Source organism: Streptosporangium longisporum, assembly GCF_039534895.1.
GTDB lineage: Bacteria > Actinomycetota > Actinomycetes > Streptosporangiales > Streptosporangiaceae > Streptosporangium > Streptosporangium longisporum.
The window spans coordinates 863939-1771348 of record NZ_BAAAWD010000006.1 but is presented as its reverse complement, the minus strand read 5'-3'; the positions used below and the strand labels follow the sequence as shown (position 1 = coordinate 1771348).

Genomic DNA, 907410 nt, shown 5'->3' with positions numbered 1-907410 from the left:
GCTGCGCGCCCGCGCCGGGGACGGTGACCTCGACGCCCTCGGGCGGCTCACCGCGCTGCTGCACCAGACCGGACGATCCGGCGAGGCCGTCGAATGGCTGAGGGCCCGCGCCGAGCACGGCGACAGAGCCGCCCTGGGGTACGCGGTGGACCTGATGCGCGAGACGGGCCGCGCCGAGGAGGCGATCGCCTGGCTGGACGCGCGTACCGAGGCGGGCGACCTGGAGGCCCTGGTCTGGTCGGCGGCCCTGCTGCGCGAGGCCGGCCGTCCGGACGAGGCGGTCCTCGCCTATCTCAGGGCCGCCGAGCTGGGGGTCCCCGGGGCCCTGCGGCAGGTGACGGACCTGCTGAGACGGCTCGGCCGGACCGGCGAGGCCGACCGGCTCCGCAGGTACGGGATCACCCCTGGAGGGACCTGAGAGCCGGGCGGTCGGGAGAGAACCGGGCGGTCGGGAGAGAACCGGGCGGTCAGGCGAAAGCCGGGCGATCAGGCGAAAGCCGGGCGATCAGGCGAAAGCCGGGCGATCAGGCGAAAGCCGGGCGGTCAGGTCCCTCCGGGACGGACCAGGCCGCTCTCGTACGCGATGACGACCAGCTGGGAGCGGTCGCGGGCGTCGAGCTTGGCCAGCAACCGGCTGACGTAGGTGCGCGCGGTGGCCGGGCTGATGAAGAGCACGGCGCCGATCTCCGCGTTCGACCGGCCTGCCCCGACCTCGGCGAGCACCTCGCGTTCCCGCTCGGTCAACCCCGCGATCAGGCCGGCGTCGAACCGCTCCGACGACGCCGCGACCGCGTTCAGGACCCGCCGGGTCACCGAGGGCGAGAGCAGCGCGTCCCCGGAGGCGACGGTGCGCACGGCCTCCCGGAGCTCACCGGGCCCGGCGTCCTTCAGCAGGAAACCGGACGCGCCCGCCCGGATCGCCGCGAAGAGGTACTCGTCGGTGTCGAAGGTGGTGAGCACGATCACCCTGACCGCGCGCAACCGCTCGTCCGCGACGATCCGCCTGGTCGCCTCGACACCGTCGAGACCGGGCATCCGCACGTCCATCAGGACGAGGTCGGGACGCTCGGCGCGGACCAGCGCCACCCCCGCCTCACCGTCGGCGGCCTCGCCGACGACCACGATGTCCGGCGCCCGTTCCAGCAGCGCCCGGAAACCCGCCCGGACGAGCTGCTGGTCGTCGACGAGCACGACCCGGATCGGCGTCCCGGCGCTCACGGGGTTCCCTGGGCGGTGTTCGCGGAGGTGTTCAGGGTGGGGGGATCGGCGGGAGCGGGGACGATGTCCGCGGCGAGACGGTCCGTCACCGCGAGCGGGAGCGTGACGTCCACCCGGAACCCGCCGTCCCCGCCGCCCGCCCGGACCGTGCCGCCGAGCAGTTCCACCCGTTCCGCCATGCCGCGAAGACCGTACCCGCCGCTCGTGACACCCCGCGCGGCGTCCTTCCCGGCGGCGACGTCCGCGGCGAAGGGGACGGTGGTGACGGGGACGGCGGCGGGGGACGCGACGGGCTCGCCGCCGCGGCCGTCGTCGGTCACGCTGACCCGCAGCTCGTCCCCGTAGCGGACCACCACCTCGGCGGCGGTGGCGCCCGCGTGGCGCAGCGCGTTGGTCAGCGACTCCTGGACGACCCGGTAGGCCGTCGCCTCGACGACGTGCGGCACCGCCACCGGCTCGCCCAGGACCCGCACGGTCACCGGCAGCCCGCTCTCGCTCGTGGTGCGGGCCAGCCGTTCCAGCTGGGCCAGTCCGCCGACCGGCGCGAGCGGGGTCGTCACCCCGCCTCCCTCGCGGATCAGCCCGAGGGTCGCGCGCAGTTCCTTCATCGCGTTCCCGCTCGCCTGCCGGATGACCTCCAGCGCGGACCCGGCCGCGGGCGGATCGTCGTCCAGCGCCTCGGCGGCGACCGCGGCCTGCACCGAGATGACCGTGACGGTGTGGGCGAGGACGTCGTGCAGCTCGCGGGCGATGCGCAACCGCTCCTCCTCGGTCCTGCGCGCCGCCACCCGTTCCCGCTCCTCGGCCGCGGCCGCCTCCCGGTGACGCATCTCGGCCCTGAGCAGGCGGCGGGTACGGATGCCGTCGCCCACCGTGATCATCGCGATCATCAGCGCCGCGGCCGAGGTCAGCTCCTGCCCGAAGAGGTAACCGGGGTCGTCGCCCTCACGGAGCCTGAAGAAGCCGGACGCCGCGATCGTCGCCACGGTCACCCCGGCCGCCCACCGCCACCTGCCGGCCTCGGCCGCGGAGTACAGCGCGCCGGTCAGCGGGAGCGCCAGGCCGATCGGCGGGAAGTCCACGGCGTAGTACCCGATCAGTCCCGCGGTCGTGGCCAGGAGCACGAGGACCGGGAAGCGCCGCCGCAGGAGCATCAGCGCGCCGAACGCGGGCGCGAACAGGTAGGCGGCCACCGGCGGTGCCGGGCCGCCACCGAGGCCGGCGTCGAGGTCGGCGGCGATCGCGACGGTGACCACGGCCGTGACGGCCGCTCCGACACCCGCGTCGGCGATGCGGGCGGGGATCCGCACTGTCTGCACCCGGGCAGTGTACGAAAGGCGCACCGTCCGGCACCGCCGCCTACGGGCGTATTCACGGGGCGTCCCGGTACGTCGGGAGGCGACCCCGGGCCGGGATCCCGGCCGGACGACCGGGCACCCCGCGGTTGCCTAGCCTCGTCCCGTCCCCGGACGACCGACCGCTCGTCCCGTCCCCGGACGACCGACCACCCGAACGGACGGAACGGAGTTCTCTGATGATCCGCGCGCCGCGTGTGACGACCGCAGTCCTGATCGTGCTCGTATGGACGTCGATGATCTCGATGGGAGGTGTCATCGCCGAGACCGTGATGCTCTACCCGAACATCTTCCGGGACCCGCCCGCCTCGCTCGTCCTGACCCGCGAGTTCATCGTCGCCGCCGGTCCGTCCGACTTCTTCCCGCCGCTCGGGCTGAGCACCGTGATCGGCGCCGTGCTGGCGTCCCTGCTCACCTGGCGTACGCCGTCGGTGCGCCGGTGGATCGTCCCGGCCACGGTCGTGTTCGTCTGCGCGGAGTTCCTGTTCTCCGCGCTCTTCTTCTGGCCGCGCAACACGATCATGTTCGTGGACCCGGTCGGCACCCACTCCGCCGCCTACCTGCGTACCGTCGCCGCCGAGTTCGAGACCGGCCACTGGGTACGGGTCGTCGGGGGGGTGGTGACCTCCGGGCTGGCCTTCACCGGCCTGCTCCGCTGGCACCGTGACCGGGTGGCCTCCGCCGGCGGCGTCGTCCGGCCGGGCGTGACGGCCTCCCCGTGAGACGGGTCGTCCTCGTGAGACGGGCCTTCCCGTGAGAGCGGCCTTCCCGTGAGACGGGCCTTTCCATGACAGCGGCCTTCCCGGTGTCGCGGCCGGATCGCGATGGTCACCCCGCAGCGGCGGCATCTAGGATCATCGTCATGCCCGACGTGACCCTCCGACCGTCCGCGCGCATCCTGCTGGTCGACGGCGAAGATCGGATCCTGCTCTATCGCGGGCTGAGGATGACGGATGCCGCCGAACACTCATGGTTCACCCCGGGTGGCGGCATCGACGACGGTGAGCCGCTGGACCACGCCGCGGCACGAGAGCTCCGCGAGGAGACGGGGTACTCGGTCCCGCCCGAGGAGCTCGGGCACGTCGTGGCCGCCGCCGAGGGGCACTGGCGCCGGGCCGACGGCCGGTTGTTCCTCTCCCGCGAGTCCTTCTTCTTCCTCCGCAGCCGGCAGATGGAGGTCGACGTCTCCGGCATGGAGGATCACGAACGGTCGCTGATCGACGGCTTCCGCTGGTGGTCCCTGCCCGAGCTCCGGAGCACCGGCGAACAGGTGATCCCGTTCGGCCTGGCGGATCTGCTGGAACGCCTGCTCGCCGGTGACGTCCCCGACGAGCCCGTCATCCTGCCCTGGCACCATCCGGACCTCTTCGACCAGGTACACCGCCCCGGGCCCGACCTGCCGCCGTGACCGGCAGGGGCCCGGTGCCCGAGCCAAGGAGGTGAACCGATGACGTCCCCGACCTCTGTACGCCTGATCGACGTCGCCGACGCCCCGGTCATCACACGCCATCTCGTGTCCGACCTCGATGCGAACGTCCGCTGGCTTCCCGTCCGGCCGGACGGCTTCTACACGGAGGACGGCCAGGCCCGCTGGATCGAGCACCTTCTCGACACGCACGCCAAGGGCGGTGGGTGGCCCGGCGTCATCGTGGCCGACGGCACCGTCGTCGGCCAGATCGCGGTGAGCACGATCTTGAGGGGATCCTTCCAGAAGGGCTTTCTCGGCTACTGGGTCGCGTCCGCGTTCCAGGGCCGGGGGCACGCGAGCCGCGCGGTGGAGCAGGTCGTGCGGATCTCGGCGGAGGAGCTGGGCCTGCACCGGCTGGAGGCGCACACCCAGCTCGAGAACCTGGCCTCCCACCGGGTGCTGACGAGGAACGGCTTCAGGTCGTGGGGCATCGCGCACGAGCACTTCTACAGTGACGGCGCCTGGCACGACGAGGTGTTCTGGGAGCGGATGCTGGTCCCCGGCGAGCGCGCCCGATGAACTCCCCCGCTCGTTCCCGTCGCGACGAACGGCGACTTGCCGTCCCGACGAGCCGTGACTTCCCGTCCCGACGAACCGTGACGGGTGATCACAAGCGGACCCGCTGATCACGAGCGGACCCGCGCGGGGCGAGCATGTCCGTGCGCGGCGGACGACGCCGGGTCCCGGCTCGCCGTCTCCAGCCGACGCCGGTAGGGGACGAGCCTGCCGGTACGGCCGACGGTCAGGGCTCCGACGAGCCCTCCGTCCCGGTGGTAGGAGACCTCCAGGTGCCGGCCCGGGAGGTCGTGCTCGTGGACGCGCACCTCGTCCGCCAGAGCGGGCAGGCCCACCGACCGGATCCGGGCGCCGTGCAGGTCGGACCAGAAGCCGGGAACGCCGGTGAACGGGCGGGGCTCGTCCGGTCTCAGCAGGGTGTGCGCGGCCACGGCGCCCTGCTCGGCGGCGTTGGTCCAGTGGCCGAGGACGATCGAGGTCCCGCCGGCGAGGCGGTGCGGGACGCGGGCGACGTCGCCGGCCGCGACCACGCCCGGCACGACGGTCCCGTCCGGGGCCAGGGCGCGCAGGTGGACGTCACAGCGCACGCCGTCGCCGATGTCGATGCCGGATCCGGCCAGCCAGGCGGTGGCGGGTGCGGCGCCGAGTGCCTGCACGGCCACGTCCGCGGGCGTCTCGGTGCCGTCGGACAGGCGGACACCGGACAGGCGGCGGCCATGGGCGAACAGGAAGTCCGTCACCGTGGTACCGGTCCGCAGGTCGATGCCCGCCCGGCGGTGCAGCTCGGCCACGAACGCGCCGGGGACCGACCCGATCGCCCGCTCCAGGGGCAGGCTCGCGGCCTCGACCAGGGTGACGGCCAGGCCGCGCGCGCGGGCGGCGGCCGCGATCTCCCCGCCCAGGAAGCCCGCGCCGACGACGACGAGCCTGCGCCCCGGACGGAGTTCGGCCCGCAGCCTCAGCGCGTCGTCCCGGGTCCGGAGGGTGAGGACCCCGCGGTCCGGGTCGGGCCTGCCGCGGGCCGTCGCGCCGGTCGCGACGAGAACGCCGTCGTAGGCCAGCCGGGTGCCGTCCGCGAGGGTGACCGTCCTTCCCCGCGGGTCGAGGCGGACGGCCGGACGGCCGAGTTCCCATCGCGCGTCCAAGCCGTCCGGGAGCGGCAGGTCGTTGTCCCACGTCAGGCCGGGTGCCGGGTCGTGCGCCGGGTCCGCCGTCAGGATCCGCTTCGACAGCGGTGGCCGGTCGTAGGGCAGGTGGGGTTCGTCCCCGACGATGGTGAGGCCGCCGGTGAAGCCGCCGGCGCGCAGGGCCTCCGCCGCCCTCAGGCCGGCGAGCGAGGCTCCGACGATCACCAGCCGGCCGGTGGTCGCGTTCACCGGGGGGTGACGCCGATGGCACGGACGGGGCAGCTCGCCGCGGCCGCCTCCACCGTGGCCCGCAGGGCGTCGGCGGGGGTGGCGTCGTACAGCAGGTGGTCGTCGTCGTCGAACGAGAAGACGCCGGGCGCCGCGAAGACGCACTGTCCATGGCTCTCGCAGAGGTTCATGTCCACGGTGATCCGCACGGGTGGCTCCATTACGAGGTCGGGTGCGCCGAGCGCCGAGCGGGGACGCTCAGCGCACCGGCGGGTTGAATCGGGAGTAGGCCGGGGCGCTCCACCGCAGGGGGCTCGCGGCGGAGATCTCCCGTACGGCCTCGATCGAGAACTCCACCAGGCGCCGGGCTCCGGGGATCCGGACGGTCTCCGCCGGATCCCACAGGGTGCGGGCCGTCCCGGTGAGGTGCAGCGCGGAACCCGTCTCCCAGCCGGGCAGGACGATGCCGGCCGCGGGGTTGAGGGCCAGGTTCCCCAGCGTCAGGAACATGGCGTTCCCGACGTAGTCGGGCCAGCGGAGCAGGGTGGGCGAGAGCACCTGGACGAAGCCGGGGTTGCCTCCGCGGTGCGAGGCGTCGGCGTCCCCGCGGTCGGAGACGGTGGCGACGAAGAAGGTGTCGGCCTCGCGGACGGCCCGCCGCTGGGCCGCGTCGAGCGCCGTGCCGTCGGTGACGGTACGGGCCACAGCCGCCTCGGCGTCGTGTTCGAGGACGCGGTGGTCCCGCTTCTGCAGGTACTTGGGGCAGTTCGCGATGACCTGGTCGATGTCGACGCGCAGGCCGTCGCGTTCGACGACAGCGCGGCCGTTGATCCGCATCCGCCGCCGGGTGGCGGGCTCGATGGCGATCATGCCGACCGGGACGGATCCGTGGTGCCCGGTGGCCCCGGCCAGGACGTCCTCCAGGGGGTCGCCGGGCGACGGGAGCGCGCCGACGGTGAGGACCCGGGGCGTGGGCGTGCGCAGGAACCCGGGCGGGCCGGTCAGCTGGCTCGCCCAGACCCGTCCCGAGGCGTCCGCGCCGCCGACGACGATCATCGGCTGCTCGGCGAGGAACGCCGCGGCCACCTCCGGCACGGCCTCGCCGATGCCGCCGAGGGAGAGGCGGGCCTGTTCGCCGAGTCCGGCACGGTCCTGCACCGCGATCTCGCCGCTGTGGTAGGTGGCCACAGTGATCCTTTCTCCGTGAGTCGTACGGCCGCGAGGCTGTCCTTCGGAAGGGTGCTCCGCGAGCTGCTCCTTTAGAAGAAGCCGCAGGTCGGAGCGCCGGGGACGGGGGCGGCCGCGGGGTCGGCCCCGGTGGGCGCGTAGATCTCCAGACGGGTGCCGTCGGGGTCGGTGAAGTAGACGCCCCCGGAGACGCCCTGCTCGCCGTGCGGGACCACGCCCTCGTAGGCGAACTCGGCGCCCAGGCCGCGCAGCACCTCCGCCGTCGCGTTGACCTCGTCGATGGTGTCGACCTGGAACGACAGGTGGTGCAGGCCCGGGGTGCTCACGCTGAACGTGCCCTCGCTCTGCTGCCACAGGGTGACCAGGAGCCGGCCGTCCCGTCCGAGGAAGGCCCAGCGGCGGTCGGTCTCGTCGCCCGCGGCCATGACCTCGAAGTCGAAGACCGTGCGGTAGAAGGCGAGCGAGCGCTCCAGGTCGGTGACGTTCAGCCCGACGTGCCCGGTCACCAGATTCGTGATTGTGCTCAAAGTCGTCACATGCCCTAGGTCGAGGTCGCGAGACGCCCTCGCAACCACTGAAAAGGACTTTAAAGGTTAGGTGCGGGGGCGTCAACCTGTCATTCGCTCGTAAGGGGTTAGGATGGGGACGTCAGCCCAGACCAGCCCCGTTCCCAAGGACCAGTTCAGTGCCGCGAAACCTCCCGGCGGACCCCCGGCCCCTGACCGGCGAGCCCCTGTCGATCGATCTGCTCAACACCCGCTGGATCGACGCCGCCGGTTACCACGACCTGCTGGACGGTGTCGGCGGGCTCGCGATCTGGCTCGGCTCCACGCCCGTGCGCGACGCCCTGGGCGAGATGAACGCGCCCGCCGACGAGGACACGCTCGACAAGCTGCTCCAGGCCAGGACGGCCCTGGACGGTCTCGTCCGCACCGTCCCCGCCTTCGGCGACGACGCGCTCCGGGCGGCGAACGCCGTGCTGGATCGCGGCCGGATCCACCGCTCGCTGCGGCCGGACGGACCGGCCACCGAGATCCGGGTCGACCTGCCGTCGTGGGGACCGGCGTGGACGGCGGTCGAGGACTTCCTCCGGTTGCTGGCCGACCGGCCCGAGCGCGTCAGGCCCTGTGCGAACCCCGAGTGCATCCTGCACTTCTACGACGTGTCGAAGAACGGCACGCGTCGCTGGTGCTCCATGGCCGGTTGCGGCAACCGCGCCAAGGCCATGCGTCACTACCGGCGTACCGGCCGCGGCTGAACCACGGACGGGCCGCGCACCGGGCGTCGCGCGGCCCGTCGATCCCTCCGGTGACGCCTAGCGGATCCCCGCGTACTCCACCGGCGGTGTGATGGCCTGGGCGTCCACTCCCTCGCCCACCCACAGGCCGATCAGGAACACGGCCGTCGCCTCCAGCAGGTCCGCCCGGGCGAGCCCTCCCCCGTCGAACGGCTCGCAGCCGAGGTCGCGGACGAGCCGCCGTACCGCGTCGAGGGCCCGTGCGTCGTCACCGCAGAGCGGGACCGCCAGCGGACGGCCGTCGAAGACGGGCGGGGTCATGCGCCAGACGCTCTCGTGACAGAGGTTGAACGCCTTGACGACGTGCGCTCCGGGCGCCGCGGCCGCGATGCGCTCGGCCGCGGACGGGCCGCCACGGGTCTCCAGGACGAAGCCCGGCCCCACCGGGTTCGTGCAGTCGATCAGCGTTCGTCCCTCCAGGTCACCGGAGAGGCCGGACACCACGTCCGCCGCGGCCGCGTAGGGCACCGCGAGCAGCACGGCGCCGGTACCGTGCGCGGCCGCCTCCCGCAGGGTGCCCGCCCGTCCGCCGATCGCGGCGGCCGTCGCGGCGGCACGGCCGGCGTCCCGCCCGCCCACGAGTACGGTGTGGCCGGCGCGCGCCCACTGCTCGCCCAGCGCGGTCGCCATGCCGCCCGTCCCGAGAATTCCGATCTCCATCCCGCTCACACTCCTTAGGTGTCCTTGATGTCGGGTTCGGGACGACATTAGGGAAGCGCTCGGGCACCATTCGGTATGTGACCGCTCAGCAGATGTTCCTCGCCGACTGCCGTGCCCGGCTCGCCTTCGACCTGCTCGCCAACACCTGGAACGCCGTGGTGGTGTGGGCCCTGCGCGACGGCCCCTCGCGGCCCGGCCGGTTGCGGGAGCGGATCGGTGGCATCAGTCCAAAGGTCCTCACCGAGACGCTGCGCCGGCTGGAGTTCAACGGCCTCGTACGGCGCAGCGTGTACCCCGGCTCGCCACCGCACGTCGAGTACGGGCTCACCGCGCTGGGCCGGACGCTGCTGGAGCCGATCGAGGCGTTCGGCGGCTGGGCCTTCGAGCACGGGGACGAGGTCATGGCGGCCCAGGAGCGCGCGGAGTCGGCCGGGGACACGGGCAGCTGACCGCGCACGAGACCACCCCCTCCGCCGACGCGCGAAGGAGAGGGAGCGGTGGCGCGACGGTTCGACGCCGCGTCCCCACCGGTCACCGCTCTTCCCGGCCGGATTGTCGCACCCCCCGCGTAGCATCCCCGCACGAATGGTCGGACGATGCTCCACGGTCGGAAAGGACGTGCAGATGACGGAAGAGGCCTACGAGCCCGTAGCGGTGTCCCGGCGCATCGAGGCTCCGGCGGGTGAGATCTTCCGGATCCTGAAGGATCCCACGCGGCACCTCGACCTGGACGGTTCCGGGATGTTGCGGGGGCCCGCCTCGGACGCGGTGATCTCCGGCGCCGGGGACGTCTTCGTCATGAGGATGTACTACGAGCTGCACGGCGACTACGAGATGAACAACCACGTCGTGGAGTACGAACCGGACCGTCGCATCGGCTGGGAGCCGGAGTCCGGGCTCGGCCACCCGGACGCGTCCTCGCCCGAGGCGCGGTGGGGGCATCGGTGGGTGTTCGACCTCGTCCCCGACGGCGCCGGGGCGACGATCGTGACCGAGATCTTCGACGCTTCCCGCCTGACCGAGAACAAGCGCGCCGAGCTGGACGACGACCCTTCCTGGTGGATCGAGAGCATGTCGACGACGCTGGAGCGGCTCGACGCGCTGTGCACCGGAGGGTCGTCACGCCGAGAGAAGCGGTGACGCCGCCTTCGCGACCCTGACGGCACGGCCGGCTCCCTCGCGGACACGTCCCCGAGGGGGCCTCCCGCGTTCATGGAACGTTCCAGAGACATCACCCGCACCGTGCGGACTTGCCGAGAGGAGGGATAACCGTTAGACATAGGGGCTAACGGTTATAGGAGGGTGCGATGCAGCAGGAAGTGGTCCTGGCCATGCTGGCCAAGGAGCCGTCGCACGGCTACCAGCTGCGCGCCCGGCTGCGCGACGCGCTCGGCCCTCTCGGGGAAGCGATGAACGCCGGCCAGATCTACGTCACGCTGACCCGGCTGGAGAAGGCCGGCCTGCTGGCGGTCGAGAGGTCCGCCGACGGCGCCGACCGGTCGGACCGCAAGGTGTACGCGCTCACCCCCGACGGCCGGGAGCGGGTCGCCGAGTGGATCGCCGACGTGAGCTGGCCGAAACCCGGCCTCGCGGAGTTCCACCTCAAGCTGATCGCGGCGGCGTCGGCCCGGCTGGCCGACCCGCTCACCCTCCTCGACGCCCAGCGCCGCGAGCTGCTGCGGCGACTGCGTGACGCCCAGCGCGCCGCCATGGCCGAGCCCGAGCACTCGGACGCGGCGCTGTTGCTGGAGGGCGTCGTGCTCCGGCTCCAGGCGGACCTGCACTGGCTCGAGGCGTGCGAGAAGAACTGGACCCACCGAAGGAGTGGATCGTGAGCAACGCCACCGGCACGCCCCTGCTTCGCGCCCGCGGGCTGCGGAAGGAGTACGGCGAGGGGGAGGGACTGGTACGCGCCGTCGACGAGGTCGATCTCGACGTCGCCGCGGGAGAGACGGTGGCGATCATGGGTCCGAGCGGCTGCGGGAAGTCCACGCTGCTGCATCTGCTCGGAGGGCTGGACCGCCCCTCGGGCGGAGAGGTGTCGCTGAACGGCCGTCGTATCGACGACATCGGCGAGAAGGCCCTGGCCCGGATGCGGCGGACCGCCGTCGGCTTCGTCTTCCAGTCCTTCCACCTGATGGAGGAGCTCACGGCCGTGGAGAACGTCGAGCTGTCGGCGCTGCTGGCCGGACGCTCGCCGCGGGCCGCCAGACGGCGCGCGGAGGAGCTGCTGGAACGGGTCGGGCTCGCCGGCCGGGCACGTTTCCTGCCCTCCGCGCTGTCCGGTGGCCAGCGGCAGCGGGTCGCGGTCGCCCGGGCGCTGAGCAACGAACCGCTGGTCGTCCTCGCCGACGAGCCGACCGGGAATCTGGACAGCGCCGCCACCATGGACGTCCTGCGGCTCTTCGAGGGCCTGCACCGGGCCGGCCAGACACTGGTCATCGTCACCCACGACGCGCGGATCGCGGCCACCGCGGACCGGCTGATCTCGATGCGCGACGGCGCGTTCGTGGACGAGACCAGGCTGACCGGTGGCACCGCCGACCGGCTCGGCGCCCTCGCCGGGCTGGAGGACTGACGGCGATGGGCCGCATCCTGCTCGTGTGCCGCCTCGCCGTGCGCGACCTCCGGCGGCGCCGCGCCGAGACCGCGCTCCTGCTGCTCGCCATCATGGCGGCCACCACGACGCTGACGCTCGGGCTCGTCCTGCGGGACGCGGCCGCCGACCCGTACCGGAGCACCCGGGAGGCGACCGGCGGGCCCGACGTGGTCGTCGTCGGCGGCGACCGGACCGGGAGGCTTCCCGGTCTCGCGGAGCTGGAGAAGCTGGCCGGTGCCCCCGGCGTCGTCGGCCACAGCGGACCGTACCCGGTCGTCCCCGCGAAGCTCCGTGCGGCCGATCGGACCTCGGACGTGCAGGTCGTGGGACGCGACACCGCGCCCGCGCCGGTCGACCAGCCCGAGATCGTACGGGGAGGCTGGGTCGGCGACGGTGGCGTGGTGGTCGAGGCCGCCTTCGCGGCCGCGCTCGGCGTGCGCGTCGGTGATCCGGTCACCCTGGACGGCCGGTCGTTCACGGTCGTCGGCACCGCGGTCACCGCCGCCCTGTCGCCCTACCCGGGGGCGTCCTGCATCGTCCCCGCCGGTTGCATGAGCGACGTCGTTCCCGGTGACCCGGCCGGTGCCGGGCCGCCCGCGGGGTTGCTGCGCGAGCCCGGACTGGTCTGGCTCACCCGGGCGGACGTGCGGAGCCTCGACCCGGGCTCCCCGGCCCACGTGATGAACCTGAGGCTGGCCGACCCGGACGAGGCCCGGGCGTTCGTCGACGCGCACCGGGGCGGACAGGGCGGCGCCGCTCTCATGCAGACCTGGGAGGACATCCGCGACGACGCCACCGAGCTGGCCGCGGACTCCCAGATCCTTCTGCTGATCGGGGCCTGGCTGCTCGGTCTGCTGGCCGTGGCCGGTCTTTCGGTGCTGGTCGGCGGCCGGATGGCCGACCAGACCAGGCGCGTCGGGCTCCTCAAGGGGGTCGGCGGCACACCGGGCCTGATCACCGCCGTGCTGCTCGCGCAGTACGTCCTGGTGGCCGTCGTCGCGGCCGTGGCCGGGCTGGCGGCCGGGTCGCTGGCCGCCCCGCTGCTCACCGGGCCCGGCGCGGGTCTCGTCGGCGGCGCGGGGACGCCGTCGATGACCGTGTCCACGGCCGTTTCGGTGACCGCGGTGGCACTCGGGGTCGCGGTGGCCGCGACCGTCGTCCCGGTCGTGCGCGCCGCCCGCTCCAGCACCGTCGCCGCGCTGGCCGACGCGCCGCGCCCGCCCCGCCGCGTCGGCCCGCTGATCGCGGTCTCGGCGCGACTGCCCGTCCCGCTGCTTCTCGCCCTGCGGGTCGCCGCCCGCCGGCCGCGACGGACCGTGCTGGGCGCGGTCAGCATCGCGATCACGGTCGGCGGGATGTACGTCCTGCTGGTGCTCGACGCCTTCCTCGCCGCCCAGCCGCTCGCGGGCGCGTACGACGGTGCCCAGGTGGAGGTGCTGCGCCGGGTGCTCCTGGTCTGGACGGTCGTACTGCTCTGCCTGGCGGCGGTCAACGCCGTCGCCGTCACCTGGGCGACGGTGCTCGACAACCGGCATGCGTCAGCGCTGGCACGGGCCCTCGGCGCGACCCCCGGCGAGGTGAGCGCGGCACTGGCGGCCGCGCAGGTGCTGCCCGCGCTCGCCGGTGCCGTCGCAGGCGTCTTCCCGGGGGGTCCCGCGCTGTTCGCCGCGATCAACGCGATCACCGGCGGCGACGGCGACAGGGCCGTGTCTCCCTCGCCCTGGCAGCTGATCGCCCTGGTGTCGGCGACCGTGCTCGCGGTGGCGGCGCTCACCTGCGTTCCCGCCCGCCTCGGCGGCCGTCGTCCCGTGGCCGAGGCCCTCTAGGCCGGGCCCGCGCGACGCGGGACGGAAGCTACTTGACGTTCAGCGTCAAGTAGGTGATGCTCGGCCATGTACTTGACGACGAACGTCAAGTAGGGGAGGAACCATGGCCATGTGGACGCAGGCACGTGACGCGCTCGCGGACGACCTGGAGAGGGTCGTCGGCAGTCGGCTGCTCGACCCGCTCGACATCCTCTTCGGCACGGCGGACCCGATGCGGGACCGGCTGGCGCCGCAGGCCCGCGAATGGGCCGAGACGCTGCTGGGCGGTGACGACCAGGCCGCGATGTACACCGCGATCCGCCTGGTGAGCGCCCTGTACCCCGGGGACGCCCCATTCGACCCACCGGCCGGGTGGTGGGGCACCCCCTTCGGCCAGGCCGTGCTCCTGCGGGCGGGACACCCCAGCGCCACCGCCGTCTCCGTGTCCGTGGCCGCGAGCATGCTCGGCATCACCCGCCAGGGCGTTCACGACCTGGCCAACCGCGGCAAGCTCGAACGGCATCCTCCCGGCATCACCGTCGACTCCGTCCGCGCCCGGCTCTCCGCCCGCGCGTCGGCCCTCACCAGGGGAGATCACCCATGACCGACGAACACACCGCTCCCGGGGGTCTCCTCCCGCTCGGGGACGGACCGGCCGTCAGCCGTCTCGGCTACGGGGCCATGCAGCTGCCCGGCCCCGGCGCCTGGGGGCCGCCCGAGGACCCGGCGGCGGCCCGCGCCGTCCTGCGCCGGGCGGTCGAGCTCGGCGTCACCCACATCGACACCAGCGACTTCTACGGCCCGCACGTGGCCAACGACCTCATCCGCGAGGCCCTCCACCCGTACCCCGAAGAGCTGGTGATCGCCACCAAGGTGGGGGTGGTCCGGGACGAGTGGCGTGGCTGGAGTCCGGCCGCCACACCGGCCGAACTGCGCGACCAGGTCGAGGAGAACCTCTCCCGGCTCGGCAGGGCTCATCTCGACCTGGTCTACCTGCGTGTCGGCGGTGACGGCCTGCTCTTCCCCGACGACACCCCCTTCGCGGAGTCCTTCGCCACGCTCGCCGAGCTGCAGAAGCGCGGTCTCATCCGGCACCTCGGGCTCAGCGGGGTCACCGTCGCCCAGCTCGCCGAGGCTCGCGAGCTGGGCGCCGTGGCCGCGGTGCAGAACCGCTTCCACCTCCTCGACCGGGGCGACCCCGGCGTCCTCGCCGCCTGCGAGGAGCACCGGATCGCCTTCGTCCCGTACTTCCCCCTCGCCGCGGGCCTGCTCAGGCCCGGCCTGGACACGTCACAGGCTCCGCCCGGCATGGCACCCACCCCGGAGCAGGAACGGACCCTGGACGACGTCGCCGGTCGTCATGGCGCGAGCCGCGCCCAGGTGATGCTCGCCTGGCTGCTGGCCCGCTCCCCGGTGACCCTCGCCATCCCCGGGACCTCCTCCGTCGCCCACCTGGAGGAGAACGTCGCCGCGGCCGGTCTGCGGCTGGACGAGGACGACGTCGCCCGGCTGGACGGGCTCGCCTGACCTCGGGGCGAGCCGGTGGGGCGTCACCGTCATCCGGGAGAGGGGCCGTCCTTCACGCCGGGACCGTCCACCAGACCGGCCTCGTGCGCGAGGAACACCGCGTTGGCCCGGTTGGCCAGCCCGAGCTTGGCCAGCAGCCTGGAGACGTAGCTCTTGACCGTCGTCTCGGACAGGAAGCGGTCCGCGGCGATCTCCCGGTTCGTCAGGCCCTGCCCGACCAGGCCCAGCAGGTGGCGTTCCCGGTCGTTCAGCACGGCGATCCTGCCGAGCGCGGCCTCCCGGCCGCCCGCGGCGCGGGCCGACCGCTCCAGCAGGTGCCGCGCGGCCACGGGTGACAGCACGCTGTGCCCGCCCGCGACCACCTTGATCAGGCCGAGCAGGTCCTCGGGGGGTGTCGTCTTCACCAGGAAGCCGACCGCGCCCGCCTCCAGCGCCTCCAGCACGTGGACGTCCGAGTCGAAGGTGGTCAGCGCCACGACGGCGGGCGGGCCCGGCAGCCTGTTGATCTCCCTGGTGGCGGTGACACCGTCGACCCCGGGCATCCTGATGTCCATCAGCACCACGTCGGGGCGGGCACGCAGCACCTCTTCGACGGCCTCGGCCCCGTCGTACGCCACGCCGACGACGTCGATCTCGGCGGCCGATCCCAGGATGGCCCGCAGGTGACCGAGGACCATCGGGTCGTCGTCGACGAGCAGGACCCTGATCGCCGGCGGCGCGCCGGTGTCGTCGGCCGGGCCGATGTCGTCCGGTGGCCCGGCCCGCCGGGGGGTGGTCATGTCCCCAAGCGTATATATCCGCGCCGGACGCGGCCGGGAGACCGGCAGGGGCTCCGCCGTCCGTACCGGGCTCACGGCGAGGGCGGGTCAGGGGAGGCCGGTCCCTCGGGCTCGCGATGGTCCTCGGCGGGGACGAGCGCGGGGAGGCTCGCCGTGACCAGGTACCCTCCCTGCTCGGTGGGCCCGCTCCGCAGGGTGCCGCCGAGAAGGGAGACCCGGCGCCGCAGGCCCGCCAGCCCCGTACGCGACCCGCTGGCGACCAGCGACGGATCGGCGGGCTCGGTGGGCGCGGTGTTGAGGATCTCGACGTGCACCGCGTCGTCACCGTGACGCAGGTCGACGCTCACCCGGGCTCCCGGGGCGTGTTTGCGGACGTTGGTCAGCGCCTCCTGCACCACCCGGTACGCGGCACGGGAGATCGCGGGAGACGCCGTGCCGGGATCGCCGCCGACGCGCAGCGACGCCCCGGCGGAGCCGGTCAGCTCGGCCAGGTCCCCGCCCCGGTCGTCCGTGCTCCGTGCCGCCCTTCGCGGGCAGTCCCGGCCACAGGTCCCCGGTGCCGCCGTCCGCGCACAGTCCCGGTCGCAGGTCACCCCTGCCGGCGCGGCCCGCTCGCCGCTGCGCATGACACCGATGAGGTCCCGCAGTTCGACCATCGTCCGGGAGCCGAGGTCCCCGATCCGCCGTGCCGCCGCCTTGACGGCCTCGTCGTCGGTCGACGTCCGCAGGGCTCCGGCGTGCAGGACGATCTCGGTGACGTGATGGGTGACGACGTCGTGCATCTCGGCGGCCAGGTGCTGGCGTTCGGCCACGATGGCCCTCTCGTTGAGCAGGTGCCGTTCGCGTTCGGCGATCTCGACCCGCTCGCGCAGCGAGCTCAGCAGGCTCGCCCGCGCCCGCACGTACATCGCGATCACGGCGGGCAGCACGGCGTAGACCACACCGACGTAGAGGCCGGTCCAGGTCGGCGCCCACGGCTGGGCGTTCAGCAGCGCCAGCGCGCCGACGCAGGCGAAGGCCGTGGGTGCGGGCGTGGGCGTGGGCCACAGGTAGACCAGGATCCACACCGCGACGGGCGTCGCGAGCGGCACCGGGCCCGCGTAGAGCGCGTCGGTGGAGGTCAGCAGCCCGGGTGCGGCCAGATCGGCGACCCGTGCGATCGCGGCGGCGAGGACGACGAGGACACCGACCGCCCGCGGGCGGGCCGGCGCGAACAGCAGGAGAGCGTCGACGACGAGGTTGAACACCAGCTCGGCCGCCGGTCCCAGCGCTCCGGACGTCCGCTGTCCCGCGGCGTGGAGCAGGACCTGCAGGCACGCGTGGGCAACGACGACGGTGAACACCACGGCATGTCCCGCCCACCCGGGACTCCGGTCGCCGGCGAACGTCGATCCCGCTGTCATACCGCGCACCTTCCCCACCGGGAGACGCCGTCACCCCGTCGCGGAGGCCGGGAACCGAGCCTGCGAACACGCAACGTCGGCGACGTAGGACGCAACCCGGTTGCCGGATCCGCGGGGGTGCCGAGGAATAGATTGTTCATTGTCCGTACGGCGATCCGGCAGGTCAACGGCGCCGATGTCAGTGGCGTCCATGCGCGATCGCGCGACCCGGCCTGCCGCCGTAGACCGTCTTTCTTAAGGACAACGGATGTCGAAGAACACGTCCCCCTCCGATCCCGTCCCCCGAACCCGGCCGCCCGACGACGGCCCTGAGCCGGGACGACGGCGGTGGGCGCCGGTCGTCTCCCTGCTGCTGCTCGCCCCGTTCGTCGCGGAGTTGCTGCTCGGCGACATCGCGCTGACCTCCGTGGGCTTCGTGGTGGTCCTCGTCCCGCTCTACGGTTGCGGGGCCCTGCTCATCCGCGAGCTGGCGCGGCGCACCGGCCGGGGCTGGCCCACGATCGCGTTGCTGGCGGGGGCCTTCGGCGTGCTGGAGGAGGGCTTCGCCACGATGTCCCTGTTCAACCCGGACTTCGCCGGCTACCGCCTGCTCGACGAGGCGCCCCTGCCCTTCCTCGGCATGGGGGCGGAGTGGACGGTCTACGTGCTGTCGCTGCACGTCGTCTGGAGCATCTGCACGCCGATCGCGCTCGCCGAGACCCTGTTCCCGGACCGGGCGCGGGTGCCGTGGCTGCGCACCCGCGGCCTGGTGGTGACCGCGACGGTGTTCCTGCTCACCGTCGCGCTCTACGGGGCCGGGACGCTCTACTCGACGTGGACGGGTACCGGGGTGCCGGTGTTCCGTCCCTCCGCGTCCCAGATGATCGCGACCGCGGTGGCCGCCGTGCTGCTCGTCCTGGCCGCGTTCGCCGTCCGGCCGGGCGTCGAGACGTCCCGCCTGCCCGGTTCCGTCCCCTCACCCGTGCTCGTCCTCGCGGGTTCGCTGGTGCTGGCGAGCGTCGTCCGGCAGAGCGCCGACCAGCTGCCCGGCTGGGTGAGCGTCGTCGTCTGCCTGTCGGCCGAGGTCGCGGCGGTGGCCGCGCTGTGGTGGTACGGCCGCCGCCGGGGGTGGGGACCGGCGCACGTCCTGGCCGCCGCGTCGGGGGCCGTCGCCGCCTACGCGTGGTCGGGCTTCCTGCTGACGCCCATCGTCGGCACGACCGATCCGGTCGTCGCCCGCGCCGGCAACGTGCTGTTCACGCTGGTCGCCGTCGCGATCCTCGCCCTCGCCGCGCGGCGCCTTCGCGACACCACGACGGCCCGGCCCTGACCCCGCGCTCCACGGCGAGGGTGACCGGCCGGTGGGCACCGCGGGTCAGGGCTCACCCGCGACGGCCGGGGCCGGGTAGGAGTTGGAGGGCAGGCGGACCTTGCGCAGGAAGGCCGACAGCAGCCAGGGGCGACGCCCGGTGACGACGACCTTCCCGGTCAGCGCCGCCCTGACCTGGCTCACCCGCCCGAACAGCATCAGGTTCAGGGTGACCGGATCGAAGCGCAGGCGCACGTCGGCCCTGGCACCGGGCTCCTCCACCGTCACCTTCCCGTCCCGCAGCACGAGCGTCACGGGGCGGGTGTGCGGGGACCGGAACTCCACGGCGACGCGGCGCGGGTCCGGCGGTTCACCGGTGTCCAGCAGGGAGCCGAAGCCGTTGCGGAGCAGGCCCGTCACGAACAGGTCGAGGAAGAGACCGGCGTCCCCGGGGGACATCGGCCAGGGAGCGCCGACGGCCCGGGCGATGTCCCAGCCGTGGATCATCAACTCGTTGACCAGGTGCGCCAGCAGCCCGGCCACGGTCACGCGGGAGGAGCCGAGCCAGGTCACCGTCCGGTCGGGATCGAGATCCTCGCTCATCCGCAGGATCTCCCCGACATGGCGCCGCAGGCGCTCGGCCAGCACCCGCGGGTCCCGCTCGGTGATCTCCCTCATGAGGTGGTGGTTGAGCTCGGCGACCCTGTCCACGTCGACGGAGCGCATGCGGTCGGCGAGGTCCGGGAACGGGGTGGGGACATCGCCGGGCCTCAGCAGGGACGGGTAGTACGCGGCGATGCCGGCCACGTGGGCCGCGGTGTCGGCGACCGACCAGTCCCCGGTCACCATGACCTGGGCGTCGGGTGCGGAGACCACGAGCTCGGCGAACCTGTCACCGTTCCTCTCGAGGGCGGTACGGACCTTGTGCCACAGGTCCTCCGTGGTTCCTGCCGTCATTCCGGCCTCCAGAGATTCGCCGCACCGCCACGACGACGACCATCTGAGCCGTCTCGCTCGTTCCAGGACGTGAGCTCCCGTGCCTCGTGGGAACTCGCGGGGTGGATCGACGGCCCGGTGGCCGCCCGGCACTTCCGCACGATCAACGATCAAGCTCCGGCGTCCGTTCCCGGGGACCCGGGGAGGAACGCCCGGGCGGGCCGGGCCCCCGGGAGGGAACCGCCGCCCGAGGCCGGCCCCTCGACGTCGCGCCGGGGCCGTACGAACCCCCGCACCACGGCCGGCACCAGGGCGACCACACCTCACGCCCGCACGGGGACACCGACGATCCTCATGATCGCGATCCTGCGAGCACGGTGCGGTAGACCGCGAGCGTCTCGTCGGCCGCCCTGCTCCAGCTCAGGCTCTCCCGGACGAACCTCTCCCCCCGGTCGCCGAGCGTACGGCGCAGCTCCGGGTCCGTCATGACCTCGACCACGACGCGGGCGATGTCACCGGGGTCGGCGCTCCGGACGAAACGGACAGCAGGCCGGTCGGGGTCGCCGAGGAAGATGCGGGAGAACCCGTCGCCGAGGATCGTGGGCCTGGCCAGTGCCATCGCCTCGGTGGCCACCAGGCCGAACGGCTCGAACAGCGAGGGGAAGACGCAGGCGTCGGCCATCTCGTAGAACTCCAGGAGCGCCCGGCCGTCGACGAACCCGCCGGACGTCAGGACACGTCCCTCCAGGCCCGTCTCGGCGACGATCCGCGCCACCCCCGCGTCGTCGCCCTCCCCCACGATCACCAGGCGCAGGCCGGGGACGGCGGGCGCGATCGTCCGCATGGCCTCCAGCAGCGGGTAGACGCCCTTCTGCCGTTCGATGCGGCCGACGAACAGCAGCACCGGGTCCCCGGCGGCGATGCCGAGCCGGGCCCGCAGGGCGGTGGCCCCCGCGCGAAGCCCGTCGCGGTCGAACGCGGGGTCGGCGAGCACCCGCTCGTACGTGCCGCCCAGGCACACGACGTCGATCGGCGTCCGGTCCCAGCCCGCGGCGATCAGCTCCGCGCGCACCTCCGGGGTGGCGACGACGACCCGCCGGGAGATCCGCGCCAGCCACCGCTCGACGGCGGCGAACACGTTCAGCGGGTCGTTGACGGTGCGCTGCGCCGCGACGCCGTACTCGGTGGTGTGCACGTGGAAGACGACCGGCAGCCGCAGCACGTAGTGGCAGAGCAGTCCGCACAGGAAGTTCGTCGAGTCGTGCACGGCGACCAGGTCGGGCCGCTCGTCCCGGCCCGCACGGCGCAGCCGCAGGAAGTAGCGCCAGTTGCTGACCACGACGTTCAGCGCGAGCAGGGCGAACTCGGCGCCCCGGGTGCGGTTGAGCCGGCGGCGGCGGCCGATCGCGCCGAGGACGCGGCCGCGCGGGCGGTGGACGGTGACGCCGTCGCCCCGCTCGTGCACGGGCAGGTGGCCGTCGTTGAGCGTGAAGACGGCCAGCCGGTGGTCGCGGGCCAGGTACGGCGTGATCAGCTCGACGTAGCGGCCCAGCCCGGCGGTGATGTTCGGCGGGTACTGGTTGACGACGCAGGCGATCCTCATCGGTCGGCCTCCCGGGTAGATGGGGTGACCGCCACCGGGCCGTCCGGCCGGTACACCCGGCCGACGGCGACCACCACGACGGCCACCAGGATGAGATTGCTGACGGCGAACGCCACCAGCCCGCCGACCAGCCCCCACCAGGCGATGAACGCCGCCTGGCAGGCGAGCGCGACGGGCGTCCCGGCGGCGAGGCAGGCGATGAACACCTTGGCACCCCGCACCCCGTCCATCGACAGGGCGACGAAGTACAGGTTGAAGACGGTGTGCAGGCCGATGCCCACGGCCGCCAGCGCCATCAGCCCCACCGAGTACGGGTACTCCTCGCCCATCACGAGGAAGAACACCAGGCTGGCCGCGAAGGAGAAGACCGCGGTGGCCCCCGCGACGGCCGGCGCGAGCCGCGCGATCCTGCGCATCAGGGCGGGCTTGGCCATCGTGGCCATCATGGGCAGCAGCACCAGGCCGATCCCGTCGATGAACACCACGCCGAGCAGCCGTTTGGGGAAGCCGTTGTACAGGGAGTACACGCCGACGTCGGCCCGACCGGCCCAGTGGTTGAGGAAGATCACGTCCACGCCGAAGAGCACGGCGGTGAACGTGGCGATGACGGTCACGTACGCGCCGTGCCGGTAGAGCGACCTCGCGAGGACCGGCGACCAGGAGCGCGGCGCCACCCCGGACCCGGCCACGGCCACGACGGCGAAGACGAGGTTGGTCACGATGAGCGCGCCCAGGTACACCTCGGCGTCCTCGATCCCCAGCGCGAGCAGGCAGTACGCCGAACCGGCCAGGTAGACGACGGCGACGGCCAGCTTGAGCGCGGCCACGAGCGCGAACCTCTTCAGCCCGCGCAGGAAGCTCTCGGTGAGCTGGTTCAGGGTCATCGACAGCGCCAGCGCCAGGCCGAAGGCGAGCGTACGGGTGTCGACGCCGAGCGCCGCGGTCAGCAGCGGCGCGGCCAGCATCCCGGCGGCGAACAGGACCGTCCCGAGCACCAGCGTCGACAGGAGCGCCGTCGTCACCAGGGCCGGCCGGTCCGCCGGTTCGGCGCGCGGCAGCTCCTGGAACATGACGTAGTTGAGGCTGGTGAGCATGGCGACGGTGGCGATCAGCGCGATCGACAGGACGACGGTGAAGTGGCCGAACGCGGCGGCGCCGATCCCCCTGGCGATGACCAGCGTGGTGGCCGCCGCGGTGCCGCTGGCCAGGGTGCTCACGAGCGTGGGCCCGGCCGCCCAGCGGTGGACGTCGACGAGCCGCGCGACGCGGGCGCGCACGTCCCCGCGGGCCATCACGCCTCCCGTCCGGTGCGGGGCGCGCGGACGACCCGCACGACCCGCGCGACCCGCGCGACCCGCGCGACGCGGGCGCGCACGTCCCGGGCCGGTCGCCGGCGCGTCACCGGGCCGGCTCGGCGTACGCGGCCAGGGTGAGTTCGGCCGTGCGTGCCCACGTGTACCGCTCGCGGACGTGGGCGGCGCCGCGCTCACCGAGCCGGGACGCGGCCCGCGGGTCGTCCAGGCACCGCAGCAGGGCCTCGGCCAGCTCCTTCGGCGAGTCGTTCCCGCACCGGACCGCGCCGTCCCCCACAACCTCCGGGGAGTAGCCGGGGCCGACGACCACGGGCCGGGCCAGCGCCATCGCCTCGATCGCGACCAGGCCGAACGGCTCGTACGTGGACGGGAACACGCACACGTCGGCGGCCAGGAAGTGGGCGAACACCTCGGCGGAGCCGAGGAAACGGTACCCGGCGACCACGTGGCGGCCGACGCCCGTCTCGTCGATCAGCCGTGCCACCTCCGCGTTCTCGCCGGTACGCGGGGACTGCGCGCCGATGAGCACGATCCGCACGTCGTCGCGCTCCCCGACGACCAGCGGGGCCGCGCGGATCAGGGTACGGACGCCCTTGTGCGGCGACAGCCGGCCGGCGAACACCACGAGCCGTCCCTCGCCGCCGGGCAGGTGACGGCGCCGGACCTGCGCGCGGAGCCGGTCGCGCTCGTCGCCGGTGAGCGCGGCCAGCCGCAGCAGCTCGGGGTCCTCGAAGCCGTGCGGGATGACCCGCAGCCGGTCGGAGGGCCATCCGCACGCCACGAGCTCGTCGCGCATCCCGACGCTCGGCACCACGATCAGGCGCGCCATCCGCGCCTGGGCGGTCTCCAGCGCGGCGACGCCGGCCGCCACCGCGGACCGGCGCCGGGCGGGGGCGGCGTTGAGCTCACGGCTGTGCACGTGGAACACCACCGGGGTGCGGGCGAGCACCCGGCAGAGGATCCCGGCGACGCAGCCCATCCAGTCGTGCACGACGACGACCGATCCCGACGACCGGGCTCCGGCCCTGATGATGCGGGCCGCGACCCGCACGTTGAACGCGAGGATCCCGATCATCCGGGCGATCTGCAGGACGGCCGCCGGTGCCCGGGTGAGTCCTCCGCCCCCGCCGGGTACGCGCACCCGGTGCAGGGTGACGTCGCCGATCCGCTCCGTCCGCGGCACCGTGTCCCGGGTGGTGGCCCCGAACACCTCGACGGGCGTGCCGAGATGCCGCATGGCGGCCATCATCCGCTCGGCGTACCGCCCGAGCCCGCCGACGACGTCCGGCGGCGTCTCGGCGCAGACGACGTAGACGGGGCGCGGCCGGGCCGCGGGCGTGCTCATCGTCCGCCGGCCTCGGCGTCGCGCAGGTACGTCCGCCGGGCGAAGTCGAGGTCGTCCTGGGTGTTGATGCCGCGCGCCTCGTCGGGGTCGTCCACCGGCACCACGGTCAGCGGCCGGCCGGTCCGCGACAGGTGGGGCAGGAACGGCAGGAAGTTGACCTCGCCGGTGACGGCTCCCGGGGCGGCGTCGCGCAGGTAGCGCGTCCACTCCTCGCGGAGCCCGTCCGTGCCGAGGCAGAACACGCCGACGTCGCTGAGCCCGCCGGGACGGCACTCGTCGCCCTCGCGCGACTGCCGCACCCGCACCAGCGAGGAGCCGTCGACCTCGTACTCGACGTACGGGTCCGCCATCGGCACCAGCGGGATGGTGAGCCCGGCCTCCCGGTGGGCGTCCACGACGCGGCCCACGGTCGCCGGGGACAGGTTCGCCTGATCCCCCCAGACCACGAGGATCGCGTCGTACGCCTCCCAGTGCGGGGCGGCGCCGAAGATGGCGCCTCCCATGCCGGTCGGCTCGTCCTGGACGCTCACCGAGACGGCGCCGCTCCCGATCTCCTCGGCCGCGAGGTCCCGGAACGGGGCCTCGCCCTCGGGGGAGACGACGACGTGGACGTGCTCGGCCCGGGGCCGCAGCCGCCGGTGGAGCAGGTGCCAGACGGTGACGCCGCCGGCGACCTCGACCATGATCTTCGGGATGCCGAAACCGAGCCGGGTGCCACGCCCGGCCGCCGGGATCACCGCGCAGACGCGCTCACTCACCGCTGCTCCTGGTGCAAGAGGGACACGATCTCGTCGAGGCCCGGCACGGAGATCGCCCCGGCCGCGGGTTCGGCCGCGTGGACCTGGAACGTCGCCAGCCCGGCGCCGACCGCGGACGCCACCCCGTGCGCGGAGTCCTCCACGACCACGGCGTCGGCCACGTCGACGGCCCAGCGACGGCACGCGTAGGCGTAGAACTCCGGGTCGGGCTTGCTCACCGGGACGTCGTCGCTGGTGAGCACGGCCCGGAAGCAGCCGTCCAGGGAGCGGGCCGCCAGGACCCGCTCGACCGACCCGCGGCTGCCGCTGGTGACCAGGTAGAGGGTGCGGCCGTCCCGCGTGAGGCGGTCGAGGAGGCGGCGGGCGCCGGGCAGCACGTCGACCCTTCCCGCCTCGGCGTACTCGCGGTAGAGCCCCTGCTTGCGCCGGGCCAGCCGCCCGGCCGCGACGGCGTCGCCGGGCACCAGGCGGGAGGCCACCTCGGCGGTGCTCGCGCCGACGTGGTCGGCGTACCGGAACGAGGCGAGCGCGCCGGGCGCGATCTCCGCGATCGCCTGGCGGAACGCGGCCTCGTGCGCCGGGCACGAGTCCACGAGCGTGCCGTCGAGGTCGAACAGCCACGTCCGGCGACCGGCGGCCACGCTCGCCCGCGACGGGGTCACTCGGCCCCCGCCAGTGCCGCCTCGCCGCAGATGGCCGTCAGGGCGTCGACCGTGCTGCGTCCGCCGTGCACGCCCGGGCGGCCGGGGTCCTCCAGGTCGGCCGTGACCCACCGCGCCCCGGCCCACTCGCCGCAGTCGATCACGGATCGCGGCACCGGGGGCACGGACGGCAGGCCGTCCGGCGCCGTGGCCGGGCGGGGGCACAGGACATGGGTGACGGTGCGCCGCTCGTTACGCGGGTCGCCGAGGTAGGACAGGGTGAGGTCGACCAGGTCGGTCGCGGTCAGCCCCTGGATGTCGTGGTCGTCCCGGGCGTTGACGACGAACACCTTGGCCACGGCCCGGCTCGCCGCGATCGCGTCCGCGACGCCCGGCGTCAGGTAGCTCGGCAGCAGCGACGAGTGCGGGGTGCCCGGCCCGTACACGAGGAGGTCGGTGTCCCTGATCGCGTCCAGCGCCTCCGGGTTCGGCGTGAGGTCGGCGCGGTGGCGGGCCAGGACCTCCCGCACCCGCGCGGCGGGCAGCGCCTCCAGGTCGACCCGGTAGTGGGGGCCGATCGGCCAGCGGAGCAGGAACAGGTCGGTGATCGGCTCGTCGTCCTGCGGCGCGACGATGTCGGCCTCGTCGGCCAGGAGGCGGCCGTTCCGCTTGAGCGCGGCCAGGAAGGCGTTCTCGCCGCCGGTCACGTTCAGCAGCCGGACCGGGGAGCCGAACGTGCGGGCGCAGGAGCGGACGGCGGCGTTGAAGTCCTCCCCCGTGCGGAGGTACGCGCCGGCGAACACGAGGTTGCCGAGCGCGCAGTCGCCCAGGTCGATCCCGTACGGCTCCGCGCCGAGCCGGCGCGCGAACAGGCGCAGGTCCCGCGTGATCTCCTCCCGCGCCTGTGGCCGCAGCGCGTCGAACGCCGTGCCGGGGACCGGGCCGGACGGCATTCCGGGGACCGGGCCGGACGGCGGGCGGCCCGCGTGCCGCCCGGGCGAGGCGATCTCGTCGATGAGGCCCTCGAGGCGCTCCGGCGTGGTCCCGGCCGGCAGGCGATGTTCGAGGACGGACATCAGCGCGGCCTGCCGCGGATCGCCGCGGTCGAGGTGGAGCAGGCAGTTCTTGCGGAAGTCGGACGGGCCGAGCATCCCCGGCAGGTACCGTCGCAGCGCGCCGGTGGACATCCCGTTGTCGTACCCGTTGATCACCAGCGACAGGTCGAGCCCGGGGATGTCCAGCAACCGGCGCGCGATGCTGGCCCCGCCACGCCCGCCGCTGAACATGGTGACCGAGCTCAGGGGGCGTGGACGAGTGCTCATCGGATCTCCTCCGTCACACGGGACGTCACCGGCCGTGGCGGCGGCGCCGCGGACGGGTCCGGCGCGCGCAGGACCCCCCGGCGCAGCAGCCAGTTGCGGTATCCCACGTAGCCCACGAACAGCGCCCGGTCCCGCGCTCCCTTCCAGAACCGCCACCCGCGGCTGCCGCCGCCGCGTTCCCGGTGCTCGATGGGGAGCTCCGTCCAGGTGTGGCCCAGCTCTGTGACCTTCGCCGTGATCTCCGTCGAGCAGTTCATCCCGCCGGACTCCAGCGGCAGGGCGCGGAACAGCGGGCCGCTGACCACCTTGAAGATCGAGTTGAAGTCGCGGTAGCGGGTGCCGAGCAGGGTGTTGCTGACCGCGCCGCTGGCCGCCGATCCCCACCGGTACGCCAGGCCGTCGGCCTTCCTGATCCGGGCGCCGGAGAAGGCGAGCGCCTCACCGGCCTGGATGCGCGGGATGAACGTGTCGAGGTTGGCTATCGGGAACTGGCCGTCGGAGTCCAGCAGCACGACCCAGTCCAGCCGGGTGTGGGCGATCGCGGCGGCGATCGCGGCGCCCGCCCCCTGGTTGCGGTCGAACGAGACGACGACGAGCTCGGGGCAGTCGGCCTGCAGGTCCGCCAGGATGGCTCCGGTCGCGTCGGCGCTCCCGTCGTCGCACACGACGATCTCCCACGTGCCGACCGCCGGGTGCCGCTCCAGGTAGTCGCGCCACTCCGTCACCGCCGCCGCGATGTTGTCCGCCTCGTTGTACGCGGGCGCCGCCACCGAGATGTCGACGGTGCGGGCCCCGACATGCGTGTTCGGCAAATCTCATCTCCCGGAAGGGCTTCAGATGCGGGCGTGACGGCCATGACGAGACGGGCCGCCGGAGCCGGTTACCGGACTACCGGACCGGCGTGGGCTCCCCGGCCCCCAGCAGGCGGGTGATCCAGCGGTCCACGGGGAGCAGGTTGATCACGACGGCGATCGGGACGTGCGCGAGGGCGAACAGGATGGTCGCGCCGTACGAGATCGGACCGCCGGTGAACAGGTTGATGTGAGGCGCGTCGATGACCGGGGGGATCGCCACCGGGTTGACGGCGAACCACATGAGGTCGAGGAACCCCGAGAACAGGATGACGACACCGGTCGCCATGATCTTCAGGCAGCGCCCCGGGCTGCCGCCCCCGATCCGGTAGGCGGCGGCGACCGTCAGGACGATCGCCGGATAGAACAGCATGTAGAGGTGCGTGTAGAAGACGTCGCCCTGCGCGCGCGAGACGTCGCCGTAGTAGAACCAGCTGATCCGGGGGATCAGGTAGCCGGTGAAGAAGACGAACGGGATGTAGACCAGCCACTGCAGACGCTGCGACACCCACGGGAAGAACGCGATGGCCACGCACAGGCAGGCGAACGCGAGCAGCTTGGCCGCGAGCTCCCCCGCCGTCTGGGTCTCCCGCCCGTGGGGGGTGGCCAGCCAGACGATGGCCGCACCGGCCGCACCGGCGACCAGGGCCATCCACCACAGGTGCCGGGCCCATCGGCGCTGCCCGCGGAGAACGACGTCGGAGACGTTCCCGGGTAGGCTCGCGGTGACGTTCCCGTCCAGAAGCGACGGGGACGGCGGGCTTTCGTCACGTGCCGTCATGGAGAATCGGTACCTTTCTTCCAGACGACGGGTGATCCGAGATGGTTCATGAGCCCCGGCCACAGGCAACGGGAGCGCTCCCACTCAGTATGGCAGCAACCTCCCCAATGGTGCCTAAGTATATAAAAATGGGATCTTTCTAAGCATCGTCCACCCTGAGCGGGAATCAGAGATACGCACGAATCCCCAGGTGAGCGGTCATAGAAAATTCAACTGCCGAACATATCCCTGGACGGAGCGTCCAACATGCGGTTCCCCGTCGAATGGTGATTCCGCAACTCGACTTTCGGACAATTCGTCGCGCGTTCCGTAAGGAGCGTGCTTCCCGGCCGGGAGCGCCACCCCGTCGTCTACCGTGCGTGACCGCCGAGCCCCCTCGCGTACGGATACGACACGGGCACGTCCCGCGCCGGAAGCGAGGTGCCCGCCCGTCACCGTCGACGCGGTCCCCCGGCCGCGGGGTGGTCGCCCCGGTCTCCTCGAACCGTCCCCCCGAACGATCTCCCCGAGCGGTCTCCTCGAAGGGGCGGGAAGGGGCACGGTGGGCACCCGACAAAGGCGGTGCGGGAAATGTCGGGCGGCCGGGACCGGTGCCGCCGCACGATGGGGGCATGGACGACACGACCTTGGTATCCCGCTTCCTCCGCGACGGCTTCGTGAAGGTGGACGGCGCCGTCGCACCGCGCGTGGCCGCGGACTGCGCGCGGCTGCTGTGGCGGGAGACGGGCTGTGACCCGGACGATCCGGCGACGTGGACGCAGCCCGTGCACTGGGTGCCCGGCCTCGCGCAGGGGCCGTTCGCCGCGGCGCCCAACTCCCCGTTCCTGCATCACGCGTACGACCTGCTCGTCGGCGCGGGGCGCTGGGAGCCGCGCTACTCGCTGGGCACGTTCCCGCTGCGCTTCCCGCACGAGGAGGAGCCGGACGACGCGGGCTGGCACATCGAGGGGAGCTACCTGCCCGAGGGCGAGAGCTGGTACTTCACGAACCTGCGCTCCCGGGGCCGGGCCCTGCTGATGCTGTTCCTGTTCAGCGAGGTCGGCGAGCAGGACGCCCCGACCCGCATCCGGGTCGGCTCCCACCTCGACGTGCCGAAGGTGCTGGAGAAGTACGGGGAGGACGGTGCGAGCGGGCTGACCCTCGCGCCCGATCTGGTCGCGGCCTCCGACCACCGGCCGCTCGCCCTCGCCACCGGCTCCCCGGGCGACGTCTTCCTGTGCCATCCGTTCCTGGTGCACGCGGCGCAACCCCACCACGGGGTACGGCCGCGCTTCATGGCCCAGCCCCCGCTGATGCCGGCCGCGCCGTACGAACTGGAGCGGGCCGACGGCGCGTACTCACCCGTGGAGATCGCGATCCTCCGGGGCCTGGGACGGGACGTCCCCGGCCCGGACGGCGACGGCACCTCCGGGTAGGGGACGTCGCTCGATCGCTCACCCCGGCGAACGCCTCCGATCACGGCACTAGCGTGGTGCCCGTCGAACGGAAGGAGCCCGGGAATGCTGGAGCGGCTGAACCAGGCCATGGAGCACATCGAGCTCCACCTCGACCGGACCGTCGAGGTGGAGGAGGTGGCACGCATCGCCGCCACCTCGGAGTACCACCTGCGCCGGATGTTCTCCGCGCTCGCGGGCATACCGCTGTCGGAGTACATCCGGCGCCGTCGCCTCACCCTCGCGGGCGCCGAAGTGCTCGCGGGGCGGGAGACGCTGCTGGAGATCGCGGTGCGCTACGGCTACGGCTCCGGCGAGGCGTTCGCGCGGGCGTTCCGTGCCATGCACGGCATCGGACCGGGCGAGGCCCGGCGTACCGGCGCCGCACTCAACTCCCAGTCCCGGATGTCCTTCCGCCTCACCGTCGAAGGACGGAGCAGCATGCGGTACCGCGTGGTGGACAAGACGGGCTTCACCGTCGTCGGCCTCAGGACCCGGGTACCGCTGGTGCACGCGGGACCGAACCAGGCGATCATCGACTTCGTCCGCGGGATCGACCCGCGCACCCTGGAACGCCTGGAGGAACTGTCGGACCAGGAGCCGCACGGCATCGTCGCGATCTGCGACGACCTGGACCCCAGTCGTGCCGAGGGCACCGACCTCGACTACTACCAGGGCGTGATCACCTCCATGGCCGCCCCGGAGGGCATGACCACGCTGGCCGTCCCGGCCGGCACCTGGGCGGTCTTCACCACCTCCGGACCGGTCCCGCAGGCCATCCAGGAATTGTGGCGGGACGTGTTCACCGAGTGGTTCCCGTCGAACCCGTACCGCACCCGCACCGGCCCCGAGATCCTGAGCGTCCGCCTGTCACCGGAGAGGACCGAGGCCGACGCCGAACTGTGGCTCCCGGTGGAACCCGAGCACGGCTGAACGAACCGGCACGGACGAACCGCCCTACGCCGCGTACGTCCTCTTCTCGCGGCGGGGCATGATGCCCGGACCGGCCGGGATCATCCGTCAAGCTTCCGCTGTCGTTCCGATCCGGTGTCGAACAGGGCCGTCAGGTAGGCGTCGGGATCGAGGTCACTGTCCCGCAGGAGGGAGAACACCTCCGTGCCCTGCCCGATCGCGGCATCGAAGATCTTGAAGGACTGCGCGAGGTGCAGGTACTCGAAGCCCTGCCCGTCGGCGTACTCGGCCGCCTCCCGCTCGGCCAGCAGGATCGCCGCCTCGGCCGAGTCGGCCCGCCACAGGGTGATGCGTTCCTCGTACGTGTTCCGGGCGCCCCACCGGAACAGACATCGGACCCCGTACCACTCGCCCACGAGCCCTCCTTCATGACCGGCACCGTTGCCGTCCCTCACTGTCGCACGCCACGCCAAAGACCCTCCCGGAGAACTTTCGTTCCAGCGTGGTCTCCACCGAACCCGGGGCGACTCAAATGGTAGGCAGGACGAACAGGTGCCGCCGCATGTGGCCGTGTGGCGCTCCGTGCGGACCGGTGGGGACACGAAGACCCGGAAGTCCCGGCGTACGCTGGCGCTGCCCGATCACTGCGTGAAGGCGCTCATGACCCATCGGGAGCAGCAGGACAAGGACCGCGCCTCGGCGGGTGACCGATGGCAGGAACACGACCTCGTGTTCGCGTCGGCGGTGGGCACTCCGCTGGACGCGGCCAACGTGCGGCGAGCCTTCCGATCGATCATCAAGGATGCTGGCCTCGACCCGGCGCAGTGGTCGCCCCGAGAGCTGCGGCACAGCTTCGTGTCCGTGCTCTCCGACAGCGGCATCCCCCTGGAGGAGATCTCCCGCCTGGTCGGCCACAGCAGCACGGCCGTCACGGAGCTGGTCTACCGCAAGCAGATCCGGCCCGTGCTCCAGGGCGGCGCGGTCATCATGGATCGGATCTTCAAGTCATGATTGGAGCCACGTACAGCGTGTGTACGACAAGAGCCTCTCCACACCGATGTGAGGTCTCGCCATGGGACTATCAGAAAAGTTGCGCCTTCGCATGATCTGCCTGCCGCTTCCTCCATTCGATACGTACGGCGCGGACGATCAGGTAAGTCAGTAGCAGTACACCTATGACGAAGGTGCTCACGCGGATGGCGTGGGTCTCAAGTTCTCCTGACGCCCCTTTGAGCACGCCGAAGACACCCAGGTAGAGCAGGAAGCCTTGTCCTCCGAACCATAGGTAGACACGGGGAATGCCGTTGAGGACCATCAAGCTGAGAAGCGCGTAAGCAAGGATCAGGAAGAACGGCGCGGGCTCCATTACCGGCCCAAACACGATGTAGGCCGCTCCACCTACGGAGCCGATCAGCGACATTACGATCGCGATCACCTGTTGCGGCTTGGACAGCACGTTGAACCACGACGAACGCTGATCCGGGAAATTCACGAGATCAATCTCGCATAGGACGACAATCCATCGCCAGATGTGGCCCAGGTACATTTGGGGCCGACATGGCCACGAGACGGTCCCGCCCGCGCTTAGTCACGCAGTTAGTCACGCAGAAGGCCCCCACGATCTTCGTGAGGGCCTCTGACCTGGAGCCGCCTTGGGGAATCGAACCCCAGACCCCTTCATTACGAGTGAAGTGCTCTGGCCGACTGAGCTAAGGCGGCGTGTCGTGTCCTTCGACACGACCTATGGCAGTCTACAGGCTCCCGAGGGCTCTCCGCGCCCTGGAATCAGCGGAATCAGCCGATCTTGGGGCAGCGGGTTCCGTCCCGGGGAACGACCAGGTCGATCAGGTAGTCGTCCACCAGACGGTCCACGCACGCCGAGCCGGTGAGGTAGGCGGTGTGCCCGTCGCCGTCGAAACCGACCAGGACGCCCGAGGCCAGCTGGGAGGCCATGGCCTCGGACCACTCGTACGGCGTGGCCGGGTCCCGCTGGGTGCCGACGACCATGATGGGCGGGGCGCCGGGCGCGTCGATCCTGTCCCGGACGTCCCCCTTGACCGGCCAGTACGCGCAGGGCAGCGAGCTCCACACGACGTACGCCCCGAACAGGGGTGCCCTCGCCGAGGACTCGCGGGCCGCGGCCGCATAGACGGCCGGGTCGGCGGGGTAGGGGGAGTCGACGCAGTTGACGGCCAGGTTCGACTCGGTCTGGTTGGCGTACTCCCCGTCCTGGCGCCGGTCGATCAGCAGGTCGGCCAGGCGCAGCAGGGGGGTCCCGTCACCGCGGAGTGCCCGGCCGAACGCCTGGCGCAGGATCGGCCACGCCTGCCGATCGTAGAGGGGAGTGATCATGCCGAGCGTGGTCCAGGCCTCGGTCACCGTACGGCCGTCGCCGGTCGAGTTGGCCAGGGGGCGGGTGTCCGCGCGGCGGAGCAGGCCGGCGATCTCCGCGCGGGCGGAGGTGACCGACCCCGTGAAGGGACAGTCCGCGGCCCGCAGGCAGTCCCGCAGGAAGGCGTCCAGGGCGGTCTCGAAACCGCGCGCCTGGGCCGCGTTCACCTCCAGCGGGTCCAGCGAGGGGTCCACGGCGCCGTCCAGGACCAGGGCGCGGACGCGACCGGGGAAGAGGTCGGCGTAGACCGCGCCCAGATGCGTGCCGTACGACTTGCCCAGGTAGGTGAGGCGGAGGTCGCCGACGGCTGCGCGCAGCAGGTCCATGTCGCGTGCCGCGTCGGCCGTGCCGACGTGCGGCAGGAGCCCGGCCGAGCGGGCCTGGCACCCGGAGGCGAACCGCCGCGAGCCCTCCTGCAGCGCGGTGACCTCCCCGGGTGAGTCGGGCGAGGCGTCGAGGCCGACGTAGGCGTCCAGTTCGGCCGAGGACAGGCACCGGACCGGGGAGGACTCGCCGACGCCGCGCGGGTCGAAGCCCACGATGTCGAAGCGTTCCCGCAGGGCCCGGCTCACCACCGTGCGGGCGCCGCGCGCGTACTGGACCCCGGACGCGCCGGGGCCGCCGGGGTTGAGCAGGAGCGAGCCGATCCGGCGTCCCGAGGCGGGGAGCCGGATCACGCTGAGCTCGATCCGCTCGCCGTCCGGCCGGGAGTGGTCGAGCGGCACGGCGAGCCGGGCGCACTCGAAGCCGTCCCCGCACCCGTCCCAGCCGAGCGCGTCCCGCACACCGGCGCCACCGGGACCGGCCGGGGCGCCGTCGCCGTCACGGCCGTCGCCGCCGGGACCGCCGCACGCCCCGGCGACCAGGGCCAGCGCCGCCAGGACTGCGGCCACACGCGATCTCACGCCTTGTCGCTCCGTAGGTCAGGTCGCGTACCGATCCGGCGTGAGGGGCCCGCCGTGCGACGCCGGGAATGGCGCGTCCCGTTCTCCGGGACGCGCGTACGGTCCATTGTCCCCGACGGCGACGTCCGGCGCCGGGCGGATCAGCCCTCGGGCCCGCTTTCGGCCACCTTCACCGCGCCGCCGTACGCCGCGTCGTGCTGCTTGCGCGGGGAGCAGACCGACGCCGACGGGCACGCGCAGCGCCGGCCGCTCTCCTCCAGGCGGACGACGACGGAGTCGGAGGGCACGTTGCGGGCCACGACCGTGCCCGCACCCTCCGGGGTGTCGACCTTGAGGCCGATGCGGGGCATCCTGCTGTGCGCGTCGAGGTAGAGGGGGTGCTCGTACTTCAGGCAGCACATCAGCCGGCCGCACGCCCCGGCGATGCGCAGCGGGTTGACCGGCAGGTCCTGGTCCTTGGCCATCCGGACGGAGACCGGCTCGAAGTCCTTGAGGAAGGTGGCGCAGCACAGGTCGCGCCCGCAGGGGCCGATGCCGCCCTGGAGGCGGGCCTCGTCGCGGGGGCCGATCTGGCGCAGCTCCACCCTGGCGCGCAGGTTGCGGGCCAGGTCCCGGACCAGGGCGCGGAAGTCCACCCGGTGGGGGGCGGAGAAGTAGACCGTGTAGACGTTGTCGTCGTCCACGTAGTCGACGCCGACGACCTTCATGGGCAGGGCGTGCCTCTTGATCAGGCGTTTGGAGACGCTGCGCGCCTCGGCGCGCCGCCGTTTGTTGGTCTCGTCGCGGGTCAGGTGCTCCTCGCCCGCGATGCCCGCGCACACCGGCAGCCCTTCGACGTCCTCGCTCGTCCACTGGGGCGCCCAGACGCACTCGGCCACCTCGGGCCCGGAATCGGTGGGAACCAGTACCTTGTCCCCGACCTTCGGGCTGTGCTCGCCGGGATCGAGGTAGTACAGCCTGCCGTAGCGGGTGAAGCTCACCGCCATGATCATGCTCATGAGGCTCCAAAGCTGGGGGGACGGCTCCCGTTCACCCTACGCTCCACACCCGGCGAAGCGCTGGGCCCGTACGAAAGGGGCCCGTACGGGAGAGGTCCGGCCGCCGCCGTGCTCAGCGGCCGAGTTCGGCGAAGGACTTCTCCCAGCGGCCGGCGATCGTGGAGATGTCGTAGTTCCTGGCCGCCTGCAGGGCGTTCTCCGCCATCCGGCGACGGCCCTCCTCGTCGTCGATCATCCGGATCAGCCCCTCCGCCAGGGCGTCCACGTCGTCGGCCGGGACCAGCAGCCCGTTGACGCCCGAGGTGATGATCTCGCGGGGACCGCGGGGGCAGTCGAAGCTGATCACGGGCACCCCGGAGGCGAAGGCCTCGATGATCGTCATGCCGAACCCCTCGAAGCGGGAGCTGACCGCGTGGATGGACGCCTTGGCGAGTTCGCCCTGGATGTCGCCGGTGGAGCCCATGAACGTGACGTTGTTGTGCAGGCGGAGCTTGACCGACAGCCTCACCAGCTTCTCGCCGACCCGGCCCTCACCGTAGATCCGCAGCTTCCAGTCGGGACGCTCCTCGGCCACCCGGACGAACGCCTTCAGCAGCCGGTCGTACCCCTTGACCGGCACCAGCCTGCCCGCCGCCAGCACGATCCGGTTCTCCTGCCGGGAGCGGGGCCGCGGCCCGCCCGGCAGCCCGTTGCCGATGGTGAACACCCGGGTGGGCGCCCCGTCGAGCATGTTCCGGTAGTCGTGCTCGTCGGCCTCGGTCAGGGTGACGACCGCGTCCAGCTTCGGGTACCACGTCCGGATCTCCTCGAAGATCCCGGGCTGGTGCGCCTCGAAGTGCAGGTGCTCCTGGGCGATGGTGACGACCCTCTTGTGGGCGAACCTCGCGGCCATCAGGTTCAGCCCGGCGCGGGTGGTGATCAGCACGTCACTGCGGAGCCTGCGGAGCTCGCGGACCAGGACCGCGTCGCTCCAGGCGTTGAAGGAGGCGTAGGCGCGCTCCTCGGGATGGATCAGCGCGCTCTCCTGCGCGCTCAGGCGCGCGGCCTTCCTCGCGAACGGCCAGCGGACCTTGGCGCCCTCGCGCAGGTCCACCAGCGAGCGCAGTCTCACCCGGGGGGCCAGTGGCAGGAAGGGCCGGTCGGCGTGCTGGAAGACGCTGACGATCTCGACCTCGTGCCGTTCCGACATCGCGCCGGCCAGGTCGAAGGTGGCGCGGATGGTGCCGCCCATGCCGTAGGCGTTCAGGATGAGAAAGGAGATCTTCACGAGGTCGCCTCCTCGACGCTGACCGCGACGGCGAGGCTGTCGGTCTCGGTGTAGTACGGCCGGACGCGGATCTGCGCCACCCGCTGTGCGGGGAAACGGACCTTGGTCTTCTTGTCGACGATGTCGTCGAGGCGGGTCGCCAGCGGGAGCCGGGTCCCGGCGATCTCCGCGTACAGGTCCCAGAAGACCCGGGGCCGTACCTGGTTCACGGTCATGGGCTCGATCTCCAGCGCCCCCTCGAACCACCGGCCCTGGAAGCTCGCCGGACCGCTCACCGGTTCCGGTCCTTTCCGGGCCACGGCCACCAGCCTGGCCTCCCCCCGGATCGGGTCGCCGTACGCGACGGCGCCCTCGGCCTGGATCACGCCGTCGTCCGCGGTCACGCGGATCACCTCGACGTACGGCTCGACCTCGCGCACCCGCAGGCCGAGCAGCCCGGCGGGGGTGCGGAAGGCCCTGATCTCCCGGCTGCGGCGGGTCTCGGCGTAGGACCAGAGCCCGTCGAGGCAGAACCCCGGATCGTCGGTGAGGACGGGTTCCCCGCGGCTGAAGGCCATCCAGTCCCCGGCGGGCAGGACCCTCAGATCCGCCGCCGGGCATTCCTGGCCGGTCTCCACGTGCCTGAGGACGATCTCCGCGTCGACCGGCTCGGGCCACTCGATTCTCAGCGTGTCGTCGTCCGCCACGCGGCTCGTCACGGCCCGCCCGCCCATGGGCGAGATCATCCCGTGGCGTGCCTCGATGCTCACCAAGAGTCCCCCGGTCTTCGCTGCTCATCCTCATGAGGCAGGACACTGTTGCAATGATTCATAACAAAAGCGCTAATTTTCGTCCGTGAATCTTAACGACTCACATCTCCACTTTGAGTCGGCTTGGCGGAGAATGGTTCTATCTAATCGGAAAAATGCGGATAGTGACCACTCGGCCGCAGGCCCGCACCCCTTACCGACCGATATCGCGCCCCACGAGCCCGCGTATGCCGGGCTTCGGCACGCCGGAAAATTTTTCTCCCGGACATCCCGAACCCCGGCCCCGCCGGACCCGTACGGGCAGGGGCCGGTCGTGCCGGAGAACGGGCCCGGACCGTCCCGGCAGCACCGGAGGACCCCTCAGGGCCGCGGAACACCGCGCGACGCCGAGGACGGCCGGGGACGGCCGGGGACGGTCGGGGGCGGTCGGGGGCGGTCGGGGGCGGTCGGGGACGGCCGGGGACGCCGGGGAACACCGCAGAGCGCGGGGACGCCCTGGAGAACAGCGGAGGCACCGCGGAGCACCGGGGAACGCCCGGAAGCGCCGGCAGGCACGAACCGGGACGGGAGCCGCCCGGTCGCGGAGCGTCCCGTCCCGCGGATCAGGACGGGGTACGGGTCAGAGCCGAGGCCGGTGCAGCGAGATGGTCATCGACTCGACCGCCATCTGCGGGCTGACGTTGGCCGACAGCCGCCTGCGGCAGCGCATGATCGCGTCGATCCTGAGCAGGGTCTCCTCCGGTGTGGAGACGCGGGCCAGGTCCTCCAGGTCGGCGCGCCGGTCCTCGCTCGCCAGCTCCACCCCGGCGCCGAACTGCACCGCCAGCACGTCCCGGTAGAACGCCACCAGGTCGAGCAGGGCCGCGTCGATGACGTCGCGCTTGGTCCGGGTCGCCCGGGACTTCTGCCGGTCCTCCAGGTCCTTGAGCGCGCCGGCCCCGCCGCGGATCAGTCCCCTGTTGAGCCCCTTGCCGGTGGAGCCCTCGCCGTAGGCCTGGCGCAGCTCGGTGATCTCCGACTCGTTCAGCGTCGAGGTGACCGCCGCGGCCTCGTCCTCGGCGGTCTTCACCAGCCGCTCGGCGGCCGTCACGCACTCCCCGACCCCGGTGAGCGACCGGGGGATCGAGAGCACCGCCTCGCGGCGTTCCCGCGCGGGCTCGTCCAGGGCGAGGCGGCGGGCGCGGTCGAGGTGCCCCTGGGCGGCCCTGGCGGCGAACTCCGCCATCGCCACGGGCACGTTCTCGCGCGTGGCCAGCACGTGGGCGACCGCGGCGCTGGGCGGGGTGACCAGCGTGACGAGCCGGCACCGCGACCTGATGGTGATCATCATGTCGTCCGGGGAGGGCGCGCAGAGCAGCCACACCGTCTTCGGCGGCGGCTCCTCGATGGCCTTGAGCAGCGCGTTGGAGGCCCCCTCGGTCGCCCGGTCGGCGTCCTCGAAGAGCACCACGCGCCAGCGGCCCAGCGTGGGTGCCCCGGCCGCGCGCAGGATGAGCCGGCGGGTGTCCTTGATGCCGTACGACAGGCCCTGCGGGCGGACGATCTCCAGGTCCGGGTGGGAGCCGACGGCCACCTGATGGCACATGTCGCAGTGGCCGCACCCCTGGTCGGGGCAGAACAGCGCCGCGGCGAACGCCCGCGCGGCCTCCTCCCGGCCGGATCCGGGCGGGCCGGTGAAGAGCCACGCGTGGGTCATGCCGGCGCCGCGCCCACCGGCCAGCAGGTCGGCCGCCGCCGCCGCGGCCCGGCTCAGCGTCGCCGCGGCCCGCTCCTGCCCCACAAGATCATCGAAGACTCCCACGCCCACCAACCTACCGCCGGTGCCGGCCCGCGGGCCCTGCGTCGCACGTGACGTCCGACGGCCGCCGACCGGTGAGCGGTGACCGTCGATCGGTGACCGTCGACCGGTGAGGGCCGTCAGTCGCGGATCGCGGGCATGGTGCCGGTGACGTCCTCGGTCTCCCGCGGCACCGGGTCGGGCAGGATCTCGCGGACCCGGTCGTGAATGATCATGGAGACCTGGTTCTGCGGCAGGGTCCCGTCGACCACCAGGTAGCGGTCGGGCTCGGCGGCGGCCAGCGACCGGAACTCACGGCGTACGCGTTCGTGGAACTCCTGCGGCTCGGACTCGATGCGGTCGGCGGCACCGCCCAGCCGGGTCAGCCCCACCGACGGCGGGACGTCGATGAGCACGGTGAGGTCGGGGACGAGCCCGCCGGTCGCCCAGCGGTTGATCGTCACGACGTCCTCGGGCTCCAGCTCCCGGCCGGCGCCCTGGTAGGCCAGCGACGAGTCGACGTACCGGTCGCAGACCACCATCGAGCCGCGCTGCAGGGCCGGAAGGATGATCTTCTCCACGTGCTCGGCCCGGTCGGCCGCGTACATCAGCGCCTCCGACCTGGCCGACAGGCCCTGGTGCACGGCGTCGAGCAGGATCGCGCGCAGCCGCATGCCCACCTTGGTCGAGCCGGGCTCGCGGGTCTGCACGACGTCGAAGCCCTGGTCCCGCAGCCAGATCGCCAGCAGCCTGGACTGGGTGGTCTTGCCCGACCCCTCGCCGCCCTCGAACGCGATGAACATGCCGTGCGCCTGCTCGGCCGTCTCGGGGGCGTACCCCCTGCCGCGCACCGCGGCGATCAGGTCCGCGACGATCGAGACGCCCCTGCGGTCGTCCATCTGCCGCAGCGCGACGATCCCGACGACCGCGGCGAGCAGGCCGCCGACCAGCAGCACCAGGTTGGAGCCGTCGAAGGTGTAGACCGGGTCCGAACCGACCACGATCTCGCTCCTGCCGAACAGGCCCGCCAGGGTCGGCGCGACCGCGACCACCAGCAGCAGGGTCACCCGGGCCAGCGACTGCAGGAAGGAGAACGTCCTGCCCCGCAGGTTGTCGTCCACCTCCAGCCCGATCATGGTGTACCCGATGATCCAGGCGATCCCCGCGCACGCGCCGAGCAGCACGGTCAGCAGGACGACGATCACCAGGTTGTGCACGAGCGCGATCGCCACGAGGAGCAGCCCCGCCACGATGATCGACAGGCCGAACAGGCGCCGCCGCGACAGCTCCCTCAGCAGCCGCAGCCCGAAGAACATCCCGGACGCCATGCCGACGAAGACCGAACCGAAGACCACGCCGTACGCCGCGTCGCCACCGCCCAGCTCTCCCACGTAGAGCTTGGCCACCCCGACCACGGCGCCGCCGCCCGCGAAGGCGCCTAGCATGCCGATGATCAGGCCGCGGATCAGCCGGTCGCCGCCGACGAACCGCCAGCCCTCGACGATCTGCCGCAGCACCGACGGGGTCCCGGCCCCGTCCGGCGTGACGGTCCTCGGGATGTCCTTGAGCGAGAAGATGATGACGGCCGAGATCAGGTACGCGAGCGCGTTGACGAACAGCGCGAGGTACGTCTCACGCTGGGCCAGGAAGGGCACCAGCCGGCCCAGCACGTCGTCGGCGAGCGAGAGCACCGCGAACAGCAGCGCGGCGACCGGGGCCGTCCCGTAGGTGACCAGCAGGTTGAGCTGGTTGGCCTCCTCCAGCCGCTCCCTGGGCACCAGGTTCGGCACCGTGGCGTCCTTGGCCGGGACCCAGAAGAGGTTGACGCACTCGACCAGGAAGGTGGCGACGATGATCCACTGGTAGTTGCCGACCAGCGGGATGGACAGCACCAGCGCGAAACGCAGCAGGTCGCAGAAGAACATCGTCAGCCGCCGGTCGAACCGGTCGGCGAAGACCCCCGCGAGCGGGCCCAGCACGACGGCCGGAAGCATCTTCGCCACGAAGACGCCCCCGATGGCCATGCTCTGGGCCTGGTAGCCCCATCCCGCCGTGAGGTTGCCGGCCAGGGCGGTCAGCGCCAGCAGGTTGAGCCAGTCCCCCAGGCTGCACACCGACATCGCCGTCCACAACTTGCGGAACGGGGCGTTGGCCAGCACGTGGGGGGGCTTGCGGCGGGCGGTGCTCCGGCCGGGGATGGTCATGGTCTCAGCGTATCCAGGTGCTCGCCGGGCGGGGGAGGACAGGTCTCAGGCGGAAACGCGCGGCCGTCCGTTGGATGAGGGTAATACGTCCACCGCGCGCGTCGCAGGCGGCGCAGGCGAAAAGAGGCGCCGGGTGCCGGTGTTTCTAGAGTTTCTCGTTCCGGACCTCCAGAAGGGTTATCTCGGGCGGGGCCCCCACCCGGACCGGCGGCCCCCAGAAACCCGCGCCCCGCGTCACGTAGACCCGGGTGCCGCCCACCTCGCCGAGACCGGAGACGACCGGCTGCTGGAACGGGATGATCAAGTTGAAGGGGACCATCTGCCCGCCGTGCGTGTGACCGGACAGCTGGAGGTCCACGCCGTACCCGGACGCCTGGACGGCCTGGACCGGCTGGTGGGCGAGCAGGACGGTGGTCCGGGAACGGTCGCGCCCGCCCAGGGCCCGCTCGAAGTCCGGGCCGTCCCCCGAGGCCGTGCCGCCGATGTCGTTGACCCCGGCGAGGTCGAGCACGGCTCCCCCGTGGGCGATCTCGACGCGCTCGTTGCCGAGCGGGCGGACGCCGAGCCCGCGCAGCTCCTCGACCCATTCGGCCGGGCCGTTCGCCGTGTAGTACTCGTGGTTGCCGGTGACGAAGTAGGCGCCGTAGCGGGATTCGAGGTCCCTCAGCGGCCTGGCCAGCGGGCCGAGCTCGGCCACCGTGCCGTCGACCAGGTCGCCGACGACCGCGACCACGTCCGCCTCCAGCGTGTTGATCATGCGGACGATCCGCCGGGTGTGCGCGACGCCGGTGAGCGGGCCCAGGTGGATGTCGCTGACCACCGCGAACCGCAGGCCGTTCAGGCGCGGGTCCAGCCTGGGCAGCACGACCCCGACCCGCTCGATCACCGGGTCGCCGAGGGCCGTCCGGACCCCGTACCCGACCGCGCCCAGCGCCCCCGCACCGGCGGCCACCGCCGCCGTACGGGCGATGAACAGCCTTCTGGTGATCCCGGTCTCCGTGGGGGCGTCCGCGGCGGGAGGCGTGTTCCCCTCACCGGGGACGACGATCACCCCGCCGACCTCGGTCCCGCTCCCGGCCGCGTCCCCGTCCCCGCCCTCGGCCGGGGTCTCGGCTCGTGTCTCGGTCCGGGTCGCGCTCTCGGCGCGGGACCCGCTCCCGGTCCGCGTCCCGTTCCGGGCCTCGGCCCCTGTCCCGGTACGGATCTCGGTGCGGGCCTCGGTACGGGCCTCGGTACGGGCCTCGGTGTCGGTGCGGGTCGTGCTCTCGGTCCGGGACTCGCTCCCGGTGCGGGTCGCGGTCTCCAGGGGCTCGGGCGAACGCCTCGCCCGGTGCTCCAGCCCGCGCACGGTCAGCAGGGCCACGGCCCTGGGGATCTCCAGGACCACCAGGAACACGAACAGGTAGAACATCAACGCGATCCAGAAGAACCCCGGCCACGCCAGGAAGTGCCCCCACTCGCTGCGCGAGGCGACCAGCGTCACCGGGGCGAGCACGGCCAGCCCCACCAGGATCCGGGTCAGCACCCGGCGGGCCCGTCCGGGCCGCGTGGTCGGGCGGACCAGGCGCCGCCACAGGTAGTAGTGGACCGCCGTGATCGCGCAGATGACCAGCGACACGAAGCCCACGATCGTCACTCGCCCTCTGCCCGGCACCCGCCGGCGGTCTCCGGCGCGTTCCGAAGAACGTCCGGGAACGTGAATGCGTTCCCCGCCCGCCCCGGGCCCCGAAGCCGGGGCCCGGTCCCACCGGTGGCGTCAGGCCGTCAGGCCTTCGCCTTGGCCTTGGTGGCGCGGGGCCGCTTGGGCGCCGGACCGCGGGCACGGCGGTCGGCGAGGAGCTCGGCGGCACGTTCGGTGGTGATCTGCTCGACCTCGTCGCCCTTGCGCAGGGAGGCGTTGGTCTCCCCGTCGGTGACGTACGGCCCGAACCGCCCCTCCTTCACCACGATCGGCTTCTTGGAGACGGGGTCCTCGCCCAGCTCGCGCAGCGGCGGCGCGGACGCGGCCTGCCTGCCCCTCGCCTTGGGCTGGGCGAACAGCTCCTTGGCCCGCTCCAGGGTGACCGTGAACATCTCCTCCTCGGAGGCCAGCGAGCGCGAGTCCGTGCCCTTCTTCACGTACGGGCCGAACCTGCCGTTCTGGGCGGTGACCTCCTGGCCGTCGATCTCCCCCAGCACGCGGGGGAGCGACAGCAGCTTCAGGGCGTCGTCCAGGGTGACGGTGTCCAGGGACATCGACTTGAGCAGCGATCCGGTACGCGGCTTGGGGGCGTCGGTCTTCTTGGTCCGCTTCTTGGTGCCCGTGCTCTCGGCCGGTGGCGGCTCCTCGGGCAGGATCTCGGTCACGTACGGGCCGTAGCGGCCGTCCTTGGCCACGATCAGGTGCCCGGTCACCGGGTCCTTGCCCAGCTCGCGGTCGCCCGTCGGGCGGGAGAACAGCTCCTCGGCCATCTCCGCGGTGAGCTCGTCGGGGGCCAGGTCCTCCGGCACGTTCACCCGGGCGCCGTCGCGGTCCAGGTACGGGCCGTAGCGGCCCACCCGGATCATGATGTCGGTGCCCCGGATCGGGAAGGAGCTGATCTCCTTGGCGTCGATCTCGCCGAGGTCGGTGACCATCTCCTTGAGACCCTCGTCACCGTCCTCGCCGAAGTAGAACCGGCGCAGCTCGGGCACCCGCTCGGCCCGGTCGTTGGCGATGTCGTCGAGGACCTTCTCCATGTCGGCGGTGAAGTCGTAGTCGACGAGGTTGCCGAAGTGCTGCTCCAGCAGGTTGACCACCGCGAACGCCAGGAAGGACGGCACCAGGGCCGTGCCCTTCTTGAACACGTACCCGCGGTCCAGGATGGTGCCGATGATCGACGCGTACGTCGACGGCCGGCCGATCTCCCGGTCCTCCAGCTCCTTGATCAGCGACGCCTCGGTGTAGCGCGCCGGGGGCTTGGTGGCGTGCGACAGCACGTTCAGCGCGGAGGCCGTGAGCGGGTCGTTCTCGGCCAGGTTGGGCAGGCGCTTCTCGGAGTCGTCCCGGTCGGTGGAGGGGTCGTCGGCGCCCTCGACGTAGGCCTTGAGGAAGCCGTGGAAGGTGATGGTCCGCCCGGAGGCGCTGAACTCGACCCGCTCGCCCGCGCTGGAGGTGCCCTCGGCCTTGACGGTGACCGACTCGCCCACCGCGTCCTTCATCTGGGAGGCCACGGTCCGCTGCCAGATGAGCTCGTACAGGCGGAACATGTCGCCGCTCAGCCCGGTCTCGCCCGGCGTGCGGAACTCCTCGCCCGAGGGACGGATCGCCTCGTGCGCCTCCTGGGCGTTCTTGACCTTGCTGGCGTACACGCGCGGCTTGTCGGGCACGTAGGCCGCGCCGTAGAGCTTGATCGCCTGGCTGCGGGCGGCGGCCACGGCGGTCTCCGACAGCGTGATGCTGTCGGTCCGCATGTAGGTGATGAAGCCGTTCTCGTACAGGCGCTGGGCGACCTGCATGGTCGACTTCGCGGAGAAGCCCAGCTTGCGGCTGGCCTCCTGCTGCAGCGTGGTCGTCCTGAACGGCGCGTACGGCTTGCGGGTGTACGGCTTGCGCTCGACCGATTTGACCTTGTACGACACCCCGGCCAGCCGCCCGGCCAGGGCGGTGGCGGCCTGCTCGTCCAGGTGGAGCACGCCGGCGCTCTTGAGCGTGCCGTTGCTCGCGAAGTCGCGTCCCTGGGCGACGCGCCTGCCGTCCACGCCGGTGAGCATGGCGGTGAACTCGTGCGGGACCTCGTCGCGGCCGGTGTCGAGCATGGCCTGCAGGTCCCAGTAGCTCGCGCTGGTGAACGCCAGGCGCTCGCGCTCGCGCTCCACCACCAGCCGGGTCGCCACCGACTGCACGCGCCCGGCGGACAGCTTGGGCTTGACCTTCTTCCACAGGACCGGGCTGACCTCGTAGCCGTAGAGGCGGTCGAGGATGCGCCGGGTCTCCTGGGCGTCGACCAGCCGCAGGTTCAGGGTGCGGGGATTGGCCACCGCGTCCTGGATCGCCCTCTTCGTGATCTCGTGGAACACCATGCGGTGGACCGGGACCTTGGGGTTGAGGACCTCGCGCAGGTGCCAGGCGATCGCCTCGCCCTCACGGTCCTCGTCGGTGGCGAGATAGAGCTCGTCGGCGTCCTTGAGCAGCTGCTTGAGCTTGTTGACCTGAGCCTTCTTGTCGTGGTTGACGACGTAGAGCGGCTCGAACTCATGATCCACGTTGACGCCGAGGCGCGCCCAGGACTCTCCCTTGTACTTCTCCGGGATGTCGTCGGCCTTCTCGGGGAGGTCGCGAATATGCCCGATGCTGGACTCCACGATGTAGCCGCGGCCGAGGTACCCGGCGATGGTCTTCGCCTTGGAAGGCGACTCGACGATCACCAGGCGGGTTCCGCCGGCGTTGCCGTTCTTGGCTGGCACGCTGCTTCCTACCTCGCTGTTCGCATTCGTTCCCCGTTTTCTTCCCCTCGGGTTACCCGATCTCGGTCGGGGGCACTCCCAAGGGAAGCCGTAAGGACGCAGAATAAAGCCCTATGAGTGTCGACGTCCCTCGGCTCACCCTCGGAGACTAATCGCTGTGCTCGACTACTCCTACTTGGTTCTCCACCTTCCGCGCGGTACCTCCCGGGACATGGCCCGGCGCATACTCACCGAACATGCAGAATACGGTGACTGGGAACTCGACCGCCTGAGACTGTATCCCGACGGCCGTCGGGACGTCCGGTTGCGCCGGAAGATCATACGGGTGAGCAGGACGATGTGACCGCTGACATGGCTTTGCCCGCTCCGGGCCGCGCCCCCGGAACGGGCAAAGCTTCCCTGCCTCACCGGGCGGGGGGACACCGCGCCGGGATGGCGCGGTGTCTCGTCTCACCGCCGTCGAGGCGTCTGTGCGTCGCCCTCAGTGGCTTTGAGGAAAACAGTCCAACGAGGTAGTGATCTCTTACTTCTGGCCGAAACGGATGCGGCGGGTGGTACTGAAGACCGCCGCGGCCGCCGCGGCCAGGCCGCCGACCAGCAGGGTGACCAGGGAACCGATGTTCATCCCGGTCACGCCGACGGGCTGGGCGGCGCTCATCAGACCCAGGTCACGGACGGGCAGCGCACCGGCCGGGGACGAGGAGACCAGCCCCTCGACCGGGGTGGCGGCCAGCGGCGAACCGCTCGCGGCGCCCTCGGACCTCTCGGACCTCTCGGCGCTCCCGGCGTCCTCGGTCTCGGCGGGGGTGACGGGCATCAGGGGAAGCCCGGCGGGGACGGCCGCCGGAGCGGCCTGGGTCCGGTCCGCCGCACCCGGGGCACCGGCCGTCCGGGCCGCGCCGTCCAGGGCCGGAACGGCGGGAAGGGAGGGCAGCAGGCCGCTGGTCCTGTGCTTGGCGGGCTTGGCGTCCCAGCCACCGTGACCACCGTGGCCACCGCTACCGCCGTGACCGCCGTTGCCACCGTGGCCGCCGGGGTGACCCGGGTAGCCGGGGTGACCGGGGTGGCCCGGGTGACCGGGGTGGCCCGGGTAGCCGGGGTGACCGGACGGGCCGCCCACGCGGGAGTCGCCCAGGCAGCCCGCGGCGGCGTCGCCGAGCACGGCCACGGCGTTGCCGCAGACGTTGATCGGAGCGGTGATCGGCGCCACGACCTGGTTGCCGCCCAGGACGCTGCCCCGGCCGGAGGTCGTGTTCCCACCGGCCCCGGCGCCCGCGCCCCCGGAGACGGAGGCTCCGCCCCTGCATCCGGCCGCGGCCCGGCCGAGCACGCCCACGGCGTTGCCACAGGCGTTGATCGGAGCGGTGATCGGGGCGACCACCTGGTTGCCGCCCAGCACGCTGTTCCGGCCCGAGGTGGTGTTCCCGCCCGCGCCGCCCGCGCCGGGCCCGCCGCTGCCGACGGACGCACCGCCCTGGCAGCCCGCGAAGGCGCCACCGAGCACGGCCACGGCGTTGCCGCAGACGTTGATCGGAGCGGTGATCGGGGCGACCACCTGGTTGCCGCCCAGGACACTGTTCCGGCCCGAGGTGGTGTTCCCGCCTGCGCCACCGGCGCCGGACCCACCGGCCCCGGCGGTCACGCCACCCGGGCACCCGGCCCGGCCGTTGCCGACGGCGTTTCCGCAGGCCTCGACGGGAGCGGTGATCGGCGCCACCACCTGGTTGCCGCTGCCGGCCCCGAAGCGGCCGTCGGTGTCGTTCCCGGGACGGCCGGGGCCCCAGCCGGGACCACCGGGGCGGGGCCCCTGCTCGTACCCGCCGGGACCGCCCGGACGCGGGCCGCGCTTGCCGTGGTCGCCGTGGTCACGGTGGTCCCCGTGGCCGCCCTGGTTCCAGTGGCCGCCCTGGTCCCCGCGGCCGCCGTGGTCTCCACGACCGCCGTGGTCCCCGTGACCGCCGTACCCCGGCTTGCCCGGCCGGTCCGGCGTGCCGGGGCCCCCGGGCCGCCCCGGACCGTCGGGTCCACCCGGACGACCCGGGCCGTCGGGCTCCCCGGGACGGCCCGGCCCACCCGGGCGTCCCGGCCCACCGGGCCTGCCCGGCCGCTCGCCGACGACCTCGGCGCCGCCCCGGCAGCCGGAGAACGCCTCGCCGACGACGGCGACCGAGTTCCCGCAGATGTTGATCGGGGCGGTGATCGGCGCCACGATCTGGTTGCCGCCCAGGACGCTGCCCCGGCCCGACGTCCGGTTGCCACCGGCCCCGCCGCCGCCCTGGCCGTTGACTGCGGCGCCGCCCCGGCAGCCGGCGGTGGCCCCGCCGAAGATCGCAAAAGAGTTGCCGCAGGCGTTGACCGGGGCGGTGATCGGGGCGACCACCTGGTTGCCGCCGCCGATGCTGTGGTCGCCGTTCGTCCGGTTGCCACCCGCGCCGCCCCCGCCACCGGGGCCACCGCCCTGGCCGCGGACCGAGGCACCGCCACGGCAGCCCGCCTCGGAGCGGCCGAACACCGACACGGCGTTGCCGCAGGCGTTGACCGGGGCGGTGATGGGAGCGGTGATCTGGTTGCCGCCCAGGACGCTGCCCCGGCCGGAGGTCTCGCCGGAGAGGTCGTCCCCGCCGGGGGTCTCGGCCGAGGCGCCGCCCCGCGAGGAGGCGGCCGACTCGCCGAGCACGCCGACGGCGTTGCCGCTGATGTCGATCGGCAGGGTGATCGGTGCCTTGATCTGGTTGCCGCCGCCGATCGAGTGCTCGCCGTCGGTGTCGGCGAGGGCCGTGCCACCGCCCATGGTCATGACGCCCAGCGCGAGCAGTGCCGCGGGGGCCGTACCGGTAACCCACGTACGCATGATTGAGACTCCTAGCATTTCGGGGGGAACTGACCCTCGTGAGGGCGTGCGAGGCCATGCGAGGGCCGGACGGGTCCGCACAGCGGAGGCCTCGACGGGCCGTCACGAGGAAGGGGGTTGCTGTCACGTCGGCCTGCTCGCCGCTCACCGATGGAGCGGTTCTCCCGGGGACGGGGATGACGAGGGCAGGCTTCGCGACCGGCGGTTCACCCCCGGGGGAGTGACGGGCCGGTCCGCGAGACGAGGTCAGTCAGGAGAGAAAGAAGGGTCGTCCGCCGCTGTGCGGACGACAGGGGGGAGCACGAACGCGGGCGGTACACGCTGCGTCGTCAGCCGCGGGTCATAGGCGAACCACGCGACATCCCCCGGACCCGGCCCGAAGAAGCCGGATCCACCACCGCTCTGGGGCACGAATCCGTTGGCGCCAGAGCCATGGTCGACGGTGGCGGGTGCCGGAGATTCCGGGGTGGACTGGCTGGTCAGCCCGTCCACACCTCGCCCCGCCATGGCCTCGGCGTTGTCCGTCGCCGACGGCCCGCCGCTGCCCGTGGGGAAGTCATCGGCCGTCGTGGCCGATCCGGAAGCGGCCGTGTGAGGGGTCCGGGAGAGGGCCTCTTCCGCCGCCGCGGTGGAGTCCGCGACCGCGGGAGCGGCGCCGAGGAGGCCGAAGACGACGGAGAGCAGCCATGCGGCGGTCAGGAGACCGCCGATGGCGAGGGCTCGCGCGACGCCCCGCCGAGTGCCGGCCGCGAACCGCGCCATCCGGTCAGCCCGGCCGGGGATCGTGTCGTCGACGGGAAGGGTCACGAGCGCGCGTCGGGCAGCGGGCGAGAACGCCCTCCACTGCACGTGCGGCACGCGTGCCACATGACCTCCCGAGAACTCCTGGACGGGCCCGCTTCGACACGGGCCTTCCCTCAACGGAGAGTCACGTTAGCAGCACGCGCCGTCAACGCAACGGTTTTCCCTCGAACGCCTCAGCAACCGTCCAGGAAGCGGTCAAGGACCCTGACCCCGAACCGGAGCGAATCCACCGGAACCCTCTCGTCGATCCCATGGAACATCCCGGAGAAGTCCAGGTCCGCCGGGAGCCTCAGGGGCGCGAACCCGAATCCCCGCATGCCCAGGCGGCTGAACGCCTTCAGGTCCGTACCGCCGGAGAGCGTGTACGGCACGGCCAGCGCGCCCGGGTCCTCGGCGAGGAGGGCGTCGGCCATCGCGCGCACCAGCGGCCCCTCGAACCCGGTCTCGACCGCGATGTCGTGGTAGACGAACTCCCTGGTCACATTGGGCCCGAGCAGCTCGTCGAGGGTCGCGAAGAACTCCTCCTCGTACCCCGGCAGGAAGCGGCCGTCCACGTGCGCGGTGGCGGTCTGGGGGATCACGTTGGCCTTGTAGCCGGCCTCCAGCATCGTGGGGTTGGCGGTGTTGCGCAGGGTGGCGCCGATCATCCGCGCCAGCGGCCCCAGCTCGGCGACGGTCCTCTCGGGGTCGTCCAGGTCGAGCTCCAGCCCCAGCGCCCCGGCGGTCTCGCGCAGGAACACCTCGACCGTCCGCGTCATCCGCAACGGCCACTCGTGGCGCCCGATGCGCCCCACCGCCTCGGCCAGCTCGGTGACGGCGTTCTCGGCGTTGAGCATGGACCCGTGACCGGCCCGGCCGGTGGCGGTCAGCCGCATCCAGGCGATGCCCTTCTCCGCGGCCTCGATCAGGTAGAGCCTGCGCCGCTCGTCGATGGTGACGCTGAACCCGCCGACCTCGCCGATCGCCTCCGAGCACCCGTCGAACAGGTCCCTGTGCTTGTCGGCCAGCCACTGCGCCCCGTAGGTGCCGCCGGCCTCCTCGTCGGCGGTGAACGCCAGCACCACGTCCCGGGGCGGGCGGCGCCCCTCGCTGAGCCGCTGCCGCACGACCGCGAGGATCATGGCGTCCATGTCCTTCATGTCGACCGCGCCGCGTCCCCAGACGCAGCCGTCGGCGATCTCGCCGCTGAGCGGGTGCAGGGTCCAGTCGCCGGCGTCGAACGGGACGACGTCCAGGTGGCCGTGGAGCAGCAGCGCGTCCCGCGAGGAGTCCTCGCCGGCGATGCGGGCGACCACGTTGGCCCGGCGGTCGTCCGACTCCAGGATCTGCGGCTCCAGTCCCACCTCGGCGAGTTTCTCGGCCACGTACTCGGCGGCGGCCCGCTCGCCCGGCCCCGCGTTGTCACCCGCGTTGGTCGAGTCGATCCTGATCAGGTCACGGCACAGCCCGGCGACCTCGTCCTCGGCGTTGATCGCGGTCATGTGGGGCTCCTCGGGGTTCGGTACGGCGTCACCTCCCATCCTGCCGTCGCTCCCCTTCCCGCGGCACCCCGGGCCGGACCTGGACTCTTACCGATATGACGCGCGCTCAAGAGTTTGCTAACCTAAGTCCGCCGACGCGGGATGACGGTCCCTCGTGCAGGCACCACGTCCGGGTGGCGGAATAGGCAGACGCGCTAGCTTGAGGTGCTAGTGCCCTTTGCGGGGCATGGGGGTTCAAGTCCCCCCTCGGACACACACCGTGGTACGCGCTGGGCCTGACCTTGGTCATCACGACAACCCTCGTTGAGGGGTCGTGAACCGGGTGCAGGCCCATTCGCATGCAGAGGCCGTTTCCTCCGGTGTTCTTCGTCGAATACGGCATCCGGGCCGCGTTCCGGTGGCCGCAGCCGTCCTCTTCCCTTCCGCCGGGCCTCCTCGGCGATCCTCGCCCTCCGATCCCGCCGGGAGAGAAAACGTTCGGTCCTTCATCGGGAGGGCAGGAGGATTGCGAACACGCAAAGGCGTGTTTTCTCCCCGGACCTCGGGATGCCGGGGTTACGAGGCACGAAAAGAAACGTGAAGGCGACCGGCGTCGGCACGACCCGACTATGATCGCGGCATCGGGGTACGGGGTGGTCGCACCGCTTCCGGTAGCTCCTCTTACCTGAGAGGAGTCCGCAGCTCATCACGCCGATCCCGTCGGGTTGAAGAACCACCGTGAATCGCTGAGGCATGCCTCACCACAACATATCTGGAGAATGACATGGCTAAGAAGGTCGTGGAGACTTTCGTCGACGACCTCGACGGCGGCGAGGCGTCGGGCACCGTTTCCTTCGCTCTCGAGGGGTCCGCCTACGAGATCGACCTGAGCGACGAGAACGCGGACAGGCTGCGTGAGGTCCTGGCCCCCTTCATCAACGCCGCCCGTCCGATCCGCCAGGAACGGCAGGCACGCGGCCGCAAGGGAGGCACGACCGGCAGCCGCGCCATGGACCGCGAGAAGAGCGCCAGGGTTCGCGAATGGGCGAAGACGCAGGGGATGAACGTCAGTGAGCGCGGCAGGATCGCCTCGTCGATCGTGGAAAAGTACGAGGCCGCCCATTGACGGTGTTCACCCGGCTTTCTCGGGGAGACCTCGCCCGGCCCGGCCGGAATTGCGGGGGAGCGTACTCGATGGAAGCGCGGACGCACGGGGCGGTATGGTTCGCGCCGGTTCGGCGTGAACCATACCGACGATCGGTGCGAACGGTCCCGTGGAAGAGAGAACGTCCGTCGGGCGGCCACGGAGAGGATCTGCTGAGGTCTTGTTCCGGGAGCGGGTGGAAACGGTCGAGGGCCCCTTCGAGGCGCGGTCGCCGGGGAACGCGGGACGGCGCGCGCCCCGGGGTGGGGCGCGCGCCGTCGCGCGTCGGAGGAAGACGCCGGGAGGAGGACGTCAGGGGGCAGGCGTCATGAGGAGATGGTGAGCGTGCCGTCCCCGTTGCGCGCGCACGTGACGACCGTACGACTCGCGGCGTTGAGGGCGCCGGTCAGGCACTGGCCGAGGACGGCGTGGCCCGCGGCGTTGGGGTGCCATGCCTCCTGGCAGGTCTGGAAGTAGCTGACGCAGGTGTTCGCCACCCGCTGGACGTCGAGCTTGTCCCAGCCGGACAGGCTGGTGACGAACGTGCCGGACGGCCCGTCCTGCACCCGGACCGGCGTGGCGAGCGTGTTCGCCGGACTGCCCGGGTTCTCGCAGAGCCGGGCCCCGTCGAAGGCCTTCTGGACGTCCAGCACCCGCAGGTCGGCCGCCGGACGCTCGGCCGCCAGGGTGGTGTACGCGTTCCTGACCAGGGAGCCGAGGTTCTGGGAGAACACGTGCCCGGGGGCGAGGCTCGCGCGGTGGATCGGGCAGCCGGCGGCGTACCGCTCGGCGCCGAGGGCACGGAACTTGTCGCGGGTGTCGCTACGGTTGTCCTCCTCGCGGTACTGCGAGGCGACGTCGAGCGGCAGCGGGTTGGTGTAGTTCTGCAGGACCACCTGGTGGACGCCGTCGGCGTCGATCTGGGCGAGGGTGTCGAGGACCTGGCGCAGGGCGGCGGTGGTCTCGGTGGTGGCGGCCGCGACCTCGGCGTCGGAGGCCAGGTCCGAGACGGTGCAGGGCTCCTGCGGCACGTCGCCGCCCAGGTAGGCCCAGAACTCCCACCAGCCCGTCCAGGCATCGGCGATGAAGCGGTTGGCGCAGACCGAGGCCACGTCGCCGAAGGTGAACTGGGAGTTGTTGGAGCCGAGGCCGATGAGGACGACGTCGATGTCGTGGGTCTGGGCGACGGCGCGCAGCTGGTCGAGTTGCGAGGCGACGGAGCGGCCCTTGGGACGGGCACCGGAGGGGTTGGCGATGTCGGCGGGCTGGCCGCCGGAGCACGCGAGGTTGAAGCGGTCCTGGATGCCCGGGAACGACGCCTTGAACAACGAGGCGTTCGCCGAGCGGTGACAGAAGAAGGCGTTGCTGTTGGCCGCCGACCAGCCGGGGAATCCCTGTGGCGTGCCGGAGGCGTCGACGACGGGCTGGTAGTCGCCCGCACCCTCCCCGCTGACGAAGCTGTCGCCGAGCGCGACGGCGGCGGTGGGCAGGGCAGCCTGCGCCGCTCCGCCCTGAACGATCTGGATGCCGACCGCACCCATCAGGAGCGCGACCATCGCAGCCGCACGCCGGAGAACCCTCACAACCGCCCCATTTCCTACAAAACATACATGAAATAACGGATAAGAGATCACAGCATGTCGTACCGATGACGTCAAGATCTCCATTCGGCCCGACCGCTCCACCTAAGAGATCTCGTATCGCGCTGATCGTCAAGCATGCATTTGCTCGCCCGGGTAGGGCTTCCGGTGATCGGGCAGGTCGGGCCGGGTAGGGGATTTTCCGGCACCGCACATCCCTCGCCGAGCGGCCTCCGCACCCGGCGCGCGAGGCCCGGCATCCGGTGTGCGAGGGCCCGGTATCCGGTGCACGACGGCCCGGCGTCCCGGTGCGCGAGGGCCCGGCGTCCCGGTGCACGACGGCCCGGTGTCCCGGGGTAAGACGGCCCGGGTGTCCCGGTGCGCGGGGGTGCCGTGTCCGTTCCGGTCCCGTCGCTGAAATTTTCAGACCTCCGCTGAATTCCGGCGCGTTCAGGAGCAGGTCAGCGGCGGGCCTGGGGAAACGCGCTGTACACGTGCGTGAAACGGGCCAAACATGGGAGCGCTCCCTTACGGGTGCTCCTTCCACCGGAGGCTTGAAGATGAAGACATTACGGTTGTGGGCCCTGTCCACGGCGGTCGCGCTCCTGGCGGTGATCGGGGTGACCCTCACCTCACCCGCGGCCAACGCGGCGGTCGCCTGCTCGGTGACGTACGCCAAGACCTGGGACGGCGGCAGCGGGTTCGGCGCCAACATCACGATCAAGAACCTCGGCGACGCGGTGAGCCCGTGGACGCTGACCTACACCTGGCCCGGCGCCCAGCAGGTCACCCAGGGCTGGAACGGCACCTGGACCCAGTCGGGCAGGAACGTGACGGTGACCGCACCGTCGTACGCCCCGGGCCTGGCGTCGGGGGCGAGCGTCACCGTCGGTTTCAACGGCAGCTCCAGCGGCGCCAACGTCGCCCCCACGACGTTCGCCGTCAACGGCGTGAGCTGCGGCGGCACCCCGACGCCCACGCCCACCCCGACCCCCACGCCGACTCCCACCCCCACCTCGACGCCGACGCCGTCACCCGGCAACGCGCAGGCCGTCGTGGCCGCCATGCAGCCGGGCTGGAACCTGGGCAACTCCCTCGACGCCACCGGCGCGGACGAGACCTCGTGGGGCAACCCGCGGATCACCGCGGCGCTGCTCGACAACATCAGGGCACAGGGCTTCAACAGCATCCGGATCCCGGTGACCTGGGGCCAGCACCAGGGCGGGGCGCCCGGCTACACCATCGACGCGGCGTACATGAACCGGGTGAAGGAGGTCGTCGACTGGGCCCTCGCCGACGGGTTCTACGTGATGATCAACATCCATCACGACTCGTGGCAGTGGATCAACACCATGCCGACCGACCGGGCGAACGTCCTGGCCCGGTACAACGCGACCTGGACGCAGATCGCGAACACGTTCCGCGACTCCTCGGCCAAGCTGGTGTTCGAGAGCGTCAACGAGCCGCAGTTCACCGGCAGCTCCGGGGACGCCCAGAACGCGACCCTGCTGAACGAGCTCAACACGTCCTTCCGGGACATCGTGCGCCGGTCGGGCGGCAACAACGCGAGCCGGTTCCTCGTCCTGCCGACCCTGCACACCTCGGCCGACCAGGCCAGGATCGACGAGCTGGCCGCCACGTTCACCGCGATGAACGACCCCAACCTCATCGCGACGGTCCACTTCTACGGGTACTGGCCGTTCAGCGTGAACGTCGCGGGCGGCACGCGCTTCGACGCCACCGTCCAGCAGGACCTGACCGGCGCGTTCGACCGGGTCCACGCCTCCTTCGTGGCCCGTGGAATCCCCGTGATCATCGGTGAGTACGGCCTGCTGGGCTTCGACCGGCACACCGGCACGATCCAGCAGGGCGAGAAACTGAAGTTCTTCGAGTTCCTCGGCCACTACGCACGGAGCAGGCAGATCACCACCATGCTCTGGGACAACGGCCAGCACTTCGGCCGGACCACGTTCCAGTGGTCCGACCCCGAGCTGTTCGCGCAGATCAGGTCCAGCTGGACGACGCGTTCGGGGACAGCCTCCTCCGACCAGGTGTTCGTCGCGAAGGCGTCCGCCGTCACGAGCAAGACGCTCACGCTGAACCTGAACGGCACCTCGTTCACGGGGCTCCGCCACGGGAACACGGAGCTGGTGCGCGGCACCGACTACACCGTCTCGGGCGACCAGCTCACGCTCACGGCGTCCGCGCTCACCCGCCTGGTGGGCTCGCGGGCCTACGGCGTCAACGCGACGCTGTCGGCCCGGTTCTCCCAGGGTGTCCCGTGGCGGATCGACATCGTCACCTATGACAGGCCGACCGTGCAGAACGCGAGCGGGACGACGAGCGCCTTCGCCGTCCCCACCGCGTTCAAGGGCGACCGCCTCGCCACCATGGAGGCCAAGTACGCCGACGGCAGCAACGCCGGCCCGCACAACTGGACGTCGTTCAAGGAGTTCGACGTCGCGTTCGCGCCCGACTACGCCGCAGGCACGATCACGCTGAAGCCGGCCTTCTTCGCCGAGGTCGACGACGGCGCACGGGTCACGCTCACCCTGCACTTCTGGAGCGGCGCGACCGTGACCTACCACGTCACCAGGTCCGGCAGCTCGGTCACCGGCACCACGAGCTGACCGAGCGGGACCCGCCCGGCACCGTCACGGCGGGCCGCGATCCGGCGGAACCGGATCGCGGCCCGCCCGAGCGGAACGCGCTCACCGCCCGGGGCCGCGTACGCGACGGCCCCCCGGGTCCAGGGACCGTCGCGTACGCGGCCTCTGCCCTCAGTCCGGGCGCGGGGCCGGGTCGGTGGTGACCGAGCGGAGCAGGGGGCGTGACAGCGCCGAGGCGCCCATGACCCCGGCGAAGCCCACGGTCACCGCGGAGAGCAGGGTGACCGCCCCGCTCACGCTGATGCCCGCGTACATGAACGGCAGCGCGCAGAACATGCCGATCAGGATGGAGCCGCCGCCCATCACCGCGAGCGGGATGAGGGTCTCGGCGCGCCGCGCCCCGTCCAGCACCTCCAGCGGGGTTCCGGCCAGGCGGAGCAGGGCGTACGCCTGGCGCCGGTCGAGCACCGAGGAGGCCGCGGTGATCCCCGCGCTCGCGATCGCCACCAGGAAGGAGACACCGAGCACGATCAGCGTTCCGGTACGGACATCGCCGAGCAGCTCGTCGACCCGCCACCGGTCGTCCTCCGGCGAGGTGGCGACGTGCCCCGGCACCAGACCGGCGAGGGCGGTGCGGGCGGTGTCGGTCCGCGCGGCGTGGCCGTCGCCCGGGGGCAGGTCCACGACGAGCGTCCGCTCCCCGGTCCTTGATCCGGTGCCGGTCCTGGAGTCGGTGCCGGTCCTGGAATCGGTCGTGGTGCCGGTCCCGGACCCGGAGTCGGTCGTGGTGTCGGACCCGGGCTCGGCGCCGGTCCTGGAGTCGGTCCTGGACCCGGACCGGGTGCCGATCCTGGACTCCGTCCCGGACCCGGTGCCGGAGACCTGGACGCGGGCCTCGACACCGGCCTCGGACAGCCGCTTCTTCGCCTCCCCGGCGAGAGCGGTCGCCTGGTCGGCGGGGATCGTGATGCGCAGGCCGGTCGGGCCGGAGGGATCGCCCAGCAGGTCGGCCGAGGGGCTCAGCAGCCCGATGAACCCGGCGACGAAACCGGTCAGCGCCACCCCGCTGACGGTCCGCCAGGCCGACCTGGGGTCGTCGACCAGGCGGCGGCCGGCCAGCAGCCGGACGGGCCCGCGTGCCGTACGGGCGGTGATCCGGCCGATGACGCCCACCACCCAGGGGCCGACGAGGTTGACGGCGAGGAAGGCCATGGCGAGGACGACGGCGACGACCGCCACCGAGGTGCTCCGGAACGTCATCGGGACCACGGCCAGGATCACGAGCAGGACGATCACGCGGACGAACCGCATCGCGGGCGGCGTCTCGCGCTTGGCCACCCCGAGCGGGCTGACCACCACCCGCCGCAGCCCGACCACCGCCGACAGGCCGACCAGCAGGGGTACGGCCAGCAGCACGCCCAGCACCGGGAGGATCCCGGGCCACAGGTCGCCCGCGAACCACGCCCCGCCCGCCATCTCGATCCGGCTCAGCAGCGGGACGGCCGCGCCGTACAGCGCCAGGCCGAGCACGGCCCCGCCGAACGCCGTGATCACCGCTTCGGCGACCGTCATCGCGGCGACCTGCCAGGGCGTGGCCCCCACCAGCCGCAGCGTGGCCAGCCGCTGGTCGCGCCGGGCCACCGTCAGCCGGGCCGCCGCGCCGCCGAACACGAGCAGCGGTACGACCATCAGCACGCTCGCGATGATCGCCATGCCCTGGTAGGCCATGCTGTCCTCGCCGGTCCTGCCGGTGAGGTCGCCGATCCTCACCGGCGTCCCGGCCACCCGGGAGTCCTCCCAGGAGGCCGGCGGGGAGCCCGGCGGGGGGAGCGTCATCCCGGGGTCGGTGGGCGCGCGTCCCACCACGGCGACGAGTTCCCCCGGGTACAGCAGCCCGTCGTCGCCCAGCGTGCCCGTCACCGTGCCGGGGAAGCGCGCGGCGAGCTGCTTCGCCGGAAGCTCCCGCATCAGCTCCGCGAGCGCCGGTGACACCCATGTCTCACCCGGCCTCGGCATCCGGGGCATCCCGGGCGGACGCGCCCCGTGGGCGTCGCGCAGCGGGGCGAGGTTCACGACCGTGACGGGCCGGTCCCGGACGTGGTCCTCGGTCGTGGACTGGACCGCGACGGGCGTCCCCGAGGCCGGGACCGGGTTGCGCCACGCCTCCCGGTCGGCGCGTGCCGCGAAGGCGAGGTTGGCGGCCAGCGCGAAGAACAGCAGTGCCGACGAGACGGCCACGGCCGTGACCGTGAGCCCCGTTCCCAGGGCGGACCGGCGACCGCCACCGCGCAGCAGCCGCCAGCTCAGCTCCAGCAGGGTCCTCACGAGTTCCCTCCGGGCAGCACCCGGGTGCTCGTACGGTCCCATGCCCCACCGTGGTCCCATGCCTCGCCGTGGCCCCGTCCCCCAGCGGGGGCGACGATCACCCCGTCGCGGACCTCGACGGTCCGGTCGCAACAACCGGCCACCTCGGGGTCGTGCGTGACCACGACCAGGGACGCGCCGTTGTGCTTGGTGGCCTGGACCAGGATGCGCATGATCTCCTGGCCGGTGGTCCGGTCGAGGGCGCCGGTGGGCTCGTCCGCGAAGATCACGGCGGGGCGGGTGACGAGCGCGCGGGCGATCGCGACCCGCTGCGCCTGCCCGCCGGAGAGCTCGCCCGGCCGCCTTCCCTCCAGCCCATCCAGCCCGAGCGGCCCGAACCAGGTCCGCGCCTCCCGTACGGCCTGCCCCCGCGCCGTCCCGCCGAGCATCAGCGGCAGCGCGACGTTCTCGTCCGCGGGCAGCTCGGACAGCAGCTGCCCGAACTGGAACACGAACCCGAAGCGGGTACGGCGCAGCGCGCTGCGCTCCCGCTCTCCCATCGCGTCGATCCGCTGTCCCAGGAGGTGCACCTCGCCGGTGTCGGGCTTCATGATGCCCGCGAGGCAATGTAAGAGGGTCGACTTCCCCGACCCGCTCGGTCCCATGATCGCCAGGGCCTCGGCCCGGCCGATCCCGATGTCCACCCCGGCGAGGGCGACGGCCGGCCCGAACCGCTTGGTCAGGCGGTGGCCGGAAAGCACGAACTCACTCATGCCGTCGACTCTGGCCCGCGGGCCCCCCTCGCCCGGATCGGCCGACCGGCCGATCGCTCCCGCGGCCCATCGGCCGAAAGTCCTGACGGTCGGGACCGGTCAGGGCAGGCCAGGACCGGCCGGGGCAGGCCAGGACGGGCCGGGGTAGGCCAGGACCGGGCCGGGGTGGGGTGGAGGCCGTCAGGGCAGGAACGGGCCGTCAGGGCAGGGACGCGGGCAGGCCCAGGGCGTCGAAGTGGTCCAGGCCGATGAACGAGGTGATCTCGGCGATGCGACCCTCGCGCAGGGTCATCACGTCGATCCCCCAGGCGCGGTGCGCGCCGGCCTCGTCGTCCCACAGGTAGGAGCCCACCGCGGGCTGGCCGTTGGCGCCGACCGGCAGGTGCCGCCAGTGCCCGCACGAGTTCAGCGGGACCCGTACGGCGAAGTCGGTGACGATGTCGATGCCGCGGTACCAGTGCGGCATCGGTGGCATCGACCAGGTGACGTCCTCGGTGAGGAGCGCGACCAGGGCACCGGCGTCGCCGTCCTCCAGGGCGGCGGAGTAGCCCGCGACGATCTCGCGGACCCGGGCGTCGTCGATCCGGCGGAGCGTCCGCTGCTGGGTGACGGAGGGCACCCTCTCCGCGACGATCCTGCGGGCGCGGGCCAGGGCGGAGTTCACCGACGTGACCGAGGTGTCCATCATCCCGGCGATCTCGGCGGCGGAGAAGCCGAGGACCTCGAAGAGCAGCAGCGCCGCCCGCTGGTTGCCGGGCAGGTGCTGGCACGCGGCGACGAAGGCGAGCTCGACCGCCTCGCGCTGCTCGTAGCGCGCGCCCGGACCGGCCGGGCCGTCGGCGAGCCCCGCGTCGTTGTACGGGCCGAGCCAGGCGACGTCGGTCAGCGGGGCGTTGTCGACCACGACGCGGTCGCTGGACGGCCCGAGGTCGATGGGCAGGGCCCGCCTGCCACGGTTCGTGATGATGTCCAGGCAGGTGCGGGTGGCCACGGTGTAGAGCCAGGAGCGCAGCGAACCACGCCCCTCGAAGCGGGCGAATCCCCGCCAGGCCCGGATCAGGGCGTCCTGCAGGGCGTCGTCGGCGTCATGGGACGACCCGAGCATGCGGTAGCAGTGGGCGTGCAGTTCCCGGCGCAGCGGCCGGACCAGGCGGGTGAACGCGGCGTCGTCCCCGCCGCGCGCCCGGGCCAGATCGGCGTCCTCTGGGTCCTCTGGGTCTTCTGGGTCCTCGGCGTCCTTCGCGGGGCCCGCGGAAAAAATTTCGCTCACATGCGACGATTCTGCCCCATGGCCGCGGTCTCCCCCGTAAGGAAACACCGCGGCACCGTTTCAGGAGATGTCATGGACAGCACGACCACCGTTACCACCGGGTCACTCAGGGTCCCCGACGCCACGCTGTACTACGAGGTACGGGGGCAGGGGCCGCTGGTGGTCCTGGTCGGCGCCCCGATGCACGCCGTGCATTTCACGGCGCTGGCCGACCTGCTCGCCACCGACCACACGGTCCTCACCACCGACCCGCGCGGCATCAACCGCAGCACGCTCGACGACCCCGAGCAGGACTCGACCGCGCGGATGCGCGCCGACGACCTCTCCCGGCTGCTGGCCCACCTCGACGCGGGCCCGGCCGCGGTCTTCGGCTCCAGCGGCGGCGCCGTCAGCGCGCTGGCGCTCGCCGTCGCCCACCCCGAGCGGGTGCACACCGTGATCGCGCACGAGGCCCCGCTGAACGAGGTGCTCGACGACCGCGAGGAGCGCCACGCCGCCGTCGAGGACATCGTCGCCACCTACGCCTCCGGTGACGTCGGGGGTGCCTGGGCCAAGTTCCTGGCGAACGCGAACATCCAGATGCCCGAGCCCGGCGAGTCCGACGATTCGGGCGACGCGTACTCGCCCGAGGAGGCGGCCCAGGCCGACCCCCAGCAGGCTCTGGACGAGCGCTTCTGGTTCCTGCACGAGATGCGCGGGAGCACCGGCTGGAAGCCCGACATCGCCGCCCTGCGCGACGGGCCGGTCCGCATCGTGGTCGGCGTCGGCGAGGAGTCGGCCGGCCAGTTCTGCGACCTGACGTCCAGCGCGCTCGCCACGGCGCTCGGCACGAAGCCGACGCTCTTCCCCGGCGGTCACATCGCCTTCGCCGAGACCCCCGACGTCTTCGCCCCCCGGCTGCGCGAGGTCCTGCGCGGGGACTGAGCGACGGCGCGCGGGCTCCCGCACAGGGGAGCCTCGCCCTCGGTTCCTCGGTCCCTTGGGCACGAGAAGTCCCTCGGGCACGAGAAGGGTCCCGGCCGCTTCGTGAAGCGGCCGGGACCCTTCTGCGTACACGCCCACAGGTGCCCCGGAAGGGGAGAAAGGCGTCGGTCACCGGACCGTTTCCGTTCCGGGACTTTTCCTCCGGCACTTTCCGTGCGGGCCTTTCCGGGGCCTCCACCGGACGGGCCGGGGCGCATGCGGGTACGCACGGGACGACTCCCCGTTGCCTTTCGTAAGCACCGTCATGAAATGTCGGCATATGCGGGATGAGGCCGGAGACCTCGTTCATCTCCTCCGTCACAAACGCATCTCCGGTACGGTTTCCGTACGGAACCTCACCGCAGGGATATTGACGGATTCGTCGCCGGAGTGGACCGTCGGAAGGGCGGGAAGGTGACGCCGTGGCCGCGGGACAGGGCCGTTCACCTCGCCGGACGCCGGGTTCGCCAAGCCTACGGAGAACCGATTCATGACGGTGTACATGCCGATCCTGAGGGGCCGGGCCGGTGATTTCCTGGCCCTGGGGAAGGTCGCCGAGGAGCTTCGCCCGTTCGTGCGGGCACTGATCGAGGTGATGCCCGCGGAACGGACCCGGGACGACGAGAACCGGACGGTACTGCAGAGCGTCGCCGTTTTCGAGGAACGCGTGGAAGAACACCTGCCCGCCGAACGCGTTTTCGCGGTGGACTGCCGCCCGGTGCTCGACAGGTACGGCCACCCGCACGGGTGCGGCGCCGTGACGATGGTGTCGAACGTCATGGAGAGGCTCGGCCGTCGCATCATCCCGGTCCTGAGGCCGACGGACGAGGACTGCGAGTTCCGGGACGCCGGACTCGCCGCGAGGCGGCACGGGCGGGGTGCCTGTCTGCGCGTGCCCTGGGCCGGGCCGCGGACCGCCGCGGAGGACGCCCGGCTGTCACGCCGGATGGACCGTCTCGCGAACCTGAGGTTCACCGACGTCGATCTCGTGATCGACCTGTGGGCGGTCGACTCCGACGCGCGGCTCAGGAACCGCACCAACGACGCCCTCAGGTCGCTCCGGTGGGCGAGCCGGTTCCCGATGCGCTCGATCACCGTGGCCTCCGGGGCGTTCCCCAGGGATCTGGACGCCATGCCGTTCGGCGCCCCGGTGCCCGTCCCCCGGCGGGACGCCGCCCTGTACAGGACCGTCGCGGCCTCCCATCCCGGTGTGTTCTACGGGGACTACGGGGTGTCCAGCCCGCGGGCGGAGCCGCGGACCCCGCACCCCGAGCTGCGGTACACGTTCGACGACTACTGGTACGTCTACCGGTGCGAGCGGGGCGACGGGGCCGGAGCCCCGGGGGGTTTCGACGACCTGTGCAAGGCGGTGGTCGCCGATCTCCGGTCGGCGCGGGGGGTGGCGTCCTCGTGGGGCGACCAGGAGATCGAACGCTTCGCCGCAGGGCAGCCGCTGCTGCCCAGAAGGCCGGGATCGTGGTACGCCTGCGGCATGTCGCATCACGTCGCCACGGTGGTCGACCGGCTGAACCGCCTCGGACGTCCCTGACCCCGGCCGGAGCTCCGGCCGGGACACTGGCCGCGCTGGACCGGCCGTGCTGGAACCGGCCGTGCCGGAACCGGCCGTCCTAGGAGTCGCGGGCGTCGTAGGGATCACCGGTGTGACGGGACCGGGGGACGTCACGGGCCTGGATGCCCTCCATCCACGCCACCGCGGTGGCTGCCACCTGGGTCAGCCGCTCGTACAGGTGCTTGTCGAGCTCCTCGCGGCCGGTGTGGAACCTGTCGCGGTTGAGCTCGCGGCCGACCTCGCCGATCCGCTCGACCAGGGCCGCCAGCTTCACCACCTCGACCAGGTGCGGGTTGGCGGGGTCCAGCACGTCGTCCTCGGCCTGCCGCCGCAGGCGCTCCCGCTCGACCTCGGCCAAAGCGCCCTCCATGCGTGACCGGCGCGTGTGGCCGGCCATCGTCGCGACGATGAGCTCGGCGACCTCCCGGGGCCGTTCGGCGTCGCGGACCTCCAGGTAGAGGGCGTGCTCGTCGCCGTCGGCCCCGGTGATCGCCCAGGTGCCGTCCTGCCTGGCGTCGTCGTTGCCTTCGCCCGGGACGACCCGCCAGGTGGCGGGGTCGACGGACCCCGGCTGCTCGCGCGTGGGCATCACGATGACCTCCTGCTCGTGTTCGCGGATGGGGCGGTCGTGCGTGAGGTGGTCTCCCATCGTGCCGGTCCGGGTGATCGAAGGCACCGGAATCGCCGGATCGGTCCGGACGCGCGCCCGTACGGGCCGGGCCGGATCACCGAAAACTTTTCCGCCCTGTGCGGCACGCCGTGAGCGGCCCCCACCTGCGGGGACGGCATGGGCACGGGAAGGGCGGTCATCTCCGCAGGGACATCGGATCGGACCGGACGCTTGACCCGAACCTTTCTCCAGGCGTAAAAGTGCGAAAAGAGTTGGATAGCGCTTTCCCACCCTTCGTCCCGGAGCGGCGGTGGATCCACCTTCGGGTGCTCCACCGCAGGTCCGGCCATGTCCGACGCCCTCCGCCAGGGGGCCGCGGGCACGACCGGGCACCGCCTGACGGACATCGCTCGCCGGGAACCACCGGCGGCGCCGGCACGTGACCGCGGAAGGCGGCCGCGACACCGGCGCCGATCGGCCTCCCGGCGCGAGGCCATGGTCCGGCCGGACCGCAGCAGGCCCGGCCGGCGCCGACATAACCGGAGGTTCCACAGTGCGAAGAAGGAAAGAGCCCCGCACCGGCTCGCTGCTCGTCGCGATCATGATGACCGTCATGGCCGCGGTGCTCGGCGCGCTGGCGCTGCCCGCGCTGCCCAGCGCGTTCGCCGCGACGTTGTTCGTCGACGACTTCGAGGACGGTGACTCCTCGGGCTGGTCGAAGTCCGGGGGGAGCTGGTCGGTGACCACCGACGGTTCCCGGGTGTACCGGCAGTCCGGCACCGGCGCGGACGCCAGGGCGATCGCCGGCTCGGGATGGGCGAACCAGGCGGTGCAGGCCCGGGTGAAGCCGATCGCGTTCAACGGCAGCGGGCGGTACGCCGCGGTGCTGGCCAGGGCGCAGAGCACCGGCAACTACTACTATCTCGGGTTGAGCAACGCGGGTTCGGTCGTCCTGGGCAAGCGGGCCGGGGGCGGCACGACCACCCTGGACTCGGCTCCGGCGACGGTGACCGCGGGCACCTGGTACACCCTCCGGCTGGAGGTGTTCGGCTCGACGCTGCGCGGCTTCGTGAACAACGTGGAGGTCGTCTCGGCGACCGACTCCACCTTCGCCTCCGGCAAGGCGGGCCTGTCGGGCTACTACACGAGCGCCTCGTTCGACGACCTGCAGGTCACCGACGTCGCCGGGCCGGTCGACCCGACGCCCACGGTCACCCCGACGGTCACCCCCACGATCACGCCGCCCCCGGGCTCCTGCGAGACGTCGGGCTCGCCCATCGGCTTCGCCTCGGTGAACGCCTGGGGCCAGAACGGCACCACGGGAGGCGCGGGCGGGCCGACCGTCGAGGTCGACACGGCGAGTGAGCTGATCTCCGCGATCGGCCAGAGCGGCCCCCTGAACGTCTGCGTACGCGGGATGATCACGGTTCCGGCGGGGATGCACAACGTCGCCTCGGACAAGTCGATCGTGGGCATCGGCGCCGACGCCGGCATCAGCGGCGGCGGGCTCAACGTCGGTCTCCCCCTCGACAACTCCGCCACCTCACCGCCCGCGAACGCGGTGAACAACGTCATCATCCGCAACCTGTCGTTCCGGAACGCGAGCGACGACTCGATCAACGTGCAGATGTTCTCCCACCACGTCTGGATCGACCACAACGACCTGGCCGACGGGTACGACGGGCTGCTCGACATCAAGCGCGGCTCGTCCTACATCACCGTGTCGTGGAACCACGCGCACGACCACAGCAAGAACATGCTGCTCGGCCACGACGACGGCAACGCCGCGCAGGACGTCGGCCAGCTCAAGGTGACCTACCACCACAACTGGTTCAACCAGACGCCGCAGCGCAACCCGCGGGTGCGCTTCGGCGAGCCGGTGCACATCTTCAACAACTACTACTACTACAACACCGACGTCGGGGTCGCCTGCCAGGCGAACGCCGGCTGCCTGGTCGAGGGCAACTACTTCGAGCGGGTCGAGTACCCAGTGTCGAACAGCTACGCCGGCCCTTCCGGCCGGTGCGTGGCGCGCAACAACGTGCTCGTCGACTCGGGAGCCCCCGAGTGCAGCGGCAGCGTGCAGGAGGCCAGCTCCTACTACGGCTACACGCTGGAGAACCCGAACTCGGTGAAGGCGAGCGTCACCGCCGGAGCCGGGGTCGGGAAGATCGGCGGCTGACCCTCCGCGTCGGGGTCCCGGCGGGCGGCCCGTTCCGGCGCCCGCCGGGAGACCCGGGAGACCATGGGAACGGGATCATCGGCGTGGTCGGCCGGTGGTCCCGTCACCGGGTACGGACCGCCCGCCGGGGCGCGTCAGGCCCGGTCGCCGCCACCGCCGCGCAGGTAGCCGACGATCATCTCCCCGACCATCCGGCGCTGCCGGGCCCGGTGCTCGGGCGCGGTCATGTCACGGCCGAACAGGGCGCCGAAGGTGTGCTGGTTGGCCACGCGGAAGAAACAGAAGGCACTGATCATCATGTGCACGTCGGTGGCGTCGGCCCCGGTGACGAAGTCCCCCCTGGCCGTACCGGCGTCGAGGATGCGCTCGATGATGCCGAGCACCGGCGTGCCGAGGTTGACCAGCGCCTCGGACTTGCGGATGTGCTCGCCCTGGTGGATGTTCTCGATGGAGACGAGCTTGATGAAGTCGCGGTGCGCGTCGTGGTGGTCGAAGGTGAGCTCGGCCAGGGTGCGGATCGCCTCGATCGGGGCCAGGTGCTCCACGTCGACCGTGCGCTCCACCTCGCGGACCTCGGCGTAGGCCTTCTCCAGGACCGTGATGTAGAGCCGTTCCTTGCTGCCGAAGTAGTAGTAGATCATGCGCTTGGTGGTACGCGTCAGGGCGGCGATCTCGTCGACCCTCGCCCCCGCGTACCCGTGCTGCGCGAACTCCCGCTGGGCGACCTCGAGGATCTCCGCCTTGGTGCGGTCGGCGTCGCGCCGGCGTTCCCCGGTGGCGGGTTGCGAGGTCATCCGCCCATCTTAGTGACCGTCCGCGTGCTGTACGGCGAGGCGGATGGGGGCGTTGACGGCGCCGTATCCCCGGTATCCGCCGATCCGCTGGACGATCTCGAAGAAGACGCGTCCCAGGGTGACGGTGTAGAGGTGCAGGAACTCGCCGTCCGCGTCGCGGTCGTAGAGCACCCCCAGTTCCCTCAGGCAGGGGTCCACGTCGTGGCGGGCCTCCAGGTCGTCGTAGTAGTTGCCGGGGATGGGCAGCAGCAGCTCAGGATGCTCGGCGCGCAGCCTGCGGGCGGTGGCGAGCAGGTCGTCGCAGGCCAGCGCGATGTGCTGCCAGGGAACGTCCCCGGCGCCGACCCGGGCGAGGTTGAGCACCAGCCGCAGCACCCGGCCGCCGGATCCGCCCGCCGCACCGGGCCCGGACGCGGCGGGCGTGCCTGGCGCGGTGGGCACACCCGGTGTGCCGAGCGCGGTGGACGCGGCGGGCATGCCGGGTGCGGTGGACGTGCCGGGCACGGTGGACGCGCCGGGCGCGGTCGACATCGCCATGCTGCGGAGCAGGCCGTAGGGGTCGGGCAGCTCCAGGCTCTCCTGCGGGCGCAGGCCGAGCACGCTGCGGTAGAACAGCGCCGCCTCGTCGAAGTGGTGCCAGGGCTGGGTGAGCGCCACGTGGTCGATGTGGGTGATCGGCCCGGCGACCGTCCCGCCGGGGGCGAAGTCACCGCGCCACTCCGTGCCGCAGAAGAAGATCTCGGTGCCGTCCGGGGCGGCGATCGCGTCCAGCGGCGCCTCCTCGGGGGCGCGCTCGCGCGGCAGCACCGGCGAGAGCAGTGACCCGGCATGCTCGGCCGCGCGGGCCGGGTCGGGGCTGTCCAGCCCGAGGCTGATCAGGGCGGGATCGTCGCCGGTGGCGTTGAGCAGGAGCCGGGCGTCGCCCTGCTGCCACAGCTGCACCGGCTTGCTGGGGTGCGCGCCGGTGGGGGCGAAGCCGAGCGCGGTGAGCACGCCGCGCAGGGCATCGGTGTCGGCGATCTCGGCGAAGGCGTAACCGGTGGGCACGGCGGGGTGGGCGGTACGGCCGAGGGCCTGTTGCAGGGCGATGAGCGAGCGCATGCCGTCCCGGGCGGTCCGGGCGGCGTCGGCCTGCCGGAAGTGGTCGTTGAACACCTCCAGCGAGAGCGGGCCGGTGTACCCGGCGTTCAGCACGTTGCCGACCAGGCCGGTGAGGTCGAAGCCGCCCTGGCCGGGAAAGCAGCGGTAGTGGCGGCTCCACTGGAGCACGTCCATCGCCAGCAGCGGCGCGTCCGCGAGCTGGAGGAAGAAGATCTTCTCGCCGGGGATCGCCTCGATGCCGATCGGGTCGGAGCCGCGCGACAGGATGTGGAAGCTGTCCAGGCAGGTGCCCAGGTTCGGGTGGTCGGCCATGCGCACGATCCGCCAGGCGTGCAGGTAGTCGTCGACGTGCCGTCCCCAGGCCAGCGCCTCGTAGGCGATGCGGACGCCGTGCTCGGCGGCCAGCTCGGCCAGCGACCTCAGCTGCGCGGCGGCGAGTTCGTCGTCGTCGATCGCGGCGGGGGAGACGTTGGAGCAGACCAGCAGCGTGTCCGCGCCGAGCCGTTCCATGACCTGGAACTTGTGCGCGGCCCTGCGCAGGTCCGGGACGGGCATCGCCTCGAAGTCGCGGAACGGCTGGTAGAGGTCGATCGAGAGTCCCAGGTCGGCGGCGCGCAGCCGTACCTCCTCGGGGGAGAGCGGGCAGGCCAGCAGGTCGTTCTCGAAGATCTCGACCCCGTCGAACCCGGCGGCGGCGATCGCGGCCAGCTTCTCCGGCAGCGTGCCGCTCACCGACACGGTGGCGATGGACGTGCGCATGGCTCCCCCTCAGGTGGCAATCAGTTCGGTCAGGTGGGTGAGCATCCGTCCCGTGTCGGGGGTGCGCCCGGTGAACAGGTGGAAGGCGTGCGCCGCCTGGAAGACGACCATGCCGGAGCCGTCGAGCGTCCTGCAGCCCAGCGCCCGTGCCCGCCGCAGCAGCTCGGTCTCCAGCGGCCGGTAGACGATGTCGGCCACCCACAGGTCCGGGCGGAGCAGCGACGCGGGCAGCGGCAGCCCGGGGTGGCCCGCCATCCCGGTGGGGGTGGAGTGCGCCAGGCCGTCCGCGGCGGCGAGCAGCCGGGGCAGGTCGTCCGCACGCGCCGCGTCCGCACGCCCGTCCCCGAAGCGGCCGGTCAGCTCGGCGGCCAGCGACGTCGCCCGCGCGGGGTCGGCGTCGACCAGGGTCACCCGGCCCGCGCCCATGGTCAGCAGCGCGTGCGCGACCGCGGCGCCCGCGCCCCCGGCGCCGAGCTGGACGATCCGCTCGATCGGCGCGTCCGGCAGGCCACGGGTGAAGGACTCCCGGAAGCCGGTCCAGTCGGTGTTGTGGCCGATCGCGCGGTCCTTCTCGAAGACCACGGTGTTGACCGCGCCCAGCGTCCGGGCGTCCGCCGACAGCCCGTCCAGGTGGGGGATGACGGCCTGCTTGCACGGGTGCGTGATGTTGAGCCCGTCGTAGCCGAAGCGGCGGGCCGTGCGGACCAGGTCTCCGACGTCGGTACCGAGGACGTCGGTGTCGAGCAGCCGGTAGACGTAGCGCAGCCCGTGGTGGGCGGCCTCCCGCTCGTGCAACGGCGGGCTGAACGACGGGCCGATGCCGGAGCCGATCAGCCCGGTCAGGAACGAGGTCATCGATCCCTCCTTCCCGGTACGCGCGGCGGTACGGCCCGCCCGGTGGCACGGGGGGTGTCCTTCCGGTTCATGACGCACTTCCCAACAATGTACGAACTAGTGAGTTAGGTATAACGCACCGGCGAGCCGAAGTGAAGAGGACCTTGACATGTGACGCCCGCCACCAGCAGCATTGCGGCAACGTTAATTAACTATCTAGTTCGTAAACAGCAGGCAACGGCATCCGGGGGGACGGCCGGACCACGCGTACCGAAGGAGTCATCGTGACCGAGAACCCACCCGCCGTCCCACAGGGCACGCCGCGCAAGGCGGCCGTCGCCGCCTGGATCGGCAGCGCCCTGGAGTACTACGACTTCTTCATCTACGGCAGCGCCGCGGCCCTGATCTTCTCCAAGGTCTTCTTCGACGACTCCGACCCGGCGACCGCCACCCTGCAGTCGCTGGCCAGCTTCGGCGTGGCGTACGCGGCCAGGCCGGTGGGGGCCGTCATCCTCGGGCACGTCGGCGACCGGTTCGGCCGCAAGAAGATCATGGTGTTCACGCTCATCCTGATGGGCGTCTCGACCTTCCTCATCGGCTGCCTGCCGACCCGCGACCAGATCGGCGGCCTGGCGCCCGTCCTCCTGGTCCTGCTGCGGATCATGCAGGGACTCTCGGCCGCGGGCGAGCAGGCCAGCGCCAACTCCATGACGCTGGAACACGCCCCCGCCGACCGCCGCGGCTACTTCACCAGCTTCACCCTCAACGGCACGCAGTTCGGCCAGATCCTGGCGACCCTCGTGTTCATCCCGGTGGCGGCCCTGCCGGAGGAGCAGCTGCTCAGCTGGGGCTGGCGGATCCCGTTCCTGCTCAGCGTGGTCGTCGCGGTGGTCGGCTGGATCATCCGCAGAAGGCTGGAGGAGACCCCCGCCTTCGAGCGGGAGGTCGCCCAGGGAACGGTGCCCAAGATGCCGCTGGCCGTGCTGTTCCGCGACCACTGGAGCAGCGTGCTGCGCGTCATGTGCGCCGCCCTCATCGCCACCGTCAGCACGATCTTCACCGTCTGGGCGCTGAACTACGCGACCAGCGACGAGATCGGGCTGGACCGGGCCACCATGCTCTGGGTGAGCATCGCCGCCAACACGGTCGCCCTGGTCGCCATCCCGCTCTGGGCCATGCTGTCGGACCGCATCGGCCGCAAGCCCGTCTTCCTCATCGGCGCCGTGGGCAGCCCGATCATGATCTTCGCCTACCTGGCCGCGATCAACTCCAGGAGCTACCCGCTGGTGTTCGCCACCGGGATCCTCACCCTCGGAGTCGTCTACAGCGCCTCCAACGGCATCTGGCCCTCCCTGTACGGGGAGATGTTCAGCACCCGGGTCCGGCTCTCCGGCATGGCGATCGGCACCCAGATCGGTTTCGCGATCGCCGGCTTCGCCGTCGCCTCCGCCGCCGGGATCGTCTCCCCGGAGGGCTGGCTGGGCCTGCGCGGGTGGATCGGCGTCGGCGTCTTCACCGCGATCCTCTGCGCGATCAGCGCGATCGCCGTGGCCACCGCCCGGGAGACCCACCGCGTCCCCACCGAGGAGCTCGGCCTCACCGGGAGGGAGCCGGTCACCGGGGCGCGCGCCTGACCGCACCCCGAAGGCACCACCCGTCCCGCACCCGGCCCGGTCTCGTGATCCCCTCACGAGGCCGGGCCGTCGTCGTGTGCCTCGTGCCCGAGGGAGGCCGGGCACGGAGGAGGCCGAGCAGGGGACGGAGGCCAGGTACGGGGTGGAGGCCGGGTGCGGGGCGGAGGCCGGGTGCGCGGCAGAAAGCGGCACGGGCCGGAGCCGGGGGCGGGAGCCGGTCACGCGGCGGGACGGAAAAGAGGGAGCTCCAATTCCTGGGACGAGGCCCGCCGGACGGCCGATCTCCCGGGCGAGGGAAAGCATTCATATCAAATGGTTATGAGTGCTCGCGCCAATCGGAGCGTGAAACCGTTTGGCCCCCGGGCTCACGCGGACCCTCCTACCAGGTGCCGGAAAGCCCGACGGAGAGTGAACATCCGGCTCCCGCCAGGTAAATGACGCTCCTGCGGTAAACGTGAAGGTTCATCCGAAACCTGCGGAAGGGGGCTGATCTCTAGAGATCCGATGGTACGGTCCACCGCGAGAGACCAGCAGGTCGAGGGGTCACAGGTTTCGGACAACCCTTATGGCGCTTTAGGTGTTAATTAAAACCGGATAACCATAAGTGCCGATTACTCGGCCCTTTACCTTCCCAATAGATCACGGTCAGTCTAATATTTGGACCTATGTCATGGCGTGCATCGGATTTCCCAGATGGACAGGCTGGGTCCTTCGGCCGTGGCAACGCTTCCCCCGGACGCGATTCCGAACAGGCATCCGACTGGCACCCCGAACGACTGCTGTCATTCGATTGGCGGAAGGTCATTCTGTTCACGGTGGTCTTGACGATCATCGCCACTTCGGCGCTCTGGCTCGCGACCAGATCGCCCTCGGGCCCGTCCCTGGCGGCGAACCCCACCCCCGACCGTTCGGGTGGCGACTGGGGCGGGGCGGTCTCCTCGCCCTCCCCGACGTCGTCCCCGTCCCGCTCCGCCCGGAAGTCCACCCCGAGACCCGGCGACGGCACCGACGGCGCCGACGGCACGGACAGGTCGTCTCCCCGCCCGAGGACCTCCTCCCGGCCGGAGACGTCCCTCCGGCCCGAGGCCTCTTCCCGGCCCAGGGCCACGACGTCGATGAGGCCCCGTGCCGGGACACCGACCTCTCCAGCGTCGGCCGAGGCACCGGCCGGATCCGGCCGTCCCCAGCTCACCTCCAAGGAGGCGTACGCCGTCCACGGCCGCTACCAGCGGGGCCTGTCGGCGGCGCAGGCCAGGAAGGACCGTGAGGCCATGGCCAGGCTGGAGCACGGCCTGGCGCTGGAGATGACGAGGGCCGCCTTCACGACGGCGAAGATGGAGGGGACGTCGCTCGCCACGGGCGTCTGGCCCAACCCGAAGATATGGATTCCGCGCCACGTGGAGGGTGTCGCGGACTGGTTCGTGGCGGTATCGCACGAACCGGGCGTCGCCCGGATCGTCGACGTGATGAGCTCGGCCCCCGGGGGCTGGCGGCTCGTCGCCTCGGCGGCCGACACCCGCGCCACCCCCGCGCGCTTCCCCGCGATCGCGACGGACGCCGAGGGGTACGCGACGGGTCTTTCGGAGAACGCCACCGGACTGATCGCGACCCCTCGCCAGATCGCCCGCGCGCACCTGGCGAGCCTGGAGAGGGCCGAGATCGACCCGGCGTTCGACGAGGGGCCTTGGACCAGCGAGACCGTGCTGTTCTGGCAGCAGGAACGGGCTCGGCTGCGAGAGGCCGACTGGAAGCTCACGCTCTCGTACCGGCTTGAGGGACCGGTACGAGCGCTCAGGACCGGTGACGGGGGCGCCCTGGTCTGGTACGGAGCCCGATCCACCGAGCTTCGCGAGGCGGAGCGGGAAGGCGCGACGGTCAAGCTGAAGGGCTCGGCCGCCGTCCGTACCCGCGGCAAGGCCTTCGCCCGCTCGGTGAGCGCCACGTACGGCCGCATGTACGTGACACATGTCCCCCCCGCCGGTTCGAACGAGCCCGCTCGCGTACTCGGCGAGTGGAGCGACGTCCTGGAAAGCCACGGCGACTGACGTTTCACCGGAAGAAAAGGAACCTTCAGATGACGCCCTCACGTAAGCCATCACGTGCGACGGTGATCACTGCGAGTGTCGCGATCGGCGTCTTCGGCGCCGGCGCAGGACTGGGAACCGTCGTCGCCCTCCGCCCCGACACCGGTGAGGGGCAGGTGATGCGGCTGGCGGCGGGGACGTACCTTCTGGACGACCAGGCGGGAGCCTGGACGTCGAGCGCGTCGCCCGGGGGTGATCAGCCGCTCCCGCTCTCCGGCGCGGACGCGGGCAGCACGATCTCGAAGGGCTCGGCCGCGGGCGACGCCGCGGCCCAGCGGGTCTGCCTGACGACCACCGTCGACGGGCACGCGGTCGGGACCGCCGCGGAGGGCTGCGTCGCCCTGCCGGTCCTGGCGGCGGCCGCGGCCGCGCCGCTCGCGCAGCGGCCGGGCAACCCCAAGAGCACCCCGGCACCGCCCGCCAAGTCATCGGCCCCGGAGAAGGAGAAACCGAAGGAGAAGCCGAAGGCGTCCGCGGCCCCCAGGTCGAACGCCCAGGCGGCCAGGCGCACCTCGGCACCGCTGCAGCCCGCTCCCGACCCGGCTCCCGTGGCACGGCCCCCGGTCGCGCCCCCGGTGGTGAACGAGCGGCCCGCCAAGCCGGCCCCGACGCCGACCAAGAAGGTCAGCGGCGACATCACGCAGAACGAGAAGCAGAGCGAGAAGGAGAGCGGCAGCGTCATCGAGCGCCCGGCGGAGACCGTGGTCGCACCGCCCAAGCCCGCTCCCGAGACCGGCGGGACGAGATCGTCGGATCCCTCCCGGCCGTCCCAGCCCCGGCCCACCGCCGACCGTCCTTCGCAGCCCCAGCCCGGCCCCACCGCCGACCGGCCTTCCCGGCCTCAACCCGGCCCCACCGGCGACCGGCCCTCGCGGCCTCAGCCCGGCCCGACCGCCGACCGGCCCTCGCAGCCGACCGGCGACCCGCAGCCTCAGCCCCGCCCCACCGGCGACGGCCGTCCGTCCCAGCCCCGGCCCACCACCGGTGACCGGCCCTCGCAGCCGGGTGAGGGTCCCCGGCACTCCCGGCCGACCGGCACGCTGAAGCCCGCGATCCGATCCGGCCCCGGCGGGCCGGCCGTGCCCTCGGGCGAGGTCGCCCCTCCCGAGACCAGGCCGACGGACGACGCGCGCCCGCCCTCGAGGAAGGCCCAGCCCGGGGAGACGGCGGCTCCGGCCCCGGTACCCGCCCCGCCGACCGCGGAGCCCGCGGAGCCCGCGGAGCCCGGCGAGCGCTCGCAGGAGCGCGACCCGTCCGGCACGCAGCCCTCGGCCGGCCCCGGCCGGAACGCGTCGCAGGGCCCCGACGGGACCGTGCTCACACCGGCCACCCCGCGGCTCCCCGGTGGCGGCCCGGACGGCGGCGTCTCGCTGCCGATCTTCGAGGACCCCGAGCTGCTGCGCCGGGCCCACGAGGCCCTGGGCCTGGACCGGGGGATGCGCTACACCGACGAGAACGGCGTGTGGGACCTCAACATCGCCCCTCCGGGCACCCCGCCGTGCCGTGACTACACCGCCGAGGAGATCGACGCGCTGAGCTCCTCCCGGGGAGACGGCGCGGCCACGGGACGCCGGGCGATCCCCCGCGACTCGTGCGTGTGGCCCGCCTTCGTCCGCTGGCTCTACGCCGCGCCCGCCCCGGGCGAGGTGAGCAACTGGACGAAGTTCACTGGGCTGCCGCAGCGCAACCTGGAGCTCGTGGTGACCGACCCGCCGCCGGTGCCGCTCCCCCGTCCGATCCCCGGCGGGGAGGAGCCCCTGCCCGCCGAGCCGGGGCAGGACGTCCCCGGTGACTCCGGGAACGACCGGGAAGGTGCCGGGCGGTCCGGCCAGGACGAGGCGAATCCCGCTCCGCCCGCCCCCGACCGGCAGGGCCAGGATCGGTCCGACCCCGCGCAGCCGGGTCCGGTCCAGCCGGACTCCGGCCGTCCCGGTCCCGCCGAGGGCCAGGAGGCCCGGCAGGACTCCGGCTGGAACACCGGCGAGCGGGGCGCCCCCCTCCCGCCCGACCAAGGCCAGGTCGAGCCGGACCCGGACGAGTACGACGGCCGATGAGCACACCCACCGGATCCGGGCGCCCCGCGCCCGGCCCCGGCCAGGAGGCGGCCTGGGTGCGCGAGCACGGCGCGCACCTGGTGGACTACGCCGCCTCCCACCTCGAACCCGGCCGGGTGCACGCGGCGGTCGTCTCCGCGCTGGCGACCGGCCGGGCCGGGGCCGTCCCCGGGAACGTCACCGTCCGGGGGCGGGCGCTGGCCGTACTGCGCCGTGACTGCCGTACCTCCCCGGGACACCGGGAGCGGTACGTGCCGGGTTCCGGGCCCGGCATGCCCGACGCCCCCCTGATCGAGCGGGTGTGGACGATCGTCGACCCGCTGGGCACGGAGACGCTCAGGCTGATGTACCGCCACGCGCTGGGCATGGACGACCTCTCCCACGTGCTGGCGATGCCCGCCGAGGAGATCGGCAGGCTCGCCACCCGTACCCAGGACCTGATCGAGACGCTGGTGAGCGGGCTGGACGCGCTCACCCACGGGCGGCGTACCTGCCCGGAGCTGCCCCCGCTGGTGGAGGCCGTCTTCCCGGGCGCCTTCCCGGCCGGCCTGCCCGGGGGGCCTCCCGGTGGCCATGAGCCGCCCTCGGGCATCGGCTCGGAGGACGACCGGGCGGCGCTGCTCTCCCACATGATCAGGTGTTCGGTGTGCACCCGGCCGATCAACATCCGCTACACGGTCCCGCAGATGATCTCGCACCCGCCGGTCGCGCCGCTCTCTGCCGAGGAACGCCGGCGACTCACGGACGCCCTGTCCACCGGCGCGTCCCCGGGCACATTGCTTCCTGGCGTTCCGTCCCCCGGCATCCCTTCCACCGGGGTCGCGTCCCCGGGCGCCTCGTCCTCCGGCGTCGCGTCCCCGGGGCGCTCCCCGGAGCGCTCCTCGGGGGGCGTCCCGTACCCGCCCCTTCCTCCGGGCGGCGGCCCGTCCACCGAGGCGCCGCCACCGGCGTCGCGACCGCCGCGCGGCAGGTCTCCCGTGCTGTCCGCCCCTCCCGCGGGCGGGCGGCCTCCGGCGTCCACACTTCCCCCGCAGGAACGGTCCCTGACCCCGGCGGTCCCGCCGGGACGGGACGACGTACCGGCACCCTCGGCGACGCCGCCCGCGCCCAGGCCGGGCGCGTCCCCCTACCCGCCGGTGGCGTCCGGGCCGCAGGACGGCGGACGGCAGGAGCGGAGACGGCCGGGCACCGGCTCCCCGGGGACGGCGCCGTCCGGGACCGCCTCGCCCGATGCCGACTCGTCCGGGACGACCTCTCCGGGTGCGGTGTCACCGGCCGCGTCCTCCCCGTCGCCGGCATCGTCGGCTTCACCGGCGGCGCCGTCGTCACCGGCGAGCGGGCCGGCGACGGGCTCCCCCGTCTCCTCGGGGTTGCCGCCGTTGCCCACCCTGCCGCCCCACCGGACCCGGCCGTCCCGCCCGCCGGTCGCGCCCCCGGTCACCGGGCACGACACCCCCCTCTACGACGCCCTGCTGACCCAGGCCTGGGCACGTGAGGTCCTCGCGCAGAGCGAGGAGATCACCGGGACCATCCCCCGGCAGGCCCCCGTCCCCGAGCCTGTGGTCAGGAACGAGCCCGTCGTCATCGCCGGGCAGCGCTCCGTCGAGATGCGCACCCCCTCCCGGACGCGCGACGACGACCAGATCCCGGCCCTGCCCTTCCACACCGAACCCGACGACCGTCCCGAGGAGGAGCGGATCGGGGCGTCCGTCCAGGTGCTGGAGGCGCTCAGCTGGGCGGGGACGCGGATCAGGAACACGACCGTCAAGGTGGTCATCATCGTCGTGGCCGGCGCGGCGGGCACCCTGACCGGGATGAACTTCCTCGGCCCGGCGATCGGATCCGAGGAGCCCGCCAGGTCGCTGCAGTCCTCCACCAGCCAGGCCACCCCGGAGCCACCGGCCGCCGGGACGCCTGGACGCGGGGACGGGCTCGCCTCCCGCCTGCGGGTCCCGCCCGTCGTGGCGCTGGACGAGTTCGGCCAGGGGAGCCTGGTCCTCACCCTGTCGGGGGAACCGCTCGAATGGCGGATATCGGCTCCCGGCCTGGTCGTGAGCCCCTCCGACGGCACCCTGCGGGAGGGGGTCACCCAGGTGATCAACCTACGTGCCCACAGAACCCGCAGCTGGTGCGGCAACCCGGCCTCGGTCACCGCCCCGCTGACGGTCCACGGCCCCGACGACTCGATCAGTACCACCGTGCGCTGGCGGACCTGCTGACAGCCTCCCACCCGCGCTCGCTCCCTGCGAAAGGAACCTTCGCAATGACGGATACCTCCCCCCACATTCGTAAATCGCCGTCCACTCCTCCCGACCAGTTCCACGAGAGCGTCCCGCTCACCGCGGAACACCTGCTCACCAACCGCCGCCCGGAACCCGCCGGAGGGTGGCGCCGGCTCGTCTGGCAGCTCTCCGGCAAGCGGATCATCCCGGCGGAGTCGGCCGCGGAGCTGGAGCGCCGCACGCTGATCGCGCAGGCCCAGACGCCCGTGGCGAGCGGGCACCACCGGATCGCGGTCATGAGCCTCAAGGGCGGGGTCGGCAAGACCACCACGACCGTGGCCCTGGGCAACACCCTGGCCTCGCTCCGCGGCGACCGGGTCATCGCGATCGACGCCAACCCCGACCGGGGGACCCTCGGCATCAAGGTCAAGTCCGAGACGGCCGCGACCATCCGCACCATGCTGGCCGAGGCCCCGCACATCCTGCGCTACGCCGACGCCCGCGCCTTCACCTCCCAGTCGCCCGCCCGCCTGGAGGTCCTGGCCTCCGACACCGACCCCGCGGTGAGCGAGGCGTTCAACGCCGAGGACTACCGCACGGTCGCCGGTCTCATCGAGCGCTACTACTCCATCTGCATCACCGACTGCGGGACCGGCCTGCTGCACGGGGCCATGGGGGCGACGCTGGAGCTGGCCGACCAGATCGTGCTGGTCAGCCTGGTCGCGGTGGACGGGGCGAGCTCGGCCGCCGCGACGCTGGACTGGCTGACCGCCCACGGCCACGCCGACCTCGTCAAGAACGCCATCGTCGTGCTGAACGCGGTGGAGCCCAAGTCCGACGTGGACCTGGACCTGCTGGAGCGCCACTTCAACTCCCGCTGCCGCGCGGTGATCCGCATCCCCTACGACCCGCACCTCAAGGAGGGCGCCGAGGTGGACCTGGTCCGCCTGCGCCCGACGACCCGGGGCGCGTACCTGCGTCTGGCCGCCGCAGCCGGGCTGGCGTTCGGCCAGCGTCCCGACCGGGGTCACTAGTGCGGCCGGTCGCCGAGGATCCCACGCTGGACTGGGATCTGGGCCCTCCGCCGAGCGCCCGGCGAAGGATGCTCATCGTGGTCGTCTCGATCGTGGGGGCGATCCTGCTGGCGGCCGGCGCATGGCAGCTGCTGCGGCCCGTCTTCGATCCCGTGGACGTCGCGGCCTCGCGCAGCACCGAGAACGCCGGGTCCGCCGGGGCCGCCGGGGACACCGTGCGCCTGGCCGCGCCGTCCGGTTACGAGGGCGCGGCCGGCTACCCCGTCGGCTTCCCGCGTACCGAGCTGGGCGCGGCCTCGGCCGCCGCCGCCGCGCTGGAGGCGGCCTGGACCCTGGACGCCGAACAGGCCGAGCAGGCGGCGGTGCTGTACGCCCCGCCGGACCAGCACGACGCGGCACGGGCCGGTGCCCGCGAGGCCGCCGCCGGATGGAGGGAGATCCTCGGCCTTCCCAAGGAGGGAGCGCTGCCCGACGGGGCCGCCATGCGGACGCGGACGATCGGCGTCCAGTGGCGGGCCCGCGCACGCGACCAGATACACGTCTCCGTGCTGGTCCAGGTGACCGCCACCAAGGGCGTCGGGGACACCGACCCCACCTACTCCAGCCCGTACGCCATGAGCCTGCTCATGGCGTGGCATCCCGGCCTGCGCGGCACGAACCGGGGTGACTGGGTCAACGTCCCCGACCCGCTCTCCGCCTCGGTGCCGCCCGTCGCCCTGCCGGGCACCCCCGAATTCACGGCCGCGGGCTGGAAACCCGTCTCCGGTCCAGAGCCCACCCCATAGATCCAGGAAGAGCCCCCCAATGCCCCCACGCAGCTCATCCCGGCGTGTCACCCTGGTCTCCGGCCTTCTGCTGGCCGCGGTCTCCGCGACGACGAGCGCGGTCATCGCCCAGCCGTGGGCCGCCGTGGCCGACCCGGGCGTGAACACCGGCGCACCGTCGCAGGAGTACGCCGCGCCTCCCCCCGACGAACCTCCTGCCGGGCGCGAGGAGGTCGCCCCGGAGGAGGAGAGCGCCCCCGAGGCCGAGGCCCCCTCCAGACCGGACGAGGCCCCGCCCGCCGACGCCGAACCACCGACGAGATCGGCCCAGAGGGCCCCTGCGGAGGAGGCCGAGCCACCGGCGCGGTCAAGCCGCAGGGCCCCTGCGGAAGAGGCCGAACCACCCGCGCGGTCGAACCGCAGGGCCCCTGCGGAGGAGGCCGAGCCACCCGCGCGGTCGAACCGCAAGGCCCCACCTGAGGAGGCAGAACCACCCGCCAGATCCCAGCGGAACGCCCCGCCGGAGGAGGTCCCGGACGAGCCGTCCCGGACGCCGCACCGGAAGGAGGCGGCGCGGGAGCCGGTACAGCCGAAGCGTGGCGAGAGGACGGCCCCGCGTTCCGAAAGGACGCCCCCCGCCGAGGAACCGTCGCGGAACAGGACGACGAAGGCCCCGGAGAACGGCGGACGTGAGACGCGGCCGTCGGCCGCGCCGAAGTCGTCCCAGGCGGCTCCCAGGAGCGCCCCGCCCGCGAACCCCGGTGACAGAAAACCGGGGCCGTCGTCCAGTGCCTCCACCGTCCCCACGCCGAGCACGGCCCCCACCGCCTCCACCACACCGGGGCAGCCGGGCGCCACACCGCGTCCCGACCCCTCCGGGACGGCCACGAAACCGGCGCCCGAACCGAGTGCCACCGGTTCGGCCAAGCCGACCACCTCGGCCAAACCGACCGCGTCCACGCCGCCCAAGCCCAGCCCCACCGCCACGGCCACCGCCAAGCCGACCACCTCGGTCAAGCCGACCACGTCCACCCCACCCAAGCCCAGCCCCACCGCCTCGGCCAAACCGAGCGCGACCGCCTCGGTCAAGCCGAGCACCTCGGCCAAGCCGAGTGCCACTCCCACTCCGACCAGGACGGCCACCTCCAAGCCGGCCTCGCCGAAACCCTCGGCGAGCTCGTCCCGTAAGCCCGCCTCGCCGTCCGCCGGCCCGGCGCGGCGGCCGTCGCACGTACAGCGGCCCGTCACCGAGCCCACCCTTCGGGCCGAGTGGGCGAAGCCCGTCCGGTCCCCGATGACGGCGCCGTCCCCGACGCCCTCGCCCCGGATCGTCGTGCCGCTTCCCCCGCTCAGGCGGTCCCTGGACCCCTGCGGTCCCGGGGATCTCGCCTCGTGCTGGGGCCTGGCGCCCTGGCTGAGCCGTGGCCCGGAATCCGGTGTCCTGCTGATCGCCAACCATGAGGCGCCCACGTCGGGGACATCGGCGGCACCGGCCGCGCCGGCGGCACCGCGCTGGGTGTTCGCGCCGCCCGCCTCTCCCGCCAGGCCGTCGCCGAGCGCGGCGGCGACCCCGGCCCCGAGCCCGACGAGCGTCGGCTGCTGGAGCTTCAGTCCCTCCACGCTCTGCGCCAGATCCTGGGAGGAGTAGCCATGATCACCCGATCCCACGTGCGGGTCGCCGTACTCAGCATGGTGGCCGCGCTGGCGGTGAGCACGCTGAGCTCGGCCCAGGGAGAGGTGGCCTCGGCGGCGCCCTGTGCCCCGGCCGCGACCGGCGAGGCGAGCGCCGCGCAGGCCCTCGGCTGGGGCGCGCCGTCCTGGTGCGCGGAGTTCGACGACTACCTCGACGAGTCCGACTGGGTCTTCTACGACTCCGCCGGGCACGCCGGCAACGGCCGCCGTTCTCCGGGGCAGCTCTACCTGGGCAACGGGGCGCTCTACCTGCACGGCCGCGAGGACGGGACGACGACCGGGCTGGCCGCCCGTCACGCCCAGACCTACGGGCGCTGGGAGACCCGCGTCCGGCTGTACCCGGGCGCCGGTTCCTACCACCCGGTCGCGCTGCTCTGGCCCGAGAACGGCGGCGGCAACGTGCAGAGCGCCACCGGGGAGGAGGTGGACTTCCTGGAGGTCATCGACGACCCGCAACGGCAGCGGCCGAACTTCTTCCTGCACACTCCCCAGGGGCAGGAACAGGCCCACGCCGACATCGACATGACCACCTGGCACACCTACGCGGTGGAGCTCACCCCGTCCGCCGTCGTCGGGTACATCGACGGCAAGGAGTGGTTCCGCTCCGGCAACGCCACCCGCAGCTCCATGTCGGTCTGCCTGCAGCTGGACTGGTTCCCGGGCCAGGGCAGCGCGGGAGAGGCGTGGATGGAGGTGGACTGGCTCCGCATCTACCCGGCGTCGGGCGGCGCGGGCTGACCCCGTACCGGCGGTGCGGTCACATCGGTGACCGCACCGTACGGAGGAAGTCGCCGAGGATCTCGCCGAAGGCCTCCGGGCGTTCCATGTTGGGGTAGTGCGCGGCCTTGTCGATCGAGACCGCGCGGCCGTCGGCGACGACGCCGGCGAGGCGTTCGGCCATGCCGATGTGGTCGGGTGAGTCCACGGCGCCGTTGATCGCCAGCACGGGGACGCCGATCGAGGCGGCGCGCTCCCAGGTGTCGCGTACCGGGACGAGCCGGTCGGGCTCGCCGGCGGTGTGCTTGGACATGGTGGCCCTGGCCATCCGGCGCAGCCGGTCCACGACCTCGGGATCGAGCTCGTCGAGGGTGCGGTGCGGGCCCGTGGCGAGGAGCACGAACGCCTCGACCGAGGCGTCCAGGTCACCGGCGGCCATCGCCGAGTGCCACGTGGCCAGTGCCCGGGTGGTCCAGGGGTCGGTGAAGTACGGCTCGCTGGTGCCGGCCCCGCTGACGACCACGGCGGCCACCAGCTCGGGGTGTTCCAGGGCGGTGTCGACCGCGATGCCCGCCCCCATGGAGACGCCCACCAGGATCGCGGGCCCGGTGTCCAGGTGACGCAGCAGCGCGGCGAGGTCGTCGGTGAACCGGTACGGCCCGGTGGCGTTGGCGGACCGGCCGTGACCGCGGGCGTCGGGCGCGATGACGCGGTGCCGCGAGGACAGGACCGGGATCTGGTCGTCCCACATGTGGTGGTCCAGGAAGCCCCCGTGCAGCAGGACGACGGGGCGTCCGGTGCCGGAGTCGAGCCAGAAGAGATCTTTCATGACACCTAAGGTGTCATCTTTGCTCGACGATGACAACTCAGGTGTCATCATGGTCTCGTGGACGAGACAGGCCGCGGCCCGGCGAACGGAGCATCGACCGACCGCCTCACCGAGGTCTTCGACCTGGTGGGGCCGCTGTACCGGCGCGCCTGGCGCAGGGTGGAGCAGGACGTGGCCCTCGAGGGGCTTTCCGTGGGGACGCGGGCCGTGCTCGTCATGCTCCGCGAGCACGGCCCGATGACCGTCCCCCGGATGGGCCGTGCCCAGGCGCTGAGCCGTCAGTTCGTGCAGCGCATGGTCAACGACGCGGCCGCGCGCCACCTGGTCGAGATCGTCCCCAACCCGGCGCACAGGAGGTCCTCGCTCGTCCGGCTGACCACCGAGGGCGAGGCCGCCGCCACCGGCGTGGTGGACCGGGAGCGCGCGATGCTGCGCGAGGTCGGCGGCGACCTGACCGACGCCGAGATCACCGCCTGCCTGAAGGTGCTCTCGCGTCTCCTGCGGCTCCTCGACGACGTCGACATGGACTGACGTCGACGTCGTCGACACGGACCGACGGCCCCTCGGCGACGTCGACACGGACCGGCCGGGCCGGACGCGTGGCCCGTTTCCATCGCGTGCCAGAATCGGGTCATGCACAGGGTCGTCATGTTCGCGATGGACGGTGTGATCCCCTTCGAGCTGGGCATCCCGCCACGGATCTTCGGCGGTGCCCGCGGGCCGTCCGGTGAGCGGCTCTACGAGGTGATCACCTGTAGCGTCGACGGCGGCCCTGTGCGTTCCGACGCCGACTTCTCGATCACGGTCCGGCACGGCCCCGAGGCCCTGTCGGCCGCGGACACCGTGGTGATCCCGGCCACCTACGGGCTCGGCCCCATCTCCGCAGAGGGGCGGCTGCCCGAGCCCCTGAGCGACGCGCTCGCGCGCATCCGGCCGGGCACCCGCCTGGTCTCGATCTGCACGGCCGCCTACGTGCTCGCGGCGGCCGGCCTGCTCGACGGCCGTCCCGCGACCACGCACTGGAGCAGCGCCGAGCACTTCCAGCGGCTCTTCCCCCGGGTCAAGGTCGATCCCGACGTGCTCTTCATCGACGACGGGGACGTGCTCACCTCGGCCGGGGTCGCGGCCGGCATCGACCTGTGCCTGCACATCGTCCGGCGCGACCACGGCACCGAGGTGGCCAACCGGGTGGCCAGGCGGTGCGTCGTCCCGCCGTGGCGCGACGGCGGTCAGGCCCAGTTCATCGAGCACCCGCTCCCCGCCCCGGCCGCCAGCACGACCGCCGCGACCAGGGCGTGGGCGCTGGAGCGGCTGCACCGGCCGCTCCCGCTCAGCGAGCTGGCGGCGCACGCCCGGATGAGCCGGCGCACCTTCACCAGGCGGTTCCGCGACGAGGTCGGACTCAGCCCGGGGCAGTGGCTCGTCCTGCAGCGGGTGGAGCTGGCCAGGCGGATGCTGGAGACCAGCGACCTGCCGATCGACGGCGTCGCCCTGCGGGCCGGGTTCGGCACCGCCGCCTCGCTCCGCCAGCACCTGCAGTCGGCCATCGGGGTCTCCCCGATGGCCTACCGCCGTACCTTCAGGACCGTGGACGCCTGAGCCGTCCTGGCGTCACTGGCCGCGCGCCCACTCCTTCTGCAGGCGGTCGGCGGCCTTGCGGGCGGTGAGGCGGCCGTGGGCGACGTCGAGGATGATCGCGCCCTCGGCCCGCTTCAGGAACACCTCGTCGGGGACGTTGGCCGAACCGCCGTCGCGGACGAGCTCCTCGATCGCGGCGTGGCCCTTCTTGCCCTCCGGGGTGGCGAAGACGGACGACTCCGGCCGGAAGTCCTCGCGCGCGGGGATCATCGTCAGGCCCTTCGCCCAGACCGGGACGCCGTCGCCCACGGTCAGGAACTCGACCAGCGCGGCCGCCTCGGCCACGTGCTTGGAACTCTTGGTGACGGCCAGCCCCACCTCGGGCGTGCTGCGGACGGCCGGCTCGGCCTCGGGCAGGATGGTGGGGAACGGGCCGGCGCCGACGTTCTTGACGGAGATCTTGGCGGTCTTGCGGTGGGACGCGGACAGCATCGGGCTCTGGCCCGAGTCGTCCACCAGGAACAGCGCCTTGCCCGAGCGGAACAGCTCGGCAGGGCGGTCGCCCTTGAGCTTCAGCGCCGACCTGGCCAGCACGCCCCGCTCGAAGAGCGACCCGTAGGCGGTCAGCGCGGAGACCACGTCGGGGCCGTTCCACGGCTTCCGGCCGGCGAGCAGTTCGTCGGAGAGCGTGGGGTGGCTCTGACCGGCGATGGTGAACAGCAGTTCCTCCTGCCCGCGCGGCTCCCCGGAGAAGACGACCGGCCGCACGTCGGGCAGTTCCTTCTTGACCCGCCTGACGATGGTCTCCAGGTCGGCGGCCCGCTCCGGGAAGGACATCCCCAGCTCGGAGAGCAGCCCGGCGTTGTAGTACATGACCGCGCCGCCGCTGGAGCCCATCGGGACGGCGTAGAGCTTCCCGTTCCCGGCGGCCTTCTCGGTACGGTCGATCGCGGTCTTGTCGAGCTCGTCGACCCAGCCCGCGGAGACCTTGTCCTTCCAGTCGGCGACCGGGCGGAGCAGGTCCCTGATCTCGCCGGTCATCGCCGGGATCCGCAGGCCGACGACGTCGGCCGCCTTGTCCGCGGCGAGGTCCTTGGGCAGCCGCCCGTGGTAGCCGGGCTCGTCGAAGGAACGCAGCTCGACCTCGACGCCGGGGTGCCCCGTCTCGAAGGCGGTGATCGCCTCGCGCAGCGTCGCGTCCGGCAGGAACGAGGTCCAGTACCTGAGGGTGACCGGCTTGGCGGACTTCTGGCCGCCCGCCGGAACGGCCTGCTGGACCGGCCGGCCACCGTCGGCCGTCCCGCCGGGGCTGCAGGCCGCCAGCCCGAGGGCGAGTGCGGCGGTGGTGGTCACGGCGAACACGCGAGTCGTACCGCGCATGCATACCTCCAGCGGAATCGTGGTGCGGACGGCGACATCAAGCCCGGGGAGGCCTACCGCGAAAAACGATCTTATGGATCCTCTGCCACCACACAGGGGGATCAAACACCACGATCACCTCGGAAGCCACATCCGTCCCACCCGCATCCCCTCGCCCGGGCCGTCGGCAGCGACGCGTGGACCCTGCCCGGCCGATTCCGCTATCGGCCCGATCGGACCCGCCGCCGGCTCGCCGTCAGCCCGCGACGATCTCGTGGCGCAGATGCTCGCGGCTGAGGTCGAGGAGCATCCGGACGTGGGAGTCGGCCAGGCGGTAGTAGATCATCCGGCCGGAGCGGCGACCGGCCACGATGCCCGCGGTGCGCAGCAGCCTCAGGGCGTGCGACACGGCGGTGTCGCTGACCTCGACCGTCTCGGTGAGGTCGCAGACGCACATCTCCCCGGCCTCCAGCAGCGCGTACAGCAGCTGGGCCCGGGTCTGGTCGCCCAGCAGCCGGAACAGGTCGGCGAGCCGGGCGGCCTCCTCGGGGGTGACGAGCCGGTCCCGCGTCGCCGCCACCCTGCCCTCGTCCGGCTCCATGGTCACGCAGGCGTCCAGGGGGGTGACGGCTTCCATGACGACTCCTGAACAGATGCTCAATGATAACGACTATCGTACCAAGGTCATCGGGTGCCGGGACGGCGCCGCGTTCAGCTCGACGTCGTGCCGGGCGCGGTGCTCAGCGGCGCGGCGATGTCCTCCAGGCCCTTGCCCTCGGCCTTGACGCCCAGGAAGACCTCCACCAGACCGGCGGCGATCATGAGGCAGGCGCCGATGGTGAAGGCCAGCGCGGTGTCGGAGGGCCTGCCGCTCTCCACGAGGTTGGCGAAGATCAGCGGACCGGCCACGCCGCCGACGAAGGTGCCGATCGCGTAGAAGAACGCGATGGCCATGGCGCGGGTCTCCATCGGGAAGATCTCGCTCACGGTCAGGTAGGCGGAACTCGCACCGGCGGAGGCGAAGAAGAGCACCACGCACCAGCACGCGGTCAGCGTGACCGCGGTCAGCATCCCCTGGTTGAAGAGCCAGGCCGTGCCCAGCAGGAGCACCCCGGACCCGATGTAGGTACCGGAGATCATCGGGATGCGGCCGACCGTGTCGAACAGCCGTCCCAGCAGCAGCGGGCCCAGGAAGTTGCCGACCGCGATGACCGCGAAGTAGTAGCCGGTCTCGGTCTCGATGCCGAAGAAGGTCGACAGGATCTGCGCGTACCCGAAGGTGATGGCGTTGTAGAGGAACGCCTGGCCGATGAAGAGCGACAGGCCCAGAACCGTGCGCTTGGGGTAGCGGGCGACCATGGTGTGCGCGATCTGGCCGAACCCGATCGACTTGCGCTGGTGGATGGTCATCGACTGCGACGGCTCGTCGAGCCGGACGCCCTTCTCCTGCTCGATCCGCTTCTCGACCTCGTCGACCAGGCCCTCGGCCTCCCGGTCGCGGCCGTGGATGAACAGCCAGCGCGGGCTCTCGGGCACGTGCCTGCGGACCAGCAGGATGGCCAGGCCGAGCACCACGCCCAGGCCGAACGCCACGCGCCAGCCGATGTTCAGCGGCAGGTTGTTGAGCAGCGGCACGGTCAGCAGCGCGCCGCCCGCGGCGCCGAGCCAGTAGCTGCCGTTGATGATGATGTCGATCCTGCCCCGGTGACGGCTCGGGATGAGCTCGTCGATGGCCGAGTTGATCGCGGCGTACTCGCCGCCGATGCCGAAGCCCGTCAGGAACCGGAACAGGAAGAACCACCAGGCGGAGAACGAGAACGCCGTCGCGGCGGTGGCCACCAGGTAGACGACCATGGTGATGATGAACATCTTCTTGCGGCCGTACCTGTCGGTGAGCCAGCCGAAGAACAACGCCCCCAGGCACGCCCCGGCCACGTAGAGGGCCGCGGCCGTGCCCGCCACCTGGGTCTGCGTGATCGCCAGCCCGCTGCCCTCCTTGGCAAGGGTGGCGGAGAGGTTTCCGATGATCGTCACTTCGAGACCGTCGAGGATCCAGACGGTGCCGAGACCGATCACGATCATCCAGTGCCAGCGTGACCACGGAAGCCGGTCCAGGCGCGCGGGGACCTTGGTGGTCACCGCCTTCGGCTGAGCGTCGTTCATGACGAACCGGATTACCCACATGAGCCCGGCTCATGCAGCGCGCGGGAACTCCTTTCCGCGCGGTCTTCCCCTGCTCGGCGGCCCCATGACGACACCCCAGATCAGGACAAATCCCAGGCTTTTAGATACATTGCGCGAACAGATGGATACGTGACCCGTTCGGGGGGATCAATGAAGGCCCGGATCACGGGCGTGGCGGCGTACCTGCCGGAACGGACCGTGTCCAGCGCGGACGTGGAACGGCGGATCGAGGGCTACGCGCCCCACCGGGGCATCGTCGAGCGCCTGACCGGCGTCAGGCGACGCCACGTGGCCGGTGACGACGAGCAGGCCTCCGACCTGGCCGTCCACGCGGTACGGAAGCTCGACCACTCCGACGCCGACCTGCTGATCTTCGCGTCGGCCTCGCAGGACATGATCGAACCCGCCACCGCGCACATCGTGGCGGCCAAGCTGGGCCTGTCCTGCCCGGTGTTCGACGTCAAGAACGCCTGCAACAGCATGCTGAACGGGATCCAGATCGCCGAGGCGCTGATCCTGTCCGGGGCCCACCGCAAGGTGGTGGTCTGCGCCGGGGAGATCCCGTCACGGGCGATCCGGTGGCGGGTCAGGGACCGCGCGCAGTTCGCCGACTCGTTCGCCGGCTACACGCTGTCGGACACCGGCGCCGCCGTGACGGTCGCCGCGGATGTGGAACGTGGCATTTTCTACCGCGACTTCGCGGCCGACTCCACGGCCTGGCCGATCGGCACCCTGCCCGGAGGCGGCTCGGCCCACCCCCGCGACCTGGAGTACTCCTACTTCCGCGGCGACGGGCGCGCCCTCAGACGCGCCTTCGAGGCGGTGGGCCCGGACATCTTCCTCAACGCCCTCAAGCGCACCGGCCTGACCTGGGACGACTTCGCCGTCGTGGCGGTGCACCAGGTGGCCCTGCCCTACCTGCGCTTCCTGGCGCGGGTGCTGGACCTCCCGGAGGACAGGCTGGTGGTCAGCCTGACCGAGCACGGCAACTGCGCCTCGACCACGCTGCCGCTCCAGCTCGCGCTGGGCGGCGCCCGTCCGGGCGACCGGGTGGCGATGCTCGGGCTCGGCGGCGGGATCAGCACCGGCGTGATGCTGGCGGAGATGTGATGGACCTGTGGGTGATCGTCCCCGCGTACAACGAGGCCGCGGGCATCGAGGGGACGCTGCGGGCGCTGGCCGCGCAGGACGACGGGGACTTCACCCTGCTCGTGGTGGACAACGCGAGCACCGACGGCACCGCCGAGATCGTCCGGCGGCACGGCGTCCAGGTGATCACCGAGACCCGCAAGGGCACCGGCGCCGCCTCCGACACCGGGATGCGGCACGCCATCGCGCACGGCGCGACCCACCTGGCCAGGACCGACGCCGACTGCCTGCCCCGCCCGGACTGGGTCCGCAACATCCGGCGGGCGTTCGGCGACGGGCTGGAGATGGTCGGCGGGCAGCTGCGGCCCCGGACCGACGAGTTCCGGCTGAAGCTCTGGGAGCGGTACCTCATCCCGTTCGTGATCGGGGTGGCCGCGACCTTCGGGCGGTTCCGGCCCGGCAACAGGGACCCGCGCTACCGGGGGCCGTACGTGATGATGCCCGGTGCGACGCTGGCCGTCACCGCCGACCTGTACGTGCGGGCGGGCGGTTTCCCCAGGACCGCGATCGAGGAGGTCCACGAGGACCGCGCCCTGGTCAACCGGGTGCGCGCGCTCACCCCGGCGTACGCCTCGCGCCGCGACGTGGTGGTCTTCGGGTCGGTGCGCAGGCTGCGCGCGTACGGCCTGGCGGGCACCCTCGCCTGGTACGCCGACCACCACTACCGGCCCGACGTGGTCGACGTCCGGTGAACCACGAGAGCAGACTCCAGCTCGCCGCCCACCCTGTCGCCTACCCGCTGATGCGGACGCTGGCCCGCCTCGGGCCGGTGGTCCGCGTCCCCGGCCTGGGCGTCGTGGTCAACGACGCGGCCGTGGCGCGTGCCGTGCTGACCGACGAGCGGTTCCGCAAGGACGGCCCCGGATCGCCCGGTGACCTGTGGACCCCCGTGCTCGGTCCCTCCGTGCTGCTCAACATGGAGGGGCCCGGCCACCTCGCGCTGCGCAGGAAACTGGCGCCGCTCTTCGCCCCCGCCCATGTCTCCGCGCTGGTGGACGATGTGCTCCGCGGTCCGCTGGCGGACCTGGGGGCCCGGCTGGAACGGGGTGAGACGGTCGACGTGGTGGACGCCATGCGGCTGATGGCCGGGGCGGTGATCTGCCGGGTGATCGGCCTGGGCGAGGTCTCCGAGGCGCGCGCCAGGGAGCTGTTCGCCGACGGCGAGCGGGTCGTCTCGATGGTCTCACTGCGCTCGCGGCGGCTGTCGGACCGGCAGGTGACGGCCGCCCGACGGGTGCTGGACCGGATCGGGGACATCGCGCAGGCCGCCTACGAGGCCGGGGACGAGTCCACGGTGATGGGCCGGATGCGGGCGCAGGGGCTGTCGGCGGCCGAGGCCAGGGGCGCGGCCGGGGCGTTCTTCCTGACCGGCACCGAGACGGTCGCCACGTTCGTCCCCCGGCTCGTCGCCCTCGTGCACGACCACCGGTCCCTGGCCAGCGGCTCCGGTGGCCCGGGTGACACCGGGCACCTCGGCTATCTCGGCGGCCTTGGCGACCTCGGTGCCCCGGGTGACCTCGGTGGCATCGGTGATCTGGACGCGCTCGTCGAGGAGGCGATGCGGGTCACCACGCCGACCCCGGTGATGCTGCGCTCGGTCTCCGCCCCCGCCCGCGTCGGCGGGATCGGGGTGCGGCCCGGTGACCGGGTACTGATCGTCACCCACAACTGCGCCAGGGCGTACGGCCCGTTCGACCCCTCCAGGCCCCACCCTCCCGAACTGCGCAGGCTCTGGTTCGGCGCGGGACCGCACTTCTGCATCGGCTACCCCCTCGCCCTGGCGGAGATCCGGGCGGTGGCCTCCGTCCTGCTCTCCCACCGGGTGCGCGTGGTACGACGGCGCGCGGCCAGGCGGGTCCTCATTCCCACCTACGAGCGGTTGTGGGTGAGCGCCTCGTGAACGACATCAACGACACCAACGACATCGTCGCCGGGATCATGGCCGTCGCCGCCCGGGAGCCCGCACGGGTCGCCATCGTCGACGGCGGGGGCCGCGAGATCACCTACGGCGAGCTCGGCCGACGGGTGGCCGCGGTCCGCGACGCCATGACGGCCCCTCCGCCACGACGGGAACGGCCCGGCAGCCGGTCCCGGACCCGGGCGGGGACCCGAGCCGAGACGGGGACGGAGACACGGTCCGAGGCGAGGACCCGGCCCGGGGACGGGCCGGTGGCAGGGGACGGGCCGGGGGCAGGGGCGGTGCGGCCGGGTGACGGGGTGCTGTTCGCGGTGCGTCCGGGGGTGGACGCGGTGGCGCTGGCCCTGGGGGCGGTGGCGGCGGGCGGGACGCTCGTCCTGGCCGATCCCGGGCTGGCGCCCGACGTGCTCGCCGCCCGCATGACCGCGGCCCGGCCCGCCTGGGTGGTCGCCGAGTCCCTGCTGTACACCCTGAGCGGCCCGCTCAGGGGTCTGGCCCGCCGACGCGGGCTTCTCCTGCCGAACCTCGCGGACCCGCTCCCCGGCCGGCCGGTCCGTCACCTGTACGCGGGCCCCTGGCTGCCCGGGGTCCCCCGCGGAGCGCTGCGGCTCTCACGGATCCTGCGGCCGTCCGCCCGTTCCCGGCCCGGGGAGCGGGCACCCGCCCCGGCCGCCGGAGGGACGTCCGCCGACCCGGGCCGGTCACAGGCGTACGGCCCGGACCCGGCCGTCGAAACGGAGCGGGCCGACGGAGCGGCGTACGGCTCGGACCCGGACCGGCCGGCGGCTGTGATCTTCACTTCGGGGACGACGGCGCGCCCGCGCGGGGTCGTGCACACCCGCGGGTCGCTCGCCGCCGGGCTGGAGATGTTCAGGACCGCGTTCCCGCTGGGACCCGGGGACGTCGTGCACACCGACCAGCTGATGCTCGGGCTGCCCGCGCTGCTGGCCGGGGCGACCTGGTCGCTGCCCGGCGGCGGGGACCTCGCCACCGAGCTGGCCGAGCGGCGGGCCACCCACACCTTCGCGGTCCCGGTACGGCTGGACCGGCTGCTGCGCGAGACCCCCCGGCTCCCGGCGACGCTCCGCTACCTGCTGCTGGGCTCGGCCCCGGCCCCGCCGGGCGTGCTGCGCCGGGCGATCGAGGCCGGGCCCGAGGTGCTGTCGGTCTACGCCATGACCGAGGCGCTTCCCGTCGCGATCGCGTCCGCGGGCGAGAAGCTCGCCCACGACGGAGGGGACCTGCTCGGGACGCCCCTGCCCGGCGTCGGCGTCCGGATCGCCGAGGACGGCGAGCTTTTCGTCTCCGGACCCCACCTGGCACGGTGCTACCTCGGCGAGGAGCCGCTGAGCGAGGTCGCCACCGGTGACCTGGTCCGCCTCGACGGGGACCGGCTGGTACTGCTCGGCCGGAAGAAGGACATGATCCTCCGCGACGGGTTCAACATCTACCCGGGCCTGTACGAGCCCGGCATCGCGGCACTGCCCGGGGTGGCCGAGGCGGCGATCGTCGGGCTCGCCGACCCGGGGACCGGGGACGAGGAGGTCGTGCTGGCCGTCGTCCCGGACGGCGGCGATGGTGGCTACGACGAGGCCCGGCTGCGCCGGGCGCTCCTCGGGATCGTCGACGCCGCGGCCCTGCCCGATCGGATCGAGCCGCTCGACGCCTTCCCGCGCTCGGGACGGTCCGACAAGCTCGACCGGGCCGCCCTGCGGGACCTGGTCACCCGCCGTGCCTGACCTCGCCAAGTCCTCCGAGCCCTCCGAGCCCTGGCCCTCTGTGCCCTCCGCGTCCTCCATGCCCTCTGTCCCCGGGTTCATCGTGCCCTCCGTACCTGACCCCGCCGAGCCCTCTCGCTCCTGCCCCGCCGTGCCCTGGACCGAGGGCCGTCCCCTCCCTCCCGCACGCGGCGGGCCAGGGACAGGACGAAGGATGGCGGTGACCGGGGCCTCGGGGTTCGTGGGAGGCGCGGTCTGCCGGGCGGCCGTGGCCGAGGGCTGGACGGTGTCGGCCTTCGGCAGGCGGCCGGCCGTGGCCGGGGAGCACGTCGGCGGTGCCCCGTACACCTCCTGGGACCTTCTCGATGCCGCCCCGCGGCCGTACGAGGTGGACGTGGTGGTCCACTGCGCCGGGAGCGTCACGGACTGGGGCCCGCCGCGCGCCATCTGGGCCGTCAACGTGGAGGGCACCCGCAACGCCGCCGCGGCCTTCCCCGGCGCCAGGTTCGTGCACGTCAGCACGGCCAGCGTCTACGACCCGTTCCGGCCGACCGTGATGGCCGCCGAGGACGCCGCCCCGGTCCGGCGGTACGCCAACGCGTACGGCGCCTCGAAGGCCGCGGCGGAGAGATGCCTGGACGGGGCGGTCGTCCTGCGGCCCCACGCGGTCTACGGCAGGGGGGACACCACGCTGCTCCCCCGGATCCTGGGCGCGGTCAGGGGCGGCCGGGTGTTCGCGGTGGGCGACGGGCGCCAGCGGGTCAGCCTGACCTCGGTGGACAACCTGGTCCGCGCCTGCCTGCTCGCCGCGGCGGGCCCGGTGGGCCACGGTGTCTTCAACGTCACCGACGCCGAGCCCGTGGTGCTCGACGAGGCCCTGCGCGCGCTCCTGCGGGAACGCGGCCTGGACGCCGAACCGTACTACCTGCCGCCCGGACCGGCCGGTCTGCTCGCCGTCGTGGCCGAGACCGCCCACCGGTCGCTCCGTCGCCGGTACCCGCCCCGGCTGACCCGGTACGCCGTGGGGCACCTGGCCGTCGAGCGGACCCTCGACATCACCGCCGCCCGGCTCCGGCTCGGCTACCGGCCGTCGGCGACGTCCTTCGCGGGCGCCGCCGGCTGGTGAGGAAGGACCGCAAGGGACGCGGCGGCGGGGGACCCGGGGGACGCCGGGGACGCCGAAGACGCGGGGGTCCCCGAGCCCTCCGGTGCCTCGGGGGCGGGACGGTTGAAGCCGCTCCCGGTGAGGAAGGTCGCCGCCGCCACCGAAAGGCCCAGCCCGAAGATCACCCTCAGGCCGTTCCTCAGCGACGTCGTCAGCGTGTCGAACATCGTGACCACGGCACCGACCCGCAGGCCGTTCCGCGGCATGGACTCGGGCAGGTACACGTTGCGCAGCGCGGACAGGGCGACCGCCAGGGCCAGCATGCCGACGGCGGCCCCGATGCCCGCGCCGATCAGCCCGACGCGCCGGTCACGGACCAGGAACACCCCGGCGGCGATCAGGAGCGGCGAGGCGCCCGCCAGGACCCACCGCAGCGAGATCAGCCCGTTGCAGGCGTGGTGAGCGCCGGCCGCCGCGGAGGCCGGGATCAGCCGGGCGGTGGGAGGGGTGTCGGGCAGGCGGGTGGCGGCCTCCACGCCGGAGCGTTGCAGCCTCTTCTTGACCAGCTCGTACATGGGGGTGAAGTCGTACTCGACCCCGCCGCGTACGGCGGGATCCGTGCCACCGGTGCCACCGGTGCCACCGGTGCCGCCCTTGCCGCTCAGCACGGTGGTGAACCGGTGGTGGGCCGCCCGGTTGATCTCCACCCAGACGGCGGCGAAGTCGTCCCCGGTACCGGTCTCGGCGGTCCGGCGGACCACCTCCGCGCGCGCCGGGACGCCCAGCCCGTGCAACCGCAGGGTGACCTCGTCGGCGACGTGGTCGGTGACGGCGTCCCGGACGACGGGATGACCGGCGAGCGGGGCCATGGTCCGCAGGTACCCCGCGGGATCGGCGACCTCGCTCGCCGCCCACCCGGCGAGAAGGGCCAGGGGGGCGAGGAGACAGCCGAGCGCGATCACCAATGAGCCGATCACGGTGCGCACGGAAACCCCCTCTCCGCTTTACCTGCAAATCCCCCGTTTTGCCTGGTAAAACCCCACAAACAGGGTTTTTGACGATAATTTGGGACTCGTTGTCAACTCGATGGTGAGATCGGGTCTACAAACCTTGACCGACCCCCCTCAGCGCGTCGAACGACCACATAGCTCATTGACCCGAAAACCGTTATTAACCTGCGACGTAGTGGGGTGACGGACGGCAGAAGCAGGGATTATGACGCGCGATGCGGGGCGGACGGACGTGGGATCGAGCCTGGCCCTCGCACTGGGATCCGCGGTCCTGTGGGGTCTGGCCCACCTGTGGGTCGGCCGCAGGCTGACCGGTGCCCTGCTGATGGGGATCGAGCTGATCCTCGCCCTCGCGGCCACGACCGCGATGCTGACCGCCGGGCCCGCACTGCTCGCCCTCGCGGTCCAGCCGGTCTGGCTGTGGGCCTTCGCGCTGACCGCGTTGCTGGTCGCCGGGGTGACGGTGAGCGTGACGATCCGCTCCTACCTGCTGGTCCGCCCCAAGGAGGCGTCCCCGGCGGCACAGTACCTCTCGGCCGCCGCCATCGGCCTGCTCTGCGCGCTCATCGTCGCCCCGCTGGTGTACACGGCCCGGCTGGCGTACGTCTCGCAGACCGTGGTGACCTCGGTGTTCGCCGAGAGTGTCACGCCGATCCCGGTCGACGACCCGTGGAAGGACATGGAGCGGATCAACATCCTGCTCATCGGCGCCGACGCCGCGGCCAACCGCGTCGGCGTGCGTACCGACAGCATGACCGTGGCCAGCGTCGACACCCGTACCGGTGACACCGTGCTGTTCGGCCTGCCGAGGAACCTGGAGAACGTCCCGATGCCGCCGGGCCCGGCCCGCGACCGCTTCCCCTACGGCTTCGAGGGCCAGCCGCCGTACACGCCGGGCATGCTCAACGAGGTCTACCAGTACGCCGAGGACTACCCCGAGATGGCCCCCCGGCTGAACAAGCGGCAGCGCGGTCCCGCCCTGCTGAAGAGGACGGTCGGCGGCATCCTCGGCCTCGACGTCCCCTACTACGCGATGGTCGACATGCGGGGGTTCACCGAGATCGTCGACGCGATGGGCGGCGTGCGGGTCCGCGTCAAGGACCCGATCGTCTACGGCCTGCGCAACGAGGGCCGGATCGAGCCGGGCAGGCGCCGCCTCTCGGGCGAGGAGGCCCTCTGGTACGGCAGGTCGCGCACCTACAGCGACGACTACGTGCGGATGAGCCGCCAAAAATGCCTGCTGAACGCGGTCGCCAAGCAGGCCGACCCGGTGACGGTGTTCAAGAGCTTCGAGAGGCTGGCCCGCGCCGCGGTCGACGCGATCTCCACCGACATCCCGCGCGAGCTCCTGCCCGATCTGGTGGAGCTCTCCGAGAAGGTGAAGCACTCCAGGATCAGGAGCCTGCAGTTCGTGCCCCCGCTGATCTACTCGGGCGCACCCGACTACAACCTGATCAAGCGCGAGGTCGCCGCGACCCTGGCCGCGCCGCCCCCCGCTCCCCGGGCTGCCCTGCCGGCCGTGCCGACCGGGAACCGCGGCAAGAACGCGGCCGGCCGCGCCGGGACGAGGGCCGTCGTGCTCGACTCCGCCTGCGACTGACGCCCGGCACACCCGGACCCTCCCGGACGTCCAGGGCGTCCGGAAGGGTCCGGGGTACCGGGCGGACCCGGCCGGGGATACGGCGTCCGGGTCGGATCAGGGGGTCTCGCGCCGGGCACGCGACCGCAGGGCCAGGCCCAGGAGGACCAGCAGCGCCCCGGCCAGGAGCGGGTCGAGCCGCGACCCGGTGAAGGGAAGGACCGGAACGACCGGCCGGGCACAGGGCCCGCCGACGCGGCAGGCGTCCGGGAAGAGCTCTCCCGTGCCCGGCTCCCGGAACCCTTCGACCGCCTCGCCGGGATGCTCGCCCGCCTCCTGCGACGGGGCGGGAACGGCCGTCGTCCCCTCCTCGGCCGTCCCCTCCTCGGCGGCCGGGCCCTGCCCGAGCGCCGAATCCCGTCCCAGCACCGAGGCCTCGTCGAGCACGGCGTTCTCCCCTGGCGCTGCGGGCCGGTCCGGTGCCGGGGCACGGTCCGGCGCCAGGGCCAGGTCAGATGCCGAGGTCTCCTCCGGTACCGAGGGCAGGTCCGATGCCGCGCGTCCGGGGACCGGCTCCTGCTCCGGGGCGGGGGCCGGTGCGGGTGCAGGGGCCGGTGCCTCCGCCGAGTCGGGACCGAGCGTCCGGACCGGGGCGAGGGTGACGGCGGGAGCGGGAGCGAGGGCGGTTGCAGGGGCGTGGGCATGGGCGGGAGCGGGGGCGATCCTCACCGGGGACCTCCCGCAGGCGGGATCGGACGACTCGGCCGGGCAGTTGGACTCCGGCCGCACCCCCACCACACCACCGCGAAGCGTCGAGTCGCCCGCGGGCGGATCGCCCACCGTGACGGCGTAGGTGATCGTCACGGTGGACTCGGCGGGGACGTCCCCCCGCCAGTCGAGCACCGCTCCTGCGTGGGCGACGGTTCCCGAGGAGGCCACGACGTCGCCGAGGGCCGCGTCGTCGAGGATCCCCGACAGGTCGTCCCTCAGGTGCGCCCCGGTGTAGGCGTCCCGGCGCGGATTGGTGACGGTGATCGTGTAGTTCACCACGTCGCCCGGCCTGGGAACCTCGGGCACCTGCTTCCTGGTGATCGTCACACCCTCCACGGTGACCCGCTGGCCGCAGCCGAGGTTCGTCCCGGGTACGGGCCCGGCGAGCCTGGCGGCCCCCTCCGCGAACCCTTCCGTGAACCCCGGCGCGGACCCTGCCCCGGATCCCGGCGTCGCCCCGGACCCGGACATGGGTACAGATCCGGATCCGGGCACGGCACCCGGGGCGGTCGCGCGTACCGGAGCGGGGGCCGGGCAGTTCGTCCCTCCTCCGAGGGTCTGGACGGCGCTGTCCAGCACGCGGTCCCCGGTGTCGGGAGCGTCGACGGTCACGCTGTAGGTGATCGTGACCGTCTCGCCCGCGGGCACGTCGCCGGTCCACGCCAGCCTGGGCACGGTGTAGGTGACGGTTCCGCGGGTGGCCCGCGCGTCGCCGTTGTAGGTGGCGTCGTCGAGCACCCGGGAGAGTTGTCCGGTGAGCGAGGCGTCCGGGTAGGCGGCGGTTCCGACGTTCCCGACGGTGACGGTGTAGGTGACCACCTCACCCGGGGCGACCCTGTCGTGGTCGGCGGTCATCAGGACGTACAGGAGCGGCAGGCCGGGCGCGCCGGGATCGTCGCAGGCGGGATCCCCGGAGCCGGCCTCGCAGCCGGACCCCCTGGAACCGGCCGGTTCCAGGGACAGGCGCAGGTCTCCGGCCGGAGGGTCGTTCACCGTGACGTCGTAGGTGACCGTCACCGCCTGGCCCGCGGCCAGGTCACCGGTCCAGGTCACCTCGGGCGCGTCGAAGGAGACGGTGCCCGAGGTGGCCGACAGGCCGGGGCCGAAGGTCGCGTCGTCCAGCAGGCCCGACAGGTCGCGGGTGAAGGTGAGACCGGAGCGGGGGGCGTCGCCGGTGTTGCGCAGCCGGACGGTGTGGGTGACCTTCTGTCCGGGCTTGGCGTGGACGGGCGAGACCGACGCGACGACCTCGATCTCCGGCCCGAGCTTCGCCCGGGACTCGTCACCGGCCCGGGATCCACCGGCGATCCGAGGCTCGTCGGCCGCCCGGGCCCCGTCACCGGCCTGGGGCTCGTCGTCCGTCCGGGACGTGCCGGGAGCGTCCCTCACCCCCGCGGGTGCCGTTCCCGGCACGGTACCCGGTCCCGAGCTCGCTTCCGGACCCGCTTCGGGGCCGGCCTCCGGATCCGCTTCGGGGCCGATCTCCGGATCCGCCTCCGAGGGCAGCACGGCTTCCCGGGACGGTGCCGTCCGCGCGGATGACACCGCCCGCGCGGACGGAACCGCCGTCATGGACGGGGTCTCCCGCCGGAACGACACGCCCCCCGCGGACGGTACGACCCCTTCTCCCGTCTTCACCGAGAGCGCGGACCCGCCGTCCTTACCGGCCGTCGCCGGCCGGGACGCGGCGGGTGCGACCGACGGTGTCGCGAGGACCGCGAGTGTCGCGAGCACCGCCCCCCACGCGGCGACCCCGCCGGATCTCCCCCTTCGAACAGGACGCGACCAGGTACCGGTACGCAACACCGCAAGCCCCTTGCTGACCCTTGTCCACGATCTCGCCGGGGGGCTCAAGATCCATTGATTCGGAGGGGGATACCCGTACCGGCGGCACCTGATCGTCGGCCAGGGCAAACTTCTGCCCCGCCGACCCCCAAGCCGGTCGCCGAGCCCGTACAGGAGACCGCGAAGCGGGAACGGCGGATCTTCCGGACCGGTCATGACAGGGCACGCGTTCCTCCTACCGGTTTCGTCGCCGATGTCAGTGAAGATCACCTTTGTCCGCGTATCCGGCCTGGTCAGGGACGCGCCACCCGGGGCCGTAATCGCCACGCGTCCCCCGCGGCCGTGGCATGATGTTCCTCGAACCGACCGTAATGATTTTCATAATCAGATGGGAACGTCCGTGAGGGTGGCATTCGTCGGCAAGGGCGGCAGCGGCAAGACCACACTGTCGGCGCTGTTCGCGAGGTACGCGGCGAGCCGGGGCGGCTCCGTCGTCGCCGTCGACGCCGACATCAACCAGCACCTGGGTATGGCACTGGGGATGGAGGACGGGGCGTTACCGAGGCCGATGGGCTCGCACCTGACCGAGATCAAGGAGTACCTGCGGGGTGACAACCCCCGCATCTCGTCGGCCTCGGCGATGGTGAAGACCACCCCGCCGGGACGCGGCTCGCGGCTGCTCCACCTGGACGAGGGGGACGACCCGATCCACTCCCGGTTCGCCGTCACCACGCCCGAGGGGCCCCGGCTGATGGTCACCGGGCCGTTCGACGAGGACGACCTCGGGGTGGCGTGCTACCACTCCAAGGTCGGCGCGGTCGAGCTCTACCTCAACCACCTGATCGACGGCGCGGGCGAGTACGTCGTGGTCGACATGACGGCCGGGGCCGACTCCTTCGCCTCGGGGCTGTTCACCCGCTTCGACATGACCTTCCTGGTGGCCGAGCCGACCCGGCAGGGCGTGGGCGTCTACCGCCAGTACCGCGACTACGCCGCCGACTACGGGGTGCCGATCGCGGTGGTGGGCAACAAGGTGCACGGTCCCGGTGACGTGGCGTTCCTGCGCGACGAGGTCGGCGACGACCTGCTGGTCTGCCTGGAGCACTCCGCCGCGATCCGCGCGATGGAGCAGGGCCGTCCCTTCACCCTCCGCGACCTCGAACCGGCCAACGCCCTGGCGCTGGGCAGGCTCCTGGACCGTCTCGACGCGCAGGAGAAGGACTGGGCCCGCTTCGGCGACCAGGCCGCGCTGTTCCATCTGCGCAACGCCAAGGCGTGGGCGAACAGGGCCACCGGCGAGGACCTGGCGGCCCAGATCGACCCCGGCTTCGTCTTCGGGCCCACGCGAGTGTCGCTCTCCGGCTAGGTGGAGCGATCATCACCCCCGAACTACTGTCTGAATGATCCCCTTTTGAGAGGAGAACGCAGCATGTCGCTGACCGTTTCGAACGATCTTCTCGACCAGGCCAAAGCCGGAGAGGTGGACGACGCGGCCTTCGTCACCTGTGTCAGGGACTCCCTGCCCTACGCCTGGACCCTGATCACCGGTCTGGTCGAACAGCGGGAGAACACCGGCGCCGAGTTCGCCGACAACACCGTGCCCCCGCCGGACGAGGCCGCCCGCGGTCAACTCCTGCGCGCTCTCGCCAGCGACGCCATGCGCGGCGCCCTGGAACGCCACTTCGGGGTACGGCTCGCCTTCCAGAACTGTCACCGGGTCGCGGTCTTCGACCCGGCCGCCACCGACGCCCACGCGAGGTTCGTCACCGCGAGGTCGCAGATCCTGAACCAGACGCCCGAGCTCGTCGACTGCTGACGGGCCCTCATCCCGGGGTCGTGCCCGCCCGCGCCTGACGGGCACGGCCCCGGATCCGGGGCAGCACCTCGGCCCCGAGCCGCTCGATGTTCTCCAGGGTGCGCGCGCGGTCGCCCGCCCCCTCCACCAGCAGGATCAGGTGCCGCAGCCCGGTGGCCGCGGCGGTCCGCTCGATCATCTCGACGCAGCGGCCGGGCGAGCCGACCGGGTGCGTCCGGCACAGGAAGTCCACGTATCCCGGCACGTCCCGCGCGGGCCGCGACCGCCCGTCCACCGGTACGTAGCCCGCCAGGCCCGGCTCCAGCCAGCGCGGCATGGCCTCCCGCAGCTCCCGCACGGCCTGTTCCGTCGTGTCGGCCACGTGGCCCACCGCAGCCGCGACGTGCCGGGGCGGTGCCGGCCGGAACGACGCGTCCCGGTCCCGGTCCCTGGACGAGATCGGCACCCCCGCGGCCCCGTTCGCCCGCGCGCCCGGCACCGGTGCGGCGGCCACCTCCTCGTACTCGCGCAGCAGGGCGGCCTTGTCCCCGTCGCCGATGTGCATGCCCAGCAGCATCGGCAGCCCCCGTTCGGCCGCGAGCGCCACGGTCCGTGGCGAGGTGCACGCGACGACCGGCCGCAACCTGGCCGCGGGGACCATCGGCACCTTCCTGAACCCGAAGAACTCCCCGTCGGCGGAGATCTCGTCCCGGCACAGCGCCTCGCACAACAGGTCGAGCGACTCGGGGAAGCCGTGCTCGAACCTCTCCAGGCCCGTGCCGAACACCTCCAGGTCCACCCACGGCCCGCCCCGGCCCACCCCCAGGGTGAACCGCCCCCCGGACACCCGGTCCAGGATGGCCGCCTGTTCCGCCAGGTCCACGGGGTGCCGGGTGGACAGGACGCTCACCGCGGTGCCGAGCCCGATCCTGGTCGTGCGGCCCAGCGCCACCCCGGCCAGCGTCGCCGCCGACGGGCAGACGCCGTACGACATGAAGTGGTGTTCGGCGATCCAGGCGTCGTCGAACCCGGCCCGCTCCGCCGCGACGACCGCGTCCACGGTGTCCCGCAGCACCTGTCCCGGCTCACGGCCGGGGAATCCGGCGGCGACCAGGAAGACTCCGATCCGCATGCTCCGATGATGTCCCCGGCGCGCGGCCTCCGGTACCCGGCCCGCCGCACGAGTCCGTACGGCGAGGAGAACGACGAGGGCGGAAAAGACGTGGGGGACCGGGTGCCCGGTATGGCAGGGTCGGGCCTCATGCGCCTTCACGACGCCATCGCGGCCGCGGACGGGACCATCCGCACCGACCCCCGTTACTCCGCCACCGAGCATCTCGTCGTGGCCCACCGCGGGGACGTCCTGGCCGGGCACGCCTATCGCGACCGGCGGCTGGACGAGCCCGGCGACGTCTTCTCCGTCACCAAGAGCGTGTTGTCCACGCTGGTGGGCCGTGCCGTCGCCGACGGCGTGATCGAGCCGGGCAGCACCCTGGGCGATCTGCTCGGCGCCCGGGTGCCACCGGCCCGGCGCGAGGTGACCGTACGGCACCTGCTGACGATGTCGGGCGGGGCCGAGCACACCGGCCGCTTCGACATCGACGAGGTCATGGCGCTGCCCGGTGGCTGGCTCGACGTCCTGCTGTCGGCACCGCTGGCGCACGCGCCGGGCACGCGTTTCGTCTACGACAACGGCGCGGTCCACGTCCTGGCCGCGGCGCTGCGGGAGGCCCTGGGCCGGGACCTCCAGGAGTACGCGACCGAGCGCCTCTTCGGGCCGCTGGGCATCACCGGCTGGACGTGGCCCCGCGACCCGGACGGCCTGTCCTACGGGTTCGGCCACCTGCGTCTTTCCGCCCTGGACCTGCTGCGGTTCGGCGAGCTCTGGCTCGACCCCGTCCCCGGCGTCCTGGACCCCGCCTACGCCGCCGAGGCGACCACCGCGCACGGTCCCGGCGGCCCGCCGGAGAACCTTCCCTACGGGTACCTGTGGTGGACGACCGCCATCGCGGGACACCGCGCCTTCGTCGCCGGAGGGTACGCGGGCCAGCACGTCGTGGTCGTCCCGGACCTGCGGCTGGTGACGGTGACCACCGGTTCCGAGACCGCCCTGGTCCCCGGGTGGCGCCCGGCGTTCGCCCTCGTCCCGGCGATCGTGGCCGCCGCCTCCGGGTAGGCGCCCGTCAGAACAGGTCGAGCTGGCCCTCTCCGGCCAGCGGGTTGCGGTGCCTCTTCAGGTGGCGCCACCGGGGCAGGTCGTCGAGGTAGGACCAGGACAGGCGGTGGTGCTCGGTCGGGCCGAGCTCGGCCAGGGCCGCCTGGTGGACCGGCGAGGGGTACCCGGCGTTGGCCGCGAACCCGTACGCGTCCGGTCCCAGCGAGGCCATGTGGGCGTCCCTGCGGACCTTGGCGATCACGGACGCGGCGGCCACGGAGACACAGGACAGGTCGGCCTTGACCTCGCAGCGCACCGCCCAGGGGGCGCCCAGGTAGTCGTGCCTGCCGTCGAGGACGACCACGTCGGGCCTGACGGGCAGCTCGGCCAGTGCCCTGCCCGCCGCCCTGCGCAGCGCCTCGGTCATGCCCAGCTCGTCGATCTCCCGGTGGGACGCCTCGCCGTAGCCGATCCCGGCCGCCCAGGCGGTGATCTCCTCGGCCATGGCGGCACGGCGGGCGGGGGTGAGCAGCTTGGAGTCGGTGAGCCCGGCGGGTGGCTCCGACAGGTCGGTGACCACGGCGCAGACCGCCACCGGACCGGCCCAGGCCCCGCGCCCGACCTCGTCCACCCCGGCGACCAGCTTGGATCCGCCGTCGTTCAGCAACCGTTCGAGCGCGTAGGAGGGAGGCACGTGCCGACGTTACCGGGTGAGGGGCCGCACGGGCGCGGTGAACCCCGGCGGCCCGTCGCGCGGGAATTCCGGAGGACCGGGCCACGACAAAAAGGATGAATATCTTTAATCATGCACATAAAGGAAAAACAACTGCTCGGGTGACTTCAGGGAGTGAAACACCCTGCCGATATCCGGGTACGGATCCGACGCGCGCCCGTGCCGTTCCCTGACACGTGACCTCCGGGTCGCGCGCCGTTCCCGGATACGCGCCGGTCCCGGGCCACGTGCCGTTCCCGGATACGCGCCGGTCCCCGGTCACGCCCCTTCCCGGATACGCGCCGTCCTCGGCCACGCGCCGTTCCGGACACGTCCCGCCCCCGGGTACCCGCCGTTTCGGGATACGCATCGTCCGCGTCGCCGGTTTCACGCGCCCGCCTCGACAACCGTCACGGCATGCCGGGCATGGCCGCCCCCGTAGGGGCCATGCCCGACACGCTCAGCATGACGAGTGCGACTTGACAACGGATCAACGTGTAATCAACGGGAGGGAGAACAAGCAAGCCTCTACCCGCGGGGTAAGCAAGAAAGGACCTATCATTTGGCCATAAAACTTCCGGGTGGGGCGGAGATTCAGGAAATGGCTGTTCAGGACGGCGAAGACGGACTGCGGTTCGCCGTACTGGGTCCCGTCCGGGCCTGGCGTGGGGGAACCGAGCTCGATCTGGGCACCCCCCTGCAACGTTCCATTCTGGCGATGCTGCTGCTGCGGGAGAGCCGGGCGGTGACCCCGGCCGAGATGATCGACGCGATCTGGGGGGAGGACGCCCCGCCCCGCGCGCTCGGCGCGCTGCGCACCTACGTCTCCCGGCTGCGCTCGGTGCTGGAGCCGGGCAGGTCCCCGCGCACCCGTCCCGAGCTGCTGACCTCCGTCGGCAGGGGGTACGCGCTGCGCGCGGACGGGAGCACCCTGGACCTGCTGCTGTTCGAGCGGGGCGTCTCCGAGGCCGAGGCCGCGCGCCGCGCGGGGGACCTGGCCGGGGCCGCCGAGAGCCTGCGCGCGTGCCTGGCGCTGCACACCGGCGAACCGCTGGCGGGAGCGGTCGGCCCCTACGCCGAGCACCAGCGCGGCCGGCTCACCGAGCGCCGGATGAACGTGCTGGAGGTCCTGATGGACCTCGACCTGGAGCTGGGCAGGCACGCCGACGTCCTGTCCGACCTGATCGCGCTGGTCGGCGACCACCCGCTGCGCGAGCGGCTCCGCGCCCAGCTGATGCTGGCCTACTACCGCTGCGGGCGCAGGGCGGAGGCGCTGGCGGCCTTCGCCGACACCCGCGCCACCCTGATCGAGGAGCTGGGCATCGAGCCCGGCCCCGACCTGACGAGCATGCACCGGAGCATCCTCAACGACGACCCGTCCCTCATGCCCGCCCGCGCCGGCCGTTCCGCGTCCGCCCCGGCGGGCCGTACGGACGAGGCCCGTGGGGCCCGCGACGGCGGCGCGTCCCGCCGTCCCGAACCGGAAGGAACGTCGGGGACGCCGGGGACGGCGGCACGACGCGCCTCCGGGGACCGCGAGGACGGTCCTCGGGCGACGTCGGCGGACCGGGCGGCAGCGGAGGCGAGACGCGCGTCGCCGATCGCGGAGCTGCCACGTCCGGCGCAGCTCCCCGCCGCCGCGAGCGACTTCACCGGGCGCCGCCAGATCATCGCCCGGCTGCGCACCCTGCTGTCGGCCCGGGACGGCTCCGAGGGCGTGCCGGTGGCGGCCATCTCCGGTATCGGCGGCGTGGGCAAGACGGCCCTGGCCGTGCACGTCGCCCACACCGTGCACGACCTGTTCCCCGACGGGCAGCTGTACGCCGACCTGCGCGGGTACGGCGAGGAGCCCGCCGCGCCCGACTCGGTGCTGGCGGCCTTCCTGCGCGCGCTCGGCCTGCCGGGCGACGCCCTCCCCGACGGCCTGGCCGAGCGGTCGGCGCTGTTCCGCTCGCTGCTGGCCGACCGGCGGATGCTGGTGCTGCTGGACAACGCCCGCGACGCGGCCCAGGTGAGCCAGCTCCTGCCCGGTTCGACCGGGTGCGCGGCGATCGTCACCAGCCGCGGCAAGCTCGCCGACCTGGCCTCGGCCCGGCTGGTCGACCTGGACGTCATGGAGCCGGAGGAGGCCCTCGCGCTGTTCGGCACGGTCGCCGGCGCGGACCGGGTGGGGGCCGAGCGCGGCTCCGCCATGGACGTGGTGGCCGCCTGCGGTTTCCTGCCCCTCGCGGTACGGATCGTCGCCGCCCGGCTGGCCTCCCGGCCGTCCTGGACCGTCGCCTCGCTGGTGGCCCGGCTGGCCGACGAGCGCCGCCGCCTGGACGAGATGCGGGTGGGCGACCTGGCGGTGGAGGCGACCTTCGCCCTCGGGTACGGCCAGCTCGCCCCCGCCCAGGCCCGCGCGTTCCGGCTGCTCTCCCTGCCCGGCGGGACGGACATCTCGGTGCAGGCCGCGTCCGCGCTGCTCGACCTGGACCCGATGGACACCGAGGACCTGCTGGAGTCCCTGGTGGACGCCAGCCTGCTGGAGGCCCCCACCCCCGGCCGCTACCGCTTCCACGACCTGCTCAAGCTCTTCGCCCGCCGTACCGCGGAACGGGTCGCCGACGCGACCGAGGAGAGCTGCGCCGGGGGCGAGGTGGAGCACGGCGGGCGGCGCGGCTCCGAGGTGAGCGTGACCATCGGCGGCGAGGGCGAGAAGGCCCTGCGCCGGTTGCTGGAGTTCTACCTGGCCTCCGCGCGCTCGGCGCACCGCCTGGCCTACGAGGGCAGCACGGTCGCCGACCGGATCGAGGTCGGCGAGACCGGCCGCGTCTTCTCCTCGGCCGACGAGGCGGTGGCCTGGCTGGCCGTGGAGGCGGAGTCGCTGTTCGCCGCGATCGCCCAGGTGATCTGCACGGACGATCCCGGCGAGCTGCTGCCCGGCGCCGACCTGCTGCTGGCCATGGAACCGCTGCTGGAGTCGGGAAGCCACGTCCGCGAGTTCGGGAACCGGGCCCGGGAGATGCTGGCCGTCGCGCGCAAGCTCGACGCCGTCCCCTGCGAGCTGCGCTGCCGGTACGTGCTGGGACGCGTGCTGTTCGGGGCCAACCGGCTCACCGAGGCCGAGAGGGAGTTCCGGCTCTCGCTGGAGCTGTCGGACGGGGGCGACCGCATCGTGGCCGGCGAGGCGCTCAACGCGCTGGCCGTCGTGTCCGGGCGCATGCGGCGGCACGGGGAGGCCCTCGCCTGGTTCGAGGCGGCGCGCGAGGAGTTCCGCAGGGCCGGAGCGCGGGGCGGGGAGGCCCTGACGCTCAGCTACTCCGCCCGCGACCACCTCTTCCTGGGCCAGCCGGAGGAGGCGATCGCCGCCGCCGAGCGGGGACTGGCGCTGTTCATCGAGATGGGCTCCAGCGCGGGCACCGCCAGGGCCCGCTACCACCTGGGGATGATCCTGTCGCGGGTCGGCCGGCTCAACGAGGCGGTGCACCATCACGCCGAGTGCCTGGCCTTCTTCCGCGCCAGCGACCAGCGGGTCTGGGAGCAACGGGTCTGCTCCCGGCTGGCCGAGACGTTCATCCACGCGGGCCGCTTCTCCGACGCGGTCCGCTACGCCGAGCAGGCGCTGGCCGTGAGCCGGGAGATCGGCCACCCCTACGGCGAGGCACAGGCCCTATGGGTGCTCGGCAAGGCCATCGGCGGTGCCGTCGGCGCCGACGCCGCCGACGCCGGGCGGGGCCGCGACTGCCTGGAGCGGGCCCACCACCTGTTCACCAGGCTCGGCGCGCCCGAGGCCGAGGACCTGCGCCTCCTGCTGGAGCGCGACCGCGTCGAGCACGGCCGGATCGAGCACGACGGGGTCGAGCACGATCGGGTCGAGCGCTGACTGCAGGTCGTCGTACAGGTCGTCGTCGAGACGTGTCATCCAGACGTGATTGATCAACGGCTCTTCCCTTGACGTCAGGCCGTACGGCCCCCGATGGGCGTGGGCGTCCGGCCGGCCGTCTGGACCTCGGGCGACGCGTAGGGGGCCCGGTTGTCCGGTACGTCGCCCGCGGATCGGCCGCCTCACTGGGACGGCCGGCCGAACGTGGCACGGACCCCTCACCCCCCGGGTCCGTGCCCCACGACGAACAGACTGCCCGGTGGCGGTCAACGTTCGATTGCCAGGCGTTAGCCGCGATATCCACAGCCTGTGGACGGTCACCCTGTGGATATGTGGAAAAACCCTTCCGCGATCAGCGGGCGGAGCGCCGCCGGAGCCTTGGCCCCCAGGTCGGAGGGGTCCTCGCCGGTGAGTTCCGCGATCGCGGCGAGCAGCGGGCCCAGTGGATAGTCGCCGTCGCAGACGCCCGCGAGGGCGGCCTCGACGGTCCCGACCCGCACGCTGCGGCACAGCCCCGCGGTCTGCCTCAGCACGATCCGCGCCGGGTCCTCGGCGCCGGGCGGGCCGATCCGCTCCTCCACCACCCCGTCGGCGAGCGCGAGCCGGGCGTCCAGCAGCTCGGCGTCGGTCAGCCGGTGCGCCGTGGTGACCGCCTCCAGCACCCGGTCCACGTATCCGCCGACCGGAAGCTCCACCGGCAGGGCGTACTCCTCCACCCGGACGACCGGGTCGAGGCTCCCGGAGTCGTTCAGCGTGATCCAGCCGAAGCCGACCCCGGTGACGTTCTCGGCCTCGAACCACGCCAGCCAGTCGTCGTAGAGCTCGCGGTGGCGCGGGGTACCCTGCTCGGCGGCGTCGCGCAGCCACAGTTCCACGTACTCGGCGGGGTCCTGGACGTCACGCTGGACCGCCCAGCCGTCGCAGCCGGTCCCGGTGAGCCATCCGCCCACCCGGTCGCGCCAGTCCTCGCCGGCGACGTGCAGCCAGTTGGCCAGCAGGTGACAGGTCCCGCCGGGGGCCAGGTGGCGCGGTGCCCGGCGGACCAGCTCGCGGCAGAAGTCGTCGGCGCGCAGGCCCGACTCGCGGTAGGTGAACCGTCCCGCGGGGGAGATCACGAACGGCGGGTTGGAGACCACCAGGTCGAAGCGGTCGCCCTGCACGGGCTCGAACAGGGAGCCCTGCCGCGCGTCGACCCCGTCGATCCCGGAGATCGCCCAGCTGAGGCGGGCCAGCTCCAGGGCGCGCGGGTTGACGTCGGTGGCCGTGATCTCCTCCGCCCTGCCGTCCAGGTGCAGGACCTGCACCCCGCATCCGGTGCCGAGGTCCAGGGCCCGCCCGGCCGGGCGGCGGGAGGCGAGCTGGGCCAGGTTGGCCGACGCGCCGCCCGCGCCCACGACGTGGTCCGGGCGCAGGGCCGGGTCACCCGGCCTGACCTTGCGGTCGGAGACGAGGTGGCCGCCGGTCTCCCAGGGCTGCAGGTGCACCGTGGAGGTGACCCGGCCGTCCTCGGCCCGGACCAGGCCCGCCGCGGCCAGCTCCTCCACCGAGGGCCCCGCGGGCCCCGCCGGAACCGCGCGCCCGTCGACGGGGACGCCGAGCCACCACAGCCGGATCAGGGTGCCCAGCGGGTCGCCGTCGGCGGTGGCGCGCAGGGCGGGCACCGTCTCCTCGCGGGCGAGGGCGCCGGCCGCGACGTCGCCGAGGCGCGCCCGGACGCCGTCGATGGTGTAGCCGGTTTCGAGCAGGAGTTCTCTGAGCCGGATCGGCAGATCGTTCACCGGCCAATCCTCGCACCGGGCGCGTCCGCACGACGCGGTGACGAGACCGTTACCCACCCGGACAAGCGGTCTGCAAGCGCGGCTCAAGTGCCAGGGAGTACTCCTGTATGACCGCGTCACCCGTTCCAAAGGATCCATGATGCTGATCCCCTGCTTCGCCTGCGAGTCCCGCTTCCGGCCCGACGAGTACTTCCGCGCCTGCCACGACTACCACCGCGGCAAGGACGTGGTCGCCTGGACCTGCCCGCGGTGCGGGAACCGGGACGAGCTGCGGGTCTTCACCGGGGAGCTGGGGTTCGGCTACGCGCGGCACGGCGGGTTCGACGTCTCCGACCGGGTGCGCGTCCCCGGCCTGCGCCGGCGGCGCGAGGACCTGCGGCTGGACATCTCGCTGGACGAGGCGGTCTGGCGGGTGCCGACGGGGACGCGCCGGCTGGTGGGCGCCCACTGATCCCGGCTCCGGCCGGGAACGTTCCGGCGGGGGTCAGGCCCCCTGCTGCCGCAGGCTCTGCCAGGCCGCCTCGCACAGGCCGGCGATCTCCTCGGACGTGGGCTGGTGCGCCCCGGCGAACCACAGGCGGCACATCTCGGTGGCCGGTCCCAGCCACAGCACGTAGCACATCGTCGGGTGGACGGGCTGGAGCAGCCCGTCCTTCATGTGCGGGCGCCACCAGTCGGCGACCTTCCGGAAGAACGCCCTGCGCGACTCCGACACCTCGGTGCCGCCCGGCTCCTCACGCCGGGGCGGCCGCTCGCTGATCAGCAGGTGCGCCCGCTCCCGGTGCTCGCCGCACCAGGACATGTGCAGCGCGACGATGGCCTCGATGCCGTCCCTGGCACCCTCGTGGCGCTGCAGCTCGGCCAGGAACGCCTCCTGGTACATGTTCAGGGTCTCGGCGTACAGGACGCCGAAGACGTGTTCCTTGCTGGCGAAGTGGTGGTAGAAGCTGCCGACGCTGACGCCGCTCTCCTCGCGGAGGCTGGCCAGCGTGGTGGCCGAGACCCCGTCCTGGCTGAACCGGCGGAGGGCACCCTCGACGATCCGGGCGGCTCGTCATACGGCGTTCTGGCGGTCTTCACGTCCAATGAGTGGGGTAAACAGAAACCTTGTCCGCAAACTCCCGGGAAACGGCGTGGACCCACGTCGATCGTACCGTCGTGATCGTGGCTACCGCGCCCTCGCCCCGGATCCTCCCGGTCGCGGCCGACTGAATCGCCACATCCCCGACCCGACCCGTCGCCGGCCCCGGCACGCTCAGCCATTGGACGCGGGGGACCTCCACCGTGCCCGAGGAGTGATCGCGCATGGGCGCGTGCCGGCCAGATGCCGCGGATCATCGCCAGCACCGTGCGGTTGTCCGAGCACGTCATCCCCACCGTCGTGGCGCCCCTGGCCGCGGCCCGCGCATCAGCGTGCTCGGACGGAGGCGGGAGCCGAGCCCCATGCCCCCTGCCACTCTGTCGCCTTCACCACCACGGCCCCCCCCCCCCCCCCCCCCCCCCGATCTCGAGTCGGTCCCTCCTGTCCCCGGTGAGCTCATGGCTTGGCGACGAGCAGTCCCCGTGCACGGGCGAAAGCAGCGCGTCGCGATCGCCCGTCCACCGCCAGGAAGCGCCACGACGAACCCGGCGCTCAGGGGTGGGGGCCCCTGCACTCTCGGCGCAGAACGGCGCATCGGGTGCGGGGACGACAGGCCGGCCAGGAAGCGGCGGACCCGTCCTCGTCCTCGGGGGCGCGCGGCCGGATCTCCACGGCCGCCCTGGGCACGGTCGTCACGTCCCCGGACGCGATCGTCATGTCTGGGCACGGTCGTCACCTCCCCCGGCGCGGTCGTCCGGGCCTGCGACGCGGGCGTCACGCTCCCACCGGTGCCGTCGCCTGTTACGGTCCGGCCACCTCGCCGTCGTCCCATGGCCGGCCGGTGCACGACGGCCGTCTATCGGCACCTTCGGGGGCCGCCCGGTCGGCGGGGGTAACGCGGGACACCGCCTGAGTTCGCACATGACTCAGAGTTCCGCGACGAGTCCTGAGTATGTCAAGTAGACTTAGCGACAATTGGAGGTGGCTGTGATGGCGACCTACGATGCGCACATGAACGAGGTGACACCCGGCGGCTTTCCCCTGCGGCTGGAGAACTGTTCGATCGAACGCACCCTGGGTGTCGTCGGGGAGAAGTGGACGTTCCTGGTCCTGCGCGAGGCGTTCGCCGGTGTGCGGCGCTTCGCCGACATGCAGCTCGCCACCGGAGCGCCCCGGCAGGTGCTCAGCGCCCGGCTCACCCGGCTCGTGGAGGCGGGACTGCTGCGCAAGGTCCCCTACCGCGAACCCGGCCAGCGGCAGCGCGACGAGTACCGGCTGACCCAGATGGGCCTGGACCTCTATCCGATCCTGGTGAGCCTGATGCAGTGGGGCGACCGGTACCTCAGCGACGGCGAGGGCCCGCCGGTGCTCCTCACCCACCGCGACTGCGGCGCGCCGATCGGGCAGTACTTCCGCTGCGCCGAGGGACACGAGGTCGCCGGCCCCAGGCAGGTCACCGCGCTTCCCGGCCCCGGGCTGCGCGCCGCCCCGGCCCTGCCCCCGGCGGGCGCGTCCGCCGAGGTCACGTCGTGAGGGATCACGCTCCGAGGGGCCCGTCGGCGGCGGCCACGCCGCGAGGGGGCACGCTCCGAAGGGTCATGCCCTGAGTGGTCACGCTCTGAGTGGTCACGCTCTGAGTGGTCACGCTCTGAGTGGTCACGCTCTGAGTGGTCACGCTCTGAGTGGTCACGCTCTGAAGGGTCATGCTCTGAGTGGTCACGCCCTGAGGGGTCACACCGGGAAGGGCCCGTCGGCGGGGGTCACGCCGCGAGGGGCTCCGCGCCCGCCGGACGCGGTGCGAGGTCGTCCAGCCTGCGCAGGCAGTGCCGGAAGCTGAGCACCGAGACGAGCGCCGCTCCGCCGAGAAGCACCGCGACCACCGAGGTGCGCACCACCAGGTAGGTCTGCAGGCTCTGGCTCAGCAGCAGCCACAGGCTCAGCACCGCGTTGAGCAGCTGCGCGCACCCCCACAGCACCGACTGCCGTACGAAGAAGCGCCGCATCCGCGGGTGCTCGGTCACGTGGTCGGGCAGCGGCACCAGGTCGGCCACCACCCGCCGGATCAGCGGCCGCCGCAACGGCGCGGTGAGCAGGAAGCCCAGGCTCACGCAGAACACGCCGAGACAGGGCTGCAGGAAGAACACGATGGGGTTGCCGGTCGCCACGGCCAGCGCCACCCTCACCGTGATCGTGCCGGCCGCCAGCAGCAGCGTGCCGGGCGCCTCGCCGCCCTTGACCAGCCGCCAGGCGACCCCTCCGTACACCCAGGCCGCCGCCACGCCCAGCGCGACACCGGCGTCGGCGAAGAGCAGCGCGACGTAGAAGACCAGGACGGGAAGGATCATGCTCTCGAACACCCTGGGGGCGGCGTGCCGCAGCAGGGGGCCGATACGGGGAAGGACGAGCGGAGTCACGGGGGCGGACATGAGCACGGTCATCAGGGGCGGACTCCGGAGGTGATGGAACGTCCCGGGGGAGATCTCACCCGACCGTATGTGATGTCCGGAGTGTCCGGCGAACCTTTCCATGACATCCAACGATCCAGCGATTCCGGGCACCCTACTACGCCCTACGGCACACCCGGTCGCCCCAAAGGCCCACGCGAAGGACGGGGCGGTGCCCGCGGTGCCTACCCTTGGGTGCGTGTACCGGTTCCTGCTGACTCCCCGATGGCTGGCTCTCCACGTGGTGGTGCTGCTGGTCATCCCCGCTTTCCTGTTCCTGGGCCAGTGGCAGTTCGGGCGCTTCGAGGAACGGTCCGCCAGCAGCGACCGGACCACCGCCAACCTCACGGCCCCCGCGGTCCCCGTGCGGGAGCTCACCTCTCCCGGCGGTACCGTCGCGGCCCGGGACCGCCACCGCGCCGTCACGGCCCGGGGGACGTACGACACGGGCGCGTCGCTCCTGGTCAGGCGCCGTACCCAGGACAGGATGGTCGGTTTCTACGTGCTGACCCCCCTGGTCGCCGGGGACGGCACCGGCGTGCTGGTGAACCGGGGCTGGATCAAGGCGGGCGCCACGGCAGACTCCGTCCCCCCGGTGCCCCCGCCGCCCCCGGGTGAGGTGACTGTCACCGGCAGGCTACGTCCCGCCGAGTCCGAGGAGAGCTCGGGCATCCGCGACCGGGCGGGGCTGCCCGAGGGCCAGGTGCTGCTGATCGACACCGCGGCGATCGGCCGCCGTCTGCCGTACCGGCTCCTGGGCGGGTACGTCGAGCTGGTGGAGCAGACGCCCAGGGCGGCCTCGGCGCCCGCGCCCGTCCCGCCGCCGGACGTCGGCGGGGGAGGCGGGCTCAACCTCGCCTACAGCGTGCAGTGGTGGCTGTTCATCGGGGTCGCGGTCGGCGGCTGGGCACTGCTGATCCGCAGGGAGGCCGCCGACCTCAAGGCCGCGGCCGCCACACCGACCGGCCCTGGTTCCGGCCCCGGCCCCGGCTCCACCTCAGGCTCCGGTCCGGCCTCCGACTCCGGCCCTGCCTCCGGTCCCGCTCCCGGTCCCGGTCCCGCTCCCGGTTCCGGTTCCGGTTCTGACGGGCCTGGGCCCGGCCGGGACGCCGGGACGGGGCAGGGTCCCGCGTCCGGGGGAACCGGCCGGGACTCCGTGTCCGAGACGTCTCCGGTGCCGTAGGAGAGTGCCCGTCCGGGGCCTTTCCCGCGCGTCGCCCTCCCTCCCGGGAAAGCCCTTTCCGATGTAACGGTCCAGCCTCTTGCGGGGTAACGGAATCTTCCATTCAATGAATGGATCAACGATGGCCGTACCCCAGGGAGGTCTTCCAGTGAGAACCCGTATGCGTGTGCTGGCGGTGGGAGTGGTCGCGACCGCGGCCCTGGCGCTCACCGGTGGCGTGGCGTCCGCCGCGCCGGCCGGCCAGGCCGCAGCCGGCACGACGGCGAAGGCGATGGACTACTGGCAGTACCACGGCCACTACCGCGTCCACGCCGAGTGCGTGGCCGTGGGCGAGGAGTACCTGTGGCCCCACAACCCCGGCGGGGCCGACGAGTACCGGTGCCAGGCCAAGAACGGCGGCTGGGACCTGTACCTGATCTTCGGGAGCTGATCGCCACGGCACGATCCCGTCCGGGCGGGTCCGGACGGGTCCCGTGACGAGGCCGGTCGATCGCGCGGCCGGGGTGGCTCCGCTGCCGCCACCCCGGCCGCGGTGCCGCCGCTCCTCTCGTCGGGGGCGGCGGCCCATCGACGGCCGCGCCGCCACCGGGACCGAGCCCTCCGGTACACCGCGGTCAGGCGTTGACCATCGCCGTCCCGAACAGGACCGCCACCGCGATCGCGAACCCCCGTGTCCCGTCGAGCCTCTCCGGCGCGGGTGACGGTATCTCCTGCGGTCCCCGCCACAGCGGGTGCGGCTCCAGCAGGACGTACAGGAGCGAGCCGCCGGTGAGGAACATCCAGAACCAGGCCCAGCGGCTGGCGTAGCGCGGGTTCGGCCGGGCGAGCATGAGCAGCCAGGTCAGCGCCTCGGCCGTCACCGCCACCGGCGCGAAGGGCTTCCACCACCGCTCGTAGGCGGGTGAGCCGGCCAGCAGGGCGGCTCCCCGGAACCCCTCGGTGCGCACGATCTCCACCGACGGGTCGGCGGCGGCGCGCACCCGGGCCAGGAACGCCTCCTGGCGGCGTTGCAGGGCCTCGCGGTCCAGCCGGGTGGTCTCCGGGTCCCAGACGTCGTCGGGCTGGTCGAAGCGGGCCTGGGTCCAGGACAGCGGCCCGTGGGACCAGGTCAGCGTGCCGTAGGCGGGCCAGTCGCGGTCGTGGACCACCTTGCTCACCCCGCCGGCCCGCAGGTCGGAGATCAGCTCCTCGGCCGGGCGCAGCACGGGCGCCTGGTTGAGGTGGACGATCACCGTGGAGAGGGCGAGCACGAACAACAACGCCAGGCGGACCCAGAAGGGCACGTCCTGTCGTGCCGGAACCACCACGCGCATCCGCCGCCCCCGTCCCCGATACCCGCCGTTGAATAGGTTAGGGGGCGTGACCCGGCATATCGAGTTCGCGCGGCTGCACAACTTCCGCGACGTGGGCGGCTACCGGACGGACGAGGGGCTGCGGGTGCGCTGGCGGCGGCTGTACCGGTCCGCCTCCCTGCACCTGCTCTCCGGCGAGGACCTCGACCGCTTCCACGCGCTCGGCGTGCGCACCGTGATCGACCTGCGCCACCCCGAGGAGATCGAGCGCCGCGGCCGGGCCCCGCAGGGCCCGCGCTACCACAACCTCTCGGTCGAGCACCGGTTCTGGAACATCCGGGACGACTACAGCCCCGAGGCCGGGATCGCCAGGTTCTTCGCCGACCGCTACCTGGAGGTGTCCCGGGACGGGCGGGCCGAGCTCGCCACCGCGCTCCGGGTCATCGCCGACGCGGACAACGCGCCCGTGGTGGTGCACTGCGCCGCGGGCAAGGACCGCACGGGGGTGCTCGTCGCGCTGGTCCTGCGGCTGCTGGGGGTGCCCGAGGAGGACGTGGTCGACGACTACGCGCTGACCGGGCTGGCCAGATCCCAGATGGTCGCGTACTGGGAGCGCGAGCACCCGGGCGAGCCGCTGCCCTGGGACGGATACGGCCACGCGCCCGCCGAGGCGATGCGCCTGTTCCTGGCCGAGCTGGGTCCGGTGCCGGACTACTGCGCGCGGGCCCTCGGGATGGACGACGGTCTCGTGCCCGCTCTCAGGAGGCATCTTCTGGAGGATCCCGATATCCGGGACATCTCCGGGTAGTGCGCGATCAGGGCCCGCCACGGGCAGCACCCTCCGGCGGGCCCGTCCCCCCGGGGCCGCCGCCTTCTCGTGCGGTGGTCCCGGGGACCTCCGGCGGGCCTGCGGGACGGCTCGCGGGGCCCCGCGGGGTCCTCACGAGAAGGCTCGCGGGGTCCTCGCGAGAAGGACAGAGATACCAAGCGGAGACCTTGCGGCTTGATGAGTGTTATTCCAGCGTCATACGGTTGACCGCGTGACTACGCCGCTGCTCCCCGACCCCGAGCCGAGGCGGCGGGACTATGTGATCATCTCGGCCGACGACCACCTGATCGAGCCGCCCGACATGTTCGACGACCGGCTGCCCGAGAAGTACGCCGAGTTCGCCCCCAAGGTGATCGAGACCGACTCCGGCCACCAGGTCTGGCGCTACGGCGGGGCCACCTACCCGTGCGCCGGGCTCGACGTGGGTGCCGGTCTGCCCCGCGAGCAGTGGACGCTGGACCCGGTCCGGTTCGAGCACATGCGTCCCGGTTGCCATGACGTCGAGGCCCGGATCGAGGACATGGACCGCGCCGGGGTCTGGGCCGCGCTCTGCTTCCCCGGCATGCTGGCCGGGCAGGCCGGCATGGTCTTCGCCAAGACCCGCGACCAGGAGCTGGGCCTGTCGGTCATGCGCGCGTGGAACGACTGGCACGTGGAGGTCTGGGCGGGCACCTACCCGGAGCGGATCATCGCCCTGCAGCTGCCCTGGCTGACCGACCCCGAGGTGGCCGCGAAGGAGATCCGCGACAACGCGGCCCGCGGGTTCAAGGCGGTGCTCTTCCCGGAGTTCCCCACCCGGCTGCGTCTGCCGTCCATCCACGGCGACCACTGGGACCCGTTCTTCCAGGCCTGCGAGGAGACCGGCACCGTGATCTGCCTGCACGCGGGCGCGGGCTCCTGGGCACCGGTCCCGTCACCGGACACCCCGATCGAGGCGATCACCACGCTGATGCCGGCGAGCGCGATGTTCGCCTGCGCCGACTGGCTCTGGTCGGGCATCCCGCTGCGCTTCCCCGCCCTGCGGATCCTCATCGTCGAGGGGGGCGTGGGCTGGCTGCCGATGCTGGCGGAGCGGGCCGACTACGCGCTCGACCACCCGGTCGCGGGCGAGGCCTCGTGGGAGGGCGGGCTCAAGCCCAGCGAGGTCCTGCGCAGGAACTTCTTCTTCGGCACGCTCAACGACCACGCGCTGTCCGGCGTGCGGCTCGCCGTCGGACTGGAGCACGTGCTGCTGGAGAGCGGCTACCCGCACTCCGACTCCACCTGGCCCGACACCCAGCAGGCCGTCGCGACGAACCTGGGCAGCCTGCCGCCCGCCGACATCGCCCGGGTGGCCTACGGCAACGCCGCCCGCCTGTTCGGCCACCCGCTGCCCTCGCGGGCCTGGCTCAGGATGGAGCGACTGTGACGCTCCGGTGCACCTGCTCGCGCTCCCAGTCGACGTAGCGTCCGCCCTCGCCGAGCAGGGAGCCCATCAGCCACAGGAAGACCCCGAAGTCGTCGGCCACCCCCAGGAGCAGGAAGAACTCCGGGATGACGTCCACCGGGGAGACGATGTAGAGCACGCCCATGCCCATCATGGCCAGTTTGCCCTTGCTCATCCCCGGGTACTGCCCGTGCATGACCGCGCCGATCATCCTGGGCAGGGCCTTGAGCCGGTCGCCGAGCCCCGGGGAACCCGGCTGCGACACACTCCGGTACGTCCGCCACACCTGCGCCGCGCGCGCCGCCTTCACCATGGGAAGTCCTCCTTGGAAGCACGTTCGCCTGGCGGCGTACTACCCCGCCGTTTCACGATATAACGCGTGACTTCCCCGGCGGGTTCCCGGAGCGCGCGTCACCTGCGGCGTCCCGGGGAAACGAGCCGTCAGGCCGGCGCCGGGCGCGCGTCGGCCCGGTGCCGGGCAGGTCGCCGTCAGGTGCCGGGCCTGTCCGTCAGGCCGACGCCGGGTGCGCGAAGGGACGCTCCGCCTCGATCTGGGCGGCCACCCGGACGAGCAGGTCCTCCCGCCCCGCGGCGGCGACCAGCTGCACGCCCACCGGCAGGCCGTCCGCGGTGCGGTGCAGCGGCAGCGAGATCGCGGGCTGCCCGGTCGCGTTGACCGGCGAGGTGAACGCCACCGCGCGACGGGTACGGCCCGGCGCGGTGCTGACGTCGCCGGGCGGCAGCCAGCCCAGGCGGAACGGCGCCACCCCCAGGGAGGGCGTGAGCAGCAGGTCGTGGGCCTCCCACCAGGCGGCCATCCGCCGCCGGAAGGCGTCGATCCAGTCGCGGGAGGCCAGATAGCCGACCACCCCGAGCCCCCGGCCCGCCGCGCCCAGGATCCGGTTGCGCTCCTCCAGCTCCTCCAGCTCCACCGGCCTGCCGCGCCAGCGTCCGACCTCGTCCAGGTCGGCGGCCACATGCGCGGCCACGATCGTGCCGAAGTGCCGGGCGAAGTCCTCGTCGGCGAGCGCCGAAGGCCCCCCGGGCTCGACGTGATGGCCCAGCGCCTCCAGCAGCCCGGCGGCCCCGGTGACGGCGGTCACCAGGTCGGCGTCGGGCGGGGCGCTCCCGTCCGGGTGCGCCGTCAGGAAGCCGATCCGCAGCCGCCCGGGGTCGGCGCCGACCTCCTCGGCGAGCGGGCGCCGCCAGGCCGGCGCGCCGTACGGGTCGCCCGGCATCGTCCCGGCGATCACGTCGAGGGTCGCCGCGCCGTCCCTGACCGTACGGCAGAGCATGCCGGAGGCCGAGAACCCGGCCCAGGGCTCGCCCGCCGACGGACCGGAGCTGACACGGCCCCTGCTCGGCTTGAGCCCCACCAGCCCGCACATGCTCGCCGGGATCCGGATCGACCCGCCGCCGTCGCTGGCCGCGGCCACCGCGACCATGCCCGCCGCCACGGCGGCGGCGGACCCGCCGCTGGACCCCCCGCTGCTGTAGCGCGGGTCGTGGGGATTGCGGGTGGGACCGGAGAGCACCGGTTCGGTGGTGATCGCGGTCCCGAACTCCGGGGTGTTGGTGCGTCCCAGCACGACGAAGCCCGCCCGGCGCAGCTTGGCCACCGCGTACCCGTCCCGCCTGGTCGTCATCCCGTCCAGGACGCGCGAGCCCGCGCGGTAGGGCTCCCCCTCCATGGCCCAGCCCAGGTCCTTCAGCAGCGTCGGCACCCCCGCGAAGGGGGCGCCGGGCACGACGTCGTCCGCCTCCTTCAGGGCCCGCTCGAACCTGCGGTGCACCACCGCGTTGACGGTGCCGTCACGGGACTCGATCCGGGCGATCGCCGCCTCGGCGAGCTCCCTCGCCGAGACCTCCCCCTCCCGTACGGCGCGCGCCTGCCCGGTCGCGTCCAGTCTCAGCACCTCGTGCGACAACGCCTCACTCCTTCGCGGGGGCCAGATCTCGTACGGCCTGCGCGATCGAGACCTCGCCGCCGGGGATGGGGGCGAGGACGGGGGTGTTCAGGCCGTTGCGCACATACTCCCGGATCCTGGCCCGGCACGTGGCGGCGTCCCCGTGCACGATGAGCTCGTCCACCACCTCGTCCGGGATGGCCTTGAGCGCCGCCTGGCGGTCACCGGCCGCCCAGGCCTCGTGCATCGGCCGCAGCACCTCGCCGCGTCCCAGCCAGTCGTGGAAGGCCGCGTACACCGGGACGGTGAGATACCCCGCGAGCATCCGGCGGCCGAGCTCGCGCACCTTCGCGGCGTCCTCGCTGACGCACACGAACAGCCGGGCGATCAGCTCGGTCTCCGGGCCGATCTCGGCCCTGACCGTGCGCACGTCCTGCGGGGAGAGCCAGTTGGTGATCGCACCGTCGGCCTCCTCGGCGGCCAGGCGCAGCATCCGGGGGCGCAGCGCGGCCAGCACGATCTTCGGCGGGATCCGGGGCGCCCGCTCCAGCCTGAAGCCCTTGACCTCGAACGTCTCGTACCGCTCGGTGACCTTCTCGCCCGCCAGGGCGCTGCGCAGGAACCGCAGCGTGTCCCGCGTCCTGGCGAAGGGCTTGACGAACTCCCCGGCGTTCCAGCGCTCCACGATGGCCGGGGAGGAGGCCCCGATGCCCAGCACGAAGCGTTCGGGGGCGAGGTCGGCGAGGGTGGCCGCGGACATGGCGAGCAGACCGGGACCGCGGGTGGAGACCGGGACGATCGCGCTGCCGAGCCGCAGGCCGGGGGCCCACTCGGCGGCCATCGCCAGCGGCACGAAGCCGTCGACGCCGTTGACCTCGGCGGACCAGGCGTCGGTGTACCCGAGCCCCGGCAGCTCGCCGACCAGGTCCCTGGAGTCGGCCAGTGAACGGTCGTAGAAGGGGATCGTCATCCCCCAGCGTGGGGCCGTGGTCATCGTGCCGCCTCCCGGTCGGTGGTCGCCGTCCGGGAGCTCCCTCCCTAGAACGACATTCTGGTCCAGCTTGCCGCACCCGCTCCGGGGGACGTCAAGGGGATCACCGTACCAACCGGACGGTATGACGACCGATCCGATACGGAGAACGGACCGCCCGCTTACCGTCCCATCACTCTCCGTATGATGTTAGAAACGTCGGGTGATGAAGCATCGGCGGAGGAACCAACGGCGTGGCCTGCTCAGCGCGGCCGGTCTCGCGACCTGCGTGGCGGTCCCCCTGCTGGCCGGGGCGGCCCCCCTGTTCTCGACCGCGGCCCTCCCCGGCCCGGCGGTCCCGGCCCCGGTCTCCCGGGCCGGGGACGGCACCGGACCGCCCCGCCCGCAGGTCACCCGGTACGTCGGACGGGCCGGGCACGCCGGGCGGCCGGTCGCGGTGCCCCCGTTCCCGGCGCCCGTCCCGGGGAGCACGCCCGGTCCGGACGGCACGGCCGGTCCGGACGCCGGGCACGCGGGGGAGCGGAAGGCGGGCCGGCACGAGCCGGGGCGGGGTACGGCGTCGCGGGCGGAGCGCGGCACGGAGGCGGGTGCGGGGATGAGGCCGGCCCGCCGCGGGACGTCGTCGCGGGTGGCGGGCGACCTCTCGCACCCGGACGCCGGACGGCGGCCGTCCCGGACGGAAGGGGAGCCTGGACGGCCCGCCACCGCCCCCGGGACGCGGCCCGGACCCGGCCACCCTGTCGCGCCCGCAGGGACGGTCGCTTTCTCCACGGGGGAGCAGGGACATCCCCCGTGGAGAAAGCGACCGGCCGGTCCCCTCAAGGATCTGGTCGGCGACCCCGTGAAGGATCTGGTGGACGGCCTGACCGGGAGAAGCGGGACCGGGCGGGACCAGGCCGGGAAGGGCGCCGTCGCGAACCGACCGGCCGTCACCGCACCCGAACCGGATCTCGCCCCGGGAGCCGACCCCAAGCCCGGCCTCGATCTCAAGCCCGACCTCAAGCCCGACCTCGACACCAAGCCCGACCTCAAGCCCGGCCCCGAACCCGGCCCCGGACCCGGCCTCGTCCCCGGGCCGAAGCCCGAGGTGAAGCCCGAGCCGAAGCCGGGGCCTCCCACGGTGGCGCCGCCGGCGCCCTCCCCGTCCCCCTCGTCCTCCGCTTCGCGATCCTCCGCGCCCGCGCCGACCCCGTCCCGGCCCGTACCGGTGCCCCCGGCCGCGCCGGTCTCGGTCGTCCCGGAGGCCTTCGCCACCCCGGCGCCGTCCAGGACCCGTACACCCCGCCCCAGGCCCTCGGCCCGGACGCCCTCGCTGCCCCCTCTGGTACGGCAGCGGCTGGTGCTGGACCGCTACGCCGCGCGGCGCAAGGGAACCGACCGCACGCTGGTCCTGGTGGTCATGTTCACCGGCGTGATCTCGGTGACCGCCGTCGCCGCCCTCAACGGCAGAGCCCACAGGTAGTGCCCGGCCGGGCCCGCGGGAGGAGACGATCCTCCCGCGGGCCCGGAGAGCGCGGGGCGCGTCCGGTCACGGCTGGGCCGGGAAGCGCCCGTCGATGTGGTCGTACTCCCGCTGCGCGGCCTGGAACGCGTCGGGCCCGACGGCGCCGAGACCGCTGAACGGGTGGCTGATCAGGATGATGAAGCACACGCCGATGACCACCACGCTCACCCGGACCACATCGGCGATGATCGACGAGGACGAGGGCCGCACCCCGAGCGTCCAGGGCAGGGCGATCACCAGCAGGCCGGAGACGATCAGGGAGATCACGAAGATGCTCTCCAGACCGGTGCCCGCGTCGTCACCCCTGATGATCCGGGCGTGCGCGATCTCGGAGGCCCTGTCGAGCGCGTCCTGCTGCAGGTTCCTGCCCTCGTCGCCGACCGGCCGGAGCCGGAGCAACGTGGTCCGCGCGTCGGCGAGCGTCTGCCCGGGGATGGGGGACATGGTCTTCCCGGCCATGAGCGGCCAGTCGAGATCGATGCTCTGCGCGGTGTACTGCCGTATCTGCGTCCTGACGGGCGCGGCCTCGGGGATGGGCGCCACCGCCCAGTACATCTCGGTGAGGCTCTCGGCCTCGGCCTGGACGTCGGCCTCCGTGACCGACAGGCCGTCCCTGCACAGGACGGCCGCGTAGGCCAGCACCAGCAGGTAGACGGCGAGGGCGAGGTTGGCCGAGAAGCCGACGGACGACGCCCCGTGCTCCTCGTCCTCCCGTCCCTTTCTCCTGAGAACGCGGAACACGATCAGCGTGAGCGCGACGGACAGAACCACCAGCACGGCTACCCAACCCATGGGACTCCCTTGAACCCGTCATCGAACCGACCACTCAGGGTAATCAGTCGGATACGGTTCTTCCTGGGATTCTCCCCGGATTCACTCGCGAAGTTCGTGGAGCCCCGCGATGAAGTCACGCGCGACCCCGCGCAGGCCGGGCAGGTGCGAGAGCCCGACCAGGCGGTCGACCAGCGGCACGGTGAGCTCTATGAGGCGGTACGTCCTGCGGCATCCCTCGGAGTGGTCGTGCACCCAGAACAGCACGACGCCCATCGACATCAGCCAGAGCAGTTCGGGCAGCTCCGCCCTGAGCTCGGCGTCGATGCGGTCGGAGGAGCCCTCCACGACCCGCCGGTAGATCCCGATCGACGCCTCCCTGGAGGGCGAGGACTCGGCGCTGAACGGGTTGAGCGGATTGTCCGGCTCGGCGGCGTGCTTGAAGAACTTCACCGCGAACTCGTGGTACGGCTCGGAGACCCGTACCCACTCCCGCAGCACCCCTTCCAGCCGCGCGGCGAACCTGCGCTCGGTGGCCAGGAGCTTCTCGCACGCGGCCTCGTGCTCGGTCTGCGCGCGGTCGTAGTACGACTGGACCAGGATCTCCTTGGAGGCGAAGTAGTAGTAGGCGTTGCCCACCGACACTCCGGCCTCGGCGGCGATGGCCCGCATCGTGGTCGCCTCGTACCCTCGCTCGCGAAAGAGCCGCAGGGCCGTCTCCACGATGACCTCACGGGTCCTGTCTGATCCACGGGTTCTCGGGGTCGGCTCGGTCATAGGGCGCTTGTCACCTGTCGGTCAGCACTGGCAGACGGGCTCGGCTGATCTCTCCACGGGACGAACCCTAGGTCATCCGTCCTGTGCCATCCGGGAGCAGCCCTTGTGAACGACCCTAAGCGCGTCACATCGCCCCCGCCACTGATATCGGTGATTGCCACGTCACCCTCTGCCCGCCACGCCCGTCCCATCCCCCGGGCTACCGGCCCTCGGCATCCCCCGTCGTCCCGGGTCCCGTGCGCCTGCGGCCTCACCAGGTCATCAACCCGCACGATGATCGCCATTACCGGGCAAAATTCGCTCTTCGGGAGGGATCATCCGGCTTCGGAAGTGGGATTGATCCATTTGGTGGAAGGGCTCCCGCGACAAGGGATACATAAATGGGGATACGTCCCTGTAGACGGCGGGCTACCCGGTTCATCACGGGAACACTGCTCGCTCTGCAGATAGCCGTCATCGCGTCGACCCCCGACGCGGACGCGAACGCGGAGAGCCGACACGCGCCGGACAGCACCGTGGCCCGGGGCCGCCCGGCCTCGGGCGCGGCGGACGGCCGCGGACCGCTGTCCATCGCGCCGTACGCGACCGGCCCGTGGAAGGCGGCCCGGTACCGGTCATCGGAACTGTACCGCCAGGCGGCCGTCCGGCACGGAGGACAGCGGGGAGAGGCCGCGTCCTCCCTCGCGGCTCCCCGGACATCGGCGGCTTCCCGCACATCGGCGGCTCCCCGCACATCGGCACGGAACCGCCGGGACCGGTCGAACCGGCCGGATCGTCCCGGCCGGACGAGGCGGTCCAAACCCGTGGCCCGGACGGGCGTGCCCGGCAGCGACGGGGCCGTGCCGCGCGCGGGCGGCGGAGCGCCGAAGACCTCCTCGCCGGAACGGAAGGTCCCCCCGGCCGCGAAGCAGGCACCGCGCGGACAGGCGCCCTCCGGCGCGACCGCACCCGACCGGCGGACGGCCACCGGGGGCACACCGCCCGCAGGGAGCGCCCCGTCGCACCGACGACCGGCCGTCGTCCCGGTCACCGCGCAGGCTCGGACGTCCCGGGCGCGGCAGGGCGGGCCGGCCGCGGCCCCCGGGGCCCCCGCGGCCCCGCCCCCCGCGGCCCCGGTGAAGGAGCCGCCCGCCGCCGGGAAGGTCCCCGGCAAGAGCGCCGGTAAGACCACCGGCACGGCCACCACAAAGGCCACCGGAAAGAGCGCCGCGAAGAGTGCCGGGAAGACCGGCACGAAGGTTCCCGCGAAGAGCACCGGCACGGCCGGTACGAAGACCACCGGCAAACCCACCGCGAAGACCACCGGGACCACCGGGACCACCGCCGCCACGGCCACCGCGAAGACCGGCGAAAAGACCACCGCCACGGCCGCCGGGAAGGCCGCCACCGCCGCCGGGAAACCGGCCGAGGCCCCGGCCTCCGAGGCGCAGCAGGTCCAACGGCAGCGTTCCCTGCGGCTCCAGCAGACCGATGCCGAGCAGCTGCTGCGACAGGCGGGCCTGCGCTGGACCTCCTCGGGAGGGTGCTCGAACCGCCAGGGGCGCAACTGCACCTCGTTGCAGGCCGTGCGGAGCGGCACCATCTCCAGCGCCATCGACCTGAAGCGCCGTAGCGGCTGCCGCCTGGTGGTCACCGGCGGCACCGAGGTGGGCCACGCCCCGGGGCCGTACAGCCACTTCGCCGGTTACAAACTGGACATCAAGCCCAACGCATGCATCAACCGGTACATCAAGAAGAACCACCCGAAGCAGGGGGTGCGGGGCGACGGAGCCCGCCTGTACGGCGAGGAGGGAGCGTCAGAACCCCTGTACGCCCGCGAGGCGGATCACTGGGACATCCTGTTCCGCTGACCCGCGCCGACACACGCCGCCCCACCCCGGCCCGCTCGTTCCCGCGAGCCGTGTGCCTCACGTGAGGGCCGTGCGGCGGCGCCGGGTGCCGCCGCACGGCCGGGAGGTCACGCGAACTCGGCCGCGACCAGCTCGGCGATCTCCGCCGCGTTCAGGGCCGCGCCCTTGCGGAGGTTGTCGCCGCAGACGAACAGGTCGAGCGTGTTGGGGAAGTCGAGCGCCTGGCGGATCCGGCCCACGTAGGTGGGGTCGGTCCCGACCACGTCCGCCGGGGTCGGGAAGACGCCGTTGGCCGGGTCGTCCATCACGACCACGGTCGGGGCGGCCTCCAGGATCCGGTGGGCGTCGGCGACCGTGATCTCACGCTCGAAGGTCGCGTGCACGGCCAGCGAGTGGGTGGTGATCACGGGGACGCGGACGCAGGTCGCCGAGACCTTCAGGTCGGCGATCCCGAGGATCTTCCGCGACTCGTTGCGGAGCTTGAGCTCCTCCGACGCCCAGCCGTCCTCCTTGAGCGAGCCCGCCCACGGCACGACGTTGAACGCCACCGGCGCCGGGAAGGGCGACTCGGCGTCCCCCAGCTTGTTCTGCAGGACCTTGCGCACGTCCCCGGCGCTCTGCCCGACCGTCCGGTCGCCCGCCAGCGCCTCGACCTCGTCGTAGAGGCGGGCCGAACCGGCCACGCCCGCGCCCGAGACCGCCTGGTAGGAGGCGACGACCAGCGCGTTCAGACCGTACTCCTCGTGCAGGGCGCCCATCGCGGCCATCATCGACAGGGTCGTGCAGTTGGGGGTGGAGATGATCCCCAGGGGACGCGTCCTGGCCGCCTCCGGGTTGACCTCCGGCACCACCAGGGGGACCTCGGGGTTCATCCGGAAGGTGCCGGACTTGTCGATGACGACGGCGCCGCGCCCGGCGGCGATCGGCACCCACGTCGCGGAGACCTCGTCCGGCACGTCGAAGATCGCGATGTCGACGCCGTCGAAGACCTCGGGGGTCAGCTCCTGGACGACGACGTCCTCGTCGCGGACCCGCAGGACCTTGCCGGCCGAGCGGGCGGACGCGACGAGCCTGATCTCGCCGTACACGTCGTCGCGGCCGGAGATGATGTCGCGCATCACGGTGCCGACGGCACCGGTGGCGCCGATCAGGGCGAGGGTCGGCTTGCGGCTCATCGTCCGGTACCTCCGTAGATCACGGCTTCCACCTGGTCGGCGTCGAGGTCGAACGCGCGGTGCGCGGCGCCGACCGCCGTGTCCACGTCGTCCTGTCCGACGATCACCGAGATGCGGATCTCCGAGGTGGAGATCATCTCGATGTTCACCCCCGCGTCGGCGAGGGCGGCGAAGAACATCGCGGTCACGCCGGGGTGCGAGCGCATGCCCGCGCCGATCAGCGAGACCTTGCCGATCTGGTCGTCGAAGAGCAGCGACTCGAAGCCGATGCGCTCCTGGATCTTCTTCAGTGCGGTGAGCGCCGTCGAGCCGTCGCTGGTGGGCAGCGTGAAGGAGATGTCCGTCCTGCCGGTCGTGGCCGCCGACACGTTCTGCACGATCATGTCGATGTTGACCTCGGCGTCGGCGAGCGTTTTGAAGATCGTCGCAGCCTCACCGACCTTGTCGGGCACCCCGACAACAGTGATCTTGGCCTCGCTCCGGTCGTGCGCGACGCCGGAGATGATCGGCTGCTCCATCTCTTTTCCTTCGCTGTCGGGGTCGGAGACGACCCACGTGCCTTCCTTGCTGCTGAACGAGCTTCTGACGTGGATCGGCAGGCCGAAGCGGCGAGCGTACTCGACGCAGCGCAGGTGCAGGATCTTCGCCCCGCAGGCCGCCATCTCCATCATCTCGTCGTAGGAGATCCTGGGGATCTTACGGGCCGCCGGGACGATGCGGGGATCGGCGGTGAAGACGCCGTCCACGTCGGTGTAGATCTCGCACACGTCGGCGTCCAGGGCGGCGGCCAGGGCGACCGCGGTGGTGTCGGAGCCGCCCCTGCCGAGGGTGGTGATGTCCTTGGTGTCCTGGGAGACGCCCTGGAACCCGGCGACGATCGCGATCTGGCCACCGTCGAGCGCCCCGCGGATCCGGCCGGGCGTCACGTCGATGATGCGCGCGCGGCCGTGCGAGGAGTCGGTGATCACGCCGGCCTGGGACCCGGTGAAGGAGCGCGCCTCCTGGCCGAGGTTGGCGATGGCCATCGCCAGCAGGGCCATCGAGATGCGCTCGCCCGAGGTGAGCAGCATGTCGAGCTCGCGGCCCGGGGGGAGCGGTGAGACCTGCTGGGCGAGGTCGAGCAGTTCGTCCGTGGTGTCGCCCATGGCCGAGACGATCACCACGACGTCGTTGCCGGCTTTTTTCGTCGCGACGATCCGCTGGGCGACCCGCTTGATGCAGGACGCGTCGGCGACGGACGAACCACCGTACTTCTGAACAACGAGCGCCACGAGATGTCTCCGAAGCAATCTAGGGCTGTGGAGCTCACAGTCTACTGGCGCCCTACCGGGGGGCTCGTGATTTAGCCCAGCATGTGGACGATCAGACGGTTGTGCGCTCCTCGGCCACGTCCAGGCGCGTATGGGCGACGAGCGCCTGGAGTGCCCGCATCGCCGCTCCGGCGTGGTTGCCCCAGGTGTTGAAGTAGGAGTACTGCCACCACCACAGCGCCTCCAGCGGCCGGCCGGCCTTGTAGTGCCGCAGGCCGTGTAGCAGGTCGGCGGCCACCGCCGTCAGGTCGTCGGACAGGCGGTAGGGGGTGACCACGGTGTCCTTGTACGGGTCGAAGACCTCGGCGTAGTCGTCGACGGGGCCCAGCCGCTCGGCGAGCGCCGTGCGGACGGCGTCGACGTCCGGGTCCTCGCCCAGGTGCGGTTCCCAGTTGCCCGACAGGATGACGTCCCGGCTCGCTCCGAGCTGCGCCCCGGCCGAGCTGACCTGGCCGACCTCCACCAGCAGCAGCGGCAGGATGGCGTCACCGCCCTCGCCGCCCGCCAGGCGGGTCAGGCCGTCGATGTAGTTCTCCGCGTGCTCGGCGATCCGTTCCGCGAGAGCGCTCCATGGGTCGTCAGACATCGAGGAGCCTCCTTCCTTCGAAAGCGCGGCCCAAGGTGACCTCGTCGGCGTACTCGAGGTCACCGCCTACCGGCAGACCGCTGGCCAGTCGTGTCACTTTCAGTCCCATCGGCTTGACCAGACGGGCGAGGTAGGTCGCCGTCGCCTCCCCCTCGAGGTTGGGGTCGGTGGCGAGGATCAGCTCGGTGACCTGGCCGTCCGCCAGGCGGGTCATGAGGTCCCGGATGTTCAGGTCGTCGGGGCCGATGCCGTCGATCGGGCTGATCGCCCCGCCGAGCACGTGGTAGCGGCCCCGGAACTCGCGGGTCTTCTCGATGGCCACGACGTCCTTGGACTCCTCGACGACGCAGATCACGTGGAGATCGCGCCTGGTGTCGCGGCAGATCCGGCACTCCTCCTCCGCGGCGACGTTGCCGCAGACCCGGCAGAAGCGGACCTTGTCCTTGACCTCCAGCAGCGCGTGCGCGAGCCGTTTCACGTCGGCCGGCTCCGCGGCCAGCAGGTGGAACGCGATGCGCTGCGCGCTCTTGGGACCGACGCCCGGCAGCATGCCCAGCTCGTCGATCAGGTTCTGGACGACCCCCTCGTACATGACCTAGAACCCGGGAAGCTGGCCGAGCCCGCTCCCGCCGCCCAGCCCCTGTGCCAGGGGACCGAGCTTCTCCTGCTGAAGGTCGGCCGCGGCGCGCACGGCGTCACGGATGGCGGCGATGACCAGGTCGGCGATGGTGTCGGCCGTCTCCTGCGGATCGCCGGGGTCGACGGCCTCGGCACTGATCTTGAGTTCGAGCAGCTCGCCCCCGCCGTTGACGGTGGCCACCACCAGGCCGCCGCCCGCGGTCCCCTGGACCTCCGCGTCGTTCAGCTCCTGCTGGGCGCTCACAAGCTGCTGCTGCATGAGCTGTGCCTGCTCCAGCAGCTGCTGCAGGTTGACATCCCCTGGGTTCACCGTGGTGTGCTCCTCGTCCGTGGCATCGGTCGTCACGAGCCTACGGGGTCCGGGCCCGGTGTTGTACTGGAGGCCACACGCCTTCCCGGGGAGGAGGGGATAAACCTCTGTCGGGCCCCGGCCCCCCTCCAGACGTCCGGGACCCGACGGCGCGCCGCCGGAGCGGCCGCACACGGCGACGCGCGATCGGCAAGCTAACGGGCCGCACGTTGCACACACGTTGCGATCGTTCACTCACCCTTCGCACGCCCTGTTCGGCCGAAACGGTTGCGGGCGCGTGCCGGAGCACCGATGCTTCGGCCATCGGCTTGTTCCGGGGGGACCATCGGCTTTTTCCAGGGGGGATGCGTGCGCGACGGCCATCCGGGAGTCGTCCAGACGGCCGGACCCGACTCCTACGCGGCGCGGCTGCGGCGCCTGCACGAGGCCGCGATGGCCGCCCGGACGCGGTCGGACGAGCGGACGGGCACAGGGGCGGGGCAGGGGCCGGAGGGCGGCGCGACCCACGAGCGGCCCAGAGGGGTGATCTCCGCCTCCTGGCGGCGCTGCCTGGCGGCCGGCATCGACCCCGAGACCGGATCGGCCCCGCCCGCCTTCGAGGGCGAGGACATCCGGCAGGTCCGCTCCGCGCATCCGATGAGCAGGCTGCTGCCGGTGATCACCGAGACCCTCCTGGAGGCCGTCACGGCCGACGACCAGATCCTGCTCGTCACCGACGCCGCCGGCAGGGTGCTCTGGCGCGACGGGAGCCACCGGACGATGGAACGTGCCGACGAGGTGGGGCTGTCCGCGGGTTTCGACTGGAGCGAGACCGCGATCGGCACCAACGGACTGGGCACCGCGCTGGCGGCCCGGCGCCCCCTCTACGTCTTCTCGGCCGAGCACCTGGTCAGGGCGCTGCACGTCTGGTCCTGCTCGGCCGCGCCGATCATCGATCCGGACAGCGGCGAACCGCTGGGCTGCGTCGACGTCAGCGGCATGACGCGGGCCATGCCCCCGGCCAGCGTCGCCCTCGTCGAGGCCACCGCCCGGCTGGCCGAGAGCCGGCTCACGCTGCGCATGCTCGAACGCGACCAGCGGCTCAGGCGCCGCCACGACCGGCACCTGAGCGCACTGCGCGGCGAGCCGGGGGCCCTGGTCACCGCGACCGGGCGGATCATCGCCGGCGACGACGCGCTGCAGTGGGCGGGCCACCGCGTCCTGCCGCCGGAGACGGGTGACCGGGTGGTGCTGCCCGACGGGCGGAGCGCCTTTCTGGAGGCGCTCGGCGACGACGGTTTCCTGCTGCGCCTGGCGGGCCGGGGCCGCGCCCCGGTGCTGACCCTGTCCTTCCTGGGCGCCGACCACCCCTCGGCGTACCTGGACGGGACGCGCCTGCCGCTCTCCCTGCGTCACGCCGAGATCCTCGCGATGCTCGTCCTCAACCCCGGGGGGATGACGGCCGACCAGCTCTCCTTCCACCTGTACGGCGACGCCGGGAACCCGGTGACCGCGCGCGCCGAGATCCATCGCCTGCGCGCGCATCTCGGCCGCGCCATCGTGGCCAAGCCCTACCGGCTGGACTGCGCGGTCGAGGCCGACTTCGTGGAGCTCAAGCGGCTTCTCGCGACGGACGAGACCACCGCGGTCGCGCGGGCCTACCGCGGCCCCCTGCTGCCGCGCTCCGAGGCGCCCGCGCTGCGCCGCGAACGCGAGGAGCTGGAGGGTCAGGTACGGGCCCGCCTGCTGCGTCGGGGTGGGCCGGAGGCCCTGTGGGCGTACGCCGAGACCGAGCGCGGCAGGAGCGACGTCCAGATCCTGGAGCGTCTCATCGCCATGCTGCCCCGTCACGATCACCGCGCGGTCGCCGCCGGGATCCGTATCGGCGACGCCGGCCCGCCCTGACGTCCGCGAACGGCACGGACGGCGCGGACGGCGCGAATGGCGCGGACGGGGCGCCCGGTCTTCCGGGAGGGCCCGGTCTTGCGGGGAGGGCAGCGGGACCCTCAGGTGTGGTCGATCTCCTCGATGATCTGACCGCCGAGCTCGCGCTGGATGAGGGCCATGCCGGTCAGCGCGTCGACGTCGGCGTCCGCGTCGTTCAGCGGGTCGACCTCGTCGGCGTCGGGGGCGGCGCGCGAGGCGCGGCCGGGCACGGCGTCCGGCCAGGCCGCGGCCTTGGCGCCGTTCCTGGCCGGTGCCCTGGGGCCGGTCTGGGCCGCGGCCTTGGCGGCCGAGCGGGCGGCGGCCAGCCCGGGACTCGGCGGGGGAGGCGAGCCGGGGTCCTCCGGCATCGGCTCGTCCGGCCAGGACTCGTCCGTGGGGGGGCGAGACCGGCCGGGCGGGTGCCTCCCGTACCGCCGCGGGCGGTGCCTCGGCGGGGGGCCTGCGGCGGCTGCGGTGCCCGCTGCCGGTCCGCGGGCTGCTGGGCGGCGTCGGGCCGGGCCGGAGCGGGCTGGGCCGGGGCGGGCTGAGGGGTGACGGGCGGGGGGGAGGGCCGGCGCGGGGACGGGGACCGTCCCCCGGCCGACGGGGCGGGACCGCCGCCGACGACGGCCTCGACCTTCCACGTGCCGCCGAGGACCTCCTTCAGGACCTCCGCGACGACCGCGTCCTTTCCGCCGCCGGTGAAGTTCCTCATGGCGCCGACCTGGGTGAACCCCAGGGTGACGATGTTGCCCTCGACCCCGGCGATCTGCGCGTTGGTGTTGACGTTGGCCCACACGACGATGCTGCGCCGCTTGAGCGCGGCGAGCACCTGGGGCCACGCCTGCTGCACCGTTCCGGTGGCTCCGGTGGCGGAGTCCGGGGTGGCACCCGCGTCGGGCCCCGACGGCCCCGACGACTCGGACTCGTCGGCGGTGTCCGCCACCGCTCCGGCGGGCTGCTGGACGGGGGGCCGGGCCTGCTGTTCCTGGGCCGCGCCGGGCCGGACCGTCTCGGGCCAGTCGTCGTCCGGGGCGCCCACGCCCTGGCCGGGGGCGGGCGCCGTGGCTGCGGGTGCCTGCGACGGCTGCGGCGGGGGCGCCGCCTGGACCGGGGGGGCGGGTGCCTGGACGGCAGGTGCGGACGCCGGGGTCACGGCCCGCGGAGCCGGTGCCCGCGTGACGGCTGAGGCCGCGGGAGCGGCGGCGGGAGCCCGCGAGATCGCGGGGGGCGGCCGAGACGGCGATCCCGCCCTGTTCCAGCCGTTCCACCCGGGCGAGCAGCGCGGCCTCGCCCTCGGCGGCCCCGGGGAGCAGGATCCTGGCGCACATGAGTTCGAGCAGCAGCCGGGGCGAGGCGGCCCCGCGCATCTCGGTCAGGCCGGTGTTGAGGATCTCCGCGGCGCGGGTCAGCTCGGCCGGGCCCATCGAGCCCGCCTGTTCCTGGAGGCGCTCCAGCTCGTCCGCGGGCCTGTCGAGCAGCCCGCTGGAGGCCGCCTCGGGCACGTTGGCCAGGATCACCAGGTCGCGGAAGCGCTCCAGCAGGTCCATGGCGAACCGGCGCGGGTCGTGTCCGCCCTCGATCACCCGGTTCACCACCTGGAAGGCGCGCGCGCCGTCACGGGCGGCGAAGGCCACGACCACGTCGTCGAGCAGGTCGCCGTCGGTGTAACCGAGCAGGGAGACCGCACCGGCGTAGGTGATGCCTGCCTCGCCTGACCCGGCGTACAGCTGGTCCAGGATCGAGAGCGAGTCGCGGGCCGAACCGGCGCCGGCCCGCACCACCAGCGGGAGCGCGGCGGGCTCGAAGGAGACCTTCTCGGAGGTGAGGATCTCCTCCATGAGCGTGCGCAGCGCGGCCGGCGGGATCAGCCGGAACGGGTAGTGGTGGGTCCGGGACTTGATCGTCCCGATGACCTTCTCGGGCTCGGTGGTGGCGAAGACGAACTTCAGGTGCGGCGGGGGCTCCTCGACGAGCTTGAGCAGCGCGTTGAACCCCTCCCGGGTCACCATGTGCGCCTCGTCGATGATGTAGATCTTGAAGCGTGACGACACCGGCGCGAAGAAGGCCCGCTCGCGCAGGTCGCGCGCGTCGTCCACGCCTCCGTGCGAGGCGGCGTCGATCTCGATGACGTCGAGGTGACCGGGGCCGGTGGGCGCCAGGGCCACGCAGGACTCGCACTGCCCGCACGGGTCGGGGGTCGGGCCCTTCTCGCAGTTCAGCGAACGGGCCAGGATGCGCGCGCTGGACGTCTTGCCGCATCCGCGAGGTCCGCTGAACAGGTAGGCGTGGTTGATCCGTCCGCTGCGCAGAGCCTGGCGCAGCGGCTCGGTGACGTGTTCCTGGCCCTTGACCTCGGCGAAGGTCCCGGGCCGGTACTTGCGGTACAGCGCAAGACTCATGCGGCGATCCCACCTGGAGGGGCCTGAAACGAAGAGACCCCTCGCACACCCGCCAGAGCCCGCTTATCCTTGCTGCCTTCCGGCCCTGGGGAGGTTCACAGGATGACGCCGCGCGAGGGGTCGGCCCCCAGTCTAACCTCAGATTCGAGTGGTCGGTGTCGGAAAATCGATGGTCCGTGCACCCCGAAAGTTGGGTAAGCTTCTCGACGGAGGATTCGCCTAGTTGGCCTAGGGCGCACGCTTGGAAAGCGTGTTGGGGGCAACCCCTCAGGAGTTCGAATCTCCTATCCTCCGCCACGGTCATCAGCCGTAACGCGAAAGCCCGCTCCACCTCGGAGCGGGCTTTCGCGCGTCGGGGTCCCGGTTCGGGTCCCGATCGGCCCGCTCGGAGGGCTTTTCACTCCCGTCCGGCGCCTCTTCCGCAGGGACGGCCGCAGACGGCTCCAGCGCGGTCAGGCCAGGGTGTCCTTGACCTTGATCAGACCGTCGTCGATCACGAACTTCTGGTTGGTGTTGCCCAGGCACTGCCACAGGTAGGTCTTGGTGAGATTGGTCCGGGCGTTGCTGACGTCCAGGCACATCGGGGTGGCGGAGGCGAGAGTGTCCTTGAGGGCGATCTCTCCCCTCCTGACGACCCAGATCTGGTTGGTGTTGTTGTTCTGGCACTGCCACAGGTAGACCTTGGTGAGGTTGGTCCGGGCGTTGCTGGCGTCGAGGCACATCGGGGTGGCGGAGGCCAGGGTGTCCTCGACCTTGATCATGCCGTTGTCGACCACGAACCTCTGGTTGGTGTTGCCCAGGCATTCCCACAGGTAGACGTGGGTGAGGTTGGTCCGGGCGTTGCTGGCGTCCAGGCACACGGCGGGCCCCGCGGCGCTGCGGCCGACGGGTGCGACGGCCGCCGCGGGCAGGACGGGCAGGACGGTGACCGCGCTCGCGGCGACGACGGCGGCCGCGCCGGACAGCAGGCGGCGGGTGAGTGACATGGTTCCTCCCAGGAAAGATCGATCAGATCCCGATCACGTTCCCATGACGGATCGAGATCGATCAATCACCGTCGGTGATCGACATGTCGCGCGAGCCGCCGTCCCGCGCCGATCCCCCGATCCGGGAGTGCGGGGCCGAGGAGCACGCAATCCCGATTTTGGGACTAATCACCATAAAGGGGTACATAAGACGGCAGGCCACTCATCCCCCATCCGGCATGTCAGGCCTTTCTCAGGGCAGGGGAAGCGCTCCAAGCGGATCGAAGGGACGTCGGGCGATGGATTTCAAGGACGATGTCCAGCTGGACAACTCGCAGGTCGAGAGTCGCGGCAGGGGCAGCAGGATCCCCGGTGGCGGCCTGGCCGTCGGCGGTGGCGCGGCCGGGATCATCGCGCTCATCGTGGCGCTGGTGTTCGGGGTCGACATCACCGGCGGCAGCGGTGGTGGCGGCGAACCCGCGGCCGTGGGCCCGAGCTCCGACCTGTCCGCCCAGTGCAAGACCGGGCAGGACGCCGACCAGAACGAGCAGTGCCGGGTGGTCGGCGTGGTCAACAGCATCCAGGAGTACTGGCCCAAGGCCGTCCAGGGGTACGAGCCGGCCAAGACCGTGATGTTCTCCGGACAGGTCAGCACCGCCTGCGGGGACGCCGACTCCGCGGTCGGGCCGTTCTACTGCCCGGCCGACCGCCAGGTCTACCTCGACCTCAGCTTCTTCAAGGAGCTGGAGAGCAAGTTCGGCGCCAAGGGCGGCCCGTTCGCCCAGGCGTACGTCATCGGGCACGAGTACGGCCACCACGTGCAGAACCTGCTCGGCACGAACGCCAAGGCGCAGCAGGGCGACCAGCAGGGGCCCGAGAGCGCCTCGGTCCGGCTGGAGCTGCAGGCGGACTGCTACGCGGGGGCCTGGGCCAAGAACGCCTACGAGACCGGCCTGTTCGAGAAGCCGTTCACGAAGACGGACATCGAGGAGGCGCTCAGCGCCGCGTCGGCCGTGGGTGACGACAGCATCCAGGAGCGTACCCAGGGCCGGGTCAACCCCGAGGGCTTCACCCACGGGACCTCGGCGCAGCGCGTCAAGTGGTTCACCACCGGTTACGAGAGCGGGAAGCCCGACCAGTGCGACACCTTCGCCGGGAGCATCTGAGGGCCCCGCGAGCTGGGATGGGAGGCCGGCAGGGCGAAGGGCGGGATTCTCTCCTAAACTACGTACTGTGATCTTCAAGCTGATCGGCGATGAACGGCCCTATCCCGCGCACGGCCTCTCGCATCGGGAGTGGGCTCAGATACCGCCCCGGCAGGTCCGGCTCGACACGTTGATCACCACGAAAGCGGTGCTCGACCTGCACTCCCTGCTGGCCAAGGACTCCACGTTTTACGGCGACCTGTTCCCGCACGTGGTGCAGTGGCGCGGAGAGCTGTACCTGGAGGACGGCCTGCACCGCGCCCTGCGCTCGGCCCTGCACCAGCGCTCGGTCCTGCACGCCCGCGTCCTGGACCTGCCCGAGCAGGGCTGAGCCCTCACCGGAGGGTACGGAGCCCTCCGCCGGAGGGCGGCCCGGGTCTCCATCGGAGGGCCGGTCTCCACCGGGGGCATGAGCCTTCACCGGAGGCACACGGACGAGAAAGGGCCCCCGCGTTCGCGGGGGCCCTTTCTCGTGTGGCGGTGGAGGTGGGATTTGAACCCACGGATAGGTTGCCCCATCACACGCTTTCGAGGCGTGCGCCCTCGGCCACTAGGCGACTCCACCGCGGAGCAGCTTACCGGATAACCGCTATTGCTCGCGCATCCGGCGAGCGGTGAAGAACCCGGTGAGAACCGATGCGCACTCCTCGGCCAGGACGCCTCCGAGGACCTCGGGGCGGTGGTTGAGGCGACGGTCCCTGAGCACGTCCCAGAGCGAACCGGCCGCACCCGCCTTGGCGTCCTCGGCGCCGTAGACGACGCGGTCGACCCGGGCCAGCACGGCGGCCCCCGCGCACATGGTGCAGGGCTCCAGCGTGACCACCAGCGTGCAGCCGGTCAGCCGCCACTGTCCGCGTGCCCGCGCGGCCTGGCGCAGGGCGAGGATCTCGGCGTGCGCGGTGGGATCGACCGAGGTCTCCCTGTCGTTCCCCGCACCCGCGAGCACCGAGCCGTCCGGGGCGAGGACGACCGCGCCGACGGGCACCTCGCCGCGGGCCCCGGCCTCGGCCGCCCGTGCCAGGGCGACCCGCATCTGCCGCGCGTACCCGGCCGGCTCCTCGCCGGTCATCACGCGTCCGGCGGGACGGCCGAAAGGGCGACCGGCGTCCCGGACGCCGCGCTCGCCGCGGGTGTCGTCACCGCAGCCGGTCGAGCTCGTCCGCGAAGGCCAGCCGCTCGGCGATCACCGAGAGCGTGTCCCCGGGGAGCGCGCCCTCCTCCATGCTGAGCTCGACGAGCTCGTCGGAGCTCAGGCCGAGGTCCTCCAGGAGCTCGAAGTCGCCCGCGGGCCGTACGCCCAGGTCGGGGGTGTCCTTGTCGACCGCCACCCCGGCGAGCTCGGTCAGCAGCTCGCCCAGGCCGTCGGAGAGCCCGGCGTGGGCGTCGGACAGGAACGCGCGCGGCTCCAGGTCACCCTGGTAGCGGACGATCGCGAACCACTCGTCCTCCACCTCCACGCAGAGCAGCGCCAGCTCGTCGCCGGTGAGCCCCAGGTGCTCCTGGACGGCGTCGCCGAGGTCGTCGACGAGTTCCGCCTCGCCGAGGTCGACCTCCGCGCCGTTCCAGCCGTCCGCCGTGCGGACGAAGGCTGCGGAGAACACGCTGTTGCCGGATGGTGTGGAGGGCATGGCCGATCTCCCGGGTTCAACCGAACACAGAGTCGATGGCGCGCTCGAACGGCTCGGAGAACCCCAGCCGCGCGGCGATGCTGGACAGGACGTCCTCGGGCAGGAGGTCGATGTCCCCGGACAGGATGCCCAGCTCCATCTCGTCGAGACCCAGGTCCGCGAAGATCGAAAGATCGCCCGCGGGGAGGGCGGTCTCCTCGTCCTGGAGGATCGCGTCGAGCTCGTCCTCGTCGGGGACCGGCACGTCCAGGTACTCCAGCGCCTGCTGGGCGAGCGGGAAGTCCCAGGACGCGGCGATGTCGGAGAGGAAGACCTCGACCCTCTCGCCGAACACCCGTAGCGCCACGAAGAACTCATCCCCAACGGCGACCAGGCCAATCGTGCCGCTCATGCTCGGCTGCTGGCGAAGGGCGTGGACGAGACCCTCGAGGTCGGACGTGAGCGCGACCGGGAGCATCTCCGCTTCCCAGCGGTCGTCCTCGCGGTAGATCACGATGGCAAAGTCCAGCGAGTCTTCGTCTGACATGGCCATCCCCACCGAATGCTTTCTCTACGGAGGTCAATGCTTTCAGAAGCGGGACACCCCCGTGGGCCTCTCCGACCAAATTGTGATCAAATCCGAGTGAGCGGGGGATGTCGAACGGACGCCCGCCGGACGTGCGCCGGGGCACCCGCCTCGTCGCCGGTCACCGGCCCAGGATACCTTTGGCCACCATGGAAACCCTGGTCGTCGACCACCCCCTGGTGGCCCACAAGCTGACCGCGCTGCGGGACGTCACCACGGACTCGCCCACGTTCCGGCGTCTCGTCGACGAGCTGGTCACCCTGCTGGCCTACGAGGCGACCAGGCAGGTCCGCGTCACCGAACTGTCGGTCCGGACCCCGGTGGCCCCGGCCACGGGAGTGCGGCTGGCGCAGCCGTACCCGCTGGTGGTCCCGATCCTGCGGGCGGGGCTGGGGATGCTGGAGGGCATGACCCGGCTGCTGCCCACGGCCGAGGTCGGCTTCCTCGGGATGATCCGCGACGAGTCCACGCTGCAGGCGCAGACCTACGCCACCCGGCTGCCCGACGACCTGTCGGGACGGCAGGTGTACGTGCTGGACCCGATGCTGGCCACCGGGGGCACCCTGGCCGCCGCGATCCGGTTCCTCTTCGACCGGGGCGCCGACGACGTGACCGCGCTCTGCCTGCTGGCCGCGCCCGAGGGCATCGCCCACCTGGACGAGGCCTTCGCCGGAACCGGCAGGCCGATCCGCCTGGTGACCGCGGCCCTGGACGAGCGGCTCAACGAGCACGGCTACATCGTCCCCGGCCTGGGCGACGCCGGGGACCGCCTGTACGGCGTGGTCTGACCCCCGCGGGACCCGGCTCACGGGTCCCTTTCCACTCCCTTTCCACGGGGTCCTGACGCCTTCGCGGCCGGCCCGGGTTCCACGGCACGGCCCGGCGCGGCCGTCCCCCCTCCTCCCTCCGTCCGGTGACATGTCCCGGTGACGCGTCCCGACGACACGGCCCCGGTGACGCATCCCGGTGACACGCCCCGGTGACGCGTCCCGCCCGCGCCCGGACGGCCAGTCGTTGTGATGTCCTGACGTTTCCCGTGCCGTTCCTTTCCCCTGATGGACGGTTCCTCTACCGCTTCCCGGTTACACCAGGTCGCCGACCGGGTACGAAGCGTGGCGAAGACATCTCTTCTGTGTCCCCGGTCCGCCGAGGCCGCGGGCGCACACCAGGGAGAACCATGAGCGAGCGAATCATCCCGGCCACCGAGCCGGACCCGTACGCGGACTTCAGCGCCGCGCTGAGGGACGAGTTCTCGAAGATCCATCCGGCCTCCACGGTGACCCGCTGCATAGAGGCGGCTCACTACGGAGCGCTGGAGGTGGTCGGCCACGCCCATCCGGCGCTGGTCGAGCGGATCGCCCGCAAGCACCTCGAGGTTCTCGCGCTGGTCGCGAGCGAGCGCGGGTGACGGCGCCGTCGCGGCGCCGATGACGGAGATCGCGGACGCGGGGATCGCGGGAGACCGGGATGAACGCGCGACACGGGGGCGAGGGTCCACGGGCGCCCCACGGGGCCGGTTACGGGATTGTCACGGCCGGTGTGAGACCGGATGAGCCGATGCGCTTTACCGTGGCATGGCCCTGGGTAATGTATACGACGGGTGCAGTGGGTGAGTGGTAGTAGGAGGCCAAGGTGCAGGTCAAGAAGGTTCTATCGTATAGCGCTGTCGGTTTCGTGGCGTTTTTCCTGTTCACACGACCAGATGACGCAGCCAAAGCCGTGAGGGGTGCCATGGACACGGTTTACACAGCGGCCGATTCATTGGCCCAGTTCGTCTCACATCTCTCATGAGGCTCGTGACCCACGGGGACTCCGCTCCCTCGTCGGTCAACCGCTACCTGCTCCCCCACGAACACCAGGTCATCATGGTGCGGCGCCACCCGGCCGTGCTGCTTCGCGCGGTCGCCGAGGTCTTCGGCGGCCTGATCCTCGCCGGACTGCTGAGCAAGTGGTTCGGCGACCAGGGCGGCGGTGGCGTGCTCGTCGTCGTCTGGTGGGCCTGGCTGCTGCTGCTGATCCGCTTCGTGTGGAAGGTCGCCGAGTGGTCGGTCGACTACTTCGTCGTCACCTCCAAGCGGATGCTGCTCACCACCGGCCTGATCACCCGCAAGGTCGACATGATGCCGCTCGGCAAGGTCACCGACATGAGTTTCCAGCGCTCGATCCTCGGCCGAATGCTGGGGTACGGCGAGTTCGTTCTGGAGTCGGCCGGTCAAGACCAGGCGCTGTCGCGGGTGAATTACATCCCCTACCCGGAGACGCTCTACCTGGAGGTCTGCCAGATGCTCTTCCCGGGAGGTAATGACTCGGATGATTAAGGGCTTATGTCCCTGATGGCAGCAATGTCCGTGATGACAGCAATGCTGTTTGATCGCCGACACTTTCTGGTAAGGATTTTTCACGTGGGGTTACCGGCTTCGGCCGCTTCGTGTCATCATGGCCAGAACGTTGACCATCCCCCGCCCTGAGAGATCAGATGCCGAGTCAGGGAACCATAGGTGACCGCGTCCGCGGCCTGAGACTGAGCAGACGCATGTCCCAGGCCCAGCTCGCCGGGCCCGACCTTTCCGACAGTTACGTCTCCCTCATCGAGTCGGGCAAGCGGACACCGACCCCCGTGGTCGCACGCCTGCTGGCCGAACGCCTGGGATGCACCACCGAGTTCCTGCTGCACGGGATCGAGCCGCGCCAGCGCGTCGACACGGAACTGGGCCTTCGCCACGCCGAGCTGGAGCTGCTGCACGGCGAACCGGCCGTCGCGGCCGACCGGTTCGGTGAGATCGTCAAGGTCGCCGGCGAGGAGAACGCCATGCTGGCCGCGCACGCGCGGCTCGGCCAGGCTCGGGCACTGGAGATCCAGGGGCTGCTCGGCCCGGCGGTGGAGGCGTTCGAGTGGCTGCGCCGGGAGGCCGTCGCCCATCCGGAGCGCCTGGCCGACCTGCCGCTCGTCGTGGCGCTGAGCCGCTGCTACCAGCGCGCCGGGGACACCCTGCGCGCCCACGACCTGGCCGCCCACGCGCTCGCCGAGGTCGCGAGGCTGCCGCTGGCACACGGGGAGCTTGCCGTCGAGCTGGCCGCCTGCCTGATGGAGGCCCCGGTGGCCGGCGAGGCCGCCATGTCTTACGTCCGGCACGTTCTCGCGGTCAACGGCGTCCCGGCCGCGGTCAACCGCTCCGCGGAGATCCACGCCCTGTGGCGGGCGAGCACCGTCGCCTCCGACGGTGAGGACTCGGCCCTGGCCGTCCGCTTGGCCGACGACGCGATCGCCACCGGGCGCCCGGCGCGGATGGCCGCCCAGCTCGCCCTCGTCGCGATGCACTGGGTGCGTCAGACCACCCGGGCCGGCGGCCCGCTGGACGAGGCCGACCGGCTGGCGACCTCCGCGAGCACGGTCTTCTCGGCCTTCCCCGAACGCGCACAGGAGCGGGTCGAGAGCCTGGTCGTGCTCGCCCAGGTGCGGCTGGGGACGGGCGACACCGCGGGCGCGGTCTCGCTCGCCGAGAGCGCCCTCGGCATGCTGGACGGCCGCGGGGGCGTCACCGCCGCGACCGCGCAGCTGATCCTGGCCCGCATCACCCTCGGCCGCGACCGGAGCGGCGTACCGGCCGCGCTGGACGCCGCCCGGCGAATGCTGGAGGAGGTCCGGCCCGGGCCTTCCAGCCCCGATCGGGAGGCCGCGCGGGTCTGGCGAGCCCTGGGTGACCTCTACGGCGAGGTCGGTGCGGGTGACGATCAGGCCGCCGCGTATCGTAGGGCTCTCGAGGCCGCCGGAGTGCGCGAGACGATGGTGGGCGTGACGGTCGATCCGGCCCTGGTCCGGTGAGGCGGTCTCGTTTGCGGGGTTCCAGTTTGTTCTTGCGCCTCCGGAATAACTAGGGTCTACCAGTCATTGATTCGTAGGATGACTGGTTTCCCAGGAGGAGGCGGACGGTGAGTCTGCGTACTGCGCAGCGAGCATCCCTCGTCGACCAAGTGATCGACCAACTCAAGGAGCAGATCACTTCTGATTCCTGGCCGATGCACGCAAAGATTCCCACCGAGACCGTCCTCGCCGAGCAGCTCGGGGTCGGCCGCAACACCGTACGCGAGGCGGTGCGCGCGCTGACCCACGCGGGCCTGCTGGAGTGCCGTCAGGGTGACGGCACCTATGTCCGGGCCACCAGCGAGCTGTCGGGGGCCATGCTGCGGCGCCTGCGCACCGCCGAGCAGCTGGAGATCCTGGAGGTACGACGCGCGCTGGAGGTGGAGGCCGCAAGGCTGGCGGCCACCCGGCGCACCGAGGCCGACATCCTGCTGATCGAGGCGGCGCTTGCCGAGCGGGACCGCGCCTGGGAGCGGGGTGAGCCGAACGCGTTCGTCGAGGCCGACCTGGCCTTCCACATCGCGGTCGTCCGCGCCACGCACAACATGGTGCTGATCGACCTGTACGAGGACTTCTCCGCGGCGCTGCGCGCCAGCATCACCGCGGCGGGCACCTCGCTGAGCAGCACCCTGAACAGCACCTACATCCCCCACGACGCGATCGCCCGCGCCATCTCGGCCGGTGACGCCGCCGCGGCCGAGCACGCCGGGCACGCGTGCATGGAGCACATCCTGATCGCCCTGACCGAGGAGCAGGAACTCTCCGCCTGATCCGTCCGCCCCGCCGTCGTGGCGCGGGGGCCTGTCCGGCCCCGCGTCCCGGCGGCGGTCGCGTCTCATCGGGCGTCCCACCCCGGGCCGGGCGCGGGGACGCCGATCACGAGAGGCACGAGGGAGCGCGGGCGGTCGCGTCTCATCGGGCGCCCCCTGGCCGGCACGGGGATGCCGACCACGAGAGGCACGAGGGAACGGGGGTGGTCGCGTCTCGTCGGGCGTCCCGCCCTCGGGTCCGCTCCGGATGGGGCGTCCCTCAGGTCAGGCGCAGGGACATCACGAGGTAGCGGAAGGCGGGCGCGGCGTCGCCGGGGACCTCGGTGATCAGCGCGGGCCGGCTCGGCGACTCCATGTTGAGCCGGACGAACTCGGTCTCGACCCCGCTCAGGCCGTCCAGCAGGAACTGGGACTGGAAGGCGATCTGCAGGTCGTCACCGGACAGCTCGGCCTCGACGACCTCAGTGCCGCGGCCGATGTCCCCGCCGCCCGCCTGGATCAGGACCTGTCCCTGCTCGAAGGAGAGCCGGACCGCGGTGTTGCGCTCGGCGACCAGCGCGACCCGCTTGATCGCGTCGATGAACGGGGCCGTCCGCACGTCGGCCCGGATCGACCAGTCGTCGGTCAGCCGCGAGCGGTAGTCGATGAACTGCTCGTCGAGCAGGCGGACCGTGGTGCTCCGGCCGACGCTCTCGAAACCGGCGATGCCGTCGCCCAGCGCCATCGACACCTCGCCGCCGCGCAGCGACCTGGCAACGTCGACGAGCACCCGCGCGGGCACCATGGCGGCGGCCGTGACGTCCGGCCGCTCGGGCCGCCAGCCGAACTCCCTGGCCGCGATGCGGTAGCGGTCGGTGGCGGCCATGGTCACGCCCTCGCCGAAGATGTCGACACGGATGCCGGTCAGCATGGGAAGGGACTCGTCCCGGCTGGCCGCGGGGGCCACCTGGCCGACCGCGGTGGCGAAGATCCCGCCGCCGACCGCGCCGATCCTCGGCGGCATCTGCGGAAGGGCCGGGAAGTCCTCCACCGGCATGGTCAGCAGGCCGAACTCGGCACTGCCGCAGGTCAGGACCGCCTCGGAGGCGTCGGTGACGACCTCGACCGCCTCACCCGGCAGGCTGCGCGTGATCTCGGCGAGGATCCGGCCCGGGATCAGCGCCCGGCCGGGCTCGGCCACGACCGCCTCGATCGAGACGCGGGCGGAGACGTCGTAGTCGAAGGCCGAGATCACGAGATCCTCCTCGTCGGCCTCCAGCAGCAGGCCCGACAGGACGGGCAGCGTCGGCCGGCTCGGCAGCGCCCTGGCCACCCAGGCCACCGCGTCGGCCAGGACATCACGGTTCACCCGGAACTTCACCTGATCACCCCTCCGTCCCGAACGGCGATCCCACACGGAAGCCGTACATGCAGCACGTTATCCGCTGGCACCGACGAAACGTCAGGGGTCGCGGGGCCCGGACGGGGCGGGGCCGGTCAGCCGCGCGCGGCGTTGAGATACGTCAGGACGGCCAGGACGCGGCGGTTGTCGTCGTCGGAGGGGGCCAGGTCGAGCTTGGTGAAGATACCGGCCGTGTGCTTGCCGACCGCGCTCTCGCTGAGGAACAGCCGCTGGGAGATGGCCGCGTTGGAGCGGCCCTCGGCCATGAGCTCCAGCACCTCGCGCTCGCGCGGCGTCAGCGCGCCGAGCGGCTCGTGGCGGGCCGTGCTGGCCAGCAGTTTGGCGATGACCTCGGGGTCCATCGCGGTGCCTCCGGCGGCGACCCGGCGGACCGCGTCGACGAACTGCTCGGCGTTGAAGACCCGGTCCTTGAGCAGGTAGCCGATCGCGCCCGAGCCGTCGGCCAGCAGCTCGCGCGCGTACAGCTGCTCGACGTGCTGGGACAGCACCAGCACCGGCAGGCCGGGGACGGCGCGGCGGGCCGTCAGCGCGGCCTGGAGCCCCTCGTCGGTGAACGTGGGCGGCAGGCGCACGTCGACCACGGCCACGTCGGGCCGCAGGTCGAGCAGCGCCCGCAGCAGCTCGGGCCCGGACTCGACGGCCGCGACCACCTCGAAGTCGTGTGCCTGGAGCAGGTGCACCAGGCCGTCGCGCAGCAGGTACAGGTCCTCGGCGATGACGACTCGGGGGCTCACCGCCCCAACCATAGGCGAGCCGGCGCGACCTCGGCCAGCCGGATGCGGCGGGCGTGCTGGAGGGGGACGAGCATGGCCGCGGCGTACATGGACAGGCCCAGCATGATGTTGAAGACGATCAGCGGCCACTGCAGCGGACCGGGCAGGTAGAGCGCGAGGAACCAGCTGCGGTGCTCGATGTCGATGATCTTCATGATCGCCGCCACCATGCCCTGCGGGAAGAGCGGGAGCCAGCCGAGCCCCCAGCCGAGCCCGACGATGATCATCTTGCCGCGCGGCAGGGGCGGCTTGACCGCCGGGTACTTCTCGGCGAGCGCGTAGGGCAGGTCGAAGGTGACGGTGGTCGGTCCGCCCTGCGGGCTGTTGACCGCGAGCACCCCGTCGAAGGCCGCGAGCCTGCGCTCGATGCCGCGCAGGCCGCTTCCCCGCGCGGGGTCGGCGCCCCCCGAGCCGTCGTCGGTGACGACGACGCGCAGCGCGTGGCCGTGCCCGCTGATGTCGATCCACACCCGTTCGGCACCGCCGTGCCGGGCCGCGTTGGTGAGGAGCTCGCTGATCGAGAAGTAGGCGGCCGACTCCACGGGCGAGTCCGGGCGGGTGTCCAGCTCCACGGTGACCGCGACCTTGAGCGAGCTGTCCATCGCCAGCGCGCGGACCGCGTCGCCGAGACCGCGCTCGGCCAGCACCGGGGGGTGGATGCCCTTGACCAGGTCGCGCAGCTCGACGAGCGCGGTGGAGGACGCCTCCCTGGACTTGGCCAGCAGCGCCTTGGCCGCCGCCGGGTCCTTGTCCATGAGCTCCTCGACCGCGCCGAGCGTCATGCCGATCGCCACCAGTCTGGCCTGCGCGCCGTCGTGCAGGTCGCGCTCGATCCGCCGCAGCTCGGACGCCTGGGAGTCGACCGTGGCCAGGCGGGCCTGGTCGAGGCGCTGGACCTGCCCGCTGAGCACCGACTCGGCCGTGGGGGAGAGCAGCAGGAGGTTCCACCAGGCGTACCCGCGCAGCAGGTAGGGGGTCGCGGCCAGTGCCACGACGGCGGCGCCCCCCAGGGCCATCGGCCACGCGGACGAGTCCTGGGACCCGGCGGCGAGCACGGCGCATCCGGCCAGCGCGAGGGGGAGCAGCAGGAAGACGCCGGCCAGCGGGCTGAGGAACAGCCACAGGCCGTCACGCCAGGTGGCCGTGTCGCCGACCAGCCACTGCCAGCGGTTGTTCCAGTCGGGCCAGCGGCCCGTCTTGTACAGCTGGCGGTCGTGCCGGTACCAGCCGTCGGGCTGGGGCCGCACCGGCAACGGCTCCGGCAGGTACGGGGCCGGTATCCCGATCCCGAGCCACTCGGCGTTCAGCCTCCGGACCTGGCCCGTACGGCACCTCATCGCCTGGGCCAGCGGCGGGAAGAGGAAGACCAGGCCCAATCCGAACGCCAGCACGACCCCGATCAGCATCAGGGCCACCATCACCACGTCCGCCAGGGCCATCACTCCCAGCGTCAGTGCCCGGCCGACCGCCACCGCGTACGTCTTCATGTCCCAAGTGTCGGTGATGAGGCCCGGTGTTCCCAGTGGGGCCGCGCGCCGCCGGGGGGTGGAGGTAGCCCCACCCCGGGCGGATGCCTGACCCGACCCGGACGGGTGCCCAGCCCGATTCTCCGCGGCCCGCCGCGCTTCTAGCGTCGTCGGCATGAAGGTCATCGAGGTCAAGGACCTCCGCAAGCGGTACCGCGATCACCTGGCGGTGGACGACGTCTCGTTCACCGTGGACGAGGGCGAGATCTTCGGAGTCCTCGGCCCCAACGGCGCCGGCAAGACGACCACCGTGGAGTGCGTCGCCGGCCTGCGCGTCCCCGACTCCGGCACGGTGAGCGTCCTCGGCGGTCTCACCGGCACCGCGCTCAAGGAGCAGCTGGGCATCCAGCTGCAGAGCTCCACCCTGCCGGAGAAGATCAAGGTGCGGGAGGCGCTCGACCTGTACGCCTCCTTCTACCGCACCCCCGCGGACTGGGGGGAGCTGCTGGAGCGGGTCGGGCTCTCCGCCAAGCGCGACACCCCCTACGGCAAGCTCTCCGGCGGCCAGCAGCAGCGGCTCTCGATCGCGCTGGCGCTGATCGGCAGGCCCCGCGTGGCGATCCTGGACGAGCTCACCACCGGCCTGGACCCGCAGGCGCGGCGGGACACCTGGGAGCTCATCGAGCAGGTCCGTGACAGCGGCGTGACGATCCTGCTGGTCACCCACTTCATGGAGGAGGCCGAACGGCTCTGCGACCGGCTCGCGCTGTTCGACGCGGGCCGCGTCGTCGCGGTGGACAGCCCCTCGGGCCTGATCGCCCGGGTCGACGGCCGGCAGATCATCAGGTTCCGGCTCACCGGACCGCTCGACGACACCGTGCTGCGCGACCTGCCCGAGGTCGCCACGGTGAGCCGCAGCGGCGAGCAGGTGACGGTCACCGGGACCGGGAACCTGCTGCTCGCGATCGCGACCGGCCTGTCCGGCGCGGGCGTCACCCCCATCGACCTGCGCGTGGAGCGGACGACGCTCGACGACGCCTTCCTCGGCCTGACCGGAAAGAAGATCTCCTCATGAGGAAAATGCTGCTGATCGAGGCCAGGCTCCTGCTGCGGGAACCGGCCGCCGTGGTCTTCGCGATCCTGCTGCCGCTCGCGCTCCTGCTGGGACTGGGCAGCAGCATCCCCGCCATGCAGGAGATCAACCCCGACCTGGGCGGCCAGCGGGCCATCGACACCCAGCTGCCGGGCATGATGGTGATCCTGGCCGTGGTGACGATGGCGTTCACCGTCCTGCCGGGAGTGCTGGTGAGCTACCGGGAGACCGGCGTGCTGCGCCGGATGTCCACCACCCCGGTCAGCCCGATCCGGCTGCTGGTCGCCCAGGTGGTCAACAACCTCCTGGTGGCGATCGCCGCCACCGTCCTGCTCATCGTCCTCGGCCACCTGGTCCTCGGTTCGGCCCTGCCGCAGAGCCCGCTGGCCTTCGCGGGCGTGTTCGTGCTCGGCACGGCCTCGCTGTTCGGGGTGGGCCTGCTGATCACCGCCCTGGCACCGAACGCCAAGTCCGCCCCCGCCATCGGGTCGCTGCTGATGTTCCCGCTGATGTTCATGGCCGGCATGTGGGTCCCCCGGGAACTGATGCCCGAACTCCTGCGCAGGATCGGGGACTTCCTGCCGATGGCGCCGTTCGCCGACGCGCTCCGCGCCACCTGGGCCGGGCAGACGCCGCAGATGCTGCACCTGGTGGTGATGGCGGTGACCCTGCTGGTCACCGGCGCGCTGGCCGCGCGGTTCTTCCGGTGGGAGTGACGGGCCCACGACGGCCGGGCCGGCGCGACCGCCCACCGGTGTGACCGCCGTGACCTGCACGACCGTCGTGACCTGCCCGACCACCGTGACCGTGTACGCGCGCAGGACCGTCGTGGTCCGTCCTCTGCAGGGGCAAGGGCGGGCCACGGTTCTCCCGATGAAGCCCTCCGGCCGTCTCCGCGTCCGTCCGGTGGGAGGAGACCGCCCCGGCGCGTCCGTACCGTCCGCACGAGCGGGCGGGGTCCCGGGACCGGCGGGAGAGGGCGTGCCGGGGCCGGTCACCCGGCGCGGCCGTGCCCTCCGCGCGGGATGCCGGACGGCGGGGAGATGGTTATGTCACTCTTGGGTGATGCTGATCCTGGCTCACGTGAGTGACGTCCACATCGACGGTTCTCCCCGCAGCATCGACAGGACCCGATCCGTCATGCGGCACCTGGAGAACCTTCCTGGGACACTGGACGCGGTCCTGGTGACCGGCGACATCGCCGGCAACGGCCTGATCGAGGAGTACGAAATCGCGCGCGAGCTGCTGACCACGCGCCATCCGACGCTCATCTGCCCGGGTGACCGCGACGTCCGCCCGGCCTTCCGCAAGGTCATGCTCGAAGAGGACGGCGACGGCCCGATCAACCAGGTCCTGCGGCTCAACGGCCTGACCGTGGCACTGTGCGACTCCAGCATGCCCGGCCGCCCGGAGGGCCTGCTGGACGACGAGACGATCGGCTGGCTGCACCGCGTGCTCGGCGAGGCCCCGGACACCCCGGCCGTCGTGGGCATGCACCACCCGCCGGTCTCCCTGGGCCTTCCGTACGCCGACGCGATCCGGCTGCGCCACCCGGAGCGGCTGGAGAAGGTCGTACGGCAGTATCCGCAGGTGGTGGCCGTTCTCGCGGGGCACGCCCACACCGCGGCCGGGACCGTCTTCGCGGGCCTGCCGCTCGTGGTCGCCCCCGGCGTCACCTCCACGCTCCGGCTCGCCCAGGAGCTGAGCACACCGGTCCCCCTCGACTACGACCTGCCGCCGCAGATCGTCCTGCACGTGTTCGACGGTGGCCGTCTGGTCACGCACTTCCGCCCGATCCTGTGAGGTACCGCGCGGTCCCGTGAGGTTCCGTCACGTCCTGCCGGGTCCCGTGAGGTCTCGTGAGAGGCGGCGGCCCGCACCCCGGGACGGAGCCGTTGGCCCGCCCTTCGCGCTCGTACCGCCCCCTGTCCCCATCCGGCCGGACGGTTGGGGGAAATCGCCTCTGATGACCGTTTGGCCCGGTGAACAGGCGCGAATTCGCGCGATCTTTGAACCCATCCCGGCCCGTCGCCGTAGTGCCTGCCGAGAGCGGAATCGTCCGGTGGCCGGAACGGGAGGGCAGAACGTGATCGCGAACGCCCGGTGGAGGCCCGCCTCGGCGGGTACCGGCACGAGCACGGTCCCCTCCGGCGACCGGCGGAGCCGGCACCGACGCCTGCGGCCGGTCGACCTCCCCGCCGACGAGGTGACGGTCGCGCTCACCTCGCTCTCCCCGGCCCACCGCGAGATCCTCGACCAGACGGTCCTGCGGAACCGGTCGGTGAACGACGCCGCCGCGGCACTGGGCGTCCCGGTCGCGACGGTGAAGTCCAGGGTGTACCACGCCCTGCGCGCGCTGCACGCCGCCCTTGAGGAGAGAGGGGCGACGGCATGACCTCGCGGGTGGAGCACACCGACGTGGGGGCGTACGCCCTCGGCCTGCTGGAGGAGGACGACCGGGCGGCCTTCTCGGCGCACCTGCGTACCTGCGCGGCCTGCGCCGCGGAGCTGCGGGAACTGTCGGGGGTGGCGGACGCGCTGACCGGTGTCGGACGCCTGAGGGACGGCGGCGTGACACCCGGCGGCAGAAGGCGCGCCGAGGTGATCGACCTGCCGCGCCACCGCAAGGCCGCCGACCGGCGTACCCGCCGTGGAACGTTCGTGGTCGGCGCCGCCGCGGCGGTGACCCTGGTGGCCGGCGGGATCGCAGCGGGGACGGCCTTCTCCACCGAGGACACGGGCGTCATGGCCGGCCACTCCGTGCCCGGACCGGCCGAGGACGCCTACCGGGGCGGCGTACCGCTCGCGGGCACCGGGACCTCCGGGGTCGCCGGTGGGCTGGTGATCGAGACCAAGGGATGGGGCACCCACGCCGTCCTCGAGCTCAAGGGAGTCAAGGGCCCGCTGGAGTGCGAGCTGATCGCCGTCTCCACCGCCGGTGAGCGGCGGGTGGTCACCGGCTGGGCGGTGCCGGAGAAGGGGTACGGGGTCCCCGGCTCCCCCGACCCCCTGTACGTCCACGGCGGGGTCGCCTGGGAGCCCGCCGACATCACCCGCTTCGAGGTGCGGACCGGGAACGGGGACACGCTGCTCACCGTCGCCGTCTGACCGGGGCCCCGGCCCTCCCCGGGGCCGGGCTCTTCCCGGGGGCACGGGTTCTTCCCGGCCTCGGACTCTTCCCGGTCTCGGGCTCTTTCCGGTCTCGGGCTCTTTCCGGTCTCGGGACGCCGGATCATGGGCCCGGTCTCCGGGCCGGGGGTCAGCCCTGCCGTACGGGCTCGGGCTCCTCGGCGGCGCGCAGGTCGTAGGCGGTGCGGGACGTCGTGATCTCGGAGACGTTCTCCTCGCACCAGCTCCTGACGCCCATCATGAGCTGTACCAGGCTGTGTCCCAGCGGGCTGAGCTCGTACTCCACCCGGGGCGGGATCGTCGGGTAGACCGTGCGGACCACCATCCCGTCACGTTCCATGGCGCGCAACGTCTGGGTGAGGCTCTTCTGGGTGATCCCGTCGAGCCGGCGGCGCAGCACGCCGAACCGGACGGGGCCGTCCTGAAGGGCGTCCACGATCAGGCAGGTCCACTTGTTGGCGATCGTGTCCAGGACCTGACGGGAGGTGCAGTCGCGGGAGTAGGCGTCGGCGGGGCCGCGACCTCGCTGGCAGAGAGTGGTTTCCACAAGGTACCTATATATCCGAAAGGTGCCTTCTTACGCATGTGCATGTGGCAGATCGATGATTGGCGCAGCAAAACTTCCACAGAGGAGACCAGATGCGCGCCATCACCCAGTCCGCCTTCGGCGAGCCGTCCGTGCTCGTCAGCGTCGAGACCGACCGGCCGGAACCGGCCTTCGGCGAGGTCCTGATCAAGGTCGGGGCCGCCGGCGTCAACCCGATCGACGTCGTCGTCCGCGCCGGTTTCTACCCGATGCTCGGCGACCCGCCCTTCACCCTCGGCTGGGACGTCGCCGGCACGGTCGAGTCCACCGGACCCGGCGTGTCCGCCTTCGCCCCCGGTGACGAGGTGCTGGGCCTGCTCGCCTTCCCCGGGCCCGCCAACGTGTACGCCGACTACGTGCTCGCCTCGCCCAACGAGATCGTCCACCGGCCCGCCGCCCTGTCCGTGCCGGAGGCGGCCGGGCTCCCGCTGGCCGGGCTGACCGCCTGGCAGGCCCTGGTCGGCATCGCCGGCATCGGCGAGGGGGACCGGGTGCTCGTCCACGCCGCCGGCGGTGGTGTCGGCCACCTGGCCGTCCAGATCGCGGCGTCGCGGGGTGCGCACGTCATCGGCACCGCACGGGCCGCCAAGCACGACCTGCTGCGCGAACTCGGCGCGAGCACGCTGATCGACTACACCGCCGCGGACTTCGTCACGGAGGTCGAGCCGGTGGACGTGGTGCTCGACCTGGTCGGCGGGGACTACGCGGAGCGCTCCGCCGCCGCCCTCAAGCCGGGCGGCCTGCTCGTCAGCGCGATCGGCGGCGGCCCGGGCATCACCGGTGAACGTGCGGCCGAGCTCGGCGTACGGTTCGCCGTGGTGAGCGTGCGTCCTTCGGCGCCCGACCTGTCGCGGCTGACCGCCCTGGCGGAGGCGGGCAGGCTCAGGGTCCACGTGGACCAGACGCTGCCGCTGGCCGAGGCGGCCAAGGCGCACGAGCTGCTGTCGGCCAACCGCACCACCGGGAAGATCGTGCTGATCCCCTGAGCCCGGACCGGGACGACGGGCGCAGGATCAGGCGGCATACGGGCGCGCCGCCTTGCCCTCGCGCAACGTCCGTGCCCACCAGGTGAGCTGGTCCAGCAGGACCTTCGCTGCGACCTCGCACTCCTGCGGGCCGATCGGGGCCCCGGCGTCGTCGAACCGGCTCCACACGCCGTGGAAGCTGACGGTGTCGCGGACGGTCACCGCATGCAGCTCGGCGAAGACCAGGCGGAGCTGCTCGACGGCCCGCAGGCCGCCGGAGATGCCGCCGTAGGAGACGAACCCGACCGGCTTGGCGTGCCACTGGGGACCGTGCCAGTCGATGACGTTCTTCAGCGCGGCGGGGAAGCTGTGGTTGTACTCGGGGGTCACGACCACGAAGGCGTCGGCGGCGGCCAGCCGCGGGCTCAGGACCTCAAGGACCCGGGCCGCCTCCGGGGCGGGCTCCGAACCGAAGGCGGGCAACGCCAGCGGCAGCGGGAAGTCGGCCAGATCGACGAGGTCCACCTCCAGCTCCTCCCGCCTGCCGGCCTGACCGGCGAACCAGTTCGCCACGGCCGGGCCCCTCCGCCCCTGGCGGACACTGCCCACGATCACCGCGAGTCTGACGGTCTGCTCGGTCATGACGATCCTCCGTTGGTCCGGGGCGCTCCGCATCCCTTGCGGCGCCCTGCGACCAGGGTCGTACCTGAACCTTGGTTCAGGTCAAGGAGGCGGCGTGATCCGGGGGTGATCTGCTGGTGGTGACGGGCGGGCACGAACGGCGGGCGGTGACAGGCCGTGCGCGAACGGCGTCGCGGGGAAGCCCTCCCGGTGAGGGTCTACCGTGTGAGGTGTGACAGGGAACTGCCTGGCCTGCGGGCGCCCGATCGAGAGCGGCGGCGGACCGGGCCGGGCCGCGGCGTACTGCTCGCAGGCGTGCCGCCAGCGTGCCTACCGGGGACGACGCAGGCCGGCCGGGGTTCCCGTCGGGGAACTGATCGACGAGCTCCGGGACGGACTGCGGCGGTTGCGGCCGGATCCCCCGCTCGCCTTCCACACCGACGTCGAGGCGCTCTCGTCACGGTTCGCCCGGCTACGGTGGCTGGCCCGCCAGGCGCGCCAGGACTCAGCCGGGCCCGCGGTCGTCGTGGCCGGCGCCGACGGCTCTGTCGCCGGTGCCGATACCGATACCGATGCCGGTGCCGGTGCCGGTGCCGGTGACATCGACGGCGCGGGCCGGGCGGACCGTACGGCCGAAGCGGACAACGCAGGTCGGGCGGGTCAGACGGATCAGGTGGAAAGCGTCACGCTCGACGGGGTGACGAAATCCGGTGGGGACGACACCTTCACCGTCCTCATCGAGAAGCACCGGGACGAGCTGCGGGTGCACTGCTACCGGCTGCTGGGCTCGTACGACGAGGCCGAGGACCTCACCCAGGAGGCGTTCCTGCGGGCCTGGCAGGCCAGGGAGGGGCTGGAGGACGTCGTCAACGTCCGGGCGTGGCTCTACAGGATCGCCACCAACGTGTGCCTCGACTTCCTGCGCAGACACGACCGGCGCGCGACCTCGTACGAGCCGGTGCCGGGCGTGGACTCCGGCGGCGGGCCGCCGCCACCCCGGTTGCCCTGGCTCCAGCCCTTCCCCGACGACCGGCTGCCCGAGATCCCCGAGCCCCAGCACGAGCCGGACGGTCAGGTGATGGCGAGCGAGACCCTCGAACTGGTCTTCCTGACCGCCATCCAGACACTTCCGCCGCGCCAGCGGGCGGCGGTGATCCTGCGCGACATCGCCCGGTGGTCCGCCCAGGAGACGGCCGACCTGCTGGGCGGCAGCCTGGCCTCGGCGAACAGCGCCGTCCAGCGGGGCAGGTCGGCCCTGCGAGAGGCGCTGCCGGGGCGGCGCGAGGACTGGTCGGCGAGGAGGCCGAGCGCCGAGGACCAGGCGCTGCTGCGGCGCTACATGGAGGCGGCCGCGCGTGCCGACATCGACGCCATGGTGGACCTGGTACGCGCCGACGCGGTGCTCACCATGCCGCCGAACCCGTTCTGGTTCACCACCCGTGACGCGCTTCTCGCGTTCGTCGGGCCGAACATGGACCCGGCGTCGCCGACGTTCGCCGGGTACTGGCGGCACCTGCCCGTACGCGCCAACGGACAGCCGGCGGTCGCCGGCTACCTCCAGCGGCCCGGCACCAGCGTTTTCCGGGCTCAGACGATCGACGTCCTGCGCATCGAGGAGGGCCGGATCGCCGAGATCACCACGTTCGAGCCGCACCTGTTCGCCGCGTTCGGGCTGCCGATGACCCTCTGAGGCGCACGTGCCCCTCTTCAGGCGCACGGCCCGATGAGTTTCCGCGGCGGGCACGTCCTATGAGGCGAAGAGAGGCGCGTACGGCGCCTCCGGCCGAAGGGAAAGAACCATGCTCAAGGACAAGGTCGCGATCATCTACGGTGGATCGGGCTCGCTGGGTGCGGGCGTCGCCGCGGCGTACACCGAGGCAGGCGCGCGCGTGTTCCTCGTCGGCCGCACGGAGGCGACCCTGCGGAAGGTCGCCGAGCAAACCGGTGCCGAGTACGACGTGCTCGACGCCCGTGACGAACGGGCCGTCGAGACGCACGCGACATCGGTCGTCGAGCGGGCCGGCCGGATCGACGTCTCCCTCAACCTGGTGCCGCGAGGCGACTTCCAGGGGGTGCCGCTCGCCGAGATGTCGGTGGAGGACTACACGCGGCCGGTCGTACAGGGCATCACCTGCCAGTTCATCACCGTACGGGCCGCGGCCCGCCGGATGACCGCGCAGGGATCGGGCGTGATCCTGTCCCTGGACAGCGCCTCCGGCAACGGCAGCCCGATGCTGGGCGGAACCGGTGCGGCCGACGGCGCGATCGACGCGCTCATCCGCCAGGTCGCCCAGGAGGCCGGTCCGTCCGGCGTCCGCGCCTGCGGGATCTGGACCGCCGGTGTCACCGACAGCCTCACGCCGGAGAAGCTGGCCGCCGCCGGTGCCCCGGGCATGGACGAGACCGCCGTTCAGGGGGTACGCGGTCACCTCGACGGCATGCGGATGACGAAGCGCTCCCCGCGGATCGCCGACATCGCCGCACTGGCGACGTTCCTCGCCTCCGACGCGAGCCGCGCCGTCACGGGTACCTGGGTCAACGCGACGGCGGGGATGTTCCCCAGCTGACAGGCCGTTCCCCGTCACCGTTTCGCACCGCTCTCCATCGTCTCGCACCACCGGGCACCACCGGCGACCCGGAGCGGTCCGAGCGGCTTGGGCAGCCGGAGCGGCCCGAGCAGCTTGGGCGGCCCGAGGCCCTCCTAGTGGGGCGCCATGTCGACGAAGCGGCTGTAGTGGCCCTGGAACGCCACGGTGACCGTGGCGGTGGGGCCGTTACGGTGCTTGGCCACGATCAGGTCGGCCTCGCCCGCCCGGGGCGACTCACGCTCGTAGGCGTCCTCGCGGTGCAGCAGGATGACCATGTCGGCGTCCTGCTCGATGCTTCCGGACTCGCGCAGGTCGCTGACCATGGGTCTCTTGTCGGTCCGCTGCTCGGGACCACGGTTGAGCTGGGAGATCGCGATCACCGGCACCTCCAGCTCCTTGGCGAGGAGCTTGATGGCGCGGGAGATCTCGGAGACCTCGTTCTGACGGCTCTCGGTCTTCTTGGGCGAGGACATCAGCTGCAGGTAGTCGATGATGACGAACCGCAGGTCGTTGCGCTGCTTGAGGCGGCGGCACTTGGCCCTGATCTCCATCATCGACATGTTGGGCGAGTCGTCGATGAACAGCGGCGCCTCGGCGACCTCGCCCATCCGACGGGCCAGCTTGGCCCAGTCGTCGTCGGTCATCGTGCCCGAGCGCATGGCGTGCAGCGCCACCCGCGCCTCGGCCGACAGCAGGCGCATGGTGATCTCGTTGCGCGACATCTCCAGGGAGAACACCACGGTCGTCATGCCGTGCTTGATCGCGGCGGACCGGGCGAAGTCCAGCCCGAGCGTGCTGTTGTGGGTGGGGACGCACGTCCGTCCGGCGAGGTACATGTGGTCGGCGGCGTCGACCTCCACGCACCTCACCGGCCGCGAGGGCACCGGCCGGACGTCGACGATCCGGCGGGCCTCGGTCGCCGCACCGGCACCGGTCACCTGCCGGACGGCCTTGTCCGGCAGCCGGAACACCTTGTCGGACGCCATGAAGTCGATCACGTGATGGCCGCGGGGACCGGCGTCGCCGTCCCCGGTGACCGGCGTCGTCATGGTCGCCAGGTGGCCGAGGCTCAGGACCAGCTCGAAGGCGTCCCGGGCGAGCCCGTCACCGGTGATCGAGAGCCGGATCCGGCCGTCGGGGCCGACGTGGCCACGGGTGTCGAGGAGACCCGCCAGCAGGGCACGCCGCTGCTCGTGGGAGGCCCGCAGGTACGTCCCGGGAATGCGCTCCCGGCCGAGGACACCGAGGAGACCGGTCGCCCCGAGGGCCCCGGGAAGGCCGTCGAAGGCGTCGCCGGGCCGGCCGGGAGCCTCGCCGGGCGAGTCGCCCGGGCCCTCGGCGGCGATCCACGGCTCCTCGGCCTCCAGGTTGAGGACGATCTCCGGGTCGAGCGCGACCGGCCACGGGCCGCCCTCGCCGGCGTTCCCGGTGTCCGCGGTATTCCGGGTGTTCCCGACATCCACGGCGTCCACGGCGTCCGCGGTGTTCCTGCCGACGTCTCGGCCGGTGTCCTCGCCGATGTCACTGCCCGCGCCGATATCGCCGCCCGCGTCGGCGTCCCCGGCGTCCCCGGCGTGGTCGGTCTTCCCACCGGCGGTGCCGGCGCCCTCGGCGGCTCCGGGACGGCCGTTCGCGGCGGCACCGAGCCGGACGCCGAGCCCGACCCCGAGCGCGTAGGGAGAGAACGGCAGATCCCGTTCGGGCAGGTCGAACGCGGCGGCGACGGCGACCGCGTGCTCCGGCCGCCCGTCGGCCGGGGTGGCGCGCAGCGTACGGGCGATCTCCTCCGTCGTGACGACGCTCTGGTGCGCGTCGGCGGACCGGAAGGCGACGACGTCATGATGCGCGGTGGCGCTCCGGTGGGCGGCGGTCCCGAAGACGCCGGTCCCGGAAACACCGGTCCCGGAGATACCGGTCCCGGAGACGCCGGACCCGGGGATGCGCAGCGTCCGCCACTGGTGCTGCGCGTCGGCGACGATCACCGTGCCGTCGCCGAACTCCACCTCGTAGCAAGGGCGCCCGTGCATCACGTCGGTCGCCGCGACCACCCGGGTAGGCCTGCCGTCCGCGCCGATCAGCCGGTCCCCCGGCCTCACCTCGCCCATGGTCGTCCAGCCGTCCGGGGTGGGGAGCGGCGTGTCGAGGGCGAGTGCCTTGCCGATGGCGGGACGGGCGGCGACGACGATCATCTGGCCGGGGTGCAGGCCGTTGGTGAGCGCGTCGAGGTCCTGGAAGCCGGTGGGCACGCCGACCATCTGGCCGCCCCGGCCGCCGATGGCCTCCAGCTCGTCCAGGGCGCCCGGCATGATGTCGGCCAGCGGGATGTAGTCCTCGGAGGTGCGGCGTTCGGTGACCTTGTAGATCTCCGCCTGGGCGCGGTCGACCAGGTCGTCGACCTCTTCGTCCTGCCCCCCGTAGCCGTAGGAGACGATGCGGGTGCCGGCCTCGATGAGGCGACGCAGGATGGCCTGTTCGCGGACGATCCGCGCGTAGTAGCCGGCGTTGGCCGCGGTCGGCACGACGGCGGTCAACGTGTGCAGGTAGGCGCCGCCGCCGATCCGGGCGACCTCGCCCCGTTTCTGCAGCTCGTCGAAGATGGTGACGGCGTCGGCGGGGTCACCGCGACCGTAGAGGTCGGTGATGATGTCGTAGATGATCTGGTGGGCGGGCCGGTAGAAGTCGTCGGATCGCAGGATCTCGACGACGTCGGCGATGGCGTCCTTGGAGAGCAGCATGCCGCCCAGGACCGACTGCTCGGCCTCGATGTTGTTCGGCGGGGTGCGCTCGAATCCCGGCTGGAAGACCGGTGGCTCCGCGATGCTCACCGCACACCCCCTCTTTCGAACACAGTTGCGTTATCTCTATTTGTAGCCGACCGGGCTGACAGTTTCGCCGCTCCGCGCCATGCTGGCAACGCGGCCTGTAGACAGGGGTGTGGATAAGCTGTGCAGTTCTCCCCCCAGGGTGTGGGCACCCTGGGGACAGCCCTGTGGATAACTCTTGTCCACATCTGTGGATAACCCTGTGACCAGGGGAAACGTCATCCACTGCCTGTGGAGAAAAGAAAGTTGGGGCGACACGCCGAGAGTGGCCCCAGATGGCATGACCCGACCGCTTCCTCCCGCCGGTGATCCATCCGAGGGTAAGGGGCACAATAAATACGTGCCTCTTACTTCTGGACCCGGGCGCTCCGGTCGCCCAGGTCGTTCCGCCCGCGACGGCCGGCCGGGTCGTGACGGCCGTCCGAGCCGTCCCGGCCCCCCGGACGGCGACGGGAGCCCTGACCGCGACGGCCATGCGGGCCAGGACGGCCCCCCGGATCGTGACACTCGTGCGGGCCGTGACGAACCCGCGGGACAGGACGGCGTCGCGGGTGGCGCCGGGCACGCGGGCCGGGACGGGTCCCCGGGTCGCGAGTACGACCGGCAGATCCTGCGGCTCGCGCTGCCCGCGTTCGGAGCCCTGGTGGCCGAACCGCTCTTCCTGCTGACCGACACCGTCGTCGTCGGCCGCCTGCCCGCCCCCGCCCTCGGCGCCCTGGGGGTGGCGAGCACGGTGCTGAGCTTCCTGGTGGGGCTCTGCGTCTTCCTGGCCTACGGCACGACCGCGGCGGTGGCCCGGCAGATCGGGGCGGGCGAGACCGGCCGCGCCCTGCGGCAGGGGGTGGACGGTCTCTGGCTGGCCGCCGGGGTCGGAGTGGCGATCATCCTGGTGGTCTGGCCGCTGGCCCCATGGCTGGTCCAGCTGATCGGCGCCGAGGGGGAACTCGCCCGTCAGGCGGTGACCTATCTGCGGATCAGTCTGCTGGGCGTCCCGTCCATGCTGCTGGTGCTGGCGGGCACGGGCGTGTTGCGCGGCATGCAGGACACCACCACCCCGCTGCTGGTCTCGGTGGGCGCCTTCCTGCTCAACGCCGGGCTCAACGTCCTGTTCGTGCTGGGACTCGGCTGGGGCATCGCGGGCTCGGCCTGGGGCACGGTACTGGCCCAGTCGCTCGCCGCCGCCGTCTATCTCGGCCTGATCCTCGTCCGGCACCGCGCCCCGCTGCGTCCCGACCTGGCGGGCGTGCGCGCCGCGGGCTCGGCCGGGATCGCCCTGGTCGTCCGTACGGCCTGCCTGCAACTGGTGCTGGCCATCGCGGCCGCCGCGGCCGTCCGCATGGGAGAGGACCAGATCGAGGCGCACACGATCGCCGCCAGGATCTGGACCCTGCTGGCGTTCGCCCTGGACGCCATCGCGATCGCCGGGCAGGCGATCACCGGCCGCGCCCTGGGCGCGGGTGACGTGGCGGGGGTGCGCGGGGCGACCTGGCGGATGGTGCTCTGGGGTGTCGGCTCGGGCGTGGTGCTCGGGCTCGCCGTGGTGGCCGTCCGGCCGTTCGTGCCCGGCCTGTTCGACGCGGGGCCCGCGGTGTCGGCACACCTGCTCGGCCCGCTCTGGGTGGTGGCCGCCCTGCAGCCGATCGCCGGGGTGGTGTTCGTGCTGGACGGGGTGCTCATCGGCGCCGGGGACCGGCGCTACCTCGCCTGGGCCGGGATATGGACGACGCTCGCCTACCTGCCCGCCGCGTACCTGGTGGACCTGGGCGGCGGTGGCCTGGTGGCGCTCTGGCTGGCGCTCGGCCTGTGGATGGCCGCCCGGCTGGTCACCCTGTCGGTCCGGGCGTACGGGACGGCATGGCTGGTGGTGGGCGGCTGACCGGGCACCGCACGGGCCGGCCGGGAGCCGCGCCGGACGCCGTACGGACTTCTGACCGAAAGCCGGACCTGAGCCGGGCCGAAAATCGTGCCGGGGTGGGATCCGGACGGGTGTGACTCCGCCGACCGGAGGGAGGGCCGCTCGGTTTCCCCGTTCCACAAGGGGATGGAGCCCGATTCGCGGTGGCCGGATCGGTGGGTGATGCGCCTGTGACGGCCGGTGCCCACAGGCCGGGTGATCCATGCGTGACACTGTGGTGTCCACCACGTAACCGGATAGCCCTTGTCCAGCGGAACTCTCCTACGGCACTGTGAAACAAGTCCGGCAATATGGGTTATTCACCCACCACGATTGGTCACATCGTGCCCGAAGGTCCTTCCCTGTCGATAGTCCGTCGTATGCCACCGAGCCATGCCACCGGCCGGTGGACCGGCGCGCGCCACGGCCTGCCCACCGCCTACCGCAGGAAGGACCTCATCGTCCTCGGCCTCGGTGTCATGATCGGCGCGGGCATCTTCAGCCTCGCGGGCCGTCAGGCGGCGTCCATGGCCGGGCCGGGCGTGATCCTCTCCTTCATGATCGCCGGAATCACCACCCTGCTCGTGGCCTTCTGCTTCGCGGAACTGTCCTCGGCCATGCCGAGCTCGGGAAGCGCCTACACCTTCACCTACGTCATCTTCGGCGAGGTCTGGGCCTGGGTGGTGGGCTGGTCCCTGGTGATGGAGCTGCTGCTGGCCACCTCGGTGGTGGCCCGCGCGTGGTCGCTCTACGCCGCCCAGATGCTGACCGACTTCGGGGTCACCTTCCCGGACCTGATCTCCGGGGTGGTCGGCCAGCCCGAGGGGTTCGACCTCTTCACGCTGTTCATCCTGGTCGTCCTGACGGCCGTGGTGGCCCTGGGCGCCCGCGTCGGCCTCCGCGCGCTGTGGATCATCGTGGTGGCCAAGCTGCTCGCCATCGGCGCGGTCATCGTGGTCGGCGCCCTGCACTTCGACCAGAACAACCTCGCGGCCATCCCGGTACCGGCGGCACCCGCGGCCAAGGCCGCGGACACCATGGACTCCCCGGTCCTCGGGATCATCTTCGGCCAGACGGGCGCCTTCGGCTGGTTCGGCATCTTCGCCGCCTCGGCGGTCATCACCTTCGCCTACATCGGCTTCGACGTCGTGGCCACCGGCGCCGAGGAGGCCGAGGACGCCCCCCGCTCGATGCCGAAGGGCATCATCCGCAGCCTGGTGATCACCACGGTCCTGTACATCTCGGTCGCCGTGGTGATGGTCGGCATGACCCCGTACGACAAGATCAACAAGGACGCGCCGCTCGCCAACGCCTTCCGCAGCGCCGGCGAGGGCTTCATGGTGCACATCATCAACATCGGGGCGGTGCTCGGCCTCACCACCGTGATCCTGGTACTGCTCGTCGGCCTGACCCGTGTGCTGTTCTCCATGGCGCGCGACGGGCTGATCCCCCGCTCGCTCTCCAAGATCAACCGCAGCTACCACAGCCCGACGCGGGCCACGCTGATCATCGGCTTCCTGGCCATCCTGCTGGCCCAGTTCGTGAACGTGCTCACCCTCGAACCGCTGGTCGTGATCGGCGCCCTGTTCGTGTTCATCGCGGTGGCCGCCGGGGTGCTCAGGATGCGCAGGACGATGCCGGACCTGCCCCGCGGGTTCCGCACGCCGCTCTCCCCGGGCGTGCCGATCGCCTCGATCCTCGCCTGCCTGTGGCTGATGGTGAACCTCCAGCTCATCACCTGGCTGTACTACATCATCTGGATGGCCTTCGGCGTGCTGGTCTACCTGGTGTACGGCAGGCGCAACAGCGTGCTGGCCGAGCTGTCGCAGGCACCGCCCGAGCCGCCCGACGACCGCTCCCGCCGGGGGCCCTTCGACCCTCCCGGCCCGCCCGACCGCTCCGGACCCGGTGGACCCGGCGCCGGCGGACCTTCCGGGCCCTACGGCTCTCCCGGCCCGTACGGGCCGCCCGGACCCTACGGACCGCCCGGGAACTCCGGTCCCTACGGGCCGCCCGGAGGTTCCGGTCCCTACCCTCAGCCCGGTGGTCCCGGACCCTACGGACCTTCGGGACCTTCAGGCCCTCCGACGCCCCCCGGGCCGTACGGATCGCCGGGCCCCTACGGGCCTCCCGGACCCTACGGACCGCCCGGCGGTTCCCGGGGCAGGCACCGCCGCTGACCGTGAGCGCGGAGGGCTCCCTCTCCCCGGGGGAGCCCTCGTGGGCCGTCAGCGGGCTCTCCTCGTGCACCCGCGCAGCCCCCGCAAAGGCACGGACCGCGGAGCACAAGGGGTACGAGGGGACGCGGCGGTACAGGGACGCCGGACGGCTCACATGCGCCCGGCGTCGAGCACCGTCTGCACGAACTCCCTGGTGCGGGCCTGCCGGGGATCGGTGAAGATCTGCTCGGGAGTGCCGCGCTCCAGCAGCACGCCACCGTCGAGGAAGCAGACGGTGTCGGCGATCTCGCGGCAGAAGCCCATCTCGTGGGTGGTCAGGATCATGGTCATCCCGCCCGCCTTGAGCTCCCTGATGATCTCCAGCACCTCCTTGACCAGCGCCGGGTCCAGCGCCGAGGTGACCTCGTCCAGCAGCATCAGCCGGGGTCTGGTGGCCAGGGCCCGGATGATGGCGGCGCGCTGCTGCTGGCCGCCGGAGAGCTGGTCGGGGTAGGCGCCCGCCTTGTCCGCCAGGCCGAACCTGTCCAGCAGTTCCCGGGCCTGCCGCTCGGCCTCCCGCCTGCCCACCCGGTGCACCTTGCGGGGCGACAGGGTGATGTTGTCCAGCACGGTCATGTGCGGGAACAGGTTGAACGCCTGGAAGACGATGCCCATCCGCTTGCGCACCTCGTCCGGGTCGGCCCGGGCGTCGGTGATCTCCTCACCGTCCAGGAGGATCGTGCCGTCGTCGACGGTCTCCAGCAGGTTCACGCAGCGCAGCAGGGTGGACTTGCCCGATCCGGACGCCCCGATCAGGCAGACCACCTCGTGCGGTTCGACCTTCAGGTCGATGCCGCGCAGCACGCTGTGGCCGCGGTAGTTCTTCCACAGGCCCTCGACGCTCAGCAGGCTCATGACCCCTCCTCCGCCGCCGCCGGGCGGCACACCCGGCCCTGACCGCCCTGGACGCCATGACCGCTCTGGCCGCCATGACCGCTCCGGGTGCCCTGAGCGCCGTGGGCGCCGATCCGCCCGCTCACTGGCTCCGCCGCCGCTGCGAACGCGCCGCCAGGTAGTCGGTGAAGCGCGCCATCGGGATCGTGAGCAGGATGAACAGCAGTGCCGCCACCAGGTAGGGCGTGTAGTTGAAGGTGCTCGCCGCATGGATCTGCGCCTGCCTCAGCGCCTCCAGCGGGCCGATGGTGGCGACGAGCGCGGTGTCCTTCTGCAGCGAGACGAAGTCGTTGAGCAGCGGCGGCACCACCCGTCGCGCCGCCTGCGGCACCACCACGTAACGCATGGTCTGGCCGTGGCTCAGCCCCAGGGAGCGGGCGGCGGCCCGCTGGCTGGGGTGCACCGACTCGATGCCGGCCCGGAAGACCTCCGCCACGTACGCCCCGTAGGAGAGGGTGAGCGCGATGACGCCCAGCGTCGCCAGGTCCGTCGGCGTGCCCTGAAGGTCGAGCGCGGGCAGGCCGAACCCCACGAGGTAGATGATCAGGATCGTGGGGATCCCGCGGAAGATGTCGGTGTAGAGCACCGCCAGGGCGCGCAGCGGGAAGAACACCGGGGCCTGCAGGTTGCGGATCAGCGCGACCAGCAGGCCCACGACGAGGATCAGCGGCTCGGCGATCAGGAAGATCTTGATGTTGAGCAGGAAGCCGCTCAGCACGTCCGGCAGCGCCTCCAGGAACTGGCCGGAGTCGAAGAACGTCTCCCGTACCCGCGGCCAGCCCGGAGAGGTGGTGAAGAGCCAGGCGAGCAGGACGATCACCAGGACGGTCGAGACCGTCGCGATGGAGCCGGAGCGCAGCGACGACCGCCTGCGCAGCCGTTCCCGCTCGATCTGACGGTCGCTCTTGGTCCAGCCGTCCGGCACCTGCAGGCGTTCGTCGTTCCTCATCGGACGTCGTCGGTCGTGCGGGGGCGTGACGTCACTTCAGCTCCGGGGCACCCGCGGCGGAACCGAGCCACCGGGTCTCGATCTTCGCCAGCTCACCGGACGTGGTCAGCTCCTCGATCGCCCCGTCCACGCAGCTCACCAGCGGGCTGCCCTTCTCGAAGACCGCGCCGAAGACCTCGGGGACACCGGAGGCGGTGCCGAACTGGCCGACGATCTTGGAGTTGTCGACCTGGGCCGCGGTCACGTAGAAGGCCGTGGGCAGGTCCACCACCACGGCGTCGACCTGCTTGTTCTTCAGCGCGTTCACGGCGTCGATCTGCTCGTTGTAGACGTTGGGGTCGGCCGAGGGGCGGATGACGTCCTTGACCGCCTGCAGCGAGGTGGTGCCGACCTGAACACCGATCTTGGCGTCCTTCAGGCCCGCCAGGTCGGTGGCGGAGGCGACCTTGGAGCCGTCCAGCGCGACCACGGCCTGCTTGACCGTGTAGTAGCCCTTGCTGAAGTCGACCACCTTGGCCCGGTCGGGGGTCACCGAGACCTGGTTGAGGTCGAAGTCGAACTGCTTGGCACCGGGGGCGAACGCGGAGTCGAACTTCACCGTCGCCCAGGTGACGTCACCGGTGGCGAAGCCCAGCCGGTCCGCGATGGCGTAGGCCACCGCGCTCTCGAACCCCTTGCCGTTGGACGGGTCGTCGTCGGAGAACCACGGGTCGTAGGCGGGCTTGTCGGTGCCGATGGTCAGCTTGCCGGGGGTCTTCAGCGGCAGGCTCTCCTTGGCGCACGCTCCGGCTCCGGTCCCGGGTGAGGCCGTCCCGGTGGCACCCGGGGCCGAAGGGCTCGCCTGGGTCGTTTCCGAGGCCGGTGCACAGCCCACCACGGCTGCCGCGAGGGCGCCGAGGGCGAACAGCGTCGAGGGACGGACCATGACATGACCTCCAGAATGAATCAGCGACCCACGAATTGTACGTATCCACGATGACCTGGGACGACAGGGGTCCACCGGAGGTGGTGGAGCGGTCCCGCGAAGGACACGGCGGCCCCGGGACGACACGGACGGCCCTGCAGAGGGCACAACGGGGACGCCCCGGACAGGACACGGCAGTCCTGAAACGGTGTGGGAGTTCCCGGACAGGCCCGGCGATTCCGGGCGGCATGGGCGATTCCCGCGAGAACACGGCCTTTCTGGAACGGCACGGACGGTCCCGGACAGGCACGGCGGTTCCGGAAACGGCACGGGCGGCCCCGGAACGGGCACGGGCCCCCTCCCCGTCAGGGAAGAGGGCCCGTGTCACGAAAGGCAGGTCAGGCCGCGACGACCTCGACATCGACGGAGGCGGAGACCTCCGGGTGCAGCTTGACGCTGACCCGGTGGGTGCCGAGGCTCTTGATCGCGGGAGCGATCTCGATGCGGCGGCGGTCGAGCAGGGGGCCACCGGCGGCCTTGACGGCCTCGGCGACGTCGCCCGTGGTGATGGAGCCGAACAGACGGCCGGACTCGCCGGCCTTCGTCTTCAGCTGCACCTTGAGGGCCTGGAGCTGGCCCGCGACCTCCTTGGCGGTGCCGAGGTCGCGGATCTCGCGGGCGTCACGAGCCTTCTTGATCGAGGCGATCTGCTTCTCGCCGCCGCGCGTCCACAGGATCGCGAAGCCGCGGGGGAGCAGGTAGTTGCGGCCGTAGCCGCTCTTGACCTCGACGATGTCACCGGGCGTGCCGAGGCCGGTGACCTCACTGGTGAGAATGAGCTTCATCTGTCCGACCTCCCTTAACGCGCGGTGCTCATGTACGGCAGGAGCGCCATCTCACGAGCGTTCTTGATAGCGGTCGCCACGTCACGCTGGTGCTGGGTGCAGTTGCCCGTCACCCGGCGGGCACGGATCTTGCCGCGGTCGGAGATGAACTTCCGAAGCAGCCCCGTGTCCTTGTAGTCGACGTAGGAGATCTTGTCGTGGCAGAACAGGCAAACCTTCTTCTTGGGCTTGCGCAATGCCGGCTTGGCCATCGTGGTGCTCCTTTCAGAGCCCCGCCTTCAGGCGGGAATGGTCGCTGCGGATATGGACCGGGGTGCGGGGCGCGGTCGGGGCCGCCCCGCAGGAGTCTGGCTAGAAGGGCGGTTCGTCGCTGAAGTCGCCGCCGCCGAAGCCGCCGCCACCCTGCTGGCCGCCCTGCTGCTGGCCACCGCCCCCGTAGTTGTTGCCACCACCGCCGCCGCCGAAGCCGCCACCTTGCGGTGCGGCGGGCGCCGCGGAGGCCCACGGGTCGTTGGCCGGGCCGCCGCCGAAACCGCCGCCGGCGCCACCGCCACCGCCCTGACGGGCGGTCTTGTTGACCTTGGCGGTCGCGTTCCTCAGGGAGGGGCCGACCTCGTCGACCTCCACCTCGTAGACGGTGCGCTTCTCGCCTTCCTTGGTCTCGTAAGACCTCTGGCGCAGCCGTCCCTGGACGATGACCCGCATGCCGCGCTGCAGGCTCTCGGCGACGTTCTCCGCCGCCTGCCGCCACACGTTGCAGGTCAGGAACAGGCCTTCGCCGTCCTTCCACTCGTTGGTCGTCTTGTCGAGGAACCTCGGAGTGGACGCGATGCGGAACCGGGCCACCGCTTGCCCCGTTGGGGTGAAGCGCAGCTCGGGATCGTCGACGAGGTTGCCGACGATGGTGATCGTGGTGTCGCCTGCTGCCATGGCTAGCGCTGCCCTTCCTGCGGCCTTCGCTGGTTATCGGCTCAGAGTACGGCTGCCGTCCGACAAAAGCCGGGGTTTAGTGCACGTCCGGGCGCAGGACCTTGGTCCGCAGGATTCCCTCGTTGAGGTTCATCTGCCGGTCGAGCTCCTTGACGGTGGCCGGCTCGGCGCTCAGGTCGATGACGGCGTAGATGCCCTCGGGCTTCTTCGCGATGTCGTAGGAGAGCCTGCGGCGGCCCCACACGTCGACCTTCTCCACGGTGCCGCCGTCGTTGCGGACGACCGTGAGGAACTGGTCGAGGGAAGGGGCGACCGTACGCTCATCGAGCGAGGGGTCAAGGATGACCATCACTTCGTAACGGCGCATGCTGACTTCCAACCTCCTCTGGACTGTTGCGGTCACGACACGGTGTCGTGACAGGAGGACGCTGACGTGCCGCACCCCTGGCGCCCATTTCGGCGTCCGGGGTGGAGGGTGGGCGATAACACACCCGTTCGACGTAGCCGTGTCAGCCTACCAGTCCGGCGGGGGTTGGCCCGTCGCCTCGCCGGGCACGTCCCGGGGTGAGAAAGAGGAGGCGATGACCATGCCTCATGTGTTCGGTCCCGCCCGGCAGGGGCGCTTCCGGTTCACGCTGAACAGCGACGGACGGCCGCACACCGTGGAGAACGCGCTCAGCGTCGTCACGGTCGTGTGCGGGCTGGCCGCCTTCGCGGCCGGGTTCCTCCCGGCGATGCACGTCCTCGCCTCCTGGGCGGGGGCGCTGGGGCTCGGCGTGGGGCTGTACTCGCAGTACGTCTCGGCGACCAGGCCGGAGCGCGCGCTGAACATCGTGGGGATCGTCGCCTCGTTCGTCGGTGTGGCCTTCGGCGTCCACCACGGGGGCTTCCTCCCGTGACGCCCCGACGGCGGCCGGGGCCACACCGGCGACCGGGCGGTCAGGTGCCCAGGTGCAGGTCCACGCCCAGCAGCACCAGGAACCACAGGAAGATCGCGAGCAGTGCCTCGGCGATGTCCTTGAGCAGGGCGGGCGTGATGTAGTCGTACACCCAGGCGACGTACAGGCCGATCAGGATGTAGATGAGGAAGACGAGACTGATCCCTCGGCGGCGGTAAGCCATGTGAACTCCTCGTTCTGGCCCGTGGGGGCGGGCGGTGGGGCGCGCCCTGCGACTGCCCCGGTCCTGGACGTTGAAACGGCTACTCTCGGATACATGCCGCTTATCGGAGCTCATGTCGATCAAGACGATCCGCTGGCGCACGCCAGGGCGCGAGGCGCCGAGGTCGTGCAGTTCTTCCTCGGCGACCCGCAGGGCTGGAAGGGCCCGGTCATCGGCGAGGGGGCCAGGCAGATCAAGGACTCGGACGTGGCGGTCTACGTGCACGCCCCGTACGTGATCAACGTCGCGACCGCCAACAACCGGGTCCGCATCCCCAGCCGCAAGCTGCTCGGCGCGCACCTGGCGGCCGCGGCCGAGCTGGGCGCGCGCGGGCTGATCGTGCACGGCGGGCACGTCGGGGCCGGTGACGACCCGCAGACGGGCTTCGACAACTGGCGCAAGGTGTTCGAGCGCCTGGAGGGGCACGACGTCCCGGTGCTCATCGAGAACACCGCAGGCGGCGGCAACGCGATGGCACGCAAACTGGAGCGCATCAGTCGCCTGTGGGACGCGCTGGACGGCTTCGACGTGGGCTTCTGCCTCGACACCTGCCATGCCCACGCGGGCGGTGAGGACCTGGCGGACGTGGTCGAGCGGATCATGGCGATCACCGGCCGCATCGACCTGATCCACTGCAACGACTCGCGGGACGCCTTCGACTCGGGAGCCGACCGGCACGCGAGCCTGGGTGCGGGCACGATCGACCCCGAGCTGATCCTGGGGGTGTGCCGCGCCGCCGGCGCGCCGATCGTGGTGGAGACGCCGGCCGACGGCCAGGCCCAGGACATCGCCTTCCTCAGGTCGAAACTGTAGACGGACGCGTGAACGGCGCGGCGGACGATCCACAGCCTGTGGATAACTTCATGGGATTACTTCTCCCCGTGAATGGGTAAGGGCTCCCGCCGCGCCGCTCCGTCCCAGGTCAGCCCACCCAGGCGCCGTCGACGAAGATCAGGGTGTTGAGGGCCATCAGCGGCCCCACCAGCAGGGCGTAGACGATGATGACCCATTTTCTCCACGGTGCCGGGCCGTTGCTCGCCCTGGCGATCAGGATGAAGAGCGGCCACCACAGCAGCGCCGAGCGCGGGACCGATAGGTAGTAGGCCGAGCAGAGCAGGGCGCCCACCTGGAGCCCCACGTACAGGAGCTCGCTCCACCTGCGCATCAGCAGCAGGACCAGCACGAGCACGATCCCGACGAGCGCCCCGGCGATCTCCAGCCGGAACGCCCAGGCGGTCCTCCCCTCGCCCAGGGCCGCGCTCCACGTCGTCATCAGCGATTCCCAGGGCCAGACCATGTGCCGCCCCCAGCCGGCCTCCTGCGCGGTCTTCCAGGCCAGCCAGTCGCCGGTACGGGAGTGCTGGTAGGCGGAGTACAGGGCCAGCGGCACGAACGGGAGCAGCAGCCACCCGGCCCGCCGTACGGGCTGCCGCCGGGCGAAGAACTCGACGATCAGCGCGCAGGCCAGGAACAGGCCGGTGATGCGCACGCAGGAGGCGCCCGCGGCCAGGGCTGCGGCCAGGGGCCAGCGGCCCTGCCGCGCCGCGAGCCAGGCCGCCAGGGCGAAAGCCAGGAAGAGCGACTCGCTGTAGCCCGCGAACAGGAACACCGCCATCGGCCAGAGCAGCAGCGCCAGCACCGCGCGCCACCCGGTCCCGGGGCGTCCCTCGAACTCGGCCAGTCTGGCCAGCGCCATCATCGCGACCGCCCCGGCCGCGAACGAGATCAGCAGCCCGGCGACCGTCCAGTCGCCCACCAGCAGGTGCACCGCGCGGAGCATCAGGGGCATCCCCGGGAAGAAGGCGGGCAGCCCCCTGTCGGGCTCGGCGCCCGGAACGCCGTCGTAGCCGTGCTCGGCGATGGTGACGAGGAGGTTGGCGTCCCAGTTGCGCCAGCGCTCCAGGAAGGGCCGCGGGACGGCGTCCCCCTCCATCATCGCCTGCGTCCCGACGACGACCAGGGCGACGATCCCCACGCGGGAGGCCAGCCAGAGCAGCAGGCCCTCCGTCGCGGTGTCGCGCGGGGGCTCGACGGGGGCGGTCACCTCGGCAGGAGTGGTCACAAGGTGGAATTGTCGCGGATCACCCGGTCTCGCTGCCAGACCCGGCGGCCACCGGAAGGATCATCCGGTCGCGGAACGGCGGGTGATCGAGCGATCGGGTGATCGGGTGATCAGGTGCACGGCGAGCGGGTCCGGGCGTCCGCCGAGGGGATCACCCGGTCCCGATGCCCGTCGGCAGGGGCCCCGGCCCGTCGCGGGCCGGGGATCGCTTTCCACAACGGGCCGCGGGCGGTGAGCCCCGAGCCGTGAACCGCAGGCCGCGGCCCGTGGCCCGTGAGCCGCACAACCTGTGAGCCGCACGGCCCGTGAGCCAGGGGCCGCGGCCCGCGACCCGCGGCCCGCGGGCCGTCGACGCTAGGAGAGCGCGAGCCTGAAGCGGTCGGGCGCCCCGTCGAAGACGCCGCCCGCCCGGTCGTCGCTCCCGTCCTCGCGGACCACGTCGCCCTCCGGGACGAGGATGTCCCGCACCACGAACCCCATCATGATCAGGATGGTGATCACGCGTCCCCACACCGCGGTGAAGTACGTGTCACCCGCGATGCCCAGGGCCTCGTTGCCGGGCTGGATGCCCACCAGGTAGAGCCAGATCGCGAAGAAGTACCAGCACTCGGCGAGCTGCCACAGCGCGATCGGCTTCCAGCCGGGCCTGGCCAGGACCGCGAAGGGGATCAGCCAGAGCACGTACTGCGGCGACCAGACCTTGTTGGTCAGCATGAACGCCGCCAGCGTGAGGAAGCAGAGCTGCATCAGCCGGGGACGCGTCCTGGCCGACAGCGAGATCACCGCGATGGCCAGGCAGAACGCGGCCAGCGAGACGACGCCCAGCTTGTCCAGGAGCGAACCGTCGCCCAGGACCGGCCACTGCTTCTGCTGGAAGAAGTACCAGATCGAGCCCCAGTCGGCCGGGCGCTCCTGGCTGAAGACGTAGAACCGCTTCCAGCCGTCGAAGGCGAAGACCATGATCGGCACGTTGACCACGAGCCAGGCGCCCACGACGCCGCCGAGCGTCTGCAGGAACGGCTTCCACCTGCCGGTGCGCAGCGTGAGCAGGAAGAGCGGGCCGAGGAACATCAGCGGGTAGAACTTCGTGGCGATCGCCAGGCCCAGCAGGATGCCCGCCAGCCACTGCTTCCGCTTCGACCAGGCCAGCAGCGAGCCCAGGGCGAGGGCGTTGGCCGCCAGGTCCCAGTTGATGTACGCGGTGAGGATCAGCGCGGGCGCCAGGGCGTACCAGAGGGCGTCCCAGCGCCGGGCCGGACCGGCCAGCGTGGCCATCAGCAGCACGCCGACGACCAGGCAGATCGCCATCAGGACCACGGTGAGGTCGTAGAACGCCGTCCCGGGGTCGCCCATGGAGCTCACGATCCGGCGGAAGAACTCCATGATCCCGCCGATGCCGACGGGGTACTCGACCGGATAGTCGAAGTAGGGGACCTTGCCCTCGTTGAGCTTCTCGTTCCACCACAGGGGATAGATGTCGGTGTAGCAGAAGTTCGTGAACTGCAGCGTCCCGTGGTTCCACGCCCCGCCGACGCGGCACGGCCACTTCCAGAACCAGGCCAGCACCGCCCCCAGCCCGGCGAACAGGGCCAGGGGGACGTACGGAAGGGCGCGGACGCCGAACTCGGGCAGCTCGCTCCGGGGCGAGGTGAGGTTCTTCATCAGGGCCGCCGACCGTTCTGAGCGGGTACCGGCGCGGTCGCCGCGGCGGGGGTGCCGTTCTGGCCGAAGACCCCCTCGGGCTGCTGGTTCCCGAGGTCGTCCTCGCCTCCGCCGTCCCCGCCACCGCCGTCTCCACCGCCACCGTCGCCGCCGCCGTCCTGGCCGACGTCACAGGAGCCGTCCCAGGGCAGGCACTCGCCGTCGGGGGTCTGGGTCTCGTCGCCGCCGTCGGGCCAGTTGTTCTCGTCACCGTTCTCCTCGGGGAACGGTTCGTTCTCCTCGGTCGTCGGCGTCGGGCTGGGGGTCGGCGTGGGCGTGGCCAGGTTGTTCTGGATGCCGGAGTCGGCCCTCGGCGGGAACGGCACGACCTCGTGCTTGGCGGTCGCGGCCTGCATGAAGTCGTGCCAGATCTGGGTCGGGGTGCCGCCACCGCCGATGAAGGAGGGCATGGGCTCCTCCTTCCACAGGATCTTCTCGTTGGGGATCTTCTTGCTGGGCAGGCCGTACTTGTTGACCTTGTACCTGCGCGTCCCGGCCCTGTTGTAGGGCACGTCCTTGGCCATGCCGACCGCGGTGACCAGCTGCGGGGTGTACCCGACGAACCAGGCGTCCTTGTAGCCGTTGTTGGTGCCGGTCTTGCCGGCCACCGGGCGGGTGCCGATGTTCGCGGCGGTGCCGGTGCCGCTCTTGACCACGGCCTGGAGCGCGACGGTCGCGTCGGCGGCGGACTCGGGGGTGATCACCGTCTTCTGCACGGCCAGTTCCGGGTACTCGACCGCGCCGCTGGGGGCGACCACCTTGACGACGGTGTGCCAGTCGACGTGCTTGCCCTCGTTGGCGAAGATCGAGTAACCGGCGGCCTGCTCGACCGCGGTGACCGAGGCGCTGCCGATGGTGACCTGGTACTTCTGCTTCTCGATCGCGTAGTCGACCCCGTTCATACCCTCGTAGATGGGGTTCAGCTTGGCCCTCTCGCCCACGCCCGCCTCGGTGGCGATCCGCGCCACCTCCTTGAGGGTGACGGCCTCGCCCATCTGGACGAACACGGTGTTGACCGAGCTGGCCATGGCCTTGACCATGTTGATCGGCCCGAACGCCTGGTTGCCCGAGTTGCTGATCGGCCTGGTGCCCGGCATCTCGATCGTGGGCTTGCCGTCGACGTAGCTGTTGAGCGACTTGCCGCTCTCCAGCCAGGCCGCGAGCACGTAGGGCTTGAAGGCCGACGCCGCCTGCTTGGTGGTGTCGAACGCGCGGTTGACCGAGTACCTGATGAAGTCGTCGCCGCTGTAGAAGGCGAGCACCCGGCCGTTCTTGGGGTTCACCGAGGCCATGGTGGCGTGGATGGTCGGGTCCAGCCCGGCGGTGCGGGCCTTCACCGCCTTCTGCGCCTCGTCCATGAGCTTCTTGTCGAAGGTCGTGTAGACCTTGTAGCCGCCGGTCTCCAGGTCCTCGCGCTTGAGGCCGCGCACGTCGAGCTCCCGCAGGACGATGTCGAGCATGTAGCCCTGGAGTCCCTTGAAGGGCTCGCTGATCTTGTACTTGGCGAACTTCAGGTCCTCGAAGGGCTTGCCGACGTACTTGCCGTACTTCGCCGGGTCCATCTCCGCCATGTTCCGCAGGGCGATCTCGTAGCGCTCCTTGGTGGCGGCGTACTTCCCGGCCTTCTCCTGGATGTCGAAGGCGTCCGGGTTCTGGATGTGGCCGGCGAGGTAGGCGCCCTCCTGCACGGTCAGCTCGTCGACGTCCTTGTCGAAGAACTGCTGGGCCGCGGCCTGGATGCCGTTCGCGCCGCGGCCGAAGTAGATGGTGTTCAGGTAGCGCTCCAGGATCTCGTCCTTCGGCAGCTCTTTGCTGATCTTGACGGCGACGAAGATCTCCTTGATCTTGCGCTGCACCGACACTTCCTGGTTGAGACCCTCGTAGTAGGCGCGGGCCATCTGCTGGGTGATGGTTGAGGCGCCCTGCAGCTGGGTCCCGCTGACGGTGCTCCAGACCGAGCGGGCCATGCCGTACGGGTCGATGCCGCTGTCGGTGCGGAAGCTCTGGTTCTCCAGCGCGATGACCGCGTCCTGGACGTGCCTCGGGATCTTGTCGATCTCCACCGGGGTGCGCCTGACGCCCAGGCGGGCCAGCACGGTCTTGTTGTCGCCGTAGTAGATCACGCTGGCCCGGTCGTTCACGCTGCCCTTGGCGGTGGGGACCGGGGTGCCGGCGTAGGCGACCGCGATCATGCCGAAGACGCCGGCGGTGACGACCACGAAGCTGGCCATCAGGATCTTCCAGTTGGGCAGGAAGCGCGTCCACCTCTTCTTCTTCGGCGCGTCCTCCTCGCCGTCCCCGGGGCCGTGCCCGCCGGGTCCCCCCGGACCCCCCGGACCTGCAGGTCCACCCGGTCCGGACGCGGCCGGGCCGCCGGGAGCGCTCGTCGCCGCGGCGCCCGCGGCGCGACCGCGGCGCCTGCGCCCGCCGCCCTCGCCCGCCCCGGGACGCCCGCCGGCCGCCTGCGCGGCCATCATCGACTGGGTGTCCTCGAACGCGGCCGCGCCACGGCGGCCGGTGGGGTCGGTCTCGCTCCGGCGCGGATCACCGCTCCCGGTCCGCGCCTGCCCGGCCGTCGGCCCCTGCGCCGGCCCCTGCGCGGGGCCCGCACCGTGACCGGCCTGCTCCTGCCGGGGCACGGCGCCACCGGGACGGGGTGCGCCGTGGGGTGCAACGGGTGCGCCGTGGGGGGCGCCGCCGGGGTAGGGCATGCCGCCGGGCTGGGGCATCATCGCGGTCCGGGGATCGGCGCCCACGCCCTGGGGCGATCCGGGATGCCGGGGCGGTGACGCCGGGGACTGCGCGGGACCGGGCTGCGGCTGCCGGGACGGGTCCCACCCACCGCCGCTGGTTTGGGCGTTTTGCGAGGGGGGAACTGCACGGGGAGCGGCTCCTTGGCCTGAGCGACGGCGCCGCCCCTGACGAGCCGAACCCTCGGCGCCCTCCGGGCGCCCGTTCGGCTCCGGGTCATTGCTGTGGCTGTAACTCACGCGTCCTCGTTCGGTCATCGGGGTCTACAACGGCGTGCAGGCGGGCGAGACTACCTCCTGGACCACCCTCCGGTCGCCGGAGACCTCGTCGCCTTGGCTCACTGCTGGCCGGCCTGTTCGGGTGGATCTCCGTTCCCGGGGACGAACGAGATCGTCAACTGGTTCCGGCAACAACCTTGGCAGACCTCTCCCGCACCGACGCGGGATTTCCCGTATTGGAAAGCGGTCCGCGTCCCGCGGAGGCCGGGCCTCATCACCGTCTGCTGTGACCACATAAGCGCCAGACTACGGCTTTTTTTTGTTTGCTCCCAACGACTTGGGAAAGTCGCTGATTGCAGACCTATATTGAATGGACGTATCCTGCGGATGTATCGGTTCGATACATCGACGCGAGAGGTGGTGGTTTCAGTGGCCGGCGGACGAGGCGGCGTGCTGGAGCTGGCCGTGCTCGGGTCGCTGCACGAGACCCCGCTACACGGCTACGAGCTGCGCAAACGGCTCAACGCCCTGCTCGGCATGTTCCGGGCGTTCTCCTACGGCTCGCTCTACCCGTGCCTGCGCCAGCTCCTGAACGACGGGCTGATCATCGAGGACGGCGACGCCCCCGCGGCGGCCGCGTCCGGCGAGGCGCCCACCGTGCTCTCCGGGCGCCGGTCGAAGATCGTCTATCGGCTGACCGCCGAGGGCAAGGAGCGCCTGCAGGAGCTGCTCACCCAGGCGGGCCCGTCGGCCTGGGAGGACGAGAGCTTCGGCGTTCACTTCGCCTTCTTCAGGCACACCGAGGCGGAGGTCCGGCTGCGCATCCTGGAGGGCCGCCGCAGCCGGCTGGAGGAGCGGCTGGACGGCGTGCGCACGGCCCTGGCCCGCACGCGCGAGCGGCTGGACAGCTACACCCTCGAACTTCAGCGTCACGGCCTGGAGTCGGTCGAACGCGAAGTGCGCTGGTTGAATGAGCTGATCGCCACCGAGCGGCGGGCCTCACCGCCGGAGGCCGAACGGCATCCGGCGCCCGAAGAGTCGTTCCGGGCGCCCGCGCCCGGGACGGGCACGACGGGGCGGCATGCCGTCCCCGAAGAGAACTGATCACCACACAGAACAAAGGGGAGCGAGTGCCATGGGTTCGGTGCGCGTAGCCATTGTCGGGGTAGGCAACTGTGCCGCGTCGCTCGTGCAGGGCGTGCACTACTACCGGGACGCCGACCCCGGCGCCAGGGTGCCGGGCCTGATGCACGTGAAGTTCGGCGACTACCACGTCGGCGACGTGGAGTTCGTCGCGGCCTTCGACGTCGACGCCAAGAAGGTCGGGCGTGACCTGTCCGAGGCGATCGTGGCCTCGGAGAACAACACCATCAAGATCTGCGACGTGCCGCCGCTGGGCATCACGGTGCAGCGCGGCCACACCTTCGACGGCCTGGGCGAGTACTACCGGGAGATGGTCGAGGAGTCCGACGACACCCCGGTCGACGTCGTGCAGGTCCTGCGGGACGCCCGGGTGGACGTCCTGGTCTCCTACCTGCCGGTGGGCTCGGAGGATGCCGACCGCTTCTACGCCCAGTGCGCTCTCGACGCCAAGGTCGCCTTCGTCAACGCGCTGCCGGTGTTCATCGCCTCCGACCCCGTCTGGGCCCAGAAGTTCGTCGACGCCGGTGTGCCGATCGTCGGTGACGACATCAAGTCGCAGGTCGGCGCGACCATCACGCACCGCGTGATGGCCAAGCTGTTCGAGGACCGCGGGGTCGAGCTGCTGCGCACGTACCAGCTGAACTTCGGCGGGAACATGGACTTCATGAACATGCTGGAGCGCAAGCGCCTGCAGTCCAAGAAGATCTCCAAGACCCAGTCGGTCACCTCGCAGATCCCCCACGAGATGCGCAAGGCCGACGTGCACATCGGCCCGTCGGACCACGTGCCGTGGCTGGACGACCGCAAGTGGGCCTACGTGCGCCTGGAGGGCCGCTCCTTCGGCGACACCCCGCTCAACCTGGAGTACAAGCTGGAGGTCTGGGACTCCCCCAACTCCGCCGGCATCATCATCGACGCGGTCCGCGCCGCCAAGATCGCCCTCGACCGGGGGATCGCCGGACCGATCCTGTCGGCCTCCTCGTACTTCATGAAGTCCCCGCCGGAGCAGTACTCCGACGACGAGGCCCGCGAGTACGTGGAGAGGTTCATCCGCGGCGAGGTCGAGCGCTGACCTCCGGCGAGACGTCCCGCCCCGGAACGGGGTGACGGGATTCCGGCAGGCCCCCGGTCCGCACGCGGACCGGGGGCCTGCCGCGTCAGCGGGCGGCGGGCGGCAGGTCGGCGGGGTCGGCGGGCCGCCAGGTGAGCGGGTCGGCGCCGAGCTCGGCGAGCTGGGAGACCTGCTCCCGGCACCAGGGGGAGATCACCAGGTGCCCGCCGAGCACCCCGTCGGTGAACTCCTTCCACGGCATCCAGCGCACCTCCCCGACCTCGTCGGGGTTGGGCACCGCCTCGGCGTCGGCGACCACCCGGTAGACCGGGCAGAGCTCCCGCTCGACGATGCCGTTCTCCATGACCGCGCGGTAGGAGAAGCGCGGCAGGAGCAGGTCGAGGCGGCCGCCCTCCAGGCCGAGCTCGTAGGAGAGCCTGCGGGTCACCGCCTGCTGCAGCGGCTCGCCGGGCAGCGGGTGGCCGCAGCAGCTGTTGGTCCACGCCCCGGGCCAGGTGATCTTGTGCGCGGCGCGGCGGGAGAGCAGCACCCGGCCCCGCTCGTCGAACACGTAGCTGGAGAAGGCCAGATGGAGAGGAGTGTCCGGACCGTGCACCGTGGCCTTGGCCGCCGTGCCGATCGCGTTTCCGTCGGTGTCGACGAGCACGACGTGTTCATCAGGCGTCACTCGCACGAGGGTACGTGACCATGTCGGCCTGTCGAGCCCGCACGTGGATACCTGGGGAAAGGTCGCGAATGTTCTCCGTACATTCAGGGATGTTCCCGATACCGGCCCTGAGGGGTCGCACATAGGCTGAGCGCGTGTCCTTCGCATCCGATCTACGCGTGGTCCTGCACGGGCGGGACTTCCGGAAGCTGTACGCGACCCGCCTGGTCTCGCAGTTCTCCGATGGGATCTTCCAGTTCGCGGTGATCGGGTTCGCCTTCTTCAGCCCGGAGAACAGCACGAGCGCGGGGGAGATCGCCGCGGGCCTGGCCGTGCTGCTGCTGCCGTACTCGATCCTGGGTCCCTTCGTCGGCGTGTTCATCGACCGCTGGTCACGGCGGCAGATCCTGGTCGTCGCCCCGCTGGTGCGCGGCGTGCTGCTGCTGGGCTCGGCGATCCTGGTCGCCGCGAACACACCGGACGGGGTCTTCTACGCCGCCGCGCTCGGCGTGCTCGGGGCCAACCGGTTCTTCCTGGCCGCGCTGGGGGCCTCGCTCCCGCACGTGGTGCCCGCCGACCGGCTGATGGTGGCCAACGCGGTCACCCCGACCTCCGGCACCGTGCTCACCTTCGTCGGGGTCGGCGCGGGCTTCCTGCTGCGCGGGCTCTTCGGCGCCGGTGACCGGGGCACGGTGGTGCTGCTGATCGCCTCGGGGATCGTCTCCGCGGTCACCGCGCTCATCGCCCTGACCATGGGCAGGCGGCTGCTCGGCCCCGCCTACGACCCCGACCGGCCGCAGACCCGCGAGGCCGTGCGCCACGTGCTGTCCGGACTGGCCGACGGCGCCCGGCACATCGTGAGCCACCGGGCCGCCGCCGCGGCGATGGGCGCGATGGCCACCCACCGGTTCATGTACGGCATGTGCACGGCGATGCTCGTGCTGCTGTCGCGGTACTACTTCGCCGAGAACGCCGAGGACGCGCTGGCCGCGGCCTCCCTGGTGGTCGCCACCTCGGGGGTCGGCTACTTCATGGCCATCCTGGTCACGCCGTGGGCCACCGAGCGGTTCGGCATCGAGCGGTGGGTCCCGGCCATGCTGGTCACGGCCGGGGTGCTGACGCTGGCGCTCGGCGTGCCGTTCCAGCGGTGGGGGTTCGCGGTGGCGGGCTTCGTGCTGGGCATCGCCGGGCAGAGCGTGAAGATCTGCGCCGACACCGCCGTCCAGCGGGACCTGCGGGACGCCTACCTCGGCCGGGCCTTCTCCATCTACGACATGCTCTTCAACGGCAGCTACGTGCTGGCCGCCGCGCTGGCCGCGGCGCTGCTCCCGCCGGACGGCAGGTCCCTGACGGTGCTGCTGATCATCGCCGCGGGCTACGTCGGCGGCGCGGTGCTCTACCGGATCGTCACGCCGGCCCGATCGCCCGAGCCGCTGCCGTCATCGCCGTCGTGAGCCGCCCGGGACGCCCGGGACGACCGGCCCGGGCACGCCGGTCACCCCGGTCGTCCGGGCACGCCGGTCAGGAGGTCACCCCGTTCTCCCGGGCCCACGCGCGCAGGGCCTCCTCGGCGGCCTGCCTGCCGATGACGCCCCGGTCCAGGCGCATCTCCAGCAGGAACCGGTAGGCGCGTCCCACGGCCGGGCCCGGCGGCAGTCCGAGGACCCGCTGGATCTCGTTGCCGTCGAGCTCGGGACGGATCTTGCCGAGCTCCTCCTCCTCGGCCAGCCGGGCGATCCGCTCCTCCAGCTGGTCGTAGGTGGCCGACAGCGCCTGCGCCTTGCGCCGGTTGCGGGTGGTGCAGTCGGCCCGGGTGAGCTTGTGCAGCCGCTCCAGCAGGTGCCCGGCGTCGCGCACGTAACGGCGCACCGCCGAGTCGGTCCACTCGCCCGAGCCGTACCCGTGGAAGCGCAGGTGCAGCTCCACCAGGCGCGAGACGTCGGCCACCACGTCCTTGGGGAACTTCAGCTCGGTCATCCGCTTCCTGGACAGCTGGGCGCCGACCACCTCGTGGTGGTGGAAGGAGACCCGCCCGCCCGGCTCGTGCCGCCGGGTCTTGGGCTTGCCCACGTCGTGCAGCAGCGCGGCCCAGCGCAGGATCCGGTCGGGACCGTTCTCCTCCAGGTCGATCGCCTGCTCCAGCACGATCAGCGAGTGCTCGTAGACGTCCTTGTGCCGGTGGTGCTCGTCGATCTCCAGGCGCAGACCGGGCAGCTCGGGCAGCACGTGCGCGGCCAGGCCGGTGTCGACCAGGAGCCTGAGCCCCTCGCGCGGGTGGTCGCCGCAGAGCAGCTTGTCCAGCTCGTCGCGGATGCGCTCGGCCGAGACGATGTCGATCCGGTCGGCCATGGTGCCCATCGCGGCCAGCGCCGCGGAGTCCACCGTGAAGCCGAGCTGACTGGCGAACCGGGCGGCGCGCAGCATCCGCAGCGGGTCGTCGCCGAACGAGCGCTCCGGGGGACCGGGGGTGCGCAGCACCCGGGCGTGCAGGTCGTCCAGGCCGCCGTACGGGTCGACGAACTCGCGCGACGGCAGGCGCAGCGCCATCGCGTTGACCGCGAAGTCGCGCCGGGCCAGGTCGCCCTCGAGCGTGTCGCCGTAGGCCACCTCGGGTTTGCGCGACCTGGGGTCGTAGGACTCGCTGCGGTACGTGGTGATCTCCAGCAGCCAGCCGCCCTTGCGGACGCCGACCGTGCCGAAGTCGATGCCGATCGTCCAGACGGAGTCGGCCCAGTCGCGGACGAGCTCCAGGACCGTCTCCGGCCTGGCGTCCGTGGTCAGGTCGAGGTCGTTGCCGATCCTGCCCAGGAAGACGTCGCGTACCGAGCCTCCGACGAGGGCGATCTGGTAGCCCCGGGCGGCGAAGAGCTCGCCGAGCTCATCCGTCACAGGAGCGATCTTCCGGAACAGCTCGCTCATGCCGTGGCGCTGGCTCTGGGTCAGATTTGAAAGGGACAAGCCGGGTAGGTCCTTCGGTTACGGAACATGTTCCCCTGCGGAGATACACCTGGTGCGATCATCAGGTTACGGTCGGTCAGGGGAACCTCGGGGGCCGTGCGTCGAGGCAAGGAGCACACACATGAAGGATGCGCTCACGATCCACCGCTGGCTCCTCGCCCACCAGATCCATCATGAGATCGTACGCCTTCCTCGCGCGATGACATGTTCGGACGAACTGCCGGAGGTGCTGGCGGCCGATCCGGAGCTCTGCGTGGGGGTCACGGTCTTCGAGGTCACCACGCGGACCGACCGGGAGCCCGTGGCGGTCGTCGGCTCGGTCGGAACGCCTCCCCGCCCCGGCGTGATCGGCGGCCTGCTGAACGCCCGGCGGGTCCGCCCGGCCTCGGCCTTCACCGTCAACTCCGCCACCGACTACGCCGCCGGCCTGGTCTGCCCGCTGCTGCTCCCCTCCACCCTGACCGTGCTGGTCGACGAGCGGCTGACCGGTATCGCCACGCCCGTGTACGTACCCACCGGAGAGCGTCGTACGGCACTGTCGATCCGGGCCGATCACCTGCTCAGACTGGTCGCGGGAAGGGTCGTCGACCTGACCCGCACTGCTTCCCGGAGGGAGTCGGCGACCTTTCCCCTCGCCGGTTAGGCCATAGCATTGCGGTCGTGCGCCGTACTCGACCTCTGGCCGGAACGTGATCCACAAGGCCGCGCTGCTCGCCCTGCTCGCCACGCTGCTCATGCCCGCGGCCGTGGTCGTCCCGGGCACGGCGCACGCCCGGACGGCCTCGGTGAACCGCGCGGGCCTGCAGGTCGTGCTGGAGGCGATCGGCCCGGACCTCCCGCGTGACCCGGCCACCGAGATCAGGATCTCCGGATCGCTGGTCAACTCGGGCAGCGAGCCGCTCAGCGGGCTGCGCATCCGGATGCGCTACTCGTCGCAGCCGTTCGTCCGGCGCGACGAGCTGACGGCCTACCAGTCGGGACAGAGTCCCCCGCCGGCCCCGTGGCGCGCCCTGAGCTACTTCCAGGTCCCGATCGAGCCCTCGGGGAAGCTTCCGTGGGAGTTCGTCTTCACCCCGGCGGACCTCAGCCTCTCCCGCTTCGGCGTCCACCCGGTCGTGATCGAGGTCGTCGACGCCCTCGATCAGCCGGTCGCCGCCCTGCGCACCACGGTGACCTACATGCCGCGCGACGTGCGGGTCCCCCGTACCCGGCTCGCCGTGGTGCTGCCCGTCGTCGACCAGCCGCGCCGCAGCGGCGACACCGTCTTCGCCGACGAGAACCTGGCCGCGGCCATGGCCCCCGGCAAGCGCCTGGGCGACCTGCTCACGATCGCCCAGGACACCGCGACGGCCAAGGGGCTGACCTGGGTGGTCGACCCCGCCCTGCTCGACGACGCGCGCGCCCTGGGCAGGCCGCACTCGGTGCGGGCCAAGGACCGCCCCCAGCAGCGCCCGCCGAGCCCGGGGGCCGCCCGGTGGCTGGCCGGTTTCCGCGACGCCGTCGCCGACCACCCGGTGGTGGCCACCCCGTACGGCGACTCCGACGTGCTCGCGCTCGCCCACAACGGCGTCGACGACCTCACCGCGACCGGGATCGAGGCGGCCAGGATCGTCTCCAAGGAGACCCTCGGCCGCGACGTGATCACCAACGTGAACTGGCCGGTCGACGGGATGCTCGACCACGACGGCCTGGACCTGCTGGCCACCGCCGGGGTCGGCACCGTGCTGCTGAACGCGCCGAACCTGCCGCCGGCGTCGCCCACGGGCACCCCGCCCGGCACCGCCCCGGCCGTCACCCCGGACGCCTCGGCCACCCTGAACGCCGTCACCGGCCCGGTCACCGCGCTGGTCGCCGACGAGCCCCTGAGCGAGACCGTCGGCGCGGACATCTCCGCCCCCGGCGCGGCCCTGGCCGGGCGCCGGCGCTTCATCGCGGAGACGGCGATGATCGCCTCGGAGCCGGCGACCACGACCAGGACCGTGATCGCCGTACCGCACCGCCGGTGGGACCCCGACCCCGGGTACGTGACCGGCCTGCTGAAGACCGCCGCCGCCCTGCCCTGGCTGGCGCCGGTCACGCTGGAGGCGGTCAAGCCCGCCAAGGGCGCCCCCGTCCCCCGGGCCGGGCTGACCTACACCGAGCAGGACCGGCGCCAGGAGCTGCCCAGGTCGTACATGACCGCCGTCAAGAAGGTCGGCGCCCGCGCCGACCTGACCGCCGCCGTCACGACCGCGGTGGACCTCGACGCCTTCGACCTCGCGATGCTGCGGCTGGTCTCCTCGGCCTGGCGCGGCAGGACCAACGCCGCGGCGCCGTACGTCGAGCAGGTCGGGGAGGCGGTCGACGGCCGGATCGCCATGGTCACCATCACCGGCAGCGAGCAGTCGCGGCTGCGCACCCTGGCCGGACGCGACGGCGACGTGCCGATCAGCGTGCGCAACCAGCTGGGCCGCGGGGACGCCGGCCGGGTGGTGGTCCGCCTGCGGGTGACCTCCGCCCAGCCCGAACTGCTCAGAATCGAGCCGTACCAGGACCGGATGGTGATCCAGGGCGGCCAGAACCAGACCGTCCGGATCCCGATGACCTCGACCACGGCCAGCGGCCAGACCACCGTGAGGGTCCAGCTCACCACCGACGACGGCCGCGCGTACGGCGAGCCGATCGAGCTGACCGTGCGCACCACCGGCTACACCGCGGTCGCGCTGGTCATCGTCGGGGCGGCCCTGGTGGTGATGCTGGCCGCCGTGGTGCTGCGCGTCCTGCGCCGGCGGGGAGGCCGCCGTCCCCCGGTCGCCGCTCCGGCGGAGCGCGAGCGCGAGCCGGCCGGCACGGAGTCGTGAGCGGTCCTGAGTCCTGAACGGTCCCGGGCGGTCCCGGACGATCCCCCCGACAGCCCCCGAACAGTCCTGAGTCCCCCGGCGGAGGAGAGCGCATGAGCAGGGTCCTGCGCGCGAGCGCGATCATGGCCGCGGGGACGATGGTCTCGCGCGTCACCGGTTTCGTCCGGACGGCGGTGCTCGCCGCGGCCATCGGCACCTTCGCGCTGGGCGACGCCTACAACGTGGCGTACACGATCCCGCTCGTCCTGTTCGACCTGCTCATCGGCGGTGTCCTGAGCAGCGTCGTGATCCCGATGATCGTCCGGCGGCAGCGCAGCGACCCCGACGGCGGCCGGGCCTACGAGCAGCGCCTGATGACGCTGGGCGTCCTCTCGCTGACCGTGCTGGCACTGATCGCGACGGCGCTGGCCGGCCCGCTGATCGGCCTCTACAGCACCGGCTGGAACGCCAGGAAGATCGAGGTCGCGGTCACCCTGGCGCAGTACATCCTGCCGCAGATCGCCTTCTTCGGGATCGGCGCGATCGCGGGCGCGATCCTCAACACCCGCGACAGGTTCGCCGCGCCGATGTGGGCGCCGGTGCTGAACAACATCGTGATGATCGGCGTGGCGATCTTCTACTACGTGAAGCTCGGCGGCGCGGGCACCGACGTGGACACGGTGAGCGACGGCGACCTGCTGCTGCTCGGGCTCGGCACCACCGCCGGCATCGTGGCGCAGTGCCTGGTGCTGGTCGTCTCGCTGCACCGGGTCGGCTTCCGCTTCCGGCCCCGGTTCGACCTGCGCGAGGCCGGGCTCGGCGAGATGGGCCGCACCGCGGTCTGGACGTTCGCCTACGTCGGCATCAGCCAGCTCGGCTTCCTGATCACCACCAGGCTCGCCACGGGCGCGGGCGAGCGGGCGCCCGGCGCGGGCAACTCCGCCTACGCCTACGCCTACCAGTTCTTCCAGCTCCCGTACGGGATCATCGCGGTCTCGGTGATCACCGCCATGCTGCCCAGGATGAGCAGGTCGGTGAGCGAGGGAAGACCGGCGGAGATCGCCGGGGAGTTCGCCTCGGGGGTGCGGCTGGTGGCGGTGCTGCTGGTCCCGGCCGGGCTGCTGCTGATGGTGCTGGGCCCCGCGGTGACCGTGCTGATCTTCTCGTGGGGGAACATGACCGTCGAGTCGGCGGTCCACATCGGCAACGTGCTGCAGATCTTCGGCCTGGCGCTGGTCCCGTTCTCCCTGTTCCAGCTGCTGCTGCGGGTCTTCTACGCCTTCGGCGACACCCGCACCCCGGCCTTCCTGGCCCTGGGGAACGTGGCGGTGAACGCCTCGCTCAGCCTGGTGGCCTACGTCGTGCTGCCCGCCCGCTACGTCGTGATGGGCCTGGCGGCGGCGTTCACCGTCGCCTACGTGGTGGGCACCGCGGTCGCCTGGACGATGGCCGCGCGCCGCGTCGGGGGGCTGGGAGGACGCGAGGTGGCCGCCGGGCTGTCCCGGATGTACCTCGCCGCGCTCCCGGCGGCCGGTCTCGCGCTCGGCGTGCTGTGGCTCACCCGGGAACTCACCGGACTGAACGCGCTCAGCTCCGCCATCATGCTGGCGGTGGGCGGCGGACTCGGTATGGTTCTTTACTTGGCGATCGCCCACCGGATGCGCATCCCCGAAGTGAGTTCGATCGTTGGAATGGTGGCAGGACGGGTAGGCCGGTAAGCCAAAGGCTTGTCTCAAACGTCTGACAAGGCGAACACGGGCGGAACCGGTGCGGGACTACCATGGTGCGACGCGTGTGGTGACATGCGGCTAATGGAAGCAGGAGGGCGTGGGCGGATCCACCCAGCATCGCGTGATGTGTCGTGACGTGCCGACCTGGCGTGGTGCCGTCGTGCTCTCGGATGCGGGGCAGGTATGAGCTCACCCACGGTCGAGCCCGGCACCAAGCTCGCCGACCGTTTCCGCCTTGAGGACCGCGTCCACGAGGCGGGCGGGGCCACGCTGTGGAAGGCCATCGACGAGGTGCTCGCCCGGCCCGTCGCCGTGCACACCTTCGACGCCGACTTCCCCCGCCTGAACGAGGTCGTCACGGCGGCCCGGGTGGCCAGCCGGCTGACCGACCCCCGCCTGACCCAGGTCTTCGACGCGACCGAGGACGACGGCCACTCCTACGTGGTCAGCGAGTGGGTGAGCGGCGAGACCTTCGGCGACATGATCGCCGGTGGCCCGCTCGACCCGGAGCGGGCCGCCGCGATGGTCGCCGAGGCCGCCGAGGCCATGGCCCACGCGCACGAGGCGAACCTCGCCCACCTGTGCCTGACCCCCGAGCAGCTGGTGTGGACGGCGGGCGGCACGGTCAAGCTGCTCGGCCTCGGGGTGGACGCGGTCCTGAACGACGTGACCAGCGACGACCCGGCCCGCTCCGACACCGAGGGCCTGGGCCGGCTGCTGTACGCCGGGCTCACCGGCCACTGGCCCGGGGACGAGCGCGACGGCGGCGGGCTTCCCGTGGCGCCCATGGGCGACGGGCACTTCTGCACGCCCCGCCAGGTCACCGCGGGCGTTCCCGGCTACCTCGACGCCATCGTCTGCCGGGCGATCCTGCCGGAGACCCGGCGCTCGCTGGAACCGCTGACCACACCGGCCGACTTCGCCGAGGCCCTGGCCTCGGTGGCCCGGCCCAGCCCGATGCCGATGCCGGCCCCGATGCCCATGACCCCGCTGCCGGTGGCGGCCTCCCGCTCCGAGGGCGTCGAGACCGAGGCGCCCCACCGCCACGCGCCGCCCCCGCAGCACCAGCACCGGCCGCAGCACCACCAGGGCTCCCGCCCCGCCGCCGGTGGCGGGATGCTCAACAAGGTCGCCATGACCGTGGTCGTGCTGCTGGTGATGGTGGCCGTCGGGCTGGGCGCCTGGACGCTGGGCCGCAGCATCGGCAACGCGGGCACCCCGTCCCCCGGTGAGCGCAGCACCACGCCCACGCCGACCGCGGCCGCCGCCACCCGGGAGGTGGAGCCCTCCTCGGTCATCGGCTTCGACCCGCTGGGCGACCGGGAGGAGGGCAGCAGGTGGGCCTCGGGCGCGACCGACGGCAAGGAGTCCACCGACTGGCACTCCGAGACCTACGACTCCGCCGACTTCGGGCGGCTCAAGAAGGGCGTCGGCCTGCTGCTGGACCTGGGGAGGAGCGTCCCGGTCAAGCAGGTCTCGGTCGACTTCGGCGACACCTCGGGCGGCGCCGCGGAGCTGCGGATCGGCGACTCGGCCGAGCTGGGCTCCATGAGCGTGGTCGAGAAGTTCAGCGGGCTCTCGGGCAAGAAGACGTTCACCGCCCCGGCCCCGAAGAAGGGCCGCTACGTGCTCGTCTGGTTCACCGAGATGCCCTCGTCCGCCGAGGGGTACCGCGGCCAGGTGGTGGAGGCGAAGGTTCTCGCGACCAAGTGACATCAGCTGATTCGATCTGTTTTAACCGTCTTCTTGCAGATCTTCGATGAATCCATGGCACCATCTATCCCGTAGTGGTGTTCTCCCCGGATCGGCAGCAGGACTCTCCTTGTGAATTCCCCACCAGACACCCCGCCGGCGGCGGATGAGCAGACGGCCAAGGCCCCCGTGCCCGACGCCGAGCTGCTCACCCGGCACATCGCCGGGGATCCGCACGCCTTCAGCGAGATCGTCAAGCGACATCGGGACCGCATGTGGGCCGTCGCCCTGCGCACGCTGGGCGACCCCGACGAAGCGGCCGATGCCGTTCAGGACGCCTTCGTCTCGGCCTACCGGAAGGCCGGGACCTTCCGCGGCGAGGCGGCGGTGACCACGTGGCTGCACCGGATCGTGGTCAACGCCTGCCTGGACCGCATGCGCAGGAAATCGGTGCGCCCGGTGGCCGACGACGAGCTCGTCGAGGCCGCGGAGCGCGAGACACCCGTGCTCGACCAGACGTCCGAGCGCGAGGTGTCCATGGAGGTGTCGGCGGCCCTGAAGCTGCTGCCCTCCGACCAGCGCGCCGCGCTGGTGCTCGTGGACATGATGGGTTACTCGGTCGAAGACGCGGCCCAGGTCCTGGAGGTGCCGAGCGGCACGGTGAAGAGCCGATGCGCGCGCGGCCGGGCGAAGCTCGCCCCGATTCTTTCCCATTTGCGGAACCGATCGGACCTGACCCGCGTCTCATCCGCGAAGGGAGCAGAACTTCGTGACGGCTGATACGCACTACGACTTGGAGATCTTGGCCGAACTGGCCGAGGGGCTCCTCGACGACACCACGGCCATGCGGGTACGCGAGCATCTCGCGATCTGCGATCCGTGTGGCGAAAGCCTGGCCGACCTGGCGGCGGTCCGCGAGATGCTCGCGGCGACGCCCACACCGGCGATGCCGATGGGAGTCGCGCTGAGGATCGACCGCGCGCTGGCCGCCGAGGCAGAGAGCTTCCGTGGAGGTGGAGTAGGGCTGGTGGAAGCACCGGCCTGGGACGACATCATGCGCGACGCGCCGTGGGAGACGACGACCTCGTCCGAACCGGCGCCCTGGGAGAGCGTTCCCGCCGCGCAGGAGGCGGCACCCGAGCCCGTGCGGCTGGGAGTCGTCGGCGACGACGGCACCGTGACCCCCGTGGTCCCGGCCAGGCGGCGCGCGAGCCGGCCACGCCGGTGGGCGATGCCCGCGGTGGCGGCGGGCGCCGCGGCCGCGGTGATCGGCGCGACCGCGCTGGCGACCGGGACGCTCACCGCGTCCTACCCCACCGGACCTGCGGTGCCCCCGCCCGTCACGGCGGACAGGGGCGGGTACACGCTGACCGAGAGCAACTACAACTACACCGACGCCGAACTGCGGGGTTCGCTGCTCGACTACATCGGCCCGGCGACCATCCTCGGGACCGGGGGCAAGTCCGGGATCGACAGGTGCGTCAAGCAGGTCTCCGCCAAGGTCGGCACGTCGCCCTTCGCCGTGGACCAGGCCCTCTACAACGGCCAGGAGGCCAACATCCTGCTGTTCTGGAAGGACAAGGCCAGGAACAGGGTGAGCGTCCACGTGGTGGGCCCGCAGTGCGACGTGGTGAGGAAGCCCGGTCTCGCCCGCTGGAAGTGACCGGCGCCACAGCGGCCCGGCTCCGGTCTGACACCGGCCCGCAGGGGCGTACGAGGTGGCGCGAGGTCCCCGGCGGCGGATGATCCGTCGCCCGGGCCGAGGGTTCACGCGGGGCCCGGTACGGATTCGATCCGTACCGGGCCCCGCCGGTTTTCACCGACCGGCCCGTCCGCGCACCGGGCGGGAATCACCGGCTTTTCACCGACCGGCCCGTCCGGCGCACCGGGCGGGAATCACCGGCGCCTAGGATCTGTTGACGCCGGTGGCAACGACACAGGGAGAGGCGCGAGCACTGATGGACGTCCGGAATGTGATCATCATCGGATCGGGTCCCGCCGGCTACACGGCGGCGGTGTACTCCGCGCGTGCCGAGCTGAAGCCCCTGGTCTTCGAGGGGTCGGTCACCGCGGGCGGCGCCCTGATGAACACCACCGAGGTGGAGAACTTCCCCGGCTTCCCCGACGGCATCATGGGGCCCGACCTGATGGACGGGCTGCGCAAGCAGGCCGACCGGTTCGGCGCCGAGCTGATCGCCGACGACGTCGTCGAGGTCGACCTGACCGCCGACCCCAAGGTCGTCAAGACCGCCACCGACACCTACCTCGCCAGGTCCGTCATCCTGGCCACCGGCTCCGGCTACCGGGAGCTGGGGGTGCCGAACGAGAAGCGGCTGTCCGGCCACGGCGTCTCCTGGTGCGCCACCTGTGACGGCTTCTTCTTCCGCGGCCAGGACATCGTGGTCGTGGGCGGCGGCGACACCGCCATGGAGGAGGCCATCTTCCTCACCCGCTTCGCCTCCTCGGTCACCGTCGTGCACCGTCGTGACGAGCTGCGCGCCAGCAAGATCATGCAGGACCGCGCGTTCGCGAACGAGAAGATCCACTTCCTCTGGGACAGCGAGGTGGTGGACGTGCTGGGCGAGAACAAGGTGAGCGGGGTGCGGGTGCGCAACCTCAAGACCGGCGCGGAGACCGACCTGGCCGCCACCGGCCTGTTCATCGCGATCGGCCACGACCCCCGCAACGAGCTCTTCAAGGGCCAGGTGGAGCTGGACGACGAGGGCTACGTCAAGGTCGAGGCCCCCACGACCCGTACCAACCTGGACGGCGTCTTCGCCGCGGGCGACGTCGTCGACCACATCTACCGTCAGGCGATCACCGCCGCGGGCACCGGCTGTGCCGCGTCGCTCGACTCCGAGCGCTGGCTGGCCGAGCACGGTCACGCCTGACACGGGTCCGCGGCACCGGCCGGTCCGCCGGCCCCACGTGGTAACAGGTAGCACAGCAGTACCGGGAGCAAGGGAGAGCAGGAGCCTTGGGCAGCATCAAGAACGTGACCGACGCCAGCTTCGACGCCGACGTCCTCAAGAGCGACAAGCCCGTCATCGTCGACTTCTGGGCCGAGTGGTGCGGCCCGTGCCGGCAGGTCGCACCGATCCTCGAGGAGATCGCCGGGGAGCAGGCCGAGAAGCTGACCGTCGTCAAGTTGAACGTCGACGAGAACCCGACAACGGCCAGCAATTACGGCGTACTCCAGATTCCCACCCTGAACGTCTATAAGAACGGAGAGGTTGTGAAGCAGATCATCGGCGCCAAGCCGAAGGCCATGCTGCTTCGCGAGCTCGAGGGCATCATCTAGGCCCCCTGCGGCAGGCGGCTCCCCACGGCCACCGCCGTATCACCCGCTTCCGAGCGGCACACCCACCCACGGAAAGCCCCCCGTCCCACGCGGGGGGCTTTCCCATGTCCGGGACTCCTCGTGGCCCGTCCCGACGGACACGGCACCCGAGCCCCTCGCAGAAGCCCGGACGCCGTCGCGGATCAAGGCAACGCCCTTCAGTACCCAAGCCGGGGCCCAGAAGGGGCCCAGAGGGCTCTCAGACGGGTCGCAGGGCCCTCTCCGGGCTCATGGACCCGAGCAGCCTCTCCAGTGCCACCTCGACGTCCTCACGCCACGAGATCGCGTTCTTGAGCTCCAGCCGCAGGCGCGGGAAGCGCAGATGCGGCCGTACCGTCTTGAACCCCACGGACAGCAGGTAGTCGGCGGGCATCAGGCACGCGCCCGGCTGCTCCCACTTCAGGTCGCCGAACGCCTCGATCGCCCGTACGCCGCGCCGGGTCAGGTCCTTGGCCACGCCCTGGACCAGCATCCGGCCCAGGCCGCCGCCGGAGAACTCCGGGATGATGTGCGCGGTCATCAGCAGCACCGCGTCCGCGCTGACCGGCGAGGTCGGGAAGGCCACCGCGCGGGGCACGTAGTGCGGCGGCGCGTACAGCACGAAGCCGGCCGCCACCCCGTCCACGTAGACGATCTTCCCGCAGCTTCCCCACTCCAGCAGGGTGGAGGAGATCCAGGCCTCCTTCTCCAGCCCGGGGTCTCCCGCCTTCACGGCGCGTTCGGCGTTGACCGGATCCAGTTCCCAGAAGACGCACCGGCGGCAGCGGCGCGGCAGGTCGTCGAGATTGTCGAGGGTGACGTTTGCCAGCCGACGCGACACCTGTTGGCCCCAATCCTGGCGAGACGAGTGCAAGCCATGGCGAAAAACGCGCGAAAACGGCGTCCTCAGCTGGCATCGTAGCCCAGTGCGGGTCCTGGTTTCAGGAGGTCCAGTCCCCACACGCAGACGACTACAACCCCTGACGTAACCTGGTTTCTCAAGCATGAGCCCTTTTGTGCTCCAACAACCTAGGAGGTGGACCGTGCCCCAGAACAAAGATCACGGTCAGGCCATCGCCCCCGCCCAGGGGTCGCGCATCGACTCCTACGTCGACCGCTACGCGGCCCGCGCAACCGGGATGGTCGCCTCCGAGATCCGAGCTCTCTTCTCCGTCGCGTCCAGGCCCGAGGTGGTCTCGCTCGCCGGCGGAATGCCCTACGTCACCGCCCTCCCCCTGGACGTCGTGGGGGAGCTGGTCGCCGACCTGATCGCCCGGCGCGGCACGGTCGCGCTGCAGTACGGCTCCGGCCAGGGCGACCCGCACCTGCGCGAGCAGATCTGCGACGTCATGCGGATGGAGGGCATCGAGGCCAACTCCGACGACGTCGTGGTGACCGTCGGCTCCCAGCAGGCCCTGGATCTGATCACGCGCATCTTCATCGACCCGGGTGACGTGGTCCTCGCCGAGGGGCCCTCCTACGTCGGGGCGCTCGGCACCTTCGCCGCCTACCAGGCCAAGGTCATCCACATCGCCATGGACAGCGAGGGGATCGTCCCCGAGTCGCTGGCCCAGACCGTCTACGCGCTGAAGAGCGCCGGCAACCGGATCAAGTTCCTCTACACGATCCCCACCTTCCAGAACCCCGCCGGGGTCACCCTCAGCGCCGAGCGCCGGCAGCAGGTCCTGGAGATCTGCCAGCGGGCCGACGTGCTGATCGTCGAGGACAACCCGTACGGCATGCTCGGCTTCGACGGCGAGCCCATGCGGACGCTGCGCGCCGACAACGCCGACGGCGTGGTCTACCTCGGCTCGTTCTCCAAGACGCTGGCCCCGGGCTTCCGGGTCGGCTGGGCGCTCGCCCCGCACGCCATCCGGGAGAAGCTGGTGCTGGCGATGGAGTCCGCGGTGCTGTCGCACTCGTCCTTCACCCAGCTCGCCGTCGGCCAGTACCTGGCCACGCAGCCCTGGCGCGAGCAGATCAAGACGTTCAGGGAGCTGTACCGCGAGCGACGCGACACCATGCTCTCCTCGCTGGAGGCCCAGATGCCCGCGGGCGTCACCTGGACCCGTCCGGCGGGCGGGTTCTTCGTCTGGGCGACCCTGCCGGAGGGGCTGGACTCCAAGGCCCTCCTGCCCCGGGCCGTCGCCGAGCGGGTGGCCTTCGTACCGGGGACCGGGTTCTTCTCCGACGGCAGCGGGGCGCGGCACATGCGGCTCTCCTACTGCTACCCGGAGCCGGACCGCATCCGCGAGGGAGTCCGCCGCCTGGCCGGGGTGATCGAGCAGGAGCTCCGCCTGCGCGACACGTTCGGCACCGGGTCGTCCCCGGAGCGGGCCGGGGTCGACACCCCGGCACCCGACATCGCCTGATCCCGGCCAGTCGCCCCGGGTGATCCGCTCACCCGGGGTCGTGCCCTCCCGTCACCGGCCCTCGTGGCCGTGCCGGCGCGGATGATCCCGTCCGCCGCCATGCGCGGGGCGGCGGACGGCGGCGCCGGACCAGGAAGGCCCGGCTCTCCCGTGCTCTCCCGTCCGTTCCTGTCCGTCTCCCATGCGCTCTCGTGCGCTCTCGGGAGTAGGCGGCGTGTCCTCGCACCGGTGTGCCGGCGGGCCTCGTAGGAGACGCTCCGCCCCTGTGGGGCACCGGCGTCACGGGTCCTGCCCGCCGGTGCCGTACGGTGACCTTCTGCGCCGGTGCGCGGTGGTCCCCCTCGCCGCCGGCCCGGTGACGAGGGGGACCACCGTTCACACCTGACGGTCCGGTCGTCGTCGTCGCCGGAGACGTCACCGATCCGTGCGGCACCGCGCCGCGTTTCTCCCCGGCCCGAGGCCGGGGTCTGGACGCTGGAGGTAACTGATGAGTGATCTGGGCCACGTGCTCGTCCTGGCGGGCGGCCTCTCCTACGAGCGGGAGGTCTCGCTGCGCTCCGGCCGCCGGGTGAGCGAGGTGCTCCGGGGGGCGGGCATCTCCGTGGAGACCCGGGACACGGACGCGTCGCTGGTGCCCGCCGTGCTCGCCGACCCGCCGGACGCGGTCTTCGTGACCCTGCACGGCGGCGCGGGGGAGGACGGCGCCATCCGCTCGGTGCTGGAACTCCTCTCCATCCCGTACGTGGGCGCCGGTCCCGACGCCTGCCGGGTCGCCTACGACAAGCCCACCGCCAAGACGGTCGTACGCTCCGTCGGGCTGCGGACCCCGGCGTCGGTGACGCTGCCCAAGGAGACCTTCCACGACCTCGGCGCCTCCGCCGTGCTGGCCCGCATCGTGGACCGGCTCGGTCTGCCGCTCTTCGTCAAGCCGTCCCGCGGCGGGTCGGCGCTCGGCGCCTCGGTCGTCCGTTCCGCCGAGGAGCTTCCCGCGGCCATGGTCGGGTGCTTCGCCTACGGCGACACCGCGCTGATCGAGCGCTGCATCGAGGGCGTGGAGGTCGCCGTCTCCGTGGTCGACCTCGGGGACGGGCCCGTGGCCCTGCCTCCGGTGGAGATCGTCCCCAACGAGGGGGTGTACGACTACGCGGCCCGCTACACCGCCGGGCACACCGAGTTCTTCGCTCCGGCCCGCCTCTCGCCCGAGGCGTCGGCTGCCTGCGCGGAGATGGCCGTGACCGCGCACACCGCCCTCGGTCTCCGGGACGTCTCCCGCACCGACCTGATCGTCGACGCCGACGGGCTGCCGCACTTCCTGGAGGTCAACGTCGCCCCCGGTATGACCGAGACCTCCCTGCTGCCCATGGCGGCCGAGGCGGCCGGGGACGATCTGGGGACCCTGTGCAGGGTCCTGCTGGAGCAGGCCGCGGCCCGCGGCGCCTGATTCCCTACCCGTTCTCCCCCGGCCGGTCACCGATGACCCTGCCCTGTGGAAGCGGCCGGTCGTGTCACGTGAAACCGGCCGTTCATGTTGCATAGAACCGGCTCGTTCGTGTCGCGTGGAACCGGCTCGTTCGTGTCGCGTGGAACCGGCCCGGGTTCCGGCCGGGCCGGGTCCGATCGGTCCGGGTTCTGGTCGGTCCGGGCCTTGCCGACGCCCTGACGGAGAGGGCGGCGGCCGGGGGCGGAAAGCAGGCCTCTGGTCACGGCGCAGGGGGGTGATATCGGGACGCGCGGGGCATGGCGATCCGGTCTCCCCCTACGCTGGCCGTGTGCAGACCTCCACCTCATTCCCCAAGAGCTTCGCCAGCGACAACCACACGGGCGTGCACCCCGCGGTTCTCTCCGCCATCGTCGACGCGAACGCCGGGGACGCTCCCGCGTACGGCGGGGACCCCTGGACCGCCGCGATGGAAGAGACCTTCCGCGGCGCGTTCGGCCCTCAGGCGACCACCTACCCGATGTTCAACGGCACCGGCGCCAACGTCGTGGGCCTCGGGCTCGCCCTCCGCCCGTACGACGCGGTGCTCTGCCCCGCCACCGCCCACATCAACACCAACGAGGGCGGCGCCCCTGAGCGCGTGCTGGGCTGCAAGCTGATCCCCATCCCCACGGCGGACGGCAAGATCTCCCCCGATGACCTCCGGGGCGAGCTGGCGGCGGTGGGCAACACCCAGCACTCCCAGCCCCGCGTCATCTCCATCTCGCAAGTGACCGAGTGCGGCACCTGCTACACAGCGGCGGAGATCGAGCGGCTCGCCGGGTTCGCGCACGAGCACGGCCTCTTCCTGCACATGGACGGCGCCAGGCTGGCCAATGCCGCGGCCGAGCTCGGCTGCTCGCTCCGCTCCCTCACCACGGACGTGGGCGTGGACCTCCTCAGCTTCGGGGGGACCAAGAACGGCGCCATGGGCGCCGAGGCGCTCGTGATCCTCCGGCCGGAGCTGGACGCCTCGGCGCCGTTCCTCCGCAAGCAGGGCATGCAGCTCGCCTCCAAGATGCGCTTCGTCTCCGTCCAGCTGACCGCGCTCCTCACCGACGAGCTCTGGCGCGACAACGCCGCTCACGCCAACGCCATGGCCCACCGGCTGGCCGAGGGGATCGCGGATCTTCCCGGCGTCTCGCTCCGCTACCCCGTGCAGTCCAACGCCGTCTTCCCGATCCTTCCGGAGAAGGTCATCGCGGAGCTGATGCAGCGCTACCTCTTCCACGTCTGGGACGCCACCGAGAACGTGGTCCGCTGGGTGACCGCCTTCGACACCACCCCCGAGCACATCGACACCTTCGTCGCCGACATCAGGCTCGCCGTCCAGGGAGCCGCTCGTTCGTGAGCCGTCAGGGCTCCCGGGGTTCCGGGTCTTCATGCGATCCCCGGCTCTTCACGGAAGATATGAGGATCTTCACGAGGTCCCGGCTCTTTGCGGAGTACCGGGTCTTCGAGGTCGAAGAACCGGGCCGTGAAAGACTGCGGATCCCCGAGTCGTCGCTGTTTCACGTGAAACATGGTCCGCCACCGTGCGGACCATGTTCGTTTCCGGAGGGGAGACGCACCCAGCCGTCCCACGCCTGAAGGGCTGTTTCCGCTCCAGCGGGCACGCCCTCCGTCCGGCTGATCCTCAGGAAGGCCCGGTTTCTCCGTCCGAGGAGAACGAAGGCGATGTCCCCCACGCCTCCCGCCTCTCCTCCGAGCGGCAGGAGAACGGCACCCTTTCCCCGCTGGGTCCCGAGGCGAGCCCTTCTATGGAGTGGAGCTCAAGGGAGACCGACGAGAGATCCGGGTCGGGACCGAGGAGAGATCCAGGTCGGCCCGACCTACCGGCTTCACGCCTGTCGCCCGTCCCCTTAGGAAGGCACCCTTCCCGTCGATCGATCTCGCATCACGCCTCCATCCGGCCATGTTTCACGTGAAACATGGCCGTCCAACCGCGCGGGCGGACCGGGTCCGGCCTCCCGGACAGAGGAAAGCGTCACTCGTCACATGCGGAGGCATCCACCGGACACGGAGACGGAAGGCTGGCCCCCTTCGGGGTGGAGTGACAGGCCGATCAAAGAGTCGGCGTCTCTGGCCGCTGTGAGCGCGCTACGGATGGCGCTCCAGAAGAAGACCGAATCCCCAGTCGACCTGTCGTTGTTTCACGTGAAACAACGACGGGCAGCCGACGGGAAAGGACAGCCGGGAGATGGTCCACCCCAGGGACGAGAGTCCCAGCCAGAACCCGATGCGACCGTTCCGGCCAGGACTCGCCTCCCGCCGACCGGACAGTCGGCCAAGGCCCCCTCAGGCCGGAGTCCGGCCCGTCGGTCGGGCCGGACCACGAGCGGGGGTCACCCCTCCGTCGGCTGCAGCGACCCCGGGGCCATCGTGCCGATGATGCGCTCCAGATCGTCGATGGTCGCGAACTCCACCACGATGCGTCCCTTGCGTCGGCCGAAGTCGACCTTCACCCGGGTCTCGAAGCGGTCGGAGAGGCGGTCGGCCAGGTGCCGCAGGGCAGGCTCCTCTGCGGGCTTCGCCCGGGGCGCACGCGGGGCCGGTGCCGACGCGGCCTTGGCGTCGCCGACCGCGACGATCTCCTCGACCGCGCGGACCGAGAGCAGCTCCGCCACGATCCGGCGGGCGAGGTGCTCCTGGGCGGCGGGATCCTCCAGCCGGAGCAGGGCCCTCGCGTGCCCGGCGCTGATCGTTCCCGCCGCGACGCTGCGCTGTACCGTGGCCGGCAGGTTCAGCAGGCGGATCGTGTTGGTCACGTGCGAGCGGGAACGGCCGATACGGGTGGCGAGCTGCTCGTGGGTCGCGCCGAAGTCGTCGAGCAGCTGACGGTACGCCGCCGCCTCCTCCAGCGCGTTGAGCTGCTCGCGCTGGAGGTTCTCGATCAGGGCGTCGAGCAGGAGCTTGTCCTCCTGGGTGCTGCGGACGATCGCGGGGATCTCCGACAGCCCGGCGAGCTTGGAGGCGCGCCAGCGGCGCTCGCCCATGACCAGCTCGTACTTTCCGTCCCCGGTCGCGCGCACCACGATCGGCTGCAGCAGGCCGACCTCGCCGATCGAGGTGGCCAGTTCCCTCAGGGCGTCCTCGTCGAAGACGTCCCGGGGCTGGCGGGGGTTGGGGACGATGTCCCCGACCGGGATCTCCATGAAGTAGGCGCCCATCACCGCCCGGGGGCCGGGCTGCTCCGGCACCACCGGCTCGGGGGCGGGCAGCGTCACGGTCATCGACGCCGGCGTCTCCGTGACGACGGCGGGACCCGTCGGGATGAGCGCCCCCAGTCCCCTGCCCAGCCCTCTCGGTTGCTTACTCACGGCCCCTCCCGCGGCTCAAGGTGTCACCCAGACTGACATGTCCGCGGCCACGACCGCGATGCTCCCGGTGCTCATACGGTCACGGCACGGTAAGCGATCTCTCGTGCGGCGTCCATGTAGGCCATCGCACCGCTGGAACCGGGATCGTACGTCATCACGGACTGCCCGTAGCTCGGGGCCTCGGAGACCCGTACGCTCCGGGGGATCAGCGTGCTCAGCACGGTGGCGCCGAAGTGGGAACGGACCTCCTCGGCCACCTGGGAGGCCAGGCGGGTACGCCCGTCGTACATGGTCATCAGGATGGTGGAGAGGTCGAGCGTCGGGTTCAGGTGGGCCCGTACCAGATCGACGTTCCGCAGGAGCTGGCCGAGCCCCTCCAGGGCGTAGTACTCGCACTGGATGGGGATCAGCAACTCGTTCGCGGCCATCAGCGCGTTGACGGTCAGCAGGCCGAGTGACGGCGGGCAGTCGATGAGGATGTAGTCGAATGTGACGGCGTCGTACGCGGCCAGCGCGCGCTGCAGGCGGGCCTCGCGGGCCACCATGGAGACCAGCTCGATCTCGGCACCGGCCAGGTCGATCGTGGCGGGAGCGCAGTACAGGCCCGGCATGTCCGGGACCTCCTTCACCACCTCCGCGAGCGGCAGGTTCTCCACGAGGACCTTGTACATGTCCGGGACGTCACCCCGGTGCTCGACGGCCAGGGCCGTGGAGGCGTTGCCCTGCGGGTCGAGGTCGACCACGAGGACCCGCTGGCCGTGCATGGACAGGGCGGCGGCGAGGTTGACCGAGGTGGTGGTCTTGCCGACCCCGCCCTTCTGGTTGGCCACGGTGAAGATCCGCGTCTTGGCGGGCCGTGGCCAGTCCCCGTCCCGGACGCCCGCGGAGTCTCCGGGTGCGGCGGCGGTCTTCTGGGCCGATGTTTCACGTGAAACCACTGAACTGAGTGCCTCTCGTACCAGCGGCGAGTCGCCGGGGTTAAGGGGGGTCTGGGTCACGGTCGTCGTCCTTTCAACCGGCCTGACTGGGGCACCGGGAGCCGGTGCCGGCCAGCCGAGACCGGAAAGGCGTCCATGTGGAGGAGCCGGGGAGTGCTCCGGCCAGCCGAGACCGCCGGTCGCTCCGGCGATCGCACGTGTACGGTCGTTCACTGGCCTCGTACTCGCTTTGCTCGGTTCATCCACTGGCCTCGCGCTTGCCCCGCGAGGCGCGATCCTTCCGGCCAGAGGCCTTCCGCGCTCCCTGGGGAGCCCGACCGGCGACCACCCGGATGAGAGTTGCGGGCGGCTCGACCTTACCGTGCCCGACCGATGCGAGCTCGGCGGTTTGCACCCCGCTCGCCCGCAATTGCTCCTCGGCGTCCGCGAGTTCCTCGGTGGCACGCTCGCCCTTCATGGCCAGCAACTCGCCTCCCTCGCGCAACAGCGGTAACGACCATTTCAGCAGACGGCCGAGCGGCGCCACCGCGCGGGCCGAGGCGACGTCGAATTCGCGCTTCCCGGCGAACTCCTCGGCGCGGCCGCGCAGCACCTCGACGTTGCCGAGCTTCAGCGACATCATGCACTCCTCCAGGAAGACCGTCCGGCGTAGGAGCGGCTCCAGCAGGGTGACGGTGATGTCGGGCCGGACGATCGCCAGGACCAGGCCCGGCAGGCCGGCGCCCGAACCGATGTCGACCAGGCTCACGCCCGGCCGTACGACCTCGGCGACCACCGCGCAGTTGAGCAGGTGGCGATCCCACAGGCGTGGCACCTCCCGCGGGCCGAGCAGTCCGCGCACCACGCCGGGACCGGCCAGCAGCTTCGCGAACGCCTCCGCCTTGGCCCAGGCGTCACCGGTGAAGACCTCGCGCGCGACCTCGGGCGGCTCGGGGATGTGGTCACTCACTCGACGTTCACTCTTCCCTTGGAAATGTCGGGGTCAGGCCGGTCTCAAGGCTAACGGCCCGCCTCGGCGTCGTCGTACAAGCCGCGCGTACGAGTGCCCGTCCGGAAGCGTCCGGCCGGGACCCGAGCAGGGGGAGGACGACGGTCCGGGGAACGAAAAACCGCCGCCCCCGGAAGAACCGGGAACGGCGGCTCGTGGCTCACCGGCGCGGCCGTCACGGGGACGGTACCGTCACGCCGGGGCGACCGTTACGCAGCCGTCAGGCGGGCAGGACGACCACGAAACGGCGGGGCTCCTCGCCCTCGGACTCGCTCCGCAGGCCCGCCGCCGCGACGGCGTCGTGCACGATCTTCCGCTCGAACGGTGTCATCGGCTGCAGCGACTTGGGCTCGCCGTCCCGCTTGACGTCCGCCGCGATCTTGGTGCCGAGCTCGCTCAGCTCGCTCCGGCGCCGGTCGCGGTAGCCGCCGATGTCGAGCATGAGGCGCGACCGCTCGCCGGTCTGGCGGTGCACGGCCAGCCGGGTCAGCTCCTGGATGGCCTCCAGGATCTCCCCGTTGGGACCGACCAGGTCGCCGCCCTTGATGTCCACGACCGACACCACGGCGCGATCGCCTTCGACATCCATGTCGATATCACCATCTATGTCGGCGATGTCGAGCAGACCCTCGACGTAGTCCGCCGCGATCTCGCCTTCCTGCTCCAGGGCGGCGAGATCGGGAGCCGCCTTCGCGGGCTCCTTCTCGGCCTCGGCCTCGGTCACGTCCGGCCACTCCTTCGTGCTGTCGGGATGGGACGTCAGGACTTCTTGCTGCCGGTCCGCTTGCTGCGGGGCTGGCGGGTGGGCTGCTGGCGGATGACCTTCGCCTCCGGCACGGGCGGCGCCTCGGGCTCGGGGGCCGGCTTCTTGACCTTGCTCAGCAGTCCCGGCTTGGGCTCGGGGATCGTGACGTTGCCCTTGGCGTCGGTCACCGGGGAGGGGTTACGGCTGTAGAACCAGTGCTGCTGACCGAGGGTCCAGACGTTCGTCGTCACCCAGTACAGGATCAGGCCGAGGGGGAAGTTCAGCGAGAAGATCGCGAACAGCGGCGAGATGTACATCAGGATCTTCTGCTGCTGCGCCATCGGGTTGTCCGGCATCTGCGCGATCGAGCGGGTCACGCTCTGCCGGACGGTGAGGAAGGTGGTCAGCGAGCTGACCGCCACGAAGATCGCGAGCACGACCTTCGTGATGATCGGGTCGGCGCTCAGCTTGACGATGTCGGCCGAGCTCGTGAAGAACGTCGCGGGGATGGGGGCACCGAAGATGTGCGCGGCCCGCGCGTCGTTCACCAGTTCCTGCGTCATGCCGAACTTGACCTGCCCTGCGGCCATGGCCTGCAGCACGGTGAACATCGAGATGAAGATCGGGAACTGCGCCAGGATCGGCAGGCAGCCCCCCAGCGGGTTGGCGCCCTGCCCCTGGTAGAGCGCCATGACCTCCTGGTTCATCCGCTGCTTGTCGTTCTTGTAGCGCTTGCGGATCTCCTGGACCTTGGGCGCCAGCTCCTGCATCTTCTTCGAGGAGTTCATCTGCTTGAGGAAGAGCGGGAAGATCAACAGTCGCATCAGCACGGTGAGCGTGATGATGGTCAGCGCCCAGTTGAGCCCGTTGTCCTTCGGGATGAAGGTGCTGTAGCCCTGGTGAATCCAGGTGATTACTTGGGCGACGGCCGTGTACAGCCAGTTCAGCCAGGACAGCTCCACCGAGCTAGCTCCCTTGCGTTTCGTCGGACCGGCCCGGGCGTGGGGGCACCGGGTCAAAGCCTCCGGGATGGAATGGGTGGCAACGCCCGATTCTCCGGATCGTCAACCATGTGCCGCGAAGCGCGCCGTGAACGGCCACGGCCTCCAGGCCGTACGCGCTGCAGGAGGGGTGGAAGCGGCAGCGGGGACCCAGCAGAGGGCTCACGAAGGACCGGTAGAACCGGATCGGAGCCATCAGGATCCTGGCAGCCGGAGAAATTCCAGCGGTCTGCTGCGCCGTCATCATCGCCCATCCGTGCGAGCCCCGCGAGGCTCTAGCCGCCTGAGTAAACGATCCAGCGCGGCATCGAGTTCGGCGGCTAGGCGCTCGCTCCGCGCGGACGCGGCCGGTGGGTTGGCGCGTACAACCAGCAGGCTACCTCGCGGAAGCCGTTCGAGACGGTCTCGCATGAGGTGTCTCAGCCGACGTTTGACCCTGTTTCTGGTGACCGCATCCCCAACGGCACGGCTCACCACGAATCCGACCATGGGAGGGGCGTCGTCGCCGGAGCGCATGCCGAAATGCGCGACCAACGTGGGGCGGCCTGCTCGGCTCCCCTTCTTGATCGCGCCGGCGAACTCGTCGCCCCGGCGCATGCGGGACGCGGACGGCAACACCGAAGACCTGTGGATCCTGGGCGGTAGCGCCCGTCGCCCGCCGGCGGTGATGCCGGCGGGCGACGGGCGTACTGCCTCGCGCCCGGGCGGCCCGGGCGCGACGGACACGTCAGACGGTGATCTCGGCGCGGCCCTTACGGCGACGGGCGGCGAGGATGGCGCGGCCGGCGCGGGTGCGCATGCGGAGCCGGAAGCCGTGGGTCTTCGCACGACGGCGGTTGTTCGGCTGGAAAGTACGCTTGCTCACGAGTGGGCTCCAGGCTCAAGACGCATCCCCAGCACATGGGGACGCTCGACAGTGGCTGGCCTGCCGGGTGCGGGGCATGCGAAATAGCCGCCGCGTGGCAAGCCGACCGTCGTACGTTACGGGTCGGGCGCGTCCCAGGTCAAACCGGAGAGCTTCCGGGAACACGTGGAGAACAGGTTATCCACGTTTCCACAGGCACGTTATCCACCGGCGCCCCGCCGTCCACAGGATGTGCGCATCGTCCCACCCGTACTGCCCTAGGCTGTGGACAACGTCTTGTACACAGCTGTGGACGGGGCTACTGTCGTCCCTTCCAGACCTTCTCTCCACTGCAAGGATGCGTTGGACCGCAGGTACGAGACTGTGCACAACCTGTGGATTCGATGTGGATTTCCAGCGGCGCCCACCGGGGCTCCACGGGGCTCCACGGGGCCGCCGACGTGTGGACGACGCCGAGATCCGGTCCGCCCGGCGGCCATCGATGTGGATAAACGGATCGCGTGGGCCGGCGGGGCCGCGTCGGGAGGAGAGGAGCCGGACCATGGACGGAACGGACCTCAGCGCGGTCTGGGCGCGGGCGCTGGAGAACTCCCTCAACGAGAACGTCCCCTCCCAGCAGCGGGTCTGGCTCAACATGACCCGCCCCTTCGGCCTCATGAACGACACCGTGGTGCTCGCCGCGCCGACCGATTTCGCCAGGGATGTCCTGGAGAACAAGCTTCGTCCCCTGATCAGCCAGGCGCTCTCCCAGGAGTACGGCCGGCCGATGCGGGTGGCCGTCATGGTCGACCCCAGTGCGGCCGGTCCCGAGCCGGGCCTCGCCTCCCGCCAGGACCCTTATCCCCAGGCTCCGCAGCAGGGTTATCCCCAGGCCGGCGGGAACCAGCAGGGTTATGCACAGCCGCCGTCGCCCCAGCACCACGGGGGTTCCGGCCTCCAGCACCCCTATCCGGGGGGTGCCCCCGGTAATCCGTCGTCCACCGACTATCCACAGCACCAGCCGTTCTCCTACCCGTACCAGCAGCAGGGCGACGACTCCTCCGGGCCGTACCTGCCCGCGGACGCCTCCCCGCCCTCGCAGGGGGAGCAGCGGCCGGGCTACGCCCGCGGCGGTTACCCCCCGCAGCCGTCCCAGTCGCGGCCCGAGCCCGACTCCTTCGACCGGGGCGCGCCTGCCGCGGCGCCGCCCGGGGCGGGCGGCGTGGGCGGGGTCGGCGGGTCCGGCGGCGCGGGCACCGTGCAGAACAGGTGGGACGGCCGGGGGAGCCGCACGCAGGGGGAACCGGCCCGGCTGAACCCCAAGTACACCTTCGACACCTTCGTGATCGGCTCCAGCAACCGGTTCGCGCACGCCGCGGCGGTAGCGGTGGCCGAGGCGCCGGCCAAGGCGTACAACCCGTTGTTCATCTACGGCGACTCGGGGCTGGGCAAGACCCACCTGCTGCACGCGATCGGCCACTACGCCCAAAGCCTCTACGACGGCGCGCGGGTGCGGTACGTGAGCTCGGAGGAGTTCACCAACGACTTCATCAACTCCATCCGCGACCACAAGGCCGACAACTTCCGCGGCCGCTACCGGGCGGTGGACATCCTGCTGGTGGACGACATCCAGTTCCTGGAGGGCAAGGAGCAGACGCAGGAGGAGTTCTTCCACACCTTCAACACGCTGCACAACTCCAACAAGCAGATCGTCATCTCCAGCGACCGGGCGCCGAAACAGCTGGTCACCCTGGAGGACCGGCTGCGTAACCGGTTCGAGTGGGGTCTGATCACCGACGTCCAGCCGCCCGAGCTGGAGACCCGGATCGCGATCCTGCGCAAGAAGGCGATCCAGGAGGGCCTGGCCGCGCCGCCGGAGGTGCTGGAGTACATCGCCAGCCGCATCTCCACCAACATCCGCGAGCTGGAGGGCGCCCTGATCAGGGTGACCGCGTTCGCCAGCCTGAACCGCCAATCGGTGGACCTGCAGCTCACCGAGGTGGTGCTGAAGGACCTGATCACCGAGGACGCCGGGTCGGAGATCACGGTCGCCACGATCATGGCGTCCACCGCGGCCTACTTCGGATTGTCCATCGACGACCTGTGCGGCGGGTCGCGCTCGCGGGTGCTGGTGACCGCCCGCCAGATCGCGATGTACCTGTGCCGGGAGCTGACCGACATGTCGCTCCCGAAGATCGGCCAGCAGTTCGGCGGCCGGGACCACACCACGGTCATGCACGCCGACCGGAAGATCCGTTCCCTCATGGCCGAGCGACGCTCGATCTACAACCAGGTCAACGAACTCACCACGAGGATCAAGCAGCAGTCGCGTAATGGGTGAGATCGTCCCGGGCGTGATGCACAGCCTGTGGAAAACCTTGTGGATCAACGATCCGCGGGTGCGGGGGAGTCTCCGGGACCGTCAACCATGATCATCTGCGAAGACGCCAGTCCGAACCGCGTTCGGCACCTGTGGACGACTCTGGGGAGAACCTGGGGACAACCTGGGGACAACTCGTGGATAACCTGGGGACGCCCTGTGAAGAGAGTTGTCCACAGGGACAAAAGGGTCTCTTACCCGGTGGATAACCTGGGGAAACCTCGTGGACAACTTGGGGACGAAGACCCCCGGATCTGGGGACGGCCTGTGTGTACCGCGGGGTTCTCCCCAGGCCCAAGAGTTGTCCACAGTGACCACCCACAGCCCCGGTGGATGAAAAAACAGCACTTGACCTGCGGAAACAACGGCTTTCCACAGTATCCACACCCCCTATTACGATGGCCACTTGTATCTCTAACTAGGAAACCCAAGAGCCATAAGAGGGTTCCGGGAGAGTTCAGGTGCGCGACAGTGAACACTCGAACCCCAGGCACCGAGAACCCAGACGGACCCCGGCACCGGGCGCACGACGCCCGGCACCCGGTCCGACACACAGCTCGACACACAGGAGGCGGATCCACGTGATGTTCCGGGTCGATCGCGACGTGCTCGCCGAGGCGGTGGCGTGGACCGCGCGCAGCCTGCCGGCACGCCCCTCCGTGCCGGTGCTCGCCGGCATGCGTCTCGAGGTCACCGAGACCGGCCAGCTGAAGCTCTCCGGTTTCGACTACGAGGTCTCCGCCGAGGTGACGCTCGAACTGCAGACCGGGGAACCGGGCGTGGTGCTCGTCTCCGGCAGGCTGCTGGCCGAGATCACCAGGGCCCTTCCCGCACAGCCTGTGGACGTCGTGGTGGAGGGCGCCAAGGCGGTGGTCACCTGTGGAAGCTCCAGGTTCACCCTGCTGACCATGCCCGTGGAGGACTACCCCTCGCTGCCGACGATGCCCCCGGCCGCGGGCCGGGTGGGCAGCGACGTCTTCGCCTCGGCCGTCGGCCAGGTGGCGGTGGCCGCGGGCAAGGACGACACCCTGCCGATGCTCACCGGCGTGCGGGTGGAGATCGAGGGCGACACGGTCACGCTCGCCGCGACCGACCGCTACCGCCTGGCGGTGCGGGAGCTGAAGTGGCAGCCGGGCCAGCCCGACTTCTCGGCGATCGCGATGATCCCGGGCAGGACGCTCGCCGACACGGCCAAGGCCCTGGGCGGCACCGGCGCCGAGGTGGAGATCGCGCTGAGCTCGGCCGGCGGCACCGGTGAGGGCATGATCGGCTTCTCCAGCGCGGGACGCCGTACCACCACCCGGTTGCTCGACCCCGAGTTCCCCAAGTACCGCTCGCTGCTGCCCACCGAGTTCTCGGCCCGCGCGCAGCTGCCCACGGCCGCCTTCGTCGAGGCGGTCAAGCGGGTGGCCCTGGTCGCCGAGCGCAACACCCCGGTCCGGCTGGCCTTCCGCGGCGACGAGGTCGTCCTGGAGGCCGGCAGCGGCGACGAGGCCCAGGCGGTCGAGGTGCTGCCGGTGGAGTTCGAGGGCGACGACATCAACATCGCCTTCAACCACCAGTTCCTGCTGGAGGGGCTGGGCGCGATCGACTCGGACGTGGCACGGCTGCAGATGACCACCTCCACCAAGCCCGCCATCCTCACCGGCGGCAAGCCCGCCGACGACGACGGCGTCCCCGACTACCGCTACCTGATCATGCCGATCCGGCTGTCCAGCTGATGACGGAAGCCCCCGCGCCCGGCCCCGGCCGCCCCGCGGGCGGCGACCAGGCGGGCCCGGACGCGTCCCCGGGCCGCGGGGAACGTTCCGCCGCGGCGCCGGCATGGCTCAAGGCGTGCCTGAACGGCTCCAGGAGGCCCGGTGAGCACCCCGCCCTCCCCGTGACCCCCCTGCAGCTCGCTGAGGCGGCCCGTGAGGCGCGTGGGGCGGGTGCGGACGCCGTGCACGTCCACCCCCGCGACGAGGCGGGCAGCGAGTCGCTCAGCGCCTCGCACATCGGCGCCGCGGTCCGCGCGATCCGCGCGGCCTGCCCGGGACTCCCGGTCGGGGTGAGCACCGGCCTGTGGATGACCGGCGGGGACGCCGGCGCCCGCCGGGCGGCGATCCGGGGCTGGGAGGCGCTCGACGCCTCCGGCCTGCCCGACTTCGCCTCGGTCAACCTCGCCGAACCCGGCTTCGCCGACCTGTGGAAGGATCTGCGGCGGCTCGGGGTCGAGGTGGAGGCCGGGGTGTGGACACCGGAGGGCGCCGAGGCGCTCGCCGCCACCGGCCTCGAGTGCGCGCGGGTGCTCGTCGAGATCATCGGCGGACAGGCCGGCACCGCCCTGGCGCGGGCGCACGCCGTCCTGGACCGCCTCGACGGGCTCGGCGTCCCCGGTCCGAGGCTCCTGCACGGAGAGGAGGAGCCGACCTGGATTCTCCTGGACGAGGCGGGGCAGCTTGGACTGGCCACGCGCATCGGCCTGGAGGACGTCCTCCACGGTCCGCAGGGTGACCCGGTGGACGGGAACACCGAGCTGGTGAGGCTCGCGCGGGCGCGTCTGGCAGTAGGTGGATGACCGAAGACCCTGAAGGGGGTGCTCGTATGCAGATCGGCATGGTCGGACTGGGCAAGATGGGCGGCAAGATGGCCGAGCGGTTGCGCCGCGGCGGTCACGACGTCGTCGGGTACGACCGCGATCCCGCGGTAAGCGACGTCTCCAGCCTGGAAGAGCTCGCCGAGCGGCTCCAGGCGCCGCGGGCGGTGTGGGTCATGGTGCCCTCCGGCGAGCCGACCAGGGCGACGATCGAGGCGCTCGCCGGCGTGCTGTCGCCCGGCGACCTGATCGTCGACGGCGGCAACTCGCACTACGTGGACGACCAGAGGCACGGCGCCGAGCTGAGCGCCAAGGGCATCGGTTTCGTCGACTGCGGCGTGAGCGGCGGCGTGTGGGGGCTGGAGAACGGCTACGCGCTCATGGTCGGCGGCGAGCCGGCCGAGGTCGAGCGGGTGATGCCGATCTTCCAGACCCTCAAGCCCGAGGGTGAGGACGGCTTCGTGCACGCCGGCAGCATCGGCGCCGGCCACTTCGCCAAGATGGTCCACAACGGCATCGAGTACGGCATGATGCAGGCCTTCGCCGAGGGCTGGGAGCTGCTGGAGGCCTCCGACATCGTCAAGGACGTGCCCGGCGCGTTCAAGAGCTGGCGCCAGGGCACGGTCATCCGCTCCTGGCTGCTCGACCTGATGGTCCGGGCGCTGGAGGAGGACCCCGACCTGGAGCGCCTGGAGGGCTACGCCCAGGACTCCGGAGAGGGCCGCTGGACGGTCAAGGCGGCCGTCGACCTGGCCGTCCCGCTGCCGGTGATCACCGCGGCCCTGTACGCGAGGTTCGCCTCCCGCCAGGACGACTCGCCCGCCATGAAGGTCGTCGCCGCCCTGCGCAACCAGTTCGGCGGCCACGCCGTCACCTCCCGGGCGGGCTCGGTCGAGAAGGGCGCCGACTCCCCCGGTGCCGACGTCGCCCCGCCCCCCGAGGCCACCGGCTGAGACGTGCCGGTACGGCCCGCGCCACGCCCGCCGAGGGCCGCACGCGGGCCGTACGGGGGACCTGCCGTGCCGGAGGGGGGCCGGAACGCCCCGCCGGACGGTGGGGACGACTAATCTTCCTGGGGTGCATGTCGCCCATCTCTCCCTGACCGACTTCCGGTCCTACGAAACCGTCGATCTCGGCATGGAGCCGGGGATCACGGCCTTCGTCGGGCCCAACGGCATGGGCAAGACCAACCTCGTCGAGGCGCTGGGGTACGTGGCGACGCAGGCGAGCCACCGGGTCGCAAGCGACGGGCCGCTGGTCCGCCAGGGCGCGGCGCGCGCAATCGTCCGCTCGGTCGTGGTGCGCGACGACCGGCGCGCGCTGATCGAGCTGGAGATCAACCCCGGCAGGGCCAACCGCGCCAGGCTGAACCGCTCCCCCGTCCCGCGCCCGCGCGAGGTCGTCGGCCTGCTGCGCACCGTGCTGTTCGCCCCCGAGGACCTCGCCATGGTCAAGGGCGACCCCTCCGAGCGCCGGCGCTTCCTGGACGACCTCCTGGTGGCCAGGACGCCCAGGTTCGCCGGGGTGCGCGCCGACTACGACCGGGTGCTCAGGCAGCGCGGCGCCCTGCTGCGCACCGCCGCGCAGGCCCGCCGGGGGCGCGGCCGGAGCACGCGCCGGGCCGAGAGCGACACGGCGTTCGCCGAGGCCGGCGCCGGGGACCCGCTGAGCACCCTGGAGGTCTGGGACTCCCACCTGGCCGAGCACGGCGCCGAGCTGCTCGCCGCCCGGCTGGAGCTGGTCGAGACGCTGCGCCCGCTGGTCGCCGCCTCCTACGCCCGCCTGGCGCCCGACTCCGCCGCCGCGGACCTGGAGTACCGCGGCACCCTGGCCGCGGGCTCCGGCACCGACCGCGCCAAGCTCGCCGAGCTGCTGCGGTCGGCCCTGCTGGAGGTCCGCGCCTCCGAGCTCGAACGCGGGGTGACCCTCGTCGGGCCGCACCGCGACGACCTGTTCCTGGGCCTGGGAGAGCTGCCCGCGCGCGGCTACGCCAGCCACGGCGAGTCGTGGTCGTTCGCGCTGGCGCTCAGGCTGGCCGCCTACGACCTGCTCAGGGCCGACGGCGGCGACCCGGTCCTGATCCTGGACGACGTCTTCGCCGAGCTGGACAACAGGCGCAGGCGCCGCCTTGCCGAGATGGTCGCCCCCGCCGAGCAGGTGCTGATCACCGCCGCGGTCCCCGACGACGTGCCGGTGGAGCTGGTCGGGGGGCGCTTCGACGTGACGGAGGGGGGCGTGGCCCGTGTCCGGTGACGACCCGGCCGCCCCGGCCGCGGGTCCCGCGTCCGGGCCCTCGGCCTCCGGGACGAAGGGGGGCGGCGCGGGCGTCCCGGCGGCCGCCGGGACGGGCGGGGAGCGTACCGGGGGCGACGGGGTGGCGCCGGGGTCGGCGAAGAGCGCGGCCGCCCGCGGGGCGGCGATGGCCAGGGAGAAGCTGGCCCAGGCCAAGGCGGACGCGGCCAAGCGGGGGCAGCTGCCCCGCCGCGAGCCCCGGCGCAGGGCCTCGGGGGCACGCAGGGACGCCGGCGACCCGCAGCTGTTCGGGCGGGCCATCGCCGACCTGCTGGCCGACCGGGGCTGGGAGCAGCCCGTCGCGGTCGGCGGGGTGTTCGGACGCTGGCAGGAGATCGTCGGCGCGGACATGGCCGCCCACACCAGGCCGGAGACCTTCGCCGAGGGCGAGGTGGTCGTGGTCGCCGACTCCACGGCCTGGGCCACCCAGGTCCGCATGCTGGCGCCGACCCTGGTGAGAAGGCTGAACGAGGAGCTCGGGGACGGCACGGTGCAGCGCGTCAAGGTCCGCGGGCCGCAGAACGGGCCCCGCCGCAACGGGGGCCTGCGCGTCACCGGAAGCCGAGGCCCGGGCGACACCTACGGGTGACCCGCCGGGCGTTCCTGCGGGGCGATCCGCCGCCCTGGAACGGATCAGCGGGCCCTCTGGCGCGACGGACCCCGTCCGCGTAGGGGGATGTTCACGATGATGATCGTCGCGCGACAGGCCATTCCAGAGGCCGTCAATGCCACAGGATGTGCTCTGAGCCGCTAGAATGAAATCGAATTCCGGACACGTCCGTTTGCGTGTCACCCCCGGCGTCCTTGCCGGTTCCCCTGGGTGAGCGCATCGGGGCATTCACGACGGTGACGGGCACGGCGGGGCTACACGTTCTCCCTGCCGCGTGTCCGCGGCAGGAGGATTTCGCACTTGTCCTACGACGCTAGCTCAATCACCGTTCTCGAAGGGCTCGAGGCGGTCCGCAAACGCCCCGGCATGTACATCGGCTCCACCGGAGAACGCGGTCTGCACCACCTCGTCTACGAGGTCGTGGACAACTCCGTGGACGAGGCCCTGGCCGGTCACGCCGACCGGATCGAGGTGACCCTGCTCGCCGACAACGGCGTCCGGGTCGTCGACAACGGCCGTGGCATCCCGGTCGGCAACGTCCCCGGCGAGAACCGTCCCGCGGTCGAGGTCGTGCTGACCGTGCTGCACGCGGGCGGCAAGTTCGACGACAAGTCCTACGCCGTCTCCGGCGGCCTGCACGGCGTGGGCGTCTCCGTGGTCAACGCGCTGTCCAGCAGGCTGGAGGTGGAGGTCCGCACGGAGGGCCACTGCTGGCGGCAGACCTACGTCGACACCCGGCCGACGGCTCCCCTGGTCAAGGGCGAGAAGACCGACGAGACCGGCACCTCGATCACCTTCTGGGCCGACGAGACGATCTTCGAGACCACCACCTGGCACTTCGAGACGCTCTCGCGCCGCTTCCAGGAGATGGCCTTCCTCAACAAGGGCCTGACGATCTCCATCAGGGACGAGCGGCCCGACTTCGTCAACGGCGAGCCCAACGAGGTCGTCTACCAGTACGAGGGCGGCCTGTCCGACTTCGTCCAGCACCTGAACTCCAAGAAGGAACCCGCGCACGTCTCGGTGATCGACTTCGAGGAGCAGGGCGAGGGCATCGCGGTGGAGATCGCGATGCAGTGGAACAACTCCTACAGCGAGTCGGTCTACACCTTCGCCAACACGATCAACACCGCCGAGGGCGGCACCCACGAGGAGGGCTTCCGCGCGGCCCTGACGTCCATCGTCAACCGCTACGCGCGCGAGCAGAAGTTCCTCAAGGAGGGCAAGGACGACAACCTCGCCGGTGAGGACATCCGCGAGGGCCTGACCGCGATCATCTCGGTGAAGCTGGCCGACCCCCAGTTCGAGGGCCAGACCAAGACCAAGCTGGGCAACACCGAGGCCAAGTCGTTCGTCCAGAAGGCGTGCAACGACCACCTGCGCGACTGGTTCGAGCGCAACCCCGGCGAGGCCAAGGACATCATCACCAAGTCCCTGCAGGCCTCCCGCGCCCGTCTGGCGGCCCGCCAGGCCCGCGACCTGACCCGGCGCAAGTCGCTGCTGGAGTCGGGCTCCGGCCTGCCCGGCAAGCTGGCCGACTGCCAGTGGAGCGACCCGGAGAAGTGCGAGCTGTACATCGTCGAGGGTGACTCGGCGGGCGGCTCGGCCAAGGGCGGCCGCGACTCCAAGTTCCAGGCGATCCTCCCGATCCGCGGCAAGATCCTCAACGTCGAGAAGGCCCGGATCGACAGGGTCCTGCAGAACAACGAGGTCCAGGCGCTGATCACCGCCATGGGCACGGGCGTGCACGACGAGTTCGACATCGCCAAGCTCCGCTACCACAAGCTGATCCTGATGGCGGACGCCGACGTCGACGGCCAGCACATCACGACGCTGCTGCTGACCCTGCTGTTCCGGTTCATGCGCCCGCTGATCGAGGCCGGGCACGTGTACCTCTCCCAGCCCCCGCTCTACAAGATCAAGTGGGACCGGAAGGGCGACGACGCCTCCTACGCCTACTCCGACCGGGAGCGCGACGCGGTCATCCAGGCCGGTATCGAGGCGGGCAAGCCCGACCCGAGGCCCCGTGACAACGTGCAGCGCTTCAAGGGTCTGGGCGAGATGAACGCCTCCCAGCTCTGGGAGACGACCATGAACCCCGACACCCGACTGCTCCTCCAGGTCACCCTCGACGACGCGGCCCAGGCCGACGAGCTGTTCAGCGTGCTCATGGGTGAGGACGTCGAAGCCCGTCGCTCCTTCATCATTAGGAATGCCCGGGACGTCCGTTTCCTCGACGTGTAGCGGTAGCCGTACCAGAAAAGGATCTTGACCTGTGACGGAAGTCAACACTCCGCCCGGCCCTCCGGTGGACCGCATCGAGCCGGTCGACATCCAGTCCGAGATGCAGCGCAGCTACATGGACTACGCGATGTCGGTCATCGTCTCGCGAGCGCTGCCGGACGTCCGCGACGGCCTCAAGCCGGTGCACCGCCGCGTGCTGTACGCCATGTACGACGGCGGCTACCGGCCCGACCGCGGCTACTTCAAGTGCTCCCGCGTCGTCGGCGACGTCATGGGCTCCTACCACCCGCACGGCGACTCGCCGATCTACGCGACCGTGGTGCGGATGGCCCAGCCCTGGTCGCTGCGCTACCCGCTGGTCGACGGGCAGGGCAACTTCGGCTCCCCGGGCAACGACCCGCCGGCGGCGATGCGCTACACCGAGTGCAAGCTCGCGCCCATCGCCATGGAGATGCTGCGCGACATCGACAAGGACACCGTCGATCTCGTCCCCAACTACGACGGGCGCTCCCAGGAGCCGACCGTCCTGCCCTCGCGCTTCCCCAACCTGCTGGTCAACGGGGCGACGGGCATCGCGGTCGGCATGGCCACCAACATCCCGTCGCACAACCTGCGGGAGGTGGCCTCCGGCATCACCTGGTGCCTACAGAACCCCGACGTGACCGACGAGGAGCTGCTCGAGGCGCTGATCGCCCGGGTCAAGGGCCCCGACTTCCCGACCGGCGCGCTGATCGTCGGCCGCCGCGGCATCGACGACGCCTACCGCACCGGCCGCGGCTCGATCACCATGCGGGCGATCGTCGAGGTCGAGGAGGACGCCAAGGGCCGTCAGTGCCTGGTCGTCACCGAGCTGCCCTACCAGGTCAACCCGGACAACCTCGCGCTGACCATCGCCGAGGCCGTCAAGGAGGGCCGGATCACCGGCATCGCCGACGTCCGCGACGAGAGCTCCTCGCGCGTCGGCCAGCGCCTGGTGATCGTGCTCAAGCGCGACGCGGTCGCCAAGGTGGTGCTGAACAACCTCTACAAGCACACCCAGCTGCAGACCACCTTCGGCGCCAACATGCTGGCCCTGGTCGACGGCGTGCCGCGCACGCTCAGGCTCGACCAGTTCGTCAAGCACTACGTGGCGCACCAGATCGAGGTCGTGGTCCGCCGGACCCGCTACCTGCTGCGCAAGGCCGAGGAGCGGGCGCACATCCTGCGCGCGCTGCTCAAGGCCCTGGAGCGGATGGACGAGGTCATCGCGCTGATCCGGCGCTCGCCCTCGGCCTCGGCGGCCCAGGGCGGCCTGATGACGCTGCTGGAGATCGACGAGATCCAGGCGCAGGCCATCCTGGACATGCAGCTGCGCAAGCTGGCCGCCCTGGAGCGCCAGCAGATCACCGACGAGTACGACGTGCTGATGGCGCACATCACCGACTACCAGGCCATCCTCGCCTCGCCCGAGCGGCAGCGCACGATCATCCAGGACGAGCTCGCCGAGCTGGTCGGACGCTACGGCGACGAGCGCCGGACGGAGATCATCGCCTACGAGGGCGACATGTCCATCGAGGACCTCCTCGCCGAGGAGGACATGGTCGTCACGATCACCCGCGGCGGCTACGCCAAGCGCACCAACACCGACCTGTACCGGGCGCAGAAGCGCGGCGGCAAGGGCGTGCGGGGTGCGCAGCTGCGCCAGGACGACATCGTCGACCACTTCTTCGTCACCACCACGCACCACTGGCTGCTGTTCTTCACGAACAAGGGCCGCGTCTACCGGGTCAAGGCCTACGAGCTGCCCGACTCCGGACGCGACGCGCGCGGCCAGCACCTGGCGAACCTGCTGGCCATGCAGCCGGACGAGATCGTCATGGAGGTCCTGGACCTGCGCGACTACGAGGTCGCCCCGTACCTCGTGCTCGCCACCCGCAGCGGCCTGGTGAAGAAGACGCGCCTTTCCGAGTACGACTCGCCGCGCACCGGTGGCCTCATCGCGATCAATTTGCGCGAGGATGACGAGGTGATCGCAGCCAGGTTGGTGTCGGAGGAGGACGACCTCCTCCTCGTCTCGCGCGGTGCCCAGTCGATCCGCTTCACGGCCTCGGACGAGGCCCTGCGGCCGATGGGCCGGGCGACCAGCGGTGTGATCGGCATGCGCTTCCTCGACGGCGACGAGCTCCTGTCGATGAACCGCATCGCCGACGGCGACGACGTGCTCGTCGCGACCGAGGGCGGGTACGCCAAGCGCACCCCCGCGGACCAGTACCCCGTCCAGGGACGCGGCGGGAAGGGCGTCCTGACCGCCAAGATCGTCAGTGCCCGTGGCAAGCTTGTGGGTGCGGTCATGGTGAGGCCCGAGGACGAGGTCTTCGCGATCACGTCCGCCGGAGGCGTCATCCGGACCAGTGCCGGAGAGATCAAGCAGTCCGGCCGCCAGACGATGGGGGTTCGGCTGATGAATCTCGCGGAGGGGGACAGCGTCGTGGCGCTGGCCCGTAACGCCGAGGCCATGGAGAACGGCGAGGACGGCATCGGGATCGTCGAGGCGCCACAGGACGGCGCGACCGCGGAGTCCGCTGAGCTCGCGGAGCTCGCGGAACCCGGGGAAGGGGACAACCCGTGAGCGCTCAGGGAAAGCCGGGCTCACGTCCCGCCGCATCACGACGCGACCAGGCGATGGAGAAGATGGACAAGACCGCCGAAGCCGGTGACGTCGAGACGGCCTCCCCGCAGGCCAACGGCGGTTCGCCCGCACCGGGAACCGAGGAGCCGTCAGCCGACGCCAAGGGCAGGAAGAAGGTGTCGGCGGCCGACGACGGCAAGCAGGCCGAGACCACGGTGCGGATCCGTCCCGGATCCTCGCCCTCGTCCCCGCCCGCGTCCGCGCCTTCGTCCTCGTCCGGGCAGCCGGTCCGGCCGTCCGGGCAGCCGCCCAGGCCGTCCGGACCGGGCGGCCCGCCGCCGCGGTCGTCGGCGCAGCCGTCCGCACCCTCCCAGCCCTCTGCCGCACCGCCGTCCTCCTCGCCCCAGCAGGCAGGGCAGCAGAACCAGAACCGGGCGGCCTGGTCGCCGGGGGGCATGTCCTCCTCGCCCTCACCGGACGGGTCCGGCCGCAAGGCCGGTGACGCTCCGGCTCCGAGGGCGCCCCGCAAGGCACACCTGGTGCTGCGCAGGATCGAGCCGTGGTCGGCCATGAAGTTCAGCTTCGTGGTGTCGCTGGTCTGCTTCGTGGTGCTGTTCATCGCCGTCGCGGTGCTCTACATGGTGCTGTCCGGCCTGGGGGTGTTCGAGAACATCATCCAGCTGGTCAACCAGCTCACCGTCGCCGACGGCAAGTCCACCAGCGGCATCGACGTGGCCTCCTGGTTCGAGCCGGTCCGCATCCTGGGCTACACCGCCCTGATCGGCGCGGTCAACGTGGTGCTCATCACCGCCCTCTCCACCCTCGGAGCGGTGATCTACAACGTCGCCTCCGACCTGGTCGGCGGCGTCGAGGTCACCTTCAGCGAGGCCGAGTAGCCGTTCCCCGCCTCTCCCCGGCCCTGACGGCCGGGGAGAGGACGGTGATCCCGCCCCGGGCACGCCGGGAGTCCCGGGCACGCCGGAAGCGCGCCGCCGGCACGGCGGACCTCAGGGCGGACGCCGGAGGCGGTACGGCGAAAAGCATGGCGCAAGCAGGTGCCGAAACAGGGTAAGCTTTTCCCTGTTCGAACGGACGGGTTCGCCTCCACCAGATGGACGCGGGGCCGTTCACGTGTGTGATGCGGGGCTATAGCTCAGACGGTTAGAGCGCTTCCCTGATAAGGAAGAGGTCCCAGGTTCAAGTCCTGGTAGCCCCACCCAGCTCAGAGGCCATTTCCCGGTTCGGGAAGTGGCCTTTTTCGATCTTCCGGATGACCAAGGTCCCTGGTTTCGCCGGGGAAGGTCATGTCCATCGCCTCCGCCGCTCGTGCCCGGCGGCAGCGTGGTCACCGCGGGCACCGTTCCGCCGCCCTCCGTCGAGCGGCCGGCCGCTTCCGTCCCGGGCCCGTCCGGGTTCCGACACCGGTGTCCCTCCGCCCGCTACCGAAAAGATCAACTTTGCCGTCAAGGAGGTGGACACCTCACCTCGGACCGTCGATTCAGCGTGACTGGTTTGCCGGGTGTCCGCTCGGGGAGGGCAGCCCTCGCAGCCATGGTTGGGAGAGGAGCCTCATGACACAGCCACAGCAGCCGGAACTCCGGCGATCCGGCAAGGGCGGCAGCAGTGACGAGGAACTGGACGTCGTGCCGGAGTCGCCGAGCAATCACGCGGGCGGGCAACCGCACGGCACCGACAAAGGCAGCAAGGGCGGCGGGGAAGGGGGAGGAGTTCCTCCCGAGCAGCAATCGCCGTACCCGTCCTGACGACGAGGAGACCTCATGACCAGTCAGCCTGGAAACGACGGCGACCCGATCGAGCGCGGCGGAAGCGAAGAGGCGACCGGCACGCCGCTGACCCCGACGGAGGTGGAGACGTCCAGGCGTCCCGCGGGCGCCACGCCCGGCGTCACACCCGCCGGACCGGAGGCGTCCGAAGGGCAGGCAGAAAGCGACGCGGAGTTCGAGCGGCGCAAGGAGCTCAACCCGGACGACTTCGAGTAACGCGGGCAGCGCGGTCGGTGCGTGATCGCCGTGCTCGGCCGCGGCCCTGACCGCGGACACCTCGGACCGGCACGTGGGGCACCACGGTGCCCGGACCCGGAAGACCACCGGCCTGCCCGTCGGACCCGTGCCGTCGAAGGAGTCACCGCGGTCCTTGCGGTGAACGCCGACGACGCCGGGACGGCGGTCGCGGACCGCCCGAAAGCGCCGTGGCTCGCCGCGGCCGAAGTGGTCACGCCGTCGCGTGGCCGGACCGGAACCACGCCCGGCTGCGTCGCGGGATCACCCGAGCAGCCGGGCGAACGGGTCCGGGAGCCGTGTGGCACCCACCTGAGAACCCGTTCGACCGGCGCGGGGCCGACCGGAACGATCGGGAACGGCCGGGTCTACGTCCTTGGTCCGCTCACTCCGGGGTGCCCTCGGCGACCCACCGGGCGAAGACGTCGACGCGATCGGCAGGCCAGGGGGCGTCGCACGGCATGTCGCCCCGGCGAAGGCGTACCAGGATGGCCTCGGCGTGCCGGGTGACGTCGGTGTGGGACCACAGGTCGAAGGCGGAGCTCATCGACCTGCGGTCGGTCTCGCGGAACAGCGGCCTGATGTGCGCGGCGAAACCGAGGGGTTCGCCGGTGCCGGGCAGGTCGGCCGCGGGTTCCTCCGCCACCGGGGCCAGGGCGGAGACGCGGGAGCCGGGGGTGGCCGAGCACACCCACCACCAGCGGGGTACCGGCATGTGCGGTGGCGGGGCGGCGCCCGGCTGGGAGTTCTCGACCGCGATCCGGGAACCCCACTCCACGTAGGAGACGAAGGCCGCCCGGAACTCCGGGTCGGACGGCAGGCCCGCGTCGTCGGCGGCCCGTACGATGAGCTGGGCCCAGCGCGCGCGCCACTCCTCCGTCAGCGCCTTGCCCGCGTGCTCGGCGATCATGTGCTCGTAGCCGCCGTAGCGTTCCGTGTAGAGCCTCGGACCGCCGAAGGTCTCGCAGAGCCAGGCCGCCACGCGCTCGGGATGGTCGGGTGACATCCGGGAGAACAGCGGCGCGAGCAGCGGATCCTGCGGGACGTACGTGCCGTAGAAGATCTGCGTCATCCGGGTCAGCGCCGGCAGTCCCCCGGCCCATTCGTACAGCGTGGGGTTCTCGGAGAGCGGTGGGTCGGTGAAGCCGACATCGTGGTGCATGCCACTGCAGAACGGCTTGTTCCGGGACCGGCCGCACCGGCAGAGGCTGTAGTGCTCGGTCGAGGCACCGGCGTCACGCGGCTCGGGCCGGCCGTCGTCACCGGTCAGCGGGATGCCGCCGGTGACCCGGTAGGGGCCGTCCCTGGAGATCTCGACGGTCGTCTCGCGGCGCTGGGGGGCGGGTTCCTGCCCGTCGATCGCGTAGCCGAGCGCGCCGGAGGGGCAGGTGCGCACCGCTCGCACGATGTCGTCCATCCGGCCGCCGCTGGGCGCCACGAACGGTTCGCTCCCCTGCCGGAACACCGTCGGCAGCCGGTCGGTGCAGAACCCCGAGTGGGCGCACAGGCCACGGTCGTCCAGGACGGTGATCTGGACCCCCTCGTGGCTCTCCCGGTGACCGGGCACCCGCAGGGGGTCCTTGTCGCCGCTGAACCCGGTGCGCGCGTGGCTGCCGTCGCACAGCGGTTTCATCGCCGAGGCCCCGCACCGGCACAGCGCCATCTGGGGCAGGACCGTGATCGGCTCGCCCAGCCAGTCGGTGATCCGCGAGGGGTTGGTGACCAGGTACGGCCCGTCGGCCGCGACCTGGATCTGCGGTGTCAGGGCGGCCTGGATCTCCCGTAGCTCGGCGACCCGTGCCGCCCTGGTCCCGGTGTCGTCGGTGAACAGCCAGGCCAGATGCTGCAGCGCGGCCGTCGCCTCCTGGACGCCGGTCGGCAGGCCGGGCAAGGTGCGCAGCCGGGTGGCGTCCACGGCCAGCCGCCACAGGCGCTCTCCCGGCGTCCCGGGCTCCGGTTCCGTCTCACGCCCGTCGTCCTCGCCACCCGGTGCCCCGGGCTCATGCCCGTCGTCCTCGCCGCCCAGGTGGGCGAGTGCCTCGGACAGCGGCCGGACGACCGAGTCGCCCAGCGGTTCGGCGCTCTCCTCGGCGGTCATGAGACGGGTCAGGTCCCGGTCGAGCAGGCGGGCGCGCCCCAGTAGCGCCCGTAGTTCCGTGATCGCCGCCTGCGCCGCCTGCGCCGACGGCCGCGTAGGCCGCGTCGGGCCCGCCGGTGATCCGGTCATCGGGCCGTGCCGCTCTGGCGGACGACGTAGTGCTTCATCTCCTGGATCTGCGGGATGAACGGCCGTACGGCGGCGAGGAAGACGCGGAAACCGGGGCTGCCGCGGAAGCCCTGTTCGTGGCCCTCCACCGAGTCCCACTCGATCCGCACCACGTAGTTCTCGGGTTCCTCGACGCCTCGGGCGATCTCGTAGGCCAGGCAGTGCGGGTCGGCGTCCAGGACGGGGGAGGCGGCCCGGTAGGCCCGCTCGAACTCGTCGGCCTGGGAAGACGGAACGGTATAACGGATGTACTCGATGACCACGGCCACCATCCTCGACTCGAATGTGATTAATCAATACAATACAGTATTGGATTGGAGCGTCGATGTGAGTCAGAAGCAGGGCCGGGCTCGTGACAGCGCGATTGACGACCGGGTCCTCGCCGTCGCGGCCAGGCATCTCTCCCGGTACGGGTACGCGGCCATGTCCCTGTCGGCGGTCGCGGAGGAGGCCGGCACCACCCGCCAGGCCCTGTACCGGCGCTGGCCGGGCAAGGCCGACCTGGCCGCCGCGGTGATCGCGACGCTGGAGGACGAGGAGGACCGGGACTCACCGGCCACCGACCCGTTCACCGCGCTGGTGGCCGAACTGGCCGACTTCCAGCGCGGGGTGTCCATGCCCGGGAGGCTGTCGCTGGTGGGCACCATGCTCCAGGACACCACCGACCCCGATGTCCGCGCCCGCTACCGCGCCCGTGTGGTCGCCCCCCGGCGCGCCAGGCTCCTGGCCGTCCTGGAGACCGCGCGGCGGCTCGGGCGCATCGACGCCGAGGCCGACCTGGAGGTCGCCCTCACCATGTGCACCGGCTCCTGGTACGGCCGCGAGCTCGCCGGAGCCCCCCTGCCCCCGCGCTGGCCGGAGCGGACGGCCGCGCTGGTGTGGCGGGCGCTCGGCGGCCGGGTTCCGGCCGACCGGCACGATGCCGCCGGGGACGCCTGAGCCGTCCCCGGCGGCACCTTCCCGGAGCGTTCCCGAGCATCCCCGGAGTGCCCCGGTGCGGAGAGCCCGGGGGCGGGAGCCTGAGGGGCGAGGGGCTCCGGACGAGAGCCTTAGGACGAGAGCCTCCGGACGAGATCCTCAGGGCGTGCCGAAGTCGACGTTCGCGGTCGTGACGGTCCCGGCCGTCCGCCCGGGCGCCGTCTCGTAGGTCCAGTACAGGTTCGTGTGCGCGATGACCTTCTCCGGGGGCGGCGCCCCCCACTCCGTCTGGTCCTCGGTCGTGTGGGCGTCACTGACCAGGGTGGTGTCGTACCCCCGGACGAGCGCGCCGTGCAGCGTCGCGCGGACGCACTGGTCGGTCTGCGCGCCGGTGACGACGAGCCGCCCGACGCCGAGGTCCGACAGCACCGTCTCCAGGGTCGTCTCCTCGAAGGAGTCGCCGTAGTGCTTCTCGACGACCGGCTCGGTCTCGTCCGGAGCCAGCTCGGGGACGATCCCCCACCCCTGGCTCCCCCTTTCGAGGTCCTCGTCGGAGTGCTGGACCCAGACGACCGGGACCTGTTCGCGCCGCGCCTTCTCGACGAGGCCGCCGATGTTCGCCACGACCGTGTCGCGCTCGTGACCGTTCTCGACGACGGCGTTCTGCACGTCGACGACGAGCAGGGCGGTGTTCGGCCGGTTCTTCAGCGTGGTCATACTCTCCCTTTTGTGGCGACGAAGACATGTGTCCAGGGTCACAGTAGGCATAGCCACCGACAGAGCGACACCGGTTATCGCCCCGGGCCCGATGCCGTACCGGGGCGCGTGTACGCCTCCAGCCGGTCGGCCAGTTCGCGGGGGCGGGCGAGGGCGACGGCGTGTCCCCCGTCCATCTCGTCGGGGACGATGCCCAGGCGCTCGCGGACGACGCGGCGGGTGAACTCCGCCGGGAAGAACCGGTCGTCGCGGCAGAGCAGGAACCGCGTCGGTACGGCCGGCCAGGAGGTGAGCGGCCAGGGCTCGGTGAACGGGGTCGCGGACTGGTCGCGGCCCCTGCGCCCGGCCTCAGCCGCCAGGGCGGGCGGGACGTCGTGCAGGAACAGGGCGATGTCGTCGTCCGGGGCCCTGCCGTCGCGCTCGTCCCGTTCGCGCCGCGCCCGCTCCCAGCCGGTCGCGGCCCACCAGTCCCCGGCCGTCTCGCCCGGTGAGGGGATCATCGCCGTCAGCAGCACCAGCAGCTCGACCGGCACCCGCTCGCACACCAGCGGCGCGGTGAACCCGCCGAGGGACTGCGCGACCACGACGAGACCGGTGCGGTCGCCCACGGCCTCGACCACCGCGTCCGCGTACTCGGACAGCCCGGCCGAGTCGTCGTCACACGGCAGGTCGGGCGCGACCACGTCGTGGCCGCGCGCCCGCAGCTCGGCCTCCAGCAGATGCCAGTACCACGAACCGGACGCGGCGCCGTGGATCAGTACGTAGGTGGTCATGCGGGATTCCTCCTCGTCGGCCGCGCTCGTCGCGACCCGCACCGTCGAGACGGCCGGACACCGGAAAAGGGGTCACCGGTACGGTGGGCCGGTGCGTCGCCCAGCCGGACACGGGATCACCGGTGACTCCCCCACGAACGGCGGCCGGACACGAGAACGCCGACCCCGGACGCCCGGACGCCCCGACGCCTGGACGCCTGGACGCCTGGACGCGGGACCGTGGAGCACGGACGGCCCGACGCGGGATCGGCGATCACGGGCGGCGGCCGGACGCGCGACCGTCGAGCACGGGCGTTCGGACGCGGGAATCGCCGACGATCAGAGCGATGTCGCCGGCAGCCCGAACGCGGCGAACAGGTGCGGCTCGAAGACGGTGATCTCCACGATCCTCCCGTCCTCGATCCGCAGCACGTCGATCACCTGGGCCCGGTACTCGCGGGCCCCCGGCGGCCTGACGTACCCCGCCACGGCAGGTTGCCGGTTCGCCCGGGTGGGCACGCTCCGCCACCGCCCCCCGTACAGCGGAGAGCCGGGTCCGAAGGCGTCCGCGGCGAAGGCCGTGACCGCCTCGCGCCCGGCGAACCAGAACGGAAGGGGAGGCATCGTCATCCGCACGTCCTCGTGGAGCAGCCGGGCGAGCGCGGAGGCGTCGGCCCGCTCGTGGGCCTGCATGAAGCGCCGCAGGAGCTCCCGTTCCCCCGCGCTCGGGGTCGTGGACGGCGCCCAGTCCAGGCGGCGTTCCGGCAGGTGCGTCCGCAGCGTCGACCGTGCCCGCCGCAGGGCGCTCTTGACCGAGTCGACGCTCGTTCCCAGCAGCGCGGCGGTCTCCTTGGCGGGCCAGCCGAGCACGTCCCGCAGGATCAGCGCCGCCCGCTGGCCGGGGGGGCAGGTGCTGGAGGGCGGCGAGGAAGGCCAGCTCGATGGTCTCCCTGCCCACCACGGTCGCGTCCGGTTCGGCGCCGGGCGCGAGGGGTTCCAGCAACCGGTCCGGGTAGGGCTGGAGCCAGGGGATCCCGGCCGGCATGGTCGGCGCGTCCGTTTCCCGGGGCACCTCGCGCGGTTGTGGACGGCGCGGATGCCGGTCGAGGAAGTCCAGGCACGCGTTCGTGGCGATCCGGTAGAGCCAGGCACGGACGGTGGAGCGGCCCTCGAAGGTGCCGCGTCCGCGCCAGGCCCGCAGGAACGTCTCCTGCACCAGGTCCTCGGACTCCTCCAGCGAGCCGAGCATCCGGTAGCAGTGCACCCGCAGCTCCCGCCGGTGGCGCCCGACCAGCTCGGCGAAGGCCGTCTCGTCGCCCGCCCGGACGGCGTCGGCGAGCGCTCCGTCCTCGTTCATGATCCCCCCGGTGTCCACGTCACTCGTCCCCGTTGGGACGGGCGAACGGTCGCGAAGGGGTCGGTCGTGCCCGGGTGAGGTCCGTGACGTCGAACCGTTCGGGGCGAGGATACGTGATGAGGGCATGAGACACCGGTTCGTCGCCGTCCCGGCCGCCGTCGTCGCCTTCTCGGTTGTCTCCCGGGCCCTGCCGGGTCCGGCCGTGGTGGCCGCCGTCCTCGTCGGATGGGGGACGCGGCGCCGCGGGCGGTGAGACGTCCCGGCCGGCCTCATCGGGGGTGCCGGCCGGGACTCTCGTGAACCACCGGGACCGTTGTGAACCAGCGAGCGGCGCTCCCCTTCACCGGTGAACCGTCGGAGGCCGGCCGGTCATCGGCGCTCCGGGCCGATCACCGGCACGCCACTCCCGCAGACGTGACCGTGCACCTGCCGTGGGACCGTATCCCCTCGGCCTGGCTCACCGAGAACAGCCAGAGCGACCGCGGCGTGGCGGTGTGGTCCGTGGCTCCGGGCTCGAACGAGAACGCTCCCGAGGCCCCGCTGAGCGGACTTCCCGCACGCAGACCGCGGAGGTTGTAGTGCACGCCCGCCGCGACGTCCAGCGTGCCCCCCGGGTGCCCGGGCTGCTGGCGCAGCAGTTCGTCCAGCGCGTACGTGACGGCCAGGAGCGCGTCGTAGGCGAGGCGTGCGTGGACGCGCGAGGTGACGGAGGCCGCCGCCTCGGGCAGCTCGCCGATCGCCTCGTCGATCGCGGCGTTGCCCGGGACGACCCGGCTGGAGATGTCGGTCAGCGAGACGAAGTTCATCCGAGGCCCCGGCCACCGGCTCAGCTCGGCGACCGCCACCGTCACCTCGTCCCCGGCCAGGATCTGCGTCGACGGGTCGCAGACCTTCTCGCCGTCGTCGAGGAGCGTGCCCAGGAACGTGGTGCGGCCGGTGTACACCAGGATCCGGGCACCGCTCCGGCAGGCGGCGTCCACCTGGGAGGACAGTTCGGTCCGGGTGGAGAAGGGCAGCGTCGCGGGCAGGTCCGGCATCTCCGCGCGCAGTCCCTGGATCAGGTCCGCGCTGTAGATGTCCTTTCCGTCCGGGCTCCGCTGCTCCAGCGTCGCCACCTTCGCGACCGGGACCGGTCCCGTCCCGCCCGGCAACCCGCGTGAGATCCACCACCGTATGGCCTTGGCCTGGGCGGAGTTGGGCGCCGCCATGCGGAAGAAGTAGGGCGAGGAGCGGCCGCCGTTCACCCTCGGGGTGCCGTCCGCGCTGTTGGTGGTGCTCAGTATGGGGAGCTGGGCACGGCCCAGGATCCTGATGGCCTCCTGCGTCTCCCTCCTGCTCCAGGCCAGGCCGATCACGGCAGCGACGCCCCGGTCGTTCTCCGCCCGCTCCTCGACCACCTCGGCGGCGTAGGAGGCACTGCGGAAGTCCTGGCCGACGTTGACGAACTCGACCCGTACCTGCCAGTCACCGCTCTGCCGGTTGTACTGGCGCTGGCGGGCGTGCAACCCGGCCAGTTCACCGAGGACGCCGTTGAGCTGGTCACCGGCCTTCGTCCGGGGGTTCGTGGTCAGCGGCCCCATGAAGAAGACGGTCACGATCCGCTCGTGATCCTCGGGGATGCGGGAGTTCTCCTCCCGGATCTTCTCCAGGGCGGGCCGGACCAGCGGGTCGGGCCTCAACCTGCTGAGATCGTCGCTGAGACCGACACATTGCCCGAACTCCTCCCTCAGCCCGGCGCCGCATCCCAGGGCGGCGGCCCTGACGTAGGCCAGGGGAGCGACCATCAGGGAGAAGACCACCGCCCAGTAGATCCACGCGCGGGCCCTCACCGGCATCAGCCGGGGTCTGTACGACGCGGTCGGGAGGTCGTCCGTCGCCCGCAGCACCATGCCCAGGGACGGGACCCGGAGGTCACGCTGCCGCCGCCACTTCGCGGTGACGTCCTCGGACGACTCCACGGAGCCCTGGACGACCGGCCGCCTCTCCAGGGGGTCGGCCTGATCCGCGCTCACGATGACCATCAGCGGGACGAACCGTCCGGTCTCGTTGATCACGTCTTTCATGACGTCCAGGAACCGGTCGTTGGCGGACCCTGGTCCGCCCGCCTCCAGGACGAGCAGGCAGTACAGCCCCCGTCCCCAGCTGGGCCAGGGGATCGGCCATTTCCTGTACGCCTGCCGCAGGTCCTCGAACATCGCGTGGACCAGCAGCCGCTCGGCGTCCTCCTCCGGCGCCTGAGCCAACCGGAGCCCGTACGCCCACAGCTTCTCGAACGGCCTGCGGGTGATGTAGGGCTGTCTCTTGAACCAGCGGTTGAAGATCGATCCTCTGATCGAGAGCCATGCCTGCCCCACCGTGCCGATGACGGCCACCGCCGCCCCGGCGATCCACTGCACCAGGCCCACGACGTCGGTGATCCAACCGGCGCCCAGCGCGATCACTATTCCGGCGGGCACCCAGGTGGGAGCGGCCCTGGCGAAGAAGTCGGCCGACCGCAACACGGCCTTGCCGGTGCCCTGCGCCTGGTCCCACCGCCATTCCTTGAGCCGGTCCTTGAACATCTTCCGGCCCGCCCCGGAACGCGGATCCGGCGGCCACGGCTCGCCGTTGGTGTCGCCCCAGTCGGAAGGTCTTCTGTCTCGCTGGGCCAGTGCCCAGAGCACGAACTGGACGAGCGGGAACCGCGGTGCCGGGAGAAAGGAGCCGCTGACCGGTTCCCCCAGCCGCCCGCCCTCGTCGGCGAGCATCTCGATCAGCTGGCGGAGGGTCCTGTCGCCCGAGGCGGGGACGCGGGCGAACGGGAGGTGCTCCTCGAAGGGCTCGGTCAACCATCGCGCGGCCTCTGTCCCGGCCCCGTCCGGTCCGGCGACCACGACCACCGGCAGTGGGGGATCCTTCCGCCAGAACGCGGGTCTTCGGAGCAGTCGCTCCAGCGCTTCGCGTGACCGGTGCTGCTTTCTTCCGAAATCGGCCACGGGGCTCCTCGGGACCTGTATCACTCGATCAAGTCATCACTCCATACATACCGCGCACCATTTGGTGAAAAGAAAATCCAAGAAACACGAAACCGTATTGAAATATCGGAAACGAGACGTCGGTCTTTCGGGTCTGCGGCAGCACGTTCCCGAAAAGGGGGAGCGCCGGCCGCGAGGTCCCCGATCGAGGCGAGGAACGCGACCGGCTTTCCCGTCCCGTGAGCGCCGGGGGGGAACGCCGACGACGATCAGCCGATGATCGGCGTCGGGACCCGCCGGATCGCGGGATGACGTGCGAGGGGGGGGCGGGGTGCCCGGAACGGGCAGGCAGGGCGCCGGGAAGTCGAGGGGAGCAGGGGGCGGGGAGGAGGTCGCGAGGGCTGTGGAAGGGCGGGACGGTTCCCGGGAGGGAGCCGGGGGCGGGGGGGAGACGGGGAGGGGGCGCCACCGTGACCTCCCGGTCGGACGGGTGCCACGGTGGCATCCCCTCCCCGCACTCGTCCGGCGCGAGCGTGAAAGCGGCCTGCCCTCGGCGGTCGCTGCGGGGAGACCGCCGAGGGCAGGCCGATCGACCCGGCCCGACCCGACCCGGCCCGACCCGACGCGGCCCGACCCGGCCCGGTCGAGGCCAGGCCAGGCCGGGGTCAGGCAGACCAGGTCGGCCGAGGTCGGGCCAGGCCCGACCACGTCAGGTCAGCTTGTCCTTGAGCTTGCCCAACGGGCCGGCCTCGGTGCCGAAGGCGGGGCCGCTCGGCGCGCCCATGCTGCCGTCGTAGGTGGCGTAGAGCAGCGGGTCGGGCGGCGGCGCGGTGCCGGGACCGCCGAGCGGCTGAGGGTCGAGGAGGTAGGAGAACTCGTGCCGTCCGTCCGGCATCAGGCCGGACGCCCAGCCTCCCTGCGTGCCCTCGGTCCCCTCCGACAGGTCCCAGATCGCCGAGGCGTGCTCGGCGTACTCCTCGTCGAGCAGCGCGTTCGGGACGACGACGTCCTCCAGGCCGTCGGCCTGGAGCTCCTCGATGGCCTTCAGCCACATGTTCTGGTGCAGGGTGTCGCGGGCCAGGTTGAACCTGAGCATGTCGCGGACGCCGGGGTCGTCGGTCATGTTGTAGAGCCGCGCGGTCTGCAGGCGGCCCTGTGCCTCGGCCGCGACGTTGGCGTGGAAGTCGGCCAGCAGGTTGCCGCTCGCCACGATGAAGCGGGCGTTCCACGGGTAACCGTTGCTGTCGGCCAGCAGGGGGCCGCCACCGGCCACGATGACCTGCTGCGGGTCCATCCCGCCCAGCACGGCGCCGACCACCGGATCGGCGGCGGCCATCTTCGTGGTCGCGGTGGCGGGCGCCCCCTCCAGAAGACGAGCGATCATGGTGGCGATCATCTCGACGTGACCGATCTCCTCGGTCGCGACGTCCATGATCAGATCCTTGTACTTACCGGGCATCCGGCAGTTCCAGCCCTGGAACAGGTACTGCATGGTGACGGTCATCTCGCCGTAGGCGCCACCGAGCAGCTCCTGGAGTTTGTGGGCGTAGACCGGGTCGGGCTTCTCGGGCTTGGCTTCGAACTGCAAGGGCTTGGTGTGCAGAAACATCAACCGCTCCTCGTGTCGGACTCTGGACCAGAGCCCGCGGAGCCATATGCCACCTTCCGGCGCAGAGCTGACCCCGCTGATGGATCTGATGGGGGTCGTCCAGAAATTCCAACAGCTCCGTCGCCGGGGAAGGTGGAGTAACACGCCCGTACATCCCACCGACTGCTTAAAGTTCCTCCCATACGGATGATCTCCCTCATATGCGGAGATACGTTCAGCCTTCTCGTACGTGCCGCCTGCTCGCCATGAGGAGGCCGCGGCCCCCGAGCCCCGCGGCCCGCGTTCCACGGCCTGGGCCCGGCCTTCCGGGCCAGGGGCCGGGCCCACCCTGGTCCGGACGCGTCTTGGTCCGGGCCCGCCCCGGTCCGGACGCGGCGGCCCGGCTCAGACGTCCAGGCAGCTCTCGGCGGGCAGGAGCTCGGCGCTCATGTTGCGCTCCATCATCCGCATCGACGCCTCGGCCAGGTCGGAGTGGATGTGGGCCACGCAGTCGCGGGCCACCCGCAGGGAGAACTCGCGGACGTAGGCGTCCAGCGCGCTGTAGAGCACGCACTGCTCGGTCACCTGACCGGCCAGCACGACGGTGTCGATCCCCTCGCTGCGCAACAGGTAGTCCAGCGGCGTGCCGTAGAACGCGCTGTGGCGCACCTTGGGCATGAACGGGGAGTCGGACGGCGCGAGCACCGGCTCGACCAGGTCGGGGCGCCTGCCGTCGAGCGCGCGCCGCTGCAACTCCTCGCGACCGGCGGTGAAGTCCCCGTGATTGTCGTTGACGAATATCAGCCGAGCGTGGGAGCTCCGGTGGGCCCGCCGGATCAGGCCCGAGAGGGGCTCGACGATCTGCTCGACGCTCTTCTCCAGGAGATCTGCATCATCGTGGTCGTAAGGGTTCAGCATGTCGACCACTACCACGGCAATGTTCCTCATCCCGCCTCCCTGCCCCATGATGCCGATTTCATCGCGGGGAGGGAGGTAAAGGTGAGGGGTGACTCTCACTCCGTCGGGCGAGGCGTTCCGGTGCCCTGCTCCGCGCGGGACCGCTGGAGCTCGGTGTTGATGCGCAGCGCCTCGGCGAGCTGGTCTTCCAGGATGATGATGCGGCAGGCGGCCTCCAGGGGAGTGCCCTGGTCGACCAGTTCCCGGGCCCGGGAGGCCAGGCGCAACTGGTAGCGCGAGTAGCGGCGGTGCCCGCCCTCGGAACGCTGCGGTTCGATGAGGCGGGCCGTCCCCAGGCTGCGCAGGAAGGCCGGGGTCACTCCCACCAGCTCCGCGGCCCGGCCCATGCTGTAGGCGGGGTAGTCCTCGTCGTCGAGCTTGTCACCGGCTCCGGGGCCGGATGCCCGATCGGCCGTGTCGGCCGTGTCCTGCGAATCGGCCCTCGATCGGAGGGCCGGAACTATCGGCGCTTGATCCATACAACCTTCTCGAACGCGAACAGGGGCCCCGGTGCCATAGTGCACCGGGGCCCAAACGAGGTTCAACACCATCTACCGGCCGGTTGGCCGATCTACTGCCTCCGCGTGGTCCGCCCCGAAGGGCCGGAGACGCGGAAGTCGCGTGTGCGTGACCGTAGACCACCGTCCAATCCGTGGGACTGCGGCACCCGTGCGGTGAGAAACGACCGGCAACGGGCGATCCTGATGGCGTTCAACGCTCCCTTCTCTATCCCTGTCTCTCTGACCTCAGGTGATGCCTTGACAGCGCGTCCACGGCCAGGACCCTTTCACTGCGTCGGCCCCGGCACGTCCGACCTTCTGTCGTCCGACTGCTTCGTCCACGGCCAGGACCCCTTGACTGCGTCGGCCCTGGCACGTCCGACTTCTTCATCGTGCTTGGTCCACGGCCGGGACCCTTCTCACTGCGCGGCCCCGGCACGTCCGACCTTCTGTCCTGCACCTGCTTCGTCCACATCATCCACTTCGTCCGGGCAGTTCGTCGTGATGCTCGCGTACTGCTCTGCCCTGTGGATCCGTTCCTTGCGATGTCAGGAACTCTACTCCCGGCCGGGGGCAATGTCTACTCCGGCGACTACAGATTTTCGGTTCCCGGGACGGGAGGTCCGCGGAACGGCGACGCGGGACCGCCGACGGGCCGGAACGAAGGGGAAGAGGACCCCGCCCGTCGAGGCGCGGCCGGGGCGTCCCGCGCCGCGGGACGGACGGAACCGGGAGCCCGGCCCAGGGCGGGCTCGGCTCCCGCGGGTCTCCTCGAACCCGGCCCCCGGTGCGCGGCGGTCGCGTTCAGTCCCGGGTGGGGGACAGCTCCGCCATCCGCGACCATCCCTCGCCGGGCACCTCCACATTGATGATCTCCGGTGTCTCCGCGATCACTCCGGGCATCCAGGACATGGCGGTCCTGAAGTGCTCGGAGTTCACGTGCTCCTCGCCCGCGGCGGACGAGGCGAAGGCCTCCAGCAGGACGAAACGGTCGGGTGCGTCGACGCTCCTGGACCAGTCGAAGAAGAGGTTCCCGGGCTCCTGCCGGGTGGCCCGGGTGAAGTCCTCGACGAGCGAGAGCCACTCGTCGGCCCGCTCGGGACGCACGGTGAACCTGACCGCGATGAAGATCATGCTGTGCCCTCTCTCGCTCTGCCGGAGCCGGCGGCTGACACCGCCGCTTTTGTGCTGAAGGTGTACGGAAATCCCCGTGCCGTGTCGTACGAAACCCGTACACCCAGTGGCGTACGGAACCCCGCGGGTCCGGTGGCGTACGGAACCCCGTGGGGCCCGCGTCCGGAACTCCGTGGGCCCGTGCCGTGCCGTGCGGAGCGGGGACGGCCGGCCTCGTGGCCGCGCCGGCCCGGGCGGACACCGGGCCGCAGGGTCTCCGGCACGCCACACCGGCCCCTGCCGTCGTCCGGGCGGCATGTCCGCGCTCCCACGGGGAAGATCGGCACACGACGGACGGTGGCGGTCCGGACGGTACGCCGTGGCCGCCCGGCATCGTCCCCGGACCGGCGGGTCCACGGAGAGGAGCGTCCGGGAACCGTCAGCCGTGAACCGTCGCCCGAACCGCCGTACCGGTGGCACCGCCCTTCCGCAAAGGAGCCGACCATGCAGGCCCCGCCGTCCCCGCACGTGAACCGGCCGGTCATGTACCACCGCTGGTCCGAGATGACCTTCATGCACTGGCGGTACCCGCCCGCCGAGATCCAGCGGCTGCTGCCCGACGGGCTCACCGCCGAGACCTTCGACGGTACGGCCTGGGTGGGCCTGACCACCTTCCTGATGGAGGACGTGCGGCCCCCGGGCCTTCCTCCCCTGCCCTGGCTCTCGCGTTTCCCCGAGACCAACGTGCGCACGTACGTACGGGACGAGCAGGGGCGCGACGGCGTCTGGTTCCTGTCGCTGGACGCCGGTCTCCTGCCGGCGGTGCTCGGCGCGCGGGCCGGCTACCGGCTGCCCTACTTCTGGTCCGACATGGCCGTCCGGGCCTCCGGGGCGCGCCGTGGCTACCGCTGCCGGCGGCGCTGGCCCGGACCGGCCGGGGCGCGATGCGACGCGGAGGTGGAGATGGGAGAGCCGCTGGAGGAGTCCGAGCGGGACGAACTGGCGCACTTCCTCACCGCCCGCTACCGGCTGTTCACCACCGTCGGGGGAAGGCCGGCCAACGCCCGGATCGAGCACGCCGACTGGCCGCTCCGCCACGCCCGGCTGGTCCGCCTGGACCAGGACCTGATCCAGGCGGGCGGGCTCACCGCGCCGGACGGCCCCCCGGTGCTGCACGCCTCACGGGGGGTGACGGTACGGATCGGGATGTGGGGCCGATGACCTTCACGCACGACGCGGGGCCCGACGATCTCGGTGCGGGACGCCGGGGCCGATGACCTCGGCGTCCCGCGACGCCCACCGGTCGTCCGTGTCGTCCGTGTCGTCCGTGTCGTCCATGATGTCTGTGACGTCCGGGACTCAGCGCGAGGCCTGAATCCCCTCCTGGCCGGGATCCTCGCGCATGGAGCCGGCCGGGCCGCGTGATCCACCGTGGGGCGACGGGACGCGCAGGTCCATCCGCAGCCGGACCCGGGACCCCTCGGTGATCTGCTCGATCGTGAACTCGTCGCACAACTGGGTCATCAGCCACAGGCCGAAACCCCGCACGGTACCGGTGGGGCGCTGTGTCGGGACGTGCTCGCGTCCCAGCAGTCCCATGGTGTCGGTGATGTCGACGGTCAGATGGGTCTCGTTCCGCCAGATGTCCAGCGTGCCCTTGCCACCGCCGTGCTCCAGGACGTTGATGACCGCCTCGTTGGTCGCGAGGAGGAGATCGTCCAGGCGCTCGCCCCGCATGCCGGCTTGAACGGCGTGATCGTGCAGGCGCTCCCGTAGCGTGCTGAGATCCTCGTCGATCGGCCAGTGCTGGCCGTGGTCGGCGGTCACGACACCCCCTTGACGTCGCCTTATCTGGCAGTCACCGGGGGGCGAGCCGACTTGCTCCAGAATCAGGGCGTTGCTGACGAGTTACACGATGCTAGACACCTGCCCGCTCGTTGCCAACTTACGACCGCCACGGCCATCGGATGTTCGTTCGGCGGGATCCGTCTCGAATATCCGAAGGCCGGGCCGATCGGCTACGACGGCTGGCTCGGGCGCAGGGAACTGACGGCGTCGGCGACGGTGGGCTGGACGCCGAAGGCCTGCAGGAGACCGGTCAGGTGGAAGAGCCGCTCCAGGCGGGGATGCAGGTTGACGAGGACGATGCTGCCCCCGCGGTCCTGGACGGCCTTGCGGGCGTTCAAAAAGGTCTGGATCCCGGTGGAGTCACAGAAGGTCAGCTCGGTGAGGTCGATCACAAGATCACCACCGGCCTGGCCGATGGCCTGGTGCAGATCATGGTGAAAGCGTTCGGCATTGCTGTAGTCGAGTTCGCCGGCCACGGCCAGCAGGAGCATCTCCTTCACGGCGGGGTCGGACACGTCGGTCACGCGGACGGCAGCGCTCACGGATATACCTCTGCAAACGGTCGGGTGGAGGGGAAGGCGGCCGAGACGCCGCCGGGCCGGGCCGGAGCGGAACGGGAGCGTGACGACCCGATCGGGGTCGTCCCGGGCGGAAGCCCGGTGACGGGGGACGGGGTCGATCCGGCTGCTCTCAGCTGTGGTCCTCCGAATTCCTCTAGAGAACACTTACGGTACAACTGAGGAGCAATTTGTAGTTATCCCACCAGAGGATAGGTTCTCCGGACGGACCAAAAGTATCCCCGTCCAACCGCACAGCTCCACGATCCGGCGCGTGTGCGGTGAGAGCCCCTCGACGACCAGCCTGCGGCCGCCGGACATCCCGAACGCCGTCTCCACCAGCACCCTCAGCCCGCCCACGTCGACGAAACCGACGCCCCGCAGGTCGGCGTGGAGATCACCGGTGCCCCTCTCCAGCGCCATGTTCAGCGCCCGGGACAGGACGTCCCGCGTACACAGGTCGATGTCGCCCTCGCAGCGCACGCCGGGCGGCCGGGCGGTGAAAAGGACGCGCAGTGAGCCGTGGTCGATGTCACCCGTCATCGCGATCACCTTCTAGGTGCGCATGAAGGTCAGCCGACGTCTGCCCGGACAGCACAGGTGTGCCGGCTGATCGCCATGGATACCGGCAGTACCGGACCTGCTCTCATCATCCTTCAATCGGGCTCCCCGCGATACGGCTCGCCACTTCCCAGTTTCCGGTACGTACGAATCGGCGGACCGTTCCTCCGGGGCGGCGGGGACCAGGGGCGTCCTTCGAGAGCGACGGGGGCGTGGGAGCGGTCTCGTGCAGCGCAGGGGATCGCGGGGTGACGGGAATGAACACCGCGCGAGATCGGCTGAGGATGACGACACGGCCGGGCACCCCCGGCGGGGATCCGCCCCGTCCGTCCGGCCCCGGACCCGCGCAGGACCCCGTACGGCCTCTGGTGAAGGAGAAACCCATGCAGGTGGACGTCAGGCTCTCTCCCGGTGGTGACTCCTTCGTGGCGGAGGTGGACGGCAGGCCCGCGGGACGGCTCGACCTCGTCCGGCGCGACGGGGTCATCGTCTACCCGCACACCAAGGTCCAGCCGGAGTACGAGGGCAGGGGGGTGGGGTCCGCGCTCGTCCGCACGGCGCTGGACGCGGCCCGCGCGGAGGAGGCCAGGATCGTCCCGCTCTGCTGGTTCGTGAAGGAGTGGATCGACCGCCACCCCGACTACGCCGACCTCGTCCAGGCCACCTGAGCCCCGCCGGTGGCCGTCCCGTCCTCGGCGTTCCTGCCCGTACTCACGGGCCGTGGATCCACCGGCCCGTGGATCTCCACCGTCGGGATCGATAACGAGCGGGTCTGCCCCGTCCGGTCAGGTTCGTCCCCGGCCGGATCATGCCGGAGCGGCCGGAACCGCCGGTCACGAGGCCGCCCGCCCGGGTACGGCCCACCGCGGTCCGGTGGCCGTGACCCGGGGGCGGCGAGGGCAGGTCCGTGCGGGGGTTATCGTGAGAACGAGGATGGTTTCGCGGCAAGGGTCACGGCGGACCGTGATCATCGGAACGCCGAGCGTACGGCATGATGGTGGCAATCACCCGGTTGGCGTAGATCGGCCCTGGCGGCTCGGTCAGGCGAACCGGATCATGGCCCGGTCCCTTGCTAGGCTGCAGGGAACCGTTCGAACCGGGCGTTGTCTCACCCCGGCAGGTGAGACTTCTCAAGAAGATGGGGTCACACCGTGAAGAAGTTGCTCGTTCTGGCGATCGTCGCCCTCGGGGGGCTGCTGGTCTGGCGCAAGGTGCAGGCCGACCGCGCCGAGCTCGACCTGTGGACCGAGGCCACCGGCAGCGAGAACTGACAAACGCGGCTACCGATTCGGGTGCTTTCATGATCCTTGCTCACGATGGAGTGACACCCATCAGGCTTGTCTGCCTGGATCTGGCAGGCACCACGGTCGGTGACGTCGCCATGGTCGAGCGGGCGTTCGCCGAGGCGATCGCCACGCAGGGCATCGTGCCCGGGACCGGTGCGTACGCCCGTGCCATGGTGCACGTGCACCGGTCCCGGGGATGCTCCACGATCGACGTCTTCCGGGGCATCTTCCCGGACAACGAGGCCCAGGCCCAGGCGGCCAACCTGACGTTCGAGCGTTCCTACGAGGGAGCCCTCGACCGCGCGGGTCTCGTCCCGCTGCCCGGGGTCGTCGAGGCCCTCGACAAGCTCCGCGGCGCCGACGTCAAGGTCTGCCTCGTCACCGGCTTCAGCCGCGCCATGCTCGGCCGGGTGCTGTCCGCCCTGAACTGGGCCGACAAGATCGACCTCGCCCTGTGCCCCGAGGACGCCGGCCGTGGCCGCCCCATGCCCGACCTGGTCCTCACCGCGGTGATGCGCCTGGGTGTCGAGGACGTCCGCCAGGTCGCGGTCGTCGGTGACTCCGAGAGCGACATGCTCTCCGGCCGCCGCGCCGGCGCGTCCCTGGTGGCCGGGATCATGACCGGTGTCCACAGCAGGGAACGTCTCCTCAAGGGCGGCGCCACCCACATCCTCGACTCCGTCGCGGATCTTCCCGAGCTCCTCCTGGCGGACACCCTGATCGAGCCCCCGGTCGCCGTCGCCGCCCGCTGAGGCCCCGCCGAGCCCGTGCCCGGCGCCGCCCGCCGCTTCCAATCAAGTGGCGTAGGGGTCGGTCCTGTTGCTACCGTGTACGACTGAAGCAGGCCGTGTGCGGGGAACATCTCCCCAGGCCACCGGCTTGAATCTCGGGGCCTTAGCTCAGTTGGCAGAGCGCCTGCTTTGCAAGCAGGATGTCAGGAGTTCGAATCTCCTAGGCTCCACCAGCCAGAACACCTGTCCACTGATCCTGGTGTGAGGCATCCGGGCCATTAACGGGCCATTAGCTCACTCAAGCCGGTGTGGCCGCCCCGACGCCATCGTTCTCCCCCGTTCGTCTTCCACCCGTGCACTCAGCGCGTCGGCGATCTTCTGATCCGCGTCCCGTGTCGCGTGCTGGTAGATCAACGCGGCCCGGTCACTGTCGTGTCCCATCCGAGCCTTGAGATCGGCCAGGCTCGCCCCCGACTGCGCCGCCAGCGTGTTGCCGGTGTGTCGCAGGTCATGGAAGTGCAGGCCCTTGACGCCCATCTCCTTGAGCGCGTCCGCCCACCTGGCCTCACGCCGGAAGTTGTTGCCCCGCAGGAATCCCCCGCGCTTGCCGAGGAACACGAAGGCGTCCGGCTCGCCGGCCACCAAGGCGGCGGCGCGGCGCGCCGCCGCACGGCCCGCCGCCCGCCCGCCAGCCGGGCATGCGGCCTGGGGGCCGGTCCCAGCCGACGGCGGGACTCAGAGCCGCACGCCGCACCCAGCACCCGCCGTACCCAGCCAACCCGCCGCACCGAGGCCGCACCACCGCCCCGTCTATCGCCGCTGGACTAGCATCACCAAAACAGCGACGATGGCCAGCACCAAGACCGCAAAAAACAAAAGTTCGAGCCAGCCCAGACCGAACATGCGCGTCCCTTCCATGCGAGATTACTGGCCTCTACGGTGTTCGCCCAGACGAGCTTGGTCAAGGCCGTTTGCACTCCCGGCCGGAGCCTCCATCCGATGAAGTCAGGGCTTTGGAGTACGAGTACAGCCCTCACGATCGCCTGATGGGGGCTGATCTCCGTTCAGGGTCGGGGGCGATCGAAGGTCTGGGACTTCGTTCCTCAGCCCCAGCCCGCCGGGTACCAGTGCGACGAAGGGGCAGATGTTCTCCGTGCCCTCCGCGTGCCCGTTGCGTGCCCGTCAGGAGGGGGATAAAGGGGGACTCACGGGGAACCACGGATACTCGACCCCCTCCCCCGCAGGTCAGCGCTTCCCCAGCTCATTCGCAGACATGCACAGCCCTCACTACGCTAGGTCCGATCCATGAAAGGATCATCCCATGTCGCTATAAGGCTCAGTAAGTGTTGGTCACCTTCAGCGGGTCGAGCATGTACCGCGTACGTGCCGGTCACCCCGGCCCGCACCAGGGAACCACGGAGAGCCAGAAAGCCGCACCGGCCGACCCTGAGGGGCGGACGACCACCGGGCCATTAGCGGGCCATTAAGGGCGGTCAACAGGGGGCAGTCACGGTCACTCGCGGGTAGCCCTCCACCCAGCTCATAGCCTGTACAGCCCGAGATCCGACCGATTTGCAAGCAGGATGTCAGGAGTTCGAATCTCCTGGGCTCCACCACCCTCACGGACACGAAGAAGCCCAGGTCGGGCATGGTCGCCGCGACCTGGGCTTTGATCTTCATTCGGCCTTCTTCCGCTCCCGTGCCCGTTACGTCCCGATCCTTTTGCCAGTGCGCCACGGGCGCGGCCATCGAGCTCCGATGAACTCGACGGTGAACGTTCTCCCGTCTCGGTGGACAGTGACCTCCGCGGAAGGAGCACCGAGAACGAGACTGACCCATATCGCGGGAAAGTGTCGGAGTGGCCCGGGCACCGTCTCCCGCGAAGGTCTGCTCATAGCGTGCTCAAGAGCCTGCCGTACGGGCCCATCGAGCCACCGGCCGTTTCCGGTTGCGATCTACCGCAGCATCGGGTCCAGCACGGCGCCGGAGGCGATGAGCAACGATCCGGCGCTTACGCGTCATGTTCATCGAACGTCGGTACGGTGATGGTTCACCGGAGAACCGAAGGCATGGGATCAACTACCGCCGGCTTCGGGTACACCCGGGTCACGTCGTACTTGACCAGGTGAATTCTCTATGGCTGCGCGCCTGCGGTGTCCGTCACGCCGGCCGCCAGCTGCGCGGCCCAATCGACGATCTTGTCGCCCTTGGCGACACCGTCGCGGCCGGCGTCCTCCACGTAGGTGTGACGGGTACCGAGATAGGCGAAGGTGTGAGGGTCGAGGATGAGGACCATCTCCGAGCCGCCGAGCTCCGACACGGGTTCCCACGCGATCCCCAGCCCTCGGCGATCCGTCACGTCCGGGACGTCCTGAAGCACTCGTGTCCCAGGCACTTCTGCCAGCGCCCGGTAAGCCGCGGGCCGCAGGTCCGAGGGGAGTACGGGGTTGGACAGCAACCCGGCGAGGTACATGGCGACCTCTTTGTCGGAGCCGTTGCCGGTAAGTTTCCGCATGTGGGCGAGTAGTTCGTCAGGGTCGGTCGGGAGCGTCCGTAGCTCGATGTAGCGGATCGGCGCCATGTGGTACTCGCCCGGCTTGGGCGGGGGAATCACAACGCGTTTGCCGTTTTCGATCCTCAGCCCGGCGTGACTGCCGTCGACGGATTCCCACCGTTCGTCGGTACGGGCGTGAGGGGTGGCGCCGGGTGCCCCGGACCACCGCGCCTCCTTGACATAGACGAACTGGTCGTCGCGCGGGGTGGGATCCGGACTGGCCTCTGCCGCCTCGGCTGCTCGATCGAGTACGGCGGCGGCTGCGACGGCGGAAGGCTCACTCGGCGTCTCCCCCGTCACGTTCACAGCGATCAGCCCGGCGGCCATGGTGAGGGCGAGCGCTCCGGTGACCGCGAGCCGCGGCCACCGGCGAGGTGTCCTGGTCGTGCTCGTACGCGTGGCGGCGAGCAGTCTGTTACGGCCCAAGGCCAGCGCCTGCGGTGAGGCGGGCTCCACCTCGGCACACATCCGTTCGAGTTCGGTCAGTTCGTTCATCGGTTGCCTTCCCTCTGTGCAGGATCGGTGGGGTTCACTCCGCCCAGTGCCTCACGCATCTTCTTTCGGGCGCGATGCAGCCGGGAATGAACGGTCCCGACGGCGATGCCGAGTGCCGCGGCCACCTGCTCCTGATCAAGGCCGCCCGCCGCGACCAGCAGCAGTACGTCGCGCTGCCCCGCGTTGAGGCGGGCCAGGGCGTCGGCCAGTTGCCGCCGGATGCTCTGCGCGCCGACCCGCTCGGTCACCTCCTCGGCGATCGACCCGATGGCGGGGTCGACTCCGGTACGCGCGATGGCACGAAAGAACCGCACTTCCGCGCGGCGGTGCTTGCCGATCAGGTTGGTGGCCATGCCGTACAGCCAGGGGCGGGCGTCGTCGCAGGTCAGGTCGTACCGGTCCCGGTGGCGGAACGCCGCGAGGAAGGTCTCGGCCGTGATGTCGTCTGCCGTTTCCCGCCCCAGCCGGCGCGTGACGTATCGATGTATCTCCTCCGCGTGCCTGTCGTACAGGTCGGCGAACCGGTCGGGCTCATGACGGGACCGCTCGATGATGGCCGCGTCGCAGATCCGCTCGGTCTCCACGCTCCATCCCGTCGTCATCTCCGGCCCTGTTCACTCATGCGCAATTCCTTGAGGCTCGGGTAGCAAGGTGTGTCATCACCTGCTTTCACCCGTTCACCCGGATCGGCTTCCCGCCCGGACGGCCGGTGTTTCGCGAGGGGGAAACGGCGGGGAGCAACGAGGAACACGATCAGTGCCGTGGGCTGCGTCTTCGCAGGCCGAGCAAGATCTACATGCGTCCTTGCGGGCAGGATGTCAGGAGTTCGAACCTCCTGGGCTCCACCGGCCAGAACACCCGTCCACTGATCCTGGTGCGAGGCATCCGGATCATTGAGGGATCATTGGCTCACTCAGGCCGGTATGGCCGTCTCTCCGTCACGGTTCTTGCCTGAATGCCGATGATCCGCCGACCGGCCCGGGGCCTGGGCGGCCCGAGCAGTGTCTCTCACCGGCCGCACCGTCACCGACGCTCCCGGACAATCGTGTGGACCGCTCTGTCCCTGCGCGGGCACAATCGCGCGATGCATTTGTGGACGGTGCAACATCGAGCGGTTCTCGAGTCGCTGGAGGATGCCGGCGAGCTGCTCGGGGACTGGGACCGGATCATGGTCCGAAACTATCGGGCCTGCTACCAGGAGATGGTGGCGGAGATGGCACGGCGCGGCCTCGTCAGTGGAGACCGGCCACCGGTGTGGGCGTGGGCGGGGCCGGACACCCGTGACAACCGCGTGGCGCTGGTGGCGGAAGCGCTCCTGTGTCCGCAGACCCCGGAGGAGTACGCCCGCTGTGTGATGCTCGACCTGGACATGCCGGACGAGGTCGTCCTGCTCAGCTCGTACGGGCGCTGGAACGACTTCATGGAGGCGGTCATCCTCGGCGAGGAATCACCGGTCATGGACTGGTCGATCGGACGGGAGGAGCTCAACGGAGTGCAGGCGTGTCTTCCGCGTGTCGCAGCCGGATGGGTGCTCGGTGTCCGTCCGTTGGAACCGTTCAGGCCGGAAGAGGAAGAGGACGAAGAGGGCGGAATCAGCTCCTGACCGTGCGCCGGAGCCGAGTCGGTGGCCGGCACATGTCACAGGCTCATCCATGCCTGGGGAGAGACTGCGGCCCTGTCCGCCTAAGCTCGTGCCTCTGGCGATACGCGACGACATCCCCGAGCAGGCCCGGCCGACATGAGCGGCTGAGCCTGATCAGGGTGCCGACGCACCGCGACATGTCGTTCAGTTCTGATGTGTGACCTCCGGGGTGGGTTCCTCCTCCGGACGGTAGCCAAGGCGGCCGCGGGTCGCGACGATCACCGCGATCGCCGCCACGGTGCCCGCGAGCAGGGTGACCCGGGACGCCTGCTCGACGTTGGCGATCGAGGGGAACATGTCCGAGTAGGCGAGCGACATGAAGTTGTTGACGCCGACGTGCAGCAGTATGACGAGCGGCAGGCTCTGACCGGTCCTGTTGAACACCCAGGTGACGACCACGCTGAAGACGCAGCAGAAGACGATGAACTCACCGACCCTCATCCACGTCACAGCCGGCCACCCTCCCCACTCGCTCAGGAAGAGCGGCAGGTGCCACAGGCCCCACAGCGGGCCGAGGATGAAGGTGCCGCCCAGAGGACCGAACCTGCGCTGCATGCGAGGCAGGGCGAAGTCACGCCAGCCGGGCTCTTCCGCCAGACCGGTGGTGACCATCTGGATCAGCAGGCTCGGCAGGTAGGCCACCAGCACGATGACAGGCGGCAGACGGATGTCTCCGCCGGACACCGCGAGACCGGAGACGATGATGGCGGCGGGAACACCGAGGAGGGTCACGAGGTACCAGATCCAGCTGACCCGCCACTTCGTCATTCGCCTGGCCCATCGACGGACGCCTTCCCTGCCGTCCGCGACCGCGGTCACGATGAACGCGGAGAGGATGGGGCCGAGATAGGCGCCGGGAAGAACCCCGAGGATCTGCGAGCCGCCGAACCGCGTGGGGAACGTGAAATCCCAGACCCCCAGGCCGGTCGACGAAAGAATGTAGGGAATCCAGGCGATCCAGCTCATCAGGTTGGCCAGCACGAAGAAACTGATCAGTGGACTGCGACGGATGAGACCTCGAAGCCCGGTCCGGCTCGGATACTGCTCGACATCCGGTTGGCTGTTGACTGCCATTTCGCCTTCTTTACAGAGGAATCGACCGACAGCCATCAGCACACCAGGCACGAGCCCTCCCGGTCATTCCCACGTACACCCGAACGGAGGTACAGCCAGGGGTACCCGGTGAGAGAACGTCCAGCTCGGACGGCTGCTCAGGAGACGACACCCCCTTCAAAGCGGGAATGCATCCGCGTCATGCTCAGCGACCGGCTGCGAAACGAGTCACGGTCCCGTAGGTGTCAAGGCGCCGGCGCTCCGCGTCACCGCGCGGTCCGTCGTCCACCGGCCTGGCGTGCGGCATGGGCGTCGATCCCGGCCGAAGTCCTGGCCGTACCCGCACCGCGCGCCCGACGTAGCCGGTGCTCTCCCCGCCGCCGCTCCGCTTCTTGGGCACGCGTATGCTCAGCCTGTCGACAGGAGCAGACCGTGATCTACTCCGCGTTCGGGATCTTCCTTCTTCTGGTGTTCGTAGCGGCGATCGTCATCCCCGTGGTGATAGCCGTCGCGCTCATCCGGCTCTTTCGAAGCTGATGTCTCCGGGATGATCGTGGCCTGGCACCGATCGACGATTCGTGCTTCGTTCCTCGGTACGGGTCACCGTTTGCGGGCCAGCAGTTGCACTGCTCGCGCTGGGTGGCCGTTCATCGTGACGACGGAGATCCGGCGTTCTTCCATGAGATCGAACTCAGGCAGCAGGGCGTACAGGCCGGCCATGTCATGGTGTCGCACCACCGCACCGTCGTCGGTGGCGAACACCCCGTACGGGGTTCCGAATCGCCGGGCGTGGGTGGCGTAGCGATCGCGGTTTCGTTCGTCGTCCTGCAGCACCATGTCGCTGATGTAGAGAAGCCCGCCGGGTGCCAGGACGCGGACGAGTTCGGCGATGAGCGCCCGCTGTGCATCGTCGTTGGGAATGCACGTCAGCACCGCGAACAGCAGCACGACATCGAAGCTCGTCGGCGGGTACGGCAGGTGTGGCGGGGACTCCAGTACCGCGAGGCGCAGGTCGGGGTGCAACCGCCGCCCCCGCGCGATCAGAGCGGAGGACAGGTCCACCCCCGACACGTCGGAGAAGCCCTGGCGGCTCAGCTCGGCGATGACACGGCCGTAACCGCAGCCGTAGTCCAGGATTCGAGCCTCCCGTCCCATGGTCGCCGTCCAGCCGGGATCGACGGGGTGGGTGAACGTCTTCTCGGCGCCGACGGCGTCCCAGTAGGTGAGTCGGGGATCACGACCGTTCATGGGACCACGGTACGCGGCGCGTCTCGACCGCCCCTCGGGTGACGATCCGCGTGCCGGAGCGCACCGGCCGTGTCGGTGCCCACCGGTGAGCGTCCGGGCCGGTCGTCGGCCGGGTGCCGACGTCGCCCCGGCCGCGCGGAGGCGGCCGTCTTCTCAGCAGACGGCGGGAGCAGACCTTCGCGTTCCTCAACCGACGACAGGAGCAGACCTTCGCGTTCCTCGGCCGGTGACAGGAACAGGCTTTCGCGTTCGAGCGTGAGCACGGTGGCCATGGCCGCTCAGGTCCCTCCTGCCGGGTCGCCCCAGGTTTCGCGTTCCCGCGCTCCTTCGATCACGCGACCGTGCCCAGGTGACGGTACGTGGGTTCCCATGCTGTGAAACTCCGGGCGTTCCGCGAGGAACGCGGGGCCGTAGAGCTGGAATGCGAGGAGAACGCTGAACCATGGCGCGCCGGGACCCGTGAGGCGGAGCGGGTCGGTGCCGTTGAAGACCAGGGTGAAGGTGAAGTCCTGCGGGGTCGGCCACAACTCCACGATGGCCCGGTGTTCCCAGGTGACCCACCGGTCCGAGGCGAACGCCATGACCCGATGGCTCGTCAGCATGGTGCGGTTGTGACCGTGGAACCGCCATTGCTGAGCCGCCATGGCCTCGGCCTGGCGTCGCCGGTGCGCGTTTCCGGCCGCGCTCGCCAGCAGGCCTGCGGCGAACATCACCGGCCCGCCGAAGGCGAACGTCGAATGCGTGTAGGTGACGTCCATGCCGTACCACACCTCGTGGCGCAGCTGGGTGTCTCCGTGCAGGATCTCACCGGGGAGAAGTCGTACGGTCTGGGGCGGAAGCCGAGGCACCGGGCAGCCGGCCAGCAAGGATCGCCGTAGGTGAGCCGCGCTGTGCCAGCCGTGCGCCAGTTCCTCCTCGGTCCACGAATTCATGATCGATCACCACCAAGGCTGCGAAGGGGCATCCGTCATCTTCCCCGGAGCCTGAGCCCGTGGCGATCGTTGAGGGATTAGGGATCTCCCATATGTGACGTCCATGGAGGGGTGCACTGCTTGATGTCACACAAAGGGGTCCGTAATGCATATGTCCTTTTGAAGTGCCCGTCGCTTCCTCCTGCGCGACGGGCCGGATCCAGAGGTGGCGGACCGTCCCGGTGACCACGGTGCCGGCGTGGCCGATCAGGTTCGACACCACCACGCCTGCCGAGGTGGCCGGCGTTTCCCCGGCGCCGTTTTCTCCCGGGCGGGCCACGACCTCACCACGGGCGTGCCCGCGGACGAGTGCGTCCGCGCCACGCTGCGTACGTTCCTGGCCGAGGCCGTGAGGTGTCCCCGCGTCGACGGCCTCGACCCGCCGGACATGACGGTCGGAGCGTGCCGCCTTAGGCTTGGCGCATGACGGACTTCGAGATCGTCACGCATGTCATGGCGGCGCCGGAAGGGGTCTTCGACGTCTCGGTGGACGTGGACGTTCACGCGGCCTCGATGGCGCGATCCTCGGAGCGGGCGGTCGGAGGTGTGACCTCCGGTGCCCTGAGGCTGGGCGACACCGTCACGTGGCGGGCACGGCACTTCGGCGTCCGCTGGCGGCTGACGTCCGTGATCAGCACCTACGATCGCCCTGACCGTTTCGTGGACGAGCAGGTGTCAGGTCCTTTCGAGCGCTGGCACCACGTCCACCGTTTCCGGCCCGACGGCCACGGCGGCACGGTGATGAGCGACGTCATCGAGTTCACCGCGCCTTTCGGGCCTGTCGGAGATGTCGCCGAGAGGCTGGTTCTCCGCCGCTACATGGCCGGGCTGATCGAGGCCCGGAATCAGTACGTCAAGAAGGTCGCCGAGACCACTCCCACGGCCGGTTGAGGATCCGTCACGCCCGGGCAGGACCACCGTCCCCTGCCGGCCGAGCCCGCGTGCCCGCGCCACTGCTCGCACGTCGGCTCGCGGCACGGGTTCGCCGTGGGCGGGTGTGCGGCTCCGGATCCCGAAACGGCGCCGACTCGCTCTCGCCATCGATCGAACCGGGCGAGGCGGCGGGATTCGTATGATCGCGGGATGCCCCTCGATCTGTTCGCAGGTGTTCCGGTCACCGAGTACGCGGTGGCCCTGGCGTGGTACGAACGGCTGCTGGGTTCTCCGCCGGCGTTCGTCGCGAGCGACACGGAGGCCGTGTGGGAGCTCGCGGAGCACCGGTTCGTGTTCGTCGAGCAGCGGCCGGAGCACGCGGGTCATGCCCTGCACACGATCTTCGTCGACGACCTCGACGACCTCGACGCGATCGTCGCGCAGATCGCCGGGCGGGGGCTCGACCCCGCGGAGCGGGAGACCTACTCCAACGGCGTGCGCAAGGCCACCTACCGGGATCCCGACGGGAACGAGATCGGGTTCGGGGGCGCTCCGCTGTGACCGGGTCGGTACGGCCGGACAAATCTGGTGATTCCTGGCAGCAGCCCCGGTAGCTTCGTCGCATGGACAGCGATCTTCAGGAGGCGTGGGCCCTGGCGGACGCCGGTGACGCCGCCGGTCTCATGCGTCGTCTGCGCTTCACCGCGGACCGGTTCGCGGTCGGCGACATCGCGCCGCTCGCCGGACGGGCGGCGGAGCTCGCGGGATTCGCCGATCTGGCCGAGGCCGCGGCGGACGTGGCCGCCGATCCCGGCAGGCCGCGGGCGCTGTACGCCTACGGGTACGCGTGCGTCGAGCGAGGCGCCTCCTTCCTGGCGGTTCCCGCCCTGCGGGCGGCGCTGAGCCTGGACCCGGGGTCGTCGGAGATCCTGCGGGAGCTGGTCGCCGCCCTGGAGGACGAGCACCGGCACGGTGACGCGGTGTCCGTACTGGCCGAGCACGAGGCGGAGCTGCCCCCGTGGCCCGACCGCTACCTGCTGGCCTACAACGCGCTGATGGCCGGTGACCTCGCCCGTGCCGTCGCGGAGTCGGCGCGGCTGCCCTTTCCCGAGGACGAGTACTGGGTACCGGTCCGGGGACGCCTGTCCGGGATGCTCGCGCGGGCCCGGGCCGTCCGGGACCTCGGCCGTCTCGGCGACCGGGACCTTCGGGGCTGGCACTTCGCCCTGACCGGAGGCGTCCTGGCCACCCTGTCCCCCTACGGCTTCGACGAGGGGATGACCGGCAGGTACGCCTACGTGAGCGACGGCTTCGGCACCTGCCTGTACGGCCTGCAGCGGCTGCGTACCGTGCTGGAGGCGGCCGGGCGGAGCCCGCGGACGGTGTCCCTGCTGCCGGGCCGAGGCGACCGCGCGCTCGGCCTGGCGGCGTCCCAGGTGCTGGGGCTGCCCGCCGGGCCCTTCGTCCCCGGCCGGGCCGACACCGTCGTGATCGCCTACGACCTCGGGGAGGCCGGCCACGACCTGCTGGTGGCCCTGCACGGGCGCGCGGACGGGCAGGTCCTGTACGAGCACGCCACGTGCTGGACCGACCCGCCCGCCGTCAGCGCCGACGTCAACGGGCTGCTCTACCAGACGGTCGTCGCGCCCTGGGACGAGCGGATGCGCCTCACGGCCGACGGTGCCGCGGACAGGACCCCGGCCGACGACCGCACCGCGGAGGAGCTGGCGGACGAGATCCTGCGCGCGGACCCCGCCCCCGACGACGGTGACGGGGGCACGCCTCCCGACACCGACGAGGCGCTGGCCGGGTTCGTGGCCGCCGTCGCTCCGCTGTGGCCGGCCGGCGGCCCGCGCGACCGGGTCCGCTCTCCCGGTCCGGTCCGCAGCTCCCGCTTCCTCTGAAAGCACGGATGAAAGCACGGACGTCGCCCGCGTCCTCAGTGCGTCCCGGCATGGCCGGCCGGCACGTCCCGGAGTCCCGCCAGCACCGTCAGCGCCGCGGCGGTGGTGAGGACCGCGCACATCACGGCGCCGCCCCGCAGGCTCGCGGTGACCGCCTGGTACGCGCTGTCCAGCAGGGGCCCGGCCGTGGAGGCGGGCAGGCCACCGGCGACGGCCAGGGCTCCGCCCACGCTCTCCCGCGCGATCGCGGCCGCACCCTCCGGTACGGCGTCGCCGATGTGGATCGTGGCCCGGTACAGGGCGGTGCCCACGATGCCGATCGTGGCGATGCCCATCGCGATGCCGAACTCACCGGCCGTCTCGGTCAGCGACGCGGCGGAACCGGCCCGCTCCGGTGGCGCGGACCGCATCGCCAGCGTCGCGCACAACCCGCCCATCGGGCCGATGCCGATGTTCACGACGACCAGGGCGGTGACGGTGAGGGGCAGGTCTCCCGACCCGTCGAGCAGGGTCAGCAGCAGGTACCCGGCGGTCGCGAGGACGAGCCCCGCGGAGATCACGTACGCGGGCCGGACCCAGCGGATGAGCACCGTCGAGAGCTGGATGACGACGAGCATGGCGAGGACCGGCGGCAGCATCCACAGCGCGGCCGCCGGCGGTGACAGCTGCTCGACCGACTGCAGGTACGCCGAGACGAACAGCTGGTTCGCCCCGGTCAGACCGGCGCACAACGTCATCAGCAGGGCGGTACGGAAGGTACGGTCGCGGAACAACCTCAGGTCGAGCAGCGGGTCGGCCAGCCGGTTCTGCCGGCGCACGAACAGCGTCCCGCTCACCAGCCCGACCACCAGGGCCGCAAGCGTCAGGACGTCGAGGCCGTCGCGTGCCGTCTGCTTGAGCCCGTACACCAGCGGCAGGACCGTGGACAGTGACAGGGCGACGCTGGCCACGTCGAGACGTCCCGCGTCCGGGACGCGGTGCTCCGGCAGCAGCTTCGGGCCGAGGACCAGGAGCAGCGCCATGACCGGCACGCCGATCAGGAACGCCGAGCCCCACCAGAACGACTCGAGCAGTACGCCGCCGACGACCGGCCCGAGCGCGGTGCCGCCCATGAAGCAGCCCATCCACACCGCGATCGCCGTCGCGTGCCGTCTCGGGTCGGGGAACATCGTGCTCAGCAGCGCGAGCGTGGACGGCATGATGGTGGAGCCGGCCACCCCCAGCAGGGCACGGGCGGCGATCAGCATCTCCGGGCCGGTGGAGCAGGCCGCCAGCACCGAGGCGGCGGCGAAGCACACCGCGCCGATCAGCAGCAGCCGCTTACGGCCGATGCGGTCGCCGACGGTGCCCATCGTCACCAGCAGACCGGCCAGGACGAATCCGTAGATGTCGACGATCCACAGCTGCTGGACGCCGTCGGCGCCGAGGCCGCCCGCCACGTGCGGCATCGCCAGGTACAGCACGCTCATGTCGAGCGCGACCAGGATCGTGGGAAGCGCCAGCACGGCCAGGCCCACGTACGCCCGGCGCCCGGCGCGGGCCGGGGCGGCGCCGGTGACCGGGGCGTTCACCGGACCGTCCGCACGGCCGGCGCGGCCGGGGCGACCGGGGCGACCGGGGTGGCCGGGGGGACCGGGATGCCGGGGGCGGTCGGGATGACCCGGGCGGCCTCGGCGGCCTCGGTGGACGCGGTGGACGCGGTCGCGTCACCTGGTGCGCCGGTCGGCGACGACGGGGCCGGGCCGGTGCCGGCCACCTTCCGGTACGGCTGACAGGGCAGGTGCGGTATCGGCATGACCAATCTCCGTCTTGTTCGGCGTGGTGTCGCCGGTACAACCCGCGGCGACCGCCGAACTCATCGCCCGGCACGGAACCGGCCCCGCTCGTGCGGCCGAACCGGACGGGACGCGGTTCAGGGACGGGGGGCGGGTCCCTGTCCCGGGCACGGCGCGCCGACGCCGATGAGGACCTCCCGGAAGGCGCGTCCGTCCACGCTGACCAGGACCGGAAAGCACCCGGCCTTCCGGGCGAGGTACCCGCCGACGAAGGCGATCCACTCGTTCTCGGCGTCGCAGCGATCCACCACGCGCATGCCGGTCGGGCCCGGCCGGCCCCATGTCAGCCAGAAACGGTCGGTCACCCTCTCCGGCACGGTCAGCTCGACATGCCGTCCGCGCCGCACCATGAGGCCCTGCTTGGCGAACAGGCCCTCGCTCCCGTCGGGCAGCCTCGTCTCGGACACCTGCAAAGCCCGCTCGTACGTCCTGCTCGTCGGCAGGGCCACGGCGCCGCCGACGATCTCCAGATTCGGGGAGGGGGCGCGTTGGGAGGCGATCATGCTGTCGCACTCCACGATCACGGAGCTCGTCGAGCCTCGCGGGGCCGCGGTGGAGGGCGGGGAGGCCGACGGTGGTGGCGGGGAGGACGGGGACGCGCTGCGCGGCCGTGCCGGGGACTCGCCGGACGAGCATCCGGCCGCGCCCTGGAGGGCGGCGAGCAGGACGACCACGGCGACGCGGGTTCGCATGTGCCCAGTCTGCCCGCCGCCCTCCGGTGCCGCACCGGCCACCCATCGCCCTCCTACGACGCACCGGCCCGCCGGCCGTCCTTCCACGACGCATCGGCTCGTCGACCGCTCTCCATGCCGCACCGGCCCGTCGGCCGCCCTCCCGTGCCGCGTCGGCCGCGCCTCGCCCTTCCGCCGCACTTCCGCCGCCTTTTCGCGTACCTCTCCCGGCGTGCCGGTACGGCACCCCCGGAGACGATCGTCGTTCCGGCCTGTCCCGGACCCCGTCCGATCGTTCCGACGGGCCGTCCGCAATGCTTGGGAGCGACACCGGAGTCCGGCCCGGGGTCCGCCGGTGACACGGCCGCAGGACCGGCCGGTCCGGACCACCACACAGGCAAGGAGCGCCTCGTGCGAGACATCACCGTGTTCAGCGGTAGTGCCCACCCCGAGCTGGCGGCGGAGATCTGCGCCCACCTCGGGACCCCGCTGCATCCGGTCCGGGTCAAGCGCTTCGCCAACGACTGCATGGAGGTGCAGCTCCAGGCCAACTGCCGGGAACGGGACGTGTTCCTGATCCAGCCGCTGGTCCCCCCGGTCCAGGAGAACCTGGTCGAGCTGCTGCTCATGCTGGACGCCGCCAGGGGGGCCTCGGCGGCCAGGACGACCGTGGTGATGCCGCACTACGCCTACGCCCGCTCGGACAAGAAGGACGCCCCCCGCATCTCCATCGGCGCCCGCCTGGTGGCCGATCTCCTGGTGGCGGCGGGGGCCGGCCGGGTGCTCACCATGACCCTGCACTCGCCCCAGGTCCACGGTTTCTTCAGCGTCCCGGTCGATCATCTGCACGCCCTGCGCGAACTGGCCGCCCACTTCCGCCGGTACGACCTCTCCCGGACCGTCATCGTCTCCCCCGACCTGGGCAACGCCAAGGAGGCGGCGACGTTCGCGCGGATGCTCGGCGTGGGGGTCGCGATGGGGGCCAAGCAGCGGCTGAGCGACGACCGCGTCGTCATCAGCTCGGTGATCGGCGACGTCGAGGGCAAGGACGTCATCATCCTGGACGACGAGATCGCCCGGGGCACGACGGTGATCGAACTCCTCGACCGCCTGCGCGAGCGGGGGGTCCGTTCGGTACGCGTCGCCTGCACGCACGGCCTCTTCGCCGACGGGGCCGTGGACCGCCTCGCCGACCGGGCCGAGGTCGAGGAGGTCGTCTGCACCAACACGGTGCCCGTCCCCGACGTCAAGCCCGACTCCAGGCTGACGGTGCTGTCGATCGCCCCCGCGCTCGCCGAGGCCATGCGCCGGATCCACGACGGCGAGTCGGTCAGCGCGCTGTTCGACGCCTGATCCTCTTCGGGACGCCTTCCCCGGACGCCCTCAACGGGACGCCCTCAATGAGACGCCCTCGACGGGGACGTCCTCGACAGGACGTCCTCAGCGGGCGAGCCGGAGAGCGGGGCCGGGGTCGCGTGAGGTCCCGCGTCGTCCGCCGGGAGTGCGCAGGTCCGGCTCCCGGCCGGACTCCTGGTGGTGCCCGTCGCGCAGGTGGGGGCGCCGGACGTGGACCGGGTGGCCGGGACGGAGCAGCCGGTAGAGGTCGACGGCGTTGTGCAGCGGGACCCGGACGCAGCCGTGCGAGGCGGGGTAGCGGGGGACGAGGGTGGAGCCGTGGACGGCGATGCCGCCGTTGAAGTACACCGGGTGGAACATCGACCCCAGGATCCCGGTGGACCAGCCCGGTGCCCGCTGCCCGGCCCGGAAGTCCCCGGCCGGGGTCTCGGCGAAGCCGCAGTGCCCCTTCTCGCAGTACGGCCTGCCCGCGCCGGTGGAGATGTGGCTGACCAGCACCGGTCGCCCGCGGCTCCAGACCGTGAGGAGCTGGCGCCGCAGGTCGATCTCGGTCCGCTCGGACTCGCCGTTCCTCACCAGGGGCCTGATGGGCCGGGGGTGCAGCAGGGCATGCCAGGTCGGAGGGTCGATCCTGTTGACCGGTCTCAGCCCGTTGGCCTTCTGAAAGGCCCAGACGGTCATGCGGAGGGCGGGATCGTACGTGAGGGTGAGATTTCCCGGGGGAAAGCCAAGTCGCTTAAGCCTTTTTTTCACGTTATATACTTCGATTCCCCTGCTGCCCTCCCTGATGGCGGTGAACTGGTCGGGCAGGGGAACGCGCCGGAAATTCGGGGACGGATCGACCATGGCGCCCGCGGTCCCGCAGAACAGGGCCGTGACCAGGGCGAAGGTCGGGCCGGTGACCAGACAGCGGTGGATGGTGCTTCGCATATGTGACGTCTATCCGCTGCCAGGTGAGATCAACCCTGTAATGCCGCTTGCCAGTAAGTAAGAGTTATAAGGCCGCGTGCGATCTCATGATCGTCGTAGGGGAATTTTCAATATAAGAGGGATATGTCGGATCGAGAAAGGCGCATGCGCTTTATCGGAGCCGCGTGTAGCGGACCGTCCGGTCGACGACCCGGAAGCCGAGCGTCTCGTACAGCCGGGCGGGCACCGGATGGCCCGCGTCCCCCCGGGGGTGGACGATCGCGCTTCCCGCCCCCGTCCGCCCGAGCCGGTGCAGCGCGTACAGGCAGACCGCGCGGGCCAGTCCCGTCCGCCGGAAGTCCCGGTGCGTGCCGACCGGTTCCAGCTCCCCGACACCGTTGACCTCGTCCGGCCAGATCAGGCAGTACGCGGCCAGGCGGCCGTCCGGTGCCTCGATGACGCAGTCCAGCTCCGGCCGGTACGGCCACGCGCGCATGACGTTCCGGTAGCTCTCCTCGGTGACCGACGAGGGGGCGAACGCCGACCGGTGGACGGCCACCCGCCCGGCCACGTCCTCCTCGCCGCGCACGTGCCGCGCGGTGAAACCGGCCGGCACCTCGGGCTCCGGCAGGTCGCCCAGGTCGCGCGCCATGCGCAGCAGGAAGGGCGCGTCCGCCGGTCCGGGCCGGTATCCGTGCCGGACCAGGGTCGCGGCGAGCTCCTCCTCGCCCGCGAGGATCGTCACGGCCGTCCCGGTCGTCTCAGTCCGGGAGATCGTCCCGGCCCGGGAGGTCACCCCGTGGAACCAGGCGAGCACCTCGCCGGCCAGTTCGGCGTGCCCGGGATGCACGAACAGCTCCAGCTCGCCCGGAGGCGTCGCCCACCCCCAGGCCAGCGTCTCGTCGCCGAGCTCCCAGAGCATGGTCGGCCATTCCGCCTCCCGGCCCACGTGCTGGAACCGGCTCCAGGCGAGAGCACCGACGTGCGGCCGGGCGGCGGGGTGCCAGGCGGCCCGTACGAGATCCTGCATCCTGCGCAGGTCGGCGGGGCCCTCGTAGGGGCGCGCGACGATGTTCCGCACCGTGTCCGGTGTCCTTCCCGTGACGGTCTCCCGGCGAGCGGGATGTCCCGCCCCGCATTCTTCCGCCCTCTTCGTGGGGACGCATCCGGATATCGCCCGGCCCGCCGACCCTCCCGCCCGCGCGGAAGCCCGCCCGCGCGGAAGCCCGCCCGCGCGGAAGCCCGCCCGCGCGAAAGGCCGCCCGCACGAAAGGTCGTCCGCGAGGAAGACGCTCCCGGAAAGACCGCCCCGGGAAAGACCGTCGGCGCGGGGAGGCATAGCGGCGACCCTCCCGGCGCGTCTACAGGGGGACGACACGAAGTGGAGGTGGTCGTGGACGACGCAGAGGAGCGACGTTTCCGCGAGTTCGTCTCGGCGCGCTCTCCCGCGCTGATGCGCCTCGCCTTCCTGCTGACCGGGGGCGACCAGCACGCGGCCGAGGATCTCCTGCAGACCGCGCTGGTCAGGACGGTCGCCCGGTGGAAACGGGTGGAGACGCCCGAGGCGTACGTCCGGAAGGTGATGTACCGCCAGCAGGTGTCGTGGTGGCGGCGACGCGGGGAGACCGTGGTCGCCGACCTGCCGGAGGGAGCCGTGGAGGACGGCACGCGGGGAACGGACCTGCGCATCGTCATGCGCGGGGCCCTGGCCAGGCTCACACCCCGGCAGCGGGCGGTACTGGTGCTGCGCTACTACGAGGACCTGCCGGAGGCGGAGGTGGCCGGGATCCTCGGCTGCTCGGTCGGCACGGTCCGCAGCACGACCCACCGCTCCCTGGCCCGCCTGCGCCACCTCGCACCCGAGTTGAAGGGGCCGCACACGATCTTCGGGGAAGTGACGAGATGACCATCGACGAACTGGTGAGGCAGACCTTCGGGGAGTGGGCGGAGCAGGCCCGGGTGCCGTCCGGCGACCTGGCCGGATCCGCACTCCGGCGGCGGCGATGGGCCCGGACGCGGACGTTCGCGGTGGCCGCGGGGGCGGCCGCGAGCGTCGTCGTGGCGGCGGTCACCGTCCCGGCACTGGTCCGGGGACAGGAACCGCGGGACGACCAGGGGGCGGCCACGGTCGTGGTCGCCGAGCCGGACCCGTCCACCGGGACCGCCGCGGACCCGGACTCCTCGCCACCCGAGACCCTGGTCGCCGCGGGCAGGGCGGCGGCCTACTCCTACTACACCTGGGCCGAGGAGAAGATCTCCGAGGACCGCCAGGTCAGGAAGTTGACCTGGCACCGCTACGACCGGGATCTGGGCCGCTACGAGCCCACCCCGTGGGCCTGGCTCGACGTCGCCAGGGGGGGAAGGGCGGCGGCGTTCCTGGAGACGGTGCCCGCGAGCCGGGTGGGGGTTCTCACCGGACGCGGGACCGAGGTCCGCTGGATCTCCCTGGACCGTCCCGCCGCGTCCGTGTCCTGGTCCCCGGACGCGACCAGGCTGCTGCTCACGAACTACTCCGCCAACCCCGACGAGTCCTACGTCGTCGAGGACGGCACGCAGCGCACGTCGACGGTCAACCGCACCGGCTTCACCGTCGTCGATCTGGCGGAGGGCCGGTCCACCTTCCAGGGCCTGCCGCAGCATCCCGACGAGATGTCGTCCCGTAACGACATCTTCTGGGCGGACGACGGCACGCTCGTCTGGGAGCAAAGTTCCAGCGGGTCCCCGATGAAGAGGTACTACGACCTGCGGGGCAACGCCCAGGCCGCGCCGTCCAAGGAGGCCGACACCTACCAGCAGGCCGGCCTCTCGCCGGACGGCAGGCGTCTGGCCGTCGCCAGTCCCGACCGGAGCGCGGTCGTCGGCGTCCAGGACCTGACCACGGGGGGTACGGTCCCGTTCAACCCGGCCCCCGGGTACTGGATCGAGCAGTCCGTGGCGTGGGCGGACGACGAGCGTCTCATCGTCTGGGCCTGCGAGAGGAAGGGCGAGAACGACTGCGTGGGCGGCGAGTTCCGCAACCGGCTGCTCCTGGTCGGCCTGAACGGCGGCGAGGCCGTGCCCCTGTCCGGCTACCGGGAGAACAGCCAGGTGGCGGACAAGAGCTGGCAACCGGACTTCACCACCCGCTGACCGTCCCCTCGGGGGCGACCGGATCCGTCCTGTGAGCCGTACGAGACTCCTGTCTTGTACGGCTCACAGGCATGTCGCTATAGTGCAGAACGCTATAAAGAATTTCGCACTACAGCGTCGACGGGAGCGGTCATGGCACGGGGAGCGGACCTGGCCGGGCTGACCGTGCTCGCGCTGCTCTCGGTCAGGCCGAGCCATCCCTACGAGATGCACCGGTTCGTGGTGGACACGCACAAGGACTACCTGACCGGCCTGCCGCGCAGCCTGTACCACGCGGTCGACCGGCTGGTCAGGGACGAACTGATCGTGCCTGTCAGCACCGGCAGGGAGGGGCGGCGGCCCGAGCGCACCGTCTACGAGCTGACCGGCGAGGGCAGGGCCGAGCTGGCCACCCGCCTGCGCCGGTCGCTGGAGGAGGTGGGGCCGGACGGTCTCGCCTTCACCGCGGCGCTCTCCATGGCGGGATGCCTGCCCCCGATCGAGGTGGAACGGGCGCTGCGCGGCAGGGCCGCCATCCTGGAGGGCAGGGTGGTCACGGCCGACGAGAGCCTGCGCGGGCTCACCGGGAGCGGGCTGCCGCCCGTGCTGCTGCTGGAGGTCGAGTACGAGCGCACCCTGCGCGCGGCCGAGCTCGGCTGGGTACGCGGCCTCCTGGCCCGGCTGGAGTCGGGCGAGATCACCTGGGACGACCCCGGCAACCGCGAGCTGCTCGGCCGGACCGGCGTGGACGCGGGACCGGCCGGGTCCCACGGCCCCGGCGGGGAGCCCGGCACGCCCGGCGTACCGGAACGGGGACCGGCGACCGGGAGAGGGGAACAGAACGCGCGTACCGACGACCGGAAAGACCGCACGTGAACGAAAGGGCCGCCGACCCGCGGCCATGAGCGCCGGCCGGGTGCGCCAACACCCGACCGGCGGAGAAGACACCGAACCGACCGCGAGGCGGCCGTCCCGGACTCCAGAACTCCAAGGATAGGCCCCTCGCCCATCGCGAGGAGAAGACCCATGCCCACCCCCACATCCGCCGACGCCGGGATCCGCGATCTGCTCGGCCGCCTGACCGCGGCCTGGAACGCGGGCGACGCCGACGCCTACGGCGACCTGTTCACCGAGGACGCCGACTACATCACCTTCTTCGGGCTCCGCCTGACGGGCCGCCAGGCCGTCACCGAGGCGCACCGCGCCCTGTTCGAGGGACCGCTCAAGGGTTCGCGCCTGACGGGCCTCTCCTCGGAAGAGGGCGGAGCCGACATCAGGTGGGTACGGCCCGACGTCGCCGTGGTGATCTTCACCGGCGCCCTGGCGGGAGCGGACGCCCCGCCCGACCCCGCCCGGGACTCGATCGTCACCCTGGTCGCCGTACGCGACGACGACAACTGGAGGTTCACCTCCTTCCAGAACACCCGCCGGACCTCGCCGTGAGGCCCGCCCCGCTGTTCGAGGCGGCCGGGGTGGTCGGGGCCCCGCCCGGCGAGGTGGGACGGCTGCTGCTGACCGTGCGTCCCGGGCCGGTCGGCCCGGACAACCTCTGGTTGCTCACCGCGCACGGCGGCGTCGTCTCGGGCGGGCCGGAGCGGTTCACCCTCAGCACGCCGGCACACGCCATGACCGTCGAGGTGACCGGGAACGGCGGGGACACCATCGCCGTCCAGGGCGGCTGGTGGTACCGCGGTGAGTACACCGTCACCCCGCACCCGGAGGGGACCCTCGTCACCCACCGGGTCCGCAACGTGGCGAACCGCTGGAGATGGGGCGTCCCGCTCGCCAACCGTTTCTTCGTCGGGTTCCGGCGGGACACCCGCGCGGGGTTCGCCGACGGACTCCGGCGGATCGGCGACGAGCTGGGCTGCCCCGCACGCCTGCTCTGACCCCGGGGCGTGATCCCGTACGGGCCGATCTCGTACGGGCCGATCTCGTACGGCCGATCTCGTACGGCCGATCCGTGCGGGATCGTGCGGAGAGCGGGTGTTCCGATCCCGCGCGGGACCGTACGGCGAACCGCACGGTCCCGCACGGGAGAACGTCCTCGCACGGGAGAACGGCCCCGCACGGGAGGACGACCCCGCGGGAGCACGGCCCCGCTCAGCGGGACGGGACCGGTTCCCTCGCCGGGAACCGGGCCTGGAGCCACGCCCCGGGGGATCCGGCGACCACGCGCAGGCCGCCGCCGTGCCGTACCGCGATGTCCCTGGCGATGGCCAGCCCGAGGCCGGAGCCGCCCGCATCCCTGTCCCTGGCCTCGTCCAGGCGGGTGAACCGGTCGAAGACCGCCTCGCGGTGCTCGGCGGGGATGCCGGGACCGTCGTCGCGCACGTCGAGCACCACCTCGTCCTCCTCGACGGCCAGCCGGACGACGACCGCCGAGGCCGCGTGGCGCACCGCGTTGTCCACCAGGTTGGCGGCCAGCCGGCGCAGCTGTCCCGCGGAGCCGAGCACCACCGCGTCGGCCGCGACCTCCAGCGCGACCTCGATCTCCGGCCTGGGCCGCGCCCGCGCCGCCTCCTCGGCGACGACCTGGCCGGCGTCGACCTCCTCGGTGTGGACCGGCTCGCCAGCGTCCAGGCGGGCGAGCAGCAGCAGGTCGGAGGTGAGCGCCTGGATCCGTTCCACGTCGGTCAGCGCCTCGGCCGCCAGCGGTCCCGGCGGGGCCAGCTCCAGGCGGGTCCGCAGGACGGCCAGCGGGCTGCGCAGCTCGTGGGCGGCGTCGGCGACGAAGCGCTTGTGCCGCCCGACGGCCACTTCGAGGCGGTCGAGCGTGCGGTTCATGGTCTCGGCCAGGCGGGCGACCTCGTCGCGCGCCTGCGGCACCGGGACCCTGCGGTGCAGGTCGCTGGCGGTGATGTCGGCCATCTCGGCGCGGATGGCCGAGACCGGCGCCAGTGCCCGGCCGACGGCCAGCCAGGTGAGGGCGGCGACCAGCAGCAGCAGCGCGGGGATGCCGGGGATCAGCAGGCCGCGCAGGGCCCCCAGGGCGTTCTCGGCGGGCTCCAGCGACGCCCGCGCCTTGACGAGCAGCACGCCCTCGGCGGTGTCCACCGGCATCGTGGCCACGGCGAAGGACTCACCGGGCGCCCACCGCGTCATCTCGTCCTTCCCGTCCGGGACGACCCTCTCCACGAGGGTCGTGAAGGTCCCGCCCTTCGTTCCGGGGGGCGGGTCGCCGTCCGCCATCCGGGTGGACAGGACGGGACCCGGCCGTACGGCCTTCGCGAAGACCTTGATGTCGGGGTCGAGGACGGCCGGTTCGGCGGACCCGACGGTGCCGCTCACCACGAGGTCGCCCCGCACGGAACCGGTGGCGAGCACGTCGGCGGTGGCACCGGCGCGGCGGGCGGCCTCACCGGCGGCGCTGCGGGTCAGGCTCCCGGTCAGCACCCCGACGAGCACCGTCGCGGCCACGCCGAGCGCGATCGCGACGATGGCGGTGGCGGCGAGCGTCGCCCGGAGCCGTACCGACAGGTGCGACGCCATCTCAGGCCTCCAGCCGGTAACCGGCGCCGCGGACCGTCACCAGCGACGATCGGCCGAACGGAGAGTCGATCTTGCGGCGGAGCGCGCTCACGTAGACCTCCACGATGTTCGGATCGCCGTCGTAGGAGAAGTCCCACGCCTGGGCCAGCAGTTCCCTCTTGGAGACCACCTCGCCCTGCCTGCGGGCCAGGCCGTGCAGGACCGCGAACTCCTTGGGGGTGAGCGGGATGTCCACCTCTCCCCGGCGGCAGCGCAGCCCCGCCGGGTCCACGGTCAGGTCGCCGACCGTGATGGACACCGGCCTGGCCGTGCCGCCCCGCCGTACCAGCGCGCGCAGCCTGGCCAGCAGCACCACGTACGAGAAGGGCTTGGACAGGAAGTCGTCCGCCCCGGTGTCGAGCGCCTCGGCCTCGTCGTGCACCCCGTCCTTGGCGGTGAGCATCAGGATCGGCGTCCAGTTCCCCGCGTCGCGGAGCCGGGCGCACAGGGTGTAGCCGTTCATCCGGGGCAGCATGACGTCGAGCACGATCACGTCGTACGGGTTCTCGGTCGCCATCCACAGCCCGTCGCGGCCGTCGTGGGCGACGTCGACGGCGAAGCCCTCGCCCGCCAGTCCCTCCTTGAGCAGATGGGCCAGGCGTTTCTCGTCCTCGACCAGCAGCACACGCATGTCGCTCAGCGTGCCGCATGCCACCTAAAGCCAACCTGAAGACGCGTTCCGCGGCCTTCAGCCTGGATTCAGGTGGCGCACGGGAACCTGTGGTCTCCAGACCCGCTCGATGAGGAGAAACCCATGCGTATCCGTATGCTCGCCACCCTGGTGACGACGGGAGCCCTGATGGCCACCCTCACCGGGGCCGCCAGCGCCGACGGCACGCCGGACCCCGGGGACGACGCCGTCCTCGTCACGTGCGAGGGAGGCGGCGCGGTGGCGGTGAAGGTGAAGGCGTTCACCGAGGCCGAGATCAAGGAGATGAAGAAGGCGGGGAAGATGCCCGCCGTCCCCGCTCTTCCGGCCCGGCCCGGGACCAGGACCGGCGGAGTCACCGAGAGCCGCGGGGACGACGGGATCGTCCGGGTCGTCCCGAAGCCGGGGACCGTGAAGTCGGAGGACCTGAAGCCGGGTGACCTGAAGCCGGGAGTCCCGAAGCCGGTGGACCCGGAGGCCGTGCCCGAGGGTGCCGACGTCACGGTCATGGCCCGTCCGGACAAGGTCGACGAGGTGGAGAAGGGCAGGGGGCCGGAGAGGACGCGCGTGGCCACGCCCGAGCCCGGTGAGGCCGGACCCCTCAAGAAGGGGGAGCACTTCGTGCTCGCGGAGGCCGTGCCGGTTCCGGACGAGGACGGCGTCGTGCACGGGAAGGGCAGGACCCACATCGCCCTCTCCGGTGACGGGCCCCTCATCACCTGCGCGACGAAGAAGTGACCTCGCACCGACGTCCGGAGGGCCACGGGGGCTGACTCCGGAAAGACTCCGCGGGCCGGCCGGTGAGATCCGTGCGGGAGTGACCCGGCCGGCCCGCGGTCCGCATCCGTGACCCTGCGGATCCCCACGAAGTACGGCCCGCACCATCGTGATGGTGCGGGCCGTACGTCACGGACGTGCCGTACGCCGCGTTCGGGCTGCGGCGTACGCGACCGTCAGGGCTGTGTCTTGGAGGTGTGCTCCGCCCTGGAGTCGTTCGTACCGCTCGTCTCGCCGGTCTTCGAGGTGACATCGCTCGTCACCTCGGGGACCGCGGCCGCCGCCGCCTCCGTCTTCTGTCCCACCCACTGGGACGCGTCGGAGGCGCTCTCCTTGAGCGTGTCCGCCCACTGGTCGGCGTTCTTGCGATACAGCGCGTAACCCGCCGCTCCGAGCGCGACGCCCGTGACCAGAAGGAGCATCGGCCACTTCCTGGACTTCGCGGGAGCGGGATCGATCCTCGCCGCCGCCTGGGACAGCGCGGCGCTGATCCTCGGCGCGAGCTGCTCCTCGATCGAGTGCGCGGCGGCGTCGAGCCTCGGCGCCGCCCACCCGCGGGCGACAATGATCTTTTCGCTGGCCGCGTCACGGGCATGACTCGCCGCTTCGCGGGCCTGGTCGGCCATCGGGCCGACCCGGTCCGCGGCTCGGACAGCCTGAGCCTTCACGTGGCGCAGCGACCTTTCCGGTGCCACGATCTTCATCTGGCGCTTTCCAAACACTGCTAGAGGCACAATCAACCTCCCCATTCGTTGGGGCCCCGCCGCCACCCCTTCCCGCTCGAAGGCACCTCAATCATGACGACCCATGGGAGGATGGTTGCGGGCCTGCGGTCGCGGCCGAAATCGTCAAAGCGCCACAAAAGCAATACGTTGCATAGGCATTGCCAACGACCTGAAGGGGGCAGTCCGATCATGGCTGAGAAGTTGATCGCGAACCTCAATACCAACCGCGGTAGCGTGAAGGTCCAGCTTTTCCCGGATCACGCGCCCAAGACCGTGCGCAACTTCGTCGAGCTGGCCGAGGGCACCCGCGAGTGGGTGCACCCGGAGACCGGTGAGAAGTCCACCGCCAAGCTGTACGACGGCACGATCTTCCACCGCGTCATCTCCGGCTTCATGATCCAGGGCGGTGACCCGCTGGGCCAGGGTGTCGGCGGCCCGGGCTACAAGTTCGACGACGAGATCCACCCGGACCTCTTCTTCAACCGCCCGTACCTGCTCGCCATGGCCAACGCCGGCGTCCAGTTCGGCCGCGGCACCAACGGATCGCAGTTCTTCATCACCGTGGTGCCCACCCCTCACCTGAACGGCAAGCACACCATCTTCGGTGAGGTCGTCGAGGGCCAGGACGTCGTCGACGCCATCGCCAAGACCGAGACCGACGCCCGTGACCGTCCCAGCGAGCCGGTGGTGCTGGAGTCGGTGACCATCGAGCGCGTACAGGGCTGATCCCTCGTCCGGCGGCCTCCCCGGAGGCCGCCGTTCGCGTTCCCGCGGACGGGCCCGCCCGCCCGGTCCAGGGAACAGCGGCGGCGTTCCCGGCGTTCCCGGGAACACGCGTCCGCCGCCGGACGCACGGATGCCCGCCATCCTGCATAGGCTGGCAGTCTGTGGATGACAGAACGCTCGAAGGGGCCAGCCGCACATCATGACCACCCAGCCGTCCGACGAGCCCGGCACCGTCGTCCCCACCTGCTACCGCCACCCGGGACGTGAGACCTACGTCCGCTGCCAGCGCTGTGACCGTCCCATCTGCCCCGACTGCATGCGCGACGCCGCGGTGGGCTTCCAGTGCCCCGAGTGCGTGGCCGAGGGCGGCAAGGGGATGCGCCAGGCGCAGGCCGTGTTCGGCGGCAGGGCGGTCACCACGCCCAGGGTCACCTGGACACTGCTGATCCTCAACGTGCTGGCGTACGTCGCGGAGGTCGTGGGCGGTAACCCGGTGGTGAACGCCTTCGCGATGAACTCCTACGGGGTCGCCTACGAGGGCGAGTGGTGGAGGCTGGTCACGGGTGCCTTCCTCCACCAGCCGATAGGGGCGGGAGGGCTGGGGCTGACCCACATCCTGTTCAACATGTGGGCCCTGTACGCCATCGGCCCCGAGCTGGAGCGGCGCCTGGGGGCGGCCAGGTTCCTGACCCTCTACCTGCTCTCCGCGCTCGGCGGGTCCGTCGCGATCTACCTGTTCGGGATCGCCGCGGTCGGGGCGTCTGGCGCGATCTACGGCCTGTTCGGCGCGCTGTTCGTGCTCGGCAGGAAGCTCGGCTACGACGTCCGCGGCGTGCTCTGGCTGATCGGCATCAACGTCGTCCTGACCTTCACGATCGCCAACATCAGCTGGCAGGGGCACCTCGGTGGCCTGGTCACCGGTGCCCTGGTGGCCGCCGTCCTCGCCTTCGCCCCGCGCGGGAACCGCGACGCGGTGCAGTGGGGAGGATGCGTGGCGATCCTGGTCATCCTGGTGGCGCTGGTGCTGGTGCTACCGCCGTTCGCGGTGGAGGCCGAACTCGATCTCCTGAGGTAGATCCACACCCTGATGCGTCCCCAGGGTGTGGACGGCGCCTGTGGAAAACGTCAACGCCAGCGGGTCGACAGGATCACACCGAGGATGATGAAGGCGAATCCGACCAGCAGGTTCCAGTTCTGCAGGGTGCCGAACAGCGGCGCGGTGGGGGCCACGTAGTAGACGGCGATCCACAGGATGCCGACGATCCAGCAGGTCACCATGACCGGCGCCAGCCAGCGCGGACTGATCTTGACCTGCTGGGAGGCCTGCGGCGGGGTGTAAACCGGCTTCTTGCGAGTCTTGGGCTTGGGCACTGGGGTTCTTCTCCTGCGTCAACCCTGCGCGATCCGGATCGTGCGCAGGCCGTGTCGGTCAGCGTGGTCGCTGGTGGGTGAAGTTCCGTGTAAGGATAGTCCGCGCGCACGGGCCATGGCGATTCCGCGGGGCACCATCCTGTGGCAAATGTTGCGCCGAGGCGGCGATCAGGCGCGGCCGGGGCGGTATCGCCGTGATTAACCTGCCCCCATGAGAGCCATGCTGAGGGTCGCGGGCGATCTGAGCATCACCGCGGGCCTGGTCGTCCTGCTCTTCTGCGCCTACCTCCTCTGGGGCACCGGCTCCTACACCGCCCGGCAGCAGATCCTGCTGCAACGGGAGTTCGTCCAGAAGGAGAAAACGGCTCTCGGGCCGATCCGGCTGGGCGGGGCGGTGGCGATGCTGAAGATCCCCAGACTCGGTGACGACTACCGGTACGCCGTGGTGGAGGGGGTCGACCCGGACCGGCTGCGGATGGGGCCGGGCCACTACCCCGGAACCGCAATGCCCGGAAAAATCGGTAATTTCGTACTTTCTGGCCATCGAACGACCTATGCCGCGCCGTTCAACCGCATCGACGAGCTCCAGCCGGGAGACCCCCTGGTCGTGGACACCCGCGAGGCCCGCTACACCTACCGGGTCACCGACAAGCGGATCGTCGACCCTGCCGAGGTGGACGTCATCGCGCCGGTTCCCGGGCGGCCGGGACGGAAGCCGGCCAAAGCGATGATCACGCTCTCCACCTGCCACCCCGAGTACTCGGCGGCCCAGCGGCTGATCGTCTTCGGCGAACTGGACGAGCGCAGGGACCGCCTCGAACGCCCCGAGTGACCCGAGTGACCCGGGTGACCTGAGAACCGTGACCACCCGGCGGCCAGGCCGTCCCGAAGCACGACAGGCCGGGCCCACAAGAACCGGACAAGGAGTCGCATGTACGGATGGATCTGGCGAGCGCTTCCCGGAAGCCTCGCGATCAGGGTGTTCACGGCCGTGGTGCTGGCCGGGCTGGCCGCGGTCGTACTCTGGTACCTCGTGTTCCCCTGGATCGAACCTCGCATCTCCCTCGACCCGGCCGTCGTGGGCCGATGAGCCGCGTCCTCGTCGTCGACAACCACGACAGCTTCGTGCACACCATCGTGCAGTACCTCAGGCAGCTCGGCGCGGCCTGTGACGTGCGCCCGCGCGACCGGGTCACGGTCGAGGACGCCTTCGGTTTCGACGGGGTCCTGATCAGCCCCGGCCCCGGCACGCCGGAGGACGCGGGGGTGAGCGTCCCGCTGGTCGGCCACTGCGAGGAGCGCGGCATCCCGCTGCTCGGCGTCTGCCTGGGACATCAGGCCATCGCCGTCGCCCACGGCGCGACCGTGGCGCGGGCCCCCGAGCCCATGCACGGCCGTACCAGCGCGATCACGCACGACGGGCGCGGTGTCTTCGCCGGGCTGCCCTCACCGGCGACGATGACGCGCTACCACTCGCTGACGGTGCTCGCCGGGACGGTCCCGCAGGCGCTGGAGGTCACCGCCGTCACCGAGGACGGCGTGGTCATGGGCCTTCGGCACCGCACCGCGCCCGTCGAGGGCGTGCAGTTCCACCCGGAGTCGGTCATCTCCGAGCACGGTCACCGGCTGCTCGGGAACTGGCTCGAAAGATTGGTGTAACGCGGGGCCTCTACTGGACGATTGACCAGTGAGAGTCCTTCCGCCATCGCCCCCGAGTGGCGGAAGGACTCTTCCCCGTTTCCGGGCCCCCGCTCCGCCCGCCCATGTCCGCGAGACTCCTGCCCCCCGGAACATCCCAGGGCACTTGCCGCGCGCACCTGTCCGGAGCCCGCACCCCGTGAACGAGGAGGACCCCCGCGCGCGGGCGCGGGGGTCCTCCTCGTCGTCGGTGCCGGGACGTCAGTTCCCGTCCTGCGGCGCCTCGTCGAGGATGGTGCCGTCGTCGGTCTCCGTGGGCTCCGGGTTCGGGTCCGTCGGCTCGTCGGGGATGCTCGGATCCTCCGTCGGCTGGCTCGGCTGCTCGGTCGGCTGGGGCGGCTCACCGCTGGAGACCACCAGCGTGATCGTCGTGCCTGGCTGGTACTTGCCGCCGGGCTCGGGAGACTGGCTGATCACGGTGTCCTTGGGCAGGTCGCTCGGCTGCTCGACGACCTTCCACCGGAAGCCCAGCTGCTTGAGCGTCTCCTTGGCGTCCTTGACCGTGAGGTTCGTCACCCCCGGCACCTCCACGGCCTCCTTGGGCACGTAGATCCGGACGCTTCCCCCCTTGTTGTACTTCTTCCCGGCCGCAGGCACGGTCTCGAAGACGATTCCCTGCTTGCGGCTGGAGGCCTTGGACTGCAGGGTGACCTCGAAGCCGGCCTCCTCAAGGATGCTCCGGGCCTCCTCGGCACTCTTGCCGACCACGTCGGGCACCTCGATCTTCTCGACGCCCTTGGAGACCTTGAGCGTCACCTCGTCGCCCTTGTCGACCTCGGTGTCGGCGGCCGGATCGGTCTCGATCACGACACCGGCGGGGACCTCCTCGTCGAACTCCTCGACCGTCTTCACGGTCAGCTGGAGGTCGGTGAGCCTCTTGGCCGCCACCTCCGCGCTCTGCGAGGCCAGCGGGGGGATCTTCACCTTGCCGCCGGTGGTCGGGGTTCCCGACGAGTTGAGGAACATGTACCCCACGCCGATGAAGGCACCGATGACCAGCAGCGGGATGAGGATCCACGCCGCGGTCTTCACCGCGGTGTTGCCACCGGACTGCTGGCGGCGCCGTCCGCGCTCCCCGCCGCCCGCCACGCCCTGACCGCCCCCCTCGGGGCCGTACTGGTACGCCGGGACGGCCGTGGTGCGCTGGGTGGCCGGGCCACCGGGGGGCGGGGCCTGCATGGTCCGGGTGGCCGGGTTGTACCCCGCGCTCCCGGCGGCCATGGTCGTCGTCTGGGCGTCCGTCGGGATGCCGGACATCGCCCGCTGGATGTCGGCCCGCATGTCCCCGGCGCTCTGGTAGCGGTGCGCCGGGTCCTTGGCCATCGCCTTGAGCACGATGGCGTCGGCCCACGGGGGGATGTCGGGGTCGATCTGCGACGGCGGGATCGGGTCCTCGCGCACGTGCTGGTAGGCGATCGCGACCGGCGAGTCACCGGTGAACGGCGGCTGCCCGGTCAGCAGCTCGTACAGCACGCAGCCGGTGGAGTACAGGTCGCTGCGGGCGTCGACCCGCTCGCCCCTGGCCTGCTCCGGCGAGAGGTACTGCGCGGTCCCGATCACCTGGGCGGTCTGCGTCATCGTCGCGGCCGAGTCGGCCATCGCGCGGGCGATGCCGAAGTCCATGACCTTGACGTCGCCGTTGCGCGTGATCATGACGTTCGCCGGCTTGATGTCACGGTGGACGATGCCGCCGCGGTGGCTGTAGTCCAGCGCCCGCAGGATCCCGTCGACCAGCTCGGCGGCGCGCTCGGGCAGCAGCCGCCGGTCGGCCCGGAGCAGGTCACGCAGGGTACGGCCGTCCACGTACTCCATGACGATGTAGGGCACCGGCGCACCCTCGGAGACGTCCTCGCCGGTGTCGTAGACCGCGACGATGGACGGGTGGTTCAGTGACGCGGCGGACTGCGCCTCCCGGCGGAAACGCGCCTGGAAGATGTGGTCCCTGGCCAGGTCCGCGCGGAGGGTCTTGATGGCGACGATCCGATCCAGCCGGATGTCTCGGGCGCGATAGACCTCGGCCATGCCGCCACGCCCGACGACGCCGTCAAGCTCGTAGCGATCGCCGAGGCGTCGGGGCTGAGTCATTTCCTGCACTGTCCCTTACCGTTCATCTTGGGTGCCGGTGAGCTCTTGGGCCACCGGTGTCCATCATCGACCCGTTGCCGCATCACGTCTCCTCATTCGGCGGGTTCGTGTCGCCGGGGTCGGGAGTCGCACTGGGTTCTGCACTCGGTGTCGCCGTCGGGGCGGTGGGCGTGGCGGTGGGAGTCGTCGGGCTCGGGCTGGACGGTGGCGACGTACTCGGCCGTGCGGTGGGCTCGGCCGATGTGCTTACCGTAGCCGACGGCGTGACCGTGGGACGGCGCGACTTCGTCGGCGGGACCGGCGGTCTGCTCGTCGCGGGAGTGCTCCTGTCCGGCCGGGCCGTGGGCGGCTCGGTGGCCGGGCTCGACCGTACGACCGGCCGGCCCGGCTCGCTGTCACCGGGTCTGTCCGCCAGCTCGCGTGCGGCCAGCGTGCCCAGTCCGACCGCGGCGGCGCACCCCGCCACGGCGGCGACGATCACCGTCGTCCTGCGCCTGCCACGGCGCCCGCCCGCAGGTGGCGGGGTGACCGGAGCGGTGGCCGGCCGCCACGCGCCCGGCCGCGCCTCGCCGGAGCCGGTCCGCCCCTCGTCCCAGCCCTGGTCCTGGTACGCGTTCCCGGACGCCGGCCCCTGGACGCCGCCGGGCCCCTGGTACGCGCCGGGGACCACCGGAGGGATCCCGGGGCCGGTGGAGGCGGCGGGCGACGAGGAGGTGACCTCGCGCGGCCACTCGGTGGCGGGTTCGGCGCGCCAGCCCGCCGGGTCGGTGAGCATGGCCAGGCCGGTGGTGCCGGAGGCGGTCAGCGCGTCGAGCAGCACGTCCGCCCGCTCCGACAGCTCCCTGGCACCGGCCGGCCGTCGCAGCGGGTCCTTGGACAGGCACGCCATGACCAGGTCGCGGACCATCGGCGGCACGTCGTCCGGAAGCGGGGGCGGCGGCTCGCCGATGTGCATCAGGGCGATCGCCACCTGCGTGTCGGCGGTGAACGGCGCCCGTCCCGCCAGGCACTCGTAGGCGACCACGCCGAGCGAGTAGATGTCGGTGGCGGGCGTCAGCGGCTCGCCGGACGCCTGCTCGGGGCTGACGTACTGGGCGGTGCCGAGCAGCATGCCGGTCTGGGTGACCGGCGCGGCCTCCATCACCCGGGCGATGCCGAAATCTGTGATCTTTATCACGCCCGCCTCGGTCACCAGCAGGTTGCCCGGCTTGATGTCCCGGTGGATGATCCCGCCGCTGTGCGCCGCGTGCAGTGCCCTGGCCGTCTGGTGCACCACGTCGAGGGTGACCTCGGGGGTCAGCCTGCCGTCGCGGGTCAGGATGCCCGCCAGCGACTGGCCCGGCACCAGCTCCATGACCAGGTAGGCGACGCCCTCGGCCTCGCCGTAGTCGAAGACCTGCGCGATGCCCGGATCGGAGAGCCCGGCCGCGATGCGCGCCTCCGAGCGGAACCGCCTGCGGAACTCCGGATCCTCGGCCACGTGCGCGCGCAGCAGCTTCACCGCGACCTCGCGGCCGAGCAGGTCGTCCCTGGCCCGCCACACCTCACCCATGCCGCCCGACGCGATACGCCCCAGCGGGCGGTATCGGCCCCCGAGCAACGCGGTCATCTACCCAGCACCGCTTCCATCACGCTCTTGGCGATCGGGGCGGCGGTCTGACCACCGGAGGCGTCGCTTCCGGCGCTCCCGGACTCCACGATCAGCGCGACGGCGACCTTGGGCTTCTCGGCCGGGGCGAAGGAGATGAACCAGGCGTGCGGGTCACGGCCCTCGGCGGTCTCGGCGGTGCCGGTCTTGCCGCCGACCTTGATGCCGGGGATCTGCGCGGCGCTCGCGGTGCCCTTGTCGACGACGTTGACCATCATCTCCTGGAGCTTGCGCGCGTTGTCCTCGCTCATCGCGGTGGAGAGCACGTCCTGGTCGGCGGCCTCGATCTCGTTGCCCTCGGCGTCCGCGACCTTCTTCACCAGGTACGGCTTCATGACCACGCCGTTGTTGGCGATCCCGGCGGCGATCATGGCCATCTGCAGCGGGGTCATCTGGTTGCTGCGCTGGCCGATCGAGGCCTGGGCGAGGGCGGCCTTGTCCTCCTCGGGCCCGATGCCGCTGCCCGCGACCGCCAGGGGGATCTCCAGCGGCTCGCCGCCGATGCCGAACTTGAGCGCCTGCTCGCGCAGCGCGTCGTAGCCCAGCTCCATGGCGATCTTGCCGAACGGGGTGTTGCAGGACTTCTCCAGCGAGAACGAGAGCGTCACGCGTCCGGCGCCGCACGCCGCCCCGCCGTAGTTGGGCAGGTCGGCGGTGGTGTTGGGCAGGTCGAGCACCTGCGGGGCGTCGACCTGGCTGTCCGGGCCCAGGGTGTCGTCGCTGTTCAGGTACGCCGCCATGGTGACCACCTTGAAGGTCGAGCCCGGCGGGTAGGTGCGCTCGATGGCCCGGTTCACCAGCGGCTTGTCCTCGTCCTTGTCCAGCTTGTTGTAGGCCTTGTTGACGACCACCTTGTCGGGCTTGGACAGCGGGTTCGGGTCGTAGGTGGGGATCGAGACCATGGCGAGGATCGCCCCGGTCTCCGGCTCGATCGCGACCAGGGCGCCCTTCTTGCCGCTGTCGCCCAGCGCCTTGTAGGCCGCCTCCTGCGCTCTGGGGTCGATCGTCAGGTCGACGTTGGCCCCCTTGGACTGCTTGGCGGTGAACAGGTCGATGCTGCGCCGGATCAGCAGGTCGGCGCTGCTGCCGTCGAGCAGGCTGTTCCTGGCCCCCTCCATGTCGCGCGCGCTCTCCGGCGCGAAGAATCCCGTGATGGGCGCGTAGATCTTGCCCTCGGGGTAGCGCCGCTGGAAGCGGAACTCGGGGTCGCCGGTGTCGAAGGACTCGGCCAGCACCTTGTCGCCCGCGGTGATCCGGCCGCGTTCGACCTCGTACCGCTTGTAGAAGTTGCGCTCGTTGCGCGCGTTCGCGCGCAGGTCGTCCGCCCGCACCGCCTGCAGGTAGTTCACGTTGATCATGAGCAGGCCGAACATGACCATGCAGGCGAAGGCGGCGCGCTTGAGGGGACCGTTCATCGCTGGAACACCTGCGTCATTCCTTCGTCCTGGATGGCCTGGGGCGGGGGCTTCCTCGCCGTGTCGGACATGCGTACCAGCAGCGCGATGAGGATCCAGTTGGCCAGCAACGCGGATCCGCCCTGCGACATGAAGGGGGTGACCAGACCGGTCAGCGGGATCAGGTTGGTCACGCCGCCGACGATGATGAAGACCTGCCAGGCCAGGATGAACGACAGCCCACCGGCCAGCAGCTTGGAGAACGGGTCGCGGGCCGTGAGCGAGGTGCGCAGGCCGCGCTCCACCAGCAGCGCGTAGACCATCAGCAGGGCCATCAGCCCGGTCAGGCCCAGCTCCTCACCGGCGGCGGGGAAGATGAAGTCGGAGAAGGCCAGCGGGATCTCGTACGGGTGACCCTGGCCGAGACCGGTGCCGAGGATGCCGCCCTCGCCCATGGCGAACAGGCCCTCCATGAGCTGCGCGCTGCCGCCGACCTGGTCGAAGAGCGCCGGGTCCTCGGGGTTGAGGTAGACCGTGAAGCGTTGCTGCACATGGTTGAAGAGCATCCCCGCCAGGACCGCGCCGCCCACGAAGAGCAGGATGCCGATGAGCACCCACGAGGTGCGCTGGGTGGCGATGTAGAGCATCGCGATGAACGTGCCGAAGATCAGCAGCGAGGAACCCAGGTCCTTCTGCAGGATCAGCACGCCCAGGCTGAGACCCCAGGTGATGAGGACCGGGCCCAGGTCGCGGGCCCGGGGCAGGTCGATGAAGAGCAGCCGCCGCCCGGCCAGGGCCAGCACGTCGCGCTTGGCGACCAGGTAGCCGGCGAAGAAGATGACCAGGGCGAGCTTGGTGAACTCCGCCGGCTGGAGGGTGAGGCCGCCGACGCCGATCCAGATGCGGGCGCCGTTGATCTCCCTGCCGATGAACGGCAGCAGCGGCGCGACCAGCAGGGCCAGGCCCACCGCGCCCATCGTGTAGGTCAGACGCTGCAGCGCGCGGTGGTCGCGCAGCACGATCAGCGTCAGCGAGAACATGACGACCCCGACGGCCGTCCACAGCAGCTGGTTGGTGGCCGAGGCGCCCTTCATGCCGGACGCCTCCAGCCGATAGATGATCACCAGGCCGACGCCGTTGACCAGCGTCACCAGCGGCAGGATCAGCGGGTCCGCCCAGGGGGCGAACTTCGCCAGCACCAGGTAGGCGGCGAGCATCAGGCCACCCAGCCCCAGGCCGTAGGTGAGCATGCCCGACGGGATCTGGTTGTCGAGCGCCAGCCCCACATTGGCGTACGCCAGCATCACGATGGCGACCGCGAACGCCAGCATCGCCAGCTGGGCCACCCGCCGTTTGGCGGGAAGCGGGACGGGCTCGGCGCTAGGGGTGCTCATGTCTCTACTGTGACCTCGTGGATTCGGGGGTTCTCACGGGTGTGGGCGACGCCGAGGCGCTGGGTGTGGCGCTCGGCTTCTTCGCGCCGCCGGATCCGGCGGCGGTCGTCTTGAGCTCCTCGATCTTCTTCAGGCCCGCCTCGACCCCGGCCACCGGGATGCCGTCGCGCACCTGACCCTGCTGGAACGCGCCAAGGGCCGAGACCGACTCCGTGGTGCTCTTGGCCACGTCGAACAGCTCGAAGGGGCCGACGTTGGTCTTCACGCCCTGAAAAACCACGATCTCGTTACCCCTGGCCCCTACGAAGTACTGGTCCTCCAGCCACTGGCTGCCGAAGTACCAGCCTAAGCCGCTCCCGAGCACGACGACGCCGCCGGCCGCGGCCAGCAGGGGCCACATCCGGCGGCGTCGGACGGGCCGGGCCGCGGCCCTGATGATCGGCTCGTCGGGGTCGTCGTCGGAGATCACCGGCTGCGGCATGGTGACCGCCCCGGCGGCACGGCCGGCAGGGGTGTCCGGCGGTTCGGACGGCGCCCCGCCGGAACCGGCGGCGCCGACCACGGCGGCCTCGGTACGCGGCGTGAAACCCTCGTCGACCTCCAGCACGTCGGCCACGACGCAGGTGATGTTGTCGGGACCGCCGCCCCGGTTGGCCAGGTCGATCAGGGCCCGCACCACCCCCTCGGGATCCTCGATCGTGGAGAGCGTGTGGTGCAGGGTCTCCGCGCTGACCACCCCGGACAGGCCGTCGGAGCACAGCAGGTAGCGGTCGCCGATCTGGGCCTCGCGCAGGGACAGGTCGGGGTCGACCTCGCCGCTGCCGTCGAGCGCCCGCAGCAGGATCGAGCGCTGCGGGTGGGTGGCGGCCTCGTCCTGGGTGATCCGGCCGTCGTCCACCAGCGACTGCACCAGGGTGTGGTCGTGGGTGATCTGGTAGAGCTCACCCGCGCGCAGCAGGTAGGCCCGGGAGTCGCCGACGTGGACCAGGGCGACCCTCGTACCGGACCAGAGCATGGCGGTCAGGGTGGTGCCCATGCCCTTGAGGCTGGGATCCCGGCCCACCATCTCGTGCAGCCTGCGGTTCGCGTCGCGTACCGCCGCCTCGATGGCGCTGAGCAGGTCACCTCCCTGCGCGTCCACGTCGAGCGAGGACATCGCGGCGATGGCGACCGAGCTGGCCACCTCACCGTGTGCGTGGCCGCCCATGCCGTCCGCGACGGCGAGCAGGCGGCCGCTGGCGTAGGCGGAGTCCTCGTTGCCTTCGCGGAGGAGGCCGACGTCTGAGCGGGCGGCGTAACGGAGTGCGATGGTCATTTGCGCAATTCGATGACGGTCTTACCGATGCGGATCGGAACACCGAGCGGCACCGGAGTCGGACGGGTGACTTTGGAGCGGTCGAGATACGTGCCGTTGGTGGAGCCGAGATCTTCCACGATCCACTGACCGTCCTGGGGGAAGAGCCGGGCGTGCCGGCTGGAGGCGTAGTCGTCGCTGACTACCAGCGTCGCGTCGTTCGCCCGGCCGATGGTGATGGGCGTCTCCGTGAGATCGATGGTGGTGCCTTGGAGGGGACCACCGATGACGACCATCTGGCGTGGTTCCCCCTTCTTGGATTTGGCCGCGGGTTTCACCGGCTTGGGGGCCTTGCGCGCGGGGACGGCGACGGCCGTGCGCGAACCGAACAAGTCTGTCCGGATCACACCGACCGCGGCAATCACGAAGAACCACAGCACCGCGAGGAAGGCGAGCCGGATCAGCAGCAGCGTGAGCTCGGACATGGACCGTCTGTTTACCTTTAATCGCGCCGGAAAACCAGAGTCGTGCGCCCCAGCGTGACACGAGTGCCGTTCTGGAGCTCGACCCGGCGAACCGGCTGGCCGTTGACGAAGGTGCCGTTCGTGGAGCCGAGATCGACCAGCGCGACCTGGGGGCCCTCCACTCGCAGCTCGGCGTGGTGCCGGGACACACCCGGATCGACCAGCCGTAGATCACAGTCGGTGCCCCTGCCGAGCAGGGTCACCGGGGTCGTGAGGTCGAAGGACCGCTGGCCCTGCGGGTCGTCCTGGGTGGAGACCAGCAGGCGGGGACGGCCCTGAAAAGCCTGCCGCTTCCCGGGGGGCACGTCGCTCACCGGTGTGCGGATCTCGTCCTGCTCGACCGTCGCGCCGCGGATCACGCCGGAGCGGATGCGGAACAGGCCGACCGCGAGGTCGTCGGCCATCTCGAAACGGACCCTGACCGGCCCCACGAAGGAGTATCCCTGTTCCTTGGCGTACTCCCTGGCGAGGTTGGCCAGCTCGTGACTGATGCTGTCGGCGTAGACCTCCAGGCGCTCACTGTCGGTCGTGGACAGCTCGACCACGAAGTCGTTGGGCACCAGGGTGCGCCCCTGGGCGACGATCGCCGCCCGCTCGTCCATCTCGCGTTGGACCGCACTGGCGACCTCTACCGGCTGAAGGTCAGATTTGAACGCCCGCGCAAAGGCGCCTTCGACCAAGCCTTCGAGCCTCCGCTCGAAACGCTGAAGGACTCCCACCGGGTACCTCCCCTCCTCCGTCTATGTGGTCGCGGTCGCTCGGGGGCTTGTCGACTCGTCCTCGCTCTCTCGCACCCGCTGCTCCGCTCTGGCATCTAGGAGGATCGTATCCGGGTTCATGGGTAACGGCTGATCCGTGCTAATGTTTCGACCGCACCCAACAAGGGCGGGTGGCGGAACGGCAGACGCGCACGGTTCAGGTCCGTGTGTCCGAAAGGACGTGAGGGTTCAAATCCCTCCTCGCCCACCAGGATCCACCGGTGAAACGGGTGGGTCCACAGTGACGAAAGAAGGCCTCGGTTCGCAAGAGCCGGGGCTTCCTTGTTTTCCAGGGTCTTTCAGGGTGTCTGTGCACGAGCAAGATCTATCCGGACCCGCTTGCAGACGGCTTTCGCGTGACTTGCGCCGTTTATTACGCTGACGGCTGAGAGCCGTGACGAACCGCGGGCCCGCCGGGCCTCGTCGACCGGCCGCCCCGTCCCACGACGCCGGCGGTCGCGGCCCGGGATCCGGGCCGCGACCGCCACACGTCACGGCACGCCGGCGCACGCTCGCCCCGGATCTCTCCGGTTCACCCCGGATTCCTCCCGGGACGTACGCCGAGCGGTCAGCGGACGCCGCGCCTGCCGTACATGCCGGCCACGAGGGCGACGCCGGCGGCGGCGAGGGCGACCTGGATGACGATCTCGATCCAGTCGATGCCCCTGGTGTCACCGACTCCCAGGGCGTTGGCGAGGAAGGACCCGAGCAGGGCCGCCACGATACCGATCACGATGGTCAGCCAGATCGGGATGTTCTGCTTACCGGGGACGACCAGCCGTCCCAGAATGCCGATGATGGCACCGATGACGATGGCGGTGATGATGCCGGTAACTGTCATGTCCACACTTCCTCATTGATCGACTGCAAGCCGTATGCCCCTGGCGAGGGGCATGATGCATAACGGAACGACGACACCGGGTGAACATCCCCGCACGACCTCGGCGCGACCCCCGCCCGTCAGGCGACCGAGTGGGTGATGGTGGCGGTGTAGATCCCGGTGACCACCCCCACCGGCAGCGTCACGGTGATCGTGGGGTCCCAGGTGGCCGAGTTGTTCCCGATGCCGTCGGAGGCGGAGAAGGCCACGCGCTCGGAGCCCAGGTCACCGGCGGTCCCGGGGGTGAAGGTCGCGTCGCCGGTGGTCCGCGTGGCCGCGCCCGGCGAGTATCCGACGAGTTCCCCGGGAATCGTCTCGGACTCGGTGCCCTCGCCGGTGGTGAAGTCCGTCGAGCCGACGGTCACCACCCAGGTGGCGGGTGAGGCGCCGCGCTCGTCGGTCACGGTCACCTCGCCCAGATTGTTCGACGGGCCGCTCCGCCCGGCCGTCACGGATCCCAGGTCCGCTGCCGCAGGCACGCTGATGGACAGGGGGCCGGGGGCGGGGGCGGCGGGGGCGGTGACGGTGCCGGTGTCGAGGGTGACGGCTCCGTTGCGGGCCAGCAGGCGGCCGTCGACGGTCACGCCGGTGGTGGCGGTGATCGAGGTCAGCGCGAGGACGGTACCCGCGAGGTCCGAGCCGGTGCCCAGTGTGGCCGAGCTGCCCACCAGCCAGAACACGTTACGTGCCCGGGCGCCGCCGACGAGGGTGACCGTGCCGGCGGAGGCGGTGATGAGGGTGGACGCGGTCTTGAAGATGAAGACCGCGTCCGGGTCGCCCTGGGCGTCCAGGGTGAGCTGCCCGGTGATGCCGAAGGTGCCGGCCGCGGAGGTGTAGGTGCCGGGGGTGACGGTGGTGCCGCCCAGCTCGGTGGGGATGACGGCGTCGGAGGGCTGGGCGGCGGCGTCGTCGTAGGCGACGGTGAGGTCGGCCTGGGCCTGGGCGGCGGCCGTGTCACCGGCGTGGACGGTGCCGCTGACGGTGCCCGGCGGGAAACCGGTGATGGCCGTGCCGGGGCTCACCCCGAGATCACCGGTGAGCACGGTCGCGCCGGTGTTGGTGACCGTGCTGGCCCCCAGGACCGCGAACGCGCCGGCCGTCCCCAGCTCCACCGGCTCCGCGACGCTCAGACCGGGCCGCGCGGCGGCGAACGTGATCAGGAGGGGGACCAGGAGCACGATCATCAACGCCGGGACCACCCCGGTGGGAGGGCGGAGCCCGGTCGGTCTCGAAGCGCCGGTACGTCGCGGCGGCACCGAGACGGAAATCCTCATGCGTCCCTCACCCACGAGTGGCGTCACCGGGAAAGGCTCCGATGACCGCGGAGCCCGGCGGCCGGTTGATCTCGTTGTAGCACCCGATCGCACCGTCACACCGACGACGTGCCGTCCGGTGGGCCGGTCTGTCCGAGCGCTTTACCCGCGAGGGTGATCGCTCTCGGTGCCCTCGTACGCCGGGCCCGTCTGCGGGGTCCTCCCGGGACGGTGAGCCGGCCTGTCGCGGGCGGGCCGGTCTTTCACGGGCGGGCGTTCTGCGGGCGGGCCGGTCTTTCGCGGATGAGCCGGTCTTTCGCGGGTGCGGTGGAGCGGACGGAGCGGTGGAACGGCCCGTGAGCCTGCCGGGCCGTTCCGGCGCTCCGTTCCGTCATGTCGCCGTCATGTCGTCGCGACCGTCTTGCGCGTCCCGAGGAACTCGAAGTCGTAGACGGTGTTGTTCACCTGAAGCCCGTCGATCGCCCCGATGAAGGGGCCGTCCGTGCTGGCGAACCCCAGGCTGAAAGTGATCACCGCGTCCGGCAGCCTGGCCTTGAGCTCGTCGAACGTGCACGGGGTGGCCTGGGTACAGGCGATCAGGGTGCCCGTCGCCCCGGTGGCGTACCAGGCGCTACCGGCGGCACCGGCGTCGTACTGCTGCCAGGTGTTGACCGTCGGCGTCGCCGGAGCCGACGGGGCGGTGGACGCCTCCGGCAGGTAGATCAGCTTGGTGACGTCCGTCGTCCCCACGTTGGGGTCGGCCTCGATGGTCAGGGAGGGCAACGACACGTCCGCCATGGAGTCGGTGCCCGCGAACACCCAGTACCTCAGGGTGGTGATGTCCCCGACCGGCAGCTCCGCGAAGTCGGTCTCGTTCCCGAAGGCGATCTCGTCGGGTTCGTCGTCGACGATGATGCCGATGCTGCCGCTGCCGTAGGGCGGTGGCACGTCGGCGGCGGAAACGGTGGGATCCGTGCGGGCGTACGGGCCGGTGCGGTAGACCGCGCTGGGGTCCCCCAGCGTCTCGCGACCGATGATGCCCCACGTGTCGTCGGCGCACACCGTCTCTCCGACCGGGCCGATGGGTCCCGCGGGTCCCGCCGGTCCGGTGAGGCCGGTCAGGCCCGTGAGGCCGGTGGCGCCCGCGGGTCCGGTCGGCCCTTCGGGTCCCGCCGGTCCGGTCAGGCCGGTCGGTCCTTGAGGGCCGGTGGCTCCTTCGGGTCCCGCCGGTCCGGTGAGGCCGGTGGCGCCCGCGGGTCCTTCGGGTCCGGTCGGCCCTTCGGGTCCCGCAGCTCCGGTCAGGCCGGTCGCTCCCTGGAGACCGGTGGCCCCCTCGGGTCCTGCGGGTCCGGTGAGGCCGGTGGCGCCCGCGGGTCCTTCGGGTCCGGTCGGCCCTTCGGGTCCCGCAGCTCCGGTCAGGCCGGTCGCTCCCTGGAGACCGGTGGCTCCCTCGGGTCCCGCCGGTCCGGTGAGGCCGGTCGCTCCTTCGGGGCCGGTCAGGCCGGTCGCTCCCACGGGTCCCGCAGGCCCTGTGGGTCCGGTGAGGCCGATCGGTCCCTGAAGGCCGATGGCACCCGCCGGTCCTGTCGCTCCCGTCAGGCCTGTGGCTCCTGTCGATCCGGCGGGTCCGGTCAGGCCTCTCGGTCCCTGGAGGCCGGTGGCACCTACCGGTCCTGTCAGACCTGTGGGTCCGGTCAGGCCGGTGGCGCCCGTCGGCCCGGCGGCCCCTGCGGGCCCGGTCGAGCCCGTCGCTCCTGCCAGGCCCGTCGGTCCCGCCGGGCCGGTGGCACCCGTCGTTCCCGCAGGTCCGGTCAGGCCCCTCGGCCCCTGGAGGCCGGTGACGCCCGCCGGGCCCTGTGAGCCGGTCGCACCCGTGGCACCCACCAGGCCTCGCAGGCCGGTGGGTCCTGTCGCACCCACCGGGCCTCGCAGGCCCGCCGGTCCCGCCGGTCCCGTCGCACCCGTCGTGCCCGTGGGGCCGGTCGCGCCCGTGGCACCTTTCGCACCCGTCGCTCCCGCCGGGCCTCGCAGGCCCGTGGCCCCCGTGGCCCCCGTGGCCCCCGTGGCCCCCGTGGCCCCCGTGGCCCCCGTGGTGCCGGTGGCACCGGCCGGTCCTGCCGGGCCTGTGGCACCCGCTGGTCCTGTGGCACCCGCTGGACCTGCCGGACCGATGGTGCCCACCGCGCCCTTCGGGCCTACCGGCCCCATGGGACCGCCATGGCCCCGCTCACCCCGATCGCCGGCGCCCGGCAGCATCCTGCCCGCCGGTCCTGTCCTGCCGACCGGTCCGGACTTGCCCAAAGGGCCGGTGGGACCCATACGGCCGGTGGGCCCCATCGGACCCGGCGGTCCCATCAGGGCAGCCCCCGGCCCTGCCGGACCCACGGGACCGACAGGGCCGACGGGGCCGGTCGGACCTTCCGGCCCTGCGGGCCCCGCGGGGCCCGGCGCACCGTCCGAGCCCGCGGGACCGGCGGGGCCCTCAGGGCCCGTCTCGCCTCGTGGTCCACGTCGTTCCCGCGTCCAGCGCGGATGGCACGAATCACAGACACGCGGGCCGCGTGCGCACGCGCAGCACTTTCTTCCGCATCGACGAGGACCACAGCACCGCTTCCGGCAGTGACCCTTCACATCCGCCTGAGGATGGTACGGGTGGAACCCTCGCCCGCATGCCGCGGTCGTTCTTCCGAAGCCGTCGAACCGGCCGGAACCGATAATGCCCGCTTTTTCGCCGGAGGAGTTCGCCGCCGCCGTTTCCGGTGCGGCGAGAAAGGTCCCGATCGCGGCGACCGCGATACCCAGGAGCCGAGCGCCCCTGCCGGGACGCGAGACCGCGATGAATCTGTCTCGATGAGAATTCATTTCGTTTCCATGTTGCTCGGCGGCTCGCGGAGACGATGTCCGCAATGCCTGATCGGTGGCCACCGTGGAGCCACCCGGAGAGGCTTTGAAATGCGTCGTCCCGGCCGAGGCCGGGGCCGGGGTGCTCGCGTGGGGTGCGGGAGCCGTGGCGGACGTCCGGGCAGGGCCGTGTCGTATTCCGGTCAGGTGTTTCGCCGGGGAACGGACGACCTCGTCTGGAGGCCGCGGCGGACCGCCTGTCCGCCCGCCTGTCCGCACGCCGGTACCAGGCAGAAACCACTGGCGTCCACGTCCTGCGTGAACACCGCCGACGTGCTCGGATCGAGCGCGTCCGTACCCGGGAAGACGGCCGTGATCTGGCGTGCGCCCTCGGCGAGGCCGCTCACGGTCAGGTCGGCGTGACCCGTGGCGTCGAGCTGGGCGGTACCGAGGCTGACCCCGTCGGCGAAGAACTCGACCGGCCCGGAGGGAACAACCGCGCTCGAAGATCTCACCGTCGCGGTGAAGGTGATCGGGCCCTGCTGCGTCATCGCGCACGACGAGTTCACCGTGGTGGTGGTCGTCCTCGGCGGATCGACCGCGCACTGCGACACGGTGACGGTGTCGGAGTCGAGGGTGACGGCTCCGTTGCGGGCCAGCAGGCGGCCGTCGACGGTCACGCCGGCGCCAGCGGTGATCGAGGCCAGGGCGAGGACGGTGCCCGAGAGGTCGGAGCTCGCGCCCAGCGTGGCCGAGCTGCCCACCAGCCAGAACACGTTGCACGCCTGCGCGCCGCCGGTGAGGGTGACCGTGCTGGCGGAGGCGGTGATGAGGGTGGAGGCGGCCTTGAAGATGAAGATCGCGTTCGGGTCGCCCTGGGCGTCCAGGGTGAGCTGCCCGGTGATGCCGAAGGTGCCGGCCGCGGAGGTGTAGGTGCCGGGGGTGACGGTGGTGCCGCCCAGCTCGGTGGGGATGACGGCGTCGGAGGGCTGGGCGGCGGCGTCGTCGTAGGCGACGGTGAGGTCGGCCTGGGCCTGGGCGGCGGCCGTGTCACCGGCGTGGACGGTGCCGCTGACGGTGCCCGGCGGGAAACCGGTGATGGCCGTGCCGGGGCTCACCCCGAGATCACCGGTGAGCACGGTCGCGCCGGTGTTGGTGACCGTGCTGGCCCCCAGGACCGCGAACGCGCCGGCCGTCCCCAGCTCCACCGGCTCCGCGGCGTGCGCGGCGTGCGGTGCCGCCGCCAGGGTTCCCACCGCGACGGCGATCGCGACGATCCCGTTCCACCAGGGGGACGGGATCTTTCGTGGTACGGAGAAGGAAGGTCTTTTGTTTACCATGATTCTGTTCTTTTCTTTTGATTTTTCCCGTCCACGCGCATTGTCGACGATGCGCAATTAATTCGGATCATACTGATGAGTGGCGTCGTTTCCGTCGTACGACATGCGCGGGGAACCCCGATGTGCGTATCCGTCCGCTACATATCCGGTAAGGGAAAATGGAGATCAATCGCAGGATTTCGTATTTTCCGCGCCACACCATGAGGGGACGGAATCATGGTCCCGGGAATCGTTCACCGGGATCCGGGACGGAGGGCTCACTCCGGGGAGCCTCGCCGTGACGCAGACGCAGACGCAGACGTGGCCGTGGACATGGCCGTGGACATGGCGGCCGGCCGCCTCCACCACCATGGCCACGGTCGGGGCAGCGGGAACGGTACGAAAAACAGTGTGGTGACGGGCCGCCGTCTCGGCGGCCCGTCACCACGGTGGAAGGGAAAGCCCGCTATCGGGCCGTGAGCGCCCGTACGTCCAGGATCTCGCCGAGCAGGTCCGTGAGGCTCACCATGCCGATCACCTCACCGCCGCCGTCGGTGACGAGTCCCAGGTGGGCACGGGCGTCCTGGAGGGCCGAGACCGCGTCGGGAATCGTGGTGCCCGCCGCCAGGCGGGGCACCGGGCGGGCGAGCTCGGCGGGAGTCGCCTCGGGACGGACCAGGACGTCCCTGACGTGCACCACGCCCAGCACGTCACCCGGGCGGCCGGAGGTGACGAGCATGCGCAGGTGCCCGTCGCGGGCGGCGACCTCGCGCATGTGCGCCCCGGTCGCGTCGGCGGGCACCGAGGTGGTCTCCGCCAGCGGCAGCATCAGCCGTTCGACGGGCTGCTGGTGGACCCGCAGGGCCCGGGTGAGCAGGTCGTGCTCGTCGCGGTCGAGCAGGCCCATCCGGCCCGACTCCCCGACCAGCATCGCCAGCTGGACCGGGGTCCTGGTGGTGGCCAGCTCGTCCTTGGGATGCACCCCGAACAGCCGCAGGATCTGGTTGGTCAGGCCGTTGAGCGTGGCGAGCACCGGACGGACGACCCAGGTGAACCCCCGGAACGGCAGGGCCAGGCCCATCGCCGCGGTCTCCGGGTGGGTCAGCGCCCACGACTTGGGCGCCATCTCTCCGACGACCATGTGCAGGAAGGTGACGAGGGCCAGCGCGATCACCAGCGAGATGGGCACCTGGAGCGACTCGGGTACGCCGACCGCGGCGAAGACCGGCTCCAGCAGGTGCTCGATGGCGGGCTCGGTCACCATGCCCAGCCCGAGCGAGCAGAGCGTGATGCCGAGCTGAGCCCCCGCCAGCATCAGCGAGAGCTCCCTGCCGCCGCGTACGGCGGCGCGGGCCGTGATCCGGGTCAGCCGGCCCCCCTTGGCCGCCAGCTCCTCCAGGCGGTGCCTGCGGGCGGAGATGACCGCGAACTCGGCGGCCACGAAGAAGGCGTTGCCGATCAGCAGGGCCACGCCCAGCAGCAGTGCCGCCGTGGTGCTCATCGTCGCCTCCCCCCGCTCCGCTCGATCATGGGCGCCTCGGGACCGCGTTCGATCATCCGTGGCCCGGATGTCATCGCCTCGCCGTCTCTGCCGGCGTCCGTCGCCGTTCCCTCCGCCGCGTCCGTCCCGGTGTCGTCGTCCCCGGCGGGCGGGGCCAGCGAGAGCCGTACCCACTCGGGGACCCTGCGGTGCACCGACAGGACCGTCAGCACCGCGTCCTGCTCGTCGGCCCTGTCGTTCTCCAGCGGGTCGTTCTGCACGGTCAGCGTCACGGTCACCCGGTCGCCCGGCTCGGCCATCCGGCCGAGGGTGGCGAGCACCAGGCCCGCGGCGGTGTCGTAGTCGTCGCTCTCGGGCAGCTGCAGGCCGATGGCCCGCTCGATCTCGTCCAGCCGGAGCGTCCCGGGCAGGTCCCAGGTGCCCTCCTCGCCGGCCACGACCCCGGCCGGTTCGGGGTCGTTCTCGTCGATGAGCTCGCCGACGAGCTCCTCGGCGAGGTCCTCGACCGTGACCACTCCGGCCAGGCCGCCGTACTCGTCGATGACGCACGCCAGGTCGTCACGGGCGACGCGCATGCGCTCCAGCACCACGGGCAGCGGCAGGGAGGTGGGCACCAGGAGCGCGGATCGGGTGATCTTCTCCAGCGTGCCCTCGGTCAGCCCGGACCTCAGCAGCTCGCGTACGCCGGTGACCCCCACCACGTCGTCGCCGTTCCGGCTGCACAGCACCGGGTAGCGCGAGTGGCCGTGGGTGCGCACGGCCTCGATCAGGTCGGAGATGGGCCGCTCGTCCCTCAGCAGCACGACGCGCGGGCGGGGCACCATCACGTCCTCCGCGGTGCGGTCGCCGAACTCCAGCGCGCGCTTCAGCAGGTCCGACAGCCGCGGCGGCAGGTCACCGGCCATGGCGGAGTCGGAGATGATCCGGGAGAGCTCCTCGGGGCTGGCGCCGTGCTCGATCTCCTCCACCGGCTCCACGCCGACCAGGCGCAGCAGGCCGGTGGCGGCGGAGTCGAACAGCCGGATGACCGGCCCGGCGATCCGCAGGTAGATCATCGTCGATCGGGCCAGGAACTTCGCCACCGGCTCCGGACGGGCGATGCCGAGGTTCTTGGGGGCCAGCTCGCCCAGGACCATCTGGATGACGGTGGCGACCGCGACAGCCAGCGCAACGGCGATGCCGGGTACGGCCCCCGGCGGCACGCCGGCGCTCTCCAGCCAGGGGCGGATGACGGAGGCGATCGCGGGTTCGGCGATGAAGCCGACCAGCAGGGCGGTGACGGTGATGCCGAGCTGCGCGCCGGACAGCATGAACGACAGGCGCCCGGTCACCACCAGCGCCCGTGCGGCGGCGGCGTCCCCGGCGTCGGCCTGCTCGCGGAGCACGCCGCGGTCCGCCGCGACGAAGGCGAACTCCTGGGCGACGAAGTAACCGGTGGCGAGAGTGAGGAGAAGTACGGCCAGCAGGCCCAGAGCCGTGTTCACCGGAGGATGCTCCCGACCGGTTCAGCGGGTCCCGTGCGCGTGCACGGGCAGGTACTCCACGGGTCCGCAGTGGACACGATCATCCTTTCGAGCAGAGGTAGTCCTCTACCGTAACGATCCGGGTGGGCCTTGATGTTTCCGGATCGGCTGTCGATCGCATTATTGGTGGCTAACCACCCCTATGAGTACTTTTGCATAAGGAAACCTTGGTGACCCGGCGGCATGCGCGTGAGCCACGACGTAGCGTCGATAATGACGTTTTCACCAAAGATCGAGAAGTGGCGGGACACGACGTGGCTGACAGGCCCGAAGACGACGATCGCACTCGTGCGCTGCGATCGCCCACGCCGGGGTCCGTGCCGCAGGGAGCGGCCGGACGGCCCGCCCCTCCCTCGCGAGGCGGGCCGGCGTCGCCCCTCCAGGAGGTGACGGCGCCGCGGCGCGGGGCCTCCGGCCGTGAGGCGTCCACCGGGCAGGAGGCACCCGAACAGGTGCCGCGTCCCCGGGGAAGCTCGCGGGTGTACGGCAAGGCCAGGCCGGGTTCCAGCCCGGTCAGGCCGTTGAAGTCGTCCTCGGCCCCGGCCCCCGGCGTCCCGGCGCCCGCGGGCCCGCGGGCGGGAGGCCCGGGAGGTCCGGAAGGTCCGGCAGGTCAGGGAGGATCGCGCGTGTCAGGCTGGCGGCCCAAGCGTCCCGGACGGCTCGCGGTGCGGATCCTGGCCGGTGTGGTCGTCGTGCTGCTGGTCCTGGCCGTCGGCGGGTACTTCGTGGTCAGCTCGCGGCTGGTCACGATCGACGCGCTCGGCGACTACGAGGGACGTCCCGCCGACACCCCGGGCACCAACTGGCTGCTGGTCGGCTCCGACAGCAGGGCGGGCCTGACCGCGGCCCAGCGCAAGAAGCTCGCCACCGGCAAGGCGGTGGGTCGCCGTACCGACACGATGATGCTGCTGCACATCCCCGACGGGGACGGCCGCCCGACCCTGGTCAGCCTCCCGCGGGACTCCTACGTGCCGATCGACGGCCACGGCAGCAACAAGCTCAACGCGGCCTACGCCTTCCAGGACGGCGGGCCCAAGCTGCTGGCCAGGACCGTGGAGAAGGTCACCGGGCTGCGGCTCGACCACTACATGGAGATCGGGTTCGGCGGCTTCGTCGGCATCGTCGACGCCATCGGCGGCGTGGAGATCGACGTCAAGCAGGCCATCAAGGACCCCAAGGCCGGGATCGACCTGAAGAAGGGCCGGCAGGTCATGGACGGCGGGACGGCCCTCGGCTACGTCCGCACCCGCGCCACCGGTGACCTTCCCGACCTGGACCGGACCCAGCGCCAGCGCCAGTTCTTCTCGGCGGTGGTGAAGAAGGCCGCCAGCCCGGGCGTCCTGATCAACCCCTTCACGTCCGTCCCGCTCGCGCTGAGCGCGGCCGACTCGGTGTCCGTGGGCGAGGAGACCGGGGTGTTCAACCTGCTCTCCCTCGGCCTGGCCATGGGCGACAACCCGGTCACCACGGTCGTCCCGATCGGTTCCCTGCCCACCATCGACGGCCAGGACGTCATCAAGTGGGACCGGGAGAAGGCCCTGCGCATGTTCGAGGCGCTGGCCCAGGACAAGGCGGTCCCCAAGGACGTCCTCCCCAAGTAGGCCTTCCGCGTAGGCCTTCCGCCGGGCGGGTGATCCGCCCGGCGGGTGAGGCCGGGCCGTCGGGGGTCCGGTGGGAGCCGGTGTGGGTCCGGTGGGGAGAGCGGCCGAGGGGCCGGTCTCAGCTGGTCGTGGTGGTGACCACGGCGCTGGCGATCACGGCCGTCATCACGGCGGCGTTGACGGCGGCGATGGTGTCGGAGACCGCCTTGCCGGCCCATCCGCCCTCGACGATCTCCTTGATCCGCTCCTTGCTCGCGTCGGGGAACGCCTTGCGGTCGATCTTGGCCGCGTGCAGGATCGCGATCAGCACCGTGACCCGCTCGTCCGGGACGGCACCCGACAGCACGTCCCGCACCCGCTCGCGGATCTCCAGCTCGACACGCGGATCGCGCTCGGGGTAACGCGTGCTCGGGAAGATCCCCAGCACCTTGTGCCGCTCCTCGTCCAGCACGCCCCGCTCCGCCAGGCGGGACAGCAGGCGCTTGCGGAGCTTGTCGGTCTGGAGCTTCTGCACCCACCACTCGGGCTTGCGCGCCTTGGTCTCCGCCGCCATCCGCGCCAGCGGCCCGTCCAGCTCCTCGTCGCCCAGGGGGGTCGCGTCGCGGACGGTCGCCTTCTTGTCGGCGAGGTCGATCCGCCCGGCGACGGCGAGCTCGCCCAGCAACGCGCCACCGAGCGCGGCGTTCAGCTCCGTGGAGCCGATGAGCTGCTTTCCGTCCTGCTCGCCGTACGCGAGCAGAAGCACTTCCTCTGCGATCGTCGTCATGGCCCAGACACTACGTCGCGGCCCTGGGGCGGGCGTAAGCACTCCGTAAGCGATGGGCGTGCCCGTCGGCGATAGCGTCGCCACGAGGTCGCGGGAACGCCCGTCGGCCTCGTTCCCGGGCCGGGGGCCTCGTTCCCGGGCCGGGGCCCGAGGACTCGACGCTGGAGGTGTCCGATGAGGATCAAGAGGTTGCTCCGGCATCCCGTCACCCGGGTCGTGCTGGTGGTCGGCGCGGTGGCGGCCGGTGTCGCCCTGTACCTGTTCCAGCCCTGGCGGCTGTTCACCGTCGTGGAGGTGAACGAGGCGCTGCCGGTCGCGGACGCGCCCTCCTCCCCGGGAGCCCCGGGGGCCTCGGCATCCGCGGCGCCCCCGGAGTCCGCGGCGTCATCGCGGTCACCGGCGCCCTCGGCGTCTTCGGCGGACGGCGGGACGGACGGGCCCACCCGCCCCGCCGAGACCTCCTCGGCACCGAAGAGCCTGGCCACGGGCACGTTCGTCTCCCACGAGCACGACACCGCCGGTACGGCGAAGGTGCTGGAGCTGCCCGACGGGAGGCGGATCCTGCGGATCGAGGACCTGAACACCTCCGACGGCCCGGACCTGAGGGTCTGGCTGAGCGACCAGCCCGTCAAGCAGGGAAGGGCAGGGTGGTTCAACCTGGACGACGGCAAGCACCTCGAACTGGGTGAGCTGAAGGGGAACAGGGGGAACGCCAACTACGCCATCCCGGCCGGGGCCGACCTCGACGACCTGAAGAGCGTGACCGTCTGGTGCAAACGCTTCAGCGTCTCCTTCGGCGCCGCCGCCCTGAGGTGAGCGCGTCCTGTGGTGAGCGCATCCTGTGGTGACCGCGTCCTGAGGCGACCGCGCGCCTCCGGGAGCGGGGGCCGGGACCGTCTCGGCGCGGGCGGACGCCCGCCTGGCACAATGCCCGGACTATGAGCGTTTCCGAGGAACTGCATGTCATCGGCCGCCCGCTCGTCGAGGCGCAGCTGGCCCACCCGACGGTGGCGGGCATCGCGCGAGGGGACCTGCCCGAGCCGGTGTTCCGGTCCTGGCTGGAGCAGGACTACCTCTTCCTGCTCGACTACGTGCGCGTCTTCTCGCGGCTGGCCTGGCAGGCCCCCGACGGACACCTGGGCGACCTCGTGGACCTGGCACACTCCACCTTCCACGATGAGCTGAACCTGCACCGGTCCCTGTCGGCCGGGTTCGGCGCCGACCTCGACGGGGCGAGGAAGGGACCGGCCTGCGCGGCCTACACCGCATTCCTGCTCGACTCCGCCGCGGTCTACGCCGACGGCCTGGCCGCGCTCTATCCCTGCATGTGGGGATATTCCACCCTCGGCAGGAGGCTGGCCGAGAACCCGCCCGAGGAGCCGCGCTACCGCGCCTGGGTCGACACCTATGCCCACCCGGGCTTCGCCGAGCTGACCGGGCGGATCGCGGTGATGATCGACGAGGCGGCTCCGGACCCGGACCGGGCCCGGAGGCTGTTCACCGAGGGGATGGCTCACGAGACGGCCTTCTGGGACGTGCCCTGACCTCGTTCCTGCCCGTCCTCCGGCTTTGTGGCACCGGATGACCGACCGTGCCGGTTCGTCCTTCGTCCGGGAGGATCGAAGGTCCGGATGAGGGCGTCCGAGTGGCTTTGCGCCCCATCGGGTGGCAGAGTTGGAACAATGAGCGCATGAGTGTTCCTGAGGTCGAGGTGCAGGCCGTGCCGGATGACGCGTTCCTGCTCGACGTACGCGAGAACGACGAGTGGCGTGCCGGGCACGCGCCGGGAGCCGTCCACATCCCGATGGGAGAGTTGCAGGCCCGGGTCGGTGAGGTGCCCAAGGACGCTCCCGTCTACGTGGTCTGCCGGGTCGGCGGCCGTTCGGCGAGCGCCACCGCCTGGCTCAACCACGGCGGCTGGAACGCGATCAACGTGGAGGGCGGAATGCGGTCCTGGGACTTCGCCGGTCGCCCGATGGTCGCCGACGGTGGTCACGACCCGTTCGTCGCCTGAGCCGCACGGACCACGGAGCCACCTGAGCCGTCCGGGCCGTGGAGCCGCTCCGACCGCGAAGCCGTCCGGGCCGTGAAACCGCTCCGACCGCGAAGCCGCCCGGATCGTGAAGCAGTCCGGGTCGGGAAGTCACGCCGACCGCGGAACCGCTCCGGTCGCGGAGCCGTCGGGCAGCCGATCCACCCGGGGCGTGGAGCCGCCGACGGACGTCCGTGCGGACCCGGCACTGGCCGAACACGGGCCTATGGTGCATCATGATGGGCGCGAGCTGGGGCGATCCCGGCTTCGCGTACCACCCGACGCGGGAGCTTGGGGCAACCAGGCTGAGAGGGCAGCTACAGCTGCTGCCGACCGCATGAACCTGTCCGGGTAATGCCGGCGTAGGGAGCATGTGATGGCGTCTGCCGCCGTTGACTCTGCGAGTTCCACGAATCCGGGGGCGGCCGAGGCCCCCCTGACCCTCGACGAGGCCCCTCCCCGGGCGCTCGGCGTGCTCGACCAGGGCGCGCTCTGGGCCAACCTGGGCGTCAGCCTGCTCGGCTTCTCCGGCGCGATCGCGCTGATCGACCCGCTCGGCGACCGGCCGCTGAGCCTCGTGGCCGCGATCGTGGCCGCGGTGGTCGGCAGCCTCGTCGGCACCGCGATGGTCGGCCTGGCCGCCATCCCGGGCCAGCGGACCGGCGCCCCGGCGATGGTGCTGCTGCGCGGGCTGTTCGGGGCGAAGCTGTCCTACCTGCCGACCGTGCTGAACATCGTCCAGATGATCGGCTGGGGCGCCTTCGAGCTGTGGGTCATCGCCCAGGGCGCGCAGGCCATCGCCGGATCCTTCGGGGTCGAGGTGCCGTACCCGGTCTGGGTGGTCATCGGCGGGGTGATCACCACCGCGCTGACCATCCGGCCGCTGGGAGCGGTCCGCCTGCTGCGCAGGTACGTCACTGCCGCCGTGGTGGTCTCGATGATCTGGTTCCTGGTCGCCCTGTTCCAGCGCGGCCCGGCGATCGGTGGCGGGTCGTGGGAGGCGTTCGCCCCCTCGGTGGACTACGTGATCGCGCTGTCGGTCTCCTGGGTGCCGGTCGCGGCGGACTTCGCCCGGTTCTCCCGCTCGGGCAGGGCCTCCTTCGCGGGCGTCGTCGGCGGCTACACGATCGCCCAGGTGGCCTGCCTGGTGCTGGGCATCGCGGCGCTCGCGCTGGTCGGCAACGACCCGGACAGGGTGTGGGAGCCCTTCGTGGCCGCGGCGCTCGGCCCGCTGTTCTTCGGCGTCCTGGTGCTGCGCGAGACCGACCAGTCGTTCGTGAACGTCTACTCCACCGCGACCTCGCTGCAGAACCTGCTGCCCCGGCTGGACCGCCGGGTCATCTCCGTCGTCATCGGCGTGCTGGTCACGCTACTCGCGATCTTCGTCAAGGCGGACACCTACACCGGTTTCCTCGGCGTCATCGGCGCCGTCTTCGTCCCGATGTTCGCGGTGCTCGTGGTCGACTACTTCCTGCTCGGCGGTGCCGCGCACTGGGACACCTCCGCCGGCGCGCCCTCGCGCGGCCTCATGGTCGTCCCCTGGGTGCTGGGCTTCGCGGCCTGGTGGATGCTCACCGCGCTGCCGGTCGCCCCGGAGCTGGCGTGGTGGACCTCGTTCTGGACCGGTGCCCGCGACCTGATCGGGTTCACCCGGCAGCCGTGGATGAGCGCGGCCGTCGGCGCGTTCCTGGTCGCCGGGCTCGTCACCCTGGCCGTCGGCGCGCTCCAGCGCCGCTCCCGGGGCGCCGGACGAGGCGGGAGGCCCTGACCGTACGGGAACGAGGGCGACGGGGGCTTCCGGCCGTGCGGGCAGGAGCCTCCGGCGTGAGCGGGCGGGGGTCTCCGGCCGTGCGCGAGCGGGGTCTCCGACGGCGCGGGCGAGGCTGCGGGAAGCCGGTCGTGCAGGACGGGCGAGGCTGCGGGAAGCCGGTCGTGCAGGACGGGCGAGAGCTACAGGACGCCGGACCCGCGGGCGGCCGCGGTGGACTCGATGTGCAGCAGCCGCTCCTTGGCCGCCGAACCCCCGGCGTACCCGCCGAGGACGCCCTCGCTCTCGACCACCCGGTGGCACGGCACGATGACGCAGACCGGGTTGCTGCCCAGCGCGTTGCCCACCGCGCGCAGCGCCCGGGGCCTGCCGATCCGCTCGGCGATCTCGCGGTAGGTGGTCACGGTCCCGTACGGTACCGAGAGCATCATCTGCAGTACGGTCCTGGAGAACTGGGTGGCCAGGCGCAGGTCGACCGGTGTCGCGAAGGCGCGGAGCCGGGCGGAGAAGTAGGCGTCCAGCTCCCGGCGGACGGGGTCGAGGCGCCGGGCGTCCGGTCCGATGAAGGTGCCGACCTCGCGGCTGACCCGCTCGAAGACGACGTTCTCGTCCTCGTAGCTGCAGGCCACCACACCCCGGGCGGTGACGGCCAGGGTGAGACGCCCCAGCGGCCCGTCGAGCGTGCCGAACGCGATGTCGGGATGACTCGTCCCGACATAGTCGGGCGAGGTCACCCGTAGCAATGCATCGATGTCGCCGGATGACATGGCCCCACCCTTTCGTATCCAGGTGTGTGGTGACCGCAGAGTATCGGACGGATCGCCCGGCCAGTGGCAACACGTGCGGGCCGAAAGTGCCAAGATCAGACCGGTCGAGACGGCACTATGGGTGGGTGGTGGACTACAGGGCCGGGATCGCCGGGGGCATCGGCCGCGAGGTCGTCGCCGCCGCGCCCAACGCGATCGTGGCCATCGACCGCGAGCAGACGGTCCTGGCGTGGAATCCCGCGGCCGAGCGGCTGTTCGGCTGGCCGGCCGGGGAGATGATCGGCCGCCGGGCGCCGGTGGTCCCCGAGGAGCTGACGGCCGAGCACAACGCGGTCCTGGAGAAGGTCCGGATCGACGGCCAGGTGTCGCTGCGGACCAGGAGGTTCCGCCGCGACGGCAGCCTGCTCGACGTGCGGGTCGACACCGGCGCGCTCTGCGGGCACGACGGCACCCTGCTGGGGTACGTCAGCGTCTACCACCTGGCCCAGGACGACGAGAGCGCCAACGACCGCAACGCGCGCCGCGGCCGGCTGGTGCGCCGCCTCACCGACGTGGTCGCCGACATCAACGCCGAGCTGGAGCTGCCCGCGGTGCTCGACCGGATCGCGGCCAGCCTCGCGGAGCTGACCGGGGCCGACGCCGGTGGCTTCGTGCTCATCGAGGGCGACCGGCTCCGCCTGGTGGCCCGGCACAACCTTCCCGACTCGATGCGCGACTCCACCGCCGACCTACGCACCAGCCTGGTCGGCAGGCTGCTGCGCGAGGGCAGGACCCTCATGCTGGAGACCGGCGACCAGGCCCGGCTGGACGAGCTGATCTGGTCGCGGCTGCCCGGCCTGCACACCGTCGCGCTCGGGCTCGCGTCCATGGGCGGGCGGCCGTACGGCGCGCTGTACGCGCTGTTCGCCAAGCGCAAGGCGGGCCACCTGGAGCTGGAGCTGCTGGAACTGCTGGCCGGTCACGCGGGCATCGCCGTGGGCAACGCCATGGCCTACCAGGAGGCCCTGCGGCAGCGCGCCCACGAGCGGGCGGTCTTCGACGCCAGCGCCGACGGCATCGCGGTCCTCGACGACCTGGGGCGGGTCGTCCAGTGGAACCCGGCCGCGAGCGAGCTGACCGGCTTCCACGCGGCCGAGGTGATCGGCGGGCCGCCGCCCTTCCGGCTGCCCGCGCCGGGGGAGAAGCTCACCATCCAGCTCCCCTCGGGGACGTGGCTGGACGTGCTCTGCGCGGAGATCGTGGAGACCGGCGAGATCGTGGTCGACTTCCGCGACGTCACCCGCGCCAAGGAGCTGGAGGAGGCCAAGGACCTCTTCCTGGCCACCACCAGCCACGAGCTGCGCACCCCGATCACGGTGGTCCGGGGGTTCGCCGCCACGCTCGACGCGCGCTGGGACGGCATGACCGACGGCGAGCGCCGCGCCGCCGTGCACACCATCGCCGAGCGGGCCCGTTCCCTCGGCCAGCTCATGGACCACCTGCTGCTGGGCGCGCGGGCCGGCGCGGGCGAGCTCACCCTGCGGATCGAGGGCTTCGACCTGGCCGAGTCGGTGCGCTCGGCCACGCTGGGGCTGCCGGTCCTGTCCGACCTGCACCGGGTGGAGGTGGACGTCCCCTGCGACCTTCCCCTGGTCTCCGGGGACGCGCTGGCCACCGACATCCTGCTGGGCCAGCTTCTGGAGAACGCCTTCAAGTACTCCCCGGACGGCGGCCTGATCAGGGTCCAGGCGTGGGTGGAGGGCGAGCGGGTGGTGCTGGTGGTCGACGACGAGGGCGTGGGCATCGCGCACGCCAGCCGGGAGCGGGTCTTCGAGCGTTTCGTCCAGGCCGACAGCGGTGACCGCCGCAGGTTCGGCGGGGTCGGTCTCGGCCTGTACATCGTGCGCAGCCTGGCGCGGGCCCAGGGGGGAGAGGTCTCCGCCCATCCCCGGCCCTCGGGAGGGACCCGGATGAGGCTCGCCCTGCGGATCGACGACACGCCCGGCGCCCATACCTGATCGACACGCCGAAGCGGTAACGAGACCGTAACGGATGTGCTGATCTATTGTCGAATGTGCACAAGCTGTAGTTGACACTCGGTTTCCATGGCTGCGTAACGGGGCATTTCGGTCGTACTGGGGTGAGTTCCTCAGGGGGGTTCAGGGATACGGGGAGGTGAGTGCGTCGAGCGTCGTGTTGTTGCCGTATGCACCGTCCAGCGTCGCTGTCGCACGCCAACGCCTCTGCTCTGACCTGCAGGAACGGGGCGTGTACAAGGACGCGGTGGAGGACGCGGTGCTCGTGGTCAGCGAACTGCTGAGCAACGCGCTGCGTCACGCACACCCGTTGCCGTCGGGGCAGATCAGGGTGTCTTGGGAATGGAACGAAGAACACGTCGAGGTCGCTGTGAGTGACGGCGGCGCGGCGACCGAACCGAGGGCCGGGCGCCCGGCACTCTCCTCCCTGGGAGGACGGGGCCTCGGAATCGTCGAGTATCTGGCCTCCACATGGGGGGTCAGACACGAAGGGGGCGTGACCACGGTGTGGGCGGTGGTCACGGTGGCCGACACGATGGGTAACGGCCGTGTCTCCACTCCCGAGCCCGCGCTCAGAGAGTGCGGCTGACCCCTTCACCGGATCCGCCCGCGATCTCCGTCCCGTCCCACCTGTCATGGGACGGGACGGGACCCCCACCGGCCCCTCCGGATCACCCGCTCGGACCACCGGCCCCCTGCCGGGCACCCGCTTCCTCGGAGACCACCGGCCCCCTGCCGGATGACCCGGACCCGGGTACCGGTGACCGTTCGGCCAACCGGGTGCCGGTGGCCGTTTCAGCCGGCGGTGAGCGCGGGACGGTGCAGGACCGCCCGCTCCCCGGCCGTCCACGCCGTGCTGATCAGCAGGTAGATCCCGGCCGCGAGCGGCAGCACCATCGCGGCGAGGACGGTTCCGTACGGGAGCAGGGGCATCAGCCGGCGCAGTGCCGCGGGCTGGACGTCCGGGCTCATCGTGCGCCGGATCCTCCGGGAGGTGATCCACGCCACGGCGACGAGCAGCACGAACAGACCGGCGAAGACCAGGGTCGGGCCGCTGAGCAGCCCGAAACCGGCCACCGTACCGGCGAACTGCTGCCCGAGCGGCACCCCGAGAAGCCCGTGGGTGAGCAGCGCGTTGGCCTGCCCGGCGATCGCCGAGGAGATGAAGACCTGGTAGGTGACCAGCAGGAAGGGCGCCTGGGCCAGGGACGGCAGGCAGCCGGCGAGCGGGGAGGTGCCCTCCTTGGCGTAGAGGGCGGACAGTTCCTTGCGGAGCCGCTCGGGATCGCGCTCGTGGCGCTTCCTGAGCCGCTGCACCTGCGGTGCGAGGCGGACCCGGGACCGCTCCCCCCGCGCCTGCATGACGCTCAGCGGCAGCAGCAGGAGGCGGACGAGGAGGGTGAACACGATGATCGCCAGCGGGGTGGAACCCAGCGGCTCGGCGAGCGAGGCGATCAGACCGGCGGTGAACCCGATGACGGGGTCGAACATGACGGAACCCTTCTGAGCGGAATGAAGACGGCACAGAAGGCGCCCGCGCGCCACAGGGGGATCTTTCCGGTACGCGTGCGCGCCGCGCGCCGACGAGGCTCGTGCCATGGGGCACGCCACGGCGCGGTGCTCACGGCGCGGTGCTCATGTGAGAACGACGGTCCCCGTACGAGACGGGCCGGTGTTCACACGAGACCGGCGGTGCCCGTACGAGAGCGACGGCTCACGTGCGAGCGACGGCTCGTACGACAGCGACGGCTCGCGCGGGATCACACGCGTATGCGGAAGGAAGAGGGGTCACGCGGGCGCCGGGCCCGCCGAGGGCGCCCGGGGCCGGGGCCTGCCGGCCGCGTCGGGGTCACGCTGCCGGACGAACATCGTCCGTCTCGCCCGGTCGCGCCGGGACAGCAGCGACTGTGGCCCCGTGTCGGAGAAGACGGGTGCGGGGCGCAGTGCCCAGGCGAGCAGGAGCACGCCCAGCCCGACCACGGCGACCGCCGCCGGCGCACCGCCTCCGTCGAGCATCCAGACGGCCAGCGTCTGGAGGGTGAGCAGCAGGTTCACCTCTTCAACCTGGCCACCACCGTGACCGCGGCGACGACGGCCAGGGCCACCAGCGCCAGCACGAGCGCGAGCTTCAGCAACCCGAACAGAGCGGGCAGCACGAACCCGAACACCACGTAGAGCGCGAGCAGGACGCCCAGAACCGCCATCACGATACGACCCATGCGCTCCACCGTACGTCGGCCGAGCAGGCCGTGAGCGGCTTGATCATAACGATCGGGGCGCGCATGGACCGGCGCCGGGATCGAGGAGTGGTCCCGGCGGGCCTACCGTGGGGGCCATGAGCGCGCGGATTCTGGTGGTCGACGACGATCCGATGGTGGCCGAGGTCGTGGCCCGCTATCTGGAACGTGACGGTCACACGGTCGAGTGCGTCGGCGACGGCGCCGAGGCGCTCAGGCGCGCGCTGGCGGACCCTCCCGACCTGATGGTGCTCGACCTGATGCTTCCCAAGCTGGACGGCCTGCAGGTGTGCAGGAAGCTCAGGGAGCGCTGGCCGGTCCCGGTGATCATGCTGACCGCGCTGGGCGAGGAGATGGACCGTGTCGTCGGCCTGGAGACCGGCGCCGACGACTACGTGACCAAGCCCTTCAGCCCCCGGGAGCTGGCCCTGCGCGTGCAGTCCGTCCTGCGCCGGGCCCGCGGCGCCTCGCTGCCGGCCGGTACCGGGGTGCTCAGGGACGGTGACCTGACCGTCGACGCCGGCGCCCACGAGGTGAGGTTCCGCGGCGAGGAGATCATGCTGACCGCCCGCGAGTTCGACCTGCTGGCCCACCTGATGCGCAACCCCCGGCAGGCCTTCAGCCGTTCCGCCCTGCTCGACCAGGTCTGGGGCTGGTCCTTCGGCGACTCCTCCACGGTGACCGTCCACGTCCGCCGGCTCCGCGAGAAGATCGAACCCGACCCGACCGTGCCGCGGCGGATCGTCACCGTCTGGGGCGTCGGCTACCGCTACGAGCCGCTGGCGGAATCGTGATCAACGAGATGGCGCTGATCGTCGCGGTCACCGCCGGGCTCGGCCTGCTGGTCGCGCTGGCGGGGCTGGGCGCGATGTGGATACTGCGCGAACGGTCGATCGGCGCGATGCTCACGGTGGTCGCGGTGGTGACCGTCGTGGCGACGCTGGGCGGCGTGGTCGCCATCACCCTGAAAATGATCATCGAGGGTACGCCGAGGGACATCGTGCTCAGCGTGGTCGCGATGGGCGGCCTGGTCGGCCTGGGCGTCGCGACGGTGCTGGCCCGGCGGGTGGTGGCGGCCAGCCGCAGGCTCGTCGACGCGGTGCACGCGGTACCGGCCTCGGGGGAGTTCACGCCGCCCACCGGCCTGCCCGCCGAGCTCGGCACCATCGCCGTGAGCCTGGACCACGCCTACCGGCGGCTGCGCCTGGCGGGCGAGCGGGAACGGGCCCTGGAGAGTGCCCGCCGCGAGCTGGTCGCCTGGGTGAGCCACGACCTGCGCACCCCCCTGGCGGGCATGCGCGCCATGGCCGAGGCCCTGGAGGACGGGGTGGTCTCCGACCCCGGGACGACCGGCCGCTACCACCGGCAGATCCGCCTGGAGGTGGACCGGCTGTCGGGCATGGTGGACGACCTGTTCGAGCTGTCCCGGATCCACGCCGGGGCGCTGCGCCTGTCACGCGGCAGGATCGGCCTCGGTGACCTGGTCGCCGACGCCCTGGCCGGGGTGGAGGAGCTGGCCAGGGCCAAGGGGGTACGGCTGACCGGCGAGGTCGACCCGGTGATCCCGGTCCAGGCCGACGCGGCCGAGCTCTCCCGGGCGCTGCGCAACCTGGTGGTCAACGCGATCACGCACACGCCCGGGGACGGCACCGTCGTGGTCCGCGCCTCGGCCGGGGACGGGGTCGCCCGGCTGTCCGTCACCGACTGCTGCGGCGGCATCCCCGCGGACGACCTGCCCCGCGTCTTCGACGTCGCCTTCCGCGGCGAGACGGCCCGTACCCCCACCGCCGACGGCACCGGGGCGGGTCTCGGCCTGGCGATCGCGCGCGGCATCGTCGAGGCCCACGAGGGAGAGATCGGCGTCGTCAACTCCGGCCCGGGCTGCCGTTTCGAGATCAGGCTGCCCCTCTCGGCGTGAACGTCCCGGCCGGTCCCACTGGGCCGGAACGTCCCGGCCGGTCAGGGCGTCGCGGCGTCCGGGACGGGCCGGGCGGCCTGGGCCGCCACGTCGTGCGAACGGCCCCAAGGGCCCGCTCCGGTCGTCCTCACGTCCCGCCGGAACCGAAGCCGGTGTCGCCCGCGTCGCCGGAACCGGACCCGGGACCGTCCACGCCACCGGATCCGCCCCCGGCCTCGAAGCCCGGCCCGGACCCGGCCTCGGTCCCGGATCCGCTCGCGAAGCCGGACCCGGATTCGGACCGGGACACGGTCCCGTTCCCGGAGCCCGACCCGTTCGCAGACCCCGGCCCCGATCCGATACCGAGGTCGAGGGCGCCCCGGTCGCCGCCGGTCCCGGACCCGTTGGCGGCCGGTGCGGACGTGACCTCGCCGTCGGGCCGTACGGAGACCATGAGGGTCATCTGCGCGCACTCGCCGTCGGTGTCCGGCTCGACGTGCTGGAAGGAGGTCAGCCTTCTGGTGGTGCCGAGGGACTCCACCATCGCCCGGAACGTCGGGCACGGCCACCGCCACATGCAGCTGCGGCAGCGCAGGATCGGATGGGCCGCGTCGCTGGTGATGCCGCCCGCGTCGCGCGGCTGGTGCAGGTCGAGCAGCCGGACGCCCAGCGTGGCGAAGTCCAGGAGCTCCTCGCGGGCCCCTTCGAGGAAGTCGAGGTCCTCGATCGACAGACGGGTCCTGATCGGCACGTGTCCCTCGTGGTTCACCAGGCCGCGCAGCGAACTCGCCGCATCGCGCCACGAGGTGGCCTTGCCGGTACGTGTGATCATGGACTCCAGGTGCTCCTGGAGCCGCTGCCGCTGGAGATCCTCGGGTAGGTCGGTGTTCATGGGTGGTTCGAGCCCGTTTCTCGTGACTCAACGGCCACCGCTGCGGTAGCGCAGCGGCGATCGGGAGGTGGCGGGTCCCCTCCCTGTTTCCGGCCAAGCCGGTGTCGCGCAGTGTCAAGCTTCGCGCACTCAGGGTTTCCGTGCGGCGGAAACGGGGGACAAAGGGCGGACGACTCGGGTTGTTCAAGAGAACGTGACCCGTGGCTCTCGCGCCGCTAGTGTGCCCGCTGTGGAGCTAAAAGTCTCAAGTCGATCTCATGCCGGGCACACCGTCGTGACCATCATTGGCGAAATCGACCTATATACCGCGCCTCGCCTGCAGGCCGAGTTCACCCGGCTGCTTGGCCAGAACCAGACCGTGCTCGTGGTCCTCGACATGTCCGCCGTGGAGTTCTGCGACTCCACCGGCATGAACGTGCTCCTCTCGGCGCTCAAGCGGCTGCGTGAACGCGGCGGCACGCTGGAGGTGGCGGCACCCCGCCCGGCCGTGCGTAAGATCCTTCAGGTCACCGGACTGGACTCGGTCTTCGTCGTGCACGAGACCATGCCGGAGAAGCTGCTGAGTTCCGAATCCCAGGGATGACGCCCCGCCCGCGGCCGAGGCCCGGGATCTGCACGCTGGAGGTGCTCGATGACCGGCACGGCGGCGATCATCCCCGCAAAGGACGAGGGCGACCGGATCGGGGCCACCGTGGCCGCGGCCCTGGCGCTGCCCGGCGTCGACCTCGTCGTGGTCGTGGACGACGGCTCGTCCGACCGGACGGGGAGGATCGCCAAGGCGGCCGGAGCCCGTGTCGTACGGCACAGCCGCAACCGGGGCAAGGCCGCCGCCATGGAGAGCGGTGCCGAGGCCGTCCGCCTGCTCGACGGCCCGCGGCCCCGGCACCTGCTCTTCCTCGACGCCGACCTGGGGGAGACCGCCCGTACGGCCGCGCCGCTGATCGAGCCCGTCGCCTCGGGAGAGGCCGACATGACGATCGCCGTGTTCGTCACGCGCGTGAGGCTCGGCGGGCACGGGTTCGTGGTGAAGCTGGCCCGCCAGGGGGTCGAGCGCGCCACCGGCTGGACGCCGGCCCAGCCGCTCAACGGCCAGCGCTGCCTGACCAGGGCGGCCTTCGAGGCGGCCCGGCCGCTGGCCCGCGGTTTCGGCGTGGAGACGGGGCTCACGATCGACCTGCTGCGCAAGGGCTTCCGGGTGCGTGAGGTCGGAGTGGAGATGGCCCACCGGGCCACCGGCACCGACTGGAGGGCCCAGCTGCACCGGGCCAGGCAGTTCCGCGACGTCGCCCGTGCCCTGCTGGCCCGCCGCTGATCCCGCCCCGGCCCCGCGCCGCCTCCCGGCATCCGCGGTCGATCACGCGGCCGTCACGGCGTCCCCTCGCCGCCCGGCGTGCCGTCGCGTGATCGGTGGCGCGGGCGGACCCCGCGGCCCCGGCCGGTGGCGGCACGCCCGGCACCGCTGGGGATGTGGTGGAATTTGCCGGTGACCCGGGACGCGTCGATCGTCGACGAGAGGCGGAGTCTCGCCGGCGACGCGCCGCGCGGGCCGGACGTCGCCGCGTTCGGCGCCCTGGCGCTCTCGGTGGCGATCACGGTCTCGATCGGCCTGCTGGGTCCGTCCGCGATGGTCCCCGGGCTGCCCGGCCCCTCCTGGCAGCCCCCGTACGCGCTGGACGCCCGTCCCGGCCCCCACCTGGTCATCGCCATGGGCCTCGCCGCGATCGTGCTGGGCGGGCTCGGTCTCGCCGGCGCGCTCCGGTCGGCGTGGAGCCCGCCCGCGCGCCTGCTGCTCGTGGCCGGTTGCGCCACGGCGGGCCTGATCGCCTTCCTGCCGCCCTCCGGGTCGGCCGACCACCTCAACTACGCCGCCTACGGCCGCCTGACCGTGCTCGGCCACGACCCCTACGCGGTTCCTCCCTCGGCCGTGCCCGGAGACCCGGTCACCGGAGCGGTCGAGGAGTGGGCCGGGGTGACCAGCGTCTACGGCCCGGTGGCCACCGCCGTGCACGCGCTGGCGAGCCTGGTGGGCGGCGACTCGGTCAGGCTGACGGTCTTCGCCATGGCCGCGGTCAACGCCGCGGCGTTCGTCGGCACGGCACTGCTGCTGCACCGGTTCGCCGCCGGGGACGAGCGCCTGCGGCGACGGGCCGCGCTGCTCTGGGCTGCCAACCCGCTGCTGCTCTACCACCTGGCCGCCGGGATGCACGTCGACACCCTCGCCATCACCTGCATGGTCGCCGCGCTCGTGGTGCGCGGGGCCGCCTCCGGGGTGCTGCTGGGGGTCGGCATCGGGATCAAGCTCAACGCCGGGCTGGTCGCCCTCGGCCCGGCGTGGGAGCTGCGCCGCTCTCCCGGCCGGCTCGCCGTGGTGGCCGGGACCGCGACGGCGACCGTGCTGGCCATCTACGCCGTCGCCGGGCCGCACGTGCTCGACCAGGTGAGCGCCGCGAGCAGAAGGGTCTCCCTGGCCACGCCCTGGCACCTGGTCAAGACCGGCCTTCAGGAGGTGTTCGGGCCGGGCGCGTACTCGGCCTGGATCCAGGCCGGCTCCCTGGCCCTGATGGTCTGCCTGGCCTGGCTGCTGCTGCGGATCATGCCGTCCGACCGCGCGCCCGCGGTCGCCGCCGCGGTGGTGGTCGCCTGGCTGTTCGCCGCCCCGTACGCGCTGCCCTGGTACGACGGGCTGGCCTTCGCGCTGCTGGCGATGGTCTCCTGGCCCGCGCTGGAGGGCTTCATGGTGGCCAGGGTCACGGTACTCTCGCTGGGCTACCTCCCGGCCAGGGAGGCGCTGCGGCCCGAGGACCTGCTCTGGCTGAAGACCCTGGTCAGGGAGCGGGTGGTGCCGTGGACGCTGCTGGCCGTGACGGCCGCCCTGGCGTACTGGGCGGTGCGGAGCGCACGGCGCGCACGGAGGCGGCCAGTGTCAGCGGCACCGCGACCGTGAGCGCCATCGCCGGGATCGCGATGCCCGAGTCGTTCATCAGGAACCCGATCAGCGCGCACGTCAGCGCCCCGATCAGCCCGGCGCGCAGCGCGGGCGCCAGCGCGTAGGCCCGGCCCAGGGCCGAGGCCCCCCACCGTGACGGGCGGTCCAGCACCAGGAACAGGAACGCCAGCGCGACCAGGGTGAGCAGCGAGAGCGACCAGTTGCCGACCGTGACCCCGATCATCGCCGAGAACTTGCGGCCGACCACGGTCCACGCCTGCCCGTCCAGCACCTGCTGGACGAAGGCTCCCAGGTGGGTACGGCTCGCCGGGGGCCTGATCCAGTCGGCCACCGCGATGGCGCCGACCAGCAGGCCGCCCGCCAGACCGGCCAGGCCCAGCCGGACCGGTGAGAGCCGGCCACCGGCCAGCAGGATCACGAAGACCGTGACCCCCACCAGGAAGGCCGGGACCCCGCCGAAGTCGGCCCCCCAGGCCGGCCAGCCGTCGGCGAACACCGCGAGCCCCCCGTACGCCGCGCAGACCGCGAGCGCGAGACCGCGCCGGCCCCGCGAGAGCAGCCACTGGCCGACCCCGGCCAGGGCCAGGATCGTCCCGGCCGAGTAGACGGCGAAGGCGATGTTGCCGAAGCCGTAGAAACGCCCGCCGGTGACCGGCTCGTACCCGGTGACCGCGTTCACCTGGAGCGCCGAGCCGGTCATCACGTCGGCCAGCAGCGTCACCGACGTGACGCCGGCGACCACGGTGAGCGGGCCCAGCGGGTGCGCTCGCCAGGGCCGGGCGAACGCCACCGCGGTGATCGCGCAGGCGAATCCGAGGATCGTCACGATCACCGAGACCATCGGGACGGGCAGGGTCCACCACGGGACGAGCTGCGCCAGGAAGGTGGAGACCGGGACGGCCCCGCTGACCACGGCGACGACCTGGACGGCCCTCAGGGCCCGTACTCCGCCCCGGCCGCGCCGGATCGCCAGGGCGGCCAGCAGGTAGAACAGGATCTGCACCGTCACGAGCACCGCGAAGAACGGCCCCCGCACCGTGACGAGCACCTGGCTCGCCAGGTCGTCGTCGGCCAACTTCCCGGCCGTGGCCGTGACCGGTTCCCCGCCCGGCCCGATGCCCTGCCAGGTCCGGCCCACGACCCCGTCCGGGGCCCGCAGGCCCAGCAGCCCGATCGCGGTGGCGGTCAGGTCGGTGTTGGTGACCAGCCCGTCCTGCCGGGTGGAGGCCGCGCCGAGGTACCCGCGGGGGTAGGGCGTGCCCGCGGGGGACGGGCCGTGGGCGATCGCCACGTGCAGGTGCGGCACGGGTGAGGTGTCGGCCAGACCGGCGACCAGGACCGTGGTGCCCGCGGGTCCGGCGCCCGCCGCGCCCGGCCGTGGCAGGCGGTCGAGGACCTGGCCCACCACGCGGTCGGCCCCGGCCACCGCCTCCCGCCTGACCCGGTCCGTCATCGCGCCGGGGATCGCGCCCCGCGTGGCGTCCGGGGAGGCGCCCGGTGCGGGCCCGCCGCCGGTCCAGGCCCGGGTGAGGTCACCGGCCTCCACCACGACCAGCCCGTACGGGGACAGGTCGCCGAGCCCCGCCACGTCGGCCGCGTACCGTCCGATTCCTCCCGACGCGTCGGCGGCGCCCAGGGCGGCTCCCGGCCCGGCCGCGGCCACCTTCAACCCCGCCTCCGTCACGGCCCGTCCCAGCCGCCCGGGGACGGCGCGGAAGGCGGTGGTGGCGTTGAAGGCGGACAGCTCGGCCCAGCCCGGCACGTTCGCCCCGCCGCCGGGAGCGGCCTGCGGGACGGGCGGGGCGGCGCAGCCCGTACCGGGCGCCCCGGCCCGCTGGCCCGCCGAGACGGTCAGCCAGCCCGCAACCGGGCAGGTGATCGCCCGCTCCGGCGGGGGGACCGCCCGGGTGGACATGGACGCGGACCCGCCCTCACCGGCGAGCCGCCACAGGTTCGGGGTCGCGGCCGGATCGAGGTCGCTCCAGAGCAGGCCCGGCACCCCGACGATCACGACCCGGCCGGCGGGGGCCCGGGACGCCGAGACGGCCTCCGCGGCACCGGCACCGGCGAGCACCGGGACGGCCAGGAGCGCGCAGAGCAGGACGAACAACGGCGCGAGCGGCGCGGGGACGACCCCCGCGGGCCCGCGGCCGTGCTGCGTCGAAACCATCCGGTTCCCCCTGTCCGTACCCGCCGGGCGGCCGTTTTCCCGGCCCCACGGTAACCTGCCTGGTCGTGAGGACTGGCGAGACGACCGCGATCCGGCAAAGCCCGTGGGTGCGGTGGTCGTCGTACCTGCTCGCGCTGCTGCTCGTCGCCGTGGCGGTGGCCCCGCTGGTGCTCCACTGGCTGGGCAACGTGGACGACCAGCGCCTGGTCGACCTGGATGTGTACCGTACCGGCGGAGAGGCCGTGCTGCAGGGGCGGCCCGTCTACGACTTCGTGACGCCCGCGCCGCAACTGCTGCCGTTCACCTACCCGCCGGTGGCCGCGCTGCTGGCCACGCCGCTGGCGGCGATCTCGTGGCCGACGGCGCAGTGGGCGTGGACGGCGCTGATCTTCCTGACCCTCGCGGTCACCGTCGCGCTCTCCTTCCGCGCGGTGCTCGACGGCGGCGCCGCCTCGTCCGCGCGCAAGGCCTCGTCCGCGCGCAAGGCCGGGAGCGCCGGGAGCATCGCGTCCGCCGGAGCCGCCGGAGCCGCCGGAGCCGCCGGAGCCGCCGGAGCCGCCGGAGCCGCCAGAGCCACCGGGAGTGCCGGGAGTGCGGGGTCCGCCGGGAGTGCCGATGCCGTCGGGACGGACGGTCCGGCGCGGGCGGCCGTGCCCGGTGCCGTGGGCGGGTGGCACGCCGTGGGCCGGTTCCGGTGGCCGCTGCTGTTCGCCGCGCTGATGATCGGCTGCACCTACCTGATGCCGATCAGGGACCAGGTGCGCTTCGGCCAGGTGGACATCCTGCTCGTCGCGCTCTGCCTGGCCGACTGCACGGTCCGGCGGCCGGTGTGGCCGCGCGGCATGCTGATCGGCCTGGCCGTCGCGGTCAAGCTCACCCCGGGCGTCTTCCTCGTCTACCTTCTCGTCACCGCCCTGGGGCCGGGAGGCAGGCGTGAGCAGCGCGAGACCTTCCTGACGGCCGCGCTCACCGCCGCGCTGCTGACCCTGCTGCCGTTCCTGGTGATCCCGTCGGACGCCACAGACTTCTGGTTCCGCGCGCTGCTCGACCCCGAGCGGCTCGGCGCCAACGCCGCGACCACCAACCAGTCGATGCGCGGCATGCTCATCCGGCTCTACCTGCCCGACGCCCTGACGACCCTCCTGTGGATCGCGCTGGTGGCCGTGGTCGCCTGGTACGGCTTCCGGTACGCCCGCAGGGCCCTGCTCGACGGTCACCCGGTGACCGGGGCCGCCCTGGTGGGCCTGATGGCCGTGCTGCTCTCGCCGGTCGCCTGGATCCACCACCTGGCCTGGGTGGTCGTGGTGATCGGCGCCCTGGCCGGCGACGGGCGCGACCCGGTCAGGATCAGGGTGGCCGCGGGGGTCTGGCTCTACTACGTGCTGCCGGTCCCCTGGTGGGGAGTGACGATCAAGGCGGCCGAGATCCCGGTGCTCAGCCCGGTGCTGGGGAAGATCGTCCAGAACGGGTTCGGGCTGGGAGCGCTGGCCCTGGTCTGGCTGCTCGGGGTATGGCTGCCCCGGCGGCGAGAGGCGTTCCGGGCCGTCACGCCGGGCGTCCATGAGAACGGGCCCGCCCGGGAAGCGGGTCCGCCCCCGGGAGGGACCACTCCCTGAGACGGGACGGCCACATGGCGGGACGGCCCGCGCGGTGGAGGGAATGATCCGAGTATGTAATCCTGCGCGCATTTTCCGGCGGGTCCCGGCTAACCTGGGGACATGCCGAAACTCGCTTACCTGGGACCGGAGGGGACCTTCACCGAGGAGGCCCTGCGCATCCTGGCGCCCGGGGCCGAGCGCCTGCCCAGCACGAACGTCCCCGCGGCCCTGGAGGCCGTCCGGCGCGGCCAGGCCGATGGAGCCGTCGTTCCCCTGGAGAACTCGCTCGAGGGCGCCATCACCACGACCCTGGACGAGCTCGCCCGGGGCGAGTCGTTGCTGATCAACGCCGAGCTGCTGCTGCCCGTCGAGTTCTCGCTCCTGGCGCGCCCCGGCACCGAGATCGCCCACATCAAGAGGGTCTTCACCCACCCCGCGGCCATCACCCAGTGCCGTAACTTCATCGCCCGCGAGCTGCCCGACGCGGTGGTGGTCGCCGCGTCGTCGACCGCGGCCGCGGCGCAGGAGGTCGCGCTCCCCGGATCGCCGTACGACGCGGCCATCGCCGCGCGGATCGCCGGTGAGCACTACGGGCTGGTCGAGCTGGCCGGGGGGATCGGCGACCGTTCCGACACCGTGACCCGGTTCGTCCAGGTCTCCCGTCCCGGGCCGCTGCCCGAGCCGACCGGCGCGGACCGGACGTCCCTGGTCGCTTTTCTGGCCGACGACCACCCGGGCGCGCTGCTGGAGATGCTGACCGAGTTCTCCGTCCGCGGCGTCAACCTCTCCCGTATCGAGTCGCGGCCGACCGGTGACGGCATCGGACGCTATTTCTTCCACTTCGACTTCGAGGGGCACGTCGCCGACGCCCGCGTCGGCGAGGCCGTCTCCGGCCTGCACCGGATCTGCTCCCGGGTGCGCTTCCTGGGCAGCTATCCGCGTGCCGACGCCCTGTCCCCGCAGATCAAGCGCGGCACCGGGGACGACGACTTCGCCGAGGCCGCGAGCTGGCTGGACAGGATCCGCACCGGCCAGGTCTGACCCGGGCCCGATCCCTGGCCGGCCGGGGCCCGGTCTCGGCCGTCCCGCGTCACTCCGGACAAGAGCGGTACGAGAGGCGGTCAAGGTAGGGTCCTCGCCGTCCCGTGCCGTCTCCGGACGGGTCCGGGACGGCGCACGGATCAATCCGGGCGCGGAGCGCGGCCGTCCATCGGTAGCCTTATGCGTGTGATTGACCTGCGTACCCTTCGTGAGGATCCCGACCGGCTACGGGCGTCGCAGCGTGCCCGCGGTGAGGACGACTCTGTCGTCGAAACGCTGCTCGACCTCGACGAGCGCCGCCGTGGCGCGCTGAGCCGCTTCGAGACGCTCCGCGCCGAGCAGAAGACCGTCGGCAAGTCGGTCTCCCGTGCCTCCGGCGAGGAGAAGGCGGGCCTGCTGGAGCGGGCGAAGGATCTCTCCTCGCAGGTCAAGTCGGCCGAGGCCGAGGCCGAGAAGCTCGGCGCCGAACTCGACGAGCTGCTCTACACGGTGCCCAACCTGGTCGAGGAGGGCGCTCCGGCCGGCGGCGAGGACGACTACGTCGTGCTGGAGGAGGTCGGTGAGAAGCCGTCCTTCGACTTCGAGCCCAGGGACCACCTGGCGCTGGGCGAGCTGCTCGGCGCGATCGACATGGAGCGCGGCGCCAAGGTCTCGGGATCGCGGTTCTTCTTCCTGAGGGGTGTCGGTGCCCGGCTCCAGCTCGGGCTGCTCAACATGGCCATGCAGCAGGCGATCGAGGCGGGCTTCGTCCCGATGATCACGCCGGTGCTGGTCAAGCCGGAGTCGATGAAGGGCACCGGTTTCCTCGGAGCGCACGCCTCGGAGGTCTACCACCTGCCCGGCGACGACCTGTTCCTGGTCGGCACGAGCGAGGTGCCGATGGCGGCCTACCACGCCGACGAGATCCTCGACGACTCCGCGCTGCCGTACCGCTACGCGGGATGGTCCTCGTGCTTCCGCCGCGAGGCCGGGTCGTACGGCAAGGACACCCGGGGCATCATCCGGGTCCACCAGTTCGACAAGGTGGAGATGTTCTCCTACACCCGTCCCGAGGACGCCTACGACGAGCACCGGCGCCTGCTCGCCTGGGAGAAGGAGATGCTGGCCAAGGTCGAGCTGCCCTACCGCGTGATCGACACCGCGGCCGGAGACCTCGGCACGTCGGCCGCGCGGAAGTTCGACTGCGAGGCGTGGGTGCCCAGCCAGAACCGCTACCTCGAACTCACCTCGACCTCCAACTGCACCGACTTCCAGGCCCGCAGGCTCGGGGTCCGGTTCCGTGAGGCGGGGGGCAAGCCCCGGCACGTGGCCACCCTGAACGGCACGCTGGCCACCACCCGGTGGATCGTCGCCATCCTGGAGAACCACCAGCAGGCGGACGGCTCGGTCGTGCTCCCCGAGGCGCTGCGCCCCTACGTCGGCCTCGACGTGCTCGAACCCGTCAGGTAAGCCGGTCCGGGGCACACCCGTTCACCACGTCACCATTTCGCTACGAGGACCCCGCCCGCGGCGGGGTCCTCGCGCGTTCCCCCGCCGTTCCCGCCGTCCGCCTCGCCGCCCGGCCCACCAGGACGGACGCGGCCATGCCCAGACCGGCGACGACCCAGCCGAGGAACCCCGCCACCGGATAACGGTCGATGAGGCCCGACTCCCAGCCGGAGAAGATCATCCAGATCGAGAACGGCGTGACGCAGGCGATGGCGGTCAGCGCGAGCCAGGCCGACACGGGCATCCGTGCCCGGACGGCTGTAGCGATCATGGAGATGACCGCCGGGACGAGGAGCAAGGCGCCGCCGAACAGGAGGAACAGGCTCATGGGGAACAGGTCGTTCGGTGAGTCGCCGCCCGGAAAAGTGATCAGGTAGGTGACCGAGACGAGGACGTACGCGGGCACGCCGGCCGGTCCCTGCCCGTGACGGCGCGCCATGGTCACGCCGACCATGAAGCAGAGCAGGCCGGCGAGGACGCCCGTCTGCCGTTCCGCCCTCAGATCGACGCGCGGTGCGGTGAGCGAGGGTGCCGCCTCCGGGGAGAAGCCTCCGTCCGACAGGCCCAGCCGCCGCCAGTTCCCCCGCGTGTCCCGCAGGGCGATGCCGTCGTGACCGTTGGCCGCGACCACCACGTGGCCGCCGGGCACGGGCTGTACGGCGATGGCCGTGGAACCGCGCCACCCCACCCTGGGGTCCTCCTCCGCCTTCCGCCGGAGCGCGTCCTGGCGTCCCTCGGAGATCGCCCACACCGTGTTCCAGCCGTCCCCGCCGTCCAGGGTCTCGTGCACCGCCAGCCGCGGGGGATCGACGCGGTAGCAGTGCAGGGGGTCGTCCGGCAGGCAGGCCCGGGTCGCCGTGCCGGGACGGGGCGAAGGTGCCGGGACCGTGGAACCCGGATGCGGCGTGGCAGACGGGACGGGTTCCCCGCTGCCGGAGCCCCGGGCAGGAGAGACCGTCCAGCTGTGACCGCCGTCCCGGGAGGAGAGCTCGGTCCCGTTGTCCACGGTCACGGTGATGATCCCGTCCCTCGCGAAGACCCCGTCCACCGCGACCGGCGGCGGGACGGGTGAGGTGGCGGTCACCCCCACGAGGGCGACCGGGACGACGACCAGCGCGCGGAACCGCCGTACCGGGCGATCTTCTCCGCACCGGCGCCAGATCAGCCACGCGGCGCCCAGCGCGGGCAGGGCCAGCAGATCGGTCGGGTCGGCCAGCATCCGCGAGGGGATCGCGACCGTGCTCCACACCCGGGAGGCGAACTCCGCGCCCTCCTGCGTGACCTTGACCGCGGTGAAACCGGCGCCGGTGACGACGGTCGCCACGGGGGCGGCGACCCGGGTGAGGGCGGGCAGGAGGGATCCGGCACGCAGGAGCGCGAGGACCGGCATGGACATCAGGACGAGGGCGAGGGTGAGGACGGGCGGGGCGACCAGGAGCCCCGCGACGTCACTCAGCTTTCCGGTGAGGAGACCGGGCCACAGGGCCTTGAGGACGTGGTCGTTGACCGGCAGCACAACGGTGGCGACCACGGTCGCCGGATGCCCGGACCAGGCGAGGACGGGACCGCTGGGATGCTCCATGGAAGGGTGGACCCGCCGGGCCGCGGCGCGGTTCGGGCACGGCGGCTTTCGTGACCGGGTCGTGCCCGCCGGGAGATCTCGGGCCGCTTCATGATCTTCGGCGTCCGACGGAAGACCCGGGGTGGCCTCGTGCTCTTCGAGGCCCGCCGAAAGGGCGGGGTCACTCCGTGAGGTAGCGCTGCAGGGTGGGGCCGAGCCAGTCGACGATCTCCTCGCGGGACATCCCGGCCACCGGCGGCAGTCGGAGGACGTAGCGGCACAGGGCCATGCCGAGGACCTGCGTGGCGGCCAGCCCGGCCCGTACGGGGGCCTGGGCCGGGTCGGCGATGAGCCGGGCGGCCAGGGAGCCGAGCTGGGTGGCGAAGATGCCGCGCATGCGCTCGGCGACGGCCTCGTCGGTCACACCGGTGCGAAGCAGGATCATCATGCCCTCGTCCTCCTCCCAGCGGTCGAGGAAGTGGGTGATCAGCGCCCTGCCCACGGTGTGGCGGGGGACGGCCGTCAGGTCGGGGAACCTGAGGTCGACGTCGGCGGCGGCGGCGAAGAGCCCGTCCTTGCTGCCGTAGTAGCGCATGACCATGGACGGGTCGATGCCCGCGTCCGCGGCGATGGCCCGGATGGTCGCGCGCTGGTAGCCGTCCGAGGCGAAGCGCTCGCGCGCCGCGGCCAGGATCGCCGCCTTGGTGTCGTCCGAGGTTCTCCGCACGTCACCGACTGTAGGCCAACACGTGTTGACATGGCCAGCCCGAAGGCGCACAGTTATGCCAACGCCTGTTGACCAACAAGCGTTGGCATACGAGAGGGAGAACGACATGCTTCCCGCAACCACCGACGTTCTCGTCATCGGCGCGGGCCCGACCGGCCTGGTCGTCGCCGCCACCCTGGCCGCGCACGGGATCGGCGTCACCGTCGTCGACGACCAGGCGGCCGGTGACAACACCTCCCGCGCCGCCGTCGTCCACGCCAGGACCCTGGAGGTCCTGGAGGGCATCGACGTCTCCGGGCGGCTGACCCCCCTGGGCATCCACGCGCCGCGCTTCACCATCAGGGACCGCGACAGGACGCTCGTGCCGGTCGAGTTCGACAGGCTCCCGACCCGCTACCCGTACACGCTGATGATCTCCCAGGCCGTCACCGAGCGGATCCTGCTGGAACGCCTCGTCGAGCTGGGCGGCCACGTCGCCAGGCCGTACCGGCTGGAGAGCCTCGTCCAGGACGCCGGAGGGGTGACCGCGAGGATGTCCGGCGGCGCGGTCGTCACCGCCAAGTACCTGGTCGGCGCGGACGGCATGCGCAGCACGGTCCGCGAGCAGGCGGGGATCGCCTTCGAGGGCAAGGAGTACCGGGAGTCGTTCAGCCTGGCGGACGTGCGGCTCACCGGCGGCGTCCCCGACGACGAGGTGGTGCTGTTCTTCTCACCCGCCGGGCTGGTCGTGGTCGCGCCGCTGCCCGACGGCAGCCACCGGATCGTCTCCACGGTCGACGAGGCGCCCGAGCACCCCGACGTGGCCTTCGTCCAGGGCCTGCTGGACGGCCGGGGACCGAAGAGGGAACGGGCCGTGGTGAACGAGGTCGTCTGGGGGTCGCGCTTCCGGGTCCACCACCGCGTGGCCCGTACCTTCCGCGCCGGACGGGTCCTGCTCGCCGGTGACGCCGCGCACGTGCACAGCCCGGCAGGAGGGCAGGGGATGAACACCGGCATCCAGGACGCCGTCGCGCTCGCCGAGGCGCTCCTGATCGCTCTCAAGGGCGATCAGGGGGCACTGGACCGCTACGCGGACGCCCGCCGCCCCGTGGCGCTGCAGGTGGCCACCTTCGCCGGGCTGCTCTCCCGGATGGCCAACGTCGACAGGCGCCTGCGGCCGGTCAGGAACGTCGTCCTGGGGACGCTGGCGCGCGTTCCCGCCTTCCGCCGCCGGCTCGCCTGGCGGCTCTCCGGCCTGGTCTACCGGTGAGGGACTTTCGTCCGAGGGGCCGGGAGGTTCCCCCGGGTGAGAACTCCTTCGAGGGCGGCCGTTTCCGGTAAGGGTCCGGTCCGCCGCGCGGAGCCCCGCACGGGGGTCCTTCACCGGTGCGATTCGGCCCGTCGCCGAAGGGCCCGCCGCGCGGTGAGAATCTCACCCGCCGGTAAGGTTTCCGGTCCTTGTCCGCCGGTGGGAATCACCTTCCGGTAAGGGCCGCCGGGCACCCGAACCGGTCATGCGGACATCAAAGGACCGAAGGGACGCGACGGTCGACCGGTGACGGCTCCAACAAAGGCGGCGTCTGGCACGTTCCATATCGCCCCGGGCGTGAAGCGCGGACATGAAGAAGGCGGGGTTCGCGTGATGCGAACCCCGCCTTCCTGGTTCAACCAAGAGGTCTATGCGTCAGACGGCGCGGACCTGCGAGGCCTGCGGGCCCTTCTGGCCCTGGGTGATCTCGAACTCGACCCGCTGGCCGTCTTCGAGGCTACGGTAGCCGTTGCCCTGGATCTCGGAGAAGTGCACGAACACGTCCGGTGCACCGCCGTCCGGTGCGATGAAGCCGAAGCCCTTTTCAGCGTTGAACCACTTGACGGTTCCCTGAGCCATTAAAGCTCTCCCTCAGGATTTGAAACTTCGGGATTCACACCTCATGAACCCCATGTGTCGTACAGCGGGCCCCGGGTGGTTCAGTAAAACTGGTTTTCACAACGGGATTCAGCTAATACAACGCCATCACATCTAACACTATCCGGCCCGGCCGTGTTCCCGCCACGAGGAAGATTCCTTCGACGGGATCCCGGGGCCGACAGACCGCCCATCACAGTGCAGACTGGGACGTGTTATGCAAAGCCCCAGGCTGGTCGCCACCGACCTCGACGGCACCGCGCTGCGCTCGGACGGCACCGTCTCCTCCCGTACGGTCGCCGCTTTTTCGCTTGTGGAGAACGCCGGGGCCACCCTGGTCTTCGTGACCGGCAGGCCGCCCCGCTGGATGCACACGGTCGCCGGGGCCGTACGCCACCGCGGGCTGGCCATCTGCGCCAACGGCGCCCTGGTCTACGACCTGCACACCGAGCGCATCGTCGACTCCCACCTCATCCACCCCGACGTGCTCGAAGAGGTCGTCCGGCGCCTGCGGGAGAAGGTGCCCGACCTCTCCTTCTCCGTGGAGTACGAGGGCGGGTTCGCCCACGAGTCGGACTTCCTCCTCGGAGGATGGGACAGCGGGGAGGTCGCCGGGCTCCAGGTCGGTACGAACACCCTCACCTCGCGGCCCTGCGCCAAGCTGCTGGCCCTGCACCCCACGATGGACCCGGACATCCTCCACGCGGCCGTTCACGGCCTGGTCGGCGACCTCGTCACCACCACCCACTCCAGCGGGCGTGCGCTGGTCGAGATGAGCGCGCACGACGTGACGAAGGCCACCGCGCTGGCCCACCTGGCGATGACCCGCGACATCGGGTCGCACGAGGTGATCGCCTTCGGCGACATGCCCAACGACCTTCCGATGCTCCGCTGGGCCGGTACCGCGTACGCCGTCGCCAACGCCCACCCCGAGGTGCTGGCCTCGGTCGATCACGTGACCGGGACCAACGACGAGGACGGGGTCGCCGAGGTGCTGGAGAAGCTCTACGGCTCCTGAGGCGCGGGCTTTCGAGGAGCCCGAGGGGCACGGGTCCCGAGGGCACGGTCCCGAGGGGCACGGGTCCCGGGTCGCGGGCCCGTGCCGATCGGCCCGGTGCCCGCCACGGGTACCGGGCCGGACCGGCTACAGGTAGGGACCCGAGGTGGCCGGGCCGCCGCCCTCCTGCTGCTGCTGGAGGGACGACATGCCGCCGGGCAGTGCCCTGCGCATGTTCTCCAGCTGGGCACGGGCCGCCATCTGCTGGGCGAAGAGCGTGGTCTGGATGCCGTGGAAAAGCCCCTCCAGCCAGCCGACCAGCTGCGCGTGCGCGACCCGGAGCTCCGCCTCGCTGGGCGGGGCGCCGTTGACGTCCTCGGTGAACGGCAGCGACAGCCGCTCCAGCTCGTCGACCAGCTCCGGCGCGAGCCCGTCCTCGAGCTCCTTGATGGAGCTCTCGTGGATCTCCTTGAGCCGCTTGCGGCTGGCCTCGTCCAGGGGAGCCGCCCGCACCTCCTCCAGGAGCTGACGGATCATGCTTCCGATGCGCATCACCTTCGCGGGCTGCTCGACCAGGTCCGCGATCGACCGGCTCTCGCCGTCCGCCTCGGACTGGGAGCCCTGGGGACCCACGACCACGATGTGCGGGGTGTTCTCCTCAGCGTTCATAGCCTCAACTTACTAGCAGGATTTTCCCGATGTGTTCTCCGGCTTCCAGGATCCGGTGCGCCTCGGCCGCGTCGCTCATCGGCACCCGGGCGTGCACGACCGGCCGGATCGCCCCCGCGTCGACCAGCGGCCAGACGTTCTGCACGACCCCGCGCACGATGACCCCCTTCTCGTCGACCGGGCGGGCACGCAGCGTGGTGGCGTGCACCGAGGCCCGCTTCGCCAGCAGGGCTCCCAGGTTCAGCTCGCCCTTCGCGCCGCCCTGCAGCCCGATCACGACCAGCCGCCCGCCCGTCTCCAGCGCCTTGACGTTGCCCGCGAGGTAGGCGCCGCCCATGATGTCGAGGATCACATCGGCCCGTACCCTCTCGGAGAAGTCCTCGCGCCGGTAGTCGATCCCCTCGTCGGCCCCGAGCTCCAGGCAGCGGGCGATCTTCTCGGGAGATCCGGCGGTGACGACCACGCGGGAGCCGAACGCCTTGGCCAGCTGCACCGCCATGGTGCCGATCCCGCTGGCGCCCCCGTGGACCAGGAGGGTCTCCCCCTTGCGCAGGCGCGCGGTCATGAAGACGTTGGACCACACCGTGCACGCCACCTCGGGCAGGCCGGCCGCCTCGTCCAGCTCGACGCCCTCGGGCACCCGCATGACCTGCTGCCAGGGCACGGCCACCCGCTCGGCGTACCCGCCGCCACTGAGGAGTGCGCACACCCGGTCACCCGGAGCGAACCCCTCGACGTCGCGCCCCACCGCGCCGACCACACCGGAACACTCCAGCCCCGGGTACGGCGACGCGCCGGGCGGCGGATCGTAGGCGCCCTGTCTCTGCAGCGTGTCGGCCCTGTTGACGGCCGAGGCGGTCACCTCGATCAGGACGTCACCGGGCCCGACGGCCGGGTCGGGGACCTGCCGCCAGGCCAGGACTTCCGGTCCGCCGGGTTTATCGATCACGATGGCGCGCATGTGAACAAAGGTATCCGCTGAGCTTCAACTTGGTGGTTGCTCGCGTTGACAAGAACACAGGGCGTTAACCTGCTATGTGTTTGCTGCCCTTTTATGCCCATCCCGAGGGGGAACACGGTGGCAAGACACGATCGTGAGGAATCTCTCGAGGAACAGCTCGCCTGGCTTGACGCCATCAAGGAGCAGGAGGAGGCGCCCGCCCTGGCGGTGACGTCCACCACGGTGGACGACGCCGTCGTCTCGCCGTACCCCAAGGATCCTTGGAGCCTGGTCCCGACCGAGCCCGACACGACCTCCTCGCCGTTGTTCCGCGCGGCCGTCGACTCGGCCCACCCGGCCGCGGGTACGCCCGAGGTCGTGGCCGAACCGCCGGTCGAGGACGCCGACGCGGCCGAGTGGCTGGAGGCCTCCGAGACGGCGAGTTCCTTCACCGTGCCCGCGCCGGCCTCCGGCAGGCAGGACGACGGCTTCCTCGCCCCGCTCAAGCCGCTGCCGCGCCAGGAGCCCGACGAGCCCGACGACCGGGGACCGGGCGACTTCACCGAGCCGCACATCCGCACCCCGTTCGCGGCGCCCGCCCAGGAGCCGTCCCGCGGTCTGTTCGAACAGCCCCAGCGTCCGGCCGATCAGGTCGAACCCTTCACCCCCGCCGCGCCCCCGGGCGGATCCTTCGATCCCGAGCCCGCACGACCCGCCGCCCCCGAGACCGAGCGGTTCGCCTTCGGCGGCAAGGACCCGGCGGACGCGGACACCGGCAGGTTCTCCTTCGGCCGTACCGAGGCGGACCGTACGAGCTCCACCCCGGCGAGCGCGGACCGTCCCGTCGGTGCCGGCCTTCCGGCCGGCGGGTCCGAGTCCGACCGGCCCGGCCGTCTCCCCGACGACGACCGGCCCGCCTCCGGCACGGCCGACGGTGGCCGTACCGTGACGGGGACCCCCAGGGAGGACCGTTTCGTCGCGGGTGCCCCGGCGGCCGAGCGCTTCCCCGCGATCGGCGCCGAGCACGACCGCGACCGGACGATCTTCGAATCCGCGACGGGCACGGCGAAGGAGGCACCCGAGCGTTTCCCGTCCTCCCCGTCCTCCCCGTCCGCCGCCTCCCCGTCCACCCCCGAGCGCGGCTCCGAACGCGGGACGGACCGCGGCGCCGATCGTGGTTCTGATCGTGGCTCCGATCGTGGTGAGTCGTTCCGGGCGCCGGAGTCCTTCGGCACGGACCGGGCCGAGGTCCCGGCCTCGCCGGAGCGTCCCCTCTCCGGCTCGTTCGGCGCGGAGCGTACCGGCGCCGCGCCCGCCTCGTCCCCCTCCACGTTCTCCGCCTTCGCACCCGGCCAGGACGCGCCGGTGACGGAACGGGAGAACGTCCCGCCCACGGAGCCGGAGAACCCGTTCCGCACCGAACGGGAGACCCCCTTCGCGCCGACGAGGGAGACCCCCTTCGCGACCGAGCGCGAGACCCCTTTCGCCCCCGAGCGTGAGACCCCCTTCACGTCCGAGCGCAAGACCCCCTTCGTCCCCGAGCGCAAGACCCCCTTCGCGCCGGGAGGGGAGAACCCCTTCGCGCCGGGCACGGAGGCGGCCGAGCCGGCCCGCGAGCCCTACCAGCCGCGCCGCCGCCAGACGGCTCCGGCTCCGGCCTTCGGCGCTCCCGCCAGGCAGCACACCCCCGGAACCGGTCCCCGGCAGTCGGCCGACAGCCTGGACCCGGAGTCCCTGCTCAGGGGACGCCGCAACGGCCCCTCCGGGGGCTGGCGGAAGCTGATCTTCAAGGCGTCCGCCGGGCTGATCAAGCCCGGTGAGTCCCCCGAGGTCCGCCGGCGCAGGGAACTGGTCGCACGCGCCCGTACCCCGGTGGCCACCGGCCATCATCGCGTCGCCGTGCTCAGCCTCAAGGGCGGTGTCGGCAAGACCACCACCACGGTCGGCCTCGGCGCCACCCTCGCCCAGGTCCGCGGCGACCGGGTCATCGCGGTCGACGCCAACCCCGACCGGGGCACCCTGTCGGACAAGGTGGAACTGGAGACCTCCGCCACGGTCCGCGACCTGCTCAACGAGCGCCAGCAGATCAAGAGGTACGTCGACATCCGGGCCTTCACCTCGCAGGCCCCGTCACGCCTGGAGATCCTCGCCTCCGACCGTGACCCGTCGGTGTCGGAGGCGTTCAGCGCGTCCGACTACCAGTCGGTCTCCCAGGTCCTGGAGAACTTCTACTCGATCTGCATCACCGACTGCGGCACCGGCCTGCTCCACTCGGCCATGTCCGGTGTGCTCGGCCTGGCCGACCAGCTCGTCCTGGTCAGCTCCCCGTCCGTGGACGGCGCCCGTGCCGCATCGGCGACCCTCGACTGGCTGGAGGCCCACCACTACGAGGAGCTCGTACGCTCGGCCACCGTGGTGCTGTGCAGCGTCCGCCCGCGCTCGAAGTCGACCGTCGACCTCGACCGCCTGGAAGCCCACTTCGCGGCCCGCTGCCGGGCGGTCATCCGCGTTCCCTACGACCCGCACCTGGAGGAGGGGGCGGAGATCGACCTGGAGAGGCTCCAGGCCGCCACCCGCGACTCCTACCTCCGCCTGGCCGCCTCGGTCGGCGACGGTTTCGCCGGTCCCCAGCCCTGATCCGCACCCGGCGGCCGCCCCGTGCCTGAAAGGACACGGGCGCCCGCCGGGTCCCGGGCACCCCCGGGCCAATGAGAGACTAGGGTGCAATCTGACACGTTCTCCGGACGTGTCACCAGGAGAGCTCGCCTAGTGGACGATGGCGGCGGTCTTGAAAACCGCTAGGCCGGGTGACCGGTCTCGTGGGTTCGAATCCCACGCTCTCCGCTGAGCACGTAGAACGGCGTCTGACCAGGGGCTTCCCCCGGATCGGGCGCCGTTGATCGTTTCCGGGGTATGCAGCCGTATGCCGCTCTGAGTGGCTCTCGGCCGGTGTTCGCGGGATATATGCGGGATGGATCTTGAGACGTTCCCGCAGGTCGCGCGCGAGAATCCTGCCCCGAGAATCGGGAGGGGAGCCATGGATCATATGGATTGGGACCAGATACCGGGACCGACCTGGTATCTCCCGGATGCCGCCCGAGCGGCGATGGAGGCACTGGCCGGGTCCACAGACGCTCGGCAGGCCGCCCGCGCGCTGGCCGATCTCCGGTACCGCGGTCACGAACGACCATGCCGGAACCCTCTACCCGGCCGCCGTTCCCGCGGCGAGCGTGCTTCTGGAGGCGATCGGGAAACGGCCGGGGCCACCCCGGCAGGAGTCGTTGAACGCGCTGCTGGACTGGTGGGGATGCTTCTGTCCCGAGCCGGGGTTCGAGACCTACGAGGACCCGTCGACCGGGTCTGTCGGCCTCATCGAAGGAATCGTGAGGCGCGTCCGTGATGCCACGGACATGCTCCGCCGCGTTGCCGATGATCCGTCCGGAGGCGGTGGGCATCGTCCCGGTGTGAGGCTGTTGCTGGCCAGGCTCGACGAGGGCCGGAGTGAGGCGGGCGGCTGATACAGGGAAACCGAGGGCAGAAGCAAAACCGGTCAGGTGGGACGGTTGCGCCTTACATCGGCTGAGCTGTCGGGTGTGACCGTTAGGGTCCTCGCCATGGCGATCTCCAACACCCCCCGTTACCCCTGGGGTGACCTTCTCCGTACCGTGAACGACGCGGCCCAGAAGTACTTCGCCGAGTACAGGGCTATTCCGCCGGAACAGCGAGGAGGTCCGGACGACGGATTCGGCCGTGCGACCTGGCTCGGCGCGCCGGGTGCCGGAGAGGCCGAGATCGCGCGACACGAAGAACGCCTCGGCATGCGTCTGCCGCCAAGCTATCGGGAGTTCCTCCAGGTCACCAATGGCTGGGACGAGTACAGCCATGCGTCTCTCCGCCTGATGCCCCTGGCCGAAGTCGGTTGGACCCGTGATGTCGATCCAGAACTCGCCCGGATCTGGGATCACTTGGAGGACGATCACGACCCGCAGGATCAGTGGTATCTCCATCAGGAGTCCATGTCCGGCAGCCTCTACATATCCGAGTACATCGAAGGGCAGGTGTACCTGCTCAATCCGCACGTCGTCGGACCGGACGGCGAGTGGGAGGCATGGGACTTCGCGATCTGGCGCTCGGGCGAGACCCGCTACAAGTCGTTCTGGGACCTCATGGAGCACGAGTTCGGCGGATACTTATCGTGACTTCGGCGCACCTTGATAGAGCAGAAGAGACCCCGGTGTTTCCGAGGCCTCTTCGCCGAACGGCGAGTCACGCGGCCAGCGCATCCTCGATCCTGCGATTGGCGATCTCCGCGCCTCCGTCAATGCACTTGGCGTAGACCCTGAGCAGCACATCCACACCATGTCCCGCCCGCTCGGCCACGTCGGGAGCCGCCACCCCGGCGTTGAGCCAGAGCGAGACGGCCGCGTGTCGTAGGTCGTACGGCCGTGCCGCTAGAGGGGAGGCGACCTGTTCGGGGGTCAATGCCAGGTTCCGGGCCGCTCTCCACACCTCGCAGTAGGTCCCGATGGAGATCACGCCACCGCGAGAGCTACGGAACAGCCGGCCATCCTCGTGGATGCCGAACTCCTCGATGTGCTCCCGCAGGATGGCCACCAGCTCAGGTGGGATCGGCACGGGACGGCCCTCGTCCTCGGCCCGGTGCTTCAGGCCCCGATCGTCGTGAGCCTCACCACTGTCGGTCCACTTCTTGTTCGTCTGCGGCTTGGACTTGGCCAGGACGAGCCGCCCCCAGCCGGTCACGGGAAGGTGACAGTCCTGCTTGCGGAGCCCGAGTGCTTCGGCCGGGCGGAGACCGGCGAAGTAGAGGCAGGCGAAGAAGCCACGCAGGTGCCGGCCACGGTCGAAACGGCTCACGTAGGTCACCGCGGTGAGCAACTCGCGCGCCTGGACCGGGTTGACCACCACGCGCCGATCAACGACCTCCCGGACCTTTGGAGGTTTCCACGCTTTCACCTTGTCGATCGGGTTGGAAGGCAGTTCCTCCAGGTCCACGGCGTACTGAAGAGCGTTGTAGAAGACCGACCGCTTACGGGCGATCGTGGTAGCCGCCGCAGCCCCACCGTCGAGGTTGAGCGTCAGCGCGTCGAGCCCGAGACGTACATTGCGGACCTTGGACAGGTCGGCCACAGAGAGGGAATGACGCTCAAGCCATGCGAGAGCCGCTCGGATGCCTTCGGGACGCTCCGACTGCCGGGAAACCGGAGGAAGGGCATGCTGCCGCAGAGCCTCCCGGAGAATGAGCGGCTCAGGCTTTCCCAATGCATTCTCGTCGACGAGGGCAGGGGTGATGGTCGCCAGAGCGTCAGTGAGGCTGTCTCTCGTCTTGGCCGCCGCGTGCGGCCACTTCATGTCCACGTACGCCATGACGAAGGCAAACCAGGTGACCGCGTTCTTCACCTTGGCCATGGATGTGGGCAATCCGGTTTCCATGTCGAAGGCTTCGCCCCGCCTGGCCGCTTGGCGGAGATCCGACAGGAAGCTCTCGGCGAGAGCCTTCGTTCGCAGGGTCTTGGACTTTTGACGGCCACCGACCTTCCAGCGAATCTCATATGACGCGGTCTTACTGGATTGATTCCGTCGAACTTCCCAGAACTTCACGTCGTAGGAGGTGTTCACGCCGCCTCCCGCAGGGTCTCAAGCCAGGCGGTGAACTCGCTGCGGTAGATGCGGATCTCCCCGTTAGGGAGCTTGAAGCCCTGTGGAGCGTGGCCGATCTCCCGCCAGCGGTAGAAGGTGCGCCGAGACACCCCGCCCAGTTCGTCGAGGACTTCCGGAACGGTCATGAGCTGGTCGCGGTTCTTGCTCACGCTGCCTCCCGAGTCTCGATTGCTGAAAGATCTTCGATCGGTCGTCCGTCTGCTCTGGCTTGAAGTTCGATCAGGCGTGCGCGGGTGCGTCGGCGGTTGGCGACCTCGCGCAGCAGCCGTTTGGCCAGTGGGGTGCGGTTGGGGTCTTTGGAAGAGACCGGCCGCCAGACGTAGCGGTGCGGGTCGGTCACGGTGTCGTCGGGAAGGCCGAGCATGTCGAGCACCCAGGCCCGGCGGTCCTGCTTGTGTTCGCGCAGGGTCTTGTTGGACCACTTGCGTGAGACCAGGACGCGACGGCCTGCGTAGCCGAGGTGTTCGGCCTTGTGTGCCTTGCCCTTGCAGCGGCCCGGCAGCATGCCGGCTTTGGCGCCCTTGGGCTGGATGCCGTAGCGCAGCCAGTTCGCGCAGGTGGGTGAGCAGGGTTCGTAGCGCAGTGCTTCGACCATGCGGGTGACGTGGTCGCGGCGGGCGTGGTCGCCGATGTCCTTGGCATCGAGGGGGTCGCCGAGGTTCTTGGTCAGGTATTTGGACAGGTAGATGAGGCACTGGTCGGCATCGGGCGATCCGGCCAGGACACCCTGAACATCGGCTTGAGCGCCGAAGCGGACCATGTGCAGCGGTTCGGCCGTCTCGTCGGTGTCGAGCTGGTCGAGTGCCTGGTCCCAGGTGGGTAGGAGTTCGCCGGTGGCCGGGTCGAGGTAGTCGCCGGTCTGCCCGTCCGGGTAGGGCTCAGCCTGTTCGGCCCGGGGCGCCCAGAGGGGCAGGTGGTCGCCGTCGAAGCGAACTTCGTCGACCGATGGCCACCACACCTGGTGGTAGGTCGCGGCGGCGATGGCTTTGACTTCCGCGCGGGGCATGGTGCCGCGGATGGCCATGTGCAGGTGCGGGGCGAGGCGTTTTTGTGGTTCGACGGAGGCGAAGTACTGCACGTCGTAGCCGGCCACCCGGCGGAGGTTCTGCACGAAGCGGTCGACGAGCTTGGAGAAGTGCAGGGCGTCGCGGGCCGCGCGAGCGTAGTCGTAGGTGGTCGGGTCGACCGGGACGCCGTTGCGCACGCGCCCGTAGGAGGGAAGCGTCAGGGTGACGAACAGCGAGGGCCGGTAGACCTTGCCATCGGAGGCGATGAACGTCCGGCCCAGGGTGGTGTCCTGCTTGGCCCGCTTGGGCAGGTCGGGGGCGTCTTGGCGTCGTCTGGTCGAGCGGGAGCGCTTGGGAGTTGATCGGCCGCCCAGGACGTTGCCGCGCATGCCGGCGGCGTTGATCTCGGCGTCGATACCCGCGATGGCCTCGTCCCAGTCGGTGACCTCTTCGCCGTTGCGTTCGGCCTCGTCCCGCTTGGCTTGAACATCAGCCCGGAACTCGATCAACCATTTCTGGTCGTCGGTGGAGGGGTGGGGTTCGGCGACGGGCTCGGCCTCCAGATGCCAGCCCTCACGGCACTGAGCCTTACGTAGTTGCTTGTTGCGCATGGCGCACGGCGGGCACTTGGCTTCCTGGGTGGCACCGCAGGGGATGTTGAACGACTCGACCGTGCCGGTGTGGGTGTCAAGCGGCGGCGCGCCGCGCCGCCGTACCCGGCCCTCTGCCGCACGCCGTCCGGGCGCGCGGCGTGGGCGCCGGTCCCGGCCGGCGGCGGCCCGGGCCGTCCACCGACCCGCGCACTCGCCGTACCCAACGAACGCACCGGCCACCGGCACGCCGCCGCATGAGCCCTAAACCGGTGAACGGACGACACCGCCCAGCAATGGCCCGCGCAAGACCTCCGGAGTCAGGACAACGCGAGTCAGCCGTGCTGCAAGTAGCAAGGCCCTGCCCACTGCCGGATGATCGGCGTTCCCGTGTTTGTCCTCGCTTCCCGGCGTGTGTGCGGGATCGAGGCCCGCGGCTCTCATGGTGTTCACAAAACGATCAGGGTCGCTCCTGAGGCGCCTAGCAGATTCCGGACAGTCGGCTGCATAAGCTGACAGAAGTCTGGAAGAGGTAGGCACGTGACGAGACGTCGCAGGCAGTTCTCACCCGAGTTCAAGGAAGAAGCCGTCCGTATGGTGCTGGAGGGTGATCGCACAGTCGCGGCGGTGGCCCGGGAGTTCGGCATCAACGCCAGCACCTTGGGCAGTTGGGTGACTCGGCATCGGGTTGTGCACGGCCCAGATGAGCAGCCGGTCTCCGGGCCGGAGCGGGCCCGGATCCGGGAGCTGGAGCGAGAGAACGCCGAGCTGCGAGAGAAGCTGGCGTTCTTGAAAAAAGCAGCCGCCTTCTTCGCGGCCGAGAGTCGATGACGCTCGCCAAGTACGAGCTGATCGATGCGGAGAAGGCCCACCACGCCATCGCCCGGATGTGCACCTGGCTGAACGTGTCCCGCTCGGGCTACTACGAATGGCGCGAGCGGCCGGCCTCGGCCACCGCGCAACGCCGCGCGTTGCTCACCCAGCTGGCCGCCGAGGTCTTCGCCGACTCGCACGAAACCTATGGCTACCGGCGGGTCCACGCCGCCCTGCTGCGCCGGGGCGAGCACTGCTCGGCCGAACTGGTCCGCGCGTTGATGCGCACCCAGGGCCTGGTCCCGGCCCAGGTGCGGGCGTTTCGGCCCACCACCACCGTTCAGGGCGACTTTCGCGGCATCCCCGACCTACTCGGCCGCGACTTCACCGCAACCCGGCCGGGCACCAAGCTGGTCGGCGACATCACCTATATCCGCACCTGGGAGGGCTTTTTGTATCTGGCCACCGTGATCGACTGCCACAGCAAAGCGGTCCTAGGCTGGGCGATGGCCGACCACTACCGCACCGACCTGATCAAGGCCGCGATCCAGATGGCCGCCGGCACCGGCCTGCTCCAGCCCGGAGCCATATTCCACGCCGATCGCGGCTCGAACTACACCAGCAACGAGTTCGGCCGTTTCCTGGCCGGGTTGGACATCCGCCGCTCGGTCGGCCGCACCGGGGTCTGCTACGACAACGCGATGGCCGAGTCGTTCTTTGCCGCGCTCAAGAACGAATGGCTGCACCGCTTCGTCTTCACCACCCGGGCCAAGGCAAGACGGCAGGTCATCCGCTACATCGAAGGGTTCTACAACCGCCGGCGCCTGCATTCGGCGCTCGGCTACCGGCCGCCCCTGGAAGTACTCAACGAGTCCCTTTCAACCCCAGCAGCCGCATAGGCTACGCCCATAAGACGGCTGTCCGGAATCGCCGTGGCCCCTCACTCCCGTAGCGCCATGCGGGAATCGTGGGGTTGAAGGAGGTCACTGTCTCTCCGTCGCGGGCGTATACGAAGTTGTCGGTCGCGTGGTCGTGGCGCAGGACCGACACAACCTCTGTCGCGGCCGACAGGGCCCGTACGGCATCGCGTTCTGTCGCCTGCCATCCGCCTTTCTCGATGAGCACGGTCCAGCCGCCCAGCCTCCCGGCTAAAACCGTGTCGGGGAACAGCCCTTCATCATCCAGATCTTCATACGTGAGCGGCCGAATGCTCTCCTCTGTGGCGCCCACGCGTCGAAGCGCCTCGGCCTCGTCGAGCCCCCACACGAAGGTCAGGCACCACACGTCGCCCAACTCATAGGCTTCGGCCAGCCAAGCGACGTCGGCGTATGTGATCTCCATCCGCACCACTCCCAGCCGTCTTCCTCAGGTATGCCGCCAAAGTAACGATCACCTCCGACATTCGTGCGCCCCTGATCTACCGCTCTTAAAAACCACGTGCCTCCGGCAGGGGCACTCCGGCTCCGGGATGATCGCCAGGAGCAATAGCCGAGTTCGTGAATGGCTGGGGCCGGATCTTCCCGTCGCCGTCGTCCCAGGGCAAGCCGAGCAGACCGGGGCCAGGGGTCAAGGTCGTTCGTCCGGTGGGGTGCTCCACCTTGACCCCTGGCCCCGGCCCGCTCCCCGGAGGGTGGGACGACGGCGACGGGAAGATCCGACAGGAGAGGTGTGTGCGTTCGTACGGGGTTCTCAGGCCGTGCCTGTTGCGTGCCCGTCAGGAGGGTCAACAGGGGGGAATCACGGGGACTCACGGGCAAGGCGAGACCACCTCTGATCTGGAACGCAGCAGGTCAGAGGATCGCGTACCGAGATCTTCCAAACTGGTTGTCAGTGACCATGATCGATCATCTCTTCAAGTACGTTCGACCAGCTCCCCACCACTTCGCATGCCGGCCAGGATGAATCTGTCTCCCTGCGCCATGTGAGGTGCACGATCGCCCAACCTTGCTGATCGAGGAGCTTGAACAACACTTCGTCACACGTTCCACAGCAAGCCACGACCTCAACTCGCTGCCCGAACATGGGGTGTTGATCACTGCCACACTCATTCACCAGCTCGCTTTCCAGCACCTGGCGTCGCCCTTGATCGCTCTTGAGGTAGTACCAGGCACCTGGAAGATCACCAGTTTCGCGGAACACCGGGCCATCATGACAGGCGTGGCGATTGGGTTTGTGTCGCAACAGAGGCACACGGGGCAGCTCGCGTTCACGTCCAGCCAGCATCTTCCAAGGCCGGATAAGGAGGAGATGGGTACCTTGATCGCGTGCCAGATCCGTGCCAGAACAGGCGGGGAACCGCGGTCACTCACGGGGAACCACGGGGACTCGACCCGCCCTTACCTGCACCCCCGTTCTCCCAGCTCAAGGCGGCAAGGTCAGTAGATGGTCCCCAAGCTGACAGCGTGCACCAGACATCCTTTGCGGAAAACCCGACGCCTCCGGCGGAGCGCTGTGGCTCTGAGGAGGTCAGCGGGCGAGTGTGTCGCATGGCCGTCGCGAATGGGGAAGTGACGCCCGCATTCTGCTTATAGCCCGTAACACCTCGTCACGGTTCTTAGCCGACTTCAACCATGTCGGAAGGCGAGCCAGCATGCTCATCGAACCCGGCACCGCGCGTCGTTCTCTCAACCGTGCCGCGACGTAGGACTTCAGCAGATCAAGGTGCTGAACGTTGTAGGCCCACAGGACATGGCCGCGACAGTTGGCTTGAAGCCATAGCGGAAGCCGGAAGAAGGGGTCGATCGGCCTACCTGTCAGGGACGCCGAAATGAACTCATCCTTGAACAACCCACATGCCCCGCACCGAAGCCGCCGACGGGCCCGCAACGCCCCGGAGTTGGTCTTCGGCCCATACTCAGGGTCACCGAGATTCCTCAGCACAACCGCGCAACCATCGCAAGCGGGACAACGCACCAGGACGTTGTCCGTGAACTGGTCCACCCGGGTGAGCGGATCCCGAAACCGGTCGCCAATGTTCTCGCTGCTGGTACTCACCCAATCATCATGCCGGAGCGCTGAGTCGCCGTGCCATTAGATAGGGCGACGAGGGGTCAACCACGGTCACTCATGACCGGCCGAACGCCCAAGTCAGCCGCCCCGTAAGGGGTGACCCGTGCACTTCCCAAGCTGATGTCAGCAACCCGCCGAGGGAGACGAGGCTAGGTGCGCTGCCCGAATCAGGCTCGTGAGCTTACAACGCTGCCAAGCAGCGGTCCGGCCGAGGCGTCCGACGCAGGAGAATGGCTGGATGCGTCGATTCGATGCCGCGGGGGCTGGCCTTGTCCCCGGGCAAACGGTCCGGGCCCGGGTGACCACCCATCAACCGTGGGGCATCAGCGTGATGATCCCCGGCCATGAGGACATCGGCGCGTCCGTGGACGCCACCGTAATCGACAGCCCATCGGGAAACCCCCGCGCCCTTCCCGAGGAGTACCCTGCGGTCGGTGCCGAGGTTGAGGCCGTCGTCCAGCAGCTTCGCCGCTACACCTCGCCTGCCTGGGCGCGGTTGAGCCTGCGCAGCCAAGACCTGGAATGCCTCCAATGGAGGTGCGACTTCTGCGGCACGCTGGTCGTCTTGAGCCCAGGAGGCGACGGCGTGACCATGGACGTCCACAGCGCCGACGGCCCCGGCAGCACCGCCGTCGTCGCCCACCGCGAATGCCTCGCCATCCGGCTCCATGCACAAAGCCTCGAACCGGCCCGCATCCGCTCAGTCGGCCGAAGGCCGTAGATCTCTCGTCAACAAGATCCGGAACATACGCGGAACGCCCGGTTCACCCCGATCGGGCAGCCCCCTTGGATCGCAGGTCAATACACCAACCAGCGCAAGAGCAGGCCTCCACTTTTAATCCGTAGGTTTACGAGTCGAATCTGAGCCTTATTGCCTCCACAACATCACCTCCAGGAGCCTGGCGAGTCAACGGTGAGATCTTCAGGCTGCGGGAGTGAGGCCGGCTCGTCGTCGACGGTGTAGATCTCAAGGTACGAAAGATGGCCGTTCTCGACGAAGAGCAGGACACCGTCATCGCGTCCGCGCACGCCAGCGGAGACCAGTACCCCGTCTTGTACTGGGGAGGCGAGCGCACGTGGCCCTGTTCCTGCCCGAAGATCCACCGTTGCACATCCACACCCACACCGTCCGGCCACGATTGCCGAAGGGACCTGAGCGCGAAGTTCCTCCACGCCGGGGAAATCTTGCGTGAGAAGAGCCAGGATGACGGCTTGCTCCTTGGCTGACAGATGGCGTTCGCTGATCGACACATCGTCAAGATAGCGAACCGGGCGCGTGGGATATGCGCGGGATGATCTTCGATGGACGATACCATGAGGAAGGTTCCTGCCCTGCTCAGAGCCGCCTTATTCTCCTGGAACGCAGCCCTCTTGAAAACCGCTAGGCCGGGTGACCGGTCTCGTGGGTTCGAATCCCACGCTCTCCGCCTGTCAGGGGAAACGTCGGAAGCCGGGTCCGGTGAAGATGGCCGGACCGCTCCGATGGGAACAGAACGGGAACACCCCGCCATGATCGTGCCTCTTTCGGGGCCTTCGAGCCGGGGATGAGCGCCACTACTTTCTCCGCCGCGTCGTCCGGGACGGCTCGCCGAACAGGCCGGTGGAGGTCCCGGGCGATGGTCGTCGTCGAGTGGCCGAGCCGCACCGGGACCACCTTCACAGCGAGTCCCGCCTCCATGCCGTGTGCCGCGCCTCGTGCAGCTCGATCACCGGCAGCCCGGCCGTCCGCGCGACCGTCTGATCGAGTACAGCGCCGTGATCGTTCTTGGCGATGGCCACTGTCCGCCGGTCCCTTCGGCCTGGTTCGCTCCGGCCCGCAGGTCCGATGTGCCGTTGGTTCGCCATGCGGTGCCCGCGAAATGGACGCTACATGCAATAACCGGGACAATAGCTCTGCCGGCACGGTGCGCGACCGCAGGGAGGTGGCGTCATGGCAGGTGATGAGAACGTACCGCAGGTGCAGAGCTGGCGGGTGGGGCCGGTACGGGTGCTTCGCCTGGCCGGTGAACTGGACGCGGTGACGGTCCCGAACGTGGCGGTGAGGCTCGATGAGGCGCTGCTGACCTTCGAGGAGGTGTTGATGGTCGTCGACCTCACCCAGGTGACGTTCATCGCCTCGGCCGGGGTGGGTGCGCTGGTGGAGATCCGCCAGAAGGTCCAGCAACGCCAGGGGCGCCTGGTGGTGGTCCTTCCCCCGCAGGGGCGTGCACGTCGCCTGTTCGAGCTGACCCGCATGGTGGATCACTTCGAGATTCGCCTGACCCTGCCCGCGGCGGTAAGCGCCCTGCGACCGCACGAGCCCCACCCCCTTCTCCCCGAGAGGACGAAGCCGGCTCCCAAACCGGCCCCAGCCCCGACACCGACTCCCCGAGGCCCTGCAAGCTCCTGATCGACACCATCACCGGCCTGGCTTCAAAGGTCTCCCCCGTTCCCGCTCCTTCACCGAAGGCCTCCCGATGACCTCTGCCGTCCGGCTCGACTCCCACCTCGATCCCACCCTGCCCGACGTCCTGATCGTGGTGTTGGGTGGTGAGCTGGACTACACCAACACCGAGCACCTGCGCTACAGGGTCCTGGAGCTGCTGGAGGGCGGTCATCGCCATCTGGTGCTGGACGTGGGCAGTCTGACCTTCTGCGACTCCACCGGAATCAGGATCTTCCTGATGTTGCGCACCTTGATCACCGACCGTGGCGGCATCATCGTCCTGAGCGACCTGCCCCCTGCGATCGAGCGGATTTTCGTGATGACCGGGCTGAACTCCTACTTCACCTTCCAGCCCACCCGCGCCGATGCCCTGGCCCTGCTGCGCACCTCGCCCCATGCCCTGTGAAGGGTTCTCATCCCGGTGCGATGGAGCGAAGCCGCACCTCCCTCCGGCAGCCTGCCTGCGGCGCTCCCACGAGGGTGATGGTTATACCGATTCAGGAGGGTATCTATATTTAAGTCGTTCATCGATAGTCATCTGGTTCTGACGGGCACGTTGATAGCCCCCGGTGAAGTCGCAGACGGCCTTCACGAAAAGAGGGGCGAACATGCACGATCAGCAGTGTTACCGCTGGCCGATCAGTAAAGACCTGGTCGGTTTACGCCGGTACCTGCATCATCACGCCGGCCGGGCCGGACTGGTCGGGATGCGGCGTATCGACCTGGTGCTGGCCGCCCACGAAGCCGTCATCAACGTGCTGGAGCACGGCGGCGCAACCGGCACCCTGATCGTCCGATACGACACCCAGGCGCTGACCGTCGATATCGTCGACGACGCCGGACGCCTGCGTGCCGAGCACGCTCCCCGTGAGTGCCCCCGCTCAGGGGCGGTCCGCGGGTTCGGACTGTGGCTGATGAGCCGCCTGTGCGATGAGTTCACCATCAACCGCATCGACGCAAGCTCCCGTGTCCGACTGCGAATGTACCTGTCCTCCGCCTCGGCCCGGTGAACACCGCCGCTCCCACCATCTTCAACGCGCGGTGCTCGGTGAACCGATTGCCGTCAGCGGTTCCCGGCTCATACTCACTGTTCGGTACGCCGGACAATGCTCAAGTCCTGGGGCAGCGACGAGTGAGAGGTGCGCGGTGCCCCCGCCACCCCTGGAGGAGGGCACCGCACTCACCCCGCGGGTGACCCGGCCGGCTGCGCGCCTCCGCCTGCGGGAATGGAAGGCGTGACGGTACGACAGGCCGGTCATCTTACCGCCACGCTGTTCATGGAGCCGTTCCCGGTTCGGTGTGGTGCTCGGCGATCCGGCGCGGGACCCGTGCCGAATCGTCGGCCGGGGCGTGGCCGACAGGTTCCTCCGCGAAGGAGGGTCACCGGAAGTGACGGATCCGGGTGATCGGCCGCAACGGGTGTGGGCGGCTGATCGCCGTGAGGCCGGGTCCGCCACAGGTCGAGGTTGACCTGCTGCATCAGGTCCCACAGTTCACCGGCGCCGGCGGCGTGGACGATGCGGCAGCGGGCCGGGTCGGTGAGCTCCCACGCCTCGAAGCGCTGGTTGCGCAGGCTCCAGAAGACCAGGTAGGTCGGCGCGTGCTTCTGTACCTGCCGGGCGGTTCGCGCCGCCAGGGCGTCATCGCGGGACGACATGATCGGCCACCAGGACGTCGGCCAGCAGCGGCAGTTCGCGGCCCAGCATGTCGTTGAGCGGGCGGGAGCGCAGGATCCGGTAGTCGTGGACGAGCCGGTCGACCGCGGCGGCCATCGTCGCCTCCGCGACGTCCACCGGCCTGCCCCGGCGGGAGGGCTTCGGGGAGGTCCACCGGATCTCCTGGCCGTCGGTGAAGGCCACCAGCCCGTAGTAGATCGACACCGCGGCCCGGCCGGAGGCGAGCTCGTGGACGTCGGCCGAGATGCCGTGACGGGCCAGCTCGATGGACAGCTCCTCGGCGCGGCGTCGAGCGGCGAACCGCTGCGCCGCGGCCTGGGCGACGGTCGACGGCGCGGCGGCGTCCGCCTGGGAAGCATGACCGCCGCCGCGCCTGCTCATGGGGGTGCCGTCCTGGGACAGGGTCGCGTTCATGCCGCGGCTCCCTGCCGGGAGGGCTCGTACCGTCGGGGTGGGATGGTGTCCAGGAGGTGGCTCCGGCCGAGGGCGACGGCATGCCCCGGCCGGAGGATCAGGTGCTGATGCCCGGGCGGGAACGGTAGCAGGGTGAGCGGTGGCCGGTCGAGTGGCTCCCCGGGGCGCGGGGGCGGGGTGCCGGCACCGGCCGGGGGGAGTGTGAGGGCCGCGGCGCGGGCTCGTCGCCGGGCGAGGGGGTCGCGGGCGAGGGCCAGGCGGAGCGCGCGGTCGGCGCGCGTCTCGACCGGCCGGTGCGGGCGGGCGCCGCCGGAGGCCGGGCGGCGGAGGTCGGTGCGGCCGGCGGGCCGGGTGCGCGACGGTGCCGCCTCGGGCTCGGCCCGGCGAGGCGCGGGAACGAGCGTCGGCCGCGCGATGGCCTCGCGGCCGGGCTCGAACGTGGGCAGGGTCCGGCCGAGGCCGAGTCGGCGGCGCGCGTCGAGACGCTCGTCCATCAGCCCGGCGGACGGCTGAAGGTACTCGTGGTCGGCGGCCTGGCCGGGGCAGCCGTGCGCGTAGGGGGCGTGCCCGCAGGCGGCGCACCCCATCGGCAGGGGCGGTACGTCGGCGAAGCAGTGGCAGCCGGCCACCGCAGGCCGGTCGAGAACGGGAGCACTAGGGTTGTGCACGGGTCAGGACTCGCTTCCTGATCAAGGGGCCCGTCTCGGTGTCAGCTACCGGTGACGGGCTCCGCCTTTTTGGACAGTCACCTCATGAGACCGCTGTAAAAGCACGCGCGACCAGGTGAGAGTGAGGGAAGCTAAGGGAAAGAGCCCCTTTCCCCTGGTCTGAAAAGGTGCGCCAATGACCGGCGAGACTCCCCTCTGGGCCGTTCGATTGCGGGAGGAACGGCGCAACCGCGGATGGTCTCACCGGGACATGGCCAAAGAGTTGGCGGGGGCAGCCAGCGAGGAGACACGGAGCCGTCTTCCTGCACGTGAGAGCATCGTCCGTAATATCAAGAACTGGGAAACAGGTAAGCACCGGCCGAAAGATCCGTATCCGAAGCTGTATGCCCGAATCTTCGATCTTGACGAGATTGCTCTGTTCGACGCCTCGGCGCCTGTGCTTCCGGTTGTTGCCGAGAGCGACGAGTTGGTTGGTGTCGTGGTGGCTGAACCGAGCCTCCCCTGGGTATGGGAACCGCGATCCACAGCAAGCGCCGTTTACGACTTCAGCAGAAGTGATCTAATGCTTGACCGCCGCCAAGCCATCAGAGCGCTTTCCATCACGGTGGGACTTCCGCTCATCGACCCCGCTCAGCACTGGCTCGCCAAGACTCCGGACGACCTTCCCACTGTCCCTCAGACGGGCCGCATCGGCGTCGACGAAGTGGCCCGGCTTGAGAGAACCGCGGATGTCTTCAGGACATGGGACGACTCCCAAGGCGGAGGTCTCGCGCGCAAGGCGGTGATCGGTCAGCTCAATGAGGTCGCCGACCTGCTGCGAGATTCACATCCACGGGACATCACGGTGCGGCTGTTCCATGTGATGGCCGAGCTTGCGAAGATCGCCGCCACGATGAGCTGGGATTGCGGCATGCAGACCGCGGCGCAGAAGTACTACGTCCTGGCATTGCAGGCGTCCAAGCCCGCCAAGGACAGGCCGTTCGGGGCCAGCGTTCTGGCGAGCATGGCCCGCCAGCTGCTCTACCTCGACCGGCCGTATGACGCGCTGGAGCTGGTCCGCCTGGCGCTGGACGGGGTTCAGGTGATTGGCACCCCCAGACTGCGGGCCATGCTGCACACCCGTGAGGCGTGGGCCTATGCCGCCCTCGGCAGGCCCGAGGCGTTCCGGCGGGCGACGGACGCGGCCGAGGATGCGTTCGGCGCGATCCGCGAAGACGATCCCGATCCCGACTGGATCACCTACTTCGACGCGGCCGAGCTCGCCGGTGTCACCGGGGGCCGTTACCTGGAGATGTCACGCCGCAGTAGTCAGCATGCGGTCGTCGCCGTGACCCACATCGGCCGAGCGCTGGAACTCCGCAGACGGACGAGCATACGCAGCCTCGCCCTCGATCAGATCGGACTCGCCCAAGCGCACCTGCGTAACGGCAACCTGGACGAGGCGGTTGTAGTGGGAAGCGTCGCCGCGGATACGGCCGGTCAGGTGCGGTCCGATCGAGTCCGCGTCCAGCTGTGCGAGCTGCACGCGGAGATCGCCACGCGGCGAGACCCTGCGATGGCTGGCCTGAGCGAGCAAATCCAGGAGACACTGACGCGCTGAGAAGATCGCCGTCGATCAGGAGACGCTGATGGTGCGTATCGGTGTGACCGGCCACATGAACCTGGCCCCGGATACGACTCGCCTCGTGTCCGATGCGCTTCGCTCACACTTGGCCAAAGCGGCCGATGACGTTACAGGAGTGTCCTGCATCGCCCGTGGAGCCGACAGCCTGTTTGCCGAGGCCGTCCTGGAAGCCGGTGGCATGCTCGAAGTCGTCCTGCCGTCGCGGGACTACCGGGAGGCCAAGGTCAAGCCGGATCACGCGGAGCAGTTCGACCGGTTGCTGAGCAAGGCCGCCCGGGTCCGTGTCATGGACTTCGATCACGCCGGCCGGGAGGCGTACGTCGCGGCCAATGAGGCGATGCTGAGCTCGGTCGATGAGCTTGTAGCGGTGTGGGATGGCGAGTCGCCTGTGGATGCGGGCGGGACGGCGGGTGCCGTGACGGATGCTCGGCGCCGCGGTGTGCGGGTGGTGGTGATCTGGCCCGAAGGTGCCGCCAGACAATGACCGGCACGGCGGCGTCGGCCTGGGAAGCGTGATCGCCACCGTGCTCGGTTCGGAGCCTACGTCGGTCCGCTAACGGTGAGCCGGGATACGGTGCTGGGGAGCCATCGGGAGAGTGGAACAGGAGACGACGAGGGAAGATCAGGTAACCCTCGCGCTCTGCCTGGAGGCCAGGAAGGCGTCGAACTCGGCCTGTTGCTCGCCGTTGAAGGCGCGTCGGGACAGGAAGCCCGTGAACTGCTTGTTCACGAAGAACAGCCAGAACTCGGGACCGGTGACGATCCGTCCGAACAGCGACCATTGCGTGGCGGAGGTGAAGTGATCGCTTCGGGCCTCGTATCCGTCGTCGGTCAACCGGATGGTGGTCGGTACGCAGAGGTAGGTGAGCTGCCGCTTGCCGGTGCGTCGAATCGACCAGTTCAGCACGAACGGGAAGACGACCGCCAGCACGAGCATGAGGGTACCCGTGTACGTGGCGTCGACCAGGATGCAGATGAGCCCTGACGCGACCAGGACCAACGGCAGGATCAGATAGGTGGTCCTCAGTTGCTGTCTGACGCCTTGTTCGAGTGCTCGTGCCACTTCGTCGGGAGTGGGTTCGTATGTGACCGTGAAGTCCACCGTGCCGCCTTCGTCCGTGTGGTGACACATCATTCAGGGTGCTGTTTGGACTCGCAACGCCGTGTCCGCACGAAGCCGATCTGGTGTCCGCATGGATGTGGCCCAGGACGACCGTTGGGCGATCAAGATCGATCAACAGGGAGTGGCACGGTCCTCGCCGGGAGTCTCTCGACCAGCTCGCGAGCCGTACGATCCGAGATCGAACCGATTTACCAGCAGGATGTCAGGAGTTCGAACCGCTCGCTTTCGCGGTGTTCTCCATCGATCAGCGGCTCGTAGGGGCAGGGGCGACCGCCTTCCGCGAATGCCGGACGGTGACGCCCCGGTCGATCAGGATCGCCGCGCCGACGAGCAGGGCCACCACACTCGACAGCTCGGCGAACGCCACCATGACGTATTCGCCGTCCGGATCGCCGACCCCGTCGGGTGAGCCGTTGAGCCAGCGTGACGCGGCCATCGCCTGCGACAGGACCAGGGCTCCGAACGTGACGGTGACCCCTCCCAGGACGAAGCCCGGAGGCGCCGGGCGGGACCGCCTGCGGAAAAAACCGACCCACAGGGCTCCGGCCACCAGTGAGATCGGGACCGTGAGAAACCAGCCGAGTTCCAGGCTCATGATCGCGTCCAGGCGCAGATGCTCGAATCCGTCGCCCCGCGGGGAGTGCAGGATCGGGATCATCACGGTCCCGCCGAGGAGCCCGATGGCGAGGAAGCGGAAGAACCACATGATCGACATGGTCTCGGAGAGCCTGGGGAGCGGGTCAAGAGGTGGGAAGGAAAAGCTCTCACCGGCGGGAAGCGGCACGAGCCATGGTGATCGGGGATCGGGGAGCCTGCGGGACATGCGCGGAATGACGTCGATCACACCCGCACGGTCGCTTCGGAAAGGCGGAAGAGGCCCCGGAGTCCGGAGCCTCTTCGATGCATGATCGATCGTACGGTCGGCGCATCACCGGTCGTGCGGGCGGCGATCTTCGCCGTCTCCGCGGATACGGTGCGTGGACCGGGCGTCACGCTCGCTCCAGGCCCGCCAGGTGGATCACCTGGCGGGCCTTCGTCGTGGTGGAGCCACGGTGCTTCGGGTCCCCGTACCCCTTCGATCCGGCCGTCCCGGCCCGGTCTCGCCAGGGTCCGGACGGCCGGCCTACGGGGGAGATCAGCCCGCGAACGACACGGTGGCGAACCGGTACCAGGTCTTGCCGTTCTCGTCCCCGTAGTGGGCACGACCGGTCATGACCTTGCCGTTATCCGCCAGCCAGGTGTGGCTGCTCTCCGTGTACGCACCGGTGCCGTCCCCGTTGATCAGCATCACCTGTCGTCCCTGCCAGTACAGGGCGGCGGTGCGGTACCTCGTGTCGCCGTTCTCGTCGTCGTCGTGCCACCTGCCGACGACCACCTGGTTGTCAGGGGCGCTGAAGTCGGACCTGCTCTCCCGCTGAGGGGCGGTCCAGTCTCCGGCGTGCGTCTGGACCTGCTCGCCGTTGATCAGAATCCGGCTGCAGTGGTAGGTGGTCGGCTTGTTCTCGTCGCCGTAGTGGGAACGGCCGGTGATCACCTGGTTCGGCGGGCAGGTGAACTGGAAGCCGTCCTCCCACACGGTCTGGCTGTAGATGCGTTCCATCTTGATCGTCACCTCCGCCGAGGCGGGAGAGGCCATGGTGGTGGCCGACAGGGCGGCGGCCACGGCGACGACGGACAGGGCCTTGCCGTACGTTCTCATTGTCTTCGGTTCCTTTCGGGGTGCGCTCACGCGCAAGGCGGCGAAGGTTCGGAGAGAGTCCGGCCGGGTGTTCCCGGGGTGCGAAGGACGACGGCCACTTCGGGTCCGGCCGGTCGCGCCGCCCGGCGCGATGGTCAGAGGATCACCGCCGCTTCGAGGTGGGCGGTGGTCGGTGGGGTCAGGCCGGGACGGCCACGGTGGCGAACCGGTAGTTGGTCGTGCCGTTCTCGTCCCCCCTGTGCAGACGACCGGTCATGACCTTGTTCTCGCCCGCCTGCCAGGTGTGGTTGCTCTCCCTGTACCCGGCGGTGACGTCCCCGTCGGCCAGCAGCACCTGCCGGCCCCGCCAGAAGACGGTGGCGTGGCGGTACCTCGTGTAGCCGTTCTCGTCGCCTTCGTGCCATCTGCCGACGACCGCGTGGTGGTCGGGGGCGCTGTAGTCGGAGCTGTTCTCCTTCTTGCGGGAGGTCCACTCGCCGATGTGCACCTGGGCCTGCTCGCCGTCGATGAGGATGAAGCTGCAGTAGTAGGTGGTGGGCGCGTTCTCGTCGCCGTAGTGCGCGCGGCCGGTGAGCACCGTGTTCGTCGGGCAGGTGAACGGGTCGATCCACTCGCGCACCGTCCCGGCGTGGGCACCTACGACCTCGACCCTCACGGCCGCGGCGGACGCGGGTGCGGGAGCCGCCACACCCATGGCCGCCAGGGCCGTCAGGGCGGCCGCCGCGGCGGACAAGGCCTTCTTCTTCCTCATATGCGTGTCTCCTGCGATGCGTTTTTGCTTACCTCGCGGAGCATCACAGGACCCGCTGGTGGTCCACTTGTGTCTCGGTTGGAACGGCGGCCGTGCGTGCCGGCGGTCGTCGGTACGCGTCGGGAGCCGTGTCCGCGGCGCCGTGGACGGTCTCCTCGACGGGAAGGCGTCGCGGTCTCAGCCGGAACCGGACGAGTCGTCGTGAGTGGCCGAGGCGTCGGGGGTGGCCGAGGTGCCAGGGGTGCCGGGGGCGTCGCCGACCCGGTCCAGCCACTCCGACAGCAGGGTGCGTTCGGCGTCGGTGAGCATCGTCAGCTCCGGTACGACGGCACGGAACGCGATGGCGGCCGCGGTCGCGTCGTCCGCGGGAAGCGCCGGTACGTCGGTGAGGATCGATCGCGTCATCGCCTCGTACATCGCGTCGGCGAGGGAGAGGTCCCGGTGTTCCGGCGGGGTGGCGAGCAGGGTGAGCACGGCGCCGGTGCCGGCGGCGTGGATGAGTTCGACGGCGCGCCTCTCCGGGACCCTGAGCCGGCCGATCGCCGCGACGCGGCGTACCCGGCCGCGCAGAACCTCCAGGCCGGCGGCCGCCGCCGGTGAACGAGCCCCGCGGCCCGGGTCGGTGAGGAGACCGAACAGCGCCGCGTTGGCGAGGCCGAAGCCGATGTGCGTGTCCCACGCCGCCCGGAGATCCGCGACCGGGTCGCCGCCGTCCTCGGCGAGCGTCTTGCCGGCGACGTAGGTGGCGAGGACGTGCTCGGCGACGGCGTCGAGCAACGCGTCCTTGTCCTCGAAGAACCGGTAGATGGTCGGCGCCTGCATGCCGGCCGCCTGCGCGACCGCGCGGGTGGTGACCGCGGCCGCGCCGTGCTCGCGCAGGAGCCGGGCCGCGCACTCCACGATGTTGGCTCGCGTCCTGGACCTGCCGGCGCTGTCCGGCCTCGTCTCTGCCATGTTTCCGATGATAACGCCCTCTTGCTATCGTCGTTGATAACAGTGATAGCTTAATAATCGTTCCATCGTTATCAAGAGGAGGCAGATCATGATCGTCATTACCGGTGGTACCGGCCTGCTCGGGTCCCAGATCGTCGACCGGCTCCTCGACAGGGTCCCGGCGGACCGGGTCGGTGTGAGCGTCCGCGACCCCGATCGCGCCGCCGGTCTGGCCGCACGTGGGGTACGGGTGCGGCGCGGCGACTTCACCGACCCCGGCTCCCTCGCCGACGCGTTCGAGGGTGCGACGCAGGTGCTCATCGTCTCGACCGACCAGGCGGGCGAGGAGGCGGTCGCCCAGCACGTCGCGGCGATCGACGCCGCCCGTGACGCCGGTGCCGGGCGCATCCTCTACACCGGCCACCAGGGTGCCGCCGAGGACTCGGTCTTCGCGCCGATGACCGACCACGCCGCCACCGAGCGCTACCTGTCGAAGACGGGCACGCCGTTCACGTTCCTGCGGAACGGGTTCTATGCCGCCACCGTCCCGCACCTGCTCGGCCGGGCGATGGAGACCGGTGAGCTCGTCGCGCCGGCCGACGGGCCCGTCTCCTGGACCGCGCACGCCGACCTCGCCGAAGCCGCGGCGATCATCCTCGCCGACGAGGGCCGGTTCGACGGCCCGACCCCGCCGCTGACCGCGCCGGAAGCGCTCGACCTCGCGGACGTCGCCGGCATTCTCACCGAGCTCACCGGACGCACCGTCCGCCGCGTCGTCGCCGACGACGCGGAGTGGACGGCCACGATGATCGGCCACGGTGTGCCCGCGGACCGCGCGAACATGCTGCTCGGCATGTTCCACGCGTCACGCCGGGGGGAGTTCTCCACCACCGGACCGGACCTTGAAAATCTTCTCCGGCGCCCGGCCACGACGGTCCGCTCGGTGCTGGAGGGGCACACCGCCCGGCCGTGACCCCTCCTCGACAAGGCGGCCACATCACCCGGCGGCCGGGCCCGTTCGTGCGCGGACGGCCGAGATCCGGCCGGTGCGCGAGCAGGATGCCGAGCAGGATGTCAGGAGGGTACAGGCGTCAGGTCCAGCACCCCGACCGTCTCGCCCTCGCTCTTCTCCCCGGTGAGCCGGAACCCGAGCCTCCGGTAGAAGCCCTCGGGGCCGTCCTCTCCCGGCTCCCACGTGACGTACATCTTCGTGCCGCCGCGGTGCCTGATCTCGGTGGCCACCGACTCGACGGCGAAGCGGCCGACGCCGCGTCCCTGCGCGTCGGAGGCCACGTTGAGGCGCCACAGGCCGGACCGGAAGTCCACGCCCTCACCGTCCCAGTCGATGTCCAGGAAGGCCATCAGGAAGCCCACGGGACGGTCGCCGTCGAGGACGAGGCGCGGCCAGGCCGTCGTGGGATGGACGTAGGCCTCGGCCAGCGACCTCACCACCGGTGAGACGAAGCGCTCCTGGTCGGGACGGACCTTCACCGCGATGGCGGCCTCGATGTTGTCAGCGGTGACGGGGGCCAACCGGAGGTCTCTGGTCATTCGAGAACCATATGAGGTGTCGCGTACGGCCGGCACGGCAGGCGTTCCCGCCCTCGGGCGCGAGCGGCCCGCCCCGACCGGCACCCGCCCGGTCGTGCCGTCCGTTCGGTTGACCCTGCCGTTACGTCACCCTTTAGCGTCGGCGCATGACCATCACCGTTCTCGACACCTACTCCGCCATGAAGCGGATCCTGCGGGCCCCGGCCGCGGACCGCGTCGCCCTGCTGTGCTCGATGCTGGAGCCCGTCAGGGGCATGTACCGCTACTTCCCCGGGGACGTCGACCTGGCGGCGATGCACCGGATGGCGTCCGGATTCCCCCTGGACCGCGACGAGGAGCGCTGCCTCGACGCGCTCGAGACGCTGGCGGAGGCCGGGGCGTGGGAACGGATGCGGCGTGCCCTCGACGACGCCCTCGCCCTGCAGTCGGCGGCGACGCCGGGGCTGGAGGTCCCGGACATCACCGTGCTGTTCGTGCTCGGCGATCCCGAGGACGCCCACTTCATGGGCCCCTGCCTGGGGGTGACCGGGAACGGCGGGTTCTCGGGCTACATCATGATCACGTTGTGGCCCTTCCCGGAGAACGTGGAACGGCTGGAGGCCACCGCCGTCCACGAGCTCAACCACAACCTGCGCTACGGTCCCGGTGGGGTGGTGTGGAACCCGATGACCGTCACGGTCGGCGAGCACGTGGTCTCGGAGGGCCTGGCCGACGCGTTCGCCCGCGGGATCTACGGTGACGAACTCGGTCACACCCGCATCGGCGTGCCGCACCTGCGTGACGAGGCGGTCTTCGACAAGGTGGTGTCCGGTCTCGGTGTGACCGGCATGGAGAACTTCACGGCCTGGGTGCACGGCGACGCCAGCGCGGAGCGTTTCGGCGCCACCCCGGTGGGCCTGCCGACCGGGGCCGGTTACGCCGCCGGCAACAGGCTGGTCGACACCTACCTGGCGGTGACGGGACGGACGGCGGCACAGGCCCTGCACGCCGACAGCTCGGAGATCATCGCCACGGCGCTCCGTCACAGGGGGCCGACCGGCCGCTGAACCGGGAGCCGGGGATCGCCGCCACGGCACTCCGTCACAGGGAACCGACCGGCGAACGACCTCTACCGGGGCGAGGTCGCATGTACGCCGGCGATCCCCGCTTCGCCGCCAGATACGACGGCGTCGAGGGGGCGGCGTTCGTCCGCGACGCGCTGCACGAGTACGCGCGGACACGGATGTAGCCCTCACCTCGACGGACGGCACCACGCCGCGAGCCGGGCCCGGAACCGGAACCGGACCCGGGCTCGGACCCGGAACCGGGCCCGGGAAAGCAGAAGAGGCCCCGGTGGCTCCGGAGCCTCTTCGGCGCATGAACGATCATGCGGTTCAGGAGTCAGGGCTCACCGGGGAGGAACTCCCGGTGGCCCGGCGGCGGTGCCTCCGTGTTGCTGCGGTCCACGCGACACCCTGCCGCCGACTACGGCGTCGGCAGCCAGCGCAGCGTGAACGGGAGGTTCGGCTGCTGACCGGTCTGGAGCCGCGGGATCTGACCCTCGGCCACGTAGATCCCGTGCCGGGCCTTCACCACGGAGCTGGGCTGGTCGAGGGTGGCGTTCACCGCCTTCACGGTGCGGGCGCGCACGTCGACCACGTTCAGCGGCCCCGGGTTCTCCGTGACCAGCAGCCGGTTGCGGTCGAGCATCCGGATGCCGTCCGGGGTGACGAACCGCCTGCCCAGGTCGATGACCTCGGCCGGAAGCGCCGATCCGTCGGCGGCGACGCCGACCTTGATCAGCTCTCCGCTGTTGTAGTTGGTCGTGTAGAACGAGCGCGCGCCGTCGAAGGCGATGCCGTTGATCTGCAGTCCGGCCCCGTTCGTGAGGGCGGGGTCCTTCGACCACACCGACAGCGTGCCCCCGGTCGCCTTCCTCGGGCTGGGCGTCGTCAGCTTGAGGATGCGACCGGGCGGCTGCGGGGTGGCCGTCGGGTTGGTCGTGTCGGTGATGTAGACGGCGTTCCTGGCCAGGGTGATGTCGGCGCAGACGCCGCCGTCCGGCAGGGTGTACGCGGCCTTCAGGGCCCCGGACGACAGGTCGAACGCCTGCAGGAGGGTGGGGGTCTGGAACGACAGGTCGATCGCGCACGCCCACAGGACGCCGCGGTCGTCGTCGGCGAGCACCCCGGCGGTCCCGAGGTTCACGTCGGCCGGGACGAACGTCTGGGCGGTGGTGGATCCGGCGGGGAACCGGACGATCTCGCCGGTCACGATGCTGGCGGCGAACACCGTTCCCTCCCGCGTCGCCGCGACGCTCTCGGGGTGGAAGTCGTCACCGGGGACGACGAGGTCGGCCGGCCGGTGCCACGAGGCGGCCGTGTCCAGGTCGTGCCGCTGGTCGGCCAGGGCCGCGGGAGCCGAACCGACGGCGACCGCGGCACCCAGGCACAGGGTGAGGATGAGATTGCGAGACAAGGGCTTCGTGCCCCTTTCTGAAGGCGATGGCGGTGCCGTCCGGTACCGCCCGGAGTTGATCATAGGTATTCAAACGACTCCGGAAAGGGACTTTCGGGCAGACCGGGTGAAAGCGACGGCCCGCGTCGGCGGGCGGTCGTCCGGTCGGTGAGGAACCGGCGGAGGGCGGCGCGCACGGCGGGCTCCGGTCCGCCGACCCTGGGGCCGGGCCCGGTCAGGAGCGTCGCCTCGCCGTTCGCGGACCGGGCTCGATTACGACCGCCTCGCCGTTCGCGGGCCGGGCTCGATCACGACCGTCTTGCCGTCCACGGCCGGTCCGATCACGATCGTCTTGCCGTCCACGGCCGGTCCGATCATGACCGCCTCGCCGTCCACGGCCGGTTTGATCAGGACTGCTGCGTCGCCAGCCGCAGACCGAATCCGATCACGATGACGCCCGTGAGCCGGTCCAGGCCACGTTTGATCGACGGCCTGCGCAACCAGTCGCGTACCAGGCCGGCGAACCCGATGAGCAGGACGCTCCACACCAGCCCCTCGGCCACATGGACGCTCGCCAGCAGGACGCCCATCGCGGCGTGGGGCACGTCGTCCGGGATGAACTGGGGGAGCATCGCGACGTAGAACGCGCCCACCTTCGGGTTGAGCGCGTTGGTCAGCAGGCCGCGGCGGAAGGCCTGCCACCACCCGTCGGCCCGGGGTTCGGGTGCCGTCGCGTCGCCCGCATGACCTTTTCGGCTCTGCCAGAGCATCTGGCCCCCCATCCACAGCAGGTAGGCGACACCCGCCCAGCGCAGCGTCTCGTAGGCGAGGCGGGAGGTCGCGAGGAGGGCGGACAGGCCTGCGGCCGTCAGAAGACCCCACAGGAGCGTGCCGGCCTGGATGCCGAGGACCACGGCCCAGGCCGACCTCCTGCCGGCGAGAAGCGAGGTGCGCAGGATCAGGGCCGTGTCCAGGCCGGGCGTGATCGTGAGAAGTCCCACTATCAGGGCGAACGAGATGACAGACCCCTGTACGTCCATGGGACGTCACCATAGTGATCGCCGCGAGGACCGGTGAGACCGGCCTCCCGATGTCCTCCACACCGCACCGCGCCGGATCACACCGGACCGCGCCGAACCTCACCGTGACCCGTGACCCGTGACCGGCAAGGCGTGACCGGTGAGGCGTCCGGACCTCAGGCGAGGTAGCCACCGTCGATGTCCAGCACGGCGCCGGTGATGAAGGAGGCGCCGGGGCCTGCGAGGAAGGCGATGCCCGCGGCGACCTCTTCGGGACGGCCGTAGCGTCCCATGGCGTTGGCGGCGCGCTGGGCGTCGGAGTAGGGGCCGTCGGCGGGGTTCATGTCCGTCTCGATCGAACCGGGCTGGACGACGTTGACCGTGATCCCGCGGGGTGCCAGGTCGCGGGCGGCGGCCTTGCTGTAGGCGGTGACCGCGGCCTTGGCCGCGGCGTAGTCGGCGACGCCCTGGTAACCGGCGCGGGCGGCCAGCACCGAGCCGACGGTGATGATGCGGCCGTCGGCGCGCAGGACCGTGGCGGCGGCGCGGATCGTGGCCAGTACGCCACCGGCGTTGACGGTGAACTGCCGGTCGAGGGTGCCGTGGTCGGTGGAGGGGTCGTCGATCAGGCCGCCCGCGGGAGTACCGGCGTTGTTCACCAGGATGTCGAGGTGCCCGAAGTCGGCGACGACGTCACCGATCAGAGCGGCGACCTGGTCGACGTCCCCCTGGTCGGCACGGTAGGCGCCGGTACGGACCCCGATGGCCTTGAGGTCACCGGCGATCCCCTGCGCCCTGTCGGCCGAACCGAGGTAGCTGATGGCGACGTCGGCGCCGGCCTCGGCGAGGGCGTGGGCGGTGGCGGCACCGATGCCGCGTGATCCACCGGTGACGAGGGCGACTTTTCCGGTGAGGGGTCCGGGCATGACTGCTCCGTTCTGGTCGGCGAGCGCGACCTTCGAGGACGCGGCCCGGCGAATCGGCGAGCGCACCCCGGCGAAGGGACGGGCTCCGGTGAAGGGCCGACGATCGGTGAAGGGACGCGCTCCGGTACGGGGACGCGGCCCGGTGAGCGAGCGCGGATCGGGGAGAGGACGCAGCCCAGTTAAAAGGCGTGCACCCGGCGGCACATACCCCTACGAGCCCTTGAACCGCCGCGTACTTCCCGGTGACCAGCCGTCACGGACCCGTCCGGAAGGCATGACCTTCACGGGGCGGTGACGCCGTGCGACCTCACCGCCCCGCGAGCGTCACCGCCTCGCGAGCGTCACCGCCCCGCGAGCGTCACGTCCGGATCCGGGTGGCGGTGCCTGTGTCACTACCGCCCGGCGGTCCTGTGCTCGATGAACGCCGCCACGCCGTCGAGGTAGAGGCCCAGCGCGAACGCCCTCTCGGTCTCCTCGTCGTAGGGGATCTCGCCCTCGAAGACCCCGGAGGCGATCGCCCTGCTCAGCGCGGGGAACCGCCGCGCGTCCACCACGCGGGCGAGTGCCGCGCCGTACTGACGGCTGAAGGCCTCGGGGTTGTCCGTGTAGCCCGCGGACAGGTCGAGGCTCAGCCGGAGCTCGCCGTGCAGGAAGGTCAGCAGGCCCATCACGATCCCGACCTTGTCCTCCTCCCCCAGACCGGTGCCGCCGAGCGCGCGCAGCGCGCGGTCGAACCACCAGAGGTTGTTGGGTCCCATCGGCGGCGCACTGATCGGGATCTGCGCGGCCCAGGGGTGCCGGCGCAGCACCGTCAGCGCACCCTGGACCCACAGGGTCAGCCCGGTCCGCCAGTCCACGTCGTCCGGCAGGTCCGGGGGGTCGTCCAGGGCCGCGTCCGCCATCAGCAGGAGCAGTTCGTCCTTGCTCTTCACGTAGCGGTACAGCGCCATCGTGGAGTTGCCGAGCTGGGCGGCGATCCTGGACATCGACACCGCGGCCAGCCCTTCGGCGTCCGCCACCTCGACCGCGGCCCGGGTGATGTCGGCGATCGTGAGGGACGGCCTGCGTCCCCGCCGCACCGTCTCGCGCAGCCCCCACAGCAGGGTCACCTCGGCGGACAGTTCGATGTCGTCGGTCATCCGGTCCCTCTCGTCACGAGCACGGGAACAGTTTAGGAACACCCTTCCACTCTCCTATGCGTATGCTCTACGCTTTTAGGCGTATGAGATACGCAATAACTTCACCGTACCCGAGGAGTGAGAGTGATCGTCGAGGCGACCGGCCTGCACAAGGCCTTCGGATCCACCCAGGTCCTGAACGGGGTGGACCTGCACGTCGAGGAGGGCACGGTCTTCGCGCTGCTGGGCCCGAACGGCGCGGGGAAGACCACCATCGTCCGCATCCTGACCACGCTCCTGCGGCCCGACCGCGGCAGCGTGCGGATCGCCGGGTACGACGTCGTGCATGAGGCGACCGGGGTGCGCGGCGTCATCAGCCTGACCGGCCAGTCCGCGGCCGTGGACGACCAGCAGACCGGCCGGGAGAACCTGGTCATGATCGGCCGGTTGATGCACCTGGGTGCCCCCACCGCCCGCCGCCGCGCCACGGAGCTCCTGGAGCGGTTCGAGCTGGTGGACGCCATGAACCGGCGGGTCAAGACCTACTCCGGCGGGATGCGCCGTCGGCTGGACCTGGCGATGAGCCTGGTCTCGCAGCCGAAGGTGATCTTCCTCGACGAGCCGACCACCGGTCTCGACCCGTCCAGCCGGACGACGATGTGGGACGCCATCAAGGACATGGTCGCGTCGGGGACGACGATCGTCCTCACCACGCAGTACCTGGAGGAGGCGGACCGGCTGGCCGACCGGATCGTGCTGATCAACGGTGGCAGGGTCGTCGCGTCCGGTACGGCCGACGCGCTGAAGTCCCAGGTGGGCGGGGACCGGCTCGACCTGCGGTTCTCCGCCGAGACCGACGTGGCCCGTGCCGCCACGCTGTTCGACGTGCCGCGCGGTACCGACCCGCTCGTGCTGGGCGTCCCGTCCGACGGCAGCGCCGAGCACCTGCACCGGGTGCTGGACGACCTGCGGATCGCGGGCGTGCCGCCCGTCACGGTGTCCTCGCACCGGCCGACGCTGGACGACGTCTTCCTCTCCCTGACCGCCACCGGCCGGACCCCCGCCCAGGTCTGACCGGCTCCCGAAAGGACCACCACCATGACCGTCATCACCGTGCACGGCGGCGCCCGCAACGCCGTGAGCGACTCCCTGACCATGATCGGCCGTAGTGTCCGGCTCAGCCGTCGCAACGTCGACACGCTGGTCATGTCGATCGTCCTGCCGCTGCTAATGATGGCGCTGTTCGTCAACGTCTTCGGCGGGGCCATCAACACCGGCACCGAGTACATCAACTACGTCGTGCCCGGCATCATCCTGCTGTGCACCGGCTACGGTGCCTCGGCCACCGCGATGTCCGTCGCGCACGACATGACCAGCGGCATGGTCGACCGGCTGCGCTCGCTGCCGATCCGCAGCTCGGCCGTCCTGACCGGGCACGTCGTCGCCAGCGTCGCACGGAACCTGCTGTCCACCACCGTGGTCGTCGGCGCCGCCGTCGTCATGGGCTTCCGTCCCGACGCGACGGTCGCCGACTGGACGCTGGCGGCCGGCCTGCTCCTGCTCTACGTGCTCGCGCTGTCCTGGCTGGCGGCAGGACTCGGCGTTATCGCCAAGTCCGTCGAGTCGGCCAGCACGCTGAGCTTCCTCATGCTGTTCCTGCCCTATCTCAGCAGCGCGTTCGTGCCGACGCACACCATGCCGTCGTTCCTGCACGCGGTGAGCGAGAACCAGCCGATCACCCCGGTGATCGAGACCGTCCGGGGCCTGCTGACCGGGACCCCGATCGGCGGCACCGGCCAGGTCGCGCTCGCCTGGTGCGTCGGCCTGCTGGTCTGCTCGTTCACCTTCGCCGTCTGGCTGTTCCGCCGCCGTACCCACGGCTGAGGCGTGGTCCGCGCGAGGTCCGGCTGCCCGTCACGTCGCCGGGACGCGTCCCGGAGGTCGTCCTCGGCCTCATCGCGGGGCCGTTCCTCCCGGCGGGGCCGTTCCTCCCGGCGGGCCGCTCCTCCCGCCGGGCCGCTCCTCCCGCCGGGCCGCTCCTCCCGCCGGGCCGCTCCTCCCGCCGGGCCCGACGAACACGACAGGCAAGTTTCCACTCACCTCTTGTTAGGCAAGTGGTGACTTGCCTATGCTGGGGGTGTGGCGGAAGACCTTTTCAAGGCGCTGTCCGATCCCACCCGCCGGCACATCCTCGACGAGCTGGTGGAGCGGGACGGTCAGACCCTCTTCGAGATCTGCACACGGCTGGTGAGCAAGCACGGCCTGAGCCTGACCCGTCAGGCGATCAGTCAGCACCTGGCGGTACTGGAATCCGCAGGCCTGGTCCGTTCGCGACGCCAGGGCCGCTACAAGTTCCACGACCTGAACACCGAACCGCTTGAGCACATCGTGAACCGGTGGCTCAGGCCGGGCACACCGGAAGGCACCTCATGAGGATCCATCTGTCCAGCGTCTTCGTCGACGACCAGGACAAGGCCCTGCGCTTCTACACCGACGTACTGGGCTTCGTGAAGAAGACCGAGGTCCCGCTGGGCGAGCACCGGTGGCTGACCGTCGTCTCACCGGACGACCCCGACGGGACCGAACTGGTGCTGGAGCCCAGCGACCACCCTGCGGTGAGGCCGTTCAAGACGGCGCTGGTCGAGGACGGCATCCCGGTCACCTCCTTCGCCGTGGACGACGTGCACGCCGAGTTCGAAAGGCTGCGCGGACTCGGGGTGCGCTTCACCCAGGAACCGCTGGACATGGGCCCGGTCACCACCGCGGTCCTGGACGACACCTGCGGCAACCTCGTCCAGATCGCGCACCTCAAGTAGGCACCCGTGCCTCCGACGGCCGGGCCCGCGGGGGTACGAGAAAGGTAGGGCTCCAGGTTCTCCGGCCGATGGCAGGAGATGGGGGCTAACCACGTCGCCGACCGGATCGACCGCACCCTCCGGGGTCGGGCCGGTTCCTCCCGGCGGAGGGCGGCCCGAACGGGAACGCGTGTTCGGCACATAGCGGAAGCCGCCTCCCCTCCCGGTCCGGGCCGGACAGCTGCGGAAGTGCCCCGAACCCGGTCGCCTGTCCGGATGGTTCCCCGAGTTGAACAGGGCCGCTCCAGGTAGTCGTATGAGTGCCCACAGCAATGGGGAGGCGACCCGCAACGGGCCGCCCTCGTCCGAAGGAGAAGACCGCGATGAACCGCACCACGATCGCCGCCGGGTTGATCGCTCTCGGCGCCGTCCTGGCCGCGCCGCTGCTGGCCGCAGGTCCGGCTCACGCGACGACGTCCCCCTGCGACCCCTGGGACGGGCTGGGGATCGGAATCGGAAACGAAGCGGGAAACGGAATCGGGGACGGAGTGGGGAGCGGGATCGGGGACGGACTGGGAAGCGGGATGCTCCTCGACTACGGCAACATCGGCATCCTCTAGGGGCGATCGCACCGCTCCGAACGCCGTCGGCCTCGTCCCTTTCCCGGGTGAGGCGGGCGGCGTCGCCGTCGGGGCACCCGCTACGGCGTCCCGGTGACGTCCGGGGGCGGGGCCGCCGACGGCTCGGGGGCCGGCGGTCGCCGCGCCATCCCGCGGGGCATCAGCAGGAACACCTTGGGCGACAGGCGGTCCATGTCCCCGCCCCTGCCGAACACCAGGCCGGCGGCGAAGTCGACGAACTGCTTGGCCTCACCGTCCGGCACCCCGGTCAGGTCCATCACCACCGGCACACCGGTGCGGAAGTAGTGCCCGACGTGGAGCACCTCGTTGTAGTCCTGGGGACACAGCGTCTTGAACACCGCATCAGTCTCCACCGTCCGCGCCACCCGTCAAGACCTCCCCCACCGGACGGGCCGTGATCGTCCGAACGAGCCCGGACGGTCCGAAGGGGCGGGACGGTTCGAACGGGTCCGAAGGGTTCGAGCGGGCCGGGGCGGTTCGAAGGGGCCGGGGCGCCCGCGCGGGCCGACGGTCAGCCGAACAGGCAGTAGGCGGCCGTCGCGTCGTCGTGGATCTTCGTCCGGGGCCAGCGGGACCCCAGGGGGTCGGTGCGTTCGGCCTCGCGGACGCGGTGGATCAGCTCGCCGGGACCGGGCCCCTCCAGGGTGTCGAGGACCTCGCGCCAGGTGGCCAGGCCGAACCGGTCCACCAGCCGGGAGGCGCCGTCGCTCAGCAGGGCGATCGCGCGTACCCGGTCGGCCGGGAGCGTGCCGGTGAGCGACCGCTCGGCGGTGAGCGGATCGACGGCGGCGACCCAGAAGCCGCCCTCGCGGTTGCGGTGGCCGCGCATGGTCTCCACGTACTCGCGGTGCGCGGTGACGTGGTCGGGGCTTCCGTGGGCGAGCGTGTCCAGGACCGACCGGTGCGTCCTGCCGACCAGCGCCTCCCGGTCGTCGCAGACGACCGTCGGCTCGGCCTCGCCGACCAGGTCCAGGACGAGCACGGAGTCGGCCAGGACGAGGTACTCCAGCTCGTCGCCGGTACGGCGGACCATGACCACCGTGGCCGACGGCGAACCGGGGTGGGTCAGGTCGCAGACGAAGTCGTGGAGGGACGCGACGGCCTTGATGCCGTTTCCCAGGATCTCCGTGAGCGTTCCGTTGTCCTGGACCATGCCCGCCAGAAGGGTCGAGCCGAGGGAGCGGACGTACCAGCCGACGCCGTGGATGCACCCGCAACCCGATCCGTCCGGGGTGCCGGCGCCGTCGAGGAGCACGAAGACCTCGGGTGTCGTGCCGACGAAGTCCTCGTTCCGCCGGCCTGGAGCGGCCTCGGTGGCGAAGGTGATGCGCATCGGGTCGGTGCTCCTCGTGCTGGACGGCCTGATCTGGGCGGACTTGGGAGAGATGTGTGTTTCCCTCACCAGGTTCCCCGGTCGGGAGCGCCGTACTCCCTCCGCGCGAGGATGCCGCTGTCGCGCGGGAGTCCTCCTTTCGCGTGAGAGGGCCGGCGCGGGACCGGTGCGGTGGCGGGACGGCCGGTACGGTACGAGGCCGGTGCGGTGCGCGATGGCCGGTACGGTGCGGGGCCGGTGCGACGGGATGGGGATCTCGGTCAGTACGAGGGGTCGGAGATGGACTCGGCCCGGTAGACGTCCATCGGCCCCTCGTCGTCCTCGTCCACCCCCACCTTTCTCAGCAGCAATGTCCGGCTGCCGATTTTCAGCGAGCGTTCGCCGTTGGTCTCCGTGGACGCGAAGAGGGTGACGACGTGGCCGTGCATATCGCGTACCTGGTCGTATTCCGATTGATCAGGAATATCTAACTTGATGCGCCTGGTCTCGAATGTCACTCTTCCAGTGTGGAGCCGCGGGGTCGGAAATCACCCTGCGGACGTGATGTTTCCCGTCGTTTTCCCGAAGAAATCGCGATCATCGGTCGTCAGGGCAGCGGATCGATCTCGATGTGCCGGTCGTACTGGACGAGTTCCGACCCGCGGTCGGTGAGGATGGGCCACCTGGTGGCCCGGGCGCACCAGACCACGTGCCCGGCCGTGACGTCGCGCGATCCGTCGAGGATCTCCGCGATGTCCCCGACCTTCCCGTGGGTGAAGTCGTCGATCCTCACGCCGGGGGTGGTGACGAGTTCGAACAGCTCGACCTGGGTGGAGATGGGGGAGATGGACAGCACGGCCGCGAGGCCGGTCGCCGGGACGCATATCCCGCCGCCACGGAAGAGGCACATGGCGGCGACGCTCCTGGAGTACTCGGTCTTCGCCACCGCGATGTCGACCAGGGCGCTCACGTCGAGCACTCGACCGGGAAGCATGGTTCAGCCCCTCCGGAAGCCGCGAATGCCGATCTGGTCCCACTCCCTCTCGGAGAGCGGATCGACCCCGAGAGAGCCGGCCGCCCTGTCGAGGTCCTCGCGGTGCAGGTTCCACCGGTGCATCAGGGTGATCACGTGGGGCTTGTTGCCGATCTCTCGTTGGACGGCCGCGTGGATCACGTCGGCGACCCGGCTTCCGGTCAGCCGTGCCTTACGGGAAAGCGCCTCATAATCTGCTTTATCCAACTCTATGGTGATAGAGGTTTCGGAGGCCGTCGTGCCGTTCGCCTTCCGTTCCTCACCGAGCCGGAGATGGGCCAGCCAGAGCGGGATCGGGCCGGATTCCTGTCCGGTCGTCGCACGATCATTCGCCGATGGTCTTTCCGATCCTGTGCCGTCTCGCCAGGCCGGCATGGAGTGGGCCATGCGTTCGACAGTAGCCGTGAATCGCCGATCATGACAGCACTTCTCCGTGACGCCGACGGCCGGTACGGCAAGGCCTCCCGTCGTTTTTCCCGGCCTTTCCGAGATCGGCCCGGCCCATCGCCTTCCGCCTTTTCCCGGCCTCACCGCGTCCTGGGCCCGGCCCCGGAGCAGCGTGGCCTTGGAGCCGCGAGCCCCGAAACCGCGCGGCCTCGGAACCACGAGCCTTGGAACCGCGCGACCGGGTGTCACGTACGTCCGAGGCCGGCACCGCGCGTCCCGTGATCCGTGATCCGTCCCGGCGTTCCGGAGACGGTCGTGCCCGTCCGTCGGCTCGGGCCTGGAGGGGACCGTCATCGCGGGAACCCCATGGGCCGGCCGGGTACCCCCTGGCCGGGATCGATCGGAGGCGCCGACGTGGGTGCGGACGTGGTTCCCGACGTGGGCCCGGAGGTGGACCCGGTCCCGGGATCCTGGGGGGCGGAGGTGGGTGCGGTCCCGGGGTCCTGGGGGGCGGAGGTGGGTGCGGTCCCGGGATCCGGGAGGGCGGTGCCGCAGAATCCGGCGGTCCGTCGTTCCGCGGCGAGCTGGTCGACCGGTTTGCGGTACTCCTCGCGTTCCTGCCGCGGTGGTTCGTACCGCCAGGAGCCGCCCTCGAAGACGAAGCCGAACTCCGTGGTGCCACCGGCCCTGGTGGCCTGGACCAGGGCGGTGTCGCCGGTGACCGCCACGGACGCGATGGTGAACGGGGAGTCGGCCACGATCGGCGGGCAGAGCGTGAACAGCCGCACGTACTCCTCCCGGGAGATCAGCTGCTGTGCCCCCGCGGTCCACAGGTCCCAGAAGTCACCGTAGGAGCCGCTGCCGTAGGCGTCGAGCGCGGGCTGCACGGCCTGGCGGACCGAGGTCTCCGAGTGGTCGGCGCCCTGCGACGGAGCCTTGGCCGGGGGTGAGGAGGGCGGGTTGAGCACCATGAACATGGTCACGACGGCCCCGATGGCCACGCCGAGGGCCAGAACGAGTATCACGGCCAGCCCCCGCCCCGTCTCGCCCCGGGAGGGCTTGCCGTACTGCGGCGAAAAGCCCACGTGCGGTCTCCGGGGGCCGGTGAGAGCGGATGAAAGTGATCATAACGCCCATGGCGTGAGGGTGGCCACGGCGCCGTCCGGTCACAGGGCAACATACCCGGTCGCCGATCGGCGCACGTCCCGCCACCGGAGACCGGACGCACACGGTGTCCGGCCCACGGGGGTGAGAGGACCCGGTCGCCGGGACGGGCGACATAATGCGCCGGTGATGTCAACGATCGGTACGGCCGTCGCCGTCTTCGCAGGCACCAACGTGGACGACCTCGTCATCCTGACGGTGCTCTTCCTGACGTCCCGGGCGGGCGGCGTTCCCCGTCCCGCGCAGATCGTCGCCGGTCAGTACGCGGGCATCGCGACCCTGGTGGCCGTCTCGGCCGTGGCCGCGCTCGGGCTGGCCGTCGTACCGGACCGCTGGGTGGGACTGCTCGGCCTGGTGCCGTTCGGCCTGGGAGTGCGCGGGCTGGTCAGGGCCGCGCGGAGCGACGGGGACGAGGCGCCGCGGGTCGCCTCCGGGGTGATCTCGATCGCGGGGGTGACCATCGCCAACGGGGCCGACAACATCTCCGTCTACACCCCGCTGTTCCGTACGATCGGGACGGTGGCGACCGCCGTCACGATCGCGGTGTTCGCGGTGCTCGTGGCGGTCTGGTGCGCGGCGGCGTCCTGGCTCGGGTCGCACGAGAGGGTCATCGCGCTGGTGGAACGGTGGGGCAGGTGGCTGGTGCCCGTGGTGTTCATGGCCATCGGCGCGGTCATCGTCGCGGAGTCGGTATTTAGATAAACATGGACAATTCACCCGAATCCGGGGTATACGGATCGGGGAACTACCTGTCATGCGAGACCACTTACGCTTCTACCGTCATCGATGGTTCAAGGCGTGGATCGCCATGATCGTTCTTTCCTTCTCACTCATCGCCGTGATGCAGGCCGCCGGGAACGAGGCGTTGCTCCCCGCGGCGTTCTTCTACGGGGCCGCGGCCGGGCCCGTCGCCCTCCTGCTCGCCACCCACGACCGGACCCAGATCGGCGTCAGCGTGCCGGCCATGACGCTGATGGGGATGTTCCTGTTCGGCGGGGGCGTCGCCCTCCTGCTCGGTGGCTGTCTCGACTCGCTGTTCATCTCCCCGAAGGACGACGTCTCGATTTTGCGGGTCGGGTGGATCGAGGAGTCCGCCAAACTCGTCCCGCCCCTCGCGGTCGCCCTCACCGGCCGCCACCTGACCAAGGCGGCCGGGGTCGCCCTCGGCCTGTCCTGCGCGACCGGATTCGCGATCATGGAGTCGATGGCCTACGCCTGGAAGAACGTGGCGGGCGAGGGCGGGGTGGTCGGTGCGGGCACGATCCTCTTCCTGCGCGGCCTGACCACCCCGTTCAGCCACCTGGTGTGGACCGGCCTGATCTGCGCGGTGGCGTTCGGGACCTGGCGGACGCGCGGGCGCGTGGTGGTGACCCTTCCCGTCGTCGCCGCCTTCGTGACGGCGGCCGTGCTGCACTCGCTCAACGACGGCCTGCTCGTCCTGGACATCCCCCGCCCGGTCCGGCTGCTCTTCCTCGTCGTCGCGGTGGTGAGCTACTGGCTCTTCCACCGGGCCACCCGCGACCTGAAACCGCCCGTGGTGCCCGACCAGGTCCCCTCCCACGCCTGACCCGGGCACCCTGACCCGAGTACACCCGGACCCGCGCGCGCCCGGACCCGCGCACCCGGGCCCGTCCGCGCACCCGGACCCGCGCGTCCGTCCGAGGCGCACGCCCACCGGAGCCCGGCCCCGGGACCCGGCCTCCGAGCCCACGCGCACGGCCGGGAGCCCGCCTGCGACGCCGGGCCGGTCTACTCGTACGTCTCGTCGGGGGCCTTCACCGGGGTGAGGCTCTCCCCGGTCAGCTGCGGGTACACCACGCCGTTGGGCATCTCCCCGAACGTCTGCGGGATCCAGGTGCCCGTGACCTCGACCCAGGTGTCGGCCGGAGGCGCGTCCAGACCCCTGACCGCGACCTTCAGCGGGAACGCGTCCGCGGCGCAGCAGGCGATCTGCATGCGGGTGACGTACCACTGCCCCTTCTTCTTGGCCGGGGAGACGAAGCCGGTCAGCCTGACCTTGCGGCCGGTGAGGGACTTCTTGTCGTCGTCCCAGGCCCGGCCGATGAACTCGCCGACGGTCATGTCCACGGGGGCGGTGCCGCCGGTCAGCGGGGTGAACGAGCTCAGGGTCTGGTCGCGGGGCGGCGGGGTGTCCTCCCGGGAGGCGGCGAACGAGCCGAGCGCGGGCGGTGCGATCAGGAAGATCGCGAAAACCGGCAGGCACATCAGCCAGGCGACCCGGGGCCCGCCACCGGCGTGATCGTGCCCCCCGTGCGAGGCGTGCGGGCCGTGTTCCCCGGGCGAGCCGTCGCGGTCGTGCCCGGACGCCGGCTCCTCCGCCCGGCCCGGATCGCCCGGGAGGTGACCGTGCCCGGCCGGTACGGGCTCCTCGGCGGTACGGTTCTCCGTCCGGGACGCCTGGAGCAACCCGGCGACCCCGAGGATCACCAGCACCGCCCCGGCACCGATCAGGAAGGGCTGGAAGCCCGGTTTGACGTAGTTGAGGTAGGTGGTGGAGAACGCCGAGATCCGCAGCACGGCGCAGCCCAGCAGGGTCAGGACCAGGTTCTGTGTCACACGGTTCATCGGGGGCCGCGGACTCCTTCCGGACTCGCGAACGCGGTGGACGGGGTGAGAAAGGCGCCGGGCATGCCGGGTGCGACGGTCTCCCGGGCGGTACGACCGGCGCCCCATCCGCGGCAGGACGTAACCCTCCGCGCCGAGCCGGCCCGCGGGGACGCCGCGGGGCGCCTCACAGGAGCCACCAGCCGAACAGGACGCTCACCCCGACGGCGAGGGCGAAGGTGAGCGGGACGAACCTGAGCGCGAAGGCCCTGCCGAACGTGCCGATCTGCAGCGCGATCAGCTTGAGGTCGACCATCGGCCCGACCACCAGGAAGGCCAGCTTCGCGGTCGGGGAGAACGCGGTCATCGAGGCCGCCACGAACGCGTCCGCCTCCGAGCAGATCGACAGCAGTACCGCCAGCAGCGCCATCACCAGGACGGCCAGCCACGGCACCCCGGCGATCGTGTTCAGCCACTCGCGGGGGACGACGACGTTCAGCGTGGCCGCGGCCAGCCCGCCGACGATGAGGAAACCACCCGCGTGCAGCAGGTCGTGCCGCATCGCCTCGGCGAACTGGGCCAGCCGGGGGCCCTCGCCCTGCGGCCGGGAGGGGATGCGCAGCCACTCGCTGCGGCCGAACCTCAGCCAGAGCCAGCCGACCAGCACCGCCACGGTGAGCGAGGCCCCGAACCGGGCGGCCACCATCAGCGGCTGGCCGGGGAAGGCGACGGCGGTCGCGACCAGCACGATCGGGTTGATCGCGGGTGAGGCGAGCAGGAACGCCAGCGCGGCGGCCGGGACCACCCCGCGCGACATCAGCCCCGAGGCGACCGGGACGGACGCGCACTCGCACCCCGGCAGCACCGCTCCGGCCATCCCGGCGACCGGCACGGCCGCGGCCGGGTTCTTCGGCAGCGCCCTGGTCCAGAACGACGCGGGGACGAACGCCGTGATCGCCGCCGACAGGGCCACGCCGAAGACCAGGAACGGCAGCGCCTGCACGCAGATCGCCACGAAGATCGTGGCCCAGGTCTGCAGGGCCGGTGCCGTCAGGTGCGGGGTGAGCAGCAGGCGGCCCACCACCAGCGCGACGATGACGAGCGCGAACCCCCACGGCAGGGCACTGCCGGAGCCTCGACGTCCCCAGGAGTCGGGAGGGACCGGTGTCTCGTCCTGGGCCCAGGTGTCCCGCGGGCCGGTTCGGAGCTCGGACATGCGTCTCATCGTGCCAGAAGTTCCGCGTGTCCCGGCCGGAACGTCACAGCTGTGACGACGGCCACGGTCGTCGTGCGCGACGTCCCGCGTGTCCCGCTCGGCAGGCCGCGGCCGTGACGGCCGGTCCTCGTGCGCGACGTTCCGGCATGCCGGGACGGAACCTCACAGCTGTGACAGCAGCCACCGGGGGCCGACGACCTCGGCGCCCAGTTCCGTGACCCGTCCGCGCAGCCCGCGGTCGGCGGTGACGACCAGCACCCGCTCCCACGGCGGGGAGTCCCGTACGACCTGGACGACGGCGTCGTCCCCGTCCCCCGGGGCGGAGATCACCAAGACGCCGGGCACCGGGCCGGCACCTCGGGCGGCGCCCTCGACGACCGCGGACATCCGGGGGAACCAGCACTCCAGCGCGGGTACCCGGCCGGGCACGGCCCGCAGGCCACCGGCGGCGCGTGCCCCGACCTCGGCGAGCAGCCCGACCGCCGCCCCGGCGCGGTCGTTCCACCAGCCGTGCTCGGCGCGGGCGCCCACCACGTTGGCGACGTCCAGGACGACGAGACAGGGGGCGAGGGCGAGGCCGACCTGCGGCCAGGTCTCGGCGAAGCCGGGGTGCAGGTTCCTGGTGGTGACCTTCTCGGCCGGGAGCCAGCGCAGGTCGATGCTCTCGCTGTTGGCGGGGGTCACCGGCAGCAGCCCGGAGGCCTCGGCGATGACGGTCTCGAAGGACCACCCGCCGTGGTCGTCGAGGTAGACGCCCTGTACCCGCAGGCCGGTGCGGTCCATCACGACCTCCTCGGACGCCTCGCGCAGGGCGGCCTCGACGCCGCTCTCGTGACTGTCGCGGGCGCCGCCCGGCAGTCCCCAGGTGCCGCCGTGGTGACTCCAGTACGCGCGTTTCTGCATGAGGATGTGAGGGGTCCCCGTGCCGTCGTGGTGAACGGCCAGCAGTCCGGACGCCCCGTGCACGCCCCAGTGCCGATGGCCGCGATCGCACCGGGCCCAGCCGTCCCCATCCTTGGCCGCCATGCGACCAATGATGCCCCAGGCCCCGGCCCTCCTCGGAACACCGCCCCCGTGGTGGACCCGCCCGGAGAGCGTGGCCCGCCTCCTGGAGGCGGGCGCTTTTCGGACGAGGTCCCGTTCGTGAGCCGGTCGTTCACCGGAGGTACGGCGTGACACGCGCCCGTACGGCCGTGTCATGATCCGGCATACTGGCGCGGATCTCACCCCCCGGTCGAAGGAACGTCATGACCACGAGCGCGTTCGCCGTGCCCGTTCGACCCCTGCGTCCGATCCGCCCGTTCGCGACGGTCGTCGTCGTCTCGATCGCGCTGGTCTGCGCCGCGTCCACCGTCGTGTCGGTGCTGCAGCTCCTCGGCGGGGAGAAGTGGGCACGGCCGGCGGTCCTGATGTGGTACGTCATGGGCGGGCTCCTGTACCTCGTGGCGGGGGTCGCCTTCCTGTGCTGGCTGTTCCGTGCCCGTGCCAACGCCTACGCGATCTCCCCGGGGGTCTTCCACACCTATCCCACGTCGTACCTGATCCTCGGCTGGATCCCCTTCCTCTGCCTCTTCGTCCCCAAGGGGATCGTCGACGACATCTGGGCCACGTCACGGCCCGGTGGGCTGTGGCCCGGGACCGATCTCCTGCGGGTCCGCCCGCGTGGTCGCGGCACCCCGGACAGGCCGGGACGTTCGAGGACGGCGCCCACTGGACGCATCTCGCGCTCTTCACCCTGTTCGTGCGCGACTACGACGAGGCCGTCGCCTTCTACGCCGGGAGCCTCGGGCTCGACCTCCTGGAGGACAGGCTCATGGACGACGGCGAGCGCTGGGTGACCGTACGGCCGCGAGGTGCGCGGGAGACGGCGCTCCTGCTCGCCCGCGCCCGTACTCCCGAGCAGGAGGCACTCGTCGGCGGCCAGACCGGCCTGGTCTTCTCCACCGCCGACCTCGTCCACGACCACGAGCGGATGACGGCGGCGGGCATCGTCTTCGAGGGGACCCCGCGACGCGAGCCCTACGGCACGGTGGCCCTCTTCTCCGACCTGTACGGCAACCGGTGGGAACTGCTTCAGCCCAACGTCTCACCGGTGCACGGCCGACCGCTCCCGTGATCCCTGCGGCGCGCCGCGCTCATGCGCTCCTTGTGAACCGGATGATCTGAAGGGTGTTCCCGTCGGGGTCGGCGAACGTCCCGAAGCGGCCGGAGGGGCGGTCCGCGACGGGGACGAGCCAGTCCACGCCCGCCGCCCGGAGCTGCGCCTCGACGGCGTCGAAGTCGTCGACGTGGAAGTTGAGGATCATCCGGCCGGGCTCGCCGTTCCCGGGGGCGACGTCGTCGCGCTCCTCGATGACCAGCAGGAACCCGCCGAGATCGATCGGCCCCTCGCCCCGGTGGTCCGGTGCCAGTGCCCTGCGGTACCAGTCGCGCAGTTCCGCGGGCCGGGTGGTGCCGAGAAGGATGCTGCCGGGTCTCGGTGTGGTCATTTCGAGTCTCCTCGTCGTACGCGGATGTCGTCGTGGACGGATGTCGTAGGTGGATGCCGCCGGACGCGAACGGCCGGAGCGCGGGCGGGCACGGACGGGGACGGGGGCGGCGCGGCGGGACGCCGGTCGGGTCCCCGTCCCGGGCGGGACCGGGGGGCGACGGTGCGCGGGCCGGCGCCGGCCCGCGCACCGTCACGCGGAGGACGTGCCGTGGGCGGTCACGACGGCGGCGTACTCGCGCTCCAGCGCCTTGGCCGGGCCGCTCCGCCAGCCGGCGGCCATGGTCTGCGACGTGGGGTCGGGGAAGATGTCCTCCTCCTCGTTCTCCACACCGTCGAAGACGGCTCGCGCGACCGACTCCGGCGAGGCCTTGGGGGCGTCGAACGCGCGGGACATGTCGGTGTCGGTCGGGCCGGTGAAGACGGCGTGGACCCTGATGCCCCGGCCGGCGAGGAGCGCCCGCTGCGACTGCGTCAGGGAGAACGCGGCCGCCTTCGAGATCGAGTAGGCCGGGACCATCGGCAGTGGGGCGAAGGCCGTCATGGACAGGTTGTTGACGACGGCACCTCGCGAACGGGTCAGCTGGGGCAGGAACGCCTGCGTCACGCCGTGCGCGCCGAAGAGGTTGACGGCGAGCTGGTCCTCGATCGCCGCACGGTCGCCGAGGTCGTCGTAGAGCGCCGTTCCGGCGTTGTTGACGAGCACGTCGAGCGAGGGGACCGACCGGGCGGCCCGTTCGATCTGCGCCGCGTCGGTCACGTCGAGGAGCAGGGGCGTGACCCGTTCGTCCGGGTGGCCGAGGGGTTCGCGGGTGCCGGCGTACACCCGCCGGGCGCCTCTGCGCAGGGCCTCCTCCAGCAGCGCGCGTCCGATACCCCGGTTGGCGCCGGTGATCAGGACGATCCTGTCCGTGGTCGCGGTCATGTCAGGCGCCGCCCGGTCCGGTGGCGGCCGGGCCGGTGACCTGGAGCGAGCGCTTGGCGCGCTGCACGGTGGCGGCGCGCTGGTGCTCCGGGGCGTCCCCGTTCTCCCTGGGGTTCGGCCGGCCCGTCCCCGTCTCGATCAGACTCCGCAGGCTGCCGTCGATGTAGCCGCCCCAGGCGTTGGAGCACACGTCGTAGCACTCGTACCGCGGGACCAGGCCGACGTGGGTGAAGCGGACCTCGGCACCGCCGCCGTCCCTCTCGGAGATCTCGAAGACGATCTCGGTGCCCGTCCACTCGCTCTGGTCGGTGACGAAGTCGAAGTGGTTCTCCAGGACGAGCCAGGCGACCTTCCGGCCGGGCACGAGCTCGGTGACGCGGATCCTGCAGCGGTGGACGTCCCTGTAGTGGTGGTCGAACTCGCCGCCGACCCGGTCGGTGACGCCCTCGACGTCCTGTGACCACCAGCCGCGGACGTCGGTGATGGCCTCGAACGCCTCCTGGGGAGTCCGGCCGACCGGGAAGGTGACGGTGAAGTTCTGATCTGCTTGCATCATGCAAGCAACCGTAACCGATGGCGCTTTCATCATGCAAGCTCGGTCGGTAGAATCGGACGCATGCTGGGAAAGACCTACGACTCACAGGTGTGTTCGATCGCGCGCTCGCTGGAGGTGATCGGCGAGCGCTGGAGCCTGCTGATCATCCGCGACGCCCTGTTCGGAGGGGCGACGCGCTACAGCGACTTCCAGCGCAACCTGGGCATCGCGACCAACGTCCTCAAGGCCCGCCTCGACGGCTTCGTCGAGGCCGGGATCATGCGGCGTCACAGGCACTCCGAGCAGTCCGGGCTGCACGAGTACCTGCTGACCGACAAGGGGCGTGCGCTCGCGCCCGCCCTGGTCGCGCTCTCGGAGTGGGGCGACCGGTGGGCGACCGACGGGGAGCCGCCGATCCTCTACACCCATTCGGTGTGCGGCAACGAGGTCGGCCAGCAGACGGTGTGCGCCCACTGCGGCCGCGTGGACGACCCGGCCGAGATCCAGGCCGTGATCGGGCCCGGCATGCCCGCCGGACGCGTACCGCGCGAGGCGTGACCCGGCGTCGACGCCGATGCGGAGAGCGAGTGAGGGGACCGGTGAGGGGCGGACCGCGGGCCGGGTCTCGGGGAGCGGCGCCGCCCGCGACCTCGGCCGCCGTCCATGGGGAAGTGCTGGTAGTCCTTTCTCGGGGAGCGGCGCCGCCCGCGACCTCAGCCGCCGCCCATGGAGAAGTGCTGGTAGTCCTTGATGCCCGACCAGTCACCGCCCCACTCCCAGCCCTCCCGTTCGAAGGCCCTGACCACGCGGTCGCCCGGGTTGATCACTCCGGGAGCCTTCAGGGGGCGCTTGAGGAATTTGCGGGCGTTGCTGTGGGAGCCCGAGCCGTCGGCGTAGACGTACGGGTTCTCGCGCGGGTTGATGTCGACGGCCCGGCCGTAGGCGTGCCTGGACCAGCTGCTCGACCCCGTGGCCGGGCGGCAGTTGAAGGCCGAGGTGTTGTCGGCGTCGATCGAGGCGAAGTCGTCGCCCCTGTAGACGTCGACGAGCCGCATCCTGTAGATCGGCCAGCGCCAGCCGTACAGGCGGCGGAAGACGGAGACGATGTCGTCGGCGGCCTCCTCGTGCACGACCAGCTCGCCGGTGTGCGGCCTGTCGTCGAAACCCCAGTAGGTCATCGTGATCAGCCGCAGGTCGCCGACCGGGACCGGGCATCCGGGCCGCCACGAGTACCTGAGCCGTTCGCGGGTGACCCGGGAGACCTTCGCGGAGAACTCCGGCGGGCCCGTCGGGGCCGGTGACGCCGTGGCGGACGGGCCTGCCGTCGGTGTCGCGGCCGTGGGCGTCGCGCCGGTCGGCTCCGGGACGGCCACCCCGGTCGCGGACGGGTTCACCGAGGGCGACGCCGCAGGCGCGGAGGTGGCCGGAGAGGCGGCCGGGGAGGCCGCGACGCCGCACGCGGCCACGGTCAGGCAGCCTGTGACCGTCGCGAGCGCGGCCCGGGTACGGATCGCGAATCTGGAACCTGGCACGTGCCGCCCCCCTCGAAAAACAGACAAAAGCGACAAAAAACCATTGTAGGCGACCGGTCACCCGAGGTGGGAGGCCGCCGCGGCGGCGATCCACTCGTGGGCGACCACGGACTCCGGTGGCCAGGGCGTGCCGTTGACCACGGCCACCAGCTCCCAGTATCGCCCGGCGCGCGGGTCGTGCTCGGCGTAGTTGCGCACGATCACCTCCGGGCCGCACCCCTGCGCCTCGGCCAGGACCGCGACGATCCCGGCCACGACGGGCGCGGCTGCCTCCGAGCCCGGGGCCACGCCGTCCCGTACCGCGTCAAGTGCCGTCCTCGTGACCAGCGTGTCGGCCTCGATCCAGGCCGCGGGGTCGAGCCGGTCGGCGTTCTCCCAGAATTCGCCGCTCATCTCGCGCAGGCGGGCGCGGAAGCCGTCGTCGGCGAGCAGCTCGGTCAGCTCCAGCCAGGCGTCGAGCTGCTCGATGCCCGGCTCGTCGGGCAGCTCGGGCACCATGGCCGCGCGCAGGCCGCCGAGCCACTCCTGCCTGGCGGCGTTCTCCCCGGCGACGTCGTCGACGAACGCGTTCACCAGCGCGGTCGTCTCCGCCGCGCCGAGCCGCCCGAGGGCGTTGAGCCGGCGCAGGTCGTCGTCGGTGGGCTCGTCCCGCTCCAGCGTGGCCCTGAGCACCGCCCGGGTCCGCTGCAGCGCCCTGATCTGCGTCTCCACCGTACGAAGGTGCAGGGAGAGGACCTCGCCCAGGTCGCGTTCGCCGAGTGACCTGATGGTGGCCAGGTCGACGCCGATCTCGCGCAGCGTCCTGACGAGCTCCAGCCGCCCGCGGTCCTCGTCGCCGTAGAGGCGGTAGCCACTACGGGTACGGCCGCGCTCGGGGAGCACCCCGATGTCGGAGTAGAACCGGATCGTCTTCACCGGCAGCCCGGAGAGCCTGGCGAGCTGTCCGATCGTGTAGCTCATGGCGTGATTATTCCGTTGAGTCTCCAGTAACGGGAGACTTTAGCGTCCCGGGCATGTCGAAAAAGCAGATCAGCCGGATCGCCACCCTCCATCTCCCGGCCGGTGAGGCCGGTCCCGCGGCCGTCGGCAAGGACCTGGGCCCGCTGGGCCTGAACCTCATGGAGTTCTGCCGCCGGTACAACGAGGCCACCCAGGACCGGCGGGGATTCGTCGTCCCCGTCGTCGTCACCGTGTTCGAGGACCGCTCGTTCGAACTGACGATCAAGATGCCCACCACGGCCTCGCTGATCCGCCGGGTGATCGGCCTGGAGGAAGGCGCCTCCCGCCCCGGTCACCAGGCGGTGGGCACGATCACCCGCGCGCAGCTGCGGGAGGTCGCCAGGACCAAGCTGCCCGACCTCAACACCACCGACCTCGACCAGGCCGAGAAGATCGTCGCCGGTACCGCGCGCTCGATGGGCCTGACCGTCCGGGAGTGAGGCGGTACGCCGTGGACGTCCCGTGACGGCCGTGCGGACCCGGCCCGGCCCCGTCCGGTCCGCGGGTGGTCGGCCGGATCCGCGGGCAAGCGGTCCGCGGGTGGTCGGCCCGGTCCGCGGGTGAGCGGCTCCGGTCCGCGGGCGAACGGCCCGCGGGCGGTCGGCGCGGGAACCCGGATTCCTTGGGGAGGCTTTTCACCGAAACGTATCGCGCCTGTGTTCGAACCCGCGCTACAGTCATGGGCACGGGATCGAACACGGGTTCGGTCTGACGTCCGCCCAGGTGAAGGGGGGTGCACGGTGATGCTCGCGATATCGCCCACCGCGCCCGCCCCTGCCGCCCCCGATCGGGCGGACCGCGCGGCGACACGCCGTAGGTCTTTCTACGGAAATCTAAGCCGACCGCTATATCCCGTCATAAAGTCCGAGAGCGTGGACCCCGTTCGCAATCCCTACGCGCCCGGTGCCGGGCAGCGCCCCCCGGAGCTCGCCGGACGCGACCGCGAGCTCCAGCAGTTCGAGATCGTGCTGGAGCGGGTGGCCCGTGGCCGCCCGGAGCGCAGCATGGTGGTCACCGGGCTGCGCGGCGTGGGCAAGACCGTCCTGCTCAACACCTTCAAGTCGATGGCCATGCAGCGGCTCTGGGGCACCGGCAAGATCGAGGCCCGGCCGGACCAGTCGATCCGCCGTCCGGTGGCCGCCGCCATGCACATGGCGGTCAGGGAGCTGGCCCCGCGACATCGGGCGCCCGAGCGCATCGAGGAGTTCCTCGGCGTGCTCAAGGCGTTCGCGATGCGCGACCCGTCCGCCGCCAAGGGCACCTCGCACTGGTCGCCCGCGATCGACGTGCCCGCCGGTCGCGGGCGCGCCGACTCCGGGGACCTGGAGATCGACCTCACCGAGCTGTTCGTCGACGCCGCCGCGGTCGCCACCGACCTCGGGGTCGGGATCGCGCTCTTCATCGACGAGATGCAGGACGTGCAGGCCCCCGACGTCTCGGCGCTCTGCGCGGCCTGTCACGAGCTCTCCCAGAGCGGTGGCCCGCTGATCGTGGTCGGCGCGGGCCTGCCGCACCTGCCCAGCGTGCTCTCGGCCAGCAAGAGCTACTCCGAGCGGCTCTTCCGCTACGCCCGGATCGACCGTCTCGACCGCGAGGCCGCCGACCTGGCGCTCATCGCCCCGGCCGAGAGCGAAGGGGTGGAGTTCACCCAGGACGCCCTCGACGCCCTCTACGTGGCGGCCGACGGCTACCCCTACTTCGTCCAGGCGTACGGCAAGGTCGCCTGGGACCTGGCGCTGCGCAGCCCGATCACCGCCGAGGACATCAGGGTCTCCGCACCCGAGGCCGAGGAGGAGCTCGCGGTCGGGTTCTTCGGCAGCCGCTACGAGAGGGCCACCCCCGCCGAGCGCGACTACATGCACGCCATGGCCGCCATCGGCGACGAGCCGGTGGCGACGTCCGAGGTGGCCGAGGGGCTGGGACGCAAGCCGTCCAGTCTCTCCCCGGCGCGCGACAGTCTGATCAAGAAGGGCCTGATCTACAGCGCCGAGCGCGGGCTGATCGCCTTCACCGTGCCACATTTTGGAAAATTTCTGCGCTCACAACCGGTGTGACGAACGCATGTTCGATATCCTGTGAAGGTGCCGATAGCCCTCTATACGGCTCTCTAGTGGGGAAGCTAGAGAGCCGTATAGAGTCACATCGTGCTGCCCTAGAAAAATCTAGGGCTCTCTAGCGTCCCGCCGATATCGGCAGAGATTCGCCGAGAGGCTCACCCGCCACCGGACGGCCGTCGGAGCCGACCATGGCCACCCGCACCGCCGGGTGCCGTCCGCTCAGGTAGACCGCGAAGACCACGTCGACGGCGTCGCCGGTGTGGCTGCGTCCCGGATAGACGAAGAACCGCCAGCACAGCTCGCGCCAGCTGTCGACCGGCTCCGTGCCCGACAGCAGCTCCGCGTGCGAGCGCCAGACCGTGCTCGACCGCAGCCGTCCGAGCGCGGTGACCGGGTCCAGACGGCGCTGCTCGCAGGGCGCCCGGTGGCGGAGCCTGGCCACGGCCTCCTCGATCTCCGGGGAGAGCGCGGCCAGCAGCAGCAGCCCGCCGAGCGTGGCCGGGACGTGCCCCCACGTCATCGCGGCCATCATGTCCCAGCCGGGGACCGCGGGAAGCCAGACCAGTCCCGTGGACATGGCCGTCAGCACCACCGTCCGGCCCAGCGACCGCCGGCCCACCGGGATGGCGCTGACCTCGCCGAAGCAGCCGCATCCCGCGTCCGGCCGGCGGCGGCGCAGCTCCCACAGGACGTAGGTGGAGACGGCGAAGAACGCGGCCGTCCCCCACCGGAAGAACGGATGCCCGGTCGCCAGCAGGCCGCCGAGCAGGATCAGCTCGCCGGCCGCGCACACGAGCATCGCGATCGGACGCCAGCGTTCGGTCACCAGCACGGCGGGCCCCAGCCTGCTCAGCGTGCCCGGCTCCGTCGCCCGCGCGACCGTCCAGGCCTTCGCGGCCGTACCGGCGGCCAGCAGCAGGAGCACGACGGGCAACTGCCCCATGGCGATCGTCGTCAGCATCTGTGTCACCCCATTCCGAGCCGGGCGTTGAAGCACCCGGTGGTCAGGTCTCCGCCGAGCTCCACGAAGGAGTGCGGTGACAGTTCCAGGATCCGGCCGCGCGGGGACGTCCCGCACTCCAGGCATCGGTCGCAGAACCGGCCGGCCAGGCAGCCGCACCCCACGATCGGCAGGACGGAGGTGCGCCCGGCGCAGACGTTGCGCACGTTGAGCATCGAACCCAGCGCGAGGTACGGCAACCCGGTGCACGACACCCCGGCGTCCTCGCACGCCGTGTCGCCCCGCTCCAGCATCGGGTAGGCCACCCCCTGCTCGTCGTCGTCGAAGGTGTCCGACCAGGTCGCCGTGCCCGAGATGCGTGACTGCACACCGCCGTACCCGGGGGAGGGTGCCGGGACCGCCGTCCACCGGTAGGGCGGCTGCGAGGTCGCGGGCAGCCGGGCCTGCGACACGCCGCCCTCCCGTACCCCGATGGCGTCGAACAGGTACCCGGGCTCGAACCGGGGGTGCCTCACCCGGAGCCGTCCCGACGAGCGGTAGGGGATGACGATGGTGCGCCGGCCGCGGTGCGGCCCGCAGTGCAGCTCCACCGTGCGGTCCTTGCCCTCGGAGCCGATCGACTGGATCACCCCGGTGATCCTGGTGATGTCCGCCCAGATCCGGTCCACCACCCGGCCGGCCCGCAACGCCTTGATGATCACGTTGGAACCGACCGGCAGGTCGGCCGGGCTGATGGACTCCCCCCGCCAGGCGGTCGCCCAGGGGGCGATGACGAGCCGCTCCTCGCGGCCGTCGGGGGTGTCGATGACGATCAGATGCGGGCTGACGTCCAGGACCGTACCGCTGATCGAGTGCAGGAGCTCGCCTTCGAAGGGGAGAGGTCCCGGCTCCTGGACGGTCCGGCCGAGCGCGGCCGCCGCCAGCACGCGGCGGCGATCGGCGCTGTGATAGGGCATCGTCGCTCCCCAGGTTCTGCGAGGTGTGGCAGCCAGCGTCACATGCTTCGCGGAATCCCGCTGTCCGCTCCACCAATAATCGGGGTAGGTGTCCGCCCCGGTACTAAAGTTCCCCTTCCTGGTGGAACGCATTGGTGTCCGTCCGATGACAAACCGTTCTCTATCCCTTGGATGCGGTCCATCATCCATCGAAACCGATCTTTGCTCTTTATAGATGAAATATAGGTTCCGGTTCAGCCGCAGTATGGATTCCGGCTGCGATCGTGGCCATCATGAGCACCCGGAGCGCGGGGTGGTGATCGCGGTGGCCGGCGGGATCGACGAGGAGTTCCGCGAGTACGTCGTCGCCCGCGGCCCGACACTGCTGCGCGCCGCCCACCGGCTCACCGGCCACCCCAGCGACGCCGAGGACCTGCTCCAGGCCGCGCTGGTCAAGACCTACCTCGCCTGGGACCGCATCCAGGACCGCGCAGCGCTGGACGGCTACGTGCGACGGGCGATGGTCAACATCAACATCTCCTGGTGGCGGCGGCGGAAGCTGGAGGAGTACCCCTCCGAGCACCTCCCCGAGCCCGCGGCCCCGGGCGACCGCCACCTGCCGGAACGGGTCGAGCAGGCGCTGGACCGGTTGCCCGTCCGGATGCGGACCGCCGTCGTCCTGCGCTACTACGAGGACATGACCGAACCGGAGATCGCCAGGACGCTGGGCATCAGCGTCGGAACGGTCAAGAGCACGGTCTCGCGGGGGATGGCCAAGCTCCGGGGTGACCTGGCCCCGCCGGAGAACCGGCGGCTGGAACCCCAGCCCTGACGTTCCGCACCGGGCACCTTTGCGAACGCCCGCTCTCTTGGGCGGTGCGCTCTCTTCGGTGGTGCGTTCTCTTCGACGGCCGGTTTCTTCGGTGCCGCGTTCTCTTGGGCGGCCGGTCTCTTCAGTGGTGTGTTCTCTTCGGTCGCGCGGTCTCTTGGAGAGTGGGTTTTCCAGGGGATTCGGTGACCGTCGCGGGGACGCTCTTTCCCGGTCGTTCAACGCCCCTCGACGTCACGGGGGCCGGGGCAGTCCGTCCCGGCGAGCTCGGCGGTGGGCGCCCCTTCCGCTCCCGCGGTCGCACAGGGCCGTACGGCATCGCGAAGGATGCGGAGCGTGTCCAGGAAGGCGTCGAGCTGCTCGGGGGAGAGCAGTCCGGTGAACCAGGTCTCGACGTCGGCGAGATGCTGGGGCAGGACGCCGCCGAGCCGGTCCGTCCCGGCCTCGGTGATGACCGCGTAGGAGGTACGCCGGTCGGTGGTGCACGCCTGCCTGGCGACCAGTCCCTCGCGCTCCAGCCGGTCGACGACCCGGGTGACCCCGCTCGTGGACAGGCTGGTCTGCGCCGCCAGGTCGCTCATCCGCAGCCGCTGCCGGGGTGAACGCGCCAGCCGGATCAGTGTCTCGAAGTCGATCACCGAGAGCCCCGCGGTCGCGAAGAGCGCGCTCGTCTTCGCCGCTATGCCGCTGTGGACCTCGGAGAGCAGGCCCATGGCCGTGAGGCGGGAGTCGTCAAAGGGGATCACGTTCACACCCTATCCGACGATAGTTGACGCGAGGAATATTCCTCCTGTAGAAATCTGTTGTCACAACCATCCGCACAGCAACTACCCCTCGGGAGCACACAATGACCACTCGGACCTGGGAGAACCTCCAGATTCCCGCCGCGGGCACCTACGTTCTCGACGCCGCCCACACCCGGGTCGGTTTCCTCGTCAAGCACATGATGGTGAGCAAGGTTCGCGGCCACTTCGGTGAGTTCGCCGGCACCGTCACCATCGCCGAGAACCCGCTGGACTCCTCCGCGGAGATCACGATCAAGGCGGAGAGCATCACCACCGGCGCTCCCGACCGCGACAACCACCTGCGTGGCGACGACTTCCTGGGCGCCGACAAGTTCCCCGACCTGACCTTCCGCAGCACCCGCGTGCTCGGCCACTCCGGCGACGAGTTCACCCTCGCCGGCGACCTCACCATCCGTGACGTCACCAAGCCGGTCGAGCTGACCGTCGAGTACGGCGGCGCCGGCACCAACCCGTGGGGACAGACCCTCTGGGGCTTCTCGCTCACCGGCGAGATCGACCGCGAGGAGTTCGGCCTGACCTGGAACCAGGCGCTGGAGACCGGCGGCGTCCTGGTCGGCAAGAAGATCAAGATCGAGATCGAGGGCGAGGCCAACCCGGCCGCCTGATCCTCGCGGACGGCTCGGAGCCCTCGGCCCTGCCGGGGTGACGCACCCGGTCCTCCCGGAGCGGCGAGCCTCTGCTTCGGGCGGCGAACCCGGCCTTCCCGGGTGGCGAGAAACCGTTAAAATCATCCATGATGTGAGATGTAGCGTCCCGGCAGATGGGAATCCACAGCGCTCCCGCCCTCCCCATCTGTGGACTCCCCAACTTGTCCACAGGGCAGGGAAGAGTTATCCACCATCTGTGGATAACTCTTCCCCAACTCTTGCCCGGGACGCGATCGACAACCGCTTTGCCGCCTCGCCGGATGGCCGGTACTCTGTGCTGAGCCGAACGGCAACCAGGAGGCTTCGCCTAGTCAGGTCTATGGCGCCGCACTGCTAATGCGGTTTGGGTTTACCGCCCATCCGGGGTTCAAATCCCCGAGCCTCCGCAGGTCAGAGGCCCTCTCCCGAGACTTGGGAGAGGGCCTTTTTTGATCTTCGAAGGCTTCATAGTTGCAGTCCTAGTTGCAACGAGGGGTCAGGACTCCCCCCAGAGCGCCGAGGCCAGACGTTCGCCGGCGTCGCGCATGAGCGGTGTGGACACATGTGCATAACGCTCGGTCGTGGTCACCCTCGTGTGGCCCAGGACCTCCTGAACGACCCGGATGTTCACCCCTTGCTCGATGAGCAACGTCGCGGCGGTGTGGCGAGCGTCGTGCACCCGCACGTCCCGGACCCCGGCCTGCTTGAGGATGTTTTTCCACACCTTCCAGTCCTCGGTGCGCTCGATCGGGCCGCCATGGCGGGTGGCGAACACGAGGTCGTGATCCTCCCAGCGGTCCCCCGCCTTGAGACGCTCCGCCGCCTGGATCTTGCGGTGTGCCTTGAGTAGCGCGAGCAGCTCGGGAGGGCATTGAAGGGTGAGCTTGCTCTTGCCCTTTCGCTGGCGGAAGACGATGCCCCCGCCCGTACGTTTCGGGCACCTGTCGGCATGGCTCGTACAGTCCTTGAGGCAGGTCCTCTTGAAACAGGTGTGCCCCTGCTTCTTACAGTCCGCCTTGCAGCCCGGGTTATGCCCGTGATCACCGCACTTCTTCTTGCAGGGCCAGCGGTGCCACTTCTCCCCGCATTCATGGGGATCGGCGCATCCGTGTTGCCACTCGGTGCGCTGGATCTGGAACCACGCCCTGATCACTCCGGTCTCCAGGTCGACGTACTGCCAGCGGAGCCCGAGCGCTTCGCCCTGGCGGATGCCGAGAGCCAGAGCCACCGACCAGCGCGCGCCGTTCCGCCGGGTGCCGGCCACGTTGAGGATGTCGCGGGCTTCCTCGCGGGTCAGCGGTTCGATCTCGGTGGACGCAGCCGAGGGGGCGTCGACGAGGGTCGCGACGTTCCGCGTGAGCTTGTTGCGGCGCACCGCGATGGTCAGCGCCCGCGACAGGATGCGATGAACCTTGAGCACGGTGCTGGTCGAGAGGTTCTTCTCAAGCATCGTGGTGTAGGCCGTGTCGAGGTGTTCGGGGGCGAGCCGGTTGAGCCGATGCCGCCCGAGCAGCGGAATGATCCAGTGACGCGTCTTGGACCGGTAGTCCGTCAGGGTGCGCGGCGCCATCTTGCCGGAGATCACGAGCCGCTCACAGATCACGTCGAGATACTCGTTCATCCACTCGGCGACGGTGGGCGCACGGCCGGGCTTGGTGACCTGCCCCGACTCCCGGTTGTTCTCCAGTTCCCTGACCTTGCGGGTCACTTCGGCCTCGGTCTTGGCCATCCGGTGACGACGGTCGAGGGAGCCGTCCGGCTTGATGCCCAAAGTGACCCAGCCGTGCCAGTAGCCGTCATTACCGAAGTAGATCGAGGACCGGCCGTCCGGCTTCTTCGCCATCATGCGGCCTCTTCCTGGGAGAGGCCGGCCTTGGCCTCCAGCGCACGGGCGAACTCGTGGAGCGCCCACCGGGGGACCAGCCGGTATCCCTCGTCTTTGATCGACTTGAGTTCACCGGACTTGATCAGGCGGAAGACGGCCGTACGGCTCATGCCGAGCATCACGGCGGCGTCCTTGGGCCGGTAGAACAGTGGTTCCATGTCAGGCCGCCTTTCCGATTGCCGAAAGATCCTCGATCGGTCGTCCGTCCGCTCTGGCTTGGAGTTCGATCAGGCGTGCGCGGGTACGCCGGCGGTTGGCGACCTCGCGCAGCAGCCGTTTGGCTAGTGGAGTGCGATTGGGGTCTTTGGAGGAGACCGGTCGCCAGACGTAGCGGTGTGGGTCGGTCACGGTGTCGTCGGGAAGGCCGAGCATGTCAAGCACCCAGGCCCGCCGGTCCTGCTTGTGTTCGCGCAGGGTCTTGTTGGACCACTTGCGTGAGACCAGGACGCGCCGTCCGGCGTAGCCGAGGTGTTCGGCCTTGTGCGCCTTGCCACGGCATCGGCCCGGCAGCATGCCGGCCTTGGCTCCCTTGGGCTGGATTCCGTAGCGCAGCCAGTTCGCGCAGGTGGGCGAGCAGGGTTCGTAGCGCAGTGCTTCGACCATGCGGGTGACGTGGTCGCGGCGGGCGTGGTCGCCGACGTCCTTGGCATCGAGGGGGTCACCGAGGTTCTTGGTCAGGTACTTCGACAGGTAGATGAGGCACTGATCGGCATCGGGCGATCCGGCCAGGACACCCTGAACATCGGCCTGAGCCCCGAAGCGGACCACGTGCAGCGGTTCGGCCGTCTCGTCGGTGTCGAGCCGGTCGAGTGCCTGGTCCCAGGTGGGCAGGAGTTCCCCGGTGGCCGGGTCGAGGTAGTCGCCGCTCTGTCCGTCCGGATAGGGCTCGGCGCGTTCGGTCCGGGGTGCCCAGATGGGCAGGTGGTCGCCGTCGAAGCGGACTTCATCGACCGATGGCCACCAGACCTGGTGGTAGGTGGCGGCGGCGATGGCTTTGACCTCCGCGCGGGGCATGGTGCCGCGGATGGCCATGTGCAGGTGCGGGGCGAGGCGCTTTTGGGGTTCGACGGAGGCGAAGTACTGCACGTCGTAGCCGGCCACCCGGCGGAGGTTCTGCACGAAGCGGTCGACGAGCTTGGAGAAGTGCAGGGCGTCGCGGGCCGCGCGAGCGTAGTCGTAGGTGGCCGGGTCGACCGGGACGCCGTTGCGCACGCGCCCGTAGGAGGGAAGCGTCAGGGTGACGAACAGCGAGGGCCGGTAGACCTTGCCATCGGAGGCGATGAACGTCCGGCCCAGGGTGGTGTCCTGCTTGGCCCGCTTGGGCAGGTCGGGGGCGTCCTGGCGGCGTCTGGTCGAGCGGGAGCGCTTGGGGGTCGCCCTGCCACCCAGGACGTTGCCGCGCATGCCGGCGGCGTTGATCTCCGCATCGATCCCGGCGATCGCCTCATCCCAGTCGAGGGTGTCTTCCCCGTTGCGTTCGGCCTCGTCCCGCTTGGCCTGTACGTCGGCCCGGAACTCGATCAGCCATTTCTGGTCGTCGGTGGAGGGGTGGGGTTCGGCGACGGGCTCGATCTCCAGATGCCAGCCCTCACGGCACTGAGCCTTGCGTAGTTGTTTGTTGCGCATGGCGCACGGCGAACACTTGGCTTCCTGGGTGGTGCCGCAGGGGATGTTGAACGACTCGACCGTGCCGGTGTGGGTGTCCAGGCGTCGCAGTTCGATCGGGCGGATGCACACGCCGTGGAGCTTGGCGACCTCCACCGCGACGTCCAGGGCGATCGGCAGGGTGTCACGGACGAGACGGGGAAGGGTGCGGTCGGAGCCGTCAGGGGAGAGAGCGGATGGGGAAGTGGGGATGTCGGTCACATGTCCTCCTCTCGGGCGAGCACGTCGGCGGTGAAGCGGTAAGAAGCGCTGTAGGGGTCGCGTCGCAGTCGGATGTTGACCAGGTCGGAGAGCACCAGCTCAAACCGTGGCGGGGAGTCGGACAGGGTGCCCAGGAGGCGGAAGGGAATCGTGTCGATCTCGGCGAGGGTGCCCTGAATGATGATCTTCACTGGGTTGCCTCCTCGGCGAAGTCGGCGACCATGGCGCGGATGTCGGCGTCAGAGACGTAACCGGCACGGGCGCGGATCGGCTCAGGTGAGGTCTCCAGGCGGACGTAGCCGATGCCCGCGCCCTGCTCGGGAACCGAAGAGATGTGATCGGCCAGCGCCCCACGATCCCGGGCACCGTCGCCGAGCACCATGTCCACCTGTTCCGACTCGTCCAGCCGGAGAGCGATCTTGTCGGGGAACAGGTTGCGGACGTTCATGACCTCCTTGCGCGGGTCCTGAAGAGCGGCCATTACGCCGAACCCGACCGCCCGGCCCTGGGTGGTCAGCGTGGCCAGAGCGGCGGAGATGCGGAGCTTGAGGCCCTTGTCGGACTGGTAGGCGGTCAGGAACGCCACCTCGTCGACCACCACCAGGACGAACGGGTCATCGACGGTGGGGGTGTGGGAGCGCTGGAGTCCTGCGAACCGGTCGGCCCGCTCCTGCATGACCTTCACGGCCGCTTCCAGTAGATCGGCGCAGTCGGCAGGGTTCGCGGCATAGCGGTCGCCGAACAGGTCACGCCCGAAGGACAGTTCCATCCGCTTGGGGTCCAGCGCCCAGACCTGGACCAGGCCCGCCCGTACCGCAGGCAGGAGACCGCGAATGGTGGACCAGATGACCGAGCCCTTGCCCGCACCGGTGGCGCCGGCCACCAGGACATGAGTGCCGTGGACCTTGAGCCGCCACGGAGTGCCGTCCTCACACCGGCCGATCTCCACCGGCCCGACCGATGCCGTCTCAGGGATCGGTAGCGCTGGCAAGGGCGTGGCCAGCGGGTCACGCCGGGGGAAGGCCAGCAGCAGGCGCCCCGACCGAGCGACTGTGACCCGGCAGGAGGTGGCGCCGAAGCCGTGCGCGAGGTGGTCGATGCGGTCGGTCCAGTCCTTGACCGACTGTCCGCTGATCATTTTCACCGTGACCAGGTCGGCCCACGAGGTGCAGGTGACGCGCACGATGTGAGGCAGGTAGTCCCGGCCGCGCAGGTTCCGGCCGAGCCCGGAGACGATCATCACCGGTTGCCAGTGACGGCGGTAGATCCATGTCAGGCGCCAGAAGGCTAGCAGTCGCCAGCCGATCCAGCGGTTGAACGAGGACCGGTCGAAGAACGGCCAGGGCGCCAGCAGTGACACGGCGGCGATGACGACGACCAGGGCGAGGCGCCAGCCGTACAAGATGGTGAGCGCGACCGGAACGGCGACCAGGGCCAGGGCGATCGGGTGGCGCCAGATGAGCCGGACGATTCCGGTCAGCAGGCGCCACAGGAAGATGGTGATGGTGAGGATGGCCGGGGTGCGCACCACGGCCGGCCGGAACACTATGGCGGTGTCGGGGGTCGTGGTGACGAGGGTGCGTGCTTCGTCACCGGGCAGTTTTTTGAACATTAGGCTTGGGTCCTCTCTTGATTTGCTGTCTGGGGAGATTGAGGGGCCGCCGGAATGCCAGTTCTGGCGGCCCCGCTTGCGTGTCAGGCTGTGACCTCCTCCAGGCCCGGCAGCATCACCGTGGTGTTCTGGGTGGTGTGCAGGAGCTCGCAGTAGGTCAGGTAGCGGGCGGCGGCGTCGGCGATCTGCCGGGCGAGGGTGAGGTCTTGTGCGGTGACCGGTCCGCCGCCGGTGGTGGAGATGATCACCTGGGCCTCGCGGGAGGACAGGTGCAGGAAGGGGCGTTCTCCGTCGGCGCCCAGTGCCATGACCGACAGGTGCGGGGTGCGAAACGAGGTGTCGAGGCGGGTGCCGTTCTCGTCGACGCTCACCACGGCGCGGGTGTAGGGCCGGTGCTCTTTCACGCGGCCATCTCCTTACCGGCCGATGCCTTGACCGGGGCCGTGGCGGATCGGGGAGCGCGCATCGCTCGTGCGCGTAGGGACCAGGCCAGGCGGCCGGTCTTTTCGGCGACGTAGGCGGTGGCGGTCATGCCGTCGAACTCCACCGGGACGAACGGCAGGCCCGGCAGCGGAGGCGGGGGGACCGGCTGGACCGGGGAGAGGATCTTGACGGCCACGGTCTTCTGTCCGGCCTTGAGGGTGGGGTCGGCGTCCATGACGGCGACCTGCCAGACGAGTTCGCCGGTGGTCTTGTCCTTGGCATAAACGGTGCGTCCACCGGTCGAGGCGGTGAAGTCCTTGACCTGCTCGACCTCGCCGACCACGTAGCAGCCGTGCGGGAAGACCTGGTCGAAGCTGACAGGGATCGGGCCTTGGATGGCCATGGTGCAACACTCTCCTTCTTGACTACTCAGTCTGCTTGACTGACCAAGTTGAGTCTTTATTAAGCACGAAGCCCGCTTGGTTAGTCAAGTGCACCAAGCGGGCTTCATGGGGAAAGTTGGATTACCGGATCGGGTAGGCGTCTTCCAGCTCGTGAAGGTCACCGGGGAGTACGGTCTCCACCACCACCCACGGCTTGCCTGTCGCATCACAGGCGACGGCGTACACGGTCAGCAGCGCGGCCGAGGGCTTCACGCCCAGAAGCTTGCGCTCCTCAAGGGTGGGGTTGCGCGCGGTGATGTGCTCGATGATGTGGTCCAACGAGACGCCGGCCGCACTCTCCACGTAGCGCCGGATGCCCTGCCGTAGATCGGCCGACTCCGCCAGGGCCGTACCTTCGGCGACATCGGCCGGAACCCAAGTACCGGAGATCTCGGTGGGCTCACCGTCGCGCTCCACCAGGATCTTGCGCAGCACGACCGTGGATTTCTGCTCCAGGGCGAGGTAGGCGGCGATGCGGTTGGGAGCCTCGACCGGTCCGGCCGCCAGCAGCTTGCTCGTGGCCTGGGTCTCTGTCCGGTCGAGGAGCTCGCGGCCCGTGCGCGCCTTCTGGTCCTTGGGGATCGCCGGGCGACCGCGTACGAAACGGCCCTTGCCTTGTTGGGTGACGATCCATCCCTGATCACGCAGGACGCCGAGAGCCTTGACCACGGTGGGCCGCGCCATGCCGAACTCCGCCATGAGCGTGTGTTCGCTGGGCAGCAGCGAGCCCGCAGGATACTCACCGGAGTCGATACGCCGTTCAAGCTCGGCGATCAACTGCGCGTACTTGGGAGGCGTGTACTCAAACGACATTAGAGCCTCACATTCAACATGCTTGTCTAGCCAAGCAGGCTATCAGCGCATGTTGATGGTGCGAAGCCCTTCGGTCGACAGGAAGTTCTCACCCGCAACGCGGCGGCACGACCGATCATGGCCGGCCGTGCCGCCGCGTCCGCCTACCGGGCCTCCCCGGAGAGCAACGCCCTCCATATATCGCTGGCCTGCCGGATCGGCCACCGATAGGTCTCGTGAACTTCGGGACTCCCGTCCAGTTGAAGCGTGCGCCGGATGAAGCCTCGCCCTCCGGCCTGGCACAGCTCGTACAGCGTGGCCCGGCACCGACAGGTCCAAGTGATCACCCGTAGCCGTTCGGTCCCTCTGTCAGGACTCAGCCAGACCAGCCGCGTATGACCGCCCTGCGGCGTGGACACATGAGGGCTCAGGCAGCTCGTCAACTCGATCATTGCGGAGCACACCCACTCGGGCCGGGAACCGGAACCGGTCCCCGCTTGCGAAGCTCAAGGCAACGATCGGCCACCCGGCGCGCGGCGGTCACCGGATCGCTCGCGGGACAAAAGGCATAGCGCTGATAACGAGCCTGGCCCGTCTGCTCTCCGGCCCACCAGCGAAACACCCGGCCATCGGTCCACACCACCAGCCCGAACCAGACCGACACCAATGCCAGCCCGTACCCGTCGTGAACGTCCGAGGCGATGTTCAACGCCGACAGTTCATCGCGCAGACGTCGCGCCGCCCGTACCGGCGTGATCGCCTTCTGCCGACTGATGGCCGGAATCTCATGCCCGCTCATCAGGCCGCCACCTCGCCGGCGCCCAGGCAGTCGAAGCACGCGATCCGGACCGGCTTGACCACCTGGCCGTCGATGCGGCACTCCACATCGGCGCGACTCCGGCGGATCCACCGCCAGCCACGGCCACAGCAGGCTCCACATCCCTGACCCGTCGACTCATCCTCGGCAACCATGGATCAAGGTTCGCCCTCAGGGGTTGTCGAACCCATCCCGAGCCGGAATCCCTGCCCCGGATATTCGATATCCCTTGACGGGATAACTTCCAGCGGCAAGCGTTGGGTATTCGGAAGTCGAGGCCACAAAGGGAGATAGCACGTATGCCAGCAGATGCGACTAAACCAGTCGTTATCTTGCCGGAACTGTGGCAGCGTCCCGAAATGCTATCGGCTCTCCAAAATCGCAATGTCGGCCAGGTTTTTCAACTGGTCCGTCAATACGCCGGGGTCAGCCAAACCCGCATCGGTACCGCCGTGAACCTCAGCCAAGGCAAGATCAGCGAGATCATGAGGGGCACGATCAGGGTCACCTCGTTCGAGGTGTTCGAGCGCGTCGCCGATGGCCTGGACATGCCGGATTCCGCCAGGCTGGCTCTCGGACTTGCACCGCGACGGCCTCAGGCTGTCAGCGCACACCAGCACACATCACCCGCACCACCGTCCGATGACGCGGAGCCGTCATCACGTACCGGCCCGTTGACGCCGTACCTGGCCAATCTGACCGGAGCATCCAGCCGCCCCGTCATATCCGGACTTCGGCACATTCTCACCGGCCATATCCAGGCCGAGGCCATCATGGGGCCGCTACTCGTGATCAACGCCGTACGAGATCACGTCCCTGTGGTCGGGCAGGTCTGCCGGGTGACCCGAGGAGCCGACCGCGTCGAAGCTCTGAACTTCGCCAGTGAGCTCCTGGAGTTCTGCGGATGGCTTCACCAAGACCTGGGTGACTTCACCGGCGCCACGATGTGGACCAACAAGGCCCTGGACTACGCCATGGAACTGGGAGACCAGCGCGTCATCTCCTACATCCTCATGCGTAAGAGCATCATCGCCACCGAGGCCGGCGACTACGGCCACGGCCTTGGACTGGCGAACACGGCCCTGGCCCATCCCGAAGCCCTCACCCCCCGGCTCAGAGCGGTCGTCCTGAGAACCCGCGCGGCGGCCAACGCCCACCTGGGAGAAGCGGCAGACTCCGCCCGCGATTCAGAGACGGCTTTTGCCGAAGCCACCGCGGGGACGACGCAGAGCGAGAACGACCGCGCCCCGTACTGCACTCCCGCCTACATCGCCATGGAGACCGGTGCGACCCGCGTACTGCTGGGCGAGGCCACCGCGGCCATCCCCATCTTCGAAGCCAGCCGGCCCCAGTGGGGCGACTCCAGCCAAACACGCGATCACGTCTTGTTCCTGGCTCGCATGGCCACCGCCTACGCCATAGCAGGCGAGCGCGAGCAGGCTTGCGCGGTGACCGAAGAAGCCCTCTCTCGCACACAGGCCCTTCGCTCCAGCCGGGTCGCCGCTCAGCTCACCGTGCTGCATGGGCACCTGGCGCGATGGGCGACAGACGCCTACCTGGCAGACTTGCTCACCAGACTCGGAATCCTCTTGAAGTCCTTCTCCCTGCCCGTACCCCAGCCACGAGGAGACCGGTGATTCCCCTGCTGCCCACCGCGACCACGACCGAGGAACGCCAGCGCAACGCCGACGTTGCGATCCTTCCCGTCGGGAGCTTCGAACAGCACGGCGACTACCTGCCGCTCAGCACCGACACCATCGTGGCGACCCTGATAGCCCGCCAGGTCGCCGACGCCTACCCTGTCCTGCTGCTGCCGCCAGTGACGATCTCCTGCTCCCACGAGCACAGCGCATGGCCCGGAACCGCCAGCATCTCCGCACGCACCCTGCACGCGATCGTCACCGACGTCTACGACTCCATCACCCGCTCCGGCCCCACGGCCCTGGTCGTCGTCAACGGCCACGGGGGCAACTACGTCCTGAGCAACGTCGTCCAGGAGGGCAACGCCGAAGGGCGTCGCATGGCACTGTTCCCCTCCCGAGAGGACTGGAACGAGGCCCGAGACGCTGCCGGACTCACCAGCTCCATGCACGAGGACATGCACGCCGGCGAGCTGGAGACCTCCCTGCTGCTGCACGCCTACCCCGAAGCGATCCGCACCGGCTACGAGTCCGCCGACTGGATCGCCGACGACCGCCGCCACCTCCTGACCAAGGGAATGCAGGCCTACACCGACAGCGGAGTCATCGGCCGGCCCTCACTGGCCACTGCCGAAAAAGGCAAGGCCCTGCTCGACAGCCTCACCACCGGCTTCACCGAGGTGCTCAGCCTCTTCGCGAAGCTCTGAGCGACGATACGTCGGCTGAGCGCAACCTGAGTCATTGCCGAATTGTTCTCATAGGTATCAAGACGGCGGCGCGCCGCGCCGCCGTAATGGGCCCTCTGCCGCCTGCCGCCCGGGCGTGCGGCGTGGGCGCCGGTCCCGGTCGGCAACGGCTCGGGCCCTCCACCGATCAGCACCACCACTGTTGCTAAAAGTACTCGCCGGCCCAGCAACCGCCAGCGCATTGTTCTGCCGCCCATCTGAGGGCTTCACCGTTGCGGACACCTCCTCAGTCTGTATATTTAGCACTAAAAGTCTATGTTCCTAGCGCTTAATCACGAGGTGCATCACTATGAGCCCTTAATTAACCATAAAGATGATCTAACGCGCTTTGATCTGTCACCATAGATGCATACAGAATGACTCGGGGCGTATGGGGAAGGTTTAATAACCCGAACGTTTCCCAACTCTCGATTAAATTTAAAGGTCCGCATATGATGAGATGGCTCGGCGCCCTAATAATAATTATCGCTACCGCTGGCACTTCTTGGTGGCTCTGGACTACGTACGGTTGGCCTTCGGGGCATGACAACGACCATGCCGCAATGCGAAACGATGTTGCTATTGCAATAGCGTCCCTTGCCGGAGCGTTCATTCTGGCGGTTTTCACAGCATGGGCTTCTAAACCTCGACAAGAGTCCAGAAGAAAACGATCGGGGAAATCTCACACTGCCCAGTCGCCCTTCATGGTTGAAGATGAGGACGTGCCTCTGGTTTCCAGAATTACTTTGCTCGGCCAAGTAGTGGAAAATATTCGCGAGTCGGGTCCAGGCCCACACCCAACCGTAATTGTAGGACCAGGAGGGTTCGGAAAGACCGTTCTAGCCCGAGAGGCTTGTCGGAAGTTAAAGGCAAATTACCCTGGTGGAATACTATGGGTTTCGCTGGGCGAGTCGATATCGGCAGTAGAATTAGCTGCAAAAATACAGTTTCTTGTAGAAGTCCTTACTGGACAGCGGGAAGAGGAATCAAATCCAATCCATGCAGGGTACCGTCTCGGACAAGTGTTAGATGAACGGCCTCCTACGCTGCTTGTCGTCGATGATGTCTGGGACGCCGAACATCTTGCTCCCTTGTTGCAAGGTGGGAGACCTTGTACACGGATGGTTACGACGCGGATTGCGAGTCTAGGGCCAATAGAAAGCTCTAAGGTGATAGTCGGTGAGATGTCCAGCATCGAAGCGCACACCCTTCTATCCCGATGGATTGGAGATCACCCCAGTCGGATAACAGGAGCTCTAATCGAACAGGCATCGCGATGGCCTCTCTTGCTGTCCCTAATTGGGTCAGCGATTGCAGATATGGTCGAGCAAAATATGCCCCTGGATCGCGCAATAGAAATTTACGATCGTCTTTTGCGAGACATGGGGCCCGCCGCACTCGACAATCATTTGGACGAGGCATTTAGAGGTCGCCTGATAGCGTCCACTATACATTTGAGTCTCAAAAGATTGAGTGAAAGCGAACGAGAAAGATACTACGCACTCGGGATCTTCCGCGATGCTGAACGCGTGCCTCGAACGATGGTCAGGCTTATATGGGAATCAATAAGCAATGCCAGTTCTGATGATACGGACATTCTATGCGCCAGGCTAACGACTCTTTCTCTCGTTAGTACTCACAGGGACGGGACAATATCTATTCACGATGTCCTTCGAGCCTTTATAAGAAAAGAGGTAGGTGCCAGTTTGGCGTACATCCATAGACGCTTTCTGGTAAGTGCTAAATCTCTGCTTAATGATGACGTGGATAGCGCTAATTTAAATGCGAGATGGTGGCGCATGCCTCACTCGGCCGATTATGTTTGGCGGAATCTGGCGTATCATTTGCAAGAATCGGAAGACTGGGCAGCCTTAGCTGCTTTGAATAGTGACCTTAGGTGGGCGCGTGCAAGGATCAAGCGCGATGGCCCGGTTCGTGCCGAAAGTGATTTGATTGCCCATGACCCACGCGTCGAAGCATTAAAGACGATTATCGCATCTAATGCACATCTACTTGTGCCGATTGATAATAGCCTCGACGAAACATCGCCCATATTGAATGCAATCATCGGAATACCCGAATTCGTGGATGCATCAAATTATTTAATAGAAGAGCGCGAAGCGGGGTGTCTAGTTAGGAGATGGGCAAGGCTTCAATCAGCGACGACCGTTGCTCGAATATTTGTTGGTCATACCGATCGAATTGCTGATCTTGCGCTATGTGGAGACGAACAGCTCGCCAGTGTCAGCGGTGACGGGACGATAAAGGTATGGGACCCGAAAAGCGGTTCAGCTCGACAGACTCTTTCTGTAGATGGCGGATGGGTCAGTAGCCTGGCTTCTGCGCCAGACGGAACATGGATTGCCAGCGGCGGCTATGGCAGAGTGATTCATGTCTGGGATCCGAGCACAGGAGAATTGCTAAACTCCTTAGCTGGACACAAAGACGCGATTTATGCCATGGCCGCGTTTCCAGATTCCCGACATTTAGTGACTGGAAGCGCCGATGGCACAACCCGTATCTGGAATACAAGGGATGGGAAATGCCAAATTATTCATGGTCGACTAACTCCGAGAATCTGGGCCGCCAGAGTATATTCTCGTTTCAAAAAGGAGACAATTTATTCCCGTGTCAGCAATGCGGTAGCCATCTCTCGAGATGGTCAGCGCATTCTCATAGGGGACTGGGAAGGTAAGGTTCATATTTTTGATTGTGTCACAAAGGAAATCGTTGGCATTTTCGATGGTCATACGAAACTTCGGGCACCTGTAACGGGAAATTGGGCGGGGCCGGTTGAATCTATCGCCATTTCTTCTGACGGAAAGTGGGCAGTAAGTAGCACAAGTAATATTGGAACCGTACTTGTTTGGGATCTTGAAACCGCGAGCACACGATTTAGGCTTCAGCATGGGAAGTTGGAGCGTCAGCATGGAGTGGATAGTGTCGCAATATCAGTCGATGACAGCCTAATCGTTACTGGAGGTAGAGACGCTGTTGCTCGTCTCTGGGATGGGCAAACTGGCGCTTCGCGCGGCCGCTTGATTGGCCATACAGCCAATGTTTCGGCGGTCGTCGTATCTCCCAACGGTGAACATATATTCACTGGTGCGGCAGATGACACGATTCGGCTTTGGGACGTTGAGCTGAGCACGCACGGGGAAGATGAAGATGATCACGGTGAAGGAACAATAATTTTTTTGCCCTCAGGGCTTTACCTCATTGCAGCTGACACTCAAGGGACGCTTCAACTCCTGAACTCCACGTCGGGGGACGTTCTCCGAAAATTAGGCGGTAATCGAGGTGGAATTCGCGATATCAAATATATTGAATCGAGAGGTCTTATCGTAGCGTTGGGCTGGAGCAGAAACGCTGGAGTTTGGCAAGTCGACTCAGGAACACTTGTGCGCGTCCTTTACGGGGAGCTCGACTCCCTGGACACACATAGCAGGTGGGTTGTAGCCGGCTGCTGGGACGGCACTGTAAAGATATGGGATTTGAGTGATGGAACAGAACCTAGAGTTAGAATTGGCCACGAAGGTCGAGTTGGAGCAATATCAATTTCGCCAGACGGCTCTTGGTTTGCTAGTGGGGGTCATGATCATCAAGTTTGTATCTGGGACTCAACTACCGGCAAGCTCCTTAAGCGCTTGGTTGCACACTCGAGATGGGTCAATCGCTTAGCCATCTCGTCCTCTGGTGCTTGGCTTGTAAGCGCGAGCGACGACGGAACTGTGAGGGTATGGTCCACCTCTGACTGGGCTCTGCTGCACGCCTTGGACGGGCATGAGAGCATGGTGAGGGCCATCGAAATATCTCGCGATGACCGCATTATCGTCACAGGTGGTTGGGATGGAGAAGTTCGAGTTTGGGATGCAGAAGATGGTCGTCTACTTCAATCCCTAAAAGGGCATACTGGAATAGTTGCGTCGGTGGCTATCTCCGAAGATGGGGCCTTGGTGGCGACCGCTTCCTGGGATCAAACTGTAAGAGTGTGGGACGTAGCGTCTGGCGCTTGCGTTGCGGGCCTTAGACTGGACGGCTATGCGACCAAATGTCAATGGCAGCCAAATAGCTCAGCCTTAGCTGTGGTAAGCCGATCGAGCATCCATCTCTGGAATTATTTAGATGCCCGAGATTTAATATCGCAGCCGAGCTCAGAGGCCTCTAACTAGCAAATCTGTCAACCACGGTCGCATTGGCCGCAGCTCATCTAGAATCGCATCCAAGATCAAGATGCTTTTCACTCGGGCCGTAATGGAACAGAACTGCTTCAGTTCCGCCTACGATCGCCCTCCTATGGTCTGCCACTGTCCCTGGCTGGGGGCGATCGGCGGGCTGGGACTTCGTTCCTCAGCCCCAGCCCATCGGAGCTGGTGGGCACACTCGCCGTTACATGTTCGCCATGCCCTGGCAGACCTGCCACGTGCTATTAGCCTGCCATCAGGCAAGGTAAGGAGGAGGTAATCACGGTCAGGCATGACCCAGACGCTTCCCAGGTCAGGGCCTCCGCAGGCCGCGATCCATGCACTTCCCAAGCTGACAGCGCGGGTTGGGTTCCTATCACCAACTCCAAACGGGAAGCCCGGACCGTCAGCGTCTTTTCACTCCCCGCACCACTGGCAGCCCGGTGCCGGAGTCGAGTACGAGGCGGTCGCCGAGCGGTCGCGTGAGCGTGATGGTGATCGTGGCCGTCTTGAGGATCGCGGGGCACATCTCGCCGGAGTACTCCTCGTCCACGTCGACCACCACCAGGTGATCGGTCTCGTAGGCACGCGCTCCGTGAATGCTGTCACAAGCGCCGTAGCCGTACTGGAGAAGCAACTCGTCCGGCTTGCCGACAACGAGATCGAACGCCGTCACCTCTTCGTTCTGCACCTGCTCGGGGCGGGTGGTGACGGCCGAGGGGTCGACCGCCACGTGGACGTACTTCTGTTTCACTCCTCTGACGGTGAACAGCCATGCGGGCACCTGGACCGTGCCGCGGCTGGTCTCCAGTGGCACCTCGTCCAGTTCTACACCGGTCACCTGGAGCGGGCGGCATCCCTTGGCCGGGCACTCCTCCTCGATGAAGTCGGCCGGCTCGCTGAACTCCGCGTACGCGTTCGCCGTCGTGACGAGCGGCACCTGGGAGACCGAACCGTCCGGCCAGTGCACATTCGCGCGGGTCGGGGAATCCGCGGGCAGCGTGGTGGCCAGCTGCCACGCGCCGTTGTGCGCGCTTCTGTTCGCCCAGGCCGGAATGGGGCCCACACGGGCCCATCCCCGCGGATTCATCACTTCCAGCGAAACGAACCCCTTACGCCAGGCTCGGTCGGCGGACGATCCCTGCCAGCGCGCCACCACCTCCTGGGCGCGATCTTTGAACTCTCCGGGCGAGACGCGATGGAACCAGCCACAGGAGGACAGGAGCAGCACCAGGGATAGGCACACGATCGTCCTTCGCACGAGACACCATCCGCCCCTATGATCAGCTGGCCCCTCGTTGAGCCGCTCGATAACGATCACGTTAGCCGGTCGCGTGCCGACAAATCGGATATATCGCCGAACGGGAATCGCCTCGCGCTCACCGGTTCCTAGTTGCAGTTCTAGGGCGCGTATTGGGTCGTGATCAATCTGTTGATTCGCCCTCGTGATGAGATCTGGACCGGTAGATCTTGTTGCGTGACGCGAGTGCAACTGACGGACGCGGAGTGGGAGTTCATCGGGCCGTACCTGCCGATCGGCGAGTACGGCCCGTATCCCGAGCGGTTACGGCAGCAGTTCGAGGGGGTGATCTGGCGGTTCAGGACCGGCGGACAGTGGCGGGAGATGCCGCGGGAGTTCGGTGCCTGGTCGACCGTCCACAACCGCTTCCGGCAATGGCGTGACGCCGGCGTCTTCGAGGCCCTGCTGGAGGGCCTGATCGCGGAAGCGGCCAAGCGGGGTGAGGTGGACCTGTCCCTGACCGGCGTCGACTCCACCACCGCGCGTGCTCACCACGACGCGGCCGGGATGCACCTGGGCCAGGACGTTCTCGGCGCACTGGAGAAGGCAGCTGCCCAGGAGGAGAAGGCCAGGTCAAAAGGGGCGGTCTCGAAGAACAAGACGGACAGGACGCCGAGATCGATCCCGAGCGGGAGAAGCGGCGACGCCTCCGGCGCCGACGAAAACTCCGACTGAAGGCCGCCCTGCTGGGACGCTCCAGGGGCGGGCAGAGCAGCAAGGTTCACCTGGCCGCCGACCGCAAGGGCCGCCCGCTGGCGTTCGTGCTGACCGCGGGCCAGGCCGCGGACAGCCCGCAGTTCATCCCCGTGCTGGGGAAGATACGCATCCGCATGCCCGTCGGCCGCCCCCGTACCCGGCCGGACGCGGTCGCCGCCGACAAGGCCTACTCCTCCCGCGGTAACCGAGCCCACCTGCGCAGACGCGGTATCAAGGCAGTGATCCCGGAGAAGAAAGACCAGGCCGCCAACCGGAAGAAGAAGGGCTCCGCGGGCGGTCGGCCTGTCAGCCATGACGCCGGCCTCTACAAGGAAAGGAACACCGTCGAGCGCCTGATCAACAAGCTCAAGGCCTGGCGAGGCGTCGCCACCCGATACGACAAGACCCCAGGCAGCTACCTCGCCGGCCTCCATCTGCGCGCCTCAATGATCTGGGTCAAGCACCTCACCCGGACCATCAATTGATCACGACTCGATACGCGCCCTAGTTGCAATCCAGCCCCGTTCAACCCCGTTCCAGAGGGACCGACCACGCCCGTTGGTCCGGGTGGGACCGATCGGGACGGGCAAGATCAGAGCTGCTAATGCGGTTTGGGTTTACCGCCCATCCGGGGTTCAAATCCCCGAGCCTCCGCAGATCAGAGGCCCTCTCCCGAGTACGGGGAGAGGGCCTTTTTGATCTTCGAATCCTGTCAGGGTGCGGTTCTCACTCATCACCCCAGAGGGCGGCTCCCACACGGGTGCTCGCGTCCTGCATCAATTCGCCGGCCACGTGGGGGCAGTGCTCGGTGATGGTCACCCGTACGCGGCCAAGAGTTCCTGCACGACGCGGATGCGCACCCCTTGGTCCACAAGGAGCTTTCCAAGCGTGCGGCCACCATAGCTAACGCGATATATCTTGACTCAAGGGTGTAACGCGACATATCGTAATTTCCCAGCGATGTGCCTCGGCCCTTGGAGGACGATCTCATGAACGAGCTGGTGCCTGTCCTGGTCGTCCTCTTCGTCGTCGTCCTCGTCCTGCTGTCGGGCTTACAACTGGCGCTCGTGTGCGGCGCGCCGTGGGGGAGCCTTGCGTGGGGCGGGCAGCACCGGGTCCTCCCGGGACCGCTGCGGGTCGGCAGCGGTATCGCGCTGGTGCTCTATGTCGCGTTCGCAGGCGTGGTCCTGGACCGTGCCGGCTGGATCGACGTAGTGGCAGAGCCCGTCGCAGTTGTCGGCACCTGGGCGGTGTTCGGGTTCGCTGCGCTCAGCGTCATCCCCAATGCGGTGTCCCGAAGCAAGCCGGAGCGATACGTCGGAACATCTGCTGCGTTCATGCTCGCGACCGCCAGTCTCGTCGTCGCGCTCAGTGGGGCGTCGACGACGTGACATCGTTTGGACCGGTGCCAACCCGTGGGCGGCGCCGGCGCTGTGGCCCGACCGCAGGATCGACCATGTGCTGTCCGTCTGGCCGCGCCGGGGCGGCGCGGGCCATCCGGTGCGCTGTGAGGTGATCGGCGACGAGCCCGTCGACGGGGTAGTGGCGTCCGACCATTACGGCGTTCTGGCGGACCTGCGCTACTGACCCGGGCGCCGGCACTTGATCCGGCGGGGGTCCCGGTTCGGTCGTGCCCTCGTCGGAGAGGACGTTCCCCCGCCGGAGAGGGCGTCCCCCTTGTCGGTGAGGACGGACGCAGGTCACGTCCCGGGGGATCGCGATCCCGTAGGAATCACACCGTTGAGGTGGGTGTTCAGCTCACGGCGGGTGGTGATGCCGAACTCCATGTAGATGCGCCCCAGATGGTTGTCGACGGTACGGGCCGAGATGCCCAGCTGCTCGGCGATGTCCTTGCTGGGCACCCCCTGTGAGGCGAGCAGTGCGATCTCCTGCTGCCTCCTGGTCAGCCGGGCACCGCTGTCCCCCGTGGCGAGGGCGGGAGTCCGGGCCCCCTCGCAGCGGGCTGCGAGCAGCTGAGCGCGGAGCGCGGCGGCCCGGGCGCGGTGGGAGTCACCGGCCTGCCGCAGGATTCCGGCGGCGACGCCGGCCGCCTCGGCGGCCAGGAGGTCGGCGCCGATGGCCTCCATCTCCTCGGCGGCGGCGAGCAGCCGGTCGGGGCATCCTTCGGCCCAGGCGGTGGCCAGGTCGGCTCGCGCCCGGTGGAACCGGCCGCCGGTCGTCCCGGCGATCTCCGCCAGCCGCTCCGCGGCCTCGCACGCTCCTCCGAGCCGGACGAGGTCGGTCAGCAGGACGGACTCGAACGCGACATGCCCGCGTTCCCCGGCCTCCCGCGCCGCCTCGGTGAGGACGGCCCGGGCATGGGAGAGCTCCCCTCGGGCGGCGTGCAGCCAGGCCACGCCCAACCGCTCCTCGGGAACGTGCACCGCGGGCGTCAGCCGGTCGTACTCGGCCAGGGCCGCCTCGGCCGCCTTCAGGTCTCCCTGCAGGGCGGCCGACGCGGCCAGTCCGGAGAGCGCCAGCTGCAGGACGACCGCGGTGTAGGGGCGTGCCGCCCGGATCAGCTCGGCGTACCATCGGCGGGCCTGCCCGGGATGGCCCGCCAGCCACGCGGCACGTCCCAGCTGGAAGGCGAGGAGTCTCTGCTCGGGGCTCGGCAGGCTCTGGGCGAGCGTTCGGTAGGCCTCCTCGCCCACCGCCCGGCTCTCGGCCAGGTGACCGCTCTCCGCCAGGGCCAGCGTGAGGATGGACTGGTGCGCCGCCTCGTGGGTGGTCATGGAGTACAGCTCGGCGTCGACGGCCGCGCTGACGGAGGTGGCGCGCCGGGCCCAGGTCACCGCCTCCTCGCAGCGGCCCACGAACGCCAGCGTCGCCGACCTGGTCGTCGCGGCGACCAGCCACGTCATCACGTCCGGCCCGGGCCCGGAGTCCAGGGGCAGGCGCGAGCACAGGTCGAGGCTGCGCGAGAACTCCGCCAGGCCGAAGTGGCCGGCGGCCTCGGCGACGGTGAGGACCTGGAGGCCGAAGGGGCTCGCGATCCGGCGGCGGGCCGCTTCGATGATCTCGTGGACCGTCCGCGGTGCGGCTCCCAGGCCCCAGACGAGGTTCTGCACCCGCATGCCCGTCACGAGCAGCGTCTCCTGCTCGTCACAGGCCAGCGCGCCCGCCCGCGACAGCACGGTCTCGGCCTGCCCGAACTCGCCCGCCTCGTACAGCGTCTTGCCCAGAAGCAACCGGTACCGGACGTCGTGCCATTCCTCGGGGACGGCGCGCAGGAGGGAGAGCGCACGGGTGTAGGCGCGCGTATGGGTGGCCAGGGCCGCGGCCCGCATGAGCAGTGCCGGGTCCGCCGTACCGGTGGTCGCCAGCCGGTAGGTGGCCAGTCGCATCGCGTCCTCACGCCGCCGGGCCCCGCTTTTCTCCAGCAGGGAGAGGTGGCGCAGCAGCGTTTCCTGGCGCCGGACCGCGGTGATGTCGGCGCGCAGAACCTCGCCGTAGAGGGGGTGCGCCAGCCGGACGGTGGTGCGCCGCCGTTCCCTGCCGACGACGATCAGTCCTGTCCGTTCGAGCTCGTCGAGCGTCCGGGGCTCGGCGTCGGCGGTGAGCTGAGCCATGGACAGCGGCTCGCACAGTGCCAGGGCCTCCAGCACGTCACGGCCCTCGGGCGATGCGGCCGACAGCCGGGAGCGGATGAGGTCGGTCATGCGCCGCGTCCCCGGTAGCCGGCCCGAGGTCATCTCCCACAGCTCGCCGTCGCAGGTCAGGATCCCGCCGGTCACCGCTCCGATCACCAGTTCGCGCAGGTAGAGCGGGTTACCACCGCTGGCGGTGAACATCTGGTTGACCGTGTTGGTGCCCACGGTCCCTCCGAGGACCTGTTCCAGCAGGGTCTCGACCTGCGGACGCTCGAAGTCGACGAGGTTCACCTGCCGCACCGCGTCCCCGCGCGACAGCGTCGCCACCGCGGTGCCGGGCGGTTCCCCCGAGCGCACCGAGCCGAGGAGGAAGATCACGCCGATGTCCATCAGCTGCCTCAGCAGCACCGCCGAGGTCGTGTCGAGCAGGTGGACGTCGTCCACCCCGATCACCATCGGAGCCGGGGCCTTTCCGGACCGCGACAGCAGTCGCGCCACCGAGGCGAACCCGGTGACCGGATCGGACAGGTCCGCCTCGTCGGGCAGCAGATGAGCGATGGTCCCCAGGGGAATCGAGGCGGCGGCCGCGGTGGCCACCGCACGGCCGATGCGCAGGCCGGCTGCCTCCGCCCGCTTCAGGCACTCCTCCATCAGGCGGGATTTCCCCGCTCCCGCCGGCCCGAAGACGATGAAGCCCCTGACCCGGGGGTCGCGCAGGGACTCGTCGAACGTCTCCAGGTGCGACGCACGCCCTACGAGCGGCCACCGCCCCAGCAGGTTCTCCCCGACCATCCCGTGATACCTCCGCCAGTCCTGCGGCTCCAGCAGCCGGGACGAACTCGTCGGTGCGCAGGCTCTGTGAGCACCATTCAGACGCTATTTCAGAAACGTCAGGATATCGAATTGATTTCAGAGTCGGTCGTCGGTCCCGCCGCAGAAGAATGGGCATATAAATATCGACGATCATCGTGATTTTGGATGACCGGAATAGCGCGGGATGGGGAGAGGACGCCGGAGGCCGCGCGAGCGTCGCCGGAAATTGAGTAGTCGTCACTCATGCCTGCTCCCCGGCGGCGTCCCCATCCTGATAGGCGAACTGCCACCCGCCCGTGCCGTACGGCATGACGTCCGCGGGCCGGCGGTCCGCCCCGGGCACACCGTCAGCGTGGATGGCCGCCCCCCTTTCCCGCCCCGGGCGAGAAACCGTCCTTCAATGACCAGAGGGGTCACAGAAATGCTGTTCCGCCTGCTCGGAAGCGTTCGGATCGAGAACGCGGAGACATCCGCCGGTGTCACGTCGGCGCCGGTCAGAGGGGTGCTCGCGGCCCTTCTCCTCGACGAGGGGCGATCGGTCTCCATGGAGCGGCTGATGGGGTCCCTCTGGGACGAGTCCCCGGATTCGGCCCGGAAGAACCTGCGCCTGCACGTGGCCCGGCTACGGAGTCAGCTGACGGCGTTCTCCCTGCAGGAGCGCCTGGTCACCCTGCGGGGCGGGGGCGGGGGATACCGCCTGCTCGTCGAGCCGGACGAGGTCGACGCGATCAGGTTCAAGCGGCTCGCCGCCCAGGGCTTCGCCGAGTTGCGCGCCCGGCGCACCGGAGCGGCCGAGGCGGCGCTCAAGGAGTCGCTCGGCCTGTGGCAGGGGCCCGCCGGGCAGGACTGCGCCGCCTCGGAGCAGATGAGAGCCCGCTTCGCCGCCCTCGACGAACTGCATCTGACGGTACGGGAACGCCTGGTGGAGGCCCGGCTGGGCCTGGGCCGCGCGCTCGACCTCGTCCCCGAGATCCTGGACATCCTGGCCGCGGCCCCCTTCCGGGAGACCTCGTGGGCGCACCTGATGCGTGCGCACTATCTCGGCGGCAACGCGGCGGGAGCGATCTCGGCGTGGACCTCCGCCACGGCGACGCTCAGCGACCACCTCGGCCTGGACCCGTCCGCCGAGCTGCGCGAGCTCCACCTCTCCGTCCTCCGCCGGGACGACGACGCCGTCCGCGACCCCTTCTCCCGCCACCGGGGCGAGGGCCCGGGGCAGGCCCGCCCCGAACCCGCATGGCCACGCCGGTTGCTCTTCGTCGACGGGAAATCCGTCGCCGCCCCCGCCGCCCCCGCCGCCCCCGCCGCCCCCGCCGCCCCCGCCGCCCCCGCCGTGGGCCGCCCCCCTGCCTGACCGGGCACGGACCGGGATCCCGGCCGGGATCTCCCGCGGACCGGGCGGCGGTCCCGGCGGGCGTCGGCCGGGCGCCTCACCGGCCACCTGCCGGGGAGAGGACCCCGACCACCTTGCCCACCACGTCCGCCACGGGCACGTATCCGAAATGGCGGGAGTCCAGGCTCTCCTCCGGATTGTCACCGAGCAGGACGACGCACCCGCCGGGGACCGAGGTCTCGCCCGCCCCGTGGGGTACCGAGGCGGGGACGGGATCCCCCTGGACGGCGGCGACCCTCTTGACGACCCGGCTGGGGGCGGAACCGGGAGAGGACCTCCACGGGGGGGACCGCTCCGCGCGGCCTGCCCGTCCCGGCCGCGCCACGACGCGCGGCGTGCCGGATCCCGTCGTACGAGAACGCTGCCACGGGCTCCGGGACGGGCACGATCTCCGGGACGGCCACGATGTCGGCCACGACGATGTCGCCCGCCCGGATCCGGCCGGGGTGCAGGCGCCGTACCAGCACCTTGTCGCCGGACCGGTGGGTGGGACGCATGCTGGCGCCCGAGACGATCGCCACCAGGAGGTTCCGGCGAGCCCACAGCACAGCCGCGGCACCGGCTGCGAGCGGCACGAGGATCGGGGCGAGCGGAGCGGTCACCGACCGGCCTGTCCGGGAAGGACCTCCAGGTAGCCCTCGGCCTGCATGGAGAACAGGTCGGCGTAGACGCCGCCGCGGGACACCAGTTCCTCGTGGGTGCCCTGCTCGACGACGGTTCCCTCGTCGAGCACGACCAGCAGGTCGGCATCGCGCACGGTGTTGAGCCGGTGGGAGATCAGCACGTTGGTACGGCCCGCCCGGCGCTGCCGCAGCCTGCGGTGGATCTCGTACTCGGCCTCGGCGTCCAGGCCGGAGCTGGGTTCGTCCAGGATCATCAGGTCGTGCCCGGTACGCAGATGCGCGCGCGCCAGGGCCAGCCGCTGCCACTGACCTCCCGACAGGGTCACGCCGAGGGCGCCGGAGGTGTCCTCGGAGGTGTCCTCCCCCTGGAGGAACAGCCGGGACAGCAGGGTGTCGTAGGAACGGGGCAGGCGGCCGACGAACTCGTGGGCTCCGGCGTCGACGGCCGCGGCGGTGATGCGCTCGCGGTCGTGCAGGTACGCCAGATCGCCCAGGCCGATGTTCTCGGCCGCGGTCAGGTCGTACTCCATGTAGTCCTGGAAGACCGCGCCGATGCGGGCACGCAGGTCGGCGGGGTCCAGGTCGCGCAGGTCGACGCCGTCCCACAGGATCGCGCCGCGCTCGGGGTCGTACATCCGGCACAGGAGTTTGATCAGTGTGCTCTTGCCCGCGCCGTTCCGGCCGATCAGGCCCACCGTCCGGCCGCAGGGGATGGTCAGGTCGAGGCCGCGCAGCGTCCAGGGGTGGTCGGGGGAGTAGCGGAACCAGACGTCGCGGAAGACGATCCCGCGCGCCAGCGGCGCGATCGCCCGGGGGGAGCGGGCGACGGGCAGGTCGGGTTCGGCGGCGACCACCTGCAGGTAGTGGTCGAACAAGAGCAGCTGACGGTGGCACTGGGCGATGGTGTGCACCAGTGACACGCTCGCGCCCTGCACGCCGCCCACCGAGGCGACCAGCAGCGAGATGTCACCGACGCTGATCCGGCCACCGGCGGCGGCGAGTACCGCCCACAGCAGCGTCCCGCCCGACACCGCGGCGCTCCCCAGGCCGATCAGGGCCTGGACGCCGACCTCGCGGCGGTCCATGTCGCGGTTCTCCCTGTTGGAGCGGCGCCGCTGGGCCGTCATGAGCTCACGCAGGTAGGTGCCGATGGCGAACAACCGGATCTCCTTGGCGGCCTGGGCACTGGTCAGCAGATCGCGGAAGAACATCTCCCGGCGTTCGATCGGACTCAGCCGCCACGACAGACCGGCTCGGCGGCGGGCCATCGACAGCTCCACGACCAGCATCGGCAGGACCGAGACGAGGATCACCGCGGGCAGCCAGGGGGAGATGACCGTCAGCGACCCCAGGAAGCCCAGACCGGTGACGACGGAGCGGACGACCGACAGGGCGGCCGAGACCATCACCCCGGGGGTGGTGGCGCCGTGCTGCAGTGCCATCTGCATCCGGTTGAGGAAGGCGGGGTCCTCGAAACGGGCCATGCCCACGAAGCGCTCGGCCGTGACGAACAGGTGTTCCTGGGCCAGGAGCCCGACACGGCGTTCGATCTCACGGGAGACGTACTGGGTGACGTGCGGTATCAGACCGGTCACCACGATCGTGCCGGCGAGCGCGACGCCCTTCCCCGCGACCGTGGCGGGGGAGACTCCGGCGGTGATGTCGTCCAGTATCAGTTTGGTCAGCCATGCCGTCACGACCGGTGCCGGCGCGGTCGCCAGCGTGAGCGTGACGACGACGGCGGTGAGCAGCGGGCCGGCCTGCCAGCTCAGCCGTAACGCGACGATGATCTTCCGCATGGTCAGACCGTTTCCAGGGCGGCCGCCGCGTCCTGGAGCAGGGTGCCGGAGGCGCGGACGACGCCGCCCGGGTCGACGATCGCCAGCGCCGGATAGGCCCTGACCCCCAGCGATCCGCACACCGGCCCGCCGTGGATCTTCTCCACCACCACGGTGGCCACCGGTTCCAGGAGCGCGGCCTTCTCGGCCGCGCCGTCGGTGCCGTCGGTGCCGACGACGAGGGCGAGCACGCGCTCACGGCCGGCGAAGGACGGGGCGAACCTGATGAACTCGGGCAGCCGCTCCTCACAGGCGGGGCAGCCGACGGAGAACGCCGCCACGAGGGCCGGGGCGTCGGCGAAGAACCCCTCGTCGAGGGGCGTACCGTCCGTGGCGGCGGTACGGAAGGCGCCCAGCCGCTCCCCGGCCTCGCGCATGACCGGCGGGAGATCACCGGGCGGCGGATGACCGGCCGGGAGGAGAGCGGCCTGCCGCGCCAGCAGTTCGCCCTGCGCGCGCAGCCTCCGGGCCACTCCCACGGTGAGAACGATGTCGAACGCGCACAGCACCATGACCGCGCCGACGAGCACCACAACGACATTCAGCATGATCATCCTTAGTGGTTCCACGATTGGACGTTCGCCGTCGCCCGCGGTGGTCAGACGAGCGGCCGGAACAGCTCGGTCATGTCGTCGGCGAGGAGCACCAGAGCGGCCCCCATCACGCCGGTGACCGCCGCCGCCGTGACACCGGCCGGCTCCAGCGCGACGGACACGGACGCGGTGCCGAAGGAGAGCACCACCCCGGTCAGCGAGGCGACGAGCAGCACCCCGTTGTGGACGAGCCGCCCCGGCCCCACCGGTGTGGACGAGGGACCGAAGCAGTTGCAGATCACGTGCCGGCGGAGGCGCACGGCCGTCGCGATCGCGACCGTGAACGCGGCCAGCAGCACCACCGCGATCACGAACCCCGCACCGGCCGTGGACGGGACCGCGAGCAGCACGGCCGCGGCCAGCTCACCCGCGACGACCGCGGGCGGCACGAGGGCCCTCGGCACCGGGGGCAGCCACGGCGCCAGCTCACCGGCGGCGGCGCGGAAGGAGGCGTAGCCGCCGCGGGTGCGGATCTTGCCCACCGCCGAGACCACGAAGACCACACCGACCAGAAGCCGGCAGCAGACCAGGACGTACTCCATGGAAATCCCTAATCTGGAGGGGGTGCCGCGACTCTTCGCCAGTCGCGGCACCCGTCCCTCCCTGATGGAGGTGGTCACTCACCTGACGGGTCCGGCCGGGGCGGCCCGGACCACCGGACGGCCCGGCTCAGCACACCATGAACGGCGGGCACGGGGAGGGCGGGCACGGGTGCAGGGGGACGAAGGGCCCGTAGGGTGAGCTGTTCCCACCGCAGATCGGCGTGCCGCACGGCAGCGTCTCCAGCACCTGCGTCACACCGTTGCAGGTCTTGACCCGCTTCAGACCCCTCGTGGGGTACGGCATTCCCCCGACGGGAGGGCAGGTGTACTCCTGCCACCCCTCGACGCACGCCATCGCCTGCGCCCGCGTGCTGGGGACCAGGCTCTCCAGCAGCCGGTCGGCGAACGACCGAACGATCCGAACCATCGGTTGACCTTCTCTCTCATGACGGCTCCTCTGCGAGGGAGCCGAACACTGCGACACGGATCAATCTAGGAAGGCCCCGCATGGAAACCGCATACACGCGGCATGGCCGGGGAACACGCGTCCGGCCCTGGCCGATCCCGGAATTCTCACCGGCGGCGCCACACCGTCGAACGGGTTCTCGGCCGGTCGTCGTCCGTCGTGCGCGGTGCAGGACCGGGCGCGGCCGGTGTGGGCCTGTTCGGTCGTCGTCATCTCGATCCGAGGGCCGTTCGGACCCATGCGGTGGCGTCACGAGTGCTCCGTGGCTCTGACGGCCGCCTCCGGATCGGTCTTCTCGTCAGCCGGTTCTGAGCCCGTGGACTCGGTGAGACGGAAGCCGCACAGACCGACGTCGTCAGGGTCGACGTCGTCAGGTCCCGGCATTCCCTCCACGACGAAGCCGAACAACGCCCGAAGAGCCTCTTCACCCAGCTCGAGGGGGTGGAACGGCAGTGGATACGGTTCTTCGTCCTCCCGGGAGGGATCCGGGTCCACGGGGTGCTCCCCGGCCCAGTAGGGAGCTTCGAACGGGAACGGCCGACCGATGTTCTCCAGGATTCCGCTGTCCGGCGACAGGCTGAGTGAGCGGACCAGCCGGCCGTTCTCCCATACGGCGAAGGCGAGCCAGTCGACCACGCTGTGCATCGCGTGCAGGACGAGCCTCCGCCCGGCGCTCGCCTCGATCAGATGAGCGGGCAGCCGGGACGGATGGTCGATCATGAAGCGCCGGTCGCAGACGATGTCCACGCCCGGCAGACTCGCGGCGTAGGTGATCCCCTCGGGGGGATGGATCTCCTCGCCGAGTGAGCTGTCGTCGGTCCGTTCCACGTGATGACCGGGATAGAGACGTCCGATCATCGTGACCGTCTCTTCGGTGCTCGGTTCGGATGCCCGGCGTAGTGCCTGGGCGATCTCACCCTCGGCGTAGGCCAGCAGTCCGGTCTTGGCTCCCATGAATTCCCTCTCGGTCGATGTCTCGAACAAGGACGAGCCAACCGTAATGAGACGGGGTGGTAACGATGGCGCCGGGAGCCGATCGAAGCGATCATCATGCATGCGGTTCAGAGACGGTCAGGGCAGCATTGTCGCGTGGTGACCGTTCGCACCGGTACGAGAGGAAGCCGTCCAATGGCGAAAAGCGGTCTGACTTTTCAGTGCTGGCGCGACGAGGGGCGTGTCACCCTCGCGGACCTTCTCACATCTTTAGGTTCGATCATCGAGGGCTACCGGTGGCGGCTGGTGGTGGACGAACTGCTCAGCCCTCGCTATCAGGAGATCACCGAAACCGCAGAAGGCCGTCTCATGGAGACCGGGCAACTCATCGCGATGTTCGGAAATGATGCTCAGCTCATTGACGGCGAGCTGACCGCTCACGACGCGGACGGGTCGATCGTCGACCTGACGATACGTGCTTTGGACAGCACGTGGTGGGACGTGGAGACGACCATGCAGGAGGTGCTGGACAGGATCTCGCTGCTCTATCCCGACGCGAAGGTGCTGCCCTGGCGATCGCCTGAGGAGGGCTGATCCCCCTGATCAGAGTTACCGGGTCTGCTGCTGGGCAGACTCGAACCGGTAGCCGCCGCGGGTGAGCACTTCGTCCCCCTGAGCCCCTTCGGGAGCCCTGCTAAAAGTCCGAAGCCGAAGCGATCAAGATGGTGACGCGAGCGCACAAGACACTGATTGGGGAATGCACCCGCCATGCCCAGCGGCTGCGGCACGCGCTGCCAGCAGCCTCGAACCTTCGGGCCGCGCACGTGCGGCGACCGCCGGGAAACGCCGGGAATCCCGGCCCGGCGCACCGGACCGGGATTCTCGTCGCCGGAAACCTCGAAACCTCCGGGGCCGGCTGTCGCGGCCCCGGCGGCCTATCTTCCGTAGACCTCCAGCTCCCACAGGGAGTAGCCGTACGGGGTCGCGCGCTGGGTGCCGTACACCCGCACGTATCTGGCGCCGGTCGCGGTGAAGGTCACGTCGTCCACGCCGCCGTCACCGGCGGTCGTGGCGTGCGCCTGCGTCCAGGTCGTTCCGTCGGCCGAGGTCTCGATCCGGTACGCCCTGCCGTAGGCCGCCTCCCACTGCAGTCTCACCCGGCTGACCTGCCGGGCGGACCCCAGGTCCACCGAGATCCACTGCGGGTCGGAGAACGCCGACGACCAGCGCGTGCCGCCGTTGCCGTCCACCGCGTTGCTCCCGACGAACGCCCCGTTCTCCGTGGAGGAGGTCGTGACCGGACGCCCGGACGACAGCAGCACGACACCCGGGCTCGGCGTGGGGGTGGGCGTCGGGGTCGGGGTCGGGGTGGTCCCGCAGTTGCCCGGGACGACCCCGGCCGCGTAGCGGAGCCCGCCGTACAGGTGCGCGCGGAAGTTCGGCTCGGTGTAGGACGCGCTGGTGTGGCCGAGACCGGTGTACCAGGACCGTCCGCCCTGGTATGCCTTGCACCAGGAGATCGGGTGGTCGGCCCCCATCGACCCGCCGGAGTAGGTCGACTCGTCCAGCGTGGCGAGCACGTGGGCGGTGGAACGGGGGTTGGTGCGGTAGTTGTACAGCTCGTCGGTGCGAACCCAGGTCGCCGGGAGGTGGGCCGTCGAGGGGTGCGTGCGGTCCTCCACCCGTACGGTCGCCTGCTGGATGGCGGGGTGGGAGGCGAAGTAGGCGCCGACGAGGCCGCCGTAGAAGGGCCAGTCGTACTCGGTGTCGGAGGCGGCGTGGACGCCCACGTATCCGCCCCCGCCCGCGATGTACGACTCGAACGCCGTCTGCTGCGTGGCGTTGAGCACGTCGCCGGTGGTCAGCAGGAAGACGACCGCCCGGTACTGGGCGAGGTTGGCGGTGGTGAAGGCGCCGGCGTCCTCGGTGGCGTCGACGGTGAAGCCGTTCTCGGTCGCCAGCCCGCGCAACGCGGTGATGCCCGCGGGGATGGCGTCGTGCCGGAACCCGGCCGTCTTGGAGAAGACCAGGACCTTGTACGCCGGATCGGCCGCCAGGGCCGGAGCACCCAGACCGATCATGAGGACGAACAACGCGGTGACGACCGCGATGACATTACGCACCGTAGACCTCCATTTCCCAGAGGGAGTAGCCGTACGCGGTCGCGCGCTGGGTGCCGTACACCCGCACGTACCTGGCACCGGTCGCGGTGAAGGTCACGTCGTCCACGCCGCCGTCACCGGCGGTCGTGGCGTGCGCCTGCGTCCAGGTCGTTCCATCGGGCGAGGTCTCGATCCGGTATGCCCTGCCGTACGCGGCCTCCCACTGCAGCTTCACCCGGTTCACCTGCCGGGCGGACCCCAGGTCCACCGAGATCCACTGCGGATCGGAGAAGGCCGACGACCAGCGGGTGCCGAGGTTGCCGTCCACCGCGTTGGAGCCCGCGGAGGCGGCGTTCTCGGTCGAGGACACGGTGACCGGGCGCCCTGCCGACAGCAGCGTGCCCGTGGGCGGGCCCCCGGTGGTCAGGGTGAAGTCGTCCACGTCGAACAACGCCCCCGTCCCCCCGGCGAAGACCAGGAAGAGCCTGGTGGTTCCGGCCGGGGCGTTCGTCAGGGTGGTGGAGACGTCGACGAACGTCTCCCACCCGCCGGTCGGCGCCACGGTGGCGGTGCCCAGCAGGGTCCCGGTGGCCGACCCCGCCCTGACCTGGATCGTCCCGCCGGCCCCGCCGGAGGAGACCCTGGCGGTGAGCCTGGTGACGCCGCTCAGGACGTAGGGGTCGAAGGAGATCCAGTCGCCGTTCTCGATGCTGCCGACGGTCTTGGCTCCGTGCGCGGCCGGCTTGTCGTACTGGGCGACGCCCTGGGAGGTGGTGTAGTGCTCGGCCTGCCGGTTCCTCGGCTGGGTGACGTGCTGGGTGTGGGTGGTCAGCCCGCCCGCGTCGGTGTACTCGGCGTCCCAGACCCCGAACAGGTTGGCGGCCCCGTCGTGCTCGCCGTTACCGGGCGTCTGGATCGTGCCCGAGCAGCCGTTGGCGCTGGCGAGCGGGTGGCCGTGGGTGTCGTGACCGAGGATGTAGGTCATCTTCACCTTCGCGCAGTCGATCGTCGTGTCCTCCGCGTCGGTGACCGTGATCCGGTACGGCACGGCGTCGCCGAAACCGAACACCTGCCCGTTGAGCGGGAGGTCGATCCGCACGACGGGCGCGGTGTTGCCGACGTTGATCTCGACGTTGGCCGTCGCGGTGTTGCCGGTGCCGTCCCTGACGGTCAGCGTGACGATCCGCCTGCCGTCGGTGGTGTAGGTGTGGGTGGGATTGGCCGCGGTGGAGGTGCCGCCGTCGCCGAACGCCCAGGAGTAGGTGAGCGCGTCGCCGTCCGGGTCGGAACTGCCCGCCGAGGAGAACGCCACGGTCAGCGGCGCCTTCCCGGAGACCTTGTCCGCGGTGGCCTTGGCGATGGGCGCGCGCCCGCCGGTCCCGATGTGCTCGATGCGGTACAGCGCCGAGTGCTCGTTGCCGTTGAACCAGCCGGTGCCGTAGTCGAGCACGTACAGGGCGCCGTCGGGGCCGAACGCCATGTCCATCACCAGCTTGCCCGACCAGGGGAAGGGCTGGATGGTGCCCCGGGTGCCGTTCGCGGTGACCTCGATGTCCTTGATCCACTGACGCTGGAGCTCGCCGGCGAGGAAGTGCCCGTCGAGCGACTGCGGGAACTTGACCGGCGAGTTCAGCGCGGCGGAGTAGCGGTAGACGACGCCGCCCATCGGCGACTCCGCGCCGCAGCCGAACTCCGGCAGGCTGCAGCCGTCGTAGGTGATCCAGGCGGGCTTGGCCGCGGGCAGCTTGACCAGGCCGGTGTTCTTGCGCGAGGTGTTCTCCGGGCCGCCCGCGCAGTCGTACTTCGCGCCGACCGTCGCGGTGTCGTAGTTGTAACGGGCGTAGGTCTCGGCCGGGGTGTTGTTGCCGGTGCAGTACGGCCAGCCGAAGAAGCCCGGCCCGGTGATCCGGTTGAACTCGACCTGGCCGGCGGGCCCGCGGGGACCGGCGGTGCCGGCGTCGGGGCCGTAGTCGCCGAGGTAGACGACGCCGGTGGCCTTGTCGACGCTCATGCGGAACGGGTTGCGGAAGCCCATCGCGTAGATCTCCGGGCGGGTGTTCGCGGTTCCCGGTGCGAACATGTTCCCGGCCGGGATCGAGTACGACCCGTCGGCGTTGACCTTGATGCGGAGCACCTTGCCGCGCAGGTCGTTGGTGTTGGCGGCGCCGCGCTGGGCGTCGAGCGCGGGGTTGCGGTTCGGCCTGTCGTCCAGGGGGGCGTAGCCGTCGTTGAACCCGGGCTCGCTGTCGTCGCCGGTGGTCAGGTAGAGGTTGCCCGCGGCGTCGAAGTCGATGTCGCCGCCGACGTGGCAGCAGGCGCCGCGGCTGGCCCTGACCTCCAGCACGCTCTTCTCGCTCGCGAGGTCGAGTGTGCCGTCGGTGTTCAGCCTGAAGCGCGAGAGCCGGTTGACGCCGTCGAACCGCGCGAACTCCGCCGCGGTGCCGTCGGGCGGGGAACCGTTCGGCGGCGTGGACAGCGGCGGCGCGTAGTAGAGGTAGACGAACCGGTTCGTGGCGAAGCCGGGGTCGACGCCGACGCCCTGCATGCCCTCCTCGTCGTTGAAGTAGACGGAGAGCTTGCCCGAAACCTTGGTGTTCCCGGCGGCGTCGGTGATCCGGACCGTGCCGTCACGGGCGGTGTGCAGGACGGAGCGGTCGGGCAGCACCGCCATCGTCATGGGCTCCCCCACCTCGGCGACCCCCTTGGCCAGCGTGACCTGCTGGAACTTGGTGGGGTCGACGGGCGGGGCGGCGGCACTCGCCGAAGCGGCGGCCGGCGCCGCGGCGGCGGTCGTGGTGCCGGTCGCGATCACGGTGGCGGCGGTCGCAGCGGTGGCGGTCGCGGCGGTCGCGGTCGCGGTGGCCGGGAGCGGGTGCAGGAGCGCGGACAGGGTGAGGAGAGCGGTCAGGGGTGGTAACCATCGGCGGAGCGAGGCCATGGGCGAGACTCCAGGTCTCTGTGGGGGGTGGACCGGTGGTCAGGGTCACGGGGCAGGGGGTTCGGGGTCTCTGGAGGGGGACACCGAGGACAAAGCTGAGGGAGCGCTCTCCCAACCCGAGATTGCTCTTGCTCGACAATCCTTGTCAAGAGGTTGTTTAACCTGACGGAAACAGCCCGCACACCCCCGGCGAACATCGACGCGCTTCGGGGAACGCTCCCCGGCCGTCCTGTTGTATCGTGCCGATGCCCCCTGAGCTGGCCGAACCGGTGGCTCTTCGGGAGAGCGTTTCCGCCTCGTCTCCGGTCGGCCGCCGGGATGAGCCCGTTCCGTGGCACTCCGTCGTCGGCATGAAAGGTGAACGCGACCACCCTTTGACAGGGAGCGCTCTCTTCATGATCGCCGACCCGGTGGCGTCCGGCAGGCCGGCATGGTCCCCTCAGGCCTCCGGCCCGGCGAGCGTCGATGGGGCCACGAAGGGCCCTGCGGGTGACACGGGCACTTCACGCCGTACGTGTCAGCCCCCCCAGAAGATCGATCAAGGAGGGTCCACGGGTACTCCAGGCACCTTCTCGCGGCTCGGCGACCAGATGTGTCAGAGCCTTCCGGTACGCGATCGGCGGTCAGTGCCCGGGGCCGAGCGGGCGGACGTCCGGTGTCCGCAGGGCCGCGGCGCCGGTCGCCGCCCTGACGAAGGCGGCGAGCGCCGGGGAACGGCTCTTTTCCGGCCACGCGAGCAGCATCGTCGTCGGCGGCGCGTCGAGCACGGGCACGCACACCACGTCGCCACCGGCGTAGGCGCGGGCGGACTCCGGCAGGACGGCGACGGTCCGTCCCATGGCGATCAGCTGCATCAGCTGCCCGGCGTCACGCACCTCGGGACCGTCGGCGCCGCCCCGGGGCAGGCCCGCCCAGCGCGGCATCACCTCGCCGTCCAGGTCCGCCAGGGTCACCGCCGCCCGTCCGGCCAGCCGGTGCCGTACCGGCATCACCGCGACCTGGCGTTCGACCAGCAGGTCCTCGGAGTCGAGTCCGGTCAGGTCCGGCCGGCCGTGCAGCAGCCCGACGTCGGCGGACCCGCTCCGCAGCAGGTCCGCCTGCTCGCCGAAGCCGCAGAACAGCACCTCGACCGCTGTCGCGTCCGGTTCCCCGGCGTAGGCGGCCAGGATGTCCGGCAGCATGCCGCCGTCGCCGACGGCCTTCATCACCAGGGTCAGCCGAGGGGCGGGGCTACCCGCCCGCTGGGCGCGGCGAGCGGCCGCCGACAGCCCCTCCAGGGCCCGCCTGCCCTCGTCGAGCAGTACCTGCCCCGCCGCGGTGAGCGCGACCTTCCTGCTGGTCCGCTCCAGCAGTACGACGCCCAGGCGGCGTTCGAGCTGCTTGACGGCCCGGGAGAGGGGCGGCTGCGCGATGCCGAGGCGCTGTGCCGCCCGGCTGAAGTTCAGCTCCTCGGCGACCGCCACGAAGTAGGCCAGCTCGCGAGCCTCCAACCCGTCCATACACCCACGGTATAGCTCATGACCGGATCGATCATGGTCTTCCGTGGCCGTGCGTGGTGAGGTCTGACCATGACAGACGCCACCGGCTCCATTTCGAAGATCGCTCTGATCACCGGCGCGAACAAGGGCATCGGGTACGAGACGGCCGCCCGGCTCGCCGCGCTGGGGACGACCGTCCTGGTCGCGGCCCGGGACCCGGACCGGGGCCGGGAGGCGGCCGGGACGCTGCGGGCCACCGGCGGCGACGCCCGCCCGATCACGCTCGACGTCACCCTCCCGGACACGGTCACGGCCGCCGCCGCGCTGATCGAGCGGCGTTTCGGCCGTCTCGACATCCTGGTCAACAACGCCGGTGTCGCCGGGAGCCTCGCCGGTCAGTCACCCGGCGGCGCCGACCTGGACACGGTGCGGGCGGTGTTCGACACCAACGTCTTCGGCGTGATCACGGTGACCGACGCGTTGCTGCCCCTGCTGTCGCGCTCTCCCGCGCCGCGGATCGTCAACGTCTCCAGCAGTGTCGGCTCGCTGACCGCCCACGCTCCCGGCGGCTCGATGGCCTGGCTGCCGGGATCGGCCGCGTACGCCACCTCCAAGACCGCGCTCAACGCCCTGACCGTGCAGTACGCCAAGGACCTCCGCGAGGCCGGCGTGCTCGTCAACGCCGCCGACCCCGGCGGGTGCGACACCGACCTCACCAGGCCGACCGGGTTCCCCGTCCGGCGCACCGCCGCCCAGGGCGCGGACGTCGTCGTACGGCTGGCGACCCTCGGGCCCGACGGTCCCACCGGCGGCTTCTTCAACGACGCCGGCCCGGTGCCGTGGTGACCCCCTCCCGGGGCACCGGCGTACCGGTCGACGTGCCCGACCTCGCGGTGCCGGTCGGGGACCGGTGTCAGGCGAGGACCGTCGCCGAGCGTCCCTCGTCCACGGTGTACGCGCCCGCGGAGAGCGCGCCGAGGCTCACGGGGTCGAGGGTCAGCGAGACGACGCCGCCGGGCAGTACGCGCGAGCTCTCCTCGACGGTCGCGAACGTCGCGGGCGTCGATCCGTCCGGGAACAGGCGCTTCCCCGTCCCGACGACGACCGGGTACTGCAGCAGCCGGTGGACGTCGACGAGCCCTGCCCGGTGCAGGGCCTGCACGAGCCGCCAGCTGCCGTGAACCTGGAGCTCCTTACCGGGGAGCTCCTTGAGGCGGCGTACCTCGTCGACCAGGTCACCGCGCAGGACCGTCGCCGGGCTCCAGCCGGCCTCCTCGTCGGTCAGCGTCGAACTGACGACGTACTTCGGCAGCGTGTTGAGTTTCGTGGCGATCAGGTCGTCGGGATCGGTGACCTTCGACCAGTACCCGCCGAGCAGGCCGAAGCTCGTGCGGCCGAAGAGGAACGCGTCGGCCTCACGGAACCAGCCCTCGACCACCTCGGTGGTGTGCGCCGAGGCGTACGGGACGAGCCACCCGCCGCGGTCGAAGCCGTCGGAGCGGTCCTCGTCGGGGGCTCCGGGTCCTTGCATGACGTTGTCGAGACTGACGAAGGTGTTGACGCTGAGCAGCACGGTTCTCCCACCGGATTCGGGTCACGGACAGCAGGCCGGAGCCGGCCCGCAGGCGGACACTAGCTGCCCGGCCCGGGGTGCCTCTTGTACAGGAACGACATCGCGGCACGGTCGCCCACCTGCAGCTCGCGCGCGGTGCACCCGACGTAGCGACGCAGCGCACGTGCGAGGTGGGCCTGGTCGAAGTACCCGAGCGTGTCGACGACCCCGTGCCAGTCGTGGCCGTCGCCCAGCATCATGGCGGCGGCGTTCGCGCGGTCGATCTGCGTCACGGCGGTCCGCGACAGCCCGGTGATCGCCCGGTGGCGACGCTGAAGGGTGCGCCTGGTCGGGCCGGCCCCGCGACGCCCTGCGACGTGCTGCTCCTGTCCGAGGCGCGACCGCACCAGCAGGCCCGCGTCCTGCAGTCGCCGGACGAAGTGCTCGACGTTCTCGTACGTCGGCGCCTCCCACTCCTCGCCGCCGATGACGACTCTGCCCGAGCCGGTCACCGGGAACGGCACGTACCCGTCGGTGATCGAGGCCGCGGGATGCGGCCGGAGAACCGCGCCGAGTGCGAACCGGACCCCGAGGAACTCGGTGTCCGGCGGGACCGGTGCGGTGGTCGCCCTCGTCTCCGGCCCGCGCAGGCCGACGGACAGGCGTCCCCGCGTCCGCGCGATGATCACATGTGAGCAGGTGCGCGCCGCGGACGTCATCGTGTCCTCGACGTCGCTGCGGGTGCGCCATACGCGATCGACGACGCTCGCGTCGATCTCGGTGCCGCGATGCTCGAATCGCAGGGCCATGGCCTCCTCCGCTCCATCGGGACCCCGGTGGGGATGAACACATTCTCGACGAAGTACCGCCTGCGCCAGATGGCCGGCCCGCGGCCGTCACCGGTCGAGCCGGAGCGGGAAGGAGACCGGGCCGCCGGGGGTGCGGACGGTCACCAGCCCGTCGGAGCAGGTGATCGCGGGGGGCACCGGTGCCGGGGACGACCAGGGTCAGCACGGAGCGCGCCGCCGGGGACAGGACCGTCACCGACCGCGCCGTCCGGAGGTGACCGGTCGCGATCTCCTGGAGTTCGACCTCCTGGCCGTCGAGCGGCCGGCCGGACGCGGACGCGGACGCGGACGGGGCGATCCGGGGTGGCGCGCTCACGACGGTCTCCCCGGCATGGTCATCCTTCCGCGACGATCGAGGGTCGCTTCTTGTCGCCCGATCCTCCGATGCGCTTTCACGGTTCACGGATGTGAACGGATGTGATCCGCGTCACCCGTCCTCACCGGTCTCCGGGGCGGGCGAGGAGAGGTGCCCGGTCAGTCGATCCGGATGATCACTTTCCCGAAGGGGCGGCCGTCGAGGTAGTGGGCGAAGGCCTCGTGCGCGTCGGCGAAGCCGAACACGCGGTCGATGACCGGCCGCAGCCGGTGCGCGCCGATCGCCTGGTTCATGGCCTCGTGGTCGGCGCGGCTGCCGACGAAGAGCCGCCTGATGGTCACGAGGCTGGACGCGTAGGCCTCGTTGGAGATCTCGATGCCGGACCCGCGGCCGTCGGCGGATCCGGACGCCGTCGAGAGCAGCACGATCTGCCCGTACAGGGCCGATGCCCTGACCGACTGCTCGATGGTGGCGGGCCCGACGGTCTCGACGACGAGGTCCACCCCCCGGCCGCCGGTGAGGTCGCGTACCGCGCGTCCCCATCCGGGGGTGGCGGTGTGGTCGACGACGTGGTCCGCGCCGAGCTCGGTGAGCCTGGCGGCCCTGGCGTCACCGGAGGTGGTGGAGATGACACGGCAGCCCAGCAGCTTCGCGAACGCGAGGGTGAAGAGCGAGACGCTGCCGGTGCCGAGGGTGAGGACGGTCTGCCCGGGCCGGAGGGGCTCGCCGCCGACGACCGCGTTCCACGCGGTCACCCCGGCGCACGGCAGGCACGCCGCCTCCTCCCAGCTCAGGTGATCCGGTACGGGCACCGCCCACTGCTGGTCGAGGAGGGCGTACTCGGCCAGCATGCCGTCCAGGGTGCAGCCGAACTGGTCGAGGAGCTCGGGCCTCAGCCTGCCGTCGTGCCACCGGGGCCAGTAGGCGCCGACGACCCGGTCGCCCACCGCGAAACGCGTCACCTTCTCGCCGACGGCGACGACCTCACCGGCTCCGTCGCTGACCGGGACGACGCCGGGCACCGACGGCAGGGCGTAGCGCCGCTGCAGGATGAGCGCGTCGCGCCGGTTGAGCGAGACCGCGCGGACGCGGACCAGGACGTCGGTCGGCTTCGGCGTCGGTACCGGTTCCTCACGCGGCACGATCCCGCCGGCGAGCCCGGGTCCCTCCAGCCGGTAGGAGCGCATGGTCGTCCCGCCGGTGGCCGCTTCACCCGCCATCGGCGGGTTCACGCCTCGATGAACTGGTGGTCGGTCAGGATCCGGCCGTCCTCGTCGAGGACGAGGACCTCCAGGCCGGCGCCCGCAGTCTCGCCACCGTCCGCAGGCACCATCTCCCAGGCGAACGTGACCATGTCGCCGACACGGCCGGCGCCGCCCCGCGACCTGAAGCGGAACGCCCCGGGCGCGACGAACTCCTCGTACGAGCGGGTCACCCTGACCTCCAGCTCCCGGTGCCCGCGCGCCTCCAGGACGGCGGTGAGGCCCAGCGCCCCGGCGGCGTCCCGGATCTCCTGCGGCGGCTGGAGTCTCTGGACGCCGTCCTTCGCCCACAGCCCGGCGACGGCCTCGCGGCGCAGCCCGGGGTCGGGTTCGTTCCAGACCGCCACGTAGCGGCCGACCAGCTCCTGAATGTCGATCATCGTTCTTCCCCCGGGGTGACGTGTTGGTGGACACCGCCGATCCTGGGCGCGACACGACGGCCCGGCAATTCCCTCCGGGGAATGGCCGTGCGCCGCTCACTGCGTTAGACAGGGTGCGGTGACCGGTACCTCGGAACGTGACGGGCTCGCCGGCGTCCTGCGCGAGTGGCGCGGGCGCCGCGGCGTCAGCCAGCTGGACCTCGCCCTGCGGGCCGGGACCACGCAGCGGCACGTCAGCTTCATCGAGAGCGGCCGGTCGCTGCCCGGCAGGGCCATGGTCGTACGGCTGGCCGAGTCCCTGGAGATCCCGCTCCGGGAGCGGAACGCGCTGCTGCTGGCCGCGGGCTACGCGCCCGCCTACCCGGAGACCCGGCTCGACGACCCCGGGCTGCGGCCGGTCCGCACCGCGCTGGAGGGCGTCCTGCGGGGGCACCAGCCGTACCCCGCGGTGATCGTCGACCGGCACAGCGACCTCGTCTCGGCCAACGACGCGTTCTGGGCGTTGACCGAGGGGGTGGCGGCCCCGCTGCTCGCGCCGCCCCTCAACGTCCCCCGGCTGTTCCTGGACCCGCGGGGCATGGCGCCGCGGATCGTCAACCTGGACGTGTGGGCCTGGCACGTGATCGACCACCTCCGGCTGGAGGCGGCGCGCAATCCCCGCGACCGGCTCTCGGAGCTGCTCACCGAGCTCACCGCGCTGGTCCCGGAGCGGCCCCGCGACCCGGGACCGGACCACCTCGGCTTCGCGGTCCCGCTGCGGCTCCGCTTCGGCGACGGCGAGCTACGGCTGCTGACCACGCTGACCCACTTCGGGACCGCGGTCGACGTCACCGTCGCCGAGCTGCGGATGGAGGCGTTCCTGCCGGCCGACGCGGAGACCGCCTCCGCCCTCACGGCCCTCACCGGTCTCGGACGGCCCGCACCGGCCACGCCCCCGGAACCGCCCGACGGAGGCGCCGCCACGCGTCGGATCACGCCTCAACCGCCCGACGACGGCGACGCCGCGCGCCGGGCCACGCCTCCGGAACCGTCCGGCGCCGCTACGCGCCGGGCCGCGGGGTCGTCTCCCGTCTGATCCACTCCAGGTAGTCGGCCGTACCGGCCACGAGCGCGACGGCGACGATCTGCGGAACCTCGTAGGAGTGCAGCTCCCGTACGCACCGGGCCAGCTCCTCGAACCGCCCGGTGGTCGTCTTCATGAGCAGCAGCCACTCACCGGAGCGCTGGACCTCCCCGGCCCACCAGTAGGCCGACTCGACCGGTGCGACGATCTGGCAGTCGGCCGACAACCGGCGCTCCACCACCGTCGCGCAGATCAGGTCGGCCTCCTGCCGGCTCGCGGCGGTGACACGGACCTCAAGGCAATCCGGAACATCTTCGATCATGCCGACACACTGCCGAATCGCCCCGCGGTCATCAACACGGCCGTGCGGCGAGCCGTCGTACGATCCCCGCCCGGGACACGGCTCCGGGACGCCGTGGCGGTGACGTGATGTCATGGCGGTGACGGGGTGCCGCGGCATCGGGTGGAGGATCTCGTCCCGAAGCCCGCCCGGCCGATGTCAAGACGGGGGCGCCGGCTCCGACCATCCGGTGGAAGGACCCACCGGGGGTCCGGGACGACGGGAGAGACGAGATGAAGTTCGTACTGAACATGCACATGAACCCGGCGGTCTGGGAGTCCCTGACCGAGGACGAGCGCAACGAGGTGATGAACGGGCACTCCACGTTCATGGAGACGGTCACCGCGTCCGGGGAGATGATCATGACGCAGGCGCTGGCCGACCCGTCGCAGAGCGCGGTGGTGCGGGTCCGTGGCGGCCGGCCGGTGGTCACCGACGGGCCGTACCTGGAGGCCAAGGAGTACCTCGGCGGCTTCTACCTGATCGACTGCGAGACCAGGGAGCGCGCGTTCGAACTGGCCGCCCTGATCCCCGACGCCAAGGTCGAGGGGATGGGCATCGAGGTGCGGCCGGTCATGTTCTCCGCGGGGCGGCTGGACGTGTGACGGCCGGCGAACACGCGACCGAGGACCTGCTGCGCGAGCTGGCGCCGCAGGTCCTGGGCGTGCTCGTGCGCCGCCACGGCCGGTTCGAGGAGTGCGAGGACGCCGTGCAGGAGGCCGTCCTGGCCGCAGTGGTCCAGTGGCCCGCCGAGGGCGTCCCGGACAACCCTCGCGGCTGGCTGGTCACCATCGCCTCGCGCAGGCTGGTCGACCAGGCCCGCAGCGACAGCGCCCGCAGGGCCCGGGAGGTCAGGGTCGTCGCGCAGGAGACCGGGCCCGAGGTCCCGGACGTCGACGACACGCTGGCGCTGCTGTTCCTGTGCTGTCACGCGTCGCTGACGCCGGCGTCCCAGACGGCCCTCACCCTGCGGGCCGTGGGGGGCCTGACCACCGCCGAGATCGCCCACGCGTTCCTCGTCCCCGAGGCCACCATGGCCGCCCGCATCAGCCGGGCCAAGCAGCGGGTCAGGGCCGCGGGGAGCCGGTTCGCGATGCCCGCGCCGCACGAGTGGCAGGAGCGGCTGGACGTCGTGCTGCACGTGCTGTACCTCATCTTCAACGAGGGGTACACCGCCACCTCGGGCGGCGACCTGCACCGCACCGACCTGTCCCACGAGGCCGTCCGCCTGACCCGCACGGTCCACCGTCGGCTGCCCGAGGACGGCGAGGTGGCCGGGCTGCTGGCCCTCATGCTCCTGACGGACGCGCGCCGCGCGGCGCGCGTCACTCCCTCGGGGGACCTGGTCCCCCTGGCCGACCAGGACCGTGCCCTCTGGGACGGCGACCTGATCGCCGAGGGCGTCGCCCTCGTCACCGAGGCGATGGGTCCGGGCGCGATGAGTCCGGGTGTCGACTCCCGCGTCGACCTCGTCACCGGGGCGATGGAGCGGCCCCCTCTCGGGCCGTACCGGCTGCAGGCGGCCATCGCGGCGACCCACGCGAGCGCGGAGCGGGCCGAGGACACCGACTGGCGGCAGGTCCACGTCCTGTACCGGATCCTCGAACGGGTCGCGCCCAACCCGATGGTCACGCTCAACCGGGCGATCGCGCTGGCCGAGATCGAGGGACCCGAGGCCGGGCTCGGCCTGCTGGCCACCCTCGACGGCGACGACCGGATGGCCGGCCACCACCGCCTGCACGCCGTCCGCGCCCATCTGCTGGAGAAGACGGGCGACCTCGCGTCCGCCCGCGAGCACTACGGCAGGGCCGCGCGCGGCACCGCCAGCCTCGCCGAACGCCGCTATCTCGAATCCCGCGCCCGCCGTCTGCGCGCGCCCGCGGACCCGCCCGCACAAGAAGATGTGACATAGGTCACACCTCCTGCCGCGAACCCTCGCCGACCGTATGGGTGATCGACGCACGGGGACGGGAGCACCATGTGATCACCGAGGAATCCGGCAGGGTCGACGACGCCGAGCCGATACGGCGCTCGGAGAGCGCCCCGGAGGCGTTCGCCGTCTGGCTGCGCGACGACTTCTTCGGAAGGGACGGCGAGCCCGCCTTCCGCAAGGGCGCGGTGTGGAGGACGGCCCTGCTGTCGTCGGTGATCGTCGATCGTCCGGGGCAGCGCGGCTGAGCGCTCGCCGTACGGTCCGAGGGGCCCGACGCCCGCGCGCCGCGAGCGGTTCGCCGCCCGCGGCGCGGCGGGTCGCGGCCCGTGGGCGGTGGCCGGCCCGGTGGCGACCGCTGCGGGAGGTCGCCACCGGCGTCGGCGGTCATGGTGTCGTACGTCTCGACGGCACGCGGCGCCCCCATGGTCGCGCCCCGTCATGGCATCGCGGCCGAGGTCTCAGCCGGTCGAGAACCGGAGGTCCGGCCACGGCCGCGATACGGTGATCATGGTTCCTCCCGAAGGACCGATCGGGAGGACCGGCTCCCCGGATCGTGTCACCGGTTCCGATACGAGCCGTATACGCCGCGTATATACGGACAGCGGCGCGTCCGCCCTCGACGCCGAGGAGCCGTCCCCCGGAGGGCGGTCAACCGGTCGCGGCGGCGCCGAGCCGGTCGAGGTGGTCGCGTACCACCGAGGTCTTGCGGTGCCCGAGGTCCTCGAAGAGGGCCAGGGCGGTCTCCAGGTGGGCGCGCGCCTGCCCCTCGCGTCCCGGCGCGGCGTGGGCGAGACCGAGCGCCTCGTGCGCGTCCGCGCGCAGCGGGACGTCACCGGCCCGTACGGCGAGCGCCAGGGCACGCTCCCCGCACGACACGGCCTCCTCGAAGGCGCCCATGTCGCGATGGAGCGTGCTCATGCTGACCAGGATCTGGGCGATGTCCCGGTCGCCGCAGCCCGTCTCGCTGATCTCCAGGGAGGTCCGGTAGTGGTCCATGGCCCGGAGGAGACGGCCCGCGAGGTGGTGGGCCTCACCCAGGTTGCTGTGCAGCAGCGCGGTGAAGTGGTGGGCGTCCGTCAGCCGCGACCCCAGGGCCCCGGCCTCCTCCAGCCACCGGATCGCCTCCTGCGGGCGGTGGGCGTTGATGTACGCGGCGGCGAGGTTCAGCAGGGCCGTGGCCGCTCCCAGGGTGTCCCCGAGCCGCAGGCGGAGCCGGTGCGCGCGGTGACAGGCCGACACGGCGGGCTCGGTGTCGCCCCGCAGGCTGTGCGCGATGGCGAGCCGACCGGTGATCATCGCCTCGCCCGCCGGGTCCCCGGCCGCGGCGGCGGCCTCGGCCGCGACCGTGTAGAGGCCGGCCCACTGACCGGTGTGGTGGCGCCGGTGCAGCCATCCGAACATGGCCGCCGCGATCTGCCAGGCCAGGGCCGGATGCGACTGCGCCGCCCGCCGCACCGCGGCGTCGAGGTTGGCGGCCTCGGCGTCGAACCAGGCCAGGGCCGACGCGTCGTCGGTGAACTCCACCGGCCGGGCCGGGGAGGCGAAGTTGGGCCGCTCCTTGGGCCGCAGCACCCGGTCGGCCGCGTTGGCGGCGTCGCGGTACCAGGTCAGCAGCGCGGTCATGCACCGCTCCTGTTCGTCCGCGCCCGCCTCGGCCAGGAACCGCTCGCGCGCGTAGATCCTCACCAGATCGTGCATCGCGTAGTGGTCACGGGACACGGGTGCGAGCAGGTGCACGGACACGAGCCGGTCGAGCAGGTCCCGCGTCCGCCCGGCCTCCGTGCCCGACAGGACCGAGACGGCGGCCAGGGACGGCTCGGGGCCCGGATGCAGGCCCAGCAGCCGGAACATCGCGCGGACCGGTTCGTCCAGCGGGCGGAGCGAGGCGCGCAGCACCGCCCGGACCGAGATCTCGCTCTCGTCGACGGCGAGCCGGTCCAGGCGCACCCGCTCGTCGGCCATCTCCGCCACCAGCGCGGGCAGCGCCGAGCCGTACGCCGCCATCTCCAGGCGGGAGGCCGCGATCCGCAGGGCCAGCGGGATCCGGTCGCACAGCTCGGCGAGCTCCTCCGCGCCCGCGACGTGCCCGCCCTGGGCGGACCGGTCCCGCAGCAGGGCGACGGCGTCGGCCGCCGGCAGCGGTCCGAGCGGGACCCGCGGAACGCCGTGCGTGGTGGCGAGCCCGTCCAGGCGGAGCCTGCTGGTGACCAGGGTCAGGCTCGGCCCGCCCCCCGGGAGCAGCGCGCGCACCTGCGCGGCCGAGGCGGCGTTGTCCAGCACGATCAGCATCCGCCGGTCGGCCACCTGCGACCGGAACACCGCGGCCCGCTCCTCGGCGTCGGCGGGTATCCGCCACGACGGGACCTCCAGGGCCCGCAGGAAACGCTCCAGCACCAGGCCGGGATCCAGCGGGCCGACGGCACCGAACCCGCTCAGGTCCGCGAAGAGCTGCCCGTCGCGGAACAGGTGACGCGCCAGGTGGGCCCACCGGACCGCCAGGGCCGTCTTGCCCACGCCCGGCGGTCCCACGACGGCGACCGCCCCGGCCTCCTCGCCGCCGTCCGCCGCGATCTCGTCCAGGCGCGCGAGCTCGTCGTCACGTCCCACGAACCCCAGGGGACCGGCCGGCAGCTGGGCGGGCACCGCCCGGTCGCCGGACGCGGGCGGACGTGCCCGCGCGGGAGCGTCCGTACGCGGCGGGTCCCCGGCGGTGTCCCGCAGCCGCGGGTCGGCGGACAGGACGGCCCTCTCCATCGAGCGCAGCTCCGCGCCGGGCTCCAGTCCCAGCTCGTCGGCGAGGATCGCCCGCGCCCGCCGGTAGGTCTCCAGGGCCTCCGCCCGGCGGCCGGACCGGTGGAGGGCGAGCATCAGGTGCGACCACAGCCGCTCGCGGAAGGCGTGCCGGTTCACCAGCGCGGTCAGCTCGGCCACCAGGGAGGCGTCCTGCCCCAGCCGCAGGTCCGCCTCTATCCGCCGCTCGACGGCCGTCAGGTGCCACTCCTCCAGACGGGACCGCTCCTCGCGCAGCGCGAACTCGGCGGGGAGGTCGGAGAACGGCGGCCCCTGCCACAGCTTCAGCGCCTCGCCGAGCGACCGCCGGGCCCCCGCAGCGTCGTCCGCCTCCAGGGCCGCCTGACCCTCCTGGACGAGCCCGACGAACCGGCAGGCGTCGACCTCGCCGCAGCCGGCGTCGAGCCGGTAGCCGGCGCGGCCCCCGTGCAGGATCCGGTCGCCTCCCAGGACCAGGCGCAGACCGCGCGCGTACAGCCGTATGTTGGCCTCCGCGGACGGCGGGGGCGCGGGCCCCCACAGCGCGTCGACCAGCCGGTCGACGGAGAGGAAACCGTGCGGGTGGCCGAGCAGGACCGCGAGGAGGAGCCGGCGCTTGGGCGGCCCCGGCGCCAGGGTGGCGTCACCGGACCGGACGCGCAACGGGCCCAGGATCTCGAACTGCACGGTAACGCTCCCTTCCACGCGCCGCGCACGAAGACCGCCGCCCCGATCCGGTGACGGAGCGGCTCAGTGGCGGGGGATGCCCAGGGTGACGAGCAGGTCCTCGTGGAGCTGGAACCACACGTTGTGGTAGGACGCGAGGTCGTCCGTCACGTACCGCGGCTCACCGGCCCTGGCGCGGGCGAGCGCGTCGGCGAGCCGGGTCCGGTACCTGCGGAACCGGAGCATCGTCGCGTACAGGTCCGCGCAGGCGATCTCGGCACGCCGGTCGAGGTCGCCGAGGAGGTTCAGGACGCGGGCGTCGTAGGCGGGGTCGTCGTGTTCGTTGAGGGTCACGGCACCGTCGGCGGACCGCATCTGCCAGGCCGTGCACAGGTCGAGCAGCTCCGGGTTGAGCACGAGGAAGTCGTCGTACACCCTGGACACCGTGGCGCGGGTGCCCGCCGCGTCCAGCTCGGCGGCGATCCGCTCGGTGTCGGCGGCGCGACCGGCCTCGGTGAGCCCCCACCCGCCGAAGTCACCCGGGGTACGCGTGACCAGGCCGGCCACGGCGAGGTCGATCAGCTCGGACTCGACGTCGGACTCGGACAGCCCCGTCGCCTCGGACACGCGGAAGAGGTCGACGAACCCGAGACAGCGGAGCGCGTGGAGTGTCAGCAGGTCCACGCTGGTCACGTGGGGCGGGTTCGGCACGTCGATATGCTACCTCGATGGCCTGGATTCACCCGATCTCGGCGGAGGCCGGGGAGACCGCGAGCGTCCTGGGCGGCAAGGGACACGGCCTCGTCGTGCTGCGCCGTCTCGGCCTGCCCGTACCTCCCGGGTTCGTCATCGGCACCGGGGCGTGCCGCGCCTTTCTTCGTGACGGGCGCTTCCCCGAGGGCCTGGACGCCGAGCTGGCGGCCGCCGTCTCCGGCCTGGAGGCCGCCACGCGACGACGCCTCGGCGGGCCCGAGCGGCCGCTGACGGTGTCGGTCCGTTCGGGCGGCGGCGTGTCGATGCCCGGCATGATGAACACGATCCTCAACGTCGGCCTCACGACCGAGGCCACGGCCGGGCTGGCGGCCGAGACGGGCGCGCCGCGGTTCGCCCTCGACGCGCGCCTGCGGTTCCTGTCCGGCTACGCCTCGGCCGTCTTCGGCGTGGGGCCGGAGAGCCTGGAGGCCGTCGTGCGCCAGGCCACCGGCGTCGGTGTCGAAGGCGGGGGTGGCGATGGTGACGCCGTCGGTGTCGGGGGTGGCGTCGGTGACGGTGACGGTGAGGAGGCGCGCCTCGCCGAGGCGATCAGGGGCGTCGAGGCCCTCGTCCGCGAACGGGCCGGTGAGCCGGTCCCGGACGACGCGGAGCGCCAGCTGGAGCCGGCCGTCAGGGCCGTGTTCTCGTCCTGGGACACGCCGCGTGCCAGGACCTACCGCGAGCTGCACGGCATCCCGCACGACCTCGGCACGGCCGTCGTCGTACAGGCCATGGTGTACGGCAACCGCGACGACCGCAGCGGCACCGGTGTCGCGTTCAGCCGTGACCCCAACACCGGTGAGAACGTCCCGTTCGGCGAGGTCCTGTTCGGTCACCAGGGCGAGGACGTCGTCTCCGGGCGCTCGGCGACCCGGCCGCTGTCCGACCTGGCCGGCCGGGAGCCGCGGGTGTGGGACGACCTGCTGGGGGCCCTGAACCGGATCGAGGAGCACTACCGCGACGCCTGCCACGTGGAGTTCACCTTCGAGGCGGGCGAGCTGTGGGTGCTGCAGGTACGGCCAGGAGGCCTCTCCGGGCGCGCCGCCGTCCGTGCCGCGGTCGACCTCGCCGACGAGGGCGTCATCGGCCGCCACGACGCGCTGCTCCGCGTCTCCCCGCGGCACCTGCGACACGTCCGCACGCCCCGGATGGAGGTGACCGATGCGACCGACGTCCTCGTCCGGGGCACGGGAGCCTGTCCGGGCGTCGCGGCCGGAAGGGTGGCGACCACCGCCGACCGGGCGGCGCGGATGGCCGCCACCGGACCGGTCATCCTGGTGCGCCCGCACACCTCCCCGCTCGACATGCACGGCCTGGCCGCGTCCGCGGGAGTGGTCACCGCCAGTGGCGGACCGGCCAGCCACGCCGCCGTCGTCGCGCGGGCGATGGGCAAGCCCGCCGTCGTGGGAGCCGCGGACCTCACGGTCGACGTCGCCGCCGCCTGCGTGCGAGCCGGTGGACGCACCGTCCCGGAGGGCACGCTCGTCACCATCGACGGGACCGGCGGGGAGGTCGTCGTCGGCAGCCCCCGCGTCGTGACGTCCGCCACCGACCCCCACCTGCGCCGCCTGCTGGCGTGGGCCGACGAGGTCACGGGCGTCCCGGACGGCGCCCGGGACGGTGACCCGGGGCCCGCGAGCGGCCGTGCGGGTGACGCCGTGGGCGGTTCTACGAGCGGTTCCGTGAACGACTCCGCGAGCGGCTCCGGTGGCGGCGCCGTGAACGACTTCGTGAGCGGCTCCGGTGACGGTTCCGGTGGTGACGAGGTGGAACGTCTCACGGCGGCACAGGCCGTCCTGCGCCGCGCCTGACCTCTCCGTCCGCTTCTCGGCGCGTTCGGCCGGGACCGGGAGGACGACGCCGGAGGGGTGGCGGGAGGTCACCGCTCGACGGCCAGCTTCACCCCGAGGCCGACGAAGATCCCTCCTGTCGCGACGTCGATGCGGCGGCGAGCGGCCTGCCGGTGGCGCAGCCACCCGCCGATCCGGCCCGCGAGCACGCCGACCGCGCCGTCGACGATGAACTCCAGCACGATCAGGATCGTCCCGAGGATCGCGAACTGCAGCCACACCTGGCCCAGGGCCGGGTTGACGAACTGGGGCAGGAAGGCGATGGTGAAGGTGACCATCTTCGGGTTCAGCAGGTTGGTCAACAGGCCGCTGAGATACGCCCGGCGGCCCGACATCCCCCCGCCGGAGGCCGCCGTGTCCAGCTGCCCCTCCTTGCGGTTACGGATCATCTGGACACCCAGGTAGATCAGGTACGCGGCCCCGACGATGCGGACCACCGTGAACGCGGTCGGCACCGCCTCGAAGAGCGCGGCCAGCCCCACGGCGGCCACGGCGACGTGCACGGCCTCGCTGGTCGCCACCCCGGCCGTGGCGAACAACCCGGCACGCGGGCCCCCGCGCATCCCGCACCCCAGGACGAACAGCATGTCCGGGCCGGGGGTGATCATGGCGATGATCGTGGTCACGGTGAAGAGCACGAGCAGATGCTGATCGATCGGCATACGAGGATCGTCGCACACGGGCCGTTTCCCGGCCGAGGCGATTTCCGCCCTTCCGGCCCTTCCCGCCCGGCCACGCGGCGGCCTCGCAGGGGCCTCGCACCGGCCTCGCGGCGGCCTCGCACCGGCCTCGCGGCGGCCGAAAACCGGTTGCCGGCGGGCGGGGGGCGTGTGGCAGGGTCACCCGATGCCTGTTTCTCGCCGTGACCTGCTGCGCTGGCAGTTCGACCTGGCCTGGTCGTTGTTCGAGTTCCACCTGGACCGGCTGACGGAGGAGGACGTCCTGTGGGAGCCCGCCTCCCTCTGCTGGACGGTACGCCCCGGCGCCGACGGGGTGTGGAGGCCGGACTGGGAGGAGTCCGAGCCCGACCCCGTCCCGGTCCCCACGATCGGCTGGATCGGCTGGCATGTCGGCTGGTGGTGGTCGACGGCCGCCGACCACGCCCGGGAAAGGACGCCGCGCCGACGCGAGGACATCGGGTGGCCCGGTGACCGGGAGTCCGCCGTCGAATGGCTGCGCGGTCTCCGTACGGAGTGGCTGGCGGTGCTCGACGGGTTCACCGACACCGACCTGGACGCCACCGCGCCGTTCCCGTGGCAGGACGCCCCCGAGATGACCGTCGCGCACATGGTCGCCTGGGTGAACGCCGAACTGATGAAGAACGTCGCCGAGATCGGCCAGCTCCGGCTGGTGCGCGCCGCCTCGGCGGGGTGAGAGGGTGGCGGATCGTGGCGCGGGAACCGGCCCGGCCGGGGGACGGCCGCCTGAGATCGCGTCGTCCGCCCGGACGTGGACGATCCCGTTCCCCGGGCCGACGACAGGAGAGGTGACCGTCCATGCGCATCGGGTTCGCGGTACCGCAGTTCGGGGTCCACGCCGACCCCGACCTCATCGGCGAGGTCAGCGGGACGCTGGAGACCATGGGCTACGACAGCCTGTGGGCCGGTGACCGCATCCTCCGGCCGCTCTCGCCCAGCGATCGCTACCTGGGTGGGGACGGCGTGATGCCGCCCGAGTACGCGACGAGTTTCGACCCGCTGTCGGCGCTGACGATCGCCGCGCTCAACACCCGCCGGGTACGGCTGGGAACGAGCACGCTCAACGCGCTGTGGCATCCGCCCGTCCTGCTCGCGCGCAGTCTGACCTCGCTGGACCTGCTCAGCCACGGGCGGCTGGACGTGGGCATCGGTCTGGGCTGGCTGCGCGACGAGTACGCCGCGGCGGGCGTGCCGTGGGCGGCCCGGGGAGCCAGGCTGGAGGAGACCCTCGACCTGATGGAGGCGGTCTGGACCTCGGAGGTGGTGGAGCATCGGGGACCGCTGTGGACGGTGCCCCCCTCGCACGTCGACCTCAAACCGTTCCAGAGGCCGCGCCCGCCGATCCTGCTGGCGGGTTTCACCCCGGCGGCCCTCGAACGGGTCGGGCGGCGCGCCGACGGCTGGCTCGGGGTCGCCATGCCGCTGCCGTACCTGAAGGCGCTGTGGGGCATGGTGTCGCGGGCCGCAGAGGAGGCGGGCCGGGACCCCTCCGGCCTGCGCCTGGTGATGCGGGTCAACGCGGAGATCACCGCGCGACCGGCCGGGAAGGACCGGGCACCGCACGTCGGCACCGTGGAGCAGGTCAGCGAGTACATCCTGGCCGCGAGGGAGATGGGAGCCGACGAGGTGTTCGTCGACGTGCAGACCACGACCTCCTCCCGCGCCCGGCTCCTGGAGATCGCGGAGGATTTCGCCGGGCGGCTGGGCGCCGCTCGATGAGCGCGCGACCCCGCCGGGGTGCCGTGCCCGATGGTCGTCGGACACGACACCCCGTTCTCGTTCCGGCCCGGCTCACCCGCCGCAGGGCCGGGCCACCGGTGTACGGGCCCGGTGGCGCGTACCCACCGGTGTACGGGCCCGGTGGCGCGTACCTGCCGGTGTACGGATCCGGTGGCCCGTGCCCGCCACGGGCCGGTGGGTCGCGGTCCCGCCCGCGCGGCGTTCGTGCGGACCTACGGAACGCACACGATCGACGGCGCCGCAGCGGTGAGAGCGGTGATCATGCTGGTGTCGGGAACGCAGACCGCCGTGCCGAGACCGAAGGCCCCTGCGAGGCCGGCGGAACCGGCCGAGCACGGCCGGGCGGCGTACCCGGCGTACCCGGCGTACCCGGTGTGACCGGCGACCCCGAGGGAGCATGCCGATGCGGCGTGACCGGCCGGTACGGCGAACTCGATCGAACCGAGCGAGCCGATCGAACCGAGTGAGCCGATCGAGCCCGGTGAACCGATCGAACCGATCGGGCTGACCAGGCCGATCGGACCGGCAGGGCCGGTCAGGTCGATCGACCCGATGGATCCGGCCGAGTCCGCCGAGTCATCGGGACTGATCGAGACGATCGAGTCATCGGGACCGATCGAGACGATCGAGTCGCCGGGACTGATCGAGACGATGGATCCGACCGAACAGGCGGGGCTGACCGGGGTCAGCTGGATCGCGGAGACCACGGGAACGACGGACATGCCGGAGCACGCGACCGGCTGGACCTGCCGGACCGGTTGGATCGGCTGGACCTGCCGGACCGGTTGGATCGGCTGGACCTGCCGGACCGGTTGGACCTGCCGGACCGGCTGCGAGACTCCTGCCGCCCCCTTGGGCCCCACCGGTCCTGCCGGCCCTCTGAGCCCTGTCTCCCCCTTGGGACCCGCGGGCCCGGCCAGTCCTCTGAGTCCTGCCGGACCCGCCGGACCCGCCGGACCTCTCGGTCCCGGAACAGTCACGACCTTCGGCGCGCTCAGAACGGTCGCGCGTCCCGTCGGTCCCGCGGGACCGATCGCACCTGCCGGTCCCGCCGGTCCTGCGGGGCCGATCGCACCCCCGGGTCCTGCCGGTCCGGTCGGCCCTGCCACTCCCGCCGGTCCCGGCACTCCCGCGGGACCTGCCACTCCGGCCGGTCCCGCGGGACCGATCGCACCTGCCGGTCCTGCGGGGCCCGCCGGTCCTGCCGGGCCCGCGGGACCTGCCGGGCCCGCCGGTCCGAGGGTGGCGGACGTGGAGGAGGTGGCGGTGTTCGTCCCCGGCGCGCCCGTGCCCTTCACGGCCCCTGTGGCCGCCGGGCCCGCGTTCGTCACGGCTCCCGGAACCACCGCCGGGCCGACCAGGCCGGTGAGCCCGGCGGGTCCGGCGGGTCCGGGAGGCCCCGGAGGTCCGGGAGGCCCGGGCAGACCGCGCGGGCCACGTTCTCCCCTCCAGCCGTGGTGCCGGCCGCGGCACCCGCAGCGGCGATGTGCTCTACGGCACCCGCAATGCCGGTCTCGATGAAGAATGGGTTTTTCGTCCTGACGTACGGATCTATGAAGAAGGCCGGTACCGCCGCTGTCGCCGTGGGGTGCGGACGTGAGGGCCCCGCCCGGCTCGATCGCGGCGTTCGCCGGCGCCTGGTTCGACGACATCACGAGGACGCCTGCCATCGTCGCGACGGCCAAGGCGCCAATACGCTTGCTGGAGAGGAGGGATGACACCCACCTGCTATTGCGAGGAAGCAATTGATTTCCCCATGTCTTGCTAATTCCGAAAAGTCCGGATCCGTCACGCGGCCACGGAAGTGGCAGCGAATAGGAGATACCCGGGCCTTATGGGGACAACGCACCTGCATAGTTGAGGAAGGGCAAATAAACAGTGGGGCGAAGGAAAATCTACTCTCGTCCTGGTTTTGATGTGATTTGACGCCTTATCCGGCCGTAGGGGTGATAGAGGTTTTCGTGCTTTTGAATCGGAGGGCTTCCGCTCTTTCCCGGAAGGGCCCGAGGCCGCTTCGGGGTGCCCGGCCCGATGCCGGTACGCGGCCGCTTCTTCTCGTCGCGCCGTACCGGCACCGGGCGGATGTCACCGGCTCGTACCGGCCCTGACCGGGTGCCGTCTCCCACGCCGTGCCGGAACCGGACGCCGGGGGCCACCCACGGGTCTCATTGCTCGCGAATGATGATCTCCGGGAACGACGGGTCGTTCTGGAGGTCCCTGAGCAGCCTCTCGGAACGGGTGAGACGCTCGCGCTCCGGGCGCTCGGTCTCCGCGTATCCGCTCCCGCCCCTGCGGCCGCGGTAGCGGTCGAGGGGACGTACCTGCTGACGTTGCGACCGTCCGCGCCACCTGTCGTAGGGGCGCGCCTCGCGGCCGCGGTCCCGGTACTGGCGCCGAGAGGGGTCGGGGTAGGGGGAGGACAGGCCGCCGGGAGCGCCCGCCGCGCTCGGCTGTGAGATCGAGCCGGGCGAGCACTCCTGTGCCGCGGCGGCGTTGACCGGCTGGGCCGACGTCATGAGGATGCCGGCGAACGCCGCGACGGCCAGAACGCCCACCCGCCTGCCGGAGGCCGGCTCCGATATCCCTCTGCTCTTTCGAGGAAGCACGTTATTTCCCCATCTCGTTTCTGATTCCGAAAACATCTGATACACCTCGCTACCCCATAAGTGGTAGTAGCTAGGAGATACCCCTCGGTCGGTGAGATAGGGCATTGAAAAGGTTGAGGCAGGGCAAATAAATGGCACCCTGAAGATTGATGATGGTTTATCTATTCCTATTTGCTCTTTTATCCTAATTGTTCGTGTCGCAGGGGGGCCGGTGCCGTTCCGGATTGCGGATCCGCGCCGTTTCCGTCACCCGGGCGGATCCGTTCCCCGTCCTCGTCATCGGGCGGCCGGGTCGGTTCCCCGTACCGCCACGGGGCGGCCTGGTCCGTTCCCCGTCCCGCCATCGGGCCTCCCCGGCGGCCGCGACACGGTGCGTTCCGGCGCCCGCAAGGTGCACCGCACCGTGTCGCCGTCCGGTCCCGCGGGACGTCAGAGCCTGGCGCGGGGGTCCGACAGAAGCGGACGGGTCAGGCGTACGGTGATGAACTCATTGTCGTCGGGCTTGCCGGGAGTGCGGCCGGCCGAGAACGGGAAGTTGTTGTCGTCGAGCACGCCCAGCGTGCGGTCGTCGAGGATCACCACGTCCTCGATGGTCTGGAACGGGAAGCGGAAGGTCTCGCCGGAGCCGCCGAGCCGGCGCGGGTCGGCCAGGTCGAGCAGGTCCGCGACGAGGGTCTTGCGCAGGTCCGGGTGACGGAGGTCCACCAGGTAGATGCGCTTGGTCAGGGCCGCGTCCCCCTGCAGGTTGTCGCGCTCGATGACCAGGAACCGGTGACGGTCGACCGCGATCATGTCCCCGATCGCGTTGTCGGGGCTCTCCAGCCGGTAGGTCCACGTCCTGCCGGTGTACGCCCTCCCGCGCAGGTCGAACTCGTTGATCCGCAGCGTCCCGGCGGTGTCACCGGTCACCGTGCCCTCCAGCAGCGGGTACAGCGTCCTGCCGTCGACCGAGCGCGCCATGCCCTCGAAGCCCTTGCTCCGGCCGAGGTTCGGCTGCTCGCCGTTGAGGGACGGGTTCTCCGGCGCCTTCACGCCGGGCAGCGGCACCGGTGCCTCCAGCAGCCTGCCGGAACGGGAGAAGTGCAGCAGGAACGGGCCGAACTCGTCCCCGATCCAGTAGGTGCCGTCGAAGGTCCGGACGATCGACTCCACGTCGAAGTCGGCACCGGTCAGCTTCCGGTCCGGCCGGGTGAGCGGCCAGGTGACGTGCCCGTCGGGGTCGCTCAGGTCGAAGCCGCCCAGCAGCGCCACCGTGCCGCGCCGGAAGTCGGGCTTGATCCTGTGCACCCGCAGCAGGAAGTCGGCGCTGTTGGACTTGGAGCCGTAGCCGTTGTCCGACAGCACGTCGAAGGTGCCGTCGTGCCGCCGCACGATGCCGCTGAACCCCTGCACCGGCTGCCCGGTGAACGGCGGGGTCACGCCGTTCACCGGGGCGGTGCCCAGCTGCGCCCCCGAGGGCTCGCTGCCGGGTACGAAGGTCAGCGCGGGCAGGGAGGCGAAGCCGGTCAGGGTGGCGCGGCCGAACCGGTGACCACCGGAACCGTGCCTGTCCGAACCGGACCGCTCCGCGTCGGCCTGCCGGGTGGGGGCCGGGTCGGTGACGGGCGGGGTGGGGGTGGCGTGCCCGGGCTCGGCGACCGCCGGCGCGGACATCGCCAGCGCCAGCGCGGCCGTGCCGATGGTGATCGTCATGCGTCGTCTCATGGCGGCACGCTAGGCAGCCGGCGTGAACGGCCGATGTTGCGTCACGGGCCGTACGGCGAAAACAAGATGCGGACTGTACGAAAAGAGGAAGAGGGGTGTCCGGAAGTGAGGGAGCGGGGGTGTGGGGCGTGCTCCAGGAGCGGAACGTGTCCAGGGGCGGAACGTGTCCAGGGGTGCGGGGCGTGTGACTCCCGGAGCCGGAGGCATCGGAAGGACGTGCTCCCCGAACCGGACGCGTCGAGGACGCGGAGAGTACGCTCCCGGAGCCGGACGCATCGCAAGGGCTGTACTCCCGAGCCGGGCGCGTCGAGGGCGTGGGGTGCGTGCTCCCACGAGCGGGTGACCCGCCGGGCACGCGAGGACCGGCCGTCCTGCTCCGGCAGGGCCGGGAGGTGTCCACCGGACGGGCGGGAGTTAGAACTGCTAACACAATGAGTTGAGGCGGCGCCAGCAGAGCAAGGCGCAGCCGAGGCTGAGGAAGGCTTCGTGGATGTCGTTGCGGACTTCCCAGCGGATGCGTAATCGGCGGAAGTGGTGGAGCAAGGCGAAGGCCTGTTCCACGACCCAGCGCTGTTTCCCCAGACCAGAGCCGTGCTCGGTACCGCGTCGGGCGATCAGCGGGCGGATGCCCAGGGCGCGGACCTGCTTGCGGTACTTGTCGTGGTCGTAGCCGCGGTCGGCCAGGACGACGTCAGGCCGTCGGCGAGGCCGGCCACGCTTGCCACGCACTGGCGGGATGGCCCGCAGCAGCGGGATCAGCTGAGTGACATCGTTGCGATTGCCGCCGGTGAGGATGACGGCGAGCGGGATGCCGGTGGCGTCGGTGATCAGGTGGTGCTTGCTGCCGGCCCGTCCTCGATCGACTGGACTCGGGCCGGTCTGCGCCCCCCTTTTAAGGCTCTGACGTGGGAGGAGTCCACCGCGGCGCGGGAGAAGTCGAGAGCATCGGCCGCTCGCAGCCGGGCCAGGAGCACCTCGTGCAGGCGCTGCCAGACACCTGCCTTGTGCCACTCGTTCAGCCGCCGCCAGCACGTCATGCCCGAGCCGTAACCCAGTTCCTGTGGCAGGTGCTCCCAGGCGATGCCGGTGTGCAGCACGAACAAGATGCCTTGCAGGGCCAGACGGTCATCGAGCCGTTTGCGTCCTGGCCAGCGGGCCCGGCGCTGGTGTTTCGGCAGCAGCGGCTCGATGACCGCCCACAACTCGTCGCTGACCTCCCACGGCTTCAGCCGCGCCACCCGCCACCCCTCTCACCGTCGCTACAGCGAGAGATCAAAGCACAGTCAGACTCATTCTGTTAGGCGCTCTTAGTGCCGCGATCTTCTCGCCGTACCCGGAACGGAATAAAGTTCCAGACATGAGGATTTTCGCCAATGTCATCGAACTCAAGGCCGCCGTCGGGGAGCACCTCGGCCACACCGCCTGGCGCGAGGTCACCCAGGAGCAGGTCAACCTGTTCGCCGACGCGACCGGCGACCACCAGTGGATCCACGTCGACATCGAAAAGGCCAAGCAGGGCCCCTTCGGAGCCACCATCGCCCACGGCTACCTGAGCCTGTCGCTGCTGCCCTCCTTCATGGTGGAACTGTTCCGGGTGGACGGCCTGGCCATGGGGATCAACTACGGGCTGAACAAGGTCCGCTTCCCCTCGCCGATCCCGGTCGGGGCCCGGATCCGCGCCGGCGCCGAACTCGTCGACGTCAAGGGCACCCCGTCGGGCTACCTGTCGAACATGCGGATGACCGTGGAGATCGAGGACCGGGACAGGCCCGCCTGCGTCGCGGAGACCCTCTCCCTGTACGTCCCGGCCGAGACCTCCTGACCGTCCGGTACCGCCGGGAGCGGTCCGGCACCGGCCGGGAACGTCCTGGAACGCGCAGGTAGGAACGACGCGCGCTCCGGACCGTCCGCCCGAGCACGGCCCTCGCCCGCTCCCGGCGAGGAACCCCTTTCGGGCGGGCGGCCATTCCCTGGACGGCCTCCCTCCGAGCCCCTCGGCCCGGGCCGCCTTCGAGTCCCTTCGCCTGAAGCGCCTTGGAGTCCCTTCGCCCGGACGATCGGTCCCGCGAACGGCCCCCACCCGCGCCGTACCGTCCCGTGCCCGAGCTCACCGCTCCGTGGAGAGCTCCTGAGCCAGGATCGCGGCCTGGACGCGACTGCGCAGCCCGAGCTTGTTCAGCAACCGGCTGACGTGGGTCTTCGTCGTCGCCTCGGCCATGTCCAGCTCCGCGGAGATCTCCGCGTTCGACAGGCCCCGTCCGATGCAGGCCAGCACCTCGCGCTCGCGCGGGGTCAGGACACCGATCTCGTACGACCTGCGCTGCGGGACCGACGCGCCGAAGGCGGAGATCAACCGCCGGGTGACCGCCGGTGCGATCAGCCCCTCGCCGCGGGCCACCACCCGCACCGCCTGCACCAGCGCGTCGGCGTCGGTGTTCTTCAGCAGGAACCCGGCCGCTCCGGCCCGGAGCGCGCCGAAGACGTACTCGTCGATGTCGAACGTGGTCAGGATCAGCACGTCGGTGATCCCGCTCAGCTCGCGCGTCGCGGAGATCCCGTCGAGCCGGGGCATCCGGATGTCCATCAGCACCACGTCGGGGCGGAGCTCACGGGCCATCGCGACGGCCTCCTCCCCGTCGGCGGCCTGACCGACGACCTCGATGTCCTCGTGGCCGTCGAGGATGAGGACGATCCCGGCGCGGACCGCGGCGTGGTCGTCGGCGACGAGGACGCGGATGCTCATGTGCTCTCCCGGACGGACGGCCGGACGCTCTCCTGGGTGGGCAGCTCGGCGCGGACGCGCCAGCCGTCACCGTACGGCCCGGCCTCGAAGACGCCGCCCAGCAGGGCCGTACGCTCCCGCATCCCGATGATCCCCGCACCCGCGCCGGGAAGCGCCCCGCCCACGTCGCCGAGCGGGTTGTCCACGGTCAGCGTGACCAGGCCGGGCCGGTAGCCGATCACCAGGTCCGCGGCCTTGCCGCCGTGCTTGAGCGCGTTGGTGAGCGACTCCTGGACGATCCGGTAACCGGCCAGGTCCACCGAGGCGGGCAGTTCCCTGGGGGTGCCGTCCACGCACAGGCGCACGTCGAGCCCCGCGACCCGGGCCCGTTCGACCAGGTCCTCGACCTCGGCCAGCCGTCTCCGCGTCGCCTCGGGCTCCTCGCCGTCCTGGCGGAGCAGCCCGATCATGGCACGCATCTCCTCCATGCCCTCGACACTGTTCTCCCTGATGGACTCCAGCACCCCCCGTACCGTCCGCGCCTCCAGATCCGTGCGCGACAGGACGGCGGTGGACTGGATGGCGATCGCGCTGAAGTGATTGGCGATCATGTCGTGCAGTTCCCGTGCCATCCGGGTCCGCTCGGCCTGCACCGCCGCCACCCGGTCCAGCTCCGCCAGCCGCGCCACCTGCTCGGCTCTCGCCCGTTCGGCCACGGCCTGGTCCTCCAGCTGCCTGACGAGTATCGCGGTGAAGACGGGGGTCACCCCCACCAGCCCCGCCTGGACCAGGAAGATGGCCCCGATCGCCCACTGCCTGAGGAGGGCCCCTCCCAGCACGCCCGCCAGGACGGCGATCACCGAGGTGATGACGAGCATCCACCGGCCGAGCGCCCGGGGGCCGTACCTGACGCCCGAGTACAGGTTGTCCGTGACGATCAGGACCGTGCCCAGGGACGGGCCCATGGCGAAGTCGCCGATGAAGGCCACCACCCCCAGCCCGAGCGAGAGCAACGGCCTGGTCCGCCGTACCGCCACCCCCACGCACGTGATCACCAGCGGCCCGACGAACAGGTACGCCGGAGCCCACCGGTGCTCATAGGCACCCGCGCCGAGCAGGAGAAGAGCCGCGACGAAACACGCCACGGCCCACAGCGCGTCGTCTCGTCTCATGTCCCCATCTCATCACCCCGGGAGGTCCGGCGGATCCGGCGCGGGACGGGGAGCCCGTACACACAAGGATGTAGAAGGGATGATCGCCCGGCACCGTCACACCGGGTCCGCACCTCGGCACCTCGGCACCTCGGCACCTTGGTCCCCGCCCCCGGCGTCGCGGATCTTTCCCACCCCTCGGCGTCGCGGGCCTTTCCTGCCCTTCGGCACCCGGGTCCCGTCCTCGCCGCTCAGGGTCCTCCTCCCCGGTGTCTCGGGTCCTCACTCCCTGACTCCCTGCGTCGCGTCCCAAGATCGCACCGGGCATCCGGCCGTCCCTCCTGCTCCGACGGCGCCGGAGGATCCGGTCCCGGCATCCCGAACACGGGCGCATCGGTAACCGGTTCGAGGCATCGCCCAAAACCCGCTATGCTTGCTTACGCAGCGAGCGGCCGTAGCTCAATGGATAGAGCATCTGACTACGGATCAGAAGGTTGGGGTTTCGAGTACCTCCGGCCGCACAGCAGGTCAAAGGCCCTTCGGGATCATCCCGGAGGGCCTTTTTCGTGCCCGTACAGCAGCGTTGTACAGCAACGCAGCCGCACACAGACGGTCTCCTCCGCGGCTCGTACCCTCCGAGCCGCCGGCCGCTCTGCTCAGACGCCGCCAAAGCCCTCCTGTAGACGGCGAACCCAGTCCGTAGGGAAGACTCGCTCAAGTCGCTCCTTGCTGGTCGCCAGCAGACCCTCTTTCGCCAAGGGAAGCAGGGCGCCGTCCTGGACGGCCTTGTGCTTCTCAGGTGCCGGGCAGATCAGTACGGCGAGGATCCGGCAGGCCCGTTGGATCTCCAGGATTCCGGTAGCGTCGACCATCTTCTTAATGGGCTCCCATGCAGTTCGCACGGCGAGGCGCACCAGCGCTTCCAGGAAGGGCTTACGATCATCGGCTTCGCGAGACTGCATGATGATCGTCGTCACGTACTCCGGTATTCGGTCCATGACGTTTTCGAACATCTTTATGGCGTCGGCCATGGCCACGAGGAGATCACACCAGAGATGATCATTGATTCGTTTTCTGGCCTCTCGTGGATCGTTGCTACCGAACTCCTCGTCCAACTTCGTGATCACAAAGCAGACGAGGATATTGCCAATTTCCTGGATGTGTTCGATGGTTTTTGGATTCTCGGACAACCAGTCAACAAGATCTACTTTTGCGGTATCCGTAGCAGCCTGCCGCGCCTTGGAAGGCTTCGGCCGTCCCTCGGAAGGCAGAGCTCTAGCCCATCTGGAGTCGCAGCGGTCTCTCGCCTTTTGGCGAGGGACAGGGGATGGGTCGCGAGCCAGTTTGAGACTGTGGGACCAGCCATGCTCTACCCCGCCACACGCACATTTGCAAGAGTGTCCTTCGGCGCTTTCGCAATTTTTCGGGTGCACTATACGCTCTCCGATTCGTTCGACGTGACAGCGACCGAGCGACCAATTGGAATCCTCATTTCTTTTAAGTCACGAACTACGAATTGCGAAATGATCGCAGTGGTCAGGTCTGTCTATCTCTTCAGATATGAGAAGACGTCGTGCACGCTAAAAGGCCCTTAGGGATCATCCCTAAAGGCCTTTGGGGTAATGCAAAATCGATTATGTCTCGTTTGAGAAGTCAAGACTTTGGTTGAGTCGATCAAGCGCCTTACGGGTTTCGGGGCTGGGGATTTGTGTGTAGACGCCCATGGTCATCGAGATCTGCGAGTGCCGCAGGATGCGCATCGCTATGCCTGGCGCTCCAATGCGTTGACCAGGTCCAGGCACACGGCCCGGCCGGTGGGGCGGGCCACCACGGTGGCGGCCACGCAGTAGCGGGAGTGGTCGTCGACGCCGGTGACGATCTTGCATTCGGTGCCGTCGGCCAGCATGATCCCGCCGACGATGTCCATCTGCCACAGCTGCATCGGCTCAGAGCGCTGCCAGCGCGTGTAGTCCTCGCGCCGCCGCCCCCGAGGAGTCAGCTGCACCAGACCATGACGCACCAGCACCCGATGTACCGTCGCCCGGGAGGGCACCGCACCGGGACAGGGACGACGGGTCAGCTCCCACACCAGCCGGTGAGCACCCCAGCGGGGATGGTTACGGCGCAGCTCACAGATCAACGCCTCCACCGCGGCCGGAGTTCGAGCCGGGGAGGTGTGCGGGCGCGAGGAGCGGTCCGACAACCCGTCCAGGCCCTGGGATAGCGGCTCAGCCACCGGTGCACCGTTTGACGCGAGACTCCGAACCTGCGGGCGACCTCGGTGACGCTCGCCCCGGATGACACCTGCAGCACGGCTTGGTACCGCTGCTGGACCACGCTCACCTCCGCCAGCACTCGGCGGAGTGTCACACACCTCCTGAGCATGGTCTGTCGCGGGGGTTCCGAGACCTGACAATTTCGCCTTTAAAATCGAACATAACCTATCTGTTCGTTTTTAAAGGCGATCCGCTTACGGCGTCTCGCCGTGCGCTGGCGGTCGCTGGCCGCGCTGCGGCTCTTCGGCCGGTCGCGGCCCGCGCCACCTGCGCGCTTTCGATCACCAGACGGCAGACCATGATAGACAAAGAAGCTCTTTATCGGTGTCGTCGCGGTGGCGGCCGTGACGATCGCTCACTCCGGCGATGGCCGTAACCGGTTGGGGCGATCGGCTGCCGCGGCCTTCGTTCCTCAGGCCTTGCCAGTGGGCAAGTGCGTACGGCTGCCAGCAATAGCCGCCACAGCCTCACGTCGGGCAGCGTCGACACTCTCTGTCCTAATTCCCAGTAGGTAGGATACGGCCCGGCCGCCATGGCCGGGCCGTACCCGGTGATCTCAGGCCGGGACCAACTGCCATTGCTGGTTGGCCCCGCCGTTGGCGGCCCACTGCACGACCTGCGCCCCGTCGCTCGTCGCCGCACCGGAGACGTCCGCCACCAGTCCGCTGCCGTGGCTGACGATGGTGTAGTAACCGTTGCCGGTGGATCGCAGATACCACCTCTGGTTGGTGCCGCCGTTGGCCGTCCACTGCTGCAGTTGCAGGCCGGCCGTGGTGCTGCCGGCGTTGACGTCGAGCATCTTTCCACTCGGGACGTACTTGAGGGTGTAGGAGCCGTCGGAGGTCGTGGCGATGGTCCAGGTGGCGGTGCCGCTTTGCTGGATCACCTTGGCGCCGTCCGCGGTGGAGTTGCCCGCGACAGCGAGCGGCTTGCCGCTGTTGCGGTTGACGATGCGGTAGTTGCCCGGTGTGGGCCCGCTTGCGCCGAGGTTGAAGTACTCGACCGCGTCGCTGAACGTCGTGGTGCCCGACTTGGTGGTCGTCAGTACCAGGTACACCCGTGAGCCGCTCGCCGGTGTGGTGAAGGTGACCGGCTGGGTGACCCGCGAGCCGAGCGGGACGGTCAGGGTCGTGCTTCCGGACGCGACGACGGCGCCGTCCGGTGCGTCGAGCCGCGCCGTCCAGGTGAAGCCCACCGAGGTGTCGGCGAAGTCGTCGTTGAAGACGGTGATGTTACGGGTGACCGCGGCGTTGCGGGCGTAGGTGGGCACGGCCTGCGGCAGCGGGAAGGTGCCGTTCGCGTCCGAGACGCCGGAGGCCGACCAGTACGGCAGGTCGACCGCTGCCACCGGGTTGAACGCCGCCTGCACGCGCTGGAACTGCGGGTTGCTCCAGGGGTTCGAGAGGTTGTCCGCGCCGTAGACAGGGCGGCCCCCCTCCTCCGGGACGAAGTCGGTGGTCCGCACTCCGGGCACGACACTGGCCCAGGCGGACAGCAGCGTGTACGGACGCAGGTCGGAGGCGTCCTTGCCGCGCTTGGCCAGGGTTGCCGTGGCGAACCACTCGAAGCCCTGCTTGGTGTTGCATGCCGGCCAGATGTACTCGCCCTCGCCGTCGGGCCGCCCGTTCACGGTGATCAGACGCTCCCCGTACTTGGCGAAGCCGTCGACGTAGTGCGGGATCACCGCGAAGTTGGCGTACGTCATCCCGGGATAGCCGTTGACATTCCCGTTGACGCCCACCTCGGTGATGATCGGCCGGGTGCCGTCGGCGCCGTTCATCGCCGCGTACAGGTCCTTCTCGAACTGTTCGGAATCCTGGCCGCTCTGGTTCGGCTCGTTGGACTGACTCCAGCGGATGACCGCGGGGTGGTTGCGGTCGCGCAGGACCAGCGCACGGGCGTGGTTGACCATGTTGTCGTGCCCGGCGATCCAATCCTGCTTGCCGGAGGAGCCGCGAATCGCGGTCTCGCCGATGATCATCAGGCCCATCTCGTCGGCGACATCCAACATGTACGGGCTGGCCGGCTCCTGGTGGATGCGCACCACGTTGAAGTTCAGCCGCTGGTAGTTGTCCACGGCCTGCGGCCAGCCGCCGTTGCCCGACGAAGGCGGAAGGAAGCCAGGCAGCGTGTCGAAGGCGTCGCCCTTGCCGCCGTTGTTGACCCGGTCGTAGTCGGCACCCTGGAGGTTGTCGCCGCGGAAGTTCACGCGCACGCCGTTGAGGTAGTAGTACTCACCGTTCTGGGTGGCCTCCCGGAACCCGAACCGGTACGTGGCGTCGCTGGTGTGCCCGTCATCGGTGGCGGCATCCACCTTCAGCCGGTGCAACTGCGCCCGGTACCCCGGCCGATACGGCACGTTGGGCCACCAGTACGAGGTGCTGTCGAGGTTCCACGCGACCGGCCCGACGGTCACGGTCGCGGTCGAGCGGGCCGCCACGGTGACCGTACGGCTGGGCAGTTGCGGGTAGCTGAAAGCCGTTCCGTTGTCGGACGACAGCGACCCGGTCAACGTCACCGACCGGGAACTGCCCGACGTGTTACGCACCGACACGTCGTAGCTCAACGTCTTGTTCGCCACCGACGTCCGCACGAATGTGTCGCTGACGTACACCTCCGGGTACACCCGCAGGAACGCCGACCGGAAGATCCCCTGCGGTACCGCCTCGGACCAGTCGGCGGCGTCGGGCACCAGGTACCGGCCGTTGGATGCCTTCAACGCGCCGCGGCCCTTCACATCGACGCTGATCGTATGAGTGGTGCCCGGGGCGGCGTAGGCGCTGATGTCGAACTTCGAGGGAGTGAAGGCCGTGGTCTGAGTCGCGACCACCCGGCCGTCCACCGACAAGGTCGCCTGGTGGTTCACGGCGCCGAACTCGATCCACGCCGACTGCGGCTGCCCCGAGTCCGGCACCGTCACCGTACGCGAGTACACCGCCTGGGACACATCGGTGAAACCCTGCTTGTACCAGCCACCTCCGGGCACCTTGATCGACGTCGTCGACCGGCCCGCCGGAGTGAAGCTCCACGTCCCGGCCAGATCGACCGAGGCGACCGCGGCATTGCCCGCGGTGAAGCCGTCGAGGTCTCCAGGCGCGGCGACGACCGACGCGGTGGATTCCGACGCGGTGGACTTCGACGCGGTGGATTCCGACGACGCGGACCGCGGTGCCGCCACAGCCGGCTGAGTCCCGATCAACGCGACCAGCAAGGCCGCCATCACAGCCGGCCACCTGCTCGCCCTACGTCGAGGACGGGAGGAGGGATCGCTCCGCTTCATCGGTAATCCTTTCGGGTCAATCCCGTTCGGGAGGCACTTCCCGGGACCGTCCGCCCCTCCGCAGGCGCCACTGCCCGGCCGTTCAGGCCGTCGCCGTTCGTCGGCGAAAGCCGACGGCTTGAGGGGGGCATCCTGTCTCCTCGCAATGGGAGCGTCGTATCGGTTCGACGGCATGGCCGAACATCACAAATAGGTTCCGAACTCCTACCTGTCAATGCTCAGGTTCCACAGAGATCGGATCACTTCGGCCGCCTGGCTCTCATCACGCCTGATGAGAGCAGGCGGTCCTGGACGTCATGTAATTTTCATGCTGCGTCGAACGCCTCGAACACGGTTCCAAGATCGAATCGACATGCTCAGGACCATCCAGACCTGTGTCGAACTTTCACAGTTGAACGGATCGATTCGATGCTGTCGGGCGCCTGGTAGAGGAATGAGCCGACCTACGGCCCTACGCCGGCAATGACGAACGCACCGATGCCCTCGGAGACTTCCTGCACCGCTACAACAGCGGCGACAGCGGTTGCGTCTTCACCGCCGAACTCGGGCGACCGTTGCTTCCACAACACGTCGGCGACCAGTTTTCCTGCTCGCCTGCCAGCGTCGAAGCGCCAGCCGTAGACGCCAGGGCCAGCCGGGACGGGACTCGGGCGTGTCAGCACCTCGGCCGCTCGCCACAGCCTGCCGGTCCGTAGGAGGTCAACCGTGTTCATCGCATCTCCCCGCGAGTGCATGCACAACGAGATCTTGCTAACGCCGTTGCCAACAACATCCCTGGACGCTGGTGGACATCCCTGGAAGATGATCACAGGGAAAGTGTCTCTGAACAGGTGTTTCTGCCACTGGTGGACGTCGGTGGACGTTCTCGAACTGGCTACGGATCAAAAGGTTGGGGTTTCGAGTACCTCCGGCCGCACAGCAGGTCAAAGGCCCTTCGGAATCATCCCGGAGGGCCTTTTTCGTGCCCGTACAGCAGCGTTGTACAGCAACGCAGCCGCACACAGACGGTCTCCTACCGCGGTTCGTACCCTCCGAGCGACCACGACACCGAAGGTGTCCGCCAAAGCGGGGCAGGCTCACTGACGATGGACCGCTCGATGCGCCTGCGGATCGGCCACTACCCAGCCGGCACCACCAGGCCGCACATCGGGTGACCCATCTTGGCGCGGATGGGTTTCACCGGCCGACCCGCGCACCCGTCCCGGTAACGAGCCACCATGGTCAGGGAAGGCGCCGGCCGATGCGGGGGAACCGATGCGGAACAGATCGCTTGCGGTGCTGAAAGCGTGTGTGGGCCGTGTCAGTAGCGACGGGGACTTCTCCCGCACCCTCGATCAGGCCATGCTCGAACACGCCCGCCGTCTGGTCGCGTCCCACAACGATCAGCACCCCGATACCGAGGCCCTCCTGGCCGTCGGCGCGTTCCACAGCTTTCGATTTGTCGCGCTCGGCGGGGAGGACCCCGGCGAAATGGAGACCTCAATCTGGGCTCTGGCCCGCTGCCTGGTCGACGACGACGCACCGATGCAGGAGAGATTGGTCTCTTACGTTCTCGCGGAGGCGGTGGACCTCGCCACCGGCATGCTCCAGCGGTCGGTCGGCTCCAACGATCCGTCTCTGATCGACCAAGCAGTGGACGCATGGCGGCGCATCGAGGCCGCCACTCCCGCCGACCATCCCGATCGGGCCATGATGCCGACCAATCTCCGGGTCGCGTTGGTGTTGCGGTTCGTGAAGACCAGGGACATGGCGGATCTGGAGGAGGCGATCGCCGCCGCGAAGCGGGCGGTGGAGATCGCCCCCGCCGACGATCCGGATCGGGTCGGATATCTGCTCTACCTCGGTGAAGCAGTGGACATACGGTTCGGAGAAACAGGGGAACCCTCGGACCTGGAGGACGCGATCCCCGCGTGGGAGCAGGCGTTGCGGGAACTTCCCGCTGATCACCCCGACAGAGTGACTCTCCTGTCGAAGCTCGGTTTCGCGTTGCTGAATCGATTCGGGCGGGACGAGATGCCCGAGGATCTGGAGAAAGCCACCGACGCGTGGAGCCAGGCGGTTCAGCTCACCCCTGCCGACCACCCACATCGAGCGATGCACCTGTCCAATCTCAGCGTTGCGCTGCAGGCGCGGGCCGATCTGACCGGAACGCCGGCGGATCGGGAAGAGGCGCGGATCACCGAGGACAGGAAAGAGAAGGATCTCTAGCCACGCCCCTCCAACACGGCTTGTACGGCGTGCACAACCGAGGTGATGCACGGCGTCGCGTTGGCGGTCGACCGGTTCACCAGATGCTCGGGACCGTAGCGGGAATGGATCTCCGCCAGCCGCACATCGACCTCCAGGGGAAGCCCGTCCGGGCTGGTGGTCATGTCGCAGTAGGTCAGCGCCTCCACCGGCTCCGGACGCTCCCGGTCGAACTCCTCGTTCAGCACGTCCAGCAGACCGCGCTCGGTGGCCTCATGGACCGCGCACGAGTGATGCGCCACCGGCCGGACGAGCTTGTCGTCGGCCTGGTGCACCTCCCGCAGGTAACGGGCACCGTCGAGCGGATGGAACCCGGTGTCGACCAGCTGCGGCGCGTACCCGATGTCGTGTAACCAGACCGAGGCGGTCAGCAGGCCGGACTCCTGCCCGAGGATCGGTGCCGGCGACTCGGCACACGCGGCCACCCCTTACGTGTGCGCCCACCGGCGCGGCAACGGCTGCTCCAGCAGCTCTTTGGCCAGGTCACATGCCCACTCGGCTTGTCCCATGCGGTTCACGATGGACGCCGTCCCCCGAGGCGGATCCAGTACGCAAGCCGAGACATCCCAGGACGTCTCGGTCCGGAAGAGGACGGGCAAACCGACCCTTGCCATGCTCGGTCACCGCGAGCACCCTGGCCGGCCCGTCCTCGCCCTTGTCATCCTGGCCGCTGATGTGCCCTGTCCATCGCTTCATGATCGTCTGCCTGCATCCGCACGGCACCTCGCCGTACCTCCACCGGCCCGTGGCCGGTCAGCCGTTCGGGATGTCGTGTTTCCTCAGCGGGGATCCGTCGCCGACAAGCCACAGATGGCCGAACGGGTCGATGAAGCCGCCCTGCCGGTGAACGCCCCATGGCGCCTCGTGGTCGCGAATCTCGTCAACGCTGCCGTCCGCTCCGGCCGCAACGGCGCGCTCGATGAAGCTGTCGGGATCATTCACAAAGACCTCGACGCGTACCGTTCGGGAGCCGAGGGCGGCAGGGGTGTCCCAGTTGTTGTTCGCAGGTTCACCGAGAAAGAACGGGGCACCCTCGACGGTCAGTCCCACCACGCCGCCGATGTTCCACAGCTCTTCGGCCCCAAGCGCCTGGGCGTACCATCGCGCCGCGGCCGAGGCGTCGGGCACGGCGAGCATCAGCGAAATCACTGGAGGGTGGGCGTCAGCTGCCATCGGGTGTCCTGTCTTTACCTGTAAGGCGCTTGATCACGCCGGTCGAGTTTGACACGGTTCGATCCATTTGTGCAGCAAGATGCCGGGTCCCGTTGAGCCGGCTTGGCTGAAACGGGCCATCAGCTGTTGATCACCCTGCGGGGGAGAAGCACCCCGGCCGTACCGTCGTCCGGTGCCGGGTGTGCGCGTCGGCTGCCGCGTGCCGTGGTCTCTCGGCGGCCGCCACCGCCGTCATGGCCGTGACACGACCATGACACGGCACGGACGGGGCGGGAACACGGCTCGGAGACAGTGGGTGGCGTCGACGGGGGCGAGGTGAACCAGCCGCGTCAAGTAGGGCGAGGTGAACCGAACCGGCCGGGGCGAGCAGGGCGAGGCGGACAGGCCGGAGTCGCCGTGCCCGTCCGCCGGGCGAACGTCACGGCGAAGGTGATCACGAATAGGAGAAGGCATGGCTGATGACAGGCGATGGGACCGGCGTTCGCTGTTGCGGGGCGCCGCCGCGCTGGCCGGTGCGGCCGCGACGGTGCCGCTGCTCGGCAAGGCGGCCACGGCGGTGACCGGCGGCGGTGACACGGACGCGTTGTTCAAGCCCGGCGGCGGCGACGCGGACGCGTTGTTCAAGGCCGGGAGGTTCGAGCAGGCCGGTCGCGCGTACGAGGAGATCCTGAGAAAGACCCCCGGGAACGTGCACGCGGCTCGCCAGCGCGGCTACGTGGGGCTGCTGGCCAACCGGTTCCCCGACGCCGAGAAGTACCTCAAGATGGCCGTCGAGCTGGCACCCGGAGACAAGCAGGCCAACCGCCTCCTGGCCGACTGCTACATCCGGCAGGACAAGCTCTCCCTCTCGGCGCCGCACTGGCGAGTCGCCGGTGAGGAGAGCTATGCCACATGGTTCGCGGCGTTCTCCGGCAAGCCGCCGTACCAGGTCCACGGCGGCACCGCGCAGCTGCCCTGGAAGCAGATGGACCCGGAACCGCTGGTGGAGGCCTCGGTCAACGGCGGATCACCGAAGCGCTTCACGTTCTACACCGGTGCCCCGTCGCTGCAGGTGTCGGCGAAGGTGGCCAAGGAGGCCGGGCTGAGCCCCGTCGTCAGCGAGAAGATGGATTTCCTGGACGGCGTCGTATGGGCACACTACGGGGTCCTGGACTCGTTCAGGCTGGGCGGTATCGAACTGCGCAACGTCCCCGTGAGCTGGTCGACGGCGGAGTCGGGCGGAGACGTCAGCACCGACAACGACGGCATGATCGGGATGTGGGTCTTCTACCACCTGCTGACCACCTTCGACTACGCGGGCCGGCAGCTGATCCTGCGGCGCCGGACCCCCGAAACGGCCGGTAAGGCACGCGCCGCCGCCAAACGGGCGGGTGCCGATCCCTTGCCGATGTGGATAGCCCGCGAGCACGGGCTCCACAGCAGGGGCAGCATCGCCGGTGCCGCAGGCTCCGGAACAGGGGTGGTGGGCGTGCTGTTCGGCGGGCACAGCGAGGTCGCCGGGATCGTGAAGCAGGAGACGGCCAAGCGGTTGCGGGTCCGCGTCGACCGCGACCGTCCGGTCGAGACCTTCGCCGGCAGCCACCCGGCCGTCGCCTACCCCTGCTACCCGAAGGAGATGCGCCTCGGCGACGTCGCCGCCGACGACATCTACTGCTTCACGAACCCGGACGCGCCGCTCGCCCCCGACGGGTTCGACGTGCCGGCCGTCTTCTTCCACAGCTTCCACAAGCCCAACACCATCACCCTCGACTTCACCGACATGAAGCTCTACGTCACCCGCGGGCAGGCCGCCTGACCACCGCGACCACCGTGACCACAGGGGCGTCGCGGGAGCCGGACCCGTGAAGGAGCCCGTGAAGGAGCCCGTCACCCCGGACGACGGGGCGTCCGCCGGTGCTGTGAGCGGAAACGCCGGCCGAGCCGGCGGTCAGGCTCAAAGGTGAGAGGGCGTCCGCCCCGGTGGACGCCCCCTGGCTGCCAGGATGTCCTCCGGACGCGGGCCAGGGCCGAGGTGTCCTGCCGCGTGGCGAGTTCGATGCGGTGCGTCAGCGGTCTTCTCCGACGATGTCGTCAGCGGACCCCGGTCGTGACCGGGTGGCGGGCGCAGAGCGATCGTGAACCTTCCCGGAGAAGGGACGTACACGTCCGGGAGCCGATGGCCGGACGGGCTTCTCCTGCCCGCTCCGGGCCGGCGCACCGGAGTCCGCGCGCTCGGCCGCACTCCAGGCCGGATCTCCCCCTCAGATCTCGGCGGCCAACTCGGGGAAGACCTTGGCGACCTTGGCCGTCAGGTAGTCGCCGTACGTGCCGGAGAAGGCTCTGAGGTCCTGGCCGTCCCAGCGCGGGCGGTCCTCGCGGCCGGGGACCGACGGGAGGGGCGGGACCTCGTCGTGCCAGCCGGGGTCGAAGAAGAACGGGAACGACAGGCGGTCGCGGCCGGAGGCGTTGCGGACGCGGTGCGGCGTGGAGCGGTAGTGGCCCGCGGTCAGCCTGTCGAGCATGTCGCCGATGTTGCACACGAACGTGCCGGGGATCGGCGGGGCGTCGATCCAGCCGTCGCGGGTACGGACCTGCAGGCCGGCGTTGTCGTCCTGGAGCAGCAGGGTCAGCAGTCCGTAGTCGGTGTGCTCGCCGACGCCCCACTCCTCGGCGGCGCCCGTGCCGGGCGGATAGTGGAAGATCCGGAACAGGATCGTCGGGTCCTTGGTGTACCCGTCGGCGAAGTAGCGCTCGGGCAGGCCGAGGCTCAGCGCGATACCGCCCATCACCCGCTGCGCCGTCGTGGTCATGACGTCGAGGTACGTCAAGACGGCCGCGCGCAACCCGGGGACGTCGGCGTCGGGGAACAGGTTGCGGCCCTTGAGCGGGGTGCCGTCGGGCTCGGCCTCGGCGCCGAAGTAGACGCCCTCCTTCAGGTCGGGGCGGCCCGAGGTGAGCTCGCCGCCGACGGGGAAGAAGCCGCGCCAGGCCCGGCCGCCGCGCGCCATCGCGATCTGGAGCTTTCGCTCCTCGGGCAGCGCGAAGAAGCGGCGCGCGGCCGCGTCCAGTTCGCCGATCAGGCTCCCGGGGACGCCGTGGCCGCTGACGTAGAAGAAGCCGCTGTCGACGCACGCGGCCTCGATACGGGCGGGGACGTCGGGGCCCGACAGGTCGACGACCGGCAGTTCTCTCGTCATAGAGGCATTGTGCCGTCTTCGTCCCGTGGGTGTTGGAGCCGCCGGTGGGCGCGGACCCCGGCACATCCGAGCCGCCTTCAAATGCTTTGCCCGCGGCCCGCGCGTGCTGGGATGCTCGGTGAGCCCGAACGGAGAGGAAACCGCGAAATGGCCGTCACCGCCTCCCGCGAGCCGTCCGAGTCCGAGCCGGAGGTCCGCACGAGGGCCGGCGTTCTCCGCGGCGGCCGTGAGGCGGGCCTGGCGGTCTTCCGTGGCATCCCGTTCGCCGAGCCGCCGGTCGGTTCCCTCCGTTTCGCCGCGCCGGAGCCGGTGCGCGGCTGGGACGGGGTGCGCCCGGCGGTCGCGTACGGCCCGCCGCCCCCGCAGTCCGGCGTGCTCGGGGCCTCCCGGGACACTGTCGGCGACGACTGGCTGACGGTCAACGTCTGGACACCGGAACCGGATCCGGAAGCAGGACTTCCGGTGATGGTGTGGATCCCCGGAGGCGGTTACGCCATGGGCCACTCCGGCCTCCCGGAGTACGACGCCGGGCACCTGGCCGGGAGCGGGGTCGTGGTCGTGACCCTCAACTACCGTCTCGGTGTCGAGGGGTTCGCGCAGATCGAGGGGGCCCCGGCCGATCGAGGGCTGCTCGACCAGGTCGCGGCCCTGCGGTGGGTGCGGGACGACATCCGGGCGTTCGGCGGCGACCCGGACCGGGTCACGGTCTTCGGCCAGTCGGCGGGCGGCGGATCGGTCGCCGCGCTGCTCGCCATGCCGCGCGCCGCCGGGCTCTTCCACCGGGCGGTAGCGCAGAGCGTGCCGGGGACGTTCTTCTCCCCCGAGCTGGCCGCCGACATCGCCGCCACCCTCGCCGCCGAGCTGGGGGTACGGCCCACGGTGTCCGGCCTGTCGGCGGTGGCCCCGGCCCGGCTGTCGGCCGCGGGCGATGCGATGTCCGCGAGGATGGCCCGGTTCCGGGAGCGCTGGGGGCGGATCACCCACCGGCCGATCCCGTTCGCACCGGTCGTCGACGGTGACGTCCTGCCGACGACCCCGTGGCAGGCGCTGGCCGGTGGCGCCGCCCGGGACGTCGGGCTTCTCGTCGGGCACACCCGTGACGAGCACCGGTTGTTCGGCCTGATCGACGGCGTGCTCGGCCAGGTCACGCACGAGCAGACCGAGACCGCCCTGCGCATGCTCGCCCCCGGCCCGGGCGGCGCGCGCCGGTACCGGGAGGCGTTCCCGGCCGCGACCGACGAGGAGTTGTACGAGCTGGTGAACGCGGACTGGTTGTTCCGCATGCCGAGCCTTCACCTCGCCGACGCGCAGATCGCGGGCGGTGGCCGCGCTCACCTCTACGAGCTGACCTGGCCCGCCCCGGGACTGGGCGGTGTCCTCGGCGCCTGCCACGGCCTGGACGTGCCGCTCGTCTTCGGCAACCTGGGCAGCGGGCAGACCGCCGCGCTGATCGGCGACCCGCCCTCCCCGGAGGCGGAGGAGCTGTCCGCGCGGATGCGCGAGGCGTGGACGGCGTTCGCCGCTCACGGCGACCCGGGCTGGCCTCCGTACGACGCCGGTCACCGCCTCGCGCGGCTCTTCGACACGCCGTCGAGGGTCACCGCCTACCCGGAGGAGACCTCGCGGCTGCTCTGGCAGCACCACGACTTCCCGGCGCTCCCGCTGCTCGCGCGATGACGGTCTTCCGCGCCCGCCCGGCCTCCGGAACGGCCTGGAGGGTCAGGCGGGACGGGCCCGGGTCAGCTCCACCAGCTTGACGACGGTGTTCCAGTTGCGGGTGGTGGCGGTGACGCCGTCGGCGGGCGCGGATCTCGTCAGGGCCTCCGCGAGCCTGGAGCGGCCCAGGCCGTCCGGGGTGTAGAGGTAGAGCGCGCGGTCGCCGAACCGGAACTCCTCGGGGAGGTACGCCGCCGGGTCGAGGGACGCCACGCGGGACGCGGTGACCGGTTCGGAGAAGTACGTGACGTGCAGCTGTCTTCCTTCGAGCGAGGCCGCGGGGAACGGGCAGGCGTCGGCCACCGCCCTCAGATACGCGTGACCACGCACCAGGACGTCGACGCCGAAGCCGAAGCGCTCCTCGACGGCCTGCTCCAGCTGCGCCGCGAGCGCCTGCTCGTCGTCCGAAGTGCTGGTGAAGACGGCATTGCCGGTCTGCAGGTAGGTGCGTACGTCGCCGTGGCCGAGCCCGGTGAGCAGAGCCCTCAGTTCGGCCATCGGGACCTTCTTGTGGCCGCTCACGTTGACGCCCCGAAGAAGCGCCGCGTACGCCTTCGTCGCCATCTCCACACCTTACTGATGATCGACAGTGCCGTGGCGGGCCGCGGAAGGCCGCGGTTTTCGTCCCGGACGGTTCCGGCGGGCGACGACCGCGTCCGGAGAAGGACGTCAGCCACCGATCAGGTCGGCGACGGCGGCGACACCCTCGGAGATGGCGTCGGGGGTCAGGTTCCCGAACCCCAGGACGAGCCGGGGGCGACCGTCCCGGACCCGGTAGGGGGCCATGCCGTACAGGCCGACCCCCCGTTCCAGGGCCGTGCGGGTGACGGAACGCTCGTCGGCTCCGGCGGGCAGCGGGACGACCGCGTGGAACCCGGCGGCGAGGCCGAGGAGTTCCACCCCGGGCGCGTGGTGCGCCAGAGCGCCCACGAGAGCCGCACGGCGGGCCGCGTACCGCTGACGCATCCGGCGCAGGTGCCGGTCGTACTGCCCGTCCCGGACGAGGCTCGCCAGGGCCAGCTGGTCGAAGCCCGGAGAACCCAGATCCGCGAGCCGCTTGTTCCGCGCGACCGCAGCGGACAACCGGGGCGGAGCGATGATCCAGCCCAGCCGCAACGCCGGCGAGAGTGACTTGCTCACCGAGCCCAGCAGTGCGACCCGGTCGGGAGCGAGCCCCTGCAGCGCACCGACCGGCTCCCGGTCGTACCGGAACTCCGCGTCGTAGTCGTCCTCGACGATCGTCGCGTCACGGGAGGCCGCCCAGGTGATCAGGGCCTGCCGCCGGTCGGGCGCGAGGACCACGCCGGTCGGTGACTGGTGCGCGGGCGTGAGGACCACGGCGCGCGCGCCGGTGGCGGCCAGGGCGTCGACGTCCATGCCGTGTTCGTCCACCGGGACGGGGACCACCTCCAGCCCGAGCATGCCCGCGATCGCGCGGTGGTCCGGGTCGCCGGGATCCTCGAAGGCCACGGTCCGTACGTCGCCCAGCGAGCGCAGGACCAGCTGCAGGCCCTGCGTGTAGCCCGCGCTGACGATCGTGTGGGCCGGGTCGGCGGCGGCACCCCTGACCCGCCGCAGGTAGGCGGCGAGGACCTCGCGAAGTACCGGGCTGCCGTGCGGGGGCGAGTAGCCGAGCTCCTCGGCGGAGGCCTCCCGGCAGGCCCGGCGAAGAGCCCGGCTCCACTGCTCGCGGGGGAAGCTCGTCAGGTCGGGGACGCCGGGACGGAAGTCGACGCGGATCGGGGGCGGCGCCGCCGGCCGGGCGGGAGCCGCCGGGGACGCGTGCCCGGTGGCGGCGACCCGGGTACCGGAGCCGGGGCGGGTGACCAGGTAGCCCTCGGCGTGCAGCTGCGCGTAGGTGTCGGTGACCAGGCCGCGCGAGACGCCGAGCGCGCGGGCCAGCGCGCGGGACGAGGGCAGCCGCTCGCCCGCGGTCAACCGGCCGGTGCGGACGCCCTCGCGCAGGGACAGTTCGAGCTGTACGCGCAGCGGCCTGTCCCGGTCCAGCGGGACGAGCAGTTCGGGACCGGAACCGGTCCACTCGACGGGCATCGAACTGGACCTCCTTTCCGGACCGGTCGGATTCTAGGCTCACGGCATGAGCAACGTCGAGGCGCCGCGGCAGCCGATCGTCACCCGCCCGATCGCCATGCTCCTCATCTTCTCCGTCGGCGCCATGTCGGCCTTCTACCTGCTGATGCCCGTCGTCCCGCTGTACGCGGCGGGCATCGGCGCGGGCGACGTCGGCGCTGGCCTGGCCACCGGCTCCCTGATGCTCGGGACGGTGCTCGCCGAGTTCGCGGTCGTGCGGCTGCTGGCCAGGCTCGGTCACCGCACGGTCGTCGGGCTGGGCCTGCTGCTCCTCGGGGTGCCCGCCCTCCTGCTCGCGGCCCATCCACCGCTCGTCGTCGTCCTGGTCGTGTGCCTGTTCAGGGGCGCCGGACTGGGGATCGTGGTCGTGTGCGGTGCCGCGCTGATCGGTGACCTCGTCCCGGCCGAGCGCAGAGGCGAAGGACTGGGCCTGTACGGCCTCGCGGTCGGGGTCCCGTCGATCGCCTGCCTGCCGGCCGGGCTCTGGCTGCAGGAACGGTTCGGCTTCACCCCCGTGTTTCTCCTCGGTGCGGGGCTGGCCCTGCTCGTGCCGGTCACGGTCCTCGGCCTGCCCGCCAGAGGCACGCGGCAGGAACAGCGCGGCGGCGTCCTCGCGGCCCTCCGTGACCCCGGCCTGGCCAGGCCCGCGTACATCTTCGCCACCATCACGATGGCGAGCGGGATCCTGCTGACCTTCCTGCCGCTGGCCGCGGGCTCGGCCGCGACGGCCCTGCTCGTGCAGTCCTGCGCGACCCCCCTGGCCCGCTGGTGCGCGGGCTGGTTCGGGGACAGGTACGACCAGGGCGTCCTGCTCCTGCCGTCGGTCCTGTCGGCCGCCGCCGGCGTCTCCCTGATGGTCCTCGTCCCGCACCAGGGAGCCCTGCTCGCCGGAGCGGCGCTGTTCGGGATCGGCTTCGGCGCGGCCCAGAACGTCACGCTGTCGCTGATGTTCGCGCGGGCCTCCCGCACGAACTTCGGCCAGGTCAGCGTCGTGTGGAACCTCGCCTACGACGCCGGGATCGGGATCGGCGCCCTCGGGTTCGGCCTGCTGGTCCGCCCGCTCGGCTACCCGGCGGCCTTCGCCCTCACGGCCGCCGTCCTGTTCGTCTCGCTCGTCCCCGCCCTCAACGACAGGAAGAAGACCCGATGACCGTCATCATGCAGTCCTCGATCTCGCTGGACGGCTTCAGCGCCGGCCCGCGGATCAGCCGCGACCGTCCGCTGGGGGAGGGCGGCGAGCGCCTCCACACGTGGATGCCGGACGAGCCTGAGCTGACGGCCGCGCTGTCCGCGGAGTCCGGCGCGACGATCATCGGCCGGCGCATGTACGACGTCGGGGTCGACCTGTGGAAGGACGTCCCCTTCCCCGGCCGCTGTTTCGTGCTCACCCACGAGGTCCGCGCGGATCGACGGATGCGGAGCGGCTCGTTCACCTTCGTCGGCGACGGCCCGCGAAGCGCGCTCGACCAGGCCCGGGCCGCCGCCGGGGACAGGCCCGTCGTCGTGCTCGGCGGCGCCGAGGTCTGCCGGCAGTTTCTCAGGGCCGGTCTGATCGACGAGATCCGGCTCCAGCTGGTGCCGGTCCTGTTCGGCGCGGGGACCAGGCTGTTCGACGGCCTGGAACCCCGCCAGGTCGAACTGCGGCCGCTCGACACGGTCACCTCGAGGAACGGGGACGTCGTCCATCTCCGCTACCGGGTCCTCCGGGAGACTTCCTGAAACTCGCGGCGCGTCCGGTGGCGGAGGCGATCGCGATGCGCCACTGGGCCCCGACCTCCCCCTCGGTCACCGTCGGCCACCTCTGAGCGTGCACCGCCGCCCCCTCCCTTCGGTGGTCCGGGGCCGCCGTGCCGTCACGGCCGGAACGTGCGGCGGTAGGCGTCCGGTGGTACGCCGACCGTGCGGTGGAAGTGGCGGCGCAGCGTCGTCGCCGTGCCCATGCCCGCGGCCGAGGCGATGGCCTCGACGCTGTCGTCCGTGGTCTCCAGCAGCTCCTGCGCGTGGCGGATCCGCTGCGTCAGCAGCCACTGCAGCGGGGTCGTGCCGGTGAACGAGTGGAAGTGGCGGGCCAGGTGGCGTGAGCTCATGTTCGCCCGGCGGGCCATGTCCTCCACGGTGATCGGCCGGTCCAGCCGCCGCATCACCCAGGTGAGCAGCTCGGCCAGGGGGTGACCGTCCCGGGCGGGCACCGGTGTGGTGACGAACTGGGCCTGGCCACCGGCCCGGTGGGGCGGCACGACCAGGCGGCGGGCCACCACGTTGGCGATCGCCGAGCCGTGGTCGCGGCGGACCAGGTGCAGGCACAGGTCCATCGCCGCGGCCTTGCCCGCGGACGTGAGCACGCTGCCGTTGTCGACGTAGAGCACGTCCGGGTCGACCTCCACCCGGGGGTGGCGCGCGGCCAGGTCGGCGGTGTGCGCCCAGTGCGTGGTCGCGCGCAGCCCGTCCAGCAGGCCGGCGGCGGCGAGCACGAACGCGCCCGTGCACAGGGAGACCACCCGCGCGCCCGACGCGTGAGCCGCGCGCACCGCCTCGACCAGCTCGGCCGGCGGGTCCTCGTCGACGTCCGCCAGGGCGGGGACGATCACGGTGCCGGCCCGCGCCAGCCGGTCGAGCCCGTGATCCGGCTCCAGCAGGAACCGGCCGATCCGGACGGCGTGCGTGCCGCACACGTCGACGTCGTACCAGGGACCCGGCACGGCGTCCGGGGCGGAGCCGAAGACCTCGTAGGCCAGGGCCAGCTCGAAGTGCAGCATTCCCTCGGTGGCGGCGATCGCGACGGAGCGCGGGACGGGGGCCATGTCGGAAATTGTACGGGACGTGTCATTCCGGACACTGGGCGCCGGTGGGCCGGAAGGACAGGATCGATCCCGTGAAGCACTTCGAGCACGCGGGGGCATGTATGGGATCAGGTCCGATCGTGGCGGTGTTCGGCGCCTACGGGCACACCGGGCGGTTCGTGGTCGCGGAGTCGATCGAGCGCGGGCACGTCCCGCTGCTCCTCGGCCGCGACCGGGAGAAGCTGGCGGCGCTGGCGAAGGCCCGTCCAGGATTCGAGACGCGGCAGGCGTCGGCCGACGACGCGGCCTCGCTCGACCGCGCGCTGGACGGCGCGGCCGCGGTGATCAACTGCGCCGGGCCCTTCGCCTCGACCGCGGCCCCGGTGATCGAGGCTGCGCTGCGCGCCGGCATCCCGTACGTCGACGTGGCGGCCGAGATCGAGGCGAACGCCGACACGTTCGCGCACTTCGCGGAGCGCGCCCGCGCCGCGGGCACCGCGGTGGTCCCGGCGATGGCCTTCTACGGCGGCCTCGGCGACCTGCTGGTCACCACCGCGATGGGCGACCGGACGTCGGCGGACGAGGCGCACATCGCCTACGGCCTGAGCAACTGGCACCCCACCGGCGGAACGCTCGCCGCGGGCGCGGTCTCGGCGCGGCGGCGGGGCGGCCGCCGGGTCCGCTTCACCGGCGGGCGGCTGGAGTACCACGACGACGCCCTGCCGACCCTGGAGTGGCCGTTCCCGGCACCGCTCGGCCCCCGGAGCGTCCTGGGGGAGTTCACCATGGCCGACGTCGTCACCGTTCCCAGCCACCTGGACATCCCGGAGGTGCGCACCTACATGACCGCCGGGGCGGCCGCGGACCTGTCCGCTCCCGGCGCCTCGGCGCCGGCCGCCGTCGACGAGCGCGGCCGCTCCGCGCAGACCTTCGTCGTCGACGTCCTCGTCCGCTCCGGCGACACGGAACGCCGCGTGACCGCCGCCGGTCAGGACATCTACGCCGTCAGCGCGCCGCTCGCGGTGGAGGCCGTCGACCGCATCCTCACCGGCCGGACCAGGACCGCCGGCGTCGCCTCCGCGGGCGCGATCTTCGACGCCCCGGACTTCCTGCGCGCCCTGTCCCCGCACCTCTCGCTGCACCTGCACGGCTGAGCCGTACGTCCCGCCCGGCACGCGCGGCCGGGTGGCAGGGTGGCCGGGCGGGCGCGTCAGCGGGCCGGGGTCCGGGGGCGGTTCCACCACAGGGACACCGACAGGGCCACCGCGACGAGGACACCGCCGCCACCGGCGAAGGCCGCGGAGGTGTCGACCCGCTGCTGGACGACGGTGAAACTGCCGGGCAGGGCGTCCAGGGCGTTCTGGAGCTGGCCGGCGTTCTCGGCACGGTGGTAGGAGCCGCCGGTGGCCTGGGCCATCTGCTTGAGCGCGGGCTCGTCGATGGTGCGGGGGCTGCGGCCCCTGTCGAACCCGCCCCGGCCACCGGAGCCGCCCCAGCGGCCGAAGCCCTGGCCGTCGAACTGCGAGTTCTCGCAGACCATCGGGGCCGGGACCGTGGTGCCGAAACCGATGGGGAAGACACGGACGCGGCGCAGGGCCGCCTCCCGGGCGGCGACCTTCGGGTCGACGCCCTGGGTGTTGGCGCCGTCGGTGAGCACGATGATCGCGGCACCGGCGTAGCCCGTCCCGCTCACGGGGTTCGGGTCCGCCCCGGTGGGGGCGACCGACGGGTCGACCTCCGCGATCGCGTCGATCGAGGTGAGCACGGCCTGCCCGATCGCGGTACCGCGGGACACGGTGAGGCCGTCCAGCGCCTTGACCAGCGCGTCGGTGTCGTCGGTGGGCGGGACGAGCAGGCCCGCGCTGCCCGCGAAGGTGACCAGGCCGATGCGCGGCCCGCCCCGCTGCGACTCGATGAACTCGGCGGCGGCCTTCCGTGCGGCGGTGAGACGGTTGGGGTCGACGTCCGTGGAGCACATGGAGCCGGAGGTGTCGAGCGCGAGCAGGATCGTCACCGACGTCTGCGGTACCGGGACCGACGCCTGTGGCCGCGCGGCCCCGACCCCGAGCAGCGCGAGCCCGGCCAGGAACAGCGCCGTGGGGATCTTCCGCGTCCAGCGCGTACGGCCGGGCAGGGCGCTGCGCACGAGCGCGATCGAGGTGACGCGCACGGCGGCCCGCCTGCGGCGCCGCCGTGCCCACTCGCGGACGGCGAGGATCAGCGGGACGACCAGCAGGGACAGCAGTGCCCACGGCCATGAGAAGGACATTCAGATCACCCGTCCGGACCGGAGCACGGTGAGCGCCGCGCCTGCGGTGAGCAGCGCGAGGGCGAGCCCGGTCAGCCCGCCGGCGAGGGGCAGCGGCTCGTCGGAGACGGTGAGCCGCAGGTCGATCGTGTCGGCGACGCCGTCGAGCCGCGCCGCGTCGGAGGCGGGGTGGTAGGTGCCGCCGGTGGTCTGCGCGATCGAGGTGAGGGTGTCCTCCTCGAGCGAGGTCTGCAGGCGATAGCCGTCGACCTTCACCGTCGTCCCGGCCGTGGTGCCGACCCCGACGGTGTGGACGTGGACGCCCGCCCGCTGGGCCACGGTGGCGGCCTGTTCGATGTCCGCGCCCTGGTTCTGGCCGTCGGAGAACATCACGATCGTCGCGGACGGCCAGTAGCCGATGTCGGGCGCGGTGCCGTCGCGGCCGACGGCCACCTGCCTGCCGGTGATCGCCGACAGGGAGGCCGTGATGGCCGTGCCCAGCGAGGTGCCACCGGTGATCCTCAACCGGTCGATGGCCTTGAGCGCGACCGAGTGGTCGGCGTCGGGCCGCGCGGTGGTGAGCGCGCCCCGCTCGAACGCGACGACCCCGATGTCGACGCTGTCGGGCTGGGCCGCCACGAACGCGCGCGCCGCCCGCTGCGCGGCCGCCAGCCGGGTGGGCGCGACGTCGTCGGCCCCCATGCTGTTGGAGACGTCCATGGCCAGCACGACGGTCCCCGCGGTCCGCGGGACCGGCACCATGGCCGCCGGTCCGGCGACGGCGACCGCGAGCACCGCGACACCGGCGACCGTCAGGCCCACCCCGAGGTACGCCCGGCGGCCGCCCGGCACGGCGACCCCGGCCGCGGCCAGGGCGGCCGTCCGGCGGCGCGCCGAGACGACGGCCGCCCAGGCGAGCGCCGCCGTGACGAGCAGCCCGACGACGAGCAGCAGCGGGGAGGACAGGGTCACGGGACCTCCCTCACCGGTCTCGTGCCCTGCCCGGCGACGTCGGCGACGTCGGCGACGTCGGCGACCTCGGTGACGTCGGCGGCCTCGGCGATGTCGGGGACCTCGGGGACCTCGGGGACCTCGGGGACGTCGGCGGCCTCGACGACGTCGGAGGCTTCGAGGACCCCGGCGGCCCCGGCGTACTCCGTCACCGCGACCGGTCCCGGGTCCGGGCGACGACCTCGACGAGCGCCTCGGCCAGGTCGCGGTCGGTGTCGACGCGGTGGACGGGCACCCCGGCCCGGCGCATGCCCGCATCGAGCCGGGCGTCGCGGGCGTCGACGGCGGCGCGGAAGCGGACCCGCAGCAGCGGGTCGGCGGAGTCGACGACGAGCTGCTCGCCGGTCTCGGCGTCCTCGACCACGATCAGCCCGGCCTCGGGCAGCACGTCGTCGGCCGTGTCCACGATCCGCAGGGCGACCACCTCGTGCCGCCGGGCCAGGCGCTGCAGCGAGCGCTCCCAGTCGCCGTCGCCGATGAAGTCCGACAGCACGACGATGAGCGCGCGGCGGCGCGCGAGCCGTCCGGCCGCGTCCAGCATCTCCGCCAGATCGGTGGTGGTGCCGCGCGGCGTGGAGGTACGGCCGCCGCCTGCCCCGGAGGTGGTGCCGCGTGCCCCGAAGATACGGCCGCGCACCCCCAAGGTGCGGCCACCGCGTGCCCCGGAGCCGTCGGCGCCGCGCGGTGTGGAGGTGCGTTCCAGCTCGGCGCCGATCCGCAGCGCGTGCCGCCGGGAGGTGCCGGGCGGCACGACGCGCGGCGTCCCGGTGTCGAACAGCAGGGCGCCGACGCGGTTGCCGCCCCGGCCGAACAACCGGGCGAGGGCGAGGGCGAGCTCGGCGAGCACGTCGTGCTTGCCACGTCCGGGCCGGCCGGCCGCCATCGACGCCGACCGGTCGAGGACGAGCCACACCGTCAGCTCCCGATCCTCGGTGAACACCCGCAGGTACGGCTCGTCCAGCCGTGCGGTCACGTTCCAGTCGATGTTCCGGGCGTCGTCGCCGTCGCCGTAGGCGCGCAACCCGGTGAAGTCGATCCCGGAGCCGCGGTGCGCGGTGCGGTGGGCGCCCTGGAGCCGGCCGTCGAGCCTGCGGACGACCTTCCACTCCAGGCGGAGCAGGAGCCTCTCGGAGGCGGTGGCCACGGCGCTCAGCGCTTCTGCAGGACGACGTCGGGCACCCGGACGGCCCCGAGCACCCCGGTGACGATCGTGTCGGCGTCGACGTCGTCCGCGAGGGCCTCGTAGGAGAGCACCAGGCGGTGGCGCAGCACGTCGAGCGCGAGCTCGGACAGGTCGTGCGGCAGGACGTAGTCGCGGCCGCGCAGGAACGCCAGCGCCCGGGCGCCCGTGACGAGCGCGATGGACGCCCTCGGGCTGGCCCCGTGGGTGACGTACCGCTCCAGCTCGCCGAGACCGGCCGTCGCCGGGGAGCGCGTCACGGAGACCAGCCGTACCGCGTAGTCGACGATCGCCGGATCGACGTAGACCTGCCGGGCGCGGTCCCGCATCGCGAGCAGGTCCCCGGCCGTCACCATCGGCTGCGGCGGCTCGGGCGGGCGCAGCGCCCGCGTGACGATCGCCTGTTCCTCGGTCTGCGTCGGGTAGTCGACGATCACCTTCATCATGAAACGGTCGACCTGCGCCTCGGGCAGCGGGTAGGTGCCCTCCGACTCGATCGGGTTCTCCGTCGCCATGACCAGGAACGGCTCGGGCACCCGGAACGTCTCGCGGCCGATCGTCACCTGGTGCTCCTGCATCACCTCCAGCAGGGCGCTCTGCACCTTGGCGGGGGCGCGGTTGATCTCGTCGGCCAGCAGCAGGTTCGCGAACACCGGGCCGAGCTCGGTCCTGAACTCCCCGGAGTGCTGGTGGTAGACCCGCGTGCCCACGAGGTCGGCCGGCACCAGGTCGGGGGTGAACTGGACGCGCTGGAAGCTCCCGTCGATCGCGGCGGCCAGCGACCTCACCGCGAGCGTCTTGGCCAGGCCCGGCACGCCCTCGACGAGCAGGTGGCCGTCGGCGACCAGCGCGACGGCCATGCGCTCCAGCAGGACGTCCTGTCCGACGATGGTGCGTTTGACCTCGAAGAGCACGTGTTCGAGCGGATGGGCCGGATCGGGGGACGTGGTCGAGGTCATGTGGTGTTCCTTCTCGTGACGTCGTGACGTCGTGGCGTCGTGGCGCTTCGTCAGATCTGGGGTCCGTCGCCCGGTGGTCCGTCGCCGTCACCACCGCCCAGGGCCGCGCCGATCGGCACCGCGAACGCGATGCCGGCGAACGCCTCGTCGCCTCCGGGGTCGGCGATGGAGACGACGATCCCGATGACCAGGCCGCGGGCGTCCAGCAGGGGGCCGCCGGAGCTGCCCGGGTTCGCGGAGGCGTCGAACTGGATGAGCCCGCTCAGGCCGCGGCCCTTGTCGATGCGGGCGGCGCTCCGGTTCAGGCCGGACACGACGCCGGTGGAGACGCTGTAGGTCAGGCCCAGCGGGTTGCCGATCGCCACGACGGGCGCGCCCACGGCCGCGGCACCACCGAGCGTCGCCGGGACGAGGATCTCCGGCAGCTTCGCGGGCTTGAGGGTCGCGATGTCACGTTTCGGGTCCGACGAGGCGACGACGGCCTTCGCCCGGGTGCCGTCGGCGAACGTCACGGTGACGTCCCCGGCGCCCTTGCCGGAGGTGCCCTTGCCCGACGCGTCCTCGACGACGTGGTGCGCCGTCAGGATGGTCCCGTCCTCGGCCGCGATCACCCCGGTCCCGAGCGACTTCCCGGCCTGGACGACCACCACCGACGGCCCGACCCTCCTGAAGACGTCGGGCACCGTGAGCGCCGCACTGGACGTCGGCGTCGCGCTCGGCACGGGCGCGGCCTCCCGGCCGTCCCCGCCACCGCTCCCCAGCCAGTACGCGAGCAGCGCCACGACGACGAGGACGCCGGCCCCGGCGGCGAACCGCCGGGTCCGTCCGGCCACGGCTCCCCGAGCCTCGGCCGCCTCGGCCCCCTGCGGCGCACGCTCCATCGCCCCATACTCATAGATTTAAGTTGAAAGTGCTACAAACTCCGCCTGGGAACTCCATGAGAACCCACAACCCCGCAAGGCATCCGGACGAGGAAGGGATCCGCGCAGGCTCCCGGCACCCGGTGAAACCCGGCCGAGGGCGTGGTGAAACCGGCGTCGCCGAGGGTGGGGCCATGAGCATCACAGAAATCGGACGTACCGGGGGCGGTCCGGCCCTCGGCGGAGACGACGGTCCGGCCGTACGCGCGGAAGGGCTGGTGAAGACGTTCGGCGGGCACCGTGCCGTCGACGGGATCGACCTGGAGATACGCCCGGGGGAGATCTTCGGCGTCCTCGGCCCCAACGGTGCCGGCAAGACCACCATGCTGCGGATGCTGGCCACCCTGCTGAGGATCGACGCGGGCCGCGCCGAGATCTTCGGGGTCGACGTGGCCGGGAACCCCCACGTGATCCGGCAGCTGGTCGGCGTCACCGGGCAGTACGCGTCGGTCGACGAGAACCTCACCGCCCGCGAGAACCTCTGGCTCTTCAGCCGCCTGCAGGGCGTCGCCGCGCCGCGCGCCCGGAGCGTCGGCACGGAGTTGCTGGGCCGCTTCGGCCTGGAGGAGGCCGCCGACCGGCCGATCTCGCAGTTCTCCGGCGGCATGCGCCGCCGCCTCGACCTGGCGGCCAGCCTGATCACCAGGCCACCGCTGATCTTCCTCGACGAGCCGACCACCGGTCTCGACCCGCGCACGCGCGGCCAGATGTGGGACACCATCCGTGACCTGGTCGCCGACGGCTGCACGGTGCTGCTGACCACGCAGTACCTGGACGAGGCCGACCAGCTCGCCGACCGCGTCGCCGTCATCGACCACGGCCGCAAGGTCGCCGAGGGCACCCCCGACGAGCTGAAGACCGCGGTCGGCGACTCCACCCTCCAGCTGCTGCTCGCCGAACCGGACGAGGTGCCCGCCGCCGCGGAGGTCGTGCGGCGCGTCCTGGGCTCCGACCCGGTCCTCAGCCCGGAGCGGGGCCGCCTCAACGTCGCCCTCGACCAGGCCGACCTGGCCGCGGACGTACTGATCGCGCTGCGCACCGCCGGGGTGTCGATCTCCTCGGTGAGCGTGGCCAAACCCAGCCTGGACGAGGTCTTCCTCGCCCTCACCGGCCACGGGACGGGCGACCACGGGACGGGTGGCGACCACGAGAGCGATGGCCACGAGACGAGCGGCGGTCGCGGGACCGGCACGAAGGAGAACCGATGAGCACCGTGATCGCACCCACCGGCCGGACGGTCCGTACCGCCGACCGCGTGGCGGCCGCCCGGCGGCGCGTCTCGCCGGGGGAGACCGCCGGCCAGACCCTGATGATGGCGTGGCGGGCGCTCAAGAAGATGCGCCGCAACCCCGAGCAGTTCTTCGACGTGGCGCTGCAGCCGATCCTGTTCACCGCGATGTTCGCCTTCATCTTCGGCGGCGCCATCGCCGGTGACGTGCAGAGCTACCTTCCGCTGATGATCCCCGGCATCCTTGCCCAGACCGTGCTGACGACGTGCATGGCCACGGGCATCCAGCTCCGCGAGGACCTGGAGAAGGGCGTCTTCGACCGGTTCAAGTCGCTGCCGATCGCCCGGATCGCGCCGCTCGCCGGCCCGATGGTGGCCGACCTGCTGCGCTACACGATCGCGGCCACCCTGACCTTCGGCATGGGCCTGGTGATGGGCTACCGCCCGGGCGGCGGGGCGGGCGGCGTGCTCGCCGCGATCCTGCTGGCGATCTTCACGGGCTGGTCGCTCGCGTGGGTCTTCACCTGGGTCGGCACGATCGCCCGGAGCGCCCAGGCCGTACAGGGCATCTCGATGATGATCCTGTTCCCGCTGACGTTCCTGTCGAACGCGTTCGTGCCCGTCGAGACCCTGCCCGGCTGGCTGGCCGCCTTCGTACGGATCAACCCGGTCTCACACCTGGTCACGGCCGCGCGCGACCTCGCCAACAGGGGCGTCGTCAGCGGAGAGGTGGTCTGGACGCTCCTGGCGGGCCTGATCGTCATCGCCGTCTTCGCGCCGCTGTCGGTGCGCAGCTACAAGCGGCACATGTGACCTTCCCCGTCACGGCCGCGGATCCGCTCGACGAGGCTGCGCGCCTCGTCGAGCAGGTCGGGGCCGCGCCGGTCACCGTACCCGGCCCGCAGGGCGGCGATCATCCCGGGCTCGGCCCGCTCCGCGTACGGCTCGATCCGCCCGAAGGTCATGCTGGGCAGGCTGCCGTGGTACGCGAACCGCTCGGCCAGCACCAGCAGCCTGATCGCGTCGCGCGGGGCCACGGCCCCGCGCAGCAGCCCCCAGGAACCGAGCGCGAACAGCATCGAGCCGCACAGCGGGTAGTCCAGGACCGGGTTCTCCGCGGCCAGCAGGTCGTAGTCCGCGACGGCGGAGAACAGCTCCTCGCCGTACCGGACGTCCTGCTGCGGGGCGTGGTGCGCGTACGCCGTCAGGGCGACCGACATCGCGGCGATCGACCACGGTGTGAGCTCCGTGCCCGGCACCCCCGGCAGGCGCAGGGCGTGCGCCCGCTGGACGGCCAGGCGGTACTGCGCGAGCGCGGCGGCCGTCTCGCCGCGGGCGAGGGCGATCTCGGCCGCGCACAGCGAGCCGGTCGCCACCCCGCTGAGCACCGCCTCGTTGTCGTTGATCCGGGTGATCTCGGCGAGCTCGGTCTCGGCCGTGCCGAGATCGCCGTCGGCGAGCGCGGAGACCAGCAGCACCGAGCGGAGCTGGGTCTCGTCGTCGCTGGCGCCGAGCCGGCTCAGCACCGGGACGGCGGTCCGCGCGTGCCCGACCGCCCGGCGGCGGTCGCCGACCTGCATGCTCAGGTGGGCCAGTATGGCGTGCGTGATCGCCGTGATCCACGGTCCCTCGTCCTCGCGGTGCATCGCCAGCATCTGCTCGGCGGCCTCGATCGCCTCGGTCACGTCCCCCGCGTTCTCCAGGACGTGGATGCTCATCTGCGTGGCCGTCGCGGCCAGGTCGCGGTCGGTGCTCCGGCGCAGTTCCGCCAGCCGGCGGCGCATGCCGTCGCGGCCGGCCTCGTCGCACGCGAGCAGCACCGTGGCCATCGCCACCACGCGGGAGTCCATCGTGTCGTCGACGGGCAGTGCCCGCAGCAGGTCGTACAGCGGACCGGCACGGCGGTCGGTGGCGATCGCGATGTTCATGAGCGTGACCATCATGGCGACCCTGGTCGGCTGGACGAGGTGCGGCGGCGGCGTCCAGCCGGTGACCACCTCGGTGATCGCGTCCTGGTGGACGAGGATGCGGGAGTGGTCGCCACGGATCGACCACAGCGCGCCGACACCGGTCAGCAGCTGGACCGTCGTGGCCGGATCGGTCTCACCGAGGGCCTGGCGGAGCAGGTCGGCGAGGTTGCCCTCCTCGGCGCCCAACGCGTCGGCCGCCGCGAACTGCGCCGGGCCGAACAGCTCGAAGGCGTGCCCGAGGGCGTACGACGTCGCCCAGGCCCGCTGCGCCTGCCGGGCGTCCTCCTTCTCCCCGGCCTGTTCCAGCCGCATCCGCCCGAACTCCCTGACGGTCTCCAGCATCCGGTAGCGCAGTCCGTACGCCGTCTCGCGGACGCTCAGCATCGACTGCTCGGTCAGCGCGTCCACGGCGCGCAGCGCGTCCGGGCCGAGGACGTGCTCGGCCGCGGCCAGCGTGAAACCGTCGCCGAACAGCGACAGCCACCGCAACGCCCGCCGTTCCGGCTCGCCCAGCAGGTTCCACGACCAGTCGATGACCGCGAGCAGCGTCCGGTGCCGGTCGGGGGCCGTACGGTTCCCGCCGCGCAGCAGGGCGAACCGGTCCGCCAGGCGCCGCGCGATCTCCTCCACCGACATCGTCCGCACCCTGGCCGCGGCCAGCTCGATCGCGAGCGGCAGCCCGTCCAGACGGGCGACGACCTCCTCGACCGCTCCCTCGCCGATCCGCACGTCCGGGCGGGCGGCCGTGGCGCGCTGGCGGAACAGCTCGGCCGCGTCGCCCGCGGGCAGCTCGCCGAGCGGGTAGACGCGTTCGGCGGGGATCGACAGCGGGGCGCGCGAGGTGACGAGCACCCGCAGGTCGCGGGTCGTCACGGTCAGGAACGACACCAGGTCGGCGACGGCCTCGATCACGTGCTCGCAGTTGTCCAGGATCAGCAGCGCCGGGGCCTGGTCGAGATGCCGGGCGATCCGGGCGCGGACGTCGGAGCGCTGCTCGGTGGTCATGGCGCGACGCCCGCTGACCGAGTCCCGGACCCCGAGCGCCGACCCGACCTCGCCCACCACGCCCTCCGGGGAGGAGACGCCGACGAGCTCGACGAAGTGGGCGACGGGCTGCGCGGCGTTCCTGCCGACGACATGGGCCAGCCGCGTCTTGCCCAGCCCGCCGGGGCCGACGATGGAGATCACCCGGTTCGTCTGCAGCAGGGCGTGCACCGCGCGGATGTCGCCGTCACGGCCGAGCAGCGAGGAGCCGTCGAACAGGATGCCCTCGCGCACCGGCCGGTCGGCGGCGAGCAGCCCGGCGTACACGCGGGCCAGCTCGGGCCCCGGTCCGGTGCCGAGCCGCGCGGCCACGTCCGCGCGGTACCGCTCGTAGCGCTCCAGGGCGGCGGCGGCACCCCGTACGGCGGCCTCGCTGCGCAGCAGGCAGGCGAGCACCTCCTCGTCGTGCGGCCGGTCGGCCGAGGCCTCCTCCAGCAGCGGCAGCGCGCTCTCGTGGGCGCCGCTCCGGCTCCGCGCGATCGCCGCCACCCGCCGCGCCTCGGCCGCCCGCCCCGCCGCGGCGTCCCTCAGCTCGGCGAGCGGGCCGGTGGCGCCGTCCGGGCCGCCGGCCGCGAGGTCCAGGGCCTCCTCGGCGCGGCGGCGCGCGAGCTCGGTGTCGTCGTCGCCGAGCGCGGCCCGCGCCTGCTCCACCAGCGCATCGAGCAGCAGCGCGTCCACCTGGCCGGCGGGCAGCCCGAGCCGGTACCCGCGCGGGATCCGCACCACGACGTCGGCACGGGTCGCCGCCCTGGTACGCGAGACGACCACCTGCAGCGCCTTCGCCGGGTTGGCCGGGACCTCGTCGGGCCACAGCTCCTCGATCAGGCGCTCGTCACCGACCCCGGCCCGCCCGTGCAGGGCGAGCACGGCCAGCAGGGTCCGCGCGCGATCGCCGATCACGCGCGCACCCTGCCAGCGGACGCCGTCGAGCAGGACCAGTACGGGAGACACACCCTCAGCTTACGGACATGTCGTCCCGGGACCCGGGCGTCGCCCCGCCGGGGCTCCGGGGCTCCGGGGCTCCAGGGCTCCAGGGATCCCAGGGCCCCGAGGCTCCGGGGCGTCCGGCGGCGGGGACGGGCCGTCGTCCGGGATCGGAGTCCGCTCCCGGTCCGCGATTCTCACCTCCGGGGCGGCCCCGTCGCCTCAGGGGCCCGTGTGCGGGACGTTCTCACAGCTCATGGGGCGTTTCAGGGGTGCTCGCCCGTGATCGAAAAGTGTCGTCCGCCGGTGAAAACCGGATGACATCTCCCGTAACTTGCCGAAATGCTGGGGCAGGGCGATGAGTTTTGTCGGTGGTGTCCGTCACTCTGACATGACCGCACCATCGTGTGAGACCCCCGGCTGGGACGCCAGCCATGACCGTGCCATGCCCGACGATCCAGATCGAGGAACCGTGTCGACCCCGCAGACCGACTCACCCGCCAAGCAAGCGACCACCGTCCCAGGTCGCACCCCGCCCGTGATCCGGCTGCTGGTGCTCGCCACGTTCGTGGTCATCCTCAACGAGACGATCATGATCAACGCGATCCCGAAGCTGATGGGCGCGCTGAACATCACCGAGCAGACCGCGCAGTGGCTCTCGACCGCCTTCATGCTGACCATGGCCGCCGTCATCCCGATCACCGGCTGGTTCCTGCAGCGGGTGTCCACCCGGAGCGCGTACGCCACCGCGATGGGCCTGTTCCTGCTCGGCACCGCGCTGGCCGGCGTCGCGCCCTCGTTCGAGGTGCTGCTGGTCGCCCGCATCGTCCAGGCGTCCGGTACGGCGGTGATGATGCCGCTGCTGATGACCACGCTGATGCAGGTGGTGCCCGAGGAGGACCGGGGACGGGTGATGGGCACCCTCTCCCTGGCCATCTCGGTCGCGCCCGCCATGGGCCCGACGGTCTCGGGGGTGATCCTGCAGTTCGGGTCCTGGCGGCTGCTGTTCGCCGTGGTGTTCCCCATCGCCGCCGTGATCACCTGGTTCGGGCTGAAGCAGCTCAAGAACGTCGGCGAGCCCAAGTACAGCACCGTCGACTGGCTCAGCGTGGTGACCGCGGCCGCGGGCTTCGGCGGCCTGGTCTACGGGCTCAGCCGGTTCGAGGGCGACGTCGGCACCGCCGTCACGATCGTGGTGGCCGGCCTGGCCGCCATCGCGGTCTTCGTGTTCCGCCAGCTGTCGCTGCAGAAGCGCGACGCACCGCTGCTGGACCTGCGCACCCTGCGTTACCGCACCTACACGGTCGCGCTGATCCTGATGTCGGTGGCCTTCATGGCCATGCTCGGGTCCATGATCCTGCTGCCGCTGTACCTGCAGAACGTCCGCGGTCTCAGTGCCCTGGAGACCGGCCTCCTCGTGATGCCGGGCGGTCTCGCGATGGGTCTGCTCGGCCCGACCATCGGCCGCCTGTTCGACCGGTTCGGCGGCCGGGTCCTGGTCATCCCCGGCGCGATCGGGATCAGCCTCGCGCTCACCGGCTTCACCCAGATCACGATGACCATGCCGATCTGGCAGCTCCTCGGCCTGCACGCGCTGCTGATGGTGAGCCTGGCCGCGACGTTCACCCCGGTGTTCACCCTCGGGCTCGGCGCGGTTCCGTCGCCGCTCTACTCCCACGCCAGCTCGATCCTGAGCACGCTGCAGCAGGTGGCCGCGGCCATCGGCACCGCGCTCGTGGTCACCGTGATGAGCGCGCGATCCGAGACCCTGGTGTCCGAGGGGGCCACGAAGGTGCTCGCCGACCTCGGCGGCATGCGGCTGGCCTTCATCATCGGCGCGGTGCTGTCCGTGGCCGTGGTCATCGCCGCCCTGCTCCTGCCCGCCCGCGCGGACAAGACCGACGAGGCCGAGGAGGAGACCCGGCCGATGGTGCCGGCCTCGGCCTGACGACGGCGGAACGAGAGGACGTGACCTCCCTCGGGTGGGCCGTACCGGCCCGGTGGAGGGAGGTCGCGCTCACCGCCGCGGAGAGCCCATGCCATGTCGCGAGACCGGCATTCGCGGTCTCGAATGATCGAAAGGGTCGTCCCACGACTCTTCGGAGCCACCGAGAGGTGTCCGTGCCGGAATCCCCGGAAAAGGCCGTCGAAGCGATCGCGCGCGTCGACGCCCTCCACCGGCTGGGCACCGTCGCCCAGTGGCGTCCCTGCTCTCGTCATGTCACGCAGAGGAGGTACCCCCGAGGCTGCGACGACTGCACGTTCGACGACGTGAGGACGTGTCCCACCTGTCGTATGTGGCCGTGTCGCACGCACCTGGCCCTGTACGGCGAGACGGAAGAGGACTGCGGTCATCGGATTCCCGTCGATCCTGTCACGGACATGACGAGCCCTCGTCCCGACGACACGGCGGTCGTCGCCGGTGAGCGCGAGGCGACCACGGACGCCTACGCGTGGTGGAGCCGTTCCCAATGGGTCAGGGCGACGTTCTGCCTCACCTTCATGGCCCACCTCACGCCCGAGGAGGTGCTGCGCAGGCTGGGACTGACCGAGGACCCCGAGCAGCAGGGTTTCGCCACCGTCGAGATCGGTTCCGCCACCGGTGGGTCGATCATGGTGGAGTGCGGCCATGCCGGAATCCTGCGCGACGTGGTGCTCACCCTGTCGGCCGGTACGTTGATCGCCAGCGTCGAGCGCAACGTCAATCACCACTCCCGCTTCGTCCACGCCGTGGACGGTCACGTCGCCACGCGGCTGGACCCGATGTTCGCCCACTGGAGCGACAGCACCGACCCTGAGCGGCTGAAGGAGGACCTCGAGGAACTGGGGATGATCTGGGATTTCGACCCGGAACGCGAGGTGTACCGGCCCTACATCGAGGGCGCTCTGGCGCTCGCCGAACGACGCACCGGTGTCCGGCTGGAACCCCACCATCTTCGGCCCGGCGGCCTCCCTCACCGTGCCTCCATCGCCCGCTACTACGAAAGCCCAGAAGGCACCTTTCCCGAGCTCGCCTGACATCGGATCGGCCGGTGCGTTCACCCCGGTGACGGGACGGCCGGCCCTCCGGGGAGGGCCGGCCGGCCGTGGTTCAGAGGGTCAGCCGGCGGGTGACGCCGATCGCGTCCAGGAACGGCGCGTCGTGGCTCGCGACGATCAGCGCGCCCTCGTACGCGCGCAGCGCCTCCGTGAGCCGCCTGGTGCTCGCCAGGTCCAGGTTGTTGGTCGGCTCGTCCAGCAGCAGCAGCTGTGGCGCGGGCTCCGCCAGCAGCAGCGCCGCCAGGGAGGCGCGGAAACGCTCCCCGCCCGACAGGGTGCCGGCCGGCCGGTCGGCGCTCGCCCCCCGGAAGAGGAAGCGCGCGAGCCGGGCACGGATCGCGTTGTTCGTCGCCCCGGGCGCGAAACGGGCCACGTTTTCGGCCACGCTCAGGGAGTCGTCCAGGACGTCGAGCCGCTGCGGCAGGAACCGCAGCGGGACGTGGACCTGCACCTGCCCGGAGACCGGCTCCAGCTCTCCCGCGATCGTGCGCAGCAGGGTCGTCTTGCCCGACCCGTTGCGCCCGGTCAGGGAGATCCGTTCCGGGCCGTGGACCTGGAGCCCGCCGCCCGCCTGCCCGAAGGTCCCGCCGGTGGGGGCTCCGTACCGCAGGCGCAGGTCGCGCAGGGTCAGGACCGCCCGGTCCGGCGGGACGACGGTGCGCGGCAGCTCGATCCTGATCTCGTCGTCGTCCCGTACGGCCTCCACCGCCTCGTCGAGGCGCTCCCTGGCCTCCGCGAGCTTCTCGGAGTGCATGATCCGGTGCTTGCCCGCGGACACCTGGGCCGCGCGCCTGCGCGCCTTCATGACGACCCGCGGCTCCCGTTTCGTGTCGTACATCTTCTGGCCGTACCGCACCCGCCTGGCCAGTTTCACGTGGGCGTCGGCCAGTTCCCGCTTCTGCCGCTGCACGTCGGCCTCGGCGACGCGGACCATCCGCTCGGCCGCCTCCTGCTCCTGGGCCAGCGCCTCCTCGTAGGCCGAGTAGGTCCCGCCGTACCAGCGCACCTCGCCGTCGCGCAGGTCCGCGATCCGGTCGACCCGCTCCAGCAGTGCGCGGTCGTGGCTCACCACGACCATCACCCCCGGCCAGGAGTCCACGGCCGCGTACAGCCGCTCCCTGGCGAGCAGGTCGAGGTTGTTGGTCGGCTCGTCCAGCAGCAGGACGGCGGGGCGGGCCAGCAGCAGCGCGGCGAGCCTGAGCAGGACGCACTCGCCGCCCGACAGCTCGCCGACGGTGCGGTCGAGGCCGATGTGCCCGAGCCCGAGCTGGTCGAGGGTGGCGCGGGCCCGTTCCTCGACGTCCCAGTCGTCGCCGACCGCGGCGAAGTGCTCCTCGCTCGTGTCACCCGCCTCGATGGCGAGCAGCCCGGCCCGTACGGCGGCGATGCCGAGGGCCTGGTCCACCCGCAGGCCGGTGTCGAGGACGACGGTCTGCGGGAGGTACCCGATGTCGCCGGAGGCCTTGACCGTGCCCGCGGAAGGGGTGAGCTCACCGGCCAGCAGCCGCAGCAGGGTCGACTTCCCCGAGCCGTTGAGCCCGATCAGGCCGGTCCTGCCGGGGCCGACGGCCAGCTGGAGGCCGTCGAAGACGGTCGTCCCGTCGGGCCAGGCGAAGGAGAGGGACGAGCAGGTGACAAAGGTGGGGGTATGAGACATGGAGGCCTCCGGTCGTTGCGAGAGGAGCAGGGCAACGGATGGAGACACCGTGAAGGGAGAAGGTCCCGTTCGGGCGGACGGCTCTGCGGCCGAGGTCGCACGCGAGCACACGGACAGCAACGGAAGGTCGCTGCGCGGCACGGTGTCTCAGACCTCAGACGTACAACGTCCTGGCTCCGATCGACGACGACGGGGACCTTTGAACCGTACGAGCGGGACGCGAGGGTTGTCAACGTGATTACCGGGTGACGGGGGCCGTCCGGGCGGGACGGCCCCCGTCACCGTCAGCGGGTCGTGCAGACCGTTCCGTTGAGGGTGAAGACGGAGGGCAGCGTGTTCGGGCCGCTGTAGTTGCCGACGAAGCCGACCGTGGCCGTCGCGCCGGTGGCCAGCGAGCCGTTGCCGGCCTCGTTGACGACCTTGACGTTCTGCCCGCTCTGCGTCCAGACGGCGCTCCAGCCGCTGCCCAGGCTCTGCCACGCCCTGGGCCAGCCGAAGGTCAGGGTCCAGCCGTTGATCGGCGCGCCGTTGTTGGTGATGTCGATGGCGCCGACGTAGCCGTTGGCCCAGTCGGACTGCTTGGTCAGGCGTACCGAGCACGTGCTGGAGGCGGGGGTGCCGGTCGTGAACGTCAGCGGCGCGGAGGGTGCGGAGGTGCCGCCACCGCCGTCCCGCGCGATCACGTTGACCGTGTACCGCGTGCCCGGCTTGAGGTTGTTCACGGTGACCGAGGTGCCGCCCGTCTCGCCGATCTGCTCGCCGACGGCCCCGTTCTGGCGGCTGACCTCGTACTTCACGACCGGGCGGGTACCGGCGGAGGCGGCGGGCCAGGAGATCGTGGCGGTGGTGTCCGTCACGTTCGAGACCGTCGGCTGCCCCGGCGCACCCGGCAGGCCGGCCTGGACGGAGGAGGGACGCAGGACGAGCGTGGTCAGCGAGAGCGGCGGCAGCGTCTGGCCGGTCGCGGTGCCCGTGGCCGACTCGGTGATGCTCGTGGCGCCGTTGGTGTGCGTCAGCACGGTGGGAGCGCCGGACGCGGGGCTGAAACCGGAGTAGTCGATCGTGACGGGGTAGGACGTGTCGGACGACGTGTTGATCAGCATGACGGCCAGGTCGCCGTTGGGACGGCGCACGGCGTGCGCGGTGACCTTCGCCTCGTCGGTCGCGGCCCGGATGAACCGGTCACCGGAGCGGGCGAACCTGCTCACCATCTGCAGCGCGTAGTACGGCGCGAAGGGCGTGTTCACCGCCGGCTCGCAGACGCTGCCGTCGGCGGTGCACGTCCCGCTGGACAGCAGGCCGAAGTCGCCGTAGTCGGTGTGCCCCTCGACCTGCGTGACGGTGCCGATGCCGTTGCGGACGTTCCACCAGTCGACCGTGAACACCCCGTTGGCCAGCAGCGTCGCGTAGGCGTCGGCCGCGGCCAGCGCGCCGGGCTGGGTGTTGGTGCCGTTGGTGTTCGACCCGGTGTTGAACTCGGTCATCGCGATGCCGATCCGCTCCGAGCCCGCCCCGACGTGCCTGGCGATCTGCCGGCGGGTGAGGTCGATCATGTCGGGGATGTGACCGGTCCTGTCGAGGGACCCGGGGTACCAGTGCAGGATCACGAAGTCGATCTTCGATCCGGCGGCGGCCAGCACGACGTCGTTCCAGCTTCCGGTGTCCCCGTCGGCGACGATGGCGTCGGGCCAGTTGGCCGGGGTGGTCAGCACGGCGCCGATCTTGATGGTCGGGTCGACGGCCTTCATCGCGTCGGAGTAGGCCACGACGTGGCGCGCGTACTCGGCCGGGCTCTTGTCGGCGTGGTCGTCGGCCTCCCAGGCGGCGCCGTAACGGCCGTTGCCGTAGTTCTCGTTGCCGATCTCCCAGTACTTGACGCCGTAGTCCTTGGTGACGTTGGCGTACCGGACCCAGGCCGCGGCCTCGGCCGCCGTGCCGGTGCCGTAGTTGGCGGTCACCATCGGCTGCGCGCCGGTGCGCCGCACGCCGCGCATGAAGGTGTCGAAGTCGGTGTTGGGGGCCACGTAGCCGCCGGGAGCGGTGTGGTCGGCCCAGTGGTAGATGTCGGAGTACGAGCCGCCGGGATAGCGCAGCACCTTCACGCCCGCGTCCTTGAGCAGGTCGGCGGTCGTGTCGTTGCCCAGCTGTGTGTCCCAGATCGCATGGTTGGTGCCGATGCCGGTCTCGGGGACGGGGGCGAGCGCGGCGCGGGCGTTCACGGTCACCGCGACCGGATCGGCCTCGTCGGCGTGCGCCACGGGGACGTTCAGGGTGGCCAGCGTCAGCAGAACGGCGGACGCGGCCCGTAACAGGGTTCTTGGCATCGGTGCACCTCGGCAACGGATAGTGGCATTCACACGACACCCCCTCCTGACCCGGAGGCAACATGATCATGGGTGGTCGCACCGCATCCGTCAACCGTCGATGAAACTTTCACATCCGCTGGTCACGGGGGTGGACACCGGCCGCGTACGGGGGCCGGTGCCACGTCCGTCCGGGGCCGTGCGGTGTGGCGATCGGGACGATCCGGGGGCGCCGGACGACCGGGGACCGTCACACCGCACGGCCTCGCGCGGGCCTCGCGCGGGCCTCAGGCGGCGCGGCAGGAGACGGACGGCCAGGTCCGGTTCCCGCCGTGCTGGATCGTGAAGCCGAACGTGTTCCCGCTGCCGTTGGGCCTCATCGTCATGACGGTGCCGGTCGAGTCCCAGCTCGGGGTGCCGTTCCAGGTGTTGATGATCCTCTGCGGGCTGCGCACGGTCACCGTGGCGACCCACGCACCGGTCCCCGAGACGGTGACCGACAGGTTGAACCGGTCACCCCACTGCTGCCCCGGGGAGATCGTGGCCGTGCAGCCACCGGTCGGCGTCGGGGTCGGGGTCGGGGTGGGCGTCGGCGTGGGGGTGGGCGTCGGGGTGGGGCCGTCGGCCGGCGCGACGGCCCTGCCGGTCGAGGGCGAGATCATGCCCGCGCACAGGTTGCGGCTCCTGAGGCCGGCGGCGATCTGCGGGATCGCGGCGATCGTCGTCGCGTAGTTGTCGTGCATGAGGATGACCTGGCCGTTCTGCAGGGTGCCCGCGGCCTGCACGATCTGCGCGGTGCTCGCGCCGTTCCAGTCCCGGGAGTCGACGTCCCAGAGGATCTCGGTGAGGCCGAGCTGCTGCTCGATCGACCTGACCGTGGCGTTGGTCTCCCCGTACGGCGGCCGGAACAGCCTCGGCGCGGTGCCGGTGGCCTGCTGGAGGGCCTGCTGGGTCCGCTGGAGCTCCGACTGGATCTGCGAGGCGCTCATCTGGGTCAGGTGGGGATGGGTCCAGCTGTGGTTGCCGATCCACATGCCGGCGTCCCGCTGGGCCCGGACCAGCGCCGCGTTGTTCTGGACGTTCTGCCCGACGTTGAACATCGTGGCGCGCAGCCCGTTCGACGTGAGCGCGTTCAGCAGGGAGGTGGTGGTGGCGGGGTTGGGGCCGTCGTCGAAGGTCAGGCCGACGTACCCGGCGCTGCAGTCGGCCTGGGCACCGCTGCCGGCGGCGGTGCCGAGGGAGCGGCCCGTCCCGGCCACCGCGCCGGGCGTGCTCGCGGCGCCGGCCGGGGCCGACAGGGCCGGCAGGACCACGGCGAACGCCGCGCCGAGGATTCCCACGGTGCCCATGACGAGCGCGTTCCGGAGAGCCTGGCGGCGCTTCCGGTGCCCGCCGAGGACGAGAGAGCGATCGATCATGTCTGTTCCTCCACTGGAACACCGATCGGGGACGGGGGATGCGCGTGTTCCGGCCGTGGCTCACCGCGGCCGGAACACGCAGGTCACAGGGTCGCGCCGAGACGCGATCCGTCATCGTTCACCCGGGTGAAGGTGTGGAGAGCTCCACTCGGGACTCATTCTGTGAAGGCCCACGAAATGTGTCAATAGATTTCCGGAATGTTTCGACATAATGAATGTTTCATCGATTTATCGCGCTATTTGCCTGCTGATATGCGGATGAAACTTTCGGAGGCCGATATCCGGGCCGTCGGCGGACGTGGTCGATCCGCAGGAGACCGAGGGCGACCGAGGGCGACCGGGCCCTACGACCGCGCGCCGGGCCCGACGGGCCCGCCGGGCCCGATGGAGGCGTCCGGCCGGCGATCGAGCCCGCGTATCGCCAGGAGTCCCGCGACCGCGACGGGTGCGAGAACGACGTGGCACAGCGCCAGCGTGACCGTGGAGACGGTGTCGAGGTCGGCGGGAAGCGTCATGACCGGAACGGTCACGAGGGCGAGCAGCGGGGCGACGACCAGCGCCGCAGGAACGATCCAGCGCAGCCGGCGGGAGAGCACCGCCACCAGGGTCATCCCCAGCAGCAGGGGCAGGACGGTGAATCCGGCGACGGTGAGGGCGTCGACCTCGGCGGCCCGGCCGGAGGCGGTGAACCGGAACGTGCCACCGGCGGCCCGTCCCAGCGCGTACACGACGAGGTTGGCGGCCGTCGCGACGGCCACGGTCGCGGCGACGACGGCTGCGACGGTGACTCTGCCGTGCCGGCGTCGCGTTCCCCGCTCCCGGGTCTGGCCGTCGACGCCGGGCGACGTGGTCATGGACGTCCCCGTCGTACGGTGCGGGTCGTCACCGGCGGAGAAGGTAGGCCTCGATGCGGTCGAACGCCCCGACCCAGGCGTGCCGGCTGAAGAAGTCGCGCGTCTCGGCGTCGGGGAACCCGCTCTGCACCACGGTGAGGAGCGTCCCCTTCTCGTGCTCCTCGAACGTGACCTCGACCGTCGTCGTCATGGTCGTCCCGTCCGGGCTGCTGCCGGTGGACTCGGTGACCAGGCGCTTCGGAGGGTCGATCACCATGAAGGTCTGCGTCTCACGGAACAGGGTGTCGCGATCCGGTCCCCAGACGGCGGTCTGCCGGCCGCCGACCCGCAGGTCGACCTCGATCTCGACGACCCCGGGGGTCTCGTCGAGGATGCTGAACCAGATCTTCTGCTTCTCCGCGTCGGTGTAGGCGTCGAAGACCTCCTCGGGGGTGGCGGGGAGCACGCGGGTCAACCGCAGCTGTGCGGTTCCGGTCTGAGCGGTCACTGTTCGGTTCCTTTCCTGAGGGTGAAGTAGGCGTCGAGCCCGTCGAGCCTGCGTTCCCACAGGCGCTGGTAGAAGGAGATCCAGGCCATGGCGTCGTCCAATCGCTCGGTCCCCAGACGGCACTGCCGTGACCGGCCGACCTTCTCGGTGGTGACCAGGCCGGCGTTCTCCAGAACGAGGACGTGTTTCTTCATGCCGGTCAGCGACATGCCGAACGGCTCGGCCAGTTCGCCGATCGATGCCGGCCCTTCGCTCAGGCGGACCAGGATCTGCCGCCGTGTCGCGTCCGCCAGCGCTGAGAACGCTCGATCGAGCGCCAATTGCTGAACCATATGGTTCAGTGTAGGACACTGAACCGAAAGGTGCAATGTCGAGGACGACGGGACTACGCGGCTCCGCGAGCTCCGCGGACTACGCGGGCTCCGCGTGCCGCAGCCACACGTAGTCGACCGGCTGGGGGGCGTTCCACGTCGCGGCCAGTGCGGGATCGACCGGCAGGAAACCGGCCCCCCGGTAGCAGCGCAGGGCCCGGTCGTTGTCCGGGTGGACCCGCATGAAGACGTCCGCCAGGCCCGTGTCGCGGGCCAGGACGGTCAGCGCCCGCACCAGTTCCCGGCCGACGCCCCTGCCCCGGGCGCCGGGCGCCACGATGAGCCGGGCGAGCTCGACCTCGTCCTCCTCGGTGTCGAGCCAGAGCTCCCCGTAGCCGAGCGGGTCGCCCTCATCGGAGGGGCCGTCGAAGAGCAGGTGGGAGCGGACGTCCTGGTCCAGCCGCCACCCGGTGACGATCCGGGGCGACAGCGGGAAGTCCGTCCGCGCGCACCACATCTCGACCTCGCGCGCCGAGGTGGGCCAGCCGGCGACCGTGGCCGCGTGGGCCTCGGTGAAGGGTCGCAGATCCATGTCGTGTCCTCTCACTCCGGGGACGCGCCGTCCGCGGTCGCGTTGTGACGCCGGTAGTAGCGGGCGACGCGGACCCGGTTGCCGCACAGCGCGGCCGAGCACCAGCGACGGCGCGGGTGGGCCGGAAGGAAGAGTAACCGGCAGCCCGGCCCGGCGCAGCCGCGGACCTTGCCGATGTCGGGACCGGCGAGCAGGTCGACGGCGGACTCGGCGAGCTCGGCCAGCAGCCTGGCGGTGGGGTCGCCGCCGCGCCTGACCAGGACGTGCGGCCAGTTCAGCTCGCGGTAGGCGGGCGCGTGCCGCAGCGCCTCGTTGAGGACGCGCAGTGCCGGGGCGGGGGGCGGGCCGCCCGCGCGGACGTGCTCGACGCACTCCTGGACCGCCTGGCGGAGCCGCCGTACCGCGTCGAGGTCGACCTCCGCCTCCGGCGGGGTCAGGCGGCCCTGCTGGGCGGCCAGCCAGTCGCGGAACGGCGCGTCGTCCTCCAGCAGGTCGCCGTCGCGCCACCGGGTGTTGAGCAGGTCGAGCGCGAGCGGCTCTCCGACCAGGATCATGTCTTTAATGCTACATCCGGCGATTGACGCATTAGGACCACCGTGGCTATAACTAATGCATCATCGTCCCTGAAAGGCATGTGAATGGCCGTTCCGCATGTGATCCACCGCTTCCTGGACGTCGGCGGGGTCCGCGTCTTCTACCGGCAGGCCGGTCCTGCCGGGACGCCGGACGCGCCGGTGCTGCTCCTGCTGCACGGCTTCCCGTCGGGCTCGCACCAGTTCCGCCGGCTGATGGACGCCCTCGGCGACCGGTACGTGATGATCGCCCCGGACCTTCCCGGCTTCGGGCACACCGAGGTGCCCGAGGGCTTCACGTACTCCTTCGACCGGCTGGCGGACGTCCTGGAGGGGTTCGTGTCGGCGCTGGGGCTGGACAGGTTCGTGATGTACACCTTCGACTTCGGGGGACCGGCCGGTTTCCGGCTGGCCACCCGGAACCCCGGGCGGATCGCCGGTCTGGTCGTGCAGAACGCCAACGCCTACGAGGACGGCCTGTCGGACGTGGCCCGGGAGACGATCGCCAACCGGCCGGGTGTCCCCGGGGCCGAGGAGAACGTCCGGCGGCTGTTCGAGCTGGACGTGACCCGCGACCAGTACGAGGGGGGCACCACCGACGTCGAGCGCATCGCCCCGGACGGCTGGACCCTGGACCAGCACTTCCTCGACCTTCCCGGACGCAAGGACGCGCAGGCCGGCCTGGCGCTGGACTACCACTCCAACGTCGCCCTCTACCCCGAGTGGCAGCGCTGGCTGCGCGAGCACCGGCCGCCCGCCCTCGTCGTGTGGGGCACCCGGGACCCGTTCTTCACCGAGGCCGGGGCCCGCGCCTACCTCCGCGACCTGCCGGACGCGCGGCTCCACCTCTTCGAGACCGGGCACTTCGCCCTGGAGGAGAACCTCCCGGAGATCGCCCCGCTCATCGCGGACTTCGTCGACGACCTGTACGGGACGACACATGCGGCGACGGTTCGTACGGCGACGACCTGAGCGGGAACGCCGCGCGACGACGGCCCGCGCGGCGACGCCCTGAGCGGGAACGGCCCGCGCGGGGACGGTCTCCGCGGGGGCGGGGCCGTCTCCTCGCCGGGGACGGGACACGAGGGCCGGTGACCGGTGCCGGGAAGGACGCGGGAACCCGGGCCGTCGTCCTGACGACCCGGGTTCCCCTGCCCGCTCCGCGCGTCCGGGCATGCCCGGTTCCCCGTGCGGCGCGGGTACGACCCACCGGCGACGGATCCGCCCCGGGGACGACCGGCGCGGCCGTCCCGATCGGAGATCGGGAACCACCGCGAACGGCGCTCCCCGGGCGGCCCGTCATCGGCCTGTCAGCCTCCCATGTGGATGGGGGCCGGTGCCGGTCCGGGGAAGGGCGGCCGCGGTGCCGGATAGGGCGGTCGCGGACCCGGACCCGGACCCGGGGGGACCGGCGCCGCGTACGGAGGGCGCCAGCCCGGGTACGGCGGACGCGGGGCCGGGTACGGCGGTCGCCACTGGGTCGGGTACGGCGGTCGCCACGTCGGGTACGGCGGTCGCCAGCCCGGGTACGGCGGTCGCCACTGGGTCGGGTACGGCGGTCGCCACGTCGGGTACGGCGGTCGCCAGCCCGGGTACGGGGGCCGCCACTGGGTCGGGTACGGCGGTCGCCAGGACGGGATCGGCACGCAGTCGTACTGCGGGCAGGGCGTGGTGAAGCACTGCTTGGGCGAGGGCACGCAGATGCGGCCCGGCCCGCAGTTGACCAGCGCGCAGGGCGACCCGGGGCTGCACGTGCCGGTCGACCGCCCGGCCGGCGCGGCTGCGGCCGTCCGCGTCTCCGCAGCGGTCCTCGTGCTCTCCCCCCACGCCGCGGTCACGGTGGCCGGTGACCCGGCGACCGCCACCACGACCAGGGCCGGGATCAGTTTTCGGAGCATTTTTCCCCCAGTTATCATGATCGGTTCTGGCTCTCCGGCGATGCTCGCACCGGCCGTTCCTGCTAACGGCAAAACGACTCTCAGCGGGGAGGCTGGCTTGCCGAAAAGGCCGCGGGACGGGGCTACCGATTCACGGAGACAAGGGGAAATATCCGTTCATCGACCACGGGGTGCCGCTCGTCGCGTCGTACGGTCCGGTGGTGCGCGCGACGGCCGGACGGGGGTTCACCCCCGGATGTCCGCGAGATCCCCTAAAGTCGGGCGAATGGCTCCGACCCCCTCGCGGCTGGCCTGGCTGGACGCGCTGCGCGGACCCGCCGCGCTGGCCGTCGCGCTGCACCACTCCGGCTGGACCTTCGTCCCGGGCCTGTGGGCCGAGGTGGACCGCAGGATCGACGTCGGGACCTGGGGCGTCTTCGTGTTCTTCCTGGTCAGCGGCTACATCATCCCCGCCTCCCTGGAACGGCGCGGTGACCTGCGGGCCTTCTGGATCGGCCGGGCCTTCAGGCTGCTTCCGCTGCTGCTGGCCGCGCTCGGCCTGGCGCTCCTGCTCGCCCGGGCCGGCGCGTTCGCGCTGCATCCCGGTACGGCGGCACGTCCTCTGCCGCTCGTCGCGCTGGGGAACCTGACGATGCTGCAGGAACTGCTCGGCGTGCCCGCCGTCATCGACGTGATGTGGACGCTCTCGTACGAGATGGCGTTCTACCTGATGGCGGTCGGGTTGTTCGCGACGGGGCGGGCGCACCGGTCGGCCGCCGTCGCGACCGTGCTGGCGGTGACGGCCGTGCCGCTCGGGCTGCTGCTGCCGGGACCGCTCATCCGCGGTCGCGCCGACCTGGCCGCCGCGCTCCTCGCCGTCGCGGTCGTCGCGGTCGTCGTCGTGTCGGCGTGGGCCCGCGGCACGGCCCGTACGGCCGCCGCGGTGACCGGTGGCGTCCTCGGCCTGGTCCTGGTGATCCTGGGCAGCCGGATCGGGGCGTGGCAGGGGCTGACGATCCTGGCCCTGATGTTCGCCGGCACCGCCGTGTACCGGGCGGAGCAGGGGACGATCCGGTGGCGTACCGCCGTCGCCGCCGTGCTGACGGTGACGGCCTGCGGGCTCCTCGCCAAGGACGACCCCGGCTGGGCACCGGCGATCGTGCTGGCCGTGGGGTGCTTCGGGGGCGCGTTCGCGCTGCGGCACCGGCGGTTCCCCCGGCCGCTCGCCCACCTCGGGGTGATCAGCTTCTCCCTCTACCTGCTCCACCCGCTGCTGCTGCGGGTGAGCCCGAACCTGTGGACGTTCCTGCTCGTCCTGGTGCCGCTCTGCCACCTGACCCACCGTCTGATCGAGGCCCCGGGCCGGCGTCTCGGGAAGCGTCTCGTCCGGGGCCAGGCACCGCGTCCCTCCGGAGGAGGATCCGCGGAAGAGGACCCTCGGAAGGCGTCGGCCCAGGTCAAGAGCGGTTAAGTATGTGATCGGATTTCCGGTCATGGGGCCTTCAGGCCGATTGGGAGGCCTTCCGGCTGTCTACCGTCGAGGCATGTCCGGTTCGCCCAGCGCTTCGAGGTAGGCACCATGAGCTTCATCACCACCGACGACGGCACCCAGATCTTCTACAAGGACTGGGGCGCGGGCCGGCCGGTCGTCTTCAGCCATGGCTGGCCGCTCAACGCCGACACCTGGGACGACCAGATGATGCTGGTCGCGGAGCACGGCTTCCGTGCCGTCGCCCACGACCGCCGCGGGCACGGCCGCTCCGGGCAGCCCTGGCACGGCAACGACATGGACACCTACGCCGACGACCTCGCCAAGCTCGTCGAGACCCTCGACCTGCGGGACGCGATCCTGGTCGGCCACTCCACCGGCGGCGGCGAGGTGGCCCGCTACATCGGCCGGCACGGCACCTCGCGCGTGTCCAAGGCGGTCCTGCTGGGCGCGGTGCCGCCGATCATGGTCAGGACGGACGCCAACCCCGACGGCCTGCCGATCGACGTGTTCGACGGCATCCGCGCGGGTGTCGCCGCCGACCGCTCGCAGTTCTACCGGGACCTCAGCATGTCCTTCTTCGGGTTCAACCGGCCCGGCGCACAGGTGTCGCAGGGCGCGCGCGACGCGTTCTGGATGTGGGGCATGCAGGTGGGCCTCAAGGGCGCGTACGACTGCGTCAAGCAGTTCTCCGAGACCGACTTCACCGAGGACCTCAAGCGCTTCGACGTCCCGACGCTGGTCGCGCACGGTGACGACGACCAGATCGTGCCCATCGGCGCCGCGGGCCTGAAGTCGGCGAAACTCATCAAGGACGCCACCCTGAAGGTCTACCCGGGCCGCCCGCACGGCCTGGTCGGCGCCTACAAGGACGAGTTCGGCACCGACCTGCTGGCCTTCGTCAGGTCCTGAACGGCTCCCGCACCGCCGGCGGGGCCCAGCGCGAGACGCCGCTGCTCCTCCTCGACGATGTGACGGGCCAGCGCCTGCTCGGAGATGTCGATCGCGTCGGGGGTGGACTCGGCCAGGGCGCTGCGGCGGGCGTACACGTCGAAGAGGCCGGCCTTGCCGCGGAGGATGTCGAGCATGCGCTGGTCGACGCTGTCGGCCGTGAGCAGGCGGTGCACCTGGACCTTGCGGACCTGGCCCATGCGGTGCGCCCGGGCCACGGCCTGGCTCTCCATGGTCGGCTTGACCTGGGGCTCACAGATGATCACGACGGACGCGGCCTGCAGGTTGACGCCGATCCCGCCCGCCTGGATCTGGCTGAGCAGCACGGCGTGGCCGGGGGCGGAGGTGAACGCGTCCACGATCCGCTGGCGCTCGGCGGCGCCGACGTCCCCGGAGATCGGGCCGTGCGCCCGGTCGCCGAGGGCGTCGTGGACGGCGGCGACGACGTCGCGGAAGTAGGAGAAGACCACGACCTTGAGGTCGTTGCCCGCGGCCTCGTCCACCAGCTCCAGCAGCCGGTGCAGCTTGGCCGACGTCCGCGGCACGGCGTAGGCGGCGCGGCGCATCGCCATGAAGTTCCCCTTCGCCACCGCCCTGCGGTAGGCGGCCAGGTCCGCCGCGCTGAACTCCTCCCACTCGTCCACGTGGACGAGGTCGGGCAGCTCGGTCAGCACGTCCTCCTGGTTGCGGCGCAGGTAGACCGGGGCCACGGCCCTGCGGAAGGCTCGCGCTCCCGCGGCCGCGTCACTGCCCCTGATGGAGGCGACCAGGTCGGGCCGCAGCAGGCCGACCAGGTTGCGGAACTCCTCGACGCGGTTCTCCATCGGGGTCCCGGTCAGGAAGAGCACCCGCTCGCTGCGGCCGCACCACGAGGCCACGGCCTTGGACCGGCGGGTCTCCGGGTTCTTGACGTAGTGCGCCTCGTCGACCACGAGCATCCCGAGCCTGAGGTCGGCGGGGATCTCCAGGCGGTGCAGGGTGTCCAGCGTGGTCACCGCGACGTCGCCCGCGCCGATCCAGCCGGTCAGCGCGGCGGCCCGGCCGGGGCCGTGCAGCGGGTGGGCGGTGAGCGTGCTGCGGGCCTCGATCTCGCGTACCCAGTTGAGCAGGACGCTGGCCGGGCAGGCCACCAGGAAGTGCCGCTCGCCCTCCGCCTTGAGGTGCGCGAACGCGGCGATGGCCTCGATGGTCTTGCCCAGGCCCATCTCGTCCCCCAGGATCACCCGGCGCTGGGCGAGGGCGAACCGGGCGCCGAACGACTGGTAGCCGCGCAGTGAGACCCGCCGGTGGGTGTCGTCGAGGTCCTGGGCCTTGACCCGCGCCGACACGTCGTCGGGCAGGAAGCCCTCGGAGGCGACGCGGTCGGGCTTGAGGGCGGCCAGCTCGGCGAGCAGGTTGTAGTACTCGGACGCGCGGAGCTCGAAGTCGACCCACGCCTCGATGTCGGAGACCGGCGGGCGGAGCAGGTCCACCGACGCCTGGTCGAACAGCAGCGACGTGTCGGACGCGTTCGCCGCGGCGAGCACCTCCGCGATCCGCGCGACGGCCTCGCGGGCCCGCTCACGGCCCCCGCGGCCCGCGAGCAGCATCCGCAGCCGCCCTCCGGCCGGTTGCGCGGCGGGCAGCAGCGAGGAGAGACTCCGGTCGATCCCGGTGGCGGCGGCGCGGGCGCGCGGCAGGTCGGGCCCGGCGGTCACCAGCCGGTTCAGCGCGACCAGCAGGGCCGTGGTCTCGGCGTCCTGGGAGTCGACGTCGATCCGCAGGGTCACCGTCTCCTCCGCGGCCCGGGCGATCTGCCCGGCGGCGGCGTGCACCTGCCCCGCCGTCCGCGCGCCCACCCCGGGCAGCAGTTGCAGCGCGTACGGGGTGCTGTCCAGGACGTCGAGGACCGTCGCGTACCCGGCCTGCTCGAAGGTGCCCAGCCGCAGCCGTCCCCCGGTGACGTCCTTCAACCGCGTCAGCGGGATCGAGGCCAGCTCGGCGCGGGCCAGGCGGGTACGGAGCGAGGACAGCGCGTGCTGGACGTCGGCGTGGGCCCGCGCGTCGTCGGCGAGCAGCGCGCGGGCATGGGCCAGCAGGCGGCCGGCCCGCTGGAACAGGGCCCTGGCCTGGCGGGGGGAGGGCGTCTCCCGGGACCCGGGCGCCGGTGCGGGCTCGGGTGCCCGCGGGGGAGGCTGCTCGGACGCGGCCGTCCCGGCCGGCCGGGACGGCCCCGCCTGCGGGGGCGTCCTGCGGGACGCGGACGGTCCCCGGGGCGCCGGTGTTCTCCGGGGCGCGGGTGCCACGCCCTTACGCCCGCTCTCGCCCACGCTCACCATCCCCTCCCGTCGCGGCCGGATCGCAGGCTTCACCGTTGCCAACGGCCGGGCGGGTTGTCAACGACCGGACCACCGGGGACGGAGGCGCCGCCACAGCATTTGCCCATCGACGGACCATTTATAGGTATTAGGTATTTTGTCCACCCGACTGTCGGTGGCCCCTGGCAGACTCGGCGCACTCGCGCAGGCGACCGGTCCACGGTGAGGGGAAGACATGCCGGAGCGGACGAACACCCCGACAGTGCGGCTCGACCCGTGGTCGGAGGACGACCTCGGCCTGTTGCGCCGGATCAACGCGCCGGAGATGACCGAACATCTGGGCGGCCCGGAGACCGAGGAGAAGCTCCTGGCGCGGCACCGGCGGTACGTCGAGATCGCCGGGAAGGGGGCCGGCCGGATGTTCGCCGTCGTCCTGCTCCCGGAGCTGAGGAAGGCCGGCAGCATCGGCTACTGGGAACGCGTCTGGGGCGAGGAGGTCGTGTACGAGACCGGCTGGGGCGTCCTGCCGGAGTTCCAGGGCAGGGGCGTCGCGGCCGCGGCGGCCCGGGCCGTCGCCGTGGAGGCCGCCGCGGAGCACAGGCACCGCCACCTCCACGCCTTCCCCTCCGTCGGCCACCCCGCCTCGAACGCGGTCTGCCGCAAGGCCGGGTTCGTCCTCGTGGCGGAGTGCGACTTCGAGTATCCGCCGGGAACCGTCATGCGCTGCAACGACTGGCGCCTGGACCTCACCGGAGTGGTCTGAGGCGCCGTCCCGGCGCTCCGCCGCCGGGGCCCGGAATGGGTAATAGGGCACGCTCGGGCAGATGTGTGCATTCCTGCGCAGAAGGGTTCTTCAGATCTTCCTAGTGTTCGAGGTGTCCGAACGGCAAGACCCCCGAGCACCGCACAGGAGCAAGACAATGAGCACGATGCGTACCCTTCTCGCCGGAGCCGCCCTCGCCGGTTCGCTGGTCGCCGGTGTGGCCGCCGCCCCCGCGGCGACCGCCTCGACCGCCGGTACGGCCGCCACCGCCGCGAGCACGCAGCAGGCGTCGAGCAAGCACTTCTTCGGCCCGTACTACTCCGGCTTCGGCCGGGGCGAGAGCTTCGGCAAGCGCTCCTACTTCAAGGGCTACTGGACCAAGGACAGCGGCCGCTACTGGTTCTACGGCGACCTGTTCGACCGTGACCGCGACCGCGACCGCAGCTACGTGTGGTTCAAGTGGCACGACCGCTTCGGCTCGCACACCAAGGTCTTCAAGACCTCCGGCCGCTCGCACTTCGACCGCTTCGGCGGCTTCAGGAAGAGCAACGGCTTCGACGACTTCAAGATCCGGGTCTGCGAGGGCGACAACAAGTTCGACGACTGCGGCCGCTGGGGCGACGCCTTCTGAGAAGGTGACCGCCGACGACCGGTCACCGCCGGCACCGGCCCCGCCGCGATCCACGAGGCCGGCTCTCCCCCGAGGGAGCCGGCCTCGTGCCGTTGCCGATCAGGGGCGGCGACCCGCGAGACGGCCACCGGCAGGGGCGGGGGCGTGCCGGCCGGCGGTCATCGGGTCCGCGCGTCCCCGGCGGGACCGGTCCGCAGCAGGTCGACCACGCCGGAGACGTCACCGGCGCCCCGGCCGGCCGCGACCCCCCGGTCGAGGAGCGCCCCCATGGGCTCCAGCAGCCCGGCGTCGACCCCCTGGTCCCTGCTGGTGTCCAGCAGGTTGACGAAGCTCACCGCCTGCATTCGCAGGTTCGAGCCGGTGGCGGAGTGGTCGCCGGAGTCGATCGCCTCCGCCATCCCGGGAAGGGCGGTCGCCATGGCGTTGAGCCACGAGACCACCAGCGGGGTGAACTCCGTCGCCGGGACCCCCTCCGACCCGGCCAGGGCGACGGCCTGGAAGAACCCGCCGAACATCCCGTACATCGCGCTCAGCAACGCGATGTCGTACAGCGCGGCACGGCCGGGCTCGGCGCCCAGGTACATCGCGCCGCCCAGCACCTCGAAGGTGCGCTCGTGGGCGCGGAAGGACTCCTGCGACCCGCTGTAGAGGACGAGCGATCCGGGGGTGCCGATCATCGGGGGCACCGCCATGATGCCGCCGTCCAGGTACTCGGCGCCGTGCCCGGACACCCACCGGGCCGTCTCGCGCGCCTGGGCGGGCGTGCCGTTGGTGAGGTTGACCAGCGTCCGGCCGGCCAGGACGCCGGTCCCGGAACCGGGGGCGTCCGGGGTGTCGAGGACGTCCGTGCCGCCGAGGGCGGCGTCCAGGACGTTCCGTACGGAGGCGTGGTCGAGGACGCAGATCACCACGAGCGGGCTCGCGGCGATCGCCTCGGCGACGGTGGCGGCCGCGGTCGCCCCCCGCGCGGCGAGCTCCTCGCTCCTGGCGGCCGTGCGGTTCCACACGGTCGTGGGGTGACCGTTGTCCAGAAAGGCCTCGGCCAGCGCCTTTCCCATGGCGCCCAGGCCGATGACCGTCACGGGCGGGCGGCTGTCGGTGGTCAATGTGATCCCCGGTTCGTTCGATGTCGGCAGGTGAGCACCCGGACCCGGGCCCGCGTCTCATGGCCCGGCCGGTGTGTTCACGATGCTGGTGCCATGCTTAAATTTCCTCAAGTACCTACTATTTTGTTGGGTACTTACCTTTTGGTATGTGGGGAGGCGGGCGGGATGAAGAAGCGGACGTACTCGTGCGGGCTCGACGCCGCGGTCGACGTGGTCGGCGGCAAGTGGAAGGCGCTGGTGCTGTGGGCGCTCCACCACGGGCCCATGCGGTTCGGGGAGCTCAGGCGGTCGGTCTCGGGCATCAGCGAGAAGATGCTGATCCAGCAGCTGCGCGAGATGGAGGCCTACGGCCTGGTGCACCGCGAGGTGTACCACCAGGTCCCGCCGAAGGTGGAGTACTCGCTGACCGAGTTCGGCCGTTCGCTCAACGAGGCCCTGATCCCGCTCGGCGACTGGGGCGAGCGGCACATGGGGACCATCGAGGCCCTTCCCCGCGCCGAGAGCCCCGCCAGGGTCTGACCGGGGCCTTCCCCGCGCCGAGAGCCCGGCCAGGGTCCGACCGGACGGGTCGATCGCGACCTTCCCCCGCCCGGGAACCGGCCGGGCCCTGAGCGGGCGGGGTCAGGCGACGACCGGCAGGCCGGCGAGGGACTCGGCCTCGCCGGGGGTGAGGCCGTCACCGTGTTCGAGTCCGGCCGCCAGGCCGTCCTCGCCCAGCGCGTCACGCACCCGTCCGGTGATCCGGTCCACGTCGTCCTGCTCGGCGGGTGCCGGTGGCATGCCCGTGGACCGGCGGGCCGCGGCGGCCGCCCCGAGCAGCCTGGCGGCCCGGTCGTGACACCCGGCCAGGGAGAGCGCGCCGGCCAGGCCCTCCAGGGCCCGCGTCACGTCCCGGGAGGCGTCGAGCTCGCGCGCCACCGCGAGGCCCTCCAGGTGCAGGATGCGCGCGGCCTCGGCGTCGCCGAGCAGTTCGGCCGCGAAGCCCAGCTCGGTCAGGACCATCGGCTCGTACACGGCGCGGTCCGTCCCGCCGTTCTGCCGGGGGGTCCACGCCAGCACGGTGCGCAGATGGGTCGTCGCGGCGTCGAACCTGCCCTGTCTGCGGGCGGTGTACCCGAGCACCATCCCGGCGAAGATCTGCATGCTCCGGTGGCACTGCTCGGCGGCCAGCCGCGCCGCCCGCTCGCCGTAGGCCCGGGCACGGGCGTGGTCGCCGCGCTGCAGGGCGATCCAGCCGAGCCAGGCCAGCCGGCCGGCCACCTCGGGCCAGAGCTCCAGCTCCTCGGCCATGCGCAGCCCCTCGCGGTGCAGCCGGTCGGCCCGCTCGTGGTCGCCGGTCATCTCCGCCAGCCCGCCGAGCCACTCGTTCGCCTGCAACCGGCCCCAGCGGTCGCCCAGCTCGTCGAAGAGCTCGGCGCCCCGCTCGCTGTCGTGTTCGAGCGCGGCCAGGTCACCCCGCAGGTGCGCGTACTGGGCCCGGGTGACCAGGGTCGCGGCCGTCCCCCACCGGTCGCCGAGGGCGTCGAAGGCCGTCAGGGCCTGGTCGAGGAGTTCCTCGCAGAGCGCGACCTCACCGGCTCCCATCCCGCAGAAGGCCAGGAACCACCGGGCACGGGCACGCTCGGCCGGGTCGGCGACGTCCTCGTACAGCCGCAGGGCGGCGATCCGGTCGGCGCTCTCGCCGCGCAGCAGGGCGATGCCCGCCCGCCAGGCCAGGACGCGGGGACGGAGCGCGGCGACCCGGCCCGCGGGGGTGTCTCCGGGAGGCGCGGGCGTGTCACCGGCGACAGCAGGCGTCCCGCCGGGAACCGCGGGCGTGTCTCCGGGAACCGCGGGAGTCCCGCGGGGAACCGCGGGCGTGCCGGCGGGAACGGCCAGTGCCGCGGACAGGGAGCGTCCCGCCTCGGCCGTCCGGCCGCGCAGGAACCAGTACCAGGCCAGCGCGTTCACCAGCCGCAGGCCCTGCTCGGCGTCCCCGGCGGCGACCGCGCCGTCGAGTGCCGCCCGCAGGTTGGCGCTCTCCGCGTCCAGGCGGCGCAGCCACCGCTGCTGGTCGTGCCCGTACAGCAGGGGCGCGGCCCGCTCGGCGAGGGCGGTGTAGTGGCGCCGGTGGCGCTCGCGCGACTGCGCGGTCTCGCCCGCCTCGTGCAGGCGCAGCAGGCAGTAGGCGGCCACCGACTCCAGCAGGCGGTAGCGGGGGCCGTCGGCGCCGTGCACGACGGTGACGAGCGAGCGGTCCACCAGGCGCGCCAGCAGGTCGACCACGTCCGCGGCGGGAAGGTCGTCCCCGCCGCAGACGGCCTCGGCGCCGTCCAGGGAGCACCCGTCGGCGTGCACGGCCAGCCGGCGCAGGACCAGCCGCTCGGGCTCGCCCAGCAGGTCCCAGCTCCAGTCGATCATCGCCTGGAGGGTCCGCTGGCGGGGCGGGGCACCGCGGTGCCCGGTGGCCAGCAGCCGGAAGCGGTCGTCCAGGCGTTCGGCCAGACCCGCGACGCCCAGCGAGCGGACCCGGGTCGCGGCCAGCTCCAGGGCCAGCGGGATGCCGTCGAGGCGGCGGCAGAGCGTGGCGACCGCGAGGGCGGTCGCGGCGTCGAGGGCGAACCCGCGGTCCGCCGCGCGGGCACGGGCGACGAAGAGCCGTACCGAACCGAGCCGCTCCAGCGAGGCCGGGTCGGCGGCGTCGCCGGCGTCGGCGGCACCGGGCGTCTCCAGCGGCGGGACGTTCCAGACCGTCTCGCCGGTCACCGCGAGGGGCTCCTGGCTGGTCGCCAGGACGCGCAGGTCCGGGGCGGCGCGCAGCAGGAGCTCCACCAGTTCCGCGACGGGCTCGACGAGGTGCTCGCAGTTGTCCAGCACCAGCAGCAGCCGCCGGGGACGCAGCGTGCCGGCCAGGCGGTCCCGGGACGTTCCCGCGGCGACGGTGTCGTGGACGCCCAGCACCCGCATGATCTCGTCGGCCACCGAGTCCGCGGTGTCGTCCGCGCCCGGACGGCCGAGCGCGGCCAGCTCGACCAGCCACACCCCGTCGGGGAGGTCACCGGCCCGCAGCCGCGCGGCCTCGACGCCGAGGCGGGTCTTGCCCACCCCGCCCGGACCGGTGAGGGTGACCAGGCGGCCGGCGCGCAGCAGGCCGCCGATCTCGGCCGTGGCCTCGTCCCTGCCGATCAGCGGGCCGAGCGGCGCGGGCAGGTTCGTGGCGGGCCCGTCCGCCGGGGCCGGTGGTACGGCGGGCGGGTCGAGCGCGGGGTCCCTGACGAGGATCGCCCGGTGCAGGGCCACCAGGTCGGCGCCCGGGTCCAGGCCGAGCTCGTCGGCCAGGTGAGCGCGCAGTTCCTCGTAGCCGTCGAGCGCCTCGCTCTGCCGTCCGGACCGGTACAGGGCGGTCATGTACGCGGCCCGCAGCCTCTCCCGCAGCGGGTACCGGCCGACCAGCTCGCCCAGCCCGGCGACGATGCCGTGGTGCTCGCCGAGGGCCAGGCGGGCCTCGGCGAGATCCTCCTGGGCGGTGAGCCACCGCTCGTGCAGCTGGGTGACCACGGACCGGGCGAACGGCTCGTCGGCGAAGTCGGCCAGCGCGGGGCCGCGCCACAGGGCGAGCGCGTCGGTGAGCAGCGCCGCGCGCGACCGCGGGTCACCGGCCCGGGCGGCCTCGTCGGCCAGGGACCGGAAGCGCCGGGCGTCCACGGCGTCGGCGCCGGTGCGCAGCACGTACCCGGGCGGGGGTGACACCACCGCCTCCCGGGCGCCCGGCTCGGCGTCCTCCAGGACCCGGCGCAGCTGCGAGACCTTGGCCGACAGCGCCCCGGCCGGGTTGCCGGGCGGGGCGTCGCCCCACAGGTCGTCGATCAGCCGGTCGGCCGGGACCGGGCGTCCCTCGTGCAGGAGCAGGACGGCCAGGAGAGCGCGGACCTTCACGCCGGGGACGGTCACGGGCGTGCCGTCCGCCGTCCACACCGCCAGCGGACCCAGCACCCCGAAACGCATGAACGCACCATACGGGACCGACCGGTACGAGACACAGGAGAGCGCCGTAAGCCCATCGGCGGCCGACCGTAAACATGTCGTAAACACCCTCCGGCATGGTGGAACACATCAGCCGGGCACGAGAACGAGGGAGGTGGCAGATGTCCGAAAGGCAGAGCGGGGAGCGGCTGCGGGTGGCGGTGATCGTCGGCAGCACCCGTACCGGCCGGTTCGGTCCCACGGTGGCGGACTGGTTCGTGGCGCGGGCTCGCAGGCGGGCCGAGCTGGAGATCGACCTGATCGACCTGGCCGAGGCCGCGCTTCCGCAGACGCTCACGGACACCGACGAGCCGCCTCCCGCCCCGGTGGCGGCACTGGCACCGCGCCTGGCCGGGGCCGACGCGTTCGTGGTGGTGACCCCCGAGTACAACCGGAGCTTCCCGGCCCCGCTGAAGAGCGCGGTGGACTGGTTCTACCGGGAGTGGCAGGCCAAGCCGGTGGCGTTCGTCTCCTACGGCAACGACTCCGGCGGCCTGTTCGCCGCCGCGCAGCTGCGCCAGGTCTTCACCGAGGTGCACGCGGTGGCCGTCCACGCGGGGGTGACGCTGCCCCGGTACTGGGAGCAGTTCGCCGCAGACGGCGGCTGGCCCCGGGCCGGCACCGAGTACGACACCGCGGCGACGACCACGCTGGACCAGCTGACCTGGTGGGCCCGCGCGCTGCGCGACGCCAGGGCCGGGCACCCCTACCCCTGCTGACCACCCGGAAGCCCTTCCCGCGGTACGTCCGCACGAACCGCAGGGGAAGGGGATGAAAACCCCGGAACCGGTACTCAGTCCCGGGCCACGACATCACGAACATCCCCATCGAACACGCGAACCAACGGAGATCCCCATGCGTAAGATCATTTCCTCGACCTACATGTCCCTCGACGGCTACATCGGCGACCCCGGCAACTGGGCCATGCCCTACTTCGACGAGGACGCGGGCCGGTTCGCCCGCGAGCAGCTCTTCGCCAGCGACGCCCTGCTGATGGGCCGGCTCACCTACGAGGGCTTCGCCGCGGCCTGGCCCGCCATGACCGACGAGGACGGTTTCGCCGACCGGATGAACTCCATGCCCAAGTACGTCGCCTCCCGCACCCTGGAGAAGGCCGAGTGGAACAACTCGACCGTCATCGGGGGCGACCTCGTCGAGGAGATCACCGCCCTCAAGGGGCGGCCCGGCCAGGACATCCTGATGTACGGCTACGGGCCGGTCGCGCTCACCCTGCTGGAGCACGGTCTCCTCGACGAGCTCCGCCTCTGGGTGCACCCGATCATCGTGGGCGACGGCGACCCCGGGGACCTGCTGTTCAAGAAGACCGGCAGGTTCCCCTTCGAGCTCGCCGGGACGACCACGTTCGGCAGCGGCGTGGTCGTCCTCTCCTACCGGGCCGCGGCCCGGACGGCGGAGACGAACGCCGCGTGACGGGCACCGGGTGACGGGCACCGCGTGACGGACGCCGCGGGACGGGCACCGGGTGACGGGCACCGGGTGACGACGCCGCGGGACGGGCGCCCGGTGAGGAGCCCGTCCCGCGGCCCGGCTACCGGGTCCCGGCGGCCGGACCCCCGGGACGAGCGGCGACGGCCGGGCCGCCGCGTCCGCGCAGGCCCGAGGCGATGACGACCGCCCCGGCGACGGCCATCACGACCGGGACGAGCAGGGCCGTGCGGAAGCCGCCGAGCGCGGCCTCCGGTGATCCACCGGCCCCGGTGGCGGCGACGTACACGGCGGTTGCCGCCGACAGGCCGAGTGCCGCGCCGAACTGGAACGAGGTGTACAGCAGCCCGCCCGCGAGCCCCTGCTCGTCCTCGGACACCCCGTCGGTCCCGGCGATGGTGAACGGCCCGTACGCCAGCGAGAAGGCGAGACCAAGAATGATCATGGTGGGGAACATCGCCGCGTAGGTCCAGTCGAGGCCGACCGGCAGGAACAGCAGGTAGGCCACGGCGGCCAGGCAGAGCCCGCCCAGGATCACCCGGACGTTGCCGAAGCGGTTCACCAGCCAGGGGGTGAGGGTCGGCGCGAGCACGGCGTCGATGCCGATGACCAGCAGGGCCAGGGCCGCCTGCAGCGACGACCATCCGCGCAGCTCCTGCAGGTAGAGGACCACGAGGAACTGGAATCCGAAGAACGACCCGGAGAACAGCAGGAAGCCGAGGTTGGCCCGCACCAGCGGGCCCGAGCGCAGGATCCCCAGGCGCACCAGGGGCGCCGCCGAGCGCCGCTCGATCATCGGGAAGACGGCGAGCAGCGCGAACCCGGCGGCGAACGCGCCGGCCGTCCAGCCCCATCCGGAGGACGGGGCCTCCAGCCGGACGACCCCGAACACGAGCGCGAGCATCGCGCAGGTCACGGTGACCGTACCGGCCAGGTCGAAGCCCCGGACGGACCCGCGCGGGCGGCCGTCGTCCGGGATCAGGACCAGGGCGGCGACGAGGATCACGGAGGCCAGGATCACCGGCGCGAAGAACACCCAGCGCCAGCTGATCGCGGACAGCAGGCCGCCGACGACCAGGCCGAGGGAGAAACCGGCCGAGGCCGTCCCCGCGTAGACCAGCAGGGCTCGGTTGCGCTGGGGACCCTCGGCGAAGCCGGTGGTGATGATGGAGAGGCCGGCGGGCGCCATGAACGCGGAGGCCACCCCCGTCACGAAACGCGCGAGGATGAGGACCCACTCCTCGGTCGCGAACCCGCCCAGGCCGGAGAAGACCACGAACACGCCGAGCCAGAGCAGGAACATCCGCCGCCGGCCGAGAAGGTCGGCGGCCCGGCCGCCCAGCAGCATGAAACCGCCGTAGCCGAGCACGTAGGAGCTCATCACCCAGCTCAGCGAGCCGGTGCTCAGCCCCAGGTCGGTACGGATGGAGGGCAGGGCGACGTTCAGCATCGCCACGTCGATGCCCTCCAGGAAGATCGCGCCGCACAGCACGAACAGCACCCCCCAGGCCCGGCCGTTCATACGGCCGGGGCGGCCGGGGGGTGCCGGAGAGATCGATGGGGACGACGGTGTGGACACGAGACGACTCCTTGGGCACGGGGAGACCGGCAGGACCGCGGCCACTCTGCCGCGATCCACGGTTCCCTCTTGTAAGTAATCGCATCCTGAGGCAGCATCGGTGGGCATGGAAGAAGGCACTTCGAAGTCACCGAGTCGCTGCGCTGACACCGGCGACGCCTACGTCGACGCCAGGCAGTGGGACACCCGGGAGGACTGCGAGGTCCGCCAGATCCTGGACCGCGTCGCGGACAAGTGGTCGCTGCTCGTCATCGCGCTCCTGGACCGGCGCTCCCTGCGGTTCACCGAGCTGAGCCGCGAGATCGACGGGGTCAGCCAGCGCATGCTCACCGTCACCCTGCGCCATCTGGAGCGGGACGGCCTGGTGCGCCGTACCGTGCACCCCGTCGTGCCGCCGAGGGTCGACTACGAGCTCACCCCGCTCGGCATGACCCTGCACGACACCATCCAGTCGCTCGTCACCTGGACCGAGCGGCACCAGAACGAGATCGCCGAGGCCCGCGCGGACTACGACACCCGCGCGGACACCGCACCCGGCACGCCCGCGGTGCCCACGGCGTCCGCGGCGTCCGCCCGGCCGGGTACGCCGGCCACACCGGTCATCCGGGCCGTATCGGAACGCGACGCGACCGGGGCCGACGGGGCGACGGCGACCGGCGCCGGGACGGCCCGCCGTGACGGAACCCGAGCCCCGTCCCCGCCCCGTAACGAAACCCGGGCCACGCCACCGGTTCGTAACGAAACGCTGATTCCTTCCGCGTCCCGTAACGAAACGCGGGTCATGTCGCCCTCCCGCGACGAAACCCGGGCCACGTCCCTGCTCCGGGACGAGGGTGCGGCCGGTGCCGGTACCTCGCGGTGTGAGATGTGCGGTGCCCCGATCCACGGGGCGCGCACGGGACGTCCCGCCCGGTTCTGCGGTACGGCATGCCGCCAGAAGGCGCACCGCCACCGCTCCCGCGCCGCAGCCCGCCCTTCCGGCTGAACCGCTCCCGCGTCGTCTCCAGACCATCCGGCCGAACCGTCCCCGTGCCACTCCCTCGCCTCTCCGGCTGAATCACCCCGGTGCGCCGGGCCCGTTCCCGTCCGGGCCAGTCCGGGCCGGGCCCGCCCGCGCGCCGGCCGGGTCACGGCCGGAGGACCGACGCGGGGGCGGTGCTCCAAAGGACGGCAAAGGCCTGTCCAAGGGCTCCGTGTCGTGGCCCCGCACCGACTCCGCAGCGTGTCTGCTGAGCAGCGGTAATGGCACCGCTCACTGGAGGGTCGGAGATGAGGAAGTTGCTTCGTGCCGGCGTGCTCGCGCTCGGCGTGTTCACGGCCGGATGCGGCGGCGCCGACGACGGGAGCACGACCGAACCGTTGGTCGCGGACCAGGTCAAGGCGTCCCCCACCTCGCCCGCGGACCCCTCGGCGGCGACCCGGGCCAGGGTCGAGCTGAGCGAGACGAGGATCGGCAGGGTCCTGGTCGGGGAGGGGGGCCGCACGCTCTACCTCTTCGAGAAGGACAGGAACGGGAAGTCGTCGTGTTCGGACGCCTGCGCGCGGGCCTGGCCCCCGTACGTCACGGACGGCGAGCCGGAGGCGGGCAAGGGCGTCAAGGCGGACCTGCTGGGCACCACCGAGCGGGACGACGGCACGACGCAGGTGACCTACGATCGCCACCCGCTCTACTACTTCGCCAAGGACACCGCGGCCGGTGAGGTCAAGGGACACGACGCCGACGGCTTCGGCGCCGACTGGTACGCGCTGACCGCCGACGGCAAGCAGGCCCGCGACTGAGCCCCGGGCCGTCGTCGCCGGCCGATCTTGTCCGAGGGGGGATTGCGGCCGGATCCACCGGGCATGGACAGGAGTGATCCCGTCCGGTGGGGCCCCTCCACCCGGAGCGCGGAACGTGAAGGGTCCGTCGTCACCGCGGCGGACCCTTCCACCGTTCCCACCCCGCGAAGCCGTCGACCACCCGGGAAAGCCGTCGGCCACCCCGCGAAGCCGTCGATCACCCCGCGAAGCCGTCGGCCACCCCGCAAAGCCGTCGATCACCCTGTGAAGCCGTCGGCCACCCGGGATCGGCGGGATCAGGTGGACTCGCGGATCACCAGCTCCGTGGGCAGGATCACCGACGAGGCCGGGCCGCCGTCGAGGTGGCGCAGGAGCAGGCGGGCCGCGGTGCGGGCCTGCTCCACCCCCGGGGTGCACACGGTGGTGAGCGCGGGCACGGTGTGGGAGGCGGCCGGGATGTCGCCGAAACCCACGATCGCGACGTCCTCCGGAACCCGCCGCCCGGACCGGATCAGCACCCGCAGGGCCCCGATCGCCATCGGGTCACCGGCCACGAACACCGCGTCGAGCGCCGGGTCGTCCCGCAGGAGCTGGTGCATCGCGTCCGCGCCCGAGGCGAGGGTGAGGTCACCGATGGCGATGATCGACCGGTGGCCGGTGTCGCGCAGACCCTCGCGGTACCCTCCCAGCCGGGCCTGCGAGGCCGTCGAGTCCGGGGGGCCGGAGATGGCGGCGATCCGCCGTCGCCCCCGGGCCAGCAGGTGCGCCACCGCGGCCGCGGCCCCGCCCGCGTCGTCGACGTCGGCGTACGGCACGTGCGCCGCCGCCCCGGGCCTGCCCAGCAGGACGACCGGGACGCCCGTGCGGGCCAGCGCCGGGGGAAGCGGGTCGGCGCCGTGGGAGGACACGAGCACGACCCCGTCCACGTACCCGGAGGCGGCGTAGCGCTCCACCCGCAGGCGGCCGTCCGCCGAGTCGGCGAGCATCAGGGTGACCCGCTTGCCCGCCTCCTCCAGCTCCCGGGTGACCGAGCGGAGGACGGCCGAGAAGGCCGGGTCGTCGGCACCCGCGACCGTGGGCGGGTCGGACACGACCAGCGCGATCGAGTCGGTACGCCGCGTCACCAGGCTGCGGGCCGCCGAGTTGGGGACGTACCCCAGCTCGTTGACGGCGTTCATGACGATCGCGCGGAACTCGTCGCTGACCGTGCCCTCACCGTTGATCACCCTGGAGACGGTGGACCTGGACACCCCGGCGCGGGCGGCGACCGCCTCCAGGGTGGGCCGCCTGGCGCGCTCGCGGTGCAGCCCGTTGTGCCGGATCACCTCGCGGTACCACAGCGCGCTGTCCTTGGGCAGCCGCCGCTGCGTCTCGAAGTCGACGTGCACGATCCCGAAGCGCTTGTGGTAGCCCTCGGCCCACTCGAAGTTGTCCAGCAGCGACCAGACCAGGAAGCCGCGCAGGTCCGCCCCGGCCTCGATCGCGGCGTGCGCGGCCCGCAGGTGCCCCTCGAAGAAGGCCGTCCTGTCGGTGTCGTGCACGCGGTCACCGGTCACCACGTCGTCGAACGCGGCGCCGTTCTCGGTGACCAGCAGGCCGACCTCGGGGTAGTCGCGCGAGAGCCGGGTGAGCACCTGGGTCAGGCCGGTGGGCACGATCGCCCAGCCCATCGCGGTCGTCGGGGCGTGGGCCCCGCTGAAGAGGATGTCCTCGGTTCCGGGATAGGCGGCGTTGGCCGGTTCGCCCGGCTCGGACCGTACGACGCAGGGGGTGTAGTAGTTGATCCCCAGCAGGTCGACGGGCTGGTTGATCGTCTTCAGGTCGCCGTCGCGGATGTGACCCAGGCCGCCGTGCCTGTCCATGATCGCGAGCACCGGTGCGGGGTACTCCCCGCGCAGGGTGGGGTCGAGGAACTGGCGGTTGATGAGGCAGTCGACCCGGTCCACCGCCTCGGCGTCCTGTTCGGACAGCGTGAGCTCCGGGTCGTTGAGCCGGCCGGGCGTCAGGACGGGGGCCAGGTTCAGGGTGAGGGCGATCTCGCGTGCGCCTCCCTCGCGCAGCACCCGCGCGCTCAGCCCGTGGGCGAGCAGGAGGTGGTGGGAGGCGCGGAACGCCTCGGCGGCCGACGCGCGGCCCGGCGCGTGCACGCCGATGCCGTACCCCAGCACGGCGGCCACCCAGGGTTCGTTGACCGTCATCCACGTCCCGACCCGGTCGCCGAGCCGGTCGTGCACGGCCCGCGCGTAGTCGGCGAAACGGTAGGCCGTGTCGCGGTCGGTCCACCCGCCGCGATCCTCCAGCGCCTGCGGGAGATCCCAGTGGTACAGCGTCGCGTACGGCGTGATGTCGGCCGCCAGCAGCTCGTCCACCAGCCGTTCGTAGAAGTCCAGTCCCGCGGCGTTGACCGGGCCGGACCCGTCCGGCTGGATCCGCGGCCAGGCGACCGAGAACCGGTAGGCCCGCAGGCCCAGCTCCGCCATCAGCCGGACGTCGTCGGCGTGACGGCGGTAGTGGTCGCACGCCACGTCCCCGGTGTGGCCGTCGGCGGTCCTGCCCGGCGTGTGGGAGAAGGTGTCCCAGACGGACGGGCCGCGCCCGCCCTCCCGCACCCCGCCCTCGATCTGGTACGCGGCGGTGGCCGCCCCCCAGACGAAGCCGGGGGGAAAGGCCAGGGTCTCGCCCCGGGACGAGACGGTCGTTGCGGTCATGCTCCGAAAACCCCCGTTGGTTCTCGCGACTGCCGAGATGCACGGGCGGTGGCGGGTCGCCACCGTCCCGGCCGGTGGAAGCACCTCACCGGCATCATGGGGGCGGTGTGCCCGGATGTCGAGAGGACCGCCGGGCCCCGCGTGGGTGCGCTTCCCGCTCATCGCGCCCATGATCGGCGACACAGTAACCGATGACACCGACAGAACGGACGAGAGCGACACCGGGAACGCCATGCCGGTCCGGCGGGCCTTCACCGGACGCGAGACGTCCCGGCCGGGACCCCTCCCGCGAGGGGCCACCCCCTGCGAAAACTCCCTCACGCGAAGGGACCCCCTCCCGCGAGGGGACCCCGGACGCGGAGGACCTCCCGGACGCGGAGGAGCCTCAGGCGCCCGGCAGCTTCAGCACGCGGTCGAGCAGCTGGCGGTGATGGGCGAGGAAGCGGTGCCGCGCCTGCGGGTCGGCGGAGACCGACCGGCCCGCCTCGGCGATCATCTCGCCGTGCAGGAACCCGTACACGCTCCAGACCAGCGTCCGTACCATCAGGTCCGCGTCCACCTCGCCGTCGACGAACCCGGCCCTCGCGGCCGAGCGGAGCGCGTCGGCGGTGAAGTTCATGAGCGGGATCGAGTGGGTCCGCTCCACCTCGGGGATGTCCGCGGCGTCGCCCAGCCAGCGGTGCAGCCACAGCGCGGGGATCTGCGGGTTGGCGACGCAGAAGTCCAGGTAACGCTCGGACAGGCCGTACAGGGTGGTGGCGACCTGCCCGGCGTCGGTGGCCGGGAGCAGCGTGGCGAGCGCGTCCTGGACGACGGTCCGCTCCATCCTGCCGGCGAGGTCGACGACGGCGAGGTAGAGGTCGCGCTTCTCGCCGAACCGCTCCTGGATCCACGCCGGGTCCTCGCCCGTCGCCTCGGCCACGGCCTGCAGCGAGGTGCTGTCGTAGCCCAGCGCGGAGAACAGCCGCAGCGCGATGGTGATGACCGCCTGGCTCCGCGGGTCGTCGTGGGGAGTCATGCCTCCGATTCAAGTCCCCGGCGCGTTCGCGGGTGGCCGGGCGCCGGTCTCGACCCGGTCAAACCTGCGTTCGCAATACCCCCGCGGCTCAGAAGGGCAGGACGCGCAGCTCGCCCGCCGGGGTCAGGGCGGTGATCCGGCGCGGCGACTCGGGGTCGAGCCGCACCTCGACGGCCGCGTCACCGGAGTCGGTCCGTACGTTGTACCCCCGCCCGCCCTCGTCCGGCACCCTGACCTCGACGTTCCCCCTGGTCCTCGCCACGGCCCTGACGTCGCCGGGCGGGGCCGTGAACCCCAGGACGACGTCTCCCTCACCGGTCTCGGCGTCGGTCTCTGCGGACCTGAGGTTGTCACCGATCACGTTCCCCTGGCGTACCCGTGCCCGCAGCGCGCCCAGTGAGCCGGTCACGACCACGTCACCGGTGTCGGCCGACAGGCGCAGGTCGCCCAGGACGCCGTTCACCGACACGGTCCCGGAACGGCTCGACGCCTCGACGCCGGTGGTCGCGGGCAGGGTCAGGACGTAGTGCGTCCGGCAGACGGGGACGCCGGGGCAGCGGGCGTCGACGGTGAGCGTCCGGCCGTCCCACCGCTCGGTGACCACGGGCCGGTCGCGGAGCCACACGAGCTCCTGGTCGATGTCCAGCCGCTTCGCGGGGCCGGCGACGACCGAGAGGTCGACGTGACCCGTGGCCCGCACCACGATCTCCGGGGAGGTGAGCGGGTGGGACCTGGACGTGACCTGGACGATCCGGTCGGGCTCGTTGATCTCCGCCAGCGCCGCCAGCGTGGTGAAGGCCACGGCGAGCGCGGTGAGCGTCCCGCCCGTGACGAGCCAGGCGATCCGGGGCTTGTTTCGTGTGGGCATGTTCTCTCAGACCTTGAGGAAACGCAGGACGGCGAGTACCCGGCGGTGGTCCTTGTCGGCGCCGGACAGGTCGAGCTTGGCGAAGATGTTGTTGATGTGCTTGCCCACGGCGCTCTCGGACACCACCAGGGCCTCGGCGATCCCGGTGTTGGACCGGCCCTCCGCGATGAGCGACAGCACCTCGTACTCCCTGCGGGTCAGCCGGTCCAGCGGGTCGCTGCGCCCGCGCAGCAGCAGCTGGGCGACCACCTCGGGGTCCAGGGCGGTGCCGCCCGCGGCGATCCGGCGTACCGCGTCGAGGAACTCCTCGACGTCGGCCACCCGGTCCTTGAGCAGGTAGCCGATCCCCCCGGTCGCGGTGGACAGCAACCGGGTGGCGTAGCGCTCCTCGACGTACTGGGAGAGCACGAGGATCGCCAGCGCGGGCCGCTGGCTGCGCAGCACGAGCGCGGCGCGCAGCCCCTCGTCGGTGTGCGAGGGCGGCATCCGCACGTCGGTCACGACGAGGTCGGGCTCGTGCTCGTCCACGGCGCGGAGCAACCCGTCGGCGTCGGCCACGGAGGCCACCACCTCTATGCCCGCCGAGCCGAGCAGGCGGACCAGCCCCTCGCGCAGCAGTACGGAATCCTCGGCGAGCACTACGCGCACGGCAGCTCCACTCTGATCGTCGTCGGCCCGCCGGGCGGGCTGTCGACGTCCAGGATGCCGTCCACCGACGCCACCCGCCCCGCCAGGCCGCGCAGCCCGCTCCCCAGGTCAGGATCCGCCCCGCCGACGCCGTCGTCGTGCACGGACAGGTGAAGGCGGTCGCCGTCGCGGCCGACGACGACCTCGGCGCCGGACGCCCGCGCGTGCTTGGCGATGTTGGTCAGCGCCTCGGAGACGACGAAGAAGGCCACCGCCTCGACCGTGGGGGCGGCCCGGCCGGACAGGTCGGCCCGCAGCCGCACCGGGAAGGGGGCCCGCGCGGCGAGACCGGACAGCGCCGCGTCCAGGCCCTGCTCGTCCAGCACCGCCGGGTGCAGCCCGCGGACGACGTCGCGCAGCTCCCGCAGGGCGAGCTTGGCCTCCTCGTGCGCCTGCACGATCACCTCGCGCGCGGGCTCCGGCAGGTCGGTGAGGGTGGCGCGGGCCATCCCGAGGTTCATCGCCAGCGACACCAGCCGCTGCTGGGTGCCGTCGTGCAGGTCCCGCTCGATACGGCGGCGCTCGGCGTCGGCCGCGTCCACCATCCCGGCGCGGCTCTCCCGCAGCGTCTCCACCCGCAGCACGAGCTGGTCGCTGAGGCTGGGGCCGAGCAGGGCCTCGGCGGCGATCACGTCCAGCGTGGTGAACCCGCGGGCCACCCACGGCGCGGCGGCGAACAGCGTCCCGGAGACGAAGACGAACATCACGCTCTGCCAGGTCTCCTCCCGCACCCAGTGCTGCACGGCGAGCACGGCGGTGACCATGGCGCTCGACCACGCACCGACGACCGAGAGGGCGCCGAACCCGTTGATCAGCGCGGTCAGCAGGTGGTACCCGAACCGGCGCCAGGTGCTCCAGGTCCGCGTCTCCTGGAGCAGCCGCCGCAGCGGGTTCCTGCTCAGCGGGCGGCGCGGGACCGGCGCGATGTCGACGTCCAGGAAGGCGGCGAACCGGGAGCGCTGCACCAGGGTGAGCAACCGGACGACCACGAAGAACAGCAGCAACGCCGCCACCGGTACGACCACGGTCCACACCAGCAGCACCGCGGCCACCACCAGCGTCGCGAGCGCCACGACGCCCGCCACGGCCAGCGCCGCTCCCGAGACCAGGTGGGCGGTACGCAGCCAGGTCCGCGACGACCAGTGAGCGCTGATCCTCGTCCAGGGAGTGGGCATCTCGATGGCGGTCATGAGACCACGGTAGGGATTCCGGCGCCCCGGGCACATGGGCGAGGGTTCCGGGAAAAAGGTGAGGCAGGCACCACCGTTCCCGGGCATGCTCGGCATGCCCGGGAGAGCCGGCCTGATGTGGGCCGTTCCCGCGTGCCCGGCATGCCCGCACGGGTCGGCCTGATGCGGGCCGTTCCCGCGTGTCCAGGCATGCTTGGACGGGCCGGCGTGACGTGGGCCCGTCCCGCGTGCCCGGTATGCCCGGACGGGCCGGTCCGATGCGGGCCGGTCCCGCGCGTGCCCCGGGCGCCCGCGGCGGCGTTCCCGGCCCCGCCTACCCTTGGGGGATGGGTGCCGAGCGCGTGACGACCGTCCCCATCCGGGAGCGCCGATGAAGCGGCCCCCTCCCGGCCGGGGAGTCCTGCCCGGCCTGCCGGGCTCCACCGCCCCCGCAGGAGACCCCACCGAAGACCCCGCCGGAAACCCTGCCGGAGACCTCGCCGGGAACCCCTCTGGAGGCTTCCCCGAAGACTCCTGCGACGCCTCCTTCGACGGCTTCCCCGGCCTGTCCGGGCTCTTCGCCGACGACCCGATGTCCGCCCCGCTGACCTACCCCGGACGCCTTCCCCCGGCGGCCGGGCTGCTGGTGGACGACCGTTTCCTGCCGATGACGGAGCCGCCCGGTGCCCTCGCCGACCGGCGGGTCCGGTCCGGTGACCGGACCGCGAGGCTCGCCGACCACCTGGCCGCCCTCGGCGCGGCACCGCCGGAGGCGCGCCACCCGGTGATCGCGGTGGGTTCCAATGCCGCCCCCGGCCAGTTGCGCCGCAAGTTCACCGCCGCCGGGATCCGCCCCGTCGTCCCACTGACCCCGGCCGCCGTGCACGGCGTCGCCCCCGGGGTCTCGGCGCACATCAGCCGGTACGCCTACCTGCCCGCCACGCCCATCGGGGCACGGGGGGCCTCGCTGCTGTTCGTGGTCTGGGTGGACGACCCCCAGCTCGCGGTGCTGGACGCGACCGAGCCGAACTACCACCGGGTGCCGCTGCCCGCGGGCTCCCCGGTCACCCTGCCCTCGGGGGAGACGCTCCCGCCGTGCCACGTCTACGTGAGCAGGCACGGATGCCTGGTGGACGAGGAGGGCGGCCCGCTGCCGCTGGCCCCCCAGCGCGAACTGATCGGGCACCTGCTGGGACGGTCGGCGGCGCTGCGGCGGCTGTGCGGGCGTACCCCGGAGGAGTTCGTGCTCAGCGCGCGGGACGACGGCACCCGGGAGGCGGCCCGCGCGCTGTTCGTGAGCGACGGTCTCGCCGACCCCGCCCCGCCCGGACTCCACCACCCCTGACCCCGAAGGGTAGGAACCGATCGCCGACCGTACGACCCCGTGAAGGTAACCCCAATAGGGGTAGCGATGGGTTATAAATAGGGAAACCACGTCCGGGCCTTCCGCGGGCACGGTGACCACGGAACCCCGGGAACCGTGGCCCCCGCCCCGCGCTCGCCCCCGGACCGGACGTGACATCGGCCGTCGAAAGGTTCCGTCCGTGAAGCGTGTGCTGCTGCTGGCGACCGGTGACACCATCGCCCACTCCTACGCCCCCGACCGGCCGGGGGTGGCGTCCGGGGCGGAACTGCTGGGTGCCGTCCCGCCCGGCGCGATCACGGCGGACGTGGTGGCCGAGGACGTGATGGCGGAGCCCGGCTGGGACATGTCGCCCTCGACCATGCTGGAGCTGGCCCGCAGGGCGCGCTCGGCCCTGCTGGAACGCGGGTTCGACGGTGTGGTGATCACTCACGGCGCCGACACGCTGGAGGAGACCGCCTACCTCACCGACCTGCTGGCGGGCCGGGCGGCGGAGCGCGGCACGATCGTGCTGACCTGCGCCGTCCGCTCCAGGGACGAACCGTCCGCGGACGGGCCGCGCAACCTCGTCTCCTCCGTCGTCGCCGCCACGGACGAGGCGCTGCGCGGTGCCGGGGCGGTCGTGTGCGTCAACGACGAGATCCACGCCGCCCGCTGGGTGAGCATGACCGACGCCACGAGCGTCGCGGGGTTCTCCTCGGCGCCCTTCCCGCCGCTGGGCCGCGTGTCGGGCGGGCGGGTGGAGATGCAGTCCCCGCCCCCGCCCCGGCCACCGGCGTTCGGAGGGGATCCGGCCTCGGACGTCGCCCTGATCAAGACCTACCCGGGGATCGAGCCCGGCTTGCTCACCGCGGCCGTGGACGCCGGGGCCCAGGGCGTCGTGCTGGAGGGGACCGGGACGGGCAACGTGCCGGTCGGTCTCCTCTCGGCGATCGCCGAGCTGACGGAGTGGGGGATCCCGGTGGTCGTCGCGTCGCGCTGCCGTACCGGCCGGGGTGCGCTGGGCGAGGCCGGTCCCGTGCAGGGGCTCGCCGCCAAGGTGGGGGCGATCGGCGCCCGCGGGCTGGCGCCCGAGAAGGCGCGATGTGCGCTGATGGTCGCCCTCGGGGCCGGAGGTGTCGACGCGGTACGCGAGTGGTTCGACCGGCTTTGACACCGGTGGCCGGATTATGGATAGGTAAAAAATACGGGGACCGCGAGTATCTCCCATCTGACTGGGCACGTCGGGAGAGTCCGTGATCCGGCGGAGGGCTGGGGAGGCCTCCGCCGGGTCACCTCATTTCCGGACGTTTCGGTCCAGACGCACTGCTCAGGCGGGGATCGAGACGCCGACGCCGCCACGGGTGCGGGCGCCGTAGCGCTCCTTCTCCCGGGCGATGTCCAGGGGCCTGATGGCGGTGCGTCCGTTCAGCGCCTCCTCGGTCAGCAGGTCGGCGGGGACCAGCCAGGAGACCTCGAACTCCAGCCCGTCGGGGTCCTTGGCGTACAGCGCCTTGGTGGTGGAGTGGTCGGAGGCCCCGACGAGGGCGTCGAGCTCGCCGAGCCTGAGGGCGATCCGCTCCAGCTCCTCCAGGGTGTCCACCTCCCAGGCGAGGTGGTAGAGGCCGACGGTCGAGCGCCCCGCGCCCGAGGGACCGGCCTGCGCGCCCACCTCGAACAGGCCGAGGTCGTGGTCGTTGGTGGATCCCGACGCCTGCAGGAACGCGGCCCGTGGCGTGCCCATGACCACCGTGAAGCCGAGGGCGTCCCGGTAGAAGGCGACGCTCCGCTCCACGTCGCGGACGAACAGGACGGCGTGGTTGAGCCGCTGGACCGGCATGGTTCCTCCTGAAACTTGAACTCTCAAGTATCGTACCTCACTTTGTTGAGAGTTCAAGTAAGCTGTGGGCGTGACGCGATGGCTGGACGATGACGAGCAACGTGCCTGGCGTACGTTCCTGACCGCCTCGCAGCTCGTCCAGGAGGAGCTGGACCGGCAGCTGCAACGCGACTCCGGCATGCCGCACGCCTACTACGCGGTGCTGGTGAAGCTCTCGGAGGCGCCCGGCCGCACGCTACGGATGAGCGAGCTGGCCACGGAGGTCAACGCCTCCCAGAGCCGCCTGTCACACGCGGTGAAACGGCTGGAGGAACGCGGCTGGGTCCGCCGCGAACCCTGCGCGGCCGACAGGCGCGTCAGCTGGGCCGTCCTCACGGACGAGGGGTTCGCGGCCCTCGCCGCCGCCGCCCCCGGCCACGTCGAGGCGGTACGGCAGACCTTCCTCGACCGCCTCGACCCCGAGCAGCTCCGCCACCTGACCACCCTCTGCGCCGCCCTCCTCCCCGACGCCCCCGACGCCCCCGACACCGCCAGTGCCGACGACACCGCCGACGCCGCCCCCGTCCACCCCTGACATCTCCCTCACCACGACACCCTCCCTTCCCGGGCGTCCTCCCCTTAGCCTGGTGGGGTGATGATCCGTGATGGCGGGCCCCGCGACGTCGAAGCCGTGCTCACGATGTTCGACAGCGCGGTGGCGTTCCTGGTGAGCCGGGGCCGCACCGGGCAGTGGGGCAGCCTGCCCTTCAGCGGCGACCCCCAGCGGGTCGAGGAGGTCCGGCAGTGGGCGGCGGGCGACGGGATGCGCATCGCCGAGCTCGACGACCGGCCCGCGGGCTGCATCGTGGTCGGACCGCCGAACCCTTACGTCGCGCCGGTGCCCGAGCCCGAGCTGTACGTGCGGGCACTGGTGATCGACCAGCGCTTCTCCGGCCGCGGGGTGGGACGGGCCCTGCTCGACTGGTCGGCAGAGGAGGCCGTCCGGCGCGGGGTGGGACTGCTGCGCGTCGACTGCTACGCCGGTGACGACGGCCGCCTGGTCACCTACTACGAGCGGTGCGGCTTCACCCGGTCGATGCCGTTCTTCGTGGGCGCCTGGCCCGGCATGATCCTGCAACGCCGCCTGACCCCCTAGCCCCGCCACCCCGCCCCAGATCCCTCACGCCCCACCCCTCACCCGGGGGACTCCCGTGAGGCCGCGCCGGCGACTGGACCGAGGAGCGAGGGATCGTGAGGAACGAACGATCCCTCGCGACGAGGGAAGGAGCCGGATCCAAGCGGCCTCACCGCGACGCGAAGCGTCGCCATAGATAGGGATCGGCGATCACCCGGTGAATCACCCGTCCCGCCGCCCCCAGTGTCGCCGCGTCGCCGCCCAGGCGTGAGACGGTCAGCTCGGGGACGGTGTGCCGCATCGTGGACAGCCGGGCGGTCATCGTCCGGCGCGCCGGTTCCGCGATCCACTCGAACAGCGGGGCGAAGACCCCGCCCAGCACGATGGTCCCGGGGTCCATCAGGTGCACCGCGGAGGTCAGGGCGACGCCGAGCGCCTGGCCGGCGCGCTCGCAGGCCTCCAGCGGGCGCGGCTCGCCCGCGCGCAGGCGCTCCAGCAGTTCCGGCACCCCGCCAGGCACCCCGCCGGGTGCCCCGGCGAGCCCGGCGGCCCGCAGCAGCGCGTCCTGTCCGGCGTACTGCTCCAGGCAGCCCCGGCCGCCGCAGCGGCAGGCGGGTCCGTCGGGGGTGACGACCACGTGTCCCAGTTCCCCGGCCAGGCCGCGGGCGCCGCGGAACAGGGCCCCGCCGACGACCAGGCCCGCGCCGATGCCGATCTCCCCGGACACGTGCAGGAAGTCCTCGGGGGCCGAGCCGAACCAGAGCTCGCCCAGGGCGGCGAGGTTGGCCTCGTTGTCCACCTCGGCGGGGAGGTCCAGCAGGTCGGGGACGCGGACGTCGTGCCAGCCGAGGTTGGGGGCGGCGTGGATCAGGCCGCCGTCCACGGGGCCGGGCACGGCGATGGTCGTACCGGCGATGAAGAGCCCCTGCGCCTGAGCTTCGTCCACAGCTTTCTGGGCAAGTTCCTGCAGGTGAGACATGGTTTCCACAGGGGAGGCGGTGCGGTTGTCCACAGCCTGTGCACATCTCGTCCGCACCCTGAGCGTCAGGTCGACGACGCAGGCCGACAGGTAGTCGACGTTGATCTCCAGGCCGAGCGCGGCGACCCGCTCGCCGCTGAGCTCGACGGCGGTGCCGGGCCGTCCCCGCTCGCCGTCCCTGACCGCGCCGGACTCGGTGACCATGCCCGAATCGATCAGGTCGCCGACCATCTTCGAGACCGTCGTCTTGGTCAGCCCGGTGATCTCGGCGAGCGCCGCACGGCTGATGGGGCCGCTTTTCCGGACCTCGCCGAGGACCACGCCGAGGTTGCGGGCGCGCATCGAGTCGTGGCGCAGGGCCTGTGTCATGGAACAACCACCTCTTGACGATGCCACCACCTCGATACATATTAAGTCCATAACGTGGATTAATTCGGAGGAAACACATGAGCGCCTATACCCCCACGCCCGAGGACCGCTTCACCTTCGGACTGTGGACCGTCGGCTGGCAGGCCCGCGACCAGTTCGGTGACGCCTCCCGGGCGGCGCTGGACCCGGTGGAGAGCGTCCACCGCCTCGCCGAGCTCGGCGCCTACGGCGTCACCTTCCACGACGACGACCTGCTCGCCGTCGAGTCCGACCGGGACAAGGCGATCGCCGCCTTCAAGAAGGCGCTGGCCGAGACCGGGATGAAGGTCCCGATGGCCACCACGAACCTGTTCACCCACCCGGTCTTCAAGGACGGCGGGTTCACCAGCAACGACCGCGAGGTCCGCCGCTACGCGCTGCGCAAGGTCATCCGCAACATCGACCTCGCCGCCGAGCTCGGCGCGACCACCTACGTCTGCTGGGGCGGGCGCGAGGGCTCGGAGTCCGGGGCCGCCAAGGACGTCCGCGCCGCGCTCAGCCGCTACAAGGAGGGCATGGACGCGCTCACCTCGTACGTGATCGAGAAGGGTTACGACATCCGGTTCGCGCTGGAGCCCAAGCCGAACGAGCCCCGGGGCGACATCCTGCTCCCGACCGTCGGCCACGCCCTGGCGTTCATCAACGAGCTGGAGCACCCCGAGCGCGTCGGCCTCAACCCCGAGGTGGGCCACGAGGAGATGGCCGGGCTCAACTTCGCGCACGGCATCGCCCAGGCCCTGTGGCACGGCAAGCTCTTCCACATCGACCTCAACGGCCAGCACGGTCCCAAGTTCGACCAGGACCTGATCTTCGGCCACGGTGACATCAAGAACTCCTTCTTCCTGGTGGACCTGCTGGAGAACGGCGGCTACGACGGCCCCCGGCACTTCGACTACAAGCCGCTGCGCACCGAGGACGCCGAGGACGTCTGGGTCTCGGCCGCGGCCAACATGCGCACGTACCTGATCCTCAAGGAGAAGGTGAAGGCGTTCCGGGCGGACCCCGAGGTCGCCGAGGCGCTCGCCGCGAGCAAGGTCGCCGAGCTGTCCGAGCCCACGCTCGCCCCCGGTGAGACGCTCGCGGACCTGGAGCGCGACGACTTCGACCTGGAGGCGGTGGCCGCGCGCGGCTTCCACTTCAGCCGCCTGAACCAGCTGGCCATCGAGCACCTCCTCGGGGTCCGCGGATGACGCTGGTGGCCGGGGTCGACTCCTCGACCCAGAGCTGCAAGGTGGTGATCAGGGACGCCCGTACCGGCGCCCTGGTCCGGCAGGGACGCGCGACCCATCCCGACGGCACCGAGGTGGACCCGGCCGCCTGGTGGGAGGCGCTGCGGGAGGCGCTGGAGCGGGCCGGCGGGCTGGACGGCGTCGAGGCGATGAGCATCGGCGCCCAGCAGCACGGCATGGTCTGCCTGGACGCCGACGGCCAGGTGGTCAGGAAGGCGCTGCTGTGGAACGACACCCGTTCCGCCGGGGCCGCCGCCGACCTGATCGGCGAGCTGGGCGGTCCGCAGCGGTGGGCCGAGGCGGTGGGCAGCGTGCCGGTCGCCTCGTTCACCGTGACCAAGCTCCGCTGGCTGGCCGAGCACGAGCCGGACTCGGCCCGGCGCACCGAGCGCGTCTGCCTGCCGCACGACTGGCTCACCTGGCGGCTGGGCGGCGAGTTCGTCACCGACAGGGGAGACGCCTCGGGCACGGGCTACTGGTCGCCCGCGACCGGTGACTACCGGACGGACCTGCTCCGGACGGCCTTCGGCGCGACCCCCGGGCTCCCGGCCGTGCTGGGCCCCCGCGAGTCCGCGGGACAGGTGCGGCCCGCCTCGGGGATACCGGCCGCCGGAACGGTGCGGCTCGCCCCGGGGACGGGCGACAACATGGCCGCGGCGCTCGGGGTCGGCGCGCTCCCCGGCGACGTGGTGGTCTCGATCGGCACCTCCGGGACGGCCTTCGCGGTCGCCGAGAGCCCGAGCGCGGACCCGAGCGGTTCGGTGGCCGGGTTCGCGGACGCCACCGGCCGGTTCCTGCCGCTGGTGGCCACGCTCAACGCGGCCAGGGTCCTCGACGCCACCGCGCGGATGCTCGGGGTCGGCCTGGACGTCCTGGACCGGCTGGCCCTGTCGGCGCCGGCTGGCGCGGGCGGTCTGGTGTACGTGCCGTACCTGGAGGGTGAGCGCACGCCGAACCTGCCCACCGCCACCGGCTCGCTGCACGGCCTGACGCTCGCCACCTCCACCCCGGAACACCTCGCCAGGGCGGCGGTCGAGGGCATGCTCTGCCACCTCGCCGACGCCTTCGACGCCCTCGGGCTGGACCCGGCGAGGGTGCTGCTCATCGGGGGCGGCGCCCGGTCGGAGGCGGTACGGCGGATCGCCCCGGCCGTCTTCGGGCGTCCGGTGGTCGTTCCCGAACCCGGGGAGTACGTGGCCGACGGCGCGGCACGGCAGGCCGCCTGGCTGCTCGGCGGGGACGAGCCCCCGGCGTGGGAGGCGGGTGGGGCCGAGCACTACGAGGCCGATCCCGCCCCGCAGGTACGGGCCCGCTACGCCGAGGCCCGCTCCCTGCGCTGAACGGACCGCGCTCCCGTCCCCGACTCACCCGAACCCCGACCCACCCCGAAAACCCCGAACCCCGAACCCCGAACCCCGACCCACCCTCAAAATCCCGACCCACCCTCAAAACCCCGACCCACCTGAAGCCCGTCCACCCCGAACCCCCGCCCGCTCCGGACCCTCCGCACCCGCCGGACCCCGGAGCGGGCACCCCTCACCGGCGACCGGAACAAAGCCCCGAACGGGACGATCGGCCACGATGAAGGCCTCGGTGGCCGGAACCTCCCTCACCCGGAGGCACCACATCGAACCGACCGGTCCCGGGCCGTCTCAGGGGTGGCTCAGGGTCGCGTCAGGGACGCCGCCGGATGTCTGAAACCCCCTCCGGGGGACAGTCTTGACCCATGCTCGCGTCGAAGAGGCTCTACCCCCTGATCGCATGCGCCGGACTCGTGATGGCCGCCGCGGCCGCCGTCGTGGCGCAGATCTCCCCGGTCCCGTACGCCGGACCGCTGGACCTGACGGTCAGCCGGTACGTCGCGCTGGACAGTGGCGGGGCGACCGGGTTCGCGCTGGTGTCGCTCGGGATCGCCGCCCTCGCCGTGGTGGCCGGTCTGCGGGCGGCGAAGGCGCGGGTGGGCCTGCTCGCCGAGCGGCTGACGCTGGTCTGGGGCGCGGGGCTGGTCGTCGTCGCGGCGCTGCCCGCCGTCCTGCCCGCGTCCGCCATGGAGGGCATCGCCGACGCGCATCACCTCGTGGCGGTCGCCGCGTTCGTCGCGATGCCCGCGGCGGGCGGCCTGATGGCGGCGCGGTTCAACGCCGACGAGCGGTGGCGGCCGGTGGCCAGGGTGGTGGAGTGGCTGGCCCTGGCCGGTGGATTCGGCCTGCTGGCGCTCACCTACGTGGCGCTTCCCGGCCACGGGGTGCTCATCGGCCTCGTCGAGTGGAGCCTCGTCGCGACCGGGGCCGCGCTGACCGGCGTACAGGCCGTCACGCTGGCCCGGCTGAGCCTGGTGCGGAACACCGCTCCGGCGTCGCACGCCGTCCTGAGCTAACTTTTCCCCCTCCCGTACCTATTTCATGACATGTCACAAATGGGCTACAAATAGGAGAAGCCGCCAGTGCTATTCTCGTCGGCGATCTAGAGACCGACCGGGGGCCACCCCGGCGATCCGAGAGCGAGCCGCTGAGGTGACATGGCATCGAGCACATCCATCCGGTTCAAGATCTCGGTGTTGCTGGTCATCCCGCTGACCTCGCTGGTGGCGATCTGGAGCTTCGCGACGATCACCACGGTCGGCGACTCGGTGAGCCTGCTCTCGGTCGGCACCCTGTACGAGTCCGTCGGCAAGCCCGCCGGTGAGCTGGGCACCGCGGTCCAACGTGAGCACATCCTGTCGGCCGAGTTCCTGGCCACCCGCTCCGACGCCGACCACGCCACCATGGTGGGACAGCGCGCCGTCACCGACCAGGCGCGGGACCGCTTCCGGCGCGAGACCGCCGGGGAGGCGGCACGCTCGAAGATGTCCGAGGAGATGCGGACGCGCCACGCCGAGCTGATGAGGCAGGTGGAGGCACTCGACGCGGTCCGCGCCAGGATCGACGACGGGCGGATCGGCCCGGTGGGGCTCTCCGAGGAGTTCGCCCGCCTGCCGGACGCGCTGCGCAGGCTCTTCAACACCCTGAGCCTCAACAACGACCTCCCGCTCTACCGCCAGTCCCGCGGCGTCACGATGATGACCCAGGCCATGGACCTGCTCAGCCGCGAGCGGGCGCTGGCGGCCGGTGCGATGGCCCTCAAGGGGCCGATGACGGAGACCGAGGCCCGGCTGTTCAACCGGCTCGCCGCCAACCGGGTCTTCCTGATGGAACAGGCGATGCCGGAGCTCGACCCCGCGCTGCGCGCTCCCTTCTCGGACATGGTCGCCTCCTCGACGTACGCCCGCTTCACCGCCCTGGAGAACCGGCTGCTGTCCGGGGCCCGCGTGCCGTCCGCCGACTGGCGCCGCGCCGGAGACGCGCTGGACGCCGCCTACCAGCGGTCCCTGGCGGCCGTGGCCCCCGAGCTCGTCGAGCGGGCCGCGCCCGCGGCCGCGGGCGTCTTCGTCCGCGCCGGCGTGGTGGGGCTGATCGGCCTCGTCGCGGTCGTCGCGTCGCTCCTGGTCTCCTACCGGATCGGCAGCGGCGTCACCCGGGAGCTGGCCGCCGTGCGCCGGGCCGCCGCGGAACTGGCCGGGACCCGGCTCCCCCGGGTGATGAGCGGGCTGCGCCGTGGCGAGAAGGTGGACGTGGCCGCCGAGGCGCCGCCGCTGAGACGGGTGGGCAGCACCTCCGAGATCCACGACGTCGCCGCCGCGTTCGACAGCGTCCAGCGCAGCGCGGTCGAGGCCGCGGTGGAACAGGCCAGGCTGCGCGAGGGCGTCTCCCAGGCGTTCCGCAACCTGGCCCGGCGGAGCCAGTCGCTGCTGCAGCGCCAGCTCAAGCTGCTCGACGGCATGCAGCAGCGCGCCGAGGACCCCGAGGCGCTGGAGAACCTCTTCCGGCTCGACCACCTCACCACCCGGATGCGCCGCCACGCCGAGGGCCTGGTGATCCTGTCCGGAGGGGCTGCGGGCCGCAGGTGGCGCTCCTCGGTGCCGATGGAGGACGTGCTGCGCGGGTCGGCCGCCCAGGTCGAGGACTACACCCGGGTACGGATCTACCCCATGGGCGGCACCACCCTGGTCGGCAACGCCGTCGCCGACATGATGCACCTGTTCGCCGAGATCCTGGAGAACGCCACGGTCTTCTCCCCGCCGGAGAGCCAGGTCTCGGTCCGCGGCGAGCCCGTGGGCCAGGGCTTCGCCGTCGAGATCGAGGACAGGGGACTCGGACTGACCGCGGGCGAACGCGACGCGATCAACGAGCGCCTGGCCAGCCCGCCGGAGTTCGACCCGGCCCAGACCGACCGGCTGGGTTTCGCCGTGGTCGGGCTGCTGGCCGCCAGGTACGGCATCGAGGTGAGGCTGCGCGCCTCGCCGTACGGCGGGACCGGGGCGGTCGTCCTGCTCCCTGCCGAGCTGCTCGGCGACCCCGAGCCCGTCGATCCGCCGCTGGAGCCGCCGCTGCTCACCGTCCTGCCCACCCGCACCGGCCCGGCGAAGCCCACGAGCTCCGCCGGCCTCGCCCGGGGAACGGAACCGGCGGAGCTTACGGAACTCGCCAGACGACCCGTCCGAGCAGCGGACCCCACGGACCTGCCGGACGCCCCGGAGCGCTCGAAGCTCGCGGAACCCGCGGAGCTCGCGGAACCAGCCGAGCTCGCGGAGCTCGCGCGGACCGGCGAACCGGACCGGACGGACGCGCCCGCGGACGCCGGGGAACCCTCGGTGCCGATCCCCGCGGACCTGTGGAAGCCGGTGCGGCGCGCCGACGGGGACCTGCCCCGCAGGGTGCGGCGGGCGAACCTGCCGCCCCGGCCCGACCCCGTCCCCGGCCCGTCCGGGTCGGGGGCCGAGGAGCGGCGCTCCCCGGAGGAGGCCCGGGCGCTGATGAGCGCCCTGCAGTCCGGCTGGCGGCGTGGCCGGGCCGAGGACGAGGACGAAGGTGGCACGCGGTGAACCGGGACCACGCGGGTGACCGCGAGGACGGACCGGCGGGACCGGGGTCATCGGGCCGGCGGGGGCCGGCGGTCAACGAGATCATCACAGGGGAAGGGGTTCGATCACGTGCCGGGTGAGCTGTATTGGCTTCTGGACGACTTCGTCACGAGCGTGGCGGACGTCTCGCACGCGCTGATCCTGTCCAACGACGGGCTGATGATGGCCTCGTCCCGAGGGCTGTCCAAGGAGGACGCCGACCACCTGTCGGCGGTGGCCTCCGGGTTCCAGAGCCTCGCCAAGGGCACCAGCCTGCAGTTCGGCGGCGGGACGGTACGGCAGACGATGGTGGAGATGGACTCCGCCTTCCTCTTCGTCACCCCGGCCGGGCAGGGGAGCTGCCTGTCGGTCATGACCACCGGCGCCGCCGACGTGGGCCTGATCGCGTACGAGATGGCCCGCCTGGTCACCCGTGTCGGCCAGCACCTGGCCACCGGACCGCGGGTGGCCGGGCAGTGACCGACGACGTGGAGTGGATCGACGAGGAGGCCGGTCCCGTCGTCCGCCCCTACGCGATGACCGGGGGACGCACCAGGGCGTCCTCCTCCTCGCTCGACCTGCTCTCGATGGCGGTGGCGACCGGGGCGCCGATCCCGGCCGCGGCGAACCTGGGACTGCAGCACCGCAGGCTGCTCGGCCTGGTCAGGCGGGCCCGGCCGATCGTGGAGATCGCCTCGGACGCGGGACTGCCGATCGGCGTGGTCAAGGTCCTGCTGGGCGACCTGCTCGACCAGGGACTCATCCTGGTACGGTCGCCGATCCCGGCCGCCTCGGTGCCCGCGGACAGCCTGCTGAAGGAGCTGATCAGCGGCCTGCGGGCGCTGTGACCCGGCGGGCCCCCGGTGACGACCGCCGGCTGCGGGCCCGCCTCGGCTCCGGCCCGCCTCAGCTCTGGCTGGCCGTCAGCACCTTCAGCGAGTGCTCCACCAGCGTCACCAGGACCGTCTTCGCCGAGACCCGGCGACGGACGTCGCACAGCAGCACCGGCACGTCCGCGTCGAGGTCCAGGGCGACCCGGACGTCCTCGGCCTCGTGCCGGTCGGCGCCGTCGAAGCAGTTGACGGCCACGATGAACGGCGTGCCACGCTGCTCGAAGTAGTCGATGGACGGGAAGCAGTCGGTCAGCCGCCGGGTGTCCGCCAGCACCACGGCGCCCAGCGCGCCGTAGGAGAGCTCGTCCCACATGAACCAGAACCGCTCCTGGCCGGGCGTGCCGAACAGGTAGACGACCAACCCCTCCCTGATCGTGATGCGGCCGAAGTCCATCGCGACCGTGGTGGTGGTCTTGCCCTCGACACCGTCGACGTCGTCGATGCCGATTCCGCGGTCGGAGAGCACCTCCTCGGTGCGCAGCGGGCGGATCTCACTGATGGCGCCCACGAGCGTGGTCTTGCCCACCCCGAAGCCGCCCGCGATGAGAATCTTGAGGGCGACGGGTTCGTCAGAGGGCCCGAAGTCCATTGATCACTTCCTTGAGAATGCGCTCGCTCGCGGAGGCGCGCCCGATCGAGATGAGCTTGTGGTCCTTCAGGTCGCCGAGGAGGACCTTGACCACGCCGAGCGGCAGGTTCAGGTCGGAGGCGACGTCGGCGACCGAGGTGGGGGTGGTGACCATGGCGAGAATGCGTTCCTGTTCCGGCCCGGGGACGAATCCCCCGGACGGATGGGTGCGGGTCGAGCTGACCATCGCGACCAGGTCCAGCGTGTCGCCGGAGGAGCGGGTGCGACCCCCGATGAGCGCGTACGGCCGGACGACGGGTCCGGCCTCCTCGTCCATCCAGTGCGTCATCCGGGCCTCCGGCGTCGGGAGGAGGGGCCCAGTGGTCCGCGGGAGGCGCGCCCGCAGGGTCTGCCGCTCACGACAGACCCTGGCGGGGATTGGCGGAGATGTGCTGGCCGACCCGCTTGACCAGCATCGCCATCTCGTAGGCGACATGACCGACGTCGGCGTCGGAGCTGCTCAGCACGGCCAGGCAGGTGCCCTTACCGGCGGCGGTGACGAACAGGAACGCCGACTCCATCTCCACGATGGTCTGGCGCACCTCGCCGCCGCCGAAGTGGCGTCCCGCACCGCGCGCCAGGCTCTGGAACCCTGCGGCGACCGCGGACAGATGCTCGGCGTCCTCGCGGCTGAGCCCCTTCGAGAAGCCGACGGCCAGGCCGTCGGTGGAGAGGATCACCGCCTGGCGCACCGCGCCCACCCTGCCGATCAGGTCGTCGAGGAGCCAGTTCAACTCGCCGGTGTTGGTCAATTTTCCCCCTTGTCGCCTGTCGTGTGATCTGGCGATTCATTGTTCCGCTCCTCGCGACCGCGCCGGGCGCCCGCCTGGAAGGCGGAGAAGATCGCGCGGATCTCCTCGGGCGAACGTTCCTCGCCCGGTTCCACCATCGGCTCCGGTTCGGCGGGCGCCTCGCCCTCCTGGCGGAGCTGGGGGGCCAGGTTCGCCTGGCGTACCCGGCGGGGCAGGCCGCCCGGTCCGGAGGGGGGCCGCACGGACGACGGGTTCGCCGCCGGGCAGCCCTTCGCACCGGTGGTGTGCGGCCGGGCCTCGGCCGACGTCCCCGGGGGAGCCTGCGCCGTTCCCGGAGACGTCCCCGAGGACGTCTCCGGGGGCGCGGCCCCGGCGAGGAGCGCGTCGGCGGCGGAGGGCGCCCGATGGGAGGGAGCGTGTGAGGGGGCGTGCGAGGGAGCGGCCGGGGACGGCGCCCGACGGGTGGGAGCGGCGGGAGCGGAGGGCGTCCAGACCGCCTCGCGTCCGGCGTCCGGGCCGGGCCGTTCCTGAAGGTCCGGGGACGGGGGACGGTGCGGCAGGTCGCTGACGACGCTCAGGGAGGGGGCCGCCATCGGCTGGGCGGCCGGTGCGGTCCGCGTCCTGCGCGGAAGACCGGTGCCGTCCGGCTGCCCGTTGCCGTTGGGCCGGCCGTTGCCGTGGCCGTTCGGCAGGCCGTTGCCGTTGCCGTGGCCGTTGCCGTTGGGCAGACCGCCCGGCAGGGCCGGGAGCGCCTCCCGCGAGGCGGGCTCGAACGATCCCCCCGGACGCCCGGTCACGTGCTCGGCGGTGTAGGAGGTCCGCTGCGCGGTGAGGGTGAGCGGCGTGTCCTGCTGGGCCATCACGGCCCGCGGGATGAGCACGATCGCCGTGGTGCCGCCGAACGGCGAGCCGCGCAGGATGACCTGGATGCCGTGCCGGGAGGCGAGCTGGCCCACCACGAACAGGCCCAGCCGGTCGCTGTCGGCCAGGTCGAACTCCGGCGGGTCGGCCAGCCGCTGGTTGATCGCCTCGTACTCGGCGGAGGTGAGGCCCAGGCCGCGGTCCTCCACCTCGACGGCGAACCCGTTGGCCACCACGTCGCCGCGGACGGTCACCGTGGTCTGCGGCGGCGAGTAGATCGTGGCGTTCTCGATCAGCTCGGCCACCAGGTGGGTGATGTCGGCGACCGCGGTGCCGTCGAGCGAGACGTCGGCCACCGGCAGCACGTTGACCCGGGTGTAGTCCTCGACCTCGGCGATCGCGGCCCGCAGCACGTCGATCACCGGCACCGGCCTGCGCCACGACCGGCCGGGCGCCGCGCCGGACAGGATGATCAGGCTTTCGGCGTGCCGCCGCATGCGGGTGGTCAGGTGGTCCAGGCGGAACAGGTCGTGCAGGCTGTCGGGGTCGGTCGCCCGGCGCTGCATGCTGTCGAGCAGGGTGAGCTGGCGGTGGAGCAGGCTCTGCTTGCGCCGGGCCAGGTTCACGAAGACCTGGCTGACGCCGCGTCGCAGGTTGGCCTGGCCGACGGCGGCCTCGACGGCGGTGTGCTGCACCGAGCCGAAGGCGTGGGCCACGTCGCGCACCTCGGTCGAGCCGCCCGCCTGGATCGGCGGCGCCTCGGCCCGCACGTCGACCTCCTCGCCGCGGCGCAGGCGCTCCACGACCCGGGGCAGCCGCACGTCCGCCAGGTCTAGGGCGGCCGAGCGGAGCCCGGCCAGCTCGGAGGCCAGGCGGCGGCCGAACCGGACCGAGATGATGATCGACGCGACCACCGCGATCAGGCCGACGCCACCGGCGATCACGATCCGGATCAGGATGTCGGTGGCCACCCCCTGCGCGCGTTCCGCCAGCAGCTTGGCGGAGGCGAGGTTGACCCGGTCGAGCCAGGCCGAGACCTCGTTCGTGCTCGCCTTCCAGCTGGCGGCCTCCGGGGCCAGCCGGTCGCCGGTCGCCCCGGCGATGGCCCTCTCCAGGTCGATGAACCTGTTGAAGGTCGAGGAGCGGAACGTGTCGCGGTAGGCCTTGCCCAGCTCGGGGTCGAGCGAGGCGACCCCGCGGTTGTGCAGGAAGCGCCGGGTGTTGACGTACTCGCCGAAGGCCTTGCGCTCCTCCTGCGTCATCCGGTAGTCGATCAGTGCCCCGCTGACCAGGGCGTTCTCCCGGGCGATCATCTCGCGGGCGTTGCCCATCCCGTGCATGGCCGACGCCTGCTGGAAGATCGACAGGTCGGGCACCGCGGTCATCTGGTGGTAGACCAGGAAGACCGAGTCGAGGATCTGGTTGTAGTTCGACAGCACGTTCAGTCGCGAGTGCTGTCCGCTGTCGACGCCGGAGCGGATGCTCGGCAGCCTGTCGAGCTGGCGGAGCAGCTCGTTCAGCGAGTTGCGCAGTTCCGGGCTGTCGGAATCGTCGGTGACGGCGGCCTTCCTGAACGCCTCCACCGAGCTGTCGGTGCGGGCGCGCTGCTCGCCCATCCCGCTGGTGAGGACCCGGGAGCTGATCGCCACCGACGACTGCGTCCGCTCGGCCTGCAGCTGGAGGCCCAGGTCGGTCGAGGTGAGGCCCACCGACTGGTAGAGGCTGTTGGCCCTCAGCAGGGAGATGCCGTCACCGATGGTCAGGTTGAGGGCGAATCCCCACAGCGCGCTCAGTGAGAGCAGCGGCAGGAGCAGCAGCAAGAAAATCTTGAACCGAATCGAGCGGTTTCTTGAGCCCATGTCCACTCGTCCCAACCTCTGAGCGTGTGGAGGCTCGTGCCGCTTTAGGGATGGATACGCCTCCGGAAGATCGCACAGGAGACTAGCACCGAATAAGGTTTCTGCGCAGGGGAGGATCTGATGATTAGTGTGATTACAGGGGCTAGTGCCGGAATCGGTGAGGCGGCCGCGGTCGAGCTCGCCAGGCGGGGGCAGCGGGTCGTTCTGGTCGGCCGTAATCCCGGCAAGACGGCTCGGGTGGCGGAGAGGGTGCGGGCGGCCGGCGGGGTGACCCCGGACACCTTCACCTGTGATCACACCCGCCTGGACGACGTGCGCGAGCTGGCCGCGAAGCTGCGCTCCCGCTACGAGCGGATCGACGTCCTGGTCAACAACGCGGGCGTGATGACCACCGAGCGCACCCGCACCGCGGACGGTCACGAGACGATGATGCAGGTCAACCACCTGGCCCCGTTCCTGCTGACGAACCTGCTGCTCGACCGCATCGGGAGCCGGGTGATCACCACCACCTCCCGGGCCGCCAAGACCGGGCGGCTGGACCCCTCCGACCTGAACCGCGACCGGCGCCGCTGGAGCGGCTGGCTCCAGTACGGCGACTCCAAGCAGGCCGGTGCCCTCTTCACGGTCGAGCTGGCCCGGCGCCTGGAGGGGACCGGGGTCACCGCGACCTGCTTCCACCCCGGTGTGATCAAGACGGAGTTCGCCCCGGCGACGTTCATGATGTGGATGGTGAAGAACGTGCCCGGCATGGGGCAGAGCGTGGAGGAGGGGGCGAGCACCATGGTGCATCTCGCCACCCACCCGGACGGTGCCGACCACCCGGGACGGTACTTCGCCAGGAGCGCCCCGGCCGCCGTCCCCGGCAGGATGCGCGACCCCGGGCTGGCCCGCGCCTTGTGGGAGGCCAGCGCCGCCGCCGTAGCCTGACCACCACCGGCCGCCTGACCGCCGCCGTTGCCTGACCACGACCGGCCACCTGACCAGGACCGGCCACCTGACCGCCACCGGCCGCCTGACCAGGACCGGCCGGACGACCACCACCGGCCGGACGGCCGCCTCCCGAAGGTCACCGGCCGTTCGCCCGGCGTTCGGGGACCGCGACTACGGTCCGAGGGTTGTGAGCGTCGCAACCCCGCTGCGGATCGTCCTCCCGCCCGCCGCGGGCAGGGACCCCTTCTTCGACAACGCCAAGTTCCTGGCGATCACCCTCGTCGTCTCGGGCCACCTGATCGAGGACCTGCGGGACGTGCCGGTCGCGCATGCGGCCTACTTCTACGTCTATACGTTCCACATGCCGCTGTTCATCGTGCTCAGCGGCTACCTGTCGCGGAACTTCACCTTCTCGTCGGGCAAGGCGCGCAAGCTGATCAGCACGCTCGCCGTGCCGTACGTGATCTTCGAGCTGCTCTACTCGCTGCCCCGCCTCGTCCTGTACGGCAAGCTCGACATCAGCCTCCTGGACCCGTACTACCTGACCTGGTTCCTGATGTCGCTGTTCCTGTGGCGGCTGTCGACCCCGGTCTGGCAGCAGCTCCGGTGGCCGCTCGTGGTGGCGGTCGGGTTGTCGCTGCTGTCGGGCATGAGCCGGCTCCCCGACGAGCTGTCGATGAACCGCACCCTCGGCCTGCTCCCGTTCTACGTGCTCGGGCTCATGCTGCGTCCCGAGCACTTCGAGTGGCTGCGGCGCCGGTGGGTGCGGGTCGCCGGGGCGGTCACGCTCGCCGCGGGGGCGGCGCTGGCGTTCGTCCTGCACACGCACGTGAAGACCGAGTGGATCCGCTGGCGGCACGCCAACGACGCGATCGGTGTCGACGACCTCACCGGCAGCCTGATCCGCCTCGGCATCCTGGCCGCGGGCGCGCTCCTCGTCGCCGCCTTCCTGGCGGTCACCCCGGCCCGGCGCACCCTGTACACGGGCCTCGGAGCGGCCACCATGTACGCCTACCTCCTGCACGGCCTGGTGGTGAAGGTCGCCGAGCGGTTCTACGGGGACTGGGCCCAGACCGTGCCGGGGGTGGCGGCCGTGGCGTTCCTCGGGGTCGGGCTCGCCGCCCTGCTGTGCACGGCACCGATACGGCGCGCCACCCACTGGGCGGTCGAACCGGACATGAGCTGGGCCTTCACCCGCCTGAGACGACCCGCCTGAGACGACCGACCGGAGACGACCCGCGTGAGACGACCGACCGGAGAAACCGGCCTGAGAAGACCGGCGGGAGAAACCGGACCCCGTCCCACACCCCGCCCCGCACCTCAGCCCTGAAGCTCCGCGACCGCGCGGTAGGCCGCCGTGATGGCCGCGTCCGCGCGGGCGGTGGGGACGGAGTCGGAGTTGGCGATCGCGATCCGGCCGTGCGTCCGGCGGGCGGTGGCCGCGGGCGGGTGCCCGTCGGGGTAGAAGGCCAGGTCCCACGGGGTGGCGTACTCGGGCGCGTAGCCCTGGCCCCACCGGTTGACGGTGATCGCCTGGATGTCGCGGGCCGGGTCGAACCCCGCGGGGCCGAGCAGCCGGGCCAGCTGGTCGCGGATGCCGTACTCCAGGTACCGGTACGGCGTCCCCATCAGGGCGTACCGCCCCGAGACCGAGCCCCGCGCGGGCGACACACCCGGGGTGACCAGGGCCGCGGCCATGTGCACGGTGGCCGGGTCGTCCGGCCCGTCCGCGAGCCGGTGGCCGCCGGTCCGGACCGGAGGGGCGAGCCCGGCCGCGCACCAGTAGGCCCCGGTGAAACGGGCGTGCCCGATCCCGAGCTCCTTCCAGGGCCGCCGGTGGCGGAGCCGGACCGTCGCGCGCAGCAGGGGCACCTTCACGGCCCGGTGCAGCGCCGCCCGTTGCGCGGGCGGCAGGTCGCCGACCAGGTGGGGGATCACGGAGTTCCAGCAGGCCATGATCACATTGTGGGCCCGGACGGTCCTCACCCGCGGGCCGTCGACGTAGCCGACCGTGGCCGAGGCGGCCGTACCGGCGGGGCCGTCGTTGGCCGCCGAGACGACCGGGCTGGACAGGCGCACGCGCACGCGGTTCCCCGGCCGGTCGAGCGCGGTGTGGTCGAAGGTCGCGGTGGTGATGCCCTCCGCGCCGGTGGCGGTGGCGAAACCCGGGACCATCCGGGCGAGCATCGTCCGGATGATCGCCTGGTTGCCGCCGGGGAAGTGGCAGGAGCGCGGCCTCTCCGTCCCCCACTCCTTGATCATGGTGGGGGAGTTGTACCGGGACGGTGCGGACCTGTCGAGCCCCAGCCCGGCGAAACCCGGGTAGCGGTACTCGTCGGCGTCCCCCCAGGCGTCGATGGCGCCCAGGGCGTCGGACCCGTACCCCCACCGCTCGCCCGGCATGGTCGCGACGAACGTCAGCACGTCCGGATGGACCCCGCAGACGTCCCTGAGGAAACCCGCGTAGGTCATCCGGGCCAGCCGTTCCTGCTTCTCCTCGGCGGACAGCCCGGGAAACCAGTCGGGCGGGTCGAGGTACAGCATCAGCAGATCCCCGCGGGCCTGCGCGGCGACGGGGAGCTCGGTGATCCACCGCCCGGCGCGCTCGCCGGGGGCGAGCACGACCAGCCTCTCGGAGGGGAACGTCTCCCGGTCGCAGAAGACGGCGTCGTGCATCGGCGCGTCCGGGGACGAGGCGGGGGCGGCGTGCCTGCCGGGCCTGCGGGCGCGGATGTCCAGCCTGCCGAGCAGTTCCCTGCCCTCCGGGGTCCACGCCGGCGGCCTCTCGGCGGACCGCACCCCGCCGTACGCGCCCGCAGGTCCCTTCCCACCGCCCGGACGAGGCCCGCCGTGCAGGGCGTGCCCGCCGACGTCGTCGTGGTCGTCCAGGATCAGGATCCGCGCGGCCGGAGCGCGGTCCAGCCACCGGTACGCCGCGCTGACGCCACTGACCCCGGCTCCGACCACGACCAGGTCGTAGTGCTCGCCGGTGGGCTCCGACGTGCCCGCAGACGGCCGGAACCGAGGGTCGCGCAGGACGTGCGACAGGCTCGGCGGCCGCGTGGTCCCGTCGCACGGGTCCGCGGGGGACAACGGGCGGGGGCCGTCGACGCCATCGGGCCCATGGACACGCGCGAGAACGCCCCCGCCCCCGCCCCTGTTCCCCTCCCCGCCCCTGTCCCCGGACGAGGGGAACGCCGCGATCCGGTCCGGGACGACGACCCCGTCGAAGCAGTCCTGGCGGGGGATGTGCCGGTCCATGCCGAGTTCCAGAGCCTTACTCGGATTGATCTCGTGAGGATCGGTCATGAGGCGATCCTCCTGATCCGGAGGGATCACGCTGGCCGCCGCGCTGTACTTTTCGAGAATCTTTACCCGCCCTATTAACGCTCTTCTACGACATGCCTCCCATAAATACAATCGCTAAGCAAAAATCCCCTAAAAGGTACAAATACCCCGCACTTCTCGCCCTCTCCGGCGACGTCACGCTCTCGGTGGCCGAGCCCGCGCGGCCGATGCCCCTCACTCTCCTCATCCCTCGCATACCAGCACTTCGCACCCGTATCCGGCGGCCGTACCGCACCCTGACACCGACGATCGTCACCCCGGAGCCACGCCGACGCGAAGGCGGAATGGACGGCCCCGTGACGGTTCCGTGACCGGCCGCTACCGATTGAGATCACTCCGTGATGTGTTGTTCCTCTTTTCCAGGGCATACGCCTGGCAGCTGAGCAGACAGGGAGCGTGGAACATGACAGTCACCGGCATCATCACCGCCATCGTCATCGGTGCCATCATCGGTTTCCTGGGTCGGCTCGTCGTGCCCGGCAAGCAGGGCATCCCGATCTGGCTGACCATCGTGATCGGTATCGTCGCGGCCCTCATCGGCACCGCGATCGCCAGGGCCCTCGGGGTCTCCAGCACGACGGGAATCGACTGGATCGAGATCCTCATCCAGATCGCTCTCGCGGCCATCGGCGTCATCCTGGCGGTGAGCCTGTACGGCAGGCGGGGTAGCGTCCGCTAATCCGTGACCGGGGGCGGCCGGTTCCCCAGGGGAGATCCCGAGGGAATCCGGAGACCACCGCCCCCGGCACCGCGACGCCCCCGCCCGGAGTCATCCGGGCGGGGGCGTCGTCGCGTGCACACCGGCCCGTACGCGACCACGGCTCCTCCGGACACCGATGCGGCGACACGCGTCAGCACGCCCGCCCTCCACCGGGGGCGGGACCGGCGACATGTCGGTCTCCCGGCGCGGGCCGCCGGGAGACCGCCGCCACGCCGACCGGGGAACGGCGCCGGGCGTCCGCGGGCGAGGGCCGGACGGGTCCGGCCCTTCCGCCTACCGTTCCAGTTCCCGAAGCCGCTCCACGACCGCCGTCAGCGCCATCGCCCGGCTCTTGTCCTCGGTGACGGACCGGGCGGCCCGCAGGGCCTCCTCCAGGCGGGCGGGATCCCGCAGCCGCTTCACCACCGCGACCAGCGCCGTCGCCCGGCCCCACTGGTGCGTGATGGACGCGGCGATCCCCAAAGCCCGCTCGAGCTGGTCCGCGTCCTCCAGGTACTCGGCCGCCGCGGTCAGCATATTGAGCTGGTACCACTCGTTGTCGGGAGAGGCGACGAGCTCCAGGACCCGCCCCAGCGTCCGCCGGCGGAGCTCGCTCCCGCTCCGGCTCCGCCGCGCCAGCATCGTCAGCACCCTGGCGTTGCCCTTCCCGTCGAGGAGCGCGGTGAGGGCGACCCACCAGACCTTGTCCAGGTCGGCGGGATCGTCCAGGTGCTCGGCGACCGCGGCCAGCGCCTTCGCCCTGGCCACCTTGTCGACGATGATCCGGGTGGTGTTCAGGGCCTCCTCCAGGATCTCCTCCCGGACGGCGCCCTCGGTGTTCCGTACCAGCGCCGCCAGCGCCTCGGCCCGGCTCACCCGATGGGTGACGGCAGGGCCGACCCGCCCGGCGAGGTCCGCCCGGACGGGGACGTCCAGCCTCCTGGCCAGCACGAGCAGCAGATGCGACCGGTCCTCGTCGTCGGCGACGGTCAGCGCGGCCTCCAGTGCCCGTTCCATCGTCTCGCGCCGGGCGACCCCGTCCAGTCTCTCGGCCACCGAGAGCAGCGCGTGGGCCCGGCTGCTGCCGCCGGTGACGGTCAGCGCGGCCCGCAACGCCTCCTCCATCGTCTCGCGCCGAGCGGCCCCGTCCAGCCTCTCGGCCACCGTGACCAGCGCGTACCCCCTGCTCCCCGCGTCGTCGAGGGAGCGCGCGGCCCCCAGCGCACTGTCCAGGAGCTCCTGCCGGGAGGCGCCCTCGGTGTGCTCGGCGATCATCCCCAGCACCCGTGCCCGGGAGCCTCCGTCGTTGATGGTCCCGGCGATCCGTACGGCCTCCTCCCTCTGGGAGGGGTCGTCGAGCCGGCCGGCCACCGACTCCAGCGACCGCGCCCGCCGATCCTCGTCGGTCGTGTCCCGGGCCGCCCGCAGCACCCGCTCCACGGCCTCGTGCCGGGCGGACCCGGTGAGGTGCTCGGTCATGCCGGCCAGCAGGGACAACCGGAGCCCTTCGTCGGTGAGGGTCTCGACGATCCGCAGGGACTCCTCCAGCCCGGCGGTGTCCAGCCACCCGGCCGCCATCGTCAGCGCACGCGACCGGTACACCTCGTCGGCGATGGCCCGGACGGTCCGCAGGATCTCCTCCATCAGCTCCCCGCGGGCCGTGCCCTCCACGTGCGGTACCAGTGCCGTCAGGCGGCACGCCCTCAGCCAGTCGTCGGCGACGGTCCGGGCGGCCCGCAACGCCTCCTCCAGCACCCCCCGCCAGGCGAGGTCGGCCGCGTACTCCGGGTTGCTCATGGACACGTCACTCCCGAGGGGAAATCCGGGCAACGACCCCGGGACGAGGACCGGCGAACCCACCCCGGCCACGCCTCGTTCCCGTCCGCGTGGCCCGTCGCCCGCCTGCCAACGATCACGTCGGAGGGAATCTAGGCGAACAAGACGCGGGAAACATCAGCCCCCAGAGGGATGGCGATCAACCCCGCGGACCACCCGCTCCGGGATCGGGCCGTCGCCGGACGCGTCAGGGAAACGACGGGTGGCCACGAGCGTGGCCAGACCGGGTGCGAGCCTGAGCTCGATCGATATCCACCCAGGCTAGAACGACCGTCCCTCATGGAATGGGGACATTCTGCTCTTCCCCATGCCCGAGATGTCGTCGAACCGGTCCTTCGGTCAGGGGCGTGTGTCGAAGTCTCCGCTCTTGACGCGGCCAAGGAGGGTGGTCCAGCTTCCCGTGGAGAAGGCGAGTGCGGCGCCACCAGGATTCTTGGAGTCACGGACGGCCACCGAGCCGGGAAGGGAGGCGACTTCGACGCAGTCGGCCCCACCGTTGCCGCTGAGGCTGCTCTTGCGCCAGAAGGCTTGAGACAGGTCGGCGAGAGCTCGCGGTTCACGTTCTTCTGCGGTCATGAAGTCATCTCCGCTATGACCGAACTCATCAGCGCAGCGGACGTGCTGGGCGGTAGGGCAGCCGCGCGAATATGGTCAAAAAAAGTCTATAACTACGCACTTCCTCTGGTTTTTCCAAATACATGGAGCCCGTCAGATACTCGACATAAGCGACATGAGTATCAGACGGTCGGGGGAACTCCAGGAGGTGGAAAGGGCCGAGCATCCCGGGATGGGCGCCTCCGGCAAAAGGCAGTGTCTGGAGAGTGACGCCTGCGAGGTGTCGCGCGTCGTAGAGCCTGAGCAGTTGCTCCCGCATGATCGCGCAGCTGCCGACGACGTGTCGCAGGACCGCTTCGCTCATCACCGCCCACAGCTCCGGCGGGTTCGATCGAGTAAGAAGTTTCTGCCGTGCCATGCGTAGGTCGACGAGCCTGTCGATCTCCTGAAGTGGGGTGCCAGGCTTATCGGCTTCGATGACGGCACGGGCATACGCCTCGGTCTGAAGAATGCCGGGAACCAGTTGGGGCTGGTAGGTCTGTATCGACGCGGCTCCATGACACCCATGCGGGAACCGCCGTATGGTTCCACATCACGGCCGACGGAAGCGGCCTTCTTCCCACCTGACCGGTCATCGTCTCCCGAGAAGCCCTCGAACCATGACGAGCAAGGTCGTACCCGGACGGTCGAGTACGACGAACCGCACTGAGGAACATCTCGTACGACGAGATGTGACGCTCACGGCGAGCGGCCCTGCGCTCCTTCCCGCACGGACGCGTCAGCTACGGCGACGAGCCCTGGACGACCCCGTACGGGTCGCTTCAGCGTCGCAGAGCCCGATGGGCGGCCCGTGAGAGAGCCGCTACGGACCGCAGGCGTACGGCGGGAACAGGCGTGCGCGGAGGTGGGTGGGTGTTCCGGGCGGCTTGTAAGAGTCCGTAACCAGCGCGCCCGCCAGGCCGGAGGCCTGAACCCACCGGACCGCCACCAACAACGGCCGCCCGGAGCACCCGCCCACCGGAGCGCGAACCCACACCCGGAGCGGCCGATCCCGCCCATCGCCATGATCTGTTGGGATCGTTCTCACCCGACAGGAAGAATCCCAACAGATCATGAGAATCGACCACCCACAGACCTGGCCCGACGGACGAGCCGACCGCGAAGGTCAGATCATCACGTGGTCCTCGGGATGCCCCGCGAAGGAGAACTGCGCGTTGCGGGTGAGCTTGATGTCGTCGGCCTGCCAGGTGTGCATGCCCGCGTCACCGCTGCGCCAGTAGACGAAGTTGAACCGGTCGGCGGAGTAGATCTTGACCCGGTCCTCCTTCAACCGGCGCACCAGCCGGGTGTCCTCGCCCCGGGTGATGTCCTCGAACCCGTAGTGCCGGAACATGTCCGCCTTGCCGAGAAAGGTGCCGCCCTGCACCAGGAAGGCGTAGCGGTGCTCCAGCCCCGGCAGGCGCAGCATGGTGGCGTTGCTGCCCTCGAAGTAGGCGTAGTGCGCGCCCTTGCCGACCAGTTCGGCGTCGGAGTAGTCGAAGGCGCGGGCCAGGTCCGACAGGTAGTGCTCGCCGTAGAGGTTGTCGTCGTCCATCTTGGCGATCAGGTCGCCCTCGGCCGCGGCGATGCCCATGTTCAGGCAGGCGCCCAGCGACAGCGACCGGTCGGCGGGCAGCACCACCACGTCGGTGATCCCGGCCATCCGCGCCTTGTCGGCCACCACCACGGGATCGATGTCCAGGCCGTGCAGCACCATGATGAGCTGGACGGGCCGGTGGATCTGCCGGGCCACCGAGGAGATCGCGTGCTCGATCTGGGAGGCGCGGTTGGTGGGCAGCACCACCGAGATCGACCGGGTCCGCTGCTGCACGGGCCTGCCGAGAACCGTCAGGATCTGGTCGACGCGGTGCGAGAACAGGTGCTTGTCGAACACCTCGCGCATGGCCAGATGCCCCTGCCGCGCCCGCAGCTCGGGGCTGTTGATCAGGTGCAGGACCTGGTTGTAGGACTCCAGCTCGTCACGGGCGATCGGGATCAGCGACCCGAACGTCTCCTCGATGGCGCGGGACCAGCCCGAGACGATCGACGTCGAGCAGGCCGACAGCTCGAAGATCCGGCGAGCGCACATGGTCGGCGAGTCGAGCACCGAGTTCACGTTCAGGAAGACCTTGTACATCTTGTACGCGGCCAGCATCCGGTCGTACGGGAGCTCGCCCACGATGTGCGGGACGTACTCCTCGGGCCAGGCGTACTTCTCGTCCACGGTCCCGTTGCGGGCGAAGATGTGCAGGCCGAGCTCGCGGATCGGGGCGAGCACGGTCTCCATCTGCTCGCGGCGCTCGGGGTGCTTGTCCCGGAAGTACATGCCCGCGAAGACGACGTCGTGCACGCGTCCCCGCTTGTCCTGGATCGGGTTGTGCACCCGGGGCTGCGCGGCGAACTGCAGCACGTCCACCCGATCGTGCCCCAGCACCTCGCGGTAGCGGGGGACCATGTCACCGTCGCAGGTGAAGACGTGGTCGAACAGCTTGGCCGTGTTGATGAAGAAGTCGAAGTTCGGCGGGTCCTCCTTGTTCCAGAAGACCGTGGGGATCCCCTCGGCGCGGCACCAGTCGAGCAGGGCGCGCAGCTCCGCCTTGGGGGCGTTCGTCCCGGTCATCTGGTAGCGCCAGCGGCCCTGGTTGCCGTACCAGGCCGACTCCACGAACAACAGCTCCGGGCGCCGCTCGGCGAAGATCTCCGGCCAGTCGCGGAGTCCGAACTCGATCTGGTCCCACTCGTAGCGGAACGCCATCCGGGAGAAGTCGTCCAGGATGACCGCGACCCTCAGATCGGGACGGACGATCGGCCCGGCCGGCCACTTGACCTCCGGCACGTCCACCGACGGTCCCTGCCGGTCGAGCTCCTCGATCACCTCGGTCACCGGACGCGGCGGCTTCGGCCCGCGCTGCGCCTGCATGGCCGAGCGCAGCTTGCCGGGCAGCGCGGTGACCCCCGACCCCTTGGCCGCGGTGAGCGCCTCGGCCACCCGGTAGGGGCGCTGCACCTTGGTCGACTCCAGTTTCCACTGGGCGTACTCGGCCTTGGCCTCGGCGATGGCCAGGCGCCGCTCCAGGTCCCGGACACGCTCCTCGAAGCGTTCGACGGTCTTGCGCTCCTCGGGCAGCCAGTTGATCGGCCCGAGACGCTGGAACTTCGGCTCTTCGGGGGTCTCTTCGCTCATGGGGAATCGCCTTTGTCCGGGGTCGTGCCAGGGTACGGCTTCGGCCGTACCCGAATAGACGCTTTAGAGGGATTTGGGCGATACGGATTGCCCGGCCGGTGAGAGGTTGCCACCGCGCAGCCAGGTCTCGATCACCCGGGCGATCCGGAAACCGGCCTTGCCGTCCCAGAGCGGGGGCAGCTCGCCCGAGGGGGTCACGGCCCCGTCGGCCAGCGCCCGGTCGGCGGCGGCGGGCAGCTGCGCGGGGGTGACCAGCCGGTTGGTGCCGTGCGTGATGGTGATCGGCCGCTCGGTGTTGGGCCGCACGGTCAGGCAGGGGACGCCCAGCATGGTCGTCTCCTCCTGCACGCCACCGGAGTCGGTGACGACCAGCGTCGCGCCCCGTACCAGCGACAGGAAGTCCACGTAGCCGAGCGGGTCGACGATGCGCAGGTTCTCGGAGTCCACCAGCCCGGCCTCGGCCAGACGGGTACGCCCGCGCGGGTGCAGCGGCACCACGAGAGGCAGGCGCGCGCTCACCTCCAGCACGGCGTCGACCAGCTCCTTGGCGGACGCGGGGTCGTCGACGTTGCCGGGACGGTGCAGGGTGGCGACCCCGTACCGCTTGGGAAGGCCGAGCCGGGCGCGGACCGGCTCGGGGTCGAGGCGGTCCAGCGCGGAGAAGAGGCTGTCGATCATCGGGTTGCCGACGAGGTGCACCCTGGCGGGGTCGACACCCTCGGCGGCCAGGTGGGAGAGCGCGTCCGGCGAGGTGGCGAAGAGGATGTCGGACAGGGCGTCGGTGACGATCCGGTTGACCTCCTCGGGCATCTCCCGGTCGAAGGAGCGCAGTCCCGCCTCCACGTGCGCGGTCGGCACGTGCAGCTTGGCGCAGACGAGGATCGCGGCCAGTGTCGAGTTCACGTCGCCGTAGACGACGACCAGCGCCGGCCGCTGCTCCGTCATCACGTCCTCCAGCCCGACCAGCAGGGCCGCCGTCTGGCGGGCGTGCGAGCCGGAACCGACGGCCAGGTTGGCGATCGGCTCGGGGAGACCGAGGTCGGCGAAGAAGACGTCCGACATCAGCGCGTCGTAGTGCTGGCCGGTGTGCACGATGCCCTGTCGTACGCCCGCCGCGGCGAGCGCGCGCACCACCGGGGCGGCCTTCACGAAGTTGGGACGCGCGCCGAGCACGTGCAGGACGAGGGGATCGCCGGGGCCCTGAGCAGCACCCGGATGGGCAAAGTCCCTCATTGACCTCGCCTTTCATGCGGCAGTGGGGCAAACCTTGCCTATGGTACGGTCACCGCGTGGTATCCGATGCCAGCAGGCCAGACTCCCCCTCGGTTCCGGCGAACTCGGCCCCGGCGAAGCCACCGGGCCGGACGACGCCCTCGGCTCCGTCGAGCCCCTACCCGCCGGTGACGCCCCCGGCCACCGAGAGCACGTCCCCGGTAACCGAGAGCACGTCCCCGGCCGTCGAGAGCGCGTCCCCGGCCACCGAGAGCACGTCTCCGGCCGTCAAGACGACGTCCCCGGTCACCGAGACCACGTCGTCCTCCGTCGTCGAGGCCACGTCCCCGGCCGTCGAGCCGTCCACGAAGACCGAAGCGGACACCGCCAACCCGAACGAGGACGCGCCGCAGACCCCGAACGAGGACGAGCCGCAGGTCACGAACACGGACCCGCCCCAGACCAAGGACGAGGACGAGGACGCGACCCCGCAGGACACCGACGACCACGCCCCCGGCACCCCCACCCCCTCCGAGACCCCCCTCGACGACGCCGACCCCGACAAGGTCACCGTCGAGCCGGTCTCACCGGTCGCGGACGCCTCCCAGGTGACCGGCGTCCCCTCGGTGTCGGCGAAGTCGTCCCGCGCAGGCCTGCGCGGCCTGCTGCGGGGATTCATCCAGCACCCGGTGATCGTCTCCCGCGTCGTGGTGACGAAGGTCAAGTCCGACCCGGTACGCGTGGCGCAGGCCGCGGCCGAGACGCTGCCGCCGCGCGTCCGCCCGGTCGTGGGCCGGTTCGCCTGGCCGGTCGCGCGCCGCGCCAAGGTCGTCGTCCGCAAGCTCGGCATGCGCATGGTGAAGGGCCCCTGGGCCGAGGCCAAGGAGCACTTCGACTCCGGCCGGATGACCGAGGCCGTCGCGGTGCTGCAGGCGCACACCCGGTACCCCTTCATCAAGCGCCGGGCGGCCTACTACGCGGGTGAGCTGGCCGCGATCCAGCCGAACCCGATCCCGCCCAAGGCCAAGGTGATCGTGGGCGAGCGGTTCCCCGGCCGGGTGCTGCACTGCGTGACCAACGCGCTGCCGTACACGCAGGCCGGGTACACCGTGCGCACGCACCGGATCGTCACCTCGCAGAAGGCCGCAGGCCTGGACCCGCACGTCGTGACGAGCTGGGGCTGGCCGATGATGCAGGGCCACGCCGACGCGACGCCGTACGAGGAGATCGACGGGATCCCCTACCACCGGCTGATCCCCAGCGGCGAGGTGCCCTTCGAGAGCCACGGGCGCATGATCCGGGGCGCCGGTGAGGTGACCGAGCTGGTGCGGACGCTGCGGCCGCAGGTGCTGCACGCCGCGACCGACCACCGCAACGGCTCGGTGGCGCTGGCGGTCCGCGAGCGCACCGGCACCCCGATGGTGTACGAGGTCCGGGGCTTCCTGGAGGAGACCTGGGCCTCCCGCGACCCCAAGCGGGTCGGCAGCCAGCGGCACCTGCTGCAGCGCGACCGCGAGGCGTTCATCATGCGCTCGGCCGACGCCGTCGTCACCCTGGCGGAGACGATGGCCACGGAGATCGCCGAACGCGGGGTGCCCCGGGAGAAGATCTATCTCGCGCCGAACGCGGTGGACGACTCGCTGCTCGCCGCCGAGTACGACGGCGCGGCCTTCCGTTCCGCGTACGGCATCGAGCCCGGTGAGATCGTGATGGGCTCGGTCTCCAGCATCGTGGCCTACGAGGGCTTCGCCACCATGATCAGGGCCGCCGCGCTGCTGCGTGACGAGGGGGCGCCGGTCAAGGTGCTGCTCGTCGGGGACGGCGCCGAGCGCCCGGCCCTGCTGGAGCAGGTCGAGGAGCTCGGGCTGGGCGACATCGCGATCCTGCCCGGCCGCGTCGGCCCGGACGAGGCGCTGCAGGCGCAGGCCGCCATCGACATCTTCGTCTGCCCCCGCGAGGACCTGCGGGTGTGCCGGCTGGTCACGCCGCTGAAGCCGGTCGAGGCGATGGCGCTGGGCAAGCCGGTCGTGCTCAGCGACCTGCCCGCCCTGTCGGAGCTGGTCGGCTCGGAGGGCGCCGGGATGCTGGTGCCCCCGGGGGACCCCGAGGCGCTGGCCAAGGCCATCGCCGGGCTCCGCGACGACCCGGCCCGCAGGGCCGAGATGGGCGAGGCCGGACGGGCCGAGGTGGCGGCCAAGCGTACGTGGAGCCGCATCGCAGCGACGTACCGTGACATCTACCAGTCGATAGCCGGTTGATGGTCTCGTGTTGGTAACGAGGATTCCGTCCGTTTGCGATGGGTTCAATCGCATTAGGCGTGGCTCGTTCGTACTTGAGATAGCCTTTGCGACCATGAAGTGTTGTTTCCGGCTTTCCAAGGTCATCCTGTGACTGCCTACGACCTGGCAGTCATCGGTCTGGGCTACGTCGGCATGCCCCTGGCCAAGGAGGCCACGGCGGCGGGTCTGCGGGTCGTCGGCCTGGACCTCGACCCGGACAAGGTCGAGGCCCTCAACGCCGGCAGGTCCTACATCGACGACCTGACCGACGCCGACCTGGAGCACATGCTGGCGGCGGGGTTCACCGCCACGCTGGACGAGACCGTGCTGTCGTCCAGCGCGGCCGTCGTGATCTGCGTGCCGACCCCGCTGGACGAGGACCACCGCCCCGACCTGTCGTCGGTCGAGGGCGCCACCGGTACCGTCGCCCGCAACCTGAGCGCCGGCACGCTGGTGGTCCTGGAGTCCACCACCTGGCCCGGCACCACCGACGAGGTCGCCCGTCCCATCCTGGAGACCTCCGGCCTGACCGCGGGCGTCGACTTCCACCTCGCCTTCTCGCCCGAGCGCATCGACCCGGGCAACCCCAAGTACGGCCTGCGCAACACCCCCAAGGTCGTCGGTGGCTACACCCCGGCCTGCAAGGAGCGCGCGGTCGCCTTCTACGCGCGCTTCGTCGAGCAGGTCGTGCCGGTCAGCGGCACCCGCGAGGCCGAGATGGCCAAGCTGCTGGAGAACACCTACCGGCACGTCAACATCGCCCTGGTCAACGAGATGGCCATCTTCTGCGACGAGCTGGGCGTCGACCTGTGGGAGTCGATCGAGGCCGCGGCCACCAAGCCGTTCGGTTTCCAGAAGTTCCTTCCCGGACCCGGCGTCGGCGGGCACTGCATCCCGGTCGACCCGTCCTACCTGTCCTACACGGTGCGCAAGCTCGGCTACCCGTTCCGGTTCGTCGAGCTGGCCCAGGAGATCAACGAGCGGATGCCGTCGTACGTGGTGGCCCGCGTGCAGCGCCTGCTCAACCGGCACCGCAAGCCCGTCAACGGCTCCCGGGTGGCGCTGCTCGGCGTGACCTACAAGCCCGACATCGCCGACGAGCGCGAGACCCCGGCACTGCCGGTCGCGCGGGCGCTGCTGGAGCTTGGTGCGGAACTGGTCTTCGTCGACCCCTACGTCAAGGAGTGGCGGGTCGACGACGTCCAGGTGACACGTGAGGAAGACCTCGCGACGGCGGTCGCCGAAGCCGACGTGACGCTGCTGCTCCAGCAGCACGCCGCCTTCGACCTGTCCGTTGTCGAGGACCAAGGCAAGCTCGTGCTCGACACCCGCGGCGTGCTCGCCGAGGGCGCACGCGTCGAGCGGCTCTAGCGACGGAGGGCTGCGCGCAGTGCACGTGCTCGTCATGACGGTGGTGCATCACCCCGAGGACGCCCGGATCCTGCACCGGCAGATCCGCGCGCTCGTGGACGCCGGTCATGAGGTCACGTATGCGGCCCCGTACACGGCGCGGGGCGTGATGGCCCGTTCCTGGGTGAACGGCGTCGACCTCCCGCGCGCCGCCGAGCGCAAGCGGCTGTCGGCCGTCCGCGCGGCGCGCAAGGTCTTCAAGAAGATGCGCGGCCAGGTCGACCTGGTGGTGGTGCACGACCCGGAGCTGCTGCTCGCGGTGGTGGGCGTGCGCAAGCGTCCCCCGGTGGTCTGGGACGTGCACGAGGACACCCCGGCCACGCTCTCGCTGAAGCCCTGGCTGCCGGCGTTCCTGCGCCCGCCGGTGCGGTTCCTGGCCCGCCTCCTGGAGGGCACGGCCGAGCGGCACCTGCACCTGCTGCTGGCCGAGACCGCCTACGCCGGGCGGTTCCGCCAGGCGCACCTGGTGGTCCCCAACGAGACCTGGGTGCCCGACGAGGTGACCCCGCCCGGTGACGACCGCGTCGTCTACCTGGGGTGGCTGTCGGAGGCGCGCGGGGTGCGCGAGGCCATCGAGGTGGCCCGGCTGCTCCAGCCGTACCGGGTGGCGGTCGAGCTGATCGGTTACGCCGACCCGCAGTCGCGGCCGATGCTGAACGAGGCGGTGTCCGAGGGCGTGCTGGAGTGGCGCGACTTCATGCCGAACGACGAGGCGCTCAAGCGGCTCGACGGCGCGCTGGCCGGTCTGTCGCTGCTGCACGACGAGCCCAACTACCGGCACTCCATGCCCACGAAGATCATGGAGTACATGGCCCACGGCATCCCGGTGATCACCACCCCGTCGCCGCGCGCGGTGGAGCTGGTGGAGCGCTACGACAGCGGCATGGTCGTGCCCTGGCGCGATCCCAAGGCGGTGGCCCAGGCCGTGCTCTCCCTGCGCGACGACGTCCGGGAGCGGCATGCGCGGGGCGCCCGCGGGTATGCGGCGGCCCGTGCGAACCACCACTGGCCCAACTCGGCCCGCCGTTTCGTCGCCCAGCTGGAGGCGTGGGCGGGCGTCAAGAGCTGACATCCCGAACGCTCCTTATGTCTGCCTGATCACGAGAACGGTAGTGTCCTGAACGTGCGCTGGCTCATCGCTTTCCTGGGCGCTGCGATCCTCGTCGCGGTGGCGGCGTTCGTGATCATCGTTCCCTCGGGGAACGACGTCCCGGACGGGCGGGGCACGTCGGCCGCGGCCTCCTCCCGGTCGGCGTCGGCTTCGCCGTCCACCTCGCCGTCCGCCTCGGTACCGGTGCCCGACACACCGGAGTTCACCGACCCGTGTGGAACGTTCGACACCGCCACCCGCGCGCCGTACGCGATCACCGGTTACTGGCTGATCCCCACCACCGACCACTGCACCTGGCGGCGGCAGTTCCGGGCCATCCACGAGGTGGGCGGCGACACCGTCATCCGGATCGGCTGGGGACTGCAGGCCCGCCCGCTCGACGACGACGGCCGGGTGCTGGGCGGCGACGGCGAGATCGACCCGCGCTACGAGCCCTGCGAGGAGGACGGGGTGCCGTGCGCGCTGGCGGCGGAGAACGACCTCAAGGCCGCCAACCCCGGCAACAGGGTGAGCTGGACGTTCGTCTACCGGACCGACGAGGCGTTCGGCCCCGGCCTGTTCCGCTGCCCCGAGTTCGAGCGCAGGATCGTCACCAGGAAGACCGTCTTCTACCGGATCGTCGCCACCGACGACGGCACCGACGACGCGAGCTGCACGAACATCAGGGCCAAGGGACGCGGCTACCACGTGATCCTGATCGCCGGTGCGCACGAGGACAGCCTCACCGAGCTGCTCGACCTCGGCGACAGGTTCGGGGTGAAGGTCTTCCCGGCGCTGCCGCTGGCCCCCCGCGACCCGGCGCAGAAGACCCGGGCCGCCAAGCAGGGCACCGACACGCTCACCACCCTCACCCGGCGGATCCTGCAGGACTACGGCTCCCGCTTCCAGGACCGTGCCTCGCTGGGCGGCTTCTACCAGCCGTTCGAGCTGCAGATGCGCGAGATGAAGTACGACGACGACGGCGAGGACGACCACCCCACGCTCAAGGTGTACGCCTCCCAGCACCGGATCGTCGAGCAGGAGATGCCCGGCAGGCCCGTCCTGGTCAGCCCCTACCTCGACGCGCGCAAGGAGCGGCCGTTCAGCGCCACCCCCAAGCAGGTCGCCCGCGGGTTCGAGGCCCTGGCCAGGACCGGCGTGGGGATCGTCGCGCCGCAGGACAGCCGGGGCACCGGGAAGGTCGGGCTGTTCTGGCCGGACGAGCGCGAGGAGAAGGTCGACGAGCGGCTGCGGCCGGTCGTCGGCGAGGAGACCAACGGCGACGCCTACCACGGCTCGACCCGCGACTACTACCGGGAGATGTACCTGGCCCGCAACAGGATGGTCGAGCAGGGCCACGACGTGCAGCTGTGGGCCAACGTCGAGTCGTTCGAGCCGTCCGGGGGCGCGGACGAGCCGTGCGCCGCGGGCTCCGACCGGGGACGTACCGACAAGGAACGGCTGGACACGGCAGTGACCCAGGTCGGGCGCTACGTCTCCAAGGTCGTCTCCTACATGTGGAGCGACTTCTACACCTGCGGCTCGCCGTCCCTGGCCGAGGAGATCGCCCGCGACCACGACCGGCCCATCGCGGCCGACGCGGTACGCGTGCGGCGCGACATCCAGGACGGCGTGGAGATCCGCGGGTACGGCATCCCGATGGGCTGCACGGTCTCGATCACCTGGGAGGGGCTGGAGGAACCCCGCGTCGTGGACGTGGCCGGGGTCGACCTGAACGAGCCGCCGCCCGGCCTGCCGCTGGGGATGCGGACGGCGTGGATCCCGTTCGACTGGTCCCGGGTGCCGGAGGGCACCTGGATCCGGATCACGGTCACCGCACCGGACGGACGTGCCGCCACCGAACCGCTGCATGTCCGCGCGCAGGCATGACCGGGGTGTAACGTGCCTGCCATGGTTCCGCGCATTCCCGTCAGCGTGGACCTGGTCGTCCTCACGGTGCGCTGTCAGGTGCTGAGCGCACTCGTCTGGCGGCGCGACAATCCGCCGTACGAGGGACGCTGGGCCCTGTCAGGCGGCTTCATCCAGCTCGACGAGGACCTTCCCGCCGCCGCTGCCAGGGTCCTCGCCGAACGGGCGGGCCTGCCCGGCGCCCCGGTGCACCTGGAGCAGCTGCAGACCTACGGCTACCCCGACCGCGACCCGCGCCAGCGCGTGCTGAGCGTGGCCTACCTCGGCCTGGCCCCCGACCTTCCGGCCTCCACCGAGGCGCACATGAGCTGGCAGCCGGTCTCCGCGCTGCTGCGCGAGATGGCCTTCGACCACCGGCGGATCATGATCGACGGGATCGAGCGGGCCCGCGCGAAGCTGGAGTACACCCCGCTGGGAGCGGCCTTCTGCCCTCCCGAGTTCACCGTCGCCGAGCTGCGCCGGGTCTACGAGATCGTCTGGGGCCGGAGCCTGGACCCGCGGAACTTCCACCGCAAGGTCACCAAGGCCGAGGGGTTCCTGGTGCCCACCGGCGCCACCACCACCCGCGACGGCGGGCGCCCGGCCAAGCTCTACCGTCGCGGCCCCGCGGTGATGCTGCACCCGCCGATGCTGCGCTCCCTGCGGGAGTGAGCCCGTCAGAGGTCGTTCGTCACGCGCCGATCGGCCGGAGGCCCGTCCCCCGGAGGCCGCCGATCAGAGGCCGTCGATCTCCGTCAGGTCGATGTCGACGTCGAACGGGACGCTGACCTTCAGCCGGTCGTGGTGGATGCCCATGAGCGCGTAGGTCCTGGTCGCCGGGTCGAGCTCGTAGACGTAGACGGTCGGGCGGTCGTCGGTCTCCTCGACCCGCCAGAAGTGGGTGATGCCCGCCTGGGCGTAGATGACGGGCTTGCGCTCCCGGTCACGGATCTCCGACTCGTCGGAGACGACCTCGACGGCGAGGACGACGTCCTCCGGCCGGTAGGCGGTCTGCTTCCGTTCCCGATCGGCGTCAGCGCGGGTCACCATGACGTCGGGCTCGGGGCGCTGCCGCTCTCCGAGCGTCACGGTCATCTGCCTGCGGACACGCAGCTCGGCCGGAACTGCTTGGCGCAGCGCGTAAATCAGGAGATCCACGATGAGGGAGTGGAAACGGGTCTGGGGGCTCACGAAGACGAGAGTGCCGTCGACGAGTTCCGTGTGCGGAGGGATCCCCCGAAGCCGGTCGAGGTCACCGGCCACGAAGCCCTTTTCGGGGGGGAACACCCAGACGGGAAGCGGCTCAGGCTCGGGCGGCTCCGCCTCGGCGTCCGGAGCCCCCGCGCTCGGCCTCTCGGCCGGTGACGCGATGCTCATGTCGTCCTCCCGGTCGGGCATGCCTCTCACCTCCAGTGTTACAGGATGATGCCCCATCCGCCCGCTGCTCCTAAAGTAAGGCCATGCCTCGTTTCCGTGCGATCCTGGACACGATGCCCGCCTACCGGGCGGGCAAGGCCGTGGTGTCAGCCGACGGCCGCTCCTACAAGCTCTCCTCCAACGAGTCCCCCTACGAGCCGCTGCCCTCGGTCGTCGAGGCGGTCGCCCGGGCCGCGACCACGATGCACCGTTACCCCGACCCGGCGGCGACGGCACTGACCGAGGCACTCGCCGAGCATCACGGGGTGCCGGCCGAGCACGTGGCGCTCGGCGCGGGCTCGGTGACGGTGGCCCAGCAGCTCTTCGAGACCGTGAGCGAGCCGGGCGCCGAGGTGATCTACGCGTGGCGCTCCTTCGAGGCGTACCCGCTGCTGGCCGACCTGGCCGGGGCGACCTCGGTGCGGGTCCCGCTGCTGGGCGAGACGCACCACCTGGACGCCATGGCCGACGCGATCACCCCGAACACCCGGATGATCTTCGTGTGCAACCCGAACAACCCCACCGGCACGGTCGTCCAGGCGGCCGAGCTGGAGGCGTTCCTGGAGCGGGTGCCCGAGAACGTGCTCGTCGTGCTGGACGAGGCCTACCGCGAGTACGTCAGGGACCCCGGGGTCACCGACGGTCTCACCGTCTACCGCGAGCGGCCGAACGTGGCCGTGCTGCGCACCTTCTCCAAGGCGTACGGGCTGGCCGGGCTGCGGGTGGGGTACCTGATCGGCGGGGAGCCGGTGGCCGCCGCGGTCCGCAAGACGACCGTCCCGTTCGCGGTCAACCACCTGGCCCAGGCCGCCGCGATCGCCTCGCTGGCCGCCGAGGACGAACTGCTGGAGCGGGTCGACGCCGTGGTCGCCGAGCGCGGCCGGGTCCGCGAGGCGCTGATCGAGCAGGGCTGGGAGGTGCCGGCGACCGAGGCCAACTTCGTCTGGCTCCGGCTGGGCGAGCGCACGCTCGACTTCGCCGAGGCGTGCGCCGGCGAGGGCGTCGCGGTACGGCCGTTCGCCGGGGAGGGGGCCCGGGTGTCCATCGGCGACCCCGAGGCCAACGACACCTTCCTGGCCGCCGCCGCGGCCTTCCGGAAGAACGCCTGACCTCGTCCGCACGGCCCGTGCCGCCCCCGCAGGAAGCCGCCACGGGCCGTGCCTCACCCCTTCGGCCCGTACGGGCCCGCCGGCCTTGTCCACGAGCCTGGCGGGCCGGGCCGGGCCGGGCCGGGCCCGCTCGCCGGTGGTCGCCGGTCCCGGGGCCCGCCGGTGGTCACACGATCGCGGGTGCCTGCCGGGGCGTGTCGGGCTGTTCCGGAGGCGGCCCGGTCTTCGCGCGGCGCTCGGTGGAGACCACCAGGGCCACCCCGATGACGATCACCACGCCGGCCGCGACCATCGAGCCGGTGACCGGCTCGCTCAGCACCAGGGCGCCCAGCAGGACCGCCACGACGGGATTGACGTAGGCGTAGGTGGAGACCAGTGAGATCGGGGCGTTGCCCAGCAGCCACACGTACGCGGTGAAGCCGATCAGCGATCCGATCAGGATCAGGTAGGTCAGCGCGATCCACGAGCGGGAGGAGACGGCGGCGAGGTCCAGGTGCTCTCCCACCACGGCCGAGCTCAGGGCGAGCCCGACGCTGCCCACGGCCATCTCGACGGTGCTCGCGGCGAAGGGGTCGTCGGGCATCGGGATGCGCGACGACAGGAACGAGCCCACCGACCACGACAGCGACGCCAGCAGGATGATCGCGATCCCGGTGCCGTCGGCCGCGTTGCCCCCGCCGTCCAGGGAGAGCGCCGCGACCCCGCCGAACCCGACGAGCACCCCGGCGAGCGTCAGGACCCGGGGCCGGTCCCGGGTCAGGATCCTGAAGACCACCAGCCAGAGCGGCACCGAGGCCACCAGCAGCGCCGCCAGCCCGCTGGAGATGTGCTGCTCGGCGACGGCGACCATGCCGTTCCCCCCGGTCAGCAGCAGCAGGCCGACCAGTGCCGCCCCACCGGCCTGCCTCCGGGTCATCCGGAACGCCCCGCGTCCCTTCAGCAGGCGTACGGCGACGCCGAGGACGAGCGCGGCCGTCATGAAACGGCCGGCACCGCTGATCAGCGGCGGGATCGTCTCGATGGTGATCCTGATCGCCAGGTAGGTGGAACCCCACACCACGTACACGATCGCCAGCGCCCCCCAGATGAGGAGCCTCCTGCGGCTGTCAGCACTGTCATCGCCCATGACTCATGACAATAGCGGCTCGCCCCGTCGTTCCGTTCGCGGGTTCCGGTCCTCGAATCGGACCGGGGGATCGCGTAAGGGCCCGCCCGCGGGAGAGCGCGACCCGGGAGCTTCCACCGTGCCGGATACGGCGGAAGCCTCCCGGTCGCGAGAACCGGCCGTGCCGGGACTCAGCGGGTGCCGAGCTTCTCCACGATCAGCCGGTAGAGCTGCCGCGGGCGGCCCGGCTGCGGCGTGCGGTTCGGCGGGAGCGGCCACGCGAGTCCCTCGTCCACCAGCGTGCGCAGCAGCCGCCGTGCCGTCCGCGGGGTGACGCCCAGCATCTTGCCCGCGCCCTCCGCGTCCACCACCGTGTCCCCGCCCTCCAGCTTGGCCGCCAGGCGGGCCAGCACCTCCACGCCCTTGGGCTTCAGCGGCCCGGTGCCCTGAGGGGGCATCCTGGGCGCCGGGATCAGTGCCCTGCCCTCCCGGTCGACGGCGAAGCCCTGGGCCTGCTTGCCCGCCTGGGTGCGCGCCAGCGCGGCCCTGGCGTGGGACTCGGCGTCGTGGGTGGTGCGGCCCATGCCGACACCCACCTCGACCGCCAGGCCGAGCTCGTCGCGCACCCGGGCGGCGAACGGCAGTACCCGGAACCCCTCGGTGGCCGCGGCCACAGAGCCGCGGGTCGCGGTGACCATGTAGCTGTGGTCGTCCACCGCGGTGACCGACGCGTTGATCCGGTTGGCCTCCTGCACCAGCAGCCGGTGCAGGGAGAGCCGGAGTTCGTCGCGCCAGTAGCGCGGCGCGGCCCGGCGGACCGGCTCGCGCAGCGTGGGCACCTCCACCAGGACCACGGTCAGCTGCGACTCCTCCAGCCGGTGGTGGGCGCCCAGCAGGGCCGCCGTGTGCAGCGCCGTGCGCACCGCGGCGGAGGTGGGGCGGATCCTGACCACGGGCACCCCGGCCGTCTGGAGGCGGTCGGCGACCGCGGGCAGGCAGGTGAGCGCCCCGCTCGTGCTGCCCTGGCGGGCGAGGCGTTCGTGGAAGGCCGCGATCGTGCCGGTGGCGCCCGGCTCGTCACGGCTCTGTACGTCCCCGGAGGGAAGGCTCAGATCGTTGTAGGCCTCCTCGACCTCTGCTCTGCTCAACACGTCGATGCTGACCCTGCGCGGGTCCATCCGCTCGTCCAGCGCGGCCCTCGCCAGCGCGGCGATCAGTGCCGCGCCGCCGAGCTGGACGTACGTCGCGGGCATCGTCAGCACTCCCGATCGCCGGGCCAGGTCGTAGGGGACCGGGCTGGCGAACAGACAGGCGTCCACCCCGGCTCCCAGCCGGGTGACCTTGTCCGCGGCCTCCTGCTCGTCCCGGTATGCCGCCGCCACAAGGCGGCAGGGTAACGGGGCGGCCGCGTGCCCCATCAACATCACCCGTTCGACGAGGTCATGGGGGCCCACCACACCGATGGTGAGATCCGGTGTAAGGGCACCCGGGCGTGACACTCGTGGCGCTTCTTCGCCCCGCTCGACCAATGTTCGTCCCATCATGCCGTCCGTTTGTTTTCGGCTCTCTTTTGGAACGATCGCTCGCGAGGGCCGTAATGTCACGCCCGATTTGCGGCCAATTCCGGAAGCCACTTCCGGGTTAAAGCCATGACTGGCATCGTTTACACAGGTCAGAGCGGTTTTTGAGCGGCTCAAACCCGTTGATTACGATGCAGAAATCTCTCGCCGCACGTCGGCCCCCAGGGACTGCATACGCTCGGCCAGATAAGAGTGCCCGCGGTCGATGAGATATCCCGACTCGATGACGGTCTCCCCTTCGGCGGCGAGGCCGGCCAGCACGAGGGCGATTCCCGAGCGCAGATCGTGAGCGGTCACCTGTGTTCCGGTGAGCGCAGTGGCGCCGCGAACGACCGCACTGTTCTCTTTCACTTCAATATCGGCGCCCATCTTGTTCAGTTCTGAGGCCAGGGCGAAACGGCCGTCGAAGATGCGTTCGTGAATGTAGCTGGCACCGTCGGCGAGGCAGGCGACCGTCATGATCGGCGACTGCAGGTCGGTGGCGAACCCGGGGTAGGTGTCGGTGATGACGTTGATCGGCCGCAGCGGGCGGTCCCTGCGCACGTGGAGCACGGCGCCGTGCTCGGCGAACTCCACCCCCATCTGCTCCAGCTTGTAGCGGACCACGCCGAGGTGGTCCAGGTCGGCGCCGACCAGGTTGACCTCGCCACCGGTGATGGCGGCGGCCATCGCGAACACGCCCGCGTCGAGGCGGTCCGGCATCACGGTGTGCTCGACGGCCTGGAGCTCCTCGACGCCCTCGACGGTGATGAACCCGGTGCCGCCGCCGCTGATCCTCGCGCCCATCCGGGACAGCATGTCGATCACGTCGAGCACCTCGGGCTCCAGCGCCGCGTTCTCGATCACGGTGGTGCCGCGTCCCAGCGCAGCGGCCATGATCAGGTTCTCGGTGCCGGTGTGCGAGGGGGTGTCCAGGTACAGGGTGGCGCCGGTCAGGCCCGCCGACTTGACGTGGATGACCGAGTCGCCCTCGTCCACGAGCGCGCCCAGGCGCTTGTAGCCCAGGTAGTGGAAGTCGAGATTGCGGCTGCCCAGGTTGCAGCCGCCCACGCCCTCGATGATCGCCTCACCGAGGCGGTGCAGCAGGGCGGGCACGAACAGCACCGAGCCGCGGAAGCGGCGGGCGATCTCCGCGGGCAGCACCGGGCTGCTCAGCGTCGAGGCGTCGATCACCAGCGTGCGCTCCGCCTCGTGGAGCTCGACGGTGGCGCCGACGGTCTGGGCCAGCTCGACCGCGCGTCGCACGTCCTCGATGATGGGGACGTTGCGCAGGACCGTACGGCCCTTCGACGCCAGCAGCGCTGCGCCGATCATGGGAAGCACGGCGTTCTTGGCACCCTGGATGAAGGCGGTTCCACGAAGTGGGTTGCCACCGCGCACGCGGTAACGGACCATGCGTAATGCTCCTTGGGAGTGGTTATGGTGATTCGTGTGGCGCGGGGCGGCAGCCGAGGTTATCGGCCAACAGTAGCCGCTGGATGCCCCCTAACCGGCCACTTCGGTGGTGAACTACCCCGGGGACGGCCGATGAGTCCCCTGGCCTGCGCCGCGACGTGACCGGCGGCCCTCCGCACGGTCCTTCGTACGGCCCTCCGCACGGTCTTTCGTACGGCCCTTCGCGCGGCCCGCTCGCGACCCGGCCCGTCGTGCCCTCACGGGGCCCGTCACGGGGAGGGCACGCGGCGCCCGCCGGTGTTCCCGGACCCCGTCGTGCCCGTTCCTCGGTCACCCGGGCCTCGTCGGCCTCGGTCACCCGGGCCTCGTCACCCGTTCCTCGTGCCGCCCGCGGTGGTGAGCGGGGAGGCGGCCGACAGCAGGTGGTCGGCCCGCTGGTCCACGAAGCGGGTGACCACCTGCTGCCCGTACCCGAAGGCCATCGCCCAGACCAGGATGGCGGGCTGCGAGCCGAGCCCGGCGAACCCCGGCACGAAGCCGGAGTTCAGGATCAGCAGCCCGAGCACGGCGGTGGCGACCCCGGCGGGGGCCTTGAGGAGGTTCTGCACCACGGCCAGCGAGTAGCGGGTGGACAGCTCCGAGCGGGTGGACAGCGACGCCGCGGTGGCCAGCGCCGCGCCCAGCATGCCGATCAGCGCGACCAGCGGGACGTCGCCGTGGCCGGGCTCCAGACCACCGGTGGGGCAGATCTGGGCGGGCATCAGCCCCTGGGTGCGGATCATCGAGCGGTCGCCGCACATCGGGATGACGTTCGGCCAGATCGCGCCGATGACCACCACGCCCAGCACGATCAGGGTCAGCATGACGACCCCGCCGAGGAGCAGGTTGCGGAAGCTGCGCACCCGCCCGGTCTCCATCGCCTGCGCGGTGTACGCGGCCCGCAGCACCGACTGCATCAGCGGCCGGTCGCCCTCGCCCAGGTCCCCGACGGCCAGCCTGGCCTGGAGGTGGACCAGCCGAGGGTCGTCACCGGGCAGGTAGGCCCGGCCGATCGCGGCCACCTCCGGTGCCCGCCCGCACAGCTCCGCGGTCGGCAGCACGCCGTACAGCATCACGGTCGCGCTGTTGACGTTGGACCAGGCGCCCTCGACGGCCTGGCCGGTCAGCCAGCGCCGGATCCCGTGCCTGCTGCGCGCGTAGGTCTCCGCGCGGGCCAGGTGCGTGCCGATGCCCTCGCCCACCGAGACCAGCTGGCCCGCCTCGTCGCGCATGGTCAGGGCACGCTCCGCCTCGGCCCTGATCTCCTCGCTCCTGGTGGCCACGTACACCCGCCAGGTGCCGGGCCAGCGCAGCACTCCGGTGTCGCCGATGCGCTCCGGGGGGATCGCGGGGTCGAGCGCCATCGTTCCTCCGGGGGGCGGGAGTGACGGGAAACGGGCCGTTCGGACGCCGCGGGCCCTTGGACGCCACGGGCCTTTCGAAGATCACGGGCCTTCGGACGGCACGGCCTTTCGACGCTACGGGCCTTTCGGAGATCGTGGGCCGTTCGGAGGCCGCGGATCGTTCGCAGGGCGTGGATCGTTCGGGGGCCGCGGGCCTTTCCGGCGCCGCGGACCCTTCACAGGCCGCCGGCCGCGATGTCGGTGCGGTGGTGCGAGCCGCGCATGCGGACGTGCCCCACCGCCTCGTAGGCCGCCGCCCGCGCCGCGGGCAGGTCGGGGCCGGTGCCGACCACGCTGAGCACCCGGCCGCCGGCGGAGACGAGCCTGTCGCCGTCGCGGGCGGTGCCCGAGTGCAGCACGTAGGCGTTCCCGGCGACCTCGGACAGCCCTTCGATCACGTCCCCGCGCACCGGCTCGCCCGGGTAGTTCTCCGCCGCGACCACCACGGTCACCGCGGCGCCGTCGTGCCAGGAGAGCGGGCCCGCCTCGGCGAGCGTCCCGTTCGCGCAGGCGAGCAGCAGGGAGGCCAGGGGCGTGCGGAGCCGGTCCAGGACGACCTGGGTCTCGGGGTCGCCGAAGCGCGCGTTGAACTCGATCACCTTGGGGCCCTTGGACGTGAGGGCCAGCCCCACGTACAGCACGCCCGTGTACGGCGTGCCCCGCCTGGCCAGCTCGGCCATGGTCGGCAGGACGGTCTCGGCCATCACCTGGTCGGCGAGGCCGTCCGGGGCCCAGGGCAGCGGGGTGTAGGCGCCCATGCCGCCGGTGTTGGGCCCCTGGTCGCCGTCGTAGGCGCGCTTGTGGTCCTGGGCCGGCTGCAGCGGCACGGCGGTGGAGCCGTCGCAGAGCGCGAACAGCGACACCTCGGGGCCGTCGAGGAACTCCTCGATGACGACCCGGCCGCAGGCGGCGGCGTGCCGCAGCGCCTCGTCGCGGTCGCCGGTGACCACCACTCCCTTGCCTGCCGCGAGGCCGTCGTCCTTGACCACGTACGGGGTGCCGAACTCGTCCAGCGCGGCGGCGGCCTCGTCGGGGGTGACGCAGGTGCGCGACCGGGCGGTGGGCACACCCGCCGCGACCATGACCTCCTTGGCGAAGGCCTTGGAGCCCTCGACCCGCGCGGCCTCGCGCGAGGGCCCGAAGCAGGGGACGCCCGCCTGCCTGACGGCGTCGGCGACCCCGGCGACCAGGGGGGCCTCGGGACCGATCACGACCAGGTCCGCGCCGAGCTCCAGGGCGAGGCCGACGACCGAGGCCGGATCGGCCGGGGCCACCGGGTGAAGGGTCGCGACCTGCGCGATCCCCGCGTTGCCCGGGGCACAGTGGACCTCGGTGACCTGGGGGTCGGCCGTCAGCGACCGGCACAGGGCATGCTCTCGCCCGCCGGATCCAATCACAAGAACGCGCACCCGCCAGAGCCTATCGTCCCGCCGGGTCCTCACCCGGCCGTGTCCCTCACCCGGCCGTGTCCCTCACCCCGGCCGTGTCCCTCACCCCGGCCCGTGCCCGTACGCGCGGCGCATCCGTACGCGCGGCGAACGGCCGGAAAGGAGGGGTGAATTTTGGCAGGTTGTGCATGATCGACGCTTGAACCTGCGAGTAAGCTGAGAACGGCCCCCCGACCGTGTTAGGTTCCTAGGTGGCCTTGCGTGTCTTTTTACCGATTGGAGGTGGTTCGGGATGTCCTCTGGCGATCCCAGCAGTACGTGCACGCGCACGCCTGCTGTGCGCACTTCCGACCACCTCGTCTCGGTGCCCGATCGGCGCCGTGCGTCCGGCCGCCTCCCGTAGGTGAGACCGCGCGTGCGGATCCCGCCGCCTCGGGCGGGAAAGGCTCGCCATGCGCTCCTCGCTTCTTTTTCCCCGTATCAAGCACGTACGCACGATCCGTGCCCCGCACGCCCCCTCGGTCTCGCTCCGTGAGCGGACGACCGGCGTCTGCATCCCGCCGAGCGACTCGCTCGTCGAGTACGCCGCCTACATCGGTGGCAAGAAGATCGACGCCATGGGCATCCCCGACGCCCTCGAACTCGTCCGCGCGCACAACGCCGCCGCCGAGAGCGGTTCGGCCAAGGGCAACGCGTTCGTCTGGGTCGGCCTGCACGAGCCCGACGCCCCCGAGGTCGAGTGGCTGGCGGAGGTCTTCGCCCTGCATCCGCTCGCCGTCGAGGACGCCGTCAAGGCTCATCAGCGGCCCAAGGTCGAACGTTACGGCGACTCGGTGTTCGTGGTGCTCAAGACCGTCGCCTATCTCGACCACGACGTGCTGACCGCCACCAGCGAGATCATCGGCACCGGCGAGATCATGGTCTTCGTCGGCTCCGACTTCGTGGTCACCGTGCGGCACGGCAGGCACTGCCCGCTGACCGAGGTCCGCGAGCGCCTGGAGGACAAGCCCAAGCTGCTCAACCGCGGTCCCACCGGCGTGCTGCACGCCATCGCCGACCACGTCGTCGACAGGTACCTCGCCGTGGCCGACCGGATGCAGACCGAGCTGGAGGACGTCGAGGCCATGGTCTTCGCCGACGTCAGCGCCCGCGACATCGGCCGGATCTACAACCTCAAGCGCGAGATGATCGAGATGAAGCGGTCGGTCATGCCGCTCCAGGCGCCGATGTCCACGCTGGCCCAGCGCCGGATGATCCCGTCGGAGATGCGCGAGTACTTCCGCGACGTCGTCGACCACCTGGCCCGCGCCTGCGAGCAGGTCGAGTCCTCCAACGAGCTGTGCAACTCCGTCCTGCAGGCCGCGCTCGCCCGCTCCAACGCGCTCGCCAACGAGGACATGCGGAAGATCTCCTCCTGGGTCGCCATCATGGCCGTCCCCACGATGATCGCCGGCATCTACGGCATGAACTTCGAGCACATGCCCGAGCTCGACTCCGTCCTCGGATACCCGCTGGTCATCGGCGTGATGATCATCGCCTGCGCGCTGCTCTACCGGGGGTTCCGCCGCAACGGCTGGATGTGACGGCCGGCCCCTCGCCCCGCTCCCACCCGACCCGCGCGGGGGGTGTACGGCCGGTGCGGCCGGTGCCGTGGGGTCCCGGTGCGCTCCGGTGGCGCGTCAGGCGCTCATCGAGCGCGCCGGGGTGACCGGCGCGGGGACGCGCATGCCCCGCTCGGACCACAGGCCGATCATCCGGTCGGGGTAGTCGGTCACGATCGCGGCCACCCCGAGGTCGAGCAGCTCCGCGGCCCGCGCGGGCTCGTTGACGGTCCACACCGCCAGCGGCAGGCCGGCCTTCTCGGCCCGCCGGGCGAGCTCGGGGTCGACCAGCACGTGCTCGGGGGACAGGACGGTCCCCCCGGCCTCCGCGGCGGCGGCCGGGACGTCGTCGTCGAAGTCCTCCAGGCGCAGGCCGTCCAGCCAGGCGTGGTCCATGGTGACGCGCTCGATCAGGGCGTAGCGCGGGGTCGCCGGGGCCAGCGAGCGGGCGATCCGCAGGATCCGCCAGTCGAAGCTGAGGATCGCGGCCCGGTCCAGCCTGCGGTGCCGGTCCAGCTCGGCGAGCACCAGCTCGGTGAACTCGGCCGGGTCGGCGCTCAGGTGCGGACGGGTCGGGTCCGACTTGAGCTCCACGTGCACCCGTACCCCGTCGGCGCCGTAGGCGTCCATCAGCGCCAGCACCGCGCCCAGGGTCGGCATCCGGGTGTTCGGCACCGGGACCTGGGTCGCGGCGAAGCGGTCCTCGGGGGTGCGCGGCACCCGCACCCCGCACTCCAGCGTGCGCAGCTGCGCCAGGGTGAGGTCGCCGATCGGCCTGCCCACGTACGGGTAGAGCGGGTCGCCGTGGACGGCGGGGCGGACGTCGGCGCTGGTCACCGGGGAGACGGTGAGGTCGTGCGTGAGCACCGCCCGCCGGTCCGCCGTCAGCGCGACGTCGAGCTCCAGCGCGTCGACACCCAGCTCCAGCGCGTGGGCGAAGCCGGGCAGCGTGTTCTCGGGACGGAGCCCGCGGGCTCCTCGGTGACCGTGGATCTCGGCATGCACACAGGGACCTTATCCACCTCGCGCGCCGATTCCCCGGTACGGCTCGCGCCCGGTCTCGTCCGGGCGCGATCCGCAGGGGGGCGAAACTAGATCATCGGGTGGATCTGGAGCGTCTCGTCGCGGCCGGGGCCGACACCGATGGCCGAGATGCGGGCACCGCTCATCTCCTCCAGCGCCCTGACGTACGCCCGCGCGTTGGCGGGCAGGTCGTCGAAGTTGCGGACGCCGGTGATGTCGTCCTTCCAGCCGGGGAACTCCTCGTACACCGGCTTGGCGTGGTGGAAGTCGGTCTGCGTCATCGGGATCTCCTCGTGACGCACGCCGTCGACCTCGTACGCGACGCAGACCGGGATCGTCTCCAGGCCGGACAGCACGTCCAGCTTGGTGAGGAAGTAGTCGGTGACGCCGTTGATCCGGGTGGCGTACCGGGCGATGACCGCGTCGAACCATCCGCAGCGGCGGTCGCGCCCGGTGGTCACGCCGTACTCGCCGCCGGTGGTGCGCAGCCACTCGCCCATCTCGTCGTCGAGCTCGGTCGGGAACGGGCCCGACCCCACCCGGGTGGTGTACGCCTTCAGGATGCCGATCACGCGGGTCAGCCGGGTCGGCGGGATGCCCGACCCCGAGCAGGCGCCGCCGCTCGTCGGCGAGGAGGAGGTGACGAACGGGTAGGTGCCGTGGTCGATGTCGAGCAGGTTGCCCTGGCCGCCCTCCAGCAGCACGACCTTGCCCTCGTCCAGGGCCCTGTTGAGGACCAGCGAGGTGTCGGCGATGTGCGGGGTGAGCCGCTCGGCGTAGCCGAGGTACTCCTCCAGGACCTTCTCCGGATCGATCGCCCGGCGGTTGTAGATCTTGGTGAGGATCTGGTTCTTCTCGCCCAGCGCGACCTCGATCTTCTTCTGCAGGATGCCCGGGTCCAGCAGGTCCTGCACCCGCACGCCCATCCGGTAGATCTTGTCGCCGTACGCGGGACCGATGCCGCGACCGGTCGTGCCGATCTTGGCCTTGCCCAGGTAGCGCTCGGTGACCTTGTCCAGGGCCTTGTGGTGGGGCATGATCAGGTGCGCGTCGGCGGAGATCAGCAGCCGCTCGGCGGATACCCCGCGGGCCGCCAGGCCGTCGATCTCGCTGAGCAGCACGCCCGGGTCGATGACGACGCCGTTGCCGATCACGGGAACGACGTCCGGGGAGAGCACCCCCGTCGGCAGCAGGTGCAGCGCGTACTTCTGGTCGCCGATGACGACCGTGTGTCCCGCGTTGTTGCCTCCCTGGTATCTGACGACGTAGTCGACCTGGTCACCGAGCAGGTCGGTCGCCTTCCCCTTGCCCTCATCGCCCCACTGGGCACCAACGAGAACCACAGCCGGCATCGTGATCTCCAACCGCAAAACCGAAAACCCCTGGCGCAATCGCGACAGGGGCTCTTGCGAGGAGAGAATACCCGACGACGTCCGAAATGGGGATCTCCCCCCTGCCGCCGGAGGGCGGGGCGGGAGATCCCCTCGGTGGATCAGGGCCGGATCAGGTCCAGGTCAGGGGTGTTTTCGGGTCCCGTGCCGGGCCTGTGCCGGACCCTGGGGGCGTGCCGGGTCCGGTCACGGTTGGACCCGTCTCAGCTCCCGGCGAGCTCGTCGAACGCCGTGGCGCTGGAGTCCTTGAGGAACTGGAAGCAGCGCTCGGCCTCGTCCTTCTCCCCGATGCTCTGGGCGGCACGGGCCAGCGCGTACAGGCATCGCAGGAAGCCCTGGTTGGCGGGGTGCTCCCAGGGGATCGGGCCGTGTCCCTTCCAGCCCGCCCTGCGCAGCTGGTCGAGGCCGCGGTGGTAGCCGGTGCGGGCGAACGCGTACGACGTCACGGCGTGCCCGGCGGCGAAGTACTCCTCCGCGAGTGCCGCCCAGGCGGCCGGATGAGCGGGGAAGCGCGCGGCGACATCGGATGCTTTGGCGCCGGATTCCAGCGCCTCCCGGGCTTCGGGCACATCCGGCAGGAGGGTGGGCGGCGGGCCCGCGAGGAGGTTCTCGTGCGATTCCATAACCACAGTCCTACCTGGTGTACCCGGGTGAGGCCAAGATCGGCTCCCGGAAAGTCTCCGGGAGCCGGTCTCGCGGCACGCTCGCGACCGGGGAGGACGCGGCTCAGGAGAGCTTGGTCCCGGCGGACTTCAGGTGCTGCGCGGCCTCGACGATGCGCGCCGCCATCGCGGTCTCGGCGGCCTTGCCGTACGAGCGCGGGTCGTAGGCCTTCTTGTTGCCGACGTCGCCGTCGACCTTGAGCACGCCGTCGTAGTTCTTGAACATGTGCTCGGCGATCGGGCGGGTGAAGGCGTACTGCGTGTCGGTGTCGATGTTCATCTTCACCACGCCGTAGGAGATGGACTCGTGGATCTCCTCCAGCAGCGAGCCGGAGCCGCCGTGGAAGACCAGGTCGAACGGCTTGTCCTTGCCGTACTTGGTGCCGACCGCCTCCTGGATGTCCTTGAGCACGCTCGGGCGGAGCTTGACGTGGCCCGGCTTGTAGACGCCGTGCACGTTGCCGAAGGTCGCGGCGAGCATGAAGCGGCCCCGCTCGCCCAGGCCCAGGGCCTCGGCGGTCGCGAGGGCGTCGTCGGTGGTGGTGTAGAGCTTGTCGTTGATCTCGCCGACGACACCGTCCTCCTCGCCGCCGACGACGCCGATCTCCACCTCAAGGACGATCCTCGCGCGGGCGGTCTTCTCCAGGAGTTCCTTGGCGATCTCCAGGTTCTCGTCCAGCGGGACGGCGGAACCGTCCCACATGTGCGACTGGAAGAGCGGGTCCTCGCCCCTGGCCACCCGCTCGAGGGAGATGTCCAGCAGCGGGCGGACGAAGCCGTCCAGCTTGTCCTTGGGGCAGTGGTCGGTGTGCAGCGCGACCGTCACGGGGTAGTTGGCCGCGACCACGCGGGCGTACTCCGCCAGCGCCACCGAACCGGTCACCATGTTCTTGACGGTGGTGCCGGAGAGGAAGTCGGCGCCGCCGGTCGACACCTGGATGATGCCGTCGCTCTCGGCCTCGGCGAACCCCCTGAGCGCGGCGTTGAGGGTCTGTGAAGAGGTCACGTTGATGGCCGGGTAGGCGAAACCTCCCGCCTTGGCCCGGTCGAGCATCTCGGCGTAGACCTCTGGGGTCGCGATAGGCATCGTGTCATCTCCCTGGAGACGGCTGTGAACAGCTGGCGCGGGGCATGAGGACATGGCCCGTAGGCCAGTATCCCGGGTTCCGTCCCCGGCCGGACAGCGCACCCCACGCCTTCGGGGTGGTGCAGAGGTCCACCGGGTACTTTCGCCGCCTACGCTACCGGCCCGGGCGGGGGTTCCCGGGCCCCGGTCCTCCTGCTTCCCGTACGTTCGCGATTTTCCGGCATGACCTGGGCCGGAATGTGTGATCTTCCGGAGCCCGGGGCGTACGCACCGATCCTCCGGACCGGTCGTGAAATCCCCTCACGAACCGCTAATCTCCACGGTGTGGGACGCCACAGGTCCGACCCCATGGGTATCGCGCGCCTGGTCCTCCTCGGACTGGTGGTGCTGGCCTTCGTCGCCCTGATCGTGTTCGGCGTCCTGTCGCTGTTCGGCGGCCTCGGTTCCGACTCTAGTTCCGGCTCCGGTTCCGGCGTGGAGACGGCCACGACGCCCACCCGGGCCGCCGGTTCCTCCCCCGCCCCCGCACCCGCCGCCGAACGGGTCCCCACCGTCCTCGTCGAGTGCCTGCGCCAGGAGTGCCCCACGGTCTTCCTCAAGGTCACCGGGGGTGACGTGCTGTTCGACCGGGAGATGGCCCAGGACGAGCGGTTCCAGTCCTTCGACCCCAAGGTCGACGTGGTCCTGGCGGACTCGGCCGCCGTCCGCGTCCAGGTGAACGGGACCGTCCGTCCCCCGGTCAGGCCCGGGGAGCGCGAGGAGTTCACGGTCTCCCGCGACTGACCGCGCTCTCGGGTTCGCATGCCCGGGCTCGCACTCCCGGGGGTCCACGCTCTCGGGTTCACGCTCGTGCTCCCGGGGTGACCGCTTCCGGATCCGCGCTCCCGGGCTCGCGCTCGCGGGTTCGCGCTCGCGGGTTCGCGTGTCCCGGGGACCCGTACCCCTTCCGGGTGATCCCGGAAGGGGAGACGGCTCCCTCAGGCCAGGCCGAGGTCGGCCAGCGTGTATGCGGTCCGGTACGGCAGCCCGGCCTCGGCGATCGCCGAGGCGGCGCCGCGGTCCACGATGGTGGCGACCGCCACGACCTCGGCACCCGCCTCGCGCAGCGCCTCCACCGCGGTCAGCGGCGACCCGCCGGTCGTGGAGGTGTCCTCCACCGCCAGCACCCGCCGCCCCGCCACGTCCGGCCCCTCGATCCGGCGCTGCATGCCGTGGGCCTTCTGCGCCTTGCGGACCACGAACGCGTCCAGGGTCCTGCCCCGGGCCGCGGCCGCGTGCAGCATGGCGGTCGCCACCGGGTCGGCGCCCAGCGTCAGCCCGCCGACCGCCTCGTACTCCAGGTCCTCGGTGAGGTCCAGCATGACCCGTCCCACCAGCGGCGCCGCCTGCCCGTCGAGGGTCACCCGGCGCATGTCCACGTAGAAGTCGGCCTCCCGGCCCGAGGAGAGCACGACCTTGCCGTGCACCACGCCCTTGCCCTTGATCTCCACCAGCAGGTTCTCGCGATCGCTCATGGCAACCAGGTTAGGGCGGCCCCGTCCTCACCCGATCGGCCCCGTCCCCCTCGCGGACCTCGCGACGGAACTCCCTGAAATCCCTCCGTGTTCCCCTGAACGCGTCGACACCGGGCGGAACCCACTGGAATCCCCGTGACCTGCGGCCGGAGCCTCGGGCGGCGCGCGAAGGCTCCTCTCCCGGCCCTGCGGCGGCAAAAGTGCGATCCGGGTTTACTCCCGGCACGGACTGCGGGATCATCCGGCAGGCAACCATGGGTAATGACGGGGTCACAATGAGTGGGAAAATATCTCAAGGCGATGCCGAGCTGCTGGCCGCCACCAGAAACGGCGATCCGGTGGCGTACCGGTTGCTCCACCGGCGGCACGCTCACGCGGCGCACGCCCTGGCGGGTCTGCTCGTGCGGGACGAGGCCGGGGGTGCGGACGTCGTGGAGGAGACGTTCACCGAGGTGCATCGCGTGGTCGCCCGGGGGGACGGCCCGGAGCAGGCGTTCCGCATCTACCTGCTGACCGCCCTGCGCCGGCTGGTGACGGGCCGCGCCGCGACGGGTCGCGTCACGACGGACCGCACCGCGGAAGGTGACGGCGCCGCTGACCGTGCCCGAGACGGTGGTACCGGACGCGGTGGGGCCGGAGCCGGGGACGGTGACGCCTCGGGGGACGGTGGCACCGCGGACGGTACCGGCGGGGAACCGGCCGGAGGGAAGACGGGGGCTCTCGACCCGGGGGCGCCCCTCACCGACCCGGCGTCGGCGGCACTGGAGCGGTCGCCGGTGGCCAGGGCCTTCCGCTCGCTGCCCGAGCGCTGGCAGCTCGTGCTGTGGCACGCCGAGGTCGAGAGGACCCCGCCCGAGGAGACCGCGCTCCTGCTGGGCCTGACGGTCGGCGGGACGGGCGCGCTCGCCTACCGGGCCCGGGAGGGGATGCGCCAGGCGTGCCTGCGCATCCATCTGGCCGAGTCCCACGTGCCCGAGTGCAGGCCCGTGCTGGCCAGGCTGGGTCCCTACGTCCGCGGCAGTCTGGCCAGGGCGCACGGCAGGGTGGTGAACGAGCACCTGGACGGCTGCTCCGGCTGCCGGGCGGTGTTCACGGAGGTGACCGGCATCGGCCGCAGCCTGCGTTCCGTGGTCGGCCCGCTCGTCGTCGGTCCCGCGTTCCCGGCCTACCTGGCGGCGCTCGGCAGGCTGGGCACGGCCGACGAGGGGGGACTCCCCGGTCTCTGGCGCAGGACGCCCCGCTCCACGCGGCGTGCCCTGATCGCCGGGGCCGCGGTCACCGCTGTCGTGGTCGCGGTGGCGGCGGTCCTCGTCCTGGCACCGGACCGCAGGGAGGCCCTCCCGCCGAGCGCGGCCTCCGAGCCGATCGTCGCCTTCCCGATCCCCGGCGCCTCCACACCCGACGCGGGTACGACCGGCCCCGGCACGTCCCGTGCCGGTACGCCCGGCGTGGACACCCCGGGTGCCGGTACGCCAGGTGTGCCGTCTCCCGGCGCCCGCGATCCGCTGGCACCGCCGCAGGACGGCACGGACGGTGGCACAGGGAGCGGTACGGACGGCGGTACGCCGGGAGCCGTACCGCCGCCCGCCGGATCGCCGTCCGGGCCCGCCGGGGTGACCCCGGGTGCGCCGGTGCCCCACCTGGTCGCCACGATCGACGTGATGGGCGCCCTGGTCAGGTCCAAGGCGGGCATCGTGGCGCTGCGGCTGCGCAACGCCGGGGGCGGGCCGAGCGGGGAGGTGGTCGCCGACGTCGTCCTGCCGCGCGGCGTGACCCTGCCGTCCGGTTCCCCCAGGGGGCACGCGGTCGGTGTCGTGACACCGGTCGGCACGGTGGACGGCTGGTCCTGCCGGGCCCGGAGCAGGGGCGCGCGGTGCGTGCGCGGCCCGCTCCCGGCCGGACGGGTCACGGCGGTGTTCCTCAGGGTCATGGTGTCGGACCAGGCCGTCCCCGGTGCGGCGCCCTCGGTCACGGTCTCCGCCCCGGGGACGCGGACCGCGGCCGGGGCCCGTACCGGCGTGCGGTCGTCGGGCGCCCCGGCCAGGTTCGCCACCGACGGCAGGGTGGCCGTCTCCGCGATCGGCAACACCCTGCTGAGCTGCGACCCCTCCCGGCCGGAGTGCGAGAGCGCCCGCGCGCGTCAGGGCGGCAGGCGCGACAACAACGGCTGGCGGATGCGCCTGCTCGACCGGGACACCGATCCCTCGACGCGGGTGTCGAGCGCGGCCCGGCTCCTGCTGCCACCGGCCAGCAAGGTGGTCTGGGCGGGGCTCTACTGGTCGGCGAGCGCACCCCCCGGAGGGCGGATCAGGTTCAAGGCGCCGGGGGAGAGCGGGTACCGGCAGGTCAGGGCGTCCGAGGTGGTCCAGAGGGAGCTGCCCGTGGGCAGGGGTTACCAGGCGTTCGCCGATGTGACGCGCCTGCTGGGCAGGGTCAGCGGGACGTACTGGGTGGCCGACCCCTCGGTACGAGCGGGTGTGTCACGGCACGCCGGGTGGGGGCTGGTGGTCATCGTGGCCGACCCGCGCCGGCCGTACGGCCAGGCGGTCGTGGTGGACGACGCGACCGTGCTGGGTACGGGGCGCCGCTCGGTGCGGATACCGCTCGACGGGCTGACGTCCGCCCGGATGGCCGCGAGGATGGCGCTGGTGACCTGGGAGGGCGACGCGGACGTGCGGGGCGACCGGGTACGGGTCGGCGGCCGGACGCTGCGGCCCGTCGGCGGGGGACGGGACCCGCGCAACCCGTTCGACGGGTCCGCCACCGGGGCGCGGGGCGGGGCGACGTTCGGCACGGACGTGGACCGCTTCCGGGCCCCGCTGGGACGTGACCCGGTGCTGGAACTCGGCACGCGCCAGGACGTCCTGCTGTTCGGCGTGGCGGCGGTGAGCGTCCAGGCGGTCCCGTGACCCCGTGAGCGCGTGCTTCCGCGGCCTCGTGGGCGAACGACCGGGCGACTCCGCACGACACTCCCGGGAGCGGATGGCAGGATGGCCGGGGAGCGGGTGCGCGCGCGTCTCGTCGAACCAGATTCGGGCCAGGTTCGGACCAGATCGTGAACGGGACAAACTGGTACGGTCTGCGGTGAACACTCCAACGTTTGGTCGAGCGCGGGTGGAATCGTCGGGATTCACCCTCGAAGGGTCAGCCGCTTGATTACCCTGAGGAAGGGCCGTCTGTCCGGTCTCTCAGGGGCTGTTTCAGGCCTGTCTGAGCCGAAGGATCGGGCCACGTAGGAAGGGCGGTGTCGTGTGGATCGTTGTGCGCTGTTCGTGGACGCCGGCTACCTGCTGGCCGACGGCGCGATGGCGGTGCACGGGACCCGCCATCGCGAATCGGTCGCCTGGGACTACCCGGGGCTGCTCCAGCTGCTGAACAAGTTGTCGAGGGAACGCACCGGCCTGCCGCTGCTGCGCTGCTACTGGTACGAGGCGACCGTGGAGGGCCGCCGTACGCCCGAGCACGACACGCTGGCCGACATCCCCGGCCTGAAGCTCCGCCTGTCGCGCATCCGTCCCGGCCGTCGCGAGGGCGTCGACGCCCAGGTCCACCGTGACCTGATGACGCTGGCCCGCAACGGCGCGGTCTGCGACGCGGTCGTGGTCAGCGGTGACGAGGACCTGGCGCAGGTCGTGTGCGACGCCCAGGACCTCGGCGTCCGGGTGACCGTGGTGCACATCAGCGCCGACGGGAGCTGGGCCGTCTCCCGCACGCTGCGCCAGGAGTGCGACGACCTCATCGAGATCGGCGCCACCCATCTGCGCCCGCACGTCAGCCTGATCAGCGGTGAGACGCCGGCCCTGGCGGTCAACGGCCACCGGCACGCCGGCAACGGGCAGTCCGTCCCCTCCCGCGCCGGAGGCACCAACGGGTCCCCGGTCACCAGCCCCGTCCCGGCGGTCCAGCCGTCCCGCGCGGCCCATGCCCAGCCCGCGCTGCCGTCCTCGGCCTATCCGAGCTACACCCAGGAGTCACCGCTCCCGCAGGCCGCCCCGCCCGCCCCCTCCGGCCAGCCGGCCCAGGCACCGCAGGCGTCCCAGACGGCGACCCCTCCGTCCCCGTCGCCCTCCCACGCGGCACCGGGGGGCCAGACCGGGCCGCTGCCGGCCGCCCCTCAGTACTCGCTGGGCGGCGGCAACACCGGCGGCATGCCGGCGTACCAGCCCTCGCAGATGGGCGCCTACACCGGCCCTCACGCCGCTCCGGTGCCGCAGCAGAGCACCGGCCCCGGTCCCGGTGCGACGACCCTCTCGGACGCGGTGCAGGCCGCGCACAAGGAGGGGCACGACTTCGGCGAGTCCGTCGCCAAGGACGCGCCCGCCCTGTGGCTGGAGGCCGTCCTGGCCCGCAAGCCCCGGATGCCCTCCGACCTGGAGGCACGCCTGCTGCAGGGGTCGTCGCTGCCGATCGACTTCCTGCTGCACGACGAGGTCCGGCACGCCCTGCGCCGTGGCTTCTGGGACGCCCTGGAGCGCGCCCGGCGCTGAGCCGCCACACCCTGAGCCGTCGCGGGGTGAGCGCGGACGCCGGACGTGGCGAAGCGGGCGGAAGGCCCGTCACCGCCCGGCCGGGGACGGGCGGTGACGGCCGTCAGCGGGTCAGGTGCCGCCCGCCCGCCACGGAGAGGATCTCGCCGTTGACGTGCCCGTTCGCGGCCGAGCCCAGGTAGGCGACCGCGGAGGCGACGTCCTGTGGCGTGCAGATGCGGCCCGTCGGCGTCTGCGCACCCTCGGCGTCGACGGCCGGCCGGCCGAGCCCGGGGGTGTTCAGCGCTCGCTCCGTCAGCGTGAAGCCCGGCCGCACGACGTTGGTGAGGACGCCGTGCCGGGCCTCCCGGACGGCGAGCACCCTCGCGGCCGCCTCCAGCGCGCTCTTGGCGGCGGGGTAGGCCACGCCCGCGGGTATGGGCTGGTCGACCACGTCCGACGAGACGAGCACCAGCCTCCCCCAGCCGGTGCTCCTCATGCCGGGCAGGACGGCGTCGATCACGGCCATCGTCCCCGTCACGTTCGCGGTGAGGCCGTCGGTCAGGCTGTCCCAGGTCTCCGCCGTCCTGTCCGGCCAGGCGACCGCGTTCGCGACCAGGACCGCGACGTCACCGAGCTCGTCCTCGACGCGGCGTACCGCAGCCCGTGCCGACTCGCGGTCACGCTGGTCGATCCGCACGGCCATGGCCCTGCCCCCCGCCCGGACGATCGGGTCGGCGACGGCGCGTGCCCTCTCCTCGTTGCCGTGCCAGCCCACGGCCACCGGCGCACCCTCCTCCGCGAACGCCCTGGCGATCGCGGAGCCGATGTCGCCGGACGCCCCGGTGACCAGCACGACCCGGCCGTCGAGTCCGAGATTCATCGCTCCTCCAATGCTTAGCCGACCATCTATTAGTCGGCTATCTATTAGCCGACTACATAGATATAGGATGGCGGTCGTGGATGCAAGCGAGGCGATGCGGGTCAACCGGGCCCTGAACAAGATGAGCAAGCTCTACCGCGCCGTGAAGGCGCGCAAGCTCGCCGAACTCGGCCTGCACCCCGGCCAGGACGTGCTGCTCTGGCTGCTGGCCCAGGAGCGCGAGGGGATGACGGTCTCGGAGCTGGCGGCCCGGATCGGGATCGAGCCGCCGACCGCGACCCGCAGCCTGGCCCGGCTGGAGAACAGCGGCTGGTTCCGGCGCGAGGCGGTCGCCACGGACCGCCGCCAGGTGCGCATCGTGGTGACCGACGCGGGCCACGAGCTGGTCCCGGCCATCGAACGGGTGTGGGCGGAACTCGCCGAGCAGACGATGGGCGGCACGAGCGACGAGCAGCGCGAGATCGTGCTCGCCGCGCTCGAACAGGCCAACGACCGGCTACGCGGGGACGTCGGCGAGGCCGTGCTGGCCGAGGAGTGACCCGGTGTCCCCCTCCCGGCCCGGCCGGTGGGGGGAGCGCCCGTCAGGTCAGGGCGTCGAAGCCGGACCGCAGGTGGTCGAGGCGGCGGGACAGCTCGGCGACCGGGCTCGCCAGGCGCGGGTCCCCGTTCTCGCGGACCAGCTCGACGACCCGTACCAGCTCCTCCTCGACCGAGGTCAGGCGGCGGGACAGCTCGGGCAGCACGGCCGCCTGGTCGGACGGCTCGCCCGGGGGCAGCTCGGCGCCGACGCGCTCACGGAGCATGGCGGCCTGCTCGGCCATCCTGCGGTTCATGTTGTAGAGCTCCACGAACACCGCGACCTTGGCCCTGAGCACCCACGGGTCGAAGGGCTTGGTGAGGTAGTCCACCGCGCCGGCCGCGTAGCTGCGGAAGGCGTAGTCGGGAGCGCTGTCGACCACGGTCAGGAAGATGATCGGGATGTTGCGGGTGCGCTCGCGCCGCTTGATGTGGGCGGCCGTCTCGAACCCGTCCATGCCCGGCATGCGCACGTCCAGCAGGATCAGCGCGAACTCCGTGCCGAGCAGGGCCTTCAGCGCCTCCTCCCCGGACTTCGCGCGGACCGGTACGAGGTCGAGCGAGCTGAGAATGGCCTCGAGCGCGATGAGGTTCTCCTCCCGGTCGTCCACCAGGAGGATCTTGGCTCTGTCCGGCATCGATCACACGCCTTCGTCGGAGTCGCCGGCCGCCTTGCCCCGGGTCAGCCAGCCGCGCAGCCGTTCGAGCAGGCGGTCGACGTCCACGGGCTTGGGCACGTAGTCGGAGGCGCCGGAAGCGATGCTCTTCTCCCGGTCACCTCGCATGACCTTAGCGGTTAGCGCGATGATCGGCAGATCCGCGAACTGGGGCATCCGGCGTATCGCCGAGGTGGTGGCCCAGCCGTCCATCTCCGGCATCATGATGTCCATGAGCACCAGGGAGACGTCCTCGTTGCGTTCCAGCTGCTCGATGCCCTCGCGGCCGTTCTCCGCGTAGATCACCGTGGAGCCGTAGCGTTCCAGAACGCTGGTCAGGGCGAACACGTTGCGGATGTCGTCGTCCACGATCAGGATCTTCGCGCCGGTCAGCGGGTCCTCGCCCTTCCACGGCTTGCCCTCCTCGCGGGAGAAGGCCGGCAGCGGCATGTCCTCACCGATCGGCAGCGCGGGCATCTCCGGCAGCTCGGGCAGTTCGTCGGGCTCGGCGGTCACGCCGAGGAGCACCGGGTTGCGGGGGGAGGAGGTGAGGGCGCTCGCCCCGCCGTCGCGGGAGGCCAGCGGGCCGCCGTAGGAGGGCGGCAGGTAGAGGGTGAAGGTGCTGCCCTCGCCGACCTTGCTGACCACGTGGATCTCGCCGCCGAGCAGGCGGGCGATCTCCCGGCAGATCGACAGCCCCAGGCCGGTGCCGCCGTACTTGCGGCTGGTGGTCCCGTCGGCCTGGCGGAACGCCTCGAAGATGACCTCCAGCTTGTCGGAGGCGATCCCGATGCCGGTGTCGACCACCTCGAAGGCCAGGATGCCGTCGGCGCCGCGCAGGGTGTCGTCCACGAAGGCGACCGCGCGCCTGGCGTGCATCACGCGCAGCCGTACCTCGCCCTTGGGGGTGAACTTGATCGCGTTGGAGAGCAGGTTGCGCAGCACCTGCTGCAGGCGCTGCTCGTCGGTACGCAGCTCCTGCGGGATCGACGGGTCCACCTCGACGGTGAACGACAGGCCCTTGTCCTGCGCCAGCGGGGCGAAGGTGGACTCGAAGTAGTCGACGAGCTTGGGCAGGGAGATCTGCTGGGGGTGGATGTCCATCCGCCCGGCCTCGACCTTGGACAGGTCGAGGATGTCGTTGATGAGCTGGAGCAGGGCCGAGCCCGCGCCGTGGATGGTGCGGGCGAACTCCACCTGCTGGGGCGTGAGGTTGCCGTCGGCGTTCTCGGTGAGCAGCTTGGCCAGCACCAGCAGGCTGTTCAGCGGGGTGCGCAGCTCGTGGGACATGTTGGCGAGGAACTCGGACTTGTAGCGCGAGGAGACCGCGAGCTGCTCGGCGCGCTCCTCCAGCGTCCGGCGGGCCTGCTCGATCTGGAAGTTCTGGATCTCGATGGCCCGGTTCTGCTTGGCCAGCAGCGCGGCCTTGTCCTCCAGCTCGGCGTTGGAGCGGCGCAGCTCCTCCTGCTGGCGCTGCAGCTCGTCGGAGCGCTCCTGCAGCTCCGTGGTGAGGCGCTGCGACTCGGTCAGCAGGTCCTCGGTACGGGAGTTGGCGATGATCGTGTTCATCGTGACGCCGATGGTCTCGACGAGCTGGTTCAGGAAGTCGTGGTGGACCTCGCTGAACTCGTTGAACGAGGCCAGCTCCAGCACGCCGAGCACCTGGGTCTCGAACAGCACGGGCAGCACGACGATCTGCGCGGGCGTGGAGGTGCTCAGGCCGGTGTCGACGGTCAGGTAGCGGGCGGGCACGTTCCCGAGGACGATCCCCCTGCCCTCCAGCGCGGCCTGGCCCACGATGCCCTCGCCGGTCGCGAACCGCTGGCGGGGACCGGTGCCGGGACGGGCGCCGTACCCGGCGATGAGGTGCAGGTCGTGGTCGCCGGCCGGTTCGGCGAGGTAGAAGGCGCCGTAGTGGGCCGAGACCAGCGGGGTCAGCTCGCTCATGATGAGCCTGGCGACCTCCATCAGGTCGCGGTGGCCCTGCATGAGGCGGGAGATCCTCGCCAGGTTGGACTTCAGCCAGTCCTGTTCCTGGTTGGCGGTGGTGGTGTCGCGCAGCACCGACACCATCATGTTGATGTTGTCCTTCAGCTCGCCGATCTCGCCCTCGGCGTCGACGGTGATGGACCGGGTCAGGTCGCCGGTGGCGACGGCCGTGGTCACCTCGGCGATGGCGCGCACCTGGGTGGTCAGGCGGGCGGCGAGCTCGTTGACGTTCTCGGTGAGGCCCCTCCAGATGCCCTCGGCGCCCTCGACGCGGGCCTGTCCGCCGAGCTTGCCCTCCGAACCCACCTCGCGGGCGACCCGGCTGACCTCGGAGGCGAACGAGGAGAGCTGGTCGACCATGGTGTTGATGGTGGTCTTCAGCGCCAGGATCTCGCCCTGGGCGTTCACGTCGATCTTGCGGTTGAGGTTCCCCGATGCGACGGCCGTGGTGACCTCGGCGATGTTGCGGACCTGGTAGGTGAGGTTGTTGGCCATCGAGTTGACGTTGTCGGTGAGGTCCTTCCAGACCCCCGACACGCCGCGGACGCGGGCCTGGCCGCCGAGCTGGCCCTCGGTGCCGACCTCGCGGGCCACCCGGGTGACCTCGTCGGCGAACATCGACAGCTGATCCACCATCGTGTTGAGGGTGTCCTTGAGCTGGAGGATCTCGCCCTGCGCGTCAGCGGTGATCTTCTTCGACAGGTTGCCCTGGGCCACCGCGGTGGAGACGGCCGCGATCTGGCGCACCTGGGTGGTCAGGTTGTTGGCCATCACGTTGACGTTGTCGGTGAGGTCCTTCCAGGTGCCGGAGACGCCGGGCACCTGCGCCTGGCCGCCGAGCTGTCCTTCCGAGCCCACCTCGCGGGCGACGCGGCTGACCTCGGAGGCGAACGAGGAGAGCTGGTCGACCATGGTGTTGATGGTGGTCTTCAGCGCCAGGATCTCGCCCTGCGCGTCCACGTCGATCTTGCGGGTCAGGTCGCCGTTGGCCACCGCCGTGGTGACCTCGGCGATGTTGCGGACCTGGTAGGTGAGGTTGTTGGCCATCGAGTTGACGTTGTCGGTGAGGTCCTTCCAGACCCCCGACACGCCGCGGACCCGGGCCTGGCCGCCGAGCTGGCCCTCGGTGCCGACCTCGCGGGCCACCCGGGTGACCTCGTCGGCGAACATCGACAGCTGGTCCACCATCGTGTTGAGGGTGTCCTTGAGCTGGAGGATCTCGCCCTGCGCGTCAGCGGTGATCTTCTTCGACAGGTCACCCTGCGCGACCGCGGTGGAGACCGCGGCGATGGCGCGCACCTGGGTGGTCAGGTTGCCGGCCATCACGTTCACGTTGTCGGTGAGGTCCTTCCAGACCCCCGAGACCCCGCGCACCTGCGCCTGGCCGCCGAGCTGGCCCTCGGTGCCGACCTCGCGGGCCACCCGGGTGACCTCCTCGGCGAACGCCAGCAGCTGGTCCACCATCGTGTTCACGGTGTTCTTCAGCTCGAACATCTCGCCGACCGCGTCGACGGTCACCTTGCGGCTCAGGTCGCCCCGCGCCACCCCGGTGGTCACCGCCGCGATGTCGCGGACCTGGGCCGAGACGCGGCTGGACATGGTGTTGACGGCCTCGGTGAGGTCGCGCCAGCTCCCGGACATGCCGCGCACGTTCGCCCGGCCGCCCAGCCGTCCCTCGGTGCCGACCTCGCGGGCCACCCGCGTCACCTCGGAGGTGAAGAGCGAGAGCTGGTCGACCATGCCGTTGATCGCCTTGCCGAGGCGGCGCACCTCGCCCCGGGCGCCGCGGTCGAGGTCGATCCGGCGCGACAGGTCTCCCTTGGCCACCGCGTCGATCACGTCGGCGGCCCCGCTGACCGGGCCGACCAGCGCGTCGATCAGCGCGTTGACCGAGTCGACGCTCTCGGCCCACGAGCCCACGCCGGGACCGGGGGTCAGGCGCTCGCTGAAGCGGCCCTCCTTGACCACCTCGCGGCGCACCCGGTGCAGCTCGTTGGCCAGATGCTCGCGGCGGTCGGCCACCTCGTTGAGCAGCAGGCGGATCTCGCTGAGAATACCGGGCGGGGCGTGCGGCACCCGGCGGCGGAAGTCACCGTCGCGCCAGGTGATGAGCGTCTGCAGAATCGGCCTCAGGTCCGATTCGCTGTAACGTCGCTCCTCGACGTCGGGCACGGTGTCGACCGTGGTCATGTACGACCTCCTTGACTCCCGGGGGCGCAGCCGTGAGTCATACCAGTCTGTCACGGTGCGCAATGTGTAGTCCTACCTTCGATTCACCCCATGTCAACGGGAAGTGTGGTAGTCACGGAACAATGACCGGTGCTCCCCGTGCCGTCCTGGCGGCGACCTTCGCCCCGGGAGAGACGGCCGTCCCCGAGGCCAGGCGGTTCACCAGAGAGGTGATGACCGCCTGGGCCGCCGCGTCCGTCATGGCGCCCGCCGAGCGGCTGGCGATGGATCTCTCGTCGCAGGTGACCGGTGTTCCCTTCGAGATCGTCTGGAGCCATCTGGGCGACGGTCTGCAGATAGAGGTGCGCCACAGGCGGGCACCGGAGCCGGGCCTCGACGCCCCGTCCGTGCCGGTGGAGGAGTGGGGTGTCACCTTCGCCGGGCAGCAGCGCACACACTGGGCCAAACTCAGGCTACCCGGTGCCTCCGGGCGGCCGTCCTCGGAGTGGACGGCCGAGGAGCCCAGCCGCGGGCCGATCTGGATGGGCTTCCTCGCCGACGCCAGCGACCTGCTGGCCGGCACCCTCGACCCCGACATGGTGCCCGCGATCATCTCGCAGATCGTGGTGCCGAGGCTGGCCACCTGGTGCGCGGTCTACACCTGGAACAACGAGGGCGGCCCGCAGCGGCCGGCCTACCTGTGGCACACCGACGAGCAGCGCATCGACGAGCTGCGCGAGGAGCTCGACGCCGTCCAGATCCCGCAGACCGGCGGGTCCATGCAGCTCGCCGACTCGCAGGTGCTGATCATCCCGCTGCTGGCGCGCGGGCGCACGCTGGGCGCGATGTGCCTGGGCCGGCCGGACCGGTTCGCCGAGGACGTGTTCCAGTACGCCGAGGACATCGGCCGGCGGGCTGCGCTCGCGCTGGACAACGCCCTGCTGTACGCCACCCAGGCGGCGGCCAACCGGGCGCTGCAGCGCAGCCTGCTGCCCCCGGACGAGCCGGGTGAGATCCCCGGCCTCGACCCCGCCGTGGTCTACGAGCCGGCCGGGGAGACCAACGAGGTCGGCGGGGACTTCTACGACCTGTTCGCGGCCGGGGAGTCCTCCTGGCGGTTCGCGGTGGGCGACGTCTGCGGGACGGGTCCCGAGGCCGCCGCGGTCACCGGCCTGGCCCGGCACACCCTGCGGCTGCTGGCCCGGGAGGGCTACGGCGTGGCCGCGGTCCTGGACCGGCTCAACCAGGCCATCCTGGACGAGGGCGACCGCGCGCGTTTCCTGACGCTGCTGCACGGGGAGATCACCCCGTCCGCGAGCGGGCTGGAGGTGTCGATGGTCTCCGCCGGGCATCCGGAGGCGCTGAGGCTGCGCGCCGACGGGGAGGTGGACACCGTGGTGACCTCCCAGTCGCTGCTGGGGGTGTTCCCCGAGGCGACCTTCAAGGCCGAGGTCGTCCACCTCGACCCCGGTGACGTGCTCCTGGCGGTGACCGACGGGGTCACCGAGCGCCGCAGGGGCGGGCGGCTGCTCGACGACGACGGGGGCCTGGCCAGGCTGCTCGGCGAGTGCGCGGGCCTGTCGGCGCGGGCGGTCGCCGAACGGATCCGCCGCGCCGTCCAGGACTTCGCCCCCGAGCCGAGCGCCGACGACATGGCGATCGTGGTGCTGCGCGCCCGCTGATCGTCACGTCCGCTCGGCGCTCCCGGCCGGTCCGCCCGTCCGCAGGGGGCTGGCGCGGTCAGCCGTCGATCTTGATGTGCCTGCGGGCGAAGTCCAGCTGCGCCGACATCTGGGCGATGCGCTCGGAGACGACCAGGGAGCCGTGGCCCGCGTCGTAGCGGTAGATCTCGTGCTCGTGGCCGCGCGAGGCGAGCCGCGCCACGTACGCCTCGATCTGCCCGATCGGGCAGCGCGGGTCGTTCTCCCCGGCGAGGATCAGCAGGGGCGCCTCGACCTGGTCGACGTAGGTGATCGGTGAGCTGCCCGCGTAGCGCTCGGGCTGCTCCTCGGGGGAGCCGCCGAACAGTGCGCGGTGGTAGGAGCGCAGTCCCTCGGCCTCCTCCCGGTAGGTGGCCTCGTGGTCGGCGATCGGCACCGTGGCGATGCCCGCCGCCCACATCTTGGGCTGGGTGCCCAGGCCCAGCAGGGTGAGGTAGCCGCCCCAGGAGGCGCCGGCGAGCACCAGCCGGTCGGGGTCGCAGACGCCCCGGTCGACCATGGTCTCCCTGACCGCGGCGACGTCGGAGAGCTCGATGTGCCCGAGGTCGCCGTGCAGGGCGTTCCGCCAGGCCGAGCCGTAGCCGGTCGAGCCGCGGTAGTTGACCCGTACGACCGCGAAGCCGAGGTCCACCCAGGCGGCCACCTGCGGCACGAACGAGTCGTCGTCCTGCGCGGTGGGCCCGCCGTGCAGCAGGAAGACCGAGGGGAAGGGCCCGGAACCGCGCTCGGGTCGCGAGACCAGGGCGTGGATGCGGCCGCCCGGCCCCTCCACGTCGACGTCCTCGACCGGGACCGACGGGGGCGAGGTGGGGCCGCCGTGGTTCATCACGACGTGGCCGCTGGTCGACCGGATCAGCGGCGGGTGCGCTCCGCTGGACCAGGAGTACTCGACCGAGCCGTCGGGCCGCGGCGCGGCGGCGTCGATCACGCCGTGCTGGGTCTCGATCGGGAACAGCCCGCCGCCGGGGAGGTCGTAGCGGGTCAGGGAGGTACGGCCGCGGTGGGCGCGCACCACGAGCAGTGAGCGGCCGTCGTCGTACCAGTCGGCGGTGATCTCCCCGGGGTCGCGCAGCCAGATCTCGCGCTGGTCGCCGGTCTCGGGGTCCCAGACCAGAGGCTCGCGGCGGCCCCTGCGCTCGTGCAGGGTGAGCAGCCGGCGGTCCCCGGACAGCGGGGCGAAGCGCAGGCCGAGGACGCCCTTGCCGGGGCCGTCGGACAGGTCGCCGACGACCTCGCCGTTCGGCCGGAGCACGCGCAACGCGGGGTGACGGGCGTCGCCGTGCTCGCTGTGGCCGATCGCGATCAGGGAGCCGTCCAGGGAGACCGCGGAGACCGAGGCGGCCTCGGAGTGCTCGTAGACCGTCCTGGCGGGCTCGCCGGGCCGTACGAGGTGGACGGTGAAGCCCTGGCCGGGCCTGGCCATCCCGACGACCGCGTCGCCGGTGGCCGCCAGCCCGAGCCCGGACGGGAAGCCCGGGGGGAGGTCGATCGGCTCGTCGGGCCCGCCGCCGAAGGGCTGGCGCATCCACCGGCCCCACTCGTCGCCGTCGGTGTCCTCGAACCACCAGATCCACCGGCCGGTGGGGTCGATCGCGCCGTGCGAGGTGCCCTTGGGCCTGGAGGTCACCTGACGGGTGGAACCCGCCGCCCGGTCCCAGGCGTAGACCTCCCACGCTCCCGAGGCGTTGCTGCGGTAGACGGACCGGCTGGGGGCCTGACCCGCCCACACGGGCAGCGTCACGCGCGGCGCGCGGAACCTGGCCTGCCAGCGCTCCTCCGCCTTCATATGGCGCTTCCCTCCGTCAGGGCTTCAGCTTCACGTGTCCGGGCGCGGGCCCGCCGGATTGCGGTCCAGTATGTCGCCTTCACCGGGCAATTGCTTGGTTAATGTCAGGGAATTTCGGACTAAATGTCACATCAGTAACACGGGTCGCCAAGGTAGCTGTCAAGCACACAGCTTGCTTATCGACGGCGCTTAAAGATAGACATGCGGAAAGAAGCCTCCACGGTGCTCTTTTCAGGTAGATCAGCGATCTTTCTTCGCATAACCCCAGGATTCATGTGCCAGGCGCTCGGGCCCATCCCCACGACCGCCTCGATCGCGTCGTGCTCCAGGACGAGTTCGAACGCATGGCTGCTCCGGCCGGTCTCGATGAAGTGCTCGCTCAGGCTCTCCGCCATCCGCCGCTCCTTCGATTCGTCCACCGACAGGAGTCCCAGCCGCTCCACCAGTGGCACGAGATGCCGTGAGGTGGGTGTGACCACGACGAGCTCACCAGCACCTTTGAGCACCCGAGCGAACTCTGCCCCATTTCTTGGGGCGAACACATTCAGAAGTACATCTATCGTGCCATCTCTCAGCGGGAGCGGCCTCCATACGTCGGCCACCACGGCGCCCGATCGCGGATGCGCCCGCGCGGCCCGCCTGATCGCGTGCTTGGAGACGTCCAGCGCCACCCCGACGGCCCCGGGCAGCGCGTCCAGCGCTCCGGCGAGATAGTGGCCCGTCCCGGCTCCGGCGTCCGCCAGCACCCCGGCCCCGGCGGGGCAGGCGTCGGCCACCGCGCGGGCGAGGGGGGCGTAGTGCCCGGCGCCCAGGAAGGCGTCCCTGGCCGCCACCATGGCCGCGGTGTCGGCCGTGCCCGGCACCCGCGACCCGGTCAGCAGGCTGACGTACCCCTGCCTGGCGACGTCGAAGCCGTGCCCCAGGTCGCACCCGAGGACCCGCTCGTGAAGGGTCAGCCCGCCCGCGCAGACCGGGCAGGCGAGGAGTTCGACGACATCGGCCAGCATCCCGCCATCATGCCGCCTGCCGCGGGGGGCGCCGTCCGGCCGGGCCCGTGCCGGGTCCGTGCCGGGGTCGCAGCGGGTACGGGCAGGAGCCCGGGACGGGCCGGTGATCAGGTGGTCTGCCGGATCAGCCGGAGGAAGGCCGCGTTGTCGGGGGTCTCGCCGAGCCGGTCGAGGAGGAGCTCCAGGGCCTGCTGCCGCTCCAGGCCGCCCAGCGTGCGGCGCAGCCGCCAGGTGAGCTCCCGTTCCTGCGGGTCGAGGAGGATCTCCTCGCGGCGGGTGCCGGACGCGTCGAGGTCCACGGCGGGGTAGAGGCGCCTGTCGGCGAGGGCACGGCTGAGGCGCAGCTCCATGTTGCCGGTGCCCTTGAACTCCTCGAACAGGCTGTCGTCCATCCGCGAGCCGGTCTCGACCAGGACGGTGGCCAGGATGGTCAGCGAGCCCCCGTCGCGCAGGTTGCGCGCGGCGCCGAAGAAGCGCCGCGGGGGCAGCAGGGCCGTGGTGTCGATGCCACCGGCCAGCGTCCGCCCGCCACCGGGGGCGAGGTTGTTGTACGCGCGGGCCAGCCGGGTCAGGGAGTCCAGCAGGAGCACGACGTCGCGTCCGCTCTCGGCCAGGCGCTTGGCGCGCTCGACCGCGAGCTCGGCGACGGCGGTGTGGTCGCGGTCGGGACGGTCGAAGGTGGACGCGGCGACCTCGCCCCGGATGGACTCGCGCATCTCGGTGACCTCCTCGGGGCGCTCGCCGACGAGCACCACCATGAGGTGGCAGTCCGGGTGGCTCGCGCTGATCGCGGCGGCCAGGTTCTGCAGGACCATCGTCTTGCCCGCCTTGGGCGGGGCGACGATGAGGCCGCGCTGTCCCTTGCCCACCGGCGCGAACAGGTCGACGATCCTGCCGGTCGCCGATCCGGCCTCCAGGCGGAGCCGCTCGCGCGGGTGGATCGGGGTCATGTCGGCGAAGTCGGGCCGTGGCCGCCCGGCGGGACCGCCGTTCACGCTCTCCACCCCCTCCAGCCTCTCGTACGGGGCCCGCGAGGTGGCCACGACGAGGTCGCCGGGGCGAAGGCCGTACTCGGTGATCTGGGCGGGGGGAACGCGCACGTCACCCGGTCCGGGCAGGTGACCGCGGGTCCGGAGGTGGCCGGTCCTGCCCTGGACGTCGAGCAGGCCGGTCACGGTCTCGACGGGAGTGTGCCCGCCGGACGCTCCCTCGGCCCGGTCGCCGGCCGGGGTCAGCGGGGGTCGTGAGGTCGGTGGGGTCCGCGGGGTCCGTGCGGTGCGGCTCGCGTCGTCCCGGCGGGGGCGGGGGACCTTACCGGCGGTGCCCTCCGGTGCGCCGGTGCGGCGGGTGCTCCTGCGGGTACCGGCCTCGCGGACGGCGGTCGTGCGGGGAGCGGCCCGGTGGGGGGTGGTCGCGGACGTCTCAGGGGTTGCGGACGTCTCGGGGGTCATGGGGGCGGTGGAGATCACCGCGGGGATTTCGGTCGTCATGGGGACCTCTCAGGGTCTCGTGGAACGTAGGGGGAACGTCGGGGGAAAGGCCGCACGGCCGTCCGGGGGATGGGAGCGGCGGAGCGTGCCCGGCGCCGGGAAGGGGCTCGGAGACGAGCCGGCCCGGACGCGGGGCGGAAGGCCCGGCGCGGGTGGCCGGACGGCGCGAACGCGGCGGACCGGCGAACAGGCGGACCGGCGCACCGAGGAACGGGTGCGGACGCGGTGGACCGGCTCACGGTGGCGAATCGGATCAGATCGGGATCGGATCGGATCGGGATCGGATCGGCAGGCCGCACGGCGGTCGAACCGGGTTCGAGCGATCGGACCGGCACCGCGGTCACGGGGAAGAAGGGTGGATCGTCGCACGCGGTCTGGCCGACGGTGCGTCACACCCGCGATCACGGTAGCACTCTCACGCCGTCCCGGACAGGAGGGCGGGGGCCACATCAGGTCACAACGGCCGCCGGGGCCGGGGTGTTCCCGGCCCCGGCGGCCGTCGTGACCTCGCGACCCGGTACGGCAGGCGGGCCGGGCGGGTCAGGTGTTCGTCTCGGCGGCCAGGAGCAGCCGGCGCGCCTTGCCGCGGTAGCGGAGGACCTGGACGGTGCCCAGTGCCCAGACCGGGTACTGCATGAGGAACGCCCACCGGAAGGCGTCCAGGCTCTCGTTCCCGATCACGTCGAGCGTGACGCCGATCAGGGCGATCACCGAGACCGAGGCGACGAAGCCGCCGCCGTTCACGATGCCGGTGGCCGCGCCGATCCGGGTGGTGGGGTTGAAGGTCCTGGCGTAGTCGAACCCGATCAGCGACCCGGGGCCGTTGGTCCCCAGCGCCACCACGAGCACCACCAGGAGCCAGAACGGGGCCCGCCCCGGCCAGAGCAGCACGGCGCTCCACGCCCCCGCGGTGGTGCCGATCACGAAGAGCACCAGGCGGGAGCGGTGGAAGGGGAACCGTCCGGCGAGGTAGCCGAGCAGCGGCCCGCAGGCCATGCCGCAGACGGTCAGCGTGGACAGCAGCACGCCCGCCGTCGCCGGGGACAGCCCCTGGCCCTGGACCAGGAACGGGTACCCCCACAGCAGCAGGAACGAGGCGGACGAGCACTGGGTGGCCGCGTGGGTCCACATGCCCAGCCGGGTGCCGGGCTCGGCCCAGGCGGCCCTCAGACCCGGAGGGCGGTCCGTCCGCTGGGGGCGGGAGTCGCGCAGCACGAGGAGCACCAGGAACGCGGAGACCACGCCGAGGACGGCGGCGCCGGTGAACGTGGGAGTCCAGCCGTACACGTGCAGGGAGTGGATGAGGGGCACCGCCGAGGCGACCGCGCCGACCTGGCCGATCAGGCCGGTGATCTGCACGATCAGCGGGTTGCGGCGGGCGGAGAAGGAGAGGCTGACCAGCCTGATCACGCTGATGAACGTCATCGCGTCGCCGCAGCCGACCAGTGCCCTGCCCGCGATCCCCGCCACGAGCCCCGAGGCCAGGGCGAAGACGAGCTCCCCGCAGGCCATCACGGCGGCCCCCAGCACCAGCATGCGCTTGGAGCCGAACCGGTCGAGCAGCATGCCGACCGGCACCTGCATGCCCGCGTAGACGAGAAGCTGGCACATCGCCAGCGCGGAGAGCCCCGCCGCGCCGACGCCGAGCCGTGCCGCCGCCTCGATGCCGGCCACGCCCAGTGACTGCCGGTGGAAGACGGCGATCACGTACGCCAGGACACCCGTGGCCCAGAAGAGAATCGCCATGGACCGTGGTGTCATACCTAAATATTACTTTTGCCCAATTTTGAAATGGACCCGGGTGGCCGGGTGCCGACGGCGGCCGGACCGCCGGCACGGGTGTCAGGGACGCGGGTAGCGCATCAGCAGGGAGGCGTGGACCTCCTGTTCCCCCAGGGCGACATAGGAGTGCGGGACGTCCGACCGCCAGGAGACGTGCTCGCCGGGCCCGGCCCGCATCGGGGCCCCGACCGGCCCTGCGCTGAGCGTCCCGGCGAAGACGGTCACGTGCTCGGTGACGCCCTCGTGGTGGGCGGGCGAGACCTGCGGCGTCCCCGCGCAGATCACCAGCCGGTAGAGCTCGTAGGTGACCGACTCGTCCTCGAAGACCTGCAGGAGCGTCCCGCCGACGGCGGTCCCCTGGACGACCGGCGTCCCCTCGCTCACGCTCCCGCCCCCGGCGGTGCCCGTGCCCGCCGCGGGGGCGCCGATGGCCATGGCCATCGGGACGCCCAGCTCGGCGGTGATCGCCCAGAGGGTCTCCAGCGTCGGGTTGCGGGTGCCGTTCTCCAGGCCGGAGAGCGTGGCCTTGCCGACGCCCGCGGCACGGGCCAGGGCCGACAGCGACATGCCGCGTTCCTCGCGCAGCAGACGGATCCGCCGCCCTATGCCGGCCGTGTCGCAGTCCATGGCGGGCGAGAGGTTTTGTGCTCCGGAGTCCATGAGGCTATGGTGCGCCATCGAGGCTGTTCCGTTTACGGAACAGCGCACGTCCCCCCGCGTGAGGATCGACATGTCCCGCCTGCTTCAACCCGTGGTCGCCGGAGTGGTCACCGCGGTCGTCGGTTTCGCCAGCTCGTTCGCGGTCGTCCTGGCCGGGCTCAGGGCGGTGGGTGCCGACCAGCGGCAGGCCGCGTCCGGGCTGCTGGCGCTCTGCGTGGCCAACGGCGTGGTCGCCGTCTGGCTCGGCCTGCGCCGGCGCGTCCCGATCACCATCGCTTGGTCCACGCCCGGCGCCGCGCTGCTGGTGGCGACCGGGACCGTGGAGGGCGGGTTTCCCGCCGCGATCGGCGCGTTCGCGGTCTCCGGGCTCCTGCTCACCGCGGCGGGGCTGTTCCCGGCCCTGGGCCGCTGGATCGGCGCGATCCCCGCGCCGATCGCCGGGGCCATGCTCGCGGGGGTCCTGCTCGACCTGTGCATCGCGCCGGTCCGGGCGCTCGCCGAGATACCGCTGCTGGCCGGGCCCGCCGTGCTCGTGTGGGTGCTGCTGAGCAGGTTCGCGCGCCGCTGGGCGACCCCGGTGGCCCTCCTCGTGGCCGTCGCGGCGATCGCCCTGACCGGGCAGGCGCCGGGCGCGGCGGACCTGTGGCCGATCGTGGAGGTGACCGCCCCCTCCTGGAGCGCCCAGGCGCTGGTCAGCATCGCGCTCCCGCTGTTCCTGGTCACCATGGCCTCGCAGAACGTGCCGGGCATGGCGGTCCTGGCCGGGTACGGCTATCGCCCCCCGCTGCGCGGGATCCTCGTCTCCACCGGTCTGGCCAGCACGCTCGGAGCGCCGCTGGGCGGTCACGCGGTGAACCTGGCGGCGATCAGCGCGGCCCTGGCCGCGGGTCCCGACGCCGGTCCCGACCCGTCCCGCCGGTGGATCGCCTCGGTCACCGCGGGGATCTCGATGATCGTCCTGGGGATCGGCTCGGGACTGGCCACCGCGCTCGTCCTGCTCTCCCCGCCGCTGCTGGTCGAGGCCGTCGCGGGCCTGGCCCTGCTGGGCGCGCTCGCCGCGGCGCTCGTCTCCGCCGTCGCCGACCCCGGGCGCAGGGAGGCCGCGGCCGTCACCTTCGTGGTGACCGCGTCCGGGCTGACGCTGCTGGGCATCGGCGCGGCCTTCTGGGGGCTCGTCGCCGGGGGGCTCATGACGCTCCTGCACCACCGCCCCGCGTCCCCGTCCGGCGCGTCCACCTCGCGGGAGGCCGTTCCCGGGGCGACGGGACCGTCCGGACATGCCGACGCCGGTGCGATGGGTGCCGCACCGGCGTCGGACGAGTTCGGTCGGGATCGGTCGGAGGTGGGACGGGACCGGTGACTAGTGGCGGTCCGCGTTCCCGTGACGACCGGCGACCAGCTGGTCGTTGACGGTCTGGCGGGGCACGTCGACCCGCGGGTGCGGGGCGGTGTCCTCCAGGCGGTCGTCGACACCGTCGCGGTCACGGTCGACCGCCGGGGCCGTGGAGGTGGTGGTGGTCGTCGTCGAGGCGGTCGTCGCCGAAGTCGCGGGGGTCTCCTCGAGCTTGCGCTCCAGCTCCCGCTTCTCCTCCTCCAGACGGGTGACGCGGTCGTGCTCCTCCGCCCGCGCGGCGCGGAGCTTGCGGCGGCGCGCGGCCGAACGCTTCATCCCGGCGAAGATGATGCCGAGACCGAGCAGGAAGACCGCTCCGGTGGCCACACCCGCGAAGAAGAGCTCCAGCTGGGTCAGCTGGTACGTACGGTCGAACATCGTGAACGTCGCGGTGGTGGTCGATGCTGCGGTCTCGTCCCAGGAGACCGCGATCACGGTCGCACCCGCGAGTACGATCAAGAGAAGTCCCAGCACTATCATGTGACCTCACCTCAGGCTTCGTCTGTTGTAACGGCCACTGCTGCCCAGGGCGGGCCGGGTTATTCCTCGAACCCCGAGGTTGCCGGGAATATATCCGGACGGCCCCCTTCGAACGTCCTGCCGGACGGGGCTAGGGTGGGCGCCCATGGACCGCACCCGCCTGTACCGCAACGGCGTCCTGGAGGCCGAGGGCTTCCCGATCGACGACATCTCGGACCACGTGGCGGACGACTCCGCCGTCGTCTGGTTCGACCTCTGCTCGCCCACGAAGGCGGACCTGGCGAAGGTCAGCGAGGAGCTGGGGCTGCACCCCCTGGCGGTCGAGGACGCGCTCCAGAGCCATCAGCGGCCCAAGCTCGACACCTACGACAGCCACCTGTTCATCACCGCCTACGCCACGAGGCTCAAGGACGAGACGGTCGAGTTCGTCGAGGTCTCGATCTTCGTGACGAAGAACGCGCTGGTCACCGTGCGGGAGAATTCCACCTTCGACATCGACGAGGTGGTCAGGCGCTGGGACGCCAACTCCGAGCTGGTCAAACTCGGGGTGCCGTACCTGCTGCACGGTGTGCTCGACTACGTCGTGGACGGCTACTTCGACGTGCTGCAGACGGTGGACGACCGGGTCGAGGACCTGGAGAACGACCTGTTCCAGGAGAACCCCGGCGACATGCCGCACATCCAGCGCCGGACCTTCGACATGCACAAGAAGCTGGTGCGCTTCCGGCGGCTGGCCGTGCCGATGCGCGACGTGGTGGGCAGTCTGCTGCGCAGGGGGGAGGAGGTCCTGGAGGCCAAGCTCGTCCCGTACTACCAGGACATCTACGACCACACCCTGCGCACCGCGGAGTGGAGCGAGTCGCTGCAGGACCTGGTGACCAACGTCCGGGACACCCACATGAACCAGCAGGGCTTCCGGCTCAACGACATCATGAAGAAGATCACCAGCTGGGCGGCCATCATCGCGGTGCCCACGATGATCACCGGTTTCTACGGGCAGAACGTGCCCTATCCCGGCTACGGCCACTCGATCGGCTTCTGGACGTCCACGATCCTGATCGTGGTGGGCACCGTCCTGCTCTACCGGGCCTTCCGGAAGCGCAACTGGCTCTGACCCGGCGCCGGGTCCGACGGCGCCGGGTCCGGCGGCGCCGGGTCTCAACCGGTGGACGTCCCGTGTCGGTCAACGGATTCCCGGGAATCAACAAAGTCCGAGCCCGGAGACCTTTCTGGAGGCATGGGTGAGCACGCGGGGGGGTGTTCACCGTGGTGCTCGGCGCCGCGGTGCTCTTCTCACTGTCGGCGCGTGAGGACTCTCCCGCCGGGGCCGCCCCGGCGAGGGTCGCGCCACTGGACAATCCGGACGGCGTCGGCCCCGGGCTGGCGGCGGTCAGGTCGGCGGGCGACCGCAGGGCCGCCACCAGGCTGATCGGCGGGCTCCGCGTCGCGGGGATGAGGTCCAAGGCGGGCTACAGCCGGATCCGGTACGGCGAGAACTGGGCGGACACCGCCCGGGACGTGCCGTACGCGCGAAACGGCTGCCGTACCCGCGACGACCTGCTGGCCCGCGACGGCGAACAGGTGCGCTACCGCCGTGGCTCCGAGTGCGTGGTGGTCTCCATGAGGCTGCGCGACCCCTACACCGGCCGGATCGTCCGCTGGAGCAAGAAACGCTCCGACGAGATCCAGGTCGACCACGTGGTCCCGCTCTCGTACGGATGGCGGATGGGGACGTCCCGGTGGCCGATGTCCAAGCGGACGCGCTTCGCCAACGACCCGCTCAACCTCCTTCCGGTGTACGGCGACGCCAACGAGGCCAAGGGCGGGTCCGGCCCGGCGTCCTGGCTCCCCCCGAGGCGGGGGATCCGCTGCGCCTACGCCGTCCGCTTCGCCCAGGTCGCCCTGAAGTACGACCTGCCGGTCACCCGCGCGGACAAGAGGGTCATGCTCGCCCAGTGCCGCTGACCGTGTCCCCGTCCCCGTCCCTGTCCCCAGGGCGGGAGTCCGGGCCACGGGCGCGGGTGCCGGTTTCCGGTCGCACGCTGTGGTCTTCTATCCTTCGAGACCGACCCCGGTCACCTCCGGAGGAGGTCGCGCGCCGTTCCCACGGTCGTCGCCGGTCGCCTCCGGAACCGGCACCGACCAGCAGGCGAAGGAACTCCCGTGACCTCTCCGGCCCTCTCGGCCCTGTCCATCGACGAGCTGACCGCCCTGCGGGACGCGGCCCGGCGCGACCACGAGGCGCTCGTCCGGCGCGGGCTCTCGCTCGACCTCACCCGGGGCAAGCCCTCGGCGCGCCAGCTCGACCTCTCCGAGGAACTGCTCGGCCTTCCCCGGGGCCATGCCGCCGCCGACGGGACCGACTGCCGCAACTACGGCGGGCTCCAGGGCCTGCCCGAGCTCCGGGAGATCTTCAGCGGCCCGCTGCAGGTGCCCGCCGCGCAGCTCGTCGCGGCCGACAACTCCAGCCTGTCGCTGATGCACGACACGGTGGTCCACGCCCTGCTCGGCACGGTGCCCGGCGCCACCCGCCGCTGGGCCGACGAGCCGCGGATCGCGTTCCTGTGCCCGGTGCCGGGATACGACCGCCACTTCGCCCTGTGCGAGCGGTTCGGCATCGAGCTGATCCCGGTGCCGATGGACGCCGACGGGCCGGACATGGACGTCGTCGAGCGCCTGGTGGCCGAGGACGCGCAGATCAAGGGCATCTGGTGCGTGCCCAAGTACAGCAACCCCAGCGGCGTCAGCTACGGCGACGAGACCGTGCGGCGCCTGGCCGCCATGCCGACCCTCGCCCCGGACTTCCGCGTCTTCTGGGACAACGCCTACGCGGTGCACCATCTGACGGACACGCCGGTGGAGATCGCCGACATCCTGACGCTCTGCGCCGAGAACGGGAGCCCGGACCGCGCCCTCGTGTTCGGCTCCACCTCCAAGATCACCTTCGCCGGTTCCGGGGTCTCCTTCTTCGGGGCGTCCCCGGCCAACGTGGCCTGGCTGATCGGGCACACGGGCAAGCGGACCATCGGCCCCGACAAGATCAACCACCTGCGCCACGTGCAGTTCCTGCGCGACGAGGCCGGGCTGGCCGAGCACATGCGCCGCCACCGTGAGCTGCTGCGGCCGAAGTTCGACGCGGTCGAGGCGATCCTGTCCAAGGAACTGGGCGGCACCGGCCTGGCGACCTGGTCCACCCCGGCGGGCGGCTACTTCGTCAGCCTCGACGTGCTGGACGGCTGCGCCCGCGACGTGGTCATGCGGGCCGGGGAGGCGGGCATCGCCCTGACCCCCGCGGGCGCCACCCACCCGTACGGGACCGACCCGCGCGACAGCACCATCCGCATCGCCCCCACCTACCCGGAGCAGGAGGAGCTGGAGGCGGCCATCGCGGGCCTGACGGTCTGCGTGCGCCTCGTCGCCACCGAGAAGCTGCTGCGGGACGCGGGCCGGGTCTGACTCCTCCGGAGAGACCGCGGACCCTGGTCCGGCTCCCACCGCGAGGAATCGCGGGCCCGGATCCGGAGCCGGATCCGGCTCCCGTTGCGTCCCGTCGCGTCCGGTCCCGTCCCGGTGCGCGTTACTCGCCCCGCAGGGCCCGGAAGCTCTCCGCGAGACGTTCCAGGCCCGGCGTGATCCGTTCCGCGGGGATCGAGCCGTATCCGATCACCAGGCCCGGTCTCGCCGGGCCCGCGTCGTGGTAGGGGGCGAGGTCGTCCACGGCGACGCCCGCCCGCGCCGCCCGCGACCTCAGCCGGTCGGTGCCGGTCCCGGCGCCGGGGGCCAGGTGGGCGCACAGGTGCAGTCCGGCCGCGGAGGGAACCGGCTCCAGCAGGCCGGAGAAGTCCCGCCCGAGCGTGCTGAGGATGCGCTCACGGCGGGCCGCGTACTCGCGTGTCGCCCTGCGGACGTGACGTGCGAGCAGCCCCTCGTCGATGAACCGGGCCAGCGCGGCCTGGGTGGGGGTCTCGCCGTGCCAGTCGGTGAGCCGTTTGGCGGTACGCAGCGCGGGGCGCAGCGAGGCCGGGGCGATCAGGAAGCCCAGCCGCAGCATGGGCAGCAGCGTCTTGGAGAAGGAGCCGACGTAGACGACGTGGCCGTCACGGTCGAGGCTCTGCAGCGGTTCGAGCGGGCGGCCGCCGAAGCGGAACTCGCTGTCGTAGTCGTCCTCGATGACCACGGCGCCCCGCCGCCCGGCCCAGTCGAGCAGCGCGGTACGGCGGCCGAGCGACATCGCCGTGCCCAGCGGGAACTGGTGCGAGGGGGTGACGTAGACCAGGCGGGCGGAGTCGGGGAGCGCGGACACGTCCAGGCCCTCGGCGTCGACCGGGACGCCGGTGACCCGGGCGCCCAGTGACCGGAACAACCGCCTGGCCGGTGGGTAGCCCGGGTCCTCGACCGCCACCTCGCAGCCCGGCTCGATCAGGACGCGTCCGATCAGGTCGAGCGCCTGCTGGGCCCCCTGGGTGACCAGCACGTCGGCGGCGCTCGCCCGGACCGAGCGGGAGATCCCGACATGGCGGGCGATGGCCTCCCGGAGGTGCGCGTGCCCGGCAGGATCCCCGTACCCGGGGGAACGGGTCAGTGCCGGGCGCAGCTCCCGGGTGAGCAGCCCGCGCCAGGTCTCGAACGGGAACAGCCGCGTGTCGGGGAAGCCCGCCCTGAAGTCGTAGACCGGCGTCCAGGCCGCCTCGTCCGGCCCGTCCGGCTCGTCGTGCGGGACGACGGGCGGCGACCGCCACAGCTCCCGGGGACGCACCCCGCCCTCGGGGGCGTTCCGGGGACGGGGACGGCGCAGGGGTTCGGCGCGGACGAAGGTGCCCGAGCCGACGCGACCGGTCACGACGCCCTCGGCGGTCAGCCGCTCGTAGGCCAGGGCCACGGTGTTGCGCGAGACGCCGATCCTGAGCGCCAGCTCGCGGGTGGAGGGCAGCCGCTCCCCGGGACGCAGGCGGCCGTCCAGGACGGCGTCCAGGAGCTGGCGGTAGATACGGGCCGACCGGTCACCGCGCCCGGCGATGCTCACGTGGACGTCCATGCATCTCCTCACCGGCCAGGGACCGGCCCCGGATCGGCCCCGGACCGGTCCGGCGCCGATGCGGGACCGGCGCGGGATCGTCGTGGAATCGGCGTGGAATCGGCGTGAATCGGCGTGAATCGGCCCGGTCCGATCGTCGTTCATTGGACCTTATCCCGGGCCATTCCGCCCCGGTACGGTCGTTCCGCCCCGCTTGCGGCGGGCCGCTCCGGGGCGTCGCACCGGCAGACCGTCAAGGAGAGCCATGTTCGGCCGGATCATGCCGTCCCCCGGGCCACCGAGGGTCCTCGCCCTCGCGCAGCTGGCCAACTCCATCGGGGACGGCGCCTACTACGTCTGCTCGGCGCTCTACTTCATCCGGATCGTCGGCCTCTCACCGGCACAGGTGGGGTTCGGGCTGACGCTCGCCTGGGCCGTGGGGTTCGTGGCGAGCGTCCCGCTCGGGCACCTCGCCGACCGTCGCGGACCGCGCGGCACGGCGGTCCTCCTGGCCGTGGCCACAGCCCTCGCGGTCGGCTCGTTCCTGTTCGTGCGCTCCTTCCCGCTCTTCGTGCTCGTCGCCTGCGCGTACGCGACCTGCCAGTGCGGGCTGGCCGCGGCCAGGCAGGCGCTGCTTGCGGGACTGGTGGACCGGGCGCGGCGGACCGGGGTCCGGGCCCGGTTGCAGGCGACGTCCAACGCCGGGCTGGCGGTCGGGGGCCGCGTCCGGCGGAGCGGCGCTGCACCTCGACACCGAGGCGGCCTACCTGGCCGTCCTCGCGATGGACGCGCTGAGTTTCCTGCTGGCGGCCCTGATCCTGCTCCGCCTGCCCGCGGTACCGGCCACGCCCGCGGCCCCGGCCGGTGAGCCGGCGCTGGCGGTGCTCAGGGACCGGCCGTACGCGCTGATCTCCTTCCTCAACATGATCGCGTTGTTGAACATGCCGATCCTGAGCCTGGTCATCCCCCTGTGGGTGGTCCAGCGCACCCAGGCGCCGAGCTGGACGGTCTCCGCCCTGCTGGTGGTGAACACCCTGGCGGTGGTGCTGTTCCAGGTGCGGGTGGCCCGGCGGGTCACGGACCTGGGGAGCGCCTCGGCGTCCGTCCGGCTGGCGGGCGCGGTGATGTTCGCCGCGTGCGTGGTGTTCGCCCTCTCCTCGGCCGTCTCCGGCGCCTGGGCCGCCGGGCTCGTCCTGCTCCTGGGGGCGTGCCTGCAGGTGGCCGGTGAGATGCTGCAGGCCTCGGGCGCCTGGGAGATCGGGTTCGACCTCGCCCCGGCCGGCAGGCAGGGCCAGTACCAGGGCTTCTTCGGCTCCGGCGCTGCGGTCGCGAGGATGCTCGGGCCGCTGCTGCTCACCACGCTGATCGTCGTCTGGGGTACGCCGGGCTGGCTGGTGATGGGCGGCGTGTTCCTGGTGTCGGGCCTGGCGACGGGACCGGCCGTGCACTGGGCCCGGCGGACCCGGCCCGATCCCGCCGATTCCACTGATCCCACCGGTCCGGCCGGTCCGGTCGATCCGGAGGGAGCGCGGACCTCCTGAGGCCCGCCGCCACCGCGTCACGGGACGGGCAGGAGGTCCCGGGGTGAGGAACCGAGCCGGATGCCGGCGTCCCCGGGGAGGTCGCCGAGCGCCGACACGCGGTGCAGGTGGTGGACGCCGGGCGACAGGGTCGTGGCGGCCCGCGCCGCGGACACCGCGACGGCGGCGGTGGCCCGCACCTCCCCGTGGCCGGTGGCCCAGCGCGTCGTGCCGTTCCCGGAACGGGCGAGCGCCAGCCACCGGTCGGTGCCGGGGAAGCGCAGTCCCCGGGGCGCTCTCGACGCGCCCGGAAGGCGGGTCAGCATCGCCAGGCAGGCGGTCGCCGCCCGCGAGTCCAGGCCGAAGCGGGTCCGTACCGGCACGCCGAGGTCCCGGGTGAGGACGTGCTGGTCGGAGTAGTCGGCCCGGTAGACCCGTCGCCTGCCGTAGCCGGGCAGGTCGAGACGGAGACCGCGGGTGTAGTTGCGCACCGCCGTCCCGGTCCAGGGGTCGCGGAAGTCGCGGCCGAGCAGGCCGTAGGCCCACGCGTACGACGCCTCGCCGTGGTGCTCGCCGGCCCCCAGCATCAGGACCACGTCGATCGGCGCGGGGGCGGCCGGGTCGTGCACCGCGGCGGCGAGCAGGTTCGTCAGGCCGGGGGCGAGCCCCACGCTCAGCAGGACCGGCCGGGGCGGTGCGAGCCGTTCCAGGGCGGTGACGTAGGCGGTGGTGGCGGTGACGTCGACGAACGCCGCGCCGTGCTCGGTGACCAGGGCCGCCAGCGCCGGGTCCTCGGCACCGGCCGCGTTGACGACGACGTCGATCCCGGTCAGCGCCGCCCGTACGGAGGCGGGGACGGTCAGGTCGACGCGCACGTCGGCGCGTGCGGCGTCGCGGCCCGCGGCGAGCGCCACGTCCCCACCGGCGCGCAGGCCGTCCACGATCCGGGCGCCGACCGCGCCGTACCCGCCGAGCACCAGTGCCCTCATCGCCGCGACCGCCGACCGGCCGGTCCGTCGTGGCGGCCGTCCCCGAGGAGGCGGTCGTCCCCGGCGGGGCGGCCGTCCTGGGCGGGGCGGCCGGGCGCGCTCACGCCGGTCGTGCGGTCTCCATGGGCGGTGCGCATGGCACCCTCCTATAAGTTGTACGAAGCAACTGTCCGACACCGAGCATAGGACCAACAGTTGTACGACACAACTCATAAGGGAGTGTTCCCGGACGACGATCTGCGCCGGCTGCTCCGGCTGCTCGCCAGGGCGGGCGGGCTGCTCGAACCGCACGGCCACGGTGAGCTGCGGCTCTCCCTGTCGGAGGTGTTCGCCCTCGGTGAGCTCGCCGAGGGCGAGACGCTCTCCCAGCGGGAGCTGGCCGTCCGCCTGGGCCTGGAGAAGAGCACCGTGAGCCGCCTGGCCGCGGGCATGGAGCGGCGGGGGTGGCTGTCGCGCGAGCGCGACCCGGCGAACCGCCGCTTCTACCGCCTCCGCCTCACCGAGCAGGGGTGGGCCGCGGCCGAGGAGGTCGGCGCGGGCCTGCGCACCATGCACGCCACGCTGTTCGGCGAGCTCACCGACGCCGAGCGCGCCGGTCTCGCGCTCGGGCTGGACGGCCTGGCCCGTGCCCTCCAGGCCGGGACCCACGGCGGGCACCGGCGGACGGGGGACGACCCGCTTCCCCCGGCGCGGGAGGCTAGCTCGACTCCCTGACCACGAGCCGGGTCGGCAGGATCACCGGCTCCGCGGGCTCGCCCCGCAGCAGGCCGAGCAGCAGGCGGGCCGAGGCGGCGGCCTGCTCGCCCATGGGGCTGCGCACCGTGCTGAGCGGCGGATCGGTGTAGAGGGCCGCCTCGATGTCGTCGTACCCCACCACCGCCACGTCGTCGGGCACCCGCCGGCCCGACCGGCGCAGCGCCCGCAGCGCGCCGATCGCCATCAGGTCGTTGGCGGCGAAGACCGCGTCCAGCGCCGGGTCGTCCTCCAGCAGCTGCGCCATGGCCTCGGCCCCGGAGACGCGGGTGAAGTCCCCGATGGACACGATCGAACGCCGCCCGGTCTCGCTCAGCACCTCGCGGTAGGCGCCCAGCCTGTCCTGGGCGGCGGACATGTCCAGCGGCCCGGAGATCGTGGCGATCCGGCGCCGCCCGCCCTCCAGCAGGTGCCGTACGGCCTGGGCGGCCCCGCCGACGTTGTCGTTGTCCACCCAGGGGATGGACGTCCGGGAGGGGGGGCCTGCCGTGCGAGACGAGCGGGACGCCGGTGGCGGCGAGCGCCGCGGGCAGCGGGTCGGCGCCGTGCATCGACACCAGCATGACCGCGTCCACGTGGCGGGCGGCCACGAACTGCCTGGCGCGCAGCCGGGCGTCGTCCGAACCGGCGAGCATGAGCACGACCTGCTTGCCCGCGGCCTCGAACTCGCGGCTGGCCGCGCGCACGACCGTGGAGAACATCGGGTCGTCCGAGACGAGCCCGGCCGGCGGGTCGGAGACGATCACCGCGATGGAGTCGGTGCGCCGGGTCACCAGGCTGCGCGCCGCGGGGTTGGGGATGTACCCCAGCTCGTTCACCACCCGCATGACGAGGTCGCGGATGTCGGCGGCGACCGTCGGCTCGCCGTTCACCACCCTGGAGACCGTCGACTTGGACACGCCGGCCCGGGTGGCGACGGCGTCCAGCGTGGGACGTCTCATGTGGTCTCTCCCGCAGTGCGTACCGCCGGGTGGCCAGGGCTGCCGGGGCGTGCGGTCCCACCCTCCCCGAAGCCTATCCGTTGATCATGAAGAGAACGCTCCCCGGTGCGGGAGCGGTCCACGGAGGAAATTCTCGCCGGATTCCCGCGGGCCGGCACGGCCCCCACGGCGTCACGCGACGGCGACGTTCCGGCGGGACGCTTTCGGCCCGGGTGCCGCCAAGATGCTGCTCAGAGGCCACGAGCGATGACCGAAAAGCTTCTCCGGGAGCGCTCCCTGAGCCGTGCGGCTGGTTACCGACACGTGTCCGGGCCGTTTCCTACTGGTTGAGCGGGTACTTGACAGCGTCGGTCAGACAAGAGCAATCTCTGCTCAGAGAGCGCTCCCCGAACCGATATCGGTTGCACCCCCCACTCCGAGGAGACGCGATGCCCTCGCCTCGACATCCCGCCCGCCCACTGGTCCTGCTGATCGCCCTCGCCGTCAGCCTCCTCGCCCCCTGCCTGGCCGTCCTGCCCGCCTCGGCGGCCGCCGACGTCCTGCTCTCCCAGGGCAGGCCGGTGACGGCCTCCTCCTCCGAGGGAGTGGCCTTCCCGGCGTCCGCCGCCGTCGACGGCAACCCGGGCACCCGCTGGTCCAGCGCGTTCAGCGACCCGCAGTGGCTCCAGGTCGACCTCGGCGCCACCGCGACCATCTCCCAGGTCTCGCTGAAGTGGGAGGCCGCCCACGGACGCGCCTTCCAGATCCAGACCTCGTCCAACGGCACCACCTGGACGACGATCCACTCCACCACCACCGGCACCGGTGGCGACCAGACGCTGACCGTCAGCGGATCCGGCCGCTACGTGCGCGTGTACGGCACCCAGCGGGCCACCGCCTACGGCTACTCGCTGTGGGAGTTCCAGGTCTACGGCACGACCGGCTCCACCGACCCCGGCAACCCCGGTGAGCTGAGACTGCTCTCCTACGGCAGGCCCGGCGCGGCCTCCACCTCCCAGCACGACGGGAACTGCTGGGAGTGCACCCCGGCCAGGGCCTTCGACCGCGACCCGGCCTCGCGCTGGGCGACCAGCCCCACCGGCGGCTGGGTGGACCCGGCCTGGATCTCCGTCGACCTCGGCGCGACCGCGCAGATCAAGAGGGTCGTGCTGCAGTGGGACCCGGCCTACGCCAGGGCGTTCCAGATCCAGGTCTCCCCGGACAACGCCACCTGGACCCCGATCTACTCCACCACCACCGGCACCGGCTTCAAGCAGACGCTGACCGTCGACGGGACCGGCCGCTACGTGCGCATGTACGGCACCCAGCGGGCCACCCCGTACGGCTACTCGCTGTGGGAGTTCCAGGTCTGGGGCACCGGTGGCGCGCCGATCACGCCCCCGCCGCTCCCGGCCGACCCGGCCAACCCGCCGTCGCTGGTCTGGAGCGACGAGTTCAACGGCGCCTCCGGGACCAGGCCCGACGCGGCCAAGTGGACCCAGGACCCGGGGACCGGCCCGAACAACGAGCTGGAGTACTACAAGCCCGAGAACACCGCCATGGACGGCAACGGCAACCTCGTCATCACCGCGAGGGAGGAGACCACCGCCGGGTCGTCGTGCCCGGGCGGACCCTGCCGGTACACCTCGGGACGGATCAACACCGGAGGCAAGTTCACCTTCACCTACGGCCGGGTCGAGGCCCGCGTCAAGGTCCCCAAGGGCAACGGCCTGTGGCCCGCGTTCTGGATGATGGGCGCCGACTTCCTCACCGGCAGGCCGTGGCCGTACAACGGGGAGATCGACATCCTGGAGGTGCTCGGCAAGGACGTCAAGACCTCCTACTCGACCGTGCACGCGCCCGCCTACAACGGCGGCGGCGGCATCGGCAGCCCGTACACGCTGCCGAACGGGGCCGACTTCTCCGACGACTTCCACGTCTGGGCCGCCAACTGGGACAGCAAGGGCATCGTCTACACCCTGGACGGCCGCACGGTCTACACCATCAGCAAGGAACAGGTCGAGGCGACGCGGGGCCCGTGGGTCTTCGACCACCCCTTCTACATCATCCTCAACCTCGCGGTCGGCGGTGACTGGCCCGGCCCGCCGGACGCGAGCACCGGCTTCCCCAAGCAGATGCTCGTCGACTACGTACGCGTCTACCGGTAACCCCTCGCCCACCCCCCCTTCCGGCACGGCTCCCGGCGAGCCGTGCCGGAGAGCCGGCCAAAGGAGCCGTCCCATGCGTCCACGTCCCTCGTCCGGTGCCCTCTGGCGCCGGCTACGCCCGCTGACCCTGGCCCTCGCGCTCGCCGCGCTGCTGGGCACGTCCCTGTCGGTCCTGCCCGCCCAGGCAGGCACGGCGTCGCGCTCGCAGGCCGCCGGCTCGTCCGCGGCCGTCGTACGGGTGGCGGAGTTCCTCGCCGACTGCCCGTTCAGCCACCGGCTGCCCGACGACCCGATCATCTTCCCCGGCCTGCCCGGCGCGTCGCACATGCACAGCTTCTTCGGCAGCACCACCGTCAACGCCCACACGACCCTGGCGAGCCTGCAGAGCGCTCCCAGCAACTGCAACCCGCGCGTCGACCTGTCGTCGTACTGGGTGCCGACCCTGTACAACGGCAACACCCCGGTGGAGCCGACCGGCACCACGTTCTACTACCTGGGCGAGGGCGTGCGCGACGACGTGATCGCGCGGACCCAGCCGCTCCCGCTCGGCCTGCGGATCGTCGCGGGCAACGCCAGGGCGACCGGGCCCGACGACAACACGATCGCGCGCTGGTCGTGCCTGCACGCCGGGCACGTGGGCGCCTCGAAGAACTTCGTGAACTGCCCGGCGGGCACGATGCTGGAGTCCTACCTGGACTTCCCGCAGTGCTGGAACGGCAGGGACCTCGACTCCCCCGACCACAAGAGCCACATGTCCTACCCGGTGGGCGGGACCTGCCCGGCCTCGCACCCGGTGCCGGTGCCCAAGCTGCGCCAGGTGCTGCGCTACCCGGTCAACGGCGACCCGGCGCGGTTCCGCCTGGCCTCCGGACCCGGGTACACCATGCACGGTGACTTCTTCAACGCCTGGCCCGTGGCCGAGATGGAGCGCCGGGTGCGCAACTGCATCCGCCCGATCATCAAGTGCGGCGCGGACGGCAACCCGTCCTGACCCGAGGGGACGGGCCCCGGTCCCGGCGCGGGCGGTGACCCTTCCCGACCCGGGGAAAGGGTGACCCTTCCCGATCCGGGGGAGCGGAGCCCGTCCCGGGCACGGCGGACGAGGACCCGTCCCGATCCGACCGGATCCGAGCGGTGCGGGCCATCGGCCCGCACCGCTCCTCCCTTTCCTGCCTTCCCGTCTTTCCCGCATTTCCTGCCTTTCCCGGCGACGCGGTGCGACGCGGTTCCCGGGTGACGCGGTGCTCGGACCCGGGCCTCGTCCCGCCTCCCGTGGCGTTCCCGCCCCTTCCTCACAAGCGTCGGCATGTCCCGCTGATCTGTGAAAAGTAACTATAAGTTTTTGCTGCGCAACCCAAAGTGATGGCACTAGCCTTCCTACGGCACAAGCTGACGGAGGCGGGAGCATGCTGGGGGAAGGCGCGCTGAGGGACGGCGCGGTGGCCGTGGTCACCGGTGCGGCGCGGGGAATCGGCGAGGCGGTGGCACGCGCCCTGACGAGGGCGGGTGCACGCGTCGCCGCCCTCGACGTCGACACCGAGCGGGTCGAGCGGGTCGCCGCCGGGCTCGGCACCGCGGTCGCCTACACCTGCCAGGTCGCCGACAGCGCCGCCGTCGACGACGTGATCGCGCGCGTCGAGACCGACCTCGGCCCGATCGGGCTGCTCGTCAACGTGGCCGGAGTGCTCTGCTCGGGCCCGGCCGTCACCATCGGCGACGAGGAATGGGCACGCACCTTCGCGGTCAACGCCGGCGGTGTCTTCCACCTCTCCCGCGCGGTCGCCCGCCGGATGATCCCCCGCAGATCCGGGGCGATCGTCACCGTGGGCTCCAACGCCGCGGGCGTGCCCCGCACGAACATGGCGGCCTACGCCGCCTCCAAGGCCGCCGCCGCGCACTTCACCAGGTGCCTCGGCCTGGAGCTGGCGCCGTACGGCATCCGGTGCAACGTGGTGTCGCCCGGCTCGACCGACACCGCCATGCAGCGCGCCCTGTGGACCGGCGAGCACGACGCGCGGACGGTCGTCGAGGGCTCACCGGCCACCTTCCGGGTGGGCATCCCGCTGGGCAGGCTGGCCGCTCCCGAGGACGTCGCGGACGCCGTCCTCTTCCTGGCCTCCGACCGCGCCAGGCACATCACCATGCAGGACCTGTACGTCGACGGGGGCGCCACGCTCCGGGCCTAGCGCGGCATCCCCCTTCCCTTCGCGGATCTCTTCCCCTCACGGGCCCCTTCCGACAGGAGACCCTTCGCCATGCCGCCGAACGACACCCTCACCATGCCCAGAACCCCCGACCTGCTGGGCGACTACGAACCCGGTGCCTTCTTCTTCACCTCACCGGCCCGGACCCTGCTCGCCAGGGGCGTCCACCGGACGATCTCCGCTTCCTCGGCGGGCGACCTGCGAAGATGCGTCGCCTCGGCCCTGCGCGACGCCCGGGAGGCCGGTCATCCCGACCCCATGGTGGTGGGCGCGGTGCCCTTCCGCGACGACCGCCCCGCGCGCCTGCTGGTGCCCGCCACGGTCCGCCGGACGGGCCCGGCGAACGGCCGGGTGAGCGGCCCGGCGCCCGGTCCGGCGGGCCCCGAGCGGACCGGTGGCACGTCCACCCCGTTCACCCCGTTCACCGGGTTCACCGGGTTCACCGGGTTCGGGCCGGTTCCGGCTCCCGACGACTACCTGCGCGGCGTGGAGAAGGCGCTGACCAGGCTCACCGCCGGGGAGCTCACGAAGATCGTGCTGGCCCGGGCCCTGGACGTCACCCTCGGCGCGCCCGTCGACGTCCGACGGGTCCTGCGCAACCTGGTACGCCGCGACCCGCAGGCCTACGGCTACGCGGTCGACCTGCCCGTCCCCGGCGGCCGGCCGGGGACCGGCACCCGCACCCTGCTGGGCGCCAGCCCCGAGTTGCTCGTCGCCCGCTCGGGACGCCGGATCACCACGAACCCGCTGGCCGGGTCGGCGTCCCGGCACCCCGATCCCGTCGTCGACTCCGAACGGGGCCGTGCCCTGCTCACCTCGGACAAGGACCTGCGCGAGCACGCCCTGGTCATCGAGAACATCGTGGAGGCCCTGCGCCCGTACTGCCGCGACCTGACCGTCCCGGCCGGGCCGTCGCTGCTGTCCACCGCCTCCATGTGGCACCTGTCGACCCGGATCACCGGCGTGCTCGACGACCCCGCGGTCACCTCGCTGGAGCTGGCCACCCTGCTGCATCCCACCCCGGCCGTCTGCGGCACGCCCGCGCGCGCCGCGCGCCGGGCCATCGAGGAGATCGAGCCGTTCGACCGCGGCCTGTACGCCGGCCTGGTCGGGTGGGGCGACATCACCGGCGACGGCGAGTGGGTGGTGACCATCCGCTGCGCCGAGGTCGCCGACCAGACGCTGCGGCTCTTCGCCGGCGCGGGCATCGTCGCCGGTTCGGTCCCGGAGAGCGAGCTCGCCGAGACCACCGCCAAGTTCCAGACCATGCTCCGCGCGGTCGGCCTGGACCGGGACCGCTGACCCGCCCGCCGGAAAGGAGACGGTGACATGGCCCTTCCCCGGATCGCCCCCTACCCGCTGCCCGGGTGGAACGACCTGCCCGCCAACCGGGTGGACTGGCGTCCCGACCCGCGCCGCGCCGTCCTGCTCGTCCACGACATGCAGAACCACTTCCTCGCCCCCTTCGGCGCCGGCGACCCGCCGCTGACCGGGCTCGTCGCCAACATCGGCCTCCTTCGCGACGCCTGCGCCCGCCTGGGGGTACCGGTCGTCTACTCGGCGCAGCCCGGCGGCCAGAGCGGCGAGCGGCGCGGCCTGCTCCAGGACTTCTGGGGACCGGGCGTGCCCGGCGGGGCCGGGAGCGAGATCGTCGCGGACCTCCTCCCGGCGGAGCGCGACATCCTGCTCGTCAAGCGGCGCTACAGCGCCTTCCACGGGACCGGCCTGGCCGGCCGGATGCGGGCCATGGGACGTGACCAGATCATCGTCTGCGGCGTCTACGCCCACATCGGCTGCCTGCTGACCGCGTGCGACGCCTTCATGCGGGACATCCAGCCGTTCCTCGTCGCCGACGCCGTTGCGGACTTCTCCCCGGAACACCACGTGATGGCCGTCGCCTACGCCGCCGACCGGTGCGCGGTGACGACCCTCACCGACGGCCTGCTGCGCGAGTGGGACCTTCTCCCGGGCGCGGAGGCGGACGGCGAGGCGTGACCGGCCTCCGCCGGATCACCGCACGACCCCGCCACCCCGGCCGCAGGCCCGCGACGACGACCCGACGACCCGACGACCCGGAGGCGACCCGGAGGCGACCCGACGGCGACCCGACGGCGACCCGACGGCGACCCGGAGGCCGGCGGTGACGGGCGGGATCGGCCGGGGCCGGCCGTGCGCGTCACCGGCCGACCCTCTCCTCCAGGGTGCGCTGGAAGTGGGCACAGCCGGTGAAGTCCTCGTGATCGCAGTCCAGGGCACATTCGATCATGTCGATCGACGCCCTCGCCCGCTCGACGCGCAGGGTCAGGTCCGCGTGCCGGCGGCGCAGGACCTCACGCCGCGCGACCGGATCCACAGTGGTGATCATCTCCCGGATCTCGTCCAGCGAGAACCCGGCCTCCTTCGCGCGCAGGATCACCGCGATCCGGAAGAGATGATCGTGGTCGTAGCGGCGCCGGTCGGCCCCGGTGCGGACCGGGGAGAGCAGTCCCATCGACTCCCAGTGCCGCAGGACGTGGGTGGCCAGGCCGAACCGCCCGGCGACCTCACCGATGCTCATCACCGCGGCATCACCCCTTGACGTCATGTCGTCATTAAGTCCGATCCTCGATCACATGTCCAACGACTCCGTCACCACCGCCGGTGCCCCCGACCTCGCGGGCGCCGAACTGTTCCGAAGGCTCGACGCGATCGAGTCCCACCCCGGCCTCGTCCGGCCACGTCTGCGTTCCTACGACCTGCTCGGCGTGGCCCCCGGCGCCCTCGTGGCCGACGTCGGCTGCGGAACCGGTCTCGCGGTCGCGGAGATGACCGGGCGCGGCGCCAGGGCGGTCGGCGTCGACCTCAGCGAACAGATGATCGTCGAGGCCCGCAGGCACCGGCCCGGCGCGGACCTGCGCGTCGGCGACGCCCGGGAGCTGCCGTTCCGGGACGGGGAGCTCACCGGGTACCGCGCCGACAAGGTCTACCACGATCTCGACGACCCCGCCGCGGCGCTCGGCGAGGCACGGCGGGTGCTCGCTCCGGGCGGCCGGGTCGTCCTGGCCGGGCAGGACTGGGACACCCTCGTCGTCGAGTCCGACACCCCGGCCCTCACCCGGGCCGTCGTGCACGCCCGCGCCGACCTGGTCCGCGCTCCCCGGGCCGCCCGGGCCTACCGCAACCTCCTGCTGGAGGCGGGGTTCGACGACGTCACCGTGGAGGTGCACACCGCCGTCTTCACCGGCCCGGAGGTACTGCCCCTGGTCGCGGCGACCGCGGCAGCCGTCGGGGCCTCCGGGGCCTCCGGGGCCTCCGGGGCCGTCACCCGCGACGACGTGGACGCCTGGGTCGCGGAGCAGACCGGACGGGCCCGTACCGGGAGGCTCTTCGTGGCCGTGCCGATCTTCGTCGCGGCGGCCCGCCGCCCCTGACCGCCCGCCCGGCGATCCGTGACGCTCAGGCGTCGTCCAGGGTGGCGCGCATGCGCGCGACGGCCCGGAGGATCTCCTCGCGGTGCTTCGCACTCGTGATCCAGTCCGGCAGGGACTCCACCAGCGTCCGGGGCCTGCCGCGATCCCGATCGGAGGCGAGCAGGCGTTCCCGGTGCCGGGCGGCCACGTGATCCTCCAGCAGGTCGAGATGCCGCCGCCCGTACGCCCAGAGGGTGTGCCCGCAGCACGGCGCGCTCAGCCAGAGGGGGAGGCGGAAGTAGGGGTCCTCGGGGGCGTCGTACCAGCCGACCCGATCACCTTCCCAGCCGCGGACGTACCCGCAGGCCGGACAGAGCAGCCTGCGCGGCGCGAAGATCCCCCGGTCGGTGCCGCCCGGCAGGGGGAGGACCGCGGCGCGGCCGTCGCAACGGGGACAGCGCACCAGGATCTCGTCGGCCGGCAGGTCGTACCAGGAGGTGCCGGGGTCACGGAACCGCTCGCTCATACCGTGACGTTAACCCCGTCCCGGCCGCACGCCGTCTTGCAGATGTCTCCCGGGAACAGCAGAAGGGCCCGACCCGCTGAGCGGATCAGGCCCTCTGCTTCGGGACATTCAACGTCGGGGTGACAGGATTTGAACCTGCGGCCTCTTCGTCCCGAACGAAGCGCGCTACCAAGCTGCGCCACACCCCGTTCGCACGTCTGGTCTTGCTCGTGCTTGAGAAAGTCTAGCGGACTTCGCGGGTGCGTGTGTCGCCACGACGGCGGGGCATCAGGGTCAGCAGGCTGGCCTCGGGGTAGCAGGAGAACCGCGCCGGGGCGTAGGGGCTGGTCCCGAGCCCGGCGGAGACGTGGAGATAGGCGGAGTCGTGACGGCTCATGCCCTTGACGCGTGCCCGGTCGATCCCGCAGTTGGTGACCAGGGCGCCGTAGAAGGGGATGCAGAGCTGCCCGCCGTGGGTGTGACCGGCCAGCAGCAGCTGGTAGCCGTCGGCGGCGAAGCGGGTCAGGTTACGGGGCTCCGGCGAGTGCATCACGCCCAGGCGCAGGTCGGCCTCGGCCGGGGCGGGGCCCGCGATCAGGTCGTAACGATCGAGGTTGATGTGGGAGTCGTGGATGCCCCCCACGGCCACGTCGAGATCGCCTGCCTTGATGCGGGCGGTGGTGTTGTTCATGTCCAGCCAGCCCTCGCCGGCCATGGCGGCGCCCAGCTCCTCCCAGGGGAGGGTGGGGATCTTCTGCCCGTAGTCGGTCTTGGAGGTGCGCCAAAGGTAGCGGGCCGGGTTCTTCGGCCGGGGCTCGTACATGTCGTTGGAGCCGTAGACGAACAGGCCCGGCCGCGCCAGCAGGGGTTCCAGGGCGTGCATCAGGGGCGCGATCGCGTCGGGGTGCGCGATCGAGTCGCCGGTGTTGACGACCAGGTCGGGGTTGAGGGCGCCCAGCGAGCGCACCCAGTCGATCAGCATCCGCCTGCCGGGGGTGAGGTGCAGGTCGGACAGGTGCAGGATGCGCACCGGCCGCTGTCCCGGCTCCAGGACGGGCACGTCGAACCGGCGCAGCCGGAACGCGTTGCGCTCGACGATCGAGGCGTACGCGAGGCCGGCCACGCCGGCGCCGAGCAGGGACAGGGGCACCGCGGCTGCTTTCCTCACGTCCTCATCATGCCCGAGATCCGGCCCCGCGAAGGAAACTCGGGATACAGCGGGGCTGGTGAGGCGGCAAGATGGACCGCATGAGCGCATTGAAGGACAAGCTGAAGGCCGATCTCACGGTCTCCATGAAGAGCAGGGACGAGATCCGTACCCGCACGATCCGCATGGCCCTCGCGGCCGTGAACGTCGAGGAGGTCTCGGGGAAGACGGCGCGCGAGCTCACCGACGACGAGGTCGTCAAGGTGCTGGCCAAGGAGGCCAAGAAGCGCCGTGAGGCCGCCGAGGCGTTCAGCGGTGCCGGCCGGGCGGAGCAGGCGCAGGCCGAGATCGACGAGCAGGCCGTGCTGGAGGCGTACCTGCCCGCGCAGCTCTCCGACGAGGAGCTCGCCGCGCTGGTGGAGGAGGCCGTCACCGAGAGCGGCGCCACCGGGCCGCAGGCCATGGGCCAGGTCATGAAGCTCGTGAACCCGAAGGTCGCCGGACGCGCCGAGGGCGGCCGGGTCGCGCAGGCCGTACGGGCCCGCCTGGCGTCCTCCTGACCGCCCTGCCCTGCCCGGCCGGGCAGGGCGAGGCCCGGGGGCCGATCAGGCCCCGTGAGGGCCGGAAGGCAGGAAGGCCGGAGCGGGGCCCGGTGAGGGACCGGTAAGGGGCGCCGATCGGTCCCGGACGCCGAAGGGCCCTCCCGCCCGGTTCCTCGGAGGGCCGTAGCGGGAGGGCCCGCGCGTCCGGGGAACGGCCGCGGTGTCCTACCAGCCGCCCCAGCCGTCGTCGTCCGGGCCGCCACGGTCGGGGTCGGCCGTGGCGCCGCCGTTGATGTCCCGCCCGACCTCGCCGTCGTCGTCCGGGCCGCCGCGGTCGCGGTCGCCGCCCCGGTCGTCACCGCCGCCGCGGTCGGGCTTCGGCGGGGGCTTGGGCGCGCACCGGCCGGAGCAGCCGCCGAAGCGCTCCATGTTCACCGGGGTGAACGAGGTGGCCTCGACGCCCTTGAGCGCGCCGAGCATCGCGTCCTTCCAGATCCGCCCGGAGATCGAGGCGCCGTAGACGTAGCCGTAGTAGCGGCCGCCGATGGTCACGCCGGTCAGGTCGTACTTGAAGGCACCGCGCGGGTCGCCCAGGCTCACCGCGGAGGCGAGGTCGGGGGTGAAACCGGCGAACCAGGCGGCGGTGTAGGCGTCGGTGGTGCCGGTCTTGCCCGCCGCCGGCCGGCCGATGCCGCCGACCTCCTGCATCGTGCCCCTGGTGAAGACCCCGGACATGATGTGGGCGGCCGCGTCGGCGACCTCCTCGTCCAGGACCTGCTTGCACTTGGGCTTGTACGAGGTCTTCTTGCCGTCGCGGTCGAGGCTCTCGGTGATCACCATCGGCTTGCAGTAGGTGCCGCGGGCGGCGATCGCCGCGTAGGCGGCGGAGACCGTCACCGGGTCCATCTCGTTGATGCCGAGCGTGAAGGTCTCGAACTCCTTCAGCTTCCCGCCGTCGGCGCGCTTGATGCCGAGGCTCTTGGCCATCTTGACCGTCTCGCACAGGCCGACCTCCTGCTCCAGACGCAGGAAGAAGGTGTTCACCGAGCCCAGGGTGCCGGTGGTCAGGGTCTTGAAGCCGCCGCTGCTCTCGCTGGAGTTGTGGACCGTGTGGCCGACGTCACCGACCGAGTTGCCCTTGCAGTCGCGGAACGCGCTCGGGCTCGAGGCGGTGTAGCCGTCCCCGGTGGCGAAGCCGTCGCCCAGCTTCATGCCCTGGTCCAGGGCGGTCAGCAGGGTGAAGGGCTTGAACGTGGAGCCGGCCTGGAAGCCCGCGCCGCCCGCGTGGTCCCTGTCGCCGACCAGGTTGTAGCTGATCTCGTTCTTCTTCTTGTTGTTGCCGTACTTGCGGCTGGCGGCCATCACCGTGACGGCCCCGGTGCCGGGGACGATCATCGCCTGCGCGGCGACCGGCTTGTCGCTGGCCTTGACGTACCTCTTGATCGCCTTGTTCGCGGCCTTCTGCGCCTTGGCGTCGAGCGTGGTGGTGATCGTCAGGCCGCCTCGCTGGAGCAGCTTCTCGCGGTCCTTGGGGGTCTTGCCGAAGTCCTCGTTGAGCGCGATCTCGTGCTGCACGTACAGGCAGAAGTAGGGGTACTTGCTCTCCTCGCAGCCACCGGGGGCCTCGACGTCCTTGAAGCCGAGCTTCTTCTTCTTGGCCTCCTCGGCCTCCTGCGGCGTGATCTTTCCGAGCTCGGCCATCCGGTTCAGCACGGTGTTGCGCCGCTCCAGCAGCCGCGTGCGGGCCGCCTTGCCGGCGTCGGGGTCGGTCACGCTCGGGTTCTGCACGGCCCCGGCGAGGGTGGCCGCCTCCCAGAGGTTGAGCTTGGAGGCGGGCTTGTCGAAGAAGCGTTTGGAGGCGGCCTGGATGCCGTAGGCGCCCGCGCCGTAGTAGGAGATGTTCAGGTACTTCTCGAGGATCTCCGACTTGGTGTACTTCTCCTCGGCGTAGAGCGCGTAACGCAGCTCGTTGAGCTTGCGGGAGAGGGTCGGCGCCTGCGCGGCCTCCTGCTTCTCCTTGGTCTCGGCGGCGTTGACCAGCACGAGCTTGACGTACTGCTGGGTGATCGAGGAACCGCCCTGAACCACCCCGCCGCCCGAGACGTTGCGCGCCGCGGCCCGGAACGTGCCTTCCAGGTCGATCGCGCCGTGCTCGTAGAACCGGTCGTCCTCGATCGCCACGATCGCGGTCTTCATGATGTCGGCGACCTCGTCGATCTTCACCGACTCACGGTTCTGGAAGTAGAACTGGGCGAACTGCTTGCCGTCCGCGTCGAGCAGGGTGGTCTTCTCGGCCAGCGGGGGTTCCTTGAGCGGTTCGGGGAGGAGCCGCAGCTCGTTCGTCGCCGCGTTCACCGTCATCCCCGCGCCGCCGACCGCCGGAAGCGCCACGGCGGCGGCCAGCACGCCCGTGGCGGTCGCCGCGCCGAGCAGTTTCAGCACACCGCCGATCTTGCGGAGCACCGAACCCTGATCTTTACCATCACCTTGCACGAGTCAAGGGTACGTCGGGCTGATGCTCCAAACGGTAACGGAACACCGTTTTGAGATGACTTCTCCCAGTATCGAAGACGGGTGACTAGTCATTCCCGGCCAGATGGCCGTGGATGACCATGTGAGAATTTGGTCCCGCCGGGGTCTGTCGGCCCGAACGTCTGGTTGCGTACGTTCTCTTTCTGCAGCAATTGAATACCGAGGCCCGACGCCCGCGCCCGTCGGCCCAAGTCACGACTGACCACCTAAGGGGAGTGGGGTCGAATGTGGATCACGGATTGGACCTCCCGTGCGGCCTGTAAGGGTGCGGATCCTGACGCTTTGTTCGTTCAGGGTGCTGCCCAGAACCGAGCAAAGCTGATCTGCCGAGGATGCCCGGTCCGGACCGAGTGCCTCGCCGATGCGTTGGACAACCGCATCGAGTTCGGGGTGTGGGGCGGGATGACCGAGCGCGAACGTCGAGCGCTGCTGCGCCGGCGACCGGATGTCGACTCCTGGCGTGACCTGCTGGAGTTGGCCAAAGAAGAGTACGAGCGAACGAACGAGCTGATCGCCGGCTGAGTTCGCGCCGATCCCGTACGGCTGGCGCCGCGCGCCAGCCGTACACGCATGTCCCGGGACGGTTGAACGGGTCGGGCGGCCGGACCTTCCGGCCGCCCCACCGGGACGAACGCTCTCGGAGAAGACGACCGGGACGAACGCTTCTGAAGAAGACGACCGGGCCGGACGTCCCCGCAAGGGCTCGCCGGGACGGACGGGCGATCCGGCCCCGGGCTACTGGGCGGCCAGCAGCCGGCCCACCTCGCGCAGCCCCTCCAAGTCGTGCACGTCCTGCGCCATGGCGGGGACCCGTGCGACCGGCACCGTGGGATGGGCGGAGATGAAGTGCTCCTGCTCGCGCTGCTCGCGCGCGGCCAGCTGCATCCGCCCGGCGTGCAGCCGCAGGACGGCGGAGGTGAGCTCGTGCTCGCCGCGCGACTCCAGGTCCTCGGCGGCGGCGGTGCTCCGCGCCCCGGAGAGCACGGCGGCGGGCGCGGCGTGCACCCGGTTGACCACGAGACCCGCCAGCGGCATGCGCTCGGCGGCCAGCCGCTCCACGAAGTACGACGCCTCACGCATCGCGTCGCGCTCGGGCGAGGCCACGACGACGAACGCCGTCCCCGGGGCCTGCAGCAGCCGGTAGGTCTGCTCGGCCCGCGCACGGAACCCGCCGAAGACCGCGTCCAGCGCGGACACGAACGTCTGCAGGTCCTTGAGCACCTGTGCCCCCAGCAGCTTGGTCAACGCCCCGGCGACGATGCCGAAACCCGCGTTGAGCAGCTTGAACGCGCTGCGTCCCCCGGCCTTGGCCGGAGCCATGAGCACCCGGATGAGCCGGCCGTCCAGGAATCGGCCGAGCCGCTCGGGGGCGTCCAGGAAGTCGAGCGCCGAACGGGACGGCGGGGTGTCGACGATGATCAGATCCCACTCGCCGGACCGGCGGAGCTGGCCCAGCTTCTCCATCGCCATGTACTCCTGGGTACCGGTGAAGCTGGAGGACAGGGACTGGTAGAAGGGGTTCGTCAGGATCTGCCGGGCTCGCTCGGGATCGGCGTGCGCCTCGATGATCTCGTCGAAGGTCCGCTTCATGTCGAGCATCATGGCGTGCAGCCGGCCCTCGCCCCGCACGTCCGCGACCGGCCTGGGGGTGTTGTCGAGCTCGGTGAGCCCCATCGACTGCGCCAGCCGCCGGGCCGGGTCGACCGTGAGCACCACGGTGGAACGGCCGCGCTCGGCCGCGCGCAGCCCCAGGGCGGCGGCGGTGGTGGTCTTGCCGACGCCGCCGGAGCCGCAGCAGACGACGATCCGGGTGCCGGGGTCGTCGACGATCGCGTCGAGGTCGAGAACGGGTGGGGTCTTCACGCTGCTCCCTGGGTGCGGATCGATTCCGCCAGCTCGTACAGCCCGGACAGGTCCACCCCGTCGGACAGCAGCGGCAGCTCGTAGCGGGGGCGGGCGGACTTCTCCAGCGAGAGCCGCTCCTGCCGTTCCAGCGCGGTGCGGCGGGCGTGCTCGGCGATCTCCTCGGTGAGCGCCTCGGCCACCGCGATCGCGGCCGGGTCGCCGTCGGTGAGCCCGGCCGCCTTCAGGCCGAGCACCAGCTCGGCCGGGTCGAAGCTGCCCTCGGCGGCGGCGTCCAGCACGGCCGCGGGCAGCAGCGACTCGCGGACCATGTTGATGAAGATCCCTCCGGCGGGGAGATCGGCGGCGCGGAGCTCGCGCAGGCCGTCCAGGGTCTCCTGGACCGGCATCTCCTCCAGGAGCGTGACGAAGTGCACCGCGGTCTCGGGGGAGGACACCACCCCGTTCACCAGGTCGGCGTGGTTCTTGATCGGGCCGACCCTGGCCAGCCCGGCGACCTCGTTGGTGACGTTCAGGAAGCGGGCGACCCTGCCGGTCGGCGGCGCGTCCAGCACGACCGCGTCGTAGACCCTCCTGCCGTTCTTGCCCTTGCGGCGGACGGCCTCGCTGGTCTTCCCGGTGACCAGCACGTCGCGAAAACCCGGGGCGATGGTGGTCGCGAAGTCGACGACGCCCATCTTGGTGAGGGCCTTCCCGGCCCTGCGCATGCCGTAGAACATCTCGAGGTACTCGAGCATGGCCTCTTCTGGGTCGATGGCCAGGGCGTAGAGGTCCCCGCCCCCCGGCGCGACAGCGATCTTGCGTTCCTCGTACGGCAGCGGGGGCAGGTCGAAGACCCGGGAGATCCCCTGGCGGCCCTCGACCTCGACCAGCAGGACCTTCCGGCCGTCCGCCGCGAGGGCGAGGGCGAGCGCGGCGGCCACCGTGGTCTTCCCGGTGCCGCCCTTGCCGGTGACGACGTGGAGGCGTACGCCGTCCCAATCGGTGTCGCGAGCTCTCACCTTTCGAAGGCTACCCAACGCCCCCTTGACAACTCCCCGCGGCCTTCCTCCGGGGGCCCTGCCCGGCGGCGCCGTCGTGCCGGCGAGAGGCGGGCGCGCGGGGACGCGGCGATCCGGCCGCGGACGTGGCCGGACCCGCCCGGCGTCGCCTTCGCTGGTCAGCACGGGCGTGCGGGCCGTCCGCGCCGGGCGGGGAGCCGTCCGGTGGCCGGTCCGCGGCCCGCGGGGCCGGACGCGGGTACGGCTCTAATCGATCGGGAGGTGAAAGTAAATATGTCGATTCTCACAGCCCGTACCCCGGCGGATCCGCCCTCCGGGGGGACACGGGGAGGCACCGGGCCGTCGCCGTCGCGGGCCGTGACGGGCCGCCGGACCGGGGCGGCCTCGCTAATGTGTCCCGCATGACGAAATGGGAGTACTCGACGGTGCCGCTGCTGGTCCACGCGACGAAGCAGATTCTCGACAACTGGGGCCAGGACGGCTGGGAGCTGGTGCAGGTCGTGCCCGGGCCCAACCCGGAGCAGCTGGTGGCCTACCTGAAGCGGCCCAAGCAGTGACGCCACAGGAGAGGCTGACGGAGCTCGGCCTGACCCTGCCCGAGGTGACGTCCCCGCTGGGGGCGTACGTCCCGGCGACGCGTTCGGGCGATCACGTCTACACCTCGGGGCAGCTGCCGACGGTGAACGGAGAGCTGAAGGCGACCGGGAAGGTCGGCGCCGAGGTGGAGGCCGAGGCCGCCTACGATCTCGCGAGGATCTGCGCGATCAACGCTCTGGCCGCGATCGCGTCGGCGGCCGGAGGGCTGTCGAACATCGTGCGGATCGTCAAGGTGACCGCCTTCGTGGCCAGCACCCCGGACTTCACCGGGCAGCCGAAGGTCGCCAACGGCGCCAGCGAGCTGTTCGCCGAGGTGTTCGGCGAGGCGGGCAGGCACGTCCGCAGCGCGGTGGGCGTCACGGTGCTCCCGCTGGACGCGCCGGTCGAGCTCGAGGTGGTCGCCGAGGTCCGCTGAGGACCCGGGCCCGGCCCTTCCGGAGAACCCCGGCAAGGGCCGGGCGGAGCCGTTCACCGAGGCCCGGAGGGCCCGGCCGTCCGCAGCGGTGAAGGCCTTGGCCGGCCCGTGGCCGTCCGGAGCGGTGGAGGCCTGAGTGGTGAAGGCCTGAGCGGTGAAGGAAGGCCTGAGCGGGCTCGTGACCGTCCGGAGCGGTGAAGGCCTTGGCGGGCTCGCGATTGTCCGGCGCGGTGCCGTGCCACATGATGGACCCTGAAACCGAGCAGTGTTCTGGTGGAGGGTCTCAATGGGCGGTATCCCGCTTCCTGGTGAGTTCGGTGAGCGCGCGCGCGACATCCTGTCCGGGCGGGTCGCCCCCGCCCCGTCGAAGGACGCCGCCACCGTGGTCGTCCTGCGCGAGGGCGCCGCCGGGCCGGAGACCTACATGCTGCGGCGCAAGGCGAGCATGGCCTTCGCCGCGGGCGCCTACGTCTTCCCCGGCGGCTCGGTGGACCCGCGCGACACCGACCACGCGATCGCCTGGTCCGGCCCTTCTCCCGCGGCCTGGGGAGAGATCTTCCGCGCGGACGAGCGGACCGCCCGGGGTCTGGTGTGCGCCGCCGTACGGGAGACGTTCGAGGAGTCGGGGGTGCTGCTCGCCGGGCCGTCCGCGGAGTCGGTGGTGGCCGACACCACCGGTGACGACTGGGAGGCCGACCGGCTGGCCCTGATCGGCAGGAGCCTGTCCTTCGCCGACTTCCTGGCCGGGCGCGAGCTGGTCCTGCGTTCGGACCTGCTCCGTCCCTGGGCCCACTGGATCACCCCCGAGGTGGAGACCCGGCGCTTCGACACCCGCTTCTTCGCGGCGGCGCTCCCGCCCGGTCAGCGCACCCGCGACGTAGGCGGCGAGGCCGACCAGGTCGCCTGGCTCAGGCCCGCCGACGCGCTCGACCGGGCACGGGCGGGCGAGATCTTCCTGATGCCCCCGACCCACCGCACCCTCACCGAGCTGAGCGCCTACGAGAAGGTCCCCGAGGTGCTCGCGGCCGACCGTGAGATCGTGACCATCATGCCCAGGATCGCCGAGGTGGACGGGGAGATGCGCATCGTGCTCGACGACGACTACCGGTTCGGCGCCCGGTGAGCGGCCTGAGGATCCCCCTGGAGGGACCCGACGGGGCGGGTACGGCCCACGCGCTCAACCTGCTCGCCCCCAACCCGTCCGAGATGACCCTGGACGGCACCAACACCTGGGTGATCGGCCTCGGGGAGGAGGTGCTGGTCGTCGACCCGGGCCCGGACGACGAGGGGCACCTCGCCCGGGTGGCCGCTCATCTGGAGGGCCGCCGGGTGACCGCCGTCCTGCTCACCCACGGGCACCCCGACCACAGCGGGGGCGCCGCGGCGTTCGCGCGGACGGTCGGCGCGCCCGTCAGGGCCCTGGATCCGGCGCACCGGCTGGGCGAGGAGGGACTCGGCGACGGCGACGTGGTCACCGCAGGGGACGTGGAACTGCGCGTGCTGGGCACGCCCGGCCACTCGTTCGACTCGCTGTGCTTCTGGCTGCCGCTGGACGGGGCGATCCTCACCGGTGACACCGTGCTCGGCCGGGGCACCACCGTGATCGCCCCCGACGGTGACCTGGCCGACTACCTGCGCTCCCTGGACCTGCTCCGCGCCAGGGCCGAGCAAGTGGGGGCCGAGGCGCTGCTGCCCGGCCACGGCCCGGTGCTGCCCGACCCGATCGGCGCGCTGGACGGGTACATCGCGCACCGGCGGCGCCGGCTGGACCAGATCCGGCAGGCCCGGCGGGACGGGGCGGCGACCCCCCGGGAGATCGTCGAGATCGTCTACGCGGACGTGGACAGGTCGCTGTGGCCCGCCGCCGAGATGTCGGTCCGTGCCCAGCTGGCCTACCTGGAGGGGTAGGTCCCTCCGGCCGGGTCCTCGTCCCTCCGGGACCTCCGAGGCCTCCGCCCTGGCCTCCGGTTCCGAGGCCTCCGGTCCGGCCCGTCCGGTTCCGGGACCTTCGCCGGTCGGCCGGTTCCGGGGCAGGGCAGACCCGGGAACGGTCCTTTTCCGGGACCTTCGCGCGGGGACCGGTCAGCGCGAGCGGTTGTGCAGCCGCTCCAGGTCCATGATCACTACGGCCTTGGCCTCGATGCGCAGCCAGCCGCGCTGGGCGAAGTCGGCCAGCGCCTTGTTCACGGTCTCGCGGGAGGCGCCCACCAGCTGGGCCAGCTCCTCCTGGGTCAGGTCGTGGTGGACCCGTACGCCGTCGTCGATCCGCTGGCCGAAGCGCTCGGCCAGGTCGAGCAGGGCCTTGGCCACCCGGCCGGGCACGTCGGTGAAGACCAGGTCGGCCAGGACGTCGTTGGTGCGGCGCAGGCGCTGGGCCAGCGCGCGCAGCAGGTGCAGGGCCACCTCCGGGCGGCCGGTCAGCCAGGGGCGCAGGTCGTCGTGCCCGAGCCCGGCCAGCCGGACGTCGGTCAGCGCGGTGGCGGACGCCGTACGGGGGCGGGGGTCGAACAGGGACAGCTCGCCGAACATCTCGCTCGGACCGAGCACGCTGAGCAGGTTCTCCCGGCCGTCGGGCGCGGTGCGGGAAAGCTTGATCTTCCCTTCGAGCACCACGTAGAGGCGGTCACCGGTCTGGTTCTCGCTGAAAAGGTTCTGTCCCTTGGAGAGTTCGACCTCGGTGATGCTCGTGCGCAGCGCCGCGGCGCTCTCACGGTCGAGCGCGGCGAACAGAGGGGCCTTGCCCAGCACTTCGTCGGAGTTCACGGTGCCTCCTGTTTCACGGCTCACGCAGTCATTGTGACCCATCCCACCGTGCACCTCTTCAGGGGGCCTGGAGCGTAGGCTGTCGGGGTGCTCCGCGATGTCAGCCCCGTAGAGGAATCCCGGCTCGCCCTGGTACGCCGAGCTCGGCGAATGGACCGGATCCTGGTTGAAACCTACCCTGACGCCCACTGCGAGCTTGACTTCCGCAGCCCTCTCGAACTGCTGGTCGCGACCATCCTGTCCGCACAGTGCACGGACAAAAGAGTTAATACCGTAACTCCTACCCTTTTTGCGAAATATCCCACCGTGGAAGCGTATGCCGGGGCCGACCGGGCCGAGATGGAGGAGATCATCCGGTCCACCGGATTCTTCCGGGCCAAGACCACCAGCATCATCGGCATGGCCCAGGCCGTCTGCGAGCGCTTCGGCGGGGAGATCCCGGGACGTCTGAAGGACCTGGTCACCCTGCCCGGAGTCGGCCGCAAGACGGCCAACGTCGTGCTCGGGAACGCGTTCGGGGTGCCGGGGATCACCGTCGACACGCACTTCCAGCGGCTCACCCACCGGTTCCGGTGGACCGCGGAGACCGACCCGGTGAAGATCGAGCAGGTGGTCGCCGGGCTGATCCCCAAGCGGGACTGGACGATGATGTCCCACCGCCTGATCTGGCACGGCCGCCGCATCTGCCACGCCCGCACGCCGGCCTGCGGCGTCTGCCCGCTCGCCGCGCTCTGCCCTTCGTACGGGCTCGGCCCGATCGACCCGGTCAAGGCCGCCAGGCTGGTCCGCTCCGGCCCGTTCTCGTGATCACGGCGGGTCGTCCGTCCCGCTCCCCTCGTGATCGCCGTACCGTGAACCGCCGGGCCGGGAAGCGACGGGCCGGGCGCCGTGTTGCACACGATTGCGAAGATCGAGGCATGGATGGTCGGAGGTGCGCCGGTGGAGGTTCCCGGATGGTTGGAGACGCTGGCCGGGCGGGCCGTGACGAGGCGGGTGCCCCCGCCGCTGCGCCCACCGGCCACGGGCGGACGGTCGGCGGCGGTGCTGCTGCTGTTCGGGGAGGGGCCGTTCGGCCCGGACGTGCTGCTCATCCAGCGAAGCCGGCACGGGCGCAACCACGCCGGGCAGCCCGCGTTCCCCGGGGGCGGGATCGACCCCACCGACGACGGCCCGGTCGCCGCCGCGCTCCGTGAGGCCCGCGAGGAGACCGGGCTCGACCCCGAGGGCGTCCGGGTGCTCGGGACCATGCCCGAGCTCTACCTTGCGCACAGCGACAACCGGGTGACCCCGGTGCTGGCCTGGTGGCACACCCCCTGCGCGGTGCACGCGGCCTCGCCGCAGGAGGTGGAGTCGGTGGAGCGGGTCCCGCTCCGCGAGCTCGCCGACCCGGCCAACCGGCTGGGACTGCGCCACCCGAGAGGCTACGCGGGACCGGCCTTCCGGGTCCGCGGGCTGCTGGTCTGGGGGTTCACCGCCGGGGTGCTCGACGGGGTGCTCAGCGGCTCGGACTTCGAGGTCCCCTGGGACCGGTCGCGGCTGGAGGACATCCCGCCCGACGTGCTGAGCCTCTCCTCCCGCTGACGCCCGTCCGGGACGGATCCGGGCCCGGTGCGCGCCGGCGCGGCGGCCGGCCCGCGGACACGATCTGGCAGAGACCTCGTCCAAGGTGTGCACGCTTGGCGCATGGGCTGGATAACGTAAAGGGGTGAGCGGTGATCTATTAGATCTCATCCTGATCGCCCTGATGGTGGCCTTCGCGGTGTCGGGATACCGCCAGGGATTCATCATCGGCGCCCTGAGCTTCGTCGGCTTCGTCGGCGGGGCGCTGCTGGGGATGTTCGTCGCGCCGCTCCTCGCGGGAGCCGTGGTCGAAGGGGCGACCGAGCGCGCCCTGCTGGCGATCGTCATCGTCTTCCTCGCCGCCACGATCGGGCAGTTCGCGTCGTCCACCATCGGCGCGGTGGTCCGCAGCCACGTCACCTGGGAGCCCGCCAAGGCCGTGGACGCGGTCGGCGGCACCTTCTCCAGCGCGTTCTCGGTGCTGATCATCGCGTGGCTGATCGGCTCGCTGCTCGCCTCGTCCCAGTTCACCCTGCTCAGCGAGCAGGTCAACGGGTCGCTCCTGCTGTCCACGGTCGACCAGACGCTGCCCAGGGCCGCCAAGGACCTGCAAAAACCGATCAAGAACTTCCTCGACACCTCCGGCTTCCCCAAGGTGTTCGACGACATCGGCGGCGGCCAGCTCGTCCAGATCCCGCCGCCCGACCGGAGCGTGGCCAAGGACAACAGGCAGCTCGCGCGGGCCCGCCGGGGCATCGTCAAGGTCCAGGGCATCGCCTCCAGCTGCCGCAAGCACATCGAGGGCACCGGTTTCGTCTACGCCCAGAACAAGATCATGACGAACGCGCACGTGGTCGCCGGGGTCGACCAGGACCTCCAGGTCACCGACTACCTCAACAAGATCCATCCGGCCAGGGTGGTGCTCTACAACCCCGACAGGGACATCGCGATCCTGCACGTCACCGGCCTCAACATGCCGATCCTGCGGTTCGACGGCACCGCCAAGAAGGGCGACGACGCGATCGTCGCGGGCTTCCCGCACGGCCAGGGCTACACGCTGGACCCCGCGCGCATCCGGGTGCAGCAGAAGGCCGAGGGGCTCAACATCTACGAGCGCAAGACCGTCATCCGCGACGTGTACTCCATCCGGGGCCAGGTCAGGCAGGGCAACTCCGGGGGGCCGCTGCTCACCCCGCAGGGCCGGGTCTACGGCGTGGTCTTCGCCGCCGCGCTCAACCAGCGGGAGACCGGCTTCGCGCTCACCGCCGCCGAGGTCGCACCGGACGCCGAGGACGGCTCCAAGCTCTTCAACCAGGTCGACACCCAGGAGTGCGACCAGAACTAGGCCGGGGCCGCGGGGGCGGTGCCCGCGCTCAGAGCAGTTCCCGCACCCTGGCGATGGCCTCCCCGGCCTCCACCTCGTCGAGCCCGTGCGCCATCCTGGCGATCCGCTCGTACGGCATGCCGTAGACGCTGATCCGGTCGGCCCCCCGGGTGAACAGCGTCGCGGCCCCGCGGGGGTTGCCCCGCTGCAGGTGGGTCAGGCCGACGCAGATCTGCGCCAGTCCCTGCCACAGCTCGCGTTCGGCCTCGGGGCAGTTCTTCCACCGGCCCTCCAGCACCTCGTGGGCGTGGAACGGCCGCTCCTCGCCGAGCAGCCTGCGCGCCTCGGAGAGGGCCTCCTCGGCGCTCGGCGCGTAGTCGTCCGGGATGCGCTCCACCCCCTCGGCGCCGTGCGGCAGCGGCCGTCCGAACGCGTCACGGGGACGCCGGTTGCGCGGCCTGCCGTCGGGATCGCGGTCCCGCGCGCTCACCGGTCCGGCTCCGGGTCGGACAGCCAGGCGACGAGCTCGGCGTCGAACTCCTCGGGGCGTTCCTCGTGCGGGAAGTGCCCGGCGCCCTCGATCAGCCTCCACCGGTAGGGGGCGGCCACGTACCGTCCCGAGCCCTGGGCGGTGTGGGGCAGGATGTGCGGGTCGAGCGCGCCGTGCAGCTGCAGGGTCGGCGCGTTGATCTGGGTGCGCATGGTCCTGGCGTAACGCCACCCGTCCGGGCGCAGCTGGGAGCGGCCGAACCAGCGGTGGTACTCCAGCGCGCAGTGCGAGACGTTGCGGATGCGGAACGCCTCGCGGTAGGTCCTCGACACCTCCTCCTCCGGCCAGCCGGGTCCTGACCACTGCTCCAGCAGGCGTCCCACCCTGGCGCCGGAGTTCGCGGTCAGGCGCCGTTCCGGGACCAGCGGCACCTGGAAGCCCAGCGCGTAGCGGGCCGACCTGAACTGGCCGAACGGCTCGGTGAACAGGGTGGTGCGCAGGCGGCGGGGATGCGGCGCCGAGACCGGCACCAGCCGCAGGACCGCCTTCGGGTCCAGCACGGCCATGGTCCAGCCGAGCAGCCCGCCCCAGTCGTGGCCGACGACGATCGCGCCGGTCTCGCCCAGCGCCCGGACCAGCCCGGCCGCGTCGGCGGCCAGCGTGCGAAGGTCGTACCCGCGCGGCGGCTTGTCACTGGCGCCGTAGCCCCGCAGGTCCACGGCGACGGCGCGGTAACCGGCCGCCGGGAGCGAGACCAGCTGGTTGCGCCAGGACCACCAGAACTGCGGGAAACCGTGCAGCAGCAGGACCAGGGGGCCGGTACCGGCCTCCACCACATGGAAGCGGGTGCCACCGGCGTGGACGGATCGGTGGGTCCACGGACCCTCGATCCTGACCACGGACTCGTCGGGTCTGCTCACCGGCCCGGTCTCACCGGGTCGGGACGGCCGTCGGCCTGGGTGGTGGCGACCGGGGCCGGGCTCGAACCGAGGCCGGGCTCGCGCTCACCGCTCTTGATCGTCTTGAGCGATCGCAGGGTGCGCTTCATCCCGGTCAGTCCCTTGAGCCGCCGCAGGCCGATGAAGACCAGCCCTCCGGCCACGAGCAGGTACAGGACGGTGACGATCAGGAAGGCGAGCCAGGTCCACACGCCCGCCGCGACCAGGCCGTACGCGAGCGCGAACGAGCCGAGGATCAGGCACAGGTGGGCCATGAACGCGGCCGCCCCGAAGAGACCGGCGGCCATGCCGACGCGCTTGGCGTCGAACCGGAACTCGGCCTTGGCCAGTTCGATCTCGGCGCGGACCAGGGTGGAGATCTGGTCGCTGGCGGCGGCGACCAGCGCGCCCAGGGACTCCTCCTGTGGCTCCGCCGGCGGGATTTGTGTCATGGATGATCTCCTATCGAGGGCCTTTGTCGAACATCATGCTGCGCGCCGAGGGGGTCGTGCACGCACACCCGCGACGAGATCATCGCCGGAACCGGCGACGCGAGCACGTCGGCGGTCATCGCGTACCTGGTCATCAGGGCGAGAGCTACCCCGGTGAGGGTCGGGCGAACACCACCGATTCGGACCGGACGAGGTGAGCGCGCGGTGGGAGCACCGTATCGGAGGGGGGTGCCGGAGCGCCGTGCCGGACGGGGTGATCCCGGGACGGCGTGATTCCCGGGCCGTGTGATCGGGGGACGGCGTGCTCCGCGGGACGCGTGATCCCGGGCCGGGACGCCGGGCGGTGGGGTGACGGCGTGGTCCGAGGCGGCGCCGGCCGGGGGAGCCGACCGGGGAGCCGACCGGCGTGGCGTGACCGGAGCCGGGCCGGGCCGTGCGCGAGAGCGGGGCCGGGCGCGGGAGCCGTGCCGGGCGCGGGGGCGGCCGTGGGGAGGGGCCGCTCTCACCGGCCTGCCCGTCACCTGCCCGCCCGCTCCCGGCTCACTTCCCGGGCCTCACCTCGGCGGACGGCTCGCTCTCCCCGTCCGTTCGCCGGGATCGCGCTCCCGGCAGGGGAGGCCGGCCCGCCTCCCCTGCCGGTCGCCGGTTCGCTCAGTCCTCGCTCTTGGCGCTGGGCAGCTTCTCCGAGATGAGGTTCATCACCGTGCTGTCGGCGAGCGTGGTGACGTCGCCGACGCTGCGGTTCTCCGCCACGTCCCGCAGGAGACGCCGCATGATCTTCCCGGAGCGGGTCTTCGGCAGCTCGGGCACCACGAGGATCTGACGCGGCTTGGCGATCGGTCCCAGCGCCTTGGAGACGTGGGCGCGGAGCTCGGCGGCGATGTCCGCGCCCTCCTCGGCGTTGCCGCGCAGGATCACGAACGACACGATGGCCTGGCCGGTCACCGGGTCGGTCGCGCCGACCACGGCCGCCTCGGCGACCTTGGGGTGGGAGACCAGCGCCGACTCCACCTCGGTGGTGGAGATGTTGTGCCCGGAGACGAGCATGACGTCGTCCACCCGGCCGAGCAGCCAGATGTCGCCGTCCTGGTCCCTCTTGGCACCGTCGCCCGCGAAGTACATGCCCTCGAAACGGGACCAGTAGGTGTCGACGAAGCGCTGGTCGTCGCCCCAGATCGTACGGAGCATCGACGGCCACGGGTCGCGGATCGCCAGGTATCCACCGCCCCCGTTGCCGACGCTCCGGCCCTGGTCGTCGACCACGTCGGCGGTGATGCCGGGCAGCGGGCGCATGGCCGCTCCGGGCTTGCCCGCGGTGACGCCGGGCAGCGGGCTGATCATGACGGCGCCGGTCTCGGTCTGCCACCAGGTGTCCACGACGGGGGTACGGTTGCCGCCGATGTGCTCGCGGTACCAGATGTAGGCCTCGGGATTGATCGGCTCGCCGACGCTGCCCAGGATCCGCAGGGACGACAGGTCGAACTTCGCGGGGATGTCGTCGCCCCACTTCATGAACGTGCGGATGGCCGTCGGGGCGGTGTAGAGCAGGGTGACCCCGTACTTCTGCACGATCTCCCAGAACCGGCCGCGGTGCGGGGTGTCCGGGGTGCCCTCGTAGATGACGCTGGTGGCGCCGTTGGCCAGCGGCCCGTACACGATGTAGGAGTGGCCGGTCACCCAGCCGATGTCGGCGGTGCACCAGTAGACGTCGGTCTCGGGCTTGAGGTCGAAGACCGCGTGGTGGGTGTAGGCGGTCTGGGTGAGGTAGCCGCCGGTGGTGTGCAGGATGCCCTTGGGCCTGCCGGTCGTCCCGCTGGTGTAGAGGATGTAGAGCGGGTCCTCGGCGTCGTTCGGCAGGACCTCGTGGACGTCCGGCTGACGCTCCACGACGTCGTGCCACCACACGTCCTTGTCGGTCCAGGCGACGTCCTGGCCGGTCCGTCGCACCACCAGGACGTGCTCGATGCCGGAACACTCGGCGACGGCCTCGTCCACGGTGGGCTTGAGCGCGCTGGGCGCTCCCCTGCGGTAGCCGCCGTCGGCGGTCACCACGAGCTTGGCGTCCGCGTCCTTGATCCGGCCGCTGAGCGCGGTCGCGGAGAAGCCGCCGAACACCACCGAGTGGACCGCTCCGATACGGGCGCAGGCCAGCATCGTGATCGGGAGCTCGGGGATCATCGGCATGTAGATCGCGACCCGGTCGCCCTTGCCGACCCCCAGCTCCTGGAGCGCGTTGGCGGTCTTGGAGACCTCGCGCAGCAGGTCGGCGTAGGTGATCGTACGGGTGTCGCCCTCGGGCTCGCCCTCCCAGTGGTAGGCGACCTTGTCGCCACGGCCCGCCTCGACGTGGCGGTCCACGCAGTTGTAGGCGATGTTGAGCTCACCGCCGACGAACCACTTGGCGAAGGGCGGGTTCCAGTCCAGAACGGTGCCCCAGCGCTTCGACCAGGTCAGCCGGTCGGCCTGCTTCTCCCAGAAGGCGAGGCGGTCACGATCGGCCTCGGCGTAGGCGTCGTCGGTCACGTTCGCGGAGGCGGCCAGGTCGGCGGGAGGGGTGAACCGCCGGGTCTCCCGCAGCAGGTTGGACAGCGTCTCCTGGGTCTCACGCGACTCGGAACCAGGGGTCTCCGGGGCCACTACGCACTCCTCACACTGCTATCGACTGGTCGTGTCCCACTTCACCAGTTCACCGGTGCCCGCCACAAGAGGTCTAGACAGGTCTGTACCAATCGGTGATGACCGAACATCTGCATGCAAAACACTTCATCCGCGGGGTGGCGATCCGGGGACCGTCGGGTTTTCGACACGGTAGGAACGTCGGGGGCGTTATTCAACGCGCACCGTCGCGCCGGTGCGCCGGGCGGTGTCATGCGGTCGCCGAACGGTCCCGCCGGTCGGCGACCCCGCCCCGGGCTCCCGTCCCTGCCGCTGATCCCCGCTCCGGTCCGGTCCGCGGTCCCCGATCTCGACGGGTGGTCCCCGCTCGGGCCGCGTTCCCCGGGGCGTCCGCCGGCCTTCCCGGAGGTTCGTCCGCGTTCCCCGAGGGGGTCGGCCTTTTCCGATGAGTCGGCGTTTCCTGATGGGGCTGGTGTTTCCCGTTGGGGTCGGTGTTTCCCGCTGGGGGCGGCGTTTCCCGTTGGGGTCGGCTGCCGATCTTCCCCGGAGGTCCGTTCTCGTTCCCGCGAGGTTCGTCCGGGTCTTCTCCAGGCGTCTTCCTCGCGGTTCTCTTCACGGTCCCGTCCTGACGGACCGGGCCCGCGGCCTGGCCGGGGCTCGCCACGACGGCCCCGGTAGGGTCGGGCAGCGTGAGCGACCCATTGGCTGTCATCGCAGGAATGCCCGGCGTGTCCGAGGCGGTCGCCGAGGCGCGCGTGGCCGTCGACCGGCTGTACGGGCACCGCGTCCTGCGGCGCAAGAGCGCGGAGGTGTCGGCCCGGTCCGCCCTGCGCGGTGCCCGCGCGTCCGCCGCCCTGGAGGGGGCGGACGTCCCCCTGGAGTCCATCCCCGAGGCCACCGACCCCGTCGTCCAGGGGGCGCTGCGCGTCTCGGCCGAGCTGGGGAGGCTCGGCACGACCTGGCGCACCGCACCCCGGCAGGTGCTGGCCAGGCTGCACGCGCTCGCCGCCGTCGGCCTGGCCGAGGACCTGGGCCGTCCCCGGGCCGTCGCGCAGGCGCCCGACGTTCTCGGCCTGGGAGCCGCGCCGGGCCCGCAGGAGACGGTGGCGCGGGTGGACGGGCTGGTACGGCTGATCACGGACTCCTCCAAGGCGCCCGCGCTGGTGCTCGCCGCCCTCGTCCACGCGGAACTCGCCGTGCTGCGCCCCTTCGGGTCGGCGGACGGGGTGGTCGCGCGGGCGGCGGAGCGGCTGACGCTGGTGGAGTTCGGCCTGGACCCGAAATCGCTGGTGGCGATCGAGGTGGGCCATCTCGAACTCGGCCCGTCCTACGCGGAGGGGCTGCGGTCGTACCTGAGCGGTACCCCGGAGGGGGTCGCCGCGTGGGTGCGTCACTGCGCGTCCGCGGTCACGCTGGGCGTCCGCGAGGCCACGGCGATCTGCGAGGCGATGCAGCGAGGCTGACCACGACGACCGGTCCTTCCGGGGCCCGCTCGGCGCTTCCGGAGGACACCGCCGAGAGGCCGGTTTCCCGGAGTGCTCGGCCGATCACCTCGCGTCATGGATTACGGACGTCCGTCAGGCGGGTTCTCGCACGAACCGACGGCGCCCCCGATGGGGGCGCCGTCGTCGACACGTTCGCACGGGTTACCAAGCGTGCACCTCGTATTCGTTGAAACGGGACAAGCCCGTTTCAACGCGCCTCCCGCGGCTGGCGGCGCGTGGGTACCCGGAGACCGTGCCCGGACACATGGTCCGTGCAACCTTTGTACGTCCGATCCGTGCTGATGGGAACCCCTGAAAGCAAGACCTTTACGGATCGGGGAATGTCGGGGGCCGGCCCTTCCCGCCGGGCCGTCCCAGGCCGTCCGGCACCGGTTCGGGAAGATCGCCAGGGGTGCCCGGGTCCGTGGCGGCACGGTCCCCCCATCGTGACGATCACCGAACGTCACCGCCTCCCCGTCCGGCGACGGTGGGCGTGTCCATGGCGAGAGGAAAACCGAGCCTGGATCGTTACATTAAAAAAACTAGTGCGAATCGCCGATTTCTCCTCGACGAAATGCGCTTTGATCGGGCAGCATATGGAGGTATCTCCCCAGACCGGAGTAACTGCGCATGATGGATGTAATCCCGCGTGCTCCGGACGGTCGATGAAAGCTTTCTTCTGAAACGGGACCGGCTCTACCCCCCCAGAGCCGGACCGGTCGGCGACCCCCGCTCTCCCCCCCGGCGGGGGTCGCCTTTTTCCAGCGCGTCGTGCCGGTTCCCGTCCCCGTGAGACGGCTCCCGCACGGGCACGTCCTCGCCCGGCGGTGGTCGTGGTGCCGGACGTACGCCGTTCGCCCTTCACCATTCGCCTGTTCGTTCGTCGCCGTTCGCCCGGGATCCGGCCTTCTGCCCGCCTTCACGCCGACGGTTTTCCACAGGGGGAACGCCTCCGGCCCGGTTTTCCACAGTGCGGCGTTCGGTGCCACGGGGATGAGAGAGCGTCACCGAAAGTGGGCCTCCCGAACCCCAGGGAGGCACCCGTGGATCGCCCGTTGGTCATCACCGAAGACCACGAACTGCTCGACGACCTGCTCCGCATCGCCGCCGCGGCCGGAGCCGAGCTCGACGTCGCCCACGTGCCCGCGCATGCCCGGCCCCGCTGGAACCGCGCGCCCCTGGTCGTCGTCGGCGGTGACATGGCCGACGCCCTGGCCGCGACCGGCCCGCCGCCCCGGCATCGTGTCTTCCTGGTCACCCAGGAGCGCGACGATCCCGACACATGGCGCAAATGTGTCGCGGTCGGCGCACAGGCCGTGCTGGAGCTGCCCGCCGCCGAGCGACGGCTGGTCGACGAGTTCGCCGATGTCGCGGAGCCTCCCGCGGGCCCGGCGGCCGTGGTGTGCGTCGTGGGCGGACGCGGTGGGGCAGGGGCCAGCGTGCTGGCGGGGTCGCTGGCACTGGCCGCGTCCCGCCGACGCCTCCGCACCCTGCTCGTCGACGCCGACCCGCTCGGCGGCGGCCTGGATCTCGTGCTCGGCCAGGAGGAGGCGGACGGCGCGCGCTGGTCCGACCTGGTCGCCCGTGAAGGCAGGGTCAGCTGCACCGCGCTCCAGGCGGCGCTGCCGACCTTCGCCGGGCTGACGCTGCTCTCCTTCCACCGGGGCGAGGTCGAGCCGATCCCGGCCGAGGCGATGCGCTCCGTCCTGGAGGCGGGGCGCAGGGGGTTCGACCTGGTGGTCGTCGACCTGCCGCGCCACCTCGACCAGGCCGCGGCGGAGGCGCTCGGCCGGGCCACCACCACCCTCCTGGTCGTCCCGGCCGACGTGCGGGGCGTGCTCGCCGCGGCCCAGGTACTCACCGGGCTGCGCGCGCACACCGGTGACGTGCGGGCCGTGGTGCGTGGCGGGGTGCTGAAGGACGACGTGGTGACGGGCTCGCTCGGCGTTCCCCACGGTGGGAGCGTCCCCGACCAGCCCGGCCTCGCCGCCGCGCTCGACCGCGGGGACGTTCCGCCACTGGGCCGACGCAGCCCTCTGGGCCGGTTCTGCTCGGAATTCTTGCACGAGCTGCTCAAGGAGGACGCGTGATGCGCGCCGGGTCTCCGGCGAAGGTCTCACCGGAACTGGTGGAGGCCGTTCGCGTACGACTGGCCCGGACGGGGGTCGAGCCCAGTGCCGCGCATGTCGCGGTCGCACTGCGGGCCGAACGGGCGGTACTCGGTGACGCGGAGATCCTGGCGGTGGCACGGGTCCTGTGCGCCGACCTCATCGGGGCCGGTCCGCTGGAGCCGTTGCTGGCCGAGGCCGACGTGACCGACGTCCTGGTCAACGGCCCGCGGGAGGTGTGGGTCGACGACGGACGCGGGCTGCGCCCGACCTCGGTCGTCTTCTCCGGTGAGGACGCCCTCCGCAGGCTGGCGCAGCGTCTCGCGTCGGCCGCGGGCAGGCGCCTCGACGACGCGTGTCCCTATGTCGACGCGCGGCTCGCCGGAGGCGTCCGGCTCCACGCGGTCCTTCCACCGGTGGCCGCCAACGGCACCTGCCTGTCGTTGCGCCTCCCACCCCGGCGGACCTTCACCCTCGCGGACCTGGTCGAGGCGGGAGCGATCCGCGCCGACAGCGTCGCCGTCCTCACCGCGGTGATCGAGTCGAGGCTCGCCTTCCTGATCACGGGGGGCACTGGTACGGGAAAGACGACCATGCTCTCGGCCCTGCTGTCCTTGGCGGATCCCGGTGAGAGATTGCTCCTGGTCGAGGACTCCGCCGAGCTGAGGCCGCTCCATCCCCATGTGGTCCGGCTGGAGGCGCGCCCGCCCAACCTCGAGGGCGCCGGTGGGGTCGGGCTGCGCGACCTCGTTCGTCAGGCGCTGAGGATGCGCCCCGACCGGCTCGTCGTGGGGGAGGTGAGGGGGGCCGAGGTGGTCGATCTCCTGGCCGCTCTCAACACCGGCCATGAAGGGGGATGCGGCACCCTGCACGCCAACACCGCGACCGACGTGCCACCCCGGCTGGAGGCGCTGGCGTGTGCGGCGGGGCTCAGCCGGGAGGCCGTCCACAGCCAGATCGCCGCGGCGCTGGACGTCGTCATCCATCTCGCCCGTGATCACGCCGACGGTCGTCGCCGGGTCGCCGAGGTCTGCATGATGGTCCGTCGTCCTTCCGGGCTGGTCGAGGCGGAACCGGCCCTCACCTTCACCCCGGACGGGCAGGTGAACCCCGGGCCCGGCCTTCCGGCCCTCGTGGCCCGAGCGCCAGGCGTTCCGGCCCTGGCCGTCCGCCCCTCCGCTTCCCTCGCCACTTCTGCGGCTTTCCCGACTTCCCCGACTTCCCCGATCTCCCCGGTCTCCCCGGTCTCCCCGGTCTCCCCGGTCTCCCCGGTCTCCCCGGTCTCCCCGGTCTCCCCGGACGCCGCGTTTCCCGTCTGGGCGCCGGATATCCCCGCTCCCCGAATCTCCCGGCGCAGGCCGTACCCTTCCTCCCCGTCGCCACCCCATGGGCCGCGCGCGGCGGATCGCCCGTCATGGCCGGCATCATGACGGGCGCCGCCCTTGCCCTCGCAGCGCTGTCGGCATGGCTGTGGACGGGTCTCGACCCGTGTACCGCCCGGCTGCACCGGATGCGGCATGGCCGTGCGGCCGGATCGGTCTCCCTGCGCGACAGGCTCACCGCCCGCTCGCGGCCCGCCGGACGCGAGGCCGCCTGGCGGACCGCGTCGATCGAGCTGTGCCAGGCGCTGGCCGCCGAGTTGTCCGCGGGAAGAACGGCCGGTGAGGCGCTGGTGCGGGCTGTGCAGGCCGTGGACTTTCCCGACCCTCTGGTCCTGCGCCCGGTGGTCGCGGCCGCGAGAGACGGTGGTGACGTCCCGGCCGCGCTGCTCGCCGTGCGACCGGAGCAGGGCGGTGAGGCCTTTCACGGGCTGGCCGCCTGCTGGCGGGTGAGCGTCACCACGGGGGCGGTTCTCGCCGCTCTCGTCGATCGCGTCGCCGGTTCCCTTCGGGAGGCCGAGGCTCATCGTCGTGACGTCACCGCCCAGCTCGCGGGTCCTCGCGCCACGGCCCGCCTGCTGGCGGGGCTACCTCTCCTCGGCCTGCTGATGGCGACCGGTCTCGGCATGCGGCCGTTGCACTTCCTGTTCGGTGGTCCGCTGGGCGTGGGATGCCTGGTCGTCGGTCTCGCCCTCGACCTGGGCGGCCTGTGGTGGACCCGACGCCTGGTCGCCCGTGCCCAGCGGGCCTGACGCTCACGAGATCGGACGTACGAGGAGGAGAACAGTGATCGCTTTACTGGCCGTGGTGCTCGCCGCTCTGGCCGGGCGACTGTGGACGGCCCGTCGGGAACCGGCCGACCGGCTTCGTCGCGTCCGGTCGCGACCACTACCTGCGGGTCCGCCGACAGCGGGGCCGTTGACGGGGACGCGCCACGGTCCGGTTCCTCCTGCCTCGCCGCTCTCCCCGGCCTTCCCGCCGACCGCGGGCGTGATCGCCGCTGCCCGGATGGTGTCCACTGCCCGGGTGATGTCCTCACCCGCCGAGGAGACGTTCTCGCCGATGGCGACGAGGGCCGACGGTGCCCGGGCGGGACGGCGACCGAACCGAGGAGAAATCGTGGTCGCCCTCGGGGTGGGGGCGGCGATGTTCCTGGCCGTAGGAGGGCTCCTGGGTATCGGTGCGGGCCTGGCCGGTTCGGGTATCGCGCTGACGGTCCTGCGGAGACGGGAGCCCCCGGAACTGCGCAGGGAGCGCGAGCGGGTGACGGCGGATCTGCCGCTGGCGGCCGATCTCCTGGTCGCCTCCCTGCGCGCGGGCCAGCCGATCACCGGAGCCCTCGACGTCACGGTGGAGGCGGTGGGCGGGCCGCTCGGCGACAGGCTGGCCTGGGTGAGCGGTCAACTGAGGCTGGGAGCAGCCCCGGAGAGCGCATGGGAGGCGTTGGCCTCCGAGCGTTCACTCGCCCCCCTGGCGCGGGTCATGAGCCGGGCCGCGCTGGGCGGTGCCCCGGTGGCGGAGGTCCTCACCAGGCTGTCCGACGACTCTCGCCAGGCCGCCCGTGCCGTATCGGCGGCTGCGGCCCAACGGGTCGGGGTCCAGGTCGTGGCCCCGCTCGGACTGTGCTTCCTGCCGGCGTTCGTCTTTCTGGGGATCATTCCCGTCGTGGCCGGACTCGCGGGTGAGGTTCTGCTCCCCTGAGTTATCCACAGGCTTTTCCTCGTTGACCCAGGGTTATCCACAGAAAAACGTCGATGCCTGTGGACAGACTTCCTGAGATTTCCCCATCTCCTCCTGGAGGTCGCGCACTTCGGTGTCCGTGTGCACATGCCTGTCGTGTGCGCTTCTCTCCTGTCCTCCGCACTCCTACCGGTACGGATCGGCTCCTTCGCCGCTGACCCGTACCGGTAAGTGCGGGGACCATGTCCTTTTCGCCGGGCGCGGCCGTCGAGCAACCGGAATGCCGAGCCGTCGGAATGCCGGGCCACGGGGTTGCTGAAGCGTCGCAATGGCGGGGTATCGGTCCGCCGGGGATCCGGAGCGCGGGGGATCGGGCCGTCGGGCCGTCGGGCCGTCATGTGAGGAGTCACCGCGCGGAGAAAGGCGTGAGCGCGGCGAGATTTCATGAGCACGCCGAAGGCCCGCGAACTACGAATGCGTGAACGGAGGCCGGCGATCCCCTGTCATGAAGGTGAAGTCGTGGACGACGCGAAACATATCCACAGCTTCACGCTTATCCACAGAACGTCGTTCGGGCCATCCGGGTGACGGACCGATGGACGACTCTGGGCTGACGCCGGGCGCTGGGTCCGGGTGAGAGCTTCAGGAGGAGCAATGGTTGGAATGAGCGCCGGTCGTGTGCGGGGTGGCCGGTCACGATGGCTGCGCGCACGCTGGGCACTGCTGGTGTCCGGTCCTCATCGTGACCGTGGCATGTCCACCGCGGAGTACGCGGTCGGAACGATCGCCGCCTGTGCGTTCGCCGCACTTCTCTTCAAGGTGGTGACGAGCTCCGACGTCCAGCAGATGGTCACGGCTCTGATCAACCGAGCGCTGACCACCGCCGGATGAGCCTCCCCGGGTCACCGGCCCTCTGGCGCTCCCGGCGTTCCCGATGTTCCCGGCGTTCTCGGCGGTTTACGGGGGCCAGAGGGTCGGTGACCGCGGAGACGGCCGCGGTGCTTCCCGCCTTCATGGTCGTGCTGGGAGCCGGTCTGTGGGCCGTGGCGGCGGTCGAGGCGCAGTTGGAGTGCGTGGACGCGGCTCGGGCCGGAGCTCGGGCCGTCTCACGCGGTGAATCGCTGGAGAAGGTCCGTGGCGGTGTCCTGGCGGCCGTCCCGGCCGGTGCGCGCGTGACGGTGGCTCGCGGTTCGGGAACGGCTCGCGTGGAGGTCGCCGTCGAGGTCAGACCCGACTGGGGAGCCTTCCTCCCCGGCGTCACCGTTCGCGCGGCCGCCGTCTCGGCCACCGAGCCGGGGCTGGAGCCGTAAGCCCGGTGGACCATCGAGAGGGAAAGGGCGAAGTGAGTCACCTGCCGACCGTTGGAGCGGGAGCGAGACGGTCTCGGCGAAGGGGCGAAGGGGCGAAGGGGCGAAGGGGCGAAGGGGCGAAGGGGCGAAGGGGCGAAGGGGCGAAGGGGCGGAGAAAGGAGATGGGTGTGCACAAGACACGACCAAGGCGGGGGCGGCGACGGGGACGAGGGCGGGGTGGGGCGGTGTGAACGGGACCGGGATGGATGTGACGCGGAAGGGCGGCGACCGGGGGTCGGCGACCATCTGGACGGTCGCGCTCATGGCGTTGGTCTTCGCCGTCGCGATGGCGGTCGCGTTCGCGGGTACGGCTCGTGTCGCGCGCCATCGTGCGCAGGGCGCCGCCGATCTGAGCGCGCTCGCCGCCGCCCGGCTGGCGTTCGTGGGCTCCGACCGGAGTTGTGCGGAAGCCGCGTCCATCGCCACGAAGAACGGAAGCGCCGTGACCCGCTGTTCCGTCGGTGATGACGGCATTGTCGAGATCGAGGTGGCGATGAAGGTCGTGCTGCCGCTGAAAGGAAGAGTGGTGATGGCCGCCAGGGCACGTGCCGGGCCCGTTCATGTGACCGATCCCGACGGGTGGCAGCGGAACGATGGAGGCGAATCGACGGGAGCGGCCGGAAGAACGCGAACCGATGCGGGCCGGCCGGGAATGGCGGGCGATGAGGAATCGGCCGGTGAGAAGGAACCTCTGACGGCAGGCTGACGAGAACGAACGGATGAGGGCGAACGGATGAGAGCGCACCGGTGAGAACGAGAGCGCATTGTCGAGGGAGGGCGAATGTTGATGGAGGGGCGAGAGGGCATTGCTGCGAGAGACCATCGCACCTCGATCCAATCATGAACGAGGTCGTTGACGAGGCTCGGGTGGCGGCGACTTCCGATGTCTGGTGGCCATCGAAGTGGTGAGCGGAACCGAGCATCGGCGCATGGAATGTGCTGCGTGAAGGTCACAGCCGGGCTGTCATCGTCAGGGTGACAGCGGTCAGCGCGGCGAGCAGGGCCCAGGCGGGCGCGAAGCTGCCGGTCAGGTCCGTGAGCAGGCCGAGCACGGGTGGTGCCAGGACGACCGCGACCTGGTTGACGGCCATGGCCAGGCCGAGGGCGAATCCGGTCTGCTCCGGCGGCGCCGATTCGGTGGCGTAGGCGACCCAGGGGCCGTACCAGCCGATCCCGAAGAAGCCGAGCCAGACGAAGAGCAGGCAGGCCCCGACGGGGGATCGGCCGACGGGGGTCGTCAGCAGCGTCATCCCGATGATCACGGCGGCCAGGCATGTCAGGACGCAGGCGTAGCGGCCGGATCCGTGGTGGTCGCTCCAGGCCGCCAGGCAGATACGGCCCAGCGCGCCCGCGCACTGGACCGCGACGTAGACCAGGGCCGCCGAGGCGGGGGTCATGGACGTCACCTCGTGCAGGTACAGCACGGTGAGGACGCCCACGCCGCTGTGCACCGACACCATGCTCGTACCGGACAAGATGATCTTCTTCATGTACGGCTCGCGGAGCAGTTCCAGCCGCACGCGGGACGTGGCCGGCACGGGGTGCCGGTCCGGTGGGCGGCGGTAGAAGGCCATGAAGGCGACGGCGCCCGACAGGGCGACGAGCGCGCCGGCCACGAGCGTCGACCGCCAGCCGAAGGCCGTTGCCAGTGAGGGAAGCGCGAGGGCGGCGAGGACGCCCCCGAGCGGGAGCCCCGCCTGGCGGATGCCCATGGCCAGGCCACGCTGTGAGGCGTCGAACCAGGATGCCACCGATTTACTGCCGCCCGGCTGAATGGTGCTGTATCCCGCGCCGACGATCAGCAGGACGACGAGCAAGGAGACATACCCCGGGGCCGCGCTGCCGGCGGCCAGCGCGACGGCGACCACGAGAGCACCGGTCCCGACGACCCAGCGTTCGTCGTGGCGGTCCAGCAGCCGTCCCGCCACGAGTAGTCCGGCCAGGGGGAGCAGCTGAGCCGCCGACAGCAGCAGGCCCAGCTGGGTCGTGTTCAGTTCCAGGTCTCGTTGCAGGTGGACACTCATCGCGCCGATGCCCTGCACGAAGAACGCGGCCGCGGCCTGGGTGAAGGTCGCGACACCCAGAACGACCCAGCGGTATTGCGATGTCCTCACGGCTTCCAGCACAGCAGGGGATCGGGGTGGCCGGAGAAGCCGAGCTGCCGGTAGAGCGGTTCCGCCTGACGGGAGGCGGTGAGGTCGACCCGTACGGCGTCGCGGTCGCGGAACCAGTCCAGCAGACCGAGCACGATCGTCCGGCCGTACCCGCGCCGCCGGTACGACGGGTCGGTGACCATGCCGATGACGTGGCCGATCCTCCCGTTGCGGGAGTGGGGACCGGGAAACCACTGCTCGATCGTGCCGATGCCGCAGGCGGCCAGGCCGGTGTCGCCGTCCACGACCAGGATCCGGCAGTCGGGTTCGGTCAGTTTCTGCTCGAAGACCCGTGCGAGTGTGTCGCGCCAGTCGTCACCGGCGTTCGCGGGATTGAAGAAGTCGCCGCCGAGGTCGTCGAAGAGCAGTGCCCGGAGACGGACGAGTTCGGAGATGTCGTGCTCTGTCGCCGTTCGCATCATGACGTACAGGCTCATGTAATGAGCTTGTACGTCTCAACCCTTACAGGGTGGACGTGGTGAGCCTCGCCGCGGAACCGGCGAACTCCCCATGCCGATCGGCCCTCGGCGCGCCGCCGGTGTCCCGGTGGCGCACCGGCACGCCCGGAGCGTGACAAGCCTCCAATACAGATGTATTGTCCAATACATCTGTATTGGAGGATGCCTGTGACCGAGGACGAGCCTCGCGAGCGGATCCGTGACGCCGCGCTTCGGCAGTTCGCGCTGCTGGGGTTCAAGGGGGCGACCGTGCGCGGGATCGCGGCGGACGCGGGGGTGTCACCGGGTCTGGTGCAGCACCACTTCCCCACCAAGGACGCGCTGCGCGAGGAGTGCGACGCCTACGTCTTCGCCGCCCTGCGCGGACTCAGGGACCGGGGACCGGCCGACGCCGACCTCGTGGCGAACGCGCATGAGGTGCTGGCACTGATCGTGCCCTACGTGGCGACGGCGATGGCCGGCGACACCCCCACGGCCGCCCGCTGGTTCGACGAACTGGCCGAGGGCCACCGCGAGGCGCTGACGAACGGCGAGCGCGGGACGTTCCTGCCCGAGGGTGAGGACGTCCAGGCGATCGTCGCCGTGCACACGGCCATGGAGCTGGGCCTGGCCATCCTCAACCGCCACCTCTACCGCCGGCTGGGGGCCGAGCCGAACGACCCGGCGGCGGACGTCAGGATCGCCAGGGCCCGGCTGTACCTGGCCACCCGGCGCACGGTCGGCGAGGAGCTGGAGAAACACGTCCGCGAAGGGCTCGAACGGTTCGAGCACGGCGAGGGGAGCGACAGGTGAGCGTTTCATCACGGTCCGGCGCACGCACGGCGGCCACGGGCCGACGGGCCGAACGCCGGCTGCTCGTCTGCGCCGCACTCGCGCCGCCGCTGTTCATCCTCGCCTTCCTCGTCGAGGGAGCCACCCGCGGCGCCGGTTACGACCCGCTGCGCCACCCGGTCTCCGCCCTGGCACTCGGGGAGTACGGCTGGACCCAGCGCGCCAACTTCGTCCTCTGCGGCCTGCTGCTGCTGGCCGGCATCGCCGGCCTGCGTACGGCGCTGCGCCGCCGGGGCGCCGGGGCCTGGGCGCCCCTGCTGCTCGCCATGGCCGCCGTCGGGCTGGTCGGCGCCGGGATCTTCGCCGCCGACCCGCTCAGCGGCTACCCGCTGGGCACCGCCCCGGTCCCCTCGCCGGCGACCGCGACCGGCACCTGGCACTCCCTGTTCTCCACGCCCGTCTTCACCGCGCTGCCCGCCGCCTGCTGCGTCCTGGCCCGCCACTTCGCCACAGCGGGCCGCCGGGGGTGGGCCGCCTACTCCCTCGCGACCGCGGCGGTGGCACTGACCTGTTTCGTCCTGGCCTCCGTCGCCTTCGACCAGAACGCGACGCTGGTGCCGTACGGCGGGCTGTTCCAGCGGCTCACGATCGCGGTGAGCCTGCTGTGGATCACGGCGGTGTCGGTCGACCTCCTGCGGCGGCGCGACCACCAGAGGGGTTCGTGACGGCTCGGCGGGCCGTGCGGCCGCGCAGCGGAGGACCGGTGCCCGGCAGAGCCGGTTCTCCCGGAGAACCGGCAGGGCGATCTCCCGGGAGAACCGGCAGGGCGGAAGGTCGTCATGACCCGGATGGCACGTTCGCCGACGGCTCCGTCCGTGGCGTGTCCCGTTCCGGCCCGTCGTGGGAGAGCAGGACCGCCAGAAGCCGGAGGGCTCCGGCCTTGTCCAGCGGCTCGTTGCCGTTGCCGCACTTGGGGGACTGGATGCAGGACGGGCAGCCGCGTTCGCACTCGCAGGAGGCGATGGCCTCGCGGGTGGCGGTGAGCCAGTCGCGGGCGCGGGCGTACCCGCGTTCGGCGAAGCCGGCACCGCCCTCGTGGCCGTCGTAGACGAAGACGGTGAGCAGTCCGGTGTCGGCGTGGAGCTCGGTGGAGACGCCGCCGATGTCCCAGCGGTCACAGGTGGCGAAGAGCGGCAGCAGGCCGATGGCCGCGTGTTCGGCCGCGTGCGCGGCTCCGCCGAGGTCGAGCCCCTCCCCGGCCAGCGCGGCGACGGCCGTGGTGGGCAGCGTCCACCAGACGGCACGGGTCCGCAGCGTGCGCGGGGGCAGTTCGAGGGGCTCGTCACCCATGAGCTCACCGCTCTGGGCGCGGCGCTTGACGTAGCCCACGACCTGGTTGGTGACCTCCACCGAGCCGAAGTGGAGCTCACCGGGACCGAGGGCGTGCGAGGCGAGCGACTCGATGATCGAGATGTCGGTGACGTCCCTGGCGAAGGTGGTGTACTCCGGTGCTCCGGCCTCGACGAGGGCGACCCCGGCCTCCAGGTCGAGTTCGGCCACCAGGAACGTCTCCCCCCGGTGCACGTGGACGGCGCCGGTGTGCACGGCCGTGTGGGCCGAGGACTCGTCCACGGTGCCGAGCAGCCGCCCGGTGGACATCTCCACGACCTGGATCGGCGCGCCGCCCGCGCCCCGGATGTCGGCGAGGTCGGTGGCGCGTTCCCTGCTGGTCCAGAACCAGCCCGTGGCGCGCTCCCTGAGCAGCCCCCGGGCGACCAGGTCGGCGAGCACCTCCTTGGCGGCCGGCTCGAAGACGTCCAGGTCGTCGTGGGTCAGCGGGAGCTCGGCCGCGGCGGCGCACAGGTGGGGACCCAGCACGTACGGGTTGCCGGGGTCGAGCACGATCGTCTCCATCGGCCTGCCGAACAGGGCCTCGGGGTGGTGGACGAGGTAGGTGTCCAGGGGGTCGTCCCTGGCGATCAGCACCGCGAGCGCGTCCTGCCCGTCGCGTCCGGCCCGGCCGGCCTGCTGCCAGAGCGACGCGCGGGTGCCCGGCCATCCCGCGATGAGGACGGCGTCCAGGCCGGAGACGTCGACACCGAGTTCCAGCGCGTTGGTCGTCGCCAGGCCGAGCAGCTCGCCCGAGCGCAGCGCCCTCTCCAGTGCCCTGCGGTCCTCGGCCAGGTACCCGGCCCGGTAGGCGTCCACCTTGCCGGGCAGGTCCTTGGGCGCGCCCGCGCCGGCGACGAGGTCCTGGAGCCTGGCCCGGGTGGTGAGGGCCACGGACTCGGCGGCCCTGCGGGAGCGGACGAAGGCCAGGGTCCGCACCTCGGAGGCGACGAGGTCGGCCAGCAGGTCGGCGCTCTCGGCGGTCGCGGGACGCCGGATCGGGGCCCCGCCCTCGCCGCGCAGATCGGTCAGGGGCGGCTCCCACAGCGCGAAGGTCGTGGCACCCCGGGGGGAGGCGTCCGTGGTCACCGCGGCCATCTGGAGGCCCGTCAGGCGCATCGCGAAGACCTCGGGCTCGCTGGCCGTCGCCGAGGAGAGCAGGAAGGTCGGGCGGGAGCCGTGGCGCGCGCAGATCCGGCGCAGGCGGCGCAGGATCTGGGCGACGTGGGAGCCGAACACGCCCCGGTAGCCGTGGCACTCGTCCACGACGACCATCCGCAGCCGCCGCCAGAAGGCCGACCACTGGGTGTGACGGGGCAGCAGGCCGCGGTGCAGCATGTCCGGGTTGGTCAGGACGTAGTTGGCGTACCTGCGGATCCAGGCCCGCTCCTCGAAGGGGGTGTCGCCGTCGTAGACGGCGGCGCGCAGCTCGGGCGGGTCCAGCTCGCGCAGCGAGCGGAGCTGGTCGGCCGCCAAGGCCTTGGTGGGCGACAGGTAGAGCACCGTGCCGCCCTCCAGCGTCGCGGAGAGCGCCGGGACCAGGTAGGACAGCGATTTCCCCGACGCCGTGCCTGTGGCGATGATCACGTTTTGGCCACGGTGGAGCAGCTCGGCCGCTTCCGCCTGATGGGGCCACAGACCGGAAATACCGTGGTTCGCCCAGCGCGTAACAAGCCGTTCGTCGACCCAGTCCGGCCACCTGGTGTCACCGGCCTGACGTGCGGGAACGTGCTCCACGTGGGTCACACGCTCACGACGTGCGGGAACGTCGAGCAGGCGGCGGAGCGCGGCGCCCGCCCGGAGGGGCGAGGATGATGGCGGGGTCACTGGTTTCCAGTCTCACATCTGTGGGCAGAGTCGCCGGGAATCGTGATTTCGTATAGACACTGAGCGTACGCATGGTTGAATGCCGCGCGTCGGGGCTTGTCGCCCAGGGGTCACCTCGGTCCCGGGGGGCACGCTCGAATCGGTACTTTCGCAGGCAAGGCGCTGGAGGATCTGTGGATCTGAAGTTGGACCACCATTCCGAGGACCGTCTCACCATCGTTGAGGTCGAGGGTGAGATCGATGTCTACACCGCGCCCAGATTGCGTGAGCTCCTGATCGACCTGGTCAACAAGGGGAACTTCCACCTGCTCGTCAACATGGAGAAGGTCGACTTCCTTGACTCCACGGGCCTTGGTGTCCTGGTCGGCGGGCTCAAGCGAGTTAGGGCGCACGATGGCTCACTGGAGCTTGTCTGCACCCAGGAGCGCATCCTGAAGATTTTCCGGATCACCGGGCTCACCAAGGTCTTCGGGATCTACGCCTCGGTGGAGGAGGCCAAGGAAGCTCACGGTCGAGACAAGTAGTCGTGGCTACCGTCGAGCTGACGTTCAGTGCCCTCCCCGCGCACGTGCGGACGGCGCGCCTGGTCGCCACGGCGATCGCCAGGCGCACCGGTGTGCAGGAGTCACTGCTGGACGAGGTACGGCTCGCTGTCGGTGAGGCATGCTCGCGGGCCGTGGAGGCGCACCGTCTCCACTGTCCGGGAGAGCCGATCCGTATCGAGCTACGCGATGACCTGGGGCGCTTCGAGGTGACCGTCACCGACTCCGCCCCCAGTGACGAGCTGGAGCACGATCGGGCCCTTTTGGGGTTCGACGATCCGTTCGGGCAGCTCCCCGACGATCTGATGGCCGGTTTCGGCATCGCGGTCATCGCGGGACTGGCCGACGACGTCCAGGTCTACCCGAGCCCGAAGGGCATGCGCATCCGCATGAGCTGGCCCGCGGCGACCAACGGACTGTCTCCGGTCTGACACGGAAGACTTCGGCGGCCGGGCGTGTCCTAGGACACGCCCGGCCGTTCGTTTGCGGTCCCCGGGTTTCCGGTCGAGTCTTAACGCCTGTACGTGCGGGCCGAAATCAGGGGGACATGGAGACGGACGAGACGGATGTGACGGGGAAATGGCGTTATAAGCAGGCCGGTCGGCGATGGATGCCGTACCTGTCGTCAATCGGCCGAGCACAGAGGCTTCATATCCGCGTCGACGCTGCGTAGACTCCCGGAACCGGCCAAGGTTTATCCTTCGGAACGGCCCGTACGCGAGCCGTTTTCCGTAGGGGTCTGCAACTGGAAGCGGCACTGCCAACCACCCCGGATGTGCGCCGCTTTGCTCGTCGTGACGCCTATGGCAGCGCACTCCGGGCAGGACGTGTTCCCGTCTTGCCAAGGAGAGTCGGATGTCTGTGCTCCATCTCGCCGCTGTCGAAGAACCAGCGGTATCCCTCAGCGGTCACCACTTCACCATCGTGATCGTGGTGGCCGCGGTCGCCCTGCTCGCGCTCGCCGTCGCCGGCGCCCTGGTGCGGGAGGTGCTGGCCGCCGGCCAGGGCACCGAACGCATGCAGAACATCGCGCGAGCCGTACAGGAAGGGGCTTCCGCGTATTTGACGCGGCAGTTCCGAACGCTCGCTCTGTTCGTCATTTTGATCCCTTTCCTGCTGTATCTCCTTCCGGCCGAGACGACCGGCGTGAGAATCGGCAGATCGGCTTTCTTCGTCGTGGGCGCGCTTTTCTCCGCGCTGACCGGATTCATCGGCATGTGGCTGGCGGTCCGCGGTAACGTCCGCGTCGCCGCCGCCGCCCGCGAATCGGGTGAGAAGGTCGCCATGCGGATCGCGTTCCGCACCGGCGGCGTGGCCGGGATGATCACCGTCGGTCTCGGTCTTCTCGGCGCGGCCGTGGTGGTGATCGCCTACGGGGGGTACGCCCCGGCCGTGCTGGAGGGCTTCGGCTTCGGTGCCGCGCTGCTCGCCATGTTCATGCGGGTCGGCGGTGGCATCTTCACCAAGGCCGCCGACGTCGGCGCCGACCTGGTCGGCAAGGTCGAACAGGGCATCCCCGAGGACGACCCGCGCAACGCCGCCACCATCGCCGACAACGTGGGCGACAACGTGGGCGACTGCGCGGGCATGGCCGCCGACCTGTTCGAGTCCTACGCGGTCATGCTGGTCGCGAGCCTGATCCTGGGCAGGGTGGCCTTCGGCGTCGAGGGCCTGGTGTTCCCGCTGATCGTGCCGATGATCGGCGTGATCACCGCGATCATCGGCATCTTCGTCACCGCCCCGCGCGCCGGGGACCGCAACGCGATGGCCGCGATCAACCGTGGCTTCTTCATCTCGGCGGCCATCTCGGCGGTCCTGGTCGCCGTCGCGGCCTACCTCTACCTGCCGGCCACCTTCGCCGGCCTGACCGGCGTGAGCCCCCAGATCGCCGCGATCACCTCCGACCCGCGCCTGATCGCGATCGGGGCGGTGCTCATCGGCCTGGTGCTGGCGAGCGCCATCCAGGTGCTCACCGGCTACTTCACCGAGACGAACCGCCGTCCGGTGCGGGACATCGGCGAGAGCTCCCGGACCGGCCCCGCCACGGTCATCCTGGCCGGCATCAGCGTCGGCCTGGAGTCCGCGGTCTACTCGGCGCTGATCATCGGAGCCGCCGTGTACGGCGCCTTCCTGCTCGGCTTCGGCAACGTCACCATCGCCCTGTTCGCGGTGGCGCTCGCGGGCACCGGGCTGCTGACCACGGTCGGCGTGATCGTGTCCATGGACACCTTCGGGCCGGTCTCCGACAACGCCCAGGGCATCGCCGAGATGTCCGGTGACGTCGAGGGCGAGGGCGCCGCCGTCCTCACCTCCCTGGACGCGGTCGGCAACACCACCAAGGCCATCACCAAGGGCATCGCGATCGCCACCGCGGTGCTCGCCGCGACCGCGCTGTTCGGCGCGTTCCGCACGGCGGTGGAGACCGAGCTGGCCCAGGCGAGCGCCACGGTCAAGGAGGCGCTGGGCTCGTTCAGCACGTTCAGCCTGAGCGTCGACTACCCGAACGTGCTCGTCGGCCTGATCATCGGTGCCGCGGTGGTGTTCATGTTCTCCGGCCTGGCGATCACGGCGGTCGGCCGCGCGGCCGGCCGGGTGGTCTTCGAGGTGCGCGAGCAGTTCCGCACCAAGCCGGGCATCATGGCCGGTACCGAGCTGCCCGACTACGGCAGGGTCGTGGACATCTGCACCCGCGACTCGCTGCGGGAGCTGGCCACGCCCGGCCTGCTGGCCGTGCTGACCCCGATCGCCGTCGGCTTCGCCCTGGGGTACGCCCCGCTCGGGGCGTTCCTGGCCGGCGCCATCGCGTGCGGCACGCTCATGGCCGTGTTCCTGGCCAACTCCGGTGGTGCCTGGGACAACGCCAAGAAGCTGGTCGAGGACGGCCACCACGGTGGCAAGGGCTCTCCGGCGCACGAGGCCACCATCATCGGTGACACCGTCGGCGACCCGTTCAAGGACACCGCCGGTCCGGCGATCAACCCGCTGCTGAAGGTGATGAACCTGGTGGCGCTGCTGATCGCCCCGGCCGTGGTGACCTACGCCGACAACGCGGTGCTGCGTGTCGTCGTCACGCTGCTGGCGGTCGGCATCGTCGTCGGCGCGGTCATCGTCTCCAAGCGCCGGTCGGCGAGCATCTCCCCGACCGAGGAGAACGACTCCGACCGCAAGGCGCAGCCGGTCTCCACCTGAGCCGCGTCCCGCGGGGGGACCGAGCCGGTCCGCGACCGGTGACGTCCCCCCGGGGAACCGGGTGACGCTCCATCGTGAAGGGGTACGCGAGCCACGCGTACCCCTTTCGCGTGTGCGGACCGTCGCGGTGGGAAACTTGCCGCTATGGAAGAGCAGCCCTCCGGTGGTAAGTCACTCCTTCTCATTCTGCTGGCCATGGCCGCGGTGTTCGCGGTGATCGTGGGTCTCGCCGTCTGGGCGTCCCGATGACGGCGCGCACGCTCGTCGTCCTGCGTCACGCCAAGGCGGCCCAGCCCCCCGGCGTCGCCGACCGGGAGCGGCCCCTGACCGAGAGCGGCGAGCGCGACGCCCGCCGGATCGGCGCGGCCCTGGCCGAACTCGGCCTGCGGCCCGACCTGGTGCTCTGCTCGCCGTCGGCACGGACCCGGCGGACCGTGGCGCTGGCCCTTCCGGACGCGGACGTGTCGTTCGAGCCGTCCGTCTACGAGGCCTACGCCGACGAGCTGCTGGAGCTGGTCCGGCGGAGCGGGACCGAGGCGCGCACCCTGCTCCTGGTCGGCCACAACCCGGGCGTGCAGGAGCTGGTCGGGATGCTGGCCCCGGGGGACGGCGACGGCGGCTTCCCGCCCGGGGCGTTCGCCGTCGTCGAGACCGACGACGAGTGGGCCGGGCTCGACACCGGCCGCGTGGTCGCCCGATGGAGTCCCAAGGACCGCTGAGGAGGACCTGGAGACGGCAAGGGGGCGTCGAGGGCCTTCCGGGGGGACCCGGCCGGGGACGCCAGGGGAACGGCCGGCGCTCGGTGGTGATCACGGCGTCCCCCGGAGGGTCCTTCTGCGTCCGGCGGTCACGACCTCCCCGGAGGGACGGTCCGCGCTGAGTGAGGATCACGTCGTTCCCCGGAGGGGCCCGCGTCCGGTGGTTCACGGCCTCCACGGGGACGACGGGCGTCCGGTGTGATCACGCGTCCCCCGAGGGGCCCGTCAGCGCTCGGTGTTGATCACGCCGTCCTCGGCGTCGGCGTCCTCGACCTCGGCCCGGGGGATGCCCAGCAGGTAGAGGATCGAGTCGAGGTAGGGCACGTTGACCGCGGTGTCGGCGGCGCGGCGGACCACCGGCTTGGCGTTGAAGGCGATGCCCAGCCCGGCGGCGGCGATCATGTCCAGGTCGTTGGCGCCGTCGCCGATGGCCACGGTCTGGCTGATCGGGATGCCGGCCTCCCGGGCGAAACGCTCCAGGGCCCGCGCCTTGCCCGGCCGGTCCACGATGTCGCCGACCACCCGGCCGGTGAGCACGCCGTCGACCACCTCCAGGGTGTTGGCCGCGGAGTAGTCGATCCCCAGATCGTCCACCAGGGCGTCGGTGAGCTGCGTGAACCCGCCGCTGACGATCGCGAACCGGTAGTCGAGCCGCTTGAGGGTCCGTACCAGCGTGCGGGCGCCGGGGGTCAGCACGAGCTCCCGGCGTACCTTCTCGAAGACCTCCTCCGACAGGCCCGCCAGCAGCGCGACCCGGCGGCGCAGCGACTCGGCGAAGTCGAGCTCGCCGCGCATCGCCTCCTCGGTGACCCTGGCGACCTCGTCCAGGCAGCCGGCGTGCGCCGCGAGCAGCTCGATCACCTCGGCCTTGATGAGCGTCGAGTCGACGTCCATCACGATCAGCCGCTTGGCCCTGCGGTACAGGCCGGTGCGCTGCACCGCCACGTCCACCTGCTGGGTGTGCGCCTCGACGGCCAGCTCGGCCCGCAGGGTGTCGGGGTCGGCACCGGAGACGGAGAGCTCGATGCAGGTCACCGGGTAACTGGACAGCCGCTCGATGCGGTCGATGTTGGCGCCGGCCGCCGCGATCCGCCCCGCGATGCCCGCCATGGCGGCCGGCTGGAGGGGGGAGCCGAGCACGGTGACGGTGAGCCGTCCCCTGCGCCGCTTCTCCTTGGGGTCGGAGCCGGTGGACAGCTCGACGTGCAGTCCCAGGTCCTCGGCGGTCCGCTCGACGGCGGTCCAGAGGGCCCCCAGGGTGCCACCGGTGCCGGTCGAGGGGCCGCCCGTGTAGGAGACGAGGACGCCGAGGGTGAGCCTGCCCCGGATGACGACCTGCTCGACGTCGGCGACGGCGACGGGGAAACCGGCCAGGACCGAGAAGAGACGTGAGGTCACGCCGGGACGGTCGGGGCCGGTCAGCGTGATAAGAAGCGTGCGCTGGTTCATCGGTCCCTACGCTACTTGGCCCCGGATCGGGCCGTGAATGTGGTTCACCATGCGGACGCCCGCTCTGCACGGAACGGTCACCGGTCCGGAAGCGTGCGTTCCTTTCCCAGCTCGGCGGTCACCTCGGCCGCGGTGCGCTTCAGGGCCTCGGCGAGCGGGGAGTGGGTGCCCGCGGGCACCGAGGAGGTGGTGCCGACGATCGCCATGGCGGCCAGCAGGACCGGGCCCCGGAAGACCGGGGAGGCGATGCTGCGCACGCCGTTGACGGAGGGGGTGTTGGCCGAGATGTCGTCCTCGCGGATCTTCACCAGTTCCTGGCGGAGCTCGGGGGAGGCGTCCAGCTGCTCCTGCAGGCCGGGCACCTCGTCGGGGGGCAGGAACGCGCAGAAGACCCGGCCCTGGGCCGACTCGGTCCGCGACAGGCGTGAGCCCATCCGCACGCTGACCCTTATGGTGCGGTCGGTGTTGTCGTCGACGCGGACCACCACGGCGGTGTCGCCGTCCCAGACGCTCAGCACCACGGTCTCGTCGATCTCCCTGACCAGCCGCTGCATGTACGGACCGGCGATGCCGATCACCGGCATGCCGACGCGGGCGGCGGCCGACAGGGTGAGGATCTGGGGACCCAGGGAGTACAGTGCCTCGCGCTCGTCGTAGCGCAGCAGGTTGCTCTCCCGCAGGGCCTTGGTGTATCGATGTGCGGTGGCCTTGCTGGTGCCCAGGCTGGCGGTGAGCTGGTTGAGGGTCAGGTGCGGCCGGCTCACCGTGAACGCGCTGAGGATCATCGCGGCGCGCTGGACGGTCTGGATCGCCGGGATCCTGTTCTCGCCCGCGGCGCCCTGCCGGCCAGGCGCGCTGTCGTCACCCATGTCGTTCCTTCGATTCAGGTCTGCAGGCCCGGCGCCGGGCAAATATTTTGCATTGCGAGACAGCATCCTGTCATCCAGAACGCCCGATGTCGATGCCCCGGACGGCTCGGGTGCTCCGGCCGGATCCGGCGCCCCGACCGGCTCGGGTGCTCCGGCCCGATCGAGGGTTCCGGCCGGTTCGGGTGTTCCGGCCGGATCAGGTGTTCCGGTCGGCTCCGGTGCCCCGCTCGGCTCGGGTGCCCCGGTCGGCTCAGGTGCTCCTGCCGGATCGGGCGCCGGGGACGCCGAGGGCGTGCCGGAGGGCGATCCCGGCGTACAGGCGGGCGAAGCGCGCCAGCTCCCGCGGATCGAAGACGTCCCGCCGGGGATCGGCCGGGTCGGCGGCGGCGGCCGGGCCCACCCTGGCGGTCGGGATCCCGTGACCGCGCAGCACCACGCCGTCCGTGGAGCCCTTCCAGCCTGAGATCGGCGGCGGAGGGGCGCCGTGCTCGTCGTCCCATGCGGCGATCGCCTGGCGGATCACCGGGGCGCCCGGCGGGGTGCTCCCGGCCGGATGGGCCATGTGCGCGTCCACGCTCACCCGGTGGCGCTCCAGCGGCCCGCCGCGGATCCCGGCCCGCAGCCGCTCCAGTACGGTCCGGGCGATCTCGTCGGGATCGTCGCCCGGGACGGTGGTCAGGTAGAGGTGGAGCTCCACCAGGCCGGGCAACAGGTCGGGCTTCTCGGCCAGGCCGCCCCGTACCGCGCCGATGCCCGCCTCGGCGGCGAGCTGGCGTCCGGGAGCGGACCTGGCCGCCAGGTGCTCGGCACGCCAGGACTCCAGGATCGCGACGACGACCCCCAGACCGGTCAGGAGCCCGCCGTCCGCGCCCCTGGCCAGCACCGGCCGGTAGGAGCCGTCCAGCCGGACCCTGAGGAAGATCGCCCCGGGTTCCTCGTACAGGACGCCGGGCGGGCCGCACTTGGCGACGACGGCGGCCGCGGGCAGCGGGTGCGACCGGAGGTACTCGTCGATGCCCGACGGCTCCGCGGAGACGCCGGAGACGCCGGAGACGTCGGCGGCCGCGGTGCCCGGGGTCCGCCCGGACGTGTCACCGGCCGCCGGTGCGGAGGCCGCGGAGGGGGACGGGCCGGCCGGTCGTGCGGTCGTGAAGGGGGAGGAGTGCGTGCCGGCCGAGGCCAGGAGCAGGCAGAGGCGGTGCGGCAGGCCCTCGCGGCGCAGGGCCGTCGCCGCGGCCGCGTACCCCACCAGCGCCGCGGCGGCCGGGGCGCGGGCGACACCGAGGCCGAAGCCGGACAGCAGGCCGGAGACCGGGTCGAGGGCGAGCGGGGCGACCGGCCCGTCCAGGCCGGTCGCCCACCGGTCGTGTCCGGCCTCTCCGGAGAGCGAGGTGTCCAGGTGGGAGTAGACGAGCAGCTCGGGCCCGGAGCCGCCTGCGGTGGAGGTGAGGTTCGTCCCCTCGGGGCCCACCGCCTCCAGGTTCCAGGGGAGCCGGGGCCAGCGGTCCCGTGCCCACGCCGCCAGCCGGGTCGCGGTCGCGCGCTCGCGGCCCCGCGGGCTGGGAGCGGCGGACATCACCCGGATCGCCTCGACGATCGTCCGATCGGAGATCGCCGCGTCGGTGGCCTGCCGCAGGTGTCGCAGGGCGTCGCTCGTCATGGGTCCATGTTAACTCTATGCAAGACGCCATCTCGTATATTGACAATGCGCGTGACAGCCTCCTACTGTTCCCCCACGCTGCCGACGAGGGAGGACTGATGGTCTACGTCGTGACCGACGCGTGTGTGGACGTGCAGGACAGGTCGTGTGTCGAGGAGTGCCCGGTCGACTGCATCTACGAGGGCGACCGGATGATGTACATCCAGCCCGACGAGTGCGTCGACTGCGGCCGGTGCGAGCCGGTCTGCCCGGTGACCTCCATCTTCCACGAGGACGATCTCCCCGCGGAGGCGGCCAGGTTCGCCGGGATCAACGCCGAGTTCTTCGTCGACCTGGGATCGCCCGGGGGCGCCAGGAAGGTGGGCCGCACCGGGAGCGACCATCCCGCCGCGGTGCCGCCCGGCGGCGGGTCATGACCGCGTACGACGTCGATCTGGTGATCGTCGGCGCGGGCCCGTCGGGTCTCTACGGCGCCTACTACGCGGGGTTCCGCGGCATGTCGGTGGCCGTCATCGACTCGCTGCCCGAACCCGGCGGCCAGATCTCGGCGCTCTACCCGGAGAAGGAGATCTTCGACGTCGCCGGGTTCCCGGCGGTGAAGGGCCAGCGGCTGGTGGACGAGCTGGTGGCCCAGGCCGCCCAGGCGAACCCGGTCCTGCTGCTCGGGGAGGGCGCCCTCGACCTGCGGCACCACGAGGACTCCGTGGAGGTCGTCACCGACGCGGGCACGGTGGTGCGGGCCAAGGCCATGCTGCTCACCGGCGGCATCGGCACCTTCACCCCGCGCGAGCTGCCCGTGGGCGAGGACTACCTGGGCCGGGGACTGCGCTACTTCGTCCGCAGGCTCGACGACGTGGCCGGTCACGACGTGGTCGTGGTCGGCGGCGGCGACTCGGCGGTGGACTGGGCCCTGGCCCTGGAACCGCTGGCGCGCTCGGTGACGCTCGTGCACCGCAGGCCCGCCTTCCGGGCGCACGAGCGCAGCGTGGCCACGCTGCGCTCGTCGTCGGTACGGGTGCTGACGCCGTACGAGGTCTCGAAGATCGGTGGTGAGCACCTGGTCGGCGAGGTCGTCGTGGACAGGGTCGGGGCGAGCGGCCAGGACGACCTGGACGGTCGTGTCACCCTGCCCGCCCAGACGGTCGTGGCGGCGCTCGGCTTCATCGCCGATCTCGGGCCGGTCCAGCAGTGGGGGCTGGAACTGCGCAGAAGGCACGTGCTGGTCGACCGGTCGATGCGGACGAACCTGCCCCGGGTGTTCGCCGCCGGGGACATCAGCGACTACGACGGCAAGGTCAGGCTGATCTCCGTCGGGTTCGGCGAGGCCGCGGCCGCGGTCAACAACCTCGCGCCACTGGTGAATCCCGCCCTCGGTACCGCGCCCGGTCATTCCTCCGATGCGGCCTGAGTTCTCCAGTCTGTAGAGTCCGATCCAACGGACGGTCGGTGCGGAGGAGTCGGCATGGCGGAGCAGGCACGCTTCGGCGACACGGGTGTGGCCGACAGGATGCCCGCCGGCGTGCCCGCCGACCCCTCGACGGCCACGCCCGGAGGCGTTCCCGCGCAGGCGTCCGCCGGTGCGTCCGGGACCGTCCCCGCGGGCGGGCCGGGCGATGCCGCCGAGGTCGTCCCCGCAGGTGTTCCCGAGAGCGTTCCCGATGATGTGCCCGCCATCCAGACGGTGCGGCGTGCCGCGCTGATCCTGAGCGGTTTCACCGTCGAGCGCCCCCGGCTGAGCCTCAACGAGATCACCGCGCGGCTGGGGGTCAGCAAGCCCACCGCCCACCGGTACGCGCGGGCGTTGCGGGCGGCCGGCCTGCTGCGCTACGACGCGTCCAGCGCCACCTACTCGCTCGGTCCCCAGCTCCTCGGGCTGGAGGCCGCGGCCAGGGCCGGGCTGCCGATCGCGGCCGCCGCCGAGCCCTACCTCGAACTGCTGATGCGCGAGATCAACCAGACGGTCGTGCTGAGCGTCTGGAACGGCGAGTGCCCGGTGGTGGTCGGCTGCGTGGACAACACCGTGGGGGACGTCCGGCTGAGCGTCCGCACCGGCTCGCAGCTCGACGTCGTGCGCTCGGCCCAGGGCAGGGTCTTCAGCGCCTACCTGCCCGTCGGCGAGGTCCCCGGGCTCGCCCGGCGGTTGCGGGCCTCGGCCGAGCTGCGCGACCTCCTCAAGGAGGTCCGCAGGACCGGGGTGGCGGTCAACTCGCCGGTGGACCACGGGGTGCACGTGCTCGCGTCGCCGATCTTCGAAGGGGACCAGGTGGTCGCCGCGATGGCGGTCGTCGGCACGGTGGCCTCCCTCGCGGGCGACCGGGAGCCGCAGGCCGCCGCCGCGCTGCTGAGGGTGGCGCGCGATCTCTCCCGCGACCTGGGCGGCACGAGACCGGCCTGAGCGTTGCGAGACCGGCCTGAGGCGGTACGGAGACCGGCCTGAGCGGCACGGGCCAGGTCTGAGCAGCACAAGTCCGGTACCGAGACCGGGGTGACCCTGCGAGAGCCGGGCGGGACCGGTCCGAACGGCCACGAGTCCGGATGTCGATTCCCGCGGGACCGGTCTGTGCCGTACAGCACCGGCCTGAGCGGCACGGGGATCATGAGCCCGCCCTGAGCGGTACGGGATCGGTCCCCCCGGCCCGTCCCTCCCCTTCCGCGCGCCCGGCCCCCTTTTGTGCGCCCGGGCCGTTTCCCGGGTGTGGTTCCGGTCACCCCGGCGAGGCCGCCCGGCGGTGCCGTGCCGGTGCCCGCGACCCGGTATGAGCCGTTCTCCCTGGTCCACGCCCTGCCGTCCCTGCGGGGCCGGACGTGGATCGGACCGAAACACGGCCGTAGCATGACGCAATGCGAGATGTGATTCCGCATCTTGACACGCGGTGAGCCTTCCTCGTACGTTCGTGACGCCTGGCCGACCTGGTACGGCGGCGGGAGCCCCCGCCACCGGCCGGACGCCGGCGTCCCGAGAGAACGCCCCCTGGAACCCCGTCGTCCCTTCGGGCCGGGTGACCGCAGGAGTAGGAGCAGACATGGGTATGCGACGTAGGGGAGACGCTCCGGCCCTCCCGGTGGCCCTCCCGGTCACGGCCTCCGGCCGGCGGGCCCCTGTGCCGGGGGACGACGCGTGAACCTGCTGGCGACCCCCGGCGGCCTGGCCCGTCTCACCGAGGACGGCGACGACGCGGTCCTGCTCGACCTGCCGTTCGGCGACGTCGCGGCCATGCTCGCCGTGGGCGAGGGCTTCGCGCCGGCACGGGCCGCGCGGGAGCTGGGCCGGGTCTCCCTCGACGGGCTGCTGCCCCCGCTGCGCGGTGCCCGCGCGATCTGGGGGGTGGGCCTCAACTACCGCTGCAAGGCCCGGCTCACCGGCCGGTCGATCCCGGTCGATCCCATCCTGTTCCTGCGGTCGCCGTCGGCGGTGTCGGCGCCGGGGGCGGAGGTGGAGCTGCCGAGCGACCGTTCCAGCCAGGTGGACTACGAGGGCGAGGTGGCCTTCGTGGTGGGGCGGCGGATGTGCCGGACCGCGCCCGAGCGGGTGTGGGAGCACCTGGCCGGGGTCACCGCGGCCAACGACATGACCGCGCGCGACGTCATGGTCGCCACCGCCACGCCCACCCTGGCCAAGAGCTTCCCCGGCTTCGGCGCGCTCGGCGCCTCGGTGCTGGACCTGTCCACGGTCGCCGACCCCGCGAACATCGCCGTACGGACCAGCGTGAACGGGACCGTCCGGCAGGACGCGAGCACCGAGGCGCTGATCTTCGCGGTGCCCGAGCTGCTGGCCACCATCTCCCGCTTCGCCGTGCTGGAGCCCGGGGACGTGGTGCTGACCGGCACCCCCGCCGGGACCGGGCAGGACCGCGAGGTCTTCCTCCGTCCCGGTGACGAGGTCGAGGTGTCCGTCGCGGGGGTGCTGCCGCTGCGCACCCGGTTCCGCTGAAGCCCGGCCCCGCCCGGCCCGCGCAGCCGCCTCCGGGTCCCCGCACCGGCCCCGGCCGTCCCCCAGAACCCCGCACAGCCCTCCCGGGCCTCACGGCCCTCAAGAACCGAAAGAACGAGATATGACCGAGACTGCATTCGACCTGGTCCTGTCCGGCGGTACCGTCTTCGATCCGGTGGCGGGCACCCACTCGGTCACCGACGTGGCCGTGACCGGGGACCGGGTGGCGCGCATCGCGCCCTCGCTGGCCGCCCAGGTCGCCCAGGCCGGGCAGGTCGTCGACTGCACCGGAAAATGGGTGATGCCGGGCCTGGTCGAGGGGCACACCCACGTCTTCGAGAACGTCTCGAAGGTCGGTGCCCCGCCGGACGAGGCCCACCTGCGCCGGGGGGTGGTGGCCGCGGCCGACGCCGGCACGGTCGGCGCCTCGACCTTCGCCGCCTTCGACCGGTACGTGGTCCAGGCCGCCGAGATGCGGCTGGTCAACTTCCTGAACGTCTCGGTGCTCGGGCTCATCGACTTCCGCTTCGGCGAGCTGCTCAACCCGGCCACTCTCGTCCCCGAGGACGCGCTGGCCGTCGCGGCGGAGAACCCCGGCGTGGTCCGCGGCTTCAAGATCCGTCTCTCCGAGGACGTGGTCGGCCCGGCCTGGCGCTCGCTGCTCAAGACCTCCCTCGCGCTCGCGGCCGACGCGGGGCTGCCGCTGATGGTCCACATCGGGGAGACCGAGGAGCCGCTGCCCGAGGTCCTCGGCCTGCTCCGCCCCGGGGACGTCGTCGCCCACTGCTACACCGGCAAGCCGCACGGCATCCTCGACGGGGACAAGGTCATCGCCGAGGTGCGGGAGGCGCGGGCCCGCGGGGTGCTCTTCGACAGCGCCCACGGCAGGAGCAACCTCAGCTTCGAGGTCGCCAGGAGGGCGATCGCCGACGGGTTCCTGCCCGACCTGCTCACCTCCGACACCAGCGCGCGCAACTGGCGCGGGCCCGTCTTCGACCTGGTCACCAGCGCGGCCAAGCTGCGCGCGCTCGGCATGACCATGGACGAGATCGTGCCGCGGATGACCATCGCCCCGGCCCGGCTGCTCGGCCTGGACACCGAGGGCTACGGCACCCTGGTCGAGGGCGGTCCCGCGCACGTCACCGTGCTGGAGGACGCTCCCGAGACGACCCTGCCCGACGCGTCCGGCAACTCGATCACGGCCTCCCGGCTGGAGCCCGCGCTGGTCCTGCACCACGGGCGGCGCGTGGAGACCACCCCCTGGCGCGGCCTGGACCAGGACCGGTGACCGTACCCCCCGGACCGGCCGCGCCGTCCTGTGGGCCGGCGACCCGGGAACCGCCGTCCCGGGCCGTCCCGGCGGCGGGGGTCGCCGCGCTGCGGCGGAGGCTGCGGGACGCGCTGACCGGCGGGGACCGGGTGGTCGGCACGTTCCTCAAGTTGCCGAGCACCGACTGCGTGGACCTCGCCCGGCAGGCCGGGTTCGACTTCGTCGTCGTGGACCTGGAGCACTCCTCGCTGCCGGAGGCGACCGCGCTCGCGCTCGTCCGGCACGCCGCCGCGACGGGTCTTCCGGCCCTGGTACGGGTGCCCGCCGTGGACCCGGCGCTGATCAACAGGGTGCTGGAGGCCGGTGCGGCCGGGGTGCAGCTCTCCACGCTGACCGCGGTCGCCGAGGTCGCCGCCCTGACCGGCGCGACCCGCTACGCCCCCCACGGGCGGCGGAGCGTGAGCCTGTCGCATCCCGCGGCCGGTTTCGGCGCGGTGGACCTGGCGGCCTACCTGGCGGCCGAGGCGCAGGACCCGCCACTGCTCGTCGGGCAGATCGAGACCGCCGTCACCCTGGACCCGGTTCAGGAGCTGGTGGGCGGCCTGGACGTGGCCTTCGTCGGCACCACCGACCTGGCCGTCGGCATGGGGCTTCCCGGTCCGGAGGCGCTGCGCGCGAAGGTCGAGGAGATCGTCGGCGCGGCCCTGTCCGCAGGGGTGGCGCCGGGAGGCTGGATCGCCCGCGCGGACGAGGCGCTGCTCACCGGCGGCGGCCTGGGCGCCGCCCGCTACCTCGTCGTCGGCTCCGACGTGCAACTCCTCGGCTCGGCCCTGCGCGAGGTGATCCATCGATGGAAGGAAGCGCAATGACCACTTTCAGCCCGCTGCTGTACGGCCTCGCGGTCAACTGGGACGACATCCCCGCGACCGTGGTCCGGCCGGGGGTCTCCCGTAAGGTGTACTCCACCGACGAGGTCATGCTGGCCTGGCACGAGCTGGCCGTCGGCATGACGCTCAACCCGCACCGGCACGACGACTTCGACCAGCTCGTGCTGATCCTTCAGGGCCGGTGCGACTACTACGTCGACGGCGTGCCGCACGCCATGTCGGCGGGGTCGATGCTGCTGGTCCCCCGGGGCGCCGAGCACCACGTCGAGCCCGTCGAGGGGCCGTGCGTCAACGTCGACGTGTTCAGCCCGCCGCGCCCGGACTTCCGGGACGCGGTCTGGCTGCCCGAGGGGTAGGCGGCGCGCCGGGAGCGGTCACCGCCCGAAGTCGGCCTTCCTGATCATGCAGTGTACTCCCTTGACCTGGTCGACGACCTGGCTGACCTCGAAGTCGGCCGCCGCGCTGAGGTAGGCCAGGGCCTTGGGCCGCTCCATCCCCTGGGTGCGTTCGAGGAAGCCCACGGCGGCCCGTACGGCACGGCGCATGGCCTCGTTGAGGTCGGTGTGCAGGCCGACCGGGAGCCAGTGGGTGGCGGTCTCGGCGAAGGGCTCGTCCAGCGCGCCCAGGAGCGCGCGGGCCTGGGCCGCGGGGATCACCGACAGGCGCAGCGTGGCGCGCAGCGGCGCCTCCAGCGCGGTCAGCGCGACCTCGCCGTCCCCCTGCGCGTAGTGCGGGTCACCGGCGTAGAACCCGGCTCCGGGCACCTGGACCGGCAGGTAGAGGCTCGACCCGACCTGGAGCTCGTTGATGTCGAGGTTCCCGCCGAACGGGCCGGGCGGCACCGAGTGGACCGGGGCGTCGGTGTCGGACGCCACGCCCATCAGGCCCAGGAACGGGGCGAGCGGGAAACGCGCCGACCGCCCCTTGCCGAACGGGATGACACCGTGCAGGCGCCCGGCCTCCTCGACGACCTCGGTGAACACGCAGACGCTGTTGTACTCCCGGGTCCCGTCCGGCCTCGGGCCGGTGTCGGCCGGGGTCTCGGGGAACTCCCCGGGCAACGCGCCGTAACCGTGCCTGCTGCTGACGAACCCGTACGGCGCCCGGATCAGCAGGCTGAGCACGTCCACCCGGAGCACGTCGCCGGGTTCGGCCCCGGCGACCGAGATCGGCCCGGTCACCACGTGAGGGCCGTCGTTGTCGTAGTCGTGGGGGATCCCGGAGGCGGCGAGCTCGCGCGCGTCGGTGAGCACCCGGTCGGCGCCGACGCCGAACCCGGCGAGGTAGGCGACTGGGTCGCGGCCCTGGTCCTCCAGGATCCCTTCGTGACTCAGCGTGTCGATGGTGACGGTCTCGCCCGAGGCGACGTGCAGCACCGGCAGGTGGCCCCGGTTGGGCAGCAGACCCCAGAGGCTAGTGTCTGAGCTGGTGGGAAGGTAGTGCGAACCATCGATGCGGCCGATCTTCGGCTGGAGCATTGTCCCTCCACGGGGGATATGTCGCTGTCACCGGCTGAGAGAACCCCATGGGTGTTGCGTCGCCGTTAACAGCGAGTAACCGAACATTTCGACCTCCGGCCCCGTACTTGACACCGGGAAGACGGGGTAGCAGCATCACATAGCGAGATGGCATCTCGAATTCTCGTTCAAGATCCGCAGGAAGGCCAGGCGCCGCGATGACGCAGCTGACACAGGGACATCCGATCGCCTCCCTCGTGGAGGAGGACGGGGAGGCGCTCTCGTTCCGGGTGCACCGGTCCGCCTACCGGTCCCAGGAGGTCTTCCGCGAGGAGACGGCCCGCATCTGGGGGCACACCTGGCTCTACCTCGGCCACGAGACGGAGATCCCCAAGCCCGGCGACTTCAAGACCAGGACCCTCGGCGGGCGCCCGCTGATCTTCTGCCGTGACTCCTCCGGCGAGATCCAGGTCTTCCTCAACGCCTGCACCCACCGCGGCACGGTGCTGTGCCGCTTCGGCGAGGGCAACACCAAGTTCTTCCAGTGCTTCTACCACGCCTGGGCGTTCAGCAACTCGGGCGAGCTGGCGGCGCTGCCCGGCGACGACGCCTACGCCGACGTGGACGGGTTCCGCGAGCGGATGAGGCTCCGCTCGGTGCCCAGGATCGCGACCCACGAGGGCTTCGTGTTCATCGCCTTCGACCCCGACGTGCCCGACCTGCTGACCCACCTCGGCAAGGCCGCCCACTACATGTCGCTGACCGCCCGGATCGGCCCGGCGGGCATGGAGACCGTGCCCGGCGTGCAGCTGTACGCGGTCAAGGGCAACTGGAAGCTCGCCGTCGAGAACGCGATGGACGGCTACCACTTCGCCCCCACCCACAACACCTTCGTGGGCTACCTGCGCGAGACCGGCTTCGCCGTCACCGACGACGACCAGTACGCCTACGACCTGGGCGGCGGCCACGGCCTGCTCATCCTGACCGGCCACAACGGGCGGATCGGGATGGTCTGGGAGCCGAGGTTCGGCGAGACCGAGCGGGAGCGGACGGTCGCCAAGCGCGAGGAGATGGTGGACCGGCTGGGCTCCGAGCTCGCCGCCGAGATCGCCGACGCCAGCCGGATCCTCTTCGTCTTCCCCAACCTGCTGCTGTTCGACCTGGAGGCGCTGACCATCCGCCAGCTCGAACCGGTCGCCCCGGACCGCACCGACGTGCGGGCCTGGCAGTTCGTCGAGGTGGGCGAACCGGCCGAGGTGCGGGAGCTGCGGATCAAGACGATGGTCAGCTTCGTCGGCCCCGGCGGGCTGGCCACCCCGGACGACATCGAGGCGTACGAGGCGGTGCAGCGCGGGATCGAGGCGACCGCGGACTCGGCCGACCCCGCCTTCGACTGGAGCGACATGTCGCGCGGCATGGCCAACGAGCGGCAGGGCAACCAGGGCCGCTCCATCGACGAGGGCGCGATGCGCAGCTTCTGGCGGCACTGGGCCACCGTCGTGGGCAGGGACTGAGCCGGTGAGCACGGGACACAGGGAGGACGTCGTGGGCGGCAGGACCATCACCCGGCCGGAGGTGGAGGACTTCCTCTACCGGGAGGCCCAGCTGCTCGACGAGTGGCGCCTGGACGAGTGGTTCACCCTCTTCGAGGAGGGCGGGCGGCTGGAGGTGGCCACCACCGACTGGAAGGGCTGGGACAGCTCCTCGGCCGGCTCGTTCATGTGCGACGACTACGACCTCATCCGGGCCAGGGTCAAGCGCCTCAAGAGCCGCAAGGCGCACGCCGAGAACCCGCACTCCAGGACGCACCGGATGGTCTCCAACGTGCTCATCCTGGAGCAGGGCGAGAGCACGGTCTGGGTGGCGGCGAACTTCATCGTGCACCGCTACCGGGACGGCGGGACGTACACCTACGTGGGCCGCTACGAGCACGTCCTGCTCGTGGAGGACGACGGGCTGCGCTTCCGGCTCCGCAGGGCGATCCCCGCGATGGAGACCATGGACGCGGGCGCACGGCTGAGCTTCATCCTCTGATGATCAAACACGTGCTGCTCTTCCGCTTCCGGCCGGACCTGCCGCCCGGGACGGCCGAGGCCGTCCTGGCGGAGCTGGAGACGTTCCCCGCCAGGTACCCGGCCATGCGCGGCTGGGCCTGCGGCCCCAACGTCAGCACCCGCGACACGAGCATGACGCACGGCTTCGTCGTCGAGTTCGACTCCGAGCGGGAGCTCCTGGACTACCTGAACAGCCCCTCGCACGAGGAGTTCGTGCGATTGCGCTGGCGCCCGGTGATCGAGCGGCAGGCCATCGTCAGCTTCCCCTTCTGACCCGGCCACGCCGCGAGGCGCGGTGCTCCGGTGGACCCCGCGGACGAGAGACATGGAAACGACAAGGAAGAAGAGGTAGCACCATGACAACCGCCACCCGCCGCCGGGCGCCGTACGGGATGGAGTACGCCCGGATCGCGGTGCCCGACATGGCCGCGACCATCGAGTTCCTGCGGTACCACGTGGGGCTCCAGCTCGAACAGCACGACGACGAGCACGCCTACCTGCGCGCCGACATCGAGCACCACTGCGTGGAGCTGCTCAGCGAGCCCGGCAGGGAGGTGTCGCAGACCGTCGCGGTCGGCTTCAGCGTGGAGTCCGGCGAGGTCCTCGACGACCTGCGCGAGCGGGTCGTCGCGGCGGGGCTGGAGGTGCTCCCGCTACAGGACCGGATGAAGGGGCTCTGCGACCGCGGCTTCGGCGTGCGCGACCCGAACGGGCTGATCGTGGAGCTGTTCACCGAGTTCCACGAGTACGCCGAGCCGCCGCTCGTCGAGCTGCGCCCACTCGACCTGGTGCACCCCTTCATCGCCACCGACAAGTACGACGAGTGCCTGGCCTTCTACACCGGGGTGCTCGGCTTCCAGTCCTCCGACCACGTCGGCGACGTCACCGTCTTCCTGCGGGCCGAGGACCGCTACCACCACAGCCTCGCCCTCCAGCGCAACGAGGAGTACTACGTCGCGCACCTGTGCTTCATGATGAAGAGCTTCGACCACGTGATGCGCGGCAGGGCGCGTGCCCTGTACAAGAACGTCCCCATCGCCTCGGACATGGTCAACCATTCCGCCTCCACCTCGATCGCGTTCTACCTGTTCGACCCCAAGCACGGTCCCAGGTACGAGCTGTGCGACGGCCACCGCGTCCTCACCCCCGAGGAGCACGAGACGCACCGGGCGCGCAGGATGACCGTGGACCCGCGCAACATCGACGTCTGGCGCGCCGCCGCCGACGACTGGGGCCGCTTCTAGGACCGGCCCCGGGTCTCCCCCTCAGGGACGCCGGGGCCGGCCGTACGAGGGCCCGGCGGACACCGGCCGGGCCGCGGAGCCCGCGCAGCCCGCGGAGCCCGCGGAGCCCGTCGGGTTCGCGGCGCTCGCGGCGTTCGCGCCGCTCACGGCGCTCGCGGCGCCGGGGGTGAGCAGCGCGCCTCCGGCCAGGGCGATGGCGGCGAGACGGGCGAGGTGCCGGCGCATGTCGTGCTCCAGTCGGGATCCGGTGATCCCCGTAGGGTGCCGGGACCAACCTGCCGGACCTGACTTGGAAACCCCTTGTGGCTGACTTAGCGGGCGGCCGCGATCAGGTGGACGTCGCCGAACTCGTGCCACAGGTAGCCCTCCGCGAGCGCCGCGGCGTACGAGCGGGAGAGCAGGTCGCGGCCGGTGAACGCCGAGAGCATCAGCAGGTGGGTGGAGCGCGGCTCGTGCAGCCCGGTGAGCAGGCCGTCCACCGCCCGTACCCCGGTGGCGGGGGTCACCAGGTGCGAGGTCCAGCCGCTCGCCGGGCCGATCCGGCCGTCCGGCGTCACGGCCGTCTCCAGGGCCCTGACCACGGTCGTGCCGACCGCGATCACCCGGCCGCCACCGGCGCGGGTGAGCTCCACCTGCCGGGCGGTGGAGGCGGGCACCTCGAACCGCTCCGGGTAGGGCGCCTCGTCCCGCTCGGGCGAGGCCACCCCGGTGTGCAGGGTGATCGGCGCGATCCCGACGCCGCGCGACACCAGCGAGGTCACCAGGCCGGTGGTGAACGGCCGTCCCGCGCTGGGCATCTCCGCGCTGCCCGGCCGCACCCCGAACACGGTCTGGTACGCCTCCAGCGGCCAGTCCCGGTCCACGTAGGAGTAGCGGATCGGTACGCCGTGGCGGCGCAGGTAGCCGATGACCTCGCGGTCCAGGCTCGCCCGCCACAGCCGGGGCGTCTCCGCCTCCAGCAGCCGCAGCGTCGCCCCGCCCGGCAGCGGCAGCCACTCCCCGGCCGTCCCGCCCCGGTAGGGCCCGTGCTCGGGGAACCTGCGCAGCTCGACCAGCCAGGTGCCGTCCTCGCGTTCGGTGGAGAAGTGCACCGCGAGCCGGTCGAGCCGGACCGCCGCCGGGAGCGTGCCGGAGTCGTTGACCACCAGCAGGTCACCGGGGCCGAGCAGGTCCGGCAGGTCGGTGAACGCGTGATGCCCGACCCGGCCGGTGCCGCGGTCGGAGACCAGCAGCCGCACCCCGTCGCGGGCCAGCCCCCGGACCTCCGGCGGCCGGCGCGCCTCCAGCTCGCCGGGGAGCACGAAGTCGGCGGCCATGGCGTCCGTCACGGGCACGCTCGTTCCCGCGCTCATGCGTGCGTCACCCGCCCGCTCCCCGGGCGCTCGGTGACCAGCCGCAGCAGGGTGGGCACGACGGTCTCGGGGGCGGGCGCCGCCGCGGCCTCGGCCGGGCCGAGCGCGTCGGCGAGCATGGCCGTGGACATCTCGCCCGGATCGACCCACCAGACCGCGACGTCCGGTTCCTCCACGGCCAGCACGTGGGAGAGCCGCTCCAGGGCGGCCTTGGTCGCTCCGTAGCCACCCCATCCCTCGTACGCCTCCACCGCCGCGTCGGAGGAGATGTTCACGATCGCGCCGCGCCGGTCCCGCAGACCGCGCAGCGTCGCCTGGATCAGGGCCAGCGGGGCCAGCACGTTCACCTCGAACAGGTCGCCGAGCGCGCCGACGGGGTAGGCCGCCAGCGGCGGCAGCGGTACCGGGCCCAGCCCGGAGGCGTTGTTGACCAGCAGGTCCAGCCCTCCGGCGTCCGCCGCGGCCCGTGCCAGCCGGTCCCGGTGGACGGGGTCGGCCACGTCCCCGGCCAGGACGAGGGCGCCCAGCCCGTCCGTGGCGGAGCGCAGCGCGTCCTCGCCGCGCGCGGTGAGGATGAGCCGCCAGCCGTCGGCGGCCAGGGAACGGGCCAGGGCCAGGCCGAGGCCGCGGGAGGCGCCGGTGATGAGTGCGGTCTTCGTCATGTTCCCGACGGTAGGAACCGGGCGCCCCCGGCACATCGGCCGTCGGACCCGGTCCGGTGTGGGCCGATGGTCCTAGGCGGCTCGCGGCGGACCTAGGACCGGCGACGCGCGCGCCGGACGCCCGGCGCGGCCTAGAGTCGTTGCGTGAGCTCCGAGAGCGAGGACCCGGGCGCCGTGCTGCACGCGGTGAGCTCGGCCGTCCTCGCGGTGACCAGGCACCTGTCGGTGCGTGAGGTGCTCCAGGTCATCGTGCGGTCGGCGCAGCGGCTGCTGGACGCCCGCTACGCCGCGCTGGGCGTGCCCGACGAGGCCGGAGCGTTCGCCGAGTTCGTCGCCGAGGGCATCTCCGACGAGGAGTGGGAGGCGATCGGGCCCATGCCCCGCCAGCACGGCATGCTCGGCGCCATGTTGCGCGAGGGCGCGCCGGTCCGGCTGCCCGACATCCGCAGGGACCCCCGGTTCGAGTGCTGGCCCCGCGCCCACCCGGTGCTCAAGGACTTCCTCGGGGTGCCCATCCTCGACGGCGACCAGGTGCTCGGCATCATCTTCCTGTCCAACAAGCGAGGCCCCGGCGGGTTCACCGAGGCCGACCAGCGCCTGCTCACGATGTTCGCCGCGCACGCCGCGATCGCCCTCACCAACGCCCGCCTGTACGAGCGCAGCCGCGAGCTGGCCCTGGTGGAGGAGCGCACCCGGATGGCCAGGGAACTGCACGACGCGGTGACCCAGAAGCTGTTCTCGCTGCGCCTGACCGCGCAGGCCGCGGCCTCGCTGGTGCCCGGCGACCCGGTACGGGCGCTGCGGGAGCTCGACCGGGTGGAGAGGCTGGCCGGGGAGGCGCTGGCCGAGCTGCGCGCGGTGATCGTGGAGCTCAGGCCGGCCGAACTGGGCCGGCACGGCCTGGCCGAGACGCTCCGCAAGCACGTCCGGCTGCTCGACCGGCTCCACCCGGCCTCGTTCTCGTTCTCGTCGTCGCCTTCGGACGGGGAGACGGGCGGGGAGAGCGGCGCGGAGACCGGCGCGGAGACCGGCGGGGAGGCTCCCGGGGCGGACGGGGGGACGCGGGCGCTCGACCCCGCGGTCGAGGTGGCCGTCCTGCGGGTGGCCCAGGAGGCGCTGCACAACGCCTCCCGGCACTCCGCGGCGCGTACCGTCGCCGTACGGCTGGGTCGCGAGGACGGGCGGGTGGTGCTGGAGGTGAGCGACGACGGGGCGGGTTTCGACGTGGCCACCGCCGCGGGACGGGGGCTGGGCATCGCCTCGATGGCCGACCGGGCCGAGGCGGTCGGCGGGAGCGTGCTGGTGCGGTCGGAGCTGGGCGCGGGCACGGTGATCCGGATGGAGGTGCCCGGGTGATCCGCGTCCTGATCGCCGACGACCACCCGGTCGTCCGCCAGGGGCTCCGCACCTTCCTGGACCTCCAGGACGACCTGGAGGTGGTCGGCGAGGCCGCCGACGGCGCCGAGGCGGTCGCGCTGGTGGAGTCCCTCGCCCCCGACGTGCTGCTGCTCGACCTGAAGATGCCGGTCCTGGACGGGCTCGGCGCGCTGCTCTCGCTGGCGGAGCGCGGCCTGTCGCCCCGGGTGCTGGTGCTGACCTCGGTCGGCGACCCCGCGGGGGTGGCCCCGGCGATGCGGGCGGGCGCGGCGGGCTTCCTCTACAAGGACGTCGAACCGGCCGCGCTGGTGCAGGCCATCCGGGCGGTGCACGGCGGCCAGGTGCTGCTCGCCGCAGAGGCCGCGGAGGCGATGCTGTCCGGTGCCGGACCGCTCCCGGCGGGGCGGCAGGACGGGGCCCGGGGCGGCGGGCAGGGCGGGCCGGTGGCGCCGCTGACCGACCGGGAGCGCGAGGTGCTGGCGCTGATCGCCTCGGGCCACTCCAACCGGGAGATCGCGAGAAGGCTCGCGGTGGCGGAGAAGACGGTGAAGACCCACGTCTCCAACGTGCTGATGAAACTGGGCGTGCAGGACCGGACACAGGCCGCCCTGTACGCGGTGCGCAACGGCCTGACCTGACGGCCGTCGACCAGTCCCCGGCCGCCCCTGAGGGGTGCCGGGCCGTTCCCGCGGCCTCCACACGCCCTGTCCGCGCCCGCCCGTGCCCGACGACGACCCCCGCGGCCCCCGACGGCCCTGATGGCCCCCGATGGCTCCGGACGGCCTTCGGTGGTGGACGGCGCGGGTCAGACCAGTTCGGTCATGGCGTGGTGGGCCACCACCCGGGCGCGCCGTACCGCCCGGTCCAGCTCGCGCAGCGCCTGACCGCGTACGGCGATCTGGCCGGAGGTGAGCCCCCGGTCGTCGGCGACCCGGAGCACCGCGGCCAGCCGGGCGGCCAGCGCGGCGACCCGGTGGGCGCGGGCGGGGTAGCCGGGGGCCAGGCCCTCGTCCACGATCTCCACCCGCCGCCTGCCCTGGGCCGGCCCCTCGACGCCGAGCAGCGCGTCGGTGGCCGTCCGCATGGCACGGGTCAGCTCGTGCTCGGCCTCGGACAGCGAGGGCAGGTCGGGGGCCGCGGTACGGGCCTGCAGCACGCTCCAGCGAACCCCGGCGTACGATGACCCGCGGCGGTCCTTTACCGGGACCAGGCCGAGGCATCTGTCGGGAAGCACGGCTATCGCCGCCTGCCCGGCCTCGATGGCCGCGGAGTTGAAGGGGGGCGGTCCGGTGAGACCGAGCGGGTCACCCGCGACGGGCAGGGCCAGCCGCAGCGACTTCATGCCCTCGATCCGCAGGTCGGCGAGGAATCCGCGCAGAGGGACGTCGCCGGCGTCGCCGGCGACGAGTTGGGGGCCTGCCTGCCGCTCCACGCGGTCGGCGGCCTCGTCGAGGCCCACCTGTCCGGCGAGCCAGGCGTTGCCCCAGCAGACGAGGGTGGCCGAGATCGGTGAATCAGGGTGCACCGATCCACGATATGCGCTTGTCCTGCAATAGGTTTTGTTCCAGCGATTCACGAGGAGGCTTCAGGGATGGGCGGTCAGGTGCTTCGGCTACAGGACGTCACCGTCCGCAGAGACGGGGCGGCCCTGCTGCGGGAGATCGACTGGACCGTTCACGAGGACGAACGGTGGGTCGTCATCGGTCCCAACGGCGCGGGCAAGACGACGCTGCTGCAGGTGGTCGGGGCTCTGCTGTTCCCCACCGAGGGCATCGTGGAGATCCTGGGCGAGCGGCTCGGCCAGAGCGACGTCTTCGAGCTGCGGCCCCGCATCGGGCTGGCGAGCGCCGCGCTGGCGGAGAAGGTCCCGCCGGAGGAGAAGGTCATCGACCTGGTGCTCACGGCCTCGTACGCCATCCTCGGCCGGTGGACGGAGGAGTACGACTCCCACGACGTCACGCGGGCCGTGGAGCTGATCGACCAGCTCGGCTGCGCCCACCTGATCCGGCGGCGGTTCAACACGCTGTCGGAGGGGGAGCGCAAGCGGGTCCAGATCGCCCGCGCGCTCATGCCCGACCCGGAGCTGCTGCTGCTGGACGAGCCCGCCGCCGGCCTGGACCTGGGCGGGCGCGAGGACCTGGTCCGCAGGCTGGCGACGTTCGCGCACGACCCCAAGGCGCCGACCATGGTGCTGGTCACCCACCACGTGGAGGAGATCCCCGGCGGGTTCACCCACGCGCTGCTGCTGCGGCACGGCTCGGTGGTGGCCCAGGGCCCGATCGAGCAGGTGATGACCGCGGAGAACCTGTCGCGCACCTTCAGCGTCCCGCTCAGCCTGGACCGGGGGCGCGACGGCCGCTGGTACGCGCGGGCGCACCAGCTCTGAGACCGTTATCGGCCGTTCAAAGGCCGGTGAAGGGAAAAGCAAATATCCTTCGGTCAGGGTTCCACGGGAATCGACCGCCGGGGATGCGTCATGGAATCGCTCGTCGCCACGCTCGTCGTCCTCGCCGTGGCGGCGTTCGCCGCGTACCGGACGGTCCATGTGGTGCCGCAGGGCACCGCGGGGGTGGTGGAGCGGTTCGGGCGCTACCACCGCACCCTCGGCCCGGGGCCGAACCTGGTGGTGCCGTTCATCGACCGGATCAGGGACGTCGTCGACCTGCGCGAGCAGGCCGTCTCCTTCCCTCCGCGGCCGGTCGTCACCCGTGACCACCTGGTGGTCTCGGTCGACGCGGCCGTGTGCTTCCGGGTCGCCGACGCCCGCGCCGCCACCTACGAGATCGCCAACTTCCTGCTCGCCGTCGAACAGCTCACCGTCACCGTGCTCCGCGACGCGATCGGCTCCAGGGACCTGGAGGACGCGCTGGCCTCCAGAGGGGAGATCGGCACCGAGCTGTGCGAGAGGCTCGGACGGGCCGCCGAGGCGTGGGGGGGTGCGGATCGGCCGGGCCGAGCTCAAGGCGATCGACCCTCCGGTCTCCGTCCGGGAGTCGATGGAGCGGCACGCGTGCGCCGAGCGGGACCGCAGGGCGGCGGTGCTGGCCGCCGAGGGGCGCAGGGAGGCCGCGGTCCTGGACGCCGAGGGCACGCGGCAGGCCGCCGTGCTCAGGGCCCAGGGCGAGGCCGAGGCCGCGGTGCTCGCGGCACGGGCCGAGGCCGACGCCAGGAGGGAACGGGCGGTGGGGGAGGCCGAGGCGGCCGAGATGCTCCTGAAAGCCGTCCGCGAGGGCGGGCCCGGCCCCGAGGTCCTCACCTACGCCTACCTCCGGACGCTTCTGGAGATCGCCGAGGGGGACCCCGAGCTCGGGACCCTCTCACCGCGCGGGTCCTCCCCGGGGTCCGGCGCGTTCTCGGGCGGATCGGGCAGTTCGGCCGGTTCGGGCGGCCTGAGTGGTTCGGGTGGCCCGGGTGGTTCGGAGGAAGGCGGAGGGGAGTCTCGGGCGTCCTCCCCGGCGTCCGGGGGCGATGCGGCCTCCCGCTCCCCCCGTCCCGCCCCCGCCGGATCCGGTGCGTCGGCGGGTCCGCGAGAGGCCGGGACCCCACCCGTAGGGTGAGGAGCCCCGCGCGCTACGGGCCCCCGCACCCCGGTCAGGGCCACCCCGCCGCCGGGCGGCCGTCGATCTCCTCCTAGCATCCCTTGAGTGCCGTGCACCTTTCGACGGGCGCGAGCCGTACACATGAGGGGAAGCGCATGACACCGTGGGAGGCGGTCGCGATCTTCGTGGCCGGGATCGGGGCCGGGAGCATCAACGCGGTCGTCGGCTCGGGATCGCTCATCACGTTCCCGACGATGGTCGCGCTGGGCATGCCGCCGATCGTCGCCAACGTCTGCAACAGCATCGGCCTGGTCCCCGGGTCGCTGACCGGCGCGCTCGGCTACCGGGCGGAGCTGAAGGGGCAGCGCCAGCGGCTGATCCGGCTGGGCCTTCCCACGATCGTCAGCGCGGTGATCGGCGGGGTCCTGCTGCTGTACCTTCCCGCGGAGACGTTCGACATCGTCGTGCCGGTGCTGATCGGCCTGGCGTGCGTGCTGGTGGTGGTCCAGCCCATGCTGAACAGGTGGCTGAGCGCCCGGCGGGAGCACGCCCGCCCGCACGGCGGGCCCTGGCTCTGGGCGGGCGTGTTCGCGTCCGGTATCTACGGCGGCTACTTCGGCGCCGCCCAGGGCGTCCTGCTGATCGGGCTGCTGGGCAGCTTTCTCGACGACGACCTGCAGCGGATCAACGGGACCAAGAACGTGCTCTCGCTGCTGATCAACACCTCGGCCGCCGTCCTGTTCATCTTCATCGCGGAGGTCGACTGGACCGCGGTGCTGATGGTGGCGCTGGGCGCGGCGATCGGCGGCTTCCTGGGGGCGAAGATCGGCAGGAGGCTGCCCGCCCCGGTGCTGCGCTGGTTCATCGTCTGCGTCGGCGTCGTGGCGATAGTCAAACTGGTGTACGGGTGAACCTGTCCGTCATTGGGTACTTATCAGGTATGAAAGGTGACAAGGTCGAGGTTGTCATCGACGCAGGAGACAGTTCACGAACCTACGAGGTCAGCGCCACGCGAGCGGGACGCCGCGTGGAGGTCGCCAACGCGCGCGGCGGCGTGGTGGAGGTGAGCGAGGTCACCCGGAGTGGTACGGCCGTGCGCACCGCCCGTTTCATGTCCAGCCGTATTCTCGCCCTGGTCGAACATCCCGCCGACGGCAAGCCCGCCTAGGCTCCGCGGCGGCCCGGTCCGGACCGGGAGGGGCATCGCCCATCCCGGCCCGGCCGTCGCTCGCCCCATAACCCCTGGGCCGTGGGCGGACCGGCCCGCGCCCCATCACGCCATCACGCCGAGCCTCGTCACCACCTCACCACCGAGCCCCGTCACGCCATCACGTCGAGCCCCTGTGGCACCGAGCCCTGTCGCGCCGGATCCCGGAGCGCCCGCGTCACCCCCGGCTCACACCTGGGCCGGGCGGACCTGGAGCACGCCGTCGCGGCGGACGCGGGTCTCGAAGGACGGCTGCGGCGCGGTGGCGGGACCGTGCACGACGGCCCCGTCGGAGAGCCGGAAGGTGCTCCCGTGCCACGGGCAGACCACGCACGCGGTGCCCTCCTCGGAGACCAGCCGTCCCTGGTGGAGCGGACCGGCCAGGTGGGCGCAGTGGTCGGCGAGGACGGTGACGCCGCTGCCCACGCGGAGCACGAACAGGTCGATGTACCCGAGCCTCCGGGTCACCGGGCGCCCGTCCGGCAGGTCGGTGACCTCGCACAGGTCGTGCCAGCCCAGCGGCACCAGATGGGCCACCGACTCGGCGTGGTTGGCCCCGGCGGCCTGCCGGTAGGCCAGGTGGCCGCCGAGATAGCCGCCCACGCTCGCGGCGCCCAGCCCGGCGAACGAGAGCATCCGCCCGGTCCGGTCCCGGCCGGCCAGCCGGAAGGCCAGGGACCCGGTGTAGAACCCCAGGGCGGTCAGGTTGGCGATCGCGTGCACGAACCCCACCCGTTGCTGCTCGCGGTGCAGCGCCGACCAGTCGGTCACGCCCGCCGCCACCGCGGGCAGCGCGGTGGCGAGCCCACCGGCGACCAGGAGCCGCGAGGCCCGAGGGTCGGCACGGGTGGCGTCCAGCACCGCCGTGGCGGCCCAGAGCCCCAGGGCGAGGTTGGCGAGCGGCGGATGGAGCGGTTTGCCGATCGGCACCCCGTGCAGCAGGTCCCTGAGCGGTCCCGGGCCGATCCGCCGGCGCACGGCCTTGGCGAGCACGCGGATCGGCCTGTCGGCTCTGGGCGACCGCTCGATCCGGTCGGTCAGCTCGACCCCGGGCACCAGACGCTTGAAAGGTCTGCGTCCTGTTTTGACGGTTTCCTTCACCATCGCCCCTTTCTTAGCCCTTAGGGACCTACCCGGGAAAGGCGTTATGCACGCGCCAAATGCCCCCGGCTGACGGAGAGGGCGATGATCTCGGTGGCGTAGGCGCCCAGCGTCGGCGACCCCTCCTCGATGATCTTCACTTTCTCCAGCACCTGCTCGGCCGTCACCTTGTAGAGCGACCAGGTGCCGCCCTCGTTGTGGTGGTTGGCCATGATGGGCGCGATACGGTCGAGGGCCTTGGCGAACCGGGCCTCCGGCGTCCTGCGCTCCTCGAACTCGTCCCAGAGCGCGCGCAACCGGCACGCCTGGTCGTCCGGGAGGAGCCCGAAGATCCGGTCGGCGGCCTTGCGCTCGATGCCGAGCTGGGCCTCGACGGCCTGGCTGTCGTAGATGAACGTGTCACCGGCGTCGATCTCGACGATGTCGTGGACGAGCAGCATCGCGACGACCCTGTCGAGATCGGTGCCCGGTGGTGCGTGCTCGGCCAGGACCATCGCCAGCATGCCCACGTACCACGAATGCTCGGCGTCGTTCTCCCGCCGCGACCCGTCCATGAGGGTGTTGCGGCGGACGACGCGCCTGAGCTTGTCGATCTCCATGGCGAAGCTGAGCTGAGCGTGCAGGCGGTCCTGTGCTGGAGGGGTGGTCACGCGCGCAAGCCTAATGCGCGCCGATCCCCCTTTTCCGAGCGATCATGGGATCACACGCGACCGAGTGTGACCGGAACCCCGTTGAACACCGCGTTTCCGGAGGGAACGTCCACCACGGAATCGTCGGTGAGCGTGTTCGCGTTCACCCCCGCGTGTTCGGCGGCCACCGGCTGAGCGCTTCCGGCGTGGCCCCAGCCGTGCGGCAGGCTCACCACCCCCGGCATGATCGTGTCGGTCGGCTCCAGCGGGACGACCAGCTCTCCGGCGGCCGACCGGACCACGGCTTTCCCGTCCAGCCCGAGCCTTCTCACGTCGTCGGGGTTGATCTGCAGCGTGCACCGGTTGCTCCCGCCGACCAGCGGTTCCACGTTGTGCAGCCAGCTGTTGTTCGACCGCAGGTGGCGCCTGCCGATCAGCACCATCTCCGCGGGCGGCACCTCCAGCCGGTCGCGCAGCCGCTCGACGTCCTCCACCAGCCGCGCCGGGGCCAGCTCCACCTTCCCGGAGGCGGTGCGCAGGATCTCCGCCAGCCGGGGTTCGAGCGGTCCCAGGTCGATGCCGTGCGGGGCGTCCAGGAGCGCGGCGAGCGAGAGCCCGTACGGGCCGAGCCTGAGCATGGCGTCCAGCCGCCTCTCCGCCCCGCTGCCGCCGTCGAGCGAGGCGCGCAGCTCGGCCGGGTCCATGCCCTCCGCCGGAGAGCCGGGTGTCTCGACCGCCCTGGCGAGCATCCGGTCGAGGATCAGCTCGTCCAGCGCGGCCGGGTCCGCGTCCGCGCCCTGTCCCGAGGCGATCATCGCCAGCCGCGCCAGGATCTCGGCCTCCGACGGCCGTCCCGGCTCCAGCGGCAGGACCGGCGGGGAGAACCGCGCGTAGTTGCGGACCGCGAAGGACAGCAGCGTCAGGTCGTAGTGCGGGGACTGCGTCGTCCGCGGCGGCGGCAGGATGACGTTCGCGTGCCGCGTGGTCTCGTTCAGGTAGGGGTCCACGCAGACCATGAAGTCCAGGTCGCGGAAGGCTTGATCCAGCCGGGGCCCGCCGGGAGCCGACAGGACCGGGTTGCCGGCCACCATGACCAGCCCTCTGATCTGCCCCTCCCCGGGGGTCTCGATCTCGTCGGCGAGGGTGGCCACCGGCAGCTCGCCGTTCGCCTCCGGCAGGTTCCGGACGCGGCTGTGCCAGCGACCCGTGGTGTACGGCCTGGTCCGGCGGCCGTTCTCGGTGGCGGGCTTGGCGAACATGACCCCGCCGGGGCGGTCGAAGTTGCCGGTCAGGATGTTGACGACGTCGACCAGCCACTGCGCGACCGTGCCGAACTCGGCGGTGCAGGTGCCGATGCGGGCGTAGACGGCGGCCGTCCTGGCGGCGGCCAGCTCGCGCGCCAGCCCGGCGATCCGGTCGGCGGGCACGCCGCAGACCGGGGCCACCGCCTCGGGGGCGAAGTCCTTCGCCAGCCTCCGGACCTCCTCCAGCCCGTTGGCCTCGACGCCCACCGAGGTGAGGTCCTCGGCCAGCAGCGTGTGCACGATGCCGAACAGCAGGTACGCGTCGGTGCCCGGCCGGATGAACAGGTGCTCGTCGGCCAGGGCGGCGGTGCGGGTGCGGCGGGGGTCGACGACCACGAGCCGGCCGCCCCGCGCGCGCAGCGCCTTGAGGCGGCCGGGGAAGTCGGGGGCGGTGCAGAGCGAGCCGTTGGACTCCAGCGGGTTGGCGCCGAGCATCAGCAGGTGGTCGGTGCGGTCCAGGTCGGGCACGGCGATGGCCATCGGGTCACCGAACATCAGGCCGCAGGAGACGTGCTTGGGCATCTGGTCGACGGTGCTGGCGGAGAAGACGTTGCGGGTGCCCAGGGCCCGGATCAGCGGCCCGCCGTACAAGGCGCCGGCCATGGAGTGGGCGTTGGGGTTGCCGACGTAGACGGCCAGCGCGGAGCGGCCGTGGGTGCCGATCACCGCGGACAGGCCCTCCTCGACCGCGCGGAACGCCTCCTGCCAGGAGACCTCCCGCCACGTCTCGCCCGTCCGGATCATCGGGACGCGCAACCGGTCGGGATCCTCGTCCAGGCGGCCCAGGCTCGCACCCTTGGGGCAGATGAACCCCCGGGAGAACGGGTCGTCGGGGTCGCCCTTGACCGAGGTGACGTGCCCGGTGTCGTCGAGGGTGAGCCGGAGACCGCAGACGGCCTCGCAGAGGGGGCAGGTCCGGTGCGCTGTTCTCATCGGCACTCCTGAGTTCGACGAATGAACTCATCATGGCCGCAGGCCGGGACGAGGGGAAGCCCCGGAGCGCGAACTCCGGGGCTTCCGGGATCCGGAGGACGGCGCACGCGCCGCGGAGCTCACGCCGCGACGTCGCCCGCCGCCCCCGGGTCGAGGACGGGCGCCAGGGCCAGGGCGGGGGCGGCGCTCCGCTCGGCCCGCAGGAGGTCGAACCGGGGCTCGCGGTAGTACCTGGCGCAGAAACCGGTGCGGGTCACGGTCCAGCCGAGCCGGTAGGCCCATTCATCCTGGTCCATGCAGAGCTCACGGTCGGTCACGTAGATCACATTGCGAATGAAGGTCTTGATTCCACGGGTTCTGTTGGTACGGTGGAAGGACATAGGAGACTCCCTTCGTGGCTTTGACGCGGAGTTCTTGTGCCAACCGGGTCGGTGGCCGCCGGCCCGGTGTTTTTTACGCCGATGAAGGCGTTTCTTTTTGATGCGTGCGACTCTGGGCCGTCGCCGGCCGATTCCCCTGATTCCCCTGACGGCCTCCCCGCGTCGACCCCGTGTTCTTCTCGCGGACGGCGTCGCCGATCGGCCGCGCGCCCGCCCCGCGCACGGCTCGAACAGATCCCGAAGACGCTTCCCCCGGACGATCGCCGGTGGTTTCCCCGATCTTTCGAGACCCTTCCTGTTCTGATAGTCGCTCAGCATAGATTTGGCTGCAAGACTTGCCGTAAGGAAAAAAGCAATAAACTTCCACACATACACTGCAAGTGTCGGTGCAATTTGCACTATCATTCGACGGGTTCCTGTCGAGGCCGCGACACACGCCCGCCCGTCATGGTGAGGAGGTCGTGATGCCGCAGCGTGGCAGTCCAGCGCTCCGCCGGCGACGGCTGGGCCTGGAGTTGCGCAGGCTTCGCGAAGGGCTCGACCTGACCGGTGACGAGGTGTCCGGCCGCCTGAGGTGGTCGACCGCCAAGGTCAGCCGGATCGAGACCGCCAGAACGCTGGCCAAGGAGGCCGACGTCGAGGCGCTCATCGAGTTGTACGAGGTCGAGGAGCCCCTTCGGGGGATCCTGGTCGCGCTACGGCACGACGCCGCCCAGAAGGGGTGGTGGGAGAGATATCGCAGTTCCGTCCCCGAGGAGTACATCACGCTGATCGGGACGGAGGCGGAGGCCACCATGGCGCGGAACTGGGAACCCCAGATCGTGCCCGGCCTTCTCCAGACGGAGGACTACGTTCTGGGCGTCCACCACGCCAGCCAGGACGCCAGCCGGCTCCCGCCGAGCTGGATCCAGGACCGGGTCGAGATACGGATGACGCGCCAGCGCACGCTGCTGCACGTGCCCGACCCGCTGGTCCATGTGAGCGTGCTCCACGAGTCCGTGCTGAAGAACCAGTACGGCGACGCCCGCGTGATGCGGGACCAGCTCGTGCACCTGATCGAGGTCTCGGAGCTGGAGCACGTGGAGATGAGAATCCTTCCCCAGGACGTTCCGCCACCGGTGTCCACCGGCGCTTTCCTGCACCTGGAGTTTGCCGACTTTCCCGACGTCGTCTACGAGGAGTCTCTCCGCGGCGGACAGTTCGTCGAGGATGCGGAAATCGTCTACACGTATGAACGCGCCTTCGGACACCTGATGGAATGTGCCCTCGACGAGGCGGCGTCGCAGGAGCTCATCAAGAAGACAATCGAGTACTGGAACAGGTAGCGGCACATCATCGTCCGCCGCTGCTCCGTCGCTTTCGAAGAATTTCCGGGAAAAACAATGAACGCGAACAATCACAATGACGTGATCTGGAAGAAGAGCGCCCTGAGCGCCGCCAGTGGCAACTGTGTCGAGGTGGCCAGGCTGGACGGGGGACGCGTCGGGGTCCGGGACAGCAAGGACCGGTCCGGTGCGGTTCTCCTCTTCACTCCCGGCGAGTGGGACTCCTTCGTCGGGGGGGTGAAGGGCGGGGAGTTCGACATGTAGCGGGAAGCGGCCCCGGAACTCTCGTAAGAGAACAAGAGCCGCCCCGTCATGATTTATCGCGTTTTCATAGCTTCTGCCCGCCGGATGGATTGACGGCCCGCCGGTGGGACAGGGGAGAATCATCGCACATAGGGAGACCGTGCAGGATACGGTGTCCTATCTCGACGTGCCCAATACCTTGCACGTTCTTCATCACGCCTTCATCCTTGAGGTGCCTTATGGTCCCCGGTGGGAGAAGGGGTGGGCTGTGTCTGATGTTGACCTATCCAGAGTGATCTGGCGGAAAAGTCAGCAGAGCGCGACCAACGGCAACTGTGTCGAGGTGGCTCACCTGCACGGGCGGGGGTTCGCGGTCAGGGACAGCAAGGACAGGGGCGGGCCGTCACTGGTCATCGACGCCCGCGGATGGGCCGCGTTCGTCACGGCGGTGAAGGACGGGCGCTTCGACGTCCTTCCCGGGGCGGACGCCGTCCTTCCCGGGGCGGGCGCCACCGGCCGAACCCGGGTGATTCGGCCGGGTGACCCGTTCGCGTCGCGAGGAATCGAATCCGCTCCGGCGAGTTGTGTCGCCGGGCGGGGGTGAGGTGGCATCCTCGGATACCGATGGACACGTACAGAGCCCGCCGCCCCGCCCTGGCCGCCGCGATCACCCTCTCGGCCGTGCTTCTCGCGGCCTGTTCCGCGGCCGAGTCGGCCGCTCCCGCGAAATCCCCGGACGTCGTGGAGAAGCCGACCGACCGGGCCGAGCCCACCCCGACGCCGGAGCGCAGGCCGTACACCATCTCCTTCGGCGGTGACGTGCACTTCGAGGGCGTGCTGCGGACCCGGCTGAACGCCGACCCCAGGACCGCGCTCGGTCCCATCGCCAGGGTGCTCAGGCGCTCCGACCTGGCGATGGTGAACCTGGAGACCGCGATCACCACCGGGGGCACCCCGGCTCCGGGCAAGCAGTTCACCTTCCGTGCCCCCGCCACCGCGCTGACCGCGCTGAAGGCCGCCGGGGTGGACGTCGCGTCGCTGGCGAACAACCACGGCATGGACTACATGCAGGCCGGGCTGACCGACTCCCTCGCCGCCATCAAGCGCACCAGGTTCCCCGTGGTGGGCGTGGGCAGGAACGAGGCCGAGGCGTACCGGCCCTGGCGGACGACGGTGAACGGCAACCGCGTCGCCATCATCGGCGCCACCCAGGTCCTGGACGCGGAGTTCATCCAGGCGTGGACGGCGGCCGGCGACAAGGGCGGCCTGGCCTCGGCCAAGAACGAGGCGCGGCTGATCCAGGAGGTGCGCAAGGCCCGCAGGAACTCCGACACCGTCATCGTCCACCTGCACTGGGGCACCGAACTGCAGAAGTGCCCCAACGAGGCGCAGCGTGCCCTGGCACCCAAGCTGGTCGCGGCCGGCGCGGACGTCGTGGTGGGCGGCCACGCGCACATCCTGCTGGGCGGCGGTTACCTGAGGAACAGCTACGTCAACTACGGACTGGGCAACTTCGTCTTCTACAACTGGGGTCCCGACACCGGCAGGACCGGCGTGCTCACCCTGACGATCAACGGCCGCAAGGTGCTCAAGGACCAGTGGACCCCGGCCGGGATCCAGGGCGGGGTGCCGATCCCGATCACCGGGCTCGGACGGCAGCAGGCCATCGCGGGCTGGAAGGCGCTGCGCGCCTGCACCGGCCTGTCCGCCAAGCCGGCCGGATCCGGCTGACGCGCCCGCCCGCGCGGACGGAGTCTGCGGACGGGAACCGCGGGCAGGGATCCCACGCGGCACGCCCGCGCGGGTACGCCCGTGCCGGCCGATCCGGCGCGGACGGCCCGCCGGGCATCGCGCCCATACCGGACCCTCGACGGGGTATGGGGTGGGCAGAAGCTGATTCTGTTCCGTTACTGCATTGGACTGACCGTCCAACAGGAGGCTGTCATGCGATGGGTCGAGTCCGGTGACGTACGGCTGGCACTGTTCGAACAGGGCGACCCCTCCGCGCCCACCGTCCTGATGGTGCACGGGTACCCCGACACCCACCGGGTCTGGGACGAGGTGGCCGACCTGCTGCAGGACCGTTTCCACGTGGTCCGCTACGACGTCCGCGGCGCCGGCCTCTCCGGTGCCCCGTCGGAGACCTCGGGCTACGACTACGACCACCTGGCCGCCGACCTGACCGCCGTCCTGGACGCGGTGGGCAAGCCGGGCGTGCACCTCGTCGGGCACGACTGGGGATCCATCCAGGGCTGGCAGCTGATCGGCAGGCCGGGCATCGAGGAGCGGATCCTCTCCTTCACCTCCCTGGGCGGCGTGCACCCCGGCCAGGCGGCCGACTTCATGCGGCACGGCAAGAGGGGCAAGGTCGCCGGCCAGCTCCTGCGCTCCTGGTACATCGGGGCCTTCCAGATCCCCGCGCTCCCCGAGACCGTCCTGCGCGCGACGCTGCCGCGCCTGGCGAACCGCTTCGGCGCGCCCGCGCGCCCGGGACACCCCGCGGACACGCTCGTCGAGGACGGCGTGAACGGTCTCGGCCTCTACCGGGCCAACCTGCCCTTCTCCGGCGGCGCGTCCGACGACGCCCCCCTCCCGCAGGTCCCCGTCCAGCTCGTCGAGTGCACGAAGGACCCCTTCGTCTCCCCGGCGCTGCTCGCCTCCACGTACCTGTGGGCGCCCCGGCTCTGGCACCGCCGACTGCACGCGGGCCACTGGCCGCAGCGCAGCCACCCCCGCGTGCTCGCCCACATGATCACCGAGTTCGTCGAGCACGTCGAGGGGGCGGAGCCGTCCAGGGAGCTGCGCAGGGCCGGACCGGGCGAGCGCGGACCCTTCGACGACCGGCTGGTGGTGATCACGGGCGCGGGCAGCGGGATCGGACGGGCCACGGCCCGCGCCTTCGCCGCGCACGGAGCCGAGGTGATCTGCGCGGACATCGACCTCGACGCGGCCCGGCGCACCGTCGAGGGCATCGCCGACCGCGGGGGAACGGCGCACGCCCTCCGGGTGGACGTCGCGGACACCGCGGCGATGGAGGAGTTCGCCCGGCTGATGAAGGACCGTCACGGCGTCCCCGACATCGTGGTCAACAACGCGGGCATCGTGGTCGCGGGCGCCTTCCTGGACCACTCGGTCGAGGACTGGCGGCGCACCCTGGACGTCAACCTGTGGGGCGTCATCCACGGCTGCCGCCTGTTCGCCGCGCAGATGGTCGAGCGCGGCCAGGGCGGTCACATCGTGAACCTCGCCTCGGTCGCCTCCTTCCTCCCCACCCGGTTGCTGCCGGCGTACTCGGTCTCGAAGGCGGCGGTGAAGTCGCTCAGCGACTGCCTGCGCGCCGAGCTGGCCGGTCGGGGCATCGGGGTCACCGCGATCTGCCCCGGAGTCGTCTCCACCCCGATCGCGCACAACACCGTGTACGTCGGCGAGTTCTCCAAGGGGGCCGAAGGGCCGGCCGCGAAGGCGGTGGCCGCGCGCGGGTACCCGCCCGAGCGGGTGGCCGCGCACATCCTGCGGGCCGTCCACCGCAACCTGCCGGTCGTCCCGGTGAACGCCGAGGGCACGTTCGGCTACGCGCTCTCGCGCATCTCCCCGGCGGCCGTCCGCGGCGTGGCACGGCTCACCGGGAGCGGAGAAATCTCGAGATTGACGAATAAGCGCTGACCCCGCGGTGCCGTAGGGGCAAGATGGTGGGGTGTCCATCGTGCCTGCCGAGGAGTCATGCCAGGCGCCCCTGAGGCGCCGCCCCACCCAGCGCCGGAGCGCGCGGCGCGTCGAGCGGATGCTCGACGCGTGCGCCGACCTGCTCGACGAGATCGGCTACGACGCGCTCTCCACCACCCGGATCGCCGAGCGCGCCGGAGTCGCCATCGGTTCGGTCTACCAGTTCTTCCCCGACAAGCGGGCCATCGCCCAGGCGGTGACCCGCCGTCACGTCGAGGGGTTCGTCTCCCGGGTCGGCAACCGCTTCCTGTCCGAGGACTACGCCGGCTGGTGGGAGGCGATCGACGCGATCATCGACGAGTACGTGGAGATGCACAGGACCGTGCCGGGCTTCCGGTCCCTGCACTTCGGCGACGTCGTCGACCTCAACCTGCTCGACCCCGAGTCCGACAACAACACGGTGATCGCCGGACGGCTCCGCGGCCTGCTGCTGCAGGAGTACGGGCTGGCCGACAGCGAGGAGTTCGACCTGGCCATCCTGGTCGCGGTCGAGGCCGGGGACGCGGTGCTCAAGCTGGCCTTCCGGCGGGACCCGAACGGTGCCCCGGAGATCGTGGACGAGGCCAAGCGCCTGATCCGCGGTTACCTGAACCGCCAGTTCGGGCGCGGTTCGGACTGAGCGGCGCCGGGCGGGAGATCCTCCTCCGGAGGTTCCCCGCCCCGCCCCGCGAGGCCCCGCCCCGCGAGGCCCCGCCCCGCGAGGCCCCGCTCGCCGACGGGATCCGACGCGAGGGAGCCGTGCCGCCACAGTGTCCTGCGGCCCGCCTGCCGCCCGATCTCCCGGCCGCCCTCCCGAGCCGCCCCCGGATCGCTCTCCGAGCCGGTCTCCGGGCCGCTTTCCGGGCCGGTCCCCGAGGCGGTCCCAGGGCCGGCGCCCGGGTCGCCCTCGCGGCCGGTCTCCCGGTCGCCTTCCCGGCCGGTCCCCGGGTCGCTCTCCCGGCCGGTCCCCGAGGCGTTCTCCTGGCCGGTTCCTGGGGCGTCGGTGATCTGCTCCCCGCGCGCCTCGATCCTGCCTCGGCGTTCGAACCGCGCCGCGTACCGGTCCCGCGCGACGACATGGCCGCCCGCCCCGAGGAGTCCGTCCGCCTCGTACGACTCCCCGGGCTCCGCGAGCTCCGCGGGTTCTGCGGATTCCGCAGGTTCCACGGCCTCCGGGTACCGTCCCGCCGCCACGTCCCGCTCATCGAGGTCGCGGCTCTGCCACCGGGCCCACCGTTCCTCGTCCTGTCGCCGCTGCGCGTCCTGCCGTCGCAGGTCCTGCCACCGGGTGTGGAACCACCGGTGGCGCATCCACCTCTCGCGCGGTCCTTCCGCGTCCTGCCCGGCCGGAACGGGCACGACCGAGCCGGGGGCGGGAGGGCGATGTCCGGCCGTTCCCGGACCGTCCCGCTCGCCTGCGGAGTCACGAGCGGACGAGCAGGACCGGCGATCGGCCGAGGCGGCCGCCTGCAGCCTGCGGTGCCGGTAGGCCTGTTCCACCCTCTTGATCCGGGCGGCCAGCCGTTCCCGCTGAATCCGGCTCTCCAGGCCGAGCAGCTCCCGGTGGGCGTGTCCGATGGCCTCCATCTTGACCGACAGGTACCCCGCCGACCCCGGAACGATCACCGAGAAGGCCAGGAGGAGCATCAGGACGAAGGCCGTCTGCTTGGACATGCCCATCACGGCTCCCCCCGGCGGATGCCCTCCCCTAGCAGGAGTCGCCGCACATATGCCCGTTGCGCTGGGAGGACACGCGCATCGTGATGATTCGTTTACCCAAGGTCACGGTGACAATACCTGCCGTTGGGCGTACGCGATCGAGCGTCGCTCGGTACTCTCGCGATGTGGCGCATGTGACACGTGAGCAGCTTGATCGACTGCTTGAGCAGGCACTTCTGGCCGACGATCATGAGGACCTGGCCCGGCGGCTCGAAACCCTGGTCGAGACGTACGCGTCCGGCGACATATCACGGGCGGCGATCCTCGTGCTCGCCGCCGAGGAGTGGCGGCAGGCCGGGCAGCCCGCCCGGGCTCTCGACTGCTTCCAGCAGGCGGTGGACGACGGCGGCGAGGTCGGCGTCGACCCCCGCGCCGGGATCGCCGACACCCTCTTCGAGCTCGAACAGCCCGGTGAGGCGAGGGAGGTGATCGAGGCGATCCGCGCCGGCGGTGACGTCACCGCGGCGACCGCTCTCACGATCGCCGAGACCCTCGTCGCCTACGGTGACCTGACGGAGGCCCATCGGTGGGCCACCGAGGGGGCGTACCGGGCCGAGCAGGGCGGTGGCGAGCACCTTGCCCTGCTGCGGACCCGCTACCGGATCCGTGTCGACCTCGGTCTTCCCGAGGACGAGCTCGACGCGCTCCTGGACGCCTCGCACTGATCGCGCCGCCGTCGCCCGCGGTTCTGTCACGCGAGTACGGTGTCCGCTCCCGCGTGCTCGCGGGCCGGCCGGAGGGTGCGGGGACGTCGCAGGCCGACCGGGGGCGGGACGTCGTGAGCCGGACGATGTTCGCCGGCCCGCCCTTTCCGCGTTCTTCCGGGTCCGCGCTTTTTCCGTCTCCTGGTACGGCACCGGGCCGGCCGTGGACGCCCGCGTGAGGAGTCTGCGTACGGCGCCGAAACGGCGGGGAGGGCCGCGCCTTGAAGGCGCGGCCCTCCCCGAGGGTGGATCAGAACCCGGCCGTCACTCGCCGTCGGGTTCCTGGAGCGTTCCCTACGCGGTGGCGGCCGAAGGGGCGGGAGCCTCTACGGCCTGCGCCGGGGCGACGGTGCCGGCCGCGGGGGCCTCCGGTGCCGCAGGGGCCGCGGGGGCCTCGGCGACGGCGGGGGCCTCCGGAGCCGCCGGGGTTCCCTGAGCCTCGGGGGCGCTGGGAGCCTCCGGTGCCACGGGGGCTTCGGGAGCCTCGGGGGCCGTGGGGGCCTCCGGTGCCTCGGGAGCCTCAGGGGCGGTGGGCGCCTCCGGTGCCACGGGGGCCTCGGGAGCGCTGGGCGCCTCGGGGGCCGCGGGGCTTTCCGGCGTCATGGCGGTCTCCGGGGCGACGGGGGCCGCGGGGGCCTCCGGCGCCTCAGGGGCCGTGGGAGCCGGTGCCTCGGAAGCCGGTGCCTCAGGGGCCTCGGGGGTCTCCGGGGTCTCCGGCGTCTCCGAGGTTCCCGGGAGGACGATGACCAGCGGCATCTCCGCGGGCCTGTCCGTCACGGTCATCTCCATGGTGCCGGCCTCCGGGGCCGGGTCGGTCTCCGTACCGGCCGGAGCCGGTGCGGTCTCCGCCTCAGCCTCGGCGCCGGCCGGGGCCGGTGCGGTCTCCGTACCGGCCGGGGCCGGGTCGGTCGCCGGGGTCGCCGGGGTGGCCGGGATCGGGTCGACGGTCGTCGCGTCATTCTCGGGCGTGACGGTCGTCTCGGCGAGCTGGTCGGTCACCGGAGCCGGGGGCACCGGTGCACGAAGCCAGCTGATGCCGTTGCCGGGCATTCCGGAGAGGTCCGGCGCTCCGGTCAGGCTCACCCACGAGGTCGTCCGCTCGTTCTCGGGGAGAACGGAGAGGCCGACGGTGCGAAGACGGTCCGCGGTCGCGGGCATCTCGGCCTCCGCGGCCATCGCGCTCTGGGCCGCCTCGGCGTCGGCCGGGGCCTGAGGTCCGGCCTGGGCGGCCGGAGCCTCGGCGACGGCGGGAGCCGGGGCGGGGGCCTGAGCGTCGGCCGGAGCCGGGGCAGGGGCCTCGGCGGGAGCCTGAGCCTCAGCCGGTGCCTCAGCCGGAGCGTCGGCGGGGGCCTGGGCGTCGGCGGGTGCCTGAGCCGGTGCCTCGGCGGGGGTCTCGGCGTTGGCCGGGGCCGGAGCCTCGGCCGGGGCCGGGGCCTGAGCCGGGGCCTCGGGGGTGGTGGGAGCCGGGGCCTGGACGGCCGGGGCAGGGGTGTCGGTGGTCGGGGCGGGAGCCTCGGCCGGGATGTCGGTGGCGGCGGCCTGGGCGGCCTCCGCGATCACCGGGGTCTGGGCCGCCTCGGCACCGACCGGGGTCACGGTCTGGGCCTGGGGCTGAGCCTGGGGCTGGTCGGTGACGGCCGGCGCCTCGGCGGGAGCCTGAGCCTCGGCCGGAGCCTGGGCGTCGGCGGGAGCCGGGGCCTCAGCCGGAGCCTGAGCGTCGGCCGGAGCCTGAGCGTCGGCGGGAGCCTCGGCGGGAGCCTCGGCGGGGGCCTGAGCGTCGGCCGGAGCGTCGGCGGGGGCCTGGGTGTCGGCGGGAGTCTGAGCCGGTGCCTCGGCGGGGGTCTCGGCGTTGGCCGGGGCCGGAGCCTCGGCGGGGGCCGGGGCCTGAGCCGGGGCCTCGGGGGTGGTGGGAGCCGGGGCCTGGACGGCCGGGGCAGGGGTGTCGGTGGTCGGGGCGGGAGCCTCGGCCGGGATGTCGGTGGCGGCGGCCTGGGCGGCCTCCGCGATCACCGGGGTCTGGGCCGCCTCGGCACCGGCGGGAACCGGAACCTCGGCACCGGCAGGGGCCGGAGCCTCGGCAACCGGAGCCTCGGCGGGAGCCGGGGCCTCGGCCGGGGTCTCAACAGCCGGGGCCTCGGCGGCCGGAGCCTGGACCGGGGTCTCGGCAGCCGGGGTCTCAGCGGCCGGTGCCTGGGCGGCCGGGGCCTCGGCGTTCGCCGGGGTCCCGATCTCACCGTTCGCCGGCGTCTCGGGTTCGTCAGTGGGCGGCGGAACCGCGGCACCGTCGGTGGCCGTCTCGTCGACGACCGTGGCCTCGGTGCTCGCGGCCTCTTCACAGGCGATCGAAGTGGTTCCGGGCGTCTGGGACGTCCCCACCGCGTCCGGGTCAGGGCAGGGCACCATTCCCGCCGCGGCAGGAGAGACCATGGTCCATCCTGCACCGGCCGTGAGCACCGCCACCGCGAGAAATCCTCGGATATTCCGTGATGCGTTCGACATGCACATCCCCCTGTTGCGTTCGGTAATCCGACGAATGCCGAACGTAACAGGGGGGTCTCGCTGGGTGGCCCGCTTGGTGCAAAGCTGGTCAAGCCCTTACCGGGCCTCACTCACCCATGGTCGCTCTCTTACCGAAACGATCATCCACGCCCGTGGATCGCGATCACCCGATCGCAATCACCCGATCGCGATCCACGCTCGTGGACCGTGCTCGTGATCCACGGCTCGTGATCCACGGCTCACGATCCATGGACCCGTGGTCCACGGATCGTGGCCCATGAGCACGGTCAACGGTTCGTGGTTCATGCTCATAGGCCACGCTCGTGGTCCACCCCGCGATCAGCCCTTCACCGGGCCGATCGACAGGGAGTCGCTCGCACCGTCGAGATCGACCAGCACCTCGTCGCCGTCCTGGACCTCACCGGAGAGCACCTTCTTGGCCAGTGTGTCCCCGATCGCGGACTGCACGAGGCGGCGGAGCGGACGGGCGCCGTACAGCGGGTCGAAGCCCGTCAGGGCCAGCCAGTCGCGTGCCGCCGGGGTCACGGTCAGCGTGAGCCGCCGGTCCGCCAGGCGCCTGGCCAGGTGGTCCACCTGCAGGTCCACGATCTTCGACAGCTCCTCGGTGCCGAGCGCGTCGAACTGGATCACGTCGTCGAGCCGGTTGAGGAACTCCGGTTTGAAGGCGTTCCTGACCGCGGCCATCACGGCGGTCCGCTGGGCCTCCTTGGTCATGCCCGGGTCCACCAGAAACTGCGAGCCGATGTTCGAGGTGAGGATCAGGATGACGTTGCGGAAGTCCACCGTCCGGCCCTGCCCGTCGGTGAGCCGCCCGTCGTCGAGGACCTGGAGCAGGATGTCGAAGACCTCGGGGTGGGCCTTCTCGACCTCGTCCAGCAGCACCACGGTGTACGGGCGGCGCCGCACGGCCTCGGTGAGCTGGCCGCCCTCCTCGTAGCCGATGTAGCCGGGAGGGGCGCCCACGAGCCGCGAGACGCTGTGCTTCTCGCCGTACTCGCTCATGTCGATGCGGACCATCGCGCGCTCGTCGTCGAACAGGAAGTCCGCCAGCGCCTTGGCCAGCTCGGTCTTGCCGACGCCCGTCGGGCCCAGGAACAGGAAGCTGCCGGTGGGCCTGTCCGGGTCGGAGATGCCCGCCCGTGCCCGCCGTACGGCGTCGGAGACGGCCTCGACCGCCTGCCGCTGGCCGATCAGGCGCCTGCCGAGCTCCTCCTCCATGCGGAGCAGCTTGCTGGTCTCGCCCTCCAGCAGACGGCCCGCGGGGATGCCGGTCCACGAGGAGATGACCTGCGCGATGTCGTCGGAGCCGACCTCCTCCTTGACCATGGGGTCCTCGGGCTGGGCGGTCTTGCTGGCCTCGGCCAGCTCGGCTTCCAGCTTGGGCACCTCGGCGTACATCAGCCGGGAGGCGTTCTCGAAGTCGCCGTCGCGCTGGGCCCGCTCGGCGGCACCGCGCACCTCGTCGATCTGCTTCTTCAGGTCACCGACCCGGTTGAGACCGGCCTTCTCCTGCTCCCACCGGGCGACCAGGGCGTTGAGCTCCTCCTGGCGGTCGGCGAGCTCCTTGCGGAGCCGCTCCAGCCGCTGCAGGCTGCCCTCGTCGGTCTCCTTGGCGAGCGCCAGCTCCTCCATCCGCATCCGGTCGACGTTCCGCTGGAGCTGGTCGATCTCCACCGGGCGGGAGTCGATCTCCATGCGGAGCCGGGAGGCGGCCTCGTCGACGAGGTCGATCGCCTTGTCCGGCAGGAACCGGGAGGTGATGTAGCGGTCGGAGAGCGCGGCGGCGGCCACCAGCGCGCCGTCGGAGATCTGCACCTGGTGGTGCGCCTCGTAGCGTCCCTTGAGGCCGCGCAGGATGGCGATGGTGTCCTCGACGGTGGGCTCGCCCACGTAGACCTGCTGGAAGCGCCGTTCCAGCGCCGGGTCCTTCTCGATGCGCTCGCGGTACTCGTCCAGCGTGGTCGCGCCGATCATGCGCAGCTCGCCGCGGGCCAGCATGGGCTTGAGCATGTTGCCCGCGTCCATCGCGCCCTCGGCCGCGCCCGCGCCGACCATGGTGTGCAGCTCGTCGATGAACGTGACGACCTGGCCGTTGCTCTCCTTGATCTCGCCGAGCACGGCCTTGAGGCGCTCCTCGAACTCGCCGCGGTACTTGGCCCCGGCGACCATGGCGCCCAGGTCGAGCGCGATCAGGCGCTTGTCCCGCAGGCTGGAGGGCACGTCCCCGGCCACGATCCGCTGGGCGAGCCCCTCCACCACCGCGGTCTTGCCGACGCCGGGCTCGCCGATGAGCACCGGGTTGTTCTTGGTACGGCGGCTGAGCACCTGGACGACCCGCCGGATCTCCGAGTCACGGCCGATCACCGGGTCGAGCCTGCCCGCCCTGGCCTGCTCGGTCAGGTCGATCCCGTACTTCTCCAGCGCCTGGTAGGTGTCCTCGGGCGTCGCGCTGGTCACCTTGGCGTGCCCGCGCACCTTCTCGAAGGCGTCCAGCAGGGCGGACGGGCTCGCGCCGGCGGAGGTGAGCAGCCGGGCGACCGGGCCGCCGTCGGTGGCCAGGCCGACCAGCAGGTGCTCGGTCGAGACGTACTCGTCCTCCAGGCTGCGGGCCCGCTGGGCCGCAGTGTTCAGCACGGTGAGAAGCTGCCGCGAGCTCGACGGCGCGCCGACCGTGGAGCCCTGCGCCTTGGGCAGGGCGGCCAGCTGGGTCTCGGCCTCGGTCCGGAGCTTCTTCCAGTCGGCGCCCACCGCCTCCAGCAGGGGCACGGCGGTGCCGCCGCTCTGGGCGAGCAACGAGGTGAACAGGTGAGCCGGGGCGACCTCGGGGTTGCCTTCTGCGGCCGCCCGCCGGATGGCGGAGGAGACCGCCTCCTGGCTCTTCTGAGTGAGCTTGTAGTCCATGCTTACCAGGCCTTAGTGCTTGACGGCGGCGCCGCGCGCCGCGGGTGGGACGCTGCTGTCCGGTCTCCGGCACCGCGGCGCGCCGCGGTGGTTCGCCGTGCGACGGGACGGACGGGACTCTCAGGCGGGGGGCAGCTGGTACTGGATCAGGGCGCGGATCATGTTCATCTCCGCGCGGAGACGGTGGTTCTCGTCGCGCAGCCGCAGGGCCTCGTTCTCGAGGGCCAGGATGCGCTTGATGCCCGCGAGGTTGATGCCCTCCTCCTGGGAGAGCCGCTGGACCTCGCGGAGCATCACGATGTCGCGGGTGGAGTACAGGCGCCCGCGTCCCGCCGTACGGCCTGGACTGACCAGGCCGAGACGGTCGTACTGGCGCAGGGTCTGCGGGTGCAGACCGGACAGCTGGGCGGCCACTGAGATCACGTAGACGGGTGTGTCGTCCGACAGATCGAAGTAGTTGGCTTCCATGGCTACTCGCTTCTGGCCTGTGCGATCAGGTCAGCCCGCGGGTCACCTCCCGAGGTGGCGTCGCGGAACTCCTCCAGAGCGCCTCTCGCCTTGTCCTCGAGCTTGCTGGGCACGAGGACCTCGACCGTGGCGAGCAGGTCGCCCTTGGTGCCGTCCTTACGGGTGACGCCCCTGCCGCGCACCCGGAAGGTGCGGCCGTTCGGGGTGCCCTCGGGGATGCGCAGGGTGACCGGCATCCCCTTGAGGACCGGCACCTTGATCTCGGCGCCCAGCGCCGCCTCGGTGAAGGTGACCGGGACGGTGACCGTCAGGTTCTCACCCGTCCTGCCGAACACGGAGTGCGGCTTGACGTGGATCTGGACGTAGAGGTCGCCGGCCGGGCCGCCGTTCTCGCCGGGTGCGCCCTTGGCCTTGATCTTGATGCGCTGTCCGTCGGCGACACCGGCCGGGATGCGCGCCTGGATCGTGCGGGTGCTCTTGCCCCGCCCGCTGCCGTCGCACACCGGGCACGGGTCGTCCACGAGCAGGCCGCGGCCCTTGCAGTCGCGGCACGGCTCGGAGAAGGCGAAGTTGCCCAGGTTGCGGCTGGCCGCCCCGGTGCCCTCACAGGTCGGGCAGACCCGCGGCGTGGTGCCGGCCTTGGCGCCGGTGCCCCCGCACGCGGTGCACGCGGAGGAACTGGTCAGGCGGAGCGAGACCGTGGTGCCCTCGACCGCCTCGGAGAAGTTGAGGGTCACCTCGGACTCGATGTCCTGGCCCCGGCGCGCCCTGGTCGTCGTCCCGCCGGGGCGGCCCGCGCCGCCCCGGTTGAACAGGCCGCCGAAGATGTCGCCGATGCGCTCCCCGGCGCCGCTCTGCTGCTGGTTGGCCCCCCCGAACAGGTCCCCCAGGTCGAACGGGAAACCTCCCCCGCCCGGACGGGGTGCCCCCGCACCCGCCGGGTAGCCGCCGATCCCCGATCCGAACAGCGTCCGCGCCTCGTCGTACTCCTTGCGGCGCTTGGTGTCGGACAGGACGTCGTAGGCCTCGGAGACCTCCTTGAACTTCGCGGTGCTCGCGGAGTTCTCCGAGCTTCCGGGGTTGGCGTCCGGGTGGTACTGCCTGGCCAGCTTCCGGTACGCCTTCTTGATCTCATCTGCCGTGGCGGACTTGGGCACACCAAGGACGGCGTAGTAGTCCTTCTCCAGGTAGTCCTTGGTGCTCATCCATCTTCCTTCTCAGAGATCAGACGTAGGGGTGTCAGTTGTCGTCCGCGGCGGGCGTCTCGGGCTCGGCCACCGCGACGCGCGCGGGGCGGAGCACTCGCTCGCCGATCCGGTAACCGGGCTGCAGGATCTCCACGCAGGTCGCTTCCGTGACCTCGGAGGAGTAGCTGTGCATCAGCGCCTCGTGCACCATCGGGTCGAACGCCTCGCCCTTGGTGCCGTAGGTGCTGAGCCCCAGCTTCCCGGTGGCCGCCTCCAGTGACTCGCTCACCTTGGCGAAACCGCCGGTCAGCTCCCCGTGGTCGCGGGCCCGGCCGATGTCGTCGAGGACCGGCAGCAGCTCCGACAGGACGCCGGCCACCGCCTGCTCCTTGACCGCGACCCGGTCCCGCTCGACCCGCTTGCGATAGTTGGAGTACTCGGCCTGAAGGCGCTGCAGGTCCGCGGTGCGCTCGGCGAGCTGGGTGGCCAGCTCGATCGAGGCCAGGTCGGACGCCAGGGAGGACGGCCCCTCGGCCTGCTCCCTGTCGTCCTGGCCCGCGTCCTGGCCGGTGGCCTTGGCCGGGTCCGCCTCGCGTGGCAGGCCCGTCTCCGGGTCGATCTTCCGGTTGTCGCGGATCACCGGCTCCTCTCCGGAACCGTTCTCGCGCGTGCTCACGCTGGTGCTCCCCTCGGCTTTCCGGCCGTCACTTGGTGCCGTCGTCGCGCTTCGGCTCGTCGTCCACGATCTCGGCCTCGACCACGTCGTCGTCGGCCTTCTGCTCGTTCGTGGCGCCCGCGTCCGCGTCCGGCGTGCCGGTCGGGTTCTCGGACCCCTGGGACTGAGCGTAGATCGCGGAGCCCATCTTCTGGCTGACCGTGGCGAGCTTCTCGGCGGAGGCGCGGATCTCGGACGAGTCGGTGCCCTCCAGAGCCTTCTTCAGCTCCGCGACGGCCTCGTTGACCTCGGCCTTGATGTCGTCCGGGACCTTCTCGGCGTTCTCGCCGAGGAACTTCTCGGTCTGGTAGACGAGCGAGTCGGCGTTGTTGCGCGTCTCGGCCTCTTCGCGGCGCCTCTTGTCCTCCTCGGCGTAGGACTCGGCCTCGCGCATCATGCGCTCGATGTCGTCCTTCGGCAGCGCGGAGCCGCCGGTGATCGTCATCGTCTGCTCCTTGCCGGTACCGAGGTCCTTGGCGGAGACGTTGACGATGCCGTTGGCGTCGATGTCGAAGGTGACCTCGATCTGCGGGATCCCGCGCGGCGCCGGGGCGATGCCGGTCAGCTCGAAGGTGGCCAGCTTCTTGTTGTACGCCGCGATCTCGCGCTCGCCCTGGTAGACCTGGATCTGCACCGACGGCTGGTTGTCCTCGGCCGTGGTGAAGACCTCGGAGCGCTTGGTCGGGATCGTGGTGTTGCGCTCGATGATCTTCGTGAAGATCCCGCCCTTGGTCTCGATGCCCAGGCTCAGCGGGGTCACGTCGAGCAGCAGGACGTCCTTGACCTCGCCCTTGAGCACACCGGCCTGCAGGGCGGCGCCGATGGCCACGACCTCGTCCGGGTTGACGCCCTTGTTGGGCTCCTTGCCGCCGGTCAGCTCCTTGACGAGCTCGGCCACGGCGGGCATACGGGTCGAGCCGCCGACGAGCACCACGTGGGCGATGTCGGAGACCTTGATCCCGGCGTCCTTGACGACCTGGTTGAACGGGCCCTTGCACCGCTCGAGCAGGTCGGCGGTGATCCGCTGGAACTCGGCGCGGGTGAGCTTCTCCTCCAGGTGGAGGGGACCCTCGGCCGAGGCCGTGATGTACGGCAGGTTGATGGAGGTCTCCGACTGGCTGGAGAGCTCGATCTTGGCCTTCTCCGCGGCCTCGCGCAGACGCTGCAGGGCCATCTTGTCCTTGGTCAGGTCCACGCCGTGCGCGTTCTTGAACCGGTTGGCCAGCTCGTCCACGACGCGCTGGTCCCAGTCGTCACCACCGAGGTGGTTGTCGCCGCTGGTGGCCTTGACCTCGACGAAGCCGTGACCGTCCTCCTGGCCGACGTCGAGCAGGGACACGTCGAAGGTGCCGCCGCCGAGGTCGAAGACGAGGATGGTCTCGTCCTTCTCCTTGTCGAGGCCGTACGCCAGCGCGGCGGCGGTGGGCTCGTTGATGATGCGCAGCACGTTCAGGCCGGCGATGGTTCCCGCTTCCTGGGTCGCCTGGCGCTGGGCGTCGTTGAAGTAGGCGGGAACGGTGATCACCGCGTCGGTGATCTTCTCGCCCAGGTAGGCCTCCGCGTCCTGCTTGAGCTTCTGCAGGACGAACGCGCTGATCTGCTGCGGGGAGAACTTCTTGCCGTCGATCTCGACGGACCAGGTGGTGCCCATCTCGCGCTTGACCGAGCGGATCGTCCGGTCGACGTTGGTGACGGCCTGCCGCTTGGCGACCTCACCGACGAGGACCTCGCCGTTCTTCGCGAACGCGACCACGGACGGGGTGGTCCGCGAACCCTGAGCGTTGGCGATGACGGTGGGCTCACCGCCCTCAAGAATCGAGACGACGGAGTTGGTCGTCCCCAGGTCGATACCTACCGCACGTGCCATGAGTACGTCCTTGTAGTCAAAGTTGAGTCGATGAGACTCATAGTGGAACTTCGAGCGAGGTTTGTCAAACGACTTGAGTCTACTGGGCTCAACCCTGGATCGCGCGAAAGCATTCCCGATCTTCAGGAAGCGGGCGAAGGGCGTCCTACCCCCTCTGACGTGGAAGCATCCTCGTTCGTTCCCGGAGAGGGCGACCAGGGAGCGTCAGGCCGCCGCGTCCGGGACGGGAGGCGCTCACGGGCATGCTCGTAAGCGCGATCACGGGCGCGCTCATGGGTGCTCACGGATGCGCTCACGGGCGCTCGCGGGCCCGGAAAGGACTCGCCCGCACCCGCGCGCCCCGGCACGCGGCGCCGGCGATCAGGACGCGGGCGGGGCGTGCGCGAGGCGCGCGGGGCGGGCGACGACGACGTGCGGGGCGCCGTCCCGGCGGGTGCCGGTCTCGACGGGCTCCAGGTTCGACGGGCTTCGGGTCCGGTGGACGTCGCCTCGGTGGACGCCGTCTCAGCGGGCGCCGTCGACCACCTTGCGGCCGCCGAGGGGCTTCTTGAGCTTGACGGTCGTCACCTTCTGGATGGCGATCTCGATGCAGGCGACGTTCTGGACCTTGCTGCTCGGGCCCTCCCAGAGGGTGACGGTCACCCGCTTGGAGGTCTGGCGCACGGTGATCCGGTCGAGGACGTTGCACGGCTCGACGCCGGACCACCAGACGATCCGCAGGCTGCGGCCGTTCTTGGAGGGTGTGGCCTTCAGCCACCTGACCTTGCGGGGGTTGTCGGTGTGACCTTCGGGCTTCGTGGGCTTCGGGGAGCCGTCCGTGGGCTCGGTCCGGGGGGCCACGGTGCCGGCGGCCGGCTCCGAGGGGACGACGGGTGCGGTCGTGTCGTGGCTCGCGGGCCGTGACGGGACGCCGGTGGAGACCGTGGCGCTGGGTTCGGTGCCGCAGCCCAGCGCCAGCAGCAGGCTTCCGGCCAGGATGGGGGTCGCGATCATACGCATACCCCCAAGACGGATCGGAGCCCCGGACGGTTCAGCACGCCTTCCCGTACCCGGCCGCCCGGTGGTGATCCGGGTGTTCCGTGTTCGTTCCGAGCCGTCGGTACGGGTCACCGTCGGGAGGCGGGGGGCCGGTGGCGGGGGCCCGGCGCGGGTCGTCCCGGTGAGGACGACCCGCACGTCAGCCCGTGGAGCCGAACCGGGCCGATAGGGTTCGGAGGTTCGATCCCCGACGTCGAGGTGCTCACATGATCGCGATTCTTGGTACCGGCAAGATGGGGGAGGCGCTGCTCTCCGGGCTGCTCAGGGCCGGGTTCAAGCCGGGTGACGTGCTGGCGACGGCCCGGCGCGCCGAGCGCCGCGAGGCCCTCGCGGAGCGGTACGGGGTCCGGGTGGTCTCCAACGACGAGGCCGCCAAGAGCGCCGACACGATCATCCTCGCGGTCAAGCCTCAGGACATGGGGGCCCTGCTCGCCGAGATCGCGCCCCATCTCCCGGTCGACCGCCTGGTCATCTCGGCCGCGGCGGGCATCACCACCTCGTTCGTCGAGTCGCGGTTGGGCACCGAGATCCCGGTGGTCCGGGTCATGTCCAACACACCGGTGCTGGTGGACGAGGCGATGAGCGTGATCTCGGCCGGGGCGCACGCCTCCGAGGAGCACCTGCGGCGCGCCGAGGACCTGTTCAGCCCGGTCGGCAAGGTGCTGCGCATCCCGGAGTCGCAGCAGGACGCGGCCACCGCCCTGTCCGGCAGCGGGCCCGCGTACTTCTTCTACCTGGTCGAGGCCATGGTCGACGCCGGGATCCTGCTCGGCATGCCCCGGGCCGCCGCCCTGGACATGGTCACCCAGTCGATCGTCGGCGCGGCGATCATGCTCCGCGACTCGGGCGAGCACCCGGTGATCCTCCGCGAGGCGGTCACCTCGCCGGGCGGCACCACCATCGCGGCCATCGCCGAACTGGAGAGGCACAGCGTCCGCGCCGCCTTCCTGGCCGCCATCGAGGCCGCCCGGGACCGGGGACGCCAGCTCGCCGAGGGGTGACCCCGCCCTCACCGGCCGGACCCCGGAAGGAATTAACAGTAATAAATCATGATGTTTCGGATAGATGAAAAGGATCCCCTTGTGTGGGACGTCTGAGTAAACGTCCTCGCGTACACGTGCGGTAACGTCGAGCGGGGAGCAGGCAGATCGGGCCGTGACGCGCGGCGTCGCGAGCCAGACGGGAGTGCGCATGAGCCGGTCCGTGCGGGTCGTCTGGGACGACGCGCTCACCGCGTACGACTTCGGCCCCGGCCACCCGCTCGCGCCCGTGAGGGTCGAGCTGACCATGGCCCTGGCCAGGGAGCTCGGCGTGCTGGACCTGGTGGAGATGAGCGGCTGTGCCCCCGCCACCGACGACGAGCTGGCGCTCGTGCACAAGCGCGACTACATCGAGGCCGTCAAACGGGTCTCCCTCACCGGGCGGCCGGACGTGGCCCACGGCCTGGGCACCGACGACAACCCGGCCTTCGCCGGGGTCCACGAGGCGTCCGCGCTGATCACCGGCGCCAGCCTGGCCGCGGCCCGCGCGGTGTGGACCGGGCAGGCCGAGCACGCGGTCAACGTCGCGGGCGGCCTGCACCACGCGATGACGTCGTGCGCGAGCGGCTTCTGCGTCTACAACGACCCGGCCGTGGCCATCGCGTGGCTGCTGTCGCAGGGCGCCTCCAAGGTCGCCTACGTGGACGTGGACGTGCACCACGGCGACGGCGTCCAGGCGATGTTCTACGACGACCCCCGGGTGCTCACCATCAGCCTGCACGAGAGCCCGCGCACGCTCTTCCCCGGCACCGGTTTCCCCGAGGAGCGCGGCGCGGAGGGCACCGCGGTCAACGTGGCGCTGCCCGCCGGGTGCGCCGACGGCGGCTGGCTGCGGGCCTTCCACGCGGTGGTCCCGCCGCTGCTGCGGGAGTTCGCCCCCGACGTCCTGGTCACCCAGCACGGCTGTGACAGCCACGCCCTCGACCCGCTGGCCAACCTGATGCTCAGCCTGGACGGCCAGCGCACCGCGTACGCCGCGCTGCACGAGCTGGCCCACGAGACCGCGGGCGGACGGTGGATCGTGACCGGCGGCGGGGGGTACGAGCTGGTGCAGGTCGTCCCCAGGGCGTGGACCCACCTGATCGCCGAGGTGGCGGGCCATCCGCTCGACCCGTCCACCGCCACCCCCGGGGCCTGGCGCGCGTTCGTCAAGGAACGGACCGGCCAGTCGGCCCCCCTGACGCTGACCGACGGTCGCGTCCCGGAATTTCGTGATTTCTCCACTGGTTATGATCCAGCAGACCCGATCGACCGAGCCATCATGGCCACGAGGAACGCCGTCTTTCCTCTTCATGGCCTTGACCCCCTTCCGTGACGCGGGGACTCACCGGTCCCTCCCCGACGACGAAACGGCCCGGCCGGTATCCCGGTGAACCGGACCGAGGAACAAAGGTGCGCCGATGACACACGCCGAGCTTCGCGAGCACCTGGTCCGGACCCGGATCGCCGGGGACGTGGCGACCAGCCGGGAGAACAACCTGGACCACTACCGGTCGCTGGCCAACCGTGATCCGCACTACATGTTCGGGCTGACCCTGGACGGCCCCTGGGCCTACCGCGACATCCTGGAGCTGATGGCCAAGTCCGCGGGGGTCGTGGCCGACCCGGGCCACCGCGAGGGCCAGGACACCATCGACCCCGACCGTACGATCGAGGCGGTCGAGAGGATGGGCGACACGATCGCGGGCGTGCTCCGCCAGGAGAGCCCCAGGATCCTGATCGCCACCGGTCACCCGACCGGCCTGCTCACCATCCACATGGCCCTGGCGCGGATGCTCAAGGAGCGTGGCGTGACCCTGATGGGCCCGGCCGAGGGCTGGTCGTACTGGGGCAGCGGGTTCGGCCGCAGGCGCAAGATCCGTTACATGGACGACGTCGCGATGCTCGACGACAAGGGCTCCTTCGTGCACACCCACGATCCCGCCCCGATGCGGGCGATGCTCTCGGAGCTGGGGGCCGACCGGCCCGATCTGGTGATCGCCGACCACGGCTGGGCCGGGGCCGCGGGGGAGGCGGGCATCCTGACGGTCGGGTTCGCCGACAGCAACGACCCCGCGCTCTTCGTCGGGGAGGCCGAGGGCAAGATCGCGGTGACCGTGCCGCTCGATGACAACGTGCTACCCCGCTATTACGAGCCGCTGACGCACCATCTGGTCGAGAGGGTCCTGCGTGCCCTCTGAGGCGGGAGATGCGCAAATCGGACCGTCCCTATACGGGCATTTCGCGCCTGCATTCCATGGAGCTCGCCGACCGTTTGCCAACTTTTTGAGGATTGTGGGCGACTCTAATGGGAGACAGTTGGTCCGTTCCACGATCGACAGGAGAGGCACGGTCCGGCTGCTGGCCAGCGACTTTGTCGGTTTCCCGGACGTGGGAGACCACGGGCTGAGAAAATAGGGGGTTTGCGTGCCCGGGGTCCCGACTTACGCTGACAGCAGTACACGTGCGTGAGCAATGGCACCAGTGGGGATAACCCGGATACACGTGCGGAAGAGGCGTCCGATGGCTGCAGGCGAAAGACCTCTCAGTGAGGTGAAGTTCCTGACGGTGGCAGAAGTGGCCACGGTCATGAGGGTGTCCAAGATGACGGTGTACCGACTCGTGCATTCGGGCGAGCTGCCGGCCATCAGGGTCGGTCGATCCTTCCGAGTGCCGGAGCAGGCGGTACACGATTATCTCAGGGATGCCTACATCGAGGCAGGTTGAGGCAGGGGCGGTTCGGTGCGCCGAGCCGAGCGGCCGGGGGAGTGATCCGGCTGTGCGGCGAGCCAGGCGCGCCGGGCGGTTCATGACCTGATCCTTCCGGTCTGACCGGTGTGTGGTTTCCGGTATGACCGGTATGTGATGGTCCCTGTCTCGTCGGGGTAGCGGCGCGGTCACCGCGTCGTGAGTTCAGGCGCCCGGGGTCCCCCAGGGGCGATCCACCGCGGATCGCCGGTAGTCTGTTGTGCCGGTGTGCTCTCGCGCACCGGTTCGACATTCTCGGCTACCAGCTACCTGGGGGTCCCGTGGGCTCTGTGATCAAGAAGCGCCGTAAGCGCATGGCGAAGAAGAAGCACCGCAAGCTTCTGAAGAAGACCCGCATCCAGCGGCGTAACAAGAAGTAGCAGCGCGGATCTGCGAGGCGCCGATGACCCATGTCGTGCTCGTCACCGGGGTCTCGCGCCACATCGGCGCCCGGGTGGCGAGCGTTCTCGCGGACGACCCGGACATCGATCGGGTCATCGGAGTGGACACGGTGCCGCCGCCCTCCCTCACGGGTGACGGCGGCGTACCTCTCGGGCGGACGGAGTTCGTCCGCGTCGATCCGCGCGGTCCCGGCATCGCCCGGGTGATCGCGGACGCCGACATCGACACCGTCGTTCACATGAGCCTGGTGAGCGCTCCTCCCCGGAGCGGTGGCCGGACGCTCATGAAGGAGCACAACGTCATCGGCACCATGCAGCTGCTCGGTGCCTGTCAGCGATCCGCGACGATCCGCCGTGTCGTGGTGCGCTCCACCACCGCCGTCTACGGTTCCTCCCCGCGCGATCCGGCCGTCTTCACCGAGGACGCCGAGCCGGGGGAGCTGCCCGGCCGCGGCTACGCCAAGGACGCCTCCGAGGTGGAGGGGTACGTCCGGGGTTTCGCCAGGCGGCGGGGAGACGTGGCCGTGTCGACCCTGAGGTTCGCGAACTTCATGGGACCCGGCGTCGACTCCCCGCTGACGCGCTACTTCACCCAGCCCCTGCTGCCGACCGTGTTCGGCTTCGACCCGAGGCTGCAGTTCGTCCACGAGGACGACGCGGTCGAGGTGCTGCGCCGGATGGCGACGGAGGACCATCCCGGCACGTTCAACGTGGCCGGGGACGGCGTGCTGCTGCTGTCGCAGTGCGCGCGCAGGGCGGGCCTGCTCCCGCTGCCGGTCCCCTCCCCGGTCTTCCGTCTCATGGGCGAGCTCGCCCGGGGGGTGAGGCTGGTCGACTTCTCCTCCGAGCAGCTCCGCCTGATGCGCCACGGGCGCGTGGTCGACACCACCCCGCTGGCCGCGGCCCTGGGCTGGAGGCCGAAGTTCTCCACGGCCGCCGCCTTCGACGACTTCCTGCGCGCCCGCGACCTGGCCGGTGGCCTTCCCGCCGCCCTGCTGGAGGTCTTCTCTCAGGCGGCCGGATCTCGGACGACCGGGTCCCGGACGACCGGATCCCAGGCGGCCGGGCGATGAGCGGGAGCGCGCGCGAGCCCGGTGACGACGGGAACGACGGGGACGCCCACGGCGAGGACCGCCTGGCCGAGCTGCTGGCCTTTCTGCGGCGCCGCCTGGCCGGGGAGTACGAGGTCGACGAGTTCGGCTTCGACCCGGAGTTCACCGACAGGGTCCTGCTGGAGCTGCTCCGCCCGCTCTACCACCACTGGTTCCGCACCGAGACCGTCGGCATGCACAACGTGCCCGGCGACTCCGGCGCCCTGATCGTGGCCAACCACTCGGGGACCCTTCCGCTCGACGGGCTCATGCTCCAGGTGGCCCTCCACGACGACCACCCCGAGCGCCGCGCGCTCCGCCTGCTGGGTGCGGACCTGGTGTACCGCTTCCCGGTGCTCGCCCACCTGTCCCGCAAGACCGGTCACACCCTCGCGTGCCCCGAGGACGCCGACCGGCTGCTGCGCAAGGGGGAGATCGTGGGCGTCTTCCCCGAGGGGTTCAAGGGGGTGGGCAAGCCGTTCTCCGAGCGCTACCGGTTGCAGCGCTTCGGACGCGGAGGTTTCGTCGCCTCCGCCATCCGGGCGGGTGTGCCGGTGGTCCCCTGCGCCATCGTGGGCGCCGAGGAGATCTACCCCAAGCTGGGCGACCTGCCCTTCCTGGCCCGGGTGCTCGGGCTCCCGTACGTGCCGGTGACGCCGCTGTTCCCCTGGTTCGGGCTCTTGGGGCTGGTCCCGCTCCCGTCCAAGTGGGTGATCGGCTTCGGGGAGCCGATCCGCACCGACCGGTTCGATCCCGCGGACGCCGACGACCCGATGCTGGTCTTCGGCCTCACCGACCAGATCCGGGAGACCGTCGGGCAGCTGCTGGACGAGCTCCGGCTGCGGCGCGGCCCCGCCTTCCCGCCCTTCCGCTGACCCGTCCCCGGCCTTCGGGCACCACCCGCGCCACGCGGACGGGCACGGTTCCCGTCGTTCCCCGCGTCCGATGGTCACGGAACGCGGTGGACGCGGTGGATGCGGTGGACAGGGCGTGCGCCGGGTCCGCGGATCCGGAGGTGGGCATGCACGTAGCGACCCGCCCGATGAGGGCGGTGGAACACGGACGCGGGGAAGGGTCAGCGGTCGACGCGGTAGTGGCGGCGGCGCAGGGCGATGGCGGCGGCGATGCCGCCCGCGACCGCTCCGGCGCCCACCGCGATGGGAACGCCGATCATGGTCGCCTTACGGCCGGTGCGGAAGTCCTTGACCTCCCACCCGTTCTCCCGGGCGAATTCGCGCAGCTCGCCGTCGGGGTTGACCGCGGTGGCGTTGCCGACGACCGAGAGCAGGGGCAGGTCGTTGGCCGAGTCGCTGTAGGCGTGGCAGCGGGTCAGGTCCAGGCCCTCCCGGCGGGCCAGGGCCCTGACGGCCTCGGCCTTGGCCGGGCCGTGGAGCAGGTCGCCCACCAGGCGGCCGGTGTAGACGCCGTTCTCGGTCTCCGCGACGGTGCCGAGGGCACCGGTCAGGCCGAGCCGCTGCGCGATCACGCGGGCCAGTTCCACCGGGGTGGCGGTGACCAGCCAGACCCGCTGCCCGGCGTCGAGGTGCGCCTGGGCGATGGCGCGGGTGCCGGCCCAGATGCGGTCGGCCATGACCTCGTCGTAGATCTCCTCGCCGAGGCGGACGATCTCCTCGACCGTGTTGCCGGCCACGAAGGCCAGCGCGGTCTCCCTGGCCTCGGCGATGTGGGCGGGGTTCTCGTCACCGCGGATCCGGAAGGCCACCTGGCCCATGGCGAACCGCAGCAGGTCCTTGCTGGTGAACAGGCCGCGGGAGGCGAGGCCGCGGGCGAAGTGGTAGATGGAGGCGCCGCGCATCATGGTGTTGTCGACGTCGAAGAACGCGGCGGCCACCGGGTCGGGCTCGGCCATCGGCATCGCCACGGCCGCCGCGGCGGCGACCTCCCCGGCCATGATCTCTCCGGCCGTCGCCTGCCCGGCCGTCGCCGTCCCGCTCCGCCGTCGTAGTAGCCGCCTCATAGCACCTCAGCTTAACCGGGACACAGGGGTGAGATCGGTAGCCGTGGTGGCAACCGGATGTGACGATCCGGCGTCGTCCTCGGTGCGGTGCGCCTACCGCGACGGCCTTCACGGGCGTCCCGCAGCGCCGCGCCCGCGGACCTGCCGACACGGTCCCGCCGGACACCACGCGGTCCGGCCGGGAGACCGGGGGCGGCCGGGACCCGGGCGGGGGTCAGTCGGGCGGGGCCAGCCCGTCGATGTAGTCGAGGTACCCGTGCGCCTTGCGCTGGTCCTCGGCGTCCATCTTGGGGATCATCCCTCTGATCTGGGTTCGCTGCTTCTGCACGAAGCGCCTGAGCTCCTTGACCTCCATCAGCTCACCGGCCCCGGCGTTCTCGCGGCGCCGTACCTGCCGCAGGGAGGTCACCGCGGAGCGGGTGGTGTCCTCCATGGCCTGGAGGGTCTCCCCGATCATGTCGCGCTCCCCGGAGCCCAGGAGCTCCTCTACCTCGTGGGCGCGGGTCTCCGCGTACCCGAAGGAGCGACCCGCGCGTTCGGCCTCGTCGGTGCTGAGGTGGAAAAGGGTGCTCTCGGCCGCGCGCTTGAGCGGGTAGAAGGTGTCACCGGGCATCGAGCGGTACGTCCACACGCCGGAGACGACCATCGAGGCCACCAGCAGGGCGCTCAGCACCTGGGGGAACAACGTCCTGCGCGGTCGTCGCCGGGAGTGGCGGGGACCGGCCGGCCGCGGCTCGGGACGCTCCTGCTCGGGCAGGGGCCGGCCGAGCTGCTCACGGAGCCTGGCCTGGAACTCGGGACGGGGGCTCGCCGTCATCCGGGCGCCGAGTCGTGACACGCGGTCCTGGATACGAGCCTGCGATCTCCGCGAGATTCCGGGCAGCCACTTCCCCATGAACGCTCCCTGCCGCCCCCAGCTCATGATCCATCGCTGTCACTTGCCTAACGACGACTCCGCACGCCAGGTTACGCGCTCCACCGGCATCGGCGCGGCGGACACGACCGCGGGCACGGAGCCGGGTGGGACGCCGCCTGCGGGGCCCGGGTACGGTCCAGGAAGGAGCGCCGGGTCCGGAACGGTCCTGTGACCTGGGACGGAGCCGGGTGATCCGCGACGCGGGCGCGTGCCCGCGGGAGGGCCGGCGGACGGGCCTGGGACGTTCCAAGGGACGGTGGGACAGGGCGGGACGCTGCGGGACAGGCGGGACACGGCGCGACGGGATCCCGGGGGACCGGAATTCGGACGTTGAAAAACCGGTCGTGAATGTGACCGAAAATCGGGGTCAGCTCAGGTCCGGGGGGAGCGCGCGGCCCAGCGCGCGGATCGCGCGGAACTGCAGTGCCTTGATCGCGCCGCTCTTCTTGCCCATGATGAGCGCGGTCTCGGCCAGGGACATGCCGTGCAGGAAGCGCAGCACCACGCACTCCTGCTGCTCGGGGTTGAGATCGCGGACGGCGCCGAGCACCCGGTCGCTGATCATCGCGGTGACGACGGCGTTCTCCGGGATGTGCGGGCCGTCGAGGGGGGTGTCGATCACCTCGGCGGTCGTGACCTCAAGGCGGTACCTGCCGGACTTGAAGTGATCGGTGATCAGGTTCCTCGCGATGGTCACGAGCCAGGCCCCGAAATCACGGCCTTGCCATGTGAAGTCCGTGATCCGGCGGAGCGCGCGGAGAAAGGTCTCGCTCGTGAGATCCTCGGCCAGCGGGTGTGAGCCGACCCGGAAGTAGACGTAGCGGTACACGAGCGTGAGGTAGCGGTCGTAGAGCGTGCCAAAGGCGTCCGTGTCGCCGGTCTTGGCGCGCAAGACCAGGCTCCGGAGTTCTTCGGAGGCGTCCTCACGAAGAGTGAGGTCGTTACTGCGGACGGGCTGGGCCACCCCGGCGGTCGTGGGGAGGTGCCCGGCGAGCGGCCACGTTTCAGGCATCCGGTATCCCTGAGGGGAAGGGGGTACGGCGTGCTCGATCACTCTAGAAATCAACTAGTAATTCCACAATCTACTTTGAAGCGTCGTGACTGGGGGTAATCGCCGGATACGGTGTGGGGCCGGTCCTCTTCGGACCGGCATCGGGAGCGGACCACATGTTCGGCTACCGGTTGGGGGGTAATGTCCGGCAGCATTGGAGACACCATGGAAGTCCTCGTCGCTGTCATCGCTTTCGCCGGCGCCTTGCTCGCAGCCATTGCCACCGGTGCCCTCATCAGTCGTCTGCGCGGTGAGCCCAAGGGCTGGCTGATCGCCTGGAGCATCACGACGGCGTCCCTGTCCATCTCACTCGCTGTAATCGCCACCGGTCACGTGATCGGCTTTGGGGCTGGAACATTCCGTATTTACCAGCTGACCGGATCCATGCTGGCCCCCCTCTGGCTGGCCGTGGGGGTCATCCAGCTGCTGGCCCGCACGAGCAGGGCCCGGTTCTCCTCCTGGCTGATGGGGATCGCCCTCACCGTCATCGCCGCGGTGATCCTGGCGGTCGACCCGGTCCTGCAGGAGTCCGGATTCGCCAAGGTCCTCCCGCCGGGCGGCCGCCACTGGGACCTGCCGTCGAAGTACCTGCTCCTGGCGATACACGTGATCGTCGCGGTCGTGCTGCTGGCCGGGATGGTGCTCGCGGCCCTGCGCCGGCGGGGCGGCGACGACTACGACGCCGACAACCTGCACGCGCTCCTGGTGCTGGGCCCCACCGGTCTCGCCCTCGTCGGCGCCGTCAGCCTCTCGGTGCCCGGGATGATCACCGTTCTCCTGCTGCTCGTCACGGCGGCGGCGGTCTGGTACGCCCTCCTGCGGCCGCTCGCGCCTTACGAGGACGACGACGAGGACGAGGCGCGCGACGACTGGGAGAACCGCCCGCCGACGCTCCGGCCCCCGGAGCGCGAGCCCCGTGACGTGCAGGTCGCCGGCCGCCGGATCTCCCCGGAGGACGCCCCCCGCCCGCTGGCGGCCGAGGAGCCTCCCCGCCGCTCCGGGCTCGGGGACCTGGTCGCCGAGTACCGCGCGGGCGAGCAGGACGTGGACTACGCGGCCCGCATGGTCCAGCGGCCGTCCCCGCCCGACGATCCGTTCGGCGGGCCCGCCACCGGGATGTTCATGGCGGGCGAGTACGGCATGCCGCTCCCCGACCGGCCGCCCGGCGGGGACCCGGGCAGGCGCGGCGGCGATCACGGCCCGCAGCCGCCGGTGACCGGCCAGTTCGGCATGCCGCCCGTCGGGCCCGCGACCGGCGTCCCCGGCCCCTCGACCGGGGAGTACGACATCCCGGCCAACGAGTTCGGCAGGCACGGCGCCCCCGGCCCCAGGTCCTCCGGCCCCGGCCGGCCCCCGGGCCAGGGCACCGGTGAGTTCGGCCGCCCGCCCGGCACGGGGGAGTTCGGCATGCCGCCCGCTCCCGGCGCGGGCGGTCCCGCCACCGGTGAGTTCGGGCGTCCGCCCGCCACCGGTGAGTTCGGGCGTCCGCCCGGCACCGGCGAGTTCGGCCGGCCCCCGGCCCCGGGCACCGGCGAGTTCGGCGGGGCGGGCAGCCTCAGGCCGATGCCCGCGGAGCAGGCGTTCGGCGGCACGCCCTCCCCGGGGGCGGGACGCGGAGGTTCCCGCGGCTACGACCAGCCCGGTCCCCTCGGCCACACGTCCCGGATCGGGCCCCCCTCCTCCCCCGGTGCCATGTACCCGGGGGCGGGCGGGCCGGGCGTCGGCGGCGACCTGCCGGGCGGCTCCGGCCGTCCCTCGCCGAGCATCTTCGGCATGCTGACCGTCTTCACCCTGCTCGACGGCACCGGCGAGAGGTTCGACCGGCTCGCCGAGGAGACCGTCGAGGCGGTCCGCGGCTCCGAGCCGGACACGCTCATCTACTCCTGCCACTCGGTGAAGTCGGCCCCGCTCCAGCGCATCGTCTACGAGCTCTACCGGGACGAGGTCGCCTACGGCGAGCACCAGCGCCGCCCGCACACCGAGCGCTTCGTCACCGAGCGGCAGTCCATGGTGCTCGCCACCAACGTGATCGAGCTCACCCTGAACGCCGCGAAGGTGATACCGCTCCCGACGGCCTTCAGGCCGTGACCCTGGTGCGCGGGCGCCGGCCCGCGCACCCGGGGCGGGGACGGCCGGTGGGACCGCCGTCAGGCGCCGAGGGCGGCGCGCAGGCGGTTCTCGTCGACGCGCCAGAAGTCGTGCTGGACGCCGTCGACGAGGGTGACCGGGATCATCTCCCAGTAGCGGGCCTGGTCCTCCTCGGAGGCGGTGATGTCGCGTTCCTCCCAGGGGACGCCGAGCTCCGTGGCGACCCTCTCGATCACCGCCCGCGCGTCGTCGCACAGGTGGCAGCCGGGTTTGCCGAGCAGGGTGATGCGATGGTCTCGCGGTGACATGACCGCCACGGTAGCCGAGCGCGGCCGGGCGCGCCGTGCCGGAAAGACCCGTGCCGGAAAGACCGGGAAAAGCGCTGGGAAGTGCGGGAAGAGGCCGGGGAAGGGCCCGGGGAGAGCGGGCCTGGGGAGGGGCCGGTCGGCGGACCGGCGGCAGGCATGACCAAGATTGTGAACACTCACTTTGTGCACCGGTTCACAAAAGGACTAACCTGAATGACAGTGGCCTCACCTCGTCATCCGTCGCGTCCGGGCCGCGCCGGCCGCCTGTCCCCCTGGAGCTCCGGCACGTGATCCGCCGTCTGTCCCAAGCCCGCGAACGCGGCATACCCGAGGCGACCGTCGCCCGGCTGCCGCTCTATCTGCGCGCGCTGAACGGCATGGCCGAGCGTGGTCTGGCGACCGTGAGCTCGGAGGACCTGGCCGTCGCGGCGGGCGTGAACTCCGCCAAGCTCCGCAAGGATCTCTCCCATCTGGGCTCGTACGGCACCCGCGGGGTCGGCTACGACGTCGAGTACCTGATCTACCAGATCTCCCGCGAGCTGGGCCTGACCCAGGACTGGGCCATCGCCATCGTCGGGGTGGGAAACCTCGGCCGCGCACTGGCCAACTACGGCGGGTTCGTCTCCCGCGGGTTCAGGATCGCGGCGCTCCTCGACGCCGACCCCGAAGTGGTGGGCGACCACATCGCGGGGTTGAATGTGGAGCACATCGACGAGCTGGAGGCCGTGATACGACGGCGGGGAGTGTCGATCGTGGTGCTCGCGACACCGGCCGTGGCGGCCCAGCAGGTGGCCGACCGGGTCGTCGCCGTGGGGGTCACCAGCATCCTGAACTTCGCCCCCGTCGTGCTTTCCGTGCCGGATGGCGTCGATATCCGTAAAGTCGACCTATCTATCGAACTGCAGATCCTGGCGTTCCACGAGCAACGCAAGACGGATCGGATGACTGGGGGACCCGCGATGGCCGAGGAGTGGCCCGAGGCGGTGGACCTGTGAGGGGACACCTGAACGGGCACCGTGCACGAACCGGCGACGACAGGGCCCCGCGGTCCTCCGGAGCGGTGGATCACGCCTTCCCCGGCCGGCTCTCCGCCCGGCTCCGCGTCCACGCGGGGGAGGGCCGATGAGCGTCCTCGTCGTCGGCCTGAGCCACCGGACGGCCCCGGTGGCTCTTCTGGAGCGGGTCTCGGTCTCCGGCGACTCGCTGGTGAAGCTGCTTCGGGACGTCCAGCAGGACGCCCACGTGGCCGAGGTCATGGTCATCTCGTCCTGCAACAGGGTCGAGGTCTACGCCGAGGTCGACCGGTTCCACGCCGCGGTGACCTCGATCTCCCGGCTGCTCGGCGCCCACTCCGGCGTCCCGGTGGAGCAGCTGGCCTCCCACCTGTACGTGCACTACGAGGACCGTGCGGTCGAGCACCTGTTCTCGGTGGGGGCCGGGCTGGACTCGATGGTCGTGGGCGAGGGGCAGATCCTCGGCCAGGTGCGCGCGGCCCTGAAGCTGGCCCAGCAGGAGGGCACGCTGGGCCCGACGCTCAACGAGCTCGTCCAGCAGTCGCTGCGGGTGGGCAAGCGCGCCCACACCGAGACCGGCATCGACCGGGTGGGCGCCTCCCTGGTCGGGGTGGGCCTCACCCTGGCCGAGCGCGTCCTGGGCCCCCTGCCCGGACGGCGGGCCCTGGTGGTCGGCGCCGGCTCGATGAGCGCCCTGTCGGCCGCGACCCTGCAGCGGGCCGGTGTGACCGACATCGTGGTGGTCAACCGCACCCACGACCGCGCCGTACGGCTGGCCCAGACGGTCGGCGGCCGGGCGGCCCCGTTCGGCGACCTGCCGGCGGAGCTGGCCGAGGCCGACCTGGTCATCTCCTGCACCGGCGCCACCGACGTGGTCCTCACCGCCGACATGGTCACCCCCCGGGAGATGTTCCTGCTGGACCTGGCCCTGCCGCACGACGTCGACCCCGCGGTCCGGCGGCTGCCCGGCGTGACGCTGGTCGGCCTGGAGACCATGCAGGAGAGCGAGGCCGGGACCGGGGACGAGGGCCACGCCGAGGCGATCGCCGCGGTGCGCGCCATCGTCACCCAGGAGGTCGACGCCTACCTGTCGGCCGAGCGGGCCGCGCGCGTCACGCCCACCGTGGTCGCGCTGCGGAGCAAGGCCGCCCAGGTGGTCGAGGCGGAGCTCGGGCGGCTCGTCTCGCGGGTCCCCGAGCTCGACGGGCGCGCCAGGGACGAGGTCGCCCAGACCGTCAGGCGGGTGGTCGACAAGCTCCTCCACGAGCCCACCGTGCGTGTCAAGCAGCTGGCGGAGTCCCCGGCGGGTGATCATTATGCGGAGGCGCTGCGAGAGCTGTTCAATCTTGACCCGAAGGTGCCCGAAGCGGTGCGGCGCATCGAGACGATCGACGCGGAGCCGGGTAGGAACACCGAGCCGAGCAAGAAGGAGGCAGGCCTGTGAGCAGCGTTTTCCCTCCGCTCCGGCTGGGAACGAGGCGGAGCGTCATGGCGACCACGCAGTCGGGGATGGTCGCCGCCCGCCTCACCGAGCTGACCGGCCGCACCGTCGAGCTCGTCGGCGTGACCACCTTCGGTGACGTGACCAAGGCCGACCTCACCCAGCTCGGCGGCACGGGCGTGTTCGTCAGCGCGCTGCGCGACAAGCTCATCGAGGGCGCCATCGACTTCGCGGTGCACTCCCTCAAGGACCTGCCCACCACCCCCGACCCGCGCGTGGTCATCGCGGCGATCCCGCCGCGCGACGACCCCCGGGACGCCCTGGTGAGCGTCGCCAAGCTGGCCGACCTGCCGTCCGGGGCGAGGATCGGCACGGGCTCCCCGCGCCGGGTCGCCCAGCTGCGGATGCTCCGTCCCGACCTCGACTACGTCCCCATCCGCGGCAACGCCGACACCCGGATCGGCAAGGTCACCTCGGGCGAGCTGCACGGCGTCGTGCTCGCCGCCGCGGGGCTCGGCCGGCTGGGCCGCGAGGCCGAGATCTCGCAGATCTTCGAGGTCACCGAGATGCTGCCCGCCCCGGGACAGGGAGCGCTGGCCGTGGAGTGCCGCTCCGACCGCGCCGACCTGGTCGAGTTGCTGAGCGTGCTCGACGACGCCCCCACCCGCGCCGCGGTCACCGCCGAGCGCGCCGTGCTCAACGCCCTGGAAGCGGGGTGCGCAGCCCCGGTGGGCGCGTACTCGGCCGGGCGCGGGGACGATCTGATCCTGACCGCCGCCGTCGTCGCCGTCGACGGCGGGCGAGCGGTACGCAAGTCCGCCACCGGCGGTTCTTCCGCGCCCACCGATCTCGGCCGCGACCTCGCGGCCGAGATGATCGCGGAAGGGGCCGACACGCTGATAGGGGAGCAGGCACATTGAGCTCCGGAAGTACCACCTTCGAGCACCCGCCGTCCGGGTTCGTCGCCTTCGTCGGGGCGGGCCCGGGTGACGAGGGCCTGCTCACGCTCCGCGGCGCCGACCTGCTCTCCCGGGCCGACGTCGTCATCCTCGACCAGGAGACGTACGGGCCGCTGCTGCGCCACTGCCGCGAGGACGTCGAGATCGTCGGCACGGCCGACGACGGCGCCGTCTCGCTGAAGGTCGTCAAGACGGCCAAGGGCGGCAGCGTCGTCGTGCGGCTCTGCGCCGGCGACCCGATGTTCTTCTCCTCGATCACCGAGGAGGTCGCGGCCTGCGTCAAGGCGGAGGTGGACTTCGAGATCGTGCCCGGGGTGCCTCCCGCGACGGCGGTGCTCACCTACGCCGGGATCCCCGCGGCCGTGTCCGTTCCCGAGTTCCGGGTGGTCGACGCGGCCCAGATCGACGACTGGTCGGCGTACGCGGGCGGCGCGGGCACGCTGGTGATCTACAACGGCGTCGCCGAGGCCGCGGCGATCGGCAAGGCGCTGATCGCGGCGGGCCGCCGTGACTCGACGCCGGTGGCGATCAGCGCCGCGGGCACCACGACCGAGCAGCACACCGTGGTCACCACGCTGGGCCGGATCGCGCCCGACCTCAAGCACGCCGGGATGACCGAGCCCGCGCTGATCGTGGTCGGCGAGGCCGTCGGCATGCGCGACCGCCTGTCGTGGTTCGAGACCAAGCCGCTGTTCGGCTGGCGGGTGCTCGTGCCCAGGACCAAGGAGCAGTCGGCCGACCTGGTCGAGCAGCTGCGCTCGTACGGCGCGGTGCCCGAGGAGGTCCCCACGATCTCCGTCGAGCCGCCCCGCACCCCGCAGCAGATGGACCGCGCGATCAAGGGCCTGGTCACCGGCCGCTACGAGTGGGTGGCCTTCACCAGCGCGAACGCGGTCAAGGCGGTGCGCGAGAAGTTCGAGGAGTACGGCCTGGACGCCCGCGCGTTCGCCGGTCTCAAGGTCGCGGCCGTGGGTGAGAGCACGGCCCGGGCGCTGGTGAGCTTCGGCGTCAAACCCGACCTGATGCCGTCCGGCGAGCAGTCGTCGGAGGGCCTGCTGGCCGAGTGGCCGCCCTACGACTCGATGCTCGACCCGATCAACCGGGTGCTGCTGCCGCGGGCCGACATCGCGACCGAGACGCTCGTGGCCGGGCTGACCGAGCTCGGCTGGGAGTGCGACGACGTGACCGCGTACCGGACCGTGCGGGCCGCGCCGCCGCCCGCCCCGACCCGCGAGGCGATCAAGGGCGGCGGGTTCGACGCGGTGCTGTTCACCTCGTCCAGCACCGTGCGGAACCTGGTGGGCATCGCGGGCAAGCCGCACAACGTCACGGTCATCGCCGTGATCGGCCCGCAGACCGCCAAGACGGCCGAGGAGTTCGGGCTGCGGGTGGACGTCATGGCCGAGAAGCCCTCGGCCTCCGCGCTGGCGGCGGCACTGGCGGCGTACGGCGCAGGGCAGCGGCAGGCCGCGGTCCTGGCGGGTGACACCCCCCGCAGGCCCTCGCAGACCCGGCGGGGAGCCCGGCGCCGCGCGAAGTAACCTTGAACACGACGGTCACGACGTAGCCTGGAACGTGGCGGCCACGGCACGTCGGCACGGGCACGGAAGGCGGCACCCGGGCGGCGGGTGCCGGACCAGACCACACAGACGAGCTCCTCCGGCCGCGGTTCCCTCACCGGCCGGAAAGAGGGGGAGAACACCATGACGGCCCAGTTCCCTGTCGCACGTCCGCGCAGGCTCCGCCGTACCGCACCCATGCGCCGGATGGTCGCCGGGACCCGCCTGCACCCGGCGGAGCTGGTGCTGCCGGTGTTCGTCAAGGAGGGCATCGCCGAGCCGAGCCCGGTCGGCTCGATGCCCGGGGTGTTCCAGCACACCCGCGACTCGCTGCGCAAGGCCGCGAACGAGGCGGCCGAGGCCGGGGTGGGGGGCCTGATCGTGTTCGGCATCCCCGCGGTGAAGGACGCGCGCGGGTCCGCGGCCGACGACCCGCAGGGCATCGTCCAGCTCGCCCTGGCCGACGTGGTCTCCGAGGTCGGCGACGCGCTCGTCGTGATCGCCGACACTTGCCTGGACGAGTTCACCGACCACGGGCACTGCGGCATCCTGACCCCCGCGGGGGAGGTCGACAACGACGTCACCCTGGAGCGCTACGCCGCCTCGGCCGTGGCCCAGGTGCGGGCCGGGGCGCAGGTCGTCGCGCCGAGCGGCATGATGGACGGCCAGGTCGCCGCCATCCGGGCCGCGCTGGACGGCGAGGGCTTCGAGCAGACCCCGATCCTGGCCTACTCGGCCAAGTACGCCTCGGCGTTCTACGGCCCGTTCCGCGAGGCGGCCGAGTGCGCCCCCCGGTCCGGTGACCGCAACGCCTACCAGCAGGACCCGGCCGGACCCGCCGGGGAGGCGCTGCGCGAGGTGCGCCTGGACCTGTCGGAGGGCGCCGACGCCGTCATGATCAAGCCCGCGCTGGCCTACCTCGACATCCTGCGCCAGGTGCGCGACGCGGTGGACGTGCCGGTGGCGGCCTACCAGGTCAGCGGTGAGTACGCGATGGTCGAGGCCGCCGCGGCGAACGGCTGGATCGACCGGGACCGGGCGATCATGGAGTCGCTGGTGGCGATCCGCAGGGCCGGGGCCGACCTGATCCTCACCTACTGGGCGACCGAGGTGGCCGCCAAGCTGCGGTGAGACCGGTGACCCGTACCCGGGGACGACGGGGCCGGTGACGCGCGCCCGGGAGGGGCGGGACGCCGGTGGGACCGGGGCGTGCGTGATCGGCGGCGGAGAACCGGAGGTTCGCCACCTGAGGGGGAAGCGTGTGCGTTAGAGTGCGATGACCGGTGCGGATGTGTCCCAGGTGGCGTAGACCCTGGGCGGTTTGACGCTCCCCACTGACCAGAGTGTGGACAGGTCCTCGCATCCGGGCGACACGCGAGATGCGCGGACGACGGAGGACGCAATGGTCGGGGTACCGCTGGTTCGTCGAAGAAGGCGGCACGGCCGTCCGAGGCAGGTGCTCGATGCCGTGCTGGAGTACGCGGCCCTGGGCTGGGCGAGCTGTCTGGGCGCCCGGCCGCTGACCGGCGGGTCGCGCTCGTGCTCCTGTGACCGCGTCGGCTGTCCCGACCCCGGTGCCCACCCGCTCTCGCAGACCTGGCAGATGGAGGCCAGCACCGACCCGGCGCTGCTGTCCGGCTGGTGGCGGCACGAGCCCGAGGCGAACGTGGTCCTGCCGACCGGGCGGGTGTTCGACGTCTTCGACGTACCGCTGTCCGCGGGGCGCACCACCCTCGCGGCCATGGACTCCAGCGGAGTCGTCCCGGGCCCGGTCGCCGTCAGCGGCGACCGGGCCCTTTTCTATGTGGCCACCCGCAACGCCTCCGAGGACGAGGACGAGTGGTGGTCCTGTGCCCTGGACGTCGGCCCGTCGGTCATCGACGAGATGCCCGGCCTGCGCTGGCACTGCCGCGACAGCTACGTGCTGGCCCCGCCCTCGCTGCTGCCGACCGGCCTGACCGGCTCCTGGCTGCGCCCGCCGGACAGCCGGCCGCTGCCCGACCCGCTCCGGGTCCTGGAACTGCTCGCCGACGTCTGCGACTGAACCGGCACCCGGAGGCGGACCGGCCCCCACGGTGAACCGGCACCCGGAAGCAGGCCGGCACCCCAGGGTGAACCGGTACCTCAGGGCGGGCCGGCACCCGGAAGCGCGCCGGAGGCCGGAAGGGCCCCCGTAGGCGAGCAGGGACCGGTCACGGGGAGCCGCCCAGACCGGCCTCGCGGGCGCGGACGATCGCCTGGGCGCGGTCGGCGACCTGGAGCTTCATGAAGATGTTGGAGACGTGGTTGCGCACGGTCTTGCCGGACAGGGAGAGGATCCCGGCGATCTCCCCGTTCCCCCTGCCCTGGGCCACGAGACCGAGCACCTCCCGCTCCCGTCCGGTGAGCTCGGGGAAGGCGGTGCGCGACGCATCGGGCATGCCGCTGAAGTAGGCCAGGACGCGGCGGGCGATCTCGGGACCGTAGATGGCCTCGCCCGCGGCCACGGCGTGCACGGCGCGGCCGATCTCCTCCGCCCCGGCCTCCTTGAGCAGGTAGCCGCGAGCCCCGGCGCGCATGGCGGCGAACACCGAGTCGTCGTCGCGGAACATCGTCAGCACCAGCACCCCGATCCGCGGGCTGGTCCTGGTGATCGTCCTGGTCGCCTCGACACCGTTGCCGTCGGGCATCTGCAGGTCCATCACGACCACGTCGGGCTGGAGCTCGGCGGCCATGGCCACGGCCTCCCGTCCTCCGGAGGCCTCCCCGGCGACCTCGATGTCCAGGGCCGCGAGCAGGCCGCGCAGGCCCCGCCGGAAGACCGGGTGGTCGTCCACGATCAGTACGGTGATCACGCGGTCTCCTCCACCGGCAACCTGACGGTCACCTCCGTGCCGCCGCCCGGCCTCCGGCCGATCACGCACGAGCCTCCCACCTCGGCCGCCCGCTCGCGCATCGAGGTCAGCCCGACGCCCGCGACCGGGTTCTCGGGCAGGCCGACCCCGTCGTCGGCGACCTCCACCCGCAGTTCGGACGGCAGGCGGCGCAACCGGACGACCACGGTGGCCGCACGGGCGTGACGACGGGCGTTGGTGAACGCCTCCTGGGCGATGCGGTAGGCGGCGACCTCGACGGCGGCGGGCAGCCCGTCCATCGACCCGTCCGCGGTCACCGCGGTCTCCCCGGCGAAGGCGCGCAACGCCCCCTCCAGGCCCAGGTCGTCCAGCGCGGGCGGGCGCAGGCCGTACACCAGCTCGCGGACCGACGCGATCGTCGCGATCATCTCCCCGCGGATCCGGACGAGCAGTTCCTCCACGGCCCCCGGGTCGGTGTCGAGCCGCCTGCGCGCCTCGTCGAGGGCGAAGGTGACGCTGGTCAGCGCGGGGCCGAGCCCGTCGTGCAGCTCCCTGCCCAGCCGGCGGCGCTCCTCGTCGCGGGTGGACCTGATGCGTTCCCGGGAGCGGCGCAGGTCGGCGGTGAGGCGTACGGCGTGCGCCAGCTCGGCGAGGTGCCGGGCGAGCACCGCCATGGGCTCGCGGCCGGGCCGTGCCCCCGACACCCGCAGGGTCCCGACCCGCTCCGCGTGCCAGAGCAGCGGCACCTGCCGCGCCCCGGACTCCGGCCTCCCGCAGGCGAACACGCGCGTCGTCCCGGCCCGGCCGGTGTGGACCTCGACGTCGACCCCGCCTGCCCCCAGCACCTCGCGGATCACGGTCACGGCCTCGTCGAGGGCCGCCGCCGGGTCGTGGGCCCCCTGCCCGATGCGGCCCAGCTGGTCGACGACCCGGTAGGGGTCGCGCTCGACGGCGAACGCCCGGTCCACCACCCCCTGCAGCCGCAGCCGCAACGGGTGGAAGACCGTGCCCACGGCCAGCGCCGCGACCGGTCCCGCGCCCCGGCCCAGATCGCTGGCCAGGACCCCGGCCAGCCAGATCAGGACGAAGTACACCCCGCCGGTGACCGCGACGAGGGAGCCGTACACGATGGTCCGGTTGAGCACGACGTCGATGCCGTAGAGGCGGTGGCGCAGCACCGCCGCGATGATCGACAGGGGCAGCCCGGCGATGAAGACGGTCTCCATGGCCTTCAGCAGCCAGGAGCCGGTCATCTCCCGCAGGATCCAGGAGCCCAGCAGCACCGCCAGCGCGCCGCCGTACCAGGCGATCTGGCGCCGGAGTTCGGTGTCGCCCGCCCGGTAGCGGAAGAGCAGCGACGCGATGCCGAGCGCGGTGAGCACCATCATCGGGAGGCCGATGTGCTCCTCCACGGCCGGTGAGATCTCCCGCAGCGCCTCGACGCCGAAGGGGTTGGCGAGCGGGAGCTGGCTCTCGAACTCGGGATCCGGGGCCAGCCCCAGGAACAGCGAGTGACCGGCCATCAGGGCCAGGTTCGCGTACAGGACCGGCCGCCAGCGCCGTGAGGGCAGCCGGCCGTCCGGGAACAGCAGCGGCAGCAGTGAGGTGAGCACCGGGGCGTGCCACAGCCACAGCCACATTCCCGCCCACGCGAGGTAGGGCGTGACCGCGGCCCCGGGGGAGGTGAGGTGGAGCCAGTGGGCGGCGGCGTAGGTGAGGTAGAACAGGCTTCCGGCGATCCCGCCGCCCCACAGCAGCCAGGGGACCGTCAGCCCGGGCCGCCGGGTGATGAGGAACGCGCCGGCGGCCGGGAACAGCATGACGGTCGGATCCAGGGTGACGAAGGGGTCGGTCCAGGTCGAGGCGCTCAGGTCGGTCAGCCGGACCGCCAGGACGTTGCCCACGGGTGCCAGCACCGCACCGGTCCAGACGAGGACGGCCAGTGCCGTCCGCCGCCGGTCCGGCGAGTCCCGTACGTCCCTGTCCGGAGAGGTGCGCCGGCTCCGCGACCGCACGGAGCCCGCGGAGCCCGCGGAGCCCGCGGAGTCCGCAGAGTCCGCAGAGTCCACGGAGCTCACGGAGCCCGCGAAGTCCGCGAAGTCCGCAGAGCCCGCGAAGTCCACGGGGCTCGCGGGGCTCGCGGGGCTCGGCGGGGCGCTCTCGCGCGGGGGAGGGGTCACGTCGCGTCCCTCGTCAGGGGCAGCCGGGCGACGACCTCGGTGCCGCCCCCGGGACGCGGCCCGACGGTGCACGAACCGCCCGCCTCGGCCGCCCGCTCGCGCATGGAGGCCAGGCCCACGCCGCCGCGGATCGGGTCCGGCAGGCCGATCCCGTCGTCGGCGACCGAGAGCCGCAGCTCACCGCCCCCCTCCGGCCCGCCGGCCCCGCTCCCGGCGCCCGCCGATCCCGCGGCCTCCGCACCGGTCCGCAGGACCTCGACCCGTACCAGGGCCGTGGTGGCCTGGGCGTGGCGGCGGACGTTGGTGAGCGCCTCCTGGGCGATCCGGTAGGCCACCACCTCCAGCGCCGCGGGGACACCGTCCAGCGGGTCGTCCGGTGGGCCGTCCGGCGGTCCGGTCACCACGACGTCCACCCGCGGTCCGGGTGCGTCGGCCAGCGCGCGCAGCGAACCGGCCAGCCCGAGGTGGCTCAGCGCGGGCGGGCGCAGGCCGTAGACCAGGTCCCTGACGTCGACGATCGCGGTGCCCATCTGGTCGCGTACGCGGACCAGGAGCTCCTCCACGGCCTCGGGGTCGCGGTCCAGGCGGATCCTGGCCTCGTCCACGGTCATGGCCAGGCTGGCGAGCGTCGGCCCCAGCCCGTCGTGCAGGTCGCGGCGGAGCCTGCGCCGTTCCTCCTCCCTGCTGGTGAGGATGTGCTCCCTGGAGCGTCGCAGGTCGGCGGTGAGCCGTACGGCGTGCGCCAGCTCGGCCAGGTGCCGGGCCAGCGCGTTCAGCAGGTCCGGTGAGGCCGGTGAGCCCTCGCGGCCGCTGCTGAGCAGCCACCCGACCGGTTCCCCGTGCCAGACCAGCGGGGTCTCGACCGGCCGCTCCCCCAGCACGCCGTCCAGGACGGTCACGCCGTCCACCTCGACGGCCACACCGTCGGCGCGGAGCGCCTGGCGGACCAGCACCGCGGCGGTGGCGAGTCCCTCGGCGGGGTCGACGGCCTCCTGCAGGGTACGGCTCAGCCGGTCGGCCACCCGGTACGGGTCGCGCTCGACCCGCAGCAGCCGGTCCGCCACCCGCTGCAGCCGCAGCCGCAGCGGGTGGAAGACCGCGCCCGCGGCCAGCGCCGCGACGAGCCCGGCCATCGGGTCCCCGCCACCGGAGGGGGCGCCGGACGGCGTGCCGGACGCCGCGCCGGAGAGCGCGTCGAGCAGCCAGGCCAGCCCGGAGTAGATCCCGCCGACGGCCACCGCCAGGGCGCCGTGGACCAGGACGGCGTCGGCCACGGCGCGCACGCCGGGCGACCGGGTCCCCGGCCGCCGCGCGGGGGGTGTCGTCACTGCCATCCTCGAAGGATCCCGTACCCGATGTCCCGTCGTCCCGGGGCCGATGTCCCGTTTCCGGGGGCCCGGGGCCGGGACTTCCGGGGGTCCGGGGCCGGGGCGGGCGGCTCGCCCCGTGGGACGGACCGGACGTTTCCCTGGCTACCCTTGGGGACGTGAGCCGTACCGAGAACTCCGAGGACCTGTTCGCCCGCGCCCGCGAGATCGTCCCGGGAGGCGTCAACTCCCCGGTCCGCGCCTTCGGCGCCGTGGGCGGCACGCCGCGCTTCATGACCTCGGGCCAGGGCCCCTACATCACCGACGTGGACGGCAACCGCTACGTCGACCTGGTCTGCTCCTGGGGGCCGATGATCCTCGGTCACCGGCACCCCGCGGTGATCGAGGCGCTGCAGGAGGCGCTGCGCGACGGCACCTCGTTCGGCACGGCCACCCCCGGCGAGGTCGAGCTCGCCGAGGAGATCGTCGCCCGGGTCGAGCCGGTGGAGAAGGTCCGCCTGGTCAGCTCCGGCACCGAGGCCACCATGTCGGCCGTACGGCTGGCCCGCGGCTTCACCGGCCGCTCCAAGATCGTGAAGTTCGCCGGCTGCTACCACGGCCACGTCGACGCGCTGCTCGCCTCGGCGGGCTCCGGCGTGGTGACCTTCGGTCTGCCCGACACCCCCGGGGTGACCGGCGCCTCGGCGGCCGACACCGTGGTGCTGCCGTACAACTCGGTCGAGGCGGTCACCGAGGCGTTCCGGGCCTTCGGCGCCGACATCGCCTGCGTGATCACCGAGGCGTGCCCGGCCAATATGGGCGTGGTGCCGCCGCTGGAGGGGTTCAACGCCACCCTGCGCGAGCTGTGCACCGAGCACGGCGCCCTGCTGATCATCGACGAGGTGCTCACCGGCTTCCGGGTGTCGGAGTCCGGCTGGTACGGGCTGGACCCGGTCGAGGCCGACCTGATGACGTTCGGCAAGGTGATGGGCGGCGGCCTGCCCGCCGCCGCGTTCGGCGGGCGCGCCGACGTGATGGCCCACCTCGCCCCGGAGGGCCCGGTCTACCAGGCGGGCACCCTGTCGGGGAACCCGCTGGCCTGCGCCGCCGGTCTGGCCACCCTGCGCGCCTGCGACGAGGGGGTCTACGACCAGGTCGACGCCGCCGCCCTGGTCATCGGCCGCGCCGCCGCCGACGCGCTGGCCGCGGCCGGGGTGCCGCACCGGCTGCAGCGCGCCGGGAGCCTGTTCTCGGTCTTCTTCACCGAGGACCGGGTCGTCGACTTCACCGCCGCCCAGACCCAGAACACCGCCGCCTACCGGGCGTTCTTCCACTCCATGCTGGACCAGGGCGTCTACCTGCCGCCGTCGGCGTACGAGGCGTGGTTCCTGTCGTCGGCCCACGACGACGAGGCCCTCTCCCGCATCGCCGAGGCCCTGCCCGCCGCCGCCAAGGCCGCCGCCCAGGTCCTGTGACGCCTCCCGGTCACGGGCGGTCGCCCCTGGCCCTCCCGTACCGCCTGATCAGCGCGCCCAGGTGGGCCGAGAGCTCAGGGGAGTCCACGACGTCGAAGTCCACGTCGAGCATGCCCAGGTAGAGCATGAACGTCCGGGGGTCGTCGGCCCCCGCCTCGATCACGCACGTGTGCTCGTCGACGGCCTCCACCACCACGGGAGGCGGCAGCCGCCCGGCGACGGCCTCCGCCGGGGCGTGCAGCCGCACCCGCGCCCGGTAGCGCCACGGCGCCGCCCCCACCCCGCGCAGGACGTAGGCGGCCACGTCGCCGTCCGGTGGCTCACGGGGCGCGAAACGGGGGCCGCCCGGGGTGCGCGGTGCGATCCGGTCGGCGCGAAAGGTGCGCCAGTCCCGCCGCTCGACGTCCCAGGCGACGAGGTACCAGCGCCGGTCCAGGTGGACCAGCCGGTACGGCTCGGCCAGGCGGCGCGTCACGGCGCCGTCGTGACCGGTGTAGTCGAACCGCAGGCTCTCACGGTCGCGGCACGCGCCCGCCAGGGTGACGAGCACGCCCGGGTCCACGGTCGCGGCGTCGCCCCGGAGGGCCACCACGACGGTGTGCAGGGCGTCCACGCGGTGCCGCAGCCGGGAGGGCAGGACCTGTTCCAGCTTGGCGAGGGCGCGCAGCGAGGTCTCCTCGATCCCGGTGACCGTTCCCCCCGCGGCCGTGCGCAGGCCGACCACGACGGCGACGGCCTCCTCGTCGTCGAGCAGCAGCGGCGGCAGGGACGTCCCGGCGCCGAGACGATAGCCGCCCGCCGGTCCCGGGGTCGCGTGGACGGGATAACCGAGGTCGCGCAGCCGCTCGACGTCGTTGCGGACGGTGCGGGTGCTCACCCCCAGGCGCTCGGCGAGCCGCGGTCCGGTCCGGTCCGGCGCGGACTGCAGCAGCGACAGCAGGCGGAGCAGGCGGGCCGAGGTCGTCGACATGACCCCATACTGCCCGACAATGCGGAACTAACCTTTCCGCATCGGCCCCTAGCGTCCCGGTCATGAACAACGACACGGGGATCCGCCCGTTCCGCGTCGCCGTCCCCCGCAGCGACCTCGACGACCTGGCAGACCGGCTGGCCCGCACCCGCTGGCCCCGGGAGCTGCCGGACACCGGCTGGGACAGGGGCGTCCCGCTCGGTCACCTGCGTGATCTGGCCGCCTACTGGGCCGACGGCTTCGACTGGCCTGCCCGGGAGGCGGAGCTGAACGCGATCCCGCAGTTCACCACCGTCATCGACGGCCAGGACGTGCACTTCCTGCACGTCCGCTCACCCGAGCCGGACGCGCTGCCACTGATCCTCACCCACGGCTGGCCCAGCTCGCCGTACGAGTTCACGGACGTGATCGGCCCGCTGACCGACCCCCGCGCGCACGGCGGCGACCCGGCCGACGCCTTCCACGTCGTGATCCCCTCGCTGCCGGGGTACGGCTTCTCCACGCCGGTACGGGAGCGGGGGTGGGGGAACCTCTTCCGGGTGGCCGGGGCGTGGGCGGAGCTGATGAGCCGCCTGGGGTACGAGCGCTACGCCGCCCAGGGCACCGATGTGGGCTCGGGGGTGGCAGGGCTGCTCGCCATGGTCGACGCGGAGCGGGTGGTGGGCGTCCACCTGACCGGCGTGTCGGCGTCGATGCCGTTCGGTCCTCCGATCGCGCTGGACGGCCTGTCCGCGGCCGACAGGGCGCGTGCCGAGCGGTTCAACGCGTTCCAGGCCGACGGGCTCGGCTACCTTCACCTTCAGGCGACCCGGCCGCGCACGATCGGCTACGCGCTGAACGACTCACCGGTGGGGCAGCTCGCCTGGATCACCGAGAAGTTCGCCGAGTGGACCGACCCGGCCGTGACGCTGCCCGAGGAGGCGGTCGGTCGCGACCGGCTGCTCGTCTGCGCGAGCGTCTTCTGGTTCACCGGCGCGGGCTCCTCCTCGGCGCACGCCGTCTACGAGGGCATGCGGGTGTACCGGGAGATGGCCGCGCGCCAGGCGGACGGTGCCGGCGGCGGGGGTGAAGGCGGCCATGGCACCGGCCGGTCGGCACCACCCACGGGCGTCGCGGTGTTCGCCGCCGACAACGCGATCCGGAGCGTGATGGACCCGGACGGGCGGATCGAGCACTGGTCGGAGTTCGACAGGGGCGGCCACTTCCCGGCCATGGAGACGCCCGGCCTGCTGGTCGACGACGTCCGTTCCTTCCTGCGCCGCCACCGCTGACGCCCGGGGATCACCGCCGGTGTCACTACTCGGGCAGGTCGCCGAGCTCGATGGTGATCGGGAAGGGCACCGGCACGGTCAGCCGGTCGTGGTGGATGCCGGTGAGCGCGTACGCGCGGGTGGCGGGGTCGAGCTCGTAGACGTAGACCACCGGGGAGCCGCCGTTGTTCTCCACCCGCCAGAAGTGCGCGATGCCCGCCTCGGCGTAGCGGGACGGCTTGGTCTTACGGTCCCGGTCCTCGGACTCGGGGGAGACCACCTCGACGACGAGGTGCACCTCGTCGGGGGTGTAGAACGTCCGGTCGTCGTCCTCGGCGGCCTTGGCGTCGACGACCGCGACGTCGGGGCAGGGTCGCGTCCGGTGGCCGAGCTTGACGTCCATCTGATCGACCGCTGACAGGTACTCCGGTGCCTGGTCGTCGAGCTTCTCGGTGAGACGACGGATCATACGCTGATGAAAGCGCTTCTGGGGGGACATGAAGACGAGAGCTCCATCGATGAGTTCGACGTGCTTGAAGAAGTCGGGCTCGCCGTTCGGTCCCTCTAGCGGAAGGTGATCGAGATCGTCGGCGACCCATCCCCACGGGGGCGGGGAGGGCCAGTACTCGAGTGCGGCGCTCACGTCGGTCACCGTAACATCGTCCCCGTCACCGTGTGTGTTCATTCACGTCATCTCCGTTGCCCTCGCCTTATTCTCTCCCGTTTCCCTCTCGGAGGAGGTCGGAAGCGGCGAAGGGGCGGCGGTCCGGCGGGAGCGGGTGCCGGCGTACAGGACACCGCAGATGATCAGGACGCCCGCGGCGAGCCTGAGGGGGGTGATCTGCTCGCCGGTGAACAGGGCCGCCGAGGACATGCCGAAGACCGGCACCATCAGGGCGGTCGGGGCGACCACCGAGGCGTCGTAGCGCTTGAGCAGGAAGCCCCAGACGGCGAAGCCCGCGAGGGTGGAGATGAACGCCACGTACACCAGCGAGAAGGTGCCCTCCAGTGAGAACTCCAGCCGGGGCACCCCCTCCACCACCAGGCTCAGCACCACCATCGGAGGGGCGGTGACCGCGCTCAGCCAGACCATGAAACGCAGCGAGTCGGGCGGCGAGGCCTGCCTGATCACGACGTTGCCCATGCTCCAGAAGAACGCCGAGCCGACGACCAGCAGGAACGCGCCGATCGGGCCACCGGCGCCCAGGTCGGTGGCGATCAGCGCCAGGCCGGCGAAGGCGACCGCCATGCCGACGACCCGCCTGCGGGTCAGCCGCTCCCCCAGCAGGGTGACGGCCAGCACGGCGGTGAAGACCGCCTGTATCTGGACGACGAGCGAGGTCAGGCCCGCGGGCATGCCGGCCCGCATCCCCGTCAGCAGCAGGGCGTACTGGCCCGCGCCGAGCGTGGCACCGGCCAGGAGCACCTTCCGCCAGGGCACCCCGGGACCGCCGACGAACAGCAGCGCGGGGAAGGCGGCCAGGACGAAGCGCGCCGCCACGTAGAACAGCGGGGGGAAGTGCCGGAGGCCGACCTCCATCACCACGAAGTTGAGGCCCCAGATGACGGTGAGGCCGACGGCCAGGAGGAAGTGCCGGATGCGCATTCGCCCATAGTGGGTCATACCGACATTTCAGAACAAGTTAGTATTTCTTGCTGTCCTCGTTTAGACTTCCTTACATGTTGGATCTCAACCGGCTCAAGGCCCTGCACGCCGTCTCCGTCTACGGATCGGTGGGCGCCGCGGCCGAGGCGCTCATGGTGACCCCGTCCGCGGTCTCCCAGCAGCTCGCCAAGCTGGAGCGGGAGACAGGCGCGACCCTGGTGGAACGCAACGGCCGCGGGGTGCGGCTGACCGACGCGGCCGGGTTGCTGGCCGACCACGCCGAGCGCATCCTCGCGCTGGTCGAGACGGCCGAGGCCGACTTCGAGGCGCTGCGCGGGCAGGTCGTGGGGCGGCTCGGCATCGGCGCCTTCCCCACCGCCGCCCGGGGGCTGATGCCCGCCGCGCTGTCGCTCCTGCACCGGCGCCACCCCGACCTGGTCATGCAGCTCACCGAACGCGAGCCCGAACGGCAGGTCCGCGAGGTGAGCCGGGGCGAGCTGGACCTCGCGGTGATCCAGGACTGGATGAACCGCCCCTTGGCGATCCCCGAGGGGCTCTCCCGGGCGGCGCTCTTCGACGACATCGCCGACGTGATCCTGCCCGCGTCCCACCCGCTGGCGGACCGGGCGGAGATCGAGCTGGCCGAGCTCTACGGGGAGCGGTGGATCAGCTCGGCACCCGGCACCATCTGCCACGACTGGCTGGTCCACACGCTGCGCTCGGCCGAGCTGGAGCCGGACATCGCCTGCATGGCGGACGAGTGCCCGACCCAGATGGCCCTCGTCGCAGGCGGTCTCGGCTGCGCCATCGTCCCCCGCCTGGGCCGCGACTTCGTCCCGCCGGGCGCGCGGGTGGTGCCGATCAGGTCCCGTCCCACCCGCAGGATCTACGCGCTCTGGCGGACCGACGCGGCGCGCCGCCCGGCGATCCGCGCCGCGGTCGAGGCGCTCAAGGCCGTCGCCGTCGACTTCCAGTACTCCGCGTCCACCGCGCCGTCGACGCCGTCGGTGCCCTCGGAGCCCGCGTCCCCGATGGCGGCACCGATGTCACCGGCCTCCCCGTTGCTGCCCTGACGGACCCCGCCGGCCCCCACTGACTCCCGCGGGCCCGCGCGCCGCCGCCGGGTCCGCGAGGTGGCACGGGGCGGTCCCGCCATGTCCCCTTCCGCCCGGATGGGACCACCTGCCCTGTCACCGGCCCGTACCTGTCGCTAGGCTGGCGGGACCATGGCTGAGACCACCGTCGTCCACCTCCTGCGCCACGGTGAGGTGCACAACCCCGACAACGTCCTGTACGGCAGGCTCCCCGACTATCACCTGTCCGACAACGGCCGGCAGATGGCCGAGACGGTCGCCAAGACGGTCGCGGGGCGTGACGTCACCGCGCTGTTCTCCTCCCCCCTGGAGCGCGCGCAGGAGACCGCGGCCCCGCTCGCCGAGACCTTCCGGCTGGACGTCACGATCGACGAGCGGCTCATCGAGGCCGAGAACATCTTCGAGGGCCTCGCCCTGGGCCGGGGAGACGGCCTCTTCCGCAACCCGCGTTTCTACCGCTACCTGTGGAACCCGCTCCGGCCCTCCTGGGGGGAGCGCTACACCCACCTGGTCAGGCGGATGAGCACCGCTATCGTCGCGGCCCGGAAGGCGGCCCGCGGCCATGAGGCGATCATGGTCAGCCACCAGCTCCCGATCTGGACGATCCGGCTCGCGGCCGAGGGCAGGCGGCTGCCGCACGATCCGCGCCGCAGGCAGTGCGGGCTCGCCAGCCTGACCACCTTCTCCTTCGAGGGGGACCGGCTGATCAGCGTCGGATACAGCGAGCCTGCGGCGGCCCTCGTCAAACGCCCCACTGTGCCGGGCGCCTGACCCCGCCGGTAGAGTTGTCGCTCTACCGGTTGTAGTACAGGGAGCCTCCGTCACCCATGCGCGCCACATCCTTCGCCGCCGCCGCGCTGCTCGTCGCCGTGGCCGGATGCGCCGGAAACCCGGGATCGCAGCCCCAGACCGGTGACACCCGCTTCGTGGCGGGCGACGGCAAGATCACCATGTTCGAGGCCGCCGACCGCAAGGCCGCCCCACGGGTCGAGGGGGAGACCCTCGACGGGGACACCGCCTCGCTGGCCGCGCACCGGGGCAAGGTCGTGGTCATCAACTTCTGGGCCTCCTGGTGCGCGCCCTGCCGGGCCGAGGCGCCGGTGCTCAAGGAGGTCTCCGCCGCCAAGAAGGCGGACGGCGTGACGTTCCTCGGCATCGACTTCAAGGACCGCAAGGCCGACGCCCTCGCCTTCGAGCGCGGCCACAAGCCCGGCTACCCGAGCATCTTCGACCAGCCCGGCAAGGTGGCGCTCTCCTTCCAGGGCACGGTCCCGCCCGCGGCCATCCCGTCCACGCTGATCATCGACCGTCAGGGCCGGATCGCCGCCCGTGCCCTCGGCGCGGTCACCTACACCGACCTCCTGGACGCCGTCACCAAGGTCGGCGATGAACGATAACCGCTCACCCCTCCCCGCGACGGCGGACGTGCCCACCGGTGCCGTCGGTGCCGCCCGGGTCACCCCGCCGGCGGGACACGGTCTCGCCGGTCTCACCGTTCTCACACCAGGGGCCCGCCATGGGCGTTGACCTCGCCGGTACGGTCGCCGGCGGCTCGCTGGCGCTGGCGCTGCCGATAGCGGTCGCGGCCGGGCTGGTCTCGTTCCTGTCGCCGTGCGTGCTGCCGCTGGTCCCCGGCTACCTGTCGTACGTGACCGGCATGAGCGCCGACCCCAGGCGGGGGCGCATGGTGGCCGGGATCGTGCTGTTCGTGCTGGGGTTCGCCACGGTGTTCGTGGCCGGGGGTGCCCTGTTCGGCGGGCTGGGCGCGGCGCTGTTCGGCAACGCCGGGATCATCACCCGGGTGCTCGGCGGGCTCACGATCGTGCTCGGCCTGGCCTTCATGGGGGCGATCCCCGGCCTGCAGCGCGACGTCCGCATCCACCGGCTCCCGGCCGCGGGACTGGCCGGGGCTCCCCTGCTCGGCCTGGTCTTCGGCCTCGGCTGGACCCCCTGCATCGGCCCCACCCTCGCCGTCGTGCTCACCCTCGGCCTGAACGAGGGCAGCGCCGGCCGCGGCGCCGTGCTCGCCTTCGCGTACGCGCTCGGTCTCGGCCTGCCGTTCGTGGCGGCGGGACTGGCGTACAGCAGGGCACTGCGCACGTTCAAGGCGGTGCGGCGGCACTCGCAGCTGATCACGCGCGTGGGCGGCGTCATGCTGGTCGTCGTCGGGGTGCTGCTCGTCACCGGGATCTGGGAGCAGCTCGTCGCGGCCATGCAGGGCTGGGTCGGCGGATTCGAGCCGGTGATCTGATGGAGCGCACCGGCCCGGTGACGGAGGAGGAGCAGACGACGGCGGAGGCCGCGGTGGACCGGGGACGTCCGGCCGGGCTCGGGGTCGTGGGCTGGGCGCGCTGGTTCTGGCGGACGCTCACCTCCATGCGGACCGCGCTGATCCTGCTCTTCCTGTTTGCCCTGGCGTCCGTGCCCGGCTCGATCTGGCCGCAGCGCGGCGTCTCGGACGCCAAGGTCGCCCAGTACTTCGCCGACGACCCCGCGCTGGCCCGATGGCTGGACCGGTTCTGGCTGTTCGACGTGTTCCAGGCTCCCTGGTTCGCCGCGATCTACCTGCTGCTGTTCGTCTCCCTGATCGGCTGTGTGCTCCCGCGCACCGCGGCCCACCTGCGGGAACTGCGCAGGAAGCCGCCCGCGGCGCCGCGCAACCTGAGCAGGCTGCCGCACCACGCCTCCTTCTCCTCGGGCCTGACCGTCGGCGAGGCGGCCGCGCGGCTGCGCGCGAAGCGGTTCCGGGTGACCACCGGCCCCGGCTGGGTCGCCGCGGAGAAGGGCTACCTGCGTGAGAGCGGCAACCTGCTGTTCCACGTGGCCCTGCTCGGCCTGCTGCTCGCGGTCGGCGCCGGAGCGCTGTACGGCTACCGCGGGAACGTGCTGGTCGTGGAGGGCGAGGGGTTCGCCAACACGGTCGCGGCCTACGACCGGTACATGCCCGGCCAGCAGGTGAGCGCCGAGTCGCTGGAGCCGTTCTCCTTCACCGTCGAGGACTTCCAGGCGACCTACATCGCCAAGGGCGACAAGGCCGGCCAGGCCCTCGACTACGCGGCCAGGCTCAAGGTCGAGGACGCCCCCGGGGTGGCCGCCCGCGAGCACCTTCTCAAGGTCAACGAGCCGCTGGACGTCAACGGCACGCTGAGCTACCTCATCGACCACGGCTACGCGCCGACCTTCAGGATCACCGACGGCAAGGGGCAGGTCGCCTTCGACGGGCCGGTGGCCTGCCTGGTGGTCCAGCCCGCCACCTTCACCTCCGAGTGCGTGATCAAGGTTCCGGACGCGCAGCCCGAGCAGCTCGGCGTGCTGGTCGCCTTCCTGCCCACGGCCGTGCCGATGGGCTCGGAGTGGGTCTCGATCTTCCCCGGGGCCGCCAACCCCACCGCTCAGGTGTACGGGGCCTTCGCCGGTGACCTCGGCCTGGAGAGCGGCCGTCCGCAGTCGGTCTACGAGCTCGACCCGACGAGCCTGAAGAAGATGAAGCCGCTCCTGATGAAGGCCGACCCGCTGGAGGTCGGCGGGAGACTCGCGCTGCCGGGAGGAGCCGGCTCGATCGAGTTCACCGGGGTCAAGGAGTGGATCGCCCTGCAGGTCGCCTACGACCCGGGCAGGATGCCCGCCCTGGTCTCCGCGGTCCTCGCCGTGGCCGGGCTCGTGCTGACCCTGACCGTCCGCCGCCGCAGGGTGTGGGTACGCGTCCACGAGGCGTCCGGCGGAGCGGGCGTCCCGGGCGGCGACGGGCACCGCGTCGAGGTGGGCGGCCTCACCCGCACCGAGGGCGGTGACTTCGGCGAGGAGTTCGACGAGATCGTCTCCGCCCTGGACACGGAACCCCGGGACGAGGGGTCCCCGGCCCCGGAACCGGCGAACACGGAGCCTTCGACCCCGGAACCTTCCACCCCGGAACCCTCGACCCCGGAACCTCCCACCTCCGAACCCTCCACCCCGGAACCTTCGACCCCAGGACCTTTGAACCCAGGAGTGCAGGATGCCCGCTGAGGTCGATACCGGCCTCGCCACGTTGAGCGACCAGCTCATCCTGGCGACGGTGCTGCTCTACGTCTTCGCAATGATCGCTTACGCCCTGGACCTGGCCTTCGGCCGGCCCGCGGAGGCGTCGGCCCGCGCCGCGCGTCCGAGGCTCGCTCCCGTCGGCGCCGGTGTCGGTGCCCCCGGTGCCGCTTCCGGTGTCACCGCCGGGACCGGTGCGGACCCGGACCCGGCCGTGGCGGGGACCGGGCGGGTCGACGGACCGTCCGGCGGGCCCCCCGCCTGGACGAGGTGGGCGGGGCCCGCGGGCGTCGCGCTGAGCTGGCTCGGCTGGGCCGCCAACCTCGCCTCCCTGCTCACCCGGGGCCTGGCCGTGGGCCGCTGGCCCTGGGGCAACATGTACGAGTTCGTGGTCGCCATGTGCTTCGCGGCGATGAGCGCGTTCCTGTTCATGCAGCTCCGCTACCGCGTCCGGTTCCTGGGCGCGTTCGTCGCGGTCGCCGCCGCCCTGGGGCTGGGCTTCGCCGTCCGCTACCTGCACGTGCAGGCCGGTCCGGTGGTGCCCGCGCTGAACTCCTACTGGATCGCGATCCACGTGTCGGCGGCGATCATCGCCAGCGGGCTGTTCATCCTGTCGGGCGTCTCCGGCATCCTCTACCTGGTCAGGAAGGACGGCTCGGTCCGCCTGCCGTCCCGGCCGGACCTGGAGCGGGTCGCACACCGGGCCATCGTGATCGGCTTCCCGATCTGGACCTTCGCCGTCATCGCCGGTGCGCTCTGGGCCGACAAGGCATGGGGCCGCTACTGGGGCTGGGACCCCAAGGAGATCTGGGCCTTCATCACCTGGATCGCCTACGCGGCCTACCTGCACGCCCGGGCCACCGCGGGCTGGAAGGGGAAGGCGGCCATGATCGTTCAGCTCATCGCCTTCGCGTGCCTGCTGTTCAACCTGGTCGGGGTGAACATCTTCCTGGGGGGCCTGCACTCCTACGCCGAGGTTCCCGGCTGAGTCGTGGCCGTCGAAGGTCCCGGCCGTCAGGGGTGTGATCTCGGGGGCTCACCGGCCCGGGCGGTCCGTCATCCGGCCGCCCGGTGACCCTCCACGCCGTCATACCGTCACGCCGTCGTACGGTCACGTCGTCGCACCGTCGCACCGTCGTACCGGCGCGTCGTCATACCGTCGCCCGGCCACCGGATCCCCGGTCGCCGGGACGCCGTCGCGGGTCAGTCCTCGTCGCGGAGCCTGCGGTCGAGGTCCTTGAGGAAGTCGGGGTCGTCGTCGGGCCCCTTGGGGGCCGCGGGGCGGGGGGGCTTGTTCTGCGACGGCAGCGATCGGGGTGCCCGGGGGCCGGTGGGGCGGCCGAGCAGCAGCCAGAAGACCCCTCCGGCGATCGGCATCAGCACCACGATGACCGCCCAGAGCAGCTTGGGCAGGTTCCTTGACTCCTCGTCCGGCGTGGTGATGACGTCGAACAGGCAGTAGAGCCAGAAGGCGAGTATCGCCAGACCGACAAGCATGGGCATGCCCGAACTGTAAGCCATTGCGAGAACCACTGCGGTCGGCCCGCGGTTACGGGTGACCGGCGGGGGGAGCACCCCGTACCGTAGGACCGTTGCCACTTCCCCAGGGGGTGTGATGGCACATTCGGGCGACAAGGGCCGCCATCGACGGCGGTGGTGGCAGCGGAGTCCGGCTCCGCGTGCGGAGGGCTCCCTCCGCGGGGCTCCGCGTGAGGTCCCCCGCGAGGCCGAGCGCGGGGTCGGCACGGTGACCGCCCCGGTGGTCGACCGCCCGCAGTACACCTGGAAGGACTTCGAGCTCGACGACGAGCGTCCCCGGGCCCAGCCCAACTCCCCCGACACCCCGGACCTGGGGGACGGCCTGCGTCACTGCGGGCGGCTGGAGCGCATCCTGCACCGCCAGTGGGACTCCCGTCACGAGGTGCCCACGCCGGAGGTCGTGCGGGCGGTGGAGAGCCTGGCCAGGCTGCCCGACGCGCTCAAGGACAAGCTGGCCGACGGCCTGGACGGGATCTACGTCGGCGCGGGCGGCGTACCCGACCTGGACGACATGGGTTACCTGCGCGGGGCTCCGCTCCCGTCGGGCCGGGCGACCTGGGACGTCTGCGCCGGGGCGTACGGCGACCGGAAGATCGTGGTGGGGGACCGGCCCTCGCCCACCCCCGACGTGATGATGCACGAGGTCGGGCACGCCCTGGACGACGTGGACGCCCCGCACGGCGACTGGGTCTCCGACTCCCCGGAGTTCGCCGCCCTCTACGACAGGTGCGTCCCCATGCTGGCCTCGGGGTTCCATCTGCAGTCCGGCGACCTGGGACGCAAGGAGTTCTTCGCGGACGCCTTCGCCGCGATCGTCTCCCGGCAGCGTCCCGCGCTGGTCGACATGCTCGGCGGTGACACGCGGATGGCGCTCGACGTCATGTTGTTCTTCAACCGGCGCTACGGAATCTAGGTGATCTGGGATGTACGTCGTCAGGCTCGCTGACGGGACCCTGCGCGTGCCGCAGACCCTGGCCAGCGAAGACGGGCGTCTGATCGGCAACGCCTACGTGGAGGTGTCCCCGGGCGATCCCGACTACGAGCGCTGGCTGGCCGAGTCGCTCACCGAGGAGGAGTGGGCCGATCGCCGCAGGCGCTGGCTGAAGGAGAACGACGAGCTCGAACGGGAGTTCCTGGCCTTCAAGGCCGAGCAGGAGACCTGGACGGGCCGGGACCCGCAGGAGCCGGGCCGGATCACTCCGGGCGGCTCCGGGGGCGGGACGCGGTGACGGGGGAGGTCACCGTCGGGGTCGATCGGTGCCGTCGGGGGTCGTCGTTCGGGGTGGTACGGGTTCGTCGTCGTTCGGCGTCGTCGGGGGTCCCGGTGGTGTCGCGTGACGTCTGGGACGACTCCACGGTGACCCTGCGGCTTCCGGGTAAGGCGCGCAGGATCACCGATGGTGTGACGTCCTAAGTCGTCAAACGCGCGGGGACTCGCCTGCCGGCCGTTCGGCCGTCAAGACGTCCTCTCCACGCAGAAGGGCGTGCACTTCCGACTCGCGGAAACGCCGGTGCCCTCCGGGGGTACGGATGCTGCTGATGCGGCCTGCCGCGGCCCAGCGTGTAACCGTCTTTGGGTCGACCCGAAAGAGGGCGGCAACCTCTCCGGGCGTCAGCAGACGCTCGCTGCTACTCTCCACAATCTCTCCCCCTCGCATCCCGCTTCCTGCCAGCGGGCGGACAGGTAACCAGTGTGCCGAGCGAAGCCTGATTTATCCGTGGTTTTCAACAAAGATCACGGGTTGTTATCGACTGCCTGCCCGATTGTTATATGATAGAGCCTTTTTGAGACGCTCGTGGGTGTTTCTTTACGAAACTGATCTCTTGTGAAGACTAGCAGCGCTCGCAGTCGATGCGAAGAGCGTCCGCATGGTCACCCGCGATCGTGCCTGGAGGAACGGTGTGACGTAACCTCGATGCCGTGCATCCCGTCATCGTTTACACCGCGTCCCGGGCCGGCCTGCTGATCGTGAGCCTGGGAGTGCTCTATATCCTCGGCCTGCGCCAGCCCCTGGTCCTGCTGATCGCCGCATTCCTGGTCAGCGGGGTGGCCAGTTACGTCCTGCTCTCGAAGCAGAGGGACGCGGTGAGCGAGCGAATCGCTAAGAATCGGGAGTGATCGGCAACGGGAACATGCCGACTCGGGCATGGTACTCGTGACCAAGCCGGGTTGTGTCACTACCAACGAGTAATCCGTCCCGATGGGCCAGGAATGCCTTGACTCCGATTCCTGGATCGCGGGTGGGGTTCCATGTCAGGGCCCTGCCGGTACGCGGATGGATCGCCCCGATCCCCGGCCGCGCCACCGCGCCGGGGCCCGCCGAGTCGCGTCCGCGGGGATTGTTCAGCCAGCGCTGGTGCCCGCCGACGTAGACGGCGGCCCCGGTGGCGGCCACCGCGTAGAGCGAGTCCCCGCCGGTGTGGTTCACCCAGGCCGGTTCCACCCGGCCGGCCGCGTCCGTCCGGAAGCTCGCCGCGGTGTCGCACATCCGGTCCGGGCCCATCGGCCCGCCGGTGGTGACGACGGCGAGGTGACCGCCGCCCGGGGCGAAGTCCAGGCCCCGCAGGTAGCCGGGGAAGTCCGACCGGCACCTGCCCCGGTAGGCGTCGGTCCGCCAGGGCGCGACCGCCGCCGGTGAGACGGTCACGTCGACCAGGCCGAGCTGCGAGCGCGGCAGAGCGCCCAGGGTGCCGAAGTCACCGGCCACCGCCAGCCGGGTACGGCTCAGGGCGAGCGCGTGGACCCGGACGCGGCCGCCCCTGGGTGCGGCCGGTTCGACGGTGAACGCCGGGTCGGCCGTACCGGTCACCGCGTCCAGCCTGGCCAGCGCGGTGCGCGGGACGTCGCCGACCGCGGTGAAGTCACCGCCGACGTACAGGGCACGGCCGGACCTGACCAGGGCGGTGACCGTGCCGCCCCGCACCCGGGCGCCGAAGCGGGCCACGGCCGAGCCGTCGGAGAGCCGCAGCAGGGCCAGGCCCCGCGTCCATCTCCCTCCGGCCGAGGTGAAACGGCCGCCCGCGTAGACGGTGCCGTGCACGCCCGCGGCCAGCGCCCGTACCGGGTGGTCGGGCTGCGGCGCGAAGCCGGGCAGCACCCGGCCGGTGGCCAGGTCGTAGGCGAACAGGTTGCGGCGCCGCAGCACCCGGGAGCCGCCCGCCTCGCGCACCGCGCCGAACGCGCCGCCGACCACCACCGTGCCGTCCACCAGCGCGAGGGCGTTGACGATCCCGTCGAGCACGTGCGGGGTGGTGTCCACCGGATCGGCCGAGACGACCCGGGCGTGCCCGACACCGGCGGCGTACCGGCCGGGGATCGCCGACGCGGCCGGGACGACCCGGGGGTGCCCGGTGCCGGCGGCGTACCGCCCGGGGGTCGTCGACGCGGCCGGGACCGGCGGGACGGCCGGGATCAGGGCGGTGACCAGGGCGGCGACCGGTACGAGGACACTGCTGGCAAACATTTGACAATTTTTAGCACGCGCGGGGTGACCGGACGGCTACTTTCCGTGGATCGTCCGCGCGGGCCTAGTCTTGGTCCATGACGCGCGCTTCTCTGGACAAGCAGCCGCACGAGGTCGCCGCGATGTTCGATCGCACGGCCCGGCGGTACGACCTGGTCAACGACGTGATCTCCCTGGGCCAGGTCCGGCTCTGGCGCAAGGCGGCCGCCGCGGCCGTCGACGCCGGGCCCGGTGAGCTCGTCCTCGACCTGGGGGCGGGCACCGGCACCTCCACCGACGCCTTCACCACCCTGGGCGCCCGCGCGATCGCCTCCGACTTCTCGCTCGGCATGCTGAGCACCGGGGTCCGGCGCCGGGGCGGCTCGGGCATCTGGGGCGGCGGCGTCCGGGGGGTCAGCTTCGTCGCCGGGGACGCACTCCGGCTGCCCTTCGCCGACGACGTCTTCGACGCGGTGACGATCTCCACGGCGCTGCGCAACGTGCACGACACCGCCGGGGCGCTCCGCGAGATGTACCGGGTGGCCAGGCCGGGCGCGCGCCTGGTCATCCTGGAGTTCTCGCACCCGACGCCCAGGTCGTTCGACCTCGTATACTCGCGGTACCTGATGAAACTGATGCCGCAGGTCGCGAAGGTCCTCGGGTCCAACGACGACTCCTACGAGTACCTGGCGGAGTCGATCCGGGCCTGGCCCGACCAGGCGGGCCTGGCGAGGATCATCCAGGGAGCGGGCTGGGAACGGGTCGCCTGGCGCAACCTGAGCCTCGGCATCGTGGCTCTTCACCGGGCCTACAAGCCCGCGCGCGAGACCGCGTAGAAGGTTGCCGATCCGTAGCCGCACCCGTCTGACACTTTGCTCCGCAAAGGCGTTAGACTTCGGCCCGACAAGTTTGTGAAGACCTTCACAAAGGAACGAAAGGCCCCTCACCCCGAGGCCCCCACAGCGTGTAGGACAGGACAGGTCCCGTGACCGTGCCAGCCGTCGTACAGCGAAAGATCGCTGAGGCTGACGCCGACGTCATCGTCGTCGGCGCCGGGCCTGCCGGTTCGACGACCGCTTTCCATCTCGCCCAGGCCGGACTCGACGTCCTGCTGCTGGAGAAGACCACCTTCCCCCGCGAGAAGGTCTGCGGCGACGGCCTGACCCCCAGGGCCGTCAAGCAGCTCATCACCATGGGGATCGACATCGACGCCCCCGGCTGGGTCCGCAACAAGGGCCTGCGCGTGGTCGGCGGCGGCATGCGCTTCGAGCTGGACTGGCCCGAGCTGGCCAGCTACCCCGACTTCGGCCTGGTCCGCACCCGCCAGGACTTCGACGAGATCCTGGCCGGCAACGCGGTCAAGGCGGGCGTCCGGCTGCTCCAGGGGGTCAACGTCACCGCCCCGATCCTGGACGACCGCAGCGGGCACGTCGTCGGCGTGGTGGCCAAGCGGGAGGGCGAGGAGGTCTCCTACCGCTCCCGGCTGGTGGTCGCCGCCGACGGCAACTCCACCCGGATCTCCCTGGCGATGGGGCTGCACAAGCGCGAGGACCGCCCGATGGGCGTCGCGGTGCGCACCTACTTCGAGAGCCCCCGCCACGACGACGACTACCTGGAGACCTGGCTGGAGCTCTGGGACGGCGACACCCTGCTGCCGGGCTACGGCTGGATCTTCGGCGTCGGCGACGGCACCTCCAACGTCGGCCTGGGCCTGCTGAACACCAGCGAGTCCTTCAAGGGCATGGACTACCGCGACCTGCTCAAGCGCTGGGTGAAGGGCATGCCCCCCGAGTGGGGCTACGTCGAGGAGAACATGACGTCCCCGATCAGGGGCGCCGCGCTGCCGATGGCCTTCAACCGCCAGCCGCACTACACGCGGGGCCTGGTGCTGGTGGGCGACGCGGGCGGGATGATCAACCCGTTCAACGGCGAGGGCATCGCGTACGCGATGGAGAGCGGGCACATCGCCGCCGAGTCGATCGTCCAGGCGCTCGGCAGGGTGACCCCCGCCCAGCGCGAGCGGGTGCTGCGGGCATATCCTCAGACGCTGAAGGACGCCTACGGCGGGTACTTCACCCTCGGCCGCGGGTTCGTGGAGCTCATCGGGCACCGCGGCGTGATGAACTTCGCCACCCGTCACGCGCTGCCGCACCCCCGCCTGATGCGCTTCGCGCTCAAACTCCTTGCTAATCTCACCGACCGGCGGGGTGACGCGTCCGACCGCATCATCAACGCCCTGTCCAAGGCGGCGCCACCGGCATGATCACCAATCGGCGTGCCCGACGGCACCTGCGACCCGGGGCGATGATCGCCCTGCCTAGACTTTCGGAACACACCGACATGCAGAGCTACGCGCCGGCGCGCGTGGAGATGGGAGAGGAGGCGTAGCGATGGAGTTGTACGCACCCATCCTGGTGCTCGCCGTGCTCGCGGCGGGATTCGCGATCTTCTCGGTGACGATCGCGCCCTTCACCGGTCCCAAGCGCTGGAACCGCGCGAAACTCGACGCCTACGAATGCGGCATCGAGCCGACGCCCCAGCCCGTGGGCGGAGGACGTTTCCCGCTCAAGTACATGATCACCGCGATGCTGTTCATCGTGTTCGACATCGAGATCATCTTCCTCTACCCGTGGGCGGTCGCCTTCGACCAGCTCGGCATCTTCGGGTTGGTCGAGATGCTCCTGTTCATCGTCACCGTGCTCGTGGCCTACGCGTACGTGTGGCGCCGCAAGGGTCTGGACTGGGACTAGATATGGGTCTTGAAGAGAAACTTCCGAGCGGATTCATGCTCAGCACGGTCGAGCAGGTGGCCGGCTGGGCGCGCAAGAACTCCGTCTGGCCGGCGACCTTCGGTCTCGCCTGCTGCGCCATCGAGCTGATGTCCACCGGCGGACCCAAGCACGACCTGGCGCGCTTCGGCATGGAGCGCGCCTCGGCGTCTCCGCGCCAGGCCGACCTGATGATCGTCGCGGGCCGGCTGTCGCAGAAGATGGCCCCGGTGCTGCGCCAGATCTACGACCAGATGGCCGAGCCCAAGTGGGTCATCGCCATGGGCGTCTGCGCCTCCAGCGGCGGCATGTTCAACAACTACGCGATCGTGCAGGGCGTCGACCACGTCGTGCCGGTGGACATCTACCTGCCCGGCTGCCCGCCGCGGCCCGAGATGCTGATCGACGCGATCGTCAAGCTGCACGACAAGATCCAGAACACCAAGTTCGGCGCGCACCGCGCCAAGCAGATCGACGACCTCGAACTGCAGGCACTGCGGACGCTGCCGCTCATCGACCAGGGAACCGTCAAATGACGACCGAACCCACCGGCAACCTCCCCGAGGTCCCCGAGGTGCCCGAGCAGCCGGTGAGCCGCCTGGGCATGTTCGGCGCCAAGGACAGCGGTGACACCTCGGGCTACGGCCGCCTCGTCGTGCGGCGCAAGCCCGAGCTGTCCAGCGTCCGCCCGTACGGCGGCTACTTCGACACGATCGCCGACGAGCTGGAGCGCGCTCTGGGCGCCTCCTTCGGCGAGGCCGTCGAGCGCGTCGTCGTCGACCGGGGCGAGCTGACCTTCCACGTCAGGCGCGAGCGCCTGCTTGAGGTCGTCCAGGTGCTCCGCGACGACCCGGCGCTGCGCTTCGAGCTCTCGCTCGGCGTCTCCGGCGTGCACTACCCCGAGCGGGAGGGCGAGGAGCTGCGCGCGGTGATCCACCTGTGCTCGATCACGCACAACCGCCGGATGCGCGTCGAGGTCTCCTGCTCCGACGCCGACCCGCACATCCCCTCCACGGTCTCGGTCTACCCCACGCACGACTGGCACGAGCGGGAGACCTGGGACTTCTTCGGCATCATCTTCGACGGCCACCCGGCGCTGACCCGGATCATGATGCCCGACGACTGGGACGGCCACCCCCAGCGCAAGGACTACCCGCTCGGCGGCATCCCGGTCGAGTACCGCGGCGCCGAGATCCCCGCGCCGGACCAGAGGAGGTCTTACACATGAGCGCCCCCTACGAGGAGGCCACCGAGGGGAAGGTCTACACCGTCTCCGGCAACGACTGGACGGACCTGGTCGACACCCTCACCGGCCAGCAGGACCAGCAGCTCGTCATCAACATGGGCCCCCAGCACCCGTCCACGCACGGCGTGCTCCGGCTGGTGCTGAACCTGGACGGCGAGACGGTCACCGAGGCCCGCACGGTCATCGGCTACCTGCACACCGGCATCGAGAAGAACCTCGAGTACCGGACGTGGACCCAGGGGCCGACGTTCGTCACCCGGATGGACTACCTCTCGCCGATCTTCAACGAGACGGCGTACTGCATGGCCGTGGAGAAGCTGCTCGGCATCACCGACCGCGTCCCCGAGCGGGCCCAGGCCATCCGCGTGATGATGATGGAGCTCACCCGCATCTCCTCGCACATGGTGGCCATCGGCACCTTCGGCATGGAGCTCGGCGCGACCACCCCGTTCCTGTTCGGCTCCCGCGAGCGGGAGATGGTGCTCGACGTGATGGAGTACATCACCGGCCTGCGGATGAACATGGCCTACGTCCGGCCGGGCGGCGTCTCCGTCGACCTGCCGGCCGGCGCCGTCGACAAGGTCGGCGAGCTGCTCAAGGTCATGCCGGGGCGGATCAGGGACATGCGCAAGATGCTCGACGCCAACCCGGTCTACCTGGCCCGTACCAGGGACGTCGCCTACCTCGACCTCACCGGCTGCATGGCGCTGGGCGTCACCGGCCCGATGCTGCGGGCCGCGGGCCTGCCCTGGGACCTGCGCAAGTCGCAGCCCTACTGCGGCTACGAGACCTACGAGTTCGACGTGCCGACCGAGAAGAGCGCCGACGTCTACGGCCGCTACCTGGTCCGGGTGGCCGAGATGGAGGAGTCGCTCAAGATCATCGAGCAGGCCCTCGACCGCATCTCCGGCCCGCTGAAGAACGACCGGGTCATGATCGACGACAAGAAGATCGGCTGGCCCGCGCAGCTCGCGCTCGGCCCCGACGGCCTGGGCAACTCGCCCGACCACATCGCGCACATCATGAGCGGCTCCATGGAGGCGCTCATCCACCACTTCAAGCTGGTCACCGAGGGCTTCAGGGTCCCGGCCGGACAGGTCTACTGCCCGGTCGAGTCGCCCCGCGGCGAGCTCGGCGCCCACGTGGTCAGCGACGGGGGCACCCGCCCCTACCGCGTCCACTTCCGCGATCCGTCCTTCACGAACCTGCAGGCCATGCCCGCGACGTGCGAGGGCGGAATGATCGCCGACGTCATCTCTGCGGTGGCCTCGATCGACCCCGTGATGGGAGGTGTCGACCGATGAGCGCGACCACGCGCCCGGCCGGCGAGCCGGACAACACCTCGCCCGGGGACGCCGGCGCGTCCACCGGCACCGGCCTGACGGGCGAGACCGCCCTGAGCACGAGCACCGGCACGGGCGGTGAGCCCTCCAACGCGGGCGCCCCCGGCACGGGCCGCCAGGAGAGCGCGGCCCAGCCCGGGACGTACGGGCCCGAGGTCCGCGAGCGCCTGGAGCGCGACGCCAAGGAGATCATCGGCCGCTACCCCAGGCCGCGGTCGGCCCTGCTGCCCCTGCTGCACCTGGTGCAGTCCGAGGACGGCTACGTCTCCGACGCCGGCCACGAGTTCTGCGCCGAGATCCTCGGCCTGAGCAAGGCCGAGGTGGTGGGCGTGTCCACCTTCTACACCATGTACAAGCGCAAGCCGATGGGCCAGTACCACGTGGGCGTGTGCATCAACACGCTCTGCGCGGTCATGGGCGGCGACCAGATCTGGGACGAGCTGACCGAGCACACCGGCGTCGGCCACGACGAGACCACCCCCGACGGCAAGGTCTCGCTGGAGCGGCTGGAGTGCAACGCCGCCTGCGACTTCGCCCCGGTCATGATGGTCAACTGGGAGTTCTTCGACAACCAGACCCCCGCCTCGGCCAAGCAGCTCGTCGACGACCTGCGGGACGGCAAGGAGATCGCGCCGACCCGCGGCCCGAAGAGGCTCTGCACGTTCAAGGAGGCCTCCCGGGTGCTCGCGGGCCTGCCCGACGGCCTGGCCGGTGACGGCCCCTCGGCGGGAGACTCCTCCCTGGAGGGGCTCAGGATCGCCAAGGCCAACGGATGGAAGGCTCCCGAGGCGTGAACGGGCGCAACGAACGAGCCGGCATGCACGGCACGACCCCGTCGCCCGGCGACGGGCTGCCAGGCGAGGAGACGAAGTGACCACTCTCACCCCGGTTCTCACCGCGAACTGGGACCAGCCGAACTCCTTCACCCTGGAGGGCTACGGCGACTACTCGGCGGCCAAGAAGGCGCTGGGCATGGACCCGGACGCCGTGATCCAGGCGGTCAAGGACTCCGGCCTGCGCGGTCGCGGGGGCGCGGGCTTCCCCACCGGCATGAAGTGGGGCTTCATCCCCCAGGGTGACGGCAAGCCGCACTACCTGGTGGTCAACGCCGACGAGTCCGAGCCCGGCACGTGCAAGGACATCCCGCTGATGATGGCCAACCCGCACGCGCTGGTCGAGGGCGTCATCATCACCGCGTACGCGATCCGCGCCAACCACGCGTTCATCTACGTGCGCGGCGAGGTCGTGCACGTCGTCCGCCGCCTGCAGGCGGCCGTGGCCGAGGCGTACGCCAAGGGCCTCCTGGGCCGTGACCTGTTCGGCTCCGGCTTCGACCTGGAGCTGGTCGTGCACAGCGGGGCCGGCGCCTACATCTGCGGCGAGGAGACGGCGCTGCTCGACTCGCTGGAGGGCTTCCGGGGCCAGCCCCGGCTCAAGCCGCCCTTCCCGGCCGTGGCGGGCCTGTACGCCTCGCCCACCGTGGTCAACAACGTGGAGTCGGTGGCCAGCGTCCCCTCGATCATCGCCAACGGCGCCGACTGGTTCGCCGGGATGGGCACGGAGAAGTCCAAGGGCTTCGGCATCTTCTCGCTGAGCGGCCACGTCACCCGCCCCGGCCAGTACGAGGCCCCGCTCGGCATCACGCTGCGCGAGCTGCTGGAGATGTCCGGCGGCATCCGCGAGGGCCACACGCTCAAGTTCTGGACCCCCGGAGGGTCGAGCACCCCGATCTTCACCGCCGAGCACCTGGACGTCCCGCTGGACTTCGAGTCCGTCGGCGCCAAGGGCTCGATGCTCGGCACCCGGGCACTGCAGATCTTCGACGAGACCACCTGCGTGGTGCGCGCCGTGCTGCGCTGGACCGAGTTCTACGCGCACGAGTCCTGCGGCAAGTGCACCCCCTGCCGGGAGGGCACCTTCTGGCTCAAGCAGGTGCTCAAGCGGCTGGAGAAGGGTCAGGGCACCGAGGAGGACCTGACCACGATCACCGACATCGCCGACAACATCCTGGGCCGGTCCTTCTGCGCCCTGGGCGACGGTGCCACCAGCCCCATCCACTCGTCGGTCAAGCACTTCCGCGACGAGTACCTCAAGCACTTCGAGATCGGCGGCTGCCCGTTCGATCACGCCCCCTCCCGAGCGTGGGCGGCGAAGTGAACGCGCTCAGGCAGCCAACCGGCAAGCACAGCACCGTCTCGGTCGCCAGGCCGACGGAGGAGACGCCATGACCGTCGAAGCCACCACCCCGGCGCAGACGCCGGTGGACCTGGTCACCGTCACCATCGACGGCTTCCAGGTGAGCGTCCCCAAGGGCACGCTGATCATCCGGGCGGCCGAGCTGCTCGGCATCCAGATCCCCCGGTTCTGCGACCACCCGCTGCTGGAGCCGGCCGCCAACTGCCGCCAGTGCCTGGTGGACATCCCCGACGCCGGCAACGGCCGCGGCTTCCCCAAGCCGCAGCCGTCGTGTGCGATCGAGGTCGCCCAGGGCATGGTCGTGCAGACCCAGCTCACCTCTCCCGTCGCGGAGAAGGCCCAGCGCGGCGTCATGGAGATGCTGCTGCTGAACCACCCGCTGGACTGCCCGGTCTGCGACAAGGGCGGCGAGTGCCCGCTGCAGAACCAGGCCATGTCCAACGGCCAGGGCGAGAGCCGCTTCGTAGAGAAGAAGCGGACGTTCGAGAAGCCGGTGCCGCTCTCCACGGAGGTGCTGCTCGACCGCGAGCGCTGCGTCCAGTGCGCGCGCTGCATCCGCTTCTCCGACGAGATCGCCGGTGACCCGTTCATCGACTTCTTCGAGCGCGGGGCCAAGGAGCAGGTCGGCGCCGCGGACGGCGAGCCGTTCGAGTCCTACTTCTCCGGCAACACCGTGCAGATCTGCCCGGTGGGCGCGCTGACCAGCGCCGCCTACCGCTTCCAGGCCCGCCCGTTCGACCTGGTCTCCACCCCCACCGCCTGCGAGCACTGCGCCAGCGGCTGCTCGCTGCGCACCGACCACCGGCGCGGCAAGATCACCCGCCGCCTGGCCGGGGACGACCCCGAGGTCAACGAGGAGTGGAACTGCGACAAGGGCCGCTGGGCCTTCACCTACGCGACCCAGCCCGACCGGCTGCGCACGCCGCTGATCCGTGACGAGCAGGGCCGCCTGGTCCCGGCCTCCTGGCCGGAGGCGTTCGCCGTCGCGGCCAAGGGCCTGGCCGCCGCCCGCGGGCGCGCGGGCGTGCTCGTCGGCGGCCGGGTCACCGTCGAGGAGGCGTACGGGTACGCCAAGTTCGCCCGGCTCGCGCTCGGCACCAACGACATCGACTTCCGCGCCCGGCCGCACTCGGCCGAGGAGACGCTGTTCCTGGCGCACGCCGTGGCCGGCAAGGGCATCGAGGTCCGCTACGCCGACCTGGAGAACGCCCCGGCGGTGCTGCTGGCCGGGTTCGAGCCCGACGAGGAGTCGCCGATCGTCTTCCTGCGGCTGCGCAAGGCGTGGCGCAAGAAGGGCCTGAAGGTCTTCTCGGTTGCGCCGTTCGCCGGTCCCGGACTGGCCAAGATGGGCGGCACGCTGATCCCGGCGGTCCCGGGCACCGAGGCCGCCGTGCTGGACGATCTGGCCGCCGCCGACCCGGCCGCGGCCGCGGCGGTCCGCCTGCCGGGTGCGGTCATCCTGGTCGGCGAGCGGCTCGCCACCGCGCCGGGCGCGCTCTCGGCGGTGCTGAGGCTCGCCTCCTCCACCGGGGCACGGCTCGCCTGGGTGCCGCGCCGCGCCGGTGAGCGCGGCGCCCTGGAGGCCGGTGCGCTGCCGAACCTGCTGCCGATCGGCCGCCCGGTCGGCGACGAGAGCGCCCGCGCCGAGATCGCCCGCGCCTGGGACGTCGCCTCCCTGCCCGAGGCCGAGGGCCGCGACACCACGGGCATGCTGGCCGCCGCCCTCGACGGCGAGCTGGACGCCCTGGTGGTGGCCGGGGTCGACCCCTACGACCTGGCCGCGCCGCACGCCGCCCTGCTGGCCATGGAGAACACCCCGTTCATCGTGAGCCTGGAGCAGCGCGCCAGCGCGGTCACCGACCGCGCCGACGTGGTGTTCCCGGTCGCCGTGGTCGCCGAGAAGTCCGGCACCTTCGTCGACTGGGAGGGACGCGGGCGCACCTTCACCGAGGCGCTCACCGTCCCCGGCGTCATGAGCGACCTGCGGGTCGTCTCCGCCGTCGCCGACGCCATGGACGTCCACCTGGGCCTGCCCGACGCCGCCGCGGCCCGCCGCGAGCTGGCCTCGATCGGCGCCTGGCGCGGCTCCCGCGCCGCCGCCCCCGACGCCGCCGGGCACCCGGCCGTCCGGCCGGAGGCCGGGCAGGCCGTCCTGGCGAGCTGGCACCTGCTGCTCGACGACGGCCGCCTGCAGGCCGGTGAGCCGTACCTGGCCGGTACCGCCCGCCCGGCCGTGGCGCTGGTCTCCCCGGCCACCGCGGCCGAGAACGGCCTGACCGACGGCGGCCAGGTCACGGTCGGCACCGAGCGCGGCTCGCTGACCCTGCCGGTGCGGATCGCGGCCCTGCCCGACCGGGTGGTCTGGCTGCCGGCCAACTCCGCCGGCCGCTCGGTCACCCGCGACCTGCGCGCGGTCCCCGGCGACGTCGTCACGATCGCCGCCTCCCGGACCGGCGCCGCGGACGACCGGTCGGTCGCCCCGGCCGCGGCGAGCCCGGCCACGCCCGCCGCGGTGAGCACCGTCGCGGGCACAGGCGCCGTCACAGGCACCGCCGGGGGCACCGGGGGCACCGTCACCGACGGTGCCACGGGGGTCATCACGGGCACCGTCGTGAGCGCCGGCGCCGGTCCCGACGAGCGTGCCCCCGGCACGAGGGCCGGCGAGGCACGTGCCGCCGGCGAAGCCAACGAGGAGCGGTAATGAATGCCCGGACTCTTCTAGCGGCCGATCCGACCCTCGCCGACTTCGGCAAGGACCCGCTCTGGATCAGCATCATCAAGGCCGTCGTCATCTTCATCGTCCTGATGCTGGGCGTGCTGTTCGGCGTCTGGTTCGAGCGCAAGCTCATCTCGCGCATGCAGAACCGGTACGGCCCCAACCGCGCGGGCAAGTTCGGGCTGCTCCAGTCGGTGGCCGACGGCCTCAAGATGGGGCTCAAGGAAGACCTGATGCCCCGGACCGTCGACAAGGTGATCTACTTCATCGCCCCGGTCGTGCTCGCGGTCCCGGCATTTTTGGCCTTCTCCGTCATCCCGATGGGCCCGAAGGTCTCGATGTTCGGCGTCCAGACGCCGCTGCAGCTCACCGACCTCCCGGTCGCGGTGCTGCTGGTGCTGGCGATGGCCTCCATCGGCGTCTACGGCGTCGTGCTGGCCGGCTGGGGCTCGCGCTCGCCGTACTCGGTCCTGGGCGGCCTGCGGGCCAGCGCCCAGGTGGTCTCGTACGAGATCGCGATGGGACTGTCGTTCGTCGGCGTGTTCCTGTTCGCCGGGACGCTGTCCACCTCCGAGATCGTCGCGGCGCAGGCCAGCGGCGGGACGCTCACGCTGGGCGGGCTGCAGCTGCCGATGCCCTCGTGGTACATGATCCTGCTGATCCCGTCCTTCCTGATCTACATCGTCACGATGCTGGGCGAGACCAACCGGGTCCCCTTCGACCTGCCCGAGGGTGAGGGCGAGCTGGTCGGCGGCTTCCAGACCGAGTACTCCAACTCGCTGAAGTTCGCGGTCATCATGCTCGCCGAGTACGTCAACGTCTTCGTGGTCTCCGCGGTCTCCATCACCCTGTTCATGGGCGGCTGGCGGGCCCCGTGGCCGATCTCCATGTGGGACGGGGCCAACGCCGGCTGGTGGCCGCTGCTGTGGTTCTTCCTCAAGATGGTGCTGGTCTTCTCCTTCTTCGTCTGGTGCCGCGCCTCGCTGCCGCGCGTCAGGTACGACCAGCTCATGGCGCTCGGCTGGAAGATCCTCATCCCGATCAACCTGGCGTGGATCCTGCTCGTGGCCACCGTCAGGGCCCTGCAGCTGCCCGAGGTCAACCGGGCGCTGGTGCTCATCCTGGCCGCGCTGGTCATGGTCGCCTGCCTGGGGATCTGGTGGCGCTTCGACAGCGTGCTGCAGAAGCGCAAGGAGGCCAAGGCCGCCCAGGTCGAGGCCGAGTTCGAGCAACTCCAAGCCGAGCCCGCCGCGGGTGGCTTCCCGGTTCCGCCGCTCGACCTGCCGCACTACCACGGTGTAGTGCGCAAGGAGGTTCCCAGTGGGAGCAACTGATTGGCTGAACCCCATCAAGGGGTTCGGCGTGACCTTCCACACGATGTTCAAGAAGGTCGAGACGGTCAACTATCCGGAGGAGCACAAGCCCACGGCTCCGCGCTTCCATGGCCGGCACCAGCTCAACCGCTGGCCCGACGGCCTGGAGAAGTGCGTCGGCTGCGAGCTGTGCGCCTGGGCCTGTCCGGCCGACGCGATCTTCGTCGAGGGCGCCGACAACACCGACGAGGAGCGGTTCTCGCCCGGTGAGCGCTACGGACGCACCTACCAGATCAACTACCTGCGGTGCATCCTGTGCGGCCTGTGCATCGAGGCGTGCCCGACACGGGCGCTGACGATGACCAACGAGTACGAGCTCGCCGACACCAGCCGTGAGAGCCTCATCTACACCAAGGAGATGCTGCTCGCGCCGCTCGGTCCCGGCATGGAGATCCCGCCGCACCCCATGCGTCTCGGCGAGACCGAAGAGGACTACTACCGGCTGGGACGCAACAATGGGTGAGACCGTCACGTTCTGGGTCCTGGCCGTCGTCTCGGTGGCGGCGGCCCTCGGCCTCGTCTTCAGCCGCAAGGCGGTCTACTCGGCGCTCATGCTGGGCGTCGTCATGCTCTCGCTGGCCGTGCTGTACGCGATCCAGGACGCCCCCTTCCTCGCCGCGGTGCAGATCATCGTCTACACCGGCGCGGTCATGATGCTCTTCCTGTTCGTGCTGATGCTGGTCGGCGTCGACTCCGCCGACTCGCTGGTGGAGACGATCAAGGGACAGCGGCTCTGGGCGGCCGTGGCGGGCCTGTCGTTCGCCGCCCTGCTCGCCCTGGGCGTCGGCAACGCGGCCTTCTCCGCGCCCGCCGGCATGGACCAGGCGGTCCAGGCGGCGGGCGGCAACGTGCCCTCGCTGGCCCAGCTGATCTTCACCAGGCACGTCTTCGCCTTCGAGGTCACCTCGGCGCTGCTGATCACCGCCGCGCTCGGCGCGATGGTGCTGGCGCACCGCGAGCGGGTCCGGCCCAAGGCCACCCAGCGCGACCTGTCCCGTGCCCGCTTCAGCGGCCCGCAGCCCTCGCCGCTGCCCGGTCCCGGCACCTACGCGCTGCACAACGCGATCGACATGCCCGCCCTGCTGCCCGACGGCACGGTCGCGGCCAAGTCCATCAACCGGGTGCTGGCCAGGCACGAGATCGAGGACGGCTTCGCGCCGACCGACCCGGCCAAGGCGGCGCTCATCAAGCAGGTCCTGGAGAAGGACGCGGACACCGACCGCGCGCCCGGCCCGGACACCGCGCCCGTCCAGGTGAAGGACCCGGCGCTCCCGCAGGAGGACGGCAAGTGACCACTCACTACCTGGTGCTCTCCGCGCTGCTGTTCGCGATCGGCGCCGTCGGCGTGCTGGTGCGGCGCAACGCGATCGTGGTGTTCATGTGCGTCGAGCTCATGCTCAACGCCTGCAACCTCGCGTTCGTCACCTTCGCCAGGCAGCACGGCAACCTGGACGGCCAGCTCATCGCGTTCTTCGTGATGGTGGTGGCCGCGGCCGAGGTCGTCGTCGGCCTCGCCATCATCGTGATGATCTTCCGAACCCGCAGGTCGGCGTCTGTGGACGACGCCAACCTGCTGAAGTACTAAGAGGTGGCCGTGGAACCCGCTGAGATCATCCAGCATTCCGGGGGCGCGATCGGGGTCTCCTGGCTCATGATCGCGCTCCCGTTGCTCGGCGCCGCGGTCCTGTTGCTGCTCGGGCGCCGCTCCGACCGCTGGGGACACCTCCTCGGCGTCGCGATGTCCCTGGGCGCCTTCGCGGTGGCCGTCGCCGTCTTCCTCCAGCTGCTCGGCCTGAGCCCCGAGCAGCGCCGCCAGGGCGTCCCGCTGTACGAGTTCATCCCCGGCGTCGCCGACATGGGGCTGCTGATCGACCCGCTGTCGATCAGCTTCGCGCTGCTGATCACCGGTGTGGGATCGCTGATCCACATCTACTCGATCGGTTACATGTCGCACGACCACGACCGGCGCAGGTTCTTCGCGTACCTGAACCTGTTCGTCGCGGCGATGCTGCTGCTGGTGCTGGCCGACAACTACATCGCCCTGTTCATCGGCTGGGAGGGCGTGGGCCTGGCCTCGTACCTGCTGATCGGGTTCTGGTACGTCAGGCCGCGCGCTGCCACCGCCGCCAAGAAGGCGTTCGTCGTCAACCGCGTCGGTGACTTCGGCCTCCTGATCGCGATCTTCACGATCTTCACGGTGTTCGGCACGGTCGACTTCCAGTCGCTCACCAAGACGGCCGTCGGCGGTGCGCTGCAGGCAGGCGCGGTCTCGCAGGCGACGCTCACCGCGATCGGCCTGCTGCTGCTGCTCGGCGCCTGTGGCAAGTCGGCCCAGCTGCCGCTGCAGTCCTGGCTGCTGGACGCGATGGAGGGCCCGACCCCGGTCTCGGCCCTCATCCACGCCGCGACCATGGTCACCGCCGGTGTCTACCTCGTGGTCCGCTCCGGCGCGTTCTTCGAGCTCGCCCCGACCGCGCAGCTCGTCGTGACGATCGTCGGCGTGGCCACCCTGCTCGCCGGTGCGATCATCGGTTGCGCCAAGGACGACATCAAGAAGGGCCTGGCCGGCTCGACGATGTCGCAGATCGGCTACATGATGCTCGCCGCGGGCCTGGGCCCGGTGGGCTACGCGTTCGCCATCGCGCACCTGATCACGCACGGCTTCTTCAAGGCCAACATGTTCCTCGGCGCCGGCTCGGTCATGCACGGCATGAACGACGAGGTGGACATGCGCAGGTACGGCGGATTGTTCCCGGTGATGAAGGTCACCGCGATCACGTTCATCATCGGCTACCTCGCGATCATCGGCTTCCCGCTGCTGTCCGGTTACTTCACCAAGGACGGCATCATCGAGACGGCCGTGCACCACAACGCGATCCTGGGCTGGCTCGCGGTGCTGGGCGCCGGCATCACCGGCTTCTACATGTCGCGGATGGTCTTCATGACCTTCTTCGGCAAGCGGCGCTGGGCCGACGACGCCCACCCGCACGAGTCGCCCGCCGTGATGACGATCCCGCTGGTCGTGCTCTCCATCGGCTCGATCTTCCTGGGCGCCTTCCTGGTCCTGGGCAACCGGTTCATGCTGTTCATCGCCCCGGCCGTCGGCCGTCCCGAGGAACTGCCCCACTTCGACCCCTTCGCCCCCACGGGCCTGGCCACGCTCGCGCTGGTCGCGGTCGGCGCCGCGTTCGCCTGGTTCCGCTACGGCGCCGCCGAGGTGCCCGCGCTCGCCCCGCGCGGCTCGTTCCTCACCACGTTCGCCCGTCGTGACCTCTACGGCGACACGCTGAACGAGGCGCTGCTCATGCGTCCCGGCCAGTGGCTGACCCGGATCGCGGTGTTCTTCGACAACCGCGGCATCGACGGTGTGGTCAACGGCCTGGCGGCGGGGATCGGCGGCTCCTCCGGCCGGCTGCGCCGCATCCAGACCGGCTACGTACGGTCCTACGCGTTGTCCATCCTCTTCGGTGCCGCCGTGGTCGTTGGCGCGCTGCTCTACGTAGGGAACATGTGATGCCCTGGCTCTCGACCCTGATGGCCGTGCCCGTTCTGGGCGCGGTGGGTGTCTCCCTTGTCAAGAGTGACAAGCTCGCCAAGCAGCTGGCCATGGTGGTCTCGCTGGTCGTGCTCGCGCTGACCGTCGCCGTCGCCGTGCAGTTCAACCCCACCTCGCAGACCCGCTTCCAGTTCGCCGAGGTCTACGACTGGATCCCGCGCTTCGGCGTGCACTACGGCGTCGGCGTGGACGGCATCGCGCTGGTGCTGATCGCGCTGTCGGCGGTGCTGGTGCCGATCGTGATCCTCGCCTCCTGGCACGACGCCGACGGCACGGTCGTGACGGTGCCGGGCGAGGAGCCCAGGACCGTGACGCCGAAGCGGTCGGTGAAGACCTACTTCGCGCTGCTGCTGGTGCTCGAAGCGATGATGATCGGTGTCTTCGCGGCCACCGACGTCTTCCTGTTCTACGTCTTCTTCGAAGCCATGCTGATCCCGATGTACTTCATGATCGGGTCGTACGGCGGGGCGCAGCGGTCCTACGCGGCCGTGAAGTTCCTGCTCTACTCGCTCTTCGGCGGGCTGCTCATGCTGGTCGCGGTGATCGCCCTCTACGTGGTCGCCGCCAAGGGCACCTTCATGTTCCCCGAGCTCATCGGGGCCGTACAGGACCCGACCACGCAGAAGTGGCTCTTCGCCGGCTTCTTCATCGCCTTCGCCGTCAAGGCGCCGCTGTGGCCGTTCCACACCTGGCTGCCCGACGCCGCCGCGCAGGCCCCGGCCGGTGCCGCGGTGCTGCTGGTGGGCGTGCTGGACAAGGTCGGCACGTACGGCATGCTCCGCTTCTGCCTGGAGCTGTTCCCCGGGGCGTCGAAGTTCTTCACCCCGCTGGTGATCGTGCTCTCGGTCGTCGGCATCGTCTACGGCGCGATCGTGGCCATCGGCCAGACCGACATGAAGCGCCTGATCGCCTACACCTCGATCTCGCACTTCGGCTTCATCGCGCTGGGCGTGTTCGCGATGACCAGGGACGGCGGCACCGGTGCCACCCTCTACATGGTCAACCACGGCTTCTCCACGGGCGCGCTGTTCCTGATCGCGGGCTTCCTGATCTACCGCCGGGGCTCCAGCCGGATCGCCGACTACGGGGGCGTGCAGAAGGTCGCCCCGGTGCTCGCCGGCACCTTCCTGATCGCCGGTCTGTCCGGGCTCTCGCTGCCCGGCCTGTCGACGTTCGTCAGCGAGTTCATGGTCCTGCTCGGCACCTACGAGCGGTACGCGATCCCGGCGATCATCGGGACGACCGGCGTGATCCTGGCGGCCGTCTACATCCTGTGGATGTACCAGCGCACGATGAACGGGCCGATGGCCGAGTCGGTCGCGACCCTGCCCGACCTCGACCGGCGTGAGAAGTGGGTGATGGCGCCGCTGATCGCGGTGATCCTCGTCCTGGGCTTCTTCCCCAAGCCGATGCTCGATGTGATCAATCCCGCGGTGGACAAGACGCTCTCCAGCGTCGGCGTCGAACCGTTCACCCCCGCCGTGGCGGAGAAGGGGGCCGGTCAGTGAACGGCACCATCCAAGCCCCGACGATCGAATACGCGCTGCTCTCACCGATGCTGCTCGTGTTCGGCGCGGCGATCGTCGGTGTGCTCGTCGAGGCGTTCGCGCCCCGGTACCTGCGCAAGTCGATCCACGTGCCGCTCACCCTGCTCGCCCTGTTCGGCGCGTTCGTGACGACCGTGCTGGCCGCCCGCGGCGGTCTGCCGGACGCCCCGGCGGCCATGGGCGCGGTCGCGGTGGACGGGCCCTCCCTGTTCATCTGGGGCGTCATCCTCATCCTGGCCCTGGTCAGCACCCTCCTGATCAACGAGGAGGACCAGTTCGTCGCGCAGGCGGCGGCCGTGCCGGGAAGCCCGGACGAGGAGGAGGCGATCCTCGGCGGGTACGCCCAGACCGAGGTCTACCCGCTGCTGCTGTTCTCGGTCGGCGGCATGCTGCTGTTCGCCGCCGCCAACGACCTGCTGGTCATGTTCGTCGGCCTGGAGGTCCTCTCCCTGCCGCTGTACCTGCTGTGCGGTCTGGCCCGCCGTCGCCGCCTGCTCTCGCAGGAGGCCTCGGTCAAGTACTTCCTGCTCGGCGCGTTCTCCTCGGCCTTCTTCCTGTACGGCACGGCCCTGATCTACGGCTACGCCGGTTCGGTGGACCTCGCCGCCGTCAACACCGCGCTCGGCAGGGTCAGCGGCCAGGAGACGCTGCTGCTGATCGGCACCGCGATGCTCGGCATCGGCCTGTTCTTCAAGATCGGTGCCGCGCCCTTCCAGGCGTGGAAGCCCGACGTCTACCAGGGCGCGCCCACCGCGGTCACCGCCCTGATGGCCTCCACCGTGCTGGTGGCCGCCTTCGGCGCGCTGCTGCGGGTCTTCTGGGTGGCGCTGGGCGGCCTGGAGTGGAACTGGCAGCCGGTCATGTGGGGCGTCGCGATCCTCACGATGATCGTCGGCGCGATCCTCGCGATCACCCAGACCGAGATCAAGCGGATGCTGGCGTACTCCTCGATCGCGCACGCGGGCTTCCTGCTCACCGGCGTCGTCGCGATCAGCGACACCGCCAAGGAGAACTCCACCACCCTGTCGGCCATCCTGTTCTACCTGGCCGCGTACGGCTTCACCACGGTGGGCGCCTTCGCGGTCGTCACCATGGTCCGCGACGCGGGCGGCGAGGCGGGGCACCTGTCGCGCTGGGCCGGTCTGGGCAAGCGGTCCCCGATCCTGGCAGGCATCTTCGCGTTCTTCCTGCTGGCCTTCGCGGGCATCCCGCTCACGAGCGGCTTCTTCGGCAAGTACGCGGTGTTCTCGGCCGCGGTCGCCGGGGGCGCGCTGCCGCTGGTCGTCGTGGGCGTGGTCACCTCGGCCGTCGCCGCGTTCTTCTACGTCCGCGTGATCGTGCTGATGTTCTTCAACGAGCCCTCCGCCGACGGGCCGTCCATCGCGGCGCCCACGGTGGGGACCTCGGCTGTGGTGGCCTTGGCGGCAGCGGCTACGGTAGTGCTCGGGGTCTTCCCGCAGCCGGTGCTCGATCTCGCGGATCAGGCTGCGTCCGCGCTGTTCATTCGCTAGAGGAGTAATGGTCCATGGCTGCGCCACCGGTTGTTGATCTTCCGTTCGTCGACGAGCGGCTGGCGCAGGATGTCGCGACAGGGTTGGCGGAGGTCGAGAAGCTGCTGCGGTCCTCGGTGCAGAGCGACGACGCCTTCGTCACGGAGGCGTCCAAGCACCTCATCGAGGCGGGCGGCAAGCGGTTCCGCGCCATGCTGGTCCTGCTCGCCGCCCAGTTCGGTTCGCCCGATGCCCCGGGCGTGGTGCCCGGGGCGGTGGTGATCGAGCTGACCCACCTGGCGACGCTCTACCACGACGACGTGATGGACGAGGCCCGGGTCCGCCGGGGGTCCCCGTCGGCGAACGCCCGCTGGGACAACACCGTGGCGATCCTGACCGGTGACTACCTGTTCGCCCAGGCCTCGGAGATCCTCGCCGACCTCGGCGCCGACATCATCAGGATCCAGGCCCAGACCTTCTCCCGCCTGGTACGCGGCCAGATCCGCGAGACCATCGGCCCCCGTCCCGGCGAGGACCCGGTGGCCCACTACATCGGGGTGCTGGCCGACAAGACCGGCTCGCTGATCGCCACCTCCGGCCGGTTCGGGGCCCTGCTCAGCGGGGCCTCGCCCGACGTGGTGGAGCGCGTCACCCGGGCGTGCGAGGCCATCGGGGTCGCCTGGCAGCTGAGCGACGACCTGCTGGACGTCGCCGCCGAGTCGGTCGAGTCGGGCAAGACGCCCGGCACCGACCTGCGCGAGGGCATCCGGACCCTCCCCGTGCTCTACGTGCTGGCCTCCGACGGTCCCGGGAGCGCCCGCCTGCGTGAGCTGCTGGCCGGGCCGGTGGCCGAGGAGGACGTCGAGGAGACCCTGCGCCTGCTCCGCGCCGACCCCGCCATGGAGCGGGCCCGCGCTGAGCTGCTCGCCTGGACCGACCGGGCCCGGCAGGACCTGGCGGCCCTTCCCGACATCCCGGCGCGTGCCGCCTACCTGGCCCTGTGCGACTACGTGGTGGAGCGTTCGGGCTGACACGTCGTCCCTCCGGGCCGGGCGGTGGCCCGGCCCGCGGGAGAGCCGCGACGGCCCGCAGGGGAGTCGCCGGATAGCTACATGCCTGTGCAAGCAAATGTTGCACGTGCATGTAGACTCCTGTTGGATAGGAAATCCAGGAGGAATCACCATGTCGTGGGACCATTTCGCCCTCTTGCACGCCCGGGTGGAGGCGGAGCTGGCCAAGGCGCTCCAGCGGGGGCACGGCCTCGGCCTCTCGGAGTACCGCGCCCTGGGGCGGCTCGCCACCGCCCCCAAGGGCTGCATGCGCATGCAGGAGCTCGCCGAGGCCGTGGGCCTCAACCAGAGCTCGGTGACACGCCTGGTCGCGCGCCTCGAAGAGGCCGGGATGACCCGTCGCGACCTCTGCGCGGACGACCGCCGGGGCGTCTACTCGCTGATCACCGACGAGGGACGCGCCCGCCTGGCCGACGCGACGCCCACCTACGAACGCTCACTGTCCTCGGCACTGGAGCAGGCCGGCATCGACCCCGTCCTCACCCCGCTGGTCCACGCCGTACGCGGCTCCTGAGGGCGTCGCCTTCGGGGTCTCTTCTTGGGACCGGGCCTTTCCGGAGCGGGCCTTTCCGGGGGAGAGGGCTTCCGGGCACGGAGCCTCCCGAAGACGAAGGCCCGTGAGGGCAAGGGCCCGGGGGAGACGCGTCCGGGGGCGGTGTCCCGCCCCGGGGCGTCGGTCAGGTGCCCGCGGTCACCGGTGTGGCGATCGCCGCCTGGCGGGCCCGTCCGGCCGCGCGGAGGCTGTCCCAGGTGAAGACCGACAGTGCCAGCCAGATGATGACGAACCCCACCCAGCGGCTGGGCGGCATCACCTCGCGCGCCACGAGCACCCCGCACAGGAACTGCAGGATCGGGGCGATGTACTGCAGCAGGCCGATCGTGGTGAGCGGCACCCGGATCGCGGCGGCGGTGAAGCACAGCAGCGGAACGGCGGTGACCACCCCCGCCCCGGCCAGCAGCAGCGCGTGTCCCACCCCCCACTGCCCGAACGAACTCGTCCCCTGCTGCCCCAGATAGGTCAGGTAGCCCAGCGCGGGCAGCAGCAGCACCAGCGTCTCGACCGTCATGCTCTCCGCGGACCCCACCCCGGCGATCTTCTTGATCAGCCCGTAGGTGCCGAAGCTGGCGGCCAGCACCAGCGCGATCCAGGGGAGACGCCCGTAGTCGATGGCCAGGACGACCACCGCCACCGTGCCCAGCCCCACCGCGGCCCACTGCCACGGCCGCAGCCGCTCCTTCAGCAGGAAGACACCGAACACCACGCTGACCAGCGGGTTGATGAAGTATCCCAGGGCGCTCTCGACCACGTGCCCGGTGTTGACGGCGTAGATGTAGACGCCCCAGTTGAGCGTGATGACCGCCGCGGCCAGCGCGAGCAGGCCGAGCTTCGCCGGGGTGCGCATCAGCTCACGGAACCAGGACCAGTGACGGCGTACCGCCAGGATGACCACGACCGCCACCAGGGACCAGGCGATACGGTGGGCCAGGATCTCCAGGGCGCCCGACGGCTTCAGCAGGGGCCAGTAGAGCGGGAACAGTCCCCACATGGTGTAGGCGGCGACACCGTACAGAACTCCCCGACGTGCTTCAGGCATGACCCCTATCTTCGCTGCTTACACGATTTAACGCAATTTAGTAGTACTTTTGCGATCGTTAAGCGTTCCTTACGGGAACATCGACGGGCCGCAGCCGGTTGCCACCTGGTGAGAACGCGTCAGAGGAGGTCTCACGATGGGCTGGCTGTTCGGCAACAAGACCACGATGGTGTCCCCGGAGAACGCGCTTCCGGGACGCCCCACACCGATCACGGTGCCCGGCCGCCACGCGGTCCTCGATGCCCCGCTCGCCCCGCCGTACCCCGAGGGAAGCGAGATCGCCGACTTCGGGCTCGGCTGTTTCTGGGGCGCTGAGCGCATCTTCTGGCAGACCCCGGGCGTCGTCACCACCTCGGTCGGCTACGGGGGCGGTCACACGCCGAACCCGACCTACGAGGAGGTCTGCACCGGCCGGACCGGCCACACCGAACTCGTCCGCGTCGTCTTCGACCCCACCAGGGTGTCGTACGAGGAGCTGCTCCGCGTCTTCTGGGAGGCGCATGACCCCACCCAAGGCATGCGCCAGGGCAACGACGTCGGCACGCAGTACCGCTCGGCGATCTACTTCCACTCGCCCGAGCAGGAGAAGTCGGCCCTGACCTCACGCGACGCCTACCAGAAGGTGCTCACCGACTCCGGCTACGACCCCATCACCACGGAGATCGCCCCGGCCGGGGAGTACTTCTTCGCGGAGGAGTATCACCAGCAGTATTTGTTCAAGGTCCCCAACGGCTACTGCGGGATCGGCGGAACGGGTGTGGCCTGCCCGACAGGGTTGACGACCTCAGAGGAGTAGTCCCCGAATTTAGAGACCTCCGTGTACGGCGAGCATGCCGTTCGGGGGTCTCAGTGCCCTCGGCAAGCTAGGAGAGGCCCTCACATAGGTAGCGCCTGAGCACCTCGAACAGCGCAATTTCGGGATGCCCTCTCTCTGTGAGAGCCTCCCGCCGTCGAGCTCATGACCATCAATCGGATCACCACAGAGCAGCAGGCTTTACGGCATGCGATGGACAAGGGCAGCACGACGGTTGGGGCTTCGGTATAGCAGTGCGCACCCACCGGGGTGGCTACGCGCCGATCGGCCAGTTTGGCTGGGACGGCGGATCAGGCACCTCCACCTACGCAGACCCCGTCAACGGGCTCACCGGAATCCCGCTCACCCAGGTCGGGATGTCCGCGCCGAACTCGGCGCACCTCATCCACGACTTCTGGACCACCCTCTACCAGGCACTCGACAACTAACCTCCTGATCTCCCCGGCTCCTCAGGGGAGATCAGGGGCGGCCGGTTGCCAAGGCGACCAGGAACTGGCCCCCACCCGCGTCGACGCTCGCGGTCACCGGCAGCCCGGGGGCCAGTCGGGAGAAGCGGTCGACGAGCCAGTCGGCCGCCTCTTGGGCATCTTTCTTGCTCAGGCAGCGGCCGACCAGTTCGCGGCCGCCCTTTCGTTCGAGACGCTCAGCCACGGCGATGAGCGGCGCGGGGTCTGCCACGTGCAGGCGTTCTGGCCAGGCGATGACCACCTTGACCGCGCCCTTGCGCGTGTTGCAGGCGCGATGCGCGAGCCTCGGGACGACCTTGGTCTTCCGGTCAGCGGTGCGACTGTCGACGCTGGGGCCACGCGGGTCGTTCACCGACATGTCGGCATCGACTGGCTCATCGCACACCCAGCAGCGCCAGCCGTCACGCTCCGCCACTTCTTCAAGAAGACTCATTTCGCCAGCCTAGGCCCTGTGGATCTGGGTGTTCCGGGCAGCGGCGATCTTCTACTGCCGGGCTTCCTTGGCGAGGATGTAGGAGGGGCGCGCTTCGGGTCTTCCGTCGCCTGGCCGTTCTGGTCGATGGAGACCTGGTGCTGCGCCTGCCGATAATCCCGACCGGCCAGGTCATGGGCTTGCGGAGCCCAGGGTGGCGTGGTTGGCCATGCCCAGTCCGGCAGTGGATCGCTGCTCTTCGCATGGGTCACATAGATACACGCTCGTAGGGACCGGGGTCTCATGCCCGGTCGGCCTGACCTCCGGCGAGGCGTAGGACTGCGGATTCATTGAGATCCTGGCCCTTGATCGCCCGGCGTGTCCGGTAACGATCTTGGGCCAGAGCCGTTTGTCGGTCTTCAGTTGGTGATCGACGGATCAGTGTCGGCTGGTGCTTTCCATCAGGCCTGGATCGTGTAGTCGATGTGGCCGCCTGCTCGCAGCCGGTCGACCTCCTTGACGGTGGTTCGAGGGTGCTGCGACAGCTCCTCGCCGTCGAACAGCACCCGAGATCGGGTCTCTTCAAGAACGACGGTGACGACCTTGCCGCGATGGACCTGGCCGACCTGGACCTTGCAGCCGGCGCGACCACGAGGGTGCCGTTGCCGGCCACCACCCGCTCCACCGTCGGGACGCGGCCGACGGCGGGGTTGGGCTGTGGGCCAGGCGGGCGCCGCCGCCCCGGTCGTCGCCGAGGCCGTTGTCATCCGGCGTCCTGGCGCGGGTCGGTCCACGCCTCTGTGACGCGGCCGCCCGGCAGTGCGATATCCAGCTGCCGACACCACGATCGCGTCGGCGTCCATCCTCCGGCCGGAGTGAAGTTCACACGCAGTAGGCGGGCCGAGCCGGGAACCGGCCCACCCAGGTAGCGAGTTCCATGCGCGGCCGTCTTGCCGTCTGGATCGAAGGCACCACCATTATCGCCGCGGTAAAAGGTGCCAAGGTCATCCTCCGCAGACAGGGTCCAATACCAGAAGAACGATCCTTTGAGATCCATCTCGTGTTGCCGCAGTCCCGGAACGAACTCGTAGTGCAGCACACCGTCGGCGCCTGATGTCTCCAGCCCGCGGGCGACCACGTGGTGGTTTTCCAGCAGTTCCCCAAGATCGATGTCAAAGACGATGTCGAGACGTCTCGACCCGCCCATCTTGGCGAAGTAGGCGTCGGTAGCCGTACGCGGCGGAATCCTGATCACGACCCTCAGCATCGGACACGACTGAGAAGCGTGCCACTCAATATTCGCCCTGGGAAGACGCCGCTGACAAGGCGACTGCCCTTCCCTACGGATCAGAAGGTGGGGTTTCGACTACCTTCGGCCGCATGCATACGAGAAGGCCCCTGAAAAGGCATCACGCCATCAGGGGCTTTCTTGATCGTTCGAGCTTCTTGTTGACAGTTCGCTGCCGCCTACCCGGGCACTGTCTGATTCTCAGATCAGCGAGTCCGGTGCCGTCGCGCCTACCTCGCGCCTACCTCGCGCCTGGTGACACGGACCTGAGTGGAGGGTCGTTCAGGACGCGATGGCGGCGGCTTGGCAGGTGGTCACCTTTGAGACGGGCAATCGAAGACGATCCGTATGCGGAGATCCCGCAGGGCAGCCTCCAGCGATCGCGGGGCCTGCCCGTAGTCGACCTTGGTCTGGGTGGTGAGGCGCTGCTCGAGTTAGGCGCGCGGGTCCCGCTCGCCGCTCGGAATGCGGCCCGTACGACGAGTTGCTCACCCCGGTGCAGCAGGACCGGAGGGGCCCATCGGAGGGCGGTGCCGAGGCGGAGACGGTGAGGGTGATTACCCGGTTCCGTCGTATTCCTCCAGGATCTGCTCCTTCGATGGACGGCCGTGATCGGTCAAAAGCAAAGTGTGACGAAAGTGTGGCCCATAGCATCAACGCTATGAGCTGGGGTACCGTAGAGCTGGAACCGGAAGTTCAAAAGTGGCTTGAAGGTCTCCCTGCGGCATCGTTCGCGAGGGCGGCCTTCTATGTCGATCTGCTCGCGGCGGAAGGGCCTCTACTGGGAGAGCCCTATACGAAGCAACTGGACGGCAAGCTGCGCGAGCTCCGGTTTCATTATGACGAGTTCGCCATGCGCATCACCTACTGGATCGCACCTCATCGCCGGATCGTGCTCTTGACCGTGTTCCACAAGACGCGGATGCGTGATGACCGTGAGGTCGAGCGGGCCCGGCGAGCCATGCGGCGCTGTGTCGAATTGGCGCACACCGTCGACGAGGGAGAAGAAACAGCATGAGCGGGCAGGGGAACTGGCGGGAACTCAGAGATCGTCGGATGGCCGAGCCGGGCGCGGCCGAGGCTTACGAGGCCACACGTCTCGCCTACGAGCTGGGTAGGACGGTCCGAGGGATGCGTGAGGGGCGAGACTGGAGTCAGAGCGACCTGGCTCGTGCGGCGGGCATGACACAGTCGGCCGTGGCGCGGTTCGAGGCAGGGGGGACCATCCCCACGTTGCCGGTTCTGGAGCGTCTGGCGCGTGCCCTGGACGCGGATGTCGAGGTTCGCCTGACGCCACGGGCTCCCGCCGCTTGAGCCGGGGCTCAACGCCGATGGGAAAGCTGTCGTCATGCCGCTGACACCACGCGGGTACTGCAGCGTCGGTGGCACCAACGTCAAGTTGGGTGACCCGTCCGAGTGGAGCGCCTGCCAGACGGGCCTGACGAGCTCGGAGCAGTAAGCGCGTAGGGAGGAGACCCTCCTTTACGGCTTCCCTAGGTTCTGTTTCGTGGATCACTGAACGCTGAGCATGAGCCTCACACAGCTTTTGTGCTGCGTGCGGCTCGCGCTCGCGCCGTGCTTGTGAGGCCATTGCCCGGGCCTCGGATGAGGGGCCTTCCGCCCCCTCGCACTCCCGGCTATTGACGGGTTTTCCTGCTAAAAGCTCGATGGTGTGGCTCGATAGAGCCCATGGTCCGTCGCCATGAACTCACCGATGACGCCTGGGCGCGTATTGAGCCCCTGCTACCGGCCAACCCCGAGCGTGGTGGCCGCTGGCGTGATCACCGCCAGGTGCTCAACGGCATCGTCTGGAAGATCCGCACCGGCGCCGACTGGCGCGACGTCCCCGAGCGTTATGGTCCCTGGCAGACCATCTATCAGCGGTTTCGCCGCTGGTCAGCCGATGGGACCTTCGCCCGGCTGCTGGAATACGTCCAGGTCCATGACGATGCGATCGGCCAGGTCGACTGGTCGGTCATCTGCGTGGACTCCACCATCGTGCGCGCCCGCCAGCACGCCGCCGGTGCCCGTAAAGGGGGACCCATCACGGCACACCGGGGCAGCAACCCGGTCAGATCCATCAGGGCCGACAGGCGCTCGGGCGCTCGCGCGGCGGACTGACCACCAAGATTCACCTGGCTGTCGACGGGCGCGGCCTGCCGATGGCGTTCGTCCTCACCGGCGGCAACATCAACGACTGCACCCAGTTCACCGCCGTGATGGAGGCCATTCGCGTGCCCCGCACCGGCGCCGGCCGGCCACGCACCCGGCCCGCCCAAGTGATCGCCGACAAGGGCTACAGCTCCCGCACCATCCGCACCTACCTCCGTCGACGCAAGATCGGTGCAACCATTCCCGAGCGCGCCGACCAACTGGCCGGACGAGCCCGCCGCGGACACCGCCGCCACGCCTTCGACCCGATCCGCTACAAGCGGCGCAACGTCGTCGAACGCTGCTTCAACCGGCTCAAGCACTTCAAAGGCATCGCCACCCGCTACGACAAGCTCGCCGCCCACTACCGATCGGCCGTGATCATCGCCTGCCTACTGCTCTGGCTCAGATGATCCACGAAACAGGACCTAGCAACAGGTCTGGACGGACCTGGACGACCGTGGAGCGAGGGACCTCATAAGCCCGCCCGAGCAGGCCCGGAAGGCGGGCTGTGAACGGTCCTGGAGGATCGTGTTCTAACTCGTGATGAAGGGGGCCGAGATTCGACCAGGCAGGTCGTGAGGGTTTCCCTGCTCTACTCCGCACGTACGGTTACCGCTGCTAGCGGCGCGTGAAAGATCAAGCGCAGTATGAAGGTGTCCAGTGTGAACATGTCGGTGCCGTCCCAGGCGAACAGTCCGACCTGTCCCGGTGGAGCATCAGGGTCGGTGGCCACGCAATCATGGCCCTCCTGGTCCTCGTACCACTCGACGAGGCGGACGTCCTCGAACCGAAAGACCACGATGGGCGTCTTCGACAACTCGAGTGAAGTCCACTGTGGGTCGTAGACGAACTCCAGCTTCAACGTCGGCGGCCTGCCGGGCTCGTAGGTCAGGCGCCTGAAGGCGGTGTCGTGAAGGTAGACGTGGGCGCCCTCCTCGGTCCAGAACTCGTACAGCCCTCCCGTGGAGGAGATGCCACGATCCTTGTCCTTGGTCACGCCGGCGAACTCGGTCACTGACATAAGGACATGGTCCTACAGCTGGAACGATCTCGTGGGTGCTGGCGGAGCAGTGACAGCAACGTCTCCGCATACGGACTCACTTCAGCTACCGTCCACCACTCTCTGATCACGGTCTCCGTTCCCCGATCAGGGCGATTGGTCCGCCTTAAAAGCGGAAGGTCATACTGCCGCAGAACTTCCGGTACTTGATCCTGACGGTGTGACCGGTAGTCGGTGGATCGTTTACGCCTTCGCGAGGAACGTCACCCAAGGTTGAGCCGATACCTCAGTGAACGCCGTGGCAGATCTGCCGCAAGCGTCATGGCAGTTCTGCCGTGGTCACCGGATTCACCTGAGAAACGGCAGGAACGGCTGGGGGGTGACCGTGAACATCGGGCGGTCACAGGTGCGCAGGCATGCCACCGGCAGGTCGCGAGGGGTTCGGGTCGCGATCCGGATTCACCGACGTGTGAAAGGGGCCGGTCCCGTGCGGGCTCACGTCACGGCCTGCAGGTGCGGCATGTCCCCCTGCGTCCGAGTCGGCAACGGCACCGGTCTCGGGCGAAGGTTCCGAAGGCCGTGTGACGGAAGACGGAAGCAGGTATCCACCCCGCCCGGCCGGATCGGGGAACGTACCCGTGACCGTCATCGGCACCGGAAGCGGCGACGCGGTACGACCTTCCGCTCTCCGGTGGAGCAATCGTCCCGCTCGGCTGGACGAGCCTGTTGTCAGGAAGATCTGTGACGTATCGTCACACTGTCGATCAACTCGGCACGCGCGGCACAGGGCGTGAATGTGACGCTTACCGACCGGGAGGAACCTGGGAGGGCGGGTTCTTCGTCGGCCCAGGATGCTCCACCATTTTGGATCAGGGGGACGAGAGATGGGAGGGGCGCCGGCGGAAGATCTGGCTGAACTGCTCACCGAACTGAAGCAGCGCAGCGGCCGCAGCTACGAGGCACTGGCACGCCGTACCGGCATGAGCCGATCCACGGTGCACCGTTACTGCCGCGGCGAGATCGTGCCGGACACCTACGGGACGGTGGAGCGCATCGCCAAGGCGTGTGGTGCGAGCAAGGCCGAGTTGGACGAGCTGTACCGGCGCTGGAGGCGCGCTATCGCCTCTCTGGAGCAGAGGGCGGCGGAGGCACCCGGGTTCGTGCCGTCGCCTCCTCCCGCGGACCCCGATGAGACCGGGGCCGCCGAGAACGCGCCGGTCCCGGATCAGCAGGTCACGGAACGAGACCCACGAGAGCCACGGGGCCCGGAGGCGGCCGGGGAAACTCCGGAGCCGCGGGACCAGGAAGCGACCGGGAAAACTCCAGACCCGCGGGGTCAGAAGGCGGCCGAGGAGACTCCGAAGCCCCCGGCGAGCGGCGTGACCCCGCGGCGGTCCAGGTACGTCGATGTACGGCCCAGGACGTTCCTCGGCATGGGACTGGTGATCCTGTGCGTGTTCGTCCTGACCGCGGGCTCGTCGCCCGCACGGCAGCCGTCCCGGCAGGCGCAATGGGTGAGCGGCCCCTCGTGGACCCTGCCCGAGACGTCGGTGCCGCGCACGCTCTTCGGCGTCACCATCAACACCGGGACCGGGGCCATGCCGGCGTTCCGGGTCGGCGCGGTGCGCCTGTGGGACAGCGGGACACGCTGGGCGGAGATCCAGCCGGAGCGGGGTACGTTCGACTGGGCGGTGCTCGACCGGCACGTCGACGGCGCGGAGAAGGCCGGGCTCCCCGTACTGTTCGTCATGGGGGGCACTCCCGCGTGGGCCAGTCCCGCGGGTCCTCTGTCTCCCTACCCGGACGGCACGCGGGCGGCGCCGCCCGACGACCTGAACGACTGGGACGCGTTCCTGCGCGCCGTGGCGAAACGCTACGCGGGACGTATTCAGGCCTACGAACTGTGGGTGCTGGGCAACGACCGGCGGTTCTACGCGGGCAGCATGGAGACCCTGGTGGAGATGACGCGCCGGGCCGGCCGGATCATTCGAGCGGCGGACCCCGAAGCGACCCTGGTATGTCCCGGCATGGGGCAGTTGTGGACCGCCGAGGGCCGTCGGATGTTCCAGCGGTTCACCGCGCTCGGCGGGTACGGTCACTGCGACGTCGCCGGGATCAAGCTTCACCAGCGCACCCCGTCCGACCCTCCGGAAAGCATGCTGGAACTCGTGAGCACCGTCGACCGGGCGTTCCACCGGGCCGGTATCCATCCCCGGTTGTGGAACACCGGTACCACCTACGCGATCCGGCTGCAGGGGCCGTTGGACGAGACCAGGGCCAGGAACCACGCCGTGCGCTTCTTCCTCACCGGTCTGTACGCGCGCAACCTCAACCTCGAACGCATGTACTTCTACAACTGGGGCGGCACCAAGATCCCGATCGTCCTGCAGGCGGTGGGAGGGGTCCCCACCGGTGCCGCGCTGGCGGTGGAACAACTGCAGCGGTGGCTGGTCCACGCCCGCAGTCGTTCGTGCGGCCACGGGACGGCCATCAACCTGCCGGAGAACGTCTGGCAGTGCGAGGTCTCCGTCGCCAAGCCCGGGGATCACCACGAGGCGGCGATTCGCTGGACGGTCGGCGGGACGGCCGAGACCACGGCCGGCCCGCGCGTCCGCGCGGTGCGCCGGCTGGACGGCACCACGGAGACCGTCCGGCCGGGAGACGTGATCACGATCACCGAGGAGCCGATCCTCATCGAGTCCCGGTTCTAGGACCGAAAACAGCCGCCGTCCGTGCCCTCGTACCGGCTCCGGCCGTGTCGGCGGGCGTCGACGCCCGCGCCCGCCGGTGAGCACGTTCGTCACGGTGCCGCGTGCGGGTGGGATGCGGAGGGACGACGGCCGAGAAGTGCCGGGTGGAACATCCCATTTCTCTGGGTTTGTGCAGGTGGGACGGGGTCCTTCGTCCCAGTGTCCCAGGAGGGTGTCCGGGCGTTGCCGGTGCCGGCGGGTGCTGTCACTGTTTCTCACGTCACGGGGGACGGGCGCCGACGTGGTTCGCGAGTGAGCAGGACGCATCGTGCGTCGGCGCCCGACGTGATCGTCGTACCCCAGCCCTCGACCAAGGACTACACATGGCACCGGTAAAGCACCGCCTGGTCCGCTACCTCGCCGTCTCGTTCGCGCTGGCCGTGTCGGCCGTCACCTTCCAGCCTCCGATCGCGGCGAACGCCGACGACGCGCCCGGCATCCAGGCGCAGCAGACACCCGGTCCCGACGACAGGCCTGCCGGCCTCCAGCCGAAGCCACTGGACGCGACCCCGCTGCGGCCCGCCCCGGACGCCGGCACCACGTCGCGGACCCCGGATGCGGCGGACGCCGCCGCCGCCGTGGAGTGCTGCGGTCTCGTCATCCGGTACAACAGCATCCAGAACCTCGTCGTCGCCGCGAACATCAACGCCGGCAACGTCGGCAAGGGGGGCAACTGCAACATCTGGAACTGGAACGGAGGCAACGTCTGGAGTCCGGTGAACCCCGGACGCAACTGCGACACGCGGAGCATGAACGGTCACACCTACAGCTGGAACATCTGGGCCGACACCGACGCGTTCACGCTCCAGTACGAGGACTACTGGCTGAACTTCCACGGGTCGTGGCGCAGGATCGGCGCCAACGTCTACACCAAGATCAGCAGCATCGAGACGGCGAAGTGCTACCGCGAGTCGGACGGCGTCAACTGCTACGTCGTCTACTGACGCCGGGCCACCGGGACCGGACGCGCCGCCGCCGCTCACGGGGTCCGTCACCGGGCGGCGGCGGGTACGGGTGACGCACGACCCCTGACCACACGCACTCCGGTCAGGGGCCGTGCCTCGTTCGCGGACCCGCAGGCCGCCACACCGCGTACACGGCGCCCATCCACCGCCACACCGCGTACGCGACCTCCGGGGACGTACGCGGAATCGCCCGGCAGCGACGTGAGCTCCGGGCGACGGCGCAGGTCCGGGGGCGTTCGGCAAGGGCGTCGTCATGAGGCAAGCTGATGGCGTGAGTGTCCATGTGTCTTCGGACGATGTCGGAGTCCCGCGGGCGCAGGCAGGTCCCAACCCGCAGCACCTGCTGACGACCCTGCTCGGTGAGTACCTCGACTCCTCGGACGCCGACCTCCCGTCGATGGCGGTGGTCGCGATGCTCGGGGAGTTCGGCATCAGCGAGTCCAGCGCGCGGGCCGCGTTGTCCCGGCTGACCAGGCGTGGCCTGATCGCCGTACGGGGAACCGGGCGGCCGCCCGTGTACCACCTCACGCCCCGGGCGATCGCCAGGCATCGCTCCCGGATGGATCACTTCCTGGGCTTCGGCGCCCGTCCGCCGCGGTGGACCGGCGACTGGGTGACCGTCTCCTTCTCCATCCCCCAGTCCGGCCAGGCCCCGCGGCACACGGTTCGCAAGGCTCTGGGAGCGCTGGGGTTCGCGCGGCTGTACGACAGCGTATGGATCCGGCCCGGTTCCGACTCCGGTCCGGTGACCCAGGCGCTGCACGACATCCTGGACGACGTCGACGGCAGCCGATGGTCGGTGATGCACGCCCGTTTCGACCAGGAGGCCGGCCCGCACGGTCCGGCCGCGGCCTACGATCTGGCCGGTCTCGCCTCGGCCTACGAGGCCTTCATTGCGCGGTACGCGGAGCTGCGGGTGGCCGTCCGCGACGGGGAGGTCGACGCGACCCGGGCGCTGGTGGCCCGGACCTCCGTCATGGACTCCTGGCGCAGGTTCCCCGACATCGACCCGGACCTCCCCGCCCACCTCCTGCCGGCGCCGTGGCCCCGCCAGGCCGCCAGAGACCTCATGCTGGAGATCCATTCCGCTCTCGGCTCGCTCGCCGAGGCGCGGCTCGTCCAGGTCGCGACACCGTACTGGCCGGACGCCGCGTCCTGGATCACCCACTTCCGGGCGTCGGAGAACTCCGTGTCGGTCCCGGCCGGCCGGGACGGCTGAAAGAAACTTTCATCCACACCGACGACCGTCCGGCCGCCACGCCATGTCTCGTGACGGCCGAGGCGCGCCGGTCTCCCGGCTGCGGACGCCCACCGCGATCCCCCCGGAGCGTCAGCTCGGCGGGCGCCGTGACCTGTGCCGGAGCCGCCCGTGCCGGTACGTCCTCCCGGTGCCGTTCCGAAGGGTCGCGTGATCGGCCGTCCCACGTCCGGAGCCGGGTGCGCCGGGAGCGTCCCCGGTCCGCACGCGCACCGCTCGCCCGGCCGCAAGCACTTTCTTGACACTTTTCATCACCGCGGTGATAGTAACTGCACATTGCTCGCGTCGGCCCGTTCCGCCTGAAACGAGCATGTCCTGTGGCCGACGGCCGGCCCTCTCGATCTCCCGCCGCGGCCGGTGTCGGCCACACCGGCCGCGGCGGGAGCGGCCAGGCCGCTGCCGAGCTCCGCCGGTGTGCGCCGCGCATGCCGCGTCCGACACGGAGCGCTGTTGTGACACCTTCGGAGGGCGAAATGAGAAGACGCTCGATCATCGGCGCGGTACTGGCGGCCGTGGTCGCCCTGGTCTGCGCCGCGACGGTGGCGCTCACCATGACGCCGAGCGTCGCGGCGGCCCGCTACGCGGGTCCCTACCCGGCCGGTTACGAGACCTCGGCCGGCCTGCCCAACCACACCGTTTACCGGCCCGGGACCCTGCCGTCCGAGAAACTCCCCGTCTTCGTGTGGGGCAACGGCGGCTGCTCCGCCAACGGGACGTCGCAGCTGAACTTCCTTCGCGAGATCGCCTCGCACGGATTTCTGGTCATCGCCAACGGCAGCCCGAACGGCTCCGGCTCGACGACGTCCCAGATGCTCACCCAGTCCATCGACTGGGCGATCGCGGAGAACGGCCGCCAGGGCGGCAAGTACCACGGCAGGCTCGACACCGGCAAGATCGCCGCAGGGGGCTTCTCCTGCGGCGGGCTGGAGGCCTACGCCGTCTCCGACGACCCGCGGATCACCACGACCACCATCTTCAGCAGCGGGTTGCTGAACGACGCCGACGACTACCAGCTCCGCCGGCTGACGAAGCCGATCGCCTACTTCATCGGCGGGCCCAGTGACATCGCCTACCCGAACGCCATCGACGACTGGGGCAAGCTGCCGGCGGGACTGCCCGCGTTCATGGGCAATCTGAACGTTGGGCACGGCGGCACCTACGGCCAGCCCGACGGCGGTGAGTTCGCCCGTGTGGCGGTGCTGTACCTGAAGTGGCGGCTGAAGGGCGACACGACGGCCGGCGCGGCCTTCGTCGGCCCCGGCTGCGGCCTGTGCAACACCCAGTGGCAGGTCCAGCAGAAGAACCTCACGCTCGACGGCGGTACCCCTTCCCCGACCCCCACCGTCACCCCGTCGCCCTCCCCGACACCCACCGTCACCCCCTCCCCGACGCCCGGCGACGGCGGGCCCCGGGGCTGCTCGGCGACCTACGCGGTGCAGGACCAGTGGGCCGGCGGGTTCGTCGCCGCCGTGAACGTCACCGCGGGCGGCACCGCGATCGACGGCTGGAGGGTCACCCTCACCCTGCCCGCGGGAGCCACGATCAGCTCCCTGTGGAACGGCGTCACCTCCGGCACCGGCGGCACCGTGACCGTCACCAACCAGAGCTACAACGGGCGGTTGCCGGCCGGGCAGAGCGCCGGCTTCGGCTTCCAGGCCGGCGGGAGCGGCGCCGGAGCGACCGTCACCTGCACCGCCGGCTGATCCCGCGGCCCGCCCCCGGCGGGGCTCACCAGGGGCCGGGCCGACCGGCCCCTGGCCGCGCGGGGCCGGGGCCGGTGTCCTGCCGGAACCGCGGCGTCCCCTGTCGTCGTCCACCGGCTCGCTCGTGCCCGCGCGTCGCCGCTCTCCTCGTCCCGGGTGTCGCAAGCCGGACGTGTACGGGCCGACGACCGGCGGTCCCCACGTCATATATGCATCGTGCCGCCCTTGTTCCGTAGGTATTTGGACCCGTAACGGGCGTGCATTTCACCACAGACCGCAGGAGGGGTGAGGCGCTTTCCTTGTGTCATCGGCCCGACGGGGGCCGGGAACACCGAATTGAAGGATGAATGAAAATGCGTCGTCACATCGCCGCCCTCGCCCTCACCGTCGCCGGTTTCGCCGGTATGGCGTCCATGGCGGCTCCCGCCCAGGCGGCCGCGCCGATCACCGTGACCGTGAGTCTCGGCGGCATGTCGGTCGTCGGCACGACCGTCTCCGACCTGATCACCCTGGCCGAGGGTGGCGGCGGCACCATCACGGTGACCGGGGCGGGCGTCACCTCCAGCGACAGCGACTGCCAGGCGATCTTCAACGGGGTCAGCTGCAAGAACGCCAGCTCGATCATGGTCAACATGCGCCAGGGCGACGACATCGTCAACAACGACACCGTCAACCGGTTCACCGAGATCTTCGGCTCGGCCGGCCACGACACCCTCTGGGGCGGCACCGGCCGTGACGTCCTCGTCGGCGGCAGCGGCAACGACTTCCTGCACGGCCGTAACGGCCACGACACCACCGACGGCAGCGGCGACACCGACACCTGCACCGGTGAGGTCGAGGAGAACTGCGAGTTCTGAGCGACCGGCCTCCAGGGGAGGGGCCGGTGGTAGGCCGGGCGTCCGATGGGACGCCCGGCCTTTTCACGTCCGGCGGCACCGGTGGCGCCCGCAGTACCGGTGCCGTCGGTGGCGCCGGTGGCACGGCCGTCGGACGGCCGGCCGTGCGTTCCGACGGATCCACGGGCCGGCCGTGTCAGGCCGCGTACGGTCGCGGTCATGGCGAGGCCGGTGCCGCCGCGCCGGACGTCAGGGCCGCTTGCACGATGCGGATCGCCTCGCCCGTGTCGATGCCGACGCTGGCGATCACGGCCGCGTAGTCGGCGGCGGCCTGGACGGCCCGCTCCCGGCCCTCCTCGCCGGCGGCCGACACGAACGAGCCCGCCCGTCCGCGCGTCTCGATCAGCCCCGCCTCCTCCAGCTCCCGGTAGGCCCGGCCGACCGTGTTGACGGCCAGGCCGAGGTCGGCCGCGAGGTGGCGGATGGTCGGCAGCCTGGTGCCCACGGCCAGCGTGCGGTCCTGGATCTGCCGGGCGAGCTGGGCCCGCAACTGCTCGAACGGCGGTACCGGTGAGGCCGCATCGATGACGATCATCGAACGCCCATGACCCGCCGGGCCACCGTCGCGCACGACGGAGTCCTGGCATGGAGCGCGATGCACGCGGCCAGGCTCAGGACCATGTAGGCGGCCGCGGCGGCGCCCCACCAGCCGGGCGCGGTGCCGAACAGCACCACCGGCAGCGTCCACTGCACGCTCGGCGTGGTGAGCTCGCGGGCGTCCTCGACGCGCATGATGACGTCGGCGGTCAGCGACTCCTCGTCCTCCGCCACGACCGGCCGCCTGAGCAGGTGGCGCAGCTGCATGGCGGTGACGGCCGTCGCGCCGAGCAGGCCGATCAGCACGACGACGGCCAGCTGCCGCACGGTGGGGTCGGGAACGGCCAGGGTGCTCGCGGCCAGCACCATCGCGCCGGCGAACGTGGCGACCGCGAAAACGGCGTACGGCCGGCCGAGCACGGTCCGCCAGCCGGGCTGGACCGAATGGGCGGCCCTGCGGGACAGCGCCGCGCCCGCCCGCCGGTCGACGCGTCGCACCCACCGATCGAGCAGCCACTGTGCCAGCAGCAGCCCGGCCACCGACGCGGTCAGGGCCAGCAGCGGGAGCGGGTGATGCGGCGGGAAGCCTCCGAAAGCGGAAGTGGCGACGAAGGCGCTCACGATGATCAGTGCGGCCAGGATGACGTACGTGGCCAGGCGGGCGCGTTCCCGGACCGCCAGACGGCCGGCCAGCAGCGGGGTCGGGCGGGCGTCGGCCAGGTCGTGCCCGGCCAGCCACGCGCTCGCCGATCGCAGATCGACCGCACGCGCCGGCGAACCGGCGTCCGGTGACGAGTCGTGGATCATGGCACCTCCTTTGTCGCAAGCTTTGTATCAGCATGTTGCGTCATACCTTGCGACAAAGTCAATGCCCGCGGGCTCTCGTCGTCAGCGGTATCCGCGGGCGGGCGACGGGGACGACGTGGCCCGTGCCGGCCGCGCGGTGGGGACCGTGAACGGTGCCAGCAGACCCGGTACCGCCTCCTCGGCGAAGGCCAGTCCCTGGCCGACGCCGACGTCCTTGATCCGGTGGGTGCCCGCGGACGTCGCCGCGGTGAGGGTCATCAGGCCCCGGCGGCGTTGTGCCGGGGACCGACCGACCGTCCAGCCGATGACCGCGTCCGTGCGCAGCGCCGTCGTCCTGCGGCGGACCGTGCCGTGGCGGGTCAGCAGGTAGCCGCCGGACAGACCGTGGCCGAGACCGCGGTAGGCGTCGGCCGCCAGCAGCACCGTGAAGGGCAGGCACGCCGGGGCGAGCAGCCACAACCCGTCCGGGAGCCGGCTCGCCCACATCCCGAGCCAGGCCAGCGGCACGGCCGGCAGCGCCACCGTCCAGACGGCGCGTGACAGGCGCAGGCGCAGCGCGGCCCGCGGGTGACGGCGCAGCCGGGTCGCCAGCACGGGGGCGCCGAGCACCCGCGCGGCCACCCGCAGCGCCGCCTGCCGGGGCGCGGGCGGCAGCAGCGCCGCGGAGGTCCGCTCCTCGCTGTCGTCGGGGTTCACGCCGGCCACCAGCGCGCTCAGGCGGGCGCCGCCTCCCCAGCGTAGCGGCAGCGGTTCGGCCAGCCGTACGCCGCGCAGCCGGCCGTCCTGGAGCGACAGCGACCGGGTGCCGAGCAGACCCCGCCGGATCCGGTAGGTGCCGTCGGTCCCGCGCGTCAGCCGGAAACGCCACCACACCTCCACGTGGAGCAGCAGCGCTCCCGCGAATCCGATGGCGAGCACGGCCGCGAGGGCCGTCCCGGCCACGACCGGCCAGGAGAACCGGGACGCCGTGCTCCACGCCTCCCGCAGGAGACCGACCTCGGCGGGTTCGAGGCCGAAGATCTCCAGCACGCGGAAGAGCGCGCCGAACGGTGCCAGGCCGATGAGCGGTGTCCAGCCGCTCAGCAGGGCGTAGCCGATCCAGGCGGGACGCGCCGTCACCGTCTCGGTGTCCGCGGGCGTCCCGCCCTCCGGGCCGAGCAGCAGGCGCAGCCGCTCGGCACGGGCCCGGGAGACCGCGTCCAGGCGCAGGTCCGCCTCCTGCTCGCCGACGCCGACGCGCACGACGGCCACGCCGAGCAGGCGGTGCACCGGCTGCGCCGTCACGTCGACGGTCCGTACCCGGTCGCGCGGGATCGAGCGGTCCCGGCGGAACACCAGCCCGGACCGGTGTTCGAGTCGCTCCCCGGTGATCCTGTACCGCGTGGTGGCGTGGCGCAGCACCCCCAGGGAGGCGATCCCGGCGAGGACGAGCGACAGGACGGCGAGCGGGATGACGGTCCGGGGCGTGGCCCCCAGCGTGACGACGGCCACCGTGGCGGGGATCGAGGGACCGGCCAGCCAGCTCAGGGCGACCGCGACCGTCCGCGCGTCGAGCCGCTCCCAGGCGTCCTCGCCGCGGCTCATGTCGCGTCCCCGGGCACGGTCTGCGCTCTCGCGGTGAGGTGCTCGACGAGGTCGGCGGCCAGGTGCCGGTCCAGCCCCTGGATCCTGATCGATCCCGCGGCCGAGGCCGTGGTGACCTTCACCCCGGACAGGCCGAAGACCTGCTGCAGCGGGCCGCGTACCGTGTCGACGGTCTGGATGCGCGACATCGGCGCCACCCGCCACCTGTGCCACAGCCAGCCGGAGGAGGCGTAGACCGCGTCGTCGGTGACCTCCCAGCGGTGGATCCGGTAGCGCCGGCGCGGCATGCAGAGCGCGTACCCCAGGCCGGGGACCGCGACGAGCAGCGCCGCCGCCAGCAGCCACGGCCGGGCGGGCGCGATCAGCGCGGCCAGCAGGGCCGGCAGCAGCACCGGCGGGAGCACCCAGGCCAGCGCCTGCGTCGTCCACCAGCGGATCGCCCGGGGCTCGACGGGGTGGCGGGGGGGCCGCAGGTTCACCTCCATCGGTCCTCCTTGCGGGTGGCGCGGTCGAACAGGCCGGCCAGCTCGCGGGCGTAGACGTCGAAGTCGAGGTCGTCGTAGGCGGCCATCAGCAGGAGCACGCCGTCGACCGCCTGCTTGACGGTCACCGCCATCACCCGGGTGGAGAACTCGCCGAACTCTCCGGTGGCCTGGCCGAACCGCAGGATCTGCTCGACGTCGCCCATCTCGTTCTCGTTGTCGCGTACGCCGAGCCGCTGCCTGCCGTCCTGGGTGCGCAGGTTCGTCCAGATGTCCAGCAGGGCCAGCATGTGCCGCTGGTGGGTGCGGTAGAACTCCACGCTCGCCTCGATGTAGACCCTCAGCATGTCCGCGGCCGTGGTCTGCGCCTCGACGAGGGGACGGACGGCGGCGTCCCCGGCGGTCATCGCGTCGTCGACGATCTGCTGGACCAGCTCGTCCTTGCTGTCGAAGTGGTAGGAGATGACGCCCTTGCTGATGCCGGCGTGCTCGGCGATCCGGGCCAGCGACGCCTGCGCGTAGCCGACCTCGGCGATCACGTCGATCGCGGACCCGACGATCTGGGCACGGCGTGCCGTCTCGATGAACGAACGATCCTGGCCGCCTGCCTTGTTTTCTGACCGCATGGCCAAAAAATAGCACAGCCGTCCGGCATTTCGCCGGTCGAGAGCACCCTCTTCGTCCGGTACGCCCTCACCGTGGCCGGGCGGACGCCCCGGAGGACCCGTCCCCGGTCCCGCGCGAAGCGATGTCGCCGCTGGTCCTTCCCGAGTGGCCTCGCGCCGCGGGGCCTCGGCCCCACGGGTGTCAGCGCCTGGACGTCCCGCCTGCGACGCCGTCGCGTACGGGAGTGGCGGCACCGTCGGTGAGGGCGTCCAGCACGGCCTGCGAGGCGGGGTCGGAAGCGCGGTAGATGACGAGCCGCCGATCCGGGTCTCCCAGCGGGTTCAGCACCTCGTAGTCGACGGAGAGCGGGCCGGCCGTGGGGTGCAGCAGCCGCTTGTGGCCCCGGCCGTTCACCTTGACGTCGTTTCTGGCCCACAGCCGGGCGAACTCCTCGCTCCCCGACGTCAGTTCCGTGATCAGCTCGTCCAGGAACGCGTCGTCGGGACGCGCGGCCCACGCCGCGCGCAGGTCGGCGATGCACTCACGGACGACCATCTCGCGGTCCCGCCAGAAGCCGCGGTACTCCGGGCGGAGGATGCACAGCCGGAGCGTGTTGTGCTGCTCGACCGGGAGGCGGTCGAAGTCCAGCATCAGCCTGGTCATCTCGCGGTTCGCGGCGAGGATGTCGAACCGGTGGTCGACCAGCATGCACGGCAGCGGCGACAGGTCGTGGACCAGCCGGGCGAGCGGGCTCGGCGCCCGGCCGGTCGCGGACGGCGGCCGGCTCACCGGTCGCTGCCGGGCCAGGTCGAACAGGTAGACCCGCTCGTCGTCGTTCAGCCGCAGCGCCCGCGCGAGGGCGTCGAGCACCTCGGCCGAGGGGCGCAGCCCCCGTCCCTGCTCCAGCCGTACCACGTAGTCGACGCTGACCCCGGCCAGCTCGGCGACCTCCTCCCGGCGCAGGCCGGGGGTACGGCGCGGGCGCCCGTGCGGGGGACGCGCGAGGTCACGGGGGGTCAGTCGCTCACGGCGGGTGCGCAGGAACACCGCCAGCTCGTGGGTCAGGTCCATTCCGCTGCTCACCCCCTCGATGGTAGTCGCGGCCTGCCTGGGACGGTCAGTCCCAGGAAAAGCCTTCGCTGGCCCCTCTCTTCCGGCGGCCGCACGATGAGTGAGCGGCTCGCTCACGGCGGCGGTGCGAGCCCCGAACGAGATCGTCATGCCGCAGCACCATGCCTGGAGACCATTGTGACTGGATCTGTTTCACTTGACCGCTATCGCCTGCTGGGCCGCTCCGGCCTGCGGGTCTCACCGCTGGCGCTCGGGGCCATGACCTTCGGGCAGGACTGGGGGTGGGGCGCCGACAAGGACGAGTCGCGCCGGATCTTCGACGCGTACGTGGACCGGGGCGGGAACTTCGTCGACACCGCCAACCAGTACACCAACGGGACGTCCGAGCAGCTGCTCGGCGAGTTCATGCACGGCCGTCGTGAGCGCGTGGTGGCCGCCACGAAGTACACGGTCGCCACACGCCCGGGTGACCCGAACTCGGGCGGCAACCACCGCAAGAGCATGGTCGCCTCGGTCGAGTCGAGCCTGCGACGGCTGAACACCGACTACATCGACCTTCTCTACCTGCACGCCTGGGACTTCACGACCCCGGTCGAGGAGGTCCTGCGGGCCATGGACGACCTCGTCCGCGCCGGGAAGGTGCTCTACCTGGGCATCTCCGACACCCCCGCGTGGCAGGTCTCCCGGATGCAGGCGATCGCGGACCTGCGCGGCTGGTCGCCGCTGGTCGCCCTGCAGATCGAGTACAGCCTGGTCGAGCGGACGGTGGAGCGCGAGCTCATCCCGATGGCGCGGGAGATGGGGCTCGGCGTGATTCCCTGGTCGCCGCTGGCGAGCGGTGTGCTGACCGGCAAGTACACTCGCGCCGACCTGGGCCACGGCGTCTCCGCCGATCCGGAGGGGACGCGCAGGAACGTCGCCGCGGCCAACGGCTCGCTGACCGAGCGGGCGCTGGACATCGCCGACGTGGTGAAGGAGGTCGCGGCCGGCAAGGGCACCACCCCGGCGCGGGTCGCGCTCGCCTGGACGCTGCTCGACCCGGCGGTCACCGCTCCGATCATCGGCGCGAGGACCCTCGCACAGCTCGAGGACAACCTGGCCGCCCTGGAGGTGACCTTCACCGAGGACGAACTGGCCGCCCTCGACCGGGTCAGCGCCGTCGAACCGGGTTTCCCGCACGACTTCCTGAACCGTCCGATGACCCGTCAGGTGATGTCCGGCGGGGTCACGATCGAGCCCAGGCGGGGATAGGGCGTCCGGGAGCCCGGCCGGGGGTATGGATCGGCCGCCGGAGGCCGGACGGAACGGCCGTGGTCGTCTGCGCTCTGCGCAGATCCACCGAGGGGATAGGGGCCTTCATGGCGGAGGAATTGTCGAGGCTGACCGGTCTGCTGTACGAGGTCGGGCTGCTCAAGCGCTACAAGCGCACCGGTTGGCTGGTGGCGGGGGTGCGGGACCCCGAGAGCGTCGCCGACCACTCCTTCCGTACGGCGATCATCGCGAGTGTGATCGCGGCGCTGGAGGGGGGCGACCCCGAGCGTGCGGCGTTCATGAGCCTGTTCCACGACACGCAGGAGAGCCGCATCACCGACATCCACCACCTCGGCAGGCTCTACCTGAAGGCGGCCCCGAACGAGGAGGTCACCGCCGACCAGGTGCGCGGGGTTCCGGCGGTGGTGGCGGAGATGGTCAGTGGCGCGGTCGGGGAGTACGAGCAGAAGACCAGCCTGGAGGCCGTCTGCGCTCGTGACGCCGACAAGCTGGAGTGCCTGATCCAGGCCGTCGAGTACCGCGAGCAGGGGTACCAGAACGTCCAGCCGTGGATCGACAGCTCGCTCGCCGCGCTGAAGACGGCCTCCGCGAAGCGGCTCGCGGACGAGGCGCTCGCCACGGGCTCGCTGGAATGGGTGAAACGCGTCCTGAACGGAGACTGAACCCCCGGGTCCCCGGCCCTCGTCGAGGCGGGACGTCCGTTCCCCCGTCGCGTTCCTCCGTGACGTTCTTGCGGCCGTGCGAGGGCGCCGGTGGGTGGGTCACCGGCCGTCGGCCCTTCGCGGACGCGGTCCCGTGAGGACGCGGTCCCGTCAGGATTCGGTCCCGTGAGACGCGGTTCCGTGAGGGATGCGGTGTCAGTGGTCGGGGGAGTAGACCCAGCCCGTCCGGTGGTGTTTTCTCACCAGTGACCAGGTCCGGTCGTCGCAGGCACCGGCGCGTCGCCGGAAGTCGTGGTCGTTGACCAGGTACGGGGCGTCGAGATCGAGCCAGCTGTCCTTTTGCGCCCGCCGGTCCCAGTGGGCGGTGGGGATGCTGACGCAGTTCATCCGATGTGATTTGTCCTGGCTCGTAATCTTCAGGACCTCCACACCATTCGCATGGGTGCGAATCACCAGGCAGGGTCTGACCTTCCCGCCCGAGCCGTCGGCGAACGGCACGCCGGCCCACCAGATGTCACCGGGGCGCGGACGTGAATTCCAGTCCGGGTGCGGTGGCGCCTCGTGCACCTCGGGCTGGGGCCGGGGGGCGAGGAGCTGGCGAATGACGCGGAAAAAGACATATATTCCTGCGATCAGCAGCCCGAGGATCAGTAAATCGCCGGCTTCTCCAAGGACGTCGAGCATGGTTCACAACCTACTCGACGTCCATTGAACTCCACCCTTGCTTGGATATTTTCGGATTCGGATATGCGGCGGGGAGGGCGTGGGAAGGCCGCCGGCACGGTGAGCGTCGCCCGGTCCGTCTGGATCGCCTCAGATCGCCTCGGTGAAGCGGGCGAGCAGGTCCCGGAGGGTGTCGCGTTCCTCGGGGGTGAAGGCGTCGGCGATCCTGCGCTCGATGACCACGGCCGCCGCGTCCGCGGTGCGCAGCGCCTCACGTCCCGCGTCGGTGAGGTGGGTCTCCAGCATCGTGCGGTGCCACTGGTGCGGGCCGCGTTCGATCAGGCCGGCCCCCAGCAGGTTCTTCAGCACGACGGTCATCGCCTGCGGGGTGACGAGGCACTCCCTGGCCAGCGCGGCGGCGGAGATGCCCGGGTTGTCGGCCAGCACGAGCAGGGCGGCGTACTGCGGCACGGTCAGCCCCGCGGTCCTCACCGCCGCGTGCTTGGCCGCCATGAGCCGCTGCTCGGCGCGTTTCACCGGCAGGCCGAGCCGCTCCCGCGCGGGCATGTCCATGAGCGGAGCTTACAAGCCGTCACGTATGGGAGAGTTCTTATGACTATCAAAGCTTTGATAGCGTGCCGCCATGACCGTGATTCCCGAGAGCCATCTCGACCTGCTGACCCGTCCCCTGTACGCGCACCTGGCGACCCTGATGCCCGACGGCACCCCGCAGGTGACACCGGTGTGGACCGTCTGGGACGGCGAGTTCCTGCGCCTCACCACCACGACGGACCGTCAGAAAGGTCGCAACGCGAGCGCCCGTCCTCGGGTGGCGCTCTCCGTCAACGATCCCGAGCAGCCGTACCGGTACCTGGAGGTCCGCGGCACCGTCGAGCGGATCGACCCCGACCCCGAGGGTGCCTTCTTCGACGTGCTGGCCAGGCGCTACGGGCTGGAGTACGAAGCGCCGGTCGCCGACGCCGCGCGCAGGGTGGTCCTGGTCGTGCGGCCCACCCGTACCACCGTCCAGTGACGCGTTCCCGGCGCCGGCCGGGCCGGGTCCCGGGCCGGTGAGATGATCACGGCGCTTCCGGCGGCGCCGGGGCGGGTGCGGGGTCGCGGCCCGTCTCCGGCGGCGCCGGACACCGGGCGCGGAGGCGTGCCGTCGAGACGGCATCGTGATCTTTGATTGGAAGAATCTCCTTCCCCTCCGGATGGTGAAGGAAACCACATGAAACGGATCACCGCGGGCGTCGTCGCGGGCCTCGTCCTGCTCGCGCCGTTGCCCGCCCGTGCCGCCGCCGTCGTCGTCGCCGCCGATCCGGTCAAGGCGCTCCGTGCCCAGGTCGTGCCCGGCCGGGGCGTCACCGTCTCCCTGGTCACCCGCACGTCGCCCGACGGCAGGCGGTCCGCCACCACCCGGACCGACCGGATCGTGGGGTTCCGCAAGGGGGGAGTGGTGGAGACGGACGACACCACCACGTTCTACTCGGCGATCAGCTCCGAGGGACTGAAGGAGGAGACCCTCTTCCCGTCGTTGCTCGTCCGGGTCAAGGACGCGACCTACGCCTCCGGGGGCGAGCTGATCGGCAGGCTGCCGCTGGACAAGAAGTGGGTGCGTCTCCGGGAGCCCCGCCCCGTCGCCGCGGACGGCGCGATCGACCTGTTCACCCCCGGCACGCTGCGGGCGCTGCTCGCCACCGCCTCCTCCAAGGGTCCTCGTTCCGCCCGGGGCACGATCCTCGCCTCCGCGATCCCGGGCCGGCCCTTCGAGGGATGGACGGGACGCGGTGAGAAGGTCGCCTGGGCGCTCTGGTTCGACGCCGAGGGCAGGGTCACCCGTCTGGCCTCCGCGACCTCCCGGCACGCGAACGGCGGCGACCGGCCGAGCCTCAGCTCCGACCAGCGCTTCACCGGCTGGGGTGCCAGGGTGACCGTCCAGCCGCCGCCCGAGGACATGGTCATCGAGGCCGAGGAGCTCCCCGAGCCCGGCTCTCCGGAGGAGACGCCGGAGACGATCGAGATCCTTCCGTAGGGAGACCGGACCCGGGGACACGCGGGCCGTGAACGGCGGACGGCCCCGTCCTCCGCCGGTGCGCCACGAGGTCCCATGCGGTGTCCCGGTGAGGGTCAGGACCCCTGGCGGTCGTTCTTCGCCATCTGCTCGGCCCGGCATTCCGCGTGCATCTCCCAGGGGGCCTGCGGCAGGACGTGCCCGGTCTCCAGGAGGGACTTGAGGTTGGCCATCACGGCCGGCCATCCGAGGGAGATCTGGTCGTAGTCGTCCCGGGTGGCCAGGTTCTCGTGGGTGACGGTGAGCCGGACGATCTCGCCGTAGGGCTCGATCTCGAACGTGACCTGGGACGGCTCACCGAAGGTGATCACCAGCCGCTTGGGCGGCACGGTCTCCACGACCGTGCCGGTGACGTCGGCGACCCCCGACCCGTCGGTGCGCACGTGCTGCCAGGTGGAGCCGGCCTGCCAGTCCGAGACGTTGCTGTGGCCCCAGTACTCGGCGGTGAGGTCGGCGTCGGTCAGGGCGTGCCAGACCTTCTCCGGGGTGCTCTGGATGTAGGTGACGTACACGAAGGTGGGCGTGCCGGTGGTCAGCGTGTCGCTCATGTCGTGCTCCTCTGCTCGTCGTTTCAGGGCGCTCAGCGCCCGGAGGCGCGGACGCTCGAACTTGTCGATCCACCGTTCCTGGATCTCGTGGAGGGGGACGGGGTTGAGGTAGTGCAGCTTCTCTCGCCCCCGCCGGACCGTGCTGACCAGGTTGGCGGCCTCGAGCAGGGCCACGTGCTGGGTCACCGACTGGCGCGCCATGTCGAGGTGCTCGCACAGCTCGCTCAGCGTCTGCCCGTTGTGCTCGTGAAGCCTGTCCAGGAGGTATCGCCGCGTCTGGTCCGCCAGCGCCTTGAAGACCTTGTCCGTATCCGCAGCCACACGGAGAATTATGCAGGCATTTGCCTGCATAATGTCAAGCGACCACCGCTGACCACGGCGATTCCTGTCCGGACGGGTGACCGATCCCGGACGGGTGACCGGTCAGCCGCGGACCGCGCACAGGAGACGGTTGTCGCCGCGCTGCCACAGGCAGCCGATCTCGGTGAAACCGGCGTCGCGCAGGGCGTCGACGTGCGAGGAGAGCAGGGGGGACTCCGAGCCGTGGTGGTCGGCCCCCGCGGTGGCGCGGGCGGAGTTGAGCTCGGCGAAGGCGGGGTCGGCGGCGACCGCGTCCCACCACCGGCGCCAGTCCTCCGGACGCCCGTCGGCGAACAGGCGCTCGGTGGCCCGCTCGTGCACGGCGCGTTCGAGGCGGGCGATGGCGGGGGCGGTGTCGTCGGTCTCCATGTGGTCGCCGTTGAGCAGGAGCCCGCCCGGCCGCAGCACGGTCGCCAGTTCGGCGTACATCTTCGGGAGGTCGGACGCGGAGATCCAGTGCAGGGCGGTGGTGCTCACCGCGGCGTCGGCCGGCCGGTCCAGGCCCAGGGAGCCCGCCCACCCGGGGGTGCGCAGGTCGAGGGAGACGAACCTGAGGTGCGGGTAGGCGGCCCGGCCGAGGCCGATCAGCAGCGGGTCGGCGTCGACCGGGACCACCGTCGCCCCGGGCAGCCGCTCCACCAGGCGCGCCGACAGCGAGCCCGGCCCGCAGCCGAGGTCGACGACCAGCGGATCGGGACGGCCCAGCGCCTCGACGGCGTCGATCAGCGCGGTGAACCGCTCCTCCCGGTCGGGCAGGTAGCCCTCCTGCTGGCGGTCCCAGCGTGCGATCCATTCGCGTGCGGCATCGTGGGTGAGCACCATTGTCTCCTTGTGACTGTCGTATAAGCTTTCGACAGTCACAAACTAAAACGCGAGCAGGTAACTGGTCAAGTGGATTTCAACAGTCACACCGATGCGATCGTCCGGATGGCGGTGGGTCTGGTCAACGAGCTGACCCCCGGGGAGAGACGGGGCCGCCCCTTCTCGCCGCCGCGCGACCTCGTCGCCGCCGCCACCGAGGGCCTGCGGACCGGTTATCCGGGCCAGCGGGAGGTCACCGAGGAGGAGGCCGGCGAGCTCGCCGGGACCGCGGCACGGCTGCGCGCGGTCTTCGAAGCCGTGACCGGGGGGGGACGTCGACACGGCGGCCCGGCAGGTCAACGCCCTCCTGGACGACACCCGTGCCCGTCCGCTGCTCGAGCGGCACGACGGGGAGCCGTGGCACCTGCACTTCCACGGCCGCGGCGGCACCGTCGCGGGCGACCTGGCGGCGAGCTGCGCCACCGGGCTCGCGATCGTGCTGGGCGGTGACTTCCGCGACCGTCTCGGCGTGTGCACGGCACCGCACTGCGACCGGGTGTACGTGGACGTGTCGCGCAACGGCACCCGCCGCTTCTGCGGCACGGCCTGCCAGAACCGCGTCAAGACCGCGGCCTTCCGCGCCCGGGGCAGGACGGCGTGAGGACGCGTCCGGGGACGTGAGGGCGTACCCGGGCGGGGGTACGTCCGGACGTCCCCGCGTCCCCGCGTCCCCGCGCCCCGGTGTCCGGGCGAGGCTCAGGTGCCCCTCAGGAGGGAGCGCACCAGCTCGGTGACCCCCGCGGGAGCGGTCCCGGGCGTCCCGGCGTCGAACGGTGGCCGGGGCGCGTACTCCAGGCCGAGCTGGATCGCCATGGCCGTCTCCTCGTCCGCCAGCAGGGACGCGAGGTGGAGGGCCATGTCGATACCGGCCAGCACCCCGGCCGAGGTGATGATCTTCCCGTCCGTGACGAAGCGTTCGTCGACCGGCAGCGCCCCGAACCCCGCCAGCAGGTCGCGGGCCACCCAGTGGGTGGTCGCCCTGACCCCCTCCAGCAGGCCCGCCGCGCCGAGCGCGAGCGAGCCCACGCACACCGACGTGGTCCACGTGGTGGCCGGATGGGCCGTCCTCACGTACCGGATCAGTTCCTGGTCGGTCGTGCTCCGCGTCACGTCCCCGGTGCCCGGCACCACCAGGACGTCGGGGGCGGGCAGGTCGGCGAAGGAGGCGGTGGCCGTCAGCGTGACCTCCTGGTCGGCGACGACGCCCGGCCGCTCGGCCACGAAGGTGACCGTGGCGCCGGGGATGTTGCGCAGGACGAAGTACGGCCCCAGGGCGTCCGCGGCGTCATAGCCCGAGTACAGGGGGATGGCGATCTGCATGTCGGTTCTCCGTGACGTGGAAACGGCGCCGGTACTCTCCCGGCGAGATCGTGAGGTGGCGCCGGAAGACCCGGTAGAGGGTCTCCGGCGTGCCGAGGCCGACCCGGACGGCGATCCGGTCGAGCGGCTCGTCGCCGCTCTCCAGCAGCCGCCTGGCCGCCGCCGTCCGTGCCCGCTCGACGTACCGCGCGGGCGTCATGCCGACCTCGGCGGCGAACACGCGGGAGAAGTGGCGGACGCTCGTGTTCATGTGCTCCGCGAGGGCCCCTACCGACAGGTCGGCCTCCAGGTTCTCCTCGATCCACCCCTGCAGCTCGCGCAGCGGCTCGCGCCTCGGCGTCCGCGTGCTCAGCGGCGTGCTGAACTGGCTCTGCCCGCCGGGTCGTTGCAGGTACACGACCAGCCAGCGGGAGATGTCCCTGGCCAGGTCGTGCCCGTGGTCGTGGGCGACGAGGGCGAGGGCGAGATCGATCCCCGAGGTGACCCCCGCCGACGTCCACACGTCGCCGTCGCGTACGTAGATGCGATCGGCGTCCACGGCCACGTCCGGATGGCCGCGGGCGAGCATCTCCCCCACGGCCCAGTGGGTGGTCGCCCGCCGTCCCTCCAGCAGACCGGCCTCGGCCAGCAGCAACGTGCCCGAGCAGATGGACCCGACGCGGTCCGACTCCCCGGCGAGCCTGCGGATCTCCGGGACCAGCGCCGCGGTGCCGTCCAGGCCCGCCGGGGTGGGAAGGCCGCCGGCCACCAGCAGCGTGCCGATCGGCCCCCGGACGTCCCGCAGCGGCGTCCCGGCGTGGACGGTGACGCCGGACAGGGAGCGTACGGCCCCGGCCTGGAGGGCCGCGGTCTCCACCCGGTAGGCGGCATCCGCATCCAGCAGCCCGGCGGCGGAGAACACGTCGGCCGGGCCCGCGAGATCGAGCAGCTGGAAGCCGTCGAAGACGACGATGACGACGCGGTGTGGCATACCGTCATCCTTGGCCACCGACGGTGATGGCCGCAAGGACACATGTCTTGCAGATCCGGCCATCGCGACGGGGGCGGGGAATCGGCGGACGACTAGGCTGAGGCCGTGGCATCCGGTGCTGAGCGGGGGACGGCGTTGCGGGCGGACGCCGCGCGCAACCGCGCGCGGGTGCTGGAGGTCGCCCGCCGGCAGCTCGCCGCGGGCGACGACTCGCTCATGCTGAACACCATCGCGCGGCTCGCGGGGGTGGGCGTCGGGACGGTGTACCGGCACTTCCCCAACCGTCACGCCCTGCTGGAGGCACTGCTGGCGGAACGCCTCCAGCAGCTCGTCACCGAGGCGCGGGCCGCGGCGGCGGACGAGGACGCCCTCGGGGGGCTGCGGCGCCTGCTGCGGTTCACCCTCGCGCGGGCGCTGGACGACGCCGGGTTCGCGGCGGTGCTCGAATCCACCAGCGACACCGACGCGCGGACCTCGGAGATGAAGGCCGAGCTCGACCGCGCCGTCGCGGAGCTTCTCGACCGCGCCCGCCGCACGGGGATCGTCCGGCGGGACATCCAGGCGGACGACGTCCGCCGTCTGCTCTGCGGCGTCGGGCACGCGGTCCGTTCCGCCGGCGACGACGCAGGGCACGCCGAGATCTACCTCGATGTCCTCCTGGACGGCCTGCACCCCCCGCGCGGTCGAGCGCATCGACGCGGTGGCGGCCGGGCCGGAGGCCAGGTTCGTGGCGGCCGACCTCGCGTCCCTCGCGGCCGTGCGTGCGCTCGCCGCCCGGCTCGCCGCAGAGGGGCCGTTGGACGTGCTGGTCAACAACGTCGGGGCGATGTTCGCGGACCGGCAGCGGACGGTGGACGGGATCGAGGCGTCGTTCGCCGTCAACCATCTCTCCCCGTACCTGCTGACCGAGCTGCTGCTGGAACCGCTCCGGGCCGGGGCGCCGAGCCGGATCGTGAACGTCACCTCGGGGTCGGTCCGGGTCGCCAAGCGCTCCTTCGAGGCCGTGGAGCCGCCGGGCGGCTACTACGGTTTTCACCGCTACGGCCGGGCGAAGCTCGCCAACCTCGCGTACACGCTGGACCTGACCGATCGGCTGCGCGGCACGGGCGTCTCGGTCTTCGCGGCCGACCCCGGCGGCGCGGCCACCGAGATGAACGACGGCACCATGCGGTCGTCCAGGATCGTCTCGCCCGGGTTGCGGCTGCTGTGGCCGCTGGTCCGGCGAACCTTCGAACGGGCGACGTCCGGCTCCGCGTCCGTGGCCGCCCGGTCGTCGATCCTCGCCGCGTCCGACGCCTCGCTCGACGGACGGACCGGTCTGGTCATCGGGCCCGACGCGCGGCCCGTCGCGCCCTTCGGGCCCGCCACCGACTCCCGGACGGCCGAGGCCGTCCTGCGGCTCAGCCGGCGGCTGGCCCCGCTCGTCCCCGCCTGAGCCTCACACCGGCGCGGCTCGCCATCCCCCGGGCCCGCCGGAGCACGGGCTCACCCGGGTACGGGCTCGCTCGTCCCGGGGGAGGCGACGGTGAGCACGATCTTGCCGGTGGTACGGCCGGTCTCGCCGCGTGCGTGCGCCTCGGCGGCCTGCTCCAGCGGGAGCACCGTGTCGATCTCGACACGCAGCCTGCCCGCCTCGGCCAGCGCGGCGATCGCCCTCAGCGCGGCGTGGTCGGGCTCCACGAGCATGGACTCGGCGCGGACGCCCGTCGCCTCGGCCTGGGCGCCGAACCCCTCGGCCAGGCCGGACAGGACGAGCGACACGATGACCCCTCCCTCGCGCATGGTGCGCAGCGAGCGGGGGCCGTGGTCGCCGCCCATCGTGTCGAGCACCACGTCGACGTCCCTGACCGTCTCGGCGAAGTCCACCTCCCGGTAGTCGACGAGCTCGTCGGCTCCCAGGCCGCGCAGGAAGTCGTGCTTGGCGGCGCTCGCCGTGCCGATGACGTGGGCTCCCCGCGCCTTGGCGATCTGCACCGCGAGGTGACCCACCCCACCGGCCGCGGCGTGGACGAGCACCCGGTGACCGGCCCGCACCGCCGCGACGTCCACCAGAGCCTGCCACGCGGTCAGCGCGGCCAGCGGGAGCGCCGCCGCCCGGACGTGGTCGATCCCGCGCGGCCTGCGGACGAACGTCCGGGCGGGGGCGGTCACGTACTCGGCGAACGCGCCGTGGCCGTACGGGTAGCGCAGCATGCCGAAGACCTCGTCGCCCGGCTTGTACACGGCCGTCCCCAGGCCGACGGCCTCCACGACACCGGAGACGTCCCAGCCGAGGACGAACGGCGGCCGTCCCAGCAGCCCGCCCGTGGCGCGGTGCTTCCAGTCGGTGGGGTTGAGCCCTGCCGCGTGCACCCGTACCAGCACCTCGGTCGGGCCCGGCACGGGCCGCTCGCACTCCACCACCTTCAGCACCTCGGGTCCGCCCAGGACGTCCTGGCTGACGGCGCGCATCGTCGATCCGGTCATGGGACAAGCATGCCAGCGGCCCGGCGGCGGCCCGCGGACGGGACGCCCGGCGCGCTGCGTGCCGTTGCGTGCCCGGTCAGGGCGGGGACGTGTTCCGGGTCCGGGTCACCCCGGCCGCCCGGCGTGCAACCGGTGCGCGTCGGCGATGACCGTGCCGGCGAAGGCGAGGACGTCGCGGCGGCGGGCCCACGGGGTCCGATACAGGGACCGCCGCTCCCGGCCGGACCCGGAGGGCAGGAACTCCGTCATGTCGCCGAGGAGACCGGTGAGCGTGGGCAGGGCCCGGTCCGCCCGCCGGATGCGCAGGGCCTCCTCGACCACCCGGTGCCATCGCGGCGGGAAGGCCTCCAGCGCGTGGCGGCACGCGCCCTCCTTGGAGGTGATGTCGCCCGTGGCCAGGGTGAAGTGCAGGCGCGTCACGCCGGTGACGATCCAGACGGTGCCGTAGCCACCCAGGGCGGCCTGCCCCCAGAGGCCGAAGGGCCTCGACGCGCGGTCGCAGAGCCGGCGCCAGTACCGGTCGAGGTTGTCGTCCGTCCAGACGGCGAGGGCCCGCGGGTCGTGCCAGAGATCCAGCCCGGCGGGTTCGGGCCCGCGGAGGGTCGTGCCGTGACCGGCCAGGGTCCGCCAGGTGACGGGGCCGGCGGGAGCCGTGCCGTCGGTGCCGGGGTGGAACCGGCCCTCATGGCAGCGCGGCCTCGGCCCGGTGATGTCCGGACCGCGCCGCAGGTCGTCCCAGGTCAGGTAGACGCCGTCGAAGAACGGACGTGGCCGGTGGGCGAGCAGACGCTCGTGGACCCGTTCCAGGGCGGCCGTCGCGGCGCCTTCCGGAGGCGTGGCGGTGACGGCCACGAAGTCGATGTCACTGGTACGGGGCCGGAAGTCGCCGAGGGCCACCGACCCCTCCAGGTACAGGCCTTCGACAAGACCGGGGGCCTCGTCGTCGACCGCCCGGAGGTAGGCGGTGACGACCTCTTCGGCGAGGGCGGGCAGTGTCATGCGGCCGGAGTCTGCCGGACGTCCCCGGCCTCCGTCCACGGTGCCCTCGTGCCCGGTGGACGTCCGTAGGACGGAAGCCACCGCCACGGCACGAACCGGACGGAAAACTGTTCCCCTTCGGTGTTTCACGACCCCTAAGATCCGATCATGCGTTTCCCCCTGCTTATGGCCATTTTTGTAAGTTTTTCGCTTGTGTTGTCAGGTGCGGCTCACGGCGCCGTCCCGGATCCGGCTCCCGGCGCCCGTTACCCCATCCGCGATTCGGTCCTGACCAAGAACAAGCTGTACCGCAGCGGCGATCTCGCGCCGAGCGAGTGCCCGGAGCGGGAGGTGAAGGCGAACCACGTCGCCTCGGCCAAGCGGTACCTGACCTCGGTGCTGAACTGCCTCAACACCTCCTGGGGCGCCCATCTGGAGCAGGCGGGCCTTCCGTTCGCCAAGGCCCGGGTCGCGTTCAGCGTCAAGCCCCGGCGGTTCTGCGGGCACGTCTGGAGCAAGAGCGCCGCGGCGCAGTACTGCGGCCGGGAGCGGCGCTTCCTCGTCAAGCTGGACGACACCGTGCTGGAGGACCCCTCCGATCTGGTCCTGTTCCTGATCGCCGCCCACGAGTACGGGCACCACATCCAGACCGTCACCGGGATGGAACGCGCCTTCGACTACCACCCGTACAAGGGGAAGCGCGAGCTGGGGGAGCAGATCCGCCGCAACGAGCTGCAGGCCGAGTGCCTGGCCGGCGTCTTCATCGGCAGCGTCTGGGACTCCCTGGACCGGACCGAGGAGGACTGGGAGTACCTGCTGGAGCTCACCCGCAGGAACGGGGACGAGAGGTACGACACCAACCACGGCAAGGGCCGTACCATCGCCACCTGGCTCGACAGGGGTTTCCGCGCCGCGTCACCGGCGGTCTGCAACACCTGGACGGTCCCGCCGTCCAGGGTGCGCTGATCCGGGGAGCCGATCCAGGGGGATTCAGGGAGATTCAAGGCGCACCGATCCTGGGTGCGCCGATCCTTGGTGCGCCGATCAGGGGCGTGTCGATCAGGGAACGTGTCGATGCGGTACGTGTCGATGCGCGCCGGGTGGACGGCTCCGTCCGGCGCGGGGCTCGGTCGAAAATCATCTTTTTTCGGCTTTTTCCGTGATGGGTTTTTTCGCCGGGAGGAATTCCGGTGTGAAGGGCCTCACCGGGCGGACGCCTTCGGGGTAGCGCCATATGACCGTCGCGCCGAAGTCGTCGGCGGACGCCGCGAGCGGGCCGGGGGTCGCCCGGACGGCGCGTCGTGAGCGGGTCGCCCTCGGCCGCTCCGTCGCGGCGGATCCGGCCGGGGCGCCCGACGTCCGCCCGGGACGACGGGCGAAGAGCGGGAGCAGGGGGAGGACGACGGCCGCCACGACGGCGTCGATCAGCGCGGCGAGCGGCATCCGCCCGCCTCCCCTCGCACCTCGGGTACGCGGTGACGCCGGGAGGCTCCGTGGCCCGCCACCGGAGCGGGACGGCCCCGGCCGGGATCGGTGGATCGTTTCACGCCCCGTTGGATGCACGCCGGACGGGTTTCGTTCTCGGCTCCGGGAACCCGTCTCCCTGGGACGTGCCTTCGGGACCCGACGCACCGGGACCCGCCTCCGAGAACCCGTCTGCGGGACCTCACTTCCCGCGACCCGCCCCGGGAGCCCACTTCCGGGAGCCCGCCTCCCGGATCTCACCGGCCGGGCGGTCCTTTCGGGACGTGCCGGCCGGTCGCGGTCAGCCGTCCTCGGCGGGGAAGGCGAAGAGCCGGACGAACATCGGCCGCGCGTCCGGGGAGGCGTCCTCGGCCCGGGGGCTGTGCTTTTTCAGCACCTTCATGTAGGCCTCGAAGAACTCCTCGAACTCCTGCGCGGTCATCCGGGCGATCCCGCGTGACGCCTTGACCCAGCGGGGCTCGCGCTCGTAGATCTCGGGAAGGCGCTGGAAGAGCGCCAGATCCTCCTCCAGGCCGATCCGGTGGAACTCCATGAGCACGGGACGGTCCTCGGGGGCGAGCATGTCGGGGGTGGGCAGCCGCATGTCCCTGGGCCCCTCGGTCCTGCGCCACCAGCGTTCCCTGCCCGCCGAGTGCCCGGGGACCTCTTCGACGAAGCCGTACTTCTCCAGCTGCCGCAGGTGGTAGCTGGTGGTGCCGGTCTTGGCGCCGAGCAGGTCGGCGAGGGTCGTCGAGGTCGCCGAGCCGTGCAGGGAGAGGTGACGCAGCATGAGCCGGCGCATGGGATGCGCGAGCGCCTTGAGGCGGGCCGGGTCGTCGAGAAGGAACGAGTCCTCATCCTTCATGATGAGCAGCCTACTCCTACAGAAGGGTCTCTGCAGGAAAGGGTTTGCAGAGCTTTCTCTGCAGAGTATGTTCGGCACATGAGACCTGACCTCCTCGTCGTGACCGCAGCCCTTTTCCTGTCGGCCCTCTCGCCTCCGGCGGGCCTCTCGCCCGCAGGACCTTCCCCCGCCGGGGCGTCCTTCCCGGTGTCGTCGTCCGCCGGTACGCCGTCCGTGACGAAGGTGTCGCTCACGAGCTCGTCCCGCACCTCGCCCGCCACACCGTCGCCCGCCACACCGTCGCCCGCCGCACCGTCGTCCGGCGGGCCTCCGCTCGTCGTTCCCGCCGACCTGAAGGCGGTGCCGGTGAGTTTCGGCGGCTCGGAGGGGCTGCCGCTGCACGGCACGGTCCTGTCACCGGTCGCGGGGAAGGCCGCGCGGCCGGGCATCGTCCTGGTGCACGGGTCGGGCGGGGGCACGCCCCGCACGAAGCAGCTGACCGAGGCCGTCGAGTTCGCCCGCCAGGGGCTGTCCGTGCTGATCTACGACAAGCGCTCCAAGGACTACTCGCTCTTCGAGCGGTCCTACGCGCGGCTCGCCGGGGACGCGCTCGGCGCGGTGGCCGCGCTCCGTTCCCAGCCGGGCGTCGATCCGGCGAAGGTCGGGCTCTGGGGGTTCAGCGAGGGGGGCTGGGTCGCCCCGCTCGCGGCCTCCCGTTCGCGGGACGTCGCCTTCGTGGTCCTCGTGGGGGCGAACAGCGGCCCGCCGTTGCGCCAGCAGACCTGGGCCGTGGCGGCCGGGCTGCGCAAGGCCGGGGTCTCCGGCTCGCTCGTCGACCGGGCCGAGCCGCACCTGTACCGGATGATCGCGGACGGCGACCTGTTCCCCGAGCCCTACTACGACCCGAGGCCGGTCATCGCCGCGCTACGCCGGCCGGTGCTCGGCATCTGGGGCGTCCACGACCTGCTCACCCCGCCCGTGGAGAGTCCTCGGGGGTTCGCCGAGGCGCTGGAGAAGGCCGGCAACCGGCATTACACGTTCCGGTTCTTCGCCGACGCCGACCACGCCGTCCACCGCACCCCCGACGGGGGCGTCACCCGGCTGCCGGAGCTGGCACCCGGCTACGCGGCCCTGGTCGGTTCCTGGGTGCACGGTGTCACGGCGGGCGAGCCGGCCGGGACGCGCTGGTCGGGGCCCGACCCGGTGCAGGACGCCCCGACGGTGCCGATGGATCCTCCGTCCGGCTGGGAGTCGTCGAACGTCCAGCTGGCGGCCCTGACGCTGCTCGTGGTCGCGTTCGCCGCCTATCCGGTGGTCGCCCTGGTACGCCGCCTGCGCGGCCGCTCGCGGACGCCGGTGACCCGGGCCGCCCGGCTCCTGAGCGCCGGGGGGCTCACGGCGGTGCTGGGATCGTTCTGCTACGTGGCCTACCTGCTGATGACGGGAGGCAAGCTGGCCACCCCCGGCCCGGTGCTGGCGGGGCGCCCGCTCGTCTGGCTGGCGCTGCAGGCCCTGGCGGTGGCCTCGGTGGTCGCGGCGGTCCTCACCGCGCTGGCCTGGCGCCGCACCGCCGCCTCCGTCCCCGCGGGGGAACGGGTACGGCTCGGCCTCCTGCTCTGCGGCGGGCTGGTGTTCGTCCCCTGGTCCCTCTACTGGGGACTGCTCCTTCCCTGACGACCTGCGACGGCACACGACGACCTGCGACAGCACAGGACGGCAAGGGGTGCGGGGGGCGGGGCGGGTCGTGTCACGCCCCACGCCCGGGAAGCCCGGCGGGCAGGCGGCCGAAAACCCTTTCCCGGGGTCGTGAACCCGTTGGTATGGTGCCGGAAGTGGGAGACGATCAGGCACGCCCCGCGGGGAGCGCGTCCACCGGCGGGCTCCTGGAGATCGCCTGTGACGAGTCCGGCTCGGAGGGCGAGAAGCTCATCGGCGGGAACACCGACGTCTTCGCGCACGCCGGGGTGGGGCTGAGCGTCGCCTCGGCCGCGGAGTGCGTCCAGGAGACGCGGAACAGGATCCGGTCCCCCGCGGTGGAGTACAAGGCGAACCACCTGCTCCGCGAGAAGCACCGGGCCGTCCTCGAATGGCTGCTCGGGCCGTCGGGGCCGATTCACGGCAACGCGCACGTTCACCTGGTCGACAAGGAGTTCCTCCTCGTCGGCAGGCTCGTCGAGCTGCTGGGCGAGGAGATCACCGGGCAGGCCGCCCGGCCCGGGGACGGGGGCCCGGACCGGGACCCGCGCGCCGGGGAGGCGGCCCTGGTCCTGTACCGCGACGGCCGGGAGGTGTTCGGCCGGCGGCGATGGGACGCCTTCCTGGAGTCGTTCAACGACCTCGTGCGGGCCAGGACGTCCGCCGAGGCGTTCTTCCGGGTGGTGGACGCCCTGCGGTCCACCGCCGCGCCGGAGCGGGTGGCGGGGATCGTGGCGTCGCTGGCGAGTGCCGGGCCGCACGCGGACCTCCTGTGGGCGCGGCCCGCGGGCGACGCGACGATGCCGGTGCTGGACCCGCTGATCCCGGCCATCGTCCAGGCCGTCCTGCACTGGGGGCGGGACGGGGCGTCCGTCTCGATCGTCCACGACCGGCACAACGCGCTGACACCGGAGCGGATCGCGCGGCTCACCGAACTCACGCAGCTCGCGGAGCTCGCGGAGCTCGCGGGGACGCCCGGGGATCCGGCCGTTCCCGGCCGTCCCGGGGCGGTGCGGCCGGCCGGTCTCAGGCTCGTCGACTCCATGTCGGACCCGCGGGTCCAGGTGGCCGACTTCCTCGCCGGCGTGGCGCGCAGGGTGGCGTCGGACGAGCTCAACGGCCGGGGCGACACCGTCCTGGTGACGCTGCTGCGGCCGTACGTGACCCCGTCGTCGATCTGGGGGGACCCCGGCAGTCGGCTGCTGCCCGCGCGGGACCGCGAGGAGGCCGCCGGGGTTCGCGCGGGGCGGCCGTGACCTTGCCGGGGGAGACCGGCCGGGCTCGCGCGAGGCGGTCGTGACCTTGCCGGGAGCCCAGCCCGGCTCGCGCGGGGCGGTCGTGACGTCGTGACCTCGCCGGGGGAGCTCAGCCGGGCTCGCGCAGGGCGGCCGTGACCTCGTCGGGGGTGAGTCTGCGGGAGGCCACGTAGTACAGCACGGCTCCGGCCGGGAGCAGGGTCTGCCAGCCGGGGTTGACCAGCAGGGTGTCGCCGTCGCGCGCGGCGAGCAGGGTGGCGCCGTACCGCCGGCCCAGGACGATCTGGCAGCGCTCGACCGGGACCGTGCCCAGGGCGCCGGGCAGCCGCAGCGAGTAGGTGTCGGCCCCGCCGTGGGTCATCAGCTGCGTGTAGACCTCCGTGATGCCGGGGTCCTTCAGCTCCTCGGTGATCATGTGGGGGCTGTGCCACTGGACGCAGCGCACCCGCTCGTCGATGTAGCGCATCTGCCGGATCCTGCCGAGGTCGCGCAGGGCCACGACCAGGTGGGCCCCGTCGGCGACGTGGGCGGCGGTGATCGCGATCGCCAGGGCCTCGTTGTCGTCGCGGGCGTCGACCAGGACGCTGTGGGCCCGGTGCACCCCGGCCCGGCGCAGCACGCCGTCGTCGGTCGGGTCTCCCCGTACGAACGTGATGTCGCGGTCGGGCATCGGATGGGCGGGCACGTCGTTCCCGGCGCAGAGCACGATGCGGGTCGAGCCGTCGGCGGTCAGCTCCTCCACCATCTGCTCGGTCCGTCCGGGCGCGTAGCCGAGCAGCACGATGTGGCCGGAGGAGTCCGCCGTGAGGGAGCCCTGCATCCTTCGTCCCTTCGCTCGTTCCAAGGTCGCCGACAGGCGGGTGAAGACCGTCGTGAGGGTCGCGATGCCGCCGATGATGACGTAGACGCCCACGACGTGCCCGAAGGCCGACTCCGGGTACAGGTCGCCGTACCCGACGGTCGCGGCGGTGACGACGAAGTACCACCAGTAGTTGGCCGGTTCGACGATCGAGCTGCCCGAGGGCTCCGCGAGCGCCATCAGGGGCCAGCTGGTCACGAACACCAGGCTGAAGACGAGGACCGGGGTCCACCACGTTCCGAGCAGCCTGAACCTGACCAGCAGGCGGGCTAAGAAGATCGGCACGCTTCCTCCGTCGGGAAAGCTCGGGTGCCGTCACCTTAACCAGACAAAACCACCAAGATGCAACCTAGCCCGTGGATAGGTCCCGGATCGAGACATCGCAGGTGGGAGGGCGTGTTCTCGCTCGTACGGGCCGGTGGATCCCGATGCGGTGGGAGCGGTGGCCGTCCCTGTGGTCCGGCCCTGTCGATCGGCCCGCGCGGGCCGGTGAACCGTGGTGCGCCGGGGGCGACGAGCGTCCCCTCACGCGCTCCCGCGCGGGCCGATGGGCGATGCCGCGGTGCGGCCGGAGGCGGCCACCGGCTCAGGAGGCCTTGCGCAGGCCGGCGAACTGCAGCGCGGTGAGGCCGGCGACCGCCACCGCCTGTGCGATCACCAGGGCGGTGCCGAGGCCGGTCAGCGGGAACCAGCCGGCGATGAGCGACTCCACGCTCGCGGCCACCCAGGCGACGTTGACGGCCATCGCGACGCCCACGGCGACCCTGCTCACCGCGGGCCGGGAGGCGATCAGGAACAGGACCGCCGCGAAGGCGACCAGGAAGGCCCCGGCCGGGTAGAGGAAGGCGGCGGGGAGACCGAACATCTCGCCGAAGACCGCCGCGGCGGCGACGTAGAGGACGCCGTTGGCACCCGAGGCGATCGCGTCCGCCTTGAGGGCGAGACGCAGCAGCCCGGCGTCGGTGACGGTCCTGGGGGTGCGGGTGATACCTGCGGTTGCCATCTGGAGGTCCCTTCGTGGTGCGAAAGTGCTGATGACCATGAAATTACGCGGGCCCGCCCTCACCCGAATCAGTCATCGTGACGGTAGGTTCCTGACCGTGCTGTACGGACGGGCGGGTGAACAGGAGCGGATCGAACGGCTCCTGGCCGCGGCCGGGACGGGCCGGAGCGGCGTCCTGGTCGTCCGGGGCCAGGCCGGCATCGGCAAGTCGGCGCTCCTGGACCACGCCGCCGCGCGGGCGCGGGACATGCGGGTGCTGCGCGGCGTCGGCATCGAGTCCGAGGCCGAGCTGCCCTTCGCCGCGCTCCACCTCCTCCTGCGCGGCGGGCTCGACCGCGTGCACGCGCTGCCCGCCGCCCAGGCCGCCGCGCTCCGCGGCGCCCTCGGCCTGGACGACACCGCCCCGGTGAACCGGTTCCTGGTCGGGCTGGCCACGCTGAGCCTGCTCTCCGAGCTGGCCGGGGACGGCGCGCTGCTCTGCCTGGTCGACGACGCGCAGTGGTTCGACCGGGCGTCCCTGGACGCGCTGGTCTTCGCCGCCCGGCGCCTCGACACCGAGGGCGTCGTCATGATCTTCGCCGCCCGCCCGGAGTTCCACGCCACGGGCCTGCCCGAGCTGCCGCTGGGCGGGCTGGACGGCGAGGCCGCCGCGGCCCTGCTGCCGCCGGGGCTCCCGCCGCAGGTGCGCGAGCGCCTGATCGAGGAGTCCGGCGGCAACCCGCTGGCGCTCATCGAGCTCCCCGCCGCGCTCACCGCCGAGCAGCGGGCGGGACGGCTCTCGCCGGTGGGGGCGATGCCGGTCGCCGACCGGGTCAGGGAGGCGTTCCAGGCGCAGATGGCCGCGCTCGGCGAGGAGGCGCGCACCGCGCTGCTGATCGCGGCTGCGGACGGCTCGGGCGAGCTCGGGACGGTGGTGGGCGCGGGCGCCTCCCTGGACGGCCTGGAGTCGGCCGAGCGGAGCCGCCTGGTCGAGATCACCGGGACGACCGTCGGGTTCCGCCACCCGCTGATCAGGGCGGCCGCCTACCAGAGCGCGCCGGTGACCCGGCGCCTCGCCGCGCACCGGGCCCTCGCGGGCGCCCTGGCCGGATCGGCCTCCGGTGGCGCGGCCGACCGCCGGGCCTGGCACCTGGCCGCCGCCGCGCTCGGCCCCGACGAGGCGGTGGCGCGGGAGCTGGAGGAGGCCGCGGAACGGGCGCGTACCCGGGGTGGCGGCGCCGCGGTCGCCGCCGCCTACGAGCGGGCCGCCGAGCTCACCGCCGATCCGGTACGGCGGTCGGCGCGATTGGCCGCGGCCGCGCTGGCGGCCAGCGACGCCGGTCTGATGAGCCGCGCCGCCGCGCTCGCCGACCGTGCCGCGCCCGACGTGGACGACCCCGGGGTGATCACCGCGTTGATCCAGGTGCGCACCCACCGCGAGTTCGAGTCGGGAACGCCGCTCGCCGCGGGCCGGATCATCATGGACGGCGTCCCCCGGGTGGCGGCCCGCTCCCGCGAGCAGGCCACCTGGTTGCTGGTCGAGGCCGTCCGCTGCGCCTGGTTCGCCGGTGACGCGCGGTCCGCCCAGGAGGCGGCGGCGAGCCTGCGCGCGCTCCCCGCGGTCGGGTCGTCGCTGGTCGACGGCGCGTTCGGGCTGACCCGGCTGCTGGGCGGTGACACCGGGGGCGGGATCGAGCTGATGGACCGGGCGGTCGACGGCCACGCCGCAGAGGGGCTGGGGGTGCCGGGGCTGACGTTCATCGCCTCCCTGTGCCTCCCGCTGGACCGTCCCGGCCGTCACGAGGAGATCGCCGGGCGGATCGTGGCGGACTGCCAGCGGAGCGGGATGATCGGCTGGCTTCCCATGGCGCTCCACGACCAGGGACTCGCCCAGGGGTGGCTCGGCCGCTACGGCGAGGCCAGGGCGACGTTGAACGCGGGGCTGCGGCTGGCCGCGGACCTGGGCCACGAGCACCGCCTCACCCACCTGACCTGCTCCCTGGCCTGGGTGCTCGCCCACCAGGGCGAGACGGAGGACTGCCGGGCCCTCGCCACCCGGGGCGTCGCCAGGGCCGAGCGGCAGGGCCTGGCGCTCGCGGCGGTCGTCGGACGCTGGGCGCTCGGCCTGCTCGACCTCGGCCTGGGCGATCCGGAGGCCGCCCTGAGGCGGCTGGAGGAGATCCCCCCGTCGCCCGTCGCCGCCCCGGCCGCCGACCAGGCCGAGGCGGCCGTCCGCGCCGGCCGGCCGGAACGGGCACGGGAGCCGCTGGCCCGGTACCTGACCTGGGCGCGGCACGTCCGCCGGCCGTCGTCGGACGCGATCGCCCTGCGCTGCCGCGCCCTCGTAGAGGACGACGAGGCGCACTTCGCGGCGGCCGTGCGCCTGCACGAGCGGGACGACCGGCCGTACGAGCGGGCCAGGACGCAGCTGGCCTACGGCGAGTGGCTGCGGCGGGCGCGACGGCGCGCGGACGCCCGGGCGCGCCTGCGCGAGGCCCTGGAGACCTTCGACCGGCTCGGCGCGGAGCCCTGGGCCGAGCGTGCCCGCACCGAACTGCGCGCGACCGGGGACGTGCCGGCCGCGCCGCGCAGGGCGGGCGACCCGCTCAGCGTGCTCACCCCCCAGGAGCGCCACATCGTACGGCTGGCGGCGGAGGGAGCCTCCAACCGGGACATCGCCGCCCGGCTCTTCCTCAGCCCCCGGACCGTCGGCTACCACCTCTACAAGGCGTTCCCCAAGCTGGGCATCGCCTCCCGGGGGCAGCTGGCCGGCCTCACCCGGTCCGCGGACGGGCCCGGCGCGGACGGGGACACCGGGCGCTGACCGAGGGCGGAGGGCCTGCGGGCCCCGGCGGGACGCGCCGGTGACCCGGCACGCCGGTGATCTGACACGCCGGTGGCCTCACGCGCCGGTCAGGTCGCGAAGATCTGCGACTCGTCGGCGAACGCCTTGAACTCCAGGGCGTTGCCGGCCGGGTCGAGCAGGAACATCGTCCACTGCTCGCCGGGCCGTCCCTCGAAGCGCAGGTAGGGCTCGATGACGAACGCGGTGCCCGCGGCCCGGAGCCGGTCGGCCAGTTCGTGGAACCGCGGGACGTCCAGGATCAGTCCGAAGTGCGGGACCGGCACGTCGTGGCCGTCGACCGCGTTGTGCGCCCGCCGTGCCGGGGACGGGGCGAGGTGGGTGACGAACTGGTGGCCGCGCAGGTTCCAGTCGATCCAGGTGTCGGACTCGCGTCCCCGCTCACAGCCCAGCACCTCGCCGTAGAACCGGCCCGCGGCCTGGAGGTCGTCGACGGGCACGGCCAGGTGGAACCGGGGGATCGATGCGTCGGCCGTGGTCATCGGTGCTCCTGCCTTCCAAAAGACCGCTCGCGCGTCGGACGCGGGCGCTGCCCACATGGTAGACAGGCCCGCTCCCGGAAAGCGGCCGCCGTCCCGGAGCGCCACGACCGGGACGCCCGCGCTCCCGGGGCGCCGGGGAGCGGGACATCTCGGGAGCGGGACGGTCGCCGTCCCAGAGCGTGAAAAAGGCCGTGGGCCTTCCGGGTGACGGAAGGCCCACGGCGCGGGGTGGACGCCTGATCAGCGAGGAGAGCGCTGTTACCACCGCTGATCAGGCGGGCTCGGGATCTCTCAGGGGTAAGAGGCGATCTTGGACGGGATGGTCTCGACGCCCTGGGCGGGTCCGCCGACACCGTTGATGACGTGGTTGATCCGGCCGTTGCCGCCGAGGGAGACGGTGAGCAGGCTGTGGAACTTCACGCCCGGCTTCACCGGGGTCTCGAAGGCGTTCTCCACCTCGATCGTCGGGTCGACGTTGAAGTAGACGTAGCTGCCCAGGCCCCAGCCCTCGTGGGTGTTGACCGCGGGGCCGACCTTGTAGGCCGCCCAGCCCTTGGTGCTGCCGTTCATGTAGGCGGCCTGGTTCGGCGGGTCGTACGCCTTCTCGTTCTGGAAGAAGATCGTCCGGCCGCGCTCGCCGTACCACTCGACGTCGTACTTGCGGTAGTGCTCGACGAACAGGCCGGTGGCCAGGACGTCGTCACCGTTGACGATCAGGCCGGTCTCGGCGGTGTTGACGTTCCAGCCGATGCCCTCGCCGTGGTCGCCGCGCCAGAGCCAGGTGTGGTCGATGATCACGTCGTCGCTGTTGATCACGACGCTGGTGGTGGCGTTGCCGGCGAAGGCGCCGCCGATGCGGACGAAGACGTCCTGCAGCGTGGTCGGGTTGGCCGCGTGGTCCGCGCTGGAGCCCTGCGGGCCGACCTCGATGAGCACGTCGGACTTCTGCGGGCCCGCGTCGACCAGGAAGCCGGCGAGCTTCACGCCGTCCACGTCGGCGACCTTGACCGCGCTGACCCCGTTGCGCGGGATGAGCGTCGCCAGGCCGAGTCCCAGGACCACGGTGTTCGCCCGGTTCACGGCGATCGGCTGGTCGATGTTGTAGATGCCGGGGGTGAGCAGCAGGTGCAGGCCCTGGGCGAGCGCGGCGTTGATCCGCGCGGCCGTGTCGGAGGGCTTGGCCACGTAGAACTGCGACAGCGGGATCGAGGTGCCGGGGGTGGACCCGTTCGCCCAGCTCACGCCGCGCGCGTTCGTCCGCCTGGCCGGGACGAACACCCGGTACTCGTTGCCGGAGAAGTACAGGTACGGCTTCTCGCGGCTGATCGGGGTGGTGTCCAGCGTGGTGTAGGACTTGCCGAGGAAGTCGGTGGCGGGTGCGCCCTCGACCCCGGAGAAGACCATGTTCCACACGCCGTTGACCCAGCCGCCCACGGAGCTGTCGCGGGTGTACCACTGCTGCTGGGAGTACGGGCCGACCGCGCCGTCGATCTTGCTGTCGGCGATGTAGCCGCCGCTGGCCCAGCCGTAGCCGGTGGGGGCCAGGTTCAGCGCGCCCTTGATGTGCATGCGGCGGAACGGCGCGGCCTGGGAGACGGCCCACTGGTTGGTGCCGCCGGGGGGCTGCACCGACAGGTTCTCGGTCGAGCGCCAGAAGTTCTGGGTCGCGTTGCCGCCGAACCAGCCCGCGTCCACGGTCACGCCGTTGAGGGTGACGTCGTCGGGGTTCTGGCCGAGGCCCACGATCGAGGTGTAGAAGCCGACCTTGGCGTTCACCGGGTAGGAGCCGGGCTTGAACAGGAAGGCGTGCCGCCCGGTGCCGAACTGCGCCGACTCCTGCTGCTGGAACACGCTGTCCAGCCGGCTCTGGATGGTCGCGGCCGGTGTCGACGGGTCGAAGACGTGGACGTTCGGGCCCAGGTCCCCGCCGCCGGGGATGACCGGGTCGTCACCCGAGGTGGTGTGCACGGCGAACTCCCACAGTGAGTAGCCGTAGCCGGTGGCCCGCGCGGTGCCGTGCATCCGCACGTAGCGACCGGAACCGCTCACGTCGTACGACTGCGTGCCGCCGGTCGCGCCGGTGACCGACTTCAGGTCGGTCCAGGTGGTGCCGTCGGCCGAGGACTGGAGCTTGAAGGCGGACGCGTACGCGGCCTCCCAGCGCAGGTCGATCCTGCAGATGGTCCGGGTGGAACCGAGGTCCACCCGGATCCACTGCGGGTCGGCGGCGGCGCTGGCCCACCGGGTGCCGGTGTTGCCGTCGAAGGCGGCGCTCGCCGGGGTGCCGGCGTTCTCCGTGGAGGACGCGGTGGCGGCCTTGTTCAGGGCGGCGTTGACGGTCCCGCAGCCGGGCACCGGGTCCGAGGTGCCGCTGTAGACCTGGAACTCCCACAGCGAGTAGCCGTAGCCGGTGGCCCGGGTGACGCCGAGCATCCGGACGTAGCGGCCGGTGCCGCTGACGTCCCAGGTGTCGACGCCGCCGTCGCCGCCGGTGACGGTCTTCAGGTCCGTCCAGGCGGTCCCGTTCGGGGAGACCTGGATCTTGTAGCCGCTCGCGTAGGCGGCCTCCCAGTTCAGCACGACCCTGCTGACCGAGGTCGAGGCGCCGAGGTCGATCTGGAGCCACTGGGAGTCGGTGGCCGCGCTGGACCAGCGGGTCGCGGTGTTGCCGTCGACCGCGGCGGCCGGGGCCGTGCCGGCGTTCTCGGTCGACGAGGCCGTCGCGGCCTTGCCCTGCGACACCAGCGTGTCGGCGAATGCGGGAAGGGGCGGGACGGCGATCAGGGCCGCCAGGACCGCCGATGCGGTCCATAAGGCGGCAGGTCGGAACAGACCTCTCATGCGTGTCTCCACAGTGGATCCGGGGGGTGAAAAATCCAACGGCAGATGAGGCGCGACTTACCTGAGGCAGTAAATCAACGCTTATTTCTACACTTAATTTAACTTGTCGGAAACAGCGGGTCAATAGATGCCGTCCCTCCGTCCTCCTCCCCGAGGTCCCGGCCGTGCGGGACCCGCTCCGACGGGTTCCGCACGGGAGATCCGCGCTGACGGGAGCCGGCCGCGCGGCACCCGCCCGCCCGCGGTCCGTCCGCCCGGGATCCGCCGCCGTCGACGGAGCGGTCACGGACGGCCCGTGCCCAGGGCGACGGCCAGTGCGGTCTCCCTGCGGCCGGTAATAAGTGCGTCATGTGCCGGAAGACCTTTTGAAGCCAATAATCTGGTCCCATGCCAGAACGGGGTGAGGACCAGCAGGAGACCCGGCAGGGGACGGGTTCGCAGATCGCACGCCTGCTCGCCGTCGGAGCAGCGGCGGGCGTGCTGGTCGCGGGGATCGCGTTGCCGGCCGTGGGAGGTGCGGGCCTGGGGATCGTGTCGGCCGTCGAGGAGGTCAACCTCAAGCCCGAGGAGCTCGTCGAGCCTCCGCCCGCGGAGGTCACGATCGTCCAGGACGCCAGGGGCAAGGAGATCGCGCGGTTCTACGAGGAGTACCGCGAGGCCGTCAAGCTCGACCAGGTGGCCGAGGTCATGAAGACGGCGATCATCTCGATCGAGGACGACCGGTTCTACCAGCACGGCGCCATCGACCTCGAGGGCACGGTCCGCGCGCTCGCCAAGAACCTGTCGTCGGGCGGGGTGAGCCAGGGCGGGTCGAGCATCACCCAGCAGTACGTCAAGCAGGTGCTGCTCAACGCCGCCGACACCGAGGAGGAGCAGAACAAGGCGCTGGAGGCCAGCTACGCGCGCAAGCTCAACGAGCTGCGCCACGCCATGGCGGTGGAGGAGAAGTACACCAAGGACCAGATCCTGGAGAAGTACCTGAACATCGCCTACTTCGGTGCGAGCGCCTACGGCGTCGAGGCCGCGGCCGAGCGCTTCTTCGGCGTCAAGGCCGCCGACCTGACCCTGCCGCAGGCGGCGACGCTGGCGGGCGCCGTGCAGGACCCCAACGCCACCGACCCCAACCTGGGCAGGAAGCACCGCGAGCGGCTGCTGAACCGGCGCAACATCGTGCTGAACCGGATGGCGGAGCTCGGCAAGATCACCAAGGCCGAGGCGGAGAAGGCCAAGGCCGCCAAGCTCGGCTACAAGGACACGAAGCTCCCCGGCGGGTGCGAGTCCAGCAGGTACGCGTACTTCTGCATCTACGTCCGCAACGAGATCCTGAGCAATCCCGACTTCGGCAGGACGGCCAAGGCCCGCCTGGGGTTCCTCAACCGCGGCGGCCTGACGATCAGGACCACGCTCGACCCGTCCATGCAGGCGGCGGCGGACAGGGCGATCAGGAAGTGGGTGCACGCCTCCGACCACCAGGTCGCGTCCGAGGCGCTGGTCCAGCCGGGCACCGGGGCGATCAAGGCCATGGCGGCGAGCCGGAAGTACGGGCGGAGCAAGGCCAGGAACGAGATGTCGTACAACGTGGTCGCGGACGCCGCGCACGGCGGCGGCGTCGGCTTCCAGGCGGGCTCGACCTTCAAGACCTTCACCCTGATCGCCGCCCTGAAGAAGGGCATGAAGGTGAACGACGGGTTCAGCGTCGGCGCCGGGTACACCGCGCCGGGCTACTCGGCGTTCAGGAACTGCGCGGGCGAGGCCGTCGGCGACCCGGGCCACACCGTCACCAACGACGAGGGCTCGCCGGGCTGGAGGACGCTGCAGAGCGGCACCTGGGGTTCGGTGAACACCTTCTTCATGACGCTGGAGCAACGGGTCGGGCTCTGCGAGACGGTCAAGGTGGCCAAGTCGCTGGGCATCCACCGGTCCGACGGGCTGAAGCTCCAGGAGTACGAGACGTTCACGCTCGGCACCAACGAGATGGACCCGGTGACGGTGGCGAACGCCTACGCCGCGATCGCCGCCCGCGGCCAGTACTGCGCGCCGATGGCGATCTCCAAGATCACCGACCGCTACGGCAAGACCGCCACCTACAAGCCCAAGTGCCGACGGGCGCTCGACCCCGAGGTCGCCGACGCCGCGGCCGACGTGCTGTCGGGGGTGTTCACCAAGGGCACGATGCGGGGCGTCGGCGGCATCGGGCGTGACGCGGCCGGCAAGACCGGGACCACCGACGGCTACGCCAGCGCCTGGTTCGCCGGGTTCACCCCGGACCTGGCCGGCGCGGTCAGCGTGGGCGACCCGCGCGGCTCGCAGAAGTACAAGCTGACCGGCGTGACCATCGGCGGGCGGTACTACGGCTCGGTGGCCGGGGCCAGCATCCCGGGGCCCATCTGGAGAGACACGATGCTGGCGGCGCTGCGGAAGGTCGACCCCAGCTCGTTCACGCCGATCAACGCGGAGCGGTTCGGCGGCTGCGGTCAGAGCTGCCAGCCCGCCCCGCCCCCCTCGGACGACGACGCCACCGTGGACGGCACCGACGACGGGGGCACCGACGGCGGGACGGAGATCCTGGCCGACCCGGACGACTGACGCTCCTTCGGATCCCGCTGACACGCCTTCGGATCCCGTACGACCGGCAGGGGGTCCCTGTGGCCGGCAGGGGGACCGGATGATCGGCGCGGTGCCCGGCCGGGACGGTGGGGCGTGATGCCGGGAGACGGTGCCGGGCCGGGACGGTATGGCGTGATGCCGGGGGCGGTGCCGGGCCGGGGGTCACCGCCCCCGGCCCACCGGCACCGTCTCCCACGCTCCTGCGGCCTTCGGCCTCGCCGGTCGTTCCGGCTCTTCAGTCGTTCCGGTCCCGTTTGGCGGGAGTCCGTTGATCCGCCTCGTCGGCGAGCTGGTCCTCGACGATGGCGCACCAGCGGTGCCACCGCGCCAGGTCGAGATGCTGGTCGACATCGCCCACGCCCGCGTCGGCCATGAGCTGGTGGCTGCTGGCCGCGGCTTCGTGGGCGTTGACCAGCGCGTGGTGACCGTGGTTGGCGAGTGATTCGCTGACCGCCAGATTCACGGCGATCTCTCCCATTGTCCTGGGTCGGCCCGAAAGTCCATCGCCGACCCCCTTCCCAATGAAGTCGTGGCTCTCCGGATCGTGGCTCATAGCTGCTGAGTGCCCCACAGGTCCTAGATCTATCTGGGACCCCCGATCCGATGTGGACGATTTCCGGGCACGGACCCGCTACGGACGGTGACGGGAGGCTCAAGTGCGGGATGCGATTCGCTTACGGGCGTGTTGCAGTTGGCCGGAGAGTGCCTTCTCCCCAAGATCTTTAAAATAGCCTCGGCACAACCGGCGTAAGGATCGTGGAGGATGACGACGCGGCTTGATCTCTCAGTTCGCAGGCACCAGGACACTTCGGTGATCGCGCTCGCCGGTGAGCTGGACAAGCTGTCCAGCCCCGGGCTCCACGACGTGCTGGCGGAGCAGCTGGACGGCGGGGCGTGTCACCTGGTCCTCGATGTCGGCGGCCTGAGCTTCTGTGACTCCACCGGCCTGTGGACGATGCTGGCCTTCCAGCGCCGCACCGGCACGGCCGGAGGGTCCCTGCGGCTGGCCGGTGCGTACGGGGTCCTGGAACGGATCCTCACCGTGACCGGCCTGGCGGCGGCGTTCCCCCGCGACCCCGACGTCTCCGCGTCGCTGCGGGCCTTGTCCCGGGCCGATGAGAACGGGGTGCACGACTAGGGCAGACTTGTCGCCCGTGGACCCGCTCCCCGGACGGGAGGCGGGTCCGGCCGACGGCCGGTCCGGTCGCGCGGCCCCGCCGCGGAGGGGAAGAGCAGGTGAGCCGTGTCCGGTGAGGTGCCCGGGGTGGACGTCCCGGATGGACGGGGACGTACCGGACTGGACAGGACGGGGCTGGACCTGACCGGCAACCCGCGGGTGCGGGTGCGGAAGGTGGAACTGCTCTCCTCCAGCTGGTACGTGCTGCGCAGGACGACGTACGACTACCGGCGCCGGGACGGCGGCTGGAGCACCGAGCAGCGGGAGACCTACGACCGCGGCAACGGCGCGACGGTCCTGCTCTACGACACCGAGCGGGAGACCGTCCTGCTGATCAGGCAGTTCCGCTACCCGATCTACGCGAACGGCCACCCCGACGGCATGCTGATCGAGACGGCGGCCGGGCTGCTCGACGACGACGACCCCGAGACCGCGATCCGCCGGGAGGCCCAGGAGGAGACCGGCTACGAGATCGGGGAGGTGGAGCACGTCTTCGACGTCTACATGAGCCCCGGGTCGGTGACCGAGCGCATCCACTTCTTCGCCGCCCCGTACCGGGCGGACCGGAAGGTCTCCGACGGCGGCGGGCTGGCCGACGACGGCGAGGACATCGAGCTGCTGGAACTGCCCTTCCGCAAGGCGCTGGACATGATCGCCTCGGGGGAGATCGCCGACGCCAAGGCGATCATGCTGCTGCAGTGGGCGGCGCTGTCCGGTCCGTTCTCCGGCCGGGACAGGTGAGCGGGCCGGGGTCGGGGACCGGGATCTCGTGGAAGCCGAGACGGTCGTAGAAGGCCCTGGCCGCGGTGTTCGTGCTCACCATGCCGAGGTGGACGGCCGGCACCCCCTTGCCGTGCAGGGCGTCGAGGAGGGCGTGCATCAGGGCGCGGCCCCCTCCCCTGCGCCGGTGGGACGGGAGCAGGTCGATGTGCGGGTGCGCCGGGTAGGCGGCCGGCCCGGGAAGGACCATGCGCTCCGGCCGGTGCCCTTCCCCGGCGGGACCGCCGTCCCTTCACGGGCGGGCCGGCGGGCAATACCCTGCACGGCATGGTTGAGGTGGAGCTGCGCGGGTGGCGACCCGACGACGTGCCGGTCGTGCTCGACGCGTTCCGCTCCCCGGACATGGCCGACCAGGCGCCCCGGCCCGTCGACACCGCGCGGGCGGCGCTGGAGTGGATCGGGGTCTGGGGGTTCCGCGACGACGCGCAGGCGTTCGCCGTGGTCTGCGGCGGGGAGGTCGTGGGGAACGTGGCGGTCAGCAACATCGACGCGCACGACACCGGCTGGGTCTCCTACTGGACGCTCCCGCGTGCCCGGGGGCGCGGTGTGGCCGTGGCGGCCACCAGGAGGCTGGCCGAGTGGGCGTTCCAGGAGCGCGGGCTGTTCCGCCTGGAGCTGGGACACCACATCGGCAACGTCGCGTCCTGCGCGGTGGCCACCAGGGCCGGATTCCTGCCCGAGGGGGTCGAACGGGCCAAGCTGCGCCACGAGGGCGTCCGCTACGACGTGGAGCGGCACGCCCGGCTGGCCACCGACCGGCCGGCCCCGTCCGGCCTCGAACCCGGCGGGAGGAACGGGCGCGGGCGGCTCACAGGGCCCTGAGGGCGTCGAGCAGGTGGCGGAGCACCTGCTCGTGCGGGATCCCGGACGGAGCGGACGGGGGCGGCACGACGATCAGCCCGCTCTCGCGCAGATCGCCGAGGAGCACCCGGAGCACCCCGACGGCCAGGCCGGTCCGCCCGGCCAGCTCCACGACCGGGAGCGGTGCCCGGCAGGCGTCCAGGATCGACACGTACTCGGCGGGCAGGCCCCGGCGCGGGGCGCCGGTCGCCACCACCGGGGTCAGCAGGTCGAAGGGGGCACCCGAGGACCTGGTCCGGCCCCGGGTCATCGTGTAGGGGCGGACGACCGGACCGGCCTCCCGGTCGAACCGGCGCTCGCCCGTCACAGCCCGCCGTCCTGCCCGGCACGCCGCCATCCGTCCCGGAACGAGGTGAGCACGCCGCCCGGCACCCCCTCCCCGCCGTTCCTGCCGTCCCGGCTCTCCCCGTGGTCCCTGCCGTCCCTGCCGTCCCTGCCGTCCCTGCCGTTCCGGCTCTCCCGGCCGCGGGTCCGTGCCGCGCCGCTCAGCGCGGGGTCCGGCTCCCCGAGAAGGGCGCCGGGCGCGCTCCGGTCCGCCGGTCCGGACGGGCCGGCCTCCGCCGCGGACCGTGTCTCCTCCTCGCCGGGCCGGGGGAGACGCAGGGCGGCCGGGTCGACCACCAGCTCCAGCGGGAGCAGCACGATCGCCGTGGTGCCCCCGAAGGGGGAGGGGCGCAGCAGGACCCGGATGCCGTGGCGGGCGGCGAGCCGCGCCACGACGAACAGGCCGAGCCGCTCGCTGTCGGCCAGGTCGAACTCGGGGGGATCGGCCAGCAGCGCGTTGAGCCGGTCCGTCTCCTCGGGGGAGATGCCCAGTCCCCGGTCCTCCACCTCGATCGCGTAGCCCCTGGCGACCGTCTCGCCGTGCACCCGTACGCGGGTGTGCGGGGGAGAGAACAGGGCGGCGTTCTCCACCAGCTCGGCGAGCAGGTGGATCACGTCGGTGACCACCGGGCCGGTCACGCACGGCCCGTACGGGACGTCGATCGTCACGCGCGGGTAGTCCTCGATCTCCTCGGACGCCGCGCGGACCACGTCGTGGACCGTGACGGGCTCCCGCCAGCCGCGCCCGGGGGTGGCCCCGGACAGGATGATCAGCCCCTCGGAGTGGCGGCGCATCCGGGTGGTCAGGTGGTCGAGGCCGAACAGGTCCTCCAGGGTCTCCGGGTCACCGGCCCGCCGCTCCATCGCCTCCAGCATGGCCAGCTGCCGGTAGAGCAGGGACTGGCTGCGCCTGGCCAGGTTCACGAACACCTCGTTGACGCCCCTGCGCAGCCGGGCCTGGTCGGCGGCGGCCTCGACCGCGGTCCGCTGGACCGAGGAGAACGCCTCGGCCACCCCGGCGACCTCGGCGGTGCTGCCGACGTCGATCGCGGGCACCTCGGAGCAGACGTCCTCGCCCCGGCGGAGCCGCCGGACCACGTCCGGCAGCCGCTCCTCGGCCAGCTCCAGGGCGGCCCGCTGGAGCCCGGCGAGCTCGCGGCTCAGCCGCCTGCCGAACCGTACCGAGACGAAGACGGACAGGGCCACGGCCACCAGGCCGAGCCCGCCGGCCAGGCCGATCCGGACCAGGACCTGCCGGGCGAGCGGCACGGAACGCTCGCCGATGCGCGCGCCCACGTCCCCGGCGCGCCTGTCGAAGGCGTCGGAGAGCGCGGTGGCGGCCGTCGCCCAGGAGGGGGACGGCATGGCGTGGCTGACCACGGCGTCCTCGATCCGCTCGAACGCGGCGTAGGCGGCGGAGTCGTGCAGGGGGGGCGTACAGGGCCCGGAACTCGGGGTCGAACTGCTCCAGCCCCAGCGAGTACAGCAGCCTCCGGCCGGTGACCAGCTCGCCGAACCTGGCGTGCTCGGCCGGGGTCATGGCCCCCTCGACCGCGGCCCCGGCCAGCAGCGCGGCCTGCCTGCTGAGCATCTCGCGGCTCCGCCCGACCGTGACCAGGGCCCGCGCCTGGTCGGTCAGCTCCATGTCACCGGATATCCGGATCTTCTCGTAGGCGTCGAACGCGACCGCGATGATCTCGCCGTAGACGTCCAGGATCCGGAGCCGGGTCTCGGCCCGGGTGTCGACCGTGCCGCGGGCGCCGGCGAGCCGGTCCAGCGCGGCGCGGAACCGGTCCAGGCGGTCCCGGGTGCCGGGGGCGAGGTCCGGCCCGGCCCTGGCGATCATCTGTTCCAGCTCGGCGCGGGCGCGGTCCGTCCGTACCCGCTGGGCCTGCAGCCCGGCACGCGAGGCGTCCACGTCCCCCAGCACGGAGAGCGAGAGCAGGCGCTCGTGCTGGAGCGCGGTGGTCATCGCCCTCACGGGCAGGACGACGTTCTGGTAACCGTCGCGGATCGCGAGGAGTTCCCGGCCACCCTGTAGGGTCAAACCGGCCGCGAACACCCATATCAATACAAGGGATACGATTGGTACAAGAAGCAGGGTAAAAATCTTTACCCCGATCGTGTACTTTCGGCCAGCCATAATCCCTCGCACCATTGCACTGCGCGGTTAACGGTGGCGAAACACTAGCAACATGGATCACTTACCAACAGCCATGCACATGATTCCCTTTGGCAGGATTTATCGCATCTTGTCAGCGCGGAACCATCGACCCTTCGGGTACGTCTCTTCATGAGGAGGGAGGCACCGATGCAAGAGATCGCGGATCTGATCGGAGCCGAGGCCGAACGGGCGGAACCGGCGGCGCGGACGCGCGGCGGGGAACTGGCGGGGGCGGGAGCGGTCCAGCTGGTCCGGTTCAGCCCGGCGCTGGTCACCGCCGAGGTCGACGACGGCGCCGCGTGCGTGGAGTTCCGCGTCGTCGACGGCGTCCTGCGCCGGCACTGCAGCTGCCCCGAGGGGCGCGCCGGCGCCTTCTGCGCGCACTGCGTGGCGACGGCTCAGTCGGTCAGGATGAGGACCGACAGGAAGGACTCCCCGGGAGCGTCGTCGGCCACGGCGTCGGAAAGGACGGTCCGGACGGCCTCGTAGGCGGGCCGGTCCGCCGCCCGCAGCGCCGACGGCTCCGTCCAGACCAGCAGGTGCTCGCCCGGCGGCAGCCAGGACAGGTCGGTCAGCACGTCGTAGAGCGCGTCGAGGTTGTGCCCGAAATGGTCGGGCAGGTCGAGGGCCTCGGCGATCGCGTCCATCGCCTCGGCGGAGGTCGTGATCTTCGCGCCGTCGAGCCGGTGCACCGTGAGGGTGCCCTCCATGGTGCCGACCGCCGTGCCCGAGGCGGCCCCGGTCGCGCCGGTCGCGCCGGTCGCGCCGGTCGCGCCGGTCGCGTCGGCCGTGTCGGCAGGGAGGGCCGCGGTGTCCGGTGTGCCGCCCCGGGCGCCACCCGACGAGCCGTTCGACGTGACGTCGGGCGCGGTCCCACCGGCGCCGTCCGAAACGGTATGGGCCATGTCGTCCAGCGGGGCGCCGCCGAACACGACGCTCACCTCGCTCGCCGGCCCGTGCCGGAACGTTCCCCTGGGCATCCCGATCACCCGATCCCGTCGCCGGCCCACCGGGGGCCGTTCCCGTGCACCCCGGCCCTCGCCCTGGCCCTGCTGTTCCTGCTGTTCCTGCTGTTCCGGGGATGTCTCACCTGGCCGAAGTACCCGCCGGCGCCGCCGGGAAAACCGGGGAACGCCCCGGCCGGGGATCGTGATCCTTCACTCTTGTCTGATTGTCAGACAATATGCCTACAATCGGCCCATGAGAATCGCCGTGATCGGAGCCGCCGTGCTCTGGGGCACCGCGGGCACCGCGGGCGTCCTGGTGGCCGGGGTCGACCCCGTCTCCCTGGCCGCGGCCCGCCTGGTGATCGGCGGCCTGGTCCTCGCGGCCGTCACCCTCCCGGCCCTGCGGCCGGCGCTCGCCCCCCGCCACGCCGTCCCGGACGGCTCCCCACCGGACGATCCCCCGGGCGGCCCCCCGCGGGCCCGTCCTGCCCGATCCCTCCGGTTCCCGGCCCGTCCCGGCTCGCTGGCCGCGGCGGCGCTTGCCGTGGCCGCGTACCAGCTCTGCTTCTTCGCCGCGGTCGGCAGGACCGGGGTGGCCGTGGGCACCGTGGTCGCCATCGGCAGCGGCCCGGTCTTCACCGGCCTGCTGTCCTGGCTCCTCGACGGGGTGCGGCCCGGCCGCCGCTGGGCCGGGGCGACCGCGGTGGCGATCACCGGCTGCGCCGTGCTCACCGGCGGCGGGGGGGCAGGTGCGCGCCGACGGTGTCCTGCTCGCCCTCCTCGGCGGCCTGCTGTACGCGTTCTACGCGGTCACCGCGGCACGCGCGATCGGCGCGGGAGCGTCCTCGGATGCGGTGATGGGACTGATGTTCGGCGGCGCCGCGCTCGTCATGGTCCCGGTCCTGCTGTGGACCGGCACCGGCTGGCTCGCCGAGCCGCGCGGCCTGCTCACCGCCCTCTACCTGGGCTGCGCCACCACCGCGCTGGCCTACCTGCTCTACGGCAGGGGCCTGCGCACCACGCCGGTCGCCACCGCCGCCACCCTGGCGCTGGCCGAGCCCGCGGTGGCCGCCCTGCTCGGCGTGGTGGTGCTCGGCGAGAGGCTCACCCCCGTGTCGGCCGCAGGGCTGGTCCTGCTCGGCGTCAGCCTCGTCGCGGTCGCCCTGCCGGACGGGGACACGGCCGGAAGCGGCGGCCGGAGGGCAATAGGGTCGTCGGCGTGACCCTGCCGCTGCATCCCGTCTCCGCCGTCGGCGCGCTCGCCGACGCCCTGCGCCGGCGGGTGCTGTCCGGCGAGATCGCCCCCGGCACGCCCCTGCCCGAACAGGAGCTCTCGGCCCTGTACGGGGTGGCCCGCCCGACCGTCAGGGAGGCGCTGGCCGTGCTCGTGCACGAGGGGCTGCTGCGGCGCGAGCGTCACCGCAGCGCCCACGTGGCCGAGGTGAGCGTGGCCGACCTGGACGACCTGATGTTCGTCCGGCGCCCGCTGGAGGACCTGGTGGCCACAACGCTGGCCGGGAGACGGGTGGCGGAGGCGGACGAGGCGCTGGCCCGGATGGCGGCCCTGCCCGCCGACGCCCCCTGGTCGGAGGCGGTGGCCGGGCACATGGCGCTGCACCAGGCGCTGGTGGTCGCGGTGGGCAGCCCGCGGCTGGAACGGCTCTACGGCATGCTCGCCGCCGAGACCCGGCTGGGCCTGGTGCGGCTGCGCGAGGTCTACCCCGACCGGCACGTGCTGGTCGCCGAGCACCGGGACCTGCTGGACGCGATCGCCCGCGGACCGCGGGAGGCCGCGAGAAGGGCGGTCGCCGTCCATCTCGACCATCACTGGGGCGATCGATAGGCATCGATGTGCATGGCTCTATTGCACGCGGAGCCCGGGAGTCGTCACAATCGCGCCCATGCACGGCAACTCAGTGCCGGACTCCTACGTGTACGTCACCGAAGAAGGCGTGACCCGCCACTACGCGGACGGCAGCGTCGACGCCCTCGCGTGGGAGGACGTCGTCGAGGTGCGCGTGACGGAGGAGCCGGACTCCGACATTCTGTACATCCTCCTCGACCGGCAGGGCCAGGGATGCGTGGTGCCCGGCTCGGCGACCGACGCGACCTTCCTCGCCCGCCTGCGCTACCTCCCGGACTTCGACCTGGAGCGGCTCGGCGCGGCCGTGGAGTCCGCGCGCGACGACTACGTCGTGGTCTGGCGCAGCCCCGAGCCGCCGTCGGCCCTTCCGGATTTCGAATACGACTAATTTAGAATTAGTTACATTATCGAATGGCCAAACGTACATGTTTGGATCGTTCCGTCAAGGTGCGTCTTACGCTGCTGCTCGGCCGATAGTGGACAGTTGCCACTATTCCCCCGCCCAATAGTGATCACTAGTATTTCCCTGGTATCGAGGCCTCCGGCCTATCGGGAATTCGTTGACCACTGAAATGTGATGCGCGGTGATTCACGCCGCCGCGTCCGGGCGTCGTGGGCGAGGTGGCATGAGAGCGGAGATCGAGGAGCTCGCCCTCGGACTGCCCCGGAGGCCGGCACGGACCGCCTCCAGCATCTGGACGCACTCCTACGTCCGCATCCTGCTCGCCGGGGACGTCGCGTGCTCGGTGATCGCCTGTGAGACGGTGCTGGGCGTCCGGCTCTGGCTCGGCGCGTACATCCCCGAGGCCGAGGCGCTGCTCGGGCTGGGACTCGCCCTGGTCTGGCCGCTGGCACTGGTGGCCGGGGGCGCCTACCGCGGGCGTACGCACGGGGAGGGCAGCGACGAGTTCCGCGCCGTCTTCAACGGCGCGGCGGGCCTGACCGCGGCCGTCGCGATCGGCGCCTACGTCACCCAGACCCCGATCGCCCGCAGTTTCGTCATGGCGATGTTCCCGCTGGCCTGCGTCCTCACCGTCGCCTTCCGCTACCGGATGCGCAAGCGGCTGCACCGCAGGCGCGCCCGCGGCGACTACATGCGCCAGGTGGTCGCGGTCGGCCACCGCGAGTCCGTGCTCGACCTGGTCATCCAGCTGCGCAGGCAGCCGCACCACGGCATGACGGTCGTCGCCGCGTGCCTGCCCACCGGCCCCGACCCGCTGACGCCCGGCCTGGTGGAGATCGACGGGATCCCGGTCCTGGGCGGCTTCTCCGACGTCGCCACGGTGGTGGCCAGGGTCGACGCCGACGCCGTCGCCGTGCTGGCCTGCCCGGAGCTGGACGGCGCCGCGCTGCGCAGGCTGGCCTGGGGCCTGGAGGACGCCCGCACCGACCTGTTCGTGGCCCCGGCGCTGATGGACGTGGCCGGCCCGCGCATCAGCATCAGCCCGGTGGCGGGGATGCCGCTGCTGCACGTCGAGCACCCCGACTTCCGCGGGGTCCGCCGCCTGGCCAAGAGCCTCTTCGACCGGACCGGCGCGCTGATGGCCCTGCTGGTCCTGGGCGCGCCCATGTTGGCGATCGCCGCGCTGATCCGCGCGACGAGCCCGGGTCCCTCCCTCTTCCGGCAGGTCAGGGTGGGAAAGGGCGGTGCGGAGTTCCGGGTGGTGAAGTTCCGCACCATGGTCGCCGACGCGGAACGGCTCAGGCTCGACCTGGAGCGCGAGAACGAGGTCGACGCCGTGCTGTTCAAAATCAGGAACGATCCAAGGGTCACCGCGGTGGGCGCCTTCCTGCGCCGCTACTCCCTCGACGAGCTGCCGCAGCTGCTCAACGTGCTGCGCGGCGAGATGTCGCTCGTCGGCCCGCGCCCGCCGCTGCCCGACGAGGTCAGGCAGTACGGCGAGGACGTGCGCCGCCGCCTGGTCGTCAGGCCCGGCATGACCGGCCTGTGGCAGGTGAGCGGGCGCTCGGACCTGACCTGGGAGGAGTCGGTCCGGCTGGACCTGCGCTACGTGGAGAACTGGTCGCTCTTCCTTGACCTGCAGATCCTGTGGAAGACCTGGAGCGCCGTCACCGGCGGAGAAGGGGCCTACTAGTGAGAGCACTCGTGCTCGCCGGCGGCTCGGGCACCCGGCTCCGGCCGATCACCCACACCTCGGCCAAGCAGCTCGTGCCCGTGGCCAACAAGCCGGTGCTGTTCTACGGCCTGGAGGCCATCGCCGCGGCGGGCATCCGCGAGACCGGGGTCGTGGTGGGCGACACGTACGCCGAGATCGAGGCGGCCGTCGGCGACGGCAGCGCGTTCGGCCTGGAGGTGACCTACATCCGCCAGGCCGCGCCGCTGGGCCTGGCCCACGCGGTGCTCGTCGCCCGCGACTACCTCGGCGACGAGGACTTCGTCATGTACCTGGGGGACAACTTCATCGTCGGCGGCGTCAGCGACCTGGTCGAGCGGTTCGCCCGCGAGCGGCCCGCCGCCCACATCATGCTCACCCGCGTCGGCGACCCCGGGCAGTTCGGCATCGCCGAGCTGGACGCGGCCGGCCGGGTGGTGGGCCTGGAGGAGAAACCGGCCGTGCCCAAGAGCGACCTCGCGCTGGTCGGCGTCTACCTGTTCACCGCCGCGATCCACGAGGCCGTGGCCGAGCTCAAGCCCTCCTGGCGCGGGGAGCTGGAGATCACCGACGCCCTGCACTGGCTGATCACCGCGGGCCGCAGGGTCGAGTCCACCGTCATCTCCGGCTACTGGAAGGACACCGGGAACGTCACCGACATGCTGGAGGTCAACCGGCTGGTGCTGGAGTCCCTGGAGCCCAGGGTGGACGGCCGGGTGGACGGCGCCAGCGAGCTGATCGGCCGGGTGGTCGTCGAGGCGGGCGCGCGGGTGGAGCGCTCCCGCATCGTCGGGCCCGCGGTCATCGGCTCCGGGGCGCGCGTCCTGGACAGCTACGTCGGCCCCTTCACCTCGATCGGGGCGGACTGCACGGTCAGCGGCAGCGAGATCGAGTACTCCATCGTCCTGCCCCGGTCGTCGATCGCGGGCGTCTCGCGGATCGAGGCCTCCCTCATCGGCCACGACGTCGAGGTCACCCCCGCCCCCGCCACGCCCCGGGCCCACCGCCTGGTGCTGGGCGATCACAGCAAGGTCCAGATCAGCTCGTGACGACATCCGGCGGGACACGCGGGGCGACCCGTCCGCGACCACTCGGGGCCGTGCCCCGGAACGAGAGGGCACGTCCATGACACCCTGCAGGCTGTGCGGCTCGGCGAGCCTGGTCAGCGTCGTCGACCTCGGCGCCACGCCGCCGTGCGAGCGCTTCCTGACCGAGGCGCAGCTGGAGGAGCCCGAGGTCACCTACCCGCTGCACCTGCGGGTCTGCACCGGCTGCCGGCTGGCGCAGATCCCGCCGCTGATCACCCCCGAGGAGACCTTCACCGAGTACGCCTACTTCTCCTCGTACTCGACCTCGTGGGTGGAGCACGCGCGGACCTTCGTGCACGGGGCGGTGGAACGGCTCGGGCTGGGGTCCGGCTCGTTCGTGGTGGAGGTGGCCAGCAACGACGGCTACCTGCTGCGGCACGTCGCCGATCTGGGCATCCGCTGCCTGGGCGTCGAGCCGTCCGAGAACGTCGGCCGGGCGGCGCGGCAGGCCGGGGTGCCCACCTGGACGGCGTTCCTCGACCCCGCGACGGGCGCCTCGGTGCGGGCCGGGCACGGCCCGGCCGACCTGGTGGTGGCCAACAACGTCTACGCCCACGTACCGGACGTGACCGGGTTCACCCGGGGGCTGCGCGCGCTCGTCGCCGACGACGGCTGGGTCTCGATCGAGGTGCAGTACCTGCCGACGCTGATGGCGGGCAACCAGTACGACACGATCTACCACGAGCACTTCCAGTACTACACGGTCGACTCGGCGCGCGCCGCCCTGGCCTCCGGCGGGCTCCGCCTGGTGGACGTCGAGCGGCTGCCCACCCACGGCGGCTCGATCCGGCTGTGGGCCAGGCCCGAGGAGAGCGCGGGCGAGCCCGGGGAGCGGGTGGCCGCGCTGCTCGCCGAGGAGAAGGCCGCGGGCCTGCACGAGCTGTCCGGGTACGCCGAGTTCGGCGCGCGGGTCGCCCGGGTGCGGCGCGACCTGCTGGCCTTCCTGCTGGACGCGGCCCGGCAGGGCAGGACGGTCGCCGGCTACGGGGCGCCCGGCAAGGGCAACACCCTGCTCAACCACTGCGGGATCCGGCCCGACCTGCTGCCCTTCACCGTGGACCGCAACCCGTACAAGCACGGCAGGTTCACCCCCGGGACGCGCATCCCGATCCTGCCGCCCGAGCGCCTGGCCGAGGAACGGCCCGACTACGTGCTGGTCCTGCCGTGGAACCTGCGCGAGGAGCTCGTCGGCCAGCTGTCCTACGTGCACGACTGGGGCGGCCGGCTGGTCTTCCCCATCCCCGAACTGGAGATCGTCGAGGTGAACCCGTGAAGGTCGTCCTCTTCTGCGGCGGATACGGCAGCAGGATGCGCTCCGGCACCGCCGGCGACGTGCCCAAGCCCATGCAGCTCGTCGGGCCCAGGCCGCTCATCTGGCATGTGATGCGCTACTACGCGCACTTCGGGCACACCGAGTTCATCCTCTGCCTGGGCTACGGCGCCCACCACATCAAGGAGTTCTTCCTGAACTACCAGGAGACGACGTCCAACGACTTCGTGCTCCGCGGCGGACGGGTCGAGCTGCTGTCCACCGACATCTCCGAGTGGTCGATCTCGTTCGTGCAGACCGGGATCACCTCGCCGATCGGCGAGCGGCTGCGCCGGGTCCGCGACCACCTGGACGGCGAGGAGATGTTCCTGGCCAACTACGCCGACGTGCTCACCGACGCACCGCTGCCCGAGATCGTCGACCGGTTCGACGCGTCCGGCGCGGCCGCGTCGATGATGGTGGTGCCGCCCTCGGACACCTTCCACTGCATCGAGCTGGGGGAGCGCGGCACGGTCGGCGGCATCACGCCGGTCAGCGCGATGCCGCTCTGGGTCAACGGCGGCTACTTCGTGCTCCGCCAGGAGATCTTCGAGCACATCCCGGAGGGCGGCGACCTGGTCGGCGACGGCTGCGCCGAGCTGGCCAAGCGGGGCAGGCTGCTGGCCTACCCGCACCGCGGCTACTGGCGGCCGACCGACACGGTCAGGGAACGGGTCGCCCTGGACGAGGCGTACTCGCGCGGCGACCGCCCCTGGGCGCTGTGGGAACGCGGGCCCGCGGCGGTGACGGTCCCGTGATCGGTTTCCGGCCGGCCGCGACGGGCCGGATCGCGCTGCTGGCCGCGCACTGCGACGACCTCGCCATCGGGGCGGGCGGCACCCTGCTCACCCTGTGCTCCGCGCGGCCCGGCCTGACCGTGGAGGCCCTGGTGCTGTCCGGCGGCGGGACCGCGCGCGAGGACGAGGAACGCGCGGCGCTGGCCGACTTCTGCCCCGGGGCCGGCCTGCGGCTGGCCGTGCTCAAGCTGCCCGACGGGCGGCTGCCCGCGTACTGGGAGGAGGCCAAGGCGGCGGTGGAGGAGCTGCGCGCCCGCGTCGACCCCGACCTGGTGTTCGCGCCGCACCGCGGCGACGCCCACCAGGACCACCGGGGCCTGGCGAAGCTGGTGCCCACGGCCTTCCGCGACCACCAGGTGCTCGGCTACGAGATCGTCAAGTGGGACGGCGACCTCGGCCGCCCCTGCGCCTACCAGCCGCTCGCGCCCGAGGTCGCCGAGGCCAAGGCGGACCTGCTGGAGCGGCACTACCCCTCCCAGCACGGCCGCCCCTGGTACGACCGCGAGGTGTTCCTCGGGCTGGCCCGACTGCGCGGCATCGAGTGCCGCGCCCGCCACGCCGAGGCGTTCCACGTCGGCAAACTGACCTTCGACCTGGCTGGAGGGTGAACCCGATGCGCGTGCTGCTGACCGGGCACCAGGGATACCTGGGGAGCGTGATGGCCCCGGTGCTCACCGCCCGCGGGCACGAGGTGACCGGGCTGGACTCCGGCCTGTTCGCCGGGTGCGTGCTGGGCCCCGCGCCCGGCGACCCGCCCGGACACCCCGTCGACCTGCGGGACGTCACCGCAGGCATGCTGGCCGGGACGGACGCGGTGGTGCACCTGGCCGCGCTGTCCAACGACCCGCTGGGCGCGCTGGCGCCCGAGCTGACCTACGACATCAACCACCGCGCCGCGGTGCGCCTGGCCCGGCTGGCCCGCGACGCGGGCGTGCGCCGGTTCCTGTACGCCTCCACCTGCTCGGTCTACGGCGCCTCGGGTGAGGACCTGGTCGACGAGGACGCGCCGCTGCGGCCGGTGACCCCGTACGCCGACTCCAAGGTCCGGGTCGAGGACGACCTGCTGGCGCTGGCCGACGACGACTTCAGCCCGGTGTTCCTGCGCAACGCCACCGCCTTCGGGTTCTCGCCCCGGTTGCGCGCGGACATCGTGCTGAACAACCTCGTCGGGCACGCGCTGCTGTCCGGGCAGGTGAAGGTGCTCTCCGACGGCACCCCGTGGCGTCCCCTGGTGCACGCCGCCGACATCGCGGACGCCTTCGCCCTGGCGCTGACCGCGCCGCGCGAGGCCGTGCACGCCAGGGCGTTCAACGTCGGTGACGAGGAGAACAACCTGACCGTCGCCCGGATCGCGGACGAGGTCGCCGAGGCGGTGCCCGGCGCGGAGGTCGTGATCACCGGTGAGACCGGGGCCGACCCGCGTTCCTACCGGGTCGACTTCTCCCGCATACGGGCCGCGCTGCCCGGCTACCGGACCCGCTGGACGGTCAAGGCGGGCGCGGTCGAGCTGGCCGACGCCTACCGGCGGTACGGCCTGACCTCGGACGACTTCCACCACCGCTTCACCCGGCTGGCGCACCTGGCGGCCCGGCGCGAGGCCGGGACCGTCGACGGCGCGCTGCGCCCGCGCCGGGCGACGGCGGGACGACCGGCGTGAGCGGCATAGACGGCGTGAACGGCCTGACCGACACGGACGGCGTGACCGGCACGGACGGCGCGGGTGGCGTGACCGGTGCGGGCGGCGCCACCGGTGCTGCCGGTGCGGAGGGTGCCGAGGAGGGGCGCGAGATGCACGCCCTGGTGGAGCGGCTCTACCCGATCTGCCGGAGCATCACCGGCGACGGCGTGCGCCGTACCCTGGAGATCGTCGGGGAGTCCCTGCCGCTGCGGGTCAGCGAGGTGCCGACGGGCACCGAGGTCCTGGACTGGACCGTGCCCCAGGAGTGGAACATCCGCGACGCCTACGTCAAGGACCCCTCCGGCACCCGGGTCGTCGACTTCGCCGCGTCGAACCTGCACGTGGTCGGCTACAGCGTCCCGGTGTCGGCGACCATGACCCTGGACGAGCTGCGCGGCCACCTGCACACGCTGCCCGAGCAGCCCGGCCTGATCCCGTACCGGACGAGCTACTACGCGCGGACCTGGGGCTTCTGCCTGGCCCAGGACACGCTGGAGGGTCTGTCCGGCGGACCGTACGAGGTCATGATCGACTCCACGCTCGCCGACGGTCACCTGACCTACGGCGAGCACGTGGTGCCCGGCCGGGTCGCCGACGAGGTGCTCGTCTCCTGCCACGTGTGCCACCCCTCGCTGGCCAACGACAACCTCGCGGGGATCGCCGTGGCCGTCGAACTCGCGCGCCGGCTCGCCGGGAGCGACCCGTGGTACACCTACCGCTTCCTGTTCGCGCCGGGCACCATCGGCGCGATCACCTGGCTGGCGCGCAACCGCGAGCGCGTCGGACGCGTCCGGCACGGCCTGGTGCTGGCCTGCGCCGGGGACCGCGGGCCGCTGACGTACAAGCGCAGCAGGCGGGGGGACGCCGTGATCGACCGGGCCGTGCGGCACGTCCTGCGCACCTCCGGGCGTGAGCACCGGGTGGTGGACTTCTCCCCGTACGGCTACGACGAGCGGCAGTTCTGCTCGCCCGGCTTCGACCTGCCGGTCGGCTCGCTCACCCGGACCCCCTACGCCGGATATCCGGAATATCACACCTCGGGGGACGATCCGGGCTTCGTCTCGCCCGAGGCCATGGCGGACACCCTGGAGACCTGCTGGGAGGTCACCCGGGTGCTGGAGGGCGACCGCCGCCACCTCAACCTCAGCCCGTACGGCGAGCCGCAGCTCGGCAGGCGCGGCTTGTACGGGTCGCTGGGCGGGCGGAGCGACACGCAGGCGGCCCAGATGGCGATGCTGTGGGTGCTGAACCTCTCCGACGGGGAGCACGGCCTGCTGGACATCGCCGAACGTGCGGATCTTCCCTTCGGCACGGTGGCGGAGGCGGCACACGCCCTGCGCGGGTCGGGACTTCTCAAGGAGTGTTCGGAATGACGGGGTCACGGGTCGTGACGGGTGCGCCGGCGGCCGGGGTCCTCGGGCTCCGGGTCGGCGAGACGGTGGAGGTGCTCGGCGAGGCCGAGATCATGGCCACCCTGGACGAGCGGGGGGAGCTGGACGGGCTTCCCTTCATGCCGGAGATGCTGGCCTGGTGCGGGCGGCGGCTCACCGTGCACAAGGTGGCGCACAAGCTCTGCGACACGATCGGCGGCAGCGGCATGCGCCGGATGGAGCGGGCCGTCCATCTGACCGGGGCCCGCTGCGACGGCGCGGCGCACGGCGGCTGCCAGACGGCCTGCCAGTTCTACTGGAAGGAGGCGTGGCTCAGGCGGGTCTCCCCGGACGACCCCGTCTCCTCGACCGGGCCCGTCTCTTTTACCGGCCCCGTCTCCCCGAACGGTTCCGGCCTCCCGGGCGACCCCGGTGACACCGGTGATTCAGGAGGCCCCGCCGGTTCCGGAGGTCCCGGTGGTCTCGGTGGCGACGGTGGTCCGGGACCGGGGCGCGACCTCGCCGCGGGCCGAGCGCTGCTGCCGATCCTGCAGGCCGCCACCCGCAAGGAGCCCGGCCCGGACGGCGAGGAGCGGTTCTCCTGCCAGGCCACCGAACTGCTGCGCGCCGCGCCCACCTGCCTGCCGCTCAAGGACGTCGGGCAGTACGTCGCCGACGTGCGCACCGGGAACGTGGGCGTGCCGTGGATGCTGCGCTCGCTCCTGGTCGGCCTGTTCAACCGCTACCAGCAGGCCGCCAAGCGCTTCCTGCCGAGATGGCTGTGGATCAGGGGCGGGATGCGCTGGGGGTTCGTCAGGGGCGAGGCCGGGGCGAAGACCCCGACGCGGACCCTGGACCTGCGGCCGGGCGAGCTGGTCCGGGTCAGGTCCAAGGCGGAGATCCTGAAAACGCTCAACGGCGACCTGCTCAACCGCGGCATGGGGTTCGAGGAGGAGATGTCGCGCTACTGCGGGCACGTGGCGCGCGTCAGTGCCCGGGTCGAGCGGTGCCTGGACGAGAAGACAGGCCGGATGCTGCGGATGAAGAACCCCTGCATCGTCCTGGAGGGCGTCGTCTGCGCGGGCGCGTACAACGTCAGCTGCCCGCGTGAGTTCGTGCCGTTCTGGCGGGAGATCTGGCTCGAACGCGTCGAGGAACTCGGCTGACACCCACGAGGCGGCGGAAGGCACGGATGGACCAGCGGCAGACACGGGACCCCGGCGCGCACGACCCCGGCGCGCACGGTCCCACCGGCACGCCCGCCGACACGCACGACACCGCCGACACGCACGACCGCACCGGCGCGCACGGTCCCCCCGGCACGCCCGATCCCACCCTCGGTGAGGCGCGCGATCCCACCGCCGACGAGCAGGTGGGGGCGATCGGCGCCAAGGCCGGGCGCGGGCTGCGCTGGAGCCTGCTGGGCAACGTGGGCACCAAGGCGACCACCTTCGTCATGGGCCTGGTGCTCGCCCGGCTCCTCGCGCCCGAGGACTTCGGCCTCTACGCCATCGCGCTCGCCGCGACCACCTTCGTCATGCACGTCAACGACGTCGGCATCATCGCGGCCACCGTGCAGTGGCGCGGCAGGGTCGAGGACATGGCGCCGACGGCGACGGTCATGGCCATGGCGTTCAGCACCGGGATATACGGGATCTTCTGGGTGATCGCCCCGTACTTCGCCGAGCTGGCGGGCAGCGCGGAGGCCACGCCCGTGGTCCGGCTGCTCACCGCGGTCATCCTCATCGACGGCGTCACCGCGGTGCGGGCGGGCTCGCTGATGCGCGGGTTCGGGCACGACCGGCTGACCAGGGCCAACATCGCGGGCTCACTGGTCAACGCCGCGGTGGCGATCACCCTGGCCGCGAACGGCGCGGGCGCGTACAGCTTCGCCGCCGGGCAGGTCGCGGCCAACACGGTCACCGGCGTCCTGGTGCTCGCCTGGGCCGGGCTGCCGTTCCGGCTCGGCTTCGACCGGGAGGTCGCGGCCAGGCTGCTGCGCTTCGGCGCGCCGTTGGCCCTGGGGCTCGGCATCGAGGCGGTGCTGATGAACGCCGACTACGTCATCGTCGGGGCCGTGCTCGGCCCGGTCGCGCTCGGCTTCTACCTGCTGGCGTTCAACGTCTCCAGCTGGGTGCCCAGCGTGATCGGGACCGCGCTGCGCTACGTCACCGTGCCCAGCTTCTCCCGGCTGGCCGAGCAGCGGCCGGAGGCGCTCTCGCTCGGCGTGCAGCGGTCGGTGCCCCTGCTGGTCGCCTCCGTGCTGCCGGTCGCGGTGGTGACGGCCACGCTGGCACCGGAGATCGTGGCGTTCCTGTACGGCGCCACGTGGGCACCCGCGGCCGGTGTCCTGGCGGTGCTCGCGGTGCTGATGGTCGTGCGGATGCTCACGTCCCTGGCCTTCGACGTCCTCACCTCGGCGGGCGCGACCCGGGCGACGGTGTGGATGAACCTGGTCTGGGCCGTGGCGCTGGTGCCCGCCCTGTGGGCGGGGACGCACTGGTACGGGGTCCGCGGCGCCGCGATCGGGCACGCGCTGGCCGGGGTGCTGGTGGCCCTGCCGATGGCGGCGCTGGCGCTGAGCCGCGCGGGGGTGCGCCTGGCCCCGGTGCCACCCACCCTGCTGCGCCCGCTGCTGGGCGCCGCGCTCTCGGCCGCGGTCACGGTGGCGCTCACCGGCGCGATCGCGGGGGTCGCGGGCGGGACGGACGGCGGCCCCGTGCCGCTGCGGCTCTGCCTGGCCGGAGGCGGCGGGCTGCTCGTCTATGCCCTGGTCGTCGTCCCCGCGGATCGGCTGCGCGCGCTCGGGCCGCTCCTGCGGCCCGGACGGCCACGGCGGCTCGGACGAACCGGGCGGCTCGGATGAACGGGGAGAGCGGGCCGGCCGGAGAGACCCCGGTGACCCCGGTGACCCCGGGAACCCCGGCGACCCGGGTGGCCCGGACGAACGGATGGAGAGGAAAGGACCGGATGCCGAACTCCGACACGCTGGTGTCCATCGTGCTGCCCGTACGCAACGGGTCGGATCGGATCGAGGGCGCGGTCCGCTCGGTGCTCGCCCAGGACCACGAGAACCTCCAGCTGGTGATCTCCGACAACGCGTCCACCGACGGCACCGAGGAGATCTGCCGCGACCTGGCCGCGGGCGACCGCAGGATCCGCTACCGCAGGCATCCGGTGAACGTGGGCCTGTTCGACAACTTCGTCGGCACGGTCGCGCTGACCGAGGGGGCGTACTTCCGCTGGGTCGGCGACGACGACCGGCTGGAGCCCTCATGCGTCTCCCGGTCCCTAAGGGCGTTCGCCGAGGACGACCGGCTGGTGCTGGTCACCACGCAGGTCGCCTACACCGGCCCGGACGGGACGGTCGCCACCGCCCCCCTGGACCGGCCGGGGCTGGGCTCGGACGACCCGGCCGAGCGGTTCACCACGATGCTGCGGCTGCTCAACGAGAGCCATCTGCTCGTCGATCCGCTCTACGGCCTGCTCCGGCGCGACCCGACGGCCGCGATCCGCCGCAGGAACATGCTCCGCGAGGACGAGGTGTTCGCGGCGAAGCTGGCGCTGGCCGGGCCGTGGGGGCACGTCCCGGAGGTGCTGGCCCACCGCAACTGGAAGCACGACCCGCTGCCCGCCATCGCCCGCCGCCTGGACGTGCCGCCCTGGCGGGCCCGTTGCTCCACCGTCCTGCAGTGCGCCGAGCTGCTGCGCTGGCTGCGGGAGAGCGACCTCGACCCGTGGCGGCGCCGTCGCGCCCGCGCGGCCGTCCTGGCCATGTACGCGCGCCGCCACCGGCTCACCGCGGCCCGCCGGGGACGCAGGCTCGCCTCGGTCGCGTCCGGCCTCCTCGGCGCCGGGCGGTGACGGACGTCCCCGACCCGCGCGCCCCCCGGCCGACCGGCCGTCCCAGCGACCTCAGTGAGGAGAACCACCGTGACCACCGTTTTCTCCAACAGCGGGGTGGACGACGACACCCGCAGGGAACTGCTCTACGACGGGCAGGTCTTCGTCCACTCGGCGACGCCCGCCTCCGGCCTGCTGGCCGCCTTCGCCCGCGAGCTGGTCGCCGAGGCGTTCGGCGGCCGGGACCCGGAGACCGCCCAGTTCGACATGCCGGTCGAGGAGTTCGCCGAGCTGCTCGCGTCGCTCAAGCCGCGCTTCATCCACCACCCCCGGTGCAAGGAGCTGCTGCCGGAGATCCTGCGGGAGCTGGGCTGCGACCTGGAGCGGACCTACTTCGACGTGCCCAGGCTGCGTACCTCCACCTCAAACGACTACCTGACCTCGGGCATCTCCTACGCCTTCCACCCGCACCGCGACTGCTGGTACTCGGCCCCGTTCAACCAGGTCAACTGGTGGATCCCGGTCTACGCGGTGGTCCCGGAGAACGTGATGGCCTTCCATCCCCAGTACTTCGGCACCCCGGTGCGCAACGGCAGCGCGCGCTACGACTACGCCGAGTGGAACCGCAGCAGCAGGCTCAGCGCCGCCCGGCACGTGCGCGGCGACACCAGGGACCAGCCCCGGCCCGAGGAGGAGGTGACGCTCGAACCGCAGGTCCGGGTGGTGCCGGAACCCGGCGGCGTGCTGGTCTTCTCCGGCGCGCAGCTGCACTCCACGGTGCCCAACACCTCGGGCAGGACCCGCTTCAGCATCGACTTCCGCACCGTGCACATCGACGACGTGCGCGCCCGCCGGGGCGCGCGCAACGTGGACGCGGCGTGCACCGGAACCACCCTGCGCGACTTCGTACGCTGCGCCGACCTCGCCCCGATGCCGGAGGAACTCGCCCTGGAGTACGAGGCGGAGGCCCTGGCCAGGTCCTGAACGGGCCGCCACCCGAAAGCGATCCCCGCCACCCCGAAGCGATCCCCGTGACGCCACAGCGACGCCACAGTGACAAGGAGTTCGTGTGCCACCACCGATACCCACCCCGTCCCGGGCGTCCGGGGCGTCCTGGGCGTCCGGGAGAGCGGGGACGTAGTGGAGTTCTGGAAAACCCTCCTCGCCCTCTCCAGACGGAGGCGGGTCGGGTTCCCGCTGCTCGGCCTGACGCTTCTCACCGCCGCGCTCACCTTCGCGCTGGTGCCCGTACGCCACGTGTCGAGCACGTCCATGGTGCTGACCACGCCTCCGGCCGGAGGGACGCTGGACCCGATCAAGCCGCAGGGGCGCAGCAATCCGCTGCTGCAGTTCAGCGACGGCCTGCGGACCACGGCCGGGATCCTCATCCTGGCCATGAACACCAAGGCGGTCATGGCGGAGCTGGGCGTGACCGAGGACGGCCCCACCGAGGTCGTGATCAACGACGGCCGCAACGACCCCAGCATGATGGGCATCCTGACGAACGGCCCCTTCGTGTACGTGAAGGTGGAGAGCGGCTCCGCCGACACCGTCAGGACCGTCATGTCCCAGGCGCAGGTGCGCCTGCGGAGCGAGCTGACCCGCAGGCAGGAGGTGCTCGGCGCCCCGGCGTCCACCTTCATCGGGCTCGTCGACGTGGTCCCGCCCGGCCCGCCGGAGGCGAACCGCAGCGGTCCCGCGCGGGCCGCGGGCGGCGCGGCGTTCCTGGTCGCGCTCCTCGGCCTCGGCACCGCGTACACCGTGGAGCGCCGCAGGGTGTTCCGGCGCCGCTCGGGCGACGGCCGCGCCGAGGTGCCGCCCCCGGCCACGAGCACGGTCACGAGCACGGCCGCGGACACGGTGCCGGCGGACCCCGCGGACGCGGCGGGCACCGGCGGCCCGGAGGATCCGGCCGGACCGGCGGGCGCGCGGGGGACACGTGGTCGGGGCGTGCAGGGGACGCGGGGTCAGGGCGGGACGGCGGAACGCGGGGACGCGGGCGTCCGGGACGATCGGGAACCGCCCGTCGTCCTCTACCCGGCGCACCCGGCCGGGCGTGGCGCCGACGACCAGGAGAGCGGTGGCCGCGGCGACCGGGAACCGGCCGTCGTCCATCCGGCGCACCCGGCGCAACCGGCGGGCCGGGGGACGGACGGCCCGGAGAGCACCAGGGCCATGAGACGTCGCAGGCGCAGGGCGGCGGCGCGACGGGCGGACGGCACCAGGAGCGCGCGGCGCAGGCGCTAGACGACCCGGCCACCGGACGGGGAGCCACGGTTCCCCGGCCCGGAGGCCCCCATCGGACAGAAGGAAGGAGAGCGCGTGGACTTCTGGGGAACGGTGCTCATCGTGACGCGGCGCTGGTACGTCGCGCTGCCGGCCTTCCTGCTCTCCCTGGCCGCCGCGGTCGGCGTCTACTCGACGATCCCGACGCCCTACGTCTCGAACGCGGTGCTCGTGCTGACCATCCCGCCCACCGGCGGGAGCCTGCCGAGCGACCCCACCCGCCCCAACGGCCTGACCAACCCCCTGCTCAACTTCGACCAGGGCCTGAGCATGTCCGCCTCCATGCTCATCCAGGTCATCGGCACGCCCGAGACGGCGCGGGCGCTCGGCGTGGTGCCCGACGGCGAGACCACCTTCACGGTCACCAACGGCGGCACCAACCCCGAGGCGATGGACGGCGGGCCGTTCGTCTACATCGAGGGCAGGAGCATGACCCCGGCCGGGGCACGGGACATCGTGACGCGCGTCAGGGACCGCGCCAGGATCGAACTGGCCTCCCGGCAGAGACAGCTCGACGCGCCACCGGCGACCTACATCGCGATGAGCGAGATGGTGGCGCCGACCGAGCCGCTTCCCCAGCGCGGGGGCAAGTCCCGCGGGGCCGCCGCGGCACTGCTCCTGGGAGTCCTCGCGAGCCTGGCGTCGGTGTTCTCCCTGGAGAGCTTCCTGGACGCCCGCGCGCGCAGACGGGGGAGCCGGGGACCGGCACCGTCCGCGCCAGGCCCGCGGGCCGTCCGGCCGTCCGCGCTGCGCAGGTGAGGGCCCCGTGACCACCACGCCCGCTGTCGCGTCCCTCGACCGTCCCGGCCTGCGCGCGGCCGACGGGGCCACCCTCGCGGCCACGTTCGCGGTGGTCCTGATGCTCTCGCCCGCGCGGCTGGTCTTCCGCGGGCTGCCGTTCTCGCTCACCCCGGCCGACGCGCTGGGCCTGTTCGCCGCGCTGTGGTGGTTCTGCGCGCACCTCACCGTGACCCTCGGCGCCGCCAAGGGCCCCAGCCTCGTGCGCACCGCGCTGTTCGCGTACGGCGCCGCGATGCTGCTCACCTACGGGTACGCCAGCACCGCCTACCTGCCGCCCGACGAGCTCGACATGGCCGACCACGCCATCGTCCTCGTCGTGGCGATGGTGGGCATCGGGCTGGCCGCGTGCGACGGCGTCCGCGACAGGGAGCGGCTGGACTTCGTCCTGAAGTCTCTGGTGGTCGCCGGCGCGGCCGTCGGGGTCGTCGCGGCGCTGCAGTTCGTGTTCGAGTTCGACCTCACCAAGTACCTCGACTTCCCCGGGTTCCGGTTCACCGCCGAGCTGCCCGCGATCCTGGAGAGGAACACGCTGCGCCGGGTCGCGGCCACCACCGGGCATCCCATCGAGCTCGGCGTGGTCTGCGCGATGATCATGCCTCTCGCGCTGCACTACGCGTTCGGCGCCCGCGACCGGGGCACCCCCGCCCTGCGGTGGTGGCTGTGCTGCGCGCTGATCGGCGCCGGGCTGATGTTCTCGGTGTCGCGGTCGGCGGTGCTCGGGATCGCCGTGGTCGCCGCGGTGCTGATGGCCGGGTGGCCGGCGCGACGGCGGTTCTGGGCGATGATCGGCGGCGCCGGCTTCCTGGTGGTGACGAAGGTGGCCGTCCCCGGCCTGCTCAGCGTCTTCCTCGGCCTGTTCACCAGCCTGTCGAGCGATTCGAGCATCCAGTACCGGACCCATGACTACGCGGTGGCGGCCACCGAGATCGGGAACCACTTCTGGGTCGGCCGCGGGCTGGGCACCTGGTACGCGCCGAAGCACCTGATCTTCGACAACCAGTACATCCTGTCGCTGGTGGAGACCGGCGTGATCGGCCTGGTCGCGTTCTCCGCGATCTTCCTGGCCGGGATCCGGGCGGCGCTGCGCGCCCGCCACCTCAGCTCCGATCCCGGGGTACGGGACCTGGGCCTGAGCCTGGCGGCCTGCCTGGTCGTGCCCCTGGTCGGGGCGGCCACGTTCGACCTGCGCTCGTTCGCCACCGTGGCCGGGCTGTCGTTCCTGATCATCGGGGTCACCGGCGCGCTGCTGCGGACCACCCGGCGGGCGCGCGCCCCCGCGCCCGTACCCGCACTCCTCACCGGGCGTGCCGGTGGCGACTCCGGAGAGCCGGGAGATCCGGGAGAGGAGGTCAACCGGCCGGACGGCCGAGCAGATCCGCCCAGGAGCCGGCCGCCAGATCGCGTTCGCTGATCGCGGTGACCGGCAGCGGCCAGTGGATGCCGAGATCGGGGTCGTCGTAGCGGACGGCGAGGTCCTCGGCGGGGTCGTGCTCCCGGTCGATCCGGTAGCAGACGTCCGCCTGATCGGTCAGCGCCTGATAGCCGTGCAACAAGCCAGGAGGAACGTAGAGATGAACGAACGCCTCATCGTCGAGGACGACCGACATCCGGCGGCCGAAGGTGGCCGAGTCCGGCCGGGCGTCGACGAGCACGTCGTGCACGGCCCCACGGGCGCACCGGACGAGCTTGGCCTCTCCCCGGCCTCCCCTGCCGTGCAGGGCCCGGATCGTCCCCCGGCGGGACCGCGACTGGCTGTCCTGGATGAAGGCGGCGGGCCGCAACCCGTGGGCTGCGGCGAGCGCGGTGTCGAAGGTGCGGGTGAACAGCCCGCGGTCGTCCCGGTGCGGGGTGGGGACGAACAACAGGACACCGTCGATCTCTGCGCGTTCGACTCTCATGGGCCCATCCTTCCCGTTCCGGGTGCCGTGGACCATGGGCGAGCGGCCTCCGGCACCCGGCAGAACGGATCCTCGCGGTACGGGTCCGGACAGAACGGTTCCGCGCACGGCGGCTCCTCCCCGGGCGGTGTCCTGGAGAACGGTTCGGCATGGAGGGGGTTCCGCCAGAACGGTTCCGCGTGGAAGGAACCCGGGCAGAACGGCTCCGCGCAGGGCCGCTCCCGGAACGACCGTCCGGAGACCGGGTCCCGGCAGAACGGATCCTCGACGGCCGGGCCGTCCGTTCCGGCGCCTTCCCCCGTACCCGCGTCCCCGTCCGTCCCCCCGCACGCACGCGTCCGGATCGGTGCCGTCGAGGTCATGGCGCTCAGCGAGGAGGAGCTGCTGGACCGGGTGGCCGACGGATGGCGGAGCGGGCAGGGCGGCGCCATCGTCACCGCTAACGTCGACATCGTCCGCGCCGCCACCCGCGATCCCGCGCTGGCCGCCCTGGTCGGCCGTTCCGAGATCGTGGTCGCCGACGGCATGCCGGTGGTCTGGGCGGCGAGACTCGCGGGCCTGCCCCTTCCCGGACGGGTCACCGGGGCCTCGCTCGTCCACTCCCTGACCGGCCGGGCCGCCCGCGAGAACCGCTCGGTCTACCTGCTCGGCGGGGAACCCGGCGTACCCGAGGCCGCGGCGCGAGCCCTGACCGCGCTCCGTCCAGGCCTGCGGGTGGCGGGCACCTGCTCGCCCCCCTTCGGGTTCGACGGGAATCCCGGGGCGGTGCGCGAGGTGGTCGCCCGGGTGCGTGCCGCGGAGCCGGACCTGGTCCTGGTCGGGCTGGGGTTCCCCAGGCAGGAAAGGATCATCGAGGCCCTCCGGGCGGAGTCACCGCGCGCCTGGTACCTCGGCTGCGGGGCCGGCATCCCGATGGCGGCCGGGCGGTTCCGCCGGGCACCGGTACCGCTCCAGCGGATGGGGGCGGAGTGGCTGTACCGGCTCGCGCTGGAACCGCGCCGCCTGGCCGGCCGCTACCTGCGCGACGACGCGCCGTTCGCCCTCACCCTCCTCGCGGCCGCCCTGCGCGACCGTCTGACCTCCCGGAGCCGTCGATGACACCCGAACGTCCCGACGGCACCGGCGCGGCCGTTCCCGACCGGCCCCCGCTCGCCATAGTGATCGTCACCTACGCGAGCGGCCGGGTCGTCGAAGGATGCCTGAGCTCGCTGGAGGCGGCACTGGCCGGTGCCGGTCCGGCGCGGGTCATCGTGGTGGACAACGCCTCGCCCGACGACACCGTCGAGCGGGTACGCAGGGCCGCTCCCTGGGCGGAGGTGGTCCAGACCGGCCGCAACGGCGGTTTCGCCGCCGGGGTGAACGCGGGCATCGCCGCGGCGGACGGCTGCGACGTGTTCGTGCTCAACCCCGACATCCGGCTCGCGCCCGGCTCGGTGCTCCCGCTCCGGCGGGCGCTGGCCGTACCGGGGACCGGGGTCGTGGCTCCCCGCCTCACCTCCGAGACCGGGGAGCTCCACCTCTCCCTGCGCAGGCGTCCCACCGTGACGAGGGCACTGGGGGAGGCACTGCTCGGCGGGCACCGGGCCGGGCGGATCCCGGCGCTGGGCGAGCTGGTCGTCGATCCGGCCGCCTACGACGGGCCGCGGACGGCGCGGACGGCCGACTGGGTGACCGGAGCGGCCTGGCTGGTCTCCCGCGCCTGCCTGGACGCCCTCGGCCCCCTGGACGAGCGCTACTTCCTGTACTCGGAGGAGACCGAGTACATGCTCAGGGCGGGACGGGCCGGGTTCGCGATCCGCTACGAGCCCGAATCCCGCGCCGTGCACCTCGGCGGGGAGCAGTCCGTCTCCAGCCGGCTGTGGGCGATCTCGGCGGCCAACCGGGTCCGGATGCACCGTGAGCTGCACGGCGGGCCGCGCGGACTGCTGATGCGGCTGGCCGTCGGGCTCAACGAGCTGATCCGGGGGGTCGCCCGGGGTCGCGAAGGAGGGCGGCGGCATCGGGCCGCGCTGCGGGAGCTGGTCGTGATGCGCAGGTGGCCGCGCCTGCCCGCCGAACCGGGCTCCGCGGCGTCCGCAGCCTCCCCGAGCTCCGCGGGCTCCGCGGGCTCCGCGGGCTCCGCGAGCTCCGCGAGCTCCGAGGGCCCGGCGGCCGGTGACGCGCCGGGTTACATCTGCTTCTCGGCGCAGGACTGGTGGTACCACAACCGGGCGCACTCCGACTTCCAGCTCATGCGCTCGATCGCCGCCCGCCGCAAGGTCCTGGTGGTCAACAGCATCGGGATGCGCATGCCGCTGCCCGGCAGGTCCACCCAGGTGCTGCGGCGCGTCGGGCGCAAGTTGCGCAGCGTCGCGATGCTCGTCCGGCGGCCGTTGCCGGAGCTGCCCGGTTTCCACGTGATGTCCCCGCTGCCCCTGCCCTTCTACGGGTCCCCGGCGGCCCGGCGGGTGAACGCCCTGCTGGTCCGTACCCAGGTGCGGGTCGTGGCGTGGGCGCTGGGACTGCACCGGCCCGTGATCGTGGTGACCATCCCCACGGCGTGGGACGTGGTACGGCCGATGCGCAGGCGGGCGCTGGTCTTCAACCGCTCCGACCGGCACTCCTCGTTCCCCGAGTCCGACCGGAAGACCATCGAGACGCTGGAGCGGGGCCTGCTGGAGGGCGCCGACCACGTGCTCTACGCGAGCCGCGCGCTGATGCGCGAGGAGATCCCGATCACCGGCGACCGGGCGTACCTCCTGGACCACGGGGTGGACGTCGACCACTTCCGCAGGTACCCGGAGAGCGAGTGGCCCGCGGACCTCCGTGCCGTCCCCGGGCCGCGCGTGGGGTTCTTCGGCGCGCTGGACGACTACCTGGTCGACGTCGGCCTGCTCGAACGGCTCGCCGTCGAGCTGCCCGGCGTCTCGCTGGTCCTGATCGGCGACGCGACCGTCCCGATGGACCGGCTGACCCGGCATCCGAACGTGCACTGGCTGGGTTTCAGGCCGTACGAGCGGATCCCCGCCTACGGGTCGGGATTCGACGTCGCGATCATGCCGTGGCTGGACACCCCGTGGATCAGGAACTCCAATCCGATCAAGCTCAAGGAGTACCTGGCGCTCGGCCTCCCGGTGGTCAGCACCCCCTTCGAGGAACTCACCGGGTACGCCGACCGGGTGAGGATCGCCACCGACGCGGACCTCTTCGTGGAGGCCGTACGCGTGTCACTGCGCGAGGGGGGCCCGCTACCGGCCGAGGCCCTGCGCGACTCGGTGCTCGGCGCGTCCTGGTCCTCCCGCGCCGAGCGGCTGACGGCCCTCGTCGAACCGTCCACCGGCCCGCCCGCCGCGCCGACGTCCGCGTCGATACATGAACCGGCGACCGAACCGATGACCGAACCGGTGCCCGAGCCGCTCGCCGGACCGGCGCCGGGCAGGGTCGCCTCATGAGCCCCCGAGAGCGAGGACGGACGCCGGGACGCGGACAGACGACCGTACGCGAGACCGGACGGTCGCTCCCGGTCCTGGCCGGGGCGGGAGCGGTGACGCTGGCGATGCTCGGCTCCTGCGCGGTCGACGCGCCGGTCGGCGGGGCCCGTCCCCCGTCCACCGGTGCCACGGGCACCTCTCCCGCGGGCGCGTCCCCCACGGACGCCCTCTCGCCGGACGCCTCCCCCTCGTCCGGCGTCCTCCCGACCGGTGCCCCCTCGTCCGGCGTCCTCCCGACCGGTGCCCCCTCGACCGACGTTCTCCCGACCGGCGTCGGCTCGAAGGGCGGCACGTCGGCCGCCGGTCACGCCTGGTCGGCCGCGGGCCCTCCCGCGACGGCCGCGCGGGTGCCGTGGGAGGGCGGCCCCGCCTACTACGGGCGGTTCGCCGCCCCGGCGGCGGCGGGCTGGACGAAACCGTCGTTCTTCCCGGTGGGCGTCTGGTTCGAGTCGGTGATCACCCAGGCCGACGTGGACAAGGACAGGGCGGCCGGGATCAACACCTACGTGGAGCTGACCGGCACCTCGAACATGGCGCTGGTCCGCAAGAACGGCATGTCGGCGCTGACGAACGTCCCCCTGCCCGGCCACGGGAAGGAGACGGTGGGCTGGCTGCTCGACGACGAGGTCGACATGTGGGCGAAGGCCGGGGACGCGCCGTGGACGGGCAAGCACCCCGGCGAGGGTCCGCTGTGCATTCCCGAGAACAAGGGGTGCGGCTTCACCGTGCTGCGCACGCAGAAGAACCGGTTCCCCCGGGGGGACGGGAGGATGCACTACGCCAACTTCGGCAAGGGCGTGATGATGTGGGAGAGGGACGCGGACGCCGCGACGTTCGTCAACTACTTCACCGACGTCGTCTCGTCGGACGTCTACTGGTACACCAGCGCGAGCGTCTGCCTGGACGGCAAGAACTTCCTGTCCATGCCGGAGTCCCGGTGCCGCCGGGCCGCCAACTACGGCGCCGTCGTCGACCGCCAGCGCGAGCTGGACGCGCTGGACGGACGCCTCCAGCCGATCTACGGCTTCGTCGAGGTCGGCTGGCCCGCCGAGAACGACACCCGGGCGATCGAGCCGCAGGAGGTGACGGGCGCGGTGATGAGCTCACTGATCCACGAGGCGCGGGGCATCGTCTACTTCAACCACAACTTCGGCGGCCCGTGTCACTCCCAGCACGTCCTGCGCGAGAAGTGCGGGGAGAAGATCAGGCCCGCGGTGGCCGAGATCAACCGCAGGATCGCGAAGCTGGCGCCCGTGCTGAACACCCAGTCCTACCGGCACCGCTTCGGCCCCGGCCTCGACACCATGCTGAAACACCACCGGGGCTCGTCCTACGTCTTCGCGATGCCCCGGGCCGCCACCGCCCCCGGCAGGCGCACGCTCACCCTGCCCCGGGGGATGCGGGCCTCACGGGCGGAGGTCCTCTTCGAGAACCGGTCGGTACGGATCGACCGCAAGGGCAGGTTCACCGACTCCTTCGCGGCCGAGCACTCCCACCACGTCTACCGGATCACCCTTGAGAACTCTTGACGGAATGAGGCCGCCCGCGTCGGGGGAGCACGATCGGTCGTCGGACAGACCGTGCAGAAGGGCCGGCGGCACCCGGAGTACTGCCGGCGATCCGCTCCGGGGGTCAGGCGGTGAACCGCACGCCGACCAACCGCTCGGATTCCTCCCAGAGCCTGCGCGCGTCGTCCATGCTCCGCATCGTCGGCCACGGCTGCTTCAGCAGAACGGGCGGTCCGCCCATCGTGCGTTTCGGACCGTAGAACCGGTCCCCTCGCGACGCGGGGTCGGTCGCGGCCATCACCGCGGGGAGCGCGGCGCCGGCCACGGTCCCGGTGATGCCGAACCGCGACAGGACGCGGATCATGCGTCGCCCGCCCGTCTCCTTCTCCCTGCCCATGCCCGGCTGCGCGGCGAGCAGGTTGGTGGGCGAGACACCCGGGTGGGAGACGTTGCTGGAGATGCCCCAGCCGGCGGCCCGGCTGCGGGCGTCGAGTTCGCGGGCGAACAGCGCCACCGCGATCTTGGACTGGCTGTAGGCCTTCATGACGTCGTAGCCGGTCTCCCAGTTGAGGTCGGCCCAGTTGATCTCACCGCTTCTGGCCGCGATGCTCGTCTGATGCGTGACCCGCGCTCCACCTGCCTTCAGCAGCGACAGCAGGCCCAGGGTGAGCGCGAAGTGGCCGAGATGGTTGGTGCCGAACTGCAGTTCGAACCCGTCCTTCGTTGTCTGGTGACTCGGGGGTGTCATCACGCCCGCGTTGTTCACGAGGATGTCGATCGCGCGATCTTCGCTGTTGAGCTGATCGGCCAGCGCGGCGACGGAGTCCAGCGACGACAGGTCGAGGGCTCGAGTCGTGACCGTCGCGCCCGGCACCTGCGAGCGGATGCGGGCCGCGGCACTCTCTCCCTTCGCAGGGGTACGCACGGGCATGATCACCTCGGCGCCCGCTCGGGCGAGGCGGGCGGCGATCACCTGCCCGATTCCGTCGCTCGCGCCCGTGACGACAGCGAGCTTGCCGGTCAGGTCGGGGATCGTCATGTCCGTCGTGCGTGCCATGTGGGTTCCTTCGTCAGGTGGCGATCAGCCACGGGCCGGCGTGTGAGCACCAGACTGCCGTCCTGTCGCCGGCGGATTCAGGGCCGCCTCATCCACTGATCGCCGATCCATGCCCGGGTCCCTCACCAGGAGGAAGCAGGGTGTGAGGGGTGGACCGGCAGGTCGTGGCTATCGCGCCGTCAGGAGAGTAGAAACGACCCGAACCGAACACGCGAGCACGGGCGAGGGGAACATGATGATCGATCGCGCAGGACTGGCGACGTTCCTCCGACGCAGACGGGAGTCGCTGCAGCCCGAGGACGTCGGGCTGTCACGCGGACCACGAAGGAGGACCGACGGGCTGCGGCGTGAGGAGGTCGCCGCACTCTGCCACATGTCGACCGACTACTACGCCCGTCTGGAACGAGGGACAGGGCCGCAACCGTCGGAGCAGATGATCGCGTCGATCGCGCAGGGTCTGCATCTGTCACTGGACGAACGCGATCACGTGTTCCGGCTGTCCGGCCACAACCCGCCCTCCCGCGGAGCGACCAGCGATCACGTCAGTCCGGGTCTCCTGCGCATCCTCGACCGCCTCCACGACACGCCGGCCGAGGTCGTCACCGAGCTCGGCGAGACCCTCCGGCAGACCAGAATGGCGATCGCGCTCACCGGTGACGCCACGCGGTTCACCGGCCCGGAACGCAGCCTCGGGTACCGGTGGTTCACCGATCCCACGGCCGGAGCGGCGTATCCGCCCGAGGAGCGATTGTTCCTCTCCCGTGTTTACGCCGCCGGGCTGCGAGAAGTCGCCACGCTGCGCGGTCCGGACTCGAAGGCGGAGCGGCTGGCCGCCTTGCTCCGCGAGCAGAGCGAAGAGTTCCGCGACCTCTGGGACGGTCACGAGGTGGGCATCCGCCCCACTCGGCTCAAGCGCTTCGTACATCCCGAGGTCGGGATGCTCGAGCTCAACTGTCAGACACTCCTCGACCCGGACCAGTCCCATCGTCTCCTCGTCTACACGGCCGAGCCGGGCAGCGAGAGCCATGAGAAGTTGCAGCTGCTCGCGGTCATCGGCGCCCACGCCGTACCCTGACCGAGATCGTCGCGCTGTGCCGGCGTGGAGACCGCTCGGCCGGCCAGGTGGCGGCAGCCTCGATCCGAGCGGGACCACGGTCCGCACCTGAATCCCGCGAACGCCGAGCCCCCGAGCCCATCCACGAGGACGACCATGCTGCCGCGTGGCCGAAAGCCCTGATGTGTCCACCGAACCGGGGCAACTCCAGCGAATCATTCTGTCAAGAGTTCTCAGACCGTGCCCGGCGTCGCGGACTCCGCGTACAGCAGCCGTCTGAGGGCCGGAAGGTCGCCCACGAGGGTCGCGCTCCCTTCGGTGAGCGCGGCGTCGAGCGAGGCCGGATCGGCCAGCAGGCCGCCCAGCGTCTTGGGGTCCGTACGAAGTGAGATGTCGGCGGTGGCGGGTTCACCGCTCTGCACCTGAACCTTTCCGGAGTCCGTGCGGACCGTCCAGACCGAGCCGTCGAGGTCGAGGCGGCAGACGATCGGCGGCGCGGCCGGATCGGGACGGACGTGATCCCGCAGGAAGATCAGCACCGAGGTGGCGCTGAGCGAGGCGGGCTCCGGAGGGCTGGGGGCGTCGATCCCCCAGTCGCTCAGGGCCAGCACGACCGGTTCGAGCCCGCGGCCCCGCTCCGTCAGCTCGTAGACCTGCGGACCTGCCGTCGACGCCAGTCTGCGGCGGCGGATCACCCCGTGGTGCTCGAGTTCCCGGAGCCGATCGGCGAGCAGGTTCGAGCTGGCGTTGGGCAGGGCGTGCCGCAGCTCGGAGAAGCGCCGGGGCACCAGGAGCAGTTCCCGGACGACCAGCAGCGCCCACCGCTCCCCGACGACGTCGAGAGCCCGAGCGATCCCGCACGAGTCCCGATAGCTACGGCTGGTCGGCATGGTCACCTTCCCCTCGTCCACCTTGATCTGAAACTACCACTCACGAAAGTTGCTTTTAACAACGCGACTCCTCGGTGAGCCGCCCGCGCCGTCGCCCCGGCCGACGGCCGAGGCGTCCGCCGGGCGGCACTTCCGCTCCCGGTGACGCCGAGGACCCGAGCCGTCCCACGGGAGGTTCCGGCGATCACGGCTGGTCCGCCTCCTTCGTCATGGTTCTAAACAGAAACCAATTTAGGTTGCTTTTAACAACCTACCGTGGTTATCGTTCAGTGCGACCTGGTGAGACCAGGCGAGATTCGGACGGCGGCGCGAGGGCTCGGAGGACGGGGTCGTGCGACGCCCCGCGTCCCACTCCGAGATCACCGGACCGATCCGGTGGTGGAACCCGCGCCAAGGTCGCGACAACCCGGCATACAGGAGCCCGCAATGAGCACTTCACTTTCGACCGAGGCCCCGGCCCCGGCGCAGAAGCCCCGGCACGCGACGGTCGTGGACCCCGACGCGCACCAGGTCCTCTTCGAGAACGAGCACGTCCGGGTGATCCAGGCGCGCGCCTCTCACGGCTGGGAGAGCGCGATGCACTCGCATCCGCCGATGCTGGTGGTCAACCTCGGCTCCGGACGGCAGAAGGTGACCTGGGCGGACGGGACGACGCAGCTCGTGGACCTGAACCCCGGTGCGGTCGTCTGGCAGGACGAGGGGTTCGACCACGCCTGGGAGCTGCTGGCGGGCGAGGTGAACGTGGTCCTCGTCGAGGTCAAGTCCGCGAACGCCGAACGATGAGCGCCAGGCGACGGCCTCCGCCGCGACCTGTGATCACACAACGAGGAGATCCGACATGACGACGCTGAAGCCCGGCAGCATACTGCTCGGCACGACCCGTCCCGCCGAGCTGCGGGCCTGGTACGTCAAGACGCTGGCGCCGGAGTTCACCGGTGAGGGCGCGATCGACCTGGGCGGCTTCCTGCTGGCCATCGACGGGCGCGACGACGTCGAGGCGAAGAACAACGAGCCGGGCCGTACGATCGTCAACTTCCACGTCGACGACTTCGACGCCGTGGAGGCCCGGCTGAAGGCGGCCGGTGTGGAGTGGATCTCGGTCGCGGACCGGCCGAAGGGCAGGTTCGGCACGTTCGCCGACCCCGACGGGAACTATCTGCAGATCATCGAATGGAAGAAGGACGCCTGAACCGGACGTCCCCGCGTGCCCGGCCGGTACCTCTCACCGGCCGGGCACGCGACCGTTCACGGGAACGCGGATCGGTGCGACCTGGTCTGCGCGCAGGAGTACGCGCTCGGTGTCCTCTACGCTTTCGCCGCCCAAGGGCTGCCGAGCCTGGCTGACCCGGGCTACGAAGGCGCTGGGACCGGCATCCACACTCCCGTCAAGCAGCCCGCCGACGGCCGCCCACTCGGCATCAGCAACCGTACCTACGACTTGCTCCTGCGGTCGCTCCGCAGCCTCGGCGAACGCGGCTTCGCCCTCCTTGCAGGCCGCCGGCGCGTCCTCCACCACGTCACCGCGTGCCCACGCAAAATCGGCGACATCGCCAAAGGTGCATTCGTACTCACCCAATTCGAACACCGACACATATATGGATAAGATCATATCAGTATGGCCATAGTGGCATTATCTTTTCATAATCCCATTATTGCCGCTTATTGTGCACTGTTGGCGATCTTGCCCATACGGTGGTAGTCGTAGTTGATTATTCCGTATTTGGGCGTGCGTGACGACACGCCCTGCGGTGAGGCCGGGAGGGCCGGTCGGTAAAGCATTCAGTGATTTCCTGACACAACGTACTCGTGGCCATACTCTCAACCTCCATGTCCGAGCCTGACTCGACCTACATGCGAACAAAAGCCTGCAGGGCGACCCCTGCACCCTGGCTCTGCCTGCCGGATGAGACGGTGCTCACCCATCACGCTTTTCATATGGACAGATACATAGAAGCGCCTAGATACGATCGAGAACGGGATGTTTCTCTCTTGACGGGCAAGCTCGCAGTCGAGCAGGCCAGCCGCTACCGAAGGCGCGTGATAACCGCCAGAGCGCTCGAGTCGGCCTCCGTACGGTATACATCGGCCGGTAGGCTCCGGGCGGAGGGATTCGCGGTCGTGCACACTCCGGGACGCCTGCTGGGGAGATGCGGGGCTGATCTGCAGCATGTTTCTATCGTTTGGCCGAATGGCGATCCCATCAACCGCCAGGACATTCCCTGGCCACCGGCCGTGTCGGAACGCTTCGTGCAGTGCTTCAATGGGTACCAGTGGACGGGAGGTGAGACGGATGAATCTGGACTCGCTCATCAAGCGAGGCAATCTTCCATGGCGTCCGAGGCTGGAAGTGGTCGATCTTGATGTCTGGCACGAGTACGAGATCCCGTTGACGGGAACCTTCCGCGTGAACGGCGATCTCGTCCTGTTCGCTCAGGTACTGGAAGGCTCTCACGGCCTGTCCGCCTGGGCCTACGTCCACCTGGACGACTCCGAGGCTCGCGAAGTGGCGGGCGTGGCATTCGATTCCCTGGATCATCTGGACAGCTTCGTCGAGGCCAGATTCCTTGGCAGAGAGGCCGTGCTGGCCCTGGCGATGGAAGATCGAATCGACAAGTGGACGCGAAGCAGAGTCGTCGGCGGACTGCTGTCGGCCGTCGAGAGCTTCATCAACGACGTGATCAAGGACACGGCGACCACCGCGAAGGTGCCGGACCCCAAGGAGCGCGTCCTGGCCAAGATCGCGGGCCTGGAGGCTGCGAGATCCCAGCTGGCCCCTGCCTAGCCGTTGTGAGAACATTCGGAACCCCTGGCCGTCTGACCAGGGGTTCCGTCGTCGATCTATCCTCGCTCGATGGCTGAGGTTTCCGAGGCGGGTTCGGGAGCGGTCAGCTCAGCCTGAACGAGCTGGCGCGCTTGTAGCAGCCGTAGTGGCCGAGGTGACCGTACCTGTCGATCCACCGCTTGCCGGCGCAGTCCCGGACGAGGTCGATGTCGGTGTGGAAGAACACGTCGCAGTGCGTGCCGTTGCCCATCCTGGTGTTCACCGAGCTGACCCGGTCGCCCCAGCCCATGTGGTCGAGCCTCTTGAACTCGTAGTCGGCCCTGCCGGAGGTGCTCCTGCTGCAGTCGCGGGGGACGGAGATGGTGAGGGTGTCGCCGCGGGAGTTGTAGTTGATCCAGTCGTAGAGCACGGCCACGGCGTAACCGGCCGCGTTGGCGACCTTGATCGCCCTGGACAGGCTGCCGTAGCAGCCCATCCCCTTTCCGTACCTGTCGGCCACGCAGTGGCTGGCCGCCGCGGAGCCGGTGGACACCGAGCCCGGCACCGCCGGCACCGCCGACGCGGCCGGTGCGGACACCGAACTCGTCGTGGACGGCGTGGCCGCCATCGCCGTGCCGGACGCGGGTACGAGGCCGGCGCCCATGGCGAGCAGGCAGGTGAGTCGAACGGCGAGCTTCCTCATGCGGATCCCTTCATGGAACGTCCGGCGCCATCCCCGCTGGGAAGGCGGTTTCATCGTTTCCCTGTTTCGGATACCGGGAGTTGTTCCTGTGGCGGGATCCACGGTCACGGATCGCTCGGAGCGTCCACAAGGAGATCCTGTTGTCAGCCTGTTCGAACGGGTTCCCCGTACAGGCGTACACGCCGTCTGACAGGTGATCCGGACGGCCCGGCCCCCCGGGACGGCGGTCAACCATGATCGGTGACACCGATGTACGGGCCTCGGGTGCCGGGGTAGCGTGCGGTGATGAGCTTCCGGCTGGCGGCGTACGCCGTGTGCGTCGAGGGCGGACGGGTGCTGCTCGCCTGCCACGTGGGACCGAGGGGCGAGCGGACCTGGACGCTTCCTGGCGGGAGGGTCGAGCACGGGGAGGATCCGTTCGACGCGGTCGTCCGGGAGGTCGCCGAGGAGACCGGCTGCGACGGGGTGGTCGAACGCCTGCTGGGCGTGGACTCCAGGCTGATCCCCGCGGCCGACCGCCTGCCCGGCCTGCCCGATCACCAGAACGTCGGCGTCTTCTACCGGGTGCGCATCACCGGTGGCCGGCTGCGGCCCGAGCCGAACGGCGAGACCGCAGAGTCGGTGTGGACCCCGATCCCCGGCGTCGCGCGCCTGTGCCGGTCATCCCTGGTCGACGTCGGCCTCGCCCTGGCACGCACTCTTCCGGCGACCGGCCACGTCGATCCCGTCCCGGTCGGCGGCCTGATCCGGCACTGAGCGCTCGCGGCGACGGTTCGGCACCGTCCGGTCAGCCGTTCTCGCGGGCGAACCAGTCGACGGTCCGGCGCAGGCCCTCCTCCAGGCCGACGGCGGGCCGCCAGCGGAGGATCTCCTCGGCGGCGGTCAGGTCGGCGATCCTGGCGCTGTCCAGGGGACGGTCACCGAGCGCGCCGTAGCGGGGACGGGCCTCGGCACCGGTGACACCGCCGACGATCCGGACGAGCAGGTCCACGGTGTCGCGGATGGAGGTGCCCTCTCCCGAGCCGATGTCGAAGGTGCGGCCCGCGGCCTGCGGGGTCGCGCCCGCCGCGAGGAAGGCGCCGACCACGTCGTCGACGTGGACCCAGTCGAGCTCGCGCGTGCCGCTGCCGAGCTCGGGCTCCCGGCCGCGCAGCAGCGACAGCGTCACGTACGGGACCAGCTTGCGGACGTCCTGGGGGCCCGGCCCGTAGACCATGCCGATCCGCAGGGTGCTGACCTGGACGTCCCACAGGTGGTGGAACATCCGCGCGTACCCCCCGGCGGCCCACTTGGAGGCCGCGTACGGCGAGGACGGGGCCCGCTCGCCCTCGTCCGGCCGGAGCTCCTCCAGGGAGCCCGCCAGCACCACCCGGGTCCCCGGGGTGGCCGCGACCGCCGTCAGCAGGTTGACCACGCCGGTGAGGTTGCTGTGCAGCATCGGCAGCACGAGCCCGGGATCCCTGGCCCCGGCGACCTCGCTGGCCAGGTGGAACACGACGTCCGGGCGGACGGAGCGGACGAGCCCCCCGACCGCGTCCGCGTCGGCGACGTCGGCGACGTGCCAGGTCTCGCCGTGCTCCGAGCCCTCCCTGGCCCTGCGGCCGACGGCGTGCACCCGCGCGCCGAGCTCGCCCAGGCGCCTGACCAGGTGGGTCCCGATGAAGCCACCGGCCCCCGTCACCAGCACGGGCCTGGCGCGCCAGTACGTCCCCGCCACCGGGTCGGCCATGTGCTTCCTCCTGGTTCGGGGGATTCGGGGGGAGCAAGCGGTAAGGCCCGCTCCGAGGAGCGGGCCTTACCGTGTGGTCGTGCGCGTGGTACCGGTCAGCCGATGCGCCAGGTGTCCCCGGCGAGCAGCAGGTCGTTCAGGTCACCCGGGCCCTTGTCCCCGACGGCCTCCTGGAGCTGGGCGGCCATGAGCTCGTCGTAGGACGGGCGGTCGACGTTGCGGAAGACGCCGATCGGGACGTGCTCGAACGAGGGCTCGTCCAGCCGGGAGAGCGCGAACGCCAGCGACGGGTCGGCGCGGCGGGCGTCGTGGACGAGGATCTCCTCCTCGCTCACCGCCGACCTCGGGACGACCTCGATGCCGCCGTCGGCCGCCCGGCGCACGGCCTTGGAAGCCGAGGCGATGGGCATGCCGTGCTCCAGGCGCAGCGTGATCTCGTCGCGCTGCTCCGGGTCCTTCAGCGGCTCGAAGGCGTTGTCGTTGAAGATGTTGCAGTTCTGGTAGATCTCGACCAGCGAGGTCCCCCGGTGCTCGGCGGCCTCGCGCAGCACCGACTGCAGGTGCTTGCGGTCGGAGTCGATGGTCCTGGCCACGAAGGACGCCTCGGCGCCGATGGCCAGCGAGATCGGGTTGAACGGCTTGTCCAGCGACCCCATCGGGGTCGACTTCGTGATCTTCCCGACCTCGGAGGTCGGGGAGTACTGCCCCTTGGTCAGGCCGTAGATCCTGTTGTTGAACAGCAGGATGTTCAGGTTGACGTTGCGGCGCAGCGCGTGGATCAGGTGGTTGCCGCCGATGGACAGCGCGTCGCCGTCACCGGTGATCACCCACACCGACAGGTCGGGACGGGACGCGGCCAGGCCGGTCGCGATCGCCGGGGCGCGCCCGTGGATCGAGTGGAACCCGTAGGTGTTCATGTAGTACGGGAACCGCGACGAGCAGCCGATGCCCGAGACGAACACCATGTTCTCGCGCTTGAGGCCGAGCTCGGGCACGAACGACTGGACCGCGGCCAGGATGGCGTAGTCACCGCATCCGGGGCACCAGCGGACCTCCTGGTCGGACTTGAAGTCCTTCATCCCGAGCTTGACCTCGGACTTGGGGACCAGCGACAGTCCGCCGCCGCTTCCGGGGAAGGACACTTCGGTACTACTCACTGTCGATCACGTCCTGAATAACGCCGGCGAGTTCCTCGGCCTTGAAGGGAAGCCCGCGCACCCGGTTGTAGCTGATGATGTCGACCAGGAAGCGAGCGCGGAGCAGGAGCGCGAGCTGGCCGAGGTTGATCTCCGGCAGGAGCACCTTGTCGTAGGCGCGGAGCACCTCGCCGGTGTTGGCGGGCAGCGGGTTGAGGTGGCGCAGGTGGGCCTGGGCGACCTTGCCCCCGGCCTTCCTGATGCGCCGCACCGCCGCCGCGATCGGCCCGTACGTGGACCCCCAGCCGAGCACCAGCACGCGGGCGTCGCCGTCGGGGTCGTCCACCTCCAGCGCCGGGATGTCGTTGGCGATGCCGTCGATCTTGGCCTGGCGGACCCGGACCATCCGGTCGTGGTTGCCGCCGTCGTAGGAGATGTTGCCGGTGTTCTCGGCCTTCTCGATGCCGCCGATCCGGTGCTCCAGGCCCGCGGTGCCGGGGATGGCCCAGGGGCGGGCGAGGGTCTCGGTGTCGCGCTTGAACGGCAGGAAGGTCGTGCCGTCCTCGGCGTTCGGCCCGGAGGCGAACTCGGTGGAGATGTCGGGCAGGTCGGCCGCGTCGGGCACCTTCCACGGCTCGGAGCCGTTGGCCAGGTAGCCGTCGGAGAGGAGCATGACCGGGGTGCGGTACTTCACCGCGATCCTGGCCGCCTCCACCGCGGCGTCGAAGCAGTCCGACGGGGTCGAGGGGGCGACGATCGGCAGCGGCGACTCGCCGTTGCGGCCGAACATGGCCATCAGCAGGTCGGTCTGCTCGGTCTTGGTGGGCATGCCGGTGCTGGGACCGGCCCGCTGCACGTCGACCACGAGGAGCGGCAGCTCGGTGGTCACCGCCAGGCCGACGGTCTCGGCCTTGAGCGCGACACCCGGCCCGGAGGTCGTGGTGACGCCCAGCGCCCCGCCGAAGGCCGCGCCGAGCGCCGCGCCGACGCCCGCGATCTCGTCCTCGGCCTGGAAGGTACGGATGCCGAACCGCTTGTGCCGGGAGAGCTCGTGCAGGATGTCGCTGGCCGGGGTGATCGGGTAGGACCCCAGGAAGAGCGGGAGCCCGGACTGCACCGAGGCGGCGATCAGGCCGTAGGCGAGCGCCTGGTTGCCGGAGATGTTGCGGTAGACGCCCGGAGGCAGCTTGGCCGGCTTGATCTCGTAGGAGACCGAGAACGACTCGGTGGTCTCGCCGTAGTTCCAGCCCGCCTGGAAGGCCGCGATGTTGGCCTTGGCGATGTCGGGCTTCTTGGCGAACTTGGTCTCCAGGAACTGGATCGTCGCCTCGGTGGGCCGGTGGTAGAGCCAGCTCAGCAGCCCGAGGGCGAACATGTTCTTGGAGCGCTCGGCGTCCTTCTTGGACAGCTCGAAGCCCTCCAGCGCCCGGACCGTCAGCGAGGTCAGCGGCACCGGGTGGACCCGCCACTCGGCGAGCGAGTCGTCCTCCAGCGGGCTGGCGTCGTAGCCCACCTTCTGCAGGTTGCGCTTGGTGAACTCGTCGGTGTTGACGATGATGTCGGCGCCGCGCGGCAGGTCGGACAGGTTGGCCTTCAGCGCGGCGGGGTTCATCGCGACCAGGACGTTGGGGGCGTCACCGGGGGTCAGGATGTCGTGGTCGGCGAAGTGAAGCTGAAAACTCGACACGCCCGGCAGGGTGCCTGCGGGGGCGCGGATCTCGGCCGGGAAGTTGGGGAGCGTCGAGAGGTCGTTGCCGAACTCCGCGGTTCCGGCCGTGAAGCGGTCACCGGTCAGCTGCATGCCGTCGCCGGAGTCCCCGGCAAACCGGATGATCACGCGGTCGAGTTGCTGAACCTGCTTGGTCACAGCTCAGTCCTCCTCGACGCGACAGCGCGCCGTTGTTCGTGGCACATTCTTTTTTCCATGCTAGATCCTCGGGGTGACGCGTAGTCTTTTCGCGCTCCACTCGGCGGAGGAAAGTGACCTTTGTCGCATTGTCCTCGGCGGCCTTGAGTCGAAGCCTGGGGGCGTGCGTGCACGGCGCATCGCGGGCGTCCACCGGCCCGCGGAGAGGTCACGATCGCGGACGGCCGGCCCGACACAGCCCGGCCGCGATCCTGCACAGGTCGACGTGCAGGCGGCCGAAGAGGACGGTTGTGGTCACGCCGTCTAATATATGTCCCGTCCCCGAGCGGCTCTCATCGCCTCCGGCTATGGCCTCATAGCCCCAGGGTATGACGCGGGCAGCCGTTCGGGCGCCTCGGGGGCCGCCCCGGAGTCGTAGATCCAGCCCGGCCGCATCGTGCGCCCACCGTACAGCTCGGGGACGGTGACGAAGGTGTAGCCCGCCTCGGTGAGCCTGCGCAGGATCTCCGGGGCCGCGTCCACGGTGGGGTCGTGGAAGTCGTGCATCAGGACGATCGACCCCGGGCCGGTGCGTGCCACGACCCGGCCGGCGATCGCCCCGGGGTCGGGGTCGTTGCGGTCCTCGGCGTCGGCGTTCCAGCGGACCACGGCCATGCCCAGCTCGCCGGCCACGGTGGCGACCCGCTGGTCGGTCCCGCCGTAGGGCGGGCGCATCAGCGTGGGGGCCTGGCCGATGGCCTGGGCGATCGCGTGCTGCGCGCGGCTGAGCTGGGAGGTGACCATGAGGGTGGTCAGCCTGCTCAGGTCGCGGTGCGACCAGGTGTGGTTGGCCACCAGGTGCCCCTCGTCCCGCATCCGCCGCAGCAGGTCGGGACGGGCCGAGGCACTGGAGCCGAGGCTGAAGAAGGTGGCCCTGGCCCCGTACCGGCCGAGGACGTCGAGCAGCCGCCCGGTGCCGGGGCCGGGCCCGTCGTTGTAGGTCAGCGCCACGCACCGGGCCCTGGTGCAGTCCACGCCGCCGGCCTTGGAGCTGCGGGCCGGGGGCTTGTCGGTGCTCGCCGCGAGCATGTCCTGCTGCGCGCTGCCGGACGGCCCGGGCGCCGACAGGACCGCCCGCCGCGCGCGCAGCCCGATCGGCGACAGCAGCGGCTCCGAGACGGCCGACGGCACGGCGACCGCCACCCGGCCGGTGTCCCTGGGGCCCGCCTGCCCGTCGTCGAACTCCACGACGAGGTCGCCGCGCGGGTTGAAGACCAGGGAGTCGAACATCCTCGGGTCGGGCCTGAGCGGGTCGAGGCGTACCGGCGTGCCCCGCCGGGTCATCTCGTCTTTGACCGCTCCGGCCAGCGTGGCCAGCGCGACGTCGTCCCTGATCAGGTCCGCCGACGCCATGACGCGCCGGTCCGCCCGGTCGTACCAGAGGGTGGTGCGGGACTCCCGCCAGCCCGTGTCCATGGACCGGCCGATGCGCAGCCGTACCCCCAGGACCTCCTTTGAGGCGGCGGCCAGCATCCAGTCCACGTTGAACTCGGGGGCGGCCGTGGTGTCACCGGGGTTCTTCCGCCAGGTGAAACGGTGAAGCTCGTCGTCGACCGTGTCGCGGAGCCGGTCGGTGAGCCGGGGGGCCCCGGCGAAGGCGGGGTAGGCGGCGTGCACCCGCCGGCCGCCGCTCTCGCCGGTGCTCAGCGTCCTGGCGGTCAGACCGTGGACGACGGACGGGTCCACATAGTTGATCATCGTTGGTTCCGAGGGCAGGGTCCGCGTGATGGGGGAGGCGGTGGCTGCGCCGCAACCAGCGAGCATTGCGACCATCCAGGCGATTCCTCCGATGAATCGCTTTTGTGGCATGAATAGAGGCTAAACGTACCAATGAGGTATTTACCCTTATTTGATATTAAGTGCACGGAGGCTTTAGTCGTTCCGTTCCCCGAACGAGCGCCGGTCCCGGCCCGCGTTCCGGCCCGGACCGGGCCCCGCACGGGGCCCCGCACCGGGCCCGCCCCCGCCCTCGTCGCGGTCCCGGCACCGCGCCGGCCCGGAACCGGTCCCGGCCCGGGGCCGCCTCCCGGTCCGCTGCGTGACGGCGGCGGTGGATCCTGCTATAGGTAGGACGAGGGAGCTCCGCCGCGCGGATCCCGGGAGGAGGAGCCATGAGCGGATATTTCGGCTCATATGTGGTGGTCCTCGCGCTGTTCGCGATCGGCCTGCTGATCGTCGCCGGAGCGCTGCTCGTCAACCGGGCGCTCCGTCCCAGCCGCCCCACCCACGAGAAGCTGCTCACCTACGAGTGCGGCGTGGACCCGGTCGGCGACGGCTGGGCGCAGTCCCAGATCCGCTACTACGTCTTCACCTACCTGTACGTGGTCTTCGCGGTGGACGCGGTCTTCCTCTTCCCGTGGGCGACGATCTTCGCCGCGCCGGGTTTCGGGGCGGCCACCCTGGCCGAGATGTTCGTCTTCCTGGGCTTCATCGCGCTCGGCATCGTGTACGCCTGGCGCAAGCGCGTGCTCACCTGGACCTGAGTCCCGGCGGGCCGCCGGAGCGCGGGCGCCGACACTGAAGGAGAATGCGTGCCATGGCGGATCTCCCGATGCCCACCGTGGGGCCGGTCTCGCGGCTGGCCCCCAGACCCATGCGCTTCATCCTCAACTGGGGACGGCGCTACTCGCTGTGGGCGTTCAACTTCGGCCTGGCCTGCTGCGCGATCGAGTTCATCGCGACCTCGATGAGCAGGCACGACTTCATCAGGTTCGGGGTGATCCCGTTCGCCAACGGCCCCCGGCAGGCCGACCTGATGATCGTCTCGGGCACGGTGACCGACAAGATGGCGCCCGCGGTCAAACGGCTCTACGAGCAGATGCCCGACCCCAAGTACGTGATCTCCTTCGGCGCCTGCTCCAACTCCGGCGGCCCCTACTGGGACTCCTACTGCGTGACCAAGGGCGTCGACCAGATCATCCCGGTCGACGTGTACGTGCCCGGCTGCCCTCCCCGGCCCGAGGCCCTGCTCCACGGGATCATGATGCTCCAGGAGAAGATCGCGGCCGAGAACCTGGGGGATCGCTATGCCTGACCTGCCCGACGTCACGCCCGGGACCGGATCTGCGGCGGGGTTCGCGACCGGTCTGGCGCGGGACGGGCGCGCCCGGGTGTCGGAGTCCTTCGGCCAGACCACGGTGGACGTCGGCGCCGGGGACTGGATCGGCGTGCTGACCTCGGCCCGGCAGGCGGGGTTCGAGTTCTTCGACTGGCTGACCGCGGTGGACGAGCCCCCGGAGGAGTTCGAGGTCGTCGCCCACCTGTTCGCCCCGGCCTCCCGCTCGCACCTGCTGCTGCGCACCCGCCTGCCGCGGGCCGACCCCCGGCTGCCCACCGCGGTCGGGGTCTTCCGCGGGGCCGACTGGCACGAACGCGAGACCTTCGAGATGTTCGGCATCGTCTTCGAGGGCCACCCGTACCTCGTGCCGCTGCTGCTGCCCGAGGGCTTCGAGGGGTTCCCGCTCCGCAAGGACTTCGTCCTGGCCGCCCGGGTCGCCAAGGCGTGGCCGGGGGCCAAGGAGCCCGGCGAGTCCGACCACGGCTCGCCGAGCCGCCGCAAGACGCTCCCGCCCGGGGTACCGGCCGGCTGGGGACGCGACCGTGGTGCCTGAGACGCCCCGCCGGAGGTGCCCGTGATCGCCGAGGTGCTCGACGCCGCCGTCCGGCTGCTCGTGATCGTCACGGCCTTCCTGGTGCTGCCGCTGGTCGCCGGGCAGATGGAGCACAAGGTCATGGCGCACATGCAGGCGCGTCTGGGCCCCATGTGCGCCGGGGGCTTCCACGGCTGGGCCCAGCTGGTCGCCGACGGGGTCAAGTTCATGCAGAAGGAGGAGATCGTCCCGGCCGCCGCCGACCGCCGGGTCTTCGCCCTGGCTCCCGGGGTCGCGCTGATCCCCTACCTGCTGGTGATGGTCGTGATCCCGGTCGGTCCCGGCCTGGTCGGGGTGGACCTGGACGCCGGGCTGTTCTTCGTCCTGGCCGTGATGGGGGTCGGCGTGCTCGGCTCGGTCATGGCCGGGTGGTCGTCGGGCAACAAGTACTCGGTCCTGGGCGGGATCCGCTCGGCGGCCCAGCTCATGTCGTACGAGCTGCCGCTGGTGCTGGCCGCCTCCAGCGTGGCGATGGCCGCGGGGACGCTCTCCCTGCCGGGCATCGTGCAGGCCTGGCAGTGGTGGTGGCTGCCCTGGCAGGCGATCGGCGCCGTGGTCTTCTTCGTCGCCGGGCTCGCCGAGCTGCGCCGCCCGCCGTTCGACATGCCGATCGCCGACTCCGAGCTCGTCATGGGCCCGATGACCGAGTACACCGGCATGAGGTTCGCGCTGTTCATGCTGGCCGAGTACGCCGGGATCGTCGTGGTGTCCGCGCTGACCACCGTGCTGTTCCTGGGCGGCTGGCAGGGCCCCTTCCTGCCGGGCCCGGTCTGGACGCTGCTCAAGGTCTTCCTGCTGGTCTTCGTGATCATCTGGCTCCGGGTGAGCTACCCGCGCCTGCGCGAGGACCAGCTGCAGCGGCTCGCCTGGGTCGTCCTGGTGCCGCTGGCACTGGCGCAGCTCGCGCTGACCGGGATCGTCAGGGTCGTCGCCGGCTGATCCCGCGTCGTTCCTCGCCGGTCCTCGCGCGATCGGGCCGCCGTACGCGATGATCTGACGTTCGAAGCGCCCACGCCGGGCAGGGAAGTAATACATTCTGTGACGCCACCTGCCAAGGACGGAACGCATGACCCTCGCGCTTGCCGTGGAGAACGACGAACTGGTCGTCGACGTGCCGGAACATCCACCGGTGCGGCTGCCGCTGACCGGCGAGGTCCGGGCGCGCACGATGCTGATCTTCGGCTACCCCGGCAGGGGCAGGACGAGGTACGGCCTGGCGGTGCTGGACGACTCCGGCCTGGTCATGCTGGAGGCCCCGGGTGCCCGCTCCCGGGAGGAGGTGGAGGCGTTCGCCGCGGCCAACGGGCTGGAGTTCGAGTTCCGGACGTTCGACACCCCGCAGCGCGCCAGGGTCGCGCTGGCCCGCCGGTCGCCCCGGTGGCGCGCGGTGACCTGGCGCCGGGCCCCCGCGCCGCTGCCGCGCCTGCGCGTGCCCGGCGCGCGAAGCCTCAGGCCGCCCCTGAGCTCGCCCAAGGTGTGGTGGCGCGAGCAGCTGCTGTACGTGCTCATGTGGGCCGTGCTCGCCTACGGGGTGGCCTTCGTGGCGCTGGTGCTGCTGAACCTGACCGACACCCGCGCCGACGTCACCCGGGGGATGGGCCCGCTCGGCATCGTCGCCCTGGTGCTCGCGGGGCTCACGGTCGTCGGGGCCGTCGTGGTGGTCGGGATCGGACGGCGCAGGACCCGCAGGCAGACCGCGCAGGGGCGGGTCCTGCGGCGGGAGGGGCAGCCGCACTGCCGCCTGGTGGTCGTCCACGAGCGGCTGCTGCTGGAGACCGCGCGCAGGACCCGGGAGCTGGAGGCGTCCGAGCTGCTGCTGTACTCGGCCGAGTCCGGGGTGAGCGGCCTGCTGGTGGGCGGGGGGGCTCTTCCACCTGCCGGGCCGCTGGGACCCCGAGGAGGTGGAGCGCTTCGCCTCCGGGAACGATCTGCAGCTCCAGGTCCGCGCGCTGACCCACGAGGAGTACCTGACCCTGTCGGCCCAGGCCAGGGACGCGGCGCCCTGACCTCCGCGCGCTGTGCACGACCTGTGCACGATCAGTGCACGATGCGCAGCATGATGTCGGAGGCCGTGGGCCGGTTGGCGGGCAGCTTGTCCAGGCAGGCCGCGGCCAGCGCGCGCAGCGACGGCGGCATGGGCGACAGGTCCGGGTGGTGGTTGATCACCCGGTTCAGGATGGCGGGGATGGTGTCCTCCCCGAACGCCGCCCGTCCCGAGGCGGCGAAGAGCATCGTCGCGGCCCAGCTGAACACGTCGGTCTCGGTGCCGATCGCCTCGCCCGCGAGCTGCTCGGGCGACATGTAGGCGGGGGTGCCCATGATCTTCCCCGAGGTCGCGGTGACCTGGTCGAGGGCACGGGCGATCCCGAAGTCGATCACCCGGGGGCCGTCGGCGCCGATCAGCACGTTGGCCGGTTTGAAGTCCCGGTGCACGATCCCGGCCCGGTGGATCGCGGCCAGCGCGCCCGCGGTGGCCAGCGCCAGCCGGGTCAGCCCGTCCTCGTCGCGCGGCCCCCGGTCGCGGACCAGCTGCTCCAGGGAGACGCCCTCCACGTACTCGCTGACGACGTACGCCTGGTCCTCGGTGATGTTCACGTCGAGCACCCGGGCGGTGGAGAACGTCGCCACCCTGCGGGTCGCCTCCACCTCGCGCAGGAAGCGCTCCCGGACCACCCGGTCGCTGCCGACGTGCTCGTGCAGCACCTTGATCGCGACCTTCTGCCCCTGCGGGGTGAGCGCCAGGTAGACCTTCCCCTGCCCGCCCTTGCCCAGCTCGCCGATCAGCCGGTACGGCCCCCAGCCACCCGCGCGGGGTCCCGGCCGACGGGGTCGACGCCGCGGGTCCGCGGGGGTTCCGGGCGCCCTGAGCGCTCTGAGCACCCTGGGCGTCTTGGAGGCCGTGAGGATTCCGGGGGGCGTCGAGGGCCGTCGTACGGGCTCGGGTCGTGACGGCCGTCGTACGGGCCGGAGCCGTGGGGACCGTCGTACGGGTTCGGGTCGTGACGGCCGTCGTACGGGTTCGAGGCGTGAGGACCGGAGTCGTACAGGTGGGTGTCGTGCGGGCGGGCGCCGTACGAGGTCTGCGACCCCTGAGGCCCCCCGTACCGGGGAGGCTCCACGTGCGGGCGCGGGGACTGCCACTGCGCGGGCGGACGCGCGGCCGGGGACACCGGATGCGCGGCCGGGTACGGGGTCCGCAGGTGCCCGTGGTCCGGGCCGTGGAGCGGCCGGGCGTCCACCTGCGGGTTCCGGAACACCGACTCCCGGAGGATCACGGCGTGGACCAGCCCGCCGATCCAGCTTCCGAACAGGCCGACCGCCCCGATGGTGTCCAGCCAGACCGGGATGCGGTCGGAGCTGCCGTAGATGGAGGCGCCGACCATGAAGACGCCGATGCCGACGCCGTAGACGACGGCGGCGAAGGCCAGCAGCGGGCTGCGCAGTTTGCGGGCGGCGTGGCCAATGATGGCCGGCGTGCCGATACCGCAGGTCAGGAGGGGGACCAGTGTCCACAGCACGCTCCACGCCATGGTGGAACGCGCCGGTGGCCGCGGCTGCCATGCCGGCGGCCCGTAGTACGACATGGGCGAACAATACGATTTTTCCGGCATTGCCGCAGAACATTGGACGCCGGGGCGGTGAGTCGGGGCCGGTTATCGAACACACAGTCTGTGGATAACTTCTGTGGATAACTCTCCGCCATGGGGATTCCCGCCGTCCGGGCCATACCACCGAGGTCTCCGGGCCCCCACCGCATTCCCGAGCGCCCCACCGTGCGCCATGATGTTGAGTTGTGGCACGGATACCAGGAGTGGGGTTGGCGAAGGGGCTTTCGGTGACCCTTCGCCACATGCTGAACAGGTCGGTGACCCAGCAGTACCCCGAGGTCCGGCCGGAGCTGCCGCCCCGGAGCAGGGGGGGTGATCGGGCTGGTCGAGGAGAACTGCACGGTGTGCATGCTCTGCGCCCGCGAGTGCCCCGACTGGTGCATCTACATCGACTCCCACAAGGAGACCCTCCCGGCCCCCGAGGGCGGCCGTCCCCGCGCCCGCAACATGCTCGACCGCTTCGCGATCGACTTCTCCCTCTGCATGTACTGCGGGATCTGCATCGAGGTCTGCCCCTTCGACGCCCTGTTCTGGTCCCCGGAGTTCGAGTACGCCGACGGGGACATCCGTAATCTTCTGCACGAGAAGGACAGGCTGGCGGGCTGGGCGCAGACCGTCCCGCCGCCCCCGGCCCACGAGCCCAACGCCGACCCGCCCAAGGAACTGGCGGCGGCCTCGCGCCCGGTCCGCCCCCGCCCCACACCCGCGGCGCCCTCTCCCGGCACGCCCTCCGGTACGTCTTCCGGTGTGGCTTCCGGTACGCCCGCGGCCGGTACGCCCGGCTCCGGTGCCTCGGCGCCCGGGTCGGGTTTCCCGGCGTCCGGTGGCCCGTCCGCCGATCCGGCGTCCGGTTCCGGTGCTGCGGTATCGGGGCCGGGTGCTTCGGCGCCCGGGTCCGGAGCGGCGCCCGGGTCCGGAGCGGCGCCCGGGTCCGGAGCGGCGCCCGGGTCCGGAGCGGCGCCTGGGGCGGTGTCCGGGTCCGGTCCGTCGGTGCCGGGTTCCACGGGGTCCGCAACGTCTGCGGAGCCTGTGGGCTCCTCGGGTGCTCCGCCCGACCCTTCCTCCTCTCGTCCCACCTCGGGTGCCGGGTCCCCGGCTACGGGCACCTCACGCTCCTCGGGCACTCCGGCCGCTCCCTCCTCCTCCGGTGCCGGGTCCCCGGCCTCGGGCACCTCAGGCCCCTCGGCCTCGGACGTCCCCGCTTCTCCGGCCTCGAACGCCCCCAGCCCTCCCATCTCGGATGCGCCCGCTCCTGCGGGATCGGCCCCGGGTTCTCCGGCGTCCGCAGGTTCTCCGGCTTCCCCCGCGTCCCCGGTTCCCCCGGGGCCTGCGGCCTCCGACGCCCCCGCCGAACCGCCGTCCGGACGGCCCGCCCGGCCGCCCGGCAGGCCCTCCAGGCCGGCCACCTCGGCGAGTCACGCGAGCGTCCGCGCGATCCGCCCGCCGGGATCCCTCCCCAAGCCCACCGGTTCGTCCACAGGCGGCTCGTCCGTCGAGAAGTTATCCACAGGTAGGGGTGGCGTGCCCCCGGCGGCGGACGCGCCGGAGCAGACTTCTCCTGCGGATCCGAATGGAGAGCCGGAGGAGGAGACGTGACCGAGGTGCCGTCCTATCTGTCACCGAGCGGGCAGGAGATCGTCTTTCTCCTGCTGGGCGCGGTGGCCGTCGGGTCGGCCCTGCTCGTCGTGACCACCCGGCAGCTCGTCCACGCCGCCCTGTGGCTGGTCGTCTGCTTCGGCGCGCTGGCGGGGTGCTACCTGGTCCTGACGGCCGAGTTCGTCGCCTGGGTCCAGGTGCTCATCTACGTCGGTGCCATCGTGGTCCTGCTGCTGTTCGGCATCATGCTCACCCGCGCCCCGATCGGCAGGACCGCCGACCTCGACAGCCCGAACAGGCCCACCGCCGCGATCGTGGCGATCGCCACCGCGGCCGTGCTGGTCACCGTCGTCGTCGACGGCTTCCGCATGGCCTACGCGCCGCTGGAGCCCGGTGCCGGTTCCGCGCGGGAGCTCGGCTCCAGCATCTTCCGCAACTGGGTGCTCCCGTTCGAGGCGCTCTCGATCCTGCTGCTCGCGGCCCTGATAGGCGCCGTCGTGCTGTCCCGCACCGACATTCGCGGGAGGGACTGACGTGCACATCGTCTACCCCGCCGTCGTCTCGGCGCTGCTGTTCTCGATCGGCGTGTACGGCGTGCTCGCCCGGCGCAACGCGATCCTCGTGCTGATGTCCGTCGAGCTCATGCTCAACGCCGTCAACCTCAACCTGGTCGCCTTCGACGTGTGGTTGCGCGATCGGTTGCACGGCGGGCAGGTCCTCACGCTGTTCGTCATCGTGATCGCCGCCGCCGAGGTCGGCATCGGTCTCGCGATCATCCTGGCGCTCTACCGCAACCGCCAGACCGTCGACCTCGACCGTCTCCGCTCCCTGGCGGAACCCACCGACGCCGACCCCGCCGACGCGAAGCCCACCGGCACCGGCCCTACCGATACCGATTCCACCGGCACCGGCACCGGCACCGGGTCCGGCGACACCGAGCCCACCGGCCCCCGGCCCGTCGCTCCCGCAGCCACCGGACCGCGTGACACGACATGATCACCGTCGCCGCCCTCGTGATCCTGCTGCCCTTCCTCGCGGCCGTCGCCGGACTGCTGGGTTCCCGCTTCCCCCACCGCTCCCGCGGTGTCATGCCCCTCGCACCCGGCACCGCCAGAGCCGCCACCGCCGAGACAACCGCCACCACCGGGACCGCCACCACCGCCACCGGAACGGTCACCCGCACCGAAACCGATCCCAGAACCGACCCCGAGACCAGCACCGAGACCGGCATCACGGCCGAATCCACGGCCGGCACCACGACCGAGCTCAGGGCCGACCTCAAGGCCGACAGCGCGGCCGGCCGCCGGGCCGCCTGGATCGCGGTGGTGCCCACCGCGGTCGCCGCCGTCCTGGCGCTCTGGCCGGCCTACGTCACGTGGACGGCCGGCCGGGGCGGAACAGGGGCGTCCACTCCGACGGGAGCCGGTGGCCAGGACGCGGCCGGCGGTGCGATCGACGGGGTCACCGCGACCTTCACCGTCATCGAGACCGGCTCGGTCCCCATCTCGGTGGGGCTGCTCGTCGACGGCCTCGCCGCCTCGATCGCGGTGCTGGTGACCGTCGTCGCGCTGGCCGTCCAGGTGTACTCCGTCGGCTACATGCGCGGCGACCGGCGATACCCGTCGTACAGCGCCTTCATCAGCCTGTTCACCAGCGCCATGCTGCTGGTCGTCTACTCGGCGGACCTGCTCGTCCTCTACGTGGGATGGGAGGTCATGGGCCTGTGCTCCTACCTGCTGGTCGGGCACTGGTGGGAGGAGAGGGCCAACTCGCGAGCGGCGATCAAGGCGTTCCTCGTCACCCGGATCGGAGACGTGGGGTTCCTGTTCGGCATCTTCGTCCTCGGGACGGCGGCCGGCAGTTTCAGGATCGCCGACGTGATCGCCGCCGTCCCCGCGATGTCGTCGGGGACGCTCGTCGCGGCCACCATGCTGCTGCTGGCCGGGGTCGCCGGGAAGAGCGCCCAGGTGCCGTTGCACGTCTGGCTGCCCGACGCGATGGCCGGACCGACACCGATCAGCGCCCTCATCCACGCGGCCACCATGGTCGCCGCCGGGATCTTCGTCGTCGCCCGCCTCTACCCGGCCTTCCTCGGCGCCCCCGCGACCCTGGACGTGCTCGCGGTCATGGCCGCGATCGGCATGCTGGGTGCTGCCCTTGCCGCGCTGGCCCAGGACGACCTCAAGCGCGTCCTGGCCTACTCCACCGTCAGCCAGCTCGCCTACATGGCCGGTGCCCTGGCGGCGGGTTCCCGAAGCGCCGCGGTCTTCCATCTGATCACCCACGGAGCCTTCAAGGCCCTGCTCTTCCTCTGCGCGGGGGCCGTGATCCACGCGGTCGCCTCCAACCTGATGAGCACGATGGGAGGTCTTCGCAGGGAGCTTCCCGTCACCTTCGCCGCGATGACGATCGGCTTCGCGGCACTGATGGGCCTCCCCCCGGCCAGCGGCTTCTTCAGCAAGGACGAGGTGCTGGTGGCCATCGAGCGCTCCCTGTCCGCCGGGCCGCTGAACGATGCCGTGGCCCTGCTGCTGTACGGGTGCGCGCTCGCCACGGTCGCGGTCACCGGCGCCTACGCCACCCGGGCCTGGCTGCGCACCTTCTTCGGACGGCGCGCCCCGGCGAACCCCGTACTCGCCCTCGGTTCCGCCGCGGGGACCGCGTCCGGCACCGTCCACGCCGCCGTGCACCGGACCCCGGCCGCCATGCGCTGGCCCATCGTCGTCCTGGCGGTCCCGGCCCTGTTCCTCGGCTTCGCCCGGATCGGTGACGTGCACTGGGGGACCGCGGCTCTCAGTCTCGCGGTGGCGTTGCTGGGCGCCGGAGTGGTCTACGCCGTGTGGCGCTCGGAACCGGGGAGCGACCCGGCCCGTCTGCTCGGCCCCCTCCGCGTCCCCTGTGAGCGCGCCTTCCATGTCGACGCCGTCTACACGGCCCTCTTCGTTCGGCCCGTCCTGCTTCTCGCCGGTCTGGTGGTCCGTGCCGACGGCCGGGTGGTGGACGGTGCGGTGCGCGGTTCGGGCCGGACGACCCTGGGCGTGGCCGGGCTGGTCCGCCTGGCGCAGAACGGCAACGCGCAGCTCTACATCACCGGCCTGCTGGCGGGCGTCCTTCTCTTCGCGGCCGGGGCGGTGATCTTCAAATGATCTCCCTGCTTCCCCGGGGTGTCACGGCCCTCGCCGTGCCGCTCCTCGCCCGTCCGGCGGTGACACGCCGTTGACCTCCATGAGCTGGCTGCCGCTCGCGCTGCTCGCCCTGCCGCTGGCCGGGGCGGTCGCGCTGCTCGTGCCGTCCCGTGCGGACGTCGTGGCCCGGGGGCGGCTGCTCCGGGCGTACGGCCTGGCCGTCTCCGGGGTCACGTTCGCGCTGTCGGTGGTGCTGGTCGCCGCCTTCGACCACGACGACGCCGCCCGGGTGCAGTTCGCGACCGACCTGGCCTGGATCCCCGGGCTCGACCTCCGGTTCCATCTCGGCGTGGACGGGATCTCGCTCCCGCTGGTGGTGCTGACCACGCTGCTGACCTTCCTCTGCTTCGTCTACCTGTGCCGGGGACGGGCCGACGGTCCGGGGCAACTGCTGCGGTCCGGTCCCGGCGGCGACCGGCCGCAGGCGATGGTGTTCACCCTCCTCGTCCTCGAAGTCGGCATGGTCGGCACGTTCCTCGCACTCGACCTGCTGCTGTTCTTCGTCTTCTTCGAGGTCGTCCTCATCCCGATGTACTTCCTGATCGCCATCTGGGGCGGCCGGGCCCGCCGGGCGGCGGCGATCAAGTTCATCCTCTACACCCTGCTCGGCTCGGTGGTCCTGCTGCTCGGCCTGCTGCTCATCTGGTCGCAGACCGGCACCCTGGACATGACGGCCCTGGCCGAGGCGCGGGGGATCGGCATGTCCCGCCCGGTGCAGACCATCGCCTTCCTGGCGGTCGGCATCGGGTTCGCGGTCAAGACACCGATGTGGCCGCTGCACACCTGGCTGCCCGACGCCCACACCGAGGCGCCGACCGTCGGCTCGGTGCTCCTGGCGGGCGTGCTGCTCAAGATGGGCACGTACGGCTTCGCCCGCATCGCGATCCCGGTCCTGCCCGACGGCGCCGCCGCGACGGCCCCCTGGCTGGGCGCCTTCGCGGTGGCCGGAATCGTCTACGGCTCCCTGGCGTGCCTGGCACAGCGCGACCTGAAGAGGATGATCGCCTACTCCTCGGTCGGCCACATGGGCTTCGTGCTGCTGGGGTTCGCCACGCTCACCCCGGTCGGGATCAACGGGGCGCTGTTCGGCAACATCGCCCACGGCCTGATCACCGCCCTGCTGTTCTTCGTGGCGGGAGCGATCAAGGAACGCCACGGCACCTCCGACATGCCCGCGCTCGGCGGCGGCATGCTGACGCGCCTTCCCCGGGTGGGGTCCCTGCTCACCTTCGCCTGTGTCGCCTCGCTCGGGCTGCCGGGGCTGGCCGGCTTCTGGGGGGAGATGCTGGCCCTGCTCGGCGCCTTCCAGCCCGCCGCGGGCCTGTCCCGCCCCCTGTACCTGGTCTTCATGGCCCTCGGAGGTCTCGGCACCGTGCTGACCGCCGCCTACTTCCTGCTCATGCTCTCCCGCGTCACCCACGGCAGGGGCACCGAGACGGTCCACGTCCCGATCCTCACCGCCGCCACCACGGGCGGCCTTCCCGCCACGGGCCCGACCACAGACCCCACCCCGGGTCCCGCCGCGGAGGACGACCCGTCCACCGCAGGGGAACGCGCGGTCACGACGGCACAGGACGCGGCGGGTCGCCCGCCCGCCCTCACCGGCAGGCCGCGCATGCCCGACGTCATGGGCCACGAGCTGGCCGCCTGGGTACCGCTGGTGGTGCTGATCCTGCTGTTCGGGCTCTGGCCCAAGGCGCTCCTCGCCCTCACCGACCCAGTGGTCCGCACCCTGGTGGGGGCACCGTGATCCAGCCCATCGACTACTACGCGATCGCACCTCCGCTGATCCTCGCCCTCACCGCCGGGCTCGTGCTGCTGCTGGACGCCTTCCTTCCCCGCAGGCCGTACGTCCGGCGCACCCTCGGCGCGGTCACGCTGGCCGGGGTGATCGCGGCCCTGGCGACGGTGGTCTCGCAGGCCGTACGGGCCGGAGATCCGCTGCGAACCTTCTGCGTGCCCGAAGGGCTGCTCGGCTCCCCCCGCGCGGCGATCGGAGGTCTCGTCCGCCCGGACGGCACGCCCGCGACGGCCCCGGCGGCCGGCGCGAGCCCCGCGGCCACCGCGGCGCCGTGCTCCTTCGTGGTCGACGACTTCACGCTGATCTTCGCCGGGCTCGCGCTGGCCGCGGGGGTCGTCGTGGTGCTGCTGTCGGCGGCCGAGTTGTCCCGTGCCGACATTCCCGTCGGGGAGTGGTACTTCCTGCTGCTCTGCACGCTGGCGGGCGCCGTCGCCCTGCCCGCCTCCCGCGACCTGATCATGCTGGTCGTCGCGCTGGAACTGGTCTCGCTGCCGGTGTTCGCGCTCACCGCGCTCAGACGCTATGACGGCCGCGGCTCCGAGGCGGCGGTGAAGCTCTTCCTGGTCTCGGTGGTCTCCACGGCCGTCATGCTCTTCGGCGTCTCCCTGCTGTACGGGACGACCGGCACCGTCTACCTCGGCCGGATCGCCCAGGCGCTGCGACAGGTCGGGCCCGCCCCCGGAATCCGGCCGGGTCTCGTGGATCCGGGCGGTGTCGCCGCCGGTTCCTCGCTCCAGATCGGCCAGGCACCGCCCGCCGTGGTGACCGTGGCCGTGGTGCTCGTCCTCGCCGGGTTCGCCTTCAAGATCGCCGCAGTGCCGTTCCACGCCTGGGCGGGTGACGTCTACCAGGGGGCGCCCGTGCCCGTCGCGGCCCTTCTGTCGGTCATCTCCAAGGCGGCGGGGTTCGCCGGGCTGATCCTCATCCTGGTCGTCGCCCTGGGCGGTCAGGGCTCCACCTGGGTCCCGATGGTGGCGATCATCGCCGCGCTGACCATGACCGTGGGGAACCTGCTGGCGCTGCGCCAGCGTGACGCGGTGCGCCTGCTCGCCTGGTCGTCCGTCGCCCAGTCCGGTTACATCCTCGCCCCCCTGGGGGTCAGGAACGGCCAGGCGATGAACGCCTCGATCGCCTACCTGCTGTTCTACGCGGCGATGAACCTCGGTGCCTTCGCCGTGGTCACGCTGGTGTCGAGAGGACCCGGGGGAGGAAGGCTCGACGACTACCGGGGGCTGGTGCTCCGCAGCCCGGCTGCCGGGCTGGCGCTGGCCTTCTTCCTGATCTGCCTGGCGGGCCTGCCCCCGGGGCTCGCGGGGCTCTTCGCCAAGATCGTGGTGTTCCGGGAGGTGCTCGGCGCGGGCGGTGGCTGGCTGGCAGCGGTGATGGCGGTCAACACGGTCGTGGGCCTCTACTACTACGTCACCTGGGTCGTGCGGATCTTCACCCCGGCCCCGGTGCCGGCCCTTTCGCCGGTGGTCCCGGCCGGTGCGGGGGCGGCAGCGGACGAGCCCGGCGCGAGCGGGTCCGGGACGGACGAGGCACCTTCCACCGGGCACGGGGCCGGCTGGTTGCCCGCCGCCGTGGCCGTCACGCTGGCCGTCGTCGTCGCGATCGTCTTCTCGGCCGCCCCCCAGCTGGTCCTCGACCTCGTCCCCGCGGCGCTCATCGCCGCAGGCTGAACCGGCCGGGAACGTTCGACCTGGGCGGAGACGTTGTCACAGGTGAGTCGGCATCGACCGGGAGGGGGATGAAGTGCACCACAACGGTCTGCGTACCGCGGTCCTCCTCGGCGCGCTGTCCGCGGTGATCATCGCGGTGGGGGCGTGGCTCGGGGGCGGCGCCGGCATGCAGATCGCGGTCGTGACCGCACTGGCGGTCAACGCCGTCGCGTACTTCTTCTCCGACCGCATGGCGCTGTCCGCCATGCGCGCCCGGCCCGTGAGCGAGGTCGAGCAACCGGTCCTCTACCGGATCGTGCGGGAGCTCTCCACCGAGGCCCGCCAGCCCATGCCCCGGTTGTACGTCTCGCCGACCATGCAGCCCAACGCCTTCGCGACGGGACGAAACCCCCGTAACGCCGCGGTCTGCGTGACCTACGGGATCACCCGGCTGCTCGACGAGCGCGAGCTGCGCGGGGTCGTCGGCCACGAGCTCTCCCACGTCTACAACCGCGACATCCTGATCTCCTCGGTGGCCGGCGCGCTCGCCACGATGATCACCTACCTCGGCTACGCCGGGCTCTTCTTCGGCGGGGACGACGACGAGGGGCCGGGCTTCGTCGGCGCCCTCCTCATGCTCGTGCTCGGCCCGGTCGCGGCGGGGATGATCCAGATGGCCATCTCGCGTTCCCGCGAGTTTCAGGCGGACGAGTCCGGAGCCAGGCTGACCGGTGACCCGCTGGCCCTGGCCTCGGCATTGAGGAAGATCGAGATGGGCACCCGCCGGTTGCCCCTCCCGGAGAACGGCCGGATCGTCTCCGCCTCACACCTGATGATCGCCAACCCCTTCCGCGGCACCGGGATCAGCAGGATCTTCTCCACCCACCCGCCCACCGCCGAGCGCGTCGCCCGCCTGGAGCGGATGGCCGGCTACCGCCGCTGACCCTCGTCCTGCGCGGGCGCCGTTCTCACCACCCGGAAACGGCAGGCAGGAGCCCCTGGCGACCCAGGGCGAGGACCGTCCCCATGACCCGAGGCCCTGGTCTCCACCCGGGAGGGCAGGCGCCTTCACCTCCCGCGACGGATCCCGCCCCACCCGTAGCAGGGACCGCTGTCACCCCATGGCGCGAAAGGGGCGCCGCCCCGACGGCCCGCACAAAGCGGCACGCTGTGACCCGGGACGGATCACGGGCTCAACCCGGCGACGATCGGATGGTGGACCGACCCCGGCACGACGAAGCCGCCGACCCGTTCCGTCCCACCCGTCTCCCGATCGACCCCGTACCAGGTGTAACGGCTACCGCCCCCCTTCCTCGCCCGGCGCGAAACGACCGTCTGCAGCTCCAGGTCGCCCCTGGCGTTCCAGCGCAACCGGGTCGCGGTCCTGCCGTACGGGACGGTGACGGGGGTGCTCTTGAGAGGGGCGCCGGACGCCACGCTCCACAGGCCGATCCCGGCGTCGCGTTCCGTGAAGTGGGCGACGGTCTCGCCTCCCGGCCCGAGCGCGCCTCCCAGGGGCGCGCGTCCCCGCTCGGCGAAGGGCGACATCGAGTACACCCGCGCCTGGAACGTGTCGTCCACCAGCAGCACGAATTCCGCGTCGGGACTGAAACTCCACGGTCGCAGCCCCGACGGCACCGTGAGGCCGGTCCCACTGTGGGTGTCCAGGATCCGGTGTTCCCCTCCGGCGCTCAGCACCACGTACCGCCCGCGCGGGGAGAGTTCGATCCGCGTCGCGCGCATGGCACTCGACCAGATCACGCCCGGCACCGCGCGTACCGCGTCCGAGGCCACCTTCCGCACCACCAGCGCCCCGCCGTCGAGCTGGAAATAGGTGACATGTCCTCCGTTGGGGGACAGGGCCAGCGGAGCACGCCGTCCACGCGAGGAGAACACCCGGGCGTCGGTGAGATCGACGACGTCGTCCCCCCGGCCCCAGAGTCTCCACGGGGCGCAGAGGCAGCCGTCGAGCCCCGCGTACCGGGCCGGAGCCCGCACGTCCACGGCTCGTGCCTGGAGGGCAACCCCCATGGTCATGACGAGCACACCGGCACAGACGCCCAGGCGGCGGAACGATCTCATGGAGAACCCCCGAGTCTCCTGGACAACGGGGGCGTTCGCTACGTACCGGCCACTGTACGCCCCGGCCGAGGTCCGGCCGGTGATGCCGTCGCGGATGTCGTCATCGGGTCCGGCGACGGAACCGGACCTCCCTGCCGGCCCTGCCGGCAGGCCGGAAATGCCTCCGCGGAGACCCCTGCCGACCAGGACGAGCACCCGGTCACGGGTCCTCCCCTGACGGGAGCGATGAAGGACGCACCCGGCCACATGTCCCGAATGGCCTCGTCCCACCGGCGGCCGTCCGGCACCGCGGATGCCGGGTGTCCCGATGGCCGGTGGGCGCCCCGCTTCGAGCAGGTGAGCGGCCGGGGCATGGAAGACCTCCTGCCCCGGCCGTGTGCCCTGGACGTGCCCTGATCAACGACGGGAATCATGGAATCCCGGGTCAGGGCGCCGATCGCTCGCCCGGTTAGCGGTAGTTCGAGAACTGAAGGGCGATCTCCAGGTCCTTACCCTTGAGCAGGGCGATGACCTCCTGGAGCTCGTCCCTCTTCTTCGAGCTCACGCGCAGCTCTTCACCCTGGATCTGCGCCTTGACGCCCTTGGGCCCCTCGTCACGAATGATCTTCGAGATCTTCTTGGCGTGCTCCTGGTCGATGCCCTCCTTGAGGGTCACCACGAGGCGGTACTCCTTGCCCGAGAGCTTGGGCTCGTCCGCGTCCAGGATCTTGAGCGAGAGCCCCCGCTTGATCAGTTTTTCCTTGAAGACCTCGAGGACCGCGTTGGCGCGCTCCTCGCTGTTGGCCTTGATCTCGATCGCCTTCTGTCCCCCCGACCAGGCGATGGTGGCCCCGGTACCCTTGAAGTCGAACCGGTGGCCCACCTCCTTGAGCGTCTGGTTCAGCGCGTTGTCGGCCTCCTGGTGGTCGATCTTGCTGACGATGTCGAACGATGAATCCGCCAAAGTACAATCCCCTCTGACCCGGTAGAACTATCAGCCACAGCCCGGCTCCCAGGTGCCGCGGACCTCGAATCGCGGCGACGTCCGCGAGCCGGTTCGGTAGACGCGTACGTAACGGATCAGCCTAGCCAGCATCTCTCACCGATGCCGAGGCGGTGGCGTGTCCCATCCCGGCCCCGTCACATTTCGACCACCCCGGCCGCCCCATCCCGTACGCGTCCCGTTTCCCGGCTTTCACGAGAGTCATCGCGACCCAGACCCGCCACACCCGCCACACCGGCCCGTCACCGTGCCGATCCCTGTCCCTTCTCGCCGCCTCCCTCTCGCGCCGGCACCGGATCGCCTCCCACGCGTCCCTCCGACCCCACCCGTAGCCGTCAGGAACAGCCGATATGCCCTAAAGGCCCAGGTGGGAGCGGGTGGAGGGCGGCGCGCGCCGCCGATGTCACGTCACCAGCCGAAGTCCGCTATTCTTCTTCCTGTCGCCGCCGCAAGCGGAGGACGCGGCAGGTTGCCCGAGTGGTCAAAGGGAGCGGTCTGTAAAACCGTCGGCTCAGCCTACGCAGGTTCAAGTCCTGCACCTGCCACCAGCAGAAACAGCAGCTCAGAGGCCCTTCGGGGCCTCTTTTGCGTTTCCGGGGTGTGCAGCCTGATACCACCTTGAGCGGCCCTGTGTCGGTGGTCGTGCAATATACGCGCAATGATCTTGAAGCGGCTTTCCCAGGTCGTGCCGGGCTCTCGGAGCGGTTCAGGGATGAGAACCGGCCGGTGAAGCCGAAGGAGACGGCTCCTAACAGCTCGTTTCAAAATGAGCGGTGTGTCGGCTGGTGACGGCAGACTCAAGCGGACAAACTCAACCGCGTGTCTTCCCCCGACCTCGTTCCAAATGATCTATGGGAGCGCATAGCTCCGCTCCTGCCGCCCCATCCACCACGCCGCCGACACCATCCAGGACGGCGGCCGATCGACGACCGCATGGCCTTGGCCGGCATCGTCTACGTGCTGCGCACCGGCGTGGCCTGGCGCGATGTCCCGGCCTCGACCATCGGCTGCTCGGGAGTGACCTGCTGGCGGCGACTACGCGACTGGACCGAGGCCGGCGTGTGGCCACGCCTGCACCAGCTACTACTGGACGAATTGCGGGCCGCGGGCCTGCTCGACCTGAATGATGCCGCCATCGACGGATCGCACGTGCGCGCCCTCAAAGGGGGGACCACGTCGGCCCGTCGCCGGTCGACCGAGGCCGGCCCGGCTCCAAGCACCACCTGATCGTCGACGCGCACGGCACGCCGCTGGCAGTGTCGGTGACCGGCGGCAACCGCCACGACGTCACCCAGATGCTCCCCTTGCTCGCGGCGATCCCGCCCATCCGCGGTGTACGAGGCCGACCTCGGCGCAAACCCCGGCGGCTGTACGCCGACCGCGGCTACGACTACCCCAGCCACCGCCGCCACCTGTGGAAACGCGGGATCAAACCGGTCATCGCCCGACGCGGTAGCCCGCACGGCTCAGGACTGGGAACCATCCGGTGGGTGGTCGAGCGGACCTTCGCCTGGCTACACCAGTTCAAACGGCTGCGCATCCGCTACGAACACCGCGCCGATCTCCATCAAGGTCTGCTCGATCTGGCATGCAGCCTCATCTGCCTGCGCCGACTCCGAACCTCATTCTGAAACCGTCAGTAAATCAATGGATCTTCCCAGCGGCCGGCCTCATCCTGTCCAGCATGGGAGAACCACAGCACGGGATCCGGGCGGTTCACACCGCCTCCACGGTCACCGTCTACCAGGCTTACGCTCCAGAGATCGGCCTCCCCGCCGCTCGTTGTGGCCGCTTTCCCGCCGCCTGGAAGCGAGACCGGATGACGTGGGTCAAACCATCGTTCCTGTGGATGATGTACCGCTGCGGCTGGGGCACCAAGGAGGGGCAGGAGACCGTCCTGGCCATCGAGATCATCCGCGAAGGGTTCGAATGGGCCCTGCGTCACGCGTGCTTGTCGCATTATGAGCCCGGGCTTCATCCCGACCGGGATACCTGGAAACGACAGCTGAAGCATGCCCCGGCCCGAGTGCAGTGGGATCCCGAACGTGATCTTCGCCTGCAGCCGCTGTCCTACCGCTCACTGCAGCTCGGCCTCTCAGGTGAGGGTGCGCGCCGGTACGCGGACGAGTGGATGGTCGCCATCACCGACGTGACTCCGCTTGCTCACGAGATCCACACACTCATGCGCAACGACGAGCCGGACATCGCGGCCCGTCTCTTGCCCGAGGAGCGTCCCTACCCTGCAGGGGACGAGCTTTTGGCTCGCCTACGTCCGTAATCCGCGCATGTCTCCTGAAGGCTGTCTCGTGACTCGGTGGGCGGACTGACGCTGGACCTGGTGTGCAGATGCTGTCGGCGAAGCGTCGTGAGCTCATCGAGGTGTTCGCCGGGCTGAACCCGGCCCAGCCTGACTGAGTCCGGCCCAGTCGGACTGAACCCGGCCCAGTTCCGGCCTGAATTGATAGCACCTACCCCGGAGGGCCTACTCGGCTGGAGGGTCGTTCTCAGCGGTTGCCGCGTGGACCGCGAACTCCTTGTAGGTCCTGGGACGGATGGGCGGGAGCGATCGCCGCCGTACGGGGCTGAGGTGGGAGAAGTCGAAGCCGTCGGGCCACACGGTGGTCTCGTCGAACACCACGTGCTTCAGCGAGGCGTCCGTCAGAACGGCTCCGGTCAGTGTGGCTCCTCGGAGGTCGCTGTAGTCCAGGCGGGCGCCGCGCAGGTCGGCGTTCCGTAGCTCGGCCTTGGTCAGGTCGGTGCCCCGGAGGTCGACGTACTCGGCGATGGCCCGCGTCAGGACGGCATCGCGCAGGTCGGCCTGGTAGAGGACCGCGTCGACAAGGATCGCCCCCGCCAGTCGCACTCCGGTGAGATCCGCACGAGTCAGGTCGGTGCCGACAAGGGAGGCTTCGGCCAAGTCGCTGAAATGGAGGTCCACGTCGTGAAGCCTGGCGGAGGCGAGGTTGGTCTTGGGCAAGACCATGCGGTCAAGGCGGAGCACCTGGTTCCGGACCGGGTCCCGGCGGCCGAGAACGGTCAGTGCCGCGTGGATGTCAGGGGCACGGAGGGAGAGGTTGACAGCGCTGCCCGGTGCCGTGGTGGCGTGACATGCGTGCTGGATGTCCCGTTGGGGATCGCGGGCTCGGTTGCCGATGAACGCGGAGAGGATCTCCCCGATGACCTGGCGGTCGGTTGTCGAGGAGCGGGAGATACGTTCCAGGGCGTAGATGCCGCCCAGGCGGACGTCCACGCTCGGGTCACCCAGATGCGCGACGGCGGAGGCGAAGGACTCGGTGGCCTGCCCGTGGCGGCTGAGCTGTAATTGGTGCCAGGTGAGGTAGGCGCCGATCAGGAGCACCAGGCCTCCGACGCCCTGAAGCAGGGTCGTGCGGATGTTGTTCACAGCAGTGGCGTAGTCGGCCGGCGGCTTTGCCGTACCCAGGTCCCATGCGAGCAGGTAGCGGGGGAGGAAGACGGCGCCTGCCAAGGCGGCGAGCCCCAGAAGTGCGGCGAGGATGAAGGGACCCGAGATCCGGGACAGCGCGGAGGGACGGGCACCTGCAATCTTGTCCGTCCGCACGGGGTGACCGGGGAGAGGGGGGATGTGATCTTCGAAGCGCTTCATGGACTCACCAGAGATCGGCTTCCGGGACCTCCAGCTTGGCCAACGGTTGTCTCGTCGACAAGCTGCACGGTGGCGTCGACGTCACGAGACAGCCGTCCACTGCAGCGTCCCGACGTCGTGCTCGCCGATCGCGGCCATGACCATGACCGATCCCCTCCGGGGAGGACCTCCGGCTCCGAGATGATCGTCCCCTCACCTAGGCCTGCTTCCCCTTCGGGCAGGACGATCCGGTGTCGGTGCGACGGTCGTGACTCGACACTCTCGATCTGGAGTCGTTGCAGGTCATGGACGGTTTCGCCGGATCTGCGGTCACCACTACGAGGGTCTCGGACATGCGCACGAAACGCGAGATCACCGTAGGCGTCAGATCCGCTACTCAAAGTGACCTGTGTGCTGTCATGGCATGGCCGGAAACAGCGGCGCCCCCCTGCGGTCCTTGAGGGGCGCTGTCGTGACGGCCTGAAATCACCATGACTGACGAAAGCAAAGAAATGATTCGACTTCCAGGCAGGCGCGTCGGCGCAGCCGTCGCAGGTGCCGTCCTCTCCACCTTCGCCGTGACGTTCGCCGGTGGGGGCGTGGGTTTCGCGCAGGCGGCCGCCCCACCCAACGTGCTGACCATGAACGGCTCCAGCGTCATCAGCGCCCCCTATCAGGGCACCCAGCCGCAGAGCTTCAACCTGGTCAAGCAGAACGACGGCAGCTGGGGCATCCGTCACAAGTACTCCACCCAGGTCCTGACCATGAACGGCTCCAGCGTCACCGGCGCCCCCTATCAGGGCACCCAGCCGCAGAGCTTCAACCTGGTCAAGCAGAACGACGGCAGCTGGGGCATCCGTCACAAGTACTCCACTCAGGTCCTGACCATGAACGGCTCCAGTGTCACCGGCGCCTCCTACCAGGGCACCCAGCCGCAGAGCTTCCAGCTGATCAAGCAGAACGACGGCAGCTGGGGCATCCGTGCCTTCTACGGCGGCGACCGGCTGCTGCAGGAACCGAAGGCCTTCGGTGACGCGGCCGTCACCGAAGCCGGATCCTCGGTGACGGTGGACGTGCTGGCCAACGACGCGGGTACCGGCACCTCCACCTCCGAGGGCCTGAGGGTGACCAGCGTGACGGCTCCGACGAACGGCACCGCCACGATCCAGAACGGCAAGGTCGTCTACACACCCAACGCCGGCCACACCGGCTGCGACAGCTTCACCTACACCACCACCGACGAGTTCGACCAGACCTCGACCGTGACCGCCCACGTGGCGACCGGCGCGATCAACCAGCAGTCCCAGCCCGGCCCGATCACCGGCACCGCGGTGACGGTGAACGGATCCAGCGTGACAGGCGAGCCCTACCAGGCAGGAAACGCCGCTCAGACCTTCACCCTGGTCAAGCAGAACGACGGCAGCTGGGGCCTGCGCAACCAGGGCACCGCCAGCGTGCTGACCATGAACGGCTCCACCGTCACCGGCGCCGCCTACCAAGGCTCCACCGGCCAGAGTTTCAGCATCGTCGCGCAGAACGACGGCAGCACCGGCATCCGTAACACCTACTCGAACCAGGCGCTGACCCTCACCGGCACCGCGGTCTCCGGCTCGCCCTACAGCGGCTCGCAGCCGCAAAGCCTGCAGCTCGTCAGCCAGGGCGACGCCTACGTCATCCTCGCCCACTACGGCGGCACCCAGGTTCCCCAGACCTCCACCGCGCGCAACGACGCGGCGCCGACGCGGCAGGGGGCGGCAGTGGTCGTGGATGTTCTGGCCAATGACAACAACGCCGGCTCGACCACGCCCCAGGGCCTGCAGATCCAAAGCGTGACCCAGCCCGCAAACGGCACCGCCTGAGCTTGCTCCGCTTTGACGGACACCATCGTTGTGGTGGTCAGGCTGCGCGGGCGGCCTCGTAATCGGCAGGGCTACGGTAGCTCAGGCTGCTGTGCAGCCGGTGCAGGTTGTACCAGCCCTCGATGAATTCGAAGATCGCGCTTCGGGCGGCGGAGCGGGTGGGCCAGGGCTGGACGTCGAGAAGTTCGCCCTTGAGCGTGGCGAAGAACGACTCGGCCAGCGCGTTGTCCCAGCACTGACCGGTACGACCGACCGACAGTCGCACTCCGAGCCGTTCAGCCAGGGCGGTGTAGTCAGCGCTGGTGTACTGGCAGCCCTTGTCCGAGTGAAAGATCACCGGTCGGGTGGGGCGGCGGCGTGCCCAGGCCTGGAGCAGCGCGTCGGTGACCAGGTCGGTGCGCAGATGATCCGCCGTCGCCCAGCCGACCACCCGGCGCGAGGCGATGTCGATGACGGTGGCCAGATACAGCCAGCCCTCCTCGGTGGCGATGTAGGTGATATCGCCACACCAGCGGGCATCGAGCCCGGCCGCATCTGGTGTGAAGTCGCGGCCGATCAAATCCGGCCGGGTGCCGGCGCCCGGGCCGGGGACGGTGGTCCGCCGCCGGCGCCGCCGATACCGTCCGGCCAGGCCGAGCACGCGCATCAGTCGGGCCACCCGCCGCCGGCCGCACTGCTCACCGTCTCGCTGCAGTTGCGCGTGCACCCGCGGCGCGCCGTAGCTGCCCCGCGAGCGTGCGTGCACCTCGGCGATGTGCTCGGCCAGCTCCGCATCACGCACGGCACGCGGACCGGGCAGCGCGCTGCGGCGCGAGTAGAAGGCGGCACGGGAGACTCCCAGCAGCTCACACGCCCGTTTGACGCTGTGGCCGCCCTGCTTCTCCGCCTCGATGAACGGGTGCACGCTCACCGGGTCTCCCTCACGAAGAAAGCCGTCGCTCGCTTGAGCACGTCGACGTCTTGGCGAAGCCGCTGGTTCTCCCGCCGCAACGCCTGCAGCTCCTGCCGCTCACTGCTGGTCAGCCCGTTCCTGTCGCCGGCATCGACCTCGGCCTGGCGCACCCATTGCCGCACCGCGGTCTCGGTCAGATCGAAGTCCTTGGCCACCTGCCCGACCGGGCGGTCACCGCGCCGGCACAGCTCGACGATCTCGGCTTTGAACTCGGGCGTGAACGAGCGGCGAGGACGCGGCTTCTTCTTCCCCATGCTCTCCATCATGGACATCCTCTCGGGGGCGAGCCCCTGATCTCGGATGTCCGTCAAACCGGATCAAGCCCAGCCGCGATCCAGAACGACAAGGTCGTCTACACCCCGCGCGCGGGCTTCTCCGGCTGCGACACCTTCACCTACACCACGACCAACAACCGGGGACAGCAGGTCACGGCCTCGGTCTCGGTGGCGATCGCCGCCAAATAGCGACACCACCCCCGCCCAGGCGCTGAGGCCAGGGCCGGCTTCGGTGCCACGCCTCAAAGGCCGCTCCCTCCAGGGCCATCACCCGAGGTGACGCGAAAGGGCGGCTCAGCGCACGATCCGGGGCGAGAACAACGACCCGGATCGTGCGCTGGGTGTCCGTCCGATGATCTCAGGATCGGCGAGTCATGATCGCTTCCGGCGTAGGCGCGCCTCGTCGCAGGGACGGTCGGCAGGTTATGACCGGGATCCGCGTTCATGAAGACCCGGAACATACGCGGAATGATCTCCAGCCGCCATGTCCGATGAGGTGAAGGAGCCCGGATCGCCGTACGGCATGACGCATGAGACGCCCTCCACTTTTGATCCGATGGTCGTGGTTCGGCGTAAGGGGGCTCACGCAGACCTTGTGGGACATGTGTTGGATGATCTTCTGTGAGAGAAGGCCGTAAAGATGCTTCCACGCCGGTCAGAGGCACTGTCGTTGCTCAGGACACAGCCTCCTGAGAACCGCCATGCCTCCGGCGGAGGCATGGTCGGGGGTTGCATCCTGTACCGGGGTACAGGCTTACCGTCAGGCTGGTAGGGATCGCCCGCACAAGAGACGGGTGGTCTTGGTACATGGAGGGCTCATGGAATGGGCACCGGCCGAATGCACGCTCCCGACCGAGGAACGACCGCTGCGGGTGGCGGAGTTCGACGAACTGTTCGCCTCCGCGCTGCGCGGACTGGAGCGAGTGGGACCGGCTCACCTACGGCTCACGCTCGATGACGGAGCACAGGTGGAGGAGACCGCGCGTGACCTGACGGCCCGGGAGACGGGCTGCTGCTCGTTCTTCACCTTCACCCTCACCCCCGGCCCTGAGGGGCTGGTCGTTGACGTCGAGGTCCCCGCGGTTCACGCGAACGTGCTCGACGGGCTGGCGGCCCGGGCGATCGAGGCGGCTCCCCGGGTCGCGTCGTGAACGGCGAATGGCTGCGTACCGGAGAGGTCGCCGAGGCGGCGGGGGTCAACGCGCAGACGCTGCGCTACTACCACCGTCGGGGCCTGCTGCAAGAGCCGCGGCGGAGCAACGGCGGGCATCGGCTCTACCCGCCGGAGACGGTGACCGTCCTGCGTGTGATCAAGGTGGCGCAACGGCTCGGCTTCACCCTGGAGGAGGTGGCCGACCTGGTCGAGGCGGCCGCCCACCGTCACGGCAGAGGGGACGGCGGTCTGCAGGCACGGGCAACGGCCAAGCTCGCCGAGGTGGAACAGAGGATCGCAGACCTTCGGACGATCCGTGAGACGCTGATCCAAGCGGTGGACGCCGGGTGTGACGACCTGGTGGCGTGCGCGGGGAGTCCGTGCTGCCCACTGCCGTTCCCCGGCCCGGCGGACGGGGGCCGGCATGCCGGCCTCAACTGATCCCGACCGGCGCAGGCGCCTGCTTCCGGCCGGTCTGACGGGCTTGGCCGCGGTGGCCTGTGCCGCGTGCTGCGTGCTCCCCGTGCTGCTCGCCGCCGGGGTGATCGGGGGCACCGGGGCTGTCGCGCTCACGGGCGTCATGCCGACGGTGGCTCTGATCTCAGGAGGCGTGGCCGTACTGGCTTGGGGGCCGGTGTGGTTCCTGCGGAGCCGGAGGCACGCCACGGGATGCGCGGGTGGAACCGGCTGTGGCTGCCGGAGCACAGGGGCTCATCGGCCCGCCGCAAGCGACCCCCTGCAGTCGCAGCCGTGACCGTCGCTCGTTCCCTTCTGCTGTTCGTGGTGGCCGCGCTCGCCGAGATCGGCGGTGCCTGGCTGGTCTGGCAGGGAGTGAGAGAACAACGTGGCCTGTTGTGGGTCGGGGCCGGAATCATCGCCCTGGGCCTGTACGGCTTTGTGGCCACCTTGCAGCCGGATGCCGACTTCGGCCGCATCCTGGCCGCCTATGGCGGCGTCTTCGTCGCCGGATCCCTGGTCTGGGGAATGCTCATCGACGGGTTCCGCCCTGACCGATGGGACGTCATCGGCGCTGCGGTGTGCCTGATCGGTGTCGCCGTCATCATGTACGCCCCGCGTGGATAGCCGGAGTTGAGCGAAGCGGTCGGCGCCGACAGAAGGTCGAAGTCGGCACAGGCGGAATGTCGATGCCGACGTGAACGGCGTGTGGATGTGCCGGACGCCACCTCGTCCTTGACGAGGCCGCCTCATGCGAGGGAGCCTCCGATCGAGGATCGGCTTTCGCGCGGGGAGGTTCACCCTGGGCTTGATCCGGTTTGACGGACATCCGAGATCAGGGGCTCGCCCCCGAGAGGATGTCCATGATGGAGAGCATGGGGAAGAAGAAGCCGCGTCCTCGCCGCTCGTTCACGCCGGAGTTCAAAGCCGAGATCGTCGAGCTGTGCCGGCGCGGTGACCGCCCGGTCGGGCAGGTGGCCAAGGACTTCGATCTGACCGAGACCGCGGTGCGGCAATGGGTGCGCCAGGCCGAGGTCGATGCCGGCGACAGGGACGGACTGACCAGCAGTGAGCGGCAGGAGCTGCAGGCGTTGCGGCGGGAGAACCAGCGGCTTCGCCAAGACGTCGACGTGCTCAAGCGAGCGACGGCTTTCTTCGTGAGGGAGACCCGGTGAGCGTGCATCCGTTCATCGAGGCGGAGAAGCAGGGCGGCCACAGCGTCAAACGGGCGTGTGAGCTGCTGGGAGTCTCCCGTGCCGCCTTCTACTCGCGCCGCAGCGCGCTGCCCGGTCCGCGCGCGGTGCGTGATGCGGAGCTGGCCGAGCACATCGCCGAGGTGCACGCACGCTCGCGGGGCAGCTACGGCGCGCCGCGGGTGCACGCGCAACTGCAGCGAGACGGTGAGCAGTGCGGCCGGCGGCGGGTGGCCCGGCTGATGCGCGTGCTCGGCCTGGCCGGACGGTATCGGCGGCGCCGGCGGCGGACCACCGTCCCCGGCCCGGGCGCCGGCACCCGGCCGGATTTGATCGGCCGCGACTTCACGCCAGATGCGGCCGGGCTCGATGCCCGCTGGTGTGGCGATATCACCTACATCGCCACCGAGGAGGGCTGGCTGTATCTGGCCACCGTCATCGACATCGCCTCGCGCCGGGTGGTCGGCTGGGCGACGGCGGATCATCTGCGCACCGACCTGGTCACCGACGCGCTGCTCCAGGCCTGGGCACGCCGCCGCCCTACTCGGCCGGTGATCTTTCACTCGGACAAGGGCTGTCAGTACACCAGCGCTGACTACACCGCCCTGGCTGAACGGCTCGGAGTGCGACTGTCGGTCGGTCGTACCGGTCAGTGCTGGGACAACGCGCTGGCCGAGTCGTTCTTCGCCACGCTCAAGGGCGAATTTCTTAACATCCAACCCTGGCCCACCCGCTCCGCTGCCCGAAGCGCGATCTTCGAATTCATCGAGGGCTGGTACAACCTGCACCGGCTGCACAGCAGCCTGAGCTACCGTAGCCCTGCCGATTACGAGGCCGCCCGCGCAGCCTGACCACCACAACGATGGTGTCCGTCAAAGCGGAACAAGCTCACCCAGATGTCCGATACAGAGGAACCGCAAGCTCAAAGGGCGGCAGATCCCGCCGCGCTCGAGCGGAGATGGCAACACCGCCTGCATCTGGACACGATGTTGTTCCAGCGCGCCAACCTGTTCCTCGTGGTGGAGTCTCTGCTGGTCGTTGCCTACGCCATGATGCTGGGAGTGGCCACACAGGCAGGCGCCAAGAACACTCAGCTGGCCCTGGTCGTGGTACGGATCATCGCGGTCTTCGGCCTGCTCCTCACCATGATCTGGGCGTACGTGGCTCACCGGCATCTGCGTTACCACCGGCTGGTTCACGACCGGGACGGAGAACTCTTCCCGGAATACGTGGAGGTCAGGAGCCAGTGGCGGAAGAGAAGGATTTCCTCCCTGCCTCTGGTCACCTACTTTCTGCCCGGGCTGGCCGGTGGGCTGTGGATTCTTCTCCTGCTGGTCACCTGGCGCTGATCGGCATGGTGAGCGCGGACACATGCGCTCCGGCTCATGGACTTCCACCCTGGATGTGGACACCTTGACCTCGTCGGGGGCGTTCGAATACCCGGCGGACTTCCGGGCTGACGCCGTGGCACCGGTGCGCTCGTTCGGCACGACGATCGGTGGTCGTGCGGCTGCGACCGCGGATCGTGGGAAAGACGCCTCCGGAGAAGTCCGCCTCCGAGCTGGAGTACTACCGGTGATGGAGCGCGCGTGCCGACCTCTTTCAGGCCGGCGGTGGCGGCCCGTGGCCCGGGCCGTCGCATGACGGGGCCACCGGCCGCCGCTCCACTTCCGGTCCGACGGCCGAAAGCCGGCTACCCGCGCGGCGGACACGCATCGGCGGGGTCGCGCAACGCGAGTGCTTCGGCTTCGGTCAGTCCTTCGCGTGCCGCGACTCTGCGCCGGGCCCGGACCTGCGCGCTCGTACGGGGACGGTACTTCGGTTCCTGGCCGCAGCCGCAGGTCTCGAATCCCTCGTACCGGAGGCCCGCCCTCAGGACGGCCTCGACCGCAGTCCAGTGACGGTCCTTGGTCCTGCGCGGTGCGGCGAAGTCGTGACCGGCGAAGAGCATCGGTGCCCGGCAGCGTGTGCAGAGGTGCTCCGCTTCGTCCCAGGGCAGCTTGTGGCTCTGGCGGCAGGCGACGCACACGTAGTGGACCCTGTAGGTGACCATCGCGTACGTGCACACGGGGACAGGATACCCGCCGTACGGACGAAGATCATTGTGTTACCGGGCGGGGCTCGGGCGCGCGCGCCGCTCCATCACCCGGTCCTGCGGTTCCTGTCGTACTCCTCGACCAGCTTGAGGAACTCGGATTCGGAGTCGGCGAACTTCGTGACGCCCTTCTTCGGGTCGGTCGTCACGAAGTACATCCAGGGCCCGGCGTCCGGCTTCAGGGCGGCTTCGATGGCGTCGGCCCCCGGGCTGCAGATGGGACCGGGCGGCAGGCCGAGGCGCCTGTAGGTGTTGTACGGCGACCGGCTCGCCAGGTCCTCTCGCGAGACCCGGCCGCCGAACCTGTTCAGGCCGTACATGAGCGTGCTGTCGAGTTGGAGCGTCATCTCGGGCCTGTGGTCCAGCCGGTTGTGGACGACCCGCGAGATCTTGGGCATGTCGCGCCTGTCGGCCGACTCGGCCTGGACGATGCTGGCGATGATCAGGATCTCCAGGGGCGTACGGCCGACACGCCTGGCCCCGTCCACCAGGTCACCGTCCTCGGCGGCGCGGTCGAAGCGTGTCACCATCGCGGCGAGGATCTCCCCGGGGCTCGACGTGGGCGAGACCTCGTAGGTTCCGGGGAAGGCGAACCCTTCCAGCCTGCCCTTGGCGTAGGCCGGAAGGCCGAGTGCCCTGCCGTCCTCGGCGGCCCGCTCGAACTCCGCCGCCGGTCTGCCGGTGGCGGCCGACAGCTGCTTCAGGATCTGCGAGAGCCGCCGTCCTTCTTTCACGGTCAGGGTGGTCCGCCCCTGCCTGGTCTCCGCGGGAGTCTCGCCGGAGCCCACCCCGGTGAAGTCCTCGGGTACCGCCTCCCGAAAGGACAGTCCCTGGACCACGAGCGTGGATCCGACCGCCATCGCGGTCACGGCCGCCGCCGTCGCCATCACCAGGACGAGGCCGCGCCGACGGGCTCGGCCCCGGCCGGCCGGGAGGAACCGGCCCGGCGAGGGTGGCTGCTCCTCATGGGCCATGTCGGAGAGGGTCTCGCGCAGCAGATCCTCGATGTTCATCCGGACTCCCTCACGGTGCTCAGTTCGGGTGCGGCCTTCTTCAGGCGCTCCAGCGACCGATAGATCTGGCTGCGTACCGACCCCACCCTGACCCCGAGCAGCCGCGCGATCTCGGTCTCGGACAGGTCTTCGAAGTAGCGCAGTACGAGCATGGTCCGCTGCCGGGGTGTCAGCCGGGCAAGGGCGTCGCGCATCACCAGACGAAGATCCGCCGTTTCGGCGTGCCCGTCGCCGATCTGTTCGGGCAGCCATCCGGCGGACACTTCCGTGACGCGGGAGCGGCGTCGCCACCGGCTCACCTGCTCGTGGTACATGACACGGCGGACGTACCCCTCAAGGGCCGCGGGGTCGCGCAGGCCGCGCCACTTCACCGCCGTCTTCACCAGCGCCGTCTTCACCAGCTCCTCGGCGGCGTGCCGGTCACCGGTCAGCAGGTACGCGGTACGGAACAGCGCGCCTGATCGATCGATGACGAACTGCCGGAAGTCCGCCTCACGTCCTGGATCCACCCGTCCTCCTCGCGATGTCACCAGGCAAGGACGCGGACAGGACGTCGATCTATGCCGGCATGGCCGCACCGATCTGCCTCAGGGGCCGCGTGCCCGTGTCACCACCGAGACCTGATGGCCGAGTACGGGCCTGGCCGGGATGATGCGAGGGCCGTGATCCGGTGGGCCGTCGGGAAGTGCTTTCAGACGGCCGGGAACGCGATCGGTCCTGATCGTCGTACGGCGGGAGAAGTCGGTTGCCCTGGCCGGGACGTCGCTGACAGGATCTTCGTCATGCCCGTCTTCTCCGCGCACGATGGCACCGAGCTCGCGTACCGGGTGTCCGGTGAGGGTGCCCCGGTGGTCTGCCTGCCGGGCGGCCCGATGCAGGACTCCGTCTACCTCGGTGAACTCGGCGGCCTGTCCGCGCATCGGCGATTGATCATGATGGATCCCCGGGGCACCGGCCGGTCCGCGGTACCGGAGGACGCCGGCTCCTACCGCTGCGACCGGCTGGTCGACGATGTCGAGGCGCTGCGGGAGCATCTCGGTCTCGACCGGCTGGACCTGCTCGCGCACTCCGCCGGCGCCAACCTGGCGGTGTCGTACGTGACCCGGCACCCGGAACGTGTCGGCAGGCTCGCCCTGATCGCGCCGAGCACCAGGGCCGTCGGCATCGCCGCCACCGGGGAGAGCCGGCTCGCGACCGCGCGGCTGCGCAGGGACGAGCCCTGGTTCGCGGCGGCCTTCGCCGCTCTGGAGGCCATGGTGGCCGGTGATGCCGCAGGTGACCGGAAGGCCGTCGATCCCTTCTTCTACGGTCGATGGGATGCGGCGGCGCAGGCCCATCAGGCGGCCCAGGACGGCCGTCGGAACGCCGAGGCCGCGGTCGCCTTCGGCGCCGAAGGGGCCTTCGATCCCGACGCCGCCCGCGCGGCACTGGCCGCGTTCACCGCGCCGGTGCTGCTGCTCGCCGGGGAGGTCGACCTGAACACGCCTCCGAGCGTCGCGGCCGAGTTCGCCGGGCTGTTCCCGGATGCCGCGTTCGTCGTCCAACCGGGAGCGGGTCACTTTCCCTGGCTCGACGACGCCGGCCGGTTCGTGGCGACGACCGCGACGTTCCTGGGATGAGGACGGTCCGGTCGTCGCTTCGTTCGCGGGAAGAGCCCGGTCCGTCCGGGTACCGGCTCCACCGGTGACCGTGCCGGCCTCTACGCCATGCTCATCAGATCCGGAACGAGGGACGACGCCGAGCGCGTCGCGGTGCTGCACGCCGAGAGCCGGCTGACCGCCTACGCCGGGATCATGCCCGACGACTATCTGAACGGGCCGCTGCTCGACGAGCGCAGGAGGGTGTGGAACGCGCGCCTCACCGCCGCTGCGGAGCAGGATCACCCCACGTGCCTGCTGGTGGCCGTCGAGGACACCGTCCTCGTGGGGTTCGTCTACCTCGGCCTCCAGGCCGACGGCCGCGTCCTGCTCGACAACCTGCACGTCCGGCCCGCGAGCAGGGGTTCCGGAGTCGGGCACCGGCTCATGCGACACGCCTTCGCCTGGGCCGTGACGCGGTGTCCGGGCAGGGCCCTGTACCTGGACGTGCTGCGGGGCAACACCTCCGCGATCGCCTTCTACCGGCGTCTCGGCGGCCGGCCCACCCGGGAGTTCGTCGAGCGCTTTCCCGCGGGGTTCGCCCTGCCCGCCGTCGAGTACACCTGGGGTCCGGACGCGGTCCGCTCGCTCGCCGGCCACCGTTCCACCGATGATCGTCACGCCTCCGGCGGGAGCCCCCCCAACCCGGAATGATCACGCTGGTCGGACGCGGGCCCGCGGACGCCGGGACCGGCCTCAGCCCCGGACGTACCTCGCGGACGCCGGGACCGGCTTCCTGCCCGGACGTACCGCAGCGGATTTCTCATCGAAAACCAGAAGGGCTACAACCATTCATCCCACGGGCCGCGTTAGGAACGGGGGAGGGGGATATCACATTGGATCATCACGACGACTTCCGCGAGTTCGTGCTCGCCCGCCAGCAGGCGCTGATGCGCTTCGCCTACCTGCTCACGGGAGACGCCCACCTCGCGGAGGACCTCCTGCAGAGCGTCCTGATCAAGGTGGTGGGGAAGTGGCCCACGCTGTCCCGGGACGGCAATCCCGAGGCGTACACGCGCAAGGCGCTGGTCAACCAGTCCATCTCCTGGTGGCGCCGGCCACGTCTCGAGTCACCGAGCGCCGACCCGCCGGAACGCGGGGCCTCCCATGACGAGGCCACGCTCGACCGGATCGTGCTCCGCCAGGCGCTGGCCAGGCTGACGCCCAAGCAGCGCGCCGTGATCGTGCTGCGCTTCTGGGAGGACCTCACCGAGACGCAGACGGCCGAGACGCTCGGCTGCTCGGTGGGCACCGTCAAGAGCCAGGTCCATCACGCGCTGGCCCGCCTGCGCGCGCTCGCGCCCGAGCTGGCGCACCTGCTGTCCGATTCCGAGGTCAGGGAGGTGGCCCGATGACGAGGCTGCACGATGCGCTGGACGACGTCGCCGGCGAGGCTCCCCTGGTGGATCTGGCCGATCGGGTCATCACCGGTCACCGGCGCAGGCGTCGCACCGGCCTGGTGGCGGTCGCCGCGGCGGTCGTGGCGCTCGGCATGGCGGCGGTGGTCGTGACGCCGCCGTGGGAGCGGGGGAACGGGACGGTGGCGTCGCGCGGGACGGACACGCTGCCCGACCTCCCGGACGGCAGGGTGGGGTCGCTCAGCCACGCGTACCTGACGGAGTGCGAGGTGAAGCAGGGGGAGGGGGGCCTCGACTGCGACGCCGCCGAGTGGCGGGTGGTCACCCGCACCGGCACGACCTACCGGGTGCCGCAGGCGCTCGCCGTCACCGCCGACCGCCGGCGTGTTCCCACCGCGATCAGCCGGGACGGGCGCATGTTCGCCTACTACAGCCGCCGGGCCCAGGCGCACGTGGTCCGCGACCTGGCGACAGATTCCGAGGTCGTCTCCCCGGTCACGGTGAAGGAAGGACGGATCGGCGTGGGCTCCATGCTCGTGGTCTCCGACGACGGCCGCTATGTGATCTTCGATCCGCGGGAGGGGACCAAGACGCCCGGGGTGCTGATCGACGTGCGGACCGGCAGGACGGTGTCGATACCGGGCGTGTACGAGCCGGTCAGTGTCAAGGACGGCATCGCCGTGCTGGTCCGGTACAGGAAGACCGACCTGTGGCAGATGCCCGTCACCGGCGGGGGCGCGCCGGTGCGCTTCGAGGGCGCGTTCATCATGTTCAGCGAGCTGGCCCCGGACGGCCGGACGGTGGCCGCCTTCGAGCACGCCGACCTCACGAAGCGCACGCTCACCCTTCTCGACAGCGGGACCGGGCGGACCCTGCGCAAGGTCGCCATCCGCGGCCTGCCGGAGGACGGCGGCGTCACCGGCACCGCCCTGTGGCGGAACGTATCCGATGTCACGATCGTGTACGGGAAAGGCGAGATCAGTACCTATACGGTCAACGTCAAGACCGGCCAGGCCCGGCGGCTGGTCCGTCACCGGGCCACGTCCCCGTACGTGATGCTGCCGGGAATGGCGGGTATCCCGTAGCGCCGGGGGCCGGGACTCCCGGCCGGGCCGGAGCGGTGCCGCGGGGTGCGCTCTCCTCCCCGATATTTGACTGATCGGTCTCATATGGTTAGGGTCCGTGGTGTGGCAAGGACCAAGGAGTTCGATCCGGACGCGGCCCTGCAGAAGGCGCTGGAGCTGTTCTGGGAGCGGGGGTACGAGGCGACGTCCATGGCCGACCTGGTGGAGCACCTGGGCATCGCCAGGGCGAGCATCTACGCCACCTTCGGCGGCAAGCACGACCTCTACCTGAAGGCGTTCGAGAGGTACCTGCAGACCAGGGACCCCCGGGTCGTCGAGGTGCTCTCCCAGCCGGGGCCCGCGCTCCCGGCCGTGCGGGCGCTGATCGAGGCGTACGCCGAGGAGTCCCTGTGCGACGAGCGCAGGCGCGGCTGCATGGTCGTCAACGCGGCCGTGGAGGTCATGTCGCGCGATCCGCAGACGGCCCGCCGGATCGAGGCGAGCTGGGACAACCTGGAGACCGCGCTGACCTCGGCGCTGACCCGGGCACGCGCGCAGGGCGAGATCCCGCAGGACCGGGATCCGCGGGCCCTGGCCCGGTTCCTGCTCGTCGTGATGCAGGGCATGCGCGTCCTGGGCCGTGCCCACCCCGACCCCGCCAGGCTGCGCGACGCCACCGCGCAGGCGCTGGCCGTCCTGGACTGAGGAAGTGATCACTGTGACGCGAGACGCTTCCGCATGCCCTGAAACTGGAACGATCGGTCTAGAAAACCGTGCCTCCCGGACGGCCTTCGCGCTGCTCGGGGCCGTGCAGGTCACGCTCATCGCGACGATCACGGTCATCACCGTGGCGTTGCCCGCCGTCCAGCGGGACCTGCGGGGTGACGACACCGATCTGGTGCTGGTCACCTCCGCCTACGGCCTGTCGTTCGGAGGGCTGCTGCTGCTCGGCGGGCGGCTGGCGGACCTCCTCGGGCCCAGGAGGGTGTTCGTCACCGGCATGGCCGTCTTCGGCCTCGCCTCGGTGGCGGCCGGTCTCGCCCCCGGGACGGGCGTGCTGGTGGTCGCCCGGTTCGCCGAGGGGGCCGGTGCGGCGCTGGCGGCGCCTGCGGCGATGGCGCTGCTGGGCGTGGTGTTCCCCGATCCGCGCCGCAGGATGCGGGCGACGGCGGTGTGGGGCGTGCTGAGCAGCGCCGGCGCGACCGCGGGGATCGTGCTCTCCGGCGTGGTGACCACCTGGGTGCCGTGGCGGTGGGTGTTCCTGGTGCCGGTCGCGGTGGCGGCCGTCGCGGTGACCGTCACGCCGAGGCTCCTGCCCGCCGACCCCCCGCCGCGCAGGAGCCGGATCGACTGGCCGGGCGCGGTGCTGGTGACCGCCGGGCTGGCCGCGCTGATCCACGGGGCGGAGCGCTCGGGCTGGACGGTCCTCGCCGGTGCGGTGCTGCTCGTGCTCTTCGTCCTGGTCGAGCGGCGCTCGGCGGTACCGCTGATGCCGCTGCCGTTCCTGCGCGGCCGCGCCCTGCCGCTGGTCGCCGTGATGCTCTGCGCCGGGGCGATGGCGAGCGGGTTCTTCCTGCTCTCCCTGTACCTGCAGCAGGTACGCGGCCTGTCGCCGCTGTGGACGTCGGTCGCGTTCCTGCTGTCCGCCCCGGCCGTCCTCGTGTCCGCCCCCCTGGCCGGGCGGCTCGTCCCCCGTCTGGGGATCCGCCGCGTCCTGGCGATCGGGCTGACCGTCGCGGGCGCCGGTCTGCTGCTGCTCAGCGTTCTCGACGCGCCGTACGCGGGCCTGGTCGTCTTCCCCTGCGGGGCGGGGATGACGTTCTCCGCCGCCGCGCTCGCCGTCATGCGTGACGCGCGGGACGGCGAGGGCGGCCTGGCGGGAGGGCTGCTGAACACCGCGATGGAGATCGGCCCGCCGCTCGGCCTCGCGGTTCTGGTCTCCCTCGCGGGCGCCCACTCGCACCACCCGTCGAGCGGCTACGCCTTCGCCCTGCGAAGCGCCGCCGCCGCTCTCGTCGTCACCGCTCTGTTCTCGGCGTTCCCGCGCCGTACCAGGTAAACGAAGGAGAAGATCATGACAGCACGTTTCACCGGCAAGGTGGTTCTCGTCACCGGAGGAGGCTCGGGCATCGGCCGGGCCGCCGCGCTCGCCTTCGCCCGGGAGGGCGCGGCCGTGGTGGTCGCCGGGCGTGGCGCCGCGGCGCTCGAGGAGACCGTGAAGCTGATCGAGCACGAGGGGGGCCGGGCCGACGCGGTGACCGCCGACGTCTCCTCCTCCGCGGACGTCGCCCGGCTCGTCGCGACCACGGTGGAGCGCCACGGCGGCCTGCACGTCGCGTTCAACAACGCGGGAGTCGTCGAGGGGGGCATGCTCGCGGACATGGACGAGGACGCCTGGGACCGCCTGCTGGCCGTGAACCTGACCGGCGTCTTCCTCAGCATGAAGCACGAGATCGCCCACATGCTCGGCAACGGCGGCGGTGTGATCGTCAACACCTCCTCCAACCTGGGCGCCCACCTGCGGCTGCCGTTCCTCGGCGCCTACGCGGCGTCCAAGGCGGCCGTGAGCGCGCTGAGCCGGACGGCCGCGAAGGAGTACATCGGGCAGGGCATCCGCGTCAACGTGCTCAGCCCGGGACCGATCGACACCTCCATGTCCCTGTGGCCCGGCGAGACCGAGGCCGACCGGGCCGAGCGGCTCAAGGGAGCGCTGCCGATCGGCAGGGTCGGGTCGCTCGACGAGGCGGCCTCCGCCGTGCTCTGGCTCGCGGCGCCCGAGTCGGGATTCGCGGTCGGCCACGACCTGGTCCTCGACGGGGGCGCCACCGCCTGAGAGGGGACCGTCGCCCGCAGGCCCGGGATCGTGATCTCCGGCCGGGCGGGCGGGGGCCGTGGTCCCGCGGGCCCGTGTCCTGCGGCCCGGGACGGTGGACCGGGCGTGCGCGGGCGGTCGCGTGTCACCGGCCGCCGAGATGTGTGAAATGATCTTCATGGCGTTCTTCCGGTCGTGCCGGGCCTCTCGAGCGGTTCCCGCATGGGGGGCGACCGGGGACGCCGAAGGGTCCCGGATGTTCCTCCGGGGCCCTTCTCGCGTGGTCCGGCGACGGTCACGGCCCGCCTCGCGCCTCCGGGACGGTGACACCCCGTGCCCGCTCGTGCCGTACGCGACGAGGTGCGGGTTGCCGTCGCGGGCCCGCGCCGTGCGCGACGCCCTCAGGGATCCTCGGTGTCCCCGGGCACCGCGGGCCCTGCGGGCTCTCCGGGCTCTCCGGGGGCTGCGGGCTCTCCGGTGTCCGTGGCGGCGAGCCGGGCGGCGCGGGTGGTGAGGTGGTCCCGCTCGGGGATGCTCGTCGTGCGGCTCGCCGCGACGCGGTACTCCTCGACGGCCGCGTGCCGGTCGCCGGCCATCTCCAGCAGGTGGGCCCGCGCGGTGTGGAGGCGGTGGTGGCCGGCCAGGCGGCCGTCGGCCTCCAGTGCCCCGAGCATGCCGAGGCCGACCTCGGCGCCGTGCGTCATGGCGGCGGCGACGGCGCGGTTGAGGGAGACCATCGGGTTGTCGGACATGCGTTCCAGCAGGCCGTACAGCGCGAGGATCTGCGGCCAGTCGGTCTCCTCGGCCGTGGCCGCCTCGTCGTGGAGCGCGGCTATCGCGGCCTGGAGCTGGTAGGGGCCGACCGCGCCCCCGGCGAGGGCCGCGGTGACGAGCGCGACGCCCTCGGCGACGGCCGCGCCGTCCCACAGGCCGCGGTCCTGCTCGGCCAGCGGGATCGGGGCGCCGTCCGGTCCGGTACGCGCGGGACGCCGGGCGTCGGTGAGCAGCATCAGCGCGAGCAGCCCGGCCACCTCGCGGTCCTCGGGGAGCAGGTCGTGGACCGTCCTGGTCAGCCGGATCGCCTCGCGGGCCAGCTCCACGCGCTGCAGGTCGGGGCCCGCGCTGCTGGCGTACCCCTCGTTGAAGATCAGGTAGAGCACGTGCAGCACCGAGGCGAGCCGTCGTGCCCGTTCCTCGGGCAGGGGCATGCGGAAGGGGACGCCGGAGGCCTTGATGCGCTGCTTGGCGCGGCTGATCCGCTGCGCCATGGTCGCCTCGGGGACCAGGAACGCCCTGGCGATCTCGGCCGTGGTCAGACCGCCCACGGACCGCAGGGTGAGGGCGATCGCCGAGGCCGGGGTCAGCGCGGGATGGCAGCACAGGAAGAGCGTGGTGAGCGTGTCGTCGCGGTCGGCCGCGCGCTCGTCGTCCGCGGCCGGTGCCGTCCTGCGGTCCGGGGGCGCCTGCGCGGCCACCCGCTCCTCCCGGAGGCGCCGCGCCTGCTCGTTGCGGACCCGCTCGGTCATCCGGCGGGAGGCGACGTGGACGAGCCAGCCCCGCGGGTTGCCGGGCACCCCCTCCACCGGCCACTGGGCCACGGCGTCCAGGAGCGCCTCCTGGACCGCGTCCTCGGCGGTGGCGAAGTCGCCGAAGCGCCGGGTGAGCACGCCGACGACCTGCGGCACCAGCGGGCGCAGCAGGTCGTCGACCACGGGATCATCCAGTGGTCACAGCTCCTCGGCCGGGCTCGCCGACATCACCTGGCGTACCTCGATCGGCATGTTCAGCGGCCTGCCGCCCGGACCGGGCGCGGCCGAGACGTACGCGGCCAGCTCGACCGCCCGCTCGGGGCTCTCGCAGTCGACCACCCAGTAGCCGACCAGGAACTCCTTGGTCTCCGGGTACGGGCCGTCCGTGATCACGGGGGAGCCGCCCTGGCCGGCCCGCACGATCCTGGCCTGGTCCGGAGCCGCCAGTCCCTGCGCGTCCACCAGCTCCCCGGCGGCGCCGAGCTTCTCACCCGTGGCCCGCATGAACTCGATGTGGGCCATGACGTCCTCCACCGGCCAGGTCTCGATCGGGGGGAAGTCGGCCTGTGCGCCGGAGGACTGCATCAGCAGCATGTACTTCATGGATTCGCTCCCTGTTTCCGGGCGCCTGTGCCGGCGCTCTCCCCGTGGTAGAAGCCGGTCACCGCTTTCTCGACATTCTTACCGGCTGTCCCGGAAGAAATCCGGCCGCGGTCGAGGGCCGGTCGCCGTCCCGAGCCCGGACGCGGTCTCGGGACGGTCAGGGGGGCGGGACGCGGAGCGCCAGGATGGCCATGTCGTCGGTCATGTGCCCCCGGCTGTACTCCAGCGCGGCGTCGCCGATCCGCCGTACGGTCTCGTGCGCGTCCAGGTCCCCGCAGGACGTCAGCAGGGCGATCAGGCGCTCGTCGCCGAACAGGTCCTGCTGCCCGGGCGGGTGCGCCTCGGTGACGCCGTCGCTGTAGAGCAGCAACGTGTCCCCGGGCCGCAGGTCGAAGCGGACGTTCTCCAGGCCCGTCTCCTCCAGGACGCCCAGCACGACGCCGCGCGTGCGCAGGGCCTCCACCGTGCCGTCCCCGTGCCGCAGCAGGGCGGAGGGGTGCCCGGCGGTGGAGAGCATCCCGGTGAACCCGTCCCCCTCGGGGCGGAAGATCGCGCAGACCGCCGTCAGGAACCGGCCGTCCTTGACCCGCTGGGCCAGCAGGGCACGGTTCAGCTGCTCCAGCACCTTGCTGGGCGAGACGTGGCGGGGCGCGTCGGCCCGCATCGTGTACCGGGCCAGGGCCGTGATCTGCGCGGCCTCCACGCCGTGCCCGCACACGTCGCCCAGGATCGCGCACCAGCGCGAGCCGCTGGCCATGAACAGGTCGTAGAAGTCGCCGGTCACGTTCACCCCGCCCGCGGCCGGGATGTACGTGGCGGCGGCCTCCAGGCCGGAGACCTCCGGCATCATCGGCGGCAGCAGGCTCTCCTGCAGGGTCCGGGCCAGTTCCTCCGAGACCCTGCCCGCGGCCTGCAGCTCGGCCACGTGCCGTTCGGAGCGGGCCAGCGCGTCCCGGAGCATGATCTCCCCCGACACGGCGCGTGCCAGGGTGGCCAGCGTCTGCGCGTCGATGTCCGTCCAGGTGCGCGGGGCCTCGTCCACCACGCAGAGCCCGCCCAGGACCTCGCCGTCCGGGCCGTGGATGGGATAGCCGGCCCAGGCGCCGATCTCCATCCGCTTCACCGCCGCCAGGCAGTCCAGGCGGGGGTCGGCGGTGACGTCCCCCGCCAGAAGGGGCTCGTTCGTGGCGATCAGGATGTGGCAGGGGCTCTCCGCCACCGGGCTCTGCCGCTCGGACATGGACAGCTCGCCCATGCCGATCGCGCTCTTCCAGAACACCCTCCGGTCGTCCACCAGGGTCACGAACGCCCGGCGTGTGCCGGTCACCCGGGCGGCCAGCAGGGCGAGATCGTCGAACGAGGGCTCCGGCTCGGTGTCGAGCAGGCCGGTGGCCTGTACCGCCGACAGGCGCTTGGGATCGAGCACCGCCTGCGGGATCTCAAAGCCCATGTGCGCAACCGCCTTCTTCCCGGCCCGCCGCCGGCGGACGCGCCGCCGCGACGAAGGGCCCCCGGGACCGGCCCGGGACCGGTGATCGTGTCTCCTGGAACGGAACGGGCCGCCGCGCGGCCGGTCCGCGCCGCGATGGTCCGGAGGCGGTGCTGCCCTCCGGGCCGCGGATCACACGGTCCCGCGGTAAATCGTACGGTGCCCTCGTCACCCGCTCCCGTCCCGCCTCGCGGGTACTTTTCGTACGGGGCCGGAGAGCGGTTGCTACAGGCCCATCTCGGAGGTCAGCAGGCGGTGCGCCTGGTCCACGTCCTCGGGGGTGTAGCCGGGAATGCTGCGGTCGAGCCGCTGCAGGAGGTCCATCAGGGCCTGCTTCTGCGCCAGGTTCCGGACGGGGAGCCGGTCGAGGTCCACGCTCATCAGCCAGTCGAGCAGCACCACCGCGTCGGCGGTCCGCAGGCTCAGCGGGGTCGTTCCCGAGGCGGCCGTCCCCAGGCCGGGCGTTCCGCTCATACGAGCAATCTACTCCTACCCAGATATGCGAAATAACCCATTTTGTCGTATGACTTTCTCCTTTCTTCGTGCCCGGGGGATCGTGATGCTCACCCCTGACCGAAAACAGTCGAAAATCCATAAAAACTGATATGTCTGGCATTTCTATCCACCGGACTCCCGGGTGATCCGCGATGCCCGGATCCCGTTGCCGCCCGTGCCGTTCGGGCCGTTCGGGCCGTTCGGGCCGCGTGCCGGCCGCCTCCCGGGGTGCGCGGAGTCTCACCCGGATCCTGGGCGGCGGGGCCGTCTCACCGGCTGAGCGCGGCCCACAGGGTGCCGAACTCCTCGGAGGTCAGGGCGTTCAGGCCGAAGTCGTCGGGATAGATCGGGCCCTCGGCCAGGAAGCCGTGCTCGTCCTCGATGTGCCTCCACGAGTACGTGCGGGCGATGCCGTCCGAGCCCAGCTCGGCGTGCCTCACCGGCCAGTACTCCCCGCCGTCGTCGAGGACGGTCTCGAACAGCCATACGTGGCCGTCGTCGTCCACGCCGTGCCAGTACAGGTGCGGCCGGTCGCTCTCGTCGAGCGCGCGGATCGCTTCTCTGCGACGGTCCTGCAGCATCGTGCTCCTTGGTGTCCCGCAAAAGCCGACGAAAGGGGCAGCCTGCTTTTTGCTGTGTTGCGCGTTCTCGGTCCGCTCCAGGCGGCGGAGATCAACGGTCCTGCGGCGGACCTCGGTCCCTCCCGGCAACGGGCGGTGGTGGCCGGGCTCGTGGCGGCCGGAGGGCACGTGGTCTCCACCGATCGTTTCATCGACGACCTGTGGCACGGGCGGTCCCCGCCCAAGGCGCCGGCCGCCCTCCAGGTCCACGTCTCCGGCCTCCGGCGGGTGCCCGGACCCGGACGGCCACCCCGCGCCCCCGCGACGGTACCGGTCGGCGCCGCCCCCGGCACGCCGGGGTTTCCGGGGGAGACGGGGTGATCCGAGCGGTCCTCGATTGATTTCGCATCCCGCTGCGGAGCCGTGTATGGTTACACCTGTCCGCAAGCGAGAGCGACACGGACAGGCCCCTTTAGCTCAGTCGGCAGAGCGTCTCCATGGTAAGGAGAAGGTCTACGGTTCGATTCCGTAAAGGGGCTCGACAGCCTAGAAGCCCTAACCCTTCGGTTAGGGCTTTCGGCTTGGTCGGCCGTAAAGGTGCAGGCCAGAAAATACTCAAGGTTCCGACGCGCCGACGGGCATACTGGGGCGACCCAGAAGGGATCGCCCCGACCTGCACAAGTACGCAGGCACTCGACGGGTCGGGTATCCTTGCGGGGTCGGTCGATTTCGTCGGCCTCAAGGCGGAGTAGCTCAGCCAGGCAGAGCAAACGGCTCATAATCGTTGTGTCGCCGGTTCAAGTCCGGCCTCCGCTACTACCCACCGGGGTCTCCTCTCATCGGAGGAGACTGCCGCGGGTTGTCCAATGTCTCGAACGTAGAAAGGCACTCCCAAGTGGCTGCCACCGACGTTAGGCCCAAGATCACGCTGGCCTGCCAGGAGTGCAAGCACCGCAACTACATCACGCGGAAGAACCGGCGCAACGACCCGGATCGGCTTGAGCTGAAGAAGTACTGCCCGAACTGCAAGACGCACCAGGCGCACCGCGAGACCCGCTAGTCCTCGCGAAGCCCCCCGCCCGGCGTCGGGGGATGAGTGCCTCGTCGGCACGTACATACTCCACGGAAACCGGCGTCCCCGAACGGGGCGCCGGTTTGTCGTGTTCCTCCATGTTCTCCGTCCGGACGTTGGTCCCGGCGCAGACCCCCGCCGCCTGTCCGCCGGGCTACGGTTTCCCGGTGGGCCCCGCGGCCCGCATCCTGGATAGCTCGTCCTGTCACTGTCAGTTCGACCCACCGGCGCCGGCCGTGCCGTGCCGGTACCCGCAAAGGAGCACGATGGCTCTGAACCGCGACTTCGTGGGGCGGGCGTCCGCGCCCTCCGCCCCGTACGAGGTCAGCCGTGTGAAGATCAAGGAGTTCGCGGCGGCGATCGGCGACGACAACCCGGTCTACCGGGACCGGGAGGCCGCCCGGGCGGCGGGCCACCCCGACGTGATCGCGCCGCCGACCTTCCCCATCGTGTTCAGCCTGTCCGGGGGGTCGATCCTGACCGATCCCGAGCTCGGCCTGAACCTGGCCATGGTGGTCCACGGCGAGCAGCGCTTCGAGTACCGGCGGCCGATCCGGGCCGGGGACGAGCTGGTGAGCGTCTCCACGGTGACCGACATCCGCGTCGTCGGGCGGAACGAGCTGATCACCGTCAGGAGCGACATCGGCACCGTCGAGGGCGAGGACGTGTGCGTCGCCTACAACACCATCGTCGAGCGCGGAGGGGCGAGCTGAGATGGCCGCTACGGTCAGGTACGACGAGGTCGAGACGGGACAGCAGATCCCGCCCGCCGACTACCCGGTGCGCCGGGCCAACCTGGTGATGTACGCCGGGGCCTCCGGCGACTTCAACCCCATCCACTGGAACGAGCGCTTCGCCAAGACCGTCGGGCTGCCCGACGTGATCGCGCACGGCATGTTCACCATGGCCCAGGGCGGCCGGTTCGTCACCGACTGGGCGGGCGACCCGGGTGCGGTCGTCGACTACGGGGTGCGGTTCTCCTCCATGGTCGTCGTCCCGGACGACGACCGGGGCGCGGTGATCACGGTGAGCGGGATCATCGAGGAGAAACTGGAGGACAAGCGCGTGGTGGTCGCACTGACCGCCAGGTCCAACGACTCCCGGGTGCTGTCCAAGGCCCGCGCGGTGGTCCAGCTCTCCTGACGCCCGCCGACGGGCCCCCGGGCCCCGGCGCGGCCGGGACCTCCCTCGGGGCGGCCGGGAGAATGGCCGAGGGGGCGGTCGGCGGGCGATCGCGGGCGGTTCGGGGGCGGTCGCGGGCAGTCCGGGGGGCAGTCGGGGGCAGTCGGGGGCAGGGCCGAATCTTCTCCCGGTCCGGGGGTAGCGTCCGGGCATGAGCGAAGCACCGACCTTCGAAGTGTGGCCCACGGTAGCGTCCCTGCCCCGGGAGGGCGGCCGTACGGCCCAGGCGGCCTCGCCCTCCACGGACGACGCCCCCGCCCCCATCACCCCGGGTGGTCACGACGCCGGGCGGACCACCGCCCCGCCGATCGTCACGGACACCGGCCCCGACGGCGCGGCGCGCACGGGCACCGGTGAGGCCGGCGACGCCGGTGGCACCGGTGAGCGGCGGGTGGACGCCGACGACGCCGGCGGGCGGGAAAGGGACGCCGATCCCGGCCGGGTCGCCGGGGCGGCCGACCCCGGCCGCGACCCCGGCGGGCTCGGGGAGCTGGACGCCAACCGGATCGCGGAGACCGAGGCCGCCCCCGGGCCGACGGCCGACGACTCCCAGCTGCTCGGCCGCTCCGAGGACCACGACGGCCATCCCGAGCGGATGGTCTCCTCCCAGCTGCTCTGGGACGGCAGCCTCTCGGTCTCCCGGATGGACGAGAGCATCGTCCCCCCGGCCGGGGTCGAGGAGGCGAGCGCGCCGCGCGCGACGGTCACCGTGGCGCTGCTGGTCGACGGCCGGCCCGACGACCTGCGCGAGTGCGTGCGCGCCCTGGTCGCCCGTACCGAGGTCAAGGTCCTCGCCCTCGACCTGGGGGACGTGGACGGCGCCGGGGCGGTCCTGCACGAGCTGGCCGGGGAGTTCCCCCGGCGGGTGGACGCCTGGCACGTGGCCGAGCTCCCGCACTGGCGGGGCGGCTCCGCCGGGTGGGGGGAGAGCCGGAACGCGCTGCTGCGCCTGGACGACTCGGACGTGCACGTCGTCATGGACTCCTCGGTCATCCTGGACGGCGACGCGGTGACGCCGCTGGTCAAGGCCCTGGAGGACCAGAACGTGACCGCGGTGGGCTGGGAGGGCGTGACCTTCGGCGACGACGGCCGGGGATGGACGGACGCCGAGGCCGGCGAGGTGCGGGGGCTGCACGGCCACCTGCTGGCGGTCAGGCGCGACGCCGCGCTGGCCGCGGGCGGATTCCCGGCCGAGGCCCGCTACCACGGCGACGCCGGTCTGGAGTTCTCGCTGGGGCTGCCGGGCACGCTCGTCGCGCTGGGCAAGGACCTGCCGGTGCACCGGGAGCGGGACCACGCCGACGACGGCGTCGATCCCGCCTACCGGGAGAGGGAGACCGCGGGGACGCGGGAGCGGGTGCTGGCGCTGCTGCGCTCGCCGTAGGCTGGTCGCGGATGTCGGCCGGGGCGGGGAGCACATGACGGAGCAGGTGACGGGTGTACGGCTGGCGCCGTACACCACGCTGGGGCTGGGCGGGCCGGCGGGGAGGTTCGCGCGGGCCGGGTCGGCCGAGGAGATCGTCGAGCTGGTGGCGGCGGCCGACCGGGCGGGCGAGCCGGTGCTGGTGCTCGGCGGCGGCAGCAACCTGGTCGTCTCGGACGACGGCTTCGACGGCCTCGTCGTGCGGGTCGACTCCCGGGGGGGTCCGTCATGAGGGGGACCTGGTCACCGTGCAGGCCGGCGAGGACTGGGACGTCCTGGTCGAGCGGGCCGCGGCCGAGGGCCGTACCGGACTGGAGTGCCTGTCCGGCATCCCGGGGCTGGTCGGGTCCACGCCGATCCAGAACGTCGGCGCCTACGGCCAGGACGTCTCCCAGACGATCACCCGGGTCCGGGTCTACGACCGCAGGGTCGGCGAGGTGCGGGAGCTGACCGCCGCCGAGTGCGGGTTCGCCTACCGGCACAGCGCGTTCAAGGAGGACCTCGGGCGCCACGTCGTGCTCGCGGTGACCTACCGGCTGGCCCGGGAGGCGCTCTCGGGCCCGATCGCCTACCGCGAGCTGGCCTCGCGGCTGGGCGTCGCCCTGGGCGACCGGGTGCCGCCCGCCGAGGCCCGCGCCGCCGTGCTGGAGCTGCGCCGGGGCAAGGGGATGGTGCTGGATCCCGGGGACCCGGACACCCGCAGCGCCGGGTCGTTCTTCACCAACCCCGTGCTGACCGCGTCGCAGGCCGCCGAGCTGGAGCTCCGGGCGCCGGGCTTCCCGCGCTGGGACATGCCGGAGGGGGCCGTCAAGGTCCCGGCCGCGTGGCTGATCGAGAACGCGGGGTTCCCCAAGGGGTACCGCCGCGGTCCGGCCCGCATCTCCACCAAGCACACCCTTGCGCTGACAAATCCGGAAATGTCGGCATCGACCGAGGAGCTGCTCGGTCTCGCCAGGGAGGTCCGGGACGGCGTCCTGGAGAAGTTCGGCGTCACCCTCGTCAACGAGCCCGTGATGATCGGCACCCGCCTCTGACCACCGTCCTCCCGAGGACCCGCGAGGGCCGGTGAGGACCCGCGGGCCCGTGAGAACCGGCGAGACCGGGATGGTGGAAGGGCGGACGGCCGGGCAGCGGGACGAAGGCCGGACGGGCGGTCGGCCGAGAGCTCGACGGACGGTGGGGAAGGCCCGGCGAGGGGCCGGGGGCACCGTAATGGGCATCCGATTTCGGCTGCTATGGTCTGATGGAAAGACCCGAAGGGGAGTAGTCCCAATCGCGTGATCGACATGCTGGCGTCTCAGGCGCCCGGTCGCGCGGGCCCCGGATCCGGCCGTTCGGTGCGGTTCCGTGGCGGACGAGACCTTCGGCCTGGCAGGCACTCATCGATGCCGCCGGGCCGGAGCCGTGCCCGAAACTCCCCGGGTACTTCCCTTCCGCCCGGCTGCGCGCGCGGGAAGGGCACCCTCGTTGGAAGCGTTCTGGATCAGCCTCGTCGTGATCTTCGTAGCCGAGCTGGGCGACAAGAGCCAGCTCATGGCCATGACCTTCGCCACCCGGTTCAGGGCGTGGCCGGTCCTGGCCGGCATCACCATCGCCACCACCGTGGTGCACCTGGTCAGCGTCGGTGTGGGCGGGCTGGCCGGTGATCTTCTCCCCACCACCGCGATCACGGTCATCGCCGGGCTGGCCTTCCTCGGTTTCGCCCTGTGGACGCTGCGCGGGGACGAGCTGACCGACGACGAGGCGGCCAAGGCCCAGCGCACGGTCCGGTCGGCGATCATCGCCGTGACCGTCGCGTTCTTCCTCGCCGAGCTGGGGGACAAGACCATGCTGGCGACCATCACGCTCGCCACCCGCCACGGCTGGTTCGGTACCTGGATCGGCTCCACGGTCGGCATGGTCGCCGCCGACGCCCTGGCCATCCTGGTCGGCCGCATGCTCGGCAGGCACCTGCCCGAGCGGACCATCCGGTACGGCGCCGCCGCCGCGTTCGCCGTCTTCGGCGTCATCCTGCTGGCCGAGGCGCTGCTCGCCTGAACGGCCGTCCACCTCGCCCGAGCGCCCTGCCGCGTTGCCCGAGCGGCCAGCCGTCTCGTCCGGGGACCGTCCACCTCTCCCGGGCGGCCGGTCCTCGTCCGGGCGCCGCCCGGGGGGCCGCCGTCAGCCGATCAGGGTGAGACGGTGGGCCGCGGCGGCGGCCTCGCCCCGGGTGGAGACGCCCAGCTTGCCGAGGATGTTGGAGACGTGGACGCTCACGGTCTTGGCCGAGATGAACAGCTCGGCGGCGACCTCGCGGTTCGACCGTCCCAGGGCGACCAGCCGGAGCACCTCCAGCTCGCGCGGGGTCAGCACGGACTCCCCGCCCCCTGGACGGTCGCCGAGGGAGATCCCGATCCGGCGGGCGAGCACCTCCAGCTCGGTGACCAGCGGCTCGGCCAGGAGCGACACGGCGATCGGGTGGGCCGTGCGCACCCGGTCCGCGGCACCGTCGCGGTCACCGGCACCCGCCGCCGCCCGCGCGGCCCGCAGCAGCGATCTCGCGCGCGGGAAGGGACGGCCCAGCCGTTCCCAGGCGGCTGCGGCCGCGTCGTGATCACGGGCGACACCGAGCCGGTAGGCCTCGGCGACCGGGCTGTCCACGGTCACCGCGCCCGCCGCGCTCTCGACGTGGGCCCGCAGCGCCGCCGCCCGTTCGGGAGCGAGCGGCTCGACCGCCTCGCAGACGCCGCCGAGCTGGGCCAGCACCTGCCAGCCCAGCATGGGCTTGCTGGTGATCTGCGCCTCCCGGGAGACCCGCTCGGCGACCTCCAGCGCGGCCAGCGGCTGCCCGTCGAGCATGTGCAGGCCGACCAGGAGCCGGGCGTTGCCCGTCAGCTCCTGCATGAACTCCTCGGGGGCGACCCCGAAGGCCCCCACCTCGTCCAGGACGGACCTGAGCACCTCGGCCTCGCCGCGGGCGGCCGCCACGTCCCCGCGTACCCTCCGCAGGTGGTGGCGGGTGCGCAGGGAGGGGTCCATGCCCAGGGTCTGCTCGACCAGGTCGACGGCCTCGTCGAACCTGCCCAGCGCCTCCAGCGCCTCGGCCCGGTTGTTGGCGAGGAACGTGCCCTCGACCCGGTAGCGCCCGTACTTCTTCGCCAGCCGCTCCCCTTCGAGGGCCAGCTCGATCGCCTCGGCGGAACGGCCCATGTTGTTCAGCGCGTCCACGTTGTTGGCCAGGGCGCGCAGGATGATGCCGCCTCCCAGCTCGCCGATGGCCTGGGCGGTCTCGTTGAGCTCGATCGAGGCCCCCAGCCGTCCGGCGATGGAGTCGCTCAGCGCCAGGTTGAGCAGCAGCTCCGCCTCCAGGGGCCCCTTCCCGTGCTCGCGCGCGATCCGCAGCGCCTCCTCGGTCAGGGAGGTCCCCTCGGCCAGCTCGCCGCTGAGCGTCAGGTAAAGGCCCAGTTTGGACAGCACCTGGGCCCGTTCCAGCCCCGGTCCGGGGACCAGCCGCTCGGCGTAGCGCAGGTCGTCGAGCACCCCGGGCTTGCGCTTGGACAGCTTGAACTGCGAGCGCCGCACGAGCAGGTCGGCCACCCGTGCGGGTTCGGCCCGTTCGTCGAGCTCGTTCAGCGCGGCCATGACGAACTTGGTGCCCCGGTCGGCCTCGCCGCACGCGCTCGCGGCCTCGGCGGCGTGCTCCAGCACCGTGGTGTGGTCCACGCCGATGCGCCCGGCGGCGTCGGGGACCTTGCTCCAGAGCGTGAGGACCCGCTCCAGCAGCTGCATCATCTCGTTGTAGGCGAAGCTCCTGGCGGCCTTGCCCGCGGCCTCCCAGGCCGAGATCAGGGCCCACAGGTCGTCGCGGGCGGCGTACCAGTGGTGGGCGATCTCGATGGCGGCCCTGCCGTGCGGGACCAGCGTGCGGTCGCGGCCGATCTCCTCGGCGAAACGGGCGTGCAGCCGTACGTACTCGCCGGGCAGGAGGTCGTCGTGCACGGCCTCGCGGATCAGCGCGTGCCGGAAGACGTAGGCGTTGCCGTCGGCGACCTGCAGCACGTTGGCCGCGATCGCGGTGCGCAGGGCGTCGTCCAGGTCGACGTCGGACAGGCCGCTGACCGCGGCGAGCAGGGCGTGCCCCACCCGGATGCCACCGGCCGCGGCGATGCGCAGCACCCGCTGCGTCTCCTCGGGGAGCCGCTCGACGGAACCGATGATCAGATCGTGCAGGGACTCGGGGAAGGTGCAGTCGCCGCCGCACTCCATCAGCGCCTCGACGAAGAGCGGGATGCCCTCGCTGCGCTGGAAGACCCTGTCGACCTGGACGAACTCGGGCGTGGTGCCGAGGATGCCGGCCATCTGGGCCGCGACCTCGACCCGGGTGAGCCGGGGCAGGTCCATCCGCACGACGTCGTCCAGCCGTCCGAGCTCGGTGAGCACCGGCCGCAGCGGGTGCTGGCGGTGCAGCTCGTCGGACCGGTAGGTGAGGACCATCAGCACCGGCGCGGTGCGCAGGTTCCTGCTGAGGAAGGCGATCAGGTCGCGGCTGGAGTTGTCGGCCCAGTGGACGTCCTCGATGAGGAGGATCACCGGGCGGCGCTCGGCGAGCCGTTCCAGCAGGGTGAGGATCTGTTCGAAGAGCCGCGCGCGGGCGGTCTCGCTCTCGGTGTCGCCGCTCGGCTCGCCGAACTCGGGCAGCAGCCGGGCCAGGTCGCGCCCGCCGCCCTCGGGGAGCAGGCTCGCGATCTCCTCGGCGCCGTGCTCCCGGACCAGCTGGCGGATCACCGCGGTGAACGGCGCGTAGGCGAGGCCCTCGGTCGACAGCTCCACGCAGCCCCCGTTGAGCACGTGGGCGCCGTCGGCCGAGGCCCGTTCCGCGAAACATCCGAGCAGACGCGACTTCCCGACCCCGGCCTCCCCGCCGAGCAGCACGGTCGTCGCCCTGCCCTTGCGGGCCTGTCCGAACGCTTCGGCCAGATCCGCGAGTTCTGTTTCGCGCCCCACGAAAACAGGACTCACCGCCCGACCCACCATGTCTGTCAGCATGTCATGCCTTACTCGGGTCGAGCCTTCTATTTATCCTTGGGCGAAACGCCGTCCCGGAGACGATGGGGCCGGTTCCGGCGGGGTTCCAGACAGGGACGAGGCCCGGCCGGGCGGCGGGGGACGACCGGGCTCCCTGGCCGGGCTCACGACGAGATGATCTTTCCGAAGAGGCCGCGGCGGCGCTTGGCGGAGGTGTCGCCGGTGGACTCCCGGTGGACCTGGACCTCGCGGGCGCGGCGGTAGTCGGCCGCCTCCGCGCGGAGCCTGGACGTCCTCTCGGAGATGAGCTGGAGGTGAAATTCGGGACCCATGAGGGTTCCTTCCTGTTCGAGTGCCTGTCGGCGCTTTCCTGACACACTCCAGATTCGTCCTAAGGCCCCCCGCCCCACATCGGGAGGATGTCCTATCTCCTGGCGCGGGCCGGCCGAAAACCTCCCTAGGGCGGGCAGGCACCGCCTTAGCCGCCCGCCTCACCCCGGCCCGCCGCCCGCCCCCCGGCCGGGTCGGGCGAATGTTGACGAAAACGGGTGAGGGTGCTGGGCAGGGTCCAGTTTGGAAGTAATCACCCCAGTAGGCATGCTGGAGAGGTGTCAACTATGACGACCTCGCTCACCGACGTGGCCACGTCCAACGTCACGCTGCGAAGCTTCCTGAACGGCCTGCCGGGTGTCGACCGCGTGGGCGCCGACCAGCGCGCCGCGATGCTCGGCACCCGATCCATCAAGACGACCGCCAAGGCCCGGGTCATCGACCTCGCCATCGGCATGGTGGACCTGACGACCCTCGAGGGAGCCGACACCCCGGGCAAGGTCCGCGCGATGTGCGCCAAGGCGGTCCGCCCCGACCCGTCCGACCCCTCGGTCCCCCGGGTGGCCGCGGTGTGCGTCTACCCCGACCTGGTCGCCGAGGCCGCCGCGGCGGTGAAGGGCTCCGGCGTCAAGGTGGCCAGCGTCGCGACCGCGTTCCCCAGCGGGCGCTCCTCGCTCGACGTCAAGGTCGCCGACACCACGTTCGCGGTGGCCGCCGGGGCCGACGAGATCGACATGGTGATCGACCGGGGGGCTTTCCTGGCCGGGGACTACGTCAAGGTCTTCGAGGAGATCGTCGCGATCAAGGCGGCGTGCGGCACCGCGCACCTGAAGGTGATCCTGGAGACCGGTGAGCTGGCCACGTACGACAACGTGCGCCGCGCGTCCTGGCTGGCCATGCTGGCCGGGGGCGACTTCATCAAGACCTCCACCGGAAAGGTGCAGCCCGCCGCCACCCTCCCGGTGACGCTGGTCATGCTGGAGGCGGTCCGCGACTTCCTGGCCGTGACCGGCCGCCACGTCGGGGTGAAGCCCGCCGGAGGCATCAAGACCACCAAGGACGCGATCAAGATGCTCGTCCTGGTCAACGAGACCGTCGGAGACGACTGGCTCACCCCCGACCGGTTCCGGCTCGGCGCCTCCAGCGTCCTCAACGACCTGCTGATGCAGCGTCAGAAGATGGCCACCGGCAGGTACGCGGGTCCCGACTACTTCACCCTCGACTAGGGGCGTTCACATGTTCGAGTACGCACCGGCGCCCGAGTCGCGTGACGTCGTCGAGATCAAGCCGTCCTACGGCCTGTTCATCGGCGGCGAGTGGGTCGACTCCCAGGGCACCGAACGCAACAAGACCGTCAACCCCGCCTCCGAGGAGGTCCTGGCCGAGATCGCCTGGGCCAGCGAGGCCGACGTCGACCGGGCGGTGGAGGCCGCCCGCAAGGCGTTCGGCGTCTGGTCGGCGCTGCCCGGCTCGGAACGGGCCAAGTACCTCTTCCGGATCGCCCGGATCATCCAGGAACGCTCGCGCGAGCTGGCCGTGCTGGAGACGCTGGACAACGGCAAGCCGATCCGCGAGTCCCGCGACGTGGACCTGCCCCTGGTGGCGGCCCACTTCTTCTACTACGCCGGCTGGGCCGACAAGCTCGGTCACGCCGGGTACGGCCCCGCCCCCCGCCCGCTCGGGGTGGCCGGGCAGGTCATCCCGTGGAACTTCCCGCTGCTGATGCTCGCCTGGAAGATCGCCCCGGCGCTGGCCTGCGGCAACACGGTCGTCCTCAAGCCCGCCGAGACGACCCCGCTCAGCGCGCTGCTGTTCGCGGAGATCTGCGCCCAGGCGGACCTGCCGCCCGGGGTGGTCAACATCGTGACCGGTGCCGGGGAGACCGGCGCGGCCCTGGTGAACCACCCGGGGGTCGACAAGGTCGCCTTCACCGGTTCCACCGAGGTCGGCCGCCGCATCGCCAGGTCGGTCGCGGGCTCCGGGAAGAAGGTCACCCTGGAGCTCGGCGGCAAGGCCGCGAACATCGTGTTCGAGGACGCCGCGATCGACCAGGCCGTCGAGGGGATCGTCAACGGGATCTTCTTCAACCAGGGTCACGTCTGCTGCGCGGGCTCCCGGCTGCTGGTGCAGGAGTCCATCGCGACCGAGCTGCTGGACGCGCTGAAGCGCCGGCTGGGCACGCTCCGGCTGGGCGACCCGCTGGACAAGAACACCGACATCGGCGCGATCAACTCCGCGGCCCAGCTCGCGAAGATCCACGAGCTCTCGGACCTGGGGGAGGCCGAGGGCGCCGAACGCTGGTCCCCGGCCTGCTCGCTGCCGGAGCGGGGCTTCTGGTTCCCGCCGACCATCTTCACCGGTGTGGCCCAGTCGCACCGGATCGCCCGCGAGGAGGTGTTCGGCCCGGTGCTGTCGGTGCTGACCTTCCGCACCCCGGCCGAGGCGGTGGAGAAGGCCAACAACACCCCCTTCGGTCTGTCCGCGGGCGTGTGGACGGAGAAGGGCTCGCGCATCCTGTGGATGGCGGACAAACTCCGCGCCGGCGTGGTGTGGGCCAACACCTTCAACAAGTTCGACCCCACCTCGCCGTTCGGCGGCTACAAGGAGTCCGGGTACGGGCGCGAGGGCGGCCGGCACGGGCTGGAGGCGTACCTCGATGTGTGAGCGGCACACCGCCCGGCGGCGTTCCCGCCGGGCCCAGAGCACCCGGGGCCACGACTACGCCCGCGCCGGACGGCCGGTGCTGCGGGGCTGGTTCGCGCACCGGTGCGGCGTGAGCCGCTGCGGTCAGATCTTCGTGCCGGCCCGGCTGGCGCAGCAGGAGAGCTCGTGGAGAGGGCTGGGAAATGAGTAAGGCGGACAGGCCGGGCCGGTCGCGGGCGTCCGACGCCTCCGGCGGGCAGGCCGGGGGACGGGCCGGGAAGCGGTCCGAGACGCGGGCCGGGGACCAGGCCGGCACGCGGGCCGGGGACCAGGCCGACCCACAGGCCGAGCCACAGGCCGAGACGCGGGTCGAGGCACAGGCCGAGGACCGGGTCCGGGAGCGGCCCGGTGAGCGGCCCGCGGACGGGACCGTGGGCGCGGGCGGGACCGCGGACGGGCAGGCGGGCGACGGTGACGGCGCCGTCCGCACGCCGGACCGGCTCGCCGTGCGCAAGACGTACAAGCTGTACATCGGCGGGGCGTTCCCGCGGTCGGAGAGCGGAAGGTCCTATCCCGTGGCCTCCTCCAGCGGTGACTTCCTCGCCAACGCCTCCAGGGCCTCCCGCAAGGACGCCCGCGACGCGGTGTCGGCCGCGCGCAAGGCCTTCGGCGGCTGGTCGGGGGCGACGGCGTACAACCGCGGGCAGATCCTCTACCGCGTCGCCGAGATGCTGGAGGGCCGCCGGGCCCAGTTCGCCGCCGAGCTGGCCGACGCCGGTACGAGCGGGGCGGGGGCGGTCGTGGACGCGGCCGTCGACCGGCTGGTCTGGTACGCCGGCTGGTCCGACAAGATCGCCGCCGTGGCCGGGTCCTCCAACCCGGTCGCCGGGCCCTACTTCAACATCTCCACGCCGGAGCCGACCGGGGTTGTCGCGGTGGTCGCCCCCGGCGATCCGCTGCTCGGGCTCGTCTCGGTGCTGGCACCGGTGATCGTCACGGGCAACACCTGCGTGGTGATCGCGAGCGAGCGCGCCCCGCTGCCCTCGATCACGCTGGCCGAGGTGCTGGCCACCTCGGACCTGCCCGGCGGGGTGGTGAACGTCCTCACCGGCTCGGTGGCGGAGATCGCCCCCTGGCTGGCCGCGCACATGGACGTCAACGCCCTCGACCTCACCGGTGTCACCGACGAGGCGCTGGCGGTCGCGTGCGAGGAGGCGGCGGCGGAGAACCTCAAGCGGGTGCTGCGCCCCGGCGTGACGGCCGACTGGTACGCCGACCCCGGCACCAGGCGCCTGACGGCCTTCCTGGAGACCAAGACCGTCTGGCACCCCACCGGCGTCTGATCCCGCTCCCGCTCCCGCTCCGGCCCGGCCCGGCCCGGCCGGAGCGGGAGCCGGTCCGCTCCGGCACGCGGCGACTCGCGGCGCGTGACGGTCCGCTCCGGTGTACGGTCCTGCGCGGCGGTGCGTGACGGTCCGCTGCGGTATGCGACTCTGCGCGGCGGTGCGTGGTCCGCTGCGGTGTGCGACCCTGCGCGGTGGCGCGGCCGGGTCAGGGGAGCGGCGCATGGCGTGGCCAGGGCCGTTCCGCCTCCAGCCGTCCGGCCAGCGCCAGCAGCTGGGACTCGCCCCCGGGCGCGGCCACGAGCTGGACGCCGATGGGCACCCCGCACGAGTGCATGCCGAACGGGACGCTCATGGCGGGCCAGCCGGCGATGTTCCAGGCCGCGGTCGCGGGAGCGTACGTCAGGTTGGCGCGGGCGTTCGCCAGCAGGCCGCGGCGTCCCCAGCGGTCGGCGGGCGGAGGCGGCGCGGCGAGCGTCGGCATCACCAGCACGTCGGCGTTGCCGAACCACTGGTCGGCGCCGTGCGCGCGCCAGCGGTCGCGGCCGGTCGCGCCGTCCGCGCCGAACCTGGCGAGCAGGCGGCCCGCCCTGGCCAGCGACCGGGTGCGGCGTTCCAGGCCGCGCGGGTCGAGGCCCTCGACGTCGCCCCTGGCGCAGGCGAACCAGGTGGCGACGGCGGAGGCGGCGAGCCAGGAGGGCATCCGGTCGGTGCGGTTCACCACGGTGTGCCCGGCGTCGCCCAGCACCTCCGCCGCCCCGGTGACCGCCTGCCGGAACTCCGCGTCCACCGGCAGGCCCGGGGGCAGCGGCAGGGGCGCGACCGCGATCCGCAGCCTCGGCGTCTCCGACAGGGTCAGCCCGCCCGGGTAGTCGTCGATGGCGCTTCCCACGCCGAGCGCCTCGCTCTCCCCGGGCCTGGCCAGGGACATGTCGTCGGCCATCACGGCCAGTGCCAGCGCGAGGTCCGCAACGGTCGTGGCCAGCGGCCCGTTCTCCGACATCCCGTACCAGTCGTGCTCGGGAGGGGGGACCACCCCCTGGCCGGGCTTGATCGAGACCAGGCCGCAGCAGGCCGCCGGGATGCGCAGCGAGCCGAGCCCGTCGTTGCCGTGCGCCAGCGGCACCATGCCCGCCGCCACCGCCGCCGCGCTCCCTCCCGAGGACCCGCCCGGGGTACGCCCGAGGTCCCAGGGGTTGCGCGTCACCCCGTACACGCTGTCGGAGAAGGCGGCCAGGCAGAGCTCGGGCACGTTGGTGATGCCGACGACCACCGCGCCCGCCGCCCTGAGCCTGGCCACCACGGGGTGGTCGGCGTCCGCGGGCGTGTCCGGCGTGGCCGCGGAGCCGTTGCGCGACACCTCGCCCCCGACCGCGACGTTGTCCTTGATCGCGACGGGCACCCCGGCGAGGGGCAGCCCGGCCAGGTCCTCGCGCCGCTCCAGCAGCCGGGCCTCGGCCAGCGCCCGGTCGGCGAGCACCTCGCGGAACGCCCCGACGCGGCCGTCGCGCTCGGCGATGGCGTCGAGGTGCTCCTCGACGACCGTGGACGCGGTGACCTTTCCCCCTCGTACGGCGGCCGCGATCTCCACTGCGGAACTTCCCACCCACGACATGAACCGAGTGTGGTCCGGCGAGTCCGTCAGGGGAAGCGCGCCACGTATCGATCCGATGTCTTGTCCGGATCATCGGCGTTACCCCGCGCAGGCCCGGCCCGCGCAGGCCCGGCCCGTGCCGGGGGGTGTGCCGTCCGGGCTACGTCCCGCCCGGCCGGCGCCGGGGGTTGACACGGCGGGTGGCGGGGGCCGCCATGGGGTCGTCGGGCCAGGGGTGCCGGGGGTAGCGTCCGCGCAGCTCGGCGCGGACCGCGCGGTACCCCTCGCGCCAGAACGAGGCCAGGTCGGCGGTGACGGCGGCCGGGCGCCCCGCGGGGGAGAGCAGGTGGATCACCAGCGGGACCCCGGCCACGCGCGGGGCCTCGGCCCAGCCGAACAGCTCCTGCACCTTGGCCGCCAGCACCGGCCGGTCCCCCGAGTAGTCGATCCTGATCCTCGACCCGCTCGGTACCTCGATCCGTTCCGGGGCCGTCTCGGCGAGGCGGGCGTTCCACGGGACCAGGCGGTGCAGCGCGGAGACCACGTCCAGGCGTTCCAGGTCGGACCGGCGGCGGGCCCGCGAGAGCTCCGGCTCCAGCCAGCGGTCGGCCGCCTCGATCAGCGCCTCGTCGTCGGTCGCGGGCCACGGGTCGCCGAGCGTGCGCCGGCAGAAGGCCAGCCGCTCGCGCAGCGCCACGGCCTCGGGCGTCCAGCGCAGCAGCGACAGGCCCTCGGCGCGCAGCCCCTCCAGGACGGCGGGACGCACGTCGGCGCCGCGGAGCACACCGGAGGAGAGCTCGATCGCGCCCAGCCGCTCCACCCGGCGCGCGGACACGTCACCGCGCCGTTCCCCCGGAGGCACGCGCCAGGTGATCTCCTCGCCGGACGCGTACAGGGGGGCCGCGGCGAGCCTGGCGGTCTCCTCGTCGATCACCACCGCCTGCCTGATCCGGGCGGACGCGGCACCGGCGGGCCGGTCCGCGACCGCGACCGCCAGCCACTCCGCCGTGCCCAGCCGCGACCCGGACGGCAGCTCCGCGGCCGTCCCCGAGGCCATCAGGTACGCCCCGCCGCGCCGCCGCGCCACCCGCTCCGGGTAGGCCAGCGCCACGACGGTCCCGGCCACGGTGTCGTCGCTCCCGTCCGGTACGGCGCCCTCGTCCCCCTGCGGCGCGGCACCGCCCTTCCCCTTCCCACGGCGCGGGCCACCGCCGGGGACGGCCCGCGCCAGGCGCCCGGCCTCCTGACGCCAGCGCGCGGAGAACGCGTCACCGCCGCGGCGCGCGGAACGCCAGACCGCCACCAGGTCGTCCCCGGCCTCGCGGGGCAGCTGCTCGGAGAGCAGGGCGACGACCTCGGCCGCCCGGGGCCCGGCACCGGCGTCGATCAGGGCCCGCGCCAGGCGCGGGTGCACCCCGGCCACGGCCATCCGGCGTCCCCGGCCGGTCACCCGGCCCGCGGGGTCGAGGGCGCCCAGGGCGCCCAGGGTGCGGCGGGCCGCGTCCATCGCCGCGGGCGGAGGCGCGTCGAGCAGGGCCAGGCCGGTCGCGGCCGGGTCCCCCCAGCAGGCGGCCTGGAGGGCGAACCCGGTCAGGTCGGCGAGGGCGATCTCGGGCCGCGCGTACTCGGGGAGCCGGTCGTGCTCGGCTTGCGACCAGCACCGGTAGACCACGCCCGGCGCCTCGCGGCCCGCGCGCCCGGCCCGCTGGGTGGCCGACGCCCTGGAGGCCCGGACCGTGCTGAGCGAGCCGAGTCCGCGGGCGTGGTCGGTACGGGGCTCCCTGGCCAGGCCGGAGTCGACCACGATGCGCACGCCCGGCACGGTCAGGCTCGACTCGGCCACCGAGGTGGCGAGCACCACCCGGCGCCCGGCGCCCGGGGACAGGACCGCGTCCTGGACGCGGGCCGGGGCCTGGCCGTGGACCTGCAGGACGTCGATGCCGTCGATGCCACCGTCGCGGCCGAGCTGCGCGGCCACTCTCCCGATCTCCCCGACGCCCGGAAGGAAGCAGAGCACGTCCCCCTCCCGCTCGGCCAGGGCGCGCCGCACCACGCCGGCGACGTGGGTCAGGAACACCGGGTCCACCCGCATGCCGTGCGGCGGCGCGACGGTGCCCGGGGGCGGCGCCCAGACGGGGGTGACCGGATGCATGGTGCCGGAGGCGTGCACGACCGGCGCGGGATCGCCGGAGCCGGACGGGCCGGGCTCGCCGGAGCCGAGCAGGCGGGCCCAGGGGGCGGCGTCGGCGGTCGCGGAGGTGGCGACGATCCGCAGGTCGGGGCGGAGCGTGGCGCGGACGTCGAGGAGGAAGGCCAGCGCGGTGTCGGCGTCCAGGTGCCGTTCGTGGCACTCGTCGAGCAGGACCGTGTGCGTGCCGTCGAGCTCGGGGTCGCGCTGGAGCCGCTGCAGCAGGACGCCGGTGGTGACGACCTCGACGACCGTTCCCGGGCCGGTCCTGCGCTCGCCGCGGATCGAGAACCCGACCTCCGCGCCCACCTCCGACTCCAGCATCCAGGCCATCCGCCTGGCCGCCGCCCGTACGGCCATCCGCCTCGGCTCCGCCACGACCACCCGCTTCGGCGCCGCGTCGTCGAGGCCGTCGAGGAGCCCGGCCAGGGCGAGCGGGACGAGCGTGGTCTTGCCGGTGCCCGGGGGTGCGGTGAGCACGGCGACGCCCCGCTCGTCCAGGGCCGCGAGGAGCTCGGGCAGGACGTGACGGACGGGCAGGCCGGACCGGTCGGGACGCACCCGTCCAGTGTCCCCGAGGATCGTGCCCGCCGAGCCCGCGGCGGAGCCGGGACGGTTCTCGGGGCGGTGCTCCTTCGGGCCGATCAGGGGCCGGGGGTGATCCTGCGGGCCGTTCGGAGGCCGGGACGGCCCTCGGTCAGGAACGCCGGGCGGGGACCAGGGCGGGGGCGGGGGCTGGGGCGTCGTACTCCAGCCGGGCCCGCTCGACCTCGGGCAGTTTGGCGGCGGCCCACTCGGCGAGCGTGGCGAACAGGGGGCCCAGGCTCCGGCCCAGCTCGCTGATCTCGTACTCCACCCGCGGGGGGACCTCGGGGTGGTAGGTGCGCACCACCAGGCCGTCGCGCTCCAGCTGGCGGAGCCGCTGGGTCAGCACCTTCGGGGTGATCGTGCCGATGTGACGTTCCAGCTCCACGAAGCGCATCCGGCCGTGCTCGTTGAGGGCCCACAGGATCGGGGTGGTCCAGCGGCTGAACACGATGTCGACCACCGGGGCGACCGGGCAGACCCCCTCGGCCCCGGCCGCGGAGTCCACCCTCCAGCTCGTACCGGCGTCCATGGGCGTCCTTTCGATAGTCACTTTCTCCTAGGTACCTACTATACGCAGGCTGTTAGCGTCTCGAAGGCGCCGGAGAAAGGCTTCCGGCGGAGTGACGACCTGATGAATCCGAGAACGGAGCTTTCGATGATCGTGGTGACAGGGGCGACGGGGAACGTGGGACGGCCGCTGGTGAGGGCCCTCGCGGCGGCGGGCGAGCAGGTGACGGCGGTCTCGCGGCACCCCTCGGACGAGACCCCCGAGGGTGTGCGGCACCGGCGGGCCGACATCACCGACGTGGAGAGCCTGCGTCCCGTGCTGGAGGGGGCCGACGCGCTCTTCCTGCTCATCCCGGGAGGAGGCGCGCATCCTCCGGACGTCCTGGACGCGGCCAAGGCCGGTGGGGTCCGCCGGGTGGTGCTGCTCTCCTCCCAGGGGGCCGGGACGCGGCCACGGGCCCGCTCGCACGACCCGCTCCGTGCCTTCGAGGACGCCGTACGGCAGTCGGGCCTGGAGTGGACCGTCCTGCGGCCCGGCGGATTCGCCTCCAATTCGTTCGCGTGGGCTCCGACGATCCGTTCCGGGCGGACGGCCGCCGCGCCGTTCGGTGACGTCGGGCTGCCGTTCATCGATCCGGAGGACATCGCCGAGGTCGCGGCCGTGGTGCTGCGCGAGGACGGCCACGACGGCCGCGTCTACGAACTCACCGGACCGGCGCCGATCTCTCCGCGCGAGCGGGCCCGGTTCATCGGCGACGCCCTGGGGGAGCCGGTGACGTTCGTCGAGCAGAGCCGCGAGGAGGCCAGGGCACAGATGCTCGGGTTCATGCCGGAGCCGGTCGTGGACGGCACCCTCGACATCCTGGGCGAGCCGTCGGACGCCGAACGGCGGGTGAGCCCCGACGTCGAACGCGTCCTCGGCCGCCCGCCCCGCGGCTTCGCCCACTGGGTGGCCCGCAACCTCGCGGCCTTCGCCTGACCGGCTCCGGACCCGCGACACGGAGCCGGGACGGGTGACACGGGGCCGGACCCACGGCACGGAGCCGGGAGAGTGACGGGGCGAAACGCGTGACAGGCCAGGCCGGTACAGCCGACAGGCCGGGACGGTACAGGTGACGGGGACGGACCGGGGCGGGTGATGGGGCGGGAGGGGACGGGTGAGGGGCCCGCGATCGCCGGCATGCCTGATTTTTCCGGTCACGATGGTGTCCGTCGTACCGGACGGGGGAATGATCGCCGTGTGATCGGGCTGACCGCCATGTTCGCCGCTGCCGTGACCGCCTACCGAGACGCCGCCCGGCTCCGGGCGGACGATCCGCCGTCCCCCGCCCGGACCTCCCCGGACAGGACCGTCCCCGCCGGGGTCGTCCAGGACGAGATCGCCCCCGCCTGAACCGCCCGGACGAGCCCGGCGAACCCGTCCGGACGAGCCCGCCTGAACCGTACGGACGGGCCCGTCCGAACCCTTCACGCGAGATCGCGTCACCCCCTCGGGGAGCCGGTCTCCGCGGTGCCGTGCCGCCCCGGTGGGCCGTTCGAACCGGACAGGCGCCCTTCGCGGGCACGGCCCGTCGAGCGGCCCACGGCCCGCCGAGCGGCCGGCGGTTCCACCGTGGGGCGGCTCAGCCCCAGCGCTGCAGCAGCCGGTCGTACTCGGCCTGGGTGACCGGCAGGACGGTGCCATGGCGCGGCCGGCCGGGCATGGTGTAGCCGGAGACGGGTGACCACTGCCGGGTGTTCAGGTCGGTGGTCGTGAACGGTACGTAGCCCCGGCCCCCGTACTCGTCGATGAACATGTACCAGCGCTCCTCGGTGTTCGACTTGAAGACCAGCGGGCCCTCGCCCTGGTTGAGCGCGTTGTTCCCGATGCAGTCCGCGACGAACGAGTAGGTGCGGTTGAGCACGGTCGCCGACCTTTCCGCGATGATGAACTTGCCGCACGCGCTCTGCGACGCGCTCCGCTCGTCCTTGGTGAAGCGGTAGTAGGTGCCGTTGTGCTTGACGAGTGTCGAGTCGATCGTCGAGTAGCCCTTGTCGACCCAGACCTGCGGGGTGCTGAAGGTCCGGAAGTCGGACGTCGTGGCGTACATCATCCGGTTGTAGGTGGTGCCGGTGTGGTTCGGGTCGGTGGTGGCGTACAGCTTCGACGCCCAGAACACGACGTACTGGCCGAGTGTCTCGTCGTAGTACGCCTCCGGGGCCCACGTGTTGCCGGCCGTGTCCGGTGAGACGCGGGCCAGGCGCGGCGCGCTCCAGTTCACCAGGTCGGCCGACTCCCAGACCACGATGGACCTGCTGCCCGTCCGCTGGGCCTGGTCCCAGTTGCCGTTGCCGTAGATCCGCAGGTCGGTGGCGATCTGGTAGAACCTGTCGCCCTGCGGCGAGCGGATGATGAACGGGTCGCGCACGCCGCGGGTGCCCACGGCCGAGGTCAGCACGGGCTGTCCGCCGTTGAGCTGGCGCCACCGGGTCGGGTCGTTGCCCTGGCTGAGCGCGAAGTGGACCTGCTCACCGGCGGAGGTGCCCTCGCCGGTGAAGTGGCTGAACAGGTAGCCGGCGTACTTCGGGACCGGTGCCGTACCGACGCGGACCAGCTGCCACTGCTGGTTGGTGCCGCCGTTGTCGGTGTACTGGGAGATGCGCGCGCCGTCGGCGGTGGACTGCTCCCAGACGTCGAGGGCCTTGCCGCTGTTGCGGTTGACGAGCTTGACGTGTCCGCCGTCGGTGTCCACGACCCGGAACTGCTGGTTGGTGCCGCCGTTGTCGGTGTACTGGACGACGTTCGCGCCGTTCGCCGTGGACGCCGAGGCGATGTCCACCACCTTGCCGCTGTGGCGGGCCCGGATCTTGTAGTGGCCGCTGCCGGCGTCGGCGAACTGGAACTGCTGGCCCGCCTGGTCGGCGCGGGTCCGCTGCTGGACGGCGGCGCCGTCGGCGGTCGACTGGCCGGCGATCTCGATCGCCTTGCCGCTGTGCCGCGAGACGATCTGGTAGTACGCCGCCGGGTCGATCACGGCCGCGCTCGCCGGTGATCCCGTGACCACCGCGGCGAGGCCGCTCGCGATCAGTGCGACGACGAGGACGAACGCGGTGCGGCGCCTGCGCGGACGCCGCGCTGAGGTCCGATCATGGAGAAGCTGTGTCATTGAACCCGTCCCGTGTGGTTGTGAAGGGTCGCCGGTGTCCCCGCCCTTACCGATACCGGTGTCGGTCGGCCGGGCGTCACCTCAGGTACGCGGAGAGGGCGAGTCGCTGGTCGCGTACCGCCCTGGTGACCAGGCCCGCGATCTGGCGTGCGCCTCCCGCCTCGAAGTGGGTGTGGTCGTCGGCGAAGAACGCGCCGACGGGGCCGGAGGAGTAGTCGCCGTTGAACGGGCAGAAGCGCAGGCCGTTGTAGAGGGTGATGCTCAGCGCGTGCAGGTCGATGACCGGGGCGCCGGTGGCCCGGCCGACGTCGAAGGTCTCGGTCAGGAATCCGCGGGTGGGCACGGCCGTGCCGCCGCTGCATCTGAGGGCGGACACCGGGGTCACCAGCGTGGGGTTGGCGCCGCGCTGCTGGGCGGCGCGGACCATGGTGGTGAGCAGTTCGCGGTAGCGGGCGGAGCCGACGTGGCGGGGGCAGGTGGACGAGCCGTCGTTGATGCCGAACTGGATGAACAGGTGGTCGCCGGCCTTCATCCCGGTGGAGGCGTCGAGCATCGCCTGCCAGCGGGCGGAGTAGGCGGTGGAGCTGAGCACGCACTCCCCGGCGGAGTTCTTGGTACCGGTGACGGCGGACTCGTACAGCCAGGTCTGGACGCTGCGGCCGCCTATGGCGCTGTTGACCACGCCTGCGTCGGCGGTGAGGTAACCGCCGAGTTCCCTGCCCCAGCCGACGATGGCGCCGCCGGAGCTTCCGGCGACGGTGGAGTCCCCGGCCAGCCAGACCGTGGTCCTGCCGGGGGCGGGCACGCCGGTCTCCAGGTGGTCGAGGTTGGGCAGGCCGCCTGCGGTGGTCGGGTCCAGCCGGATGACGTTGTCGCCGGCGTTGAGCGTCACGGTCAGGGTTCTGGTGATCCAGGTGGTCCAGGAGCCGGTGGGGTCGAAGGCGCTGTTGGCGTGGGCGACCGTGCCGTTGACGAGCACGTCTGCGGGGCGGTTCGTGGTCCCGCCGTTGGCGTGGCGGATGCCGATGGTGGCGGTTCCGGCGGCGGGGGCGGTCACGGTGAACTGCGCGGCGGCTCCGGCCGCGTTGGTGGCGTTGCAGAATCCGGTGCCGGAGAAGCCGGCGTGGTTGGACTCGATGAGGCCGTCACAGGTGGCCGGCGCGCTCTCGGCCTCGTAACGGGTCGCCGCCGAAGCGGTTCCCGCGACCATGGTGACGCCGGTGACGGCCGTCGTCAGCGCGACGACGGCGGAGAGCAGGGCGGTACGCGGTCTGCGTAGGGACATGAGAACTCCAGCATGGGGGTGGGGCGGGGCATCGCGCGTACGGCACCGGCGACGGATCGCCCGGTGCCGGATCCGCCACCGCCCTGGCAGGGAGCATCAGCGGTACGGACATCAGGGTCGTCAGGAGGAAGGGGGAGGGGAAGGACGAGCCTCGAAGAACCCGGCGGGGCCGGGGGCACGCGGCCGTCCGGCCGGGAGGAACCCATGGTGGCTCCACAGCCGTCCCGGTGTGGTCGCGCCGGGAACCGGTGCCGTCGGCCGCGGTCAGACGGAGATCGTGTCGCCGCGCGTCCCGCGGCAGGGGCGAGGGGGGGCGAAGCCGCGGGCAGGATGGGGGATGAGGCTACGCGTCCTCCTCACAGGCTGGATCAGGCTCTGTGAACGTGCACAGTAATGCACGATACGGCGCGCTGAAAGAGCCCGCTTCAAGGCCTGACCGGACGCCGGGACGGCGGGTATGCGATCGTCACCGGCGATGACGAGGGCAGTTTTCGTCCTGTGAGCACTCCCAGAGCCTTCGGCTCGTTCCGGCGGTGATGTGAACGTTTCATGCGTGGCTCTCCGTCCATGCCTGCGGCAGGGACGGCAGGGACGGCAGGGACGGGGCCATGGCCGGGATCGACGGCGGCACGCTCGCCGTACGCCACGAGGCCGCGCTCACACGTCGTCGCGGCCGACGAGCGGCTCGACGGCCTGTGAGGCACGACCTCTGAAGCACGGATCGGGAGGCGCGGGCCAGGAGGCGCGGACTAGGCCGAGGGGTCGAGGACTCCCGTGCTCACCAGGGCGATGATGACGACGCCGAGAAGGATCCGGTAGATCACGAAACCGGTGAAGCGGTGGGTGCTGATGTACTTCAGGAACCACGAGACCGCCAGGTAGCCCACCACGAAGGAGATCACGGTGGCCAGGATCGTGGGCCCCCACTCCGGAGCCCCGCCCTCACCGATCTTGAACAGCTCCAGGAACCCCGCGCCCAGCACGGCCGGGATGGCCAGCAGGAAGGAGTACTTCGCGGCCTCCTCCCGGCGGTAGTCCAGCAGCAGACCGGCGCTGATCGTGCCGCCCGAGCGGGAGACCCCGGGGATCAGGGCGAGCGACTGGGCGAAGCCGTAGATCAGGGCGTGGGTGAAGCTGAGGTGCCGCTCCAGGGTGAGCCGGTTGCGGGCGGTGTGGTCGGCGAACCACAGGACCAGGCCGAACACGATCAGCGTCATGCCGATCAGGCGCAGGTCGCGGAAGGCGCCCTCGATGGAGTCCTTGAACAGCAGACCGAGGACCACGATCGGGATCGTGCCCACGATGACGTACCAGCCCATCCGGGCGGCGTGGTGGCTCCGCAGGGCCGGGGTCCACAGGGACCGGGTCCAGGTGGAGATGATCTCCCAGATCTCCTTGCGGAAGTAGATCACCACCGCGGCCTCGGTGCCGAGCTGGATGACCGCGGTGAACGCGGCCCCCGGGTCCTGCCAGCCGAAGAACGCCGACACGACCCTGATGTGGGCACTGGAGGAGATCGGCAGAAACTCCGTCAATCCCTGAATCAGTCCGAGGACCACCGCTTCGAACCAGCCGATCACTTGAGCACCTTCCGTACCAGCGTGTGCGTAACCTACGCGAGGCTAGCGGAGCGGAGGGGGCACCGTGACAGGTCGTCCGGCCGGAACGCGCCGCGCGTCCCCGCGACCGCCCGTGGACCCGGCCCCTCCTCGGGCCGGTGACGGCCCCCGGAGCGACGGATCGGGGAGCGACGGATCGGGGAGCGACGGGCACCGGAGTGGCGGACGGGGAAGCGCGGAACAGGGGAGCGGCGCGGGGGAACGCGAAGGGTGCGACCCGCGGCGGTGCCGTCCGGAGAGGATCCGGACGGCACGAGGGGGAAGGGCCGCGGGCCGCACCTGGTACGGCCTTAGCGGGTCACCCTGACGTCGTCGATGCCGGCCTCGACCAGGGAGGCGCCGGAGGCGTCACCGGCCTCGACCAGGATGCGGACGCTCTGCCCGGCGAAGGCGGAGATGTCGACGTTGGCGGTGGCCCAGGCGCCGTCACGGTTGGCGGCCGAGCCGAGCTGCTGGAAGACCTGCGTGGTGGTGGAGCCGACGACCTTCACCCGCAGGAAGTCGGCGTTGGAGGCGTTGGAACCGTGCGCCAGGTACCAGGAGAACCCCAGCTTCAGCGTCCCGGTCGGCAGGGTGATCGCCGGGGAGCGGATGCTGCTGACCCCGCCGTCCAGGTCGTAGTCGCCGGCCGCGGCACCGGCGAGGCGGCCGGTGACCAGGTCGTTGCTGCCGCTGACGGTGGTGCCCAGCTGCTTGGTGCCGCTGGAGGTGGTGGCCTCGGGGTCACCGCGCTCCCACGCGCCGGCCGTGGCGGTGTCGGTGCCGGACGGGTTGGCCGTCCAGCCGGTCGCCGTCTCGAAGGTGTCCTGCCAGATGGCCGGCGGCGGCGGTGTCGTGACCGCGGTCGTCCACACCGCGTACGCGATGGCGTCGGAGTTCCGGTTCAGCGCCGTGTCGTTGACGTTGGTGATGGTGTCGCACGCGCGGTGGTAGCAGGGGTCGAACGGCTGACCCGCGGTGCCGCCCCACAGGGTGGCCTGGGCACTGGTCTTGGTGCCCTCGGCGCCGGTGAAGGTGCCTCCCGCCGGGATGCCCACGGCGATGAACGGCCCGTAGTCGGAGCGGCCGTCGAAGTCGGTGCCCCGGGTGGCCACGCCGATCGAGCTGAAGTACGCCTGGAGCGTCGCCTCCAGCTGCGCCGAGCCCGCAGGGCCGGGGCCCGAGCCGACGCCGTCGGAGTTGTCGCCGTCGTAGAGGAAGTAGCCCGGGTTCGGCGAGCCGACCATGTCGAAGTTGTAGTAGCCCTTGATCCTGGACCGCTCGGTGGAGGAGAGGCCGTTCACGTAGGCCTGGGAGCCTCGCAGGCCGAGCTCCTCGGCACCCCACCAGGCGAAGCGCAGGTGCCTGGTCGGCGCCAGCGACTGGCGGGAGACCTCCAGCGCGGTCTCCAGGATGGCGGCGCTGCCCGTGCCGTTGTCGTTGATGCCCGGGCCGGAGGCCACGCTGTCGAGGTGGGCGCCGATCATCAGGGTGTTGTTGGTGTCGCCTCCGGGCCAGTCCGCGATGACGTTGTAGCCGGTCGCGCCGCCGTAGGTGAACGACTGCAGGGTGGTGGTGAAGCCCGCCGCGTCCAGCTTGCCCTTGACGTAGTTGGCCGAGGCCAGGTAGCCGGGACGGCCGTGGGCACGGTTGCCGCCGTTGGCGGTGGCGATGGACTGGAACTGCGTGAGATGTGCCTTGACGGCGGTCAGCGAGATGTCCGGTGGGGCGGCCGCTGACGCCGACGGGGCGGTGAAAGCCAGGGGGATGGCGAGGATCGCCGCCATGCCCATGGTCCACAGTGTGCGCATCATGCTCCTCGGATGTGAGGGTGGGGGGTCCCCCGGGCGGCGCGCCCCCCTGTGCGGAGGCGCGCCGTGAAACCGTGGTGCGTTCGCGTGACCGCTCGCTAGCGGGCGGCGCCCTCGGGCGCCGTCATGAACCTCGCGGAGCTCGCGGCGCTCTTGGCGAGCGCCGCGGCGTTGCGGTCGGGAATGCCGGTCAGGTCGTAGGCGTAGAACGCGGTGGCGTAACCGACGGCCTTGGAGTTGCGCTCGAGCGCGGCGGCGTTGATGTTGGTGATGCCGTCGCAGGCGGAGTGGTAGCAGGGGTCGTAGGCGACACCGGCGGTGCCGCCGAACTTCGCGGCCTGCTCGGGGGTCTTGATGCCCTCGGCGCCGGTGAAGATTCCGCCGGCCGGGATGCCGTTGGCGATGAACGCGCCGTAGTCGGAGCGGCCGGTGAAGTCGGTGCCCTCGACGGGCAGGTTGCGCTTGGTGTAGAACGCCGCGAGGCGCTGCTCGATCTCGGCCGATCCGGTCGGGCCGGCCGGGGCGCCCTCGGCGTCGGAGTCGTCACCGTCGTACAGGAAGGTGCCGTCGTTCGGCGAGGCGACCATGTCGAAGTTCAGGTAGAGCCGGATCTTGTCCCGCTCGGCCTGCGACAGGCCCGCGACGTACTGCTCGGAGCCGAGCAGGCCGAGCTCCTCGGCGCCCCACCAGGCGAAGCGCAGCCGGTGCTTGGTGGGCACGTGGGCCAGCTTGAGCGCGGTCTCCAGGATGGCGGCGCTGCCGGAGCCGTTGTCGTTGATGCCGGCGCCCTCGGGCACGCTGTCCAGGTGAGCGCCGACCGCGACGATCTCGCCGGACTTGCCCCAGCGGGAGTCGGCGATCAGGTTCTTGGTACGGCCGACCTCGGTCCTGGCGTCGACCTTCAGGTGCACGGTCGTGTTCGGGCTGTCGGCCAGGTCCAGGCCGACGGCCGTGCTCGCCATCACGATGGGCATGTCGAAGCGCCACTCGATGATGTCGAAGACGAGCGGGTCGGTACGGCCCGGCTGACCCTCGTTGAAGAAGATCACTCCGGCCGCGCCGGCGGCCTTGGCGTTCGTGGCCTTGTCGACGAACGGGCAGGTGCCGCGCTGGATCAGCGCGATCCGGCCCGCGACGAAGCCCTCGAAGTCGGAGGCCTCGCAGCCCGCGGTCGAGGTGTTCGGGGTCGGCGCGGGCGGGATGACCGCGTCGACGACCTGCACCTGGGCGGTGACGTCGCCGCCGGCGGAGGAGATCACGGTCACGAAGTCGGCCGGGGTGGCGTAGGTCTTCGCCTCGGGGGCGGTCTGCTCCAGGACCGGGGGACTGAACTCCTGCCAGCCGAGCGGGAACTCGACGTCGGTCGTGGAGGTCTTGTATCCGGCCTTGCGCAGCTTGTCCTGCACGTAGGCCAGGGAGGCGTCGTAACCGGGCGTGCCCGCGGCCCGGTTGCCGCCGTTGGCGGTCGCGATCTCCTGGAATTTGTCCAGGTGCTTCTGGACGTTCTTCCCCTTGATCTGTGTCGCGAACACGTTGGCCAGCACGTCGGAGACGACGGGGCCGGTGGTGGTCGCGGGGGCCGCGCTCGCCGGGACGGTGAAGGCGAGGGGAAGGGTGATGGCCGTGACCAGCGTGGCGGTCCGGACCATGGTGCGGCGGAACCTCAGGCGCATAACGCTCCTAGGGTGGAACGGGAGGGAATTCCCTGTTGCTGTACATGGCGGAACGTACCGTGACCAAACCCGCTCGCCTAGATGTATCTCGGCTGAGATGGGCGAAAAGTTATGGGGCCGACCCTGTCAGGGTTTTCTCAGGGGTGTCCCGGGAACGGGCAGAAGGCGGCCACTCGTTTGAAGAGACGTAGAACACCGAGGCGGGGAGAGACATCGTGCACCGTTCGAGAAACCACAAGATAATCGCCGGGGTCTGCGGCGGGATCGCCGAGACCTTCAACATGCCGCCCACCCTGGTCCGGGTGTTCTGGGTGCTGCTCTCGCTCATCCCGGGACCGCTCTGGGTCGCCTACGTGCTCATGTGGATCTTCGTCCCCAAGGCGCCGGCGGTCCGCTACTGAAAATAGGCTGGGGACATGAGGCGACGCCCACTGTCCCTGGTCCAGGATGACCTGGTCGACTACGAGAAGGCCATGGAGCGGATGACCGACCTGGTCGGTCTGCGGCAGCGCGACGAGTGCTCCGACACGCTCTGGCTGCTCAGCCACCCATCGGTGTACACCGTGGGCAGGCGGACCGACGAGCGCCACCTGCCCGACCCGTCTCACGGCATCCCGGTCGTGAGCACGGGTCGCGGGGGGCAGCTCACCTATCACGGCCCCGGCCAGCTGGTCGGGTATCTGATCGTCAAGCTCGGCGAGGGCGAGGGGATCGTCGACTACGTCCGCGAGGTCGAGCTGAGGCTGGTCCGCGCGCTCGGCGCGCTGGGCGTCCCGGCCGAACGCCGTGACACCCCGCCGGGCTCGGAACTGCTGACCGGCGTGTGGACGAGCGGGACCGGACGCAAGATCGCCTCCATCGGCATGCGCCAGAGCCGCGGCGTCACCAGCCACGGGTTCGCCCTCAACGTCGACGGCGACCTGACCCCGTGGGGCTGGGCGGTGGCCTGCGGCATGCCCGAGGTGGACATGACCTCCATGCGCCGGGAGGCCCCGGACGCCGCGGGGATGGACCGGGTACGGGCGGCGGTGGCCGAGGCCTTCGAGGCGGTCTGACCGGTTCCCTCAGGGGCCTCAAGGACTCCCAGGGCCGTCCACGGCCTTCAGGACCTCCGCGACCTTCAGGGCCTTCAGGGCCTCCGGGACCTTGGGACGGCCGGGACCGCGTGACGGCCCGGCGCGGCTCCCTGGGAACCGCGCCGGGCCGTCACGGGACGCGCCGGGTCAGCCGGTGGGGTCCCCGCCGGTCGTGCCCGCCGGTCCCGCCGGGTCGAAGGCCTCGGCCATGTCGACCGTGCGGCGCGGGCCGGTGAACCAGTGCCGGGCCGACAGCACCCACCACAGGCCCACGCCCAGCACCATCACGCCGACCACGATCGGCGCGTAGTTCACCGAGGTCCAGGTGAACTCGTCGCTGAACGGCACCGCGGTCGGCACCAGCGGCATGATGAAGTAGATCGAGATGATCACGATCTCGATCAGGGCGATCCAGCACATGACCTTGTACTTGCGTCCCAGCGTCCAGGGGCCCGGCTCGAACCGGTCGCCCATCCGCAGCCGGAGCCAGATCGGGATCGCGAAGGCGATGTAGAGGCCGATGACCGCCACCGAGACGACCGCGTAGAAGGCCAGCGGCACCCCGCCGGGGGCCTCGTACAGGGCGGGCAGGGTGAGGACCAGCGCGGCCGCGCAGCCGAAGACGATCGCGTTGACCGGGGTGCGGTTGGCGTCCACCTTCGACCACAGCCGCCAGCCGGGGATGGCGCCGTCCCGGGAGAAGGCGTAGGTCATCCGGGACATCGAGGTCACGCAGCTCATGCCGCAGAAGAACTGGCCGATGGTGGAGATCGCGAAGATCGCCGTGGCCAGGTTGCCGGGGACGGCGCTGTCGAAGATGGCGCCGACGAAGCCGCCCGCCTCGTTGACCGCGTTCACGTCGGTGGCCGCGAACAAGAAGGCCAGCAGCAGGATCCACCCGCCGATCGCCGAGTAGAAGATCGACTGCCACAGCCCCCTGGCGGCCGCGGTGGAGGCGCCCTGGGTCTCCTCGGACACGTGCGCGCACGCGTCGAACCCGGTGATCGTGTACTGGGTCAGCAGGAAGCCGAGCGGCAGCACGTAGAACCAGTAGGACGCGTCGGAGAAGCCGGAGTTGTTGATCGTCTCGGTGAAGACGAACGACATCGACTGGTGCGAGTCCGGGCCGAAGACCAGGATCAGCACGACCGCCGCGGCGCCGAACACGTGCCACCAGACCGAGACGTTCTGCAGCGTCGAGATCAGCCGGTGGCTGTAGATGTTGATCAGCGCGTGCAGGACGAGGATGACCGCGAACAGGATGAACGCGTTGTTCAGGTTGGGATCCCAGCCCGGGAAGAAGCGGCTCAGGGTGATGTTCAGGAACGTCGCGCAGCCGTAGTCGACCGAGGCCGTCACCGCGATCAGCCCGATGAGGTTGAACCACCCGGTGAACCAGCCGTGCACGGGCCTGCCCATCTTCGCGGCCCACCAGTAGATCCCGCCGGCGGTCGGGTAGGCCGACACCAGCTCCGACATGCAGAGCCCGATGATCAGAATGAAGATCGAGATCAGCGGCCAGCCCCACGAGATGGCGATGGGGCCGCCGTTGTTCCACGCCTGGCCGAACGTGGTGAAGCAGCCGGCCAGGATGGAGATGATCGAGAAGGAGATGGCGAAGTTGGAGAAGCCGCTCCAGGTTCTGGACAGCTCCTGCTTGTAACCGAGTTCGGCGAGCCGCTTCGCGTCCTCGTCGACCGATGTGGGCTTGGTCATTCAAGCCTCCTTGCATGGTGGTGCGGGGGGTGTGAAGATCCGGGGCCCGCGCCCCGGACGTGATCGACGAGCCGTCCGAACCCCGGGTCGTCCAGGTCCCGTACGGCTTGCGAGAACTTGTCGGCCGCCTCGGCCCGGTAGTCGAAGTCGGCGTCGGCCGCCTGCTCCCTCAACAGTCCGTGGTGCACGGCGAACCAGAGCGTCCAGGTCAGGTTGGACATGATCAGGTTGAGCCTGACCCGGGCGGTGAACCGCCGGTCGTCGGCGCCGAGGTAGGCGCGGGCCAGCCGGGCGGTCAGGTCGGGGTCGTAGTCGGCCTCGGCGGCGATGTCGCCCAGCTCGAAGGCCGGGTCGTTGTTCCCCGACAGCTGGTAGTCGACGATCCTGACCTCGTCGCCGCAGCGGATGAGGTTCTCCGGCAGCAGGTCGTTGTGGCAGGGCACCGTGGGCGGCGGATCGGCGGCCAGCGCCCGTTCGATCTCCGCGGCCGCGGGAAGGCGGTCGAGGTAGCCGTCGGGTACGTCCAGTTCGTGGGTACGGCACAGGGTGAGGAACTCGTCCAGCTTGCGGAAGATGGAGAAGTCGTTGACGAACCGGGGGCCGGCGTGCAGCCTGCGGCAGGCCGCCGCGATCGGGCCGGGGAGCCGCCGTACCGCGTGCGCGTCCAGGGTGACGCCGTCGAGGTACTCCAGCACCAGGGCGTCGGGGAGCCGGTGCAGCACCCTGGCGCCGATCCCGGCGTCGGCGGCGCGCACGGTGTTGGCGATCTCCTGCTCGATCGGGATGCCCAGACCGGCCTCGGACACCCGGGGGTCCAGCACGCGCAGCAGCCATCGCCGCCCGTCCGCCGCGTCGAGGCGGACGATCCGGTGGCTGAGACCCCCCTTGATCGGAGTCTCGGTCACGGGCTGTCCGGCCCATGCGCGGACGTCCGCCCGGAGATCTGGCATGCTGCCCTCCTTTGGCCTACCTTCAGACCATTGATCCGATTTTGCGAGCACGGTGTTACAGAGGGGTTGCGAACCTTGAAACTTCCCAGCTCTGCGCGGGCGGTCGTGATCGGCGGCGGGGTGGCCGGGTGCAGCGTGGCCTACCACCTGGCACGGCTCGGCTGGACCGAGGTGCTGCTGGTGGAGCGGCACGAGCTCACCGAGGGGACGACCTGGCACTCGGCCGGTTTCGTGGGCCAGCTCCGCTCCACCGTCACCCAGACAAAGATGATCATGTATTCGGCGGGCCTGTACCCCGAGCTGGCCGAGCTGACCGGTCTGGACCCGGGCTGGCACGGGGTCGGCGGCCTGCGGCTGGCCACCACGCCCGAGCGGGTGCAGGAGTCGCTGCGCCTGGCCGGGGCCGCGGAGACCTATGGGCTCGACCTGGAGATGCTCTCCGGCGCCGAGGCGGGGCGAAGGCTCCCGCTGCTGAACGTCGAGGACGTGCGGGCCGCGCTCTGGCTGCCCGGGGACGGCTGGCTGGACCCGGCGCTGCTGGCCAGGGCGCTGGCGGCCGGGGCGCAGAAGCTGGGCGTGCGGATCCTCACCGGGACCCGGGTGACGGGGCTCGATGTGGTGGGCGGCGCGATCACCGGCGTACGGCTCGCGCGGGGCGGCGGTGACGGGGACGCCGGGGAGACCGAGGAGTGGTCGGTCCAGGCGGAGACCGTGGTCATCGCGGCGGGCGCGGCCAGTGGCCGGGTCGGGCGGCTGGCCGGGGTGGACGTCCCGGTCGTGCCGATCAAGCATCAGTATGTCGTCACCGAACCTTTCGAGGTCTCCTCCTTCATGCCCACGGTGCGGGATCCGGACAACATTGTTTATTTTCGGGAGGAGGACGGCGGGATTCTGGTCGGCGGATATATCCGTGACCCTGAGATCTGGGACGCCAGGGAGCCGTTGGAGGAGCCTAGAACCCTCTTTTCCCCGAATATGCCGAAATTTCAAGAATCGTGGGATTCGGCGGTGCGGCGCGTTCCCGGCCTGGCCCGTACCGAGATCGTCAAGGTCGTCCACGGCCCCGAGGCGTTCACCCCTGACGGCGAGTTCCTGCTCGGCGAGACCCCGGTCCGCGGGCTGTGGGCCGCGGCCGGGTTCTGCGTGCACGGCCTGGCCGCGGCGGGCGGCGTGGGCAAGGTGATGGCCGAGTGGATCGTGGACGGCTCGCCCGAGTACGACGTGTTCGCCATGGACCTGCGCCGTTTCTCCGGTCACGCCCGCTCGGCCTCCTGGGCCCGCGCCAGGGCCCTGGACGCGTACTCGACGTACTACGACATCGTCTACCCCGGCGAGGAGCGCACCGCGGCCCGGCCGCTCCGCCGCTCCCCGGCCTGGGTACGGCACGTGGAGCTCGGGGCGGCGTTCGGCGAGAAGTCCGGCTGGGAGCGGGTCAACTGGTTCGAGTCCAACGCGCGCCCGGCGGGCTCCGGCGCCCCGGCCCGGGAGGGTGTCCCCGCCCGGGACGGCGTCTCCACCTGGGAGGGCGGCGACGGCCGGGAGGATGGCGACGGGTCCGAGTACCGTCCCGAGGGATGGGCCGGGCGGGTCTGGTCACCGGCCGTCCGCCAGGAGTGCCTGGCCACCCGGGACGCCGCGGGGCTGTTCGACCAGAGCTCGTTCTCCAAGCTGGAGGTCGCGGGACCCGGGGCGCTGGAGGGGCTGCAGCGGGCGTGCGCCGGGCGGATCGACCGGCCCGTGGGCTCGGTCGTCTACACCCAGCTGCTGAACGCGCGGGGCGGCATCGAGGCCGACCTGACCGTGACCCGCCTGGCCGAGGACCGCTTCCGCCTGGTCACCGGCACCGCGTTCGGCGTCCACGACGCCGCCTGGCTCCGCGGCCAGGGCCTCGACGTCCGCGACGTGACCTCGGCCCACGCCTGCTACTGCCTCTGGGGCCCGCGCGCCCTCGACATCCTCGGCTCGGTCTGCCCCGACGACCTGACCTTCGGCTACCTGCGGGCCCGGGAGATCAGCGTGGGGAACGTCCCGGTGCTGGCCCAGCGGGTGACGTTCGTGGGCGAGTTCGGCTGGGAGCTGTACTGCCCCGCCGAGTACGGGCTGACGCTGTGGGACACGCTCATGGAGGCGGGGACGCCGTTCGGCATGCGCCCGGCCGGGTACCGCGCGATCGACTCGATGCGCCTGGAGAAGGGGTACCGCGTCTGGGGGCTGGACATCACCCCGGAGACCACGCCGTACGAGGCGGGCCTGGGCTTCGCGGTCGCCCGCGACAAGGACTTCCTCGGCCGCGCCGCCCTGGAGGGCGACCGTCGCGGCCCTTCGGACACCGGTGCCACCGACGTCCCCGGTGCCGCCGACACCGGCGACACCGCCGGCACTGCGAGCGCTTCCGGTGCCTTGGCGGGGGCCGCGCCCGCTCGGCGCCTGTTCTGCCTGGTCCTGGACGACCCGCGGCAGGTCTGCCTCGGCGGTGAGCCGGTCCGCTCCGGCGGCCTGCCCGTCTCGCGGGTCACCAGCGGCGGGTACGGCCACCGCGTCGGCCGCTCGATCGCCTACGCCTACCTGCCCGCGAGCACGGCACCCGGAGACAAGGTGGAGGTCGGCGTCACCGGTGTCTGGACGGGCGCCGCCGTCGTCGCGGAACCCCTCTACGACCCGTCCTCCGAGCGGATCCGCCACCTGCCCTCCTGACGCTCCCGGCTCCCCTCGACGCTCCCGGCCCCCTCGCCTCGCCGCCTCGCCTCCCGGGGAGGCGAGGCGTCACCGGTGCCCGATTTCCCGTACGCCCCCTCGGCACCGTGCGCATCGGCCATCCTGTGTCACGGAGACCGGCGTTCTCGATGCCCTCCGGGGTCGTTCGAAAGGGTGGTGACGGGGCACCGTGGGTGAACGGAGAAATACCCCCTAGGGGTATGAGGAGGGTGATGAACGGCGCGAGGAGAGTGGGCGCGTACGCGCTGGGGCTGGTCGTGGTGTTCGGCGGCGCCGTGGGGGCGGGCCGGGTGGCCGGGCCCGTCGCGAGCACGGCGGAGGCCGCCCGCGGCCCCGTCCAGGGCACGGACCGGGACGCGGGTCAGAACCAGGGGGCGGGCCAGGGGGCCGGGCCGCACACCGGTCACGGTGCCGCGCCGGACGCGGGGAACGCCGCATCGCCCGGCACCGCACAGCCGACGGCGAGGACGCCGGTCGTTCCCGGCGGGCTCCAGATCTCCCAGGACGGGTACAGCCTCCTGCCGGAGACGGACGAGGTGAAGGTCGGTGAGCGGACCGACTTCCGTTTCTCGGTGATCGGCCCCGACGGTCACCCGGTCGACGGGTTCAGAGTCCAGCACGACAAGAAGCTGCACTTCATCGTGGTCCGCCGCGACCTGACCGGATTCCAGCACCTGCACCCCGTCCAGAAGGGGGGCGGGATCTGGTCGGTCCCGCTGGAGCTTCCCTCCGCCGGGGAGTACCGGGCCTTCGCCGACTTCGCCCCCGAGGGCGGCCAGGCCATGACGCTCGGCATGGACCTGTCGGTCGCGGGCGACTACCGGCCGGAACCACCCGCCGTTCCCGCCGGGACCGCGAAGGTGGGCGACTACACCGTCACCCTCACCGGGGGCCTCGTCGCCGGGCGTACCAGCATGCTCACGCTCTCGATCGCCAAGGACGGCCGGCCCGTCACCGACCTGCAGCCCTACCTGGCCGCGTACGGCCATCTGGTCGCGCTCCGCGACGGGGACCTGGCCTACCTGCACGTGCACCCCGACGGCGCGCCCGGTGACGGACGCACCACGCCCGGTCCGGACATCACCTTCTACGCCGAGGTGCCCAGTTCCGGGACGTATCGCCTTTTTCTGGACTTCCAGCACGCCGGGACCGTGCGCACCGCCGTGTTCACCGCGGTCACCGCCCCGGACCCGGAGGCCGGCGGGGCCACCACCCCGGCCGAGGACTCCCACGGTTCCCACGAGCACGGTCACGGGTCGTGAGATCTCACGGGATCTGACGTTCCGCCGGATCGGCCCTCCGGCCCGGGTTACCGCATCGGGTCACCGCATCGGCCTCCGGCCCGGGTCACCGCCCGAGCCGGGGCGCCGTCCGGCTCAGGGCACCGGCCGGGGCAGCTGTGCCGGCCGGAGCCGGGCGCCGGTTCCCTTCGGCCCGGGCTTCCCCTTCGGGCCGGTCTTGCCCTTGGGTTCGGCCCGTTCCGCGGGCCGGAGGATCCTTCTCACCCGCTCCTCGTCCGCGGTGTAGATGTGCGGCACGTCGACGAAGATCCGCATCGGCCCGCAGCCCACGGTGAGGCCGTCCGCGACCTCGCTCTGGATCCCGCGGAGCGGCACGTAGTTGAGATAGCAGGTGAACGCATTCTGCGACCGGAAGGCCGCGGTCATGACCAGACGCCCGGCCCGGAGCCGGAAGGCCAGGCTGGTCAGGCAGGGCACCGCGTCCGGAGACTCACCGGGAGCGGTCAGCGAGATCCAGCCGCTCTTGGTGTACGGCTTGGAGCGCAGCACGTCGGAGATCCAGCCGAGCTGGTCGACGCCGAGGAACTGCCGCAGCCGTCCCCCGTAGCTGTACTTGAACGGCGGGACGATCGAGCGCTCACTGAACTTGCTGGCGTACAGCGGGATCTTCCCCGGGTCGCCGTGGCATCTCAGGATGGGATCGTCCCAGCTCAGAGCGTTGATCTCGAACAGCACGGCCGGGGCTTCGATGATCGGACCTCGGTCGTCCAGGGCGGGACCGCCGCTGTCCGTCACGTGTCGCATCAGCCAGATCCACGTCTCCCCACAAGACGCGAACCTGAGGAGGTCGGGCATTCATGTCTCCACGTTGGGGAAATGGTAGGGATTGTGTGGGAGCCGGCGTTGCCGGGAGACGTTGGCGCGCACGTAGTAGACGAAGTAGTGGATCAGCGCGAGCAACCCGATGATCACCAGCAGCAGGGCAGGGGTGGGCTCGGCCCCGATCAGCCCGAGCACGCCGACCGCGATGTAGGAGCCGTTGACCAGTGCCAGCATCATCACGTTGATCCCCGGCCACGCCAGCGGCGCGTACGTCTCCGGATAGCGGGGATCGACCGGCAGGTTCGGACTCCAGCCAAGGGCCGAGAAGTGGTCCTTGAGGGGGAGGACGTACAGCAGGCGGAAGTTGTTGAGCGCCCGTGCCGTCCTCATGTGCGCGTTGACCGCCTCGATCAGCCGCAGGAAGGGCAGCACGTTGAGCAGCCCGAACGCGGCGACCGTCGCGAACAGGTACCACGGGACGCTCTCCCAGGCGGCCAGCGCGTCCGGCCTGACCACCTTCGCGCTCGCCAGCGCGACCGCGGCGGCGAACGGGGCGGCGAGCAGGCTCATGGACAACCGGGTCATTTTGATCCGCTCGTCCTTGGCCGCCAGGTAGACCTGGTAGGTGCCGGTGAAGTCGACGGCCAGCAGGCTGACGAACTCCCTGGGCTCCACGGGCGGTGCGGGTGGAACCTCGGGCGGTGCTTCCGCGGTCGCCCGCGGCGGTGTCTTCCGCATCGGGACCCCCACTTTCGACGAAGAGTGGATTTTCCCGTAAGAAGATATTGACTCAGTTGTAAGGCCAATGAGGGCGTTTTAACGACATACGTATTAAGGCTTCCGTGGACGCCTTTCGGGCGGTTCCCTGGCGGCTTTTCGGGCCACTGGGGCCCGCGGAGCCGGTGTCGTCGGGCTCGCCCGACCCGAGCCCGAGCCGGTCCCGAGCCCATCCCGAGCCGAGGTCGTGAGTCCCGACCCCGCTCCGGCGTGCCGGACCCGCTGCCGCCCTCGCCGGGGAGGGCGAGACTGAAGCCGGGAGCCGGCTCCGGCCTCGTCGGCGCGCTGCCCCTTTCAGAGGGTGACCACGATCTTTCCGTGGACGTGGCGTCCTGCCTGCAGTCGCACGGCATCCCGGATCCGCTCCACGGGGAAGGATGCGGCGATCGGTACGGTGATCTCGCCGGTGACGATGGCGTCGGTGACCCGCTTCAGGTCCTCGGGCCGCGCGTCCGCACCGCCGGTCGGACGCACCCCCCCGGGCGGATGGGGACCGGCGGCGATCGTGGAGATCCTCCCCGGCGGGACGCCGAGCGCGAGCGCCGCCTCGGCCGTCTCCGTACCGAACAGGTCGGCCGCCGCGCTCACGCCCTCGGGGGCCATCGCGCGCACGCGATCCTCCAGGCCGGGGCCGTAGGCGACGGGATCGGCGCCGAAGCGCCGCAGGAAGTCGAAGGTGCCCTCGGAGGCTGTTCCGATCACCCGGGCACCGGCGAGCCGGGCGAGCTGGACGGCGACCACGCCGACACCGCCGGCGGCGCCTCCGATCAGGACGGTGTCACCGGCCCGCACGTCGACCGCCGCGAGCGCCGCCGAGGCGGTGAGTCCCGCCACCGAGAGCGTGCAGGCGACCTCGTCGCCGATCTCCGCCGGAGTGTGCGCGAGCGTGTCCGCCGAGGGATCGACCACCGCGAAGTCGGCGGCGGCCCGGCCCACCGCGCCTCCGTGGACACGGTCGCCCACGGCGAAGCCGGAGACGCCCTCGCCGACCTCGTCCACGACGCCGGCGAAGTCGGTGCCGAAGCCGGACGGCAGGCCGAGGCCGAACCGTTCCGCCATCTCCGGCATCGAGGTGAAGATCCAGTCCATGGGGTTGAGGCCGACGGCGCTCACGCGGACGCGGACCTCACCCGGTCCCGCATGGGGCTCCGGGACCTCTCGCAGCTCCAGGACCTCGGGTCCTCCGAACGTCTCGTACACGACGGCTCGGCTCATGACGTACCTCCACGACCAGTGATGGGACTTTGTCCTGTCACTGTACACGGTGATGAGACCGAGTCTCATAAACTGTGCTCATGGCCCGCTGGGAACCCAACGCATCGCAACGGCTCACCGACGCCGCCCTCGAACTGTTCGCGGAGCGCGGTTACGACACCACGACCGTGCTCGACATCGCGCAACGCGCCGGACTCGCGAAGAGCACCTTCTTTCGCCACTTCCAGGACAAACGGGAGGTGCTCTTCGGTGAGAACGCGCTGAACGATCGGCTCGTCACCGCGATCGAGACGGCGCCCGCCGGGGCCGCCCCGCTCGAAGCGGTGGCGTGCGGCCTCGACGCGCTCGGACGGGACGTCTTCACACCGCCCTATCGCGCGTTCACCGTCCGCAGGCGAGCGGTCATCGAGGCCCACCCCGACCTCCAGGAGCGCGAAGCCCTGAAGGGTGTGAGCCTCACCGCTTCGATGGCGCGGGCCGTCGCGCGCCGCGGGGTGCCCGACCTCGCCGCCCGGGTGGCCGCGGAACTGGGGATGCTCGCCTTCAGGATCACCTACGAGCGGTGGAGCGACCTGAGCAACACCGACGCGTTCGGTGACATCGCCCGGCAGGCCCTCGGTGAGGTGCAGGCCGCCGTCCCGTCCGTCTACGGGACGCCGCCCCTTCGGCCGGCTCACCGCCGGGCGGACCGCCGATGAGCCCGGCCGGTTCAGGGCCGTCGTCACCCGCTACGACGGGCGCGGGTACGTCTTCCCCGAAACGGTCACCGGCACGGTCACCGGCACCGGCACCGCTCTCCTCGTCCGGCCCCGCTCATGATCGAGGGGACGAGACCCGGTCCTCCCCGGCCGCGCTCGTCCCGGCCTCGCGCAGCGCCTCCTCCACGGAGTCGGCCATCGTGAAATAGGCCAGCAGACCGGTGGTCGCCAGCATGTGACGCAACGTCCGGCTCGCCCCGGCCACCACGAGGCGCGTCCCGGTCTCCTGGCTCCGGCGCAGGTTCCACAGCAGCTCCGCGAGCCCGGTGGAGTCGCAGAAGGTGATCCCCGTCAGGTCCAGGACGAGGCAGGGGGGCGCGGCCGGGGTCGTCGTCCCGCCCGCGGTGCCGGGGGACGTCTCCGGAGGCGCGTCCGGGGAGTCCGGTGAAGGGGGCGCCGGAGGGGCGGGCGGGGGCGGGGCCTCCGGGGAATCGGGAGGAAGGGGCGGCGGGGTCCCGGGGAAGGGAGGCGGCGGGCTCCCCGGGGAGACGGGTGGCGGGCCTCCGGGGGACAGGGGCGGCGTGTCGCCGGGGGAGACGGGCGGCGGACTCCCGGGAAAGACCGGTGACGGGCCTCCGGGGAAGAACGGCGACGGGACGCCCGGTTCCAGCGGTGACGGGCGCTCCGAGGAGAAGTGCCGCTCCCCGGAGAACGGGTGCTCGGGGAAGAGCGAGGTCCCCGGGGCGAACCGGTGCTCGGGGGAGGGGGAGAAGGGGCGCTCCGGAGCGAGGGGACCGTCCGTGGAGGAGATCCCCGTGAAGGAGGGCTCCGAGAGGGAGGACCCTGTGAAGGAAGGCTCCGCAAGGGAGGGCCCCGCAAGGGAGGGCCCCGCAAGGGAGGGCTCCGTGAGGGAGGGCTCCACGAGGGAGGGCTCCGTGAGGAGGGGGGAGGCTCCGGGGAGGACCGCCGGGGTCTCGGGTGCGGGCGGGGGAGGAGCCCCGGGCGACGGCAGGCCGACGCCCATGTCCCACACCCGGGTGAGCTCCCTGCGGAAGACGCGCGCGTAGTCGTAGTCGAGCTCACCGCTCGCCCGGACGACGATGGCGCCGCCGAGGGTGTCGGCCGATATGGAGAGGGGCTTCGCATCTTCGGGTGGCATGGAAAGGCTCCTTAGACCCGCGGTTCACAGGGCGGGCGTTTCCCCCGTCTTACCAGGTATGCGGATCCCGGTTCCCCGGCACCTGCCGTTCATCCCCCGTCGCGGCGGGCGTTCTTCTTGGCGATCCCCTGGAGGACCGCGGTGACGTGCGGAGAGCAGACGGGGTCACGGGAGTGCCTGCCCGAGAACCAGCGCGTCTCGATCACGTAGTCGGCCCGGTGACCGCAGAGGCACACGCCGGAGGTTTCGGAATCGAGTGGGACGACGGCCGTACGGTGAGTCACCATGAGTTAACTTTAGATGCCTTTGGTGTTTTTGTGATATTTATCATTGTTGCGAACGTACACCGGAGTCCCTCGGGCTCCTTCGGGCCCGCGTCGCCGGTGGATCCTCCGTGTCCGCGCCGAGTGCCGCCAGCGCGGCGGCCACCGCCGGAGGGCCGAGCCGTTCGGCCGGGACGTCGGCGAACTCAACGGTACAGTCCGAGAGGCCGCCGATGGCCACGATCGCGCGGGCACGGGCGTCCAGATCGGGCTCGGGGTCCGGTGCGAGGAGCAGGGCGACGAGCCGCCGCCGCCAGACCGTCACCCGCCGTCCCAGGTCGAGGTGGGCCAAGACGGCCAGCTCACGTACCGCCATCACGGTGACCTCGCGGTGCCGGAAGGTGATGTCGAAGTAGGTCTGCAGGAGATCGCGCCGGTCGCGCGGGGCGCCCGCCTCGGCCTCGTCCAGGAAGGCGTCGATGTCGTCGATCAGCGGCTGGACGATGCTCCGGAGCAGTTCCTCCCGCGAGGTGAAGTGGTAGTAGAGCGCGGGTTTGGTGATCCCCAGCCGGTCGGCGATGTCGCGCAGGCTCGTCCGCTGCACGCCCTTCTCCGCGAAGAGCTCCCTCGCGGCCGCCTGGATGCGCGCCTTGGTGTCCGACGGCCTGGCCACCCGACACCTCCCTGTCTCACACCCGGACCTTCCCGTACGCGGGACGCGGGTGATCGGACCAGGGTAGCGCCGGGCGGGAACCGCTTACCTGCCGATCGGTAAGCGGATGCGCCTCCGGCCGATGTACCCCGGGGTCAGTCGTTCTTGAAGGGGTCGTGCTCGGCCAGCAGCTTGTCCAGCCTGGCCTGGTCGACCCGGCTGACGACCGCGGCCTCCTCGTTGCGGTCGCGCACGCACTTGGCCAGCGTGAAGGTCGACGTCACCACGTACAGCAGCCCGACGGCCATGAAGGACCGCACCCAGACGGTCACGGGCAGGTACGTGATGCCGATCGCCAGGGCCGTCACCGACAGCCCGAAGGAGATGACGGCCTGGGCGTAGAAGGCCGTCGTCGTCGTGTTCTTCACCGGTCGTGTCATGCCACCATCGTCGGCACGATCGGTGTGCGGCACATGGGCGCGGTTACTTAGTTACTCATGAGTACGATCTGCGTGCCCCGCGGTCCTTTCCCGGCGTCCCGGATCCCGTACCCGGACCCTGAACCCCGGACGTCAGCCCTCCGGATCCTTCGCGCGGGCCAGGAAGAGGACGCGCTCGTGGTCGTTGCGGGTGAGCCCGGCGGCCCGCTCGAACTCCGCGCGCGCCTCGTCGAGGCGGCCCAGCCTGGCGAGCAGATCCCCCCGTACGGCCGGCAGCTGGGGGTAACCGGCGAGCGAGCGCTCCGCCGTCAGCCTCTCCACGATCTCCAGCCCCCGCGCAGGGCCGTACGCCATCCCCACCGCGACCGCGCGGTTCAGCTCGGCCACGGGCGAGGGGGAGACGTGGACCAGCAGCCGGTAGAGGGCGGCCATCCGTTCCCAGTCGGTGTCGCCGGCGGACGACGCGCGGGCGTGGCAGGCGGCGATCGCGGCCTGCAGGCCGTACGGCCCCAGCGTGCCGAGCGCCTCGGCGCGTTCGAGCGACTCCAGCCCGCGGCGTACCAGCAGCCGGTCCCAGAGCCCGCGGTCCTGGTCGAGGAGGAGGACGGGCCCGCCGTCCGCCCCGGTCCTGGCCCGCAGCCGGGATGCCTGGATCTCCATCAGCGCGACCAGGCCGTGCACCTCGGCCTGGTCCGGCATCAGGCCCGCCAGGATCCGTCCCAGGCGCAGCGCCTCCTCGCAGAGCGAGGGACGCGTCCAGTCGTGACCGGCGGTCGCCGAGTACCCCTCGTTGAAGACGAGGTAGACGACCTCCAGGACCGAGGAGAGCCTGCCGCCCAGCTCGTCCGGAGCGGGCATCTCGATCCGCACCCGCCTGTCGGCCAGCGTGCGCTTGGCCCGGGAGATCCGCTGCCCGACGGTCGGCTCCGGCACCAGGAAGGCGCGGGCGATCTCCCCGGTGGTCAGGCCGCCCAGCAGCCGCAGGGTGAGCGCCAGGCGTCCCTCGGCGGGCAGTACCGGATGGCAGGCGGTGAACAGCAGACGCAGCACGTCGTCGCCGATGGGGTCGTCGAGCGCGTCCTCGACCTCCTCCTCGGCCGCCCACCGGCGCAGCTCCAGGTCCCGGCCGACCTCCTCGAGCTTGCGCTCGTAGGTGTTCCTGCGGCGCAGCAGGTCGATGGCCCGGTGCTTGGCGGTGAGCATCAGCCAGGCGCCGGGGTTGTCCGGCACGCCGTTCAGCGGCCACTGCTCCAGCGCGATGACCAGGGCGTCCTGTGCCAGCTCCTCGGCCAGCCCGATGTCGTTCACGATCCTGGCCAGGCCGCCGATCACCCTGGCGGACTCGATCCGCCAGACCGCCTCGACCCTCCGGTGAGCATCGTCGACCCCCATGACGACCGATCCAATCACCCCGTCCCCCGCACGTGACAGCGCTCCCGCCGCCACGCGATCGCGAGGTACGGCCGGGGGCGCCGCCACGGCGCGCCGCCGGTCAGGACGGCGGCACGGCCGGAAGGGACGAGGTCAAGAAGGGACGGGGTTGGAAAGGGCCGGGGTCAGGACGGGGCGGCGAAGTCCTCGGGACCGAAGACGCGCAGCACCTCGGCCTCACCCTCCCAGCCCTCCCAGTGGTCGCGGTGCAGCTTCAGGAAACGGGAGGTCCACTCGATCGTCTCCTCCTTCGACCGGGTCTGGTAGAGGGCGTAGCTGATCATCTCCTTGGCCTCGGCGAACGGGCCGTCCGTGACGGTCAGCTTCCCCCCGGCCAGCTCGACCCGGGCTCCCTCGGCGCGCGGGGCCAGCCCGCCGTTGTCCAGCAGGGCGCCGGCCCGGGTGGCCTCCTCGCCGAGCATGGTGATGGCCTCCATCAGCTCGTCGGGCGGCGGGGTCGTGGGCTGGTTGAGGACCTTCAGGGTGACCAGGTAGCGCATCGGACGTCTCCTTCTGCAGTGTTTCTCGGTGGTGCCGGGCGACGGTGGTGTCGGACGACGGTGGTGCCGGGCGACGGACGGGGTGTTCTCCGGCGTACGGGACGCCGGTCAGGCGTGTCCGGGCGAGACGCGCCCGCGAAGGTGGATCGACAGGGCCGCGAGCCAGGCCCACAGGCCCACGAGCCCGGTGATGAAGGCCATGATGGACCAGGTGGCCCCGCGGCCCGCCGCGATGCCGAGGAAGGTCACCAGGAAGACCACGCCGGTGATCCGCGAGTACAGGGCCCATCCCCCGCGACCCTCGGCGGCGAACCTGCTCCCCGCGATCAGGCAGGCCACGGTCACGCACACGAAGCCCACGGCGGCGACGACGAAGTGGAGCGTCCCGTGCCAGCTCATCGGACCCGGCCCCTCCGGCGTGCCCGCGGGGAACCCCAGTCCCGGATCCGCCGGGAAGATCCCCGCGCCGATCAGGCTCATCCCGTACGCGGCGACGAGCCGGGGCAGCCAGGTCGCGCCGGTCCCGCCGGTGAGGGCCCGGCGCAGGCCGGCCGCGCAGGCGACGGTCGCCAGCCCGGTCACGACGAGGTTGGCGATCTGGATCCATCCGAGGTCGCCGTTGGCGAGCATGCTCCAGGCGTGGCGGGTGAGGTCGAAACCCTCCCGGGTCAGCGCCTGGGCGACCGAGACCACGACGTACACCGGCCCGGCGATGACGCCGAAGGCCAGGAGCGGCCTCGTGACGCCCGCCGCGGGGCCGCCGATCCTCCGGCCCGTGGACCTCCTGTCACCGGTACCCGTCGTCTGCTGGGTCATGGCCTGTCTCCTCACCTCTCCGGGGCCGGTCCGCTGCTTCTTCCCGGCCCTTGTGACCAGGCTTCGAACGGGACCGGGCCGATTCGACAGACCGCCCGGATTCTTTTCATGATTTTTTACAGGGGGTACGCCTTAGGCCTCCGAAGGACGCTCCCGCGTCCGGAAGGGCTCCCGCCACGGGACCCGTGAGGGAGGGGACCGTCCCGGGACCGCGTCCCCGTGCCGGGCCGGGCCCGTGGTCCACCGACCCGATCTTCACGGCGGGCCTCCCGGCTGAGAGGATGTCTCCCGTGACCTCCAGGACGACCGGCCCGGCCGGCACGCGAGCGGACATGACGTTCCGTTCCGCGCGCGCCGCCGTCTTCGCCGTGGTCTGCCTGGGGTTGAGCGTGGGAGCGCACGTCCTCGCGGGAGGCTCGGTCTCCGCGCCGGGCGCCGCCGCCGCCCTCGCCGTGGCCTTCGCGACGGCCCTGGCCGCCTCGGGACGCGAGCGCACGACGGCGACGATCCTGACGCTGCTGGCGGGCGTGCAGGCCGTCCTGCACGTGCTGTTCTCCCTCGCGCACGCCACGTCCCCGGCCGAGCTGATGGGACACGTCCACTCCGGGCTGCTGCCCGGCCTGGGCATGCTGGTGGCGCACGGGTGGGCCGTCGGGCTGACCGGGCTGTGGATGGCCCGCGGCGAGGCGGCCCTGTGGGCGCTGCTGCGCAGGCTCGGCGTGCGGCTCCGCCGGGTGGTGATCGTGCTCGTCACCCCGGTGCACGTCCCGTTCCCGGTCACGGGCACGGCCGAGCCGGGAGTCCTCCGCTCCGCCGTGCTGCGCCACGCCGTCAGCAGGCGCGGCCCCCCGGCGACCGTCACCGCCGTCCCCGGCTGACCCACCGGGTCACCCGGGACCCGTTCCCCCCTCCCGCGCGCACGCCCGCGCGGGCCTTCGCCGATGCCGCCGCTCCGGCCGCTCGTGTCCCCGCCCCGGCCGCTCGTACGGCCGCGGCGCCGCCCGCGTGACCCCAGGACCGCTCGCTCTCATGCCGCCGTCCGGTCACGCATGGACGGCAGGGACGCGCGCCTGGCCGTCCGGCCGCCCGGCGCACCGAACCATCGTGACGATCCCGGCCGTCCGCCCGGCGGCCTCCTCGGCGGCGTTCCGCCGGGTCCCGCCGGCCGTCCGGCCGGAAGAAAGGCATCACCATGTCCGCTCGACGTACCATCCCCGCCCCGATCCGCCGCGCCGTCTCCGCGGGGATCCTGATCGCGGCCGTGACCGTCCTCGGCGCGTGTGGGTCCGAGGGGTCCCCGGCCTCCCAGGGAGCCCCGGCCGGCACGGCACCGGCCGCCGTCCCGAGCTCCGCGAGCTCCGCGGGCTCCGCGAGCCCCGCGCCGTCCGCCGCGGCCGCCGCCGGCGCCACGCTGACGATCACCGACCCGTGGGTGAAGACCGCCCCGAAGGGGATGAGCGCCGCCTTCGGAACCCTGGTCAACCCCACCGACACCGAGGTGACGGTCGTCTCCGGGGCCTCCCCGCTCTCGCCGATGATCGAGCTGCACGAGGTCGTCGAATCCGGGGGAAAAATGATCATGAGGCCCAAGGAGGGCGGCTTCGTGATCCCGCCCCGGGGCACCCACCGGCTCCAGCCCGGCGGCGACCACATCATGCTGATGGGCGTCACCGAGGCGGTGAAGCCGGGTGCGCGGATCCCCTTCACCCTCACCCTCAAGGGCGGCGGGACCCTGGAGTTCACCGCGATCGGCAAGGAGTTCGCCGGAGGCAAGGAGGACTACGAGCCCGGCACGCACGCGGAGGGGGACAAGGGTGACGGCTGACCGGGAAACGGAGTAGAGCTCATGCGGGAACCTCGACTCAGCCGCAGAGGACTGCTCGCGGGGGGCGCCGCCACCGCGGCCGGTGCCCTCGCGGCGTGCGCACCCGACCAGGTCCTCTCCCCGGCCGCCCCCCGGCCCGCCGCGGCGTCCCCCGCCCCCTCGGGCGTCTCCCGCGTCCCGGGCGGCTCCGACGGCTCCGGCGGCCTGGTGACGGAACCGTTCGACGGCGTCCACCAGGCCGGGATCGCGACACCGCCGCAGACGTACGGGGTCTTCGTCGGCCTGGACCTGCTGCCCGGTGTCGGCCGCGAGGCGCTGGGGCGGATGATGCGGCTGCTCACCGACGACGCCCGGCGGCTGACCCAGGGCAGGCCCGCCCTGGCCGACACCGAACCCGAGCTCGCCGTCCTGCCCTCCCGGCTGACGGTGACCTTCGGGTTCGGTCCCGGCCTCTTCACGGCGGCCGGGCTGTCCGGCCGCCGTCCCGGGCAGGTGGCGCCGCTGCCCGCGTTCACGGTCGACAGGCTGCGCAAGGAGTGGAGCGGCGGGGACCTGCTGTTGCAGATCTGCGCCGACGACGCCCTCACCCTGACCCACGCCCTGCGCATGACGGTCAAGGACGCCCGCGCGTTCGCGAAGGTCCGCTGGACCCAGCGAGGCTTCCGGCGCGGCGCGTACACCCATGCCGCCGGGCTGACCCAGCGCAACGTCATGGGACAGCTGGACGGGACCGTCAACCCCCTCCCGGGCACCCCCGACTTCGACCGGGCGGTCTGGGTGAGCGACGGCCCGGCCTGGCTGCGCGGCGGCACCACGCTGGTGCTGCGGCGCATCCGGGCGGAGATGGAGACGTGGGACGCCGTGGACCGGGCCGGGAAGGAGTTCACGGTGGGTCGCCGCCTGGACGACGGCGCCCCGCTCACCGGGCGCGACGAGCGCGACGAGGCCGACTTCACCAGGCTCAACGCGATCGGCTTCCCCGTCATCTCCGAGCAGGCGCACATCCGGCGGGCCCACGTCGCCGACCCGGGCATGCGGATGCTGCGCCGGGTCTACAACTACGACGAGGGGCTCACCCCCGACGGGCACGCCGACTCCGGCCTGCTGTTCGCCTCCTACCAGGCCGACATCGACCGGCAGTTCGTCCCCGTCCAGCGCAGGCTGGCCGAGGCCGACCTGCTCAACGAGTGGACGACCCCCATCGGCTCGGCCGTCTTCGCCGTCCCGCCGGGGTGCCCCCCGGACGGCTGGATCGGCGAGAGCCTGCTCGGCTGAGACGGCCCCATCGCTCCGCCGGTCCCTCCTCGCCCTGGACGAGGGGGGACCGGCGGGCCCTCCCGCGCTCGCGTCCCCAGGCGTCACGCGCGAGTCACCCGCGATCCCGCCCTCCTCGTGACGGTGCCGGACCGGCACCGATTGGTATTCTCGCGTCGTGACAGGATTCGCCCCGCCGTCCGCGGGCGGTGCGAAGGCCCTGTTCCGAGGTGGCGCAGCAGGATGACAGTCCCCGAGTCGTCAGGATCCCCACGATGCTGAAAGCCGGTCGGTCCCAGGAGGAGATCCGCCGGCACAACCTGGGCGCCCTGCTCCGGCAGGTGCACCTGGGCGGGCCGGTCTCCCGTACGGTGCTGGCCGACCGGATGGGCCTGAACCGGAGCACCATCATGGCGCTGACCGCCGAGCTCACCTCGGCGGGCCTGGTGCGCGAGGAACGCCCCACCGACACCGGCAGGGCGGGCCGGCCCTCGCTGGTGGTCCGGCCCGAGTCCGACCGGGTGTACGTGCTGGCCTTCGACGTCCGGGTGGACCGGCTGGTCGCGGCCAGGGTCGGGCTGGGCGGGACGGTCCTGGAGCGGATGGAGGCGGTCCGGCCGCGCGCCGGGGCCGACCTGGACGACGTGGTCGGGGTGCTCGCCGGGTTCGCCCGGCGGCTGCACCGCGAGGCGAGCCCCGAGGCGATCTGCGTCGGCGTCGGGGCGGCGTACTGCGGCATGATCCGGCCCGGCGACGGGATGGTGCGTTTCGGGCCGAACATGGGCTGGGTGGACCAGGCGTTCGGCGCCGAGCTCGGCCACCGGCTGGGCCTCGGGCTGCCGGTCGCGGTGGGCAACGAGGCCCACCTGGGAGCGCTGGCCGAGCACGAACGCGGCGCCGGGGTCGGCTTCGACAACCTGGTCTACCTGCACGGCGACGTCGGCGTGGGAGGCGGGATCATCGTCGGCGGCAAGCTGCTGGACGGTGACGGCGGGTACGGCTGCGAGCTCGGGCACATGATGGTGAACCCGCACGACGGGCGGCCCTGCGGGTGCGGCTCCCGGGGCTGCCTGGAGGCGGAGGTCGGCGAGCAGGCCCTGATCGACGCGGCCGGCCGCTCCGCCGACCTCTTCGGCCGCGAGGGCGTTCGGGCCGTGGTGGAGGCCGCCGATCGCGGCGACCTCAGGGCCCGGGACGCGCTGCGCCGGATCGGCGACTGGCTGGGCATCGGGGTGGCGAACCTGATCAACCTGTTCAACCCCGGCATGGTGATCTTCGGCGGGATGCTGCGCGAGGTCTACCCGGGAGCGGCGGCCCAGGTCCGCGACCGGGTGGAGGCCAACGTGCTGATGATCTCCCGCAAGGCGCTGCTGCGCACCTCGGCCCTGGGGGACGACGCCACCCTCATCGGCGCCGCCGAGCTCGCCTTCGCCAGGGTGCTGGCCAGCCCCCTGGAGGTGCTCGCCCAGGGCGACGCCGTCCCGGGCCGCGGGCCGGTGCCCGCCCGCGCGACGCCGTGATCCGGTGAACCGTCCCGGTGTCCTTCCGAACACCACGATCGGCCAGGCGCGGTGAGCGGCCGGACACGGTGGACGGCAGGGCGGGTGCTCGGACGCGACAGGTGATCGGGCAGGGTGATCGGATACGACGGGTGGCAGGGCCGGGTTCAGGTGCGGCGCCGGCGGCGGTACCTCACCCAGACGAAACTCTCCGTCCTGCCGGAGAGCCGGAGTGTGACCGGGCCGGGATCCGGTCCGGGCGGCTTGTTGTGGACGCCTCCCAGGCCGCTGGAGACCACCTCGTCGGAACGGACCCGCCAGTCCTTCGGCACCGTGATCAGGATGCTGCCCGACTGCGCGTCGCAGCTCACCTCCATGAAGACCTCGCGCCAGGCGCACTCCGCCCTGGTGAAGTCGATTCTCACCGAGCCCTGCCGGGCTATGGCGTCGATGCGCGGAGGCACGACCCAGTGTCCCTCCTGCCGGACCGTCCGCCAGTTCTGGGCCACCAGCCGCAGAACGCCGGGAACGCCCGGAAGGGGCACGGGCGGATCGTTCGCCCCCGGAAGGTCGGCCACGACGGCGTCCAGTTCCCCGCGGGTCCGTGCCGCGTACGTGCGATCGAGGCGTTCGTTCAGCTCCTCGATGCTGATGCGTCCCTCGGTGACCGCGACGCGCAGCGTCTCGGCGATCCGTTCCCGGTCGTCGTCCCCCGCGCGGATGTCCGCGTGATCGGTCATGACCTCCACTGTAAGAACCGGTTTCCCGGCTCACCAGGCACATTTGCGAACACCGATCTCGCCGCCCGGAGCCGGGAGGTATAGGTTCTTCTGGCGCCATGACGGTACGACCCGCCCGGGAGCCGCGACCTGACGGTACGGCCGGGCCGGGTGCCCGCGGCGCTTCCCCATCACCCAGCGCGGAGGTAGACGGTGTCGGCTCCCGTGGACGTCCTGCCCGCCGGCCGGTCGGCGGCACGGGCGGCGCGGGCGAGGACGGGCAACGAGCGCAGGCCGGAGATCGAGGGGCTGCGGGCCGTCGCCGTCCTGCTCGTGGTGATCTACCACATCTGGCCGCGGCGGGTGTCCGGTGGCGTGGACGTGTTCCTGATGCTCACCGGCTTCCTCATCACCGGCTCCCTGCTGCGCACGGTGGAGCGCCGCGGGCGGGTGGAGTTCGGCGCGTTCGCCGCGCGCCTGGCCGGACGGCTCCTGCCGGCCGTCGCCCTGGTGCTGCTCGGCGTGCTGGCCGGGACGCTGCTCTGGCTCCCGCGGACCCGGTGGCACGACACGCTGGCCGAGGTGTTCGCCTCCGCGCTGTACTACGAGAACTGGCACCTGGCGTCGGCGGCCGTCGACTACCTGGCCGGGGGCAACGCGGCCGGTCCGGTGCAGCACTTCTGGTCGCTGGCCGTCCAGGGCCAGTTCTACGTGCTGTGGCCGGTCCTGCTGGCCCTGACGACCGCGGTGGCCGCGCGCCGCGGCCGGAGCCCGCGGGCGGCGTTCCTCGGTGTGACGGCGCTGGTCTTCGCCGTCTCGCTCGCGTACTCGGTGGCAGGGACCGCGGCCGACCAGCGGTGGGCCTACTTCGACACCGGGGCCCGGCTGTGGGAGTTCGCCCTGGGCGGGATGCTCGCGGTCGTGCTGCCGTACCTGCGGCCTCCCGGAGCGGTCCGGGTGGCGCTGGGCTGGATCGGCCTGGCGGCGCTGGTGTCGTGCGGGCTGCTGCTCCAGGTCTCCACGGTCTTCCCCGGGTACGCGGCCCTGTGGCCGACCGGGGCCGGGGTGATGATCATCGTGGCCGGGGTGACCGGCAGCGCGTTCGGCGCCGACCGGCTGCTCACCCTGCGTCCCATGATGTACGTGGGGAGCATCTCCTACGCGCTCTACCTGTGGCACTGGCCGATCTTCATCTTCTACCTGGCACAGACCGGCCGTACCGCGGCGAGTTCCAAGGGCATCGCCCTCGTCCTGGTCGCGTCGTTCGTCCTCGCCGCGGCCACCACGGCGCTGACCGGCCGGATCCCCATGGGCGGCACGGCACGCCCGGCGGCGATCGGCCTGGCGTGCCTGCTCCCGGTGCTGGTGGTCGCCGGGGTGTGGACGTCCCGGCTGGAGGACCAGGTCCGGCGGGAGGGCGGCATCGTCCCGGCCCCGGCCGTGGCCGCCCGGGACCGCCCCCGGACCTACGCCGACGGCTGCAACCAGGTCACCGGCCGCGACGAGCTGCTGACCTGCCGGTACGGCGCCGCGAACCCGGCCCGTACCATCGTCCTGGCCGGCAACTCGCACGCCGCGCACTGGTTCCCGGCCCTGCACGCCATCGCCGACGCCAACGGCTGGCAGGTGGTGAACATGACCAAGGGGGCGTGCGCGCTCTCCACGCAGCCGCAGCGCTACCAGGGCAGGGCCTACCCCTCCTGCGACCGGTGGCAGCGGGACGTGATGGCGGAGGTACGGCGGATCGGGCCGGACCTGCTGGTCACCACCGCGACGATCTCCAGCCCGTTCGAGCGCGGCGAGACGCTCCCCAAGGGGTACGTCGAGCGGTGGCGTCAGCTCGGCGCGATGGGCGTGCAGGTGCTGGCGATCCGCGACACGCCCCGCATGCCCTTCGACCCGCCCGAGTGCGTCGAGGTCAAGGGCCCCGGGGCCTGCGTGGACGACGAGCGGCACAGCCTCGCCGCGGTCTCACCGGCCGCCCGGCTCCGACGGCCGCCGTCCAACGTGACGTTCGCCGACCTCACCCCGCTGCTCTGCCCGCGGGACCGCTGCCCCTCGGTCGTCGGGAACCTGATGGTCTACTCCGACAAGGGGCACATCACCGCCACCTTCATGCGAAGCCTGGCGCCCGTGCTGGAGAAGGAGGTCCGGCGGGCCCTCGGCCCCTGATCGGGGCGGCTTTTCCCCAGCGGGCCCGTCACCGGCGGTCGTGCGTCAGCGTGGCGGGCCCGGCTCGCGTCCCGGCCAGGCGCTCAGGGCCAGCTCGGCGATCTCGGCGAGCTCGGCCGCGCCGGCCCCGTCCCGGGCGCGCTGTGACATCCCCTGGACGACCGCGGCGAAGTACCCGGCCAGCGCGCGGGGGCTCGCGTCGGCGGGGAGCTCGCCCTCCCGCTGCGCCGTACGCAGGCGGGTCTCGAAGACCGAGAGGTTGGCGTTGCGCAGGTCGCGCAGGAACGCCTCCACGTCGGCGTCCTGGGGGGTGACGTTGGTCGCCGCGCTGATGGTCAGGCAGCCGGCCGGGTGGGAGGGGTCGGGGTAGGTCGCCGCGGCCTCGCGCAGCACCCGGGCGAACGCGCCGTACGCGGTGGGCTCCTCCTCCAGGGCCAGGCCCACGAACGCGCCGGCGGGCGAGCGCCCGTAGGCGCGCACCACCTCCCGGAACAGGGAGCGCTTGTCCCCGAAGGCGGCGTACAGGCTGCCGGGCCTGATTCCCATCGCCTCGCTCAGCTCGCCGACGGAGGTGGCCTCGTAGCCGCGCTCCCAGAACAACCGGACGGCCACGGCGAGGGCCGCCTCGCGGTCGAATGTGCGCGGACGTCCCCGTGCCGCGCCTGTCGTCCCCATGCCCACATTCTAGAGCGACCCACCAAGAAATGGTGTTACCGTATTTGTTGGTAGGTCACTCAACAAAGAAGGGCGATCGTCATGTACGCACTGGAGGACAAGGTCGCGCTGGTCACCGGCGGCAGCCGGGGGATCGGACGGGCCATCGCCGAACGGCTCGCCCGGGACGGCGCCGTGGTGGCCGTCGCCTTCGCCCGCGACGAGGCCGCGGCGGACGAGGTCGTCGAGCGCATCCGCAAGGACGGCGGCCGGGCCTTCGCGATCCAGGCGGACCTGGGCGCGCGCGGGTGCGCCGCGACGCTCTGGGCCGCCTTCGACGCCGGGATCACGGAGCACGCGCCCGGCGGAGGCGTCGACATCATCGTGAACAACGCCGGTATCGGCCGCAGCGCGGACCTGGTCTCGCTCACCGAGGAGGAGTTCGACGAGGTCTTCGCCGTGAACGTCCGGGCGCCGTTCTTCATCGTGAAGGAAGGACTGGGGCGGCTGCGGGACGGCGGGCGGATCGTCAACATCTCCAGTGGCGTGGCCCGCCTCGCCATGCCGGAGATCATCGCCTACGGCTCCACCAAGGGCGCCCTGGACACCTTCACCCTCAACCTCGCCAAGCAGCTGGGCCCGCGGGGGATCACCGCGAACTCGGTGGCCCCCGGCATCGTCGACACCGACGTCAACGCGGGATGGCTGCGGGGCAACGCGCAGGCCGAGGCCCACGCCGCGTCGCTGGCCGCGCTGGGCCGGGTCGGGCAGCCCGAGGACATCGCCGACATCGTGGCGTTCCTCGCCTCCGACGACGCCCGGTGGGTGACCGGCAGGGTGATCGACGCGACCGGCGGCGCCGGGTTGTGACCTTCCCCGCCAGGGCCCGCGGCGTCGGTCCGTCGCACGTGCCCGCGCCTCGGTTCTGTCGGTGGCGCTCGGTACCGTCGGGGGCCATCGGACGAAGGGGGCACCATGGCGACGGCGACGTCCCGCGACGGCACGCGCATCGGGTTCGAGCGGGCGGGGGCGGGGCCGGCGCTCGTGCTGGTCGACGCGGCGGGCGGGTTCCGCGGGTTCGGTCCCATGGGCCCGCTCGCCGAACGCCTCGCCGACAGGTTCACGGTCGTGACCTACGACAGGCGCGGGCGCGGCGAGAGCGGCGACACCCCGCCGTACGCGGTGGAGCGGGAGGTGGAGGACCTCGCGGCCGTGATCGAGGCGGCCGGGGAGCCGGCGTTCGTGCACGGGTTCTCCTCCGGTGCGGCCCTGGGCCTGCTCGGCGCGGCGGCCGGGCTGCCGATCGCGATGCTCTCACTTCTCGAACCGCCGATCACCCTCGACCGGCCGTCGCGGGAGGACGGGGCGCAAAGGGAGGGGGACCTCGCGGCCGAGATCGACGAGCTCGTCGCCTCCGGTCGCCGGGCCGACGCGGTCGAGCACTTCCACAGGAGCATCGGCGTCCCCGACGAGATCGTCGCGGGGCTGCGGCAGGCCCCCTTCTTCCCGGCGCTGGAGGGCATCGCGCACACGCTCGCCTACGACAGCCGGATGACGTCGGCCGTCTCCGCCGCCACCCTCCGGTCCGTCACGGTGCCGACCCTGGTGATCAACAGCTCGTCCAGCGACGAACGTCTGCGCGGCTGGGCCGCGGACGTGGCGGCGGCCCTTCCCCGGGGACGCCACCTGACCCTTCCGGGCGAGTGGCACGGCGTGCCCGAGAAGGTGCTGGCCCCCGCGCTGGCCGGTTTCTTCGCATGAGAGGCACCCCCCGCCCGTACGAGCCGGACGTGGCACGCCACCCGTACCGGCCGGAAGGAGACCGGGCGCGGCCCGTGCCCGGCCGTGACCGGGAGGATCCGTGTTCCTCACCGGCCTGAGCGTCTCCCGTCCCCCGTCCGGCTGGCCCGGGGCCCTGCCCGCCGTGCGGCATCTCGCCGAACACGGTCTGGACCTCACCGTCCCGGTCACCTTCCTGGTGGGGGAGAACGGTTCCGGGAAGTCCACGATCGTCGAGGCGATCGCCGACGTGTGCGGCGTCAACTCCGAAGGCGGCAAGGCCGGCACCCGCTACGCCAGCACGGGCCCGTTCACCGAGCTGGGCGGGGTCCTCGACGCCGACTTCACCGTCACCGGCCTGCGCCTCACCCGGGGGCCCCGGCTCAAGCGGCGGGTGTTCTTCCTCCGCGCCGAGACCCTGATCAACCTGGGACGCGGGGTGTCGGGCCTGCCCGGGTACTGGAAGGAGCACCCCGACGAGCAGTCCCACGGGGAGGGGTTCCTCACCGTGCTGGAGCACATGGTGAAGGGGCCGGGCATCTACCTGCTGGACGAGCCCGAGGCCGCCCTGTCGTTCCAGTCCTGCCTGCGGCTGGTCGGCCTGATGGACCGGGCCACGCGCGAGGGCGGGCAGATCATCTGTGCCACCCACTCACCGGTCCTGACCAGCCTCCCCGGCGCGCGCATCCTGGAACTCGGCGAGGACGGCATCCAGGCGAGGGAGTGGGAGAGCCTCCAGATCGTCGACCACTGGCGGCGCTTCCTCGCCAAGCCGGACTTCTACCTGCGCTACGTCCTGGACGACGACGCCGGCGACTGACCGCCCGGTTCTACGACGGGGGGCCGGACTCTCTCCCGCCGGGAGCGTTCCGCTCGCGCCGGGAACGCGCTCAGGCCGGGAAGCGCTCACACCACGACGGGATCAGGCCGGGAAGCGCTCAGGGCGAGATCGGCCCGTTCACACCAGGACCGCTCACGCCGGGACCGTTCATGCCACGACGGCTCATGCCGGGGCGTTCACGCAGCCCCGTCCTGTGGTCGCGACGTCAGCTCGCGCATGGAACTCACGGCGAGGTGCCACGGATGGTCGCCGACGACATCCGCATCGGAGCCGTCGCCGGGCTCGAACTCCCCGGGGCCGAACAGGACGCGCACGCCCTCGGCGCGGAGCCGCTCGACGCTGTGCCGGAACGGCGTACGGGAGGCGAGGGCCGCGCTGACGAACGGCAGGACGACCACCGGGATCCCCAGGCCCGGGGCCTCGGCCAGCAGGCCCAGGGCGTAGGTGTCGGCGATGCCCTGGGCGAACTTGTTGACGGTGTTGTAGGTCGCGGGCGCGACGATGATCGCATCGGCCCGCGGCGGCTTGGGTTCGTCCGGCGTGCGGTACCGGCTGCGCACGGGACGGCCGGTCTGCGTCTCCAGGACGGGGACGTCGACGAAGCCCAGGGCGGACGGGGTGGCGACGACCTGGACGATCCACCCGTCGTCCTGGGCGAGCGTGACGAGACGGCCGACGCCACCGGCGGCACCCGCGGCGCACACGATGACGTAGAGGACCCGGCCGGACCGGGTCACGCGGGGACTCCGCGGGGTGCGGTGCGCTCGCGCGTCTCGTCGTGGCCGCCGGCTCGGGCCGCTCCGGGCCACCCGGCGCGTTCACGGTGTCGCATCTCGCCCTCGTCCTCCGCTCCGTCGACGAGGTCCACGGTACGCGGACCCGGAGGCGGTTCCCGTCCGGTCCGGGTTCCCGTCCGGTTCGGGTCTCCGTCCGGCCCGGGTCTCCGTCCGGCCCGGGTCTCCGGTCGGCCCGGGTCTCCGGTCGGGCCGCGGGCGGGAGCCGGGAGCCGCAGTCGGCCCGCTCGCCACTCACCGTCTGATGATGATCACCCATCTCCGGCCGTTTCCGGCGTACGATACCGCCGCTCTCGAATCCCCGTGGTCGCGATCCGGCGGTGCACATCGTCGTCGGAGGCGACCGTCGCCGAAGGAAGCGTGAAGATCGTGACAAAAGGCGAAGCCCCCCGTACCCGGCGCGGTGCGACGGGCGTCCGGACCGGTGTGATCCTGGCCGTGGCGTCCGCGGTGAACTACCTGGCCTGGCTGGGATGGGACCGGCAACGGGACGTCGCGCCGGACGGCAGCGTCAGCGGCCCGTACCAGGCCTGGCAGGTGGCGGGCCTGGTGATCGTCCTGGGGATTCTCGCCGTCGTCGCCGGCCGGCGCGGTCACCCCGTGCTCGGCACCGCCGCCGTCGCCGTCGTGACGTGGCTGGCATGGTCGGTCGACGCCGCCCTGTCGGACGACAGCGGCCTGTGGGTCGTGGGTTCCCTGCTGCTCCTGCCCGCCCTTCTCCTGGGTGTCGGCCTGGTCGCGTTCCTGGCGTCCCGGCGCGGAGGCGCGGCCGGATAGGCGGTCACCCGGCGTCCCGGCGTCCCTCCCGTACCGACCATAGGTAGATTGGCTACATGTAGTTCGTCTGCCTATGGAAGGAGTGCTGACGGTGACCCCCACCGCCCGCCATCTGCTCGTGTGGTCGCACGTCGTGACCTCGGTGGCCTGGATGAGCCAGGCCCTCGCCCTGTTCGCGCTGAGCGGATACGCCATGTCCTCCGGTGACGACAGCGGTTACGCGATGGCGGAGCTGCTCGACACCCAGGTGCTGCTGCACTTCGCCAACGCCTCCGCCTTCACCGGGCTGATGTTGTCCGCCATGACCCGG

General features: G+C 71.5%; 843 protein-coding genes, 14 tRNA genes, 1 other RNA gene, 16 pseudogenes and 1 riboswitch (2 of these 875 only partly in view). Of the genes and pseudogenes, 448 read left to right on the top strand and 426 right to left on the bottom strand.

Features of this window, described 5'->3' with window-relative positions:
* On the top strand, window positions 1-418 hold the 3' portion of the coding sequence (locus ABD832_RS12250) for a tetratricopeptide repeat protein (RefSeq protein ID WP_344892897.1). The gene continues 3044 nt to the left of window position 1, outside the view; the window shows 418 of its 3462 coding nt (coding positions 3045-3462); the start codon falls outside the window, past its left edge; the stop codon is at window positions 416-418.
* Between the two features lie 125 nt (window positions 419-543).
* On the opposite strand, the gene ABD832_RS12245 is transcribed toward ABD832_RS12250, so the two are convergent.
* Window positions 544-1218 carry a response regulator transcription factor gene (locus ABD832_RS12245; RefSeq protein WP_344892894.1) on the bottom strand — a complete coding sequence of 225 codons (675 nt, stop codon included), beginning with the start codon at window positions 1216-1218 and terminating at the stop codon, window positions 544-546.
* Complete coding sequence (locus tag ABD832_RS12240) at window positions 1215-2537, bottom strand: sensor histidine kinase (protein ID WP_344892891.1); 1323 nt, start codon at window positions 2535-2537, stop codon at window positions 1215-1217. Before ABD832_RS12240 ends, ABD832_RS12245 begins: the two co-directional genes overlap by 4 nt.
* 233 nt (window positions 2538-2770) lie before the next feature.
* On the opposite strand from ABD832_RS12240, the gene ABD832_RS12235 reads away from it, so the two are divergent.
* The 3 genes from ABD832_RS12235 to ABD832_RS12225 all read left to right on the top strand — a co-directional run bounded on the left by ABD832_RS12235 (window position 2771) and on the right by ABD832_RS12225 (window position 4560).
* The gene (locus ABD832_RS12235; RefSeq protein ID WP_344892888.1) at window positions 2771-3295 is read left to right on the top strand and encodes a hypothetical protein; all 525 of its coding nucleotides are present in this window, start codon (window positions 2771-2773) and stop codon (window positions 3293-3295) included.
* A gap of 140 nt (window positions 3296-3435) precedes the next feature.
* Window positions 3436-3981: an NUDIX hydrolase gene (locus ABD832_RS12230; protein ID WP_344892885.1), complete on the top strand. Its 546-nt coding sequence runs from the start codon at window positions 3436-3438 to the stop codon at window positions 3979-3981.
* Window positions 3982-4020: 39 nt separating this feature from the next.
* Window positions 4021-4560 (top strand): GNAT family N-acetyltransferase, encoded by a 540-nt coding sequence (locus ABD832_RS12225; RefSeq protein WP_344892882.1) that lies wholly within the window; start codon window positions 4021-4023, stop codon window positions 4558-4560.
* A gap of 107 nt (window positions 4561-4667) precedes the next feature.
* On the opposite strand, the gene ABD832_RS12220 is transcribed toward ABD832_RS12225, so the two are convergent.
* From ABD832_RS12220 to ABD832_RS12205, 4 genes are all read right to left on the bottom strand, one after another.
* Window positions 4668-5933, bottom strand: coding sequence for an NAD(P)/FAD-dependent oxidoreductase (locus ABD832_RS12220; protein ID WP_344892879.1), 1266 nt, complete (start codon window positions 5931-5933; stop codon window positions 4668-4670).
* Window positions 5930-6121 carry a ferredoxin gene (locus ABD832_RS12215; RefSeq protein WP_344892876.1) on the bottom strand — a complete coding sequence of 64 codons (192 nt, stop codon included), beginning with the start codon at window positions 6119-6121 and terminating at the stop codon, window positions 5930-5932. The genes ABD832_RS12220 and ABD832_RS12215 overlap by 4 nt, the downstream gene beginning before the upstream one ends.
* Window positions 6122-6170: 49 nt before the next feature.
* Window positions 6171-7100 (bottom strand): pyridoxamine 5'-phosphate oxidase family protein, encoded by a 930-nt coding sequence (locus ABD832_RS12210; RefSeq protein WP_344892873.1) that lies wholly within the window; start codon window positions 7098-7100, stop codon window positions 6171-6173.
* Between the two features lie 71 nt (window positions 7101-7171).
* Window positions 7172-7609: a VOC family protein gene (locus ABD832_RS12205; RefSeq protein ID WP_425582581.1), complete on the bottom strand. Its 438-nt coding sequence runs from the start codon at window positions 7607-7609 to the stop codon at window positions 7172-7174.
* A gap of 176 nt (window positions 7610-7785) precedes the next feature.
* Between ABD832_RS12205 and ABD832_RS12200 the strand changes: the two genes are divergently transcribed.
* Complete coding sequence (locus ABD832_RS12200; RefSeq protein ID WP_344892868.1) at window positions 7786-8358, top strand: CGNR zinc finger domain-containing protein; 573 nt, start codon at window positions 7786-7788, stop codon at window positions 8356-8358.
* Window positions 8359-8415: 57 nt separating this feature from the next.
* Here ABD832_RS12200 and ABD832_RS12195 read toward each other — a convergent pair whose 3' ends face one another.
* Window positions 8416-9057, bottom strand: coding sequence for an NADPH-dependent F420 reductase (locus tag ABD832_RS12195; protein WP_344892865.1), 642 nt, complete (start codon window positions 9055-9057; stop codon window positions 8416-8418).
* A gap of 77 nt (window positions 9058-9134) precedes the next feature.
* On the opposite strand from ABD832_RS12195, the gene ABD832_RS12190 reads away from it, so the two are divergent.
* The 7 genes from ABD832_RS12190 to ABD832_RS12160 all read left to right on the top strand — a co-directional run bounded on the left by ABD832_RS12190 (window position 9135) and on the right by ABD832_RS12160 (window position 14988).
* Window positions 9135-9506: a winged helix-turn-helix transcriptional regulator gene (locus tag ABD832_RS12190; protein ID WP_344892861.1), complete on the top strand. Its 372-nt coding sequence runs from the start codon at window positions 9135-9137 to the stop codon at window positions 9504-9506.
* 175 nt (window positions 9507-9681) lie between these two features.
* Complete coding sequence (locus ABD832_RS12185) at window positions 9682-10197, top strand: SRPBCC family protein (RefSeq protein WP_344892858.1); 516 nt, start codon at window positions 9682-9684, stop codon at window positions 10195-10197.
* A 167-nt stretch (window positions 10198-10364) separates the two neighbouring features.
* On the top strand, window positions 10365-10892 hold the full coding sequence (locus tag ABD832_RS12180) for a PadR family transcriptional regulator (protein WP_344892855.1): 528 nt from the start codon (window positions 10365-10367) through the stop codon (window positions 10890-10892).
* The gene (locus ABD832_RS12175) at window positions 10889-11635 is read left to right on the top strand and encodes an ABC transporter ATP-binding protein (RefSeq protein ID WP_344892852.1); all 747 of its coding nucleotides are present in this window, start codon (window positions 10889-10891) and stop codon (window positions 11633-11635) included. Before ABD832_RS12180 ends, ABD832_RS12175 begins: the two co-directional genes overlap by 4 nt.
* 5 nt (window positions 11636-11640) lie before the next feature.
* Complete coding sequence (locus ABD832_RS12170; RefSeq protein ID WP_344892849.1) at window positions 11641-13482, top strand: FtsX-like permease family protein; 1842 nt, start codon at window positions 11641-11643, stop codon at window positions 13480-13482.
* A gap of 103 nt (window positions 13483-13585) precedes the next feature.
* The gene (locus ABD832_RS12165; protein ID WP_344892846.1) at window positions 13586-14065 is read left to right on the top strand and encodes a hypothetical protein; all 480 of its coding nucleotides are present in this window, start codon (window positions 13586-13588) and stop codon (window positions 14063-14065) included.
* Window positions 14062-14988, top strand: coding sequence for an oxidoreductase (locus ABD832_RS12160; protein ID WP_344892843.1), 927 nt, complete (start codon window positions 14062-14064; stop codon window positions 14986-14988). The genes ABD832_RS12165 and ABD832_RS12160 overlap by 4 nt, the downstream gene beginning before the upstream one ends.
* Before the next feature lie 29 nt (window positions 14989-15017).
* Here ABD832_RS12160 and ABD832_RS12155 read toward each other — a convergent pair whose 3' ends face one another.
* Both ABD832_RS12155 and ABD832_RS12150 read right to left on the bottom strand, forming a co-directional pair.
* Complete coding sequence (locus ABD832_RS12155) at window positions 15018-15767, bottom strand: response regulator transcription factor (RefSeq protein ID WP_344892840.1); 750 nt, start codon at window positions 15765-15767, stop codon at window positions 15018-15020.
* A 71-nt stretch (window positions 15768-15838) separates the two neighbouring features.
* Window positions 15839-17170: a sensor histidine kinase gene (locus ABD832_RS12150; RefSeq protein WP_344892837.1), complete on the bottom strand. Its 1332-nt coding sequence runs from the start codon at window positions 17168-17170 to the stop codon at window positions 15839-15841.
* Window positions 17171-17417: 247 nt separating this feature from the next.
* Between ABD832_RS12150 and ABD832_RS12145 the strand changes: the two genes are divergently transcribed.
* Entirely contained in the window at window positions 17418-18479 is a 1062-nt protein-coding gene (locus tag ABD832_RS12145) for a hypothetical protein (RefSeq protein ID WP_344892834.1), read from the top strand.
* Window positions 18480-18524: 45 nt separating this feature from the next.
* Here ABD832_RS12145 and ABD832_RS12140 read toward each other — a convergent pair whose 3' ends face one another.
* The 9 genes from ABD832_RS12140 to ABD832_RS12100 form a co-directional block, all read right to left on the bottom strand.
* Window positions 18525-19415, bottom strand: coding sequence for a maleylpyruvate isomerase N-terminal domain-containing protein (locus ABD832_RS12140; RefSeq protein WP_344892831.1), 891 nt, complete (start codon window positions 19413-19415; stop codon window positions 18525-18527).
* 331 nt (window positions 19416-19746) lie between these two features.
* Complete coding sequence (locus tag ABD832_RS12135) at window positions 19747-20997, bottom strand: glycosyltransferase family 4 protein (protein WP_344892828.1); 1251 nt, start codon at window positions 20995-20997, stop codon at window positions 19747-19749.
* Window positions 20994-22289 (bottom strand): lipopolysaccharide biosynthesis protein, encoded by a 1296-nt coding sequence (locus tag ABD832_RS12130; protein WP_344892825.1) that lies wholly within the window; start codon window positions 22287-22289, stop codon window positions 20994-20996. Before ABD832_RS12130 ends, ABD832_RS12135 begins: the two co-directional genes overlap by 4 nt.
* A gap of 106 nt (window positions 22290-22395) precedes the next feature.
* Window positions 22396-23655 (bottom strand): glycosyltransferase family 4 protein, encoded by a 1260-nt coding sequence (locus tag ABD832_RS12125; RefSeq protein WP_344892822.1) that lies wholly within the window; start codon window positions 23653-23655, stop codon window positions 22396-22398.
* Window positions 23652-24413, bottom strand: a complete 762-nt coding sequence (locus ABD832_RS12120; RefSeq protein ID WP_344892819.1) for an NTP transferase domain-containing protein — start codon at window positions 24411-24413, stop codon at window positions 23652-23654. Before ABD832_RS12120 ends, ABD832_RS12125 begins: the two co-directional genes overlap by 4 nt.
* Window positions 24410-25075, bottom strand: coding sequence for an HAD family hydrolase (locus ABD832_RS12115; protein ID WP_344892816.1), 666 nt, complete (start codon window positions 25073-25075; stop codon window positions 24410-24412). Before ABD832_RS12115 ends, ABD832_RS12120 begins: the two co-directional genes overlap by 4 nt.
* Window positions 25072-26376 (bottom strand): 2-phospho-L-lactate transferase CofD family protein, encoded by a 1305-nt coding sequence (locus ABD832_RS12110; RefSeq protein ID WP_344892813.1) that lies wholly within the window; start codon window positions 26374-26376, stop codon window positions 25072-25074. Before ABD832_RS12110 ends, ABD832_RS12115 begins: the two co-directional genes overlap by 4 nt.
* Window positions 26373-27188 (bottom strand): glycosyltransferase family 2 protein, encoded by an 816-nt coding sequence (locus ABD832_RS12105; protein WP_344892810.1) that lies wholly within the window; start codon window positions 27186-27188, stop codon window positions 26373-26375. The genes ABD832_RS12110 and ABD832_RS12105 overlap by 4 nt, the downstream gene beginning before the upstream one ends.
* Window positions 27189-27264: 76 nt before the next feature.
* A complete protein-coding gene (locus ABD832_RS12100; RefSeq protein ID WP_344892807.1) occupies window positions 27265-28008 on the bottom strand; it encodes a hypothetical protein in 744 nt (247 codons plus the stop codon).
* 611 nt (window positions 28009-28619) lie between these two features.
* Between ABD832_RS12100 and ABD832_RS12095 the strand changes: the two genes are divergently transcribed.
* Window positions 28620-29423, top strand: coding sequence for a phytanoyl-CoA dioxygenase family protein (locus tag ABD832_RS12095; protein ID WP_344892804.1), 804 nt, complete (start codon window positions 28620-28622; stop codon window positions 29421-29423).
* 84 nt (window positions 29424-29507) lie between these two features.
* On the top strand, window positions 29508-30374 hold the full coding sequence (locus ABD832_RS12090; RefSeq protein WP_344892801.1) for an AraC family transcriptional regulator: 867 nt from the start codon (window positions 29508-29510) through the stop codon (window positions 30372-30374).
* Between the two features lie 80 nt (window positions 30375-30454).
* Here ABD832_RS12090 and ABD832_RS12085 read toward each other — a convergent pair whose 3' ends face one another.
* Window positions 30455-30769, bottom strand: a complete 315-nt coding sequence (locus ABD832_RS12085; protein ID WP_344892798.1) for a hypothetical protein — start codon at window positions 30767-30769, stop codon at window positions 30455-30457.
* 136 nt (window positions 30770-30905) lie between these two features.
* Between ABD832_RS12085 and ABD832_RS12080 the strand changes: the two genes are divergently transcribed.
* A complete protein-coding gene (locus ABD832_RS12080) occupies window positions 30906-31364 on the top strand; it encodes a tyrosine-type recombinase/integrase (protein ID WP_344892795.1) in 459 nt (152 codons plus the stop codon).
* A 70-nt stretch (window positions 31365-31434) separates the two neighbouring features.
* On the opposite strand, the gene ABD832_RS12075 is transcribed toward ABD832_RS12080, so the two are convergent.
* The 10 genes from ABD832_RS12075 to topA all read right to left on the bottom strand — a co-directional run bounded on the left by ABD832_RS12075 (window position 31435) and on the right by topA (window position 45070).
* Window positions 31435-31845: a hypothetical protein gene (locus ABD832_RS12075; protein ID WP_344892792.1), complete on the bottom strand. Its 411-nt coding sequence runs from the start codon at window positions 31843-31845 to the stop codon at window positions 31435-31437.
* Window positions 31846-31995: 150 nt separating this feature from the next.
* A tRNA-Thr gene (locus ABD832_RS12070) sits at window positions 31996-32072 on the bottom strand.
* A gap of 75 nt (window positions 32073-32147) precedes the next feature.
* Window positions 32148-33650 carry an alpha/beta hydrolase gene (locus tag ABD832_RS12065; RefSeq protein WP_344892789.1) on the bottom strand — a complete coding sequence of 501 codons (1503 nt, stop codon included), beginning with the start codon at window positions 33648-33650 and terminating at the stop codon, window positions 32148-32150.
* Window positions 33651-33790: 140 nt separating this feature from the next.
* Entirely contained in the window at window positions 33791-34648 is an 858-nt protein-coding gene (locus ABD832_RS12060; RefSeq protein WP_399190087.1) for a PSP1 domain-containing protein, read from the bottom strand.
* A 112-nt stretch (window positions 34649-34760) separates the two neighbouring features.
* On the bottom strand, window positions 34761-35915 hold the full coding sequence (locus ABD832_RS12055) for a glycosyltransferase family 4 protein (protein WP_344892786.1): 1155 nt from the start codon (window positions 35913-35915) through the stop codon (window positions 34761-34763).
* Window positions 35912-36664 carry a hypothetical protein gene (locus tag ABD832_RS12050; protein WP_344892783.1) on the bottom strand — a complete coding sequence of 251 codons (753 nt, stop codon included), beginning with the start codon at window positions 36662-36664 and terminating at the stop codon, window positions 35912-35914. Before ABD832_RS12050 ends, ABD832_RS12055 begins: the two co-directional genes overlap by 4 nt.
* A 619-nt stretch (window positions 36665-37283) precedes the next feature.
* The gene (locus tag ABD832_RS12045) at window positions 37284-38465 is read right to left on the bottom strand and encodes a DNA polymerase III subunit delta' (RefSeq protein ID WP_344892780.1); all 1182 of its coding nucleotides are present in this window, start codon (window positions 38463-38465) and stop codon (window positions 37284-37286) included.
* A gap of 116 nt (window positions 38466-38581) precedes the next feature.
* The gene (gene tmk, locus ABD832_RS12040; RefSeq protein ID WP_344892777.1) at window positions 38582-40645 is read right to left on the bottom strand and encodes a dTMP kinase; all 2064 of its coding nucleotides are present in this window, start codon (window positions 40643-40645) and stop codon (window positions 38582-38584) included.
* Window positions 40646-40790: 145 nt separating this feature from the next.
* Entirely contained in the window at window positions 40791-42281 is a 1491-nt protein-coding gene (locus ABD832_RS12035) for a metallophosphoesterase (protein ID WP_344892774.1), read from the bottom strand.
* Between the two features lie 128 nt (window positions 42282-42409).
* Window positions 42410-45070, bottom strand: coding sequence for a type I DNA topoisomerase (gene topA, locus ABD832_RS12030; RefSeq protein ID WP_344892771.1), 2661 nt, complete (start codon window positions 45068-45070; stop codon window positions 42410-42412).
* A gap of 157 nt (window positions 45071-45227) precedes the next feature.
* Here topA and ABD832_RS12025 point away from each other — a divergent pair, with 157 nt between their 5' ends.
* Complete coding sequence (locus tag ABD832_RS12025) at window positions 45228-45413, top strand: DUF5703 family protein (RefSeq protein WP_344892769.1); 186 nt, start codon at window positions 45228-45230, stop codon at window positions 45411-45413.
* A 180-nt stretch (window positions 45414-45593) separates the two neighbouring features.
* Here ABD832_RS12025 and ABD832_RS12020 read toward each other — a convergent pair whose 3' ends face one another.
* The 3 genes from ABD832_RS12020 to ABD832_RS12010 all read right to left on the bottom strand — a co-directional run bounded on the left by ABD832_RS12020 (window position 45594) and on the right by ABD832_RS12010 (window position 50206).
* On the bottom strand, window positions 45594-47921 hold the full coding sequence (locus ABD832_RS12020; RefSeq protein ID WP_344892766.1) for a chaplin family protein: 2328 nt from the start codon (window positions 47919-47921) through the stop codon (window positions 45594-45596).
* 246 nt (window positions 47922-48167) lie between these two features.
* A complete protein-coding gene (locus ABD832_RS12015) occupies window positions 48168-48788 on the bottom strand; it encodes a hypothetical protein (RefSeq protein WP_344892764.1) in 621 nt (206 codons plus the stop codon).
* A 110-nt stretch (window positions 48789-48898) separates the two neighbouring features.
* The gene (locus ABD832_RS12010) at window positions 48899-50206 is read right to left on the bottom strand and encodes a M20/M25/M40 family metallo-hydrolase (protein ID WP_344892761.1); all 1308 of its coding nucleotides are present in this window, start codon (window positions 50204-50206) and stop codon (window positions 48899-48901) included.
* A 167-nt stretch (window positions 50207-50373) separates the two neighbouring features.
* On the opposite strand from ABD832_RS12010, the gene ABD832_RS12005 reads away from it, so the two are divergent.
* Window positions 50374-50459, top strand: a tRNA-Leu gene (locus ABD832_RS12005).
* Between the two features lie 510 nt (window positions 50460-50969).
* Complete coding sequence (locus tag ABD832_RS12000) at window positions 50970-51311, top strand: histone-like nucleoid-structuring protein Lsr2 (RefSeq protein WP_344892758.1); 342 nt, start codon at window positions 50970-50972, stop codon at window positions 51309-51311.
* 344 nt (window positions 51312-51655) lie between these two features.
* On the opposite strand, the gene ABD832_RS11995 is transcribed toward ABD832_RS12000, so the two are convergent.
* Entirely contained in the window at window positions 51656-52885 is a 1230-nt protein-coding gene (locus ABD832_RS11995) for an SGNH/GDSL hydrolase family protein (RefSeq protein WP_344892755.1), read from the bottom strand.
* Between the two features lie 584 nt (window positions 52886-53469).
* Here ABD832_RS11995 and ABD832_RS11990 point away from each other — a divergent pair.
* Window positions 53470-55539, top strand: a complete 2070-nt coding sequence (locus tag ABD832_RS11990) for a cellulase family glycosylhydrolase (RefSeq protein ID WP_344892752.1) — start codon at window positions 53470-53472, stop codon at window positions 55537-55539.
* Between the two features lie 150 nt (window positions 55540-55689).
* On the opposite strand, the gene ABD832_RS11985 is transcribed toward ABD832_RS11990, so the two are convergent.
* From ABD832_RS11985 to ABD832_RS11975, 3 genes are all read right to left on the bottom strand, one after another.
* Window positions 55690-57843, bottom strand: a complete 2154-nt coding sequence (locus tag ABD832_RS11985; protein ID WP_344892749.1) for an FtsX-like permease family protein — start codon at window positions 57841-57843, stop codon at window positions 55690-55692.
* Complete coding sequence (locus tag ABD832_RS11980; protein ID WP_344892746.1) at window positions 57840-58595, bottom strand: ABC transporter ATP-binding protein; 756 nt, start codon at window positions 58593-58595, stop codon at window positions 57840-57842. The genes ABD832_RS11985 and ABD832_RS11980 overlap by 4 nt, the downstream gene beginning before the upstream one ends.
* Before the next feature lie 199 nt (window positions 58596-58794).
* Window positions 58795-59865, bottom strand: coding sequence for a sigma-70 family RNA polymerase sigma factor (locus tag ABD832_RS11975; RefSeq protein WP_344892743.1), 1071 nt, complete (start codon window positions 59863-59865; stop codon window positions 58795-58797).
* Between the two features lie 72 nt (window positions 59866-59937).
* Here ABD832_RS11975 and ABD832_RS11970 point away from each other — a divergent pair, with 72 nt between their 5' ends.
* Entirely contained in the window at window positions 59938-60789 is an 852-nt protein-coding gene (locus tag ABD832_RS11970; protein ID WP_344892740.1) for an alpha/beta fold hydrolase, read from the top strand.
* Between the two features lie 529 nt (window positions 60790-61318).
* A complete protein-coding gene (locus tag ABD832_RS11965; protein ID WP_344892737.1) occupies window positions 61319-62377 on the top strand; it encodes a beta family protein in 1059 nt (352 codons plus the stop codon).
* A 79-nt stretch (window positions 62378-62456) separates the two neighbouring features.
* Here the strand turns inward: ABD832_RS11965 and ABD832_RS11960 are convergent, their stop codons facing one another.
* On the bottom strand, window positions 62457-63047 hold the full coding sequence (locus tag ABD832_RS11960) for a hypothetical protein (RefSeq protein ID WP_344892734.1): 591 nt from the start codon (window positions 63045-63047) through the stop codon (window positions 62457-62459).
* 514 nt (window positions 63048-63561) lie between these two features.
* Between ABD832_RS11960 and ABD832_RS11955 the strand changes: the two genes are divergently transcribed.
* Window positions 63562-65190 carry a pectate lyase family protein gene (locus ABD832_RS11955; protein ID WP_344892731.1) on the top strand — a complete coding sequence of 543 codons (1629 nt, stop codon included), beginning with the start codon at window positions 63562-63564 and terminating at the stop codon, window positions 65188-65190.
* 134 nt (window positions 65191-65324) lie between these two features.
* Here ABD832_RS11955 and ABD832_RS11950 read toward each other — a convergent pair whose 3' ends face one another.
* The 3 genes from ABD832_RS11950 to ABD832_RS11940 are packed head-to-tail and all read right to left on the bottom strand — an operon-like array spanning window position 65325 to window position 68699.
* Window positions 65325-65984, bottom strand: coding sequence for a TetR family transcriptional regulator (locus tag ABD832_RS11950; protein ID WP_344892728.1), 660 nt, complete (start codon window positions 65982-65984; stop codon window positions 65325-65327).
* Window positions 65985-65993: 9 nt separating this feature from the next.
* The gene (locus tag ABD832_RS11945) at window positions 65994-67844 is read right to left on the bottom strand and encodes a sugar phosphate isomerase/epimerase and 4-hydroxyphenylpyruvate domain-containing protein (RefSeq protein WP_344892725.1); all 1851 of its coding nucleotides are present in this window, start codon (window positions 67842-67844) and stop codon (window positions 65994-65996) included.
* Window positions 67845-67853: 9 nt separating this feature from the next.
* Entirely contained in the window at window positions 67854-68699 is an 846-nt protein-coding gene (locus ABD832_RS11940) for a shikimate dehydrogenase (protein ID WP_344892722.1), read from the bottom strand.
* A gap of 263 nt (window positions 68700-68962) precedes the next feature.
* On the opposite strand from ABD832_RS11940, the gene ABD832_RS11935 reads away from it, so the two are divergent.
* The 8 genes from ABD832_RS11935 (at window position 68963) to ABD832_RS11900 (ending at window position 80900) form a co-directional block, all read left to right on the top strand.
* A complete protein-coding gene (locus ABD832_RS11935; RefSeq protein ID WP_344892719.1) occupies window positions 68963-70312 on the top strand; it encodes an MFS transporter in 1350 nt (449 codons plus the stop codon).
* Between the two features lie 815 nt (window positions 70313-71127).
* Window positions 71128-72357: a DUF8094 domain-containing protein gene (locus ABD832_RS11930; protein ID WP_344892716.1), complete on the top strand. Its 1230-nt coding sequence runs from the start codon at window positions 71128-71130 to the stop codon at window positions 72355-72357.
* A gap of 62 nt (window positions 72358-72419) precedes the next feature.
* Window positions 72420-74450: a hypothetical protein gene (locus tag ABD832_RS11925; protein WP_344892713.1), complete on the top strand. Its 2031-nt coding sequence runs from the start codon at window positions 72420-72422 to the stop codon at window positions 74448-74450.
* Complete coding sequence (locus ABD832_RS11920) at window positions 74447-76669, top strand: hypothetical protein (RefSeq protein ID WP_344892710.1); 2223 nt, start codon at window positions 74447-74449, stop codon at window positions 76667-76669. The genes ABD832_RS11925 and ABD832_RS11920 overlap by 4 nt, the downstream gene beginning before the upstream one ends.
* A 44-nt stretch (window positions 76670-76713) precedes the next feature.
* The gene (locus ABD832_RS11915; protein ID WP_344892707.1) at window positions 76714-77706 is read left to right on the top strand and encodes a MinD/ParA family ATP-binding protein; all 993 of its coding nucleotides are present in this window, start codon (window positions 76714-76716) and stop codon (window positions 77704-77706) included.
* Between the two features lie 77 nt (window positions 77707-77783).
* Window positions 77784-78491 carry a hypothetical protein gene (locus ABD832_RS11910; protein WP_344892704.1) on the top strand — a complete coding sequence of 236 codons (708 nt, stop codon included), beginning with the start codon at window positions 77784-77786 and terminating at the stop codon, window positions 78489-78491.
* Between the two features lie 19 nt (window positions 78492-78510).
* Entirely contained in the window at window positions 78511-80118 is a 1608-nt protein-coding gene (locus tag ABD832_RS11905; RefSeq protein ID WP_344892701.1) for a hypothetical protein, read from the top strand.
* A 2-nt stretch (window positions 80119-80120) separates the two neighbouring features.
* Window positions 80121-80900 (top strand): glycoside hydrolase family 16 protein, encoded by a 780-nt coding sequence (locus ABD832_RS11900; protein WP_344892699.1) that lies wholly within the window; start codon window positions 80121-80123, stop codon window positions 80898-80900.
* A 19-nt stretch (window positions 80901-80919) separates the two neighbouring features.
* On the opposite strand, the gene ABD832_RS11895 is transcribed toward ABD832_RS11900, so the two are convergent.
* The gene (locus ABD832_RS11895) at window positions 80920-81708 is read right to left on the bottom strand and encodes an alpha/beta fold hydrolase (protein WP_344892697.1); all 789 of its coding nucleotides are present in this window, start codon (window positions 81706-81708) and stop codon (window positions 80920-80922) included.
* Between the two features lie 57 nt (window positions 81709-81765).
* Here ABD832_RS11895 and ABD832_RS11890 point away from each other — a divergent pair, with 57 nt between their 5' ends.
* Both ABD832_RS11890 and ABD832_RS11885 read left to right on the top strand, forming a co-directional pair.
* On the top strand, window positions 81766-82239 hold the full coding sequence (locus ABD832_RS11890; RefSeq protein ID WP_344892693.1) for a MarR family winged helix-turn-helix transcriptional regulator: 474 nt from the start codon (window positions 81766-81768) through the stop codon (window positions 82237-82239).
* A gap of 102 nt (window positions 82240-82341) precedes the next feature.
* Window positions 82342-83307 (top strand): GlxA family transcriptional regulator, encoded by a 966-nt coding sequence (locus tag ABD832_RS11885; protein WP_344892690.1) that lies wholly within the window; start codon window positions 82342-82344, stop codon window positions 83305-83307.
* Window positions 83308-83319: 12 nt separating this feature from the next.
* On the opposite strand, the gene ABD832_RS11880 is transcribed toward ABD832_RS11885, so the two are convergent.
* The 3 genes from ABD832_RS11880 to ABD832_RS11870 form a co-directional block, all read right to left on the bottom strand.
* Window positions 83320-84666: an ABC transporter substrate-binding protein gene (locus ABD832_RS11880; protein ID WP_344892687.1), complete on the bottom strand. Its 1347-nt coding sequence runs from the start codon at window positions 84664-84666 to the stop codon at window positions 83320-83322.
* Window positions 84667-84901: 235 nt separating this feature from the next.
* A complete protein-coding gene (locus tag ABD832_RS11875; RefSeq protein WP_344892684.1) occupies window positions 84902-85282 on the bottom strand; it encodes an ArsR/SmtB family transcription factor in 381 nt (126 codons plus the stop codon).
* A 74-nt stretch (window positions 85283-85356) separates the two neighbouring features.
* Entirely contained in the window at window positions 85357-86808 is a 1452-nt protein-coding gene (locus ABD832_RS11870; RefSeq protein WP_344892681.1) for an MFS transporter, read from the bottom strand.
* Window positions 86809-86979: 171 nt separating this feature from the next.
* Between ABD832_RS11870 and ABD832_RS11865 the strand changes: the two genes are divergently transcribed.
* From ABD832_RS11865 to ABD832_RS11845, 5 genes are all read left to right on the top strand, one after another.
* The gene (locus ABD832_RS11865; RefSeq protein ID WP_344892678.1) at window positions 86980-87939 is read left to right on the top strand and encodes a 3-oxoacyl-ACP synthase III family protein; all 960 of its coding nucleotides are present in this window, start codon (window positions 86980-86982) and stop codon (window positions 87937-87939) included.
* Entirely contained in the window at window positions 87939-88670 is a 732-nt protein-coding gene (locus ABD832_RS11860; RefSeq protein ID WP_344892675.1) for a glycosyltransferase, read from the top strand. The genes ABD832_RS11865 and ABD832_RS11860 overlap by 1 nt, the downstream gene beginning before the upstream one ends.
* Window positions 88667-89878 (top strand): cytochrome P450, encoded by a 1212-nt coding sequence (locus tag ABD832_RS11855; protein ID WP_344892672.1) that lies wholly within the window; start codon window positions 88667-88669, stop codon window positions 89876-89878. The genes ABD832_RS11860 and ABD832_RS11855 overlap by 4 nt, the downstream gene beginning before the upstream one ends.
* Window positions 89875-91635, top strand: coding sequence for a class I adenylate-forming enzyme family protein (locus ABD832_RS11850; protein WP_344892669.1), 1761 nt, complete (start codon window positions 89875-89877; stop codon window positions 91633-91635). The genes ABD832_RS11855 and ABD832_RS11850 overlap by 4 nt, the downstream gene beginning before the upstream one ends.
* A 193-nt stretch (window positions 91636-91828) precedes the next feature.
* A complete protein-coding gene (locus tag ABD832_RS11845) occupies window positions 91829-92740 on the top strand; it encodes an NAD-dependent epimerase/dehydratase family protein (protein ID WP_344892666.1) in 912 nt (303 codons plus the stop codon).
* On the opposite strand, the gene ABD832_RS11840 is transcribed toward ABD832_RS11845, so the two are convergent.
* The gene (locus tag ABD832_RS11840; RefSeq protein WP_344892663.1) at window positions 92695-93705 is read right to left on the bottom strand and encodes a hypothetical protein; all 1011 of its coding nucleotides are present in this window, start codon (window positions 93703-93705) and stop codon (window positions 92695-92697) included. The genes ABD832_RS11845 and ABD832_RS11840 overlap by 46 nt on opposite strands.
* 229 nt (window positions 93706-93934) lie before the next feature.
* Between ABD832_RS11840 and ABD832_RS11835 the strand changes: the two genes are divergently transcribed.
* Entirely contained in the window at window positions 93935-95329 is a 1395-nt protein-coding gene (locus tag ABD832_RS11835; protein WP_344892660.1) for an LCP family protein, read from the top strand.
* 96 nt (window positions 95330-95425) lie between these two features.
* On the opposite strand, the gene ABD832_RS11830 is transcribed toward ABD832_RS11835, so the two are convergent.
* Entirely contained in the window at window positions 95426-97468 is a 2043-nt protein-coding gene (locus ABD832_RS11830; protein WP_344892657.1) for a DUF7927 domain-containing protein, read from the bottom strand.
* A 796-nt stretch (window positions 97469-98264) separates the two neighbouring features.
* Between ABD832_RS11830 and ABD832_RS11825 the strand changes: the two genes are divergently transcribed.
* Together ABD832_RS11825 and ABD832_RS11820 are read left to right on the top strand one after the other, a co-directional pair.
* Window positions 98265-99230, top strand: coding sequence for an ATP-binding protein (locus ABD832_RS11825; RefSeq protein WP_344892654.1), 966 nt, complete (start codon window positions 98265-98267; stop codon window positions 99228-99230).
* A gap of 63 nt (window positions 99231-99293) precedes the next feature.
* Window positions 99294-99680 carry an SCO5389 family protein gene (locus ABD832_RS11820; RefSeq protein WP_344892651.1) on the top strand — a complete coding sequence of 129 codons (387 nt, stop codon included), beginning with the start codon at window positions 99294-99296 and terminating at the stop codon, window positions 99678-99680.
* A 7-nt stretch (window positions 99681-99687) separates the two neighbouring features.
* Here the strand turns inward: ABD832_RS11820 and ABD832_RS11815 are convergent, their stop codons facing one another.
* Window positions 99688-100791 (bottom strand): LLM class flavin-dependent oxidoreductase, encoded by a 1104-nt coding sequence (locus ABD832_RS11815; protein ID WP_344892648.1) that lies wholly within the window; start codon window positions 100789-100791, stop codon window positions 99688-99690.
* A gap of 129 nt (window positions 100792-100920) precedes the next feature.
* Between ABD832_RS11815 and ABD832_RS11810 the strand changes: the two genes are divergently transcribed.
* Window positions 100921-101835, top strand: coding sequence for a serine hydrolase domain-containing protein (locus ABD832_RS11810; protein ID WP_344892645.1), 915 nt, complete (start codon window positions 100921-100923; stop codon window positions 101833-101835).
* A gap of 7 nt (window positions 101836-101842) precedes the next feature.
* Here ABD832_RS11810 and ABD832_RS11805 read toward each other — a convergent pair whose 3' ends face one another.
* Complete coding sequence (locus ABD832_RS11805) at window positions 101843-102508, bottom strand: ribonuclease HII (RefSeq protein WP_344892642.1); 666 nt, start codon at window positions 102506-102508, stop codon at window positions 101843-101845.
* A gap of 619 nt (window positions 102509-103127) precedes the next feature.
* On the opposite strand from ABD832_RS11805, the gene ABD832_RS11800 reads away from it, so the two are divergent.
* Window positions 103128-106391, top strand: coding sequence for an AfsR/SARP family transcriptional regulator (locus tag ABD832_RS11800; RefSeq protein WP_344892639.1), 3264 nt, complete (start codon window positions 103128-103130; stop codon window positions 106389-106391).
* A 317-nt stretch (window positions 106392-106708) separates the two neighbouring features.
* Here ABD832_RS11800 and ABD832_RS11795 read toward each other — a convergent pair whose 3' ends face one another.
* Window positions 106709-108169 carry a DUF7059 domain-containing protein gene (locus tag ABD832_RS11795; RefSeq protein WP_344892636.1) on the bottom strand — a complete coding sequence of 487 codons (1461 nt, stop codon included), beginning with the start codon at window positions 108167-108169 and terminating at the stop codon, window positions 106709-106711.
* 136 nt (window positions 108170-108305) lie between these two features.
* Here ABD832_RS11795 and ABD832_RS11790 point away from each other — a divergent pair, with 136 nt between their 5' ends.
* A complete protein-coding gene (locus ABD832_RS11790) occupies window positions 108306-108620 on the top strand; it encodes a hypothetical protein (RefSeq protein WP_344892633.1) in 315 nt (104 codons plus the stop codon).
* 33 nt (window positions 108621-108653) lie between these two features.
* Here the strand turns inward: ABD832_RS11790 and ABD832_RS11785 are convergent, their stop codons facing one another.
* Together ABD832_RS11785 and ABD832_RS11780 are read right to left on the bottom strand one after the other, a co-directional pair.
* A complete protein-coding gene (locus ABD832_RS11785; RefSeq protein ID WP_344892630.1) occupies window positions 108654-109052 on the bottom strand; it encodes a hypothetical protein in 399 nt (132 codons plus the stop codon).
* Window positions 109053-109091: 39 nt separating this feature from the next.
* A pseudogene (locus tag ABD832_RS11780) lies at window positions 109092-109211 on the bottom strand (TetR/AcrR family transcriptional regulator); the annotation flags it as partial.
* 1050 nt (window positions 109212-110261) lie between these two features.
* Here ABD832_RS11780 and ABD832_RS11775 point away from each other — a divergent pair.
* Window positions 110262-110783, top strand: coding sequence for a winged helix-turn-helix transcriptional regulator (locus tag ABD832_RS11775; protein ID WP_344892627.1), 522 nt, complete (start codon window positions 110262-110264; stop codon window positions 110781-110783).
* A 227-nt stretch (window positions 110784-111010) separates the two neighbouring features.
* Here the strand turns inward: ABD832_RS11775 and ABD832_RS11770 are convergent, their stop codons facing one another.
* Window positions 111011-111676: a VC0807 family protein gene (locus ABD832_RS11770; RefSeq protein ID WP_344892625.1), complete on the bottom strand. Its 666-nt coding sequence runs from the start codon at window positions 111674-111676 to the stop codon at window positions 111011-111013.
* A gap of 217 nt (window positions 111677-111893) precedes the next feature.
* On the opposite strand from ABD832_RS11770, the gene ABD832_RS11765 reads away from it, so the two are divergent.
* Window positions 111894-112877: an SURF1 family cytochrome oxidase biogenesis protein gene (locus tag ABD832_RS11765; protein ID WP_344892622.1), complete on the top strand. Its 984-nt coding sequence runs from the start codon at window positions 111894-111896 to the stop codon at window positions 112875-112877.
* Window positions 112878-113037: 160 nt separating this feature from the next.
* The gene (locus tag ABD832_RS11760) at window positions 113038-113307 is read left to right on the top strand and encodes a hypothetical protein (protein WP_344892619.1); all 270 of its coding nucleotides are present in this window, start codon (window positions 113038-113040) and stop codon (window positions 113305-113307) included.
* Window positions 113308-113491: 184 nt separating this feature from the next.
* Here ABD832_RS11760 and ABD832_RS11755 read toward each other — a convergent pair whose 3' ends face one another.
* Window positions 113492-114190: a hypothetical protein gene (locus ABD832_RS11755; RefSeq protein ID WP_344892616.1), complete on the bottom strand. Its 699-nt coding sequence runs from the start codon at window positions 114188-114190 to the stop codon at window positions 113492-113494.
* A 46-nt stretch (window positions 114191-114236) separates the two neighbouring features.
* Between ABD832_RS11755 and ABD832_RS11750 the strand changes: the two genes are divergently transcribed.
* The gene (locus tag ABD832_RS11750) at window positions 114237-114977 is read left to right on the top strand and encodes a tyrosine-protein phosphatase (protein ID WP_344892613.1); all 741 of its coding nucleotides are present in this window, start codon (window positions 114237-114239) and stop codon (window positions 114975-114977) included.
* Window positions 114978-115209: 232 nt separating this feature from the next.
* The gene (locus tag ABD832_RS11745; protein ID WP_344892610.1) at window positions 115210-116406 is read left to right on the top strand and encodes an amidohydrolase family protein; all 1197 of its coding nucleotides are present in this window, start codon (window positions 115210-115212) and stop codon (window positions 116404-116406) included.
* On the opposite strand, the gene ABD832_RS11740 is transcribed toward ABD832_RS11745, so the two are convergent.
* The 3 genes from ABD832_RS11740 to ABD832_RS11730 all read right to left on the bottom strand — a co-directional run bounded on the left by ABD832_RS11740 (window position 116387) and on the right by ABD832_RS11730 (window position 119325).
* A complete protein-coding gene (locus ABD832_RS11740) occupies window positions 116387-116737 on the bottom strand; it encodes a YkvA family protein (protein WP_344892607.1) in 351 nt (116 codons plus the stop codon). The genes ABD832_RS11745 and ABD832_RS11740 overlap by 20 nt on opposite strands.
* A gap of 196 nt (window positions 116738-116933) precedes the next feature.
* Entirely contained in the window at window positions 116934-118352 is a 1419-nt protein-coding gene (locus ABD832_RS11735; protein WP_344892605.1) for an amidase, read from the bottom strand.
* Window positions 118353-118356: 4 nt separating this feature from the next.
* Window positions 118357-119325: an LLM class F420-dependent oxidoreductase gene (locus ABD832_RS11730; RefSeq protein ID WP_344892602.1), complete on the bottom strand. Its 969-nt coding sequence runs from the start codon at window positions 119323-119325 to the stop codon at window positions 118357-118359.
* A 202-nt stretch (window positions 119326-119527) separates the two neighbouring features.
* Between ABD832_RS11730 and ABD832_RS11725 the strand changes: the two genes are divergently transcribed.
* Window positions 119528-120784, top strand: a complete 1257-nt coding sequence (locus ABD832_RS11725; RefSeq protein WP_344892599.1) for a hypothetical protein — start codon at window positions 119528-119530, stop codon at window positions 120782-120784.
* 66 nt (window positions 120785-120850) lie between these two features.
* Here the strand turns inward: ABD832_RS11725 and ABD832_RS11720 are convergent, their stop codons facing one another.
* Both ABD832_RS11720 and ABD832_RS11715 read right to left on the bottom strand, forming a co-directional pair.
* The gene (locus ABD832_RS11720; protein WP_344892596.1) at window positions 120851-121618 is read right to left on the bottom strand and encodes a bestrophin-like domain; all 768 of its coding nucleotides are present in this window, start codon (window positions 121616-121618) and stop codon (window positions 120851-120853) included.
* An 81-nt stretch (window positions 121619-121699) separates the two neighbouring features.
* The gene (locus ABD832_RS11715) at window positions 121700-122320 is read right to left on the bottom strand and encodes a TetR family transcriptional regulator (RefSeq protein WP_344892593.1); all 621 of its coding nucleotides are present in this window, start codon (window positions 122318-122320) and stop codon (window positions 121700-121702) included.
* A 1169-nt stretch (window positions 122321-123489) separates the two neighbouring features.
* Between ABD832_RS11715 and ABD832_RS11710 the strand changes: the two genes are divergently transcribed.
* Complete coding sequence (locus ABD832_RS11710) at window positions 123490-124224, top strand: hypothetical protein (protein WP_344892590.1); 735 nt, start codon at window positions 123490-123492, stop codon at window positions 124222-124224.
* A gap of 107 nt (window positions 124225-124331) precedes the next feature.
* On the opposite strand, the gene ABD832_RS11705 is transcribed toward ABD832_RS11710, so the two are convergent.
* The 5 genes from ABD832_RS11705 to ABD832_RS11685 form a co-directional block, all read right to left on the bottom strand.
* Complete coding sequence (locus ABD832_RS11705; RefSeq protein WP_344892587.1) at window positions 124332-125399, bottom strand: aspartate-semialdehyde dehydrogenase; 1068 nt, start codon at window positions 125397-125399, stop codon at window positions 124332-124334.
* Window positions 125396-126670, bottom strand: a complete 1275-nt coding sequence (locus tag ABD832_RS11700) for an aspartate kinase (protein ID WP_344892584.1) — start codon at window positions 126668-126670, stop codon at window positions 125396-125398. Before ABD832_RS11700 ends, ABD832_RS11705 begins: the two co-directional genes overlap by 4 nt.
* 91 nt (window positions 126671-126761) lie before the next feature.
* Complete coding sequence (locus tag ABD832_RS11695) at window positions 126762-127295, bottom strand: DUF5063 domain-containing protein (protein ID WP_344892581.1); 534 nt, start codon at window positions 127293-127295, stop codon at window positions 126762-126764.
* The gene (gene recR, locus ABD832_RS11690) at window positions 127288-127887 is read right to left on the bottom strand and encodes a recombination mediator RecR (RefSeq protein ID WP_344892578.1); all 600 of its coding nucleotides are present in this window, start codon (window positions 127885-127887) and stop codon (window positions 127288-127290) included. The genes ABD832_RS11695 and recR overlap by 8 nt, the downstream gene beginning before the upstream one ends.
* A gap of 3 nt (window positions 127888-127890) precedes the next feature.
* Window positions 127891-128244, bottom strand: coding sequence for a YbaB/EbfC family nucleoid-associated protein (locus ABD832_RS11685; protein WP_344892575.1), 354 nt, complete (start codon window positions 128242-128244; stop codon window positions 127891-127893).
* A 348-nt stretch (window positions 128245-128592) separates the two neighbouring features.
* Here ABD832_RS11685 and ABD832_RS11680 point away from each other — a divergent pair, with 348 nt between their 5' ends.
* Window positions 128593-130128: a helix-turn-helix domain-containing protein gene (locus ABD832_RS11680; RefSeq protein WP_344892572.1), complete on the top strand. Its 1536-nt coding sequence runs from the start codon at window positions 128593-128595 to the stop codon at window positions 130126-130128.
* A 101-nt stretch (window positions 130129-130229) separates the two neighbouring features.
* Here the strand turns inward: ABD832_RS11680 and ABD832_RS11675 are convergent, their stop codons facing one another.
* On the bottom strand, window positions 130230-132551 hold the full coding sequence (locus tag ABD832_RS11675; RefSeq protein ID WP_344892569.1) for a DNA polymerase III subunit gamma and tau: 2322 nt from the start codon (window positions 132549-132551) through the stop codon (window positions 130230-130232).
* A gap of 29 nt (window positions 132552-132580) precedes the next feature.
* An RNA gene (ffs, locus tag ABD832_RS11670) (signal recognition particle sRNA small type) lies at window positions 132581-132676 on the bottom strand.
* Between the two features lie 83 nt (window positions 132677-132759).
* Here ffs and ABD832_RS11665 point away from each other — a divergent pair.
* Window positions 132760-132848 (top strand) — tRNA-Ser (locus ABD832_RS11665).
* 155 nt (window positions 132849-133003) lie between these two features.
* On the opposite strand, the gene ABD832_RS11660 is transcribed toward ABD832_RS11665, so the two are convergent.
* On the bottom strand, window positions 133004-133537 hold the full coding sequence (locus ABD832_RS11660; protein WP_344892566.1) for an RICIN domain-containing protein: 534 nt from the start codon (window positions 133535-133537) through the stop codon (window positions 133004-133006).
* Between the two features lie 278 nt (window positions 133538-133815).
* Here ABD832_RS11660 and ypfJ point away from each other — a divergent pair, with 278 nt between their 5' ends.
* Window positions 133816-134682, top strand: a complete 867-nt coding sequence (gene ypfJ, locus ABD832_RS11655; protein ID WP_344892563.1) for a KPN_02809 family neutral zinc metallopeptidase — start codon at window positions 133816-133818, stop codon at window positions 134680-134682.
* 67 nt (window positions 134683-134749) lie between these two features.
* A complete protein-coding gene (locus ABD832_RS11650; protein ID WP_344892560.1) occupies window positions 134750-135052 on the top strand; it encodes a type II toxin-antitoxin system VapB family antitoxin in 303 nt (100 codons plus the stop codon).
* Between the two features lie 144 nt (window positions 135053-135196).
* On the opposite strand, the gene ABD832_RS11645 is transcribed toward ABD832_RS11650, so the two are convergent.
* The 4 genes from ABD832_RS11645 to ABD832_RS11630 all read right to left on the bottom strand — a co-directional run bounded on the left by ABD832_RS11645 (window position 135197) and on the right by ABD832_RS11630 (window position 136875).
* A tRNA-Ser gene (locus ABD832_RS11645) sits at window positions 135197-135286 on the bottom strand.
* Window positions 135287-135310: 24 nt separating this feature from the next.
* Complete coding sequence (gene tadA, locus ABD832_RS11640) at window positions 135311-135790, bottom strand: tRNA adenosine(34) deaminase TadA (RefSeq protein ID WP_413224237.1); 480 nt, start codon at window positions 135788-135790, stop codon at window positions 135311-135313.
* Between the two features lie 67 nt (window positions 135791-135857).
* Entirely contained in the window at window positions 135858-136349 is a 492-nt protein-coding gene (locus tag ABD832_RS11635) for a tRNA adenosine deaminase-associated protein (RefSeq protein ID WP_344892557.1), read from the bottom strand.
* Between the two features lie 16 nt (window positions 136350-136365).
* A complete protein-coding gene (locus ABD832_RS11630) occupies window positions 136366-136875 on the bottom strand; it encodes a tRNA adenosine deaminase-associated protein (RefSeq protein WP_344892554.1) in 510 nt (169 codons plus the stop codon).
* Window positions 136876-137063: 188 nt separating this feature from the next.
* On the opposite strand from ABD832_RS11630, the gene upp reads away from it, so the two are divergent.
* The 5 genes from upp (at window position 137064) to ABD832_RS11605 (ending at window position 141546) form a co-directional block, all read left to right on the top strand.
* On the top strand, window positions 137064-137702 hold the full coding sequence (gene upp / locus ABD832_RS11625; protein WP_344892551.1) for a uracil phosphoribosyltransferase: 639 nt from the start codon (window positions 137064-137066) through the stop codon (window positions 137700-137702).
* Between the two features lie 389 nt (window positions 137703-138091).
* Window positions 138092-138322 carry a hypothetical protein gene (locus tag ABD832_RS11620; RefSeq protein ID WP_344892548.1) on the top strand — a complete coding sequence of 77 codons (231 nt, stop codon included), beginning with the start codon at window positions 138092-138094 and terminating at the stop codon, window positions 138320-138322.
* Between the two features lie 379 nt (window positions 138323-138701).
* A complete protein-coding gene (locus ABD832_RS11615; RefSeq protein WP_344742919.1) occupies window positions 138702-139232 on the top strand; it encodes a PH domain-containing protein in 531 nt (176 codons plus the stop codon).
* Between the two features lie 158 nt (window positions 139233-139390).
* The gene (locus ABD832_RS11610) at window positions 139391-140737 is read left to right on the top strand and encodes a helix-turn-helix domain-containing protein (RefSeq protein ID WP_344892543.1); all 1347 of its coding nucleotides are present in this window, start codon (window positions 139391-139393) and stop codon (window positions 140735-140737) included.
* Between the two features lie 107 nt (window positions 140738-140844).
* Entirely contained in the window at window positions 140845-141546 is a 702-nt protein-coding gene (locus ABD832_RS11605; RefSeq protein WP_344892540.1) for a FadR/GntR family transcriptional regulator, read from the top strand.
* Window positions 141547-141805: 259 nt separating this feature from the next.
* Here ABD832_RS11605 and dnaN (ABD832_RS11600) read toward each other — a convergent pair whose 3' ends face one another.
* From dnaN (ABD832_RS11600) to ABD832_RS11590, 3 genes are all read right to left on the bottom strand, one after another.
* The gene (gene dnaN / locus ABD832_RS11600; protein WP_344892537.1) at window positions 141806-142906 is read right to left on the bottom strand and encodes a DNA polymerase III subunit beta; all 1101 of its coding nucleotides are present in this window, start codon (window positions 142904-142906) and stop codon (window positions 141806-141808) included.
* Window positions 142907-143022: 116 nt separating this feature from the next.
* Window positions 143023-143682 (bottom strand): response regulator, encoded by a 660-nt coding sequence (locus ABD832_RS11595; RefSeq protein WP_344892534.1) that lies wholly within the window; start codon window positions 143680-143682, stop codon window positions 143023-143025.
* Window positions 143679-145208, bottom strand: coding sequence for a sensor histidine kinase (locus ABD832_RS11590; protein ID WP_344892531.1), 1530 nt, complete (start codon window positions 145206-145208; stop codon window positions 143679-143681). The genes ABD832_RS11595 and ABD832_RS11590 overlap by 4 nt, the downstream gene beginning before the upstream one ends.
* A 154-nt stretch (window positions 145209-145362) precedes the next feature.
* Between ABD832_RS11590 and ABD832_RS11585 the strand changes: the two genes are divergently transcribed.
* From ABD832_RS11585 to ABD832_RS11565, 5 genes are all read left to right on the top strand, one after another.
* Window positions 145363-146262 (top strand): ABC transporter ATP-binding protein, encoded by a 900-nt coding sequence (locus tag ABD832_RS11585; protein WP_344892528.1) that lies wholly within the window; start codon window positions 145363-145365, stop codon window positions 146260-146262.
* On the top strand, window positions 146259-146996 hold the full coding sequence (locus ABD832_RS11580) for an ABC transporter permease (protein WP_344892525.1): 738 nt from the start codon (window positions 146259-146261) through the stop codon (window positions 146994-146996). Before ABD832_RS11585 ends, ABD832_RS11580 begins: the two co-directional genes overlap by 4 nt.
* A 367-nt stretch (window positions 146997-147363) precedes the next feature.
* Window positions 147364-148083 carry a metallophosphoesterase gene (locus tag ABD832_RS11575; RefSeq protein ID WP_344892522.1) on the top strand — a complete coding sequence of 240 codons (720 nt, stop codon included), beginning with the start codon at window positions 147364-147366 and terminating at the stop codon, window positions 148081-148083.
* A gap of 283 nt (window positions 148084-148366) precedes the next feature.
* Window positions 148367-148675, top strand: coding sequence for a sigma factor-like helix-turn-helix DNA-binding protein (locus ABD832_RS11570; RefSeq protein WP_344892519.1), 309 nt, complete (start codon window positions 148367-148369; stop codon window positions 148673-148675).
* Window positions 148672-149388 carry an anti-sigma factor family protein gene (locus ABD832_RS11565; protein ID WP_344892516.1) on the top strand — a complete coding sequence of 239 codons (717 nt, stop codon included), beginning with the start codon at window positions 148672-148674 and terminating at the stop codon, window positions 149386-149388. Before ABD832_RS11570 ends, ABD832_RS11565 begins: the two co-directional genes overlap by 4 nt.
* A gap of 151 nt (window positions 149389-149539) precedes the next feature.
* Here the strand turns inward: ABD832_RS11565 and ABD832_RS11560 are convergent, their stop codons facing one another.
* Window positions 149540-149956 (bottom strand): winged helix-turn-helix transcriptional regulator, encoded by a 417-nt coding sequence (locus ABD832_RS11560; RefSeq protein WP_344892513.1) that lies wholly within the window; start codon window positions 149954-149956, stop codon window positions 149540-149542.
* A gap of 92 nt (window positions 149957-150048) precedes the next feature.
* Here ABD832_RS11560 and ABD832_RS11555 point away from each other — a divergent pair, with 92 nt between their 5' ends.
* The gene (locus ABD832_RS11555; RefSeq protein WP_344892510.1) at window positions 150049-150981 is read left to right on the top strand and encodes an NADP-dependent oxidoreductase; all 933 of its coding nucleotides are present in this window, start codon (window positions 150049-150051) and stop codon (window positions 150979-150981) included.
* A 27-nt stretch (window positions 150982-151008) separates the two neighbouring features.
* Here the strand turns inward: ABD832_RS11555 and ABD832_RS11550 are convergent, their stop codons facing one another.
* On the bottom strand, window positions 151009-151602 hold the full coding sequence (locus ABD832_RS11550; RefSeq protein ID WP_344892507.1) for an NADPH-dependent FMN reductase: 594 nt from the start codon (window positions 151600-151602) through the stop codon (window positions 151009-151011).
* Between the two features lie 211 nt (window positions 151603-151813).
* Between ABD832_RS11550 and ABD832_RS11545 the strand changes: the two genes are divergently transcribed.
* A complete protein-coding gene (locus ABD832_RS11545; RefSeq protein ID WP_344892504.1) occupies window positions 151814-153271 on the top strand; it encodes an RNA polymerase subunit sigma-70 in 1458 nt (485 codons plus the stop codon).
* Window positions 153272-153380: 109 nt separating this feature from the next.
* Entirely contained in the window at window positions 153381-154148 is a 768-nt protein-coding gene (locus ABD832_RS11540) for an SDR family NAD(P)-dependent oxidoreductase (RefSeq protein WP_344892501.1), read from the top strand.
* A gap of 134 nt (window positions 154149-154282) precedes the next feature.
* Here ABD832_RS11540 and dnaB read toward each other — a convergent pair whose 3' ends face one another.
* On the bottom strand, window positions 154283-156994 hold the full coding sequence (gene dnaB, locus ABD832_RS11535) for a replicative DNA helicase (RefSeq protein ID WP_344892498.1): 2712 nt from the start codon (window positions 156992-156994) through the stop codon (window positions 154283-154285).
* A 604-nt stretch (window positions 156995-157598) separates the two neighbouring features.
* Between dnaB and ABD832_RS11530 the strand changes: the two genes are divergently transcribed.
* Together ABD832_RS11530 and ABD832_RS11525 are read left to right on the top strand one after the other, a co-directional pair.
* On the top strand, window positions 157599-158867 hold the full coding sequence (locus tag ABD832_RS11530) for an MATE family efflux transporter (protein WP_344893453.1): 1269 nt from the start codon (window positions 157599-157601) through the stop codon (window positions 158865-158867).
* Between the two features lie 398 nt (window positions 158868-159265).
* Window positions 159266-161065: an APC family permease gene (locus ABD832_RS11525; protein ID WP_344892495.1), complete on the top strand. Its 1800-nt coding sequence runs from the start codon at window positions 159266-159268 to the stop codon at window positions 161063-161065.
* A gap of 150 nt (window positions 161066-161215) precedes the next feature.
* On the opposite strand, the gene ABD832_RS11520 is transcribed toward ABD832_RS11525, so the two are convergent.
* From ABD832_RS11520 to rpsF, 7 genes are all read right to left on the bottom strand, one after another.
* Window positions 161216-161959: an amino acid ABC transporter ATP-binding protein gene (locus ABD832_RS11520; RefSeq protein WP_344892492.1), complete on the bottom strand. Its 744-nt coding sequence runs from the start codon at window positions 161957-161959 to the stop codon at window positions 161216-161218.
* 121 nt (window positions 161960-162080) lie between these two features.
* On the bottom strand, window positions 162081-162947 hold the full coding sequence (locus tag ABD832_RS11515) for an amino acid ABC transporter permease (protein ID WP_344892489.1): 867 nt from the start codon (window positions 162945-162947) through the stop codon (window positions 162081-162083).
* A gap of 31 nt (window positions 162948-162978) precedes the next feature.
* The gene (locus tag ABD832_RS11510) at window positions 162979-163872 is read right to left on the bottom strand and encodes an ABC transporter substrate-binding protein (RefSeq protein ID WP_344892486.1); all 894 of its coding nucleotides are present in this window, start codon (window positions 163870-163872) and stop codon (window positions 162979-162981) included.
* A 377-nt stretch (window positions 163873-164249) separates the two neighbouring features.
* On the bottom strand, window positions 164250-164696 hold the full coding sequence (rplI, locus tag ABD832_RS11505; RefSeq protein WP_344892483.1) for a 50S ribosomal protein L9: 447 nt from the start codon (window positions 164694-164696) through the stop codon (window positions 164250-164252).
* Between the two features lie 14 nt (window positions 164697-164710).
* Window positions 164711-164947: a 30S ribosomal protein S18 gene (gene rpsR / locus ABD832_RS11500; RefSeq protein ID WP_344892480.1), complete on the bottom strand. Its 237-nt coding sequence runs from the start codon at window positions 164945-164947 to the stop codon at window positions 164711-164713.
* 100 nt (window positions 164948-165047) lie between these two features.
* Complete coding sequence (locus tag ABD832_RS11495) at window positions 165048-165626, bottom strand: single-stranded DNA-binding protein (RefSeq protein ID WP_344892477.1); 579 nt, start codon at window positions 165624-165626, stop codon at window positions 165048-165050.
* 76 nt (window positions 165627-165702) lie between these two features.
* Window positions 165703-165993 carry a 30S ribosomal protein S6 gene (rpsF, locus tag ABD832_RS11490; protein ID WP_030919721.1) on the bottom strand — a complete coding sequence of 97 codons (291 nt, stop codon included), beginning with the start codon at window positions 165991-165993 and terminating at the stop codon, window positions 165703-165705.
* A 214-nt stretch (window positions 165994-166207) separates the two neighbouring features.
* Between rpsF and ABD832_RS11485 the strand changes: the two genes are divergently transcribed.
* The gene (locus tag ABD832_RS11485) at window positions 166208-166525 is read left to right on the top strand and encodes a hypothetical protein (RefSeq protein WP_344892474.1); all 318 of its coding nucleotides are present in this window, start codon (window positions 166208-166210) and stop codon (window positions 166523-166525) included.
* A 40-nt stretch (window positions 166526-166565) separates the two neighbouring features.
* On the opposite strand, the gene ABD832_RS11480 is transcribed toward ABD832_RS11485, so the two are convergent.
* Window positions 166566-166748, bottom strand: a complete 183-nt coding sequence (locus tag ABD832_RS11480) for a hypothetical protein (protein ID WP_344892471.1) — start codon at window positions 166746-166748, stop codon at window positions 166566-166568.
* A 93-nt stretch (window positions 166749-166841) separates the two neighbouring features.
* Here ABD832_RS11480 and ABD832_RS11475 point away from each other — a divergent pair, with 93 nt between their 5' ends.
* A complete protein-coding gene (locus ABD832_RS11475; protein ID WP_344892468.1) occupies window positions 166842-167600 on the top strand; it encodes a deoxyribonuclease IV in 759 nt (252 codons plus the stop codon).
* Window positions 167601-167709: 109 nt separating this feature from the next.
* Here ABD832_RS11475 and ABD832_RS11470 read toward each other — a convergent pair whose 3' ends face one another.
* The 3 genes from ABD832_RS11470 to ABD832_RS11460 form a co-directional block, all read right to left on the bottom strand.
* Window positions 167710-168849 carry a hypothetical protein gene (locus ABD832_RS11470; RefSeq protein WP_344892465.1) on the bottom strand — a complete coding sequence of 380 codons (1140 nt, stop codon included), beginning with the start codon at window positions 168847-168849 and terminating at the stop codon, window positions 167710-167712.
* Between the two features lie 354 nt (window positions 168850-169203).
* Entirely contained in the window at window positions 169204-170511 is a 1308-nt protein-coding gene (locus tag ABD832_RS11465; protein ID WP_344892462.1) for a glycosyltransferase family 87 protein, read from the bottom strand.
* Entirely contained in the window at window positions 170511-173189 is a 2679-nt protein-coding gene (locus ABD832_RS11460; protein WP_344892459.1) for a transglycosylase domain-containing protein, read from the bottom strand. Before ABD832_RS11460 ends, ABD832_RS11465 begins: the two co-directional genes overlap by 1 nt.
* A gap of 759 nt (window positions 173190-173948) precedes the next feature.
* On the opposite strand from ABD832_RS11460, the gene ABD832_RS11455 reads away from it, so the two are divergent.
* Together ABD832_RS11455 and ABD832_RS11450 are read left to right on the top strand one after the other, a co-directional pair.
* Window positions 173949-174623, top strand: a complete 675-nt coding sequence (locus tag ABD832_RS11455; RefSeq protein ID WP_344892456.1) for a PadR family transcriptional regulator — start codon at window positions 173949-173951, stop codon at window positions 174621-174623.
* A 31-nt stretch (window positions 174624-174654) separates the two neighbouring features.
* Window positions 174655-175734 (top strand): inositol-3-phosphate synthase, encoded by a 1080-nt coding sequence (locus ABD832_RS11450; RefSeq protein ID WP_344892453.1) that lies wholly within the window; start codon window positions 174655-174657, stop codon window positions 175732-175734.
* 85 nt (window positions 175735-175819) lie between these two features.
* On the opposite strand, the gene idi is transcribed toward ABD832_RS11450, so the two are convergent.
* Window positions 175820-176401: an isopentenyl-diphosphate Delta-isomerase gene (idi, locus tag ABD832_RS11445; protein ID WP_344892450.1), complete on the bottom strand. Its 582-nt coding sequence runs from the start codon at window positions 176399-176401 to the stop codon at window positions 175820-175822.
* 134 nt (window positions 176402-176535) lie between these two features.
* Here idi and ABD832_RS11440 point away from each other — a divergent pair, with 134 nt between their 5' ends.
* Complete coding sequence (locus tag ABD832_RS11440; protein WP_344892447.1) at window positions 176536-177834, top strand: MFS transporter; 1299 nt, start codon at window positions 176536-176538, stop codon at window positions 177832-177834.
* A gap of 67 nt (window positions 177835-177901) precedes the next feature.
* Here the strand turns inward: ABD832_RS11440 and ABD832_RS11435 are convergent, their stop codons facing one another.
* Window positions 177902-179299, bottom strand: a complete 1398-nt coding sequence (locus ABD832_RS11435) for a CCA tRNA nucleotidyltransferase (RefSeq protein WP_344892444.1) — start codon at window positions 179297-179299, stop codon at window positions 177902-177904.
* Between the two features lie 160 nt (window positions 179300-179459).
* Here ABD832_RS11435 and ABD832_RS11430 point away from each other — a divergent pair, with 160 nt between their 5' ends.
* The 8 genes from ABD832_RS11430 to trxA all read left to right on the top strand — a co-directional run bounded on the left by ABD832_RS11430 (window position 179460) and on the right by trxA (window position 188880).
* Entirely contained in the window at window positions 179460-179981 is a 522-nt protein-coding gene (locus ABD832_RS11430) for an aminoacyl-tRNA deacylase (protein WP_344892441.1), read from the top strand.
* 46 nt (window positions 179982-180027) lie between these two features.
* Window positions 180028-182178, top strand: a complete 2151-nt coding sequence (locus ABD832_RS11425) for a hypothetical protein (protein ID WP_344892438.1) — start codon at window positions 180028-180030, stop codon at window positions 182176-182178.
* A 92-nt stretch (window positions 182179-182270) separates the two neighbouring features.
* Window positions 182271-183875 (top strand): murein biosynthesis integral membrane protein MurJ, encoded by a 1605-nt coding sequence (gene murJ, locus ABD832_RS11420; protein ID WP_344892435.1) that lies wholly within the window; start codon window positions 182271-182273, stop codon window positions 183873-183875.
* A gap of 195 nt (window positions 183876-184070) precedes the next feature.
* Entirely contained in the window at window positions 184071-185600 is a 1530-nt protein-coding gene (locus ABD832_RS11415) for a protein kinase family protein (RefSeq protein ID WP_344892432.1), read from the top strand.
* A gap of 111 nt (window positions 185601-185711) precedes the next feature.
* Window positions 185712-186359 carry an RNA polymerase sigma factor SigM gene (sigM, locus tag ABD832_RS11410; protein WP_344892429.1) on the top strand — a complete coding sequence of 216 codons (648 nt, stop codon included), beginning with the start codon at window positions 185712-185714 and terminating at the stop codon, window positions 186357-186359.
* Window positions 186349-187242, top strand: coding sequence for a zf-HC2 domain-containing protein (locus tag ABD832_RS11405; RefSeq protein ID WP_344892426.1), 894 nt, complete (start codon window positions 186349-186351; stop codon window positions 187240-187242). Before sigM ends, ABD832_RS11405 begins: the two co-directional genes overlap by 11 nt.
* 292 nt (window positions 187243-187534) lie before the next feature.
* Window positions 187535-188470 (top strand): thioredoxin-disulfide reductase, encoded by a 936-nt coding sequence (gene trxB / locus ABD832_RS11400; RefSeq protein ID WP_344893450.1) that lies wholly within the window; start codon window positions 187535-187537, stop codon window positions 188468-188470.
* Between the two features lie 86 nt (window positions 188471-188556).
* On the top strand, window positions 188557-188880 hold the full coding sequence (trxA, locus tag ABD832_RS11395; RefSeq protein ID WP_344892423.1) for a thioredoxin: 324 nt from the start codon (window positions 188557-188559) through the stop codon (window positions 188878-188880).
* Between the two features lie 238 nt (window positions 188881-189118).
* Here the strand turns inward: trxA and ABD832_RS11390 are convergent, their stop codons facing one another.
* Complete coding sequence (locus tag ABD832_RS11390) at window positions 189119-189739, bottom strand: GNAT family N-acetyltransferase (RefSeq protein ID WP_344892420.1); 621 nt, start codon at window positions 189737-189739, stop codon at window positions 189119-189121.
* Window positions 189740-190037: 298 nt separating this feature from the next.
* Between ABD832_RS11390 and ABD832_RS11385 the strand changes: the two genes are divergently transcribed.
* The 3 genes from ABD832_RS11385 (at window position 190038) to ABD832_RS11375 (ending at window position 194098) form a co-directional block, all read left to right on the top strand.
* The gene (locus tag ABD832_RS11385; RefSeq protein WP_344893443.1) at window positions 190038-191270 is read left to right on the top strand and encodes an aminotransferase-like domain-containing protein; all 1233 of its coding nucleotides are present in this window, start codon (window positions 190038-190040) and stop codon (window positions 191268-191270) included.
* A gap of 487 nt (window positions 191271-191757) precedes the next feature.
* Entirely contained in the window at window positions 191758-192711 is a 954-nt protein-coding gene (locus ABD832_RS11380; protein WP_344892417.1) for a D-alanine--D-alanine ligase family protein, read from the top strand.
* Between the two features lie 328 nt (window positions 192712-193039).
* On the top strand, window positions 193040-194098 hold the full coding sequence (locus tag ABD832_RS11375; protein WP_344892414.1) for a threonine aldolase family protein: 1059 nt from the start codon (window positions 193040-193042) through the stop codon (window positions 194096-194098).
* A 994-nt stretch (window positions 194099-195092) separates the two neighbouring features.
* Here the strand turns inward: ABD832_RS11375 and ABD832_RS11370 are convergent.
* From ABD832_RS11370 to rpmH, 8 genes are all read right to left on the bottom strand, one after another.
* Window positions 195093-196067 carry a ParB/RepB/Spo0J family partition protein gene (locus tag ABD832_RS11370; RefSeq protein ID WP_344892411.1) on the bottom strand — a complete coding sequence of 325 codons (975 nt, stop codon included), beginning with the start codon at window positions 196065-196067 and terminating at the stop codon, window positions 195093-195095.
* A 71-nt stretch (window positions 196068-196138) separates the two neighbouring features.
* Window positions 196139-197005, bottom strand: a complete 867-nt coding sequence (locus ABD832_RS11365) for a ParA family protein (RefSeq protein WP_413224234.1) — start codon at window positions 197003-197005, stop codon at window positions 196139-196141.
* 238 nt (window positions 197006-197243) lie between these two features.
* Entirely contained in the window at window positions 197244-197954 is a 711-nt protein-coding gene (gene rsmG / locus ABD832_RS11360) for a 16S rRNA (guanine(527)-N(7))-methyltransferase RsmG (RefSeq protein ID WP_344892408.1), read from the bottom strand.
* Between the two features lie 259 nt (window positions 197955-198213).
* Window positions 198214-198717, bottom strand: coding sequence for a Jag family protein (locus tag ABD832_RS11355; RefSeq protein ID WP_344892405.1), 504 nt, complete (start codon window positions 198715-198717; stop codon window positions 198214-198216).
* A 35-nt stretch (window positions 198718-198752) separates the two neighbouring features.
* The gene (gene yidC / locus ABD832_RS11350; protein ID WP_344892402.1) at window positions 198753-199700 is read right to left on the bottom strand and encodes a membrane protein insertase YidC; all 948 of its coding nucleotides are present in this window, start codon (window positions 199698-199700) and stop codon (window positions 198753-198755) included.
* 4 nt (window positions 199701-199704) lie between these two features.
* Entirely contained in the window at window positions 199705-199986 is a 282-nt protein-coding gene (gene yidD / locus ABD832_RS11345) for a membrane protein insertion efficiency factor YidD (RefSeq protein ID WP_425582575.1), read from the bottom strand.
* Window positions 199983-200357, bottom strand: a complete 375-nt coding sequence (gene rnpA, locus ABD832_RS11340; protein WP_344892399.1) for a ribonuclease P protein component — start codon at window positions 200355-200357, stop codon at window positions 199983-199985. Before rnpA ends, yidD begins: the two co-directional genes overlap by 4 nt.
* 109 nt (window positions 200358-200466) lie before the next feature.
* Window positions 200467-200604 (bottom strand): 50S ribosomal protein L34, encoded by a 138-nt coding sequence (gene rpmH, locus ABD832_RS11335; protein WP_184543430.1) that lies wholly within the window; start codon window positions 200602-200604, stop codon window positions 200467-200469.
* A 76-nt stretch (window positions 200605-200680) separates the two neighbouring features.
* On the opposite strand from rpmH, the gene dnaA reads away from it, so the two are divergent.
* The 12 genes from dnaA to ABD832_RS11275 all read left to right on the top strand — a co-directional run bounded on the left by dnaA (window position 200681) and on the right by ABD832_RS11275 (window position 215295).
* Window positions 200681-202924: a chromosomal replication initiator protein DnaA gene (dnaA, locus tag ABD832_RS11330; protein ID WP_413224233.1), complete on the top strand. Its 2244-nt coding sequence runs from the start codon at window positions 200681-200683 to the stop codon at window positions 202922-202924.
* Between the two features lie 620 nt (window positions 202925-203544).
* A complete protein-coding gene (gene dnaN / locus ABD832_RS11325) occupies window positions 203545-204684 on the top strand; it encodes a DNA polymerase III subunit beta (RefSeq protein WP_344892385.1) in 1140 nt (379 codons plus the stop codon).
* Window positions 204684-205523 carry a 3-keto-5-aminohexanoate cleavage protein gene (locus ABD832_RS11320; RefSeq protein WP_344892382.1) on the top strand — a complete coding sequence of 280 codons (840 nt, stop codon included), beginning with the start codon at window positions 204684-204686 and terminating at the stop codon, window positions 205521-205523. The genes dnaN (ABD832_RS11325) and ABD832_RS11320 overlap by 1 nt, the downstream gene beginning before the upstream one ends.
* 26 nt (window positions 205524-205549) lie before the next feature.
* Window positions 205550-206494 carry a phosphogluconate dehydrogenase (NAD(+)-dependent, decarboxylating) gene (gene gnd / locus ABD832_RS11315; RefSeq protein ID WP_344892378.1) on the top strand — a complete coding sequence of 315 codons (945 nt, stop codon included), beginning with the start codon at window positions 205550-205552 and terminating at the stop codon, window positions 206492-206494.
* A gap of 124 nt (window positions 206495-206618) precedes the next feature.
* Entirely contained in the window at window positions 206619-207794 is a 1176-nt protein-coding gene (gene recF, locus ABD832_RS11310) for a DNA replication/repair protein RecF (RefSeq protein WP_344892375.1), read from the top strand.
* Entirely contained in the window at window positions 207784-208422 is a 639-nt protein-coding gene (locus ABD832_RS11305) for a DciA family protein (protein WP_344892373.1), read from the top strand. The genes recF and ABD832_RS11305 overlap by 11 nt, the downstream gene beginning before the upstream one ends.
* Window positions 208423-208743: 321 nt before the next feature.
* Window positions 208744-210687, top strand: coding sequence for a DNA topoisomerase (ATP-hydrolyzing) subunit B (gyrB, locus tag ABD832_RS11300; protein WP_344892370.1), 1944 nt, complete (start codon window positions 208744-208746; stop codon window positions 210685-210687).
* 31 nt (window positions 210688-210718) lie between these two features.
* Complete coding sequence (gyrA, locus tag ABD832_RS11295) at window positions 210719-213295, top strand: DNA gyrase subunit A (protein WP_344892367.1); 2577 nt, start codon at window positions 210719-210721, stop codon at window positions 213293-213295.
* The gene (locus ABD832_RS11290) at window positions 213292-214191 is read left to right on the top strand and encodes a DUF3566 domain-containing protein (protein ID WP_344892364.1); all 900 of its coding nucleotides are present in this window, start codon (window positions 213292-213294) and stop codon (window positions 214189-214191) included. Before gyrA ends, ABD832_RS11290 begins: the two co-directional genes overlap by 4 nt.
* Before the next feature lie 246 nt (window positions 214192-214437).
* Window positions 214438-214511: transfer RNA gene (locus ABD832_RS11285), tRNA-Ile, on the top strand.
* Window positions 214512-214866: 355 nt separating this feature from the next.
* Window positions 214867-215058 carry a hypothetical protein gene (locus tag ABD832_RS11280; RefSeq protein ID WP_344892360.1) on the top strand — a complete coding sequence of 64 codons (192 nt, stop codon included), beginning with the start codon at window positions 214867-214869 and terminating at the stop codon, window positions 215056-215058.
* A gap of 15 nt (window positions 215059-215073) precedes the next feature.
* Window positions 215074-215295 (top strand): hypothetical protein, encoded by a 222-nt coding sequence (locus ABD832_RS11275; RefSeq protein ID WP_344892357.1) that lies wholly within the window; start codon window positions 215074-215076, stop codon window positions 215293-215295.
* A gap of 403 nt (window positions 215296-215698) precedes the next feature.
* Here the strand turns inward: ABD832_RS11275 and ABD832_RS11270 are convergent, their stop codons facing one another.
* Complete coding sequence (locus tag ABD832_RS11270) at window positions 215699-217540, bottom strand: CDGSH iron-sulfur domain-containing protein (RefSeq protein WP_344892354.1); 1842 nt, start codon at window positions 217538-217540, stop codon at window positions 215699-215701.
* Window positions 217537-217842 (bottom strand): antibiotic biosynthesis monooxygenase family protein, encoded by a 306-nt coding sequence (locus tag ABD832_RS11265; RefSeq protein WP_344892351.1) that lies wholly within the window; start codon window positions 217840-217842, stop codon window positions 217537-217539. The genes ABD832_RS11270 and ABD832_RS11265 overlap by 4 nt, the downstream gene beginning before the upstream one ends.
* Window positions 217843-217906: 64 nt before the next feature.
* Here ABD832_RS11265 and ABD832_RS11260 point away from each other — a divergent pair, with 64 nt between their 5' ends.
* The gene (locus ABD832_RS11260; RefSeq protein WP_344892348.1) at window positions 217907-218518 is read left to right on the top strand and encodes a TetR/AcrR family transcriptional regulator; all 612 of its coding nucleotides are present in this window, start codon (window positions 217907-217909) and stop codon (window positions 218516-218518) included.
* Window positions 218519-218656: 138 nt separating this feature from the next.
* On the opposite strand, the gene ABD832_RS11255 is transcribed toward ABD832_RS11260, so the two are convergent.
* The 4 genes and pseudogenes from ABD832_RS11255 to ABD832_RS11240 form a co-directional block, all read right to left on the bottom strand.
* Complete coding sequence (locus tag ABD832_RS11255; RefSeq protein ID WP_344892345.1) at window positions 218657-219214, bottom strand: cysteine hydrolase family protein; 558 nt, start codon at window positions 219212-219214, stop codon at window positions 218657-218659.
* A gap of 74 nt (window positions 219215-219288) precedes the next feature.
* Window positions 219289-219987, bottom strand: a complete 699-nt coding sequence (locus ABD832_RS11250) for an alpha/beta hydrolase (RefSeq protein WP_344892342.1) — start codon at window positions 219985-219987, stop codon at window positions 219289-219291.
* A gap of 318 nt (window positions 219988-220305) precedes the next feature.
* Entirely contained in the window at window positions 220306-220836 is a 531-nt protein-coding gene (locus tag ABD832_RS11245; protein WP_344892339.1) for a nuclear transport factor 2 family protein, read from the bottom strand.
* 88 nt (window positions 220837-220924) lie between these two features.
* A pseudogene (locus ABD832_RS11240) lies at window positions 220925-221215 on the bottom strand (sigma factor); the annotation flags it as partial.
* Window positions 221216-221447: 232 nt separating this feature from the next.
* On the opposite strand from ABD832_RS11240, the gene ABD832_RS11235 reads away from it, so the two are divergent.
* Window positions 221448-221576 (top strand): hypothetical protein, encoded by a 129-nt coding sequence (locus ABD832_RS11235; RefSeq protein WP_344892336.1) that lies wholly within the window; start codon window positions 221448-221450, stop codon window positions 221574-221576.
* A 136-nt stretch (window positions 221577-221712) separates the two neighbouring features.
* Here the strand turns inward: ABD832_RS11235 and ABD832_RS11230 are convergent, their stop codons facing one another.
* The 5 genes from ABD832_RS11230 to ABD832_RS11210 all read right to left on the bottom strand — a co-directional run bounded on the left by ABD832_RS11230 (window position 221713) and on the right by ABD832_RS11210 (window position 228456).
* The gene (locus ABD832_RS11230; RefSeq protein ID WP_344892333.1) at window positions 221713-224298 is read right to left on the bottom strand and encodes an ABC transporter substrate-binding protein; all 2586 of its coding nucleotides are present in this window, start codon (window positions 224296-224298) and stop codon (window positions 221713-221715) included.
* A gap of 688 nt (window positions 224299-224986) precedes the next feature.
* Window positions 224987-225886, bottom strand: coding sequence for a manganese catalase (locus ABD832_RS11225; protein ID WP_344892330.1), 900 nt, complete (start codon window positions 225884-225886; stop codon window positions 224987-224989).
* Window positions 225887-226270: 384 nt separating this feature from the next.
* The gene (locus ABD832_RS11220; RefSeq protein WP_344892327.1) at window positions 226271-226813 is read right to left on the bottom strand and encodes a cysteine hydrolase family protein; all 543 of its coding nucleotides are present in this window, start codon (window positions 226811-226813) and stop codon (window positions 226271-226273) included.
* A gap of 65 nt (window positions 226814-226878) precedes the next feature.
* Window positions 226879-227169: a helix-turn-helix domain-containing protein gene (locus tag ABD832_RS11215; RefSeq protein ID WP_344893435.1), complete on the bottom strand. Its 291-nt coding sequence runs from the start codon at window positions 227167-227169 to the stop codon at window positions 226879-226881.
* Between the two features lie 957 nt (window positions 227170-228126).
* Entirely contained in the window at window positions 228127-228456 is a 330-nt protein-coding gene (locus ABD832_RS11210) for a putative quinol monooxygenase (RefSeq protein ID WP_344892325.1), read from the bottom strand.
* 483 nt (window positions 228457-228939) lie between these two features.
* Between ABD832_RS11210 and ABD832_RS11205 the strand changes: the two genes are divergently transcribed.
* A complete protein-coding gene (locus tag ABD832_RS11205) occupies window positions 228940-229656 on the top strand; it encodes a YqjF family protein (RefSeq protein ID WP_344892323.1) in 717 nt (238 codons plus the stop codon).
* A gap of 138 nt (window positions 229657-229794) precedes the next feature.
* On the opposite strand, the gene ABD832_RS11200 is transcribed toward ABD832_RS11205, so the two are convergent.
* The 3 genes from ABD832_RS11200 to ABD832_RS11190 form a co-directional block, all read right to left on the bottom strand.
* Complete coding sequence (locus ABD832_RS11200; protein WP_344892320.1) at window positions 229795-230262, bottom strand: ATP-binding protein; 468 nt, start codon at window positions 230260-230262, stop codon at window positions 229795-229797.
* Between the two features lie 191 nt (window positions 230263-230453).
* Window positions 230454-230825 carry an STAS domain-containing protein gene (locus ABD832_RS11195; protein ID WP_344892317.1) on the bottom strand — a complete coding sequence of 124 codons (372 nt, stop codon included), beginning with the start codon at window positions 230823-230825 and terminating at the stop codon, window positions 230454-230456.
* 183 nt (window positions 230826-231008) lie between these two features.
* Entirely contained in the window at window positions 231009-231383 is a 375-nt protein-coding gene (locus tag ABD832_RS11190) for an STAS domain-containing protein (protein WP_344892314.1), read from the bottom strand.
* Between the two features lie 401 nt (window positions 231384-231784).
* Between ABD832_RS11190 and ABD832_RS11185 the strand changes: the two genes are divergently transcribed.
* From ABD832_RS11185 to ABD832_RS11170, 4 genes are all read left to right on the top strand, one after another.
* The gene (locus tag ABD832_RS11185) at window positions 231785-232069 is read left to right on the top strand and encodes a GNAT family N-acetyltransferase (protein ID WP_344892311.1); all 285 of its coding nucleotides are present in this window, start codon (window positions 231785-231787) and stop codon (window positions 232067-232069) included.
* A 483-nt stretch (window positions 232070-232552) separates the two neighbouring features.
* Complete coding sequence (locus tag ABD832_RS11180) at window positions 232553-232672, top strand: DLW-39 family protein (RefSeq protein WP_279778966.1); 120 nt, start codon at window positions 232553-232555, stop codon at window positions 232670-232672.
* 50 nt (window positions 232673-232722) lie between these two features.
* Window positions 232723-233439: an HAD family hydrolase gene (locus ABD832_RS11175; RefSeq protein WP_344892303.1), complete on the top strand. Its 717-nt coding sequence runs from the start codon at window positions 232723-232725 to the stop codon at window positions 233437-233439.
* Window positions 233440-233575: 136 nt separating this feature from the next.
* Window positions 233576-233651 (top strand) — tRNA-Ala (locus ABD832_RS11170).
* 61 nt (window positions 233652-233712) lie between these two features.
* Here the strand turns inward: ABD832_RS11170 and ABD832_RS11165 are convergent.
* From ABD832_RS11165 to ABD832_RS11155, 3 genes are all read right to left on the bottom strand, one after another.
* Window positions 233713-234060 (bottom strand): tyrosine-type recombinase/integrase, encoded by a 348-nt coding sequence (locus tag ABD832_RS11165; RefSeq protein WP_344892300.1) that lies wholly within the window; start codon window positions 234058-234060, stop codon window positions 233713-233715.
* 1492 nt (window positions 234061-235552) lie between these two features.
* Complete coding sequence (locus ABD832_RS11160) at window positions 235553-236467, bottom strand: CU044_5270 family protein (protein ID WP_344892297.1); 915 nt, start codon at window positions 236465-236467, stop codon at window positions 235553-235555.
* A complete protein-coding gene (locus ABD832_RS11155) occupies window positions 236464-237051 on the bottom strand; it encodes an RNA polymerase sigma factor (protein WP_344892294.1) in 588 nt (195 codons plus the stop codon). Before ABD832_RS11155 ends, ABD832_RS11160 begins: the two co-directional genes overlap by 4 nt.
* Before the next feature lie 461 nt (window positions 237052-237512).
* Between ABD832_RS11155 and ABD832_RS11150 the strand changes: the two genes are divergently transcribed.
* Window positions 237513-238070: a DUF3841 domain-containing protein gene (locus tag ABD832_RS11150; protein ID WP_344892291.1), complete on the top strand. Its 558-nt coding sequence runs from the start codon at window positions 237513-237515 to the stop codon at window positions 238068-238070.
* 183 nt (window positions 238071-238253) lie between these two features.
* On the opposite strand, the gene ABD832_RS11145 is transcribed toward ABD832_RS11150, so the two are convergent.
* The 4 genes from ABD832_RS11145 to ABD832_RS11130 all read right to left on the bottom strand — a co-directional run bounded on the left by ABD832_RS11145 (window position 238254) and on the right by ABD832_RS11130 (window position 241342).
* Window positions 238254-239234 carry a CPBP family intramembrane glutamic endopeptidase gene (locus tag ABD832_RS11145; protein WP_344892288.1) on the bottom strand — a complete coding sequence of 327 codons (981 nt, stop codon included), beginning with the start codon at window positions 239232-239234 and terminating at the stop codon, window positions 238254-238256.
* 528 nt (window positions 239235-239762) lie between these two features.
* Window positions 239763-240410 (bottom strand): class I SAM-dependent methyltransferase, encoded by a 648-nt coding sequence (locus ABD832_RS11140; protein WP_344892285.1) that lies wholly within the window; start codon window positions 240408-240410, stop codon window positions 239763-239765.
* Window positions 240407-240682 (bottom strand): hypothetical protein, encoded by a 276-nt coding sequence (locus ABD832_RS11135; RefSeq protein ID WP_344892282.1) that lies wholly within the window; start codon window positions 240680-240682, stop codon window positions 240407-240409. Before ABD832_RS11135 ends, ABD832_RS11140 begins: the two co-directional genes overlap by 4 nt.
* Before the next feature lie 6 nt (window positions 240683-240688).
* Window positions 240689-241342, bottom strand: a complete 654-nt coding sequence (locus ABD832_RS11130; protein ID WP_344892279.1) for a hypothetical protein — start codon at window positions 241340-241342, stop codon at window positions 240689-240691.
* 462 nt (window positions 241343-241804) lie between these two features.
* Between ABD832_RS11130 and ABD832_RS11125 the strand changes: the two genes are divergently transcribed.
* The 3 genes from ABD832_RS11125 (at window position 241805) to ABD832_RS11115 (ending at window position 244158) form a co-directional block, all read left to right on the top strand.
* A complete protein-coding gene (locus ABD832_RS11125; RefSeq protein WP_344892276.1) occupies window positions 241805-242272 on the top strand; it encodes an SRPBCC family protein in 468 nt (155 codons plus the stop codon).
* A gap of 192 nt (window positions 242273-242464) precedes the next feature.
* Window positions 242465-242815 (top strand): VOC family protein, encoded by a 351-nt coding sequence (locus tag ABD832_RS11120; RefSeq protein WP_344892274.1) that lies wholly within the window; start codon window positions 242465-242467, stop codon window positions 242813-242815.
* A gap of 62 nt (window positions 242816-242877) precedes the next feature.
* A complete protein-coding gene (locus ABD832_RS11115) occupies window positions 242878-244158 on the top strand; it encodes a tetratricopeptide repeat protein (protein WP_344892271.1) in 1281 nt (426 codons plus the stop codon).
* A gap of 35 nt (window positions 244159-244193) precedes the next feature.
* Here the strand turns inward: ABD832_RS11115 and ABD832_RS11110 are convergent, their stop codons facing one another.
* The 3 genes from ABD832_RS11110 to ABD832_RS11100 all read right to left on the bottom strand — a co-directional run bounded on the left by ABD832_RS11110 (window position 244194) and on the right by ABD832_RS11100 (window position 246685).
* Entirely contained in the window at window positions 244194-245729 is a 1536-nt protein-coding gene (locus ABD832_RS11110) for an MFS transporter (protein ID WP_344892268.1), read from the bottom strand.
* Window positions 245726-245953 carry a hypothetical protein gene (locus ABD832_RS11105; protein ID WP_344892265.1) on the bottom strand — a complete coding sequence of 76 codons (228 nt, stop codon included), beginning with the start codon at window positions 245951-245953 and terminating at the stop codon, window positions 245726-245728. Before ABD832_RS11105 ends, ABD832_RS11110 begins: the two co-directional genes overlap by 4 nt.
* A gap of 117 nt (window positions 245954-246070) precedes the next feature.
* Window positions 246071-246685: a hypothetical protein gene (locus ABD832_RS11100; RefSeq protein WP_344892262.1), complete on the bottom strand. Its 615-nt coding sequence runs from the start codon at window positions 246683-246685 to the stop codon at window positions 246071-246073.
* Window positions 246686-247075: 390 nt separating this feature from the next.
* Between ABD832_RS11100 and ABD832_RS11095 the strand changes: the two genes are divergently transcribed.
* On the top strand, window positions 247076-248017 hold the full coding sequence (locus ABD832_RS11095) for a ribose-phosphate diphosphokinase (RefSeq protein ID WP_344892259.1): 942 nt from the start codon (window positions 247076-247078) through the stop codon (window positions 248015-248017).
* Between the two features lie 87 nt (window positions 248018-248104).
* On the opposite strand, the gene ABD832_RS11090 is transcribed toward ABD832_RS11095, so the two are convergent.
* Together ABD832_RS11090 and ABD832_RS11085 are read right to left on the bottom strand one after the other, a co-directional pair.
* Window positions 248105-248866 carry a L,D-transpeptidase family protein gene (locus tag ABD832_RS11090; protein ID WP_344893432.1) on the bottom strand — a complete coding sequence of 254 codons (762 nt, stop codon included), beginning with the start codon at window positions 248864-248866 and terminating at the stop codon, window positions 248105-248107.
* Between the two features lie 235 nt (window positions 248867-249101).
* Window positions 249102-250010, bottom strand: coding sequence for a GNAT family N-acetyltransferase (locus ABD832_RS11085; RefSeq protein ID WP_344892255.1), 909 nt, complete (start codon window positions 250008-250010; stop codon window positions 249102-249104).
* 312 nt (window positions 250011-250322) lie between these two features.
* Here ABD832_RS11085 and ABD832_RS11080 point away from each other — a divergent pair, with 312 nt between their 5' ends.
* From ABD832_RS11080 to ABD832_RS11060, 5 genes are all read left to right on the top strand, one after another.
* Window positions 250323-250835 (top strand): SigE family RNA polymerase sigma factor, encoded by a 513-nt coding sequence (locus ABD832_RS11080; RefSeq protein WP_344892252.1) that lies wholly within the window; start codon window positions 250323-250325, stop codon window positions 250833-250835.
* Window positions 250832-252058, top strand: a complete 1227-nt coding sequence (locus tag ABD832_RS11075) for a hypothetical protein (RefSeq protein WP_344892249.1) — start codon at window positions 250832-250834, stop codon at window positions 252056-252058. Before ABD832_RS11080 ends, ABD832_RS11075 begins: the two co-directional genes overlap by 4 nt.
* Window positions 252059-252190: 132 nt before the next feature.
* Window positions 252191-252913, top strand: a complete 723-nt coding sequence (locus tag ABD832_RS11070) for a PadR family transcriptional regulator (RefSeq protein ID WP_344892246.1) — start codon at window positions 252191-252193, stop codon at window positions 252911-252913.
* 150 nt (window positions 252914-253063) lie between these two features.
* Complete coding sequence (locus ABD832_RS11065; protein ID WP_344892243.1) at window positions 253064-253480, top strand: SgcJ/EcaC family oxidoreductase; 417 nt, start codon at window positions 253064-253066, stop codon at window positions 253478-253480.
* The gene (locus ABD832_RS11060) at window positions 253477-253926 is read left to right on the top strand and encodes a hypothetical protein (protein WP_344892240.1); all 450 of its coding nucleotides are present in this window, start codon (window positions 253477-253479) and stop codon (window positions 253924-253926) included. Before ABD832_RS11065 ends, ABD832_RS11060 begins: the two co-directional genes overlap by 4 nt.
* Window positions 253927-254140: 214 nt before the next feature.
* On the opposite strand, the gene ABD832_RS11055 is transcribed toward ABD832_RS11060, so the two are convergent.
* Both ABD832_RS11055 and ABD832_RS11050 read right to left on the bottom strand, forming a co-directional pair.
* Entirely contained in the window at window positions 254141-255529 is a 1389-nt protein-coding gene (locus tag ABD832_RS11055; protein ID WP_344892237.1) for a sensor histidine kinase, read from the bottom strand.
* Window position 255530: 1 nt separating this feature from the next.
* Entirely contained in the window at window positions 255531-256199 is a 669-nt protein-coding gene (locus ABD832_RS11050; RefSeq protein WP_344892234.1) for a response regulator transcription factor, read from the bottom strand.
* 123 nt (window positions 256200-256322) lie between these two features.
* Between ABD832_RS11050 and ABD832_RS11045 the strand changes: the two genes are divergently transcribed.
* The gene (locus tag ABD832_RS11045; RefSeq protein ID WP_344892231.1) at window positions 256323-256955 is read left to right on the top strand and encodes a hypothetical protein; all 633 of its coding nucleotides are present in this window, start codon (window positions 256323-256325) and stop codon (window positions 256953-256955) included.
* Between the two features lie 215 nt (window positions 256956-257170).
* On the opposite strand, the gene ABD832_RS11040 is transcribed toward ABD832_RS11045, so the two are convergent.
* Window positions 257171-257662, bottom strand: a complete 492-nt coding sequence (locus tag ABD832_RS11040; protein ID WP_344892228.1) for a hypothetical protein — start codon at window positions 257660-257662, stop codon at window positions 257171-257173.
* A 246-nt stretch (window positions 257663-257908) separates the two neighbouring features.
* Between ABD832_RS11040 and ABD832_RS11035 the strand changes: the two genes are divergently transcribed.
* Together ABD832_RS11035 and ABD832_RS11030 are read left to right on the top strand one after the other, a co-directional pair.
* Window positions 257909-258445: a peptidylprolyl isomerase gene (locus ABD832_RS11035; RefSeq protein WP_344892225.1), complete on the top strand. Its 537-nt coding sequence runs from the start codon at window positions 257909-257911 to the stop codon at window positions 258443-258445.
* A 199-nt stretch (window positions 258446-258644) separates the two neighbouring features.
* Window positions 258645-259520, top strand: coding sequence for a rhomboid family intramembrane serine protease (locus ABD832_RS11030; protein ID WP_344892222.1), 876 nt, complete (start codon window positions 258645-258647; stop codon window positions 259518-259520).
* Window positions 259521-259570: 50 nt separating this feature from the next.
* On the opposite strand, the gene ABD832_RS11025 is transcribed toward ABD832_RS11030, so the two are convergent.
* Window positions 259571-259816, bottom strand: coding sequence for a cell division protein CrgA (locus ABD832_RS11025; protein WP_344892219.1), 246 nt, complete (start codon window positions 259814-259816; stop codon window positions 259571-259573).
* 211 nt (window positions 259817-260027) lie between these two features.
* On the opposite strand from ABD832_RS11025, the gene ABD832_RS11020 reads away from it, so the two are divergent.
* The 3 genes from ABD832_RS11020 to ABD832_RS11010 all read left to right on the top strand — a co-directional run bounded on the left by ABD832_RS11020 (window position 260028) and on the right by ABD832_RS11010 (window position 261475).
* Window positions 260028-260648 (top strand): class E sortase, encoded by a 621-nt coding sequence (locus tag ABD832_RS11020; protein ID WP_344892216.1) that lies wholly within the window; start codon window positions 260028-260030, stop codon window positions 260646-260648.
* Between the two features lie 99 nt (window positions 260649-260747).
* On the top strand, window positions 260748-260906 hold the full coding sequence (locus ABD832_RS11015) for a hypothetical protein (protein ID WP_344892213.1): 159 nt from the start codon (window positions 260748-260750) through the stop codon (window positions 260904-260906).
* Entirely contained in the window at window positions 260903-261475 is a 573-nt protein-coding gene (locus tag ABD832_RS11010) for an anthranilate synthase component II (RefSeq protein WP_344892210.1), read from the top strand. Before ABD832_RS11015 ends, ABD832_RS11010 begins: the two co-directional genes overlap by 4 nt.
* A gap of 240 nt (window positions 261476-261715) precedes the next feature.
* On the opposite strand, the gene pknB is transcribed toward ABD832_RS11010, so the two are convergent.
* The 7 genes from pknB to ABD832_RS10975 form a co-directional block, all read right to left on the bottom strand.
* The gene (gene pknB, locus ABD832_RS11005; RefSeq protein WP_344892206.1) at window positions 261716-263599 is read right to left on the bottom strand and encodes a Stk1 family PASTA domain-containing Ser/Thr kinase; all 1884 of its coding nucleotides are present in this window, start codon (window positions 263597-263599) and stop codon (window positions 261716-261718) included.
* Between the two features lie 82 nt (window positions 263600-263681).
* A complete protein-coding gene (locus ABD832_RS11000) occupies window positions 263682-265208 on the bottom strand; it encodes a serine/threonine-protein kinase (protein ID WP_344892203.1) in 1527 nt (508 codons plus the stop codon).
* Window positions 265205-266662 carry a peptidoglycan D,D-transpeptidase FtsI family protein gene (locus tag ABD832_RS10995; protein WP_344892201.1) on the bottom strand — a complete coding sequence of 486 codons (1458 nt, stop codon included), beginning with the start codon at window positions 266660-266662 and terminating at the stop codon, window positions 265205-265207. The genes ABD832_RS11000 and ABD832_RS10995 overlap by 4 nt, the downstream gene beginning before the upstream one ends.
* Window positions 266659-268035, bottom strand: coding sequence for an FtsW/RodA/SpoVE family cell cycle protein (locus ABD832_RS10990; RefSeq protein WP_344892199.1), 1377 nt, complete (start codon window positions 268033-268035; stop codon window positions 266659-266661). The genes ABD832_RS10995 and ABD832_RS10990 overlap by 4 nt, the downstream gene beginning before the upstream one ends.
* A gap of 4 nt (window positions 268036-268039) precedes the next feature.
* The gene (locus tag ABD832_RS10985) at window positions 268040-269350 is read right to left on the bottom strand and encodes a PP2C family protein-serine/threonine phosphatase (protein WP_344892197.1); all 1311 of its coding nucleotides are present in this window, start codon (window positions 269348-269350) and stop codon (window positions 268040-268042) included.
* Window positions 269347-269814 (bottom strand): FHA domain-containing protein FhaB/FipA, encoded by a 468-nt coding sequence (locus tag ABD832_RS10980; RefSeq protein WP_344892194.1) that lies wholly within the window; start codon window positions 269812-269814, stop codon window positions 269347-269349. Before ABD832_RS10980 ends, ABD832_RS10985 begins: the two co-directional genes overlap by 4 nt.
* A 17-nt stretch (window positions 269815-269831) precedes the next feature.
* Window positions 269832-270572, bottom strand: a complete 741-nt coding sequence (locus tag ABD832_RS10975) for an FHA domain-containing protein (protein ID WP_344892191.1) — start codon at window positions 270570-270572, stop codon at window positions 269832-269834.
* Window positions 270573-270736: 164 nt separating this feature from the next.
* On the opposite strand from ABD832_RS10975, the gene ABD832_RS10970 reads away from it, so the two are divergent.
* A tRNA-Leu gene (locus ABD832_RS10970) sits at window positions 270737-270822 on the top strand.
* Window positions 270823-271179: 357 nt separating this feature from the next.
* Here ABD832_RS10970 and ABD832_RS10965 read toward each other — a convergent pair.
* The 6 genes from ABD832_RS10965 to ABD832_RS10940 all read right to left on the bottom strand — a co-directional run bounded on the left by ABD832_RS10965 (window position 271180) and on the right by ABD832_RS10940 (window position 279889).
* Window positions 271180-271452, bottom strand: a complete 273-nt coding sequence (locus tag ABD832_RS10965; protein ID WP_344893429.1) for a GlsB/YeaQ/YmgE family stress response membrane protein — start codon at window positions 271450-271452, stop codon at window positions 271180-271182.
* Window positions 271453-271571: 119 nt separating this feature from the next.
* Complete coding sequence (locus ABD832_RS10960; RefSeq protein WP_344892188.1) at window positions 271572-272765, bottom strand: ice-binding family protein; 1194 nt, start codon at window positions 272763-272765, stop codon at window positions 271572-271574.
* A gap of 381 nt (window positions 272766-273146) precedes the next feature.
* Window positions 273147-273806, bottom strand: a complete 660-nt coding sequence (locus ABD832_RS10955; protein ID WP_344892185.1) for a hypothetical protein — start codon at window positions 273804-273806, stop codon at window positions 273147-273149.
* Window positions 273807-275788: 1982 nt separating this feature from the next.
* Window positions 275789-276925 carry an ice-binding family protein gene (locus ABD832_RS10950; RefSeq protein WP_344892183.1) on the bottom strand — a complete coding sequence of 379 codons (1137 nt, stop codon included), beginning with the start codon at window positions 276923-276925 and terminating at the stop codon, window positions 275789-275791.
* 445 nt (window positions 276926-277370) lie between these two features.
* Window positions 277371-278405 carry a hemolysin family protein gene (locus ABD832_RS10945; protein ID WP_344892181.1) on the bottom strand — a complete coding sequence of 345 codons (1035 nt, stop codon included), beginning with the start codon at window positions 278403-278405 and terminating at the stop codon, window positions 277371-277373.
* On the bottom strand, window positions 278402-279889 hold the full coding sequence (locus ABD832_RS10940) for a hemolysin family protein (RefSeq protein ID WP_344892179.1): 1488 nt from the start codon (window positions 279887-279889) through the stop codon (window positions 278402-278404). Before ABD832_RS10940 ends, ABD832_RS10945 begins: the two co-directional genes overlap by 4 nt.
* A 665-nt stretch (window positions 279890-280554) precedes the next feature.
* Here ABD832_RS10940 and ABD832_RS10935 point away from each other — a divergent pair.
* Entirely contained in the window at window positions 280555-281529 is a 975-nt protein-coding gene (locus ABD832_RS10935) for an LCP family protein (RefSeq protein ID WP_344892177.1), read from the top strand.
* A gap of 118 nt (window positions 281530-281647) precedes the next feature.
* Here the strand turns inward: ABD832_RS10935 and ABD832_RS10930 are convergent, their stop codons facing one another.
* On the bottom strand, window positions 281648-282295 hold the full coding sequence (locus ABD832_RS10930; protein ID WP_344892174.1) for a GOLPH3/VPS74 family protein: 648 nt from the start codon (window positions 282293-282295) through the stop codon (window positions 281648-281650).
* Window positions 282296-282469: 174 nt separating this feature from the next.
* Between ABD832_RS10930 and ABD832_RS10925 the strand changes: the two genes are divergently transcribed.
* From ABD832_RS10925 to ABD832_RS10910, 4 genes are all read left to right on the top strand, one after another.
* Window positions 282470-283111, top strand: a complete 642-nt coding sequence (locus tag ABD832_RS10925; RefSeq protein ID WP_344892171.1) for a DM13 domain-containing protein — start codon at window positions 282470-282472, stop codon at window positions 283109-283111.
* Between the two features lie 122 nt (window positions 283112-283233).
* Window positions 283234-283839 (top strand): TenA family protein, encoded by a 606-nt coding sequence (locus ABD832_RS10920; RefSeq protein ID WP_344892168.1) that lies wholly within the window; start codon window positions 283234-283236, stop codon window positions 283837-283839.
* Between the two features lie 146 nt (window positions 283840-283985).
* Window positions 283986-284309, top strand: a complete 324-nt coding sequence (locus ABD832_RS10915) for a rhodanese-like domain-containing protein (protein ID WP_344892165.1) — start codon at window positions 283986-283988, stop codon at window positions 284307-284309.
* Window positions 284310-284600: 291 nt separating this feature from the next.
* A riboswitch (TPP riboswitch) is annotated at window positions 284601-284713 on the top strand.
* Complete coding sequence (locus ABD832_RS10910; protein WP_344892162.1) at window positions 284704-286095, top strand: purine-cytosine permease family protein; 1392 nt, start codon at window positions 284704-284706, stop codon at window positions 286093-286095. (Overlaps the previous riboswitch by 10 nt.)
* A 182-nt stretch (window positions 286096-286277) precedes the next feature.
* On the opposite strand, the gene ABD832_RS10905 is transcribed toward ABD832_RS10910, so the two are convergent.
* Window positions 286278-286862 (bottom strand): methylated-DNA--[protein]-cysteine S-methyltransferase, encoded by a 585-nt coding sequence (locus ABD832_RS10905; protein WP_344892159.1) that lies wholly within the window; start codon window positions 286860-286862, stop codon window positions 286278-286280.
* A gap of 125 nt (window positions 286863-286987) precedes the next feature.
* Between ABD832_RS10905 and ABD832_RS10900 the strand changes: the two genes are divergently transcribed.
* Together ABD832_RS10900 and ABD832_RS10895 are read left to right on the top strand one after the other, a co-directional pair.
* Window positions 286988-288859, top strand: a complete 1872-nt coding sequence (locus ABD832_RS10900; protein WP_344892156.1) for a PAS domain-containing sensor histidine kinase — start codon at window positions 286988-286990, stop codon at window positions 288857-288859.
* 157 nt (window positions 288860-289016) lie between these two features.
* Window positions 289017-289466 carry an ATP-binding protein gene (locus tag ABD832_RS10895; protein ID WP_344892153.1) on the top strand — a complete coding sequence of 150 codons (450 nt, stop codon included), beginning with the start codon at window positions 289017-289019 and terminating at the stop codon, window positions 289464-289466.
* 206 nt (window positions 289467-289672) lie between these two features.
* Here the strand turns inward: ABD832_RS10895 and ABD832_RS10890 are convergent, their stop codons facing one another.
* The 3 genes from ABD832_RS10890 to ABD832_RS10880 form a co-directional block, all read right to left on the bottom strand.
* Window positions 289673-290368: a YidC/Oxa1 family membrane protein insertase gene (locus ABD832_RS10890; RefSeq protein WP_344892150.1), complete on the bottom strand. Its 696-nt coding sequence runs from the start codon at window positions 290366-290368 to the stop codon at window positions 289673-289675.
* A gap of 297 nt (window positions 290369-290665) precedes the next feature.
* On the bottom strand, window positions 290666-290932 hold the full coding sequence (locus tag ABD832_RS10885) for a DUF6412 domain-containing protein (RefSeq protein ID WP_344892147.1): 267 nt from the start codon (window positions 290930-290932) through the stop codon (window positions 290666-290668).
* Window positions 290929-291096, bottom strand: a complete 168-nt coding sequence (locus ABD832_RS10880) for a hypothetical protein (RefSeq protein WP_344892144.1) — start codon at window positions 291094-291096, stop codon at window positions 290929-290931. The genes ABD832_RS10885 and ABD832_RS10880 overlap by 4 nt, the downstream gene beginning before the upstream one ends.
* 116 nt (window positions 291097-291212) lie before the next feature.
* Here ABD832_RS10880 and ABD832_RS10875 point away from each other — a divergent pair, with 116 nt between their 5' ends.
* Window positions 291213-291908, top strand: coding sequence for a response regulator transcription factor (locus ABD832_RS10875; RefSeq protein WP_344892141.1), 696 nt, complete (start codon window positions 291213-291215; stop codon window positions 291906-291908).
* On the top strand, window positions 291905-293032 hold the full coding sequence (locus ABD832_RS10870) for a sensor histidine kinase (protein WP_344892138.1): 1128 nt from the start codon (window positions 291905-291907) through the stop codon (window positions 293030-293032). Before ABD832_RS10875 ends, ABD832_RS10870 begins: the two co-directional genes overlap by 4 nt.
* A 127-nt stretch (window positions 293033-293159) precedes the next feature.
* Here ABD832_RS10870 and ABD832_RS10865 read toward each other — a convergent pair whose 3' ends face one another.
* Entirely contained in the window at window positions 293160-293903 is a 744-nt protein-coding gene (locus ABD832_RS10865) for a hypothetical protein (protein WP_344892135.1), read from the bottom strand.
* A gap of 229 nt (window positions 293904-294132) precedes the next feature.
* Here ABD832_RS10865 and ABD832_RS10860 point away from each other — a divergent pair, with 229 nt between their 5' ends.
* From ABD832_RS10860 to ABD832_RS10850, 3 genes are all read left to right on the top strand, one after another.
* A complete protein-coding gene (locus ABD832_RS10860; protein WP_344892132.1) occupies window positions 294133-294486 on the top strand; it encodes an STAS domain-containing protein in 354 nt (117 codons plus the stop codon).
* Between the two features lie 48 nt (window positions 294487-294534).
* On the top strand, window positions 294535-295215 hold the full coding sequence (locus ABD832_RS10855; protein WP_344892129.1) for a glycosyltransferase family 2 protein: 681 nt from the start codon (window positions 294535-294537) through the stop codon (window positions 295213-295215).
* A 171-nt stretch (window positions 295216-295386) separates the two neighbouring features.
* Complete coding sequence (locus ABD832_RS10850) at window positions 295387-296847, top strand: MptA/MptB family glycosyltransferase (protein ID WP_344892126.1); 1461 nt, start codon at window positions 295387-295389, stop codon at window positions 296845-296847.
* Here the strand turns inward: ABD832_RS10850 and ABD832_RS10845 are convergent.
* Window positions 296729-299020, bottom strand: coding sequence for a hypothetical protein (locus ABD832_RS10845; protein WP_344892123.1), 2292 nt, complete (start codon window positions 299018-299020; stop codon window positions 296729-296731). The two genes, ABD832_RS10850 and ABD832_RS10845, sit on opposite strands and share 119 nt — an antisense overlap.
* A gap of 65 nt (window positions 299021-299085) precedes the next feature.
* On the opposite strand from ABD832_RS10845, the gene ABD832_RS10840 reads away from it, so the two are divergent.
* The 3 genes from ABD832_RS10840 (at window position 299086) to serS (ending at window position 303108) form a co-directional block, all read left to right on the top strand.
* Window positions 299086-300636 (top strand): glycosyltransferase 87 family protein, encoded by a 1551-nt coding sequence (locus ABD832_RS10840; protein ID WP_344892120.1) that lies wholly within the window; start codon window positions 299086-299088, stop codon window positions 300634-300636.
* A gap of 102 nt (window positions 300637-300738) precedes the next feature.
* Window positions 300739-301659, top strand: coding sequence for a prephenate dehydratase (pheA, locus tag ABD832_RS10835; protein ID WP_344892117.1), 921 nt, complete (start codon window positions 300739-300741; stop codon window positions 301657-301659).
* 186 nt (window positions 301660-301845) lie between these two features.
* Window positions 301846-303108, top strand: a complete 1263-nt coding sequence (gene serS, locus ABD832_RS10830) for a serine--tRNA ligase (RefSeq protein ID WP_344892114.1) — start codon at window positions 301846-301848, stop codon at window positions 303106-303108.
* A 40-nt stretch (window positions 303109-303148) separates the two neighbouring features.
* Here serS and ABD832_RS10825 read toward each other — a convergent pair whose 3' ends face one another.
* A complete protein-coding gene (locus tag ABD832_RS10825; protein WP_344892111.1) occupies window positions 303149-304729 on the bottom strand; it encodes a hypothetical protein in 1581 nt (526 codons plus the stop codon).
* Between the two features lie 160 nt (window positions 304730-304889).
* A complete protein-coding gene (locus tag ABD832_RS10820; RefSeq protein ID WP_344892108.1) occupies window positions 304890-305435 on the bottom strand; it encodes a TetR/AcrR family transcriptional regulator in 546 nt (181 codons plus the stop codon).
* Window positions 305436-305541: 106 nt separating this feature from the next.
* Here ABD832_RS10820 and ABD832_RS10815 point away from each other — a divergent pair, with 106 nt between their 5' ends.
* Window positions 305542-306684: an FAD-dependent oxidoreductase gene (locus ABD832_RS10815; protein WP_344892105.1), complete on the top strand. Its 1143-nt coding sequence runs from the start codon at window positions 305542-305544 to the stop codon at window positions 306682-306684.
* Window positions 306685-307098: 414 nt separating this feature from the next.
* On the opposite strand, the gene ABD832_RS10810 is transcribed toward ABD832_RS10815, so the two are convergent.
* Window positions 307099-307302, bottom strand: a complete 204-nt coding sequence (locus ABD832_RS10810; RefSeq protein ID WP_012886943.1) for a cold-shock protein — start codon at window positions 307300-307302, stop codon at window positions 307099-307101.
* 235 nt (window positions 307303-307537) lie between these two features.
* Here ABD832_RS10810 and ABD832_RS10805 point away from each other — a divergent pair, with 235 nt between their 5' ends.
* Window positions 307538-308338, top strand: a complete 801-nt coding sequence (locus tag ABD832_RS10805; RefSeq protein ID WP_344892102.1) for an HAD family hydrolase — start codon at window positions 307538-307540, stop codon at window positions 308336-308338.
* A 126-nt stretch (window positions 308339-308464) separates the two neighbouring features.
* On the opposite strand, the gene ABD832_RS10800 is transcribed toward ABD832_RS10805, so the two are convergent.
* A complete protein-coding gene (locus tag ABD832_RS10800) occupies window positions 308465-308986 on the bottom strand; it encodes a bacterial proteasome activator family protein (RefSeq protein WP_344892099.1) in 522 nt (173 codons plus the stop codon).
* A 4-nt stretch (window positions 308987-308990) separates the two neighbouring features.
* On the bottom strand, window positions 308991-309947 hold the full coding sequence (locus ABD832_RS10795; protein ID WP_344892096.1) for an NAD(P)H-quinone oxidoreductase: 957 nt from the start codon (window positions 309945-309947) through the stop codon (window positions 308991-308993).
* 117 nt (window positions 309948-310064) lie between these two features.
* Here ABD832_RS10795 and ABD832_RS10790 point away from each other — a divergent pair, with 117 nt between their 5' ends.
* The 4 genes from ABD832_RS10790 to ABD832_RS10775 all read left to right on the top strand — a co-directional run bounded on the left by ABD832_RS10790 (window position 310065) and on the right by ABD832_RS10775 (window position 314125).
* Complete coding sequence (locus tag ABD832_RS10790; RefSeq protein ID WP_344892093.1) at window positions 310065-312563, top strand: nucleotide-binding protein; 2499 nt, start codon at window positions 310065-310067, stop codon at window positions 312561-312563.
* A 118-nt stretch (window positions 312564-312681) separates the two neighbouring features.
* Window positions 312682-312770, top strand: a tRNA-Ser gene (locus tag ABD832_RS10785).
* 437 nt (window positions 312771-313207) lie between these two features.
* Window positions 313208-313444, top strand: a complete 237-nt coding sequence (locus ABD832_RS10780) for a hypothetical protein (protein WP_344892090.1) — start codon at window positions 313208-313210, stop codon at window positions 313442-313444.
* A gap of 96 nt (window positions 313445-313540) precedes the next feature.
* Entirely contained in the window at window positions 313541-314125 is a 585-nt protein-coding gene (locus ABD832_RS10775; RefSeq protein ID WP_344892087.1) for an SMI1/KNR4 family protein, read from the top strand.
* A gap of 67 nt (window positions 314126-314192) precedes the next feature.
* On the opposite strand, the gene ABD832_RS10770 is transcribed toward ABD832_RS10775, so the two are convergent.
* Genes ABD832_RS10770 through ABD832_RS42120 form a run of 4 tightly spaced genes read right to left on the bottom strand, consistent with a single transcriptional unit; the run spans window position 314193 to window position 317742 of the window.
* Window positions 314193-315563, bottom strand: a complete 1371-nt coding sequence (locus tag ABD832_RS10770) for a tyrosine-type recombinase/integrase (protein WP_344892084.1) — start codon at window positions 315561-315563, stop codon at window positions 314193-314195.
* Window positions 315560-315754 (bottom strand): helix-turn-helix transcriptional regulator, encoded by a 195-nt coding sequence (locus ABD832_RS10765; protein WP_344892081.1) that lies wholly within the window; start codon window positions 315752-315754, stop codon window positions 315560-315562. Before ABD832_RS10765 ends, ABD832_RS10770 begins: the two co-directional genes overlap by 4 nt.
* Window positions 315751-317445 carry a replication initiator gene (locus tag ABD832_RS10760; protein WP_344893426.1) on the bottom strand — a complete coding sequence of 565 codons (1695 nt, stop codon included), beginning with the start codon at window positions 317443-317445 and terminating at the stop codon, window positions 315751-315753. The genes ABD832_RS10765 and ABD832_RS10760 overlap by 4 nt, the downstream gene beginning before the upstream one ends.
* 21 nt (window positions 317446-317466) lie before the next feature.
* Window positions 317467-317742 (bottom strand): DUF6461 domain-containing protein, encoded by a 276-nt coding sequence (locus ABD832_RS42120; protein ID WP_413224959.1) that lies wholly within the window; start codon window positions 317740-317742, stop codon window positions 317467-317469.
* Here ABD832_RS42120 and ABD832_RS10755 point away from each other — a divergent pair.
* A protein-coding gene (locus ABD832_RS10755; protein WP_413224990.1) for an IS3 family transposase occupies window positions 317743-318914 on the top strand; the annotation gives its coding sequence in 2 pieces (ribosomal slippage) (window positions 317743-317995 and window positions 317995-318914; 1173 coding nt in all).
* 1 nt (window position 318915) lies between these two features.
* Here the strand turns inward: ABD832_RS10755 and ABD832_RS10750 are convergent.
* On the bottom strand, window positions 318916-319356 hold the full coding sequence (locus ABD832_RS10750) for a DUF6461 domain-containing protein (RefSeq protein WP_344892075.1): 441 nt from the start codon (window positions 319354-319356) through the stop codon (window positions 318916-318918).
* A 486-nt stretch (window positions 319357-319842) separates the two neighbouring features.
* Window positions 319843-320154 (bottom strand): hypothetical protein, encoded by a 312-nt coding sequence (locus ABD832_RS10745; RefSeq protein WP_344892072.1) that lies wholly within the window; start codon window positions 320152-320154, stop codon window positions 319843-319845.
* A gap of 1108 nt (window positions 320155-321262) precedes the next feature.
* Here ABD832_RS10745 and ABD832_RS10740 point away from each other — a divergent pair.
* Window positions 321263-321745 (top strand): hypothetical protein, encoded by a 483-nt coding sequence (locus ABD832_RS10740; protein ID WP_344892069.1) that lies wholly within the window; start codon window positions 321263-321265, stop codon window positions 321743-321745.
* A 935-nt stretch (window positions 321746-322680) separates the two neighbouring features.
* Here ABD832_RS10740 and ABD832_RS10735 read toward each other — a convergent pair.
* Window positions 322681-322803 (bottom strand): hypothetical protein, encoded by a 123-nt coding sequence (locus ABD832_RS10735; RefSeq protein WP_344892066.1) that lies wholly within the window; start codon window positions 322801-322803, stop codon window positions 322681-322683.
* Window positions 322804-322954: 151 nt separating this feature from the next.
* Between ABD832_RS10735 and ABD832_RS10730 the strand changes: the two genes are divergently transcribed.
* The 3 genes from ABD832_RS10730 to ABD832_RS10720 all read left to right on the top strand — a co-directional run bounded on the left by ABD832_RS10730 (window position 322955) and on the right by ABD832_RS10720 (window position 324459).
* Window positions 322955-323413: an STAS domain-containing protein gene (locus ABD832_RS10730; protein ID WP_344892063.1), complete on the top strand. Its 459-nt coding sequence runs from the start codon at window positions 322955-322957 to the stop codon at window positions 323411-323413.
* 67 nt (window positions 323414-323480) lie between these two features.
* A complete protein-coding gene (locus ABD832_RS10725; protein ID WP_344892060.1) occupies window positions 323481-323855 on the top strand; it encodes an STAS domain-containing protein in 375 nt (124 codons plus the stop codon).
* 202 nt (window positions 323856-324057) lie between these two features.
* The gene (locus tag ABD832_RS10720; protein WP_344892057.1) at window positions 324058-324459 is read left to right on the top strand and encodes an ATP-binding protein; all 402 of its coding nucleotides are present in this window, start codon (window positions 324058-324060) and stop codon (window positions 324457-324459) included.
* Window positions 324460-324704: 245 nt separating this feature from the next.
* Here ABD832_RS10720 and ABD832_RS10715 read toward each other — a convergent pair whose 3' ends face one another.
* From ABD832_RS10715 to ABD832_RS10705, 3 genes are read right to left on the bottom strand one after another with little or no spacing between them, the layout of a single operon-like run.
* The gene (locus tag ABD832_RS10715) at window positions 324705-325106 is read right to left on the bottom strand and encodes a hypothetical protein (RefSeq protein ID WP_344892054.1); all 402 of its coding nucleotides are present in this window, start codon (window positions 325104-325106) and stop codon (window positions 324705-324707) included.
* Window positions 325090-325539, bottom strand: a complete 450-nt coding sequence (locus ABD832_RS10710) for a hypothetical protein (protein WP_344892051.1) — start codon at window positions 325537-325539, stop codon at window positions 325090-325092. Before ABD832_RS10710 ends, ABD832_RS10715 begins: the two co-directional genes overlap by 17 nt.
* On the bottom strand, window positions 325536-326207 hold the full coding sequence (locus ABD832_RS10705; protein ID WP_344892048.1) for a hypothetical protein: 672 nt from the start codon (window positions 326205-326207) through the stop codon (window positions 325536-325538). Before ABD832_RS10705 ends, ABD832_RS10710 begins: the two co-directional genes overlap by 4 nt.
* A gap of 175 nt (window positions 326208-326382) precedes the next feature.
* Here ABD832_RS10705 and ABD832_RS10700 point away from each other — a divergent pair, with 175 nt between their 5' ends.
* Together ABD832_RS10700 and ABD832_RS10695 are read left to right on the top strand one after the other, a co-directional pair.
* Complete coding sequence (locus tag ABD832_RS10700; protein WP_344892045.1) at window positions 326383-327807, top strand: NsdA family TPR-like regulatory protein; 1425 nt, start codon at window positions 326383-326385, stop codon at window positions 327805-327807.
* Window positions 327808-327835: 28 nt separating this feature from the next.
* Window positions 327836-328315 (top strand): hypothetical protein, encoded by a 480-nt coding sequence (locus ABD832_RS10695; protein WP_344892042.1) that lies wholly within the window; start codon window positions 327836-327838, stop codon window positions 328313-328315.
* 138 nt (window positions 328316-328453) lie between these two features.
* On the opposite strand, the gene ABD832_RS10690 is transcribed toward ABD832_RS10695, so the two are convergent.
* The 5 genes from ABD832_RS10690 to ABD832_RS10670 all read right to left on the bottom strand — a co-directional run bounded on the left by ABD832_RS10690 (window position 328454) and on the right by ABD832_RS10670 (window position 332358).
* Complete coding sequence (locus tag ABD832_RS10690) at window positions 328454-328933, bottom strand: YcxB family protein (RefSeq protein WP_344892039.1); 480 nt, start codon at window positions 328931-328933, stop codon at window positions 328454-328456.
* Between the two features lie 265 nt (window positions 328934-329198).
* The gene (locus ABD832_RS10685) at window positions 329199-329660 is read right to left on the bottom strand and encodes a hypothetical protein (RefSeq protein WP_344892036.1); all 462 of its coding nucleotides are present in this window, start codon (window positions 329658-329660) and stop codon (window positions 329199-329201) included.
* A 429-nt stretch (window positions 329661-330089) separates the two neighbouring features.
* Window positions 330090-330653 (bottom strand): hypothetical protein, encoded by a 564-nt coding sequence (locus ABD832_RS10680; RefSeq protein ID WP_344892033.1) that lies wholly within the window; start codon window positions 330651-330653, stop codon window positions 330090-330092.
* A 178-nt stretch (window positions 330654-330831) separates the two neighbouring features.
* Complete coding sequence (locus tag ABD832_RS10675; RefSeq protein WP_344892030.1) at window positions 330832-331404, bottom strand: hypothetical protein; 573 nt, start codon at window positions 331402-331404, stop codon at window positions 330832-330834.
* 177 nt (window positions 331405-331581) lie between these two features.
* Window positions 331582-332358, bottom strand: coding sequence for a TetR/AcrR family transcriptional regulator (locus ABD832_RS10670; protein ID WP_344892027.1), 777 nt, complete (start codon window positions 332356-332358; stop codon window positions 331582-331584).
* Between the two features lie 88 nt (window positions 332359-332446).
* Between ABD832_RS10670 and ABD832_RS10665 the strand changes: the two genes are divergently transcribed.
* On the top strand, window positions 332447-333310 hold the full coding sequence (locus tag ABD832_RS10665; protein ID WP_344892024.1) for an NmrA family NAD(P)-binding protein: 864 nt from the start codon (window positions 332447-332449) through the stop codon (window positions 333308-333310).
* Between the two features lie 101 nt (window positions 333311-333411).
* On the opposite strand, the gene ABD832_RS10660 is transcribed toward ABD832_RS10665, so the two are convergent.
* Window positions 333412-333888 carry a GNAT family N-acetyltransferase gene (locus tag ABD832_RS10660; protein ID WP_344892021.1) on the bottom strand — a complete coding sequence of 159 codons (477 nt, stop codon included), beginning with the start codon at window positions 333886-333888 and terminating at the stop codon, window positions 333412-333414.
* Between the two features lie 146 nt (window positions 333889-334034).
* Here ABD832_RS10660 and ABD832_RS10655 point away from each other — a divergent pair, with 146 nt between their 5' ends.
* Complete coding sequence (locus ABD832_RS10655) at window positions 334035-334934, top strand: DUF2268 domain-containing putative Zn-dependent protease (protein ID WP_344892018.1); 900 nt, start codon at window positions 334035-334037, stop codon at window positions 334932-334934.
* 418 nt (window positions 334935-335352) lie between these two features.
* On the opposite strand, the gene ABD832_RS10650 is transcribed toward ABD832_RS10655, so the two are convergent.
* From ABD832_RS10650 to ABD832_RS10630, 5 genes are all read right to left on the bottom strand, one after another.
* Window positions 335353-336345, bottom strand: a complete 993-nt coding sequence (locus tag ABD832_RS10650; RefSeq protein WP_344892015.1) for an SMP-30/gluconolactonase/LRE family protein — start codon at window positions 336343-336345, stop codon at window positions 335353-335355.
* 252 nt (window positions 336346-336597) lie between these two features.
* Entirely contained in the window at window positions 336598-336720 is a 123-nt protein-coding gene (locus tag ABD832_RS10645) for a hypothetical protein (RefSeq protein ID WP_344892012.1), read from the bottom strand.
* Window positions 336721-336731: 11 nt separating this feature from the next.
* Window positions 336732-337364: a LysE family translocator gene (locus tag ABD832_RS10640; protein WP_344892009.1), complete on the bottom strand. Its 633-nt coding sequence runs from the start codon at window positions 337362-337364 to the stop codon at window positions 336732-336734.
* Window positions 337365-337519: 155 nt separating this feature from the next.
* Window positions 337520-338269: an SDR family NAD(P)-dependent oxidoreductase gene (locus ABD832_RS10635; protein ID WP_344892006.1), complete on the bottom strand. Its 750-nt coding sequence runs from the start codon at window positions 338267-338269 to the stop codon at window positions 337520-337522.
* A 392-nt stretch (window positions 338270-338661) separates the two neighbouring features.
* Complete coding sequence (locus ABD832_RS10630; protein WP_344892003.1) at window positions 338662-339408, bottom strand: TetR/AcrR family transcriptional regulator; 747 nt, start codon at window positions 339406-339408, stop codon at window positions 338662-338664.
* A 117-nt stretch (window positions 339409-339525) separates the two neighbouring features.
* Here ABD832_RS10630 and ABD832_RS10625 point away from each other — a divergent pair, with 117 nt between their 5' ends.
* The 5 genes from ABD832_RS10625 to ABD832_RS10605 all read left to right on the top strand — a co-directional run bounded on the left by ABD832_RS10625 (window position 339526) and on the right by ABD832_RS10605 (window position 342802).
* Complete coding sequence (locus ABD832_RS10625) at window positions 339526-340461, top strand: ATP-binding cassette domain-containing protein (protein WP_413224911.1); 936 nt, start codon at window positions 339526-339528, stop codon at window positions 340459-340461.
* Between the two features lie 24 nt (window positions 340462-340485).
* A complete protein-coding gene (locus ABD832_RS10620; RefSeq protein ID WP_344891997.1) occupies window positions 340486-341271 on the top strand; it encodes an ABC transporter permease in 786 nt (261 codons plus the stop codon).
* 255 nt (window positions 341272-341526) lie between these two features.
* A complete protein-coding gene (locus ABD832_RS10615) occupies window positions 341527-341820 on the top strand; it encodes an ArsR/SmtB family transcription factor (RefSeq protein ID WP_344891994.1) in 294 nt (97 codons plus the stop codon).
* On the top strand, window positions 341817-342203 hold the full coding sequence (locus ABD832_RS10610) for a VOC family protein (protein ID WP_344891991.1): 387 nt from the start codon (window positions 341817-341819) through the stop codon (window positions 342201-342203). Before ABD832_RS10615 ends, ABD832_RS10610 begins: the two co-directional genes overlap by 4 nt.
* Before the next feature lie 362 nt (window positions 342204-342565).
* Window positions 342566-342802 (top strand): hypothetical protein, encoded by a 237-nt coding sequence (locus ABD832_RS10605; protein WP_344891988.1) that lies wholly within the window; start codon window positions 342566-342568, stop codon window positions 342800-342802.
* 80 nt (window positions 342803-342882) lie between these two features.
* On the opposite strand, the gene ABD832_RS10600 is transcribed toward ABD832_RS10605, so the two are convergent.
* The 6 genes from ABD832_RS10600 to ABD832_RS10575 all read right to left on the bottom strand — a co-directional run bounded on the left by ABD832_RS10600 (window position 342883) and on the right by ABD832_RS10575 (window position 346640).
* A complete protein-coding gene (locus ABD832_RS10600; RefSeq protein WP_344891985.1) occupies window positions 342883-343161 on the bottom strand; it encodes a cell division protein SepF in 279 nt (92 codons plus the stop codon).
* Window positions 343162-343334: 173 nt separating this feature from the next.
* The gene (locus tag ABD832_RS10595; protein ID WP_344891982.1) at window positions 343335-344225 is read right to left on the bottom strand and encodes a protein phosphatase 2C domain-containing protein; all 891 of its coding nucleotides are present in this window, start codon (window positions 344223-344225) and stop codon (window positions 343335-343337) included.
* A 191-nt stretch (window positions 344226-344416) separates the two neighbouring features.
* A complete protein-coding gene (locus tag ABD832_RS10590) occupies window positions 344417-344584 on the bottom strand; it encodes a hypothetical protein (RefSeq protein WP_344891979.1) in 168 nt (55 codons plus the stop codon).
* A gap of 158 nt (window positions 344585-344742) precedes the next feature.
* A complete protein-coding gene (locus tag ABD832_RS10585; protein ID WP_344891976.1) occupies window positions 344743-345129 on the bottom strand; it encodes a hypothetical protein in 387 nt (128 codons plus the stop codon).
* A gap of 3 nt (window positions 345130-345132) precedes the next feature.
* Window positions 345133-345555 carry a hypothetical protein gene (locus ABD832_RS10580; protein ID WP_344891973.1) on the bottom strand — a complete coding sequence of 141 codons (423 nt, stop codon included), beginning with the start codon at window positions 345553-345555 and terminating at the stop codon, window positions 345133-345135.
* A gap of 350 nt (window positions 345556-345905) precedes the next feature.
* Window positions 345906-346640 (bottom strand): hypothetical protein, encoded by a 735-nt coding sequence (locus ABD832_RS10575; protein ID WP_344891970.1) that lies wholly within the window; start codon window positions 346638-346640, stop codon window positions 345906-345908.
* Window positions 346641-346848: 208 nt separating this feature from the next.
* On the opposite strand from ABD832_RS10575, the gene ABD832_RS10570 reads away from it, so the two are divergent.
* Both ABD832_RS10570 and ABD832_RS10565 read left to right on the top strand, forming a co-directional pair.
* Window positions 346849-347421 carry a cadmium resistance transporter gene (locus ABD832_RS10570; protein ID WP_344893423.1) on the top strand — a complete coding sequence of 191 codons (573 nt, stop codon included), beginning with the start codon at window positions 346849-346851 and terminating at the stop codon, window positions 347419-347421.
* A gap of 52 nt (window positions 347422-347473) precedes the next feature.
* Window positions 347474-348286: a PrsW family glutamic-type intramembrane protease gene (locus ABD832_RS10565; protein ID WP_344891967.1), complete on the top strand. Its 813-nt coding sequence runs from the start codon at window positions 347474-347476 to the stop codon at window positions 348284-348286.
* 182 nt (window positions 348287-348468) lie between these two features.
* On the opposite strand, the gene ABD832_RS10560 is transcribed toward ABD832_RS10565, so the two are convergent.
* The 4 genes from ABD832_RS10560 to ABD832_RS10545 form a co-directional block, all read right to left on the bottom strand.
* Window positions 348469-349305, bottom strand: a complete 837-nt coding sequence (locus ABD832_RS10560) for a TIGR03943 family putative permease subunit (RefSeq protein WP_344891964.1) — start codon at window positions 349303-349305, stop codon at window positions 348469-348471.
* Window positions 349306-349471: 166 nt separating this feature from the next.
* Entirely contained in the window at window positions 349472-350500 is a 1029-nt protein-coding gene (locus ABD832_RS10555) for a permease (protein ID WP_344891961.1), read from the bottom strand.
* 162 nt (window positions 350501-350662) lie between these two features.
* Complete coding sequence (locus ABD832_RS10550) at window positions 350663-351526, bottom strand: NUDIX domain-containing protein (protein ID WP_344891958.1); 864 nt, start codon at window positions 351524-351526, stop codon at window positions 350663-350665.
* A gap of 130 nt (window positions 351527-351656) precedes the next feature.
* On the bottom strand, window positions 351657-351923 hold the full coding sequence (locus ABD832_RS10545) for a hypothetical protein (protein WP_344891955.1): 267 nt from the start codon (window positions 351921-351923) through the stop codon (window positions 351657-351659).
* Between ABD832_RS10545 and ABD832_RS42115 the strand changes: the two genes are divergently transcribed.
* Together ABD832_RS42115 and ABD832_RS10540 are read left to right on the top strand one after the other, a co-directional pair.
* Window positions 351910-352338, top strand: coding sequence for a DUF4328 domain-containing protein (locus ABD832_RS42115; protein ID WP_425582580.1), 429 nt, complete (start codon window positions 351910-351912; stop codon window positions 352336-352338). The two genes, ABD832_RS10545 and ABD832_RS42115, sit on opposite strands and share 14 nt — an antisense overlap.
* Window positions 352236-352616, top strand: coding sequence for a VOC family protein (locus tag ABD832_RS10540; protein WP_413224918.1), 381 nt, complete (start codon window positions 352236-352238; stop codon window positions 352614-352616). The genes ABD832_RS42115 and ABD832_RS10540 overlap by 103 nt, the downstream gene beginning before the upstream one ends.
* Before the next feature lie 19 nt (window positions 352617-352635).
* On the opposite strand, the gene ABD832_RS10535 is transcribed toward ABD832_RS10540, so the two are convergent.
* The 3 genes from ABD832_RS10535 to ABD832_RS10525 all read right to left on the bottom strand — a co-directional run bounded on the left by ABD832_RS10535 (window position 352636) and on the right by ABD832_RS10525 (window position 354469).
* A complete protein-coding gene (locus ABD832_RS10535; RefSeq protein ID WP_344891949.1) occupies window positions 352636-352989 on the bottom strand; it encodes a VOC family protein in 354 nt (117 codons plus the stop codon).
* Window positions 352990-353181: 192 nt separating this feature from the next.
* Entirely contained in the window at window positions 353182-353913 is a 732-nt protein-coding gene (locus tag ABD832_RS10530; protein WP_344891946.1) for an SDR family NAD(P)-dependent oxidoreductase, read from the bottom strand.
* A 1-nt stretch (window position 353914) separates the two neighbouring features.
* Window positions 353915-354469 (bottom strand): SRPBCC family protein, encoded by a 555-nt coding sequence (locus ABD832_RS10525; RefSeq protein WP_344891943.1) that lies wholly within the window; start codon window positions 354467-354469, stop codon window positions 353915-353917.
* Window positions 354470-354529: 60 nt separating this feature from the next.
* Between ABD832_RS10525 and ABD832_RS10520 the strand changes: the two genes are divergently transcribed.
* Window positions 354530-355006, top strand: a complete 477-nt coding sequence (locus tag ABD832_RS10520; protein WP_344891940.1) for a winged helix-turn-helix transcriptional regulator — start codon at window positions 354530-354532, stop codon at window positions 355004-355006.
* A 155-nt stretch (window positions 355007-355161) separates the two neighbouring features.
* Here ABD832_RS10520 and ABD832_RS10515 read toward each other — a convergent pair whose 3' ends face one another.
* On the bottom strand, window positions 355162-355980 hold the full coding sequence (locus tag ABD832_RS10515; RefSeq protein ID WP_344891937.1) for a M15 family metallopeptidase: 819 nt from the start codon (window positions 355978-355980) through the stop codon (window positions 355162-355164).
* Window positions 355981-356037: 57 nt separating this feature from the next.
* The gene (locus ABD832_RS10510) at window positions 356038-356940 is read right to left on the bottom strand and encodes a MerR family transcriptional regulator (RefSeq protein WP_344891934.1); all 903 of its coding nucleotides are present in this window, start codon (window positions 356938-356940) and stop codon (window positions 356038-356040) included.
* Window positions 356941-356993: 53 nt separating this feature from the next.
* Between ABD832_RS10510 and rplK the strand changes: the two genes are divergently transcribed.
* A complete protein-coding gene (rplK, locus tag ABD832_RS10505) occupies window positions 356994-357419 on the top strand; it encodes a 50S ribosomal protein L11 (protein ID WP_344891931.1) in 426 nt (141 codons plus the stop codon).
* A gap of 432 nt (window positions 357420-357851) precedes the next feature.
* Window positions 357852-359033: an AAA family ATPase gene (locus ABD832_RS10500; protein WP_344891928.1), complete on the top strand. Its 1182-nt coding sequence runs from the start codon at window positions 357852-357854 to the stop codon at window positions 359031-359033.
* Window positions 359034-359151: 118 nt separating this feature from the next.
* On the opposite strand, the gene ABD832_RS10495 is transcribed toward ABD832_RS10500, so the two are convergent.
* Together ABD832_RS10495 and ABD832_RS10490 are read right to left on the bottom strand one after the other, a co-directional pair.
* Window positions 359152-359997, bottom strand: coding sequence for a MauE/DoxX family redox-associated membrane protein (locus ABD832_RS10495; RefSeq protein WP_344891925.1), 846 nt, complete (start codon window positions 359995-359997; stop codon window positions 359152-359154).
* Window positions 359998-360002: 5 nt separating this feature from the next.
* Window positions 360003-360953, bottom strand: coding sequence for a hypothetical protein (locus tag ABD832_RS10490; RefSeq protein ID WP_344891922.1), 951 nt, complete (start codon window positions 360951-360953; stop codon window positions 360003-360005).
* A gap of 244 nt (window positions 360954-361197) precedes the next feature.
* Between ABD832_RS10490 and ABD832_RS10485 the strand changes: the two genes are divergently transcribed.
* On the top strand, window positions 361198-361764 hold the full coding sequence (locus tag ABD832_RS10485) for a SigE family RNA polymerase sigma factor (protein WP_344891919.1): 567 nt from the start codon (window positions 361198-361200) through the stop codon (window positions 361762-361764).
* Between the two features lie 215 nt (window positions 361765-361979).
* On the opposite strand, the gene ABD832_RS10480 is transcribed toward ABD832_RS10485, so the two are convergent.
* Window positions 361980-362507, bottom strand: coding sequence for a MarR family winged helix-turn-helix transcriptional regulator (locus ABD832_RS10480; protein WP_344891916.1), 528 nt, complete (start codon window positions 362505-362507; stop codon window positions 361980-361982).
* Between the two features lie 101 nt (window positions 362508-362608).
* On the opposite strand from ABD832_RS10480, the gene ABD832_RS10475 reads away from it, so the two are divergent.
* Together ABD832_RS10475 and ABD832_RS10470 are read left to right on the top strand one after the other, a co-directional pair.
* Complete coding sequence (locus ABD832_RS10475; RefSeq protein WP_344891913.1) at window positions 362609-363172, top strand: YceI family protein; 564 nt, start codon at window positions 362609-362611, stop codon at window positions 363170-363172.
* A gap of 338 nt (window positions 363173-363510) precedes the next feature.
* Window positions 363511-363600: transfer RNA gene (locus ABD832_RS10470), tRNA-Ser, on the top strand.
* Between the two features lie 89 nt (window positions 363601-363689).
* Here the strand turns inward: ABD832_RS10470 and ABD832_RS10465 are convergent.
* The 10 genes from ABD832_RS10465 to ABD832_RS10420 all read right to left on the bottom strand — a co-directional run bounded on the left by ABD832_RS10465 (window position 363690) and on the right by ABD832_RS10420 (window position 371186).
* A complete protein-coding gene (locus ABD832_RS10465) occupies window positions 363690-365039 on the bottom strand; it encodes a tyrosine-type recombinase/integrase (protein WP_344891910.1) in 1350 nt (449 codons plus the stop codon).
* Entirely contained in the window at window positions 365036-365236 is a 201-nt protein-coding gene (locus tag ABD832_RS10460) for a helix-turn-helix domain-containing protein (protein ID WP_344891907.1), read from the bottom strand. Before ABD832_RS10460 ends, ABD832_RS10465 begins: the two co-directional genes overlap by 4 nt.
* A 1-nt stretch (window position 365237) precedes the next feature.
* Window positions 365238-366935, bottom strand: a complete 1698-nt coding sequence (locus ABD832_RS10455; RefSeq protein ID WP_413224919.1) for a replication initiator — start codon at window positions 366933-366935, stop codon at window positions 365238-365240.
* 5 nt (window positions 366936-366940) lie between these two features.
* Window positions 366941-367135 (bottom strand): hypothetical protein, encoded by a 195-nt coding sequence (locus ABD832_RS10450; RefSeq protein ID WP_344891901.1) that lies wholly within the window; start codon window positions 367133-367135, stop codon window positions 366941-366943.
* The gene (locus ABD832_RS10445; protein ID WP_344891898.1) at window positions 367132-368556 is read right to left on the bottom strand and encodes an FtsK/SpoIIIE domain-containing protein; all 1425 of its coding nucleotides are present in this window, start codon (window positions 368554-368556) and stop codon (window positions 367132-367134) included. Before ABD832_RS10445 ends, ABD832_RS10450 begins: the two co-directional genes overlap by 4 nt.
* Before the next feature lie 83 nt (window positions 368557-368639).
* Window positions 368640-368960 carry a hypothetical protein gene (locus tag ABD832_RS10440; protein WP_344891895.1) on the bottom strand — a complete coding sequence of 107 codons (321 nt, stop codon included), beginning with the start codon at window positions 368958-368960 and terminating at the stop codon, window positions 368640-368642.
* Window positions 368957-369382 carry a plasmid replication, integration and excision activator gene (locus tag ABD832_RS10435; protein ID WP_344891892.1) on the bottom strand — a complete coding sequence of 142 codons (426 nt, stop codon included), beginning with the start codon at window positions 369380-369382 and terminating at the stop codon, window positions 368957-368959. Before ABD832_RS10435 ends, ABD832_RS10440 begins: the two co-directional genes overlap by 4 nt.
* Before the next feature lie 121 nt (window positions 369383-369503).
* On the bottom strand, window positions 369504-370235 hold the full coding sequence (locus tag ABD832_RS10430) for a GntR family transcriptional regulator (RefSeq protein WP_344891889.1): 732 nt from the start codon (window positions 370233-370235) through the stop codon (window positions 369504-369506).
* A gap of 427 nt (window positions 370236-370662) precedes the next feature.
* Window positions 370663-371013 carry a hypothetical protein gene (locus tag ABD832_RS10425; RefSeq protein WP_344891886.1) on the bottom strand — a complete coding sequence of 117 codons (351 nt, stop codon included), beginning with the start codon at window positions 371011-371013 and terminating at the stop codon, window positions 370663-370665.
* On the bottom strand, window positions 371013-371186 hold the full coding sequence (locus tag ABD832_RS10420) for a hypothetical protein (RefSeq protein WP_344891883.1): 174 nt from the start codon (window positions 371184-371186) through the stop codon (window positions 371013-371015). The genes ABD832_RS10425 and ABD832_RS10420 overlap by 1 nt, the downstream gene beginning before the upstream one ends.
* Before the next feature lie 144 nt (window positions 371187-371330).
* On the opposite strand from ABD832_RS10420, the gene ABD832_RS10415 reads away from it, so the two are divergent.
* From ABD832_RS10415 to ABD832_RS10405, 4 genes and pseudogenes are all read left to right on the top strand, one after another.
* Window positions 371331-372668, top strand: a complete 1338-nt coding sequence (locus ABD832_RS10415) for a helix-turn-helix domain-containing protein (RefSeq protein ID WP_344891880.1) — start codon at window positions 371331-371333, stop codon at window positions 372666-372668.
* Complete coding sequence (locus ABD832_RS10410) at window positions 372665-373378, top strand: creatininase family protein (RefSeq protein WP_344891877.1); 714 nt, start codon at window positions 372665-372667, stop codon at window positions 373376-373378. Before ABD832_RS10415 ends, ABD832_RS10410 begins: the two co-directional genes overlap by 4 nt.
* Before the next feature lie 395 nt (window positions 373379-373773).
* A pseudogene (locus ABD832_RS42110) lies at window positions 373774-374535 on the top strand (NB-ARC domain-containing protein); the annotation flags it as partial.
* Window positions 374536-375102: 567 nt separating this feature from the next.
* Window positions 375103-377568 (top strand): hypothetical protein, encoded by a 2466-nt coding sequence (locus tag ABD832_RS10405; RefSeq protein ID WP_344891874.1) that lies wholly within the window; start codon window positions 375103-375105, stop codon window positions 377566-377568.
* 418 nt (window positions 377569-377986) lie between these two features.
* Here ABD832_RS10405 and ABD832_RS10400 read toward each other — a convergent pair whose 3' ends face one another.
* Window positions 377987-378811 (bottom strand): hypothetical protein, encoded by an 825-nt coding sequence (locus ABD832_RS10400; RefSeq protein WP_344891871.1) that lies wholly within the window; start codon window positions 378809-378811, stop codon window positions 377987-377989.
* 246 nt (window positions 378812-379057) lie between these two features.
* Here ABD832_RS10400 and ABD832_RS10395 point away from each other — a divergent pair.
* The 3 genes and pseudogenes from ABD832_RS10395 to ABD832_RS10385 all read left to right on the top strand — a co-directional run bounded on the left by ABD832_RS10395 (window position 379058) and on the right by ABD832_RS10385 (window position 381163).
* Window positions 379058-380061, top strand: a pseudogene (locus tag ABD832_RS10395) (IS5 family transposase).
* A 504-nt stretch (window positions 380062-380565) separates the two neighbouring features.
* Window positions 380566-380967, top strand: a complete 402-nt coding sequence (locus ABD832_RS10390) for a hypothetical protein (protein ID WP_344891868.1) — start codon at window positions 380566-380568, stop codon at window positions 380965-380967.
* 67 nt (window positions 380968-381034) lie between these two features.
* Window positions 381035-381163 carry a hypothetical protein gene (locus ABD832_RS10385; RefSeq protein WP_344891865.1) on the top strand — a complete coding sequence of 43 codons (129 nt, stop codon included), beginning with the start codon at window positions 381035-381037 and terminating at the stop codon, window positions 381161-381163.
* A 113-nt stretch (window positions 381164-381276) separates the two neighbouring features.
* Here ABD832_RS10385 and ABD832_RS10380 read toward each other — a convergent pair whose 3' ends face one another.
* Both ABD832_RS10380 and ABD832_RS10375 read right to left on the bottom strand, forming a co-directional pair.
* The gene (locus tag ABD832_RS10380) at window positions 381277-383961 is read right to left on the bottom strand and encodes a helix-turn-helix transcriptional regulator (protein WP_344891862.1); all 2685 of its coding nucleotides are present in this window, start codon (window positions 383959-383961) and stop codon (window positions 381277-381279) included.
* 98 nt (window positions 383962-384059) lie between these two features.
* Window positions 384060-384227: a hypothetical protein gene (locus tag ABD832_RS10375; RefSeq protein WP_344891859.1), complete on the bottom strand. Its 168-nt coding sequence runs from the start codon at window positions 384225-384227 to the stop codon at window positions 384060-384062.
* Between the two features lie 155 nt (window positions 384228-384382).
* Between ABD832_RS10375 and ABD832_RS10370 the strand changes: the two genes are divergently transcribed.
* Entirely contained in the window at window positions 384383-385336 is a 954-nt protein-coding gene (locus ABD832_RS10370) for an AfsR/SARP family transcriptional regulator (RefSeq protein WP_344891856.1), read from the top strand.
* 76 nt (window positions 385337-385412) lie between these two features.
* Here the strand turns inward: ABD832_RS10370 and ABD832_RS42105 are convergent, their stop codons facing one another.
* The 7 genes from ABD832_RS42105 to ABD832_RS10340 form a co-directional block, all read right to left on the bottom strand.
* Entirely contained in the window at window positions 385413-385526 is a 114-nt protein-coding gene (locus ABD832_RS42105; protein WP_425582579.1) for a S26 family signal peptidase, read from the bottom strand.
* Entirely contained in the window at window positions 385516-385977 is a 462-nt protein-coding gene (locus ABD832_RS10365; RefSeq protein WP_344891853.1) for a S26 family signal peptidase, read from the bottom strand. The genes ABD832_RS42105 and ABD832_RS10365 overlap by 11 nt, the downstream gene beginning before the upstream one ends.
* Window positions 385974-387797, bottom strand: coding sequence for an ABC transporter ATP-binding protein (locus ABD832_RS10360; protein WP_344891850.1), 1824 nt, complete (start codon window positions 387795-387797; stop codon window positions 385974-385976). The genes ABD832_RS10365 and ABD832_RS10360 overlap by 4 nt, the downstream gene beginning before the upstream one ends.
* A gap of 2 nt (window positions 387798-387799) precedes the next feature.
* Complete coding sequence (locus ABD832_RS10355) at window positions 387800-388384, bottom strand: thioredoxin domain-containing protein (protein ID WP_344891847.1); 585 nt, start codon at window positions 388382-388384, stop codon at window positions 387800-387802.
* 50 nt (window positions 388385-388434) lie between these two features.
* Window positions 388435-388971: a MauE/DoxX family redox-associated membrane protein gene (locus ABD832_RS10350; RefSeq protein ID WP_344891844.1), complete on the bottom strand. Its 537-nt coding sequence runs from the start codon at window positions 388969-388971 to the stop codon at window positions 388435-388437.
* Between the two features lie 127 nt (window positions 388972-389098).
* Window positions 389099-389398 carry a hypothetical protein gene (locus ABD832_RS10345; protein ID WP_344891841.1) on the bottom strand — a complete coding sequence of 100 codons (300 nt, stop codon included), beginning with the start codon at window positions 389396-389398 and terminating at the stop codon, window positions 389099-389101.
* Window positions 389399-389686: 288 nt separating this feature from the next.
* On the bottom strand, window positions 389687-390493 hold the full coding sequence (locus ABD832_RS10340; RefSeq protein ID WP_344891838.1) for a DUF6928 family protein: 807 nt from the start codon (window positions 390491-390493) through the stop codon (window positions 389687-389689).
* Between the two features lie 36 nt (window positions 390494-390529).
* On the opposite strand from ABD832_RS10340, the gene ABD832_RS10335 reads away from it, so the two are divergent.
* The gene (locus ABD832_RS10335) at window positions 390530-390964 is read left to right on the top strand and encodes a hypothetical protein (RefSeq protein ID WP_344891835.1); all 435 of its coding nucleotides are present in this window, start codon (window positions 390530-390532) and stop codon (window positions 390962-390964) included.
* 341 nt (window positions 390965-391305) lie between these two features.
* Here the strand turns inward: ABD832_RS10335 and ABD832_RS10330 are convergent, their stop codons facing one another.
* The 3 genes from ABD832_RS10330 to ABD832_RS10320 all read right to left on the bottom strand — a co-directional run bounded on the left by ABD832_RS10330 (window position 391306) and on the right by ABD832_RS10320 (window position 396909).
* Window positions 391306-392493: a ThuA domain-containing protein gene (locus ABD832_RS10330; RefSeq protein WP_344891832.1), complete on the bottom strand. Its 1188-nt coding sequence runs from the start codon at window positions 392491-392493 to the stop codon at window positions 391306-391308.
* On the bottom strand, window positions 392486-395410 hold the full coding sequence (locus ABD832_RS10325; RefSeq protein ID WP_344891829.1) for a PQQ-dependent sugar dehydrogenase: 2925 nt from the start codon (window positions 395408-395410) through the stop codon (window positions 392486-392488). Before ABD832_RS10325 ends, ABD832_RS10330 begins: the two co-directional genes overlap by 8 nt.
* Window positions 395411-396033: 623 nt before the next feature.
* On the bottom strand, window positions 396034-396909 hold the full coding sequence (locus tag ABD832_RS10320; RefSeq protein ID WP_344891826.1) for a LysR family transcriptional regulator: 876 nt from the start codon (window positions 396907-396909) through the stop codon (window positions 396034-396036).
* A gap of 69 nt (window positions 396910-396978) precedes the next feature.
* Between ABD832_RS10320 and ABD832_RS10315 the strand changes: the two genes are divergently transcribed.
* A complete protein-coding gene (locus ABD832_RS10315; protein WP_344891823.1) occupies window positions 396979-397734 on the top strand; it encodes an SDR family oxidoreductase in 756 nt (251 codons plus the stop codon).
* Between the two features lie 67 nt (window positions 397735-397801).
* Here the strand turns inward: ABD832_RS10315 and ABD832_RS10310 are convergent, their stop codons facing one another.
* The 4 genes from ABD832_RS10310 to ABD832_RS10295 all read right to left on the bottom strand — a co-directional run bounded on the left by ABD832_RS10310 (window position 397802) and on the right by ABD832_RS10295 (window position 401246).
* Window positions 397802-398461 (bottom strand): dihydrofolate reductase family protein, encoded by a 660-nt coding sequence (locus ABD832_RS10310; protein WP_344891820.1) that lies wholly within the window; start codon window positions 398459-398461, stop codon window positions 397802-397804.
* A gap of 59 nt (window positions 398462-398520) precedes the next feature.
* Complete coding sequence (locus tag ABD832_RS10305) at window positions 398521-399249, bottom strand: helix-turn-helix transcriptional regulator (RefSeq protein ID WP_344891817.1); 729 nt, start codon at window positions 399247-399249, stop codon at window positions 398521-398523.
* Between the two features lie 513 nt (window positions 399250-399762).
* A complete protein-coding gene (locus ABD832_RS10300) occupies window positions 399763-400824 on the bottom strand; it encodes a zinc-dependent alcohol dehydrogenase family protein (RefSeq protein WP_344891814.1) in 1062 nt (353 codons plus the stop codon).
* An 8-nt stretch (window positions 400825-400832) separates the two neighbouring features.
* Window positions 400833-401246 (bottom strand): hypothetical protein, encoded by a 414-nt coding sequence (locus ABD832_RS10295; protein WP_344891811.1) that lies wholly within the window; start codon window positions 401244-401246, stop codon window positions 400833-400835.
* Between the two features lie 118 nt (window positions 401247-401364).
* Here ABD832_RS10295 and ABD832_RS10290 point away from each other — a divergent pair, with 118 nt between their 5' ends.
* Window positions 401365-402321, top strand: a complete 957-nt coding sequence (locus ABD832_RS10290; protein ID WP_344891808.1) for a helix-turn-helix domain-containing protein — start codon at window positions 401365-401367, stop codon at window positions 402319-402321.
* On the opposite strand, the gene cutA is transcribed toward ABD832_RS10290, so the two are convergent.
* Window positions 402287-402631 (bottom strand): divalent-cation tolerance protein CutA, encoded by a 345-nt coding sequence (gene cutA, locus ABD832_RS10285; RefSeq protein ID WP_344891805.1) that lies wholly within the window; start codon window positions 402629-402631, stop codon window positions 402287-402289. The genes ABD832_RS10290 and cutA overlap by 35 nt on opposite strands.
* 251 nt (window positions 402632-402882) lie before the next feature.
* Here cutA and ABD832_RS10280 point away from each other — a divergent pair, with 251 nt between their 5' ends.
* From ABD832_RS10280 to ABD832_RS10270, 3 genes are all read left to right on the top strand, one after another.
* The gene (locus tag ABD832_RS10280) at window positions 402883-403254 is read left to right on the top strand and encodes a YciI family protein (RefSeq protein WP_344891802.1); all 372 of its coding nucleotides are present in this window, start codon (window positions 402883-402885) and stop codon (window positions 403252-403254) included.
* Complete coding sequence (locus ABD832_RS10275) at window positions 403251-404561, top strand: RNA polymerase sigma factor (RefSeq protein WP_344891799.1); 1311 nt, start codon at window positions 403251-403253, stop codon at window positions 404559-404561. The genes ABD832_RS10280 and ABD832_RS10275 overlap by 4 nt, the downstream gene beginning before the upstream one ends.
* 68 nt (window positions 404562-404629) lie before the next feature.
* Complete coding sequence (locus tag ABD832_RS10270; RefSeq protein ID WP_344891796.1) at window positions 404630-404827, top strand: hypothetical protein; 198 nt, start codon at window positions 404630-404632, stop codon at window positions 404825-404827.
* Window positions 404828-405230: 403 nt separating this feature from the next.
* Here ABD832_RS10270 and ABD832_RS10265 read toward each other — a convergent pair whose 3' ends face one another.
* On the bottom strand, window positions 405231-408038 hold the full coding sequence (locus tag ABD832_RS10265; protein ID WP_344891793.1) for an AfsR/SARP family transcriptional regulator: 2808 nt from the start codon (window positions 408036-408038) through the stop codon (window positions 405231-405233).
* Window positions 408039-408101: 63 nt separating this feature from the next.
* A complete protein-coding gene (locus ABD832_RS10260) occupies window positions 408102-408728 on the bottom strand; it encodes a transcriptional regulator (protein WP_344891790.1) in 627 nt (208 codons plus the stop codon).
* A gap of 17 nt (window positions 408729-408745) precedes the next feature.
* Between ABD832_RS10260 and ABD832_RS10255 the strand changes: the two genes are divergently transcribed.
* On the top strand, window positions 408746-410581 hold the full coding sequence (locus ABD832_RS10255; protein WP_344891787.1) for a pyruvate, phosphate dikinase: 1836 nt from the start codon (window positions 408746-408748) through the stop codon (window positions 410579-410581).
* A gap of 68 nt (window positions 410582-410649) precedes the next feature.
* Here the strand turns inward: ABD832_RS10255 and ABD832_RS10250 are convergent, their stop codons facing one another.
* The gene (locus ABD832_RS10250) at window positions 410650-411282 is read right to left on the bottom strand and encodes a LysE family translocator (protein WP_344891784.1); all 633 of its coding nucleotides are present in this window, start codon (window positions 411280-411282) and stop codon (window positions 410650-410652) included.
* A 184-nt stretch (window positions 411283-411466) separates the two neighbouring features.
* On the opposite strand from ABD832_RS10250, the gene ABD832_RS10245 reads away from it, so the two are divergent.
* Window positions 411467-411994, top strand: coding sequence for a DinB family protein (locus tag ABD832_RS10245; protein WP_344891781.1), 528 nt, complete (start codon window positions 411467-411469; stop codon window positions 411992-411994).
* 122 nt (window positions 411995-412116) lie between these two features.
* Window positions 412117-413037: a TIGR03619 family F420-dependent LLM class oxidoreductase gene (locus ABD832_RS10240; RefSeq protein WP_344891778.1), complete on the top strand. Its 921-nt coding sequence runs from the start codon at window positions 412117-412119 to the stop codon at window positions 413035-413037.
* A 233-nt stretch (window positions 413038-413270) separates the two neighbouring features.
* Here ABD832_RS10240 and ABD832_RS10235 read toward each other — a convergent pair whose 3' ends face one another.
* The 4 genes from ABD832_RS10235 to ABD832_RS10220 all read right to left on the bottom strand — a co-directional run bounded on the left by ABD832_RS10235 (window position 413271) and on the right by ABD832_RS10220 (window position 418606).
* Complete coding sequence (locus ABD832_RS10235; protein ID WP_344891775.1) at window positions 413271-413780, bottom strand: hypothetical protein; 510 nt, start codon at window positions 413778-413780, stop codon at window positions 413271-413273.
* 1443 nt (window positions 413781-415223) lie between these two features.
* Window positions 415224-415613, bottom strand: coding sequence for a hypothetical protein (locus tag ABD832_RS10230; protein ID WP_344891772.1), 390 nt, complete (start codon window positions 415611-415613; stop codon window positions 415224-415226).
* Between the two features lie 480 nt (window positions 415614-416093).
* Entirely contained in the window at window positions 416094-417368 is a 1275-nt protein-coding gene (locus ABD832_RS10225; protein ID WP_344891769.1) for an esterase-like activity of phytase family protein, read from the bottom strand.
* A 423-nt stretch (window positions 417369-417791) separates the two neighbouring features.
* Window positions 417792-418606 (bottom strand): IS5 family transposase gene (locus ABD832_RS10220; protein WP_413224994.1). Its coding sequence is split into 2 segments (ribosomal slippage): window positions 417792-418252 and window positions 418252-418606, totalling 816 coding nucleotides; the frame shifts between segments, so codons are not numbered across the junction.
* A gap of 119 nt (window positions 418607-418725) precedes the next feature.
* On the opposite strand from ABD832_RS10220, the gene ABD832_RS10215 reads away from it, so the two are divergent.
* Window positions 418726-419190, top strand: coding sequence for a MaoC family dehydratase (locus ABD832_RS10215; protein ID WP_344891766.1), 465 nt, complete (start codon window positions 418726-418728; stop codon window positions 419188-419190).
* 285 nt (window positions 419191-419475) lie between these two features.
* Here ABD832_RS10215 and ABD832_RS10210 read toward each other — a convergent pair whose 3' ends face one another.
* Complete coding sequence (locus ABD832_RS10210) at window positions 419476-420111, bottom strand: response regulator (RefSeq protein ID WP_344891763.1); 636 nt, start codon at window positions 420109-420111, stop codon at window positions 419476-419478.
* The gene (locus ABD832_RS10205) at window positions 420108-421262 is read right to left on the bottom strand and encodes a sensor histidine kinase (RefSeq protein WP_344891760.1); all 1155 of its coding nucleotides are present in this window, start codon (window positions 421260-421262) and stop codon (window positions 420108-420110) included. The genes ABD832_RS10210 and ABD832_RS10205 overlap by 4 nt, the downstream gene beginning before the upstream one ends.
* A 427-nt stretch (window positions 421263-421689) precedes the next feature.
* Here ABD832_RS10205 and ABD832_RS10200 point away from each other — a divergent pair.
* Window positions 421690-421762: transfer RNA gene (locus tag ABD832_RS10200), tRNA-Arg, on the top strand.
* A gap of 135 nt (window positions 421763-421897) precedes the next feature.
* On the opposite strand, the gene ABD832_RS10195 is transcribed toward ABD832_RS10200, so the two are convergent.
* The 4 genes and pseudogenes from ABD832_RS10195 to ABD832_RS10180 all read right to left on the bottom strand — a co-directional run bounded on the left by ABD832_RS10195 (window position 421898) and on the right by ABD832_RS10180 (window position 427606).
* Window positions 421898-422431, bottom strand: a complete 534-nt coding sequence (locus tag ABD832_RS10195; protein WP_344891757.1) for a hypothetical protein — start codon at window positions 422429-422431, stop codon at window positions 421898-421900.
* Window positions 422432-423039: 608 nt separating this feature from the next.
* Window positions 423040-423584: pseudogene (locus ABD832_RS10190) on the bottom strand (helix-turn-helix domain-containing protein); the annotation flags it as partial.
* A 489-nt stretch (window positions 423585-424073) separates the two neighbouring features.
* Window positions 424074-426695 (bottom strand): RICIN domain-containing protein, encoded by a 2622-nt coding sequence (locus ABD832_RS10185; protein ID WP_344891754.1) that lies wholly within the window; start codon window positions 426693-426695, stop codon window positions 424074-424076.
* Between the two features lie 545 nt (window positions 426696-427240).
* Window positions 427241-427606, bottom strand: coding sequence for a hypothetical protein (locus tag ABD832_RS10180; protein WP_344891751.1), 366 nt, complete (start codon window positions 427604-427606; stop codon window positions 427241-427243).
* A 532-nt stretch (window positions 427607-428138) separates the two neighbouring features.
* Between ABD832_RS10180 and ABD832_RS10175 the strand changes: the two genes are divergently transcribed.
* Entirely contained in the window at window positions 428139-429005 is an 867-nt protein-coding gene (locus tag ABD832_RS10175) for a hypothetical protein (RefSeq protein ID WP_344891748.1), read from the top strand.
* Here ABD832_RS10175 and ABD832_RS10170 read toward each other — a convergent pair.
* Entirely contained in the window at window positions 429002-429469 is a 468-nt protein-coding gene (locus ABD832_RS10170; RefSeq protein ID WP_344891744.1) for a phosphohydrolase, read from the bottom strand. The genes ABD832_RS10175 and ABD832_RS10170 overlap by 4 nt on opposite strands.
* A gap of 328 nt (window positions 429470-429797) precedes the next feature.
* Entirely contained in the window at window positions 429798-430217 is a 420-nt protein-coding gene (locus ABD832_RS10165) for a VOC family protein (protein WP_344891741.1), read from the bottom strand.
* Between the two features lie 451 nt (window positions 430218-430668).
* On the opposite strand from ABD832_RS10165, the gene ABD832_RS10160 reads away from it, so the two are divergent.
* Entirely contained in the window at window positions 430669-432012 is a 1344-nt protein-coding gene (locus tag ABD832_RS10160; RefSeq protein WP_344891738.1) for an aspartyl protease family protein, read from the top strand.
* A gap of 445 nt (window positions 432013-432457) precedes the next feature.
* On the opposite strand, the gene ABD832_RS10155 is transcribed toward ABD832_RS10160, so the two are convergent.
* Window positions 432458-433393 (bottom strand): isopenicillin N synthase family dioxygenase, encoded by a 936-nt coding sequence (locus ABD832_RS10155; protein ID WP_344891735.1) that lies wholly within the window; start codon window positions 433391-433393, stop codon window positions 432458-432460.
* A 147-nt stretch (window positions 433394-433540) separates the two neighbouring features.
* Here ABD832_RS10155 and ABD832_RS10150 point away from each other — a divergent pair, with 147 nt between their 5' ends.
* Window positions 433541-435070 carry a carboxylesterase/lipase family protein gene (locus tag ABD832_RS10150; protein ID WP_344891732.1) on the top strand — a complete coding sequence of 510 codons (1530 nt, stop codon included), beginning with the start codon at window positions 433541-433543 and terminating at the stop codon, window positions 435068-435070.
* A 42-nt stretch (window positions 435071-435112) separates the two neighbouring features.
* Here ABD832_RS10150 and ABD832_RS10145 read toward each other — a convergent pair whose 3' ends face one another.
* Complete coding sequence (locus tag ABD832_RS10145; protein ID WP_344891729.1) at window positions 435113-435673, bottom strand: DUF1697 domain-containing protein; 561 nt, start codon at window positions 435671-435673, stop codon at window positions 435113-435115.
* 105 nt (window positions 435674-435778) lie between these two features.
* Complete coding sequence (pdxR, locus tag ABD832_RS10140) at window positions 435779-437161, bottom strand: MocR-like pyridoxine biosynthesis transcription factor PdxR (protein WP_344891726.1); 1383 nt, start codon at window positions 437159-437161, stop codon at window positions 435779-435781.
* Window positions 437162-437207: 46 nt separating this feature from the next.
* Between pdxR (ABD832_RS10140) and ABD832_RS10135 the strand changes: the two genes are divergently transcribed.
* Together ABD832_RS10135 and ABD832_RS10130 are read left to right on the top strand one after the other, a co-directional pair.
* Complete coding sequence (locus tag ABD832_RS10135; protein WP_344891724.1) at window positions 437208-438350, top strand: MFS transporter; 1143 nt, start codon at window positions 437208-437210, stop codon at window positions 438348-438350.
* Window positions 438347-438919 carry a dihydrofolate reductase family protein gene (locus ABD832_RS10130; protein ID WP_344891721.1) on the top strand — a complete coding sequence of 191 codons (573 nt, stop codon included), beginning with the start codon at window positions 438347-438349 and terminating at the stop codon, window positions 438917-438919. Before ABD832_RS10135 ends, ABD832_RS10130 begins: the two co-directional genes overlap by 4 nt.
* A 134-nt stretch (window positions 438920-439053) precedes the next feature.
* Here the strand turns inward: ABD832_RS10130 and ABD832_RS10125 are convergent, their stop codons facing one another.
* Window positions 439054-440001 carry a helix-turn-helix domain-containing protein gene (locus tag ABD832_RS10125; protein ID WP_344891718.1) on the bottom strand — a complete coding sequence of 316 codons (948 nt, stop codon included), beginning with the start codon at window positions 439999-440001 and terminating at the stop codon, window positions 439054-439056.
* 101 nt (window positions 440002-440102) lie between these two features.
* Here ABD832_RS10125 and ABD832_RS10120 point away from each other — a divergent pair, with 101 nt between their 5' ends.
* A complete protein-coding gene (locus ABD832_RS10120) occupies window positions 440103-441134 on the top strand; it encodes a saccharopine dehydrogenase family protein (RefSeq protein WP_344891715.1) in 1032 nt (343 codons plus the stop codon).
* 56 nt (window positions 441135-441190) lie between these two features.
* On the opposite strand, the gene ABD832_RS10115 is transcribed toward ABD832_RS10120, so the two are convergent.
* Genes ABD832_RS10115 through ABD832_RS10090 form a run of 6 tightly spaced genes read right to left on the bottom strand, consistent with a single transcriptional unit; the run spans window position 441191 to window position 446259 of the window.
* Window positions 441191-442249 carry a VWA domain-containing protein gene (locus ABD832_RS10115; protein WP_344891712.1) on the bottom strand — a complete coding sequence of 353 codons (1059 nt, stop codon included), beginning with the start codon at window positions 442247-442249 and terminating at the stop codon, window positions 441191-441193.
* Window positions 442250-443200, bottom strand: a complete 951-nt coding sequence (locus tag ABD832_RS10110) for a VWA domain-containing protein (RefSeq protein ID WP_344891709.1) — start codon at window positions 443198-443200, stop codon at window positions 442250-442252.
* The gene (locus ABD832_RS10105; protein WP_344891706.1) at window positions 443197-443391 is read right to left on the bottom strand and encodes a hypothetical protein; all 195 of its coding nucleotides are present in this window, start codon (window positions 443389-443391) and stop codon (window positions 443197-443199) included. The genes ABD832_RS10110 and ABD832_RS10105 overlap by 4 nt, the downstream gene beginning before the upstream one ends.
* Complete coding sequence (locus tag ABD832_RS10100) at window positions 443388-444383, bottom strand: DUF58 domain-containing protein (RefSeq protein ID WP_344891703.1); 996 nt, start codon at window positions 444381-444383, stop codon at window positions 443388-443390. The genes ABD832_RS10105 and ABD832_RS10100 overlap by 4 nt, the downstream gene beginning before the upstream one ends.
* Before the next feature lie 5 nt (window positions 444384-444388).
* Window positions 444389-445378 carry an AAA family ATPase gene (locus tag ABD832_RS10095; protein WP_344891700.1) on the bottom strand — a complete coding sequence of 330 codons (990 nt, stop codon included), beginning with the start codon at window positions 445376-445378 and terminating at the stop codon, window positions 444389-444391.
* A gap of 50 nt (window positions 445379-445428) precedes the next feature.
* Window positions 445429-446259, bottom strand: a complete 831-nt coding sequence (locus tag ABD832_RS10090) for a S1C family serine protease (protein WP_344891697.1) — start codon at window positions 446257-446259, stop codon at window positions 445429-445431.
* 173 nt (window positions 446260-446432) lie between these two features.
* On the opposite strand from ABD832_RS10090, the gene ABD832_RS10085 reads away from it, so the two are divergent.
* Window positions 446433-447506 (top strand): ATP-binding cassette domain-containing protein, encoded by a 1074-nt coding sequence (locus tag ABD832_RS10085; protein ID WP_344891694.1) that lies wholly within the window; start codon window positions 446433-446435, stop codon window positions 447504-447506.
* A complete protein-coding gene (locus ABD832_RS10080) occupies window positions 447503-448339 on the top strand; it encodes an ABC transporter permease (RefSeq protein WP_344891691.1) in 837 nt (278 codons plus the stop codon). Before ABD832_RS10085 ends, ABD832_RS10080 begins: the two co-directional genes overlap by 4 nt.
* On the opposite strand, the gene ABD832_RS10075 is transcribed toward ABD832_RS10080, so the two are convergent.
* Window positions 448321-451491 carry an ATP-binding protein gene (locus ABD832_RS10075; RefSeq protein WP_344891688.1) on the bottom strand — a complete coding sequence of 1057 codons (3171 nt, stop codon included), beginning with the start codon at window positions 451489-451491 and terminating at the stop codon, window positions 448321-448323. The two genes, ABD832_RS10080 and ABD832_RS10075, sit on opposite strands and share 19 nt — an antisense overlap.
* Window positions 451492-451936: 445 nt before the next feature.
* On the opposite strand from ABD832_RS10075, the gene ABD832_RS10070 reads away from it, so the two are divergent.
* Both ABD832_RS10070 and ABD832_RS10065 read left to right on the top strand, forming a co-directional pair.
* Entirely contained in the window at window positions 451937-453412 is a 1476-nt protein-coding gene (locus ABD832_RS10070; protein WP_344891685.1) for an MDR family MFS transporter, read from the top strand.
* 434 nt (window positions 453413-453846) lie between these two features.
* Window positions 453847-454482, top strand: a complete 636-nt coding sequence (locus ABD832_RS10065) for a DUF6461 domain-containing protein (RefSeq protein WP_344891683.1) — start codon at window positions 453847-453849, stop codon at window positions 454480-454482.
* A 73-nt stretch (window positions 454483-454555) separates the two neighbouring features.
* Here ABD832_RS10065 and ABD832_RS10060 read toward each other — a convergent pair whose 3' ends face one another.
* The 8 genes from ABD832_RS10060 to ABD832_RS10025 form a co-directional block, all read right to left on the bottom strand.
* Window positions 454556-456160, bottom strand: coding sequence for an ABC-F family ATP-binding cassette domain-containing protein (locus ABD832_RS10060; protein WP_344891680.1), 1605 nt, complete (start codon window positions 456158-456160; stop codon window positions 454556-454558).
* A 284-nt stretch (window positions 456161-456444) separates the two neighbouring features.
* A complete protein-coding gene (locus tag ABD832_RS10055; RefSeq protein WP_344891678.1) occupies window positions 456445-458484 on the bottom strand; it encodes a cellulose binding domain-containing protein in 2040 nt (679 codons plus the stop codon).
* A gap of 266 nt (window positions 458485-458750) precedes the next feature.
* Complete coding sequence (locus tag ABD832_RS10050) at window positions 458751-459881, bottom strand: polysaccharide deacetylase family protein (RefSeq protein ID WP_344891675.1); 1131 nt, start codon at window positions 459879-459881, stop codon at window positions 458751-458753.
* Between the two features lie 344 nt (window positions 459882-460225).
* Window positions 460226-460735, bottom strand: coding sequence for a DUF6069 family protein (locus ABD832_RS10045; RefSeq protein ID WP_344891672.1), 510 nt, complete (start codon window positions 460733-460735; stop codon window positions 460226-460228).
* 28 nt (window positions 460736-460763) lie between these two features.
* Window positions 460764-461222: an SRPBCC family protein gene (locus tag ABD832_RS10040; RefSeq protein ID WP_344891669.1), complete on the bottom strand. Its 459-nt coding sequence runs from the start codon at window positions 461220-461222 to the stop codon at window positions 460764-460766.
* Window positions 461219-461554 carry an ArsR/SmtB family transcription factor gene (locus ABD832_RS10035; protein ID WP_344891666.1) on the bottom strand — a complete coding sequence of 112 codons (336 nt, stop codon included), beginning with the start codon at window positions 461552-461554 and terminating at the stop codon, window positions 461219-461221. Before ABD832_RS10035 ends, ABD832_RS10040 begins: the two co-directional genes overlap by 4 nt.
* Before the next feature lie 79 nt (window positions 461555-461633).
* Window positions 461634-462125, bottom strand: coding sequence for a GNAT family N-acetyltransferase (locus ABD832_RS10030; protein WP_344891663.1), 492 nt, complete (start codon window positions 462123-462125; stop codon window positions 461634-461636).
* 11 nt (window positions 462126-462136) lie between these two features.
* Entirely contained in the window at window positions 462137-462679 is a 543-nt protein-coding gene (locus ABD832_RS10025; protein ID WP_344891660.1) for a CGNR zinc finger domain-containing protein, read from the bottom strand.
* Between the two features lie 84 nt (window positions 462680-462763).
* Between ABD832_RS10025 and ABD832_RS10020 the strand changes: the two genes are divergently transcribed.
* The 3 genes from ABD832_RS10020 to ABD832_RS10010 all read left to right on the top strand — a co-directional run bounded on the left by ABD832_RS10020 (window position 462764) and on the right by ABD832_RS10010 (window position 466975).
* Window positions 462764-463669, top strand: coding sequence for an alpha/beta fold hydrolase (locus tag ABD832_RS10020; protein WP_344891657.1), 906 nt, complete (start codon window positions 462764-462766; stop codon window positions 463667-463669).
* A gap of 1191 nt (window positions 463670-464860) precedes the next feature.
* On the top strand, window positions 464861-466045 hold the full coding sequence (locus tag ABD832_RS10015) for an acyltransferase family protein (RefSeq protein ID WP_344891653.1): 1185 nt from the start codon (window positions 464861-464863) through the stop codon (window positions 466043-466045).
* A gap of 108 nt (window positions 466046-466153) precedes the next feature.
* Window positions 466154-466975 carry an alpha/beta fold hydrolase gene (locus tag ABD832_RS10010; RefSeq protein ID WP_344891650.1) on the top strand — a complete coding sequence of 274 codons (822 nt, stop codon included), beginning with the start codon at window positions 466154-466156 and terminating at the stop codon, window positions 466973-466975.
* Here the strand turns inward: ABD832_RS10010 and ABD832_RS10005 are convergent.
* Window positions 466927-469323: a DEAD/DEAH box helicase gene (locus ABD832_RS10005; protein ID WP_344891647.1), complete on the bottom strand. Its 2397-nt coding sequence runs from the start codon at window positions 469321-469323 to the stop codon at window positions 466927-466929. The two genes, ABD832_RS10010 and ABD832_RS10005, sit on opposite strands and share 49 nt — an antisense overlap.
* 223 nt (window positions 469324-469546) lie before the next feature.
* Here ABD832_RS10005 and ABD832_RS10000 point away from each other — a divergent pair, with 223 nt between their 5' ends.
* Window positions 469547-470074 (top strand): GNAT family N-acetyltransferase, encoded by a 528-nt coding sequence (locus ABD832_RS10000; protein WP_344891644.1) that lies wholly within the window; start codon window positions 469547-469549, stop codon window positions 470072-470074.
* 157 nt (window positions 470075-470231) lie between these two features.
* The gene (locus tag ABD832_RS09995) at window positions 470232-470705 is read left to right on the top strand and encodes a hypothetical protein (protein WP_344891641.1); all 474 of its coding nucleotides are present in this window, start codon (window positions 470232-470234) and stop codon (window positions 470703-470705) included.
* Between the two features lie 158 nt (window positions 470706-470863).
* Here ABD832_RS09995 and ABD832_RS09990 read toward each other — a convergent pair whose 3' ends face one another.
* On the bottom strand, window positions 470864-471817 hold the full coding sequence (locus tag ABD832_RS09990) for an NAD(P)-dependent oxidoreductase (protein WP_459565385.1): 954 nt from the start codon (window positions 471815-471817) through the stop codon (window positions 470864-470866).
* A gap of 159 nt (window positions 471818-471976) precedes the next feature.
* Here ABD832_RS09990 and ABD832_RS09985 point away from each other — a divergent pair, with 159 nt between their 5' ends.
* The gene (locus ABD832_RS09985; RefSeq protein WP_344891635.1) at window positions 471977-472330 is read left to right on the top strand and encodes a winged helix-turn-helix transcriptional regulator; all 354 of its coding nucleotides are present in this window, start codon (window positions 471977-471979) and stop codon (window positions 472328-472330) included.
* Window positions 472331-472432: 102 nt separating this feature from the next.
* Here the strand turns inward: ABD832_RS09985 and ABD832_RS09980 are convergent, their stop codons facing one another.
* The gene (locus ABD832_RS09980) at window positions 472433-475795 is read right to left on the bottom strand and encodes an ATP-binding protein (RefSeq protein WP_344891632.1); all 3363 of its coding nucleotides are present in this window, start codon (window positions 475793-475795) and stop codon (window positions 472433-472435) included.
* Between the two features lie 140 nt (window positions 475796-475935).
* On the opposite strand from ABD832_RS09980, the gene ABD832_RS09975 reads away from it, so the two are divergent.
* Both ABD832_RS09975 and ABD832_RS09970 read left to right on the top strand, forming a co-directional pair.
* Window positions 475936-476532: an NADPH-dependent FMN reductase gene (locus ABD832_RS09975; protein ID WP_344891629.1), complete on the top strand. Its 597-nt coding sequence runs from the start codon at window positions 475936-475938 to the stop codon at window positions 476530-476532.
* A 136-nt stretch (window positions 476533-476668) separates the two neighbouring features.
* Window positions 476669-477244, top strand: a complete 576-nt coding sequence (locus ABD832_RS09970) for a dihydrofolate reductase family protein (RefSeq protein WP_344891626.1) — start codon at window positions 476669-476671, stop codon at window positions 477242-477244.
* A gap of 118 nt (window positions 477245-477362) precedes the next feature.
* Here the strand turns inward: ABD832_RS09970 and ABD832_RS09965 are convergent, their stop codons facing one another.
* Window positions 477363-478838 carry an MFS transporter gene (locus tag ABD832_RS09965; RefSeq protein ID WP_344891623.1) on the bottom strand — a complete coding sequence of 492 codons (1476 nt, stop codon included), beginning with the start codon at window positions 478836-478838 and terminating at the stop codon, window positions 477363-477365.
* Between the two features lie 106 nt (window positions 478839-478944).
* Between ABD832_RS09965 and ABD832_RS09960 the strand changes: the two genes are divergently transcribed.
* Window positions 478945-479823 (top strand): winged helix-turn-helix transcriptional regulator, encoded by an 879-nt coding sequence (locus tag ABD832_RS09960; protein ID WP_344891620.1) that lies wholly within the window; start codon window positions 478945-478947, stop codon window positions 479821-479823.
* Between the two features lie 284 nt (window positions 479824-480107).
* Window positions 480108-480617, top strand: a complete 510-nt coding sequence (locus ABD832_RS09955; protein ID WP_344891617.1) for a COG4315 family predicted lipoprotein — start codon at window positions 480108-480110, stop codon at window positions 480615-480617.
* 296 nt (window positions 480618-480913) lie between these two features.
* On the opposite strand, the gene ABD832_RS09950 is transcribed toward ABD832_RS09955, so the two are convergent.
* From ABD832_RS09950 to ABD832_RS09925, 6 genes and pseudogenes are all read right to left on the bottom strand, one after another.
* Entirely contained in the window at window positions 480914-481942 is a 1029-nt protein-coding gene (locus ABD832_RS09950) for a LacI family DNA-binding transcriptional regulator (protein WP_344893420.1), read from the bottom strand.
* A pseudogene (locus ABD832_RS09945) lies at window positions 481922-483325 on the bottom strand (GH1 family beta-glucosidase); the annotation flags it as partial. The pseudogene ABD832_RS09945 and the gene ABD832_RS09950, both read right to left, overlap by 21 nt.
* A 385-nt stretch (window positions 483326-483710) precedes the next feature.
* Complete coding sequence (locus ABD832_RS09940; RefSeq protein WP_344891614.1) at window positions 483711-484343, bottom strand: TetR/AcrR family transcriptional regulator; 633 nt, start codon at window positions 484341-484343, stop codon at window positions 483711-483713.
* 88 nt (window positions 484344-484431) lie between these two features.
* On the bottom strand, window positions 484432-485211 hold the full coding sequence (locus ABD832_RS09935) for a DUF4097 family beta strand repeat-containing protein (RefSeq protein WP_344891611.1): 780 nt from the start codon (window positions 485209-485211) through the stop codon (window positions 484432-484434).
* 6 nt (window positions 485212-485217) lie between these two features.
* On the bottom strand, window positions 485218-485859 hold the full coding sequence (locus ABD832_RS09930) for a response regulator transcription factor (RefSeq protein ID WP_344891608.1): 642 nt from the start codon (window positions 485857-485859) through the stop codon (window positions 485218-485220).
* Entirely contained in the window at window positions 485850-487088 is a 1239-nt protein-coding gene (locus ABD832_RS09925) for a sensor histidine kinase (RefSeq protein WP_344891604.1), read from the bottom strand. The genes ABD832_RS09930 and ABD832_RS09925 overlap by 10 nt, the downstream gene beginning before the upstream one ends.
* A gap of 370 nt (window positions 487089-487458) precedes the next feature.
* Between ABD832_RS09925 and ABD832_RS09920 the strand changes: the two genes are divergently transcribed.
* Window positions 487459-488412, top strand: a complete 954-nt coding sequence (locus ABD832_RS09920; RefSeq protein ID WP_344891601.1) for a hypothetical protein — start codon at window positions 487459-487461, stop codon at window positions 488410-488412.
* 199 nt (window positions 488413-488611) lie between these two features.
* Complete coding sequence (locus ABD832_RS09915; RefSeq protein ID WP_344891598.1) at window positions 488612-489583, top strand: asparaginase; 972 nt, start codon at window positions 488612-488614, stop codon at window positions 489581-489583.
* Between the two features lie 156 nt (window positions 489584-489739).
* Here the strand turns inward: ABD832_RS09915 and ABD832_RS09910 are convergent, their stop codons facing one another.
* Entirely contained in the window at window positions 489740-490249 is a 510-nt protein-coding gene (locus tag ABD832_RS09910; protein WP_344891595.1) for a VOC family protein, read from the bottom strand.
* A 70-nt stretch (window positions 490250-490319) separates the two neighbouring features.
* Here ABD832_RS09910 and ABD832_RS09905 point away from each other — a divergent pair, with 70 nt between their 5' ends.
* Window positions 490320-490823, top strand: coding sequence for a MarR family winged helix-turn-helix transcriptional regulator (locus tag ABD832_RS09905; RefSeq protein WP_344891592.1), 504 nt, complete (start codon window positions 490320-490322; stop codon window positions 490821-490823).
* A gap of 60 nt (window positions 490824-490883) precedes the next feature.
* Window positions 490884-491384: a GNAT family N-acetyltransferase gene (locus ABD832_RS09900; RefSeq protein ID WP_344893416.1), complete on the top strand. Its 501-nt coding sequence runs from the start codon at window positions 490884-490886 to the stop codon at window positions 491382-491384.
* 148 nt (window positions 491385-491532) lie between these two features.
* On the opposite strand, the gene ABD832_RS09895 is transcribed toward ABD832_RS09900, so the two are convergent.
* Entirely contained in the window at window positions 491533-492711 is a 1179-nt protein-coding gene (locus ABD832_RS09895) for an ROK family protein (RefSeq protein ID WP_344891589.1), read from the bottom strand.
* 77 nt (window positions 492712-492788) lie between these two features.
* Between ABD832_RS09895 and xylA the strand changes: the two genes are divergently transcribed.
* The 6 genes from xylA to ABD832_RS09865 all read left to right on the top strand — a co-directional run bounded on the left by xylA (window position 492789) and on the right by ABD832_RS09865 (window position 499766).
* Entirely contained in the window at window positions 492789-493940 is a 1152-nt protein-coding gene (xylA, locus tag ABD832_RS09890) for a xylose isomerase (RefSeq protein ID WP_344891586.1), read from the top strand.
* Window positions 493937-495319: a xylulokinase gene (gene xylB, locus ABD832_RS09885; RefSeq protein WP_344891583.1), complete on the top strand. Its 1383-nt coding sequence runs from the start codon at window positions 493937-493939 to the stop codon at window positions 495317-495319. The genes xylA and xylB overlap by 4 nt, the downstream gene beginning before the upstream one ends.
* A 386-nt stretch (window positions 495320-495705) precedes the next feature.
* Window positions 495706-496356, top strand: coding sequence for a DUF998 domain-containing protein (locus ABD832_RS09880; RefSeq protein ID WP_344891580.1), 651 nt, complete (start codon window positions 495706-495708; stop codon window positions 496354-496356).
* A gap of 141 nt (window positions 496357-496497) precedes the next feature.
* Window positions 496498-498900: a sensor histidine kinase gene (locus ABD832_RS09875; RefSeq protein ID WP_344891577.1), complete on the top strand. Its 2403-nt coding sequence runs from the start codon at window positions 496498-496500 to the stop codon at window positions 498898-498900.
* A 108-nt stretch (window positions 498901-499008) separates the two neighbouring features.
* Window positions 499009-499398: a roadblock/LC7 domain-containing protein gene (locus tag ABD832_RS09870; RefSeq protein WP_344891574.1), complete on the top strand. Its 390-nt coding sequence runs from the start codon at window positions 499009-499011 to the stop codon at window positions 499396-499398.
* Window positions 499395-499766 (top strand): DUF742 domain-containing protein, encoded by a 372-nt coding sequence (locus tag ABD832_RS09865; protein WP_344891570.1) that lies wholly within the window; start codon window positions 499395-499397, stop codon window positions 499764-499766. Before ABD832_RS09870 ends, ABD832_RS09865 begins: the two co-directional genes overlap by 4 nt.
* A 58-nt stretch (window positions 499767-499824) precedes the next feature.
* Here ABD832_RS09865 and ABD832_RS09860 read toward each other — a convergent pair whose 3' ends face one another.
* The 4 genes from ABD832_RS09860 to ABD832_RS09845 all read right to left on the bottom strand — a co-directional run bounded on the left by ABD832_RS09860 (window position 499825) and on the right by ABD832_RS09845 (window position 503872).
* The gene (locus tag ABD832_RS09860; RefSeq protein WP_344891567.1) at window positions 499825-500400 is read right to left on the bottom strand and encodes a GTP-binding protein; all 576 of its coding nucleotides are present in this window, start codon (window positions 500398-500400) and stop codon (window positions 499825-499827) included.
* Window positions 500381-500728, bottom strand: a complete 348-nt coding sequence (locus tag ABD832_RS09855) for a DUF742 domain-containing protein (protein ID WP_344891564.1) — start codon at window positions 500726-500728, stop codon at window positions 500381-500383. The genes ABD832_RS09860 and ABD832_RS09855 overlap by 20 nt, the downstream gene beginning before the upstream one ends.
* A gap of 67 nt (window positions 500729-500795) precedes the next feature.
* Entirely contained in the window at window positions 500796-501191 is a 396-nt protein-coding gene (locus tag ABD832_RS09850) for a roadblock/LC7 domain-containing protein (protein ID WP_344891561.1), read from the bottom strand.
* Window positions 501188-503872 (bottom strand): sensor histidine kinase, encoded by a 2685-nt coding sequence (locus ABD832_RS09845; RefSeq protein WP_344891558.1) that lies wholly within the window; start codon window positions 503870-503872, stop codon window positions 501188-501190. The genes ABD832_RS09850 and ABD832_RS09845 overlap by 4 nt, the downstream gene beginning before the upstream one ends.
* Before the next feature lie 159 nt (window positions 503873-504031).
* On the opposite strand from ABD832_RS09845, the gene ABD832_RS09840 reads away from it, so the two are divergent.
* Window positions 504032-504838, top strand: a complete 807-nt coding sequence (locus tag ABD832_RS09840) for an SDR family NAD(P)-dependent oxidoreductase (protein WP_344891555.1) — start codon at window positions 504032-504034, stop codon at window positions 504836-504838.
* Window positions 504839-505028: 190 nt separating this feature from the next.
* Window positions 505029-506057, top strand: coding sequence for an acyltransferase family protein (locus tag ABD832_RS09835; protein WP_344891552.1), 1029 nt, complete (start codon window positions 505029-505031; stop codon window positions 506055-506057).
* A gap of 104 nt (window positions 506058-506161) precedes the next feature.
* On the opposite strand, the gene ABD832_RS09830 is transcribed toward ABD832_RS09835, so the two are convergent.
* Window positions 506162-508150 carry an NAD(P)-binding protein gene (locus ABD832_RS09830; RefSeq protein ID WP_344891549.1) on the bottom strand — a complete coding sequence of 663 codons (1989 nt, stop codon included), beginning with the start codon at window positions 508148-508150 and terminating at the stop codon, window positions 506162-506164.
* A 442-nt stretch (window positions 508151-508592) separates the two neighbouring features.
* Between ABD832_RS09830 and ABD832_RS09825 the strand changes: the two genes are divergently transcribed.
* Window positions 508593-508868 carry a GlsB/YeaQ/YmgE family stress response membrane protein gene (locus ABD832_RS09825; protein WP_344891546.1) on the top strand — a complete coding sequence of 92 codons (276 nt, stop codon included), beginning with the start codon at window positions 508593-508595 and terminating at the stop codon, window positions 508866-508868.
* A gap of 315 nt (window positions 508869-509183) precedes the next feature.
* Here the strand turns inward: ABD832_RS09825 and ABD832_RS09820 are convergent, their stop codons facing one another.
* The 5 genes from ABD832_RS09820 to wecB all read right to left on the bottom strand — a co-directional run bounded on the left by ABD832_RS09820 (window position 509184) and on the right by wecB (window position 515736).
* Window positions 509184-510686: an ATP-binding protein gene (locus ABD832_RS09820; RefSeq protein ID WP_344891543.1), complete on the bottom strand. Its 1503-nt coding sequence runs from the start codon at window positions 510684-510686 to the stop codon at window positions 509184-509186.
* Window positions 510687-511064: 378 nt separating this feature from the next.
* Window positions 511065-511301, bottom strand: coding sequence for a DUF397 domain-containing protein (locus tag ABD832_RS09815; protein ID WP_344891540.1), 237 nt, complete (start codon window positions 511299-511301; stop codon window positions 511065-511067).
* Window positions 511302-511329: 28 nt separating this feature from the next.
* Window positions 511330-511824, bottom strand: a complete 495-nt coding sequence (locus tag ABD832_RS09810) for a DUF5753 domain-containing protein (protein WP_344893413.1) — start codon at window positions 511822-511824, stop codon at window positions 511330-511332.
* A 621-nt stretch (window positions 511825-512445) separates the two neighbouring features.
* Window positions 512446-514503 (bottom strand): glycosyltransferase family protein, encoded by a 2058-nt coding sequence (locus tag ABD832_RS09805; RefSeq protein ID WP_344891537.1) that lies wholly within the window; start codon window positions 514501-514503, stop codon window positions 512446-512448.
* A gap of 63 nt (window positions 514504-514566) precedes the next feature.
* Window positions 514567-515736: a non-hydrolyzing UDP-N-acetylglucosamine 2-epimerase gene (wecB, locus tag ABD832_RS09800; RefSeq protein ID WP_344891534.1), complete on the bottom strand. Its 1170-nt coding sequence runs from the start codon at window positions 515734-515736 to the stop codon at window positions 514567-514569.
* A gap of 56 nt (window positions 515737-515792) precedes the next feature.
* Here wecB and ABD832_RS09795 point away from each other — a divergent pair, with 56 nt between their 5' ends.
* The 5 genes from ABD832_RS09795 (at window position 515793) to ABD832_RS09775 (ending at window position 523074) form a co-directional block, all read left to right on the top strand.
* Window positions 515793-517973, top strand: coding sequence for a glycosyltransferase (locus ABD832_RS09795; protein ID WP_344891531.1), 2181 nt, complete (start codon window positions 515793-515795; stop codon window positions 517971-517973).
* A 129-nt stretch (window positions 517974-518102) separates the two neighbouring features.
* Window positions 518103-519365, top strand: coding sequence for a nucleotide sugar dehydrogenase (locus ABD832_RS09790; RefSeq protein WP_344891528.1), 1263 nt, complete (start codon window positions 518103-518105; stop codon window positions 519363-519365).
* Window positions 519366-519384: 19 nt separating this feature from the next.
* Window positions 519385-520473 carry a glycosyltransferase gene (locus ABD832_RS09785; RefSeq protein ID WP_344891525.1) on the top strand — a complete coding sequence of 363 codons (1089 nt, stop codon included), beginning with the start codon at window positions 519385-519387 and terminating at the stop codon, window positions 520471-520473.
* 54 nt (window positions 520474-520527) lie between these two features.
* On the top strand, window positions 520528-522384 hold the full coding sequence (locus ABD832_RS09780; protein ID WP_344891522.1) for a DUF4434 domain-containing protein: 1857 nt from the start codon (window positions 520528-520530) through the stop codon (window positions 522382-522384).
* Between the two features lie 21 nt (window positions 522385-522405).
* The gene (locus ABD832_RS09775) at window positions 522406-523074 is read left to right on the top strand and encodes an NUDIX hydrolase (protein ID WP_344891519.1); all 669 of its coding nucleotides are present in this window, start codon (window positions 522406-522408) and stop codon (window positions 523072-523074) included.
* Window positions 523075-523137: 63 nt separating this feature from the next.
* On the opposite strand, the gene ABD832_RS09770 is transcribed toward ABD832_RS09775, so the two are convergent.
* The gene (locus ABD832_RS09770) at window positions 523138-523800 is read right to left on the bottom strand and encodes a Uma2 family endonuclease (protein WP_344891516.1); all 663 of its coding nucleotides are present in this window, start codon (window positions 523798-523800) and stop codon (window positions 523138-523140) included.
* A gap of 62 nt (window positions 523801-523862) precedes the next feature.
* Between ABD832_RS09770 and hisC the strand changes: the two genes are divergently transcribed.
* Window positions 523863-524927, top strand: coding sequence for a histidinol-phosphate transaminase (gene hisC, locus ABD832_RS09765; RefSeq protein ID WP_344891513.1), 1065 nt, complete (start codon window positions 523863-523865; stop codon window positions 524925-524927).
* Between the two features lie 166 nt (window positions 524928-525093).
* On the opposite strand, the gene ABD832_RS09760 is transcribed toward hisC, so the two are convergent.
* From ABD832_RS09760 to purD, 5 genes are all read right to left on the bottom strand, one after another.
* A complete protein-coding gene (locus ABD832_RS09760; RefSeq protein ID WP_344891510.1) occupies window positions 525094-526053 on the bottom strand; it encodes an EamA family transporter in 960 nt (319 codons plus the stop codon).
* A gap of 170 nt (window positions 526054-526223) precedes the next feature.
* The gene (locus ABD832_RS09755; RefSeq protein WP_344893411.1) at window positions 526224-527456 is read right to left on the bottom strand and encodes a GTP cyclohydrolase IIa; all 1233 of its coding nucleotides are present in this window, start codon (window positions 527454-527456) and stop codon (window positions 526224-526226) included.
* Between the two features lie 282 nt (window positions 527457-527738).
* Window positions 527739-529007 (bottom strand): UDP-N-acetylglucosamine 1-carboxyvinyltransferase, encoded by a 1269-nt coding sequence (murA, locus tag ABD832_RS09750; protein WP_344891507.1) that lies wholly within the window; start codon window positions 529005-529007, stop codon window positions 527739-527741.
* 368 nt (window positions 529008-529375) lie between these two features.
* The gene (locus ABD832_RS09745) at window positions 529376-530410 is read right to left on the bottom strand and encodes a hypothetical protein (protein WP_344891504.1); all 1035 of its coding nucleotides are present in this window, start codon (window positions 530408-530410) and stop codon (window positions 529376-529378) included.
* A 215-nt stretch (window positions 530411-530625) separates the two neighbouring features.
* Window positions 530626-531858 (bottom strand): phosphoribosylamine--glycine ligase, encoded by a 1233-nt coding sequence (purD, locus tag ABD832_RS09740; protein WP_344891501.1) that lies wholly within the window; start codon window positions 531856-531858, stop codon window positions 530626-530628.
* 431 nt (window positions 531859-532289) lie between these two features.
* Between purD and corA (ABD832_RS09735) the strand changes: the two genes are divergently transcribed.
* Complete coding sequence (gene corA, locus ABD832_RS09735) at window positions 532290-533420, top strand: magnesium/cobalt transporter CorA (protein WP_344891498.1); 1131 nt, start codon at window positions 532290-532292, stop codon at window positions 533418-533420.
* 96 nt (window positions 533421-533516) lie between these two features.
* On the opposite strand, the gene ABD832_RS09730 is transcribed toward corA (ABD832_RS09735), so the two are convergent.
* The 4 genes from ABD832_RS09730 to fbaA form a co-directional block, all read right to left on the bottom strand.
* Window positions 533517-534443 (bottom strand): glycerophosphodiester phosphodiesterase family protein, encoded by a 927-nt coding sequence (locus tag ABD832_RS09730; RefSeq protein WP_344891485.1) that lies wholly within the window; start codon window positions 534441-534443, stop codon window positions 533517-533519.
* Between the two features lie 86 nt (window positions 534444-534529).
* Window positions 534530-535813 (bottom strand): adenylosuccinate synthase, encoded by a 1284-nt coding sequence (locus tag ABD832_RS09725; RefSeq protein ID WP_344891482.1) that lies wholly within the window; start codon window positions 535811-535813, stop codon window positions 534530-534532.
* Window positions 535814-536055: 242 nt separating this feature from the next.
* Entirely contained in the window at window positions 536056-536475 is a 420-nt protein-coding gene (locus ABD832_RS09720; RefSeq protein ID WP_344891479.1) for a DUF3151 domain-containing protein, read from the bottom strand.
* Window positions 536476-536578: 103 nt separating this feature from the next.
* Complete coding sequence (fbaA, locus tag ABD832_RS09715) at window positions 536579-537601, bottom strand: class II fructose-bisphosphate aldolase (RefSeq protein ID WP_344891476.1); 1023 nt, start codon at window positions 537599-537601, stop codon at window positions 536579-536581.
* A gap of 348 nt (window positions 537602-537949) precedes the next feature.
* Between fbaA and ABD832_RS09710 the strand changes: the two genes are divergently transcribed.
* Window positions 537950-538384 carry a hypothetical protein gene (locus ABD832_RS09710; RefSeq protein ID WP_344891473.1) on the top strand — a complete coding sequence of 145 codons (435 nt, stop codon included), beginning with the start codon at window positions 537950-537952 and terminating at the stop codon, window positions 538382-538384.
* A 194-nt stretch (window positions 538385-538578) separates the two neighbouring features.
* Here ABD832_RS09710 and pyrE read toward each other — a convergent pair whose 3' ends face one another.
* Window positions 538579-539115 carry an orotate phosphoribosyltransferase gene (gene pyrE, locus ABD832_RS09705; RefSeq protein WP_344891470.1) on the bottom strand — a complete coding sequence of 179 codons (537 nt, stop codon included), beginning with the start codon at window positions 539113-539115 and terminating at the stop codon, window positions 538579-538581.
* Between the two features lie 275 nt (window positions 539116-539390).
* Here pyrE and ABD832_RS09700 point away from each other — a divergent pair, with 275 nt between their 5' ends.
* Both ABD832_RS09700 and ABD832_RS09695 read left to right on the top strand, forming a co-directional pair.
* Complete coding sequence (locus tag ABD832_RS09700; protein WP_344891467.1) at window positions 539391-542024, top strand: zf-HC2 domain-containing protein; 2634 nt, start codon at window positions 539391-539393, stop codon at window positions 542022-542024.
* Between the two features lie 342 nt (window positions 542025-542366).
* Complete coding sequence (locus ABD832_RS09695) at window positions 542367-543602, top strand: NYN domain-containing protein (protein ID WP_344891464.1); 1236 nt, start codon at window positions 542367-542369, stop codon at window positions 543600-543602.
* A 103-nt stretch (window positions 543603-543705) separates the two neighbouring features.
* Here ABD832_RS09695 and ABD832_RS09690 read toward each other — a convergent pair whose 3' ends face one another.
* Window positions 543706-544464: an SDR family NAD(P)-dependent oxidoreductase gene (locus tag ABD832_RS09690; RefSeq protein ID WP_344891461.1), complete on the bottom strand. Its 759-nt coding sequence runs from the start codon at window positions 544462-544464 to the stop codon at window positions 543706-543708.
* Window positions 544465-544540: 76 nt separating this feature from the next.
* On the opposite strand from ABD832_RS09690, the gene ABD832_RS09685 reads away from it, so the two are divergent.
* A complete protein-coding gene (locus tag ABD832_RS09685) occupies window positions 544541-545002 on the top strand; it encodes a MarR family winged helix-turn-helix transcriptional regulator (protein WP_344891458.1) in 462 nt (153 codons plus the stop codon).
* Window positions 545003-545045: 43 nt separating this feature from the next.
* On the opposite strand, the gene ABD832_RS09680 is transcribed toward ABD832_RS09685, so the two are convergent.
* Both ABD832_RS09680 and ABD832_RS09675 read right to left on the bottom strand, forming a co-directional pair.
* Window positions 545046-545678, bottom strand: coding sequence for a response regulator (locus tag ABD832_RS09680; protein ID WP_344891455.1), 633 nt, complete (start codon window positions 545676-545678; stop codon window positions 545046-545048).
* Between the two features lie 3 nt (window positions 545679-545681).
* The gene (locus ABD832_RS09675; protein ID WP_344891452.1) at window positions 545682-549875 is read right to left on the bottom strand and encodes a HAMP domain-containing protein; all 4194 of its coding nucleotides are present in this window, start codon (window positions 549873-549875) and stop codon (window positions 545682-545684) included.
* A 122-nt stretch (window positions 549876-549997) separates the two neighbouring features.
* Between ABD832_RS09675 and ABD832_RS09670 the strand changes: the two genes are divergently transcribed.
* On the top strand, window positions 549998-551536 hold the full coding sequence (locus tag ABD832_RS09670) for a PP2C family protein-serine/threonine phosphatase (RefSeq protein WP_344891449.1): 1539 nt from the start codon (window positions 549998-550000) through the stop codon (window positions 551534-551536).
* Window positions 551537-551594: 58 nt separating this feature from the next.
* On the opposite strand, the gene ABD832_RS09665 is transcribed toward ABD832_RS09670, so the two are convergent.
* From ABD832_RS09665 to ABD832_RS09645, 5 genes are all read right to left on the bottom strand, one after another.
* Window positions 551595-553361 carry a S9 family peptidase gene (locus tag ABD832_RS09665; RefSeq protein ID WP_344891447.1) on the bottom strand — a complete coding sequence of 589 codons (1767 nt, stop codon included), beginning with the start codon at window positions 553359-553361 and terminating at the stop codon, window positions 551595-551597.
* Window positions 553362-553537: 176 nt separating this feature from the next.
* Entirely contained in the window at window positions 553538-554368 is an 831-nt protein-coding gene (locus ABD832_RS09660; protein ID WP_344891444.1) for a putative RNA methyltransferase, read from the bottom strand.
* Between the two features lie 107 nt (window positions 554369-554475).
* Window positions 554476-555858, bottom strand: a complete 1383-nt coding sequence (gene rho / locus ABD832_RS09655) for a transcription termination factor Rho (protein ID WP_344891441.1) — start codon at window positions 555856-555858, stop codon at window positions 554476-554478.
* Between the two features lie 540 nt (window positions 555859-556398).
* A complete protein-coding gene (locus tag ABD832_RS09650; RefSeq protein ID WP_344891438.1) occupies window positions 556399-557604 on the bottom strand; it encodes an MFS transporter in 1206 nt (401 codons plus the stop codon).
* Window positions 557605-557700: 96 nt separating this feature from the next.
* Entirely contained in the window at window positions 557701-558300 is a 600-nt protein-coding gene (locus ABD832_RS09645; RefSeq protein ID WP_344891435.1) for a helix-turn-helix domain-containing protein, read from the bottom strand.
* A gap of 70 nt (window positions 558301-558370) precedes the next feature.
* Between ABD832_RS09645 and ABD832_RS09640 the strand changes: the two genes are divergently transcribed.
* A complete protein-coding gene (locus ABD832_RS09640) occupies window positions 558371-559660 on the top strand; it encodes a benzoate/H(+) symporter BenE family transporter (protein ID WP_344891432.1) in 1290 nt (429 codons plus the stop codon).
* Here ABD832_RS09640 and ABD832_RS09635 read toward each other — a convergent pair whose 3' ends face one another.
* Window positions 559661-560152 carry a hypothetical protein gene (locus tag ABD832_RS09635; RefSeq protein ID WP_344891429.1) on the bottom strand — a complete coding sequence of 164 codons (492 nt, stop codon included), beginning with the start codon at window positions 560150-560152 and terminating at the stop codon, window positions 559661-559663.
* Window positions 560153-560318: 166 nt separating this feature from the next.
* On the opposite strand from ABD832_RS09635, the gene corA (ABD832_RS09630) reads away from it, so the two are divergent.
* The 3 genes from corA (ABD832_RS09630) to ABD832_RS09620 all read left to right on the top strand — a co-directional run bounded on the left by corA (ABD832_RS09630) (window position 560319) and on the right by ABD832_RS09620 (window position 563629).
* Window positions 560319-561287 carry a magnesium/cobalt transporter CorA gene (corA, locus tag ABD832_RS09630; RefSeq protein WP_344891426.1) on the top strand — a complete coding sequence of 323 codons (969 nt, stop codon included), beginning with the start codon at window positions 560319-560321 and terminating at the stop codon, window positions 561285-561287.
* A gap of 143 nt (window positions 561288-561430) precedes the next feature.
* On the top strand, window positions 561431-562138 hold the full coding sequence (locus tag ABD832_RS09625) for an HNH endonuclease family protein (RefSeq protein WP_344891423.1): 708 nt from the start codon (window positions 561431-561433) through the stop codon (window positions 562136-562138).
* A 198-nt stretch (window positions 562139-562336) separates the two neighbouring features.
* Window positions 562337-563629 carry an aspartate aminotransferase type Ic gene (locus ABD832_RS09620; RefSeq protein ID WP_344891420.1) on the top strand — a complete coding sequence of 431 codons (1293 nt, stop codon included), beginning with the start codon at window positions 562337-562339 and terminating at the stop codon, window positions 563627-563629.
* Window positions 563630-563750: 121 nt separating this feature from the next.
* On the opposite strand, the gene pdxR (ABD832_RS09615) is transcribed toward ABD832_RS09620, so the two are convergent.
* Window positions 563751-565208, bottom strand: a complete 1458-nt coding sequence (gene pdxR, locus ABD832_RS09615) for a MocR-like pyridoxine biosynthesis transcription factor PdxR (protein ID WP_344891417.1) — start codon at window positions 565206-565208, stop codon at window positions 563751-563753.
* A gap of 244 nt (window positions 565209-565452) precedes the next feature.
* On the opposite strand from pdxR (ABD832_RS09615), the gene ABD832_RS09610 reads away from it, so the two are divergent.
* On the top strand, window positions 565453-566055 hold the full coding sequence (locus tag ABD832_RS09610) for an MFS transporter (RefSeq protein WP_344891415.1): 603 nt from the start codon (window positions 565453-565455) through the stop codon (window positions 566053-566055).
* On the top strand, window positions 565970-566728 hold the full coding sequence (locus ABD832_RS09605) for an MFS transporter (protein ID WP_344891413.1): 759 nt from the start codon (window positions 565970-565972) through the stop codon (window positions 566726-566728). Before ABD832_RS09610 ends, ABD832_RS09605 begins: the two co-directional genes overlap by 86 nt.
* A gap of 17 nt (window positions 566729-566745) precedes the next feature.
* Here ABD832_RS09605 and ABD832_RS09600 read toward each other — a convergent pair whose 3' ends face one another.
* Window positions 566746-567696, bottom strand: a complete 951-nt coding sequence (locus ABD832_RS09600; RefSeq protein WP_344891411.1) for an NAD-dependent epimerase/dehydratase family protein — start codon at window positions 567694-567696, stop codon at window positions 566746-566748.
* Window positions 567697-567891: 195 nt separating this feature from the next.
* Between ABD832_RS09600 and ABD832_RS09595 the strand changes: the two genes are divergently transcribed.
* Complete coding sequence (locus ABD832_RS09595; RefSeq protein ID WP_344891409.1) at window positions 567892-568410, top strand: MarR family winged helix-turn-helix transcriptional regulator; 519 nt, start codon at window positions 567892-567894, stop codon at window positions 568408-568410.
* Here the strand turns inward: ABD832_RS09595 and ABD832_RS09590 are convergent.
* Both ABD832_RS09590 and ABD832_RS09585 read right to left on the bottom strand, forming a co-directional pair.
* Window positions 568394-568903, bottom strand: a complete 510-nt coding sequence (locus tag ABD832_RS09590) for a substrate-binding domain-containing protein (protein ID WP_344891406.1) — start codon at window positions 568901-568903, stop codon at window positions 568394-568396. The two genes, ABD832_RS09595 and ABD832_RS09590, sit on opposite strands and share 17 nt — an antisense overlap.
* Before the next feature lie 397 nt (window positions 568904-569300).
* A pseudogene (locus ABD832_RS09585) lies at window positions 569301-569390 on the bottom strand (LacI family DNA-binding transcriptional regulator); the annotation flags it as partial.
* A 428-nt stretch (window positions 569391-569818) separates the two neighbouring features.
* Here ABD832_RS09585 and ABD832_RS09580 point away from each other — a divergent pair.
* The 5 genes from ABD832_RS09580 to ABD832_RS09560 all read left to right on the top strand — a co-directional run bounded on the left by ABD832_RS09580 (window position 569819) and on the right by ABD832_RS09560 (window position 575736).
* On the top strand, window positions 569819-571537 hold the full coding sequence (locus ABD832_RS09580) for a discoidin domain-containing protein (RefSeq protein ID WP_344891402.1): 1719 nt from the start codon (window positions 569819-569821) through the stop codon (window positions 571535-571537).
* A gap of 73 nt (window positions 571538-571610) precedes the next feature.
* The gene (locus tag ABD832_RS09575) at window positions 571611-572528 is read left to right on the top strand and encodes a DUF1996 domain-containing protein (protein ID WP_344891399.1); all 918 of its coding nucleotides are present in this window, start codon (window positions 571611-571613) and stop codon (window positions 572526-572528) included.
* A 415-nt stretch (window positions 572529-572943) separates the two neighbouring features.
* Window positions 572944-573723, top strand: a complete 780-nt coding sequence (locus tag ABD832_RS09570; RefSeq protein WP_344891396.1) for a 2,3-dihydro-2,3-dihydroxybenzoate dehydrogenase — start codon at window positions 572944-572946, stop codon at window positions 573721-573723.
* A 69-nt stretch (window positions 573724-573792) separates the two neighbouring features.
* The gene (locus ABD832_RS09565; protein WP_344891394.1) at window positions 573793-575043 is read left to right on the top strand and encodes an isochorismate synthase; all 1251 of its coding nucleotides are present in this window, start codon (window positions 573793-573795) and stop codon (window positions 575041-575043) included.
* Between the two features lie 27 nt (window positions 575044-575070).
* A complete protein-coding gene (locus ABD832_RS09560) occupies window positions 575071-575736 on the top strand; it encodes an isochorismatase family protein (RefSeq protein ID WP_344891392.1) in 666 nt (221 codons plus the stop codon).
* 181 nt (window positions 575737-575917) lie between these two features.
* On the opposite strand, the gene ABD832_RS09555 is transcribed toward ABD832_RS09560, so the two are convergent.
* Window positions 575918-576298, bottom strand: coding sequence for a MerR family transcriptional regulator (locus tag ABD832_RS09555; protein ID WP_344891390.1), 381 nt, complete (start codon window positions 576296-576298; stop codon window positions 575918-575920).
* A gap of 55 nt (window positions 576299-576353) precedes the next feature.
* On the opposite strand from ABD832_RS09555, the gene ABD832_RS09550 reads away from it, so the two are divergent.
* Complete coding sequence (locus tag ABD832_RS09550) at window positions 576354-577151, top strand: methyltransferase domain-containing protein (RefSeq protein ID WP_344891388.1); 798 nt, start codon at window positions 576354-576356, stop codon at window positions 577149-577151.
* Between the two features lie 25 nt (window positions 577152-577176).
* Here ABD832_RS09550 and ABD832_RS09545 read toward each other — a convergent pair whose 3' ends face one another.
* From ABD832_RS09545 to ABD832_RS09535, 3 genes are all read right to left on the bottom strand, one after another.
* Entirely contained in the window at window positions 577177-577656 is a 480-nt protein-coding gene (locus tag ABD832_RS09545) for a hypothetical protein (protein WP_344891385.1), read from the bottom strand.
* Between the two features lie 114 nt (window positions 577657-577770).
* Window positions 577771-577844 (bottom strand) — tRNA-Pro (locus ABD832_RS09540).
* 35 nt (window positions 577845-577879) lie between these two features.
* Window positions 577880-578803 (bottom strand): metallophosphoesterase, encoded by a 924-nt coding sequence (locus tag ABD832_RS09535; RefSeq protein ID WP_344891381.1) that lies wholly within the window; start codon window positions 578801-578803, stop codon window positions 577880-577882.
* A gap of 80 nt (window positions 578804-578883) precedes the next feature.
* Between ABD832_RS09535 and ABD832_RS09530 the strand changes: the two genes are divergently transcribed.
* Window positions 578884-579342 (top strand): GatB/YqeY domain-containing protein, encoded by a 459-nt coding sequence (locus tag ABD832_RS09530; RefSeq protein WP_344891378.1) that lies wholly within the window; start codon window positions 578884-578886, stop codon window positions 579340-579342.
* A gap of 207 nt (window positions 579343-579549) precedes the next feature.
* Here ABD832_RS09530 and ABD832_RS09525 read toward each other — a convergent pair whose 3' ends face one another.
* Window positions 579550-581787: a transglycosylase domain-containing protein gene (locus tag ABD832_RS09525; protein WP_344891375.1), complete on the bottom strand. Its 2238-nt coding sequence runs from the start codon at window positions 581785-581787 to the stop codon at window positions 579550-579552.
* A 294-nt stretch (window positions 581788-582081) separates the two neighbouring features.
* Here ABD832_RS09525 and ABD832_RS09520 point away from each other — a divergent pair, with 294 nt between their 5' ends.
* Window positions 582082-582378, top strand: coding sequence for a WhiB family transcriptional regulator (locus ABD832_RS09520; RefSeq protein WP_012887233.1), 297 nt, complete (start codon window positions 582082-582084; stop codon window positions 582376-582378).
* A 213-nt stretch (window positions 582379-582591) separates the two neighbouring features.
* Here the strand turns inward: ABD832_RS09520 and bagB are convergent, their stop codons facing one another.
* Window positions 582592-583719 carry an ATPase BagB gene (bagB, locus tag ABD832_RS09515; RefSeq protein ID WP_344891371.1) on the bottom strand — a complete coding sequence of 376 codons (1128 nt, stop codon included), beginning with the start codon at window positions 583717-583719 and terminating at the stop codon, window positions 582592-582594.
* Window positions 583716-584720: an ATPase BagA gene (gene bagA, locus ABD832_RS09510; RefSeq protein ID WP_344891368.1), complete on the bottom strand. Its 1005-nt coding sequence runs from the start codon at window positions 584718-584720 to the stop codon at window positions 583716-583718. The genes bagB and bagA overlap by 4 nt, the downstream gene beginning before the upstream one ends.
* A 401-nt stretch (window positions 584721-585121) precedes the next feature.
* Here bagA and sp36 point away from each other — a divergent pair, with 401 nt between their 5' ends.
* The 4 genes from sp36 to ABD832_RS09490 all read left to right on the top strand — a co-directional run bounded on the left by sp36 (window position 585122) and on the right by ABD832_RS09490 (window position 587640).
* The gene (gene sp36, locus ABD832_RS09505) at window positions 585122-585277 is read left to right on the top strand and encodes a Sp36 family protein (protein WP_012887236.1); all 156 of its coding nucleotides are present in this window, start codon (window positions 585122-585124) and stop codon (window positions 585275-585277) included.
* On the top strand, window positions 585274-585732 hold the full coding sequence (locus tag ABD832_RS09500; RefSeq protein WP_344891366.1) for a RidA family protein: 459 nt from the start codon (window positions 585274-585276) through the stop codon (window positions 585730-585732). Before sp36 ends, ABD832_RS09500 begins: the two co-directional genes overlap by 4 nt.
* Window positions 585733-586018: 286 nt before the next feature.
* Window positions 586019-586855 (top strand): NUDIX hydrolase, encoded by an 837-nt coding sequence (locus tag ABD832_RS09495; protein WP_344891363.1) that lies wholly within the window; start codon window positions 586019-586021, stop codon window positions 586853-586855.
* Window positions 586852-587640: an MBL fold metallo-hydrolase gene (locus ABD832_RS09490; RefSeq protein ID WP_344891360.1), complete on the top strand. Its 789-nt coding sequence runs from the start codon at window positions 586852-586854 to the stop codon at window positions 587638-587640. Before ABD832_RS09495 ends, ABD832_RS09490 begins: the two co-directional genes overlap by 4 nt.
* Before the next feature lie 174 nt (window positions 587641-587814).
* Here ABD832_RS09490 and ABD832_RS09485 read toward each other — a convergent pair whose 3' ends face one another.
* Window positions 587815-588537, bottom strand: a complete 723-nt coding sequence (locus ABD832_RS09485; RefSeq protein ID WP_344891357.1) for a Crp/Fnr family transcriptional regulator — start codon at window positions 588535-588537, stop codon at window positions 587815-587817.
* Between the two features lie 45 nt (window positions 588538-588582).
* Here ABD832_RS09485 and nth point away from each other — a divergent pair, with 45 nt between their 5' ends.
* From nth to ABD832_RS09470, 3 genes are all read left to right on the top strand, one after another.
* Window positions 588583-589302 carry an endonuclease III gene (gene nth / locus ABD832_RS09480; protein ID WP_344891354.1) on the top strand — a complete coding sequence of 240 codons (720 nt, stop codon included), beginning with the start codon at window positions 588583-588585 and terminating at the stop codon, window positions 589300-589302.
* 132 nt (window positions 589303-589434) lie between these two features.
* Entirely contained in the window at window positions 589435-590076 is a 642-nt protein-coding gene (locus ABD832_RS09475; protein WP_344891351.1) for an NUDIX hydrolase, read from the top strand.
* 124 nt (window positions 590077-590200) lie between these two features.
* Window positions 590201-591400, top strand: a complete 1200-nt coding sequence (locus ABD832_RS09470; RefSeq protein WP_344891348.1) for a MarP family serine protease — start codon at window positions 590201-590203, stop codon at window positions 591398-591400.
* A 28-nt stretch (window positions 591401-591428) separates the two neighbouring features.
* On the opposite strand, the gene ABD832_RS09465 is transcribed toward ABD832_RS09470, so the two are convergent.
* The 4 genes from ABD832_RS09465 to acs all read right to left on the bottom strand — a co-directional run bounded on the left by ABD832_RS09465 (window position 591429) and on the right by acs (window position 595896).
* Window positions 591429-591869 (bottom strand): DUF309 domain-containing protein, encoded by a 441-nt coding sequence (locus ABD832_RS09465; protein ID WP_344891346.1) that lies wholly within the window; start codon window positions 591867-591869, stop codon window positions 591429-591431.
* Window positions 591866-592789 (bottom strand): alpha/beta fold hydrolase, encoded by a 924-nt coding sequence (locus ABD832_RS09460; RefSeq protein ID WP_344891344.1) that lies wholly within the window; start codon window positions 592787-592789, stop codon window positions 591866-591868. Before ABD832_RS09460 ends, ABD832_RS09465 begins: the two co-directional genes overlap by 4 nt.
* Window positions 592786-593259 carry a phage holin family protein gene (locus ABD832_RS09455; RefSeq protein WP_344891342.1) on the bottom strand — a complete coding sequence of 158 codons (474 nt, stop codon included), beginning with the start codon at window positions 593257-593259 and terminating at the stop codon, window positions 592786-592788. The genes ABD832_RS09460 and ABD832_RS09455 overlap by 4 nt, the downstream gene beginning before the upstream one ends.
* A gap of 651 nt (window positions 593260-593910) precedes the next feature.
* Window positions 593911-595896 (bottom strand): acetate--CoA ligase, encoded by a 1986-nt coding sequence (gene acs / locus ABD832_RS09450; RefSeq protein ID WP_344891339.1) that lies wholly within the window; start codon window positions 595894-595896, stop codon window positions 593911-593913.
* Between the two features lie 698 nt (window positions 595897-596594).
* Between acs and ABD832_RS09445 the strand changes: the two genes are divergently transcribed.
* The 8 genes and pseudogenes from ABD832_RS09445 to ABD832_RS09410 all read left to right on the top strand — a co-directional run bounded on the left by ABD832_RS09445 (window position 596595) and on the right by ABD832_RS09410 (window position 604581).
* Window positions 596595-597338 (top strand): Fic family protein, encoded by a 744-nt coding sequence (locus ABD832_RS09445; RefSeq protein WP_344891337.1) that lies wholly within the window; start codon window positions 596595-596597, stop codon window positions 597336-597338.
* A gap of 1064 nt (window positions 597339-598402) precedes the next feature.
* Window positions 598403-599449 (top strand): septum site-determining protein Ssd, encoded by a 1047-nt coding sequence (gene ssd, locus ABD832_RS09440; protein WP_344891334.1) that lies wholly within the window; start codon window positions 598403-598405, stop codon window positions 599447-599449.
* Window positions 599449-600609: pseudogene (locus ABD832_RS09435) on the top strand (TadA family conjugal transfer-associated ATPase); the annotation flags it as partial. The gene ssd and the pseudogene ABD832_RS09435, both read left to right, overlap by 1 nt.
* A 272-nt stretch (window positions 600610-600881) precedes the next feature.
* Window positions 600882-601598 carry a type II secretion system F family protein gene (locus ABD832_RS09430; RefSeq protein WP_344891331.1) on the top strand — a complete coding sequence of 239 codons (717 nt, stop codon included), beginning with the start codon at window positions 600882-600884 and terminating at the stop codon, window positions 601596-601598.
* Between the two features lie 367 nt (window positions 601599-601965).
* Window positions 601966-602547, top strand: a complete 582-nt coding sequence (locus ABD832_RS09425) for a type II secretion system F family protein (RefSeq protein WP_344891328.1) — start codon at window positions 601966-601968, stop codon at window positions 602545-602547.
* A gap of 642 nt (window positions 602548-603189) precedes the next feature.
* Window positions 603190-603417: a DUF4244 domain-containing protein gene (locus ABD832_RS09420; RefSeq protein ID WP_344891325.1), complete on the top strand. Its 228-nt coding sequence runs from the start codon at window positions 603190-603192 to the stop codon at window positions 603415-603417.
* An 86-nt stretch (window positions 603418-603503) separates the two neighbouring features.
* Window positions 603504-603836 carry a TadE family type IV pilus minor pilin gene (locus ABD832_RS09415; RefSeq protein ID WP_344891322.1) on the top strand — a complete coding sequence of 111 codons (333 nt, stop codon included), beginning with the start codon at window positions 603504-603506 and terminating at the stop codon, window positions 603834-603836.
* 241 nt (window positions 603837-604077) lie between these two features.
* The gene (locus ABD832_RS09410) at window positions 604078-604581 is read left to right on the top strand and encodes an Rv3654c family TadE-like protein (RefSeq protein WP_344893408.1); all 504 of its coding nucleotides are present in this window, start codon (window positions 604078-604080) and stop codon (window positions 604579-604581) included.
* A gap of 244 nt (window positions 604582-604825) precedes the next feature.
* On the opposite strand, the gene ABD832_RS09405 is transcribed toward ABD832_RS09410, so the two are convergent.
* Together ABD832_RS09405 and ABD832_RS09400 are read right to left on the bottom strand one after the other, a co-directional pair.
* On the bottom strand, window positions 604826-605989 hold the full coding sequence (locus tag ABD832_RS09405; protein WP_344891319.1) for an MFS transporter: 1164 nt from the start codon (window positions 605987-605989) through the stop codon (window positions 604826-604828).
* Window positions 605986-606465 carry a GNAT family N-acetyltransferase gene (locus ABD832_RS09400; RefSeq protein WP_344891316.1) on the bottom strand — a complete coding sequence of 160 codons (480 nt, stop codon included), beginning with the start codon at window positions 606463-606465 and terminating at the stop codon, window positions 605986-605988. The genes ABD832_RS09405 and ABD832_RS09400 overlap by 4 nt, the downstream gene beginning before the upstream one ends.
* Window positions 606466-606654: 189 nt before the next feature.
* Here ABD832_RS09400 and ABD832_RS09395 point away from each other — a divergent pair, with 189 nt between their 5' ends.
* Window positions 606655-607278: a TetR/AcrR family transcriptional regulator gene (locus ABD832_RS09395; protein WP_344891313.1), complete on the top strand. Its 624-nt coding sequence runs from the start codon at window positions 606655-606657 to the stop codon at window positions 607276-607278.
* The gene (locus tag ABD832_RS09390; protein ID WP_344891310.1) at window positions 607275-607982 is read left to right on the top strand and encodes a DUF998 domain-containing protein; all 708 of its coding nucleotides are present in this window, start codon (window positions 607275-607277) and stop codon (window positions 607980-607982) included. Before ABD832_RS09395 ends, ABD832_RS09390 begins: the two co-directional genes overlap by 4 nt.
* A gap of 112 nt (window positions 607983-608094) precedes the next feature.
* Here the strand turns inward: ABD832_RS09390 and ABD832_RS09385 are convergent, their stop codons facing one another.
* The gene (locus tag ABD832_RS09385) at window positions 608095-610392 is read right to left on the bottom strand and encodes a DEAD/DEAH box helicase (RefSeq protein WP_344891307.1); all 2298 of its coding nucleotides are present in this window, start codon (window positions 610390-610392) and stop codon (window positions 608095-608097) included.
* A gap of 254 nt (window positions 610393-610646) precedes the next feature.
* Here ABD832_RS09385 and ABD832_RS09380 point away from each other — a divergent pair, with 254 nt between their 5' ends.
* The 4 genes from ABD832_RS09380 (at window position 610647) to ABD832_RS09365 (ending at window position 614923) form a co-directional block, all read left to right on the top strand.
* Window positions 610647-610997: an STAS domain-containing protein gene (locus ABD832_RS09380; RefSeq protein ID WP_012887265.1), complete on the top strand. Its 351-nt coding sequence runs from the start codon at window positions 610647-610649 to the stop codon at window positions 610995-610997.
* A gap of 2 nt (window positions 610998-610999) precedes the next feature.
* Window positions 611000-611446, top strand: a complete 447-nt coding sequence (locus ABD832_RS09375; RefSeq protein WP_344891301.1) for an ATP-binding protein — start codon at window positions 611000-611002, stop codon at window positions 611444-611446.
* A 424-nt stretch (window positions 611447-611870) separates the two neighbouring features.
* Window positions 611871-614204: a sodium-translocating pyrophosphatase gene (locus ABD832_RS09370; protein ID WP_344891298.1), complete on the top strand. Its 2334-nt coding sequence runs from the start codon at window positions 611871-611873 to the stop codon at window positions 614202-614204.
* Between the two features lie 245 nt (window positions 614205-614449).
* Entirely contained in the window at window positions 614450-614923 is a 474-nt protein-coding gene (locus tag ABD832_RS09365; RefSeq protein WP_344891295.1) for a SixA phosphatase family protein, read from the top strand.
* A gap of 264 nt (window positions 614924-615187) precedes the next feature.
* Here ABD832_RS09365 and serB read toward each other — a convergent pair whose 3' ends face one another.
* The 3 genes from serB to ABD832_RS09350 form a co-directional block, all read right to left on the bottom strand.
* Window positions 615188-616411 carry a phosphoserine phosphatase SerB gene (gene serB / locus ABD832_RS09360; protein WP_344891292.1) on the bottom strand — a complete coding sequence of 408 codons (1224 nt, stop codon included), beginning with the start codon at window positions 616409-616411 and terminating at the stop codon, window positions 615188-615190.
* 77 nt (window positions 616412-616488) lie between these two features.
* A complete protein-coding gene (locus ABD832_RS09355; RefSeq protein ID WP_344891289.1) occupies window positions 616489-617280 on the bottom strand; it encodes an IclR family transcriptional regulator in 792 nt (263 codons plus the stop codon).
* 250 nt (window positions 617281-617530) lie between these two features.
* On the bottom strand, window positions 617531-618940 hold the full coding sequence (locus tag ABD832_RS09350; protein WP_344891287.1) for a hypothetical protein: 1410 nt from the start codon (window positions 618938-618940) through the stop codon (window positions 617531-617533).
* A 98-nt stretch (window positions 618941-619038) separates the two neighbouring features.
* Between ABD832_RS09350 and fdxA the strand changes: the two genes are divergently transcribed.
* From fdxA to ABD832_RS09315, 7 genes are all read left to right on the top strand, one after another.
* Window positions 619039-619356, top strand: a complete 318-nt coding sequence (gene fdxA / locus ABD832_RS09345; RefSeq protein WP_344891284.1) for a ferredoxin — start codon at window positions 619039-619041, stop codon at window positions 619354-619356.
* Window positions 619353-620348, top strand: coding sequence for an NAD(P)/FAD-dependent oxidoreductase (locus tag ABD832_RS09340; RefSeq protein WP_344891281.1), 996 nt, complete (start codon window positions 619353-619355; stop codon window positions 620346-620348). Before fdxA ends, ABD832_RS09340 begins: the two co-directional genes overlap by 4 nt.
* A gap of 54 nt (window positions 620349-620402) precedes the next feature.
* A complete protein-coding gene (locus ABD832_RS09335; protein WP_344891278.1) occupies window positions 620403-621335 on the top strand; it encodes an IclR family transcriptional regulator in 933 nt (310 codons plus the stop codon).
* Between the two features lie 723 nt (window positions 621336-622058).
* On the top strand, window positions 622059-622871 hold the full coding sequence (locus ABD832_RS09330; RefSeq protein ID WP_344891275.1) for a fumarylacetoacetate hydrolase family protein: 813 nt from the start codon (window positions 622059-622061) through the stop codon (window positions 622869-622871).
* Window positions 622872-622992: 121 nt separating this feature from the next.
* Window positions 622993-624159: an amidohydrolase family protein gene (locus ABD832_RS09325; RefSeq protein WP_344891272.1), complete on the top strand. Its 1167-nt coding sequence runs from the start codon at window positions 622993-622995 to the stop codon at window positions 624157-624159.
* A complete protein-coding gene (locus ABD832_RS09320; protein WP_344891269.1) occupies window positions 624156-625010 on the top strand; it encodes an HpcH/HpaI aldolase family protein in 855 nt (284 codons plus the stop codon). Before ABD832_RS09325 ends, ABD832_RS09320 begins: the two co-directional genes overlap by 4 nt.
* A complete protein-coding gene (locus tag ABD832_RS09315; RefSeq protein ID WP_344891266.1) occupies window positions 625007-625384 on the top strand; it encodes a cupin domain-containing protein in 378 nt (125 codons plus the stop codon). The genes ABD832_RS09320 and ABD832_RS09315 overlap by 4 nt, the downstream gene beginning before the upstream one ends.
* An 18-nt stretch (window positions 625385-625402) precedes the next feature.
* On the opposite strand, the gene ABD832_RS09310 is transcribed toward ABD832_RS09315, so the two are convergent.
* Window positions 625403-626506 (bottom strand): acetamidase/formamidase family protein, encoded by a 1104-nt coding sequence (locus ABD832_RS09310; RefSeq protein ID WP_344891264.1) that lies wholly within the window; start codon window positions 626504-626506, stop codon window positions 625403-625405.
* Window positions 626507-626703: 197 nt separating this feature from the next.
* Here ABD832_RS09310 and ABD832_RS09305 point away from each other — a divergent pair, with 197 nt between their 5' ends.
* From ABD832_RS09305 to ABD832_RS09290, 4 genes are all read left to right on the top strand, one after another.
* The gene (locus tag ABD832_RS09305) at window positions 626704-627999 is read left to right on the top strand and encodes an aromatic ring-hydroxylating oxygenase subunit alpha (RefSeq protein WP_344891261.1); all 1296 of its coding nucleotides are present in this window, start codon (window positions 626704-626706) and stop codon (window positions 627997-627999) included.
* 4 nt (window positions 628000-628003) lie between these two features.
* Window positions 628004-628519, top strand: coding sequence for an aromatic-ring-hydroxylating dioxygenase subunit beta (locus ABD832_RS09300; RefSeq protein ID WP_344891258.1), 516 nt, complete (start codon window positions 628004-628006; stop codon window positions 628517-628519).
* On the top strand, window positions 628519-628812 hold the full coding sequence (locus ABD832_RS09295) for a Dabb family protein (protein WP_344891255.1): 294 nt from the start codon (window positions 628519-628521) through the stop codon (window positions 628810-628812). Before ABD832_RS09300 ends, ABD832_RS09295 begins: the two co-directional genes overlap by 1 nt.
* An 83-nt stretch (window positions 628813-628895) precedes the next feature.
* Window positions 628896-629783, top strand: a complete 888-nt coding sequence (locus ABD832_RS09290; RefSeq protein WP_344891252.1) for a VOC family protein — start codon at window positions 628896-628898, stop codon at window positions 629781-629783.
* A 21-nt stretch (window positions 629784-629804) separates the two neighbouring features.
* On the opposite strand, the gene ABD832_RS09285 is transcribed toward ABD832_RS09290, so the two are convergent.
* The 3 genes from ABD832_RS09285 to ABD832_RS09275 form a co-directional block, all read right to left on the bottom strand.
* The gene (locus ABD832_RS09285) at window positions 629805-630008 is read right to left on the bottom strand and encodes a hypothetical protein (RefSeq protein WP_344891249.1); all 204 of its coding nucleotides are present in this window, start codon (window positions 630006-630008) and stop codon (window positions 629805-629807) included.
* 86 nt (window positions 630009-630094) lie between these two features.
* Window positions 630095-631135: an S-adenosylmethionine:tRNA ribosyltransferase-isomerase gene (locus ABD832_RS09280; protein WP_344891246.1), complete on the bottom strand. Its 1041-nt coding sequence runs from the start codon at window positions 631133-631135 to the stop codon at window positions 630095-630097.
* Window positions 631132-631797: an SDR family NAD(P)-dependent oxidoreductase gene (locus ABD832_RS09275; protein ID WP_344891244.1), complete on the bottom strand. Its 666-nt coding sequence runs from the start codon at window positions 631795-631797 to the stop codon at window positions 631132-631134. The genes ABD832_RS09280 and ABD832_RS09275 overlap by 4 nt, the downstream gene beginning before the upstream one ends.
* A 144-nt stretch (window positions 631798-631941) precedes the next feature.
* On the opposite strand from ABD832_RS09275, the gene ABD832_RS09270 reads away from it, so the two are divergent.
* Window positions 631942-633153, top strand: a complete 1212-nt coding sequence (locus ABD832_RS09270; protein WP_344891243.1) for a GAF domain-containing sensor histidine kinase — start codon at window positions 631942-631944, stop codon at window positions 633151-633153.
* Entirely contained in the window at window positions 633150-633812 is a 663-nt protein-coding gene (locus ABD832_RS09265) for a response regulator (RefSeq protein ID WP_344891239.1), read from the top strand. Before ABD832_RS09270 ends, ABD832_RS09265 begins: the two co-directional genes overlap by 4 nt.
* Before the next feature lie 167 nt (window positions 633813-633979).
* On the opposite strand, the gene ABD832_RS09260 is transcribed toward ABD832_RS09265, so the two are convergent.
* Window positions 633980-634699, bottom strand: coding sequence for a hypothetical protein (locus ABD832_RS09260; RefSeq protein ID WP_344891236.1), 720 nt, complete (start codon window positions 634697-634699; stop codon window positions 633980-633982).
* A gap of 66 nt (window positions 634700-634765) precedes the next feature.
* Between ABD832_RS09260 and ABD832_RS09255 the strand changes: the two genes are divergently transcribed.
* From ABD832_RS09255 to ABD832_RS09240, 5 genes and pseudogenes are all read left to right on the top strand, one after another.
* A complete protein-coding gene (locus tag ABD832_RS09255) occupies window positions 634766-635560 on the top strand; it encodes an ABC transporter ATP-binding protein (RefSeq protein WP_344891233.1) in 795 nt (264 codons plus the stop codon).
* 90 nt (window positions 635561-635650) lie between these two features.
* Window positions 635651-636097 (top strand): annotated as a pseudogene (locus tag ABD832_RS42100) (SPFH domain-containing protein); the annotation flags it as partial.
* 13 nt (window positions 636098-636110) lie between these two features.
* Complete coding sequence (locus tag ABD832_RS09250; protein ID WP_344891230.1) at window positions 636111-636731, top strand: SPFH domain-containing protein; 621 nt, start codon at window positions 636111-636113, stop codon at window positions 636729-636731.
* A 137-nt stretch (window positions 636732-636868) separates the two neighbouring features.
* On the top strand, window positions 636869-637624 hold the full coding sequence (locus tag ABD832_RS09245) for a sulfite exporter TauE/SafE family protein (protein ID WP_344891227.1): 756 nt from the start codon (window positions 636869-636871) through the stop codon (window positions 637622-637624).
* A gap of 29 nt (window positions 637625-637653) precedes the next feature.
* Window positions 637654-637881: a hypothetical protein gene (locus tag ABD832_RS09240; protein ID WP_329088968.1), complete on the top strand. Its 228-nt coding sequence runs from the start codon at window positions 637654-637656 to the stop codon at window positions 637879-637881.
* A 228-nt stretch (window positions 637882-638109) separates the two neighbouring features.
* Here the strand turns inward: ABD832_RS09240 and ABD832_RS09235 are convergent, their stop codons facing one another.
* From ABD832_RS09235 to ABD832_RS09220, 4 genes are all read right to left on the bottom strand, one after another.
* Window positions 638110-639024, bottom strand: coding sequence for a Rieske (2Fe-2S) protein (locus ABD832_RS09235; protein WP_344891222.1), 915 nt, complete (start codon window positions 639022-639024; stop codon window positions 638110-638112).
* 41 nt (window positions 639025-639065) lie between these two features.
* Complete coding sequence (locus ABD832_RS09230) at window positions 639066-639620, bottom strand: HD domain-containing protein (protein ID WP_344893405.1); 555 nt, start codon at window positions 639618-639620, stop codon at window positions 639066-639068.
* Between the two features lie 101 nt (window positions 639621-639721).
* Window positions 639722-641887 (bottom strand): molybdopterin-dependent oxidoreductase, encoded by a 2166-nt coding sequence (locus ABD832_RS09225; protein ID WP_344891219.1) that lies wholly within the window; start codon window positions 641885-641887, stop codon window positions 639722-639724.
* 119 nt (window positions 641888-642006) lie between these two features.
* Entirely contained in the window at window positions 642007-642204 is a 198-nt protein-coding gene (locus tag ABD832_RS09220; RefSeq protein ID WP_344891216.1) for a hypothetical protein, read from the bottom strand.
* A gap of 527 nt (window positions 642205-642731) precedes the next feature.
* Here ABD832_RS09220 and ABD832_RS09215 point away from each other — a divergent pair.
* From ABD832_RS09215 to ABD832_RS09190, 6 genes are all read left to right on the top strand, one after another.
* Complete coding sequence (locus tag ABD832_RS09215) at window positions 642732-643592, top strand: helix-turn-helix domain-containing protein (protein WP_344891213.1); 861 nt, start codon at window positions 642732-642734, stop codon at window positions 643590-643592.
* A 57-nt stretch (window positions 643593-643649) separates the two neighbouring features.
* Complete coding sequence (locus ABD832_RS09210) at window positions 643650-643856, top strand: DUF397 domain-containing protein (RefSeq protein ID WP_344891210.1); 207 nt, start codon at window positions 643650-643652, stop codon at window positions 643854-643856.
* Window positions 643857-643995: 139 nt separating this feature from the next.
* Entirely contained in the window at window positions 643996-644439 is a 444-nt protein-coding gene (locus tag ABD832_RS09205; protein WP_344891207.1) for a DUF397 domain-containing protein, read from the top strand.
* A gap of 20 nt (window positions 644440-644459) precedes the next feature.
* Complete coding sequence (locus ABD832_RS09200; RefSeq protein ID WP_344891204.1) at window positions 644460-645566, top strand: CapA family protein; 1107 nt, start codon at window positions 644460-644462, stop codon at window positions 645564-645566.
* A gap of 213 nt (window positions 645567-645779) precedes the next feature.
* On the top strand, window positions 645780-647498 hold the full coding sequence (locus ABD832_RS09195) for an SDR family oxidoreductase (RefSeq protein ID WP_344891201.1): 1719 nt from the start codon (window positions 645780-645782) through the stop codon (window positions 647496-647498).
* Between the two features lie 31 nt (window positions 647499-647529).
* On the top strand, window positions 647530-648177 hold the full coding sequence (locus ABD832_RS09190) for a TetR/AcrR family transcriptional regulator (protein ID WP_344891198.1): 648 nt from the start codon (window positions 647530-647532) through the stop codon (window positions 648175-648177).
* On the opposite strand, the gene ABD832_RS09185 is transcribed toward ABD832_RS09190, so the two are convergent.
* Entirely contained in the window at window positions 648141-649211 is a 1071-nt protein-coding gene (locus ABD832_RS09185) for a hypothetical protein (RefSeq protein WP_344891195.1), read from the bottom strand. The genes ABD832_RS09190 and ABD832_RS09185 overlap by 37 nt on opposite strands.
* A gap of 170 nt (window positions 649212-649381) precedes the next feature.
* Between ABD832_RS09185 and ABD832_RS09180 the strand changes: the two genes are divergently transcribed.
* Window positions 649382-649921 carry a hypothetical protein gene (locus ABD832_RS09180; protein ID WP_344891192.1) on the top strand — a complete coding sequence of 180 codons (540 nt, stop codon included), beginning with the start codon at window positions 649382-649384 and terminating at the stop codon, window positions 649919-649921.
* Between the two features lie 333 nt (window positions 649922-650254).
* On the opposite strand, the gene ABD832_RS09175 is transcribed toward ABD832_RS09180, so the two are convergent.
* From ABD832_RS09175 to ABD832_RS09145, 7 genes are all read right to left on the bottom strand, one after another.
* Window positions 650255-652387, bottom strand: coding sequence for a hypothetical protein (locus ABD832_RS09175; RefSeq protein ID WP_344891189.1), 2133 nt, complete (start codon window positions 652385-652387; stop codon window positions 650255-650257).
* A gap of 411 nt (window positions 652388-652798) precedes the next feature.
* Entirely contained in the window at window positions 652799-655381 is a 2583-nt protein-coding gene (gene clpB, locus ABD832_RS09170; RefSeq protein WP_344891187.1) for an ATP-dependent chaperone ClpB, read from the bottom strand.
* A gap of 120 nt (window positions 655382-655501) precedes the next feature.
* Window positions 655502-655849 carry a heat shock protein transcriptional repressor HspR gene (locus ABD832_RS09165; protein WP_362800360.1) on the bottom strand — a complete coding sequence of 116 codons (348 nt, stop codon included), beginning with the start codon at window positions 655847-655849 and terminating at the stop codon, window positions 655502-655504.
* A 2-nt stretch (window positions 655850-655851) separates the two neighbouring features.
* Window positions 655852-657054, bottom strand: a complete 1203-nt coding sequence (gene dnaJ, locus ABD832_RS09160) for a molecular chaperone DnaJ (RefSeq protein WP_344891184.1) — start codon at window positions 657052-657054, stop codon at window positions 655852-655854.
* A gap of 34 nt (window positions 657055-657088) precedes the next feature.
* Complete coding sequence (gene grpE, locus ABD832_RS09155) at window positions 657089-657712, bottom strand: nucleotide exchange factor GrpE (protein WP_344891181.1); 624 nt, start codon at window positions 657710-657712, stop codon at window positions 657089-657091.
* A gap of 28 nt (window positions 657713-657740) precedes the next feature.
* Complete coding sequence (dnaK, locus tag ABD832_RS09150; protein WP_344891178.1) at window positions 657741-659618, bottom strand: molecular chaperone DnaK; 1878 nt, start codon at window positions 659616-659618, stop codon at window positions 657741-657743.
* Window positions 659619-660122: 504 nt separating this feature from the next.
* A complete protein-coding gene (locus ABD832_RS09145) occupies window positions 660123-660611 on the bottom strand; it encodes a hypothetical protein (protein ID WP_344891175.1) in 489 nt (162 codons plus the stop codon).
* A 251-nt stretch (window positions 660612-660862) separates the two neighbouring features.
* Here ABD832_RS09145 and proC point away from each other — a divergent pair, with 251 nt between their 5' ends.
* The 7 genes from proC (at window position 660863) to ABD832_RS09110 (ending at window position 666790) form a co-directional block, all read left to right on the top strand.
* Window positions 660863-661657, top strand: coding sequence for a pyrroline-5-carboxylate reductase (gene proC / locus ABD832_RS09140; RefSeq protein ID WP_344891172.1), 795 nt, complete (start codon window positions 660863-660865; stop codon window positions 661655-661657).
* Between the two features lie 190 nt (window positions 661658-661847).
* Complete coding sequence (locus tag ABD832_RS09135; RefSeq protein ID WP_344891169.1) at window positions 661848-663011, top strand: acetoin utilization protein AcuC; 1164 nt, start codon at window positions 661848-661850, stop codon at window positions 663009-663011.
* An 85-nt stretch (window positions 663012-663096) separates the two neighbouring features.
* A complete protein-coding gene (locus tag ABD832_RS09130) occupies window positions 663097-663876 on the top strand; it encodes a phosphatase (RefSeq protein WP_344891166.1) in 780 nt (259 codons plus the stop codon).
* Window positions 663877-664198: 322 nt separating this feature from the next.
* Window positions 664199-664402, top strand: coding sequence for a helix-turn-helix domain-containing protein (locus tag ABD832_RS09125; protein ID WP_179820581.1), 204 nt, complete (start codon window positions 664199-664201; stop codon window positions 664400-664402).
* A gap of 302 nt (window positions 664403-664704) precedes the next feature.
* A complete protein-coding gene (locus tag ABD832_RS09120; protein ID WP_018654693.1) occupies window positions 664705-664803 on the top strand; it encodes a 30S ribosomal protein bS22 in 99 nt (32 codons plus the stop codon).
* 23 nt (window positions 664804-664826) lie between these two features.
* Complete coding sequence (locus tag ABD832_RS09115; protein ID WP_344891159.1) at window positions 664827-665897, top strand: NAD-dependent epimerase/dehydratase family protein; 1071 nt, start codon at window positions 664827-664829, stop codon at window positions 665895-665897.
* Window positions 665894-666790, top strand: coding sequence for a lysophospholipid acyltransferase family protein (locus tag ABD832_RS09110; RefSeq protein WP_344891156.1), 897 nt, complete (start codon window positions 665894-665896; stop codon window positions 666788-666790). The genes ABD832_RS09115 and ABD832_RS09110 overlap by 4 nt, the downstream gene beginning before the upstream one ends.
* A gap of 200 nt (window positions 666791-666990) precedes the next feature.
* Here ABD832_RS09110 and ABD832_RS09105 read toward each other — a convergent pair whose 3' ends face one another.
* From ABD832_RS09105 to ABD832_RS09095, 3 genes are all read right to left on the bottom strand, one after another.
* Window positions 666991-667893, bottom strand: a complete 903-nt coding sequence (locus tag ABD832_RS09105; RefSeq protein ID WP_413224552.1) for an HAD family hydrolase — start codon at window positions 667891-667893, stop codon at window positions 666991-666993.
* A gap of 214 nt (window positions 667894-668107) precedes the next feature.
* Complete coding sequence (locus tag ABD832_RS09100) at window positions 668108-668731, bottom strand: DUF5667 domain-containing protein (RefSeq protein ID WP_344891153.1); 624 nt, start codon at window positions 668729-668731, stop codon at window positions 668108-668110.
* 445 nt (window positions 668732-669176) lie between these two features.
* On the bottom strand, window positions 669177-669821 hold the full coding sequence (locus ABD832_RS09095) for a sigma-70 family RNA polymerase sigma factor (RefSeq protein ID WP_344891150.1): 645 nt from the start codon (window positions 669819-669821) through the stop codon (window positions 669177-669179).
* A 204-nt stretch (window positions 669822-670025) separates the two neighbouring features.
* Here ABD832_RS09095 and ABD832_RS09090 point away from each other — a divergent pair, with 204 nt between their 5' ends.
* Entirely contained in the window at window positions 670026-671948 is a 1923-nt protein-coding gene (locus tag ABD832_RS09090) for a hypothetical protein (protein WP_344891147.1), read from the top strand.
* Between the two features lie 59 nt (window positions 671949-672007).
* On the opposite strand, the gene ABD832_RS09085 is transcribed toward ABD832_RS09090, so the two are convergent.
* Window positions 672008-672256, bottom strand: coding sequence for a glutaredoxin family protein (locus ABD832_RS09085; RefSeq protein ID WP_344891144.1), 249 nt, complete (start codon window positions 672254-672256; stop codon window positions 672008-672010).
* A 287-nt stretch (window positions 672257-672543) separates the two neighbouring features.
* Here ABD832_RS09085 and ABD832_RS09080 point away from each other — a divergent pair, with 287 nt between their 5' ends.
* The 6 genes from ABD832_RS09080 to ABD832_RS09055 all read left to right on the top strand — a co-directional run bounded on the left by ABD832_RS09080 (window position 672544) and on the right by ABD832_RS09055 (window position 679272).
* Window positions 672544-673251 (top strand): redox-sensing transcriptional repressor Rex, encoded by a 708-nt coding sequence (locus tag ABD832_RS09080; RefSeq protein WP_344891141.1) that lies wholly within the window; start codon window positions 672544-672546, stop codon window positions 673249-673251.
* A 127-nt stretch (window positions 673252-673378) separates the two neighbouring features.
* Complete coding sequence (locus ABD832_RS09075; protein ID WP_344891138.1) at window positions 673379-674713, top strand: glutamyl-tRNA reductase; 1335 nt, start codon at window positions 673379-673381, stop codon at window positions 674711-674713.
* A 44-nt stretch (window positions 674714-674757) separates the two neighbouring features.
* The gene (gene hemC, locus ABD832_RS09070) at window positions 674758-675630 is read left to right on the top strand and encodes a hydroxymethylbilane synthase (protein ID WP_413224554.1); all 873 of its coding nucleotides are present in this window, start codon (window positions 674758-674760) and stop codon (window positions 675628-675630) included.
* On the top strand, window positions 675627-677210 hold the full coding sequence (locus tag ABD832_RS09065) for a bifunctional uroporphyrinogen-III C-methyltransferase/uroporphyrinogen-III synthase (RefSeq protein ID WP_344891133.1): 1584 nt from the start codon (window positions 675627-675629) through the stop codon (window positions 677208-677210). Before hemC ends, ABD832_RS09065 begins: the two co-directional genes overlap by 4 nt.
* Window positions 677211-677372: 162 nt before the next feature.
* Entirely contained in the window at window positions 677373-678359 is a 987-nt protein-coding gene (gene hemB, locus ABD832_RS09060; protein ID WP_344891130.1) for a porphobilinogen synthase, read from the top strand.
* A 271-nt stretch (window positions 678360-678630) separates the two neighbouring features.
* Complete coding sequence (locus ABD832_RS09055) at window positions 678631-679272, top strand: bifunctional DNA primase/polymerase (RefSeq protein ID WP_344891127.1); 642 nt, start codon at window positions 678631-678633, stop codon at window positions 679270-679272.
* A 148-nt stretch (window positions 679273-679420) separates the two neighbouring features.
* Here ABD832_RS09055 and ABD832_RS09050 read toward each other — a convergent pair whose 3' ends face one another.
* The 3 genes from ABD832_RS09050 to ABD832_RS09040 are packed head-to-tail and all read right to left on the bottom strand — an operon-like array spanning window position 679421 to window position 683576.
* Window positions 679421-680062, bottom strand: a complete 642-nt coding sequence (locus ABD832_RS09050; protein WP_344891125.1) for a response regulator transcription factor — start codon at window positions 680060-680062, stop codon at window positions 679421-679423.
* On the bottom strand, window positions 680059-682242 hold the full coding sequence (locus ABD832_RS09045; RefSeq protein WP_344891122.1) for a sensor histidine kinase: 2184 nt from the start codon (window positions 682240-682242) through the stop codon (window positions 680059-680061). The genes ABD832_RS09050 and ABD832_RS09045 overlap by 4 nt, the downstream gene beginning before the upstream one ends.
* A complete protein-coding gene (locus ABD832_RS09040) occupies window positions 682239-683576 on the bottom strand; it encodes a sensor histidine kinase (RefSeq protein WP_344891119.1) in 1338 nt (445 codons plus the stop codon). The genes ABD832_RS09045 and ABD832_RS09040 overlap by 4 nt, the downstream gene beginning before the upstream one ends.
* 152 nt (window positions 683577-683728) lie before the next feature.
* Between ABD832_RS09040 and hemL the strand changes: the two genes are divergently transcribed.
* Window positions 683729-685024: a glutamate-1-semialdehyde 2,1-aminomutase gene (gene hemL, locus ABD832_RS09035; protein WP_344891116.1), complete on the top strand. Its 1296-nt coding sequence runs from the start codon at window positions 683729-683731 to the stop codon at window positions 685022-685024.
* Between the two features lie 10 nt (window positions 685025-685034).
* On the opposite strand, the gene ABD832_RS09030 is transcribed toward hemL, so the two are convergent.
* Entirely contained in the window at window positions 685035-685994 is a 960-nt protein-coding gene (locus ABD832_RS09030; RefSeq protein ID WP_344891113.1) for a helix-turn-helix transcriptional regulator, read from the bottom strand.
* A 62-nt stretch (window positions 685995-686056) separates the two neighbouring features.
* On the opposite strand from ABD832_RS09030, the gene ABD832_RS09025 reads away from it, so the two are divergent.
* Entirely contained in the window at window positions 686057-687265 is a 1209-nt protein-coding gene (locus tag ABD832_RS09025) for an epoxide hydrolase family protein (protein ID WP_344891110.1), read from the top strand.
* A 25-nt stretch (window positions 687266-687290) separates the two neighbouring features.
* Here ABD832_RS09025 and ABD832_RS09020 read toward each other — a convergent pair whose 3' ends face one another.
* Window positions 687291-687887 carry a Uma2 family endonuclease gene (locus tag ABD832_RS09020; protein ID WP_344891107.1) on the bottom strand — a complete coding sequence of 199 codons (597 nt, stop codon included), beginning with the start codon at window positions 687885-687887 and terminating at the stop codon, window positions 687291-687293.
* A 42-nt stretch (window positions 687888-687929) separates the two neighbouring features.
* Window positions 687930-688850: an EamA family transporter gene (locus tag ABD832_RS09015; RefSeq protein WP_344891104.1), complete on the bottom strand. Its 921-nt coding sequence runs from the start codon at window positions 688848-688850 to the stop codon at window positions 687930-687932.
* A gap of 74 nt (window positions 688851-688924) precedes the next feature.
* Between ABD832_RS09015 and ABD832_RS09010 the strand changes: the two genes are divergently transcribed.
* From ABD832_RS09010 to ccsB, 6 genes are all read left to right on the top strand, one after another.
* The gene (locus ABD832_RS09010) at window positions 688925-689923 is read left to right on the top strand and encodes a LysR family transcriptional regulator (RefSeq protein ID WP_344891101.1); all 999 of its coding nucleotides are present in this window, start codon (window positions 688925-688927) and stop codon (window positions 689921-689923) included.
* 153 nt (window positions 689924-690076) lie between these two features.
* Window positions 690077-690715 carry a histidine phosphatase family protein gene (locus ABD832_RS09005; protein ID WP_344891098.1) on the top strand — a complete coding sequence of 213 codons (639 nt, stop codon included), beginning with the start codon at window positions 690077-690079 and terminating at the stop codon, window positions 690713-690715.
* A gap of 56 nt (window positions 690716-690771) precedes the next feature.
* On the top strand, window positions 690772-691341 hold the full coding sequence (locus tag ABD832_RS09000) for a TlpA family protein disulfide reductase (protein WP_344891095.1): 570 nt from the start codon (window positions 690772-690774) through the stop codon (window positions 691339-691341).
* Between the two features lie 119 nt (window positions 691342-691460).
* Window positions 691461-692195, top strand: a complete 735-nt coding sequence (locus ABD832_RS08995) for a cytochrome c biogenesis CcdA family protein (protein ID WP_344891092.1) — start codon at window positions 691461-691463, stop codon at window positions 692193-692195.
* Window positions 692195-693949, top strand: coding sequence for a cytochrome c biogenesis protein ResB (resB, locus tag ABD832_RS08990; protein WP_344891090.1), 1755 nt, complete (start codon window positions 692195-692197; stop codon window positions 693947-693949). The genes ABD832_RS08995 and resB overlap by 1 nt, the downstream gene beginning before the upstream one ends.
* Window positions 693939-694949: a c-type cytochrome biogenesis protein CcsB gene (gene ccsB, locus ABD832_RS08985; protein ID WP_344891087.1), complete on the top strand. Its 1011-nt coding sequence runs from the start codon at window positions 693939-693941 to the stop codon at window positions 694947-694949. The genes resB and ccsB overlap by 11 nt, the downstream gene beginning before the upstream one ends.
* A gap of 215 nt (window positions 694950-695164) precedes the next feature.
* Here the strand turns inward: ccsB and ABD832_RS08980 are convergent, their stop codons facing one another.
* Window positions 695165-695464 carry a PLD nuclease N-terminal domain-containing protein gene (locus ABD832_RS08980; protein ID WP_344891085.1) on the bottom strand — a complete coding sequence of 100 codons (300 nt, stop codon included), beginning with the start codon at window positions 695462-695464 and terminating at the stop codon, window positions 695165-695167.
* Between the two features lie 244 nt (window positions 695465-695708).
* Between ABD832_RS08980 and ABD832_RS08975 the strand changes: the two genes are divergently transcribed.
* Both ABD832_RS08975 and ABD832_RS08970 read left to right on the top strand, forming a co-directional pair.
* Window positions 695709-696413 (top strand): hypothetical protein, encoded by a 705-nt coding sequence (locus tag ABD832_RS08975; protein WP_344891082.1) that lies wholly within the window; start codon window positions 695709-695711, stop codon window positions 696411-696413.
* Between the two features lie 10 nt (window positions 696414-696423).
* Window positions 696424-696729 (top strand): hypothetical protein, encoded by a 306-nt coding sequence (locus ABD832_RS08970; protein WP_344891079.1) that lies wholly within the window; start codon window positions 696424-696426, stop codon window positions 696727-696729.
* Window positions 696730-696918: 189 nt separating this feature from the next.
* Here ABD832_RS08970 and ABD832_RS08965 read toward each other — a convergent pair whose 3' ends face one another.
* On the bottom strand, window positions 696919-697158 hold the full coding sequence (locus ABD832_RS08965) for a BldC family transcriptional regulator (RefSeq protein ID WP_012887349.1): 240 nt from the start codon (window positions 697156-697158) through the stop codon (window positions 696919-696921).
* A 263-nt stretch (window positions 697159-697421) separates the two neighbouring features.
* Between ABD832_RS08965 and ABD832_RS08960 the strand changes: the two genes are divergently transcribed.
* Window positions 697422-697619, top strand: a complete 198-nt coding sequence (locus tag ABD832_RS08960; protein ID WP_344891076.1) for a DUF4229 domain-containing protein — start codon at window positions 697422-697424, stop codon at window positions 697617-697619.
* Here ABD832_RS08960 and ABD832_RS08955 read toward each other — a convergent pair.
* Entirely contained in the window at window positions 697603-698964 is a 1362-nt protein-coding gene (locus tag ABD832_RS08955) for a delta-60 repeat domain-containing protein (protein ID WP_344891074.1), read from the bottom strand. The two genes, ABD832_RS08960 and ABD832_RS08955, sit on opposite strands and share 17 nt — an antisense overlap.
* Before the next feature lie 77 nt (window positions 698965-699041).
* On the opposite strand from ABD832_RS08955, the gene ABD832_RS08950 reads away from it, so the two are divergent.
* From ABD832_RS08950 to ABD832_RS08865, 18 genes are all read left to right on the top strand, one after another.
* On the top strand, window positions 699042-699779 hold the full coding sequence (locus ABD832_RS08950; protein ID WP_344891072.1) for a demethylmenaquinone methyltransferase: 738 nt from the start codon (window positions 699042-699044) through the stop codon (window positions 699777-699779).
* Window positions 699780-699928: 149 nt separating this feature from the next.
* Window positions 699929-701206, top strand: coding sequence for a geranylgeranyl reductase family protein (locus tag ABD832_RS08945; RefSeq protein ID WP_344891069.1), 1278 nt, complete (start codon window positions 699929-699931; stop codon window positions 701204-701206).
* A 127-nt stretch (window positions 701207-701333) separates the two neighbouring features.
* Entirely contained in the window at window positions 701334-701693 is a 360-nt protein-coding gene (locus tag ABD832_RS08940; RefSeq protein WP_344891066.1) for an NADH-quinone oxidoreductase subunit A, read from the top strand.
* A 2-nt stretch (window positions 701694-701695) separates the two neighbouring features.
* Window positions 701696-702247: a NuoB/complex I 20 kDa subunit family protein gene (locus ABD832_RS08935; RefSeq protein WP_344891063.1), complete on the top strand. Its 552-nt coding sequence runs from the start codon at window positions 701696-701698 to the stop codon at window positions 702245-702247.
* On the top strand, window positions 702244-702939 hold the full coding sequence (locus ABD832_RS08930; protein ID WP_344891060.1) for an NADH-quinone oxidoreductase subunit C: 696 nt from the start codon (window positions 702244-702246) through the stop codon (window positions 702937-702939). Before ABD832_RS08935 ends, ABD832_RS08930 begins: the two co-directional genes overlap by 4 nt.
* Window positions 702936-704261, top strand: coding sequence for an NADH-quinone oxidoreductase subunit D (locus tag ABD832_RS08925; protein WP_344891057.1), 1326 nt, complete (start codon window positions 702936-702938; stop codon window positions 704259-704261). The genes ABD832_RS08930 and ABD832_RS08925 overlap by 4 nt, the downstream gene beginning before the upstream one ends.
* A 92-nt stretch (window positions 704262-704353) precedes the next feature.
* Window positions 704354-705094: an NADH-quinone oxidoreductase subunit NuoE gene (gene nuoE / locus ABD832_RS08920; RefSeq protein ID WP_413224553.1), complete on the top strand. Its 741-nt coding sequence runs from the start codon at window positions 704354-704356 to the stop codon at window positions 705092-705094.
* A gap of 76 nt (window positions 705095-705170) precedes the next feature.
* Window positions 705171-706457: an NADH-quinone oxidoreductase subunit NuoF gene (nuoF, locus tag ABD832_RS08915; RefSeq protein ID WP_344891052.1), complete on the top strand. Its 1287-nt coding sequence runs from the start codon at window positions 705171-705173 to the stop codon at window positions 706455-706457.
* 67 nt (window positions 706458-706524) lie between these two features.
* The gene (locus tag ABD832_RS08910; RefSeq protein ID WP_344891049.1) at window positions 706525-709197 is read left to right on the top strand and encodes an NADH-quinone oxidoreductase subunit G; all 2673 of its coding nucleotides are present in this window, start codon (window positions 706525-706527) and stop codon (window positions 709195-709197) included.
* Complete coding sequence (gene nuoH / locus ABD832_RS08905) at window positions 709197-710546, top strand: NADH-quinone oxidoreductase subunit NuoH (RefSeq protein WP_344891046.1); 1350 nt, start codon at window positions 709197-709199, stop codon at window positions 710544-710546. Before ABD832_RS08910 ends, nuoH (ABD832_RS08905) begins: the two co-directional genes overlap by 1 nt.
* Window positions 710533-711048 carry an NADH-quinone oxidoreductase subunit NuoI gene (gene nuoI, locus ABD832_RS08900; RefSeq protein WP_344891043.1) on the top strand — a complete coding sequence of 172 codons (516 nt, stop codon included), beginning with the start codon at window positions 710533-710535 and terminating at the stop codon, window positions 711046-711048. Before nuoH (ABD832_RS08905) ends, nuoI begins: the two co-directional genes overlap by 14 nt.
* The gene (locus tag ABD832_RS08895; RefSeq protein ID WP_344891041.1) at window positions 711041-711877 is read left to right on the top strand and encodes an NADH-quinone oxidoreductase subunit J; all 837 of its coding nucleotides are present in this window, start codon (window positions 711041-711043) and stop codon (window positions 711875-711877) included. Before nuoI ends, ABD832_RS08895 begins: the two co-directional genes overlap by 8 nt.
* Window positions 711874-712170, top strand: coding sequence for an NADH-quinone oxidoreductase subunit NuoK (gene nuoK / locus ABD832_RS08890; protein WP_344891038.1), 297 nt, complete (start codon window positions 711874-711876; stop codon window positions 712168-712170). Before ABD832_RS08895 ends, nuoK (ABD832_RS08890) begins: the two co-directional genes overlap by 4 nt.
* 66 nt (window positions 712171-712236) lie before the next feature.
* The gene (gene nuoL, locus ABD832_RS08885) at window positions 712237-714099 is read left to right on the top strand and encodes an NADH-quinone oxidoreductase subunit L (RefSeq protein ID WP_344893400.1); all 1863 of its coding nucleotides are present in this window, start codon (window positions 712237-712239) and stop codon (window positions 714097-714099) included.
* The gene (locus tag ABD832_RS08880) at window positions 714099-715649 is read left to right on the top strand and encodes an NADH-quinone oxidoreductase subunit M (protein ID WP_344891035.1); all 1551 of its coding nucleotides are present in this window, start codon (window positions 714099-714101) and stop codon (window positions 715647-715649) included. Before nuoL ends, ABD832_RS08880 begins: the two co-directional genes overlap by 1 nt.
* Window positions 715646-717199 carry an NADH-quinone oxidoreductase subunit NuoN gene (gene nuoN, locus ABD832_RS08875; RefSeq protein WP_344891032.1) on the top strand — a complete coding sequence of 518 codons (1554 nt, stop codon included), beginning with the start codon at window positions 715646-715648 and terminating at the stop codon, window positions 717197-717199. Before ABD832_RS08880 ends, nuoN begins: the two co-directional genes overlap by 4 nt.
* A gap of 14 nt (window positions 717200-717213) precedes the next feature.
* A complete protein-coding gene (locus tag ABD832_RS08870) occupies window positions 717214-718209 on the top strand; it encodes a polyprenyl synthetase family protein (RefSeq protein WP_344891030.1) in 996 nt (331 codons plus the stop codon).
* Between the two features lie 151 nt (window positions 718210-718360).
* Complete coding sequence (locus ABD832_RS08865) at window positions 718361-718762, top strand: MarR family winged helix-turn-helix transcriptional regulator (protein WP_344891027.1); 402 nt, start codon at window positions 718361-718363, stop codon at window positions 718760-718762.
* Window positions 718763-718925: 163 nt separating this feature from the next.
* On the opposite strand, the gene rarD is transcribed toward ABD832_RS08865, so the two are convergent.
* Window positions 718926-719843, bottom strand: coding sequence for an EamA family transporter RarD (gene rarD / locus ABD832_RS08860; RefSeq protein ID WP_344891024.1), 918 nt, complete (start codon window positions 719841-719843; stop codon window positions 718926-718928).
* Window positions 719844-719979: 136 nt separating this feature from the next.
* Here rarD and msrA point away from each other — a divergent pair, with 136 nt between their 5' ends.
* Together msrA and ABD832_RS08850 are read left to right on the top strand one after the other, a co-directional pair.
* Window positions 719980-720639, top strand: a complete 660-nt coding sequence (gene msrA / locus ABD832_RS08855; protein WP_344891021.1) for a peptide-methionine (S)-S-oxide reductase MsrA — start codon at window positions 719980-719982, stop codon at window positions 720637-720639.
* A gap of 251 nt (window positions 720640-720890) precedes the next feature.
* Window positions 720891-721085, top strand: a complete 195-nt coding sequence (locus ABD832_RS08850; RefSeq protein ID WP_344891018.1) for a hypothetical protein — start codon at window positions 720891-720893, stop codon at window positions 721083-721085.
* A gap of 31 nt (window positions 721086-721116) precedes the next feature.
* Here the strand turns inward: ABD832_RS08850 and ABD832_RS08845 are convergent, their stop codons facing one another.
* Together ABD832_RS08845 and ABD832_RS08840 are read right to left on the bottom strand one after the other, a co-directional pair.
* Entirely contained in the window at window positions 721117-721557 is a 441-nt protein-coding gene (locus tag ABD832_RS08845) for a hypothetical protein (RefSeq protein ID WP_344891015.1), read from the bottom strand.
* Window positions 721558-722299: 742 nt separating this feature from the next.
* A complete protein-coding gene (locus ABD832_RS08840; protein WP_344891012.1) occupies window positions 722300-722791 on the bottom strand; it encodes a hypothetical protein in 492 nt (163 codons plus the stop codon).
* Window positions 722792-723485: 694 nt separating this feature from the next.
* On the opposite strand from ABD832_RS08840, the gene ABD832_RS08835 reads away from it, so the two are divergent.
* The 3 genes from ABD832_RS08835 (at window position 723486) to ABD832_RS08825 (ending at window position 725388) form a co-directional block, all read left to right on the top strand.
* On the top strand, window positions 723486-723842 hold the full coding sequence (locus ABD832_RS08835) for a type II toxin-antitoxin system RelE/ParE family toxin (RefSeq protein WP_344891009.1): 357 nt from the start codon (window positions 723486-723488) through the stop codon (window positions 723840-723842).
* Window positions 723839-724138: a helix-turn-helix domain-containing protein gene (locus ABD832_RS08830; protein ID WP_344891006.1), complete on the top strand. Its 300-nt coding sequence runs from the start codon at window positions 723839-723841 to the stop codon at window positions 724136-724138. The genes ABD832_RS08835 and ABD832_RS08830 overlap by 4 nt, the downstream gene beginning before the upstream one ends.
* A 375-nt stretch (window positions 724139-724513) precedes the next feature.
* A protein-coding gene (locus ABD832_RS08825) for an IS5 family transposase (protein ID WP_344891003.1) occupies window positions 724514-725388 on the top strand; the annotation gives its coding sequence in 2 pieces (ribosomal slippage) (window positions 724514-724894 and window positions 724897-725388; 873 coding nt in all).
* 182 nt (window positions 725389-725570) lie between these two features.
* On the opposite strand, the gene ABD832_RS08820 is transcribed toward ABD832_RS08825, so the two are convergent.
* Window positions 725571-725999: a hypothetical protein gene (locus ABD832_RS08820; RefSeq protein WP_344891001.1), complete on the bottom strand. Its 429-nt coding sequence runs from the start codon at window positions 725997-725999 to the stop codon at window positions 725571-725573.
* A gap of 830 nt (window positions 726000-726829) precedes the next feature.
* Here ABD832_RS08820 and ABD832_RS42095 point away from each other — a divergent pair.
* The 6 genes and pseudogenes from ABD832_RS42095 to ABD832_RS08795 form a co-directional block, all read left to right on the top strand.
* Window positions 726830-727063: pseudogene (locus ABD832_RS42095) on the top strand (helix-turn-helix domain-containing protein); the annotation flags it as partial.
* A 348-nt stretch (window positions 727064-727411) separates the two neighbouring features.
* Window positions 727412-728689, top strand: coding sequence for a beta-galactosidase (locus ABD832_RS08815; protein WP_344890998.1), 1278 nt, complete (start codon window positions 727412-727414; stop codon window positions 728687-728689).
* A gap of 362 nt (window positions 728690-729051) precedes the next feature.
* Window positions 729052-729672, top strand: a complete 621-nt coding sequence (locus ABD832_RS08810; RefSeq protein WP_344890995.1) for a hypothetical protein — start codon at window positions 729052-729054, stop codon at window positions 729670-729672.
* A gap of 292 nt (window positions 729673-729964) precedes the next feature.
* Window positions 729965-730912, top strand: a complete 948-nt coding sequence (locus ABD832_RS08805; protein WP_344890992.1) for a PaaX family transcriptional regulator — start codon at window positions 729965-729967, stop codon at window positions 730910-730912.
* Between the two features lie 512 nt (window positions 730913-731424).
* Entirely contained in the window at window positions 731425-732654 is a 1230-nt protein-coding gene (locus ABD832_RS08800; RefSeq protein WP_344890988.1) for a cellulose binding domain-containing protein, read from the top strand.
* Between the two features lie 353 nt (window positions 732655-733007).
* Complete coding sequence (locus tag ABD832_RS08795) at window positions 733008-733511, top strand: calcium-binding protein (protein WP_344890986.1); 504 nt, start codon at window positions 733008-733010, stop codon at window positions 733509-733511.
* Between the two features lie 196 nt (window positions 733512-733707).
* On the opposite strand, the gene ABD832_RS08790 is transcribed toward ABD832_RS08795, so the two are convergent.
* The 6 genes from ABD832_RS08790 to ABD832_RS08765 form a co-directional block, all read right to left on the bottom strand.
* Window positions 733708-734085: a GntR family transcriptional regulator gene (locus ABD832_RS08790; protein WP_344890983.1), complete on the bottom strand. Its 378-nt coding sequence runs from the start codon at window positions 734083-734085 to the stop codon at window positions 733708-733710.
* Entirely contained in the window at window positions 734082-734894 is an 813-nt protein-coding gene (locus ABD832_RS08785) for a hypothetical protein (RefSeq protein WP_344890980.1), read from the bottom strand. Before ABD832_RS08785 ends, ABD832_RS08790 begins: the two co-directional genes overlap by 4 nt.
* A gap of 81 nt (window positions 734895-734975) precedes the next feature.
* A complete protein-coding gene (locus ABD832_RS08780; protein ID WP_344890977.1) occupies window positions 734976-736478 on the bottom strand; it encodes a PH domain-containing protein in 1503 nt (500 codons plus the stop codon).
* Window positions 736475-736963: a PH domain-containing protein gene (locus tag ABD832_RS08775; protein ID WP_344890973.1), complete on the bottom strand. Its 489-nt coding sequence runs from the start codon at window positions 736961-736963 to the stop codon at window positions 736475-736477. The genes ABD832_RS08780 and ABD832_RS08775 overlap by 4 nt, the downstream gene beginning before the upstream one ends.
* Window positions 736954-737586, bottom strand: coding sequence for a TetR/AcrR family transcriptional regulator (locus tag ABD832_RS08770; RefSeq protein ID WP_344890970.1), 633 nt, complete (start codon window positions 737584-737586; stop codon window positions 736954-736956). Before ABD832_RS08770 ends, ABD832_RS08775 begins: the two co-directional genes overlap by 10 nt.
* A 181-nt stretch (window positions 737587-737767) precedes the next feature.
* Entirely contained in the window at window positions 737768-738649 is an 882-nt protein-coding gene (locus ABD832_RS08765; protein ID WP_344890967.1) for a helix-turn-helix transcriptional regulator, read from the bottom strand.
* Between the two features lie 165 nt (window positions 738650-738814).
* Between ABD832_RS08765 and ABD832_RS08760 the strand changes: the two genes are divergently transcribed.
* Window positions 738815-739888 (top strand): aldo/keto reductase, encoded by a 1074-nt coding sequence (locus tag ABD832_RS08760; RefSeq protein ID WP_344890964.1) that lies wholly within the window; start codon window positions 738815-738817, stop codon window positions 739886-739888.
* A 107-nt stretch (window positions 739889-739995) separates the two neighbouring features.
* The gene (locus ABD832_RS08755; protein WP_344890961.1) at window positions 739996-740571 is read left to right on the top strand and encodes an HD domain-containing protein; all 576 of its coding nucleotides are present in this window, start codon (window positions 739996-739998) and stop codon (window positions 740569-740571) included.
* Window positions 740572-740766: 195 nt separating this feature from the next.
* Here ABD832_RS08755 and ABD832_RS08750 read toward each other — a convergent pair whose 3' ends face one another.
* Entirely contained in the window at window positions 740767-741255 is a 489-nt protein-coding gene (locus ABD832_RS08750) for a type II toxin-antitoxin system PemK/MazF family toxin (protein WP_344890958.1), read from the bottom strand.
* Between the two features lie 129 nt (window positions 741256-741384).
* Window positions 741385-741807 (bottom strand): MarR family winged helix-turn-helix transcriptional regulator, encoded by a 423-nt coding sequence (locus ABD832_RS08745; protein WP_344890955.1) that lies wholly within the window; start codon window positions 741805-741807, stop codon window positions 741385-741387.
* Between the two features lie 70 nt (window positions 741808-741877).
* Here ABD832_RS08745 and ABD832_RS08740 point away from each other — a divergent pair, with 70 nt between their 5' ends.
* Both ABD832_RS08740 and ABD832_RS08735 read left to right on the top strand, forming a co-directional pair.
* Window positions 741878-742267: a PPOX class F420-dependent oxidoreductase gene (locus tag ABD832_RS08740; RefSeq protein ID WP_344890952.1), complete on the top strand. Its 390-nt coding sequence runs from the start codon at window positions 741878-741880 to the stop codon at window positions 742265-742267.
* A gap of 198 nt (window positions 742268-742465) precedes the next feature.
* The gene (locus ABD832_RS08735; protein ID WP_344890950.1) at window positions 742466-743269 is read left to right on the top strand and encodes a hypothetical protein; all 804 of its coding nucleotides are present in this window, start codon (window positions 742466-742468) and stop codon (window positions 743267-743269) included.
* Between the two features lie 95 nt (window positions 743270-743364).
* Here ABD832_RS08735 and ABD832_RS08730 read toward each other — a convergent pair whose 3' ends face one another.
* Together ABD832_RS08730 and ABD832_RS08725 are read right to left on the bottom strand one after the other, a co-directional pair.
* Complete coding sequence (locus tag ABD832_RS08730; protein ID WP_344890947.1) at window positions 743365-744177, bottom strand: ArsR/SmtB family transcription factor; 813 nt, start codon at window positions 744175-744177, stop codon at window positions 743365-743367.
* A 102-nt stretch (window positions 744178-744279) separates the two neighbouring features.
* Entirely contained in the window at window positions 744280-745038 is a 759-nt protein-coding gene (locus ABD832_RS08725) for a class I SAM-dependent methyltransferase (RefSeq protein WP_344890944.1), read from the bottom strand.
* 346 nt (window positions 745039-745384) lie between these two features.
* On the opposite strand from ABD832_RS08725, the pseudogene ABD832_RS42090 reads away from it, so the two are divergent.
* Window positions 745385-745432: pseudogene (locus ABD832_RS42090) on the top strand (hypothetical protein); the annotation flags it as partial.
* Between the two features lie 81 nt (window positions 745433-745513).
* Entirely contained in the window at window positions 745514-745678 is a 165-nt protein-coding gene (locus ABD832_RS08720) for a CGNR zinc finger domain-containing protein (RefSeq protein WP_344890941.1), read from the top strand.
* 95 nt (window positions 745679-745773) lie between these two features.
* On the opposite strand, the gene ABD832_RS08715 is transcribed toward ABD832_RS08720, so the two are convergent.
* On the bottom strand, window positions 745774-746397 hold the full coding sequence (locus ABD832_RS08715; RefSeq protein ID WP_344890939.1) for a DJ-1/PfpI family protein: 624 nt from the start codon (window positions 746395-746397) through the stop codon (window positions 745774-745776).
* On the bottom strand, window positions 746363-747367 hold the full coding sequence (locus tag ABD832_RS08710) for a GlxA family transcriptional regulator (protein WP_344890937.1): 1005 nt from the start codon (window positions 747365-747367) through the stop codon (window positions 746363-746365). Before ABD832_RS08710 ends, ABD832_RS08715 begins: the two co-directional genes overlap by 35 nt.
* 105 nt (window positions 747368-747472) lie before the next feature.
* Here ABD832_RS08710 and ABD832_RS42085 point away from each other — a divergent pair.
* Both ABD832_RS42085 and ABD832_RS08705 read left to right on the top strand, forming a co-directional pair.
* Window positions 747473-747982 (top strand): annotated as a pseudogene (locus ABD832_RS42085) (TetR/AcrR family transcriptional regulator); the annotation flags it as partial.
* A gap of 34 nt (window positions 747983-748016) precedes the next feature.
* A complete protein-coding gene (locus ABD832_RS08705; RefSeq protein WP_344890934.1) occupies window positions 748017-748802 on the top strand; it encodes an SDR family NAD(P)-dependent oxidoreductase in 786 nt (261 codons plus the stop codon).
* 50 nt (window positions 748803-748852) lie between these two features.
* Here the strand turns inward: ABD832_RS08705 and ABD832_RS08700 are convergent, their stop codons facing one another.
* Both ABD832_RS08700 and ABD832_RS08695 read right to left on the bottom strand, forming a co-directional pair.
* Complete coding sequence (locus tag ABD832_RS08700) at window positions 748853-749833, bottom strand: NADP-dependent oxidoreductase (protein ID WP_344890932.1); 981 nt, start codon at window positions 749831-749833, stop codon at window positions 748853-748855.
* Window positions 749834-749938: 105 nt separating this feature from the next.
* A complete protein-coding gene (locus tag ABD832_RS08695) occupies window positions 749939-750832 on the bottom strand; it encodes a nucleotidyltransferase domain-containing protein (protein WP_344890929.1) in 894 nt (297 codons plus the stop codon).
* Window positions 750833-751024: 192 nt separating this feature from the next.
* Here ABD832_RS08695 and ABD832_RS08690 point away from each other — a divergent pair, with 192 nt between their 5' ends.
* Complete coding sequence (locus ABD832_RS08690) at window positions 751025-751777, top strand: neutral zinc metallopeptidase (RefSeq protein ID WP_344890926.1); 753 nt, start codon at window positions 751025-751027, stop codon at window positions 751775-751777.
* A gap of 799 nt (window positions 751778-752576) precedes the next feature.
* On the opposite strand, the gene ABD832_RS08685 is transcribed toward ABD832_RS08690, so the two are convergent.
* Window positions 752577-753140, bottom strand: a complete 564-nt coding sequence (locus ABD832_RS08685; RefSeq protein WP_344890923.1) for a helix-turn-helix domain-containing protein — start codon at window positions 753138-753140, stop codon at window positions 752577-752579.
* A gap of 78 nt (window positions 753141-753218) precedes the next feature.
* Here ABD832_RS08685 and ABD832_RS08680 point away from each other — a divergent pair, with 78 nt between their 5' ends.
* Together ABD832_RS08680 and ABD832_RS08675 are read left to right on the top strand one after the other, a co-directional pair.
* Window positions 753219-754793 (top strand): alpha/beta hydrolase family protein, encoded by a 1575-nt coding sequence (locus tag ABD832_RS08680; protein ID WP_344890921.1) that lies wholly within the window; start codon window positions 753219-753221, stop codon window positions 754791-754793.
* Window positions 754794-754951: 158 nt separating this feature from the next.
* Window positions 754952-756070, top strand: a complete 1119-nt coding sequence (locus tag ABD832_RS08675; RefSeq protein WP_344890918.1) for a DUF3800 domain-containing protein — start codon at window positions 754952-754954, stop codon at window positions 756068-756070.
* A 109-nt stretch (window positions 756071-756179) separates the two neighbouring features.
* On the opposite strand, the gene ABD832_RS08670 is transcribed toward ABD832_RS08675, so the two are convergent.
* Window positions 756180-757214: an ion channel gene (locus tag ABD832_RS08670; protein ID WP_344890915.1), complete on the bottom strand. Its 1035-nt coding sequence runs from the start codon at window positions 757212-757214 to the stop codon at window positions 756180-756182.
* A gap of 301 nt (window positions 757215-757515) precedes the next feature.
* Window positions 757516-757932 (bottom strand): hypothetical protein, encoded by a 417-nt coding sequence (locus tag ABD832_RS08665; RefSeq protein ID WP_344890912.1) that lies wholly within the window; start codon window positions 757930-757932, stop codon window positions 757516-757518.
* Window positions 757933-758029: 97 nt separating this feature from the next.
* Here ABD832_RS08665 and ABD832_RS08660 point away from each other — a divergent pair, with 97 nt between their 5' ends.
* Window positions 758030-760735, top strand: coding sequence for an ATP-binding protein (locus ABD832_RS08660; RefSeq protein WP_344890910.1), 2706 nt, complete (start codon window positions 758030-758032; stop codon window positions 760733-760735).
* Between the two features lie 89 nt (window positions 760736-760824).
* On the opposite strand, the gene ABD832_RS08655 is transcribed toward ABD832_RS08660, so the two are convergent.
* Together ABD832_RS08655 and ABD832_RS08650 are read right to left on the bottom strand one after the other, a co-directional pair.
* Window positions 760825-761256, bottom strand: a complete 432-nt coding sequence (locus ABD832_RS08655) for a VOC family protein (protein WP_344890907.1) — start codon at window positions 761254-761256, stop codon at window positions 760825-760827.
* 291 nt (window positions 761257-761547) lie between these two features.
* Window positions 761548-764097, bottom strand: a complete 2550-nt coding sequence (locus ABD832_RS08650; RefSeq protein WP_344890904.1) for a discoidin domain-containing protein — start codon at window positions 764095-764097, stop codon at window positions 761548-761550.
* A gap of 387 nt (window positions 764098-764484) precedes the next feature.
* Between ABD832_RS08650 and ABD832_RS08645 the strand changes: the two genes are divergently transcribed.
* Window positions 764485-766683: a transglycosylase domain-containing protein gene (locus ABD832_RS08645; protein ID WP_344890901.1), complete on the top strand. Its 2199-nt coding sequence runs from the start codon at window positions 764485-764487 to the stop codon at window positions 766681-766683.
* Between the two features lie 256 nt (window positions 766684-766939).
* Here the strand turns inward: ABD832_RS08645 and ABD832_RS08640 are convergent, their stop codons facing one another.
* Window positions 766940-767182 carry a hypothetical protein gene (locus ABD832_RS08640; protein WP_344890898.1) on the bottom strand — a complete coding sequence of 81 codons (243 nt, stop codon included), beginning with the start codon at window positions 767180-767182 and terminating at the stop codon, window positions 766940-766942.
* A gap of 285 nt (window positions 767183-767467) precedes the next feature.
* Between ABD832_RS08640 and ABD832_RS08635 the strand changes: the two genes are divergently transcribed.
* The gene (locus ABD832_RS08635) at window positions 767468-767842 is read left to right on the top strand and encodes an STAS domain-containing protein (protein WP_344890896.1); all 375 of its coding nucleotides are present in this window, start codon (window positions 767468-767470) and stop codon (window positions 767840-767842) included.
* Window positions 767843-767968: 126 nt separating this feature from the next.
* The gene (locus ABD832_RS08630) at window positions 767969-768622 is read left to right on the top strand and encodes an NUDIX domain-containing protein (RefSeq protein ID WP_344890892.1); all 654 of its coding nucleotides are present in this window, start codon (window positions 767969-767971) and stop codon (window positions 768620-768622) included.
* Here ABD832_RS08630 and ABD832_RS08625 read toward each other — a convergent pair.
* Window positions 768567-768851, bottom strand: a complete 285-nt coding sequence (locus ABD832_RS08625; RefSeq protein WP_344890889.1) for a GNAT family N-acetyltransferase — start codon at window positions 768849-768851, stop codon at window positions 768567-768569. The two genes, ABD832_RS08630 and ABD832_RS08625, sit on opposite strands and share 56 nt — an antisense overlap.
* Before the next feature lie 77 nt (window positions 768852-768928).
* Here ABD832_RS08625 and ABD832_RS08620 point away from each other — a divergent pair, with 77 nt between their 5' ends.
* The gene (locus ABD832_RS08620) at window positions 768929-769483 is read left to right on the top strand and encodes a GNAT family N-acetyltransferase (RefSeq protein ID WP_344890886.1); all 555 of its coding nucleotides are present in this window, start codon (window positions 768929-768931) and stop codon (window positions 769481-769483) included.
* Here the strand turns inward: ABD832_RS08620 and ABD832_RS08615 are convergent.
* From ABD832_RS08615 to ABD832_RS42080, 3 genes and pseudogenes are all read right to left on the bottom strand, one after another.
* Window positions 769470-769829: a DUF742 domain-containing protein gene (locus ABD832_RS08615; RefSeq protein ID WP_344890883.1), complete on the bottom strand. Its 360-nt coding sequence runs from the start codon at window positions 769827-769829 to the stop codon at window positions 769470-769472. The genes ABD832_RS08620 and ABD832_RS08615 overlap by 14 nt on opposite strands.
* The gene (locus ABD832_RS08610; RefSeq protein ID WP_344890880.1) at window positions 769826-771226 is read right to left on the bottom strand and encodes a sensor histidine kinase; all 1401 of its coding nucleotides are present in this window, start codon (window positions 771224-771226) and stop codon (window positions 769826-769828) included. Before ABD832_RS08610 ends, ABD832_RS08615 begins: the two co-directional genes overlap by 4 nt.
* A 109-nt stretch (window positions 771227-771335) precedes the next feature.
* Window positions 771336-771818 (bottom strand): annotated as a pseudogene (locus ABD832_RS42080) (nitrate- and nitrite sensing domain-containing protein); the annotation flags it as partial.
* A 339-nt stretch (window positions 771819-772157) separates the two neighbouring features.
* On the opposite strand from ABD832_RS42080, the gene ABD832_RS08595 reads away from it, so the two are divergent.
* The gene (locus ABD832_RS08595) at window positions 772158-772499 is read left to right on the top strand and encodes a hypothetical protein (protein ID WP_344890872.1); all 342 of its coding nucleotides are present in this window, start codon (window positions 772158-772160) and stop codon (window positions 772497-772499) included.
* On the opposite strand, the gene ABD832_RS08590 is transcribed toward ABD832_RS08595, so the two are convergent.
* Window positions 772409-772990 carry a barstar family protein gene (locus ABD832_RS08590; protein ID WP_344890869.1) on the bottom strand — a complete coding sequence of 194 codons (582 nt, stop codon included), beginning with the start codon at window positions 772988-772990 and terminating at the stop codon, window positions 772409-772411. The genes ABD832_RS08595 and ABD832_RS08590 overlap by 91 nt on opposite strands.
* On the opposite strand from ABD832_RS08590, the pseudogene ABD832_RS42500 reads away from it, so the two are divergent.
* The 18 genes and pseudogenes from ABD832_RS42500 to ABD832_RS08500 all read left to right on the top strand — a co-directional run.
* Window positions 772914-773630 (top strand): annotated as a pseudogene (locus tag ABD832_RS42500) (EamA family transporter); the annotation flags it as partial. The gene ABD832_RS08590 and the pseudogene ABD832_RS42500 sit on opposite strands and share 77 nt — an antisense overlap.
* 76 nt (window positions 773631-773706) lie before the next feature.
* The gene (locus ABD832_RS08580) at window positions 773707-774180 is read left to right on the top strand and encodes a DMT family transporter (RefSeq protein ID WP_344890864.1); all 474 of its coding nucleotides are present in this window, start codon (window positions 773707-773709) and stop codon (window positions 774178-774180) included.
* Complete coding sequence (locus ABD832_RS08575; RefSeq protein ID WP_344890861.1) at window positions 774177-774800, top strand: GntR family transcriptional regulator; 624 nt, start codon at window positions 774177-774179, stop codon at window positions 774798-774800. Before ABD832_RS08580 ends, ABD832_RS08575 begins: the two co-directional genes overlap by 4 nt.
* Window positions 774801-774858: 58 nt before the next feature.
* Window positions 774859-775209 (top strand): hypothetical protein, encoded by a 351-nt coding sequence (locus tag ABD832_RS08570; RefSeq protein ID WP_344890858.1) that lies wholly within the window; start codon window positions 774859-774861, stop codon window positions 775207-775209.
* Between the two features lie 238 nt (window positions 775210-775447).
* Complete coding sequence (locus ABD832_RS08565; protein ID WP_344890855.1) at window positions 775448-776917, top strand: sugar transferase; 1470 nt, start codon at window positions 775448-775450, stop codon at window positions 776915-776917.
* Window positions 776917-777984: a glucose-1-phosphate thymidylyltransferase gene (locus ABD832_RS08560; protein WP_344890852.1), complete on the top strand. Its 1068-nt coding sequence runs from the start codon at window positions 776917-776919 to the stop codon at window positions 777982-777984. The genes ABD832_RS08565 and ABD832_RS08560 overlap by 1 nt, the downstream gene beginning before the upstream one ends.
* Before the next feature lie 76 nt (window positions 777985-778060).
* Entirely contained in the window at window positions 778061-779296 is a 1236-nt protein-coding gene (locus ABD832_RS08555) for a methyltransferase domain-containing protein (protein WP_344890849.1), read from the top strand.
* On the top strand, window positions 779293-780090 hold the full coding sequence (locus ABD832_RS08550; RefSeq protein ID WP_344890847.1) for a sugar phosphate nucleotidyltransferase: 798 nt from the start codon (window positions 779293-779295) through the stop codon (window positions 780088-780090). Before ABD832_RS08555 ends, ABD832_RS08550 begins: the two co-directional genes overlap by 4 nt.
* Window positions 780087-780737, top strand: a complete 651-nt coding sequence (locus tag ABD832_RS08545; protein ID WP_344890844.1) for a PIG-L deacetylase family protein — start codon at window positions 780087-780089, stop codon at window positions 780735-780737. The genes ABD832_RS08550 and ABD832_RS08545 overlap by 4 nt, the downstream gene beginning before the upstream one ends.
* 5 nt (window positions 780738-780742) lie before the next feature.
* A complete protein-coding gene (locus ABD832_RS08540) occupies window positions 780743-781786 on the top strand; it encodes an NAD-dependent epimerase/dehydratase family protein (RefSeq protein ID WP_344890841.1) in 1044 nt (347 codons plus the stop codon).
* The gene (locus tag ABD832_RS08535; protein ID WP_344890838.1) at window positions 781783-783180 is read left to right on the top strand and encodes a DUF4910 domain-containing protein; all 1398 of its coding nucleotides are present in this window, start codon (window positions 781783-781785) and stop codon (window positions 783178-783180) included. Before ABD832_RS08540 ends, ABD832_RS08535 begins: the two co-directional genes overlap by 4 nt.
* A complete protein-coding gene (locus tag ABD832_RS08530) occupies window positions 783177-784343 on the top strand; it encodes a hypothetical protein (protein WP_344890835.1) in 1167 nt (388 codons plus the stop codon). The genes ABD832_RS08535 and ABD832_RS08530 overlap by 4 nt, the downstream gene beginning before the upstream one ends.
* A 26-nt stretch (window positions 784344-784369) precedes the next feature.
* Window positions 784370-786043, top strand: coding sequence for a lipopolysaccharide biosynthesis protein (locus ABD832_RS08525; RefSeq protein ID WP_344890832.1), 1674 nt, complete (start codon window positions 784370-784372; stop codon window positions 786041-786043).
* Window positions 786044-786147: 104 nt separating this feature from the next.
* Window positions 786148-787041 (top strand): glycosyltransferase family 2 protein, encoded by an 894-nt coding sequence (locus ABD832_RS08520; protein ID WP_344890829.1) that lies wholly within the window; start codon window positions 786148-786150, stop codon window positions 787039-787041.
* 69 nt (window positions 787042-787110) lie between these two features.
* Window positions 787111-788004, top strand: coding sequence for a phytanoyl-CoA dioxygenase family protein (locus ABD832_RS08515; RefSeq protein ID WP_344890826.1), 894 nt, complete (start codon window positions 787111-787113; stop codon window positions 788002-788004).
* 156 nt (window positions 788005-788160) lie between these two features.
* Window positions 788161-789267, top strand: coding sequence for a collagen-like domain-containing protein (locus tag ABD832_RS08510; RefSeq protein WP_344890823.1), 1107 nt, complete (start codon window positions 788161-788163; stop codon window positions 789265-789267).
* A gap of 75 nt (window positions 789268-789342) precedes the next feature.
* On the top strand, window positions 789343-790065 hold the full coding sequence (locus ABD832_RS08505) for a hypothetical protein (protein ID WP_344890821.1): 723 nt from the start codon (window positions 789343-789345) through the stop codon (window positions 790063-790065).
* 7 nt (window positions 790066-790072) lie between these two features.
* Window positions 790073-791518, top strand: coding sequence for an O-antigen ligase family protein (locus ABD832_RS08500; protein ID WP_344890818.1), 1446 nt, complete (start codon window positions 790073-790075; stop codon window positions 791516-791518).
* On the opposite strand, the gene ABD832_RS08495 is transcribed toward ABD832_RS08500, so the two are convergent.
* Window positions 791457-792005: a dTDP-4-dehydrorhamnose 3,5-epimerase family protein gene (locus ABD832_RS08495; protein WP_344890815.1), complete on the bottom strand. Its 549-nt coding sequence runs from the start codon at window positions 792003-792005 to the stop codon at window positions 791457-791459. The two genes, ABD832_RS08500 and ABD832_RS08495, sit on opposite strands and share 62 nt — an antisense overlap.
* A 360-nt stretch (window positions 792006-792365) precedes the next feature.
* On the opposite strand from ABD832_RS08495, the gene ABD832_RS08490 reads away from it, so the two are divergent.
* Genes ABD832_RS08490 through ABD832_RS08480 form a run of 3 tightly spaced genes read left to right on the top strand, consistent with a single transcriptional unit; the run spans window position 792366 to window position 797004 of the window.
* Window positions 792366-793103 carry a WecB/TagA/CpsF family glycosyltransferase gene (locus ABD832_RS08490; protein ID WP_344890812.1) on the top strand — a complete coding sequence of 246 codons (738 nt, stop codon included), beginning with the start codon at window positions 792366-792368 and terminating at the stop codon, window positions 793101-793103.
* The gene (locus ABD832_RS08485; protein WP_344890809.1) at window positions 793100-795436 is read left to right on the top strand and encodes a glycosyltransferase; all 2337 of its coding nucleotides are present in this window, start codon (window positions 793100-793102) and stop codon (window positions 795434-795436) included. Before ABD832_RS08490 ends, ABD832_RS08485 begins: the two co-directional genes overlap by 4 nt.
* On the top strand, window positions 795433-797004 hold the full coding sequence (locus tag ABD832_RS08480) for a hypothetical protein (protein WP_344890806.1): 1572 nt from the start codon (window positions 795433-795435) through the stop codon (window positions 797002-797004). Before ABD832_RS08485 ends, ABD832_RS08480 begins: the two co-directional genes overlap by 4 nt.
* A 103-nt stretch (window positions 797005-797107) precedes the next feature.
* Here the strand turns inward: ABD832_RS08480 and ABD832_RS08475 are convergent, their stop codons facing one another.
* Window positions 797108-798040, bottom strand: coding sequence for an SDR family oxidoreductase (locus ABD832_RS08475; protein ID WP_344890803.1), 933 nt, complete (start codon window positions 798038-798040; stop codon window positions 797108-797110).
* Window positions 798041-798272: 232 nt separating this feature from the next.
* Here ABD832_RS08475 and ABD832_RS08470 point away from each other — a divergent pair, with 232 nt between their 5' ends.
* A complete protein-coding gene (locus ABD832_RS08470; RefSeq protein WP_425582574.1) occupies window positions 798273-799115 on the top strand; it encodes a helix-turn-helix transcriptional regulator in 843 nt (280 codons plus the stop codon).
* 212 nt (window positions 799116-799327) lie between these two features.
* Here the strand turns inward: ABD832_RS08470 and ABD832_RS08465 are convergent, their stop codons facing one another.
* A complete protein-coding gene (locus ABD832_RS08465; protein ID WP_344890800.1) occupies window positions 799328-799984 on the bottom strand; it encodes a winged helix-turn-helix transcriptional regulator in 657 nt (218 codons plus the stop codon).
* Window positions 799985-800410: 426 nt separating this feature from the next.
* Here ABD832_RS08465 and ABD832_RS08460 point away from each other — a divergent pair, with 426 nt between their 5' ends.
* Together ABD832_RS08460 and ABD832_RS08455 are read left to right on the top strand one after the other, a co-directional pair.
* A complete protein-coding gene (locus ABD832_RS08460; RefSeq protein WP_344890797.1) occupies window positions 800411-800767 on the top strand; it encodes a hypothetical protein in 357 nt (118 codons plus the stop codon).
* A 55-nt stretch (window positions 800768-800822) separates the two neighbouring features.
* The gene (locus tag ABD832_RS08455) at window positions 800823-801173 is read left to right on the top strand and encodes a VOC family protein (protein WP_344890794.1); all 351 of its coding nucleotides are present in this window, start codon (window positions 800823-800825) and stop codon (window positions 801171-801173) included.
* Window positions 801174-801206: 33 nt separating this feature from the next.
* On the opposite strand, the gene ABD832_RS08450 is transcribed toward ABD832_RS08455, so the two are convergent.
* Entirely contained in the window at window positions 801207-801575 is a 369-nt protein-coding gene (locus tag ABD832_RS08450; protein WP_344890791.1) for a hypothetical protein, read from the bottom strand.
* 699 nt (window positions 801576-802274) lie between these two features.
* Here ABD832_RS08450 and ABD832_RS08445 point away from each other — a divergent pair.
* Window positions 802275-802766, top strand: coding sequence for a hypothetical protein (locus ABD832_RS08445; RefSeq protein ID WP_344890789.1), 492 nt, complete (start codon window positions 802275-802277; stop codon window positions 802764-802766).
* A 103-nt stretch (window positions 802767-802869) separates the two neighbouring features.
* Here ABD832_RS08445 and ABD832_RS08440 read toward each other — a convergent pair whose 3' ends face one another.
* Complete coding sequence (locus ABD832_RS08440; RefSeq protein ID WP_344890786.1) at window positions 802870-803448, bottom strand: hypothetical protein; 579 nt, start codon at window positions 803446-803448, stop codon at window positions 802870-802872.
* 285 nt (window positions 803449-803733) lie between these two features.
* On the opposite strand from ABD832_RS08440, the gene ABD832_RS08435 reads away from it, so the two are divergent.
* Complete coding sequence (locus ABD832_RS08435) at window positions 803734-804204, top strand: NUDIX hydrolase (RefSeq protein ID WP_344890784.1); 471 nt, start codon at window positions 803734-803736, stop codon at window positions 804202-804204.
* 31 nt (window positions 804205-804235) lie between these two features.
* Here ABD832_RS08435 and ABD832_RS08430 read toward each other — a convergent pair whose 3' ends face one another.
* From ABD832_RS08430 to ABD832_RS08415, 4 genes are all read right to left on the bottom strand, one after another.
* Window positions 804236-805177 (bottom strand): NAD-dependent epimerase/dehydratase family protein, encoded by a 942-nt coding sequence (locus tag ABD832_RS08430; protein ID WP_344890781.1) that lies wholly within the window; start codon window positions 805175-805177, stop codon window positions 804236-804238.
* A 95-nt stretch (window positions 805178-805272) separates the two neighbouring features.
* Window positions 805273-806334, bottom strand: a complete 1062-nt coding sequence (locus ABD832_RS08425; RefSeq protein ID WP_344890778.1) for a 2-oxoacid:ferredoxin oxidoreductase subunit beta — start codon at window positions 806332-806334, stop codon at window positions 805273-805275.
* On the bottom strand, window positions 806327-808180 hold the full coding sequence (locus ABD832_RS08420) for a 2-oxoacid:acceptor oxidoreductase subunit alpha (RefSeq protein WP_344890775.1): 1854 nt from the start codon (window positions 808178-808180) through the stop codon (window positions 806327-806329). The genes ABD832_RS08425 and ABD832_RS08420 overlap by 8 nt, the downstream gene beginning before the upstream one ends.
* Window positions 808181-808525: 345 nt before the next feature.
* Window positions 808526-809917: a polysaccharide deacetylase family protein gene (locus tag ABD832_RS08415; RefSeq protein WP_344890772.1), complete on the bottom strand. Its 1392-nt coding sequence runs from the start codon at window positions 809915-809917 to the stop codon at window positions 808526-808528.
* A 413-nt stretch (window positions 809918-810330) separates the two neighbouring features.
* On the opposite strand from ABD832_RS08415, the gene ABD832_RS08410 reads away from it, so the two are divergent.
* Genes ABD832_RS08410 through nuoH (ABD832_RS08395) form a run of 4 tightly spaced genes read left to right on the top strand, consistent with a single transcriptional unit; the run spans window position 810331 to window position 812808 of the window.
* Window positions 810331-810702, top strand: coding sequence for an NADH-quinone oxidoreductase subunit A (locus ABD832_RS08410; protein ID WP_344890770.1), 372 nt, complete (start codon window positions 810331-810333; stop codon window positions 810700-810702).
* 53 nt (window positions 810703-810755) lie between these two features.
* Complete coding sequence (locus tag ABD832_RS08405) at window positions 810756-811253, top strand: NADH-quinone oxidoreductase subunit B (protein ID WP_425582573.1); 498 nt, start codon at window positions 810756-810758, stop codon at window positions 811251-811253.
* Window positions 811246-811830: an NADH-quinone oxidoreductase subunit C gene (locus tag ABD832_RS08400; protein ID WP_344890767.1), complete on the top strand. Its 585-nt coding sequence runs from the start codon at window positions 811246-811248 to the stop codon at window positions 811828-811830. Before ABD832_RS08405 ends, ABD832_RS08400 begins: the two co-directional genes overlap by 8 nt.
* A 21-nt stretch (window positions 811831-811851) precedes the next feature.
* On the top strand, window positions 811852-812808 hold the full coding sequence (nuoH, locus tag ABD832_RS08395; protein ID WP_413224890.1) for an NADH-quinone oxidoreductase subunit NuoH: 957 nt from the start codon (window positions 811852-811854) through the stop codon (window positions 812806-812808).
* Between the two features lie 1098 nt (window positions 812809-813906).
* Here nuoH (ABD832_RS08395) and ABD832_RS08390 read toward each other — a convergent pair.
* A complete protein-coding gene (locus ABD832_RS08390; RefSeq protein WP_344890764.1) occupies window positions 813907-814749 on the bottom strand; it encodes a serine/threonine-protein kinase in 843 nt (280 codons plus the stop codon).
* Window positions 814650-815453 (bottom strand): hypothetical protein, encoded by an 804-nt coding sequence (locus ABD832_RS08385; protein ID WP_344890761.1) that lies wholly within the window; start codon window positions 815451-815453, stop codon window positions 814650-814652. Before ABD832_RS08385 ends, ABD832_RS08390 begins: the two co-directional genes overlap by 100 nt.
* A 372-nt stretch (window positions 815454-815825) precedes the next feature.
* On the opposite strand from ABD832_RS08385, the gene ABD832_RS08380 reads away from it, so the two are divergent.
* From ABD832_RS08380 to htpX, 7 genes and pseudogenes are all read left to right on the top strand, one after another.
* On the top strand, window positions 815826-817073 hold the full coding sequence (locus ABD832_RS08380) for a 4Fe-4S binding protein (protein ID WP_344893384.1): 1248 nt from the start codon (window positions 815826-815828) through the stop codon (window positions 817071-817073).
* The gene (locus ABD832_RS08375; protein ID WP_344890758.1) at window positions 817070-817606 is read left to right on the top strand and encodes an NADH-quinone oxidoreductase subunit J family protein; all 537 of its coding nucleotides are present in this window, start codon (window positions 817070-817072) and stop codon (window positions 817604-817606) included. The genes ABD832_RS08380 and ABD832_RS08375 overlap by 4 nt, the downstream gene beginning before the upstream one ends.
* A 1-nt stretch (window position 817607) precedes the next feature.
* Window positions 817608-817889: pseudogene (nuoK, locus tag ABD832_RS08370) on the top strand (NADH-quinone oxidoreductase subunit NuoK); the annotation flags it as partial.
* A gap of 176 nt (window positions 817890-818065) precedes the next feature.
* Entirely contained in the window at window positions 818066-820219 is a 2154-nt protein-coding gene (locus ABD832_RS08365) for an NADH-quinone oxidoreductase subunit 5 family protein (protein WP_344890755.1), read from the top strand.
* Between the two features lie 79 nt (window positions 820220-820298).
* Entirely contained in the window at window positions 820299-822008 is a 1710-nt protein-coding gene (locus ABD832_RS08360; protein WP_344890751.1) for a complex I subunit 4 family protein, read from the top strand.
* Window positions 822005-823738 carry an NADH-quinone oxidoreductase subunit N gene (locus ABD832_RS08355; protein WP_344890748.1) on the top strand — a complete coding sequence of 578 codons (1734 nt, stop codon included), beginning with the start codon at window positions 822005-822007 and terminating at the stop codon, window positions 823736-823738. The genes ABD832_RS08360 and ABD832_RS08355 overlap by 4 nt, the downstream gene beginning before the upstream one ends.
* 73 nt (window positions 823739-823811) lie before the next feature.
* Complete coding sequence (gene htpX, locus ABD832_RS08350) at window positions 823812-824660, top strand: zinc metalloprotease HtpX (RefSeq protein ID WP_344890745.1); 849 nt, start codon at window positions 823812-823814, stop codon at window positions 824658-824660.
* A gap of 242 nt (window positions 824661-824902) precedes the next feature.
* Here the strand turns inward: htpX and ABD832_RS08345 are convergent, their stop codons facing one another.
* Together ABD832_RS08345 and ABD832_RS08340 are read right to left on the bottom strand one after the other, a co-directional pair.
* Window positions 824903-825799, bottom strand: coding sequence for a hypothetical protein (locus tag ABD832_RS08345; protein WP_344890741.1), 897 nt, complete (start codon window positions 825797-825799; stop codon window positions 824903-824905).
* 448 nt (window positions 825800-826247) lie between these two features.
* Complete coding sequence (locus ABD832_RS08340; RefSeq protein WP_344890738.1) at window positions 826248-826742, bottom strand: YajQ family cyclic di-GMP-binding protein; 495 nt, start codon at window positions 826740-826742, stop codon at window positions 826248-826250.
* Between the two features lie 502 nt (window positions 826743-827244).
* Between ABD832_RS08340 and ABD832_RS08335 the strand changes: the two genes are divergently transcribed.
* The 3 genes from ABD832_RS08335 (at window position 827245) to ABD832_RS08325 (ending at window position 829059) form a co-directional block, all read left to right on the top strand.
* A tRNA-Tyr gene (locus ABD832_RS08335) sits at window positions 827245-827329 on the top strand.
* A gap of 271 nt (window positions 827330-827600) precedes the next feature.
* Window positions 827601-828412 (top strand): IS5 family transposase gene (locus ABD832_RS08330; protein WP_344890464.1). Its coding sequence is split into 2 segments (ribosomal slippage): window positions 827601-827943 and window positions 827943-828412, totalling 813 coding nucleotides; the frame shifts between segments, so codons are not numbered across the junction.
* 53 nt (window positions 828413-828465) lie between these two features.
* Window positions 828466-829059 (top strand): DUF4291 domain-containing protein, encoded by a 594-nt coding sequence (locus ABD832_RS08325; RefSeq protein WP_344890735.1) that lies wholly within the window; start codon window positions 828466-828468, stop codon window positions 829057-829059.
* Between the two features lie 204 nt (window positions 829060-829263).
* Here ABD832_RS08325 and ABD832_RS08320 read toward each other — a convergent pair whose 3' ends face one another.
* The gene (locus ABD832_RS08320) at window positions 829264-830406 is read right to left on the bottom strand and encodes a pentapeptide repeat-containing protein (RefSeq protein ID WP_344890731.1); all 1143 of its coding nucleotides are present in this window, start codon (window positions 830404-830406) and stop codon (window positions 829264-829266) included.
* Window positions 830407-830897: 491 nt separating this feature from the next.
* On the opposite strand from ABD832_RS08320, the gene ABD832_RS08315 reads away from it, so the two are divergent.
* Window positions 830898-832244: an Ig-like domain-containing protein gene (locus ABD832_RS08315; RefSeq protein ID WP_344890729.1), complete on the top strand. Its 1347-nt coding sequence runs from the start codon at window positions 830898-830900 to the stop codon at window positions 832242-832244.
* 37 nt (window positions 832245-832281) lie between these two features.
* Here the strand turns inward: ABD832_RS08315 and ABD832_RS08310 are convergent, their stop codons facing one another.
* On the bottom strand, window positions 832282-833154 hold the full coding sequence (locus ABD832_RS08310) for an IS3 family transposase (RefSeq protein ID WP_425582572.1): 873 nt from the start codon (window positions 833152-833154) through the stop codon (window positions 832282-832284).
* Complete coding sequence (locus ABD832_RS42075) at window positions 833151-833450, bottom strand: transposase (RefSeq protein WP_425582571.1); 300 nt, start codon at window positions 833448-833450, stop codon at window positions 833151-833153. The genes ABD832_RS08310 and ABD832_RS42075 overlap by 4 nt, the downstream gene beginning before the upstream one ends.
* Here ABD832_RS42075 and ABD832_RS42070 point away from each other — a divergent pair.
* From ABD832_RS42070 to ABD832_RS08285, 7 genes are all read left to right on the top strand, one after another.
* Window positions 833334-833660 carry an Ig-like domain-containing protein gene (locus tag ABD832_RS42070; protein ID WP_425582578.1) on the top strand — a complete coding sequence of 109 codons (327 nt, stop codon included), beginning with the start codon at window positions 833334-833336 and terminating at the stop codon, window positions 833658-833660. The two genes, ABD832_RS42075 and ABD832_RS42070, sit on opposite strands and share 117 nt — an antisense overlap.
* Window positions 833661-834289: 629 nt before the next feature.
* Window positions 834290-834622 carry a hypothetical protein gene (locus ABD832_RS08305; RefSeq protein ID WP_344890725.1) on the top strand — a complete coding sequence of 111 codons (333 nt, stop codon included), beginning with the start codon at window positions 834290-834292 and terminating at the stop codon, window positions 834620-834622.
* A complete protein-coding gene (locus ABD832_RS08300) occupies window positions 834619-835065 on the top strand; it encodes a MerR family transcriptional regulator (RefSeq protein WP_344890723.1) in 447 nt (148 codons plus the stop codon). Before ABD832_RS08305 ends, ABD832_RS08300 begins: the two co-directional genes overlap by 4 nt.
* 309 nt (window positions 835066-835374) lie before the next feature.
* Window positions 835375-835707 (top strand): YnfA family protein, encoded by a 333-nt coding sequence (locus tag ABD832_RS08295; RefSeq protein WP_344890722.1) that lies wholly within the window; start codon window positions 835375-835377, stop codon window positions 835705-835707.
* Window positions 835708-835955: 248 nt separating this feature from the next.
* On the top strand, window positions 835956-836255 hold the full coding sequence (locus ABD832_RS42065; protein ID WP_344887020.1) for a transposase: 300 nt from the start codon (window positions 835956-835958) through the stop codon (window positions 836253-836255).
* Complete coding sequence (locus tag ABD832_RS08290) at window positions 836252-837124, top strand: IS3 family transposase (protein ID WP_425582570.1); 873 nt, start codon at window positions 836252-836254, stop codon at window positions 837122-837124. Before ABD832_RS42065 ends, ABD832_RS08290 begins: the two co-directional genes overlap by 4 nt.
* A 45-nt stretch (window positions 837125-837169) precedes the next feature.
* The gene (locus tag ABD832_RS08285) at window positions 837170-837622 is read left to right on the top strand and encodes a hypothetical protein (RefSeq protein WP_344890716.1); all 453 of its coding nucleotides are present in this window, start codon (window positions 837170-837172) and stop codon (window positions 837620-837622) included.
* 344 nt (window positions 837623-837966) lie between these two features.
* Here the strand turns inward: ABD832_RS08285 and ABD832_RS08280 are convergent, their stop codons facing one another.
* The 3 genes from ABD832_RS08280 to ABD832_RS08270 all read right to left on the bottom strand — a co-directional run bounded on the left by ABD832_RS08280 (window position 837967) and on the right by ABD832_RS08270 (window position 839890).
* A complete protein-coding gene (locus ABD832_RS08280; protein ID WP_344890713.1) occupies window positions 837967-838341 on the bottom strand; it encodes a hypothetical protein in 375 nt (124 codons plus the stop codon).
* A 74-nt stretch (window positions 838342-838415) separates the two neighbouring features.
* Window positions 838416-839381 carry an endolytic transglycosylase MltG gene (gene mltG / locus ABD832_RS08275; protein WP_344890711.1) on the bottom strand — a complete coding sequence of 322 codons (966 nt, stop codon included), beginning with the start codon at window positions 839379-839381 and terminating at the stop codon, window positions 838416-838418.
* Window positions 839378-839890 carry a SigE family RNA polymerase sigma factor gene (locus tag ABD832_RS08270; protein ID WP_344890710.1) on the bottom strand — a complete coding sequence of 171 codons (513 nt, stop codon included), beginning with the start codon at window positions 839888-839890 and terminating at the stop codon, window positions 839378-839380. Before ABD832_RS08270 ends, mltG begins: the two co-directional genes overlap by 4 nt.
* A gap of 273 nt (window positions 839891-840163) precedes the next feature.
* On the opposite strand from ABD832_RS08270, the gene ABD832_RS08265 reads away from it, so the two are divergent.
* The 7 genes from ABD832_RS08265 (at window position 840164) to ABD832_RS08235 (ending at window position 846273) form a co-directional block, all read left to right on the top strand.
* Complete coding sequence (locus tag ABD832_RS08265; RefSeq protein ID WP_344890708.1) at window positions 840164-841000, top strand: alpha/beta fold hydrolase; 837 nt, start codon at window positions 840164-840166, stop codon at window positions 840998-841000.
* Between the two features lie 87 nt (window positions 841001-841087).
* Window positions 841088-841672 carry a GNAT family N-acetyltransferase gene (locus ABD832_RS08260; protein WP_344890705.1) on the top strand — a complete coding sequence of 195 codons (585 nt, stop codon included), beginning with the start codon at window positions 841088-841090 and terminating at the stop codon, window positions 841670-841672.
* A gap of 182 nt (window positions 841673-841854) precedes the next feature.
* Window positions 841855-842373, top strand: a complete 519-nt coding sequence (locus ABD832_RS08255; protein WP_344890702.1) for a SigE family RNA polymerase sigma factor — start codon at window positions 841855-841857, stop codon at window positions 842371-842373.
* A complete protein-coding gene (locus tag ABD832_RS08250) occupies window positions 842370-843461 on the top strand; it encodes a hypothetical protein (protein ID WP_344890699.1) in 1092 nt (363 codons plus the stop codon). Before ABD832_RS08255 ends, ABD832_RS08250 begins: the two co-directional genes overlap by 4 nt.
* Window positions 843462-843563: 102 nt before the next feature.
* A complete protein-coding gene (locus tag ABD832_RS08245; RefSeq protein WP_344890696.1) occupies window positions 843564-844145 on the top strand; it encodes a TetR/AcrR family transcriptional regulator in 582 nt (193 codons plus the stop codon).
* Window positions 844146-844248: 103 nt separating this feature from the next.
* On the top strand, window positions 844249-845499 hold the full coding sequence (locus tag ABD832_RS08240; protein WP_344890693.1) for an MFS transporter: 1251 nt from the start codon (window positions 844249-844251) through the stop codon (window positions 845497-845499).
* A gap of 15 nt (window positions 845500-845514) precedes the next feature.
* Window positions 845515-846273, top strand: coding sequence for an SDR family NAD(P)-dependent oxidoreductase (locus ABD832_RS08235; RefSeq protein WP_344890690.1), 759 nt, complete (start codon window positions 845515-845517; stop codon window positions 846271-846273).
* Between the two features lie 380 nt (window positions 846274-846653).
* On the opposite strand, the gene ABD832_RS08230 is transcribed toward ABD832_RS08235, so the two are convergent.
* The 5 genes from ABD832_RS08230 to ABD832_RS08210 all read right to left on the bottom strand — a co-directional run bounded on the left by ABD832_RS08230 (window position 846654) and on the right by ABD832_RS08210 (window position 850949).
* A complete protein-coding gene (locus tag ABD832_RS08230) occupies window positions 846654-847964 on the bottom strand; it encodes an RNA polymerase sigma factor (RefSeq protein ID WP_344890687.1) in 1311 nt (436 codons plus the stop codon).
* Window positions 847965-847979: 15 nt separating this feature from the next.
* Window positions 847980-848384, bottom strand: a complete 405-nt coding sequence (locus ABD832_RS08225; protein ID WP_344890685.1) for a YciI family protein — start codon at window positions 848382-848384, stop codon at window positions 847980-847982.
* A gap of 157 nt (window positions 848385-848541) precedes the next feature.
* A complete protein-coding gene (locus ABD832_RS08220) occupies window positions 848542-849834 on the bottom strand; it encodes a PP2C family protein-serine/threonine phosphatase (RefSeq protein ID WP_344890682.1) in 1293 nt (430 codons plus the stop codon).
* A gap of 264 nt (window positions 849835-850098) precedes the next feature.
* Entirely contained in the window at window positions 850099-850347 is a 249-nt protein-coding gene (locus tag ABD832_RS08215; protein WP_344890679.1) for a hypothetical protein, read from the bottom strand.
* 290 nt (window positions 850348-850637) lie between these two features.
* A complete protein-coding gene (locus tag ABD832_RS08210; RefSeq protein WP_344890676.1) occupies window positions 850638-850949 on the bottom strand; it encodes a hypothetical protein in 312 nt (103 codons plus the stop codon).
* A gap of 57 nt (window positions 850950-851006) precedes the next feature.
* On the opposite strand from ABD832_RS08210, the gene ABD832_RS08205 reads away from it, so the two are divergent.
* The 9 genes and pseudogenes from ABD832_RS08205 to ABD832_RS08165 all read left to right on the top strand — a co-directional run bounded on the left by ABD832_RS08205 (window position 851007) and on the right by ABD832_RS08165 (window position 856642).
* A complete protein-coding gene (locus ABD832_RS08205; RefSeq protein ID WP_344890673.1) occupies window positions 851007-851309 on the top strand; it encodes an AfsR/SARP family transcriptional regulator in 303 nt (100 codons plus the stop codon).
* An 85-nt stretch (window positions 851310-851394) separates the two neighbouring features.
* Window positions 851395-851467 (top strand) — tRNA-Thr (locus tag ABD832_RS08200).
* Between the two features lie 203 nt (window positions 851468-851670).
* Window positions 851671-851744: transfer RNA gene (locus tag ABD832_RS08195), tRNA-Met, on the top strand.
* 79 nt (window positions 851745-851823) lie between these two features.
* A complete protein-coding gene (gene rpmG, locus ABD832_RS08190) occupies window positions 851824-851988 on the top strand; it encodes a 50S ribosomal protein L33 (RefSeq protein WP_030921771.1) in 165 nt (54 codons plus the stop codon).
* Between the two features lie 278 nt (window positions 851989-852266).
* The gene (locus ABD832_RS08185) at window positions 852267-852713 is read left to right on the top strand and encodes a MaoC family dehydratase N-terminal domain-containing protein (protein ID WP_344890670.1); all 447 of its coding nucleotides are present in this window, start codon (window positions 852267-852269) and stop codon (window positions 852711-852713) included.
* A 1-nt stretch (window position 852714) separates the two neighbouring features.
* A complete protein-coding gene (locus tag ABD832_RS08180; RefSeq protein WP_344890667.1) occupies window positions 852715-853143 on the top strand; it encodes a MaoC family dehydratase in 429 nt (142 codons plus the stop codon).
* A gap of 190 nt (window positions 853144-853333) precedes the next feature.
* The gene (locus tag ABD832_RS08175) at window positions 853334-854566 is read left to right on the top strand and encodes a glycosyltransferase family 2 protein (RefSeq protein WP_344890664.1); all 1233 of its coding nucleotides are present in this window, start codon (window positions 853334-853336) and stop codon (window positions 854564-854566) included.
* Window positions 854567-854600: 34 nt separating this feature from the next.
* Window positions 854601-855639: pseudogene (locus tag ABD832_RS08170) on the top strand (UDP-N-acetylmuramate dehydrogenase).
* 433 nt (window positions 855640-856072) lie between these two features.
* Window positions 856073-856642 carry a TMEM165/GDT1 family protein gene (locus ABD832_RS08165; protein WP_344890661.1) on the top strand — a complete coding sequence of 190 codons (570 nt, stop codon included), beginning with the start codon at window positions 856073-856075 and terminating at the stop codon, window positions 856640-856642.
* Window positions 856643-856765: 123 nt separating this feature from the next.
* Here the strand turns inward: ABD832_RS08165 and ABD832_RS08160 are convergent, their stop codons facing one another.
* Window positions 856766-859603, bottom strand: coding sequence for a helix-turn-helix transcriptional regulator (locus tag ABD832_RS08160; protein WP_344890658.1), 2838 nt, complete (start codon window positions 859601-859603; stop codon window positions 856766-856768).
* Window positions 859604-859773: 170 nt separating this feature from the next.
* Window positions 859774-859941: a hypothetical protein gene (locus ABD832_RS08155; protein ID WP_344890655.1), complete on the bottom strand. Its 168-nt coding sequence runs from the start codon at window positions 859939-859941 to the stop codon at window positions 859774-859776.
* A 285-nt stretch (window positions 859942-860226) separates the two neighbouring features.
* Between ABD832_RS08155 and deoC the strand changes: the two genes are divergently transcribed.
* From deoC to ABD832_RS08135, 4 genes are all read left to right on the top strand, one after another.
* On the top strand, window positions 860227-861165 hold the full coding sequence (gene deoC / locus ABD832_RS08150) for a deoxyribose-phosphate aldolase (protein WP_344890653.1): 939 nt from the start codon (window positions 860227-860229) through the stop codon (window positions 861163-861165).
* 10 nt (window positions 861166-861175) lie between these two features.
* Window positions 861176-862603, top strand: coding sequence for an aldehyde dehydrogenase family protein (locus ABD832_RS08145; protein WP_344890651.1), 1428 nt, complete (start codon window positions 861176-861178; stop codon window positions 862601-862603).
* Window positions 862596-862793, top strand: a complete 198-nt coding sequence (locus tag ABD832_RS08140) for a hypothetical protein (RefSeq protein ID WP_344890649.1) — start codon at window positions 862596-862598, stop codon at window positions 862791-862793. The genes ABD832_RS08145 and ABD832_RS08140 overlap by 8 nt, the downstream gene beginning before the upstream one ends.
* Before the next feature lie 220 nt (window positions 862794-863013).
* On the top strand, window positions 863014-863925 hold the full coding sequence (locus tag ABD832_RS08135; RefSeq protein ID WP_413224923.1) for an aldehyde dehydrogenase family protein: 912 nt from the start codon (window positions 863014-863016) through the stop codon (window positions 863923-863925).
* Between the two features lie 208 nt (window positions 863926-864133).
* On the opposite strand, the gene ABD832_RS08130 is transcribed toward ABD832_RS08135, so the two are convergent.
* The 3 genes from ABD832_RS08130 to ABD832_RS08120 all read right to left on the bottom strand — a co-directional run bounded on the left by ABD832_RS08130 (window position 864134) and on the right by ABD832_RS08120 (window position 868845).
* Window positions 864134-865540, bottom strand: coding sequence for an amidase (locus ABD832_RS08130; RefSeq protein WP_344890646.1), 1407 nt, complete (start codon window positions 865538-865540; stop codon window positions 864134-864136).
* Window positions 865541-865679: 139 nt separating this feature from the next.
* Window positions 865680-868268, bottom strand: coding sequence for an ATP-dependent helicase HrpB (hrpB, locus tag ABD832_RS08125; protein WP_344890644.1), 2589 nt, complete (start codon window positions 868266-868268; stop codon window positions 865680-865682).
* A gap of 136 nt (window positions 868269-868404) precedes the next feature.
* Complete coding sequence (locus ABD832_RS08120; RefSeq protein WP_344890641.1) at window positions 868405-868845, bottom strand: winged helix-turn-helix transcriptional regulator; 441 nt, start codon at window positions 868843-868845, stop codon at window positions 868405-868407.
* 105 nt (window positions 868846-868950) lie between these two features.
* On the opposite strand from ABD832_RS08120, the gene ABD832_RS08115 reads away from it, so the two are divergent.
* Window positions 868951-869781: an NAD(P)H-binding protein gene (locus ABD832_RS08115; protein ID WP_344890638.1), complete on the top strand. Its 831-nt coding sequence runs from the start codon at window positions 868951-868953 to the stop codon at window positions 869779-869781.
* A 261-nt stretch (window positions 869782-870042) separates the two neighbouring features.
* On the top strand, window positions 870043-870195 hold the full coding sequence (locus ABD832_RS08110; RefSeq protein WP_344890636.1) for a hypothetical protein: 153 nt from the start codon (window positions 870043-870045) through the stop codon (window positions 870193-870195).
* A gap of 229 nt (window positions 870196-870424) precedes the next feature.
* Here ABD832_RS08110 and ABD832_RS08105 read toward each other — a convergent pair whose 3' ends face one another.
* The 5 genes from ABD832_RS08105 to ABD832_RS08085 all read right to left on the bottom strand — a co-directional run bounded on the left by ABD832_RS08105 (window position 870425) and on the right by ABD832_RS08085 (window position 878315).
* Window positions 870425-871948 (bottom strand): RICIN domain-containing protein, encoded by a 1524-nt coding sequence (locus ABD832_RS08105; RefSeq protein WP_344890633.1) that lies wholly within the window; start codon window positions 871946-871948, stop codon window positions 870425-870427.
* 76 nt (window positions 871949-872024) lie between these two features.
* Complete coding sequence (locus ABD832_RS08100; RefSeq protein ID WP_344890631.1) at window positions 872025-873233, bottom strand: CBM35 domain-containing protein; 1209 nt, start codon at window positions 873231-873233, stop codon at window positions 872025-872027.
* 749 nt (window positions 873234-873982) lie between these two features.
* Window positions 873983-874813: an undecaprenyl-diphosphate phosphatase gene (locus ABD832_RS08095; protein WP_344890628.1), complete on the bottom strand. Its 831-nt coding sequence runs from the start codon at window positions 874811-874813 to the stop codon at window positions 873983-873985.
* 329 nt (window positions 874814-875142) lie between these two features.
* Complete coding sequence (locus tag ABD832_RS08090) at window positions 875143-876645, bottom strand: M28 family peptidase (RefSeq protein ID WP_344890626.1); 1503 nt, start codon at window positions 876643-876645, stop codon at window positions 875143-875145.
* A gap of 95 nt (window positions 876646-876740) precedes the next feature.
* A complete protein-coding gene (locus ABD832_RS08085; RefSeq protein ID WP_344890624.1) occupies window positions 876741-878315 on the bottom strand; it encodes a M28 family metallopeptidase in 1575 nt (524 codons plus the stop codon).
* Window positions 878316-878530: 215 nt separating this feature from the next.
* Between ABD832_RS08085 and ABD832_RS08080 the strand changes: the two genes are divergently transcribed.
* Both ABD832_RS08080 and lipB read left to right on the top strand, forming a co-directional pair.
* A complete protein-coding gene (locus tag ABD832_RS08080; RefSeq protein WP_344890621.1) occupies window positions 878531-878716 on the top strand; it encodes a PspC domain-containing protein in 186 nt (61 codons plus the stop codon).
* Between the two features lie 15 nt (window positions 878717-878731).
* Window positions 878732-879370, top strand: coding sequence for a lipoyl(octanoyl) transferase LipB (gene lipB, locus ABD832_RS08075; RefSeq protein WP_344890618.1), 639 nt, complete (start codon window positions 878732-878734; stop codon window positions 879368-879370).
* Window positions 879371-879538: 168 nt separating this feature from the next.
* Here lipB and ABD832_RS08070 read toward each other — a convergent pair whose 3' ends face one another.
* Both ABD832_RS08070 and ABD832_RS08065 read right to left on the bottom strand, forming a co-directional pair.
* Window positions 879539-881107 (bottom strand): amino acid permease, encoded by a 1569-nt coding sequence (locus ABD832_RS08070; RefSeq protein WP_344890615.1) that lies wholly within the window; start codon window positions 881105-881107, stop codon window positions 879539-879541.
* Window positions 881104-882057, bottom strand: a complete 954-nt coding sequence (locus tag ABD832_RS08065; RefSeq protein ID WP_344890612.1) for a phosphotransferase — start codon at window positions 882055-882057, stop codon at window positions 881104-881106. Before ABD832_RS08065 ends, ABD832_RS08070 begins: the two co-directional genes overlap by 4 nt.
* 75 nt (window positions 882058-882132) lie before the next feature.
* Between ABD832_RS08065 and ABD832_RS08060 the strand changes: the two genes are divergently transcribed.
* Complete coding sequence (locus ABD832_RS08060) at window positions 882133-884751, top strand: GcvT family protein (RefSeq protein ID WP_344890610.1); 2619 nt, start codon at window positions 882133-882135, stop codon at window positions 884749-884751.
* Between the two features lie 233 nt (window positions 884752-884984).
* Window positions 884985-886034 (top strand): hypothetical protein, encoded by a 1050-nt coding sequence (locus tag ABD832_RS08055; protein WP_344890607.1) that lies wholly within the window; start codon window positions 884985-884987, stop codon window positions 886032-886034.
* A 114-nt stretch (window positions 886035-886148) separates the two neighbouring features.
* On the opposite strand, the gene ABD832_RS08050 is transcribed toward ABD832_RS08055, so the two are convergent.
* The 3 genes from ABD832_RS08050 to ABD832_RS08040 all read right to left on the bottom strand — a co-directional run bounded on the left by ABD832_RS08050 (window position 886149) and on the right by ABD832_RS08040 (window position 888827).
* On the bottom strand, window positions 886149-886817 hold the full coding sequence (locus ABD832_RS08050) for a thymidylate synthase family protein (protein WP_344890604.1): 669 nt from the start codon (window positions 886815-886817) through the stop codon (window positions 886149-886151).
* A 51-nt stretch (window positions 886818-886868) separates the two neighbouring features.
* The gene (locus ABD832_RS08045) at window positions 886869-887573 is read right to left on the bottom strand and encodes a hypothetical protein (protein WP_344890601.1); all 705 of its coding nucleotides are present in this window, start codon (window positions 887571-887573) and stop codon (window positions 886869-886871) included.
* Window positions 887574-887906: 333 nt separating this feature from the next.
* Window positions 887907-888827, bottom strand: a complete 921-nt coding sequence (locus tag ABD832_RS08040; protein ID WP_344890599.1) for an NADP-dependent oxidoreductase — start codon at window positions 888825-888827, stop codon at window positions 887907-887909.
* Between the two features lie 80 nt (window positions 888828-888907).
* Here ABD832_RS08040 and ABD832_RS08035 point away from each other — a divergent pair, with 80 nt between their 5' ends.
* Window positions 888908-889525 carry a TetR/AcrR family transcriptional regulator gene (locus tag ABD832_RS08035; protein ID WP_344890596.1) on the top strand — a complete coding sequence of 206 codons (618 nt, stop codon included), beginning with the start codon at window positions 888908-888910 and terminating at the stop codon, window positions 889523-889525.
* A 115-nt stretch (window positions 889526-889640) separates the two neighbouring features.
* On the opposite strand, the gene ABD832_RS08030 is transcribed toward ABD832_RS08035, so the two are convergent.
* From ABD832_RS08030 to ABD832_RS08000, 7 genes are all read right to left on the bottom strand, one after another.
* Window positions 889641-890684 carry an STAS domain-containing protein gene (locus tag ABD832_RS08030; protein WP_344890593.1) on the bottom strand — a complete coding sequence of 348 codons (1044 nt, stop codon included), beginning with the start codon at window positions 890682-890684 and terminating at the stop codon, window positions 889641-889643.
* Between the two features lie 89 nt (window positions 890685-890773).
* Complete coding sequence (locus ABD832_RS08025) at window positions 890774-890971, bottom strand: hypothetical protein (RefSeq protein ID WP_344890591.1); 198 nt, start codon at window positions 890969-890971, stop codon at window positions 890774-890776.
* Window positions 890972-891011: 40 nt separating this feature from the next.
* Window positions 891012-891620, bottom strand: coding sequence for a TetR/AcrR family transcriptional regulator (locus ABD832_RS08020; protein ID WP_344890589.1), 609 nt, complete (start codon window positions 891618-891620; stop codon window positions 891012-891014).
* A 134-nt stretch (window positions 891621-891754) separates the two neighbouring features.
* On the bottom strand, window positions 891755-892039 hold the full coding sequence (locus ABD832_RS08015) for a YiaA/YiaB family inner membrane protein (RefSeq protein ID WP_344890586.1): 285 nt from the start codon (window positions 892037-892039) through the stop codon (window positions 891755-891757).
* Between the two features lie 132 nt (window positions 892040-892171).
* Window positions 892172-893431: an RNA polymerase sigma factor gene (locus ABD832_RS08010; protein ID WP_344890583.1), complete on the bottom strand. Its 1260-nt coding sequence runs from the start codon at window positions 893429-893431 to the stop codon at window positions 892172-892174.
* 164 nt (window positions 893432-893595) lie between these two features.
* Window positions 893596-893970: a YciI family protein gene (locus ABD832_RS08005; RefSeq protein WP_344890580.1), complete on the bottom strand. Its 375-nt coding sequence runs from the start codon at window positions 893968-893970 to the stop codon at window positions 893596-893598.
* Window positions 893971-894078: 108 nt separating this feature from the next.
* Window positions 894079-894786, bottom strand: coding sequence for a DUF998 domain-containing protein (locus tag ABD832_RS08000; protein WP_344890578.1), 708 nt, complete (start codon window positions 894784-894786; stop codon window positions 894079-894081).
* Window positions 894787-895076: 290 nt separating this feature from the next.
* On the opposite strand from ABD832_RS08000, the gene ABD832_RS07995 reads away from it, so the two are divergent.
* The 4 genes from ABD832_RS07995 to ABD832_RS07980 all read left to right on the top strand — a co-directional run bounded on the left by ABD832_RS07995 (window position 895077) and on the right by ABD832_RS07980 (window position 899385).
* A complete protein-coding gene (locus ABD832_RS07995) occupies window positions 895077-895664 on the top strand; it encodes an MFS transporter (RefSeq protein WP_344890575.1) in 588 nt (195 codons plus the stop codon).
* Window positions 895665-895978: 314 nt separating this feature from the next.
* Entirely contained in the window at window positions 895979-896611 is a 633-nt protein-coding gene (locus ABD832_RS07990; protein WP_344890572.1) for a copper chaperone PCu(A)C, read from the top strand.
* Window positions 896612-896632: 21 nt separating this feature from the next.
* A complete protein-coding gene (locus ABD832_RS07985; protein WP_344890569.1) occupies window positions 896633-897886 on the top strand; it encodes a Dyp-type peroxidase in 1254 nt (417 codons plus the stop codon).
* A gap of 254 nt (window positions 897887-898140) precedes the next feature.
* A complete protein-coding gene (locus tag ABD832_RS07980) occupies window positions 898141-899385 on the top strand; it encodes an ROK family transcriptional regulator (RefSeq protein WP_344890565.1) in 1245 nt (414 codons plus the stop codon).
* A 146-nt stretch (window positions 899386-899531) separates the two neighbouring features.
* On the opposite strand, the gene ABD832_RS07975 is transcribed toward ABD832_RS07980, so the two are convergent.
* Window positions 899532-900104, bottom strand: a complete 573-nt coding sequence (locus ABD832_RS07975; RefSeq protein ID WP_344890563.1) for a DUF1707 SHOCT-like domain-containing protein — start codon at window positions 900102-900104, stop codon at window positions 899532-899534.
* A 192-nt stretch (window positions 900105-900296) separates the two neighbouring features.
* Here ABD832_RS07975 and ABD832_RS07970 point away from each other — a divergent pair, with 192 nt between their 5' ends.
* Complete coding sequence (locus ABD832_RS07970) at window positions 900297-902255, top strand: acyltransferase family protein (RefSeq protein ID WP_344890560.1); 1959 nt, start codon at window positions 900297-900299, stop codon at window positions 902253-902255.
* Window positions 902256-902300: 45 nt separating this feature from the next.
* On the opposite strand, the gene ABD832_RS07965 is transcribed toward ABD832_RS07970, so the two are convergent.
* Window positions 902301-902930: a TetR/AcrR family transcriptional regulator gene (locus ABD832_RS07965; protein ID WP_344890558.1), complete on the bottom strand. Its 630-nt coding sequence runs from the start codon at window positions 902928-902930 to the stop codon at window positions 902301-902303.
* 81 nt (window positions 902931-903011) lie between these two features.
* Between ABD832_RS07965 and ABD832_RS07960 the strand changes: the two genes are divergently transcribed.
* From ABD832_RS07960 to ABD832_RS07950, 3 genes are all read left to right on the top strand, one after another.
* Complete coding sequence (locus ABD832_RS07960; RefSeq protein ID WP_344890555.1) at window positions 903012-903779, top strand: SDR family oxidoreductase; 768 nt, start codon at window positions 903012-903014, stop codon at window positions 903777-903779.
* Between the two features lie 105 nt (window positions 903780-903884).
* Window positions 903885-904670: an alpha/beta fold hydrolase gene (locus tag ABD832_RS07955; protein ID WP_344890552.1), complete on the top strand. Its 786-nt coding sequence runs from the start codon at window positions 903885-903887 to the stop codon at window positions 904668-904670.
* Window positions 904671-904770: 100 nt separating this feature from the next.
* Window positions 904771-905508, top strand: a complete 738-nt coding sequence (locus tag ABD832_RS07950) for an AAA family ATPase (protein WP_344890549.1) — start codon at window positions 904771-904773, stop codon at window positions 905506-905508.
* A 197-nt stretch (window positions 905509-905705) separates the two neighbouring features.
* Here ABD832_RS07950 and ABD832_RS07945 read toward each other — a convergent pair whose 3' ends face one another.
* Window positions 905706-906266 (bottom strand): flavoprotein, encoded by a 561-nt coding sequence (locus tag ABD832_RS07945; protein WP_344890547.1) that lies wholly within the window; start codon window positions 906264-906266, stop codon window positions 905706-905708.
* Between the two features lie 426 nt (window positions 906267-906692).
* Between ABD832_RS07945 and ABD832_RS07940 the strand changes: the two genes are divergently transcribed.
* Together ABD832_RS07940 and ABD832_RS07935 are read left to right on the top strand one after the other, a co-directional pair.
* Window positions 906693-907100, top strand: coding sequence for a hypothetical protein (locus tag ABD832_RS07940; protein ID WP_344890545.1), 408 nt, complete (start codon window positions 906693-906695; stop codon window positions 907098-907100).
* A gap of 91 nt (window positions 907101-907191) precedes the next feature.
* Window positions 907192-907410, top strand: partial view of a hypothetical protein gene (locus ABD832_RS07935; protein ID WP_344890542.1) — the start only. It continues 435 nt past the right edge of the window; only the first 219 of its 654 coding nucleotides appear in the window; its start codon is at window positions 907192-907194; its stop codon lies off the right edge, out of view.

Bases quoted from the DNA above. Each gene is read 5' to 3' on its own strand.
- ABD832_RS12230 (WP_344892885.1), top strand. From the start codon at position 3,436: ATGCCCGACGTGACCCTCCGACCGTCCGCGCGCATCCTGCTGGTCGAC.
- ABD832_RS12225 (WP_344892882.1), top strand. From the start codon at position 4,021: ATGACGTCCCCGACCTCTGTACGCCTGATCGACGTCGCCGACGCCCCG.
- ABD832_RS12195 (WP_344892865.1), bottom strand. From the start codon at position 9,057: ATGGAGATCGGAATTCTCGGGACGGGCGGCATGGCGACCGCGCTGGGC.
- ABD832_RS12185 (WP_344892858.1), top strand. From the start codon at position 9,682: ATGACGGAAGAGGCCTACGAGCCCGTAGCGGTGTCCCGGCGCATCGAG.
- ABD832_RS12180 (WP_344892855.1), top strand. From the start codon at position 10,365: ATGCAGCAGGAAGTGGTCCTGGCCATGCTGGCCAAGGAGCCGTCGCAC.
- ABD832_RS12170 (WP_344892849.1), top strand. From the start codon at position 11,641: ATGGGCCGCATCCTGCTCGTGTGCCGCCTCGCCGTGCGCGACCTCCGG.
- ABD832_RS12165 (WP_344892846.1), top strand. From the start codon at position 13,586: ATGGCCATGTGGACGCAGGCACGTGACGCGCTCGCGGACGACCTGGAG.
- ABD832_RS12160 (WP_344892843.1), top strand. From the start codon at position 14,062: ATGACCGACGAACACACCGCTCCCGGGGGTCTCCTCCCGCTCGGGGAC.
- ABD832_RS12155 (WP_344892840.1), bottom strand. From the start codon at position 15,767: ATGACCACCCCCCGGCGGGCCGGGCCACCGGACGACATCGGCCCGGCC.
- ABD832_RS12150 (WP_344892837.1), bottom strand. From the start codon at position 17,170: ATGACAGCGGGATCGACGTTCGCCGGCGACCGGAGTCCCGGGTGGGCG.
- ABD832_RS12145 (WP_344892834.1), top strand. From the start codon at position 17,418: ATGTCGAAGAACACGTCCCCCTCCGATCCCGTCCCCCGAACCCGGCCG.
- ABD832_RS12140 (WP_344892831.1), bottom strand. From the start codon at position 19,415: ATGACGGCAGGAACCACGGAGGACCTGTGGCACAAGGTCCGTACCGCC.
- ABD832_RS12135 (WP_344892828.1), bottom strand. From the start codon at position 20,997: ATGAGGATCGCCTGCGTCGTCAACCAGTACCCGCCGAACATCACCGCC.
- ABD832_RS12130 (WP_344892825.1), bottom strand. From the start codon at position 22,289: ATGGCCCGCGGGGACGTGCGCGCCCGCGTCGCGCGGCTCGTCGACGTC.
- ABD832_RS12125 (WP_344892822.1), bottom strand. From the start codon at position 23,655: ATGAGCACGCCCGCGGCCCGGCCGCGCCCCGTCTACGTCGTCTGCGCC.
- ABD832_RS12110 (WP_344892813.1), bottom strand. From the start codon at position 26,376: ATGAGCACTCGTCCACGCCCCCTGAGCTCGGTCACCATGTTCAGCGGC.
- ABD832_RS12100 (WP_344892807.1), bottom strand. From the start codon at position 28,008: ATGACGGCACGTGACGAAAGCCCGCCGTCCCCGTCGCTTCTGGACGGG.
- ABD832_RS12095 (WP_344892804.1), top strand. From the start codon at position 28,620: ATGGACGACACGACCTTGGTATCCCGCTTCCTCCGCGACGGCTTCGTG.
- ABD832_RS12090 (WP_344892801.1), top strand. From the start codon at position 29,508: ATGCTGGAGCGGCTGAACCAGGCCATGGAGCACATCGAGCTCCACCTC.
- ABD832_RS12060 (WP_399190087.1), bottom strand. From the start codon at position 34,648: ATGAGCATGATCATGGCGGTGAGCTTCACCCGCTACGGCAGGCTGTAC.
- tmk (WP_344892777.1), bottom strand. From the start codon at position 40,645: ATGACCATCCCCGGCCGGAGCACCGCCCGCCGCAAGCCCCCCCACGTG.
- ABD832_RS12020 (WP_344892766.1), bottom strand. From the start codon at position 47,921: ATGCGTACGTGGGTTACCGGTACGGCCCCCGCGGCACTGCTCGCGCTG.
- ABD832_RS12010 (WP_344892761.1), bottom strand. From the start codon at position 50,206: ATGACCGCGATCAACGCCGAGGACGAGGTCGCCGGGCTGTGCCGTGAC.
- ABD832_RS12000 (WP_344892758.1), top strand. From the start codon at position 50,970: ATGGCTAAGAAGGTCGTGGAGACTTTCGTCGACGACCTCGACGGCGGC.
- ABD832_RS11995 (WP_344892755.1), bottom strand. From the start codon at position 52,885: ATGGTCGCGCTCCTGATGGGTGCGGTCGGCATCCAGATCGTTCAGGGC.
- ABD832_RS11990 (WP_344892752.1), top strand. From the start codon at position 53,470: ATGAAGACATTACGGTTGTGGGCCCTGTCCACGGCGGTCGCGCTCCTG.
- ABD832_RS11980 (WP_344892746.1), bottom strand. From the start codon at position 58,595: ATGAGTGAGTTCGTGCTTTCCGGCCACCGCCTGACCAAGCGGTTCGGG.
- ABD832_RS11970 (WP_344892740.1), top strand. From the start codon at position 59,938: ATGGACAGCACGACCACCGTTACCACCGGGTCACTCAGGGTCCCCGAC.
- ABD832_RS11965 (WP_344892737.1), top strand. From the start codon at position 61,319: ATGACGGTGTACATGCCGATCCTGAGGGGCCGGGCCGGTGATTTCCTG.
- ABD832_RS11960 (WP_344892734.1), bottom strand. From the start codon at position 63,047: ATGGGAGACCACCTCACGCACGACCGCCCCATCCGCGAACACGAGCAG.
- ABD832_RS11950 (WP_344892728.1), bottom strand. From the start codon at position 65,984: ATGACCTCGCAACCCGCCACCGGGGAACGCCGGCGCGACGCCGACCGC.
- ABD832_RS11945 (WP_344892725.1), bottom strand. From the start codon at position 67,844: ATGCGCACGTCCATCGCCACCGTGTCGGTGAGCGGCACGCTGCCGGAG.
- ABD832_RS11940 (WP_344892722.1), bottom strand. From the start codon at position 68,699: ATGACCTCGTTCCTGACCGGGCTGATCGGCTCCGGCATCGGCCCGTCG.
- ABD832_RS11920 (WP_344892710.1), top strand. From the start codon at position 74,447: ATGAGCACACCCACCGGATCCGGGCGCCCCGCGCCCGGCCCCGGCCAG.
- ABD832_RS11915 (WP_344892707.1), top strand. From the start codon at position 76,714: ATGACGGATACCTCCCCCCACATTCGTAAATCGCCGTCCACTCCTCCC.
- ABD832_RS11905 (WP_344892701.1), top strand. From the start codon at position 78,511: ATGCCCCCACGCAGCTCATCCCGGCGTGTCACCCTGGTCTCCGGCCTT.
- ABD832_RS11900 (WP_344892699.1), top strand. From the start codon at position 80,121: ATGATCACCCGATCCCACGTGCGGGTCGCCGTACTCAGCATGGTGGCC.
- ABD832_RS11895 (WP_344892697.1), bottom strand. From the start codon at position 81,708: ATGAAAGATCTCTTCTGGCTCGACTCCGGCACCGGACGCCCCGTCGTC.
- ABD832_RS11885 (WP_344892690.1), top strand. From the start codon at position 82,342: ATGCACAGGGTCGTCATGTTCGCGATGGACGGTGTGATCCCCTTCGAG.
- ABD832_RS11880 (WP_344892687.1), bottom strand. From the start codon at position 84,666: ATGCGCGGTACGACTCGCGTGTTCGCCGTGACCACCACCGCCGCACTC.
- ABD832_RS11875 (WP_344892684.1), bottom strand. From the start codon at position 85,282: ATGGAAGCCGTCACCCCCCTGGACGCCTGCGTGACCATGGAGCCGGAC.
- ABD832_RS11870 (WP_344892681.1), bottom strand. From the start codon at position 86,808: ATGAACGACGCTCAGCCGAAGGCGGTGACCACCAAGGTCCCCGCGCGC.
- ABD832_RS11865 (WP_344892678.1), top strand. From the start codon at position 86,980: ATGAAGGCCCGGATCACGGGCGTGGCGGCGTACCTGCCGGAACGGACC.
- ABD832_RS11860 (WP_344892675.1), top strand. From the start codon at position 87,939: ATGGACCTGTGGGTGATCGTCCCCGCGTACAACGAGGCCGCGGGCATC.
- ABD832_RS11845 (WP_344892666.1), top strand. From the start codon at position 91,829: ATGGCGGTGACCGGGGCCTCGGGGTTCGTGGGAGGCGCGGTCTGCCGG.
- ABD832_RS11835 (WP_344892660.1), top strand. From the start codon at position 93,935: ATGACGCGCGATGCGGGGCGGACGGACGTGGGATCGAGCCTGGCCCTC.
- ABD832_RS11820 (WP_344892651.1), top strand. From the start codon at position 99,294: ATGTCGCTGACCGTTTCGAACGATCTTCTCGACCAGGCCAAAGCCGGA.
- ABD832_RS11815 (WP_344892648.1), bottom strand. From the start codon at position 100,791: ATGCGGATCGGAGTCTTCCTGGTCGCCGCCGGATTCCCCGGCCGTGAG.
- ABD832_RS11810 (WP_344892645.1), top strand. From the start codon at position 100,921: ATGCGCCTTCACGACGCCATCGCGGCCGCGGACGGGACCATCCGCACC.
- ABD832_RS11800 (WP_344892639.1), top strand. From the start codon at position 103,128: ATGGCTGTTCAGGACGGCGAAGACGGACTGCGGTTCGCCGTACTGGGT.
- ABD832_RS11790 (WP_344892633.1), top strand. From the start codon at position 108,306: ATGATGCTGATCCCCTGCTTCGCCTGCGAGTCCCGCTTCCGGCCCGAC.
- ABD832_RS11785 (WP_344892630.1), bottom strand. From the start codon at position 109,052: ATGTACCAGGAGGCGTTCCTGGCCGAGCTGCAGCGCCACGAGGGTGCC.
- ABD832_RS11775 (WP_344892627.1), top strand. From the start codon at position 110,262: ATGAACGAGGTGACACCCGGCGGCTTTCCCCTGCGGCTGGAGAACTGT.
- ABD832_RS11770 (WP_344892625.1), bottom strand. From the start codon at position 111,676: ATGTCCGCCCCCGTGACTCCGCTCGTCCTTCCCCGTATCGGCCCCCTG.
- ABD832_RS11760 (WP_344892619.1), top strand. From the start codon at position 113,038: ATGCGTGTGCTGGCGGTGGGAGTGGTCGCGACCGCGGCCCTGGCGCTC.
- ABD832_RS11755 (WP_344892616.1), bottom strand. From the start codon at position 114,190: ATGCGCGTGGTGGTTCCGGCACGACAGGACGTGCCCTTCTGGGTCCGC.
- ABD832_RS11740 (WP_344892607.1), bottom strand. From the start codon at position 116,737: ATGGTGAAGGCGGCGCGCGCGGCGCAGGTGTGGCGGACGTACCGGAGT.
- ABD832_RS11730 (WP_344892602.1), bottom strand. From the start codon at position 119,325: ATGACCACGGCCCCACGCTGGGGGATGACGATCCCCTTCTACGACCGT.
- ABD832_RS11725 (WP_344892599.1), top strand. From the start codon at position 119,528: ATGAAGCATCGGCGGAGGAACCAACGGCGTGGCCTGCTCAGCGCGGCC.
- ABD832_RS11720 (WP_344892596.1), bottom strand. From the start codon at position 121,618: ATGGGTTGGGTAGCCGTGCTGGTGGTTCTGTCCGTCGCGCTCACGCTG.
- ABD832_RS11705 (WP_344892587.1), bottom strand. From the start codon at position 125,399: ATGAGCCGCAAGCCGACCCTCGCCCTGATCGGCGCCACCGGTGCCGTC.
- ABD832_RS11695 (WP_344892581.1), bottom strand. From the start codon at position 127,295: ATGTCTGACGACCCATGGAGCGCTCTCGCGGAACGGATCGCCGAGCAC.
- recR (WP_344892578.1), bottom strand. From the start codon at position 127,887: ATGTACGAGGGGGTCGTCCAGAACCTGATCGACGAGCTGGGCATGCTG.
- ABD832_RS11675 (WP_344892569.1), bottom strand. From the start codon at position 132,551: ATGAGTCTTGCGCTGTACCGCAAGTACCGGCCCGGGACCTTCGCCGAG.
- ABD832_RS11660 (WP_344892566.1), bottom strand. From the start codon at position 133,537: ATGTCACTCACCCGCCGCCTGCTGTCCGGCGCGGCCGCCGTCGTCGCC.
- ypfJ (WP_344892563.1), top strand. From the start codon at position 133,816: ATGGATTTCAAGGACGATGTCCAGCTGGACAACTCGCAGGTCGAGAGT.
- tadA (WP_413224237.1), bottom strand. From the start codon at position 135,790: ATGACCGGCGAGGAGCCGGCCGGGTACGCGCGGCAGATGCGGGTCGCC.
- ABD832_RS11635 (WP_344892557.1), bottom strand. From the start codon at position 136,349: ATGCCCTCCACACCATCCGGCAACAGCGTGTTCTCCGCAGCCTTCGTC.
- ABD832_RS11630 (WP_344892554.1), bottom strand. From the start codon at position 136,875: ATGTCAGACGAAGACTCGCTGGACTTTGCCATCGTGATCTACCGCGAG.
- upp (WP_344892551.1), top strand. From the start codon at position 137,064: ATGGAAACCCTGGTCGTCGACCACCCCCTGGTGGCCCACAAGCTGACC.
- ABD832_RS11620 (WP_344892548.1), top strand. From the start codon at position 138,092: ATGAGCGAGCGAATCATCCCGGCCACCGAGCCGGACCCGTACGCGGAC.
- ABD832_RS11615 (WP_344742919.1), top strand. From the start codon at position 138,702: ATGAGGCTCGTGACCCACGGGGACTCCGCTCCCTCGTCGGTCAACCGC.
- ABD832_RS11610 (WP_344892543.1), top strand. From the start codon at position 139,391: ATGCCGAGTCAGGGAACCATAGGTGACCGCGTCCGCGGCCTGAGACTG.
- ABD832_RS11590 (WP_344892531.1), bottom strand. From the start codon at position 145,208: ATGAAGACGTACGCGGTGGCGGTCGGCCGGGCACTGACGCTGGGAGTG.
- ABD832_RS11585 (WP_344892528.1), top strand. From the start codon at position 145,363: ATGAAGGTCATCGAGGTCAAGGACCTCCGCAAGCGGTACCGCGATCAC.
- ABD832_RS11580 (WP_344892525.1), top strand. From the start codon at position 146,259: ATGAGGAAAATGCTGCTGATCGAGGCCAGGCTCCTGCTGCGGGAACCG.
- ABD832_RS11565 (WP_344892516.1), top strand. From the start codon at position 148,672: ATGACCTCGCGGGTGGAGCACACCGACGTGGGGGCGTACGCCCTCGGC.
- ABD832_RS11555 (WP_344892510.1), top strand. From the start codon at position 150,049: ATGCGCGCCATCACCCAGTCCGCCTTCGGCGAGCCGTCCGTGCTCGTC.
- ABD832_RS11550 (WP_344892507.1), bottom strand. From the start codon at position 151,602: ATGACCGAGCAGACCGTCAGACTCGCGGTGATCGTGGGCAGTGTCCGC.
- ABD832_RS11540 (WP_344892501.1), top strand. From the start codon at position 153,381: ATGCTCAAGGACAAGGTCGCGATCATCTACGGTGGATCGGGCTCGCTG.
- ABD832_RS11525 (WP_344892495.1), top strand. From the start codon at position 159,266: ATGCCACCGAGCCATGCCACCGGCCGGTGGACCGGCGCGCGCCACGGC.
- ABD832_RS11520 (WP_344892492.1), bottom strand. From the start codon at position 161,959: ATGAGCCTGCTGAGCGTCGAGGGCCTGTGGAAGAACTACCGCGGCCAC.
- ABD832_RS11515 (WP_344892489.1), bottom strand. From the start codon at position 162,947: ATGAGGAACGACGAACGCCTGCAGGTGCCGGACGGCTGGACCAAGAGC.
- ABD832_RS11510 (WP_344892486.1), bottom strand. From the start codon at position 163,872: ATGGTCCGTCCCTCGACGCTGTTCGCCCTCGGCGCCCTCGCGGCAGCC.
- rplI (WP_344892483.1), bottom strand. From the start codon at position 164,696: ATGAAGCTCATTCTCACCAGTGAGGTCACCGGCCTCGGCACGCCCGGT.
- rpsR (WP_344892480.1), bottom strand. From the start codon at position 164,947: ATGGCCAAGCCGGCATTGCGCAAGCCCAAGAAGAAGGTTTGCCTGTTC.
- ABD832_RS11495 (WP_344892477.1), bottom strand. From the start codon at position 165,626: ATGGCAGCAGGCGACACCACGATCACCATCGTCGGCAACCTCGTCGAC.
- rpsF (WP_030919721.1), bottom strand. From the start codon at position 165,993: ATGCGCCGTTACGAAGTGATGGTCATCCTTGACCCCTCGCTCGATGAG.
- ABD832_RS11485 (WP_344892474.1), top strand. From the start codon at position 166,208: ATGACCATGCCTCATGTGTTCGGTCCCGCCCGGCAGGGGCGCTTCCGG.
- ABD832_RS11480 (WP_344892471.1), bottom strand. From the start codon at position 166,748: ATGGCTTACCGCCGCCGAGGGATCAGTCTCGTCTTCCTCATCTACATC.
- ABD832_RS11475 (WP_344892468.1), top strand. From the start codon at position 166,842: ATGCCGCTTATCGGAGCTCATGTCGATCAAGACGATCCGCTGGCGCAC.
- ABD832_RS11465 (WP_344892462.1), bottom strand. From the start codon at position 170,511: ATGAAGAACCTCACCTCGCCCCGGAGCGAGCTGCCCGAGTTCGGCGTC.
- ABD832_RS11450 (WP_344892453.1), top strand. From the start codon at position 174,655: ATGGGTTCGGTGCGCGTAGCCATTGTCGGGGTAGGCAACTGTGCCGCG.
- ABD832_RS11435 (WP_344892444.1), bottom strand. From the start codon at position 179,299: ATGAGCGAGCTGTTCCGGAAGATCGCTCCTGTGACGGATGAGCTCGGC.
- ABD832_RS11430 (WP_344892441.1), top strand. From the start codon at position 179,460: ATGAAGGATGCGCTCACGATCCACCGCTGGCTCCTCGCCCACCAGATC.
- murJ (WP_344892435.1), top strand. From the start codon at position 182,271: ATGAGCAGGGTCCTGCGCGCGAGCGCGATCATGGCCGCGGGGACGATG.
- ABD832_RS11415 (WP_344892432.1), top strand. From the start codon at position 184,071: ATGAGCTCACCCACGGTCGAGCCCGGCACCAAGCTCGCCGACCGTTTC.
- ABD832_RS11385 (WP_344893443.1), top strand. From the start codon at position 190,038: ATGGTCGCCTCCGAGATCCGAGCTCTCTTCTCCGTCGCGTCCAGGCCC.
- ABD832_RS11380 (WP_344892417.1), top strand. From the start codon at position 191,758: ATGAGTGATCTGGGCCACGTGCTCGTCCTGGCGGGCGGCCTCTCCTAC.
- yidD (WP_425582575.1), bottom strand. From the start codon at position 199,986: ATGATGACGGCGCAGCAGACCGCTGGAATTTCTCCGGCTGCCAGGATC.
- dnaA (WP_413224233.1), top strand. From the start codon at position 200,681: ATGCGAAATAGCCGCCGCGTGGCAAGCCGACCGTCGTACGTTACGGGT.
- ABD832_RS11320 (WP_344892382.1), top strand. From the start codon at position 204,684: ATGACGGAAGCCCCCGCGCCCGGCCCCGGCCGCCCCGCGGGCGGCGAC.
- gnd (WP_344892378.1), top strand. From the start codon at position 205,550: ATGCAGATCGGCATGGTCGGACTGGGCAAGATGGGCGGCAAGATGGCC.
- ABD832_RS11280 (WP_344892360.1), top strand. From the start codon at position 214,867: ATGACACAGCCACAGCAGCCGGAACTCCGGCGATCCGGCAAGGGCGGC.
- ABD832_RS11275 (WP_344892357.1), top strand. From the start codon at position 215,074: ATGACCAGTCAGCCTGGAAACGACGGCGACCCGATCGAGCGCGGCGGA.
- ABD832_RS11270 (WP_344892354.1), bottom strand. From the start codon at position 217,540: ATGACCGGATCACCGGCGGGCCCGACGCGGCCTACGCGGCCGTCGGCG.
- ABD832_RS11255 (WP_344892345.1), bottom strand. From the start codon at position 219,214: ATGACCACGCTGAAGAACCGGCCGAACACCGCCCTGCTCGTCGTCGAC.
- ABD832_RS11250 (WP_344892342.1), bottom strand. From the start codon at position 219,987: ATGACCACCTACGTACTGATCCACGGCGCCGCGTCCGGTTCGTGGTAC.
- ABD832_RS11235 (WP_344892336.1), top strand. From the start codon at position 221,448: ATGAGACACCGGTTCGTCGCCGTCCCGGCCGCCGTCGTCGCCTTCTCG.
- ABD832_RS11225 (WP_344892330.1), bottom strand. From the start codon at position 225,886: ATGTTTCTGCACACCAAGCCCTTGCAGTTCGAAGCCAAGCCCGAGAAG.
- ABD832_RS11220 (WP_344892327.1), bottom strand. From the start codon at position 226,813: ATGAGGAACATTGCCGTGGTAGTGGTCGACATGCTGAACCCTTACGAC.
- ABD832_RS11215 (WP_344893435.1), bottom strand. From the start codon at position 227,169: ATGGGCCGGGCCGCGGAGCTGGTGGGAGTGACCCCGGCCTTCCTGCGC.
- ABD832_RS11210 (WP_344892325.1), bottom strand. From the start codon at position 228,456: ATGATCTTCATCGCGGTCAGGTTCACCGTGCGTCCCGAGCGGGCCGAC.
- ABD832_RS11205 (WP_344892323.1), top strand. From the start codon at position 228,940: ATGCAGGCCCCGCCGTCCCCGCACGTGAACCGGCCGGTCATGTACCAC.
- ABD832_RS11190 (WP_344892314.1), bottom strand. From the start codon at position 231,383: ATGACGGGTGACATCGACCACGGCTCACTGCGCGTCCTTTTCACCGCC.
- ABD832_RS11185 (WP_344892311.1), top strand. From the start codon at position 231,785: ATGCAGGTGGACGTCAGGCTCTCTCCCGGTGGTGACTCCTTCGTGGCG.
- ABD832_RS11160 (WP_344892297.1), bottom strand. From the start codon at position 236,467: ATGAACGAACTGACCGAACTCGAACGGATGTGTGCCGAGGTGGAGCCC.
- ABD832_RS11140 (WP_344892285.1), bottom strand. From the start codon at position 240,410: ATGAACGGTCGTGATCCCCGACTCACCTACTGGGACGCCGTCGGCGCC.
- ABD832_RS11135 (WP_344892282.1), bottom strand. From the start codon at position 240,682: ATGGCCACCGTGCTCACGCTCGAACGCGAAAGCCTGTTCCTGTCACCG.
- ABD832_RS11130 (WP_344892279.1), bottom strand. From the start codon at position 241,342: ATGAATTCGTGGACCGAGGAGGAACTGGCGCACGGCTGGCACAGCGCG.
- ABD832_RS11125 (WP_344892276.1), top strand. From the start codon at position 241,805: ATGACGGACTTCGAGATCGTCACGCATGTCATGGCGGCGCCGGAAGGG.
- ABD832_RS11120 (WP_344892274.1), top strand. From the start codon at position 242,465: ATGCCCCTCGATCTGTTCGCAGGTGTTCCGGTCACCGAGTACGCGGTG.
- ABD832_RS11115 (WP_344892271.1), top strand. From the start codon at position 242,878: ATGGACAGCGATCTTCAGGAGGCGTGGGCCCTGGCGGACGCCGGTGAC.
- ABD832_RS11105 (WP_344892265.1), bottom strand. From the start codon at position 245,953: ATGCCGATACCGCACCTGCCCTGTCAGCCGTACCGGAAGGTGGCCGGC.
- ABD832_RS11100 (WP_344892262.1), bottom strand. From the start codon at position 246,685: ATGCGAACCCGCGTCGCCGTGGTCGTCCTGCTCGCCGCCCTCCAGGGC.
- ABD832_RS11090 (WP_344893432.1), bottom strand. From the start codon at position 248,866: ATGGTCGATCCGTCCCCGAATTTCCGGCGCGTTCCCCTGCCCGACCAG.
- ABD832_RS11075 (WP_344892249.1), top strand. From the start codon at position 250,832: ATGACCATCGACGAACTGGTGAGGCAGACCTTCGGGGAGTGGGCGGAG.
- ABD832_RS11070 (WP_344892246.1), top strand. From the start codon at position 252,191: ATGGCACGGGGAGCGGACCTGGCCGGGCTGACCGTGCTCGCGCTGCTC.
- ABD832_RS11065 (WP_344892243.1), top strand. From the start codon at position 253,064: ATGCCCACCCCCACATCCGCCGACGCCGGGATCCGCGATCTGCTCGGC.
- ABD832_RS11055 (WP_344892237.1), bottom strand. From the start codon at position 255,529: ATGGCGTCGCACCTGTCGGTACGGCTCCGGGCGACGCTCGCCGCCACC.
- ABD832_RS11050 (WP_344892234.1), bottom strand. From the start codon at position 256,199: ATGCGTGTGCTGCTGGTCGAGGACGAGAAACGCCTGGCCCATCTGCTC.
- ABD832_RS11045 (WP_344892231.1), top strand. From the start codon at position 256,323: ATGCGTATCCGTATGCTCGCCACCCTGGTGACGACGGGAGCCCTGATG.
- ABD832_RS11035 (WP_344892225.1), top strand. From the start codon at position 257,909: ATGGCTGAGAAGTTGATCGCGAACCTCAATACCAACCGCGGTAGCGTG.
- ABD832_RS11030 (WP_344892222.1), top strand. From the start codon at position 258,645: ATGACCACCCAGCCGTCCGACGAGCCCGGCACCGTCGTCCCCACCTGC.
- ABD832_RS11020 (WP_344892216.1), top strand. From the start codon at position 260,028: ATGAGAGCCATGCTGAGGGTCGCGGGCGATCTGAGCATCACCGCGGGC.
- ABD832_RS11015 (WP_344892213.1), top strand. From the start codon at position 260,748: ATGTACGGATGGATCTGGCGAGCGCTTCCCGGAAGCCTCGCGATCAGG.
- ABD832_RS11010 (WP_344892210.1), top strand. From the start codon at position 260,903: ATGAGCCGCGTCCTCGTCGTCGACAACCACGACAGCTTCGTGCACACC.
- pknB (WP_344892206.1), bottom strand. From the start codon at position 263,599: ATGACTCAGCCCCGACGCCTCGGCGATCGCTACGAGCTTGACGGCGTC.
- ABD832_RS11000 (WP_344892203.1), bottom strand. From the start codon at position 265,208: ATGACCGCGTTGCTCGGGGGCCGATACCGCCCGCTGGGGCGTATCGCG.
- ABD832_RS10995 (WP_344892201.1), bottom strand. From the start codon at position 266,662: ATGAACGGTCCCCTCAAGCGCGCCGCCTTCGCCTGCATGGTCATGTTC.
- ABD832_RS10990 (WP_344892199.1), bottom strand. From the start codon at position 268,035: ATGAGCACCCCTAGCGCCGAGCCCGTCCCGCTTCCCGCCAAACGGCGG.
- ABD832_RS10985 (WP_344892197.1), bottom strand. From the start codon at position 269,350: ATGACCATCGCACTCCGTTACGCCGCCCGCTCAGACGTCGGCCTCCTC.
- ABD832_RS10980 (WP_344892194.1), bottom strand. From the start codon at position 269,814: ATGTCCGAGCTCACGCTGCTGCTGATCCGGCTCGCCTTCCTCGCGGTG.
- ABD832_RS10965 (WP_344893429.1), bottom strand. From the start codon at position 271,452: ATGACAGTTACCGGCATCATCACCGCCATCGTCATCGGTGCCATCATC.
- ABD832_RS10960 (WP_344892188.1), bottom strand. From the start codon at position 272,765: ATGAGGATTTCCGTCTCGGTGCCGCCGCGACGTACCGGCGCTTCGAGA.
- ABD832_RS10950 (WP_344892183.1), bottom strand. From the start codon at position 276,925: ATGGTAAACAAAAGACCTTCCTTCTCCGTACCACGAAAGATCCCGTCC.
- ABD832_RS10945 (WP_344892181.1), bottom strand. From the start codon at position 278,405: ATGAGCACCACGGCGGCACTGCTGCTGGGCGTGGCCCTGCTGATCGGC.
- ABD832_RS10930 (WP_344892174.1), bottom strand. From the start codon at position 282,295: ATGACGACGATCGCAGAGGAAGTGCTTCTGCTCGCGTACGGCGAGCAG.
- ABD832_RS10925 (WP_344892171.1), top strand. From the start codon at position 282,470: ATGAGGATCAAGAGGTTGCTCCGGCATCCCGTCACCCGGGTCGTGCTG.
- ABD832_RS10920 (WP_344892168.1), top strand. From the start codon at position 283,234: ATGAGCGTTTCCGAGGAACTGCATGTCATCGGCCGCCCGCTCGTCGAG.
- ABD832_RS10915 (WP_344892165.1), top strand. From the start codon at position 283,986: ATGAGTGTTCCTGAGGTCGAGGTGCAGGCCGTGCCGGATGACGCGTTC.
- ABD832_RS10910 (WP_344892162.1), top strand. From the start codon at position 284,704: ATGGCGTCTGCCGCCGTTGACTCTGCGAGTTCCACGAATCCGGGGGCG.
- ABD832_RS10905 (WP_344892159.1), bottom strand. From the start codon at position 286,862: ATGTCATCCGGCGACATCGATGCATTGCTACGGGTGACCTCGCCCGAC.
- ABD832_RS10890 (WP_344892150.1), bottom strand. From the start codon at position 290,368: ATGTTCGACCCCGTCATCGGGTTCACCGCCGGTCTGATCGCCTCGCTC.
- ABD832_RS10880 (WP_344892144.1), bottom strand. From the start codon at position 291,096: ATGGGTCGTATCGTGATGGCGGTTCTGGGCGTCCTGCTCGCGCTCTAC.
- ABD832_RS10875 (WP_344892141.1), top strand. From the start codon at position 291,213: ATGAGCGCGCGGATTCTGGTGGTCGACGACGATCCGATGGTGGCCGAG.
- ABD832_RS10865 (WP_344892135.1), bottom strand. From the start codon at position 293,903: ATGAACACCGACCTACCCGAGGATCTCCAGCGGCAGCGGCTCCAGGAG.
- ABD832_RS10855 (WP_344892129.1), top strand. From the start codon at position 294,535: ATGACCGGCACGGCGGCGATCATCCCCGCAAAGGACGAGGGCGACCGG.
- ABD832_RS10845 (WP_344892123.1), bottom strand. From the start codon at position 299,020: ATGGTTTCGACGCAGCACGGCCGCGGGCCCGCGGGGGTCGTCCCCGCG.
- pheA (WP_344892117.1), top strand. From the start codon at position 300,739: ATGCCGAAACTCGCTTACCTGGGACCGGAGGGGACCTTCACCGAGGAG.
- ABD832_RS10825 (WP_344892111.1), bottom strand. From the start codon at position 304,729: ATGGAGCATCCCAGCGGTCCCGTCCTCGCCTGGTCCGGGCATCCGGCG.
- ABD832_RS10815 (WP_344892105.1), top strand. From the start codon at position 305,542: ATGCTTCCCGCAACCACCGACGTTCTCGTCATCGGCGCGGGCCCGACC.
- ABD832_RS10810 (WP_012886943.1), bottom strand. From the start codon at position 307,302: ATGGCTCAGGGAACCGTCAAGTGGTTCAACGCTGAAAAGGGCTTCGGC.
- ABD832_RS10805 (WP_344892102.1), top strand. From the start codon at position 307,538: ATGCAAAGCCCCAGGCTGGTCGCCACCGACCTCGACGGCACCGCGCTG.
- ABD832_RS10800 (WP_344892099.1), bottom strand. From the start codon at position 308,986: ATGAACGCTGAGGAGAACACCCCGCACATCGTGGTCGTGGGTCCCCAG.
- ABD832_RS10795 (WP_344892096.1), bottom strand. From the start codon at position 309,947: ATGCGCGCCATCGTGATCGATAAACCCGGCGGACCGGAAGTCCTGGCC.
- ABD832_RS10775 (WP_344892087.1), top strand. From the start codon at position 313,541: ATGGCGATCTCCAACACCCCCCGTTACCCCTGGGGTGACCTTCTCCGT.
- ABD832_RS10750 (WP_344892075.1), bottom strand. From the start codon at position 319,356: ATGGAGATCACATACGCCGACGTCGCTTGGCTGGCCGAAGCCTATGAG.
- ABD832_RS10740 (WP_344892069.1), top strand. From the start codon at position 321,263: ATGCGTCGATTCGATGCCGCGGGGGCTGGCCTTGTCCCCGGGCAAACG.
- ABD832_RS10730 (WP_344892063.1), top strand. From the start codon at position 322,955: ATGGCAGGTGATGAGAACGTACCGCAGGTGCAGAGCTGGCGGGTGGGG.
- ABD832_RS10725 (WP_344892060.1), top strand. From the start codon at position 323,481: ATGACCTCTGCCGTCCGGCTCGACTCCCACCTCGATCCCACCCTGCCC.
- ABD832_RS10720 (WP_344892057.1), top strand. From the start codon at position 324,058: ATGCACGATCAGCAGTGTTACCGCTGGCCGATCAGTAAAGACCTGGTC.
- ABD832_RS10715 (WP_344892054.1), bottom strand. From the start codon at position 325,106: ATGTCGTCCCGCGATGACGCCCTGGCGGCGCGAACCGCCCGGCAGGTA.
- ABD832_RS10710 (WP_344892051.1), bottom strand. From the start codon at position 325,539: ATGAACGCGACCCTGTCCCAGGACGGCACCCCCATGAGCAGGCGCGGC.
- ABD832_RS10700 (WP_344892045.1), top strand. From the start codon at position 326,383: ATGACCGGCGAGACTCCCCTCTGGGCCGTTCGATTGCGGGAGGAACGG.
- ABD832_RS10695 (WP_344892042.1), top strand. From the start codon at position 327,836: ATGGTGCGTATCGGTGTGACCGGCCACATGAACCTGGCCCCGGATACG.
- ABD832_RS10685 (WP_344892036.1), bottom strand. From the start codon at position 329,660: ATGTGGTTCTTCCGCTTCCTCGCCATCGGGCTCCTCGGCGGGACCGTG.
- ABD832_RS10680 (WP_344892033.1), bottom strand. From the start codon at position 330,653: ATGAGAACGTACGGCAAGGCCCTGTCCGTCGTCGCCGTGGCCGCCGCC.
- ABD832_RS10675 (WP_344892030.1), bottom strand. From the start codon at position 331,404: ATGAGGAAGAAGAAGGCCTTGTCCGCCGCGGCGGCCGCCCTGACGGCC.
- ABD832_RS10670 (WP_344892027.1), bottom strand. From the start codon at position 332,358: ATGGCAGAGACGAGGCCGGACAGCGCCGGCAGGTCCAGGACGCGAGCC.
- ABD832_RS10665 (WP_344892024.1), top strand. From the start codon at position 332,447: ATGATCGTCATTACCGGTGGTACCGGCCTGCTCGGGTCCCAGATCGTC.
- ABD832_RS10660 (WP_344892021.1), bottom strand. From the start codon at position 333,888: ATGACCAGAGACCTCCGGTTGGCCCCCGTCACCGCTGACAACATCGAG.
- ABD832_RS10655 (WP_344892018.1), top strand. From the start codon at position 334,035: ATGACCATCACCGTTCTCGACACCTACTCCGCCATGAAGCGGATCCTG.
- ABD832_RS10640 (WP_344892009.1), bottom strand. From the start codon at position 337,364: ATGGACGTACAGGGGTCTGTCATCTCGTTCGCCCTGATAGTGGGACTT.
- ABD832_RS10635 (WP_344892006.1), bottom strand. From the start codon at position 338,269: ATGCCCGGACCCCTCACCGGAAAAGTCGCCCTCGTCACCGGTGGATCA.
- ABD832_RS10630 (WP_344892003.1), bottom strand. From the start codon at position 339,408: ATGACCGACGACATCGAACTGTCCGCCGAGGTGACCCTGCTGTGGGGG.
- ABD832_RS10620 (WP_344891997.1), top strand. From the start codon at position 340,486: ATGACCGTCATCACCGTGCACGGCGGCGCCCGCAACGCCGTGAGCGAC.
- ABD832_RS10610 (WP_344891991.1), top strand. From the start codon at position 341,817: ATGAGGATCCATCTGTCCAGCGTCTTCGTCGACGACCAGGACAAGGCC.
- ABD832_RS10605 (WP_344891988.1), top strand. From the start codon at position 342,566: ATGAACCGCACCACGATCGCCGCCGGGTTGATCGCTCTCGGCGCCGTC.
- ABD832_RS10590 (WP_344891979.1), bottom strand. From the start codon at position 344,584: ATGCACGGCCACGTCGTCACCCTCTTCGCGTCCACGGAGACCAACGGC.
- ABD832_RS10585 (WP_344891976.1), bottom strand. From the start codon at position 345,129: ATGCTTCCCGGTCGAGTGCTCGACGTGAGCGCCCTGGTCGACATCGCG.
- ABD832_RS10580 (WP_344891973.1), bottom strand. From the start codon at position 345,555: ATGGCCCACTCCATGCCGGCCTGGCGAGACGGCACAGGATCGGAAAGA.
- ABD832_RS10570 (WP_344893423.1), top strand. From the start codon at position 346,849: ATGTCAACGATCGGTACGGCCGTCGCCGTCTTCGCAGGCACCAACGTG.
- ABD832_RS10565 (WP_344891967.1), top strand. From the start codon at position 347,474: ATGCGAGACCACTTACGCTTCTACCGTCATCGATGGTTCAAGGCGTGG.
- ABD832_RS10560 (WP_344891964.1), bottom strand. From the start codon at position 349,305: ATGAACCGTGTGACACAGAACCTGGTCCTGACCCTGCTGGGCTGCGCC.
- ABD832_RS10555 (WP_344891961.1), bottom strand. From the start codon at position 350,500: ATGTCCGAGCTCCGAACCGGCCCGCGGGACACCTGGGCCCAGGACGAG.
- ABD832_RS10550 (WP_344891958.1), bottom strand. From the start codon at position 351,526: ATGGCGGCCAAGGATGGGGACGGCTGGGCCCGGTGCGATCGCGGCCAT.
- ABD832_RS42115 (WP_425582580.1), top strand. From the start codon at position 351,910: ATGTGGTACGTCATGGGCGGGCTCCTGTACCTCGTGGCGGGGGTCGCC.
- ABD832_RS10545 (WP_344891955.1), bottom strand. From the start codon at position 351,923: ATGACGTACCACATCAGGACCGCCGGCCGTGCCCACTTCTCCCCGCCG.
- ABD832_RS10535 (WP_344891949.1), bottom strand. From the start codon at position 352,989: ATGACCACACCGAGACCCGGCAGCATCCTTCTCGGCACCACCCGGCCC.
- ABD832_RS10530 (WP_344891946.1), bottom strand. From the start codon at position 353,913: ATGACCGCGACCACGGACAGGATCGTCCTGATCACCGGCGCCAACCGG.
- ABD832_RS10525 (WP_344891943.1), bottom strand. From the start codon at position 354,469: ATGATGCAAGCAGATCAGAACTTCACCGTCACCTTCCCGGTCGGCCGG.
- ABD832_RS10520 (WP_344891940.1), top strand. From the start codon at position 354,530: ATGCTGGGAAAGACCTACGACTCACAGGTGTGTTCGATCGCGCGCTCG.
- ABD832_RS10510 (WP_344891934.1), bottom strand. From the start codon at position 356,940: ATGAGCTACACGATCGGACAGCTCGCCAGGCTCTCCGGGCTGCCGGTG.
- rplK (WP_344891931.1), top strand. From the start codon at position 356,994: ATGTCGAAAAAGCAGATCAGCCGGATCGCCACCCTCCATCTCCCGGCC.
- ABD832_RS10495 (WP_344891925.1), bottom strand. From the start codon at position 359,997: ATGCTGACGACGATCGCCATGGGGCAGTTGCCCGTCGTGCTCCTGCTG.
- ABD832_RS10490 (WP_344891922.1), bottom strand. From the start codon at position 360,953: ATGCCCTATCACAGCGCCGATCGCCGCCGCGTGCTGGCGGCGGCCGCG.
- ABD832_RS10485 (WP_344891919.1), top strand. From the start codon at position 361,198: ATGGATTCCGGCTGCGATCGTGGCCATCATGAGCACCCGGAGCGCGGG.
- ABD832_RS10475 (WP_344891913.1), top strand. From the start codon at position 362,609: ATGACCACTCGGACCTGGGAGAACCTCCAGATTCCCGCCGCGGGCACC.
- ABD832_RS10465 (WP_344891910.1), bottom strand. From the start codon at position 365,039: ATGATGGCGAAGAAGCCGGACGGCCGGTCCTCGATCTACTTCGGTAAT.
- ABD832_RS10460 (WP_344891907.1), bottom strand. From the start codon at position 365,236: ATGGAACCACTGTTCTACCGGCCCAAGGACGCCGCCGTGATGCTCGGC.
- ABD832_RS10445 (WP_344891898.1), bottom strand. From the start codon at position 368,556: ATGTTCAAAAAACTGCCCGGTGACGAAGCACGCACCCTCGTCACCACG.
- ABD832_RS10435 (WP_344891892.1), bottom strand. From the start codon at position 369,382: ATGGCCATCCAAGGCCCGATCCCTGTCAGCTTCGACCAGGTCTTCCCG.
- ABD832_RS10430 (WP_344891889.1), bottom strand. From the start codon at position 370,235: ATGTCGTTTGAGTACACGCCTCCCAAGTACGCGCAGTTGATCGCCGAG.
- ABD832_RS10425 (WP_344891886.1), bottom strand. From the start codon at position 371,013: ATGAGCGGGCATGAGATTCCGGCCATCAGTCGGCAGAAGGCGATCACG.
- ABD832_RS10420 (WP_344891883.1), bottom strand. From the start codon at position 371,186: ATGGTTGCCGAGGATGAGTCGACGGGTCAGGGATGTGGAGCCTGCTGT.
- ABD832_RS10415 (WP_344891880.1), top strand. From the start codon at position 371,331: ATGCCAGCAGATGCGACTAAACCAGTCGTTATCTTGCCGGAACTGTGG.
- ABD832_RS10390 (WP_344891868.1), top strand. From the start codon at position 380,566: ATGAACGAGCTGGTGCCTGTCCTGGTCGTCCTCTTCGTCGTCGTCCTC.
- ABD832_RS10380 (WP_344891862.1), bottom strand. From the start codon at position 383,961: ATGGTCGGGGAGAACCTGCTGGGGCGGTGGCCGCTCGTAGGGCGTGCG.
- ABD832_RS10375 (WP_344891859.1), bottom strand. From the start codon at position 384,227: ATGAGTGACGACTACTCAATTTCCGGCGACGCTCGCGCGGCCTCCGGC.
- ABD832_RS10370 (WP_344891856.1), top strand. From the start codon at position 384,383: ATGACCAGAGGGGTCACAGAAATGCTGTTCCGCCTGCTCGGAAGCGTT.
- ABD832_RS10360 (WP_344891850.1), bottom strand. From the start codon at position 387,797: ATGCGGAAGATCATCGTCGCGTTACGGCTGAGCTGGCAGGCCGGCCCG.
- ABD832_RS10355 (WP_344891847.1), bottom strand. From the start codon at position 388,384: ATGCTGAATGTCGTTGTGGTGCTCGTCGGCGCGGTCATGGTGCTGTGC.
- ABD832_RS10350 (WP_344891844.1), bottom strand. From the start codon at position 388,971: ATGGAGTACGTCCTGGTCTGCTGCCGGCTTCTGGTCGGTGTGGTCTTC.
- ABD832_RS10345 (WP_344891841.1), bottom strand. From the start codon at position 389,398: ATGGTTCGGATCGTTCGGTCGTTCGCCGACCGGCTGCTGGAGAGCCTG.
- ABD832_RS10340 (WP_344891838.1), bottom strand. From the start codon at position 390,493: ATGCATGATGATCGCTTCGATCGGCTCCCGGCGCCATCGTTACCACCC.
- ABD832_RS10325 (WP_344891829.1), bottom strand. From the start codon at position 395,410: ATGGCCTCGCTCCGCCGATGGTTACCACCCCTGACCGCTCTCCTCACC.
- ABD832_RS10320 (WP_344891826.1), bottom strand. From the start codon at position 396,909: ATGGACGGGTTGGAGGCTCGCGAGCTGGCCTACTTCGTGGCGGTCGCC.
- ABD832_RS10315 (WP_344891823.1), top strand. From the start codon at position 396,979: ATGACAGACGCCACCGGCTCCATTTCGAAGATCGCTCTGATCACCGGC.
- ABD832_RS10305 (WP_344891817.1), bottom strand. From the start codon at position 399,249: ATGGCCCTGCGATTCGAGCATCGCGGCACCGAGATCGACGCGAGCGTC.
- ABD832_RS10300 (WP_344891814.1), bottom strand. From the start codon at position 400,824: ATGGCGGGTGAAGCGGCCACCGGCGGGACGACCATGCGCTCCTACCGG.
- ABD832_RS10295 (WP_344891811.1), bottom strand. From the start codon at position 401,246: ATGATCGACATTCAGGAGCTGGTCGGCCGCTACGTGGCGGTCTGGAAC.
- cutA (WP_344891805.1), bottom strand. From the start codon at position 402,631: ATGATCGAAGATGTTCCGGATTGCCTTGAGGTCCGTGTCACCGCCGCG.
- ABD832_RS10280 (WP_344891802.1), top strand. From the start codon at position 402,883: ATGAAGTTCGTACTGAACATGCACATGAACCCGGCGGTCTGGGAGTCC.
- ABD832_RS10255 (WP_344891787.1), top strand. From the start codon at position 408,746: ATGGCCTGGATTCACCCGATCTCGGCGGAGGCCGGGGAGACCGCGAGC.
- ABD832_RS10250 (WP_344891784.1), bottom strand. From the start codon at position 411,282: ATGCCGATCGATCAGCATCTGCTCGTGCTCTTCACCGTGACCACGATC.
- ABD832_RS10245 (WP_344891781.1), top strand. From the start codon at position 411,467: ATGCCTGTTTCTCGCCGTGACCTGCTGCGCTGGCAGTTCGACCTGGCC.
- ABD832_RS10240 (WP_344891778.1), top strand. From the start codon at position 412,117: ATGCGCATCGGGTTCGCGGTACCGCAGTTCGGGGTCCACGCCGACCCC.
- ABD832_RS10235 (WP_344891775.1), bottom strand. From the start codon at position 413,780: ATGTCCGTCGTTCCCGTGGTCTCCGCGATCCAGCTGACCCCGGTCAGC.
- ABD832_RS10225 (WP_344891769.1), bottom strand. From the start codon at position 417,368: ATGAGACGACGCATGACGATCACCATCGGCACGGCCGCGCTGGCGCTG.
- ABD832_RS10215 (WP_344891766.1), top strand. From the start codon at position 418,726: ATGAGGATTTTCGCCAATGTCATCGAACTCAAGGCCGCCGTCGGGGAG.
- ABD832_RS10210 (WP_344891763.1), bottom strand. From the start codon at position 420,111: ATGAGCATCCGCGTCCTCGTCGCCGACGACCACGCCGCGGTCCGCGCC.
- ABD832_RS10205 (WP_344891760.1), bottom strand. From the start codon at position 421,262: ATGAGACGAGACGACGCGCTGTGGGCCGTGGCGTGTTTCGTCGCGGCT.
- ABD832_RS10175 (WP_344891748.1), top strand. From the start codon at position 428,139: ATGCTCGAACACGCCCGCCGTCTGGTCGCGTCCCACAACGATCAGCAC.
- ABD832_RS10165 (WP_344891741.1), bottom strand. From the start codon at position 430,217: ATGGCAGCTGACGCCCACCCTCCAGTGATTTCGCTGATGCTCGCCGTG.
- ABD832_RS10160 (WP_344891738.1), top strand. From the start codon at position 430,669: ATGGCTGATGACAGGCGATGGGACCGGCGTTCGCTGTTGCGGGGCGCC.
- ABD832_RS10155 (WP_344891735.1), bottom strand. From the start codon at position 433,393: ATGACGAGAGAACTGCCGGTCGTCGACCTGTCGGGCCCCGACGTCCCC.
- ABD832_RS10150 (WP_344891732.1), top strand. From the start codon at position 433,541: ATGGCCGTCACCGCCTCCCGCGAGCCGTCCGAGTCCGAGCCGGAGGTC.
- ABD832_RS10145 (WP_344891729.1), bottom strand. From the start codon at position 435,673: ATGGCGACGAAGGCGTACGCGGCGCTTCTTCGGGGCGTCAACGTGAGC.
- pdxR (WP_344891726.1), bottom strand. From the start codon at position 437,161: ATGCCCGTCGAGTGGACCGGTTCCGGTCCCGAACTGCTCGTCCCGCTG.
- ABD832_RS10135 (WP_344891724.1), top strand. From the start codon at position 437,208: ATGAGCAACGTCGAGGCGCCGCGGCAGCCGATCGTCACCCGCCCGATC.
- ABD832_RS10130 (WP_344891721.1), top strand. From the start codon at position 438,347: ATGACCGTCATCATGCAGTCCTCGATCTCGCTGGACGGCTTCAGCGCC.
- ABD832_RS10125 (WP_344891718.1), bottom strand. From the start codon at position 440,001: ATGGCCCCCGTCCCGCGCTCCGTCGCGATCGCCGCCACCGAGGGAATG.
- ABD832_RS10120 (WP_344891715.1), top strand. From the start codon at position 440,103: ATGGGATCAGGTCCGATCGTGGCGGTGTTCGGCGCCTACGGGCACACC.
- ABD832_RS10115 (WP_344891712.1), bottom strand. From the start codon at position 442,249: ATGTCCTTCTCATGGCCGTGGGCACTGCTGTCCCTGCTGGTCGTCCCG.
- ABD832_RS10095 (WP_344891700.1), bottom strand. From the start codon at position 445,378: ATGACCTCGACCACGTCCCCCGATCCGGCCCATCCGCTCGAACACGTG.
- ABD832_RS10090 (WP_344891697.1), bottom strand. From the start codon at position 446,259: ATGGAGCGTGCGCCGCAGGGGGCCGAGGCGGCCGAGGCTCGGGGAGCC.
- ABD832_RS10085 (WP_344891694.1), top strand. From the start codon at position 446,433: ATGAGCATCACAGAAATCGGACGTACCGGGGGCGGTCCGGCCCTCGGC.
- ABD832_RS10080 (WP_344891691.1), top strand. From the start codon at position 447,503: ATGAGCACCGTGATCGCACCCACCGGCCGGACGGTCCGTACCGCCGAC.
- ABD832_RS10065 (WP_344891683.1), top strand. From the start codon at position 453,847: ATGACGAGCCCTCGTCCCGACGACACGGCGGTCGTCGCCGGTGAGCGC.
- ABD832_RS10060 (WP_344891680.1), bottom strand. From the start codon at position 456,160: ATGTCTCATACCCCCACCTTTGTCACCTGCTCGTCCCTCTCCTTCGCC.
- ABD832_RS10055 (WP_344891678.1), bottom strand. From the start codon at position 458,484: ATGCCAAGAACCCTGTTACGGGCCGCGTCCGCCGTTCTGCTGACGCTG.
- ABD832_RS10050 (WP_344891675.1), bottom strand. From the start codon at position 459,881: ATGATCGATCGCTCTCTCGTCCTCGGCGGGCACCGGAAGCGCCGCCAG.
- ABD832_RS10045 (WP_344891672.1), bottom strand. From the start codon at position 460,735: ATGACCACGTCGCCCGGCGTCGACGGCCAGACCCGGGAGCGGGGAACG.
- ABD832_RS10035 (WP_344891666.1), bottom strand. From the start codon at position 461,554: ATGGTTCAGCAATTGGCGCTCGATCGAGCGTTCTCAGCGCTGGCGGAC.
- ABD832_RS10030 (WP_344891663.1), bottom strand. From the start codon at position 462,125: ATGGATCTGCGACCCTTCACCGAGGCCCACGCGGCCACGGTCGCCGGC.
- ABD832_RS10025 (WP_344891660.1), bottom strand. From the start codon at position 462,679: ATGATCCTGGTCGGAGAGCCGCTCGCGCTCGACCTGCTCAACACCCGG.
- ABD832_RS10020 (WP_344891657.1), top strand. From the start codon at position 462,764: ATGGCCGTTCCGCATGTGATCCACCGCTTCCTGGACGTCGGCGGGGTC.
- ABD832_RS10015 (WP_344891653.1), top strand. From the start codon at position 464,861: ATGGCTCCGACCCCCTCGCGGCTGGCCTGGCTGGACGCGCTGCGCGGA.
- ABD832_RS10010 (WP_344891650.1), top strand. From the start codon at position 466,154: ATGAGCTTCATCACCACCGACGACGGCACCCAGATCTTCTACAAGGAC.
- ABD832_RS10000 (WP_344891644.1), top strand. From the start codon at position 469,547: ATGCCGGAGCGGACGAACACCCCGACAGTGCGGCTCGACCCGTGGTCG.
- ABD832_RS09995 (WP_344891641.1), top strand. From the start codon at position 470,232: ATGAGCACGATGCGTACCCTTCTCGCCGGAGCCGCCCTCGCCGGTTCG.
- ABD832_RS09985 (WP_344891635.1), top strand. From the start codon at position 471,977: ATGAAGAAGCGGACGTACTCGTGCGGGCTCGACGCCGCGGTCGACGTG.
- ABD832_RS09980 (WP_344891632.1), bottom strand. From the start codon at position 475,795: ATGCGTTTCGGGGTGCTGGGTCCGCTGGCGGTGTGGACGGCGGACGGC.
- ABD832_RS09975 (WP_344891629.1), top strand. From the start codon at position 475,936: ATGTCCGAAAGGCAGAGCGGGGAGCGGCTGCGGGTGGCGGTGATCGTC.
- ABD832_RS09970 (WP_344891626.1), top strand. From the start codon at position 476,669: ATGCGTAAGATCATTTCCTCGACCTACATGTCCCTCGACGGCTACATC.
- ABD832_RS09960 (WP_344891620.1), top strand. From the start codon at position 478,945: ATGGAAGAAGGCACTTCGAAGTCACCGAGTCGCTGCGCTGACACCGGC.
- ABD832_RS09955 (WP_344891617.1), top strand. From the start codon at position 480,108: ATGAGGAAGTTGCTTCGTGCCGGCGTGCTCGCGCTCGGCGTGTTCACG.
- ABD832_RS09940 (WP_344891614.1), bottom strand. From the start codon at position 484,343: ATGACTCCCCACGACGACCCGCGGAGCCAGGCGGTCATCACCATCGCG.
- ABD832_RS09935 (WP_344891611.1), bottom strand. From the start codon at position 485,211: ATGCCCACACGAAACAAGCCCCGGATCGCCTGGCTCGTCACGGGCGGG.
- ABD832_RS09925 (WP_344891604.1), bottom strand. From the start codon at position 487,088: ATGACCGCCATCGAGATGCCCACTCCCTGGACGAGGATCAGCGCTCAC.
- ABD832_RS09920 (WP_344891601.1), top strand. From the start codon at position 487,459: ATGAAGCGGCCCCCTCCCGGCCGGGGAGTCCTGCCCGGCCTGCCGGGC.
- ABD832_RS09910 (WP_344891595.1), bottom strand. From the start codon at position 490,249: ATGCCGGTCCAGCGGCTCAACCACGCCGTCCTGTTCGTCCGCGACGTG.
- ABD832_RS09900 (WP_344893416.1), top strand. From the start codon at position 490,884: ATGATCCGTGATGGCGGGCCCCGCGACGTCGAAGCCGTGCTCACGATG.
- ABD832_RS09895 (WP_344891589.1), bottom strand. From the start codon at position 492,711: ATGACACAGGCCCTGCGCCACGACTCGATGCGCGCCCGCAACCTCGGC.
- xylA (WP_344891586.1), top strand. From the start codon at position 492,789: ATGAGCGCCTATACCCCCACGCCCGAGGACCGCTTCACCTTCGGACTG.
- xylB (WP_344891583.1), top strand. From the start codon at position 493,937: ATGACGCTGGTGGCCGGGGTCGACTCCTCGACCCAGAGCTGCAAGGTG.
- ABD832_RS09880 (WP_344891580.1), top strand. From the start codon at position 495,706: ATGCTCGCGTCGAAGAGGCTCTACCCCCTGATCGCATGCGCCGGACTC.
- ABD832_RS09875 (WP_344891577.1), top strand. From the start codon at position 496,498: ATGGCATCGAGCACATCCATCCGGTTCAAGATCTCGGTGTTGCTGGTC.
- ABD832_RS09860 (WP_344891567.1), bottom strand. From the start codon at position 500,400: ATGGACTTCGGGCCCTCTGACGAACCCGTCGCCCTCAAGATTCTCATC.
- ABD832_RS09855 (WP_344891564.1), bottom strand. From the start codon at position 500,728: ATGACGCACTGGATGGACGAGGAGGCCGGACCCGTCGTCCGGCCGTAC.
- ABD832_RS09840 (WP_344891555.1), top strand. From the start codon at position 504,032: ATGATTAGTGTGATTACAGGGGCTAGTGCCGGAATCGGTGAGGCGGCC.
- ABD832_RS09830 (WP_344891549.1), bottom strand. From the start codon at position 508,150: ATGACCGATCCTCACGAGATCAATCCGAGTAAGGCTCTGGAACTCGGC.
- ABD832_RS09825 (WP_344891546.1), top strand. From the start codon at position 508,593: ATGACAGTCACCGGCATCATCACCGCCATCGTCATCGGTGCCATCATC.
- ABD832_RS09820 (WP_344891543.1), bottom strand. From the start codon at position 510,686: ATGAGCAACCCGGAGTACGCGGCCGACCTCGCCTGGCGGGGGGTGCTG.
- ABD832_RS09815 (WP_344891540.1), bottom strand. From the start codon at position 511,301: ATGACCGCAGAAGAACGTGAACCGCGAGCTCTCGCCGACCTGTCTCAA.
- ABD832_RS09805 (WP_344891537.1), bottom strand. From the start codon at position 514,503: ATGAGCGAAGAGACCCCCGAAGAGCCGAAGTTCCAGCGTCTCGGGCCG.
- wecB (WP_344891534.1), bottom strand. From the start codon at position 515,736: ATGAGGGACTTTGCCCATCCGGGTGCTGCTCAGGGCCCCGGCGATCCC.
- ABD832_RS09775 (WP_344891519.1), top strand. From the start codon at position 522,406: ATGGTTCCGCGCATTCCCGTCAGCGTGGACCTGGTCGTCCTCACGGTG.
- ABD832_RS09770 (WP_344891516.1), bottom strand. From the start codon at position 523,800: ATGCCCGACCGGGAGGACGACATGAGCATCGCGTCACCGGCCGAGAGG.
- hisC (WP_344891513.1), top strand. From the start codon at position 523,863: ATGCCTCGTTTCCGTGCGATCCTGGACACGATGCCCGCCTACCGGGCG.
- ABD832_RS09760 (WP_344891510.1), bottom strand. From the start codon at position 526,053: ATGGGCGATGACAGTGCTGACAGCCGCAGGAGGCTCCTCATCTGGGGG.
- ABD832_RS09755 (WP_344893411.1), bottom strand. From the start codon at position 527,456: ATGTTGATGGGGCACGCGGCCGCCCCGTTACCCTGCCGCCTTGTGGCG.
- murA (WP_344891507.1), bottom strand. From the start codon at position 529,007: ATGGTCCGTTACCGCGTGCGCGGTGGCAACCCACTTCGTGGAACCGCC.
- ABD832_RS09745 (WP_344891504.1), bottom strand. From the start codon at position 530,410: ATGGCGCTCGACCCCGCGATCCCCCCGGAGCGCATCGGCGACACCGGA.
- corA (WP_344891498.1), top strand. From the start codon at position 532,290: ATGCGCTCCTCGCTTCTTTTTCCCCGTATCAAGCACGTACGCACGATC.
- ABD832_RS09725 (WP_344891482.1), bottom strand. From the start codon at position 535,813: ATGCCGGCTGTGGTTCTCGTTGGTGCCCAGTGGGGCGATGAGGGCAAG.
- ABD832_RS09720 (WP_344891479.1), bottom strand. From the start codon at position 536,475: ATGGAATCGCACGAGAACCTCCTCGCGGGCCCGCCGCCCACCCTCCTG.
- fbaA (WP_344891476.1), bottom strand. From the start codon at position 537,601: ATGCCTATCGCGACCCCAGAGGTCTACGCCGAGATGCTCGACCGGGCC.
- ABD832_RS09710 (WP_344891473.1), top strand. From the start codon at position 537,950: ATGGGTATCGCGCGCCTGGTCCTCCTCGGACTGGTGGTGCTGGCCTTC.
- pyrE (WP_344891470.1), bottom strand. From the start codon at position 539,115: ATGAGCGATCGCGAGAACCTGCTGGTGGAGATCAAGGGCAAGGGCGTG.
- ABD832_RS09700 (WP_344891467.1), top strand. From the start codon at position 539,391: ATGAGTGGGAAAATATCTCAAGGCGATGCCGAGCTGCTGGCCGCCACC.
- ABD832_RS09690 (WP_344891461.1), bottom strand. From the start codon at position 544,464: ATGAATCTCGGACTCGACGGCCGGGTCGTGCTGGTCACCGGGGCGTCC.
- ABD832_RS09680 (WP_344891455.1), bottom strand. From the start codon at position 545,678: ATGCCGGACAGAGCCAAGATCCTCCTGGTGGACGACCGGGAGGAGAAC.
- ABD832_RS09675 (WP_344891452.1), bottom strand. From the start codon at position 549,875: ATGACCACGGTCGACACCGTGCCCGACGTCGAGGAGCGACGTTACAGC.
- ABD832_RS09670 (WP_344891449.1), top strand. From the start codon at position 549,998: ATGACCGGTGCTCCCCGTGCCGTCCTGGCGGCGACCTTCGCCCCGGGA.
- ABD832_RS09665 (WP_344891447.1), bottom strand. From the start codon at position 553,361: ATGAAGGCGGAGGAGCGCTGGCAGGCCAGGTTCCGCGCGCCGCGCGTG.
- ABD832_RS09660 (WP_344891444.1), bottom strand. From the start codon at position 554,368: ATGCTGGCCGATGTCGTCGAACTCCTCGCCTGCCCGGTCTGCGCGGGC.
- rho (WP_344891441.1), bottom strand. From the start codon at position 555,858: ATGACGACCGAAATCCCCGCGGTGATCTCCACCGCCCCCATGACCCCC.
- ABD832_RS09650 (WP_344891438.1), bottom strand. From the start codon at position 557,604: ATGGCGATTCTCTTCTGGGCCACGGGTGTCCTGGCGTACGTGATCGCC.
- ABD832_RS09645 (WP_344891435.1), bottom strand. From the start codon at position 558,300: ATGGACTCCGGAGCACAAAACCTCTCGCCCGCCATGGACTGCGACACG.
- ABD832_RS09640 (WP_344891432.1), top strand. From the start codon at position 558,371: ATGTCCCGCCTGCTTCAACCCGTGGTCGCCGGAGTGGTCACCGCGGTC.
- corA (WP_344891426.1), top strand. From the start codon at position 560,319: ATGGACCGCACCCGCCTGTACCGCAACGGCGTCCTGGAGGCCGAGGGC.
- pdxR (WP_344891417.1), bottom strand. From the start codon at position 565,208: ATGGACGTCCACGTGAGCATCGCCGGGCGCGGTGACCGGTCGGCCCGT.
- ABD832_RS09610 (WP_344891415.1), top strand. From the start codon at position 565,453: ATGTTCGGCCGGATCATGCCGTCCCCCGGGCCACCGAGGGTCCTCGCC.
- ABD832_RS09605 (WP_344891413.1), top strand. From the start codon at position 565,970: ATGGACGCGCTGAGTTTCCTGCTGGCGGCCCTGATCCTGCTCCGCCTG.
- ABD832_RS09600 (WP_344891411.1), bottom strand. From the start codon at position 567,696: ATGAGGGCACTGGTGCTCGGCGGGTACGGCGCGGTCGGCGCCCGGATC.
- ABD832_RS09580 (WP_344891402.1), top strand. From the start codon at position 569,819: ATGCCCTCGCCTCGACATCCCGCCCGCCCACTGGTCCTGCTGATCGCC.
- ABD832_RS09575 (WP_344891399.1), top strand. From the start codon at position 571,611: ATGCGTCCACGTCCCTCGTCCGGTGCCCTCTGGCGCCGGCTACGCCCG.
- ABD832_RS09570 (WP_344891396.1), top strand. From the start codon at position 572,944: ATGCTGGGGGAAGGCGCGCTGAGGGACGGCGCGGTGGCCGTGGTCACC.
- ABD832_RS09565 (WP_344891394.1), top strand. From the start codon at position 573,793: ATGCCGCCGAACGACACCCTCACCATGCCCAGAACCCCCGACCTGCTG.
- ABD832_RS09560 (WP_344891392.1), top strand. From the start codon at position 575,071: ATGGCCCTTCCCCGGATCGCCCCCTACCCGCTGCCCGGGTGGAACGAC.
- ABD832_RS09555 (WP_344891390.1), bottom strand. From the start codon at position 576,298: ATGAGCATCGGTGAGGTCGCCGGGCGGTTCGGCCTGGCCACCCACGTC.
- ABD832_RS09550 (WP_344891388.1), top strand. From the start codon at position 576,354: ATGTCCAACGACTCCGTCACCACCGCCGGTGCCCCCGACCTCGCGGGC.
- ABD832_RS09545 (WP_344891385.1), bottom strand. From the start codon at position 577,656: ATGAGCGAGCGGTTCCGTGACCCCGGCACCTCCTGGTACGACCTGCCG.
- ABD832_RS09530 (WP_344891378.1), top strand. From the start codon at position 578,884: ATGAGCGCATTGAAGGACAAGCTGAAGGCCGATCTCACGGTCTCCATG.
- ABD832_RS09520 (WP_012887233.1), top strand. From the start codon at position 582,082: ATGTGGATCACGGATTGGACCTCCCGTGCGGCCTGTAAGGGTGCGGAT.
- sp36 (WP_012887236.1), top strand. From the start codon at position 585,122: ATGACGAAATGGGAGTACTCGACGGTGCCGCTGCTGGTCCACGCGACG.
- ABD832_RS09495 (WP_344891363.1), top strand. From the start codon at position 586,019: ATGGGCGGTATCCCGCTTCCTGGTGAGTTCGGTGAGCGCGCGCGCGAC.
- ABD832_RS09485 (WP_344891357.1), bottom strand. From the start codon at position 588,537: ATGGGTCACAATGACTGCGTGAGCCGTGAAACAGGAGGCACCGTGAAC.
- ABD832_RS09455 (WP_344891342.1), bottom strand. From the start codon at position 593,259: ATGACACAAATCCCGCCGGCGGAGCCACAGGAGGAGTCCCTGGGCGCG.
- ABD832_RS09445 (WP_344891337.1), top strand. From the start codon at position 596,595: ATGCCCGGCGTGTCCGAGGCGGTCGCCGAGGCGCGCGTGGCCGTCGAC.
- ABD832_RS09430 (WP_344891331.1), top strand. From the start codon at position 600,882: ATGGCCGGCATCATGACGGGCGCCGCCCTTGCCCTCGCAGCGCTGTCG.
- ABD832_RS09420 (WP_344891325.1), top strand. From the start codon at position 603,190: ATGAGCGCCGGTCGTGTGCGGGGTGGCCGGTCACGATGGCTGCGCGCA.
- ABD832_RS09410 (WP_344893408.1), top strand. From the start codon at position 604,078: ATGGATGTGACGCGGAAGGGCGGCGACCGGGGGTCGGCGACCATCTGG.
- ABD832_RS09400 (WP_344891316.1), bottom strand. From the start codon at position 606,465: ATGAGCCTGTACGTCATGATGCGAACGGCGACAGAGCACGACATCTCC.
- ABD832_RS09370 (WP_344891298.1), top strand. From the start codon at position 611,871: ATGTCTGTGCTCCATCTCGCCGCTGTCGAAGAACCAGCGGTATCCCTC.
- ABD832_RS09365 (WP_344891295.1), top strand. From the start codon at position 614,450: ATGACGGCGCGCACGCTCGTCGTCCTGCGTCACGCCAAGGCGGCCCAG.
- serB (WP_344891292.1), bottom strand. From the start codon at position 616,411: ATGAACCAGCGCACGCTTCTTATCACGCTGACCGGCCCCGACCGTCCC.
- ABD832_RS09355 (WP_344891289.1), bottom strand. From the start codon at position 617,280: ATGGGTGACGACAGCGCGCCTGGCCGGCAGGGCGCCGCGGGCGAGAAC.
- ABD832_RS09350 (WP_344891287.1), bottom strand. From the start codon at position 618,940: ATGACGAGCGACGCCCTGCGACACCTGCGGCAGGCCACCGACGCGGCG.
- fdxA (WP_344891284.1), top strand. From the start codon at position 619,039: ATGGTCTACGTCGTGACCGACGCGTGTGTGGACGTGCAGGACAGGTCG.
- ABD832_RS09340 (WP_344891281.1), top strand. From the start codon at position 619,353: ATGACCGCGTACGACGTCGATCTGGTGATCGTCGGCGCGGGCCCGTCG.
- ABD832_RS09335 (WP_344891278.1), top strand. From the start codon at position 620,403: ATGGCGGAGCAGGCACGCTTCGGCGACACGGGTGTGGCCGACAGGATG.
- ABD832_RS09325 (WP_344891272.1), top strand. From the start codon at position 622,993: ATGACCGAGACTGCATTCGACCTGGTCCTGTCCGGCGGTACCGTCTTC.
- ABD832_RS09315 (WP_344891266.1), top strand. From the start codon at position 625,007: ATGACCACTTTCAGCCCGCTGCTGTACGGCCTCGCGGTCAACTGGGAC.
- ABD832_RS09310 (WP_344891264.1), bottom strand. From the start codon at position 626,506: ATGCTCCAGCCGAAGATCGGCCGCATCGATGGTTCGCACTACCTTCCC.
- ABD832_RS09305 (WP_344891261.1), top strand. From the start codon at position 626,704: ATGACGCAGCTGACACAGGGACATCCGATCGCCTCCCTCGTGGAGGAG.
- ABD832_RS09295 (WP_344891255.1), top strand. From the start codon at position 628,519: ATGATCAAACACGTGCTGCTCTTCCGCTTCCGGCCGGACCTGCCGCCC.
- ABD832_RS09290 (WP_344891252.1), top strand. From the start codon at position 628,896: ATGACAACCGCCACCCGCCGCCGGGCGCCGTACGGGATGGAGTACGCC.
- ABD832_RS09285 (WP_344891249.1), bottom strand. From the start codon at position 630,008: ATGCGCCGGCACCTCGCCCGTCTCGCCGCCATCGCCCTGGCCGGAGGC.
- ABD832_RS09280 (WP_344891246.1), bottom strand. From the start codon at position 631,135: ATGAGCGCGGGAACGAGCGTGCCCGTGACGGACGCCATGGCCGCCGAC.
- ABD832_RS09275 (WP_344891244.1), bottom strand. From the start codon at position 631,797: ATGACGAAGACCGCACTCATCACCGGCGCCTCCCGCGGCCTCGGCCTG.
- ABD832_RS09255 (WP_344891233.1), top strand. From the start codon at position 634,766: ATGGGCGGTCAGGTGCTTCGGCTACAGGACGTCACCGTCCGCAGAGAC.
- ABD832_RS09245 (WP_344891227.1), top strand. From the start codon at position 636,869: ATGACACCGTGGGAGGCGGTCGCGATCTTCGTGGCCGGGATCGGGGCC.
- ABD832_RS09240 (WP_329088968.1), top strand. From the start codon at position 637,654: ATGAAAGGTGACAAGGTCGAGGTTGTCATCGACGCAGGAGACAGTTCA.
- ABD832_RS09235 (WP_344891222.1), bottom strand. From the start codon at position 639,024: ATGGTGAAGGAAACCGTCAAAACAGGACGCAGACCTTTCAAGCGTCTG.
- ABD832_RS09230 (WP_344893405.1), bottom strand. From the start codon at position 639,620: ATGGAGATCGACAAGCTCAGGCGCGTCGTCCGCCGCAACACCCTCATG.
- ABD832_RS09225 (WP_344891219.1), bottom strand. From the start codon at position 641,887: ATGAGAACAGCGCACCGGACCTGCCCCCTCTGCGAGGCCGTCTGCGGT.
- ABD832_RS09215 (WP_344891213.1), top strand. From the start codon at position 642,732: ATGCCGCAGCGTGGCAGTCCAGCGCTCCGCCGGCGACGGCTGGGCCTG.
- ABD832_RS09210 (WP_344891210.1), top strand. From the start codon at position 643,650: ATGAACGCGAACAATCACAATGACGTGATCTGGAAGAAGAGCGCCCTG.
- ABD832_RS09200 (WP_344891204.1), top strand. From the start codon at position 644,460: ATGGACACGTACAGAGCCCGCCGCCCCGCCCTGGCCGCCGCGATCACC.
- ABD832_RS09195 (WP_344891201.1), top strand. From the start codon at position 645,780: ATGCGATGGGTCGAGTCCGGTGACGTACGGCTGGCACTGTTCGAACAG.
- ABD832_RS09185 (WP_344891195.1), bottom strand. From the start codon at position 649,211: ATGTCCAAGCAGACGGCCTTCGTCCTGATGCTCCTCCTGGCCTTCTCG.
- ABD832_RS09175 (WP_344891189.1), bottom strand. From the start codon at position 652,387: ATGGTCTCTCCTGCCGCGGCGGGAATGGTGCCCTGCCCTGACCCGGAC.
- clpB (WP_344891187.1), bottom strand. From the start codon at position 655,381: ATGGACTACAAGCTCACTCAGAAGAGCCAGGAGGCGGTCTCCTCCGCC.
- ABD832_RS09165 (WP_362800360.1), bottom strand. From the start codon at position 655,849: ATGGAAGCCAACTACTTCGATCTGTCGGACGACACACCCGTCTACGTG.
- dnaJ (WP_344891184.1), bottom strand. From the start codon at position 657,054: ATGAGCACCAAGGACTACCTGGAGAAGGACTACTACGCCGTCCTTGGT.
- dnaK (WP_344891178.1), bottom strand. From the start codon at position 659,618: ATGGCACGTGCGGTAGGTATCGACCTGGGGACGACCAACTCCGTCGTC.
- ABD832_RS09145 (WP_344891175.1), bottom strand. From the start codon at position 660,611: ATGATCGCGACCCCCATCCTGGCCGGAAGCCTGCTGCTGGCGCTGGGC.
- proC (WP_344891172.1), top strand. From the start codon at position 660,863: ATGATCGCGATTCTTGGTACCGGCAAGATGGGGGAGGCGCTGCTCTCC.
- ABD832_RS09135 (WP_344891169.1), top strand. From the start codon at position 661,848: ATGAGCCGGTCCGTGCGGGTCGTCTGGGACGACGCGCTCACCGCGTAC.
- ABD832_RS09130 (WP_344891166.1), top strand. From the start codon at position 663,097: ATGACACACGCCGAGCTTCGCGAGCACCTGGTCCGGACCCGGATCGCC.
- ABD832_RS09125 (WP_179820581.1), top strand. From the start codon at position 664,199: ATGGCTGCAGGCGAAAGACCTCTCAGTGAGGTGAAGTTCCTGACGGTG.
- ABD832_RS09115 (WP_344891159.1), top strand. From the start codon at position 664,827: ATGACCCATGTCGTGCTCGTCACCGGGGTCTCGCGCCACATCGGCGCC.
- ABD832_RS09110 (WP_344891156.1), top strand. From the start codon at position 665,894: ATGAGCGGGAGCGCGCGCGAGCCCGGTGACGACGGGAACGACGGGGAC.
- ABD832_RS09105 (WP_413224552.1), bottom strand. From the start codon at position 667,893: ATGAGGCGGCTACTACGACGGCGGAGCGGGACGGCGACGGCCGGGCAG.
- ABD832_RS09095 (WP_344891150.1), bottom strand. From the start codon at position 669,821: ATGCCTGAAACGTGGCCGCTCGCCGGGCACCTCCCCACGACCGCCGGG.
- ABD832_RS09090 (WP_344891147.1), top strand. From the start codon at position 670,026: ATGGAAGTCCTCGTCGCTGTCATCGCTTTCGCCGGCGCCTTGCTCGCA.
- ABD832_RS09085 (WP_344891144.1), bottom strand. From the start codon at position 672,256: ATGTCACCGCGAGACCATCGCATCACCCTGCTCGGCAAACCCGGCTGC.
- ABD832_RS09075 (WP_344891138.1), top strand. From the start codon at position 673,379: ATGAGCGTCCTCGTCGTCGGCCTGAGCCACCGGACGGCCCCGGTGGCT.
- hemC (WP_413224554.1), top strand. From the start codon at position 674,758: ATGGCGACCACGCAGTCGGGGATGGTCGCCGCCCGCCTCACCGAGCTG.
- hemB (WP_344891130.1), top strand. From the start codon at position 677,373: ATGACGGCCCAGTTCCCTGTCGCACGTCCGCGCAGGCTCCGCCGTACC.
- ABD832_RS09055 (WP_344891127.1), top strand. From the start codon at position 678,631: ATGGTCGGGGTACCGCTGGTTCGTCGAAGAAGGCGGCACGGCCGTCCG.
- ABD832_RS09040 (WP_344891119.1), bottom strand. From the start codon at position 683,576: ATGGCAGTGACGACACCCCCCGCGCGGCGGCCGGGGACCCGGTCGCCC.
- ABD832_RS09030 (WP_344891113.1), bottom strand. From the start codon at position 685,994: ATGTCGACGACCTCGGCCCGCCTGCTCCGCCTGCTGTCGCTGCTGCAG.
- ABD832_RS09025 (WP_344891110.1), top strand. From the start codon at position 686,057: ATGAACAACGACACGGGGATCCGCCCGTTCCGCGTCGCCGTCCCCCGC.
- ABD832_RS09015 (WP_344891104.1), bottom strand. From the start codon at position 688,850: ATGCGCATCCGGCACTTCCTCCTGGCCGTCGGCCTCACCGTCATCTGG.
- ABD832_RS09010 (WP_344891101.1), top strand. From the start codon at position 688,925: ATGTTGGATCTCAACCGGCTCAAGGCCCTGCACGCCGTCTCCGTCTAC.
- ABD832_RS09005 (WP_344891098.1), top strand. From the start codon at position 690,077: ATGGCTGAGACCACCGTCGTCCACCTCCTGCGCCACGGTGAGGTGCAC.
- ABD832_RS09000 (WP_344891095.1), top strand. From the start codon at position 690,772: ATGCGCGCCACATCCTTCGCCGCCGCCGCGCTGCTCGTCGCCGTGGCC.
- ABD832_RS08995 (WP_344891092.1), top strand. From the start codon at position 691,461: ATGGGCGTTGACCTCGCCGGTACGGTCGCCGGCGGCTCGCTGGCGCTG.
- resB (WP_344891090.1), top strand. From the start codon at position 692,195: ATGGAGCGCACCGGCCCGGTGACGGAGGAGGAGCAGACGACGGCGGAG.
- ccsB (WP_344891087.1), top strand. From the start codon at position 693,939: ATGCCCGCTGAGGTCGATACCGGCCTCGCCACGTTGAGCGACCAGCTC.
- ABD832_RS08980 (WP_344891085.1), bottom strand. From the start codon at position 695,464: ATGCCCATGCTTGTCGGTCTGGCGATACTCGCCTTCTGGCTCTACTGC.
- ABD832_RS08970 (WP_344891079.1), top strand. From the start codon at position 696,424: ATGTACGTCGTCAGGCTCGCTGACGGGACCCTGCGCGTGCCGCAGACC.
- ABD832_RS08965 (WP_012887349.1), bottom strand. From the start codon at position 697,158: ATGCGAGGGGGAGAGATTGTGGAGAGTAGCAGCGAGCGTCTGCTGACG.
- ABD832_RS08955 (WP_344891074.1), bottom strand. From the start codon at position 698,964: ATGTTTGCCAGCAGTGTCCTCGTACCGGTCGCCGCCCTGGTCACCGCC.
- ABD832_RS08950 (WP_344891072.1), top strand. From the start codon at position 699,042: ATGACGCGCGCTTCTCTGGACAAGCAGCCGCACGAGGTCGCCGCGATG.
- ABD832_RS08940 (WP_344891066.1), top strand. From the start codon at position 701,334: ATGGAGTTGTACGCACCCATCCTGGTGCTCGCCGTGCTCGCGGCGGGA.
- ABD832_RS08935 (WP_344891063.1), top strand. From the start codon at position 701,696: ATGGGTCTTGAAGAGAAACTTCCGAGCGGATTCATGCTCAGCACGGTC.
- ABD832_RS08930 (WP_344891060.1), top strand. From the start codon at position 702,244: ATGACGACCGAACCCACCGGCAACCTCCCCGAGGTCCCCGAGGTGCCC.
- ABD832_RS08925 (WP_344891057.1), top strand. From the start codon at position 702,936: ATGAGCGCCCCCTACGAGGAGGCCACCGAGGGGAAGGTCTACACCGTC.
- ABD832_RS08910 (WP_344891049.1), top strand. From the start codon at position 706,525: ATGACCGTCGAAGCCACCACCCCGGCGCAGACGCCGGTGGACCTGGTC.
- nuoH (WP_344891046.1), top strand. From the start codon at position 709,197: ATGAATGCCCGGACTCTTCTAGCGGCCGATCCGACCCTCGCCGACTTC.
- ABD832_RS08895 (WP_344891041.1), top strand. From the start codon at position 711,041: ATGGGTGAGACCGTCACGTTCTGGGTCCTGGCCGTCGTCTCGGTGGCG.
- nuoL (WP_344893400.1), top strand. From the start codon at position 712,237: ATGATCGCGCTCCCGTTGCTCGGCGCCGCGGTCCTGTTGCTGCTCGGG.
- ABD832_RS08880 (WP_344891035.1), top strand. From the start codon at position 714,099: ATGCCCTGGCTCTCGACCCTGATGGCCGTGCCCGTTCTGGGCGCGGTG.
- ABD832_RS08870 (WP_344891030.1), top strand. From the start codon at position 717,214: ATGGCTGCGCCACCGGTTGTTGATCTTCCGTTCGTCGACGAGCGGCTG.
- ABD832_RS08865 (WP_344891027.1), top strand. From the start codon at position 718,361: ATGTCGTGGGACCATTTCGCCCTCTTGCACGCCCGGGTGGAGGCGGAG.
- rarD (WP_344891024.1), bottom strand. From the start codon at position 719,843: ATGCCTGAAGCACGTCGGGGAGTTCTGTACGGTGTCGCCGCCTACACC.
- msrA (WP_344891021.1), top strand. From the start codon at position 719,980: ATGGGCTGGCTGTTCGGCAACAAGACCACGATGGTGTCCCCGGAGAAC.
- ABD832_RS08845 (WP_344891015.1), bottom strand. From the start codon at position 721,557: ATGAGTCTTCTTGAAGAAGTGGCGGAGCGTGACGGCTGGCGCTGCTGG.
- ABD832_RS08835 (WP_344891009.1), top strand. From the start codon at position 723,486: ATGAGCTGGGGTACCGTAGAGCTGGAACCGGAAGTTCAAAAGTGGCTT.
- ABD832_RS08830 (WP_344891006.1), top strand. From the start codon at position 723,839: ATGAGCGGGCAGGGGAACTGGCGGGAACTCAGAGATCGTCGGATGGCC.
- ABD832_RS08820 (WP_344891001.1), bottom strand. From the start codon at position 725,999: ATGTCAGTGACCGAGTTCGCCGGCGTGACCAAGGACAAGGATCGTGGC.
- ABD832_RS08815 (WP_344890998.1), top strand. From the start codon at position 727,412: ATGGGACTGGTGATCCTGTGCGTGTTCGTCCTGACCGCGGGCTCGTCG.
- ABD832_RS08810 (WP_344890995.1), top strand. From the start codon at position 729,052: ATGGCACCGGTAAAGCACCGCCTGGTCCGCTACCTCGCCGTCTCGTTC.
- ABD832_RS08800 (WP_344890988.1), top strand. From the start codon at position 731,425: ATGAGAAGACGCTCGATCATCGGCGCGGTACTGGCGGCCGTGGTCGCC.
- ABD832_RS08795 (WP_344890986.1), top strand. From the start codon at position 733,008: ATGCGTCGTCACATCGCCGCCCTCGCCCTCACCGTCGCCGGTTTCGCC.
- ABD832_RS08790 (WP_344890983.1), bottom strand. From the start codon at position 734,085: ATGATCGTCATCGATGCGGCCTCACCGGTACCGCCGTTCGAGCAGTTG.
- ABD832_RS08785 (WP_344890980.1), bottom strand. From the start codon at position 734,894: ATGATCCACGACTCGTCACCGGACGCCGGTTCGCCGGCGCGTGCGGTC.
- ABD832_RS08780 (WP_344890977.1), bottom strand. From the start codon at position 736,478: ATGAGCCGCGGCGAGGACGCCTGGGAGCGGCTCGACGCGCGGACGGTC.
- ABD832_RS08775 (WP_344890973.1), bottom strand. From the start codon at position 736,963: ATGGAGGTGAACCTGCGGCCCCCCCGCCACCCCGTCGAGCCCCGGGCG.
- ABD832_RS08770 (WP_344890970.1), bottom strand. From the start codon at position 737,586: ATGCGGTCAGAAAACAAGGCAGGCGGCCAGGATCGTTCGTTCATCGAG.
- ABD832_RS08755 (WP_344890961.1), top strand. From the start codon at position 739,996: ATGGCGGAGGAATTGTCGAGGCTGACCGGTCTGCTGTACGAGGTCGGG.
- ABD832_RS08750 (WP_344890958.1), bottom strand. From the start codon at position 741,255: ATGCTCGACGTCCTTGGAGAAGCCGGCGATTTACTGATCCTCGGGCTG.
- ABD832_RS08745 (WP_344890955.1), bottom strand. From the start codon at position 741,807: ATGGACATGCCCGCGCGGGAGCGGCTCGGCCTGCCGGTGAAACGCGCC.
- ABD832_RS08740 (WP_344890952.1), top strand. From the start codon at position 741,878: ATGACCGTGATTCCCGAGAGCCATCTCGACCTGCTGACCCGTCCCCTG.
- ABD832_RS08735 (WP_344890950.1), top strand. From the start codon at position 742,466: ATGAAACGGATCACCGCGGGCGTCGTCGCGGGCCTCGTCCTGCTCGCG.
- ABD832_RS08725 (WP_344890944.1), bottom strand. From the start codon at position 745,038: ATGGTGCTCACCCACGATGCCGCACGCGAATGGATCGCACGCTGGGAC.
- ABD832_RS08715 (WP_344890939.1), bottom strand. From the start codon at position 746,397: ATGCAGATCGCCATCCCCCTGTACTCGGGCTATGACGCCGCGGACGCC.
- ABD832_RS08710 (WP_344890937.1), bottom strand. From the start codon at position 747,367: ATGCCACACCGCGTCGTCATCGTCGTCTTCGACGGCTTCCAGCTGCTC.
- ABD832_RS08705 (WP_344890934.1), top strand. From the start codon at position 748,017: ATGTCCTCCTGGACGGCCTGCACCCCCCGCGCGGTCGAGCGCATCGAC.
- ABD832_RS08700 (WP_344890932.1), bottom strand. From the start codon at position 749,833: ATGACCGGATCGACGATGCGCGCCGTCAGCCAGGACGTCCTGGGCGGA.
- ABD832_RS08695 (WP_344890929.1), bottom strand. From the start codon at position 750,832: ATGACACTGCCCGCCCTCGCCGAAGAGGTCGTCACCGCCTACCTCCGG.
- ABD832_RS08685 (WP_344890923.1), bottom strand. From the start codon at position 753,140: ATGAAGGATGAGGACTCGTTCCTTCTCGACGACCCGGCCCGCCTCAAG.
- ABD832_RS08680 (WP_344890921.1), top strand. From the start codon at position 753,219: ATGAGACCTGACCTCCTCGTCGTGACCGCAGCCCTTTTCCTGTCGGCC.
- ABD832_RS08665 (WP_344890912.1), bottom strand. From the start codon at position 757,932: ATGGCAACCGCAGGTATCACCCGCACCCCCAGGACCGTCACCGACGCC.
- ABD832_RS08655 (WP_344890907.1), bottom strand. From the start codon at position 761,256: ATGACCACGGCCGACGCATCGATCCCCCGGTTCCACCTGGCCGTGCCC.
- ABD832_RS08650 (WP_344890904.1), bottom strand. From the start codon at position 764,097: ATGAGAGGTCTGTTCCGACCTGCCGCCTTATGGACCGCATCGGCGGTC.
- ABD832_RS08645 (WP_344890901.1), top strand. From the start codon at position 764,485: ATGCCAGAACGGGGTGAGGACCAGCAGGAGACCCGGCAGGGGACGGGT.
- ABD832_RS08640 (WP_344890898.1), bottom strand. From the start codon at position 767,182: ATGGGAGAGATCGCCGTGAATCTGGCGGTCAGCGAATCACTCGCCAAC.
- ABD832_RS08635 (WP_344890896.1), top strand. From the start codon at position 767,468: ATGACGACGCGGCTTGATCTCTCAGTTCGCAGGCACCAGGACACTTCG.
- ABD832_RS08625 (WP_344890889.1), bottom strand. From the start codon at position 768,851: ATGGTCCTTCCCGGGCCGGCCGCCTACCCGGCGCACCCGCACATCGAC.
- ABD832_RS08620 (WP_344890886.1), top strand. From the start codon at position 768,929: ATGGTTGAGGTGGAGCTGCGCGGGTGGCGACCCGACGACGTGCCGGTC.
- ABD832_RS08595 (WP_344890872.1), top strand. From the start codon at position 772,158: ATGCAAGAGATCGCGGATCTGATCGGAGCCGAGGCCGAACGGGCGGAA.
- ABD832_RS08590 (WP_344890869.1), bottom strand. From the start codon at position 772,990: ATGCCCAGGGGAACGTTCCGGCACGGGCCGGCGAGCGAGGTGAGCGTC.
- ABD832_RS08570 (WP_344890858.1), top strand. From the start codon at position 774,859: ATGCACGGCAACTCAGTGCCGGACTCCTACGTGTACGTCACCGAAGAA.
- ABD832_RS08565 (WP_344890855.1), top strand. From the start codon at position 775,448: ATGAGAGCGGAGATCGAGGAGCTCGCCCTCGGACTGCCCCGGAGGCCG.
- ABD832_RS08555 (WP_344890849.1), top strand. From the start codon at position 778,061: ATGACACCCTGCAGGCTGTGCGGCTCGGCGAGCCTGGTCAGCGTCGTC.
- ABD832_RS08540 (WP_344890841.1), top strand. From the start codon at position 780,743: ATGCGCGTGCTGCTGACCGGGCACCAGGGATACCTGGGGAGCGTGATG.
- ABD832_RS08530 (WP_344890835.1), top strand. From the start codon at position 783,177: ATGACGGGGTCACGGGTCGTGACGGGTGCGCCGGCGGCCGGGGTCCTC.
- ABD832_RS08525 (WP_344890832.1), top strand. From the start codon at position 784,370: ATGGACCAGCGGCAGACACGGGACCCCGGCGCGCACGACCCCGGCGCG.
- ABD832_RS08520 (WP_344890829.1), top strand. From the start codon at position 786,148: ATGCCGAACTCCGACACGCTGGTGTCCATCGTGCTGCCCGTACGCAAC.
- ABD832_RS08495 (WP_344890815.1), bottom strand. From the start codon at position 792,005: ATGAGAGTCGAACGCGCAGAGATCGACGGTGTCCTGTTGTTCGTCCCC.
- ABD832_RS08490 (WP_344890812.1), top strand. From the start codon at position 792,366: ATGGCGCTCAGCGAGGAGGAGCTGCTGGACCGGGTGGCCGACGGATGG.
- ABD832_RS08485 (WP_344890809.1), top strand. From the start codon at position 793,100: ATGACACCCGAACGTCCCGACGGCACCGGCGCGGCCGTTCCCGACCGG.
- ABD832_RS08480 (WP_344890806.1), top strand. From the start codon at position 795,433: ATGAGCCCCCGAGAGCGAGGACGGACGCCGGGACGCGGACAGACGACC.
- ABD832_RS08475 (WP_344890803.1), bottom strand. From the start codon at position 798,040: ATGGCACGCACGACGGACATGACGATCCCCGACCTGACCGGCAAGCTC.
- ABD832_RS08470 (WP_425582574.1), top strand. From the start codon at position 798,273: ATGATGATCGATCGCGCAGGACTGGCGACGTTCCTCCGACGCAGACGG.
- ABD832_RS08465 (WP_344890800.1), bottom strand. From the start codon at position 799,984: ATGCCGACCAGCCGTAGCTATCGGGACTCGTGCGGGATCGCTCGGGCT.
- ABD832_RS08460 (WP_344890797.1), top strand. From the start codon at position 800,411: ATGAGCACTTCACTTTCGACCGAGGCCCCGGCCCCGGCGCAGAAGCCC.
- ABD832_RS08455 (WP_344890794.1), top strand. From the start codon at position 800,823: ATGACGACGCTGAAGCCCGGCAGCATACTGCTCGGCACGACCCGTCCC.
- ABD832_RS08445 (WP_344890789.1), top strand. From the start codon at position 802,275: ATGAATCTGGACTCGCTCATCAAGCGAGGCAATCTTCCATGGCGTCCG.
- ABD832_RS08440 (WP_344890786.1), bottom strand. From the start codon at position 803,448: ATGAGGAAGCTCGCCGTTCGACTCACCTGCCTGCTCGCCATGGGCGCC.
- ABD832_RS08435 (WP_344890784.1), top strand. From the start codon at position 803,734: ATGAGCTTCCGGCTGGCGGCGTACGCCGTGTGCGTCGAGGGCGGACGG.
- ABD832_RS08430 (WP_344890781.1), bottom strand. From the start codon at position 805,177: ATGGCCGACCCGGTGGCGGGGACGTACTGGCGCGCCAGGCCCGTGCTG.
- ABD832_RS08415 (WP_344890772.1), bottom strand. From the start codon at position 809,917: ATGATCAACTATGTGGACCCGTCCGTCGTCCACGGTCTGACCGCCAGG.
- ABD832_RS08410 (WP_344890770.1), top strand. From the start codon at position 810,331: ATGAGCGGATATTTCGGCTCATATGTGGTGGTCCTCGCGCTGTTCGCG.
- ABD832_RS08405 (WP_425582573.1), top strand. From the start codon at position 810,756: ATGGCGGATCTCCCGATGCCCACCGTGGGGCCGGTCTCGCGGCTGGCC.
- ABD832_RS08400 (WP_344890767.1), top strand. From the start codon at position 811,246: ATGCCTGACCTGCCCGACGTCACGCCCGGGACCGGATCTGCGGCGGGG.
- ABD832_RS08385 (WP_344890761.1), bottom strand. From the start codon at position 815,453: ATGTCGTACTACGGGCCGCCGGCATGGCAGCCGCGGCCACCGGCGCGT.
- ABD832_RS08380 (WP_344893384.1), top strand. From the start codon at position 815,826: ATGCTCTGCGCCCGCGAGTGCCCCGACTGGTGCATCTACATCGACTCC.
- ABD832_RS08365 (WP_344890755.1), top strand. From the start codon at position 818,066: ATGATCACCGTCGCCGCCCTCGTGATCCTGCTGCCCTTCCTCGCGGCC.
- ABD832_RS08360 (WP_344890751.1), top strand. From the start codon at position 820,299: ATGAGCTGGCTGCCGCTCGCGCTGCTCGCCCTGCCGCTGGCCGGGGCG.
- ABD832_RS08345 (WP_344890741.1), bottom strand. From the start codon at position 825,799: ATGAGATCGTTCCGCCGCCTGGGCGTCTGTGCCGGTGTGCTCGTCATG.
- ABD832_RS08325 (WP_344890735.1), top strand. From the start codon at position 828,466: ATGGGAGAACCACAGCACGGGATCCGGGCGGTTCACACCGCCTCCACG.
- ABD832_RS08320 (WP_344890731.1), bottom strand. From the start codon at position 830,406: ATGAAGCGCTTCGAAGATCACATCCCCCCTCTCCCCGGTCACCCCGTG.
- ABD832_RS08315 (WP_344890729.1), top strand. From the start codon at position 830,898: ATGATTCGACTTCCAGGCAGGCGCGTCGGCGCAGCCGTCGCAGGTGCC.
- ABD832_RS42075 (WP_425582571.1), bottom strand. From the start codon at position 833,450: ATGGGGAAGAAGAAGCCGCGTCCTCGCCGCTCGTTCACGCCCGAGTTC.
- ABD832_RS08305 (WP_344890725.1), top strand. From the start codon at position 834,290: ATGGAATGGGCACCGGCCGAATGCACGCTCCCGACCGAGGAACGACCG.
- ABD832_RS42065 (WP_344887020.1), top strand. From the start codon at position 835,956: ATGGGGAAGAAGAAGCCGCGTCCTCGCCGCTCGTTCACGCCGGAGTTC.
- ABD832_RS08285 (WP_344890716.1), top strand. From the start codon at position 837,170: ATGTCCGATACAGAGGAACCGCAAGCTCAAAGGGCGGCAGATCCCGCC.
- mltG (WP_344890711.1), bottom strand. From the start codon at position 839,381: ATGAACATCGAGGATCTGCTGCGCGAGACCCTCTCCGACATGGCCCAT.
- ABD832_RS08265 (WP_344890708.1), top strand. From the start codon at position 840,164: ATGCCCGTCTTCTCCGCGCACGATGGCACCGAGCTCGCGTACCGGGTG.
- ABD832_RS08260 (WP_344890705.1), top strand. From the start codon at position 841,088: ATGCTCATCAGATCCGGAACGAGGGACGACGCCGAGCGCGTCGCGGTG.
- ABD832_RS08250 (WP_344890699.1), top strand. From the start codon at position 842,370: ATGACGAGGCTGCACGATGCGCTGGACGACGTCGCCGGCGAGGCTCCC.
- ABD832_RS08235 (WP_344890690.1), top strand. From the start codon at position 845,515: ATGACAGCACGTTTCACCGGCAAGGTGGTTCTCGTCACCGGAGGAGGC.
- ABD832_RS08225 (WP_344890685.1), bottom strand. From the start codon at position 848,384: ATGAAGTACATGCTGCTGATGCAGTCCTCCGGCGCACAGGCCGACTTC.
- ABD832_RS08220 (WP_344890682.1), bottom strand. From the start codon at position 849,834: ATGGGCTTTGAGATCCCGCAGGCGGTGCTCGATCCCAAGCGCCTGTCG.
- ABD832_RS08215 (WP_344890679.1), bottom strand. From the start codon at position 850,347: ATGAGCGGAACGCCCGGCCTGGGGACGGCCGCCTCGGGAACGACCCCG.
- ABD832_RS08210 (WP_344890676.1), bottom strand. From the start codon at position 850,949: ATGCTGCAGGACCGTCGCAGAGAAGCGATCCGCGCGCTCGACGAGAGC.
- ABD832_RS08185 (WP_344890670.1), top strand. From the start codon at position 852,267: ATGGCTCTGAACCGCGACTTCGTGGGGCGGGCGTCCGCGCCCTCCGCC.
- ABD832_RS08180 (WP_344890667.1), top strand. From the start codon at position 852,715: ATGGCCGCTACGGTCAGGTACGACGAGGTCGAGACGGGACAGCAGATC.
- ABD832_RS08175 (WP_344890664.1), top strand. From the start codon at position 853,334: ATGAGCGAAGCACCGACCTTCGAAGTGTGGCCCACGGTAGCGTCCCTG.
- ABD832_RS08155 (WP_344890655.1), bottom strand. From the start codon at position 859,941: ATGGGTCCCGAATTTCACCTCCAGCTCATCTCCGAGAGGACGTCCAGG.
- deoC (WP_344890653.1), top strand. From the start codon at position 860,227: ATGACGACCTCGCTCACCGACGTGGCCACGTCCAACGTCACGCTGCGA.
- ABD832_RS08145 (WP_344890651.1), top strand. From the start codon at position 861,176: ATGTTCGAGTACGCACCGGCGCCCGAGTCGCGTGACGTCGTCGAGATC.
- ABD832_RS08140 (WP_344890649.1), top strand. From the start codon at position 862,596: ATGTGTGAGCGGCACACCGCCCGGCGGCGTTCCCGCCGGGCCCAGAGC.
- ABD832_RS08130 (WP_344890646.1), bottom strand. From the start codon at position 865,540: ATGTCGTGGGTGGGAAGTTCCGCAGTGGAGATCGCGGCCGCCGTACGA.
- ABD832_RS08115 (WP_344890638.1), top strand. From the start codon at position 868,951: ATGATCGTGGTGACAGGGGCGACGGGGAACGTGGGACGGCCGCTGGTG.
- ABD832_RS08105 (WP_344890633.1), bottom strand. From the start codon at position 871,948: ATGACACAGCTTCTCCATGATCGGACCTCAGCGCGGCGTCCGCGCAGG.
- ABD832_RS08100 (WP_344890631.1), bottom strand. From the start codon at position 873,233: ATGTCCCTACGCAGACCGCGTACCGCCCTGCTCTCCGCCGTCGTCGCG.
- ABD832_RS08090 (WP_344890626.1), bottom strand. From the start codon at position 876,645: ATGATGCGCACACTGTGGACCATGGGCATGGCGGCGATCCTCGCCATC.
- ABD832_RS08085 (WP_344890624.1), bottom strand. From the start codon at position 878,315: ATGCGCCTGAGGTTCCGCCGCACCATGGTCCGGACCGCCACGCTGGTC.
- lipB (WP_344890618.1), top strand. From the start codon at position 878,732: ATGAGGCGACGCCCACTGTCCCTGGTCCAGGATGACCTGGTCGACTAC.
- ABD832_RS08070 (WP_344890615.1), bottom strand. From the start codon at position 881,107: ATGACCAAGCCCACATCGGTCGACGAGGACGCGAAGCGGCTCGCCGAA.
- ABD832_RS08065 (WP_344890612.1), bottom strand. From the start codon at position 882,057: ATGCCAGATCTCCGGGCGGACGTCCGCGCATGGGCCGGACAGCCCGTG.
- ABD832_RS08055 (WP_344890607.1), top strand. From the start codon at position 884,985: ATGAACGGCGCGAGGAGAGTGGGCGCGTACGCGCTGGGGCTGGTCGTG.
- ABD832_RS08050 (WP_344890604.1), bottom strand. From the start codon at position 886,817: ATGCGACACGTGACGGACAGCGGCGGTCCCGCCCTGGACGACCGAGGT.
- ABD832_RS08045 (WP_344890601.1), bottom strand. From the start codon at position 887,573: ATGCGGAAGACACCGCCGCGGGCGACCGCGGAAGCACCGCCCGAGGTT.
- ABD832_RS08040 (WP_344890599.1), bottom strand. From the start codon at position 888,827: ATGAGCCGAGCCGTCGTGTACGAGACGTTCGGAGGACCCGAGGTCCTG.
- ABD832_RS08035 (WP_344890596.1), top strand. From the start codon at position 888,908: ATGGCCCGCTGGGAACCCAACGCATCGCAACGGCTCACCGACGCCGCC.
- ABD832_RS08030 (WP_344890593.1), bottom strand. From the start codon at position 890,684: ATGCCACCCGAAGATGCGAAGCCCCTCTCCATATCGGCCGACACCCTC.
- ABD832_RS08025 (WP_344890591.1), bottom strand. From the start codon at position 890,971: ATGGTGACTCACCGTACGGCCGTCGTCCCACTCGATTCCGAAACCTCC.
- ABD832_RS08015 (WP_344890586.1), bottom strand. From the start codon at position 892,039: ATGACACGACCGGTGAAGAACACGACGACGACGGCCTTCTACGCCCAG.
- ABD832_RS08010 (WP_344890583.1), bottom strand. From the start codon at position 893,431: ATGGGGGTCGACGATGCTCACCGGAGGGTCGAGGCGGTCTGGCGGATC.
- ABD832_RS08005 (WP_344890580.1), bottom strand. From the start codon at position 893,970: ATGCGCTACCTGGTCACCCTGAAGGTCCTCAACCAGCCCACGACCCCG.
- ABD832_RS08000 (WP_344890578.1), bottom strand. From the start codon at position 894,786: ATGACCCAGCAGACGACGGGTACCGGTGACAGGAGGTCCACGGGCCGG.
- ABD832_RS07990 (WP_344890572.1), top strand. From the start codon at position 895,979: ATGTCCGCTCGACGTACCATCCCCGCCCCGATCCGCCGCGCCGTCTCC.
- ABD832_RS07985 (WP_344890569.1), top strand. From the start codon at position 896,633: ATGCGGGAACCTCGACTCAGCCGCAGAGGACTGCTCGCGGGGGGCGCC.
- ABD832_RS07980 (WP_344890565.1), top strand. From the start codon at position 898,141: ATGCTGAAAGCCGGTCGGTCCCAGGAGGAGATCCGCCGGCACAACCTG.
- ABD832_RS07975 (WP_344890563.1), bottom strand. From the start codon at position 900,104: ATGACCGATCACGCGGACATCCGCGCGGGGGACGACGACCGGGAACGG.
- ABD832_RS07965 (WP_344890558.1), bottom strand. From the start codon at position 902,930: ATGGGGACGACAGGCGCGGCACGGGGACGTCCGCGCACATTCGACCGC.
- ABD832_RS07960 (WP_344890555.1), top strand. From the start codon at position 903,012: ATGTACGCACTGGAGGACAAGGTCGCGCTGGTCACCGGCGGCAGCCGG.
- ABD832_RS07955 (WP_344890552.1), top strand. From the start codon at position 903,885: ATGGCGACGGCGACGTCCCGCGACGGCACGCGCATCGGGTTCGAGCGG.